This is a genomic window from Arcticibacterium sp. SM2516 (genome assembly GCF_057914865.1).
This window is the reverse complement of record NZ_CP195290.1, coordinates 173,014-1,095,759: the sequence shown is the minus strand read 5'-3', so window position 1 is coordinate 1,095,759 and position 922,746 is coordinate 173,014. Positions and strand designations below refer to the sequence as shown.

Annotated in this window: 776 protein-coding genes and 4 tRNA genes (2 of these 780 cut by a window edge); 434 read left to right on the top strand and 346 right to left on the bottom strand. The window is 37.3% G+C overall.

The features are described 5' to 3' along the window. The 6 genes from ACSBFT_RS04660 to fbp form a co-directional block, all read left to right on the top strand. Nucleotides 1–689, top strand: partial view of an SDR family NAD(P)-dependent oxidoreductase gene (locus ACSBFT_RS04660; RefSeq protein WP_489603717.1) — the 3' portion only. 67 nt of this gene lie to the left of the window's left edge; 689 of the gene's 756 nt are visible here — the last part of the coding sequence; its start codon lies off the left edge, out of view; it ends in the stop codon at nucleotides 687–689. Nucleotides 690–703: 14 nt separating this feature from the next. Next, nucleotides 704–1,045, top strand: a complete 342-nt coding sequence (locus ACSBFT_RS04655) for a cupin domain-containing protein (RefSeq protein WP_463045411.1) — start codon at nucleotides 704–706, stop codon at nucleotides 1,043–1,045. 46 nt (nucleotides 1,046–1,091) lie between these two features. Next, on the top strand, nucleotides 1,092–2,384 hold the full coding sequence (locus ACSBFT_RS04650; protein WP_463045412.1) for an MFS transporter: 1,293 nt from the start codon (nucleotides 1,092–1,094) through the stop codon (nucleotides 2,382–2,384). A gap of 23 nt (nucleotides 2,385–2,407) precedes the next feature. Beyond that, on the top strand, nucleotides 2,408–3,172 hold the full coding sequence (locus tag ACSBFT_RS04645) for an SDR family NAD(P)-dependent oxidoreductase (RefSeq protein WP_489603716.1): 765 nt from the start codon (nucleotides 2,408–2,410) through the stop codon (nucleotides 3,170–3,172). A 350-nt stretch (nucleotides 3,173–3,522) separates the two neighbouring features. Then, complete coding sequence (locus ACSBFT_RS04640) at nucleotides 3,523–4,536, top strand: PfkB family carbohydrate kinase (RefSeq protein ID WP_489603715.1); 1,014 nt, start codon at nucleotides 3,523–3,525, stop codon at nucleotides 4,534–4,536. Between the two features lie 38 nt (nucleotides 4,537–4,574). After that, the gene (fbp, locus tag ACSBFT_RS04635) at nucleotides 4,575–5,585 is read left to right on the top strand and encodes a class 1 fructose-bisphosphatase (protein ID WP_463045415.1); all 1,011 of its coding nucleotides are present in this window, start codon (nucleotides 4,575–4,577) and stop codon (nucleotides 5,583–5,585) included. A 70-nt stretch (nucleotides 5,586–5,655) separates the two neighbouring features. Here the strand turns inward: fbp and hisD are convergent, their stop codons facing one another. Continuing rightward, complete coding sequence (hisD, locus tag ACSBFT_RS04630; RefSeq protein ID WP_463045416.1) at nucleotides 5,656–6,915, bottom strand: histidinol dehydrogenase; 1,260 nt, start codon at nucleotides 6,913–6,915, stop codon at nucleotides 5,656–5,658. Between the two features lie 49 nt (nucleotides 6,916–6,964). Beyond that, on the bottom strand, nucleotides 6,965–7,822 hold the full coding sequence (gene hisG / locus ACSBFT_RS04625; protein ID WP_463045417.1) for an ATP phosphoribosyltransferase: 858 nt from the start codon (nucleotides 7,820–7,822) through the stop codon (nucleotides 6,965–6,967). A 344-nt stretch (nucleotides 7,823–8,166) separates the two neighbouring features. Between hisG and ACSBFT_RS04620 the strand changes: the two genes are divergently transcribed. From ACSBFT_RS04620 to ACSBFT_RS04610, 3 genes are all read left to right on the top strand, one after another. After that, entirely contained in the window at nucleotides 8,167–9,420 is a 1,254-nt protein-coding gene (locus tag ACSBFT_RS04620) for an NAD(P)-binding domain-containing protein (RefSeq protein ID WP_489603714.1), read from the top strand. Then, nucleotides 9,417–9,965, top strand: a complete 549-nt coding sequence (locus ACSBFT_RS04615) for a WcaF family extracellular polysaccharide biosynthesis acetyltransferase (protein ID WP_489603713.1) — start codon at nucleotides 9,417–9,419, stop codon at nucleotides 9,963–9,965. Before ACSBFT_RS04620 ends, ACSBFT_RS04615 begins: the two co-directional genes overlap by 4 nt. A 112-nt stretch (nucleotides 9,966–10,077) precedes the next feature. After that, nucleotides 10,078–11,250 (top strand): glycosyltransferase family 4 protein, encoded by a 1,173-nt coding sequence (locus ACSBFT_RS04610; RefSeq protein ID WP_489603712.1) that lies wholly within the window; start codon nucleotides 10,078–10,080, stop codon nucleotides 11,248–11,250. 45 nt (nucleotides 11,251–11,295) lie between these two features. Here the strand turns inward: ACSBFT_RS04610 and guaA are convergent, their stop codons facing one another. After that, on the bottom strand, nucleotides 11,296–12,825 hold the full coding sequence (guaA, locus tag ACSBFT_RS04605; RefSeq protein WP_463045421.1) for a glutamine-hydrolyzing GMP synthase: 1,530 nt from the start codon (nucleotides 12,823–12,825) through the stop codon (nucleotides 11,296–11,298). Further along, nucleotides 12,825–14,015 carry an exo-beta-N-acetylmuramidase NamZ family protein gene (locus tag ACSBFT_RS04600; RefSeq protein WP_489603711.1) on the bottom strand — a complete coding sequence of 397 codons (1,191 nt, stop codon included), beginning with the start codon at nucleotides 14,013–14,015 and terminating at the stop codon, nucleotides 12,825–12,827. Before ACSBFT_RS04600 ends, guaA begins: the two co-directional genes overlap by 1 nt. Before the next feature lie 9 nt (nucleotides 14,016–14,024). Between ACSBFT_RS04600 and ACSBFT_RS04595 the strand changes: the two genes are divergently transcribed. Further along, entirely contained in the window at nucleotides 14,025–15,245 is a 1,221-nt protein-coding gene (locus tag ACSBFT_RS04595) for an ABC transporter permease (RefSeq protein WP_463045423.1), read from the top strand. A gap of 61 nt (nucleotides 15,246–15,306) precedes the next feature. Here ACSBFT_RS04595 and ACSBFT_RS04590 read toward each other — a convergent pair whose 3' ends face one another. The 3 genes from ACSBFT_RS04590 to ACSBFT_RS04580 all read right to left on the bottom strand — a co-directional run bounded on the left by ACSBFT_RS04590 (nucleotide 15,307) and on the right by ACSBFT_RS04580 (nucleotide 17,538). Beyond that, a complete protein-coding gene (locus ACSBFT_RS04590) occupies nucleotides 15,307–16,323 on the bottom strand; it encodes a toast rack family protein (protein WP_463045424.1) in 1,017 nt (338 codons plus the stop codon). A 3-nt stretch (nucleotides 16,324–16,326) separates the two neighbouring features. Next, nucleotides 16,327–16,839, bottom strand: a complete 513-nt coding sequence (locus ACSBFT_RS04585) for a PspC domain-containing protein (protein ID WP_463045425.1) — start codon at nucleotides 16,837–16,839, stop codon at nucleotides 16,327–16,329. 135 nt (nucleotides 16,840–16,974) lie between these two features. Next, entirely contained in the window at nucleotides 16,975–17,538 is a 564-nt protein-coding gene (locus tag ACSBFT_RS04580; protein ID WP_489603710.1) for a hypothetical protein, read from the bottom strand. 261 nt (nucleotides 17,539–17,799) lie between these two features. On the opposite strand from ACSBFT_RS04580, the gene mnmA reads away from it, so the two are divergent. Together mnmA and ACSBFT_RS04570 are read left to right on the top strand one after the other, a co-directional pair. Continuing rightward, nucleotides 17,800–18,906: a tRNA 2-thiouridine(34) synthase MnmA gene (gene mnmA / locus ACSBFT_RS04575; RefSeq protein ID WP_489603709.1), complete on the top strand. Its 1,107-nt coding sequence runs from the start codon at nucleotides 17,800–17,802 to the stop codon at nucleotides 18,904–18,906. 159 nt (nucleotides 18,907–19,065) lie between these two features. Then, the gene (locus ACSBFT_RS04570) at nucleotides 19,066–20,688 is read left to right on the top strand and encodes a S8 family serine peptidase (RefSeq protein ID WP_489603708.1); all 1,623 of its coding nucleotides are present in this window, start codon (nucleotides 19,066–19,068) and stop codon (nucleotides 20,686–20,688) included. Between the two features lie 18 nt (nucleotides 20,689–20,706). Here ACSBFT_RS04570 and ACSBFT_RS04565 read toward each other — a convergent pair whose 3' ends face one another. Continuing rightward, nucleotides 20,707–21,240 (bottom strand): NUDIX hydrolase, encoded by a 534-nt coding sequence (locus ACSBFT_RS04565; RefSeq protein WP_463045429.1) that lies wholly within the window; start codon nucleotides 21,238–21,240, stop codon nucleotides 20,707–20,709. Between the two features lie 60 nt (nucleotides 21,241–21,300). Between ACSBFT_RS04565 and ACSBFT_RS04560 the strand changes: the two genes are divergently transcribed. After that, entirely contained in the window at nucleotides 21,301–22,146 is an 846-nt protein-coding gene (locus ACSBFT_RS04560) for a DUF2911 domain-containing protein (protein WP_489603707.1), read from the top strand. Here ACSBFT_RS04560 and ACSBFT_RS04555 read toward each other — a convergent pair. The 4 genes from ACSBFT_RS04555 to ACSBFT_RS04540 are packed head-to-tail and all read right to left on the bottom strand — an operon-like array spanning nucleotide 22,143 to nucleotide 25,609. Further along, complete coding sequence (locus ACSBFT_RS04555; RefSeq protein ID WP_489603706.1) at nucleotides 22,143–23,171, bottom strand: YncE family protein; 1,029 nt, start codon at nucleotides 23,169–23,171, stop codon at nucleotides 22,143–22,145. The two genes, ACSBFT_RS04560 and ACSBFT_RS04555, sit on opposite strands and share 4 nt — an antisense overlap. A 60-nt stretch (nucleotides 23,172–23,231) precedes the next feature. Next, nucleotides 23,232–23,534, bottom strand: a complete 303-nt coding sequence (locus tag ACSBFT_RS04550; RefSeq protein ID WP_489603705.1) for a hypothetical protein — start codon at nucleotides 23,532–23,534, stop codon at nucleotides 23,232–23,234. 34 nt (nucleotides 23,535–23,568) lie between these two features. Beyond that, nucleotides 23,569–24,972: a class II fumarate hydratase gene (gene fumC, locus ACSBFT_RS04545; RefSeq protein WP_489603704.1), complete on the bottom strand. Its 1,404-nt coding sequence runs from the start codon at nucleotides 24,970–24,972 to the stop codon at nucleotides 23,569–23,571. 58 nt (nucleotides 24,973–25,030) lie between these two features. Beyond that, complete coding sequence (locus ACSBFT_RS04540; RefSeq protein ID WP_489603703.1) at nucleotides 25,031–25,609, bottom strand: pseudouridine synthase; 579 nt, start codon at nucleotides 25,607–25,609, stop codon at nucleotides 25,031–25,033. A 90-nt stretch (nucleotides 25,610–25,699) separates the two neighbouring features. Between ACSBFT_RS04540 and truA the strand changes: the two genes are divergently transcribed. From truA to ACSBFT_RS04525, 3 genes are read left to right on the top strand one after another with little or no spacing between them, the layout of a single operon-like run. Continuing rightward, nucleotides 25,700–26,455: a tRNA pseudouridine(38-40) synthase TruA gene (truA, locus tag ACSBFT_RS04535; protein WP_489603702.1), complete on the top strand. Its 756-nt coding sequence runs from the start codon at nucleotides 25,700–25,702 to the stop codon at nucleotides 26,453–26,455. Further along, the gene (locus tag ACSBFT_RS04530) at nucleotides 26,445–26,906 is read left to right on the top strand and encodes a GNAT family N-acetyltransferase (RefSeq protein WP_489603701.1); all 462 of its coding nucleotides are present in this window, start codon (nucleotides 26,445–26,447) and stop codon (nucleotides 26,904–26,906) included. Before truA ends, ACSBFT_RS04530 begins: the two co-directional genes overlap by 11 nt. After that, entirely contained in the window at nucleotides 26,907–27,872 is a 966-nt protein-coding gene (locus tag ACSBFT_RS04525; RefSeq protein ID WP_489603700.1) for an L-threonylcarbamoyladenylate synthase, read from the top strand. A gap of 2 nt (nucleotides 27,873–27,874) precedes the next feature. Here ACSBFT_RS04525 and ACSBFT_RS04520 read toward each other — a convergent pair whose 3' ends face one another. Next, entirely contained in the window at nucleotides 27,875–30,571 is a 2,697-nt protein-coding gene (locus ACSBFT_RS04520; protein WP_489603699.1) for an OmpA family protein, read from the bottom strand. A gap of 189 nt (nucleotides 30,572–30,760) precedes the next feature. On the opposite strand from ACSBFT_RS04520, the gene ACSBFT_RS04515 reads away from it, so the two are divergent. From ACSBFT_RS04515 to ACSBFT_RS04495, 5 genes are read left to right on the top strand one after another with little or no spacing between them, the layout of a single operon-like run. Beyond that, a complete protein-coding gene (locus tag ACSBFT_RS04515) occupies nucleotides 30,761–31,378 on the top strand; it encodes a WbqC family protein (protein ID WP_489603698.1) in 618 nt (205 codons plus the stop codon). 59 nt (nucleotides 31,379–31,437) lie between these two features. Next, nucleotides 31,438–33,972, top strand: a complete 2,535-nt coding sequence (locus ACSBFT_RS04510) for an ATP-dependent Clp protease ATP-binding subunit (protein WP_489603697.1) — start codon at nucleotides 31,438–31,440, stop codon at nucleotides 33,970–33,972. 22 nt (nucleotides 33,973–33,994) lie between these two features. Continuing rightward, nucleotides 33,995–35,185, top strand: coding sequence for a lipoprotein N-acyltransferase Lnb domain-containing protein (locus tag ACSBFT_RS04505; RefSeq protein ID WP_489603696.1), 1,191 nt, complete (start codon nucleotides 33,995–33,997; stop codon nucleotides 35,183–35,185). Nucleotides 35,186–35,224: 39 nt separating this feature from the next. Next, the gene (locus ACSBFT_RS04500) at nucleotides 35,225–35,749 is read left to right on the top strand and encodes a YfiT family bacillithiol transferase (RefSeq protein ID WP_463046259.1); all 525 of its coding nucleotides are present in this window, start codon (nucleotides 35,225–35,227) and stop codon (nucleotides 35,747–35,749) included. After that, the gene (locus tag ACSBFT_RS04495) at nucleotides 35,737–35,913 is read left to right on the top strand and encodes a FeoB-associated Cys-rich membrane protein (protein ID WP_489603695.1); all 177 of its coding nucleotides are present in this window, start codon (nucleotides 35,737–35,739) and stop codon (nucleotides 35,911–35,913) included. Before ACSBFT_RS04500 ends, ACSBFT_RS04495 begins: the two co-directional genes overlap by 13 nt. On the opposite strand, the gene ACSBFT_RS04490 is transcribed toward ACSBFT_RS04495, so the two are convergent. Continuing rightward, nucleotides 35,897–36,664 carry a queuosine precursor transporter gene (locus tag ACSBFT_RS04490; protein ID WP_463046257.1) on the bottom strand — a complete coding sequence of 256 codons (768 nt, stop codon included), beginning with the start codon at nucleotides 36,662–36,664 and terminating at the stop codon, nucleotides 35,897–35,899. The genes ACSBFT_RS04495 and ACSBFT_RS04490 overlap by 17 nt on opposite strands. Before the next feature lie 105 nt (nucleotides 36,665–36,769). Beyond that, a complete protein-coding gene (locus ACSBFT_RS04485; protein WP_463046256.1) occupies nucleotides 36,770–37,420 on the bottom strand; it encodes an ABC transporter ATP-binding protein in 651 nt (216 codons plus the stop codon). 121 nt (nucleotides 37,421–37,541) lie between these two features. On the opposite strand from ACSBFT_RS04485, the gene sucC reads away from it, so the two are divergent. Genes sucC through ACSBFT_RS04470 form a run of 3 tightly spaced genes read left to right on the top strand, consistent with a single transcriptional unit; the run spans nucleotide 37,542 to nucleotide 41,002 of the window. Next, the gene (gene sucC, locus ACSBFT_RS04480) at nucleotides 37,542–38,753 is read left to right on the top strand and encodes an ADP-forming succinate--CoA ligase subunit beta (RefSeq protein ID WP_489603694.1); all 1,212 of its coding nucleotides are present in this window, start codon (nucleotides 37,542–37,544) and stop codon (nucleotides 38,751–38,753) included. A 54-nt stretch (nucleotides 38,754–38,807) separates the two neighbouring features. Next, nucleotides 38,808–40,154, top strand: a complete 1,347-nt coding sequence (locus ACSBFT_RS04475) for a TIGR00341 family protein (RefSeq protein WP_489603693.1) — start codon at nucleotides 38,808–38,810, stop codon at nucleotides 40,152–40,154. Beyond that, nucleotides 40,151–41,002, top strand: coding sequence for a mechanosensitive ion channel family protein (locus ACSBFT_RS04470; protein ID WP_489603692.1), 852 nt, complete (start codon nucleotides 40,151–40,153; stop codon nucleotides 41,000–41,002). Before ACSBFT_RS04475 ends, ACSBFT_RS04470 begins: the two co-directional genes overlap by 4 nt. A gap of 8 nt (nucleotides 41,003–41,010) precedes the next feature. On the opposite strand, the gene ACSBFT_RS04465 is transcribed toward ACSBFT_RS04470, so the two are convergent. Beyond that, a complete protein-coding gene (locus tag ACSBFT_RS04465; RefSeq protein ID WP_463046148.1) occupies nucleotides 41,011–41,835 on the bottom strand; it encodes a M48 family metallopeptidase in 825 nt (274 codons plus the stop codon). Nucleotides 41,836–41,936: 101 nt separating this feature from the next. On the opposite strand from ACSBFT_RS04465, the gene ACSBFT_RS04460 reads away from it, so the two are divergent. The 8 genes from ACSBFT_RS04460 to ACSBFT_RS04425 all read left to right on the top strand — a co-directional run bounded on the left by ACSBFT_RS04460 (nucleotide 41,937) and on the right by ACSBFT_RS04425 (nucleotide 48,654). Continuing rightward, nucleotides 41,937–42,545 carry a fumarylacetoacetate hydrolase family protein gene (locus tag ACSBFT_RS04460; RefSeq protein ID WP_489603691.1) on the top strand — a complete coding sequence of 203 codons (609 nt, stop codon included), beginning with the start codon at nucleotides 41,937–41,939 and terminating at the stop codon, nucleotides 42,543–42,545. Nucleotides 42,546–42,628: 83 nt separating this feature from the next. Further along, nucleotides 42,629–44,437, top strand: a complete 1,809-nt coding sequence (locus ACSBFT_RS04455) for a M23 family metallopeptidase (protein ID WP_489603690.1) — start codon at nucleotides 42,629–42,631, stop codon at nucleotides 44,435–44,437. Between the two features lie 2 nt (nucleotides 44,438–44,439). Beyond that, the gene (bcp, locus tag ACSBFT_RS04450) at nucleotides 44,440–44,889 is read left to right on the top strand and encodes a thioredoxin-dependent thiol peroxidase (protein WP_463046145.1); all 450 of its coding nucleotides are present in this window, start codon (nucleotides 44,440–44,442) and stop codon (nucleotides 44,887–44,889) included. A 96-nt stretch (nucleotides 44,890–44,985) separates the two neighbouring features. Then, nucleotides 44,986–45,852, top strand: a complete 867-nt coding sequence (locus ACSBFT_RS04445) for a transketolase (RefSeq protein ID WP_463046144.1) — start codon at nucleotides 44,986–44,988, stop codon at nucleotides 45,850–45,852. 14 nt (nucleotides 45,853–45,866) lie between these two features. After that, the gene (locus tag ACSBFT_RS04440; RefSeq protein ID WP_463046143.1) at nucleotides 45,867–46,823 is read left to right on the top strand and encodes a transketolase family protein; all 957 of its coding nucleotides are present in this window, start codon (nucleotides 45,867–45,869) and stop codon (nucleotides 46,821–46,823) included. A gap of 59 nt (nucleotides 46,824–46,882) precedes the next feature. After that, nucleotides 46,883–47,431 (top strand): RNA polymerase sigma factor, encoded by a 549-nt coding sequence (locus ACSBFT_RS04435; RefSeq protein WP_489603689.1) that lies wholly within the window; start codon nucleotides 46,883–46,885, stop codon nucleotides 47,429–47,431. 31 nt (nucleotides 47,432–47,462) lie between these two features. Further along, a complete protein-coding gene (locus ACSBFT_RS04430; protein WP_463046142.1) occupies nucleotides 47,463–48,197 on the top strand; it encodes a hypothetical protein in 735 nt (244 codons plus the stop codon). A gap of 4 nt (nucleotides 48,198–48,201) precedes the next feature. Then, nucleotides 48,202–48,654, top strand: a complete 453-nt coding sequence (locus ACSBFT_RS04425; RefSeq protein ID WP_489603688.1) for a hypothetical protein — start codon at nucleotides 48,202–48,204, stop codon at nucleotides 48,652–48,654. Between the two features lie 7 nt (nucleotides 48,655–48,661). On the opposite strand, the gene ACSBFT_RS04420 is transcribed toward ACSBFT_RS04425, so the two are convergent. The 8 genes from ACSBFT_RS04420 to ACSBFT_RS04385 are packed head-to-tail and all read right to left on the bottom strand — an operon-like array spanning nucleotide 48,662 to nucleotide 58,153. Beyond that, entirely contained in the window at nucleotides 48,662–49,117 is a 456-nt protein-coding gene (locus ACSBFT_RS04420; protein WP_489603687.1) for a DUF4920 domain-containing protein, read from the bottom strand. Next, entirely contained in the window at nucleotides 49,117–49,530 is a 414-nt protein-coding gene (locus ACSBFT_RS04415; RefSeq protein ID WP_489603686.1) for a DUF6157 family protein, read from the bottom strand. Before ACSBFT_RS04415 ends, ACSBFT_RS04420 begins: the two co-directional genes overlap by 1 nt. Before the next feature lie 5 nt (nucleotides 49,531–49,535). Further along, entirely contained in the window at nucleotides 49,536–53,084 is a 3,549-nt protein-coding gene (locus ACSBFT_RS04410; RefSeq protein ID WP_489603685.1) for a DUF7948 domain-containing protein, read from the bottom strand. After that, a complete protein-coding gene (locus ACSBFT_RS04405; RefSeq protein ID WP_463045736.1) occupies nucleotides 53,020–53,643 on the bottom strand; it encodes an ABC transporter ATP-binding protein in 624 nt (207 codons plus the stop codon). Before ACSBFT_RS04405 ends, ACSBFT_RS04410 begins: the two co-directional genes overlap by 65 nt. Before the next feature lie 5 nt (nucleotides 53,644–53,648). After that, entirely contained in the window at nucleotides 53,649–54,443 is a 795-nt protein-coding gene (gene lpxA / locus ACSBFT_RS04400; RefSeq protein WP_463045735.1) for an acyl-ACP--UDP-N-acetylglucosamine O-acyltransferase, read from the bottom strand. A gap of 9 nt (nucleotides 54,444–54,452) precedes the next feature. Further along, the gene (locus ACSBFT_RS04395) at nucleotides 54,453–55,847 is read right to left on the bottom strand and encodes a bifunctional UDP-3-O-[3-hydroxymyristoyl] N-acetylglucosamine deacetylase/3-hydroxyacyl-ACP dehydratase (RefSeq protein WP_463045734.1); all 1,395 of its coding nucleotides are present in this window, start codon (nucleotides 55,845–55,847) and stop codon (nucleotides 54,453–54,455) included. Then, a complete protein-coding gene (lpxD, locus tag ACSBFT_RS04390; protein ID WP_463045733.1) occupies nucleotides 55,848–56,876 on the bottom strand; it encodes a UDP-3-O-(3-hydroxymyristoyl)glucosamine N-acyltransferase in 1,029 nt (342 codons plus the stop codon). 35 nt (nucleotides 56,877–56,911) lie between these two features. Continuing rightward, complete coding sequence (locus ACSBFT_RS04385) at nucleotides 56,912–58,153, bottom strand: HD domain-containing protein (RefSeq protein WP_489603684.1); 1,242 nt, start codon at nucleotides 58,151–58,153, stop codon at nucleotides 56,912–56,914. Nucleotides 58,154–58,402: 249 nt separating this feature from the next. Between ACSBFT_RS04385 and ACSBFT_RS04380 the strand changes: the two genes are divergently transcribed. Beyond that, nucleotides 58,403–58,476: transfer RNA gene (locus ACSBFT_RS04380), tRNA-Ile, on the top strand. A 922-nt stretch (nucleotides 58,477–59,398) separates the two neighbouring features. Here the strand turns inward: ACSBFT_RS04380 and ACSBFT_RS04375 are convergent. Beyond that, nucleotides 59,399–60,445: a DUF3626 domain-containing protein gene (locus ACSBFT_RS04375; RefSeq protein WP_489603683.1), complete on the bottom strand. Its 1,047-nt coding sequence runs from the start codon at nucleotides 60,443–60,445 to the stop codon at nucleotides 59,399–59,401. Between the two features lie 501 nt (nucleotides 60,446–60,946). Between ACSBFT_RS04375 and ACSBFT_RS04370 the strand changes: the two genes are divergently transcribed. Next, nucleotides 60,947–61,153 carry a group II intron maturase-specific domain-containing protein gene (locus ACSBFT_RS04370; protein ID WP_489603682.1) on the top strand — a complete coding sequence of 69 codons (207 nt, stop codon included), beginning with the start codon at nucleotides 60,947–60,949 and terminating at the stop codon, nucleotides 61,151–61,153. A 148-nt stretch (nucleotides 61,154–61,301) separates the two neighbouring features. Here the strand turns inward: ACSBFT_RS04370 and blaOXA are convergent, their stop codons facing one another. Then, complete coding sequence (gene blaOXA / locus ACSBFT_RS04365) at nucleotides 61,302–62,177, bottom strand: OXA-1327 family class D beta-lactamase (RefSeq protein WP_489603681.1); 876 nt, start codon at nucleotides 62,175–62,177, stop codon at nucleotides 61,302–61,304. 929 nt (nucleotides 62,178–63,106) lie between these two features. On the opposite strand from blaOXA, the gene ACSBFT_RS04360 reads away from it, so the two are divergent. After that, nucleotides 63,107–64,819, top strand: coding sequence for an ice-binding family protein (locus tag ACSBFT_RS04360; protein WP_489603680.1), 1,713 nt, complete (start codon nucleotides 63,107–63,109; stop codon nucleotides 64,817–64,819). A gap of 9 nt (nucleotides 64,820–64,828) precedes the next feature. After that, nucleotides 64,829–65,020, top strand: coding sequence for a T9SS type A sorting domain-containing protein (locus ACSBFT_RS04355; protein ID WP_489604864.1), 192 nt, complete (start codon nucleotides 64,829–64,831; stop codon nucleotides 65,018–65,020). A 1,209-nt stretch (nucleotides 65,021–66,229) separates the two neighbouring features. Here the strand turns inward: ACSBFT_RS04355 and ACSBFT_RS04350 are convergent. From ACSBFT_RS04350 to ACSBFT_RS04315, 8 genes are all read right to left on the bottom strand, one after another. Beyond that, nucleotides 66,230–67,246 carry an IS110 family transposase gene (locus ACSBFT_RS04350; RefSeq protein ID WP_489601689.1) on the bottom strand — a complete coding sequence of 339 codons (1,017 nt, stop codon included), beginning with the start codon at nucleotides 67,244–67,246 and terminating at the stop codon, nucleotides 66,230–66,232. A 251-nt stretch (nucleotides 67,247–67,497) separates the two neighbouring features. After that, nucleotides 67,498–67,830 (bottom strand): ISAon1 family transposase N-terminal region protein, encoded by a 333-nt coding sequence (locus ACSBFT_RS04345; RefSeq protein WP_489601687.1) that lies wholly within the window; start codon nucleotides 67,828–67,830, stop codon nucleotides 67,498–67,500. Nucleotides 67,831–68,513: 683 nt separating this feature from the next. Next, the gene (locus ACSBFT_RS04340; protein WP_489603679.1) at nucleotides 68,514–69,806 is read right to left on the bottom strand and encodes an acetylxylan esterase; all 1,293 of its coding nucleotides are present in this window, start codon (nucleotides 69,804–69,806) and stop codon (nucleotides 68,514–68,516) included. 663 nt (nucleotides 69,807–70,469) lie between these two features. Further along, a complete protein-coding gene (locus ACSBFT_RS04335) occupies nucleotides 70,470–70,838 on the bottom strand; it encodes a nuclear transport factor 2 family protein (RefSeq protein WP_489603678.1) in 369 nt (122 codons plus the stop codon). 11 nt (nucleotides 70,839–70,849) lie between these two features. Next, nucleotides 70,850–71,593 (bottom strand): SDR family NAD(P)-dependent oxidoreductase, encoded by a 744-nt coding sequence (locus ACSBFT_RS04330; RefSeq protein WP_489603677.1) that lies wholly within the window; start codon nucleotides 71,591–71,593, stop codon nucleotides 70,850–70,852. A 5-nt stretch (nucleotides 71,594–71,598) separates the two neighbouring features. After that, entirely contained in the window at nucleotides 71,599–71,793 is a 195-nt protein-coding gene (locus ACSBFT_RS04325; RefSeq protein ID WP_489603676.1) for a tautomerase family protein, read from the bottom strand. Between the two features lie 116 nt (nucleotides 71,794–71,909). Beyond that, complete coding sequence (locus ACSBFT_RS04320) at nucleotides 71,910–72,473, bottom strand: Crp/Fnr family transcriptional regulator (RefSeq protein WP_463045726.1); 564 nt, start codon at nucleotides 72,471–72,473, stop codon at nucleotides 71,910–71,912. 728 nt (nucleotides 72,474–73,201) lie between these two features. Further along, entirely contained in the window at nucleotides 73,202–75,064 is a 1,863-nt protein-coding gene (locus ACSBFT_RS04315) for a glycoside hydrolase family 13 protein (RefSeq protein WP_489603675.1), read from the bottom strand. Nucleotides 75,065–75,669: 605 nt separating this feature from the next. On the opposite strand from ACSBFT_RS04315, the gene ACSBFT_RS04310 reads away from it, so the two are divergent. Next, nucleotides 75,670–76,101 carry a LytR/AlgR family response regulator transcription factor gene (locus ACSBFT_RS04310; RefSeq protein ID WP_489603674.1) on the top strand — a complete coding sequence of 144 codons (432 nt, stop codon included), beginning with the start codon at nucleotides 75,670–75,672 and terminating at the stop codon, nucleotides 76,099–76,101. Between the two features lie 338 nt (nucleotides 76,102–76,439). On the opposite strand, the gene ACSBFT_RS04305 is transcribed toward ACSBFT_RS04310, so the two are convergent. Further along, complete coding sequence (locus tag ACSBFT_RS04305; RefSeq protein WP_463045671.1) at nucleotides 76,440–76,766, bottom strand: DMT family transporter; 327 nt, start codon at nucleotides 76,764–76,766, stop codon at nucleotides 76,440–76,442. Between the two features lie 244 nt (nucleotides 76,767–77,010). Here ACSBFT_RS04305 and ACSBFT_RS04300 point away from each other — a divergent pair, with 244 nt between their 5' ends. Further along, the gene (locus ACSBFT_RS04300; RefSeq protein ID WP_489603673.1) at nucleotides 77,011–77,247 is read left to right on the top strand and encodes a hypothetical protein; all 237 of its coding nucleotides are present in this window, start codon (nucleotides 77,011–77,013) and stop codon (nucleotides 77,245–77,247) included. A 369-nt stretch (nucleotides 77,248–77,616) separates the two neighbouring features. On the opposite strand, the gene ACSBFT_RS04295 is transcribed toward ACSBFT_RS04300, so the two are convergent. The 16 genes from ACSBFT_RS04295 to ACSBFT_RS04220 all read right to left on the bottom strand — a co-directional run bounded on the left by ACSBFT_RS04295 (nucleotide 77,617) and on the right by ACSBFT_RS04220 (nucleotide 99,870). Next, entirely contained in the window at nucleotides 77,617–77,823 is a 207-nt protein-coding gene (locus ACSBFT_RS04295; protein ID WP_489603672.1) for a Cif family virulence factor, read from the bottom strand. A gap of 99 nt (nucleotides 77,824–77,922) precedes the next feature. Beyond that, nucleotides 77,923–78,141 (bottom strand): hypothetical protein, encoded by a 219-nt coding sequence (locus ACSBFT_RS04290; RefSeq protein ID WP_489603671.1) that lies wholly within the window; start codon nucleotides 78,139–78,141, stop codon nucleotides 77,923–77,925. Nucleotides 78,142–78,217: 76 nt separating this feature from the next. Continuing rightward, the gene (locus tag ACSBFT_RS04285) at nucleotides 78,218–79,141 is read right to left on the bottom strand and encodes a 3-keto-disaccharide hydrolase (RefSeq protein WP_489603670.1); all 924 of its coding nucleotides are present in this window, start codon (nucleotides 79,139–79,141) and stop codon (nucleotides 78,218–78,220) included. A 223-nt stretch (nucleotides 79,142–79,364) separates the two neighbouring features. After that, the gene (locus ACSBFT_RS04280) at nucleotides 79,365–80,408 is read right to left on the bottom strand and encodes a methyltransferase (RefSeq protein WP_489603669.1); all 1,044 of its coding nucleotides are present in this window, start codon (nucleotides 80,406–80,408) and stop codon (nucleotides 79,365–79,367) included. 431 nt (nucleotides 80,409–80,839) lie between these two features. Continuing rightward, the gene (locus ACSBFT_RS04275; RefSeq protein ID WP_489603668.1) at nucleotides 80,840–81,565 is read right to left on the bottom strand and encodes a polysaccharide deacetylase family protein; all 726 of its coding nucleotides are present in this window, start codon (nucleotides 81,563–81,565) and stop codon (nucleotides 80,840–80,842) included. Next, nucleotides 81,558–83,396 carry a glycoside hydrolase family 9 protein gene (locus ACSBFT_RS04270; protein ID WP_489603667.1) on the bottom strand — a complete coding sequence of 613 codons (1,839 nt, stop codon included), beginning with the start codon at nucleotides 83,394–83,396 and terminating at the stop codon, nucleotides 81,558–81,560. Before ACSBFT_RS04270 ends, ACSBFT_RS04275 begins: the two co-directional genes overlap by 8 nt. Before the next feature lie 299 nt (nucleotides 83,397–83,695). Further along, nucleotides 83,696–85,153, bottom strand: coding sequence for a multicopper oxidase family protein (locus ACSBFT_RS04265; RefSeq protein WP_489603666.1), 1,458 nt, complete (start codon nucleotides 85,151–85,153; stop codon nucleotides 83,696–83,698). A 216-nt stretch (nucleotides 85,154–85,369) separates the two neighbouring features. Then, the gene (locus ACSBFT_RS04260; protein ID WP_489603665.1) at nucleotides 85,370–86,653 is read right to left on the bottom strand and encodes an efflux RND transporter periplasmic adaptor subunit; all 1,284 of its coding nucleotides are present in this window, start codon (nucleotides 86,651–86,653) and stop codon (nucleotides 85,370–85,372) included. A 267-nt stretch (nucleotides 86,654–86,920) separates the two neighbouring features. Beyond that, nucleotides 86,921–87,484: a DUF2911 domain-containing protein gene (locus ACSBFT_RS04255; RefSeq protein WP_463047887.1), complete on the bottom strand. Its 564-nt coding sequence runs from the start codon at nucleotides 87,482–87,484 to the stop codon at nucleotides 86,921–86,923. A gap of 82 nt (nucleotides 87,485–87,566) precedes the next feature. After that, entirely contained in the window at nucleotides 87,567–90,053 is a 2,487-nt protein-coding gene (locus ACSBFT_RS04250; RefSeq protein ID WP_489603664.1) for a heavy metal translocating P-type ATPase, read from the bottom strand. Between the two features lie 53 nt (nucleotides 90,054–90,106). Next, complete coding sequence (locus tag ACSBFT_RS04245; protein WP_489603663.1) at nucleotides 90,107–90,415, bottom strand: heavy metal-binding domain-containing protein; 309 nt, start codon at nucleotides 90,413–90,415, stop codon at nucleotides 90,107–90,109. 22 nt (nucleotides 90,416–90,437) lie between these two features. Continuing rightward, complete coding sequence (locus ACSBFT_RS04240) at nucleotides 90,438–91,667, bottom strand: TolC family protein (protein ID WP_489603662.1); 1,230 nt, start codon at nucleotides 91,665–91,667, stop codon at nucleotides 90,438–90,440. Then, nucleotides 91,664–95,488, bottom strand: a complete 3,825-nt coding sequence (locus ACSBFT_RS04235; protein WP_489603661.1) for an efflux RND transporter permease subunit — start codon at nucleotides 95,486–95,488, stop codon at nucleotides 91,664–91,666. Before ACSBFT_RS04235 ends, ACSBFT_RS04240 begins: the two co-directional genes overlap by 4 nt. A gap of 87 nt (nucleotides 95,489–95,575) precedes the next feature. Next, nucleotides 95,576–95,995 carry an HYC_CC_PP family protein gene (locus ACSBFT_RS04230; RefSeq protein WP_489603660.1) on the bottom strand — a complete coding sequence of 140 codons (420 nt, stop codon included), beginning with the start codon at nucleotides 95,993–95,995 and terminating at the stop codon, nucleotides 95,576–95,578. Nucleotides 95,996–96,463: 468 nt separating this feature from the next. Next, the gene (locus ACSBFT_RS04225) at nucleotides 96,464–98,665 is read right to left on the bottom strand and encodes a hypothetical protein (RefSeq protein ID WP_489603659.1); all 2,202 of its coding nucleotides are present in this window, start codon (nucleotides 98,663–98,665) and stop codon (nucleotides 96,464–96,466) included. 2 nt (nucleotides 98,666–98,667) lie between these two features. Continuing rightward, nucleotides 98,668–99,870 carry a sialidase family protein gene (locus ACSBFT_RS04220; RefSeq protein WP_489603658.1) on the bottom strand — a complete coding sequence of 401 codons (1,203 nt, stop codon included), beginning with the start codon at nucleotides 99,868–99,870 and terminating at the stop codon, nucleotides 98,668–98,670. Between the two features lie 524 nt (nucleotides 99,871–100,394). On the opposite strand from ACSBFT_RS04220, the gene ACSBFT_RS04215 reads away from it, so the two are divergent. The 7 genes from ACSBFT_RS04215 to ACSBFT_RS04185 all read left to right on the top strand — a co-directional run bounded on the left by ACSBFT_RS04215 (nucleotide 100,395) and on the right by ACSBFT_RS04185 (nucleotide 110,214). Then, nucleotides 100,395–100,934, top strand: a complete 540-nt coding sequence (locus ACSBFT_RS04215) for an RNA polymerase sigma factor (RefSeq protein ID WP_489603657.1) — start codon at nucleotides 100,395–100,397, stop codon at nucleotides 100,932–100,934. 348 nt (nucleotides 100,935–101,282) lie between these two features. Continuing rightward, entirely contained in the window at nucleotides 101,283–104,678 is a 3,396-nt protein-coding gene (locus ACSBFT_RS04210; protein ID WP_489603656.1) for a SusC/RagA family TonB-linked outer membrane protein, read from the top strand. A 20-nt stretch (nucleotides 104,679–104,698) separates the two neighbouring features. Then, a complete protein-coding gene (locus tag ACSBFT_RS04205; RefSeq protein ID WP_463047572.1) occupies nucleotides 104,699–106,333 on the top strand; it encodes a SusD/RagB family nutrient-binding outer membrane lipoprotein in 1,635 nt (544 codons plus the stop codon). A 135-nt stretch (nucleotides 106,334–106,468) separates the two neighbouring features. Next, nucleotides 106,469–107,758 (top strand): hypothetical protein, encoded by a 1,290-nt coding sequence (locus ACSBFT_RS04200; RefSeq protein ID WP_463047573.1) that lies wholly within the window; start codon nucleotides 106,469–106,471, stop codon nucleotides 107,756–107,758. Nucleotides 107,759–107,778: 20 nt separating this feature from the next. Further along, nucleotides 107,779–109,131: a PhoPQ-activated pathogenicity-related family protein gene (locus ACSBFT_RS04195; RefSeq protein WP_489603655.1), complete on the top strand. Its 1,353-nt coding sequence runs from the start codon at nucleotides 107,779–107,781 to the stop codon at nucleotides 109,129–109,131. A gap of 47 nt (nucleotides 109,132–109,178) precedes the next feature. Next, nucleotides 109,179–109,376, top strand: coding sequence for a hypothetical protein (locus ACSBFT_RS04190; protein ID WP_463047575.1), 198 nt, complete (start codon nucleotides 109,179–109,181; stop codon nucleotides 109,374–109,376). After that, a complete protein-coding gene (locus ACSBFT_RS04185; protein ID WP_489603654.1) occupies nucleotides 109,363–110,214 on the top strand; it encodes a glycerophosphodiester phosphodiesterase in 852 nt (283 codons plus the stop codon). The genes ACSBFT_RS04190 and ACSBFT_RS04185 overlap by 14 nt, the downstream gene beginning before the upstream one ends. A gap of 235 nt (nucleotides 110,215–110,449) precedes the next feature. Here the strand turns inward: ACSBFT_RS04185 and ACSBFT_RS04180 are convergent, their stop codons facing one another. After that, on the bottom strand, nucleotides 110,450–111,754 hold the full coding sequence (locus tag ACSBFT_RS04180) for a photosystem II biosynthesis protein (RefSeq protein WP_489603653.1): 1,305 nt from the start codon (nucleotides 111,752–111,754) through the stop codon (nucleotides 110,450–110,452). Between the two features lie 145 nt (nucleotides 111,755–111,899). Between ACSBFT_RS04180 and ACSBFT_RS04175 the strand changes: the two genes are divergently transcribed. After that, a complete protein-coding gene (locus ACSBFT_RS04175) occupies nucleotides 111,900–114,569 on the top strand; it encodes a glycoside hydrolase family 2 protein (RefSeq protein WP_489603652.1) in 2,670 nt (889 codons plus the stop codon). 18 nt (nucleotides 114,570–114,587) lie between these two features. Here the strand turns inward: ACSBFT_RS04175 and ACSBFT_RS04170 are convergent, their stop codons facing one another. The 7 genes from ACSBFT_RS04170 to ACSBFT_RS04140 all read right to left on the bottom strand — a co-directional run bounded on the left by ACSBFT_RS04170 (nucleotide 114,588) and on the right by ACSBFT_RS04140 (nucleotide 124,683). Continuing rightward, entirely contained in the window at nucleotides 114,588–115,745 is a 1,158-nt protein-coding gene (locus ACSBFT_RS04170; RefSeq protein WP_463047579.1) for a XylR family transcriptional regulator, read from the bottom strand. Next, nucleotides 115,738–116,994: an MFS transporter gene (locus tag ACSBFT_RS04165; RefSeq protein WP_489603651.1), complete on the bottom strand. Its 1,257-nt coding sequence runs from the start codon at nucleotides 116,992–116,994 to the stop codon at nucleotides 115,738–115,740. The genes ACSBFT_RS04170 and ACSBFT_RS04165 overlap by 8 nt, the downstream gene beginning before the upstream one ends. Nucleotides 116,995–117,025: 31 nt before the next feature. Next, nucleotides 117,026–117,853 carry an ROK family protein gene (locus tag ACSBFT_RS04160; RefSeq protein ID WP_463047581.1) on the bottom strand — a complete coding sequence of 276 codons (828 nt, stop codon included), beginning with the start codon at nucleotides 117,851–117,853 and terminating at the stop codon, nucleotides 117,026–117,028. A 548-nt stretch (nucleotides 117,854–118,401) separates the two neighbouring features. Continuing rightward, complete coding sequence (locus ACSBFT_RS04155; RefSeq protein ID WP_489603650.1) at nucleotides 118,402–119,490, bottom strand: DUF2652 domain-containing protein; 1,089 nt, start codon at nucleotides 119,488–119,490, stop codon at nucleotides 118,402–118,404. Between the two features lie 500 nt (nucleotides 119,491–119,990). Beyond that, nucleotides 119,991–121,505, bottom strand: a complete 1,515-nt coding sequence (locus tag ACSBFT_RS04150; protein WP_489603649.1) for an FMN-binding glutamate synthase family protein — start codon at nucleotides 121,503–121,505, stop codon at nucleotides 119,991–119,993. 2 nt (nucleotides 121,506–121,507) lie between these two features. Further along, nucleotides 121,508–122,905 carry an aldehyde dehydrogenase family protein gene (locus tag ACSBFT_RS04145; protein WP_489603648.1) on the bottom strand — a complete coding sequence of 466 codons (1,398 nt, stop codon included), beginning with the start codon at nucleotides 122,903–122,905 and terminating at the stop codon, nucleotides 121,508–121,510. A 137-nt stretch (nucleotides 122,906–123,042) separates the two neighbouring features. Continuing rightward, nucleotides 123,043–124,683: an acetolactate synthase large subunit gene (locus ACSBFT_RS04140; RefSeq protein WP_463045355.1), complete on the bottom strand. Its 1,641-nt coding sequence runs from the start codon at nucleotides 124,681–124,683 to the stop codon at nucleotides 123,043–123,045. Between the two features lie 644 nt (nucleotides 124,684–125,327). Between ACSBFT_RS04140 and ACSBFT_RS04135 the strand changes: the two genes are divergently transcribed. The 4 genes from ACSBFT_RS04135 to ACSBFT_RS04120 all read left to right on the top strand — a co-directional run bounded on the left by ACSBFT_RS04135 (nucleotide 125,328) and on the right by ACSBFT_RS04120 (nucleotide 127,676). Then, nucleotides 125,328–126,068 carry an NRDE family protein gene (locus ACSBFT_RS04135; RefSeq protein WP_489603647.1) on the top strand — a complete coding sequence of 247 codons (741 nt, stop codon included), beginning with the start codon at nucleotides 125,328–125,330 and terminating at the stop codon, nucleotides 126,066–126,068. Further along, nucleotides 126,047–126,694, top strand: a complete 648-nt coding sequence (locus ACSBFT_RS04130; protein ID WP_463045357.1) for a hypothetical protein — start codon at nucleotides 126,047–126,049, stop codon at nucleotides 126,692–126,694. The genes ACSBFT_RS04135 and ACSBFT_RS04130 overlap by 22 nt, the downstream gene beginning before the upstream one ends. Then, on the top strand, nucleotides 126,687–127,001 hold the full coding sequence (locus tag ACSBFT_RS04125) for a DUF6695 family protein (protein WP_489603646.1): 315 nt from the start codon (nucleotides 126,687–126,689) through the stop codon (nucleotides 126,999–127,001). The genes ACSBFT_RS04130 and ACSBFT_RS04125 overlap by 8 nt, the downstream gene beginning before the upstream one ends. Nucleotides 127,002–127,115: 114 nt before the next feature. After that, nucleotides 127,116–127,676, top strand: a complete 561-nt coding sequence (locus ACSBFT_RS04120; protein ID WP_489603645.1) for a peroxiredoxin-like family protein — start codon at nucleotides 127,116–127,118, stop codon at nucleotides 127,674–127,676. 31 nt (nucleotides 127,677–127,707) lie between these two features. Here ACSBFT_RS04120 and ACSBFT_RS04115 read toward each other — a convergent pair whose 3' ends face one another. From ACSBFT_RS04115 to ACSBFT_RS04035, 17 genes are all read right to left on the bottom strand, one after another. Further along, entirely contained in the window at nucleotides 127,708–128,616 is a 909-nt protein-coding gene (locus ACSBFT_RS04115) for a patatin-like phospholipase family protein (protein WP_489603644.1), read from the bottom strand. 85 nt (nucleotides 128,617–128,701) lie between these two features. Beyond that, nucleotides 128,702–129,082 carry a hypothetical protein gene (locus ACSBFT_RS04110; RefSeq protein WP_463045361.1) on the bottom strand — a complete coding sequence of 127 codons (381 nt, stop codon included), beginning with the start codon at nucleotides 129,080–129,082 and terminating at the stop codon, nucleotides 128,702–128,704. 30 nt (nucleotides 129,083–129,112) lie between these two features. Next, entirely contained in the window at nucleotides 129,113–129,625 is a 513-nt protein-coding gene (locus ACSBFT_RS04105) for a hypothetical protein (protein ID WP_463045362.1), read from the bottom strand. A 5-nt stretch (nucleotides 129,626–129,630) separates the two neighbouring features. After that, a complete protein-coding gene (locus ACSBFT_RS04100; RefSeq protein ID WP_463045363.1) occupies nucleotides 129,631–130,113 on the bottom strand; it encodes a DUF4833 domain-containing protein in 483 nt (160 codons plus the stop codon). A 242-nt stretch (nucleotides 130,114–130,355) separates the two neighbouring features. Further along, complete coding sequence (locus ACSBFT_RS04095) at nucleotides 130,356–130,904, bottom strand: YceI family protein (protein WP_463045364.1); 549 nt, start codon at nucleotides 130,902–130,904, stop codon at nucleotides 130,356–130,358. An 11-nt stretch (nucleotides 130,905–130,915) separates the two neighbouring features. Beyond that, the gene (locus ACSBFT_RS04090; protein ID WP_489603643.1) at nucleotides 130,916–131,395 is read right to left on the bottom strand and encodes an OB-fold protein; all 480 of its coding nucleotides are present in this window, start codon (nucleotides 131,393–131,395) and stop codon (nucleotides 130,916–130,918) included. A gap of 57 nt (nucleotides 131,396–131,452) precedes the next feature. Beyond that, on the bottom strand, nucleotides 131,453–131,728 hold the full coding sequence (locus ACSBFT_RS04085) for a hypothetical protein (protein ID WP_489603642.1): 276 nt from the start codon (nucleotides 131,726–131,728) through the stop codon (nucleotides 131,453–131,455). An 8-nt stretch (nucleotides 131,729–131,736) separates the two neighbouring features. Next, complete coding sequence (locus ACSBFT_RS04080) at nucleotides 131,737–132,342, bottom strand: sigma-70 family RNA polymerase sigma factor (RefSeq protein WP_489603641.1); 606 nt, start codon at nucleotides 132,340–132,342, stop codon at nucleotides 131,737–131,739. 710 nt (nucleotides 132,343–133,052) lie between these two features. Further along, nucleotides 133,053–134,876, bottom strand: a complete 1,824-nt coding sequence (locus tag ACSBFT_RS04075) for a hypothetical protein (RefSeq protein ID WP_489603640.1) — start codon at nucleotides 134,874–134,876, stop codon at nucleotides 133,053–133,055. A 155-nt stretch (nucleotides 134,877–135,031) separates the two neighbouring features. Then, complete coding sequence (locus tag ACSBFT_RS04070) at nucleotides 135,032–135,283, bottom strand: HYC_CC_PP family protein (protein WP_489603639.1); 252 nt, start codon at nucleotides 135,281–135,283, stop codon at nucleotides 135,032–135,034. Between the two features lie 583 nt (nucleotides 135,284–135,866). After that, entirely contained in the window at nucleotides 135,867–137,312 is a 1,446-nt protein-coding gene (locus tag ACSBFT_RS04065) for a carbon starvation CstA family protein (protein ID WP_489603638.1), read from the bottom strand. 169 nt (nucleotides 137,313–137,481) lie between these two features. Then, nucleotides 137,482–138,759: a polysaccharide pyruvyl transferase family protein gene (locus ACSBFT_RS04060; protein ID WP_489603637.1), complete on the bottom strand. Its 1,278-nt coding sequence runs from the start codon at nucleotides 138,757–138,759 to the stop codon at nucleotides 137,482–137,484. A gap of 123 nt (nucleotides 138,760–138,882) precedes the next feature. Then, the gene (locus tag ACSBFT_RS04055; protein WP_489603636.1) at nucleotides 138,883–140,145 is read right to left on the bottom strand and encodes a polysaccharide pyruvyl transferase family protein; all 1,263 of its coding nucleotides are present in this window, start codon (nucleotides 140,143–140,145) and stop codon (nucleotides 138,883–138,885) included. Nucleotides 140,146–140,240: 95 nt separating this feature from the next. Continuing rightward, complete coding sequence (locus ACSBFT_RS04050) at nucleotides 140,241–141,941, bottom strand: RagB/SusD family nutrient uptake outer membrane protein (RefSeq protein WP_489603635.1); 1,701 nt, start codon at nucleotides 141,939–141,941, stop codon at nucleotides 140,241–140,243. 12 nt (nucleotides 141,942–141,953) lie between these two features. Beyond that, the gene (locus ACSBFT_RS04045; protein ID WP_489603634.1) at nucleotides 141,954–145,235 is read right to left on the bottom strand and encodes a SusC/RagA family TonB-linked outer membrane protein; all 3,282 of its coding nucleotides are present in this window, start codon (nucleotides 145,233–145,235) and stop codon (nucleotides 141,954–141,956) included. Between the two features lie 174 nt (nucleotides 145,236–145,409). Then, complete coding sequence (locus tag ACSBFT_RS04040; RefSeq protein ID WP_489603633.1) at nucleotides 145,410–146,510, bottom strand: FecR family protein; 1,101 nt, start codon at nucleotides 146,508–146,510, stop codon at nucleotides 145,410–145,412. A gap of 84 nt (nucleotides 146,511–146,594) precedes the next feature. After that, the gene (locus tag ACSBFT_RS04035) at nucleotides 146,595–147,203 is read right to left on the bottom strand and encodes an RNA polymerase sigma factor (protein ID WP_489603632.1); all 609 of its coding nucleotides are present in this window, start codon (nucleotides 147,201–147,203) and stop codon (nucleotides 146,595–146,597) included. A 367-nt stretch (nucleotides 147,204–147,570) separates the two neighbouring features. Here ACSBFT_RS04035 and ACSBFT_RS04030 point away from each other — a divergent pair, with 367 nt between their 5' ends. Both ACSBFT_RS04030 and ACSBFT_RS04025 read left to right on the top strand, forming a co-directional pair. Further along, nucleotides 147,571–148,533 carry an ROK family protein gene (locus ACSBFT_RS04030; RefSeq protein ID WP_489603631.1) on the top strand — a complete coding sequence of 321 codons (963 nt, stop codon included), beginning with the start codon at nucleotides 147,571–147,573 and terminating at the stop codon, nucleotides 148,531–148,533. 330 nt (nucleotides 148,534–148,863) lie between these two features. After that, entirely contained in the window at nucleotides 148,864–149,163 is a 300-nt protein-coding gene (locus tag ACSBFT_RS04025) for a DUF302 domain-containing protein (RefSeq protein WP_489604863.1), read from the top strand. 70 nt (nucleotides 149,164–149,233) lie between these two features. Here ACSBFT_RS04025 and ACSBFT_RS04020 read toward each other — a convergent pair whose 3' ends face one another. From ACSBFT_RS04020 to ACSBFT_RS04005, 4 genes are all read right to left on the bottom strand, one after another. Then, on the bottom strand, nucleotides 149,234–150,973 hold the full coding sequence (locus tag ACSBFT_RS04020; RefSeq protein WP_489603629.1) for a thiamine pyrophosphate-dependent enzyme: 1,740 nt from the start codon (nucleotides 150,971–150,973) through the stop codon (nucleotides 149,234–149,236). Nucleotides 150,974–151,036: 63 nt separating this feature from the next. Then, nucleotides 151,037–151,669, bottom strand: coding sequence for an SDR family oxidoreductase (locus tag ACSBFT_RS04015; RefSeq protein ID WP_463045608.1), 633 nt, complete (start codon nucleotides 151,667–151,669; stop codon nucleotides 151,037–151,039). Between the two features lie 51 nt (nucleotides 151,670–151,720). Further along, nucleotides 151,721–152,704, bottom strand: coding sequence for an NADP-dependent oxidoreductase (locus ACSBFT_RS04010; protein WP_489603627.1), 984 nt, complete (start codon nucleotides 152,702–152,704; stop codon nucleotides 151,721–151,723). An 854-nt stretch (nucleotides 152,705–153,558) separates the two neighbouring features. Continuing rightward, nucleotides 153,559–153,999 (bottom strand): universal stress protein, encoded by a 441-nt coding sequence (locus ACSBFT_RS04005; RefSeq protein ID WP_489603625.1) that lies wholly within the window; start codon nucleotides 153,997–153,999, stop codon nucleotides 153,559–153,561. A gap of 1,032 nt (nucleotides 154,000–155,031) precedes the next feature. On the opposite strand from ACSBFT_RS04005, the gene ACSBFT_RS04000 reads away from it, so the two are divergent. The 3 genes from ACSBFT_RS04000 (at nucleotide 155,032) to ACSBFT_RS03990 (ending at nucleotide 158,611) form a co-directional block, all read left to right on the top strand. Beyond that, nucleotides 155,032–156,732, top strand: a complete 1,701-nt coding sequence (locus tag ACSBFT_RS04000) for a sulfatase family protein (protein WP_489603623.1) — start codon at nucleotides 155,032–155,034, stop codon at nucleotides 156,730–156,732. Between the two features lie 313 nt (nucleotides 156,733–157,045). After that, the gene (locus ACSBFT_RS03995) at nucleotides 157,046–157,804 is read left to right on the top strand and encodes an SDR family NAD(P)-dependent oxidoreductase (protein WP_489604862.1); all 759 of its coding nucleotides are present in this window, start codon (nucleotides 157,046–157,048) and stop codon (nucleotides 157,802–157,804) included. A gap of 54 nt (nucleotides 157,805–157,858) precedes the next feature. Further along, nucleotides 157,859–158,611: an SDR family NAD(P)-dependent oxidoreductase gene (locus ACSBFT_RS03990; protein WP_463045604.1), complete on the top strand. Its 753-nt coding sequence runs from the start codon at nucleotides 157,859–157,861 to the stop codon at nucleotides 158,609–158,611. Between the two features lie 178 nt (nucleotides 158,612–158,789). On the opposite strand, the gene ACSBFT_RS03985 is transcribed toward ACSBFT_RS03990, so the two are convergent. Continuing rightward, a complete protein-coding gene (locus ACSBFT_RS03985) occupies nucleotides 158,790–159,446 on the bottom strand; it encodes a hypothetical protein (RefSeq protein ID WP_489603621.1) in 657 nt (218 codons plus the stop codon). A 195-nt stretch (nucleotides 159,447–159,641) separates the two neighbouring features. Beyond that, nucleotides 159,642–160,355, bottom strand: a complete 714-nt coding sequence (locus ACSBFT_RS03980; RefSeq protein WP_463045602.1) for an NUDIX hydrolase — start codon at nucleotides 160,353–160,355, stop codon at nucleotides 159,642–159,644. 164 nt (nucleotides 160,356–160,519) lie between these two features. Between ACSBFT_RS03980 and ACSBFT_RS03975 the strand changes: the two genes are divergently transcribed. Beyond that, the gene (locus ACSBFT_RS03975; RefSeq protein ID WP_489603619.1) at nucleotides 160,520–164,587 is read left to right on the top strand and encodes a ThuA domain-containing protein; all 4,068 of its coding nucleotides are present in this window, start codon (nucleotides 160,520–160,522) and stop codon (nucleotides 164,585–164,587) included. 199 nt (nucleotides 164,588–164,786) lie between these two features. On the opposite strand, the gene ACSBFT_RS03970 is transcribed toward ACSBFT_RS03975, so the two are convergent. Then, nucleotides 164,787–165,074 (bottom strand): hypothetical protein, encoded by a 288-nt coding sequence (locus ACSBFT_RS03970; RefSeq protein ID WP_489603617.1) that lies wholly within the window; start codon nucleotides 165,072–165,074, stop codon nucleotides 164,787–164,789. A gap of 146 nt (nucleotides 165,075–165,220) precedes the next feature. Between ACSBFT_RS03970 and ACSBFT_RS03965 the strand changes: the two genes are divergently transcribed. The 4 genes from ACSBFT_RS03965 to ACSBFT_RS03950 all read left to right on the top strand — a co-directional run bounded on the left by ACSBFT_RS03965 (nucleotide 165,221) and on the right by ACSBFT_RS03950 (nucleotide 167,833). Next, a complete protein-coding gene (locus ACSBFT_RS03965) occupies nucleotides 165,221–166,210 on the top strand; it encodes an LLM class flavin-dependent oxidoreductase (protein WP_489603615.1) in 990 nt (329 codons plus the stop codon). Nucleotides 166,211–166,298: 88 nt separating this feature from the next. Then, nucleotides 166,299–166,706 carry a virulence RhuM family protein gene (locus tag ACSBFT_RS03960; RefSeq protein ID WP_489603613.1) on the top strand — a complete coding sequence of 136 codons (408 nt, stop codon included), beginning with the start codon at nucleotides 166,299–166,301 and terminating at the stop codon, nucleotides 166,704–166,706. 13 nt (nucleotides 166,707–166,719) lie between these two features. Beyond that, nucleotides 166,720–167,295, top strand: coding sequence for a Crp/Fnr family transcriptional regulator (locus ACSBFT_RS03955; protein ID WP_489603611.1), 576 nt, complete (start codon nucleotides 166,720–166,722; stop codon nucleotides 167,293–167,295). Nucleotides 167,296–167,395: 100 nt separating this feature from the next. Further along, on the top strand, nucleotides 167,396–167,833 hold the full coding sequence (locus tag ACSBFT_RS03950) for an SRPBCC family protein (protein WP_489603609.1): 438 nt from the start codon (nucleotides 167,396–167,398) through the stop codon (nucleotides 167,831–167,833). A 366-nt stretch (nucleotides 167,834–168,199) separates the two neighbouring features. Here ACSBFT_RS03950 and ACSBFT_RS03945 read toward each other — a convergent pair whose 3' ends face one another. After that, on the bottom strand, nucleotides 168,200–169,342 hold the full coding sequence (locus ACSBFT_RS03945; protein ID WP_489603607.1) for a N(5)-(carboxyethyl)ornithine synthase: 1,143 nt from the start codon (nucleotides 169,340–169,342) through the stop codon (nucleotides 168,200–168,202). A 362-nt stretch (nucleotides 169,343–169,704) separates the two neighbouring features. Between ACSBFT_RS03945 and ACSBFT_RS03940 the strand changes: the two genes are divergently transcribed. From ACSBFT_RS03940 to ACSBFT_RS03930, 3 genes are all read left to right on the top strand, one after another. Further along, nucleotides 169,705–170,592 (top strand): RluA family pseudouridine synthase, encoded by an 888-nt coding sequence (locus tag ACSBFT_RS03940; protein ID WP_463045596.1) that lies wholly within the window; start codon nucleotides 169,705–169,707, stop codon nucleotides 170,590–170,592. Between the two features lie 117 nt (nucleotides 170,593–170,709). After that, the gene (locus ACSBFT_RS03935) at nucleotides 170,710–171,477 is read left to right on the top strand and encodes a CDP-alcohol phosphatidyltransferase family protein (protein ID WP_489603605.1); all 768 of its coding nucleotides are present in this window, start codon (nucleotides 170,710–170,712) and stop codon (nucleotides 171,475–171,477) included. A gap of 68 nt (nucleotides 171,478–171,545) precedes the next feature. Further along, the gene (locus tag ACSBFT_RS03930; protein ID WP_489603603.1) at nucleotides 171,546–171,941 is read left to right on the top strand and encodes a DUF7452 domain-containing protein; all 396 of its coding nucleotides are present in this window, start codon (nucleotides 171,546–171,548) and stop codon (nucleotides 171,939–171,941) included. A 193-nt stretch (nucleotides 171,942–172,134) separates the two neighbouring features. On the opposite strand, the gene ACSBFT_RS03925 is transcribed toward ACSBFT_RS03930, so the two are convergent. Both ACSBFT_RS03925 and ACSBFT_RS03920 read right to left on the bottom strand, forming a co-directional pair. Further along, nucleotides 172,135–172,860, bottom strand: coding sequence for a LytR/AlgR family response regulator transcription factor (locus ACSBFT_RS03925; protein WP_489603601.1), 726 nt, complete (start codon nucleotides 172,858–172,860; stop codon nucleotides 172,135–172,137). Then, on the bottom strand, nucleotides 172,861–174,531 hold the full coding sequence (locus tag ACSBFT_RS03920; RefSeq protein ID WP_489603600.1) for a sensor histidine kinase: 1,671 nt from the start codon (nucleotides 174,529–174,531) through the stop codon (nucleotides 172,861–172,863). It abuts the gene before it with no gap. 319 nt (nucleotides 174,532–174,850) lie between these two features. Here ACSBFT_RS03920 and ACSBFT_RS03915 point away from each other — a divergent pair, with 319 nt between their 5' ends. The 4 genes from ACSBFT_RS03915 to ACSBFT_RS03900 all read left to right on the top strand — a co-directional run bounded on the left by ACSBFT_RS03915 (nucleotide 174,851) and on the right by ACSBFT_RS03900 (nucleotide 179,630). Beyond that, on the top strand, nucleotides 174,851–175,228 hold the full coding sequence (locus tag ACSBFT_RS03915; protein WP_489603598.1) for a YMGG-like glycine zipper-containing protein: 378 nt from the start codon (nucleotides 174,851–174,853) through the stop codon (nucleotides 175,226–175,228). Nucleotides 175,229–175,246: 18 nt separating this feature from the next. Continuing rightward, entirely contained in the window at nucleotides 175,247–176,347 is a 1,101-nt protein-coding gene (locus ACSBFT_RS03910; RefSeq protein WP_489603596.1) for a hypothetical protein, read from the top strand. A gap of 59 nt (nucleotides 176,348–176,406) precedes the next feature. After that, nucleotides 176,407–176,682, top strand: a complete 276-nt coding sequence (locus ACSBFT_RS03905) for a LytR/AlgR family response regulator transcription factor (protein WP_489603595.1) — start codon at nucleotides 176,407–176,409, stop codon at nucleotides 176,680–176,682. Nucleotides 176,683–177,098: 416 nt separating this feature from the next. Continuing rightward, a complete protein-coding gene (locus tag ACSBFT_RS03900) occupies nucleotides 177,099–179,630 on the top strand; it encodes a hypothetical protein (RefSeq protein WP_489603593.1) in 2,532 nt (843 codons plus the stop codon). A gap of 158 nt (nucleotides 179,631–179,788) precedes the next feature. On the opposite strand, the gene ACSBFT_RS03895 is transcribed toward ACSBFT_RS03900, so the two are convergent. The 11 genes from ACSBFT_RS03895 to ACSBFT_RS03845 form a co-directional block, all read right to left on the bottom strand. Next, on the bottom strand, nucleotides 179,789–180,082 hold the full coding sequence (locus ACSBFT_RS03895; protein WP_489603592.1) for a hypothetical protein: 294 nt from the start codon (nucleotides 180,080–180,082) through the stop codon (nucleotides 179,789–179,791). A 129-nt stretch (nucleotides 180,083–180,211) separates the two neighbouring features. Next, nucleotides 180,212–181,705, bottom strand: coding sequence for a c-type cytochrome domain-containing protein (locus tag ACSBFT_RS03890; RefSeq protein WP_489603590.1), 1,494 nt, complete (start codon nucleotides 181,703–181,705; stop codon nucleotides 180,212–180,214). A gap of 23 nt (nucleotides 181,706–181,728) precedes the next feature. Further along, nucleotides 181,729–183,108: a DUF1552 domain-containing protein gene (locus ACSBFT_RS03885; protein WP_463045587.1), complete on the bottom strand. Its 1,380-nt coding sequence runs from the start codon at nucleotides 183,106–183,108 to the stop codon at nucleotides 181,729–181,731. Between the two features lie 115 nt (nucleotides 183,109–183,223). After that, the gene (locus ACSBFT_RS03880; RefSeq protein ID WP_489603587.1) at nucleotides 183,224–185,140 is read right to left on the bottom strand and encodes a DUF1592 domain-containing protein; all 1,917 of its coding nucleotides are present in this window, start codon (nucleotides 185,138–185,140) and stop codon (nucleotides 183,224–183,226) included. Between the two features lie 340 nt (nucleotides 185,141–185,480). Continuing rightward, nucleotides 185,481–186,050 carry a peroxiredoxin-like family protein gene (locus ACSBFT_RS03875; protein ID WP_489603586.1) on the bottom strand — a complete coding sequence of 190 codons (570 nt, stop codon included), beginning with the start codon at nucleotides 186,048–186,050 and terminating at the stop codon, nucleotides 185,481–185,483. Nucleotides 186,051–186,208: 158 nt separating this feature from the next. Further along, nucleotides 186,209–186,937, bottom strand: coding sequence for a methanethiol S-methyltransferase (gene mddA / locus ACSBFT_RS03870; RefSeq protein ID WP_489603584.1), 729 nt, complete (start codon nucleotides 186,935–186,937; stop codon nucleotides 186,209–186,211). A 112-nt stretch (nucleotides 186,938–187,049) separates the two neighbouring features. After that, nucleotides 187,050–188,246, bottom strand: coding sequence for an alpha/beta fold hydrolase (locus ACSBFT_RS03865; RefSeq protein ID WP_489603582.1), 1,197 nt, complete (start codon nucleotides 188,244–188,246; stop codon nucleotides 187,050–187,052). Nucleotides 188,247–188,472: 226 nt separating this feature from the next. Beyond that, nucleotides 188,473–189,015 (bottom strand): DUF4287 domain-containing protein, encoded by a 543-nt coding sequence (locus ACSBFT_RS03860; RefSeq protein WP_489603580.1) that lies wholly within the window; start codon nucleotides 189,013–189,015, stop codon nucleotides 188,473–188,475. A 181-nt stretch (nucleotides 189,016–189,196) separates the two neighbouring features. Beyond that, a complete protein-coding gene (locus tag ACSBFT_RS03855) occupies nucleotides 189,197–190,789 on the bottom strand; it encodes a glycoside hydrolase (protein ID WP_489603579.1) in 1,593 nt (530 codons plus the stop codon). Between the two features lie 45 nt (nucleotides 190,790–190,834). Next, nucleotides 190,835–192,535 (bottom strand): RagB/SusD family nutrient uptake outer membrane protein, encoded by a 1,701-nt coding sequence (locus tag ACSBFT_RS03850; RefSeq protein ID WP_489603578.1) that lies wholly within the window; start codon nucleotides 192,533–192,535, stop codon nucleotides 190,835–190,837. Between the two features lie 11 nt (nucleotides 192,536–192,546). Next, nucleotides 192,547–195,645, bottom strand: a complete 3,099-nt coding sequence (locus ACSBFT_RS03845) for a SusC/RagA family TonB-linked outer membrane protein (RefSeq protein ID WP_489603577.1) — start codon at nucleotides 195,643–195,645, stop codon at nucleotides 192,547–192,549. Between the two features lie 226 nt (nucleotides 195,646–195,871). Between ACSBFT_RS03845 and ACSBFT_RS03840 the strand changes: the two genes are divergently transcribed. Both ACSBFT_RS03840 and ACSBFT_RS03835 read left to right on the top strand, forming a co-directional pair. Continuing rightward, complete coding sequence (locus ACSBFT_RS03840; RefSeq protein WP_489603576.1) at nucleotides 195,872–199,948, top strand: hybrid sensor histidine kinase/response regulator transcription factor; 4,077 nt, start codon at nucleotides 195,872–195,874, stop codon at nucleotides 199,946–199,948. Between the two features lie 236 nt (nucleotides 199,949–200,184). After that, the gene (locus tag ACSBFT_RS03835) at nucleotides 200,185–201,738 is read left to right on the top strand and encodes an arylsulfatase (RefSeq protein WP_489603575.1); all 1,554 of its coding nucleotides are present in this window, start codon (nucleotides 200,185–200,187) and stop codon (nucleotides 201,736–201,738) included. 120 nt (nucleotides 201,739–201,858) lie between these two features. Here the strand turns inward: ACSBFT_RS03835 and ACSBFT_RS03830 are convergent, their stop codons facing one another. The 5 genes from ACSBFT_RS03830 to ACSBFT_RS03810 all read right to left on the bottom strand — a co-directional run bounded on the left by ACSBFT_RS03830 (nucleotide 201,859) and on the right by ACSBFT_RS03810 (nucleotide 210,652). Continuing rightward, entirely contained in the window at nucleotides 201,859–203,046 is a 1,188-nt protein-coding gene (locus ACSBFT_RS03830) for an efflux RND transporter periplasmic adaptor subunit (protein ID WP_489603574.1), read from the bottom strand. 4 nt (nucleotides 203,047–203,050) lie between these two features. Continuing rightward, a complete protein-coding gene (locus ACSBFT_RS03825) occupies nucleotides 203,051–207,361 on the bottom strand; it encodes a CusA/CzcA family heavy metal efflux RND transporter (RefSeq protein ID WP_489603573.1) in 4,311 nt (1,436 codons plus the stop codon). A 60-nt stretch (nucleotides 207,362–207,421) separates the two neighbouring features. Beyond that, nucleotides 207,422–207,724, bottom strand: a complete 303-nt coding sequence (locus tag ACSBFT_RS03820; protein ID WP_489603571.1) for a hypothetical protein — start codon at nucleotides 207,722–207,724, stop codon at nucleotides 207,422–207,424. 436 nt (nucleotides 207,725–208,160) lie between these two features. After that, nucleotides 208,161–209,054: a glycerophosphodiester phosphodiesterase family protein gene (locus tag ACSBFT_RS03815; protein WP_489603570.1), complete on the bottom strand. Its 894-nt coding sequence runs from the start codon at nucleotides 209,052–209,054 to the stop codon at nucleotides 208,161–208,163. A gap of 194 nt (nucleotides 209,055–209,248) precedes the next feature. After that, entirely contained in the window at nucleotides 209,249–210,652 is a 1,404-nt protein-coding gene (locus ACSBFT_RS03810) for a purple acid phosphatase family protein (RefSeq protein ID WP_489603568.1), read from the bottom strand. 195 nt (nucleotides 210,653–210,847) lie between these two features. Between ACSBFT_RS03810 and ACSBFT_RS03805 the strand changes: the two genes are divergently transcribed. The 9 genes from ACSBFT_RS03805 (at nucleotide 210,848) to ACSBFT_RS03765 (ending at nucleotide 221,286) form a co-directional block, all read left to right on the top strand. Beyond that, the gene (locus tag ACSBFT_RS03805) at nucleotides 210,848–212,206 is read left to right on the top strand and encodes a PhoPQ-activated pathogenicity-related family protein (protein WP_489603567.1); all 1,359 of its coding nucleotides are present in this window, start codon (nucleotides 210,848–210,850) and stop codon (nucleotides 212,204–212,206) included. 194 nt (nucleotides 212,207–212,400) lie between these two features. Then, nucleotides 212,401–213,099: a helix-turn-helix transcriptional regulator gene (locus ACSBFT_RS03800; protein WP_489603565.1), complete on the top strand. Its 699-nt coding sequence runs from the start codon at nucleotides 212,401–212,403 to the stop codon at nucleotides 213,097–213,099. A 3-nt stretch (nucleotides 213,100–213,102) separates the two neighbouring features. Then, on the top strand, nucleotides 213,103–213,801 hold the full coding sequence (locus tag ACSBFT_RS03795; RefSeq protein WP_489603563.1) for a helix-turn-helix transcriptional regulator: 699 nt from the start codon (nucleotides 213,103–213,105) through the stop codon (nucleotides 213,799–213,801). A gap of 2 nt (nucleotides 213,802–213,803) precedes the next feature. Then, nucleotides 213,804–214,181 carry a response regulator transcription factor gene (locus tag ACSBFT_RS03790; protein WP_489603561.1) on the top strand — a complete coding sequence of 126 codons (378 nt, stop codon included), beginning with the start codon at nucleotides 213,804–213,806 and terminating at the stop codon, nucleotides 214,179–214,181. A 200-nt stretch (nucleotides 214,182–214,381) separates the two neighbouring features. Beyond that, nucleotides 214,382–214,678 carry a LytTR family transcriptional regulator DNA-binding domain-containing protein gene (locus ACSBFT_RS03785; RefSeq protein WP_489603560.1) on the top strand — a complete coding sequence of 99 codons (297 nt, stop codon included), beginning with the start codon at nucleotides 214,382–214,384 and terminating at the stop codon, nucleotides 214,676–214,678. 1 nt (nucleotide 214,679) lies between these two features. Further along, entirely contained in the window at nucleotides 214,680–217,781 is a 3,102-nt protein-coding gene (locus ACSBFT_RS03780; protein WP_489603559.1) for an FG-GAP repeat domain-containing protein, read from the top strand. Nucleotides 217,782–217,819: 38 nt separating this feature from the next. Further along, nucleotides 217,820–218,860 (top strand): hypothetical protein, encoded by a 1,041-nt coding sequence (locus ACSBFT_RS03775; protein WP_489603557.1) that lies wholly within the window; start codon nucleotides 217,820–217,822, stop codon nucleotides 218,858–218,860. Between the two features lie 2 nt (nucleotides 218,861–218,862). Continuing rightward, nucleotides 218,863–220,395, top strand: coding sequence for a 3-coathanger stack domain-containing protein (locus ACSBFT_RS03770; protein ID WP_489603556.1), 1,533 nt, complete (start codon nucleotides 218,863–218,865; stop codon nucleotides 220,393–220,395). Nucleotides 220,396–220,608: 213 nt separating this feature from the next. Beyond that, nucleotides 220,609–221,286 (top strand): hypothetical protein, encoded by a 678-nt coding sequence (locus ACSBFT_RS03765; RefSeq protein WP_489603555.1) that lies wholly within the window; start codon nucleotides 220,609–220,611, stop codon nucleotides 221,284–221,286. Between the two features lie 177 nt (nucleotides 221,287–221,463). On the opposite strand, the gene ACSBFT_RS03760 is transcribed toward ACSBFT_RS03765, so the two are convergent. Further along, complete coding sequence (locus ACSBFT_RS03760) at nucleotides 221,464–222,219, bottom strand: phytanoyl-CoA dioxygenase family protein (protein ID WP_489603554.1); 756 nt, start codon at nucleotides 222,217–222,219, stop codon at nucleotides 221,464–221,466. Nucleotides 222,220–222,254: 35 nt separating this feature from the next. Beyond that, nucleotides 222,255–223,952, bottom strand: a complete 1,698-nt coding sequence (locus tag ACSBFT_RS03755) for an amidohydrolase (protein ID WP_489603552.1) — start codon at nucleotides 223,950–223,952, stop codon at nucleotides 222,255–222,257. Between the two features lie 274 nt (nucleotides 223,953–224,226). Between ACSBFT_RS03755 and ACSBFT_RS03750 the strand changes: the two genes are divergently transcribed. Next, nucleotides 224,227–225,054 carry a hypothetical protein gene (locus tag ACSBFT_RS03750; protein ID WP_463047796.1) on the top strand — a complete coding sequence of 276 codons (828 nt, stop codon included), beginning with the start codon at nucleotides 224,227–224,229 and terminating at the stop codon, nucleotides 225,052–225,054. A 55-nt stretch (nucleotides 225,055–225,109) separates the two neighbouring features. Here the strand turns inward: ACSBFT_RS03750 and ACSBFT_RS03745 are convergent, their stop codons facing one another. Both ACSBFT_RS03745 and ACSBFT_RS03740 read right to left on the bottom strand, forming a co-directional pair. Next, on the bottom strand, nucleotides 225,110–227,704 hold the full coding sequence (locus ACSBFT_RS03745) for a sodium-translocating pyrophosphatase (RefSeq protein WP_463047797.1): 2,595 nt from the start codon (nucleotides 227,702–227,704) through the stop codon (nucleotides 225,110–225,112). A 103-nt stretch (nucleotides 227,705–227,807) separates the two neighbouring features. Further along, nucleotides 227,808–230,672 (bottom strand): S8 family serine peptidase, encoded by a 2,865-nt coding sequence (locus tag ACSBFT_RS03740; RefSeq protein WP_489603549.1) that lies wholly within the window; start codon nucleotides 230,670–230,672, stop codon nucleotides 227,808–227,810. Nucleotides 230,673–230,696: 24 nt separating this feature from the next. Here ACSBFT_RS03740 and ACSBFT_RS03735 point away from each other — a divergent pair, with 24 nt between their 5' ends. The 8 genes from ACSBFT_RS03735 (at nucleotide 230,697) to ACSBFT_RS03700 (ending at nucleotide 239,488) form a co-directional block, all read left to right on the top strand. Beyond that, on the top strand, nucleotides 230,697–233,171 hold the full coding sequence (locus ACSBFT_RS03735; protein ID WP_489603547.1) for a PIG-L family deacetylase: 2,475 nt from the start codon (nucleotides 230,697–230,699) through the stop codon (nucleotides 233,169–233,171). Next, nucleotides 233,168–234,127 (top strand): vWA domain-containing protein, encoded by a 960-nt coding sequence (locus ACSBFT_RS03730; RefSeq protein ID WP_463047800.1) that lies wholly within the window; start codon nucleotides 233,168–233,170, stop codon nucleotides 234,125–234,127. Before ACSBFT_RS03735 ends, ACSBFT_RS03730 begins: the two co-directional genes overlap by 4 nt. After that, nucleotides 234,124–234,795: a hypothetical protein gene (locus ACSBFT_RS03725; RefSeq protein WP_489603545.1), complete on the top strand. Its 672-nt coding sequence runs from the start codon at nucleotides 234,124–234,126 to the stop codon at nucleotides 234,793–234,795. The genes ACSBFT_RS03730 and ACSBFT_RS03725 overlap by 4 nt, the downstream gene beginning before the upstream one ends. Nucleotides 234,796–234,800: 5 nt before the next feature. Next, nucleotides 234,801–235,745: a phosphoribosylaminoimidazolesuccinocarboxamide synthase gene (locus ACSBFT_RS03720; protein WP_489603543.1), complete on the top strand. Its 945-nt coding sequence runs from the start codon at nucleotides 234,801–234,803 to the stop codon at nucleotides 235,743–235,745. Nucleotide 235,746: 1 nt separating this feature from the next. Next, nucleotides 235,747–236,982: a pyridoxal phosphate-dependent aminotransferase gene (locus tag ACSBFT_RS03715; protein WP_463047803.1), complete on the top strand. Its 1,236-nt coding sequence runs from the start codon at nucleotides 235,747–235,749 to the stop codon at nucleotides 236,980–236,982. Between the two features lie 2 nt (nucleotides 236,983–236,984). Next, complete coding sequence (locus ACSBFT_RS03710) at nucleotides 236,985–237,464, top strand: DUF456 domain-containing protein (protein WP_489603542.1); 480 nt, start codon at nucleotides 236,985–236,987, stop codon at nucleotides 237,462–237,464. Nucleotides 237,465–237,831: 367 nt separating this feature from the next. Further along, nucleotides 237,832–238,797: a hypothetical protein gene (locus ACSBFT_RS03705; RefSeq protein ID WP_162628022.1), complete on the top strand. Its 966-nt coding sequence runs from the start codon at nucleotides 237,832–237,834 to the stop codon at nucleotides 238,795–238,797. A gap of 25 nt (nucleotides 238,798–238,822) precedes the next feature. After that, nucleotides 238,823–239,488 (top strand): hypothetical protein, encoded by a 666-nt coding sequence (locus ACSBFT_RS03700; RefSeq protein WP_489603540.1) that lies wholly within the window; start codon nucleotides 238,823–238,825, stop codon nucleotides 239,486–239,488. Here ACSBFT_RS03700 and ACSBFT_RS03695 read toward each other — a convergent pair. Continuing rightward, nucleotides 239,463–240,398: an ISAon1 family transposase gene (locus ACSBFT_RS03695; RefSeq protein WP_489601568.1), complete on the bottom strand. Its 936-nt coding sequence runs from the start codon at nucleotides 240,396–240,398 to the stop codon at nucleotides 239,463–239,465. The two genes, ACSBFT_RS03700 and ACSBFT_RS03695, sit on opposite strands and share 26 nt — an antisense overlap. A gap of 28 nt (nucleotides 240,399–240,426) precedes the next feature. Next, nucleotides 240,427–240,786: an ISAon1 family transposase N-terminal region protein gene (locus ACSBFT_RS03690; RefSeq protein WP_489601145.1), complete on the bottom strand. Its 360-nt coding sequence runs from the start codon at nucleotides 240,784–240,786 to the stop codon at nucleotides 240,427–240,429. A gap of 174 nt (nucleotides 240,787–240,960) precedes the next feature. On the opposite strand from ACSBFT_RS03690, the gene ACSBFT_RS03685 reads away from it, so the two are divergent. After that, the gene (locus ACSBFT_RS03685; RefSeq protein ID WP_489603538.1) at nucleotides 240,961–241,224 is read left to right on the top strand and encodes a hypothetical protein; all 264 of its coding nucleotides are present in this window, start codon (nucleotides 240,961–240,963) and stop codon (nucleotides 241,222–241,224) included. Nucleotides 241,225–241,305: 81 nt separating this feature from the next. On the opposite strand, the gene ACSBFT_RS03680 is transcribed toward ACSBFT_RS03685, so the two are convergent. The 4 genes from ACSBFT_RS03680 to ACSBFT_RS03665 form a co-directional block, all read right to left on the bottom strand. Next, nucleotides 241,306–243,153, bottom strand: coding sequence for a LysM peptidoglycan-binding domain-containing protein (locus ACSBFT_RS03680; RefSeq protein WP_489603536.1), 1,848 nt, complete (start codon nucleotides 243,151–243,153; stop codon nucleotides 241,306–241,308). Nucleotides 243,154–243,345: 192 nt separating this feature from the next. Further along, nucleotides 243,346–244,998 (bottom strand): glucose-6-phosphate isomerase, encoded by a 1,653-nt coding sequence (pgi, locus tag ACSBFT_RS03675; RefSeq protein ID WP_489603535.1) that lies wholly within the window; start codon nucleotides 244,996–244,998, stop codon nucleotides 243,346–243,348. A 48-nt stretch (nucleotides 244,999–245,046) separates the two neighbouring features. Next, nucleotides 245,047–245,844 carry a glycoside hydrolase family 25 protein gene (locus tag ACSBFT_RS03670; RefSeq protein ID WP_463046907.1) on the bottom strand — a complete coding sequence of 266 codons (798 nt, stop codon included), beginning with the start codon at nucleotides 245,842–245,844 and terminating at the stop codon, nucleotides 245,047–245,049. A 125-nt stretch (nucleotides 245,845–245,969) separates the two neighbouring features. Next, nucleotides 245,970–246,605 (bottom strand): peroxiredoxin, encoded by a 636-nt coding sequence (locus ACSBFT_RS03665; protein ID WP_463046906.1) that lies wholly within the window; start codon nucleotides 246,603–246,605, stop codon nucleotides 245,970–245,972. Between the two features lie 131 nt (nucleotides 246,606–246,736). On the opposite strand from ACSBFT_RS03665, the gene ACSBFT_RS03660 reads away from it, so the two are divergent. The 15 genes from ACSBFT_RS03660 to ACSBFT_RS03590 all read left to right on the top strand — a co-directional run bounded on the left by ACSBFT_RS03660 (nucleotide 246,737) and on the right by ACSBFT_RS03590 (nucleotide 257,952). Further along, nucleotides 246,737–247,369: an ABC transporter ATP-binding protein gene (locus ACSBFT_RS03660; RefSeq protein WP_489603533.1), complete on the top strand. Its 633-nt coding sequence runs from the start codon at nucleotides 246,737–246,739 to the stop codon at nucleotides 247,367–247,369. A 1-nt stretch (nucleotide 247,370) separates the two neighbouring features. Beyond that, nucleotides 247,371–248,552 (top strand): ABC transporter permease, encoded by a 1,182-nt coding sequence (locus ACSBFT_RS03655; RefSeq protein WP_489603531.1) that lies wholly within the window; start codon nucleotides 247,371–247,373, stop codon nucleotides 248,550–248,552. A gap of 28 nt (nucleotides 248,553–248,580) precedes the next feature. Next, entirely contained in the window at nucleotides 248,581–249,018 is a 438-nt protein-coding gene (locus ACSBFT_RS03650; protein ID WP_489603530.1) for a DUF3299 domain-containing protein, read from the top strand. 29 nt (nucleotides 249,019–249,047) lie between these two features. Next, on the top strand, nucleotides 249,048–249,599 hold the full coding sequence (locus ACSBFT_RS03645; protein WP_489603529.1) for a hypothetical protein: 552 nt from the start codon (nucleotides 249,048–249,050) through the stop codon (nucleotides 249,597–249,599). A gap of 268 nt (nucleotides 249,600–249,867) precedes the next feature. Beyond that, nucleotides 249,868–250,914, top strand: coding sequence for a zinc-binding metallopeptidase family protein (locus ACSBFT_RS03640; RefSeq protein ID WP_489603528.1), 1,047 nt, complete (start codon nucleotides 249,868–249,870; stop codon nucleotides 250,912–250,914). A 75-nt stretch (nucleotides 250,915–250,989) separates the two neighbouring features. Further along, nucleotides 250,990–251,325, top strand: a complete 336-nt coding sequence (locus ACSBFT_RS03635) for a winged helix-turn-helix domain-containing protein (RefSeq protein WP_463048777.1) — start codon at nucleotides 250,990–250,992, stop codon at nucleotides 251,323–251,325. Nucleotide 251,326: 1 nt separating this feature from the next. Next, the gene (locus tag ACSBFT_RS03630) at nucleotides 251,327–252,073 is read left to right on the top strand and encodes a DUF2490 domain-containing protein (protein ID WP_489603527.1); all 747 of its coding nucleotides are present in this window, start codon (nucleotides 251,327–251,329) and stop codon (nucleotides 252,071–252,073) included. Further along, nucleotides 252,070–252,810, top strand: a complete 741-nt coding sequence (modA, locus tag ACSBFT_RS03625; RefSeq protein WP_489603525.1) for a molybdate ABC transporter substrate-binding protein — start codon at nucleotides 252,070–252,072, stop codon at nucleotides 252,808–252,810. The genes ACSBFT_RS03630 and modA overlap by 4 nt, the downstream gene beginning before the upstream one ends. After that, the gene (locus ACSBFT_RS03620) at nucleotides 252,803–253,204 is read left to right on the top strand and encodes a TOBE domain-containing protein (RefSeq protein ID WP_489603524.1); all 402 of its coding nucleotides are present in this window, start codon (nucleotides 252,803–252,805) and stop codon (nucleotides 253,202–253,204) included. The genes modA and ACSBFT_RS03620 overlap by 8 nt, the downstream gene beginning before the upstream one ends. Continuing rightward, complete coding sequence (gene modB, locus ACSBFT_RS03615) at nucleotides 253,201–253,875, top strand: molybdate ABC transporter permease subunit (RefSeq protein WP_489603523.1); 675 nt, start codon at nucleotides 253,201–253,203, stop codon at nucleotides 253,873–253,875. Before ACSBFT_RS03620 ends, modB begins: the two co-directional genes overlap by 4 nt. Nucleotides 253,876–254,106: 231 nt before the next feature. Then, nucleotides 254,107–255,711, top strand: coding sequence for a M12 family metallo-peptidase (locus ACSBFT_RS03610; RefSeq protein WP_489603522.1), 1,605 nt, complete (start codon nucleotides 254,107–254,109; stop codon nucleotides 255,709–255,711). A gap of 2 nt (nucleotides 255,712–255,713) precedes the next feature. Continuing rightward, a complete protein-coding gene (locus tag ACSBFT_RS03605) occupies nucleotides 255,714–256,163 on the top strand; it encodes a hypothetical protein (RefSeq protein ID WP_489603521.1) in 450 nt (149 codons plus the stop codon). 96 nt (nucleotides 256,164–256,259) lie between these two features. Then, the gene (locus tag ACSBFT_RS03600; RefSeq protein ID WP_489603519.1) at nucleotides 256,260–256,706 is read left to right on the top strand and encodes a hypothetical protein; all 447 of its coding nucleotides are present in this window, start codon (nucleotides 256,260–256,262) and stop codon (nucleotides 256,704–256,706) included. Nucleotides 256,707–256,829: 123 nt separating this feature from the next. Then, nucleotides 256,830–257,696, top strand: coding sequence for a sulfate/molybdate ABC transporter ATP-binding protein (locus tag ACSBFT_RS03595; protein ID WP_489603517.1), 867 nt, complete (start codon nucleotides 256,830–256,832; stop codon nucleotides 257,694–257,696). An 88-nt stretch (nucleotides 257,697–257,784) separates the two neighbouring features. Then, nucleotides 257,785–257,952 (top strand): hypothetical protein, encoded by a 168-nt coding sequence (locus tag ACSBFT_RS03590; protein ID WP_463048770.1) that lies wholly within the window; start codon nucleotides 257,785–257,787, stop codon nucleotides 257,950–257,952. 240 nt (nucleotides 257,953–258,192) lie between these two features. On the opposite strand, the gene ACSBFT_RS03585 is transcribed toward ACSBFT_RS03590, so the two are convergent. Beyond that, the gene (locus ACSBFT_RS03585; RefSeq protein WP_489603515.1) at nucleotides 258,193–259,092 is read right to left on the bottom strand and encodes a sugar phosphate isomerase/epimerase family protein; all 900 of its coding nucleotides are present in this window, start codon (nucleotides 259,090–259,092) and stop codon (nucleotides 258,193–258,195) included. A 148-nt stretch (nucleotides 259,093–259,240) separates the two neighbouring features. On the opposite strand from ACSBFT_RS03585, the gene ACSBFT_RS03580 reads away from it, so the two are divergent. Then, entirely contained in the window at nucleotides 259,241–260,287 is a 1,047-nt protein-coding gene (locus ACSBFT_RS03580; RefSeq protein ID WP_489603514.1) for a 6-bladed beta-propeller, read from the top strand. Between the two features lie 53 nt (nucleotides 260,288–260,340). On the opposite strand, the gene ACSBFT_RS03575 is transcribed toward ACSBFT_RS03580, so the two are convergent. From ACSBFT_RS03575 to ACSBFT_RS03565, 3 genes are all read right to left on the bottom strand, one after another. Continuing rightward, nucleotides 260,341–261,084 (bottom strand): SDR family NAD(P)-dependent oxidoreductase, encoded by a 744-nt coding sequence (locus tag ACSBFT_RS03575; protein WP_489603512.1) that lies wholly within the window; start codon nucleotides 261,082–261,084, stop codon nucleotides 260,341–260,343. A 73-nt stretch (nucleotides 261,085–261,157) separates the two neighbouring features. Next, nucleotides 261,158–261,517: a gliding motility protein GldC gene (gene gldC, locus ACSBFT_RS03570; protein ID WP_463048767.1), complete on the bottom strand. Its 360-nt coding sequence runs from the start codon at nucleotides 261,515–261,517 to the stop codon at nucleotides 261,158–261,160. Nucleotides 261,518–261,642: 125 nt separating this feature from the next. Then, the gene (locus ACSBFT_RS03565) at nucleotides 261,643–262,368 is read right to left on the bottom strand and encodes a DUF4197 domain-containing protein (RefSeq protein WP_489603510.1); all 726 of its coding nucleotides are present in this window, start codon (nucleotides 262,366–262,368) and stop codon (nucleotides 261,643–261,645) included. Between the two features lie 132 nt (nucleotides 262,369–262,500). On the opposite strand from ACSBFT_RS03565, the gene ACSBFT_RS03560 reads away from it, so the two are divergent. The 15 genes from ACSBFT_RS03560 to ACSBFT_RS03490 all read left to right on the top strand — a co-directional run bounded on the left by ACSBFT_RS03560 (nucleotide 262,501) and on the right by ACSBFT_RS03490 (nucleotide 278,305). Then, complete coding sequence (locus ACSBFT_RS03560; protein ID WP_489603508.1) at nucleotides 262,501–263,754, top strand: competence/damage-inducible protein A; 1,254 nt, start codon at nucleotides 262,501–262,503, stop codon at nucleotides 263,752–263,754. 13 nt (nucleotides 263,755–263,767) lie between these two features. Then, nucleotides 263,768–265,006: a dihydrolipoamide acetyltransferase family protein gene (locus ACSBFT_RS03555; protein WP_489603507.1), complete on the top strand. Its 1,239-nt coding sequence runs from the start codon at nucleotides 263,768–263,770 to the stop codon at nucleotides 265,004–265,006. A gap of 5 nt (nucleotides 265,007–265,011) precedes the next feature. Continuing rightward, a complete protein-coding gene (locus ACSBFT_RS03550) occupies nucleotides 265,012–266,442 on the top strand; it encodes an MBOAT family O-acyltransferase (protein ID WP_489603505.1) in 1,431 nt (476 codons plus the stop codon). Next, nucleotides 266,443–267,447, top strand: coding sequence for a hypothetical protein (locus tag ACSBFT_RS03545; protein ID WP_489603503.1), 1,005 nt, complete (start codon nucleotides 266,443–266,445; stop codon nucleotides 267,445–267,447). A gap of 595 nt (nucleotides 267,448–268,042) precedes the next feature. Then, complete coding sequence (locus tag ACSBFT_RS03540; protein WP_489603502.1) at nucleotides 268,043–269,077, top strand: c-type cytochrome; 1,035 nt, start codon at nucleotides 268,043–268,045, stop codon at nucleotides 269,075–269,077. Next, nucleotides 269,074–269,481, top strand: a complete 408-nt coding sequence (locus ACSBFT_RS03535) for a DsrE family protein (RefSeq protein WP_463048164.1) — start codon at nucleotides 269,074–269,076, stop codon at nucleotides 269,479–269,481. Before ACSBFT_RS03540 ends, ACSBFT_RS03535 begins: the two co-directional genes overlap by 4 nt. A 99-nt stretch (nucleotides 269,482–269,580) precedes the next feature. After that, entirely contained in the window at nucleotides 269,581–270,918 is a 1,338-nt protein-coding gene (locus tag ACSBFT_RS03530) for a hypothetical protein (protein WP_489603499.1), read from the top strand. Nucleotides 270,919–270,932: 14 nt separating this feature from the next. Next, on the top strand, nucleotides 270,933–271,499 hold the full coding sequence (locus tag ACSBFT_RS03525; protein WP_463048162.1) for a YeeE/YedE family protein: 567 nt from the start codon (nucleotides 270,933–270,935) through the stop codon (nucleotides 271,497–271,499). A gap of 2 nt (nucleotides 271,500–271,501) precedes the next feature. Beyond that, on the top strand, nucleotides 271,502–271,984 hold the full coding sequence (locus ACSBFT_RS03520; RefSeq protein WP_489603497.1) for a DUF6691 family protein: 483 nt from the start codon (nucleotides 271,502–271,504) through the stop codon (nucleotides 271,982–271,984). 82 nt (nucleotides 271,985–272,066) lie between these two features. After that, entirely contained in the window at nucleotides 272,067–272,861 is a 795-nt protein-coding gene (locus ACSBFT_RS03515) for a sulfite exporter TauE/SafE family protein (protein ID WP_489603496.1), read from the top strand. A 47-nt stretch (nucleotides 272,862–272,908) separates the two neighbouring features. Next, nucleotides 272,909–274,318, top strand: a complete 1,410-nt coding sequence (locus tag ACSBFT_RS03510; protein ID WP_489603494.1) for an MBL fold metallo-hydrolase — start codon at nucleotides 272,909–272,911, stop codon at nucleotides 274,316–274,318. 104 nt (nucleotides 274,319–274,422) lie between these two features. Beyond that, nucleotides 274,423–274,587 carry a hypothetical protein gene (locus tag ACSBFT_RS03505; RefSeq protein ID WP_463048158.1) on the top strand — a complete coding sequence of 55 codons (165 nt, stop codon included), beginning with the start codon at nucleotides 274,423–274,425 and terminating at the stop codon, nucleotides 274,585–274,587. Next, complete coding sequence (egtB, locus tag ACSBFT_RS03500) at nucleotides 274,553–275,701, top strand: ergothioneine biosynthesis protein EgtB (RefSeq protein WP_489603492.1); 1,149 nt, start codon at nucleotides 274,553–274,555, stop codon at nucleotides 275,699–275,701. The genes ACSBFT_RS03505 and egtB overlap by 35 nt, the downstream gene beginning before the upstream one ends. A 7-nt stretch (nucleotides 275,702–275,708) precedes the next feature. After that, a complete protein-coding gene (locus ACSBFT_RS03495; protein WP_489603490.1) occupies nucleotides 275,709–276,647 on the top strand; it encodes an L-histidine N(alpha)-methyltransferase in 939 nt (312 codons plus the stop codon). A 356-nt stretch (nucleotides 276,648–277,003) separates the two neighbouring features. Further along, nucleotides 277,004–278,305 (top strand): hypothetical protein, encoded by a 1,302-nt coding sequence (locus tag ACSBFT_RS03490; protein ID WP_489603488.1) that lies wholly within the window; start codon nucleotides 277,004–277,006, stop codon nucleotides 278,303–278,305. A gap of 66 nt (nucleotides 278,306–278,371) precedes the next feature. On the opposite strand, the gene ACSBFT_RS03485 is transcribed toward ACSBFT_RS03490, so the two are convergent. Both ACSBFT_RS03485 and apaG read right to left on the bottom strand, forming a co-directional pair. Next, nucleotides 278,372–279,142 carry an O-methyltransferase gene (locus ACSBFT_RS03485; protein WP_489603486.1) on the bottom strand — a complete coding sequence of 257 codons (771 nt, stop codon included), beginning with the start codon at nucleotides 279,140–279,142 and terminating at the stop codon, nucleotides 278,372–278,374. Continuing rightward, nucleotides 279,142–279,528, bottom strand: a complete 387-nt coding sequence (gene apaG, locus ACSBFT_RS03480; protein ID WP_463048153.1) for a Co2+/Mg2+ efflux protein ApaG — start codon at nucleotides 279,526–279,528, stop codon at nucleotides 279,142–279,144. Before apaG ends, ACSBFT_RS03485 begins: the two co-directional genes overlap by 1 nt. Before the next feature lie 72 nt (nucleotides 279,529–279,600). Here apaG and ung point away from each other — a divergent pair, with 72 nt between their 5' ends. After that, on the top strand, nucleotides 279,601–280,266 hold the full coding sequence (gene ung, locus ACSBFT_RS03475; protein WP_489603483.1) for a uracil-DNA glycosylase: 666 nt from the start codon (nucleotides 279,601–279,603) through the stop codon (nucleotides 280,264–280,266). Between the two features lie 100 nt (nucleotides 280,267–280,366). Here the strand turns inward: ung and lepB are convergent, their stop codons facing one another. From lepB to ACSBFT_RS03450, 5 genes are all read right to left on the bottom strand, one after another. Next, complete coding sequence (gene lepB, locus ACSBFT_RS03470) at nucleotides 280,367–281,491, bottom strand: signal peptidase I (protein ID WP_463048151.1); 1,125 nt, start codon at nucleotides 281,489–281,491, stop codon at nucleotides 280,367–280,369. Between the two features lie 81 nt (nucleotides 281,492–281,572). Continuing rightward, the gene (dapB, locus tag ACSBFT_RS03465; protein WP_489603481.1) at nucleotides 281,573–282,289 is read right to left on the bottom strand and encodes a 4-hydroxy-tetrahydrodipicolinate reductase; all 717 of its coding nucleotides are present in this window, start codon (nucleotides 282,287–282,289) and stop codon (nucleotides 281,573–281,575) included. Nucleotides 282,290–282,383: 94 nt separating this feature from the next. Continuing rightward, on the bottom strand, nucleotides 282,384–283,217 hold the full coding sequence (locus ACSBFT_RS03460; protein WP_489603479.1) for a DUF5683 domain-containing protein: 834 nt from the start codon (nucleotides 283,215–283,217) through the stop codon (nucleotides 282,384–282,386). A gap of 35 nt (nucleotides 283,218–283,252) precedes the next feature. Continuing rightward, nucleotides 283,253–284,143, bottom strand: a complete 891-nt coding sequence (locus ACSBFT_RS03455) for a ParB/RepB/Spo0J family partition protein (RefSeq protein ID WP_489603478.1) — start codon at nucleotides 284,141–284,143, stop codon at nucleotides 283,253–283,255. Next, nucleotides 284,140–284,766: a ParA family protein gene (locus tag ACSBFT_RS03450; protein WP_489603477.1), complete on the bottom strand. Its 627-nt coding sequence runs from the start codon at nucleotides 284,764–284,766 to the stop codon at nucleotides 284,140–284,142. The genes ACSBFT_RS03455 and ACSBFT_RS03450 overlap by 4 nt, the downstream gene beginning before the upstream one ends. A 653-nt stretch (nucleotides 284,767–285,419) precedes the next feature. On the opposite strand from ACSBFT_RS03450, the gene ACSBFT_RS03445 reads away from it, so the two are divergent. Then, nucleotides 285,420–286,409 (top strand): alpha/beta hydrolase, encoded by a 990-nt coding sequence (locus ACSBFT_RS03445; protein WP_489603475.1) that lies wholly within the window; start codon nucleotides 285,420–285,422, stop codon nucleotides 286,407–286,409. 5 nt (nucleotides 286,410–286,414) lie between these two features. On the opposite strand, the gene ACSBFT_RS03440 is transcribed toward ACSBFT_RS03445, so the two are convergent. Together ACSBFT_RS03440 and ACSBFT_RS03435 are read right to left on the bottom strand one after the other, a co-directional pair. Next, nucleotides 286,415–288,772, bottom strand: a complete 2,358-nt coding sequence (locus ACSBFT_RS03440; RefSeq protein ID WP_489603474.1) for a T9SS type A sorting domain-containing protein — start codon at nucleotides 288,770–288,772, stop codon at nucleotides 286,415–286,417. Further along, nucleotides 288,769–289,107 carry a transmembrane 220 family protein gene (locus ACSBFT_RS03435; RefSeq protein ID WP_463048066.1) on the bottom strand — a complete coding sequence of 113 codons (339 nt, stop codon included), beginning with the start codon at nucleotides 289,105–289,107 and terminating at the stop codon, nucleotides 288,769–288,771. The genes ACSBFT_RS03440 and ACSBFT_RS03435 overlap by 4 nt, the downstream gene beginning before the upstream one ends. A gap of 284 nt (nucleotides 289,108–289,391) precedes the next feature. Between ACSBFT_RS03435 and fsa the strand changes: the two genes are divergently transcribed. After that, the gene (gene fsa / locus ACSBFT_RS03430; protein WP_463048067.1) at nucleotides 289,392–290,048 is read left to right on the top strand and encodes a fructose-6-phosphate aldolase; all 657 of its coding nucleotides are present in this window, start codon (nucleotides 289,392–289,394) and stop codon (nucleotides 290,046–290,048) included. 81 nt (nucleotides 290,049–290,129) lie between these two features. Next, complete coding sequence (locus tag ACSBFT_RS03425; protein WP_489603472.1) at nucleotides 290,130–290,804, top strand: cell division ATP-binding protein FtsE; 675 nt, start codon at nucleotides 290,130–290,132, stop codon at nucleotides 290,802–290,804. Here ACSBFT_RS03425 and ACSBFT_RS03420 read toward each other — a convergent pair. The 3 genes from ACSBFT_RS03420 to kdsB all read right to left on the bottom strand — a co-directional run bounded on the left by ACSBFT_RS03420 (nucleotide 290,788) and on the right by kdsB (nucleotide 293,848). After that, a complete protein-coding gene (locus ACSBFT_RS03420; protein ID WP_489603470.1) occupies nucleotides 290,788–291,480 on the bottom strand; it encodes a hypothetical protein in 693 nt (230 codons plus the stop codon). The two genes, ACSBFT_RS03425 and ACSBFT_RS03420, sit on opposite strands and share 17 nt — an antisense overlap. Continuing rightward, complete coding sequence (porX, locus tag ACSBFT_RS03415; protein ID WP_463048071.1) at nucleotides 291,480–293,048, bottom strand: T9SS response regulator signal transducer PorX; 1,569 nt, start codon at nucleotides 293,046–293,048, stop codon at nucleotides 291,480–291,482. The genes ACSBFT_RS03420 and porX overlap by 1 nt, the downstream gene beginning before the upstream one ends. Before the next feature lie 62 nt (nucleotides 293,049–293,110). Beyond that, the gene (kdsB, locus tag ACSBFT_RS03410) at nucleotides 293,111–293,848 is read right to left on the bottom strand and encodes a 3-deoxy-manno-octulosonate cytidylyltransferase (RefSeq protein WP_489603469.1); all 738 of its coding nucleotides are present in this window, start codon (nucleotides 293,846–293,848) and stop codon (nucleotides 293,111–293,113) included. A 116-nt stretch (nucleotides 293,849–293,964) separates the two neighbouring features. On the opposite strand from kdsB, the gene ACSBFT_RS03405 reads away from it, so the two are divergent. The 11 genes from ACSBFT_RS03405 (at nucleotide 293,965) to ACSBFT_RS03355 (ending at nucleotide 301,963) form a co-directional block, all read left to right on the top strand. Beyond that, nucleotides 293,965–294,837 (top strand): LysM peptidoglycan-binding domain-containing protein, encoded by an 873-nt coding sequence (locus ACSBFT_RS03405; RefSeq protein WP_489603467.1) that lies wholly within the window; start codon nucleotides 293,965–293,967, stop codon nucleotides 294,835–294,837. A 3-nt stretch (nucleotides 294,838–294,840) separates the two neighbouring features. Continuing rightward, a complete protein-coding gene (locus ACSBFT_RS03400) occupies nucleotides 294,841–295,008 on the top strand; it encodes a hypothetical protein (protein WP_463048075.1) in 168 nt (55 codons plus the stop codon). Beyond that, a complete protein-coding gene (locus tag ACSBFT_RS03395; protein ID WP_489603466.1) occupies nucleotides 295,008–295,784 on the top strand; it encodes a TIGR02757 family protein in 777 nt (258 codons plus the stop codon). The genes ACSBFT_RS03400 and ACSBFT_RS03395 overlap by 1 nt, the downstream gene beginning before the upstream one ends. 147 nt (nucleotides 295,785–295,931) lie before the next feature. Beyond that, on the top strand, nucleotides 295,932–296,807 hold the full coding sequence (locus tag ACSBFT_RS03390) for an aldose 1-epimerase (protein ID WP_489603464.1): 876 nt from the start codon (nucleotides 295,932–295,934) through the stop codon (nucleotides 296,805–296,807). A 23-nt stretch (nucleotides 296,808–296,830) separates the two neighbouring features. Next, nucleotides 296,831–297,424, top strand: coding sequence for a bifunctional nuclease family protein (locus ACSBFT_RS03385; RefSeq protein ID WP_463048930.1), 594 nt, complete (start codon nucleotides 296,831–296,833; stop codon nucleotides 297,422–297,424). Nucleotides 297,425–297,475: 51 nt separating this feature from the next. Next, entirely contained in the window at nucleotides 297,476–298,330 is an 855-nt protein-coding gene (locus ACSBFT_RS03380; protein WP_463048931.1) for a lysophospholipid acyltransferase family protein, read from the top strand. Between the two features lie 63 nt (nucleotides 298,331–298,393). Continuing rightward, complete coding sequence (locus ACSBFT_RS03375; protein WP_463048932.1) at nucleotides 298,394–299,272, top strand: cell division protein FtsX; 879 nt, start codon at nucleotides 298,394–298,396, stop codon at nucleotides 299,270–299,272. Nucleotides 299,273–299,284: 12 nt separating this feature from the next. Beyond that, a complete protein-coding gene (locus ACSBFT_RS03370; protein WP_489603462.1) occupies nucleotides 299,285–299,572 on the top strand; it encodes a DUF3098 domain-containing protein in 288 nt (95 codons plus the stop codon). Between the two features lie 6 nt (nucleotides 299,573–299,578). Next, nucleotides 299,579–300,367, top strand: a complete 789-nt coding sequence (locus ACSBFT_RS03365; protein ID WP_463048934.1) for an undecaprenyl-diphosphate phosphatase — start codon at nucleotides 299,579–299,581, stop codon at nucleotides 300,365–300,367. Beyond that, the gene (gene truB / locus ACSBFT_RS03360; protein WP_463048935.1) at nucleotides 300,367–301,050 is read left to right on the top strand and encodes a tRNA pseudouridine(55) synthase TruB; all 684 of its coding nucleotides are present in this window, start codon (nucleotides 300,367–300,369) and stop codon (nucleotides 301,048–301,050) included. The genes ACSBFT_RS03365 and truB overlap by 1 nt, the downstream gene beginning before the upstream one ends. Continuing rightward, complete coding sequence (locus ACSBFT_RS03355; protein WP_463048936.1) at nucleotides 301,037–301,963, top strand: bifunctional riboflavin kinase/FAD synthetase; 927 nt, start codon at nucleotides 301,037–301,039, stop codon at nucleotides 301,961–301,963. The genes truB and ACSBFT_RS03355 overlap by 14 nt, the downstream gene beginning before the upstream one ends. A 23-nt stretch (nucleotides 301,964–301,986) precedes the next feature. Here ACSBFT_RS03355 and pheA read toward each other — a convergent pair whose 3' ends face one another. From pheA to ACSBFT_RS03340, 3 genes are read right to left on the bottom strand one after another with little or no spacing between them, the layout of a single operon-like run. Continuing rightward, nucleotides 301,987–303,060 carry a prephenate dehydratase gene (gene pheA, locus ACSBFT_RS03350; protein WP_489604861.1) on the bottom strand — a complete coding sequence of 358 codons (1,074 nt, stop codon included), beginning with the start codon at nucleotides 303,058–303,060 and terminating at the stop codon, nucleotides 301,987–301,989. A 2-nt stretch (nucleotides 303,061–303,062) separates the two neighbouring features. Beyond that, nucleotides 303,063–304,373: a dicarboxylate/amino acid:cation symporter gene (locus tag ACSBFT_RS03345; RefSeq protein WP_463048109.1), complete on the bottom strand. Its 1,311-nt coding sequence runs from the start codon at nucleotides 304,371–304,373 to the stop codon at nucleotides 303,063–303,065. Nucleotides 304,374–304,392: 19 nt separating this feature from the next. Beyond that, on the bottom strand, nucleotides 304,393–306,288 hold the full coding sequence (locus ACSBFT_RS03340) for a DNA topoisomerase IV subunit B (protein WP_463048110.1): 1,896 nt from the start codon (nucleotides 306,286–306,288) through the stop codon (nucleotides 304,393–304,395). A 154-nt stretch (nucleotides 306,289–306,442) separates the two neighbouring features. On the opposite strand from ACSBFT_RS03340, the gene ACSBFT_RS03335 reads away from it, so the two are divergent. The 7 genes from ACSBFT_RS03335 (at nucleotide 306,443) to ACSBFT_RS03305 (ending at nucleotide 316,621) form a co-directional block, all read left to right on the top strand. Beyond that, nucleotides 306,443–308,884 carry a polysaccharide biosynthesis/export family protein gene (locus ACSBFT_RS03335; RefSeq protein WP_489603460.1) on the top strand — a complete coding sequence of 814 codons (2,442 nt, stop codon included), beginning with the start codon at nucleotides 306,443–306,445 and terminating at the stop codon, nucleotides 308,882–308,884. A 7-nt stretch (nucleotides 308,885–308,891) separates the two neighbouring features. Next, on the top strand, nucleotides 308,892–309,983 hold the full coding sequence (locus ACSBFT_RS03330; protein ID WP_463048112.1) for a hypothetical protein: 1,092 nt from the start codon (nucleotides 308,892–308,894) through the stop codon (nucleotides 309,981–309,983). Between the two features lie 12 nt (nucleotides 309,984–309,995). Next, entirely contained in the window at nucleotides 309,996–310,829 is an 834-nt protein-coding gene (locus ACSBFT_RS03325; RefSeq protein ID WP_463048113.1) for an ABC transporter permease, read from the top strand. A gap of 6 nt (nucleotides 310,830–310,835) precedes the next feature. Then, complete coding sequence (locus ACSBFT_RS03320; RefSeq protein WP_463048114.1) at nucleotides 310,836–312,080, top strand: ABC transporter ATP-binding protein; 1,245 nt, start codon at nucleotides 310,836–310,838, stop codon at nucleotides 312,078–312,080. Between the two features lie 52 nt (nucleotides 312,081–312,132). Continuing rightward, nucleotides 312,133–313,224: a DegT/DnrJ/EryC1/StrS family aminotransferase gene (locus ACSBFT_RS03315; protein ID WP_489603459.1), complete on the top strand. Its 1,092-nt coding sequence runs from the start codon at nucleotides 312,133–312,135 to the stop codon at nucleotides 313,222–313,224. Further along, the gene (locus tag ACSBFT_RS03310) at nucleotides 313,224–314,387 is read left to right on the top strand and encodes a glycosyltransferase family 4 protein (RefSeq protein ID WP_489603457.1); all 1,164 of its coding nucleotides are present in this window, start codon (nucleotides 313,224–313,226) and stop codon (nucleotides 314,385–314,387) included. Before ACSBFT_RS03315 ends, ACSBFT_RS03310 begins: the two co-directional genes overlap by 1 nt. A gap of 599 nt (nucleotides 314,388–314,986) precedes the next feature. Further along, complete coding sequence (locus tag ACSBFT_RS03305) at nucleotides 314,987–316,621, top strand: hypothetical protein (RefSeq protein WP_489603455.1); 1,635 nt, start codon at nucleotides 314,987–314,989, stop codon at nucleotides 316,619–316,621. Nucleotides 316,622–316,675: 54 nt separating this feature from the next. On the opposite strand, the gene ACSBFT_RS03300 is transcribed toward ACSBFT_RS03305, so the two are convergent. Together ACSBFT_RS03300 and ACSBFT_RS03295 are read right to left on the bottom strand one after the other, a co-directional pair. Continuing rightward, nucleotides 316,676–317,038, bottom strand: a complete 363-nt coding sequence (locus ACSBFT_RS03300; protein WP_489603453.1) for a DUF779 domain-containing protein — start codon at nucleotides 317,036–317,038, stop codon at nucleotides 316,676–316,678. A 58-nt stretch (nucleotides 317,039–317,096) separates the two neighbouring features. Beyond that, nucleotides 317,097–318,620 (bottom strand): aldehyde dehydrogenase family protein, encoded by a 1,524-nt coding sequence (locus tag ACSBFT_RS03295; RefSeq protein ID WP_489603451.1) that lies wholly within the window; start codon nucleotides 318,618–318,620, stop codon nucleotides 317,097–317,099. A gap of 236 nt (nucleotides 318,621–318,856) precedes the next feature. On the opposite strand from ACSBFT_RS03295, the gene ACSBFT_RS03290 reads away from it, so the two are divergent. Next, entirely contained in the window at nucleotides 318,857–319,783 is a 927-nt protein-coding gene (locus tag ACSBFT_RS03290; protein WP_489603449.1) for an AraC family transcriptional regulator, read from the top strand. A gap of 15 nt (nucleotides 319,784–319,798) precedes the next feature. Here ACSBFT_RS03290 and ACSBFT_RS03285 read toward each other — a convergent pair whose 3' ends face one another. Further along, nucleotides 319,799–320,155, bottom strand: a complete 357-nt coding sequence (locus tag ACSBFT_RS03285) for a DUF6970 domain-containing protein (protein WP_463048120.1) — start codon at nucleotides 320,153–320,155, stop codon at nucleotides 319,799–319,801. Nucleotides 320,156–320,575: 420 nt separating this feature from the next. Between ACSBFT_RS03285 and ACSBFT_RS03280 the strand changes: the two genes are divergently transcribed. Together ACSBFT_RS03280 and ACSBFT_RS03275 are read left to right on the top strand one after the other, a co-directional pair. Then, on the top strand, nucleotides 320,576–322,078 hold the full coding sequence (locus ACSBFT_RS03280) for an NAD(P)H-hydrate dehydratase (RefSeq protein WP_489603448.1): 1,503 nt from the start codon (nucleotides 320,576–320,578) through the stop codon (nucleotides 322,076–322,078). 177 nt (nucleotides 322,079–322,255) lie between these two features. Next, nucleotides 322,256–323,176: a DUF6263 family protein gene (locus ACSBFT_RS03275; RefSeq protein WP_489603446.1), complete on the top strand. Its 921-nt coding sequence runs from the start codon at nucleotides 322,256–322,258 to the stop codon at nucleotides 323,174–323,176. A 100-nt stretch (nucleotides 323,177–323,276) separates the two neighbouring features. Here ACSBFT_RS03275 and ACSBFT_RS03270 read toward each other — a convergent pair whose 3' ends face one another. Then, nucleotides 323,277–323,732: a hypothetical protein gene (locus ACSBFT_RS03270; RefSeq protein ID WP_489603444.1), complete on the bottom strand. Its 456-nt coding sequence runs from the start codon at nucleotides 323,730–323,732 to the stop codon at nucleotides 323,277–323,279. A gap of 462 nt (nucleotides 323,733–324,194) precedes the next feature. Between ACSBFT_RS03270 and ACSBFT_RS03265 the strand changes: the two genes are divergently transcribed. After that, nucleotides 324,195–324,797 carry an HPP family protein gene (locus ACSBFT_RS03265; protein ID WP_489603442.1) on the top strand — a complete coding sequence of 201 codons (603 nt, stop codon included), beginning with the start codon at nucleotides 324,195–324,197 and terminating at the stop codon, nucleotides 324,795–324,797. On the opposite strand, the gene ACSBFT_RS03260 is transcribed toward ACSBFT_RS03265, so the two are convergent. Beyond that, on the bottom strand, nucleotides 324,794–325,102 hold the full coding sequence (locus ACSBFT_RS03260) for a hypothetical protein (protein WP_489603441.1): 309 nt from the start codon (nucleotides 325,100–325,102) through the stop codon (nucleotides 324,794–324,796). The two genes, ACSBFT_RS03265 and ACSBFT_RS03260, sit on opposite strands and share 4 nt — an antisense overlap. Nucleotides 325,103–325,120: 18 nt before the next feature. On the opposite strand from ACSBFT_RS03260, the gene ACSBFT_RS03255 reads away from it, so the two are divergent. From ACSBFT_RS03255 to ACSBFT_RS03245, 3 genes are all read left to right on the top strand, one after another. Further along, on the top strand, nucleotides 325,121–325,249 hold the full coding sequence (locus tag ACSBFT_RS03255; protein ID WP_489603439.1) for a hypothetical protein: 129 nt from the start codon (nucleotides 325,121–325,123) through the stop codon (nucleotides 325,247–325,249). Between the two features lie 163 nt (nucleotides 325,250–325,412). Beyond that, complete coding sequence (locus ACSBFT_RS03250; protein WP_489603437.1) at nucleotides 325,413–325,745, top strand: HopJ type III effector protein; 333 nt, start codon at nucleotides 325,413–325,415, stop codon at nucleotides 325,743–325,745. 360 nt (nucleotides 325,746–326,105) lie between these two features. Beyond that, nucleotides 326,106–328,271 (top strand): TonB-dependent receptor plug domain-containing protein, encoded by a 2,166-nt coding sequence (locus ACSBFT_RS03245; RefSeq protein ID WP_489603435.1) that lies wholly within the window; start codon nucleotides 326,106–326,108, stop codon nucleotides 328,269–328,271. 418 nt (nucleotides 328,272–328,689) lie between these two features. Here ACSBFT_RS03245 and ACSBFT_RS03240 read toward each other — a convergent pair whose 3' ends face one another. The 4 genes from ACSBFT_RS03240 to ACSBFT_RS03225 form a co-directional block, all read right to left on the bottom strand. Next, nucleotides 328,690–336,003 (bottom strand): hypothetical protein, encoded by a 7,314-nt coding sequence (locus tag ACSBFT_RS03240; protein WP_489603434.1) that lies wholly within the window; start codon nucleotides 336,001–336,003, stop codon nucleotides 328,690–328,692. 7 nt (nucleotides 336,004–336,010) lie between these two features. After that, nucleotides 336,011–336,535 carry a hypothetical protein gene (locus tag ACSBFT_RS03235; RefSeq protein WP_489603433.1) on the bottom strand — a complete coding sequence of 175 codons (525 nt, stop codon included), beginning with the start codon at nucleotides 336,533–336,535 and terminating at the stop codon, nucleotides 336,011–336,013. A 968-nt stretch (nucleotides 336,536–337,503) separates the two neighbouring features. Next, a complete protein-coding gene (gene gpmI / locus ACSBFT_RS03230; RefSeq protein WP_463045435.1) occupies nucleotides 337,504–339,039 on the bottom strand; it encodes a 2,3-bisphosphoglycerate-independent phosphoglycerate mutase in 1,536 nt (511 codons plus the stop codon). A 68-nt stretch (nucleotides 339,040–339,107) separates the two neighbouring features. Next, nucleotides 339,108–340,346, bottom strand: coding sequence for a M16 family metallopeptidase (locus tag ACSBFT_RS03225; RefSeq protein WP_489603432.1), 1,239 nt, complete (start codon nucleotides 340,344–340,346; stop codon nucleotides 339,108–339,110). Between the two features lie 113 nt (nucleotides 340,347–340,459). On the opposite strand from ACSBFT_RS03225, the gene ACSBFT_RS03220 reads away from it, so the two are divergent. Then, nucleotides 340,460–342,634, top strand: coding sequence for an FdhF/YdeP family oxidoreductase (locus tag ACSBFT_RS03220; protein ID WP_489603430.1), 2,175 nt, complete (start codon nucleotides 340,460–340,462; stop codon nucleotides 342,632–342,634). Nucleotides 342,635–342,792: 158 nt separating this feature from the next. Here ACSBFT_RS03220 and ACSBFT_RS03215 read toward each other — a convergent pair whose 3' ends face one another. From ACSBFT_RS03215 to ACSBFT_RS03205, 3 genes are read right to left on the bottom strand one after another with little or no spacing between them, the layout of a single operon-like run. Next, complete coding sequence (locus ACSBFT_RS03215; protein ID WP_489603429.1) at nucleotides 342,793–343,422, bottom strand: class I SAM-dependent methyltransferase; 630 nt, start codon at nucleotides 343,420–343,422, stop codon at nucleotides 342,793–342,795. Then, nucleotides 343,422–344,294 (bottom strand): DNA/RNA non-specific endonuclease, encoded by an 873-nt coding sequence (locus ACSBFT_RS03210; RefSeq protein ID WP_489603428.1) that lies wholly within the window; start codon nucleotides 344,292–344,294, stop codon nucleotides 343,422–343,424. Before ACSBFT_RS03210 ends, ACSBFT_RS03215 begins: the two co-directional genes overlap by 1 nt. Before the next feature lie 55 nt (nucleotides 344,295–344,349). Beyond that, entirely contained in the window at nucleotides 344,350–345,639 is a 1,290-nt protein-coding gene (locus ACSBFT_RS03205; protein ID WP_463045440.1) for a pepsin/retropepsin-like aspartic protease family protein, read from the bottom strand. 117 nt (nucleotides 345,640–345,756) lie between these two features. Here ACSBFT_RS03205 and rlmN point away from each other — a divergent pair, with 117 nt between their 5' ends. Continuing rightward, nucleotides 345,757–346,803 (top strand): dual-specificity RNA methyltransferase RlmN, encoded by a 1,047-nt coding sequence (gene rlmN, locus ACSBFT_RS03200; protein WP_489603427.1) that lies wholly within the window; start codon nucleotides 345,757–345,759, stop codon nucleotides 346,801–346,803. A 270-nt stretch (nucleotides 346,804–347,073) separates the two neighbouring features. Here rlmN and ACSBFT_RS03195 read toward each other — a convergent pair whose 3' ends face one another. The 5 genes from ACSBFT_RS03195 to ACSBFT_RS03175 form a co-directional block, all read right to left on the bottom strand. Then, nucleotides 347,074–347,916, bottom strand: a complete 843-nt coding sequence (locus ACSBFT_RS03195; protein ID WP_489603426.1) for a hypothetical protein — start codon at nucleotides 347,914–347,916, stop codon at nucleotides 347,074–347,076. Between the two features lie 557 nt (nucleotides 347,917–348,473). Beyond that, nucleotides 348,474–349,316 carry a hypothetical protein gene (locus ACSBFT_RS03190; protein WP_489603425.1) on the bottom strand — a complete coding sequence of 281 codons (843 nt, stop codon included), beginning with the start codon at nucleotides 349,314–349,316 and terminating at the stop codon, nucleotides 348,474–348,476. A 303-nt stretch (nucleotides 349,317–349,619) separates the two neighbouring features. Further along, nucleotides 349,620–352,397, bottom strand: a complete 2,778-nt coding sequence (locus ACSBFT_RS03185; protein ID WP_489603423.1) for a PQQ-dependent sugar dehydrogenase — start codon at nucleotides 352,395–352,397, stop codon at nucleotides 349,620–349,622. A 187-nt stretch (nucleotides 352,398–352,584) separates the two neighbouring features. After that, nucleotides 352,585–353,169, bottom strand: coding sequence for a DUF4202 domain-containing protein (locus ACSBFT_RS03180; RefSeq protein ID WP_489603422.1), 585 nt, complete (start codon nucleotides 353,167–353,169; stop codon nucleotides 352,585–352,587). Nucleotides 353,170–353,179: 10 nt separating this feature from the next. Continuing rightward, nucleotides 353,180–353,428 (bottom strand): hypothetical protein, encoded by a 249-nt coding sequence (locus tag ACSBFT_RS03175; protein WP_489603420.1) that lies wholly within the window; start codon nucleotides 353,426–353,428, stop codon nucleotides 353,180–353,182. 52 nt (nucleotides 353,429–353,480) lie between these two features. Between ACSBFT_RS03175 and ACSBFT_RS03170 the strand changes: the two genes are divergently transcribed. Then, nucleotides 353,481–354,401: a hypothetical protein gene (locus ACSBFT_RS03170; RefSeq protein WP_489603418.1), complete on the top strand. Its 921-nt coding sequence runs from the start codon at nucleotides 353,481–353,483 to the stop codon at nucleotides 354,399–354,401. Between the two features lie 237 nt (nucleotides 354,402–354,638). On the opposite strand, the gene ACSBFT_RS03165 is transcribed toward ACSBFT_RS03170, so the two are convergent. The 7 genes from ACSBFT_RS03165 to ACSBFT_RS03135 form a co-directional block, all read right to left on the bottom strand. Continuing rightward, a complete protein-coding gene (locus tag ACSBFT_RS03165) occupies nucleotides 354,639–354,857 on the bottom strand; it encodes a type II toxin-antitoxin system PemK/MazF family toxin (RefSeq protein ID WP_489604860.1) in 219 nt (72 codons plus the stop codon). A 110-nt stretch (nucleotides 354,858–354,967) separates the two neighbouring features. Beyond that, the gene (locus ACSBFT_RS03160) at nucleotides 354,968–355,174 is read right to left on the bottom strand and encodes a hypothetical protein (protein WP_489603417.1); all 207 of its coding nucleotides are present in this window, start codon (nucleotides 355,172–355,174) and stop codon (nucleotides 354,968–354,970) included. An 82-nt stretch (nucleotides 355,175–355,256) separates the two neighbouring features. Beyond that, the gene (locus ACSBFT_RS03155; protein ID WP_489603416.1) at nucleotides 355,257–356,108 is read right to left on the bottom strand and encodes an alpha/beta hydrolase; all 852 of its coding nucleotides are present in this window, start codon (nucleotides 356,106–356,108) and stop codon (nucleotides 355,257–355,259) included. A 92-nt stretch (nucleotides 356,109–356,200) separates the two neighbouring features. After that, entirely contained in the window at nucleotides 356,201–357,574 is a 1,374-nt protein-coding gene (locus ACSBFT_RS03150) for a Gfo/Idh/MocA family protein (RefSeq protein WP_489603414.1), read from the bottom strand. Nucleotides 357,575–357,783: 209 nt separating this feature from the next. Then, nucleotides 357,784–359,151: a Gfo/Idh/MocA family oxidoreductase gene (locus ACSBFT_RS03145; protein ID WP_489603412.1), complete on the bottom strand. Its 1,368-nt coding sequence runs from the start codon at nucleotides 359,149–359,151 to the stop codon at nucleotides 357,784–357,786. A gap of 164 nt (nucleotides 359,152–359,315) precedes the next feature. Beyond that, entirely contained in the window at nucleotides 359,316–359,846 is a 531-nt protein-coding gene (locus tag ACSBFT_RS03140; RefSeq protein WP_463044691.1) for a hypothetical protein, read from the bottom strand. A gap of 85 nt (nucleotides 359,847–359,931) precedes the next feature. After that, complete coding sequence (locus ACSBFT_RS03135) at nucleotides 359,932–361,140, bottom strand: RsmB/NOP family class I SAM-dependent RNA methyltransferase (protein ID WP_463044690.1); 1,209 nt, start codon at nucleotides 361,138–361,140, stop codon at nucleotides 359,932–359,934. Between the two features lie 118 nt (nucleotides 361,141–361,258). Here ACSBFT_RS03135 and ACSBFT_RS03130 point away from each other — a divergent pair, with 118 nt between their 5' ends. The 5 genes from ACSBFT_RS03130 to ACSBFT_RS03110 all read left to right on the top strand — a co-directional run bounded on the left by ACSBFT_RS03130 (nucleotide 361,259) and on the right by ACSBFT_RS03110 (nucleotide 364,459). Next, nucleotides 361,259–361,672 (top strand): RrF2 family transcriptional regulator, encoded by a 414-nt coding sequence (locus ACSBFT_RS03130; RefSeq protein WP_463044689.1) that lies wholly within the window; start codon nucleotides 361,259–361,261, stop codon nucleotides 361,670–361,672. 175 nt (nucleotides 361,673–361,847) lie between these two features. Further along, nucleotides 361,848–362,330: a hypothetical protein gene (locus tag ACSBFT_RS03125; RefSeq protein ID WP_463044688.1), complete on the top strand. Its 483-nt coding sequence runs from the start codon at nucleotides 361,848–361,850 to the stop codon at nucleotides 362,328–362,330. Nucleotides 362,331–362,340: 10 nt separating this feature from the next. Further along, nucleotides 362,341–362,919 (top strand): DUF975 family protein, encoded by a 579-nt coding sequence (locus ACSBFT_RS03120; RefSeq protein ID WP_489603410.1) that lies wholly within the window; start codon nucleotides 362,341–362,343, stop codon nucleotides 362,917–362,919. An 81-nt stretch (nucleotides 362,920–363,000) separates the two neighbouring features. Next, nucleotides 363,001–363,987, top strand: coding sequence for a glycosyltransferase (locus ACSBFT_RS03115; protein WP_489603409.1), 987 nt, complete (start codon nucleotides 363,001–363,003; stop codon nucleotides 363,985–363,987). 79 nt (nucleotides 363,988–364,066) lie between these two features. Next, a complete protein-coding gene (locus ACSBFT_RS03110) occupies nucleotides 364,067–364,459 on the top strand; it encodes a hypothetical protein (RefSeq protein ID WP_489603408.1) in 393 nt (130 codons plus the stop codon). Nucleotides 364,460–364,490: 31 nt separating this feature from the next. Here ACSBFT_RS03110 and ACSBFT_RS03105 read toward each other — a convergent pair whose 3' ends face one another. Next, nucleotides 364,491–365,084: a 2OG-Fe(II) oxygenase gene (locus ACSBFT_RS03105; protein WP_489603406.1), complete on the bottom strand. Its 594-nt coding sequence runs from the start codon at nucleotides 365,082–365,084 to the stop codon at nucleotides 364,491–364,493. A 143-nt stretch (nucleotides 365,085–365,227) separates the two neighbouring features. On the opposite strand from ACSBFT_RS03105, the gene ACSBFT_RS03100 reads away from it, so the two are divergent. The 3 genes from ACSBFT_RS03100 (at nucleotide 365,228) to ACSBFT_RS03090 (ending at nucleotide 368,185) form a co-directional block, all read left to right on the top strand. After that, on the top strand, nucleotides 365,228–366,886 hold the full coding sequence (locus ACSBFT_RS03100) for an FAD-dependent oxidoreductase (protein WP_489603404.1): 1,659 nt from the start codon (nucleotides 365,228–365,230) through the stop codon (nucleotides 366,884–366,886). A gap of 188 nt (nucleotides 366,887–367,074) precedes the next feature. Beyond that, a complete protein-coding gene (locus ACSBFT_RS03095; protein ID WP_489603402.1) occupies nucleotides 367,075–367,539 on the top strand; it encodes a GtrA family protein in 465 nt (154 codons plus the stop codon). A gap of 112 nt (nucleotides 367,540–367,651) precedes the next feature. Further along, on the top strand, nucleotides 367,652–368,185 hold the full coding sequence (locus tag ACSBFT_RS03090) for a dihydrofolate reductase family protein (protein WP_489603401.1): 534 nt from the start codon (nucleotides 367,652–367,654) through the stop codon (nucleotides 368,183–368,185). A 59-nt stretch (nucleotides 368,186–368,244) separates the two neighbouring features. On the opposite strand, the gene rbp is transcribed toward ACSBFT_RS03090, so the two are convergent. After that, entirely contained in the window at nucleotides 368,245–368,547 is a 303-nt protein-coding gene (rbp, locus tag ACSBFT_RS03085; protein ID WP_463044680.1) for an RNA-binding regulator, read from the bottom strand. Nucleotides 368,548–369,808: 1,261 nt separating this feature from the next. Here rbp and ACSBFT_RS03080 point away from each other — a divergent pair. The 13 genes from ACSBFT_RS03080 to ACSBFT_RS03020 all read left to right on the top strand — a co-directional run bounded on the left by ACSBFT_RS03080 (nucleotide 369,809) and on the right by ACSBFT_RS03020 (nucleotide 382,916). After that, the gene (locus ACSBFT_RS03080) at nucleotides 369,809–371,326 is read left to right on the top strand and encodes a BCCT family transporter (protein ID WP_489603400.1); all 1,518 of its coding nucleotides are present in this window, start codon (nucleotides 369,809–369,811) and stop codon (nucleotides 371,324–371,326) included. A gap of 80 nt (nucleotides 371,327–371,406) precedes the next feature. Beyond that, the gene (locus tag ACSBFT_RS03075; RefSeq protein ID WP_489603398.1) at nucleotides 371,407–373,029 is read left to right on the top strand and encodes a M28 family metallopeptidase; all 1,623 of its coding nucleotides are present in this window, start codon (nucleotides 371,407–371,409) and stop codon (nucleotides 373,027–373,029) included. A 3-nt stretch (nucleotides 373,030–373,032) separates the two neighbouring features. Beyond that, complete coding sequence (locus ACSBFT_RS03070; RefSeq protein WP_463044675.1) at nucleotides 373,033–373,230, top strand: YwbE family protein; 198 nt, start codon at nucleotides 373,033–373,035, stop codon at nucleotides 373,228–373,230. Between the two features lie 417 nt (nucleotides 373,231–373,647). Continuing rightward, on the top strand, nucleotides 373,648–374,262 hold the full coding sequence (locus tag ACSBFT_RS03065) for a hypothetical protein (protein WP_463044674.1): 615 nt from the start codon (nucleotides 373,648–373,650) through the stop codon (nucleotides 374,260–374,262). Between the two features lie 63 nt (nucleotides 374,263–374,325). After that, nucleotides 374,326–375,108 (top strand): hypothetical protein, encoded by a 783-nt coding sequence (locus ACSBFT_RS03060; protein ID WP_489603397.1) that lies wholly within the window; start codon nucleotides 374,326–374,328, stop codon nucleotides 375,106–375,108. Nucleotides 375,109–375,112: 4 nt separating this feature from the next. Continuing rightward, the gene (locus ACSBFT_RS03055; protein ID WP_489603396.1) at nucleotides 375,113–377,797 is read left to right on the top strand and encodes a hypothetical protein; all 2,685 of its coding nucleotides are present in this window, start codon (nucleotides 375,113–375,115) and stop codon (nucleotides 377,795–377,797) included. Beyond that, nucleotides 377,794–378,336 carry a hypothetical protein gene (locus ACSBFT_RS03050; protein WP_489603395.1) on the top strand — a complete coding sequence of 181 codons (543 nt, stop codon included), beginning with the start codon at nucleotides 377,794–377,796 and terminating at the stop codon, nucleotides 378,334–378,336. Before ACSBFT_RS03055 ends, ACSBFT_RS03050 begins: the two co-directional genes overlap by 4 nt. Then, entirely contained in the window at nucleotides 378,336–378,863 is a 528-nt protein-coding gene (locus tag ACSBFT_RS03045; protein ID WP_489603394.1) for a hypothetical protein, read from the top strand. The genes ACSBFT_RS03050 and ACSBFT_RS03045 overlap by 1 nt, the downstream gene beginning before the upstream one ends. A 120-nt stretch (nucleotides 378,864–378,983) precedes the next feature. Next, nucleotides 378,984–379,367 (top strand): hypothetical protein, encoded by a 384-nt coding sequence (locus ACSBFT_RS03040; RefSeq protein WP_489603393.1) that lies wholly within the window; start codon nucleotides 378,984–378,986, stop codon nucleotides 379,365–379,367. A gap of 57 nt (nucleotides 379,368–379,424) precedes the next feature. After that, nucleotides 379,425–380,324 carry a S1 family peptidase gene (locus tag ACSBFT_RS03035; RefSeq protein ID WP_489603391.1) on the top strand — a complete coding sequence of 300 codons (900 nt, stop codon included), beginning with the start codon at nucleotides 379,425–379,427 and terminating at the stop codon, nucleotides 380,322–380,324. Nucleotides 380,325–380,374: 50 nt separating this feature from the next. Beyond that, a complete protein-coding gene (locus tag ACSBFT_RS03030) occupies nucleotides 380,375–381,700 on the top strand; it encodes a sugar porter family MFS transporter (protein ID WP_489603389.1) in 1,326 nt (441 codons plus the stop codon). A 3-nt stretch (nucleotides 381,701–381,703) separates the two neighbouring features. After that, a complete protein-coding gene (locus ACSBFT_RS03025) occupies nucleotides 381,704–382,396 on the top strand; it encodes a hypothetical protein (protein ID WP_489603387.1) in 693 nt (230 codons plus the stop codon). Then, nucleotides 382,377–382,916, top strand: a complete 540-nt coding sequence (locus ACSBFT_RS03020) for a pentapeptide repeat-containing protein (RefSeq protein ID WP_463048880.1) — start codon at nucleotides 382,377–382,379, stop codon at nucleotides 382,914–382,916. The genes ACSBFT_RS03025 and ACSBFT_RS03020 overlap by 20 nt, the downstream gene beginning before the upstream one ends. Here ACSBFT_RS03020 and ACSBFT_RS03015 read toward each other — a convergent pair. After that, nucleotides 382,913–384,328 carry an ATP-dependent DNA helicase gene (locus ACSBFT_RS03015; RefSeq protein ID WP_489603386.1) on the bottom strand — a complete coding sequence of 472 codons (1,416 nt, stop codon included), beginning with the start codon at nucleotides 384,326–384,328 and terminating at the stop codon, nucleotides 382,913–382,915. The two genes, ACSBFT_RS03020 and ACSBFT_RS03015, sit on opposite strands and share 4 nt — an antisense overlap. 129 nt (nucleotides 384,329–384,457) lie before the next feature. Here ACSBFT_RS03015 and ACSBFT_RS03010 point away from each other — a divergent pair, with 129 nt between their 5' ends. From ACSBFT_RS03010 to uvrC, 7 genes are all read left to right on the top strand, one after another. Then, the gene (locus ACSBFT_RS03010; RefSeq protein ID WP_489603384.1) at nucleotides 384,458–384,907 is read left to right on the top strand and encodes an NUDIX domain-containing protein; all 450 of its coding nucleotides are present in this window, start codon (nucleotides 384,458–384,460) and stop codon (nucleotides 384,905–384,907) included. Beyond that, nucleotides 384,900–385,682, top strand: coding sequence for a DUF3822 family protein (locus tag ACSBFT_RS03005; protein ID WP_463048883.1), 783 nt, complete (start codon nucleotides 384,900–384,902; stop codon nucleotides 385,680–385,682). Before ACSBFT_RS03010 ends, ACSBFT_RS03005 begins: the two co-directional genes overlap by 8 nt. A 191-nt stretch (nucleotides 385,683–385,873) precedes the next feature. Further along, nucleotides 385,874–386,149: a PqqD family protein gene (locus tag ACSBFT_RS03000; protein ID WP_463048884.1), complete on the top strand. Its 276-nt coding sequence runs from the start codon at nucleotides 385,874–385,876 to the stop codon at nucleotides 386,147–386,149. After that, complete coding sequence (locus ACSBFT_RS02995; RefSeq protein ID WP_463048885.1) at nucleotides 386,124–386,540, top strand: lasso peptide biosynthesis B2 protein; 417 nt, start codon at nucleotides 386,124–386,126, stop codon at nucleotides 386,538–386,540. The genes ACSBFT_RS03000 and ACSBFT_RS02995 overlap by 26 nt, the downstream gene beginning before the upstream one ends. 11 nt (nucleotides 386,541–386,551) lie before the next feature. Then, nucleotides 386,552–387,448 (top strand): phosphoenolpyruvate carboxykinase (ATP), encoded by an 897-nt coding sequence (locus ACSBFT_RS02990; RefSeq protein ID WP_489603382.1) that lies wholly within the window; start codon nucleotides 386,552–386,554, stop codon nucleotides 387,446–387,448. Continuing rightward, the gene (locus ACSBFT_RS02985) at nucleotides 387,435–388,574 is read left to right on the top strand and encodes a nucleotidyltransferase domain-containing protein (RefSeq protein WP_489603380.1); all 1,140 of its coding nucleotides are present in this window, start codon (nucleotides 387,435–387,437) and stop codon (nucleotides 388,572–388,574) included. The genes ACSBFT_RS02990 and ACSBFT_RS02985 overlap by 14 nt, the downstream gene beginning before the upstream one ends. A 3-nt stretch (nucleotides 388,575–388,577) precedes the next feature. After that, nucleotides 388,578–390,392: an excinuclease ABC subunit UvrC gene (gene uvrC / locus ACSBFT_RS02980; RefSeq protein ID WP_489603379.1), complete on the top strand. Its 1,815-nt coding sequence runs from the start codon at nucleotides 388,578–388,580 to the stop codon at nucleotides 390,390–390,392. Between the two features lie 65 nt (nucleotides 390,393–390,457). Here the strand turns inward: uvrC and ACSBFT_RS02975 are convergent, their stop codons facing one another. The 4 genes from ACSBFT_RS02975 to ACSBFT_RS02960 form a co-directional block, all read right to left on the bottom strand. After that, nucleotides 390,458–390,670 (bottom strand): hypothetical protein, encoded by a 213-nt coding sequence (locus ACSBFT_RS02975; RefSeq protein WP_489603377.1) that lies wholly within the window; start codon nucleotides 390,668–390,670, stop codon nucleotides 390,458–390,460. Between the two features lie 210 nt (nucleotides 390,671–390,880). Continuing rightward, entirely contained in the window at nucleotides 390,881–391,111 is a 231-nt protein-coding gene (locus tag ACSBFT_RS02970) for a hypothetical protein (RefSeq protein ID WP_489603376.1), read from the bottom strand. A gap of 2 nt (nucleotides 391,112–391,113) precedes the next feature. After that, a complete protein-coding gene (locus ACSBFT_RS02965) occupies nucleotides 391,114–391,734 on the bottom strand; it encodes a hypothetical protein (RefSeq protein ID WP_489603375.1) in 621 nt (206 codons plus the stop codon). 28 nt (nucleotides 391,735–391,762) lie between these two features. Next, complete coding sequence (locus ACSBFT_RS02960; protein WP_489603374.1) at nucleotides 391,763–392,251, bottom strand: RNA polymerase sigma factor; 489 nt, start codon at nucleotides 392,249–392,251, stop codon at nucleotides 391,763–391,765. A 146-nt stretch (nucleotides 392,252–392,397) separates the two neighbouring features. On the opposite strand from ACSBFT_RS02960, the gene nagA reads away from it, so the two are divergent. After that, nucleotides 392,398–393,498, top strand: coding sequence for an N-acetylglucosamine-6-phosphate deacetylase (nagA, locus tag ACSBFT_RS02955; protein ID WP_489603373.1), 1,101 nt, complete (start codon nucleotides 392,398–392,400; stop codon nucleotides 393,496–393,498). On the opposite strand, the gene ACSBFT_RS02950 is transcribed toward nagA, so the two are convergent. Then, nucleotides 393,495–394,946 carry a S41 family peptidase gene (locus ACSBFT_RS02950; RefSeq protein WP_489603371.1) on the bottom strand — a complete coding sequence of 484 codons (1,452 nt, stop codon included), beginning with the start codon at nucleotides 394,944–394,946 and terminating at the stop codon, nucleotides 393,495–393,497. The genes nagA and ACSBFT_RS02950 overlap by 4 nt on opposite strands. A 115-nt stretch (nucleotides 394,947–395,061) precedes the next feature. On the opposite strand from ACSBFT_RS02950, the gene nusB reads away from it, so the two are divergent. The 5 genes from nusB (at nucleotide 395,062) to ACSBFT_RS02925 (ending at nucleotide 397,774) form a co-directional block, all read left to right on the top strand. Beyond that, the gene (gene nusB / locus ACSBFT_RS02945) at nucleotides 395,062–396,201 is read left to right on the top strand and encodes a transcription antitermination factor NusB (protein ID WP_463048979.1); all 1,140 of its coding nucleotides are present in this window, start codon (nucleotides 395,062–395,064) and stop codon (nucleotides 396,199–396,201) included. Nucleotides 396,202–396,263: 62 nt separating this feature from the next. Further along, entirely contained in the window at nucleotides 396,264–396,593 is a 330-nt protein-coding gene (locus ACSBFT_RS02940; RefSeq protein WP_463048980.1) for a YtxH domain-containing protein, read from the top strand. Further along, on the top strand, nucleotides 396,590–397,021 hold the full coding sequence (locus ACSBFT_RS02935) for a DUF1573 domain-containing protein (RefSeq protein ID WP_463048981.1): 432 nt from the start codon (nucleotides 396,590–396,592) through the stop codon (nucleotides 397,019–397,021). Before ACSBFT_RS02940 ends, ACSBFT_RS02935 begins: the two co-directional genes overlap by 4 nt. A 40-nt stretch (nucleotides 397,022–397,061) precedes the next feature. Continuing rightward, nucleotides 397,062–397,343, top strand: a complete 282-nt coding sequence (yajC, locus tag ACSBFT_RS02930; protein ID WP_463048982.1) for a preprotein translocase subunit YajC — start codon at nucleotides 397,062–397,064, stop codon at nucleotides 397,341–397,343. A gap of 128 nt (nucleotides 397,344–397,471) precedes the next feature. Beyond that, nucleotides 397,472–397,774, top strand: a complete 303-nt coding sequence (locus tag ACSBFT_RS02925) for a DciA family protein (protein WP_489603368.1) — start codon at nucleotides 397,472–397,474, stop codon at nucleotides 397,772–397,774. On the opposite strand, the gene ACSBFT_RS02920 is transcribed toward ACSBFT_RS02925, so the two are convergent. Next, entirely contained in the window at nucleotides 397,771–398,031 is a 261-nt protein-coding gene (locus ACSBFT_RS02920) for a hypothetical protein (RefSeq protein ID WP_489603366.1), read from the bottom strand. The two genes, ACSBFT_RS02925 and ACSBFT_RS02920, sit on opposite strands and share 4 nt — an antisense overlap. A gap of 493 nt (nucleotides 398,032–398,524) precedes the next feature. On the opposite strand from ACSBFT_RS02920, the gene ACSBFT_RS02915 reads away from it, so the two are divergent. From ACSBFT_RS02915 to ACSBFT_RS02850, 14 genes are all read left to right on the top strand, one after another. Further along, a complete protein-coding gene (locus tag ACSBFT_RS02915) occupies nucleotides 398,525–399,070 on the top strand; it encodes a tyrosine-type recombinase/integrase (RefSeq protein ID WP_489603365.1) in 546 nt (181 codons plus the stop codon). Continuing rightward, on the top strand, nucleotides 399,006–399,269 hold the full coding sequence (locus ACSBFT_RS02910) for a tyrosine-type recombinase/integrase (protein WP_489604859.1): 264 nt from the start codon (nucleotides 399,006–399,008) through the stop codon (nucleotides 399,267–399,269). Before ACSBFT_RS02915 ends, ACSBFT_RS02910 begins: the two co-directional genes overlap by 65 nt. Nucleotides 399,270–399,277: 8 nt before the next feature. Then, nucleotides 399,278–399,400 carry a hypothetical protein gene (locus ACSBFT_RS02905; RefSeq protein ID WP_374755593.1) on the top strand — a complete coding sequence of 41 codons (123 nt, stop codon included), beginning with the start codon at nucleotides 399,278–399,280 and terminating at the stop codon, nucleotides 399,398–399,400. Between the two features lie 141 nt (nucleotides 399,401–399,541). Next, nucleotides 399,542–400,192: a hypothetical protein gene (locus tag ACSBFT_RS02900; protein ID WP_489603363.1), complete on the top strand. Its 651-nt coding sequence runs from the start codon at nucleotides 399,542–399,544 to the stop codon at nucleotides 400,190–400,192. After that, nucleotides 400,189–401,280: a tetratricopeptide repeat protein gene (locus ACSBFT_RS02895; RefSeq protein ID WP_489603361.1), complete on the top strand. Its 1,092-nt coding sequence runs from the start codon at nucleotides 400,189–400,191 to the stop codon at nucleotides 401,278–401,280. Before ACSBFT_RS02900 ends, ACSBFT_RS02895 begins: the two co-directional genes overlap by 4 nt. Nucleotides 401,281–401,319: 39 nt before the next feature. Next, nucleotides 401,320–401,808 carry a DUF805 domain-containing protein gene (locus ACSBFT_RS02890; RefSeq protein ID WP_489603360.1) on the top strand — a complete coding sequence of 163 codons (489 nt, stop codon included), beginning with the start codon at nucleotides 401,320–401,322 and terminating at the stop codon, nucleotides 401,806–401,808. A gap of 89 nt (nucleotides 401,809–401,897) precedes the next feature. Then, nucleotides 401,898–402,626, top strand: coding sequence for a hypothetical protein (locus tag ACSBFT_RS02885; protein ID WP_489603359.1), 729 nt, complete (start codon nucleotides 401,898–401,900; stop codon nucleotides 402,624–402,626). Then, nucleotides 402,626–403,933, top strand: coding sequence for a hypothetical protein (locus tag ACSBFT_RS02880; RefSeq protein WP_489603357.1), 1,308 nt, complete (start codon nucleotides 402,626–402,628; stop codon nucleotides 403,931–403,933). The genes ACSBFT_RS02885 and ACSBFT_RS02880 overlap by 1 nt, the downstream gene beginning before the upstream one ends. A 2-nt stretch (nucleotides 403,934–403,935) precedes the next feature. After that, nucleotides 403,936–405,132 carry a protein kinase domain-containing protein gene (locus ACSBFT_RS02875; protein ID WP_489603356.1) on the top strand — a complete coding sequence of 399 codons (1,197 nt, stop codon included), beginning with the start codon at nucleotides 403,936–403,938 and terminating at the stop codon, nucleotides 405,130–405,132. Nucleotides 405,133–405,867: 735 nt separating this feature from the next. Next, entirely contained in the window at nucleotides 405,868–406,545 is a 678-nt protein-coding gene (locus tag ACSBFT_RS02870) for a dihydrodipicolinate reductase C-terminal domain-containing protein (protein WP_463048333.1), read from the top strand. Nucleotides 406,546–407,771: 1,226 nt separating this feature from the next. After that, nucleotides 407,772–408,374 (top strand): TetR/AcrR family transcriptional regulator, encoded by a 603-nt coding sequence (locus ACSBFT_RS02865; RefSeq protein WP_489603354.1) that lies wholly within the window; start codon nucleotides 407,772–407,774, stop codon nucleotides 408,372–408,374. Nucleotides 408,375–408,428: 54 nt separating this feature from the next. Next, nucleotides 408,429–409,232: a haloacid dehalogenase type II gene (locus ACSBFT_RS02860; RefSeq protein ID WP_463048335.1), complete on the top strand. Its 804-nt coding sequence runs from the start codon at nucleotides 408,429–408,431 to the stop codon at nucleotides 409,230–409,232. An 81-nt stretch (nucleotides 409,233–409,313) separates the two neighbouring features. After that, nucleotides 409,314–410,051, top strand: coding sequence for an SDR family oxidoreductase (locus ACSBFT_RS02855; protein WP_463048336.1), 738 nt, complete (start codon nucleotides 409,314–409,316; stop codon nucleotides 410,049–410,051). Nucleotides 410,052–410,679: 628 nt separating this feature from the next. Further along, nucleotides 410,680–411,345 carry a DNA alkylation repair protein gene (locus tag ACSBFT_RS02850; RefSeq protein ID WP_489603352.1) on the top strand — a complete coding sequence of 222 codons (666 nt, stop codon included), beginning with the start codon at nucleotides 410,680–410,682 and terminating at the stop codon, nucleotides 411,343–411,345. Between the two features lie 421 nt (nucleotides 411,346–411,766). On the opposite strand, the gene ACSBFT_RS02845 is transcribed toward ACSBFT_RS02850, so the two are convergent. Further along, nucleotides 411,767–412,606 carry an oxidoreductase gene (locus tag ACSBFT_RS02845; protein WP_463048338.1) on the bottom strand — a complete coding sequence of 280 codons (840 nt, stop codon included), beginning with the start codon at nucleotides 412,604–412,606 and terminating at the stop codon, nucleotides 411,767–411,769. 418 nt (nucleotides 412,607–413,024) lie between these two features. Here ACSBFT_RS02845 and ACSBFT_RS02840 point away from each other — a divergent pair, with 418 nt between their 5' ends. From ACSBFT_RS02840 to ACSBFT_RS02825, 4 genes are all read left to right on the top strand, one after another. Further along, nucleotides 413,025–414,197, top strand: a complete 1,173-nt coding sequence (locus tag ACSBFT_RS02840; protein ID WP_489603351.1) for a glycoside hydrolase family 130 protein — start codon at nucleotides 413,025–413,027, stop codon at nucleotides 414,195–414,197. A gap of 236 nt (nucleotides 414,198–414,433) precedes the next feature. Then, complete coding sequence (locus ACSBFT_RS02835; RefSeq protein ID WP_489603350.1) at nucleotides 414,434–414,838, top strand: DUF6855 family protein; 405 nt, start codon at nucleotides 414,434–414,436, stop codon at nucleotides 414,836–414,838. Nucleotides 414,839–415,079: 241 nt separating this feature from the next. Beyond that, nucleotides 415,080–415,799 (top strand): 3-ketoacyl-ACP reductase, encoded by a 720-nt coding sequence (locus tag ACSBFT_RS02830; protein ID WP_489603349.1) that lies wholly within the window; start codon nucleotides 415,080–415,082, stop codon nucleotides 415,797–415,799. Between the two features lie 470 nt (nucleotides 415,800–416,269). Beyond that, nucleotides 416,270–417,775, top strand: coding sequence for an alkaline phosphatase D family protein (locus ACSBFT_RS02825; RefSeq protein ID WP_489603347.1), 1,506 nt, complete (start codon nucleotides 416,270–416,272; stop codon nucleotides 417,773–417,775). Between the two features lie 452 nt (nucleotides 417,776–418,227). Here the strand turns inward: ACSBFT_RS02825 and ACSBFT_RS02820 are convergent, their stop codons facing one another. After that, nucleotides 418,228–419,244 carry a S1 family peptidase gene (locus ACSBFT_RS02820; protein WP_489603346.1) on the bottom strand — a complete coding sequence of 339 codons (1,017 nt, stop codon included), beginning with the start codon at nucleotides 419,242–419,244 and terminating at the stop codon, nucleotides 418,228–418,230. A gap of 199 nt (nucleotides 419,245–419,443) precedes the next feature. Between ACSBFT_RS02820 and ACSBFT_RS02815 the strand changes: the two genes are divergently transcribed. Continuing rightward, entirely contained in the window at nucleotides 419,444–420,349 is a 906-nt protein-coding gene (locus ACSBFT_RS02815) for an NAD(P)/FAD-dependent oxidoreductase (RefSeq protein WP_489603345.1), read from the top strand. Further along, the gene (locus ACSBFT_RS02810) at nucleotides 420,336–420,797 is read left to right on the top strand and encodes a GNAT family N-acetyltransferase (RefSeq protein WP_463048344.1); all 462 of its coding nucleotides are present in this window, start codon (nucleotides 420,336–420,338) and stop codon (nucleotides 420,795–420,797) included. Before ACSBFT_RS02815 ends, ACSBFT_RS02810 begins: the two co-directional genes overlap by 14 nt. A gap of 643 nt (nucleotides 420,798–421,440) precedes the next feature. On the opposite strand, the gene ACSBFT_RS02805 is transcribed toward ACSBFT_RS02810, so the two are convergent. From ACSBFT_RS02805 to ACSBFT_RS02795, 3 genes are all read right to left on the bottom strand, one after another. Continuing rightward, nucleotides 421,441–422,781: a 7TM diverse intracellular signaling domain-containing protein gene (locus ACSBFT_RS02805; protein WP_489603344.1), complete on the bottom strand. Its 1,341-nt coding sequence runs from the start codon at nucleotides 422,779–422,781 to the stop codon at nucleotides 421,441–421,443. 125 nt (nucleotides 422,782–422,906) lie between these two features. Further along, a complete protein-coding gene (locus tag ACSBFT_RS02800) occupies nucleotides 422,907–423,878 on the bottom strand; it encodes a UDP-glucuronic acid decarboxylase family protein (RefSeq protein ID WP_463048346.1) in 972 nt (323 codons plus the stop codon). A gap of 56 nt (nucleotides 423,879–423,934) precedes the next feature. Next, nucleotides 423,935–425,248, bottom strand: a complete 1,314-nt coding sequence (locus ACSBFT_RS02795) for a UDP-glucose dehydrogenase family protein (protein ID WP_463048347.1) — start codon at nucleotides 425,246–425,248, stop codon at nucleotides 423,935–423,937. A 543-nt stretch (nucleotides 425,249–425,791) separates the two neighbouring features. Between ACSBFT_RS02795 and ACSBFT_RS02790 the strand changes: the two genes are divergently transcribed. Both ACSBFT_RS02790 and ACSBFT_RS02785 read left to right on the top strand, forming a co-directional pair. Continuing rightward, entirely contained in the window at nucleotides 425,792–426,418 is a 627-nt protein-coding gene (locus tag ACSBFT_RS02790) for a gluconate 2-dehydrogenase subunit 3 family protein (protein WP_463048348.1), read from the top strand. 30 nt (nucleotides 426,419–426,448) lie between these two features. Then, on the top strand, nucleotides 426,449–428,158 hold the full coding sequence (locus ACSBFT_RS02785) for a GMC oxidoreductase (RefSeq protein WP_463048349.1): 1,710 nt from the start codon (nucleotides 426,449–426,451) through the stop codon (nucleotides 428,156–428,158). Nucleotides 428,159–428,267: 109 nt separating this feature from the next. Here ACSBFT_RS02785 and ACSBFT_RS02780 read toward each other — a convergent pair whose 3' ends face one another. Then, entirely contained in the window at nucleotides 428,268–429,140 is an 873-nt protein-coding gene (locus ACSBFT_RS02780; protein ID WP_489603343.1) for an inositol oxygenase family protein, read from the bottom strand. Nucleotides 429,141–429,249: 109 nt separating this feature from the next. Between ACSBFT_RS02780 and ACSBFT_RS02775 the strand changes: the two genes are divergently transcribed. After that, nucleotides 429,250–430,818 (top strand): solute:sodium symporter family transporter, encoded by a 1,569-nt coding sequence (locus tag ACSBFT_RS02775; protein WP_489603342.1) that lies wholly within the window; start codon nucleotides 429,250–429,252, stop codon nucleotides 430,816–430,818. Between the two features lie 129 nt (nucleotides 430,819–430,947). Here the strand turns inward: ACSBFT_RS02775 and ACSBFT_RS02770 are convergent, their stop codons facing one another. Next, the gene (locus ACSBFT_RS02770; RefSeq protein ID WP_489603341.1) at nucleotides 430,948–431,916 is read right to left on the bottom strand and encodes a fibrobacter succinogenes major paralogous domain-containing protein; all 969 of its coding nucleotides are present in this window, start codon (nucleotides 431,914–431,916) and stop codon (nucleotides 430,948–430,950) included. Between the two features lie 546 nt (nucleotides 431,917–432,462). Between ACSBFT_RS02770 and ACSBFT_RS02765 the strand changes: the two genes are divergently transcribed. From ACSBFT_RS02765 to ACSBFT_RS02755, 3 genes are all read left to right on the top strand, one after another. Beyond that, the gene (locus ACSBFT_RS02765) at nucleotides 432,463–433,602 is read left to right on the top strand and encodes a glycoside hydrolase family 5 protein (protein WP_489603340.1); all 1,140 of its coding nucleotides are present in this window, start codon (nucleotides 432,463–432,465) and stop codon (nucleotides 433,600–433,602) included. Then, on the top strand, nucleotides 433,595–436,348 hold the full coding sequence (locus ACSBFT_RS02760; RefSeq protein WP_489603339.1) for a family 78 glycoside hydrolase catalytic domain: 2,754 nt from the start codon (nucleotides 433,595–433,597) through the stop codon (nucleotides 436,346–436,348). The genes ACSBFT_RS02765 and ACSBFT_RS02760 overlap by 8 nt, the downstream gene beginning before the upstream one ends. Nucleotides 436,349–436,767: 419 nt before the next feature. Next, nucleotides 436,768–438,156, top strand: coding sequence for a BNR-4 repeat-containing protein (locus tag ACSBFT_RS02755; protein ID WP_489603338.1), 1,389 nt, complete (start codon nucleotides 436,768–436,770; stop codon nucleotides 438,154–438,156). Nucleotides 438,157–438,158: 2 nt separating this feature from the next. Here the strand turns inward: ACSBFT_RS02755 and ACSBFT_RS02750 are convergent, their stop codons facing one another. Then, nucleotides 438,159–438,947: a glycerophosphodiester phosphodiesterase gene (locus tag ACSBFT_RS02750; protein ID WP_489603337.1), complete on the bottom strand. Its 789-nt coding sequence runs from the start codon at nucleotides 438,945–438,947 to the stop codon at nucleotides 438,159–438,161. Nucleotides 438,948–439,727: 780 nt separating this feature from the next. Between ACSBFT_RS02750 and ACSBFT_RS02745 the strand changes: the two genes are divergently transcribed. Further along, entirely contained in the window at nucleotides 439,728–440,426 is a 699-nt protein-coding gene (locus tag ACSBFT_RS02745) for a hypothetical protein (RefSeq protein ID WP_489603335.1), read from the top strand. A gap of 22 nt (nucleotides 440,427–440,448) precedes the next feature. Here the strand turns inward: ACSBFT_RS02745 and ACSBFT_RS02740 are convergent, their stop codons facing one another. Further along, the gene (locus ACSBFT_RS02740) at nucleotides 440,449–441,513 is read right to left on the bottom strand and encodes a Gfo/Idh/MocA family protein (RefSeq protein ID WP_489603334.1); all 1,065 of its coding nucleotides are present in this window, start codon (nucleotides 441,511–441,513) and stop codon (nucleotides 440,449–440,451) included. Nucleotides 441,514–441,930: 417 nt separating this feature from the next. Here ACSBFT_RS02740 and ACSBFT_RS02735 point away from each other — a divergent pair, with 417 nt between their 5' ends. The 5 genes from ACSBFT_RS02735 to ACSBFT_RS02715 all read left to right on the top strand — a co-directional run bounded on the left by ACSBFT_RS02735 (nucleotide 441,931) and on the right by ACSBFT_RS02715 (nucleotide 454,367). Further along, on the top strand, nucleotides 441,931–442,269 hold the full coding sequence (locus tag ACSBFT_RS02735) for a hypothetical protein (protein WP_489603333.1): 339 nt from the start codon (nucleotides 441,931–441,933) through the stop codon (nucleotides 442,267–442,269). 517 nt (nucleotides 442,270–442,786) lie between these two features. Then, on the top strand, nucleotides 442,787–445,861 hold the full coding sequence (locus ACSBFT_RS02730; protein ID WP_489603332.1) for a SusC/RagA family TonB-linked outer membrane protein: 3,075 nt from the start codon (nucleotides 442,787–442,789) through the stop codon (nucleotides 445,859–445,861). Between the two features lie 19 nt (nucleotides 445,862–445,880). Then, nucleotides 445,881–447,527 (top strand): RagB/SusD family nutrient uptake outer membrane protein, encoded by a 1,647-nt coding sequence (locus ACSBFT_RS02725; RefSeq protein ID WP_489603331.1) that lies wholly within the window; start codon nucleotides 445,881–445,883, stop codon nucleotides 447,525–447,527. Nucleotides 447,528–447,855: 328 nt separating this feature from the next. Further along, nucleotides 447,856–450,174, top strand: a complete 2,319-nt coding sequence (locus tag ACSBFT_RS02720) for a GH92 family glycosyl hydrolase (RefSeq protein ID WP_489603329.1) — start codon at nucleotides 447,856–447,858, stop codon at nucleotides 450,172–450,174. Nucleotides 450,175–450,311: 137 nt separating this feature from the next. Then, nucleotides 450,312–454,367 (top strand): hybrid sensor histidine kinase/response regulator, encoded by a 4,056-nt coding sequence (locus tag ACSBFT_RS02715; protein WP_489603327.1) that lies wholly within the window; start codon nucleotides 450,312–450,314, stop codon nucleotides 454,365–454,367. A gap of 108 nt (nucleotides 454,368–454,475) precedes the next feature. Here the strand turns inward: ACSBFT_RS02715 and ACSBFT_RS02710 are convergent, their stop codons facing one another. The 6 genes from ACSBFT_RS02710 to kduI form a co-directional block, all read right to left on the bottom strand. Then, nucleotides 454,476–455,168, bottom strand: a complete 693-nt coding sequence (locus tag ACSBFT_RS02710) for a DUF2490 domain-containing protein (RefSeq protein WP_489603326.1) — start codon at nucleotides 455,166–455,168, stop codon at nucleotides 454,476–454,478. Nucleotide 455,169: 1 nt separating this feature from the next. Beyond that, nucleotides 455,170–455,772 (bottom strand): DUF4956 domain-containing protein, encoded by a 603-nt coding sequence (locus ACSBFT_RS02705; RefSeq protein ID WP_463048364.1) that lies wholly within the window; start codon nucleotides 455,770–455,772, stop codon nucleotides 455,170–455,172. Between the two features lies 1 nt (nucleotide 455,773). After that, nucleotides 455,774–456,523 (bottom strand): polyphosphate polymerase domain-containing protein, encoded by a 750-nt coding sequence (locus tag ACSBFT_RS02700; protein ID WP_489603324.1) that lies wholly within the window; start codon nucleotides 456,521–456,523, stop codon nucleotides 455,774–455,776. A gap of 398 nt (nucleotides 456,524–456,921) precedes the next feature. Beyond that, nucleotides 456,922–458,100 carry a BT3233 family polysaccharide utilization protein gene (locus tag ACSBFT_RS02695; protein WP_489603323.1) on the bottom strand — a complete coding sequence of 393 codons (1,179 nt, stop codon included), beginning with the start codon at nucleotides 458,098–458,100 and terminating at the stop codon, nucleotides 456,922–456,924. A 16-nt stretch (nucleotides 458,101–458,116) separates the two neighbouring features. Continuing rightward, nucleotides 458,117–458,908 (bottom strand): gluconate 5-dehydrogenase, encoded by a 792-nt coding sequence (locus ACSBFT_RS02690; protein WP_489603322.1) that lies wholly within the window; start codon nucleotides 458,906–458,908, stop codon nucleotides 458,117–458,119. A 17-nt stretch (nucleotides 458,909–458,925) separates the two neighbouring features. Further along, a complete protein-coding gene (gene kduI / locus ACSBFT_RS02685; RefSeq protein WP_463048368.1) occupies nucleotides 458,926–459,768 on the bottom strand; it encodes a 5-dehydro-4-deoxy-D-glucuronate isomerase in 843 nt (280 codons plus the stop codon). Nucleotides 459,769–459,887: 119 nt separating this feature from the next. On the opposite strand from kduI, the gene ACSBFT_RS02680 reads away from it, so the two are divergent. After that, the gene (locus tag ACSBFT_RS02680) at nucleotides 459,888–460,907 is read left to right on the top strand and encodes a LacI family DNA-binding transcriptional regulator (protein ID WP_489603320.1); all 1,020 of its coding nucleotides are present in this window, start codon (nucleotides 459,888–459,890) and stop codon (nucleotides 460,905–460,907) included. A 234-nt stretch (nucleotides 460,908–461,141) separates the two neighbouring features. Next, on the top strand, nucleotides 461,142–465,335 hold the full coding sequence (locus ACSBFT_RS02675; protein WP_489603319.1) for a hybrid sensor histidine kinase/response regulator transcription factor: 4,194 nt from the start codon (nucleotides 461,142–461,144) through the stop codon (nucleotides 465,333–465,335). Nucleotides 465,336–465,357: 22 nt separating this feature from the next. Here the strand turns inward: ACSBFT_RS02675 and ACSBFT_RS02670 are convergent, their stop codons facing one another. From ACSBFT_RS02670 to ACSBFT_RS02660, 3 genes are read right to left on the bottom strand one after another with little or no spacing between them, the layout of a single operon-like run. Then, nucleotides 465,358–466,749, bottom strand: coding sequence for a sulfatase (locus ACSBFT_RS02670; RefSeq protein ID WP_463048371.1), 1,392 nt, complete (start codon nucleotides 466,747–466,749; stop codon nucleotides 465,358–465,360). Nucleotides 466,750–466,754: 5 nt separating this feature from the next. Next, nucleotides 466,755–467,765 (bottom strand): family 43 glycosylhydrolase, encoded by a 1,011-nt coding sequence (locus ACSBFT_RS02665; protein WP_489603317.1) that lies wholly within the window; start codon nucleotides 467,763–467,765, stop codon nucleotides 466,755–466,757. 16 nt (nucleotides 467,766–467,781) lie between these two features. Beyond that, nucleotides 467,782–469,671, bottom strand: coding sequence for a glycoside hydrolase family 97 protein (locus ACSBFT_RS02660; protein ID WP_489603316.1), 1,890 nt, complete (start codon nucleotides 469,669–469,671; stop codon nucleotides 467,782–467,784). A 487-nt stretch (nucleotides 469,672–470,158) separates the two neighbouring features. Here ACSBFT_RS02660 and ACSBFT_RS02655 point away from each other — a divergent pair, with 487 nt between their 5' ends. The 12 genes from ACSBFT_RS02655 to ACSBFT_RS02600 all read left to right on the top strand — a co-directional run bounded on the left by ACSBFT_RS02655 (nucleotide 470,159) and on the right by ACSBFT_RS02600 (nucleotide 491,522). Next, nucleotides 470,159–471,484, top strand: a complete 1,326-nt coding sequence (locus ACSBFT_RS02655; RefSeq protein ID WP_489603315.1) for a sugar porter family MFS transporter — start codon at nucleotides 470,159–470,161, stop codon at nucleotides 471,482–471,484. A gap of 98 nt (nucleotides 471,485–471,582) precedes the next feature. Next, nucleotides 471,583–473,058 (top strand): sulfatase-like hydrolase/transferase, encoded by a 1,476-nt coding sequence (locus tag ACSBFT_RS02650; RefSeq protein ID WP_489603313.1) that lies wholly within the window; start codon nucleotides 471,583–471,585, stop codon nucleotides 473,056–473,058. Between the two features lie 3 nt (nucleotides 473,059–473,061). Beyond that, nucleotides 473,062–475,869: an endo-acting ulvan lysase-like protein gene (locus ACSBFT_RS02645; RefSeq protein ID WP_489603312.1), complete on the top strand. Its 2,808-nt coding sequence runs from the start codon at nucleotides 473,062–473,064 to the stop codon at nucleotides 475,867–475,869. Between the two features lie 3 nt (nucleotides 475,870–475,872). Further along, nucleotides 475,873–477,870 (top strand): glycoside hydrolase family 97 protein, encoded by a 1,998-nt coding sequence (locus ACSBFT_RS02640; RefSeq protein WP_489603310.1) that lies wholly within the window; start codon nucleotides 475,873–475,875, stop codon nucleotides 477,868–477,870. 31 nt (nucleotides 477,871–477,901) lie between these two features. Beyond that, entirely contained in the window at nucleotides 477,902–480,685 is a 2,784-nt protein-coding gene (locus ACSBFT_RS02635; RefSeq protein WP_489603309.1) for a heparinase II/III domain-containing protein, read from the top strand. A gap of 1 nt (nucleotide 480,686) precedes the next feature. Further along, entirely contained in the window at nucleotides 480,687–481,538 is an 852-nt protein-coding gene (locus tag ACSBFT_RS02630; protein ID WP_463048379.1) for an alpha/beta hydrolase, read from the top strand. Between the two features lie 4 nt (nucleotides 481,539–481,542). After that, nucleotides 481,543–483,909, top strand: coding sequence for a right-handed parallel beta-helix repeat-containing protein (locus ACSBFT_RS02625; protein WP_489603307.1), 2,367 nt, complete (start codon nucleotides 481,543–481,545; stop codon nucleotides 483,907–483,909). Between the two features lie 4 nt (nucleotides 483,910–483,913). Next, on the top strand, nucleotides 483,914–485,278 hold the full coding sequence (locus ACSBFT_RS02620; protein ID WP_489603305.1) for an alpha-L-fucosidase: 1,365 nt from the start codon (nucleotides 483,914–483,916) through the stop codon (nucleotides 485,276–485,278). Nucleotides 485,279–485,548: 270 nt separating this feature from the next. Continuing rightward, entirely contained in the window at nucleotides 485,549–486,370 is an 822-nt protein-coding gene (locus tag ACSBFT_RS02615) for a 3-keto-disaccharide hydrolase (protein WP_489603304.1), read from the top strand. A gap of 68 nt (nucleotides 486,371–486,438) precedes the next feature. Next, entirely contained in the window at nucleotides 486,439–489,189 is a 2,751-nt protein-coding gene (locus tag ACSBFT_RS02610) for a chitobiase/beta-hexosaminidase C-terminal domain-containing protein (protein WP_489603302.1), read from the top strand. A 2-nt stretch (nucleotides 489,190–489,191) separates the two neighbouring features. After that, complete coding sequence (locus ACSBFT_RS02605; protein ID WP_489603301.1) at nucleotides 489,192–490,724, top strand: sulfatase family protein; 1,533 nt, start codon at nucleotides 489,192–489,194, stop codon at nucleotides 490,722–490,724. Nucleotides 490,725–491,063: 339 nt separating this feature from the next. After that, nucleotides 491,064–491,522 carry an Imm44 family immunity protein gene (locus ACSBFT_RS02600; RefSeq protein ID WP_489603300.1) on the top strand — a complete coding sequence of 153 codons (459 nt, stop codon included), beginning with the start codon at nucleotides 491,064–491,066 and terminating at the stop codon, nucleotides 491,520–491,522. Between the two features lie 171 nt (nucleotides 491,523–491,693). Here ACSBFT_RS02600 and ACSBFT_RS02595 read toward each other — a convergent pair whose 3' ends face one another. Further along, nucleotides 491,694–492,068: a hypothetical protein gene (locus ACSBFT_RS02595; protein WP_162628061.1), complete on the bottom strand. Its 375-nt coding sequence runs from the start codon at nucleotides 492,066–492,068 to the stop codon at nucleotides 491,694–491,696. A gap of 548 nt (nucleotides 492,069–492,616) precedes the next feature. Between ACSBFT_RS02595 and ACSBFT_RS02590 the strand changes: the two genes are divergently transcribed. From ACSBFT_RS02590 to ACSBFT_RS02535, 12 genes are all read left to right on the top strand, one after another. Next, entirely contained in the window at nucleotides 492,617–494,911 is a 2,295-nt protein-coding gene (locus tag ACSBFT_RS02590; protein WP_489603298.1) for a heparinase II/III family protein, read from the top strand. A 15-nt stretch (nucleotides 494,912–494,926) separates the two neighbouring features. Then, nucleotides 494,927–496,609: an FAD-dependent oxidoreductase gene (locus ACSBFT_RS02585; protein WP_463048387.1), complete on the top strand. Its 1,683-nt coding sequence runs from the start codon at nucleotides 494,927–494,929 to the stop codon at nucleotides 496,607–496,609. Nucleotides 496,610–496,617: 8 nt separating this feature from the next. Further along, on the top strand, nucleotides 496,618–497,307 hold the full coding sequence (locus tag ACSBFT_RS02580) for an SGNH/GDSL hydrolase family protein (RefSeq protein ID WP_489603296.1): 690 nt from the start codon (nucleotides 496,618–496,620) through the stop codon (nucleotides 497,305–497,307). An 11-nt stretch (nucleotides 497,308–497,318) separates the two neighbouring features. After that, on the top strand, nucleotides 497,319–499,451 hold the full coding sequence (locus tag ACSBFT_RS02575) for a right-handed parallel beta-helix repeat-containing protein (RefSeq protein WP_489603295.1): 2,133 nt from the start codon (nucleotides 497,319–497,321) through the stop codon (nucleotides 499,449–499,451). Nucleotides 499,452–499,478: 27 nt separating this feature from the next. Beyond that, nucleotides 499,479–501,326, top strand: coding sequence for an arylsulfatase (locus ACSBFT_RS02570; protein WP_489603293.1), 1,848 nt, complete (start codon nucleotides 499,479–499,481; stop codon nucleotides 501,324–501,326). A gap of 9 nt (nucleotides 501,327–501,335) precedes the next feature. Continuing rightward, on the top strand, nucleotides 501,336–503,561 hold the full coding sequence (locus tag ACSBFT_RS02565; RefSeq protein WP_489603291.1) for a DUF7133 domain-containing protein: 2,226 nt from the start codon (nucleotides 501,336–501,338) through the stop codon (nucleotides 503,559–503,561). A 42-nt stretch (nucleotides 503,562–503,603) separates the two neighbouring features. Continuing rightward, nucleotides 503,604–505,073 (top strand): sulfatase family protein, encoded by a 1,470-nt coding sequence (locus ACSBFT_RS02560; RefSeq protein WP_489603289.1) that lies wholly within the window; start codon nucleotides 503,604–503,606, stop codon nucleotides 505,071–505,073. A 205-nt stretch (nucleotides 505,074–505,278) separates the two neighbouring features. Next, nucleotides 505,279–506,823: a sialate O-acetylesterase gene (locus ACSBFT_RS02555; protein ID WP_489603287.1), complete on the top strand. Its 1,545-nt coding sequence runs from the start codon at nucleotides 505,279–505,281 to the stop codon at nucleotides 506,821–506,823. A 363-nt stretch (nucleotides 506,824–507,186) separates the two neighbouring features. Next, entirely contained in the window at nucleotides 507,187–507,933 is a 747-nt protein-coding gene (locus ACSBFT_RS02550; protein WP_489603285.1) for a DUF6250 domain-containing protein, read from the top strand. 325 nt (nucleotides 507,934–508,258) lie between these two features. Continuing rightward, complete coding sequence (locus ACSBFT_RS02545) at nucleotides 508,259–508,960, top strand: hypothetical protein (protein ID WP_489603284.1); 702 nt, start codon at nucleotides 508,259–508,261, stop codon at nucleotides 508,958–508,960. 13 nt (nucleotides 508,961–508,973) lie between these two features. Next, the gene (locus ACSBFT_RS02540; protein ID WP_489603282.1) at nucleotides 508,974–509,891 is read left to right on the top strand and encodes a hypothetical protein; all 918 of its coding nucleotides are present in this window, start codon (nucleotides 508,974–508,976) and stop codon (nucleotides 509,889–509,891) included. 141 nt (nucleotides 509,892–510,032) lie between these two features. After that, entirely contained in the window at nucleotides 510,033–511,070 is a 1,038-nt protein-coding gene (locus tag ACSBFT_RS02535) for a Fic family protein (RefSeq protein WP_489603281.1), read from the top strand. Between the two features lie 142 nt (nucleotides 511,071–511,212). Here the strand turns inward: ACSBFT_RS02535 and ACSBFT_RS02530 are convergent, their stop codons facing one another. Continuing rightward, nucleotides 511,213–512,994, bottom strand: a complete 1,782-nt coding sequence (locus ACSBFT_RS02530) for a RagB/SusD family nutrient uptake outer membrane protein (protein WP_489603279.1) — start codon at nucleotides 512,992–512,994, stop codon at nucleotides 511,213–511,215. A 30-nt stretch (nucleotides 512,995–513,024) separates the two neighbouring features. Continuing rightward, the gene (locus ACSBFT_RS02525) at nucleotides 513,025–516,243 is read right to left on the bottom strand and encodes a SusC/RagA family TonB-linked outer membrane protein (RefSeq protein WP_489603276.1); all 3,219 of its coding nucleotides are present in this window, start codon (nucleotides 516,241–516,243) and stop codon (nucleotides 513,025–513,027) included. A gap of 778 nt (nucleotides 516,244–517,021) precedes the next feature. On the opposite strand from ACSBFT_RS02525, the gene ACSBFT_RS02520 reads away from it, so the two are divergent. The 11 genes from ACSBFT_RS02520 to ACSBFT_RS02470 all read left to right on the top strand — a co-directional run bounded on the left by ACSBFT_RS02520 (nucleotide 517,022) and on the right by ACSBFT_RS02470 (nucleotide 528,624). After that, entirely contained in the window at nucleotides 517,022–518,230 is a 1,209-nt protein-coding gene (locus ACSBFT_RS02520; RefSeq protein WP_489603275.1) for a glycoside hydrolase family 88 protein, read from the top strand. An 88-nt stretch (nucleotides 518,231–518,318) separates the two neighbouring features. After that, nucleotides 518,319–519,974 carry a UxaA family hydrolase gene (locus tag ACSBFT_RS02515; RefSeq protein ID WP_489603274.1) on the top strand — a complete coding sequence of 552 codons (1,656 nt, stop codon included), beginning with the start codon at nucleotides 518,319–518,321 and terminating at the stop codon, nucleotides 519,972–519,974. 38 nt (nucleotides 519,975–520,012) lie between these two features. Further along, on the top strand, nucleotides 520,013–520,795 hold the full coding sequence (locus ACSBFT_RS02510; RefSeq protein ID WP_489603273.1) for an SDR family NAD(P)-dependent oxidoreductase: 783 nt from the start codon (nucleotides 520,013–520,015) through the stop codon (nucleotides 520,793–520,795). A gap of 12 nt (nucleotides 520,796–520,807) precedes the next feature. Next, entirely contained in the window at nucleotides 520,808–521,665 is an 858-nt protein-coding gene (locus ACSBFT_RS02505; protein WP_489603271.1) for a fumarylacetoacetate hydrolase family protein, read from the top strand. A 63-nt stretch (nucleotides 521,666–521,728) separates the two neighbouring features. Beyond that, nucleotides 521,729–522,508 carry an L-fucose dehydrogenase gene (locus ACSBFT_RS02500; RefSeq protein ID WP_489603269.1) on the top strand — a complete coding sequence of 260 codons (780 nt, stop codon included), beginning with the start codon at nucleotides 521,729–521,731 and terminating at the stop codon, nucleotides 522,506–522,508. Nucleotides 522,509–522,524: 16 nt separating this feature from the next. Then, nucleotides 522,525–523,838: an L-fucose:H+ symporter permease gene (gene fucP / locus ACSBFT_RS02495; RefSeq protein WP_489603267.1), complete on the top strand. Its 1,314-nt coding sequence runs from the start codon at nucleotides 522,525–522,527 to the stop codon at nucleotides 523,836–523,838. Nucleotides 523,839–524,152: 314 nt separating this feature from the next. Continuing rightward, nucleotides 524,153–524,800, top strand: a complete 648-nt coding sequence (locus ACSBFT_RS02490) for a DNA alkylation repair protein (protein ID WP_489603265.1) — start codon at nucleotides 524,153–524,155, stop codon at nucleotides 524,798–524,800. A 94-nt stretch (nucleotides 524,801–524,894) separates the two neighbouring features. Continuing rightward, nucleotides 524,895–525,620, top strand: a complete 726-nt coding sequence (locus ACSBFT_RS02485; RefSeq protein ID WP_489603264.1) for a hypothetical protein — start codon at nucleotides 524,895–524,897, stop codon at nucleotides 525,618–525,620. 294 nt (nucleotides 525,621–525,914) lie between these two features. Then, nucleotides 525,915–526,778, top strand: coding sequence for an AraC family transcriptional regulator (locus ACSBFT_RS02480; protein WP_489603263.1), 864 nt, complete (start codon nucleotides 525,915–525,917; stop codon nucleotides 526,776–526,778). A 220-nt stretch (nucleotides 526,779–526,998) separates the two neighbouring features. Beyond that, complete coding sequence (locus tag ACSBFT_RS02475) at nucleotides 526,999–527,847, top strand: SDR family oxidoreductase (RefSeq protein ID WP_489603261.1); 849 nt, start codon at nucleotides 526,999–527,001, stop codon at nucleotides 527,845–527,847. A 48-nt stretch (nucleotides 527,848–527,895) separates the two neighbouring features. Next, a complete protein-coding gene (locus tag ACSBFT_RS02470; RefSeq protein WP_489603259.1) occupies nucleotides 527,896–528,624 on the top strand; it encodes an SIP domain-containing protein in 729 nt (242 codons plus the stop codon). A gap of 58 nt (nucleotides 528,625–528,682) precedes the next feature. Here ACSBFT_RS02470 and ACSBFT_RS02465 read toward each other — a convergent pair whose 3' ends face one another. Further along, on the bottom strand, nucleotides 528,683–529,201 hold the full coding sequence (locus ACSBFT_RS02465) for a hypothetical protein (RefSeq protein ID WP_489603257.1): 519 nt from the start codon (nucleotides 529,199–529,201) through the stop codon (nucleotides 528,683–528,685). Nucleotides 529,202–529,493: 292 nt separating this feature from the next. On the opposite strand from ACSBFT_RS02465, the gene ACSBFT_RS02460 reads away from it, so the two are divergent. Then, nucleotides 529,494–530,810: a dicarboxylate/amino acid:cation symporter gene (locus ACSBFT_RS02460; protein WP_463049093.1), complete on the top strand. Its 1,317-nt coding sequence runs from the start codon at nucleotides 529,494–529,496 to the stop codon at nucleotides 530,808–530,810. A gap of 125 nt (nucleotides 530,811–530,935) precedes the next feature. On the opposite strand, the gene ACSBFT_RS02455 is transcribed toward ACSBFT_RS02460, so the two are convergent. Then, nucleotides 530,936–531,502 carry a hypothetical protein gene (locus ACSBFT_RS02455; RefSeq protein WP_489603255.1) on the bottom strand — a complete coding sequence of 189 codons (567 nt, stop codon included), beginning with the start codon at nucleotides 531,500–531,502 and terminating at the stop codon, nucleotides 530,936–530,938. A gap of 290 nt (nucleotides 531,503–531,792) precedes the next feature. On the opposite strand from ACSBFT_RS02455, the gene ACSBFT_RS02450 reads away from it, so the two are divergent. The 3 genes from ACSBFT_RS02450 (at nucleotide 531,793) to ACSBFT_RS02440 (ending at nucleotide 535,318) form a co-directional block, all read left to right on the top strand. Beyond that, nucleotides 531,793–532,281: a hypothetical protein gene (locus ACSBFT_RS02450; protein ID WP_463049095.1), complete on the top strand. Its 489-nt coding sequence runs from the start codon at nucleotides 531,793–531,795 to the stop codon at nucleotides 532,279–532,281. 203 nt (nucleotides 532,282–532,484) lie between these two features. Continuing rightward, a complete protein-coding gene (locus ACSBFT_RS02445; protein ID WP_489603253.1) occupies nucleotides 532,485–533,801 on the top strand; it encodes an amidohydrolase in 1,317 nt (438 codons plus the stop codon). Between the two features lie 581 nt (nucleotides 533,802–534,382). Then, a complete protein-coding gene (locus tag ACSBFT_RS02440) occupies nucleotides 534,383–535,318 on the top strand; it encodes a DUF2914 domain-containing protein (RefSeq protein ID WP_489603251.1) in 936 nt (311 codons plus the stop codon). Between the two features lie 542 nt (nucleotides 535,319–535,860). Here ACSBFT_RS02440 and ACSBFT_RS02435 read toward each other — a convergent pair. Continuing rightward, entirely contained in the window at nucleotides 535,861–536,274 is a 414-nt protein-coding gene (locus ACSBFT_RS02435) for a winged helix-turn-helix transcriptional regulator (protein WP_463049098.1), read from the bottom strand. Nucleotides 536,275–536,379: 105 nt separating this feature from the next. On the opposite strand from ACSBFT_RS02435, the gene ACSBFT_RS02430 reads away from it, so the two are divergent. From ACSBFT_RS02430 to ACSBFT_RS02405, 6 genes are all read left to right on the top strand, one after another. Further along, a complete protein-coding gene (locus ACSBFT_RS02430; protein WP_489603250.1) occupies nucleotides 536,380–536,742 on the top strand; it encodes a nuclear transport factor 2 family protein in 363 nt (120 codons plus the stop codon). 9 nt (nucleotides 536,743–536,751) lie between these two features. Then, complete coding sequence (locus ACSBFT_RS02425; protein WP_463049100.1) at nucleotides 536,752–537,198, top strand: SRPBCC family protein; 447 nt, start codon at nucleotides 536,752–536,754, stop codon at nucleotides 537,196–537,198. 374 nt (nucleotides 537,199–537,572) lie between these two features. Further along, nucleotides 537,573–538,241 (top strand): hypothetical protein, encoded by a 669-nt coding sequence (locus ACSBFT_RS02420; RefSeq protein WP_489603249.1) that lies wholly within the window; start codon nucleotides 537,573–537,575, stop codon nucleotides 538,239–538,241. 282 nt (nucleotides 538,242–538,523) lie between these two features. Further along, the gene (locus tag ACSBFT_RS02415) at nucleotides 538,524–539,105 is read left to right on the top strand and encodes a Crp/Fnr family transcriptional regulator (RefSeq protein ID WP_489603248.1); all 582 of its coding nucleotides are present in this window, start codon (nucleotides 538,524–538,526) and stop codon (nucleotides 539,103–539,105) included. 78 nt (nucleotides 539,106–539,183) lie between these two features. Further along, the gene (locus ACSBFT_RS02410) at nucleotides 539,184–539,807 is read left to right on the top strand and encodes a hypothetical protein (protein WP_489603247.1); all 624 of its coding nucleotides are present in this window, start codon (nucleotides 539,184–539,186) and stop codon (nucleotides 539,805–539,807) included. A gap of 21 nt (nucleotides 539,808–539,828) precedes the next feature. Continuing rightward, nucleotides 539,829–540,446 (top strand): hypothetical protein, encoded by a 618-nt coding sequence (locus ACSBFT_RS02405; RefSeq protein ID WP_489603245.1) that lies wholly within the window; start codon nucleotides 539,829–539,831, stop codon nucleotides 540,444–540,446. Nucleotides 540,447–540,687: 241 nt separating this feature from the next. Here the strand turns inward: ACSBFT_RS02405 and ACSBFT_RS02400 are convergent, their stop codons facing one another. The 4 genes from ACSBFT_RS02400 to ACSBFT_RS02385 form a co-directional block, all read right to left on the bottom strand. After that, the gene (locus ACSBFT_RS02400) at nucleotides 540,688–542,319 is read right to left on the bottom strand and encodes a dihydrolipoyl dehydrogenase family protein (RefSeq protein WP_489603243.1); all 1,632 of its coding nucleotides are present in this window, start codon (nucleotides 542,317–542,319) and stop codon (nucleotides 540,688–540,690) included. An 88-nt stretch (nucleotides 542,320–542,407) separates the two neighbouring features. Further along, nucleotides 542,408–544,195, bottom strand: a complete 1,788-nt coding sequence (gene lepA, locus ACSBFT_RS02395) for a translation elongation factor 4 (RefSeq protein WP_489603242.1) — start codon at nucleotides 544,193–544,195, stop codon at nucleotides 542,408–542,410. 65 nt (nucleotides 544,196–544,260) lie between these two features. After that, nucleotides 544,261–545,736, bottom strand: a complete 1,476-nt coding sequence (locus ACSBFT_RS02390; RefSeq protein WP_463049107.1) for a capsule assembly Wzi family protein — start codon at nucleotides 545,734–545,736, stop codon at nucleotides 544,261–544,263. 48 nt (nucleotides 545,737–545,784) lie between these two features. Beyond that, on the bottom strand, nucleotides 545,785–547,056 hold the full coding sequence (locus ACSBFT_RS02385) for a DUF819 family protein (RefSeq protein WP_489603240.1): 1,272 nt from the start codon (nucleotides 547,054–547,056) through the stop codon (nucleotides 545,785–545,787). A gap of 126 nt (nucleotides 547,057–547,182) precedes the next feature. Here ACSBFT_RS02385 and ACSBFT_RS02380 point away from each other — a divergent pair, with 126 nt between their 5' ends. The 3 genes from ACSBFT_RS02380 to ACSBFT_RS02370 all read left to right on the top strand — a co-directional run bounded on the left by ACSBFT_RS02380 (nucleotide 547,183) and on the right by ACSBFT_RS02370 (nucleotide 551,068). After that, entirely contained in the window at nucleotides 547,183–548,445 is a 1,263-nt protein-coding gene (locus tag ACSBFT_RS02380) for an alpha/beta hydrolase family protein (protein ID WP_489603238.1), read from the top strand. A gap of 412 nt (nucleotides 548,446–548,857) precedes the next feature. After that, the gene (locus ACSBFT_RS02375; protein ID WP_489603236.1) at nucleotides 548,858–550,597 is read left to right on the top strand and encodes a M12 family metallo-peptidase; all 1,740 of its coding nucleotides are present in this window, start codon (nucleotides 548,858–548,860) and stop codon (nucleotides 550,595–550,597) included. A 72-nt stretch (nucleotides 550,598–550,669) separates the two neighbouring features. Beyond that, nucleotides 550,670–551,068, top strand: a complete 399-nt coding sequence (locus ACSBFT_RS02370; RefSeq protein WP_489603235.1) for a hypothetical protein — start codon at nucleotides 550,670–550,672, stop codon at nucleotides 551,066–551,068. 398 nt (nucleotides 551,069–551,466) lie between these two features. Here ACSBFT_RS02370 and ACSBFT_RS02365 read toward each other — a convergent pair whose 3' ends face one another. The 3 genes from ACSBFT_RS02365 to ACSBFT_RS02355 all read right to left on the bottom strand — a co-directional run bounded on the left by ACSBFT_RS02365 (nucleotide 551,467) and on the right by ACSBFT_RS02355 (nucleotide 553,704). Further along, the gene (locus tag ACSBFT_RS02365; protein ID WP_489603234.1) at nucleotides 551,467–552,300 is read right to left on the bottom strand and encodes a glycerophosphodiester phosphodiesterase; all 834 of its coding nucleotides are present in this window, start codon (nucleotides 552,298–552,300) and stop codon (nucleotides 551,467–551,469) included. A 422-nt stretch (nucleotides 552,301–552,722) separates the two neighbouring features. Then, entirely contained in the window at nucleotides 552,723–553,244 is a 522-nt protein-coding gene (locus ACSBFT_RS02360) for a hypothetical protein (RefSeq protein ID WP_489603232.1), read from the bottom strand. Beyond that, nucleotides 553,237–553,704 carry an N-acetyltransferase gene (locus ACSBFT_RS02355; protein ID WP_489603230.1) on the bottom strand — a complete coding sequence of 156 codons (468 nt, stop codon included), beginning with the start codon at nucleotides 553,702–553,704 and terminating at the stop codon, nucleotides 553,237–553,239. The genes ACSBFT_RS02360 and ACSBFT_RS02355 overlap by 8 nt, the downstream gene beginning before the upstream one ends. Before the next feature lie 612 nt (nucleotides 553,705–554,316). On the opposite strand from ACSBFT_RS02355, the gene ACSBFT_RS02350 reads away from it, so the two are divergent. The 6 genes from ACSBFT_RS02350 (at nucleotide 554,317) to ACSBFT_RS02325 (ending at nucleotide 561,527) form a co-directional block, all read left to right on the top strand. After that, on the top strand, nucleotides 554,317–555,375 hold the full coding sequence (locus ACSBFT_RS02350; RefSeq protein ID WP_463049118.1) for a saccharopine dehydrogenase family protein: 1,059 nt from the start codon (nucleotides 554,317–554,319) through the stop codon (nucleotides 555,373–555,375). A 17-nt stretch (nucleotides 555,376–555,392) separates the two neighbouring features. Next, on the top strand, nucleotides 555,393–556,304 hold the full coding sequence (locus ACSBFT_RS02345) for a DUF1338 domain-containing protein (protein WP_489603228.1): 912 nt from the start codon (nucleotides 555,393–555,395) through the stop codon (nucleotides 556,302–556,304). Next, entirely contained in the window at nucleotides 556,301–557,827 is a 1,527-nt protein-coding gene (amaB, locus tag ACSBFT_RS02340) for an L-piperidine-6-carboxylate dehydrogenase (RefSeq protein WP_489603226.1), read from the top strand. The genes ACSBFT_RS02345 and amaB overlap by 4 nt, the downstream gene beginning before the upstream one ends. A 277-nt stretch (nucleotides 557,828–558,104) precedes the next feature. Then, on the top strand, nucleotides 558,105–558,542 hold the full coding sequence (locus ACSBFT_RS02335) for a response regulator (protein ID WP_489603225.1): 438 nt from the start codon (nucleotides 558,105–558,107) through the stop codon (nucleotides 558,540–558,542). A 4-nt stretch (nucleotides 558,543–558,546) separates the two neighbouring features. Next, a complete protein-coding gene (locus ACSBFT_RS02330) occupies nucleotides 558,547–560,265 on the top strand; it encodes a PAS domain-containing sensor histidine kinase (protein WP_489603224.1) in 1,719 nt (572 codons plus the stop codon). Between the two features lie 242 nt (nucleotides 560,266–560,507). After that, nucleotides 560,508–561,527, top strand: a complete 1,020-nt coding sequence (locus tag ACSBFT_RS02325) for a glycoside hydrolase family 43 protein (RefSeq protein WP_489603222.1) — start codon at nucleotides 560,508–560,510, stop codon at nucleotides 561,525–561,527. 32 nt (nucleotides 561,528–561,559) lie between these two features. Here ACSBFT_RS02325 and ACSBFT_RS02320 read toward each other — a convergent pair whose 3' ends face one another. Next, nucleotides 561,560–562,045 carry a MepB family protein gene (locus ACSBFT_RS02320; protein WP_489603221.1) on the bottom strand — a complete coding sequence of 162 codons (486 nt, stop codon included), beginning with the start codon at nucleotides 562,043–562,045 and terminating at the stop codon, nucleotides 561,560–561,562. Nucleotides 562,046–562,143: 98 nt separating this feature from the next. On the opposite strand from ACSBFT_RS02320, the gene mscL reads away from it, so the two are divergent. After that, nucleotides 562,144–562,590: a large conductance mechanosensitive channel protein MscL gene (gene mscL / locus ACSBFT_RS02315; RefSeq protein WP_489603220.1), complete on the top strand. Its 447-nt coding sequence runs from the start codon at nucleotides 562,144–562,146 to the stop codon at nucleotides 562,588–562,590. A gap of 53 nt (nucleotides 562,591–562,643) precedes the next feature. Further along, on the top strand, nucleotides 562,644–563,951 hold the full coding sequence (locus ACSBFT_RS02310; RefSeq protein ID WP_489603219.1) for a DUF2254 domain-containing protein: 1,308 nt from the start codon (nucleotides 562,644–562,646) through the stop codon (nucleotides 563,949–563,951). A gap of 668 nt (nucleotides 563,952–564,619) precedes the next feature. Here ACSBFT_RS02310 and ACSBFT_RS02305 read toward each other — a convergent pair. From ACSBFT_RS02305 to ACSBFT_RS02280, 6 genes are all read right to left on the bottom strand, one after another. Further along, the gene (locus ACSBFT_RS02305) at nucleotides 564,620–565,051 is read right to left on the bottom strand and encodes a hypothetical protein (protein ID WP_489603218.1); all 432 of its coding nucleotides are present in this window, start codon (nucleotides 565,049–565,051) and stop codon (nucleotides 564,620–564,622) included. A gap of 169 nt (nucleotides 565,052–565,220) precedes the next feature. Beyond that, nucleotides 565,221–565,697, bottom strand: a complete 477-nt coding sequence (locus tag ACSBFT_RS02300) for an SRPBCC family protein (protein ID WP_489603217.1) — start codon at nucleotides 565,695–565,697, stop codon at nucleotides 565,221–565,223. Nucleotides 565,698–565,991: 294 nt separating this feature from the next. Continuing rightward, nucleotides 565,992–569,303 (bottom strand): bifunctional amidotransferase subunit GatB/aspartate--tRNA ligase AspS, encoded by a 3,312-nt coding sequence (gatB/aspS, locus tag ACSBFT_RS02295; RefSeq protein ID WP_489603216.1) that lies wholly within the window; start codon nucleotides 569,301–569,303, stop codon nucleotides 565,992–565,994. Nucleotides 569,304–569,377: 74 nt separating this feature from the next. Next, nucleotides 569,378–569,716, bottom strand: coding sequence for a four helix bundle protein (locus ACSBFT_RS02290; protein WP_489603215.1), 339 nt, complete (start codon nucleotides 569,714–569,716; stop codon nucleotides 569,378–569,380). A 508-nt stretch (nucleotides 569,717–570,224) separates the two neighbouring features. Next, nucleotides 570,225–571,637, bottom strand: coding sequence for an amidase family protein (locus ACSBFT_RS02285; RefSeq protein ID WP_489603214.1), 1,413 nt, complete (start codon nucleotides 571,635–571,637; stop codon nucleotides 570,225–570,227). Between the two features lies 1 nt (nucleotide 571,638). Beyond that, the gene (locus ACSBFT_RS02280; RefSeq protein WP_463047354.1) at nucleotides 571,639–571,899 is read right to left on the bottom strand and encodes an Asp-tRNA(Asn)/Glu-tRNA(Gln) amidotransferase subunit GatC; all 261 of its coding nucleotides are present in this window, start codon (nucleotides 571,897–571,899) and stop codon (nucleotides 571,639–571,641) included. Nucleotides 571,900–572,153: 254 nt separating this feature from the next. On the opposite strand from ACSBFT_RS02280, the gene ACSBFT_RS02275 reads away from it, so the two are divergent. The 5 genes from ACSBFT_RS02275 to ACSBFT_RS02255 all read left to right on the top strand — a co-directional run bounded on the left by ACSBFT_RS02275 (nucleotide 572,154) and on the right by ACSBFT_RS02255 (nucleotide 577,410). Further along, complete coding sequence (locus ACSBFT_RS02275; RefSeq protein ID WP_489603213.1) at nucleotides 572,154–572,978, top strand: N-acetylmuramoyl-L-alanine amidase-like domain-containing protein; 825 nt, start codon at nucleotides 572,154–572,156, stop codon at nucleotides 572,976–572,978. Nucleotides 572,979–573,359: 381 nt separating this feature from the next. Next, a complete protein-coding gene (locus tag ACSBFT_RS02270) occupies nucleotides 573,360–573,542 on the top strand; it encodes a PIN domain-containing protein (RefSeq protein ID WP_489603212.1) in 183 nt (60 codons plus the stop codon). 18 nt (nucleotides 573,543–573,560) lie between these two features. Further along, on the top strand, nucleotides 573,561–574,847 hold the full coding sequence (locus tag ACSBFT_RS02265) for an aminopeptidase P N-terminal domain-containing protein (protein WP_489603211.1): 1,287 nt from the start codon (nucleotides 573,561–573,563) through the stop codon (nucleotides 574,845–574,847). A 99-nt stretch (nucleotides 574,848–574,946) separates the two neighbouring features. Then, nucleotides 574,947–575,864, top strand: coding sequence for a Ppx/GppA phosphatase family protein (locus ACSBFT_RS02260; RefSeq protein WP_489603209.1), 918 nt, complete (start codon nucleotides 574,947–574,949; stop codon nucleotides 575,862–575,864). Further along, the gene (locus ACSBFT_RS02255) at nucleotides 575,854–577,410 is read left to right on the top strand and encodes an NFACT RNA binding domain-containing protein (protein ID WP_489603207.1); all 1,557 of its coding nucleotides are present in this window, start codon (nucleotides 575,854–575,856) and stop codon (nucleotides 577,408–577,410) included. Before ACSBFT_RS02260 ends, ACSBFT_RS02255 begins: the two co-directional genes overlap by 11 nt. Nucleotides 577,411–577,416: 6 nt before the next feature. Here ACSBFT_RS02255 and ACSBFT_RS02250 read toward each other — a convergent pair whose 3' ends face one another. Then, the gene (locus ACSBFT_RS02250) at nucleotides 577,417–577,869 is read right to left on the bottom strand and encodes a hypothetical protein (protein ID WP_463047347.1); all 453 of its coding nucleotides are present in this window, start codon (nucleotides 577,867–577,869) and stop codon (nucleotides 577,417–577,419) included. A 184-nt stretch (nucleotides 577,870–578,053) separates the two neighbouring features. On the opposite strand from ACSBFT_RS02250, the gene carB reads away from it, so the two are divergent. From carB to ACSBFT_RS02230, 4 genes are all read left to right on the top strand, one after another. After that, nucleotides 578,054–580,897 carry a carbamoyl-phosphate synthase large subunit gene (gene carB, locus ACSBFT_RS02245; protein ID WP_463047346.1) on the top strand — a complete coding sequence of 948 codons (2,844 nt, stop codon included), beginning with the start codon at nucleotides 578,054–578,056 and terminating at the stop codon, nucleotides 580,895–580,897. A 316-nt stretch (nucleotides 580,898–581,213) separates the two neighbouring features. After that, nucleotides 581,214–582,587: a glycosyl hydrolase gene (locus ACSBFT_RS02240; protein ID WP_489603204.1), complete on the top strand. Its 1,374-nt coding sequence runs from the start codon at nucleotides 581,214–581,216 to the stop codon at nucleotides 582,585–582,587. Continuing rightward, nucleotides 582,584–584,032, top strand: a complete 1,449-nt coding sequence (locus ACSBFT_RS02235) for an oxidoreductase (protein WP_489603203.1) — start codon at nucleotides 582,584–582,586, stop codon at nucleotides 584,030–584,032. Before ACSBFT_RS02240 ends, ACSBFT_RS02235 begins: the two co-directional genes overlap by 4 nt. Nucleotides 584,033–584,186: 154 nt before the next feature. Beyond that, on the top strand, nucleotides 584,187–584,954 hold the full coding sequence (locus tag ACSBFT_RS02230; RefSeq protein WP_489603201.1) for a 3-ketoacyl-ACP reductase: 768 nt from the start codon (nucleotides 584,187–584,189) through the stop codon (nucleotides 584,952–584,954). 105 nt (nucleotides 584,955–585,059) lie between these two features. Here ACSBFT_RS02230 and ACSBFT_RS02225 read toward each other — a convergent pair whose 3' ends face one another. Genes ACSBFT_RS02225 through ACSBFT_RS02215 form a run of 3 tightly spaced genes read right to left on the bottom strand, consistent with a single transcriptional unit; the run spans nucleotide 585,060 to nucleotide 595,071 of the window. Further along, nucleotides 585,060–592,181 carry a leucine-rich repeat domain-containing protein gene (locus tag ACSBFT_RS02225; protein ID WP_489603199.1) on the bottom strand — a complete coding sequence of 2,374 codons (7,122 nt, stop codon included), beginning with the start codon at nucleotides 592,179–592,181 and terminating at the stop codon, nucleotides 585,060–585,062. Between the two features lie 19 nt (nucleotides 592,182–592,200). Beyond that, complete coding sequence (locus ACSBFT_RS02220; protein ID WP_489603198.1) at nucleotides 592,201–594,762, bottom strand: leucine-rich repeat domain-containing protein; 2,562 nt, start codon at nucleotides 594,760–594,762, stop codon at nucleotides 592,201–592,203. Nucleotides 594,763–594,777: 15 nt separating this feature from the next. Next, on the bottom strand, nucleotides 594,778–595,071 hold the full coding sequence (locus tag ACSBFT_RS02215) for a LytTR family transcriptional regulator DNA-binding domain-containing protein (protein ID WP_489603196.1): 294 nt from the start codon (nucleotides 595,069–595,071) through the stop codon (nucleotides 594,778–594,780). A gap of 371 nt (nucleotides 595,072–595,442) precedes the next feature. On the opposite strand from ACSBFT_RS02215, the gene ACSBFT_RS02210 reads away from it, so the two are divergent. From ACSBFT_RS02210 to ACSBFT_RS02170, 9 genes are all read left to right on the top strand, one after another. After that, entirely contained in the window at nucleotides 595,443–597,272 is a 1,830-nt protein-coding gene (locus ACSBFT_RS02210) for a sensor histidine kinase (protein ID WP_489603194.1), read from the top strand. Next, complete coding sequence (locus ACSBFT_RS02205; protein ID WP_489603192.1) at nucleotides 597,269–597,889, top strand: response regulator; 621 nt, start codon at nucleotides 597,269–597,271, stop codon at nucleotides 597,887–597,889. The genes ACSBFT_RS02210 and ACSBFT_RS02205 overlap by 4 nt, the downstream gene beginning before the upstream one ends. Before the next feature lie 24 nt (nucleotides 597,890–597,913). Next, complete coding sequence (locus ACSBFT_RS02200; protein WP_489603190.1) at nucleotides 597,914–599,206, top strand: hypothetical protein; 1,293 nt, start codon at nucleotides 597,914–597,916, stop codon at nucleotides 599,204–599,206. Between the two features lie 73 nt (nucleotides 599,207–599,279). Continuing rightward, complete coding sequence (locus ACSBFT_RS02195) at nucleotides 599,280–599,918, top strand: TetR family transcriptional regulator C-terminal domain-containing protein (protein WP_463046021.1); 639 nt, start codon at nucleotides 599,280–599,282, stop codon at nucleotides 599,916–599,918. A gap of 4 nt (nucleotides 599,919–599,922) precedes the next feature. Continuing rightward, the gene (locus tag ACSBFT_RS02190) at nucleotides 599,923–601,248 is read left to right on the top strand and encodes an ABC1 kinase family protein (protein WP_489603189.1); all 1,326 of its coding nucleotides are present in this window, start codon (nucleotides 599,923–599,925) and stop codon (nucleotides 601,246–601,248) included. Nucleotides 601,249–601,856: 608 nt separating this feature from the next. Beyond that, nucleotides 601,857–602,156 (top strand): LytTR family transcriptional regulator DNA-binding domain-containing protein, encoded by a 300-nt coding sequence (locus tag ACSBFT_RS02185; protein ID WP_489603187.1) that lies wholly within the window; start codon nucleotides 601,857–601,859, stop codon nucleotides 602,154–602,156. A gap of 541 nt (nucleotides 602,157–602,697) precedes the next feature. Beyond that, nucleotides 602,698–605,202: a DUF7133 domain-containing protein gene (locus tag ACSBFT_RS02180; protein ID WP_489603186.1), complete on the top strand. Its 2,505-nt coding sequence runs from the start codon at nucleotides 602,698–602,700 to the stop codon at nucleotides 605,200–605,202. 18 nt (nucleotides 605,203–605,220) lie between these two features. After that, nucleotides 605,221–606,300: a sugar phosphate isomerase/epimerase family protein gene (locus tag ACSBFT_RS02175; protein ID WP_489603185.1), complete on the top strand. Its 1,080-nt coding sequence runs from the start codon at nucleotides 605,221–605,223 to the stop codon at nucleotides 606,298–606,300. A gap of 54 nt (nucleotides 606,301–606,354) precedes the next feature. Next, nucleotides 606,355–607,146: an SDR family NAD(P)-dependent oxidoreductase gene (locus ACSBFT_RS02170; RefSeq protein ID WP_489603183.1), complete on the top strand. Its 792-nt coding sequence runs from the start codon at nucleotides 606,355–606,357 to the stop codon at nucleotides 607,144–607,146. Nucleotides 607,147–607,200: 54 nt separating this feature from the next. Here ACSBFT_RS02170 and ACSBFT_RS02165 read toward each other — a convergent pair whose 3' ends face one another. The 8 genes from ACSBFT_RS02165 to hisS all read right to left on the bottom strand — a co-directional run bounded on the left by ACSBFT_RS02165 (nucleotide 607,201) and on the right by hisS (nucleotide 613,199). Beyond that, on the bottom strand, nucleotides 607,201–607,725 hold the full coding sequence (locus ACSBFT_RS02165; protein WP_489603181.1) for a DUF1572 family protein: 525 nt from the start codon (nucleotides 607,723–607,725) through the stop codon (nucleotides 607,201–607,203). 2 nt (nucleotides 607,726–607,727) lie between these two features. Further along, complete coding sequence (locus ACSBFT_RS02160) at nucleotides 607,728–608,066, bottom strand: DUF72 domain-containing protein (protein ID WP_489603179.1); 339 nt, start codon at nucleotides 608,064–608,066, stop codon at nucleotides 607,728–607,730. Then, the gene (locus tag ACSBFT_RS02155) at nucleotides 608,057–608,584 is read right to left on the bottom strand and encodes a DUF72 domain-containing protein (protein WP_489603177.1); all 528 of its coding nucleotides are present in this window, start codon (nucleotides 608,582–608,584) and stop codon (nucleotides 608,057–608,059) included. The genes ACSBFT_RS02160 and ACSBFT_RS02155 overlap by 10 nt, the downstream gene beginning before the upstream one ends. A gap of 62 nt (nucleotides 608,585–608,646) precedes the next feature. Beyond that, a complete protein-coding gene (locus tag ACSBFT_RS02150; protein ID WP_489603175.1) occupies nucleotides 608,647–609,117 on the bottom strand; it encodes a GNAT family N-acetyltransferase in 471 nt (156 codons plus the stop codon). A 212-nt stretch (nucleotides 609,118–609,329) separates the two neighbouring features. After that, nucleotides 609,330–610,259 (bottom strand): YihY/virulence factor BrkB family protein, encoded by a 930-nt coding sequence (locus ACSBFT_RS02145; RefSeq protein WP_463046030.1) that lies wholly within the window; start codon nucleotides 610,257–610,259, stop codon nucleotides 609,330–609,332. Nucleotides 610,260–610,265: 6 nt separating this feature from the next. Next, on the bottom strand, nucleotides 610,266–610,670 hold the full coding sequence (locus ACSBFT_RS02140) for an acyl-CoA thioesterase (protein ID WP_463046031.1): 405 nt from the start codon (nucleotides 610,668–610,670) through the stop codon (nucleotides 610,266–610,268). Continuing rightward, nucleotides 610,670–611,707: an endolytic transglycosylase MltG gene (mltG, locus tag ACSBFT_RS02135; RefSeq protein ID WP_489603173.1), complete on the bottom strand. Its 1,038-nt coding sequence runs from the start codon at nucleotides 611,705–611,707 to the stop codon at nucleotides 610,670–610,672. The genes ACSBFT_RS02140 and mltG overlap by 1 nt, the downstream gene beginning before the upstream one ends. Then, a complete protein-coding gene (hisS, locus tag ACSBFT_RS02130) occupies nucleotides 611,700–613,199 on the bottom strand; it encodes a histidine--tRNA ligase (RefSeq protein WP_489603172.1) in 1,500 nt (499 codons plus the stop codon). The genes mltG and hisS overlap by 8 nt, the downstream gene beginning before the upstream one ends. Nucleotides 613,200–613,328: 129 nt before the next feature. Here hisS and ACSBFT_RS02125 point away from each other — a divergent pair, with 129 nt between their 5' ends. Beyond that, nucleotides 613,329–613,472 (top strand): hypothetical protein, encoded by a 144-nt coding sequence (locus tag ACSBFT_RS02125; protein ID WP_463046034.1) that lies wholly within the window; start codon nucleotides 613,329–613,331, stop codon nucleotides 613,470–613,472. Nucleotides 613,473–613,820: 348 nt separating this feature from the next. On the opposite strand, the gene ACSBFT_RS02120 is transcribed toward ACSBFT_RS02125, so the two are convergent. After that, nucleotides 613,821–614,186 (bottom strand): hypothetical protein, encoded by a 366-nt coding sequence (locus tag ACSBFT_RS02120; protein ID WP_463046035.1) that lies wholly within the window; start codon nucleotides 614,184–614,186, stop codon nucleotides 613,821–613,823. A gap of 62 nt (nucleotides 614,187–614,248) precedes the next feature. On the opposite strand from ACSBFT_RS02120, the gene ACSBFT_RS02115 reads away from it, so the two are divergent. Genes ACSBFT_RS02115 through ACSBFT_RS02105 form a run of 3 tightly spaced genes read left to right on the top strand, consistent with a single transcriptional unit; the run spans nucleotide 614,249 to nucleotide 616,561 of the window. After that, nucleotides 614,249–615,013, top strand: a complete 765-nt coding sequence (locus ACSBFT_RS02115) for a class I SAM-dependent methyltransferase (protein ID WP_463046036.1) — start codon at nucleotides 614,249–614,251, stop codon at nucleotides 615,011–615,013. After that, nucleotides 615,010–615,753 carry an SDR family NAD(P)-dependent oxidoreductase gene (locus tag ACSBFT_RS02110; protein ID WP_489603170.1) on the top strand — a complete coding sequence of 248 codons (744 nt, stop codon included), beginning with the start codon at nucleotides 615,010–615,012 and terminating at the stop codon, nucleotides 615,751–615,753. The genes ACSBFT_RS02115 and ACSBFT_RS02110 overlap by 4 nt, the downstream gene beginning before the upstream one ends. 37 nt (nucleotides 615,754–615,790) lie before the next feature. Then, nucleotides 615,791–616,561 carry a glucose 1-dehydrogenase gene (locus tag ACSBFT_RS02105; RefSeq protein ID WP_489603168.1) on the top strand — a complete coding sequence of 257 codons (771 nt, stop codon included), beginning with the start codon at nucleotides 615,791–615,793 and terminating at the stop codon, nucleotides 616,559–616,561. Nucleotides 616,562–616,563: 2 nt separating this feature from the next. Here ACSBFT_RS02105 and ACSBFT_RS02100 read toward each other — a convergent pair whose 3' ends face one another. The 7 genes from ACSBFT_RS02100 to ACSBFT_RS02070 all read right to left on the bottom strand — a co-directional run bounded on the left by ACSBFT_RS02100 (nucleotide 616,564) and on the right by ACSBFT_RS02070 (nucleotide 624,193). Further along, entirely contained in the window at nucleotides 616,564–618,162 is a 1,599-nt protein-coding gene (locus tag ACSBFT_RS02100) for a CotH kinase family protein (protein ID WP_489603167.1), read from the bottom strand. Nucleotides 618,163–618,261: 99 nt separating this feature from the next. After that, nucleotides 618,262–618,792, bottom strand: coding sequence for a collagen-like triple helix repeat-containing protein (locus tag ACSBFT_RS02095; RefSeq protein WP_463046040.1), 531 nt, complete (start codon nucleotides 618,790–618,792; stop codon nucleotides 618,262–618,264). A 153-nt stretch (nucleotides 618,793–618,945) separates the two neighbouring features. Next, nucleotides 618,946–620,544 (bottom strand): ribonuclease Y, encoded by a 1,599-nt coding sequence (gene rny, locus ACSBFT_RS02090; protein WP_463046041.1) that lies wholly within the window; start codon nucleotides 620,542–620,544, stop codon nucleotides 618,946–618,948. Between the two features lie 66 nt (nucleotides 620,545–620,610). Next, on the bottom strand, nucleotides 620,611–620,898 hold the full coding sequence (locus tag ACSBFT_RS02085) for a cell division protein ZapA (RefSeq protein ID WP_489603165.1): 288 nt from the start codon (nucleotides 620,896–620,898) through the stop codon (nucleotides 620,611–620,613). Between the two features lie 22 nt (nucleotides 620,899–620,920). Continuing rightward, on the bottom strand, nucleotides 620,921–621,304 hold the full coding sequence (locus ACSBFT_RS02080; RefSeq protein ID WP_463046043.1) for a hypothetical protein: 384 nt from the start codon (nucleotides 621,302–621,304) through the stop codon (nucleotides 620,921–620,923). Nucleotides 621,305–621,343: 39 nt separating this feature from the next. Then, nucleotides 621,344–623,767, bottom strand: coding sequence for a phenylalanine--tRNA ligase subunit beta (gene pheT / locus ACSBFT_RS02075; RefSeq protein WP_489603163.1), 2,424 nt, complete (start codon nucleotides 623,765–623,767; stop codon nucleotides 621,344–621,346). A 60-nt stretch (nucleotides 623,768–623,827) separates the two neighbouring features. After that, complete coding sequence (locus ACSBFT_RS02070; protein ID WP_463046045.1) at nucleotides 623,828–624,193, bottom strand: hypothetical protein; 366 nt, start codon at nucleotides 624,191–624,193, stop codon at nucleotides 623,828–623,830. Nucleotides 624,194–624,614: 421 nt separating this feature from the next. Between ACSBFT_RS02070 and recA the strand changes: the two genes are divergently transcribed. The 4 genes from recA to ACSBFT_RS02050 all read left to right on the top strand — a co-directional run bounded on the left by recA (nucleotide 624,615) and on the right by ACSBFT_RS02050 (nucleotide 628,133). Next, complete coding sequence (recA, locus tag ACSBFT_RS02065) at nucleotides 624,615–625,652, top strand: recombinase RecA (RefSeq protein ID WP_489603161.1); 1,038 nt, start codon at nucleotides 624,615–624,617, stop codon at nucleotides 625,650–625,652. 87 nt (nucleotides 625,653–625,739) lie between these two features. Further along, the gene (locus ACSBFT_RS02060) at nucleotides 625,740–626,774 is read left to right on the top strand and encodes an aminopeptidase (protein ID WP_489603159.1); all 1,035 of its coding nucleotides are present in this window, start codon (nucleotides 625,740–625,742) and stop codon (nucleotides 626,772–626,774) included. Then, a complete protein-coding gene (locus ACSBFT_RS02055) occupies nucleotides 626,774–627,556 on the top strand; it encodes a DUF3108 domain-containing protein (protein ID WP_489603158.1) in 783 nt (260 codons plus the stop codon). The genes ACSBFT_RS02060 and ACSBFT_RS02055 overlap by 1 nt, the downstream gene beginning before the upstream one ends. A 124-nt stretch (nucleotides 627,557–627,680) precedes the next feature. Beyond that, a complete protein-coding gene (locus tag ACSBFT_RS02050) occupies nucleotides 627,681–628,133 on the top strand; it encodes a hypothetical protein (protein ID WP_489603156.1) in 453 nt (150 codons plus the stop codon). On the opposite strand, the gene ACSBFT_RS02045 is transcribed toward ACSBFT_RS02050, so the two are convergent. The 3 genes from ACSBFT_RS02045 to ACSBFT_RS02035 form a co-directional block, all read right to left on the bottom strand. Further along, nucleotides 628,123–628,557, bottom strand: a complete 435-nt coding sequence (locus ACSBFT_RS02045; RefSeq protein ID WP_463044385.1) for a DoxX family protein — start codon at nucleotides 628,555–628,557, stop codon at nucleotides 628,123–628,125. The two genes, ACSBFT_RS02050 and ACSBFT_RS02045, sit on opposite strands and share 11 nt — an antisense overlap. 74 nt (nucleotides 628,558–628,631) lie before the next feature. Next, nucleotides 628,632–628,868 (bottom strand): DUF4834 domain-containing protein, encoded by a 237-nt coding sequence (locus ACSBFT_RS02040; RefSeq protein ID WP_463044384.1) that lies wholly within the window; start codon nucleotides 628,866–628,868, stop codon nucleotides 628,632–628,634. Between the two features lie 52 nt (nucleotides 628,869–628,920). Next, complete coding sequence (locus tag ACSBFT_RS02035) at nucleotides 628,921–630,174, bottom strand: TlpA family protein disulfide reductase (RefSeq protein ID WP_489603154.1); 1,254 nt, start codon at nucleotides 630,172–630,174, stop codon at nucleotides 628,921–628,923. A 191-nt stretch (nucleotides 630,175–630,365) separates the two neighbouring features. On the opposite strand from ACSBFT_RS02035, the gene ACSBFT_RS02030 reads away from it, so the two are divergent. From ACSBFT_RS02030 to ACSBFT_RS01980, 11 genes are all read left to right on the top strand, one after another. Continuing rightward, nucleotides 630,366–631,883, top strand: coding sequence for a M61 family metallopeptidase (locus ACSBFT_RS02030; protein WP_489603152.1), 1,518 nt, complete (start codon nucleotides 630,366–630,368; stop codon nucleotides 631,881–631,883). Nucleotides 631,884–631,894: 11 nt separating this feature from the next. After that, nucleotides 631,895–632,353, top strand: a complete 459-nt coding sequence (locus ACSBFT_RS02025) for a hypothetical protein (RefSeq protein WP_463044381.1) — start codon at nucleotides 631,895–631,897, stop codon at nucleotides 632,351–632,353. 268 nt (nucleotides 632,354–632,621) lie between these two features. Then, a complete protein-coding gene (locus ACSBFT_RS02020) occupies nucleotides 632,622–634,028 on the top strand; it encodes an arylsulfatase (protein ID WP_489603151.1) in 1,407 nt (468 codons plus the stop codon). Further along, nucleotides 634,025–634,702, top strand: a complete 678-nt coding sequence (locus ACSBFT_RS02015) for a DUF547 domain-containing protein (RefSeq protein WP_489603149.1) — start codon at nucleotides 634,025–634,027, stop codon at nucleotides 634,700–634,702. The genes ACSBFT_RS02020 and ACSBFT_RS02015 overlap by 4 nt, the downstream gene beginning before the upstream one ends. Before the next feature lie 45 nt (nucleotides 634,703–634,747). Continuing rightward, the gene (locus tag ACSBFT_RS02010) at nucleotides 634,748–635,896 is read left to right on the top strand and encodes a Gfo/Idh/MocA family protein (protein ID WP_463044378.1); all 1,149 of its coding nucleotides are present in this window, start codon (nucleotides 634,748–634,750) and stop codon (nucleotides 635,894–635,896) included. A gap of 5 nt (nucleotides 635,897–635,901) precedes the next feature. Then, nucleotides 635,902–637,527: a sulfatase family protein gene (locus tag ACSBFT_RS02005; protein ID WP_489603147.1), complete on the top strand. Its 1,626-nt coding sequence runs from the start codon at nucleotides 635,902–635,904 to the stop codon at nucleotides 637,525–637,527. 96 nt (nucleotides 637,528–637,623) lie between these two features. After that, nucleotides 637,624–638,076 carry a DUF1569 domain-containing protein gene (locus ACSBFT_RS02000; protein WP_463044376.1) on the top strand — a complete coding sequence of 151 codons (453 nt, stop codon included), beginning with the start codon at nucleotides 637,624–637,626 and terminating at the stop codon, nucleotides 638,074–638,076. Between the two features lie 4 nt (nucleotides 638,077–638,080). Continuing rightward, the gene (locus tag ACSBFT_RS01995) at nucleotides 638,081–638,989 is read left to right on the top strand and encodes a S66 peptidase family protein (RefSeq protein WP_463044375.1); all 909 of its coding nucleotides are present in this window, start codon (nucleotides 638,081–638,083) and stop codon (nucleotides 638,987–638,989) included. A 12-nt stretch (nucleotides 638,990–639,001) separates the two neighbouring features. Beyond that, entirely contained in the window at nucleotides 639,002–639,475 is a 474-nt protein-coding gene (locus ACSBFT_RS01990) for a hypothetical protein (RefSeq protein ID WP_489603144.1), read from the top strand. 14 nt (nucleotides 639,476–639,489) lie between these two features. After that, entirely contained in the window at nucleotides 639,490–639,948 is a 459-nt protein-coding gene (locus ACSBFT_RS01985) for a nuclear transport factor 2 family protein (protein WP_489603142.1), read from the top strand. 379 nt (nucleotides 639,949–640,327) lie between these two features. Further along, nucleotides 640,328–642,796, top strand: a complete 2,469-nt coding sequence (locus ACSBFT_RS01980; RefSeq protein ID WP_489603140.1) for a TonB-dependent receptor — start codon at nucleotides 640,328–640,330, stop codon at nucleotides 642,794–642,796. Between the two features lie 61 nt (nucleotides 642,797–642,857). Here the strand turns inward: ACSBFT_RS01980 and ACSBFT_RS01975 are convergent, their stop codons facing one another. The 5 genes from ACSBFT_RS01975 to ACSBFT_RS01955 all read right to left on the bottom strand — a co-directional run bounded on the left by ACSBFT_RS01975 (nucleotide 642,858) and on the right by ACSBFT_RS01955 (nucleotide 647,661). Further along, nucleotides 642,858–643,814, bottom strand: a complete 957-nt coding sequence (locus tag ACSBFT_RS01975; protein WP_489603139.1) for a YheT family hydrolase — start codon at nucleotides 643,812–643,814, stop codon at nucleotides 642,858–642,860. Nucleotides 643,815–644,055: 241 nt separating this feature from the next. Further along, a complete protein-coding gene (locus tag ACSBFT_RS01970) occupies nucleotides 644,056–645,858 on the bottom strand; it encodes a T9SS type A sorting domain-containing protein (RefSeq protein ID WP_489603137.1) in 1,803 nt (600 codons plus the stop codon). Between the two features lie 11 nt (nucleotides 645,859–645,869). After that, the gene (locus ACSBFT_RS01965; protein WP_463044368.1) at nucleotides 645,870–646,016 is read right to left on the bottom strand and encodes a lasso RiPP family leader peptide-containing protein; all 147 of its coding nucleotides are present in this window, start codon (nucleotides 646,014–646,016) and stop codon (nucleotides 645,870–645,872) included. Between the two features lie 223 nt (nucleotides 646,017–646,239). Then, a tRNA-Leu gene (locus ACSBFT_RS01960) sits at nucleotides 646,240–646,323 on the bottom strand. 99 nt (nucleotides 646,324–646,422) lie between these two features. Then, a complete protein-coding gene (locus tag ACSBFT_RS01955) occupies nucleotides 646,423–647,661 on the bottom strand; it encodes an ABC transporter permease (protein ID WP_489603135.1) in 1,239 nt (412 codons plus the stop codon). Between the two features lie 119 nt (nucleotides 647,662–647,780). Between ACSBFT_RS01955 and ACSBFT_RS01950 the strand changes: the two genes are divergently transcribed. Further along, a complete protein-coding gene (locus ACSBFT_RS01950) occupies nucleotides 647,781–649,043 on the top strand; it encodes an asparagine synthetase B (protein ID WP_463044366.1) in 1,263 nt (420 codons plus the stop codon). Here ACSBFT_RS01950 and ACSBFT_RS01945 read toward each other — a convergent pair. The 3 genes from ACSBFT_RS01945 to ACSBFT_RS01935 all read right to left on the bottom strand — a co-directional run bounded on the left by ACSBFT_RS01945 (nucleotide 649,040) and on the right by ACSBFT_RS01935 (nucleotide 651,340). Continuing rightward, the gene (locus tag ACSBFT_RS01945; protein WP_489603133.1) at nucleotides 649,040–649,504 is read right to left on the bottom strand and encodes a hypothetical protein; all 465 of its coding nucleotides are present in this window, start codon (nucleotides 649,502–649,504) and stop codon (nucleotides 649,040–649,042) included. The two genes, ACSBFT_RS01950 and ACSBFT_RS01945, sit on opposite strands and share 4 nt — an antisense overlap. Before the next feature lie 80 nt (nucleotides 649,505–649,584). Beyond that, nucleotides 649,585–650,700 (bottom strand): TonB-dependent receptor, encoded by a 1,116-nt coding sequence (locus ACSBFT_RS01940; protein WP_489603131.1) that lies wholly within the window; start codon nucleotides 650,698–650,700, stop codon nucleotides 649,585–649,587. 73 nt (nucleotides 650,701–650,773) lie between these two features. Further along, on the bottom strand, nucleotides 650,774–651,340 hold the full coding sequence (locus ACSBFT_RS01935) for a hypothetical protein (protein WP_489603130.1): 567 nt from the start codon (nucleotides 651,338–651,340) through the stop codon (nucleotides 650,774–650,776). A gap of 305 nt (nucleotides 651,341–651,645) precedes the next feature. On the opposite strand from ACSBFT_RS01935, the gene ACSBFT_RS01930 reads away from it, so the two are divergent. Next, nucleotides 651,646–652,983 carry a cytochrome-c peroxidase gene (locus tag ACSBFT_RS01930; protein ID WP_489603129.1) on the top strand — a complete coding sequence of 446 codons (1,338 nt, stop codon included), beginning with the start codon at nucleotides 651,646–651,648 and terminating at the stop codon, nucleotides 652,981–652,983. On the opposite strand, the gene ACSBFT_RS01925 is transcribed toward ACSBFT_RS01930, so the two are convergent. The 5 genes from ACSBFT_RS01925 to ACSBFT_RS01905 form a co-directional block, all read right to left on the bottom strand. Further along, nucleotides 652,972–654,375: a chloride channel protein gene (locus tag ACSBFT_RS01925; protein WP_489603127.1), complete on the bottom strand. Its 1,404-nt coding sequence runs from the start codon at nucleotides 654,373–654,375 to the stop codon at nucleotides 652,972–652,974. The two genes, ACSBFT_RS01930 and ACSBFT_RS01925, sit on opposite strands and share 12 nt — an antisense overlap. 28 nt (nucleotides 654,376–654,403) lie before the next feature. Next, a complete protein-coding gene (locus ACSBFT_RS01920) occupies nucleotides 654,404–657,403 on the bottom strand; it encodes a PVC-type heme-binding CxxCH protein (protein ID WP_489603126.1) in 3,000 nt (999 codons plus the stop codon). A gap of 1 nt (nucleotide 657,404) precedes the next feature. Beyond that, nucleotides 657,405–658,553, bottom strand: coding sequence for a C40 family peptidase (locus tag ACSBFT_RS01915; protein ID WP_489603124.1), 1,149 nt, complete (start codon nucleotides 658,551–658,553; stop codon nucleotides 657,405–657,407). After that, nucleotides 658,526–659,557 carry a thiamine-phosphate kinase gene (gene thiL / locus ACSBFT_RS01910; RefSeq protein ID WP_463044358.1) on the bottom strand — a complete coding sequence of 344 codons (1,032 nt, stop codon included), beginning with the start codon at nucleotides 659,555–659,557 and terminating at the stop codon, nucleotides 658,526–658,528. Before thiL ends, ACSBFT_RS01915 begins: the two co-directional genes overlap by 28 nt. A gap of 64 nt (nucleotides 659,558–659,621) precedes the next feature. After that, entirely contained in the window at nucleotides 659,622–660,071 is a 450-nt protein-coding gene (locus tag ACSBFT_RS01905; protein WP_463044357.1) for a hypothetical protein, read from the bottom strand. Nucleotides 660,072–660,208: 137 nt separating this feature from the next. On the opposite strand from ACSBFT_RS01905, the gene ACSBFT_RS01900 reads away from it, so the two are divergent. Further along, entirely contained in the window at nucleotides 660,209–660,448 is a 240-nt protein-coding gene (locus ACSBFT_RS01900; protein WP_489603121.1) for a cytochrome b5 domain-containing protein, read from the top strand. 121 nt (nucleotides 660,449–660,569) lie between these two features. Next, nucleotides 660,570–660,812: a hypothetical protein gene (locus ACSBFT_RS01895; protein ID WP_463044355.1), complete on the top strand. Its 243-nt coding sequence runs from the start codon at nucleotides 660,570–660,572 to the stop codon at nucleotides 660,810–660,812. Here the strand turns inward: ACSBFT_RS01895 and ACSBFT_RS01890 are convergent. From ACSBFT_RS01890 to ACSBFT_RS01870, 5 genes are read right to left on the bottom strand one after another with little or no spacing between them, the layout of a single operon-like run. Continuing rightward, nucleotides 660,798–661,628 (bottom strand): hypothetical protein, encoded by an 831-nt coding sequence (locus ACSBFT_RS01890; RefSeq protein WP_489603119.1) that lies wholly within the window; start codon nucleotides 661,626–661,628, stop codon nucleotides 660,798–660,800. The two genes, ACSBFT_RS01895 and ACSBFT_RS01890, sit on opposite strands and share 15 nt — an antisense overlap. Continuing rightward, complete coding sequence (locus ACSBFT_RS01885) at nucleotides 661,622–662,431, bottom strand: MOSC domain-containing protein (RefSeq protein WP_489603118.1); 810 nt, start codon at nucleotides 662,429–662,431, stop codon at nucleotides 661,622–661,624. The genes ACSBFT_RS01890 and ACSBFT_RS01885 overlap by 7 nt, the downstream gene beginning before the upstream one ends. A 37-nt stretch (nucleotides 662,432–662,468) precedes the next feature. Next, a complete protein-coding gene (locus ACSBFT_RS01880; protein ID WP_489603117.1) occupies nucleotides 662,469–663,584 on the bottom strand; it encodes a hypothetical protein in 1,116 nt (371 codons plus the stop codon). Between the two features lie 3 nt (nucleotides 663,585–663,587). Further along, entirely contained in the window at nucleotides 663,588–664,340 is a 753-nt protein-coding gene (locus tag ACSBFT_RS01875) for a hypothetical protein (protein ID WP_489603116.1), read from the bottom strand. After that, on the bottom strand, nucleotides 664,312–664,857 hold the full coding sequence (locus ACSBFT_RS01870; RefSeq protein WP_463044350.1) for an RNA polymerase sigma factor: 546 nt from the start codon (nucleotides 664,855–664,857) through the stop codon (nucleotides 664,312–664,314). The genes ACSBFT_RS01875 and ACSBFT_RS01870 overlap by 29 nt, the downstream gene beginning before the upstream one ends. Nucleotides 664,858–665,026: 169 nt before the next feature. Here ACSBFT_RS01870 and ACSBFT_RS01865 point away from each other — a divergent pair, with 169 nt between their 5' ends. From ACSBFT_RS01865 to ACSBFT_RS01850, 4 genes are all read left to right on the top strand, one after another. Next, on the top strand, nucleotides 665,027–666,010 hold the full coding sequence (locus ACSBFT_RS01865; RefSeq protein WP_463044349.1) for a pyruvate dehydrogenase complex E1 component subunit beta: 984 nt from the start codon (nucleotides 665,027–665,029) through the stop codon (nucleotides 666,008–666,010). A 132-nt stretch (nucleotides 666,011–666,142) separates the two neighbouring features. Further along, entirely contained in the window at nucleotides 666,143–667,216 is a 1,074-nt protein-coding gene (locus ACSBFT_RS01860; protein WP_489603115.1) for a Gfo/Idh/MocA family protein, read from the top strand. A gap of 117 nt (nucleotides 667,217–667,333) precedes the next feature. Next, on the top strand, nucleotides 667,334–667,795 hold the full coding sequence (locus ACSBFT_RS01855) for a DinB family protein (protein ID WP_463044347.1): 462 nt from the start codon (nucleotides 667,334–667,336) through the stop codon (nucleotides 667,793–667,795). 11 nt (nucleotides 667,796–667,806) lie between these two features. Beyond that, nucleotides 667,807–668,364, top strand: a complete 558-nt coding sequence (locus ACSBFT_RS01850; RefSeq protein WP_463044346.1) for a DinB family protein — start codon at nucleotides 667,807–667,809, stop codon at nucleotides 668,362–668,364. 74 nt (nucleotides 668,365–668,438) lie between these two features. Here the strand turns inward: ACSBFT_RS01850 and ACSBFT_RS01845 are convergent, their stop codons facing one another. From ACSBFT_RS01845 to trpS, 3 genes are read right to left on the bottom strand one after another with little or no spacing between them, the layout of a single operon-like run. After that, nucleotides 668,439–668,867 (bottom strand): DUF2147 domain-containing protein, encoded by a 429-nt coding sequence (locus ACSBFT_RS01845; protein ID WP_463044345.1) that lies wholly within the window; start codon nucleotides 668,865–668,867, stop codon nucleotides 668,439–668,441. Continuing rightward, the gene (locus ACSBFT_RS01840; protein ID WP_463044344.1) at nucleotides 668,864–669,442 is read right to left on the bottom strand and encodes a phosphatase PAP2 family protein; all 579 of its coding nucleotides are present in this window, start codon (nucleotides 669,440–669,442) and stop codon (nucleotides 668,864–668,866) included. The genes ACSBFT_RS01845 and ACSBFT_RS01840 overlap by 4 nt, the downstream gene beginning before the upstream one ends. A gap of 21 nt (nucleotides 669,443–669,463) precedes the next feature. After that, nucleotides 669,464–670,441 (bottom strand): tryptophan--tRNA ligase, encoded by a 978-nt coding sequence (gene trpS / locus ACSBFT_RS01835; RefSeq protein ID WP_489603114.1) that lies wholly within the window; start codon nucleotides 670,439–670,441, stop codon nucleotides 669,464–669,466. Nucleotides 670,442–670,495: 54 nt separating this feature from the next. Here trpS and ACSBFT_RS01830 point away from each other — a divergent pair, with 54 nt between their 5' ends. Further along, nucleotides 670,496–671,164, top strand: coding sequence for a DUF2461 domain-containing protein (locus tag ACSBFT_RS01830; RefSeq protein ID WP_489603113.1), 669 nt, complete (start codon nucleotides 670,496–670,498; stop codon nucleotides 671,162–671,164). A 598-nt stretch (nucleotides 671,165–671,762) separates the two neighbouring features. Here the strand turns inward: ACSBFT_RS01830 and ACSBFT_RS01825 are convergent. Beyond that, on the bottom strand, nucleotides 671,763–671,918 hold the full coding sequence (locus ACSBFT_RS01825) for a hypothetical protein (RefSeq protein WP_489603112.1): 156 nt from the start codon (nucleotides 671,916–671,918) through the stop codon (nucleotides 671,763–671,765). Nucleotides 671,919–672,286: 368 nt separating this feature from the next. Here ACSBFT_RS01825 and ACSBFT_RS01820 point away from each other — a divergent pair, with 368 nt between their 5' ends. Beyond that, the gene (locus tag ACSBFT_RS01820; RefSeq protein WP_463044341.1) at nucleotides 672,287–672,526 is read left to right on the top strand and encodes a hypothetical protein; all 240 of its coding nucleotides are present in this window, start codon (nucleotides 672,287–672,289) and stop codon (nucleotides 672,524–672,526) included. A gap of 46 nt (nucleotides 672,527–672,572) precedes the next feature. Here the strand turns inward: ACSBFT_RS01820 and ACSBFT_RS01815 are convergent, their stop codons facing one another. From ACSBFT_RS01815 to ACSBFT_RS01800, 4 genes are all read right to left on the bottom strand, one after another. Further along, the gene (locus tag ACSBFT_RS01815) at nucleotides 672,573–673,271 is read right to left on the bottom strand and encodes an SIR2 family NAD-dependent protein deacylase (RefSeq protein ID WP_489603111.1); all 699 of its coding nucleotides are present in this window, start codon (nucleotides 673,269–673,271) and stop codon (nucleotides 672,573–672,575) included. Nucleotides 673,272–673,283: 12 nt separating this feature from the next. Beyond that, nucleotides 673,284–673,676 (bottom strand): ACT domain-containing protein, encoded by a 393-nt coding sequence (locus tag ACSBFT_RS01810; protein WP_463044339.1) that lies wholly within the window; start codon nucleotides 673,674–673,676, stop codon nucleotides 673,284–673,286. Beyond that, nucleotides 673,676–676,153 carry a type I DNA topoisomerase gene (gene topA, locus ACSBFT_RS01805; RefSeq protein ID WP_463044338.1) on the bottom strand — a complete coding sequence of 826 codons (2,478 nt, stop codon included), beginning with the start codon at nucleotides 676,151–676,153 and terminating at the stop codon, nucleotides 673,676–673,678. Before topA ends, ACSBFT_RS01810 begins: the two co-directional genes overlap by 1 nt. Nucleotides 676,154–676,448: 295 nt before the next feature. After that, entirely contained in the window at nucleotides 676,449–676,811 is a 363-nt protein-coding gene (locus tag ACSBFT_RS01800; RefSeq protein WP_463044337.1) for a hypothetical protein, read from the bottom strand. 138 nt (nucleotides 676,812–676,949) lie between these two features. Here ACSBFT_RS01800 and ACSBFT_RS01795 point away from each other — a divergent pair, with 138 nt between their 5' ends. The 4 genes from ACSBFT_RS01795 (at nucleotide 676,950) to ACSBFT_RS01780 (ending at nucleotide 680,655) form a co-directional block, all read left to right on the top strand. After that, nucleotides 676,950–677,900 (top strand): ribose-phosphate pyrophosphokinase, encoded by a 951-nt coding sequence (locus tag ACSBFT_RS01795; protein WP_463044336.1) that lies wholly within the window; start codon nucleotides 676,950–676,952, stop codon nucleotides 677,898–677,900. Nucleotide 677,901: 1 nt separating this feature from the next. Continuing rightward, nucleotides 677,902–678,525 carry a 50S ribosomal protein L25/general stress protein Ctc gene (locus tag ACSBFT_RS01790; protein WP_489603110.1) on the top strand — a complete coding sequence of 208 codons (624 nt, stop codon included), beginning with the start codon at nucleotides 677,902–677,904 and terminating at the stop codon, nucleotides 678,523–678,525. A 178-nt stretch (nucleotides 678,526–678,703) separates the two neighbouring features. Next, the gene (locus tag ACSBFT_RS01785) at nucleotides 678,704–679,561 is read left to right on the top strand and encodes a UDP-2,3-diacylglucosamine diphosphatase (protein ID WP_463044990.1); all 858 of its coding nucleotides are present in this window, start codon (nucleotides 678,704–678,706) and stop codon (nucleotides 679,559–679,561) included. After that, nucleotides 679,558–680,655 (top strand): glycosyltransferase family protein, encoded by a 1,098-nt coding sequence (locus ACSBFT_RS01780; protein ID WP_489603107.1) that lies wholly within the window; start codon nucleotides 679,558–679,560, stop codon nucleotides 680,653–680,655. The genes ACSBFT_RS01785 and ACSBFT_RS01780 overlap by 4 nt, the downstream gene beginning before the upstream one ends. Before the next feature lie 628 nt (nucleotides 680,656–681,283). Here ACSBFT_RS01780 and ACSBFT_RS01775 read toward each other — a convergent pair. The 4 genes from ACSBFT_RS01775 to ACSBFT_RS01760 form a co-directional block, all read right to left on the bottom strand. Beyond that, on the bottom strand, nucleotides 681,284–684,106 hold the full coding sequence (locus ACSBFT_RS01775) for a TonB-dependent receptor (RefSeq protein WP_489603105.1): 2,823 nt from the start codon (nucleotides 684,104–684,106) through the stop codon (nucleotides 681,284–681,286). 70 nt (nucleotides 684,107–684,176) lie between these two features. Beyond that, nucleotides 684,177–685,538, bottom strand: coding sequence for a hypothetical protein (locus tag ACSBFT_RS01770; RefSeq protein WP_489603104.1), 1,362 nt, complete (start codon nucleotides 685,536–685,538; stop codon nucleotides 684,177–684,179). A gap of 1,059 nt (nucleotides 685,539–686,597) precedes the next feature. After that, nucleotides 686,598–686,672, bottom strand: a tRNA-Pro gene (locus ACSBFT_RS01765). 55 nt (nucleotides 686,673–686,727) lie between these two features. Beyond that, a tRNA-Ser gene (locus ACSBFT_RS01760) sits at nucleotides 686,728–686,814 on the bottom strand. 345 nt (nucleotides 686,815–687,159) lie between these two features. Here ACSBFT_RS01760 and ACSBFT_RS01755 point away from each other — a divergent pair. Beyond that, entirely contained in the window at nucleotides 687,160–688,416 is a 1,257-nt protein-coding gene (locus tag ACSBFT_RS01755) for an aminotransferase class I/II-fold pyridoxal phosphate-dependent enzyme (RefSeq protein WP_463045963.1), read from the top strand. Between the two features lie 171 nt (nucleotides 688,417–688,587). Next, a complete protein-coding gene (locus ACSBFT_RS01750) occupies nucleotides 688,588–688,767 on the top strand; it encodes a histone H1 (protein WP_463045964.1) in 180 nt (59 codons plus the stop codon). A gap of 76 nt (nucleotides 688,768–688,843) precedes the next feature. Here the strand turns inward: ACSBFT_RS01750 and ACSBFT_RS01745 are convergent, their stop codons facing one another. Further along, nucleotides 688,844–689,263 carry a MaoC family dehydratase gene (locus tag ACSBFT_RS01745; protein WP_463045965.1) on the bottom strand — a complete coding sequence of 140 codons (420 nt, stop codon included), beginning with the start codon at nucleotides 689,261–689,263 and terminating at the stop codon, nucleotides 688,844–688,846. A 44-nt stretch (nucleotides 689,264–689,307) separates the two neighbouring features. Between ACSBFT_RS01745 and ACSBFT_RS01740 the strand changes: the two genes are divergently transcribed. Further along, a complete protein-coding gene (locus tag ACSBFT_RS01740; protein ID WP_489603102.1) occupies nucleotides 689,308–690,177 on the top strand; it encodes a diacylglycerol/lipid kinase family protein in 870 nt (289 codons plus the stop codon). Then, nucleotides 690,174–690,512 (top strand): translation initiation factor, encoded by a 339-nt coding sequence (locus ACSBFT_RS01735; protein WP_463045967.1) that lies wholly within the window; start codon nucleotides 690,174–690,176, stop codon nucleotides 690,510–690,512. The genes ACSBFT_RS01740 and ACSBFT_RS01735 overlap by 4 nt, the downstream gene beginning before the upstream one ends. Before the next feature lie 36 nt (nucleotides 690,513–690,548). On the opposite strand, the gene proB is transcribed toward ACSBFT_RS01735, so the two are convergent. From proB to asnS, 4 genes are all read right to left on the bottom strand, one after another. Then, nucleotides 690,549–691,580 carry a glutamate 5-kinase gene (gene proB, locus ACSBFT_RS01730; RefSeq protein WP_463045968.1) on the bottom strand — a complete coding sequence of 344 codons (1,032 nt, stop codon included), beginning with the start codon at nucleotides 691,578–691,580 and terminating at the stop codon, nucleotides 690,549–690,551. Next, nucleotides 691,573–692,136 (bottom strand): hypothetical protein, encoded by a 564-nt coding sequence (locus ACSBFT_RS01725; RefSeq protein ID WP_463045969.1) that lies wholly within the window; start codon nucleotides 692,134–692,136, stop codon nucleotides 691,573–691,575. The genes proB and ACSBFT_RS01725 overlap by 8 nt, the downstream gene beginning before the upstream one ends. Nucleotides 692,137–692,150: 14 nt before the next feature. Further along, nucleotides 692,151–693,239, bottom strand: a complete 1,089-nt coding sequence (locus ACSBFT_RS01720; protein ID WP_489603101.1) for a complex I subunit 1/NuoH family protein — start codon at nucleotides 693,237–693,239, stop codon at nucleotides 692,151–692,153. Nucleotides 693,240–693,329: 90 nt separating this feature from the next. Beyond that, the gene (asnS, locus tag ACSBFT_RS01715; protein ID WP_489603099.1) at nucleotides 693,330–694,757 is read right to left on the bottom strand and encodes an asparagine--tRNA ligase; all 1,428 of its coding nucleotides are present in this window, start codon (nucleotides 694,755–694,757) and stop codon (nucleotides 693,330–693,332) included. Nucleotides 694,758–694,916: 159 nt separating this feature from the next. Between asnS and ACSBFT_RS01710 the strand changes: the two genes are divergently transcribed. Then, nucleotides 694,917–695,813 carry a glycerophosphodiester phosphodiesterase family protein gene (locus ACSBFT_RS01710; protein ID WP_489603097.1) on the top strand — a complete coding sequence of 299 codons (897 nt, stop codon included), beginning with the start codon at nucleotides 694,917–694,919 and terminating at the stop codon, nucleotides 695,811–695,813. A 49-nt stretch (nucleotides 695,814–695,862) separates the two neighbouring features. Beyond that, nucleotides 695,863–697,380 (top strand): GH3 auxin-responsive promoter family protein, encoded by a 1,518-nt coding sequence (locus ACSBFT_RS01705; RefSeq protein ID WP_489603096.1) that lies wholly within the window; start codon nucleotides 695,863–695,865, stop codon nucleotides 697,378–697,380. Here the strand turns inward: ACSBFT_RS01705 and ACSBFT_RS01700 are convergent. Continuing rightward, nucleotides 697,370–698,431: an AI-2E family transporter gene (locus tag ACSBFT_RS01700; RefSeq protein ID WP_463047606.1), complete on the bottom strand. Its 1,062-nt coding sequence runs from the start codon at nucleotides 698,429–698,431 to the stop codon at nucleotides 697,370–697,372. The two genes, ACSBFT_RS01705 and ACSBFT_RS01700, sit on opposite strands and share 11 nt — an antisense overlap. Before the next feature lie 90 nt (nucleotides 698,432–698,521). Here ACSBFT_RS01700 and ACSBFT_RS01695 point away from each other — a divergent pair, with 90 nt between their 5' ends. The 14 genes from ACSBFT_RS01695 (at nucleotide 698,522) to ACSBFT_RS01630 (ending at nucleotide 712,295) form a co-directional block, all read left to right on the top strand. Then, a complete protein-coding gene (locus tag ACSBFT_RS01695; RefSeq protein ID WP_489603094.1) occupies nucleotides 698,522–699,373 on the top strand; it encodes a hypothetical protein in 852 nt (283 codons plus the stop codon). A 51-nt stretch (nucleotides 699,374–699,424) separates the two neighbouring features. Continuing rightward, nucleotides 699,425–700,105, top strand: coding sequence for a response regulator transcription factor (locus ACSBFT_RS01690; RefSeq protein WP_463047604.1), 681 nt, complete (start codon nucleotides 699,425–699,427; stop codon nucleotides 700,103–700,105). Between the two features lie 90 nt (nucleotides 700,106–700,195). After that, entirely contained in the window at nucleotides 700,196–701,230 is a 1,035-nt protein-coding gene (locus ACSBFT_RS01685; RefSeq protein WP_489603092.1) for a sensor histidine kinase, read from the top strand. 4 nt (nucleotides 701,231–701,234) lie between these two features. After that, the gene (locus ACSBFT_RS01680; RefSeq protein WP_463047609.1) at nucleotides 701,235–701,987 is read left to right on the top strand and encodes an RluA family pseudouridine synthase; all 753 of its coding nucleotides are present in this window, start codon (nucleotides 701,235–701,237) and stop codon (nucleotides 701,985–701,987) included. Nucleotides 701,988–702,147: 160 nt separating this feature from the next. Beyond that, nucleotides 702,148–702,921, top strand: coding sequence for an alpha/beta fold hydrolase (locus ACSBFT_RS01675; protein ID WP_463047602.1), 774 nt, complete (start codon nucleotides 702,148–702,150; stop codon nucleotides 702,919–702,921). Next, the gene (locus tag ACSBFT_RS01670; RefSeq protein ID WP_463047601.1) at nucleotides 702,922–703,575 is read left to right on the top strand and encodes a CBS domain-containing protein; all 654 of its coding nucleotides are present in this window, start codon (nucleotides 702,922–702,924) and stop codon (nucleotides 703,573–703,575) included. A gap of 4 nt (nucleotides 703,576–703,579) precedes the next feature. Then, nucleotides 703,580–704,491, top strand: coding sequence for an NAD kinase (locus ACSBFT_RS01665; protein ID WP_463047600.1), 912 nt, complete (start codon nucleotides 703,580–703,582; stop codon nucleotides 704,489–704,491). A 57-nt stretch (nucleotides 704,492–704,548) separates the two neighbouring features. Beyond that, entirely contained in the window at nucleotides 704,549–705,598 is a 1,050-nt protein-coding gene (locus ACSBFT_RS01660) for a hypothetical protein (protein WP_489603091.1), read from the top strand. 25 nt (nucleotides 705,599–705,623) lie between these two features. Further along, entirely contained in the window at nucleotides 705,624–706,376 is a 753-nt protein-coding gene (locus tag ACSBFT_RS01655; protein ID WP_489603089.1) for a DUF6089 family protein, read from the top strand. A gap of 139 nt (nucleotides 706,377–706,515) precedes the next feature. Continuing rightward, a complete protein-coding gene (gene uppS, locus ACSBFT_RS01650) occupies nucleotides 706,516–707,208 on the top strand; it encodes a polyprenyl diphosphate synthase (RefSeq protein ID WP_463047608.1) in 693 nt (230 codons plus the stop codon). Next, nucleotides 707,138–709,822, top strand: coding sequence for a BamA/OMP85 family outer membrane protein (locus ACSBFT_RS01645; RefSeq protein WP_463047597.1), 2,685 nt, complete (start codon nucleotides 707,138–707,140; stop codon nucleotides 709,820–709,822). The genes uppS and ACSBFT_RS01645 overlap by 71 nt, the downstream gene beginning before the upstream one ends. 118 nt (nucleotides 709,823–709,940) lie before the next feature. Beyond that, entirely contained in the window at nucleotides 709,941–710,459 is a 519-nt protein-coding gene (locus tag ACSBFT_RS01640; protein ID WP_463047596.1) for an OmpH/Skp family outer membrane protein, read from the top strand. Between the two features lie 31 nt (nucleotides 710,460–710,490). Further along, on the top strand, nucleotides 710,491–711,042 hold the full coding sequence (locus tag ACSBFT_RS01635; RefSeq protein ID WP_463047595.1) for an OmpH/Skp family outer membrane protein: 552 nt from the start codon (nucleotides 710,491–710,493) through the stop codon (nucleotides 711,040–711,042). Between the two features lie 89 nt (nucleotides 711,043–711,131). Then, nucleotides 711,132–712,295 (top strand): glycosyltransferase, encoded by a 1,164-nt coding sequence (locus tag ACSBFT_RS01630; RefSeq protein ID WP_463047594.1) that lies wholly within the window; start codon nucleotides 711,132–711,134, stop codon nucleotides 712,293–712,295. Here ACSBFT_RS01630 and ACSBFT_RS01625 read toward each other — a convergent pair. Then, on the bottom strand, nucleotides 712,270–713,283 hold the full coding sequence (locus tag ACSBFT_RS01625; RefSeq protein WP_489603087.1) for a hypothetical protein: 1,014 nt from the start codon (nucleotides 713,281–713,283) through the stop codon (nucleotides 712,270–712,272). The genes ACSBFT_RS01630 and ACSBFT_RS01625 overlap by 26 nt on opposite strands. Beyond that, nucleotides 713,280–714,680: an MBOAT family O-acyltransferase gene (locus ACSBFT_RS01620; RefSeq protein ID WP_463047592.1), complete on the bottom strand. Its 1,401-nt coding sequence runs from the start codon at nucleotides 714,678–714,680 to the stop codon at nucleotides 713,280–713,282. The genes ACSBFT_RS01625 and ACSBFT_RS01620 overlap by 4 nt, the downstream gene beginning before the upstream one ends. A gap of 153 nt (nucleotides 714,681–714,833) precedes the next feature. Here ACSBFT_RS01620 and mnmE point away from each other — a divergent pair, with 153 nt between their 5' ends. From mnmE to purL, 5 genes are all read left to right on the top strand, one after another. Next, nucleotides 714,834–716,168, top strand: coding sequence for a tRNA uridine-5-carboxymethylaminomethyl(34) synthesis GTPase MnmE (gene mnmE / locus ACSBFT_RS01615; RefSeq protein WP_463047591.1), 1,335 nt, complete (start codon nucleotides 714,834–714,836; stop codon nucleotides 716,166–716,168). Nucleotides 716,169–717,485: 1,317 nt separating this feature from the next. After that, nucleotides 717,486–720,659, top strand: coding sequence for a SusC/RagA family TonB-linked outer membrane protein (locus ACSBFT_RS01610; RefSeq protein WP_489603085.1), 3,174 nt, complete (start codon nucleotides 717,486–717,488; stop codon nucleotides 720,657–720,659). Between the two features lie 60 nt (nucleotides 720,660–720,719). Continuing rightward, on the top strand, nucleotides 720,720–722,216 hold the full coding sequence (locus ACSBFT_RS01605; RefSeq protein WP_489603083.1) for a RagB/SusD family nutrient uptake outer membrane protein: 1,497 nt from the start codon (nucleotides 720,720–720,722) through the stop codon (nucleotides 722,214–722,216). Nucleotides 722,217–722,336: 120 nt separating this feature from the next. Beyond that, on the top strand, nucleotides 722,337–722,915 hold the full coding sequence (locus tag ACSBFT_RS01600) for a YdeI/OmpD-associated family protein (protein WP_489603082.1): 579 nt from the start codon (nucleotides 722,337–722,339) through the stop codon (nucleotides 722,913–722,915). Nucleotides 722,916–723,079: 164 nt separating this feature from the next. Continuing rightward, a complete protein-coding gene (purL, locus tag ACSBFT_RS01595) occupies nucleotides 723,080–726,769 on the top strand; it encodes a phosphoribosylformylglycinamidine synthase (RefSeq protein WP_489603080.1) in 3,690 nt (1,229 codons plus the stop codon). A gap of 28 nt (nucleotides 726,770–726,797) precedes the next feature. Here purL and ACSBFT_RS01590 read toward each other — a convergent pair whose 3' ends face one another. The 3 genes from ACSBFT_RS01590 to ACSBFT_RS01580 form a co-directional block, all read right to left on the bottom strand. Next, nucleotides 726,798–727,862, bottom strand: coding sequence for a Fic family protein (locus tag ACSBFT_RS01590; RefSeq protein WP_489603078.1), 1,065 nt, complete (start codon nucleotides 727,860–727,862; stop codon nucleotides 726,798–726,800). 101 nt (nucleotides 727,863–727,963) lie between these two features. After that, nucleotides 727,964–728,647, bottom strand: a complete 684-nt coding sequence (locus ACSBFT_RS01585; RefSeq protein WP_463044854.1) for a response regulator transcription factor — start codon at nucleotides 728,645–728,647, stop codon at nucleotides 727,964–727,966. Further along, nucleotides 728,647–729,903 (bottom strand): sensor histidine kinase, encoded by a 1,257-nt coding sequence (locus tag ACSBFT_RS01580; protein ID WP_463044853.1) that lies wholly within the window; start codon nucleotides 729,901–729,903, stop codon nucleotides 728,647–728,649. The genes ACSBFT_RS01585 and ACSBFT_RS01580 overlap by 1 nt, the downstream gene beginning before the upstream one ends. A 186-nt stretch (nucleotides 729,904–730,089) precedes the next feature. On the opposite strand from ACSBFT_RS01580, the gene ACSBFT_RS01575 reads away from it, so the two are divergent. Next, a complete protein-coding gene (locus tag ACSBFT_RS01575; protein ID WP_463044852.1) occupies nucleotides 730,090–730,725 on the top strand; it encodes an oxidoreductase in 636 nt (211 codons plus the stop codon). 2 nt (nucleotides 730,726–730,727) lie between these two features. Here ACSBFT_RS01575 and ACSBFT_RS01570 read toward each other — a convergent pair whose 3' ends face one another. After that, complete coding sequence (locus ACSBFT_RS01570) at nucleotides 730,728–731,129, bottom strand: DUF3276 family protein (RefSeq protein WP_489603076.1); 402 nt, start codon at nucleotides 731,127–731,129, stop codon at nucleotides 730,728–730,730. A 222-nt stretch (nucleotides 731,130–731,351) separates the two neighbouring features. Here ACSBFT_RS01570 and ACSBFT_RS01565 point away from each other — a divergent pair, with 222 nt between their 5' ends. Together ACSBFT_RS01565 and ACSBFT_RS01560 are read left to right on the top strand one after the other, a co-directional pair. Further along, a complete protein-coding gene (locus ACSBFT_RS01565; RefSeq protein ID WP_489603075.1) occupies nucleotides 731,352–731,816 on the top strand; it encodes a septal ring lytic transglycosylase RlpA family protein in 465 nt (154 codons plus the stop codon). Nucleotides 731,817–731,821: 5 nt separating this feature from the next. After that, nucleotides 731,822–732,730, top strand: a complete 909-nt coding sequence (locus ACSBFT_RS01560; protein ID WP_463044849.1) for a DUF58 domain-containing protein — start codon at nucleotides 731,822–731,824, stop codon at nucleotides 732,728–732,730. A 2-nt stretch (nucleotides 732,731–732,732) separates the two neighbouring features. Here the strand turns inward: ACSBFT_RS01560 and ACSBFT_RS01555 are convergent, their stop codons facing one another. Then, nucleotides 732,733–733,248, bottom strand: coding sequence for a DinB family protein (locus ACSBFT_RS01555; protein WP_489603073.1), 516 nt, complete (start codon nucleotides 733,246–733,248; stop codon nucleotides 732,733–732,735). A 2-nt stretch (nucleotides 733,249–733,250) separates the two neighbouring features. After that, complete coding sequence (locus ACSBFT_RS01550) at nucleotides 733,251–734,801, bottom strand: glycoside hydrolase family 10-like protein (RefSeq protein ID WP_489603072.1); 1,551 nt, start codon at nucleotides 734,799–734,801, stop codon at nucleotides 733,251–733,253. A 148-nt stretch (nucleotides 734,802–734,949) separates the two neighbouring features. Between ACSBFT_RS01550 and ACSBFT_RS01545 the strand changes: the two genes are divergently transcribed. The 7 genes from ACSBFT_RS01545 to ACSBFT_RS01515 all read left to right on the top strand — a co-directional run bounded on the left by ACSBFT_RS01545 (nucleotide 734,950) and on the right by ACSBFT_RS01515 (nucleotide 749,069). Then, the gene (locus ACSBFT_RS01545; RefSeq protein ID WP_489603070.1) at nucleotides 734,950–735,627 is read left to right on the top strand and encodes a DUF4290 domain-containing protein; all 678 of its coding nucleotides are present in this window, start codon (nucleotides 734,950–734,952) and stop codon (nucleotides 735,625–735,627) included. A 23-nt stretch (nucleotides 735,628–735,650) separates the two neighbouring features. Further along, entirely contained in the window at nucleotides 735,651–736,955 is a 1,305-nt protein-coding gene (murA, locus tag ACSBFT_RS01540; protein ID WP_489603069.1) for a UDP-N-acetylglucosamine 1-carboxyvinyltransferase, read from the top strand. Between the two features lie 99 nt (nucleotides 736,956–737,054). Further along, nucleotides 737,055–737,867 carry a sialate O-acetylesterase gene (locus ACSBFT_RS01535; protein WP_489603068.1) on the top strand — a complete coding sequence of 271 codons (813 nt, stop codon included), beginning with the start codon at nucleotides 737,055–737,057 and terminating at the stop codon, nucleotides 737,865–737,867. Nucleotides 737,868–737,990: 123 nt separating this feature from the next. Further along, entirely contained in the window at nucleotides 737,991–740,603 is a 2,613-nt protein-coding gene (gene mutS, locus ACSBFT_RS01530; protein ID WP_489603066.1) for a DNA mismatch repair protein MutS, read from the top strand. Between the two features lie 589 nt (nucleotides 740,604–741,192). After that, nucleotides 741,193–744,516, top strand: coding sequence for a SusC/RagA family TonB-linked outer membrane protein (locus ACSBFT_RS01525; protein ID WP_489603064.1), 3,324 nt, complete (start codon nucleotides 741,193–741,195; stop codon nucleotides 744,514–744,516). Nucleotides 744,517–744,541: 25 nt separating this feature from the next. Then, a complete protein-coding gene (locus tag ACSBFT_RS01520) occupies nucleotides 744,542–745,999 on the top strand; it encodes a SusD/RagB family nutrient-binding outer membrane lipoprotein (protein WP_489603063.1) in 1,458 nt (485 codons plus the stop codon). A gap of 22 nt (nucleotides 746,000–746,021) precedes the next feature. Further along, a complete protein-coding gene (locus ACSBFT_RS01515; RefSeq protein ID WP_489603062.1) occupies nucleotides 746,022–749,069 on the top strand; it encodes a DPP IV N-terminal domain-containing protein in 3,048 nt (1,015 codons plus the stop codon). Nucleotides 749,070–749,141: 72 nt separating this feature from the next. On the opposite strand, the gene ACSBFT_RS01510 is transcribed toward ACSBFT_RS01515, so the two are convergent. Together ACSBFT_RS01510 and ACSBFT_RS01505 are read right to left on the bottom strand one after the other, a co-directional pair. After that, the gene (locus tag ACSBFT_RS01510) at nucleotides 749,142–751,790 is read right to left on the bottom strand and encodes an MGH1-like glycoside hydrolase domain-containing protein (protein ID WP_463047314.1); all 2,649 of its coding nucleotides are present in this window, start codon (nucleotides 751,788–751,790) and stop codon (nucleotides 749,142–749,144) included. Nucleotides 751,791–751,858: 68 nt separating this feature from the next. Further along, nucleotides 751,859–752,620 (bottom strand): biotin--[acetyl-CoA-carboxylase] ligase, encoded by a 762-nt coding sequence (locus tag ACSBFT_RS01505; protein ID WP_489603060.1) that lies wholly within the window; start codon nucleotides 752,618–752,620, stop codon nucleotides 751,859–751,861. 95 nt (nucleotides 752,621–752,715) lie between these two features. Here ACSBFT_RS01505 and rsfS point away from each other — a divergent pair, with 95 nt between their 5' ends. Both rsfS and ftsH read left to right on the top strand, forming a co-directional pair. Continuing rightward, entirely contained in the window at nucleotides 752,716–753,114 is a 399-nt protein-coding gene (gene rsfS, locus ACSBFT_RS01500) for a ribosome silencing factor (RefSeq protein WP_463047316.1), read from the top strand. Nucleotides 753,115–753,144: 30 nt separating this feature from the next. Continuing rightward, nucleotides 753,145–755,220, top strand: coding sequence for an ATP-dependent zinc metalloprotease FtsH (gene ftsH / locus ACSBFT_RS01495; protein WP_463047317.1), 2,076 nt, complete (start codon nucleotides 753,145–753,147; stop codon nucleotides 755,218–755,220). 283 nt (nucleotides 755,221–755,503) lie between these two features. Here the strand turns inward: ftsH and ACSBFT_RS01490 are convergent, their stop codons facing one another. The 3 genes from ACSBFT_RS01490 to ACSBFT_RS01480 form a co-directional block, all read right to left on the bottom strand. Continuing rightward, the gene (locus ACSBFT_RS01490) at nucleotides 755,504–756,145 is read right to left on the bottom strand and encodes a DUF937 domain-containing protein (protein WP_463047318.1); all 642 of its coding nucleotides are present in this window, start codon (nucleotides 756,143–756,145) and stop codon (nucleotides 755,504–755,506) included. Between the two features lie 124 nt (nucleotides 756,146–756,269). Continuing rightward, a complete protein-coding gene (locus ACSBFT_RS01485) occupies nucleotides 756,270–757,031 on the bottom strand; it encodes a porin family protein (RefSeq protein WP_463047319.1) in 762 nt (253 codons plus the stop codon). Between the two features lie 21 nt (nucleotides 757,032–757,052). After that, on the bottom strand, nucleotides 757,053–757,472 hold the full coding sequence (locus tag ACSBFT_RS01480; protein ID WP_463047320.1) for a hotdog fold thioesterase: 420 nt from the start codon (nucleotides 757,470–757,472) through the stop codon (nucleotides 757,053–757,055). A gap of 57 nt (nucleotides 757,473–757,529) precedes the next feature. Between ACSBFT_RS01480 and ACSBFT_RS01475 the strand changes: the two genes are divergently transcribed. The 3 genes from ACSBFT_RS01475 (at nucleotide 757,530) to ACSBFT_RS01465 (ending at nucleotide 760,052) form a co-directional block, all read left to right on the top strand. After that, complete coding sequence (locus ACSBFT_RS01475) at nucleotides 757,530–758,162, top strand: histidine phosphatase family protein (RefSeq protein WP_489603058.1); 633 nt, start codon at nucleotides 757,530–757,532, stop codon at nucleotides 758,160–758,162. 84 nt (nucleotides 758,163–758,246) lie between these two features. Continuing rightward, nucleotides 758,247–759,299, top strand: a complete 1,053-nt coding sequence (locus ACSBFT_RS01470; protein ID WP_463047322.1) for a sensor histidine kinase — start codon at nucleotides 758,247–758,249, stop codon at nucleotides 759,297–759,299. A 6-nt stretch (nucleotides 759,300–759,305) separates the two neighbouring features. Then, on the top strand, nucleotides 759,306–760,052 hold the full coding sequence (locus tag ACSBFT_RS01465) for a LytR/AlgR family response regulator transcription factor (protein WP_489603056.1): 747 nt from the start codon (nucleotides 759,306–759,308) through the stop codon (nucleotides 760,050–760,052). A gap of 82 nt (nucleotides 760,053–760,134) precedes the next feature. On the opposite strand, the gene ACSBFT_RS01460 is transcribed toward ACSBFT_RS01465, so the two are convergent. The 4 genes from ACSBFT_RS01460 to hisB all read right to left on the bottom strand — a co-directional run bounded on the left by ACSBFT_RS01460 (nucleotide 760,135) and on the right by hisB (nucleotide 763,721). Further along, on the bottom strand, nucleotides 760,135–760,533 hold the full coding sequence (locus tag ACSBFT_RS01460) for an ExbD/TolR family protein (protein WP_463047324.1): 399 nt from the start codon (nucleotides 760,531–760,533) through the stop codon (nucleotides 760,135–760,137). A gap of 12 nt (nucleotides 760,534–760,545) precedes the next feature. Beyond that, a complete protein-coding gene (locus tag ACSBFT_RS01455; RefSeq protein WP_489603054.1) occupies nucleotides 760,546–761,226 on the bottom strand; it encodes a MotA/TolQ/ExbB proton channel family protein in 681 nt (226 codons plus the stop codon). Nucleotides 761,227–761,306: 80 nt separating this feature from the next. Further along, the gene (locus ACSBFT_RS01450) at nucleotides 761,307–762,548 is read right to left on the bottom strand and encodes a cation:proton antiporter (RefSeq protein ID WP_489603052.1); all 1,242 of its coding nucleotides are present in this window, start codon (nucleotides 762,546–762,548) and stop codon (nucleotides 761,307–761,309) included. Nucleotides 762,549–762,596: 48 nt separating this feature from the next. Continuing rightward, entirely contained in the window at nucleotides 762,597–763,721 is a 1,125-nt protein-coding gene (hisB, locus tag ACSBFT_RS01445; protein ID WP_463047327.1) for a bifunctional histidinol-phosphatase/imidazoleglycerol-phosphate dehydratase HisB, read from the bottom strand. Between the two features lie 83 nt (nucleotides 763,722–763,804). On the opposite strand from hisB, the gene ACSBFT_RS01440 reads away from it, so the two are divergent. From ACSBFT_RS01440 to ACSBFT_RS01430, 3 genes are all read left to right on the top strand, one after another. Beyond that, entirely contained in the window at nucleotides 763,805–764,476 is a 672-nt protein-coding gene (locus tag ACSBFT_RS01440; RefSeq protein WP_463047328.1) for a hypothetical protein, read from the top strand. A gap of 258 nt (nucleotides 764,477–764,734) precedes the next feature. Next, nucleotides 764,735–766,510: a DEAD/DEAH box helicase gene (locus tag ACSBFT_RS01435; RefSeq protein ID WP_463047329.1), complete on the top strand. Its 1,776-nt coding sequence runs from the start codon at nucleotides 764,735–764,737 to the stop codon at nucleotides 766,508–766,510. A 118-nt stretch (nucleotides 766,511–766,628) separates the two neighbouring features. Further along, complete coding sequence (locus ACSBFT_RS01430) at nucleotides 766,629–767,669, top strand: Ldh family oxidoreductase (RefSeq protein WP_489603050.1); 1,041 nt, start codon at nucleotides 766,629–766,631, stop codon at nucleotides 767,667–767,669. Nucleotide 767,670: 1 nt separating this feature from the next. On the opposite strand, the gene pyrE is transcribed toward ACSBFT_RS01430, so the two are convergent. Both pyrE and ACSBFT_RS01420 read right to left on the bottom strand, forming a co-directional pair. Continuing rightward, a complete protein-coding gene (gene pyrE, locus ACSBFT_RS01425) occupies nucleotides 767,671–768,297 on the bottom strand; it encodes an orotate phosphoribosyltransferase (RefSeq protein WP_463047331.1) in 627 nt (208 codons plus the stop codon). Nucleotides 768,298–768,306: 9 nt separating this feature from the next. Next, a complete protein-coding gene (locus ACSBFT_RS01420) occupies nucleotides 768,307–769,602 on the bottom strand; it encodes a hemolysin family protein (protein ID WP_489603049.1) in 1,296 nt (431 codons plus the stop codon). A gap of 188 nt (nucleotides 769,603–769,790) precedes the next feature. Here ACSBFT_RS01420 and ACSBFT_RS01415 point away from each other — a divergent pair, with 188 nt between their 5' ends. Beyond that, nucleotides 769,791–770,477 carry an NUDIX hydrolase gene (locus ACSBFT_RS01415; RefSeq protein ID WP_463047333.1) on the top strand — a complete coding sequence of 229 codons (687 nt, stop codon included), beginning with the start codon at nucleotides 769,791–769,793 and terminating at the stop codon, nucleotides 770,475–770,477. On the opposite strand, the gene coaD is transcribed toward ACSBFT_RS01415, so the two are convergent. Next, nucleotides 770,450–770,917 carry a pantetheine-phosphate adenylyltransferase gene (coaD, locus tag ACSBFT_RS01410; RefSeq protein ID WP_463047334.1) on the bottom strand — a complete coding sequence of 156 codons (468 nt, stop codon included), beginning with the start codon at nucleotides 770,915–770,917 and terminating at the stop codon, nucleotides 770,450–770,452. The genes ACSBFT_RS01415 and coaD overlap by 28 nt on opposite strands. 289 nt (nucleotides 770,918–771,206) lie before the next feature. Between coaD and ACSBFT_RS01405 the strand changes: the two genes are divergently transcribed. The 3 genes from ACSBFT_RS01405 to ACSBFT_RS01395 are packed head-to-tail and all read left to right on the top strand — an operon-like array spanning nucleotide 771,207 to nucleotide 773,283. Beyond that, nucleotides 771,207–772,118 carry an ROK family protein gene (locus ACSBFT_RS01405; protein WP_463047336.1) on the top strand — a complete coding sequence of 304 codons (912 nt, stop codon included), beginning with the start codon at nucleotides 771,207–771,209 and terminating at the stop codon, nucleotides 772,116–772,118. Nucleotides 772,119–772,120: 2 nt separating this feature from the next. Further along, the gene (locus ACSBFT_RS01400) at nucleotides 772,121–772,675 is read left to right on the top strand and encodes a hypothetical protein (RefSeq protein ID WP_489603048.1); all 555 of its coding nucleotides are present in this window, start codon (nucleotides 772,121–772,123) and stop codon (nucleotides 772,673–772,675) included. Next, nucleotides 772,675–773,283, top strand: coding sequence for a hypothetical protein (locus ACSBFT_RS01395; RefSeq protein ID WP_463047338.1), 609 nt, complete (start codon nucleotides 772,675–772,677; stop codon nucleotides 773,281–773,283). Before ACSBFT_RS01400 ends, ACSBFT_RS01395 begins: the two co-directional genes overlap by 1 nt. On the opposite strand, the gene ACSBFT_RS01390 is transcribed toward ACSBFT_RS01395, so the two are convergent. The 4 genes from ACSBFT_RS01390 to ACSBFT_RS01375 all read right to left on the bottom strand — a co-directional run bounded on the left by ACSBFT_RS01390 (nucleotide 773,284) and on the right by ACSBFT_RS01375 (nucleotide 777,159). Next, nucleotides 773,284–773,922 (bottom strand): trimeric intracellular cation channel family protein, encoded by a 639-nt coding sequence (locus tag ACSBFT_RS01390; RefSeq protein ID WP_463047339.1) that lies wholly within the window; start codon nucleotides 773,920–773,922, stop codon nucleotides 773,284–773,286. 127 nt (nucleotides 773,923–774,049) lie between these two features. Beyond that, entirely contained in the window at nucleotides 774,050–774,442 is a 393-nt protein-coding gene (locus ACSBFT_RS01385; protein ID WP_489603047.1) for a VOC family protein, read from the bottom strand. Then, nucleotides 774,443–776,065 (bottom strand): alkaline phosphatase PafA, encoded by a 1,623-nt coding sequence (pafA, locus tag ACSBFT_RS01380; protein WP_489603046.1) that lies wholly within the window; start codon nucleotides 776,063–776,065, stop codon nucleotides 774,443–774,445. Nucleotides 776,066–776,184: 119 nt separating this feature from the next. Continuing rightward, complete coding sequence (locus ACSBFT_RS01375) at nucleotides 776,185–777,159, bottom strand: polyprenyl synthetase family protein (RefSeq protein WP_489603045.1); 975 nt, start codon at nucleotides 777,157–777,159, stop codon at nucleotides 776,185–776,187. A 162-nt stretch (nucleotides 777,160–777,321) separates the two neighbouring features. Here ACSBFT_RS01375 and ACSBFT_RS01370 point away from each other — a divergent pair, with 162 nt between their 5' ends. After that, nucleotides 777,322–778,230: a patatin-like phospholipase family protein gene (locus tag ACSBFT_RS01370; RefSeq protein WP_489603044.1), complete on the top strand. Its 909-nt coding sequence runs from the start codon at nucleotides 777,322–777,324 to the stop codon at nucleotides 778,228–778,230. Nucleotides 778,231–778,232: 2 nt separating this feature from the next. Here the strand turns inward: ACSBFT_RS01370 and ACSBFT_RS01365 are convergent, their stop codons facing one another. Genes ACSBFT_RS01365 through ACSBFT_RS01355 form a run of 3 tightly spaced genes read right to left on the bottom strand, consistent with a single transcriptional unit; the run spans nucleotide 778,233 to nucleotide 780,460 of the window. Continuing rightward, entirely contained in the window at nucleotides 778,233–779,396 is a 1,164-nt protein-coding gene (locus ACSBFT_RS01365; RefSeq protein WP_489603043.1) for an MFS transporter, read from the bottom strand. Between the two features lie 19 nt (nucleotides 779,397–779,415). Further along, nucleotides 779,416–779,805, bottom strand: coding sequence for a VOC family protein (locus ACSBFT_RS01360; RefSeq protein ID WP_489603041.1), 390 nt, complete (start codon nucleotides 779,803–779,805; stop codon nucleotides 779,416–779,418). A 1-nt stretch (nucleotide 779,806) separates the two neighbouring features. Beyond that, nucleotides 779,807–780,460 (bottom strand): HAD family hydrolase, encoded by a 654-nt coding sequence (locus ACSBFT_RS01355; protein ID WP_489603039.1) that lies wholly within the window; start codon nucleotides 780,458–780,460, stop codon nucleotides 779,807–779,809. Nucleotides 780,461–780,595: 135 nt separating this feature from the next. Here ACSBFT_RS01355 and uvrA point away from each other — a divergent pair, with 135 nt between their 5' ends. Next, complete coding sequence (uvrA, locus tag ACSBFT_RS01350; protein ID WP_489603037.1) at nucleotides 780,596–783,430, top strand: excinuclease ABC subunit UvrA; 2,835 nt, start codon at nucleotides 780,596–780,598, stop codon at nucleotides 783,428–783,430. Nucleotides 783,431–783,508: 78 nt separating this feature from the next. Here the strand turns inward: uvrA and ACSBFT_RS01345 are convergent, their stop codons facing one another. Then, on the bottom strand, nucleotides 783,509–784,123 hold the full coding sequence (locus tag ACSBFT_RS01345; protein WP_489603035.1) for a class I SAM-dependent methyltransferase: 615 nt from the start codon (nucleotides 784,121–784,123) through the stop codon (nucleotides 783,509–783,511). 64 nt (nucleotides 784,124–784,187) lie between these two features. Then, nucleotides 784,188–785,429 (bottom strand): hypothetical protein, encoded by a 1,242-nt coding sequence (locus tag ACSBFT_RS01340; RefSeq protein ID WP_489603034.1) that lies wholly within the window; start codon nucleotides 785,427–785,429, stop codon nucleotides 784,188–784,190. Nucleotides 785,430–785,748: 319 nt separating this feature from the next. On the opposite strand from ACSBFT_RS01340, the gene ACSBFT_RS01335 reads away from it, so the two are divergent. From ACSBFT_RS01335 to ACSBFT_RS01310, 6 genes are all read left to right on the top strand, one after another. After that, entirely contained in the window at nucleotides 785,749–786,714 is a 966-nt protein-coding gene (locus tag ACSBFT_RS01335) for an NAD(P)-dependent alcohol dehydrogenase (protein ID WP_489603032.1), read from the top strand. 337 nt (nucleotides 786,715–787,051) lie between these two features. After that, nucleotides 787,052–787,672, top strand: coding sequence for a hypothetical protein (locus ACSBFT_RS01330; protein WP_489603031.1), 621 nt, complete (start codon nucleotides 787,052–787,054; stop codon nucleotides 787,670–787,672). A gap of 144 nt (nucleotides 787,673–787,816) precedes the next feature. Then, a complete protein-coding gene (locus tag ACSBFT_RS01325) occupies nucleotides 787,817–789,019 on the top strand; it encodes an acyl-CoA dehydrogenase family protein (protein WP_489603029.1) in 1,203 nt (400 codons plus the stop codon). After that, nucleotides 789,012–790,079 (top strand): phosphotransferase family protein, encoded by a 1,068-nt coding sequence (locus tag ACSBFT_RS01320; protein WP_463045955.1) that lies wholly within the window; start codon nucleotides 789,012–789,014, stop codon nucleotides 790,077–790,079. The genes ACSBFT_RS01325 and ACSBFT_RS01320 overlap by 8 nt, the downstream gene beginning before the upstream one ends. Continuing rightward, nucleotides 790,079–790,420, top strand: a complete 342-nt coding sequence (locus ACSBFT_RS01315; protein WP_489603027.1) for an MmcQ/YjbR family DNA-binding protein — start codon at nucleotides 790,079–790,081, stop codon at nucleotides 790,418–790,420. Before ACSBFT_RS01320 ends, ACSBFT_RS01315 begins: the two co-directional genes overlap by 1 nt. Further along, entirely contained in the window at nucleotides 790,417–790,884 is a 468-nt protein-coding gene (locus ACSBFT_RS01310; protein WP_489603025.1) for a GNAT family N-acetyltransferase, read from the top strand. Before ACSBFT_RS01315 ends, ACSBFT_RS01310 begins: the two co-directional genes overlap by 4 nt. 49 nt (nucleotides 790,885–790,933) lie before the next feature. Here ACSBFT_RS01310 and ACSBFT_RS01305 read toward each other — a convergent pair whose 3' ends face one another. The 6 genes from ACSBFT_RS01305 to ACSBFT_RS01280 all read right to left on the bottom strand — a co-directional run bounded on the left by ACSBFT_RS01305 (nucleotide 790,934) and on the right by ACSBFT_RS01280 (nucleotide 797,593). Beyond that, nucleotides 790,934–791,983, bottom strand: a complete 1,050-nt coding sequence (locus ACSBFT_RS01305; RefSeq protein ID WP_489603023.1) for a T9SS type A sorting domain-containing protein — start codon at nucleotides 791,981–791,983, stop codon at nucleotides 790,934–790,936. A gap of 150 nt (nucleotides 791,984–792,133) precedes the next feature. Further along, on the bottom strand, nucleotides 792,134–793,057 hold the full coding sequence (locus tag ACSBFT_RS01300; protein ID WP_489603021.1) for an alpha/beta hydrolase: 924 nt from the start codon (nucleotides 793,055–793,057) through the stop codon (nucleotides 792,134–792,136). A 49-nt stretch (nucleotides 793,058–793,106) separates the two neighbouring features. Next, entirely contained in the window at nucleotides 793,107–795,134 is a 2,028-nt protein-coding gene (locus ACSBFT_RS01295; protein ID WP_463045950.1) for a CHU_0125 family OmpA-like outer membrane integrity protein, read from the bottom strand. A gap of 166 nt (nucleotides 795,135–795,300) precedes the next feature. Then, a complete protein-coding gene (locus ACSBFT_RS01290; protein ID WP_489603019.1) occupies nucleotides 795,301–796,149 on the bottom strand; it encodes an alpha/beta hydrolase in 849 nt (282 codons plus the stop codon). Between the two features lie 93 nt (nucleotides 796,150–796,242). Beyond that, complete coding sequence (locus ACSBFT_RS01285) at nucleotides 796,243–796,674, bottom strand: NfeD family protein (protein WP_489603017.1); 432 nt, start codon at nucleotides 796,672–796,674, stop codon at nucleotides 796,243–796,245. Between the two features lie 4 nt (nucleotides 796,675–796,678). Further along, entirely contained in the window at nucleotides 796,679–797,593 is a 915-nt protein-coding gene (locus ACSBFT_RS01280; protein ID WP_463045031.1) for an SPFH domain-containing protein, read from the bottom strand. 306 nt (nucleotides 797,594–797,899) lie between these two features. Here ACSBFT_RS01280 and ACSBFT_RS01275 point away from each other — a divergent pair, with 306 nt between their 5' ends. From ACSBFT_RS01275 to ACSBFT_RS01265, 3 genes are all read left to right on the top strand, one after another. Beyond that, nucleotides 797,900–799,633, top strand: a complete 1,734-nt coding sequence (locus ACSBFT_RS01275; protein ID WP_489603015.1) for a pseudouridine synthase — start codon at nucleotides 797,900–797,902, stop codon at nucleotides 799,631–799,633. A gap of 69 nt (nucleotides 799,634–799,702) precedes the next feature. After that, the gene (locus ACSBFT_RS01270; protein WP_489603014.1) at nucleotides 799,703–800,215 is read left to right on the top strand and encodes a hypothetical protein; all 513 of its coding nucleotides are present in this window, start codon (nucleotides 799,703–799,705) and stop codon (nucleotides 800,213–800,215) included. Between the two features lie 131 nt (nucleotides 800,216–800,346). Beyond that, on the top strand, nucleotides 800,347–800,751 hold the full coding sequence (locus ACSBFT_RS01265) for a hypothetical protein (RefSeq protein WP_463045028.1): 405 nt from the start codon (nucleotides 800,347–800,349) through the stop codon (nucleotides 800,749–800,751). Between the two features lie 55 nt (nucleotides 800,752–800,806). Here ACSBFT_RS01265 and ACSBFT_RS01260 read toward each other — a convergent pair whose 3' ends face one another. After that, complete coding sequence (locus tag ACSBFT_RS01260) at nucleotides 800,807–801,592, bottom strand: T9SS type A sorting domain-containing protein (RefSeq protein WP_489603012.1); 786 nt, start codon at nucleotides 801,590–801,592, stop codon at nucleotides 800,807–800,809. A 795-nt stretch (nucleotides 801,593–802,387) separates the two neighbouring features. Here ACSBFT_RS01260 and sucD point away from each other — a divergent pair. From sucD to ACSBFT_RS01200, 12 genes are all read left to right on the top strand, one after another. After that, the gene (gene sucD / locus ACSBFT_RS01255; protein ID WP_489603011.1) at nucleotides 802,388–803,263 is read left to right on the top strand and encodes a succinate--CoA ligase subunit alpha; all 876 of its coding nucleotides are present in this window, start codon (nucleotides 802,388–802,390) and stop codon (nucleotides 803,261–803,263) included. A gap of 149 nt (nucleotides 803,264–803,412) precedes the next feature. Next, nucleotides 803,413–804,312, top strand: a complete 900-nt coding sequence (locus tag ACSBFT_RS01250; RefSeq protein ID WP_489603009.1) for a MerR family transcriptional regulator — start codon at nucleotides 803,413–803,415, stop codon at nucleotides 804,310–804,312. 47 nt (nucleotides 804,313–804,359) lie between these two features. Next, nucleotides 804,360–805,817: a phytoene desaturase family protein gene (locus tag ACSBFT_RS01245; protein WP_489603008.1), complete on the top strand. Its 1,458-nt coding sequence runs from the start codon at nucleotides 804,360–804,362 to the stop codon at nucleotides 805,815–805,817. A 3-nt stretch (nucleotides 805,818–805,820) separates the two neighbouring features. Then, nucleotides 805,821–806,660: a phytoene/squalene synthase family protein gene (locus tag ACSBFT_RS01240; protein ID WP_489603006.1), complete on the top strand. Its 840-nt coding sequence runs from the start codon at nucleotides 805,821–805,823 to the stop codon at nucleotides 806,658–806,660. 1 nt (nucleotide 806,661) lies between these two features. Beyond that, a complete protein-coding gene (locus ACSBFT_RS01235) occupies nucleotides 806,662–807,105 on the top strand; it encodes a hypothetical protein (RefSeq protein WP_489603005.1) in 444 nt (147 codons plus the stop codon). Next, on the top strand, nucleotides 807,102–807,554 hold the full coding sequence (locus tag ACSBFT_RS01230) for a sterol desaturase family protein (RefSeq protein ID WP_489603003.1): 453 nt from the start codon (nucleotides 807,102–807,104) through the stop codon (nucleotides 807,552–807,554). The genes ACSBFT_RS01235 and ACSBFT_RS01230 overlap by 4 nt, the downstream gene beginning before the upstream one ends. Beyond that, nucleotides 807,551–808,243 carry a lycopene cyclase domain-containing protein gene (locus tag ACSBFT_RS01225; RefSeq protein WP_489603002.1) on the top strand — a complete coding sequence of 231 codons (693 nt, stop codon included), beginning with the start codon at nucleotides 807,551–807,553 and terminating at the stop codon, nucleotides 808,241–808,243. The genes ACSBFT_RS01230 and ACSBFT_RS01225 overlap by 4 nt, the downstream gene beginning before the upstream one ends. Then, the gene (locus ACSBFT_RS01220) at nucleotides 808,236–808,721 is read left to right on the top strand and encodes an SRPBCC family protein (RefSeq protein WP_463044322.1); all 486 of its coding nucleotides are present in this window, start codon (nucleotides 808,236–808,238) and stop codon (nucleotides 808,719–808,721) included. The genes ACSBFT_RS01225 and ACSBFT_RS01220 overlap by 8 nt, the downstream gene beginning before the upstream one ends. Continuing rightward, nucleotides 808,714–809,997: a cryptochrome/photolyase family protein gene (locus ACSBFT_RS01215; protein ID WP_489603000.1), complete on the top strand. Its 1,284-nt coding sequence runs from the start codon at nucleotides 808,714–808,716 to the stop codon at nucleotides 809,995–809,997. The genes ACSBFT_RS01220 and ACSBFT_RS01215 overlap by 8 nt, the downstream gene beginning before the upstream one ends. 230 nt (nucleotides 809,998–810,227) lie before the next feature. After that, a complete protein-coding gene (locus ACSBFT_RS01210) occupies nucleotides 810,228–812,729 on the top strand; it encodes a hypothetical protein (protein WP_489602998.1) in 2,502 nt (833 codons plus the stop codon). Nucleotides 812,730–813,309: 580 nt separating this feature from the next. Then, nucleotides 813,310–816,411, top strand: a complete 3,102-nt coding sequence (locus tag ACSBFT_RS01205) for a SusC/RagA family TonB-linked outer membrane protein (protein ID WP_489602997.1) — start codon at nucleotides 813,310–813,312, stop codon at nucleotides 816,409–816,411. Between the two features lie 19 nt (nucleotides 816,412–816,430). Continuing rightward, entirely contained in the window at nucleotides 816,431–817,975 is a 1,545-nt protein-coding gene (locus ACSBFT_RS01200; protein ID WP_489602995.1) for a SusD/RagB family nutrient-binding outer membrane lipoprotein, read from the top strand. A 78-nt stretch (nucleotides 817,976–818,053) separates the two neighbouring features. Here ACSBFT_RS01200 and ACSBFT_RS01195 read toward each other — a convergent pair whose 3' ends face one another. Beyond that, complete coding sequence (locus ACSBFT_RS01195; RefSeq protein WP_489602994.1) at nucleotides 818,054–818,701, bottom strand: hypothetical protein; 648 nt, start codon at nucleotides 818,699–818,701, stop codon at nucleotides 818,054–818,056. 132 nt (nucleotides 818,702–818,833) lie between these two features. Here ACSBFT_RS01195 and ACSBFT_RS01190 point away from each other — a divergent pair, with 132 nt between their 5' ends. Further along, on the top strand, nucleotides 818,834–822,094 hold the full coding sequence (locus ACSBFT_RS01190; RefSeq protein WP_489602992.1) for a serine hydrolase domain-containing protein: 3,261 nt from the start codon (nucleotides 818,834–818,836) through the stop codon (nucleotides 822,092–822,094). Between the two features lie 35 nt (nucleotides 822,095–822,129). Here ACSBFT_RS01190 and ACSBFT_RS01185 read toward each other — a convergent pair whose 3' ends face one another. Both ACSBFT_RS01185 and ACSBFT_RS01180 read right to left on the bottom strand, forming a co-directional pair. Beyond that, complete coding sequence (locus ACSBFT_RS01185; protein ID WP_489602991.1) at nucleotides 822,130–823,641, bottom strand: carboxylesterase/lipase family protein; 1,512 nt, start codon at nucleotides 823,639–823,641, stop codon at nucleotides 822,130–822,132. A gap of 62 nt (nucleotides 823,642–823,703) precedes the next feature. Next, on the bottom strand, nucleotides 823,704–825,002 hold the full coding sequence (locus tag ACSBFT_RS01180) for a hypothetical protein (protein WP_489602990.1): 1,299 nt from the start codon (nucleotides 825,000–825,002) through the stop codon (nucleotides 823,704–823,706). A 177-nt stretch (nucleotides 825,003–825,179) separates the two neighbouring features. Here ACSBFT_RS01180 and ACSBFT_RS01175 point away from each other — a divergent pair, with 177 nt between their 5' ends. The 11 genes from ACSBFT_RS01175 to ACSBFT_RS01125 all read left to right on the top strand — a co-directional run bounded on the left by ACSBFT_RS01175 (nucleotide 825,180) and on the right by ACSBFT_RS01125 (nucleotide 844,138). Next, nucleotides 825,180–825,482: a LytR/AlgR family response regulator transcription factor gene (locus tag ACSBFT_RS01175; RefSeq protein WP_463044313.1), complete on the top strand. Its 303-nt coding sequence runs from the start codon at nucleotides 825,180–825,182 to the stop codon at nucleotides 825,480–825,482. Between the two features lie 10 nt (nucleotides 825,483–825,492). Next, entirely contained in the window at nucleotides 825,493–826,314 is an 822-nt protein-coding gene (locus ACSBFT_RS01170) for a hypothetical protein (RefSeq protein ID WP_489602987.1), read from the top strand. A 203-nt stretch (nucleotides 826,315–826,517) separates the two neighbouring features. Further along, entirely contained in the window at nucleotides 826,518–826,826 is a 309-nt protein-coding gene (locus tag ACSBFT_RS01165) for a LytR/AlgR family response regulator transcription factor (RefSeq protein WP_463044311.1), read from the top strand. Between the two features lie 76 nt (nucleotides 826,827–826,902). Beyond that, entirely contained in the window at nucleotides 826,903–828,072 is a 1,170-nt protein-coding gene (locus ACSBFT_RS01160; RefSeq protein ID WP_489602985.1) for a two-component regulator propeller domain-containing protein, read from the top strand. Nucleotides 828,073–828,260: 188 nt separating this feature from the next. Further along, nucleotides 828,261–829,895, top strand: coding sequence for a sensor histidine kinase (locus ACSBFT_RS01155; protein WP_489602984.1), 1,635 nt, complete (start codon nucleotides 828,261–828,263; stop codon nucleotides 829,893–829,895). Between the two features lie 9 nt (nucleotides 829,896–829,904). After that, nucleotides 829,905–830,750 carry a LytR/AlgR family response regulator transcription factor gene (locus tag ACSBFT_RS01150; protein WP_489602982.1) on the top strand — a complete coding sequence of 282 codons (846 nt, stop codon included), beginning with the start codon at nucleotides 829,905–829,907 and terminating at the stop codon, nucleotides 830,748–830,750. Nucleotides 830,751–830,843: 93 nt separating this feature from the next. After that, nucleotides 830,844–831,137, top strand: a complete 294-nt coding sequence (locus ACSBFT_RS01145) for a LytR/AlgR family response regulator transcription factor (protein ID WP_489602981.1) — start codon at nucleotides 830,844–830,846, stop codon at nucleotides 831,135–831,137. A 50-nt stretch (nucleotides 831,138–831,187) separates the two neighbouring features. Next, complete coding sequence (locus tag ACSBFT_RS01140) at nucleotides 831,188–833,413, top strand: HYR domain-containing protein (protein WP_489602980.1); 2,226 nt, start codon at nucleotides 831,188–831,190, stop codon at nucleotides 833,411–833,413. Then, nucleotides 833,331–838,478 (top strand): 3-coathanger stack domain-containing protein, encoded by a 5,148-nt coding sequence (locus tag ACSBFT_RS01135; protein ID WP_489602978.1) that lies wholly within the window; start codon nucleotides 833,331–833,333, stop codon nucleotides 838,476–838,478. Before ACSBFT_RS01140 ends, ACSBFT_RS01135 begins: the two co-directional genes overlap by 83 nt. A 73-nt stretch (nucleotides 838,479–838,551) precedes the next feature. Beyond that, nucleotides 838,552–840,873: a DUF5723 family protein gene (locus ACSBFT_RS01130; RefSeq protein WP_489602977.1), complete on the top strand. Its 2,322-nt coding sequence runs from the start codon at nucleotides 838,552–838,554 to the stop codon at nucleotides 840,871–840,873. Between the two features lie 4 nt (nucleotides 840,874–840,877). Continuing rightward, entirely contained in the window at nucleotides 840,878–844,138 is a 3,261-nt protein-coding gene (locus ACSBFT_RS01125) for an OmpA family protein (protein WP_489602975.1), read from the top strand. A gap of 4 nt (nucleotides 844,139–844,142) precedes the next feature. Here the strand turns inward: ACSBFT_RS01125 and ACSBFT_RS01120 are convergent, their stop codons facing one another. Then, the gene (locus tag ACSBFT_RS01120) at nucleotides 844,143–845,066 is read right to left on the bottom strand and encodes a LysR substrate-binding domain-containing protein (RefSeq protein WP_489602974.1); all 924 of its coding nucleotides are present in this window, start codon (nucleotides 845,064–845,066) and stop codon (nucleotides 844,143–844,145) included. A gap of 175 nt (nucleotides 845,067–845,241) precedes the next feature. On the opposite strand from ACSBFT_RS01120, the gene ACSBFT_RS01115 reads away from it, so the two are divergent. Together ACSBFT_RS01115 and ACSBFT_RS01110 are read left to right on the top strand one after the other, a co-directional pair. Next, complete coding sequence (locus ACSBFT_RS01115) at nucleotides 845,242–846,696, top strand: catalase (protein WP_463045035.1); 1,455 nt, start codon at nucleotides 845,242–845,244, stop codon at nucleotides 846,694–846,696. Between the two features lie 59 nt (nucleotides 846,697–846,755). Beyond that, nucleotides 846,756–847,220, top strand: a complete 465-nt coding sequence (locus tag ACSBFT_RS01110) for an ankyrin repeat domain-containing protein (protein WP_489602972.1) — start codon at nucleotides 846,756–846,758, stop codon at nucleotides 847,218–847,220. Nucleotides 847,221–847,304: 84 nt separating this feature from the next. On the opposite strand, the gene ACSBFT_RS01105 is transcribed toward ACSBFT_RS01110, so the two are convergent. After that, entirely contained in the window at nucleotides 847,305–848,822 is a 1,518-nt protein-coding gene (locus ACSBFT_RS01105; protein WP_463045037.1) for a magnesium chelatase, read from the bottom strand. Between the two features lie 134 nt (nucleotides 848,823–848,956). Here ACSBFT_RS01105 and ACSBFT_RS01100 point away from each other — a divergent pair, with 134 nt between their 5' ends. The 8 genes from ACSBFT_RS01100 (at nucleotide 848,957) to porN (ending at nucleotide 857,450) form a co-directional block, all read left to right on the top strand. After that, nucleotides 848,957–849,406: a methylglyoxal synthase gene (locus tag ACSBFT_RS01100; protein ID WP_463045038.1), complete on the top strand. Its 450-nt coding sequence runs from the start codon at nucleotides 848,957–848,959 to the stop codon at nucleotides 849,404–849,406. A 41-nt stretch (nucleotides 849,407–849,447) separates the two neighbouring features. Continuing rightward, the gene (locus ACSBFT_RS01095; protein WP_489602970.1) at nucleotides 849,448–850,596 is read left to right on the top strand and encodes a DUF4271 domain-containing protein; all 1,149 of its coding nucleotides are present in this window, start codon (nucleotides 849,448–849,450) and stop codon (nucleotides 850,594–850,596) included. 125 nt (nucleotides 850,597–850,721) lie between these two features. Next, nucleotides 850,722–851,519 carry a uroporphyrinogen-III synthase gene (locus tag ACSBFT_RS01090; RefSeq protein ID WP_463047248.1) on the top strand — a complete coding sequence of 266 codons (798 nt, stop codon included), beginning with the start codon at nucleotides 850,722–850,724 and terminating at the stop codon, nucleotides 851,517–851,519. Between the two features lie 130 nt (nucleotides 851,520–851,649). Further along, nucleotides 851,650–852,615: a PorP/SprF family type IX secretion system membrane protein gene (locus tag ACSBFT_RS01085; protein ID WP_463047247.1), complete on the top strand. Its 966-nt coding sequence runs from the start codon at nucleotides 851,650–851,652 to the stop codon at nucleotides 852,613–852,615. A gap of 247 nt (nucleotides 852,616–852,862) precedes the next feature. Further along, the gene (porK, locus tag ACSBFT_RS01080; protein ID WP_463047246.1) at nucleotides 852,863–853,954 is read left to right on the top strand and encodes a T9SS ring complex lipoprotein PorK/GldK; all 1,092 of its coding nucleotides are present in this window, start codon (nucleotides 852,863–852,865) and stop codon (nucleotides 853,952–853,954) included. A gap of 80 nt (nucleotides 853,955–854,034) precedes the next feature. Continuing rightward, nucleotides 854,035–854,838 (top strand): type IX secretion system motor protein PorL/GldL, encoded by an 804-nt coding sequence (gene porL, locus ACSBFT_RS01075; protein WP_463047245.1) that lies wholly within the window; start codon nucleotides 854,035–854,037, stop codon nucleotides 854,836–854,838. A gap of 48 nt (nucleotides 854,839–854,886) precedes the next feature. Continuing rightward, on the top strand, nucleotides 854,887–856,506 hold the full coding sequence (gene porM, locus ACSBFT_RS01070; protein WP_463047244.1) for a type IX secretion system motor protein PorM/GldM: 1,620 nt from the start codon (nucleotides 854,887–854,889) through the stop codon (nucleotides 856,504–856,506). Between the two features lie 17 nt (nucleotides 856,507–856,523). Next, complete coding sequence (gene porN / locus ACSBFT_RS01065) at nucleotides 856,524–857,450, top strand: type IX secretion system ring subunit PorN/GldN (RefSeq protein ID WP_463047243.1); 927 nt, start codon at nucleotides 856,524–856,526, stop codon at nucleotides 857,448–857,450. 210 nt (nucleotides 857,451–857,660) lie between these two features. Here porN and ACSBFT_RS01060 read toward each other — a convergent pair whose 3' ends face one another. From ACSBFT_RS01060 to ACSBFT_RS01045, 4 genes are all read right to left on the bottom strand, one after another. After that, nucleotides 857,661–858,212 (bottom strand): YceI family protein, encoded by a 552-nt coding sequence (locus ACSBFT_RS01060; protein WP_489602968.1) that lies wholly within the window; start codon nucleotides 858,210–858,212, stop codon nucleotides 857,661–857,663. 12 nt (nucleotides 858,213–858,224) lie between these two features. After that, nucleotides 858,225–858,860, bottom strand: a complete 636-nt coding sequence (locus ACSBFT_RS01055; RefSeq protein WP_489602967.1) for a hypothetical protein — start codon at nucleotides 858,858–858,860, stop codon at nucleotides 858,225–858,227. A 26-nt stretch (nucleotides 858,861–858,886) separates the two neighbouring features. Further along, nucleotides 858,887–859,390 carry a QcrA and Rieske domain-containing protein gene (locus ACSBFT_RS01050; protein WP_489602966.1) on the bottom strand — a complete coding sequence of 168 codons (504 nt, stop codon included), beginning with the start codon at nucleotides 859,388–859,390 and terminating at the stop codon, nucleotides 858,887–858,889. Between the two features lie 381 nt (nucleotides 859,391–859,771). Beyond that, the gene (locus ACSBFT_RS01045; RefSeq protein WP_489602965.1) at nucleotides 859,772–859,942 is read right to left on the bottom strand and encodes a hypothetical protein; all 171 of its coding nucleotides are present in this window, start codon (nucleotides 859,940–859,942) and stop codon (nucleotides 859,772–859,774) included. A 194-nt stretch (nucleotides 859,943–860,136) separates the two neighbouring features. Here ACSBFT_RS01045 and ACSBFT_RS01040 point away from each other — a divergent pair, with 194 nt between their 5' ends. From ACSBFT_RS01040 to serA, 4 genes are all read left to right on the top strand, one after another. Beyond that, nucleotides 860,137–860,985, top strand: a complete 849-nt coding sequence (locus ACSBFT_RS01040) for a hypothetical protein (protein ID WP_489602964.1) — start codon at nucleotides 860,137–860,139, stop codon at nucleotides 860,983–860,985. Nucleotides 860,986–861,081: 96 nt separating this feature from the next. Then, nucleotides 861,082–861,420 (top strand): DUF2853 family protein, encoded by a 339-nt coding sequence (locus ACSBFT_RS01035; RefSeq protein ID WP_463049072.1) that lies wholly within the window; start codon nucleotides 861,082–861,084, stop codon nucleotides 861,418–861,420. A gap of 67 nt (nucleotides 861,421–861,487) precedes the next feature. Then, on the top strand, nucleotides 861,488–861,700 hold the full coding sequence (gene yidD, locus ACSBFT_RS01030; protein ID WP_463049071.1) for a membrane protein insertion efficiency factor YidD: 213 nt from the start codon (nucleotides 861,488–861,490) through the stop codon (nucleotides 861,698–861,700). 125 nt (nucleotides 861,701–861,825) lie between these two features. Beyond that, complete coding sequence (serA, locus tag ACSBFT_RS01025; RefSeq protein WP_489602962.1) at nucleotides 861,826–863,727, top strand: phosphoglycerate dehydrogenase; 1,902 nt, start codon at nucleotides 861,826–861,828, stop codon at nucleotides 863,725–863,727. Between the two features lie 428 nt (nucleotides 863,728–864,155). Here the strand turns inward: serA and ACSBFT_RS01020 are convergent, their stop codons facing one another. Next, the gene (locus ACSBFT_RS01020) at nucleotides 864,156–864,842 is read right to left on the bottom strand and encodes a DUF937 domain-containing protein (protein WP_489602961.1); all 687 of its coding nucleotides are present in this window, start codon (nucleotides 864,840–864,842) and stop codon (nucleotides 864,156–864,158) included. A gap of 643 nt (nucleotides 864,843–865,485) precedes the next feature. Here ACSBFT_RS01020 and ACSBFT_RS01015 point away from each other — a divergent pair. Next, entirely contained in the window at nucleotides 865,486–866,295 is an 810-nt protein-coding gene (locus ACSBFT_RS01015) for an ion transporter (RefSeq protein ID WP_463049068.1), read from the top strand. Between the two features lie 38 nt (nucleotides 866,296–866,333). On the opposite strand, the gene ACSBFT_RS01010 is transcribed toward ACSBFT_RS01015, so the two are convergent. The 7 genes from ACSBFT_RS01010 to ACSBFT_RS00980 form a co-directional block, all read right to left on the bottom strand. Next, nucleotides 866,334–867,158, bottom strand: a complete 825-nt coding sequence (locus ACSBFT_RS01010; RefSeq protein ID WP_489602959.1) for a purine-nucleoside phosphorylase — start codon at nucleotides 867,156–867,158, stop codon at nucleotides 866,334–866,336. Nucleotides 867,159–867,242: 84 nt separating this feature from the next. After that, on the bottom strand, nucleotides 867,243–867,482 hold the full coding sequence (gene rpmB / locus ACSBFT_RS01005) for a 50S ribosomal protein L28 (protein WP_111372246.1): 240 nt from the start codon (nucleotides 867,480–867,482) through the stop codon (nucleotides 867,243–867,245). A gap of 639 nt (nucleotides 867,483–868,121) precedes the next feature. Beyond that, complete coding sequence (locus ACSBFT_RS01000) at nucleotides 868,122–868,619, bottom strand: hypothetical protein (RefSeq protein ID WP_489602958.1); 498 nt, start codon at nucleotides 868,617–868,619, stop codon at nucleotides 868,122–868,124. Between the two features lie 12 nt (nucleotides 868,620–868,631). After that, entirely contained in the window at nucleotides 868,632–868,784 is a 153-nt protein-coding gene (locus ACSBFT_RS00995) for a hypothetical protein (protein ID WP_489602956.1), read from the bottom strand. 34 nt (nucleotides 868,785–868,818) lie between these two features. After that, on the bottom strand, nucleotides 868,819–869,337 hold the full coding sequence (locus tag ACSBFT_RS00990) for a GNAT family N-acetyltransferase (RefSeq protein ID WP_489602955.1): 519 nt from the start codon (nucleotides 869,335–869,337) through the stop codon (nucleotides 868,819–868,821). Further along, entirely contained in the window at nucleotides 869,334–869,624 is a 291-nt protein-coding gene (locus ACSBFT_RS00985) for a type II toxin-antitoxin system TacA family antitoxin (RefSeq protein ID WP_463049064.1), read from the bottom strand. The genes ACSBFT_RS00990 and ACSBFT_RS00985 overlap by 4 nt, the downstream gene beginning before the upstream one ends. A 277-nt stretch (nucleotides 869,625–869,901) precedes the next feature. Continuing rightward, entirely contained in the window at nucleotides 869,902–871,374 is a 1,473-nt protein-coding gene (locus ACSBFT_RS00980; protein WP_489602953.1) for a DNA recombination protein RmuC, read from the bottom strand. A gap of 710 nt (nucleotides 871,375–872,084) precedes the next feature. On the opposite strand from ACSBFT_RS00980, the gene ACSBFT_RS00975 reads away from it, so the two are divergent. Then, complete coding sequence (locus ACSBFT_RS00975) at nucleotides 872,085–874,901, top strand: FG-GAP repeat domain-containing protein (protein ID WP_489602951.1); 2,817 nt, start codon at nucleotides 872,085–872,087, stop codon at nucleotides 874,899–874,901. A gap of 3 nt (nucleotides 874,902–874,904) precedes the next feature. On the opposite strand, the gene ACSBFT_RS00970 is transcribed toward ACSBFT_RS00975, so the two are convergent. Beyond that, nucleotides 874,905–875,420: a DUF8685 domain-containing protein gene (locus tag ACSBFT_RS00970; protein WP_489602949.1), complete on the bottom strand. Its 516-nt coding sequence runs from the start codon at nucleotides 875,418–875,420 to the stop codon at nucleotides 874,905–874,907. 152 nt (nucleotides 875,421–875,572) lie between these two features. Between ACSBFT_RS00970 and ACSBFT_RS00965 the strand changes: the two genes are divergently transcribed. Next, entirely contained in the window at nucleotides 875,573–877,855 is a 2,283-nt protein-coding gene (locus ACSBFT_RS00965; protein ID WP_489602947.1) for a TonB-dependent receptor, read from the top strand. Nucleotides 877,856–877,925: 70 nt separating this feature from the next. On the opposite strand, the gene ACSBFT_RS00960 is transcribed toward ACSBFT_RS00965, so the two are convergent. After that, nucleotides 877,926–879,254, bottom strand: coding sequence for a DEAD/DEAH box helicase (locus tag ACSBFT_RS00960; protein ID WP_463049058.1), 1,329 nt, complete (start codon nucleotides 879,252–879,254; stop codon nucleotides 877,926–877,928). A gap of 253 nt (nucleotides 879,255–879,507) precedes the next feature. Here ACSBFT_RS00960 and ACSBFT_RS00955 point away from each other — a divergent pair, with 253 nt between their 5' ends. Then, on the top strand, nucleotides 879,508–880,689 hold the full coding sequence (locus tag ACSBFT_RS00955; RefSeq protein ID WP_489602945.1) for a DUF4407 domain-containing protein: 1,182 nt from the start codon (nucleotides 879,508–879,510) through the stop codon (nucleotides 880,687–880,689). A 661-nt stretch (nucleotides 880,690–881,350) separates the two neighbouring features. Here the strand turns inward: ACSBFT_RS00955 and ACSBFT_RS00950 are convergent. The 9 genes from ACSBFT_RS00950 to ACSBFT_RS00910 all read right to left on the bottom strand — a co-directional run bounded on the left by ACSBFT_RS00950 (nucleotide 881,351) and on the right by ACSBFT_RS00910 (nucleotide 888,347). Further along, on the bottom strand, nucleotides 881,351–881,704 hold the full coding sequence (locus ACSBFT_RS00950) for a hypothetical protein (protein WP_489602944.1): 354 nt from the start codon (nucleotides 881,702–881,704) through the stop codon (nucleotides 881,351–881,353). A gap of 237 nt (nucleotides 881,705–881,941) precedes the next feature. After that, a complete protein-coding gene (locus ACSBFT_RS00945; RefSeq protein WP_489602942.1) occupies nucleotides 881,942–882,265 on the bottom strand; it encodes a hypothetical protein in 324 nt (107 codons plus the stop codon). 37 nt (nucleotides 882,266–882,302) lie between these two features. Further along, entirely contained in the window at nucleotides 882,303–883,220 is a 918-nt protein-coding gene (locus ACSBFT_RS00940; protein WP_489602940.1) for a hypothetical protein, read from the bottom strand. Between the two features lie 56 nt (nucleotides 883,221–883,276). Then, nucleotides 883,277–884,188 (bottom strand): hypothetical protein, encoded by a 912-nt coding sequence (locus ACSBFT_RS00935; protein ID WP_489602939.1) that lies wholly within the window; start codon nucleotides 884,186–884,188, stop codon nucleotides 883,277–883,279. Further along, nucleotides 884,188–885,399 (bottom strand): hypothetical protein, encoded by a 1,212-nt coding sequence (locus tag ACSBFT_RS00930; RefSeq protein ID WP_489602938.1) that lies wholly within the window; start codon nucleotides 885,397–885,399, stop codon nucleotides 884,188–884,190. The genes ACSBFT_RS00935 and ACSBFT_RS00930 overlap by 1 nt, the downstream gene beginning before the upstream one ends. Before the next feature lie 39 nt (nucleotides 885,400–885,438). Continuing rightward, the gene (locus tag ACSBFT_RS00925; protein ID WP_489602936.1) at nucleotides 885,439–886,125 is read right to left on the bottom strand and encodes a hypothetical protein; all 687 of its coding nucleotides are present in this window, start codon (nucleotides 886,123–886,125) and stop codon (nucleotides 885,439–885,441) included. Nucleotides 886,126–886,393: 268 nt separating this feature from the next. Further along, complete coding sequence (locus ACSBFT_RS00920; protein WP_489602934.1) at nucleotides 886,394–886,963, bottom strand: Crp/Fnr family transcriptional regulator; 570 nt, start codon at nucleotides 886,961–886,963, stop codon at nucleotides 886,394–886,396. Nucleotides 886,964–887,177: 214 nt separating this feature from the next. Beyond that, nucleotides 887,178–888,053: an aldo/keto reductase gene (locus ACSBFT_RS00915; RefSeq protein ID WP_489602933.1), complete on the bottom strand. Its 876-nt coding sequence runs from the start codon at nucleotides 888,051–888,053 to the stop codon at nucleotides 887,178–887,180. An 81-nt stretch (nucleotides 888,054–888,134) separates the two neighbouring features. Continuing rightward, a complete protein-coding gene (locus ACSBFT_RS00910) occupies nucleotides 888,135–888,347 on the bottom strand; it encodes a YgaP family membrane protein (protein WP_463049055.1) in 213 nt (70 codons plus the stop codon). 140 nt (nucleotides 888,348–888,487) lie between these two features. Between ACSBFT_RS00910 and ychF the strand changes: the two genes are divergently transcribed. Then, nucleotides 888,488–889,591 (top strand): redox-regulated ATPase YchF, encoded by a 1,104-nt coding sequence (gene ychF, locus ACSBFT_RS00905; RefSeq protein WP_489602932.1) that lies wholly within the window; start codon nucleotides 888,488–888,490, stop codon nucleotides 889,589–889,591. Here the strand turns inward: ychF and ACSBFT_RS00900 are convergent. Beyond that, nucleotides 889,581–890,780: a carboxypeptidase-like regulatory domain-containing protein gene (locus tag ACSBFT_RS00900; protein WP_489602930.1), complete on the bottom strand. Its 1,200-nt coding sequence runs from the start codon at nucleotides 890,778–890,780 to the stop codon at nucleotides 889,581–889,583. The two genes, ychF and ACSBFT_RS00900, sit on opposite strands and share 11 nt — an antisense overlap. Nucleotides 890,781–891,165: 385 nt before the next feature. Between ACSBFT_RS00900 and ACSBFT_RS00895 the strand changes: the two genes are divergently transcribed. Next, entirely contained in the window at nucleotides 891,166–892,239 is a 1,074-nt protein-coding gene (locus ACSBFT_RS00895; protein ID WP_489602928.1) for a DUF4412 domain-containing protein, read from the top strand. Nucleotides 892,240–892,244: 5 nt separating this feature from the next. Here the strand turns inward: ACSBFT_RS00895 and aroQ are convergent, their stop codons facing one another. The 4 genes from aroQ to ACSBFT_RS00875 all read right to left on the bottom strand — a co-directional run bounded on the left by aroQ (nucleotide 892,245) and on the right by ACSBFT_RS00875 (nucleotide 894,545). Continuing rightward, nucleotides 892,245–892,664: a type II 3-dehydroquinate dehydratase gene (gene aroQ / locus ACSBFT_RS00890; protein ID WP_489602927.1), complete on the bottom strand. Its 420-nt coding sequence runs from the start codon at nucleotides 892,662–892,664 to the stop codon at nucleotides 892,245–892,247. A 44-nt stretch (nucleotides 892,665–892,708) separates the two neighbouring features. After that, nucleotides 892,709–893,023: a hypothetical protein gene (locus ACSBFT_RS00885; protein ID WP_463049050.1), complete on the bottom strand. Its 315-nt coding sequence runs from the start codon at nucleotides 893,021–893,023 to the stop codon at nucleotides 892,709–892,711. A gap of 44 nt (nucleotides 893,024–893,067) precedes the next feature. Then, on the bottom strand, nucleotides 893,068–893,820 hold the full coding sequence (locus ACSBFT_RS00880) for a hypothetical protein (protein ID WP_489602925.1): 753 nt from the start codon (nucleotides 893,818–893,820) through the stop codon (nucleotides 893,068–893,070). Nucleotides 893,821–893,921: 101 nt separating this feature from the next. Beyond that, nucleotides 893,922–894,545, bottom strand: coding sequence for an outer membrane beta-barrel protein (locus ACSBFT_RS00875; RefSeq protein ID WP_463049048.1), 624 nt, complete (start codon nucleotides 894,543–894,545; stop codon nucleotides 893,922–893,924). A 214-nt stretch (nucleotides 894,546–894,759) separates the two neighbouring features. On the opposite strand from ACSBFT_RS00875, the gene radA reads away from it, so the two are divergent. Continuing rightward, nucleotides 894,760–896,136, top strand: coding sequence for a DNA repair protein RadA (radA, locus tag ACSBFT_RS00870; protein WP_489602923.1), 1,377 nt, complete (start codon nucleotides 894,760–894,762; stop codon nucleotides 896,134–896,136). 71 nt (nucleotides 896,137–896,207) lie between these two features. Then, nucleotides 896,208–897,236 (top strand): mechanosensitive ion channel family protein, encoded by a 1,029-nt coding sequence (locus ACSBFT_RS00865; RefSeq protein WP_489602921.1) that lies wholly within the window; start codon nucleotides 896,208–896,210, stop codon nucleotides 897,234–897,236. A 60-nt stretch (nucleotides 897,237–897,296) separates the two neighbouring features. Here ACSBFT_RS00865 and ACSBFT_RS00860 read toward each other — a convergent pair whose 3' ends face one another. The 7 genes from ACSBFT_RS00860 to ACSBFT_RS00830 all read right to left on the bottom strand — a co-directional run bounded on the left by ACSBFT_RS00860 (nucleotide 897,297) and on the right by ACSBFT_RS00830 (nucleotide 905,282). After that, nucleotides 897,297–898,562, bottom strand: coding sequence for an OmpA family protein (locus ACSBFT_RS00860; RefSeq protein WP_489602919.1), 1,266 nt, complete (start codon nucleotides 898,560–898,562; stop codon nucleotides 897,297–897,299). A 134-nt stretch (nucleotides 898,563–898,696) separates the two neighbouring features. Then, entirely contained in the window at nucleotides 898,697–899,083 is a 387-nt protein-coding gene (gene gloA2, locus ACSBFT_RS00855; RefSeq protein ID WP_489602917.1) for an SMU1112c/YaeR family gloxylase I-like metalloprotein, read from the bottom strand. A gap of 25 nt (nucleotides 899,084–899,108) precedes the next feature. Next, on the bottom strand, nucleotides 899,109–899,801 hold the full coding sequence (locus tag ACSBFT_RS00850; RefSeq protein ID WP_463049043.1) for a potassium channel family protein: 693 nt from the start codon (nucleotides 899,799–899,801) through the stop codon (nucleotides 899,109–899,111). 94 nt (nucleotides 899,802–899,895) lie between these two features. Continuing rightward, a complete protein-coding gene (locus tag ACSBFT_RS00845; RefSeq protein ID WP_489602915.1) occupies nucleotides 899,896–901,698 on the bottom strand; it encodes a TrkH family potassium uptake protein in 1,803 nt (600 codons plus the stop codon). A 41-nt stretch (nucleotides 901,699–901,739) separates the two neighbouring features. Then, nucleotides 901,740–903,008, bottom strand: a complete 1,269-nt coding sequence (locus tag ACSBFT_RS00840) for an NAD(P)/FAD-dependent oxidoreductase (RefSeq protein WP_489602914.1) — start codon at nucleotides 903,006–903,008, stop codon at nucleotides 901,740–901,742. Between the two features lie 301 nt (nucleotides 903,009–903,309). After that, a complete protein-coding gene (locus tag ACSBFT_RS00835) occupies nucleotides 903,310–904,374 on the bottom strand; it encodes a 4-hydroxyproline epimerase (protein ID WP_489602913.1) in 1,065 nt (354 codons plus the stop codon). 2 nt (nucleotides 904,375–904,376) lie between these two features. Further along, on the bottom strand, nucleotides 904,377–905,282 hold the full coding sequence (locus tag ACSBFT_RS00830; RefSeq protein ID WP_489602912.1) for a dihydrodipicolinate synthase family protein: 906 nt from the start codon (nucleotides 905,280–905,282) through the stop codon (nucleotides 904,377–904,379). Between the two features lie 91 nt (nucleotides 905,283–905,373). Between ACSBFT_RS00830 and ACSBFT_RS00825 the strand changes: the two genes are divergently transcribed. Beyond that, nucleotides 905,374–905,739: a CoA-binding protein gene (locus ACSBFT_RS00825; protein ID WP_489602911.1), complete on the top strand. Its 366-nt coding sequence runs from the start codon at nucleotides 905,374–905,376 to the stop codon at nucleotides 905,737–905,739. Nucleotides 905,740–905,926: 187 nt separating this feature from the next. Here ACSBFT_RS00825 and ACSBFT_RS00820 read toward each other — a convergent pair whose 3' ends face one another. Next, nucleotides 905,927–906,889, bottom strand: a complete 963-nt coding sequence (locus tag ACSBFT_RS00820; RefSeq protein ID WP_489602910.1) for a hypothetical protein — start codon at nucleotides 906,887–906,889, stop codon at nucleotides 905,927–905,929. Between the two features lie 699 nt (nucleotides 906,890–907,588). Here ACSBFT_RS00820 and ACSBFT_RS00815 point away from each other — a divergent pair. Then, a complete protein-coding gene (locus tag ACSBFT_RS00815) occupies nucleotides 907,589–908,710 on the top strand; it encodes a hypothetical protein (protein ID WP_489602908.1) in 1,122 nt (373 codons plus the stop codon). On the opposite strand, the gene ACSBFT_RS00810 is transcribed toward ACSBFT_RS00815, so the two are convergent. Genes ACSBFT_RS00810 through ACSBFT_RS00780 form a run of 7 tightly spaced genes read right to left on the bottom strand, consistent with a single transcriptional unit; the run spans nucleotide 908,663 to nucleotide 918,725 of the window. Then, complete coding sequence (locus ACSBFT_RS00810) at nucleotides 908,663–909,586, bottom strand: glycosyltransferase (RefSeq protein WP_489602907.1); 924 nt, start codon at nucleotides 909,584–909,586, stop codon at nucleotides 908,663–908,665. The two genes, ACSBFT_RS00815 and ACSBFT_RS00810, sit on opposite strands and share 48 nt — an antisense overlap. Before the next feature lie 8 nt (nucleotides 909,587–909,594). Next, complete coding sequence (locus tag ACSBFT_RS00805; RefSeq protein WP_489602905.1) at nucleotides 909,595–911,115, bottom strand: tail fiber domain-containing protein; 1,521 nt, start codon at nucleotides 911,113–911,115, stop codon at nucleotides 909,595–909,597. A gap of 39 nt (nucleotides 911,116–911,154) precedes the next feature. Beyond that, a complete protein-coding gene (locus ACSBFT_RS00800) occupies nucleotides 911,155–914,952 on the bottom strand; it encodes an autotransporter outer membrane beta-barrel domain-containing protein (RefSeq protein WP_489602904.1) in 3,798 nt (1,265 codons plus the stop codon). A 4-nt stretch (nucleotides 914,953–914,956) separates the two neighbouring features. Beyond that, nucleotides 914,957–915,979 carry a hypothetical protein gene (locus ACSBFT_RS00795; protein ID WP_489602903.1) on the bottom strand — a complete coding sequence of 341 codons (1,023 nt, stop codon included), beginning with the start codon at nucleotides 915,977–915,979 and terminating at the stop codon, nucleotides 914,957–914,959. Between the two features lie 6 nt (nucleotides 915,980–915,985). Next, nucleotides 915,986–916,348 carry a LytR/AlgR family response regulator transcription factor gene (locus ACSBFT_RS00790; RefSeq protein WP_489602901.1) on the bottom strand — a complete coding sequence of 121 codons (363 nt, stop codon included), beginning with the start codon at nucleotides 916,346–916,348 and terminating at the stop codon, nucleotides 915,986–915,988. Nucleotides 916,349–916,359: 11 nt separating this feature from the next. Then, nucleotides 916,360–918,528 (bottom strand): hypothetical protein, encoded by a 2,169-nt coding sequence (locus ACSBFT_RS00785; RefSeq protein WP_489602899.1) that lies wholly within the window; start codon nucleotides 918,526–918,528, stop codon nucleotides 916,360–916,362. Next, nucleotides 918,525–918,725, bottom strand: a complete 201-nt coding sequence (locus ACSBFT_RS00780; protein WP_463046677.1) for a LuxR C-terminal-related transcriptional regulator — start codon at nucleotides 918,723–918,725, stop codon at nucleotides 918,525–918,527. The genes ACSBFT_RS00785 and ACSBFT_RS00780 overlap by 4 nt, the downstream gene beginning before the upstream one ends. A gap of 190 nt (nucleotides 918,726–918,915) precedes the next feature. Here ACSBFT_RS00780 and ACSBFT_RS00775 point away from each other — a divergent pair, with 190 nt between their 5' ends. Both ACSBFT_RS00775 and ACSBFT_RS00770 read left to right on the top strand, forming a co-directional pair. Continuing rightward, nucleotides 918,916–920,643 (top strand): sensor histidine kinase, encoded by a 1,728-nt coding sequence (locus ACSBFT_RS00775; protein ID WP_489602898.1) that lies wholly within the window; start codon nucleotides 918,916–918,918, stop codon nucleotides 920,641–920,643. A gap of 12 nt (nucleotides 920,644–920,655) precedes the next feature. Further along, nucleotides 920,656–922,428, top strand: a complete 1,773-nt coding sequence (locus ACSBFT_RS00770) for a tetratricopeptide repeat-containing sensor histidine kinase (RefSeq protein ID WP_489602897.1) — start codon at nucleotides 920,656–920,658, stop codon at nucleotides 922,426–922,428. Here the strand turns inward: ACSBFT_RS00770 and ACSBFT_RS00765 are convergent, their stop codons facing one another. After that, nucleotides 922,429–922,746, bottom strand: the 3' end of a protein-coding gene (locus ACSBFT_RS00765; RefSeq protein ID WP_489602895.1) for a response regulator. 339 nt of this gene lie beyond the right edge of the window; the window shows 318 of its 657 coding nt (coding positions 340–657); its start codon lies off the right edge, out of view; it ends in the stop codon at nucleotides 922,429–922,431. It lies immediately after the preceding gene.

The window sequence follows — 922,746 nt, the reverse complement described above, 5'->3', positions numbered from 1 at the left end:
CCTTAAAATTAGCTTCTATGGGAGCTAAGGTGGTAGTGAATTACTTTGGAGGAAAAGATGCTGCTGAGCAAACTATGAAAGAAATTGAAGCGATAGGCGGTGAAGCCATATTGTTTCAAGGAGACATGACCAAACCAGTTGAAGTAGACCAATTGGTAAAAGCGACTATAGCGGCTTTTGGTTCTGATATACATATTTTAGTCAATAACGCAGGTGGCTTAGTCGCTCGTAAAACACTTGCAGAAATGGACGAAGATTTCGTAAACACCGTTTTTAAATTAAATTTCAATACTGCCTTTTTATTAACCAAGGCAGTAGTACCGTATATGCCTCAAGGTTCTTCTATCATCAACTTTGCTTCACAAGCAGGAAGAGATGGAGGGGGAGCCGGTTCCGCCGCGTACTCATCTTCAAAAGGAGCAGTAATGACTTTCTCACGTGCTATGGCCAAAGAATTAGGACCACAAGGCATTAGAGTAAATTCCTTATGTCCTGGAATGATAGCGACAACTTTTCACGATACTTTCACTAAAGACGAAGTAAGAACTAAAGTTGCAGCAAGTACACCATTAAGAAGAGAAGGAAGACCAGAAGAAGTTGCTGATTTAGTAGCCTATTTAGCCACGGATGAATCTTCATTTATCACAGGAAATAACATAGACATAAACGGAGGATTAGCCTTTTCATAATAAACAAGAATAAAATGACAGAAAATTTGCAAAAAGCATTTGTTAAAGACAACTCCATGGAGTGGGAAGAATTAAACGACATGGTTAAAAGAAAAATCATGGCGTATGACGATAGTCTAATGATCGTAAAAGTACACTTCAAAAAAGGTGGAATTGGTCCTATTCATGATCATTTCCATAGCCAAACTTCTTATGTAGAAAGTGGGGTTTTTGATGTAACAATCGACAACGAAACTCAGCAATTAAAAACTGGTGACGTATTTTATATTAAACCCCATGCTCCCCATGGAGCGGTATGCATTGAAGAAGGCGTATTACTGGACTTTTTCTCACCCGTTAGAGAAGATTTTTTATAAACCTTCCCTAACTTATGAGATGCACTTATCCCTAAAATAGAAAAACATGAAAGTAAACGGATTACGCTGGTGGGTTATAGGCCTTATAGCATTTGCGACTGTAATTAATTACATCGACAGACAAACACTAAATGTGCTTTGGCCTGATATTGCAGATGACTTATATCCCGATAAAACCAGTGACGAAAGAAAAGAGATCTATTCCTATATTTCAATAATATTTGTATTCTCTTACGCTTTTGGTCAAGCCATATTTGGTAAAATATTTGATTGGATAGGAACTCGTTTAGGGTTTGCATTATCGATAGGGGTTTGGTCATTAGCTACCGCCCTTCATGCCTTAGCAACCTCTTTCGGAATATTCGCACTTTTTAGATCTATCTTAGGAATTGCAGAAGCAGGAAACTGGCCAGGAGCTGCCAAAGCCAATTCAGAGTGGTTTCCAACAAATGAAAGAGCATTTGCTCAAGGTTTGTTTAACTCAGGAGCGGCTATAGGAGGTATCATTTCTATACCAATGATTGCATTTCTTTCCATCTATTTTAGTTGGCAATATATTTTCATCCTTGTAGGATTAGTGGGTTTACTTTGGTTGGTGCCTTGGTTTGTTTTAGTAAAATCACCACCAGGAAAACACCCTTGGTTAACTGAAAGCGAGCGTGAATATATTTTAAGCGGACAGCTAAATCAAAGCGAAGAAACTGATGCTGACACCTATAATCCTGATACTAAAGAGTTATTAGGACATAAAGAAAGCTGGGGTGTGATTTTAGCTACTGCGGCCATTGACCCCATCTGGTGGTTATTTGTATTCTGGATACCGATTTATTTAAATGAGGTCTACGGAATGAACGTACAGGCCATTGGACTTTATGGATGGGTACCTTACGTTGGTGCCATGTTTGGTGCTTGGTTTGGTGGCTTACTAGCACAAAACAGACTTAAAAAAGGATGGACAGTGGATAAAACAAGAAAAATGGTCATCTCCTTGGGTTGTGTCATTATGCTCCCTGCTTTATTCGCAATGGCTAGCCCAGGTGGTCCAACAACGGCCGTATTAATAATGGCTGTTATACTATTTGGATTCCAAACGGCTATTGGTAATATACAAACATTACCTAGTGATATTTTCAACGGAAAAACAGTAGGAACATTATCAGGTTTTTCAGGTATGGCAGCCAAATTGGGTGCCGCAGGATTAACATACTTAGTTCCTTGGTTAACAAGTGGCGGAAATTACACTCCTGCCTTTATTATAGGTGCAGCATTAGCTGTAATAACCATGCTAAGTGTGTGGATTTTCATACCAAACATTAAAAGATTAAAAAGAGCATTTTAATCAAAAAACAAACAAATTATAAAATGAGTAAAGTAAAAGGGCAAGTAGCAGTAATCACTGGTGCCACCGGCGGAATAGGTTTTGAAGTAGCAAAAAGGCTTGGAACAGATGGATATACTGTAATTTTAAATGGCATAAATTCGGAAGATGGTGCTGCAAGAATAAAAGAACTTACCGAAAAAGGAATTACAGCTGAATACTACGGATTTGATGTTACGAAAGAAGATGAAGTAACAGCAAACATCAATAAAATAGGTGAGAAATACGGAAGAATAGATGTATTAGTAAATAACGCAGGTGGACTAGGTGGAAGATCCAGGTTTGAAGAAATGACCACGGAGTTTTACAGAAGCGTAATGGCCTTAAACTTGGATTCTGTGTTTTTTGCTTCTAGAGCTGCAATTCCATTCCTTAAAAAAGGAGAAAATGCTTCTATCATTAACTATACCTCTAATGCCGCTTGGAATGCTGGCGGACCAGGAGCTGGAATATACGGTACTTCTAAAGCCGGTGTACATGCAATAACAAGAGCGTTAGCAAAAGATTTGGCAGAAGATGGTATTAGGGTTAATGCGGTGTCTCCAGGTACCATTGACACACCTTTTCACGCTCAAATTAAATCAACCAAACCAGAAGTTTTTGCTTCATGGAAAAACAATATCCTGTTAGGTAGATTAGGGCAACCAGAAGAAGTAGCTTCTGTAGTTTCATTTTTAGCGAGCAAAGATGCTTCTTTTATAACTGCAGAAACTATTCAAATTGGTGGTGGTCAAGCATTAGGAATATAAGTGTATAATAATACTTAGTGAAGTTTAATTAGTTTAAATCCGCTTTCATTAGAAAATCTCCCGATTTTATCGGGACCGTAGCTAAATTGCATCAAATCAGTTCGTAAACCAATTTTAGCTCTATCACCAGAACGGTGCTATGCTAATCTCGTTTAAATGTCTGATTTAATGCTCTTTAAAACTTATTACGATTCTCCAATGCATAAACCGGGTTAAACTTCACTAAGTATTAGCCCTTTAACAAAAAAGTCAATGGTGTGCTATTATGGATTCACGGAGGTCTTATTGTTTTTAGGAAGATTCAAAAAAAGCAATAATGAATTGCTGAGTTTAGTCAATAATTTAAGGAAATGAACACTAAAAAAGTAGTTACTTTCGGAGAGGTAATGATGCGATTATCCGCTCCAAATTATCAGAAAATTGAACAAGTAAATAGCTTAGAAGTTTCTTTTGGCGGCTCTGAAATGAATGTGGCGGCTTCGCTCAGAAACTTTGGCTTAGAGGCTACGCATGTTTCCGTTTTCCCAAATAACAGATTAGGAAAAAAAGCCATCTCCTATTTAAGGCTCCTAGGAATAAATACCTCCGGCATAAAGCTTTCTGGAGAGAGAATGGGCTTATATTTCTTTGAAAAGGGAGCTTCCATGAGAGCCAGCCAAATCATTTATGACAGAAATGACTCGGCTTTTCAAAACTTGGATCCCTCATGGTTTAATTGGGAAGAAATATTAAAGGATGCCGATTGGTTTCACTGGAGCGGTATCACGGCTGGCATTAGCCAAAATGCTGCAACAGCCTGTTTGGAGGCCGTTAAAGCTGCCAATAAATTAGGGATAACTGTTTCATCAGATATTTTTTACAGAAAAGACCAGTGGAAATATGGGAAAACACCAAAAGATATTTTACCAGAAATAGCTTCTTTTTCTAATATACTTCTAGCCAATGAAGTGAATATGAAAGAGATTCTTGGCGTAGATTATAAGGAAGGAACAGATGCATTCATGGAAGCTTGTCATAACACAATGAAACTTTTGCCGGCTATTACGAAGATTGTGGACACCAAAAGAAAACAATATAGCAGTCACCATAATGTCATAAGTTCTAAGCTTTTTGATGGTAAAGATCTTATCAAATCACAGAAACAAGACATTACACTTATTATTGACAGGATTGGTGCGGGAGATGCATTTTTAGGAGGTTTTATATATGGCCAAATAGTTTTACAAAATGACCAAGAATCTCTAAATTTTGGAACAGCCGCTTCCGCTTTAAAACATACCATAGAAGGTGATTTTAATCTGGCCAGCATTGAAGAAATCGAAAATTTGGTTTCTGGAGATATTTCCGGAAAAATAAAACGATAGTTTATTACAACTCTTAACAAGGGTACAAACTTTAACTAATGAACCTTAAACATCAGACCTTAGGAGAATTCATCATTGAAAACCAAAAGTCTTCTAATTATTCTTCTGGCGAGCTTTCTAAACTATTAAACGGAATAGGATTAGCGACCAAATTGGTAAACCACGAAGTTAATAAAGCAGGATTAGTGGATATTTTAGGCGGTGTGGGAGACTTCAATGTCCAAGGCGAAGCTCAGCAAAAGTTGGATTTAATGGCCAATAACACTTTTATTGACACATTAACGAAGCGAGAAATTGTTTGCGGAATAGCGTCGGAAGAAGAGGAAAGCTTTATTAACATCAATAGCCTTGACTTAAAAAACAAAAACAAATATGTCTTATTGATAGACCCTTTAGACGGTTCAAGCAATATTGATGTCAATGTCTCTGTAGGAACTATTTTCTCTATTTATAAGCGAGTTACCAAAATTGGAACACCAGTAGAAATTGAGGATTTCCTTCAAAAAGGCAGCAAGCAAATAGCCGCTGGATATATCATTTATGGTAGTTCCACCATGCTGGTTCTTACAACAGGTCAAGGCGTTAATGGCTTTACATTAAACCCTGCAATTGGCACCTTTTATCTCTCTCATCCAAACATGAGACAACCGGAGAATGGCGAGATCTACTCCATAAACGAAGGTAATAGTGCCTTTTTCTCAAAAGGTTTAAACGATTATTTAGATTTCTGTAAACAACCTTTAAATAATAAACCGGCCTACAAAGCAAGATATGTGGGTTCATTGGTAGCGGACTTCCACAGAAATTTATTAAAAGGTGGCATTTATATGTATCCTCAAACCAAAATAGACACCAAAGGAAAGCTTCGTTTACTTTACGAATGTAATCCTATAGCTTTTTTGGCTCAGCAAGCCGGTGGGGAAGAAACCGATGGCTTTCAATCTGTTTTAGACATTAAACCCGATTTACTTCATCAAAGAGTCCCTTTTTTCACGGGTAGTAGTAATATGGTAAATAAGCTCAAGACTTTCTTAAAAGAAGAGAACTAGCGTGTGTTAAATCATAAAGTGCATCCGAAATAATTCAGATGCACTTTATTTTTTATGAATTATATAAAGATTACTTTAATCTTACTTTCACGGCATTTGAATGCCCTTGAAGCGACTCCGCTTCTGCCATAATTTGAACCGCAGGGCCAAGTTTCTCCAATCCTTCTTTCGTGATTTTTTGAAAAGTTATTTTCTTAACGAAACTATCCAATGAAACTCCAGAATATGCTTTCGCATAACCATTTGTAGGTAGCGTATGATTGGTACCTGAAGCATAGTCGCCACATGATTCTGGCGTATAATTACCCAAGAATATAGAACCTGCATTAATAATCTTCTCCCCTATCTCTTCTGCATTTTCCACTGCTAAAATCAAATGCTCCGCAGCATATTCGTTCAAAATATCTATTGCCTCTTCCTGAGAAGACACTAAAATGCATTTTGAATTCTCTAAAGAAGCTGCCGCCAATTCCTTTCTTGGCAGTTCCTCTAATTGCTTATATACCTCGTCCTGAACTGCCGTGATCATAGCTGCTGAAGTAGAAACCAAAATAACTTGGCTATCTATGCCATGTTCTGCTTGAGAAAGTAAATCGGCTGCTACATAAGCTGCTTGAGCAGTATCATCTGCAAAAACGGCCACCTCTGAAGGACCGGCAGGCATATCAATAGCTACTCCTTCCTTGCTAACCAATTGTTTAGCAGCAGTTACATATTGATTCCCAGGGCCAAAAATCTTTGATACCTTTGGAACAGATTCTGTACCGTAAGCTAACGCAGCCACCGCCTGGGCACCACCAATTCTAAAAACGCTGGTTACACCTACTAGTTTTGCGGCATAAAATATTGCTGGATGGTTACTCGGAGAGCAAAGGATAATTTCTTTACAGCCAGCAATTTTAGCAGGAATACCTAACATCAAAACGGTAGAGAAAAGAGGAGCTGTTCCACCTGGAATGTATATCCCTACCTTTTCTATTCCTACAGATTTACGCCAACATTGAACACCAGGCATCGTTTCTATAATCTCTGGCTCAGATTTCTGAGCCTCATGAAACTTATAAACGTTAGCATAAGCCAATTTGATAGCATCCTTTAATTCTTCACTTAAAGCGGCTTCTGCTGCATCTAACTCCTTAGCGTTGACCTCAAAATCGTTTAACAGAATGTTGTCAAAAGTCAGAGCGAATTTTCTTAGGGCTTCATCACCATTACTTCTGACTTCTTCTAAAATAGGCTGCACCCTACCTTCTATTTCAGAAATATCAGCCGTTGGCCTAGCCAAAATAGCTTTCCATTCCTTCTTTTCAGGCTTATCAAATAACTTCATTATCAATTACTGGTTTGTGTTTTCAATTGGCATTTAAGCACCATGAAAACTAGAATATCATTTTCTCAATAGGTATAACGAGAATACCTTCAGCACCCATATTTCTCATCGCTTCAATATTCTCCCAGAAATCGTTCTCTTTTAAAACAGAATGTATAGAGCTCCAACCTTCTTTGGCCAAAGGTGTAATGGTAGGACTCTTCATACCAGGCATGATATTGACAATATCCTCAATTTTATCATTGGGAGCATTCAATAAAACATACTTATGTGTATCGGCAGTTTGAACCGCGTTCATTCTAAAAACAATTCTATCAAGCAGTTCTAGCTTCTCATCAGATAAACTATTATTGGCAATTAGAATGGCTTCCGAATTGAAAATAGGTTCTACTTCTTTTAGTCCATTACTTAATAATGTACCTCCAGTACTCACAATATCACAAACACCCTCAGCTAAACCAATGCCCGGAGCTATCTCCACAGAGCCACTGATAAAGTGAATCTGAGCATTTACACCATTCTCTTTCAAAAACTTACCCAAAATATTTGGATAAGAAGTAGCGATACTCTTCCCTTCAAAATAAGAAACACCAGAATAGTCTACATCTCTAGATACCGCTAAAGACAATCTGCATTTAGAAAAACCTAAGCTTTTCACTCTGTTCACATGACACTCATGCTCTACAAGTACATTATCTCCTACTATACCAACATCTGCTACACCGTCTGCCACGTATCCTGGGATATCATCATCTCTTAAAAAAAGAAACTCAGCTGGAAAGTTTTTTGACTCGGACATCAACTTTGATTTCCCTACTTCAAACTTAATTCCGCAAGCTTTAAAAAGTTTAACAGAATCGTCGCTCAGTCTTCCTGATTTTTGAATGGCAATTTTAAGTTTTTTCATTTAAGATTTTCTATTGCTGTTTTGAGCCACAAAGGTAACCTAGCTATTGACCTCTGCCAAAAGTTTTTTACTTAAGATTTATATTAAGTTTCAGTAATTTTTGAAATTTCAATTACTTTGGTTAGTATTGTAGTACCTAGTGCTTTCCAAATAAAAAAACTTAGCAATGAACAATTATAACTACTATTCAAAATCGCCTAAAAGAAATTTTCTTGCCTCCAAAGCAGCAACAGTATTAAGCGGACTAATTATACTCGGCTTATTCATATTTTCTTTTATTAGTCTTTAAGCCTGTTTTTTATATTTTAGGTACTTTTGCGACTCATAAAGTCAATAGGTCATAAATGAGAATAGGAATAATAGGATTAGGGGACATGGGATTGCTTTACGCAAACATTTTTTCTAATGCCGGTTATGAGGTTTTTGGTTGTGACTTACCCGCCAACTATGAGACTTTAAAGGTCAAACTTTCCGAAACAACCATCGTTTTGTTGAAAGAAGGATTGGATGTGGCTCGAGTTTCGGACTTTTTACTCTTCTGTGTGGAAACAGAGAATATTGACTACGTTGTTCAATCTGTAGCCGCAGGAATTCAAAAGAATACCTTAGTGGCGGGACAAACTTCTATCAAAGCTCCAGAAATGGAAGCTTTTGAAAAGTATCTTAGTCCAGATGTTAACATTGCTAGCATTCATGCCCTCCATGGACCAAATGTGAATCCTGTGGGTCAAACCTTAATTGCTATTAATCATAGATGTGACAATGAAAGATTTCAGGAGATGCTCCATCTGCTTTCTTTTACAGGATCAAAAATAGAAATTCTGCCTTCAGCAGCCGTTCATGATAAAATGATGGCCGATGTACAGGTGGTAACCCATATTGGTTTTGAGAGTATAGGTACTTCCTTTATGCACAGGGGCGTTTATCCATGGATAAATCCACTGCACGCTAGCGGTTTAGATACCCTAAAAATGCTGATGACACTCCGCATTTTCAGTTACAAGCACCATGTATATGCTGGAATGGCTCTAATGAATCCGTTTGGTAAAAATCACGTAAGAGCCTATGCGGAATCCGAAAATGAAATATTTGGATTAATGATTTCTGAAGAGCGGGATACTTTTTACGATTTAATATTAGCCGCCAAAACCAAAGTCTTTGCAGATTTTGATGGTACACTCATGCTCAGTGATGAACTCATGAAAGAGTATTCCTTACATCATTCGGATGAAAATCTGCCCAACTCTCATTTAAGTCTGTTAGCAATGGTGTTAACTTGGGCTAGATTAGATAGTAATCCTTACAAAAATAAAGTGGTGCAAACACCTCCTTTCAAGTTAAGAGTGGGGATGGCTGAGTACCTTTTTATGCATGAAGGCTTGTTAGAGGAATCTATGCAGGCAGCTCTATACAATAAGAGTATTAGAAAAGACGATTTGGCTTTTCACACTTCTGTACAAGAATGGGCTCATATAGTTGAGATAGGAGATAAAGTGGGCTATGAAAGTCATTTTGAAAGGACAAAACTCTTCCTTTCAGATAAACTGGAAGAAGGAAGGCAAAAAAGCAGCATGTTAATTGAAAGACTAAATCAATGAGTAAAGTAGACCTGTCTAGATACGACAACTCCTGGTACAACCATGGCTCCTTATTTCGAAGGATATTATGGATGATTATAGGAAGAATTACCATCAATTCTTATTTACCTTTACCCACCGGTTTTAAAGTATATGTTTTAAAATCATTTGGTGCCAAGATTGGGAAGAAAGTCATGATTAAACCGCGGGTAAACATAAAGTATCCTTGGTTACTGGAGATAGGAGATTTTGCTTGGATAGGTGAGAAAGTATGGATTGATAATTTGGTAAAAGTGAAAATTGGAGCCCATGCTTGTATTTCTCAGGATGCCATGTTATTAACGGGTAACCACAATTATAAAAGCCAGACCTTTGACTTAATGGTAGGCGAAATAATCATCGAAGATGGGACTTGGATTGGAGCAAGAAGCCTAGTAACCCCTGGCGTTATTTGCCATGAACATAGTGTGTTGAGTGCCGGCTCCATACTTAGCAAACATCTTCCTTCCTATGAAATCTGGAGTGGGAACCCAGCAGTTTTTGTTAGAAAAAGGGTAATCCTATAGATTTTAAACCCTAAAATAAAGTTTCAGCGAGGCTATTTTCCTTTTTAAGTAGGAATTAAGATTAAATTCCTATTTTTGATTACTATTAGACCATTACTTAGATTTTTTTTGAGTGAAATTAATATTTGAAGAAATCGTTGGTGACCCAAGCGTGCAAATTTTCCTTAGTATCATTTTATCGCTTACAGTCACTTGGCGTTCCATTCCTGTTATAAGAAACATTTGTATGTTGAGAGGACTTATGGAAAATCCTGTAAAAAGGAGTTCTCATAAATCCCCGACTCCTACATTTGGTGGCATCGCTATTTTTGCGGGCACTTTGATAGGCTACATGTTATGGAATTTTGAAGATGAAGGATATCTTATGCATAAGATATTTGCAGGTCTTTTAATTCTATTCTTCTTAGGTCTTAAGGATGATCTTTACGCATTAGCCCCTTTGAAAAAGATCGGCTCACAAGTAATCGCTTCTATATTAGTAGTGGTTGGTTCAGACCTAAGGATAAATAGCTTTTTTGGTATCTTCGGAATAAATGAACTGCCTTACCTTATCAGTGTATTGTTCACTATTTTCATTTTTGTGGCACTCATAAACTCTTTCAACCTTATTGATGGCATTGATGGTTTGTCTGGTGGAATTGCCATGATAGCCAGTGGCGGCTTTGGATGGTGGTTCCTCCTCAATGACCAGTGGTCAATGGCCTGTTTGAGTTTTTCTTTGGCAGCTTCTCTTCTTGGCTTTCTTCGGTATAATTACTCCAAAGGAAGTAAAATATTTATGGGAGACACTGGTTCACTCATTATTGGATACCTCGTAACCATATTTGCCGTAAGGTTTATAAGTCTAAACGAAGGTGCTAATTTTTCTCCTGGACAACATTTTGTAAGTGCTCCTGTGATAGCCTTATCACTTTTAAGTGTCCCTATTTTTGACACATTAAGAGTTTTTGCGGTAAGAATTCTGAAGGGAAAATCTCCATTTGAAGCAGATAGACTACACTTACATCATCTGTTGGTTGACAACGGTCTATCACACTTGGCATCTTCTTTAACACTGTATGGTATGACTATTTTACTTTCTGTCTTTACATACAGTTTAAGAACATTTTTCACCAATACAGCCTTGTCTATCTATGTTATTTCCATTTTTGGAATCTATCTAGCTTTTAGCCAATGGTTAGAATTAAGAAGATTCAAGAATCACAAAATTAAATTGATTGAATCAAATAAAGGGAATACTAAAAATTCAACACTAGATTTAGAAGGTTCAATATCTAAAAACTAAAATTAGTCTTTAGATATTGAATATATTTTTTAGAAAGGAGATTACTTACTCCCATTCTATTGTAGCTGGCGGTTTAGAACTAATATCGTAAACCACTCTATTTACTCCCTTTACATTATTAATTATCTGATTAGAAACGTTTGCTAAAAAACTGTGAGGTAAGTGAGCCCAATCTGCCGTCATGCCATCCACACTGGTTACCGCTCTTAAAGCCACTACACTTTCATATGTTCTTTCGTCTCCCATTACGCCTACGCTTTGTACTGGAAGCAGCATAGAGCCTGCTTGCCAAACTTCGTCGTATAAACCTTCATTTTTCAAACCCTGAATAAAGAAATAATCCACCTCTTGTAAGATTCTTACTTTTTCTGCAGTGATGTCTCCTAAGATTCTAATACCTAAACCTGGCCCAGGGAAAGGATGTCGCCCTAAAATAGATCTAGGCATTTCTAAAGCTGCTCCCACCTCTCTCACACCATCTTTAAATAATAGCTTAAGCGGTTCTACTATTTTCAATTTCATGTAGTCTGGCAATCCACCTACATTATGATGAGATTTAATGGTAGCGGATGGCCCTTTTACAGAAACAGACTCAATAATATCCGGATAAATAGTACCCTGAGCCAACCACTTTACATCTTGAATCTGATGAGCTTCGTCATCAAAAACTTCAATAAATGTCTTCCCTATAGCCTTTCTTTTAGCTTCTGGGTCTGTTAAGCCTTTTAATGCGTCATAAAACTTATCTTTAGCATTTACACCTTTTACGTTCAATCCTAAACCTTTATACGACTCAAGCACTTCCTCAAACTCGTTTTTCCTCAACAGACCGTTATCTACAAAAATGCAATACAGGTTTTGGCCAATGGCCTTATGAATTAACATGGCCGCTACCGACGAATCCACACCACCAGATAGACCTAAAACTACTTTATCACCCCCTAACTGCTCTTTCAACTCGGCTACAGAAGTTTCTACGAAAGAATCCGAAGTCCAACTCTGATTACACCCGCAAATTCCTACCAGAAAGTTTTTTAGCAATGTTTTTCCATCCGTACTGTGTGTTACTTCAGGATGAAACTGTATACCGTAAACTTGAGCATCATTAAACTGAAAAGCCGCCATTTCTACAGAATCCGTAGAGGCTATCACTCGGGCGTTTGAAGGCAAATTGGTAATGGTATCGGCATGAGACATCCAAGTTTGTGTACCAACAGCAATATCTGTAAATAAGGGATTGTTATCTTCTATCTTCCCTAATATAGCTCTACCGTACTCTCGCGTGGTAGAGGCCTCTACGTTTCCTCCTAAACTGTGAGCCAGTAACTGGGCTCCATAGCAAACCCCTAAAACAGGAACCTTAGAAATGATACCCTTTAAATCCACCATTGGAGCATCTTGCTCTCTAACAGAACACGGACTTCCAGACAATATCACACCCTTTATAGAATCATCTAATTCAGGAAAATGGTTAAACGGATGGATTTCGCAGTAAACATTATGCTCTCTAACACGTCTAGCTATTAACTGAGTCAATTGTGAACCAAAATCAATAATTAGTATTTTCTCTTCCATTATTCAAAATCTGTATATAAAAGGTATTTTTTTCTTATTTTTTTAAATGCTATCAGGTCATCCTGCCATTTCATTTCAACTTCTTCAACATTTTTCCCTGATTTCAAATCTTCCAAAATCCAGCTATTACCGGCTAAAAGATTAAAAAAGCTCTCACTGGAAAAAAAGTTCTTCTTGTCTTTATAATTTCTATAAAAATCAAATAGTAAACTTAAATCAAAACCCATTTCCATGGCATTAACCTGAGTTAAATCCCTGCCATAACAATCCACCCCTTCGTTAACAGGGTTCTGAGCCCCAGGCTTGTCTGTCGGGATAAAATGAAAACTTCCAAGATTTACATCCGGTCCACCTATAACCTGAAATTGCATATCTGTGCCTCTACCCACACTTATTTTTGTTGGTTCAAGGAGACAAATCGACGGATACAATAAAATAGATTGAAGGTTTGGTAAATTCGGTGATGGCTTAATAGGTAATGAATATGGTGAGGCGTGCGTATAGTTTTCACACTTTATTACCGTTAAATTACTTTTTGTTTTATTCGCCCAAGCTTCACCATTTATGGTCATGGCCAACTCACCTATAGTTAAACCATAAACTACTGGTATAGGATTCATTCCTACGAAAGACTTATACTCCTTCTCTAAAACAGGTCCAGCCACATAATGTCCGTTAGGATTTGGCCTGTCCAGTACGATTAAAGGTTTGTTATTTTCAACTGATGCTTCAATGATATAATGTAGCGTGCTGATATAGGTATAAAAACGAACACCAACATCTTGAATATCAAAAAGTAGGATATCTAAATCTTGCACTTGCTCTTTTGTAGGTTTCTTATTTTTTCCGTAAAGAGAAACTATTGGGATACCCGTTTTTGCATCTTTAGAATTGTCAATATGAGCACCTGCGTCAGCAGTTCCTCTAAAGCCATGTTCCGGGGCAAAAATAACTTTGACTTGCACTCCTCTGCTTAATAAAGAGTCCAGAAGATGCGTTTGCCCAATGGTTGAAGTATGATTAATGATGAGTCCTACTTTTTTATCTTTCAATAAAGGCAGGTACTTTTCCATCATTTCTGCACCTACTTTTATTTTTTCGGGCGTTTCTAAAGAGTTTGCTTTAGATTTACAGCTGATAGGAGATAGTCCTATCATAAATACAAACAGAAGACTTAATATTTTGTCCATATATATAAAATGAATACTGAATATTTCTTGGCTCAGAAAATCAGAAAGACCAAAGGTAAGACCTTTTCTGCTTCTGTCATCAATATTGGTATCACAAGTATTGCTATTGGTGTGGCGGCCATTATACTTTCATTTTCTGTCTTATTTGGTTTTAAAGATACCATTAAGGAGAAACTGTTTAGCATGTCCGCTCATTTACAGATAAGTAAAATTACACTGAATCAATCTTTTGAGGAAAGTCCTTTCGTAATTAATCAAGAAATCGAAGAACTAATTTCCAATAATGAAAGTATAGCTTCGATAAATGCAATTGTCCTAAAATCCGCTTTACTCAAATCTGAAGAAGAGATTTCCGGAGTGCTTTTAAAGGGGGTGGATAAGCAATATAACTGGGCCATTTTTGAGGATAATATCGTTGAAGGAAGAGTTATTCAACAAGACTCTTCAGGCTATGCCAAAGAAATAATTTTAAGCCGGAAACTTAAAAAAATCCTAAATGTTAAACTGGATGATGAAATTCTAATTTATTTTATCCAAGAGCCTCCAAGGGCACGAAAGGTTAAAATAGTAGGTATTTATGATACTGGCATTGAAGATATTGATAACAGCTATGGCATTGTAGACATTAATCTTATTCGGAGAATAAACGACTGGGATGATAATGAAATTGGTCATTTAGAAGTTTTCTTGAAAGACTTCAATGATTTGGATAAAACCACAGAACAACTTTATGAATTCATTCCACAAGACCAGAGAATTCATAAAATCACTCAATTATTACCCCAGTTTTTTGATTGGTTCAATCTCCTAGACAGAAACATCTTTATTGTGTTATTCTTAATTATAGTTGTGGCTAGTTTTAACATGGTCTCCGTATTGCTAATTATGATTATGGAGAGAACACCCATGATCGGTCTTCTAAAATCTCTAGGAGCTAGAAATGGTTTAATTCAGAAAATTTTCATTTCAAATGCCGTTTTAATTATTCTGAAGGGTCTGGCCATTGGAAATTTAATAGCTTTTGGCTTTTGTTTTATTCAAGACAAATTTAAACTCATCCCCTTGGACCCAGAAAATTATTATATGGCTTATGTGCCCATTTCATGGCACTGGCCGACATTCATTTTGGTCAACCTGGCCACCGTGATTTTAGTAAGCTTGATAGTGATTATCCCAACCCTATCTATTTTGAAAATCAGTCCTGTGAAGGCATTGAAATATAAAGATTAGACATAAAAAAGACCAGTTTTGAGAATTAAACTGGTCTTTTAAAATCTGCGAAGTATCTTTATTAATATCTATTGACTTTCACAGAAGAAAGACCGCTAGACATGTCTATGTAAATCTTTTTTGAAGCCGTATCAAAATTTGAAGTCTTCCATCTAGATCTTCCATCCTGTTCAAAACCTGAAAAATCTTTAGAATTAAGAGCCCCGTCCATCTTAATTTCACATCCTACGCTTTCTGGAACAGAAATATCCACTTTGGCGACCCCACTTTCCACTTTAATCTCAGTCTTTTCTAATTTATCTCCCAATTTAACATTCACTGCCGCTGCTCCAGTTTTAATTTCTAAGGATTTAACTTTGAAATTGCTGAAATCAAAATCTAAATCGCCCGCACCTATGCCCATTTCAATCCTCCAAACTGGCTTAGTGCTTAGTTCTAAGAATATTTCATTGTGGTCGTTATCACCGAAATTAAAGCTCTTATTCTTTCTAGATTTCATATCAAAATCTATTTGATGATGATTGTTCTTCAGTTCATCTGAAAGCCTGTAGCTTCCTGAATTGAGCAAAGTAGTTGCCTTAAAAAGTTCTCCTTTGGCCTCTTTCAAATGAAACTCTGCAGCACCACCACCAAAGTTTAAACTGGCTTCCTCTAAGTTATTCGAAAACGGAACATTAAAGTTTTGTTCTATTCTATCTCCGTTTTGTTTCTCTTCTGATCCATCCTTATAAGATTTTCCATCTTTAAAAGAATTATCCCAATCTTCGTCATTTTCGTCCCAATCGAAATGAAAATCATCTTCAAATTCCGTTTTTAGATGTTCTACCCCATCAGAAGCCGCACTATATATACCAAGAGGTATAGCAAAAGCTACCAAAAGAGCGGTAGTAGGATTATAAAAAGACCTTTTCTCATGAAGTAAAACTGCCACACCAGCCAATATTAATAATAAAGGCCAAAATTTCGCCACCGTTTTAAAAGTGTAATTGAACTCAAGCAAATCATAGTTGAATGCTAACAAAATAGCCCCAACAGCCACTAAAATGGCTCCCAAGAAAACATTACTTCTACTTTTCATAGACTAAAATGTTTCCACATTTGAAGTTCCTTGATCTGGGTTTGAAGGAGGATTGTAATTAGATTTAAAGTTATCGTTATCGTCTTTATCTCTTATAATAATCCATACGCCAAGTCCGATTAAAAATAATGGCCACATTTTACCGATATAACTGAATAAGTTAATATCAAAGAATGTACGAAAGGCAAAAATGGCTCCTAAAGAGATAAGGACAATACCTCCTACAAGATTTCCGTTTTTTGATGAATGATTGCTCATATTATTAAAATTTGATGTTTTAAGTGCTGGGTTGTCATTGTCATTGGCGTAACTAAACGCTCTATCTTCTTCTGGCAAAACTACCCATAAAATTAAATAAGTAATAAATACGGGTAAAGGAGTAAAAAATAGAACCACAAATAACACTTTAAATATGGTAGGGTCAATCTCAAAATACTCTCCTAAGCCCTGCGTTACGCCTCCTAAAACCGAATCGGAGTTCTTAATTCTTCTAAGTTTTTTTTCATTCTTTTTCATTTATAATTTGTATTAATTCATTTCAAAGGTATACCTCAAAGTGGTACTATGTATTACAAACTACACGAATGGTTACAAAACTGGATAAACTACTACATCTAATGTTTGACATTTTTTACCTTATGTCCTATACGTCTAATCTTCCTCTTCTAAAGCCTCCAAAACATCCATTAAATCCTCATAGTTGCTTTGACCGGGTCTTACTTCATGATTACCCGTTAATGCAATTCCAGCTAAAGCACCAATATTCAAAAAATCTTCCAGATTATCTAAATTCACATCACCACCCACAAAAAGTGATTGGTGATTTACGTCTTGGCCCACCTGTAGGGAAGAGCATAAAACATGGTCAAAATCCTCCAAATTAATTGAACTTAAGTTTTCTTCTGTTAATTCAAAAAACAATTCGGAGACTTTTCCTTTTGCACTATCTACCAAATCTAGATGGCTAATTATCAAATAATCTAAACCCAGTCCTGACCACTGCTCACTAGTGATATCCTTAGGCCACTTACTTATCCTACCTCCTATCTTGGGACCACTAACCCAATTTTTAATTTCAATAATCTTCTCTAAAGGAATATGGTCTGCATGTTCTGAATTTAATTCAAAACATAAATAATCAACAAACATCCCCGCACAATAACGTGCATCTGAAAGGTTAGAAATGCCATTGACCAATACTTCTCTCTTTAACATAGTTTGCTTTATTTGTCGCAAAAATAGGGTTCTAATCCTTAAAAGACCTAAGACAAAACAATAATTCAAGAAGATAATTAAATGATTGCGATAGCCATTTAATGTCAATTAGCAAGATTAAAACATTTTAAAGAACTAAAATCTGCTCATTTCACTTTCTATTGTTTGTACCTTTGTATTTCGCAGGATTTGATAATCAGTCTTGGACAAAAGGAATTTTATTTAAAATATAAACGATGGGCGTTCAACCCATTTAGTTCAATGAGCAAACACGGAAGAATTTTAGTGGCCATGAGTGGCGGTATTGACAGCTCTCTGGCAGCAGTATTACTGCACGAAGAAGGATATGAGGTTATAGGAATGACCATGAAAACATGGGATTATGCCGCCTCTGGAGGAAGCAAAAAAGAAACAGGCTGCTGTAGCTTAGATTCCATAAACGACGCAAGAAATATTGCTGTAAACCTCGGCTTCCCACATTATATACTAGACATCAGAGAAGAATTCGGCGATTACGTCATAGACCATTTTACCGGTGAATACTTAGAAGGAAGAACGCCAAACCCTTGTGTTTTGTGTAATACCCACGTAAAATGGGATGCTCTCTTAAGAAGAGCTAATAATTTGGATTGTGAATTTTTAGCAACTGGACATTATGCCAATATAAGAGAAGAAAATAGCAGGTTTGTCATATCGAAAGGAAAAGATGACTTAAAAGACCAAAGTTATGTGCTTTGGGGAATTTCTCAAGACAGCCTTTCCAGAACACAACTTCCATTAGGGCAGCTTACAAAAAAAGAAATAAGAGAAATGGCCGTGGAAAGAGGTTTCTATGACCTCGTTAACAAATCTGAATCTTATGAAATCTGTTTTGTTCCTGATAATGACTACAGAGGATTTCTTAAAAGACGAGTGGATGGTTTGGAAGAACGCGTAAAAGGCGGCGATTTTGTTTTAGAATCTGGTCAAAAAGTAGGAAAGCACGAAGGCTACCCTTTCTACACAGTAGGTCAAAGAAAAGGCTTGGGCATTGCTTTGGGATATCCAGTTTACGTTACAGAAATCAGAAAAGACACCAATGAAGTTATACTTGGAGTTGAAAAGCACTTATTCAAAAATGCCATGCATGTAGGTAAACTCAATATGCAGAAGTATACAGACTTGCTGGGTCAGCCAAAGGAGACTTTTGCCAAAATAAGATACAAAACTCCTGCTGCGGCAGCCATGGCGTCTCAGATAGGGAATGATAAAATGGAAGTTATTTTTAACGAACCTATCAGTGCGATTGCTCCAGGTCAGGCAGCCGTTTTTTATGAAGGGGATGACGTGATAGGTGGTGGTTGGATTCTTAAAAGTTTTAATGCCTAAAGATCCTTTGATTTACTAACGAAAAATTACAGATGCCACCTTTATAAAAGGCAAATAAGAATCAGGATAATTCTTTTTTCTGGCTGTTTTTCAAAAAGAATCATACAAAAACATCTTCGTAAGACGCAGTTTCGTATTTTTATTCTTATAAACTGTTATATGAAAAAGTCATTATTGCTTTTGCTGCTTACGCAAAGTACCTTTCTTTTTGGTCAAAATAAGTATCTTGTTGTTTTCAAAGACAAATCAAGTAGCCCTTATAGTATAGAAAAACCTCAAGAGTTTTTATCCATTCGTTCTGTGGAGAGAAGGCAAAAACAAGGCATAAATATTACGGAACAAGATTTACCTGTTAATCCAGCATACCTAAAAAGTCTTCAGTCTGCCGGCATAGCCGTAAAATTCACTAGCAAATGGTTAAACGCAGCACTGATAGATATTCCTAAAGAAAAATTAAGCGAGGTTCTGGCTATGTCTTTTGTAAAAGGTCTAGAAGGTAACTACACCCTAGGACTTGAAAAAGCATCAGCTAGGATAAAAACTGGGAATATGAGTTTAGGAGAGATACCAACCATTGACCCAGGAACTTCATCTAATCAATTGGCTATGCTAGGGGCAGATGTTATGCATCAGAAAAATTACACAGGAAAAGGTGTTTTAATTGGCCTTTTAGATTCTGGCTATTCCAATGCCGATAAATTAGATGTCTTTGAAAGTCTTTTTGCAGAAAAAAGAGTTCTTGAAACTTTTAATTTTGTCAATACCAGCACTTCTGTTTACGACGCCCATTCTCATGGCACCTCCGTTTTGAGCTGCATCGCAGCCAAACTAGATGGGCAAATGGTGGGAACTGCTCCTGATGCTTCTTTTGTATTATACACCACCGAAAATGTAGCTTCTGAAACTAAACTGGAAGAAGCCAATTGGCTTTTTGCAGCAGAAAGAGCAGATTCTATAGGCGTCGATATTGTGGGATCATCACTAGGGTACGCAGACTTTGATGGCAGTGAACAAGACTACGTTTATGCAGATTTAGATGGGAACAAAGCACTGATTACAAGAGCGGCTGACTGGTTGGCGGCGAAAGGTATTATAGTAGTGGTATCCGCTGGAAATGAAGGAAACAAAGCATGGAAATATATCACCGCCCCTGCAGATGGGGATTCTGTAATAGCAGTTGCCGCAGTAGACGCAGACCAAAATTATGTGAGCTTTAGTTCTATAGGCCCAAGTGCAGATAATAGAATCAAACCAGAAATAGCCGCTCAAGGTGGAAGAACCACGGTAGCTTATCCTAGTAATTTTGTTGGAACATCAAATGGCACTTCTTTTGCCGCTCCATTGATTACTGGCCTTGTGGCTGGACTGAGACAAGCTTTCCCTGATTTAACAGCAACAGAAATTAGAGAAACCTTGCTGGCGTCTGGAACACAGGCAAACCAACCCGATAATATATTAGGCTATGGAATTCCTAATTTTGAGAGGGCCTATGAATTGGCTTCATTGAAAAGATTGGTTCATAACACCGAAAAAGATATTATTGTATTCCCTAATCCTACTGAAAGTAACGGGAATGTGAAAGTTTTAGTCACAAAAACAGATCCTGGGGCGACATTCAATGTGGTTCTAACCAACGCCAAAGGGAAACAAGTTTACTCAGATACGTTTAAAAGAAATTTATTTGAATTGGCTTTAAATAAGAATGAATTGGCCGCTGGCTTGTATATTCTAAGAGTTTTTAACGATAACTTTTCTGCCACTGAGAGAATCTTTATTGAATAGTTATACAGATTTAATACATTAAAAAGTCATTTTATTTCTCATCCTTAGGACACTCTCCTCTTTTGTAAAGTCTTGAATTTTATCTAGAGACAACCATGCCATTCCGTTGGTTTCATGATTTTGCATTAAGGGATGGTTTTGGTCTACCACAAATAAAAATCTAATATCAAAGTGTTCATGAGATGGCACACCCTTTCTTTCGGGTATGTCGTGGATGTCTACATCAAAAATTGCAGAATTATCAAATAAAGGCATTAAACCCGTTTCTTCTACCAATTCCTTTTTAGCAACGGCATAAACATCGGCATCTCCATCACAGTGTCCACCGGGCTGCAGCCACTTATTTAGTTTCGCATGATTTATCAAAAGTACCTCTGTTTTATGCTCATTTACCACCCAACAAGAAGCCGTAACATGACCTATTAAAAGCTCTCTATCAAAACAATTTTGATGCTTTTCTACAAAATCAAGCAACCTTTCCTTCATTAATTCTTCTTCAGGATTAAATGCTACATATTTTTTCAAATATGAAATGAGGTCGTTTCTGTTCATTAAAATGGTAGTTTTGAAATATCTTTTAACAATTATAGTTCTATACAAAAAACACAATCGATGAAAATATCAATTTTAAGTTTAATTCTTCTGGCATTTATGTCATTTCACCTTCAAGCTCAGGTTACACCACAACCTAGTCCGGGAGCCAATTTTTCTCAAACCATCGGAGTTACCAAAATATCTGTAGACTACTCTAGACCTGGTGTTAAAGGAAGAACCATTTTTGGTGGTCTATTAAAATATGGTGAAATATGGCGTACAGGTGCCAATGCCGCCACAAAGATAAAGATTTCTACTGATATTAAAATTAGTGGTCAAACACTAAAGGCAGGAGAATACGCCATTTTATCTATCCCCGGCGAGCAAGAGTGGAAAGTGGTTTTTAATACCGAAATCAACACCACACAGAACGATTACGACAAATCTAAAAATGCATTAATCGTTTCAGTAAAACCTAACAAAGTAGACTTTACTGAAACCTTCACAATAGATATTTCCGATGTCCACGAAGACATGGCTAGATTAAATATTTACTGGGAGCACACGGGTGTTAGTTTACCACTTTCTGTGGATAATGAAAGCACTATAATCTCAGAAGTAAACACAAGAAATGATGAAGCTGCAGGTGCTTTTCAGCAAGCTGCGGAATATATGGTGAACAAAAAAATGGATTTAGGCACAGCCCTAGAATATGCCGATAAGTCCATTTTATTAAAAGAGACTTTTAGAAACACTTGGATTAAATCTGTTATACTAAAAGAAATGGGTAGAAATACGGACGCACTTAAAATGGCTTTAAAAGCTCAAAACTTAGGTGCTACCGACCCAGTCTATCCATTCTTTAAAGAAGCTGTAGAAAAAGGAATCACAGCCTTAAGAGCAAGCGTTCCAGCCAAGAACTAAAGAATGGCAATTCCGTTAGGTTTTTGACCAACCGTTATCGTCTTTAAAACTTCTTTGGTTTCTGTATCTATAAAAGCAGCAGTATTTTCTTTTTGATTGATGAGCAATGCTCTCTCTCCGGCTTCGTAAAATTTAATCATGTGAGGGTCGGCATCCGCAAATTCTAATTTGTGGGTGTTGGCCCAAACTCCTCCTTCTTTCTTAAATATCTCTACACTGTTCCCAACTGAATTGCAAACCCATAACTCTTTTGTTAAAACATTGAAAGTCAAAAAACCTGGAGAAAAATTAAAGTCTATAAAATCTGTGACCACATAGCTATCTGTATTCACAAAATTGACTGATTTTTTATCTGAATTAGAGACCAAAACGATGTTATCATAGCCTTCCCAAACATTCCCTGCAGATAAATCTACTTTCACTATTTTCACTAATTCTTTCGCAGCTACATCCACAAATTGAAGAAAAGTACTTTCTCCACTCCTCACCACAGCATTTCTTCCATCTGTTGTAAAAATGATTTCTGAAGGGTCTGCATCTAAAAGCACTTCTGTTTTAGCGTTTCCTGTGGCGGCGTCATGAATAAACGCCTTTCCTGAATGACTCATTCCAGTGGTCCAAATCTCTGAATTGTCTGGAGAGAAAAGAGCATTATGATTGGCGAAAGGCACATCATACGCTAGTTGTTTGGCTCCAGAATGGGCATTTAGAATAATCACGCCACCTCCTATCTCCTTTCCATGGAGTCCTAAATGACCGTTAGAAAAGTCGTACTTGGGATTAGCTATAGCCAACATTTTCTTATCTCTTGATAAGTAAACATGGTGGGGAAACCGCTCAGAATCGTTGGTGAGAAGATAACTATTCACCACTTCCTGATTTATTAAATCTATGACTTCTACTGTTTTTGAACCACCAGAGACTACAAATGCCACATTGGAAAGTTCATTAAGAGGAACAGTATCTTTAGACTTACAGCCTAATATTACAAAAGAAATTAATAAAAAAGTAAGCAGTTTATTCATAAAAAAAGCGTTGCATAATAGCAACGCCTTTATCTATAGAGATAGTTTATAAAAACTATATTAATGTATCAGATTAATAATAAAAGCTGAAACACACTTCAAAACCGAAATGAATGAATCAACCAAAAAAACACCCACCTTTTCTGATAAACTTTTAGAAGGCTTTAATAATAAAGTTTCTTCTAAGGCCTGTTCAGAAATCATTAATGAAGAAGTCTCCTCATTTTGAGAAACTTTCATTCCATTCGAAGAATTACTACTTTGAACTTCAGACTGCACATAACTATTATTCTCGACCGCTCCAAAACCAGAGCTAAACAAGAATACAGACGACATCAACAGAGCAATAAGTATTTTCTTCATGAGTATGGTTTTTTGTATAAAACAAAAGTAACAATTATTTAGGCAATTCTCCAACCATATCTTCAGGCCTTACCCAAAGGTCAAATTCTTCTGCGGTTAGGTAACCCAAATCAATAGCCGTCTCCTTCAAAGAAGAGCCTCTTTCATGAGCCGTTTGAGCTATTTCGGCCGCTTTATAATAACCTATTTTCGGGTTTAAGGCCGTAACCAACATCAAAGAATTATTTAACTGACGTTTAATATTATCGTACAATGGCTCAATACCCACGGCACAATTATCGTTGAAAGAAACACAGGCATCTCCTATTAACCTGGCCGAATGAAGGAAATTGAAAATCATCATTGGTTTGAAAACATTCAACTCAAAATGGCCATTTGCTCCACCTACGTTTATAGCCACATCGTTTCCTAAAACCTGAGCTGCCACCATAGTTATGGCTTCACTTTGGGTAGGATTAACTTTTCCCGGCATGATAGAAGAACCTGGCTCATTTGCGGGAATGGCTATCTCTCCTATTCCAGATCTTGGCCCAGAAGAAAGCATTCTGATGTCGTTTCCTATTTTCATTAAACTTACAGCAACCGTTTTTAAAGCTCCGTGAGCTTCTACAATGGCGTCGTGAGCGGCTAAAGCCTCAAATTTATTTTCCGCAGTTACAAAAGGAAGACCCGTCAAATTAGCGATATGCTTCGCTACATTTACAGAATAATCTTTTGGCGTATTTATTCCTGTACCCACGGCCGTTCCACCAAGTGCCAATTCCGACAAATGGTCAAAAGAATTTTTGATGGCTTTGATACCATGATTTAACTGAGAAACATAGCCAGAAAGCTCCTGACCTAGTGTTAAAGGTGTGGCGTCCATGAAGTGGGTTCTTCCTATCTTCACCACATTCATAAATTCTTTAGACTTTGCAGCCAAAGTATCTCTCAGTTTCTCTATTCCAGGTATAGTACATTCCACTAAGATTTTATAGGCAGCAATATGCATGGCCGTAGGAAAAGTATCATTAGAAGACTGAGATTTGTTGACATCATCATTCGGATGTAAAACCTTGGTTTTATCGGTCAACTCACCACCGTTTAAGACGTGAGCCCTGTATGCTATCACTTCATTACAGTTCATGTTACTCTGTGTACCAGAACCTGTTTGCCAAACAACTAGGGGAAATGAATCGTCTAATTTACCTTCCAATATCTCCTCACAAACCTTTCCAATCAAATCTGCCTTTGTTTTATCCAAAACGCCGGCATCCAAATTTGTCAAAGCGGCAGCATGCTTTAAGTAGGCAAAGCCTTTGATGATTTCTTTCGGCATTTTATTGATATCTCTGGCGATATCGAAGTTTTCAATGGAACGCTGAGTTTGGGCACCCCAATAAACGTTTGCAGGAACCTGCACTTCTCCAATAGTATCTTTTTCTATTCTGTAATCCATGATTGTTAGTAATTGAGCCACAAAAATAAGGCAGGCTCTAAAGCCTTTCAAACATTATTTAAACAAAGATTTCTTTTATTCCGTCATAAGTAAACTCCTGAACTTCACCAGACTTTAAATTTTCAATGGAAAGTTCACCTATTTTAATTCTAATAAGCCGCAAGGTAGGCAAACCTACCGCAGCTGTCATTTTTCTTACTTGTCTGTTTTTTCCTTCGGCAATGGATAAAGTTAGCCAGCTGGTAGGAACCGTTTTCCTAAATCTTATAGGAGGGTTTCTTTCCTCTGGAATCTCACCATCGTAGGCTCTGGCCTTTGCTGGGGCTGTAAAATGATTTTTTCCTTTATGCTTTATTTCTACCCCAGATTCTAACTCCTTAAAAACCTTATCTGTTAATTCTCCTTCCACCTGTGCCAAATATGTCTTAAACAGCTTAAATTTGGGATTTAGGACTTTCTGGTTTAAGGTTTTGTCGTTGGTTAATATCAAAAGACCCTCGCTATCATGGTCTAACCTACCTACGGGATAAACATCTTTAGGAAAATGAAAGTCTAAATCTTTTAAAGAAATATGTCCTCCCTCAGAGGTAAATTGCGATAACATGCCGAATGGTTTATTAATAATAAAGTATTCCAAAAAATTCTGAGTCTATTTGACAAATAAGATTTGGACTAAAATTAAGTATTCCAGACGGACTAAAAGTTTAATTTTGCACAAATCTTAGGAATGCGATACTTTTTAGAAACAAGTTATTTAGGAACAAAATACCATGGTTGGCAGATACAACCAAGAGAAATTAGTGTACAAGAGTGCATAGAAGATGGTTTGAGTAGAATTTTACAAAGCCCCATCAGAATTAATGGGAGCAGTAGAACAGATACTGGAGTTCATGCCAGACAGCAATATGCCCATTTTGAGCTAGAAGAATTAAAGATGTCTACCACAGACCTCAAATGGAAATTAAACAGCTTCCTACCTAAAGATATTTCAATAACCCGTATAGTCCGTTTGGAAGATTTTAAGCATAGCAGGTTTGACGCTGTCAGCAGAAAATACATATATCGCATTAACCTTCAAAAAGACCCATTTTCTCTTGAAAATTCTCTTTATTTTAGAAGAGATTTAGATGTACAAATCATGAATGAAGCATCTAAACTTTTGTTAAAACATACAGAATATGAATGTTTTAGTAAAGTAAAAACTGAAGTCAATAATTATAGATGCACCATTCAAAACGTAGCATGGTTTCAATACGGTTCTCAATTAGAATTTCATGTTACGGCCAACCGATTTTTAAGAGGGATGGTGAGAGCTATAGTTGGAACACTTATGGATGTAGGGCAGGGACGTATGTCTATAGAAGAGTTCCAAAAAGTGCTTGATTCTAATGATCGAACCATGGCTGGAAGTGCAGCTAAAGCACATGGACTTACTTTAGAAGAAGTTAATTACCCAGAAAACTATTTCCAATATGATTGTTAGAAAATCAGACTCACATGAAATTGAGACTGTTAGACAGCTTTTTAGAGATTACGCCATAGAGCTAAATGTAGATTTATGTTTTCAAGATTTTGAGAATGAACTTTTACAGCTTCCAGGTGTATATAGCGAACCAGAAGGGTGCATTCTGGTTTTAGAAGATCAAAGCAAACAGCTTCAAGGTGCGGTGGGGCTTAAGAAATTAGAAGAAGGCGTATGCGAAATGAAACGCTTATATATTACTCCAGAAGGTAGAAAAAATGGGAATGGAAGAAAATTAGCTTCTGCCCTACTCGAGGAAGCCAAAAATAAGGGATATGAAATCATGAAGTTAGACACCATCGAAAGACTAGCACCAGCCATTGAACTATATAAAAGCTTGGGATTTTCTAAGACAAGAGCATATAATTATAATCCTGATGCCACCGTTCTATATTTTGAAAAGAAGTTATAAATGGCAGATATAGGACAGGATTTATCTAAAGCGAAAAACGCCCTTCAAAATGGAGGGTTGGTGGCCATACCAACCGAAACTGTATATGGTTTAGCCGCAAATGCCTTCAACGATGCCGCAGTTACCAAAATATTTAAGGCCAAAAATAGACCCTCTTTTGATCCACTCATTGTTCATACGGACACTATAGAAAAAGTTAAAAACTTTGTGGAATACATTCCCTTAGACCTAGAACTGCTATTAAGTCATTTTTCTCCAGGCCCAATAACGATCTTGTTGCCGAAGAAAAATATCATTTCAGATTTGGTAACTTCTGGTTTAGATAGAGTGGCCGTAAGGATTCCTAAACATCCTTTAACCCTAGATTTGTTGCGGCTCTTAGATTTTCCATTAGCAGCTCCTTCTGCCAATCCGTTTGGTTATATAAGTCCTACATCCGCACAGCATGTAGAACACCAACTTAGCGATAAGGTAGATTATATATTAGACGGAGGGGAGTGTTTAGTAGGTCTAGAATCTACCATTATTGGTTTTGAAAACCATAAATTAACTGTTTACAGAAAAGGTGGTTTGGCTATAGAGGAAATTGAAAAAGTAGTGGGGAAGGTCAATCTGAAAGAACATTCTAGCTCCAATCCTGCAGCTCCAGGAATGCTTAAATCGCACTATGCCCCCAAAAAGCAAGTCTTTTTCAAGGACCAGTTTTTAACTTCAAATCAAGAAATCAATCCGAATAGAATTGGATTCTTAGGGTTTGCTGAAGTTTTAAACTTTTTACCTTCCGAAAACCAATTCCTATTATCTAAAAATAGCAATGTAACAGAAGCAGCCCAAAACCTCTTTAAAGGCCTGAGGTTTTTAGACCAGTTAGACATTGATATAGTCTTAATAGAGTTGGTTCCTGAAACTGGCTTAGGTATGGCCGTAAACGACAGATTGAAAAGGGCTGCCGCTAAAGCCGAATAGGTTTAATTTTCTATAAGCACCATTTCCACTCTCCTATTCTTAGCCCTATTTTCTTCGGTATCATTATCTGCTACAGATTTCTCTTGACCAAAACCTTTACTCTGTATTCTGTCTGGATCAGCTCCTTTAAAAAACAAATAGTTTGCAACCGCCTTAGCCCGGAATTCCGACAAGCCTAGGTTTAGCCTCGGATCTCCTACGTTATCCGTATAACCTACTATTTCAATAATGAGCTCTTTGTTTTCTTTTAAGCTTTGAGCCAGCTCGTTCAACTGTTTTACTTCAGAATCTCTTATTTTAGAACTACCTTGATCAAAGAACACTTGCTCCAATAAGTAACGTTTCCCTAACGACTCCTTTTTAGAAAATTCGGAAGCCATTTGATTGACACTTGAAGGCAACTCAAAAGCCGGCTTTTCTTTCACAACTTCTGGCTTTTTAATGGCCACAGGTTCTTCCTTCGCCACAGAAACTACCACCGTTTTCTGTTCTTCTACTTTAGGCTTAGGAATCTCTTTCACTGGCTCAGGTATCACCGCTGCCACTTTCACCTCTTCCTTGATTGGTGCCGGAAGCTTTATCAGCTTAATAGATTTTATATAGTTTGAATTGGCTAAATCTTTTAGGAAAAAGGTTTCAGAATACCTTTCATATCCATCTTTAATCAACTCTAAAGAATATTGTGTTTCAAGTATCAAATCGGCCTCATACAATTTCTCTTTTGCAGAAAACTTCTCTGGAATTCTATCGCCCTTATCCGCATTGATGCGAAATGTCAAATTTCTTAACTCCGCATTATCTTCAATATTTTCAATCTTAAACTTTACGGGATATTTGTCTTTTTTGAGCATCACCTCAACGACCTTGCCCTTCACCATGTCGGGCTTTATTTGCCCTATAAACGGGCTATAATCCTTTAATCTCACCTCCAAAGCGTATGGCTTTCCCTGTCCATAATATATTTTCTTATTGCCCTCTGATGCAGCTCCTATCAATGTCATTTCTTGCTCGCCAAGAAAATATCTTACATTGGCATTTAAAACTTCTTTACTAAGAAAGTCAATAATATTTAACTCATACTGTTCTACCCCTACAGCTGTCAAATACAACTCTTGTGAGTTACTAGTAAGTACTTTAGGCACTACATCGGATTGATAACCTTCCGCGGTTATGGAGTAATTGACATTTCGTTTCTGATTCATTTTTGTCAGAAAAACGCCATCTTTTTTGGTGTTGTAAACAAACAATTCCTCCCCCTTTTCGGTAATAATTTTCAAATCTGCATTAGAAACAGGCTTATTGGTAAAACGCTCCAACAAGGTGTAGGAATGCGTAACCTCTGGAGTCCAATAAAGCTCTATGTCAAATCTCTTATTGTCTTCTTTTAAAGCTTTGGTAACATTCTGATATCCTAGTCCACCAGTTTCTATAAAATAGCTTTTTTCTGGATCGGTAATGAAATACCAAATACCCTTATCATCTTTTTTCACACCAGGCACTTCCTCTCCTCCCGGCCCAAAAACTCTAAAAATAGCCTCCGTCACTTGCTTCTTACTATAATGATCAATGACCTGAATGTAAAACTGTTTATCTGCTTCTACCAAACTATAGGAAGGCTGTACACTACTACCGTAAAGACTGGCTACACCCACAGTTCCAGAACTAGGCACGTAGCCATCGCTCTGTATTTCCACTTTATAATTTCCCGTTTCATCGGGTCTTATTTTTTCACCCGTCTTATATACAAAAGATTTACTAACACCGCTTGGGGAAACCATTTTAATAAAAGCGGGGATAGGTTTCTTGGTATAACTGTCTATAATAATAAATTCAATGTAAGCATAAGGACGCATGATGGCTTTCAAATCTTCTCTTTGAGCCCCTTCAATGGTCTTATTATATTCTCTATAGTTTTCCGAAGTACCTTTTATTTCATAATTAATCCCATTTTTGAAGGTAAATAGAACCACACCATTAGGGGATACTTTATCATAAACTATTTTACCTGAAGCCGTTTCTTTTATGGTTACATTGGTACTTACCAATGAACCAGTTTGCTCATCTGTAAACCTAACGGCAACTTCATTACCTGGTTTAGCTAGCGAAATCATCTTTTCTATTTGATTAGAAGGATTTCCTATTTGCACTTCTATCATTTCTGTACTTTCAGAAAAACCAGCTGCATTGGTTTTAATTTGATAAGAGCCTGCCTGTTTTACTATCAAATCATATCTTGGGGCATTTCTAGTGGTATTGCCCCTTCCTATCATACGACCTTCAAAAAACACTTCAAAAGCTGCAGGTTCATTTCTACTACTGAGTATATCTACTGCAGCAATATGTAATGTTGCCGTTGGCCTTTTCTCCACAGAGACCTTCACCTCATCACCGTCCGAAACATCAGGCTCTAGGAGTAGCTTTTCCTCTACATAATAAAAGTCATTGATAGTTTTTAACTGAACCTCGTCCTCTTTGTTAATATCGAAGTACTGACGCTTATCCTCCGTTTTAATTACATAAGAATGACCCGTTTTTCTAGACTCTGCACGCCACTCCACTTTTACCAGCTCACCGTTAAAAGAGTCAGCTGCTTCCAAGTAAATTCTCTTTTGAGCTGAAGAATCAATACTGTTTAAAAATGCCAAAAGTAACATTGGCAGGAAAAAAAACTTATTAGGATTTCGTTTGTTGAAAGTCATTTTATCTATAAAGCGTAAAAGCACAGAAATTATAAACTTGAAGATAAGATGCTCTAGCATCCTAAAATCTGGAAACGCAGCAATTTTGACAAAAAAATGTCAATTTCCACTAAATATTGAATGTTTTCATAAATCTAAAACGATATAAAAACTAAATATTATAAGTTTGAGAAACTCATTATCTGCTTCATGCTAAAACGGCTATTACCTCATATGTTATTTACTCCAAATTTTTTGCCATGCATCGCGTATTTTCAAAAAATTGTGGAAACAGATGTGATAGCCTTAAATGCAGATGACATTTATGTGAAGCAGACTTACCGCAATAGAAGCAATATTCTTGGAGCAAATAAAAAGGAAAGTTTAATCGTTCCAGTGCATGCCAGCTCCACCGTTACACCTAGTCAAGAAGTGACGATCGATAACAGAATGCCTTGGCAACGAACCCATAAAAGAACTTTGGAAGCCGCTTACCGAAGTTCGCCTTTCTATCAATATTATGACTACCTGATGATGCCAATTTTCGAAAAAAAATACAATTTCTTATTAGATCTTCAAATAGATAGTTTGACATTTTGTCTGAAAGCCCTTCAATACAAGCAGACAATATGTCAGGAGCCAAAAACGCCCGCCAAAGTCCTAATTAACATAAAATCAAAGGTTTTACCATCCAATTTTCATTTTGAACCGTATTTACAGAACTTTGGCAATGAGTTTGTACCTAACCTATCTATAATAGATTTACTGTTTTGCAAAGGACCTGAAGCTAACCGTTACTTAACAAATCAAAGTCTGAGTGAACAGTAAACATCCTATTTTCGTTATATTTGAAACTAACACGAATAGCGTGTACTAAATATCAATAAATGGAACCCAAATTTTCACAGAGAGTAAAAGAAGTAATTTCCTTAGCGAGAGAAGAGGCTTTGCGTTTGGGTCATGACTACATTGGCACCGAACATTTGATTCTAGGCATGATTCGCGAAGGCGATGGTATGGGTTTAGAACTGATCAGGAAAACTGGCATCAAAATTACTGACTTGAAGCAGAGCATTGAATCTGCGACACGTGGCACAGCCACTAATAATATTAAAAACCTTGCAAACATTCCGCTCACAAGGCAGTCTGAAAAGGTTTTAAAAATCACTCATCTTGAGGCCAAGATATTCCGTTCGGAAGTTATTGGAACAGAACACCTACTTCTGGCTATCTTAAGAGACTCAGACAACTTAGGATGTCAAATAGTGAACAGATTCAAGGTAAACTATGAGTTGATTAAAGAAATGCTGGAATACCAATTGACAGGCGAAAGTCCAAGTATGGAAAACCCAGATACCGATGACGAGGAAGGAAGACTTTTCTCTAATCCTGGAAAAGGTGCCACTGGCTCGAGAGATGCCAAAGGTGCTGAGAAATCTAAAACACCTATTCTAGATAATTTTGGTAGAGATTTAACCAAAATGGCAGAGGCTGGTAAATTGGACCAAATAGTAGGAAGACAAAAAGAAATAGAGCGAGTAGCTCAAATATTATCTAGGAGAAAAAAGAACAATCCAATACTTATTGGTGAGCCTGGTGTGGGTAAAACAGCCATTGCCGAAGGTTTAGCATTGAGAATTGTGGAGAAGAAAGTTTCTAGGGTATTATACGGCAAAAGGGTAGTAACATTAGATTTAGCTTCATTAGTGGCAGGTACAAAGTACAGAGGTCAGTTTGAAGAAAGAATGAAAGCGGTAATGGCTGAATTAGAAAAATCTAAAGATGTCATACTTTTCATTGACGAAATTCACACCATTGTAGGTGCTGGTGGAGCCAGTGGATCTCTAGATGCCTCAAACATGTTTAAACCTGCTTTGGCCAGAGGCGAAGTTCAGTGCATTGGTGCTACTACGCTTGATGAGTACCGTCAATATATAGAAAAAGACGGAGCATTGGCTAGAAGATTTCAAATGGTCATGGTGGATCCTGCTTCTGTAGATGAAACCATAGAGATTTTGAATAACATCAAGGATAAGTACGAGGAGCACCACCATGTGAATTATTCGCCGGAGGCTATTGCTGCTGCTGTAAAATATTCCGATAGATATATTTCTGACAGATTTTTACCAGACAAAGCCATTGATGTGATTGATGAAGTGGGTGCAAGAGTCCATATCAATAACATTCATGTTCCTCAAGAAATCATCGAACTAGAAGAGGCTGTAGAGAATATTAAGGTAGAGAAAAATGCTGTAGTTAAAAGTCAGCGTTATGAAGAAGCCGCTCAGCTTCGCGACAAAGAAAAGAAACTGATAGACCAACTAGACCGTGTTAAGCTAGCTTGGGAAGAAGAAAGTAAAGAAAAGAGGCATCTCGTTACAGAAGATAACGTAGGTGAGGTTATTGCCCAAATGACTGGAATTCCGATTAACAAAGTTAATATGAATGAAGGTGAGCGTATGCTCAAAATGGGTGATTCTCTTAAGAATAGAATCATTGGTCAGGATGAAGCCGTTAAGAAACTGGTGAAAGCCATTCAAAGAACGAGAGTAGGCCTTAAAGACCCGAAAAAACCGATTGGCTCGTTCATTTTCTTAGGTCCTACCGGTGTAGGAAAAACGGAATTGGCGAAAGCACTGACAGAATATTTGTTTGACTCCGACGAAGCTCTTATCAGAATAGATATGAGTGAGTACATGGAGAAATTCAGTATCTCTAGATTGGTAGGAGCCCCTCCAGGATATGTGGGTTATGAAGAAGGTGGTCAGCTTACAGAAAAAGTTCGTAGAAAGCCTTATTCGGTAATCCTTTTGGATGAAATCGAAAAAGCACATCCAGATATTTTCAATATTTTACTTCAAGTATTAGACGACGGTGTTTTAACAGATAGCCTTGGTAGAAAGGTGGATTTCAGAAATGCCATTATCATCATGACTTCTAATATTGGTGTTAGAGATTTGAAAGATTTTGGAGCTGGCATTGGTTTCAGCACCAAAGCTAGAAAAGATAATCAGGACGAGGCTGTGAAAAGCACCATTCAGAGTGCTTTGAGAAAAACATTCTCACCAGAGTTCTTAAATAGACTGGATGATGTTATCATTTTCAATTCTCTAGAGAAAGAGTCTATTCATCAGATTATAGATATCTTGCTTAGAAAGTTATTCGTAAGAATCAACGGTCTGGGTTATGAGATAGAAGTAACAGATGCAGCCAAAGACTATGTTGCAGAAAAGGGATACGACCAACAGTATGGAGCCAGACCGTTAAACAGGGCCATCCAGAAATATGTGGAAGACCCAATGGCTGAAGAAATTCTGAAAGGTCAGTTGAAAGAAGGAGATGTCATTCATGTAGACTATGATGGTAAATCTGAAGAACTAAGTTTCTCTAAAAAAGGGAAAACTCAAACTGTAGAGCCTTAGTATTGCTTACTTTAAGATAAGAATGAACATAAAATATTTAGTGCTCATATTTAGTCTGTTGTCCTTTTCGGGCAACAGACTTTTTTGTCAAACGCTATCGCAAAACAGCGAAGTATCCTTATTGACCATTTCTCCTGGAAAGGAATTATTCTCTTTTGCTGGCCATACAGCCATAAGGGTAAAAGACCCTCAAAACGGCATAGATGTGAATTTCAACTATGGCGTTTTCGATTTTAGAACCGAGGGTTTCTATCTTAAATTCTTAAAAGGTACCCTACCCTATCAGATTGGTGCTTATAACTTTAGAGACGAAGTACCCAGCTGGACAGAAGACGGACGTGGTGTTACGGAACAAGTTTTAAGGTTAGATTCTACCCAAAAACAACAGGTATTTGATTTTCTACTTCATAATTATCAACCTGAAAACAGAAAGTACAATTACAAATTCTTTTATGATAACTGTGCTTCCAGAGTTAGAGACGTTTTTCAAACCGTAGCTGGAGAAAAATTAAAACTGAGCCCAACCCTAAATGCAGACCAGAGTTTTAGAGATTGGCTGGATATATACAACAGGAAAAGCAAAAACGACTGGACGGAGTTCGGAATGAACCTTGCTTTAGGACTGCCGTCAGACGAAAAAACAAACGCTTTAAGAGCCATGTTTATTCCTGATAACTTAATGCATGCCATGGATTCGGCAAAGGTGTTTAGTGATGGTAAATGGGTGAGTTTTGTGAAAACAAAAAAGGAATTAAGCCCTTATACCCTTGAGCATTCGTCATTTCTTATAAAGCCTTTTCTTTTATTTGGCATCATTTTCTTGATGGTAGCTTATATAACATTTATAGAATACCAGAGAAAGAAGTGGTATCTCTGGATGGATAAGCTCCTCTTTAGTCTCACAGGAGTAACAGGCTGGTTTCTTCTTGTTCTTTGGTTTTTAACAGACCATGGCGTAATGAATCAAAACTTAAATTTACTTTGGGCTTTCCCTCCTGTTTTTCCTTTGGTTTTATTTCTAAACAAAAAGGCTGATAGCCAGTCGATTATTAGCAAACTTTTCTTAATTCAGGTCATTTTAGCCATTATTGTGATAGTAGGGTTTTCATTTCTACCACAGGGCTTTCATCCTGCTATTATTCCTATAGCCGGTACGGTACTTCTACGATCGTATTTTATCTGGAAACGGAAGACCAACTCAGAACCATTATAGATAAGTAAATGTTTTAAATACAAACACAATTATAGTATTATGATTGATTTTCAATACCCAATCGGTAAATTCAAAGTTAAGAAGGATTACAGCAAAGAAGAGGTTGCAGAATTTCTAAGCATCCTTAAAGACTTTCCAAGCGAATTAGAAAAAGTTGCTGCTGGTATTACGGATGAACAACTATCTAATGTTTACAGACCTGATGGCTGGACTGCTCAACAGGTAGTGCACCATATTGCAGACAGTCACATGAATATGCTAATACGTCTTAAATGGACTTTAACAGAAGATTCACCTAGGATAAAGGCATATTTTGAAGACAGGTGGGCGGAACTACCAGATTACAATCTGCCCATTCAGCTTTCTATAGATATGTTAAAGGTTATTCATGCCAAAGTGGTAGCACTTCTAGAAAACTTAGACGAAGAAACTTTAAACAGAAGTTACGTTCACCCAGAGACGGAATATAGTTTCACATTGGAAAGTGTGATGGCTCTTTATGCTTGGCATGGAGCTCATCATATTGCACACATTAAAATTTGCAAAGGAGAATGGTCGTCATAGAAAACATAGTCATTATTGCACTGTCAGGGTTGGCCTTAGGCTACCTCATACGAATGGTTTACAAACAGTTTTCTTCTGAAGGAGCTGGTTGTGCATCGTGCTCGGGAGGTTGCTCTGCAACCAGTCAAATGGATTTCCCTGAAATTATTAGTCAGAAGAAGTAGCTGCATCAATTAATTGATCCGACTCTTCTTTTCCAAGCCATTTATCTATCAAGTAATGAGCAAGGTAAATAAGAGGTGTTAGAGCTATGGCTATAAAGAATTTAAAGATATAATTATTGGTAGAAACCTGCCCTACCTGCTCTAAAGACCAATTTCCGAAAACATAGAAGGCGATAAAAATTACTACAAAAGAATCGATAAGCTGCGAAACCACGGTAGAACCTGTAGCTCTTAACCAGATAAATCTATTTTTTGTTATTTTTCTTAGTTTATGAAAAACAAATGCATCCAATATCTGACCTATTAAAAAGGCTGATAAGCTTCCTATGATAATACCAAGCCCCTGCCTGAAAATCATCTTAAAGCCTTCATTAATATTGATAGACTGTCCGTTAGAATCTATAGCATTTACATCCAGCCAGAATGCTGCGGGCTTAACATATACCGCAAGATAAATGACTAAAAAACTAAAAGTAATAAGAGCCGCGGCTAAGTAAGATATAAACTTTACACCTTTTTTTCCATAGTATTCATTGATTACATCGGAAACAATAAAAACGATAGGCCAATTAAGTGTTCCAGCAGTTAAAGCAAAACTCAAATCAAAACCTAAAACAGAATAACCCGAGCCATCAAAACCTAAGGTCTGGTCTAAACTAAATATCTTGGCCCCAATAATTTCTGCCGTAATGGCATTGGTTAAGAAGATACCACAAAGTATTATGTAAAGTTTTTGCTTTTTTGAGCCCATTTGTCAATTTCTAATAGTCTTGATTAAAACTTTTGTTGGAATATTTAGTGTACATTTTGTTTCCCATTCCTACTTAATTCTTCACATCATCACACAAATACCAAACTAAACCACTCTACCATCTTTGAGCGTGATTACCCTATCTGCCATATCGGCTAATTCTTTATTATGCGTGACAATCACAAAAGCACAATTAAATTTCGCCCTTATATCTAAAAGCAAATTATGTAAATCAAGGGCATTTTGAGTATCTAAATTACCGGTAGGTTCGTCGGCAAAAATAATTTTAGGCGAGTTTATTAACGCTCTGGCCACAGCTACTCTTTGCTGCTCACCACCAGAAAGTTCTGAAGGTAAATGCTCACTCCTATCCTTCAATCCTAAAGTAGCCAAGAGCTCAGAAGCCCTCTTCTTAACTTCTTTTTCATTTCTTTTTCCTATCCAGCCTGGCAAGCAGACATTCTCTAATGCCGTAAGTTCCGCCATGAGGTTATGAAACTGAAAAACAAAGCCTAGTTTCTCATTTCTAAGTTTTACTATTTCTTTTTCTGACATAGAACTCACCTCCATATTGTCCAAGAAAATCTTCCCTAAATCCGATGAATCCAATGTGCCCAGTATCTGAAGTAATGTTGTTTTTCCTGCCCCCGAAGGCCCCACTATGGCCACTATTTCACCAGAAGCTATTTCAAGGTCAATCCCTTTCAAAACTTCTAATTCACCATATTTTTTATAAATACCTTCTGCTTTGAGCATGTAATTCTCTTGTTTTAATAAACAATATTATCAGTTTTTAGCTTTTTATCTTATGAATGAAACGATTATTTCCCTAATTTGCCCAAAAATTAGAAAAGTTCAATTCTCTTAATCTCAAATAATGAACATTCACGAATACCAAGGTAAGGAAATTTTAGCCAAATATGGGGTAAGAATCCAACGAGGAATCGTTGCTGAATCTCCTGAAAGTGCAGTTACGGCCTATAAGGAAATTGCAAAAATGACAGATTCAAAATTTGCTGTCATTAAGTCTCAAATCCATGCTGGTGGAAGAGGAAAAGGCCAGATAGTGGGAATGGAGCAACGTGGTGTGCAGCTAGTTAAATCTGCTGAAGACACTAAAACTGCTGCAAGCAACCTTCTTAGGAATGTTTTGGTGACACACCAAACAGGTCCTGAAGGAAAAGTAGTTAATAAGGTATTAATAGCTGAAGACGTTTATTATCCTGGAGATAGTGAGCCGAAAGAATTCTACATTTCTATTCTTTTAGATAGAACAAAAAGCTGTAACGTCATCATGGCTTCTACTGAAGGTGGAATGGACATTGAAGAAGTAGCTGAGAACACTCCTGAGTTAATTTTCAAAGAGTGGATTGACCCAAGAGTAGGCTTACAAGCTTTTCAAGCAAGAAAAGTGGCCAACAAATTGGGCTTAACTGGTGGAGCTAATAAAGAGATGGTTAAATTCATTTTCTCTTTATATAAAGCATACGAAGCTTCGGATTCTGCTATGTTTGAAATTAACCCAGTTTTAAAAACATCTGACGATAAAATTTTAGCAGTAGATGCCAAAGTAGATTTGGACGACAATGCTCTTTACCGCCATCCAGAATTATTAGCTTTAAGAGACAAAGCGGAGGAAGATCCAATGGAAGTAGAAGCTTCTGAAAGTGACTTGAACTATGTAAAACTTGACGGAAACGTGGGTTGTATGGTGAATGGTGCTGGTTTGGCTATGGCTACAATGGATATTATCAAACTTTACGGTGGAGAGCCAGCTAACTTCCTAGACGTAGGCGGTTCTGCTAACGCTGTAACGGTAGAAGCTGGTTTCAGAATTATCTTAAAAGACCCAAATGTTAAAGCGATTTTCGTTAACATTTTTGGTGGTATTGTAAGATGTGATAGAGTAGCTACAGGTATTGTTGAGGCTTACAAAACTATAGGAGAAATTCCAGTCCCAATTGTAGTAAGACTACAAGGAACAAATGCAGAAGAAGGTGCTGCAATTATCAATGAATCAGGTTTAAAAGTATTTTCTGCAGTGAAATTGAAAGATGCTGCCGAATTGATTCAAAAAGTTTTAAATTAAGAAGAATTACTTCTAATATTGACTCCGTGAATAAACCATTCACGGAGTTTTTTTATGATACAAATCTGGAATGAAGTAAGAGGCCTAGCAAAAAGATTTCTTGACCTAGAATCTGATAGAGCCTCCTATAATGAAATTATTGAGCGTATAGAGGCTGGGGTAGAATTTAGAGGTACCAACCTCTGGATTTTAATGTTTGCCATCATAGTGGCCTCTGTGGGTTTAAATATGAACTCCACTGCTGTCGTAATTGGAGCCATGCTTATCTCGCCATTAATGGGTCCCATTATTGGATTGGGTTTAGGTGTCGGGATTTATGATTTTCAACTTATCAAAAGGTCCTTCAGAAGTTTGGCCACTGCGGTTATAATCTCCGTATTAGCCTCTGCCCTATATTTTGCCTTGTCACCTATCAGTGATGCACAGTCGGAATTACTTTCTAGAACTACTCCTACGGTTTGGGATGTTATCATCAGTTTTTTTGGTGGTTTAGCGGGAATAGTCGCTTTCACTAGAAAAGATAAAAGCAATGCCATTCCTGGTGTGGCCATTGCCACAGCCTTAATGCCACCGCTATGTACGGCTGGTTATGGCATAGCTACAATGAATTTGGCCTACTTTTTAGGTGCTTTCTATTTGTTTTTCATCAATAGCGTGTTTATTAGTATTTCCAGTATGATTATCATACGTTTCTTGAAAATACCTAGCAAGAAATGGGTAGATGAAGCACGCCAAAAAAAGATGCGTTCCTATGTGTTTGTTGTTGCTGTTGTGACATTAGTGCCAAGTGTATTCATGGCCGTTGATATTGTGAAACGAAGTATTTTTGCTCGAAATGCTAGTAATTTTATAGATAATGAGTTTAATTATAAGGATTCCAACGTCATAGAGGAGCAAATAACTCCTAAAGAGAACAAAATAGAAGTATACTTATTTGGTTCACCCCTTCCTGAAAGTGAAATTGACAGGTTAAAATCAGAGTTATCAGATTATAATTTGGAGGGTGCTGAATTGATTATTAGGCAGAATCAACAGAATCTTGATCTACCTGACGCTGAAAGTATGCGGACAGGAATTATTGAAGATTTATACCGGAGGAATGAGGAATTGGTTAAAAATAAAGATGAAAAAATCAGTCTACTGGAAAAAGAGTTATCTTCATTTAAAAGTAACCAACTCATCCAAGATGATGTCTGTAAGGAATTAGAGGTTCAATATCCGAAAATAGTAGCAAGTGCCTTTAATACCATGATAGTGCATCATAAAGATGCCCCAAAGGATACTGTAACCATGTTTTACATTCATTCAGCGTCCCCTATAAGGACCTCCGATCTTAATAAAATGAAAGCATGGTTAAATGTTAGGTTGAAAACGGATAAAGTAAATATTGTTCAAAATTGAAAAAACTAAAAGACATTCTAGACTATACTTTTTTCCAATATAAGGATTACCACTTTGACTTGGCACACGTTATGATTGTGCTATTGATTATATTAATCACAAAACTGATAATCTTATCTTTCAAAACTGTTCTAAACAAATTGGTAAAAAGAGAAAGAATAGATGCTAGAAATAGTCAAAGTTTCCAATTACTCTTTAAATACTTTATATCCACTTTAGCTTTTGTGCTCATTTTAGAGACGCTTGGCGTTAGGGTTACTATATTATTGGCAGGTTCTGCCGCTTTACTGGTTGGTTTAGGATTAGGCCTACAGCAAATATTTTCTGATATCGTTTCAGGTATTTTCCTACTGGTAGAAGGTAGCGTAAAAATAGGAGACATTATGGAGGTGGATGGAGGGTTAATAGGAAAAGTGACTAAGATTAACCTCAGAACCAGTGAAATACAAACAAGAGAAGGTATTATTATCATAGTACCAAATCATAAGTTCATTGTAGAAAACGTGGTCAACTGGAGCCACAATGCTACATTAACGAGATTCTCGGTAACAGTAGGTGTATCCTATGATAGCAATCCTGACAAGGTTAAAGAAATACTCTCTATGTGTGCCGCAGAACATCCAGATATTACCATCACTACCATTAACCCCGCTGTAGTTCGCTTAGTTAATTTTGGAGATAGTTCTCTAGATTTCCAATTACTTTTCTGGAGCAGAAATGGCTTTTTAATTGAAAATACTAAGTCGGATTTGAGATTTATGATTGTCCGTAAATTCAGAGAGAATGGCATTGAAATACCATTCCCTCAGCGTGACCTACATTTTAAAAACGGAATTCCTCCGAAATAATTCTTTACTTATTTTCCTCCGTAAGCGTAATAATATTTCATAGCCTTTGGAAGCAATGCTTCTAAATCAGCAATTCTTTGAGCATCCGCAGGGTGTGTCGATAGTAATTGTGGCGGTTTTTGCGAACCTTCACCTGCCTTTGCCATTCTCTTCCAAAACGCCACAGCTTCTGAAGGATTATATCCTGCCATGGCCATAAATATTAACCCTAACTGATCCGATTCAGATTCTTGTTTTCTACTGTTAGGTAACACACCACCTAGTTGCGTACCTATACCTAATACTTGTCCGGCTGTATTCATAACCTGCTCATTATTGGTAATCACTCCTGCAGCTACCGCTCCAACTTGAGTAAGCCCCTGAGCCACCATCGCTCTGCTCATTCGTTCTCTACCATGCTCTGCAATAGCATGGGCTATTTCGTGTCCCATAACCACGGCTATACCATCCTCAGACTCACAAATGGGTAAAATCCCTGTGTAAAAGCAAACCTTTCCGCCTGGCATACACCATGCATTGACTTGACTATTTTCCACAGTAATAAACTCCCATCTATAACCATCAATGGCCGAACTGTAATTATTCTGTATTAAATAATCCTCTACAGCCTTCTTAATTCTAGAACCCACTCTAGCCACTTGTGCTGCATCGGCTTTTCTCAATGGAACTACCATGGAAGTGTCTTTAAAACCTTTATACTGTGCAAAACTCAATTCCATCATCTGGTCTGAAGAAACCATACCAACAAACTGCTTGCGGTTTGTCAGAGGTACTCTCTGGCAAGACATGGCTATAAAGCCAAGGGCAAAAACTCCGAGAAATAAATTTTTCATTCTTTTCATAATAAGGTGCAATTCTTTCTAAAAATATTAAGCGTTTGTTTATTCTGTATTTGGTAAATTTGTAAAAAAGATACGTAAGAAAACGAAAAAGGATGAAAATTATCTGTGTAGGAAGAAATTATGTTGATCACATCGAAGAGCTAAAAAATGATTTCCCGACGGCTCCCGTTATTTTCTCAAAACCTGATTCAGCAATCTTACGGAAAAACGAGGCATTTTATTATCCTACTTTCTCAAATTCTATCCATCATGAGGTAGAAGTCGTATTGAAAGTTTGCAAGCTTGGGAAAAATATTCAAGAGAAATTCGCTCATAAATATTATGACGAAATAGGCTTAGGTATAGACTTTACCGCACGTGATATTCAGTCTGAGTTAAAGCAAAAGGGTTTACCATGGGATCTGGCCAAAGGCTTCAATGGCTCCGCTCCTATTTCTGAGTTTTTCCCTAAGGAAAACTACGATATGAAAGATTTGAATTTTAACCTTGAGGTTAATGGAGAAAATAAGCAAATAGGAAACACTTCTAAGATGATTTACTCGTTTGACTATCTGATTAGCTTCATTTCACAATACTTTACGCTTAAAATTGGTGATTTGATTTTTACAGGTACGCCAGCAGGAGTAGGAGAAGTAAAGGTAGGTGACAATCTCAAGGGATATCTTGACGGTTCTATAATGTTTGATTTTGATGTAAAATGAGCTTAACTGGCTTTTCTATAATATATTATTTGTTTCTATTCTTTCCATTTCTGACTGCAGAAAAAGAGGTGGTCCAAGAAGTCGTGGACCCATATGTAAAAGGATACTTTATCTTTCCATTGAGTCCAGGAGTTACTACTTCATTGTCTGGCTCTTTTGGAGATTTAAGGTTTAACCATTTTCATGCTGGCCTAGATATTAGAACTGGCGGACAAGAAGGTAAAAGCATTTATGCAGCCGCTGAAGGCTATGTTTCTAGAATAAACGTATCCACTGGAGGCTACGGAAATGCACTTTACATTACACATCCAAATGGTTTAACCACCGTATATGGTCATTTAAAGGAGTTTTCGGAACCCATAAAGAAAATACTTTTGGCCGAGCAATACAGGTTGGAAGATTTTTCGGTAGATCTAGTGCTTGACCCCGCTACTTTACCTGTAAAAAAGGGTGAGTTAGTAGCGTTTTCTGGTAATACAGGCGGTAGTGGTGGGCCACATCTACATTTTGAAATAAGAGACGAACAAGAAAACACCTTGGATCCAGCTCTTTTTGGCTTTAAAGAAATAAAAGACAACACTGCCCCAGTAGTAGAGTTTATAAGTTTAAAGTGTCTTTCTGCCGACGCCAGAATTAATGGTGTTTTTGGTACTTTCGACTTCCCCGTATCCAGAAATAGTGCTGGCGAATATTTCATAAACCGAAACATCAAGGTTTGGGGAGATATCGGCGTGGAAATTTATACCTATGACAAAGCAGAAACCAGCCCATTTAGACTTGGAATTAAATACCTAGAAGTTAAAAAGGATAAGATTTCGGAGTACAAATTTGTGTTAGATAAACTTGCTTTTCATAACAAAATAGACATGAATCTGCATACCAACTATCAAAGAATGGTGGAGGATAATGAAAAGCTGCACAAAGGATATTATGAAGAGGGAAACGATCTTGGCTTTTATACCTATAATGATAAAAGGGGACTATTAAGCTTTAGAGATAATATAAACCATGACATTAATGTAACTATCAAAGACACTTATGAAAATGTGCGTTACATCAACTTCTCTTTAACAAGTGACGAGTTAGAAGACAAAACCATTCCGAGCGTTCTAAAGTATAATGAACCTAATGAAACCACTGTGTCGGGTAGTTTCTTGAAGATTGTTAGAAAAAAATCTGGTAAAGGTTTTAGGCTAGTAGACGGTAATTTTGCCAAAGAGATTGCTCCATCTTATGGAAATGACACGGAAGAGACATTTATCATTGACCTGAAAGAAAACTATTTTAGCAGTTTTATGGATGGTGACCAAACATACCCTTCTCCTGTTACCGTTGAAGTTTCTAAAAGATTTAATAAAATAAAGGAGAAGAACTTTGAAATCGATTTTAAAAACGCCCTTTATCATCCCTTGTACATTAGTATAAACGCCAACGACCAAGAATTAAAATTAGATAGAGACATTCATCCAATTAGAAACAGGTTTGAAACCAAATGGAAGGTAGCAAATACAAATATTGACCCGGAAAAAGATAAGGTTTATCTTACAAGTGGAAGGCGTCCAAAATACATTGGAGGGCAATGGGAAAAAGAATCAATTGTTTTCCAACCGAAGGAATTCGGTGAATATGGAATACTTCGTGATGTTGTAAAACCCGTAATTACCGCCAAAACAGTTAACTCCAGCAGATTACTTTTTTACATCAATGACGCATTATCAGGCATCAAGTCTTTTGAGTGCCGCGTGAATGGCAAATGGGTGCTTATGGAGTATGAATACAAAAACGGTACAATCTGGTCTGAAAAGCAATTTAACGAACCATTTTCTGGTGAATTGGAGTTAAAAGTTACAGACCAATGCGGAAACCAAAATATTTACAAAACAACAATCTAATAATGGCACTTAAAGTAGGCGACAAGGCTCCCGAATTTGAAACAATTGATCAAAACAGTAAAATCGTAAAGCTATCTGATTTTCAAGGTCAAAAAGTAGTCATTTACTTTTATCCAAAAGATAATACACCTACTTGCACGGTTCAGTCATGTAATATTCGAGATAATTATCAAACCTTTTTAGATCAGGGAATTAAAGTTTTCGGAATAAGTACGAGTGGCTTAAAGGCTCATCAAAACTTTATTGAAAAGTTTGATTTACCGTTTGACCTTTTATTAGATACGGAGCATGAAATCACAGACTTATATGGTGTATGGCAAGAAAAAAAGACCTTTGGTAAAACTTATATGGGAACCGTTAGAACCACATTTGTACTCGATAAAAACGGTGTTATTGAAAACATTATAGACGATGTTAAATCCAAAGAACACTCCGAGCAAATCCTCAATTAATAAGTGTCAATAAGACAATTAATTGAATTTAAGCTTTCATTTGTGTAGTAAATCCCTATTTTTGTGCAGTTTTTCAATTCAAAATCAATATTTTAAATGCAAATCAAAGAACTTCAGGACGTAGCCTCTCAGGTCAGAAGAGATATCGTACGCATGGTACACGGTTGTGCTTCTGGGCACCCAGGTGGCTCTCTTGGCTGTACAGATTTGCTGGTAGCTTTATACTTCCAGCAAATGAAAATCAATAATAGAAAAGGAAAAGGCGGTAATTTGTCTTTTAAAATGGACGGCGAAGGAGAAGATTTATTCTTCCTTTCTAATGGTCACATCTCGCCTCTTTTCTATTCAGTACTTTCTAGAAGAGGTTATTTTGAAGCATCTGAAATGGCCACTTTTAGAAAATTAGATTCTAGACTTCAGGGGCATCCTACTACCCATGAAGGTCTTCCTGGTATTAGAGTAGCCTCTGGTTCTCTTGGTCAGGGTATGTCTGTGGCTATTGGAACAGCACTTGCCAAAAAATTAAACGGAGACGATAAAACCGTTTACGTTTTAATGGGAGACGGTGAGCAGCAAGAAGGACAAGTATGGGAAGCAGCACAGTTTGCCCCACATCATAAAGTAGATAACCTGATCGCTATCATTGACTATAACGGTCAGCAGATTGATGGTTCCACAAACGAAGTGATGAACAACCTTGATTTGAAAGCTAAATACAAAGCTTTTGGATGGAGAGTTATGGAAATTGCTGATGGTAATGATATGGAGCAAGTGGTGAAAGGTTTGCGTAAAGCCAAAAGAATTTCTGGAAAAGGCGTACCTATCATGATCTTGATGAAAACTGAAATGGGAGCTGGTGTAGACTTTATGATGGGAAGTCATAAATGGCATGGTATTGCTCCTAACGATGAGCAATTGGCGGCCGCTTTAGCTCAATTACCTGAAACTATAGGAGACTATTAAAACCTGAACATATCATGAAGAAATATACATATACAGAAACGCAAGATACACGTTCGGGTTTTGGAGATGGCATGACCGAACTAGGAAGAACTAACCCTAAAGTTGTCACGCTATGTGCAGACTTAGTGGGTTCTTTAAAAACTGCCACTTTTATCAAAGAAAACCCAGAGCGTTTTTTCCAGACTGGTATTGCAGAAGCAAACATGATGGGCATAGCCGCTGGTTTAACTATTGGAGGTTACATTCCTTACCCTACCACTTTTGCCAACTTTGGCTCTGGTAGAGTTTATGACCAAATCAGACAATCAATAGCTTATTCTGACAAAAACGTCAAAATAGCGGTTTCTCATGCGGGCCTTACGCTTGGAGAAGATGGTGCTACCCACCAAATTCTAGAAGATATAGCAATGATGAGGGCCATGCCAAACATGACGGTTATTAATCCTTGTGATTATAATCAGACTAAAGCTGCTACTATTGCTTTAGCTAGCCACGTAGGCCCAGCGTATTTACGTTTCGGTCGTCCGAAAGTGCCGGTTTTTACTGACCCAAATCAAAAATTTGAGATTGGTAAGGCATGGATGGTAAACGAAGGTACGGATGTCAGCATATTTGCAACTGGTCATCTCGTTTGGGAGGCTATTCAAGCTGGTGAAGCTTTAGCAGAAAAAGGAATCAGTGCGGAAATTATCAACATTCACACGATTAAGCCTTTAGATGTTGCGGCCATTTTGAAATCTGTTCAGAAAACAAAATGTGTGGTAACTTGCGAAGAGCACCAAGCAAACGGCGGATTAGGAGATGCTGTAGCACAAGTTTTAGCTAAGAACTTTATTGCTCCTCAGGAGTATGTAGCTGTAGAAGATTCATTTGGTGAGTCTGGTAAGCCAGAGCAACTGATGGAGAAATATGGTTTATCTTCAAATAACATTGTAGAGAAGGCTCTAAAAGTTATCGGAAGAAAGAATTAAGAATAAATTCCTATTTTTAGGGGTTTTCCAATTCAAAAATTGGGAAACCCCTTTTTTTTATGAAGACAGAAGAAATAATAAAACAACTCCTACTAAACGAAGAATCTCATACAGAAGCCTTCCAGCTCATCTTAAAAGAGTATAAGGAAAGACTTTATTATTTGATACGTAAGATTGTCATAGACCATGACGATACCGATGATGTACTTCAGGAGGCCTTTATCAAAATCTGGAAGAACCTTGATAAGTTTAGAGGTGACGCTAGTCTGTACACATGGCTTTATAGAATTGCTACGAATGAGGCTCTTACTTTTTTAAGAAGGAGAAAAGACGCTAAGAATATCTCAATGGATGAAAATCCTGAACTTATGAACCTCGTGGAATCTGGCAATAATAGTTTTCAAATGTCTGGTGATGAAATAGAAATGAAACTGCAAAAAGCTGTCTTACAACTACCTGAAAAACAGCGAATAGTGTTTAATCTAAAGTATTTTGAACATATGACCTACGATGAAATTTCTGAAGTTACAGAAACAAGTGTTGGTGGCTTAAAGGCCAACTATCACTCTGCCAAAAAGAAAATTGAAGATATTTTAGGAGGGCACTAAACCTTTGAGTCTTATTTACATCTAATAGACCGTGGATAACAAGAATAAAAATATAGATAAGCGGCCAAAAGAATCACTGGACACTGAAAACTACTTTAAGTCTTTGGAAGAAAGCATTTTGGCCAAAACTATGGGAACAGGCTATCACCTTCCATTAGGTTTAACGCATCCCTATGTAGCTCCTAAAGGTTATTTTGAAGCACTAGAGACAGATATAATGTCTCTAACCTCTTTAAATTCATTCCAGCTTACCAATGACATTCGTCACCCTTTCAAAGCTCCTGATGGCTATTTTGATGCTTTAGAAGCTAAGGTTCTTGATTCGACAGCTACTTCGGGAGCCTATCAGTTGGTAGAAAATATTGGTCATCCTTTTACTGCTCCTAAAGGCTATTTCGAGTCCTTGGAAAGTAAAATTTACCAGAGCACTATGAACATCCAGCATGAACCTAGCTCTCCTTTCAAAGTTATCTGGAAAAGTTATGGTGCCTTTATTAGACTTGCAGCTGCTTTAATTTTAGTTGGAAGTGTGGCTTTAGGTATTTATAATAATGCTGCTAAATCTACCACTGAAGAGTTAACCCTGGCTGAACTTAACTCAGACGCTATTCTTTCCTACTTAGAAGAAGAAAACTTTGTTTTAGATGATTTTAGTGAGCTGGATGCTCCAACAGAGTTAGAGGCAACAGACTATTCAAGTATGGATGATTTGACGGAGGATGAGCTTTTACAATTAATTGATTTTCAATTTACTGATGAGATATAATTCTATGAAAAACACTTATTTCCTAAGTTTAATTTTAATCATTTCTAGCATGGTTTCTACTTATGCACAAAAAGGAAATGCAAACATGGAAAGAATCAAAGCTATGAAAGTGGCCATGATTACCGAAAAGCTAGAATTAACAGAAAGTCAAGCCAAAACTTTTTGGCCTACCTATTATAAATTTGAAGGTGAAAGACGCCAGATCAATAGAGCTGTAAGAGAAAAAATGAGGTCTGGCAGTTCTCAGGATTTAAGCGAAGCGGAGGAAATAGCTATGCAAGACGAAGTTTTTGAACTAAAATCTGAAGAGGCTGAATTGGCAAAAAAATATAGACCTCAGTTTTTGAAGTCTATATCTGCAAAACAATATTCTGACCTAGTTCTTGCAGAAAAGCAGTTTAATCAAATGCTTTTGCGAGAGCTTAATGAAAGAAGAAGAGAAAAAAGAGACAAGTAATGTTTCCCTATCTTGCGGGCACCAAAACGCCATCCGCTATAAAAGTGAGGGCTATTTCTGGCTCAGTTATGGCTTCAATTTCGGCTTTACTTTTACCAGCGTCTTTAGCGTAATGTCTCAACTCAGATACTGATGTTTCTGTTATTTCGGGTTTCCCTTTAAATACCACTTTAGTTCCTGCTAAGTTTTTAGGAACAAAGAAACCGTAGTCTTTGAAAGTAACACGCATGGTCTCGCCATTCTCTAGATTCACGGTCATCCAGCATCCTTTTGCTTGACATACCGCATTTACTTCTCCTTCCACCTCCAAATTTTCTGTTTGAGACAGATCCATTTTCTTCAAATCCGAAGCTTGCGTGGTCTTTGTCTTCTCAAATGCATCACCATAGCTTTTAAAGTTTTGTGCTAATGAGCCAACCGAAAAAATGGCTATTGCCGATAGGGTTAAAATTATTCTTTTCATTATTTGATTCTTTTAGAACGCATGGCCTTCGTTTGTGCCAAGTCTTGATTATTTATAAACGTACTATACTCCTCCGATTCTATTCCAAAAATGGCCATCTTCCCATCCTCATTATTGTGAACACCCCATCCATATCTCTTTGTCAAAGGAGAAGCTCTAAAACACGGCTGTCCTTTTGAAAAGAACTGCTCTCTGGCTTCGCTCCATTCACTTTCAGGTATTTCATTTTTTATTGTAAATACCTTAAAAAGAACGTCGTCAGACGTAAATTGGTACGGATGTTCATAAACCATTTCAAACTGCATATTGGCAATGGATTTCTTTTCCCCTTTTAATGGAGGGATCTCAGCCGCTTCTGCTGAGCAATCTTCGGCAATCTGAATAAAGGTGTTATAATAATTTGTAGTGCTCATTTCATTCAATTAAAAACTTCTACCCAACCTTTGCATATTTCACTATTCTCCAATTTCAATTCATAAAAATAGGTTCCTGGCTCCACTCCTTCCCCCCATGAATTATCGTAAACCGAGTTTTCATAAACCAATTTACCCCATCTATTAAAAATATTCAAATGGGCATTAGGAATACCTATTACAAAGGTATCATTTTTACCATCTTGGTTCGGAGAAAAAGCATTAGGAATAAAACCATCATCCTCTGGAATCACGAGCGTCTTCTCCGACTTAAATTCACATCCAATATCACTAGTGGCTATAAGATTTACCAAATAATCTCCAGGCTGAGGATAGACAATTTGACGTGGAGATTCTTCAATAATAGTAGCTCTATCTCCCAAAGACCAACGATAAGATACGCCACCTGTTGAGAGGTTTTCAAAATTTATCTCTAAGGGTGCATCACAATGATAGTCCAGTGCATATAGAAAATCTGAAACCACAGATTTATCTACTTTTAAGGAAACCTCCTTACTCAAAATGCAACCGTCGCTATAAAACCCATTCACCTTATAAATGCCTTCCTGTTGAAGAATAAAACTTAATTCCTTCTGGTTTAGCTCATTTTTATCTGGGGTAGTCCATATAAAATAATCTGCCAAACCCTCTGCCGAAATAAGCACCTCTGTACCTTCACATAAGACCATGTTTGGACTTACTTTAAAGTCACTTTTATCATCCTCTACAGTTAAGGTAATATCCTTTTTAATAACACATTCGCCATTGCCAATCAAAACTGAAAAAAGTGTGGTTTCTTTTATAGAAGTTTTCGGGTTAGATATTTCAGAATTATCTAATAAAGCTTTTGGAGACCACTGATAGGTTAAACCACCACTCGCATATAATTGTACCTCTGTACCATAACATACCGACGAGTCTTGCATAATTTCATTTTCAAACGAAACCACTTTGATGTCTCTAAAAATGGAGTCCGATTTAGCACAAGAAACATTATTAAAAGCTTCCAACTTCACCTTATATTCCCCGACTTCTGGAAAATCATAAACCAGCTCCTGCTTCCTTGAAATAACCTCATTATTAAGCGACCATTGATACGTTAAGCCACCTCTACTCTTGTTATTAAAGTTAACTTTGGAGCCTAAGCAGACTACTTTTGGATTAACATTACCGTTTTCTTCTAAATCAAAATCGGCAATTAGAATATCAATGTCGAACTTAAAAGCCGCCATGTTACAATTGCCGCTTTTATGTGTTTTTTCGTAACCATTATCAGTAGGGAAATCTACAAAACCACCAGCCTTACATACACAAGCCGAATGATAAATAATTCCGTTTTTATCAAATCTACAAGTACCTCCGTCCAGATGGTCGCCACGTTCTTCGTTAGCGTTTGTAGGGGCTTGTGAGCCGAAAAAGGTGCCATAAAGTAAAGATTTAGCGTTTGCTTCAAATATGGCAAAGTAATAATTACTGCCAGTCGTTTCTTTGCGATTAGCATTGGATGTTATAGGCAAACCTTTGGTGGTGCTTTCAGGATTAAATCGATTGTTGGTATTAATCTTACCACCCCATCCAGCTACATAGATATTGCCACAGTCATTCACTAAGAATGCTGTCGGTACCAAATCCACTTTCCCTACCCCTCTTCCCGAACCAAATACCGTTGAAAATTTAGTTTCGGATAAATCCGAGTTCAAAGCATGAATAAACTGCCCACTATCTTTATTTCTAAATACTAGCCCATTAATGGGATAATCTCCCAAGGTCAAACCAAAGACATAAACATTGCCTTCACTGTCCAAGTCTAAAAGGCTTCCAATGTCATCTTCTTTTGTACCGAGGTAGGTTAAATTCTGAAGTACGGTATTCTTGTATTTAGCTATAAAAGCATCTGCATTTCCTAAATGTTGAGGTATTATAGCCTTGGAAGATGTTTTCAAATCACTACTTAATGTGGTTCCTAAAACAAAGACTTCTTTGGCTTCATTCACCCTGACACCATAACCGGCATCATAATTATCTCCACCTATATAAGTACTCCATTTTAGATTTGAAACATCCGGACTTAATTGAAAAACCACGGCATCATGACTGGAGCTAATAGCGGTGTTTGAAAATTTTAAAGGGAAATCTGTAGAGGTGCTAATAGACGCTACATAGATGTCATCATCCGCACTCACATAAACTTCCCCTCTAAATTCGTCACCGTAATTTTCTATTAAAAGTGGTCTATAATCATGGATACCGTCGTTTCCTGTACCTCCCATATAAGTACTCCCTAGAAGTCTAGTACCCTCTGAATTAATGACTGACACAAAAATATCTGATCCCTTCCTGAAGTCAATATTTGACGTGATAGGCACCCCCAATATCGCTGGACCACCTTTAAACTGTTTTTGAAAAGCATTGCTGGTAATGGGAAAATCGTCGGAAGAAGTAGTGCCAAAAATGACTAAATCGTCTTTAGAATTACATATCAAACTATGTGGCACTTCGGTTTCTCCACCTCCAAAAAATGTGGCGTACAGCAACTGTTTACCATCAGAACTGTATTTCATGATGACCATATCTGTTGTTAAGGCTACACCTGGCGTATAATCGGCACCTCCGAGGTTTGGCTGAACCACACCGATGGTTGCCGAAAAACGAGCACCAAAGACCGTCCCTCCTGCATATAAATTACCTTTACTGTCGTAAGTGGCAGTATGGCTCCAGTTATCTGAAATAGAACCACTATAAGTGGAAAAAACCAATTCCGGATCGATGATAAGATCTTTGGTCGTATCATAAGCTCCTATCCGAAACGACAACTCATTTTTGTCTAAAATAAAGGCAGCACTGACTTCATCTTTTGTGTTTGCTCTTTTTTGAAAAGTAAAAGGGGCATATTCTTTAAAACGATTGACACGAGTAGTTAAATGAACTTCACCATTCTCGAGGGCGATATTATTTTGACCTTCATAAGACATTTTAATATCGGCAGGGTTACCATTGGGATGAACTACATATTCGTATTTCAGTGCATCTCCTATTCCATAAAGTCTAAAGTCTATATTGGTGTAAACATTTTTTAACCAAACTTCTTCAAAACCTTTAGCGTTAGACACCCATTTAGAGGCATCGTTCCCGAAATAGTAATTATAAACCTGTGACAGCGGTTTTAAAGCCTCACTTACCGGCTTATGGGAAGCTCCATTAAATTTGACAGAAATACCATGGGTTTCAATACTTTTATCCTTCTTTAAATGCTCTCTATTTTCATTTGAGCCAAAATGCAGATCGGAAAGTTTCTTGGTATCATAAAATAGATATTCTAGACCCGTTTTTTTTACCATCAAAAAACCTCCAGGAATATCTGCTTTAAACAGCACCTCATCAGGCCACTGTCCCTTATTCTCAATAAAGGTATATTTAGATGGCGATGAGAAAGCTTGAAAGGAAAAAGTAGAAAGGAAAAAACAAAGGATTATAGATAGGCTTTTTCTATCAATTATTTTTATAACTGATGACGTCCAAAATCTCGTCGCAAAAGTTGTACTCCTTGGCATCATTTGAAGAAATAATAACCAATTTAGTTGGTTCTAAGTTAGAAACCATATCTAAATACCATTCCGTACCCTTCTCGTCAAGATTAGTGGTAGGTTCATCTAGAAAAATAACATCTGACTGTGTAAAAAAGGCTAAACCTAATTTTAGCCTTTGTTTCATTCCTGAAGAAAATTGCTTTAAAGGCTTATTAATTTCCTTTTCAAGATAAATTAACTCTAAAAAAGCGGCCTTAGATAAACCGCTTAATAGGGGCTTAAATTTTACATGAAAATCTAACGCTTCTGAGAGGGTATATTCCTCTATTAAATCTATATACGGGGCTGTTATATAAATGTGTTTGTAAACATCCTCTTCCTTTAAGGGTTTTCCGTTTAGACTATAAGTTATAGCACCTAAATTTGAAGGAATAAGGCCAGAAATAATTTGGAGTAAAGTAGACTTCCCAGAACCATTAAAGCCGGTTAAAGCGTACTTTTTACCGGCTTCAAAATCAAAACATACATTCTTGAAAATCCATTCATTACTAAACTTTTTTCCAATGTTTTCAAGTCTAATATCCACAAGATTTATCTTTCTTCTCCTCTAAGGTTACCATTTTTAATAATCCCTCTTTCAGAATTTTTTAGAAAAAAGAGTATTTCGTCACGTTCTGGAGTAGCATCCATTTCTAGTTCTATAGCTCTTCTGGCATCAGCCATATTTAAGCCTTTTAAAAACAAATAACGATAGGCCTCTTGAATTTCGGCTATTTTCTCATTGCTGAAATCACGTCTTCTAAGCCCAATAGAGTTTACACCTGCAAAACCCAAAGGCTCTCTAGCAGCTTTTATGAACGGTGGAACATCTTTTCTTACCAAAGATCCTCCAGCTATCATCGCATGAGCACCTATTTTCACAAACTGATGTACGGCCGTGGTCCCACCTATAAAAACATAATCTGCAATGGTAATATGACCTGCTAATTGAACACTATTCGCTAAAATAACATTATCGCCAATAATACAGTCATGGGCAATGTGCACATAAGCCATCACTAGACAGTTCTTACCTACAACGGTTTTATATTTATCTACCGTACCTCTGTTAATAGTTACACACTCGCGTATAGTAGAATTATCTCCTATTTCAGTAGTAGTATATTCACCGTTAAACTTTAAATCTTGCGGAACAGCGGAAATAACGGCACCAGGGAATATTTTACAATTTTTTCCTATTCTAGCACCCTCCATAATAGTTACATTAGGTCCTATCCACGTTCCTTCATCGATGGTTACATCTTTAGAAATAGTAGTGAAAGGTTCAATAACAACATTCTGAGCTATTTTAGCTTCCGGATGAACATAAGCCAGTGGCTGATTCATATTATAATTCTAATCGTTTTTTTTCTTTACTAATCTCGCGGTCATGTCCACACTGCAGACAAGATTTTTTCCTACCCAAGCCTCTCCGTGCATTTTCGCAACACCCATTCTTATAGGCATTAGAAGTGAACATTTGATAACTAACGCATCTCCTGGTAAAACATTTCTAAAAAACCTACATTTATCAATCCCCACAAGATAAGGCCAGTACGCTTCTGGTTCACCTGTAGAAGTTAAAACTAAAACACCACCTGTTTGAGCTATTGCTTCCACTTGCAGCACTCCTGGCATTACAGGATTATCTGGGAAGTGGCCCATAAATTGAGGCTCATTCATCGTAATATTTTTAACACCAACAACTGTACTACCATCAAGAGACATTATTTTGTCAACTAGTTGGAATGGGTATCTATGAGGCAACAACTTTGCAATACCATTGATATCAAAAACAGGCTCAGCGGACACATCAAAACTTGGTGGCTCCTTGGCTGCATCGGCTATCACTTTAGTAATCTTCTTAGCCAATTCCACATTAGCAGCATGGCCAGGTCTGGCGGCTAAAACATGACCTTTTAAAGGTCTACCTACCAAAACTAAATCACCAATTAAATCTAACAGCTTATGCCTTGCAGGCTCATTTTTAAACTTCAATGGCTCATCGTTTACAAAACCCGAATCACCAATCGTTATTTTTCCTTTGCCAAGCATCTTGGCCAATTCCTCTATTTTTTCATCGCTTACCTTATTTTCAGCAATTAAAATAGCATTGTTGATATCGCCACCTTTTATAAGACCTGCTTTATACAATGCTTCTAACTCATGGACGAAGACAAAAGTTCTACATGGGGCAATATGTTCCTTGAAATTAGAAAAATCGTTTAACTGAGCATGTTGAGAATTCAACACTTTAGAGTTATAGTCTACCATTACTGTTAAACGATAATCGTCTAATGGTAAAACGGCCAACTCTATTGAATGGTCAGGATTATTTAGCTGAACAGCTTCCGTAATGGTAAAATAATTCCTCAGTGCATTTTGCTCTACTATTCCAGCTCTTTCTATCAATTCTACAAATGGCAAAGCACTACCATCCATAATAGGCACTTCAGGACCATCTAATTTGATGAGGACGTTATCTATTTGCAAACCACCCATAGCTGCCAAAACATGTTCGGTGGTTTGTACCTTGGCTCCATCTTTTTCTAATACCGTTCCTCTGGCGGTATCTACTACATATTCTACTAAAGCGGGAACCTTCGGAGTGTTATCTAAATCTATTCTTTGAAAAACGATTCCTTCATTAATGCCAGCTGGGCAAATGGTTAAAGTGACCGTTTCTCCTGAATGTAATCCTACTCCCTTTACAGAAACCTCGCCACCGATGGTAGATTGTTTAGTGTTCATTTAATTATTTTTTTCTCTTTCTAAATCGCTAATACGTCTGTCTAATTCAGGTAATTTTCTAAAAAACACCAATGACCTCTGATGTTGCCTAAGCTCCATGTGAGGGGTACCATTTAATGATAGATTTTCCTTTTTAATATCTGAGTTTATGCCCGACTGAGCTCCAATTTTAGTACCATCTGCAACTGTAATATGACCTGCAAAACCTACTTGGCCACCTACAGAGCAATTGGCTCCTATTTTTGTAGAGCCAGCAACACCCGTTTGCGAGGCTATGACGGTATTCTTACCTACAGTAACATTATGAGCAATCTGAACCAGATTGTCAATTTTAGCACCATCATCTATTAATGTGCTACCAATGGTGGCTCTATCAATGGTGGTGTTGGCTCCAATAGAAACATTGTTTCCTAAAACCACATTTCCAGTTTGGGGAACGTTCTTATAACTACCATCACTTTGCGGTGCAAATCCAAAACCATCACAACCTATAATTGCTCCTCCGTGAATGGTACAATTATCTCCGATAACTGTATTTGAGAAAACTTTAGCTCCTGCATATAAGATACAGTTTTTGCCAATAATTACATTTTCATCAATAAAAACTTGTGCATAAATGGTAGTGCCTTCGCCCACCGAAGCTTTTTCACAGATTTCGGTAAAGGGTCCTACATAAACACCTTCAGCTAGATTTGCAGAAGATGATATTTCTGAGCGTTCAGATATGCCTGTTTTACGTTTTTTCATCATCTTCTCATACTCACTTAATAAAGTAGAAAAAGCAGAATAAGGGTCTTTAACCTTTATAAGAGAAGACTGAATGTATTCTTTCGCAATAAAAGAATCTGCCACTATTACCGCAGAAGAATCAGTATGGTAAATATGCGATTCGTACTTTGGATTGGCCAAGAAAGAGATTCCTCCCTTTTTTCCTTCCTCAATTTTATAAAACTGGTCAATTTCTAAACTATCATCACCTTCAACTTCTCCTCCAATGAGCTGGGCAATTTGACGCACTGTGAATTTCATACTAGCTTTTTAATGGCTTTATCTGAAGATAAGCGTTAAGAATGCAAATATACATCTTTGACCCAACATAGGTAGTGTTTTTTGACGATCTTACCCAATGCCTTGATAGTCGGCAAATCTGAGGCATCTACGATATCTTTTACTTCGCCGGTTTTCATTAATATTTTGATCGTACTGTTCTCTAAAACGTATCCAGAGTTACTAATGCTGCCTTGATAAAAAAAGTAATTAAGGTCATCAGGATTAACACCTTTTTCTAACAAATCTGATTTAACCTGACTTACCAAGCTTGCCTCAGGCATATCTTCTGTTAATTTTATCTTGAATAACTTTCTATTAATAAAGGACTTAGACAAATAGGACAAAATCTCGTCAGAATGGTCTTGCCAATATTTCATACAAAACCACACGTCGGTATCATCAATATTCAAAAAGCTTTCCAATATCTCCGTTCTTTTCTCAAACTCTTCTAATCCTATTTTTCTTTCCAGAAATGGCATAAGATGTTTTGCACAAGGGACCTCCACTCCAGTAGACAATAGGAATCTAGCCCTTTCCAACGCTTTTATCAAAATAACCTCTGCACTTATGGCTGTTTTATGAAGATAAACCTGCCAATACATCATCCTACGAGCATTCAAAAAAGTTTCAACACTCAGTAAGCCTTTCTCTTCTACTACTAAATCTCCATCGTGAATATTGAGCATTTTTATGATACGCTCCACCCCTATTCTACCTTCCGCTACTCCCGTAAAAAAACTATCACGATTGATATAATCTAACCTATCCATATCTAGCTGGCTAGAAATAAGCTGATGGAAAAATTTTCGATCATATGAATTATTAAACATCTCTATGGCCAAACTAAGCTTACCATTGAATTCAACATCTAACTCATTCATCACCATTTCCGTGATTTTCTCATGATTTATACCCGAAAGCAAGGTATGCTCTAAGACATGAGAAAAAGGGCCATGTCCGATATCATGGAGTAAAATGGCAATTTGAGCAGCTTCTCGCTCCACTTCCATGATTAAATTCCCTTTGGCTTCCAAGCTATTGAGTACTTGGCCCATTAAGTGCATGGCTCCTATGGCGTGTTGAAAACGTGAGTGCAAGGCACCTGGGTAAACAAAATCCGTCAAACCCAATTGTTTAATCCTTCTTAACCTTTGAAAATATGGGTGCTCGATCAAATCATAAACGAGGTCGCTAGGCAGTGTTACGAAGCCATAAACGGGGTCGTTTAAAATTTTTCTTTTGTTTGATTTGTACATTTTACGCAAAAGTAGCTAAAGCTAAGCTCAATTAATATTCGTGATTATTAAATTCTAATAACTTCTTCATAAAGTATATATCCTTACAGACTGTTTATTAATAGATTACCTTTTAATTTAAAGAATTTTAAAATAATCTAAGGAAATGACTTTGGTTTCAAAAACAAATCCTTTTATCTTTGCACTCGCTTAACAAAGGCAAGACCTATTTTTCATGAATTTGAAACTTAGTTTTGGTAAAGAAAAGCAGGACCTATAGCTCAGTTGGTTAGAGCACCTGACTCATAATCAGGTGGTCCCTGGTTCGAGCCCAGGTGGGTCCACTTGATAATCAGAGAGTTACGTTAATTCGTGACTCTCTTTTTTTTGAGGTTGCAATACAGGTTGCAATACAAATCGAGACAAAGCATAAAACATATCTCCATTTTTGAGCACTCCCCGTTTCTATGAAATTATGGTACGCCCATCAAAAAGTAGAGCATTGCAGAAAAGCCACTCATCAAATTTGGCCTTTTGTCCTCCTGTTATCTGGGGGAGATAGAATATGGATGTAGGTAGGCTGTCAAGCCAAAAGGTGCATGGAAGCAGAATCCTCAATTTGATTAGATGTCGGTATTTAAGGTAATCTCTAATTCAGAGTTCCCTTAGGAAGACTCCGATCAGGTCAAGCAAAAGACAGAAGCTGGCAATCGTTAAAACGCAAGCTAAAGGCAACCACCAAGAAAACCAAACCTTACAATTTTGACCTGTGACTAGCTAAAATCAAAAAAGTTTATAGAGGATGGGTGAACAAAACCGATTGGCAAGTATTCACGGCAAACTCAAAGCCCTTGATGAATGGTTAAGAAATAGGTTAAGGTATTGTATTTGAAGTGATGGGAACGCCAAGTCTGGAAAAAGCACGAACGTAAGCGAAAGAACCTGATTAGGCTTGGTGTAAACCATATTCAAGCATATCGGTGCAGCCGTACAAGAATGGGAGTATGCACTGGGCGTGCCCGGCAGCTCAAAGCCCTTCCGATAGCTATCGGAATTGAAGACTACCATCACGCTTGAAAAGTTAAGATTACGTGGATACGAAAGTATGTTGGATTATTATCAACGCTTACAACCAGAGATTCAGAACGGGAACGCCAAGTTCGCCGTACCGATAGCTATCGGTACGAGACCCGTACGTACGGTGGTGAGACCGGGCTGGCGTACCAGAGCCCCAGCCCATCATGTTCTATTGATGGGTCAGGCTACTCAATTGGTGGCAGGCTTTATTGGATGTCCAAATTTCACTAAGCAATGCCAAACATATTTTGCCAATTGAAATACTTCCAATTTTTCGTATTCCGCTTTTAATTTTTCATTGGTTAGTGCTTTTCCTATAATATAAGAATTGATAATTCCATTTTCCGCAATTTTTTTCGCAAAAATTTGCGTTTCTATCCCTCTAAAATTATTAGGTATATCATTGATATGAAGTTTATAGCCAAGATTCCAAACAAGTGAAATGTCAAACTTTTCACACAATTCTTTAAATCTACTTTCAAATTCTGTTTCTTTAAATGAATAGTCCGCTACTAATGTAGTTATATCATTTTTAAGGTCAATTCTTCCATGTATTTGTGCCTCAATATAAAAGTCCAAATTGTGGGTGTTTTTTCCTGTCAATTCGCCTGGTTTAAGTAATTTGGTTATATGCTTAATGAAGTCTCCTAAACTATTATGCTGAAAACCTAAAGCTGTATTTCTGATAAATATATCTTCATATAATTTAGCATAAATTAGAGTTAGATGATTAGCTGTTCCTATTTCATTTGGAAGAAGGTATGAATCGCCATATGTAAATGTACTTCTATGTTTTATCTCTGGATTTGTTACAAAAAAGCAAGAACCAAATCTTGGTGAAGCTCCATCACTCGTTGAATTTAGACTCAAAGAACCATATTTTGGTCTTTCATTGATATTTCTACCATATATATTGTTAAACAGCTTATTTTCCCAAAAATCTCGTTCTCCACCAATTTCAGCAGTTAAACTTCCTGAAGATATTTTGGTTTGGTATTGATTTTTATACTCTCCAGATTCTATTAAGCTATCTATAATTGTACAATTATTATATGAAATTCTGTCGGGGTGAAAGTGTAAATTTACACAAGCTTTTTCCAAAATTAAATCATTAAAAAAATCATGTTCTTTTTCAGAAATATTTGAGAATCTCAAAATTGACAGTAAGTTTTCAAATTCTTTTGTCGAATTTAATTTAATAATTTCTTCTGTCTGTTTTAATAGTTTTTCGATCATTTAGCAGTTTTCAGTTAAGCTTGCCACCAACGATAGAGTATCTGAACAAAAGGTGCAAATACTATACTTATATATTCGTTTAATAAGTGTTTGTTTTCGAATAATCGTATCCGTTCAATAAGTGAAATTGGAGAAATTACTTGGTACCGCCAAAAGCGTTTATTTTTCGGTATTTCGGTGTGCTTAAATTTGTTTGTTTTAGAAAAGGGTGTCTCTGGTTAGCTTTCGGGATGCTTATTGTCTGGATTTCTCAAGTTCTCGTTTGAACTACTTTTTATCTAAAAAATCGGAATTCCAGAAAGTCTTATCTACTCTTCTCTATTTTATTATTTACGGCTAAAACATGGGTATAAACAAACTTCGGTAGTCTTGCTTTTACTGCAAGAAATATGGGAGAAATCTGAAAGGCCATCCAGTACAATTTGATTTTTTAGGCTTTAGTTTTCAGCCACTTCAAATCAATCTCAAAAGAGGGTGAGTTTCCAGCAATTTGATTGCAAAATGAGTAGAAAATCTAAGAAAAGAATGCTTGGAACATTTAGAGAGTTAGCTTTTCATAAGAAAAGTCAAAGTACGATTCAACATTTGGCATTAAAGCTAAACCCGAAAATCAGAGGTTGGATTAATTACTATGTAAAAGTGAGCAAAAAGAGTTTAACTCTAGTGTTCTACCATTGGCAGCTGGGATACAAGTTTGTAAGAACTTAAATCCAAGACCGTACAACAAGAGCCGTATGAATCGAGAGGTTCACTACTATGCGTCTCGGACTTCGCGTCTCGGACTACGCATCTCGGACTACGCGTCGCGGAACTGTTCTGTGAGAGGTAAGGGGTGAAACTCCCCTAATCTACTCGACTACCTGCTGGCATTCTGTTCAATTATTCCTAAATTTTTGAATACTTTTTTGGTAATTTCCTTTCTGCAACTACCGAAATCCGATCTGTTCATTTTTCTGTCCTGTAAAAGTCTTGTCGCAAAAATGTATGTGCCTTTTCTAGTTTCAATGTACCCTGTCCACCAACCAGTATTGATATTATTTTCACGAGTCCAACCTGTTTTCGCTCTTATGGTGTATTCTTCCGCTTGCTCTGTAATCATTACCCTTTTTACAATGTCAATGTTCCGTTTAGAAAAAGGTAAATTTTCTTCAAATAGAGAGAGTAAAAACTCAACCTGGTTTTTAGGTGAAATTGCAAAGTCACCAAAATTCCAAAAATCAGCTTCTGTTTGGGTCAAATTATTGTTTCCATACTTGCTCTTTGCGAGGTATTTTTTATAAGTATCTTTTCCAATTTTCTTTGCAAGTTCAACAAAAACCCAACCTGCTGATAATTCAAAGGCTTCTTTGACTGGCATATCGTGATAAATCTCAGGTCGATAACCATACTTAGCCGTATCTGTACTACCGACCCATTTTACTATTTCGTTTTCATCTTTAATCGTATTAGTTTCAAGGGCAATCAATAAATTAATAATCTTGAATGTAGACGCAGGAAGCGTTTTAACTACTAGTCCAAAAGTGTCTGATACAATCCATTTTTTACTTTCTACGTCATAAATAGCAATTGAGCCTTCAACTCCACAACTGTCGAAATAACTCTGGAAGTCGCCCCTTAAAGTCATATCGTTTTTAACCGAAATATTTGATTTTTCGTCTGCTTGTTTGTTTGACGAACAGCCATAAATAAAAGATAGTGTTGCAATACAAAAAAATAGATTTATTGATTTCATTAGTTTCTTGGTTTGTTCTTTATGCTTGCAGGTAACATTAAAGTATTCCCGAGTTATTGCGGGTGTGCGTTTTTGCATCAATTTAGGAAAAGATTTTTGACCCGCAATGAGTTGGGAATAAATCCGTTGTACGAAGCTGCTTTGATGCTTATTGGGGTGGCTTGGCTTGTTTTTCTTATGGGGAATTCTCCTTGTTTTGTGGCTTCTTTTTTGTGGTTTAGATTTCTAGTTTTTGGTGGACTTCTGGCTGAGTATTCAGCTCAATGCTTATTTTTTGGTATAAATTTCACAGCTTTTATTTGGGTTATGCTTTTTGGATAATCTTTGGACAATAGAATAGCTGCCGCCCTATTTTCGGGAGGTCTTATTTTTGATAGCTGATGGCGTTTAATATTTCCTTAGGTGGTGGAATCCCAGTTTGCCAGATTAGTATGGTTATCGTTGTATTTTTACCACAACAAGGACATATGTCAGGCTGGTAATTACTTTTTTCTTTCGCCTTTTTTAAAGCTAAAGTTCGGTTATAAATCGGGCGTTGATTGCCTATTAGGGGGCTAAACCATTACCATGAACAATTGAACTTCGAATTGAATATAGTTTATTAAAAATCTATTAGGATAGAATTGTCCTTTTATGAAACTGGTTTGAAAATGAACTGAACAACACCCTCCTTTTTGAGACAACGTTCCTTAATTGTTTGATTATGTCAAAGATGAATCTGTGAATTGTGTAATTCTACCCATTTATTATGTAACACTTTTGCATAAGCAAGGAATGTAACTTTGTCTATCAAGTTTAAAACATACAGAAGGAGCTCATTAATACAAAAAATAGTTCACTAGGGAGTGGCGAAAATAACATGGTCGCTACTAATTAAGCAGTGGAAGGGCGTAGAAAAGTTCGCCGTATTGATAGTTTATTTAACACATATGAAAAATTATTTACACAAGGTATTAACCGCAGTTTTTCTTCTTTTAGTACCAGTCATAAATTTTGCTCAGGCTCCCCCTTTGGGGACTGCTGCTGATTTTGTTCTATTTACTTCGGTGGGGGCAATGCAAAATGTAGGAACATACCAGTATTTAACATTAATAACAGGTAATGTGGGAACAAATAGTGGTTCAAACACCAATTTTGGTAACGTGAATGGTGTTATGCATGCCGGCGACGGAGCAAGTATTCAATGTGCTGAAGATGTACTGGCTGCATATAATTTTCTTGCGGGAGCGATTCCCGATTCAACAATTGTAAATCCGGTGTTGGGTAATGATTCTACCTTTAAAGCTGGCACCTACTTATTACCTGGAGCAACCTCGCTCAATCAAAGTATTACCTTAGATGCACAGGGCAATCCTAATGCAGTGTTTATTTTTAAAATGCCTGCAGGACCACCTACATTTGCTTTTAGCACCAGTGCAAATGCACAGGTAAACTTAATAAATGGTGCACAGGCATGCAATGTGTTTTGGTATGTAACCGGTGCAGTAAGTATTGGCACAGAAACGTCAATGAAAGGTACTATTGTTGCCGGTGGAGCAATATCCATGGCACCTGGTAGTGAACTTGAAGGAAGAGCACTTACCATTAATGGTGAAGTTACCGTTACCAACGGAGCCATAGGATTATTGGCATATTTGCCTGTCGATATAGCAGCTTCACTGCCTACAGGACCCGCTGCCCCAGTATTTGTTGAATCAGAACAATATGCAGTATTTTCTTCGATAGGGGATGTTTCCGATGATGGTACATCGCATGTTTCAGGTAGCGTGGGCGGTAATAGTGCAATGCCTACAGGTTATAACGCTTTATTTGTAACAGGAAATATTGATGGCATGAATCCTGCTACAGCAGGTGCTGCTGCTGATTTAATCCTTGTTTATAATTCTTTGAATACCCTTACGGCTGATATTGCATTGTTGGCACCTGCTCAATTTGGACACAATTTGGTTCTTACACCTCATTCTTATGTAATGAATTCAGCTGTAATCTTAACTGATACATTAATTTTAGATGCCACAGGAAACGAAGATGCTGTTTTTATTATTAAAACGTATGGTGCCTTTGCATCAGGCGTAAATTCAAAAGTTGTATTGAAAAACGGAACACAAGCTAAAAATATATTTTGGATGGTTAATGGAGCTGTAAGCATTGGTGATTATTCAGTTTTTAAGGGAAACATTATTGCCAACAATGGTGCAATCGACCTTCTTCAAGGTACATGCCTTGAGGGTAGAGCTCTTACAACAAATGGTGCCGTTTCAACAGTTGGAATGACAACAGTTTTACCAGATATTCCGGCAGATTTAATAATCCAAAATGATACTGTTGTTAATTCCGAAATTGAATATTTTAGAGCAACAAATACAATAGTAGTAGCTGGAAACAATACAACAGTTGATTTTGAAAGCGGTTCAACCGTAGACCTGATTGCAGGTAGATCAATTACCTTACTTCCAGGTTTCCATGCTCATTCAGGTTCAAATGTACATATGTACATTCCACCTGCAGGTCCATTCTGTGAGGCACCACAGCCATTTCAAATCCAACCAATTGTTAATAAAAGTATTGGCGTTGATAGAAAAGAGAACACAATCGACGAATTTGAAAAGCTGTTGAAAGTTTATCCGAATCCAAAAGATTGAAAATTCACTATATCCACCCAAAACTTTAATAGTAACATTAACGTAAAGGTATTTAACCTTTCAGGAAAAATGATTCACTATAGCCATGGATTGAATGGAAATAACGCAGCAATAGAAATTAGCAACCCAAATTCTGGATTATACTATATACGCGTATCGGATGGTGAAACAGTAAAAACCGCGAAAATAATAATTCGTTAAAGTAAAAAATTAGGGAAAAGAAATTATAATACCATTTGCGATAATGAAAGAATATGGCTCATTCATTGTGGTAAATGGTATATTACCAAATTGATTATATAATGTCGCATTGGATGTTACTGTATTTTTGATTAATACAAAGCAAAATTAACTAAGCATCTCCAAAGCATTTCGGAGTTAGCTACGGTTATAAATTTAATGAAGTAGAAATCAAAAAGAGAATACTGATATGCGTCATTATATGGTTTAATTGGTAAAAGATAGACACTTTAACATTAATAAATTGAACCAGTCTTTGTTCAAAATCTTTTTTGTGAAATTGTAATACAATACAGGATCGCTTTCCCATATCTTATTTGTCTTATGGTCAAAGTCTATCAAATTTTGTCTACCGTTGATTACCAAAAGGTACTTGTCAGGATAACGTCCATCGATACATTCATAAAATGAAGCATTATCTTTTAAATTAATATCATATGTGGTTGAAGTCTCAAATAAGCTTCTGATTTCTTCCACTATTCCTACTATCTTCTTCTGGAGCATGTCGATGCGTTTTTTTGCTTGGCGTTAACGGTTTACGTATTGGCTATGGTGGGGCATTTGGAAAACGTCAGCCCAACATTTGCACAAATGCCCAATAGGAGTACAAATATTGAGTTTACAATGTCAGCCTCACTATTGCCAATAGGATGTGTGTGCCTTGAATGGCGAATTTAGTTCTTAAAAAGAACATCCAAAGGGTGAAAGACTGGGCGTCGCCGTCCTGTAAGCAGGGGAGTCGTTACCCCAAGCTAAGTAGGTGGCAAGGGTGGGTCAGGTGACTGACCATCTGAAGTAATCGGACCGCCGAAGCGGCCAAACCACGTTGTCTGTACTGACGACAATTCCATTGCGGACAGCAACTACATACTGAGGCTATTAGGACTCGGCGTCGCCGTCGCAAGCGGTAACACATGCTGCCGAAGTCCAAAACTCAGCAATGAGACAGTACCGAAATAGTAGATGTAGCAGGGATAGACAAAAGGATACTCGTCTTACCAAGGGAGATCTCGAACCATACTAGTATGGATTGAGAAGTCACGGGAACGCCCGCCGGCAGGTTCATATTAGGTAAAAGAAATGAGCGAGGATTGCTAAGACCATACCCTCGAGGACTCACAAATTACTGAAGGACTGGGCGTATTCTAAGACCTGAATCTATCCAAAATTTTAAGCAACTTTATTTGAATTGCCCATGCTATTTGAGTAGTTATCCACATATTTCGTTTGATTTCTAATAACTGCAAACATCCTTGTAATTAGCTTGAATCGTACTGCATTAATTATTGAACCATAATGTTTACCTTCATCTATTTTCTTAACATAATAAGCTGCTATTTGGCTATCATGTATCAATGTGCTTCTAGCAGCTTGAGTTAGATAGGCCTTGAGGTTCTTATGTGCATAAAAACAAACATGAGTCTTACCTCTAAGTGAAGTACCTGATGTGTTTTCAAAAGGAGCAACTCCGCAATATGAAGCATATTTTCGTGGGTCAGAGAATTTCGTAAAATTATCGGTATATATAAGCGTAGCTACAGCATTTACAAAGCCAATTCCTGGAATACTAGTCAGTAATGTATAATTCAAAAACAGCTCTGGGTTGGCTTTAATCAATTCTAACATTTTAACCTCCAGCTTTTCAATTTCCTTTTGAGCAAGATTAAACATTCTCTTGTAACCCTTTAAAAATGGATCATTTTCTATAAGGTCTAGTTTATGAGACCATTCTGAAATATGAACCTGAAAAGTCTTTCTAGTGTCAATAAGTGTATTTCGAAGGCTAAAGAGCTTTTTGAGCTCGAAAACTACCAGAGAACCTTGATTTTCAGGCTTTAAAGTCTCTCGCTTTTCGTTTGCATATTTTGCAATTCGGCGAGCATCTACTTTGTCACTTTTTCCGTGAACTAAACCCATTGATTTCTTCACCTCAAGGCCCGAAATTCTCGTGAATCGAATCTTCTTTGCAGTACAAAACTGAACAAGCCGATACTCATAAAAGCCAACATATTCAAATGTAAGCCAGCATTGCTTTATGTCAATTGAATTAGTTTTTAACCAAGCACAAAACGACTTAAACCCAACCGCATCATTTGACGTAGAAAAGTAAAGTTTAGTGCCGTGAACATGCCCATCAAAAGTGAGTTTGGAAATATCAATTCCCACAAAAATATTATTACTTTGCATTTGAAAATTATGTTTAATGGTTTTCAAAAAATGATGCCGATGGTCTAAGACCTTTGATTATTTCCTACGAAAAAAATATTCTAAATAGACATTTCAGCATCTTATGAAAGGAATGGAGTCTAGTACGCCCATTAGGTAACAATACCTAAGTCCCCGTTTAGTTTACTCCATTCTTTTTTCTTTCACAATTTAAGAGTTACCCACAACTTAATTCCCCCTAGAACCCCCTATTACAAAAGAAGTAGTTTTAACTAAGTTTTGATATCTCGGAGTCCAAAGGTCCCCGTCCACTGAGCTACTATTTCCCAATTCCTTGTTACGTTCTTTCCTGTTTCCAAATCCTTCCATTTACGACGTTTGACATGAAGGAACACTTTGTAATTACGAATCGGAAAGTCTTGGATGGTTATTTCATCATAGAAGCCTTTTGAATGAAGTTTTAGTTCTGATAATTCCTGTGGAATATCCAACTTCTCTTCTAAATAAATTCGCAGAATTTCAGTCTTTTTATCCTTATCGACCTTTATCAGATTGAAATTATCGACTAACAATTCGGGCAACAATAGCTTTACTAGTTCTTCCAATTTTATAGATGTTAAATTTCTCCAAAATTCAGAATTTAACAGCTATCCCCCAACTTTTGTTCTTGGTCCGTTGAAATGAGACTACAGCACATCTAGGTCTTTTGAGTGCCCCCCATTTCTATAGTGTTTTGGTTTACTCACCAAAATAGTAGAGGATTTCGATAAAATCTCCACCACAACTTCTTTATTCATTTTTGCCCAAATTTTAATGATAACACTCCAAAAAGAAGCTGGGAGAGGTATATCAATGGTTTACATTTTGTAAAGAAATCAGGTTAAATCACACTATAAAGCTGGCCTTACAGAACTTAAAATGGCAGCAATAAGTCAAAAACTTAATATCAATCGCTACAAATAATAATTCTTTGAGAGAAAGAACAGATTCAATTCCCATTCTTCGACAAGCTCAGTTTAGATAGCAAAAAAATCAATGATAAGGCATACAATTATGCCCTAGGGGCTTGAGCTTTTTAGATGTCAAATGAAGGTTGCTGAGTTTATCGAAGCACCGAAGCCTTAATCGCTACATACGAGCCTAATTGTTGAGCTCAACCCAAGGTAACTAAAACCGAAACATGAATAGAGCGAGATACGCACCAAAATCTTACTTGCTTTTTACAAAGGTAGACGCTTTTATACGAGTATATTTAGGTTACACTTTCATAGAAGTAATTTTAGAAAACTCATTTTTTTAGTTTCTCTATAAGCCATTTATCCCTCATTTCATGTTGTTCCGGAAATGACCAGTGCTGGGTTTCCTGAAATATATGAAGCTCTTTTTCAGACTTAAGCACATTATATGCAGAATACGTTGAGGTTGGAGGGCAGACATTATCATTATAGCCCCAACTATACCATCCTGGCACTTTCACAAATCGGGCGAAATTTACTACATCAAAGTATTTTGATGTCTCTATTTTCTCTGGCTTGTTCGTATAATCATCAGTAAATATTTGTGGCCAACCTCCCGCTCGATTATGCAAAAAACCAGTTAAATCTGAAAGGGCTGGGTAAAATGCAGCCAAATATTTAATACGGCTATCTAAACTCGCGGTAACTATTGAAAGTGCACCACCTTGGCTTCCTCCTGTTACCCCAATATTCTCTCCATCAAAATTATCAAGACCAAACATGAAGTCTACCGCTCTTACACATCCAAGATAAACACGTTTATAATAGGCATTGTCTTTATCATCCAGATTGATACCCCAATAATTTTTCAATGCACCTTCCTTTAAATTATCGTAAACACGCTGGTCAAGGTTTACAGGTATACCATGAATACCAATGGTAAAGGATATAAATCCTTTTTCTGCTTCTGATACCACGCCATAGTATGGCCGAACACCTGCTCCCGGAACGTGTAATATTGCTGGATATTTGCCCTCCTTTTTCGGAGTACATAGTATACCATAAATTTTTCCTTCAATATTGTCCAATTCTACATGATATACATTGGCTTTTGAGGTACACCTTTCAGGCATTAGGGTAATAATGGGATTAACCGGTACTTTGGATAAATCATTTTTTCCTTTGTCCCAAAACGCTTCAAAGTCTTTGGGTAGCGTTGTGGTTGGTTCAATTTTTTCAGGAGAAAAACCAGCCGTTGCATAGGAGGAGTACGTATTACCATCCACTTCTACAGTTGCCGTGCAACGAAGAAAGCCTGGTTCTTTAAATTTTTTGGCCTTTATTTTAATTGATTTCTTATTAAGTACAAACGCCCCTTGGTCCCATATCTCAACTAACCGATAGCCAGGATCTGGTTGTATGGTGTACTTGATTTCAATCCCCTCAAGCGGTACATTATTTCTTAAAGCTGTAATGGTAAATTCAGCCTGATCGCCAACTTCATAGGTCCAGTCAGCATGATTTGGTGTTACAATCACCTTCACCAGTTGTTCACGGGGCTGGGCATCTATATGGCTATAAAATGTTAGTGCTAATAAAATTGTTAAACAGAATTTGAGTCTCATTTACATTTATGGGTTGAACGTGTTAGAATTTTTATTTGGTGTGGGTAAAAGCCGAATTTAGGAAATAAAAGCTTAGTAGAAAATCCACAGGGCTTTTGGTTAGTCTGCATAAAGCAATTGAAAAGGGACTTTCTTTAACCCGGTTTATGCATTGGAGAATTGTAATGAGTAGCTAAAGTGTAATAAATCAGACATTTAAACGAGATTAGCATAGCACCGCTCTGGTGATTGAGTTTAAATGGGTTGACGAACTGATTTGAAGCAATTTAGTTACGGCCCCGATAAAATCGGGAGATTTTCTAATACATAAGGCGGGTTTGAATTATAGCGTAAATTAAATAAATCTACCCTAATGTATGTGTATGAAAACTCTCGTACAGGAAGCAATTTTTAACAGGTAAAAGATTATATATGTGTGCCTTGAAAGCGAATTGAATTCTTTATCGGAACCAATCCAAAGAGTGTAAGCTTAGGCATCCCCGTCCGTAAGCGAGAGAGTCATTATCCTAAGCTAAGCAAGTGGCAAATGCGACCGACCATCGGATGCCTTCACAAGGTAGGGAAGAACATAATGGAATTATGGTGTGATTCGGGCTGGCGGACAAAAGCCCGACCCATCATGTTCTATTGATGGGTCGGGCTACTCGATTCGCAACTGATTATTTATACTACATGAGTAAATATCTTATTTACAATTTTCCAATTGCTATCAATTTTAGCAAGTGATATATAGTCATAATAATTATATCCTAGCATTGGAACATGTAATTTAGCCATGGCAATTTTACCCATAATATCTATTCCTATTATTTTCATTCGGAAAGATTCATTTAAATCTTTCGGGCTTTGCCTATTCTGAACTCCATCTAGATATTCTTTTATGCTCTTCAAATATTCAATCTCTTTTATATCTCCATAAATATTTACGTTCTCATTAAAACAAGCTTCAAGTTTAGCCCTATCTCCATTGAAAATCCCTATGAAGTAATTGGTAATCAAATTTTCAATTTCTTTTATATTCTCTTTATACATGATTATTGATTTTAGATAGCGTGTCCGATGGTATGGCCACCAGCTACGTTAATTGTTTCTCCTGTTACAAAATTTGATGAAGCCAAGTAATAAGCTGCTTCTGCGATTTCAATTGCTTCTCCAATTCTTTTTAATAAGTGTAATCCAGATAAACTGTCCGCATTTTCAATTCCAATTTTACTTTGTAATGGACTTCGGATAATTCCTGGAGCGATAGTATTAACCTTAATGTTGTTTTTCCCAAATTCAGTGGCTAATTGTCTCGTTAAAGAATGAATAGCACCTTTACTTGTTAGTGGTGCTGTTGCAGGAAACCCACCTATAGCATGTTCTACTAAAACAGTTCCTATGTTTATTATAGAACCATTATGTTGTTTTATCATTGAAGGAATAGCCGCTTGAGAGGTAAAAAATGTTCCTTTCAGGTTTACGTTCCAATACAGGTCTAAATCGTTTTCTTCAACATCCAAAAAAGGTTTTGGAGCAAATACCCCTGCATTATTTATTAAAACATCTACAGTGTTAAATTTTCTAAGTGCCAAAGCAATAAGTCTTTGACCTGTTTCTTGTTTGCTAACGTCTCCAGCTAAATAAATAGCGTTAGAAGGGGATCCAAATTCATGGTAAGTCTTTCTTAAGTTTTCTTCGTTGGAAGAGTTCATGACAACATTACTTTCTCTTGCTATAAAATATTTTGCAATTTCTTTACCAATTCCTGTGGATGCTCCTGTAATGATTACGGTTTTGTTTTTCATTTTCTTTACTTTTTAGATCCTAAATACTGTTTTCCATTTACTCCCCAATTTGCTATTGGTACTTCATCAATAACCACATGGGTTGTTTGTGGGTTTTTGTTAAGTATGTCAACTACTAGTTGCGTAGCACCTTCTATTAATTGACGTTTTTGCTCTTGAGTTACTTGTTCATCAGTAACTCTAATATTAATGTATGGCATAACCTTTTTATTAAATTAATTGTCATGCAAAATTGATAAGAACCTGATTTTTCAGAAAGGAGGTTTGTCACTTCTTTGAAGTGATGTAGGTCACATTAAGTGAGGAAGAAATAGATTTATGAATTTAATCTACTCAGTGTTTCTCTAGAAACACCGAGATAGGCAGCTATCATTTTTTTAGGAACACGTTGAAAGAGCTTTGGATATTGCTCTAGGAGCAAGTCGTAACTTTCTTTGGTTGAATTTTTCAACAACGATAAAATGCGGTTTTGAAGTGAAATTCGACCGATTTTACTCTTTTTAGCCCAAAAACGTTCCATTTTATGCATTTGAGCAGTTAGCTTATCCCTGTTTTCGAAAGATATGTACAGTAATTCGCTATCCTCGATACAGTCGATAGAAGTTTTAGATTTAGTTTGATTTACAAAAGATTCATAATCGGTAATCCACCAATTCTCCATACCAAATTGGAGTATATGTTCTCTTCCGCTACTGTCAACAAAGTAGTTTTTTAAGCAACCTTTTATTATCCAGTATTCTTTGTTGACAATTTCTCCTTCTTGAACAACATATTGATTTTTACGCTTATTGATTCGCTCAAAATGGCTCAACACAAAATCAAATTCCTCATCGGTTAGGCTAATAACTTCTTGAATATGCTCTCTTAAAGGATGTGTCATTTTAATTCTGACTAAAGCTTTTTATTGATAAAGATAATAGATGCCAGCCAGAAAATGAAAATGACCCTAAATGTTAAGCGAATTTGATGCAATATATTAACGCATGTACATATACGCATCCCTATGACTTTTTAGCATCCAAAAACAAAACTCAAGAGCCAATAGAATCATTAATATTAATTTGAAAAGGTTAAGCCATGCTTTAAAATTCGCCTCATAGCATTTCAAATGGCAGTAGTAAATCGAAAACTTAGTATCAAATACTACAATTACTCAAATTTAAAAAGTAAGAATATTTTCAATCCCCATACTTCGACAGGCTCAGTATAAATAGCAAAAAATCAATGATAAGTCATACAATTATGCCCTAGGTGGAGGCTTAAGCTCAATTCCGATGGCTATCAGAACTCAAATGAAGTTTTACCCGCTTTATGTATTAGACAATCTCCCGATTTTATCGGAACCGTAGCTAAATTGCTTCAAATCAGTATACTTCGTCAAGCTAAGCACAGGCTACACCTAATAAAGGAAATCACCATAGCCCTTCGACATTAGCACAGCGTAAACGCTATGCTAGCTTCCATTAATTATCTGATTTATTGCACTTTAAAACTCATAACGATTCCCCAAGGCATAATCCGGATTTAAGCGTTTATCGAAGCTTATACTAAACATGTCGATGTAGCTCAATCGCTTCATTTGAGTCTAATTCTTGCTAGCATTTATTCCTATTCAATTTCTAAAATCATAGCTGTAATTGCGGGAATTTCTAATGAATTATTTATTCGTAATATTTTATTGGTTATCACATCTTTTGCAACAAAATTATTAGTAATCATCTCATTGTATCTGTTTATATCCAGATTTACAGCTTCCTTGTTTTTATTTAAAATAACCATTATTTTTTTATCGTCGTTATATCTGAAATAGACATAAACGTCATTATTTTGTGGTGCATAGTGCTTAAATTTTCCGTTTTCAAACACCTTATTTGTTTTCCTCCAGTTTAATAGTTTGGAAAAATAAATTTGTGCTTCCTTTTCTTTTGAAGTAAGCCCAATTCCAGTCTGTGCATTTTTTGAGTCTTCTTTCCAACCACCATAAAAATCACCTCGTCGCTGTCCGTCACTTCCTGCTCGTTCATTGGTCATTAACAGCTCGGTTCCATAAAAGAACTGAGGGATACCTCTCATGGTCATATACATTGCTATTCCCAATTTCCAGTTATCAAAATCTTTATTTATCCTAGAATAAAATCTGTCTACATCGTGATTGTCAGGAAATATCAATTGGTCATTAGGATGCGGAAATTGATAATCTTGAGCAATCCCAAAGTAAGTATCTCTCCAAGTTGAAAACCAAGGGTTAGAACCATTAAGGCTCGAAACTATATTGTCATTTAACAAGAAGTCCATGAGCGTGGGCAAATAGCATTGATAACCGTCAGTATTTACTTTATCTTTTTGCCAATAGGCTGTCTGAGCCACTATTCTCGACATTTCTTCGCCAGCGATGTTAAAATTGGGATATTCTTCGAGTATTGTTTTAGTCCATTCGGCTAAAAAATCTTTATCTGAATAAGAAAAAGTATCTTCTCTAAGCCCTGAAAGTCCGGCAAATTCCGCCCACCAAATTGTGTTTTGAATCAGATATTTTGCTACTAATGGATTTCTTTGGTTTAAATCCGCCATGTGACCATCAAACCAACCGTCGGTATATTCTTTTTTATCAATCTCACTCGCATAAATATCTGTCACAGTTGTTCTTGCGTGATTGGTTCGCGTTTTACTCGTTGAATAATTAGTCCAATCTTTGGATGGCAAGTCTTTTATAAAATAATATTCCGCTCCGCAATGATTTAGAACTACATCCCATATCATACCAATACCTCTTTTTTGAGCTTCTTGCACCAAGGTTTTAAATTGTTCGTTGGTACCAAAACGAGGGTCAATTTTATAAAAGTCCGTTGAGGCATAGCCGTGATAAGAGTATTCCGGTTGGTCGTTTTCTATTAAAGGTGTGTTCCAAATTTGGGTAAATCCGAGCGTTTTTATGTAATCCAAATGATTGATTATACCTTGAATATCTCCACCGTGTCTTTTATCTTCATTTTGTCTGTCTATGGTTTTTTCATTCATTGATTGTAAAATATCATTCTGAGTATTGCCATTTGAGAACCGGTCCGGAACTATGAGTAGAATAGCATCTTTTTGAGTGTAACTTTCTCTTTCAGCACTATTTTTTTCTCTTTCAAGAATGGGAAATTCCTTAGTTATTAACAATTCCTTTTTATCGTAGAATTTCAACTCAACATTTCCTGGTTTAGCCGTTGGATTTATTCTTATCGTAACAAATAAATAGTTTTTATTAGTTACTTTTTCAATTGAAACTAGTTCTACTTCAGGATAGTCAATTTCAGGCTTCAACTCAGAAATGTTGTTTCCATAAATCAATAAATTCACCGTATTATATTTCATATTCGTCCACCAATTTGGTGGTTCCACGCTGTTCAATGTTATGTTTTGAGCTGTTAGAATAAGTGGTAAAAACAATAATAGGGTTGGGATAAATATTTTATACACCGTTTTCATATTGGAAAATTAAAATTTGTTTGCCCAATATTAATGCTGACAAAGAATGACTACCAAAAGCATTATATAAACAACCACTTCTGCTTATCGAATAACCTTTAGGAGTGGGCTTTATAATAAATTGAACAACTATAGAATTAGTAATTCCTCGTGGTCTTTCGTACAATATTGACGGTTGTTTGTATATTATTACTGGTTATTAAGATTATTTTATTGATTTTGGTCGAATGAAGTTTAGTAATATGAAATGCTCTCTTTTTTCTGTGAAAGCGAATTCTTACCCAATGACCAAACACATTTTGTATTGGTTGGTCTTTGTGAGTTTCTTCACTTTGGTTTGGGGAACTTATGATTACGATTATTATAGGAATTTTATGATTCAGATATTAAGTCTTCCAGCCAGAATGATTTTGGTCTATGTAACCTTGTATCACTTGTTTCCTAAATATTTTCTTAAAAATAAACATGGCAAGTTCATCGTTTTCCTTATTCTGTTATTGGTATTTGTTTCCATCTTTATTCAGCGGGTTGTATTCTTTTATATTATTCAACCCTATTATCTACAAAGCTTCAAATCTTCAAATTTCTTCGCTATTACTGAAATCATGAATACGCTATTAGATGTTAATATGGCGGTCATTATACCTTTAGGCTATACGTTCTTCAAAAGTTGGCAAAAGTCGAATGAAAAAACTAAGGAACTGGAAAAGGAGCAACTTAATGATGACATGTTCATTTATTTGAAAGTTGAAAAATCACTTCAGAAAATTTCAATAAATGATATTATATTTATTGAAAGCCTTAAAAACTATATAAAAGTCAAAACCACTGATAAAGAAATTATTGCCTATAAAAGTATTTCTGCAGTAAAAGAATTATTGCCTAAAGAAAAGTTTTTGAGGGTGCATCGCTCATTTATTGTAGGTCTCAATTTTATTGATTCATTTTCGCCAAGTAAATTAGATTTGAAAGGTATCTCAATACCTGTTGGTCGAAAGTATAAAGAAGAAGTTAAAAATGTTTTAGGCTATTTTTAGATTTGGTTGCATTCCCCTCGCTTTCACAATATTGTTGGTTAATGCTACTTTTTAAATGACAGCAACGCACTCCTATATAATTAGTAGAGGCTTCCGAAACGCCCATTTGCCGGTTTAGCACAGACTTTTTAAGAGTTTGATTAAAGTATTTTTATTGATTGTGTGTGACTTGAATCGCACATTTATTTCTTTAACCCGCTTTCGCTTTACTCATTAGAAAATCTCCCGATAGCAATCGAGACTCGAATGAATCCTTGATGAGTTTATCGAAAGCACCGAAACCTTAATCCCTACATTCGGGGCTAATTATTAGCAGTATATGTTATTTTTTTTTAAGATTAATGTGAGACTACTTTCAGCCCAATAATGGAGGTAATTAATGTTGTAATGAAAAATAATCGCCAAAATGTGGCTGGTTCCTTAAAAATTAGCATTCCAACCAAAACTGTCCCTACAGCACCAATTCCTGTCCAAACTGCATATGCAGTTCCTATTGGTAGTTGCTGAGTCACTTTTACAAGCAGAAACATACTTATTCCTAAACAAATCAAAAACCCTATGTACCAATAAGTTGTTTCAATTCCTGTTGATTCTTTTGCTTTTCCAAGACAAGCCGCAAAGGCTACTTCAAATAGTCCAGCAATAATTAATAGAATCCAATTCATTTGCATTAATTTCTTTTTGTGACGACTGCCAATCTTAAAATACATTCTGTTTTTGGCATTACTGCCATTGGCTCCGCATACATGCCCTGACCAAGATTTTGCGGTGCATGAACGTTGCATGCCATGTGTGTGCATGGAATGGCGAATTTAGGTCTTTAACGGAACAATCCAAAGGCTGATAGACTGGGTGTCGCCATTCCATAAATAAGCGAGAGAGACGTAACCCAAAGCTAAGCAAGCGGCAATGGCAATCCCACAAGGCAGTCCACTGAGTTCAAACATTATACTTGACCAGTTGGTGGATAAAGAATTCAAAAGAAAAGGCTTGTTATTTGTCTGCTATGCAAATGGTTTTAGTATCTATTACAAGTCAAAAGAAGAAGCCAAACGAATAGGATATGAGATGCATCTCTTTAGAAACAGGTTGAGATATTGTATTGGAGTGATGGGGACGCAAAGTCTGGAAAAAACCCGAAAGTAAGCTACAGAATCTGATTAGACTTGGGGCAAGCGTTCCGATGGAGCCGTGGTCTTACAAGAATGGGAGGCTGCACTAGGCTTGCCTAGCAGCACAAAAGCATACTGATAGCTATCGGAATTAAAGATTACCATCAAGCTAGAAAAGTTAAAATTATGAGGGCATGTTGGATCATTATCACTGCTTACAACCAGAGATTTAATGAACCGTGGTATAAAGACGAGCACACCTAGTGCCGTATGTTGGCCACAATGGAATTGCCGTAATGCAATTGGCGTATGATGGGGCTGGCGGCGTACCAGAGGCGTACTCCTTCAGTTACTACTTCTGGAGCAGTCTTCTCGATTGGCAGTAATGTTTTTTTCTAGCTTTTTACGCTACTGGTTTTGCTGGGGTTTCAGAAGCGTGCTCATACACAATTTTCCATTTATTGTCTATTTTGTTATAAAGTAAACTCGTCGTATGGATGTCATTCTTAAAGCGTTCGCCAGTTTTAAGTTCAACTTCTAGTGTTCCTGTCCAAGTACAAAGCACAGAAGTTTTTGACATAAATAGGACATCCTCACTTAATTTCGTCAATGAGAATGATTTTAAAGCTGAAAATGATTCTTTCAAGTCATTTTCCAAAATTTGATAATCTGAAGTCGCACCCACTACACTCACACTCTTAACATTCTTTTAGTATCCCTGCATTGCCGCCTCAGCATCAAGGGCATTCAAATTTGAAACGATTTGAGTATTGATATTCGAAATTTCTGTTTTTGCAGTTTCCTTTTCGTCTACTGTCAATTCTGTTTTTGCGGATGAAGTTTCTTGAGAGTCACTCGAATTTTTGCAACCGATAAATACAATCGATGCGAAAAAAATTAAGACTCCTAAAAATTTGATTTGTTTCATTTTTTTTAAATTTGTTTTTGCTTACTCCAATCCGTTTTTAGCTTCCCTGTTATTGTATTAATCGAATTTCAATGATTTATATCTTTGGCATCTCATTAATCCGTTTAAGCCTGACGTCTTTATAGTATACTTCAGCCCCTTCCGATTGAATCACTAGCTTGCCAGCCTTTCGAGGGCTTTTATCGCTCATTTTTCTTGCGTTAAATAATCTCATAACAACAGTACCATTGACCATGTGTATACTTGAATCACCAAAGCAGATTAGGTCAATGTCATTCCACTCTCCATGCTTATTTTCTTTGTCTGGAAACTTTTTAACATACATTTTCACTAAACTATCCATTAAGCCTACTTCTACATATTCTGTTAGTCCATCTTTATAAAACTTAGTAGTTGAGTAGGTTCGAAGCGGTGAATTTTCATCATATTGATGGAATTTACTATCTGTAGGTTTACTCGGAACATCGATTTCTATGTCTCCTATTGGCCAGAAATCTCCCATGTTACCTTCTTGAATTTCAAATTCCACCGTATTCAAATAGGCATATGCAGATCCAGGTTCACCAAATCCATGATATAGCAAACCAGTATTCCTGGATTCATATACTACAGGTGCGTGCTTGTCATTGCCCCATTTAACTTTCAGTTTGAGATGATAGTTGCCATAATCCTGCTCTGTAAACATCATGCCAAAAGCGGTCCCTGAGATGCGAATGGCACTACCATCCTCCAATTGGACTACATCAATGATGTCCTGCGTAGGATTATCCAAGCCCAAAAAACCCTCCTGGGTTATGTCATAAGCAGAGAAAGGACTATTGAAATAAGTATGCCAGCCAGTTAAGTCTTTACCGTTCCAAATTGAAATCCATTCCTTTTCTGAATCTGTCAATGCTGTTTTCTCGGATGAAATTTCTGGAGAGTCACTCGAATTTTTACACCTGACAAATAAAGTTGATGCTAAAAATATTAAGACTCCCAAAAAATTGTTTTGTTTCATTTTTATTCTAATCAGTTTTAAGCTTCCCTGTTATTAATTATTAAGTTGGTTGCCAAGGTGATATTGCATTATTGCCAACATTGGTATAGCGGTGACTCCGGCAAAACCATTAACTTTCAAGATTGTGATTGTACGCGTTCCCCCACACTTGAATAAATTCAAAATACCTACTTAGTTCTAAAATAAAGATACACTAAAGTGCTTTTGAGATTATTTAACAAACTTATTTATAAGCAATAGCCGCACTTGAAGGTCCTGTCAATGGCATTATAGAAGTTGATTTAAATCCAACTTGTTTCGTCCATTTATTAAAATCATCAAAGGTATAATCAAAGCCATCGGCGGTTTCTATCAGCATATTCAAGCTCATCATCATACCAAAAGCATTTTGTTTTCTTTCATTGTCTATCACGGCTTCAATGGCAATAAATACACCTCCATCAGGCAAGGCATCATAAGCTTTTTGAATCAGCTTGATTTTATTTTCCTCATTCCAGTCATGAAGTATATTGCCCATGGCCACCACATCTGCTTTTGGCAATTCTTCGGCAAAGAAATCACCGCTAATCGCTTTAACACGATCGGCTAATTGAAACTTTTGAATTGTTTCATTCGCAATGGATTCAACTGGCGGTAAATCGAATGTTTTACATGTCATATTAGGGTTATGCTTGGCCACCATGAGAGACATCACTCCTGCGGAACCGCCCACATCCAAGAAGGTATCATATTTTGAAAAATCGAAACCTTGAGCCAATGCTATGAAGTTTCCCATTTGCATGCCAGTCATGCCATTGACAAATATTTTTAGCAAATCAGGACTGCTGTACAACAATTCAAAAATAGGTTTTTCTCCAATGCTGACTTCATTTTGTGCTTTTCCTGAGATAAGTGCCTCATCTAAATTCCCCCAGAATCCGTAGAGCCGGTTGTTCATCATTTCCAAAATCCCTCCAATGTAAGACAGTTTGTTTTTGTCTAAGAAAATGTCAGAATCGGTTCCGTTTGAATATTCAGCACTCTCCAGCAAACCTTTTCGACTTAAGAATCCGAAACTTGTCAAGACATCGAGGAAATCAAAAAGATGCCTATCCGTACATCCAAGTTTTAAAGCTTTTTTAATGGAATTGCCAGTCATATTTCCTTTGTGAGCCAAAAGTGTAAACAATTCAAAATTTACAGCTGTCAACAAGATTTTTGATGGCCAAAAACCTGTACCGATTTGCATAATCATCTCTGGAGATGGTTCATTATTCTGATTTCCCATTTTAATATAAGTTTTAGATTAACCCGCTTTATGCATTAGGCAATTTATGCCGTAGCTAAACTACTTCAACTCATTACACTTCGTCTAGCTCAGCACAGGCTACACCCATTTAAACTCAATCACCATAGCCCTTCGACATTAGCTCAGGGTAAACGCTATGCTAATTTCCTTTAATTGTCTGATTTATTGCACTTTAATTACTCATAACAATTCCTCAACGCATAATCCGGGTTTAAATACTATAAGGACTTCTCAAATGTCTTCAAAACTAGTGACACATGAAGTTAAGTCCTTTATTCTTAAGTCCTTAAAATTTTTAGGGAATGGTAATTATACTTAACGGAATCCCGTTATCGAAGGAGTGAAACTTTTTTGAAGCATTATTTATTTATTCTTTTTATGAGAATTTCACGTGTATGTTTAGTCAAAAACTAGAACTTCGAAAAATGATAACCCTCCTTTTTTAATTTATTAATGAGTTCATCTAGGTATAAATAGAATTTATCCTCTCTTTTCGGGCTAGTACCAGGATGAATTAGCAAGTGAAAGCCATTCATATTGTGGGATTCTTGATAGGTATATATGCTTTCTAAAATAGCATTACTTGTGATATAGTTTGGCATATCAGGAGTGGTATAGTCGGCATTGCTACGAGTTCCCGGTGAAAAAATTACAGTTATTTGATCTAATTCTGTGGCTATTTCCACCACTTTTTTATTGTACCATTCGTATGGCGGCATAAAGTACTTTGGAAGAATCTTAAGTCTTTTCAAGGTTTCAAGATTGTGTAAGATATCCTCTTTGATTTTATTTTCAGAATGTAGAAGGCTATCTCTTTTAGTCCAGTCGCAGTACAAAAGATGCTTATCAGAATGAGCTCCAACAAAGTGTCCTTTTTTTACAATGGCCTTTACTAAATCCTCATTAGCCCTAATAAAATCACCAGTAAAAAAGAATGAGCCTTTTACTTTTTGTTTATTTAGTACACTCATGACATGTTCAAAACCATCCACATAATAATGGCCAGTAAAGCATAGGTAAATGTTTTTCTTCGAGGTATCAGTTCTAATAATTGCCCCTTGTGCATCGATCACATGCTGAGCATTAATAGAAATATTAATTAGAAAAAAGAGGAGACTTAAATAGATTTTATTCACTACTCATCTTAATTAAAATAAGAAGTAATTCTGCTGAACCATCTAGCGTTGGCTCATTGGTGCTATAATCTGACCAATCATCCATATACTTGATGTGTTTGGGCTGTAAGTGACTGTATTCATCAGGTTCAGACAGGGTAATCCCTAACATGTTATCGTGAATGGTAGACCAAAGCGGCCCATCAACCAGGCTTCCCTTGATGGATTTTTTATAAATTCTCCAAAATGGCATGTGTACATCCACGGGTGTATCTGCATTTTCTGGAATTTCTGTAATCATACTAGAATTCCAAGGGTTTAATCCCAATAGCCAATTCATATGATCTTGCATGAGCGAACGATATTTTTTTGAGCCCGTCATTTCTTCATATAACATAGCTTGAGTGGCCACTGCTGCCGCCAGATTATTAGAGCACCATATAAACAGATGGCCTACACCATACGGGTTTTGATCTGCTTTCTTTTTTATGTTTTCTAGATTGTGTTCGTAATGATTTATCATCTCTTTTTTGTCTTTTGCATTACCAACTTGCCACAAGGCGTAATGCCCCATGTTGACATAGGGATACATTTCGTAATGACTAGCAGAATCCCGCTCCATCCAAGACCAGTTGCCAATGATTTTTGCGTAAGCTCTTGCATCTTTAAGATACTTTTTCTCTTTGGAGATCTTATACAAACAGGCCGCAGCCCACTCCATGTCGTCTGCCCAAGTGTTTTCCTCATAGCGATAAGGTGCTCCAAAACTGTTGCCTTGTTGATAACCCTCTTGCTGCTTTCCCATGGTGTAAAGTTCCTGTGCAGCTTTCAGACAGGATTGAGCAAACACTTCATACGTCTTAAACTGGCTAAAGATTTGATAGCCTAAGGCCAAGGTTGCCGACGAACGACCTGCTAAATTAGCAATTCCTGTGGCCCGGCTTTTGTACTTGGATAGCCCCTGTGGCTCACCTGTAGCGTAATAAACCGGTCTGTAGTCATTTGGTCCCCATCCATAATCTGCATTTTCTTCGTGAGGCAGTTTAAAGCCTCTATGATCTCTATCATCTGCCACCTGATGGTAAAGTTCATCAGCACTTGGGTGTAGTTTTAATAGCCATTCCAGTCCCCATTTTGCTTCATCAAGCACATCTGGTAACTGATTATTACCTTTTAATCCTCTAGCATCTACTTCATCAAGAAAACCATCTGGATTCATTTGATATGCCATGAGTAATCTGGCAGCCGTGTTGCTACTGGTAATAAGATATTTTAACTGGTCACCGGCATCGTGCCAGCCACCTGTGGCATCTATTCTGGTGGAATCTAATCGCTTTCCAAAGAAACTTAAACCGTCTTTTTGATGACAAAACTCTTGGGTATACGGATTGAAACCACATCGTTGTGTTCGAATAAAACTAACCACATCTTCTTGCCATGCTGGATAAGGACCAATGGTAAAATCATGACTTTGAACTTCACTTTCTTTTAATTCAAAATAGTAATTTCCTGTTTTATGAAAGTCTGAAAAATCCGCACTGTAATAATTAGAAAATGGATACCAAGACTTTATATGTGGTGTGCAGGTGTACTCATTAATTGTTTTTCCATTTTTATCCTTTAGAAGCACTACAGGATTGTCTAAGGCTCCTTTGCTAAGAATAAGAGCCTTTTTGGGCATATGGCTTGGGTAACCCGCCAGGTTAACTCTAATCTCTATGGCAGATTGAGACTGAGCATTAAAGGCAAAAGCCAAAAAAAACAACATACAAAACACTCGCACTTTATTCATAAACCATTTGATTCTTGACAGTTCACTTTTTTCATGTACCAAAGCTTGTAAATAAATCATCCATTTCAAATTTCATTAAACTTGTTAGCACTTGGCTGAATTCGTGGTTTAATATAAATCTGTAGATGGTGCGAGATATTGAAAGCTTCTGATAAGACACTTTTACCTTTTCTTCGAATAGCAAAAGCTAGTTTAAAATCCACCATAACACCACGCACTCTGGTAATGGTTTCTACATTTTTGACAAAACTTACAAAACCGGGAAGGCAACAATGTCATAAGTCAAACCAATGGCCTTTCAGGGCGACAGACTTTAAGCCGGAATATAATTACGAGCTTTAAAATGCTACTATAAGTCTTTAGACAACTTCAAAATTCTGCATCATCCCATCATCCTCATGTTCCAAATTATGACAGTGAAAGACAAATTTCCCTTTTTGTTCAAATTTCATTATCACTTGCACTTTCTCACCAGGTGCCACTAACACAGTATCTTTCCAACCTGTTTCATGTGGCAATATGATTCCACGACCTCCTTTACGGGAAATTAACTGAAACTGTACGGCATGAATGTGCATCGGGTGTGGCTCATCTCCAGAGGAATTATCAAATTCCCAAATTTCTGTAGCTCCAAAAGGGACCGTTTCATCAATTCGATTCATATCAAATACTTTATTATTGATACGGTGCATGCCCCCCTTTAGACTTAGCATTTTCATCTTCAGTTCAAAATTTCGGGTCTTTGTACTCCCCGAAATTTTAGTCATTGGAATCAGCGTATTCGGTAACTTGAAGGCATCTTTTTCCTCCGTAGTAATACTAAATTTCAAAATATTAAACTCATTTTTTCCTTGTGCTTTTCCCATACCGCTGAAGGTTTTACTCATCAAAAACAAATCCTCTCCCACAGGATACTTTGAAAAATCAATGAGTAAGTCTACTCTTTCTCCTGAGCCTAAAAGAAGACTATTGACCTTTTGAGGCTGAGGAAGCATGCCATTATCCGAACCTATCACATAATAATCGGAACCATCACTTAAAGCGAGGTTATAGATCCGAGCAGACGAGCCATTTAGAATTCGGAATCGATAAAAACGGGTCGCAATATTGAGATAAGGCTTAAGTGTACCATTGGTCATTATTTGATCACCTAAATACCCATCCATGGTTTCCTGCATTTTGGGTGCGTACTTTATTGAACCATCGTTATTAAACCGCTTATCTTGAATAACTAATGGAATCTCAAATTGGTTACTTGGCAAAGACAAGGCTTTTTCTGCATCACTTTCAATGATAAACATTCCAGATAATCCATGGGTCACTTGGCTTCCTGTGGATTCGTGAAGGTGTGGATGGTACCAGTTCATTCCTGCTTGCTGATTGACCTTGAATTTAAACTGAAACTCATCATGGGGTTCTATTATATGTGTAGGATGACCATCCATTTCGGGTGCAATGACCAATCCATGCCAATGGATATTTGTATCTTCGTTTAATTCATTCCTAAACGATAAATTCACCTCCTCTCCTTGCCGAGTACGGATTGTTGGTCCCAATAAAGCACCGTCATATCCCATAACAGATACCTTTTGATTTGTTCCAAAAGCATCTTGACCATTCATTGCTTTCATTTGGCCAATAGCAGATAAGGTGGCAGGCATTCTTAAAGGATTGCCGATATCTGCAGAAGTAAAATCCATTGGAACAATATCCGCATTATTACAAGATGTCAAAGCTACATTACCGGCAAACAATGTAATGGCACCTAAACCCAAACTTTTAAAAAAGTCCTTACGACTCAATTGATTATCTCTCATTTATTATTTTCAATAGACCATACCATTACGAATTTCCAAGAACGAAAGTCGGGCTTAAGAATTTCCCTTTACCTCATAACGAAGAGGGAGAGATTTACAGTATTGTCGGTATGCATTCTATCCTTACATTCAGAATCATTTTTTAATAGGTATTTAAAAGATTATTATTCACTCCAAAGACGACTGCTTTCATTTAATTAATTCAAACAATGAATGCTACTTCATTTCGCCATGATTGTGCCCGGCCATAGCTTTACCACCTTCTGGATTCATCATACTGGGTTTGCCCGCCAGCTGAGCTGCTGCATCTATGCTAAAAGTACCATAGGTTACAATTTCCTCACCGTATGTTAAACCGTCTGTAATGATATATGAATCTCCTAATGATGGCCCTAGCGTCACTACACGCATGGCAAAACTTGTACTTTGCTCGTTCAACGATTTCACATAAACGACAGAACGTTCTCCTGTCCACATTACAGCAGACTTTGGAACCACAATATCTGATTGACTACCCTTTACCTGACTTAATAGCATACCGGTCACAAACATCTCTGGCTTAAGTTTATTTCCAGGATTAGCCGTAACAACTCTTGCCTTGGCCACTCTCGTGGTAGGGTTAATAAATGGGTCGATAAAGCTAATTTTCCCTTTAAATTTTTGACCAGGAAATGCCTGAATCGTGTATTCGACAAGGTCTCCTGTCTTGATCCAGGTTAAATCACTCTCATATACATCAAATAATACCCATACTTGTGATAAATTAGCCAATTCAAATAATGAAGAGCCTCTGTTAATGTAATCTCCTAGTTGGATTTTTTTATTAATGACGACACCATTAATATCGGATAGAATTGGAAATCTTTCTTGAGGCTTTCCTGTCAGCAAAATGTTTTCTATCTGACTATCGCTTAGCTTCCAATTTCTCAATCTTTCTTTTGACGCTGCGAATAATTGAGGTTGCATAGCTTTCATCTTTTGGGCCTCAAATAATTCTTCCTGTGCAGTCACCAATTCTGGCGAATAAATTTCTGCAATAACTTTCCCTTTCGATACATATTCCCCTGTAGTATTGATATACAACTTCTCTACTCTTCCAGAAATGTGTGCTGTTTGTGTAGAAACAGACCTCTCGTCTACCTGAATTTTACCAGACAAACGTAACTCTTTGGTTGCTTTTCCTTTTTCAATGATGGCTGTTTGGACGTTTGCCAATTGCATTGCTGTAGGAGACATCTTTACTTCCATGGGATTTTCATCATCCGAATCGCCCATATCTACCGGTATTAAATCCATTCCACAGAGAGGACATGGGCCTGGTTCACTTTGCCTAATTTGTGGATGCATAGAACATGTCCAGACTTCTGAGCCATTAGCCATAGAGTGATTGTGCTCATCTTGTTCTGCTTTACCCTCGCCAAAAAACAACCAACCGAAGAATAATCCTAGGATTAGAGTTAAGAGGGCAATCAGCAGTGTTGGTCGGTTTACATTTTTCATTTTTATCTTTTTTAATTCTCTTCAGACAACTACTAACTTTTTCTTTAAAAATTGAATACTCTATGCCGTTTCACCGTGGTTAAATTGCTTTGGCATTCATAATTATCCATATACTTCACAGGCTCGTTTTTCAATAATACAATATCGCCTTACCGAAAAATTCATAAGGCCACCTTTCATCAAGACAAATCGAAACCATACCAATCTTCAAGCATTTATGTACAGAAGCGTTATTTTGCAATCTTCTTTTAAATCAACACTGATTGATTATTTAGCATTTTCAAAATCAAACGAAACGTTAACTTTCTCCCAACTCATTTTTATTTGGCCTTTGTTTTTCCCTAAATCTATGACGTCGTAGGTTAGAGATTCTACGTTTGATTTATTTTTACTTGGCTTAACTTTAATTCGAATGATATCATTTTCCGTTTTATAATCATCCGCTAAGTGCATATCCCAAACTTTATTGACAATTAATACCCATTCATTTTTTCCAGGAATAGTGAAAAAACCGTACTTTCCCTTTGGTATTAATACCCCATTAATTTTCACATCCTTACCAAAATCTATCCAAGTAGCCTTATGAGCACCAGAAGCCCAAACTTGGTCAAAAGCCACAAGCCCATTCCAAATACTACGCCCTCTTACGCTTGGAGAGCCATAATCAATGTGCACGTGATTTTCTCCAATCATCTCCATAGCTGATAATCGTGGGCTTGCTGGTTTCTTTTTAGTGTCTGAAGTCACTTCCGAAACATTATTATGATCATGTTGAGCAAATCCCATTTTGCTCACGAATATGATGGTTATTATTATGATTAGTTTTTTCATCTTTAATTAAATTTAGTGTTGCTACTGGCAACATTTTTTTATAAACAATTTCTTAAAAATCCATTTTAGCGTTTTCATACCTTTACAATTTTAAACTTCTCAACCTCAAAGAATTAGCAATTACCGAAACCGAACTAAAGCTCATCGCAGCTGCGGCTATCATAGGCGAAAGCAACAGTCCGAAAAATGGATATAAGATACCAGCAGCAATAGGAATTCCTAAAACATTATAGCCAAAGGCAAAAAACAAGTTTTGTTTAATGTTTCGCATCACTTTATGGCTGAGCGTTTTTGCTTTTACTATACCTTGTAAATCCCCTTTCAACAAAGTAATTTTAGCACTTTCTATAGCCACATCTGTTCCCGTACCCATGGCAATTCCGATATCTGCCTGTGCCAGTGCTGGTGCATCGTTAATACCATCACCTGCCATGGCTACCACTTTGCCTTCGGCTTGAAGTCTTTTTATTTCCGCCAATTTATCCTGTGGTAAACATTCGGCTTTGAAGTTGCTAAGGTTTAGTTCGTTTGCCACCGCAGCTGCCGTATTATGATTATCGCCTGTGAGCATAATGACTTCAACACCCTCATCCATCAACTTTTGGATAGCATCCTTGCTACTACTTTTTATGGCATCAGAGATAACTAAAAAACCCTCCAATTGCCCATCAACAGCAAAATAGGAAACAGTTTTTCCTTTTTTCTGTTCCATTATAATTTGCTCTTTTTCGTTTTCAGAAATGGCTATATTTTTATCTAGCAAAAGTTTATCATTACCAATTACAATGCTTTTATTATCTACTATTCCTATAACACCTTTTCCAGAAACCGCTTCAAACTTGGAAATAGCTTTAACAGCTATACCTTCATTTTTTGCTTTATTTACGATGGCTTCAGCCAATGGGTGTTCGCTTTGAGAGTTAATAGAAGCCGCCAACAGCAAAAGCTCGTTTACAGCATAAGTATTGAAAGAATGGATCTTTTCTAAAGATGGTTTACCTTCCGTAATAGTGCCTGTTTTATCTGTAATGAGTACATCCACCTTGTCCATTTTTTCCAAGGCTTCGGCATTTTTAATCAAAACACCAATTTGGGCACCTTTGCCGACACCCACCATGACGCTCATTGGGGTGGCTAAACCTAAAGCACAAGGACAAGCTATAATAAGCACCGCCAACGCATTGACAAAAGCATAAACATAAGAAGGTTCGGGTCCAAAAAACTTCCAAACAAAAAATGTAATGACCGACACGATAATTACCGTAGGAACAAAATATTTAGAAATAGTGTCTGCCAATTTTTGAATGGGTGCTTTGCTTCGACTGGCATCGTTCACCATTTTAATTATTTGAGCAAGCAAGGTTTCATCTCCTACTTTTTCGGCTTTCATCACAAATGATTTATTGCCGTTGATAGTCGCCGAACTTACCTTATCATTTACATTTTTTTCTACAGGAATAGGTTCACCCGTAATCATACTTTCATCTACATTACTGTTTCCTTCCGTAATGCTTCCATCAACCGGTATCTTATCACCAGGTTTTACCCTCAGTAAATCACCTACTTTAATATCATGGATGGAAATTATTTTTTCAACGCCATTTTCCACCAAAACAGCCTCTGTAGGTGCTAATTTCAGCAATTCTTTTATGGCTCCACTGGTTTGGCTGTGTGCCCTTGCCTCTAACAATTGCCCTAATAAAACCAAGGTTAGAATTACAGTTACCGCTTCAAAATATAGAAAAACACTACCATCCGCGTTTTTGAATTGGTCTGGAAAAATAGAAGGAAAAAGTAAGGCCACAATGCTAAATATAAATGCAGCTCCGGCCCCAACACCTATCAAACTGAACATATTTAAATTCCAAGTTTTAAAGGAAACCCAAGCACGTGTAAAGAACATCCAACAGGCATAAAAGACAACAGGAAGAGACAGCCCAAATTGAATCCAATTTTTAAAATCAACATTAAGGTATTTTGTTATTGGATTATTTGGAATCATTTCGCCCATTACCAAAATCAAAATAGGCAATGTAAACACCACCGCAACTTTAAACTTTTTAAGTAATTTTTGATAGGTTTTGTTTTCATCATCCGTAGGGACTAATGGCACTAAATCCATTCCGCAAATGGGACAGCTTCCTGGCCCATTTTCAACTATTTCTGGGTGCATCGGGCAGGTGTACTTTGAGCCACTCTCAACGCTTGCTTGTTTCACCAAATCCATGCCGCACACGGGACAGTTGCCTTCCTTTTCATACATTTTATCGCCTTCACAGTGCATCGGGCAATAGAAATTTCCATTATTATCTGATGTTGGAATATCTACTTTTAAAGGAACTTCTTCCATTTTTTCATTCAACATTCCTATTCTATACTTTCCTCCTTCTTTTTCCAAGGCTGCCTTAAACGTTTCTAATGGAATATGACTTCCCATTTCAATAGTTGCCGACTTGTCTTCCAGGTTTACTTCCACATTAGTAACCCCAGGCACTTCGTTTAACGTTTTTTGAACATGGCTTCGACAGCCATTACAAGTCATTCCAGTTATTTGATACTTATGTTTCATTTTTAAAAAATTAAATGAGGGTACAATATTTCTTATACCCTCATAATTATAAGCTAGTCCCTATGCATACTTTCATCCGTTGGCTCTAATTCCATTTTACAGATGGAACATTTGTCTCCCTTAACACCCGTAATTTCAGGATGCATAGGGCAAGCGTAAATTGTTTCCGTCATTTCCATACCTTCATGATTCGTGTCATCGTGATTATTCATGCCATTGTGATTCATTTCACCATTTTCTTCACCATCCATGTGTTCATGAGATTCTTCATTGTTCGCTTCACTTCCACAAGAGCTAAATGTTAACGCAGAAAAGAATAAAAAAGCAGAAGACAGTGCGATTGTTGAAATTGTTTTTTTCATTTTGAAATTGATTTGTTAAAAGTTAAAAAGTATTTTTTGCCGTAATAAAGTCAATCTTAGCTATGGCTAAATGATAATTCTTCATGACGGTAGCTTTAGCCATTTCGTACTTTAGTGTTTCTTGTTGCACCCTAAGCACCTCCTCAAAATCTCTTCCTGAATTGGCATAAGCCGAATAAAGCAGATTTATGATTCGGCTATTTCTATCTATTTGGCTTTGATAATGCAGATAAAGTTCTTTAGCCCTTTCTACCTCAAAAGATGCTGTGGAATAAGTACTCCAAAGTTTGTTTTCCATCCCCTCTCTCTTTTCAGAAAGTGCTACTTGAATCAATTGTGATTCTTTCACAAAAGCTACATTCTTCTTTTTGAAAATCGGTAGGCTTAGCGTAACCATTGGCATTAAAACATCTTTACCATTTTGTGCCATTTCCACATCCTTTCTTTTGGAAATCATGGCGTAATCTAGACCTATTCCAAAATTTGGTTTGGATTTTAATTTGGCTAAATTCTCATTTGCTATCTCTGCTTCTATTTTGGCATCAATCAATTGCAGAGATGGATTCGTCTTTATGTATGCCTCAATAGAATTCTCGTTTATTGGGAGAAGTAAGGGGTTTTCAATTTGTACTATTAAAGTATCATTTCTATTTAAGAGTCTATTAAATGATACATAAAGTGGATTAAGACTTTCATGAAGTATTTTAATATCTGTTTTCACATTTTCCAACATAATATCCACTCTTAGAATATCTGTAAGAGGAACTTTCCCATTGGCATATTTTATGGTGCTGACCTGTTTGTAGGTATCAAGGATTTTCAGGTTTTCTTCATTGATTCTAATGTGCTCCATGACTTCATAAATTGGAAAATAAGTCTGTTTAACGTTTAGAAATAATTCATTTTTAGCCACGGATATCTCCTTGTATTTAGCCTGAGCCATTAAACTAGCGGCATCTTCTCTAGCTTGTAAAGTGCCAAACCAAGGAAACATTTGGCTGAGGGAAAGTTTTGCCCTTTGGGCACCCACCCTAGTTTCAATTGGACTCACAAAAACACCAAGAGAAACCGTTGGGTCTGGCAGCGTATTTACTTGCGGTATTTTTTGAAGTGCGGCATTGAATTCACTAAATCCGGCTTTAATGTCTGGATTATGCTCAGCCGCTTCTTTAAGATATTCCTCCAAAGTCTGGCCTTGACTGCATATTGATAAGGAAACGAAGAACAGGATATGAATAATTGATTTCATCATGATTTCAGTTTTTTTAATTTCCTTTCCTCCCTTATAGAGAAAAGTACAGGTAGTATGAAATAAGAGGTGATGTCGATTATCATTCCGCCAAATGCTGGAATAGCCATAGGTAACATAATATCTGCTCCTTTACCCGTAGAAGTGAAGATGGGAAGCAAAGCGATGATAGTGGTGGTAGTGGTCATGGTACAAGCTTTTATTCTTCTGTGCCCACCAATAACTACCGCCTGACGGAGTTCTTTTAAATTACTATACTTGTTCTCTTTAAAGCTTTGGGTAAGATATGTTCCCATAAGCACGCCATCATCTGTGGCAATACCAAACAGTGCAATAAAACCTACCCAAACAGCCACGCTTAGGTTGACAGTTTGCATTTGAAATAGATCATGCATATTAGTCCCAAAAAAACCGAAGTTCATAAACCAGGGTTGACCCCAAAGCCAGAGCATGATAAAACCACCACTAAAGGCTACAGAAATACCAGTAAAAACCATTAAAGAAGTGGAAACGGAATTGAACTGAAAATATAAAATCAGGAAAACGATTCCCAAGACTAAAGGGACAATGACAGCCAGTCTTTTTTCGGCACGAATTTGATTCTCATAACTTCCAGAAAACTTATAACTGATACCTGACGGAACCACCAATTCCCCGTTATCAATCTTACGCTGAATATGTGCTTGAGCAGCTTCTACTACATCTACTTCGGCAAAGCCTTCCTTTTTATCAAGTAGCACATAACCCACCAAAAAAGTATTTTCACTTTTGATCATTTGGGCTCCTTGTACATATTCCAAATCAACCAAATCACCTAAAGGAACCTGAACACCAGTTGGCGTCGGGATATAGATTTTTTTTAGACTGCTGGGGTCGTCACGGAGTTCTCTTGGATATCGAATCCGAACAGGAAATCTTTCTCTACCTTCTACTGTAGAAGTTATCTGCATCCCACCTATGGCTGTTTCTATCGTTTTTTGAACATCTTCAACGGTTAGGCCATATCGAGCAATGGCATCTCTGTTAATATTCAGATGTATATAAGGTTTACCTACAATTCGGTCTGCAAAAACGGCTTCTTGTTTTACAGAAGGTACTTCTTTCAGAATGGCTTCTAGTTCCATTCCAAATGCCTCAATGGTTTTTAAATTTGGTCCATATACCTTAATTCCCATTGGTGCTCGCATACCTGTTTGGAGCATAACGAGTCGTGTTTCTATGGGTTGCAGCTTAGGAGCTGATGTAACGCCGGGTATTTTGGTTACACGAACAATCTCATTCCAAATATCGTCACTTGACTTAATTTCTTTACGCCAATTTCTGAAGTACTCACCATCTGGGTTTGTCAATAAATCTGTGGTACTAATACCTTTTAACAGAGCATCTTGATTGGAAAGGGTATCGCCGCTACAAGTGATGAAATCATTATTGTCATCCACCATAAAACGCTGTCTATGTCCTTTTGAATTTACGGCGTATTCTGGCTTATAATTGATGATGGTTTCATACATTGAAATAGGTGCTGGGTCTAATGCCGTCTCAGCTCTACCCATTTTTCCTACTGCCAGGTCCACTTCAGGAATGTTGGCCAAAAGCATATCCAATTGCTGAAGCACCTGCTTATTTTGAGCTACACCTGCATGAGGCATAGAAGTTGGCATTAGAAGAAAACTTCCCTCATTTAAGGAGGGCATAAATTCTTTGCCCATTCCTGGGAAAGAATTTGACATACCAGACCATATCACCGTATTTCGGATATTGATATCTACTTTATCAAAACCCGTTGATACAAATCCAAAAATAGAATTAAAACCCAACCAAATGTTTGCAGCCAGAAAGATTAGAAACGAGGGAATCAAAAGAAAGCTGGTTTTGTGCTCCAGACACCAGCCTAAAATGCGGGTATAATAATGCTCCAAAAGCAGGAAAATACTTATTATGACACCCACGATGATAGCCACGAAAATGAAATTGGTCATTAAAGAGGTGGAAGCACCCAAGGGTAACCAATATTTAGCCAGAAGCCACACAACGGCTATAAGTGAGACAATTAATTCCCCATGCCTTAAAGCAAAGGCAGGTATCTTGGGAAGTTGTTTATTCTTGAAAAGAAGGTAATTTTTGCTTGTACCGATGAGTCCGTACAGAAATAAAATGCTACCCGGCAAGAAATAGCCCATAGTGAATGTGACTAAACCAATAAGAATTAAAGCAAAGCTGCCATATTTATTCACCTTGTCGTTTTTGATTTTGAAACCAAAAAACCAATGAGCAAAGCTTGGCAACAATAATAAGGCCACTATCAATGCCGCTATGAGTGCAAAGGTTTTGGTAAATGCGAGTGGCGTAAAAAGCTTACCCTCTGCGGCTTGTAAAGTAAATACAGGCACAAAGCTTACAATGGTAGTGGCTACCGCCGTAAGAATAGCAGAGCTCACCTCAGAGGCACCTAGATAAACGGATTCAATGAGCGTTTGTGACGGAGGGGCTTCCTCCATCTTTTTAATTACATTTTCTGAAAGAACTATCCCTAAATCTACCATCGTACCAATGGCTATAGCAATACCAGAAAGAGCCACAATGTTGGCGTCAACATGGAAATATCGCATAGCGATGAAAACCATCAAAATTGCTATAGGAAGTAAACTTGAAATTAAAATAGAGGCCCTCAGATTTAAGACCATCACCATCACTACCAATAAACTGATTAAGATTTCTAGTGAGAGTGCTTCCTCTAAAGTGCCTAATGTCTCCTGAATGAGCTGTGTTCTATCATAAAAAGGGACTAAAGTCAGTTGGCTTTCTACACCATTTGCCAATGTTTTCTTTGGCAATCCACTGGAAATATCTTTGATTTTATCTTTTACCGCATTGATGACATGCAGCGGATTAGAACCGTATTTGGCTACTATTACGCCACCAACCACTTCAGCTCCATCTTTGTCTAGTAATCCTCTTCTGGTAGCAGGTCCTAATGTTACTACGCCAATGTCTTTAACTCGAATAGGAACATTTTGATTGACCCCTACGACGGCTTTTTCCAAATCTTCTACCGAACGTATGTAACCTAAACCCCTTACTAAGTATTCCGCTTTATTTATTTCAATCGTTTTAGCCCCTACATCTCGGTTAGACTCTTTAACCGCTTGCATAATTTTATGCAAAGGAATGCCATAAGCCCGCATGGCATCGGGATTCACATCAATCTGGTATTCCTGTATATATCCACCAATAGAAGCTACTTCTGACACTCCTTCAACAGCATTCAGTCCGTATTTAACATAGAAGTCTTGAACGGAACGAATCTCGTGTAAATCCCAGCCTCCCGTAGGGTTGCCATCTTTATCTCGCCCTTCTAGCGTATACCAATATACTTGTCCCAAAGCTGTAGCATCTGGACCAAGAGCCGGCTGTACCCCTTCTGGTAAAAGATTAGTCGGTAAGGAATTAAGCTTCTCTAGAATTCTGGATCGAGACCAATAGAATTCTATGTCTTCATTAAAAATAATATAGATACTGGATACCCCGAAAATGGATGAACTACGGATGGATTTAACTCCTGAAATTCCCAATAATGAAGTGGTGAGCGGATAGGTAATTTGGTCTTCAATATCCTGCGGAGAACGACCCATCCATTGCGTGAAAACAATCTGTTGGTTTTCTCCAATATCAGGAATAGCATCCACAGGAACGGGGTCTGAAGGCAGAAAACCTGTTTGCCAACCGAAAGGTGCGGTTATTATGCCCCAGCCCACTATAAGAGCTAGAAATAAGAGGGTTACAAGCTTGTTGTAAAGAAAATATCGGATTATTTTATTTAACATATCATTAGATAACATTAAGTAATTAATGTTTTAAGACATAGTCATGCCTTATGGTCTGTTACGAAAGACCCATTCTATGATAGTGTATTAAATAAGGAAAGATTGAAACAAGATCTGGACGTCTTGTTTTATTAGAGGATGTGGAGTATAGTTGGTATAAAAATTATGATCTTCTAATAAAGGGAAATTAATATTGAAAAAAGTGTAAACAAATGCAATGCTAAAATCAGGGTTTACGGTTATTTGTTCTCTCGTGGATTGATAATCATCTTGAATATCAAGCTGATAAACAAGATTGGCACAGCAGTTTTCTGAAATAAATGGCTGTCCGTTGTGAACTACTGCATTGTCAACGTCCATCGACGACATTCCACAATCCAAATTATGTTGACCAAAGCCCACCTCTGATTTTACAGCATGACCACCACAAAAGTGGGTGGCAAATGTAAATCCCATGTGACTGAATAGAATCAGTGAGGCTAGCGATATGGCGATTAGTTTTTTCAATACTTCAAAATAGACAATTATCTCATCGAAAAAGAATGATGAAAATCATTATTACAAAATAACAATGATTTCTTTGAATTGGTCTTACACAATTTCTCGAAGTTCTTACACAATTATGGTATTAATCTCTTTGCCATAAATATCTAAACCCGCTTTATGAATTAGGCAATATCGCGATTTTATCGGGACCGTAGCTAAATTGCTTCAAATCAATTATTAAACCCATTCATTCCACTTTAAAACTCATTGCGATTCACCAATGCATAGACCGGGTTAAACAAAAAGGAGGCCATCTCCCTAATAAGAGATAGCCTCCACTTTTTTAGAATAATTCAAGTTCTACCTGTGGTAAAACTCACTCAGAACTTTTATTCAGATACTACTCCCACCAATAATAACCTATCACTATCAACATATCCAGCAGAGTGAAGTAGAAATGACGACATAGATAAGACGCCAAAGGCCACATTATTTCTGCGGAGAACTAATAACCCCTAGATATCTTCCCATCCAATAAGGCAAAAGCCAAATGTCGCCAGCACTGTACTCTAAAGTTCCGTTTTGACCAACTCTATCTAGTCTAAACATATTACCATTATGTCTTTGTATGGGTCTTTCATCAGGTGGAAGTACCTCTTTGGTAGTCTGTGTTCTAAAATTAGGAGCCAAATTATCAATGTCTTTTCTATGACTGTTACTTATGTCCCAACCTATGAGGTCAATAGGATGCTCTCTAAGATACCAAGCAGCCTCATCCAAATCAAAATTTGGTGTGCCCGTTATGGCCGTAAAAATATTCCAAGCTCCTTCTTTTTCTGGTCTTTCGGCTTCCCAATGGTCTATAATGGCCTTTTTATATTTGGCTTTCAGGGCTTCATCAAAAGCATAGCGATACAGACCCCAGTATCCCACAAAATACATTTCATCGTCAGAGTGATTCCATGCATCTGAGAGCATTTTACTTTTATCATCAGAACCCTCTCCTGCCGAAGCAATTTCTTTCATTGAACGCATCAAATTTTCCAAATAACCATGCTTGTACATCAGTTCCAAGGCTTTCTCTTTGTACTTCTCTTTTTTGGTAAAGTGATACGCCGTTTGAAGCATCGCAATGATATTAGACGAGTTCAGTTTTCTATCGCCAATGTTTGTCGGAAAAGAATTAACATATTCTGGATTCCAACGCCCCCATAGGGTAGGTTTACCGTCAAAATCAATCAAATACATATCATTTTTAACAATATGCGACATAAGTGTATCGAGTAACACAATAGACCTACGTTTCATATCAGGATCTGGTATAAATTCGGCCATAGCTCCAAAAGCAAATACATGACCAATCACCTCATCACTACTCGTGGTAGATTTCCAGTCCCACTCAGGGTCTGAGGCATGTTGCCAACGTTCCGGATCAGAAAGTTTTTCAATAAATCCGCTACGCTCAAAAGACCTGGATGGGAAACCCGGTACGTCGTTGATAGTATATAACCTTTCCATGGCATCTAATGACTCTCTGCAATTCTCGAGTGCTTCTGGACTTTTGGTGCTGGCATATCTAAATATCTCTCCACCCATATACATGGTAGTCCAAAGTCCGTCGTTGTCGGAATCGTCTAAATATCCAGTAGAAATATTCCCTTTTTCCATACCAGTGAGCGTGGCATTGAAACCATTTCTGATATGTCGGCTTCGCACTTGTTTATCAAACATATCTGCCTTGTCGGCCAAGGTCATTTTTTTAAAGCAAATTTGGCCTAAACCTGCATCAGTCAATACCAAAACGGAACCTTCTGGACCATCTGAAATATGGATGACGTTATTGCTCGGCAACCAACGCTCTCCATTATAATAATCAAACTTACCATCTGCACGTTTTGCGAAAGCACCTTTTGATGTTCCAAACCATATTTTATCACCAATGACTTTAACCGCTGTAATTTCTGTCCATGGCAATCTTTGTTGCAGAGCACCTTGTTTTTTTGTGACAAGATTGTACTCAAAATAACCGTTATGAGTACCCACGATTAAATCATTGCCTTTGATATCAAAAGCCGTTAAATCAGAACCACTTAAAAGCTTAGAAAATGTATTGGATGGAGTTAAAAAAGTATAGACCGCCTTTTTACCTAAAATCACAAAAGTATTGGTTGAAGCTAAAAATTTAATATCTAAAACTTCATCTCCTTCTAAATTCAACTTCCAGATTGTTTGTGAATTCTTTACAAAATGCAGATTCTTTTTATCTGAAATCAAAAATCCAAAGTCGTTACCGGCTTCAAAAATAGAGGCCTTAGGTAAATCATGTTTAGAAAACAAACTTCCAGCCCAAGCATTGCTCAGAATAGCGATGTCATCCAGAAGCACAAATTGTTTCTTGTAAACGCCTAAGGCTGCTATTTTTTTAGGCTGAATGGTTCTATAGGTTTTATCGGCCAATAGAGTGCCAGGGTAAAGGAACTGGCCATCATGGGGTGTTAAAATACCTTTGTCTGAGAAAATTTTAATATTCCCGTTTCTATCAGCAAATACTTTATCGAAAGAACCCTGTCCATAATACTTAATGGCAAAGTCCTGAGCATATGGTTTGTCTAAGTAAACGGGCTTTTTAGTTTGTGCAAAAGCGATATCTAAAAAAGAACAAAATACTAAAAGTAATAGGAGTCGTTTCATAATCATTTATTTGAAATTTTAGCTGGGTTAACAACCACGTATTTAATAGACTTATTATTGTTTGGTAAATGGTGTGAGTACGTTATGTGTAATAGGCCGTCGGAAGTTTGTATTAAGCTTGGATAAGAAAATCCACCAGCATTGGGCTCTACATTTTCAAGAGCCGTTTTCCACTTCCATGTTTTGCCCTCATCGTCAGACAGAAAAAGCACAAGTCGATTTCTACCATTTGGTAAATCATTCCCAATAAATGCCCAACGGCCATCGGCAAGAGCAAGCATTTCCACGCTGGCTGTATTTGGAATGTCAGTCTTTATACTCATAGACCAAGACTCGCCAAGGTCTGAAGATTCGCTGTAATGTACCCTTGGTGGGTAATCTCCGCTGTCACGCAAAAAGGCCACCAAGTTTTTATTCTTTTTCTGAACCAAAGCTGGCTGAATAGGTCCACGCCCCACCAATGGTAAACTTGGCCTCCAAGTGGTGCCTTTATCATCAGAAATGGCCATCATTGACATATTGTAACCATCGGAGTATAATGGCAGCACTATTCTACCATTGTCCATGACCAAAGGTTTGATTCTGGTCATCCAGCCAATACTCCTTTTAGTGATGTCTTCGCTGGCTTTAATGATCATGTCATCATAACTAGGGGCATACTCTGACCATCCTTTGCCTCTATCTGGCTGTTCTTTGAGTTTTTTCACTACCTCTTTTGCAAAATCATCGCTAGGCTTTAGCAGAATATTATCTTGCCAAGTCCAATTCGGAGGACCTGGATTAAGGTAATCTGTGGTGGTTTTATACCTTAATATAGACTGCTCCCATTTATTGGCTTGAACCGCTATCCAAACCAAGTAAAGTTTTTTATCTTGATTCAAAAAAAGCACTGGATTGCAGTCTGGAATATTGGGTGTGTCTGCCATCTGAAAAGGTTCACTCCAACGTGTTTCACCTTTTTTGAGCCTTGCTCCCATTAATTGTACATCGTCGAAAGTTCGTTCACCACTACCATAAAACCACACCGCTAAAAAATCACCATTCGGCAAATTTACGATGCTGCTACTGTGTACATGTTTGGCCTGTGGGGCAAAAATAAGGTTTGAACTCACTAAGGCACCCTCCTTACTTATGGCTTGCTGGGAAACAGCACCGATAGAGGTTTGGAATAGTAAGATAAAAATCCAATTCTTATAATAATTCATTTGGCATAATGTTACATCACTAAATATGGATTAATACTTCACTTTGCACTTTTGGTACTATTCATAGATAGCGAAATATGTTTTTTTTCTTATTCACGGAGCTTCAAAAACTCAAAATATCTTCACTAAACCTCGAACATAACACTTCAACAGTAACCAGATTAAGTTTTAAGATTCATCTTATAAAGACATCAAGAAAGAGCTCTCAATATTAACTAAACATTAAGAAATCGGCCTTGTTTACTAACTCAAAGTTAAACTATAGGCCATTTGCGTAAATTGAGGATTTAATTACGCAATATGCGAATACTTATTATCAAAAATGACGCAAATTTATTATAGGATTTATCTAAACGGCATTTGAAAGTTTAGAAACTACATATAATTCTGTCATCAATCAATTGGTTTTTTGGGTATTGTAAAATTGATAAAGAAGTATAAAATGGAAATTTCAAAATGTTACTATTTGCCTTTTTTTTTAGACATTTTCAACATATCTACCTTCACCGTAATCTCTAACTACCATGGAAGCATTAAATGAAATAATTCAGAAAGTTGCCGAAGGCGATTCTAAAGCATTTACACAATTGTATGATTATTACAGAGAACCAGGACTAAGGTTTATCACCTCTATTTTAAAAGACAATGAGGAAGCCGAAAATATGCTCCAAGAAGTATTTATTAAGATTTGGAATCGCAGAGATCAAATTGATCCTGAATTAAACTTCAATGCCTATCTTTTTACCTGCTTAAAAAACATGGCTTTTGATCATTTGAAAAAGCTAAACAAAAATCAACAAATGCTAGACCAGTATTTGATAAATCTTAAAGAGAACCAAAATACAGGCGTAGATATAGAAGAAGTTAAAATAGACATGTTGCTTTCTGCCATGTCAACACTTCCTAAAAAACGAAAAATGATTTTAAAACTCGTGGTGGAGGAAAGAAAGTCATATCAGGAAATTGCCGAAATAATGCGAATTTCGAAAAACACCGTTAAAAATCAACTCGTAAAAGCCAAGCAATATTTGAGGTTAAATATGGATTTGTCCTCCGCTTTTTAAGCACCCATAAACCTCCTTATTATAAACCAACTATGAGTCAAAAAACCTAAAAATGTTAAGACTATTGTTTTCCATTTAAGGCATTTTGAATAGCCTATCGTTCACGAACCTTTCATCCAAACTCTGCTGCATAAACGCTACTTTTTTGAGCTATATCAAAAAAGTAATTATGTAGATCCTTATTACTTGATTACGAGTACGCTGTACTTTCTTCCTCCCCCTTAGTTTCCTATATAATTGGCCTCCATAAACAAAATATAAACTTTTGATATTTTAAATTATATGGAGTAGTCTTTTTTTTTACAATAAAAGTATTAACAGTATAATCAATTCTAAAATATAAACAATATGGAACTACGCTCTACTTATCATCGTATGTTACGGCGTTTATTTATTACGACCGTAATAATTGGACTTTGTTTTTCAAATGTTTGGGCACAGAGCCGAACAGTTACCGGTACAATTACAGCCGAAGAAGATGGCTCAGTTATTCCCGGAGCAAACGTGGTATTGAAAGGTACCAACAAAGGCACTACAACAAATGCAAACGGAATTTATTCGATTGCCCTAGATAATGCCAACGCTACTCTGATTTTTTCGTTTGTGGGATATAATCCCATCGAAGTGTCCGTAGGAACTCGAAGCGTAATAGACGTTTCAATGACGCTTAATGCTTCCACCTTAAATGAAGTGGTTGTGACTGCCCTAGGAATTAAAAGAGAAGAAAAATCTCTCGGTTATTCTGTAGCTAAGGTAGACGGAAAAGACATGAATAGAGTAACCACTGAGAACGTTTTAAATGGCATGTCTGGCAAAGTAGCTGGTGTTGCCATCAACTCTACGGGTGGTACAGGCTCATCGGTAAGTATGATTATCCGTGGTGCCAAATCACTTTCTAGCGACAATCAACCTTTGTTTGTGATTGACGGTGTACCTATTATCAATTCACTTAACAATGTGAGCCAAATAGGTGGCGACAATAGAGTAGATTACGGAAATGCCATATCAGATATAAATCCTGATAATATTGAAAGCGTATCTATTCTAAAGGGTCCAAGTGCAGCGGCATTATATGGCTCTAGAGCCGGTAATGGTGTCGTATTAATTACCACAAAAAATGGCTCCAAAAACAACAAGATGACCGTAAATTTAAGTACTAACACGGTCTTTGATAATCCTTATAAGTTTTTGGATATGCATAGCAAGTTCGCTACTGGAGTTTTACCTTTTACACCTACCAATAATCCTTACCCAGGTGGGGTATTATATATAGATGAAGGTTCTGCCGGAGGTTCTGGTCCTGAACTAGACAAAGGATATAATGCGGTACAATGGAATAGCCCTAAAGATGCCAATGGCAAACCGATTCCTACTCCTTTGGTTTCTTATCCAAATAATGTTAAGAATTTTGTTCAGACGGGTATTACCACTTCAAATGGTATCTCGATAGCCAATAGCACTGACTTAATCAATTATAGAGTTTCGTATTCAAACATGACCAACAGAGGTATTATTCCAAACTCTGACCTCTTCAAAAATTCATTGGCCATAAATACCTCTATGAAAGTTAGCAAAAAGCTTACTTTGACCACTGTTTTAGATATGAGCAGAAACAACTCTAATAACCGCCCTGCAGGTGAAAGAGGAGCTAATCCTCTTCAGTGGGCTTATGCTGTTTCTCCGCATATTAATATTTTAGACATGCAAGATTACTGGGTTCCTGGACAAGAGGGACTTCAACAAAAATCACAGTCCATTGGCAATTTCAATAACCCATACTTTTTGGCTTATGAAGTTAATAATGCATTTGAAAGAAATAGATTATTTGGTAACATAAAAGCAGACTATCAGCTTACTCCAAATATCAATTTAATGGCCAGATATGCCTTAGATACCTATAAAGAAAATAGAGAGACTACAATTGGTCGTAGCTACGATAAAGAACCACGTGGAGCTTATGGATTAATTAACTTAGGCAGATACGAAAGAAACGTTGACGTTTTAGCAACATACGCTAAACGTATGGAGGACTTCTCTTTATCAATTTCGGCAGGAGCTAACTCAAGAGACTCTAAATTTACGGACGTGAGCAATGCCAGTAGAAATGGTACAGGACTGATTATACCAGGCCTATTCACTTTACAAAATATTGCACCAGCTAACTTGTCATACTTCAGCAGTTTATCTCATAAAGTGGTATACAGTGCTTATGGAATGGCAAATATTGGATTCAAGGATATGCTTTATTTAGATTTGACGGCTAGAAACGATTGGTCTAGTACATTGCCAGTAGCTAACAGATCTTATTTCTATCCATCAGCCTCTTTGAGTTTCCTTGTTAACGAACTCTTCCCTGTTTCTTCTAATAACATCAATATGTTGAAACTTAGAGGTGGTATAGCACAAGTAGGAAATGACACCAACCCTTATACTTTGATCAATACCTTAGCCAATAATGAAGCTTGGGGTGGTGTAACAAGACTTTCTAAATCAGGAACTATACTTTTACCTGATTTGAAGCCTGAGATTTCTACCTCTTATGAGGTTGGCGTGGATTTGACGATGTTTAAAAACAAACTTAGATTCTCTGGAACCTACTACACTGTAGAAAACAGAAACCAGATTATTCCAACTAAGCTTCCTTCTTCAACAGGATATACCTCAAAGAATATCAATGCTGGACTTCTGGTAAGTAAAGGATTGGAGTTTAGCTTAGGCGGTACACCTTTTGATAGAAACGGATGGAGACTAGATTTAACGACTAATTTCTATAAAAACTCTACGACTATTAAGAGTCTTTCTGATGGTTTAGATTTCTACACACTTTGGACAGACGCAAAAGGTGGAGCATGGACCTACGTAGGTGAAAAAATAGGTGACATTTATGACGCGGAATTGGTTACGGTTACGGACGAGTCTTCCCCATACTATGGTTATCCTATCTTAGACAAAAATGGTTCTTGGCAGGCCATTAAAGCATCTAATACAAGATCGAAAATTGGAAATTTTAATCCAGATTTTATTTTGGGAATGCAAACATCTTTGACCTATAAGAAGATGAGTTTAAATATGACCTTTGACTGGAGAAAAGGTGGTGATTTTGTTTCTCAAACTTACAGATATGGAGAATCAGATCTTAAGTCACAAAGATTCTTGGATAACCTTATTAATCCAAATGGTTTGACGGGTGATGCCCTTCGTAATTATTTGGTAGCAAACCAAGAAGAACTGATTAAGGTCAATGGAAATAAATTTAATATCGTAGGTGGTCCTACGGAAGAATACGGTGGATATCCATTTGAATATGGTGGAAATACTTATCCATATGGCGTGTTCAATCCTGGTGTACTAGCGGTATATAATGCTCAAGGACAAATAGAAGGATATACTGAAAACCTTGGAGGAACTGGCACAAAGTATATCCCTTATGGCGACAATTACCCATGGGATTTCACAAGAGCTGCTACGTTTGACGCTTCATTTGTCAAATTGAGAGAGGTGTCATTTGCATATGATATCACAGGCGATGTAACCAAAAAGCTTGGTTTACAAAACGCATCTGTTTCTGTGTATAGCAGAAACATCATTCTTTGGACTGCTGCCAAGATAGGCATAGACCCAGAAATGGCATTCCAACCTCAAGCAGGTACACAGGCGGGTACACAGTTTAAGCAGGGTATTGAAAGATACAATGTAACCCCATGGGTAATTCCAGTTGGATTTAAATTAAATCTAACATTTTAAACCTTAAATCATTTAATATCATGAAAAAGAAGAATATTATCGTCTTATTTATATTGATGGGTTCGTTCTTTTCTTGTGAAGATCTCACAGAAGTAAATTACAACCCAAATGGTGTTCAGCCAGACTTGGTGAACCCCAACCTGATCATGCCAACAATTTTAACTGAAACGGCTAGACTATATGTTAATTATGGCTATCAGGACATCGCTGGCGTAGTGCAGCATACTCAAAAAGATGCTTGGTCTGGAGGCCATAACGATTACGACTGGGGTGGAAACCAAAGTTGGAATGCTCATTATGATATACTTAGAAACAATGCTTTATTCTATGACAGAGCGGTAGCTTTAAATCTTGAGTTTCATCAAGGTGTAGCTTTGGTAATGAAAGCCTTTAATTTTGGCCTTATTACTGACCTTTGGTCTGATGCTCCTTATACCAATGCCCTAAAAGGAGAAGTAGGCGGTTTAGAGAATATCTTACCTTCATTTGACAGCCAAGAGGTTATTTATACGGGAATATTAGCCGATTTGGAAAAAGCAAATACCCTACTCTCAAAACCAAAAGGAGAGTATACGAGTATAGTAGACAACGTAGATGTATACTATAATGGTGACCCTGCTAAATGGAGAAAAATGGCCAACTCTTTAGCCTTGAGATACTATATGCGTATTTCTGCCAAAAAACCAGACGTAGCAAAAGCTGGAATTGAAAAGATAGTTGGAAATGCAGCTCAATATCCAATAATTCTTTCAAACTCAGATGACGCCACCATGAGTTTCCCTGGAACAAGTGATGGTACTTCATGGCCAGCAAATGCTGTTTATGATGCCAGTGGAAGTAACTATAGAAGAATAAAAATGGCATCTACTTTGATAGAGACTTTACAATCGCTCAAAGACCCAAGAATAGCGGTATGGGCCAATAAAGTAGAAGTACCTTTAGTAGTAGACGCAACCTTACCAGCAGGAACGGACAAAATAGTAGATGGCAAAAGATTACTTTCTCCTGATAAAGTTGGAAATACAGTTTTAGACACAGATCCTGAATATGTGGGTTTACCACCAAGTTTCTCTGCTTTACCATCGGCATATAACCTCAATCCAACGCCTGGTCAAACGTCTTTCAATCCACATGTTTCTTTCTTAAATAGCATGTATAAGCAGGCCACAGGACCACTTTTAAAGGCTCGATTGATATCAGCAGCAGAAGTAAACTTTATCTTGTCAGAGGCTTCATTGAAAGGATGGTCAGCTGGAAACGCAAAATCTCTATATGAGGCTGGCGTAAAAGCATCTATGACCACTTGGGGGGTAGGAAACTCGTCCGCTACTTATTTAACAAATACTGGTGTAGCATATGATGGCACGCTGAAACAAATCATGGAACAAAAATGGATTGCTAGCTGGACGGCGGCCACGGAAGCATGGTTTGACTTTAGAAGAACTGGACTTCCAGCTCTTAAGGCTGGCCCATCTGCTAAAAGACAAGCTCTACCTTTACGTTTTTATTATATGCAAGATGAGTTAAACATCAACAAAGTAAACGCGAATGCAGCTCTGGATAAACTGGAAACAACAAATTTCTCTCAGGCTGACGGTAAAAATAGCCCTTGGTCAAAACCTTGGCTTGTGCAAGGAACTGGCAAACCATGGTAACGGCTTATTAACGCATTAAAATTTAGCGTATAGAATTGAGAATTAAATTGGTAGTGGATATTTTGAAGCTACCAATTTCTATCTAATTCAAACCATTCTTAAGCTGCTTTCATTCAACCTTACCATTTCTTTTCTATGCTTATATATCCCCAAAAAAGAGTCGTTTTTTACACTTTTTTGCTCAGCCTCATCTTTTTATCGTTCGGAGTATTTGCTCAAACACTTCAAGTAGGTGCAGCCAAGAGAATCATCACACCAAACCCATTGTTGCCAGTATCTGGTGGAATAGGAAAACCCAACCCTGTTACCGAAAAAAGAGGAGACCTCTTTGCAAGAGCCTTAGTCTTAGAAAACGGTGAAACCCGCATAGCCATTGTAAGTGTCGATAACTTAGGCTGGACTTCGGTATTGGGAAATAAATCTCGTGCTTTAATTAAAGGCATTCTGCCCGAAAATATAATCATAGCGGCAACACATACACACAGTGCACCGGATGCCTACGGTTTTCCTGATGAAACCGGTACATCTTATGCCGACTTAAAATATTTAGATTGGTGTGTTGCTCAGATAGCAGATGCTGTGAATGAGGCGGTCAAAAACCTTGAACCAGCTTCTCTAAAAATTGCAGTGGACGATGCCAAAGGCAAAATTGCTTATAATTATTACGCTCCGGCTCTATATGATCCTCGGTGTGGAGTGATACAGGCTATTGCAACTACAGGTAATAAAAAAGGTCAAAAAATAGCTACTCTCGTTAACTACGCCATTCACCCCGAAGTATTAGGATCAGGTAGAGGCATTCTCAGCCCAGATCTATGTGGTCCACTTTATGATCGCATTGAAAGTAAAGGTGGTGGAATGGCGATATTCTTGAATGGAGCACAAGGTGGAATGGTTACCGCAGACACCCGCTTGGAAAATGGCAAAGAGGCCAATACCTGGGAAGAATGCATAAGAATTGGTCAACTCTTAGGCGATGAGTCGCTTAGAATCATAGAAAATGCACCAACCGTTGAAAATCCTTCTATATTTTGTGTTTCTAAACAATTAGAAATATTGATAGAATCGGACATCATGCGATATATATTAAAAAAATCACCCCTGAATTACGAATTTGGAAAGGAAAACTATGTAGAAACACAAATAAATTTAATCAACATCGGTCCCGCTCAAATATTAACCATACCTGGTGAGGCTTTGCCCAATATTGGATTTTATTTGAAACGTAAAATGCCTACCAAATTTCCATTTTTATTCGGTTTGGCAAACGATGCATTTGGCTATATCCTAACTAAAGAAGACTTTAATAGTTTTAAAAGATATGAATACGTCAGTAGAACGAGCTTGGGCGAGATGACCGGCGATACCTACATCAATCAAGCTTTGGAATTAGTAAAAGAAAGTCCGAAACCTTCATCAAAATAATTACTTATAATATTTTATCTATGAAAAAAAGTGTTCTAAAATCTATATTTGGCTTATTGCTTTTGATGATCATGAGCAATGTTATTTATGCCCAAAAGATTACGCCAGAAAATGCACTGGAAAACTATATTAATAATGGCGACAAAACCTACAATTGGGAGCTAAAAGACTCTATTGTTCTGGAAAATGTAACCGCTTACCACCTACTGCTTACATCTCAAAAATGGCGTCAATACACTTGGAGACACCAATTAACGATATTCATACCTAAAAATAAACTTTACGATGGTGCCTTGCTCTTCATTACTGGAGGTTCTAACAAAGAAGAACAACCTAACTGGAGCAAATCAGATGATTTATGGCAACCATTAGCAGAAATAGCCTTAAGGAATAAGGCTGTTGTGGCACTTATTAGACAGGTCCCTAACCAACCACTCTATGGCGATTTGACAGAAGATGCACTAATTTCATATACTTTGCATCAGTTTAAACAAGACAAAGACTACTCCTGGCCGCTATTGTTTCCAATGGTGAAATCTGCCGTTAGAAGTATGGATGCCGTTCAGGAATTCACCAAACAAAAAGTCAATTTTGATGTCAATAATTTTGTAATCTCAGGGGCTTCAAAAAGAGGTTGGACTACTTGGCTGGCTTCGGCTATTGACGACAAACGTGTAAAGGCTATTGGCCCGATGGTGATAGATATGCTCAACATGCCAGCCACCTTAAATTATCAATACACCACCTATGGCGAATATAGTATCCAAATAGAAGACTACGTCAAACTTGGAATTCCACAGGGTACCGAGACAGAAGACGGCAAGGCACTTACAGCGATGATAGATCCTTTTTCTTACCGGAAAAACATGACCGTACCGAAAATGATTTTCATTGGCACCAATGATGAATATTGGACAGCTGACGCTATAAAGCACTATTTTACTGAAATACCGGGCAAAAACATGATACATTATGTGCCAAATGCAGGGCATAATCTTGGTGGAGGAGAACAAGCTTTGAAAGCCCTAAGTGCGTTTTTTGGTATTACTATTATGAACAAAACTTATCCTGTAAGCACTTGGACCATCAATGATACAAGTTATGGAGCTGAACTCTTGATTAATCCAGACCCGAATGGTCTAGTTGAAGCCACGCTATGGGAAACGACATCTAGTGATAAAGACTTTAGAAATAATTTATGGATAAGTAAAAATATCAAACTCAAAGATTTACCAAATATCAAGTTGACCCAAGCATATCCGCAAAAAGGATTTCAGGCATTTTATGTTGACATGAAATACAAAGGTCCAACGGGTGGTTCATTTACAGTAAGCACACGGGTATTTATGACCGACGGTGCCAAAGTACTGTAAAAAATAGGGAGAGCCTGTGGTGGTTTTTGAATAAAAATACAAAAGAAATGACATCGTCACGTCCAGCGTACTTAATAGATAAACTCCTCAAAAACAATATCTCGAAAGAGGAATTGGAGGAGTTGCTCTCCAATATTGGCGATACAGAAATGTCTGAAGATTATGCCATAGTACTTGAAAAGTACTTTAATCATCTTTTGAAAAAGAATAGCACTAAAAAGTTTTATAACAATGACATTTTGTAATAAAGCTGCCACTTTTGTTTCATTATTTTTCTTATTTAGCTTACAAACATCCGCTCAAAACAGCTTTAAAGTAAAAAATAGTAGTTTAGAGGCTCGTGAATATGTGCATCATTTACGAGTCTCTGCCCATAGAGGAAACTCAGAAGTAGCCCCTGAAAACACTTTAGCTACATTTAAGAAAGTTTTAGAAATTGGTGTTGATTATATTGAAATTGACGTGAGAACCACCAAAGATGGGCAATTGGTAATCTTACATGACGGAAGCCTAGACCGAACTACAAATGGAAAAGGCAAAATGAAAGATTTTACTTTAGAAGAATTGAAAGCCTTATCAGCAGGAAAAGGGTTCGGCGAGAAATTTGACTCCGAAAAAATCCCAACATTGGAAGAAACACTTTCCTTAATATCCAGGTGGAATGCACTTCATAAATCAAAAACCAACCTTTATGTGGATTGTAAGGATGTATTAGCTGCCCCCCTTATCAAAGCACTCAAAAAGTATAACTTACTTAAGAATGCCGTTTTTTATGGATCGGATGAATTTCTTTTGGCATTAAAAACTACTCATAAACATGTAAAAGTTATGCCATCCTTAAGTCATCCAAATGAGTTATTAATCAAGAAAAAAACATTGAAACCATATGCATTTGATGTTAAATGGTCGATAGTAAATCAAGAACTGGTCACTGCTATTCATAAAGAAAACATAATGGTTTTCACCGATTTACTAGGGCTTTATGATCATAGTAAAAATTATATCAAAGCCGCCGAATACAAAGTAGATTTGATACAAACTGACCACGTTAACAGCGTAAATACAACACTTATAAATCAATAGTAAATCTCTTTGTACAAACGGCATTAAAACAAACGATTAGGATTGCAAATACTACGCTTAGAATCTTAATTTAATTCGAGAAGTTTCCATAATTATGCCTCAAAGTCAAGTTGATTAGAGCCCTTAAAAAGGCCTTCTAAAACAAAAAATCCCAAGCATTAAATACTTGGGATTTTTAATAATCATTGCCTCTGCTAATTATTCTACTCTATATATCTAGTGGATTGAAAAATGACTATTCCGCTTTAACTGTTATTTCCTCTCCACCAAATCTTTTCTGTGAATGATCCATTTCTCCATGTGTATTAATGGCGACTAATGCAAAAATGGCTATCAAAAGCACAACCCCAACCAAACCAATTAGCCAAGTTTTTACATTCATTTCAACAGAAGTAAAAGAGGCCTCTGCCTTATTTATAAGTAAAATAATGATGACAAAATTGACTAAATAGAGATATTGTTCAATACGATAAGTACTCAAAAACGCCCCAGTAATAAGCCAAGAAAATATGATATAAATAAAGAAAAGACCGACAAACAAAATCTTGATTTCTGAGTATGGGAACTTGCCTGTATTTAAAGCTTTAATTCTCCTATAATAAAACACTGAAAATGCTAAAATTAAGACCAAAGAGAGCCACAGGGAAACAGTGACTCCTAAACTTAAATCTGAAAAGTTGATTTTTTCAAGCATAGCCGTGATTCGTTCCGAATTAAAGCTTTGCTGCCACACTATGAATGGAATAAGCAATGAAACACCTAGTAAGGACAGAAATTCATTATTGCTTGATACTTCTTCTACTTCATTTTCCTCCCACTTTGCGGTAAAAGCTCCATAAGCCATTCCCAAGCCACCAAAAAATCCTAAAGAATATTCCATTACATTCCAGAAATTAAAATCTATTTCTGAAACACGACCAAGGACATGAAGAAAATTACCAAAAGCGAAGCCAAAGCCACCGCCTAATCCTGCAAAAACAGCGACACGCAATGGTGCATATTGCTTATTTCTGATGAGATGTGATGTAAGTGCAACGGCCATTCCAAAACAAATGGCCCAATGTTCTGCTCTTGGAGGTGTCATATTCCAGCCAAATTGCTCAATCATAAAAAAATAAAAAACAAGGCCACTCACCACCATTTCTACAATCAGTCTGGACCACTTCACTTCTGTTTTTTTAGGATTTAAAAGTGCAAAACCGAAAAAACCTCCGCCAATAAAACCGTAAAGCCCACCTATAACGAAGAGCATCAATAGACCATAAAAGACATTAACAAAATCGGTGGCACGACCATAGCCTACTACCATTCCGTAGCTCATCATACCGCCTAAGCCCCAGCCAACGGCACCTGCAAGCGTAACGGAGAAGGCTTTCGAAAGCCAATCCTTTCGTTTTGAAACTAACAAAATACTTAATGTACCAATAGCACCCGCCCATGCTGCACCTTGCTCGTGACCAAACTGACCTCGAATAGCCCAAGCAGTACCTAAAGACATGCCTACCAAAACCATACTAAACCACAATTTCTTATCTTTCATCTGATTTTTATTGTTAATTTCATTGACCTTTGATACATATACTTTAAGATGTCACTTTTAGGCTATTTCCAAATTAAAAACACATTCTAAATAGCCCAATTAGATGTTTCTGGAGTAAACTTTACATACGGTATATACAATCATTATGACAAAAACTGTTCGTTTGCTTTATCTGGCTTCCATAAGCTTTATCCTTGTTAGTTGCAGCTCCAAAATAAAAATCGGGGAAACCATATTAAGTAAAGGTTGGACGATAGCACCTACTGCAGGTATCTCTGCAAATGGAGAAACACTTTCTTCCAATGTTATAGACTCTGAAAAGTGGATAAAAACTACCGTTCCCAACACCGTAATGGGAGCATTGGTGGAAGCTGGCAAATATCCAGACATTTTCATGGGTGATAATTTGGCGAAAGTACCTGCCGAGCAGTTTGAATCATCTTGGTGGTTTAGAAATACGTTCAATCTTGATGATTTCGACAATAAAACTGAACATTTAAAACTACTGATAGATGGAATAAATTATAGTGCAAACTTTTGGTTGAACGGCAAACAAATAGCCCATAAAGACTCCTTATTTGGAGCATTTAGGCAATTTGAACTAGATATTTCTGGGCAAGCCAAATCTGGTGAGAACATATTAGTAGTAGAAATATTCCCGCCACAAGTCCGAGATTTCTATATGGGTTTTGTGGACTGGGCTCCTACCCCACCCGACCACTACATGGGTATTTTTAGAGAGATTCGACTAAAGCGTTCGGGAAAAATATCCATTGACGCCAGTTTTGTTGCACCAGATGTAAACACCATTGACTTAAGTAAGGCTTCAGTAACTATAAGTGTGGAAGTAAGCAACCACAGTGAGGAAACTAAAAATGTAGAACTAAATGGTAAAATTGAAAATATATCTTTCCAAAAGAAAGTCATACTTCAAGCACATGAGAAAACCGAAATAAAGTTTAGCCCAGAAGAATTTCAACAATTAAACATAAGCAATCCGAGACTATGGTGGCCAAATGGACTCGGAGAAGCAAATATGTATAGTTTAGAAATGCAATTGACCGAAAATGGAATAGCCCAAGACCAACAAAACACAAAATTTGGTATTAGAAAAATAGAAACTTACCTCAACCCAAAAAACGTTCGTGGTTATAAAGTAAATGGAAGAGAAGTGTTGATAAAAAGTGGAGGCTGGGTAGATGATCTATTCTTGAGATTCATGCCAGAAAAAGATGCCGCACAAATCAGGTATGTAAAGGAAATGAATCTAAACTCACTCCGGTTTGAAGGAATATGGGGTAATAACCAACACATCTACGATTTATGCGATCAAAACGGCATATTGTTGATGGTCGGATGGAGCTGTCAATGGGAATGGCCTGATTATCTTGGAGAAGTATTAGAGAAAAGTGAAGGCGACGAAAACTTACCTATAAATGAAGATGTAGCCAAATATGGCATCAAACTTAGCCCTGATGAGGAAACCTTGTTGTCTGACTATTTTAGAGATCAAGTAAAATGGCTACGAAATCACCCAAGTATATTTACTTGGGCGGGCGGAAGCGATGCCATGCCAGCACCTTCCTTAGAAAAAAAATACTTACAAACCTTAGAAAAATACGACCCAACGAGACCGTTTTTGATTTCTTCTGGTGATTTTGAAAGTTCTATTTCGGGTAAATCTGGTATGAAAATGTACGGCCCTTATGAATATGTGCCACCCATTTACTGGTACGAAGACAAAGAGCTAGGAGGAGCGTATGGGTTCAATTCTGAGGTAGGGCCTGGACCGCAGATACCACCCATTGATGCTATTAAAAAGATGATACCAGCGGATAAACTTTGGCCCGCCGAAAACGAAATATGGAATTATCATTCTGGTCGAAAAGATTTCAATACTTTGGGCGTTTATTTAAAAGCCCTAAAAGCCAAACTTGGCCAACCCAAGGACTTAGAAGACCTCGCTTTTAAAGCACAAATAATGAATTATGAGGCCATTAGACCAATGTTTGAGTCGCATGTAATGAACCGACCAACCTCCACGGGCGTGGTGCAATGGATGCTAAATTCTCCTTGGCCTGAGTTTTATTGGCAATTGTACGATTATTATTTAATGCCAACAGGTGCATATTATGGTACAAAAAAGGCTGCAAATCCAGTATCCGTTATGTACAATTATTATGATCACTCCATACACTTGAGTAACGATACTCAATTAGATTTGAAAAATATAACCGCTCAAATAAAGCTTTTCAACTCCAAATCTGAAGTGGTATTTGAAAAAACTTTAACAACAAATTTAGATAAAAACAGCACCTTAAACGCCCTTAAAATCCCAGAACTTCAAGGTAAAAATCAAGTATACTTTTTAGATTTAAAACTCAAAAAAGGAACAGAAGAGCTCATTGCCGATAATTTCTACTGGCTAGCCACTCAACCGGACCAAATGGATTGGGACCAGAAATTTTGGTTTTATACTCCGCAAAAACAATATGCCGATTTCACTTCACTCAATAATTTGCCAAAAACTAAAATTGAAGCAACAAAAAGAATTTCAAATACTACTGATGAATACGAGATAACACTAGAATTAACAAACCAAAGTAATAAAATCGCATTCTTTATAGAGGCTGAGTTGATCAATTCTGATTCACAAACTGCCGTAGTACCCGTCTTTTGGTCAGACAATTACATCTCTATTCCACCAAAAGAAACCAAAACTTTAACTGTGAAATGCTATAAAAAAGACACTGGCAACAAAGAACCAAAAGTCAGCATCAAAGGATACAATTTGGAAAACGTAATGGTAAAGTAATGCTTCGGAAAAAAAACATTATGCCAAAAATTGATTTCGATATTCGCTGGGAGTACAACCTTTGATTTGCTTAAATTGTCTTGCAATATTCTTGGTATCTGAAAAACCCAACTCAAGAGCAATTTCGAAAACACTTAAGTCTGTTTCAAGCAATTTCTGACTCAATTTCTCTATTCTCAAATTAAAGATATATTTGTAAACAGGATAGCCAGTCATATCTAAAAAACGTTTTTCCAGAGCCCTTCTTGACAATGGGACTTGCTTTACAATATCATCCACCTGCAGCTTTTTATCTATATTCTGATGAATATACATTAAGGAGGTTGCTATATGTTTGTCGTTTGTAGAATAAATATCAGTGGATTGGCGTGTGATAACCTGCGTAGGCTTTACTATAATGTCATAATGAGCTGATATGTCATTTTCCATCATTCGGTGCAAAAGCCTCGCAGCATCGTATCCACCCTTTTCTGTGTCTTGCCCTATGCTAGAAAGCGGAGGATCCGAAAAAGAACAAATCATCTCGTCGTTGTCTACCCCTAAAACAGCCACCTCCTCGGGAATTCTGATACCAGAATGACGACAAGCTTCCGTAATATGCTGCCCTTGGTTATCGTCACAGGCCATTAAGGCGATAGGTTTGGGTAAAGATTTGAGCCATTGACTTAGTGAACTTGGCCTGTAGTACCAAACTTCGGAAGAGCGAGCCTTAACATGCTCAAAATAGTGAACTTTATGACCACTCTTTACTATTTTTTCTTCAAAACCCTCTGCCCTTTCTCTTGACCAAACAATATCTTTAAAGCCATAAAAAGCAAAATTTTTGAAGCCTTTCTTTAGAAAATAATCGGCTCCCATTTTACCTGCTTCCTTGTGTGCACCGGTAATATTAGGAATTTCATTAAATCGCTCCTTAAAATCCTGAGCAATTACTGGGATTCCTGCTTCTATAAACTTCTCGATACCTGGCTCATTATAAAGTTGCCCAATGATACCATTTGCTCCCCATTCAATGGCCCATTCTAAAATCCCATCTAAGCCAATGGTTTCTCTCTGAAAAAGCGGCATTCGACAAAAAATCCATTGACCGTTTTCTTTTGAATATTTAGCAATACCTTTTAACAGGGCCTTGCTATATTCTTCAGCAAAATCGATCAATAAAATAATTTTATACATGAAAGAGTTCTTTCCAGCTTTTTATGGTTGAATTAGTCACTAAGGGTTTGGCCCAAAAACCAATACCTAAAATATAACCTAAAGTTACCAACAAAAACAACATGGCCATACGTAATCCGACAAGTTCGCCCAAGCCACCAATAATCAAAGGCACAAAAGCACCTCCAGCTATGCCGGTGCAAAGAATACCTGAGAAAGTACCGTGGTGCTTAGCTACGGAATTAAGAGCCAGTGAGACGACTATAGACCACATCACCGAAGCAAAAAAACCAGTGAGAGGAAAACAAATCAAAGCCCAATTAAGCGGACCAAACAATCCTAAGAGCAGAGCAACGATTGCACCTAAGGAAAAGAATATCAATACCTTACGACTATCAAAAATCTTCAGCAATAATAGTCCTAAAAAACAACCGATGGTGAGCAACCCCCAAAAATAGGAAATAATACTCGCTCCCAAAGTAGCTGGATCTACACCGTGATACTCTTGAAGAAATTTGGAGGTCCAATTGGCAATTCCTTGTTCTGTGCCCACATAACAGAAGATACCTATAAAAAACAAGATCACTTTTTTGTCCTTTATCAATTCACGAAATGCATTTCCTGTGTCAATTCGCTCATCTTCTGCCAGCTCCACCTCCGGAAACTTTATAGATTTTATAATTAAAATCATCAATAATGCGATAATCGCAAATACCCAATATAAAGAGATCCAAGTTAAATTTGCTGGCACTATGTTATTCATCGTTTCAATGATAAAATTGCTTGGCTGGCCTACATGTACATGCTTAACAAAATAAGAATAAAGCATAGGACTAAGAAAAGATGCTCCCCCAAAAAACAACTGAGCCATAACCGAATTGAAGGCAAAGTTTACACCTCCACCAGCCACACGCAACAGTGGGTTTATCACCACCTGAAGCATGGCCATGCCAGTACCAATAATGAATAAAGAAAGTAATGCTACTGGAAAAATAGGGACTAAAGCAAAAAATAATGCTCCTATGAAAGCCAGAAAAAATGCCAATAGCAGCACCTTCTTTTCCTTATATTTTTCAACCAAAACACCTGCAGGTATGGAAGCAACGCCATAGGAAACAAAAAACGAAAAAGGCAGAAAACCTGCTAAACCAAGACCAAGATCAAAACTATTTAGTATATCAGGAATAATTGGACCCAGAATATTACTCAAAAAAGAGATAACAAAAAATATAAAGAAGATAAGGACGACTATAAATGTATTTTTTCGCATTGAATTTTGGCTAGATTTTACAATAGTTTAATTACCTACTCAGTGCAGCAGCACCTAGTAGAGCAATGTTATCGTTATTGGATTTAAATATTTTAATTTTTTTCAAAGATTCAGGAAATTCGAAATCCTTTAAAGCTTCATGCATGGTGTTTTCAAAAAATGAAAAGGCATGGCTTATTGAGCCCCCCACCACCACCACTTCAGGGTCATACGTGTACATAACAGCCTGAATAGCAGCCCCTAAATGCATACCAAATTCAGCATAGGCATCCAATGCCCACTTATGGCCTCCTTGAGATGCAATAAATACCTCGCGAGCATTAAATCCAAAATTCCGCTCAAAAAATGAGTTTCCTAAATAGTATTCATAGTTTTTTTCAAGGTATTTCAAAAGTCCAATTTCACCTGCACCGGTATTGAAACCTTTATAGAGTTTATTATCAATGATTATACCTCCACCAAGACCCGTACCGATGGTCAAACCAACTACTGAAGTATAGCCCTTAGCTTGCCCAAAAAGATGTTCGCCAAGTGTAAAACAATTGACATCGTTGTTGACAAAAGTCGGTAGATTAAATTCATCTTCAAGTATGTCTTTTAAGGCTACTTTTTCCCAAGAAGGAATATTGGTTACATTATATACTATGCCTCTTTCTGTATCTACTACAGATGGAACCCCTATACCTATTTTACTAATTTTTTTGGAAACATGAGGCCTAATGAGGTCTTTAAGTTGTTTCAGCGTAGAAGACAATGAATCCTTTTGGTACAATAAAGCCGTATTCTGCTCGAGAATTAAACCCTCGTTTGCTATTCCAACCTTTATTTTAGTTCCCCCTAAGTCAACCCCTATATTCATGGTCAAATTGTTAGATTAGCAAAATATTTCAAATCAAAACCCAACTGTATTACTCCGATTTTAATGAAAAATACTATTAAGAAATTGTAAAATTTAATAATCACCTTCGATTGCTTAACGAGTAAGCTATGGCACCTCGTTGCCAAAAAACAAACTATAATAGACTCAAAGTCTATTCTTTTCTACTCAGACGGAAAATCAGCCTAAATAATTATAGTATTTTCACATGGATTGTTGTGATGCACTAAATGTTCGCTTAACATTATCATCTGTAATATTCCCGGTGCTCCAACAACCAAAGACTATTACCAGGAAAAGACAAGCCCATTATCTTTTCTTTAATACGGAGAATTCTATACGTAACTTCTGCTATGAGCGACCTTTCAACAATCTAACCAATTGAATTATTGACGGCAAAGTGAGTTTATATCTAAGCATAATGACCACAAACAAACGCCAATATTCCCGAAATCAAAGTCTCGTTCAATGCCAGGCATATTAAATCTTAGAAAAAGTTTTGTGAACGGGTCACAGTTAACATATTAGCCCTATGCATTTACCTGTTCTTGTAGCTTTTCCAGTCCAGTTTGTTCGGCTAAAGCCTTAAGGTCGATTAAGCCTTTAAGAATACTCCTCTTCATAAACAATCTCAGGAGGTACTTAGCCCATCCTCTGTATTTTTTGAATGTTGCAAAAAGGGTAAGTTCTATATTGGTACCTGTTTCTGTTTCCGTGAATACGTAAAAATTATCTAGTTGACTTGCAAATGGAGCAGATTTCGTTCTCTCTGCATAAATAAGTGGCTTTCTTTCTTGGCCGGTATCCAATGTCTCAAACGCTACAATATCACCATTAATGACACATAGGTGCGTGGACCCTGCCCGATTGACTCTATCCTTCTCATAAGAAATGGAATCTACCCCTTTATTCCATAGATGGCGATAAGCAAAATTACTGGTGATTTCATGCACGTCGTCAAGCGATGCTGCAATATCGATTTTGAAATTCAATAGCTCAACTTTTGATTTGGTTACTTCGAACTTAGGGATGGCTGAAACCTCTGACCGAAGCGGGCTCATATCAATCGCCGAATACTTATAAGGACCAAAATCATATTGAGTTTCATAATGCTTGACATCTTCAGAGCCAGAAAATAATCCTAAAGCGGAAGTTGTTTCATTAGACAGTAGTAAATATTCGCTGTTCTGAATATCATTTTTCAAAAGTCGATGAACTTTAACTACCTCGGGACCATATGGTTTCTTTCTACCGGCTACTTCTATAAAATCAATTGGAGCTATGTGTACAACAAACTTTAGGCTCAAGCTGCTGGCTGTAAGACAAGCTCCACAATCACAAATCCTTCTGTGCTTATAAAGTAACAGATGTTCGTGGAAAGCTAAGAACATTTTTTTGGCCTGAGTCCAGACATCTTCAATGGTAGACGCACTCTGTAATTTATACAGAAAAAGAGCATCGCCTTCTATTTCTGCCAATTCCAAATTCAAGGTATTCTTAGCCAATATGACCTCCAATAATTCTGAAACAATATGACGACTATGCTCTACGTCCGTATGATTGATAAATTTGGTATAACCACTTATATCAGGAATAAAAAGTAGGGCATTTTGGCTCATATAACTATTTATTTGGAACGTTTAAATATTCTTCAGATCAAGAGAATACTTGGTTATTTATTCTGCTTGTTATAAAGTTCTCGCATTTACATACCCAAAAGTTCTCATTAAGAGGATTCATAGGTAAGAACGTAAAATTACAGCAAAACGATTGAGAGTGCCTAGAGCATTCCTTTTAAAAAAGTAACGTTTCGCAATATCAAAACGCTTCCAGGGAATCTTTCAAAAAAGACTATTGAGCTTTATGGCATATTAGGGATGCTTTTAAGCTCCAGATGGGTCAAGAGAAGAAAAAACAACATTTAAAATCAATTCTTGACGAAGGTTTCAATAGGCAGGCATTCTTGTCATAAGTGAACCCATTCATTGACGAAGAAGACCCAACTTTTGTGCTTGACCCAATGTTTACGACTTAATTAATTTGAGTTTTAGATAATCTGAAAGTTGTAATGTTTCTTGAAGCATTGCCTTATAAATCCATTCGTATTTCGTTTCACCTCCTACCTAACTGCGGTAGGGTATATCTCGCTATAGTTCATCACTTCTGTCATACTGATTCTTCGATTGATATGTGATCGATTCAATTCAGATAAGTTTCTGATTCCTGCAGCCCCAACCAACTCACTAAAACTTTGCAAAGTAGCATGATGAAAATTTGCTACTCGTACGGCTTTATCAGGAACATTCAAGCCTTTTATTAAGGATTTATTTTGTGTGGCAACACCTACGGGACAAGTATTTGTATTACACTGTCTAGCTTGAATACAACCTATGGCAAGCATCATTGCTCTGGCACTATTTACCATGTCTGCACCTAGAGCCAGCATTCGGACAATATGAAATCCTGTAAATATTTTTCCAGAAGCAATTAACTTAATATCCTTTTTTAAATCATAAAGCATAAGCGTATCATGAGCAAAGGCCAGTCCCTCTCTTAAAGGCATACCGATAGAGTTAGAAAATTCTATTGGTGCTGCACCAGTACCACCTTCGCCTCCATCTATTGTTATAAAATCTGGTTTAATACCCGTAGAAACCATTGCTTTGCAGATATCAATAAATTCTTGCTTTTTGCCTATACATAACTTAAAGCCAATAGGTTTACCTCCAGACTTATCTCTAAGTAACTTTATAAAATCCATTAATCCTTTTGCAGATGAGAATGCAGCATGTGAAGGCGGAGAATTTACATCTGTATGTGGTTTAACATCTCTTATTCTCGCAATTTCTTCTGTGTTTTTAGCGGCTGGTAAAATACCTCCATGACCTGGTTTGGCACCTTGAGATAATTTTATTTCAATCATTTTCACACTATCCAAAGTCGCTTTTTTAGCGAATGTGTCAGGGCAAAAATTTCTATCATGTGTTCTACATCCAAAATAACCTGTACCCACTTGCCAAATTAAATCTCCTTCACCTTCCAAATGAAATGGACTAATTCCTCCTTCTCCTGTATTATGAGCGAAACCTCCTTTTTTTGCACCTTTATTCAATGCTAAAATGGCATTTTTACTTAAGGAGCCAAAGCTCATAGCAGAGATATTTAATAAACTAGCGTCATACTTTTTTTTACAATCTGCCCCACCCACAAGTACTCTAGGAAGCGGATTAATATCTTTATGGTCTACAGCATATAATGAATGATCTATCCACTCATATCCAGCTCGGTAAACATCCATTTGAGTACCGAATGGTGCTGTATCGTTTGCTTTTTTGGCTCTTTGATAGATTAGGCTTCTAAACATTCTATTAATCGGTGCCCCTTCCGTATCTGTTTCTACAAAATACTGCATTATTTCAGGACGGATTTTCTCCAAGAGGTATCTGAAATTTCCGATTACAGGAAAATTATTTTTTATCGAATGTTTGGTTTGAAGTATGTCGCTTATCCCTAATAAAATAACAGGACCTATAAATACTAAAGTCCAAATAATTGGTTTCCAGACTATGTAAACTCCTGCTACTACAAGAAGTAGCATTATTGACAGCAGGATAAACTTTTCTCTTATTTTCATTTTTATAAAACTTTGCTTTTTATCACCATCAGTTTTTCTCTTGTCATTTCGTGCATAGAATATTGTATGCCTCCCATCCCGATTCCTGAAGTATCTCTACCGCCAAAAGGCATCCAGTCTACTCTAAAAGCGGTGTGGTCGTTTACCATAACTGCTGTGGCATTTAGTTTTTTAACACAATCCAAAGCCACATCTAAATCCTTTGTAAAAACGGCTGCTTGAAAATGCACATCTAGACTGTTGGCAATTTCAATTGCTTTGTCTCTATCTGAATAGGAATAAACGCAAACCACTGGGCCAAAAATCTCTAATCTTGACACCTTGGCATCCAAAGGTGGGTCTAATAATACCGTTGGTTCAAAACAAGTATTTGAAATTCGTTTTCCTCCACATAACACTTTGGTTCCAGCTTGAATGGCTTCATTTACCCATTCCTCTACTCTATCTACTTCTCTTGGTAAAATCAAAGGCCCAACTTCCGTTTTTTCATCCATTTGGTCTCCTACTACTAATTTTGAAGCCATTTCAGCTAGTTTATTCGCAACATCATTACAAATGCTCTCTTGAACAAAAACGCGTTGCACAGAAACACATACCTGCCCAGCATGATAAAAACCACCTTTTAATAGCGATGGCAAGAGTGTTTCAAAATCTGCATCTTTCTCCACTATTACAGGAGCTGCACCGCCGTGTTCTAAAGCACATCGTGTTCCATTAGCTAATTTTGACTTTAAGTACCAGCCAACTTTTGCAGAACCGATAAACGAAAAATAATTTATTCTACTATCTGTGACTAAGCGTTCTGCAGCATCATTATCACAAATAATAGCTTGACACCAACCTTCTGGCAAACCAGCCTCTTTTAGTATGTCAACCAATGCTAGACAAGACAATGGTGTAGTTAGAGCTGGTTTTACAATCACAGGGCAACCGGCAGCAACAGCTGTTATTACCTGATGTACAATTAAATTTAATGGATGATTAAAAGCACTTATGGAGCTCACCACTCCAATGGGTTCCCTACTTGTAAAAGCAATCCTGTTTTCGGAAGCTTTGGTTAAGCCCATCGGAATCTGTTCGCCTTTTATTTTTCCTATATGCTCTGCCGCTAATTCAACTCCGTTAATAGCCCTTAAAACTTCAATTTTGGAATCGACCAATGGCTTTCCTCCTTCCTGAGTTGCCGTTTTTGTAAGCTCTTCCAATCTGCTATGCATGATGGTGGCTGCTCTTTTTAAAATGGCTATTCGCTCATGAGGAGCAATCCATTTACTTTGATCTTGAAATAAAGCATAAGCCGTTGATAATGCTTTTTCCACTTCTACTTTTCCAACTAAAGGAATTTCTTTAATAAGGCTTAAATCGTACGGCGATTTAACTTTTAGTATTTGTACTTCCATGTCAATTGTTCTATTGCGATCCAGTTTAAAATTATATGACGTAAATGGGCTTCGGCATTTGCTGCTTTAGTAAAATCCCTTTGTCAAAAACAGAAGGCATTTTTCTTAATAAGAATATTCAGTAATAATTTATAGGTTTAAAGAATGCAGGTTTTTTCTTTTAGCAAGACGTTCAAAATAGAATGATTTAATGAGTAATCCACTGCTAAATCAATGACATGAACACCGTCTGAGTTTAAACAAGTTTTTAAGATTTCTCTAAAACTTTGGTCAGAAGTAGGTCTGTGCCCTTTAGCCCCATAGCTTTCTGCATATTTTACAAAATCAGGATTTTTATAATCTAAACCGAAACTTTCAAATCCCATCCCTTCTTGTTTCCACTTTATCATTCCATACGAACTATCATTTAGAATAATAACGACCATATTTAAACCCAATCTAGTAGCTGTTTCCAGTTCCTGAGAATTCATCATAAACCCTCCATCTCCACAAACCGAAATTACTTTTTTATCTGGGTTAATCAACTTTGCAGCCATTGCGGAAGCCAAACCTGCACCCATTGTGGCCAGTGCATTATCTAATAAAAGTGTATTGGGTTGGTAACATTTATAATTTCGGGCAAACCAAATCTTATAAACACCATTATCCAAGGTTACAATGCCATCATCCGGTAATTGTTCACGCACAATATGTACCAGTCTTTGTGGTAAAATAGGGAAACGAACGTCTTCAACGTATCTTGTCAAATGACTTTCTACCTCCTTTTTAATTCTTTCATAATAGGAGAAGTCCCAATTGCTTTTGTCTTTGATTTGACCCGTCAATTGCATTATCGACGATGCTATATCTCCAATAACATTTAATTGAGGAAAATAAACTTCATCTACATTAGCTGGAAAAAAGTTGACGTGAATCACTTTGGTTCCACCTTTCTCCATAAAAAATGGTGGTTTCTCCACTACATCATGACCCACATTTATAATTAGATCTGCCCTATTGATAGCACAATGTAAAAAGTCATCACTTGATAAAGCGGCTGTTCCTAAAAATAGAGGATGCCGTTCATCTAAAACACCTTTCCCCATTTGTGTATTAAAAAATGGAATCCCTGTAGACTCAACGAATTGGATCAAAGCATCACTTGTTCTTTGTCTATTTGCACCAGCTCCTATTAACAATAAAGGCATTTTGGCCTCTTCCAGCATTTTTGTGGCTTCTTGGATAGCCACCTCATTGGCATCAGGTCTTCTAAACCCAACTACATCAAATAATCGGTCTTCACATTCTTCCGCAGCAATATCCTCTGGTAATTCTAGATGAACAGCTCCCGGCCGCTCTTCTATAGCCAAACGAAAAGCTTCCCGAACCATAGACGGAATTAGATTCCCATTTACTATTTGTCGGGTATACTTTGTGATTGGTTGAAATAATTCAACAATATCTATTATTTGAAAACGACCCTGTTTGGATTTCATAATCGGCTTTTGGCCAGTAATCATCACCATAGGCATGGCTCCCAATTGAGCATAAGCCGCGGGTGTGGTTAAGTTGGTGGCACCAGGCCCTAGCGTTGCTAGACAAACCCCAGGCTTCCCCGTTAATCGACCATAAGTGGCAGCCATAAAACCTGCTCCTTGTTCATGACGGGTAAGAATTAATTTAATCTTAGAATCCTTCAGAGAGTTTAGCATATCTAAGTTTTCCTCGCCAGGAATTCCGAAAATATACGTTACACCTTCGTTTTCAAGTGCTTTTATAAATAAATCTGATGCCTTCATTTTAGGTTTGATTTTATAGTCTGAATTAATTGTTTTGCTTATAATTGCTTTGCCACAGCTTTATAGACGTAGATAATTGTAATCCTGACAAAATAACATTAAAATCCATCAAACCATTTATTATAAGATATTTACATAAACATAGGGAAGAATAAATATCTAACACATAATCAGGAGACCAACGATTCTAATCTTTTTGGACAAGCAGCTGCTCTTTTTGCAGAAACCATTATATCAAATTCAGCTTAAGCACTTAGGCATGCGTTCTAAAGTCAATAGCCTAAAAACCATTATTCTACTTTTGAAGCAGGTTTGATTTCTAAAGTTTAACCAGGATTATGCGTTGGGGGGTGGTTATGAGTTTTAAAGTACAATAAATCAGATGATTAAAGGAAATTAGCATAGCACCGCTATGGTGATTGAGTTTAAATGGGTGTAGCCTGTGCTGAGCTTAACGAAGTATACTGATTTGAAGCAATTTAGCTACGATCCCAATAAAATCGGGAGATTGCCCAATGCATAAAGCGGATTAAATGCCCGTTGCTTGAAAATTGGGTTTTAATAAATTTTACAAATTTTTATTACATTTTTTGTCAGTATTCTAATAAGACTCCGTCAAACAAGTATAGAAAATAAACATCAATATGTGTACTGTAACCTATCTACCGGTCAATAATGGCTACTTTCTCACCTCTAATAGAGATGAAAAAACGGCTAGGCCTACGTTAAAGCCTGAGCTATATTGTACTAACACTGGCAAATGGATATATCCTAAAGATATGATAGCGGGTGGGAGTTGGATAGCGGTGGGAGAACAAAAAGCCCGGTGTCTATTGAATGGAGCTAATGAAAATCACCTACCTAACGTTAAACAATATAAAAGAAGCAGAGGGCAGGTTTTATTAGAAAGTCTGGATTACAAAGACGATAGAAGTTTCATTCAGCATGTTGATTTATCTGAAACAGAACCATTCACACTTATCCTGATTGACAATACAAACAAGCAATTCTATCTGGAACTAAAATGGGATGGTAAAAGAAAAATTGTACATGAACTACCCATAAATGTGCCTAGAATTTGGTCTTCCGTTACACTTTATTCTGAGTCTATAATAGAAGGAAGACGAGCATGGTATTCTAAATGGCTAAGTTCAGAAGTGATTCAAGCTGAAAATATGTTAGCATTTCATTTATTTAAACATACCGACAATTCATTTGAAAACGTACTCATGGAAAGAAATAATGGCGACTTAAAAACAGTAAGTGTTAGCCAAATAGTACGATATAAAGATCACTCCTATTTTAAATATTTAGATCTTTTAGATAATAGTCAAATTAACCACCTATTAAACCCCATGGAACTATGTATTCAGGATGGGCAATAGCCTTAGCATGGCCTGAAACGCACTGCAAGGCCGCAGGAGCATGGTACGATAAACCAGCTGGATGGTTAGGTCTGCACAAAAACTACTATTACAAAGTAGGTCATGCGGCAGTCATCCTAATAGAAAACTTCGAAAATGAACCACTTTATTTAGATTTCGGAAGGTATCATACTCCTTATGGCCATGGCAGAGTAAGAGATAAATTCACAGACCATGAATTAAAGTTAAAAACTATATTAGAATGGCCAGAAAAAGGTGAGCCTTTAAATATAAAAGAATTACTCGTTGAGATTCAACAAAAAGAGGCATGTCATGGAAGCGGAAGGGTATATGCCGGTATTGCACCTGTAAATTTTGAATTAGCGTACAAAAAAGCTAAAGACTTACAAAGTAAAGGCTGTCTTGCTTATGGTCCTTTTGTGAAGAATGGCACTAATTGTTCGCGTTTTGTTAATACTATTATTAAGGCAGGACGGCCTCAACTTTGGACTAAAGTTAGGCTATCCTTGCCACCTACCATCTCTCCTACTCCTTTAGGAAACGTAAAGTCGTTGACTCAAATCAGCTCAAGTTTTGAAATTACTCCCGCTATACATATGAACCAAAATATATCCATCTATGAGTAAAAAAACGGCCTATCTCAGAGGAACTTTACCTCCACCAGAAAAGCCCGCTAATCTACCCGAAAAGGTACAATGGTTGGCTGGAGAAGGAGCTGGCTCATGGTTTCATGTAGAATTCATGAGTGATAATCTTGCTCAAATTAATAGATATAACCCAATAGGTGAATTGGAATGTGCCGGTTTATTTATTTCGAAAGACAACATTAATAAAAATGAACCCTATGAAATATCTCATCTCAGTCATTGTATGGAGGTGCGATATAAAACACTCGATAAAATGGTACTTTTCAAAAATGTTAACAACGATTAATTAGCTTCCGAATCTATAATACCTAAATTCGACGTACATTAAATATGATTATTTGCTATTTTAATAAGCTAGTCATTAAGCTTTCCAAATAGGCACTACCAACTCGTTTTAAATATGAAAAACCTCTTATTACTTTGTTTCTTTTTCACATCATTCCATATTCTAGCTCAAACGGCCGAACAACCTGAAGATATATCCCCACTGCTGATTGGTGAAAAAATCCCAGAAGCTACGGTTATAGACCCATCAGGAAAAAAACATAATTTATTAGATGTTCTCAATGAAAAACCAACAATCTTAGTTTTTTATAGAGGCGGCTGGTGTCCATATTGTAATAAGCAGCTGGCTGGACTTGTAAGTATTGAGAATGATATTATAGCCTTAGGATATCAAATTGTTGCGATTTCTCCTGATAATTATGAGGAATTGGTGAACACGGAAGAGAAAAATAAAATTGCTTACCGATTATTTTCAGATCCTGGTGCCACACTTTTAAAAAACGTTGGGATTGCTTTTGGAGATCCTGATGATAAACATGGCATTTTGCCTGTACCAACATTAATGATTGTAAACAAAAAAGCAGAGATAATTTTTGAACATATTAATCCTAATTTCAGAAAAAGAATAGAGCCTGATTACCTCATGGAGGTCATTAAAGCCCTAAGAGATAACTAATTCCTTTCGTTCTTTTCCCTCCTAGAGTAACTTATTCATTGGCGAAAGTAAAAAAGGCGTAATCATAGCCTTGTTGCCACCATTTAGTCATCTCCACTTTGTCAAAAACTAAGGAATTTGTCGTAAGTATGGTAGGTGTGTGTATCATATTTAACTTGACATTCTCATACTTGGCTCTTCTACTTGCTAATTGAAGACCTTGGAAAGAGATAGTGTTCATCATAAATGTAAATGTATTGGTAAGCAATGTGAACGCATTTTTAATAGCCATATGATTGATTGCATACGTTTCTGTATCTAAAATTATAGCATCAATTTCTGTGGCTCCCATTTCAATAGCCCTTTCTATTGGTGCAGTAATGGATAAACCGCCATCTGCATAATCGTACCCATTTTTATGTACCAGAGACATAAACGGAGGGTAATTGCAACTCAGCCAAATCCAATCGCAGAAGTCTTCATATTCTACTTCAGATATGTTTTTATACTCCACTTCATGGGTAGAAAGGTTTGAAACCGTTACCACTACTTCCTTATGTACTTGTCTTATTTCGTCATATATCTCTCTGGTGATTTCTTTTTCAATCAGCTTTCTAAGATTTTTACTTTCACCGAAAGTCCTAGAACCTAATAAGAAATTGATAAGAACATTAAAATGATTTATCCCTACATGGGTAAAACCTCTTTTTTTTCTTTTAGTAAAAGGACAATTGCTAAAAATATCACCCTGGCTAACATTCGTATATATCCTTTTTATTTCTTCCACTTTATTCAAAGCTAAATGGCTTATTAAAAGGCTTCCTGTAGAAGTGCCCAAAAATATGTCATATTTCTTATTCTGTTTAAGTAGAAGATATTCTGCAACTCCTCCAGCAAAAGCACCTTTGCTGCCTCCACCTGAAATAACCAAAGCCTTTTTATGATTCAAATTTGTTGACATTATCTATGAAGATTTTGATTATTTATCTACAACAAAGTTTCTCTCTGAATTAAAGATGCTACCGAGTAATTCTATTCAACACTCCTTACAACAGAAATTTTTCAAACTGTCTTTGACGTATGAAATACGCATTCCAAGAAAAAGAAACCAATAAAATAATTGAAACAAAAAATATAAAAACCGCAATGATTATCAAAATGGCTGTATTGTAATTCTCGAAAATATTCAAGCCACCTAACATAGCGTTTATCACTAGTAATAAGAGACTTAAATACATTAGAAGGGTAGCAATACTTAAGGTTTTCAATTGTTTTATTTTCAGAGGTATTATTTCTTCATACAATTCATGATCTAGATGTAATCTATTATTTAATTCATCTGTGAGGCCCAAAGCCATTCTGTTTACACTACCAAGAATGACCGCTAAACTCGGAATTAAAGATAAATTAATTTGCCAGGTTTCCATTTTTCAAAGGTTTAAACAATAAACAAAGTCTTAATTTTCAATCAATATGGATTTCCTAAAGCGAACTGTAGCAGGAGCCACTCCGAAGTTTTCATCCACCAAAACGCCACGGTTTAAATAAAGTAAAGCAACTTTTATGAGGGCTTGATGATGAATACTATGCTCCAGGTTATAGGCTAATTCCCTAGCTAAAGAAGTGTCAATTTTATCAATTTCACTCTCTTCTTCTTTAAAGTTTCCTTGCAGACTTATTGGGACATGCTGTTGCGGCAATAATTGAAGAGATATCAAGAGATTATTTATAGTATGAGCAGCAAAAATAGGGTCTTCCTCTATTCTTATGTCTCTCTTTCTGAGGTCATAATTAATTGTTCCGTCAATTTGCCCTTCAAAAACACACAGATAAAACTCCAATATATGTCTGATGTGTTGACCAATACTTGCACCTGATAGCAAATCAATTTTCTGTTTATAGTCATTTTCGTTTATAACCTTTGTTAACTCTTTGAGTTGGCGAAGGTTTTCTGAGCAATTGTCAATCATTTATTTTATGGTTTAATAGTTTGAATAAAATCCTCACAAGATTTTGGATTAGTTAACGCTATTTTGACACTTTTGATTTTTGGTAGTAGAAATGAAGAATTCGAAAAATTCACATAAATACCGCGTAGCAAAGCCCATGAATCACCTTCAGAAATCATGACAGTTGGCTTCTCATTCATTTTTAGCCTTATGATTCTTTGAGAATAAGCGGCGAAATGAAGGTCAATGAAATCATCAGTGATTTTATCTACCACAAGCCCATAAGCATATTTCTCTTGTATCAAGCTCAAAGCTTCCTTTTTGCCATTTTTTAGCCAATACGTTTTAATCGGTTCTTTCAAAATAACATTACCCTTTTCATTCAAATTCAATTGATATACTATTTTAAAATCGTCCTTATTTCTTCTAATTTCAAAGAGAATCCCATTATCCGTTTCTCCTTTGGAAGGAGTGAGAAAACTAGCCAGTATAATGAAAATCAACTTCATGATTGCTTAAAATAAGGTTAAACCCGCCTTATACATTGGAAAATCTCCCGATAGCTATCGGGACCGTACCTAAACTGCTTTAAATCAGTTCGTAAACCCATTTAAACTCAATCACCAGAGCGGTGCTATGCTAATTTCGTTTTAATGTCTGATTTATTGCATTTTAACTACTCATTACGATTCTCCAATGCATAAACCGGGTTAAAAAAGAGGGTTTACCTTAAAAGGCAAACCCTGAAAACCTAAAATTCTGCTTCAAATTCAATAGTGACCTCTTTGGCTATATTGGTAGAAGGTTTTCCATCGCTAAAAGCAATTTTATAGTCCGCCAACGTAATATCAAATTTCGTTTTGGTGGTAACTTTTCCTCCGCTAACGATTATTTCTCCTTTTTTAGAGACTTTTTGCGTTACGCCGTTGATAGTTAAACTTCCAACAACCATAGGAGCATATTTCCCATCTTTCTCAAAGTTAATTTGATTGAGGTTAGTGATTTTACCCACAAATTTTGCCTTTGGATTCGTTTTAGTGTCCAAGAACTTTGGGCTATTGAAGTGCTTTTGCATCAATGATTTTTCAAATTCGAAACTTTGCATCGGAACAGAAAAAACAACATCTCCTGTTTTTCCTTCCAAGGTGCCCACTGTTTTGAAATTAACAGCTGTAATATCTTCCAAGGCTGTATGACTAAAGAAACTTACTTTTGATTTTTTAGAGATTAATTTTTCAGGCAATTCGGTAAAAGAGGATAGCCCAAGAGCTATGGTCATAAGAATTAGCGTGTTTTTCATTTTATTGTTATTTAATTTATAATTGTACATTTTTCTAGAATTACATTTTCATACATATCAAGGTCTTCGTCAAATGCAGCTCCAGAGCGTATAACTCCTTTTACCATGACTTTTTGACCCAACTTAAAAGACTGTTTGTCGGTACCTGATGAACTTAATAAAGTACAACTAACTCCAGCTAACTCTTGCTCTTCTTTTAGCAATAATTCAACTTGTCCATTGTAATCTTCACCTATTGAAGCAATTGTTCCATTAACCATAAGGATTTTTGAAACTCCTTCGGCATCCAAAAATTTCTGATTTGCCTTTGTAGGGTCAGATAGGTATTCATTGACTACTTCTGAAGCTTTATAGCTATAATCCGCTTCTGATGCAGCAACATCTCTTTTCGGTAAATTATAGAGGTAATAAGCATAGGTGGCTCCCGCCAGAAGAATGGCCACTGTACCAAGAAGAAATGCTTTCTTATATTTTTTCGACTTTTCTTTCATTCAAACTTTAGTTATTTGAATGCGTAGTCGTGGGTAAATTAGTATCCTGACAAATACTTAATTATTATTTTGAAGAAATTTAATTAGCTCATCTTTTTCCTTGTCTGATAGTTCTGCAGAATCATCGCTGGATTGGTGGTGATGTTCAAACAATTGGTCTATTGTTTCAGATTGCTTTTCATAGCCTTTGCATGCCTTGCACATCCCCAAATGGGAATCCAGCAATATTTTTTCTTGCCAGCTTAAGTTATGAATTTTCCTTTTCTCTATGAGTACAGTAGCCTTTTGACAGCTGAGCAACATATAAGACATAATACGTTTTAAGATTTTCATAATTTTAGTCAGTTTTTAAACCAATTCATTTCAAGACATTTTTTCATCATAAGCTTTGCTCTATGTATTATCTGCCAATAATTAGACTGACTTAAATCGCATTCCTGACATATTTCTGAATGTTTTTTGTTAAGCAAATATTTAAGTCGTAGGAGTTGTCGCCATTGATCTGGCAAATCAGCCATACATACATCCATTACTTCATTAAACTCCGAATTGTCAAGTAAATTTTCTTGGTTATTCCAGGAATCTTCGAGGCCATTAGTCTCCCAGTTTCCATTTTTGTCAAACATACTGTCAGTTACTTCCTTTACTATTTTCTTGTCATCTCCTTCTAGGGAGATAGCAACTATCTTCTTTTTTTCTCTGTAATAATCAATGATCTTGAAGTTAAGAATACTGAAAAGCCAAGTTTTAGGAGAGCTATCATTTCTAAATCCTGATATATTCTTATAAGCCGATAAAAATGTATCTTGAATTAAGTCTTTTGCGATTTCGTTGTCTCCAACTTTTTTAACAGCCCAACCATATAGCTCATCAGAATATAGTCTTACCCAATCTGTGATGCTTTCAGATGAAGATTTATCCAAGGTATGTATCGAACTGTCTGGCATAATTAACCTTTATTTTAAACAATTTAGACAAGAATTAACACATTAAGAATGAATCGATATAGAAAGCACTTGAACGGCATCAAAAGAAGCATCGAACAAAAACACTTGGAATGTTTTCTGTCTCCGTAATATCGTTTATTTCTTCTTTTTACATACGGAATAATGTTTTAATCAGATCTAGATGTAGTAGTCAGTTTCTTTAAACATTATGCTGATTACAGTAAAAATCAATTGACGTCAAAAACACCTTGCTGGAAAAACTATTAAACCTTGCATTAAGTCAATTTTGAATAGCGTTTACTAGCTGAATATTTATTCCTTATTCACATGATTGGCTTTTGATCCATTATTTTTTAATTTTTGCAAGTGCCACTTAAACGATTTTGAAGACGAGGAAAGCTAATGTAGTTTTTATTGGAGAGTTCTTTCATTTCTGGAAACTTCAGTCGTAAATCTATCGCTAATTTCTTGACCAACTTTGCACCCAATTGTTGATTTTCTTGTTGGGCACTAAATATTTAGGAGCCAGTTTGCCACTTTAAAGGATCAGATAATAATACAAAAAAAGTCTTAACGGCTCTTTCAAGTTCCTTACAACTTAAAGTTCTACCTTTTAGATATTTGAGGTGTAAGTAATTAACATTCCTTTTTTAAGTATTGGAAAATCATCAGTCCAGGCTTCCCATTCTGGCTAAAGTTAGATTAATAAGCTATTTGTCTGTTTTAAACAGAAACGTTTCTCCGTATTCACCTTCAAGCACAAGCCGGTCTGAATTATACGCAGAACTACCATTTTCTTTGACATTCGTAAGGGACCACTCAGATGGAAGTAGGATTTCTCTTCGACCCGCCTCGCTAAGATGAACCATTAGCCATCCGTTTCCTGCATAAATTACATCATTTGATGTACTGAAAATATGTACACCTGCATTCCTCAAAACTTCACGTATTTGTTCTGGTGTCCATACTACCCTACCTATAATGCTATTGATCAGCTTCTTTCTATTGTAAATAAACGACCCTTCATCACTAGTAACGATAACACGGTTTGACCTTGCATTTAAACGAATTATGATCTGCTCCTCTTCACCTGTTATTTCCTCAACTCCTATATACCAGATTACCTTGTATGCTTCCTTTTCTAAGGCCGCCAAGTCATCTCGGAGGTAGACATCAAAACTAGTTCCCACCTGACCCAATGCATATCGGTTATTCAACAATTTTCCTGTAATTCTTCCATAACTATCATCATAAAACTGCAGCTTTTCGTCGACTACTACGGCTATTTCTGGACGGTATAAATCCTCATCAGATTTAGCATCGATTACGTACTTCTTGTAAAGGTTATTGGTTTTCTGAAAAACTGAGCGTAATTCAGGATCACTAAACCACCCGCCCCACATATCAAACCACCATCCACCATACCCATAAGCTAACATGCGACCGGCATTTTTCCAAAGAAGTTCTTTTGAAGTCCTTAAATCCTTAGGGCCTTTCCATACACCTTTATCATACCAATCCCCTTCCGGAACAATATTAGGAGCCTTCTCGCGAAGGAGCGTCGTCAACGAAGTCCGGGTATCATTTTCTGCTAACCATAGTTTTCCATGAAGCTGAACAGATCGGATGGCAGCCATCGGGAGCCAATCAATACCGACCTCCCTCCGGTAGTCGTTAGGGCTGGAGAGATAATCAATATCAGGGCAGTCCAATAAAGTAGATAACGAGCCGTGTCCTCGCCTTGGGTCGTGCACAAAAAGGTGATAGCCATAAAATGCCCCCGTCAAAAGCCGGCCCTCACTGGCTTCTTTGACTAACCGAGAGAAATAGGCAATATTATCCGACATGATCTGCCCATGATATTCGAAGGTATCGTCCAATTGGCTATTTTCGCCTTTTTTACGTATCGATTTTCCAGAAGTAATTCCACTAATATCCGCTTCTTTCGCATTGAGGAATGAAAGCGTTGGATTATTCCAAGCCTCTTGAAGTACATGAAGATCCTGTTGGTACTTTTCCTTCAGCCATTCCCTGAAACCGTTGCTTCGGGCTAGGCTCTCGTCGAAAAATTTATCTTTATAGTGAAAAAACCATTCCTCTGTAAAGCCACCTGCTACATGAATACCGATAAGATTGCTATTGTAATCGGAACTCCGTATCCAATCCAACAAAGCCAAAAGTGCACCTCCCGCATCTTTACGCCACTTTTTCGAGGAGTAACTTACACGGTGGCTTTCTCCAGTCGGCAAACGGCAAAGTTCTGAAGGGTTTTGACTTTCCCACCAAACCGGAGCATCAAGATGAATTCGAATAATGACTTTTGCATCCTTTTTTACATTAACCAAGTCGTCAAATTCACTCTTGATTATTGAAAAGTCGTATTCGTTCATCCCTTTCCAAAAAGAAGGGCGGAAAGGCTTTATCCCAGAAGTAGAATTTATTCCCTGATCACCGAGATAAGCCAGCAAACAGAATACCTCAAGTCCAGAAGAGGCCATCTCGCGGTAATTCGCAGCTTCTCCAAGGTATGACATGTATGCAAATGGCGGAACCTGCCCATCATTAATGAAAAGAACAGGATTATCGTTGACTATACGAATTTCCGAGTGATTGTTAAAGGACTGGCCGTACACTAATCCACTGTACAATTTGAGAAACAAGCATACCAAGAAACAAAGAAATAGTCGCATTAATAACCTGGATTTTGAGCCATGAATACTTCCTTATTGGCCTCAACCTCCGAATAAGGTATTGGCCATAATCTGTGAGAATCCAAGATTTCTTGCACATACATAGTTGGCATTCCACAGTCTAAATGATGTACCCAAAAACTTAGCTCCGAATCTACCGCATGCTCTCCACAAAAGTGATTAGCAAAGGTAAAGCCTATATAACTTAATAGAATCAGTGAGGCTAGCGATATGGCGATTAGTTTTTTCAATTAATCAAAGTTAATAATTATCCCATGTAAAAAGAATAAGGGATATCGAGATTGTAAAATTACTATCGCAGCACAATTTGCCGTTATATAATTCGAAGATGTATTACAAAATTTCAGCAACAAAAGCTTGACTATAAACTTTTAGAGTAGAAAACATTTGATGGTTTCCTAAAATCTGGACAGTGAGTTAAGATAGTTTTTCATCTAAATTTTGACAGTATTATGACCACAAGAAAGTTTACACCAAAATTCAAGAAATAATAGAGGTAGTTATGCTGTTAAATTAAGAGTTTTCGAACAAAATATATTATATTTTTAGTTAGCATTAGAGAAGGTTTCAGCCTCCGCAATTCTAAATCCTTCCCTTTTTTAAATAGAGTTTAACACTAACAAATAATCTTTCCTTCGTTGAGCTAGCTACTGAGGAACTCTCCTATTCAATGATTTATAGTAATCATTGTTTTATAGCGTTGTCACCACTTTTCTGCCAAAAATGCTGATAGTCTTCTAACAAATAATTATCTAACATATCTTTTCAGAAAAGTCTTTTAAACATTTTAAAGGGGCTTCTCCTAATGAATATTTATTTAATATTCTCATGATTGGCTTTGCTAATTTTCTTGCCCGTAACTATAAACCACGCCAATACAATGAGCGTAAAAAATGCAGCTATGGGATAGGCCAATGTAGCATTTAGCCCAAAACCCTCAGGAGCAATTAAGATATAAGTGGAACACACCGCTGTCATAAATATTGCGGGAATTAAAGCGACCCAATAGTTCTTGGAACTTTTGATGAGGTAAATACAGATTGTCCACAAAACGATGGTTGCCAAAGTCTGATTACTCCAAGCGAAATACCTCCAAATAATTCCGAACTCAATTTGAGTAAGTGCAATGGCAATAGCAAACAGTGGAAGGCTTAATAGAAGCCTTTTTGAGAACTTGATTTGAGAAACATTAAACGTATCTGCAATGATGAGCCTTGCAGAACGAAAGGCGGTATCTCCTGATGTTATAGGAGCTGCAACAATGCCAAACAATGCTAAAATTCCACCAACAGGGCCAAGCATCTTTAAAGAAATTTCGTTTGCAGCCCAAGCAGCATTGTTACCATTTAAAGCCATCGCTCCATTCAATTCTTCTACAGAGCCAAAATATGTCATAGAAACAGCAGCCCAAATTAAAGCAACTATCCCCTCTGTTATCATGGTTCCTGCAAAAATTACTTTACCTGATTTTTCATTGCCCATGCATCGTGCCATAAGTGGTGACTGCGTGGAATGAAATCCGGAAATTGCTCCACAGGCAATGGTCACAAAAAGGATCGGAAATATTGGTGTCTTCTCTGGTGAAGTGCTCATATTTCTAAGATTGTTGTAAGTTAACTCCGGAATATGATAATCCCCAAAGAGCAACACACCCAACAAGCCTACCGCCATTAAGAGCATAGCTACACCAAAAACGGGATAAACTTTGCTAATCACCTTATCTATAGGGAGTAATGTAGATAAGAAATAATAAACCAAAATAATAGTAACCCAACCCCAAACAGACAAAAAGCCATCTGTCATGCCGTCTAGTATTTTTGCAGGACCAACCAAAAACACAGTCCCAACAAATATTAATAACAAAACAGTGAAAACTCTCATGAGCTGCTGGGTATTTCTCCCCAAATAAATTCCGACGACCTCACTTATACTTTTACCCTCATGCCGTAGAGATAACATCCCTGAAAAATAGTCATGCACAGCCCCTGCAAAGATACTTCCGAAAACAATCCATAAAAACGCTACCGGACCAAACATAGCTCCCGCAATAGCTCCAAAAATGGGTCCTAACCCGGCTATGTTCAAAAACTGAATCAAAAATACTTTCCAGTTCGGTAACACCACAAAGTCCACTCCATCGGCGAGCCTATTGGCAGGAGTTTCACTGTGTTCATTCACTCCAAAAATTCTTTCCAAGATATTTCCGTAAACAAAATAGCCCAGAACTAGAATGGCGATAGATAATAAGAAACTAATCATTGGAATTTTAAGTATGTAAAATGGAAAATGAAGATTTAAAGGCTTTGGTTTTAAAAGAGTACATTCTGAAATACCTGCTTATCTTAAAGTAATTTCTTTTGTGATTTTGAATAAGCGACATGTTGAACTGTTTTTTTCATCAATTGCAATATAAAGAGATATCCAGTTTTTACTTTTCCCGAAGGATATTTTTTATGGTTTCGGCTCCTTCTTTATAAATATTATGCACTTTAAACATACCTCTTTTTAATTTAGAATTAGCTTTGGGATAACCTTCCCAAACCTCTCTTAGGCGACTGGCAATTTGTTCCCCTTCAGTTTGCTCTATTTCAAATACCCAATCATCAAAACCTAAGTCATAGTACATCTGCCCTTTTATGGTGTCTTCGGGTTGGCGAAGGTAAAAGAAAGGTGTTCCATTGGCTGCGGAAATAATGGGTGAATGACATTCAAAGCTCAACACCGCAAGAGCTTTGGCATAAATGGAAGCCGCTTCGTCTGGCAACCAATAGCCACGTTTTACAACAAATGGTTTCACATCATCAGGTAAGGGATCTATCAGCAATTCGTCCATGATATCCACCTGATAAGTCATTTCAGGACAAATCAAAACTTTATTCCCTGTTTCCCTAACCCAAGCAATCAGAGCCTCACGGAGTTTCGCATGATCTTCTTCTTTATACTTCTCGTTGGTTTCTTCCACTTTCTTTATTTTCGCTTCGTCCCATGTATTATGTTTAGTGAATTTATGGTAAGGCGTATAGCGTAAGCGTGGAATAGCACAAATAAATTTCTTATCTTCTAATCCGTTGGACTTCAAAAAGGCGTTTCCTCTTTCATCATTTCGGATATGAATAAAAAAGGTAGCATCTGGAGCAAACTTTATGTGCTTTCCTGTAATACCGAGTTTTTTCAAATGCTCAATCGACTTGGTTTCTCTGGTATAAATAAAAGAGGCTTTTTTCAAAATACCTTGTTGGTATTCGCTTGGATTTTCAAGGGTTGTTCCAAATACGCCAAATGGTTTATTAGAATATTTTATCCAACTTGCCAGATTGTCGGCTCCTACTAGGCCAGGCCCTGAACCGTGTAGCATAAAGTCTGCTGTCTGAAAAGCTTCTTCGAGTTCTGGATTATCTAATTCTTTGTCTTTATTGACTGCACCATAAAGAATTTTGACTTTGGGGAAGTTTCTATGAAGCAATTCTTTTACTTCTTCACTACTGCTCCGTTTCCATAAAATAACGTTTGCTTTAGGAATAAACTTTTCCAAAATATGTAATAGTCCTGGTGTATGTGCGATATCGCCAATGTTTACATCTTGCCAACCCGACACAAGTAAAATGGTTGGATTATCTTTCCCTGTGGCATTTACAATAAAAGGTGCAAACAAAGCTGTAGTGGAAAAAAGGCTGCTTTGCTTAAGAAATTCTCTCCGATTTTGCATGTGAATAATATAGATTTGAAAAGAAGGTTAACCATAATGTTAACCTCTTTTAGATATTTTTTTTGAATTTAAATACGCTGATTTTTGCTCCAATTACGCACCTGTACAGGCAGGCGTATTATCTTATGACAGCTTTTCTATTTCAGACGCTAAGAGTTTTAAGTTTTCCTTTTGATAACTTTCTACTACCATCTTAGCCTTCAAGGCTTTGGATTTCGCATTTTCATTATTTTGAGCAATAGCTAAAACCGCGGATACAATTCCAGCAACTTCATCCTCATTATCCATGTCAAAAAGCCAATCACCCAAACCTATATCTCGCCACATCATTCCTTTGCTTGTTTGCTGCTCCCACCTACACACTATAGCCGGAATTCCCATTCCAATGCACATGATGGGTGAGTGCTGCTCATTTCCAAATATTCCAGCAGATTGTGCGTAAGTACTCAAGGCTTCATCCGTTAGCCAATATTTATCACGCCAGACTACATTCTGTTTTATGTTTTCAGGAAGGGGATCGTAAAGCATTTCTTTTCCTATAGCCACTTGAGTTTCGTCTTCAGGAACTATCAAAACTTTCATTTCCGTTTGCTCCACTAAGGCTATTATGGCCTTTCTTAATTGCAGATGGTCGTGCTCCTTATTTGCTTGGTTTACGGCATCTCTTTCCTCATCAAGGGCTCTGTTTTTAGATGGAATTAACCAATATGGTGTATATCTATATTTAGGAATCACACACATAAACCTACCTTTTTCTAAGCCATGACTTGACAAAAAGGCATTAGCGGCATCATCATTTTTAACATCAGCAGCAAAGGCACCATCTGGGCCAAAAGACATCACTTTAGAATTCACTCCAATTTCCTTAGCATATCCTAAAGAAAACGAGTCCCTAAACAAGACAAATTCTGCATTAGTAAGCAGAGCATTTACTTTTGGAGACATGTTTACTTCATTATAAGTAATGCCGAATACACCGTAAGGTTTCCCCGTTTTTTCAGCCCAATCTTCCACATCGCTAGCGACCACCAAATAAGGGCCAGATCCATGCAAGAAGAAATCACACTCTTTAAAAGCTCTTTCCAGCGAAACTTCATCCTCTCGGGTAAATATTTCCAATCCAGGAAAACGATTTAAAAGCATTTCTCTTACACCATTACCTACATCACTTGCCCATAGTCTCACTTCTACTTCTGGGAGGTATTTTTCCAGCAAAGCCAATACTCCAGGCGTATGTCCAATATCACCAATGTTCACAGTTTGCCATGACGAACGAAGCAATATTCTTTTTTTTGACTTACTGTTACTAAAATCACAGCCCTGAATCCCTAATATTAATCCGACGATTGCAGGTGTCTGTATTATAAAGTCTCTACGTGTTTGCATATTATTGTATTGTTTTCATGAAGTTTATCAGACATTGATTATCTATCATACACTTGATGTATATGAAGATATTGTCCAATAAACTTCATAAGCTTTTAATAACCTGGATTTTGTTCTAAAGCCGCTCCTGTATTGGCATCAATTACCTTTTGAGGAATTGGCCAAAACCTGTTAAAATCCCGAATGGTTTCGCCTGAAGACGGGCCATTGGGTACTGAAGGAGCCGAATTATACTTCCTAACCCTATCTACCAACCTTCCCATACGGATTAGCGTGCGTAGGCGTGGCTCTTCCACAATCAATTCACGTGTACGTTCATCTAAAATGAAGTCCTCGGTAACATCTGAACTACTTATTTGTGAAGCATGGGCTCTCGCTCTTACCACATTGATATCTTTGGCAGCATTAGCTAAATCACCTTTTCTGAAATAAGCTTCGGCACGTAGTAAATAGGTTTCTGCCACCCTCATTCTGCTAAAGTCTTTTGATGTATTCCCAGAAAGTATATCTCCATTCATTGAAGGTCCTTCAATCTTTCTAAAATAAGGGTAATATTGCCTTAATGTATCCAGCGTATTAGTGGTCAATGTTCCATCGTTTGTAGTAACAAATAAATTTCCATTCGCTCCAACTTTAGTTAAAACAGGCTTACCGAAGTATTCCGTATCTGCGGGATTATTATAGTAAAAGGTACGTCTAATATTAAAGTGAGAGTTTCTCATATCTTCAGGATCTAAGGCCCATACTTCATACTTGGCATAATTAGTTGGAGAATTCACGCCTATTCCTCTTCCCAAACTATCAACGTCTATATTTAAAATATCATTAGGAGTTTGAATTCTACCATATTCAGGTGACCAATAGCGTATGCTATTATTTGCAGTAGAAGCCGAGAATCCTCCGCCCAATGTAGTAGCCTCAAACTGCCAAGCCCAAAGCACTTCTTTATTACCAGATGATCTATTAATCTGTCCATCAGCAAATACATCAGAGAACACATCACCAGGTCTGGTAGCAGCTGCTCCAAAACGATGGGTCATGATTTCATAATCACCCGCCTCTTTGTTAATAACCTTGCTTGCTGCACTAATGGATTTATCATACATAGTGGCATCATTTGTTTCCATTCCCAATGAAATATAAACTTCACTTAATAAGTGAAAAGCGGCGGCTCGTGGTATTCTGCCATCGTTCACCGCAGTTGGTAACAGTGATACGGCCGCTTCTAAATCTTTAGCTGAAAAGCTAAGAACCTCTGCTCTTGAATTACGCACAAAGTCAAATTTAGGCTCAGTGATTCTGTCTTCTACTATAGGTACACCACCATAAATGTTCGCTAAGAAATTATAGGTATAAGCTCTGAAAAATAAGGCTTGACCTTTAATGTTTTCTCTAGCCTCGTCCGAAATAACTAAATCTGGATTGTCTATATTTTCAAGAATTAAATTGGATCGTACAATCATCTGTTTGTAAGCCCAATCCCAATAGATAATAGCGGCACTCAAATTTGAGTTAAGCAAACTATAATCTTTATTCCCTCTTGAATCATTACGACCCCACTGCGTTTGATCTGTACCAAGAGTCATGTATTCAAAATTATTGGAAGCGATAATATGTTCCTTTCTGGCTCCTTCGTAAAGTGCCACCACAGCCGCATCAAATCCGGCTTCATTGGTCAATAAGTTCTCAGGGCTGAATCTGTCTAAGGGAACTTCTTTCAGGAAGTCGTCTTCACAGGCTGTTGTAAAAAGTAAACAAAGTATAAAAATCGTTAATCTATTAAGTATATTTTTCATGTTTCTTCTTTTTTAAAATGAGACATTAATACCTCCTACGAAGGTTTTCAATAAGGGACCGTTGTCATAAGGATTTCTACTTCCACCTCCAAACTCAGGATCCCAACCTTCCCAATTTGTCCAAGTGTGTAGGTTTTTACCACTCGCATACACTTGCAAACCAGAAACATGAAGCATTTTTGTCCATCTTTCAGGCACATTATATGAAAAAGACACATCTTGTAATCTCACAAAGCTTCGGTCTTGATAAAAACCATATCCAAGAGGATTACGGTAATTTATTCTTGGATTCGTATCTATTGGATTTGAAGCAGTCCAATAGGGTGTGTTTAAGAAATTAGCTAGGTCGAAAAAGTTAGACCCTGGATTAATAAGTGAATTAGAACTCTGTCCACCTTCTCTAATATTTAATGCTACAGAAAGACTAAAGTTTTTGTAACTAAATATATTGGTGATACCCATATTAAATTTAGCCTGGTTATCACTAATTACCATTCTGTCTAGCGGTGTAATATTACCATCTGGCTCACCGTTAGGCCCACTGATGTCTTTAAATTTAATATCACCAATTTGAGCTCCACGGATTAAACCAAGATCGTCTCCTTCTTGAAAAATCCCATCAAATACGTAGTCAAAGTTAGAACCTAAAGGATAGCCAATGAACCATCCACTGGCAATATCATCATCCTCAATCCCATCTAAATCAATGTCTCTTCCTGTCAATTTCAGAATCTTATTTCGATTCATTGAAAAAGCTAAATTGGTATTCCAAGTGAAGTTGCCTCTTTGAAGATTCAGCGTTCTTAAATCAAATTCAAAACCTGTATTTTTAGTTTCACCTATGTTTCTTAAAAAATTCTCAAAACCGTTGGTATTAGGTATGGTCTGATTAAGAAGTAGATCAAATGTATTCGATGAATAAAAGTTAATAGAGGCATTAATTCGTTCTGAAAAAGCTTGTATATCAGTTCCAATGTTAAAACTTTCGGTAGTTTCCCATCCAAGATTTGGATTAGCTAGTGTAGTTGTACTTAAACCAATAGAGGCAGGTGAACCATCGCCAAAAACATAGTTATTTTGGCCAACTTGACTTAAAGAAGAGTATTCACTCACACCCCTATTTCCATTTCTACCCCATGAAGCCCGAAGTTTCAGGAAATCAACTTGACTGATGTTTTCGAAAAACGGTTCTTCACTGATATTCCAACTGAAAGCAGCAGCAGGGAATATGCCATATTTCTCTCCCTCACCGAATGCTGAATATCCATCTCTACGCATGCTTAAGGTGAAAAAATACTTGCTTGCTATATTATACCCAAGCCTAGCCATATTTGAAATCTGCCTATTTTGTGAAGCACTTGCGTCAATAACAAACCCTTCTCCGATTTCCAATGCATTATACCCTAAAGCATCATTAAAAATATTTCGGCTCGACAAAAATGAGGACTGGCTAGTTAGCTCGTAGACTCCGTACAATAAAGTCAAATCAAGACTATGATTTTCAGCTACTTTTTGCTTGTAATTTACGATATTCTCAAAAGTCAAATTTTGACTTTCTCCATGTTGTTTTGAACCCGAACCCAGTCTATTCAAGGGTACATATGATGGACTAAATCCAAAGTTTTTCGAATCCGTTCGCGTATAGCCCACATTCATTTTATAAGATAAACCTTTCCAAATACTTACATCGGCGTACGCATTAGAAAACAAAATGTTTTTGATAGATTTATTATCATTTAAAAGTGTTCCCAGAATGGGATTCTGCACCAGACCCACATTTTGAGGAAGTGGGTTCGGTGATACACCATCTTCTAAAAATAAACTTGCATATGGCCCGAGGTATGAGGCACTTTCTAAAGAAGCTCTTACCCCTGAATTATCTATGGAAGAAAAACCTGAATTAATACCAATTTTTAGCCAATCCGTAGCTTGTACACCCAAGTTTAGTCTACTTGATAATCGAGAGAAGTTATCTCCTTTCACAGGTGATTTTGAACCCGTATAAGCTCCTGAGAAAAAATAATTGGCTTTATCTGTTTTTCCAGACACACTCAATTGATAGTTTGACATAGGTGCCGCTTGTTTGATTTCATCAAAAGGATTGATGCTTCTTCCTGCTGCTATATTTGCCAATTCAAGTACTGAAAATGGTACGGATCCACCTTCCGCAATTTCAGCATCTTTACGTGCTGCCAAATACTGTTCCGCATTCAAATAATTTGGCAAATAGGCGTAATCTGATGCACCCATATAGGTATTTAATGAGAATTTAGGTTTGCCAGTTTTACCTTTCTTAGTCGTAATCTCAATAACACCATTGGCAGCCAATGAGCCATAAACAGCCGTAGAACTAGCATCTTTTAAGACATCAATGGATTCAATGTCATTAGGGTTTATATCTGCTAAACTTCCGCCCGCATAAATTATCCCATCTAAAACTATTAAAGGATCCGTACTTGCAGAAATAGAGTTGATACCTCTAATTCTTATGCTTCCAGCTTGCCCCGGTCTTCCATTGTCTATTACTTGTACACCGGCTGTTGTACCTCTCAAAATCTGGGAAGCATTGGTATTGGGTTGTAGTCTTGTATCTTCAATATTCACGCTGGATACTGCACCAGTTAAATCTTTCTTTTTAGCAGTACCATACCCCACTACCACCACTTCATCAAGAGATTGCGAATCATATTTAAGACTCACACTTATTAGTGATCGATTACCGGCAGCAATCTCTTGGGACAAAAAACCTACAAAGCTAAAAACAAGAATAGTGCTTTCGTCAGGTACCGTTATGGTATAACTTCCATCAACATTAGTGGTTGTTCCTCTGGTTGTTCCTTTTAACGTTATACTTACTCCTGGCAAAACCTCTCCATTATCGTCTTTTACAATCCCAGTAATGGTTTGTAAAATTCTCTCAGGAAGCATATAGTTCATTCCACCGAAGGTCTCATTTAAACTGGATTGCCCTTTTGACACCTTTCGCAATACAATGCGGTTACTAATCAATATAAAAGATACGCCCAGCGGTTTTAGTGTTTTGGTAAGTACGGAGGAAAGCACCTCATCTTCAGCAGTGAGATTTATTTTTTCATTCAATTCGGTCATTCTCGAATTATAAGAAAATTTAACACTGGTTTTTTTCTCAATTTCCTGTAAAGCATCAATGAGCGTTGTCTGATTCAAGCTAATTGTTACTTTTCTGTCCAACATATCTTGCCCCTTTACATTGGTCGCCCATGTAGAGCTGGTAAAGAGTAATGTTAGAAATAATTGTAATAAGGTTGATTTCACGATCCGAAAGATTAATCGTTGATTAATAAAGGTAATATTCATACTTTTGATTGGTTTTGGTAAATACTTTTACTGGTTTTACTTAAGGCTAAATAGTTACAATCCAGTGCAATGGATTATAGCTCAAAGGGGCGTCGCACATGCGACGCTTTTTTTTACATAGGCATATTCATTTTAATTACAGCCATTAGACTTTATAATTATTTCATTATTATTAAATTCGTATCGTGTATTATTTCCTAAACTTTCACAAATGATACTGAGCTTCTCTGTTAAGGGCTGGTCGCTTAAGGAGCTGGTTAAGTAGCAATTTCTTAGCGTATTTTCGGGGTACTCAATTTCAACGGAATAGGCTTTTTCTATCGTTTTTAAAATCTGAGATACTGGCATATCCTCAAATTCAAAGCTTATATCCTCAATTTTCTCTAACTCCTTTTCAACCGGTCTAGTTTTTAAATCTAAGGTTTGAATCTTTTCGAACGCCACTTTCTTTCTATTAAAAACGATACTTTCGTTTGGAAATAAATCTATGGGAAGAATTGATTTCCTAGCTATTGTTTCGTTTTGACTTACATTGACTTTTCCGGTTTTAACCAATATCTCGACATTCGTGTCATTCTCATAAGCCTTCACACGGAAGCTGGTTCCTAGCACCTTTGTTACTACCTCATTGGCGTATACGAGAAAAGGTTTTGAAGGATTTTTCTTGATTTCAAAAAAAGCCTCCCCACTTAGAAAAACTTCCCTAACGTTCTCTCTAAATTTTTTCGGGTAGCTGACCTTACTTTTAGGTTGAAGCAAAACTGAACTTCCATCAGACAAGGAAACTACTTGGGGTTTAGAGCTATTATTGGTTTGCTCGATCAAGCCTTCATGGTCTTTTTCAACTAACTTTTCATAGCTTATAGCTAAACTGCTATCTTGATGGGCTTGGTAGTAGAAATATAGGGAAAATGAAATTAATAACACAGCTGCTGCCCTAAACCAGCCCTTAGTCCAAAATACATTTATTTTTTGAGCATTTATTTCATGTAATAGTATCTTGTTTCTAGCTTCTACCAAGGATGCTTGTATTTCTTCATGGCTTACTTCAAGCTCATCTACGCCTAAAGCAATTAAAAAAAGACGTGCCTCTTCCACGAGTTTACCTCTCTTAGGACTATCTAAGGTCCATTCTTCCCAATGGTGAATATCCTCCTGATTTAATATCCAACGCCTGAAAGAAGCATCTTCTAAAAAGTCTTCAATTTTATTATATTTATCTCTTCTCTGCATTCAATTTATCTATTCCTTTCAAATACATAAAGGACAGACAATTGAGTTAATACTCACTTTTTTGTAAATATTTCTAGAAAATAATTAAATATTACTCGAAAGCAAAACCAGTAAGAGGGAAACATCAGTTCCCCATTGGCTTTTGATATGTTGTACTGCCCTGTGAATCAGATTATTTACTGATTGATAATTAACTTCAAGTATTTCAGAAATTTGTTGCGGATTGAGGCCCTGGAAATACCTAAGATAAATAGCCTCTTTTTGCCGAGCTGGCAGGTTATTTAAGATTTTATTTAATTTCATAGCCTGAGCTAGCTGTTGCTCATCGGCAATTATCTTGTATTCGATAGTAAAGTCTAAAGCAAACTCAATATTGTCGGTATTGGTACTTTTAAAGAAAATGTGGTCTCGCTCTAGTTTTCGTGCTAATCTTTTGCGGGCTGCACTCAAAAGATACGGTTTCACGAGCACAGTACTTTGGAGTTTCTTACGGTAAATCCATACATCCATAAACACATCTTGAACACAATCCTGTGCCATAGATTTATCCTTGACAAAAGAGAACACATAATTCACCAAGGTCTTATTATATAACTCAAATAGCTCAGAAAAGGCAGATTCACTACCATTTATCATCTCTAACCAGAGTGTCAAATCTGAGTCTAACTTGTATTTATCTATTATTTCTTTCAAGGTATTAATTGACTTTCATCTAAACTATCATCCGCAATATATAAACTAAATTAAATATGTTTTTTAATTGGCTTTATTGAAATATTCCCAGATAGTGGTAAAGTTTTCTCATTCTTCTAATGCAAAGCTTCTCGATTACAATCTCACCAATCACTAAAAAAACACTTAATCCACTCCAGTTTGAGAGCAAATAGCTCATAATATACCTCCATTTGATTTCCCCTATTTCAGCGTTTTCAAAATTGAGCGTACATCCCATGTCACAAATGCTGATTCTACATTAATGATTCTATTTTTTGTTAAAAAAAGGCTAACTTTTATCATCTAAAAAGGAAGGCTTTAATTTAGAAGACATAATTACAACAGCATGAACTTAGTTATCGGAATAGACATTGGAGGTACTAAAACAAAAATTGGCCTTGTCAACAAAGAAGGAGAATGTTTAGAAAATACCTTTTTCAGAACGAAAGAATATCCAGACATTGATGACTATTTGGATAAAATGGTCGCCACAATAGAAGAGCTGAAATCTAAATTGAATGATCCGAATATCTTGGGTTGTGGCATAGGTGCACCTAATGCATCTAGCAAACACGGTACTATAGAAAATGCTTCCAACTTATTATGGAAAGGCACCGTTCCCATTCTTGAAAAATTAAATGAACGCATGCCCATGCCTATGAAAATAATGAACGACGCTAGTGTGGCCGCATTGGGAGAAATGCTCTTTGGAAATGCCAAAGGCATGACTGATTTTATTGTTATTACACTCGGCACAGGTTTTGGCTCCGGCATAGTGGCCAATGGTAAATTAATAGATGGCTTTGATGGTTTTGCTGGAGAGTTAGGGCATATTGATATGACACTTGGCGATGGAAGGGTTACAGGATTGGGGGTTAAAGGAGGACTGGAAGCTTATGTTTCTGCTACTGGCTTAAAACGCACTATCATGTATATGCAAAGTAAATACATGGACGAAAGTAGGTTTAGGTCTATTGCTTACAACGATTTACATGGTGAAGACATCACCCAAGCGGCCGAAGAGGGTGACCCAATAGCCTTAAAATCATTCGATTATACTGCAAAAATCTTAGGTTTGGCCCTGGCAAATTTCACAGCCTTTTCCCAACCAGAGGCAATCTTTCTATTGGGTGGACTTGTTAATAGCGGTAAATGGATAATGGATCCTTTACGCATCTCATTTGAAGAGCATCTATTACAGGTTTATAAAGGAAAAGTAAAACTATTACATTCTGGCATGGAAAGTAGAACAGCAGCCATTGCTGGTGCCGCCTCTTTAATTTGGGAAAATAATAACAATGAATATTAAACCCGCTTTAAGCATTAGGCAATCTCCCGATTTTATCGGGACTGAAGCTAAATTGCTTCAAATCAGTATACTTGGTCAAGCTCAGCACAGGCTACACCTATTTAAACTCAATCACTATAGCCCTACGAAATTAGCTCAGGGTAAACGCTATGCTAGCTTCCTTTAATTGCCTCATTTATTGCACTTTAACACACATAAAGATTCCCCAAAGTATAATCCGGGTTAAACATAAAATTTATGACTTATTATTTTAGTAAGGTCTTAGAAAATAAAAATTTCGATGAAGCCGTAGAGGGCGTTACCTCCGAACTTAAATAGGAAGGTTTTGGTATCTTAAACGAAATTGATCTAGAAGCGACCTTAAAAAATAAGATTGATGTAGATTCCAAGAAATATAAAATTTTAGGAGCATACAATCCAGGTTTTGCTCACAGAGCATTATTAGCTGAAGATAAAATCGGACTTTTTCTACCTTGCAATGTCATTGTGGAAGAGCATGAGAATGGGCAAGTTGAAGTTTCAGCTAAAGACCCCATGGCCTCTATGAGTAGTGTACAAAATGAAACTTTAGCGACACTAGCCGCAGAAGTTCAAGCAAAGATGAAAACGGTGATACAGATTCTAAAATAAAGCTAGGCGTCTCAAAAAAGCTTCGAATGAAGATGGCAGCGATATCAAAACGCTGCCATCAAATCTTGTTTTATAATAATTCCCGTAAGTACTTCAATTCACTCTTTGTCGTATCTACTATTTCCGCAAAATTGCCATTAACCATCAGTTTGGTCATGGATTTAGCAAAACCTTTAACCTGTTCAAAATTCAAAGTTGGAGGCATTGCAAGAGCATTTGGATCTGTAAAAATATTGATGATGGCAGGTCCGTCATGTTTAAATCCGTTTGAGATGGCTGCTTCCACATCTTTAGACTCCTTCGCCTCCCATGCTGCAATGTTCATGGCTTCTGCCAATTTCACAAAATCAGGATTTACCATATCAGTTTGCCAGTCCACATACCCTTCCACCCTCATCTCTAGTTTTACCATACCCAGAGAACGATTATTGAAAATGATGATTTTAACCGGAATTTCATATTGACTGATAGTCATCAAATCGCCCAAAAGCATGGAAATGCCACCATCACCACAGAATGCTATCACTTGACGTTTAGGATGCGACAGTCCCGCTCCAATGGCCATGGGCATGGCATTCGCCATAGAGCCATGATTGAAAGAACCTGTCAAGTAACGATTTCTACCCGCTTTTAAATAACGAGCCGCCCATACCGCACTCATCCCTGTATCCACTGTAAATATGGCATCGTCGGACGCTAATTTATTCACCAAATGAGCCACATATTCGGGGTGAATATGCTTTTCTGCTCCTTTTTCTTCCACATAGCCATCATATATCGTTTCAATTTCTTGATGTAGCAAACGCATTTTATCAAGAAAATCAGTAGACGTTTTTGTTTCGACCATAGGCAGCAACTCTTGCAGCGTTGATTTAATATCACCACAGTAGCCAAAATCTACTTTAGCCCTACGTCCTAACCGCTCAGGTTTGATATCTATTTGTATAATTTTGCATTTTTCGGGAAGGAACTCACTGTAAGGAAAATCTGTACCCAACATCAACAAAACATCTGCTTCGTGCATGGCTTCAAAGCCGGATTTGTTACCCAAAAGTCCATTTAAACCTACAGCATAAGGATTTCCGGTACGTTCAAAGAAGATTTTTCCTCTAAAACTATAGCCCAATGGCGATTTAAGTATTCCTGCCAATTGCATAACTTCATCCACTGCGTGACGGCAGCCGTGCCCGCAGAAAAGCATCACTTTTTCATTAGAATTGATAACGGTGGCCAATTCTAGAAAATGTTCTTTGCTTGGCGTTATCCTTGGCTCCGTATAAAAATTATAATTGGCTGAATGGACAGACTCTAAATCAGCAGCGGCTACATCACCCGGAAGCCCAAGAACAGCCACACCTTTTTTGCTTATAGCATGCTGAATGGCAGTTTGCATGCCATTAATAGCCTGCTTTGGCGTGTTGGCTTGAAAAACGTACTTAGAGCAATCTTGAAACAACAGTTCAGGTTTTGTTTCTTGAAAGTTTTCCAGCCCCATTTTTTCAGTATGGATGGTGGAAGCTATCGCAATAACTGGGTTTCCAGATTTATTGGCATCATATAGCCCATTGACTAAATGAACATGCCCAGGTCCGCTGCTTCCCATACAACAACCTATGCCGTTCAGCTCTGCTTCCATAGATGCAGCATAAGCCCCAGCCTCCTCATGCCTTACATGTATCCATTGGAGTCTACCGTCCCTTCTTACGGCATCATTAACGGGATTAAGACTATCGCCTGTTACGGCATAAACTCTCTTAACCCCTGCTTCTACGAGCATTTCTACTATTCTATCCGATACATTTTGTGACATGGCTTGCTTATATTTTTATTTATTTTTTGTGCTAAAGCGGGCTTATTGACCTTCTATATTCCATCATGAACGAACGGCTTCTGCTATCGGAATATCCCCACTTATAATTTCAAAAACCTGATTTTGTCCAACATCACTATCTAAGGCTTCCACTAATGTTTTAGCTACATCTATTCTTGAAATACTTCCTTGAGTATCTAGTTTTTCGTTCAGTTGGATTTTGCCAGAACCATCTCCATTTGTCAATTGACCTGGCCTTACAATACTATAATTCAATCCACTTGCGATTAAATGAGCATCTGCATTATGCTTGGCTCTGAAATAATCCTCCAGATTATGACTTTCATCGGGGCTATCAGCTCCCATGGAGCTCAACATCACAAACTTCTGCACTCCGGCTTGCTTGGCAGCATCCGTTAAACTTTTTGCTCCCTCCTGATCTACAGCTATAACATTATTACCTTTCGAGCCTGCAGCAAAAATCACTTTATCTATATTTATTACAGCGTGATTCAAATCTTTCTCTAAATCAGCAAGAACCGCCTTTACGCCTTGATTTTCAAAATAGTCTTTTTGGTCTTGCTTTCTTACCATGGCTATAGGCTGATAGGTTTTTGAATTTTTCAATAGGTTGACAATAGATCTCCCTGTGCTACCATTGGCACCCGCTACTAATACATTTTTTAAACTATTCATGCTTTTTCATTTTTGTTGAGTTAGACAGTTATTATTTTAATTCGATACATTTTAGGAAATCCTTATTATAATTTTCCCTTTTGCATGTCCAGTTGCTAGATATTGATAAGCCTCAATACCGTTTTCGAAAGAATAAACTTTATCAACTACAGCCTTTAGCGTTCCGCTTTCCACCATATCCGAAATTTCGTTTAACTGCTTACTGTTCGGTTGCATCCATGTCAGTTTATAAGTAGCAGCTTTCTCACTAATCAGCTTTGACAATTCTTCGGGTAATTTGTAATCACTCAGACCCATATTTGCTGCGGTTGCTTCATCAGGAGGGCCTACTATGGTTGTTACTTTTCCACCTTCTTTTATTATTTCAAAGGCTTCGAATGTGTAGCTATTTCCTAAGGTGTCAAAAACAATATCTAAATCAATCGCTATCTTTTTATAATCCTCCGTTTTATAATCTATCACACGATCTGCACCCAAACCTCTGACCCAGTCAACATTTTTCCCACTTGTGGTCGTGTAGACGAATGCTCCTTTAGCCTTGGCAAACTGGATGGCAAAACTCCCTACCCCACCTGAACCAGCGTGAATCAGAACCCTATCGCCCTTTTTAATACCAACATTCTCTAAAGCCTGAATTGCGGTAAGACCTATTAATGGTAAACTAGCCGCTTCTTCAAAGGAAATATTAGCAGGCTTTTTAGCCACCTTGTCACTGGATACTGCTACGTATTTAGTTAGCGTACCCATTTGTTCTTGTGGCACTCTAGCATAAACTTCATCACCAATCTCGAAATCAGTAACCTTCTCACCCTTTTCTATGACCACTCCACTTAAATCAAACCCGATAGTACTTGGTAACTTTAAAGGCACCATATCTTTTAAGTGACCTTCTGCCATTTTATAATCAATAGGATTTAAAGAAGCTGCTTTTACCTCTACAAGAATATCATCTGGTTTTACGCTTGGCTGGTCTACTTCTCCAAAGGCTAAACTATCTTTAAGGTCGCCGTATTTTACTATTTGTAAGGCTTTCATATTAACTGTACTTTTTTTTAAGTTTTTTGTGTGTTTTCTTATTCGCTTTATCACATCCACTAAGAAGCTTAAAAGATTGTTCCGACTAAAAAAAGGTGTTTGCAAACTTGCAATTAACCGAGTCGACAATGAGTGCAAACATTATTCCTCTGATTTTATGCAGAGCATAGAGGTGTAAATATCTACTGATTAGCGTTTAAGGTGTTAGCAAATTGCCTTATGCTACGCATCAAAGCCTAGTCCAAAGTGAACTGTTTTCTGATTAAGATTTACTGGGTGTAGAATCTATTCATCAATTGCTTTAGAATCTTTTACAACATTGGTATCAAACTACAGACTATCAATACCTAATTTACTATCAAAGCCGACATGACAAATACATAATAAACTAATATACAGTAAATTACCTTAATATAGAGATAAAGACAACACTTCTTTTGTAAACAAAAATCAACGTGGGAAATATAAGAGACGCTTCTAAAAGGGCTTGAGACCGTAGAGATAAAGTCACAGATTAGCTCTTTACAATCAATTTAACCCGCTTTATGCCTTGGAGAATCGTAATGAGTTTTAAAAATCAGGCATTTAAACGAGATTAGCATAGCAGTTTACCAGGAGCTTTTTGTCGAAGGGTTCTGGTGATTGAATTTAAGTGCGTTTACGCCTGATTTGTTTTACCCTGAGCTTGCAGATTAGATACGGTCCTGATAAAATCGGGAGATTTTATAATGCATAAAGCGGGTTTAACTTGCTCGTTATTCTATGTTTTGAAACTTGATTGTATTTATCAGATTCATTCAGCCTCTTTTGAAATAAAATGATAGCAAAAGGTCATTTTACTTTTTGCCACTGGTTTACTTTTCCGTTTTTTTAGTAGGTACAATGAATAGCGGAATACTTGCGTCTTTTAGCACTTCTTCAGCAACACTTCCCATCAGTATGTTTTCCAACCATTTACGGCTATGGGTGCCCAATACAATAATGTCTGCCTTTATGTCTTTTGCAGCATGTAATATTTGCTCAGCAGTATCCCCTTCTATTACAAGTGTTTCAATACCTTCCGCTCCAAGATCTTTTTTCGTTTTATCCAAAAAATGTTGAGCTGATGTCTTCAGGTCATCCCTAAGCTCTAGTTGCTGATACATTCCAGAATATTGCGTATAATAGAAAAGGGGTTTTGAAATCACGTGGAGCAACACAATTTCAGCGTGCATTGTTTTTGCCAAATCAAAACCAGATTTAGCAACTTTCTGTGAAGTAGGATCATAGTCCAGCGTTATAAGTACTTTTTTCATAATATGTGTTTATAAATTATAATTTTCAATAGAACGAAGTTAAGCTTTCTGTCAACAGGATATGTTATACAATTCTTAACATGACTTACATAATTCACACCTTGAAATAAATGCAATTTCCTAATAATCAAATCCATAGCCTCTTTATGTAATAAATCTTATACGTCCGCAATTCGAGCCGATAAGAAATCCGATTTACACAGGAATATCTAGAAAGTAGTAGGGCATGATTTTTTGAAGCATTAATTACACCCGTATCTGTATAAGTTAGATCTTTGGAAAATCCCGCTCAATGATTATGCGAATCAACTCACAATCTCTGAATTAACTAGAGTCATTTTTTAGTCATCTTCCCAATGCTTTCCTTGTTCTTTTACAGTTTTGTTATTTCCAATAGGATAGTCATAATGCATTTCGAGCACTTTAGAATTTAGACAAGTTATTTTAGCCATATACCTCCATTCTACATAGAATTCTTTATCAAGCAGAAAGCCTTATACATCTGGGCAAGCAAAACTTCAAAACATACTCAGAGGAGGCCGTTTTTTCAAACGATTTAAAACTTGCTTTTTGTAGGCTCATCTATAAAATTATCGTCTTCACAAGAAGCTCTATAAATATCCTAGAACTAGCTTTAACCCGGTTTATGCGTTGGGGAATCGTTATGAGTTTTTAAATACAATAAATCAGACAATTAAAGGGAATTAGCATAGCACCGCTATGGTGATTGAGTTTAAATGGGTTTACGTTCTGATTTGAAGCAATTTAGCTACGGTCCCGATAAAATCGGGAGATTGCCTAATGCATAAAGCGGGTTTAACCACAAGAATACAGTAAAGGAATTAAGTCTAGTAGAAGTGTTACTACATCTTCAACTAACATATTGAATTAAAACGGCCTAGGCCATTTCTTCTTCATTTCTGTAGAAATCAAACGAACTGCATTTTTAAAATTAACAGCAACAGCTTTGGCAACTATTGAATTTCTCCGTAATTGCTACCTTTTAAAAATCAACCTTTTGTTTTAATTAAAATGAACTACCTAAAAATTGCAAAAAAAGGACTCTTCCTTTTTGTTGGGCTAAGTGCTGCTTTATTTACTTTTTCTTGTGAATCTGAAAATAAAACGGAGCGACCGAACATTGTTTTTATCATGTCTGACGACCATGCTTATCAGGCTATCTCGGCTTATGATAACAAACTCATAGAAACACCTAATATTGATAGGATTGCTAAGAAAGGAATGTTGTTTACCAATGCCAGTGTAACCAACTCCATTTGTGCACCCTCTAGAGCCACCATATTGACTGGTAAGCATTCACATATGAATGGAAAAGTGGATAATGTTAACCCTTTTGACACTACCAATGTCACTTTCCCGCAATTGCTTCAAGATGCTGGCTATCAAACTGCCATGTTCGGTAAACTTCATTTTGGCAACAGCCCAAAAGGTTTTGACCAATTTAAAATACTACCGGGTCAGGGAGACTATTACAACCCAGATTTCATTACTAAAAACGAAGGCAAAATCAATGTCAAAGGATACGTAACAGACATTATCACAGACATGACGCTAGACTGGTTAGATAAAGAAAGAGAGGAAGAAAAACCATTTATGCTCATGTATCTACATAAAGCCCCGCACCGCTCATGGTATATGGCAGAGCGTCATATGGAAGAATTCACCAACAAAACTTTCCCAGAACCTGCTACACTTTTTGACAGCCATGAAGGAATGCCTGCAGCAAAGGTTGCAGAAATGAACATTAGTGGAAACATGGGTTGGGCTCGTGATTTAAAGATATATCCGGAAACCATGGATGAAATGGGTTTAAATGAAATGAATGCTTATGATAAAATGGGTTTTGACAACTATTATGGCAGACTAGATTCTTCTCAGAAAGCCAATTTTGACTCATTTTATAAAAAGAGAAGTGCTGATCTAAAAGAACGTTATCCGTCAATGACTAAAGAAGATTTAGCCAAATGGCGTTATCAAGTCTATATGCAAGACTATTTAGGAACCATAAAGTCTGTGGATGAAAATGTAGGCCGTGTCTTAGACTATTTGGAGGAAAATGGCTTGATGGAAAATACCATTATCGTTTACACTTCAGACCAAGGTTTCTACTTAGGAGAGCATGGTTGGTTTGATAAGCGTTTTGTGTATGACGAGAGTTTCAAAACACCTCTTTTAGTTTCGTGGCCAAATCGTATAAAAGCGGGTAGTGTTTCCGATGAATTGGTTCAAAACTTAGATTTTGCACAAACCTTCTTGGATGTAGCCGGTGTAGCACAACCTGCCGATATGCAAGGAAAAAGCATGGTACCAGTATTAATGGGAGATACAGAAAACTGGAACAGAGATGCTGTTTATTATCATTATTACGAGCATCCATCTGAACACAATGTAAATCGACATTACGCTGCCGTAACCAAAGAATATAAGCTTATACATTATTACTTCGATTTGGATTATTGGGAGCTAATAGACAGAAAGAAAGACCCACTTGAGCAGCATAATTATTACGACGACCCAGCCTACGCTGAAATCCAGAAAGATATGCATGCCAAGCTAGACGGACTTAGAGAAGAATACGGCGACAATGAAACTATTAGTCAGAAATACATTGACGATTTCATGCCGCTAGCCAAAGAAGGTAAAGTTTGGGGTGTTGCAGACGAAATCCTTAAAGGTATTGTGGATAAGTGGGAAGAATTGAAAGGTAAGTAAAACCAATTTCAAGTTTTTTAAAAAAGCCATGGTTCAATTCATGGCTTTTTTCTTAAAATATGCTAAGACAAGAAGATGTGCTTCTTACCTAAGAACAAACATCCATGCCATGGAGCATCGTCATTGTAAATATCCAGATGCCGGATTGACGCCGACTTCAGGTCAAAAATCACGACAAATGTTGTACATGAAATGATGAAAAAGCGTTTGAGTCCGTAAATAATTAGCGTAAATTACCCCAACAAGAACCCATTTATTCAATTGTTAATTGAGCTAAATAATTTCAAAAAAGAGTGCCTATTAATGGCAAATGATGCATATGACAAGATTTAAAAATAAGGTAGCGATTGTTACCGGTGGTGCAGATGGTTTAGGTAAAGGTATAGCGGCATTAATAGCGTCTGAAGGTGGTATCGTGGCATTGTTTGATATAGATAAAAATAAGTTGATTCAAACAGTAAATGAATTTAGTGGTCTGGGTTATGTTTCGGCTGCATATCAAGTCGATGTTTCTGATGAGGATTCCGTAATAAAATCCATTGATGAGGTAGAGGGGCGGTTTGGTAAAATAGATATCATGGTGAATTGTGCAGGAAAAGTAGGGCCTACAAACACAAAAATTACGGAATATGAAGTAGAGGACTTTAATAAAATATATGGCATCAATTTGAGAGGTTCATTTCTGATGACGAAATATGCAGTCAGGGCCATGGTAAAACACGACTATGGTAGGATTCTACTTCTAGCCTCTATTGCCGGAAAAGAAGGAAATCCTGGCATGGTCGGCTATTCCGCCACTAAGGCTGGGGTAATTGGCTTAGTAAAGAGCATCGGAAAAGAATATGCCACTACCGGCATTACGGTGAACGGCATGGCTCCTGCGGTAATCAAAACAGCCATGAATGCAAATACAGCCCCAGAGCAGCTTGCTTATATGACCGCTAAAATACCAATGAGCCGTCTAGGAACTATTGACGAAGTCGCAAAAATGGCCGCTTGGATTGTTTCTGATGAATCTAGCTTTACCACTGGTTTTACTTTTGATATTTCAGGAGGAAGGGCTACTTATTAAATCATTTGAACTAATGCATTTTATTTTCGAGATTCCCCATTTTTGATTTATTCCATGAGAAAGAAAGTAGTTGTTTTAGGTGGTAGTTCTGGAATAGGCAAAGCCACAGTGGAACGATATGCAAAGGAAGGATGGCAAGTATTATTTACAGGAGTAGAAAACGGTCTCACTCAGGAGGTCTTATCTAAATTGCCGAAAGGTGAACATTTTGGATTAACCATTGATGTTAGGCTTGATGCAGATATCAATATATTGAAAGAAGCAATAAAGTCTAAACTCTTACATGTAGATGCTTTTGTGAACTGCATTGGTATATCTGAAAATGTTCGCGTATTAGATGAAGATTTTTCTCATTGGGACAATTCGCTACAAGTGATGCTTTATGGCTCTGTGAAATGCAGCAGAGCTATTATTCCTTTTATAAAAGATGGAGGCCGAATTGTCAATATTACTTCTATACATTATGAAAGAGTAGCTTCGGGCAGTTCTTCTTACGGAATGGCAAAAGCTGCCATAACACAGTTTACGCGTTCATTAGCAGCCGAGTTAGCACCAAAAGGTATTTTGGCCAACACCATTGCTCCAGGATTTATAAAAACACCTATGTCTGTCAAAGAAGATGGACAAGATGAATTGAACTCTGAATGGTTTAAGGAAAATTATATAAAGCAGGAACACTTACCTTTAAAAAGAGCAGGAAGGCCAGAGGAGATAGCAGGAGTTGTATGGTTTTTAACCGGTCCAGATTCTAGCTATATTACTGGGTCCGTGATTACTGCGGATGGCGGTTTGACCATTACTTTTTAAATCGATACGCTTTATTAGCTGAACCATCAAGTCTCTTCTCTAGGCAGTTCAATACCTCTCCATATTGTATCTCCTTTTAAGTGCGATATATTTAAACCCGGTTTAAGCATTGAAGAATCGTAATCAGTAGTTAAACCCGATTGTATGATTAAGGTATAGCGTATCAAAAAAACCAACCTCAGTTCAACTGCTCTCTCACTGAAACCCGATTCGTAAGACTTTCATCGTAATAGTCTATAATTAAGACTGCACCCACTCCTGGAATGACGTATTGTTCACTTGGATAAATTCTTATGCCTTCTGTATTGGTAGGCGTAAACTTTGCCGTAATATAATGGATACAGTTTTCGTATTTGGTACCAGAAAGCGGAGAAACAATGCTGACGTTGGTAGACAATACCTCCACATTTTTCACTCCTGTAATCGTTTCAAACTTCTCGTCGGTTACCGGTTTATAAGTGAAAACAAAACTATTATAAACATCGCCTTTAGTAGCGGGGTATTTATAAACGAGCGACTCCTCTCCGTTGAAAGAATAGAAATAATGTAGACCATCAGCCTGATTATTTACAAAAGTGCTCGTGTTTTCATTTTTAAACCATGTTTCACCCGCAATAAGCGTGTCGCCGTTAATGGTTTGCGAAAAACGTCTATCCGCAGATTCTTGACCGTCTGGGTCATATGTTTTTATCCAAAAATTAAAAGTTTTCCCTTGGCTCAATGGAAACAACTCCGTTTCTGAAAATAGCGGGTTAGGCTCATCTCCTTTTTGGCTATCGCAAGCCAACATGAAAGATAAACAGGATAGAGCGATAATTTGATGGTAGATTTTCACGGGATAAATTAATTTTAATATTCCACTTCAAAAGTAAAAATATCTCAAAGTTGACCGCTAGTTAGTATCATTCCTACCCCCGACCGTTTTTATTAGCGAAGATTTTATATTACGGTAATCAATTCAATTACACCTATCAAAAACGGTTGTTTCTTAGTTTACTTACGCATAGATACAAGTAATGAAATATCCTTTTCAATGCTTAAATCGATACAAATAAGGAGCCTTATTAGCAGCACCTGTGTATTTTTTTTCTAAACGTTCTAGTACGTTTAAGTCGAGCATCTTCTTTTGGAAATTGTTTCTCGCAAATGGCTTATCGTAAACTGCTTCGTATAGTTCCTTAAGTTCACGCATGGTAAAGGTTTCAGGAAGCAGATTAAAACCAATAAGCTTTCTATCAAAATTTAGACGTAAGGTCTCTAGGGCATGCCGCACCATAAGACTGTGGTCCATGATTAAATTGGGAAGTTTTTTATAGTCTACCCATTCCACCTTTTCATCAAATACGCCTTTTGTGAGCTTTACTTTCTCAATTTCTACCAAAGCATAATAACCGATAGACACAAAACGCTTACTTAACCATTTAAAATCTTCCTTTGTAAAAAAGTCAGTTTTAGGTGCATCCAGCAGATTTTCAAAAAGCACGTTATTACTCCTCCCCTCTTCACCAAATACCCGGTATTGCTCCAGAAAAATGTTACGTAGTCCTGTCCGCTCCTCTAAGATTCTTGCAGCCGCTAAATCTGTCCCCTCTTCCTTATAAACAAAGCCACCAGGCAAAGACCAAAAATCACCTTCGAAATGGACTTTTGCTACCAAAACTTTCAATTCCTTATTCTTATAACCAAAAATCACAGAATCTATAGACAGCTGTGCTATGTATTCTTCTACTTTAAACAATTTCATTCCTTCTATTTAATCATCAAAAATACCGCTATCTCCTTTATGAACCGTTCAATTCGAATTTCATTATTCAAATATAAATTTACACAAATTTAATGTCTACAAAATAGACATTAACATTTTTCTTGATACCTTTAAGCCTGAATTAACATTAACCTCACCTACATATGAGATTTTCAAAGCTCAAATTCCTTCTAATACTCCCCCTGACCGTGCTTCTTATGGTACAGTCGGCCATAGCACAAAAAAAAATAAATCTCTTAGTTTTTAGCAAAACGGCAGCATTTAGGCATGCGTCTATTGAAGCTGGCCAAACTGCCTTCAAAAAAATGGCAGGACAAAAGGGTTTTACTGTAAGTTTTACAGAAGACGCCTCTCTTTTTACCGAGTCAAATTTGAAGAATTACAATGCCGTAGTTTTCTTAAACACTACTGGCGACATACTTAATGATAAACAGCAAGCCACTTTCGAACGTTATATTCAAGCTGGCGGTGGTTACGTGGGTGTTCATGCAGCTACAGATACAGAATATCAATGGCCTTGGTACAACAGACTGGCTGGAGCCTGGTTTCAAGACCATCCTATGACACCAAGTAATGTTCAAAAAGGACGTTACTATGTAACAGAGAAAAATGCTTTGACCGCAGGTATGCCTGAATCTTTTGAAAGAACTGATGAATTTTATGCTTTCAAAAACATCTCTGATAAGATTAACGTCGTTTTAAAGATTGACGAAAGCACTTACCAAGGAGGTACAAATGGCGAGAATCATCCCATGAGCTGGTACCAAGAATTTGACGGGGGGCGTTCGTTCTATACTTCAATGGGGCATACAGATGAGACTTATTCTGAGCCTCTATTCTTAAACCATTTATATGCAGGTATCAAATACGCCATTGGTGGCGACTCTCCTAAAGGAATTGACTTTTCAAAAGCTAGACCAGAGGAAAATAGATTTACTAAAGTGGTTTTGAAAGATAAATTAGATGAGCCAATGGAGCTTACACTTTTAGATAAAGACCGCGTACTTTTCATCCAGCGTAAGGGAGAAGTTAGACTATATAATAATCAAACGAAGGAGCTAAAGACCATTGCAAACATTCCTGTAAGCAAAATGTATGTGAGTGCAGAAGGAAAAGAAGCAGTAGCTGAAGACGGACTTTTGGGATTAAACAAAGACCCAAATTTTGCTAAGAATCATTGGATTTACATGTACTATTCTTCTACCAAAGGGTCATATAATGTACTTTCTAGGTTTACCATGAAAGGTGATGAGCTTTTGATGGACTCTGAAAAAGAAATGCTTAAGGTAGTTACGCAAAGAGAAGAGTGCTGCCACACGGGAGGCTCTATAGCATGGGACAAAGCAGGAAACTTATTTTTATCTACAGGTGATAACACAAACCCTCATGGCTCAAACGGCTATAGCCCAAGTGATGAAAGACCCGGTAGAAGTGCATGGGATGCTCAAAAATCTTCCGCAAATACAAATGACCTTAGGGGTAAAATCATAAGAATTACGCCTCAGCCAGATGGTACGTATACCATTCCAGAAGGAAACTTATTTGCCAAAGGAACAGCGAAAACAAGACCTGAGATATACACCATGGGACACCGTAATCCTTTCCGTATTTCGGTAGATAAACATACTGGTTTTGTGTATTGGGGCGAAGTAGGCCCTGATGCTAACGACCCACAAGAAGGTAGAGGCCCAGCAGGCCATGACGAAGTAGGCCAAGCTCGTAAGGCTGGTAATTTTGGTTGGCCACATTTTGTAGGTAATAATAAGGCTTACAACAAGTACGACTTCGCAAACGAAAAGTCTTTAGAAAAGTGGGACGTAGCTGCTCCTACCAATACCTCTCCAAATAATACTGGTTTAGAAGTCCTTCCTCCTGCCAAAGACGCTTTTGTGTGGTATCCTTATGGTGAGTCTCCTGAGTTTCCAATAGTAGGTTCTGGCGGAAGAAATGCCATGGCTGGTCCAGTTTTCTACTCGGAAGACTTTAAAGCTGCCGAAAGGGCTTTCCCTAAATACTACGATGGTAAGTTCTTAGAATATGAGTGGATGCGTGGCTGGATAATGGCCGTGACTATGGATAAAGAAGGAAACTTTAAGTCTATGGAGCGTTTTATGCCAAGTTACAAATTTAACAACCCAATGGATATGGTCTTTGCAGACAATGGCGACTTATACATGTTGGAGTACGGTTCTGGTTGGTTTACGGGAAATGACGATGCTCGTTTGATTAGAATAGAATATAATGGCGGTAACCGTCAACCGCAAATTCAGATGACTGCCAACCAATTGGGCGGTGCCGCTCCTTTTAATCTTGAGCTTTCTTCTGAGGGTACCGTTGATGCGGATGGCGACCCATTAACTTATAACTGGACTATTACCAGTGATAATTTTGCGACAGCTTTAAACAATCAAAACGCAAAACTAACATTAAAAGAAATAGGTGTTTATCAAGTAAAATTGACCGTCAAAGACGGAAAAGGTGGTACAAACAGCCAAAGCATGGAAGTGACCGTAGGTAACGAACCTCCAGTTTTGAGCTTAGAAATGCCAAATAGCAACAAAAGCTTTTTTGTGGCAAACAGAACGTTTGACTACGATATCAAAGTGACCGATAAAGAAGACGGTTCATTGGCAAACGGAATTTCTACAGACCAAGTAGCCGTAAGTATTGACTATTTGGCCGAAGGCTTTGACAAAGTAGACATAGCCCGTGGACACCGCTCTGCGGATGCATCTGCAGCTTTTGCCAAAGGCAGAAAACTGATAGAAGGAAGTGATTGTATGGCGTGCCACAGCAAAAACAAGAAATCTATTGGCCCAAGTTATACGGACATAGCCACAAAATATAAAGGCGACAATGCTGCTTTAGAAACGCTAACCAAGAAAGTGATTTCTGGCGGAAGCGGTGTTTGGGGAGAAACTGCCATGGCAGGTCACCCCTCTTTATCTACAGAAGATGCTTCTGAAATGGTGAAATATATTTTAAACATTGCCAATGATAAGCCTGCGGGCAAAACGCTTCCTGTAAAAGGAACATTTGCTGCCAAAATACCTGCTGCTGATAAAGGGCAAGGCGTATTTATAGTTCGTGCATCTTACGAAGACCAAGGAGCCATGGGCATGCCATCGCTTCGCTCTGAGCAGTCTTTTGTATTAAGAAATTCTAACTTAGGACCTCATGACTTTGATGTTTATGAAGACATCAACAAAATGGCCTTTGGTGGAAATAAACTGGCCATTCCTTCTAAAAATGGAGCCTTTATGGTCTTAAAGCAAGTTGACCTTTCAGGAATTAAAGCGATAGAATTTGCCGCTACTGCACCAAAACCTCAGTTAAATGCCGCTGGTGGACGTGTTCAAATAAGACTGGGTAGTGCAAAAGGCAAGCTAATTGGTCAAACAGCGTTTTTAGAACCTAGCGAAGCCATGAGTTTTGAACCAAAATTTATAACCGCTGATATTATTTTACCAGAAGGAACAGCAGATAAATTACAAGACCTATATGCCGTTTTTGTAAATCCTGATGCGGGTTCACAGTCCATGATGGTAGTGATGGGCATTGAATTTAAAATGCTAGCTGAAGGTGAAGTTATTCAAGCTCCAAAATCAAGTCATGCCGATTTCTTCGTTGGAAAATGGAATACCAAGTTTGTAGAAACTCCTCAGGGAGATGTCAAATTGCTTTTAGACATCGCTAGAAAAGATGGAAACTTAGTAGGAAGTATTACACCGGATATGCCAGATGCTGAAACTGTGGCATTAGATAAAATAGAAGAAACCGAAGAGGCCATCACCATCTATTTCAATATGATGAACTATGACCTTAACGTGACTTTGAGCAAAGAAGGTGACAATAACCTAAGCGGTAAACTGATGAACATGATTGATGTGACATCGGAACGTGTGATTGAAAAAGTTGATTTCTTCGCAGGAAACTGGAAGACCACCTTTATAGGTACTCCGCAGGGAGACGCCGAATTAGTACTAAACTTAGAAAGAAAGGATGGAGAATTAACGGGGACTATCACATCTGCAGAAGCTGGTTCGGAAGCCGTAGCTCTTGACAAAGTAGAAGAAACAGAAGATAGTGTAACCATCTATTTCAATATGATGAATTATGACCTTAATGTGGTTCTTAAAAAAGAAGATGAGCAAAACCTAAAAGGTAGCCTAATGGGCATGTTTAATGTTACTGCGAAGAAGATGAACTAACATTATCGAATCGTTTACTTTAAAAGGCGAATCTCAAAATGAGGTTCGTCTTTTTTTTGTATTAATTTATCAAGCATACATTTGTCACGATTTTGGTTTTTAAGACCAAAATTCCGCCAAATACCATATTCGTATTCATACGATATTATACCACGGGTTTTACCCGCGGCAACCGATGTTTTACCCCTATGGGGCAACGTTATACCTTGTTAACGCATTGTTCTACCGATGTTGTACCCCTACGGGGCACCATTATTTCAAACATTTTTTGAAACCTGACAACTGTAATGTCTCGTAGGGGCAAGACATCGGTAAAAGGCTCACCAATCAAAACCCCGTTTTTGGGCGTGTTTTTTTGCTCTAAAGCAAAAAATATGACAAAAACACCGATGTTTACCCCTACGGGGTGTTTTCTTTCAATTCTTCTTATTAAAAGCCCTTCCATCATGTCCCATAGGGACAAGACATTGGTAAAAAGCCTCCTCAACCCAAGCCATTTTTTGGCGTGCTTTTTTGCCCTAAAGCAAAAAACATGACAAAACATAGAGCAAACCATCATGATTCAAACATATACCCACATCTAGTAAACTTTCTAAAAAGCTTTGAGGTTTTAATAGATATCATCGACAACTAATGAAAAAAACACCGATTTCAGTTCTTGAATTAGCCACCGTAGTAGACGGCGGAAATCACAAGATTGCTATAGATAACTTGGTAAAAGTAGCTCAACATACAGAGGCCTTAGGTTACACTAGAATCTGGATGGCAGAGCACCACAACATGGAGTACATTGCCAGCTCCGCCACTTCTGTTTTGATAGGCCATGTGGCAGGAAAAACCAGCAAAATACGTGTAGGTTCTGGGGGAATAATGCTTCCAAACCATAGTCCGCTGGTTATAGCAGAGCAGTTTGGCACTTTAGAAACCATGTATCCTGGCAGAATAGATTTGGGTTTGGGACGTGCTCCTGGTTCTGACCAAGAAACGGCTTGGGCACTAAGAAGGAACAACATGAATGCTTCTCAAAACTTCCCTGAGGACATTGGACATTTACAGCGATATTTTAGCAAAGAAAATAGCACTGCAAAGGTTCGTGCTTTTCCTGGTGAAGGACTAGATATTCCGCTATACATTCTTGGTTCTAGTACAGACAGTGCTTATTTGGCTGCAAAACTTGGTCTTCCTTATGCCTTTGCCGCTCACTTTGCTCCTGCCCAGTTTAGACAGGCCATAGCTATCTACAGGAGCAACTTCAAACCATCTGCAGCACTGGCAAAACCATACGTAATGGCATGTGTCAATGTTTTAGCCGCAAACACGGAGGAAGAGGCCACCATTCTTTTAAACAGCCTAATAAGCTTAATTATAGGCATTATTACGAACACAAGAAAGCCACTTCGACCGCTAAAAGAAGTTCCAGAAGGATATCAGATTCCAGAAATCAAGCATACGGTGGACAACATGCTGGCCTGCACTTTTGTAGGAAACAAAGAAAGTATCAAAACCAAGGTAAGCGGATTTATAGAAGACACTGCCATTGACGAACTCATAGTCACTTCGCACATCTATGATTTGGAGGCTAAATTGAAATCGTTTAGTATTTTGAAGGAGGCATTGGGATGAGGTGACATTTTCTAAGATTTGTATGAGCTATAGTTTATGCTTTTGGTCTTTATAGAATTCCTTATGATTTTTATGCAAATTGCAAATCATGGACAAGACACAGCAAAATATAATCATTTATAATACCACCGATGGAAAAGCATCGGTATCACTCTATGCCAAAGATGGAATGGTATGGATGAACCAAAATCAACTGGCACAGCTTTTTGGGACCTCAATACCAAACATCAGTACACACATATCTAACATACTCAAAAACAATGAATTACAGCCAGATTCAGTTATTAAGGATTACTTAACAACTGCCAGCGATGGTAAAGACTATAAGGTTACTTTTTATTCGCTTGAGATGGTTCTGGCGATTGGTTTTAGGGTTCGAAGCAAACGAGGCACACAGTTTAGAGTTTGGGCAAACCAACATCTAAAAGAATACCTTGTCAAAGGTTTTGTAAGCTTCCTCTATTATAATTCATTTCCAATAAAACGAATAAAGTAAACAATCAATTTAAATGACAAACCAACTCGAAGAATACATAAAATCTTACTTTGGTGTGGTAAAGGCAGACCAGCTAAAAAAAATAAGTGCTTTGTTTAAACCTCTTTTCATAAAGAAAGGGGAGTTCTTTTTGAGAGCAGGGCGTCAATCAGATAAGTTAGGATTTGTGCAGACTGGGCTTTTGAGAGTTTTTGTAGAAACGGAGGAAAAAGAAATTACGCAATGGATTTCCTCAAAAGGTCAATTTGCAACCGACCTTTCTAGTTTGGTTTTTGAAACTCCATCTAGGTGGAATATTCAAGCTCTGGTAGATACCGAATGTTATGCCATCAGTAGAGACGCTTACAACAGAATTGGTACACTTATTCCTGAATGGCATCATTTGGAGAAGCTATTTATTGTTCGCTGCTTTACCCTCATGGAAGATAGAATTTTCGGACATCTCTCTATGACTGCAGAAGAAAGATATAACACCTTTTTTGAGCAAAATCGAGAATTATTCCATCAAGTCCCACTTCAACACATCGCTTCCTTACTGGGGATGACGCCAGAAACCTTCAGCAGAATAAGAAGAAAACAGCTCGATTGATTTCTTGATTTATGTCAATTACAAGCAGCTAATTGGTTTAGATATTTGTGTTTCAAAAGACAAATAGCTATTCACAATTACCGATAAACAGACATAAACAATGGCATTCGAAATCAAAACAGAAATTACGATAAACGCATCTCCCGAAAAAGTTTGGGGCATTCTTACCAATTTTGAGGCATATCCAAATTGGAACCCTTTTATAAAATCAGTTACTGGTCTTGTGGCTGTAGGTCAAAAAATCACAGCTAAAATAGCTCCTCCAGATTCACATGAAATGACTTTCAAACCAACCATTTTGACTTTCGTTAAGAATAAGGAATTGACCTGGTTAGGGCACCTTTTATTTTCAGGGCTTTTTGACGGAAAACATAAATTTGAACTCACAGATAACGGAAACGGAACTACTACCTTTATTCAAAGTGAAATTTTTAAAGGAATATTGGTACCTCTTTTCAAATCACAATTGAATAAAAACACTAAAAATGGCTTCATAGCAATGAATGAAAAGTTAAAGCAATTGGCCGAAAAGGCTTAATTAAAATACTCAAACAAGCTAAAAGCCACTTTTAGGTTCAAATCATGGCTTATTGAAAAAGCAAACAAGTGGTTTAAAAAAAAATATTACACCTTATTAATCGAATTTGAGTACAAAGTTTTAGCTAGAATAGCTGAAAACATCGGCTTTGCTTCAAATAGCACCTTCTTGTCTTGGCAGACGGCCCTTCATTTTTGTTTGGGCAAAAACGAAGCAAAAACCATTACCAAAATAAACTTGCACTGTTAAAATTCATTATATAGTTAATTCCAAGAATATTATGGGAAATGAATTTTAACCGTGCTTCAAACAGATTTTTTTGGCAATTCGGAATTCACCTTTTTGTCTTATTTCAGTATAACTTAATTACTGTAACAAATGAGGATATTCTGCCTCACGGTTTTGAAACCTAAGAATTGAATCTTTCATAATTCTTCCTTGGTCGGTATTTATGGCATTTCTAAGCGTACTGTTTTGTTCCCAACCTTCTGGTCCAGCTAACATTGATGGCAAATGAACAACTAAGGCTGCTGAGATAGAGCGAGAAGCACTTTCCCAGAAGTAACTTGGTGTATGGTCTACCGCATAATAATCTACCTTATCTACATTAATTATGGGTTCTTTGAATGTAGTAGGTTTGGCAAAGTAAAAACCCATGCCTTCGTCACAACTTACATCAATAATCAAAGTCCCAGGTTTTAGGCAGGCTTTTTCTTCCTCTAGCACAAAATTAAGTGGGTCGTCAATGTCTTGATAAGTACCATTAATAATGATATCAGACTCGCTTATCAAATCAAAAAGAGAACGCTCTGAGCCATCATGTTCCACCACTTTTAGTCGTGGTTCATTTGCTCCACCTTTCTGAATACGAGCATAACTTACATCTAAAACTTCCTCTCGCACTTCATGGTCGGGTCTTTGAATATATATGGTGATATCTCTAAAGCCATGAGCTTTTAAAGCATAAATAGCTCCCCTACTCACCGCACCAAAGCTAAATATGCTCACCTTTCTTTGATTGCCGTAATGCCCATCTATTCCTTTGAGCTGTAAAGCGTGAATTACCGCACAGTAACCCGCCATCTCGTTATTTTTATAAAAGGTATGCCTACCAACAGTGCCACTTGGCGACCAAACAAACATATCTTCGAAAGCAATCAGCGTTAATTTTCTATCAATAGCCGTTTGTGTAACATCACTTTGCTGTGCACAATGAGGATATCCCCATATAATGCCACCTACTTTTAACTGCTTTAAATCAGACAAAATTGGTTTAGCGATAATGGCCGATCCTATATCGGTCAAAATTTCATTTCTAGAAGCTACGCCACCCGTTTGACTGGCAATTTTTTCATCATCTATATTGAATGGCTTGCCATATCCTTTTTCAAAAATCAGTTTTCTACGAACGTTTTCCGGAAGCCGATTTAAATGTTCTGGATGAATAGGGACGCGTCTTTCGTCTTCTTTTTTGGAAGTTCCGATAACGCCCATTGTTGATAATACCATAAGATATTTCTTTTGATTGAGGCCAAGCATCATTAATGAAATGAGCAGCAAGGCACGTGAAAATAAGAGTTTACTTACCAGCTATCAGGCATTAAGATGACGGCTAGGTTTCAATAATCAGAGAAGACTGCTACTATTTAAAGCGGAGATGGTGATTAATATCGACTGATAATCAATTGTTTGGTAAGATACATCAATTAAACTCACAAGTAATACTTAATCAGGAAAAGCTACCCTTTCATTATAATTATTTCAAAGGCCTAGTTTGCTATGAAAAGTCAACTATCCGCCATGTTTAAATTTTAAGCAAGAATTAACTCATACCTTTGAAAGCCCGAAATATCTGGTAATGAAGAAAATTAATGATTAAAAAGAAGACCGACTCCAACCACTTCGATGTTACAGAAGAAAAAGAACTATTGATTTTCTTGATTTCTGTAATGCCAAGTAAGAGCCGCCATGTGGTCAAAAACATGCTGCGAGATAAACAGGTTTTTGTAGATAACGAAGCTACAAGTCAATACAACCAGCTCTTGAAAATTGGGCAAAAAGTAGAAATAAGGAAGGATAAGCAGTCTTATAATCAGAAGCTTCAAGGACTCAAAATAGTATTTGAAGACCAACACCTCATAGTCATTGATAAAGAAGCTGGAACATTATCCATAGCCACAAACAAGCAAAAAGATAACACCGCATACAGTATTCTAAGCACATACGTTAAAACACAAAATCCCAGTAATCGAATTTTTGTAATTCACAGGTTAGACAAAGAAACCTCTGGTATCATGATGTATGCTAAAAGTCAAAAAACACAGAAGATGCTTCAGGAAAACTGGAATGATAACATCCTAGAAAGAAGCTATTTAGCAGTGGTAGAAGGCCATGTAAAAATAACAAAAAGCATTATTACTTCTTACTTGAGTGAAAGCAAAGCCTTTATTGTTTATTCTTCTCAAAATGCCACCAAAGGAAAAAAAGCGATTACACACTACGAAGTGCTAAAAACGTCAAAAAACTACAGTCTTTTGAAGGTAGATTTGGAAACCGGGCGTAAAAATCAAATACGTGTGCATATGCAAGATATTAGGCATTCTGTGATTGGCGACAACAAATATGGTGCCTCTAGTAATCCTATTAAACGCTTGGGCCTTCATGCATGGGTGCTAGCATTTACCCATCCCATCACAAAATCTGAAATGCGATTTGAGACGGAGATGCCAGTTCTATTTTCAGGATTATTTAAGAACTAAAATAGACCTCTTACTTTAACAGAATCAGCTCAGTGCAATCTTTATCTCCTTTGGAGTGTTCTACTCTAAACACCTAGATTTTTATAGTGGAATTTTCTTGACACCCTATCCTAATTAATGTCCAAACTATCTCCTGTAAATAAGTTTCTTGACTTTTCTGATTACGGAAGGCCACTAGCCAAGCTTATTGTGTCGGGTTTAATCAATACCAAAGTAACGCCCATTCAGCTTACGCTGGCTTTTGGTGTATCAGGCCTATTGGCTGTATATGGCATTTTTAAAGGCTATTTCATTCTCGCAGGGCTTTTCCTCATCCTAAAGTCAGTTCTTGACGCAGCAGATGGTGAGCTGGCAAGACAAAAGAATACACCCTCCTATGTAGGCAGATACCTAGATAGCATTTTTGACATTATCCTGAATTTAATTCTCCTACTACTAATTGGATACTTAAGTCAATCGCCGCTTTGGCTGACTCTATTGGCGTTCATTTGTGTGCAGATGCAAGGTACATTGTATAATTATTATTATGTAATACTTCGAAATATCAGTGTGGATGGCGACCAAACGAGTAAAGTTTTTGAGCAAAAAGCACCAAAGGCTTTTAACGGCGAAAAACAAAGTACTGTCAATATCATGTTTCTAATATTTCAGGTTCTGTACAGCTTCTTTGACCGCACCATTCAAGCTTTAGATAACAATGCTCACCGCTCAAAAAAGTATCCCAACTGGTTCATGAGTTTGGTTTCTATATACGGACTAGGTTCTCAGCTATTACTCATAGCCCTCTTTTTGGCCTTTGGCAAAATGACCTTGATTATTCCTTTTTTTATTGGGTATACGATACTGCTGCCTTTGATTATTTTTGTAAGAAAAACCTTAAAATAAAACACTCAGAATACCGTAGCATATATATTTATTTGTGTGTTTTTTTGATTCAAAAAAATCATAAAAACATGAAAACAATTATCATATTAACCATACTTAGTCTACTCACCATAAAGTCTTTCTCACAGTCAGTAGAAATATCTCCGCAAAAAGGTACGATAGATTTAAAGAATACCTCAATAAAAGTATCGGGTACTGATAAATCCGTATTTATTCATGAAGTCAATCCAGGAATTAATGACGGTGGCTCTGTTTCCATTATTGACAATGTGCTGTGTAATGCAAACTATAACGCCATGCTTCTAGTAACACATTACATAGGATACACAGAGAATTTCGTGTATAACTCCTCGCCTGTAGGTGTTTTTTATGATGCTTTATTGGAGAAATGGAAGCTCATAAATTTAGATTCCTCAACGATTCCTACAGGTGCCAAATTTAACATTATGGTGATTAACAAGTAGTCAACTTTGCTATGCCGTAAAGAGATTTCTAGGTCAGTAGAGCTTTGAGATAAAAGATTGCTAAAATCTCTTTTCCGTGTAATCATATTTCCAATTGAGTATTTCGGATAAGCAAAACTTAATCCCCAATGAGGAAAGGTCATAAATCCGAGTTGCCTAAGCACATCAAAAATTTAAGACAATACATCCCTATCTATTTAGTCTTTATAATAGCCAAGCGTTTTAGAAATTCATTTTTCCGACTTAAGGAAATTGGGAAATTTACCGAAGTATTATTCAAGTATATCGTTTCAGATTCTATCTTATTGATGTAGTTTGTATTAATGAGATAGGAACGATGTATTTGAAAAAAGTTAGAGCTCGGAAAAAATTGAAGGTAGTACCCTAAGTTGCCTGTAACTCCAATCTTAGTTCCATCTTTTAAATAAAGAAAAGTAAAATTTCCTTCGGCTTTCAGATAGACCACTTCAGATTTATTGATCTTTTTATGGCCTCCACCTGTTGGGAAATAGACACTCTCTGATGTACTAGGATGAATATTGCTTTCATTTATTTTATAATGTTCAAAAGCCAGTTCTACCTGAAAAGCTAACTCTTGGTGTTTAAAAGGTTTAAGCAAATAGGCTGCTGGTCTTAATTCTTTGGCTAGTTTGAAGGTAAATTCGTCGGAATTGGATGTAAGGAAAATGAAAGGAATATTTACACCTTCACATATATACTTTGCTATCTGAATTCCATCTCCAGAGGAGTTTCTTAACTTTATATCTATTAAGGCTAAATCCACGGATTGCCTGTCCAAAACCGCAATAGCTTCACTATAATTTTTAACAGTGGCCGCTATTTTATGACCACATTTCTCTAGTGTTTTTTTGAGGTCCAAGGCCGTTATAGCCTCATCTTCTACAATCAGAATTTCCATTTATCTATTTCTAAAGGTTATTTTTTCAAGAATGCCCAGTCTATCATTAATCATTTGTCCATTTATTTGTTCCACAAGCATGCTTATTAAGTTATAGCCGAATGCTGAGTTACTTTTGGTGGCTACTTTGGTCTCGCCAGAATGTTTAATTATTAGACAATAGCTACCATCATTTTCTGGAAAGAGCCCAATCTGTATTCTATTTTCTTTCTCCAGTTCAATGGCATATTTACAAATATTGGTAAGCCACTCATGCATAATTAAGCCTAAAATGATGGCCAGGTCGGCCTCTAAAGTACTAAGTTTAATATCACTTTCTAAAATCACTTTATCGTACCCAAAACTTTGAAAAATAGCCTCTGAAAGTTCCTCTATAAACGGTTCCATTTCAATTAACTCAAGAGATTCTGAATCATATAGCTTGCTATGAATCATGGCCATAGTCTGTATTCTAAGCTGGCTTTCGTTTAACAGTTTGCGAGCTTTTAAATCAACGACTTCATCATTTTGTAGATTTAATAAACTTGAAATCACCTGCAGATTATTCTTTACACGGTGGTTAACTTCCTGTATAAGAAGCTTGTTTCTATGACTGAGTTTTTTGTTTTTTTGAGAGAGTTTGTAAAAAAATAGGGCAAGCACAGAAATTAAGACTAGACCCAATATTAAGAGAATAATGTTTCGCTTTTGAATCATCAATTCCTTATCCTTTTGATTTATCAACTCTTCCTTTTTCTCTGTTTGATATTCAATATTTAACTTACTAATCGCTGCTTTTTGATCTATTATTCTAATTTCTTCACTGATTTGGTTAATTAAATTACTATAATGTTCTGCTTTTTCAGGATTCTTTTCTATTCTGGTAAAATACTGGTGCATAACACTATAAAAATGCATACTAATAGGTCTATCTAGTTTATCCATTGTATCGTAGACGATCAATGTCTTCTTTACTAAAGAAGATGCACTATCTAGTTGATTATGACGGAAATAATAGTCGGATTGAGATAAGTAATTCGTTAAAAGTTTATAATTCGAGCCTGGATAATAATCCAACGACTTTTTAATATAACTTATGGCATCTTTATGACCCAAAGATTGTTTCGTTGTACCAATTTGATACATACCAGTGCTTACATTTTGAGAATCTGCCAACGTAATAGGTGGCATGCTAGTTTGGATCAATTTCTGAAAGTAGACAATTGCTGAATCGTAGGCGGGTTTCTCATATTTAACATCGTCATGCCATGGAGTCAAATAAAAAAAAGCTTTTCTTTCATATAATTGAGATTGGTTTACTGTCAATTTGTTACTTTTCATCAACTTTTCAAGTTCATTAACCCAAAAAAGATAATGTTTGGACTGATGGGTTAAAAGAGCATTGGAGCTTAGCTCAAGATAACTTTTAGCCGCTCCCTTAGCATCCTTTATCTTTTCTTGAATTTTAGCAGCTTTTATAAACCACCTGTTAGATTCCTCCAACTCAAAATAAGCGGCCTTTACTTTTCCTCTGATATAATAGGACTCAGCCACTTTGCTGGGTTGCTTACTTTCAATGCCCAATTTCTCTAAGTCTAAGCAATATTTTAGACGCCCTTCATCATGTGGAGAATAGGTTTGTGCGGTGGTTGCTAAACTAAAAGATAGAAAAATTAGAATCCTATATTTCAATTACTTACATGTTAAAATATAGGAAATCTAATCAAAAATAGAATTAAAATAAGCTAGTCAGATAATAATTATTTTATCGAAAAAAGCACTCGTTAGGATTTCTCCTTATCTCATTAAGTTATTGCTGCATATTAAAATTCACGCAAAAAGAAACCACATTTTGCATTCAAATTTGGTTTAGAATTTAAAGTTAACGAAACCACTACTACTTAAAGCCCTGAATGCAATTAGAAAATACGACCAGTTATTAAGACTTATTTAGGAACTAAGCTATTGCAAAAAAAATGAAATTTCCACGTTTAAATTAAACCATATTATTATGAAAATTATCTACTCACTAATCCTATTCGTTTCCATTCTCTCCTGTAATGAAAGACCATCTGAAGACTTACAGCAAGATAAATTACCAGAAAAACCTAAGGTAAATGTAACCTACAAAGAGCAGTCTGATTTAGAATACTTAGCGAACAAAGTCAAGAAAGTAAAGCTGAATAATGTACAAAAAGGAATAGCTATTGGAGCTGTTTCTGGGGCTGCGGTGGGTGCCGCTGTGGCTAAAAATAACAGATTAGGAGGAGCAGCAATTGGTACTGTAGCAGGAGCAGGTGCGGGAGCCCTTACCGCTACTATGGTAGAAAACAAAAAAACGACAGGAAAACTTTTCAAAAAGCCTCTTTTTAAGAAAAACAAACAATAAATTAAAATCTCCATGGCCATGAAAACTTTTAGCCTGATACTAATTCCATTTCTTTTATTTATTAATTCATGCTCTTCTTCTTCGGTAGAACCCGACCCTGATTCTAATAATCCTGACCCAGATAATCCTTTACCAATATCTACCTATACTGGTATCTGGACAGCAGAAAACGGAGGTGCTGGTGGACTCAATGAATCTGAATCTTTCAAAAATTTCCAACTTGAGTATGAGGTAGAATCAAATAATCAAAAAATCTCATATGCTTTAATTTCATCAGATTTGAATGTTAGATTTTTAATTTATGATTTAAATAATGAAAGAGTTTGGCAATCGGCCTCCGATAAAAGTGTTTCATACGAAACTATTTTAAATCAAGGTAAGTACCGCATTTCCATTCTGGCAGAGCGAAACGGTGTTGGAAAATTTGATCTAAAAGTGGCTGGGGTTAAAAAAACAATTACACTGATTCCTTCATCAATACTCAACCCTGGTGAGTCTAGCTGGGGAGAAAACGGGGGAGGCGGAAAAGAAATTTCTCCCAAAAATCACGTTTATAGCTTCGAGGTCACCGAAGATAACACCTTTATTGATGGGAATTTAAGTTCAAAAGACACTGAAGTTGCTTTGTATTTATATGATAATAATGGTACTCGAATTATTTCAGAATCATTACTAAGTAAACGAAGTCAATATTTCGTTTCCAAACTAAACAAAGGTGTTTACTCACTGCATGCGGCTACATTTAAAAGGTATTCTAAGGGTAGTTATGACTTAAATATTGTTGGAAAAATTAAAGACTTAAAGAAAAAAGTTACGTCTGAGAAAGTTATTAATGGCAACTGGGCTTCTGGAAAAGACATTAAGAAATATGAAATAACAATAAATGAGGATAATTCATATTTGGATTATGAAATCTCCAGCTCTGATTACAGGTTTTCTTATCAAATATTTGACCCAAAAGGAGTTAAAATTGCTAGCAATACTAGCACCCCAAATGATGGTCTTCTAGATGGCGTATTGAAGGTCACAGCCGGCACTTACACCATTAATATGTCGCCTCGCGATACAAATGCAGGAAGTGGAAATTTCAAAATGGTTTTAGTTGGCAGTTTTAAGTAATTCATTTTGCGTTTGGCATTTTCAAATAGCGGTTTGATGTTAAAAAACTTTATCCAAATATGCTAAACCTCAGAACAAAAACTAAAATAGAACCTCACGACATTCTATTTCTAAAGTCGCACTTGAACTATACAGAACTTATCCTTTTGAATCAAAAAAGCCTGATTTTTTCATATACCCTTCTGAGATATGAAGAGCAGCTTCTTAACTATAATTTCAAAAGGGTACATCGTGGGTATTTAGTGAATCTAGATCATGTTGTTTCAAAGGAAAGCCATTCCCTTACCATGTCTAATGGTGCTGTAATACCTATATCAAGAAGAAAAAGAGACTAAGCCAAATGCTAAAAAGAAGCATTATGCACTTAGAATTCAGAAAGACATTAACACAGATTCAGGAGGCTTAATTCACGAATTTCATTCTTTTAATAAATCGCGAATGACATCAAACCTACTACTTTAAAAATGAACTCATAAAGAACAATAAATCAAATATGTGAGATAATCATTTCTTTCTCAAAAAGCCTTCCTTAAGAAATTCAATTCATTCATTAGGAATATGGCGTATTAGGTTTGTTGACAGATGGCAATTGAGAATTTACAGCGAAATTTGGTTGACCCTGAATCGATATAATTTGAATTGAAACATTCTTTTATATCAACATGTTTGACAGGAATTCTAAAGAAAATTTTACTAATAGATTATTCAGTTTCCCAAAAGCCGAATTTAAACATTCTCTTCTACTGTTAACATGAAAAAAAACATAAAAGCCTTTCTGCTACTTTTTACCTGTATTTCGTTATCCCATGGGCAAACACTAATACCACCAACTTACTCACCTGATGGACCAATCAATTCAATTATTGCCAAGGGTGACACGCTAATTGTAGGTGGAAACTTTAATCACGTAGGAAAATATACTGGCGGGGGGGCTTTACTTTCACCCGAGACCCATGAGCCAGATTTACTATTTCCAAAAATAAATGGTAGCATTAAATGTAGTACCTCTGATGGAAATGGTGGTTTTTACATTTTAGGTAGTTTTTTCAAAGAATCTGAAAACTCTAACAATTCCAGAACCCGCATTGAACATATATTAGCAAATAATACATTTGAAGCTAATTTCTCCCTTACGCTTTCATCGCCACTTATCAATCATATTTTATATCATAACGGAGTTTTGTATATCGGCTCGGATGTGCCCTATACAATTGATGGGCAAACTGTTGATAAATTAGCAGCTATCAATGTTACTAATAAGGTAATTCAAACCTGGGTTCCAGCTCTCACTATTTCAGTTGGTACCACAAACGTTAAAAGGATTTATGCCAAAGGGCATTCCTTGTACATACTTGGTAATTTTGGTGAAGTAGCTGGTATAGCCAGAGAAGATGCCGCATCTATAGTAATAGGCACAGGCCTAGTAAGATCATGGAATCCTAGGCCAAACTGGGTTAATTTTACACATTATTCTGACTTTGTTTTTTATAATGATAAAATAATTATTGGCGGTGCTTTTAACAATGGTGAGTTCCCAGGTAACTTTAAACATGGCTGTGCCATTGTTGATACACTTTCAGGACAAAGCTTCGATTATCTCTTCACCTCTGGTGGATTATTCGGAAATAATGGCGATTATCTTTATTGGGCTGCCTGGGTGAAATGTTTACAAATAAAAGACAATACTTTATTTGTGTTTTCCAATGGTACTTTCGATACCCGAGTAACAGCTATTAACCTAGGCACGGTAAATTTGAACAACCCTAATATCCCTTATGCTTCTGGATACTCATGGATGAAATATTTCAACATGATTGCTGATGCGAAAGATATGGTTGTGGTAGGGAATTCCCTATTTATCACTGGTTCTAACTTTGAAAAGGTATATCTAACCAACCAAGTCAATAATGAAGAATTTTTAGAACGAAAAATTATTGGTGTTGTAAAATTAGACATCACTACTGGTAACCTTCAAAATTGGTTTCCAGACCCTGTTGATCAAATATTCAACTATATATGGACCATGTCTGCTTCCAATAGTAAGATTCTTATTGGAGGACAATTTACCCATCTAAATGGTATTAAAAGAAATGGGGTTTATATGTATAATACGTCTAATGAAACTGTTTTAGCCTTTAATCCCAACTTTTATTATGACACTCCCATTTACAGTATGAAGTTATCTGGAGAAAACCTTTATTTGGGTGGTGATATAAGTTGGCAGGCCCTTGACGATTATTCTATTTTGGGATTTAATGTGAACACGGGTAATATTCTAAACTGGTATCCGCCAAGAATGGGAGATCGAGGGCAGATAAGTGCCATTGAAGTTAGCGACCAATTGGTTTTTATAGGCGGAAGGTCTTTAAAAGAACCTACTGGGGGACTAAATAGAGTAAACCTCTTTGCAATAGATAAAACAACAGGAATGTTAAACAGCTGGGCTCCAAATCCTAATTATGAAGTTAGAACAATGAATATTTCTCATGACCAACTTTTTGTAGGAGGTGATTTTTTTTCTATTAGTGGTCAAACAAGAAATTACGCTGCATCTTACAATATTCCTAACCTAACGCTTACAGGCTGGAATCCTAATACAAGTTCGAGTGTTCATTCCATTCACCCCAAAGGAGGAAATATATGGTTGGGAGGTGCTTTTTCACGTGTCGCAGGGACAACAAGTTTTTTAATTGCCGGGGTCGACCCTTTAACTGGTAGTAAAAACATTGGCTCTACCATCATTCCTTGGGGTATACCCATAAATAATATAAGCTCGAAAGGATGTATATTGTTTACTGGTGGAGATTTTAGATTTGATTATATAGGCACGTGTAGAAACCTATTTCAGTTTGACCTTTCCACAAATGCCTTCGTTCCATCCGGTTCATATTGTTCAGCAGTTTATGGCATAACAAGAAGCAGTACGATTATTGGAAACGATTTATTTTTTGCCGGGAGTTTCACCAAAGTAAATAATGATACCAAGAGTACGAACATTGGTAGAATTCGTTTCCCAGCAAACTATTTTGATAACTGCAATATTTCTAATTGTGACAACGAGGTAAAACTCACAAGCTCCATAGATGATTATCATGCCGGAACCTATATACAAAAATCCAACCTAGAGATTTCTGCGACTAATAAAGTACTTGGAAATTCAAAAGTAACATTGAAATCAAATAGCAGCATCCTATTGCTACCAAATACTGAAACAAATTCTGGTTTTATAGTTAAACCAAATACCACAGGTAGTTTTAAAGCTGAAATAAGCCCGTGTAACTAAAGTCAGCTTTACTGAAATATTCCCGTGTCTCTCATATCTCCAATGCCAAACTAGCAATAGGCGTAAATCCTGTACCCTTTTTCTGTAGTTCTATAGTTTTGGTGTCAAGGTTATAGTACGCACGAGAGTAGTTTTGATACCCGCTTACATTCTGAATATCATTGTCCTATTTGACCTGACGTTTTTAAGCCGTTAAATCGGTAAGCAACCCTAGCATCTATCCGTTTATACGCTTGTGCTTTAAAAGTATTATACGTAGAAATTTCAGGAATAAAAGTATTGTATTTGTCAGAAAGAATAACATCGGGCTCAGAGTATAGAAAGCCTCCATTTGTCAAAACCCTGAAACTAGATTGTTTAACTCGTTTTTTCCTCAAAGAAAATTCGCGACCAAAGGTTAAACTTCCACCATATCTTCCATTAAAGGATGAATTATATCGGTTTCCGTCCAATTTCTATTATTTGGTATTAAACAAGCTAACAGAGAACATTCAAAAGTGTTTATTTCGTCTTTAAATTCAAAGAGGCTGTCTCAAAAGTGTGATACAGCCTCTCTTTAAGTCCTAATTCAGACAATATTCTTAAAAATAAGGCCCTTCCTCTGCATGAATCTGTAGCGTGGGCTTGTATTTCTGTAATGCTATAATGACGTCTTTAGTGGTTTCTGTACTATAGGAATAAACCTCCTTTAAAGCTGGAAATTTCACCAAATCTAACAGTGCTTTATCATCCACTTTCGTAAAAGACACGTTTAAAACTTTCAGGTTTTCCATCTTACTCAAATGAATCAATCCACTGCCGTTTAACTTTGTCTTTTGGAGATAAAGCTCTTTCAAATTGCTCATTTGAGCTATCAGGTATAAATCTGCATCATCTATCTGTGAAGACACTAAAGACACCTTAGTAAAAACGTCCAAATAAGGCTTTAACTGCTCCAGTTTTTCACTGCCAAAAGGCGAAGGAGGAAAGGTGGTAGACAGTGTATACATTTCGCCTTCTGCAGTCTCATCTCTTTTTATAACCACTTCCATGTCGGTGGCCAAATATTCCAATTCTGCTGCTAGTTTCTCAGCATTCAATGCCGATTTCTGGACATTAAAGCGGTACTTTTTCAGTGCTGGCTCTAGCTGATTTACCAACAATTCCATCTCTAATTTTGTACTATCAGCCGTAGTACTATCTGCCAAAGGCTGTTTCATTTTGGCTCCATTGGCAATCCAATATTTCAAAATCGCTATCTCTTTTAAATCTAAGGGCGTTTTACCGGCTGGTGGCATACGGTCTGAAACGGTATCTGGCATAATAACCCTCAAAAAAAGCTCGCTTTCATCTGGTAAAAAATGCTTCAAACCTATCTTCCCACTCTTGCCTTCTTTGAATAAATCTTCAAAAGAGCTTACAGAAAAATTCCCTTTGGCCCTTAAAGTAGAGTGGCAGCCCTCACATTTTGCTTCGAAAATGGGTTGGATTATATCTTCATATAAGTACTGAATAGAATCTGATTTAGGTTCGGTTTCTATTTCTTTTCCTATCATCGGCAAATACTCCGTTAAATAGTTTTGACCATGTGTCAAATTACCACCCTGATGGCCCGTATAAAGTGCCGCTACATTGGTTCCTATTAATGCCAATAAATAAATCCAATATAGTTTTTGATACTTCCAATGGTATACAAAAAATGCAAAACTCAGAAACAATAGACAGCCCGTTATAAGGGCTCCATTAAAATGCTGCTCCATCAGATATCCTGAATATTCTCCTGAAGCAAAAAGCATATAGCCAGAAAATATAGAGATTAAAGTAAGCAGGATAATTATCAAAAAAGAATAAAATAATACCCTATTTTCTATTTGGATGAGTTTAAAAAAACGCAGGAACTCCGCCCCTAGTACTATCAAAACTAAGACTATAGGGAAATGCAATAAAATAGGATGAAAACGACCAATGGTAAGCAAAACGGGTGATTCTAATGTAATATTTAAGAATTTCAACCCAAAAAGTAGCAAACCAAATACGCCAAAAAATATAATAGTAACAGGCTTCGTCAGAAACCGCTCGAGTGGTTTATCAGGCATTATAAGATTTTTCGATGAAGTATTTATGACATTAAAGAACCAAGTGTGTTGGTGCTATCTCCAAACTGCTTCATATCAAAATTTTGAGATTGAAGCATTGTCAGATACAGGTTTGCAAGCGGCGTCTCTTCTTTAAAGTTCAAGTTTTGTCCTTGCTTTATTTTTCCTCCCCCATGGCCTCCAATAATGATAGGTAAATCTCTAGGTGAATGGCGATTCCCATCTCTTAAATCTGAGGTAAATAATACCATAGAATTGTCTAACAGTGTTTTATCTCCCTCTTTGATGTCTTTCAGTCTTTGTAAAAAGTAAGCGTATTGCTCCACATGCCAAACCGATATTTTCAAGTATTGCTCCATCAGGTCAGGATTATTCATGTGATGCGAAAAGGAATGATGATTTCCTTTAACACCATCTAGAAAAGAAAAACTTCTATTACTTACAGAGTTACCAAACATAAAAGTAGAAACACGACTGGCATCACTCCAAAAAGCCAAAACCATGATATCTAACATCAAACGTGTTTTTTCGGTAATGTCTATGCCCGAATAGATTTCCTGATACTCTTCAATGTTTTGATTGACTCTGGTCAATTCCTTTTTTATATCAGCGGTAATTTTTGAACCAAACTTCTCACGCTGCTCTTCATTCAGAATACGTTTTTCTACGCTTCTGATAGACTCTAAATATTCTGATAGTTTATCTTGGTCTGAACGTCCCAAGTTCCTTTTAAGAGCATTAGCATCTTCTAAAACCGTATCTAAAATACTTTTTTTCCATGGGTCATCTTTAACTTTTACGCCAGGCACAAAAGATTTGAATAGTCTATCAAAAGCCAACTTAGGGTCAATTTCCTTGGTCATAGGCTGCTGTGCATTTTTCCATGAAATGCTAGAGCCATAGAGTCTGGTAAAGCCCACATTAATATCTACCCCTGTCGTGATTCGATCTAAGCCATATTCCAGCGAAGGAAAAATGGTTTCGGTCCCATATTGTTGAGCCATAACTTGGTCAATAGAAATACCTCCACTAAAGATATTATCCCCAATCGTCTGGCGTATCTGACCGCAAGTGAGCAAACTAGCCGATTTGGCATAATGACCATCTGCACCATTAAAAATTGAATGTCTATTCATCAAGTTTTTCAGAATAGAGACATCTCCCTTAAGTTTTGCTAAAGGCATCAATTGACGTGTCAATTCATAGTTCTTTCCAAATGCTGAGGGTGTCCAATGGTCTGGATGGACGCCATTAGGCATGTAAAAGAAAGCCGAACGAACGGGAGACTTGACAGGCAAAGCTGTACTAAACGGTTTACCCATTGCTTCCAATACTGGTAAGGCAATGGTGGCTCCCATTCCTTGGAGCATTCTTCGCCTTGATATTTGCCAACTTTTTGCCATTATAAATTCTTTATTATTTCAATTATTTCTAAGCTTGTCTGACCTCGCTTTCTTCCTTCAAGACCATATCTGATCATAAATCCCGCTTCATGCTCTCAATATCCCAAACCAAGCATCAAATACTCTTCTTTTCGAAATCGCTTTGTTTCATTAAAAAAGGATAACTGTTCACCAGTTCAATGAGAAAAGGTTCTGGATTAAAGTTATTTTCTATTAAGACGTTTTCTAACCTCACTAAAGCCGTTTCGTCCGTAAACAAAATCGTTCTACCTAGTGCATAAGAAAGAATTCTCTTAGAAAAATTTCTCGCGATTCTCTTTTCATCTTTTAGCAATATCTTTTTCAGCTCCTCTGGACCATTAAAGGCTTCCCCTTCCGACGTTATTCCGGAGGCGTCTATCTTCACTTTTTCATATTTCTCTCGCCATTGACCTGTAGGGTCATAGTTTTCTAAACCCAAACCTAAAGGGTCCATCTTTTCATGGCAAGACTGGCATTCCGGATCAGCTCGGTGCCGTTCCAAAATTTTGCGTAAGCCCAAAGCCTCATGAATCCCTTTATCTTCGGTAAGTTCGGAAACTTCAGGTGGTGGCGGCGGCGGCGAAATACCTAAAATCTGTTCCATGACCCATTTTCCTCTGAGCACAGGACTGGTTCTGGTAGAAATGGACGTCGTAGCCAAAACGCCCGCCATTCCTAAAACCCCTCCTCTCCTATTATCTGCAAATTCCACTTTTAAAAAGTCATCGCTTTGAACACCCTCTATGCCATAAAAATTTGCTAAAGATTTATTCAACATTGAATAATCGCTATTCACCAAGTCCATCATGTTCTTGCTTTTAGTAAGCACATGATGAAAAAAAGCTGCGGCTTCTTGGTACAAATCCTTTCTTAACTCCAAGTTGAATTCTGGATACATCTCTGCGTCTACCATAGGCTCTGCGTCCAAAAGCTTCGTAATACCCAACCACTGCACAGTAAAGTTTTCGGCAAAGCGTTTAGACCTTGGGTCGGCTATCATTCGTTTAACCTGCGTGGCCAAGGTGGTAGAATCATGTAACTTACCAGCATAGGCCAAATCAAACAACTCTTGGTCTGGGGTACTACACCATAAGAAGTAAGATAACCTAGAAGCCACCTCAAAGTCGCTCAATGGATAAGCCCCTTCTTTTTGTGGTTCTTCCTCTACTTTATATAAAAAATTAGGAGAAACAAGCAATGCTTTCAATACTTGAGCAATACTCTCATTGAATCTTAGCGGGTTTTTAACCGCCTCTTTCTCAGAATACACAGACTGAAACAAAGTCATCAATTTTGATTTCTCTTCCGCCTTTAAGAATCGTCTGTACGCCTTACTAGCCACTTGGTCTATCACCTTTTCTGCCGCTAAATCTGAATCGTTTAGATAATCATATTTGTCAGAAAAAAGTGTTATAAACCAATTTTTTATACCCTGCCAGCCAGAAGCCTTAAAGGCAAAAGGAACAATCCTGTTCCATTTATCTTCATCTGCCAAAGCCGAGTCTACTATCTGACTGCCTGCATCATAATAACGTTCCAACTTTAATGGCGTAAAAAACAGTGCCCGTCCTTGATTGTCAAAACCTCCACCTCCCGAACCATCGGATGGAAAATAGCTTCTAGCGTCAAAATCTACGCCTAGTAAATCGAAAATGGTATATTGATATTCGGCATGGCTTAATCTTCTTATCACCACTTTCCCTGGCGTCTCCTTTTCTAAAGAAGCTTTTAAAATGGCATCTATTCCTGAAACTAATTTATGATAGGTGGCATCAGAAAGTGGTTTTTCAGACTTTGGGGGCATCGATTTATCTTTAATTACACCCAAAACTTCCAACCAAAAAGACCCACTCTGGATTACGCGAGCCTGCTCTTTAAAATTGTCAATATTAATTCCCCCTTTAGAAGTATTGGTATTATGACATTTTATGCATTCGTCCACAAGCATAGGCCTTATATCCTTCTCGAATGTAAGGGTATCCGCCGCAAAAGTCAATTTTGCGAAAGCCATAAAAAGTACGATTATAAAACTCTGTTTCAAGTTCACTGGTATCTCTTAGTTTCCTAAAGATAGCCCTTCTTGAATTGCTTTGGAAGCTTTTGTATTATAGGTAGATAATTTGGCAAAATTTGAAGATGTAAATTTTAAAATATGCCATTGACCGCTATTCTGTAGAGGAACCCGCACAGTTCCTGTGCTTTGCTAAAAAAGAATGGCTGGTATCCGTATTAGAAACCGCTTTTTATAGTAAATTTTGATAAACATTTTTCCAAATATTGCAAGGATTTTGCAACTTTCTCTAAAACATTCTCATTCACTATTTCTAAGCAATCAGCGTGTACACCAATCATTAATCTCTCATCTCTTTTAAAACTTCTATGATTTCAAGTGCAGACATTCTTTCGGTATAGTTGGCCTCAACATGAGCTGCCAATATCTTGTGATTGGAATCTATAATAAAAGTTGCTGGGACAGGGAGTGTTTTAGAACCATCGCCATTTTCCTTTGTCAAATCTCTACGTTGATGGTAATCTTCTCCTGGGTCAAACTGTAGATTATAAGCTTTTATTACTTCTTGATGGGCATCACTAAGTACTTCATAACCTAGTTCATTCTTTTGTGCAGCAGTAAGTGCACCGTCCGGACTTTGTGGACTAATGGCAAAAACCGTAGCTCCCAATGCCTGAATCTCTGGCAAGTGCTTCTGTATTTCTCTAAGGTCAAGATTACAAATAGGACACCATTCTCCTCTGTAAAACTTCAAGATAACCTTACCTTTCCCCAAGGCTTCTGAAAGCGAAATGTTTTTACCAAAAGCATTTGGCAAAGTAAAATCTGGAGCGGTATCACCAATTGACAAACCTTTTACCTCTGATGCGTTGGCTATAACTAATTTTTGAAACTCTTGAAGGGCACTCATTGCTTGTGTTGTTTATTTGAAATCTTTTCTATAAAAAGCGACTACTGCCATATAAACGATTTATGGGGTTTATAGGTTTGGGTGAATTTGCATCTATCTGTTTCAAACCTTCCTGTCCAAAGACAAGAAGGTTTGAAAATGTAATTATCTCCACATCTCTATTTTACAAAAGGTACAATCATTGGCACCTCCTTCTTATAGTCTTCATAATCTTTGCCTATTGCTTTTTCCAAGTCCTTTTCTTCTAAAAACTTAACGGCTATGAGTATGTAGACAGTAGTAACTACAGCAAATAAAAGATGTCCCATGGTCATGATTGGTGTAGCCCAAAAAGCAATAATAAAACCCAACATAATTGGATGTCTTACTATTTTATAAAACCAATTTACCTGGAATTTAGGGCTTGGAGTATGTTTATTTTTAAAATTATTAAAGATTTGCGTAAGCCCAAAAAGTTCAAAATGACTTATCATAAAAGTAGATAAGAAAACGATTAGCCAGCCCATGTAAAATACTCCTACCAAAATAGAAGCTATCATCTCATTTTCAATATTCCATACTAAGTCGTTCATAGGTTCCCACTTCCAATAAATCAAAAGAAGAGCCAGACTGGACAAAAGTACGTAGGTACTTCGTTCTATGGCCGGACTTAAAAAGTTTGTAAACCACTTTTTAAATGCAGGCCTCGCCATAATACTGTGCTGCAGGGCAAAAACACTTAGTAAAGCTACATTAACAAGAAGTGCTGGAAGCGAATCAGTTGCCACCCCGCTATCGATTGATTTGGGTACTAAGAGGTTGCCCACAAAACCTATGGCGTAAAGAAATGCCACTAGAAATACCACATAGGCCAGACTTCCATAAATTAGAATAATTATTTTTTTCATGCTTATTTAACTGGTTATTAATTGATAACCAAATTTCAATTAAATATTGCATGTATGATTTGCTAATACGTTCAAAAAATGTGTTTTAAAGTCCAGCGAAAATAATCTGGCTCTATTTCTTAAAATTCTTGACTCTAAATTGATTGGGAGGTAAATGAAACCGCTGCTTAAACGACTCTACAAAGTGCGAGTTATTTTTAAAACCGCTCTCATAACAAATCTGATTAACATTTAAATCACTTTGATATAGGAGCATTTTCGCATAATCTAAACGTTTCAATTTAAGCCACCTGTAAGGTGTGGTATGATAGTGTTCTTCAAAATCTCGTTTAAAAACAGAAAGGCTTCGCCCGCATAGTTTAGCAAACTCCTCTATTTTTAAATCATATTTAAAGTTTCGATTCATCGTGACTTCAATATCGATTTTTATCGAATTTCCAGCTTTTTGAAATGCGAGATAAGCTTCTCTCTTTGGTCTTATTCCTGTAATAAAATTTTCTATTTCTGCTAAAACAGAAAAAGAATCCCCTACCCAAAAACAATGGTCAGTGCCATATAATTCTACATACTGCGAAGTGGGAATACTATGGGCTAAAAATTTGGCTTCTTCTATATTAACATCTAGATCATCTGTTCTATGAAGAATCAGTGCAGGAGCTTTAATGGTATTTAAAATATCTGTAATATCAGCTTCGGTATTCATTTTGGCAAGAGCCAGTGCATCTCCTGGACTAGCAGCAGAACGTAAATAACTAGCAAACCAATTGTAATAATCTTTATCTTTAGACATAGAGGGCATAATACATTCTAGTCCCATCTTTTGTCCGTTTCCCCAATGGTTTTCGATAGCATGATAAAATACCTCTCGTTCTTCTGTTTTTGGTGCCCAAGGATAATCTTTAGTATATTTTCTTTTTGCAAAACCACCAAAAGTGATTAATGAAATGGTTCTTTCGGGATATTTAGCGGCAAAAAGACTTGTGATAGTTCCTCCTTCGGAATGCCCAAAAAGAACAGCTTTTTGAACCCCCACAGCATCCATAACACAAAGGATGTCATCCATTCTTTCTTCTAGTGTACAGAGTGGACTAACACGATCCGAAAGTCCTGTCCCTCTTTTGTCGAAGAGAATTAATCTGGCAAAATCTGCTAGTTTACTTAAGCAAGCGGCCATATACTTATCTACCCACATGAGATCAATATTAGAAACCCACCCTGGCACAAAAAGTAGGTCTATACTACCTTGACCCACTTCCTGATAAGCTATATTAACATTGGCACTTTTAGCATATTTGGTTATCGGTTTCATTGAATTCCATAATTCATAATATTTTAGATTTCAAATTCCAATACCAGATCTGTTTTAAGAGTTTCATGGAACGATTAAATTGGGTTACTTAACTTATTTAAAACTACTTTATAAATTTTAAACTATAGATATCTTTTATTTAACGGCAAACCTGATTTAAGCTGCCGAAATCCAATTATGTACTTTATTTAATTCTGATTAAAAATAGAAGGGACTCTAATCCTCCTCACTCAGCCTCCTCATAAGCCTCCCTAAGCCAAGAAATCAATTCTTCATCCACTTCTGCGACATCTGTTAGTTTCACACGGTGCGTGCACATGGTGCCAAAAGGTCCTGAGTTTCCTAGTCTTTCTGTTTCTGGCTTTCCTTTGAGTTTAAGACCTAAATCTATGCGGGTTTTGGTGGCTGGTTTTATGAGTGCAAACTGCCTTTTTCTTATCAAACTAACCGAGTCCTTTTTGGGTGTTTTAGTGATATCATCACCTAAAGCCAAAATCACTTCTAGCAGTTTATCATAAATTGGCTTTAAGGCTTCTTTTCCTATGTATTGTTTAGCTACTAAATCTTCTGGCGTTGCTTGACTCTCTTTCGACAATTGAAGAATCATGTTTGCAAAACCATGTGTAACACCATGCTCTTTCTTCAGGAAACTCATGGCTTCACCGTGCTTAGCAAAGCTTTTAGCCGCCAATATTGTTTTCCATTCTGCTAATGATTTGCCCGTTTTTTCGGGCATATTGTCAATCATCGTTTCTAGTGCTTGCTCCATAGTCTTTTGATTTTGAACTTCAAGATAATAAAACCTAAGACAATTATTATGAAACACGAATTTGGAACCTAGAGTCTTAATCTACCACCACCAACCACAAAAAAGACCCTTCGGCAAAGCCAAAGGGTCTTAATTAACCAATCTTTAAAGATTGGCATTATTTAAGTAGACTAGATTTTCATCATTTATTTACCAAAACAGTCACAATAGACTGAGCAGGAATGCTCAATTTGCCAGCCCCTGCTATCTTCATTTCTGCCAAATCCGCAGTTTCAGAAGTAACATAAGCTTTATAGGTGTTTGCTTTTTTTCCATTCAGGTTTAAAGCTGATTCTATGGCAGCGGTACCCGAATTGACCAAAACATACACCATTTCTTTGGTTTCTGGCTGCTCAAAAGCAGACACTAAGAAGTTTTCACTTTGGGTAAATTTTCCGTCTAAAGAAACCTCCACTCTTTCAAAACCTGGACGAATGAAACGGCTATAGTTTCCTAAAGCCCAAAGCATTTTAGATTCGTAATAATTACCGTCGGTATTGTTCTTATCTACATAAACCAAGCCGTCTTTATAATCATACGCCGAAACGGCCGTCCACCAGTTCCAAGCAGATGCATTGGCTACTGCCAAATCATTATGAATAACACGAGCCACATACAAGGCAGGTGTTATACCTAAATCGCGTCCGCCTCCTTTTATCTCGCCATCATTATTTCCCAATATGCAATACTCACTCATCCAAAAACTTAAGCCAGCCTGCTGCTCTACGGCATTTTTCAACTTGGTTCTCATTGCCACGGAACTTTCAAATGGCGACGTGGTAAAATAACTATGAGCAGAAAGATTACGAGCTACATGCTTTAAATCCCCAATGTAGTCCGCAGAACTTTCATTAAAAAAAGCGTTTATTTGACTTCCTATTCCGGGCTTATCGGCATCCTCAAACAGGTAGTTAATTTTACCCGCTTCTGCCAAGTCAATGGTCGTTTGCAATCCATCCGAATCCAAAGCTTTGTCTAACGCTCTTATAATACCCGCTATCTCATTATTATAAAACGGCGTACCTTCTTGGTTCGGCTTAGACCAATCCCACTGCGGCTCATTAATTGGGCTTATGTAATCTATCTCTAGTCCTCTTTCTTTTAGATTTTTCAGGACTGTGCTTAAGTACTTCGCAAATTTCGGATAGTTTTCTGCGGCTAAATTGGTTTCACTATTATTGGCGTAAGCCTTACCATTTCTGGTCATAGAAACAGGCGGACTGTTAGTAAAAGCCAAAAGCTTTTCTACACCATGTTTCTTAGCTTCTTCTGCAAACCAAACTTGACCCGCTTGGCGAGTCCAGTCATACGTACCATCCGCATTTAAGAAAGACTCTCCTCTACGCCATTCGTCTTTAATGTCGGAGCCGGCTCCTTGTTCAGCACTTCCAGCACCTAAATTAAATCGCCAAAGTGACAAACCAATTCCTTTCGGGTTTCCACTGTTATCCAATTCTTTGCTAAATAAAAGTTCAGCTACGGCTTCTTTTTTAGCGGCTGGCCATTGACCCACAAAAGCACAAGACCAAGCGTCTGATGCTCCAAAGTTTTCAATTTCTTGAAACCTTCTGTCGGTCAAAGCATTTATCTGAATAGCATTATCTATTTCTGGAATCACCACTGGAGCGGTTAGCAGTGAATCTGAGCCACAAGAAGTAAAACTAAAAAATGAGATAAAGCTGAAAAATATGACGCTCTGGGTCGAAATTCTAAATTTCCTATTACGTTTTAACATATAATAAATTTATAAAAGAGGAGGACTTTCATCCTCCTCTTCATTTTAGTTATATCCTGGATTTTGCTGTAATTGATTGTTTGATGCTAAAATCTCGGCCCTAGGAATAGGCAACCAATAATGTTGCGTACTAAAGCTTTTGCCCTGTAAACTTACCATTCTCTTGTATGTAAGGCTACCATCTGCTGCTTTAAAAATTTCAATTCCATAAGCTGGCTGATTTTCTACCACATCGGCTGTCATCCAACGACGCACATCATAGAATCTGTGCTCCTCAAACGCCAACTCAATACGTCTTTCACGTCTAATTCGCTCACGCATTTCTGATTGACTCAAACCTGTAGGAAGATTTGGCATTTCCACCCCTGTTCTACTTCTAATGCTATTGATGGCATCATATACCGAAGCGTCTGGACCTACAGCTTCGTTTTGAGCTTCTGCGTAATTCAGTAAGATTTCTGCATAACGGAAGTATGTCCAATTTTGAGTTCCTGCTACATTCCAAGGGTTTTTGATGGGTAGGCTTTCATCCACAAACTTCTTTAGGTAATATCCACTTTTAGTGGTGTTCCAGTTGGCAGGCCCATCTTTACTGTCTCTTCCGCCAGGAATAAACGTTTCCACCTTTCTGTCTCTATAATCTGCACCATTATAAAGTACAGTTTCATAAAAACGTGGGTCACGGTTTTCATAAGGAGCTGCTGCCTGCTCTGGATTATCCCAAGAGAAGTCGCTTCCGTCCATCATTTCATAATCATCTACCAGGTTTTGAAGCGGTACATTCCCCGCCCAGCCATCATATCCGTTTGGACCGTTGGCAATTTCTAAAGCCGTATGTCTAGAATTGATGTTATAATATCTCGCAAAAATTGTTTCCTCATTGCTATTAGGCGTCAAGAAAAGCTGTCCGTAGCCACCTTGATAAAGGTTGTACTGTTGCATATCCATGACAGCTTTGGCTGCTTGAGCTGCTGCTTGCCATTTCTGAGCATCGTTTTGGCCACCCGTATATAGTGGACTAGCCGCATACAGTTTAAGACGAGCATTTAATGCCAATGCAGCACCTTTTGTAGCTCTACCTTCTTTCCAGTTGCCTGAGTTTTGAGCTGGCAAATCTGCGGCAGCTGCAGCTAATTCAGTTGTAACATAAGCCAAACCTTCGTTTAAAGACGCTCTATCGTAAAAAGCAGGGTCAGAAAAGTCTTCGCCTAATTGAGAAACCTTATCTCCCATCAACACTACTTGACCGTAATTTCTTATCAAATCATGGTAGCGGAATGCACGAATAAACCTTAATTCGGCGGTTAGAATCTTCTCATAAGATTCACTCAGACCTACTTCTCCAATATGCGTTAAGGCATAATTACACTCTCTTATACTGCGGTATGAACGTCCCCAAAAAGTACCAGCAATTCCCGTGTTTTCAGGAGACAGCTGCCCTTGCTGAATAAACCAAGTGTTGTCGTCATTATTATAAATGGACTCATCAGTAAGCGAACTCCAAAGAGCGTATTCAAAACCTCTACCAAAACCAGGAACATTACCGTCACCTTCTTTATTGGTCAGTCTTACGCCTAAATATCTGTTAATGACATAACTTTCAAAAAGCGTAGAATCATTTAAAATAGAAGCATCCGATACCCTATCTGTAGGTACTATATCCAGAAAATTTTCTTTGCAACTTATTGCTGTTATCGCCGATAGGCCAAGAGCCAAAAGCGGTATTATGATTTTTTTATTTTTCATTTCTAATTATTCTAAAATTGAATGTTCAGACCTAGGTTAAGAATTTTCTGTTGCGGGTAAAACTGACCGCTTTCACTAGAACCCTCTGGGTCAAAATCTTTCACACCTGTAAGTGTAAATAGGTTAAAAGCATTAGCGTAAACTCTTAAAGAGCCAATATTTGCTCTTTCTAAAATGCTTTCAGGCAATGTGTAGCCAATTTGAATGTTCTTCAATCTTGCAAAAGAGGCATCATTTAACCAGAAATTATTTCTGTAAAGACCACCACTAACAGCAGAAGACGAACGCTCACTAACTCTAGGATATGTGCCCTCGGTATTTGATGGGCTGTATCTATTGTCGGCCCAGGTGCTGTAAAAGTTTCCAACAGTACCAGACTCAGGAAGCACATATTGACTCACCTGCGTTTGACCAGAAATCACGGCAGAAAGGTCAAAGTTTCTGTAGCCCGCCTGAAGCGTTAAACCAAAAGTCATTTGCGGAATATTTCCATATTGGCTACGCACCATATCATCCGCAGAAATATTGCCATCGCCATTATAATCTTCATATATCAGGTCACCCACTTGAGCTCCTGCCACATGGGGAGTAGCATCTAACTGCTCTTGACTTCTAAAAATACCAATGGCATTATAAAGCAAATAAGTATTTAACGACCTGCCTGTTTCTCTCTGATAATCTAAAACACCCGCGGCTTCATCTTTAAATACTAACTCATTTTTAGCATAAGTGAAATTGGCAGCTATACCAAAGCTAAAATCTCCGCTTTTGTTATAACCAACTGACGTCTCAATACCGCTACTTTTTACCTCACCTATATTTTCTGAAGGTACCAGTGTGGTTCCATTATAAGGATTCACAATGCCAGACGTAGCAGGAATAGAAGCATTTCTTACAGTTAAGATGTCACTTCTATTTTGTTTAAAGTATATCACTTCCGTGGTAAAATTCTTTAACCAAATGGCGTTTAATGCGATATCCGTTTTCTTAGCTACCTCCCAAGTAATGTTAGGATTCCCTAATCTAGTCAAATCAATACCTGTAGTTACCTCATCACCTATCAGGTAACGGTTGTTAAAAGAGTAGTTGTCATAGTACTGAAACTGTCCTACGTTATCATTTCCTAATTGACCATATGAAGCTCTAATTTTCAAGTCATTAAAGAAACTTATATTATCCTTAAACCAAGACTCTTCTGATATTCTATAACCGGCCGATACGGAAGGGAAGAAACCATATCTACTACCTTCAGGGAAGTTAGAAGAACCATCAGCTCTTAACTGTACCTCCGCCATGTATTTCTCATTATAGTTGTAAAGAAAACGACCTAAGTAACTTTTTCTAGTAAAGTTATAGCTACTGCCGTAGTTGTTATAATCAGAAGCCGCAGCACCACCTTGACTTAATTCGGGTGTTTCTGTAGTAGGGAAATGTAATCTAGAAGCACCCATAGTGTGCGAACTATTTGAGCTTTGCTCATAACCTACAAATACATCAAGATAATGACCTGCGAAGTAATTCTTATAGTTTAACTTGATATTACTCACACTCATTGATTGATTATAATGTTCTTCAAACAATGCCGCTTGCTGGTCTGCATCACCGCCTACTACCACAGGATTATATGAATCTGAAGCTTTGTTATAATTATATAAAGTGTAAGGTGTCAGGAAATTCTGTTTCCTGTTAGAGTTTTCATCCACAGAATAAAAACCATCAACTGAAAGACCATCTAGAAACGGTAGTTTATAGCTCGCTCTTAGTATTCCATTAAATACATAATTTGGATTCTGATTTAATCCACCGGCTTCTGTAGCCATTACTACCGGATTAGAGTTTTCTATCCCTGAAGATGGCAAACCATTAGGATAAACCGCAGGTACAGTAGGATAAGCTCTATAAATAGAACGGAATAAGGTACCCGCTCCCTCTGTAGGATATTGTCTGTCTTCTTTTCTTCCAGACAAAGAGATACCAACTTTCAACCTTTCGGTTATATCGGCATCAATATTCGTTCTGAAATTATACTGATTATAGGATGTGGCTCCATTTTTATATAGACCGTCTTGACCAGATTTCCCTAAAGAAATAAAATAGCTAACAGCATCAGAACCACCTCTAACACTCAGGTTATGCTGATTTTGAAGAGCTACATTATTTAATGTGGCTGCTGCCCAATCCGTATTAGGATAATTTATTGGGTCAGAACCATTGCTAAAGTTAGCCAATTCCGCTTCGGAATAAACTTGGTTTAATCCATTACTCGCATTATTATAATAGGCTATTTCATTTCTGATTTGAGCATAGGTGGTTGCATCAGCCATTTCAGGTAAACGAGTTGGTGAAGAGAAACCTTGGTTAAAGTTATAAGACACTGTTGGTTTACCACTCTTTCCTCTTTTTGTCGTTACTAAAATAACACCGTTAGCAGCCCTAGAGCCATAAATGGCAGCTGAGGCATCTTTCAGTACAGAAACGCTTTCAATGTCATTTGGCGAAAGCCTTTCTAAACCACCGATTTGACCGGGAACACCGTCTATAACCACTAAAACGTCATTATTTCCTGTAGTAGCTAAACCACGAATAGTAAAGCTAGAACCATCATACCCTGGCTCACCCGCACGGTTATTGGCTATGATTCCAGAAAACCTACCGGCTAAAGAGTTAGATAAGTTAGGCTGTGGGCTAGTTTCTAAAGACTTTCCGGTTATTTGAGAAACAGAACCTGTCAAGGTAGCTTTCTTTTGCTCGCCATAACCTACCACCACTACTTCACTTAGTGCTTGTAAGTCAGCCTCTAAACTAATTTCCAATTGAGTTTGTCCATTAAGAATAATCTCTTTCGCCTGATATCCTATATAAGAGAATATCAATACAGGATTTTCTTTTCCAGATATATTAATCTGAAATTTTCCATCTATGTCTGTAATAGTACCGATGGTAGTGCTTTTTATTAAAACAGAAACACCAGGAAGTGTCATTCCTGTTTCGTCCAATACTGTTCCAGTTACTGAGTTTGTCTGACTGTAAACATCTGGGCCTCTTCCTAGGAGTAATGCAAGTAGCATCAGGCAAAACGGCCAGACTTTCAATCGTAATCTTGTTGGCATCTTTTTAAAGTATTTTTAGTTAATAATTAAACAGGGTCTCTAAAAGCCAAATAACTTCATATCATTATTGGAAGAATATTTGGGCTTTATTTCCTAGTGCAATATTAAAGGGCTAAGCAGCGTGAGATAGGGTGTAAATCGTTATAAAAAGAGGGACAAATCGTTCACCTTTGTATTATTCCCAACATTAGTAGGACTTTTAACAATCATTGGGCTCCAAAGGCGTATGAGAATTTCAATTTTGATTTTAGTTTTCTTTATATTTTCTAACACCTTAAGTGCTCAGAAGCTAAAGAACGCTGACCTATTTAAATCGGAATCTTCTTTAACTTTCTACCTTATGGACGTAGAATCTGGCCTTTCTCATAACGTAGTCAACAGCATTGAGCAAGACGCTATCGGATTTTTATGGATAGGAACTTCTGAAGGACTCAACCGATATGACGGCAAGAACTTCAAGCATTTTATGAAAAATGAAGACTTACCTAGTAAAAGCCCATCGGATAATCACATTGAAAAACTCCTTAAAAACGGCAAAGGTCAGATACTCATCACGGGCGGAAACGGGCTGGATATTTTTGATCCAAAAATCAATCACTTTTATAAACTGAATAAAGCATCCGGACTCATAGGCGACAATATTAGTAGTGCTATATTGGGTTCACAAAATGAAATTATCATAGGTCTATATGACGAGGGTATACAAATTCTTAAAAACGGAAAGAGCGAACAGATTTTCCGCAGTGGTTTAAACGGATTATCCTCTAGCGAAATCTCCGGTTTGGCTTTAAAACAAGATAGTATTATTTGGGTGGCAACCTATAGTAATGGACTCAACAAAATCAATAGAAAAACTAAAAAGGTTACACAGCTACCTTTAAATCTTATTCATGAATCCATTAACTGCCTGTATACCGACGAGCACGATAATTTATGGATAGGAACTGGAAAAGGAATTCAAATCATAAAAGCCAATGGTGAAATAATCAACCTAAATAAGGGAAGCAGTCCCAAAACAGGACTAAGTGATGACAATATACTTTGTTTTGAGCGTGATTTATCTGGGAACCTTTGGATTGGTACCCGAAACGGCGGTTTGAATATTATTAAACCCGCCAGTATTCTTGATAAAAAGTTGCCACAGATAAAGTGGTTTCTTCCGAATTCTGACGGCTCTAGTGTATTTAACCGCTCGGTGTTATCCTTAAAAAGAGCCATTGATGGCAATATGTGGATAGGTACAAACACTGGGATAAACTTTGTAAACCCTCACGGTGAACCCATAAAACTTATTAATAGAAACCTTTCTAACCCTCATACACTGGCCCATGACAGAATTGCTTCTTTTAGTCATTCTAAAAACAGAAATATATGGATAGGTACAGATGGCGGTGGTCTGGATTACTATAATCCAGAATTAGGGGTTATAAAAAACTACCATAGCCGTAAAAACTCAAAATCTCTTTCAAACGACTATATACTCAGCATTCTTGAAGATTCGAAAAACAGAGTTTGGGTAGGTACCTACCAAGGAGGAATCAACCTTCTAAATCCTGACAATGGAAATTGCCAATACTTCTTAAACGGCGAACAAGCTGATGGTAATGATGTTAGAAAAATATTTGAGGATAAAAACAAGGTCATTTGGGTAGGAACCAACCGTGGAGGGCTATACCGTTTCAAGGAGTCTACAAAGGATTTTGAATACATCAAAGAACTGGGAAAAATAGATATTAGAGATATACTGGAAGACGACAAAGAAAACCTTTGGCTAGCCACTTATGGCTCTGGCATAGTTAAATACAACAAAAAAGACAAAACCAAGGAGATCTATAGCAATGCTACATTAAGAGATATTCCCGGGTCTGTAGTCTATAACATGTGCTGGATAGGAAAAGATGAACTTTTGGCGGGCACACGGCATAACGGTCTTTTCAGGTTTAATGTTTCCACAAAAAAAACGGTGAGATTCACAAAAGAGGATGGCCTAAACAACAACACCGTTCACAGCATTACGAAGGATAAAGATGGTATACTTTGGTTAGGTACATTTAGTGGTATCAACTATTTTGACCCTGCCAGTAATTACATTGGAAACCTCAACTCCTTTAATAACATTCAACAGAGCGAATTTAATCTAAGTGCTGGATTTTGCTCCGAAAATGGTCTGATTTACTTAGGCGGAAATAAAGGCTTGAACATTTTTAATCCAAAAAAACTGAATGAAAAATCTTATAACTATCCTTTGGTGTTCACAGACCTTAGGATTTTAAACAAAACCATAGTAGCCGGAGACACAAGCCAGGCGGTCTTCTTATCAAAGAATATCCCATATCTAAAAGAACTTCACTTAAAATATAATCAGAGTCTATTTTCACTAGACTTTGTTAACTTAAAATACCCTAGAATCACGAATGAAAAATATGCCTATAAGCTAGAAAACTTCCATAAGCAGTGGATTGAAACCAATGAAGTGGGCACGGCGAACCTTTCTAATATTCCACCTGGAAACTACATTTTAAAAGTTCGCTCTATCAGCAGTTCTGGGAGCTATGTAGAAAACCAAATGATGGTGCATATAAAACCGCCTTTCTGGAAAACCATATGGGCATTTTTTCTTTATGCCATTTTGTTAATCGGATTAACCATTGCTGGATTTAAATATTACAGCGAGCGTTTAAAACTTAAAAACTCCCTGCTTTTTGAGAAGAAACAAAGACAGCTAGAAACTGAACTTAACGAAGAAAGGGTCCGCTTCTTCACTGGTTTCTCTCACGAGCTAAAAACACCCTTAACCTTAATAATGGCTTCTGTAGACGACCTCGCTGAGGACGCCAAAGACAGTTTCCATGAAAAGGGTTTTAAAATGGTGCAGCGAAATGCCCGATATCTGCTAGATATGATTAATAAGCTTTTGGAGTTTAGAAAAACGGAATTGGACCTGAGCCAACTCAAGCCTTCCAATCACTTTATTGTAGACCAAATAAACCAGTGGGTAGAAGAATACCAACCGTTGGCTAAGCACAATAATATCCTGCTGAAAACTTATTTTCCTACAAAGGATTTCATTGCTGCCATAGATTTAGAAAAGATACAAATTGTGGTCAACAATTTACTTTCTAACGCTCTAAAATACTGTAGAGCAGGAGATCAGATAGACGTTTCTGTCCAAGAAAGAGAAAACGAATTTGAGATCATTGTAAAGGATAATGGTCCAGGAATAGAAAAAACATATCAATCGTTAATCTTCGATTGGTATTATCAGGCAGGCACAAAAAACACGCAAAAAGGATCCGGTATTGGCTTAGCCCTGAGTAAGAGGTTTGTAGAAGAGCATTATGGTGAAATACAACTGGTATCCGAAGAAGGTGAAGGATGCACTTTTTCTGTGATTATTCCTAAGGTACTGGCAGCTGTAACGGAGAATACCGAGATTGAAAACTTCACCCAAGAAGCTGCACCACAAAGTCTTTGGACACCTGAAATTGTCGTACAGGAGCCTATTAATTTTGAAAACCTAAACAAGCCAGAAGATAGCCGTCCACTAATCCTACTGATTGATGATAATCCGCAAATTTTATCTTATTTGTCAGGCTTGCTAAAATCTAAGTTTAACCTCATTTTTGGTCAAGATGGAAACGAAGGTTTGGAACAAGCTACAAAGCACATTCCGGATCTCATCATTTCTGATGTAATGATGCCCGAGAAAAACGGTATAGACCTCTGTGGCATACTGAAAAGTCAAATGTCTACCACGCACATTCCTGTGATACTGCTGTCTGCCAAAGACAGCGAGGAGGCTATAACCAGCGGTTTTGCAAAAGGGGCCGACGATTATATCACCAAACCTTTTAATAGGAAAATACTGCTCGCCAGAATCCACAATCTGCTGGATGCCAAGGTGCGATTAAGAAGGTATTATAATGAAAATGAAACAACAGAAGAACCGCTCACCGATAGCCAAAAAAATGATGTAAAAAGAGAACAAAAATTCCTAAACGCTCTAGATCAAATTATTTTGGAACAAATGGCTCGGCAAAAATCTGACGTGGATACCATATCCCAGTTAATGGGTATGAGTAGAACTTCTATGTTCCGAAAAATAAAGGCCATAACAGGACAAAATATAAACCAATATATCAGGACGTATAAAATTAAACGTGCAGCCTATCTTATTTCTGAAGAAAAACTGGGCATAGCCCAAGCCGCCTATGAAGTGGGTTTTAACGACCAAAAATATTTCCGAAAATTGTTCAAAGAGCAGTTTGGTATGTTACCTTCTGAAATGACAAATAAACAGTAGTGAACCAACTATCACTAGCTTCTTGATGTCTCTAAATAGGACATCAAATGTCTCATTTTACAGTAAAAAATTGGATAAACAGTGACCTAATGAATCCTAAAAAGCTAACTGTGAGCTTAAAAGGGCAATTTTTACATTTTCTTAACACTTCTTTAAGCAAAAGGCTTAAAACCATTTTTTACGCTAAATGCCTTAGCTTAGTGATATGACTTCAATTTCTGTCCTGCTAAAAACAAATGAAAATCAAGATTCCTTTACTCGCTCCTCTTCTTATTCTTTTTTGCATTGTTCAAAGCATTGCTCAAAAACAACCCAATATCATTCTCATTTATGCCGACGACTTAGGGATTGGCATGCTAGGGCATGAAGGGCAAAAAATCATTACAACGCCACATATTGATAGGCTGGCGGTGGAAGGCATGCGATTTAAAAATGCCTATGCCAACATGCTTTGTGCTCCTTCTAGGGCTTCACTTATATCTGGCATGCACGATTGTCATGAAAATAGATTTGAAGTGACCCATGGTGGCATCTATAAAAAAGCAACAAAATCAAATCTTGCCGACATTGAAAAGACCATCAATAATGTGCTTTCACCTATTCCATCAGACCAAGTATTTTTAGGCGAAGTGGCTCAAAAGATGGGCTATAAAACAGCTCAATTTGGTAAACTTGAGTGGGGTTTTTCTGCTACAGATAAGCAAATGAAAAGACATGGATGGGATCATTATTTTGGGTATTTAGACCATGAAAGAGCCCATGGATTTTATCCTCCATTCCTTTTTGAAGATGGCAAGCTTGTAGAGATTGAAGGCAATACACTCTTAAATTCTGGAAAATCTGCTGAGCCAGAAACTCCAGAAGGTTTAAAAGAACGCTGGAATATGGAGGGTAAAAAAGTCTATTCTCAGAATCTCTTCATGGATAAGGTGCTTAACTTTATAGATGAGAATAAACAGAATCCTTTCTTTTTATATTTCCCTACCCAGCTGCCTCATGGTCCTGTTTCCATTCCCGAGGTTCACCCCGACTTTATTAACAATGATCGCTTAACTCAAATAGAGAAGGAATATGCCTCCATGGTAAAAATGCTTGACGACAATGTAGGTCAAATACTTCATAAACTAGAAGCCTTAAATCTCGATGATCATACCATGGTCATTTTTGCCTCAGATAATGGTCACGAAATTTACTATGGTTTGGAAGGTCGTGTGCTAAAACCTTATACCAATATGCAAACCGGCGAGCGATTCAATGATTTAGATCAGAAATATTACAGTGAAGTAGGTGGCGATGTTTTTAACGGAAACGGTGGTAGAGCAGGGATGAAAAGAAGTAATCTGCAAGGCGGCATTAATGTGCCACTGATAGTAAGATGGCCGGGGAAAATTCAAGAAGGATTGACCAGTGAAAGATTGGTAACCAATTACGATATACTACCAACACTAGCCGAATTAACAGGCTTTAATAAAAACTATAAAACCGACGGCATTTCTTTCTTAAAGGAACTGCTAAACGGTAAAAAAGATAAGGAACACCCGTTTGTTGTTTATGCTTCTTTCACAGGACCTACGCTCATTACCAAAGACGGTTGGAAAATCAGAACCGACCTGATAAAAGATGCAGTAGAGCTTTTTTATTTACCGAACGATTTTAAAGAAGAAAATGACCTGTCTGAACAGCAACCTAAAAGATTAAAAGAACTAAAAGCCTTACTCCTGAAAGCCTGCGACGGCGATTTAGACCATGGTCATTTCCAGAATAAAAACAATCTTGGGTATGGTAAATAGCTTCCTCTAAAGTGAATTCGAGCGTTGAAAAGTTAATGTTTTCCGACAAAGATTTTATTCATATAATACTCCTAAGAAACCAGAAGAGGGCTGCCGCTAAAACGGCAACCTTTCTTTTTTCTAGTGCGTGTGAGCTAAATCTCCAGACTGAGACTTGGCATAAATGTAATAAGCTCCTTTAGTCACTATCTTAGTGCCTTCAAGTAATTCGTCTAGGAAATCTACCGCCACATAACCTTTATTGACAGCACCTGGAATTACCACATGCTTTTTAAAATCCGACATCTCACTATTACTGTTGGGAACAGAAAGGTAGATATAAGAGTTTTCTCCATCTTTAAAAATGGCTTCTTCGGGCAGAGCATTTACCGTTTTATTATTTAACCAAATCTCTGCATTGATAAATAAATCTTTCAAAAACGGAGGCTTTTTGCCATGTAAATGGCCATGAACTCTTACCGTCTTCGTTTCTTGATTAAACTCCTTCCCTATCACACTCACTTCTCCATCATATTTCTGATTTCCTAAAGCAGGTACGGTATAGCTAATTTCTTGTCCCACTTTAATGCCCGCAATATCCTTCTCAAAAATATCTAATTCTAAGTGCAGGTGGTCGTCTGCTACAATCTCCATCAGAGAGGCCGTAGCTTCAGCAAACATGCCATTATGCATCTTAATACTAGAAATATAACCACTCATTGGTGCTATTAGAGCTATCCGCTGCGTAATGGTCTCAGGAGTTAGTTTTTCTACAGAAATACCCAAGTAAGCCAGCTGCTTTGTCAAACTCATGGTTTTAGCTTCCAATACCGCCAATTCTGCCTCTGCAGTTTCTAAGGTTCTGGAAACCCCTGCCGCAGCATCAAAAAGCGTTTGCTGTCTGGCCTTTTCTAGTTTCTTCAGCTTTAATTGGGCTTTAGCTTCTAAATAATCCTGCTGCTTTATAATGAAGTCAGGGTTTTCTATGAAGGAAATCACCTCTCCCTTTTTAATAAAATTACCTTCTACATACTTTTTGCTGCCCACTATTATTCCAGACGCTTTGGCAGTGACAGAAGAATAGGCGTTTGGTGGAATACCCAAAGTACCAGCCGCCTTCACAAAACCGTTCACCTTCATGGTGCTTAATTCTCCAAGCTCTAATCCGATGGTCTGTACTTGTTTTGAGGTTAAATGAATGACGTTTTCAGGGGTAGCCGTTAGAGCCGTATTATCCACTGCTACGTTCTCTTCCTTTGTTTTTTCAGAGCCACAAGAACTAAACAATGCCACCGTGGCAATTGCTAAATATTTTATATAATGATGCATCTATTTATTGATTTATAAAAAATTGATAATTGGCTATAGCCTGATTAAGTGCCCATACTTGCTCTAAATAAGCCTTATGTGTACTGGCAGAAATTTGTAGGGTATTTAGAAGTTCCAAATATGGAAGCTCACCAGCCTCATAATTTAGTTGGGTCACTCTAATCATTTCAGGATTAACAGTTTGCAACTGCCCCTCGTAAAATGCTCTACCCTCTTCATAGATTTGAATGGCATTTTGAGCGGTATTAATGGCCAACTGAATTTTGATCTTTTCGCTGTCAATTTGTTGCTCCGCTTGCCTTACAGAAATTTTCTGTGCCGCTATTTTCTTTTTGAGTTGAGAATTAAAAATGGGCAAACTTATGCCTGCCTGAACACCATTTAGCCAGCCTCCTTGGTAATAGTTTTGTGCGGAATAACCCAAATGAAATCCCGGTTTCAATTGAGCCTTTATAATAGCTTCTTGAGATTTGGCTATTTCCATTTCTTGTTCCTTCATCTTCAAGCTGGCAATACTTTCAAAGTCAAAACTGCCATAACTCATAACCTCTGGCACAGCCGAAGTAGTGAGTTGATCGCTGATGTTGATCTGAAATGCCAAAGCTTTCTCGAGATTAAGTATTTCAATTTCAATTTGCCTTTTAAGCAATCCATATTCGGCACTTTTAGCCTTCAGGTTTAATGTTTCCATAGGATTAGCAGAACCTGTTTCTAATCTTAGTGCGGCTGTTTTTTGATAAGTCTCATATGTTTTGGTTTGCTGCTCATAAAGACTTAAAAGCTGCTTTTTAAACTGAATGTTGTAAAATAACAGCCTTATGTTCCTTTTCAATTCCGTCATGGTAAGGCTTTTGCCTATCTCATTTTGCAACACCTTATGGTTTTGTAAATCGTTTGCCGCTTTAAAAACACTTGGATTTTCAAAATTTTGCCTAAGCACGAGCTGATTCACTTGCTGACCATACAGCTTTTCATTGATAGCATCCGACTGGTAATTGAAATCTGTATTTCCCGGATTGTATTTCAAATTTTGTAACGATTTGCTTTGTTCAATAGCCAAGTTTGACGCCCTCATCTCTGGATGATTTTGAATGGCCAAATCAATAGCAGTTTCTAGATCAACCTCTCTTTTCTGTGCATAAGAAGAAATCGAAATACCTAAAAAGAAAACAAGGATGAGAGCCAGTTTGCCATTAATGATCGCTTCTTTTCGTTCACTCCATTTCTCTAACCAATAATACAGAATTGGTATAATGATGAGTGTTAAAAACGTGGCAGTTAGTAGTCCACCTATCACTACGGTAGCCAGCGGACGCTGCACTTCAGCTCCACCTGAGGTAGAAATGGCCATGGGTAAGAAACCGAAAGACGCCACTGTGGCCGTCATTAAAACAGGCCTTAACCGCACTTTGGTACCTTCAATAATTCGATCTACCACATTGCTCATTCCTTCATCTTTTAGCTGGTTAAAATACCCTATCAATACAATTCCGTTTAAAACGGCCACGCCAAACAATGCAATGAAGCCAATACCGGCTGAAATACTAAAAGGCAGCCCTCTCAGCTGCAATGCCCACACACCGCCAATGGCAGACAAGGGAATGGCGGTAAAAATGAGACCGGCTTGCGACAAGGAACCAAAAGTGAAATACAAAAGAATAAAAATAAGCCCAAGGGCTATAGGCAGGGCAATCGCCAAACGAGCATTGGCCTTTTTTAAGTTTTCAAACTGCCCGCCATAGGTAAAGTAATAACCAGTCGGTAGCTGAAGTTTGGCCTCTAATTCCTCTTGAATACTAGACACCAATGATTCTACGTCTGTATCTCCCACATTGACACCTATAACGATACTCCTTTTGGTGTTTTCTCTTGATATCTGCATTGGAGAGTTCTTTAGAGAAATGTCAGCAATAGAACTCAAAGGAACCTGGCTGCCATTTTTCAAAGTGATAAATAGATTTTTGATATCTTCTACGCCCGTTCTATTTTCTTGGTCTAGTCTTATAACCAAGTCGAATCGTTTTTCGCCCTCATATATAATTCCAGCTTTTTCGCCCGCAAAAGCAGAGCGAACCACCTGATTCACCTCTTTTATATGCAAGCCATATTGTGCCATTCTATCATAATTATAATCAATAATTACCTGTGGCATACCTATGGTTTGTTCCACATTGATAGTGCCCACACCCGCAATTTGGGCAATGATCTGTTCTGCTTTTTTAGCATTGACATGTAGTAAATCCAAATCGTCTCCAAAAAGTTTGATGGCAATATCTGCCTTTGTCCCAGTCATTAATTCATTAAACCTCAATTGAATAGGCTGAGAATATTCATAAGCTACGCCCGGAATTTCCATTAAAGAAGCATCTAGTTTTTGAAACATTTCCTGCCTATTTGATGCCGTTGTCCATTCTTCTTTTGGTTTCATAACTAGCGTATAATCTCCTATCTCAACAGGCATGGGGTCTGTCGGTATTTCTGACGAACCAATATTTACCACCACCTCTTCTATTTCCGGAAACTCTGCCAATAACTTCTTCTGAATGACCTTGGCTGTTTCCACACTTTGACTTAGAGAGCTACCCGGAGGTAGAATCTGTTGAATAGCCAAATCTCCCTCTTCTAACGTAGGAATAAACTCACCGCCCATCTTTGAAAAAACGATATAACTTACTATAAAAAGTACAAACGTACCACCCACAAAAAGGGTCTTAAAACGCAAGGCTAAATCTAAAATTGGGGTATATAATTTCTGAAAGAAATCAATGATTCTGTCGGCGATGGTTCTCTTATTACTCACCTCTTTTTTCAAAAACAAGGCAGACATCATAGGCACATAAGTAAGCGACAAAATAAGAGCTCCTGTAATGGCCAACATGACGGTTTGAGCCATCGGTTTAAACATTTTGCCCTCTATACCCACCAAAGCTAAGATAGGTATATACACCATGAGTATGATAATTTCGCCGAAGGCAGCAGAACTTCTAATCTTCTGAGATGAGTTTATCACCTCATTATCCATTTGATTCTGAGTCATCTTTTTACCTCCATAACCCACCTGCAATCGATGTACCACAGACTCAACTATGATAACCGCCCCGTCTACGATTAATCCAAAATCTATAGCTCCTAAACTCATGAGGTTGGCCGAAATACCCAGCAGGTTCATCATGGAAACAGCAAAAAGCATGGCAAAAGGAATAACAGAAGCCACAATAAGCCCTGCACGCCAATTTCCCAATAAGATAACCAAGATGAAAACTACAATAAGCCCACCTTCAATCAGGTTTTTCTCTACCGTACCCATGGCAGTACTTACTAGTTTATCTCTGACTAAATAGGGTTCTATGATTACACCTTCGGGTAAAGACTTTTGAATCTGCAACACCCGCTCTTTCACCAGTTCAGTAACCTCTGCGGAGTTGGCTCCTTTAAACATCATCACCTTTCCGCCCACCACTTCTTTGCCATTTCTAACCATGGCACCGTATCGCAGGGCTTTTCCAAACTGAACGGTGGCCACATCCTTAATTAAAATAGGAATATTGTTTTTTTCGGATACCACTATATGCCCAATATCCTCCAAAGACTTGGCAATGCCGTCTGTTCTTATATAATACGTGCTCGGATTTTTCTCAATATATCCGCCGCCCGTATTTTCATTGCTACTTTCCAAGGCTTCAAAAACCTCAGTAATACCAATGCCCATCGACTTCAGTAAATTGGGATTTACAGCAACCTCGTATTGTTTAAGATGACCACCAGCGGAGTTAATCTCTGCTACTCCGGGTATTCCAGAAAGCTGACGTTTCACTATCCAATCTTGAATGGTCCTTAAATCGGTATCGGAATACTTCTCTTCAAAACCTGGCTCAGGAATTACCACATACTGGTAAATCTCTCCCAAACCTGTAGAAATAGGTGCCAGTTCGGGTGTTCCGAGTCCTTCAGGAATATTACTTTGAGCCTCTTTCAAACTCTCTCCTACAAGCTGACGAGCCAAATAGATGTCGTAATCTTCTTCAAAAACTACGGTAATGACCGATAAACCAAACCTTGAAATTGACCTGATTTCTTCTGTTTTTTGAAGATTTTGGAGCGAGAGCTCAATGGGGGTGGTGATAAACTGTTCAATCTCCTGTGTAGCCAAGGTGGGAGAAGTGGTGATAATCATCACCTGATTATTAGTGATGTCTGGTACAGCATCAATGGGTATTTGGCGAATGGAGAATATTCCCCATACACTCAGGGCAAGCATAAATAGCCCTATTATAAACTTATTCTGTACAGAATAAGCAATTATCTTATCAAACATAAATTGAATTTTAAAACCTTAGAATGGAATGATTTGGACGTAATACGCCCTAGAAAAAGCTTAAACTTGGCTAGGAGGATGCCAGACACCGGCAGAGTAATCGCCAGTATAATTAAAGGAATAATAAAATGTATAAGTAAAACGAGCGGGAATCCAGATTTTAATGGGAACCAGACTGAGGTCAAAATGAAATGAGGAGCCACAGCACTGGCAAAGGCAAAATGGACTACAGTCGTCTTCGTCACCTTCTTGGTGTTGATGCGTTCTATCCACTAATCTAGCTCCATCCGTATTACCTTTTACAGATAATAGAAAATCGTCTCCGCATGGCATAATAGCCATTAGCAGCACCGAAAGGGACAATATGAAGGTTGTAAATCTCAACTGCCGGCAAAAGTACAAGAAAATAGAATGCAACACATCTGCAAAACGCTTTAGGTTTCTAAATTAGAATTAGTCTTGGTTGGTTGCGTAAAAAAGGAGTGGTCTGTTAAGGGAATTACCTTAGGTATGATAGCCAAAACACTTGTTAGCATAGCCTCCCAAAAGCATAAAACCCGGTTGATGCATTGGAGAAACGTAATGAGTTTTAAAAATCAGACATTTAAAATCAATCACAATAGCGGTGCTATGCCAATCTCGCTTAAATGGATTTACGAACTGATTTGAAGCAATTTAGCTACTCTCCCGATAAAATCGGGAGAGTAGCTAATGCATAAAGCGGGTTAAAGAAATTATAGAAGTGAATAAGTCACAACAAAAAATAATTAGGAAGCATTAAAAGTTTTAACATCCAGTACTACTGATGTAAGCCCGTTGACTTTAAAGCCTTAAGCATTTTTTCTGGCTGGTCTGTTTGCAATACATTAGCACCATTTTGTAGGAAATCCATTAAAAGGTCGCTACTTCCTTCTGTTAAGGATTTATCAATTTTGCCAAAGGCATTAATCCAAACTTTAATCTTTTTAGACTTCATATCGTCTACCAAAGCTTTGGTATAAAAACTTGGGTCAATATGAATAATAACAGGGTTGAAAATACGAATAGCCTTGGCCACCTCTTTATCAGAATGCGTTCTTGGCATAAGGTACAGGCTAGGATCTATCCTTTTTATCTTCCTTAATACACTATAATCGCTATCAAAAAAGAAGACTTGATCATGCATCAATGATTTTTGAACTTCCGCTACAACAGATCTAATATTCTTCAATTTTAAGTCCAAGTCTATCAGAATATGACCCTTTGTTAGCTGGAAGACCTCCTCCAAAGTTGGAATTTGCTGGTCGCTCAAAGTGCCATCAGCATTTTTAAGTCTAAGCTTTCTAAGTTCCTCAAAAGTGTAAGTCTCCAATGCCCCTGTTCCGTTGGTGGTACGGTCTATTGTACCGTCATGCATTAACATGGGCACTCCATCTTTTGATGTTTTGACATCAATCTCGATAATATCAATCCCCTCTTTAATAGCGTTTTCTACGGATCGTAGAGAGTTTTCTGGTGCGGCATTATGGGCAGCCCTATGAGCGGCTACCAAAACAGAGGAGGCATGCTCTCCAAAAAAAGCATTTTGAAGATAATCCCCACCCTGCTGACTATAAACCGCTGGTCCAATTAGTAAAAATAGAAGTGCTGTTTTAACAGCATTTTTGTAATTCATGGCTATAAAGCAAAGGTTTTTCATAGTATAAGTTTTCATGGCTCTAAAGCAGTGGTTAGGTAATTATCTGCTTTAGTGTTTTATAGTTTCATGGCTATAATCCTTTCTATTTTTGTGGTTACGGTTAAATAAATTTCATGGCAAAAAGTGCCTTTAAATGGCTTATAGTTTCATGGCTATAAAGCATTTTTTTATGTCATTATAATGTTGAATAAATGTTTCTTGGTAGAAGGCTATTTCTTTTTATGTCTTCTTTCTGGAGTATCTGGAATCTGATTGATAAGCACGTTTGGTTTCTTTCCGTTTTTCTTTAAAATAAAAGAGTCGTATAGGTCTCCTGAGCCCGTGAAGGCTTTATAATGTACTAAATCTTCTGCTACCGTAATCACCTGAAACAGCTGCGTATTTTCTGCCTTTCGCTCCATCCAGCTTTCTTCATAGGTCATGTCATACATTTTAGGACCACTTACAGAAACCACATACATGGTACCAGATTCTTTAGATTTCACAGAAGAACCTGTAGACACATTATTGGCTGTTCCTCTTCCATAAGCATGGTCATGCCCTTGCAAAACTAAATCTACTCTGTGCTTGTCAAATATAGGCTTGAAAGTATCCCTCAATTTCACATTATCTCTGTTCGGTTTAGTAGAGTAAACTGGGTAATGAAGGGTTATAACCGTCCATTTTTTAGGATTGTAAGTCAAAATGGAATCTAACCAATCTGCTTGAGCCTTACTATAAAAAGGAGATTCGTCAATCTGCTCTGCATCTAAGGAAATCACCTTCATCTCAGGGTAATTGATTTCATAACAAGTCTCTTCCAATCCCTTTACGCCATTTAGCGGTAGATTAAACTGCGGCCTCCACTGTGGCGATAGTTTTACATTCCTGTATTCATGATTTCCGGGCGTCATAATGCTTGGTACCTGAGCATGAATAAAACCACCCGCATGAAACCACTCTCCCCACTCCACATCTCTGTTATGAGCATTTATCAGGTCGCCCGCGTGAAGCATAAAATCTATCTGAGGCATGGTATGATATGCTTCTCTAATAATTCTAGACCACATAGACTTCAATTCATTTTGAGCATCGCCAAAATAAACGAAAGATATAGGCGAATTCTTACCAGGCATGGTGATTTGAAACCACTCGCTCCAGCTTGATCCCGCCCCTACTCTATAAACATATTTCTGGCCTGGTTCCAAGTTTTTAATGATCCCTCCGTGATAATTAGCCTTTACAACTGGCTCATTCTCCCGCTCCACCACTAGGGTTTCTGTGATGGCTTTTAGACTCATAACAGCATCTCTAAACTCTGGGCCATGTGTAGCCTTAGCATATTCTATAAAACCTTCCCTTACATTTAAAGAGGTTCGCCAGTTTACGGCCACCGATGTAATAGGGTCTTCTGTAAGGTTTAGTATGATTCTGTCGGGGACATTACTTGGAAAAAGTAATTTATGATCTGCAAACTGACTCATCAAAGAATCCAGATGTGCATAACCATGACTGTGCTGTGAACCGCCGTGTGTATGCTGTAAATCTTGAGCAAATGAAGTGCTTAAAACAGAACAAAGTAAAAGCGAGTAAAATACTGACTTGCAGTACGTTAACCTAACTTTAAATTTCATATTTAGATTTGATTTATTATTAATAGTTAACTATTTTTGTCTCAGTTCCTACCTGAACATATCCCCATGTTCACCCTTAAGACTCCCAGTTCACTAAAATGGACTACTCGTTTTAAGAAGTATTTCTAAAAAAAATATTCCCAATTTCTCGTAAACAATGGTGTTCTAACATATGCCATTATTGACCCAAAAAAAATGAAATTAAAAAACTTAATTTTCGGACTTTTTCTGTCCGCCATCCTTTTCCAATCTTGCAGACAACAAGCCAAGGTTGCAGAGGTAAATTCTATCAATGCCTTAGAAAGTTACATTGCCAAGGCAGATACTGCTTATCAATGGGCTGTTACAGACAGTTTTGAACTAGATTCCGTAAAAGGGTATCAACTTATTATGACCTCTCAAGTTTGGCAAGGCATCACATGGAAACACCAGCTTACGGTTTTTGTACCAAAAGAGGTAGCATACACGGGTTCGCTCCTATTTATATCTGGCGGAAGCAATGAGGAATCCGAACCTAATTTAAGAAGCAACACAGACGAGCTTTCAACAGATCTGGCTAATATGGCTATAAAAAACAAAGCCGTGGTTTCATTGATAAGACAAACGCCCAATCAGCCACTCTTTGGTGATTTAACAGAAGATGCACTGATATCATATACGCTACACAACTTCAAAAAAGACGGCGATTATAACTGGCCGCTACTTTTTCCTATGGTAAAAAGTGTCATTAGAGGTATGGATGCGGTTCAAGCGTTTGCCGATCAAAAATTACATAAGAAAATAGAGAAATTCACCCTGTCTGGTTATTCAAAAAGAGGCTGGACCACTTGGTTAACAGGCTCACAGGATAAAAGAGTAGAAGCCATAGGACCGATGGTGATAGACGTCCTGAATATGCCAGTTAGTTTGCAGTATCAAATATCTACTTGGAACGATTACAGCATCGAGATTCAAGACTACGTGGCTCTAGAAATACCCCAATCTATGGCGTCTGATACGGGTACTTACTTGGTAAATATGATTGACCCTTATTCTTATAGAAAGCAATTGACCATGCCTAAAATGATTTTCATTGGAACCAATGACCCATACTGGCCAGTAGATGCTATCAAAAACTATTACGACAGTATTCCTGGTGAAAACTACATTCATTATGTGCCCAATGCAGGTCACGATTTAGCAGGCGGGAAACAAGCCATGGAGGCCTTAGGTGCTTTTTGGGGCAACACACTTCAAAAAAGACCTTATCCAGTTTGCACATGGAAGACGACTTCTACTAGCAAAGGAATGGATATCAATATCAAGACCTCCGCAGACAAGTTGATAGACGTGCTAGTATGGACGGCAAGTTCTGAAGACAGAGATTTCAGAAATGACGAATGGACCTCTAAAAGCCTTGGTCTTAAAAACGTTTCTAACGTAGATGTCTCTACCGAATTTGCAGCCTCCGGCTTCAAAGCAATTTATGTGGATTTAAAATACCAAGATGCCACTGGAGGTACTTTTACAGAAAGCACCAGAATGTTTGTTTTGGACAGTAAGGAGTTGCAGTAATTCTTTTTTTTGATTCTCATTTAGCCCATCTCTTCTAGGAGTGATGGGCTTTTTGCGTTTTTGGGGTTCGAAACGCTTAAGATTGATATTTTTAAATATCAATTCCTGCAGCATCATTATACCCCGTTCGGGGTATTGCCTTCCCGTCAAACTTGAACTAGTTTTAATAACTGTTCATTTAGCCTTACAAAATCATGATTTATACAGAGAAAGAACTTATCAATCTACATAAATGCTCTGTCTTCAAACTTGACGCTCTTACGTATCTTAATGAAGAAATGATAGTAGATATAGGTGAAGAAACCGATTCTCTCATTTCTGTCAATAGGTCTCAGGATTTTTCATACGGAGTCCTAAGTCCAAAAAGTTTGGCGTTTTATGGTAGGACTCAAAAAGAATTAAATCAAGAAGATAGTTCATTTGTTTTGGATCGTTTGCAAAACAGAACTATTGAAAGAATTCTACCTGCACTAGTAAACTTTTACCAAAATGGGGATCAAAACACCACATTTACAGATATTCAAGTGGTAAGGAGAGACATTGACCAACCATTCCAGAATATCTTGACAACATCGAAAATAAGCTCTAACGGTAATTTTTTAACATTCAACCTTCCTACTGAGGAGCTTGGCTCTATGGGCAAGAAAATGGAAAGAGAGCTGGAAATCTCTAAAAAGTATCAACAAAGACTACCTCAGTTTCTAAAGCTAACTAAAAAAGAAAAGCTGGTGCTCACGCTCTTATCAGAGGGATATACCAATGCCGAAATAGGGCATCAATTACTGTGTTCTCCGCACACTATAAGAACGCAAAGGATTTGTATTTACAAAAAACTAGATATCAAAAGTTTAAAAGAGGCCATTAATTGGGCTATTATGTTTAATCTAATCTAAAAGATGGTTTACACCGAAAAAGAACTCCTTCATATTCATTCTTGTGCCATTTACAAACTTGATGGCCTTACAGCATTTAATCAGCAGAAAGCCTTAGACTTAAGCAAAGAGACTAAAACAATGGTTTTCACCAATAAAGGAGAAGATTTTTCCTACGGTTTAATGAGTCCTGTTGGCCAATCTTTTTATAACCGTTCTTTAAAAGAATTAAACAATGAGGATAGTCAATTTGTATTTGACCGCATTCATCCTGAAACAGCTGAACGCTTAGTTCCAGCCTTCCAAAGTTTTTACGCAACGAATGACAAACATGATGTTTTTACCGATTTACAGAAAGTACGAAGAGACATTGACAGACCTTACGAACATGTTTTGACTTCTACTAAAGTTAGTCATAATGGAGACTACTTAACTTTTTGTCTTCCCATATCAGAATTGGGGCGTTTAGGTGCTAAAATTCAAAGAGAGCTTGAAATCAGCCATTCTTTTCAAATAAACCTAAAACGGTTTCTACAACTAACCATTCGCGAAAAAGAAGTTACAAGGCTAATTTCCATCGGTTTCACAAACAAAGAAGTCGGTAACTTTCTTGGAATTAGCCATCATACCGTAAGAACTTTAAAAATGTATATCTACAAAAAACTAGAGGTACATACCTTAAAAGAACTAATCCGCTTTGCAATCACATTTAATTTAGTCTGACATTGACCAACACTAAACTTAATAACAAACCCAACAAAACACCAGAAATCACTGGAGACAAGGCCTACATTCCTGCAATGTTGTCTTCCGAAAAGTATATTCCACTAAACCTGACCACACTTACAAAAATTAATCTAAGAAGGGTTTTAGAGCTGGAACGCTTTAGAATAAGCCATGAATTAACTTTTAGTAAACTAACCAAAAGAGAAGTCAAAATCATGGCCTTACTTGCGGAAGGTTTTACTCGTAAAGAAATAGGAGAACAACTATTCACTTCCCCAAACACAGTACGAACACACCGCAACAATATCTACAAAAAACTGGAAATATCCCGATTTCCTGACCTTATACTATATGCTAGAGCTTTTGATTTAATATAGCTAAAGCACTCTATCATAAAACTTTACCTACCATTCACCACCTAGAAGGTTCTAAAAATACGCAAAACGTCGTATTGACTGCCTACGCCCTCGTTTCTAGCTTTGTAATGTACAAGAAGGGTTAAAACACCCTCTATATAAGGGTGATAACCTTCTTACTAAAACCCCTTAATAGATAGAATTTTGAAATAAAAAAGAGCATGAAAAAACTAACACTCCCCTCACAAAGCGAAATAATTTATCTCAAAGGAATTATCAATTACACAGAATTCCATCTTGAAAATGGAAAAAAAGAAATTTCCAGTTCCACCTTACTAAGGCATCAGGAACGCCATACTCATTTTTTAAGAGTCAATAAATCACATCTAGTTAATCCCAAGTTTGTGAAACGCATTCATTCAGATGGCCCTCAATATGAAGTAGAACTAAAAAACGGCCTAAGGCTTAATGTAAGCCGCCGTCGTAAAAATATTTTAGACCAATTTCAAATAGCATAAAATGAAATCAATTTTAATTAATCTAGTTTTCAATAGTTATCGCAGACTATCATTCCTAGTTGCCTTATTTTTTTCACAATCTCTTTATGCTCAATTTTTTGTAGAACAATCACCTTCAATAATACAAGGAGTTTCTGACAGCCGTATTGCAAACGCTGACGTAGATGGCGATGGAGATATTGACTTTGTGTTGCAAGGGAATTCTACATCTGGTGCTGTTACCAGATTATATTTAAATAACGGTTGTGGCTTTTTTGGTGCTTCAAGTAGTTCAGGAATAGATAACCTAGTAAGAGGATCTGTTGATATGGCAGATATTGATGGAGATGGAGATCAAGATTTAATTAGCTGTGGTCGTGAAACATATAATGGTACAATAAAGACCTATTTGTACCTCAATAATGGTAGTGGTATTTTCTCTAGTACAAGTACGCCTTTTGATGACATGTATGGCATCGTAAAATTCATCAATCTAGACAATCAAAATGGTATAGATGTATTTATTGGTGGATATGACGGTAATGATTTTATCAATAATATTTACTTAAATAATGGATCAGGGAGTTTTACTGAAGTAACGGGTGCACCTTTTTCTGGTAAATACGCAGTTGCAGCAAATTTCGCTGATATAGACGGAGATGGAGATCAAGACTATTTATTTAGTAATAGCTCAGAAGCTATTACTTATTTAAATGATGGCAACGGAATATTTACAGTAAAGCCTAATCCTGCTATTGCACCAGTATATGTTTCAACTATCAATTTCGCAGATATTGATAATGATTCCGACATGGATCTCTTAATGACAGGGGTTGATAACTCAAATGGTTATGATAGAACTTGTCGACTTTACAAAAATGACGGTTCAGGCAACTTCGCTTTAGATAATTCAAACAATTTTGTTGGGGTGCAATCTGGAAGTGTAGATTTTTATGACATAGATCAAGATGGCGACCTAGACTTCGCTATCACAGGTACCATTGACAATACCCCGTACCGCCAAACCAAAGTATATCTTAACAATGGATCAGGTATTTTTAGTGACTACTCAAACGCTACATTTACCGCTGTGGAAGGTGGAACTGCCACATTTTTCGACATTACAGGAGATGGACTTAAAGACTTGTTTGTAAGTGGATATACTGGTTCTCCTGGAAATAAATCTAAGTTTTACATAAATGTACCTTCGGAAAAGATCACGGCTTGCGATTCCTATACATGGATAGATGGAGTGACATACACTTCTAGTACTAATACGCCCACTCACACTATCACTGGTGGAGGGATTAACGGCTGCGATTTAATAAAAAATCTAGATCTTAATTTAGTTCACTCTGCCAATACAACCGATTATGTCATAACCGAGGAAAGTTCCTTTACATGGATTGATGGTAATACCTACAATACTAGTAGTTCTAATGCAGCCACATTTACTGTGCCTAATTCTCAAGGATGTAGCAATCAAATTACTCTTAATCTTACATTAAATTCTACTGGCGTAAACCCCGAAGACGAACCCGAGTTTAAATGGGTTCATAGAGCCATAGAAACCAGCCAGCACCCTTCTTGCATTGCTCCTACATATATTACAAGCACAACGCTGAGCAATGGCGACGCAATTGTTGCTGGAATTTCACCTTGTGATTTCAAATTAAAGACTCCTAGCGGAGAAATGGACTTGCTAAGTGGAAATTACTTAGCAAGGTATTCGAAAAATGGTCAACTATTATGGGTTAAATCTAATCTAAGTATCGACGTACCAACGTTAATCGGTACGGATGAGTTTGACAATATTTATGTCCCTAGTAGTAATTCTACCACTCAATTAATTCGAAAATACTCAGGAAATGGAGATTTTGTAATGGATATAAGCCTTCAAGGGATAGGTGTACTTTTCAAGACACTAATTGTTCAAAACAATATCATCTATTTAGGAGGTTACATCAGAACATCTGGAGGCAACCCAATTCCGTTTGGCTTACCATCCCCTACTTCAAGTGACGGCTTAATTGCAACACTTAATGCCGCCACAGGTGCGGTTATTTCAGCTAATAGTATAGAAGGAGCGGGAGAATGTTTTCTTCAAAGTTTGGATGTTGACAGCCAAGGAAACATTTATATAACAGGGGACATTGTTTATACCAATGATTTTGATTTAACCAATGGTGAAAACATTCAAAACGGGGCTTCAGGCTTCTTTCAAAGTGATTTCTCAGGCACAGTTTTCTTAGCCAAGTATGATTCCAATCTCAGCCTCCAATGGGTGAAGCCTTTCCGTACCTCAGGCAGCACGATTCAAAGACCGACTGGAATGAAAATCAATATGACCACAGATGATATTTATCTAACAGGTTATTTTAGAAACAGCATAGACTTAGATCCCTCTGGTGCCACATTTAATGTTAGCACAAACCATAACCGAAACTTTTTTATTGCTCAGTATAATTCAGACGGAGATTTGAACTGGGGAAAAGGTTATGGAGGAAACGACGAGGACGAGCCTAAAGCAATTGATATTGACTCAGAAGGAAATTTACTTGTTGCGGGCAATACTAATGTTAGGCTAGTTACACATCCTGAAAATAGTAATTGGGAACTAGTAAAAGCCGATATAGAAATTCATAAGTATATGTCAACTGGTTCATTAGCTTGGATAAAATCTTTCACCAGCGATTATGGTCATTATATAAATGAAGACCAAAACAGCTTAAGAAATATCTCTGCTACACCAAATGGTGGATTTGTAGTGACTGGGACTTTCACTAGAAGTATGGATTTTGATGACAGCCCTGCTTACAATGTCCTAAATGCAAATACTGCCTATGACAATGCCTATTGGGGGCAAGACCTCTTTTTTATGAGCTATGGAAATGTATCTCCTTGCCCTGAAAATCTGGCACTTGGTAGCCCTACAGATGATATCACTACGGGAACTATTGAGTTAGAAGCCAATAGTACAACTGGTTATATCAATGCCGAAAATAAACTTTCAAACGGTACAAACACTATTTACCGAGCAGGTCGATATATAAAACTAGAACCAGGCTTTTTGGCAAACACAGGTGCCATTTTCAAAACTGAATTTGGCGGATGTGAAGAATAAAACAAAACATGAATTTTAAAAATCAAACCAATAATACAATGAAAAATCTTTACTCCATTTTCTTACTCACTATTTTAAGTACAACACTTTTAGCTCAAACCACCCGCCGCGTAAACGGTGATCCAAACATCACTGGTGTCAATGTGTACAATACTGTTCAAGCTGCTGTGGATGCAGCAAATACGGATGATGTGATTTTAATTGAGAATTACGGTCTACCTTCAAGTACACAATCCAATTATTCTGAAACGGTGGTAGTGGATAAAAAAATACATTTTAGAGGTAATGGTTACTATCTTACGAACCCAGAACTAACTATCAGCCCCCTCGATCCAAGGTTTGTATATGTTAGTGCTATTACATTTGATATAGGAAGTTCTGGAAGCTCGGTAAAACACTTATTTGTTAATAGCACTAATATCTACACCCCAAATGTATTATTTGAATCTTCAAGAATAGGATTAATTTACTTTAATAGCTATGGTACCCCAGCTAATATAATCTCAGCTGGAATTAATACTATCGTGAGAAAATGTTTGATATCTTCAATTGACGATAACAGAGGGGAGTTAATTGAAGAAGTGCAGAACTTGAATTTATTGGTTGAAAATAGCATGATTGCTTCAGCAATAAGGGATTGTAACAACTCAATAATTAAGAATTGTCATATCGGTGAGATTAGTTCTACTAGTAATTCAATCTTTACAAATTGTATTGTTGTTAGCTCTGTTTCAGACAGAAACAACTCAAATAACTCAATTTCGTACTGCATTAGTTTCGCAAATGACCTTCCAACACAAGGAAATAATACTAACAATATTCTTTGGCAACAATTGTACTCTGGTTCTCAGTATTTTAACGACAATAGTTTTGATGGTGAGAATGATTTAGTTCTTTCTAACTCTTCCATTGCACAAAACGCCGGAATAAACGGAGGTGATATAGGTATTTATGGAGGTACTTACCCTTATGAACTTTCTGGTTTGCCACATCATCCTATAAGTACGTTTTTCATCAATAGCGGTATTGGTAATAACTCAATTGACATAGACGCAGTCATCACTATAAAGGCAAATTAATTATGAAAAAGCTAAGCCTGTTAATTGGCTTTGTTTTTTCTGTCAACTTACTGTCAGCTCAAAACATTGCCAACATAGAATACTTTATTGATACTGACCCTGGTATAGGAAACGGTACGCCCATAGCCGTAGCTACGCCGGCAGCAGAAATTCAAAGCTCGTTTTCTTTTCCTTTAACAAGTCTGTCGGATGGTTTTCACACCTTACAAGTTAGGGCACAAGATGATAATGGAGATTGGGGTAATACCGTTTACAGAGTTTTTGCCAAGTTCTTTGTAACAAACGGCGTAATACCTGTACCCGAGAACATAGTAGCGGTAGAATACTTCATTGATACCGACCCTGGGCATGGAGCGGGTACTGCGATACCTATTACACCCGGTATAGCTCTAAATGAACTTTCATTTAGTTTTCCTGTAACTGCTTTAGCTAATGGTTTTCACACGCTACAAGTGCGAGCCCAAAATGATGATGGGCATTGGAGTAATACTTCTTATCGGGTATTTGCCAAGTTTGACTTGACCAATGGTGGGTATCCTACCCCAGCTAATATTACTGCCGCAGAATACTTCATAGACAACGACCCCGGCCATGATAACGGAACTTCTATTCCTATTTCCGCAGGTCAGTCTTTAGATAATTTAGCCATTACTTTTCCTGTAAATTCACTTTCTGATGGCTTTCATTCACTTTCCGTAAGAGCCAAAAATGCTGACGGGCATTGGGGAAATACTAGCTACCGCTATTTTGTGAAGTTTGATACTGCTCCGCCTATAAATACGCCACCATCGCCTATAGTCTATTTGGAATACTTTGTGGACAATGACCCAGGGGCAGGCAACGGAACAAGTGTACCTATTTCTAGTTCAACTTTTTTGGACAAACAAATGATAGACGTACAGCTAAATAGCTTATCAAATGGCATCCATCGTGTATCTGTCCGTTCTAAAAACCAAAATGGAGATTGGAATCAGGTGAATTATCAAGAGTTCACTGTTAAAGATAATGTAGTTGCTATTGGCAATGCCTTAGATGCATTTTGCAGAGATAATGCATTCAATGTCCCTTTTTCTGTATCTGGAAGCTTTTCTCCTACGAATACTTTCACACTTCAATTGTCCGACCAAAACGGAAGTTTTAGTAGTCCAACGATTCTCGGTACCGTTTCAGGCAATAGTTCCGGAACTATTTCGGCCATCATTCCGACGGGTACCACTGTAGCTCCTGGGTATAAAATGCGTATTGTTTCTTCTAATCCGTCAGATGACGAGCAGCCCATAAAGCTTTTTGAAGTTTTGGCCATTTGCCCACCGCCATGTGCTGCTAGTACAACTCTAGTAAGCTCTGCTGATGACATCAATGGAAGTATGACTTTAATTGAGGTAAACGGTACCACTGGCTATATTCAAGCAAGTAATAAAATTCTAAATGGTGCAAATGCTACCTACAATGCAGGTCGTTATATAGAGCTGACTGAGGGTTTTGAAGCTCAATCGGGGACTATTTTTACCGTTGAGATAGGGGGATGTCAATGACATATATATTATAGCACAAAGCCCTTCTCTCGTAGGAGTGATGGGCTTTTTACGTTTAGAGGGGTTTGATAAATTGATACAGCAAGCACTAATTCCGTATAAAATGTAAAACCCTTGTCCCGCCCAGTAAGAAAAACAGGCATTAAACCATAGTATATTTGAATGTAAGGTGGACTGATTGATAAATTGAAGTAATACAAATCATAACAGAAAATGAAAAAATCAATCTTCCTTACCCTACTAATTCTCAGTATCGTTTCCATAAAGTCTTTCTCGCAAGACTTGAAAACCAGTAAAAACACCATAATTAAGGTTGAATATTTAGGTGGCACTTTTCTACTGGGACACCTAGATAAATATGAACCTGCCACCACACGTGAGAAAAAAAGCTATGACCTTAATCAAAAACAACTTAATACCGACTGGCAGAGTTATTTATTCGAAAAGGTAAAACTAGCTTTAGATGAAAGCGACATTAAAACCGAGCCCATTAACGTATTAGAAAACCATAAGGTACTTTACAGCAATGGATTTCCAACCATTTTAATGGCAAAATCAGCCATCAAAAAGATGATTAAAAATGGTTACAGTTCTGACAATTTTATGGTCATCAGACTTGACACCGAAGCCGAAACGGGGCTCAAAGGGGCTTCTACAACAGCTGTAAACAAGTTTACTCCTACCGCCACGGTAAGTATAGACGTCTTTGGTTCGGACGGAAAAAAAGCACATTCGGCTGACCATAAATCCTCTACGCCAGAAAAGATAACAAATAAGGCTTATTTCGGAGGCAGATTTGACAAACTAGATGATGACATGATACTGAGGCTAAAAGAGCTTTATGAGCCTTTGATAAACGAAGCCATTTCTGAGGCTGTGGCAAAACTTTAGGCAATTGTTTGACCATACACGAAGCTCTATGAATTTTGTCTTTTACCAGCCTCGGCTCTGAGTAGTTGTGTGTGTTAGCACTTAACTTTACAAGTATACATCAAGTTGGAAATTCTTGCGGAATTTCCAACTTAGGCGAGAACAAGCCATTGTGTGTGCCACAAACGAACCGAAGCCTTACTTCGCTGCATTCGAGCCTAATTGTTGTGTGCTGGCTTTTATTTCATAATGTTCTAACCAAGCCAGCGGTTCAGTCAAATTATGCTTATTAAATTCTAAATGTATTACTCGCCTTTTCTTTCCGTTTGTTGTTCTGCTTGAAGCGTGTAAAGTCAGAGGTTTCATTAACATTGCTCCGCCTTTTTCTACTTCACAAACAAATTCGTTTTCTATATTCCAATCTTTCGAGTCAGCACGAACTATTCCTTTTAAGTGAGATTTTGGGATTACTTTTAACGCTCCGTTGTTTTTGTCCGTTTTATCTAAATGAATTCGGATTGTTATTGTGTCTTGTAAAATTTCTATTGGTGGCTGAACTCCGTATTGTCCTTTTTTAAAAGTCCAATTCACATAATTTTCTAAATCCACTTTTTTATCAACTGAAATACTCAAATCTTGATGGTAAGCAACAAACCAATTCGATGCACTAGGTTTGTCAAAATAAATGGCTTTTGTAAGGAAATATTCGGATGCCGAAAGGTCAGTAATTAATTCAGTCAGTTTTTTGTTGAACAACAAATCGCTCAATTCAGGTACATTTTTGATTAATTGTCTAATCGCAAATAAATCCTCTGTTTTCATAAACGAATTTCCGTTTTGCTCAGCATTTTCAATACAAGCCAGCATCTGACTTATTTCATGGTCCGAATACAAGTCCATTAAAACGGAATATCCATTTTCTTCAAGTTCTATTTTGTTTCTTTCGTAATTCATTTTTCAGCTTACATAAAACGTTTTTAGGATGAACACTACTTGGCGGTATAAACAACTTTTCCATCAAAAATGGTCATAGCCACTTTAGTCTTTAAGATATCTGCTTCTGGTACAGTCATAATATCTTGGTCAAAGATGGTAAAGTCAGCTAATTTCCCCATTGTGATTGACCCTTTTATTTCCTCATCAAAAGAACCAAAAGCCGCATCTATGGTATAAGACTTTAAAGCCTGCCATCTCGTTATTTTCTGTTCTGGTTCATAACCATTTTCGGGTGTTCCTTTTAGAGTCTTCCTGCTCACACTAGCATAAAAGCAGGCAATTGGGTTGATGGGTTCTACTGGAACATCCGTCCCATTGATAATAGGCACTCCAGACGTTAAAAGTGATTGCCACATGTAAGCTCCTTCTTTTATTCGTAGCTCTCCTAGCCTATCTATGGCCCACGGCCTATCAGACGACATATGAATACCTTGCATGGCTGGAATTACATTTAACTCCGCAAATCGTGGAATATCCAACGGATTAAGATGCTGAGCATGTTCAATTCTGAATCTATGATTCTGACTTTTTACAGGATACTTTTTAAAACCTAGTTCATATTTATCAAGAATCTCTCTGTTAGCTCTATCGCCAATGGCATGGCTACAAACTTGAAAGCCGTTTTCTAATGCTTTAAAGACTATATTTTCAACACTTGCCAAAGGAATAGTAGAATGTCCGAAATGACCGGGCATATCTGAATATTCTTCTAATAACCAAGCTCCTCTGGAACCTAAAGCCCCATCTGAATGAATTTTTATAGCCCTAATGTTTAAGAGATTATCTTCATCAAAAGCAGGTCCTTTCTTATACCATTCTTCCAATAAAGTACTATCGGTACTAGATAACATGGCATGAAGCCTTACCTTAAGCTTACCTTCCGCCTTCATTTTATTATAAAGCTCAACTGTTCCTCTGTAAATACCAGCATCATGAAAACTCGTAATTCCGTTTTTATGACAAGCTTTCATGGCTGATTCAAAGGCCTTTTGAACTCTTTCAGGACTATCTTTCGGTATAACAGAGCCAATTATGTATTCTGCATTTTCATTAAAAATACCCGTTGGCCTTCCATCTGGGTATCTAATTATTTCGCCACCATCTACTTTTTTCGGAGCCTTGGAAATAACGCCAGCCATTTCCATAGCTTTGGCATTTGCAAAACCTGCATGTCCGCTTGCATGACCTAAGTAAACAGGGTTATTTGGAGAAACAGCACTTAGCATCTCGTGCGTTTGAAAACCTTTGACCATAGGTTCTGGAAGTTCTGACCATTTACTTTGATGCCAGCCTCGTCCTAATATCCACTCACCCGGTTTGGCATTTTTAGCCGCATCTTCCACTATATCAATGATTTCTTGATAACTGGTGGTTGTGCTTAAATCTAGTTCTAATTCACTATATCCCAATCCCATTAGGTGTCCATGCCCTTCTATGAAGCCGGGTGTCATGGTTTTACCCTCTAAATCTAACATTTCAGTATTAGAATCCTTGAAGCTCAAAGCATCTTCCAGGGAACCACTAAAGAGTATTATATTATCTTTAATAGCAACCGATTCCACTTTAGGATTACCCTCATCCACGGTATAAATAGTGCCACCATGAATAATTAGACTTGCTTTTGAAGAATCGCCTTCCTTTTGACAGGAAAAAGACATAAATAAGGATAAAACAATAAGTATAACTCTCATGCTCAGTTTCTGATAATAAGATTTAAGCTAAGAGATTCTTTTGTTAAAGTAAAAGTTTAAATGATAAATTATGGAAGAGGTAGTAGCAAAAAAAGCAGGCGGCCAATAAAATTGACAGCCTGCTTTGAATTATATAAGAAAGGATTAAGAATTACTTCTCTCTCACACTTACCGCTATTCTACGGTTTTGTTCAATTGTCTAACTAAACATCGATGCTAGATAACAACTAATGATTAAATTTATAAGTCAAATAATATCTAGCTAAATTCAAGTATGAATAACGACTTAGGAATAGCTTTAGGAACTCTTATAATATTATGTGGTACTGGTTGGACGGCATATCACACTTACAAAAAGGGAATTGAGGCAGAAAAATCGGAACAAGCAAGTATAAAACAAGCGACTGATACAAACTCAGCCGTTAAAATAACAAAGGAAATAGCTCAAAGCTCAGATATAAAAATTGACGCACTAAATTTTCAAAATTTGGAGCTCAAGCAACAAAATATACATCTGCAAGAACGTATTGATAATTTAAGAGCTGAAAACACTAGCCTCTATGAAAAATTGCAAGGAAAATCCATCAAAATGTTTGACTTTGCCAGTGATGCCAATACTTACCCTAGGTTAACATATTATACTCATCAAGGTCAAAATCGATTATCTGTATTTTTGGAAGTAATAGGAGAAAATTCACTTTCAAATGTAGAAGTAGAGCATATTAACCTAACTGATTTAGAAGACTTTAACCGAAAGGGCTACCCAGTAAACTCTGACCCGACAATCCAAAATAGAATTAGAGAGGAATTCCTATCAGCAAAATTCAATGCACCTGAACTATCAGGAGGTTCATTTTCCAACAAATCCAAAACAGAAGTTTACTCAGGCCCAACAATTAGGCTCAAATCAAGAGACCCATTAAATACGAAAATCTACAAATTAAAAGCCATTATACGGACGAAAACTAATGCATTTGAACAAACTACGGTATTAAAGTCATACATGACTACAAAATCTGGTTTTCTGTGGACTGTATCATACACGATTAAAGATCAAACAGGAAAAGTATTAGAAGAAAAAAACTTCCCACCCCCGTATTAAAGTAAAAAAGCCCCGAAACCATAGTTTCGAGGCTTTTGATATAAAGATTCTATTCTTACTTCTCTCTCACACTAACCGCTATTCTACGGTTTTGAACTCTACCTTCTTCGGTGTCATTTGAAGCTACAGGATGAGCTTCACCATAACCTTCTGATTCCACTCTAGAATTATTTACTCCTAAACTCAATAAAGCAGACTTTACGGAAGCAGCTCTATCGGAAGATAACTTTAAGTTAGCATCAGGATTACCAGTATTATCTGTATAGCCACCTACTTTGATTTTTACATTTGGGAATGCTTTTAATATCTGAGAGATATTCACCACTTCTTTCATGGTATTGGCGTCAATATTCGCACTTCCAGTGGCAAAGTTCAATTGATTAAAATTAAACCAATTCTCTTTTCCTGCTTCCTCTTCAGATTCAATGAATCTAACCATGGACTCTTCTATACCACCTTTTTCAAAATCCAATGCCTTGCCTTCGCCAAACATAGAAATGGTATTAACAGGTAATTCTTCAAAAACGGGATAAGCATGTTGTTCTCCCACCACTCTATCTACCGCAATATGAGGTGCAATAACCAAAGAAACGATAGACATCAACTTAATAAGAATGTTCATGGATGGCCCAGACGTATCTTTGAATGGGTCACCTACGGTATCACCAGTTACTGCAGCTTTGTGAGCGTCAGAACCTTTATATTCCATTTTACCATTAATTTCCACGCCTTTTTCAAAAGACTTCTTAGCGTTATCCCAAGCACCACCAGCGTTATTTTGGAAAATACCCATCAATACACCAGAAACAGTTACACCAGCTAACAAACCTCCCAATACTTCTGGTCCGAACGTAAAGCCTACAATTACCGGAGTAATTAAAGTAATAAGCCCTGGAAGCATCATTTCTCTAATGGATGCTTTGGTTGAAATAGCCACACATTTATCGTATTCAGGTTTCCCTGTTCCTTCTAAAATTCCAGGAATCTCTCTGAATTGTCTTCTCACCTCTTCTACCATCTCCATAGCCGCACGGCCCACAGCCGCAATAGCCAATGAAGAGAATATGAAAGGAATCATACCTCCGACAAAAAGACCTGCTAAAACGTCTGCCTTATAAATATCTATAGAAGAAATACCTGAAAGACCCACAAAAGCAGCAAAAAGGGCTAATGCTGTCAAAGCAGCAGAGGCTATAGCAAAACCTTTTCCACTGGCTGCAGTGGTATTACCTACCGCATCCAAAGTATCTGTTCTTTCTCTCACTTCAGCAGGAAGCTCACTCATTTCTGCAATACCACCGGCATTATCTGCAATAGGGCCAAAAGCATCAATAGCCAACTGCATGGCTGTGGTGGCCATCATACCGGCAGCAGCAATAGCCACACCATAAAGACCTGCAAACTCAAATGAAAGATAAATACCCGCAGCTAATACCAAAATTGGAATAACCGTAGATTCCATTCCTACCGCTAAACCACCAATAATATTAGTAGCATGACCCGTTGAAGACTGATTCACGATAGACTGAACAGGTTTTTTACCCATAGCTGTGTAGTATTCCGTCACCCAAGACATCAAAGCTCCAACTATAAGGCCTAAAACGATGGCATAAAACACATCTAGACTTGTAAAAGACTCACCTCTGATAGACATTTCATGAGGTAAAATATACATGGTCAATGGAAATGAAGCAATACCCGTTAAAACGATAGAACCCCAGTTGCCGATATTAAGAGCCGTTTGAACGTTTCCGTTATCATCTTTAACACTTACAAAGAAGGTACTGATGGCAGAGAAAATTAAGCCCATACCTGCTATAAGCATTGGTAGTAATATTGGAGCCCATCCGCCAAAGTTATCATCAGAAGCAATCTCTCTTCCTAAAACCATGGTAGCTAAAATAGTGGCCACATAAGAACCGAATAAATCTGCTCCCATACCAGCTACATCGCCTACGTTATCACCCACATTATCGGCAATCGTTGCAGGGTTGCGAGGGTCATCTTCTGGAATACCCGCTTCTACTTTACCTACTAAATCTGCTCCCACATCCGCAGCTTTGGTATAAATACCGCCACCTACACGAGCAAAAAGTGCGATAGACTCTGCACCTAAAGAAAATCCTGCCAATACTTCTAAGGCCTTTTCCATGCCATGAGCATCTCCAGAACCCGTTACGAACATATTGAAGAACCAGATAAATAATAAACTTAAAAACAATACCGCTAAACCTGCCACTCCAAGACCCATCACAGAACCTGCTGTAAAAGATACCTTTAAAGCATCTTTCAATGAAGTACGTGCGGCTTGGGTAGTTCTTACGTTTGCTTTAGTGGCAATGTTCATTCCTACATATCCTGCAAAAGCCGAAACGACAGCCCCTATAACGAAGGCAACCCCAATTAACCAATGAGAATTTTCTACAAGCGTACCCGACCAAGTCAAAAGTATAGCAACAGCAACAACAAAAATTCCCATCACTTGCCATTCGGCTTTTAGAAAGGCCAAAGCTCCATCTGCAATCGCCTTTGCAATTTCTTGCATTTTTCCGCTTCCCGCATCTTGTTTAGTGACCCAACGAGCCTTAATTACCATAAAGAGCAGTCCAACAATACCAAGAATTGGTACTAAGTAAAATAATGGATCCATAAAATAATCTGGTTTACATTTTGGTTTTGTATTAACAATAGAATCAAAGTCCCGCAAATTAAGCGTTTCCTTAATAAAAAAAAATTAAAGTGCCTCTGCTAAATTAGTTAGGGCAATTCCCTATCTCAGCTTTAAAAACGGTCGTTTCCGTCGTTTCAAAACCTGCAGTCAAAAGTATAGAATTGGAGGCTACATATTTAATATGAGAACTTTCTCCAATCTGCTGAGAAGAAGAAATAGGTTTTCCATAAAAAAACTGTTCGCTACTGTTATTTAATTGACCACTTAAAGTTAATGGAGTATTACCATCTTGAAAGCTAAAAGGAATGTTAGTTATGGCTGGGCAGTTCCACGACTGAAGACAAGTGGCCGTTAAATTCAAAGGGGTTTTAACGTTATTAAGTACCACACCATCACCATATTTAATAATACCACTATGCTTCCACTCTATGGTGCCACTACACCCTAAGCCAAAAATTAGATAACTTTCTGTAGTACAAAGTGTCACAGGAGAGACTTGTGGAGCCGTACTAGATATCTTATAAGAATAAGGGACATTATTCTTATCCAAACCTGATAGCGTAAGAGAGCCAGAACCAGATGATGCTGAAATTCCAGAACCTTCTACAATTTTATTAATCTCTGAACTATTCAAAGAAATACCACCAATGGGATAGGCATAAACATCCGGAATACTTTTTACTTTTACTTCGGATTTTTCAGAAAGGCTGGTACAAAAACCTTCGCACTGACTCACAGCATAATAATTTTGAGTACCTATATTAGCGGTAGAAATTGTCAGCGTGTCATTGTTTGAGAGAAAATTTGTTAGTGCCTCATCCGCATACCACTTAACACTTGGCGGAGCCACAGGTTCCTTTGTCTTAATAATGACCGAAAAACCACTGACGCATAATGGGTCTAAGGTGGCGTCATCATCTGCTATCAAAGTCCATTTCCCTTGTGGAATCATATTCTGATAAACACTCAAATCACCACTAGCTTTAAAGTTGCCCGAAGCCGGCAAAGGATCTCCTATTAAAGCCTGCCCGTGAACATTAAAAACGGTAGTGACCACACCCGAAGTGCCACTTCCTCTTCCATAATCACTTACTCTCACTAAATCCACTTTGACTCCTTCTGGCGAAACAATACTAAAAGAGACCTCCTCGTTAAAGGCCGAGCCTCCACCGTCTGGAACATCGCAGTTATTATGTGTGCCACCGTCTTTCTTTTGCCAGGTAATAGATACGGAAATAGAATCTATTAAGCCGCCCAAATTGGAAACGGTTACTTGAGGATAATCTCCACTTTTCTCAAAACCATCAAACCCAACGACAGGCCCCACATAGTCAAAAGATGAAGGACCGTAGGCATCGCAATCCGTTGGAGTAGCTACCACAAAGTTATTTTCAGAACTACAGTAAAACGCTGATAAATCAGTCACGGATGGTCTTGGTGAGACATTCTGATTATGAACCACTTTTAAAACTTCTGATTCCACCACACAGGTACCTAAGGTTCTCACCAACTTATAGGAGCCTTCGGTTTTGGCGTATACGCTTTTAGCATTTGAAACACTGGTTCCATTAAAAAACCACTCGAAACTTTCTGTGGAGACCGGATTAATATCAAACAAGACAGAATCTCCTTTACATAAATAATTAGAACTTAAGGCAAAGGGCGACTCCGAAAACAGATTTACACCTTTACATGAAACCGCTGTCAGTAAATTAACCCTTCCACTACCTACTGAGCCAATGTAATTCGGATTTTTATCCTCTATATCATCCGACGTAATCTCTAAAATATATGCTATACTATCTGACGACAATGTTGGAAAACAAGCTTTTAAATATCCTGCACACGCTGCCACCAGCGGTGTAGCCATTGAAGTACCATTAAATGAAGCATAAGCATTAAAAGGTATGGTACTAATAATGCCCCTACCTGGTGCAGATATATCGACATAAGAACCAAAACTAGAAAAGCTACTTAACTGGTCTGTCATATCCAAGCTAGCTACAGCCATGACGTGGTTATATGCGGCGGGATATTGCAGCACATTGCTGCTTTCGTTTCCAGCTGCCGCAATGATTAGAGCACCATTGCCGTAAGCATCATCTACCACGTCTTGCTCCAATTGTGAAAAGCCACTTCCACCCCAAGAAAGACTAATTATCTTAGCTCCATGATCAACCGCCCAAATAATTCCTTCGAATCCGTGACTTATGGCTCTATTGCCGAAAATATCAGCATTACCTTTAACAGGCATCACTTTTACTCTGTTATTACTCGCAGAGGCCCCGCCAGTAATATTATTATTAACAGCCGCCACAATTCCAGCCACATGGGTACCATGAGAATAGCTGGCGTTTAAAGGTCTTGGGTCGGAATCATTATCTCCCACATCAAAACCAGAGACCAAATTTGCTGCTAAATCTGGGTGTGTGATATCAAATGCATTATCAACAACCGCCACTATAATGTTTTGAACTCCTGGGTTAACATCCCAAGCTTGAGGAGCTTTAATTTTATCAAGATGCCACTGCTGGCTGTAAAGTGTATCTGTCGGCGTGCCAATAACCTCTCTTTTTCTTACCCTTTCCGCGTATTCAATAGTACCATCTTCTTTCAGGTCTTTGAGTATTTGATCCATGGATTGCTCGTTGTCTATTTTTATTCTATAGACATTTTTAAGCTTCTCATTTTTGGACTTATAGAAAGGCGTGACGGCATAATCTATTTTAGAATTTAAATTCTCCACCGCCCTTTGAATAGTGGGAATCTCTCTTACTATATTTACAGCCGATGATGTCTTAATTAAACCTGGTCTAGCAAATTGAGCTTTAAGCCGAACATATATTTCACCATCAACAAAATCGTTGTTAATTTGCTGGCCCGTACAGATTGACACCGTAGCAAGCCATAAGAAAAAACCGAGATTAAATAATCGTCTGATAACCATAACTGTATTAGTAATTGCAAATTAATGAAAAAACTAAGCTTCCTCCTCTTAATCCTTTGTAGTTTTATTCAAAGGATCCATGCCCAAGAAAAGATATACGATTCAGGTGATTTAATACAGGGCTTAAACAAGCTTAATGTAGTAGGTTCTGCTCTTTATATTGCCGCTCATCCAGACGATGAAAACACCCTTCTGATTACCTGGCTTGCCAATGAAAAAAAGGTAAGAACGGGCTACATCGCCATGACAAGAGGAGATGGCGGCCAAAACCTTATTGGTACAGAAAAAGGCGAGTTTGCTGGCCTACTAAGAACCAATGAGCTCCTAGGTGCTAGAAGCATAGATGGTGGGGAGCAATATTTCACTAGAGCCAATGACTTTGGTTATTCTAAAACCACGGAAGAGGCTCTGGCTACTTGGGGTAAAGAGCAAATTTTATCAGATTTAGTTTATCGCATTAGAAAATTCCAACCCGATGTACTCATCACCAGATTTCCACCCGACGAAAGAGCAGGACATGGGCATCATTCCGCTTCGTCAATATTGGCTGAAGAGGCTTTTGATGCTGCCGCAAATCCTAAAGCTTTTCCAGAGCAACTTAAAGAAGTGGACGTCTGGCAGGCCAAACGATTGGTTTGGAACTTTTATAACAGAGGTTTTACCAATACACCTCCAGAAGACGACAGCAAATTTATCAGAATAGATATTGGTGGTTTCAATCCTCTACTTGGAGAATCTTATGGTGAAATTGGCAACAGAGCCAGAAGTATGCACAAAAGCCAAGGTTTTGGTTCTGGCCTTTTTAGAGGAGAAAGAATGGAGACATTGAGACATACCAAAGGAGAGCCTGCAGAAAATGACCTTTTTGATGGCGTAAATACCACTTGGAGTAGAATTCAGGGTGGGCAGCTGGTCACCACCATTATTAATGACATTAAAAGAAATTTTAATCCTGAAATCCCTTCAGCCTCTGTTCCTGCTTTAAACCAACTATACAAGTTAATGCAGACACTTCCAGAAAGTCCAATGGTGAAAAACAAGTTGACAGAATTGGAAAACTTGATACCAAAATTTGCTGGAATCCATATAGAAGCCAATGCCAAAGACTTCAGCAGCAGCCCAGGAGATTTACTAAAAGGTACGCTTAGAGTGATTAACCGCTCTCCTTTAAAGACTTCTTTAGTGTCTTTTACCATTGACCAAATCAATTATAAATCTGCTGAGCAAATTGACCTTAAAAATGGGGAAAGGCTAGAAATAGATTTCTCTGGAAATGTGCCTTCAAATACCGAGATCTCCCAGCCATACTGGTTGAAAGAAAAACATGACTTAGGGCATTATCAAATTAGTGACGAAGCTTTGAAAGGGCTACCCTTATCTCCACCATCCGTGATGGGAACTGCAGTGGTTAATATAGAAGGTTTAAGCCTTGAATTGCCTATTCCAGTAAGCTATAAATACGTAGAACCTTCTCAAGGAGAAATATACAGACCGCTAGAAATTAGTCCATTAGTCACGGTCACCCCAAATATTGGTTCTCTTATTTTTAGCAATACCACGCCACAAGATATCTTGGTAACCGTTCATGCTGGAATAGATAATGCCGTAGGTGAAGTCCACTTAAAATTGCCAAGCGGCTGGTCTTATACTTCTAGCAGCAAGAAATTCAATATTGAAAAGAAAAACACAGAAAGTACGCTAAGCTTTAGTATAACACCACCTAAAAGTGCTTCTCAAGGTGCCATCGAAATTAGTGCCTCCATAAATGGCAAAACAATAAACAATGCCAGAAACACCATTAAGTATGATCATGTCCCAGAAATCACCACATTTCCTAAATCAGAAGTGGAAATAGTTAAACTTGATCTTAAAAAGGTAGGTCATACCGTAGGATATATCATCGGAGCGGGAGACGACATCCCAGAAGCTCTAAAACAAATAGGCTACGCGGTAGATATTCTTTCAGAAAAAGATCTAAACAAAAACCTTTCAAAATACCAAGCTATAGTGATTGGCATAAGAGCTTATAATGTGCACGAATGGCTTCCATTTTATCATAAAAACTTAATGAATTATGTTAAAAATGGTGGAAATGTTATTTGTCAATACCAGACCAATGGTGGTTCAGATAAATTCTCGGATAAAATGGGCCCTTTTCCTTTTAGCATTAGTAGAGACCGAGTAAGTGAAGAGGATGCTGAAGTTAGGTTTATGGATAAGCAAAGCCCTGTTTTAAACAAACCAAACCTCATTTCTCAAGACGACTTCAAAGGATGGGTACAAGAAAGAGGTTTATATTTTGCGGCAGATTTTGAAAAGAACTACCAATCTGTTTTTTCTATGAACGACCTCAATGAATCTGAAAAAACAGGCAGTCTTATTTACGCCAAATATGGTAATGGCCATTACATTTATACTGGAATCTCATTTTTTAGAGAGCTGCCAGCAGGGGTTTCAGGAGCTTACAAATTATTTGCTAACTTGATTTCTCTTAAATGAATTGGAGCAAAACAATTTCTTGGTGGGAGATCTCCATCATCTTTACCTTTTTACTGATCTATGCTTTCTATTTCTATAGAATGTATAGGATAGGAAAGAGTTTGGGTAAACCCTCCAAGTCTATTTACTTCAAATTTTTTTTAAGAACGGCTTATATGGCCTTAATTATTATTGCCATTCTGGGTCCAAGTTTTGGAATATCAGAAACTGAAGCAAGGTCATCTGGAAAAGACATTCTTTTTGCAGTGGACTTGTCGGCTTCTATGGATTGCTCTGATATAGCACCAAGCCGACTAGAAAGAACCAAACTAGAAATCATTAACTTAATAGAACAGTCTAAAGGTGACCGAATCGGGGTTATGGTATTTTCTTCCAAAGCTTATTGGCAAATCCCTTTAACATTTGATTTGGCTCTTGTTAAAGAGTTTGTTACACTAATGAATACTTCCATGATGCCAAATCCTGGAAGCAATCTAGAAGCTCCTTTGGCAAGCTTACAAAAAAGGCTAGAGCCTGATTCTAGCAGTACTCGCTCAAAAATGGCCTTTCTTTTTACTGACGGCGAATCTTTCCAAGAAGTGACGGAGGAAACCAAAAAACTTTTAAAAGGATCTAAAGACCATCTTATTTTGGTGGGAGTTGGAACCCAAGCTGGTGCAGAAGTTCTAAAAAACAATAAACCAGTTTTATTAGAAAACGATATTCCAGCCATTTCTAAACTTGATATTATAGGGCTTAACAAATTAACAAGAAGCATCGGTTCTAAGTTATATTTTTTAAAAAACGAAAAGAATAATCTAGAAAATGCCTTGATAGATATCAAAAACATTCAGAGTACGGCCTTGGACAGAAACAAGTTATTGGTCACCAATAATAAATACCAGAACTTTCTGTTCGTTGCTCTTATATTAGTGGTGTTAGACCTTATCATCTCCACCAAAGTATTCCAAATTTGATACCTTTTATATTCCATATCCTTAGGTTGTTATTTAGTCTCATTTCCCCCTTTGACGCCAAAGAGAGGAACATCATCTATGCCGAATTTGAAGAATCCTACCGGCAAAAAAAATGTGACGCCGCTATCGTGCATTTTGAAACTTTAAAGCAAGAAGAACTGCCTATTACGGTGGAAATAAGACTTAAAGTAGCAGATTGCTTTTATCAATTAAAAGACACCGCCCGACAGAAAAAAGAGTTGGCTTACTTGTCTTACGTTCATAATCCTACTCAAAAATCAACGATACTTAATCAAAAAGCCATGTTGGCGGCATATGCTGGGGATACTTTAAATGCAATAAATCTCTTAAAAATGGCAATTGAGACAGAAAACACTAATAACTTTGCCAAAAGGAATTATGAGCTCTTAAAAAAAGTTTACCGTCCCAATCAAAACAGGACGCCACCGCCGCCTCAAAACGCTTCTAATAATAACCCATTAGAAAACCAAGGAGGCACCGTGGCAAAATCCAATGAAAAGGAAGACCAACTTAATAGTAGCAATCCACCAGCCATTGAAAGAGCCCAAGCTCTTAAGCTTCTGGATGCCATGAGGGCAAATGAATATAATAAACTTCCAATGCTTTTGGACGTCTCGTCCGACACGTTGGATTATGGAAATTGGTAATTAACATGAATGTATTAAAAGAATCAAATTTTAGTTTTGAAGGTCAGCAAAGCCTTTATCATGGCAAAGTAAGAGACGTTTTCGGTTTTGAAGACGGTTTGTTAATGATTGCATCTGACAGAATCTCTGCCTTTGATGTTATTCTTCCAGAGGCTATACCTTGCAAAGGACAAGTACTGAATCAGATTGCAGCTAAATTCTTAAAAGCCACGGCAGACATCGTTCCAAACTGGCTCCTAAGTGTACCAGATCCTAATGCCACCTTTGGACTAAAATGTGAGACTTTCCCTGTAGAAATGGTAGTGAGAGGCTATTTGGCCGGGCACGCCTGGAGAGAATATAAAAGTGGAAAAAGAGCGGTTTGTGGTGTAAAACTACCTGATGGTTTAAAAGAAAACGACAAACTCCCAAACCCTATCATCACCCCTACCACAAAAGCTCATGAAGGGCACGATGAAGACATTTCAAGAGAGGCTATCTTGGCCAATGGAATTGTGGCGGAAGAGAAGTATGTTCAGTTAGAAAAATACACGCTTGCCCTATTTCAAAGAGGAACCGAAATAGCCGCCGAACAAGGTCTGATTCTCGTAGATACCAAATATGAATTTGGAGAAAAGGATGGTGTCATTTATTTAATAGATGAAATACACACGCCAGACTCTTCTAGGTATTTTTATAAAGATAGTTATACCGAAAATCAGGAGAAAGGATTAGCTCAAAAACAGCTTTCTAAGGAGTTTGTAAGAGAGTGGTTAATAGCGAATGGATTTCAGGGAAAAGACGGACAAAAAGTGCCTGAAATGACACCCGAAAAGTGCAACGAAATTAGTATTAGGTACATTGAACTTTATGAAAAAGTGACTGGTGAAGTCTTTGTTCCTGCCAATAATGTAGATATTTATAAAAGAATTGAGGAAAACGTGAATGATTTCCTTAGAAACAGAGGATAAAATGAGCTATCTAAAAAGTGAACGCCTAAATAACCTTTCATACGCTATACGCGGGCCTATTTTTGATAAGGCTCAGGCACTTGAGGCGGCGGGACATAAAATTGTCAATCTGAATATTGGAAATCCAGCCCCATTTGGATTTGATGTGCCAGATGAAATCATGGAAGACATGATTTTGAATATGAGAAATGCCCAAGGGTACTGCCACCATCTTGGTATTTTTCCTGCCAGAAAGGCTATCATGCACTATACCCAGCAAATAGGCATTCATGATGTAAGAATAGAAGATATTTTTATAGGTAACGGCGTAAGTGAGCTTATTGTAATGTGCATGCAGGCCCTACTTAACCCAAACGACGAAATACTTATTCCTTCTCCTGACTATCCTCTATGGACCACAGCGGTGGGTTTGTCTGGCGGAAAGGCCGTCCACTATGTATGCGATGAAGAGGCAGACTGGAATCCTGACGTAGCCGACATGGCATCTAAAATCACACCCAAAACAAAAGCCATTGTACTTATCAATCCGAATAACCCTACGGGAGCGGTTTATGATAAAGACGTGCTAGAGCAGATTGTGAAATTAGCCAGAGAGAACAACCTTATGGTCTTCTCTGATGAAATATATGACAAAATCGTTTTTGATGGCAATAAGCATGTACCCATTGCCTCACTGAGTGATGATGTTTTCTTTATGACTTTTGGTGGCTTATCTAAAAACTATCGTGCTACAGGTTTTAGAGGTGGCTGGGTGATAGCCAGCGGTGCCAAAGAAAAAGCAAAAAGTTATCTCGAAGGGATAAACTTACTAGCCAGCATGCGTTTATGTGCCAATGTACCTACCCAGTATGCCATACAGACCGCTCTTGGTGGTTATCAAAGCATTGACGACTTAGTAGCAGAAGAAGGTAGATTAAGAAAACAGCGAGATTTGATTCATTACCGCTTAACGGATATTCCGGGTATTACCTGCGTAAAACCAAAGGGCTCTTTGTATGTTTTTCCTAAAATCGACTTAAAACAGTTTAGTTTTAAAGACGACGAACAGTTTACAATGGACCTGCTTACAGAGCAAAAAATATTGGTAGTTTCTGGTTCGGGTTTCAATACATTTGACCAATCTCACTTTAGAATTGTGTTTCTACCAAATTCCGAAACATTACATAATGCTGTAGATCGTATCAGTGAATTTTTAGATGAAAAAAGAGTGACTGTCAAACAAAAGGCCATATCATAAATATGGAAATATTCCTCTTAATCTTAGGCGGTGTCTTCTTAATTATTGGCCTTGTAGGTTCTGTTTTACCTCTTCCCGGCCCACCACTAAGTTTTGGAGGAATAATAGCCCTTCACTATTCTAAATACGCTCACTTTTCTGAGGAACTTCTTATTGGTTTAGGAATAGCCACGGTAGCTGTTGTGATATTAGACTATTACGTGCCTATCTGGGGCACTAAAAAGTTTGGTGGAACTAAGGCTGGCGTAAGAGGTTCTATGGCTGGTCTTATTATTGGGCTTTTCTTTGGTCCTTTTGGTATTTTTATCGGAGCTTTTTTAGGAGCCTTAATTGGCGAATACCTTTTTGGCGATAAGCGTAATGCCCTTAAAGCCGCCATTGGCAGTTTTGCTGGTTTTGCAGCAGGCATGGTCATGAAAGTTACGCTATGCCTTTTTATGATTGGTTATGCCATTAAGGCAGTTTGGGGCTTCTGGAATTAACAGAAGTTCAATATTATATTTATTATCTATACCCCAGCGGGGTATAGTATGATATGAATAGATATTGGAATAACCCGTCTTTATTTCAAATATAGCAGTAAAGCATTTGGAGGAATTTTGGCCACTAAAAGCCAAAATAGTGACAAATAACTAAAGAGTATGCTTACAATCTATTACCTCCAAATGGAAGGAATCTTTGGCTCAAACCCTACACTACCGCTTAATAAGCTAAAAACTCAATCCCTATTAATCAGAAAACGGGTATATCTAAACGAAACTCAATATAAAAAAAACCTTTATTTAACTGAAATATAGGAGATTAGCCCTTCGTTTCAAATACTGACATTCATTCAGTATTCACACACTTATGAAACACATACTTTTTATAGTTTTAATCCTTGCCGCCAGCTCTATGAGCTTGTTTATCTCTTGCAATAATCCTGATACTCCTGAGCCTGAAGTTATTGCGGTAGACTCCACCAAACTTAAACCCGAGCTTGATTTCTCTTATCAAATATTAGATAGTGGTTGGGTTCAGTTCTATAATAATACTAAAAATGTAAAATCTTCTGGCTGGGGAACTATTTGGGGAAGCACTAGTGGGAGTCCAAAATTTTGGTTTCCAAATGGTGAAGTCACAATTAGATTCAGAGGGATTTCGAAATTTGATGTTATTTCAGACACTACTTTTAGCTTTAATGTTAATAACTCAATTCCTCAAATAGACTCAGAACGTTTTGTTAAAGGGGTGTTTTTTGGTGATACTATTAACTTAAAATACAACTCCGAAATACAAAATTCTTTTTTAGGCTGGCCGCTCTTTTTTTATGGCGAAACTCCAGTGGCTGCCGTTTGGCCTAGCAATGAAGCATATATAATAATGGCAGATTTTAATGAAGTTAGTGGAACGGATGTAGTCAAATTAAGAAACCTTCTGAAAGTAGGAAATGTACCTTTAGTTAAATACAATACTGACACATTAATTAATGGAAACGTATTTATAAAAGAGAGACTAACAGAAGGTTGGAACTTTTTCATGAGTCATGTTTCGGGTAGTCCAGAGCTTTCTAATAGAAGGCAGGAAATAGTTTTTACAGGTACAGGAGAAGATGAATCTTTAGAAATAATTGATATCAAAGAAATATATCAAGCCCCCGTTTTTCCAGGATTAGAGACTACAGCCTTTATAGCTACTTTCCATTACCGAGGAAAGATTTGGGGTCAACCCACACAAACATCCTCCAGAGTTTATGAAAAAATCCCTGGAAGAGATAATATAGACCTTACTTTTGATGTTAAGTTCAATGTTTATCCAAAATGGGCTATGGAGTAGCATTTTCGGTAAAGTTACCAATAACATGAAACACATACTTTTTATAGCTTTAATCCTCACCACCAGCTCTATGAACCTGCTTATCTCTTGCAATAATTCAGATAATCCAGAGCCTATAATTCCAATTGATTCCACCACGTTAAAACCCGAAATAAAAATATCGTATGAAATTCTAGATAGCGGCTGGGTGCAGTTTTACAATTATACAGAAAACGAAAAAGACTCAAAATGGATAACTATCTGGGGAGGAGTTTCTAGCAATTACAAAAAGAATCCTAAAATCTGGTTTCCTGATGGCGAAACTTCTATTGAATTTAGAACATATTCGATATATAATCGTGGTGCAGATACCACATTTAGTATTAAAATTAGTAACTCCATCTCCCAATTTGATACCGAGCGATTTATAAAAGGTGTCATTTTCGGAGATTTGATAGATACTACCTATAATAGGTTCATACATAATTCTCCCTATAACGGTAGTTTATTTCCTGATGATAAATTTCCTTCCGCCGTAGCTCGGCCTACTTCTATATCTTATATTGAAGTGGATGATTTAAATGAAGTACCAGGCAGAGATATTGAAACTATGCGTAACGTCTTCAAAAAAGGTCCTGCTACTTTAGCAAAGTTGGGTCAAGAGCAAAATCTGGGGGATGAGTTCTTTAAGCATAAATTTGACATAGTCTAAAAAGGAAGAATTCAATACTCCTGACACCTCTAAACCTAGATCTAAAAGCTTTGATTTTCGCATTGAAAGATTCTGCTGAAGCATTGGTACTTCTGTTATCAAAATAATTAAGAATAGTTCTGTAATGATGCTCAAATGTTCGGGCAATTGAATTAAAGGATTTAAAGCCTGCTTGTCTTACTTCTTCATGCCATTTGGCTAGTCGAGCTAAACCATAAGTTTGGTCAGTGGTTTTGTCATAAATCTCGGCTAGTTTAATACCCAGTCCGAAGGCTTTTTCAATATCTGGATAGCGTTCAAATAATAGAGCAGCTCTTTCGGCTTGCGACTTAGACCAGTTTGCTGGTCGTTTATAAAGTACATATCTACCTCTAGCTAAAAGCTGCTTGAGTGTATCGCCATTATTTAGTATCTCAGGTTTATAAGGAGTTCCCTTTACTTTTGCAAGTTCGATGGCATCACTTTCTTGGTCTATAGCCTCCCAACGATGCTTGATTCGCATTTCTTGCACCGCATCCCAGGCTAATTTTTGTACGTGAAACCTATCGGTAACTCGTTTTGCACAAGGAAATGATTTCTTGATTGCCAACTCCATATTAGGAGCCATGTCAAGGGTTACTTCTTTGACTTTCTTACGTTTAGGCTCTGGTATTTTACGTAGGGCTTTTATAATATCAGCCGCCTTAGTGCCTGCTATGATGGCAACAATGCTCCCTTTTTTTCCTTTCGCTTCTTTATTGGTCAGAATAGTATAGAGTTCTCCATCCGAAAGGCTAGTTTCATCTATTGACAGATATTCTCCCATATTTTGCGGATAAACTAGCCATTCTTTGGCTCTTGGCTTCTGCTTCCAGTTCTTGAAGTCGCTTAAATGATTCTTATACTGCCGCTGTAGTTTCTTCCCATTCAATCCGAAGAACTTGCCAACCGTTTCGACATCAATGGCCTGTGTATCTATTGAATTCTTTTAAAAAAGCAGCAAACTCTGTTGTCATTCGAGTTCCCTGAGCTACTATTTCCCAATTCCTTGTTACGTTCTTTCCTGTTTCCAAATCCTTCCATTTACGACGTTTGACATGAAGGAACACTTTGTAATTACGAATCGGAAAGTCTTGGATGGTTATTTCATCATAGAAGCCTTTTGAATGAAGTTTTAGTTCTGATAATTCCTGTGGAATATCCAACTTCTCTTCTAAGTAAATTCGCAGAATTTCAGTCTTTTTATCCTTATCGACCTTTATCAGATTGAAATTATCGACTAACAATTCGGGCAACAATAGCTTTACTAGTTCTTCCAATTTTATAGATGTTAAATTTCTCCAAAATTCAGAATTTAACAGCTATCCCCCAACTTTTGTTCTTGGTCCGCAAAGTTTACTACTAGCTCTCATGAAAATGGCAATTGGAGCATTGGAAGGCAAACAAGTCCAGGTTGGAGAGTTATAGTATATCATAATTATGCAATACCAGGAATGAAAATAAGCTTATCTGGAGGTTTAGCGGAAAATGAGTCTTTGGAAATTTTAGATGTAAAAGAAGTTTATCAAGCTCCCGTTTTTCCTTGTTTAGCTAGCACTGCCTTTATTGTTACTTTCCGCTTTAAGGCAAAAACTTTTGGCCAACCAATTAACGGTGCAAATGATACTATAATACCACGTATACCCGGTAAAGATGAAATAGATTTAACGTTTGATATAAAGTATAATATGTACCCGCAGTTTGGAGAGTGTTATTAAAAAAGACAACACAAAAAATTAGCTCCCATCATTGATAGGAGCCAATTCAGCTACTGAGTGAATCTATACTACTTAAATTTTCTAAATCGGTTTTACTTTAATTCTATCTCCGATTTCAATAATATTGGTATGTAAACTGTTTAGTTTATATAACTGATTTACAGTTACTCTATAGTTTACAGATATTCTATACAATGTTTCTCCCTTTTTTACGGTATGAATAACAAACGCTGATGGCACCTCTTCGCTATCTTCTACACCTAGTACCTTATTCTTTAAATTAGTGCTGTAACTCTTATTCTCTACTGGCTTTGCTATCAACTCCCTTCGCTGCACCTCTTCTTCCTCCTTAACCAAAACCACGAGTTCCTCTTTTGCTATTTGGGGTTCAGAAATAATCTTTTCAGGTTCTACAACCTTTTTAATAATAAGCTTAACTTCCTCTTTCGGAGTTTTTGTTTCAGCCAATACTTCCTCTTTTATAACCTCAGGATTAGGCCAATCAAAAGACATTCTAGTTTCCAAAATCGGGTCGTTTTCCAACGCCTCTTCGGCTATTTTTTTCTCATTTATCTTTAAATACTCCACGGGTTCATTCTTCCCTCTTTTATCTTTCAGATAAACCACTCTTCCTCGTTGAAATATCTGTGTGGTTTCTAACCTGTTATACTTCAGAAGGTCTTGCAGTTTTATACCATAAAGCATAGAAATATCCCAAAGGTTTTCGCCCTCTCTAGAGATATGTTTATCTATTGGTCCTTTTGAATCTTTATCTTCTAAATAATAAATCTGACCTATAGTTACCACGTCTGTCTCCTGCATGTCATTATAATCCAGAAAACTCTTATCAGAAACTTTCGCTTTAAAAGCCAAATCCACGTAAGAATCGCAAAGGTCTGCTTTAATGCCACGCTTACCATTAATTCTATAAAACTGCCCTCCTCTTCCTTCTGCTAGGCTGGGCTCTTCTGTTAATACAGGAAAACCCATTTCCTCTTTCGGAAAATCTGTATTGCTAGATATCTCTGCCAAAATCCTGACATCATTATATCTGGCTGCAGGAACAATCACCAACACGGGAACAAATTCCTTCTGAATGCGGTCATCTTTAAGCCACAGATTCCATTTTTTTAATTCTAATGGTTCCACTCTTAGGTCTGCAGCTATCACATTTAATGTTTTCTGGCTTCCGTAAGGATATTGATAAACCACCTTCTCTTCTTTAGGTCTAAACGTTGGCATCTCATTCTCCATGACTAGCTTAAAAGCCAAAAACTGAATAAGAGAACTAAACGCAGGACTATCTATAACCAAGTATTTTTTACCATTCCAGTTTCTGTTAACTCCTAAAAGATTAATAACATCTCTGCTGGCCAACTGGGCAAAAAGTGTCGTACCCCAACTATTATAAAGAACGTTATTTCGACGAAAACCTATGGCTGCACCATTAGTGGCTAAGAAAAAATTCTTTCTTTCGTCTATTTGTGAATTCACTCGCAGGTCTTGGTCTGCAGCAAAATCTTTTGTCATACACCAAAAAACACCTTTCTCTAATAATCCACTCTCAGCGGTGTTTTTTTGATACTTATTATAAATTACTAAATATCTAAAATCGTCAGGTACGGCAGATTCTTTTAGTACTGGCGTAACTTCTGGAAGAAATAAAGACAAAAACTCCAACTGTTTCTGTTTCAATTCCTCATCGTTATCTAGCTTAGTGACCTCTTCTCTTAAAAGAAATCTTGTGGCATCATTAAGCTGAAAAACAACATCCGCGAATTCAATTTCGTATGGAATTTTTGGTAATTGAACTTGCCTGTTTGCTTTTGAATAGGAAAGCGTTAAACAAAATACAAACAGGCAAATGGTAACCTTTCGAAGGTTTAGGGGTTCAATTTGGTTTATCAAAAAAGCATGTAAGTCCATCAAATTTGCATACCATCTCAGACAATCGGGAGACTTATTTCCCTTTTCCTGATTTGATGATTCAAACTTAATTTATTGAATTTATACTTCCAAATAAAAAGACAGTAAATATTAGAAATTTAATCTTTTCAGTAAGTATTGAAAATTTAATACGAAAATAAATGCCTGATTTCAGGCATTTACGAGAGAATAATCTTATTTACTCCACTTTTTATAAGTGTTAATTAAGCCGTTTGTAGACGAATCATGAGAAGAAACTTCTTCATCTGCCAGTAGCTCAGGGTAGATGGCATTGGCCAATTGCTTTCCTAGCTCTACGCCCCACTGGTCAAAACTGAAGATATTCCAGATGATTCCTTGAACAAAAATCTTATGTTCATACATGGCAATTAAGCTTCCCAAAACTTTTGGGGTAAGTTTCTTAACCATTATAGAGTTGGTAGGTCTGTTACCTTCAAATACTTTAAAAGCCTTCAATTCTTCAATCTCTGCTTCTGATTTACCCGCCTTTACAAATTCCGCCACTACCTCATCTTCCGTCTTACCATTCATTAAAGCCTCTGTCTGAGCAAAGAAATTTGCCAAAAGCATTTTATGCTGGTTTCCTATCGGATTCTGACTTTGAGCGTGAGCGATAAAATCGCAAGGAATAAGTTTTGTTCCTTGATGAATCAATTGATAAAAAGCATGCTGTCCATTGGTGCCTGGCTCACCCCAAATAATAGGACCTGTCTGATAATCTACTTTTTTACCCGCTCTAGTGACGTTCTTACCATTAGACTCCATGTCCCCTTGTTGGAAATAGGCCGCAAAACGGTGCATATACTGGTCGTAAGGTAAAATGGCATGTGAGTCGGCATCGAAAAAGTTATTATACCAAATACCCAAGAGACCCAAAACCACAGGTATATTTCTTGACAATGGCGTCGTCTTGAAATGATTATCCATTTCGTGAGCTCCTGTTAATAGAGAAACGTAGTTTGTATAACCAATACTACACGCGATAGACAGACCTATGGCACTCCAAAGACTGTACCTACCTCCTACCCAATCCCAGAACGTAAACATGTTTTTGGTATCTATCCCAAATGCACTCACCCCTTTCTCATTGGTAGAAAGAGCTACAAAGTGTTTCTTCACATCTTCTTGGCTGCCACCATTCGCTATAAACCAGCTCTTGGCCGCTGCAGCGTTTGCCATGGTTTCTTGGGTAGTGAATGTTTTAGAGGCTATCATAAACATGGTGCTTTCTGCTTTTAGGCCTTTAAGCACTTCTGTGATATGCGTACTGTCTACATTAGAAACAAAATGAACATTCAAACCCTTTTTAGCATAAGGTTTTAAAGCTTCTGTTACCATAACAGGCCCTAAATCTGACCCACCAATACCTATATTTACAATATCCTTTATCTTTTTCCCTGAATAACCCTTCCACTCACCAGACCTTACCGAGTTAGAAAATGTCTCCATTTGAGCCAAAACTCCATTGATTAATGGCATGACATCCTCACCGTCGACCATTACTGGCTCGTTAGACCTATTTCTTAATGCCGTATGTAAAACAGCCCTTCCTTCCGTTTTATTGATGGCATCGCCATCAAACATCTTCTGAATGGCGTCCTCCAGTTCACACTCTTCCGCCAGTCTTATTAGAGCAGCCATGGTTCTCCCGTTAATTCTGTTTTTAGAATAATCTAGGAGAATATCTTTAAACCTGATTGAGAATTTACTAAAACGCTTAGGGTCTTCCTGAAAAAGCGTTTTGATGTCGGTCTTAGAAATGGTCTTTTGGTGGCTCTTCAATTTACGGAAAGCATCCGTTTGGGTGAAATCAACAGATTTTAGCATAGAATAGAATTAATTCTTTTTTGATAAACAAATGTGTTTTAAAAAGGATTATTGAAGAAGTGTAAGTCTTTCTATCTCGAAATCATCTCTAATAAATACATTAAAATCTACTGATGATTCTATTCCTTCCACTCGGCCTTTCATGGTGTGTTGCCAGAAATATACCTGAGAAAGATCATAGCCTATCAATTCGGGAACTTCATAATGAGATATCCAAAGTGGATAATCCGTAAAGCCCTCCCTTATATAGAGGTCATAAATATGTTTGTTGGTATAAATGATGGGTTTTATACCGTAATGTTTTTCAATAATTTCTAGCCAAATTTGTACATTATCTGCAATATCCCTTCTATTCCTACCCGACCCTAGCGTCTCCCAATCTAAAACTGGAGCCAAGTCCCCTTTTTCTAACTTCACATTAAGAATGAAATTCAAAGCCTGTAATCTAGCATCTGTTTTAGGATTAAAGAAGTGATACGCACCTCGTTTAATGCCTCTATCTCCTAAAGCTTCCCAGTTATCCAGAAATCTTTTATCAATCATGTCTGTGCCCTCAGTCGCTTTTACAAAGCAAAAACGAACCGCTGAATGGTGTTCCTTATGAGAAGAAACTTTCTCCCAATCTATGGCTCCATTATGATGAGAGATATCTATACCGTGCGTCTTGTATTTAAATGGTAACCTAATCCTAGCTTCTTCGGTTTCTACTTTACGCATACCGTCAATAACCGAAGAAGGATAAGAAACCAGTAAAAACAGCAGAAAAATGGCATAAAGGCTTGACAGACGCCAATGCCGATTTAGCAAACGATCTAATAACGTACTATGATTTTTTCTTTTCTTCACACTTCCACAAAGCTAAAACTATTAGGAATCAGAATCAACATCCTGTTCCATAAAAGTTTGATATACAACAAAAAAAGGGGCTGCTCTTCTAATGAACAACCCCTTGTTTTATTGTCTTTAAAAGACTATTTGTTTGGCTGCGGTGTATATCTCAAGTAAGGTTTAACCTCTCTCACCCCTTTAGGGAATTTCTTAATGGCATCTTCTGTCGAAATACTAGGAACCACAATAGCATCATCTCCGTCTTTCCAGTCTGCTGGTGTGGCTACACTATAATCTGCAGTAAGCTGTAAACTGTCTATTACACGTAGCAACTCTGTGAAATTACGACCCGTAGATGCAGGATATGTTAACATCAATTTGATAGTTTTATCCGGCCCAATAATAAATACTGAACGTACCGTAGCTTTCTGAGAAGCATTTGGGTGAATCATATCATACAATTCCGCCACTTTTCTGCCTTCATCAGCAATGATAGGGAAGTTCATCTTTACACCACTCACCTCTTCTATGTCTGGAATCCATTTATTGTGAGACTCCAAGTTATCTACTGAAACAGCCAATACTTTCACATTCTTCTTCTCAAACTCTCCTTTTAATAAGGCCGTTTTCCCCAACTCTGTAGTACATACTGGTGTAAAATCTGCAGGATGCGAAAAAAGCATTCCCCATGAATCTCCTAACCATTCGTGAAAATTAATCTTTCCTTGCGTTGTTTCAGCTGTAAAATCTGGTGCTATATCTCCTAATCTTAGTGACATGGTATTATTGTTTTGATAAAAATTAAATTCGTGTATTTTTTTAACAAAAAGAGGTACTTAATAAATCCCTTAAGCTGATATATTTCACAAATTATTTAAAGGAACAAGCTAATGTTTATTTTTGCAGGGCTATGTCAATACTTCAAACCAAAAATCTTGTTCATACTTATACAGAAAGTGTCAACTTTTCTTATCCAGACTTGATATGCTCGGCTGGGGAAGAGCTGTTGATAATAGGAGAAAGTGGAAAAGGTAAAACAACATTATTGCACTTATTAGGATTAATTCTTCCTATTCAGCAAGGTTCGGTGTTTATTGACAATGTTGAAACCGCTAGCCTCTCCAATAAAGAAGCAGCCGCTTTTAGAGCTCAGAATATTGGACTTATTTTTCAACAGCACCATTTCATAAAGTCGCTGTCCGTTATGGACAATTTGCTTTTGGCCAATTATTATGCAAAAAAAACGCTCAATAAAGACAAAGCGAAACTGATGGCTGAACGCCTTGAAGTAAGCCACTTACTGGGTAAGAAAATATATGAATTAAGTGGTGGAGAAATGCAGCGATTGGGCATTGCGAGAGCCTTATTAAATGAACCCAAATTGTTATTGGCCGATGAGCCCACTTCTAACCTTGATGACCGGAACTGTGAAAGGGTGCACGACTTGCTTCATCAGACCGCAAAAGAACATGGAGCGGCACTAGTGATAGTAACACATGATCAAAGATTAAAAGACAAAACTTCCAACCAAATCCATTTATAAAATGCTTCTTAAACTGGTTTGGAATAAAATAGCACATAAAAGGTTAAGTAGTTTCCTCTGTATTCTACTGATGGCAATTGGCGTAGCCATCATTTCATTGGTGGCTAACCTTAGTAAACAGCTGGAAGGAAATTTCACCAAATCTATCTCAGGCATAGATATGGTGGTTGGAGCCAAAGGTTCTCCATTACAACTGATTCTTTCGTCCGTATTTCATATAGACGCCCCTACGGGCAATGTGTCTTTGGAAGAAGTGAATCGATTAAAATCTAATCCTTTGGTTAAAGAACTTATTCCGCTATCCTTTGGAGATAATTATAAGGGCTACCGCATTATAGGTACTCATCCAACATTCCTGAAACATTATCACGCCACACTTACCACGGGAGATATTTTTAAAGAGAAACTAGACGTGACCATCGGTTCTTATGTAGCCCATGTTTTAAATCTAAAAATCGGTGATAGTTTTGAAAGCTCTCATGGTTTAGACGCAGCCGGTGAAGCTCATGAAGAAAAACCTTATAAGGTGGTCGGGATTCTTAAAGAAACGGGTTCTGTACTGGATAAACTAATAGTTTGTAGTCTAGAAAGCATCTGGAATATTCATGCTCATGAAGAAGAAGCCGACCATGAACATCACTACGAGGTGACATCAGCTTTAGTGAAATTTAGGTCTCCTATGGGTTTAATGACTATCCCAAGAATGGTCAACGAAAACACCAATATGCAAGCGGCTTTGCCATCCATAGAAATAAATCGACTTTTAAAGCTGTTTGGAACAGGAATAGAAATAGCCAAATATTTGGCCTTCCTGATCGTCCTGATTTCAGGAATCAGTGTTTTTGTTTCTCTCTTTAATTCTCTTAAAGACCAAAAAAATGAAAAAGCATTGATGCTCACCTTAGGAGCGAGCCGGACCAAAGTATTTATCCAACTCCTTTTAGAAGGTCTTATACTTAGTTTTATAGGCTACGTTTTCGGAATTCTATTATCCAAATTTGCCATGCTCATTATTGGTAACCTCTTAACCGAAACCAACTTTACAACATTGAACCTATTAGAAATTGGCATAAGCGAAATTTATTTGCTCCTTATGGCGTTAGTGATAGGGGTGCTTTCCGCGGCATTGCCGGCTTTAAGTATTTATAATATCAACATTTCAAAAACGCTCGCTAGAGATTAAAGCAGCTTTGTTAAATAAAATCGCCACTATGAAAAAGCTTTTACTGATACCTATTCTGTTTTCACTCGCTTCCTTTACAGCCGATCCACCGAAGGTGATTACCTGGAAAACATTGACTGATGTCAGTTTCGACAAAAAGTGGAATCAGGCAGAAGGTATGTTTATTTTAATCCCAAAGTTTGGCTCTACCGTAGCTCCTTTAAAAGACAAACAAGTTCGGATCACAGGTTACATGATTCCGATTGACATTGAAACAAACTATTACGTCTTATCGGCAAACCCTTACGCCTCCTGTTTCTTTTGTGGTGGAGCTGGTCCAGAATCCGTCATGTCCATAAAATTTAAAGGGAAGGTTAAACGTTTCGATACCGACGACCGAGTAACCTTAACGGGTAAACTTTCGCTTAACAAAGACAACCTTGATGAACTAAATTACATCTTACAAGAAGCCACCTTAGTTGAATAACATTAACCTAAACACTCATCGAAATTTTTATGAAAAAAACAGTTTTTTTAAGCTTGTTAGTTTTTCTTTCAATAAGCTTTAACGCTGCCGCTCAATATGAAAAAAATCTTGCCGTAGGTTTTAAAATTGGAGAACCTTTAGGCATTAACCTTAGGAAATATTTCCAATATGGGGACAAAACATTTGACCTGAATTTTGGTACTTATGGCTTTATTTACGGTAGAGAAAGAAAATATAGAAAAGGTACTTACTCTAAATCTGGACTTATGGTTCAGGGTATATACTCTTGGCATAGACCTGTAGGTAGTGGTGACGCCCTAAAAGTTTATTATGGCTTTGGAGGCCAAGTTAACTTCCGTGAATATGTTTCAGAAGAAAACTTGGTTGGTACAAGACAAAATGGTGATAAGCAAATTTCATTAGGACCAACTGGCAATGCCGGTCTAGAATACAACCTTCCTGGTAACGACATTGGTATATTCTTAGATGCCGGTTTGTATGCAGAATTAGTACCAGACTTGCTCTTCATGCACCCTCAGATTAGTACAGGTGTAAGAGTCAACTTGGTTAGAAGTAAGTAAACAGGTAATTTCTCAGCAAGATTAAACCCGGATTATGCGTTGGGGAATCGTTATGAGTAGTTATAGAGTACAATAAATCAGATAATTAAAGGAATTTAGCTTAGCACAGCTATGGTAATTGAGTTTAAATGGGTTTCCGTACTGATTTGTGTTACCCAGAACATGCTGATGGGAAGCAATTTAGCTGCGGTCCCGATAGCTATCGGGAGATTTTCTTATGGATAAAGCGGGTTTAACTATATTTAGTCTGAATATCAGCATTTAACTTATGAAAATTTATAGCTGTCAGCATTGCCAAAATAAACTCTATTTTGAAAATAGTCACTGTTTAAAATGTGGTTACAAAGTAGGTTTTGACCCTTACCAGCTTCGTTTCATTACGTTTTACAAAGATGACGACAACAACCTTGTCAACGTTAAAAACAGGAATGAGCGTTTTAAATTCTGTAAAAATGTAGACCACTATACCTGCAACTGGCTCTTGGCATCAAATGCTCCACAAAACTTCTGTAGAGCCTGTGAATTAAACCATACCATACCGCAGCTTGCCAATGGTGAGAATTTGGACCGATGGAAATTAATTGAAATAGCAAAGCACAGGTTGATTTACTCTTTACTTAGAATGAATTTACCTTTGAAGGCTAAAAAAGGTAAAGAAATGCAAGGGATTGCATTCAAATTTGTGGAAACCTTAAGTCCAGAAAAACGCATCATGACTGGACATAAAAATGGTGTGATAACCATTAATATAGAAGAAGCAGACGAAAAATTAAGAGTAAGAAATAAACTAGATTTAGGAGAGAAATACAGAACCCTGTTAGGCCATTTCAGGCATGAAGTAGGTCATTACTACTGGGATGTTTTAATAAAGAATTCTCCTAAAATAAGTGATTTCAGATGGCATTTCGGTAACGAAAATGAAGATTATGGAAAGGCCATTTCCACCTATTATAAAAATGGAGCACCTGCAAACTGGCAGTCGAGCTTTATTAGTCAGTACGCCTCATCTCATCCATGGGAAGACTGGGCAGAATGCTGGGCAAACTACCTCCACATGATGGACACCCTTGAAACCGCCTATTCATTTGGAATGAAACTATTTGGAGATCAGCAGCAAATCAAGATTGACATGGACCCTTATCTCATCAAATCTTTTGACGATATTTTCGACATGTGGCTACCTTTAACCTTTGCTACCAACAGCTTAACAAGAAGTATGGGACATACAGATTTTTATCCGTTCGTAATTTCTAAAACTGTTAAGAAGAAGCTCGCCTTCATTCATGAACTATGCCTGTCTAATAGAATGTTCTAAATTTTAAATTTGTTTTAAACTGCCACTTAATAATCTGAGACAATCGTTATGTTTGTAAAGGAATAACGAAACCAAATGGATTTAACGGTAAAAAGTAGATTCTGGTTAGAATCAGGGAACACCAAGTTTCTAGGTTCAGGCAGAGTGGAATTACTAGAAAAAATAGACACACTGGGTTCTATCAATAAAGCTGCTGCGGAAATGAAAATGGCTTACAGGAAAGCTTGGGGTCTTATCAAGGCCATGAACGAAATCTCTACAAAACCCTTGGTCGTTAAAAAAGCGGGAGGAAAAGATGGCGGTGGCACTTACGTCACAGCAGAAGGAAAACGAGCTATTTATACTTACAGGAAATTTGAAAGTGAGTTAAACCTTTTTCTTCAAACCACAGGCAGCAAACTAAAGCTCTAAAATGACAAGATACTTTATTTTTATATTCATTATTTCGGCATGTTTCATAAACCACAACCTGCATGCTCAAGAAAGAGTGATAACGAAAGGAAACCAGCAATGGGTTCAATACTATAACCAAACCTCTTTGAATAAGAAATATTCCATTTTAGCAGATGGTGGTTTTAGATGGAAAGATGGTTTCTCAGAAAATTCGCAATTTATAATGCGAGCAGGTTTAAGAAGACAAGTCGCTAAGAATATGTACATCAGTGCGGGAATGGCCTATTCGGGTTTTTATAAAAATAACGAATTAAGTAAAAGGGAGTATCGTCCTCATCAGGAATTCACTTTAATGCAGCATTTCCACAAGATACCTATCCAACATAGAATAAGAGTGGAAGAACGCTTTTTTCATGCCATCTCTGCCACAGAGTTTGTGAGCCCAGATAGCTTTAACTTTCGATTTCGATATTCCCTTTCTGGCATCATTCCGCTTTTTAGCTATTCGTCAAAACACCCAGATAAAAATGTAGGTTTTTCCATAGGAGATGAAATATTCTTGAACGCTGGAGCCAGCTCTTTCTTTGACCAAAATAGATTTACCTTAGGTCCAGTGGTGAAAGTTAATGACATACTGAACATAAGCCTGACTTGGCAAAGCCAATTTGCCAGTACCTCAGAAGCCAAACATTATAAATATACAGATGTGATATGGCTGAGTTTAAGACATAAATTAGATCTTAGTTCAAAAAGCAAAAAGGCATGAGAAAACTAATTGTCCTATTGTTAAACTGCCTTTTATTATGCTCTTCTTGTAATACTGCTAAGGATTCAAAACTCACCATTGCCACGGCGGCAAATATGCAGTTCGCGATGGATTCTCTGGTCAAAAACTTTGAGTTAAAAACGGGCATTTCATCTCAAACGGTGATTGGCTCTTCGGGTAAACTAACTGCTCAAATTATAGCCGGGGCTCCGTATGATGTTTTTGTAGCGGCAAATATGAAATACCCAAAAGCACTTTTCGACAAAGGTCATACCGCCAACAAACCCAAAATATACGCACAAGGGAAATTAGTCTTATGGACGCTTGATGCTAACATAAAGCCGAGTATTGATATTTTAAATAGCCAAGAAATCAATCACATTGCCTTGGCTAATCCTGATACAGCACCTTATGGTACTGCCGCCATGGAGGTACTCAATTTTTATAAACTTAATGAGACATTAAAAAATAAGCTGGTATTTGGCGAAAGCATAGCTCAAACTAACTCTTTCATTCACTCACAGTCTGCCGAAATTGGGTTTACATCTTTATCTACCATTAAAGCTCCTAAACTTGTCAATAAAGGAGCTTGGATAGAAATTGACACCCAATTTTACAAACCTATAGAGCAGGGCATTGTGCTTTTGAAAAACCATAATAAAGACGCCCTACAGTTTTACGACTTCCTTTTTACGGAAGAAGCTCGGCAAATTTTAACACATTTCGGTTATGAATAGCTTTTCAGGACATATTGCCCAAATAGAAAGCAGCGGAAACATATCCATTGTCAGTGTAGCTATTGATGAAAAACTGACTTTAAAGTCGGTCATTATAGACACCCAAGAAACTGCTCCTTATTTAATTAAAGGAGCTTCAGTCAAAACACTTTTTAAAGAGACAGAAGTCATTATTTCTTTAGAGCAAAATTTAGCCATAAGCCTTCAAAACAGAATAACAGGAACCATATCAGAAATAGAAAAAGGAGCCTTACTTAGCCGTATAGTGATTGATACTGATAATGGTAGCTTAGTTTCCATCATTAGTACGCAAGCTGCAGAAAACTTAAAACTCACACAGGGTTTAAATGTAACTGCCATGATAAAACTTAATGAGATAATTTTAGCTCCATGATAGACTGGCAACCCATCATATTGACACTCAAACTTGCAGGATTGACCAGTTTAATCCTCTTTGTGATTGCCATTCCTTTGGCCTACTGGCTCACATTTACAAAGTCAAAATGGAAACCAGTTTTTGAGACCTTGATAAGTATGCCATTGGTACTCCCTCCTACTGTACTTGGCTTTTATCTTTTGGTAGCTTTTAGCCCTTCTAATGCTTTTGGCAACTGGCTAAACGAATGGTTTGGTATCAAATTCATTTTCTCTTTTGCTGGCTTGGTCATAGCCTCTATCATTTATAGTTTGCCTTTTATGGTGCAGCCCATTCAGGGAGGCCTTTCAGCCTTGCCATCTTCATTAAGAGATGCATCTTATACTTTAGGAAAAAGTAGATTTGAGACGTTAACAAAGGTGCTGCTGCCAAACATCAAACCCGCTATTTTGACCGGAATAGTACTCAGTTTTGCCCATACTGTTGGCGAATTTGGCGTAGTGCTTATGATTGGCGGAAACATTCCCGGCAAAACCAAAGTGGCATCCATAGCCATTTATGATGAGGTAGAAGCCCTAAATTATGGTGCTGCAAATCAATATTCTTTGATACTTTTTGCCATTACATTTTCCATTTTACTTACGGTTTATTTGGTAAACGGCGGGTATTTAAAACGTATGAAAGCATAAAGAAAAATATCACATCCGAGTACCCTACCCTGTTAGTAATGTGAATGTTTACATAAAATTAATCTAAACTTTAGTTTTATAAATGTTACTTTTTTTATCTTCGTGGAACATTAAACACATTACAACTATGCAAAAATCTACTTTCTTTTTTCTTTTTTCTTTTTAATAAACATTTGTCGAGGTCAATCGATTCAACTAGTAAAATCTTTTGATGTTCCTCCTCAAAAAGCTTTGAATATCGAACTTAGCAACTATGATCTGGCTGAACCCAATCCTGTTTATGAGCAAGTAGAGGGTCAACAAACAGTTGTTTTAAATCTTGACAATTTAGAATTTAAAGAACTAAGCGGTGAGCTTCGATTTAGAAGAATAGAACTATTTGAGAAAGAAGCTATCACTTCCAACCCTAAGCTTGCCAATTCACAAATATTCCAGTCTAATGAGAATGGTTATCGAGCCTGTTTAACAATATTTGAAAATTACGTTCATCTTTACATTCAAAAAGGTGAAGCTGAGTTTTTTGTAGTAACTGATGCTTTTTTTGTTACAGAGAAAAACATGAAAGGATTTTTAGTTAAATATAAAAGTTCTGATAACCCATTACCATCTAGTAAAGTCTGCGGTATTTCTGACAAACAGTTAGAATCTTTAAAAACACAATCGCTACGTCAAGTTAACTCTACTAGTTATAATGGTTGCAGAAAGACGAAAATTGCCTGTGAACTTGGCAATGATTGGTATAATCAATGGGGCTTTTTTTCTTACATTAATGTGAGTGCAATCATGAATAATGTGCATTCATACTTTTATAATCAATTAAATATTACAGTTACAGTTTCATATATGTATGAGTGGGACACGACGGATCCCTATTCTTCTTCTACTGATAGTCAGACGTTGGTAGGAGAATTTAGAGATTATTGGAATAGCAATAATACAAGCGTTTCAAGAGATGCGGCTATACTTTTTACTTATAGAACTTTTACGGGGAATATTGGTGGCCAAACATATGATGTTTCTTCGCATCTTTGTCATCCATCTGATGCTTATGCAGTTATAGGAGCAAATGGTTCTTCCTTTAATTCCTATTATTCATGGATAACCGGCCATGAATTAGGACATCTAGCAGGGGCAGAACACGATTCAAGTTCAGCTAACATTATGTGGAATGGTGCTGGTAGTATTCCAAATACCACTTTTTTATCATCCACAAAGAGTGAAATTTGGGATTATTTATACAGCTCAGCTGATAAAACATGCCTTATAACTGGGGATATTCAAATGATATATGGCGGTAGCAACATTCAGCCATATAATCCCAATTATGTTTGTACAAATAATAGTTCGGTTCTTGTAGCTCCTGGAAATCATAACCTTACATGGTCGTTGACAGGCAATACTTCAGGAGCCTATTATTCTTTCACATCAGGAACAGGTGCCACGGTTCAGAACGGAGGAAGCGTTGGCTCTTTTACGGTTAAAGTAGATAAATCTAATGATTGTGGGACCATCGCAAGATATTACCCATTTAATGTATCAAACTGTTTTGCTTATTCCTATTATCCCAATCAAACTTCAACTTTTTTAAATATTGCGTTTGAAAGTATTGAATTCCAATATTTGCCTGATGATATATTTGTTGTGGATGAAAAAGGGAATCGTCTCCTAGAAGTGAAACCCAAGGACATTCTTGACAACAGGAAAAACCAAATGATAAACGAAATAATTAAACTAGATTTTTCTTCTCTTAAAGATGGAATTTATTACCTCAAAGTATATTATGCCTCAAAGGAAGATAATCAAACTGACACTCATAGAATTCTTAAAATCCAATAATTATGAAAAAGAGAACACTAATTTATCTTATCCTTTTTAATACCATTTTGCTTAACAGTTGTAAAGAAGAAGTTAACAGGGAAATAACCTTAGAAGAAAAAGTTCTATCTAGACTACAAAACGATTGTGATGTGTATAAGAATTTTGTTCCCGAAGATGTAGGGTATATTTGGGAATTTAACAATGCTGAGTTTACGGTATCTCCTTGGCTTGAGTGGGCTAGTCCAGAAGATTTTGGCGGCCCATATCTAAAATATAAAGAAGGAGAGGCTTCTTCAGAACAGTTCATGGTTTCTTTAACAAGTTGTTATTTAAAAGATTCCACCTTTGCTTTGAATGAAAAATATCTCATTTCGGGCTATGGAATACTACATATCCAAGAGCCCAATTCAGGAATCAAAGAATACAGGTCTGGAATACTTATCTTAGACAGTATAAAAAAAATAGAGTAAGATTAACGGAACACATCCCATAACCTTAATTGGATGAAGTAACAGACAGGAAGCTAATCAAACTGACACTCATAGAATTCTTAAAATCCAATAATTATGAAAAATAGAGTACTAATTTATCTTATCCTTTCTAATACCCTACTTCTTAATAGTTGTAAAGAAGAAGTTAACAGGGAAATAACCTTAGAAGAGCAAGTTCTTACTAGAATTCAAAACGATTGCGGCTTCTATCATGACTTTGAGCCGGAGGATGTTGGTCATATTTCAGAATTCAAGAATTCTGTTTTTACCGTTTCACCTTTCATTGAGGGGAATAGTGTTGACCACTTTGGTTTGTATCTAAAACTTCTAGGAGAAGGTGGCATTTCTGTGGCATTCTCTGCTTCTGTAGCAAGCTGTTATCTAAAAGAAACCACATTTGCACTAAACGAAAAATACCTTATTTCCGGCTATGGAATACCCTATATCTATAAACCCAGTGAAGGGTCTCCTGAAACCGGGTCTGGATTTCTTATAGTAGACAATATTGAAAAAATAGAATAATACTTAACACTGTATCTCATTAATCCAGTCAGCATAGCTATATTAGTTCTTTTCAAACAGAAGCCATTGGCTTCTGTTTGGCTTTAAAAGCATTGGTACAAACTGGACATGTTAAAACAAAGCATGATTAAGATTAATATAAAAAAGAGTTTTGACAGCGACCTAAGCCTTAATTTGAATTTAGAAATCAACAAAGGCGATTTTATCACGCTTTTTGGAGCATCTGGGGCAGGAAAAACTACTACCTTAAAAATCATTAGCGGTTTACTCAAACCTGACTCAGGTCAAATTGTGGTTAATGATTCCATTTGGTTTGACTCTGAAAATAAAGTCAACTTCCCTACCCAGAAACGCAGTATCGGTTACGTTTTTCAAGACTTTGCTTTGTTCCCCAATATGACCGTTAGGGGAAATTTAGAATTTTCCCTTCTAAAAAATCAAGATAATAGTATAATTAATGAGCTCATAGAACTTACCGAATTAGAGAACTTACAAAACAGAAAACCGGACACCCTATCTGGTGGGCAAAAACAAAGAGTGGCATTGGCTAGGGCATTGGTACAGCAACCTGAAATACTCCTTTTAGATGAACCTCTTTCTGCCTTAGACAATCAAATGAGGCAGAAGCTTCAAGCCTACATTTTAAAACTGCATAAAAAGTATAAGTTGACCACTATCTTGGTCAGTCATGACATAGGTGAAATAGTAAAACTCTCCGACCAGATATTTGAAATAGAAGATGGTAAAATATCCAAAAAAGGAAATGTAAAAGAGTTTTTTGGACTGAATAAAACAAGTGCCAAATTTAGGTTTAGCGGTGAGATTATTGAGATTCAAAAGGAAGACGTCATCTATATTGTATCCATTTTGATAGGAAATGACCTCGTCAAAATAGTGGCAGACCAAAACGAAATAGAAAATTTAAAGAAAGGAGATAAGGTCTTTGTAGCTTCCAAAGCCTTTAACCCTATCATTCAGAAGGTCTCATAAAACCAGGCAGTTCTTATAATTATTTCAATATTTTGTTTTATATATCCAATATTATTCGTAGTTTAATACCACTAAACTATAATGAAATATGGAATCAAAACTTACCATCGGAAACATTTTTGCTTTCATTGGCTTTGTTTGTGCTGTTTTAGGTCTTCTATTATATCAAGGAAATAAAATAGCTCAGTTTTCAATTTTAGCAGTAGGGGTTATTATCGCTCTTTTCGGTTTTCTATTGTCAAAGAGCAAAAGCTAGTTTAAGTTAAATCCCCTTTTTGAAAGCAAAAAGCCTCGGCCTCGGCCGAGGTTTTTCTTTATATATCACCCAAAAAAATGGCTTCTACTAAAGTCAATTTTCATACTTGAAATAATATAATGAGCGTTTCAAATTGCAATAAATAAGGCGGCTGAACGCGAAAAAACAAGCATTGGTTATAAGAGATTTTACTGACCGATTCCTATGACTCTTAGCATATCAAAATTCATTACTTAAGCTTTATTTGAAACAGCTTTTTAACGCTGCCAAACCTTTTTGATGTGCATTAATCCCATTCATTTCCTCCGAACTTTCTTTCTCAACACACTGCTCCAAAACAATATGAGGATTCATCTTATTAGCTTTTAGAAAAGCAGCCACCCTAGCATAATCGATATCGCCCTCAGGGCTAAAAGTCTCAGTCCATACGCCATTTTCCGATTGCCGAACGTGAAGCTCTATTATGCTATCTTTATACATTTTCAATATATCGAAAACTGCCAATTCAGAATTATGAGAACCTCTAAAAATCCAATGAAGGTCCAAGCAGAAACCCACATTTTCAGAGGAAGTGTTCTGCAACATATGATGAATCTCTTTCGCACCAGCCAGCATTTCAGTACTATGTGTATGATACTCCAGCTTTATACCCAATTTTCTTAAAGACGCCCCCAAACTGTTCAAAGCTTCCAGTTGACGTTTTAACTGCTCATCAGACTTAAACGCCTCTTTATTCCAGTCTATAGGATTGGGATTGGTCACTATTATTTTAGTACCATAACTTCTAGCAGCTTTTGCTAGCTCTAAAATAGCATTAATGGAATGCTCTGTTTGACCCTCTACATGTAAAATACTATTGGCATATATAGAAGGCATTTTAATTTGATGTTGTTTTAATATAGGCACTAACTTCTTAACCATATCAGGATTTGTGAAGCTGTACTCTATACTCTTGAAACCCGACTTTGAAAATTCAGCTATGTCAAAAGCTAAATCATCACCCCAAACTTTCCCCTCTCTTTTAAAAAAAGTATGCCAATTATATGAACTGCATGAAAAAGATGCGGCTTCATTATTCCATGACAAATTATGAGAGACGGCCAAGGCAGGCACCCCAGCTAAAAATGTTCTTCTTTTCATTATAATTAGCGTTGAATGTAATAATATTAGTTAGAAACAAGCATTAATTCAGGATTTAAAAAGTTCATATCAGTGTAAAATTGACCTGTAATCGAAAGCAATTTGAGCTAAAAATGTTAATTTTAAAACTTATTCAACCATTCAAATAATGACATATCTAAGCAGAAGAAACGCCCTTAAACTTACTGGTGTATCATTTCTATCACTTGCAGCCCTTAGCATCGCTTTTGGAAGAGAAGACGAAGTCCTCATAGGGCATGGAGACTTTAAGTACAAAGTGAAAATGGGCTGGGGAATGTTAGACGCAGAAAAAAATCCCGTTAACGACTGCCATGAAATGGTAGAAGACAGCTCTGGCAGATTAATTCTACTCACCAATGAGACCAAAAACAACGTTCTCATTTACAGCAAAAATGGTAAACTCCTAGACTCATGGGGACACACATTCCCTGGTGCTCACGGCTTAACAATAGCTGGAGAAGGTAAAGATCAATTTTTAATGATATGCGACAATAGCCGTCATCAGGTTATAAAGACAGATTTAAAGGGTAATGAAATTTTCAAGATTGAATACCCTAAAGAAACTGGCGAATACGAATATCCAACGCAGTTTGTCCCTACAGAAACTGCAGTAGATAGCAAAACTGGAGAAATATATGTAGTAGACGGTTACGGACTAAACTTCGTAATAGTCTACGACCAAAACGGTAAATATCTTAGACACTGGGGAGGAAAAGGAGAAGGAAATTATCAATACAAGTGTAATCATGGCGTGCTGATAGACGAAAGAAAAGGCAGAGAAAGAAGTCTTTTGATTACTTCTAGACAAGAAAACTGCTGGAAGAGATACACCATGGATGGCAAGTTTATAGAAAGAATAGAAATGCCAGGAAGTTTTATTTGTAGACCAGTACAAAGAGGTGAAAATCTATACGGAGCCGTTTTCCGTTCAGGACTAGAGTCCAATGAATATTCGGGATACGTGCAGATAATAGATAAAAACAACAAAGTAGTCAGTACTCCAGGAGGAAGCCAACCTATTTATAGTAATGGCGTTTTAGCTCCGCAAAAAAAGGAAGACCCTGCCAATGTCTTCATGCATCCGCATGACGTATATGTAGATTCTGATGAAAACATTTATGTACCACAGTGGGCATCCAAGAAAACTTATCCTATAAAATTGGAACGGGTTTAATCTTGATTTAACTAGAATAAATAGCGTGGAGAATAAAGTCCTTCGCGTTATTTTTATTTTCTATAAACCGTCGTAGGTGCCGCTTGAGCTTTAGCGTAAATGGTCATATCTGCTATGGTGACGTGGTCTGGTACAGAGATAGCATAAGCGATGGCGTCCGCAATATCCTCTGCCACTAAGGGTTCAAAACCCGCGTAAACACCCTTTGCTTTTTCCTTATCTCCTTTAAAACGAACTTCAGAAAATTCTGTTTCTACTGCTCCTGGGGCAATGTTCGTTACTTTAATACCATGCTGTGTGTGGTCTAAACGTATACCTTCCGAGATGGCTTCTACTGCTTTTTTGCTGGCACAGTAAACGGTTCCATTGGCGTAAGTTTGCTTTCCAGCCACCGAACTCAGGTTCACCACATGTCCACCACCACGAGAAATCATACCCGGTAAAACGGCTTTGGTCACATATAAAAGACCTGTAACATTACTATCCATCATGGCGTCCCAGTCTGCCAATGCACCTTCGGCGATAGAGCCATGTCCATGAGCATTGCCGGCATTGTTAACCAAAATGTCAATATTCTTAAATGCTTCTGGTAAGGATGTTATAGCATCAAATACAGCATCCTTATCACTCACATCAAATGTTAAAATGGTACTTTTCACATTCAAAGCAGCTTGAAGTTCTTGCAGCTTTTCTTTTCTTCTTCCACAAAGAACCAATTGAATATTTAGTTTCGCCAAAGCCACCGCTGTAGCTTTTCCTATGCCCGATGAGGCACCTGTAATAAGAGCTGTTTTCATGTTAAAGTCGTTTTAATATGATTAGAAACAAAAAATCCAAGATTCTTACAGAACCTTGGATTTTAAAAGAAGATTATTGCTGCTGCTGCTGGCTTTGTTCTAGTTTAGCCTGCTCTTCCAAATGTTTGGTAATTCCTTTTCCTGCCGTGTTAAGAAGTTCAATAACCTTTGGGTCGTTGGTACTGTCTTTTATCATTTGAGCCAAATTACCTATTAAGTCTACCGTAAAATGATTCATCTCATCCACAGGCATGTCTTTGGTCCAAAGATTTATACCTAAAAGACCTTTATGGTATTGATCCCAAACCCCCACACAAATGGCTTTGGTTTCGTTTATTCCTTCATTTGGATTTTCTGTTGCATCCCAAAAGATTTTTTCTGGAATCCTATTTGCGTCTAATTCTACGGTAATATTAATTTCTGATTTCGTCATCTCAGCAGATTATTTTTTTTGCAAAGGTAATTTTTTGAATTTAGTGGATGACTAGATTCTCCACTTTTTCCGTCAAAACATATCCATTCAAAAAATAGTTTGGGCAAAGTCTAATAAATCAGAGTCTAAAGATTACTGCCAAAAACTCTTTTCAATAAATCAGATGTTCTCGCCATAGGGTCTTTTCTTATTTTAGCTTCCTCTTCTGCTATCATGATAAACAAACCATCAATGGCTTTTTGCGTAGCATAACCCACTAAATCTGGATCCACTTTCTTCGTGAAAGGAATTTGATTATAAGTAGTCGCTAGGTCTGTATAGTTTTTTGTTGCTCCCGTTTTTGACAAAGCTTTCTCTACCACTGGAGAAAATAATTTAATTAATTCTGGCGAGGTCGTTCTTGTCAAATATTGCGTAGCTGCATCTTGCTCGCCTTTAAGAATACTCATGGCATCTGTAATGGTCATTTGCTTAATAGCACTCACAAATATCGGTTTCGCCTCTTTGGCAGCCTCTTCTGCTCCCTGATTAAGAGTCATGACAAACTTGTCTACCTCGTTTCCAAGTCCTATCTTACGTAAAGCAGTTTCTACTCTTTGCACATCTTCTGGAAAAGGAATTTTTATTTTGGCATTACCCAAGTATCCATTTTCTTTTGACACGGCATCTGCTCCTATAGAGGCTCCCTTTACCAAAGCTTCTTTCAAACCAGCCGCAATGTCGCCACTACTTAATGCACCTCCTCCACTGCTACCTAAAACGGCTTCGGCCACTTTGCCTAGGTTAATGCCTTGTGCACATGAATTGAGAAAAAATGTGGAGAGAAGAAGTGCTATAAATACTTTTTTCATTTTTGAAATATTGGTTTAATAAGAAGTGTTAATTGGAAAATTGACCGATTTTCGGGAAATTTGACCCAATTTAGTAACGCAAAAATAGTTAGGGTATTCTTTTGACCAAGCCCAATTAATATTAATAAATCTATGAAGCATATCAATGCTGAAGTAATTACCATTGGAGATGAGATTTTATACGGTCAAATTACAGATACTAATAGTCAGTGGATAAGTGCTGAATTGGATAAAATAGGCATCAAAACTGTTCGTAAAACTAGCATAGGAGACCAAAAAGAAGAAATCTTGGGGATTCTTAAGGAAGCCCAAGAAAGAGCGGACATCCTTATTTTCACAGGCGGACTAGGTCCTACCAAAGACGATATTACCAAGAAAACCTTAGCGGAGTTTTTTAACGACATATTAGAAATCAACCCAATTGCTTTAGAAAATGTTAGAGAGATTTTTGAAAGCAGAGGTTTTGAATTGACAGACTTAAACAGACTGCAAGCAGAAATCCCTACCAAAGCTACTTATTTAAACAACGCCGTGGGTACCGCCCCAGGTATGTGGTTTGATGAAGGCGGTAAGATCATTATCTCCATGCCTGGCGTGCCTTTTGAAATGAAATATATCATGGAGCATGAAGTGCTACCAAGATTAAGAAAGCATTTTAAAACGCCGTTTATCCTTCATAAAATAATCAGAACCGTGGGCATTGGCGAATCTTTCTTAGCGGCCAAAATAGAAAGTTGGGAAGATGCATTACCGCCGCATATAAAACTTGCCTATTTGCCAAGCATGGGTCAGGTGCGTTTGAGATTGACCGGAACGGGAGATAATAAAGAGAAACTACTTGCGGAAATAGATGCGGAAGCCGAAAAAGTATATCCAACATTAGACAAAAACCTCTTCAGTAAGGATAATGAAGAATTAGAATTGGTATTAGCCAAAATGCTTTTAGCAGAAAACGCTACATTAGCCACCGCCGAAAGTTGCACAGGTGGTTATCTGGCTCATAGCATTACGGCTAATGCTGGTAGCTCGGCATACTATTTGGGTTCTGTAATCTCATATTCCAATCAGGCCAAAATGGATTTATTAGGAGTACTTGAGGAAACGCTAACCAAGCATGGTGCCGTATCTGAAGAAACCGTTATCCAGATGGCGGAAGGTGCAAGAAAAGCTTTAAAAAGCACCTACGCTTTAGCAACGAGTGGCGTAGCAGGTCCTGGAGGAGGAACACCAGAAAAGCCTGTAGGCACCATTTGGCTGGCAGTGGCTGGCCCTGACAAAACCGTGGCAAAGAAAATATTGACGAGTAAAACGCGTATAGTCAATATTGAATACAGCAGTAAGGCTGCATTGGATTTATTGAGAAAAATGATTTTAAAGGAAATTTGATTTAAACACTTCAATGGCAGAAATAAAAATGAATTTGCCCTCCATGGGCGAAAGTATCTTTGAATGTACCGTACTTAATTGGTTGGTAAAAGAAGGAGATACAGTGGTGGTAGATGATATGATTCTTGAAGTGGCCACAGATAAAATAGACACAGAAATAGGTTCTACCCATGCCGGTAAAATTGTTAAGTTTCTGGTTCAGCCAGGAGAGGTTGCGGCCATAGGTAAACCTTACTGTTTGATAGAAATAGAAGGCGACGAGGAATCAGCGGATGAAGAGTTGATTGCTGAAGAATTGTCTCAGGAAATTAACGAGATTAAAAATAAAGTTACTGAGCCTCAAAAAGTAACCGAAAGCGATAGATTCTACTCTCCTTTAGTCCTAAGTATTGCTAAAGAAGAAGGTATTGGTAAAAGTGAGCTAGAGCAAATGGATGGCTCTGGAATGCAAGGTAGAGTAACCAAGGATGATATTTTAGCCTACATCAAAAAAGGTAAACAAGGGAACACTTTCAAACTATTAAAAGCTGAGTTTACGGCAGGAGAAGATACCATTATAGAAATGGATAGGCTTCGAATGATGATTTCTGACCGCATGATCAGCTCTAAAAGAGTAGCCGCTCACGTAGCCTCTTTTCAGGAGACCGACATGACCGCCATTGTAAAGTGGAGAGACAGAAATAAAGATGCTTTTTTCAATAAACATGGCGAAAAAATAACCTTCACGCCTATTTTAATAGAAGCTGTAGCCAAAGCCATAAGAACTTTCCCGATGATTAATATTCAGGTTGATGTACCTAGAATTATCAAAAAAGGAGATATCAATATAGGTATGGCAGTGGCCCTGCCAGATGGTAATTTAATAGTACCCGTAATTCATCACGCCGACCAATACGACCTTCCAGAATTGGCAAAGAAAGTGAACGATATGGCTATGAGAGCCAGAAGCAACAAGCTTAAACCAGACGAGCTCATGGGTGGCACTTACACCATTAGTAATATTGGGATGTTTGGAAATATGGCCGGCACGCCTATTATTATGCAGCCACAGGTAGCTATTATGGCGTTTGGCACCATAGCCAAAAGAGCGTCGGTCATTGAAACACCAGAGGGAGACTTGATAGGGGTACGTCAAAAAATGATTATTTCGCATTCTTATGATCACCGCGTTGTAGATGGTTCTTTAGGAGGTTTGTTTGTAAAGCAAGTCTCTGATAATCTTGAGAATTTTGACATCCACAGAGTAATTTAAGAAGCATGGTTTTTAACTCCTTCGCGTTTCTTATATTCTTTCCATTGGTAACGCTGCTTTATTTTTGGCTGCCTCATAAATACAGGTGGTGGCTTTTGCTGGCGTCTAGCTGTTTTTTCTACGCATGGTTTAAGGTATCCTATCTTTTGATATTGGTCTTTACCATTATCGTAGATTATTTTGCAGGTTTATGGATTGAACAGTCTGAAGGAAAAAGGCGAAAATGGGCACTTATTATTTCTATTATCGCCAATGTTGGCGTTTTAGCAGTTTTTAAATACGCCAATTTCATGATTGGTTCGGCCAATGCCGTGCTTTTTAAAATGGGTCAAGAGCCCTACAGTCTTTTGGACATTCTTCTGCCCATAGGTCTGAGTTTTCATACATTCCAGGCCATGAGTTATACCATTGAGGTTTACAGAGGTAGAGTGCCTGCTGAGCATAATATTTTTAGATATGCTCTTTACGTGATGTTTTACCCTCAGCTGGTAGCTGGACCTATTGAGCGTCCACAAAACGTTATTTACCAGTTTTACGAAAAACACAAATTCGATTTTCAAAGGGTAGTGAGTGGATTAAGACTTATGCTCTGGGGAATGTTTAAAAAAGTGGTGATTGCAGACCGTCTCGCTGTCTTTGTGGATATGGTTTATGACAACCCTCACGAGTACACTGGATTACCCATTATCGTTGCCACTGTGTTTTTTGGGATACAAATATTCTGCGATTTCTCTGGTTATACAGATATAGGCTTAGGTGCTGCCAGAGTCATGGGATTTGACCTCATGAAAAACTTCGACAGACCTTACTTCTCAAAGAATATTTCAGAGTTTTGGAGAAGGTGGCACATCTCTTTGTCTTCCTGGTTTAAAGACTACGTTTACATTCCTTTGGGTGGAAACAGAGTTTCTAGCTTCAGAAAATACTTTAACCTTTTTTTGGTCTTTATGATTAGTGGACTGTGGCATGGTGCCAGTTGGAATTTTGTCATTTGGGGTTCTTTACATGGTGTTTATCAGATAGTTGGAAGATTTACAGGAGGTCTTCAAAACAAGGTGATAGGCCTTCTCAAAAATCCTATTTTGGAGAAAATGGTACATGCCAGCATTGTTTTCTTTTTGGTAAGTATTGCTTGGGTTTTCTTTAGAGCTCGCCAGTTGAGCGACTCCCTCTATTTGCTAAAAAACATGGCTGCCAAGTCAAGTCATTCTGTTTCTGAGGTTATCACTTTAATAGGTCAGCAAAACCTTATCGTAGCTATTTTGGCGGTAGCCTTAATGGAAAGAGTGCACTGGATGCAAAGAACAGTTGACATCGCTCAGTGGTTTGATGCCAAACCAAAATGGCAAAGATGGAGTGGTTATTACCTTGTTTTAGGGGCTATATTATTCTTTGCTGTTTACTCAAATACACAGTTCATATACTTTCAATTCTAGATGGATCAAAGAAAACAATTTCTGACTTTTTTAAAGAAACTACTGGTTTTCGGCAGTCCGATTATTCTTTTGGTGGCTTCCTACTTTGTATTTGACCCTTTTCACGTCATAAGAAAATATGATGCTTATCCAGATAACTATCTTGAAAGCTATAACAGAAACCGTATTAGCACTCAGATATTCCTAAATAACAATCCTGCACAGCGTTACGAATCTTTCATTTTTGGCAGTTCAAAAAGCAGTGTTTTTTATACCAAAGATTGGGGCAAATATGTGGACGACAAAACCGCTTATCATTTTGATGCCTCTAATGAGGTTATCTCCGGAATAGCCAGTAAAATCAAGTTTATAGATGAGCAGGGCAACGACCTAAAACATGCTCTGATAGTTTTTGATGGCGAAACTTTTAATTATTCGGTAGACACCGCAAACTCTATTATTCATATTCAGGATTACCAGTGGAGTGGACAGAACCCCGTCCTTTATCACCTTGTGTTTTTCAAAGCATTTTTTAAAGATATGTACTTCGTCAAATTCTTCGACAAACTTATTTTCAAAAAATACAGACCTTATATGTACGGAGCTTTTGAAAACAAACACATGCTTTATACGCCTATTCATAACGACTTTATTTTCCAAGGATATATTGATCAAATCAAACAAGATTCTTTAGCATATTATGACCGTGACATTTTTTATGAAAGAAGTAAAGAAGAACTCACAGCCAGTGCCGGTATTAAACCCTATCAGGTCGATTATTTGAGAGAAATGAAGGCCATTTTTGATAAACATAATACAAACTATAAGATAGTTTTTGGACCAAATTACGACCAGAAAAAGGTCAATTCAGAAGATTTGGCTATTGTTAATGAGATTTTTGGGAACACGAATATTTATGATTTCACCGGTCAAAATGAATTGACAAATCCACTACCCAATTATTACGAAATCTACCATTACAAACCTACAGTGGCGAGAAAGGTGATGGAGGAAATTTACAGATAAAGTTTGAAGAATTTTTTTTTCATCTTTTTTACCTGAATGGCAAAAAAACTTCCAAACTAAAATTTAGAAGTTCTCATAAACGCAAATAAAACTGCTATTCCTATTTTACCCCTTGGCCTAAGAGAGCACATTTCTACAGAATAGTTTCATAACATTTTAAACCCAGATTATGCGTTGAGGAATCGTTATGAGAAGTTAAAGTGCAATAAATCAGACAATTAAATGGAATTAGCATAGCACGGTTATGGTGATTTCCTTTAATTGGATTTACGTACTGATTTGAAGCAATTTAGCTACGGTCCCGATAAAATCGGGAGATTACCTAATGCATAAAAATGTAAAAGCCCTAGCAGGGCGAAATGTGAATAGCAACAAACTTCATTTAGCAATGACAAGCCCCTGCGGGGCGACATATTTCTAGTTCATGATTACCAAGTCCCGTAGAAACCATATATCGGCAAAAAAATACATCCAAAAAACTTATAAAATCCCCTAAGGATAAGATGTTGGTAAAAATGATATATCTTATGTGACAACTCTCACTTGAAGCTAGTTTAGTTGTACCTAATTTTAGTGCTTAATAAAGTATTAGCAATTGAAACAAGATGAAAAATTAATCAAAGAGGGTACCATCACCCTCAATATTCTCAAGCTCTTACTACTGCTTTTAGTAGGGCTATTTCCTATTTCAAAATTCTATATATTCCTTTCAGAAAATTGGCCTAAAGAAGCTGAAATTCCGGAGCATATCACGCCTCCTTATGAGCCCGTTCAAAAATTAGCTTCTGCTCCTATGGCATGGAGAATGCACAATAATGAATTGATAAAATATGGAGAGGAATTAATTCGGAATACGGCCTATTATATCGGCTTCAATGGAACAGAAAAACAAATCACAAACGGACTCAATTGTCAGAATTGCCATTTGGATGGGGGACAAAAACCTTGGGGAAACAATTATCTTTCTGTTGCCGCAAACTACCCTCAAATAAGGAAACGTTCGGGTAAGGAAACCGACGTTTATGGTAGAATTAATGGATGTCTACAACGTAGTTTGAATGGCTCGTCTATGGACAGTACTGAAAAAGAGATGAAAGCCATGGCAGCCTATATTCTTTGGCTTGGGCAAGATGTTCCCAAAGGTAAAATGGCCAAAGGTTCAAAAATTTACCCCCTTGACTTTTTAGACAGAGCGGCAGATCCAATTGCTGGAAAACCAGTTTATGAAAGCAAATGTGCCAGTTGCCATCAAAGCAATGGAGAAGGTATTTTAGCCGTAAATGGCAGAAGTTTCACCTATCCTCCTCTATGGGGTTCACTATCCTATAATGACGGAGCTGGACTTTTTAGAAACTCAAAATTTGCGGGGTATATAAAAATGAATATGCCATTTGGAGTAAGTCACGAAAACCCACAACTCAGCGATGAAGAAGCTTGGGATTTAGCCGCTTATGTGAACAGTATGCCCAGACCAGAAAAAGACAAAGCGAACGATTGGCCAAATATAGCTGATAAACCCCTTGACCATCCTTTCGGCCCATTTGCTGACCCCTTCCCTGAAAGCCAGCATAAATATGGACCATTTAAACCTATCCAAAACTGGTACGAAAATCAAAAAACAAAACAATGAAAAAAGTAATCCTCCTTGCCCTAATCACATTTGCGAGTATCGGTGTAAAAGCTCAAGATAAGCACAAAATCGTATTTCAGTTGGCCACTGCCGATGAGAAAGAACAAAGCTCACTAACCAGGCAATTGAATAATGTGCTTAACTATTGGCCGGAAGCAGAAATTGAAGTCGTCGTTCATAGTGGGGCTATAGAATTTATGATGAATGAAAAAAGTGTCGCCAAAGAAGCCATCCTTAAAAACATGAAACGTGGGGTTGTTTTTGCCGTTTGCCAAAACACCATGAAAGGCCATAATGTGACTAAAGAAGAGATCATTCCGGGTGCCATTTTTGTACCTGTAGGCATTGCAGAAATTGTACTAAAACAAGAAAGCGGCTTCTCTTATCTCAAAGCGGGATATTGAGTCCGTTTTAAAATATAGACGTGTGACAAAAGTTACATCTTTTCACTTTTGGCCGCTTTAGCTTTGTAAATCGGAGAAAAGCAACCTTTAATACTTTTTGTGAAAGCATTATTACACTTCATCGTGGCATTTTTATGGGTCTTTCATGTTTCTGCCCAGCAGGTAGAACATGAAAGCCTTGCTCAATTTTTGGCCAAAGGCAAGGTAAGCGGTAAAACTCGTTTTTACTTTATGGCTACGGACAATGAGGCTCCATTAAGTGATTATCACGCCTTGGGATTAGGAACAGGTATTGGGTACACCACCCCTACTTTTAAAGGTTTCTCTGCTGGAATAAGTGGCTATTTTATGCTAAACGCCGCTTCTTCGGATTTATCCATATTAGACCCGACCACCCAAAACCCTAACCGGTATGAGCTAGGTTTATTTGATGTGACAGAGCCAGAAAACAAAAATAATTTATCACGACTTGAGAATCTGTATATTCAGTTTGAGAGAAAAAGCTTCAAGGTCAAATACGGTCAGTTTGTTCCTAATCACCTTTTCATCAACCCTCAAGATGGCAGAATGAGCCCAACGATGGAAAGAGGCTTAGAGGCCAATTGGAAAAGTGAAAATTCAAAATTGATATTAGCCTTTATTCATGGAATTTCTCCTCGCTCCACAGTTAGATGGTATAAGGTATCTGATACATTCGGTATTTATCCAAGCGGAAGAGCCACAGATGGTTCGGCGGCTAGTTATCAAGGAAACATCCAGACTCCTGGAATCCTAATGGCGGAATGGAATCACAAAATAGAAAAAGGAATTCTTTTAAAGCTAGGCTCCATGTCTGTTTTAGATGTTTTTCAAACGTGGTATACCAATTTAGAGACCGAAAATAATGGTTGGAAATTCAATGCAATGGGAATATATCAGCACCCATTAAACGCAAAGACCAATCAATCTTACATAGATAAAGACGAAAAATCACTCGCCTTTAGCACTCAGATAGCAAAAGAAATCAATCAATGGCAGGCCAGTATCAACTATACAAGGATAGCTGATAAAGGCCGGTTTTTGATGCCACGGGAATGGGGACGGGAGCCCTTTTACACCTTCTTGCCAAGAGAAAGAAATGAAGGAGCGTCAGACACACATGCTGCCAGTATTAAAGTCAACCATTCACTGACCGAGCGTCTTTCTTTTAACCTTGGTTTAGGGAAATATTGGCTTCCAGACCCATCTGATGCAAGTAAAAACAAATATGCCATGCCCACTTATTACCAATTAAATGCCGAAGCAAATTACGTCTTCAACGGCTGGCTGGAAGGGGGTTCATTAAAAACAATATTTGTCAGAAAAACAGGTACTGAAGACAGCTATGACAGCCCGAAAATAATCTTTAACAAAGTGAATATGAGCACTTTGAATATCATTTTTAATTACACTTTTTAATCAATTACTAAAGTATGTTTGAGTTATTAAAACAACCATGGCCATGGTATGTGGCCGGACCATTAATTGGCCTAACGGTACCATTATTATTACTCTTAGGTAATAAATCACTGGGTATTTCTTCTTCCTTAAGGCATGTATGTGCCATGTGCATTCCAGCTGGAATTTCCTTCTTTGACTACAACTGGCGAAAAGAAGTTTGGAATTTATTTTTTGTGGTGGGCATTGCTGGTGGAGCCTTCTTGGCCACCTATTTCTTAAGCAATCCCTATCCCATAGAAATCGGTGAGCGTACACATCAATTGTTGCTTTCTTACGGAATAACAGACTTTTCTGGACTAATCCCAAATGAATTATTTGGTACTGCTCAGATATTATCTCTTAAAGGGCTCATTTTCTTTGTTATCGGCGGGTTCATGGTTGGTTTTGGTACTAGATACGCAGGTGGATGCACCAGTGGACACACCATCATGGGCTTGTCTAACTTACAATGGCCATCTTTAGTAGCCACTTGCTGCTTTATGGTTGGTGGTGTTATCATGACTCATTTAATTCTTCCTCACATTTTTAAACTTTTTTAATAATGAATAATACACTAGAAAAACGACCGGAAGCCTGCGAAGCACCAAACTCATCTAAAGAGAACGAAAGCTTCTTTTCAAATCTTAAATACCTCTTTATTGGAGCCATGTTTGGTGTTGTTTTCATCAAAGGAGAGATAGTTTCTTGGTTTAGAATTCAAGAAATGTTCCTTTTTGACAGTTTCCACATGTATGGTGTAATTGGTTCCGCCGTCATTACAGGAATTATATCTGTTTGGCTTATCAAAAAGTTTAATATCAAAACTATTTATGGTGAGCAAGTAGTCATAAATCCCAAGAAATTTAACAAGGGACAAATCTACGGTGGTCTCATCTTCGGATTAGGTTGGGCACTTACAGGAGCTTGCCCTGGGCCACTTTATGCACAACTAGGTGCTGGTTATATGGCCATTGGTGTAACGGTGCTTTCTGCTATAGCTGGCGTATGGATTTTCGGAAAATTCAGAGATAAATTACCCATGTAAACAGCCGGCTTTGTGACATGCGTCACAGCATTCCGATAATGGAGTAAGTAAGTTTGTATTAGATAATCACAAAGACTAAAAGATGACAGAAATAATAGGATATGCATTGGCCACAGTAATAGGAATAAGTTTAGGACTTATTGGTGGTGGTGGTAGCATATTAACACTTCCGATACTGGTTTACCTTTTGGCTATCAATCCGGTTTTGAGTACTGCGTATTCGCTGTTCATTGTTGGTTCTACCTCTTTAGTGGGCTCTTTTAGCTATATGAAGAAAGGTTTAGTCAACTATAAAACGGCTATCATATTTGCGATACCATCGTTCATTGCTGTTTTCTTGACTAGAAAATACCTGATGCCTGCGGTCCCAGATGAGTTGTTCAGTATTGGAAACTTTTTGGTAGATAAAGACCTAGGTATCATGGTGCTCTTTGCACTAGTCATGTTAATGGCTTCCTATTCTATGATTACCGATAATAAGCCAGAGGCAAAGGAAAACACGGAATTAAAATATAATTATCCACTCATAGCCATAGAAGGATTGGTGGTAGGAACGTTGACAGGTGTGGTAGGTGCAGGAGGCGGCTTTCTGATTATTCCGGCATTGGTGCTCTTGGTTAGGTTGCCTATGAAAATGGCGGTAGGAACTTCCCTTTTAATCATAGCCGCAAAATCACTCATTGGCTTTATGGGAGACCTTGGAAACCAAGCCATCGACTGGAAATTTCTATTCATATTCACTGGACTTTCCATACTAGGAATATTCGTTGGCACCTATTTGACCAAATTTATTCCTGGCGAAAAATTGAAAAAATCATTCGGCTGGTTTGTGCTGCTAATGGCGGTTTATATACTAGTGAAAGAAATTATACTATAAACTTAATACAGATTTAAAGAGTTATTAAACTAATAAATATTACAACTATGAAGATAGAACAGATATATACGGGTTGCCTTGCTCAAGGTGCTTATTACATTGAAAGTGAAGGAGAAGTGGCCATTATTGACCCATTACGTGAAGTACAGCCTTATATCACAAAAGCAGAAAAAGAAGGAGCTAAGATAAAATACGTTTTCGAGACTCATTTCCATGCAGATTTTGTTTCTGGACATTTAGATTTATCTCAAAAAACAGGTGCACCTATAATTTACGGACCAAACGCCGTTACCGGCTTTGATGCCATTATAGCCACGGATGGTCAAATCTTTGAATTAGGGAAAATCAAAATAAAGGTTTTGCATACTCCTGGGCACACCATGGAATCTACTTCTTACCTTTTAATAGACGAAGCGGGTAAAGAAACAGCCCTTTTTAGCGGAGATACGCTGTTTATAGGTGATGTAGGAAGACCAGATTTAGCACAAAAATCAGATTTAACTATTCAAGATTTAGCAGGTCATTTATTTGATTCTCTAAGAAACAAAATTATGGTTTTGCCAGATGATGTTACGGTATATCCAGCTCACGGTGCGGGTTCAGCCTGCGGCAAAAACATGAGTAAGGAAACTACGGATACGTTGCTTAATCAAAAAAATACGAATTACGCTTTAAGAGCCAATATGACCAAGGAAGAATTTATCAAGGAAGTGACAGACGGCCTTGCTCCTCCTCCACAGTATTTCCCTGAAAACGTAAAAATGAATAAGGAGGGTTATGAGTCTATTGATACCGTAATGGATAGAGGAGCTCAGGCTTTAAGTCCAATTGCTTTTGAGGCTGCCGCCAATGAAACTGGTGCTGTGGTTTTAGACACCCGTGACCCACAAGAATTTGGAGCTGGTTTTGTTCCAAATTCCATCAATATTGGACTCAATGGTCAATTTGCCCCTTGGGTGGGTGCGTTGATTCCAGATTTGAAACAAGAAATTTTATTAATCACAGAAGCTGGAAAAGAAGAAGAAACGGTGATACGCCTTGCCAGAGTGGGATATGACAATACCTTAGGATACCTAAAAGGTGGTTTTGAGGCTTGGAAAACTTCGGGTGCAGAAACAGACAGCATTGTGTCCATTGACGCCAAAGAACTGTCTGAAAGAATGACTGGTGAAGAAATAAACGTGATAGACGTTAGAAAACCTAGCGAATACGAAGCCGAGCATATAGAAGATGTGGCTAATTTTCCATTGGACTTCATCAATGATAACATGGCAGAACTAAACAGAGACAAAGCCTATACCATACACTGTGCAGGTGGCTACCGCTCTATGATGGCAGCCAGCATTTTAAAAGCCAGAGGTTTTGAAGTAGTGGACGTAAAAGGAGGCTTTGCAGCCATCGATAAGTCAGGACTTTTTAAGACAACGGCATTTGTTTGTCCTAGTACTTTAAAGTAAATTCTGAGCAATTACTAATATGAATCTAAAAAGCTAAACCGAAAGGTTTGGCTTTTTTTTGGGTAAGGGTTCTTGTTTTCTATATGAGAGCTGATATCTAAGAAATGTCTAGTCACCTGAAATCGGCGGGCATTCCTGACGAAATCCCACTAAAACCTTTAGCATTTAAAGAAAGTGGTAAACCCTTTTTAACCCATATCCGTTTATTAGGACATAGAACTCAAAATAGTCCAAATGAACTCGCTATTAGAAAAGTACTTATACACTAGAAAACACTCCGAAAAGCTCTGTGCACCATTAAATCATGAAGATTATGTGCCTCAGAGTGCCGAATTTGCCAGCCCACCTAAATGGCATTTAGCCCATATTACTTGGTTTTGGGAAGAAATGGTTTTGCTTAAATACGTGAAGGATTATCAAGTTTTTGACCCTTCTTACAGATTTCTATTTAACAGCTACTACAACTCGGTAGGAGACAGACTAAAAAGAAATGAAAGAGGTTTAATTAGCCGACCAAACGTTCCCACCGTCTATGAGTTCAGAAAATATGTGGATGGGTACATGATCGAGCTTTTGCAACAAGAAACCTCTGAAGAACTTAAAAACTTAGTACACTTGGGCATCAACCATGAACAGCAACATCAAGAGCTACTACTGACCGACTTAAAATATACTTTTTCTAAGAATCCTACTTATCCTGTTTTTACAAAAGAACCTCTAATTGACACTCAAAACGAGGAGTCTGGATGGTTAGAAATCCCAGAGGGTGTTTATGAAATAGGTCACCATTCAAATGACTTCTGTTTTGATAATGAACTTGGCAGGCATAAGGTATATTTAAATCCATATGAAATAGCCCAAAACCTTGTCACCAACGGCGAGTTTATAGCATTTCTAAACAGTGGAGCCTACCATAAATCAGAATATTGGTTGGACGAAGGCTGGGCTTGGATTCAGGAGCATAAAATTGAAAAGCCACTTTATTGGTATTTTGTAGAAGACGGATGGTGGCATTACACCTTAGCGGGTTTACAGAAGGTAAATCACGAAAGCATACTTTCACACATTTCCTTCTACGAAGCGGCGGCTTACGCACAATGGAAAGGCTGCCGCTTACCTACCGAATTTGAATGGGAAATAGCTTCCAAATATTTAAAATGGGGCCAACGATGGGAATGGACAAATTCTTCCTATCTCCCCTACCCTAATTTTGCGATAGCTGAAGGAGCAGTTGGCGAATACAATGGCAAATTCATGATAAACCAGATGGTGCTTCGTGGTGCTTCTGTGGCCACTGCCGAAGGGCATAGCAGACCTACCTACCGTAATTTTTTTCCACCTAACACCCAATGGCAATTCTCTGGAATTCGATTAGCCAAATAATATTGCAATGAGTCAATTCGAAAAAGACGTTCACGATGGCCTTAGTCAATCGCCCAAATTTCTTTATTCTAAATATTTCTATGATAAGATAGGCGACGAGCTGTTTGTGCAAATTATGAACATGCCAGAATACTATCTCTTTAATGCCGAATTTGAAATATTTAGCGAGCAAAATCAGCAAATTATCAGTGCTTTAAAAATAAATCCTGATTTGTATTTTGAACTCATAGAGTTAGGAGCGGGAGACGGTACCAAAACCAAACAACTATTAAAGTCTTTAGTGGCAGCGAATTATAGTTTTGACTATATGCCAGTGGACATTTCTGAAAATGCCTTAGAAAATTTGGAGACATCACTAAAAAATGAAATCCCCAGCCTTTCCGTAAAAACTAAGCAAGGAGACTATTTTGAGGTACTTAGTGCTCTAAAAGACTCCCATCATCCAAAGGTTGTTTTATTTTTAGGTTCAAATATTGGCAACCTGCTAGACCAAAGTGCACATGATTTCATCCATGAACTTGGTGCCTGCCTTAGTACCGACGACAAGCTCTATCTGGGAGTTGACCTAATTAAACCTGTAGATATTGTCCTGCCCGCATATAACGATGCAGCGGGAATTACCGCCAGATTTAATCTCAACCTTTTACATAGAATAAATATAGAATTAGGAGGTAATTTCTGCTTAGAGAAGTTTATTCATAAACCAGAATACACAGAAGAAGAGGGTATTGCGAGGAGTTTTTTAGAATGTACAAAAGACCATAAAGTACTTATCGCAAATAAGAGCTATCATTTTACGAAAGGAGAAAAAATCCACACAGAAATTTCTAGAAAATACAATGACGAAATCATGAGAAAAATTCTAAGCAATACTGATTTTAAAATGATTCATAAATTAACGGATTCTAAAAAGCTCTTTGCCAACTATGTTTTGGAAAGAGCTTAATTTAACCCGCTTTATGCCTCCTGATAGCTATCGGTACCGTAGCTAAATTGCTTCAAATAAGTTCGTAAACGCACTTAAATTCAATTACCAGAACCCTTCGGCATTAGCTCAGGATAAACCGCTATGCTAATCTCGTTTAAATACCTGATTTATTACACTTTAAAACTCATTACAATTCTCCAATGCATATACCGAGTTTAAAGGCTCATTCACTTTCTAATTTGGAAAGCTTCTTATTACATATAGAGTAACCGGTATATTCTGTCTTCAAAAGCTATTGAATAAGTCGGAAAAATATTACTTTTTTGAAACTCAAAGAATGCAGCATTCGAGCCATTCTAAATCAACCTAGTACAATGAAAAAACACAAATTAGTCTTGACATTAATTGCCATAGGCATTTCCTTTATTTCTAACGCACAATCTATTAAAAACGGTAAATTATTTCTCAATGAAGAGGGTTCCAAATGGGTGAAACTCACCATGCTCAATCAAGTATGGCTAAGACAAACCGACAATAACCCAGGAAGTACGCTTTTTGGCTACAGCAAGGCATCCAGTACCAATATTGGCATAAGAAGATACCGGGTTCAGTTTTTGGGTCAGTTAACAGATAGAGTCTTCTTTTATTCGCAATTTGGAGAGAACAACTTCAGTGCCTCTGCCGATAGAAAATTGGGCTTCTTTGTTCATGACGCCATAGGCGAATATGCCATAGATAAAGAAAAATTAAGTCTAGGAGCCGGACTTACGGCTTGGAGCGGTCTTTCTCGCTTTTCCTCTCCTTCTGTAGGCTCTATTTTAGGGGTAGACGCTCCATTATTTCTTCAAAGTACCAATGACGTCACAGACCAGTTTTTAAGAAAGCTTTCGGTTTATGCTAAAGGTAAATTGGGTAAACTAGATTATAGATTAACGATGGCTGAGCCCATGGCCATTCAGAAATCAAATGGTTATAATGCCAAAGTAACATCACAGTCCGACTTCTCTTCTAGACCAGCTAAAAAACAATGGAATGGTTATTTCATGTATCAGTTCAAAGACCAAGAGTCTAATATGACCCCTTATAATACTGGTACCTACATGGGAAATAAATCGGTCTTTAATATTGGAGCAGGCTTTGTTTATCAACCAGATGCCATGTGGCATTCTGCCTCTAATGGCTTAGATACCATAAGTACCAACATGGTACAGCTAGCAGCAGATATTTTTTATGATGCCCCCATTCATGAAAATGGATCTTCTATTAGCCTTTATGGAAACTATACGCATTTCGACTTTGGCCCGAACTATTATAGAAATCTGGGTGCCATGAACCCAACCAATGGTACCACTAATACCGACCTGTTAAACGGTACAGGAAACAACTTCCCTGCATACGGTACTGGCGATGTTCTTTATGCACAAGCCGGCTATAAGTTGAAAGATAATCTAATAGGCCAGACCACTTTAATGCCTTATGTTTCTATTCAGTATGCCAATTATGAACGATTAAAAGACCCAGTAAACTTCACGGATGTTGGCTTTACTTGGTTGCTTTCCGGGCAGACATCTAAGTTAACTGCGGCCTACCAAAGTAGACCACTTTATGATAATGCTGGGGAAAAAATTGACAGAAAAGGAAGTTTCATTTTACAGTACCAAGTCTATTTCAATTGATATTTTTGATATTAGATTTTGAGGTTAACTGAAAAAGCTCCAGAGATTTATTCTTTGGCGTTTTTTTTATGCCTTTAAAATATAATGCTGCTTAGGTTGATTCTTTCTAAAAAAGACGATTCCCATCTGAAAAAAATCTAGACTTAAACTCACTTCTGGATGTTCCTTTATCTCATTCCAAGCTTTTTTCATGCCATTTGACCAATAGATATCATCAAAAACAAAACAGCTATTTTCATGAGCTTTTGCCAAACAAAGTCTGAAATATTCTAAAGTAGGGGCATATTGATGATTGGCATCAAAAAAAACGAAATCCAATGGGGGCATTTGATGAAGGCAATACTTAAGAGAATCGTTGATATCACCTAGCATCGGTGTAATGTTATAAAGTGCGAGTTTATTAAAGCCTTCTTTAGCCACTTTCAATGTCTCTGGACAACCTTCAAAGGTATAAACTTTACCATATTTAGCAGTTTTAGACATCAAAGCCGTAGTTATTCCTAATGAGGTTCCTAACTCTACAATGGTTTTGTAATCATATTTAGAAATTATTCTGGATAATATCCCCGACCACTTCTCTGATTTTTTAGCCTTTTTTGCTATCTCAGAAACCGTTTTATATGCTTTGTTAGAATATTTAGAGCCAGCTCCTAAATCGTTGATTTTTATTTCTCTCTTATCTTTTAATAGACTTTCCCTTAATGCTTTAATATCCGCATCGTCAATGTTAAGTTTTTTGTATTTTATAACGTCTACATAAAATTCAAAAACGAAGGGAGAATGGAGCGAATGCTCGTTTTTAGCTTGGAAAGCATGATTCAGGAAATCCTTTATCATTAATTTTGAGAAAATGGCGTAAGTAGATTAAACTCAGGAATATTGACTTCAAATCGTTTACCGTCTAAAGACCTTTCCATCATAAAAGTGCCGAACATCTTTCCTAAAGTAGTTGAAAGATTACATCCAGATACGTATTTATGTTCTTGCCCAGGCTCTATAATGGGCTGCACACCTATAACGCCCTCGCCCTGAACCTCTCTTTTAAAACCACTGGCATCTACGATATGCCAATGTCTGCTTAATAATTGGATAGTGTGCGTACTGTTGTTCTCAATAGAAATTTCGTAAGCGAATACAAAATTCATCTGCCGCGGACTAGAGTAGTACGGCTGATACTTCGTTTTCACACTAACTTTAACACCTTCTGTAACTGCTGTAACCATTTTTTAACAATTATCTAAAACAAAAATAAGTAATTTAGCCTATTCAAAAAACGTACCTACACCTCAAGAAGTATGGCAATAAAAATAGAGCAGAGTTGGAATATAGCCCTTGAACAAGAATTTAGCAAACCTTATTTCAATAACTTGATAGATTTTGTAAAAAAAGAATATGCTCAAAACCTATGCTACCCTCCTGCCAAACTAATTTTTAACGCTTTCGACAGCTGCCCTTTTAATACTACAAAGGTAATAATACTTGGTCAAGATCCATACCATGGTGTTAATCAAGCACATGGTTTATGCTTTTCTGTTAATGACAATGTACCTTTACCTCCATCATTAAGAAATATCTTCAAAGAATTGCGAGATGACATGGGAAAAGAAATTCCAGCATCTGGCAATCTACAACACTGGGCAGACCAAGGTGTGCTTATGCTTAACGCCACGCTTACCGTTAAAGCAGGCCAAGCGGGCTCTCATCAGAAGAAAGGCTGGGAAACCTTTACAGACGCTGTAATAGATACATTGAACAAAGAGAAAGAAGGTCTGGTTTTTATGCTTTGGGGTAATTATGCCCAGAACAAAGGTAAATTTATAGATGAAAAAAAGCACCTGGTTTTAAAAGCAAAGCACCCTTCTCCCCTCTCAGCCAATTTCGGCGGCTGGTTTGGTCAAAAACACTTTTCTCAGTGTAACACCTATTTGAAAAACTTAGATAAGCCAGATATCAAATGGTAGAAGATAATGACCTAAATGGTTTTCATGCTCTATCAAAATACTCCAAACAAAAAAAGCGACCTCCTTCCGGAAGTCGCTTTCAATAATCATCAACCTTTTCTTACTTAATTAAGCTGAAAAGTCTTTTCCATCTAATCTTGTTTAAGAAACTGCCTTCAGAGTCTATAGACATCCAAATAAACACCGCTTTTCCTACGATATGATCTCCTGGTACAAAACCCCAAAAACGGCTATCGTCAGACTCATAACGGTTATCTCCCATCATGAAATAATAATCTTGATTAAAGGTATATTCCGTAATGGCAACACCATCAATATAAACCTTTCCATCTTTTACTTCAGCGTTCTCATTATGGTCAAAAGTGGTAATAACACCTTTATATAAAGCAAAGTTTTTTTCGTCGGTTAAGTCTATAGTCATTCCTTTTTTAGGAATAGTCACAGGACCAAAATTGTCTCTGTTCCAGTTCAACAAATCTGGTCTATAAGGAAAACTTTTATAGGGTGTGGCTTCGTCACCAGCTTCTATGATGTCTGGATAAATATTAGAGATAAAATCCAAACTGTTCAAATTATCTACGGCACTTTCTGTAGCATTAATGGCATAATAATACTTGCCTTCCTGTGTTCCAGAACCTCTTTCTGTTACATCATATTTTTTCCAAAGGTTCGGATTAATATTTGTAGAGCTTTCCACGGTATACCATTTCTGAAGACCCGCAGGGTTTTCTACAGCCTTATCATTTACATATACTTGAGCATCTTTAACACTTACCACATCTCCAGCTATACCAATACACCTCTTAATATAATTGGTTCTTAAATCCACTGGATATTTGTCGAAACCACCAAACTGGTCTGGTCTTTCAGGGCATCCGGGATAGTTAAACACCACCACATCATTATTTTTCACCGAAGTAAAACCAGGCAATCTATAATTTGGAAGCTGAATGAGCGTAGAGTAAGATGGAATCTCCGTAAACCATATTTTTTGATGTGTCAATGGCACTTGTAAAATCGTTTTTGGCGTACGTGTACCATAATGCATCTTACTCACAAAAAGGAAATCATTGACCAAAAGGCTTTTCTCCATAGAACCCGTAGGAATGGTATAAGCCTCTAAAAACATCCATCTAATTAAGGTTGCGGCCACTACCGCAAACAGTACGGAATCAAACCATTCTCTAATTGGACCTTTCTTTTTTTTATCTTTTTCTGTTGCCATCTAGCTATTAAAATTTTGGCGAAACTAATTCAATTATTTCAATAAATCCTTACAAAAAAGGAGGAAGGGTGTATATCGGTGTTAAAAACCCAGCATTTCTTCCATTCCCACTACTCCTTTCTCTTTTTGTATCCACTCAGCCGCTATCACCGCACCAAGAGCAAAACCTTGTCTACTTTTGGCTTCATGTTTTATTTCTATCTCATCTACATCAGAAATATACTTGATAGTGTGCGTACCTGGCACTTTCCCTTCTCTGATACTCCATATCGGTACTTCATTTTCCGACGGAATAGCCTGATTCACCCAAATGTCTTTGGTATCGTTATTTTCCATAATACCTTCTGCCAATGTAATGGCCGTTCCACTTGGAGAATCCAGTTTTTCGGTATGATGAATTTCACTGCTGGTAATTTCGTATTGGTTATGGCCATTCATCAGTTTCGCCAATTGTTTATTTAACTGGAAAAACAAATTGACCCCAACGCTGTAATTACTGGCATAGAAAAAGGTAGCCCCATTGCTATTACATAGCTCTTCTATTTCTGTTTTATGCTCTAACCAACCCGTGGTTCCAGAAACTGTTTTTAAACCCGCACCCATACAGAACTTTAAATTCTCATAAGCCGAAGAAGGAGAACTGAACTCAATCACGGCATCCGTATTATCAGGGCTGATTTTTCCCCTATCATCCAGATTAGAAACATCTATTTTGAACGATATGGTGTGTCCTCGGGCTATGGCAATTTGCTCAATCACCTTTCCCATTTTACCATATCCTAATAATGCTATTCTCATATCCACTTAATTATAAATCCTTAAAATCAAACTATTAACACCTTAAAAATCTCGCCTTTTGTTCAACTCATCAAACCAGAAGCAAATGGTCGCTTTACTTAAAATTAAATGCCAACTTAATGCCAGAGGCGTGCATGCCAAATGTCTCTGGGCCTGCCGGAGAAATTTTCCAAGAAATATCTTCCGACATATCAAAGGTTTTTAAATGAGCAGCCACATTAGCTTCTAAAGCAAAAAATAACCAACCCGCCGCAAAACCTATCACAGAGGCATCTCTCCATCTTCTATACTGGTCTTTGGCAGATTTAAAGGTACTTGCATCAAAAGAACCTATCACATCTGCCCCTTCTGTCTCGTGGGCAATAAAATAAACTTCCTCATTTCCTTTCTCTGTTTCTCCATAAACCAATCCTTTCTTCTCCTCCAAAGTATACTGAACGCCTTCGGAATTTTGAAGATAAAAAGTGCTATTGTCTTTATCGTTTGATAGATAAAATAGAAAGGAACTTGATAATGCATTGGTGGCCGTTAAATCGGTATCGTCCTTAAAAACCAATCCACGACTTAATAAAGTAGCTCTAGTATAATGACCTAAATACTTTTTGTATCTCTTATTATTGGTGTATGCTCCAAAATAATAACCAGCTCCAGCTCCTGCGTATACTATTCCCATCTTCCAATAATCTCTATTGGTATATTGCCCCCAACCTGGTAAAAACAGAGACCTCACAAAAGCTATTCTAGGCTTTTCGTTAGCTTCATAAGGTCTTAATCCAAAGGTCTTTGCCAATGTTTTGAGGAATACTTTGGACGTATCTTTAGCAGTTACATTTTTCAAAAGCGAGTCTGCCTTAACCACAATGGTACTGTCTTGAGCAAAACTACCCAAGCCGCAAAGCAGTAGAAAACAAAGCAAAATTGACCTCATATAATGTTTAAAACGGAATTTTAAGCTTTAAAATTCTATTTCCTTCTCAGTCTATTTAATATTTGTTCCAACTCCTCATTTGATTTAAAAGGAATCTTAATTTCACCTTTACTTCTCGCGTCTGATTTAATCAACACTTTGGTGCCAAACCAACCCGCCAAATTCTCTTGAAGATTTAAATGTTCGTTTTTTAAGGAAGAAACTTTTTTAGGGGCTTTTTCTTTAAAGTCACTTTGGTTTATGCTTCTAACTAAATCCTCAACCTTCCTCACGGACAACTGCTCATGCACCGTTTTCCTGAACACTTTGGCCATTAGGTGCTCATCTTCCAAACCTAAGATAGCTCTAGCATGCCCCATAGAAATGGCCTTTTCCCTAAGTCCTTCCTGCACCTCCACTGGTAATTTGAGAAGTCTTACGTAGTTATTGACCGTAGAACGATTTTTACCCACACGCTCTCCTAAGTCCTCCAACCTAAGCTGGCACTCGTCCATAAGTCTTTGATAACTGAGAGCCACTTCCATAGCATTAAGGTTCTCTCTCTGGATATTCTCAATCAAAGCCATCTCTAGCATTTGTTGATTATCCGCTGTTCTGATATACGCCGGTATCGTCTTGAGATTGGCTAATTTAGACGCTTGAAACCTCCTTTCTCCAGAAATTAACTGAAACTTACCTTCTGGTAATTCCCTCACTGTAATAGGCTGAATGATTCCCTGTACTCGGATAGAATCTGCCAGCTCTTGCAGTGATTCCTCATCAAAATGAGTACGTGGCTGATACGGATTAGTTTCAATAGAAGATAGCCTTATTTCTGAACTGATTACCGCAGTCTCTACACTGGCATTCTGCTCTTCGGGCTCCTCCTTCTCCTTTTCTGGCAATAATGCCCCTAAACCTCTCCCAAGTCCTCTTCGCTGTTTCATTGATCTTTATCTAAAAGGTTATTTGCTAAATTTAAATACGTCACTGCGGCTTTCTCTGTCATTTTACTTTGAGAAAAAGTCTCAAAATCCTTTTGCCTCGCTAAATAATAATTTCTTTGAATAGAGAAATTAAAGAGCAAATCTCCAAAATATTTCTCCATACTAGAAATAACAATTTCTCCCGAACTGGTTCCTAATCTATGCATCACGGGTATTAAGCCTTCAATTGGCATATTGGAGCCAGAAATTGCGTCAAAAAATGATTTCAAGGTATTAAGACCGTAGTACTCCGCCTCCACAGGCACGATCAGCTTTGCTTTACTTGAAAACTTCTGCGTCATATCAGCTAGCTTATTCATGCCCACATCCATTAAGACATACTGAAAAGCATCGGTATCTTCTGGGTTTACGTCCTGAGAACATAGGAAACTCAAAAAGGGTGACACATAGTTGATGGAACTACTCTTCTGTGGGTTAAGTAATCCATTTACCCAACTGTTAAGTCCGCAATCTATGAGAAGCGTCTTTTTGCCCATTGCTGCGAAGCAAAGAGCCAGATTGAAAGCGGTAGTGGTTTTTCCCGACTGTGGGGAAGCGTTAGAAATTATGTAAGTTTTAGCCATTCTTAAAAGCAAATCTCTCCTTAATTCATGGCTTTACAAACAATTGTTCCACGATTTTTCTATGAATTGTTCCACGAAATTAAGAAATAAGAAATTTCCCTTCCGAAAGTACGCTATTTCGAGCTTCTCCTTAAGATTTACAAAGAAGAATGTGGAAACAATTTATTTACTTCCACGTCTCCAAATATTCATTATCAAAAAAAAATCTTCTCATTAACCAGACATCTTTTACATTGGTGAAATATGAATTCCGACCATGCAATAGTCTGCCGTGGGGAAAGAAAATCGCTACTCCCACTTTTAAAAAAAAACGGCACTGTGATGTCTGAAAATCATTTTGACCCTTGATATCGGCTTCTCAAGAAACAATCTCAAACTGTTTTTAACCCGGATTATGCGTTGGGGAATTGTTATGAGTAGTTTAATTGCAATAAATCAGACAATTAAAGGAAATTAGCATAACACAGCTATGGTGATTGAGTTTAAATGGGTTTACGTACTGATTTTAAGCAATTTAGCTACGGTCCCGATAGCTATCGGGAGATTTTCTAATGCATAAAGCGGGTTTAATCATTCCTTAAGATTAGGCTGTTTAATAATTAAAGCGTTTTCTTATCTTAGTCTGATTTTATAATTCAACAATAAACCCTAAAATGAAAAGCACGCTAATTACTAGTTTTATCCTAATCGCCGTTGGCTTTATTTTTTATCAATCTGGTCCTAAACCAGACGCCCCTAATTTGTCTGCGGAATACCATTTCCAAATTCCTGACAATCTTGACGACTTAGAAAGTTATATCCAACAAAGAGAGTCCGAAATCAATGGCATAAAAGAGAATAACCAAGCCGAATTTGTCTGGGAAAATGATTCTTTGAAGACCATCACGCCATATGCCATTGTCTATATTCATGGCTTCTCTGCTTCTCATGAAGAAGGAGCACCAGTTCACGAAAATTTGGCAAAAAAATATGGAGCAAATTTGTTTAAAGCCAGACTCTCTGAACACGGCATAGACTTAGGAGATGAAACTATGGCTAATATGAACACGGACGATTATTTGAAATCTGCGGAAGAGGCCTTGGCAATTGGAAAAAAAATAGGGCAAAAAGTTATTCTCGTTGGAACCTCGGCAGGTGGAGCACTTACTACCTATTTGGCATCAAAACATCCCGAAATTCAGGCTATAGTCCTTTACTCTCCTTGCATTAAGATTTATGACCCTTCTGCCGAATTATTAGATAATCCATGGGGCCTAAAACTAGCAGAAATGGTTCAAGGGAAACCATTTAATGATATTGAACCCAAAAATGAGCATCAGCCTCCATATTGGAGCATACATTACAGGCTAGAAGGCGTGGTGGCTTTGCAAAACTTCCTAACCACTGCCATGACCAAGGAGACCTTTGAGAAAGTAAAATGCCCCGTATTTATGGGCTATTATTACAAAGACGAAGAACATCAAGACCAAGTGGTTTCTGTACCTGCCATGCTAGAGATGTTTGACCAACTAGGCAGCAAGGACAAAACTAAAATGGCTTTCCCTGATGCTAATAATCACGTTATTGCATCATGGGTGATGTCTGATGATCTAGCACACGTTCAATCTGAAACAGAAAAATTTCTCGATAGAATTATTCTTTAAAGCATTTATAGCTTTATAAATCTAGAGAATGAAAAAACATTTTCTTCATTTTGGATTCTCAATATGTAAGCCCCTGCCGCCAATTCTGATATTTTGATAATTCTCTGTGTTTTATCAAAGTACAGTTTTGACTGCTCTCCATTTACTGAAATGGCAGAGACATCTTTTATTTGAAAACTCTCTGGATATTTAAGAAACTCATGTGAAGGATTAGGATATATTTTCAAACCTAAACTGGAAGGGTTTTCCGTTGACAATACTTTATTAATAACCAAGGTAGTGGTCACAGATATACTACAACCTAAAGTGTTCGTAACAATTAATTGGTACACCCCGGCGTTTAAAATAGAGCTATTTTCTATCGATGGGTTTTTCTCCGTAGAAACAAAATTATTCGGACCAGACCATGCGTAAGTACCCTCCCCAGAACCACTTAACTTTGCTGTTTCTCCCTCAAAATAAGGTCCAGCATTGCTAGCCGTAGCATTTACAGAAAGTACTTTGACTTCTATTTGGCCTTGTGGACTGTTTGAGCAACCCGCTAAACGACAAGATGCGGTGTAAACTGTTGTTGTCTTCGGCGAAACTAAAATGGATGAGGTGCTCGCATTGGTAGACCAATTTACTTGACCAGCCTCGCAAGCTCCTTTTAAAGTTAAAGCATTGTCGGTTTCTAAACATTTCTCTAAAACATCACCCGACAAAGATGGCTGCGAAAGGCTTCTAATTGAAAATGGAATAGGGTCAGAAGATACGTTGGCCTCATTCGTAAATACAACTTCATAAGAACCATCAACTAAGGCCGGCACTAAAGCAAATTTCCTATGATCTGTATTATCCTGAATTAAAGTATAAACCACACCATTGACCGTAACTGTGGCCTTGTATTTACCTGCTTCTAGATTGGCTACGAGGGTATCGTTGACGCAATAAACAGACTTGGCCAAGGATGCATTTAATTTCTGGTCTAAGCCAAACTCCCCAGAAGCTGAAATATAATTGGTGAAGAGGTTATAGGTATCATTGGCATTAATATCTGAGTTTGTAGTTCCAGAATACAGGGCAATTACCCCTCCAGAAACATGTGGAAAAACTCGATATACACCAAACCAATTAAATTGTTCTATTTGTAAACCTTCTTGCCCCCAAACTTGATTACCGTTTCCATCTATATGCTGAAGCGATAAATTAAACGTTCCACCAGCCTTCGTGGTAAACCAAAGACTATACAAACCATTTTTGCCATCCGATGCATACTTATTTGGGGTGAAATAACTTTTGCCATTTTGACCTATGTATATGGGTTTTTCCCATAAAACAGTTCCATTGGAAGTGAACCTAGCCGCCATCATTCTATTGGAACTATTTGGTTCTATCCAAGCCACAGAGCCGCCACCATCATCGTTTAAACTGGCATGGATATCAAAACCAGTTCCGGAACCTAAAACAACCCCTCCTTCTCCCCAAATACTTTTTAGGCTTTCATCTAATCTATGAGCAATAACCTTCCGGCCTGCATTGCCAGTCAATGTTCTACCAATGATCACCTGACCCTTCACAACGGTAAAATCATCAAATCTGGAATCTCCGGTAAAAGGATTTTTCAGGAAATTACTATTGGAGAATAACAAATTTTTATTGCTATCATAACTCGACAGATCATAACTGCCGAATCCTCTATTCATAAGAACAATCATTCTCATGTTCTTTTCGTCGAAAACCACTTTTGAACCCTGCATATATGATTCATCAACGAAAAACCAATTATCGGCAATAAGCCCTTCTTGGTTCATATCAACACCAACAATCGAATTTGCTCCAGTACCAGTTCCCGTGTTAAATACGACCCTAATTTTACTTTCTGGGGTTTCCGTAACAGCCAGCGTACCTAAGGTAACATCAGCATTGGTGATGGCTCTATCCACATTAATTTTTGCAAAATCAGCCTTTAGTACCTCACCTTCTTTTGAAATAATGTTATACTTCACTTCTTTTTGATCGGTAGAATTCACATTTACCACCTTATGCCATGCAATAAATACATTGCCATTACTTAAAGGGTAGATACTCTTTAAAGTTAAAGTGTAGTTAACCGCGTCTACCACCGTTCCTACTTTTACGCCATTGGTTTTCCATTGAGGCACACCAAATCTATTGAGCTTTTGTGCAAATAACTCACCTTTCCCATTTCGGAAATCAGTCCAACAGTAATAAGTATTACCAGCATCATCACTGGCAAATTCGGCATCAAACTCTAATTTATTTTCAACGCCAAGTGGGCTTGAAGTCTTATCGTTTTTTTTCCATTGAGAAAAGCCTGTGAGAAACACAAACTGGAAAACAATTAATAGAAGGTTTTTCATTTCTTGTCAATAAAACTATAAAGCGTTAAAAATAAAGCACATATTATAAGACCAAGCGACTCTCTTCCGAGTTCAATATTTAAAGTTTTCATTCCTACTTGATTTAAAAGCACGCCTTCCCACTCAGGTGGAAACTGATTTAAACCCCAAAAAAGATAGACCAATGCCGGCATCCAGTAAGCATCCTTTCTTCCTTTAATTTTCTTAAAACCTAAAAATGCCACAAACAAATAAGCCAAAATCCAAGTAAACGGATCTGGATCATTTAACTGCACAGCGGCAGAAAGTATCATTAATATAACTGTAAGCCAGAGTATTATATTTTTCAGGTTCATATCATTGTTCTTTTCGGTCGTGAATTTAGTTATTTGTTAGAAGCATATTGCTATACTTATATATATATCATTGCCTAGTCTACTGACCACAAAGCCTTTTAAATGATCTCTTAATATTTTTTTAAAATTAAATGCAGAATCATTGGGGAGAAAAACAGAAACTACTACTTTTGTGACGGCAAATTACCAGCTCCTGCTGAAACCCCCAGGGCCGGAAGGCAGCAAGGGTAGGTGGTCGTAGCGGTGAATTTGCCATTTTTTTTTACCCTTACTCTACATTAAAAATGAAATTTTTCGTTGATACCGCAAGCTTAAAGGATATTCAAGAAGCCCAAGACCTAGGTGTTCTAGATGGCGTAACTACCAACCCTTCCCTAATGGCCAAAGAAGGCATAGGTGGAGCAGAAAATGTTAAAAATCATTACAAAGCCATTTGTGATATTGTAGATGGTGATGTAAGTGCAGAAGTTATCTCTACGGATTTTGAAGGCATAGTAAGGGAGGGAGAAGAATTAGTTAAAATCAGCGACCAAATAGTGGTTAAAGTTCCGATGATTAAGGACGGAATTAAAGCGATTAAGTATTTCTCTGAAAAAGGAATTAGAACCAACTGTACCTTAGTATTCTCTGCAGGTCAGGCTCTTTTGGCTGCCAAAGCAGGTGCTACTTATGTTTCTCCTTTTATTGGTAGATTAGATGATATTTCTTCAGATGGTCTTCAGTTAATTGATGATATCAGAACTATCTACGATAACTACGGCTACCCTACTCAAATATTAGCAGCATCGGTTCGTCACTCTATACACATTCTAGAATGTGCTAAAATAGGTGCTGATGTTATGACAGGCCCATTATCTGCCATATTAGCATTATTAAAACACCCACTTACAGATAGCGGTTTAGCTACATTCTTAGCTGACCACGCTAAAGTAAACGGATAGTATTTATAACATTATTCTAAGAAGGTTCAAGAAATAGATACCAAAGATTATCTTTGTGTTTATTAAACTTGAACCTTCTTTATGGTTATATCAGTAAGCAATGCCGACATCTATCAAAAAGACAATCTAATTCTGTCTGATGTAAATTTGAATGTAAAAGATGGCGAGTTCATTTTTATGATCGGCAAGACCGGAAGCGGTAAATCTTCATTGCTTAAAACATTATACGCTGAATTATGGCTTGAAAAAGGTAAAGCCTCAGTAGCGGGTTATAATCTTCATGAAATAACCAAAAAGGAAATACCGATGCTAAGGCGTCAGATAGGAATAGTATTTCAGGATTTTCAATTACTTACCGACAGGAGCATCAAACACAACTTAGAGTTTTTCTTAAAAGCTATGGGCTGGAAAGATAAGTCCGCCATCAACACGAGGATTGTAGAAGTGTTAGTTCAAGTGGGACTTCCAGATATTCTAAGTAAAATGCCGCATCAGCTTTCTGGCGGAGAGCAGCAGCGTATCGCCATTGCTAGGGCATTATTAAATAACCCCAAAGTAATCATGGCCGATGAGCCTACGGGAAATTTGGATCCAGAAAAGTCTTTGGAAATATTAAAACTGTTCCTCAAAATAAATCAAGATTCAGGTACCGCCGTTTTAATGGCCACACATGATTTAGAATTGATTGAAAGATTCCCGAGAAGAACGGTCTATTGCGACAAAGGGACTTTAAGCGACCTTACAGAAAACCTGTAAGTCCTAATTTTATTTGAATGGTGGTAGGCTTAACAATGGTTTCTTCATAACCTGTGCTACCGTCAGATAATATAAAGAAGGAGTTTCTTCTTATACTCCTTACTTTCTCTGAGTACTTATAATATAAACCTATATCAATATACCTCAGCTGACCATTTCTATTTTCATTTTTAAAACCAAGGCCTCCGCCAACACCATAATTCTTAGTCCATTTAGCATAGGACAAAACATTGACAGTTTCGTCAGAAGATAATATTTCAGACACTCTTGAAGTTACTAATTCCGGCCCAAAGAAAAGGTCAAAAAAGGGATTTACTGCACTTGCAGAGAGAATAGGTCTATACCTAGCGAGTCCATTAAACCTAAAAGAGCGATGAGCATGTGTGAAATTCCCACCCACTTGGCTACTGACATTGTCTGTGCCTAAAGGCATAAAGCCTATCTCCGCTCCTATTTGCATAGGTGAATTTACCTTCGATTTCTTTTGAATGTTAAATAAATAGCCAAAATCCAAACCTACTTTGGTCTTCTTTACGCCATAATTTTCAAGATAATCCTTATAATCACCAACCGCCGACCCTATAACTAAATGCCCGTACCAGGAGCCTTTATCTACCTCTTGTGCCTTAGTTTGAAGACCAATAAATAAAACCACTAGTACGGGAATTAAACGCATTACTTAGACTTTAAATAAACACAAGGGATAATCATTTCTTCCATCGAGATACCGCCATGCTGGAATGTATCTTTATAATGACTAACATAATAATTAAAGTTATTAGGATAAGCAAAGAAGTGATCATCTGTAGCGAAGAAATAAGAAGTAGAAACATTAGGACTCGGTAGTCCGAAATCATCTGGTCTCCTCACTTCTACCACATGATCTTTCTTATCTGTAAGATTAAGATTTTTACCTTGCTTATATCTCAGATTGGTATTTACGTTCCTATCTCCTACTATTTTCTTAGCGTTCTTAACTCGTACCATCCCATGATCTGTCGTTAAAATAACCCTTCCTTTATTATGAGCTACCATTTTCAACAAATCTAATAAACTGGAATGCTCGAACCAAGATTTAGTGATAGAACGATACGCAGCCTCATCAGGGGCTAGCTGTTTTATCATAACAGAATCTGTCCTAGCATGCGACAGCATATCCACAAAATTATAAACGATACAGTTTAGGTCGTTTTGAAGCAAGTTATTAAAATTGTCATTCAAAGACTTTCCGTGAGCATTGGTGATGATTTTATTATAAGAGAATCGGATCTTTTTGTTGGCTTTCTTCAGCTGCCTTTCCATAAACTCTTTCTCATTCTTATTCAAACCATCTTCATTATCACCTTCATCATTGACCCATAAGTCTGGATGCTTCTTAGACATTTCCAAAGGAGTCATTCCTGAAAAAATGGCATTTCTGGCATAAGAAGTAGCCGTAGGCACGATAGAATAATACGTCTCTTCTGTTTCTACAGTGAAAAATTCCGTTATAACATCTCTGATGACTTGCCATTGGTCATATCTGAAATTATCAATAAGTATAAAGAATAATGGAGAATTTTCTTCTAATAATGGGAATACATTTTTCTTCATTAAGTGGTGAGACATCACCGGCCTATCCACATTTGGGTCACAGATCCAGTCTTCATAATTTTCCTCCACAAACTGAGAAAACTTGCTATTAGCCTCAATTTTCTGCATCTCAAAAACCTCTTCCATAGATTTATCAGCAGACTTCTCCAGCTCTAATTCCCAATAAACCAACTTCCTATAGATGTCTGCCCACTCATTATGGTCTATTCTATCATTATATTGTGTTGCCAAATTTCTAAACTCCTGAGAGTAACTCATATTGGTCTTTTCAGATACCAATCTTTTGTTATCCAAAAGCTTTTTAACCGACATCAAGATTTGATTGGGGTTAATAGGCTTAATAAGGTAATCTGCTATTTTAGAGCCGATAGCTTCCTCCATGATATGTTCCTCTTCAGATTTTGTAATCATCACACAAGGAATGGAAGGCTTTATTTTCTTGATTTCGGCAAGTGTATCTAAACCACTCATACCAGCCATCATTTCATCTAAGAAAACTATATCATAATTATTTGCTTGAACCTTATCTAAAGCATCTGAGCCACTTGGTACTGGGGTTACGTCATATCCTTTTCCTTCTAGAAAAACGATGTATGGTTTCAGTAAATCTATCTCATCATCCGCCCACAGGATGGAGTATCTATTATTCATAATTTGGCTTCTTTTAACTTTGGTTTTAGGTATTAATAATGACTAAAACCACGGTTTTATTGCTAATTATAGCTTAAACCTTTCAAATCTTCTGGCGTGTCAATACCTATGCTATCATAATCTGTCTCTTTCGCCATTATTTTGTATCCATACCCAAGCCATCTTAATTGCTCTAACTTCTCGGTACTTTCCAAAATATTTAGCGGTAATTTCACTATTTGCTCCAAAACATCATTTCTAAAAGCATATATGCCAATATGCTTATAAAACTTTGAATGCTCCAGCCAATCTTCTTTGGGCACATCTCTTACAAATGGAATCGCTTGCCTGCTAAAATACAAGGCTTGCTTTCTCATGGTCAAAACGGCTTTAACTACGTTATGATCATGGAGCGTCTCTAAATCTTTAATCTGCTTTACCGCTGTAGCTATTTCTGTTTTAAAGTCTAGTAAACCTATGACCTCATCTATTAACTCTGTTCTGATGAATGGCTCATCTCCCTGAATATTCAAAATATAGTCATAGTCATTCGACTGTTTAATATTAAGGTACGCTTCAGCACAACGATCGGTTCCACTAGGATGTAGCTCCGATGTGAGGATAGCTTGTCCACCAAATGACTCTACATGGTCTTTTATTCTAATATCATCTGTGGCCACCACTAAATCGCTAATTAGCTCTGATTTGCGACTTTGCTCATAAACACGCTGTATCAACGTTTTACCACCAACATCTACTAAAGGTTTACCCGGAAATCGGGTAGAACCATAACGTGCTGGAATTATTCCTAGAATCTTCAATATTATAGGTGATTTGAAAGTTTTAAATATACGTGATTTGTTTTTTTCAATCCTCTAATCCACATTAAATGGATAAATTATTTACATTTGTTACAATAACGCTTCCTAATAAATAAATGAAAAAGATAATAACAATTGCTATTGGCATATTACTTGGTTCCCAAGTATACGCCTCAAAAATTGCACCGGCAGACTCACTCGTTTCACAAAACGATACTAACAAAGCTTTTGTTGAGCACAAAGTTAATGCGGATGAAACACTTTACAGCTTACTTAGAAAATATAATTGCTCCTCTGTTGAAGTTTACATCGCAAATCCATCTTTAAGGGGCGGCAGTAATATTTATGTGAACCAAATCCTAAAGTTCCCAATCCATAAATCTTCAAATACTATAGAGAGTACATTACCATCTGTTGTTAGTGAACGTTCTGCTAGCCCTTCTTCAGAGAGTTCGGGAGAAATTAGCACCGTGCATCATGTACAGCCACAGGAAACACTATATAGTATTAGTAAGAAATATAATGTAGATATAGATAAGCTAAAGAAAGTCAATAGAATTGAAGAAAATGACATAAACGCTGGTCAAACTTTAATCATCAGAACTTCTAAACAGAACTACGAAGAGCATATCGCAGCTTCGATGCCAAGTAAATTCCCTGACGACAAAACCCCAGAGAAGTTTGTAGTATCCAATGCCCCAATGGGTTCTAAAGTAAGCGAGATTGGTATTGCTGAGCTAATTGAAACGGACAGAAGTTCTAATAAAATGCTTGCTCTTCATAGAACAGCTCCGCTTGGTTCTTTAATGACCGTGAAAAACGAAGCTACAGGAGATAGAGTTGTGGTCAAGGTTATTGGCAAACTTCCAAACACTGGAAATAATACCAATACGGTAGTTAGACTTTCCCCTTCCGCTTTTTATAAGTTAAATCCTAAGGATATAAGGTTTAGGGCCGAAGTGGCCTATTTTGTAGCCCCAAATAATTAATAATTGAAAAAAGAAAACAAAGTTGTTAAGGTGATTTGGAATGTGATTTTTGGATTATTCTATCCCATTATCACCCTGTTTTCATATATATTAACCGCTTTTTTATCTGTCTTTTCTGCTATATCTAGCGTTCTGGCTAAAGTTCTTAACGGCAAAGATTCTGAAAAATAATGCTTTCTTTTGAAGAACTTAAGACCTTACTAGAAGAGAAGTACTCATTCTTCAATCAAAAGGGTTTCATTGAAAATGACCCTATTTGTATTCCGCATCGTTTTTCGACAAAAGAGGACATAGAAATCTCAGGTTTCTTGGCTTCTATACTAGCTTGGGGGCAACGGAAAACCATTATCAACAAATGTACAGAGCTATTAAACCTCATGGATAATAGTCCGTATGAGTTCATTCTTAACTTTCAGGATTCAGATTTAAGAAAGTTTGAAAACTTCAAACATAGGACTTTTAATGGCACGGACACGTTATATTTCATAGAGGCTTTAAGAAACATATACCAAAACCATAATGGCTTAGAAGGAGCGTTTTCTGCACCCATTCTTAAAGAAGATACTACTGTGGAGAAAGGCTTGATAAACTTCAGAAAAGTTTTTTTTGACCTTGAAGATTTCCCCTTGAGAACTCAAAAGCACATTTCCTCTCCTTTGAAAAAGTCTGCATGTAAAAGAATAAACATGTATCTAAGATGGATGGTTAGGAAAGATAACTTGGGGGTTGATTTTGGTATTTGGGATAAAATATCTCCGAGTCAGTTGGTTTGCCCTTGTGATGTGCATGTGGAACGCGTTGGCAGGAAACTAGGATTGATTGAAACTCCGAAGCCAAACTGGGGAATGGCCGTCGAATTAACTCAAAATTTAAAGGGCTTTGACCCAAAAGACCCTGTAAAATATGATTTCGCATTATTTGGACTTGGTGTTGAAGGTTACCTATAATAAGCTAATTTCTATAGCGTTGACCCCCGCTTGACTGAAACCAAGGGCATATTAACCTAGGTGATATCAATTCTTATCTGTCTTTAAGAAGATTTTAAGGTTTATTTAAGCCTAATATTTCTATTTTTGCACCGCAAAAATATTTACATGGCGAAGCTACTACTTAAGAATAAAAAAGGAGACCAAGTTGAAATTGAACTTTTCAACGGGGCAGCGGTGACGGGATTACGTTTAAATGAGGTGGATGTTATCAAATACCCTTTAAAGGAAGAAGACCCTAAAAAAGGATATCCTTCTGCCATTTTATTTCCGTTCCCGAACAGAATTAAAGACGGCATTTACACTTTTGAAGAAAAAACGTACACACTAGAAAAGAATGATGTTGAGAGCCATAGTGCCATTCATGGTTTGGTGGCGTTTGAATCTTTTGAATTGGTTTCCCATACTGCCAGTAAACTGGTGGCAAAATATATTTATGAAGGTCATAACGAGGGTTACCCCTTCCCTTTTGAACTTATATTAACGTACAGCCTTAAGGATGGTAAGCTACTACTGACTGCTGAGGGCATAAATACAGGTGAAACGAACATGCCGGTAGGTTTTGCATGGCACCCATACTTTGGTTTTGACGGAGAAGCCATTGGCGAAATGACAGTTAAAGCCCCGAAAAGGAAAAAGATAGAACTATCAGACAACTTTATACCAACCAGTGAGTTTGAAATACAAAGAGCTGAAGTAATTAATCTTAAAAATACCATTCTAGACCATGTTTATGGAATAGAAGAGGAAGGCAATACTTCTGAGATAGAACTTAGATGGAAGAAAAAGAAGTTAATTGTTTCTCAAAAGACCGGTAAAAATAAACTTAACTATTTCATTTTACATACCCCGGCCAGTAGAGATTGTATTGCTATTGAGCCGCAATCCTGTAATACAAATGCTTTTAATAACGAAGAGGGTCTTATCATTTTAAAAGCTGGAAAGAAAATTAAATTTGAAATTTCAGTTTCTGTGGAAGGTTAAAACAGTCTTTTTATATTTGTGAAGTGGATAAAATAAAACTAGAAATATTAGATATCTCTCCAAGCCAAGTTCAGGCTGGTTCATTTACAATGATCTTGGGAGAAGAAAACGGAAACGTAAGACTGCCGATCATTATTGGAATGTTTGAGGCTCAGGCTATTGCCATTGAACTGGAAAAAATAGAATCTAAAAGACCTTTAACTCATGACCTCTTCGTGTCATTTTCAAATTCCTTTGACTTCACCGTAGAAGAGATTTTGATTACAGACATTCAGGATGGTGTGTTTTATGCCAAAATAGTTTGTTCTGACGGTATAAGACAAAAAAATATTGATGCAAGACCTTCAGATGCCATTGCTATTGCTTTAAGGTTTAACGCCTCTATTTTCACCAATAAGCGTGTCTTTGATGAAGCTGGGGTAAATACCGAAGATATAGAGGATGACGCTAAACCAAAAGAAAAGCCTCAAAGAAGTATTACGGTGGAAGTTCAAGGAAACAAATTGCTTTCTGACCTTACAATGAGTGAGCTTAACCAAAAACTTAACGAAGCTCTAGAAAATGAGGAGTATGAAAATGCTGCCAAAATTAGAGATGAAATAGAACGCAGAAACTAATCTGCGTTTTTACTCCAATTATTTTGCTATTTTGGGGTATATAAAAATCATATGCTTAAAATCTTAAGAAACTTCCTTCCCTTTAAGGCCATAGGTGATAAACCAATGGCCAGGATATTGAATTATATTGACATTTTTGGCATTTTTCAGATTGACCCTTTTGGTTACCCCTTACTGTTAAAGAGATTGGTGATTTTTGTAGCGGGTTGGCCTACTTATTGGCGTCTGGCTGTAGCTAATAAATTAACCATTGAAGGTGGCAACTACCTTAAGCAGCTGCCAAACAACAATGTACTTTTCATCTCCAATCATCAAACGTATTTTGCTGACGTCATCACATTTTATCATATATTTTCTGCTGCTAAATGGGGTATGTATAATAAGCTTTACCCTTTTTACCTGTTTTCTCCAAGAGGAAAAACCTTTTACGTGGCCGCAAAAGAAACCATGAAGTCGGGTCTTATACCCAAACTTTTTAGCTTGGCTGGTGCCATTATGGTGGAGCGTTCGTGGCGTGCTGAAGGGCAAAATGTTAAACGAGAAGTGGACACCTCTGCTGCTGATAATGTAAAAAAGGGTTTGGACTACGGCTGGGTAGTGACCTTCCCGCAAGGTACTACTACGGCTTATGCTCCTATTAGAAAAGGTACAGCTCACTTAATTAAAGAGAATAACCCCGTTATTGTTCCGGTGGTTATTGATGGATTTAGAAGGGCTTTTAACAAAACCGGGCTGAGCTATAAAAAAAGGAATACTAATCTGAAGGTTAGGTTCAAACAACCCATCTATTTCGATAAAGACCAGCCGCTTGAAGAGATTATTGATATCGTTACTAAAATCATTGAGCAAAACATTCCAGAGAATATTGCCGAATGGAAAGCTGAAGCAGAGAATTTAAATTCTTAAAAAAGCCTAAACGACTCTTTCTTTTCCATTAACAAGATTATCTTTGTTTAACCTTTAGAGCAAATGAAATCAAACAAAAAACTTGGTAGCTATCCTGGCATTCTAATTACCGTCAGTTTGACGGTGGCCTTATTTCTTATAGGTTTCTGTGGCTGGGTGGCGTTTTCGTCAAAAGAGCTCATAAAATATATCAAACAGAACATTGAAGTTCAGGCTTACCTTGATAGAAATCTAGATGCCAGCAAGATAGATTCTGTTAAAATGGCTCTTATGGCATTTCCTGAAATAGAAAAAAGCGGCGATAGTAGTGTTATAAGTTTTATATCAAGCCAAACTGCCGCAGAAAATTTCTTAGCAGAAACCAACGAAAGCTATGAAGAGATTTTAGGAGATAACCCCTTCAGAGATGCATTCAACTTGAAAGTAAAGGAAGAACTGTTAAATGAGGGAGAGTTGGCTATATTGAAAATAAAAATAGAAGCTATTCCTGGTGTTTATGAAGCAGATTACGCCAAAGACTTTGTTAACGGAATCACAGAAAATGCCAATAAAGCCTATTTGATTTTAGCTTCCATTGTCCTCATTTTCTTAATCGCTACCATCCTACTTATCAATAATACCATAAAGCTAGCATTGTACTCACAGCGTTTTATCATAAGGACCATGCAGCTGGTTGGAGCAACAAATGCATTTATTCAAAAACCGTTTATCAGCAAAGGCCTTTTGCAAGGTTTAATTGCTGGGGTTATAGCATCTGTCTTGATATTGATCACGCAACAGTTAGCCTTGAGCGAGCTGGAAGGCTTGAGTTTGATTCAAAACCAACTTATGATGGTTTATGTCATTGCCATTATGTTAATATTAGGCCCTTTAATTGGACTAGTAAGTACTTTCCAATCTATAAATAAATATTTAAACGTAGATTTAGACGATTTATATTAATAAACAGACCTTATGTCAAAGAACAGAAAACTAACAACTAAGAAAGATATTATTTCTGAGCAGCCAGCTGCAAAAACAGTAGATAGAAAAACATCTTCCATTTCAGCAGACTTACCATTTGGGAAAAGTAATTTTCTTTTTATGCTTATTGGTATTGGAGTAATTTTGACTGGATTTATTATCATGACATTAGACAAAGAAGAATTTGGCTTCGGATTCTTAGGAATTACACTCGGACCTATCATTGTTTTTTGTGGTTTCATGATTGAACTATACGCCATACTAAAGAAAAAAGCATAAATAATAATGGATTTTATTCAAGCTATCATCCTCGCAATTATAGAGGGTATAACGGAGTATTTACCTGTAAGCTCCACAGGTCACATGATAATAGCCTCTTCTCTTATGGGGATTGGCGACCAAGATTTCACAAAAATATTTGAAGTAAATATCCAGTTTGGAGCAATACTTTCTGTTATAGTTCTGTACTGGAAAAGATTCCTTCAGTCTTTAGATTTCTACTATAAATTGTTGGTGGCATTTTTGCCCGCTGCCGTTATTGGCTTTTTACTGAACGACTATATCGACATGCTTTTAGAAAATGTTATTGTCGTAGCAGTCATGTTATTATTAGGAGGAATCTTCCTAGTATTTATAGATAAAATATTTGAGGGAAAGCCCCAACATGAGGAAGTCAGCTACCCAACAGCCCTTAAAATTGGTTTCTTCCAATGTATTGCCATGATTCCTGGTGTATCTAGGTCTGCGGCTTCTATCATTGGAGGTATGACACAAGGACTAAGCAGAAAATCTGCTGCTGAATTTTCCTTCTTTTTAGCCGTACCTACCATGTTTGCTGCATCAGCTTATAAAATGCTTAAAGGCTATATGGACGGTGCTTTATCTTTCAGTAGCGAAGAAATTCAGCTTCTAGCGATAGGAAATGTAGTGGCATTTATTGTGGCCTTGGCCGCTATCAAATTCTTTATTGAATTCCTTCAAAAATATGGATTTAAGGTATTCGGTTACTATAGAATAGCACTAGGCTTACTAATTCTTGGCATGATGGCCATGGGTTACGACTTGAAAATTTAATGGATTATTTCGACGAAAACGGTACTGTATTACTCATTGATAAACCATTAACTTGGACTTCTTTTGACGCTGTAAAAAAGATAAGATGGGCTGGTAAATATAAGAAGGTGGGCCATGCTGGTACACTTGACCCCTTAGCCACCGGCTTGCTAATACTTTGTACAGGAAAAAAAACAAAGGAAATCGAGAAATATCAGGCTCAAGAAAAGGAATACACTGGCACCTTTACGCTGGGCGGCACAACCCCATCTTACGATTTAGAGACTGAAATAGATGAAGTATTCCCTACAGAACACATTTCAAAAGAAGATTTAAAGGAAGCTGTCAAAAAAATGACAGGACTCATTGAGCAGACTCCTCCCATTTTTTCTGCCGTAAAGGTAAAAGGACAACGAGCCTATGATGCCGCTAGAAAAGGGGAAGAGATCAAACTAAAAGTAAGACAAGTAGATGTAAAGGAATTTGAAATTGATGACACTGATTTCCCTGTCATCTCTTTCAGAATAGTTTGTTCTAAAGGCACATATATAAGAAGTATGGCCAACGATTTTGGGAAACTGCTACACTCAGGAGCACATTTATCAAGTCTTAGAAGAACCAAAATTGGGGACTTCTCTGTTGAAGACGCAGAAGATGTGATAAGCGTCTCAGAAAAAATTAGAGCAATACGTGAAAGTTTATAGAAGCTTAGAAGAATTTACTCCTCTTAAAAACGCCGTAGTAACCAGTGGAACCTTTGATGGCGTCCATATGGGTCATCAAAAAATCATTGCTAGACTTTTGCAAGCCGCAAAAGAAACGAATGGGGAAAGCGTGGTTATCACCTTTTGGCCTCACCCTAGACTGGTGGTGGCTCCAGACAGAGAAAATCTTAGATTACTATCGAATCTAGACGAGAAAATTGAACTGCTGTCTTCTCTAGGGATTGACCACCTTTTAGTTCTTCCTTTTACCAGAGAATTCTCTGAGTTAAGCTCCGAAAAATACGTTGAAGATATTCTCATATCTGGAATAGGTACGGAAACCCTCGTTATCGGTTACGACCATAGATTTGGCAAAAATAGAGAAGGTGGTTTTGATTATCTAAAGCTTAATTCTGAAAGGTTTAAAATTGATATTGTAGAAATTCCAAGGCAAGAAATTGACAGCCTTACGATAAGCTCAACTAAGATAAGAATTGCTTTACAAAAAGGCGATATAAAGACCGCTAACGAACTTTTAGGAAGAAACTACTCCTTTCAGGGCTTAGTAAAAAAAGGTCGTCAGTTGGGCAGAACCATTGGATTCCCCACCGCCAATATTAATGTCTCCAAAAAGTATAAGTTAATTCCAGCGATTGGGGTATATGCTGTAAAAGTACATTTGAGAGACCAAATCTTTAATGGTGTAATGAACATAGGAAACAGACCTACCGTAGAAGGAACTGGCATTACCCAAGAAGTCCACATTTTGGATTTTGATGACGATATATACGGAGAAAATCTTAAAGTGGAAACGGTAAGCTATATCCGTACAGAAATGAAATTCTCCGATATTAAAGTGCTAAAAGAGCAGATTAACAAGGATATTTTGGCTGCAGCAGCAGTTTTAAAATAGAATATTTAGTCGTGATGACACGACTAAATATTCTTCACATAAGAACCCAAGACCTTAATTTCCTTACCATATTTGGCAATGACCTCTGCTAAGTTCTTCTGCTTATAATTTCCTTCAACTTCAATAAAGAACCAAAAGTTAAACTCTTGATCGCCTTTATAAGGGCGACTTTCTATTTTGGTAATATTGATTTTATTCTTTTTGAATTCATTTAAAAAATCTGCCAAAACTCCAGCCGATTCAGTGTTGTTCAGCCTTGCTATAAGGGTAGTTTTATCCGTATCTGTTGGTTGATTTTCAAACTCCTTCGAAAGAATAAAGAAACGCGTTCTATTATTGCTATTATCTTCAATGTTTTGAAAAACCATAGGTAAGCCAAAGAGTTTGGCGGCTATTTCAGAACAGATGGCGGCACTTTCTGGGTCTTCAGCTGCCATTTTTGCAGCTTTTGACGTTGATTCTACTTGAATTTCTTCAATTTCCTGTTGTTCAAAATATTTATTCAAAAAACTTCGACATTGCCTAAAGGCAATGTCTTTAGAATAAATTCGCTTGATGCCTTTCAACTTATCTACAGAGGATGCCAAAGCAAAATGGATGGAAAGCTTTAATTCAGCTACAATCTGAACATCCATTTCGTTCAATAGATCGACCGTTTCGTAAACTATTCCCGCTTGATTATTCTCAATTGGAATTACACCGAAACGAACTCTTTCTGAATCCACTGCTTCAAAAACTGACTTAATAGAAGGAAGCATAATATAATCTCCTAAGGCTCCAAATCTACTTTCGGCAGCTTGGTGGGTAAAACTACCCTCAGGACCCATATAGGCAATCTTTTCGGCCAATTCAATATTCCTTGCCGTAGCAAAAATCTCTAAAAATATAGCTTCAATGGCCTTTGGATTCAAAAGCCCGTCATTTTCACCAGAAAGTCTGGTAATGATTTCCTTTTCTCTTTCAGGTCTATAAATTACGGTATTGGTTTGTTGTTTTAACTCCCCTACTTTTTTGACATAGTCCATACGCTCATTTAACAATTTGAGCAACTGACTGTCAATCTTATTTATCCCTTCTCTTAAGTCTTCTAATTTCAAAATCAATGATTTAATTTATAGTTGTCATCCCAGTTTTTGACCTTAGGTTCTTTTAATTTACCCAAGCTTTTAGCAACCAAAATGGCTACCGAAGCATCACTGGTGATATTAACAGAAGTCCTTATCATATCTAACGGTCTATCTACCGCAAAAATAAGAGCAATTCCGGCAGGATTTACACCAATGGACTCTAAAACTATCACTAACATTAAAATTCCTGCTCCGGGTACCGCAGCAGTACCTATTGAAGCTAAAGTGGCTGTCAAAACGATGATGAGCTGATCAGCCAGTGTTAGGTCGTTCCCAAAAACTTGAGCAATAAAAACAGCCGCCACTCCTTGATAAAGACTGGTACCATCCATATTTATTGTGGCTCCAACAGGACAGACAAAAGAAGCTACATCTTTCTCTACCCCTAAATGTTCTTCCACCCTCTCCATGGTAACTGGCAAGGTAGCAGCACTAGAACTGGTAGAAAAAGCCAACAGCTGGGCTGGAGAAATACCGTTCATGAACTTTTTATATCCAATTCCAGTAAAAATTTTGACCATAGTTGGGTAAAAAAGAAAAAGTAAAATAGCCAAGCCTAAAACGACCGTTAATCCATATGCACCCAAGGCTATGAAGACGTCTGTAGAGGGGGCTTCTACAACAAGCGTTGCTAGTAAGGCAAAAACTCCAAACGGGGCAAACAGCATAATGATATCAATCATTTTCAGAATGACTTCATTTAAGCCATCAAAAAAGTCTTTTACGGGTTTAGACTTTTCTGGTTCTATCAGAATGATGCCAATGCCAAAAAACACGACAAAGAATATAATCTGTAACATGTTACCATTTGAGCTGGCTGCCGCAACAATATTATCTGGAACTATATCTATTAAGGCATCTAAAGGTCCACGTTCTTGAGTTTCTGCCGCTGAGGCTATCCTGGAATCTGCTTCACCAGAAAAACTGGCCATCATTTCCAATCTGGTGTTTTCTTCAATAAACCTGCCTGGCTTCACTACATTCACTAAAAGTAAACCTAGAGAAATAGACACCACCGTGGTTACTAAATACATCCCAATGGTTCGAGAGCCCATTTTGGACAATTGGCGAATATCATTTAAATCTGAAACTCCTTTTACTAAAGAAGCTATAATAAGTGGAATCGCAATGAGCTTTAAGGAATTTATAAAGATGGTACCAAAGGGCTTTATCCAATCGGTAACGAAATCTTTTCCCCAAGGAAATAGAAGCAAAAATGCCCCTATTAGAATCCCGGAAAACATTCCAATAATAATTTGCCAGTGTAATGCGATTTTTTTCATAGATATTAAATTTCGGAGGTTAAGCAATTACTGTTTTCTCGTCCGGAATCATATCCTCTTCCACCATATCCTTTTCTATTTTCAAGTTTTCAATAATAAACTTCTGTCTCTCGGGGGTGTTTTTCCCCATAAAATAGCCTAAGATTTTGGCAATACTTGATTCCTTTTCGAGTATAACAGGGTCCAATCTAATATCTTTTCCTATGAATCCTTCAAATTCGTGGGGAGAAATCTCACCAAGACCTTTAAATCTAGTTATTTCAGGTTTTCCTCCAAGTTTTTGTATTGCACGCTTTTTTTCCTCATCAGAATAGCAATAGAAAGTTTCCTTCTTATTCCTTACTCTAAACAGGGGTGTTTGAAGAATATATAGGTGTCCACCCCTAACCACATCAGGAAAAAACTGCAAAAAGAAAGTTAGAAGCAATAATCTAATGTGAGAACCGTCAACGTCAGCATCTGTTGCAATCACAACTTGGCTATATCTGAGGCCATCCATGCCGTCTTCAATATTAAGTGCGTGTTGCAGTAAATTGAATTCTTCGTTCTCATAAACGACTTTCTTGGACAAACCATAACAGTTGAGGGGCTTCCCTCTTAAACTGAATACAGCCTGCGTCTCTGGACTACGAGCCTTCGTAATACTACCAGAGGCAGAATCACCTTCTGTAATAAAAAGTGTCGTATTTAATCTATCCTCATATTTAGTGTCTGTAAGGTGATACTTACAGTCTCTAAGCTTCTTATTATGCAAACTCGCCTTCTTCGCTCTTTCGTTGGCCAGTTTCTTAACACCTGCCAATTCTTTACGCTCTCTCTCAGATTGTTCAATTCTTTTCTTTAAAGCGTCTTTTACCTCCTGATTCATATGTAAGAAGTTGTCAAACTTTTCTTTGATGAAGTCATTGACAAATGTTCTTACGGTCTGAGCATTCTCTTCGGGCGAAATAGTGATTGAGCCTAATTTTGTCTTTGTTTGAGATTCAAATACGGGCTCTTGAACTTTGATGGCAATAGCACCTATAATAGAAGCTCTAATATCCTCCGCAGCGTAATCCTTGCCATAATGGTCTCTCACGGTCTTTACAATGGCTTCTTTAAAAGCGGACAAGTGGGTTCCTCCTTGTGTGGTGTTTTGACCATTCACAAAAGAAGAATACTCTTCTCCATAATGATTGCTATGGGTAAGAGCCATTTCAATATCATCACCTTTTAAATGCACAATAGGATATCTGATATCTGCCTCTTCCGTTTTTCTTGACAGCAGATCTAGCAAACCATTGTGCGAAATAAACTTCTTCTTATTAAAAGAAATCGTTAACCCTGCATTCAGGTAGCAATAGTTCCAAATCATGCTATCCACAAATTGTGGTATATAATGATAGTTCTTAAATACCGAGTTGTCAGGAACAAACTCTACATAGGTACCATTTTTCTCTGAAGATACCTCTATCGGAGATTTTTCAGTAAGGTTTCCAATATTGAACTCGGCCCAGGCCGTTTGCCCCTCCCTATAAGCTTGAACTTTGAAATAGCTAGACAATGCGTTCACCGCTTTTGTACCCACTCCATTCAATCCCACTGACTTTTGAAAGGCCTTGCTGTCATACTTGGCACCCGTGTTTATTTTCGAAACCACGTCTACCACTTTTCCGAGAGGAATACCTCTTCCATAATCTCGTACAACGACTTTTCCATCTTCAATCGTTATGTTAATCTGCTTTCCATGCCCCATCGCATATTCGTCAATACAGTTGTCCATAACTTCTTTAAGCAGGACATAAATGCCATCATCTGCGGAAACGCCATCGCCTAGTTTCCCGATATACATACCTGGCCTTAACCTTATATGTTCTTTCCAATCCAGCGATCTAATACTGTCTTCATCGTACTGGGGTTCTTTTTCTGTATTCATTGTTATTCTATCAGCAGCGGCAATAATTATTATTTTTTTACCAATATTTAAAAGCAATATGAGTTCTGAAAACCAAAAATCTTCTGTTATTTTGCAGAAATTTAATAATAAGAGAGACCCAAAAGCGGTTTACAGTTTATTTAAACATTAATCTATGAATTGGTCCAAAGTTAGGAATTCAGATTTAATCTCGAAAGTTCTAATTGGTATTATACTACTTGCTTTTTCCACAACCCACACTCAAGGGCAAACATACCCTGGATATCCGCAAACTGTTCCGAATAATGGGGCAGTCGTTCCGATTTATCCTCAGCAAGGAACTACAAAAAATCAATTGCCCACTAACAAAAACGCGATTCCAAAAACTGATGACGGTTTTAGGACAAATGCTTTAAATGACGAGGATATGGAAGCCATGACTCGTGAAGATTCCGTGGCCATGGTCTTAGAAGAGAGGGAAGCTGAAGATTTAGCCCTTGAAACCTTAAGACGTAAAATTTTTGGGTATAAACTTTTTAACTTGAATAATTATGACCCAAACGCTGTCCACAATATTCCAACTCCAAATAACTATGTTTTAGGTGCTAATGATAACCTGATCATAGATATTTACGGCTATATTCAAGAGCATCAAGAAGTTGTAGTTAATACAGATGGATATATTACACTTAATAGAGCAGGTTTAATAAAAGTATCTGGCTTAAGTATTGAAGAGGCTACTTACTCCATAAGAAAAGCTTTAACACAAATTTATCCAAGTCTTAGTAATGGGACTGTCAAATTGAAAATCTCTTTAGGAGATGTGAGAAGCATTAAAGTTAGCGTCACGGGAGAGGCTGTAGCCCCTGGTACATATACGGTAAGTTCGTTAAGTACGGTAAGTTCTGCTCTTTACAGAAGTGGTGGTCCTAACGAGATTGGTTCTTTCAGGCAGATTAAGGTCATAAGAAATAATACTACTGTAGCCACTTTGGACCTTTACGATATTTTAATGAAAGGCTTTTCTAAAGATGATATTCTTTTAAAAGATCAGGATGTTATTCTCATCTCTCCTTTTGTTAACCGAGTGATAGTAGGAGGAAGCACTAAAAGAAAAGGGTATTTTGAATTGTTGCCCAAAGAGAGCTTATCAGATGCCATTAATTACGCAGGAGGTTTTGGCACCAAATCCTATACGGCCAGATTAAAAGTATATAGAAATACTGCCAAAGAGAAAGAAATTATTGATGTTGTTAATTCTGAATATGACAATTTCAACATGACCAATGGAGACTCACTTTTTGTCAATGTCGTATTGGAAAGGTTTTCTAACCTTGTGAGTATTGAAGGTGCTGTTTACAGACCGGGCGAATATTCTCTAAACTCCAGTTCTTCTTTGAAGGCTTTGATAGAGTCGGCAGACGGGTTAATGGACGATGCCCTTATGGGTAGAATCTCCTTGGTAAGAACAATGCCAGATTTATCAACCGAAAACATTTCGGTCAATTATAAAGATCTTTTGGCCGGCAAAGTGGACGACATTCCATTAAAAAGAGAGGATGTGGTTATAGTACCGTCCATTTTTGATTTGACAGAGGTGGCCTTTGTAAGAATACAGGGATCCATAAATAATGAAGATGCCGAAGCAGGTATTGAAATCCCTTATGTTAAAAATCTTACTTTAGAGGATGTCATTGTCAGAGTAGGTGGCCTAACAGAAGCAGCTAGTCTTTCAAGAGTAGAAATCGTTCGTAGAAAAAGAAACGTGGATAATACACTCGTTAATGCTCAAATATCTGACATTATCAGACTTGATATTTCTCCTGATTTAGAAGTGGTTAGTGGTAAGGATAATGTTATTCTTCAACCTTTCGATGAGATATTTGTAAGAACTTCTCCTAACTATGAGAAACAGACTTATGTTGATATTCAAGGAGAGGTAATTTATCCTTCTAAATATGGTATCGCTAGCAAAGACGAAAAAATTTCAGACTTGATAAAAAGAGCCGGAGGCTTAACGCTTCAAGCTTATGTACCAGGAGCTACCTTAATTAGAACGGTACAATTAAGTGCTTTAGAACTAGAGCAAAAAAGAAAGACATTAGAAGGTCTTTCTACCAGTGGTACGGCAACACAAGTCATAGAGATTGACGAAGTAGAAGAAACTAGAGAAGAGTCTATTGATATTGATCTTGGCCATATTCTAAAAAACCCTGGTGCTGTAGGTGACCTAACTCTTCAAGATGGTGATTTAATTAAAGTTCCCAAATTGCTAGAGACCATTAGAATTCAGGGAGAGGTACTTTATCCTACTACGGTGAAATACATGAAAGATGCTAGATTTAAAGATTATATTAGTGGAGCTGGAGGGTTCAACAAAAAATCTTTAAAGAAAAAATCATATGTACTATACCCTAATGGCTCTGTAGACAGAACGAGAAAACTTTTAGTGTTTAACATTTATCCTAAAATAGAACCAGGTTCCGAGATCATTGTTCCACAAAAGGCTCAAAATAATGCTGAGCAGTTATCGAAAGTGGCCAATGTTTTAGCCACGGTAAGTGCCACTTTAGGTACATTATTTAGTATTTATGGATTTATTAGCCTTGGCAAATAGTTAAATTATGGAATTACAAAGCGATACGGAAAGCCAAATTTCTACAAAGGAGTTATTGTCTCAGTTTTTTAACTTTTTAGACTTAATAGCGGCCAAATGGCGTATATGGCTATCTGCACTTTTATTAGGGGCTTGTATAAGTATGACCCTCGATTTATTTGTGGAAGAAGAAAGCTTTTTTAGAAGCACTATTATCTTTAACCTAGAACTTGGTGGTAATAATTCTCAAAGTCAATTTGGTGGCTTAGCTAGTTCATTTGGACTGCTCAACCAAAACACTGCTTCAGGCGGAGATTTATTTACCAGTCAAAACTTTCCTACACTACTGCGTTCTAAAGCGGTTTTGGAACGGGCTCTTATGAAGACCGTAGTGGTCAATGGAGATTCTCTATTGATGATAAACTACATGATTGACAGCAGTGACATTCAAACCAACGAATGGGGTGGTGGTATGTTTAGGAAACCATTTCAGGCTGCTATAGACCATAGATTTGAGAAAAAGGAAATTAATGATTTTACACCTTTGGAAAATCTAATGATCAAATCATTATACGATAAGCTTATAGAAGTAACGACCATAGATATTGTAGAAACAACAAGTAGCATTATGGTATTGACCTCTCTTTTAAGCAATGAGATGCTGGTGAAAAAATGGATAGAAACTGTTTTAGAGACCACAGAAGAGTTCTATGTGGAAATGAAAACAAAGAAAACTCGAGTACTGCTGAAAACTCAAAAAGAGCAATTATACAAAATTCAATCCGAACTGTCTACCGCTGATAATAGAATGGCTAGGATTACTTTTGAAAACCCTAATGTTGTAGATCCAAGAGGCGTACTAAGCCAAACTCAAACACAGCGAAAAAGTGGCTACTTGACTACACAGTATATTGCCCAGTTAAACACCATAGAAGGACTAGAAAGAGTCATTTTAGAGCAGACACCCATCTTCACTATTGTAGAAGAAACGAGATTGCCTTTAGAAAAAGAAGAGTCTGAGACAGGTTTAAACCTTAAATTGAGTAGTTTGGCCCTAATGATTTTAAGCATTATTATTATAAGTTTGGCTGATTCTTATAAAAAAATTATGCAGAATTAAAACCGCAATACCTTGAGTAATAGGAAATTAAAAGTAATATCGTCTTATCCCTCATTTTGGGATTACTGGAAAGAAGTATTTGATTATCGCGAATTATTCTGGATTCTAGCTAAGAGAGACATCATGGTTAGGTATAAGCAAACCATTTTTGGCGTTGCTTGGAGCCTACTTCGTCCTCTTATTTCGTCCTTAGTTTACGTTTTTGGTGTTAACCGAATAGGGACTTTAGGAGAAAATTCTGAGATACCTTATATTCTAGTTATACTGTCGGGAAACATCCTTTGGCTATTTTTCTCCCAGTCATTAATGACGATAAGCCTCAGTGTGGTGACCAATAATAATCTGGTTTCGAAAGTCTTTTTCCCGAGAATTATCATTCCATTTAGCTCTTTCTTTTTGGGCTTATTGGATGTTATCATCGGTTTGGCCGTTTTTATAAGTTTCTGTTTATATTATAACTACATACCAGACTACAAAATAATTTTTGTTCCATTATTTATTATTTTAGCCTACATGGCTGCCAGTGGTATAGGGCTTTTTGCCTCTGTGCTAAACGTAAAATACAGAGACATAGGTCAACTCATTCCTTTTGTCATTAGCTTTGGTTTATTCATATCTCCTGTGTTGTACACTACAGATATGGTAGCAGGTCATTGGACCTATCAATTATTTGTATTAAATCCTGTAACAGGATGTATTGATGGCATTCGTTGGGCTCTTCTAGGAGATAACTTTGCTTTTAACTGGGATAGTTTTATTCCTTTGGTTGTTTTTTGCTTTGTGAGTCTTTTTATATCAATTCGTTTTTTCAGGAAGCACGAAAACTCATTTGTCGACTATATTTAATCATTTATGCCAGCAATAGAAATTAAAGATGCTTCAAAGAGTTATCTTATTAAACATAAGCTTAATAAGGGAAATACACTCAGAGAAGATATTGTAAATTTTTCTAAGTCCGTTTTTTCTAAAACTAAAACTTCAGAAAATGAATTATTCTGGGCTTTAAAAAACATAAACCTCACCGTTGAAAAAGGTGATAGACTTGGGGTTATTGGCTCAAACGGTGCTGGGAAATCAACTTTACTTAAGATATTAAGTAGAGTAACCGCCCCTACAACTGGAGAAATCAGGATTAAAGGGAGAATGGCAAGTCTACTGGAGGTTGGAACAGGTTTTCACCCAGAGTTAACTGGTAGAGAAAACATCTACCTTAATGGCTCTATTCTTGGGATGAAGAACTATGAAATAAACGCCCAATTCGATGACATTGTAGAATTTGCGGGTATTCAGAAATTCTTAGATACGCCTGTTAAGAGATATTCTTCTGGCATGTATGTAAGACTAGGGTTTGCTATTGCAGCCCATTTAGAACCAGAAATACTTATTGTAGACGAAGTTTTAGCCGTTGGAGATGCCGACTTTCAGAAGAAGAGCATTGGTAAAATGAGAGATGTTTCCAAAAGTGGTAGAACCATCCTTTTTGTTAGTCACAATCTTACCGCGGTAGAAAGCCTTTGTAATAAAGGAGCTTTCCTTCAGAAAGGACACTTAATAGACTCGGGAGACATAAACACGGTCATCAATAACTACGTACAAAATGTTTCCTCTTTTCAAATAAAGCAAGAATGGGAAGACCAATCTAAAGCCCCTGGAGAGAACGGAATTTTAGCAAGAAGAATTGAGCTGAAATCAACCGAAGAATTAGAAAGCGGTACTCAAATTACTACTCAAACTCCTTTAACAGTAGAATACGAATTCTGGAATGACCACGACGACGTAAAGCTTAATGTGAGTATTTTTCTATATACCATGACTGGGCAATGTATTTTTAACTTGGCCAACCAAGGAAAAATTTATCAAAAAGGTATTATAGCCACAGAATTCAAAATCCCCGGTAACTTCCTTAATGATGGCTCCTATTTCATTTCTTTAATGGTAGTTAAAGATGAAGCCAAGCCTTTATTCTTTTTTGAAGAGGCTTTAATGTTTGACATTCAAGATTTCAGAGGAAATGCAGAATGGGTGGGTAAATGGCCTGGAGCTATTAGACCACTTGACCTCAAAGTAAAAACTTGGCAAAAAGAACTTCTGGGCTGATAAAAGCTCCGACTCTTTCGTTAATTTTAAGAAATCCTATAAAAACATAGAATTGAGTATCTTTGTCACCAAATCCTTTTTACCCCCACAAGCTGAATATCAGGCTTATCTGGATGAAATTTATCAGACCAACTGGCTGACAAATAATGGACCTCTCTTAAGGAGATTAGAAGATCAACTCAAAGATTATTTGAGTTTAGACCAGTTACACTTTGTAACTAACGGTACCATAGCCATTCAATTGGCCATTAAAGCTTTAAATTTAAGTGGGGAAGTAATCACGACGCCATACTCCTACTGTGCGACTACTACCGCTATTTTGTGGGAAAATTGTAAACCCGTTTTTGTTGATGTTAATCCTGATGACCTTAACATAAACGCTGATCTTATCGCCGCTAAAATAACACCTAGTACCTCGGCTATTTTAGCTACACATGTTTATGGAAATCCTTGCGATGTGCAGGCTATCCAAAAGATAGCAAAAAAATATGGTATACCAGTTATTTATGATGCAGCACATGCTTTTGGAGTGACCTTAAATGGTAAATCTTTACTGGAATACGGTGATATATCTACCTGTAGCTTCCATGCCACAAAGGTCTTTCATTCTGTTGAAGGCGGTGCTGTTGTAGTAAACGGTGGAAATAAAGAACTTTTTGAGAAAATATGGTATTACAGAAGCTTTGGTCACACAAACGACCATTATGAAAGTATAGGAATTAACGGCAAAAACTCTGAGTTTCATGCCGCTATGGGTTTGGCTAACTTACCTCATGTAAAGGATATCATACAAAGTAGAAAAGACATTTTTGATATTTACGATACCCATTTAGATTTTACACATATTTTCAGACCTTTCACAGCACAGACTGGTTTTGAATACAATTATGCTTACTACCCTGTAGTTTTTGAAACTGACGAAGTCACAAATCATATTATTGAGGCTTTAAAAGCCGATGACGTTTTTCCTAGGAGATATTTTTACCCATCTCTTAATCAGCTCAGTTATGTCAACAGTAAAGACGTTTGTCCCGTATCCGAGTCCGTGGTAAACAGGGTACTTTCGTTACCATTATATCCCGATCTACCTAAAGCCGATGTGATTAGAATTAGCAATATTATTAACGAAGAATTGGCAAAGTAATGACGGTAAGCAAGGGTAAAATACTTTTTGTAAGTCACGATGCCAACCGAGCTGGAGCTCAACTCTTTCTGCTTAATATCATGAAAGATTTTAAGGCAGAGGGCTATAATATTCAGCTGCTATGTCTTCATAAATGGGGACCGTTACTTCCAGATTTCGAACAATTATGTGTGGTAAAGGAAATCCCTAAAGCCAAGAAGTCTAGCGTTATATCCAAGTTAATTAAGGTTGACAAAAAAAGGAAAATAAAAGAATTCATCAAAGAAAAGTATGGTAACAAAGGCTTTGATTTAATCTATGCCAATACCATTGCCACGGCAGGTTATGCTTCTTTATTGAAAGAAACCTTAGGGATTCCACTTATTTCTCATATTCATGAATTGCAATTTTCTCTAAACCTTTATGCAGGAAAAGACGACAGAGAAAAGCTTTTAAAAAACTCTAATGGAATCATAGCCTGTTCTCAGGCTGTAGCAGATAATTTGATTGAGAAAGATGGCTCCTTAGCTACAAAAATTACAGTTATCCATTCTTTTGTAGACAATGATAGAGTGCTAAAACTCTTTAAGGAATCCAAACCCAATGAAATAAAGAAGGAATTTAAACTACCTGCTGACGCTTTTTTAGTGGGGGCATGTGGTAATGCAGAATGGCGAAAAGGCTTGGACATTTTTGCAGGATTAGTGAATGATGTTAACCTAAAAAATCCAGAGCAAAACATACATTTTGTATGGATTGGCCTTAAACCTGAAGGTGAGTACTATGATCAGATCATGTATGATGTTAAGAAAATGAACATCTCCGATAAAGTCACTTTCATCTCTCCTACTCCTAAAGCTATTGAAATTATCAATGCTTTAGATGTATTTGTGGTTAGTAGTCGCGAGGATCCATTTCCTTTAGTAATGTTGGAAGCCGCTCTATGTTGTAAACCAATTTTAGGTTTTAAGAAAACGGGAGGTTGTTCAGAATTTGTAAAAGACGAAGCCGGTATTCTAGCCGAGTACTTGGATATAAATGGCATGACTAAAAACCTCATTACTCTTCTTGAAAACAAAGATCTAAGACTTACCAAAGGTCTTAATGGCCAAAAGTCTATTCTGGAGCACTATAGTTTCGAACATTCTGTAGAGAAACTAAAGGTTTATTTAGCTCAATTCTAGGCTAAAAAAGATGATATTGCTTTTTAGTTTTTAAGTACTCAGACTTTCAGCAATTTGATCTTAGCTATGTCAAATGCTGCTAATCAGAAAAGTAATCTCAAAGAAAAGATGCAAAAAAGACCCATATACGCAATTTATGTGATGTTTTTAGAAAACTTCCTTTTATCGATACACTAGGTTTGTGTATCTTAACAATCTTCTATTCAAGTGTGAACGGATGATATAGCAGCTAGAAAATTTCTACCTTTACTCAACAGTAACAGTCAAAGAAGAACATTTTTATTCATTGCCTTTCTCAGCTAATTGCCATAAAAGCCTCGCCTTGCTCAACTTATTGCTTGAAAACTAAATACAGTTCGTCCACTTCTCTTTAAAAGAAAATAGTCTCCCAAACTATCAAATCTTTAGTTGGAACAAATAAGCAGACCACTGGTTAGATTAACTAACACCTGCCTACGTAACTATTGATTTTTTTTCATTGCATCTATAGCTCTTCTGCAACATTAAAAGACCTTTTTGATTGATTTTGACACCCTCACAAATTGGCATGCATATTTCTTGAAGACTAATTTTGATTCATTCAACAAAACGAATCATTCATGAAAACCCTATTTTTAAGTGTTCTCTTATTTCTGGTATTGTTGGGATGCACCACCCAGAAAGAAACCGTGAACCTAGTTCCTACTGAGCCTAGCCATGCCGCCAACTATTGGTGTACCTGGTATTGGCAAAACTATCTCATTCTGGCCGGAGAAAAGGTTACAAATCCCGATCCAGAAACCGTTTATAGTAATTCTGCAGCTAGAGAACAATTGAATGAAAAGACCATCTTTGGAGAGAACGGAATGGCTAAAATCATTCTTCCAAAGACTAGAAGTGATTACTATTTTGTGATTGACCATGGATGGCAAGACAAAAGTATTCCAGAAAACACATTTTTTACTTCCATTATGGATACACTAGATTTCCCTATGTATGCCAAATTGGAACCCAAAGAGCGAATTAAGCAAATGAATGAAGACATTAAAGCTCTGGGATGGAAAGGGCTTGGTCTTTGGGTTAGGGGAAATCCCTCTGAAGATGAAATGAGAAGAATGGTGGATTGGAGCAAATACGCCGAAATTGAATACTGGAAGATAGATGGTGGAGATACCAAGCATTATTATGCTTCAAAAATAAAAAAAGAGATTTATCCAAAGCTAACTTTAGAGCATATCACGGGAGCAGGTGCCATAAATCCTAAATGGGATATACCTGGCCTATCATTGTACCCTTCCGTTTACAATGGTCAAGAGGCGGTTTCTCAAGAACTTGATGTCTCTTTTGAGAAAAGTACAAAAAAAGTGGAACAGTCTTTAGAGGCCATTAAAATCACGGATGTATTTAGAACATACGACGCCGCTCCCCTACTGGTAAGTACCACCACCATGCAGCGTATTCATGACATATTAGTGCAAACCGCTGGGAAACGGGAATATACGGCACAGCTTAACATTCAAGACGACTGTAACATTGCTGCTGGATTAGGTCTTCTTGTGGCTGTTAAAAGGCATCCTATGAATACCCCTAGAATGTATAAAGGAACGGATTTACATTTTCAAATAGCTGGCGACCGCCATGTAGATAAACGCTTGAACGAAATGGACAGATTAGCTCTTTGGCAACGCATAGCCCCACCTATGGCAGCGGGATACGGTGCCTATTTGGCATCAGAGCATAATCATATTGACAGTATCGTTTTTAAAAGCAGTGATACTTGGTATAAGTCTACTTATGGTAAAATGGTGAGACAAAGTGCTCCAGCCATTATGAGCAGAAACATACCCTTACCTGAGGTTAGGTCTTCGGGATTAGCACCCTATGTCATGGCATCCAAATTTCCAGATGGGCAAATTGCAATAGCTACAGAAGGTAGAGTAACACCGACATCAAGCTGGATTCATCCTAAAGCAGATATCACTTTAAAAGAGGTAGAAGTAAATAAGGCAATTGGCATCTTTGGTTTTTACCAATCCTTAACCTTGGAATTGGAACAAAGTTTAACTAAAAACATAAAAGTTTTTGCTCAAGACTTATTGGCAAAAGAATCCATAGAAATTTCAAACCAAATAACGATAGCAGAAAAGAGCATAACGTTATCTGGTGCTCTGATTGAGAAAATAGGTACGATGGCGTCAGATTCTGGAGATATTTCTGCTCCTGGAATGGTACTTAAAATTGTTCCTTATAAATAAGACAAAAAACCGCGGTACCTATCAAATTGTACCGCGGTTTATAAACTATGTTTTCTAAGCAGTGCTAAAAAAAGCACTCTCCTCTTTGGTCAATAGTCTAGATTTGATAATAAACCTAACACCATGTGGGATTTCTAAGGAAAAACTAGCACCTCTGCCTTCTATAACATCCAATGTTAAAAGAGTGTGTTTCCAGTATTCAAACTGGTCTCTGGCCATGTAAAAAGGAACCCCATCTACCTCTCCTAATGGAATATCTGTTTCGTTGATATAAAAATCTTCTTTTGGATAACACATTGGAGCTGAGCCATCACAGCAACCCCCACTTTGATGAAAAATAAGAGGGCCATATTGGTCTCGAAGTTTTGCGATTAGGGCAACGGCCCTTTTCGTTGCTATTATTCTGGTAGGATTCATATGTTACTCTTTAATGGCAAAAGGGACTCTGCAGTGCCCCTTTTGCGTTGACTTTTTCTTAGAAGAAACCCATTTTCTTTTTGTCATAAGAAATCAACATATTTTTAGCTTGTCGGTAATGTCCCAACATCATTTTATGGTTTTCTCTACCAATTCCAGATTTTTTATACCCTCCGAATGGAGCATGAGCTGGATAATGATGATAACAGTTTACCCATACCCTTCCAGCCTGAATGGCTCTAGAAGCTTGATAAGCCTGATGTGTGTCTCTGGTCCAAACCCCAGCACCTAAACCATAAAGTGTATCGTTGGCTATTTCTATAGCTTCAGCCTCGTCTTTAAAAGTAGTTAAGCATACCACTGGCCCAAAGATTTCTTCCTGGAATATTCTCATTTTATTATGCCCTTTGAACACCGTAGGCTTAATGTAATACCCTTGCTCAAGACCATCTACCAAAGCTTCTGCCCCACCGGTCAATAGCTCTGCACCTTCCTCTTTTCCTATTTCTATATAATTTAGTATTTTCTGGTATTGGTCTTTAGAAGCTTGTGCTCCCATCATGGTTTCTGAATCTAAAGGATGCCCCATTTTGATGGCCTCCACACGCTCGATAAACCTTTCAATAAAAGCTTCGGCAATAGACTCTTCAACCAGTATTCTTGACGGAGAAGTACATACTTCACCTTGATTTAGAGCAAAAAGCGTAGCTCCCTCTAAGCATTTGTCAAAGAACTCATCGTCGGCCTCCATAATACTTTTGAAGAAAACATTAGGAGATTTCCCACCCAACTCGAGCGTCACAGGAATGATATTCTTAGAAGCATACTGCATAATTAACTGCCCTGTAGTGGTTTCCCCTGTAAAAGCTATTTTGTTAATTCTTGGGCTTGACGCCAATGGCTTACCAGCCTCTAAGCCAAAACCATTAATTACATTTAATACACCTGAAGGTAAAACATCCTTAATTAAATCCATCAGTACCATAATGCCTATTGGAGTTTGTTCCGCAGGTTTTAGAACCACACAATTTCCCGCTGCAAGAGCTGGAGCCAGTTTCCAAGCAGCCATTAAAATAGGAAAGTTCCAAGGAATAATTTGTCCAACTACGCCTAGCGGCTCATTTATAATAAGAGAGAGCGTATTTCCGTCCAACTCTGAAGCTGAGCCCTCCTCTGCTCTAATTACACCTGCAAAGTACCTAAAATGATCTACCGCTAGTGGCAAATCCGCTGCACGCGTTTCTCTAATAGGTTTACCATTGTCCCAGGTTTCTACTTTAGCCAATAACTCTAAATTGGCTTCCATAATATCCGCCACTTTAAGGAGTATATTGCTCCTTTCTGTAGCAGAAGAGCTGTTCCATTGCGGTGCAGCTGCCCATGCCGCATCTAAAGCCAAGTTCACATCTTCCTCTGTTGACCTTGCCACCTTAGTAAAAGTCTTTCCATCTACTGGAGATTCAGCATTAAAATACTCTCCCTTTAAAGGAGCTACCCATTTACCTCCTATAAAATTATCGTACTGTTCTTTAAACTTTGGTTTGGTTGCGAGGGTTTCGCTTATCATTTGTAATTCCGACATATCTCAATAGTTTTTGATTTGATAAATTATATATGTATAAATTAATCGCTGAAAAATCACATTTGAATAATACTATTCTGCCTGACCGTTTCAGTTTTAGCCCAAACTATTGTATTATACTCTCATCTCTTTCAATATTCTCTCAAAATCGGATTCATTGGAGATATATAAATTCATATCTATTGATAGAATTATACTATTTACATACATTTAGGTATAAGAACATCTCATCATATATGCTCACATTATCGTCATCATACCCTTCCAGAAGAAAGTTGGAAACCTTGGTAGAAAACCGTACAATTCATTCTTTGAATAATGCAGAGCTAAATATCTTTGAAACGCATCAGCAAGCCACTGACGTCCTACTAAAATTTCCAGACCCTGTTTTAGCGAGTATGCTGACTGGAAAAAAAGTAATGCATTTAAATGGCTTAGAATCGTTTGATTTTTTTCCCGGTGAGTCTGTCATATTACCCAGAAACGAACTCATGAGTATTGACTTCCCGGAAGCCACAGCCCAAAAACCGACGCAGTGCCTTGCCCTCTCTTTCTCCACCGACCTTATAAAATCCACCATTCAGATTCTTAATGAGAAAAGTCCGAAAAACGAAGGGAAAGAGTGGCAGATGACCGACTATAATTTTCACTTCACAAACGACATTGCCATACAGCAGATTCTACAAAGACTCATTTTCATTTTTGCAGAAAACCACCCGTCGAAAGACCTCTTTGCAGATGCTCTTCTACAAGAACTTTTAATAAGAATAGTACAAACGGAGTCAAAGGGCTTACACCTTAAAAACTCAGCCTTTAGCTGTACAGATGATAGAATAAGCTATGTTATTAAGTTTATAAAGGAAAATATCACAAAGCAGCTTTCTGTAGAAGATCTAAGCCAAAAAGCATATATGAGCGAGTCTAGCTTTTACAGAACCTTTAAAAATGAAATGGGGATTTCTCCTAATGACTTCATTATCGATGAACGCATCAAAATTGCCGAGCGGGTATTAAAAAAGAAAAAAACCAGTATAAAAGAAGCATATCTAGCCAGTGGCTTCAATAGCTTCTCTTATTTCTGTAGGGTGTTTAAGAAGAAAAGGAACCTTTCTCCTTCTCAATTCAAAGAGAAGGAAAATTCATTGGTTCAGTGGATTCCCTAAGTGTATAACCAATGCTTACTTCTTCTTTTCCCAAATCGTTTCTAAAAAAACGGCATTTGAAAACTCTTCTTCTCTTATAACGGTATTACCCGTTATTCCTCCTAAAAGTCCTATACGCTGACAATTAAGATTCAATACCTCAGAGGCCATATCAGCTCCACAGTTTCCTGGGTTAAAGACAACAACCGTACTGTCTTGGAATGTATAGGCTTTAATATTAACGTCATTGTCGCAAGCTTGTTCTTTAGAAAACTCCTCAAATTTTTCTTTCAAACAAGCATACGCTGGCGGGTCTACGATTATCTCATTTTTTACATCTTCAAATTCACATCCGAAGGCAATTAATGGCAATAGCAAAAAATACTTTTTCATAATTTTTAAACTTGGTAATGTTACGTGTTCTTAAACATTGATATCAATTAAATGAACCAGCAAAGGAAAAGGTTGGCTGTTGTGCTATTTTTCCCTGTACTTTAGATTAAACCCGCTTTATGCATTAGGCAATCTCCCAATTTTATCGGGATCGTAGCTAAATTGCTTCAAATCAGTTCGTAAACCCATTTAAACTCAATCACCATGGCCATTCGACATTAGCTCAGGGTAAACGATATGCTAATTTCCTTTAATTGTCTGATTCATTACATTTTCGATTTCCTAAAGCAGAATCCGGGTTAAAACAATGTAAAGAATCACTCCTTCTGTTCTTAGTAAGTCACAAAATCCTTGACAGGTATCATCACCCAATTCTTTATTTTTGTAAATTGCTCATGACCCACTTAAGTCAATTAAAACGTGAAATTAAACCTAGAGCTACCTAAAATACTTAATGCAGATCAAACCAAAGCTGCTGATGATTTCACTATAAAAAATGAGCCCATCGCTTCCATAAATTTGATGGAAAGGGCATCTAAAGCATTTGTCAACGCTATTTTACCCAGAATAAATCAAAATTATAAAATAGCGATTGTCTGTGGATCGGGAAACAATGGTGGAGATGGCTTAGCGGTAGCCAGAATATTGGAAGATAAAGGATATCAAGTTGATATTTTTTTACTTGGATATCCTGAAAATTGCTCACCAGATTGTATAACTAACTTCAAGAGATTACCGCAAGTACAGCTTATCCAATTGGAAAGTCAAATGCCTAATTTCACTCTTTACGATACCATTATTGATGCCTTATTTGGTTCTGGCTTAAACCGACCTGTAGAGGGAGCTGCGGCTAAATGCATTCAAGCTGTGAATAATTCAACAGCCTCAGTTCTTTCTATTGATTTACCATCTGGACTATATGCAGATCACCTTCCTGAATCTGATGCTATCATTGTTCAATCAGACTTCACCGTAAGTTTTCAAAGACCCAAAAAGACCTTCTTCTTTCCTGAAAGTGGACCATTCCTAAAGGAATGGGCCGTAGTAGATATTGGTCTAAATGAACATTTTATACAAAAGACAGAATGCTCTTATTACGTATTGGATGAAAAAGTCTCTCATATCATAAAAGCTAGGAAATCTTTTTCTCATAAAGGTAGCTATGGCCATGCCCTCATTATAGCGGGATCATATGGCAAAATAGGAGCAGCAGTTCTTAGTTCAAAAGCCTGTTTAAGAAGTGGTGTGGGTTTATTAAGCAGTTTCATTCCAAAATGCGGTTATGAAATCATGCAGGTTTCTTTACCCGAAGCCATGTGCATTACGGATCCTCAAGACAACCACCTGACTCAAATACCTGAAACGCTTGAAAAGTATAGTGCTATTGCAGTAGGACCTGGCATTGGCACAAAAATAGAAACCAAAACTTTTATAAAAGAGCTATTTGGCAGCTATAAAAAACCCATGGTAATAGATGCCGATGCTCTCAATATACTTTCCGAAAATAAAACATTACTAGAACACATTCCTAAATTCAGTATTCTTACCCCTCACCCAAAGGAGTTTGAAAGACTGGTAGGCAAATGGAAAAATTCAGAAGAACGTTTGGATAAACTTAAAAGCTTGGCCAAAAAGATTAGTTGTATCGTGGTTTTAAAAGATGCCCATACGGCTGTTTGTACACCAGAAGGTCAGGTTTATTTCAACACTTCTGGGAATGCGGGCATGGCCACTGGCGGTAGTGGGGATGTGCTTACAGGCATTATTACTGGTTTATTGGCACAAAACTATTGTCCTTTAGAAGCCGCAATCATTGGTGTTTATTATCACGGAAAAGCTGGAAATGACGCTGCCAATAAAAGAGGCATGAATGGCATGGTTGCTTCGGATATCATCGAGCATTTAAGAATTGAGAAAACTTAATTAACGTTAAGTTGATTTATAAATGCATTTCCCTTTGCAGAAAAAGTCTTAGTTTTAAGCATCCAATTTCAAGAACAAAAATCTTATATAACACAACCTATTTAGGGCTTAACTTCTGGCCTTTATCATCAAGAATAATAGGATATTACTTCCTAAATACACAAATCACTTAAAATTATGAGAATTCCTTTCTTCGTGTTTATTGCTCTTTTCCTATGTCATCCTTCCTTCTCCCAAGGCACTGATTTATCCCTAAGACTGGAAAAAGGCAAAGTTTACAGACAAAACACAAATTCTAAAGTCAATATTGTTCAGAACTTAAACGGTGGAGAAATGAAAATCACCATGACCGTAAAAGGCACCATGCTATTTATGGTTACTGGTATTAAAGGAGATAATTACGAAATGGACGCCAGTTTTGAAAAGCTGGGCATGGTGATGGAAATGCCTCAAGGAACTATGGATTTCAACTCTGAAAAAAGCGATGAGAACGATGTTTTTTCTTCTATGCTTGCCGCCATGAAGGGAAAACCCTTCGGCGTACTTATGAATAAAACAGGAAAAGTTATAGCGGTAAAAAAGGTAGACAACCTTTGGGGTGATGCCATAGACCAATTTGACCAACTACCTGAAATGCAAAGAGAGCAAATGAAATCCCAAATTTTAAAAGCTTATGGTGGAGAGGCCTTAAAAGGTAACATTGAAATGGTGACAGCTATTTTTCCAGACAAACCCGTAAAAAAAGGAGATATCTGGAATATAAAGACTGCTTTAGAATCTGGAATGTCTGCTGTTATGAACACCGCATATCAACTGGTAGAAAACAAACCAGACTACTCTTTAATTAAAGGGAACTCTACCATCAAAACAGAAGAGAAAGACGCTTATATAGAAACCAATGGTCTACCTATGAGATATAACATGAATGGTATCATGAATTCTGAAATTAAGGTAGATAGAAAAACGGGATGGATTTTAGAAGCTACCATTCATCAAAACATGGAGGGTTCGGTCATTATTAAAGAAAATCCTCAAATGCCCAATGGCATGAATATCCCAATGACTATGGAAAGTGAAATGCTTATCACTAATCAGTAAATATTAACTACCTGATTATCTCTAACATTAGGGCTTTTGTACACAACCCTTATGCTATGAACTCTAAGGTAATCGGGGTTTACGCAAATCTTTATTGATTTTACTTTTTTGTCAAAGTACCCGTTGCTCTATTATCGGGATAGGGTTCTTCATACCAAGTGACATTAATGGTGCTTGAATTAACAACTGTAATTTCAAAAATTCCATCGCCACAGGTGTTATTTGTTCCCGAAATGGCTTGGTCAAAAACAAAAAAGCTTCCAGACGAAGAAACCATATCTAGGGAAAAATTACAGAAAAGAGCGGTGCAGACAAACTGTGTATTGTCACAATTTGACAGATCTCCGGATGTGAAAGAACCACTCCCTGTACCCATATTACCATTTACGGAACTTATTGAGAATACCGTCTTTAGCTCTCCAAACTCTGGCTGAACCAATGTACCGGACCATTCTCCCACTAAAATTTCTTGGTTAGTCGGTTCGTCATCACTACCACATGATGAAATCAAAAAGAACGCAAAAACTGCAATTAATAAGCGGCTTATTTTTTTCATGACTGTTTAGTTTTTAATAAAGCTAAGACTGTCCAATGAGCTATAAAAGTAATTCCAAAGTGTTTTATTTTGCGGTAAAGCTGTTATAATCAAACATCTGACTACAGTCAAACAATATGTTTTGTCATACAATCTTAGCGGCTTATTACTATAAAAGTATAATTTCTGATTAGAAATTATACCAGAAATATTCACGCTGAACCATATACTGTCGCATATAACTGTTTCATAGATTTAAACAAAAACACACTTTATCTATAGACTTACAGGAAAAGTCTTTATACTTTTTTAAACAAGCTATTCCCTGCTTTCAAACTGCCCAATAATTTTTAATTTTGGGGACAACAAAACTTACAATTCTTAAAGTATTACTCCAATTCCCTGGTGAAACTGTTTCTTGAAAATTCTCTTTAAGAATAAGCTATTACCTGCGGAAACCCATCTTTAAGAACATATAAATTCGTGGTAAAAGCTAAATTTAAACGTGGACTAAGAGTCTCACGGTATGTTATCTATAAAGAAACCTTAGTAGATAGCAAAGAACATCTTTGGTCATTTTTGGGAGCTTTTATAGGCATCGCACTCATTGCTTTTTTACAAAGTCACTTTTTGACCAAAGACGAAAATATATTCTTGATTGGCTCTTTTGGAGCTTCCAGTGTGCTCATTTATGGAGCCATACAGAGCCCCCTTTCCCAGCCTAGAAACCTTATAGGTGGGCATGTTATTTCTGCAATTTTAGGTGTTACCATTTATAAAATATTTCCAGACATCATTTGGCTTACGGCACCCTTGGCCGTTTCTCTGTCCATAGTTATTATGCAAATCACTAAAACGCTGCATCCTCCTGGAGGAGCCACGGCTTTAATTGCGGTGATTGGTTCAGAAAAAATAACCGAATTAGGATATATTTATGTGCTATCTCCTGTACTAAGCGGCACCCTAATACTTTTTGCGGTCGGTTTGATTTTCAATAATATAACGCCATACAGAAAATACCCTACGAGCAGAAGATTTACCAATACGGTAAAAAAGATTTTCAGAGGAAAATTGGCTAAGGGTTAAAATTTGGTCGCCTTCAAAACAGAATCGATTACTAATAAAGCTCCCAAATGACGCTGTACGTGCTCTGCCAAATGGAATAACAAACCCATAACAGTGGATGGTAGCTGTTTTCTATCAACACCTCTATTGACAAGAGGGGCTTCGGTTTCCAAAGTTATATTATAGGCTAAGGCTTCCGAAACCAAGGTTTTAAAAGCCTTTATAAACTCCTCTTTTTGAGAAAGAGGTTCTTTAGTTTCTCTACGATCAAACTGTTCCTTATTTAATGGTATACCTTTAGCATAAGTAAGCATTCTATTCAACATGCCAGTCATTTGTTTTAAATGAAAAGAAACCGTGGCTCTTCAATTCTTGAATTAATAATTCTTCAGGAAAGTCATTTAATATCTCATAAGATGTCTGTAGTAAAGCATGAGCAGATGGCTGTAACAGTACAGGTATTTCTGGAATAGACCCTCTGAGTCAAACTTCAGGTAGGTTTTCTTTTAGCAAAACGTATCTTTTAATTTTCAACTAAGATAATCAATTATAGTTTTTGTAAAGGCCTATATTAAAAAAACCAACTCATATTCTTTTGTAGCCATTTCCCTATCTTCGTAAAAAAAGTATCTCAAAGTGATAACACAAATAAAAAACAACGCAGAAACAGTTCAATTTAAAGATGTCATAGATTTTATAGACGCTAATTATGACTTCACCCCCACCGCTTTCAAAAACGGTGAAACTCAAAATGATGCTGGTCAAAATAATGGCTCTTGTAAAGTTTTTGCCTTTGGTCTTTTGAACAAATTGAGTGTGACGGAAACTCTGACTTGCTTTGGAGACTATTACCGAAAAGATGTTTTAGAAAACCCTGACGCCGCAGACCATCAGAACATTAGGAATTTCATAAAGACAGGTTGGGAAGGTCTTGGCTTTGAAGGGGAAGCCCTTCGACTAAAATCTTAATTTAGCACTTGGTAATATTAGAAACACACTGCATTAGGACTAAAAATCAACTAATTATTAGACCTTATGACTTATTTTCTAAAATTTCAATCCATTTTTATAGACCTTGCAAAACTACTTAATGGTTTAACTGACAGAACGTTCCAAAAATAATGTCATCATCGGTCACTATTAAAGAACGAAATATCCATTCTGGTCTAAACTTTGATTAAGTAATAACCATAGCTGTCATTTGAATATTTCGCCATTAACATGAAACTAAATCCAGGTATCTTTTTAGTCTTTCGCTTTAATAGAAAATCAGTACGGAGAAATATTACTGAACTAATAATTGCATTAGCTTTTTCTATACCATTTTTAATGACCTTTTCAAGTTTTGCTCAGACTGACACGAGTCGTGTTTTGGAATTGGAGTTAAATGAAATTACGGTCACTTTAAATAAATTCGAGGAAAATAAAAGAGAACAACCCATACAAACTTATCAAATTAGAAAGAAAGAAATTGAATTTCAAAATCTGGGTAATACGGCGGACCTATTACTGAATTCAGGAAATGTATTTGTACAAAAAAGTCAAGGTGGTGGTGGAAGCCCCGTTTTTAGAGGTTTTGAAGCCAGCAGAGTGTTATTAGTAATTGACGGTATAAGAATGAATAATGCCATTTATAGAAGTGGTCACTTACAAAACATTTTAAGAATAGATCAATCCATACTTGAATCCGCGGAGATTATTTTTGGCCCAGGTTCTCTCATATATGGAAGCGACGCCCTAGGTGGCGTAATTTCGTTTAATTCAAAAACGCCAAAGCTTAATAAATCTAGTTTCAATGCCTATACCAGGTATTCAACGGCCATCAATGAGAAAACAGCACACGTTGATATAAATCTAGGTTCAAAAAGATTGGCGTCTTTTTCAAGTTTAACCTTTAGTGATTTTGGTGACATAAAACAAGGAAATCAAAGAAGAGAAGCTTATCCTGACTTCGGATTGAGACCGAATTTCCAATCCAGAGAAAGCTTAGTGAAAGATGTAACTCAACAAAATTCCAATCCAAATATTCAAAGGCTCAGCGGTTATTCTCAAATAGACTTGTTGCAAAAAGTATTATTCAAGGCTTCTGAAAAACAACAGCACATTCTAAACTTTCAATTATCACTCACTGGAGATACGCCACGCTATGATAGATTAACGGAACTTGACTCAAATGGTGATTTCAGATTTGCGGAATGGTATTACGGACCAGAATACCGTTCCTTATTCGCTTATGAGTTAAAGCTAAAAGGCGAAAAACTATATGATAATTCTAGTATTAAAGCAGCATATCAACAAGCAAAAGAAAGCAGACATAACAGAAAATGGAACGCAGAAAATTTGTATTCTCAACTTGAAAAAGTGTCTATTTTTAGCTTAAATGCAGATTTCATAAAGCATATAAAGAGAACAACATACCAATACGGACTAGAGTATCTAAATAATGACGTAGATTCGAAGGCTTTTAAAAGAAACGTTTTGGGAGGTAGTCAATACGCACCGAAGCTACCTACAGCAACGCGTTATCCAGATGGAGGAAGCCAAGTAAACTCCTTATCTGCCTATTTAACTTCTAAAAAAATGTTGGTTAAAGACCTCCTTTTTCTAAACTATGGGCTTAGATATTCTTTCAATAATTTGACAAGCCAATTCGAGGATAAAACATTTTATCCATTTGACTATGATTCATTTGTTCAAAAAAATGAAGCTGTTGTGGGTAATTTAGGTTTGACTTTTTTGACCAAAAGAAAAAACAAATACTCGCTACTCTTTTCCAATGGATTTAGGGTTCCTAATGTTGATGATCTCGCCAAAGTGTTTGATTCGGCTCCAGGCCAAGTTGTAGTTCCAAACCCCAATATAAAACCAGAGTATACCTACAACATTGAGTTTGGAACGGAACAAAACATAGCAGAAAATTTCTCTGTTAGTACTTCCATTTACACCACTTTTTTTGACAACGCTATCGTTTTAAGACCATTCAATCTGAATGGAAATTCCAGTATAGAATATCAAGGAGTTATTAGTAATGTTTATGCAAACCAAAATGCTGATAATGGTTTATTATACGGCGGAAATATTACCCTGTCTTATCTCATGTTTGACAATTTCAAGTTAGCATCATCATACAATCTAATTAAAGGTCACCTAACAGATATTTCAAAAACACCATTAGACCATATTCCTCCAAGTCATGGTAAATCATCAATCTCCTATAAGAAAAGTAGGTTTAACGGTGAAGTATACAGTATCTATAATGGTTGGAAAAAGTTAAAAAACTATTCTCCAAGCGGAGAGGATAATTTACGGTATGCCACACCAGACGGAATGCCCTCTTGGTATACGCTCAATTTAAAAATGTCCTTTGAAATAAATAGGAGAATCACATCTCAATTTTCCTTGGAAAACATGCTAGACAAAAACTACAGGTCTTTCGCTTCAGGGATTTCTGCACCTGGAAGGAACTTCATATTTACACTAAGAGTCAAAGCTTAAGAGCTGATGTTTTCAATTTCCTAACTTTTTAAAAGATTATAAATAGCTAAAGCAGAAAACCCTAAGGTTATCATAGTATTCTACGCAACAAGCACTTACGCTAAAATCAACAAAGGATTTCTTGCTAAAACTAAGTAGGACTGCTGGTGCTAATATCTCCTCCATCAAGAACATATCTTACGAATACTTAGAAAAGAAGTGTAATCAGCCCGTATAGAAGCGTTGTTAATGTTATACCCCAATAATTTGGACGGGATACTTTGATTGTAAAGCTATTTGAGGACGGGACAAAAGAATAAAATCCCCCCCTACAGTTTTCACTTATGGGGGGGATGCTTTACTCCTTATATTAAAGAAATTTAAACTAAGAGCGTTTAACCTTTAAAGGATGACAAGTTCCTTCTATCGTAAAAATTACTTATTTAATCCTTATGACTTTTATTGGAATACAAATTTCAAATGGACAACAATCTCTATTTTCAATGATTACTGGGCAACAACCACCTTCTGGACAAGTACCATTCGTAGATGTAAATGTATATATTCCGACATCTCCTATTTGGACGATATTTCCAAAAGCTACCGGAGTAGAACCACCATCCTTGAACCAAAACACATTCATGAACTTAGAAGGTATAACTATTTCAGTCAGGTCTCCAGGACATAATTTCAATGGAACAGTGAAACATTGATTAACATTACCATGATCGGGATTAAAACCACTACCTGGAGTATAATCTACAAGGTTTCCATTTATCTTAATGATATTGGCTGTATTATAATGAAGACCTTCTGCAACTACTTTTATCTTATAGCTCAATGTAATAGTATCTCCATTTGAGCCTGAATTTGCGGCAATACTTGGTATGCTCCATTGAATAAAATTATTCTGAATCGATGCACTTCCACGACTCGCAACCAAACTTCCAGGTACAATTTGAATGGTGTTGGCTATGCTATCACTTACTTCAATTCTATTTGCAGCCACATTACTTTGATTATATAGCTTAATGGTATAAACTAATTCATCTCCCAATTCAACGACCTTTTTATCAACCTGCTTCGTAAGCACAAGATCGATAACTGAAGGACAACTTGGGATGGTCACTTTAACCGTATCACTACAGGTTGAGTTTACAGCCCAAATGAAGTTATAAACGCCAGGGTTTAGTCCCGTCACTTCTGAGTTAGCGGCACTGGAATTTGTAAATGTTGCTCCTGATGGATTACCTGTTACTTGGCTCCATGCTCCGCCTGTTACTGCTGTGGCGGCTAATGTTACGGAAGTTATTGCAGTATTACCTACACAGGTAGGTGCTTGATCTACGCCTGCATTTGGTTTGATACAAACACAACTTGGAATCGTCACCTTAACGGTATCACTACAAGTGGAATTGACAGCCCAAATGAAGTTATAAACGCCAGGATTTAGTCCGGTAACTGATGAGTTAGCGGCATTAGAATTTGTAAATGTTGCTCCTGATGGATTGCCAGTTACTTGGCTCCATGCTCCGCCTGATACGGCTGTGGCTACCAATGTTACTGTTGTAATTGCCGTATTACCTACACAGGTTGGTGCTTGATCAGTGCCTGCATTTGGTTTGATACAAGCACAATTAGGGATGGTCACTTTAACCGTATCACTACAGGTTGAGTTTACAGCCCAAATGAAGTTATAAACGCCAGGGTTTAGTCCCGTCACTTCTGAGTTAGCGGCACTGGAATTTGTAAATGTTGCTCCTGATGGATTACCTGTTACTTGGCTCCATGCTCCGCCTGTTACTGCTGTGGCGGCTAATGTTACGGAAGTTATTGCAGTATTACCTACACAGGTAGGTGCTTGATCTACGCCTGCATTTGGTTTGATACAAACACAACTTGGAATCGTCACCTTAACGGTATCACTACAAGTGGAATTGACAGCCCAAATAAAGTTATAAACGCCAGGGTTTAATCCGGTCACTGCTGAGTTGGCGGCACTGGAATTTGTAAATACTGCTCCTGATGGATTACCAGTTACTTGGCTCCATGCTCCGCCTGATACGGCTGTGGCTGCCAATGTTACTGTTGTAATTGCCGTATTACCTACGCAGCTTGGTGCTTGGTCTACGCCTGCATTTGGTTTGATACAAACACAACTTGGGATGGTCACTTTAACGGTATCGCTACAAGTGGAATTGACAGCCCAAATAAAGTTATAAACGCCAGGGTTTAGTCCCGTCACTTCTGAGTTGGCGGCACTGGAATTTGTAAATACTGCTCCTGATGGATTACCAGTTACTTGGCTCCATGCTCCGCCTGATACGGCTGTGGCTGCCAATGTTACTGTTGTAATTGCCGTATTACCTACGCAGCTTGGTGCTTGGTCTACGCCTGCATTTGGTTTGATACAAACACAACTTGGGATGGTCACTTTAACGGTATCGCTACAAGTGGAATTGACAGCCCAAATAAAGTTATAAACGCCAGGGTTTAGTCCCGTCACTTCTGAGTTGGCGGCACTGGAATTTGTAAATACTGCTCCTGATGGATTACCAGTTACTTGGCTCCATGCTCCGCCTGTTACTGCTGTGGCGGCTAATGTTACAGAAGTTATGGCGGTATTGCCTACACAAGTTGGTGCTTGATCTACGCCTGCATTTGGTTTGATACAAACACAACTTGGGATGGTCACTTTAACCGTATCACTACAAGTAGAGTTAACCGCCCAGATGAAGTTATAAACGCCAGGGTTTAGTCCCGTCACTTCTGAGTTGGCGGCACTGGAATTTGTAAATACTGCTCCTGATGGATTACCAGTTACTTGGCTCCATGCTCCGCCTGATACGGCTGTGGCTGCCAATGTTACTGTTGTAATTGCCGTATTACCTACGCAGCTTGGTGCTTGGTCTACGCCTGCATTTGGTTTGATACAAACACAACTTGGGATGGTCACTTTAACGGTATCGCTACAAGTGGAATTGACAGCCCAAATAAAGTTATAAACGCCAGGGTTTAGTCCCGTCACTTCTGAGTTGGCGGCACTGGAATTTGTAAATACTGCTCCTGATGGATTACCAGTTACTTGGCTCCATGCTCCGCCTGTTACTGCTGTGGCGGCTAATGTTACAGAAGTTATGGCGGTATTGCCTACACAAGTTGGTGCTTGATCTACGCCTGCATTTGGTTTGATACAAACACAACTTGGGATGGTCACTTTAACCGTATCACTACAAGTAGAGTTAACCGCCCAGATGAAGTTATAAACGCCAGGGTTTAGTCCCGTCACTTCTGAGTTGGCGGCACTGGAATTTGTAAATGTTGCTCCTGATGGATTACCAGTTACTTGGCTCCATGCTCCGCCTGTTACTGCTGTGGCGGCTAATGTTACAGAGGTTATGGCCGTATTGCCTACACAGGTAGGTGCTTGGTCTACACCTGCATTTGGTTTGACACAAACACAACTTGGAATGGTCACTTTAACGGTATCGCTACAAGTGGAATTGACAGCCCAGATGAAGTTATAAACGCCAGGGTTTAATCCGGTCACTTCTGAGTTGGCGGCACTGGAATTTGTAAATGTTGCTCCTGATGGATTACCAGTTACTTGGCTCCATGCTCCGCCTGATACGGCTGTGGCTGCCAATGTTACTGTTGTAATTGCCGCATTACCTACGCAGCTTGGTGCTAGGTCTACGCCTGCATTTGGTTTGATACAAACACAACTTGGGATGGTCACTTTAACGGTATCGCTACAAGTGGAATTGACAGCCCAAATAAAGTTATAAACGCCAGGGTTTAGTCCCGTCACTTCTGAGTTGGCGGCACTGGAATTTGTAAATACTGCTCCTGATGGATTACCAGTTACTTGGCTCCATGCTCCGCCTGTTACTGCTGTGGCGGCTAATGTTACAGAAGTTATGGCGGTATTGCCTACACAAGTTGGTGCTTGATCTACGCCTGCATTTGGTTTGATACAAACACAACTTGGGATGGTCACTTTAACCGTATCACTACAAGTAGAGTTAACCGCCCAGATGAAGTTATAAACGCCAGGGTTTAGTCCCGTCACTTCTGAGTTGGCGGCACTGGAATTTGTAAATACTGCTCCTGATGGATTACCAGTTACTTGGCTCCATGCTCCGCCTGATACGGCTGTGGCTGCCAATGTTACTGTTGTAATTGCCGTATTACCTACGCAGCTTGGTGCTTGGTCTACGCCTGCATTTGGTTTGATACAAACACAACTTGGGATGGTCACTTTAACGGTATCGCTACAAGTGGAATTGACAGCCCAAATAAAGTTATAAACGCCAGGGTTTAGTCCCGTCACTTCTGAGTTGGCGGCACTGGAATTTGTAAATACTGCTCCTGATGGATTACCAGTTACTTGGCTCCATGCTCCGCCTGTTACTGCTGTGGCGGCTAATGTTACAGAAGTTATGGCGGTATTGCCTACACAAGTTGGTGCTTGATCTACGCCTGCATTTGGTTTGATACAAACACAACTTGGGATGGTCACTTTAACCGTATCACTACAAGTAGAGTTAACCGCCCAGATGAAGTTATAAACGCCAGGGTTTAGTCCCGTCACTTCTGAGTTGGCGGCACTGGAATTTGTAAATACTGCTCCTGATGGATTACCAGTTACTTGGCTCCATGCTCCGCCTGATACGGCTGTGGCTGCCAATGTTACTGTTGTAATTGCCGTATTACCTACGCAGCTTGGTGCTAGGTCTACGCCTGCATTTGGTTTGATACAAACACAACTTGGGATGGTCACTTTAACGGTATCGCTACAAGTGGAATTGACAGCCCAAATAAAGTTATAAACGCCAGGGTTTAGTCCCGTCACTTCTGAGTTGGCGGCACTGGAATTTGTAAATACTGCTCCTGATGGATTACCAGTTACTTGGCTCCATGCTCCGCCTGATACGGCTGTGGCTGCCAATGTTACTGTTGTAATTGCCGTATTACCTACGCAGCTTGGTGCTTGGTCTACGCCTGCATTTGGTTTGATACAAACACAACTTGGGATGGTCACTTTAACGGTATCGCTACAAGTGGAATTGACAGCCCAAATAAAGTTATAAACGCCAGGGTTTAGTCCCGTCACTTCTGAGTTGGCGGCACTGGAATTTGTAAATACTGCTCCTGATGGATTACCAGTTACTTGGCTCCATGCTCCGCCTGTTACGGCTGTGGCTGCCAATGTTACTGTTGTAATTGCCGTATTACCTACGCAGCTTGGTGCTTGGTCTACGCCTGCATTTGGCTTGATACAAACACTGTACAAATCACTCTCCCATAATCCTCTTCCATAAGTGGCAGCCCTGATTTTTGAAGTGGGATAATAGATTTCTAAATCATTGACATGGTTTCTTGGTAAGTCTGTAAAAAATTGGGTCCAAGGTGTATTATTATCCATATAATAAACACCGATATCCGCACCTAAATAAACCGCATCTAAAGGGCTATTTTTTGTGTAAACAATGGTATTCATTGGAATATTTGGTAAACCAGAAGAAATATTAATCCAGTTGGCACCACCATCCACTGTCTTAAAAACTTTTGTAGATGCGTTATAACCTGAAAACGTTACCCACACTTTATTTGCATCTGTATTTGATACGGTCAAATTTGTTATTACCGCCAAATCAACTGGCAAATCTGCAGTGATGTCCGTAAAGTTCAAGCCACCATCTATCGACTTTGAAATATTAATAGAACCGGTATTGTATATATCTGCCTTAACAGCATATATTATTTGAGTATTACTTGGTGCTATCTCAAAACGAGTAATTCCACCATTACCTACAGGAATTCCTAAAGTAGTCCAAGTCGCACTAGCGTCTGATAATACACCATCGCTTTTGTACAAAGCTGGACGTCCACCGGCATAAACTAAACTAGCATCTACCGGATCTTGATGAATAGGGCTAAAAAATTCGATTCCTGCGGGTAAACCAGTAATGTTTGTTCTATTTATTCCACCATCTAAAGATAATGCAAAGGCTCCGTTAGGATTTGAAGTTATGATGACTTGATCATCTGTACGATCAATAAATCCATCTTCGCCATCTCCACCGTTTGTTACATACCAATTTCCATTCGTATTTTTCAAAGTTCCAATGTCTTGTAAACCTGCAATCATATTATAAGGCGTCAATGATGACTGACCAACGTTGGTCATCTGAGCAACCCTCAAATTTGTACTGATATCAGTCCAATTTGTACCATTATTCAATGATTTTGAAATACCCCCATCGCTGGTTATAAAAAGCGTGGTATTGCTACCCGGCAAATACTCAAGGGACTGAATATCTGCATGCACATAGTCGGCGGAAGACATGCCTACACCTGGATAATTGGTATCATTACCTAACCAATAAGATCTTAATGCCCAAGAAGTTCCTCCATCCGTTGATTGCCAAGCATTACATCCACCAATGGTTACAAGGTTGGCATCGGAAGGAGAGACCACAAGAGCTAAGTTATGCGTAGCCTGACCTGCAGGATCAGTAGTTAATGTATCGCAGTTTAAAATATTGTTTGATAAAGAAGCCATAGAAGAGCGTTCAGAAAATGAATCGCCACTATCTGAAGAACGATATGTTCCTAAATAGCCCCCATCAGTATTACCATATAGCACATATACATAAGCTGAATTTGCTTCAGAAACAGCCATCAAGGCACGGCTTACACTACTTGAATTTGGTAAACCATTAGTTATCTGCGTCCACGTAGCTCCTTTATTTGTCGATTTATAAAAATCTTTGCCTACGGCATACACCGTATTTGGATCTCCAGGTTTAAATTCAACGTCCTGCAAATCATAACTTCCTGATAAACTAGGATAATTAACGGTTGCCCAACCATCGGTAGTTACGGCCATCCCTGCATTTAAAACCGCAATCATGTTTAGCGGGTTGGCAGGGTCCATAATCAAACGTCTGATGGTCCACCCATTACTCGCAGGAATTACAAACGCGGTAGTCCCCCAAGTACTTCCGCCATCCATGGACTTTAGAATACCAATACTACTTCTATCATACTCTCTATTACCAGAGGCTAAGTACATTATTTGAGTATTGGTGGGGTCGATCACCAAGTCTGCACAACCTATAATGGGCAGAAAGTCGGAGTTCGTAGTCCAATTTACTCCGCCGTCAATAGTTTTCCATAGTCCACCGTCAGGAGAACACACATACATGATTGATGGATTGCTAGGATCAAAACGAACCATATCAATACGCCCCACACCCGAGTCATAACCAGAAGGCTTACTCAATGGACCTATTTCTGTCCAGTTTCCAGTACTTGTGTTGGCGGCCATAAGATTCATACTCACCCTGGCCTTGGAATTTGGCTGACTAGTGTTTTCCTTTAGCCAGTTTTCAAAGTTGCCATATGCCGTTGATGGCAAAGTCATGTCACCAGATGGATATACTCTAGGAGCCGTAAAAGCCTCCCATCTTTTAAAGGGTTTATACCCTTGACCTTTTTTAGGTTTTACACCATCCCAATTTTTATTAAAAGCGGATTGTAATTCCATAAAAGTGACACCTCTTCTATCACCAAACTCTCGCCATTCAATATTTCTATTTTTGGGCTTAATGTTACTTGGCAAAACATCAGTATTTTTACTATTAACAGATGTCGCATCTTGGCTATTGGATGTATTCTTCTGACTAAAGCAATTGATTGCTAACAGTAGCAAGAAGCTAACATTGAAAATGTTTATTAATTTCATGTAAAATTTAGTGTTTCATTACCCCTTTATAAGTAATACAGGGAATATGTGTTTTTAAGAAGCATCTATTTATAAAGGAGAACTTCATAAGTTCTAAGTTGTGGTCTGTAACTTCAAAAGTATAATAAGGCTGTTTAATCCATTTATTTATACAGTCTTTATCTATTTGAAAATTCTCATTTTCAAATTCATTAAGCTCAAGTGGTAAAACTTGCTCTTCCATCATTATAGCATAGTGACCCCGTGGAAGTTCAAAGGTAAAATCACCATTAATATCCGTCGAAAAGGTTTTAATTATTTCTGAGCGACAGGTGAAGTTTGAATCCCCTTTCTTGATGTAGAAAGTTTTATTTGGATAGGGCTTAGGTTGATACGACGTACCAAGTGTTTCTTTTGTTGGTCTTGCACCTTTACAATACTGATCGACCTGCTCAACTTTGCCTTTTATAATAAAAACAGGGCGTTGCGTAGAAATGCAAAGGACCGCATGATGTCCTTGCAGAAAAGCTAACAAAAAAATAAAAAAACTCATTTTGTAAGAAATTATTTTCCAAGTTCTAAATTTTAAAAAGGCTACCAATCCCTTAAATCAAACAACCACTATAGCTTTATCATTAAATGAGTTTTACTAGCTCCGTCTTATCCATCTCCGACAATTATATAACGAGCTTTCGGGTACTTAAAAATATCATAATTTAAATATTAGCTTTTTTGGTACAAACACCACTTTTACCCACACGAACTCCGCAAAAATAGTGCCATTCGGCAGATTACATTCCTTGGTAACGTGCCATTTTAGACTGTAAAATCACTACCAAATTGATTAAATATATCATTGATATGCCCGCTGAATAAAGGAAAGTTGATACATCTATATTGAATCACACAGCCATTCCTTTAATATGATTTAGCCTATTTAGGTACGAATACGCTTAAATGCTTTTTAGCGAACAAGAAGCAGATCGATTTAGGAGATTAAAAAATTATTCTAAAAGCTCATTTCTAGCCCTTTCGGGCGAGAGACTTGAAGTAAAAGTTTGAGCTATCGAAATTCTGAAATGATCAATTAATGTTGATGATTCTTGACACTATTAAATGGAATCAAGCATAATTTTGCAGCACAAGCTTATCACTTCTGCTACAAATAATCATTCAATTTTTGTTAGACGGATTTGTTTTTAAGCCCAATAAATATTAGAAAATTTCTTTCTTCCTCGTTTCAAGAGAGCTTGAAAGTTTCAAGATTTTCTCAGAAACTACAACCGACGCCTACCTTCAACAATTATGCCGTTTATAATTTCATGCAAGACTTTAAACCACTCCATACTGACACAAAAGTATCCTATTTAATAATTTTCAGGAGCCCTACTATTGGAATTAATCCTAAGATTGTCTGTCAAGACTGGGATGCTTGACCTTATCATTAAAATTAAAAGGTTTATTTAGAAAAAAAAAGGAGCCTCGAGGCTCCTTTTAAATATCAAAACAAAACTGTTTTTTTTAAATTAAGATATTACCCGTCATTTCTGCTGGGATTGCTACGTCCATCATTTTGAGGATAGTAGGTGCTACGTCTCCTAGTTTTCCAGCTTCGGGCTGGCCTTTGTATTCTGGGTCTACCACTATAAACGGAACTAGGTTAAGCGAGTGAGCCGTGTTGACAGACTTGTCGTCATTTAACATGTAATCCGCATTTCCGTGGTCGGCGATGATGATGAAAGAATATCCATTTGACAACCCTACCTCTACCACCTCTTTTAAACAAGCATCTACCGTTTCCACAGCTTTCACTACGGCACCAAAATCACCGGTATGCCCTACCATATCTGGGTTGGCAAAGTTTAAACACACAAAATCAACATCACCTTTTTTTAGTTCTGGTATGATGCCGTCTCTAATATCTGCAGCTGCCATTTCTGGTTTCAAATCATAGGTAGCCACATCTTTTGGCGATTGAGCCATGATTCTACTTTCTCCTATAAATTCTTTTTCACGTCCACCTGAGAAAAAGAATGTTACGTGCGGGTATTTCTCTGTTTCGGCTACTCTAACTTGCTTCTTTCCAGCAGCTTCTAATACCTCACCCATGGTATTCACCAAATTGTCCTTCTCATAAATAACCTCCACGTTTTTGTACGTAGCGTCATAGTTAGTCATGGTTAAGTATTTCAGTTTCAATGGATGCATATCTTGCTCAGGGAAAGCCTCTTGCGTAAGTGCTATCGTAATTTCACGGCCACGGTCTGTTCTAAAGTTAAAGCACATCACCACGTCACCTTCCTCAATCACAGCCACAGGTTTGTCGTGCTGCGTTACCACAATAGGCTTCATAAATTCGTCTGTCACTCCAGCGTCATAAGCATCTTGGATGACAGAAAGAATGCCACCGTTTGAAACAGAATGCTCACCAATACCCTTCACCATGGCATCATAAGTCAGTTTTACTCGATCCCATCTTTTATCTCTATCCATAGCAAAATACCTTCCTGTCAAAGAGGCTATTTGACCACCATGAGTGGCTAAATGCAGTTGCAAATCAGATACAAAGTCTTTTCCAGACTTAGGGTCACAGTCTCTGCCATCTAAAAAACCATGGACAAAAACATCTTTACATCCTGCCTCTGCTGCTATCTTAGTCAGACCTTTTAAATGGTCAATATGAGAATGCACACCACCATCAGACACCAGTCCAATAAAATGCACCTTTTTGTTATTATCTTTAGCATATTTCAAGGCATTTTTAAGTACAGGCTCATCGCCCATTCTACCTTCTTCAAGCTCTACATTGATTTTTTCTAGTTGCTGATACACCACTCTTCCAGCTCCTAAATTCATATGACCCACTTCAGAGTTTCCCATTTGACCGTTAGGCAAACCCACCGCTCTACCAGAAGCCTCTAACGTGCTGTGCGGATAAGTGCTCATTAAATGGTCAAAATAAGGTACATTGGCCGCTTCAATAGCCGAACGCCACTCTTCACCTACTTTAGGAATTCCCCATCCGTCTAATATGATTAATGCTACTTTCTTATTCACGTCTTTTATGTTTAGTGTTTCTATTTCTTAATTGTTTGCTTTAATGGCTAAAAGCTTAAAACTCTTCCTTAATTAACCGCTCTGTAAAACATGGTGCTACAGTTTTCTGGTCTCAGTACCTGTTTTGCTACGGCTTGAAAACTTTCAGGTGTTATGTTCTCCAAATTCTCAGCGTCTTTATTGCATAACTCTGGGTCGCCATAATTAGCGGCAAATGCCAAATTCATGGCTCTAGTTAGTAACTCTACTTCAGAAAACTGCAGTGAAGCTTCCGCTTGGTTCTTTACCTTTTCTAGCTCTCTATTTTCCATCAATTCGGTTGTCAATTTACTAACAATTTTTTCGACAGCTTCATTCCCTTTTTCCATACTTATTCCTTCATTTAAATTGCCGCTTATCATCAATAAACCAGGATCTAAGGAAGAAGAAATATAAGCATTAATATTATTAAAAAGCCCTTGCTTTTTAACTAATTCCTTATAAAGTCTTGATGACTTCCCTCGGCCTAATACATCGCTAATCAAATCTGCCTCATGGAAATCGTCATGATACCTACCCGGCATATGATACGCTTTATAAAGTGCATTTAGCGGCACTTTAGCTTCAGTTTCTAAAAACCTTGCTTCGGTCTGAATAGGCTCTACAGGCAATTTCCTTACTTTTTTTGGCCCTGCAGGAATATCACCAAACCACTTTTCGCTTAATCTTTTAACCTCCTCTAGCGAAATATTACCTGCCACTACGAGTGTCGCATTATTAGGTCTATAATGTTTAAAGAAGAAGCCTTTGACATCTTCCATGGTTGCATCTTCAATATGCTTAATTTCTTTACCAATAGTCGCCCATTTATAGGGGTGATTTTTATAAGCCAAAGGTCTCATTTTTAACCAAACGTCACCATAAGGTTGGCTTAAATAACGTTGCTTAAACTCTTCAATAACCACCTTACGCTGCACCTCCAGTACTTTGGGGTCAAAAGAGAGACTCAGCATTCGGTCAGACTCTAACCAGAAAGCCGTCTCAATATTTGAAACGGGCAATGTGATGTAATAATTAGTTACATCTGGCGATGTAAAGGCGTTATTCTCCCCTCCTACTTTTTGTAGCGGCTCGTCATAACTTGGAATGTTTTTAGAACCGCCAAACATCAAATGCTCAAACAAATGGGCAAAACCAGTACGGCTTTCGTCCTCATCTCTAGAGCCTACGTTATATACAATATTAAATGCTGCTATGGGCGTGGTTTTATCTTCATGAAGATATACTTGAAGCCCATTTTTCAAGGCGAAATGTTGGTACGAAATCATTAATTCGGTTTTGCTTAATGCGTGGCAAAAATAAGGCTATTTGAAGATTTGAGAGATTTTTTACGTTAAAATCACACTATTTTTTTACCTTCAAATTATCAAAAGAAAACCTATTGAAGACAAAATCTTATGTGGGCGGCTGGAAGTCCATTTTTTATTCGTTCCATGTAATAAAAGAAGCTGGACTAGGAAGCGTAGCCAAAACCATCACTTCTAAAAACACCTGTAAAACCTGTGCTTACGGCATGGGAGGTCAAAATGGCGGCATGGTCAACGAGGCCAACGACAAAATAGAAATTTGCAAAAAGAGTCTTCAAGCACAATTAACCGACATTCAAGCCCCCATTCCTGCTGAATTTTGGGCAGAGAATAGTATAGAACAGCTCCGAAAACTTAGACCAAGAGAATTAGAAATGCTGGGAAGATTACGGCATCCGCTCTTAAAATTAAAAGGAGAAAACCATTATAAAGCCATTACTTGGGAGGATGCACTTACTAAAATAGCCGACAAGTTTAAAACGACCGAACCAAACAGAACTTTCTTTTATAGCTCAGGAAGAAGTAGCAATGAAGCCGCTTTTCTTCTACACCTTTTTGCAAGAATTTACGGCACCAATAATGTAAACAACTGCTCTTATTACTGCCATCAAGCCAGTGGTGTGGGCATGAAAAGTACGCTTGGCACAGGCACAGCCACCATTCAGGTACACGATATCAAAAAAGCAGATTTAGTTTTTGTCATTGGGGCAAACCCTGCCTCAAACCATCCTCGTTTCTTAACAGAACTGCTGCATGTGAGAAGGCGTGGCGGAAAAGTGGTGGTGCTCAACCCTGCCAAAGAACCCGGTTTGGTAAATTTCTCGATTCCTTCTGATGTCCGCTCTTTATTCAGCTCAGGTTCAAACATTGCCTCCCATTATCTTCAACCAAAAATTGGAGGTGACATGGCGGTGCTTTATGGAATTGCCAAAGTTTTGATAGCAGAAAACAAATTGAACGACGATTTCATAAAACAACACACAGAGGGTTTTGAGCACTTTAAAAAAGGCGTAGAGCATCTTACTTGGGATGCTATTGAAAACAATTCAGGATTACCGGCTAAAGAAATCAGAGAGATAGCGGAAGTTTATCTTCAAGCAGAAAACGTCATTTTCTCATGGGCTATGGGCATTACCCATCATAAACACGGATCTGAAAACGTGGAGGCCATTGTCAATTTAGCCATGCTACGCGGTATGGTCGGAAGAAAAGAAGCGGGTCTACTCCCACTAAGAGGGCACTCTAATGTACAGGGAATAGGTTCTATGGGGGTTTCTCCGGCTTTAAAAGAGAGCGTATTTAAAAATATAGAACAGCACCTGAATGTCAAACTTCCTACATCAGCCGGCTGGGATACCATGAAATGTATGGAGGAAGCTTATAAAGGAAAAGTAGACATGGCTTTCTTATTGGGAGGAAATCTTTATGCCTCCAATCCAAATCTTACTTATGCCGAAAAGGCATTGAATAAAATTCCGCTTAAAGTTTTCATTAACACCACACTTAACGAAGGACACATAAAAGCGGTAGACCAAGAATGTTTGATTCTCCCAGTACTCGTCCGTGATGAAGAGAAACAAAAGACCACACAGGAATCTATGTTCAACTATGTTCGAATGAGTGATGGCGGTATTGATCGAATAGAAAACCTCCGCTCAGAAGTTGACATCATTGCTGATATTGGAAGTCGTGTTTTAGGTGATGAATTGATAAACTTCAAAGCCTTCAAAAGTCATGAAGCGGTTAGGAAAACCATAGCCGCCGTAATTCCCGGCTTTGAAAAGCTCAACGACATAGACTTGACTAAAGAAGAATTTCAGATACCTGGCAGAACCTTCCATACCCCTGAATTTAGTACGACATCTGGCAAAGCCCAATTTGTTTTCAATCCCCTACCCGATTTGGAGCGTTCAAAAGATGCTCTTTCACTGATGTCTGTCAGAAGTGAGGGGCAATTTAACTCTATAGTGTATGAAGAGCATGACGCTTGGCGTGGCACAAAACATAGAGATGTGTTACTGATGAACACGGAGGATATTGCTGAAAAAGGCTTAAAAAATGGGCAACGCGTTAATGTCAGAAGTAAATCCGGACAGATTGATAATTTTGAAATCGTAGCTTTTGATATTGCCAAAGGTTGCGTTTTGGGTTTCTATCCAGAAACTAATTTTTTGGTTTCTTCCGAAACGGATGGTAGAAGTTTGACGCCGTCGTTTAAGAATACGGAGATTTGGCTGGAGGCTGTTTAGTTTGTCATGATTTTGGCAAAACGCCAAAATCCCGCCTAACTAATCGAATACTTTATCTTCGCAAGGGATTTCATTCCTTGCTATTGATATTATGCCCTCTGGGGCATATATAATCTACATATTATATTAGACTCAACCTGCATTGAAGGAAGAATAAGCTAGTGGTTGATTTTCCAATAGCGGAGTGTTCCTAAAAGCGTATTTCTAAAGCCACATTCTTCTATGTATTGAAACCCAGCTTCTTCCAGATAGCGTCTAATTTCGCCATTGACATGAGCCGACGTGGTATGGAAATTATCGAAAACTTGAAGTATAAAAAACAAGATTCTTTGCACAGGATTAGAGGCCTTGCCCCAATCTGCCAAAATAAAAACACCATCCGGTTTAAGTACTCTTTTCAGTTCTTTGAAAGCATTTATCTTCTCTGCCGCTGTCAAATGATGAAAAACCCAAGAAGAAATAACTTTGTCGAAATAATGGTCTTGGAAAGGAATGGTTTCACCGTCAAACGTCTTTAAACTCAAATTAGGAATGTTTTTCTTTCCTGCTATCTCAAGAATTCGTTTGTCTACATCTAATCCTACCATTTCCATTACACTATATTTTTCCAGTAATATCTGGCAAAGCGTAGCGGTACCACAGCCAAAATCTAAGATTTTATCTTCCTTTTTAATTTCCGCCAACGCTATGACTCTGGATTTAATCTCTTTTTCAGGTACGCTCATATTTATGAACCAGTCGTAAATGGGGGTAAAAATATGATACTTGAGAGCCGGAATATATGCCATTACCAGTTTCCTGTTTGGGTGACTGTTTCTAGCTTTTGCTCTATGTCATCTGGTAGTTTCTCAAAAAAATCAAGCTTGGTCATCTGCTCCAAACGGTCTATGCTCACTTTCATGTTTTGTTTATCGAAATGATATAGGGGCTCATTAGGCATAAGGTACGCCACCATATTTCTTGGCTGGGTGCCGTCACTTGAAAGTGTAAATAATATTTTGAAAAAATGTGTCGGTACACTTACATCATTATACCTCCCGATGTATTGAAATCTGTGCTCAAAAACGGGTCCTGTTATCACGTAAAGCGTTCCAAATTTTCTGGCCCAACTTCTAGTTTTTATCTCCAGTTCATTCCAAGCATACCTGTTAAGCACCGAGTCAAAAGGAGCAATATTAGTCATTGAAAAAGTTTCTTCCATTTTGGACTGGCAGCATTTAAAGTCGCCTGCTGGCACCAGATGCCCTCTGTCATAATCTGAGCCAGAATAATCTTTATACTTTGCCGTTGGCGAAGCTAAAACCTCTTGGTCGTTAAAACGTATCCCATATCGGCTGGCATTACCTCTGGTAAAGCTACTTTCTAATTTATGTAAGCTAAATCTCGCTTGCATAATGTCTTCATCATAATACACCAAAAAGTTTGGTTTTTCTATCCACTCGCCGTAAGTGTCAGGCTTTGGAAGTAGCGTTTCGGGATAAGCTAAAAACTCTGGTATTTCTTTCGGTGCTCTGGTCAATGGCAGTTCTATCCCGAATGTTTCTGAGATAAAAGCTACTATTTTTTTGGAATTATTAAAAGCGTAAATGAGCCCTAAAAAGATGATATAAACCCAAAAAGAACCAAAATACCTTTTAAAAAAAGATTTGCGATACGCCATGAATAAAACAAAAAATGCTGAGCGAACAAATATCAGAAAAAGATTTGGGCAAGCATTAAATAGCCCTTTTTAGTTTAAAAGAGGTAAAAGTCAAAACGCCATCTCTTCTATAAAAGATATTAATATTCCGCCCTTCTTTTTTGGAAAGTAAGCGATAAATTTCCGCCAAAGTCATCTTCGATACATGCACGTTATTGATGAAAATAACTTCATCATACACCTTCAATCCAGCTAAGTCAGAAGGAGAACCTTCAATCACATCTTGAACATAAAGTCTATCTAAAGAGCCTTTTTTTGCTCTAATATCTAAGCCACTCATATCATGTTCAAAGGGCTCTTTTATCTTACTTCTAATAGGCTTAAGAGCCATATAACCCTTGCTGTAATTTAGCGTAACCTTAAACCTCCGCAAAAACTCCCCTCCAATACTGCCCTGTCGGTTATCATCAGACGGTGGGAACTTCATACTAAAAGCCAAGGAATCAGGAAAGGAAGCTATCACATTATTCATTTTAGTATGCCCAATAGATACTTTCGGCACACGACCTACATTTCCAAAAATCTCACCATTTAGCCCTCTACCTAAACTTGCTCTTATCACTTTTTCGGGTAATTCAATATGGCCTTCTTCAGAGTTTAATAGTAAAGCGTGACCCGCTCCCGTGTCTATCACCAATCTTACATTACGCTTTTCTTTATTGGCTTCTGTAATGTAAATGGCATCCGTATATGGTTTGGATTGGGTAATCACAATAGGGAATTTGTTGCCATACTTTCTCTTAAACTTAAATTCTCGTGGATCGTTGATGGTTAGAAAGAAATTTGAAAAATCTATCGTCACTACAAAGTTTTCAAAGAGAGCATGGCCAAAAATACCATGGATAGGCACACCCATAAATTCTGAAAGATGCAATATATCTTCACTCAAGACCACAATGTTTTGTCTATAGCCCGTTATGTCTCCTAACTCAAACCTGTGGTCAATGGATACCATGGCTAAAAGGGATTTTTCTTTCCCTGCACCACTTATTTCTACCTCTCGCACATATCTCAAACCCATTTTCTTTGCCACATCTGGATCAGTGATAAAAATGGAGCTTACACCAGTATCCAAAATAAAATTTAGGGTGTCCGAATTATCCAAAAGTACGGGCACCACAATAAGGTTAGAATAAACCTTAAATGGCATCACATATTTTTTTTTCCCTCCTTTAATATGAAAACCATAAACTGGATTTTCTTTCTCTTCCTTACCCTTTTTCCAGAACTGCCCATTAGCGGTCTGTACAAACGCTGTAAATAGTGCGATCAGAAGTAATGTGGTTATTTTGGGGTGCTTCTTCATTTAAGTATCTAAAAGTCTCGGAATATACACTATATGCTGCATAATAGTAAAGAGAATACGATTCAATCATGTTGAAAGCTAGGTAAATCAAGGGGAAATGCAGAATTTTGCATACGAATGATAGATAAAAAGGTAGACATACGAGAACTTAACAAAGTCAAACTTACAGATTGGTTCATCGTAGAAGGTGAAAAGAAGTTCAGGGCTAATCAAGTTTGGGAATGGTTGTGGCAAAAATCTGCCACTAGTTTTGAAGATATGTCCAACCTTTCAAAAGATTTACGAGTTAAACTCCAGCAAAATTTCGTTATAAATCCTGTCATAACAGAGAGTTCTCAGTTTAGCTCAGATAGAACCATAAAATCTGGTTTTAGACTGCACGACGGGCATTTAGTGGAAGGTGTGCTCATTCCTACTGATAAAAGAATGACGGCTTGCGTATCGTCTCAGGTAGGTTGTTCATTGACCTGTAAGTTTTGTGCTACCGGCTACATGAACAGAGAAAGAAACCTCACCGCAGCAGAGATTTACGACCAAGTAGTCTTGATAAAAAAGCAAGCCGAAGACAACTACCAAGCTCCTCTAACCAATGTGGTTTATATGGGCATGGGAGAGCCTCTTCTAAATTATGCAGGAACATTAGGCTCTATTGAAAGACTAACCGCAGAAGATGGCCTAAACTGGTCTCCTAAAAGAATTACAGTTTCTACCGCCGGTATTGCCAAAATGATAAGAAAACTGGGCGACGATAAAGTTAAATTCAATTTGGCTCTTTCCCTGCATGCTGCTAATGACGAGAAGCGTAATCAAATTATGCCAATTAATGAGAGCAACTCACTGGCCAATCTAAAAGACGCTCTTAATTATTTTTATAAAGAAACTGGCAATCAAATAACCCTAGAATACATCATTTTTTATGGCTTTAACGATAAGCTAGAAGATGCTCAAGAGTTATTGGATTTTGTAAAAAGAGTGCCTTCAAAGGTCAATATCATTGAATATAATCCTATTGCCGAAGCAAACTATCAAAATGCTGACCCAGAAGCCATCGATAAATTCGCCAACTTCCTTGAAAAAAGAGGTGTAACGGTTAATGTGAGAAGAAGCAGAGGAAAGGATATAGATGCCGCTTGCGGTCAACTGGCCATCAAAGAAAAAAAATAGGCATCACAAACGATTTTTCATTAAAGTTCCACTTAATATAAAGCGGGTTTTAATCTTAGCTCAGTTAATCCGTTGAACAGAATCTTCATCCTGCTTTAAAGGAAAGCGTTGGTCTTAGGGAACATTAATTCTTATGTCCCGTTTCTTGCAGGCTTATTTGGTACAAACCGTAAAGGTGCTCATTGAAACAATCGCCTTTAAATATGGTTTAATGAAATCGGTTTATCACTTGAGTTCACATAAGAATATCAATTAGCCATCTAAGAGCTTTTAAAAGTCTCGTAACTCAAACCTCTCTAAGAGTTCGGAATTAGTCTTTGCTAATTCTATTTCTCTTTCGAATGTCATTATCCTCACCACTTTTTCTTTTATCGTAGATCTATCAGGATGCGTTTCAAAAATATTAATAAAAAATTTATCGAAGAAGTCGTCTTTAAACACAAAACAATAACCAAAATCATAAGTAGACAGCTGCTCTAGTAAGTTTCCCTGATAATTTTCAGGATTGTATAGAATCAACTCTTGTTCTAGACTCGGGAATATTTCATTTAACTGTTCTTGGATATGACGCTTTTCTTTTAGTGCTAAATCTTTTAACGTTCGAATAACAATCGTAAGCTTAAAATAATTAAGTCTAAAAAAGGCCTGTGCCTTCAATAAAATATTTAAATACCGAATATTTTCCAGCTCAATGGCCACCATTACCTTATTCTCAATCTTAATTTTACAGGCCATTGGCACCACCATAACATTGCAGTTTACTTCTTTGTAAATGGTTTTTATAAAACTTCCCCAACCTTCTCCTTTTCCAGTTCCCTGAAGTCCACTAACCACAATAATATACCCTGAAGTGTTTAATTGCTCCATCAAGCTATCTCTTTGACCTTCTTTAAAAAGGTACATTTTAACTTCTGAAATATTACTTAAGGTATGTTTTAGTTCGATTTCCAATGCATTCAACTTATCCTTAGACTTTTGATAATCATCCTCAACAAGATGAATGACATCAATATCCACTTTAAAACTCCAAGAATTAAATAGTAGGGACTCAAGGGCACGACCTGAATTGCCAGAGAAATCTGTACATAAAGCTATTTTAACATTTGATTTCATTGCTCTGTATTTATGATTCTAATACATCTACAGTCCTATTTGAAACATTAAAGAAAAACTATCAGAATTATCTTTATTCGTAAAAGTCAATAACATCCAACTCAAGAATAAGTGACGTTTTTGACCCAAACCGCCTAAAAGTTAAAATACATAAAAGTCTCAAATTAAAATTAAGGAAATTTATCATCAAGCAAAAAGAATGCCTCACCCTATCAAGATCGAGGCACAGTAACCCTACATTTACTCCTGCTTATTTATCAGAAAAAGCTATCTCGTATAATTTCATTTAATTTTGTTACTACTTGCGAGCAGCTTTGTAAAACCGCATTATAAAAATTCTCTTTTAACCTTAAGCAGAACCATCCCTAAATGTAGCATATCTGTTTCTCAATCATTACAGAAAATCTCACTTCATCACATCTCTTATTATAAGCGTTAAAAGAGTAAGCAGAAAGGAGGCATGCCATTATTTGCACACCAACTGTCTTTATTTTAAAATCTAATTACGCATAAGAAAACCTGTTGTTTCCTTCCTCAGCACATAAGAAGAAACTATCTTAAGAGTAGCGTAACTCAAATTTCTGTAAGAAAGGAGAATTACTTTTTACTAATTCGAGTTCCCTTTCAGAAATCATAAGTCTCGTCACTTTTATCTTTAGGATAGATTTATCAGGGTGGGTTTCAAGAATAACCTTCAAAAGCTTATCGTAGTAACTGTCTTTAAACACATAAAAGTAACCGAATTCCTGGACTATAAGCTGTTTCAGTAAGTTTCCATGATAATTTTCAGGATTGTGAAAAATCAAGTGTATTTCCAGATTCGGTAACATTTCACTTATCTCTTCTTGGATTTTGAGCTTATCTACTTCGGCGAACTCCTTTAGTGTTCGAACGACAATAGTGAGCTTAAAAAAATTAAATCTAAAAAAAGAATAAAACTTCTTCAAAAGATTTAAATACGGAATATGCTCTGATTGCACGGCCACAAGTACCTTATTTTCAATCTTAATGGCACAGGCCAAAGGCACCATCATGACATTGCAGTTTACATCACTGTAAATCGTTTTAATGAAACTTCCAAGTCCTTCTCCTTTCCCATTCCCCTGAAGACCAATAGACACGAATAAATAGCCGTAATTGTTCAATTGTTCTATTAAGTCATCTCTTTGATGTTCTCTAAAAAGTTGAATTCTTACCTTAGAAATATCATTTAATGAAAGCTTAAGTTCTTCATTAATAGCACTCAATTTCTCCAAAGATTCTTGATAATTATGCTCTACCAGATGAAGGACGTCAAAATCCACTTTATAATCCCAAGTATTAAAAAGTAAGGACTCAAGGGCACGCCCCGCATTCTCAGAAAAATCTGTACAAAAAGCTATTTTAACATTGCAGTTCATTACTTCACTTTATTATGAAAACATCATACCCATGCCTGAAAAGTCGTATTAAAAAATACCTCCAGTCAGACTTATTTTTATCAATTTAAAGTAAGAAGTCAGCGAAATTAACCTGTTTTTATCTCAATTCGTGTAAAGCAATCATCACATCAAAACAGTGATTTAATGATTATAAACAGCGGAAAGCCATGTTTACGAGACAATTTTTAGTAAATTTTCTGCAAAGTTTAAAAAAAATATCAAAGACAAAAAAATGCCTCACCCTATAAAGGGCGAGGCATATAAAACCTTCGTTTATTCCTGTTATTTATTAGAAAACTCTATCTCGTTTAATTTCATTAAATAATCATTGCTTGAAGCTGCTTCGTTTCTAAAAACCAGATACACATCATGAAAACCTTTAATGTCTGAAGAGACCGCTAAGTTAGCTTTAGAACTATTTTGTCTTCTCCAATCTACCGCACTCACGCCTTCTGGTGGTCTTCTAGGACCACTTGGACTGTTCACAGGAATGTCTTCTGAAATACTTATTAACTTTCCATCTGGAGTGTCTAAATGCAATTCCACCTTACCTCCGACAGTACCAGACCTTTCTGAGTTTTGAATGTAAACGTGGATGTTTTTCACACCAGTAAGATCAATATTCTTGTAACCGATATAAGACTTGTCGCCTACCGCGAAAAAAGCATTCCCAGAAGCCGTCAAAACTTCTGTGGCCTTACGAAAATCAGCTGTATGAGGCCTTAAATATGGGTCTTTCAAAACAACTACTTTCTCTGTCAACAGCGGTTTTACACCTTTACCACCCTTGTCTTTATACGCAGCTCTTAAAACAAAACTGCCTTCTTCAAATTCATAGTCTGGCTTCATCGGTTTCACTACACCGCTTAGACCTAATGAGGATATTGCACCCCCTGTAGAAGACATATTAAGTATGAAGTCCACCATTCTGCTGGCATCAGAATTACTCAAATCTGGATGGGCACTCATTCCGTGCTCTCCCCATACGCCGCTACCACCATTGATAACTTTATCTACCAACAGCTCTCTATTCTTTTTTGTGTTGGCATAACGCTCGCTTACGGCCACATAACTAGGCCCGATGGACTTGGCATTAAACTGATGACATGAAATACAATCACTAGCTTCTATTAAACTTTTTCCTACTGCAAAAGACGCCATAGCATCCGCTGTAGCATGATTTGCTGCCATTTCTATTGGGTCATAACCGGCAGGAACGTAATCAAAAGTGACGGCCACTTCTTCTGGAGTAATGCCATTTTCGGTACTTCCATCTTCGGCATCAGCCACTTTTACCGTAAACTGCAATTCTTTCTCTCCGTAGTAGAAAGTCTTGTTTTCTTTATTGAGGCTTAAAGTTATGGCGGGAGCCTCATTACCAGCGGTTATAGAAAAAGATTTAGAATTCGTCGCCTTTTTGGAGTCTGTCACAACTAATTCCACCTCAAAATCGCCACTTTCTTCAAAAGTATAATTTGCTTTTTCTCCGGAAACCGAGCCTATCTCTACACCTTCTTTCTTGATTTTCCAATTGTAACTTAATTTACCTTCGTCATACTTATCATAATCAGTAGTTCCTTCTGCAGAAAAATTAACGGTAAGCGGTACCTTACCAGAACTCACATCAGAACTGGCTTCCACCACTGGTTTTCTGTTGCCTGAATTGTACTCCAACTTAACCAACCGAGAATTTTCATTTCCTTTAAACCATGCCGTTCCATATTCCAAAACATATAAATCGCCATTAGGGCCAAAATCCATATCCATAGCTCCACTGAAGTTTTTCTCAGGTAGTACTTTCTCCATGGACACATAGTTGCCGTTTTCGTCCATAGTGACAGCCATTATCCAGCCTCTCATAAACTCGGTAATTAACCACTTACCTTCATAGTAAGCAGGCCACGGTCTGGCGGCATCTTTGAAATCTGCTTGTCGGTAAACGGGTCCACCTGTGGCACTACGGCCTGCGGTCCCCATCAAAGGAAACTCAGGAGATGGGCCATATGGATAATATAAAAAAGCGGGAACAGCCTTTGGTAATTCTTTAATACCGGTGTTATTGACTGACTCATTGACCAAGTTATTTGGGTCAAAAGGTTCGCCGTAAGTACCGTCTTCAGAATTGTATCTATTATAAGGTCTATTATTACCAATCAAATAAGGCCATCCAAAATATCCAGCTTCTTTAGCTTGATTAAACTCATCATAACCCATAGGTCCCCAAATAGAATCTTTGCTGGCATCTGGACCTACCTCACCCCAATATAAGTAACCTGTTTTGCTATCTAACGAAGGCCTCCAAGGGTTTCTGTGACCCATGGTGTAAATCTCTGGACGCGTTTTCTCCATTCCCACTGGAAAAAGATTGCCCTCAGGAATGCTATAAGTACCGTCCGCTTCTGGATGAATTCTTAATATTTTTCCTCTTAAATCCATAGAGTTACCAGGAGCTCTTTGGTCGTCTTCATTTTCATGACCTGGAGCTTCATTTAAGTTTGAAGCACCACTTCGTGGATTAACCGTATTGTTTCCTACGGTCAAAAACAAATTGCCTTGTGCATCCCATGTCATACCTCCTCCAGTATGGCAACACTCTTCACGCTGCGTAGGCACCTCTAAAATCACTTTCTTAGAATCGTCTACTAGGTAGTCGTCCACAAACTCATATCTTGCTAAAACATGCTTAGGCGTTTCTGGGTCTGCATAATAAAGATAAACCCAATGGTTTTGAGAAAAATTAGGGTCTACCACCACACCCATTAAGCCCTCCTCGGCCTCACGCACATTTCCTTCTTTATTGGTATACTTAGTATTTACCTCTATCCATCCAGCATCAGAGGTTTCTTTCGTGTCTTCGTTGATAAGCTTTAGTCCTCCTTTACGTTCTACCACCAGCACTTTGTTGTCTGGCAAAAATGTCATTTCCATGGGCTCATCTAAGCCTCTGGCCAAAACAACTTCCGTAAATCTGCTGTCTTCTGGTTTGGTGTTGGGGTCATCTTCACTGGAACATGCATTTAGCAGCAGTAGAATGCCCAATGCATAAAATGAGTATTTCATATAGGTGTTTTTGGTTAAATTTCAATTCAAAAATACTCCATCCAAAAGAAACAAACTGCCACATTCGATATATCTTATCTATTAGACGACCTTCCCCCAAATAAACCGTATATATGGCAAAAAAAACACCCCGAATTTCATGCTAAGTATTTGATTTCCTTAGCCATTCGCCTCTACAACCTTAGGTTTACAAAGAGCCAGCAGCCATATCTATAAGCCTACCTATGCGTTCTGAAACTTGGATACTACTAGAAGTTTCTATCGCTTTCGAAGTTACCTTCTTCAGCGTCTTGGCTATGATGTCTATCACCTTTTCGTCTGTATGTTTTGCGGCAAAATCTTCTAAATAATGCTCCACAAAAACTAAGAAAATAACATCTTCTAGCAGTTGTGTTTCTTCGTTTTGTTTCAATTGCTTTTTCTGCAATAAAAACTTCACTTTATCTATCAGTTCATCATCATAACCCAACCCTGCCAATATTTCTCCTGCTGTTTTGGCATGATGAATAGCCAACTGACTTCTCCATTTCAGATAACCCGTTCTATCCATAGGGAAGCTATCTCTAGCCATTTCCCAGCGACCAATATGCTGACTTCGTGCAGCCAACTTAACTTGGTCTGGAGCTTCAGAATCATATCTATTTAGCCAAATACTCATTCTAAGACCGTAAAGTGTTTCTTTACTTAACTTTTGATTACCAATACTTTCATGATTTGGGTCTTGGTTATTATAAGCGTCAAATGCCGCAAAGGCTGGTGATAAGTCTCTCATTTTTATAGTATTAATTGCTTGAAAGCATTTCTTTTAAATCTTCGTAAGTCTCCTCATATTCCCAATAAATTATCCTATCAAAGGCGTAAGAAGTCAAGATAAACTTCTCACTTATTGACAATATTCTATCTACTTTGATAAGCTTTTTAGCCGAATTCTGTACCTCTACAGATTCCAGAATCTCTTGGTTATTTTCATCAAAACCATGGAGAATCTGATGGTTTTTGACGGTTACTTCTATAAATTCTTTGTTTTGCATTTTTACTCGAAATATTAATTCATTTCTTTAGAGAACAATTATAAACCATGCAATGCCCAAATCAAACTTCCGAACACTTTCTTTCTTCATTTTCTGTCTTAGCTCTTTTTATTTCTGCCAAGGGCAAGATTCCTTAAGAGCACTAAAAAGTGAAAGGTATTTTCACAAAGGTGAAGTCTTTCAAGCCCTTTACTTTAACGAAAAAGGGCAAAAAATTTTAGAATGGGAAAACGATATTGGTGTTTATAGACTTGTCTCGAATGGCCTTAAAGTTTATAGTTATGATAGTCTTAAAAATGATAGACTGACCACCCATTATAATGTAAAAGTCAAAGATGAAAGGACAGTTACATTTTTGAGAGAATCTGGCGAACCAGATGGGCGAATTTATATTACCAAAACTGATTCAATTACCGATAGAGAATACTCCGAATTTTTCATATTCCAAGTGGCCAAGAACTATAAAAAGTACACAATAGAAGAGCTTCCTAAATTAGCTTTTGCCGCAAGATTTGATAAAATTAGGCTTAGCGAATGTAAGGGTATATTGATAGATTCTACCGCAACCTTAAAAGAGTATAGGGCAGAAACCAACGAAAACACATATCACTTCTATGGTGCTATTTATGACTCCCTAGGAAACTATGTAAAAGGCTATAACAAACATTTTTATGGTGATAAAATGTATCAGCATGAAACTGAAACTATCAGAAACACAGAAATAATCAATTACAAAGACTTCTATTTACCCTCTAGTGAGAATAGACTGACAAGCCATCAAAGAATAATTATAAAATCTAATGACAGTAAACAACCCATACAAAAAGAGTTTTTCCGAGTAAATACTGAAACTGGAGCCAAAAAACTAGAGGAAAAAATTGAATACGAATACTTCGGAGATAGACTAGAAAAACAAACAATAACCAGAGGTAGAAAAAAGTACGAAGTGGAAATTAGTAGGACTTATTGGTAAGTTTCGGTTATGCTATAAAGCAGAAATCAAGCATATTGTAATTAATTTCTTATAACACGAGAAAACAATATTTGTCACAATTTTGGCTTTTAATGGTCAAAATTCTGCCAAATGAAAAGATTGAATATTACGACAATTTTCTGACGATTCGCTTTTGGGCAGCAGTTACCACCTCTACTATTTCTATGACCTCTTGGCTGTTTTCATCAAAACCATGCAGTATTTGATGTATACAGACTAGAGGTTTTTGAAATCGATAAACAACTTCATTACTGCTTTTTCTACCTCTTTCATCACTGGCTCTAGAATTACACCAACATTACGTTCAATAATACTCTTATCTGCCGTAAATAATTTATTTACCCTTATAAACGAATCTAATGGTAAAAAGGCACTTGTGATATCCTCTTTTTTCAAGGGTACAGCAAAAGGTTCATTCTTATTTCTACTTGTTATTTAACATAGAATGATATCTTCACCACCCCAATCAGCTAAGACTAATGCTGGACGCAATTTAGAATTACTTAAATCAGAAAAAGGAAACTTAACTACAACAACATTACCAGCTACAAATTTCTCCATGCTTCGTCCTCTTCTTTTGAAAGCCAATCCTTGGCTAACGATTGCTCAGAAGCTAAACTAATGTTTAGTCTATGTTCTTCGACTCCAATCCTGTCAATCAATTCCAATTTATCTTTCGAAGATAAATTATCAATCATTTTGACTATTTCGTCTAAAGTATAAGTTTCTTTTTCACCTAGTACCTTTTCCATATCTATTCTTTTCTTTTTCCCCTCTGTATCAGAACGAAATTAACCAGATTTTCATTCATTAAAAACATAAACAGTAATAATTTCACTTCATAACATCACTCCAAAGCCACCTCAAAGACATTGGCAAAATAGCCCCTCCATGTTCTGAATTATGACCTCCAGTTCCCCATGCTGTTTTCACTTCATAGTCTTTGTACTTTAAAGCAGACTCCATTTGTAGATTACCCAAATACCAGTCTCCATGAATATTATCCAAATCTGTGCTGCCATCTTGCATAAATATTTTGATGTCTTTCTTTGCTGATTTTCTGATAATCCCAGGGTATCTATCACCTCCACGAATGTTGGTAAAACTTCCAATATGACTTAATACTTTATGAAAGAAGTCTGGCCTTTGCCAAGCCGCTGTCAAAGCACATATACCACCAGATGATAAACCACAAATGGCATGTAGCTTTCTATCCTCTGAGATGTTAAGTGTTTTCTTTAATTCAGGAATCAGCTCTTCCAGTAACATCGTCACATATCTATCATCCATTTCGTCATATTCATTTGCTCTGTTAGAACTTTGAAATCTATTTTCTGGTAAATCTTCCGAACTGTGACCAGGCGTAATAAATAAGCCAATAGTTACGGGCATCTCTTTTTTATGAATGAGGTTATCAAAAACTATCGGCACTCTCATTGCTCCATCATTCTTAACATAAGCTTGCCCATCTTGAAAAACCATCAATGCTGCTGATTCTGACACGTCATACTGAGCTGGAACATAAACATGGTATTCTCTATAATTATCATAAGAAGGGCTGTGCCACAGATATTTTGTAACCTTACCTTCGGGTACCCCATCCTGTCTATGAGAATCAGGGCCTAATTGATATTGAGCCGAAAGGCTAAAAGGAATAAGAAAAATGAGAGCAAATAGGTGTTTCATAAGGGGTACTTTTAAATCGCTGCCAAAAATGAATTTATAAAAAAATCGCCCTGAAAAATTCCAGAGCGATAAAAAAAAGAGTTATTTAAGGATTAAACTTTATTTGGGTCTGGGTGTACATAACCGGCTCTATAGGCTCTTTTCAGCATGGCGGTAGCTTCTTTATCTCCCACCACAACACGTTTCACAGGGTCATAAACCAAAGGCCTTCCGCCCAACTCCATAGAAATATTTGCCAAAATACAAGAGGCTGTAGAAATGTGACCTTGCTCTATATCAGCAACAGGTCTTCCGCCATTTTCAATGGCATTCAGAAAGTCTCTCATATGGGCTCTATTCGCATTAGCTGCATGAATTTCAATTTTCTCTTCTGTCAAATCTTCCGGATAAGTCTTGCCTTCTACCAAAGGCTCGCCATGCATTGGTTCACCATCACCTATAGGCGTAAAGTCGTACATTTGCGTACTGCACTCTAGCGTTCCTTTATCTCCATAAAACTTATAAGACCACGGATACTTGGTATCAGCCGCCCTGCCCCAAGTTCTGTGCTGCCAAACTACATTGAGCTCGTCATATTCAAAAACGGCAGACTGTGTATCAGAAATGTTCGATTTAGCGTCCTTTTGAACAAAAATACCGCCCTGCGAGCTGATTCTTTTTGGCCAGCCTAAATCCATTGTCCATCTCACGGCGTCTAACATGTGTACACACATATCGCCCATAATACCGTTTCCATACTCATTAAATGCTCTCCACCATCTTATGTGCGGCGAACCATCATAAGGTCTTAATGGAGCTGGACCTGTCCACATCTCATAATCTAAATACGCTGGCACCACTTGTAAGGGTGGGTTTGAGCCATTACGCATATGGAAATAACAGCAGACTTCCACATGAGAAATCTTACCTAAAAGTCCTTTATCAACTATATTTTCTTTGGCTTCTTTTAAAAAAGGTGTGCTCCTCCTTTGTGTACCCACTTGTACCACTTTATTATATTTCCTAGCAGCCGCCAATATGGCTTCCCCCTCTATCACATCCACAGATATCGGCTTTTGAAGATACACATGAGCTCCTGCCTTTATGGTGTCTATAGCTTGCAATGCATGCCAGTGGTCTGGAGAACCAATAAGCACCACATCCAGCTTTTGCTCTTTCAGCATTTTATTATAATCAGCATAGAGTTCAGGTCTCTTACCAGATTTCTGTCTTTCACTCACCCGAGTGGCTGCCTTATCCAGCTGCTGTGAATCCACATCGCACAGAGATACCACTTCCACATCTGCCACTTGAATGAGTCTTAGTAAGTCTGAAGTGCCGTACCACCCGGTACCAATGAGAGCCACATTGTATTTCGGAGCCGCTTTTTCAAATTCCATTGCCTGAGCTCCAAGTGTACTTATGGCCAGAGATGTAGCAGCGGTGCCTTTTAGAAACTTCCGTCTGTCTAGGTTGAATTTTTCCATTTTAAAAATTAGGGTTGTTGTCATTATTTCCAACTCAATTTAACCATATTATTGACACTCCTTCAATTTCAAGACCTAGGAAATAGTAGAGAAAAGAGCAAACCGTATTTTTAGCAAAGAAAAAAGCCTTCCAATAGGCTCAAAATAAAAAAAAGACGTCCATCCCTGTAAGAAATGAACGTCGAAAATAAATTTGAATGTCTATAATTTTAAACTTGACTAGGGTGAGGATGTACATAACCCGCTCTGTATTCCCTCATCAATAGTTGCGTGGCCTCTGGGTCTCCCACCACTTGCCTGGTTTCTGGATTATAAACCAGCGGCCTCCCCAGTTCACAAGATAGGTTGGCAAGGATACAAGATGCAGTAGAAATATGCCCTTGTTCTATGTCTGCCACTGGTCTGGTATTGTTTTCAATAGCCGCCAAAAAATCTAACATATGTGCCCTCATCGCAGGTGCAGCATTCAATTCAATACTGTCTTCTGTTAAATCTTCTGGATAATTCACTCTATCGTAAGTCACATCCACATGAATAGGGTCACCTTTTATTGGGGTAAAATCATACTTGGTTGTACTTGCTTCAAGGGTACCTTTGTCCCCATAAATCTTGTAGGACCATGGATAATTAGGGTCAGCAGCTTTCCCCCAAGTTCTATGCTGCCAAACAATATTTAATTCGTCGTATTCAAAAACGGCCGACTGCGTATCAGAAATATTGGATTTAGCATCTTTTTGCACATAAATACCACCTTGGGAGCTAATTCTTGTAGGCCAGCCCAAATCCATGGTCCATCTTACGGCATCCAGCATGTGCACGCACATATCTCCTACTACGCCGTTGCCATATTCCATAAAAGCCCTCCACCATCTTCTATGTGGTAAGCCGTCATAAGGTCTTAACGGAGCTGGTCCCGTCCACATTTCATAATCCAAATGGTCAGGAATAGGCTGTAAATCTGGATTACTACCATTTCGCATAGGGTAATAACAGCAAATCTCAGCATGAGAGATCTTTCCCAATAGTCCTTTTTCTACAATATCCTCTTTGGCTTGTTTAAGGAAAGGTGTGCTCCTTCTTTGTGTACCCACCTGTACCACTTTATTGTACTTTCTGGCGGCTGCAACCATGGCTTCGCCCTCTATCACATCCACACTTATGGGTTTCTGGACAAAAACGTGTGCTCCTGACTTTAAAGCATCAATGCACTGCAGAGCATGCCAATGGTCGGGAGAACCTATCAACACGATATCTAGCTTGTTCTCCTTTAGCATTTGCTTATAATCGGCATAAGCTTTTGGTTTTTTGCCAGACTTTAGTCTTTTGCTCACCAATGTAACGGCTTCGCTTAACATCTTAGAGTCTACATCGCATAAAGCCACTACATCTACATTGGCCACCTGAATAAGTCTGAACAAATCTGATTTACCATACCAGCCGGTACCTATCAATGCTACTCTATACTGTTTTTTTGTGTCAAAAGTTTCGGCAAAAGCACTACCAGAAAGTGTAGTGAGTGCAACAGTGGCCGCCGAACCTTTAATAAACTGACGTCTGTCAACATGAATGTTTTCCATTTATTTATTTAGGGTTATTCTATCGTTCCAATTTGAAATTACGCAAAATACGAGACTCCGAAAATTATTTAATTCTAAAAGAGAGCAAACTCAACTTTTAGCATAGAAAAAGCCCCAAAGTGTATCACAATGGGGCTCGTTTTTTTTTAAATAAGGCGTGTTAATCAGAAATAGTATTTAAATGACTGCATTTCTTTAGAATAACTCCCCTTAAGATTTTCGCCGTTCGATAGCTGTAAATCCAGTTCCAAAGATACTTGTGGGTACCGTCCGGCATAAAATACCTTACCAGAAACTACCGAAATACCTGCTTGAGCACCCTTTAGTGTAAAAAATTCCACTTTCACACCAGGCTCAATGGTTTCAATATCTGCGTTGACCGTGTATTCACCGTTTTTAAATGCCGAACCCTGCATAAAATTTCTCAATACCATGGAAATTTGCTCATGTGAATTTTCAGTAGCATTGTTTAAGTCCTTATCAGAAAGATATATATTCGTTCTGAAATATTCTGGGTGCTCCAGATTTAAGACTTCTTCAATTCCACCAAAGTTGAGTTCAATTTTGGTATTGAGATAAGACAACTCGTCTTTTTTGAGATCGGGGTCTTTATCTGCTTTCAAAAACGCAAAGGAACATAATCCTAAAGCTAATAAAAGGCTGAAAATCTGCTTGCTAAATAAAGTTTTATTCATATTTCACTCGTTTGTTTCCTGACAAAAACTTACGAGCAAAAATCTAGCCATAGCAGAAAAGGTTCTTCCATGCCAAAAAAAAATCCTATGAAACTCTTTTAATCAAAGCGGTATAAAAGCCATCAAAACCAGTTTTTGCTGGTGATATTCTATTTTCCTTTTCCAGTTCAAAATTTAAATTCTTTTTCAAAAACGCTGCTACTTGGTCTTCGTTTTCAGACTTCAGAACGCTGCAAGTGGCATAAACCAATTTCCCACCAATTTTGGTCATTTTAGAATAATCCTCTAAAATTTGGGCTTGAACCATCTTTATTTCCTCTAAGAATTCTGGCTTTAATTTCCATTTGGCATCAGGGTTTCGTTTTAAAACCCCCAGTCCAGAACATGGTACGTCTAGAAGTAGCCTGTCTGCAAATTCACTTCTCTTATTAATATTGTCTCCTTTTATTGGCTCTGTTCTTATGATGCTAATCTTATTTCTAAAGGCCCTCTTCTCCAACTCCTCCAATTTAGGAGCTTTAATATCCATGGCAATGAGGTCTCCTTGGTTTTCCATAAGCGTGGCTAAATGAAGACTTTTGCCTCCAGCACCAGCACAGGCGTCAATAACAGTCATCCCTGGCTCCACGCCCAAATACTGAGCGATTAACTGGCTACCAGCATCTTGTATTTCAAAATAACCTTTAGTGTATGCTTTTAAAGACTTGAGGTTTCTTCGTTTCAGCAGTCTAAGGGCATTTCTAACATTAGGAACAAGCTCTACCTCTACCCCTTCTTTCTCCAATTTTTCTATCAAGTCCTTCTTTGTAGAAAGCAGCGTATTGACTCTAAGAAAAACATCCGTTGGCTGATTTAAAGCAGCGAGTTCCACTTCCCAATTTTCCATTTCGACTAAGCCCAATTCGTCTATCCAGTCTGGAATGGACTCCCTTATTTTTCTTATCGTATTCGCTTCTTCTCTTTTTGCTAGAATCTTTTCAGGGACCAGGTTTGAAAACTCTTCCCATTCTGGCAATTCATTTCCAGAAATAACGAACCAAGTTCCCAGCATTTCCCAGAAAAGCTCTTCGTCTTTTATCTTTCTTTCATCTATTTCGGCAGAGAATTTCAATAACCTCCACCAACGGATAATTTCATAAGTATTCTCCGCTATAAATCGTCTATCTCTAGCTCCCCATTTTTTATTACTCTTAAGGGATAATTCCACTACCTTATCGGCCTTTTGATTTTGATTAAAAATAGCCAATAGGTTTTCTATAATACCTTCTGATAATGGACGATGAATTCTACTCATATATAAATTTTAAATCTTAATTCTTCACAAAGGTAGTCAGGCTAACAGACAATATGAGAGGCATCATGAAGCTTTAGCAAAAAATACTTTACTTTTGCCTAAACCCCTTAGCATAACTATGATTTCTAAAAAGGCCAAATACGCACTAAAGGCACTAAAGCATTTGGGAACAAAATACGAGAATAAGAAGCCTACGCTTATCTCTGAGATAGCCGAAGCGGAAAATATCCCCAAAAAATTTTTAGAAGCTATACTCTTGGAACTAAGGAATAATGGCCTTTTACAAAGCCAAAAGGGTAAAGGTGGCGGATATTTACTTCGTTTACCTCCAACAGAAATTACTTTTGCCAAAGTTTTAAGAATTATAGATGGGCCCATTGCCCCTCTTTTATGTGTATCGTTAAACTTCTACGGCCAGTGCGAAGACTGTAAAACAGAAGAAGAATGTAGACTGAGACCTATTCTTGGTCATGTGAGAGATGCCAATTTGGAGGTTTATGAAAAAACAACCGTGGCAGATTTAATGGGATAAATTCCAAATTTTAAACGTGTCAGCACAAATCAAAGCCTACGCATAGCTTCAATAAAACAGTCTAAAATTTTCATATATATTAAACCAAGACCGTTTGCGTATTATTTAATTTGGCAATTTTGAATAAAGTCATAAAAATGTTAATCTTGATAACGAAACAAGCAAATTTTACAAAATGAACGAAACTTTACGCCCAACATTTCTAACCATCTTATGTGTGCTCACATTTATAGGAAGTGGCTGGGGAATACTCAATGCGGTATCCTCTTATAAAAATGCTGAAGTGGCTGTAGGAATGGGTACTGAGGTACTTGAAGAGGTCATGGATAATATAGATGACAAAGTGGATTCAGAAAAAGAAGCCAACATGATTCAAAGCCTAATGGGCTCAGTAACGGCAGGACTTACCGTAGAAAATGTTAGAAATATAGGTATCGCAAATGGCATTGCTGCATTATTAACCCTTTTAGGAGCTGTATTGATGTGGGGCCTAGACAAAAAAGGTTTTTGGTTGTATCTTATTGGAACGGCAGTAGCGGTAATAGCCCCAATGATGATTTATGACGGCATATTAGGAGCAATAGCTGGAGGCGGTGCCGCATTTTTCGGAATTCTTTTTTGTGTATTGTACGGCGTTAATTTAAAATATTTAAACTAAATCATTTAATATGAGCAACTTAGACATCATTAGTAAATCAAGAGACCTTCTAGCAGGCAAATGGCTGCCTGCCATCGGGGTGGTACTTATCTTCTCTTTAATCTCCAGCCTTCCAAATCGGCTAAACGAAGACCTTTCATTCCTGGGATTAATATTAGGAGGGCCGTTGAACTTAGGTTTGGCTATATTTTTTCAAAATACCGGTCGTGGTCAAAATTCTGGCATCGAAAACCTTTTTGATGGCTTCAGAAATTACATTCAATCTACCATTGCCTTTATCTTAATCCTTGTGGTGGTTTGTTTGGGTTTAGTGCTTTTAATCATACCTGGTATTATGTTGGCCATGGGACTTTCTCAAACATTCTTCATCATGGCAGATGACGATAAAATTTCCGGTATAGATGCCATGAAAAAGAGCTGGGAAATGATGGGTGGTTTCAAAATGAAATACTTCTTACTCAGTTTAATACATATAGGGATGGCGATTCTAGGTATGTTAGCTTTATTGATTGGTTTATTTTATGCCCTTCCTATCATTTATAATTCTATGGCTTTGTTTTACGAAAAATTAAAGGCCAATGAATTATAATTAACGCACAAAATCATAACAGAAGCCTCCTCAGTATTTAGGAGGTTTTTTTTATGGTTCTACTAAGCCTAATTTTACGCCATGCCTACACCCAAAGTCAGCGTACTCATAGCCATAAGAAATGAAGAGAAGAACCTTCCTGGTCTTCTAGATTCTATTTCTAAGTTAAATTATCCAAAAGATTCTTTAGAAATACTCTTCGGCAACGACGCCTCCACGGACAAATCTAAATTTATTTTGGAAGAATGGGTAAAGGATAATGCTTATGCCCGGCTCCTAAACTATTCAGAAAAACAGCCCGATGAACCCCTAAAGGGAAAGGCTAGAATTTTAGAAAAACTGGCACATCAAGCCAATGGAGATTTCTACTATTTCACAGATGCAGACATTACTTTGCCGAGAAACTGGATTCATGCCATGAACAAGTATTTCATAGAACACGTGGGCGTAGTAGTAGGTATCACAAGTATGAAAGCCAAACCCTTTTGGAGCGGTATACAAGGTTTGGAGTGGCTTATTACCCTATATATTATGCATTTATTATCCCAATTAAAAATAATGTCCACAGGCATGGGAAATAACATGGCGGTCAGTAAAGAAGCCTACTGGGCTGTTGGTGGGTATGCTAAAATTGGCTTTTCAATAGTAGAAGACTATGCCCTTTATAAAGCCATCATTGACAAAAAATATGCCTTCAAACATACCTTCGAAGCCGACGTCTTGGCATACACTTTACCTCCTGAAAAGTTCCTAGAACAAAGAAAACGATGGATTAAAGGTGGTTTTGAGAGCAAAAGTAAACTTCTATTTATAGCTTTTCTGCAAATTCTTCTGTTACCCCTACTTCTATATCTAGCATTTTTCGAGGTTCAAATTGCTCTTTGGCTTGTTCTAAATATTTGGGTGTTTTATTTCATTCTGATAACTTACCTTGAAAGAAAGCTCAAACTAAAAGGTTATTTAAAGTATCTCATTCCCTTCTCATTATATGTTCCTTTTTCTGCCATTCTGCAGTTCCTTGCTTTTATTTGGCCAAGTAAAGTGGTTTGGAAAGATCGAAATTATTAGGATTTGATTCTAAGGCCAACTTTAATGCTATAGTATAACTAAATTTGCACTCACAAATTAAAAACCTTCCTAAAGAGACATGATCTTAGACTACTTACCAGACATCAATAATTTTGGAGAAAATTTGGTCCGCCTGTATGATTTTGATTCTGCTGAAGCCACCGAATTTGCCAAAGCTCTTAAGAAAACCATTATTGATGATTTCAAAGTACTGGATTTGGCTACACTCCCATTTATTACTCGAAAAAAAATCAATCTTATTATGAGGCTTTCATATGAAGATGAGGGTGTTAGGACCAATAATAACGAAACTTTTTATTGCGATATGACGCTAGAAGGCTTCGTGGAAATGCTAAGGTTAATTCATCCGTTTTGTCTGAAAGAAACACGCTCTCACCAATACCTATACGACATAGACTCTCCAACAGACCTGCTTTTTTCACCAATGGGCACTTGGGAAATGGAAATCTGATCACAGAAGTAGGCTCAAAAAAGCTATAAGTTCAACCAGTTTTTAACCAACCTGTGATACTCATTCTGTTTTTTTGATTTATCAATACCTCATGCTCTATTTCATCACTTTTGAAGAAAACACAACGCCCTTCTAAAGGACTTATATTTTGTGGTAAACCTGTATGATAAACACATAGTTCTCCTCCATCTCCTTCCTGCCAGTCTTCGTTGAGATACATGATCATAGAAAAAGCTCTAGCATTATTGCCTCTAAACTGATCTAAATGTTTCTGGTAAAAACTACCTTTTTCATATAGGGCGTAATGAAACTCATAACCTGTAATACCCGCATAACAGGTTTCATTAAGATATTGAATAAATTCCTCAATGAAGTCTAGAAAACCATTTTCAGCTATATCATTATGGCTTCTGTCAAGCCAATAAATCATATCGCTTCGGATTCCTGAATTCAATTGGAGATTTTGAAGGTTTCCAATGCCAGCTACCTTCATAAGCTTTTCAGCATACAACGCTAACAAATTATTCTTGAGGCTGTCAGACATGGACTTGTTCAAGAAATTTTCAAAAAGGCCCACTTTATTAACCATAAAGCTATCTATGAGGCCCTCAAAGGATGTTTTCAAATAATAAATTAGTGAACCCTACTCGGCATATAACCGAAAGTGGTACAAGGTAAAACTTTTTAATTCAGTTATATTTAGTAGCTAAACCATTTTTTTTCTGGAAATTGGTTTTGAAAAAAAACAACCCTCAAAAAATCATATAAATGAAGACTAAAAAAAGCTTATTTTTCTTTCTCTCCTTATCAATCCTTCTGTTTGGATGCCAAAAAGAAGACCCCAATAAACATCAGGCGGATGTTATTATTTATGGTGGTACTTCAGCCGCCATCACCGCAGCCGTTCAGGTAACTAAAATGGGTAAAACGGTGATTGTTGTTTCCCCAGACAAACACCTCGGCGGATTGACTTCCTCTGGCCTTGGCTTTACAGATACCGGTAATAAAAGCATCATAGGAGGACTTGCCAGAGATTTTTACCAACGTATTTACACTTATTATGCGTCTCCTGAAACATGGAAACACCAGAAAAAAGAAGAATATGGTAATGTAGGACAGGGCACGCCAGCCATGGATGGAGCTAATAAAACCATGTGGATTTTCGAACCCAGTATTGCCGAAAAGGTATTTGAAGACTATGTGAAAGAATACAAGATTGAAGTTCATAGAAACGAATTTCTGGATAGAGAAAATGGTGTTAGCATGGAAGATGGTAAGATAAAATCTATCACGACATTAAACGGTCAAACCTACGAGGGCAAAATATTTATGGATGTCACTTATGAAGGCGATCTAATGGCCGCCGCAGGAGTAAGTTACCACGTGGGAAGAGAAGCTAATAATGTTTATAACGAAACATGGAACGGTATTCAAGTAGGCGTCTTACATCACGGACATCATTTTGGCGACCGAAAAATAAGCCCTTATGTAGTAGCCAATGACCCTAAAAGTGGTGTGCTACCCCGAATATCTACCGAAACACCCGGAATTAAAGGAGAGGGTGACCATAAAATTCAGGCATATTGTTTCAGGATGTGTTTAACAAAAAAAGAGGATAATAAAGTGGCATTTCAAAAACCTGCCGAATATGACGCGAACCAATACGAACTACTTTTGCGTGTATTTAACTCTGGCTGGAGAGAAACTTTCAACAAATATGACCCTATTCCAAATCATAAAACCGATGTCAATAACCATGGGCCGTTCAGTACTGACAATATCGGTATGAACTACGACTACCCAGAAGCTTCTTACGAAAGAAGAGCTGAAATCATTAAAGAGCATGAAAATTATCAAAAAGGTCTGCTATATTTTATTGCCAATGACCCTAGGGTACCAGCAGATGTTCAAAATGAAATGAAACTATGGGGATATGCCAAAGATGAATTTACGGATAACCAAAATTTCCCACATCAAATTTATGTGAGAGAAGCACGAAGGATGCTCGGTGATTTTGTGATGACCGAAAACGAAATACAAGGGCTTAAACCAGTTGCTAGACCTATAGGAATGGGCTCTTACACGATGGATTCTCATAACATTCAGAGATATATCACCGAAGACGGTTATGTTCAAAACGAGGGTGATATTGGGGTTCATCCTCATCAGCCTTACAGCATAGACTTAGGTAGTATTTTACCTAAACCACAGGAATGTTCCAACCTTCTAGTACCGGTGGCTGTTTCTAGTTCTCATATTGCCTTTGGCTCTATTAGGATGGAACCTGTATTTATGATTTTGGGACAAAGTGCCGGAGTACTAGCATCTATGGCTATTGATAAAGAAAAGAACCTTGCTGAAATTCCATATGCCGACATGAAAGCGGTTTTAGAGCAGGAAGGTCAAATCTTGGTTAACAAAGAATAAGGGTTTCTAGTAACACAAATAAACCCTCCTATTTGGGAATTCAGCCTAAAGTAAGAGGGTTTATATATTAAATTTTCAGCTTAAACTTCTCTGTGATCACCATTAGTGGTGTTTGATAAAAATAATTATAGTATTATTGTTAATTATCCATTTGAAGCATAAACAAGCTTCCCTATTAATAATTCTTTTTGTCTGATTCATCTGCTTACCAATTCCTAAAAAGGAAAAAAACATTTATAGCCTACTTTTTCACGGCAACATGTGGTGTTGTGGTTCAATATGTGGTAGGAACCATTTTATGTATCAGATATCTTGGTTTACCATTTAATACTGGTGTTTCTTGGGGTTATTTGGCAGCTATTCCTGTAGGATTTTTCCTTTCCAAAAACATGGCTTTTGGAGCTAAAAAGTCAGGAAATACCAAAAGTGAAATCTTAAAGTATTTGGTGACATTAGTTTTCTCCTATGCCATTACCGTAAAAGGTGCCGAATTTACACTCTGGATTTTAACCCAAACACTGGGTGATATAACTGCCCACATACCTTTTACTACGACAGAATTTAGCCCTATAGGTACTTTTAGCCACTTTGCTGGCATGGGTTTTAGCTTTATCTTTAACTACCTGGCACACAAAAGATTTACTTTTGCTTAGGTAACAATGCTTTTAAGGATTTTCGGAGCTTACCAAAATGGTTATTTCATAAGCTTTCAAATCATTTACTAAAGCGTTTAAAATCTGACGTTTACCATAAACTAACCTTAAAATGAGAAAGATAGTATACTATGTAGCTATGTCTTTAGATGGATATATTTCAGGAACAAACGATGATATAAGCCAATTTAAAACGGAAGGTAATGGTGTGAAGCAATATTTAAAAGACCTGGAAGAGTTTGACACGGTGATTATGGGTAGAAAAACCTATGAATTTGGTTATAATTATGGCCTTCAACCTGGCCAAAAAGCTTATCCACATTTGAGGCATATTATTTTTTCAAATACATTGAAACTTGAGAACCCGGAAGACGGTGTTGAAATATGCGAACTTCATCTTCAAACCATTATTAGACTCAAAGAAGAGCAAGGTTCGCCTATATATTTATGTGGAGGAGGAAGATTTGCCCAATGGCTTTTGGAAAATGAGATGATTGATCAAGTAAAGGTCAAACTAAACCCATTTCTTACAGGGACTGGTGTAAGGCTTTTTGGAGATTCTAAAAAGCGAGTAGCCTTAAAACTACTAAAATCCAAAGTCTATGAGGAAGGATTACAAATAATGACCTACGAAGTGGAATACTAAGGCATAAAAAAAACTCCCACTATATGCAGGAGTCTTTCTGTGATTACACACAATATATATTAATATCTATTGTTGAAACCTCCACCACCACGGTTTCCACCGCCACGGCTGTCTCTGCTTTCTCTTGGTTCAGCTTTCTTCACTACGATTGTACGACCGTCCATTTCGGTGTCGTTCAATGCGTTGATAGCATTTTGGGCTTCATCGTCGTTAGGCATTTCAACAAAACCGAATCCTTTAGAACGGCCAGTGAATTTGTCCATGATAATCTTAGCTGAATCTACAGCACCGAATTCAGCAAAAGAGCTTTCTAAATCAGCCTCTTGAGTATCGTAGTTTAATTTTGCTACAAAAATGTTCATAAAATAAAAATAAAAAGTAAATAAAATTTTTGCGACTTCGCATGATATATTCAGCTAACCGCAGTACAAATGTAGAACTATTATTCCTTTTTTTAGTTCCTTCTTCTAATAAGTATTTAGTAAATATTCAAGAAAATACTTTTGATTTTTATAAAATGACCTAAAACATCCCTTAGAACTACCTTAAAGCCCGTTTTTTACTATTCACTGATCTAAAACTTTTTCAAAAAAATTACATTAACTTAATATCCAATATTAAGTTTTTCAGAAAAAAAAAGACTTTTACACCTTAAAATGACGCCATCTAATAAGCGTTTTTGATAAAAACGGCTGTCTATACTACCTCACATGAAGCAAAAAAAACAGAACTTTCCTCCAGATTTTTGATTTCACTTTCTCTAAACTTTTGAATTCCAGTAAATTAATAGACACAAACCCTTCCCCGAAATTAAAAGATTACTGTGCATAAAAATGATGAACTTTATTATAATGATTTGTCATCAGAAGCTCCTTCCCTTAAAACCAATCCCGTACTTTGACAAAACCCTACCGTATTGGGCCGTAACTTTTAATTAAAATAGAAATGCTAATACAAGAGTCAATATATTGATTTTACGTTTTTCACGATGAGTCCCATTGTCAATAACATTAACCTGTCCTGCCCGAAAAAAGTAAGAATTGTTAAACCCAGTTTATGCTTTGGAGAATCGTAATGAGTTTTAAAGTGGAATAAATCAGGCATTTAAACGAGATTAGCATAGCGGTTTACCCTGAGCGAATGTCAAAGGGTTCTGGTGATTGAGTTTAAATGAGTTTAAGAACTGATTTGAAGCAATTTAGCTCCGGTCCCGATAAAATCGGGAGATTTTCTAATGCATAAAGTGGTTTTAAGGAGGGGTTAATGAGTAAAGGGTATAAATGCTAAGAATATCACGGGAATTTAACACCAAATATGACTGCCATGACTTTCCAAAGTAGCGGAAAATCTTCTCAAATTATGCTTTAAAAAGAAGTCATGCCACGAGCTCTTCGAATTCCTGATTATTTGGACTTATTTGATCTTGGGAGAAATGGTGGAGTTTGGAAGCTCAAAATAATTTATTCTGTTTGCTAATGGACAAACAGAATAAAAACTTCCTCGATAGACTTTGGGTTAATTCCGCCTATTATAGGGTTTAAAGGCCTATTGGCTCTGTAATTTATAATATCATGACCCTAAGTTCTCAAAATTCAAAAAGATTTAAGAACTTGAGGCTTCTACATGAAAAGAAAAAAGAAGACACTAAATCGTATCGTATTTTATCCACCATTAGCCATTTTGGTGATAACCATATGCTTCGGAATTTATGCACCAGATAATTTTTTAGCATACGTTTCTGGCTTAAACAAAAAGATCCTTGAACACTTCGGTGGCTTCTTTACATGGAGCAGTTTCTCCTTTCTCATTCTGATAGCTGGCGTATATTTTTCGCCTTTAGGAAGTAAAAGAATTGGTGGCAAAAATGCCAAACCTCTACTTAATAAATGGTCGTGGTTTGCCATATCCATCTGTACCACCACCGCTTCTGCAATTATGTTTTGGGCTTGTGCAGAACCGCTTTACCACCTAAACACACCGCCTAAAAGTTTAGGATTTGGCATTGCTTCCCCAGAAGCAGCCGAATTTGCGATGTCTACCCTATTTATGCATTGGAGTTTTACACCCTATGCTATTTATACCGTGGGGGCACTTGTTTTCAGTTATGCCTACTACAATCTCCAACAGCCTTTCAGCGTAAGCAGCATGCTTTATCCTATTTTAAAAGACAAAGCACATGGTAAACTGGGGAATCTGGCAGACGTCATTTGTCTTTATGCTCTCATTCTGGGCATGTCGGCCTCCTTAGGAGCTGGCCTTCTGGCCATTACAGGTGGTTTACAGAGTAACCTCGGCATTGAAAAAACACCACTTATTACAGGCATGGTATGTGTAATTATTGTTGCCACATTTATAATATCTTCAGCCACGGGCTTACAAAAAGGGATTCAATTTTTCTCCAATATAAACGTAGTTCTCTTTATAATTTTAGCCACCACTGTTTTTGTCTTAGGACCTACCTATAATATCATAAGCTCTGCATTGGTAGGTGTTAAGGATTATATCATTCATTTTTTACCCAGAAGTTTGGATATCAATTCGGGCATTGATAGCGACTGGTACCATAACTGGACGGTGTATTATTTGGCCAACTGGTTTGCTTGGGCACCCATAACATCCCTTTTTCTGGGTAGATTAGGAGTTGGATATACCATAAAGCAATTCATCCTATTTAATCTAGTTTCTCCTTCCCTTTTTACCATAGTCTGGATGAGCGTTTTTGGTGGAACCACCATCCATTTTGATATGATTTCTGGCGGTGCTCTTTACCAAAACATGCAAGAGTTCGGCGAAGGCATAGCCATGTACACCATGTTTGATAATTTGCCATTGGGAAGCTTTATGAGCTTTATGGCTTTAGCCATGCTTTTTATAGCTTTCATTACCGCCGCAGACTCTAATGTTTCTGCCATGAGTGCCTTAAGTTCTAAAGGTATTAGCCCTAGAAATCCAGAATCCGCCATTTGGATAAAAGTGGTTTGGGGCACTATCATAGGTGCCACCTCTTTCATAATGCTCAGTTCTGCAGGTATAGATGGTATTCGTATACTCTCTGTTCTTGGTGGTTTCCCCTCCATGTTTTTGGTTATTTTGGCAGCTTTGGGGCTTTTAAGGTTGGTGTTTACAAGCAATAACAAATAATGTTGTTCGATTTTCATTTGGAGCAGCAGCAATAAAAGAATCTTTATTAACTTCGGATTCTATTTCTAAATAAAACGCCCATGAAAACCCAAATCCTAATTTCTTGTTTAGCTACCTTAGCTCTAAGTGCCTGTAAAAAGACAGAAACTTATACCATGAGTGAAGAAAATTTAACCAAGGATATTATCACTTTATCATCAGACGACTTTCAGGGTAGAATGCCTTTCACAGAAGGTGAAACTAAAACAGTCGCATTTTTAGAAGAACAGTTTAAGATGATTGGCACGGAATCAGGAAATGGTGATAGTTATTTTCAAGAAGTACCACTGGTCAATATTACTTGCCAAGCAGACCCTACCATGCAAATCAAATCTGGCAAGGGTAACTTTAACCTAACAGGATTTGACGACTACATTCTTTATTCAGAAAAACCAGAAGACCATCAAGCATTAAAGGAATCCGAAATTGTATTTGCAGGATATGGCATTGTGGCTCCAGAATATAATTGGAACGACTATAAAGACATTGATGTAAAAGGAAAAGTAGTTCTGGTGATGGTCAACGACCCTGGATACGGCACTCAAGACGAAAGCCTTTTCAAGGGGAATACCATGACTTATTATGGCAGATGGACTTACAAATACGAAGAAGCAGCACGTCAAGGGGCTAAAGCCTGTCTAGTAATTCATAATACCGCCGCGGCGTCTTATCCGTTTAGCGTGGTGCAAAACAACTGGAACAGTCCGGCATTAAGGTTAGATAAAAAGGATGAGGCTTTGTCTGACATGGTAGGCTGGATTTCTGGGCCTGCTACTTTGAAAATATTAGCTGCTGCTGGATTAGACAGCACTGTTTTTCAAGAAGCAAATAAATCAGCCTTTAAATCAAAAGCTTTGGGTATTACCGCAAATACAAGCCTCTCAGCCAAATACGAGTATAACACTTCCAAAAATGTCATAGCCAAAATTACGGGTTCTAAATACCCTGAAGAATACATTATCTATACCGCTCACTGGGATCATTTAGGTATAGGAACTCCAGACGAAACTGGCGATAGTATATATAATGGTGCCTTAGACAACGCTACTGGTACTGCTGGTCTATTAGAGTTAGCCAGAGCTTTCAAAAATGGGCCTGCTCCTGAAAGAACAATTGTATTTTTAGCCGTAACAGCAGAAGAACAAGGACTTCTGGGCTCCGCCTTTTATGCGGCCAACCCTATCTATGAACCTAAAAAGACACTTGCCAATATAAATATGGATGTCCTTAACTACTATGGTAAAACCAAAGACATCATAGTGGTGGGACAAGGTCAAAACGATCTCGAAGAGTATTTAGAAATTGCTCTGAAAAAACAAAATAGAGAGATAGCTTTTGAAAAGCATCCTGAAGGTGGCTTCTATTATCGCTCAGACCATTTTAATTTTGCCAAAATAGGAATACCAGCCTTATATCTGGAAAATGGTGAAGAGGTTTTGGGCAAACCTGAAGGTTATGGTGCTCAGAAAAACGACGAATACAGAAACAACCTTTACCACAGACCAGCCGATGAATACAATGCAGATACGTGGGTATTGGATGGGGCAGCTCAAGACCTAGAACTGTTATACCAAGTAGGTTTACAAATTTCCAGTACAAACAAATGGCCACAATGGAAAGAAGGATCTGAATTTAAGGCAATAAGAGATTTAAAAGAAAAATAGAAAATGAACGGTCAGGAAAGAAGCAATATCTCTGTAGGAGCAGAAGTAGAAATTGTACAAAAGCATCATCAAAGATCTGGAGAGCTCACACATGGTTTTGTTAAAAGAATATTGACTAAAGTAGAAAAACATACACATGGCATAAAAGTGATGTTAGAAACAGGTGAAGTGGGCAGAGTAAAGACCGTCATAGAAAACTAAGCATGTGTCCAATTTCTTAACCACCATGAAAACTCATTAAATTTCAAAGCCTATTAGAGTTAGTTTTAGCCATAAAACAACGTTGTGCCAGTATTGGGGATTTCCAGCAGTAATTATTCAAAATAAAGAAAATATGGATGCTCTTTTACGACAATTATTCTGTAACAGTCTCCAAATTCGACTTCTCAAAAAAAACCGTATTATATATGCAATTCTTCATTTCAGACGTAGCAAATGGCAGTTTGACAACAAAAAAATAAACACAACCCTTTACAATATACGTTTGAAGGAAATCTAAAAACCGAACCTTTGAATTAATTTCATTCAATAAAGAGCACCCCCTAGATACCCACTCTTGGCATATAATTTGAGGTAAAATATATAGTTTACTATTAAAAATTTAACGTTCAAATTATCATGAAAAAGACATTACTGTCCTTATCGACACTACTGCTTTCGGGCATGTTGAGCTTCTCGGCATTGGCTCAGGATTCCCACGAAGCAGGTCACGATATTTCTTTTGCCATTCCAGAAGTAGCACTTCTAGATTTGGAAACCGATGAAGTTTTAGACTTCACTTTTGGCCCTGAAATCCCTGAAGAGGCTGGTATGCCGGTTGATTTTACCAATGGCACCAACGCTGACATATGGTTAAACTATACTTCTTTAGTAGCCTCGGGTATTAAGCTTATTGGAGAAATTGAAACTCCTACCCTAAAGTCTAGAAAAGTTAAGGTTTCAGCCTCAGCAAACTTAACATTACTTCCGGTAGATATTGAGGTTATTGCTGCCGCTGCCGCTTCAGGTGGAGGAGGAACTTTGGGCACACCTACTGGTAAAGTAACGCTTTCTCTTATTCCTCAAGATCTTATTACGGGAATCGGTAGCTGTTATACAGGGGATGGTGTAGGAAAAGGGCACCAGCTTACTTATACCTATAAGGAAAAAGGCACACCTACCTTTGGAACTTATACCCAAGGTACTCAAACGGTTACGGTTACTTATACCCTAACTGACGACATCATTTTATAATAAAAATGTCTTTGGCTTTGTCCAACAATAGTTAGGGCAAAGCCATTTTAAATTTCGTGCAAAATGAAAAATATCCATCTTTTCCTTCTTCTCCTTCTTTCTTCCCTTTACTCTAGTGCAGCCATAATTGTTAAAAATGGTTTAACGCATGTTCATGAGCTGGATGGAAGCCGCAAGCAGCGAGGTAAAATTTTAGTAGCTAATACCGGTTTAAAAACCCAAAGAGTCATTCTTTACCTTAACGATCTTTCTATTAAATGTGACGGAGAAGTCAACTATACAGAACCAGGAACCGTAGAAGGTTCGCTGAATGGTTTCTTAAAATTAGAAACTCAAGAAGTGACTCTTGGCTCAAAAGAAGAATATGAGATTAATTATCAGATAGATTTTTCTCATGGAGATTATACGCAGGGCTCCTTTTGGTCATTAGTGATGGTAGAGGGGGTTGAACCTATATCCATAGATAAAACAAAACCAGGGGTTGAAGTTGGCACCAAAATCCGCTATGCCATTCAGATAGTTTCAAATTTAGGTAGCAGTGGCTCCAATGATTTATCTTTTACAGACATCAAACTGGGTAAAGACCCCGAAAATAACCAGCTCATTAATGTTATACTTAAAAATGATGGCAATTTTTTAGTGTACCCATCCATGGAACTTCAAGTATTTGATCAAGATGGAATTGAAGTTAAAAAACTTTTAATAGCCCCTAGAAATGTTTACCCAAGAAATTGCCAATCATTCAAAATAGGCTTGGAAGAACTTAAGAAAGGTAAATACAAAGCAGTGCTTTTTGCAGAATATCAAAACGAAGTAGTAGGTGTCAATCTTGATTTAGAGATCTAATAGTGTGCGAAATACCTTTAAAATATTTCTGCTTATTTTCATTAATCTCCCTCTTTGGGGACAACAACTTACTATACAAAACACGGGAGAATCCACTCTAAAAATAGAGAACGATAAAAAACAGGTGTTTTTTGTTGTGATATCAGAAATAACGGAAGACTTAAATAATGTTTCGATACTTATTAATATCCCAAATGGTTTTAGAATTATTACACAAACAAGCCCTTCTACCTTAAAAAAGGGGGTACCACATCAATTCTATTTTGCTATACAAAATAATAGATTCGCGGAAAGTGGCGTACATGCCATTGACATCAATTTATTAAATGATGGCAAATTTTTAGCTTCCACCGCTATTGCCGTGGAGCTACAGAAATTTTCAAACCTTCAAGTCATTCCCATAAACCAGCCTGAGTATATTGTAGAAAGTGATAGGACCGAAATAGAATATTTAGTAAAAAACACCGGAAATTCCGTGGAGACTATTTGGCTTAAAAGTAGAAACGGAGATGTCTCTGGTAATAGAAATTTTGAATTACAAAGCGGTGAGAGCAAAACCGTAAAAGTGGTTACTATGTTACCTTCTGGTAGTAACGGGAAAACCAATCTCACTTTTGACCTCAGTGCATATGCTGGCCAAAATACCCAGGCTTATAGTTCTAATTTTACGGTTCCATATCTTATCAATAACAAAAAAAGGAATGACCCTTATTTAAGATTTCCAATAAGAGCAAGTCTTCTTTACAATCAGTACTCCTATGGCACTGAAACTTTAGGGTTGTTTTCTTTTGACATTACGGGTTCTGGTCATCTTGATCATGCCTCTAAACACCATCTTGATTTTATTGCGAGAGGTCCTAATAATTTCAAAATAGCCCGTTTTGGTGTTACCGACCAATATTTCGTTAAGTATAGCAATAAAAAACTTGACGTCAGTCTAGGTGATCAAACCTTTAATCTCTCTCTATTGACGGAATATTCTAGATTTGCTAGGGGTATTAGTGTATCTCATAAACTAGATAAAGCTACGATTAATGCCGTCTATCTAGAACCCAGATTCATTTCTTCTATTCAAAGAGAATATGGGCTAAACTCAACTTGGAATTTAGGAGAAAGTGCTAGTTTCAAAACCTCCATTCTTAGAAAAGAACATATCAATGCCGCACAGCCACTTGTTACAGATTTCTTGAATATTGGTTTCGAGGTTGACAAGCAGAAATACAATTTAGAAATGGAAGGTGGACTTTCTTATACCGACGGAAAAATCGCAACAGCCTTCCAAAGCAATGGGGTTTTAAAACTTAAAAGACTGGTAATTAACTCAAACACCATATTTACAGATAAAACCTATTACGGTTTTTATAATAATAGTCTTTTGTTGAATAACGCCATTAATTACCAATTTTCAAGAAGGTTTGATATCAGTATTTCTAAATCAATCAATAGAACCAATGCCAGTTTAGACAGTATTTATTTAGCTTCAGCCCCTTATTCCGATTATAATTCCGCTATTCTTTCTTATAGATTTAGTGACAATTCGAGGTTGAGCGTTTCTTCTGTCTTAGGTGAGCGTGAAGACAGAATGGATGCCAAGTCTTATCACTATAAAGAAAAATTAGCTCGATTAACTTTTAATACGAGATTAAAGAGCTTTCAAATGAAAGTAGAAGGTGACTTGGGAGATACGCAAGACCTACTTTTTATAAAAGATGGTTCTAATGGTTATAATAAACAATACAAAGGCCGATTAGATTTGAACTATAAAACCGAAAAGAACCTGGCTCTAGGAGTTTTTGGAGAATATTTAAATACCGCCCGATATGCTAAAACCACCGCTCAAACTGAATTTATCTATTACGGAATGAATCTAGGATATTCTTACCGAGACTTCTTCAAATTTAAATTAAGCTATCGAAACAATTATTCATTAGAAGAACTATACACTAGTAGAGATATATTAAATGGTAAGGTGAAATTTGATTTTAAGGAGCATGCCATAACTTTGGATGCATTTTACAGAAAAAATCCGTTTGTTAACAATAATAGGAATGTACTTTTCTCTTTAAAATACACCCTTAGCCTAAACACGCCAGTAAATAAGAAAAAAGGTTTAGGAGCTATTATAGGACAGGTACAGGGAGTGAAAACGGAAGGGGTGATCTTTAACTTCAATGGAGAAAAAGTGGTTACGAATAACAAAGGGGAATTTAAAATAAATGACCTAGAAGCGGGTAAGTACAATTTATCTTTAGATAAATCTTCACTTGGATTTGAAAATGCCATTGATGTTAAGTGGCCTCTGGTAGTTGAAGTATTAAAAGACACCACCAAAAGACTGGTAATGAACGCCATAAAAACTGGATATATTTCTGGGGCAATTGTTTTCAAGGAAGGTAATGCCAATAGAACTCAAAACTTCAATAATGTGCTTGTGGAAGTTTATAATGATAATTTTTCAAAATTTACCACCACCAACCAGAAAGGAGAGTTTAACTTCTATGGCCTTAAAGAAGAGGCTTATTCTCTCAGAATTATTTCTAGAGAAATAAGACGTTATTTTACCATACAGAATCCCGAGACCAGTCTTCTAGTTAAGTTTGGAGAAAAGTCGGAATACAACTTTTTATTGGCTGACAGAAAGAAGAATGTCCGCTTTCAGGAAGAAACCATTAGACTTTCAGGTTTATGAGAAAGTGCTTCATATTACATCTTTTATTTCTACTAAGTAATCTTAGTTATGCTCAAGTGACTACCGCTGGAGCCAGTGTAAGTGTATCGTCCTTTGCTCTATTAGACATAGAACCAGATAATAGTACGGTAAATCTTAGCCTGCCCTCTCCTTCTGAGGCGGGCAGTTTAGACTTGGCTGTACAGTTAAATGATGAGAAATGGATTAACTATACCTCTTCTTTGCCATTATTACGTTCTAGAAAAGTTATGGTACAAAAAGATTATGGTTCCATTCCGCCCGGCACAAAACTATATATCATTGTATCAAATGCTTCGCTTTCGCTTGATAGAGGCGTTTTAGGCACGGGTTCTGGAAAAATAGAAATACCAGCCGTGGGTCAGAAAGTAGCCATCAACAATATTGGCTCTTCTTTCACGGGTAGTGGCGTAAACAAAGGACATGCCGTAAGTTATAGGCTGGAAGTCACCAATGTGTCTTTATTAACAGCCTCTACTGGGAATAATATAGGGCTAACCTTTACTATAATGGATAACTAATGAAGAAATTTATAAGCATATTCATTCCTTTATTTGGCGTTTTTATAGCCAATGCCCAGATAACAATTTCCTCAACAGGAGGAACTTGGAGTCCTGTTATAGACCCTACAGTAATTGTAGACGCTGGAGATGATTATCCATCCGACTATTTTGTAATCAGCGACCAAAGTCAAACAGAAATAAACATTTCACCACTTTTACCAATCGGACTACCATTAGGACTATTAAAATGGAACGTTAGTGTTTCTATGACAGACGTTGACTTGGGCTTAAGACTTAAGCTTCACGCAAGAAGATCTGGAAATGGAGACGGAACGAGTATTGGAAACTGGCTTACTGGAATAATTGGACCAAGTATTTCTGGTGGAGAAAACTACCAAGAAGTAACAGCTCTCCCCTTACCATTTTTTACAGGAAAAGCTAAATATGTGGATATTCCTATACAATACAAGATAACTGGCATGAGCGTATTAATTCCTGCTAGAACTTATACCGCAACTGTAATTTACACCTATACCGGACTTTGAGGTTTTCCCTACTACAAATTTATTTTAACTGTTTAACACCACCCTCCATTCTGATATCCCTCATGATTTCTGGAGTCTCGATGTCTTTACTTTGTTGTAACAAAAACAAAGAGAAACATCATGGAAGCACAAGCATATTTATTTGACCTACACGCTACTCATTCTGAATGGACTAAGGATCTTGATTTTTATGAAGATGAATTAGGTATTTTAAAAGTTCGACTTTCTGAGGTCAGCATTAAAAACACCAGTGAAGTTGTAAAAGGAGAGGTTGAGAAATTTCAAAATCAATTTATCATTCAGAAAGAAGAGATAGATAGGTTAAAACATGAAATAACCATTGAAGAAGACTTAGTGGAAAAAAGTGTGAAGGAAAACCCCGTTGCATCTGATCATAGAAAAATAGACCACGATTCTTCTTTGGAAGGCAGAATGGAAGTTTTTCAAACGTTGTTTAAAGAAATGAAAAGTGAATTTGCAGAATTTGTTGGGAAGTATTTGTAATTAAAAGCATCTTATATGCTATAAAGAGAAGACTCGTGGAGTCTTCTCTTTATTTTTATGACTCCATCAATAAAATGCAAGATGTTTACCTCCGCCATAGAAATAGCTTCTGGATTTACCCGAGCCGTTCATACCATCAATAGAAATTATCTATCAGAAAAAATAATTCCAGGAGCGGCTACCTTATTTTTTGTAAATGACGAGGGATATGCTTTGACCTGCAAACATGTAGCAGATGTTTTGATAAATTCTCAAAAAATAAATGAGCAGTTCAATGCTTTTAAAGCAGCATTTAACCCTTCCCTTTCCACGCAAGAACAAGAAGTTTTAGCACAAAAGTATCAGCTCAACGTATCCAGCCCCGCACAATTAAAATCCAAGTTTATTAACTGTGCAGAAAGCATCTCTGACCTCACTATTCACACACATCCAGAATACGACCTCGCCATTTTAAAATTCAATGGCTTCAAAAAGCTAAATGTTAATCGTTTCCCTGTCTTTAAAAAGGATGACGCAGCCATAAGACAAGGAAAAACGCTGTGCAGGTTGGGTTTCCCATTCCCAGAGTTTAACAACTTCCGATTTAATAAAACCAATGACGATATAGAATGGACCAATAATGGCGTAATTAACTCCCCACAGTTTCCGATGGACGGAATGATAACCCGATTCACTGGAGATAAAAGCGGTAAAATAGCAGGAATTGAGTTAAGTACCCCCGGCCTTAGAGGGCAAAGTGGTGGCCCACTTTTTGACCAAAATGGCATCATTTACGGCATGCAATCCCAAACCAAGCATCTCCATTTGGGTTTTGATCTAGAGAATAAAGAAATACAAATAAACGGTGAAAATAAAACCATTAACGACTATTCATTCCTCCACCTTGGTGAATGCGTTCACGTTAAGGTCATCAAAGACTTCTTAAGACAATTCAACGTCAATTTTAATGAAGGTTAAAACCCTTTAAAACTTTATATTCGTCTACAAAACCAACCCTATCTAAAAAAATGAATTCAAAAAAACTCTTTTACTGGTCCATAACCGTGGCTTTAGCAGGTTTCCTTTTCGGTTTTGACACCGTAGTTATTTCTGGTGCAGACCAGTCTCTTCAAGAATTATGGAACAGAGGCGATCTTTTTCATGGTTTTGTTATTATCTCCTCTGCCTTATGGGGTACAGTCATAGGAGCTATTTTTGGCGGAATACCTACGGAAAAGTTTGGCAGAAAAAATACATTAATCCTGATAGGTGTTTTCTTTTTAGTTTCTGCGTTAGGCTCTGCATTTGCCACAGACCCATGGGTATTTTCCATTTTTCGCCTTATTGGTGGCTTGGGCGTGGGAGCATCTACGGTGGCGGCTCCTACTTATATTGCGGAGATTGCTCCAGCAAAACAAAGAGGAAAACTAGTGGCACTTTACCAGTTTAATATTGTATTCGGTATCATGATCGCGTATTTATCCAACTTCCTTTTAAGTGGCATAGAGCATGATGCTTGGCGATGGATGATAGGTATAGAAGCTGTACCGGCTTTGATTTATTCTGTACTGGTATTTGGAGTTCCTAAAAGCCCAAGATGGTTAATATCCAACAGGAATGATGAAAGTGCCGCAGCAGATATTTTAAGAGTGACGCTAACAGAAGAAGAAACACAAGCTCAAATAAAGGCCATAAAAGAAGACATGCTCACGGCGTCCAAGTCTGAAAGTATTTATGGCAAAAAATATAGATTCCCGCTTATTCTAGCTTTCCTAATTGCTTTTTTTAATCAATTTTCTGGGATAAATGCTTTTTTATATTTCGCTCCCAGAATTTTCGAATTGGCAGGATTGGGGGAAGATTCCGCTCTTTTAAGTAGCGTAGGCATAGGTTTTGTTAATATCCTTTTCACTTATTTGGGGCTTTCTCTGATTGACAAATCTGGAAGAAGGCAACTGATGTATATAGGCTCTGTGGGGTATATTATTTCGCTGTCTTTGGTGGGCATTGCCTTCATGCAAGGCTGGCAGGGCATGTCTATTCCTATTTTCTTTTTCTTGTTTATTGCCGCTCATGGCATTGGACAGGGTACTGTTATTTGGGTTTTCATATCCGAAATTTTCCCAAATCATTTAAGAGCAAAAGGTCAGTCTTTTGGCAGCAGTGTTCATTGGATTTTGGCGGCAGCCATTCCTTCATTGATTCCTTTCCTTTTTACAAGTATTGGAGCTTCCACGGTATTCTTCATCTTTACTTTTATGATGGTTTTGCAGCTCATATTTGTATGGAAAATGATGCCAGAAACGAAGGGTGTCTCTTTAGAAGAATTACAAAAGAAGCTTTTAAAACAGTAAGATTTGAAACAGACCCTATTTTTACTTTTAAGCCTACTTTTTGCCGCTTGTGGAGGTGAAAATAAAAATGTAGATGATGATGAACAAGAGCACGAAAGCAATTTTTTAAATGTCATTCCTAAGATAGATTCTTTGTATATCCTTGAGCTCTCTGAACAAGCAGAGTTACCTTCTGAATTAACAGGAAAAGAAGTAGCATTCCTTTCATCTAAATTAAGCCCTCTAAATGTCAATGGATACTTTTATCAAATTATCCCGGAATTTTTAAAGATCGATTCTCTTAAAACAAATGCTCTTTATGAGGACTATTTAAAAAAAATGGATATTGGATTCTTGCAAAACGCTGAGGCTTATAGTCTTCAGAAAATTGCAATTAATTCTAACTTTAAAGCCGAACTTTGGGTTATCAAATATAGTTCATACGAAGCATGTCCTTATTTTCATGGCGTAGACATTTTCGTTTCTTTTTACGCTCAAAATATGCTGCAAAGAACCATTCAAGTTGGCTCAAACTACGCGGTAGTGGACCCACCAATGGCTTTTGAGTCTCATCTGTGGTCGGAGCAAAATGGGAATGAACTCATTATGACTCTGAAACAAAAGCAAATTGAAATGGAGGAGAACTCAGATAAAACTATGGAAGAAAATAATCAAACATTTACCTACGACTTAATTAATGACAGATTCATTGACTAGACTGCTTTCAGGAGAAAGAAATTTTGAAGAAGAAACCTTTCAAGGCCTAAACTTAGATTTAACACAATTATTAGACTTCAATTTTGAGGATTGTGAATTCAAGTCTTGCAAGTTCAATAATGTTAATTTCACAGGTTCTAAACTTCAAAATGTTAAATTTTTGGACTGTAAGTTTACCGGAGTAGACTTCTCTGAATTAAGTAAGTTTCTCACGGAGATGTATTTCGAAAGTTCGGTATTAGAAGTTTGCACTTTTAGAAACCAAAAACTTCAAAGTGTAGGGTTCAAAAACTCCGCACTTAAAGAAGTAGATTTCGATTCTTGTGATTTACAAAAAGTAAGTTTCCATGAAACAGAGCTGTCTGGAACCACATTTGTAAACTGCGACCTAAGAGCCACGGACTTTAGAACTGCTAAAAACTATTACTTTGACCTCAATAGGAACAAGGTAAAAGGTGCCAAGTTTTCTCAGCCAGAGGTTTTATCCTTTCTTTCCATTTTTGGATTGAAAATAAATTAATAGAACATCGCATTAAAATTGACCAAGAAAACCTCCTTTACACCACGTGTGACACCCGTATAAAGCCATCTTAAATAATCTGAATCTATCTCATTATTAGGAATATATCCTTGGTCTACAAAGACGGCATCCCACTGTCCACCTTGCGACTTGTGACAAGTAAGAGCATAAGCATATTTTACCTGAAGAGCATTTAAATAAGGGTCTGCAGCCAATAACTCAGACCTTTCTTTTTTGGTTTTCACCCAGTAATAATCCTTCAAAACAGACTCATAGAGCTCTTTATTCTCTTCTCTGGTGAGTGTTGGTGCATTAGAATTAAGGGTATCCAGAAGGATCATACTTTCAAACTCAGGGTCGTTAGGGTAATCTACGAGCTGCATCGTGACATGCTGAAACCTGAAACCATGCATCTCCTCTTCCCTTCCCAAATGTTTTACCTCTGCAAACTCCCCATTGGCTATAAAACCTGCCTCCGATTCCTCGCCCAGAATGGTATAATTATTTCTTACCACCATCAGTATATCTCCATTCTCTAGTTCATTTTCGCAGGCATGAATTCTATTCCGGATATACTGATTATACTGAACCGCATTCTTATTCGATCGGGTAATAACTATGGTGTTTTTTTGACCGTATTTCTCATAAGCGTACCTTAAACCGTCTTCTATTCGCTCACTGGTCATTCTAAAAATATCTTTGAAAGGTTTGGTCTCAAATTTGACTGTCGGGTTTTCAGAACCTAGTGTTTCTCTGATTTTGGTGGCATTCACCAAAATACCCGAACCTTGCTGCTGCCTTGTAACTTCTGTCAACGATATACCCGAAACCTCCGCATAATATTGATTTTCTAAATGCTCGACGTTTAAAGCTGGGCTGTATTCCATACCAATAGGTGGTAGTTGTGCCTCATCTCCTATTAAAAGTAGCTTGTTGTGTTTTCCCTCAAAAACATAACGAATCAGATCACTTAATAAGCTGTCTTTTCCAAATTCCCGCTGGTCTCCTATCATGGATGCCTCATCCACAATATACATGGTACCTTCGGCATAATTTTTCTGAAGTTCAAATACAAAATTCCCCGTATACGAATTCTCTTTCTGCTTGTAAATCTTCTTATGTATGGTTTGAGCCTGTCTTTTAGAATAGTTTGCCATCACTTTGGCTGCTCTTCCCGTCGGAGCCAAAAGCACCGACTTCCATCCATATTTGGGTAGCACTTTCATTAATGAACTTAAGAAAGTAGTTTTCCCTGTTCCAGCATAACCCCGCAGTACAAAAATGGAACGCTCCTTTTCTTCTTCCGTGAGGAAGATATCCATCATCTCAAAAAGTTTGAACTGGCCTGGAGTAGGCTCATGTTTAAACTTTTTTAATAATAATTCTGAAGGTTTTGGGATTTCTTCTGCCATAGATATTTTTTAGAAAGCACTCATGGAAGCTAAGACTTCTCACGAAGTTTAAATAATCAGAGGTTCGTTTTAACGAAGCTTATTATTTAGATACGAAATACGCTAATTTTGAACAAAAGTAAGACAATAATGCCTCCAAATATCAAAGACCAAATAGAACATCACTATGGAAACAGAATTAGAGTACGTGCCTGTGGTGTCTTAGTTAAAGACGGTAGATTATTAATGCTGAAACATGATGGAATAGGCAAAAATGGGTATTTTTGGAATGTACCAGGGGGCGGTGCAGAATTGGATGAAAATCTAGAAAATGCCGTCGAAAGAGAGTTTATGGAGGAAACTGGTTTGAAAGTAAGGGTTGGACAGCTTTTATGTTTCCATCAATTTATAGAAGCTCCCCTTCATGCGTTAGAATATTATTTTGAAGTAAAACATTTAGAAGGAACACTCAAATTAGGTCACGATCCTGAAGAGGTGGCAATATTGAGTGACGTAAAATGGTTTACCAAAGAAGACTTTTTGAATTTGCACAAGGAAAGAAGACCCGATTTCCTTTTAAATTTATTGAATTTTGATTGAAGATATAGGTTATATAGAGCCGGTTTTGACCATAAAACCAGAAAAGTTTGATATTGAAGAAATACCAAATAGTGAATTAATAGTAGAGATTGGAGCCACTTATTTTAGGTTCGCCATTAAGTCTGGGGGCAACTTTGTGGCCTTGGAAGATTTCAGATATGCCACAGATAAAAGTTTCGAAGCGTTTATTGAAACCATTTTCAATGAACACCCTTATCTTTCTGCAAGGTTTTGGAATAAGATTGTAATCATCGTTTACGCTCAGAAAAAAACGGTTGTACCTGCTATAATAGAGGAAGAGCAAGCTTTGGCAGTCTGGAACACGCTGTTTGGAGCCTTGGAACCGCTACGAGAAATAATGGTTTCACATGTTAAAGAGCATTCCATCGTTTACGATGTCAATTCCCATATTCTAGATTTTCTATCAGACTTCTATCAAGACAAAGCTTTCGAGATTAAACTAGCAGATAGTGTGCTCTTTGAGTCCCCTTCAAAAGAATCTTTTCTCCTTTTTGATGGTATTGGCACTCATTTGGCTGTACATAAGCCGCAGCTTAATGCTTATTATTCAGAAAAATGGGAACCATTAATGGCCTTAAAGAATGAGGAAAATCTTTGTCTAATTGGTGAAATCACAGAATACTCTACGGAATATCAAAAACTGTTAAACGAAATTTCATCCATTAGGAAAGCTTTCTTGCATCAAAGTGTTAGGCTTTCTCCCCTATTTGACCAAGTAGCACAATTTAGATATTTCATAATTTTCAATTCTTAATATATTTTCAAAATATACTGAAACATAAGTATGATCAATGATCTAGAAAACAAGAAATGGTACCTATGGCTTAAGAAACTCGGTTGGGCTGGATTTTTCTTTTTTTTGATAAAGGGATTAACGCTTTATGTACTTCTACCTTATTTAATTACTAAAGGTGTGATAAATTGCGAAGCTTAAAAAAATAATTTATGTCTCTAAATACCATTTATAAACTTTCAGACAAACAAGTGTCCACCTCTCTTTCTGGAGAATCTGTTGTTCTTAATCATGAAAAAGGGAGTTATTATTCTCTAAATGAAGTAGGAACCTTCATATGGAATATGCTAGAAAAGGGAGCATCAAGCAAAGGAGATTTAAAAGAAAAGGTATTGGAGCGTTTTAACGTGGAAGATGAGGAGTGCGAAAGTGATTTGAGTACTTTAATTGAAGACTTGATCAATGAAGGATTGGTGGAGGAAGCTTAACAAGTTCAGTGGACTTAGCCTGGAAGAAAAAAGACTATTTTTTAAGGCTGCTTATAATTTAATACACATTACGCTCGCATTAAAAATACTTAAGTTTCCATCTTTCAAAAACTATTATCGCCGGATTTGTAAAACAAGAACTAAAAGTGAAACGGAAGAAATGTATAAAACAGCCATAAAAACATTCTCTGCCATTTCCCCTAAGACTTATACCTGTCTACCGCAAGCTTTAGTTTTCAAGAAACAGTTTTCTAACAGCAAATTAATTATAGGAATACAGCCCAATAAAACCACCCAATTAGATGCTCATGCTTGGGTAGAAAGAGACGGTAAATTTCTTATAGGAGACATGCCAAATTTTGAGTACCTCCCACTTTGGGTGTGGGAATAAACCAACATAATGTGAAATTTCTAAGCTTTGGACTACATATTGACTCCGACTTGGATTTCTCAGACATGCTAATTAAAAGCTCTGGGAAACCGACCGTGATCATAAAGCAATCTGAAATACCAGCAGTGGATTTTGAGTTTACTAACGTTTTCAGAAAAGGGGTTCAAGCTTCGATTGCCTTTAACGACCAGGGTGTTATGCTCAACTGGGATGGTATAATGCGATGTCAGATAAATAAAGGCAAAGAAATTTATTATCAGCAACTTGGAGATGACACACAAACCCTGAAATTATTCTTATTAAGTGAAGCTATTGGTATCCTACTTCTACAGAAAAACATTTTTCTATTGCATGGTAGTGCCATAAGAATTAAAAACGAAGCACATGTTTTTGTCGGAGAACCAGGGGCTGGAAAATCAACGACGGCTGCGGCATTTTGGAAAAACAATCAAACCGTTTTAACCGACGATCTGGTGGCCATTGACCTTTCGCAGGAAACACCACATTTGATTCCTGCATTTCCTCAGTTTAAAATTTGGGACAATACTGTCAATGGACTCGAGATTCGAAATGAACATTTAAAACCTTCATTTGAAGGACACAAAAAGTTTCTCGTCACGCAGGACTTCGGAGATTTCCCTACAGAAAATATTCCTTTAAGAAGCATCAATATCCTTGCTTTAGAAACTTCGATAGAACCCTTAAATGTTCTAAACGTTCCCATAGAACTATTAAAACATTTTCCACTACCACACCAAATCTTAAGAGGTCTTATTCATGCCAACCATTTCAAATCTGCGGTTAAACTATCCTCGAAAGTGAAGATTGTTCATTTTACAAGACCAGAGGGTTTCGATGCTTTAGATTCTTTTGTTAAAAACATGATCGCAGCGTATGAAAGCAAGTAATGAAGTTCAAGCTCTTTTAAATATAATAAAGGTTTATTTTCATCCTAAAAGTGAATTAGATAGACCGCTTTTTGAGAAAATCAATTGGAAAAAACTTGAACAAATACTAGAATTTCATGCCTTAAGGCCAATTGTTTACGAAACACTTAAAACCGCTGGAATCTATGTCCCTTCAGATGTTTTAGCTAGGCTAGAAACCTTCTCCACCAGTCAAGCCGTAGCTCATTTGAGCAATTTCATGGAACTTAAAAGGTTAGCGACTATATTTAAAAAGGAAGCTATCCCAATGGTACCCTTTAAAGGTGCTGTGTATCAAAACGCCCTATATGCTAAAGGTTTTAGAGAAGCTGGTGATATTGATATTTTGATATCTAAAAAAAGCCTTGAAAGAACTTTAAATTTACTCCTGAATGAAGGGTACAAGTATAGCATAGACATTAAAGGAACTCCTACTGAAATAACCCAGAATTTTATTCTGGCAAATGAACAATATGAAATACCTCTTTATAAACTAAATTTTCATATTGACCTTCACTGGGATATTCATTATGGGTTCCTTCCTTATTCTGTTCCCAAAGATTATATTTTCGGACTCCAAAATGATACAGAAATTATATTTTGGACCATGCTCAATCACCATGGGGCTAAAGAATTTTGGCTAAGACTGAAGGGCTTGGTAGATTTTGGTCTTTTTATCTCTAAGTTTAAAAATGAGCTAGATTGGCAACAGATTATGATACAGTCTGAAAACTTCAAGATGAGAACTGTTCTATTAAATGGCTTCTATTTATTAAAACATTATCATCTAACAGAAATCCCATCCGATATGGAGCACGCTCTAAGAAGTCACAGCTACCTCTCCTTAGCTAAAACAGAAAAATACTGGAGCCGTGGTGCCAGTTGGTCTACCCCATTTGAAAGGTTTAATTTTGAGCAAATCTTATTTTTATCTCAAGATAAAGGTTTTCGCAAGTCCGAATATTTCAAAAGCGTATATCTTGCTTTTTCCAAACCAAATTCAATTGATCAACATAGGCTTATTACATTCCCAGAACGTTTCCACTTTTTGAACTTTTTAAGCAAGGTTTTCTCTTATCTTATTAAGAAAACTTTCGGCATTAAATAAAGCATGGCAAACATCAAATTTGATTATAAATCTAAGATTCCGCTCCTTCCCAATGAGCCCGGAATTTATAAATACTTTGATGAAAATGACACCATCATTTACGTAGGTAAAGCCAAGAATCTCAAAAATAGAATTAGCAGCTATTTCTATAATTTTGACCGAGCAGACAGAAAAACAAAGCGGCTGGTAATCAGTATTCGAAAACTAGAATACACGGTTGTTTTATCAGAATGGGAAGCCCTCTTGCTGGAGAACAGCATGATTAAGGAGCTTCAGCCTAAGTTCAACATCCTCTTAAAAGATGATAAAACTTACCCTTATCTATGTGTGACCAATGAACGATTTCCTAGAATTATAAAGACGAGACGCATTGAAGATAAAAGTAAAGGAAAAATGTATGGACCATATGTAAATGTGAAAGCCATGTATGCACTTTTAGACATGTTCACACAGCTCTATACCATCAGGACATGTAAGTATAACTTGTCGGAAGAAAACGTGGCTGCTAGGAAATATAAGCTTTGCTTGGAATATCATATTGGTAATTGTTTGGGGCCTTGTGAAGACTTACAAAATGAGGCCAACTATATGCATGAAATAGACCAAGTCCATCATATTTTAAAAGGAAACCTGGCTCCTGCTAAAGAATATTTTCTCAGAAAAATGCAGGAAGCTGCTGCCAGTCACTCGTTTGAAAAGGCTCATGAATATAAACTAAAACAAGACTTTTTACTTAATTATCAGGCCAAGGCCACTGTCGTAAACCCATCTATACAAGATGCAGATGTATTTGGTATTCAGTCTGATGCAGACAATTCGTATGTTTGTTATCTAAAAATAAGTAACGGTACCATTATTCAAACCCAGAATTTTGAAGTCAAGAAAAAACTTGAAGAGCCAGATGATGAGGTATTAGAAAAGGTTATGTTTGAAATAAGGCTCAAATATGAAAGCCAAGCCAGAGAAATTTTCTCTAATATAGAAGTAGACACCGACTTAAAGGCAGAGGTAATAGTACCCAAAATTGGTGATAAGCGTAAGCTTATAGAAATGGCTTTGAGAAATGTGATGTACTATAGACATGAAAAAGCCGAAAGAGATGCTATTGCAAAAAGCGGAGCTACAAATAAGCGTGATAGGGTTCTTATAAAACTGAAACAAGATTTACAGCTGAAGGACCTGCCAAGGCATATTGAGTGTTTTGACAACTCCAACATCCAAGGTACAAACCCTGTCTCTGCTATGGTGCTTTTTAGAAACGGCGTGCCAAGCACAAAGGAGTATCGCCATTATATTCCAAAAACAATAATAGGGCCTGACGATTTTGGCACCATGCGTGAGGTGGTTTACAGAAGATACAAAAGGCTCTTAGAAGAGAAAGAAGATTTGCCAAACCTGATAGTTATTGATGGCGGCAAAGGCCAACTTTCTGCCTCTGTCTCGGCCTTAAAAGATTTAGGTATCTATGGTCAAATTCCCATCATTGGTATTGCTAAAAGATTAGAGGAAATTTACTTCCCAGAAGACAGCCTCCCACTTTACATCGATAAGAAATCAGAATCCCTGAAGCTTATTCAACGCTGCCGTGATGAGGCTCACCGTTTCAGTATTACCCATCACAGAAACAGAAGAAGCAAAGGTTTTATTAACAGCAGCTTGGAATCTATAGAAGGTATTGGTAAACCTACCGCCACAAAAGTTCTGAGCCATTTCAAAAGCATTCAAAATCTAAGAAATGCTACTGAAGAAGAGTTAATAGCCTTGGTTGGAAAAGATAAATCCAGAAGAATTAGAGAATTTTTCGAGAAAGATTCTTAAGAAAGTACCAGAATTAACGGGTACTTTCTTAGCTCAATCCAACCAGACATGGAATAGGCGAATACCTATTCACCAGCACATTTCGAACGGCTTGCTTTCCGTTCCGAAACCGCACTGCCAGACCATAGCATGATGTTCATAAATGCTCCGCCAAGCAGAACATTTCTAATCTCGCCATAAGCACCAGATTCTTTTAATGCACTTGTACAAACTATCATCACTGTAGCCCAAATTAATGCTGTTATGAGTACAGGTATCGCCTTTTTTACTTCTTTCATTTTATCTATTCTTTAACCCGCTTTATGCGTTAGAAAATCTCCCGATAGAAATCGGGATCGTAGCGAAATTGCTTCCCATCGGTAAGCTCAGGGTAAACGCTATGCTCATCTCGTTTAAATGTCTGATTTTTAAAAATGATTACGATTCTCCAATGCATAATTCGGATTTAACGGACCGCATTCTTTGACACATATTGGAATCTCCATAGTTCATTTGTATCGATCTCGCCAGTTAAACTGCATTTCACCCACCTCTTCCCTATTCCTAAAAATCGATACTTTACTTTGCCAAAAACTAGTTGGTTTTATTTCAATGAAGTTTCCTTTATGCTTGGCAGATACTTTATGAGAACACCAATTTTCATAGATCATTTCTGTTATCAATACGCCTCCATCCGTAAGTTTAAAACTTCCTTTACCAGCTATTGATTCTATTTTCATATTTAAAGTTCTTCTGCTTGCTCTAGGGCATCACCTGTAGTTTTCATATTCTTATTGTAAAACTTAAAAAGAATAAAAATTAAAGGGATAGCTATTAATAATGAAAAGCCAATTACTGCTAAAAGATCATCTTTGGCAGCACTGAAATCCTGAAAAATATCTTTTCCAATAAATACCTTCAAAACCACTGGAATAAAGAAAATCATGGTAGGTAAACTGCTGTAAAGTCCCACTTTCTTATAAAAAACTGCAGCTTTCTTCAAAGCCAAAAAGTTCTTTTGACTCTCTACTATACTGTTTTCTAAAAGATTTACCTTCTTCATTTTAGCAATAAAATCCCAAGATATATAGCCAGAAAAAATGAATAACGCTCCGCTCAATAAAGCACAAATGGCCAGCGGCGTTGTTTGGAAACTACCGTTCAGCATACTGCCTAACAAACCCACCAAAAGCACAACACACATTCCCAAGCCAGCTACCGTTTCAAATACTACCATCTTGCCTATACTGTTCTTGCTTTTTTCATGAGCCATTTTCAGGATAATCTCATTGGTAAGCTTTTTTTGCTTTTCTAATTCCATACTCAGCTCTTGCCAAGTATTTTTCATCTCTTCTAATTCCATATCTATATTTTTTAGATAAAGGCTATCACTAAACGCTAGCAAAACCCTTTTTTAATTTCTCTTTAATGCGTGTCATTCTAGTGCCCACATTACTCACAGAGAGTCCTGTAATTTGAGCTATTTCTTGGTGACTTTTGTCTTCCAGAAAAAGTAAAATCACCGCTTTTTCTATGTCGTTTAGCATACTTATATGCCTATACAGATGCTTACTTCTTTCTTCTAAAAGCGGGTCATAAGCTTCTTCCAAAATATTCAATCCCGCATCTAAAGCCACCATCTGTCCTTGATTCCTTTTCTTTCTTAACCTTGTGATGGCGGTATTAAGTGCTACGCGATAAAGCCAAGTCGAAACTTGCGACTGGTTTCTAAACTTCTCAAAAGCCTTCCACAGTTGCAGCACTATTTCTTGGTACAAATCTTTCCTATCTTCCGCATCATTCCCATAAACGGCAGTCACCTTGTAAATGAGGGCTTCATTTTCTTTTATAGTTTCTACAAATGCTTTTTCTGTATTCAAACCGTTTTTTTTTGAATTCAATTAGTTAGTCGTAGCTCACGCTGAAATATCACACTATTCTCCATTTTTTTTCTCAAAATATTATTTCCATCTATTTAAAACTAGCCTAAGAGTACTACCTTTAAACTACAAAAATATCAAGCCAAATGCCTTCCATTTCTACCAAAAGACTTTTTACGGCCGGAACCGTTTTAAATAATAAAACCATCTCTTTTGAAAATGGTAAAATAACGGCGATTGAAAACCATGAAGGCAATCCTACTTATCAAAACATCGCTGCACCGTTTTTTGATACACATATTAATGGTGGCGAGAAACTCTATTTGACAGAAGAAGTAAGTATAGAAGCCATTGACGATATTTTTACGGCCTCCGTAAAAACGGGGACGTTTTACGTTTTGCCCTGCGTCATTACTTCCTCGCCAGAAAATATATTAAAAGGTTTAACGGCTATTAAGGAATACATGAACCAAAATCCTAAGTCAGGCGTGGTGGGTTTACATCTGGAAGGGCCATTCTTAAATCCAGTAAAACGCGGGGCACATCTGGCCAAATATGTCAGAAAACCAAGCAATACAGAACTGGCAGGTATTTTGGAAGCAGGCAAAGGCCTCATTAAAATAATGACGATTGCCCCTGAACAGTTTACAGACGAACAAATAGAAATGATACAAGATTCGGGCATTTGCATTTCGGCAGGTCATTCTGATGCCACCAATACAGAAGCCAACAAGGCCTTTGATTTGGGTGTCAATCTGGTGACACATCTCTTTAATGCCATGTCCGGTTTGCACCACAGAAAACCGGGTCTTGTAGGAGCTACACTCGCTCGTAAGGAGATTTGGGCACCTATTATTTTAGACGGGAAACACTGCGATTTTGATGCCGCTAAAGTAGCTTTTAACGCCAAGCCCGACAGGCTATTTATCATTTCGGATGCTCTTTTCTTAGGCCAAAAGAAACTCAAATTTCAATGGGAAGAGTTTGATGCGACCCTTGTAGATAGCCAATACATCAACAGCGATGGTAACTTGGCTGGCTCTGCCGTTTCTATGGGGGATTGTATTAAAAATGCTGTAGAACTGGTCGACATTCCACTAGAAACAGCTATTGACATGGCTACCGAAAGGCCCGCTAAAGCCATAGGACAAGATAAGGAAATCTGTAAAGTAGACCTAGGCTATCCAGCCATTTTCACTTCTTTTAATGATGATTTAACGGACTTTGAAGTATTGAATTTCGTCTAATCTTCTTTCAAATTCTCTATCAAAACCCTTTCGTAACTATCTATGTTTTTGTTAAAGTCTTCCAAGGTATATTCTACTGGAATATCGGGCTCTACAAAAAAAGGTTCATAGGCTCGTTTTTTTCTTGTATGTACGATACGGTATTCCGGAATCCTAACCCTGATTTTACTATGGGGTAATTTGGCTATATACCAGCTTCCTGCATGACTGCCCCAGTTGGCTCCACCAGGTGTTTCGCCTACAAAAGTGGCTCTACCCATATCATCTAAAACACTTATAGTAAAAGTTGTAGCAGAATAAGAACCTCCATCCATAAACACATACAGGTTTCCGTCGAAGGTCCATTTAGAAGGTTTTTTCTTAGGTGGCTTACCATTGGCTCGGTATCTATACTCGTCGTCTTTCTTATTAAAATAAAACGGAGCCACTAAAGGGGGCAAAACATTAAAGGGAGAAAAAATCTTGTAATAAGCCCTTCTGTTGAATGCCATGGTGTCTACAAGCTTAAAGGGCTCATCTACCAGATATTTGAGTACCTTACCCACATTAGGAATATAGCCACCACCGTTACTTCTTAAATCCACCACCAAATTCTCAATACCATCTTTTTTTATTTGTTTGAAATTCTTCTTTAGTTTTCTTCCAAACTTGGATTGAAAAACATCTAGTGGTGAGTTTTTTAACACAAAAGATGTAATATCAATTTTAGCCAAGGATAAACTCGAATCTATCACGCTGTAATGGAGATTTTTCCTAAGCTGTTTTGGATATTGCATGGCAATGATAGCCCCCATCTTCTTTTTGGATATCGTGGCCAGTTTAAAAGGTGTTATGGAGTCATTTTCAATACTGCGTGTTACTAGACTTACAGAATCCTTTAATTCAAAATATTTGGGGTAATAGGCATAAAGCAGTCTAGAGGAATAGAGCTCTTTTGCCACAATATTCCCATTATCTGTTCCTATTTTCTGTTTCAGTTCATCTCTAATTTCCGCTATAGGCTTTCCGTCAATTTCTATTAACTCCAGTCCTTTTAAGAAGGTCGTATCTGAAGATGCGTTATATTGAATTAAATTCTTATCCGCTATGTTTTTTGTAATGAACGGCAGGACATTGGGATGCTCCTTGCTCCAAGATTTACTGTGCGTGTGACTGGTATGTAAATCCTTTACCTCATAAACTAAAGGAGCCATTTTATTAAAAAAGTCCAAATAACTCACAGAATCCACTAAAGACTCCTTAATCTCTTTAAAGATATTTTCGTAATCTTCTGCCTTCTGATACCGGAACAATCCAGGATGAATCTGCATCATTTTTTTATACAGAAAGTCCAAGTCTTTCTTCGCTTCCTGTGAACTGAGCTTGTTTTGAGCCGAAAGCGGCAAACTACTTAGCGAAAGGCAAAGCAGTAAAAAAGAGATAAAAATACGATGTGTTTTGTAGCTCAAGGCCAATTCTTAGATTAATTATATGAGATACTTTCAAAATTAGGCCGAATTAGCCATTTATCTTCAAATCCTTTTAATTATCTTTGCGGCACAATTAACAGTTCTTTGACCAAATATGCTGAACAGACGTCTGATTCGAATTAGGGCTATGCAATCTTTATATGCCTACGAGCAGTCTAAAAAAGCTAATTTTCTATTAGCTCAAGACTTAATCCACGAGGCTTTTGCACCGGATCTAAACTCCATGGAAGTTCAGGATAGAGTAAAATTACAGGGTTTAACAAGACTGGGACTTCAGCAGCTTCAAGACGATTTCTCGATAGCAGGTGATACCGAAGATTTTGAGCTACCAAAAGAAGTAAAAGAAGTCGTAAGAAAAGCCAGTAGCTTCTTTTTAGAAAGAAATCGGACAGATTTTGATAACTTTACCATAAGAACTTTGAAAGATGCCGATAAGGTTTTTGAAGTTTATCTTATGCTCATGAACCTTTATGTGGCTCTGGCAGAAATGGCAGACAAAGATATTCATCATGAAGGTAAAAGTAGATTGAGTTCTAACAAACTATTGAAGGAACTTGATGTTAATAAAGACTTTGAACTGCTTAACTTAAGATTAGGGTTCAACTGGGACGAAGAGATTGACTTTGTAAAAAGTCTTTACAATCAGGTTCTAAAAGTCAATCCTAAATACCAAGAATACTGTCAAAACCTAAATCATACATTAGAGGAAGAGATTGCTTTGTTGAAATACTTAGTAAAAAATGTTTTTCTAAAAAATGATATTTCTAGCAACTTCTTTGAAAGATACCACCTCTATTGGTCGGAAGACAAAGAAACCCTAAGAGCCATGGTGGCTCACAGTTTCCAGAATTATGAAGAAACTAAAGAACTCACCATAGCTAGAGCAGATGAAACATGGCAAGAACGCAAAGATTTTTTGATGATACTCTTCAAAAACTGCGTTAAAGAAGAAAATAAACTGATGAAAATGATATTGCCAAGTTTAAAAAACTGGGAGTATGATAGAATATCAGAGACAGACAAGATTCTTTTGAAAATGGCACTGGTAGAAATGATGGAGTGTTCTGGTATTCCTGTAAAAGTGACCATTAATGAGATTATTGAAATAGCCAAAGAATACAGTACACCTAAAAGTGGGCAGTTTGTGAATGGTGTTTTAGATAAACTATCGAAAGAGTTGGTTTCTAATGGCGAAATCAAGAAGTCTGGACGTGGCATGTTAGATAATAAATAAACGGTAAAAATTGCCTTAAATGGCTTTTTGAGATAATTTTAAGCACTAAATCAATTATAGATATGAGCAAATCATCAGGTTCGTTTTTCGCTTTCTTAGCTGGTATAGCCGCCGGTACGGCCATAGGCATATTATATGCACCAGAAAAAGGTGAAATCACTAGAGACAGACTAGCAGAAAAGCTAGGTAAATACCGAGGTCAGCTAGAAGAATTTATAGCAGACCTTATAGAAAGAGGCGACGAAGTAGCCATAGAAATGGCAGGCGGAAAAGATGTAGATAGTAAAGCCAAAGCCGACGGAAAAAAAGTAGTGAATGAGGCACGTCAAAAGGCTGAAAAATTACTGGAAGATGTAGAAAACTTAATGTCCCAAATAAAATCTAAATCATGAAAATCCTTGCTAGCCTTTTTTTAGGCCTTGTTCTTTTCTCTTGTAATACGAGCAGTGACAGCACCGAAGGAGCTGAAGCGGCAACTACTTCTAATGCGGTGATAGCGTTTGAAGAATCAAACTTCGATTTTGGTACACTTAACGAAGGTGACCAAGTAAGCCATGCTTTTAAATTCACAAATACAGGTACAGACCCTCTTCAAATTACAGCTGTAAATGTTTCATGTGGCTGCACAGTAGCTTCTAAGCCAGTAGGAATGGTGGGTGTGGGTCAGTCGGACGAAATTGTTATAAACTTTAATAGTGCCGGAAAAGTAGGTGTCAATAAAAAGACAGTGGGTGTTATATCTAATGCTACAAACAGTCAAGAAACACTTTCTTTTACCGCTACCGTGCTGGCGGCAGATTCTACTGCTACAGCTCAATAATCAATCTTTGAAATAAAATATTAAACTTAAACTAATTAAAATGGTATTACTACAAGCAGATGCTGGAGCAGGAAATTATAGTTTTTTAATTCTTATGGCAGGTATGTTTGCGGTCATGTATTTTTTCATGATTAGACCACAGCAAAAGAAACAAAAAGACCAACAAAAAATGGTGAATGAACTGAAGCCAGGCGATGAGGTAGTAACCTCTGGTGGTCTTCATGGCAAAGTAGTGAGTACAGAAGACGATACCGTTACTATTTCAACTGGTGGAGCTGCTAAGCTTACTTTTGAGAAAAATGCTATAGGTAAAAAGAAATAATTTTACCCACTTTATTTAAACCTGTCGGCGTAATGGTCTGGCAGGTTTTCTTTTTTTATCACCCACACGGAACTTGCAAATGCGGCATTTTTTCGTAACTTAGGTAAACAGTGAATCAATATAAATCAGTGAGAAAAAGTACCAGAAATAGTCAGGCTATGCCTTTGAAAGATGCCTTAAATGACTTCTTGGAATCTTTTAATCTAAAATCCAAATACAACGAAACCCACCTTGTGGCCTCATGGGAGAAAATAATGGGCCAAACGATAGCATCCAGAACCGACAAGATATTTATTAAAAGCAGCACGCTTTTTCTGAGGATTACCTCTGCCCCACTCCGCCAAGAACTGGTATTGGCTAAATCGAAATTGATTAGCCTCATCAATAAAGAAATGGGTCAAGATATCGTAGATGAGGTGGTTTTTATTTAACTTCTAACTATCAATATTTCATCATCTGAGAAATCCATCCATCCAAAATCATAACAATAATGTAAGGTTTTCCCTTGAGAATTGAGGTGATAATGGGTCATGTATTTGAAATGAAATTTCTTCTCTTCTAAACGTATTCTTGGCACCTTGAGTTTTGTACCCTTTATTTCTAAAAGTATAGACCTGTTTCTATGCAAATGCCTATCTATGGCAAAGGCTTCTTTGGTGGTAACGGCTCTTAAGCTAACATGGTACAAATTCTTACACTTAATAGAGCAAAATAACTTGTCCTTTCTTCCCACCAATTTTGTCTTGCAAATTTTACATTTTGACATATTATGAAACGACTAATGAATTTATATGGCATAAAACTAAGTCATTAGGTCAAATATTACAATATCCGTTACTAACGGTTAAGAAACGTTTGTAAACGATTATAAGCATTTGTATTCGGGTTTTATTCAATTCCTTTCTTTTTATTTACCACTTATTAATAAGAAAAAGATGCAGCTTGTTATCGTGTACACCCCTCAGCCCAGAAGCCAACGGTTTAAACGCTATATTCCATATGCAATGGAAGATGATAGGAAATGAATAAAATCTCAAAATTCTTCTTTCTATCATCCCACTCAGAAGCTTTGGAGCTTAATAAACACAAAGGAAAACAAAAGGCTAATTGCCACTAGATTCAAAGGTCGCTTTACGGTTCAAGATATTGATAATAAGATAATTAAAAATCCAAAGGTAATATTGGATGAATCGCAAAAGAACGCCATGGCTCTCTGTGAACAAAAGTTTATTTTAAAATCATTCAGTAGAGCTACTATTAAAAATTACTTAGGAGAACTAAGCTATTTCTTTAGTTTTTTTAAGTCTAGAGATTTTCGTGAAATCACAAAAGACGAGATTGAGTCATACGTTTATCATCTAAAAACGAAGTATAAGATATCCGATAGCAAACAAAACATGGTGATAAATGCCATAAAGGCGTATTATGAGCATGTCTTAGGCAGGCCAAGGGAATACTATGACATTCAAAGACCCAATAAGTCGAAATCACTGCCAAATATATTTAGCAAAGAGGAAGTATTGAAGATTGTGACCGCACCTAAAAACATCAAGCACAAAGCGGTATTGCTCACCATTTATAGTGCTGGCCTTAGAATTAGCGAGGCTATTAACTTACGAATAGCAGATATCCATAGTGATGAGGGTTACATTTTTGTAAAAGATTCCAAAGGGAAAAAAGATAGAAAAACGGTACTATCACCAAGATGTATTAAGAATTTATTTTAAAGCTCATAGACCGTCCTATTGGCTTTTTGAGGGGCAGGATGGAGGACAATATTCAACAAAAAGTATTCAAAAAGTCTTAAGAAATGCTATTGAGCAATCGGGTACAAATCCATGGGGAACGGTACATACACTAAGGCATAGTTTCGCTACCGGCCGACGCTCGGACATTTGCTGCAAGAAGGTGTTAATTTACGGTTAATTCAGAGTATGCTAGGTCACAGCAGTAGCAAGACTACCGAGGTTTATACCCATGTTTTGGCCGTTAATAATAAAACAGTGAAGAGTCCATTAGACTTTATGGATAATTTCGATATTTTTGATAAAAAGTAGTTCAAATTAGAACTTGAAGAAGTCCAGACAATAACGCTCCCGATAGCTATCGGGAGACACACCTCAAGCCAAAAGTAGATCTACGCTAATGTTACCGGTCATGCTAAAAGACGACACGAACAGGAAAATAACGACAGAAAAATGAACAGACAAGCCAACGCTTCAGCAAAATCAAAAGAGCTGCAACCCATCGCACAAGCCGACACAGTTGCAGCACATTTGCTTTTGCCCAAACGCACTTGGCAACAGCGGACAGTGACTTTCACAAAATCAATCCTGTTTGTTCTTCTATTTCTTTCCACGACATTTTCAACTTTTGCCCAGACAAACCCTCGACACGTTAAGGTGAGCGGTTATTATCGTAAAGACGGCACTTATGTTCAACCGTATTTCAGGACAGCACCCAACTCAACAAATCGTGACAACTTTTCCACGAAAGGAAATACAAACCCATATACTGGTAAACCTGGATGGATAGAACCTGATAGCAAATACAATACATTTTATTACAGCACTTACACCTACCCTACCAATAAAGCCCAAAGTGGCTATACGACAACATCCACAGCAAAAACCAATCTACCAATACAATACAAGAACAGGACATACATTGAGGATGAATATGGAGGTTATTCATGCTATTTGACTGTTAAAGATGAACGGACATTTAATATTTACGACATGAAAGACGAACTCATCTTATATCTTGTTATCAATCACCGTGGAGACTGGAGAATTTTTGATAGTAATTGGATTTACATCAAAACCATATTTGTAGAAACAGAAAAATGAGAATAGGTTTAATCATCATATTGACATTTTGTTTGAGCAAGCTAACGCTTGCCCAAACGGCTTATGAAAGCCCATTGGGTTTCACACTAAGTTTTGACAAAACTTGGAAAAGATTACCTAAAGAGGTATTGCAACAGCGAATGAAAGATGTAAAAGACTTTTTAGAATATAGAAAAGATATTCAATTTGATGCTTGTTATCAGAAAATCGGAAATGCTGATATGGATTACCCATACATACTTTTTAAGAATGTTTATGCGACCTCATCAAATGAAGATGAAATCAAAAAAGTTCAGGAATACTTCACCAACAAACCTCAATTTGAAAAAGTAATTGAAAATCTAGTTAATGGTAAATTTGGAGTAGAGCTTAAAGTCGGAAAAAACTATTATGATGCGAAGAATAAAATATTAATTTTCACCTATGACATGGGAATAAGTATTAAGGGGAATTTGGTCGGAATGTTTGCCTTCTACTTTGGCAAAAATGCCAGCTTAATAACCTATTGCTACTCTTACAAGGATGAATTTAAGTATGACCAAAAAGAGTTTTTAGACATCATCTATTCCATAAAAGATAAAGGAATGGTAAACACAATGGGTAACTATGTTTCAAAACATGACCTTGCTGTAAAATATTACAATGATGGAAAAATGCAATCAGAAGCCGGAAACCGTGAAGCAGCAATAAGTCTTTATACAAAAGCTATTGAAAACTACCCTGTAGAAGATAGTTACATGAAGTCAGAAGCATATTACAATAGAGGTTTGAACAAACGATATTTGAATAATTATAAAGGAGCAATAGCAGACTATACCGAAGCGATTAAACTCCGCCCTGATTATTATAAGGCATGCAATAATAGAGGATTTGCCAAACTTCAAATAGAAGACTACGCAGGTGCAATCATAGATTTTACACAAACAATCAAATATGACAATTACAATACTGAATTTACCAGTATGGCACTAGGAAATAGAGGTATTGCAAAATTGTCACTTGGGCAAGATGGTTGTCCTGACTTGAAAAAGGCTATCGAGTTAGGAAATAAGAATGTATTACAAGCCTATAACGAACTTTGTAAATAAATCAAAATCAATAATTAATAACAATTAAAATCAAACAACATGTTCAAAAATCCATTCTCATTTGAAGGTCGTATCAGAAGATTAGAGTACGGTCTAAGTCACCTTATTGGCACTTTTATCTTTTATGTAATAGCATTTATAGTAGGTGCAATCTCTGGCTCATCAGGAGATGACGGAATATTTGCAATTCTATTTCTTTTCTATATTCCATACTTATGGTTTATTTGGGCTCAAGGGGCTAAAAGATGTCATGATGTTGGGAATAGCGGTTGGTGGCAACTAATCCCTTTTTATGCATTATGGATGCTTTTCCAAGACGGACAACCCGGACCAAACCAATACGGTGAAAATCCAAAAGGAATTCAATCAATTGGTGGACAACCTTTCCAAGGTGGACAAAATACAGGAACATCAGGCGGTTATCAAGGAGGATACAGCGGAGGACACAATAACCCAACGACAAATTATTCATCAACTGAAAACCCATCTAACTCTGGCGGTTACAAGGACGGTGATTTATACAAATAAAATCAATCAATATGCACGATATTAGAAATCTTACAATCAGCAGCACGAACCCTTGCTTACTTGTTTACTTAATTGACCAAAGCGGTTCAATGAATGAAAAATTCGGCAATGCTTCGCATACAAAAGCGGTCGAAGTTACTAATGCAATCAACGACATTTTGTATGAAGTTGGTTTACGTTGCATTGGAAGCGGTGGCGAACTCAAAAACCGATTTGAAATTGCCATTATAGGATATGGCAAACAGAAAAATGTTGTTCAATCAGGCTGGGAAGGTCAACTATCAGGGAAATGGGTAGTTTCAATTAAAAATATTTTTGAGTTTCCTCTTGGTCAAGAAAACGATAAACCCATTTGGATTAAACCTTATTCGGTGAGTAATACCCCAATGACAAAGGCTTTTGAAAATGCTAAACGACTTTGTAATGACTGGATAAACTGGGGAAATCATAGAGACTGCCATCCACCCATCATTATTAACATAACTGACGGTGAAGCCACTGACGCAGGAAGCAATTTTAATGCTTTAAAAAGTCAGGTAGAGCAAATAAAAAGCTTGAGAACCAACTACGGTTCAGTTAGCGTTTTAAACATTCATATTTCGACAAGAGCAGGTGACAAATTATTATTCCCAAGTGAAGTAAATACAGGTGACAAATTTGAAAGGCTTCTATTCGAGATGTCCACGCCACTTGATGAAAACATGATAAGAATAGCCCAACAGAAAGGGTATGACATTCGACATAATGCAAAAGGTTATGTTTTCAATGGTAATGCCACAGACTTAATTAACTTCTTAAATATCGGAACACCACAGTAATGGGCATAACAGTTTTACAACTTCACAAAAGAGCATCTTATGAATTTAAATACATACAGGATAAGTATGCAGTAAATTCAGAAAGGACAACTTTTGCATTAGCAGATGGAACAACACAGAGTTTCAATTCCGAAATTTGGGCAGAGATAATTACAAAAGAATTTGTAGCAAACCCAATATTCAATACAAATGAGCTTATAACTTCATTTACCAAGCAGGTAGAATTATACAAAAGTGCAAAATTCGAATTCAGCACCAATCCAGCTAAAGCATCGTTAGAAAAAGCAAAACAAAATAAAGGTGGCACAGCCACCTTTATTGGTTTGCAATTCACAGTGCAAAACAAACTTGACGTAATTTCATGCGGTGATACAAATTTATTTTTACTAAACTCTGAAAACAAAATTACTCCATTTCCTTTTGCTGATGTGGATAGTTTAGACGCTAATAATTATTTCATTAATACCGAGCAACTTTTACAAAATAAAATTGATGAAACATTTTTTAAGCAAAGAACCCTTGAATTTTCGCCTTCGGATGTTCTGATTTTAGCCACGGATGCTCTTAGTAGGCTTATTCTGAAAAAGCCATCTACAATAACAGAACTTTTAGGAATTAGGAATTTTGAGCAATTACATGAATTCTGTTTAAAATATTGGGAAAATAAAGAACTCCAGGAAGATGACATTTCAGCTATCATTATTCCACTTAATAATATGGCAGATTTAAAGCCAATTCTTCCGCCAAAAGATTTTTCTTTTCCAAAAGAAAAAGAAGAAGAATTTATCCCAACATCCTTACAACAAAAAAAGCAAACAAATTATAATGACATGGAAATAAATGAAATCAGAAACCAATTTAATGGGGTCGCTCAAGACTTTCATCAAGTCAAAAAAAAACTAAAACTACACGAAATGCTACTGATGGTAGCAATTAGCCTTTTGATGGTAAACATACTACTAATGTATTTTTTGCGACCAAGGAATTCTAAAGATGATATTTCAAATGCGAAAGCGAAATCAGAAAATGTAATTATTGAAAAGTATGAAAATACAATTGGTGATTTGAAATCAGAAATTCAAACACTTAAAAGTAAAATCACCGATTTAACTCAATCAAAGGAAGAACCAAAAGAAGAAAAGACTGAGCCGACCAAAACAAGTCAAACCATATCCAAGGAAGAAGCCAAGAAAAGACAGGAAGAGTTAATTAAAGCTGGCTATAAAGTAACCGCAGATGGCATATGGGGAGCACAATCTGAAAAAACTTGGAATGAATATCAACAAAAGAAAAAAGATAAGAAGTAGTAATGGCTAAGAATTATCCAACCATTGGTGAATACAACCAACTGATACAAAAGAAAGGCGGTAGTGCTTTTAGGTCTTTAAATGGTATAAATCTAATTCCATCGAGAACATCACCAATTAAGGTTTACTTATTTGGTTCAGGTGCATTTGCAGCAGTCTTTAAAGGTTCGCTGAATGGTAGAACATATGCTATTAGATGTTTTTTGTCGGTTGAAGACGAAACAATAAATCGCTACAAAGCAATATGTAGTTATCTAAAAAACATCCATTCATCATGGAAAACTGAATGTGAATTTATAGAAAATGAAATATCTATTAATGGGAACTCATTTCCAATTCTGAAAATGGAATGGATGAACGGACTACTCATTAACCAATTCGTTTCAAATCATTTAAGTGAAAACAAAGTATTGACAGAATTGCAAGCACAATTGGTTTCAGTATCAGAAGATTTGGAAAGAAACAAAATAGGTCATGGCGATATTCAATGTGGTAATATCATTATTTCAGGGACATCTGACGATTTTCAGGTTAAACTGATTGACTATGATGGAATGTATGTTCCCGATTTAGCTCATAAGAAATCTATTGAGAAAGGCAGAAGTGAATTTCAGCATCCTAAAAGAACACTAAATAATTTTAGCTCCGAAATGGACAGATTTTCGTTTTGGGTTATGATAACAGCTTTAGAAGCTCTCAAACATGACAAAACTCTTTGGCGTGAAGTAATGCAAGGTGGCTTCAACACACTTGACAATTTCCTTTTTACAATTCAGGACTTTCTAAATCCTAATCAATCTGCTTTATTTAATAGACTTTATAAACTAAACTCAACATCGCTTAATTTCTATTTAGAAACACTCAAATGGTTATGTAACAGTGAATATTCAGTTATTCCACCACCAGCGTTATATGGAAATTCGTCCAAAAATTCAAAATCAATCCCCTCGGAGCATCAGAAATATGTTCCGAACAGCCAGAGTATCGACAGAACAGTATCATCCAACAATTATAAAATTATTACGACAAATGGCTCTGCATCCGTTTTGACATCCACATTTCAAAAACTTGGCTCGACACCTTTAGAACTTGACAAACAAACTTATGAAGGAAAATTGATTTTAGTTTCAAACGGCAAGGAAACAAAACGAATTACACTTAACTCACATCAAAACTTAATTGAAATAAAATTTGACTAACAGCCTACGCATTTGGTGGCACATTTGCAAAACCGCACAAGCCCAACACACAAGCCAAGTTTTGCAAAAGAGCCACCAAGCCAACGCACAAAGACACTGCTAAATGGACAGACAACAACACGACAGAGAAGAAGCACGAACCGGTTATCGAGTAGCCCGACCCATCAATAGAACATGATGGGCTGGGGCTCTGGTACGCCAGCCCGGTCTCACCACCGTACGTACGGGTCTCGTACCGATAGCTATCGGTACGGCGAACTTGGCGTTCCCGTTCTAAATCTCTGGTTGTAAACGGCGATAATAATCCAGCATACTTTCGTAACCTTAACTTTTCAAGCTAATGGTAGTCTTTAATTCCGATAGCTATCGGAAGGACTTTGAGCTGCAGGGCAGGCTTATTTCAACCTCATTTTGTTGTTCTATCGGCGAAGGACGTAAAATACTTAAGACTCGGCGATCCGATTACTTCAGATAGTCAGTCACCTGACCCACCCATGCCACCTACTTTGTTTAGGGTAACGACTCGCTCGCTTATGGGACTACGCACCCAGTCTTTCACTCTTTGGATTGTTCTGTTAAAGAACTAAATTCGCCATTCAAGGTACACAATGTGTTGCATAATGTTCAGAGCCTCAACATGGTTGGAACCGTCATATCCAATCGCCTTAGCAGTAAGGACAAAACCGAACTATGTTGATTTATTAGAGTAGAATGTATTTGAATGAAATGGAAAGAATGAAAATATTTATTGTTGGTTCAGGAAAATTAGCAAATGCAATTCTATCTTCTAATTTATCATTCCCATCTTTTGAACTGATAAAGTGGGAGACTCCAAATAAGACCTTAAATGAAAAGTTTATGCTCATTCATGCAGGTTCAGGACGACAACTAAATGAATGCATAGCAATTTGCTCCAAGACTAAATCTGTTCTTATAGAGCTTTCTACTGGTTTAGAAACAGAGAAAATGTCCCCTGATTTTCCTCTAGTTATATGTCCAAACACTTCCATCTTATTATTAAAGACCCTTAGGATGATGAATATATTTGGAAGCAACTTTGAAAATTATGATATTTCTATAACAGAATCTCATCAATCGACAAAAATTACGGAACCAGGAACGGCTTATAATTTTGCTGACTACTTAAAAGTTCAACGAGATAGAATCTTATCAATAAGAGACCCTGAAAATCAAAGGAATCAAATTGGTATTCCTCAAGAGTTTTTAGGAAGACATGCTTATCATAAAATTGTTATTAAAGATAATAATGACGAGGTAATAATAGAGACAAAGGTTTTGGGACATGATTCCTATATTAACGGAGTTAAAGCAATTATTGAAACTTGTATTAACAATAGGATAGAAAATAAAAGACACACCGTTTTAGACTTAATTGACAATGGATTGATATAAGTAACTGAAAATCAAACGACAAAAACGCCTACCGCCAACAATTAGGCTCAAATGAAGCGTTTAAGGCCTCGGTGCTTCGATAAACTCAGCAAGCATTCATTTGAGTCCCAATTACTATCGGGATTGAACTCTACCTTTCGGCGAGCTGCAGGAAGGTTTTTAACTTGTAAAGCTTGCTCTATCATAGTTCAAGCTTTCTGTCCTTCTAAAATCAGGCTGTCATGGACAGCCTGATAATTCAATGTTCGTATAGTTGTGGCTATGAGACTACTGGTTTATAGCTTGGCTGAACTATCTCATAAAGCTCTGATTCAGGAAGCTTTTAGAAGTCTATTAAACTGTAGGCTTGAGCCGCAAATAGCATATTTATCAACCTAATTCCGAGAGATAAACACCGTCCTACTTATACAGCGGCGTGGTATACCTGCTATCAGAAGCTGTAGAATTAAATGTGATTTGTTCATAGATAATATTTGATTTGCCATCCTGATGTTTTTTATGCTACTAAGATTACCATCAAATCATTTATTATTAAAGCCTAAAAAGTGGCTCACTTTGAGCCGGAATCAGTGACTCACTTTAAACCGGAATATCTATATGTTTTAACCCCCTTTATTCATCAGAAAATCTCCCGATTTTATCAGGACCGTAGCTAAATTGCTTAAAATCAAATCGTAAACTCATTTAACAGAACGGTGCTATGCTAATCTCGTTTAAATGTCTGATTTATTCCACTTTAAAACTCATTACTATTCTCCAATGCATAAACCGGGTTTAACGTTGATGATAAAATGCCTTGTGGAATTCATATTGCTAAAAATTACGGAGACCGTTTATTTATGGGGAGTATTGGCGAAACCGAATATTTTAATCAAATAAGTAAAACAGCATGTTTACCAATGGACTTTACAGGAAGGTCAATGAAAGGCTAAATATTTATTATTCGTGATGGATTTGGTTCCGATAAAAGCATATCCTATTCGGCTTAATTTATGCCTTGCATTTAATCCCTTGATAAAAGAAGTAATAACTACTGCTAATAATTAGGCTCGAATGCAGGGATTAAAACTTTGATTATTTTGAGATCCGACAAAACCGGAGTTGAACTCAAACCCTCCCCTGCTTTCTAATCTTTTAGCTCAAGCATTTTAAAGCTTTTGGCTTGGCACCAAATGAAAACAAACATAAAACATTCCACCTGTACTTTTTATATATATATTTGCAGTATGGAGCAAGAATTAAAGTCGGAAATAACCAAGCAGCATATTATTCACCACGCCTTTAAGCTTTTTTATGAAAATGGGTTTAAGTCTACCAGTGTAAATGATGTAATGAAAGCTGCCAAAATGTCTAAAGGGGCTTTCTACCACCATTACGAAAACAAACACCAGCTTGGCTTAGAAGTCATTGAATTGAAAATTCAAAAACGAGTTTACGATGGTATGATTTTACCCTTAAAAGGAGCTGGAAACCCCATGGAAATTTTAGAGACTACTTTTTTAAATAGAATTAAGTCCTTCCCTTTTTATGATAAGCAACATGGATGCCCTATGAATAACTTTATCAACGAAATTGGCAATTATGAAAGTAGTTATCAATTGGCTTTAAAAAACATTATTGAAAAATGGAAAGAAGCACTTGTCATTCTTATTGAAAAAGGTAAAAATCAAAACGTTATAAAAAAAGAAATTCCGAGCGAAGCCGTAGCCATTTATTTAATTAGTGCTTTTGAAGGAATTAGAGGAATTAGAAAACTATATGATAATGACATTATTCTTGACCAGTATATTTCAGGTTTGGCATTATACCTCAATCAATTAAAATCTTAATTTTTTTATACATAAACATACCGAATAGAATGTTTTAAAACAATTACACAAACGATGAAAAACAACAGAAGAAATTTTATCAAAAAGACAGCTTTGCTTGGAATTACTGGTAGTACAATTCCTCATTTAGGATTTGCAGGAACAAGTGTAAACACGCAGGATACAGAAGCCTTAGCGATACGGCCTAAAGTATTATTTTTTGATGTTAATGAAACGCTACTAGACTTAACAGCGATGAAAACAAGTGTTGGAAACTTACTCGGAGGAAGAAGCGAATTATTGCCCTTATGGTTTACCACGATGCTGCAATATTCTTTAGTTACAACCGTAGGAAGGCAATACAATGATTTTGGAATCATTGGAGCGGCAGCCTTGCAAATGGTAGCAGCCAACCACGGTATCTCTATTACGGAAAAAGAGGCTCAAGATGCTATTTTGGGACCTATACGTTCCTTGCCGGCACATCCAGAAGTTAAAGCATCTTTACAAAAATTAAAAGATGCTGGTTATAAGTTAGTTTCCTTTACCAATTCTTCAAATAAAGGTGTGAAAACACAATTTGAAAACGCTGGTTTGTTAGACTATTTCGAAGAAAGATTAAGCATTGAAGACATGGGTAAATTCAAGCCCCATTCAGATGCCTACGACTGGGCAGCAAGAAAAATGGATATAAAACCCTCTGAAAGTCTTTTGGTAGCCGCTCATGGTTGGGATATTGCTGGGGCACTCTGGGCTGGCTGGAGAGGAGCTTTTATTAGTAGACCAGGTGCACAATTATATCCCCTTGCCACAAAACCAGAAATCAATGAAAGCAATCTGGCACTAGTAGCCAACAAGCTGATTTCTTTAAAAGCATAGGTCAAATCATAAATATTATCTCAATCATGGGAGTGGGCTAAGGTGTCTATCCCCCAAATTTCCTATTTAAGAAAACAAAACATGATGAAGGTTAAAAATAAAGTAATTATCGTAACAGGAGCTTCTAGAGGAATAGGAAAAGAAGTTGCCATTCTTTTAGCTGAAAATGGTGCAAAAGTAATTGTCAATCATTCAAATAGCGAAGATGAAGCAAATAATACCGTAGAAAGTATTATCCAAAATGGCGGCACAGCTTTGGCGATTAGAGCAGATGTCAGTCAAAGAAATGACGTTACCAATCTATTTGATAAAACGATTGAAGCTTACGGTAAAGTAGATGTTTTGGTAAACAATGCTGGTATTATGTACAATGAATTTTTAAAGGATAATACACAGGAAGAATTCACTAAACTTTTTGACGTAAATGTTAGAGGTATTTTTAACACACTTCAAGAAGCGGACAGTAAACTAGCAGACAACGGGAATATCATTAATTTTTCCTCAAGCACGGCCAAATTAATGTTTCCAAAATACGCTTTATATTCTGCCACCAAAGCAGCCGTTGAGCAAATGACAAAAGTTTTTTCTAAAGAAATAGGAAGAGGGATTTCTGTTAATGCCATTGCTCCAGGTGCAACAGCAACGGCATTATTCTTAAATGGAAAATCGCAAGAAACTATAGATAAACTGAGTGCTATGAATGCCTTTAATCGATTAGCGGAACCCATTGATATTGCTAGAGTAGTTTTGTTCTTAGCGAGTGATGATTCTAAATGGATTTCTGGTCAAGTAATTGGTGCAAATGGAGCTTTAGTTTAGTTGAAAGCCTGTTCCCTGTCAAATAGACGTATAGCCTTAGGTACGCCGATAGGTCATACCACAATGCCACGGCCTTCATAAGGCACTTGACGTGCCAGTTCTGATGAGGTGGTTTATTAGCTGAACGCTCTTTTTTGATAATTCGCCAGAATATAGCCTAGCCCACCAACTTGATACTTTAATGTTTAAGCTCTAATAAACAAAATCCTTAAAATTAAAAACACATTGTAAGGCCAAATTCTTGATTGTTGCTTAATAGAATGAGTGTAATCCTGACGGTCGGCCGCTGCGGTTGGAGTGTGAATTATAACTTAAGTGGCGGTTCTGATTTATCAGAAACCCCGTTCAGAATATTTATTATTCCAAAAGAGTACTCCCTTTGAGTATTTTGTTCACTTATAACTCAAATTTAATCAGGCAAAAAGTAGAAACATTATCCATTGAAGTAGTCAATCCAGTTGGCAGGGCGAAGTACACCCCCTTCTTTGACAAAAAAAAGAAAGCTCGGTATAGTAAAACGAATTCAAAAACAAATTGATAAATTCGGTTTGATTAATTAGGAGCTACAATTCACAATCAGTTGTGTATAAACGTAAAACAAAAGCGTCAGTCAGAATTCAAAAACAATATGGAACTTTCTTCAAAAGCAAAAAACATATATAATCAAATCGATAAGCAAACAACCAAATTGGGAGATTTGAGAAAAATTGCAAAAGAATTGAAAAAGGACCATGATGTAGCTATGGAACTTTGGTCTACTAACGAATTTTTACCACGTCAGTTAGCTATCCTAATAATGGATAAAAAATCTCTAAATAAAGAAGTGATTGACAAACTTGACCAAGATATTCAAAAGCACGAATTTGATGAGCGAATTCATTTAATGGATTGGTTAATGGCTAATCAATTATCTAAAGACAAAAAGATAATTTCTCTTATGGTGTCTTGGGAAAATAGCTCATCTTCTTTACAACGCAGAGTGTTTTGGTATTATCAAGCAAGATTAAGATGGATGGGAAATACCGACCACTCAAATACAGAATACCTTCTATCTTCAATAGAAAAAAATATAATGAATGAACAACCCGAGGTACAATGGGCAATGAACTATACCGCTGGTCAAATAGGAAAATGGGAAGAAAAGCATCGTGAGAGATGCATTTCCATAGGAGAAGAAACAGGCTTATACAAAGATGAAGTTGTCCCCAGAAATTGCACACCAAGTTATTTGCCGAAATTCATTCCGATTGAAGTTGCCAAATTGAATAAACAAAAAACAACACTCAACAATTAGTGTCGAATGAAGTGTTACAAGTCCCTTCTGCAGCGTTCAAGAAAGGATTCTATTCATAAATTCTTTTAAGTCCCAACTTCTTTAAACCCCCTTTATGTATTAGAAAATCTCCCGATAGCTATCGGGACCGTAGCTAAATTGCTTCCCATCGGCAAGCTCAGGGTAAACGGCTATGCTAATCTCGTTTAAATGCCTGATTCATTAAACTTTAAAACTCATTACAATTCTCCAATGCATAAACCGGGTTAAAATGAAATGTATGGTATAGGCATACCGCTCTTATAAGCTATTTTTGGAAGAACATCACAGCATCCAAAAATCATATAAAAACAATTACCAAACGTAAAATTCCAGTGTGATGGTACAACAAAAAACCGCCTCTGGAGCGGTTTTTTATCTATAAAAAGTAGGTTAAAGAAACCTATTCGAAATCACATGCCTTACCTAAGTCTTCAAACTTAGCTAACTCTTCTATTAATCCATTATTTACTTTTCCGAAAACTTCATAAGCTATTTTACCTAAAGGTAAATGTACCGGAGCTTCTTCTAGCTGTGCTAATTTATAAATAGCAGCTGCCGCTTTTGCTGGATCTCCGGGTTGATTTCCATTTAAACCTTGTAAACCTCTTATTCGCTCACCTACCGTACTTTCGTAATCGTCAATCTTGGTGTTATCATAAGCTGCTGAACTTCCAGCCCATTCTGTTCTAAATGGTCCAGGTTCCACATTAGTTACTTTAATGTTTAACGGCTTTAATTCTGCGGCTAAAGCTTCCCCAATGCCTTCTAAGGCAAATTTGGACCCGTTGTAAATTCCTAAACCTTGAGAACCGATACGTCCCGCAATAGAAGTTATATTAATAATATGACCAGAACGCTGCTTACGCATTTGTGGTAATACTGCTCTAATGGTAGTTAAAACACCAAAAACGTTTACTTCAAATTGTCTTCTTACTTCTTCGTCAGAAATTTCTTCGATACTTCCCATAATACCATAACCAGCATTATTCACCACAACATCAATCTTTCCGAATTTATCAAAAATGGTTTTAATACCATCTATAATCATCTGTGTAGAAGCCACATCTATAAGTACACCAAAAGAATTCCCTGGGTTTTCGTTGTTAAACGCCTCTACTTGGTCTTGTTTTCTAAAAGTCCCTACCACAATCTGCCCTTGTGATAATACCTCTTTAGCTAACTCTTTACCTAATCCTGATGATACACCAGTAATAAACCATACTTTTTTTTCTGTACTCATTTTTGTTTCGTTAAAATTTTGCGGAAGAAACTGAAATATTTTCCTCCAAATTACTAAAAGATTTATAGTTATTGGGGTCTTCAGTGTCATATGAAGATGGTAAATCCATCTAAAATGATAACATTAATTTATTTTGTTCTTTTCTGACATTGTGAAAATTTAAGGTGTAGGGTTTGGTTTTAAATCATGTACTGCATTCATTTCTATATGGATGTATGCGGTAAATGAACAGATAGACTACCAAAAAGGCTCTTTTTATAGACAAATTAACGGTGAAGGCGTCAGCCTAATCTTTCATCCACTGGATTATTATTATGGTTATATTTGATGTCAAGCACACTCAATTCAATAAGAAGTAATCGTTTCTTTATTTCCAATACGCTTATCCCTACTCCCCCCCTATCAAAATGAAACATATATGAATAATTTAAAAGATTGTCACAAGCTAATAGTTGCAGTATTAATATTCTTGACTTTTGGATGTGATAAAAAAGTATCACAAAGCTATTCCGGAACTGAAGAATCCACAGATTGGGCATTTACTGCTTTTGAAAAGGTGGATAGCATTAACCCCATTTTGAACCCTACCTCAAACCTGTTTTTCACATGCCCAATATCACAAAAACAGGTTAATTGGGAAGAAAGAAACGTATTAAACCCTTCTGCGGTAGCAAAAGGAGATTCAATTTACCTGTTTTATAGAGCTCAAGACTCAAGTGGCACTTCCCGAATTGGATTAGCCATCAGCTCAGACGGTCTTCATTTCAAAAAACAATCATCACCTGTCTTTTACCCAGAAAATGATTTCATGAAAAAATACGAATGGAATTACAAGAAATTCTCCGAAGACACCTATGTACAAGACTGCCCCAACTGTTATTTTGATGGCGTTGAAGATACAAGAATCGTAGAAACGAAAGACCATACTTATATCATGACCTATACTTCCTATGACGGTAAAACTGCTCGATTAAGTATTGCGTCTTCCAAAGATTTAGTATCCTGGACAAAACACGGATTGCTTTTAAAAGAGGACGAATACAAAGATACATGGTCCAAGTCGGGAGCTATTGTGGTAGAAATGAAGGAAGGTAGACCTATTGCAAAAATGATAAATGGGAAGTTCTGGATGTATTTTGGAGATACCAATTTATTTTTAGCAAGTTCAGAAGATTTGAAAAACTGGGATGTATGCAAAAACGAGGAAAATGGGAAAATGATTTCGGTACTGCATCCTCGAGCAGGATTCTTTGATAGCAGGTTGGTGGAACCCGGCCCTTTTGCCTTATATAAAGAGGAAGGCATTTTGTTAATATACAATGGCAGTAATGCTACCAATTTTAACGATCCCAAATTACCCAAATTCACTTATGCTGCAGGGCAGGCTCTATTTGACGGAGACTATCCGTACAAACTAATAGATAGAACAAAAAGCTACTTCATTCATCCTGACAAAGATTATGAGAAAGTTGGGGAAGTGAATGAAGTATGCTTTGTGGAAGGCTTAGTTAGTTTTCAGAACAAGTGGTTTCTTTATTACGGGACAGCAGATTCCAAAATTGCTGTAGCCATCAATACAGATAAAAATTAATCGCAGTTCTCAAAAAAATCAGGCTTTAATGCATCGAAATAAGACCTTTGGCAAAGCTCATGAATGCCACTTTTCTATTTAGAAGGGTGTAAGCCCTGTAGGTTTCAACGGCTTAATAGGTCAATCGTGATTACACAATGTTTTTTTTTTGATTATGAGTATGGGAAAGAAGCACTGAAAAAATATGGCCATATTAATAGAAGTTGAATTAATCCAAAACTCTAAATAATAATAGGATGAACTACAAAGAAAAAATTGGAACAAAGGAAAATCCCTTAACGCTAAAAACGCCTCCCCTTTCATCTGAATACACCATGCATATTGATGAGAAAGACGTTTTGGTGTGTACTGTGGGTAAAACGGTATTGCATTACAACATAAATTGTTTACAAGATTTACACCAAATGCTTAAAAAACATGGTGACTGGATGGAATTAGCGAGTGCAGACGAACAAAAAACTGCGAAAGCAGGAACCGTTGAGGCTTGGGCTCGCTCAGAAAATAATCCAGTAGGTGGATGGTACGGACTCAAAAAAGGACTCCGAGGCAGATTTGCGATGTATATTCCACCCTTAATGGAGCATCTTGGACTTGCTGAAGTAAGCCACGAAAAAAGAGGGAATAACATGAGAGCCAAATAAGTATAGCTGGCACCACCGATGATTAAACCCGAATGATGTCTTGAAGCATCTTAATGAGGTTTGAATAATAAACGAGTTCGCATTTTTTATCTTTTCCATATGTCACTTTTTACGTTAGCGGATAAAGATTTAATATGTTTTATTGGGGATTATGGGTTCCAAAATGCCCAAAACTGCAAGAGAGATGGCTAATTTTACGTAAAACTTTAAAGCGAATTTTCCATTAAGAAGTATTCTAAAAATGAACAATTTAAAAAACAAAAAGGCCATTATTACTGGTGGTGGCAGAGGACTGGGAAAAGCAACGGCCCTAGCATTTGCTAAAGAAGGCATTGATGTAGCCATAACAGGTAGGAATGAAGAAGTTTTAAAAGAAACCGTTTCAGAATTGGAGGCGTTAGGCGTTAAGGCTACCTATGCGGTTTTCGATGTTGGTAATTATGAGGAAGTTAAAAGCAGCATAAAAAGTATTATAGATACTTTAGGTACTGTTGACATATTGGTTAATAACGCTGGAATTGCAGCCTTTGGGTCTTTTAACGACATGGAAGTAAACCAATGGAGTCAAATTATTCAAACCAATGTTATGGGGATGTATTATGTGACTAAAGAAGTTTTACCCTACCTATTAGATAAGAATGAAGGTGATATTATTAATGTCTCTTCTACGGCAGGACTAACTGGAAACGCCAATGTTTCTGCCTATTCTGCATCCAAATTCGCAGTTATAGGGATGTCTGAATCCTTAATGAAGGAAGTTCGTAAAAATAATATTAGAGTTTGTACGCTAACACCAAGCACCATAGCATCTGATATGAGCATAGAATTGGGTATTGCAAAAAATGATTCCCAGGATACCGTCTTGCAACCAGAAGATTTTGCTGAATTAATTCTGGCCGGTTTAAAACTACCGAGAAGAGCAATGCTTAAAAGTGCTGCTTTGTGGTCTACAAATCCTTGATAGACTTTTTATTTTGATAGCAGTAATTAACCTGCCTTGGGTAGGTTAATTGCTATCTTAAGCCACACCTAATTGTCTACTTGTATCTACTGAAAAATTGCTAAAACCGCGTCGTTAAGCGTAAAAGGTCTCCATAATAATCTACTAGGTCTCCGACCAAGATGAGATCTTTGGCTGTTTGTTAGAGCAAATAATATTAATACGTATTGCCATCCTAGCATTTTAAGATGCTAACCGAAGAATCAATCCATTACTTGTAACTGGTTTATGGCTCAAAACGAGTATTTTGAGTTCGTTATTCAGAAAGCCAAATTATCTAATTCGATGGGCATGATTTCGTCGACAAAAGATTCATTTAAATCTTGATGCTAAGAAGTAAGCTTAGCTGAAATGCATAAATTTGGACGCAATGAAAAACCATGATTTCTAAACAGATTTTCAAATTCAAACCCTTCGAAATAGTATATATAATGAGATTTAATAAACTGACGTATCCATTAGCGGTTGTGCTGGTTACACTGTTAAGTACCAACTCTTTTTGCCAAACCGCAGAAGCTGTTTCAAAACGTTACGACGTCTCCCTAAGAGAAGCACATATAGGAAGTTTAGAAATAGATACCCAGCTGCTGGATAGTTATATTACCCTTCCTTCCAATGTTAGACAATTTTATCTAGACGCTAGAAGTGTTTTTGAGAAAAATAAAGTTGACTTTACGGACAAGAGAATTATTATGGCTGCCACCAAAAATGATATAAGCTTAATGGCAGGACCAATGTTAGGAGATATAAAAGAGAATGGGGTAAGTATTTGGCTTAGACCATCAAATTTACTGCCGAATACGATTGTAGTAACTGCTTTAAATAGTAACAAAAAGAATACTTACACATTAAAACCTACAGCTGCGGGTAAGGAACAACGCTTAGTCTTAAATGACTTGTCTCCATCAACGAAGTATAAATATGTTGTAATATCACAGGCTATCAAAATAGCGGAGGGTGCTTTCCAAACTACATCAAAAATTGAGGAAAAGAATGAAATAAGACTAGCTTTTGCTTCAGATTTCCATAAGATAGGACTTCATAATCCAAACCTCATGGATGCTATTTTAAAAAGAGGGCCAATTGCGATGATGCTTCTAGGTGATCTTGCGGTGGATGACAGAGAGATTAATATGAGCATGCATAGGTCTGACTATTTACTTCGTGATGTTTCTCAAGCTTGGAAAAACCTTTCTGCAAATGTTCCTTTATATGCGACTTGGGATGATCATGACTACCTTAACAACGACCTAAGCGGTCTACCTAAAGGGGTTACAAAAGAAGACAGGGCTGAACTTCGAAACTTATGGCGTGAAAACTGGAACAATCCCAAAACTGATGCGGAAGGAATTTACTTCAATACGCGAATAGGTCAGGTAGAAATAATAATGCTTGACACCAGATCTTTTCGGGAGAACGAAGAAAGAGGAGAGTATCATTCCTATTTGGGGAAAGAACAACTTGGTTGGTTGAAAAATGTTTTAGCTCATTCTACCGCACCTTTTAAGATTATTTCTAGCGGAACCATGTGGAGCGATTATATCTCTGAAGGAAAAGACTCATGGGGAACTTGGGACACGCTGGCTCGGGAAGAAATTTACAAGTTTATAGAAACAGAAAATATCCCAGGCGTACTATTATTAAGTGGAGACCGACATGGTGCACGCGGTTTCACCATTCCTAGAGATTCAGGATTTGAGTTCTACGAGTTTGGACCTGCTTCCTTAGGAGGAGTGCCTGGACCAGAAGCAATCGCGAAAAATTCATCGAGTCAAATGTTTGGTTATCTTGGTTTAGGACTAAAAGCTTTTGGCGAATTTACATTTAACATGGGAGGAAGTGAACCTCGAGTTACATTCAGATTAATTGATGAATTTGGGAATATCATGGAAGAATATAACGTGCCATACAGTAAGTTAACGCCACCAAAAGAGTAGCATTTGATTGAACCCAGATTATGCATGAGACAATCTCCCGATTTTATCGGGACTGTAGGTAAATTGCTTCAAATCAGTATACTTCGTCAAGCTCATCAAAGGCTACACCCAATTAAACTTAATCACCATAGCGTGCTATGCTAATTCCCTTTAATTGTCTGATTTATTGCACATTAAAACTCATAATGATTCCCCAACGCATAATCCGGGTTGAATAAACCGCTCCACTAATAAATTCTTGCCAAATCAAAAAAACGGCAAGAATTAGTCTTCCCATTTATAAGTAGCAGGCTAAAACGACGGGACTTTAATAATGCTCAATTCTTAGTCTCTTAATGGATAGCTGGTTTCGGAACAGGTGTTTGAAAGGACATATTAACTCCTATTCGGCTTTAGGCTTTTGGGAACAGCGGCATCAAATTTTGGAATACCTTTAGGAAAGAGCAATAGCCTTATTTAATGGTTTCTGAAATCCAGCTGGCATTTGAGGCTGTCCTGATAAAAATGCTAATATCTCCGTAGGAAGAATCCTTGTGATTTTTTATGGGTTCGTCTGCTCCACCAGATAGCACTCCAATAATGGTCCAACCTTGACTGGTTTTGATAAAAAGTGGACCTCCGCTATCTCCAGTAATGGTAGTTCCTTCCAATTCCAAGGCTTGAGGACTGCTGGTGCCCCCGCCCAATGACTTTTCATCCTCACTCTCATAACTATCACCAAGCGTATTAATCAGACCGTCTGGTGAATCGAAATCAATGGCCAAAAGGCCTCCTAGGTAAGTCTTGCCATTTATGCTGGTCCTTTTTCCGGTGGTTCTCCTATCCAAAATGTTTTCAAAAGCATGCTTGGGAGAAAATGCGTCCGCGTCTCTTCCGATCTGCTGACTGTAATCACCAAAACCGGCAAACCATACTTTAGAACCTATAGTCTCTATATCTAAGGTATAATTTACATTGGCTGGTTTAATGGACAGCATGGGTGTTTTTAACTTAACAAGACATAAATCATTGGCATAAAAAAAACCATCATTGTCTTGAATCCAAGTAGGGTGAAAAACCAATTTCTCCACCTCGTACATTTCAGGTTCACCATTGGGGTCATTACCAAAAAACACCTTTATTCCATTAACTTTTCCTGGACTTGATTGCTCATCTGCTACAAAAAAATTATGCCCTGCAGTAAGAATCCATTCCGAAGAAATAAGGGTGCCTGAAGCCACATATTCTATTTCATTACTTCCATTTAAACTATAGCAGAATTTAACAACAGGCGAAAATGAAGGATAGTCATTACCACTATAAATACCAGAATTTGTGGCTACCAACTCATAATCCGACAAATCTCGGTCGTGCCGAATACCAAATGTAATAGTAGCATTATTCTCTGGAATAGGTTCCGAATCTTCCAATTCTCCACATGAAAAAAGAAGAGAAGAAAGTAATAAAAAATAACTAAGTTTTTGATTCAAAATACTTGATTTATGGGATATAAATCTATTCTATTTTCAACAGAAATATTGTTAAAACCTTAGATAAAGTTTTACTCAAAATGTTAATGAGAATTTCACGTTTCACACCCTATATGCAACAATGTTGCATATAGAAATTTTGGCAACTATATTTGCTTAAAAATTGATACCATTCCATTAACTAAACAGAATTTAGCACATGAAAGTCCAGCCCGAATTAGATGTCATAATAGTAGGAGGAAGTTACGCAGGCTTGTCGGCCGCAATGGGTCTTGGAAGAGCCTTAAGAAACGTACTCATTATTGACGCTGGCAAACCTTGCAACAAACCAACACCTCATTCACATAATTTAATTACGCATGACGGTTCCCTACCTCATGAAATAAGTGCATTGGCTAAAACACAGGTATTAAAGTATGATACGGTACGATTTTGGAATGATACTGTGACAGATATTTATAAGGCTCAAAATACCTTTACCGTAGAAACCAGCACAGGAAGACATTTCACAAGCAAAAAACTAATTTTTGCTACAGGCCTAAAAGACATCATGACAGACATTCCTGGACTTGCAGCGTGCTGGGGCATCTCTGTCATTCACTGCCCTTATTGCCATGGTTATGAATACAAAAAAGAAAAAACTGGCATCATAGCCAATGGCGATATGGCCTTCCACTACGGCAAATTGATTTCTAACTGGACTTCTGAATTAACTATTTTCACCAACGGTACATCAACACTTACGCCAGAACAAACCCAAAAATTAGCAGACCATAACATCCAAATTATAACGGCCGAAATAGAAAGTTTAAGTCATGAAAATGGGTATTTAAAAAGCATCTCATTAAAAGATGGTTTTATCACCAATTTGAAAGCGGCTTATGCCAGCATACCTTTTGAGCAACACTCCACCATGCCCGTTAAGTTAGGTTGTGAATTAACCGAAATGGGACTTCTTAAAGTGGACAACTTGGGTAAGACCAACATCAAAGGTATATTTGCCTGTGGAGATAACTCCAATATGAGGTCTTTATCCGTAGCCATAGCTTCAGGTAGCATGGCCGCCGCTGCACTTAACTTTGAACTTATAGATGACACCTTCTGATTTGGATACGAGATTTTACCTTGACACGCCATCAGCTTTGGAGTATCCTCAGCTTTTGGCTCTATGGGAGAACTCTGTCAGAGCTACACATCATTTTTTAAAGAAGGCGGATATAGAATATTTCAAACCTCGCATTTTAAACGAATATTTTGATGCCGTGGCTTTAAAAACCATTAGAACTCATAAAGGAGACATTCTTGGATTCATGGGTACTGCGGAACAGAATTTGGAAATGCTTTTTATACATTCTTCCTATATAGGAAAAGGAGCTGGAACAAGACTCTTAAAACACGCCATAGAAACCATAGGTATAAAGTATGTGGATGTAAACGAGGGAAACGAGAATGCATTAGCATTTTACATTAAACATGGCTTTGAAGTAACAGGTAGATCGGAAAAGGACGGCACAGGTAAGCCCTACCCTATCCTTCATTTGACTTTAGCTTAAACCCTGCATTAAAGCTAGACATTGGAATTTTCATATACGCTTAGTGTATTTAATTCCCTGTACATTTCCGTTTGACCAGCATTCTTGAAAGCGGGTGAAAACTGTACTCAATGATAACGCTTGGATATTTTGGACAGTTGAGAATGTCAGACCTGAGAACTATACCTCCTAGCTATAACATGTTGAAGAAGGGGCTTTAATAATTAAGGGTACTTCGCAAGCTATATTCTTAATACTAGGATTACTCTTCCTCGTTTGCGTTCCTTTTATACTATTAGTTAAGAAAGGGGCAGGTAAAATAAATATTGTAGACGCTCATTAGAACCACAATTACCACGCTCCGCGGTACTAAATGCAGAAAGAGATTTTCCGATGGAAAATCTCTTTCTTTTGTAATACATAAATAATCCTAATTCACAGACCCACCGCCTCCAAAGAGAACAATTGGTATCTCGTTGGGGCGGGATAACGCGTCTGCTATTAAACTAAAATTATTTCTTCATGGCTATAAATACAATGGCGAAAATCGTCCAAAACAGTCGATCATCCAATTTTAATAGGGGTAGTCTGCGGGTAGTTTGTGGGTAGGCAATAGGAGAAATGGCTTTAAACGTCGATTTGAGCTAGTTTTACAAAAGCTAGTTCAATTTAAAGATTCAACAAATCCTGGCTGTATTTCACTTCTGCTTTTAATGTTAAGTTTAGCATAAAGTTTTTTGGTGTGATACTTAACCGTATTTACTGAAATAAATAATTCCTCCGCTATTTCCTTGTTTATTTTACCTGCGGCAATTAGCTCTAAAATCTCTATTTCTCTCGAGCTTAAAACATCTGCGGTAATGTCATTTTCTTTTCCTTCATTGAGTTTTTGAAGTTCATCTTCCAAAGAGGTCAGTTGTTTTGTATAGTCATAAAGTTGACGCCCCATCACCTTATAATCCAAGTGCAGCTCCCGCATTCTATAGACAACCGCATAACTTAAAAGCATCATTTCCAAAAGCCCTCCTATTTTCATATACTTGGTGGTAATGCCCAAATTGGCCCAACCGATAAGTGGAGATATGAAAAAATCACAAGCCATAATTAATATAAAGAAGTAGGCTATTACAAAGATTTTAGAATAGGTGTTTTTACGAAACAAAAACACAGCAGTAAACCAGATTAATATCAAAATGGAAATAACCAAAAACTCGGATACTTTCATTACTAAGAACGAATCTGTCATGACATAGACGACTAAACTTATCAAAACAAAAGCATTTAATGAGAATAGTATGGTTTTATATTGCTTCCAATAGTTTTCCATATTCAAATAATCCATCGCAAATATGGTTCCCGTTAAGCCTACAAAAAAATGTGTTAATATCTCCAAATAAGAATATATGTAGGCATTTTGACCAAACAGCAAGTGACTAAATCCGTCTCTTTGAAACATAGCGACACTAATAAAAAACAGAAAAACACTGTAAAGGAGAAAACTCTTTTCCTTCAAACTAAAGAAATAAAACAGGTTCATGACCAATACCATTACGGTAAAGCCGTAATAAAACCCTGAAGTAAGTAAACTTTTGTTTTCCTGCTGATTGAATTCCTTATGGTTTGTAAACCTAAAAGGAATAAAAGCCTCCATTTCACAGGTCACCTTTAGAAACGCCACTTTATTTGCTGGTAAAATGAAAGTAGGAAAAACAGAACCGGAAACAGGAGAAAACATAAAGCCATCAATAAAACACACCACTTCCTTAATATGTGAAGATGTTACTTCACATGCCTTTTCCTCCGAAATATTTTTAATTTTTATCCAATAGACACCATTGAGAGAACCCTCATTTACTTTTTCTTCAAAGTCAATAAAAGGTTTTTCAAGAATATCTTCTAGGTTTTCTGACTGTGAAGCAGACCTATAAAAAGAAAGTTCTTGAGCTGCTAGATGTAAGGGTTGGAGTAAAAATAATAGAAAGAGACCTCCTACAATTCGTTTCAATTTTATTTTCAATGGTTAAAGTTTTGCGAGTTTACAAATTTTTAACCTGTCAAGAAAGAAGCTTTGAACATAAAAAAGCCCGAGGACTGATGTCATCGGGCTTAAAAGAAACATAGCGAATTGTTTTAAAACTCTTTATGCTTGGCTTCGTCGAACAATCTATCTTTTGAAAATCCTTTGAAATATTCGAAAGTAATGGCAAGACCCTCTTCTCTTCCAACCTTTGGCTCCCAGCCCAAAATCTCTCTTGCTTTGGTAATATCTGGCTGACGTTGTTTCGGATCGTCTACTGGTAAGTCCTTGTAAATTACCTTTTGGTCTGTATTGGTCAATTTGATGATCTCTTCCGCAAAGTCCGCTATCGAAATCTCAATTGGATTACCAATATTAACTGGCTGAGCATAATCCGAAAGCAACAATCTATAGATACCTTCCACTAGATCATCTACATAACAAAAAGAACGTGTTTGACTACCATCTCCAAAAATGGTTAAATCTTCACCTCTTAAAGCTTGACCCATAAAAGCAGGAATGACACGTCCGTCGTTCAGTCGCATTCTAGGACCATAAGTATTGAAAATCCTTACGATTCTAGTTTCTACCCCATGGAAAGTATGATAAGCCATAGTCATAGACTCCTGAAAACGTTTGGCCTCATCATAAACGCCTCTTGGACCTACGGTATTCACGTGTCCCCAATAGTCCTCTGTTTGAGGATGCACTTGTGGATCACCGTAAATTTCAGAAGTAGAAGCAATTAAAACTCTGGCATTTTTTACTCTAGCTAAACCCAAGCAGTTGTGAATACCCAAAGAACCTACTTTCAATGTTTGAATAGGAATCTTTAAATAATCAATTGGCGAAGCTGGAGAAGCAAAATGAAGGATATAATCTAATTCACCCGGAACATGAATAAACTTGCTCACGTCGTGATGATAGAACTCAAAATTCTCTAATTTAAACAGATGCTCTATATTTCTTAAGTCACCTGTTATCAAGTTATCCATGGCTATGACATGATAACCTTCTTTAATAAATCTATCACAAAGGTGAGAACCTAAAAAGCCTGCCCCACCCGTTATTAGTATCCTTTTCATTTAAACTTTAAATATTTAACTTAAGATTGAATGTCGAATCTTCAGCCAAAATACATTTACTGAACAATTGATTTCCTTCCAATTGAATGGTAGGTAAACCCCTTTTCCTGCATATTATTTAAATCATACAAGTTTCGACCATCAAAGATAACTTTGTTTTTTAAAGCTTCACCAATTTTATCGAAATCTGGAGACCTAAATTCTGGCCACTCTGTCATGATCATGAGTGCATCTGCTCCTTCTAAAGCATCATACATGGAAGTGGCATAAGTTACTTTTCTACCGATTTCTTTTTTGATATTTGGCATAGCTTCTGGGTCAAAAACCACCACTTTAGCTCCAGCTCTTCTCAAAGATTTAATATTATACAAAGCGGGTGCTTCTCTAATATCATCGGTATGAGGTTTAAAAGCCAAACCCCACATGGCTATGGTTTTTCCTTTTATGTCTCCGCCAAAATATTCCTTCAGTGTAGGTATCATTTTGGTTTTCTGCTTGTCATTCACCTGCATCACAGATTTCAATATTTTGAAATCGTAATCATATTCAGATGCCGTTTTACCTAAAGCCTGAACATCTTTTGGGAAACAACTTCCACCATATCCAATTCCTGGAAATAAGAAACGCTTACCTATTCTGCTATCTGTACCTATTCCTCTTCTAACGTTGTCTACGTCTGCACCAGCTTTCTCGCAAAGGTTAGCGATTTCGTTCATGAAGGTGATTTTCATAGCCAAAAACGAGTTTGCGGCATATTTCGTCATTTCAGCAGAACGTTCATCCATAAATATCACAGGATTACCCTGACGTACTAAAGGAGCATAAAGACGCTTCATGATTTCTTGAGCCCTTACAGACTCCGTACCTACCACTACCCTATCTGGCTTCATAAAGTCATCTACGGCTACACCCTCTCTTAAAAACTCAGGATTAGAAACCACATCAAACTCAACCGTAGCATTTGCCGCTATGGCTGCCGTTACTTTTTCTGCAGTTCCTACGGGCACCGTACTTTTGTCTACGATAACCGCATACTTTTTCATGGTTTTGCCCAAATCATGAGCTACTCCCAAAATATACTTTAAATCTGCAGACCCATCTTCACCCGGAGGTGTTGGAAGTGCTAAAAATATAACCTCCGCATCTTTTATACCATCTTCTAAAGAAGTCGTAAAAGTCAAACGGCCTTCCTTCGTATTTCTATCAAAAAGTACATCTAGACCAGGTTCGTAAATGGTCATTTTACCTTTCTTTAGGCTCTCTACTTTTTCTGGATTATTATCTACACATATAACCGTATTTCCCGTTTCAGCAAAACACGTTCCGCTTACTAAACCTACATAACCAGTTCCTACTACAGCAACTTTCATTTTATATTAATTTTAGTTGAAATTTCTTGACACAAAAATAGTACTTTTCTAATCAACTGCAATTATCTTCAAATAAAAAAGTCTACATATGACCTAACTCGTGCTAGACTTACAAAGACATTTACCCTAGAAAGTCATACATCAACACAGTCAATGTATGACTTTTTAAAACCATGCTAAAAGGAAGCACTTTAACTATTCTGAGAACAAATCATATAAATCGCCACCCAAAACACACCTATGCCACCAGATTATTAACCCTGTAAAGGTGCGGAAACGCTTTCCCAATAAAAGCAGATTTAGATATTCCAAAACTGAAAAGCGTCTAACTTAAAAATAATCTCCAAAGACTATACGTTTTATCAAAAACAAGAATTAAACCTTTCTAATTATAACTATTCCAAGTACCATGGTTCAATGCAAAGGTTTGCAGTAAATAATTCCAATGAAAAACCCCTCAAATTTTGATTTAAAGGCATATTGCCCTTAAATTCACCCCCTCATAGTAATATTTCACTTTAATCTATAAATAAGCGACGAAAATTGAATAGAAGAGAAGCATTAAATCGCGTAGCCATTTTAATGGGTGGAGCTGTTTCAGCACCTACTTTAATGGCTCTTATGGAGGGTTGCACGCCTAAGCAAGCTGGCAATACCCCATTTAGTCTTTCAGCAGACTACCAAAGTTTGGTAGCAGAAATAGCGGAAATCATTATCCCGACTACAGATACACCTGGTGCTAAAGAAGCTGGTGTAGGACCATTCATTGAAACCATGTTGAAAGATTGCTATTCTGAAGCTCAGGGTGCACACTTCATTAAAGGCTTAGATATGGTGGAGAAAAAATCAAAAGAATTAGGTTCTAATTTCCTTTCTCTTTCTAGTGATCAACAAGTAGAAGTTCTTAAAGCAATGGAAGCGTCTGCTGCTGAAGAGAAAGAAGTAGAACAAAAAGCAAAAGAAGTGGATGCCGAAACAGGCAAAGTGAAAGATGATGGCAAAGCTGCAGAGTCTGTAGCACCTTTCTTTAACATCATGAAAGAATTGACCATTTTTGGTTACTTCACTTCAGAGATTGGGGCTACTCAAGAATTGGACTATGTGCCTATCCCTGGAAAATTTGAAGGATGTATTCCTTTAAAAGAAGGTCAAAAAGCCTACGCATTATAGGCCAATTAAAAACTTTAAAGAAAATTAAGAATGAATATTCAAGGAAAAGCAAAGGAGCAAAACACCTTTGATGCTATAGTTGTAGGCTCTGGAGTTTCTGGTGGATGGGCAGCCAAAGAACTGACAGAGAAAGGTTTAAAAGTGCTAATGCTAGAAAGAGGTAGAGACGTAGTTCATGTAAGTGGATATGATGACATGATGAAAGAATCATGGGACTACCCGCACCGTGGCAGAGTAGACAAGCAAGCTGCAGAAGATTATTGGGCGGTGGCCCGTACAGGTTATGCCGCAAATGAAGGCAATCGTGGTCTTTTTGAAAAAGATGTAGACCACCCTTACAAAGAAAAAAGAAGATTTGACTGGATTAGAGGATACCACACTGGTGGTCGTTCTTTAATGTGGGGACGTCAGTCTTATAGATTTAACGAAAGAGACTTCACTGCCAATTTAGAAGATGGTCATGGAGTGGACTGGCCAATCAGATATGGCGACTTAGCTCCATGGTACGACTATGTAGAGAAGTTTGCTGGTATTTCTGGTCAAAAAGAAAACTGGGATGTACTTCCTGACGGACAATTCCAAAAGCCAATGGATATGACCTGTGTAGAGCAGCACTTCAGAGAGTCTTTAGAAAGCAAGTTTGAAGGTAGACATGTAACCATTGGTCGTGTGGCTCACTTAACAGAACCTACCGCAGAGCAAACGGCTTTAGGAAGAGGTACTTGCCAATACAGAAATAAATGTATTAAAGGATGCCCTTACGGTGCATACTTCAGTACGCAATCTGCCACTTTACCTGCAGCCAAGAAAACGGAGAACTTGACGCTTATTAACGACAAGATTGTTTTCGAAGTTATCTATGACGACGATTTAGGTAAAGCCACTGGTGTAAGAGCCATTGACCAGAACACTAAAGAAGAAGTAGAGTACTTTGCTAAAGTTATATTCCTTAATGCTTCTGCTATTAATTCGGCTTGGATTATGATGCAGTCTAAATCTAAAAGACACCCTAATGGTTTAGGAAACATTTCTGACCAACTGGGAAGAAACATTATGGATCACCATTTATCTTCCGGTGCAGGTGGTGTTATTGACGGTTGGGAAGACAAATATTACTATGGTAACAGACCTAACGGAATCTACATTCCAAGGTTTACAAACTGGGGAAATGATAAGAGAGAATTCTTAAGAGGTTTCGGTTATCAAGGAAGAGCCTCTAGAAACAGAGGTGTAGCTTCTGATGCTACTTTTGGTGCTAGCTTTAAAGAATCAAGCACTGTGCCAGGGCAATGGAACATGGGCATTGGTGGATTTGGTGAAACCTTACCAGATGAGTCTAACCTGATGACGCTTAGTGGGGAAAAAGACAGCTGGGGACTACCAATCATCGAATTTGATGCATGGTGGGGAGATAACGAGCAAAAAATGCGTGTCGCCATGCGTGACGAAGCCGTAGCGATGTTAGAAGCGGCTGGTTTTAAAGACGTTCGTGGGTATAAAGACGAGGAGAAATCTCCTGGTATTGGTATACATGAAATGGGAACAGCCAGAATGGGGCGTGAAGAGAAAACTTCTGTGTTGAACAAAAACAACCAAGTTTGGGGAGCAGAAAACGTTTTCGTAACAGACGGAGCGGCTATGACCTCTTCTTCTTGTGTAAACCCATCTTTAACTTATATGGCTTTAACTGCTCGTGCGGCAGATTTCGCTGTAAAAGAGTTAAAGAAAATGAATATGTAATCTATTCAGACCTTTATAATGAAAGCCCAATGGAGAAATCTGTTGGGCTTTATTTTTTGCATAAAAAAAGGAGAAGCCGCTATGACCTCTCCTTTCTACAAATTCCCTATTAAAACTTTAAAGTATCTGGTAAATATTTCGCCACCAAATCTTCATAATAAGGTCTAAGGGCCTTTGCATCTGGGGGCACTGGCACTTTAGAATAAAGATCGTAAGGGTTAAATTTATCTACCCAGTTAAACATTTTATGATCATGCTCAGTCATTAAGTGAGCATAAGCGTTTTCCTTATGTTGAGGATAAAAAGAGTGATATCTTATCATATATAAAGCTTCCTCTGGAAGATAATTCTTCATCATTTGATAAAGATACTCATCATGTCCCCAGCTCATTTTTACTTTATCCAATCCACAGTTAGGCTCGTAAACACCATACTTGGTATTATAACGCTCATCTGTACTATCGGTATTAGCCTGAAAAAATTCTGGATATACTATTTTGTCGGAATGTTTACAGCCTACAGGGAAGGTATCACCTACCACAGCCCACTGAGGCTCTCCAAACAAGCACAGCACTTTTCCCATGTCATGCATAAAACCCGTCAGTACAAACCAGTCTGGATGACCATCGGCACGTATAGCTTCAGATGTTTGTAATAAATGCTGCAACTGATCTAAAGATGTATCTGGGTCAGAATCATCTACTAGCGTGTTAAGAAAATCTACTGCGTCCCATAAAGACATTTCCTTTTTATCAAATTTCAAAAACTCTTGCTCTTTTTGAGTTACAAAATCATACGTTTGATGGGTATGATTCAATCTGTAAAACTCACGCACAGTATCTTGTCTTTCAGAGTCAGTATAGTTTCTATATTCCTCTTTTGCTTTTGATTCCTCTTCAGGATATCTCTCCAATAAATCATCCTCCCAATCTTCAATGCTATTCAAAGGATTTATCTCTTTTTCAGAAAATGAATTACTCATTGGTATATTTTTAAATTTCCAACAAATTTCACATGAAATCTTTGAATTACAAAACTTTTGCCCTCTAAGCTTTTTGGCTTAATTTGTCAGCTAATCCTAACCCATTGAAATGATACTAACCCTTGCTGGCTTTTTGGGCTTTACTTTTTTGGTAATTGCCTTTGTTTGGTACCGTTTAAAAAACGAGAATCTCAGCAGTGAAAAAGGCTATTTCCTAGCTGGAAAGAGCTTAACGGCCCCGGTAATTGCCGCCTCCATGTTACTGACCAACATCTCTACCGAACATTTAATTGGTATGAATGGCAATGCCTATAAAAATGGCATCATCGTAATTGCATGGGAAGTCACATCGGCCATAGCACTTGTAATTGCAGCACTTTATTTTATTCCAAGATATATTAGAATGGGACTAACCACAATTCCAGAATATTTAGAAAACAGGTACGATTCACTTACTAGGACTTTGGTGGCTTTATTCTTGATGGTATCTTTTGTAGTGACTCTCCTTCCTATAGTTCTCTATTCAGGTGCTTTAAATATTGAAAGTATTTTTGATATCTCCGACAATCTGAATATTACAAAAACGGAAGGTCTGTGGTATTCGGTTTTGGCTATTGGCATTATTGGCTCTGCATACGCCATTTTTGGTGGTCTAAAAGCGGTGGCTTATTCTGATACATTAAATGGAATTGGTCTTCTATTCTGTGGACTTTTAATTCCTATTTTGGCACTTTGGAGCATTGGCGATGGAAATATGCTGAGCGGACTTACTAAAGTTTATGATTATGCCCCTGAAAAATTCAATATCATTGGAGCTGAAGATTCAGTGCTCCCCTTCTCTGTCTTGTTTACAGGTTTAATGATTAATCAGCTTTATTTCTGGGGAATGAACCAGACTATTATACAGCGAGCCTTTGGTGCTAAAAACTTAGCTGAAGCTCAAAAAGGCCTTTTATATACAGGCGTTTTAAAAATCTTAATCCCTTTAGTTATCGTTTTACCCGGAATGATAGCCTTTTATTATTTCCAAGACCAATATTATGACAATCAGGACATCGTGTACCCATTATTGGTCAAAAAAGTATTGCCCGCAAGTTTAACAGGATTGTTTGCCGCTGTTATTTTGGGTGCCGTGTTAAGCACGTTCAATAGCGTTTTAAATTCGGCTTCCACTATCTTTTGTTTCGACCTTTATAAAAAGCATATTAATAAGAATATTTCAGAGAAAGAACTGGTAAAAAAAGGAAAATGGGTTGCTGTCATTTTAGCCGTTTTCGCCATAATAGCCGCACCCTTAGTTGCCAGTGCTCCAGAAGGCTTATATCAAATGATGCAGCAATTAAACGGCATATTCTTTATTCCTATCGCTTCCATTTTAATGGCGGGCTTCTTTGTTAAATCTGTCAATGCCAATGGTGCTAAAATTGGTTTATTGTTTGGTTTCATTTTTTACATTCTTACCACCTTCGTTTTTGATTCGGGCATTCACTTTGTGCACATTTGGGGAATAGAATTCGTTCTTAATATACTCATTATGATAGCGGTTTCTAAACAATTCCCAACAGGTAAAATTGTAGTAGAGGAAACAAAAGACAGCAGCGAACCTTGGAAGTATAGTAAAATAATGGGATTGATTTTGGTGATAATTACTGTTTTGATTTACTGGTTATTGTCATAAATCTATAAATATCTATTCTAGACCGCAGACAATTCATGCTATAAGCCCATGTTAATTTTCAAAAACCAACCGCTTACGCAGTATTATTAAATAGACAAATAGACAAACCTGCCTGCCGCAGGCAGGTTCTCAATCCCTGAGACAACGAACAGAAAAACCAGCACCCTTCTTGAGGCTGCTCCTTAAGACAAAGTCATTGCTATAGTACAGGAACCGATTCCAAGCATCTGTTGAATTGTACTCGGTAGAACTCAACCAGTAGCCGTAGCTGCCAATGAAGTAGAATGTTCCATTGAAGCCACGGAAGCCGCCCGAAAGCCCTGCAAAGCCGCTTTCGTTCGTGGCTCCCGTATTTGGTAAAACCCAATGAGCCAGACCTGCCTCTTTCATTTTACCTCCTGTCCCTCCTGCTACCACACCTTCCCCTCCCAAGTAGCTCGTTAGCGTTGTCCACTCCCCGTCTGTAGGTACATGCCAGCCCGTAGGGCATACATTCTTATTACCATTTGACAGCGGGTCTAAGGCGTACCAGTTGTATAATGCTCCATAGGCTATAAGATTCGTAGTTTCATTTGGAGCATTGTACCAGCAATATCCAGCAGTGCCATTCGAGCTAGCGGTTTGCCAAGCTGTACCATCTGTAACTAGTGGAATAACCGTACCATCATTATAGCGGGTCGTTTTTAGATTCTCTGCCATCCAAGTTTGTGTCCCTATTGTGATTATATCATATCGGTTATTGTCTATGTCATTTACTCCTCTTAAAGCTTCGACCTCAGCCTCTAATAAATCCACAGTCGATAATTTTGTCCAAACAGGTGAGACTGCTGTTCCTGAATTGTAATAATACCCCGGTAGTACATCGCTCACAGAAGCGGTGTTGTAAACCAACAAACTCAATGCGGGTGATGCTATGGTAGTGGCATCTGTAGTTCCGGTAAGTGCTACATTGGGTATCAAAATCCCCTTACTAGGTGAACTTACTACCAGCATGGCACTGCCGGGGTCTCCTTCATTGTTCATTTTTACCGATTGTGCGTAGCTCGATACTTGTAGTATTAATGCTAATACTGCAGTTAATAATAGTAGTTTCTTCATGGTTTTATATTAAAAGATACAGCTAATTCCTTGTGAACTAGCTTACAAGCTGAAGAATCAAAACGTATGTAATTACGTCATTTAAAATGATGTAATTATTGTATTTATAACCTGCTGTTTATTCTAGTCCAGTCTTATAGGAACTAGATTATAATAAGAATAATGTAAGATAAACTTCACAATAGACTTATTATTAACTATTTAAAAACATTGAGAGGCTTTATTCCAACAGTTTACGAATTAGTTTTGTCCTAAAATATGGTTAAAATAAATCAGCCATTTTATTGAGTGGTAGGAGGTTTAAAGGTTAATCGCTTGTAGTCATGCTGCTTTTTAATACCATTGCTTTCTCAAAGTCATGCTTTTTAATCCTGCTTTATGTATTAAACTAAAGCTTTTCGGATTTTCTTTATAAATTTATTTCTAATTAAAGACGAGATTCATATTTAGACAGGGCAATTTCTTATGTGCTATTACCCCGAGATATTTTTGAGTTTAAAGCTATTTAAATTAGGAAACAGACCATAAGAAACATTTTAGAACCCTATGAAAAACACCAGAAGAGATTTTATTAAGAAAACGGCACTAGCAAGTACTGCCATGGCTTTAGGAGCCAATAGGGCCATTTCTCAACCTCCCAAAAATGCCATACCAAAATGGAAGGGCTTTAACTTTTTAGATTTCTTTTCTCCGGACCCGAGTAATCAAAGAGATCAAACACCAGAAGAGTTTTTCAAATGGATGCAAGACTGGGGTTTTGACTTTGTAAGGATCCCTATGGCTTATCCGAGTTATATAAATTTTGACCGAAGTAAAGACCTAAGGATAGAAGACGTCAGGAATATCAATACAAAAGCCACAGATAAAATAGAGCAATTGGTATACAATGCTCAGAAATATGGACATCATGTGAGTTTGAATATACATAGAGCTCCAGGGTACTGCATCAATGCCGGTTTTAACGAACCCTATAACATATGGACAGACCAACAAGCGGAAGACGACTTCTGTTTTCACTGGAAATTTTGGGCGAAGCGGTTTAGATTCCAGAACGCTAAAAGAATGAGTTTTGACCTCCTCAATGAGCCCAGCTGGCGTGACGACATGAACGACCAATTTGGTGCAAAAACAAAACTACCTGGCGACGTTTACCGGAAACTGGTTTTAGCTGCTAAAACTGCCATACACGAAGTCAGTCCAAATAGGTTAATCATAGCCGACGGCAATGAAGTGGGTAGTAAAGTAACCCCTGAACTCATCGACCTCAAAGTGGCTCAAAGTTGCCGTGGTTATGCCCCAGGCATCATTTCTCATTATGCCGCTCCTTGGGTGTTTAAAGACACGTCAAATTTGCCAGAGCTTAAATGGCCAGGCCAAGTAGGTGAGCAATACCTCAGTAAAAAAATGCTGGAAGACATCTATGCCCCATGGATTGAACTAAAAAATCAGGGTATAGGTGTTCACTGTGGCGAATGCGGTTGTTATAATAAAACACCACATGATGTCTTCATGGCTTGGTTTAAAGACTTAACTGGCATATTAAGTAAGAACGATATTGGCTTTGCCTTATGGGAACTAAAAGGTTCTTTTGGAATCCTTGACTCAGGAAGAGAAGATGTGGATTATGAAGACTGGTACGGTTATAAACTGGATCGTAAGCTTTTAACACTGTTGCAGAATGCATAAAAGGCTCTTCCTCTTAATTTTAGGATTCAGTCCATTGCTGCAGTTAAAAGCACAACTTGAAAGCCGACAATTGACTTGTGAGTATATTGAAAACCCAAGAGTGGTGGATGTGCTTCAGCCAAGATTGGCGTGGATAAACACTTCGCCTGAAAACACAAGAGGACAAAAACAAACAGCCTACCAAATAAGAGTGGGAAGCAGTCAAGAAAAATTAAACACACCCGATTTATGGGATTCTGGCAAAACCAATTCAGAAAACGCCAATAGAATAGTTTACAAAGGGAAAACTTTAAACTCAAGACAAGAATGCTGGTGGCAAGTGAGGACTTGGGATATGAAAAATAAAGTAGGCGAATGGTCTCAGCCCGCTTTCTGGAGAATGGGTTTGTTAGAAAAAATGGACTGGCAGGCTAAATGGATAGGTGCTCCTTGGCAGGGTGAAGAAGCCATTGCCAAACCCGAGGGTGGACCCGACAAGAAAACAGAGATAATGCCCCCTCCCGCCCCATTGCTACGCAAAACGTTTGTCATCAATAAAGAGGTGAGCAAAGCGGTAGTCTTTACTACTGGCCTAGGATATTTTGAGTTTTATGCCAATGGGAAAAAAGTAGGTAACGATGTGTTGGTTCCAAATCAGACTAATTATGGTAAAAGACCTGAACTGCCAAATGCGTACATTGCTTTACCGGACGATTTCGCTGGATACAAAGTGATGTATCTGGCTTATGACATTACCTCTCACCTTAAAAAAGGTAAAAATGCCATTGGCAGCATTTTAGGAAACGGATTTTATAATGCACCCAAATTCTGGACGGCTTCTTATGGCTCTCCTAGATTTTTAGCTCAACTCCATCTCACCTATACGGATGGCACAGAAGAAATAATAGTTAGTGATGAAAGTTGGAAAGCGGAAAAATCGCCCATTCTCATGGACTTAGTTTACGATGGTGAAATCTATGATGCTAGAAAAGAAATAGCCAACTGGTCTGAAGACGACTTTGATGATAAGCATTGGCAAAATGCAGAGCAGAGAAAAGCACCTTATGGCGAGCTGGTAGCCCATACCGCAGAAACCGACAAAGTAACCCATCAATATGCACCTGTCAATATTGAAAAATTAGGCGAAGGGCATTTTAAAGTTAACTTTCCAGAGGAGATTTCGGGATGGCTTAAACTGGTCAATGTGAAAGGTCCTGCAGGTCAGAAAGTCCATATCACTTTTAACGGCAACTTATACTCTGGTGAAAACACCTACATTTTTAAAGGGGAAGGTTTGGAGCAATACGCTCCCAGGTTTAACTGGTTTGTGTTTTCCGGAGTAGAAATCACCAACTGGCCAGGAGAGCTGAAAGCAGAAAATTTGATTGCGGAAGCGGTGAATACCGATTTAAAAGAGAAAGCCACTTTTAAAACATCTTCTGACCTTTTCAATCAAATTCATAAAATCTGGAAAAGAAGCCAGTTGGATAATACGCATGGCGGAATAGCGTCTGACTGCCCGCATAGAGAGCGTTCAGGCTATACGGGAGATGCACAAGTGGCTTGCCAAACCGTTATGCATAACTATAACGCCAAGGCGTTTTACCAGAAATGGATGAAAGACATTAGAGATGCTCAAATTTTAGAAACGGGCTATATTCCCAATGGTGCTCCATGGCAACCAGGATGTGGTGGCGGTATAGCTTGGGGGGCAGCCATCCATGTTATTCCATGGGAGTTTTACCAACAATATGGCTCTAAAGACATGCTGCAAGACAACTACGAAGCCATGACAGGCTATTTGAATTATATGCAAACGTGGCTTACCACTGAGGGAACTATTTACAGTCAAAGAAATGGCCATGATGGCCAACCACTTAAATGGTGGAATCTAGGAGAATGGGCTGGTGTATGTGAAGATTGTTTACCCTCAGATGAACTAGTGCATACCTTCTACTATTGGCTATGCTCCGATATTACGGCACAAACTGCCCAAATTTTAGGAAAGACTGAAGAATCAAGATTATTCAGAGCCAAAGCCGATCAAGCCAAAAAGGCTTTTGAAACCAAATTTTACAATCCTCAAACGAAGTCATTTGGACCTTATGGCGGAAACATCTTTGCTTTAAAAATGGGTGTATCAAAAGACATTTACGCTAACGTAATCGCTTCCTTAAAAAAGGATATTCTAAAGGCCCGTGGACATTTTGATACCGGAATCTTTGGCACAAGATATTTCTTTGAAGTTTTAAGTGATAACGGACTAGAAGAAGAAGCTTTTGATGCCCTCAGTAAAAGAGGAGATCCTAGTTTTGGACAATGGCTAGAACTAGGTAGTACCACCACCAGAGAGCATTGGAGTGAAAAAGGCAGCTATAACCATCCGATGTTTGGAGGTGGACTTTCTTGGTTTTACACCCATCTTTCTGGGATGAAAATTGATAAAGACAAGCCCGCTTACAAACACATTATCTTCAAACCTGAAATAGATAACGATTTGGAGTTCGCCAACTTTTCTACCGAAACCATTTATGGAGATGCCGCTATAAAATGGGAGAAAATATCAGACGACATTCTCAGTGTTTATCTGGAAGTTCCTGTAGGAAGCGAGGCTACGCTATACGCTCCATTTAAAGAAGTTACCAAGGTTTTAGAGCATGGTAAATCTTACAAGAAAAGTAAAGGTGTAAAGAAATCCAGAGGCAAAAAGAATGTCTCTTTCAAACTCCAAAGTGGTGTTTATGCCTTTGATTTTTCTAGGAATTAGGGGAAAACTAAATGATAAAATTCATTCAAAATGTTTCATCAACAAAAAAACACCTGCTTAGCGAAGCTCGAAGTTTCGATGTAGTGTTCCCAAACCGCTGGTTTAATCTAATAAAAAGATATTATCTAAAGGCTGACAGGTCTGACTTTTGTCGTTTATCCGCTTTTCGTTGAAAAAGTTTAGTGGGTCATAGATTCCCTAGCCAGAATATTCTAAGTCTTACGATGACCAAATTTGAGATTAACCAATTATTAAAACATAGCTTTTTTTACCAGACAGCTTTAAAGTAAATTTAAATGCCAGTGGAAATCTGCCAATAACGACCCAAAAAACATTAAGATTATATGATATTATGGATTTATATGATAGCAATGAAAACCCATATTTCTGTATAAAATTGATGCTGAAAACAAACCCTTATGAGACTACTTACTTTAATTTTGATATTCCTTGTATTTAACTCAGCATACAGCCAAGACTTTACCAACACCAAAGCCGATGGCTACAAAGGCATTTGGTTTGAGCTTAATCAAAAATATGAATTTGGCGACAAATACTCTGGAGCCTTGGGCACCTACACCGCCAAACATGTTCCATTAGCCATCTATGCCAAAGAAGTAGATAAAACCTTTTTTGTGTATGGTGGAACCACGGCAGAAGACCAAAGGCATTTGCTTTGCATGATTGGGGAGTTTGATCATAAAACGGGCATGGTTTCTAAACCAACCGTGGTTTATGACAAAAAAGGCGTAGACGACCCGCATGATAACCCTTCCATATTGATAGATGACGACGGATTTATTTGGGTTTTTATAAGCGGGAGAGGCCAAAGAAGACTTGGCTTTAAATACAAAAGCAAAGAACCTTATAATATAGATGCGTTTTCTCAAATAACGGAAGAAGAGATGACCTATCCGCAGCCATGGAACACGGAGCATGGCTTCTTTCATTTCTTTACAAAATATACGGGCGTTCGCCAATTATATTTTGAAACCAGTGAAGATGGGGTGAGCTGGACAGCAGATAAATTGCTTGCTGCTATTCCAGAAAACAAAGGTGAAAAATCTGGACATTATCAAACAAGCAACACATTTGAAAATAAAATGGTGGGGACATTTTTCAATCGCCACCCAGATGGCGACGTAGATAGGCGAACCGATTTATACTACATTCAATCAAAAGACTTTGGTGAAAAATGGACCAATATAGATGGTCTAGAATTACCATTGCCCATTACAGACTTAGAAAGCCCAGCTAGGGTGATAGATTATGCTGCAATAGGCAAAAATGTGTATGTAAAAGACATGGGGTTTGACGCCAATGGCAAGCCAGCTTGTTTATATATTCGGAGCAATGGTCACGAACCCGGCCCTAAAAGTGCACCCTATGAATGGTGCGTCACCAAATGGGATGGCACCGCATGGCAAACTTCTGTAATAGCCACATCTGATCATAATTATGATATGGGTAGTTTATATATTTCAAAAGATACTTGGCAGATAGTAGGACCCACCGAAAAAGGGCCACAGTCTTGGGGTGTAGGTGGCGAAATAGCCATTTGGCAATCTAACGACAAAGGCGAAACGTGGACGAAACAAAAAATACTCACCAAAAATAGTGCGATGAGCCATTCCTATGTACGCCGACCTGTAAACTTTAATGCTCCCTTTTGTTTCTTCTGGGCAGATGGCAACTCTCATACGTTTAGTAAATCAAGTTTGTATTTCGGTAATTTCAATGGAGAGGTTTGGAAGCTACCTTACGATATGAAAAGTGATTATGAAAAACCTATAAAAGTGTTAAAATAGGATTAATTGTATAGCAATTCGTAAAATTCCATATTATCAGTTTCAATAAAATCTACCTGTAAACCATAAACTTCATCAATAAAACTATCTTCTATACTATATACTAACACTTTAAGGTTTAAACTGTGAGCCAAGTCCACCTTTGATTTTGTGAGATCGTCTTTTCTGTCATGATCAAAAGAAATACCCGTCAGGTAATACTCATATGTCCTTTTTATTCCTTGGTCAAAATCTCCCCAAGTCAAGTAATAAGTCTCTATACCAGAATTTTCTTCTCTTACCATTTTAAGGAAGCTTAAAGAATCTGACTGAACAGATATTTTACCGTCAAAATTGTAAGAATCAGTAAAATCTGCTAGTTTTTTAGCAACAGCACTAAATGTTTCAGACTTAAAGAGTTCCTTGGGGTTTTTAACGTCTAAAGAGATATGTTTAGAAGGATATTTGATTACCATTAGGGCGAGAATGTCTTCCAGCTTATCATAATAAACTTGTCCATTTTCATCTTTTACATCGGCTATTTCTTTATCTGTAGCATCAATAAAAGGCTTATCTAAAAGCCGCACGTTGTCATCATGACTGAGCCATAGACCACCATCCTTACTTATTGCTATGTCAACTTCCACACCCCCTAATCTATCTAAAGCATATTCTATACCCTCGGAAGTATTTTCCCTAAAAAGTAGTGAATTATATCCTGCACCTCTATGACCCAACACTTTTGTACTTTCTTCTCCTAGGTCAGATTCCCTTGGTTCTAAACGCCAAATATCCTTGCAAGAACTAATCAAAAATAAGATTAGAGTAAATACGATTCTGTTTTTAATAAAATATGTCAACTGTTTTAGCAGATTCCGTGTTTACAAATAATCAGTAATTTAGTCTTCCTCAAATCTGTAGAAATATTTAATTTATCATGATTTTCAAAGGTGAATAAGCTCTATTTTACATAAAAACGCAGTTTTCTAACTATGCGTTGCCTAACGCTATCGGTTTCCGAACAAGAAATCTCATAATATATAAGTTTAGCGAAAATTCAGTAAAAGCTAAAACGCTTATCTAGGACAGCTCCTTAGATCACTCTTCTAATCCCCACCTTAAAATCATAAAGCTTAATTTCTAGACTGAGCACCATTCCATACTTTCAGTAAATCAAGTTTGTATTTCGGTAATTTCAATGGGGAGATTTGGAAGCTACCTTACGATATGAAAAGTGATTATGAAAAACCTTTAAAAGTAGTAGAGTAAGTGTATAAACTTCTCGAAAGTGCTGTGGAATAGTATCAGGAAGATAATTTTCAATCTTCATCATCAAAAAAACTTGAAACTGGTAAAACAACCATTCTTTGGTGAAATTGTTGGATCCTGACCAACATACTTATTTTCATTTTAATGGGAAAGGGGATCTTCCTTTTACAATTAAACGATCTAACTAAAAGAGTTCCTAAATTTATGCTTTAGCAAGAATTCATCGAAATTATTTCCATAATTGCTTTCTATTTTTTCATTCAATTTCCCCTCCAGTAGAGTCTTTGAATGATACAAAACGCTGGTTTGAAAAATACCTCCTTATGATAGACTTACCTCCCACTCAGAATCAAATTCAATGTGTTACGAATTTTCAAGATCTGGTTTCCACACCTTTTCATGGAGTCATTAATGCGATGTGCTGGACACGTAAACTTATAGGTGATTTCTCTGAGATTGTTGAAAAGTTAGAACTAAACGATAATATAGCGGCATTTGACCAAGATGAGCTTCGTGAACTTACTTTGAGTGAACGCGGGCAGCTTGCTCGTGAAATACTTTTAAATGACTTAAAGCTGTTAACCGCTCATGGAGCATCTCCAACGCTCAACGTTATCAAGTACTATGACAGAGATGATTCCTACCCGTTTTTCCCAACTGATGTTTATTCTTTTCATGTAGATCGCTCTCCTATACCCACCGACACTTTTTTATGCACTTATCATGGCGAATCGAGTGATATATTGCCAAATTCACAAGCCATACAAAAAATACTTATTCCCGAAATACGTGATGAACTCAAAAAACTATACGAAGGAACAGATGAAGGCTTTGAGGCATTTTTAAGTGAGCATTTCTTTGACCTACACTATCAAGCTAAAACTAAAGCACGCCCTATCAGCTTAGGCCTCGGTCACATATGGAGATTGGCCATTGAGCACCCTGAAAGTCAAGTACCTCCTTGTGTTCATCGTGCTCCAATGGAAAAAAATGGACAAAGCCGTTTGATGATGATTTGTTAAAGACTAGCTTATCTTTCTTTAGCTAAACTATTACAACGCGTCTTCCTGATTTGGCAGCCATATAAACAGCATCAATCACCTTTAGATCTCTCAAACCTTCTAGACCACTTATGTGGTCTGGGAATGGTTTGTTGTTCAATAGAAACTTTGCCATTTCGTCCATTTGAACCTGCTGCTGATTAGTCGTCGGAAATTCAAACTTCCCATCACTCGTTTTTCCAACAAACGGTCCATAACTAATGGCAGGACTCAGCTCGAAAATACCACGCTCGGCAGATGCCAATAACCTATCCATAGAGGTTATGGAACTAGAACTACAAGTGGCTGTGGTCCCACTTGGAAATTCCATTTGCCAATGAATGGATTCCTCCACTTCTTTAAAAACGTCTTTATAGATTTTTGGCCCAAACTGTGCCGTAACCGAAACGGGTTCCTCCCCTGTGACATATCTGGCACCTTGAATACAATACACACCTAAGTTTTGAAGACAACCACCTCCCGAAAGTTTTGCATTTAAATGCCAATCATTTAAATCTGAATTACTGGTATTATATCCCAACGCCGCCTCAACATGACGCACCTCACCATAAACTTTCTCGCTGCCCAGTCGCATCATTTCCATATTATAGGGCTCAAAATGCAATCGATAGCCTACCGCCAATTGCACATTATTCTCTTTACAGGCCGCTATAATTTCTTCGCATTCTTGAGCCGTGATGGCCATTGGCTTCTCCACTATGACATGTTTACCTGCTTTAGCCGCTCGTATGGCATATTCTTTATGCATGCCATTGGGCAACACGATATAGATGACATCCACATTGCCGTCATTGGCTATTTTATCAAAGTTGTCATAATTATAAACTGAGCTTTCTGGAATGTTATACTTCTTTTGCCAGACAGGTATTTTAGAAGGCGTTCCGGTAACAATACTCGTCACTTTGCAATGTTTAGAAACGGCAATGCCTTCCGCCAGATAGTTGGCATACCTGCCCAAGCCCACCAAAGCCACACGTAGCTTTTTATCCGGTTCCACCTTCGAATCACTGGAAAGTCCAAAAGGAAGCATCATAGCTCCTAACGACATTTTCTTAACAAAAGACCGTCTATTTTCAATCACATATATGCTGTTTTGCTAAGGCAATTTAGAAAAAGAATAAAGGATTTCAGCTTGGTTTTATTTGAATGGTTAGCGTTTTAGGCTTAGCGGTTTCCCCAAAGAGACATTGCAGGGCTCCCTAGCAGATACAAGATTCTAAATAGTACCTAAAACATGTAGGAAGACGCACATTGTATGGATGAGTTCGAAGTCGAAAAGACGTTTCTCCATAACTAGAAGCGTCGCAAACCCTTTGTCTTAGTTTCAGCTGTGCATGGTGCTTTAAAGGTCAAAAACTGATGACATATAATTTACTTTAAGTATTATTATAGGGCTGAAGGTATACTACCAATAAATATGAGGTCAAAAAAACTATTCCTTCATTAGGAAAGTCGGATTATCATCTTGAACAAAACAAAAAATAAAAATATTCTTCCACCAAAAGAATTTGGAATAAGAGTAATAAAGTATTCTATCTTTTCCATACTCCTCTTGGCTTTCTCTCTAGGAATTGGGATTTTAGGATATCATTATATCGGTGAATTAAAATGGATTGACAGCACCTATAACGCTTCCATGATTTTAACAGGAATGGTACCCGTTGATGAATTGAAAACGGTTTCTGCCAAACTATTCGCTTCGATATATGCCATATTTAGCGGCGTTGTTTTTTTAAGTACGGTAGCCATATTTTTTGCACCTTTTGCACATAGATTGATGCATTTATTGAAGATTGACTCATAAGAAATTAGCTCTTTCTTTTCAGCCTACTCAGAAAAGCTTGTTGCTTCGATATAATGACTTCAATCCTCTGGTTTAAACAAAGAACTATTTCATCAACATTAAAGAGACTTATTTAAATCTCCAATACTCCAGCAAAGAAACCAGAGATGAATTAAGGTCATAGTATAAATTTCTTGGCTTTTCAAACTCCCATTACCCTCCTAATCTATCCATCAAGAGCTTAAAACCCTGATGTCTACGCATTTTTTGTATCATTCAAATAAATTAGAGCACAACACCTAGTGCATCTATCTGAATAACAGCTCATTGTAAGCACACATACAATAAGTGGGTTAGCGAGAAATTAGTATTACTGGCTGCTTTCCATAAGAATAAGAACACTTTTTATCTATATCTCCATGTTTTTGAACGAAATGTCCATCCCTAAAAAATATGCTCTTATTAATTTTGAGCTCGGTTTTATATTTGAACAATTCCAAGAATAAACTAAACTTAACCCATAATAAACAAACTTGATATGGAAAAACTTAAACTTTTATTAATTGCCATTGCTATAAGTTTTACATCATTGGCCTACGCACAGGATACGGTATCAGGTGTGGTATTAGACAATCAAAATACGCCCATCCCTGGGGTTAACATAGTAAAGCAAGGGACCACGACTGGTACATCTACCAATTCAGAAGGTAAATTTAAAATTGGCGTAAAGAATGGTGATGTCCTTACATTTTCATTTATAGGATATGTATCTCAGGATATTACATATTCTGGTCAATCTTCATTAAATGTCGAAATGATAGAAGATGCCGCTAACCTTGAAGAGATTGTGGTTATTGGTTATGGTACGGTCAAAAGGACGGATTTGACGGGAGCTGTAGCATCTTTAGGTAATAGAGAGCTTACCTCACAAAAGAAAACAGATTTGGGGCAGGCTTTACAAGGCCGTGTGGCTGGTGTTGATGTAAGAACTACTAACAATAAACCAGGTGCACCATTATCTATTGACATTAGAGGTAATACTGTCATTCAGAATACCAACGAAAATCGTGACGGTTTAAGTGATAATATTGCTGATGACCTTTCCAAACCATTATATGTAGTTGATGGCGTATTTTTTGATGATATCAATATTTTGAACCCTGCTGATATTCAGCAAATGGATATTCTAAAAGATGCATCGGCTACCGCTATTTATGGAGCTAGAGGGGCTAATGGTGTGGTTATTATCACTACTAAAAATGGAATTGAAGGGAGAACACAGTTTAGTTACGATGCTACTTTTGGCGTAAATACCGCTACTAATGTTCCGGATATGCTTGACGGAGATGAATTTGTGGATTTTGCTGATAAAGTATTACGTAGCACGGCTTGGAAGCAGATGTTCAAACCAAATGAAGGCGTTTACCCAACCGTAGAAGATTATAACAATGCAACGGTAGATTTATCTAGAGAGTTTAGAGCCACAAACGAAGAAGCGAGCAATGTAGCTAACCGTCGTTATACAGATTGGCAAAATGATTATTTGAAATCAGGAATTCAATCGAGTCATACCTTGGCCATGTCGGGCGGTAGTAACGGCTTAACTTATAATGCCTCAGCCGGTTATTTAAGTAATAAAGGCGTCATAGGAATAGAATCTTATGACCGTTTTAATTTAAGCACATCATTATCCAAAAAGGTATCCAATAAATTTACCTTGGGTGTAAAAGCTTATTTATCCTTATCAGATAGAGAGACAGGAAGTAATGAGCTCTTTAGAAGTACTTTGCGTTTGTCTCCAACAGTAAACTCATTCAATCCAGATGGAAGTGTTATATTATTTCCAGATGATCAAGATGGACGTTTCTTAAATCCTATTTATGAGTCGCAAGGGTCATGGTTAAGTAATACCAAAACCTTAGATGTTATCACCAATGCATTCTTGAATTACAAGCCGACTAAATGGTTGAGCCTAAAAACACAGTTTGCACCTAATATTTCAAATGACCGTTATGGGTCACATTTTGGTTTGTTAACTAAATCGGCTAGAAACGAAGAATCTCGTACACGTGCTTATTACAATTCCACTTTTAAAACCTCTTATACTTGGGATAATATAGCTGACCTGAATTTCGATGTAGCAGAAGGGCATAGTCTAAATGCAACTTTGATTTCGTCTATGTATTATAATCAAAGAGAGGGGAGTGCGGTTGAAACTAGAAACTTTGATACCGATGCATACCAATTTTATAATGCTGGTGCCGGCTTAGATGTAAGGTCATACAATACTTTTTTCTATAAAGAAACACTCGCTTCTTTTGCTGGAAGGTTAAACTATGGCATTCAGGATAAGTACTTATTTACTTTTACAGGAAGATATGATGGTTCTTCTAAACTAGCACCGGGTTATAAGTGGAATTTCTTCCCATCCGCTGCTTTTGCTTGGAAAGCCAGTGACGAAGCATTTTTGCAGGAGGCAGATTGGTTAAACAATCTTAAAGTCCGTTTAAGTTACGGAGAGTCAGGAAACGAAGGTTCTATTAGAGCATATCAATCATTAGCCTTCTTAGGAGGAGCTGATTACCTTTTCGGAAACAGCCATGTTAATGGTGTAAAAGTAAACGGTTTGCCTAATTATGAATTGACTTGGGAGCGTTCTAAAGAGTTTAACTTTGGTGTAGACATGAGTATGATACAGTACAGGCTTGGTATAAGCTTAGAGATTTATAACAAGAAAACTGTAGATGCTATATTAGGAAGAACACTATCTCCAATTACGGGATATGGCTCAGCTACTGGTAATTATGGTTCTGTTAGAAATAGTGGAGTGGAGCTTACGCTGAATACCGTAAATGCTCAAACTAATAATTTCAAATGGACTACCAGCATAAACTTTGCGAAGAACAAAAACGAGATTCTAAAATTAGACGGCGGCATTGATAAGTTTACATACGGAAACCACGGTGTACGCCAGATAGGACAGCCAGTTGATGCTATCTACGGATATGAAATTGAAGGTATTTGGCAGTTAGAAGAGGCCGCAGAAGCTTTTGCTTATGACGGAAGTTTTCCTGGACAGTATAAGTATAGTGACTTAGATAATAATGGAAGTTTAAATGAAGATGATAAAAAGGTAATAGGTTCTTTATCTCCAGATTGGATAGGTGGTATGACTAATACTTTCACTTATAACAATTTCAATTTAAATATCCAGATGCACACTAGACAGGGTGTTTATGGACATTCTGAGTTCTATAACAATTTTGTGCCATGGCAAAACGATGACGCTAAATTTAACAAAGTAGATTTAGATTATTGGACGCCAAATAATCCAGGTTCTCCAAACCCTGCACCTGAGTATGGTTCTACAGGAAATAACTATTATACAGACTTTAATTTTGTGAAAGTAGGAAACATTGGTTTGGGTTACACTGCGTCAAGTACACTTTTAGACAGGTTGAAAATCAATAGTTTAAGATTGACTTTGGATGTTCAAAATCCATTCACATTTACTGATTATGCGGGTCCAGACCCTGAAACAGGAATGCAAAACTCATACAACGCAGGTTATATGATTAAAACCGTTCTTTTTGGACTGAAAGTAACTTACTAATTTTTAAAAAAGATTAACAATGAAAATATTTAATATAAAACAAGTTGCTGTCCTGTTGACGTGCTCAGTCTTGATTGGCGGATGTGACAACTATATTGACGAAGAAATATACTCTGGTATTACCAGTGAAAACTTCCTTACGGAAAATAATGCGGACCAACTCGTAATAGGTCTTTATGACGCAACAAGAGATGTCTACAAAAACTACGGCTATATGTTTGCCGGAACAGATATCTTTACCACTCAAAGTGAAGTTTTTTCATTTAGTAGTGAAAACGATTACAATAGCTTTAATGCTCCACAAAATAACGGGGTATGGAGTAGTAATTATGGCGTAATATCTAAAGCAAATACAGCTATCAATAGATTTGAAACGCAGATAGATTGGAGTGACGCTAATTTAGAAAATAAGGCTTACGGAATAGCTCAAGCTAGAGCGTTGAGAGCTCTGGCATATTATAATTTGGCCGTGCAGTATGGTGGTGTTCCTTTAGAGTTAACCGAACCACAAAGTATCCGTACTGATTATTCACGTTCTAGTGAAGAGGAAACATTTGCCTTGATTATTAGTGAATTAGAGGCTTCTATTCCTACACTAAAGGATGCTCCTGAAACTGGCCGTTTATCAAAAAGAGCAGCTCAGCATGTTTTAGCAGAAGTGTACTTAACCAGAGCATATAAGTCTTTTGCTGGAGGAAACGATTTTCAAACGGCGGCAGATTTAGCGGTACAAGCAATCGGGTCTTATGATATTAGAAGCCAAAGTTTTGCAGAGCTTTTTGACTATGACAACCAAGTAAACCCAGAAATTCTTTTTGCTGCTCACTGGGGTGATACAGGTTTTGCCGAAGACAGAGGAAATAATAAGCATTCCTTATTTATGTCAGGCGTTCAATCATTACCGGGTGTAAGTAGAAGTAATCTTTACGGTAAACCAGGAAATGGCCTAATGATGACGCCTTATTTTTATTCTTTGTTTGCTGACAATGATTCCAGAGAAAATGTGACCATACATAGATCAATAATTGCAGACGAGGCAGGGTTTGCTATTGGTAATGATGAGATAGCTATTGGAGATACTGTTGTATATTTTCCAAAATATACGCTAAGCGAGGCAGAGCTTAAAGATAAACTAGAGCGTTATTGGGTATATCAGCCAAACCAATACCTTTTCGGAAGACCTGAAACAATAGCAGGTGTAAATTATCAGTATACGGCGAATCCTATATTGACAAATTTCCCAATGATGAAAAAATTCGATGATGAGGTTTTCCAAGAAGAAAATAATGGAGCGAGAGATACCTATATTTTCAGAGTAGCCGAAACGCATTTAATTGCTGCGGAAGCTTTGTTAGGAGCAGGAAATACTACGCAAGCTTTGACTCATATAAACAGAGTAAGAGAGCGTGCTACTGGTGTGGCAGATCATTATACTACCTTAGATTTAGACACCATCTTGGATGAGCGTGCTTTAGAATTAGTAGGCGAAGATAACCGATGGACTACGCTAAAACGTATGGGTAAATTAGAAGAGAGAGTGGGAATGTATAATCCTCATTATAGAGATCACGGGGCGTTTGAGGCTTCAAAGCACATGCTACGTCCTATTCCATTAATAGAGTTGGAAATTTCTCCATCAACTATGACACAGAATAGTGGATACTAAAAAGGAGTAAAGTTGATGGTTTAATATGGTTTGGTTTGAATACGGGTGGGTTTGAAAATAACCTGCCCGTATTTTGTAAAACCGAGATGAATAAACAATGATTCGGGTTTTAAATTATTCTTTTGTCCCTTTTAGTTTAGTCGATATGACTAGAAACATTCAAGAGAAATGAAAACTTACCGCTAACTAGGTAAGACAAGGTGGGTTATATTTAAGCTGCAATTTATCTTTGTTTTTACTTATTCAATCATAGGAAATGATGGAACCTAGAAACTAAAAAGAGGGATTACCATTGCAAGAAATACTTTAAAATATTCTAAATAATTAAATGAAATTAATAAACGTATATCATAAAGGGTTGGCAATAGCTATTCTTCTTTCTATCACTGTTCTCTCTTGTAAAGTGAATGAAAAAAATGCCAATGTCGGATATTTAACCGATAAGGTTTATCCAACGCTAGACTCAGAAAACTCAAGGTGGTTTTTCTTTTCATCGGCAAGTAGACCATTCGGAATGGTTAACTTAAGTCCCGACAATGAAATAGATGGTGCTTGGGGCAGTGGATATAGATATAAGGTAGATACCATTAAAGGTTTTAGCCATATTCATGCTTGGCAAATGTCTGGATTATCCGTTATGCCTGTAACATTTTCGGATGAAAACAGCAAAAGCATTTTTACCGATTTCTATTCGAAATTTAGCCATGACAATGAGCTGATAAAACCTGGATATCATAAGGTTGAGTTAGAAAGATTTAACATAAAAGCCGAATTAACCAGTACAAAGCGTGTTGGCTTTCATAAATATTCTTTTCCGAAAGGTCAAAATTCAGGGATATTATTCAATCTAAATACCATGTTAGGTCCATGTGAAAATTTGGATGGCGTATTAGAAAAAATAGGTGATAGAGAAATAACAGGAAAGCTTGTAGCTGCACCTACACGTAGAAGACCAAAACCCCTGGATATTTTCTTTAAAGTGGAATTAAACCGATCTTTTGAATCCATTGAAAAAGATCCTCAAACAGGAAATTATTTAATTCGATTGAACGCTTCTGATGAGCCCGTTTTAATGAAAGCGGGTATTTCATATACCTCCATAGAAAATGCTTCTAATAATATTGCTACAGAATTACCACAATGGAATTTTGATAAGATTGTTACAGATTCTCATAACGAATGGGAATCATTATTAGGCAGAATTGAAGTTAAAGGTGGATCAGAACAAGAGCAGCGACGTTTTTACACCGACCTTTGGCATGCTTTACAAGGCAGAAGGATAATTAGCGATGCTAATGGAGCTTATCCAGATAATACAGGAAATACTTTTAGAGTGGGGCAAATCCCAGTTAATGAAAATGGTAAACCGAAATTCAATCATTATAACTCTGACTCTTTCTGGGGAGCACAATGGACCATTAATTCTCTATGGGGATTAGTTTATCCAGAGATTATGAAAGAATTTACCTATTCTTTATTGCAGTATTATAAAGACGGGGGCTTGATACCGCGTGGTCCTTCCGGAGGAAACTATACCTATGTAATGACGGGAGCATCCTCCACCCCATTTATAGTTACTGCCATTCAAAAAGGAATTGTCACAGAAGACTTAGAAGAAATTTACCAAGCTTTAAAGGTAAACCATATGCCTGGTGGCATCATGGAGAAATCTGGTTATGAGCACAATACCAAAATTGGTGGAGGATTAACATATTATATCAAAAATGGTTTTGTACCCTATCCTATTCCAGAGGGTAGATTTGGCGGTCACCAAGAAGGTGCCAGTTTAACCATGGAATACGCCTACCAGGATTGGACCTTGGCTCAATTGGCAAAAAAACTAGGGCATGAAGATGACTATAACTATTTTATCAAAAGGTCGAAAAATTATCAAAATGTTTTTGATCCATCTACAGGTTGGATGAGGGCCAAGGACATCAATGGAACTTGGAAAAAAGATTTTGACCCGTATCAAACAGAGCATGGATTTATAGAATCAAATGGAGCACAATCTACTTGGTTTGTACCTCACGATTTAGAAGGCTTAGCTACCCTAATGGGAGGAACAGAAAAAGCGATAGATAAATTAAACAGTCAGTTTATCACGGCCGAAAAACTAAATTTTACAGCCGGCAATTCGCATGCCCAAGAACTGCATCCAGAATACAGACGCATTCCTATAAATTATGGAAATCAACCTTCTATACAGACCTCTTTTGTTTTCAATAAATTAGGCCATTATGATCTGACCCAATATTGGTCTAGAAAAGTGGTAGACAAAGCTTTTGCTGGTCTGTCGCCAGCTACAGGGTATAATGGAGATGAAGATCAGGGATTAATGGGAAGCTTAGCCGTATTAATGAAAATGGGTTTATTTCAAATGAATGGCGGAACAGATGACCATTCTGAATATCAAATAGGAAGTCCGATTTTCAACGAAATTATTATTCACTTAAATCCAGATTATTATATAGGCAAAAAATTTGTGATTAAGGCTGAAAACAACAGTCCAAGTAATGTTTATGTCAACAAGGTAGAGCTTAATCAAAAAGTGATTTCGAATTTCACTTTAAAGCATTCTGATATTACTAACGGAGGCGAGCTTGTTTTGGAAATGTCAGAGAATGTTGGACTAAAAACTAAATGATTTGCCCGAACTGCAAGAATTTATATTCAGTTATAGTTTTACTTTTGACCGCTTCTTTAATACGAATATTTCTCAAAAAAGTGTCATAACAAACGGTTAAAATCTTATATTAGGTATCATGTCTAAGTTCGTTGCTAGTGCAGAATAATTTCAACCTTTTATATAAGTTAATACTTGTTTTTAGTGCCATTACATTTCAAAGTATTGGGCAGGATTTGAAATTTGACCACTATAACGATAATAACGGCCTTTCTCATAATTCTATAAGGCATATAGTTCAGGATAAGCACGGATTTTTATGGATTGGGACCTTTTCAGGACTTAATCGTTTTGATGGCTATGAATTCAAATCTTATTTAAGTACGTCTGAAGGGAATAATAAAATTCCTAACGACGACATTACGGCTTTAGAATTAGATGAAGCGTCAAACAATCTATGGATTGGAACCCGAAAGGGCTTAACATTATTAAAGTTAGATACGCATCAATTTACCACATTTTTAAACGAGGAAGGAAACCCTAAAAGTTTACCAGATAATGAGGTTCGTTCCGTTTATATAGATAAATACAAACGTGTTTGGGTGGGAACAAAAGACAAAGGGCTTTATCGGTTTAATTTAGACGACAAACAATTCATAAAAGTACATCTGCCTAATTTCAACTATATTAAAGAAATTTTCGAAGACACCTCCGGCAATATCTGGATTGGAAGTTTCGAGACAGCTTCCGTCGCCAAAATAAGGTTAGATAGTAAAGGAGAAGTACAGCACACCTCCACTTATACCCTTAAGGTTACAGACTCTTCTGAGCGAAACCCTTATTTGCATTTTATCTTTGAAGACAGTAAAAAAGACATTTTCGCGGGAACAAGAAAAGGCCTCTTTAAGCTCAATAAATCAACACAAAAATTTGAAAACATTTATATAAAAAACACGAAAACAAGAGAGGCTTTGGGACCCTATTTTGTCTCCATTGCTCAGGCTCCCGATGGTAAATACTGGGTAGGCACGCTAGGTGGAATTCTTGTTTGTGAAAACCTAGAAGATATTGCCCAAGGTAATTTTGAGTGGCATTATTCCATTTTAACTGATCAAACTTCTTTGGTCGACAACTTGGTGACCTCTTTGTATTTTGATCCATCAGGCATTTTATGGATCGGTACAGAGGATGGTTTGGATAAATATGACCCCAATAGAAACCATTTCAAATTCAATAAGGACATCTCAAAATTTATTGATGGGAAAGCACCTAGAATACGTGGTTTTGCTAGAACGTACAATAATAAAGTTGTTGTAGCCACTAGGCACAGCGGACTTTTTATAAAAGAAAACAATCAGTTTGTTCCTTTATATAATAACCAAAAAGATATCGCCCATATTTATACAAAAGATGGAAAGATATTTTATTGCGGTTTATGGAATGGTAAAGTTTTAGTCTATAACTATACCAATAATCAATCTATTGAAGTAGATGTTGGTTTCGAACAAGTAGCCATTTCCTCCATTAAAATCATCAATGAGAATGACATTATTATAGGCTCATTTGGCCAAGGGGCTAAAATGCTTAAAGTTAAAGGTACCACAATCTCGTCTGACAAAATCGACTTGCTTAAAGATGGAAATATCAACAAAATCATTACGGATAAGGAAAACAATTTGTGGTTTGCTACGCAAGCCGGAGTGATAAAATATAATATTTCCACCAAGGCTATTGAGACCTATAACTCGTCCTTGAAGAAAGGAGAAGGCCTACCCCATGACAATGTCAGCGATATTATTTTTGACAAAACGGGTAGGCTTTGGGCTGCCACACGCACAGGCTTGAGTTACCTTGATGCCGAGAAAAAGACCTTTCTTCCAGCCACAGAATTCAGCCAATTGGCGAATAAATGGGTCACAGATTTTCTTTTAGACGCTAATGATAACTTATGGTTAAATGTCAACAATAATAGCGTAGCCTGGATAAATCCAGATACTGACCAGTATAATGTTTACCATGTGAATAGTGGAAATAGACTAGATTTTTTCAGTTCACAAGGGTTTTATAATCTGGGAGAGTCTAATATTTATTTAGGCGGTAAAAATGGGATCATCTATTTTTCACCAGCCAGTATCAAATCAAACGAACGGTCGCCTAGACCTATTATCACCGAAATAAAAATCAATAACGAAGCGATACTACCGGGGAAGGAAATCAATGGTGAAATACCTTTAAAGGTGGATATAAACGAAACTAAACATTTAACTCTTAGTTATGCCAACAGAAACTTTTCCTTACAATTTTCTACACCTTCTTATGCCAACGAACGCCTAAATATGTTTGAATATATGCTAGATGGTTTCGACGACAACTGGATATCCACCTCCAGTAGTTATAGAACGGTTCAGTATACCAACCTCTTTCCTGGCGAGTATCATTTCAAAATTAAATCAAGCAATAGTGCTGGCTATTGGAGCGAAACGGTGTCATACAAAATTACCATAGAACGTCCGATTTGGTTTAATTATCCCGCATTACTCCTATATCTAGTACTCTTTATGCTTATCTTTTACTTTGTGAGACGTGAGCTTAGAGACCGAATGCGTTTAAAACAAGAACTAATAAATGAAAAATTAAACAGAGAGCGTGATGAAAAATTAAACAATGAAAAACTCCGTTTTTTCACAAACATTTCGCACGAATTAAGAACACCCTTGACCTTGATTTTAGGTCCTGTTAAACAACTTTTAGAACAAGAATCTTATAGTACTTATGCTAAAAGTAGAGTCGATTTAATCCATAAAAACTCCAATAGATTATTACGACTGGTAAATCAAATTCTAGACTTTAGAAGAGCCGAGACTGGTGAACTGGAGTTAAAAGTGGCTAAAACCGACATTTTACCCTATACCGAAGAGATCTTTAACTCCTTTGTGGAACTGTCGCAATCCAAGAACATCAACTTTAACTTTAATGTTGAAGACGAGTTAGGAGAATGCTGGATAGACATGGATAAGTACACCAAGATTCTATTTAATCTACTTTCCAATGCCATGAAGTTTACCAATAATTATGGGAATGTAGATTTATTCCTAGGTACTATAGAAGGAGAATCTAAAATACTTAAAATAGAAGTGAGTGATGATGGTATTGGCATCCCCATAGAGAGTCAAGAAAAGATATTTTCTAGATTTTATCAAGCCAAAAACAGTGTAGAAAGCACCACGGGTACGGGTATTGGTTTATCGTTGGTGAAGGCTTTAGTAGAATTACATAAAGGAAAAATTAGTGTAAAAAGTACGCCAGGAGCAGGTAGTATTTTCACTATCCAGTTGCCTGTCAATAATTATGCTTACACGGAAAACGAAATACTTCAGATAACAGCTCAAGAGGAACAAACCACCACTATTAAGCCCGAATTTCTAAACCATAAAAATGTCAGTCGTGTAAAAACCAACACCGACATTAAGCATGGTATTCTAATCATAGATGACAACCCAGAGCTAAGAAAATATGTGGCAGAATATTTATCTGAATTCTACAAGGTATATCAGGCAGAAAACGGAAAAGAAGGATTGGATGTTTGTAGAAAAGTAAAACCTGTGCTTTGTGTGGTAGATGTCATGATGCCAGTGATGGATGGCTTTGAGTTTGTGGAGGAATTAAAAAATGATGAAAATATTAGTCATACCGCTGTGGTTTTATTAACCGCTTTGGCGGAGAATGAAAATAGGATTAAAGGATACAAAATTGGTGTAGATGGATATTTGGTAAAACCATTTGACCCTACCCTTCTGAGAACACGTATTGATAATATCATTAAAATTCATTCTGACTTAAAACAAAAATTTTCTGGAGATGCTGAATCTGATGTTATTAGTCTGGCACACTCCCAAATAGACATTGAATTAATATCAAAAATAAAAGACCTGGTAGAAATAAATATGAGTAATCCAGAGCTGACTTCTGGGCTATTATGCGACGAACTCGCCATGAGTTCGTCTAAACTTTATAGAAAAATAAAACAGCTTACAGACTTATCGCCAAATGAGTTTATAAGAACAGTTCGATTAAAGAAATCGGCGGTCTTACTTAAAACTAAAAACCATAATGTGACCGAAGTGGCAGAAATGGTGGGCTTTAACGACCCTTTATATTTCAGTAGGTGCTTTAAAAAACAATTTGGAAATGCCCCAAGCGAACTGATAAAATAAGTTTTTCAACGCTGACCGACCTATTTCGTTAGGCCGATTCCATCGAATGTTGGAAGTTTAAAAAGTGGGAAAACTCATAGAGAAATTCCCCCACTTTTGTACTTGAGCCTATTTCCCTTTTCTCTTAATTGTATATTTATAACTCAATCCTATAATGCTAGCTCGCCTTAATGCTTCACTATTCATGTTGCCTTCAAAGCCATAAAAGGCGTTAAGTTTACCAGATTTTCCTAATTTATAGGAGGTGCCAATAGTTATTCTATACTTTTCCGGCTTGTACCCTTCTGCTGGTGAAAAAATCTCGCCTGATATTTCAGGGTCAAACTTCCAGTGGTTGAAGTTATAATCTAAATTTAGCTTGAGTCTAGTTTGAGCGTCATTAGGGTTATCACTATCTAATTCACTCTTATTTTGATATCGAAACCTATATTTTATGTCTAGTCTATCAATTTTATGCTTATAAGAGGCATCAATTTGGTAACGCAAATGATTTTCATATCCTTGAATCTTACCATTGGTATCATTGGATCTAATAAATCGCAGTCCTGCACCAAGGCTAAAGCCCTTCCATATATCATATTTCCCAGAGAGCTCAGTAAAGTATCCGTCTATGATAGAACTGTTTTCTTTTAACCTTAATTGTTCTTCAAGGCTTACGCTAAATTTTGAATTTATGTCGTATTGAAATTCTAAGCCGGACCATGTTTCCAGGTCTTTGTCTATGGAGGTTTCGTCCGTTTGAGCTCGAAGAGCCTGTGCCGTAAAAAGGACGATAGTTAAGATTGAGATTGTTTTCTTCATTCTAATTATCTTTATTAAAATGAATAGTTACTTCAGCCGTATCTTTTAAAAAATCGATGGTGTCTATGCTTACTCTGCTAATAAGCAAGCCCGTTCTTTTCTCCAAATCATCTTTCATTAAAAGATAATTTTCCGGTTTTATGTTCTCTATTTTTTCGTAAAGTATGGTTTTACTTTCTTCATTATTAACTCGCCATAATCTTTCCATAATATATATGGCTCCCACGACCAGTATGTTACCCGCAAAAATTTCGGCATAACTCATTTTTTGGTTGGCTAGGGAGTTTATGACAGAAACGCCTATGACTATGAAAAGATAGGTCATCTCTTTAATGGGGATGGCGTCTGTTCTATAACGAATTATTCCAAAAATGGCAAAAAGACCTAGTGCCATACCTATGTCAAGTTCATATTTCTTAAGCGTGAAGCATAATAAAAAGACGATGATGGCAATCATGTAATAGGTGAAAAGGTAATCTTTTCTTTGACTCGATTTAAAGTACAAGCCAGTGATGATTATACTCAAAAATGTGATGTTGATGATGAACCGGAACATCATTTTAAAGAAGTCGTCATCAAATAAGGGGATATCTAAGAATTCCATTTTACGCTGTTAATTTTTGTATTTGTAGTAGTTTGATTTTAAAAGAGTTGTATTTAACATCCTCATAGAGGCTAATGATGCCGAGGCAATATTTGCTTATGCTATTGGGAAGAATATGTCTTTTTTTGAGCTCTTGGTAAATTGGCGAGTTTCTGTTTATACCCTCCTGTTTGATTTCTATTATGGCCAGATCGTCATAGGCTTTATTCTTACACCCGTTACGAAAATTCAAGTTAAAATCAATTGTTGCTCTTTCTTTATGAAGTGTACTCACCAAGGTGATACGGTTAAATTCGTTTTCTAACGTTGGAGACAATACGTAGCTTCCATGGGTGATTTCTTGAATAAAATCATTAGACTTTTTACTTAGATTTTCTTCAAAACCATCAATTGGTATGCGGCTTTTATGGGTAATTCCCTTACCGTTTTTCTTTTTAATCTCTAAAAAGTGAATTTTAGATTCGACATAGTTCCGTATTCTAACCTTAACTCTATTAATTTTCCCATTATGGTGCCATTGATAAAAGTCATTTCCAGGGGTGTCATAGTATAAGGAGTTATAAGTCATAACCCGATCTTTGTTCACCTCTAAAACCCTGTAATTGTTCAAAACAGAATTTAGAATTTCTAAGACTTGCTTCTTGGGAAGTATAAACTTTGTGTCAGATCTTTTCATTAAAGACACTTGGTCCATATCCGTAAGGGATATAGGCCGAAAAGTTTCGGCAATTTGTTTTATTTCTTGATTCATATACTTCTGTAGACGAAAAAAACTATTGTGTCGTGGTGTCTACTAAAGTTAAAATCAGTTAAATAATGGAATTCTCTTTTGATTAACCCTTTTGGAGGCTGCTATAGATCTTAAATTTTAGTGTGGTCAAGGATAGAAGGCTCCTTTTAAACTAGTTGAATCCTTTAACCCGCTTTATGCATTAGGCAATCTCCCGATTCTATCGCGACCAGTAGCTAAATTGCTTAAAATCAGTCCGTAAAATCATTTATTCCACTTTATAACTCATTACGTTTCGCCAATGCATAAACCAGGTTTAATAAAAAAACACTTAAATCCAATTGGCATAGCGGTGCTTTTACCTTTGGATTTAAGTGACTTTATAGACTGATTTGTTATACCCTGTTTATGTCGATCGTCTATTTTAAATTAACGGTAAGCCCTAAAGGTGTGTTAATCTGCTTTGAAAAAGAGTCGAGATAGCTTTCCCATTCCGCCTGATTTTTAAACTGCCCGCTTTCTTTCCAGCTAAAACCAGCATAATAAACCACCTTATTATCTTTTACTTTGAGGTGGGCATAAGCATTGCTTAAATCGGCTATCTCTGTATCATACTTTTCAAATCCTATGAAAGCATTTTGAGGTACCACAATGGCGGTTGCTAATTCAGAATCGGCATGTGGCTGCCAATAGCTAACCCATCCATTGTCGTTATTTTCTTTCACTACACCGTCTTTTTCGTGAAGCGTCAAACCAGCTGAAAGCGTGTCGGTTCCGCTGATAGTAACATCAAACTTCGATAAGTTACTACCAAGATCTAGACTAATAATTTTCGACTCTTTTATTGGGTTTCCTGCTACATCCCAGTCCCCTATTTCAAGATAGAAACTGGTACGAATTGGTCCTGTCGTTATGGTTCTCCATTTTGTGTAGTTTTTTGAAAAAAAGTAAGAATCACCATTTTTTATGGCGACGCCCCCCACCCCTCTACTTTGACCTACATGAAAGTTATCTAAGCCATCACCAGAATCTATATGATAAGCTCCTTGGTGCTCTAATTCTTTCTTATACCATTTGTTGATAATCGGATATTCTACTTTTTTCAACCAAGCATCTACCCCACTAGAAAGTGTACCTCCCGGAATGTTCTCTTCAATCATTTGTTGAGCCCTTGGACCATACATTCTAAAAGCTACTTTATTGTTTTCCCAGGTATAATCGTCTGTTCTTTCAGGCACAAATCGCGAGTAACAAAGTTCTTCTGCTTTAGGTTTTTCCGCTTCAGATACACTTACAACTTCATAGACATTTTCAGCGTTACCCGCTATTTTGGGTTGAAACAGTATATCGTCCATGATGCCGTCTCCATCATTATCAACCAATTGGGTAAGCTGAAGCTCACCCGTTTTGGTATCTTTAATGCCTGTATTGCTCAGGTCTTCTATGTTCAGTTCTGATTTGCTTAAAACGACGGTTTCAAAAGTCCTTTCAAAATCCAATTCATTTTTCACTAAAACAGTCGTCGTTTCTTTTTTGGGAACACAAGAATTGAGCAAAAGAAATCCCAAAGAAAAAATAGAAAAATTGATAGTTTTCATACTGATATTTTTGAAATTATTCATTCGCTGGTTTACCTATGGTAGCCAAAATGCCCCCATCCACATAAACAACATGACCATTCACGAAGTCGCTTGCCTTGGAGCTTAAAAAGATAGCTGCTCCTTGTAAATCATCTGGATCTCCCCATCTAGAAGCTGGCGTTCTTTTAATGATAAATTCATTAAAGGGATGCCCGTCTACTCTAATTGGAGCCGTTTGGCTGGTAGCAAAATATCCTGGTCCAATACCATTGGTTTGGATGTTAAATTTAGCCCATTCCGTAGCCATACTTTGCGTCAGCATCTTTAAGCCCCCTTTAGCCGAAGCATAAGCACTTACCGTATCTCTTCCTAATTCACTCATCATAGAGCAGATATTGATTATTTTGCCGCCACCTCTAGAAATCATGCCTTTAACCACATGTTTAGAGACAATGAAAGGACCTACTAAATCAACATCAATGACGGCTTTAAAATCAGAGACCTCCATATCCACGATCGGGGTTCTTTTAATAATTCCTGCATTATTGACCAATATATCTATAGGGCCTATTTCTGTTTCTATCTTTTCGATAGCCGCTTTTACCGCAGCTTCATCCGTAACATCAAAAAGGCTTGGATATGCATCAATCCCCTCCTTCTTGTATGCTAGAATAGCGTCATCTAACTTTTGCTGAGATGAACTTCCGTTTACGATAATTTTAGCACCTGCATTCCCTATTCCCTTGGCCATGGCCATACCTAAACCGTGGGTTGAGCCCGTTACTAAAGCTACTTTTCCTGTTAAATCGAATAATTTTATTGACATGATTGTTCTTATATCGCTTATTTCAACTCATTAATTTTACAATGATCCATATCTCCATAATCTAGGTTTTCGCCTGCCATTCCCCAGATAAAACTGTAACTGCTAGTACCAGAACCTGAATGAATAGACCATGGTGGCGAGATAACGGCTTGATTATTACCCATCCAAATATGTCGGGTTTCTTGAGGCTGACCCATAAAATGACATACGGCTTGATCTGCTGCCACTTCAAAGTAGAAGTAAACCTCCATTCTTCTGTCATGCACGTGAGCAGGCATGGTATTCCAAGAACTTCCTGCTTTCAGTGTCGTCATTCCCATCTGTAATTGACAAACATCCACAACACTGTTAACGATATACTTTCTTAAAGTACGGGCATTAGCAGTCTCTGGAGAACCTAATTCTATGACTTCAACATCATCTTGTCCAATTTTCTTTATTGGAAAGGCTTTGTGTGCCGGCGTAGAGTTTAAGTAAAACATAGCAGGCTTATCCGCTGAATCACTTGAAAATTCAACACTTTTATTTCCTCTACCTACATATAAAGCTTCTTTATGATTTAGAGCATATGAAGTTCCATCCACGGTAACTGTGCCTGCTCCTCCTACATTGATAATTCCAAGTTCTCTTCTTTCTAAAAAATACTCCGCCTTTAAAGCATCTATACTTTCTAGTTTTAATGAGGTATTCGTAGGAACGGCACTTCCCGTAATAAATCTATCATAGTGCGAGTACACTAAATTTATTTTATCCTCCTCCATTAAGTTATCTATTAAAAACTCGTCTCTTAATTTCGAGGTATCATAAGTTTTGACATCCTGTGGAGAAGCAGCGTATCTGGCCGTATAATATGTTTTCATTCTTTTGTTGTTTTTATAATTTCAACGTAAATATAAGAAAACAATATAAAATACAATCGATTGGCTTTTTGTAATTGTTGTATATTTGCCTGATACTTAAAAGACCAATCCAATTTCAGATGGAAATAAACAAGGTTACCATTCATGACATTGCTAAGCGTTTAAACATTGACAGTTCTACGGTTTCCAGAGCTTTGAATGACAGCCCTAGGGTCACAAAGAAGACCAAAGAGAAGATCTTAGCAATGGCACAAAGCATGGGCTATCAACGTAACTTGTTGGCCTCAAACCTGCGAAAAAACGTTACCAATAGTATTGGTGTGGTGGTTCCTAGAATCTCTAGACACTTTTTTTCTTCGGTTATTCAGGGTATAGAAGAAACAGCCTATAAGGCGGGGTACAGTGTTATCATTTGTCAATCTTTAGAAGAGCTAGAAAGGGAAGGAATTATTATACAAACCTTGGTCGCCAACAGAGTTGATGGTGTTTTGATTTCCATTTCTATGGAAACGTCAAATTATGACCATTTCCAAATCTTAAAGAGCCGAGGTGTGCCATACGTTCTTTTTGATAGACATTGTGACATAGCGGGGAATAATAACGTGATTATAAACGACTTCCAGGGAGGCTATGACGCCACCCAACATTTAATTTCTAAAGGCTGTAAAAACATTGTGCATTTTTCTGGCCCTGAAAAGTTAGAAATATACAAGAATCGTTTAAGGGGTTATAAAGAAGCATTATCTAAGAATAACATCCCTTTTAGAGCGGAAAATGTTATAAGCTCCCGACTGATGGAAAGTGATGGTCAAGACCTCGTTAAAAACCTTCTAGATAAAAAGGTAAGCTTCGACGGTATTTTTTGTGCCAATGATCAGGTGGCTATTGGAGCCATAAAATTATTAAATAACATGGGCGTCAAAATTCCTGAAGAAGTAGCCATCGTAGGATTTAGTAATGAACCCGTTTCTAATGTTATCACCCCTACCCTAACTACGATAGACCAGCCCGGCTTTGAAATGGGAATTAAGGCTACGGAATTGTTAATTAAAAACATAAAAAAACAAGACGGTATTTTGACTGCTGAAACCATTACTATGGATACAAATCTTATTGAACGCAATTCGTCCCAAAGATGATTTATCTTTTTTAATTTGAAGGACTTCTCGTTACTAAACACCATCTTTAAGTAAGTATTTATTAATTAACCCTATAATTTTTTCTTTAAAACATTCCGATTTTAACGTTTTTCAAAGGGCTCTTAGCTTCGAGTAGGTGAAACACCATTCGATTTTAAGGCGTAGATTTGGGCTATAGTCATTCATTAAATCACTATCAATCAAATGTTTTAAGAGTACTCAACTGAGCATAAGATGAGTTTAAGGAAGTGTTTTTTTCTTTTTTGTTTTTTACCAAGCATAATTTGTTTTGGGCAATTCAATAATTTAAAGTTTGAGAATTTAGATACTTATAATGGCCTTTCAAGCAGTACATGCTTTGAAATATTTCAAGACAAAGATGGTTTTTTATGGTTCGGAACGATAGATGGTTTGAACAAATACAATGGCCATGAATTCGAAGTTTTTAGATCAGAATTAAACAACACTAGAACTTTAAGTAATAACAGAATTAATGCCATAGAAGAAGACAGTGAAGGCAATTTATGGATAGGCACCAACAATGGATTGAACTTATATAATAAGCAAACCAATACCTTCACTCGAATAAATCTTTACCGCCAAATATCACTGGCCAATAGCACTCAAAAAATCATAAACGACTTATTCTTTGACGATATCACTAAAAAACTATGGGTAGCCACTAATAATGGAATCATTAAAATTGATTTAGGAGATCACAGTGCAAACGCCAAAAACTATGAATACGCATACTATATAAACGACAAAACCAACCTCAAATCTTTAGATGACAATAACGTAAGTGTTATCTTAAAAGACAAAGACAACAAGATTTGGATTGGAACGAATGGCCAACATTTAAATAGATACAATCCCTCAAAAGATAATTTTGACAGAATATTGATTCAGAAACAAAAGTCTTATGAACTCAATCACAAACCAAAAAAGGTTTTTATAGATGCTGATGGAGATTTCTGGATAGGAAATGACCTATCTAATCTAATTTTATGGAATAGAAAAGAAAACGAGTTTAAGCATGTTTCTTTGGTTAATAAAACCATTCCTATTCACGACATTTTTCAAGATCATAATGGGTTATTTTGGGTTTCATCGGATGCCTTTGGTTTATACTTATTTAAAAAAAATAAAGGCGAAGTTCTGCTACAAAAACTTATAGAAAGTAATATTTCTGATCCTTTTTCGCTTCCCAACAACAAACCCGCAAAAATATTCGAAGACAAAAAAGGAATATACTGGATAGGCAGCTACGACAAAGGCGTAAGCAAATTAGACCCTACCAATTATTCTTTTGGACATTATTACTACCAAGCCAGTAACCCTAATGGATTGAATGAAAAGATAGTACAATCGGTTTTAGAAGACTCTAAAGGAAGAATATGGATCAGTGCTTATAACGGTGGCCTCAACCTATTTGATGAAGAAACAAAATCTTTTAAACATTACCAAAGTAAACCTAACGGATTGAGCTCCAATAGAATCCTCTACACCTTTGAAAGTAGTGACGAAAGCATATGGGTTTGCACATTGGACGGAGGTGTAAACAAATTCAATCCGAAAAACAATACTTTTCAAACTTTCTTACATCATTTAAACGACCCGAAGTCTATAGGTCAAAGTTCCGTATGGACAGGAACCGAAGATAAACTAAAACGGATATGGTTTGGCTTAAGAACTGAGGGCATCAGCCTTTTTGACCCGAAAACCAATCATTTTACTACCTACAAAAACAACAATATAAAAGAGAAAAGCTTAGTAAGTAATTCGGTAATCTGTACGTTTATCGATTCTAAAAACCGTCTATTTATAGGTACATCGCTAGGCTTAAATTATGTAGAATTAGATGAACTAGAAGCTTATATTCCTAAGGACATATCATTTAAACTTATCAAAGAAAATAATTTAGAAGGGGCCGGAATAAATTATGTAACCGAGGATGATTTAGGGAATATCTGGATAGGGTCAGACTATGGTGTTTATAAGCTAAACCCTAAATTGAAACTTGAGAAGTCTTACACATCTAAAAACGGTTTGCCTAATAACTTGGTTTTAGGAATAAAAGAGGATAATAACCAAAAGCTATGGATAACCACCAAAGGAGGCTTATCATTACTAGACCCCAAAACAGATAATTTCAAAAACTTTAATGTCCATGATGGAATACAGGGGCCTGAGTTTCAAAGCAAATCTATTGAAAAAACTAGCGATGGACGTATCATCATTGGAGGTATAAATGGATTTAATATTTTCCATCCCAACGACATTAAAACTTCGACCACGGACACGGTATACCCGCAGATAACAAAATTTAAACTAAATAATAAAACCGTTTCTGCTGGTGATACTATAAATGGTCGTATCCTTTTAAATAAAGGAATATCGAAAACTAAAGACCTTACCCTAAACTATAATGAAAATTACATTTCCTTAGAATTTGTGGCCCTACATTTTGATAACTCTGAGCAAGTCAAGTATGCCTATAGAATGAAAGGGCTGGATAATGAATTTATAAATTTGGGTTCCAACAGAGTTGTCAATCTTTCTAATTTAGAATTTGGGGATTATACTTTTGAAGTAAAAGCCACGACCACAGGAGACTGGGAATCGGCCGAAACCGCCTATCTAAATATTGAAATCACTCCGCCAATCTGGCGAACTTGGTGGGCTTATCTGTTTTATGCTATTATAGGTTCACTCCTATTGTGGGCGATAATGCACTACTATACACTTAAAGTAAGAGAAGGCCAGCAGCGTGAATTAGACCAAAAACAACTTGAGTTTTTTGTGAATGTATCTCACGAGTTTAGAACGCCACTAACCCTTATTTTAAATCCTGTAAATAAAATATTATCTAATTTTGGTAACGACCCCCAAGCTATAAAAGCCTCCGCAACCTCTATACAAAGAAGTGCCAGACGGTTAATGCACTTAGTTAATCAATTATTGGATTACAGAAAAATGGATGTAGGCATGTCTCCCATGCAATTAGAAAAAGGAGATATCGTGAAGTTTAGTCAGGATATATTTTCACTGTTTAAAGACTTAGCATTAAAAAAAGACATCCACTATACATTTAAAAGTAATCCAGCGAGTATCAACTGCCTTTTTGACTTTGATAAAGTAGAAAAAATCATTACGAATTTAATTTCAAATGCGATAAAATTCACTAACAGTGAAGGTACAATTTCGGTATCTGTAGAAAAGCATAAGCTTCCAAATCGTACTTCTAAATTTCCTTCTTTTAAAAAGAAAGAAATGTCAGATTACATCCTATTAACTGTGGAAGACACTGGTATTGGATTGGACATAGACCAGCAGAAAAACATATTTTCACGTTTTTATAGTATCGACAAAACAAAATCAGGAACGGGTATTGGACTAAATTTCACAAAGGGATTAGTAGAACTTCATGGTGGCGAAATATCCATAGACAGCAAACATAAAAAAGGCACAAAATTTACTGTAAAACTTCCTTTAGATGTTAAATCCAAACCAAAAACAGTAGAAAATATCAAAAATGAGTATCTCATAAATTCTATGAGAGCCGTAGAGTATGATATGTTAATATCAAACGACACCACGTCTGACAACAGCGATGACCCGAATACGAAACTAATAAGCGATAAAAATTTACCGATTGTCCTCATCGTGGAAGACAATAAAGAGCTTAGGGTACATTTGACGAATGACTTAAAAGGTTCTTACAGAATTAGGGAGGCTGTCAATGGCGAAGAAGGCTTGAAAATGATTGAAAAATATCACCCAGATGTAGTCATCTCGGATGTCATGATGCCTAAAATGGATGGTTTTGAGATGTGTAAATTGATGAAAACTGATTTAGAGACATCTCACATTCCAATCATCTTATTAACAGCCAGAACATTAGAAGAAGATCGCATTGAAGGTTATGAAAATGGAGCCGACGGTTACCTTTCAAAACCCTTCTCGATAAATGTTTTGAGATCGCGAATAAATAATTTATTGGTTGCAAAAAATAGATTGCGAGAGCGATTCTCTGAAATAGGAGGCGTTTTCCCTTCCAGAGAGGTCACCACTAATAATTTAGACGAGGCCTTTTTAGATAAGGCAACACGGATAGTTATGAAAAACATTAGTGACCTTGATTTTAAACAAGAGGATCTGTTGAAAGATATGCATTTGGGGCGTTCTCAATTTTACAGAAAAATAAATGCACTTACCGGAAATAACCCGAGCTATTTTATCAGAACGATCCGCCTTCGATACGCCTCTGATTTATTGCTAAAAAATGAGTATTCCATCAAAGAAATCACCTACATGGCAGGGTTTAACTCAACGGCATACTTTAGTAAAACCTTCCGTGAGTTATTTAAACTTACGCCTAGTCAGTACATAGAACAGGCAGAAAAAGGGGCCAAAACGGCGTCTTAAAATTCGCTCAGAAGCCGATTTTCTAATTATTCAATTCTGGCATCTGTGCATTAACTTTCTTTTGCCACTGTTTTAATTCAGAAGATAGTTCTTTCACCTTCGCAGGATATTCTAGTACTAAATTTGTCTGTTCTCCTAGGTCATTTTCTAAGTCGTAAATAAACGCTTCTTCGGTTTCAAATTGGTATATGTATTTCCATTTACCCTTTCTAATGGCAGCTCCCATGGAGAGTCCCTCTTTTCTATGGTGTGGAAAGTGCCAATAAAGTGACCTTTCCGGAAATGTATTTTGGCCGTAAAATAAGGGCAACAGACTTTGTCCCTCTAAGTGAGCATAATCTGAAGGTGAACCTCCGGCTAACTCCAGGATGGTAGGAAAAAAATCGACACTCGTAACAGGGGTATCACTGATCGTAGATGCTTTCACTTTCCCAGCCCAATTGACAATCATTGGAACACGGATTCCTCCTTCATGAAGGGTACCTTTCAATCCTTTTAGCGGAGTATTTCCCCAAAGACCACCATTGTCAGAATAGAAAATAACAATCGTGTTTTCAAGCAGATTTAGCTCCTTTAATTTGTCCATTAGCTTCCCAACATTTTGGTCAAGCTTTTCTATCATTGCGAAATACTTATTGCCTCCATATTTCTCTAGGCTTTCTTTTGGAGCTGCCAAAGGGGTATGAACAGTGTAGGTTGAAAAATTCAAAAAGAAGGGCTTATTTTTATTTTCTTCCATGAAAGTCATCGATTCCTCACCTAATCGGTCGGTAAGGTATTCGCCTTCTGGACCATCTTTTATAGTGCCATTTTTATATGGAGAAAAATAACTAAAAGGCTGACCGTAAGCACAGCCGCCTATATTAACATCAAACCCTTGAGCATTTGGCAAGTACTCCTGATTTACGATGCCATCTTGGGTATAAATAGAGCCGTCACCCCCTAAATGCCATTTGCCAATATAGCCTGTGGTATATCCTTGATTTTTCAAAGCTTCGGCAATGGTAATCTCTTCATGAGGTAAATGGTCCATAAAATAAGCCTCCTTTAACTTATTTCCTTTGTTTGAATTGGTCAAATACTTTTCCATTGTAACCCCAGGAATATGGCAGGTTAGCTTTAAAGCCGCTGGTGATTTTCCTGTCATAAGACTGGCACGCGTAGGAGAGCACACGGGTGCAGCCGCATAAGCGTCTGTAAACATCATTCCATTATTTACCAACATGTCGATATTAGGTGTTTGAATTCCTTTCTTTTCCTTCCTATAACCCAAATCAGAATATCCCAAATCGTCTACTACGATAAGGACAATATTGGGCTTTTTTTCCTCCACTTGATTTCTAAATTCTCCCTTAAAAGAAAACAAGATAAATATGAGTAGAAAAGCGGTTAAACTTGTTTTAATATTTTTCATAGACACTACTCATTTTTCATTTCAAATCGGATTAAATAAGTCTGTTTGTTTTTTTGAACCATGGCAATTCCCCAATTACCAAAATCATCACTTTTAGAACTATCTGTTAGACTTGGCCGATATAAACCAGGTGCTTTAGGAATGTCCACCAGATTATTAAAAAGAGGCTTAAAACTAAATCCATCGGCAGCTAAATAAATACGCTGACTAAAAGAAGCCAAGGATAGCACGCCTGCGTCTTGACTCCAAATAAGGACTTCATGGCTTTTGTCTAAAACGGGTTTGGGATTTTTATTAAACGGACCTTCTGGTTTGACTGCCAAGGCTACACCCATCTGTGTTAGTCCAGGCCCTTTTTCTCCATGACTGGCAGACCTGCCTTTGTAATACATCCATATTTTACCGTCGCGAACCAATAAACTAGCATCGTCCACCCTATAACTGTCAAAATCTGCTGCTGTATCAGAAATAGTTAAAACTGGATTTTGCTTTGCTCGAATAAAAGGACCATTTGGGTTATCAGAAACAGCCAAACCTATGGCTGTGAAGTCATTGTTTGAATTCGCTTCAAATTCATTATTGACATTTCCTTCGGTAGGTTTTACAGCAGTGTAATACAAATAATATTTGCCATTTTGCTCCAAAACATTCGGGGTAAAAACAGAATGACTATCAAAGGCACCTTTTTCTCCAACATTCAGTGCCATACCTTGTTCTTCCCAAGTGAAACCTTCGTCTGAAGAGGTCGCATACCAAATGGTACCCCAATAGCCAGAAGTTACTGGACTATCCATACGTGTGTACCAAATATAATAGGTATCGCCAACTTTTATAATGTCGCTGTTATCTCTTCGGTTGTAGCGTAAATCACTGCCAATACCACTTATTTCTACGTACTGAAATTTCAGATTGGTGCTTTTCGTTTTTGGTGTTGTCGGTCTGCCTTCTTGAGCATTCGCACTTTCGCTTATGCCGAAAATGCCAAACAATAGGGCCAATAATCTTATTCCTTTCATTCTTTAGATTTTAATACTAATTACTTGGTCTAATCCACATGCAGTGTCCTCCACCAGCTACCATTTTTGTATGAATGACATCTCCTTTTTTAACAGTCCCCTTTCGTATTTGATACGCCTCTGGATTTGTCCTACTGTCTGTTTTTTCGGTATCTTCATAATAAGTGACCAAGTAATCTTGCCCATCCTTTAAAAAGTCCAGATTTAAATCTAAACCTCCTCCTTTACTATGCACCGAGCCAATAAACCATTCGTCTCCATGCCTTCTGGCTGTTGATATATATTCGTCCATTTTAGCATGCATGACTTTACTCTCATCCCATTGTCCTACTGGCATTTTTTGAATAAACTCGAATAAATCTAACTTTTCGGTGTAGGCCTCTGGAGCATCAGGAATACAAACAAGGCCACTAAAAATAATTAATGTTCGGGCCACTTCGGCTGTAACGGTAGTAATCAGAGAATTTAATTCCTTAGGGCCTTTCTCTCTTTTACCAGCATTCACTCCCCTTATATCAAAAATGCCATTATTCATATCTAATGGGCCTTGCAAAGCATTGATTAGGGCCATTCTGATAAATGCTTCAGGCGTAAAAGCACGTCTTGAGTCTTGCTGTGCATGACAATACTCTCTGGAAATAGCATTAGGGTAAGTTCTGGTCATACCTGTAAAGGGTACCGGATTATCATGAAAATCTATAAGCATTTTACTTTCAGCACTTAAACGAATAGCTTCTCTTGAAAACGATACATTCTTTCCCATAAAGCCATATTTAATACCACTCATTCCTAGCGATCTATAGTATGGAAAAAGCTCCTCATCACCATATATGCCCTTGTGCCTATCGTAATACAAAATCAAAGAAAAACCTTTCTCTTTCGCATATGCAGACACTTTTTCCAAATCCAGTTTATCAGACATTTCTATATGCCCTTTCTTGACATCTGTGTACCAAGAATCGTCTATTAAGAAATACTCGATTTTATTTTTAGCCGCAAAATCAATGAATCGATAATAGCTGGCATTGTTTATACCATACGTAAAACCGTCAGCCGTTTTGTAGCCATGTACTCGCCAGTCCCAAAGCGTTTTACCAGGTTTAATCCAAGAAGGGTCTTCAATTTTATTTGCTGCGGCCACATTAAGGGGTATGGTATTGGTCACTAAGTCGCCTATATTTTTCTCCATCAAAATAAGTCTCCAGGGAGTGACTAAACTACCCTCTTGCTCGACAAAATCATTCTTCCCGATTAGCTTATCTCTCCGTTTATCAAATTTAAAATCAATCACGTTAAAGCCTGGAGCACTTGCCAAGTCCGACTCAAGCAAAGCAATAAAATATTCATTTTTAGCCTCAACCAGCAATGGCATCAATAACTTTGCTTTGCTTAAGGAATCTGGCGAGGTAGATAGACCAATGGGACCTATGGGTTTACGCTCTCCTGCAGGTGAATAAAGATGGCTCGTTTTAGACAATCCATATTCCATAAAAAACTGTGGCTTTAAACTATCTGGAATATCCTCAACGATATACCGAAATGCCACGCCACCATTATACACTCTAATGTAAAGTTTAACGGGTATGGTTTCATAAAGCAGTGAAACTTCTAATTCATGATAATTATTTTCAATTTCGCTAAACTGACCCCAGACTGGACGCCAATTTTCATGCACCCTTGTCTCAGAAGTCTCTAAAATCTTGACCTCCGTATCTGGGAAAATTGACATTTCAGATTTCGAAACCATCGATTTCCCGTTCACATTTATCGCGTAATAAAACCCGCTCGCCTGATTCTCAATGCTAACCAAAATTTTACCATCTGGCGACTTTAAATTCTTTGTAGTTATACCTGTGTCATATGAAAATGCTACTGATTTTAGGCTTAAGAAAAGAAATGAAATCATGATGCTTTTAACGCTTATTATCATCGTATCGATAGGATTGTTTAATTACATCACAAGATTAACAAACAATGACCTTAACCCATTTAAATTATGATGTCATATTAATCATTTCATGCTCATTTTTCATAAAAAGGAGCTTTAAGCTTACAATCCAAGCCGATTGACACTATCAATTCATGCATATTAATCTACTAAAACTAGTGTTCTATAAGTCTTTACCCTTAAAAGAACTATATTTTATACGCTTTGAATCATGTTTTATACTGCTCAAAAGCAATTGTTTTTAATATTGTAACAATATAAATATTTCAAAATATCGTAAAATATTTTCAAGGTTGAAGTCGAATGAATAGCCTCAAAATTTCACAGAAAACACTAGTTTTTTGCGTTACAAATGGGCTATTTAAAACAAGTCAAAAAAAGAATTGAAATATTGAATCGAGACAAAACGAGTATTTACTAATGCTCGTAACCCTAAAAGTATAAAATGAATAGAAAAATTTTACTGTGGTCAATTACTGCCGCCCTAGCAGGGTTCTTATTCGGATTTGACGTCGTCGTTATTTCTGGAGCCGACAAAAAACTACAAACCTTATGGCAATCTTCGGATTCTTTTCATGGATGGGTAGTAATGGGAATGGCACTTTGGGGAACTGTGGTTGGAGCCATTTTTGGTGGCATTCCGACCAACAAATATGGTCGTAAAAACACCCTCATTGTCATCGGAATTTTATTTGCAGTTTCCGCTATCGCCTCCGCATTCGCAAATGACCCTTACTTTTTTGCCTTTGCCCGCTTTATTGGTGGTTTGGGTGTTGGTGCTTCCACCATTGCGGCACCAGCTTATATTTCTGAAATAGCCCCTGCAAAAAATAGAGGACGTTTGGTGGCCATGTATCAATTCAACATCGTATTCGGAATCATGATTGCTTTTTTGTCGAACTACCTCTTAAGCAATTTGGGTGAAAATGCTTGGCGATGGATGCTGGGTGTTGAAGCCATTCCTGCCCTATTATATGTACTTTTTACACTGAAGGTACCCAAAAGCCCAAGATGGTTATTGTCAAAAGGTAGAGAAGCTGAAGCAAGAGAAGTTTTAAAACTCATAGAACCCGATGCGGACATAGATCTGCTCGTGAAAGAGTTAAATGCTCATTCGGATAAAAGTGATCACACAGAAAACATTTTCTTAAAGAAATATAGGTTTCCATTGACCTTGGCTTTTCTCATCGCTTTTTTCAATCAGTTATCTGGAATAAATGCCTTTCTATATTATGCTCCACGGATTTTTGAAGAAGCAGGCTTAGGTGAAAGCACTGCACTTTTAAGCAGCGTAGGAATTGGTATCACAAACTTGATTTTTACCCTTTTAGGCGTATTTCTAATTGATAAACTCGGCAGAAAGACGCTCATGTATATCGGTTCTGCAGGATACATTATATCCTTAAGCCTTGTTTCAGCTGCGTTCTTCTTGGGCTGGACGGGCATGGCAGTGCCAATTTTCTTGTTTTTGTTTATTGCCGCACATGCCGTAGGTCAAGGAGCCGTAATTTGGGTATTTATATCTGAGATTTTCCCGAACCACCTAAGAGCTTCTGGACAAGCGTTTGGAAGTTCCACACACTGGATTTTGGCTGCCATAATACCTTCTTCCATACCCTATTTATTCAATCATCCTAACATTGGTGCCGGTGTCGTTTTCTTAGTTTTTGCGGGTACTATGGTTTTGCAATTGATTTTTGTAGCTTTTATGATGCCAGAAACCAAAGGGAAAACCTTGGAAGAGTTAGAAGTCATTATTTTAAAGAAATAGGGGCAGTTATGATTCATAAGAGGTATACAAAGGAAATTCCATTGTTAGCCAACCGATATTTATTTGTTACTTTTTACCCTATTAACAATTATAGAAAAATGAACATAAGCGTAATTAAATATTTTTTATTCATAGGTATTCTTATTAGTTTCTCATTTAATTCAACAGAAACTACCTTATCAGAAGAGCCACACTCGGCTGCCAAGAAACCTAATATTATAGTATTGCTTTGCGATGATTTGGGCTATGGTGATTTATCCTCATTCGGACATCCTTTTATAGAAACCCCAAACCTAGATAAACTTGGAGCTACAGGAATAAAGCTTACTAATTTCTATTCCGCAGCACCCGTGTGCTCTCCTTCTCGTGTTGGTTTATTGACAGGAAGAAGCCCAAACCGTGCAGGCATTTATGACTTTATTCCAGCACCAAACAAAAGTGAGGATATCAGAGATCTGGTGCACTTGCAAGCCCATGAGCAAACCATACCAGCTTTGCTCAAAACAGTAGGATATGCCACTTGTTTGGTCGGTAAATGGCACGGTAGCTCAAAGTTCAATTCGGATGCCCAGCCAAAACCTGACCATTTTGGTTTTGACCATTGGATGGCAACACATAATAATGCCGGTCCGAGCCATAAAAACCCTAAAAACTTTGTACGAAATGGAGAAGAGGTCGGTGAGATAATAGGATTTAGTAGCCAAATAATAGTTGATGAGGCCATTGATTGGCTAGAAAAGAAAGAGAACAACAATCCTTTTTTCTTAGAAGTGGCCTTTCATGAACCACATGAGCCAGTAATGTCGCCTGAAAACTTGGTTCAAAAATACCTTCAATACACCGACATTAGAGAAGAGGCAGAATATTTTGCCAATGTAGAGAATGTAGATATTGCTGTTGGCCGTTTGCTTGCTTATCTAGAAAAAAACAACATTGACAATACCTTAATAGTCTTCAGTTCTGATAATGGGCCAGAAACTTTGCACAGATACCCAGGTGCAAAAAAGAATTACGGAATTACTGCTGGTCTTAAAGGCCGAAAACTATGGACCAGCGAAGCTGGCATTAGAGTGCCTGCAGTAATGAAGTGGATTGGCAAAGAAACTTATACCGGCACTTCAGATGCCGTAGTTTCTTCTTTAGACTTCTTACCTACATTTTGTGAATTGGCAGGAGCCAAATTGCCTGAAAATAAATTAGACGGGGAGTCATTTAAGTCGCTTTTGGATAAAGGCGAATTTAAGAGAAGAAAACCTTTGATATGGGCATTCTATGACGCCATAAACGAACATAGAGTAGCCATGCGAAGTGGCGACTATAAAATTATGGCTCGTTTGGTCGCGAAAAATAAGGAGTTACCTCATATCCACAACTTATATGATGGCAACATAGACTTTGTCAAAGCTGCCCTGTTAACAGATTTTGTACTGTTTAATTTAAAAAGTGATTTTGCAGAATCTGAAGATTTGTCAAGCAAAGAGCCTAAAGTTTTCAAAAAGATTAAAAAGGAATTTGAAGCCGAATACAAAGACTTATTGGCTGGAAGCCATGTTTGGGTACGTGAAGAAGAATAAAAAATGAGATTACTACTACTTGTATGTTTTAGTTTGCTTTTAAAGCAAACCACAATAGCTCAATTTGTTTTCCCAGAGACCATTGAGCGGAATCATCCTAGGTTAATTTCACCAAAAGTGACCAAAGAGGATATTCGTCAAGAATTAGAAGTTTCTCAGGAAGTAAAAGAGTCTTATGAAGCCATAAAAGGTAAAATCTCTAAATACGTCATCCAATATAAAACCGACCCAGAATGGCTATCATCTCGTTTGCAGATGCATTGGAAAACTCATGCTACGGAGGTTTATGTAGATGGAGCGTTTTATTTGCACGCCACAGGCTATGCACCAGTCCCAACTGTCCGATTTACAGGGCAGCGAGACTATGTGACAGACTATAAAACGCCTTCATTAGAAGAAACACAGCCTTATCTGGAAGATGAGCGAGGTATGTATGTTCAACATAAAGAAACAGGCAAATGGGACTGGATACCTCCGTCAAAAACAGGCCGCATTATTGAAAATACCAATGAGAATATTCTGGGTATAGCTCGTGATGCCGCATTGGTCTATTTTATTGAAGGTGATGAAGCTTATGCCAAATTAGCCACACATCTTTTTGATGTTTATATGCAAGGTTTGTATTATAGAAATGAACCTATAGATCTACAAAAAAGTAATATCCAAAACATAATAGGCATCACCTCTTTTCAAGTGATTAAGGAAAATATCGTGGACGAATTGGCTGAAACCTATGATTTCCTTTACGATTACCTTCAAAAAAACAAAAAAGAGCAAATTCCTGTTTACACTGCTTCCCTAAAAAAGCTAGCCGAAATTATCATAAAAAATGGTGTTCCAGATAATAACTGGAACCTACACCAGGCCAATTTTGTGATTCAATTAGCCTTGGTTCTTGATGATAACAGTGCTTATTCTGATGGTAAAGGATGTCAATATTATCTGAATCGGGTTTTTAATGAAACCGAAGCCAGACAATGGTCTGTTAAAGACGTTTTGGCTTCTGGTTACGACCAAGAAAATGGCATTTGGAATGAGAGTGCTGGTTATGCTATCAGTGTGGCTAAAGGCTATACACATTTGGCAAGAACAATTCAAGAGGCATTGTCAATAAACATATTACCTTACATGCCCATTTTGCCCAAAGCAGTCGCGATAATGCCGCAGTATTTGTACCCAAATAAATCGATTGTTGCCTTTGGCGACTCACATTATGGACCACTGGAAACCGAAGCCTTTTTAGACTTAGTGAGCAATGCCCAGCAATTTAAAAACCGTGAGCAGGAAGATGAATTCACTTCTCTTATTTATATGCTTGAAGGTAAGAGCCAAGAACATGGTAAAAGCAAAAATGCCTTTAACGAGTTTTTGTATGATTCCAAAGTAGCATTAGATGCTAACATTTTACCCGCAAAGCCCGAAGATTACATCACAAGTTCATTTTATGCTCCAAACGTAAGTTGGATAGCCATGCGAAATGGCTTTGACAAAAAACATGGTTTAATGGTTTCACAAGTTGGTTCACTAGGCAACCACGCACATTCAAATGGCATAGCCATGGAGCTTTATGGCAAAGGATTCATCTTAGGTCCAGAAGGCGGAAGAGGTTCTAGTTATTTCCAATCGGATTATAGAGAATACTATTCTCAATTCCCAGCACATAATACCGTGTCTGTTAATGGGAAATCGGAATATAATAAGATGCGGAGTTATTATGCATTTGAAGTCAACTCCTTATACCCTTCCTCTGAAAGAAAGACGGGCTTTTATCCCAATATTAACTTCTCTGATCTGTATTTTCATGAACCCAGTACCAATGCTGACCAAAATCGTGTTATGAGTATTGTGAGAACTGGAGAAAGCACTGGTTATTACATTGACATTTTTAGGTCGAGACAGAAAGAAGGTGCTGATAAATACCACGATTATTTTTATCATAATCTTGGACAAGAACTAGAATTCACCACTATTGATAATCAAAGTATAGTTTTAGAAAGTAGTTCAAAACTCACGTCTAAGGAAGGTAACATCAAAGCATACGATTATCTAAATGAAGAACGCTCTACTGCATTTGACAAGCCATTCAAAGCTACCTATAGCCTTAACCTAAGCGGACAAGAACAAGTCAAGATGAATATGTGGGTTCAAGGAAATCAGAACCGAGAAATATTTAAAGTATCAACCCCACCATCGGAGGCATTTAGACATAATGTAATTCCTGATGAAATAGTTAAAGACCCACTTCTAACCACCATCGTCAGGCAATACGGAGAAGCATGGACTAAGCCCTTTGTAACAGTTTACGAGCCATCTTCTGAAAATGAGCCGGCAACAATAAGAAGCGTTGAAAACTTTAAATCGGGTAATAATGAGAGCTCTTTTGTTGGTTTAAAAATAGAAAGTTTAGACCATAGAACGGATTATGTTTTCTCCTCTGATAAACATGACATTTATAGTCATGATGGAATCTCTTTTGAAGGAACCTACGCTCTGTCCAGTACAGAAAATTCAACTACTACCCTCTTTCTAGGAGCAGGAAAAAGAATTTCAAAAGACGGCTATTCTATAGAAATTCTTGGAAAGAAATCAGGCTCCGCGGCTTTAGTTTTTGGAAATGAAATGATGCTCAGCTGCGATGAAGCCATTCTACTAACCTTCCCTGATATCCTATCGGAAGGAAAACCATTATTAAATATTGGCATGAAACCACTAAACGGAAGCAGAGCCATAATAGACGGAAAAGCTTATATCTCTTTCAAAGTACCAGCGACAGAATATCAAACCATTACCCTAGAATCAATAAAAGATTAAAGAATGAGTAATTTATTAAAAATATATGGTCTTGGTATTAGCCTATTTCTGTCATTGGTTTCAGGAATACAAAGGCCGGATTACATTCAAGTAAGCTCTCCTGACGGTAGTAAAACTTTTAAGCTAATAAGCTTAAAAGATGAAAATAACATCCACTTTTCTATCTTAAATAATAAACAAGAACTTGTCTTACCGTCCGATTTAACCCTAATTTCGAAAGAGTTAGACTTCAAGGGGAAGCTTTCTATTCTTAAAACAGAAAAGGTTTCTATTCGCCAAGAGTGGAGTTCTACTTTCGCTGAATTGAATACCATTCCCGACAACTATAATCAAATAAAGGTTTATCTAAAAAAAGGAAAAGCTCATGTAAACCTTATTTGCAGAGCTTATAATGAAGGGATAGCATTCTCCTATGAGATTCCAGAGCAAACTGGTGTTTCAGAAATCGGACTTGAAGAAAAAATCTCCTATAATTTCAAAGAAGACTATCCAGTTTGGTCTACACCCAAACGTGAAAAAGGAGTCCTGACAGCTCAAGGGGAATACAAAAAAATACCTTTAAGCCAGCTAGAAGAAGGCTGTGAGCGACCACTTTTAATAGATATGGGTGAAAAACTAAAAGTGGCATTAGCAGAAGCTAAACTTATAAATTATGCTCGGCTTAGTTACACCAAAGGAAACACCTCCGCCTTTAGTATTTTGTCTACTCTTGATGGGGAAATGGAAACACAAAAACAAGACACCATAACAGGTGCCATAATATCAGAGAGTTTTAAAAAAGGGGCTAAAGTCTATAAGCAACTACCCTTCCAGTCTCCATGGCGAGTAGTTATGATAGCTCAAACTGAAGGCGAACTTTTAGAAAATAATTACATCATTCAAAACTTAAACGACCCTTCTAAAATCAAAGATGAGTCATGGATTACTCCGGGGAAAGTTTTAAGAGAAACAACGCTGACTACAGAAGGTGGTTATGCCGCTATAAATTTTGTAGCAGAGCATAATATGCAATATGTATTGTTTGATGCTGGCTGGTACGGAAATGAAATGTATGACAACTCAGATGCTACCACCATTACGCCAGACCCAAAACGAACTAAAGGACCTTTTGACATTGAATCTATCTGTAAATATGCAGATAGCAAAGACATAAAAGTAATTCTGTATGTGAATCGGAGAGCACTTGAAAAACAGTTGGATGAAGTCTTACCACTTTTTAAAAAATGGGGTGTTTCAGGAATAAAGTTTGGGTTTGTAAGAATAGGCGACCAAAACGCCACAAGCTGGTTACATGAAGCCATAAAAAAAGCCGCTGAATATGAAATGATAGTGGACGTTCATGACGAATACAGGCCTACAGGTTTTTCACGAACTTACCCTAATTTACTTACCCAAGAAGGAATAGCGGGTGATGAAACTAGTGTAACTAATGAACACACATTAATCTCCATGTTTACTCGGATGCTTGCTGGTGCCGCTGATAACACCGTTTGCTATTACAACAATAGAGTAGACAAAATGGGCTCTAGAGCCTCACAATTAGCTAAAACCGTCTGTTTATTTAGCCCCTTACAGTTTTTATACTGGTACGACAAGCCTTTAGATTCGCCTGAAAAAACAGATGGTTTATGGGGAGACAGTAGACATATCGGTGTCGAACCAGAATTAGCTTTTTTTGATGCTGTGCCCACTACTTGGGATGAGACAAAGGTACTTATTGGAGAAATAGGAGCTATAGGCGTGATAGCAAGAAAAAAGGGCAGGCAATGGTTTGTTGGTGGTATTAATGGTACAGAAGAGCGTAAAGTAACTTTAGATTTCTCCTTTCTGGAGAAAGGCCAGAAATATACTGCAACAATTTACACAGATGACCCAGCAGTAAACACCCGAACCCATGTAAAAATTGAAGAGTTAAAAGTCACAGCCGACTCAAAACTAGAATTGGTCGTGCGTAGTAATAATGGTTTTGCCATTCAAATTGACCAAATAGTTATTAAATAACAATCAACACCAAACCTTAGAAAAGTATAACATGTCAAAAAGGTATTTATTAATCATTTTAAGTTTGCTATTTAATGTATCTGCATCAATAGCACAAAGCTCCGATCATCCCAGAATTTATATCAATAATGCTTCTAAGGCCCATTTTCTTAAAACATTAGAGCAGGTTGAATGGAAAAATGAACTGGTAAAAAAGAAAAAAGAGAACCTAGATAAATACCTAGGTTTAATAGAAAAAGACCCACAATGGTTGGTTTCTAGATTACAAATGAACTGGAAAACCAAACATGACAAAGTCTATTTAAAAGGTGGTAATTTTTCCCATTCTGAAGGCTCGGCACCAGTACCTACAGTAAGGTATTCAGGCACCAGAGACTGGGCTACCGATTATAATCGACCAAAACTAGCCGATGTTATCCCTTATTTAGATGACCCGAGAGGCTTGTATCTAGAACATAAAAAAACTAAAAAGCAGGAATGGGTTCACCCTTCAAAAGCTGGCTTTGCCATTGAAAAAATCAATGAGCAGATTATGGAAATCGCTGAAGATGCCGCTTTCTTGTATTGGCTAACTAAGGAACAAAAATATGCAGCCTTGGCAGCCCCAATTTTCCTAACCTACATGGATGGCATGCATTACAGAGATGCTCCTATAGACTTAGAAAACTCTACTCAAAATGACATCTCAGGGCTTGCTACTTTTGAAGTCATACACGAAGGCATAGTGGTCTCATTAGTTACCACCTATGATTTTATGCATGATTACTTGATCAGCAAAAATACCAACCTGGATAATTCCATTGCAGTTTTTCAAAAATGGGGTGACCAAATTATTACAAAAGGAATACCTGACAATAACTGGAATCTCTTCCAAGCTCGCTTTTTGACTTACATCGGTTTGGTTTTAGAGAGCAATAAAAACTATAAAAATGGAAAAGGAAGAGAATATTTCTTAGATCACACTTTTACTACCTCCACTGATAGACAACTCTCTATAAAAGAATCCCTATTGGTGTATGATTTCGAAACTGGCATTTGGCCAGAATCACCCTCCTACTCTGTTCATGTAATTACTACGCTTTTGAGAATAATGACACTGCTAGACAATGCCACCAATCAAAACGAATTCCTAAATTATCCTATCATTGAAAAGGCAGCATTGGCCTCATTTCAATATTTATTCCCCTCTGGCTATACCCTAGGTTTTGGAGACGCTAATCATAAAATACTTCCTCCTGAAAATTTTGAGCTACTAATAGCAAATTATCAAAAGTATAATGGTACGGAGAAAGAGGCATTGATATCTAGTTTATTGGACCAAATGATTTCTGATAAATTATATACTCGAGAAGCAAAAGATTACTTCCAGCTATTCTTTTATGTGGATGAGCTAAAGCCTTCTTCTAAGAAGGAGTTACCAAGCTTAACCTCGCCTACTTTTTATGCTCCAAATGTCAGCATGTTTAACCAAAGGATGGGCTTGGGAGATGATGCAGTCATGATATCGACCGTTGGCTCCTTTGGTAATCACGCTCACGCCAATGGCATTTCTTTAGAGCTATTTGCTAATAATTACGCTTTAGGACCAGACTTAGGCAAAGGTCCAAGTTATTGGCATGAAGATCATAGAGATTTTTATGCTAGGTTTCCAGCTCACAATACCGTGGTGGTAGATGGCAAGTCTGACTATGCTGCCATGCGTACTTATAACCCTTTTACCTTGGATAATTTCTATCCACAAGTAGGAGAAACGCCTTCTTTTGATAAATTGACCTTTTCCAAGGTTTCTTTCTTTGAGCCAGAAACTGTTTCTGACCAACAGCGATTTACCGCCATTATCAAGTCCAATTCTGCGAAACCCTATATTGTCGATGTATTTCGTTCAAAGAAACAAAACGATGGCACCCAAAAACATGAATACATCTATCATAACCTCGGCCAATCGCTTGAAGTATTTAACTCAAAAAGCCAGCCTCTAAATTTGACAACAACGGATGATTTAAGTTCTAAAAAAGGCGATTTAACAGGATATGACTATTTCACAGATAAGAAAAAGATAGCTTACTCAGAAGATGTTCAGGCACTCTTTCGCTTAAAAAGCAATGAAAGTCCAGACAATTTGATGAGACTATGGGTCAAAGGCAGTCCAAACCAAACGGTATATGATGTCAATTCCCCTAAATCAAATGCACTTAGTGCTGGTACTGCTCCGGCAGAAATTGTAGACGAACCACTGCCAACTTTAATTCTAAAAAGAGATGAAGCGGCTTGGTCAAATCCATTTGCGGTAGTGTTTAATCCATACTTTGAAAACGGCGATAACCCAATTGAAAATGTTAGCTATTCTTCCCTAGCTAAATACCCAAACACACAAATAATTGATGTATTGCTAAACGATAAGAAAACGGTAGATAGATTAGTAATAAATGCATCAGAAAATGCTGTAGCTGCCGAAAGATCGTTTTTCCAAAGAGGTCTATTTTCAATCACTCGTCAATCAAACATTGATAATAAATTAGATTTCCTATTTCTCTCAGGAATGGAGAAATATGAAAACATGGGTTGGGATATTGTCTCTTCTGGTGAGCCCTTTACACTTACCTTAGAAAGCAAAGAAGGCGGCTTTTCAGTTTCTACCGATAAGCCTATTACCATTAACATGCCTTTAGCCAAAGGCAGTGAGGCTTTCATCAAATTTTATGATGATGCAGATAAGCTGATAAAAACAAGAAAAGGAACTACCAATAGAAATGACGATAAGCAAGTAGTCTTTAAGATAGAAAAAGCGTACGAAAAGATTGAAATAACATACTAATATGACTAAGAAAATCACATTATTTCTAGCTGCATTGCTCTTCATGAGTAATCTCTTTGGACAAGATAAATCAGCCAATGATATCACCTATAAAATAGTAGACCGAGATACTTTAAAGCTAAGGTTGATTTATCCTGACAATTATCAAAAAAACAAGAAATACCCTATCATCGTATTCTTTTTTGGAGGCGGTTGGAACGGCGGAACTATTCTACAGTTTGAAGACCAAGCTAAGTATTTTGCCACCAGAGGAGTCCTTTCTGCACTGGTAGATTATCGCGTAAAATCGAGGCATAAAACTACGCCCTATGAATCTGTAAAAGATGCAAAATCTGCCATGCGGTTCTTAAGAAGCAATGCCAAAAAATATGGCATAAATGGCAAGAAAATGGTAGCTGCAGGAGGATCTGCAGGTGGGCATTTAGCTGCTGCTGTGAGCATGCTCCCTGGTGTAAATGAAGACACCGATGATTTATCTGTCAGCTCCAAAGCCAGTGCTTCCATTTTATATAATGCTGTAATTGACAATGGTCCTACGGGTTTTGAACATAAAAGAATGGGCGAACGCTATTTAGAGATATCACCTATGCATAATATCACAAAAGGAGCTCCACCAGCCATTTTCTTCTTAGGCGACAAGGATAAATTAATCCCTGTAAACACTGCTTATGAATTCAAAGCGAAAATGGAAGCGGTAGGAAGCAGGTGCGATGTGTTTATTTACAAAGACCAGCCTCATGGATTTTTCAATAAAGGAAAACAGGAAAATGACAGATGCTACATAGAAACAACGCATGAAGCCGATGTTTTTTTACAATCTCTTGGTATCTTAAAAGGAAAAGCGACGCTATAATTATATGAAAAACCTAGTTTTAATTTTCTTGGTAATAGGCTTGACCGTGCCATGTACTGCTCAAAAAAACAGTATAAATCTATTTGTCGCTAAAAACGGAAAAATAACAAATACTGGCTCAAAAAAACAACCCTTCGAAGGATTGGAAAGTGCCGTAAAAAAAGCCAGTGAAATAAGGGCGAACAAACCTGACGCTGACATTAGTATTACCATTTCAAAAGGAGACTATTATTTGACTCATCCCATCATAATTCCTGCTGCACTAAGCGGACTAACCATCAAAGGAACAAGTGCTTCAGATGTTAAAATAAAAGGTTCAACAGTTTTGAAAGGCAACTGGCAAAAACATACAGATAACATCTATGTGACGTCTGTACCTGAAAGTCTAGATTTTGACCAATTGGTGGTTAATGACAAAGCTCAAATTTTGGCTCGGTATCCAAACTATGACGAAAGTGCGGCTTATTGGCAAGGATATGCCGAAGATGCCATTTCTAAGGAACGATTGGCATCTTGGAAAAAACCGGAAGGAGCTTTCTTTAGTGCTCTGCATAAGGGCAAATGGGGTGGTTTCCATTTTAAGATTACGGGCATAAACAAAGACGGTACTGCAATTTTAGAAGGCGGCCAACAAAATAACAGATACTCTAAACCCCATGAGGAATTCAGGATGGTTGAAAACGTATTTGAAGAACTTGATAGCGTCGGCGAATGGTATTTGGACAAATTAGAGCATAAGCTTTATTACTGGCCACAAGAAAACATAGATTTAAACACATCCGAAATTGAAGTCTCACAGCTAAAAGACTTAATTCAAATAGTGGGCACACTAGAAAATCCGGTAAAAGATGTGAGTATTAGCGGCATCACCTTTGAAAACACCAAACGAACTTTCATGGAGGATTTTGAACCTCTTTTACGAAGCGATTGGACCATTTATAGAGGCAGTGTGCTATTTCTGGAAGGCACCGAAAACTGCAAGATTGAAAATACCGAATTTGTCAATCTAGGTGGTAACGTTATCATGGCCAGCAAATACAATGATGGCTTAGTTATTAGAGGTAACCATATTCATGATTGTGGTGCCAGTGCCATATCGTTTATTGGCGACCCATCGGCGGTTAGGTCGCCTTCGTTTAATTATAGTGAATTTGTACCACTTGATGAGATGGACACCGTTTCAGGACCACAAAACGAGTTATACCCAAGAAACTGCTTGGTGGAAGATAATCTCATTTACAGAATCGGGAGAATAGAAAAACAAACTGCAGGAGTTCAAATCTCAATGGCGATGGACATCACGGTTAGACATAACAGCATTTATGATGTTCCAAGGGCTGGAATAAATATAGGTGATGGCACCTGGGGTGGCCATATCTTGGAATTCAATGACGTTTTTAACACCGTTTTAGAAACCAGTGACCATGGTTCTTTTAACTCGTGGGGTAGAGACCGTTTTTGGCATCCTAATAGAAATACGATGGATAGCATTACTACTGCTAATCCTACTATGTATAAGTGGGATGCCATAAAAACCACCATTATCAGAAACAACCGTTTCAGGTGCGACCATGGTTGGGATATTGATTTAGATGATGGTTCTTCCAACTACCATATTTACAACAATCTCCTGCTTCACAATGGTTTAAAACTCCGTGAGGGATTCAATAGAGTGGTAGAAAACAACATTATAGTTGATAATTCCTTGCATCCACATGTTTGGTTTGAAAACAGTGAAGACGTTTTCAAGCATAATATAGTAGGTGACGGTTACAAAGACATAAGACTATCTGGCTGGGGAAAAGAACTGGATTATAACTTATTCCCTAATGAATTGGCTCTAATGAAATCTCAGCTTTATGACAGAGATGAGCACAGCATTTTTGGTGACCCTATGTTCAAAGACCCTGAAAACTTAGATTTTTCTGTAGCTGCCAATTCTCCTGCCTTAAAAATAGGCTTCAAGAACTTTCCTATGCATCAGTTTGGGGTGCAAAAACCAGCACTAAAAGCCATTGCAAAAACACCTGAAGGAATCGAACGTGAAGACCAAGCTGAAAACATAAAAAATGCCGCCATAAAAGTGGCATGGCATGGAAACGAAATAAAAAGTGTTGAATCAGAGCAAGAACAATCAGCCTATGGTTTAAGCACAGCGGAAGGTGTAATACTTGTCAACGTTCGAAAAGACAGCCCAGCCGCAAAAAACAATGGCCTGAAAAAAGGTGATGTTATCCTAGAAGCTGCAGGCAAGAAAGTCAAAACCGTCAAAGACTTTTTCCAAATTAGTTTAGACAACGAAACAAACAATTTGGACTTATTAATCATGCGTAATCAATCAGAAAAGAAAATAACTATTAATACTAAATAAGAAAATGAAATACTTACAGAAATTAGCACTTCTCCTACTGGTTGTTTTTAGCACCAATGTTGGATTTGCACAAAGTAGTGCCACTACAAAAAAACTGAACGACGACGAGCGTATGGCTTGGTGGCGAGATGCCAAATTCGGAATGTTCATTCACTGGGGTGCTTATTCCATTATTGGCGGAGAACGAGGTGAAAAAATAGCTGGTGGTGGAGCTGAGTGGGCCATGGACAAGCTTGATTATACCATTGAGGAATATGAGAAGTTTCCTAGAATGTTTAATCCAGAATTATTTGATGCCGACGAATGGGTAGCCATGGCGAAAGATGCGGGTATGAAATATATTGTCATCACGTCTAAACACCATGATGGTTTCGGACTATGGGATTCTAAGGTCTCAGACTATGACATCATGGATTCATCGCCGTTTAAGCGTGATATCATCAAAGAATTATCAGATGCTTGTAAGAAAGCAGATATTGTATTCTGTTTCTACCATTCTATTGTGGACTGGCATCATCCACAAGCTCAAGGAAATTTGTTTCCAAACTATAATGCCGGACAGAAAGACCAAACAGTGGTTAATCCAGAATTTCCTGAGTATTACCAAAACTATCTGAAACCTCAGGTAAAAGAACTTTTGACAAACTATGGCGACATAGGTGTGGTTTGGTTTGATGGCGATTGGATTGCCGATTATACCACTGAAATGGGCAAAGAGTTTTATGATTTTATTCGTGAGATTCAGCCGAACACCATTATCAACAATAGAGTAGACAAAGGTCGTAACGGTATGGCAGGCATGGATACGGAAGGTGATTTTGCAGGTGACTTTGGTACACCAGAACAAGAAATACCAGACACAGGAATAGATTCAGACTGGGAGGCGTGCATGACAATGAATGGCTCATGGGGCTACAAACCATCTGACCACAAATGGAAAAGTAGTCAAGACCTTATTCAAAAACTAGTAGACATTGTTTCTAAAGGCGGTAACTTCTTATTAAACATTGGACCAGATGGCTACGGGAGATTCCCTTCTGAAAGTATCAGAAGACTGAGCGATATGGGAGATTGGACCGACACAAACGGCGAATCACTTTACGGTGCATCGGCAAGTCCTTATGAGCGACCAGAATGGGGTCGTTACACCAAAAAAGGTGATGTGATTTATGCTCACGTTTTTGATTTACCTGAAAACGGGAAAATTCTAATTAACAAAGACATCAAAATAAAGAAGGCTAGCCTTTTAACAGGGAAAAAATCCAATTTAAAAACAGAGCTTACTCCTAAAGGAATTTTAGTTTCTGTGCCTAAAGAAGCTTTAGACCCAAATGTGACCGTCTTAAAGTTAGAATTAGCATCGAAGTAAACTTCTGCAACAATTCATGAATTGACAAAAATGAACAAAGCGACCCTCTTGCCTATGGAGAGGGCTCGCCTCTTGTTATGTGTCAATAGCCTAATCGCTAGAAAGCAAGTTCTTGCCGGCAAAAAGGATAAATAAAATTCTCAAGAATTTTCAAAATCAATCAACCATAACAATGCATCTGAGATACTTTATGGCTTAACCTAATTTTGAGGTATCGATTAAAAGAAAAGCATTATTTCAATTTAAATGCAGAATACGCATTAGTAAAAAATGAAAAAAATAAACCTAGCTATTCTTCTATGGATAGTAATACTACCCATAACCGTTACCGCACAAAAAAATCCAAACTCAAACAAAGGCTTTGTCCAAATCTTTAATGGAAAAAACTTTGATGGTTGGTATCTGAAACTCCGAAATGGAGATGAAGAAATGGCAAAGGAAGTTTATGCGATTGAAAATGGCATGGTACACGTTTTTAAGCACATGCCAGACAGCCTAAACCTTAACACTGGAGAAAACGCTACACATGGTCTTTTTTATACCAAAAAGAAATATAGTAAGTACATACTGAGATTTGAATACAAGTGGGGAAGTAAAATAACCAACAATTTTGACAGATGGCAGTACGATGCAGGTGTTTACTATCACGTCATTGATGATGCCGTCTGGCCTGTAGGCATAGAATATCAGGTCCGTTATGATCATCTTTTAGATAAAAACTACACGGGCGACTTCATACGTCCTCCTGGGGCAGATTATGACTGGTACACTACAGCAGACGGTAAATCATATTTACACCCAGATGATGGAGGGCAGCTAGAAAAAAACAAAAAGGAATGGTACCATTTTGCTAAACCTACAGAGAACTATAACGCCCTAAACGATAAATGGAATCAGTGCGAAATCATTGTTATGGGAGATCAGTACACCATTCATAAATTAAATGGAGAAGTTGTAAATATGGCATTCAACCTTACTCCAGGAGAAGGAATCATAGGATTTCAATCTGAAACAGCAGAGATTTTCTATCGTGATATTAAAATCAAGGAATTTGATAAGGTAATACCAGCAGAAGTCTTCTTAAAAAAATAACACGTTTACTAAGCATGACCCGATTAAATAAAACATTACTTCTTTTTACTCTTTTGTGCTTAACACATTTGAGTCAAGCACATGACTTTTATGTTGCAAAAAGTGGAAACGACCTAAACAAAGGAACAAAAAAGAGTCCCTTCCATACTTTTGAAAGGGCAATCAAGGAGGTAGAAAAATTGGCAGGGCAAGAAAAAATAACTGTCTGGTTCAATGAGGGTACATACTACCTTGATAAAACTATTACCTTAAGTTCAGCGTATTCAGGTACTGAAGAATACCCAGTCACATTTACTGCCATACCGGGTGCAAAAGTGATTATAAAAGGTTCAAAGAAACTGGAAAACCTTAATTGGAAACCATATAAAAATGGCATTCTTGTAGCACAATTGCCCGCTGGTCTAAACTTTGACCAATTATTTATTAATAGTACGCGACAAGTCAGAGCACGTTTTCCAAACTATGACTATGAGAACCCCTTGCGTGGTGGCAAAGGTTATCAGCAAGTTTCGGGTGGAACAGACCGTCGTTATGACGAATGGTTTTCTTATAATCCAGATACGTTTACAAATAAAGACTGGAAGAATCCAGAAACCGGTATTGTGCATGCCTTCCAAAGCCATAACTGGGGAAACATGCAATACAAGATAAGTAGTGTAAATAAAGACGAACAGAAAGTTTACCTTAATGAGGGCGGATGGCAATTGCAGCGTTCACACGGAATTGGTGGCAAAGGAACTAAGGCTTCTTGGTTTTTCATTGATAACATTTTTGAAGAGCTAGATGTGGCCAGTGAGTGGTTCTTTGATAAAGAAACAAACCTGCTTTACTATTATCCTGAGAAAGGAACTGATTTGAACAACGCTCTGGTAGAAGTCCCAGTTTTAAAAGACCTGATTCAATTAAAAGGAAGTTCAGAAAAGCCTGTTAAACACATCACTTTTAATGGATTCACATTTACCCAATCACTAAGTGTGTTTATGAATACCTATGAGCCAATGGCTCGTGGTGATTGGGCTATCCATCGAGGAGGAGCTGTTTATATGGAGGGAGCAGAAAACTGTCAGGTCGTAGATTGCAACTTTGAATATTTAGGTGGCAATGGCGTTTTTATGAGCTCATACAATCGTTATAATAAAGTGTCTTCTTGTCGCTTTGTACATACTGGTGAAAGTGCCGTGGCTTTTGTGGGTTTACCATCCGCCGTACGCTTTTATCAAACTTGGGACGATAAAGAGATTCTAGGAAAAGATTGGGAAGAAATGTATAAAGGAATGGATTTAAAACCAGGCCCAAAATCACCAGATTACCCTCAAAACTGTACCGTAGAAAACAGCATCATGCATGATTTTGGAGACTACGGAAAGCAAGTAGCGGGTGTATTTATTTCTATGAGTCACAAAATTACAGCTTCTCATAATACCATTTACAACTGTCCCAGAGCAGGCATTTGTATAAACGACGGTACTTGGGGCGGACACATCATAGAATTCAATGACATTTGGGAAACCGTGAGAGAGACAGGCGAACATGGCCCTTTTAACTCTTGGGGACGCGAACGTCAATGGCGAGGCTCAAGAGGTTTGGATGACCATTTCTTAAAAGAATTGACCAAACTCGATGCTATTGATAATGTCATTATAAGAAACAACCGAATTGCCAATTATAGAAAATCTATCAGTGCAGGAAACTGGACCATAGATTTGGATGATGGCTCTAGTTACTTTGAAATTTACAACAATCTAAACCTTGGTTCCACCATCAAATTAAGAGATGGCATGGCCCGTAAAGTGTTTAATAACATCACCGTAAGTGCGGTTCCGCTTGGCTGGCACGTTTGGCCAAAAGACTCTGAAGACGAGATTTATAAAAACATTTTTGTGATTTCTGGAGCCATTCCAGGAAAAGAAGAACCTACCAAAAACTTCATACGAGATGTGGCCTTACCTACTAATAGGCCATGGAGCAAACATTATGACAATAATCTCTATTGGAACATTAATTATCCGGAAAATTTTGAAGTAACAACAGGTGTCAACTTTAATGACTGGCAAAAGAAAGGTTACGATTTAAACGCCACAGCTGCCAACCCACTATTCATCAATCCACAAGAAGGAAACTTTCAGGTAAAGGCTAACTCTCCTGCATTAAAACTTGGCTTTGAAAACTTCCCTATGGATAAGTTTGGGCATCAAATGACCCGTATCAAGCCTTATGGTGGCGAATTTTCAGAAGAAACTCTAGTTAGTTTAGAAGCTGATTTACGTGCAGGAAGCCGTGCTGATATTTATTATACTTTAGATGGCTCCGTGCCAACAGTGAACAGCCTAAAATATACCACAGCTATGCCATTAAAGGAATCAGCCATTCTTAAAGCTCAAACATTTACTGCTGATGGACTCTCCGTAGGGTTCATATCAGAAGCCACTTTCACCAAAGTAAAAGAAGTATCCTACCCAAGTTGGTATAATACGCTAATAGCTGGAACATACTTAGGCGATAAAGAAGAAAATACTAAAAAAGCACTTGAGGCAGAACTAGCAGGTGCGATTCTAATAAACATTGCAGAAGACCCTGACCTTATAGACGCCACTGGAGGATATGACTATGGCTGTTACATAAAATCTATAGATGCAAAGAAAGGGAAAATGTGGTTAGACGCTGGCTTGGATAAAGATTGGGTAATTCAAGAAATAAATGGAACTAGGGTCCAAAACATTGCCGATTTGCAAAAGTATTCGCAAGAATATCAAGGAAAAAAAGTAAGTTTGACTGGAGCTAGAGATTATAAACGAAAGAAATTTAAGGTCATTTTTTAGACATGAAAAAGAGCATCTTTTTAAGCCTAGCATTTGGCATTTCACTCCTAATTTCAACTGGCTGCAATGAGGAGCAGAAGCAATCAAAGACAAAACCTAATGTCATATTTATTCTGGCCGATGACATGGGCTATGGTGATGTGTCTTCTTTCAATGAAAACTCTAAAATACAAACTCCCAATATTGATAAACTAGGTGAGCAAGGTGTCAAATTCACCGACGCACATACTAGCAGTGCTGTATGCACACCCACCAGATATGGAGTTTTGACCGGCAGATACAATTGGAGGTCAAGGCTAAAGCAAGGTGTTTTATTTGGTTATGACAAAGCTCTTATTTCTCAAAACAGAAAAACCTTACCAAGCTTTTTACAAGATAACGGTTACAAAACAGCAGGCCTTGGAAAATGGCATTTAGGCTGGGACTGGAACAATATAGAAGCTGGTAAAGACAGTATTGATTATTCTCAAAGTGTAAAAAATGGACCTTCCACTTTAGGCTTTGATTATTTTTATGGGTTTAACGGTTCCTTAGACATGCCTCCTTATGTATGGGTTGAAAATGATAAACCTACCATGGTTCCTACCAAAAGCACGGTGAACAAAGGAAAGCAGTCTTGGTGGCGAGAAGGACTAACGTCTGATGATTTTTCTCACGAACTCGTTTTACCCCACATAACGGATAAGACGATTAGCTACATTGAAGAAAATGCTAATAAAGACAAGCCTTTCTTTGTTTATATGCCTTTACCTGCCCCTCACACTCCTATTCTTCCTACAGAAGAGTTTAGAGGAAAAAGTGGTCTAAATGATTACGGAGACTTTGTAATAATGGTAGATGCTATGGTAGGCCGAATAATGGCTTCGCTAGAAGAGCAAGGTATTGCGGATAACACCATTTTAATATTCACTGCCGACAATGGCTGTTCTAACCAAGCCGATTTTGAAGAGTTGGCCACTAAAGGCCACGACCCAAGTTATGTATATCGTGGGCATAAAGCCGACATTTTTGAGGGAGGACACCGAGTACCCTACATTGTTAGGTGGCCAAATAAAGTTAAACCGGGTAAATCAGACCAGCTCGTTTGTACCACAGATTTATTTGCAACACTAGCCGATGTATTAGATGTACCTCTTGAGGATAATGCGGCGGAAGATAGTTTCAGCTTTTTGTCTTTATTAAACGTTCCGACAAATAAACCAAAGAGAACAAGCATTATTCACCATTCTATCAATGGCTCTTTTGCTTATAGAAAAGCTGAATGGAAAACCATTTTTTGTCCTGACTCAGGAGGTTGGAGTGCACCAATACCAGGCTCTGAAGGCATAGAAAACCTCCCTCCTTTTCAAGTTTATAATTTGACAAATGACGCCGCAGAAGAAAATAACCTATTTGAACAAAATCCAGAAGTCTTTGCTCAACATAAAAAGGAAATTGCCGATATCATCTTAAATGGAAGAAGTACGCCTGGAACACCTCAGGAAAATGATGCCATAGACTTTGAGTGGAAACAAGTTGACTTTATTAAGCAATAGATTTCCCCACTCAGAGTCTCCGTCAGGGACTCTGAGCATTGAATGTAATAAGTTCCCAAAACACTACCTATAGTCATTGGTAGTTTATTTCTTATAACAGCAGAAAGCTTGACCAAGATTTATCAGGTGATATGTATATTGCCATTGGTACGACTATCTTGGTATTTGGGTAATTTAATAAGGAGGTTTCAGAGTCCCTTCCGGAGACTCTGTAAAAGGGAAAGAAGGCCTAGAGACTCATATTTCATGCGGTCCTTAGACCGAAAAACATATTCCACAAAGTCAAAAAGACTTTGCGGAGCGAGGATTACCCCCAGGAAACAAAATCTTTAGATAAATATGAAATTTGACATAGCATTAACCATCGACCGAAAGGTACAAAGTAAGGCTTCAATAGTCCATTCCGTTGCAAAGAGGATAGGAGATTTTTTTGCAGACAAAAAATATGGAGTTGGGATTAATGAATTCTTAGTCGGTGTTGCCATTGTAAATCCGTCAAAAGGGTTTGAGCATTTATTCAAAGAGTATAAACCAAAGTTGATACCTTCGAAAAAAAGTATAAATGAATATACCAAAGAAGAAATTTTAATTGAAAAGCAGTTTCATTACTCAATTAGAATTGATGGAGATGACTTTTCAAAATTCACTGAGGCTTCGGAAATAATTTGTCGAGAAATGGTGGTTTCTGCTATTTTTAGTTCATTAAATGCTGCGTTACCAATTTTATCAAAAATTAAAAGTTTTGAGGCCGTGAAGTTTAAAAATGATTGCGACCAATTTTTGACTGAATTCAAATAACTGCTGTGCAAGGTCTTCGACCTTACTTGTATGGAGGCGGTCTTTAGACCGAAAAACATATTCCACAAAGTCTAACCAGTCTGCCGATTTATCCGCCGAATGGAGGACAGGCAGGAAGACTTTGCGGAGCAGGGACTCTGAATGGCTACTGTGAGGGGAAAAAACTGGCCTTCATTGTTGTTTCGATTTATTAAATAATGAGTAAATTCCATGAACAATAGAAAAAATTGCAATTAATCCTAACCATATTTCTAAAAGATCTTTAATCATTCTAGACCAAAATTGAGGCGTCCAAGTTCTATCCATCCGTGTTAAAAATATCAAAATAATAAATAAAGGCAGTGTACTTGTGTTGAAAACTAAACCAATACCATAAGACTGTTTATTCTTTTTAAGGTGCTTAACTAAAAAAAGGTTAATACCCACATGAATTATTCCCATAACAATAAGACCACCCTGATATAAAAAATAGCCAGATGCCAAGCCAAGCAAAATACCAATAGCGGATATAATATTGTAGAACACTATTTCATTTAGTTTAATCATCCTTATCTGAAGCCCTCTCATATATATATCGCCATTCTTTTCCCATCTCAGAATCTCCGTCAGGGACTCTGAGCATTGAATGTAAAAAGTTTCCAAAACACCACCTATAGTCGTTGCCAGTTTATTTTTTATATCAGCAGAATCCGCCCCGCTCCGCAAGGTCTTTTTGACCTAGCGGAATATGTTTTTCGGTCTTCAGACCGATTTAGTGAAATTACACAAATAAACCCTTGTCCAATGGTTTTACCTTTTCCCTCTCAGGGTCTTCGTTAGGGACTCTGAGCAATGAAAGCCAAAGGTACCTCAGCTATCGACAGGATTCCCATCTATAAATAGCAGCTAATTCTTTTTCTCAGCCAAAAACTAATTATTGAACATAGCCAATAATTTCTAGGCTTAAATAAGCACTATTCCCCTCAAATAACTCATAATTTATAGTTCATGAAACATGAGTAATACGCTGGCGGCTAGAAAAGGGATAATATTGCATACAGCAAAAAGTGGAGAAACGCTCTGCTTTTTGAATTATGACACCCTAATCTATAATTATGCTAAGAAGCTTATTACTCCTTTTGTTTTGTGGTTTTGTACTTTCGGCTAATGCCCAAAACAGGAAATATCTGATTTATACAGATGAAAATATTGCTCGCTTAAAAGAGCAAATAAAAAATAACGCATCTGTAAAAAAGAACTGGGAGAACCAGCATCAGCATGCACTTGAATTACTCGAGAAAGAAAAGCTACGGTCTTCAGATGGACTCTTACTTGGCTTAGCCTACAGGCTAACTGGTGAAGAAAAATTTGCGATTAGATTAAAGGAATTACTCTTTGATTACGCCTCCAAAGAAACTTGGGAAGGCAGAACTTTGCTACAAAGAGACCCACCATGGCAAGCTGGATTAGGAACCTCGCACACCAGCTATGATATAGCCATGGGTTATGATAGCATATATGATTTCCTCCCCAAGCAGGAACGTCAAGAATTAGCACAACGCATAGTGGACTTGGGTATAATACCAGCAAAAGAAGACTGGCTAGACCCTGCAAAGAATATGCACACTTTTGACACCATGGGTCATAACTGGTGGAGTGCCTGTGTTTACATGTCTGGTTTTGCTTCTTTAGCGGTAAGAGACGAAATACCAGAAGCTGCCAATTGGGCTAAAGAAACAGAAGATTACACCCAGGAGTGGATGAGCTTCACAGGTAGCGTTCTCCAAAACAAACCGCCAACATTTGACAAAGATGGTGGTTTTTATGAAAGTCTTAATTATGCGGAATATGCCGCTTCGCAATACTTATTATTTCTCTCTGCCTATAAAAACGTGTGGCCAGAAGCCACATACTACCAATCCCCCATTCTAGATAATTTGGGGGATTTTTTCATCAACACCACCTATTATACCAATGGAGAAAATGATTTAGCCGTAAACTTCGGGGATGCAAACGTGCACGCTACTGGCGAAAGAATAATTAAACTCCTATGGTCTGTTGGTTTTCAAAAGGAGCAATATGCTTGGTACTTAAATCAAGTAAAAAATGAAGAATCAAAATATTGGAAGTCTGCAGAAGCATTAGCATTAATGCCAAATTTACCAACGCTGAGTGCTTCTTACGTACCAAACAGCCATAAATCGCACCTTTATGAAGAGATGGGCTGGGCTACTATGAGAAACTCTTGGGATGACAATAAAACCATGTTAGCTGTCAAATCAGGCTTTACATGGAATCACGCTCATGCCGATGCAGGTTCCTATATTTTATTTCATAATGGCAAAAACCTAATCATAGACCCAGGTAGTGCGAGCTATTTGAGTCCACTTTATACCGAGTATTACTGTCAAAGCGAAGCTCATAATGTGGTCTTTTTTGATGGTAAAGCCCAAAACAGAAATGACCCCTATTTTGGAAGTGTTAATTCGGGCTCACTTCATAACCTCATTGAAGGAAAAGACTTTAAATTCTTATTGGCTAATGCCACAGGTCCGTACTCCCATATTCTGGCTAGAAACTACCGTAGCTTTATTTGGGTAGGTGATGTCATTTTAGTTATTGATGATTTATTGGCTTATGAGCCAGGTCAATTTGAGTGGCTATTGCACTATAACGGTGAGTCAAACTTAAAAGGCGGTATTGATTTAAAAATCCAAGAAGAAAACGCCAAAATAAGAGTACGTCCCCTATTTCCTGAGACCTTCCCTCCGGGTGGCGAGCGTCCTCATGACTTCCCTGAAAACATGCGACTAACGGAAAAGATGGGCTATGAAGACCATAAACCTGAAAATAGCAAGCCTTATTGGTCCATCAGTCATTTTGAAAAAACGGCTCGTACCAAATTTGTTTCTGCCATCATTTTAGAAAATGAAAACGAGCTGCCAATTATTACGCGTGACTACGGCAAAAACTATTTAAAAGTATCTATTACCCAAAAAGGAGAAACCACTGTGGTATACTTCAACCTGCTAGCTGACGGACGCCTAAAACACCGCAATAGCCAGATTAGTATAGAAGGTTGGGATACAGATGCCTACCTAACGGTGCTAAAATTTGACGAAAACGCTGACAAAACTGATATCAATAATATCAACGAAGTATTCATTGGCCATGGTAGTTATTTGAGAAGAGACTCTCAGACTTTATTGCATTCGCTATCAAAACATTACACACTTGTAGAAGATTTTGGAAAGAATCCGAAAATAACGTTTGACGGTCAGCCCAATGCTACTATTAACCTTTATAATGCAGAGAAAGTCAAAAGCATCACGCTCAATGAAAATGCAAAAACCGTAAGTTACGATGCGTCAAAAAACACAATACGATTTCAGATAAGAGATAATAAATAACCCTAGAAACAAACAATGAAAGCCCTACCATTAGAAATAAGAAAATTTCAATCCGTACTCCTATTAGCTTTAGTTTTTAGCCTGGTTCAATCAATATGTTTTGGCTCTGAACCCATCAAAAAGCATGATGCTGACGTGATTATTTATGGCGGAACATCGGCAGCCATTACCACTGCAGTGCAATTAAAGCGGATGAATAAAACTGTTTTAATAGTATGTCCAGAAAAGCACATTGGTGGTTTGTCAGCCAGCGGACTTGGCTTTACTGATTTAGGTAATAAAAGTGTAATCGGTGGTATTTCTCTAGAGTTTTACCAAAGCGTTTATGAGCACTATCAAGATGAAGAAGCATGGAACTGGCAACCAAGAAATGAATATGGAAATGTAGGGCAAGGCACCACAGCCATTGACGACAGCCTTAAAACTATGTGGACTTTTGAGCCACATGTGGCAGAAAAAATCTTTGAAGAGATGGTCAAGAAGCATGACATCAAGATTTTAAGAGATAAATGGCTAGACCGTGAAAACGGCGTGGAGATGAAAAATGGCAAAATCGTGTCTATCACCATGTTAGATGGAACAAAGTACACAGGAAAAGTTTTCATTGACGGTACTTATGAAGGAGATTTGATGGCAGCTGCAGGCGTAAAATATCATGTAGGTCGCGAGGCGAACAGTGTTTACAACGAAGAATGGAATGGTGTTCAAAAAGAAATATTTCACCACAGTCACAACTTTGCTGACAGAAAAATAAGCCCATATATCATACCAGGCGACCCATCAAGTGGTGTTTTACCAAGAATCTCTACAGAACCTCCAGGGGAGCAAGGCCAAGGAGACAAAAAAGTGCAGGCCTATAACTATAGACTATGCACCACAAATGCCGAAGACAATGTAGTGCCATTTGAAAAACCTGAAAACTATGACCCTGCAGAATACGAGTTACTAAGAAGGGTATTTCAATCGGGCAGATATTCTATGTTTGGTGGAGGAAAAATTCCAAACATGAAAAGAGATGTAAATAATGTGGGACCTTTTAGTTCTGATGCCATCGGTATGAATTACGAGTACCCAGAGGCCTCTTATGAAAAGCGTAAAGAGATTCTTAAAGAGCACATCAACTACCATAAAGGCTTACTATATTTTTGGGGGCATGATGAAAGCGTACCACAGAGACATAGAGACAACATTAACAAATGGGGACTGTCAAAAGATGAATTTGTAGACAATGGTCACTGGCCTTACCAAATATATGTAAGAGAAGCCAGGCGAATGATTGGGGAATTTGTGATGACTGAAAACGAAATTTTAGGAAGAAGCAAAGTGAGTCAGCCGATAGGAATGGGTTCATACACCATGGATTCTCATAATGTACAACGTTATATTACGGAAGATGGTTATGCACAAAACGAAGGAGATTTAGGGGTAGATGCGGAAGAACCATATCAGATTCATTTAGGTACCATACTTCCAAAAAAAGAAGAATGTAAAAACTTGCTAGTTCCATTGGCAGTGTCTAGTTCTCATATAGCCTTCGGCTCCATCAGAATGGAACCTGTATTTATGATTCTAGGGCAAAGTGCTGGTACATTAGCCGCCTTGGCCATTGATGCTGATTCGGGTATTCATGATGTCAATTATGAGACACTGAAAAAAGAGCTAATTAAAGACAAGCAAGTTTTGAAATTCGTAAAATAGTCATTCTCATGTCAAATTTGATAAAATGCTTTTTCGTACTGCTTCTTTTCGGAAGCTATCAAAATGCCCAATCTCAGCTAATCAATGCTGGAGTAGGTGGAAATAACACCGATAATTTATTAGCTCGTTTAGAGAATGACGTACTAAGCAAAAAACCAGATTTAGTTATTTTGATGGTGGGTACTAATGATTTGCTCAACTCTAAAAAGATGATAAGTTATCAGCAGTATCAGCAGAATTTAGAGCAAATAGTAAAAGCCATAACAGAAAAAGGTAGCAGCATGGTTTTGATGTCCTCCCCTCCTGTAGATTCTACCTATTTATTTGAAAGGCACGACAGGAAGTTATTTGACGCAGCACCTAACGTTAAACTTAATTCGGCTAGGAACATAGTTGCCCAAATGGCCGGTGACCATAATTTGAAATTCATTGACCTCTATCAAGTTTTCACAGACATGGACTTACCCAAACACAACGAAGATTTATTCTTTAGAAATCAAAAAAATAGTGGTGTTCATGATGGTGTACACCCTACCACTCTAGGGTATCATTTCATAGGTGAAACTGTCTTTTACTTTTTAAAAGAAAATGACTTTTTAAAGCCTAACCAGAAAATAATATGCTTTGGAGACTCCATAACCAGAGGAGGTGGAGCTACCTACCCACAAGTATTAGAATCCAAAATAGAGATGAATTAAATACAAGACCCATGAAATTAAAATTACTCTTTTTGATAAGCATGCTATATGTTTCCATATCATGTTCCGATACGGCATCAAAAAATGAAATAGCGTTCTACGTTTCTCCAGATGGTAGTGACACACAGAATGGAAAAAGTGCTAAAAGTCCGTTTGCAACCTTAGAAAAAGCACGAAATGCCATAAGAGAACTCAAGCAAAGCAAAAAGCTAGACAAAGCTGTTACAGTATATCTGCAAGGTGGAACTTATCAGCTTTCAAAGCCCTTTGTGTTGGCTGCTGAAGATTCTGGTACTGAGGAATTCCCAATTACGTACAGTGCTTACAAAAACGAAAAGCCAATAATTAGTGGTGGCTTGAAATTTAGTCAATGGACAGAAACCAAACTAAACGATTATAAGGTGTTAGTTTCAGACTTGTCAAACCTTGAAGGTTATGTTCCCTTTGAACAGTTATGGGTAAACAGTCATCGTGCAATTCAAGCAAGAACACCTAACAGTGGTTATTTAAAAGTGCCAATGTCACAAGGCGAAGACACCAAAGAAGTAAGACGAAATAGTGCTTATGATTTTGCATATCGTCAAGCGGATGAACATTATCTGAAAGATGCAGATGACGGCGTAGCTGTGGTGTTTAATAAATGGTTGGAGTATCATATGCCTATAGACAGTATTGACAGCCAAAACAAAAAGATTGTCTCCACAAAAAAAAGTGGTAGAGCTATTGAAGCTGATGATGATTACTATCTAGAGGGTGGTCGTATTATGCTAGATAAACCTGGTGAGTGGTATCTAGATAGGCAAGCTAAAAAACTGTATTATTTTCCACTAGAAGGAGAGACCGATGTGGTAGCAACAATACCATCTTTGGTAAATGTACTTCGTTTAGAGGGAGATGCCGCTAATAATAAACTTGTTAAAAACATTCAATTTAAAGGAATTACATTTAGCCATACCACATGGATTTTGCCTAGAGATAATGAAGAATCTGGTTATAGCCAAGCAGACATTAAAATGGAGGGTGCTTTGTTTCTTACGGGTGCTAAAGATTGCCTTTTTGAAGCATGTGAAATTACGGCAATTGGTAACTACGGTATCGAAATGTCATTAGGCTGTACCAATAATCGCATTTTACGATGCGATATTCATGACTTGGGTGCTGGCGGCGTTCTTGTTGGTCCTAAACTCCGACCTAAAGCCAAAATAGGACCTGAAGGAATTGGAGGAGAGTTTCCTCCTGTATTAGAAAGGCCATCGGATGCCACTAGTAATATCGAAATAGCGGATTCTAGAATTTATGATGGTGGAAAATATTTTCATTGTGCGGTAGGTATTTGGATTGGGCAGAGCCCGAACAACAAAATACATCACAACGAAATCTATAACTTTTATTACTCTGCCATTTCCACTGGCTGGACCTGGGGGTATGGGGCTGCATTAGCCACCAACAATACTTTTGAATACAATCATATTCACCATATAGGTAAGCTCCAAAATGGTGATGGTTCAGTTCTAAGTGACTTAGGAGGTATTTATACCTTAGGAAATCAAACAGGAACTGTCATTCGAAATAATGAATTTCATGATATTTGGGCTGGAAAATATGGAGGCTGGGCCATTTATTGCGACGAGGGAACTACGAATATATTGATAGAAAACAATCTTGCTTATCGCTGTCGCCACGCAGCCTTTAATCAGCATTACGGGGAAAATAATTTAATTAGAAACAATATTTTTGCTTTTGCAGATGCCAGCGTTGTCATGATGGCAAAGATGCAACCCCACACTGCTTTTATATTGAAAAACAACATTTTACTTAGTGATGGTACGCCAATATATGCTGGTGGTTATGAGTACAATGTGGAACAAAAAGGTGGTTTTATTGCCGACAGTAATTTGGTATGGTCTACTACGGGTAAGGTGCTAGGTGGGCAAAATCGTTTCCCAAGCAGAATTTACGAACCTAAGGAAGCCGTCATGAGTTGGGCCGATTGGCAGACGCTTGGCAATGACAAGAATTCAATCATCGCTGACCCAGGCTTTATAGACCCAATAAATGGTGATTTCAATTTATCTAAAAATAGCCCTGCTTTAGAAATTGGTTTTAAGCCTTTCCCATTAGGTCAGGCTGGACCACGAGACTAGATTTCGAATAGAACTTAACATCAAAAAATGAACTTAAATCAAACCCAAAAACACATGTTCTTGAATCAAGCAAAATACATTTCTTTGCTTTTGTCCATATTCTTATTCATTTCTTGCACATCGCAGGGAGCGAATGATAAAAAGCCAAATGTAATCTTAATCATGGTAGACGACCAAGGTTATGGCGACATAGCTAGTTTGGGAAATGAGTACATCAAAACACCAAATATGGATAACCTCCATGCTAACAGTGCTAGGTTTACCCAATACCACGTATCCCCTACTTGTGCTCCTACGCGTGCTGCTATAATGACAGGGCACCATTCCAATAGGGCTGGGGTTTGGCATACGGTAAATGGTCGCTCTTTGATTTTAGAAAGGGAGACGACCATGGCACAAATTTTTAAAGAGAATGGATACAGCACAGGAATTTTTGGCAAATGGCATTTAGGAGACAATTACCCTTTCAGACCAGAAGACAAAGGTTTTGATGAGGTATTGGTACATGGCGGCGGCGGTATAGAACAAACCATGGATTATTGGGATAATGACTATTTTGACGACACCTATATGCATAACGGAAAGCTTGAAAAGTTTGATGGTTTTTGCACAGACATTTGGTTTGAAAACGCAAAAAAGTATATCAGCGAAAATAAAGACAAGCCTTTCTTTTGCTATTTATCTACCAATGCTGCTCACTCTCCATATTTTGTAAATGACAAATACTCTGACCCATATAAAGACAATGAGAACATCCCCAATGCGGCATTTTATGGCCTATTGGCAAACGTAGATGAGAACATTGGTAAGTTGGTTGAATATCTAAAAGCCATAGAACTTATGGATAATACCATCATCATTTTCACTACAGATAATGGTACTGCCGCTGGAGCCAAAATGGCGAAAGGAGAAGACCGTTTAGATGGCTTTATAGGTACGGGTAATAACGCAGGAATGCGGGGTGTAAAGGCAAGCATGTATGAAGGCGGCCACCGTGTTCCGCTTTTTATTCATTGGAAAGATGGCGGTATTTCTACCGGAAAAGACATTGATGAGCTAACCGCTCACTATGATATTCTTCCTACGCTGATTGACCTTTGTAAACTAAATGCTAGTCCTGACCTAAATTTTGATGGAAAAAGCTTAACGCCACTAATGGCTGGGAATACAGAAGGTTTTGTAGATAGAATAGTCATTACAAATTCACAGCGAATTGAAAATCCTGAGCCTTGGCGAAGAACAGCTTTAATGCAGTCTAACTGGCGATTAATTAATGGGGAAGAATTATATGATTTAGGCACTGACCCAGAGCAGCGTTCTAATATTGCGGAGCAACACCCTGAAAAAATGGATGAGTTTAAAAAGGCTTATGACGAGTGGTGGGCTGAAATATCACCAAGTTATAAAGACCAACCTTACATCTATATAGGGCATGAGGCCGAAAACCCTGTTAAGCTCTATTCGCACGATTGGCATACAGACCAAGTAGCTAGCCCTTGGCATCAAAGGCACATTAGAACAGGATACAAAGACAATGGCTATTGGCTACTTAAGGTAGCGGAAAAAGGGAAATATTCTGTAAAGCTACGCCGCTGGCCAGTGGAAACTAAATTGGCTCTTAATGCAGAGGCTCCAATACGCCCTGCCAAGGAGGGAACTAGCGTAAGTGCAAGTAAGAAAGGAAAAGCTTTAAACATTACAGCAGCCAGAATAGCGATACAAGAGCTCGCTTTGTCTAAAGAAGTTGATTCCAATTCTGAATATGTCGAATTTGAAGTCGAATTAGAAAAAGGTGAAACACAGCTTAAGACCTGGTTGACCTTAGCGGATAAGGAAGAATTAGGAGCCTATTTTGTGATAGTCGAAAAATTATAAGAGCATTAAATGAAACTGAAAAAAAATTACGTATTCCTCCTAGGAATTTTAGCCCTAAGTGGTTGTATAAAGCATTTATATGCTGACAAAATATACCAGAAACCTGAAATAATTCAGGAAGCACCATCCACTTTTCTTTCTCCTGAAGAAAGCATGAAAACTTTTCATTTGCCCGTGGGATACAAAGTAGATTTGGTAGCTAGCGAACCCATGGTAAATGAACCTGTGGCCATAGCTTGGGATGGCGACGGAAGAATGTATGTGGCAGAAATGAACACCTACATGCAAGATGTGGATGGCTCCGGTACCAATAACGCCATCAGTAAAATAAAACTATTGGTAGATACGGATGGTGATGGCAAAATGGATAAAAGCACCGTGTTCATAGATAGTCTGATGTTGCCGAGAATGATTTTACCGCTCAAAGACGAGCTGATAGTAAACGAAACTTATTCTTACGATTTATGGAGTTATAAAGACACTGATAATGACGGCGTAGCCGACAAAAAAGAACGTGTTTATTATAACCCAAACCGTAGAGGAGGAAATTTAGAACATCAGCAAAGCGGATTAGTTTGGAACTTGGACAACTGGGTTTATACCACTTATAATCCCATGCGTTTTAAATTTCAAGCTGGAGGCATACAAGTAGACACCCTTGAAAACATGCCGAGTGGCCAGTGGGGACTTACGCAAGACGAAATGGGGATTAACTATTACTCATCTGCAGGGAGTGAAAACCCAGCTTATGGATTCCAACAGCCTCCTGCCTACGGCAATTATGACCCAGAAGGTAGATTATCAAAAGGTTTTATAGAGCCTTGGCCTATTGTGGGCACTCCAGATGTACAGGGTGGCCCAAAAAGGCTTAGAGAAGACAACACGCTAAACCATTTCACAGGCGTAGCAGGTCAAGAGATTTTTCTTGGGCATAAACTCCCTCCTTCTACCTACGGCGATTTGTTTATTCCTGAGCCAGTTGGTCGACTAATTAGAAGAGCTAAAGTAAAAACCGAAAATGGTAAAAAAGTACTTTATAACGCCTATGATAAAACCGAATTCATGGCATCTACTGACCTCAATTTCAGACCAGTGCAAGCAAAAACTGGCCCTGACGGTGCTTTGTACATCGTAGATATGTACAGAGGAATTATCCAAGAGAGCAATTGGACGAGAGAAGGAAGTTCGCTAAGACCTGTGATTATTAGAAAAGAACTGGATAAGAACATTGGAAGAGGAAGGATTTACAGGATTGTGCATGAAGACATTACCCCAGATGCTCAACCTAAGCTTTTAAGTAAATCAGCATCTGAATTAATTCCATATTTGGGCCACCCAAATGGTTGGTATCGTAACACTGCTCAAAAGCTATTGATATTAATGGACGACAAGTCTGCTGTGGAGGAATTGAAGCATATAGCTGACAGCAATATGTCGTTTTTTGATAAATTGTTTAACCGTGACAAAGACTTTGGAATAGAAAGAGTGCACGCACTGTGGACACTTGAGGGCATGGGCGTGATTGACAAAGAACTAATTACCAAAAAATTAAAAGATTCAGACCCAAGGGTACGCATTACCGCCATCAGATTAAGTGAGAACTTCTTAAGAAATGGAGATGTAAATATCATTTCTAGCCTAAGCAGCTTATTGAAAGATTCGAATATTGAAGTGGTCAATCAACTTGCCTTAAGTTTGAGGTATAGTAAAGACCAAAAAGCTACTGACTTGCTGAATAAAATAGCAGATATGTATTATGAAAACGAAATAGTATCACACGCTGTAACAGAAAGCCTTAAAAAAGATGATTCCGCTTTGGCAAAATTAAAAGAGCAAATTGCCGATAGGAGTCTGGGTGAAAAGCAAAGCATTTTAAGAGGGTACGACTCTTATAAGCAGCTATGTATTACATGCCATGGACCAAACCTAATAGGTATTGCCACAGAAGACGGCTCCCTTATAGCTCCATCACTTATTGGAAGTGAACGCGTGAATGGGGATAAAAAAATACTAAGTAAAATAGTCTTAAATGGACTCATTGGCCCGATAGAAGGAAAAGAATACGGTATTATGATGCCTTTAAAAAGCAATAGTGACGATTGGATTGCGGATGTATTGACTTATATAAGAGCCATGAACAATGAAGACGGTGTTCATAGAAATATAGTAAGAGAAGCAAGAGCAGAAACTGGCGATAGAGAAGACTACTGGACCTTAAAAGAATTGTTAAAATAGCCCACAAGTACCATAATAACCTATTAAACAAAAGTTTACAAAATGAAAAACTCCGCCATAGTACTTTTAATTTTTGGATCCCTATTTTTTTGCTTTACAAGCATAGACAAAAATAAAGGGTCAAAAGAGCAAAAGCGACCAAATTTCCTTTTTGTATTGGCTGATGACCAATCGCCGTTTGATTTACAAACCTATGACCTAAACTCAATTTTAGAAACGCCAAACATTAGCCAATTGGCAAAAGAAGGTATTGTGATAGAGTCTGCAAGACACATGGGTTCTATGAATGGAGCTGTATGTACACCTTCTAGACATATGACGATGTCTGGTAGAACACTATGGCATTTACCTCCCAGTGCTGAGTTTCAAAAACAAACAGGGTCTCACTTTTTAGATGAGCAAACCATAGGAGCCGTTTTTAATAGAGCCGGATACAAAACCATGAGAACCTGTAAAAGTGGAAACTCATACCCCGGTGCCAACAAACAGTTTACCGTAGTACACGATGCTACCAAAAGAGGCGGAACGGAAGAAAGTGGTAGTGCATGGCACTCCAAACAAGTATTAGCATATTTGGATGATAGAAAAGCCACAAAAGAGGAAGACCCGTTTTTTGTTTACTTAGGATTCTCGCACCCTCACGATACCAGAGATGGCACACCGGAACTATTAGAAAAATATGGAGCAGTAAATCATAAAGACGAAAACAGCCTTCCATTGGCCAATCCTAAGCAACCAGTTTTACAAGACAACTACCTAGAAGCTCACCCTTTCTTTCATGGACATCCAGAATTAAGAGATGAAGAGCGTGTAAGTGGCGTATGGAAAAACAGAGACGAAAATACCATTAGAAATGAACTAGGGAGAGAATACGCTTGCTCTGAAAATATTGACATTCAGTTAGGTAAAGTACTCAAAAAACTAGAAGAACTGGGCGAATTAGATAATACCTACATCATTTATACTTCTGACCATGGTATGGCCATAGGACGACATGGCCTACAAGGAAAACAAAACCTCTATGAGCACACTTGGCGTGTTCCTTTTATCATAAAAGGGCCTGGCTTAGCGGCTAATAAACGTGCCGAGGGCAATATTTATCAGTTAGACTTACTCCCAACTTTATGTGAACTGGCTGGCATAGAAATTCCAGAAACAGTAGAAGGAAAGAGTTTTTTACCAGTACTGAAAGGTGAGAAATCAGTAATTAGAGATGTGATGTATGGCGTTTATGCCGGTGGTACCAAACCCGGTATGCGTACCGTCAAAAAAGGTGACTGGAAACTCATAAAATATGATGTAATGGATGGAGCTGTAAGAGAAACACAGCTGTTTAACCTTGCCAAAAATCCAAATGAGTATTTACCAGAACACCACAAATCAGGTGAAATGGAAACTGACTTAGCGGAGAACCCAAAATACGCTGTAAAACTAGCAGAAATGGAGGCTTTGCTACTGGAACAAATGGAGCAACATGACGACCCATACAGACTCTGGAACCAAACTAAATAATATAAATTCAACCCGGTTTATGCATTGGAGAATTGTAATGAGTAGCTAAAGTGTAATAAATCAGACATTTAAACGAGATTAGCATAGCACCGCTCTGGTGATTGAGTTTAAATGAGTTTACGAACTGATTTGAAGCAATTTAGTTACGGTCCCGATAGCTATCGGGAGATTTTTTAATGTATAAAGCGGGTTCAACCTTAAATTCATGAAAAAACACTTACAATTAGTCCTTCTAGTCTTATTCCTTTATCCCCAATTTGTTTTTGCGGATGTTAAGTTGAATGCTCTTTTCACAGACCACATGGTGATACAGCGAGAAACAAAAATTCCAATTTGGGGTTGGGCGGATGCAGGCGAAAAGGTTACCATAAAAGGTAGCTGGGGAAAGAAAGCAAGTACGGTAGCCGACAAAAACGGAGCATGGAAATTGACTTTAAAAACACCCAAAGCAGGTGGCCCGTACCAGATCACCGTTTCTGGAAAGAATAAAATATTAATTGATGATGTTTTGTCTGGAGAGGTTTGGCTTTGCACAGGACAATCTAATATGGATTTTGCCCTTGAAAAGTTTTTAAACAACTCTAAAGACCCCAAACACCAACCCTTAGTTGAATACGTAAGAAATGAAGTTGCACAAGCAAACGACAACCAACTTCGGCACATTGAAGTTCTTCAAAACACTTCCGTATATGAAAAACAAACCGATTTTAGTGGTAAATGGATAAGTGCCAAAGGAGAAGACGTCAAGAAAATTTCTGCAACAGGCTACTTCTTTGCAAAAGAATTAAGACAACAGCTCAACGTGCCCATAGGTTTGGTGGAATGCTCATGGGGAGGAACAAGAATTCAACCTTGGATTTCGGAAGAGGCCTTTTTGGCTGACCAAAACCTAAGAGAATACTTCTTGGCCAGTAGGAAGGAAACAGAAAACAGTATAGAGAATTGGGAGAGCCAAGCAAAACCTACAGGTAGCAAAAAAGCTAAAGTGCATCCGCTTAAAGATATGCAAGTGCCAGCCACGCTGTATAATGGCATGCTCAATGCTGTTATACCCTATGCCATAAAAGGAGCTATTTGGTACCAAGGCGAGAGTAATGCCGTAAATATGCCGAATGACTACGAAACCATGTTTACCACCATGATAAACAGTTGGCGAGCAGATTGGAATCAGGGCGACTTCCCATTTTATTGGGCACAACTGGCGGCTTGCAATCGCGGAAATGACACCGCCGACAAAGGCTGGGCTACCGTCAATGACAAATTACGTAGAACTTTAAAGCTTCCAAACACAGGCATGGCTGTGCTGTATGATATTGGCGAACCACGCGACATACACCCACACAACAAAATGGATGCGGGTAAGCGACTCGCTCTTTGGGCTCTGCAACAAGATTATAATATCGAAGTAGCTGCTGTAAGCGGTCCTTTGTACAAAACTAAGACCATTGATGGTAACAAAATTGAGATAGAATTTATGGAGGTGGGTTCTGGATTAATGGTTGGTTACAAAAGTTTGATGGACCCAACCATCCCGGTAAACGAGCCTTTAAAATGGTTCGAGATTGCCGGTGTAGATGGTGTTTGGAAATCGGCCGAGGCCAAAATAAATGCTTTTAACAAAATTGAGGTGTGGAATGCAAATGTACTAAAGCCAATAAATGTTAGATACGGTTGGTCTGGAAACCCTGAAGGTGCAAACCTTTATAACAAAGAAGGCTTACCAGCGGCCGTTTTTTCTACCGAACCATAAACTTCAACTACTAGCATCCGAGAAAAAAAATAACAGCATGAATTCCTTATATCGCCCTGTACTGTTTGATCACAGACTAAATTCTGAAATCAGAAGGTTGTTTTATTAGTAATTGGTTATTAGAATTTGGGATGTGTGAGTTTACAGGCGGTCGGCCGCTGCCGTGCCGTTTTTTTTGGTTCGTTTTTTTTCAAAAAAAAATGAACTCCCCACTGGAAAGTGAGCCGAGAAAAGGTTGGGGACATTTTTTGAAAATTCAGAAAAAGTGGCTATTGAGACAATTAAAGGCCACTTTTCACTAAGTTAAGAATTTAATCAGACGCCAGTAAATTCCATTAATAACAAACCAATTAATCACAAATCATGAAAAGTAGACATCTGATTTTTACGCTCTCTATATGCTTTTTTTCACTCATTGTTGTTCTATCTTCTTGCAATGTCAACTCTAAAAAGATAATTATCAATGATAAAACTTACACGAGTAAACTCATTTTTGAAGATGATTTTGACAAAGGATTAGAAAACTGGAAAGTAGAGCAAATGCCTAAAGGCAATACTATGATCAATAAAAGTAAACTAGAAATAGACGATGTTTCTGGCTGTACGGTTTGGTTAGATAAAAAACTAGAAGGGGCTATTAGCATTGAATATGATGTATTTATCATTCAAAACGGAGGAGCCAACGACCGTGTTTCAGACCTCAATTGTTTTTGGATGGCCAACGACCCGCAGAATCCAGAAAACCTGTTTGCAGCATCAGAAAAACGGGGTGGCAAGTTCTCAAATTATGACTCCCTAAAATTATACTATATGGGTGTAGGAGGAAACGACAATGGCACCACTAGGTTTAGAAGGTACATAGGAAACGGAGAAAGGCCTCTCCTACCTGAACATGATTTAAAAGACAGCAAATACATGCTAGAACCAAACAAAACCTACCACATAAAGATTATAGCCAAGAACAACACAGTCCAATACTATAAAGACGATGTCCTGTTTGTGGACTTCACCGACGAAAACCCTTATACGTCAGGGTATTTTGGTTTTAGAACGGTTAAAAATCACATGACTATTGACAATTTCAAGGTCTTTAAGATTGAAACAGAATAATAAGTGTTTAATTGTAGACTTGACACCTACTAGTATTATTTAGCAACATTAAAGACTGAATTTTGCTGACAGCTTTTACCGACGGCCAGCATTGTAGCCTTTTTTCTTGAGACGCTTTAGCTGTGTTTGAAATTCAATCTACTCCCACTTAGCAACGCATCAATTTACAAGACTCAAAAATCCTTTGGACTAGGTATTTTTACTACATTTATTATCCGTAAAAGGCGGGTTTGTATATTACACAATACCAACCAAAAAGGGGATGCAGATATAAGCTCGCTATGTGTAATTAAAAAAATGACATCGAACTATTAATTCAGTCAAAGTGAATATATTCTCTTATCATTTAGTAGAACTTCCTTTTTTTGACGCAATCAAGAGAATATTCTCGAATCCAATTTCCAATAACATTAAAGGATTGATTCACTCAGAATCCATGACAGCGATGACCTTAGGTTCTCCAATCTTTTCTCCCTCTAGAGTTCTAATAGGTCAAATAGCAATTTTTATACAATGGGAAAATGAAAATGCACTTGAAAATTATTTGGAACATGACAATTTTGGAAGAATTCTAGCAAAAGGATGGCACGTGCGTTTGTCTTTTATTAGAGAATGGGGAAAGTTTAGTGGTTTCAAAATACCCGATTATAAAGACAAATTGGAAAGTCCAAATTCTCCAGTAGTTGCTGTAACAATAGCAAGAATGAAACCTTTTGCTGTACCTAGATTTATACATTGGGGAAAACCTGTAGAAAAACTAGTAAGAGACCATCCAGGAACTACTCTTTCATTGGCATCAGTAAAGTTTCCGAATACAGTCTCAACTTTTTCACTTTGGAAAACGGAAAAAGAAATGACAGATATGGTTCATGGTCATAGTGCGGTTGAAAATCCTAAAAGACATTCCGCTGCAATGAAAGAAAGAGAAAGAAAAGACTTCCATTTTGAGTTCACTACTTTAAGATTTAAACCTTTGGCCGAGTTTGGTCAGTGGAAAGGAGAATCAAATTTTATTCCCAACACTTAAGGGGTTTAGTAAAATGGGAATAGCACATAAAAAACAAAGCATACAAGATTGGATTACTCAGCAATGGGTTATTGCTTTTGGGAAGAGAATTGATAGAACAAATTATAAATGGCTTTTAGGCCCTTTTGGAGGCTCAAATGGTATTGGTCATAAATTCATCAAGCAATTAGCAGAAAAAGAACATTTAGTAATTGATAATAAAAAAATAGACAAGGGATTAATTAAATCAATCGACCAGTTAAATCTGTCCACAGATGAACTAAAGGCTTTATCCCAAGATGTGATTGACTTTTATGAGAATACATCTAATTATGACCTTAGATTAAAAGCAAAATGGAATCCAATATTTAAAGGTTTCGGCATTTTGGTAAGAATAATTTTTAGTAAAAGAATAGAACAATTAAATGTTCCAATTCAAAACGTAGAGGACTCATCAGGATTGACAAGTGAAATAATTCAACTACACGATTCTAAAACAAATGAAGTTAAAAGAACGATTTGGCTTCGAGCATTTAAATCGACGGGGCAAGTAGTTTATTCAGGTGTTTATGAAACTTGTACCATACCATCAGGTAAGACATGTATCAAAGCAATTTTTCCTTTGCCAAATGGAAATGCAACAGTCATTTTAACTCCTAAAATTGGGAAAAATGGGGATCTCATACTAGATTCCGCAGGACAAGAAATTGGAGATAGCGGGTTTTACTTTTTGCTGAAGGATTCAAAAGGACAATTATGGACTAAGTTCATTAAATCATTTAAAGACAAGTTAGTGGTAAGAAGTGTAAATGATAGAATTACTGCCACGCAAACTTTAACTTTATGGAATTTAAGAGTTCTGAAATTTGAATATGAAATAAAAAAAACTACACATAAAAAGGTGTATGGTGCATTGCACCCTGCGGGATACGCACCATCTACAAACCGTTAAGCGTAATTTGAAACGTATCATTACCGTATATTTTCGTATCCCAACGTATCATTATCTTCAAATTCATATCGTATCATTATCGCATATTTTCGTATCTTATCGTATATTTATTGAAAGTATGCTAACGAACTTTGTTATAATATGAACCAAGTACACACATTAAATATTGAAATCGATTGGAAATTAATTTCAATCATTAGCAAAATAGACAGGTTTGACGCAGAATGGACCTCAATCGAAAAAAAAGAAGGTCAAAGTCTAAAACAACTAAAAGCAATAGCAACAGTACGAAGTGTCGGTGCTTCTACAAGAATTGAAGGTTCTAAAATGAGTAATGACGAAGTTAATGTTCTATTAAGTGATTTAAGCATCGACAAATTAGAAGATAGAGACTCTCAAGAAGTTGCTGGTTATTTTGAAGTTTTAGATTTAATTTCTGAATCTAATGACGGAATTGACATAACGGAAAATTCTCTTAAAAACTTACACCATAGATTACTAAAATATAGTGCTAAGGACGATTGGCATAAAGGAAATTACAAACAACTTAGCAATAGTGTAGAAGCGACATTCCCAGATGGCTCAAAGCAAATAATTTTTGAAACAGCTAAACCGGGAATAGAAACTGAAGATGCAATGAGAGCGTTAATAGAATGGTATACTAATGACCTAGAAACACATCCATTAGTAAAAACCGCAATATTTTGTTACGAATTCGTAAGTGTTCATCCATTTCAAGATGGTAATGGCAGACTTAGTCGATTGCTTTCATCTCTATTACTAATAAAGTTTGGATATAAATGGATTCAATATGTAAGTTTTGAACATGAAATAGAAAACCGAAAAGTAGAATATTATCAAGAATTAAGAAAGTGTCAAGCTCAGCGACCTGGAGAAGAAATTACTCCATGGATACATTTTTTCTTTGATGCCTTAATTAATATTCAAAATCAACTTATGGCAAAACTTAATACTGAAGGAATAGAATCAAGTCTTTCACCAAAAGAAAAATCTATTTTAGTATTTATTTCAGTTCATCCTGGAACAAAGTCAGGTGAAATAGCAATTAAACTAAACATTCCAAATCCCACAGTTAAAAAGATACTATCTGAACTTGTGAGTAAAAATCTTATTGAAAAATATGGTTCAGGTCCAGGAACAAATTATGGTATAAAATAGGACCAGAAATAGTCCCTAGCGAAGCACTCCCCATTCTTTAGACATTGACAAAAAAAAAACGACTACAGACAAATGTCCGTAGCCGTTCCTAAACCTATTCAACTATTGTATTCTTTTATAACCAACCAGGATTTCGAACCATTTAGTATCCTGAATTTTGTCTTAAATTATCATTTAACCCCGTCTGAGATGTAGGCAATGGGAATAAATAATCATCTTTAGTGAAGTTACGAATTCCAGAAGGCTGTACGATAAGACACCTTCTTTGACCAACTCCAGTCATAGTGGTTTCTTCTCCGTAACCATATTTAGATGGATCATATAAGGCCTTGTTACCTTCATACACCGTACCTTCAATAACAGCACCATATATAGTTTCGCCTAATTCTTGCTCCGCAATACCCCAACGTTTAAGGTCATTAAACCTTGTTCCACTTTCTGCGTAAAGCTCAATAGTTCGCTCTCTTCTAATTTCAGTTTTTATATCCATGTTATTAGCAGATAGAAAGGCGTTTGTTATTCCAGGTAAACCAGCTCTGGCTTTCACCAAATTAATAGACTCAGCCATTTGAGCATCCGTTAAACTACCGTTTAACTCATAAAGAGCTTCGGCATACATCAAATATACTTCTGCCAAACGTATTAAAGGCATGTCATAAGCTTCAGTCGTTGTCGCTCTATAAGCCTCATCGGTTCCATATTTCCAAGTCATGAACTTCGAATTGAAGTAACCGAAATTATTTGTTCCATTTAAAAGCACATCGCCGTTTTGAGGAACCTCACCAAGATTTTTATGATAGGTAAAATATGCCCTCATTCTATAGTCTCTGTTTTGGAACTCATCAGGTGTATTTGCATAACCTTGAAACTTTGGAGATTGAGCTATAGGCAAACCATCATCACATAAAAACATATCAATCATTTTTCTGCTTGGTTTCATACGCCCTTCATAAACGTGACTTACTAAAGTACCGGCCTGTCTGAAAGTAAAATCGTACTTATTATAAAGAATAAATTCCTTATTAGTTGCCTTATCAAATCCACCTGGGTTAGACCCACCATCTTCAAGATTAAATAAGAAGTTTGAACTTAAATTATCAAGTTGCTCATTGTGATCCCAAAGTTCAAAACCACCGTTATCCATTACTGTTTTAGTTAAGGTAACGGCTTCTTTAAGATAAGTGTTAATGTTAGATTCAGAAAAACCTGCACTACCAGCTCCTGTTGTTGTGCCATCTCCATCCGTACTTGTACCAACATATTTCATCCAAGTAGCCTCATGCAATAGCACGTTTGCTTTAAATGCCATGGCTGCCCATTTGCTTATTTTCCCTTTATCTCCACCTGCAATATCCTGTTCTGCAGGCAAACCTGCTATAGCATCATCTAAGTCAGATAAAATTTGAGCAACCACTTCGTACCTGCTATTACGTGCTCCAAAAAGTGCTTCTGAATCAACATCTAAAGGTTCTGTTACTAAGGTAACACCTCCAAATCGCTGAACTAAAAAGAAATACTGCCAAGCTCTATGAAATTTAGTGGCAGCTACATACGCATCAATATCATTTCCTTCATAGGCCTCTGCTCTTGCCAATAAAAGATTCATGTCACGAATAGCAGCGTAAGGAGCTGAATAGTAGGCATCTTCCGCTGCTGCCTGAGTATCTCCTCTACTATATTCTTGCATACCACCGTCTTCGGTATAGCCAACTAAATCAGAGCCATGACCCGAATATATGCCTTGGTCATTCCATCTTATCAGGTTGGTATAAAACCTATTAGAACCTGTTAAAAAATGCTCCGCTTTGGTATAGTAAACATCGTCTGTTATTGAAGCGGGAGGTGTTAAATCTATAAACTTATCTTCACAAGATGTAAAGAGCACCATTACGCATGGTATAATTATATTTATTATTCTTTTCATTATTCTATAATTTTTTGATTGAAATTAAGCTTAAAGGGATATTTTTAAGCCCGCTGCCCAAGTACGCATAAATGGATAAACACTTTCATTTGTACTTTCTCTAAATTCTGGGTCATAGCCGTCTTTTACACTGGTAAATTCGAATAAATCATTTCCTGATAAATAAATTCGTATGTTATCAACAGATGTTTTACCCAATTTTACCCCTCTAATATTATAACCTACAATGAGAGACTTCAATCTCAAATATCTGTTGTTTTGTAATATATGGTCTTTACTTCTATAGTTCCAGCTAGACAATCCACGTTGCGTTGTTAATCTCGGAAACTCCGCGTCTGTATTATCTTCTGTCCATGTTCTACCTAACCAAGTATTAGATTGGTTCTGCCATTCTGCCTGAAAAGGTTGAGCAAAATAACCTGTTCTATAGATTTGCTGATTAAGAACTCCTTGGAAAAAACCACTTAAATCAAAGTTCTTATACTTTAAATCAAAGTTTAAACCATATACATAATGGGTAGCATTATCGCCCATGTATGTTAAGTCATCAGTGTTAATGGTTCCGTCTCCATTAGAGTCTACAACTTTCATGTCTCCAGGACGTAAAGCGTCATTAGAGGTTTGTGAAGGTAAAATTCCTCCAGGCTTAAGACTGGAATAATAGGCATTCACTTCTTCTTGAGAGCCAAAATATCCATCCGTTTCCCATAAATAAAATGAGTTAATTGGTTTTCCCAAAATGTTTCTACCAGCACTTGCAGCATTTAAGTTCTCAACAATAGATTGTGCTCCATCATATTTAGTGATTTCGTTTCTGCTATCACTCATATTAGCACTTATGGCTAAATCTAAATCATTACCAATTTTGTTTCTCCAGCCTAACATAGCTTCCCATCCTTTTGTCTCTAAAGTCCCTATGTTAGTGAATGGAGCAGAGGTTCCTAGTGTCTGAGGCAAAATCCCTCTAACTAGCATACCAATATTATTTTTTTTGTATAGGTCAAATGAACCAAACAATTTATCCTGTAACAATCCGAAGTCTACACCAATTTCTGTTGTAGCAATACGCTCCCATGTTGTAGTACTACTAAATAAACTACTAGCTCTTGAAGTTGCCTGTTGTGAAGCATTAGTTTGACCAAAAACAGTAGTACCAAAACCAACTGTTGATAAATATCCGAAATCACCAATACCTGAGGTACTTCCTAATTCACCATAACCTCCTCTTATTTTTAAGAAGGATATCAGATCATTGTGTTCTAAGAAACCTTCTCTAGACAAGACCCAACCAGCTGATATACTACCATAATTAGACCATTTACTTCCTTCTGCAAATCTTGAAGACCCATCTCGTCTACCTTGCAATTCTAGTAAATACTTACCTTTGAAATCATAATTTAAACGTCCAATGTAACCGAAAGCTCCCCAAGTACTACCTCCACCTGAAGTTGAAACAAGTTGATCAGTTGCTCCAATATTTATGTCGTATACGCCATAATCAACAAAACCATTTCTTCTTAAATAATACTCATCAAGTATGTTTTTCTCTGCTTCTATACCTGCTAATCCAGACACATTATGGTCTCCAAAACTATTAGTATAGTTTAAAACTGCTTTATAATTGTTATAGGTAATGTTACCATCTCTCCCACTAGGCCCAGTTCCTTCTTCAATAAAAGTTGTATTATTTATATTATTAGAGAAACCTCCTTGCCAACTATATAGCGGTACTGAGACTGCATATCTTTGCCAAACGCTATTTTGCTTACTAAGGGCATAAGAGCCGGTAAGGTTTAAATGGTCAGTTAATTTATAAGTAGCCTGTGCTGATATTTTAAACTGCTCTCTCGTTAAGCTTTCACGGCCAGCATCTTTAACTTGGGCTATGGCATTTCTATCACCAGTAATATTGACTCCCCCAAAATTGGCATAGTATTGTCCGTCTGCATTATAAGTCGGAAATAAAGGAGCATCCCAAGTAGCAGCTTCTCTAGCTAAACCTGCCGCAGGCCCAGAAAATTTATTATTAAAATAAGTAATGTTAGTGTTTAGACTTAATCTATCAGTAACGTCAATACCATAATTTGCTGAAAAATTATATTTATCAGCAGTATCATCAGCAACTTTTAAACCACCAACATTTTTATCATAGCCAGCAGATATACGATAATTACTTTTAGCAGTACCACCAGAAACACTAAGGTTTGTTTGATTAGAAGCTGAGTTACCAAACATCTCATCAAATTTGGCTGAATTACCTAACCATATGTTTCCATTAATTGGTAAATCATAATATCCTTCTTCACCAGAAGCAATTCTTTCTACCGTTGCACGATCATTCCAAAAGAAATAGCGAGGAGGTTTATTAGATGCTAAATCTTCATCAACCGCCGCTAAATAAAGCTGTCCATATTCAGACATTGTTGGTGATGGTGGACGAATACCCACTGTACCCATACGAAAAACTGAACTTAATTCAACTTTAACATCGCCTTTTCCTTTTTTAGTAGTCACCAAAATAACGCCACCAGCAGCACGAGAACCATATACGGATGCAGACCCTCCTTTTAAAACACTGACACTTTCAATGTCATTAGGGTTCATATCATTAAAAGATGATGCATTTATAGATGGAATACCATCTATAACAATAAGAGGAGCTATTCCATTAATAGAGGAGGCTCCTCTTATAAGAAAACTAACACCTTCATCACCTGGTCTAGATGAACTACGGCTAACAACTAATCCAGGAGTTCTACCTTGAAGAGCTAGGGCAGGGCTTCCTACTGCTAAATCTTCGAATGCTTCTGATGTAATTTGTTCTACAGCTCCTGTTAAGGTTTCCTTTTTTGCCGTTCCATAACCTACAACGACAACCTCATCAAGTAATCGGTCATCTTCCTGTAAAGCAATATTAATTACTGTCTGACTGTTAACAGTCACCTCTTGACTTTCGAAACCTATAAAGCTAAAAACCAATATTGCATTGGCATCTACATTATCTATAGTATAGTTTCCTCCGCCATCAGTAAAAGTTCCTTTTTGGGTTCCTTTTACTAAAACATTTACGCCTGGCATTCCCAGGTTGTCACTAGAAGACACAACTTTCCCTGTTACCTTTGCATTAATCTCTGATACTTTTTCAGCAGCAAATACTGGTGTAATGGCTCCTGAAGCAAGAATGCCTATTATCCAAAATAGACTCAAAAAGTGATACAGATTTCTTAGATTATGTTTAAATTTTGTCATAAAAATTTGCCGTTAGGGTTAAAAAATAAATTTTGATTTTGACTCAATAAATTGATAGAACAATATTAGAGACAATAGGCAAGAGAGCTTGTAAATTATAATCCAAAAGCTATAAAACATCGTCCATTTTAGTCGATTATTTATCAATATTCACCTACCACAATGCATTATTCCACGTTTTAGGAGATATTCTTTACTTTTATTAAGATTTTATTGGACTCCTTAGCCAACCAGAATTACACCCTTGAATTATTAAAAAAATACCAAAGAATATGAGGCAGATCATATCCTTCAGACCCATTCGAATTCCTATATTGGTTTTGAAGCATTGAAAATCCATCTACAAATTTATCCGATTAAGAATTCGCTATTGTGAACTACATTATTCATGGTAAAATATAGGTTTCTAAAGCCTTAATAAACTGTGGAAAAACCTACTACCTATTAACTCAGGTCATTTGCACACCTATATTCAAAGACCAAATTGAAGCGACTAAAAGATGCCTACTATATTCTGTGCATGTCTATCATCATCTGCCCCCACCTTTAGCTAATCTCTTTGAACTTACTTTCCGAGTAGGCAAATTCCTAAAAAGTGGGTGCTATTTCTATAAATAGAGCGAGATGAGGATGCAAATCCTGCCCATACGCTGCATAAAGAGTAATATGTTATAGCTTTTGGCTCATAATTTATCCTTAGTGCTTCTCATAATCTCTAAAATTGTATTTCAAGTAAATGCTACTTTTTTATAATTATTTATAACTTAATTTTAATTAAATGAATATCCTAAAGGCCATGTCGTGGCTAGCTATTTTTTCACTACTAGCATGTAATGCCACATTAGAAGAGGCACAAGCAGACCATTCGGCTGAAGAAATAGAAAGAAATAAAGTATTGGATGACTTAGCACAAAAAACTAAAATTACTGCAAGTGCTTTAGTTAAAGTGGATAGCTTCCCTAGGAATATAAAAGAAGGAAAAACAAATTGGGATCTTGTAGACGTTAAAGACTGGTGCAGTGGCTTTTGGCCAGGTGTTCTGTGGTATGCATACGAAGCTTCTGGCGACGAAGAAATAAAAAAAGATGCCGAGCGATTCACAGAACCTCTTAAAGAGATTGCATATAACAAAGCAGAGAATCATGACGTAGGATTTATGGTAAACAGCAGTTACGGTAATGCCTATAGGTTGACAGGAAATGAGGACTATAAAGTAGTTTTACTTGCCGCAGCTAATAATCTGGCCACCTTATACAACCCTAAAGTAGGTACTATTCTGTCTTGGCCGAGCCAAATGGATAAATTCCAATACAATACCATTGTAGATAATATGATGAATCTGGAATTGCTTTTTTGGGCGTCAAAAAACGGTGGTGGGCAAAACCTATATGATATAGCTAAAAGTCATGCAGAAAAAACAATGAATCACCTAGTTCGTGCAGATAATGCACTTTACCATGTAGGTTCTTTTGACCAAAAAACAGGAAAATTTTTAAGAGGGTATACACATCAAGGTTATGCCACAGAGTCTATGTGGGCAAGAGGGCAAACTTGGGGTATTTATGGATTCTCTGTGGCTTACAGAGAAACGGGAGATGAAGCGTTTTTAAACACAGCCATAAAATTAACAGAACACTATATGAAGCGTCTTCCAGAAGATGGCATTCCTTTCTGGGATTTTGACGATCCTGCTATACCTAATGCACCAAAAGATGCCTCAGCAGCAGCCGTGGCAGCATGCGGTATGTTGGAGCTATCTGGACTCGTGAAAGATCCATTGCTTAAAGAAAAGTATTACAAGGCTGCGGTGAGCTACATCGACAAATTATCTACTAAAGATTATCTAAGTGGAGACACAAACCAAGCTTTACTGCTACACTCCACAGGTCATTATCCTCACAACTCTGAAATAGATATGCCTATCATTTATGCAGACTATTATTTTATGGAAGCTTTGTTAAGACTAAAGAAATTCAAGAAATCGTAACAAAGAGCTTTTTCTACTCACCAAACTGTTTAATCGCAAACAGTTCGGAATAGAAAGGTAAAAAATCAACCCTATTATTTAAAATTTAATGAGCAGCCCGAAAAAAGTATTACAAATACATGAAAAAGATAATGTATTAGTGGCCTTAACTGATTTAAGCCAAGGAACGGAGCTTGTATTTGATACCAAAACGTATACACTGCAAAGTAATATACCCGCAAAGCACAAGTTTGTTACAGCATCCTTAAAAGCTGGTGACCCTGTATATATGTATGGTGTGTTAGTGGGCAAGGCAAAAATAGCTATCAAAAAAGGGGATTTGATTAGCACATCAAACCTTATACATGATACCGAGAAATATGAGGTTCAGGATCGAGGGAGAAATGAAAAATGGCTTGCTCCAGATGCTACCAAATTCACACATAAAACATTCAATGGCTATCATAGGGCCGACGGTAAGGTAGGTACAGAAAACAATTGGCTGATTATTCCGCTGGTATTTTGTCAAAATAGAAACGTAGAAGTACTGAAACAGGCCTTAATTGAGCAACTCGGTTACGGTAAAAAACAACACCTCGGTTTTGATGTAGCGGCTTTAATCAACGCCTACAAGTCAGGAGTGACTGCCGAAAGCATTTTAAATACCGATATCATTATTGAAGCAAACGACAATACCAAAAATCCAACATTCCCAAATGTGGATGGCATAAAGTTTTTAACGCATGACGGTGGCTGTGGTGGAGCCACCTCAGATGCTGTTACCCTTTGTCATCTGTTGGCAGGCTATATCAATAACCCCAACGTGGCTGGAGCCACCGTTTTAAGTTTAGGATGCCAGCATGCCCAATCTAGCATTTTACAAGAGGCTTTGTCAAAGTTTGATTGTAAAAAACCTGTTTACGTTTTAGAGCAACAGCAAAGCACATCGGAAAAAGAACTATTGGCTGAGGCCGTTAAAAAAACATTTGTGGGTTTAATGGAAGCCAATACCCTCACCAGAAAACCGGCTCCCCTATCTAAATTAGTCATAGGCTTAGAATGTGGTGGTTCAGATGGTTTTTCTGGTATTTCTGCAAACCCTACTTTAGGTTATGTATCTGATTTAATCGTAGGCCTAGGCGGTGCCACAGTTTTATCCGAATTTCCAGAATTAAACGGGGTAGAGCAAGAGCTGATCAACAGGTGCAGCAGCAAGGAAAAGGCTCATAAGTTTTCTACCATTATGACCACTTATAATGAGAAAGCCGATGCTTTAGGTTCAGGTTTTTATGCCAATCCTTCTCCTGGAAACATAAAAGACGGCCTCATAACAGATGCCATAAAATCTGCAGGGGCAGCTAAAAAAGGAGGCTCTTCTCCCGTGGAGGATGTTTTAGACTATACCGAACAAGTTGTAAGTTCGGGACTTAACCTCTTATGTACGCCCGGCAATGACGTAGAATCTACCACAGGTTTAGCGGGCTCTGGATGTAATATCATCTTGTTCACTACGGGTCTAGGTACACCTACTGGAAACCCGATAACGCCAGTAGTTAAGGTATCTTCAAATACCAAACTGTTCCAAAAAATGAATGATATCATCGATTTTAATACGGGGGCTATCATTGAAGGAAGTGCCAATATCGCGGAAACTGGCGAGCTATTATTAGATTATATTATCGCGGTAGCTAGCGGAAAACAAACCAAAGCAAGACAACTAAAACAAGATGACTTCATTCCGTGGAAACGTGGAATGTCTTTGTAAAAGATCGTGAAATAAACCAGAAATAGGTTAAAAATAAAATGACAAAATTTAGTTTAAAAAACAAAGTAGCCATAGTAACGGGCGGAGGAAGTGGCATAGGTAGAGCTATATCCTCCACTTTTGCCATGCAAGGTGCTGAAGTACATATATTGGATTTCAATTTAGATTCTGCTTTAGAAACCGTAAAAGAAATAGAAGGTTTTGGTGAAAAAGCAAAGGCACACCAATGTGATGTATCAGACCAAACAAACGTAGAAAGTATCATTCAGTCTATAGCCCAAAATAGCGGAATTGATATCTTGGTGAATAATGCTGGAATAGCTCATATAGGAAATATAGAGGCTGTGGAAACAGCGGATTTAGACAGACTTTATAATGTCAATATCAAGGGGGTTTATAATTGCGTGAAGGCATGTATACCCACATTCAAAACAAATCAAAGCGGGGTAATTTTAAACATCGCGTCCATTGCCTCATCAGTCGGAATTAACAACCGCTTCGCTTATTCCATGACCAAGGGGGCGGTTTTGACCATGACTTATTCCATAGCTAAAGACTATATCGCTGATGGTATCCGTTGTAATTGCATTTCACCTGCCAGAGTGCATACCGCTTTTGTGGACGGTTTTATAAATAAAAACTATCCTGGAAAAGAGGCCGAAATGTTTGAAAAATTATCTAAAACTCAGCCTATCGGAAGAATGGGAAAACCACAGGAGATAGCAGACTTAGCACTGTTTATATGCTCTGACGAAGCCCAGTTTATAACAGGCACCGACTACGCCATAGATGGTGGGTTCATAAAATTAAATGGCAATTAAAAAACAACGAAGATGAAATTAATAAGATTTGGAGAAATAGGAAAAGAGCAGCCTGGCGTACAATTGGAAAGCGGAAAAAAAATAGACGTATCGGCTTTTGGCTCCGACTATAACGAAGATTTCTTTGGAAATAAAGGTATAGAAAAGTTAACAACTTGGTTGGCCAAAAATCAGGATACTTGCCCTGAAATCGAGGACAAAGTAAGATTAGGTGTACCCTTAACTAGACCCTCCAAAATAGTATGTGTAGGCTTAAATTACGCTCAACATGCCGCAGAAGCAGGTATGGACATTCCAAAAGAGCCTGTGCTATTCTTTAAATCTACCACCGCTTTAGTGGGACCAAATGACACCGTGACTATCCCAAAAGGAAGTACAAAGACAGATTGGGAGGTTGAGTTAGCCATCGTTATTGGTAAAAAAGCTACCTATGTAAAAGAAGCTGACGCATTCGATCATATAGCGGGTTATGTATTACATAATGATGTAAGCGAGCGTGCTTTTCAGATAGAGCGTTCTGGACAATGGTGCAAAGGTAAAGGCTGTGACACTTTCGCTCCTGTAGGTCCATTTATAGCTACAAAAGATGAAATTAAAGACCCCAATAATTTAAATCTATGGTTAAAATTAAATGGAGAGATGATGCAAAACAGCTCTACCTCTGATTTCATTTTTAATGTGCAACATGTGGTGAGTCATATCAGCCAATTCATGACATTATTACCTGGAGACATCATCTCCACTGGAACACCCTTTGGCGTAGGTTTAGGCCTCAACCCACCACTATATTTAAAAGAAGGAGATGTGATGGAACTGGGCATAGATGGCCTAGGAGTTTCTAGTCAGGTGTGCAAAAACTACCAAGAATAAAACCCTTATTATCCCATTGCTCTCTTGAAAAAGAAAGCAATGGGTAATTCAAAAAACTCCGTAATGGATTTAAAACTAAAGGATAAAGTAATCATAGTAACAGGTGGATCCAAGGGCATCGGACTTGGCATTGTAGCATCATTATTGAGAGAAGAAGCCATACCAGTTATAGTAACCAGAAATAAAGCAAGCGTAGAAAGCCTCTTAGAGGATTTCAAATCTCAAGGCCATGAAGTTTTCTACACCATAGCCGAACTATCCGACCCATCACAATGTAAAAGTGCCGTGGATGCCGTTTTAGAAAAATATGACCGCATAGATGGCCTGGTAAATAACGCGGGCGTAAATGATGGCGTAGGGCTAGAAAGTGGCACTTACGACGGCTTTATAAATTCGCTAAAAAGCAACTTGGTGCATTATTATCTTATGGCACAGTATGCTCTGCCTGCCCTTAAAAAAAGTAAAGGTGCTATCCTTAACATAGGCTCAAAAACGGCAGATACAGGCCAAGGAGGCACCTCTGGCTATGCCGCATCAAACGGAGGACGCAATGCTTTGACCAGAGAATGGGCGGTAGAATTATTACCATTTGGCATAAGAGTGAACGCTTTAATTGTGGCGGAATGTTACACGCCCTTATATGAAAAATGGATTAATACTTTTCCAGATAAAGAGGAAAAACTAGCGGCCATAACTAAAAACATACCCTTTGAGAATAGAATGACCACCGCAGAAGAAATTGGGGACACCGTGGCATTTCTATTATCGAGCAAGTCTAGCCATACCACTGGCCAGTTGATTTATGTCGATGGCGGTTACGTGCATTTAGATAGATCCTTATAAACCCTATAAAAACCCTATGAACAAGCTAAAAAACATACCTGTAGTCCGTAAAGAATTATTGTTTTCATTTATAATTATTACGTCTTTATTCGCACTCTGGGGAATCGCCAATGATTTAACCAACCCCATGGTTTCAGCATTTAAAAAGGTAATGCCGGAGTTAAGCAACGTGCAGGCTTCGCTGGTACAGTTTGCCTTTTATTTTGGTTATTTTTTCATGGCACTTCCTGCCGCTATGTTCATCAGAAAGTACTCCTATAAATCTGGAATTATAGTCGGTCTAAGTTTATATGCTATTGGTGCATTTCTATTTTACCCTGCTGCTGCCAAAGAAGAATTTAGCTATTTCCTTATTTCTCTTTGGGTCATCACTTGTGGCTTAGCTTTCTTAGAAACGACTTCTAATCCTCTCATATTAGCCTTGGGTGATAAAGAAACCGCTACACAGCGACTTAATTTGGCCCAGGCTTTTAATCCCGTGGGTTCACTCACTGGGATGATTATTGCACAAGTTTTTGTCATCAACGCTCTTCGCTCCGACGATTACACCAAAGAAGCTTATAATGCTTTAAGCTCTGATGAATTGGCCGCAATTAGAGAAAACGACCTAGGAATAATCAGTATTCCATATATCGGTTTAGGAATTTTAGTCTTAGTCATTATGGCCATTATTATCTTTACCAAAATGCCAAAAACCGACGAGGATGATAAGATAAACCTGTCGGATTCCTTTAAAAAGCTATTCGCAAATAAAAACTATTTATTTGGAGTGCTTACCCAAGCATTTTATGTAGGGGCTCAAATCATGTGCTGGACCTACATCTTTCAATATGTAGATTTTTTAAACGAAAGTTTAGGCCTTCAACTCACCGCCACTTACTATAACATTACGGCCATGATCTTATTCCTATCTGGTAGATGGATTGGTACCGCATTGATGAAAAGTATAAATCCATCAAAACTGCTGATGTATTTCGGAATTGGAGGAGTGCTTTGTGCTGCTGGAGCTATCCTACTCCCTGGCATGATAGGTTTGATATCCTTGGTAGCCGTTTCTATTTTTATGTCGATTATGTTTCCAACCATCTACGGCATTGCCTTAAAAGATATGGGTGACGAAGCCAAAATTGGCTCGGCAGGTTTGGTCATGGCTATCGTGGGTGGAGCATTATTGCCGGTATTGCAAGGTAGCATCTTAGACTGGGGTGGCAGTGGTTTTTCCGATGTACATGTACTGGGCTTTTTACCCGAAATAAAGTTTTCTTTTATACTTCCCTTAATATGCTTAGCAGTGGTAGGTTTTTATGGCTATAAAACGCAAAAAAACTAAGGCTTTAGCAAGCCACTGTAATCTATATATCATGTAGGTTTAGCGTAAATGGAGTTCGCTTCGATAGGTAAACAAATATTCTCATTTGCTATATCATAATTGATGTATCAGCTTTCTCATTTTCAGAAATTTAACGATATTTATCATGTAGAAAGCTTGCGTATTATTTGATTCAAATACCAAGCGTTTCGAATGGTAATTATTGGTTTTATATAAGCCTTTAATGAGGATATTTTCACACTTTCACTTCGTTAAAAATAGACCATTTTAAACCCTATTAAGAAATAAAGTAGAAATTCAAATCCAATAAATGAATGTCAGCTGAGGAATTTATTGAAACTTTAAATATCGTTAGCCAAGAATATGCTGGAGGTATTCCTAAAAGAGAGCTATTTTCTTTAGCTAAAGAATTTCAATTTATGCCCGTGCTAGAAGTGGTGAAATTACTTCAAAACAAAAATTACGATCACCGACTTGGTGCCGTTTCTATTTTAGATTGGAAAGCTCGAAATAAGAAGACGACTCAAGAAGAGAAAGAGGCTGTTTACCATGCATATATCGATAACCATAAGTGGATTGATGACTGGGGAATGGTAGATAGGGCTGCACCCTATGTGGTAGGAGGTTTTTTGGACGGCAAGGATAAAAAAGCCTTATATGACTTAGCTAAATCCGTCCATCCCATGGAAAGGAGAACGGCCATAGTAAGTACCTACTTTTTTATCAGAAAAAATGAAATTGAAGACACCTTCAAGATTGCTAGCCTATTAGTAAACGATACAGAACATTTCGTACAAACAGCCGTAGGCAGTTGGCTTAGAGAAGCAGGGAAAAGAGACGAAGAAAGATTAAAGAATTTTTTGGACGAATTTGCGGCTACTATGCCAAGAACCGTCTTGAGGTCTGCCGTAGAGAAGTTAGCCTCAGACCTCCGAAAACACTATCTGAGTTTAGGCAAATAGCATTTATGACACACTGGAAATTAACCTTCAGGATACCAAGTGGTCAGATAATATCCGTTTTTTGTTAATTTTTACACAAATTCACTCTTTAGATATGAAAACAGTTTCCTCTAAAAAGAAGCCTTCTTTTTTTCTCATAATGGCTCTGATAGGACTTTTTGCTGCTCTAGCTGGGTTCGCTAAAACATTTTTTATACCCATTGCTCATGGAAGCTTTAACGCCCCTGTAAGTATTCACATTCATGGTGCCTTTGCATTCGCTTGGATAATTCTATTTGTGGTCCAAACTAGTTTAATCCATTACAAAAATTATCGCTTACACCAATACCTTGGAATTACCGGACTTTTTATTGCCGCAGGAGTTACCATTACCATGGTGCCTGCAGGTGTTTTCGTAGTTCATCGGGAGTTGTCGCAAGGTTTTGGTAACACAGCTTACTCTGGCTTGTTGGGTGTCGTTACTTCTGGGATATTATTTTTTGGTCTTGTCTTATTTGGACTCATCAACCGGAACAGACCTGAATATCATAAGCGATTTATGCTATTGGCAACAATCGTAGTTTTATGGCCAGCATGGTTTCGTTTCAGGCACTATTTCCCTTCCGTTCCCAGACCTGAAATATGGTTTGCATTAGTGCTCGCCGATAGCCTCATACTTATTGCTTGGATATGGGATAAAATGAAAAATGGTTACATACACCCTACCCTTAAATATGTAGGGACTTTTGTCATCATAGAGCAATGTATTGAAGTGAGCATTTTTGACACTCCTATCTATCAAGTCATTGCCAGACAATTATATGATTTGGTTGTTTCCTGAAACATCATTCAGGTTAAACCCGGTTAATCTATTGGAGAATCGTAATGAGTTTTAAAGAGCAATAAATCAGACATTTAAACCAGATTTACATAGTGTGTTAAATGCAAAAACCAATTTCTAAATAGCATGAACAGATTACATTCGTGAAAAAATCCTTGGGGTTTTGGGTTTTATAAATCAGCAGAATTGGAAGATTTATCTAAAAGAACTCCAAGTTAAAACCTCTTAAGTTCTGATCAATAAATCAGCCAGATATTGCTAACTTAGCTATGGATCAATAACCCATTTCCATCCTTGAACGAAATTCCAAAAATAGCCTTCCAAAGTGCCGAAAATGCAACAGATATTGAATTTCTGAACGTTAAGGATTTATTCTCAAGAATAGATGAAAATCCTACTCACAACCCTAAAAAGCCTCATCGCCTAGATTTTTTTGCCCTCATGGTAATTACAGAAGGTGCAGGAAGTCATCAAATTGACCTGAAAAAATATCAGATTACAAAAGGCAACGTATTGAAGATTGCCAAAGGCCAAGTGCATGCTTTTCAAGAAAACTTAAGCTATGATGGGTATCTTATTGCCTTTACAGAAGAGTTTGTTTTAAAGTACTTTTCAAAATCTTCCATTGACTTCATATCGCAGCTTTATAACTATCACATTTCCGCCCCCATTGTAGAGCAAAGTTCATTTAACGCATCTTTTATTGAGGAGCTTCGAAAAGAACTTTCTGGCGAAAACTCTTACGCTCAAAAGAATATATCGGCTAAATTACTTGAGCTGTATTTATTAAGGTTAGAGCGAATCGCACATCAGTCAAAACCTGAAACACCTAACCAGAAATACCATACCCTGTTTTCTCAATTTAAAACCTTAGTTGAAAAGAAGATCACAGAAACTAGAAATGTGAAAGACTATGCCAACTTTTTGTCCATTTCCACCAAACATTTGAATACCATTATTCAAAGTGTCACCTTAAATACGGCCAAAAATTTCATTGACCAATATGTAATTTTGGAAATAAAGAGGGCTATTCTTAGCTCCAACAGCAGCCTAAAAGAGATAGCTTATCAATTAGGTTTTGACGAAGTAACCAACTTCACTAAGTTCTTTAAAAAACACACCGGACTAACTCCTAAAGACTATAAATCGAGCATTTAAGTTTACTGGTTCCACATTTACCATTTTTACAACAGAATTTACCTTTGCCAGGGTATGGGCTCTTCATAACTTTGTAAAATAATCAGGAGATTTTCTAAAGAATAAAACGGGTTATGAGTCAAATAGTAAATCACCCAACATGCGAAAGCAAGTTAAAAAAACGTAAAACTATTTATGTCGCTGTTCAATATGATGAAGCATTCTAAGAAAACAATTTAATATGAAAGTAGCAGTAACATCAGCCAGCGGACAGTTGGGCTCGGCAATCGTAAAACAACTGATAGCCGAAATAGGAAAAGACAATGTCATAGGAATAGCCCGTACACCAGAAAGAGCAAAACATCTGGGTATAGAAGTCAGAGCGGGCGACTATAACAACCGTGAACAATTTAACAAAGCTTTAGCCGGTATAGACGCCGTTCTATTGGTATCTGGCATGGATGACCCTCAAAAAAGAATCCAGCAGCACAGGAATGTTATTGAAGCCGCCAAACAAAACGGTGTTAAGAAAATTGTTTATACCAGCATCATTGGAGCGGAAGAAAACAATGCTTTCAGCCCGATTGTTCAAACCAACAGACAAACCGAAAGCGACGTTAAAGACTCGGGTTTAGCATGGGTTATTGGCAGAAATGGTATCTACATAGAGCCTGATTTAGAATACATTGACACGTACCAAAAAGAGGGCGAAATCAGAAACTGTGCAGCGGATGGAAAATGTACATACACCAGCCGAGGAGAACTAGGCTATGCTTATGCCAAAATCCTTTTAGAAGAAAAACACAATGGAAGTACCTATAATTTAGTAGGTGAAGGAATTACCCAAAGTGAACTTACTGCATACATCAATCAAGTTTACGCCACCAATCTTGTTTTTAATTCTATTTCTGTAGCATCCTACCTAACAGAAAGAAAAGCAGCATTAGGAGACTTTATCGGAACTGTGATTGCCGGAATTTATGAAGGCATAAAAGGTGGAGCTAATGATGTTCCTTCCGACTTTGAAAAAGCAACTGGAAGACCACATAAAGCTCCTTTAGAAATTATTAAAGAATTTAAAAACGCTTAAGAAAATGAAAGCAATCATATAAAAGTCAAAGATTAGCCTTCAAACAGCATGGGAATTATAGAAAATATATTAAAAAAAGTGGTTCTAGATGAAGCCACCATTACAGAGAAAACAAAACTGTCTGAAACCGTTTATAAAATTCGATTAAGTAGTGAAACCATCTCCAAAGCCGAGTTTACACCCGGATATTTTTTACGCTTGGGCGTTGGAATTGGTCAGGAAGATGTTCCGTTAAAAGATAAAGTAAGAAGTTACTCCGTCTGGGATATTAACCGGAAAGAACAGTACATGGATCTTGCCATAGCTACACATAGTCATGGCCTAGGCTCTAAATGGGTATCAGACTGTAAAATAGGCGACAAAGTACACTATAAGTGGAAGAAAGGTAATTTCTTAGTCGATGAAACGGCAGACAGTTATCTGATGATTGGCGATTTATCTGCACTCTCCCACCTATATATGATTCATAGGAATCTTCCGGAAGACAAGAATGTGCAAGGCATTTTATATAGCCAGAGCAAAGCCGATTATTTCCCTGATGTAGATGGAAAGTCGCCATTTGACTTTTATGAAATACCTCAAAATCCCTACGAGGATATCATTGCTAAAGTAAAAGAAAGTATTCCTAGAATGACCGGACAAAAAATGGTTTACCTCGCTGGAGACAGCAGGTTATGTGTAGCATTAAACACTTATTTCAAAAAAGAACTTAACTGGGAAACCAAACAAATAAAAAACAAGCCTTTTTGGAATCCTGAAAAGAAGGGACTGGAATAAGAACAGCCTTACAGACATCTTATTTAAAGCTTATTTCTTCCCTTCCTTTAATAAGGGCCTATCGCGTTTTGACTTTGAATTTACCATCGGTTACTTCCAGAATATCTGTAAGATCATCTCTATTAACAAGTATGGCCTCAAAAGTACCCTCGGCGTCTGTTGCAGTCAAAATATGGAAGTCTACATAACCATCTCCACCAGTTTCAAGAGCCGCATAATCCTTATCGCCAAGAAAATAGTTGATATCCGTAAGATATGAATTAACGTTGGTTCCTACGGGCACTTTGCTAGCCCCAAGACTGGCAAAGGAGTTGAAATTGAAGATTTTATCTTCTGAATTAATGGTTCCACTAACCGACAGTTCTCCTTTTAATGGGGAACTGTACCAGCTTAACCAAGCATTATTATTCGTTTGAGCCCTAAAAGTTTGTCCTTCTATTTTACATTCAATAAAGTAGGTAGGATTAAGGTCGGTGTCTTCAAAAAGCTCCTCGCATGATGTTGACACCAATAATACCAGAAAAAGTACCAAGTGACGCCACAGTGAAAATGTTTTTCCTTTAATGTATCCATTCATAGTCATTAAGTTTTATAATTTAAAGTTAAAAACCTTAAAAAGGCTTTCCAAAACGACCCAAAGAATTCGATTTTACGGTTTAGGGTCGAAAGACACAAAACCTTCTAGTTTTTTAAGACTTCGCAAATCTGATTTTCAGTCCTTAACCCAATGGGATATGATTTCTCGAAATTATCTAGTATTAAGTCTAAAAACATCGTAATTAACACTAGGAGATCAAATTGAGCTCGGTTAATGCTGTAGAGCTAGACTTCTGTGGAGTCCAAAAACATTACAAACATTAAGAAACACCATGATAGAATTTCGACCTCTCAACAATTTAACCGTCCATTTAGAACGTCTTATACATGGCCGTTTATGGCTTAAAGTAATTATTGGACTTGTTTTGGGAGCAGGACTTGGGTTACTACTAAACCCTTCTACTGGTCTCATTTCGGAAGGCATTAGTTTACCGCTCGCCGATTGGCTTGACCTACCGGGTCAAATTTTCATGCGATTGGTTCAAATGATCATGATTCCATTGATATTCACATCCATCCTTACGGGAATTGTGAGTAACACCTCTGAAAATCTTAAATCGTTTGGTCTTCGACTTTTGCTTTATTTCGTTTTTACTACAGCCATCGCCATCTCCATAGGCGTAGCGGTAACGCTTATTTTGAAACCTGGTCAGTATATTTTTAACCTGGGTGGATTTCCAAATAGTAGCGAAAATCAAATCGTCCCCAATAAGGAAACCAACCTTATTGAGAACATCCCAAGTGCTATATCAAACCTCATCCCCAATAATCCGCTGGAGTCCATTTTAATGGGAGAAATGCTAGGTGTTGTCATTTTCACCATTATCATCGGAGTGGCCATTACCCAACTTCACACAGAAACAGCCAGACCTCTTATTCGATTTTCAGAAGCCATTCAGAAAATATGTATGATTGTGGTATCATGGGCCATGATGTTGGTGCCTTATGCTGTTTTTGGCTTAATAGCAGCTTTGTTGTCCAGAACAGGTGTTGAGATATTCCTCGGCTTAGGCTACTATATGCTTGTAGTTATTCTAGGCCTCCTCCTATTAATCATGTTTTACTTGATGTTGGTTTCGGCAGTGGCCAAAACAAATCCATTCAAGTTTTTAAGAGCGGTGAAAGAACCACAACTATTGGCATTTTCTACTGCCAGTTCAGCGGCCGTTATGCCACTATCTATGAAAACAGCAGATGAAAAGTTAGGCGTCTCTTCTAATATCAGTGATTTCGTTATCCCGATCGGAGCCACCATTAATATGGATGGAACCGCCTTGTTTCAATGTGTGACCACATTATTTATGGCACAGGCTTATGGCATTGAATTGTCGGTACCGAGCTTACTGTTAATCACTTTCACTGTTGTAGCCGCATCTATCGGAACCCCTGCCATCCCAGGAGGTGGCGTTATTATTCTTGCTTCCGTCTTACAAACTGCAGGAATCCCTGTTGATGGCCTAATTGTTATTATAGGTATTGACCGCATTTTAGGCATGTTTAGAACGGCAGTCAATGTAACGGGAGACCTTACGGCTTGCTTGATATTCAATAAGTTTTATGGAGAAAACAATGAATCAGAGCCTGAATAATATACTTCTGCTAGCCAAAACTTCCTGATATCCTTAAAAAGACCGTAAAGTATTAAGCTGAAATTGAAATGCTGTTGAAAAATTATAATATGCCATAAAGCGAGCACGTTTTTGGGTATTTTAATCTAATCAATAAAATATCTACCTAGAACCGAAAGCCAACTGAAAGCGACTTCTGAGGTATTAAAGTTAGCAGTAACGGTATTCAATTTGTCTGTATTTATGGAATGAAGTTTCTTTACAAAAGCAACCATAAAATAGTTGAAACCAATAACATTGGTATTAAATTCTATCTCTTCAGACTTCCCTTCATATTGCAGTCTTAACAAAAACTTATCAGGTGTAAAATACCATCTATGATTCAGATAATCTGAAGCACTGGGGAAAGTACCCACCAATTCGCCATCTACATAACGATCTAACATAACATGATTTTCTATCTTATATAAACTAAAATCTCTATTTCTTCTCCTTCGAAACAGATACCTCACCTTAAGCACACCTTCTTCAACCTTCAAAAACGCCATATTAGGTTCTCTGAAATAGGCAAATAAACCAAGAAAAACTAAAAGTACCAGAGCATAAAATAGAAGACCCATAATGTTTTCAGAAACATCAATGGCCCAGATAGTAGTAGAGAAAAAAATCAAGGAAAAGAGTATAATATTATTCGAAGGAATTGTTCTAATCATCAGTAATTAAGTTATGTGAAAAAGTGTTTACAATTTAAGTTTCAAAATCTAATATAACTAATCAAGTAGCTGAAAAACACGATTAGACCGCTCTCCTAAGCTTGTTGCTTAGGAGAGGCCTTATAAAATCTCTATCTTGACATCAAATGGCATTTCCTGTAGCCTACCCACAAAACACTTGACATCCATTAAAAATGGCCTAGATTAGTTTGGATTTAAGAATAGTGTCTGTACCTTTTGTTCGGATACACAATCGTTGTAAACCAATTTTAAGACGATAGTCATAAGAAATGAATGGAATCAGAAAACATAGAGGACTAAAACGATATTATAAAAATCTTGCGACAGAAAACGACCTAGACAAAGCAACTTGGCTTGACTTTGACAATCCCGAAAATTGGTTTGACAATTGGCATCTACACTTTGACTGGAAAGGCTATGGTAACGGCAGTTTTAAAAGACGAAAACCACACTTAGACAAGTTGTTTAGACACTTTGATTTACTCGTGGACAAGACGAAAGAATTGAAAACCGACTTTCAACTCTATTCAATTCTACTCGACTTTGACAGTTATAGTGATGCTTTATTCTTGCATACACCTAATCCAAACAACAGTCAATTTCCGTTTAAAATTTCAGACTTGCAGTTGATAACAACATTGACAAATCAACAACTAAATGAATACATCGACAACTTGGACGGATACGAAAAACTATATGGAAAAGCTGACGAAGCGTTCTGTTTAATATTCAAAAAAAACCTGGGACAACCTTTTTGACATAAGACAAACTGGCCATAACACGGGTATTGCGTCAGGCGGGCTGACGTGCAAACTTGGAACTTTGTGTTTCTAATGAACTTTAGTAATAAATTGAAACTTTGTGCTCCGAAACACGCCCGAACGCAAACTCCGAAAACGTTAGTGGTAATAAGACATAAGTTCAGGTCAATAAATTATTTAAACAAATCACTTAGAGCAAAATGAAACAAACAACACTAATATTTTTCGCACTGATTAATGTATTTTCTTATCAGTTATTGGCACAAGAAAGCAATTACAGCGAAATGATAGTAAAAAGTGCAGACAAAATTGAGCAAAAAGTAATTGCTTGGCGGCATGATATTCATCAACATCCTGAATTGGGAAACAGAGAGTTTCGTACTGCCGAACTCATCGCGAATCATTTGCAATCATTGGGTATTGAAGTAAAAACCAAAGTAGGCATTACTGGTGTAGTGGGCATTTTAAAAGGAGACAAACCAGGACCTGTTATAGCCTTAAGAGCGGATATGGATGCTTTGCCAGTAGAAGAAATAAATGATTTGCCCTTTGCCTCTAAAGTAAAAACCAATTATAATGGTAAAGAAACCAGTGTGATGCATGCATGTGGGCACGACGCACATGTGGCAATATTGATGGGCGTTGCTGAAATATTAGCAGGTATGAGAAAAGACATAAAAGGCACCGTTAAATTTATTTTTCAACCCGCAGAAGAAGGAGCACCGATTGGTGAAGAAGGCGGGGCATATTTAATGGTAAAAGAGGGTGTACTTGAAAATCCTAAAGTAGATGTGATTTTTGGATTGCATATGGATTCAAAATTAGAGGCTGGCAATATATCCTATCGCCCAGGTGGATATTTTGCAGGGGCAGGTGATTTTAAAATTACTGTAAAAGGCAAGCCAGGTCATGGGTCTAAACCATGGTTTTCAGTTGATCCAATTCTTGTTGCGTCTCAAATCGTTGTTAGTCTTCAACAAATTGTAAGCAGAAATGTGAATATTACCGAAAATGCAGCTGTTTTAACAATTGGAGCTATTAATGGAGGCAACCGTTCCAATATTATTCCTGCCCAAGTAGAAATTCTTGGTGATGTGAGGGCATTCACTAATGAAGATGAAACCTTGATTTACAGCCGTATTAAACAAATCGCAGAAAAAACGGCCGAAGCTGCAGGAGCAACTGCATTAGTCGAGTTGCCTTACAAAGTCCATTATCCCGTTACGTATAATAATATCGCACTTACAAATGTCATGTTACCTTCTTTGCAAAAATCAGCAGGAATGGAAAACGTATTGCTTGTACCCGCTAATACTGGTGCGGAAGATTTTTCATTTTATGCTCAAAAAGTACCTGGATTGTTCTTTCGCTTAGGAGGAATGACGAAAGGCAAAGACCCTAATATGGCGGGACCACATCATACCCCTGAATTTATCCTTGATGATTCTGCATTTAAATTAGGTGTCGTTACCTTTTGCAATTTGGTGTTGGATTATGTAGTGGAAAGTAAAGAATAAGCTTGGCAACATTCTTAAATATCTTATAAGTCAAATAAAAAACAATTAACATGAAGCCAGAAATACTACCACACATACGGTGTATATGCCTTACCCTTCGGAATACAGCACATACACAAATCGTAGTCCGAACCATTGAGCAATGGTATTTTTTTAGCTTCAATACAGCAAAACAATGACAAAATCATATGACTGAATAGGACCCAATGTTCATAAACTTGTTCTTAAATTCCTTGTTCGTTCCATATCAGGCTTTAAATTGTTTGTTATCCCTTAGACCAAGAAATACGAAAACAGAACAAGTTTTATGAATCACATTTTAAAATACTGGCCTTTAATTATTCCAATTTAGCTTTTACTTTAGTCTAGATTTTTATTTTAACCAACTTGTTGACACCTATATGAAACAGACATTAGACAAGTTTGGAAATAACAAGTTTCGAACTTTCATACGAAAACATAAAAAATATGCACCTCTCATATTTTTTATCGGCGGCTTCATTTTCGACACATTGACTCTTGGACGTATAGACAGATTGTACGACCTCATCGTTTTGTGCTTGCATATGACCTCGTTAACCGTGACACTTTATCTTTATAATTTGGCTTTTGATGGCAAGTGGAAAAACACCATTCTTCAGCGATATGAAGAATATTTTCCTTTAGCAATTCAGTTTTTCTTTGGTGGACTTTCTAGTGCATATGTAATTTATTTCTCAAGAAGTGTTTCTTTATCTAAAACAATCTCATTCTTCATTATTCTAATTGTTCTACTTTTCGCCAATGAATTTCTAAAAAAAAGAATATCAAACAAGTATTTACAATTTAGCGTCTATTTCTTTTTAAACTTCACTTTTTTCACTTTTATGATTCCTGTTTTCATCAAAGAAATGAACACAGATATTTTCATTTTTTCTGGACTAGTTAGTTTGCTTTTGACACTAACATTAATAGCTATAATTTATTCTAAAAGTCCTAACACACGTTCAGAAATTAATAAAGTGAAAATTATTGGAATGATGTTATCAATATACACTATCATAAATATCTTTTATTTTTTTAACCTAATTCCCCCTGTTCCCCTTGCTTTAGATAAAGGCATTGTTGCATACAATATTAAACAAGAAAATAATGACTATATCGTCACTTATGAAAGAGGTGATTCCGAAATATTTTGGAGGGAATATAAATTAAAATTTGCTTACACTCCTGGTGAAAAAGTTTATGTTTTTACATCAATATTTGCTCCAACGGATATAAAAAAATCGATTCTTCATCGTTGGAAATGGTATAACGATTATACTTCTGAATGGGAGATTACTGATGACATAGGTTATAATATCACTGGAGGAAGAGACTCTGGTTATCGTGGTTTTACTTTTAAAAAAAATGTAAAACAAGGGTTGTGGAAAGTTGAAGTTGTTACAGAAGAAGGGTTGGTTATTGGTGTCATTCCTTTCGAAATTGTAATTAACTCTTCATCGAAACCTAAAAGGCTGGTCAACAAAAAACTCTAATCTAGCGTACATACTTAAAAATGGATGAAGGACAGGGCCTTTTTGAAAATTAGAGATAAATACATCTTGAAAAAATGACCGAAAAAGCAGCAAGATATTATGACAGATTTTGGACTATTTACGATTAGGTTTCTTCCAAGTCTTATTATAGTTAACCTAGCGACTTAGCTATTAAAGAAATGAATCTGGACAGATATCAAAATATCTTTAATATTCCGTATAGAGCTGGATATAGTTTCAAGTACTACTAAAATTACCTTTCCAATACAGGAACAATTCTTGGAATCGGCTTATCGAAAGGTATGTTTGAAAAAACACAAGAGAAAAGACCGCTCTCTTAAGCTTGTAGCTTAGGTTAGGCCTTATAAAGCCTCTGGCTTGACATCAAATGGCATTTCCTGAGGCCTACCCACAAAACATTTGACATCCATTAAAAATGACCTAGATTAGTATGGATTTAAGAATAGTATCTGCACCTTTTGTTCGGATTCACTAACCTTGTAGGTAATGCTGTAGAAACATCTGAACTACAAACAAAGTTTTTAATTTGACAAATGTTCGTTTTCCAATTTCTCTCGGATTTGGGAAATAAGGTAATCCCGATTTTTAGTTGCTTGAGCCAAAAATACTTTTCCCGCTTCCGTTTTGTCGTCATAAAATCCACCCCAAATAATCATTTCGACTAAAACAGGGAGCATTTTAATTCCTTTTTCCGTAAGACTGTATTTAAAACGTGACCTTTTTACATCATCCTCGCCTTTCGTAATGATTTCGTTTTCTTCCAACATTTTCAGCCTATCGCCAAGGACGCTTGTGGAAACTTTTTCATCGGATTCCAAGAACTCGTTATAGTGCCTTTTTTCCTTGAACATTAAATCTCTTAATATCAACAAAGACCACTTATCGCCAAAGTGTTCCAACGTAAAATTTATAGGACAATGTGAGCGTACTTTCATAAGGTAAAGATAAAAAATATTTTCATTTAACTTGGTTTTTCAAAGTTAATTTGCAACTTCACTTCGGATTTACAAGTTAAATTTGCAGTCTTTAAAACAAAAACAATGGAAAAATCACCAATGCAAGTATTTCAAGCCTTCGGACAAGGCTTGATGTCAGGAACAGATTCTTGGAAAGATGCAGTATCTAAAAACGTAACATTTACAGGACCTGTTGACGCAGTAAAAGGTTTATATGCGTTCGCAAAACTCAACGAAGGCTTTATGCCATTGATTAGAGGCAACGAATTGAAACAAGTCTTAGAATCGGGAAACTTCGTAATTACACAAGTATTAATTGATGTGGCAATGCCATCAGGCAAAACAATCCAATTGGATATGAACGAATGGTACGAAATAAAAGACGGAAAAATCCAAAATATCAAGGTCTATTATGATGCAGAGGAATTTAGAAAAGAAATGAAATAAACATTCACAATGGCAATAATACATAACAAAATAGTCATCAACGCAAGTCCAGAGCAAGTTTGGAATGCGTTGGCTGACCCAGCGAAACTTGACCAATTCGACCCAATCGTGAAAAAGTCGAAATTAATTTCATCTTTAACAAGCGGTTTAGGTGCTGAACGACATTGTGAAACAACCACAGGTTGGTTTAAGGACAAAATTACGGTTTGGCAACCTTATGAGAAATTATCTTTTCAATTAACCGATTGTAACCAACCAATGAAAAGACTTCAACACAGTTACACTTTGGTCAAAAACGGAAATACGACCGAAGTAAGTCAAGTAATGGACTACACAATGAAATTTGGAGTTATTGGTATACTTTTAGATGCTTTAGTCGGCAAACGAACTTCCGACAAACAGATAAAAATGTTTTTTGTAGGACTAAAAGAATATGTTGAAAAGCACAAAAACTAAATTATGGCTTATGACCAACATTTTCCAATTGCAGAGTTCTTTAAGTCCAAAGGTCTCCGTTAGGGACTCTGCAATTCCACGACATAGCAAACATATTTAAATAGTCGATAGAATCATTTAATTCAAATACATTCTGTAATATTAAATTTTACATATGACTGTTAAAAGCGGAGAAAAAGAGGCATTACTACTTAGCAGAGTCCCTAACGGAGACACCGCTGGAGGGAAAATAAATGCTGGCGGTACCAGATAGTTACATATTCGGCGGTAAACCTACCATAAAGGACTTACAAACTATGTATTAGAATAGTCTCTAAACTTTTCTATTCGGATACACAATCGTTATATTCCACTCCAAAATTAAACATCACTCCATGAGAGAAACTTACCTTCAGCAATCTATTAGATTGCTAGAACAAAAAGCTCTTGACAGAGCAAAAAAATCAACGAAATCCGCGACGAAAATTCATGATGAAATAAATAAAATATATCCTACAAATCATAGCTTTCGTACAGCCGCAACAATGTTGACAGACACCTATTTCAGCCGTGCTGCCGAGCTCGCAATTGTTGGACAATTACCTTCGTCATATATCGAAATGCATAGTTTGGTAGAAGTCGCAGCAATTCGCTTTTTTTGCAAAAACATGAAGATAAAGAATCATAAAGAAATCGTTGGGCAGTTGTTAGATCGGAAAACACTCAAAGATTTGTCTCCCTATTATGTTCAAATGGGAATTTGGACAGAAGGGGATGGAAGTTTTGCTAAGCGACTGGCTAACATCAGGAACGGTATTGCACATCGGAACTTGGAACACCTGACAAAGCACTTAGGAACTAACACCTCGCATTCCTTAGATCAGTACGAAAAACTTAATTTTCGGGAATCCGAGTGCTTCGAATCGTTGCAAAAGCAATTGTTCTGTGCGTCAAATTATTTAAGCAATCAAAGAGAAAAAGACGGACATAACCTCCCCGATCCGCGAGGTCTTTTTGACCTCGTGGAATTCAGTCATCGGTCTTCAGACCGCTACACGTCCTAACTCTCATGCTAAACTTTAGAATAAACAATAGATTCTATATGGGAACAAGATATATTACAATCAGTCTGTAGACCGAGGAACATTAATCGAGGTCAAAAGACCTCAAAGAGCGGGTGTGAAAATAGTTTTGGAGAAATAATCCTTTACGAAAAGTTATTCTATATTTTTGATTGACATTACTGATTCATAGCAGCTTTAAGCCTCCCAGACAATGACGAAATAGACGCTGAACTTTCGTCTATGCCAATCTTGGTGCCAAGTGTAACAGTCGATAATAAAATAATGCAAGACATACTCTTTGATTTTATATCAAAATACATTTCTCTAACAGAAGAAGAGAAGAACGCAATTCTTTCTTTTGACATTTTCCGAAGTGTTAAGAAGGGGACTATTTTACTCAAAGAAGGTCAGAAATCTAAGGTTGAATATTTCATTATAAAAGGATGTTTACGGAAATATTACATCATAAATGGTGAAGAAAAAACTACAGCCTTTTTTACAGAAATGGAATCTGTTACACCCCATTGTGTAAAAAATGGTGCTCCGTCTGAATATTTTATAAGTTGTGTAGAAGACACGATACTAACGGTTGCAAACCCAGATTTGGGAGTTGATATCAATACTAAATTTCCCAAATTTGAAATAATGTGTAGAAAGTTTTCGGAAGAAATGTTAGCCAAAGAACAAATCAATTTTGACGAGTTCAAAATCTCTTCTCCTGAACAACGATACCAGAATTTAATGCAGAAAAGACCGGACCTTATTCAGCGTGTGCCACAACAACAACTAGCGAGTTATTTAGGCATAATACCACAATCGCTTAGTAGATTAAGAGCAAGAATCATGAAAAAAAACAAAGAGTAAATCGTTTCTTATCTTAAGAGAACTTTTTGCCTCTATAGCCCATCTAATTTTGCTGTATCATTTAACAATAAAAAAGATATGCAAAAGAAAATTCTATGGATTGGAATTGTTATGGTGTTGGCAAGCTGTTTAAAAGTGAATGCACAATATGCCAAACAAGACAGTACCTACAAAAGGTGGTTTCTTGGTAGCACTATGTTTATATTAGGTAATTTAGATAAGGTAGACCCTCCCAACTTCGCTCAACTCAATCTTGGCTATCGCATCACAGGAAAAGATGTAATATCTCTTGAACTAATAACTTGGCAACATTCCTGGCCACTTGGCATTAACCCTTTTTATAATAAGGCCTACGGTACACCTGAAGAGAAATATCCCGGTAATATAAGAGAATATGGTTTTGGTATAGCTTACCAAAGATATTTTTGGAAAGGACTTTACGCAGCAGCACACGTAGCACCTATGTGGCAAACATTTAAGAATGAAAACGGTAATAAAGTTGGTGATGGTTTTATAATATTCAACACATATCGAGTAGGTTATCATGTTAAACTCTTTAAGGATAGTTTTTTTATTGAACCATCTGTCGGTATTGCTGGCCGTCCTTATTTCACTAAAATGCCTGATGGTTTTAAAGAAAAAGATGACAAGTGGCCAAAATGGACCCCTGAACCAGGGCTGCATTTCGGATTTAATTTTTAGTATCCTTTAACACAATTTGATATGCAAAAGATATTTTTTTTGTTCGCTTTGACCTTTATAATGGCAAACTCAATACAACTGAAAGCACAAAATTCCAAACAAGATAGTATTTCAAGAAAGTGGTTTATAGGAAGTACTCTCTATCTTTTAGGCAATTTTGATAAAACAAATAACCCTGAGTATGTTCAATTAAATGTTGGTTATAGAATAACACCTAAAGATGTAGTTGCTTTTGAGTTTAAAAGATCCATTTATACTTGGCCCATAGGTATCCCTTTGGGACCATCATTTGATGCCCCGGGACTAAACTATCCTGGACATGCACGCATACTTGCACCTACATTAGCATACCAGCATTTTTGGTGGAATGGAGTTTATACATCTGTTCATGCCTTGAATGCTTTTGAAAAATATATGGATGAGGATAATAAAAAAATTGGAAATGGATACACATTATATCTGGACTTCTATTTGGGTTACCAATTTAAGTTTTTTAAAAACCGTATTTTTTTTCAACCAGCTATTGGATGTAGTTATTGGCCTTTAAGAACTAATGTTCCAGAATCTTTTAAATTAGTAGAAAAAAAATGGCCGAACTACTTTATTCAACCGGGGTTTAATTTTGGATTTAATTTTTAGGGATTTTCTGGCTTCACAAGGTATTCCTTTATGCCGATTTATCCGCCGATAGGAGGATAGGCAGCTTCGACCTCTTGGAATTCAGTTTTCGGTCTTCAGACCGGTTCTCCCCTTTCATTAACTAGCGAAAAACGCTACAGCCAAGTTTAGATTTCAGTTCGAAGGTAATCTCCCCCATACTCACAAAAAAACCTCTCCCATTTCTGGAAGAGGTTCTTTATATAATCTTAAGAGATAATCCTTAAACCAACATCTTGGTTGGGTTCTCAAGCAATTCTTTTACGGTAACCAAGAAAGCTGCTCCACCTGCTCCATCCACCACACGGTGGTCGCAAGTCAGTGTTACTTTCATGATGTTCGTGGCATAAAACGCTCCGTTTTTCACAGCTACCGTTTCTTTGATACCACCTACAGCTAGTATACAGCTTTCGTTGTTTCTGTTATTGATAATAGACGTAAAGCTATCTATACCAAACATACCCAAGTTACTTACCGTGAAAGTGTTTCCTTCCCAGTCTTTAGGTTGTAATTCTTTGTTTTTTGCTTTAGCTCCAAGCTCTTTTGTGCTCGCCGCTAAGACAGAAAGTGGTAATGTATTTGCAAATCTAATCACCGGCATCAAAAGACCATCTGGTACAGCCACAGCCATGGCTACATGTACGTGATTGTTCTTTCTGATATGGTCACCTCTCCAAGAAGAGTTTACATTAGGGTGTTTAGTAAGTGCCAATGCACAAGCTTTAATCACCAAGTCGTTAAATGAAATCTTCACAGGAGAATACTCATTCATCTCTGTTCTGGCAGCCATTAGCTTATCCATACAGATTTCCATAGTCACATAAAACTCTGGAGAAGGAATCACATCAGAGAATCCTCTGGCAATAGCCTTACGCATTGGAGACAGTGCTATTTCTTCAAAGCTCTCTACACCAGAAGCAGCCACAGAACCGGCAGCGGCAGCTACAGGAGCAGCAGGAGCTACATAGTTATCGATATCTACTTTGACAATTCTTCCACCCTCACCAGAACCATTGACGGTTCCTATATCTATACCTTTTTCTTCTGCTAACCTTTTAGCCAGTGGAGAAGCCAATATTCTTCCGTTATTATTTGCTTTTGGGGCTGACGCTGCAGGAGCAGCAGCCTTAGATGCTTCTGCCTTAGCCGCAGGAGCGGCAGCGGGCGTAGCAGCAGGTGCTGGAGCTGCTTTGGCCTTAGGAGCTGGGGCCGCATTTGCTTTAAGTAAGGTTTCAAAATCTGCACCTTTCTCACCGATTACCGCAATAACCGAGTTTACTGGAACAGCTTCGCCTTCTTTTACACCAATATAAAGTAAAGTACCTTCATCATAAGCTTCTAATTCCATAGTCGCTTTGTCGGTCTCTATCTCCGCCAGCATATCACCAGCTTTAACCGTGTCTCCTACTTTCATTAACCAAGTATGGATAACACCCTCTGTCATGGTATCGCTCAATAATGGCATTTTAACCAATTCCGCATTTATGCCAGAAGTATCAATCGTTTCAGCAGGTGCTTCGGCTGCAGGTGCTTCCTCTACAGGTGCCGCAGTTTCCTCTGCCGCTGGAGCAGGTGCACTAGTACCTTCAGCATCTAACAAAGCTTGGTAATCTTCGCCTGGGTCTCCAATAACAGCCATAATAGCGTTAATAGGAACAGCTTCACCTTTCTGTACACCGATGTACAAAATGGTTCCGTCTTCATAAGACTCCATATCCATGGTAGCCTTATCTGTTTCCACCTCTGCTAAAATGTCTCCCGAGCTTACCTTGTCTCCTACCTTAACGTTCCAAGCCGCGATTACCCCTTCTTCCATGGTATCGCTCATTTTGGGCATTCTGATTACCTCCGCCATAATTCTATTGTAGTTTCTTTATATTCTTCAACAAAGTCCAAAATTAAGACATCAGCCTATAAACTGGCAATTTGCCTTTGAAAAAAGACTAATTTATTTTCAACACCGCCATAAATGCTTCCTGCGGAACCTCCACATTCCCTATCTGACGCATACGTTTCTTTCCTTTTTTCTGCTTTTCTAGCAACTTACGTTTACGAGAGATATCCCCACCATAACACTTGGCAGTCACATCTTTACGCATAGCTCTGACAGATTCTCTCGCTATAATTTTTGCTCCGATAGCCGCCTGAATTGCAATTTCAAACTGCTGACGTGGCAATAATTCCTTTAATTTCTCACAAAGCTTCTTTCCCCAGTCATAAGCCTTATCTCTATGCACAATGGCAGAAAGTGCATCCACTGGATCGCCATTTAACAGGATATCTAGTTTTACCAAATGCGATTCTTTATAACCAGATAAGCTATAATCTAAAGAAGCATAGCCTCTAGAAATAGATTTCAATTTGTCAAAGAAATCAAAAACCACTTCAGCCAGTGGCATTTCAAAAGTCAATTCAACCCTGTTGGATGTCAAATAAACTTGATTTTTTATAATTCCACGCTTATCCATACAAAGCCCAATAATAGGCCCGACGTAATCGGAAGCGGTAATGATTTGTGCATTAATAAAAGGCTCTTCTAGCTTTCTTATCAAGTTAGGGTCTGGCATTTCTGATGGTGCCGAAACGGTAACCTTCTCCCCTTTACTATTGGTGACATGAAATTTCACAGATGGCACCGTTGTAATTACGGTCATGTCAAACTCACGCTCTAAACGCTCTTGAACAATCTCCATGTGGAGCATTCCCAAGAAACCACATCTGAAACCAAAGCCCAATGCAGCAGATGTTTCTGGCTCCCACACTAATGAAGCATCGTTTAATTGCAGTTTATCCATGCAATCTCTCAATTCCTCAAAATCTGTGGTATCTACAGGATAAATACCCGCAAAAACCATTGGCTTTACCTCTTCAAAACCTTGAATAGCCGTTTTGGAAGGATTAGTAACCAAGGTAATGGTATCCCCTACTTTTACTTCTTTGGCTACTTTTATACCAGAAATAAGGTAACCTACGTCACCGCAATTTATTTCGCCTTTAGGCTGCTGTTTTAATCTTAAACTGCCTATCTCCTGAGCTTCATACTCCTTACCAGAAGCCATAAATCTTACTCTATCGCCTTTTTTTATAGAGCCGTTTTTCACACGGAAAATAACTTCAATCCCTCTATAAGAGTTAAAAACAGAGTCAAATATCAAGCCTTGAAGCGGAGCGTCTGGGTCTCCCACAGGATGCGGTACTCTATGCACAATGGCCTCTAAAATATCTGTAATGCCTATGCCTTCTTTGGCGGAAGCCAAAATAATTTTATCACTATCTATTCCAATCAAATCTACAACCTGATCTTTCACCTCTTCAATCATTGCCCCTGGTAAATCAATCTTATTAATCACCGGAATAATCTCCAAATCATGCTCTAAAGCCAAGAAAAGGTTAGAAATGGTTTGTGCTTCAATACCCTGAGCCGCATCTACAATCAATAAAGCACCCTCACAGGCGGCAATAGACCTTGACACCTCATAACTAAAATCTACGTGACCAGGAGTGTCTATCAAGTTTAAAACGTATTGCTCACCGTTTAGCTCATAGTCCATCTGTATGGCATGACTTTTAATCGTAATACCACGCTCTCTTTCTAGATCCATGTTGTCTAGTACTTGAGCCTGCATGTCTCTATTGGTTACCGTTCCGGTAAATTCCAAAAGCCTATCCGCCAAAGTGCTTTTCCCATGGTCTATATGGGCTATAATACAGAAGTTTCTTATTTGCTTCACAAAGAAAAATTATGAGTTTAATACAAACGGCAAAAATACCACAAATGCAGTGAAAAAATGAGGAGTTACCAAATTCTTTGGTAAGCAAAGTTAATACCGTAGTTATCTTTAATAAGTTCACCATGATCTATACCGATATCTACCTTAAAAAAGGCTCCTTTAGATTTTAAAGGCACCTTGAATTCAAAACTGGTATTTAATTGATTTAAAGGGGCTACTGGATACCAAATAGAACCAAAGTTTTGACTGTAAGACCCTTTGGCCACTATCCCAATAGCATTAAGTTGCATTTGCGTAGCCAAATAAAATACCTTCAGCCGGTTAGAATTACTGAACGTAAAGTTACCTTTTGAGCTTTCTAGTTTCAATTCCTTATCGGGCACAAAAAACGGCGAACCGATGGTTTCCGATTGATAAGACCATCCGTCTAAATACTGTTGATGGTTAAAATAAAAGCCATTATTACCATAGTCTTTTATGGGTTTATTCAATAAGCGGGCTATCAAGGCATTATAACTTCCTTGATTCATAGAAAACAAATATTCAAACACCACCTTCTTAAAAACCGCCTTCTCCTTAGCATTATGGAAACTAAAGCCGTAAAGCCCATCATCTAAATTCGAAAAACTACCTAAGGTTCTGCCTGTTTCTATAATGTTGTTTTTATAGAGCATCACCGTGCCTCCTTTAAAGGAGAAGTCCATACCCAAATCTATTTGGCTTACATGATTTCCAAACCTATTTTCGGTTTCAAATCCTCCGTATCCTAAGGTCGTGTCTACTATGGCTTCATAAGGGACAACCACCTGTCCATAAGTAAACCAATCGGATGGAAACTTGCCATCCGTCAGCTTTCCAAATTCACCTTCTGCATCATATTTTGGCGTCCCGCCCCACTGCACACTGTGTAATACGCCCCCATAGAGATGAATCTTGGATTTTTCGGAGCCTATTCTGCCATAAAGAGATTTTTGATGTAAAAAAGACGCTTTAACAAAGTTTTGTTCGCCAAACCATCCATGCGAATAATGTCCTTTAAACGCCAGCCAATTAAAAAACACCTTTCTAAATTCTGGAACGGACAATCTGATTTCAGGAATGGGCAATGCATTTCCAGACCAGGTAATGGAACCACTACTCAATGTACTGTCTACTAAGCCGTGGATACTTTTTATTCTTCCACCTGAAAGTCTAAATGCTCCTAAGTTTAAACCGACAAAAGCCTCTGGTAAAATAATTAAGGGCTTCTCCCCCACTATGGTGACCAAATCGAAACAATAATCTGCGGAAAAGAAACGCTTGGTGGTATCTTTTTTTGACTTTAAAACCTGCCGAAAATATAGAGAATTACCATTTTGTGGCACGGCACCAAACTTGTTGTTTTTTTGCCAAAAAGGGATTTTGTCATTCAGGCTGAAGTAGCCACCCAATTCAAAACCGTAGTTAAATTTGTTTTTCAAACGGACACTATCTGTCTGAGCCTGAGCCATCAAGGAACAAGTCATCAGTATACCAAATAGCACACGAAGCGTAAGCCGCATTTAATTTTTAATCAGTTTTTCACTTAAAGCTAAGCAAAAACTACGCCACTATTGACCTGACGCTAAGCGAATTAATTGTGTGGTAATATAGCCCGCATAAGTTCCTAAGGCATAGCCCAAAACGGATAAAATGACGCCAACAGAAATTAAAGAAGGATGAAAAGCCGCTGCCACCACAGAGGCCGAAGCCGCACCGCCCACATTGGCCTGTGAACCTACCGCCACAAAGAAAAATGGCACCTTTAGGAGTTTTCCTGCGGCTATAATAAAAATGGCATGAATCACTATCCAAATAAAACCTACCAAAAACAACATGGGATTTTCTGTAATGGCCACTAAGTTCATTTGCATGCCTATGGCTGCTATCAAAACATAAAGAAAAACCGTAGCTATTTTGGTGGCTCCCACATGTTCTATCTCCCTCACCCTAGTCTGCGAAAGGAAAATGCCAATTAAAGTAACAATAACCACCACCCAGAAAAAGCTAGATGTTAAACTAAACTGAGCCAAAGAAGGATAGTTGTTAGAAATAAAAGGTGTGATTAGATCGGATAAAAAATAAGCGACCGCCGTACCTCCAAAACCCACAGCCAAAATTTTTATATAATCTTCAAAAGCGGGCACCTTGGTTTTCTTTAAAGATTCCGCTTCTAGTTTCTCTTTGATTTCATCTATTAAATCCGAGTTTGAACCAAAAAATTTGTTCATTTTGGCTTTATTGGCTACGCCCAAAAGAAGAATGGCCAACCAAGTTTCTGCGACCAAAATATCCACCGCCACAGATTGAGAAAACAGCACAGCACTGGGATTAAAGACTTCTTTCAACGCCGTTTGGTTAGCCCCTCCTCCTATCCAGCTTCCTGCCACAGTAGACAGTCCTCTCCATGTATCGGCATTTACTCCAGAAAAAGTCTCAGGGCTTATGGCTTTTACTATCAAAACCGCTAAGGGCCCTCCTATCACCACTCCTGCTGTTCCAGCCAAAAAGACCAAGACTGCTTTTATGCCTAACTTCTTAAGCATCTGAAGGTCTAAACTCAGCGTAAAAAGCAATAAACAGGGTGGCAAAAAATACCTGCTCACCACAGGATACACCTGAGATTCTTCACCAGAGATAACTCCTAAAGAGTTTAATGCCCCTGGTAAAAAATAACACAAGAGTATAGGCGGAAAGAACTTAAAGAAGGATTGCCATGGCTTGCTCCCGTTTTTGTTTCGGTCAAAAACAAAGTAAAGAAGACAAATTAATAAGCCTAAAACGATGGCGTCGTTGGTGATGAGGGTTTCTTTGAACATGCTCAAAACTAAGGAAATTTTCATTCCATAAAATTAGAAATCCTTGCAAGTCCCTTTAATGCTCTGAAAATAGACAGAAAAGCTATTATTCAATAAAGCTTTTTTGCAATTTTGAATGAAACTAACTTTCATCAATACCCTAATTTAATAATGAAAAAAACTTACTTAAGTTTAATCGCAGTCCTGATTGCGTTTTCTGTTCAAGCCCAAAACGAATTTATTTATGGCGATGCCCTGCCAGATGCTCCCGAATTAGCAAAAAGAGGCCCGCATAAAGTGGGAGTTAAATCCTTAGAATTTGTTCACAAAAACCAAGTGGACATTATCAATTCTAAAGATGGCGTAGACGCCTTTTATGATAGGGACTTAAAAGTGGAAGTATGGTACCCTGCCGACGTGGCAGACGAAAACCCAGTGATATTATACGACGAAGTAATGGGAACAGCCAATGACGAAAAACGCCCATTAATTCCCTTTCAATTTAAAGGTCGAGCTAGCAGAAATGCCAAGCTTAAAAGCAGCTCTAGCAAATACCCGCTTATAGTGGTTTCACATGGTTATGTGGGCTCTAGATTCTTAATGACTTATTTGACAGAAAACTTGGCTTCTAAAGGTTACATAGTAGCCGCTATAGACCATAAAGAATCCACTTTTAGAGATGCCAATGCTTTTCACAGCACCTTATTAAACAGAGCTCAAGACATTCATTTTGTGGTTAATGAAATGACTAAACTGCCATTTACCAGTAAAGTAATGGACTCCGAAAACATTGGAATTATAGGCTACTCCATGGGTGGTTATGGTTCTTTAAATGTAGCTGGTGCTGGATACTCTCAAGGTTTAGCTAAGTTTTTTGGTAGCATGACAGGTGGTAGCAAAGCCATTGATGTGTTAACGACAGGAAACGAAAAATATGAAGCAGCTTTTGACAGCAGAATTAAAGCGGTAGTGGCTTTTGCCCCTTGGGGAATGACCAGAGGTATTTGGGATGCAGAAGGACTTAAAGGTTTAAAAATACCAACCTTCTTTGTGGCTGGAAGCCAAGACGATGTATCTGGTTATGAAAAAGGCATTAAGGCCATTTATGAAGGTGCTACCAATGTGGAACGCTATATGTTGACTTACGATAACGCCAGACATAATGTAGCTCCAAACCCACCACCTGCAGAGTCTTTAGCAGAAGGCTTACCTTTTGATGAGTATTACAGATATGCAGAACCATCATGGGACGAAAGACGCATTAATAATATTAACCAGCATTTTGTAACTGCTTTTATGGATACCAAACTAAAGCAAAAAGACCATGCAAAATACCTAGACTTAAAACCAAACTCAAACGACGCCACATGGGAAGGTTTTAAAGACAGGTCTTCTACTGGTTTGGAATTATTGCATGCTGGGGCTGGGGAGTAGTCACTTTCAAAAGAAAACCCCTTGCAGAGGCCAATGAATTGAGATTCTGAAAGGGGATAAACACTATCTTTTATGACGAAAAATTCTCTATTGGTCGGTCAAAAGACCGACTAACACAAGTACAAGGTCAAAAAGACCTTGCACAGCGGGGTCCAATGAATTGAGACTTTGCAAGGGGAAATAAACGTTACCGTAAAATAAGTTTTCTGTTTAATAACTAATATCGAGCAAAGATCAGTTAACACCTTGATAATATATACATATATATCCGAAATACGATTATATAAAATTCGCTTGAAAACCATAAAAAACTAACTACTTGAAAGTTAACTTATTTTTTCATACGTTTGAAAAGCAAAATCGCTTGATTTTTAAACTAATTTCTAATAACACAATTTAAACTTTAATTCATATGAAAAAATACACATTTACACTTTTATTCTTTTTTGTAATTCTAAATATTTATGGTCAAGAATACGTAAAGTCTCAAGAGATTGTTCTTTCATCTGAGGACAATATCGTATTGTCTCAAAAACTAAGTGATTACAAAACATTTTCTTTAGACATGGAAGTTATTAAAAAATTTAACATTCAAAAAGGCGGCATAATTAATTTTGATTTCTTAAGTGAGCTCTATAATCTAACAGACATTAAATTAGAAAATTATAATTTAATCGAAAAAAATCTAATGATTACTAATTTAGACAAAGGCGAGAATGAACTCTTGCCTTTAAATATATATACATATAAAGGTTACGAAGCTATTGATACAACTAAGTGGGCTAGATTTACTTTTAACAGTGAAGCATTTTGGGGATTTATCAATAACGGGAAAGAAGGTAATATTATAATTGAACCTTTGAGTAATTATCTGAAGGACAATAAGAATCCTTCTTCATATATAATTTTTAAAGAGTCGGATTTAAAAAATATTGGAATCTGCGGAATCAAAGATGTTGAGAATTCAACTTCAAAGAACTTGAAAGTTTCGAATTCGAGTAATATGTGTAGGATAATGGACATTGCGTTAGAGAGTGATTATGAATGGTACTTACAATATGGTTCCAATTCTTCATCACAAATGGCTCAAAATATAAATATAGTTGATCAAATTTATACCAATAATTTTAATCTCAAATTAAATGTAACTTACATAGGTACATATACCAGCACTTCCGACCCATATTCTGATACATCCGATCCCCATCAGGCATTGAGTGATTTTAAAAATTATTGGAATGCGAATAAGAGTTCTGTAAAAAGAGATTTATGCCACATATTTACTGGTAAGAGTCTTACAGTTGGGACTTTTATTATTTATGGAAACTCATATGGTGTTGTTGCTCCAACTGCTAACGGCGTAATTTGCAATCTACCAACCTCCAGTTATTCTTTTACCACAAAAATTGCCCCACAAAGTACTACATGTGCTCATGAAATAGGACATAATTTTTCGGCCGTTCATGATAATTCTTGTAATAACTTTATAATGTGCCAAGGAACGGTCATAAGTTCGACCTTTTCAACGACTTCTTTTAATACAATAAATAATAAAATAAATAGTATAAACTCATGCTTTGATCAGGGCGATATTTCTCCCGTTTATTTAAACAATGTTCAAATTGCACCATATAATCCGAATAATGTTTGCATTTCAAGTTATCATAGTTTATACGCTCCTGGGGATCATATAGTTTCTTGGTCTTTTTTCCAAAACACATCAGGAGCTTCAATAACTAATATTTCCAATGGAGGTACAAATGCAACCATATATGCAGGAAATACAAGTGCTAACTTTACAATGAAAGCCTCAAAGTCAAATTTATGCGGAAGTTTTGAAAGATTTTATCCTTTTAATGTTAATAGCTGTAATAATTTTAAAGTATATCCAAATCCTGCCAATGAACTTCTTTTTATTGTGATACCAAATGAAATTGACCTAAACGAGTTGTCTTTAAGTTTTTATAATATAGATAAAAAAATTGAATACCGTATTAAAAAAGATGAATCAAATTATAAATTACATTTAGAAAATAATGATAAAGTAATTGAATTGAATGTTGAAAAATATGCGAGAGGTCAGTACTACTTGAATTTCATACTAAATGATAAAAATTTAATTAATGACGCTGTAAAGATTATTTTAGAGTAGTAAAGAGTCTTTTTTCTTGATTTCATATATAGTCAATTGTACAATAAATATTTACACAAAAACTAACGAACAATGTTCAAAATAGTCTTCAAGTCTTCTTCTTTAAAAATTATCCCAATTATAGCCTCAATATGGTTAACTTCATGGTCTTGTACCAAAAATGAAGGAATAATTGAAGAGTTAAATGCTAATCCTTGTAATGAAAAAATTGAAGGGCTAATTTTTAGTAAGAACTATGAAACTGTTGAGATGGCCTTAAAAAACGCCAATATAAGTCTAGATAGCTCCAGTATTGTTTATGGATTCACAAATCCCACTAGCCAGCAAGTTTACTTAGCTTGTAATTTTCCAGAAGAGTTACAAAGTGGGTTAGGCAAGAATATAAATGTTACATGCAAAGTTTTTGACATAATAAACGTGGATGTAAGAGAAATCCCAATTGAACTCATAAACTATGAGATACTAAAATAGCTGTATACTTTCTCCTCCATCGGAGTCTATATGAGAGACTCCGATGAGAAATCCCCTCCTCTGAAGTCTCCGCCAGGGACTCCGAAGCTTTACAAATAACCCATTTACTTTTCAAAATTTTCGCTAAAACCTATTACCAATTCTAACTATTCAAACCAGCCTTTCCTCCTATCGGCTGAAAAATAGGCAGCTAGAAGACCTTGCAATACGAGCTTTACAAGAGTTTACTAAATACCATAGAGTCTGCTATGCTGGGTCTTTTCGACCCAGTATGTCTATTAACAGGTCTTCAGACCTATACAAGGAATACTCCGCTTTTGGCTGAGAAATCGGTAGCTAGAAAGATCTACCAGAGTTTGCAGAGTCAAATGAGTTGAGACCCTCCAAGGAAAGAAGTATTAAAACTGGCGAACGTCTAGTTTTGAAAAAGCTTGAATCATCTCTTCTAGATTATCGGTCAAGATAAAATCGACTCCAGCATCAAAAAGTGTGTTTAATTGAGTTACTTTTTCTGAATGAAAATAATTAATCATAACACCATTATCCTTTAATCTTTTAATATCGGATAGCATTTGATCATCATCTCTACTACTTTTTATTTGCAAAAATGGGTAAGCTTCTTTAATGGTATCTTCAATATATGCTGCACGTGAATTTAATCTGTTCATGTTGCATATTTTCAGACCAGAATCTACACTTCTAACACCGCGTGCAGCCTCTTTTTCACAAGCAATTACGGCTTGATTCATTCTATTTTCAGCAATAATCACTTTAGAAGTTTCTATACCCACTTTTTCAGTACCCTTAAGATGAATATTTAACCAAATATTTTCAGGCATCATCTGAAGAACCTCTTGAAGCGTTGGTACTTTTTCACCAGCAAATTTGTCAGATTTCCAAGTACCCGCATCTAGCTTTCTTATCTCTTTAAAAGTCAATTGAGAGACTTTCCCAGAACCATTTGTTGTTCTGTCTACGGTCTCATCATGCATTACAATCAGCTTGTGGTCTTTTGTAAGCTGAACATCGAACTCAATCATGTGTGCACCTAATCGAATAGCCTCTTTAAAGGCAGCCAAGGTATTTTCTGGATGGGTTTTATTTGCACCACGATGAGCACAGATTCCTTTTGAAGGTAAACTTTCAGATTGTGCTACACAAAACACATTAATAAGAAGAAATGGTAGCAAGAATAAACACTTCTTTAAGAAAACGAATTTATCAGAATTCACAGACTATTGTTTTAGGATGATATACTTAAATAAAGATAGCCTTATTTAAAACTAAATTTCAACAGTAGAAATCAAAAAACTCACAACATAGCCTCTACCCTAGGTAATAGAACCTCATCTTCAATAATGGCGTGTCGTTTTAAATCTAACTCGAACAAGTCAATATGATTCATAAACACGCTATAAGCGAAAGGAACTTTCATGTCCTTAACAGCCTTTTTCCCTCCTTCGGACTCTCCGCCATGGACTCCACAGCTTTACAAATAACCCATTTATTTTTCAAAATTTTTGCTAAAACCTATTACCAATCCTAATTATTCAAACCAGCCTTTCCTACTATCAGCGGATGGAAAGACCAGTCCTAGCAGTGCAGGGTTCAATAAATTGAGACTTAGCTAGGGGGAGATCAATAGCAATTAGAACTAAAGCAAAACCTCCTTGTTACTGACATGTTTACGCTCTGTTTTTTCCCATTCTGATGATGAAAGAAAAGCACTAACCTTATCTTGATAATAAACCCTAGGCCATAACTCCTTTTCAAAACTGCATAGATTTTTATACGTGGCCTCAGAATGAAGCATCAGTCTATAAATAAAAGTATCCTTCGGGTCACGATGGTTATTTATAACATGACTCAAGGTAGTAGGCTCAATATCAATATCTAATGCAAAGTTTTTCCTCTTTGTATAAAGAATGTCGACGTAAGTTTCTAAAAACTTAGAAAAAGCGGGCTTGCTCTGCGACAAAGGTTCTTCTAAGTATTCTTCCATTTGATATTTCAACTGTAAAAGTTTTGCAGAAACTCCTTCTCTCTTTTTAAACCTCAAAGCTCTAGCAGCTAAAATCGCTTCGCTTTCCGATGCCCTTTCGGAATCCGATAAATTACGAGAATCAACTAAATATTTAAACTCCTCTAAATCCTTATTTACCGTTTCTTTATTCATAATCGTATTTTTTTATTAAGTAAATAAGCTCATTTCCATCTAAAAACAAGCTCTTTCCAGCTTCCAGCATAGCATACTTTTCCTTATAATACTCTTTCAATACTGTTTTCGGAATAAGTGAGATGCACGCCCATTCTCCAAACATTTTAATAGACTGTTTCCCTGCAAAGGCAATTAAACAACCCACTATATTCCTATACTTCTTATCCTTCCCGCTATTTTCTTTTGAAGCAGCTAAAAGCCTGATAACTATTCTAGATTCACTCTCTATAAGCTCCAAGGATACTAGACCTAATATATCCTTTGAGCCCTTTATTTGTAATTTATAAACCTTGAATTTCCTTTCTTCTCTCCAATCAAACCAATAGCGTTCTTGCGTAATAGCATTAAAATCCTCCTCAACTACGGTAACAATTTCAACCTTATGGCTATTTCCAGAGTCGCTCTCGATTACCTTCATGTATTAAAGTTAACAAAAAGTATACATAAAACGTAAATAAATTTAATACATATTGCGAATTTTGAATAACTTTTAACATTGGCTCTGCTAAATATGAATAATATTCAATCTTAGAATATTCTGCCATACAAATTCTTCATTTCTGCCGCTTTATTCACCCGTAGGAATACAGAGTCCAGTAAATTGAAACTCTGTAACAGAGAAGCAATTTACAATCTTAGAATATTCTGGAAGTGGGAATGTATAAGCACTAGGAGCGTCTGAGAATCCTCCAAACCAACAAACCCTGAAAAAAACCTGCAAGAAAACGTCCTAAGAAGAAAAAACACCGAAGGTTATGAGTTCTAGTCCCATAAACATGGACCATAAATAAACTGACTAGAAGTAATAACAATCCGTAAAAGGTAGGAAAACCTATTACTAATCCTAATTATTCAAACCAGCCTTTCCTCCAATCGGAGATAAATCGGCAGACAAGAAGACCGTGCACAGCATAGGCACGGAAGCCTCGGAAATCAAAAAGTCTTAAATTCATTAAGCCCCTTCCAATTGCTTTTCCCCTTCCAAATGTGTAGATTTCGTACACTTCAACAACCAAACCGATTAAATCTTATGAAACGCATTTTAGTCCTAGGAATGGGCAAAGTGGGTAGTCTGGTAGGCGTACTTCTTAGCAAAAAATTTGAAGTCACCGGGCTGGATAAAAAGAAACCCCATTACAATTATCAATTACCTTTTAATGTCATTGAAGGTGACGTTAGTTCAGAAGAATTCTTGCAGAAAACGCTGCCAGACTTTGACGCCGTAGTCTCGGCTTTACCTTTTTTTCTAAACAAACCTATCGCCAGATTGGCGGCTGCCTTAGGTCTTCATTATTTTGACCTCACAGAAGATGTTTCTACTACGAATTACATTAGGGATCTATCTAAAAAGGCCACCACGGTAATGGCTCCACAATGTGGCTTGGCTCCTGGGCTTATTGGCATAGTGGGAGCTAATCTGGCCTCAGAATTCGACAAAGTAAGAGACATTGAACTTAGGGTAGGAGCTTTGCCCAAATACCCCAACGGTTTGCTGGCTTATTCTTTCACCTGGTCGCCAGATGGTGTCATTAATGAATACATCAATGATGCAGAAGCTATTCATAATGGCGTTCGCAAAATGGTGACCTCTCTGGATGGTCTTGAGTACATAAATATAGAAGGAAAAGAATTTGAAGCTTTTACCACCTCTGGTGGTTTGGGCACTATGTGTGAGACTTTTGAGGGTAAAGTAGATACTTTAAATTACAAGACCATACGCTATCCCGGGCATTGTAAATTGATGAAATTCCTTATCCAGGAATTAATCTTAAAAAAAGATAAGCCCTTACTTACCAGCATTCTGGAAAACGCTAAACCTCCGGTAAAAGAAGATGTAGTGTATGTGTATGCCATCGTAGAAGGCTGGCAAGATGGAAAATTACTCAGAAGTGAGTTTTACAGAGCTTATATGCCTTTAAGTATTGAAGGTAAAGTATGGCGAGCCATCTCCTGGACCACCGCTGCATCTATTGCCGCAGTGGTAGAAATGGTGGCCAACGGCAGTTTACCACAGCAAGGCTTTATAAAGCAAGAGGAGATATCATTTGACGCTTTTCTGGCGACAGAAAACGGTCAGTATTTCGTTTAATTCTAAAGACCAAAGCAATGAGATTCGAAGAAAAACAAACCTTAGATACTGTGATGAATCGCCTGTTTACACCTTATGAAGAAAGGGTACCCGTGGTTCAGAAAATCATGGAGGCTATGCTGGCAGAGGGTATCATTAAAGACCCTCAAGAGATAGTGAATGACCATATCGCGTTCAGAACCATGGGGGTGCCCCAACTGGGCGTGGCCTCGTTCGAAAAGATATTTCTTCATCATGGATATCAGAAAAAAGACTACTTCCATTTTGAAGGAAAAAAACTAGACGCATGGTGGTACGCACCACCTGAAGAAAGATACCCCCGCATTTTTATCTCAGAACTTCGGGTAAAAGATTTGAGTACTAAGGCACAAGAAATTATCAAAAAATACACGGATGAAGTGCATGCCGATCCTGTAGATGAATTAGACTTAGATAATGCGGATGAAGTGGGTCTTTTTTTTGAAAAACCATTATGGCCGCTCCCTACTTTGGCAGATTACCAGAAACTCAGTGAAGAAAGTGAGTACGCTGCTTGGGTAATTTATAATCGCTACTACCTGAATCATTATACCATAAGCGTACATGCCTTAAAACAAGGCTATAATACGCTGGAGGAGTTTAATGCTTTTTCAGAAAGCCATGACGTTAGACTTAATACCGCTGGTGGAAAAATAAAAACAAGCCCTGATGGACTATTGGCTCAGAGCAGCACCGTGGCAGATATGGTCATGGCTACTTTCAAAGGAGGAGAGAAAGTGGAGATTCCGGGCAGCTATTTAGAATTTGCGGAACGCCGATTACTTCCAGAATTTCAACATTTAAAAGGGCCCGCCATCAAAAGAGAACATCTTAGGGATGGCTTTGAAACTGGCAATGCCGATAAGATTTTTGAAAGCACATTTTCATCACAGACCTCAAAAAAAGCATGAAAGAATTAATTCAAAGAATAAAAACAGAATTGAATAATGCCGGCGTAAGCACGGGTACCATAAACACCATAGGAACTGGAAAAAAATTCACCATTGACTCACCAGTGGATGGCTCAGTGATAGGTGAAGTGTATGCTGCGAGCCTGTCTGACTATGAGAGCGTCATCAAAACTGCTCAAGAGGCAGCCGTCTTATGGCGAAATAAAACAGCCCCAGCAAGAGGGGAAGTGGTGAGGCAGTTTGGACAGAAATTACGAGAGCATAAGCAGTCCCTGGGAGAACTTGTTAGTTTTGAGATGGGTAAAAGCTTGCAGGAAGGTCTGGGCGAAGTACAAGAAATGATAGATATCTGCGATTTCGCAGTGGGTTTATCTAGACAGCTTTACGGCTTACAAATGCATTCAGAAAGACCGCAGCACCGCATGATGGAGCAGTGGCATCCATTGGGCATTGTAGGGATTATCTCCGCCTTCAATTTTCCGGTGGCTGTTTGGGCTTGGAACACGGCTTTAGCCTGGGTTTGTGGTAATGTATGTATCTGGAAACCGTCGGAGAAGACGCCATTTACAGCCATGGCTTGTCAAATGATTTTTGCGGAAGTGCTAAAGGAAAATGATTTACCCGAAGGCATTTCTAATTTGGTCGTGGGGGATCGGATTATTGGAGAAGCAATGGCAAAGGATCCTCATATAGATTTGCTTTCTGCTACGGGTTCTGTCCCAATGGGGAAATCTGTTGCCGTGAATCTGGCGGCCCGCTTGGGTAAGTCTTTGTTAGAACTTGGCGGCAATAATGCCATCATTCTTACAGAAAGTGCAGACCTAAAACAAGCCATTCCTGCTATTGTTTTTGGTGCAGTAGGTACTTGTGGTCAGCGTTGTACGTCTACCAGGAGGTTGATAGTTCATAGCTCCCAATATGACGCATTAAAGGAAAAGCTGGTTAAAGCCTATGGCCAATTAAAAATTGGCGACCCCTTGAATTCTGAAAACCATGTGGGTCCACTAATTGACACAGAGGCGGTAGAGAAATATTTCGCCACTATTAAAGAAGCAAGCGTTGAAGGAGGAAAGGTTTTAGTGGGAAACGGCCAAGTGGAAGGCGATGTCTATAATTCAGGATGTTATGTGCTGCCTACTATAATAGAAGCGAATGCTCAAATGCCTATACTTAAAACGGAAACTTTTGCCCCTATCCTATATTTGGTAAAATATGAAACACTGGAGGAGGCCATTGCTATTCAAAATAACGTTCCTCAGGGATTATCCTCCGCTATTTTCTCCTTAAATCTTAGACAAGCCGAGCAGTTTCTTTCTGCAAATGGCTCAGACTGTGGCATTGCCAATGTGAATATAGGTACTTCTGGTGCTGAGATAGGCGGAGCCTTTGGTGGTGAGAAAGAAACCGGTGGTGGCAGAGAAAGTGGCTCAGATGCCTGGAAAGCCTATATGCGTAGACAAACCTGCACCATTAATTATGGCACAGAACTACCACTGGCTCAGGGGATAAAATTTTCTCTTTAGGAGATGTTAGCATTCGCTGTAAGGAAAACACCCCAACATTACTTAAGATCTAAACGCTTTGCAGGCATTCATAAAAGTAAGAAACGGTATAATCTGATTTAGGTTATAGTTCTAGATACAAATGCTTATATTAAGATAGATAAAGTGGTTAGCTGCACTTGTTCAAATTATATTCCTATATTGCCCCTTTTTATACTTTCTGCATGACCATTGCCACCAGCTCCGTAAGACAAATGCATGAAAATAGTTTTAACCTTTAAGCTAAATTTTAAACCAAATGAAAAACATCTTTCTTGCGGATGATGATGCCGATGACCGAGAATTTTTCAAAGATGCACTGGAGCAAGTAACGATTCCAACTGAACTAACAACTTCAAGTAATGGCTTGGAGTTGATGAGCAATCTTGACATATTAATCCAACATCCACCGCCCCATATTATTTTCTTAGACCTAAACATGCCTTTAAAAGATGGTTTTCAATGTTTGGAAGAAATAAGAAATACGCCCAAGTTAAAGAGTATACCCGTTGTCATATTTTCAACTTCGGACAATCACGTTTTTGTAGATAAAACATACGAACAAGGGGCAAATTATTATATCCGAAAGCCAACTTCGTTTTCTCTTTTGGTAAAGGCTATTGAAAAAGTTTTAACACTAGAAATGTTTCCAGTTCCGCAACCATCGAAAGAGAATTATTTCTTATCAATTGTCTGACATCATGGAAGAGAAATCATCCAATACTATCACTGAACGAGCTTTGCAAAAGGAAAAGCTGGCGGAAGAATTAGTCATGGCAAAAAAGGAACTTGTTTTTCAGAATAAAGAGATAAAAAAAAGAACCACCGAATTAATAGAGGCCGACAAAGAAATGGTTTTTCAAAATGACGAAAAAGGAAAACGTGCTGAGGAATTAGTGATAGCCAATAAGGAACTCGCTTTTCAAAACGATGAAAAAGAAAAACGTGCTGAGGAATTAGTCACAGCTAACCACGAACTGGCTTTACAAAATGACGAAAAAGAAAAAAGAGCTGAGGAACTTAGCCTTGTCAATAAACAACTTAATCAATCGCAAAAACGCTTACAGGACAGCTTAAAGGAGGCATCAGAGTATAAAGATGCCTTAGACGAAACCACTATAATAGCCATTACAGACCAAAAAGGAATTATTAAAAAAGTAAATAGTAATTTTTGCAAAATATCTAAATACACAGAAGAAGAGTTAATCGGACAAGACCACGATATTCTCAATTCAGGATATCACCCCAAGGCATATATCCATGATTTATGGAAAACTATTGCCAAGGGAAAAACATGGAAAGGCGAATTTAAAAACAAAGCCAAAGACGGCACTTTCTATTGGGTGGATACCACTATTGTTCCTTTTCTCAATGAAGACAACAAACCCTATCAATATCTGGCCATCAGAGTTGACATTACCCAACGTAAGGCCTCTGAAGAAGAATTAAAAAGTGCAAACATAGATCTTGTTTTTCAGAACGAAGAGAAAGAAAAGCGGGCCGCAGAACTCGGTATCGCCAACAAAAAGCTTGCTTTTGAAAACGAAGAGAAAGAAAAGCGGGCTGCAGAGTTGGGTGTTGCCAATAAAAAACTTGCCTTTGAAAACGAAGAAAAGGAAAAACGTGCTGCAGAGTTAATTGTGGCCAATAAGGAACTTGTTTTTCAAAACGAAGAAAAGGAAAAACGTGCCGCAGAATTAATCAGTGCTTATAAAGAGTTAGAATCGTTTACCTACATCTCTAGCCATGATTTGCAGGAGCCATTAAGAAAAATACAAATATTCGCTTCAAGGCTGATTTCTGACGAATCTCAGAAGTTGTCTGATAAAGGCAAACGGCATATTATAGGAATGCACGACTCCGCCAATCGTATGCAAAACCTGATTACTGATTTGCTTGCATACTCTCAAACAACAACGCTAGAAAGAAAATTTGAAACCACTGCTCTTAACATTATAGTAACAACTGTACTAAATGATCTCACAGAAATCATTGCCGAAAAAAATGCAGTTGTACGTGTTGGTGAAATGTGCCATGCCCTTATAATTCCCTTTCAGTTTCGCCAACTCATGCACAACATCATTGGCAACGCACTTAAATTTTCTCAACCCGATATACCACCGTTTATAGTCATAGAAAGCACCATTTTAAAAGGCAGCAAAGCAGAAAATCCTAAACTTTTGCCCGATAAGGACTATTGCCACATCACCATTACCGATAATGGTATTGGCTTTGAACCTCGTTACAAAGACCACATCTTTGAATTATTTAAACGCCTTCACGGTAAAGAAAAGATATCGGGCACAGGAATAGGACTGACCATCGTAAAAAAAATTGTAGAGAACCATCATGGTATCATTACAGCTACAAGCGAACTAAACAAAGGTGCAACCTTTGATATTTACATTCCTGCGAGTTGATAGCTTTATTGAGAAACCCTTCTAGCACAAAAGTTGAGCGTAGAGACCGTTTACGACCTACTAATAAAAGGGTTCATTTATAAGTCTGTATACGGCCTTAAATAAACCATACCTCTAATTAATAAATAGCACTAAACTGTAATCTTCCGCCAAAGTTTCAACAAAATCCTCCCACGTCTACTCCTTTCCTATTAAATTCCAAACTTAGCGTTTGAATATAAAATTTGATTCTATCTTTCATTATGAAATTGAATACCCTAGTTTACCTATTCTTGGTGGCAGTTTTGTTTGGCTGCGAGCGTGAAAACACTACCACTGAACTTTCTGGAAATCCTATTGCCGAAGGTTGGTATGCCGACCCTGAGGGCGTTATTTTCGGTGATGAATATTGGATATACCCTACCTTCTCAGCCAAATATGAAGACCAATTATTCCTTGACGCTTTCTCTTCTAAAGATTTAGTAAACTGGACTAAACACGAAAAAATCATAGATACCACCATTATCAAATGGGCGAGACAAGCAGTTTGGGCTCCTTCTATCATAGAAAAAGACAAGAAGTATTATCTATTCTTCTCTGCCAACGATGTACAAAGACCCAGCAGAGGAGCGGCTTTTGACCCAAATAACGACATCAATCATTCAGGAGGAATTGGCATAGCCGTGTCAGATTCTCCCAAAGGCCCTTTTAAAGATTATATCGGTAAGCCATTGATATCTGACTTTTATAATGATGCTCAGCCCATTGACCAGTTTGTCTATAAAGATGAGGACGGCACCTATTACCTTTTTTATGGTGGATGGGGACATTGTAATGTGGGAAAATTAAACGACGATTTTACAGGATTTATCCCCTGGGAGGATGGCTCGCTATTCAAAGAAGTAACGCCAGAGGGCTACGTAGAAGGACCCTTTATGTTTAAAAGAAATGGGAAATATTACTTCATGTGGTCTGAAGGCGGCTGGGGAAACAGTACCTATCATGTTTCTTATGCCATGGCAGATAAGGCGACTGGACCTTTCAATAAAATAGGCACCATATTAGAATCAGATACCACCATAGCTACGGGAGCAGGGCATCACTCTGTGATGCATCCTGAAAACACGGAGAAATACTACATGGTTTACCATAGAAGACCCATCCCAAATGAAGGACGCGACCACCGTGTGATATGCATTGACGAGATGTATTTCAATGAAGATGGCACCATAAAGCCAGTCAAAATAACGAATGAGGGTGTTAAGTCTCATTTGTTACCTTGATAAAATGAATCAGTGGTGGAGCTTAGATAAGTTTATTGATTTTGATACAATACAGCGACCCTATCAAAATCAATAGCATCATTAATTTCAAAGAAATAATCTAACTGCCACTTTTGGGTTCTTTCTGCTTGCTTATTATTTGCAGTATCCCAGATAGGATAAACTCTAAATGCTCTTTTTCCTTCTTTCTTTTCTGTTGAAATTATTCCTTTTTGAATCAAAATAGATTTCGGAAAAACAAACTGTCCAAAAGCATTCTCTGTCTTAACATTGACCACATAAAAATCAATTTCATCTGATTCATTAAAAGGCTCTATGAGTCGGTTGCCATTTCTTTTCCAAAATGTCACAAATTGACCTGCCTTCTTTGGAGTAATTTTTGAGTTTCTGCATAGTACGTTTTTCCCGTTCAACAGAAATCGACAGGCATCATATTCTCTGCTTTCTAATTCTGCTTTATAGCATGACAGTTCCAATCCACATTTATCATAAACCGCTGGGGTCAAATTAATATCCACTATCCTCTGCTATTCGTTTATTTGCTAAGCTAGTTCGTTTTATTTTTTTTATAATCCAAATAAGCCCGAATTTCGAATATTAACAAAACGAAATAAAAATGGCTTTTAAATTTTTCAACGAATTCAAAGAGTTTGCTGTCAAAGGTAATATGATAGACATCGCCATTGGTGTCATTATTGGTGCGGCATTTAACAAAGTAATAGATAGCCTGGTAAAGGAAGTCTTTATGCCTCCCCTCAGCCTGATGACAGATGGGGCACGCTTTGAAAACAAAAAGATAGTGCTGCGTGAAGCTGTGATGCAAGGTGAAAAGCTTTTACACGCAGAAGTGGCTATAGGATACGGTAAACTACTAGAATCCACCCTTGATTTTGCTATCATTGCTTTAACAGTTTTTCTGGTTGTAAAAGTGATGCACTCTATCAAAAAGAAAGCAGACGACCCAAAAGACGCTACCGTAGCAACACCCAAAAACATAGAACTTCTTTCTAAAATCTGCGACTTGATGGAAAAACAGGTGAACCTACTTGAGAACAAGAAATAGCCTCATTGGCCAGGGCCAATGGTCTAAATACATTTAAACTAAAACATAGACGCATGAAAAAAATATTATTCTTTTGGAACAAGCTTAAGTCTACGTTTTGGTTTATACCTGTGGCCATTATCGTTATTGCCATACTTGCCGCCTTACAACTACTTTATCTGGATAGCCATTTAGCATTTACACCAAAAGGTGTTTTACAATACATTTTCCCTGGCAGTGCAGGAGCCGCTAGAAGTGTGCTATCCGCCATCTCTGGAGCCATGATTACCGTGGCGGGTACCGTTTTCTCCATTACTTTGGTGGCTTTAACTTTGGCTTCTTCGCAGTTTGGGCCACGTCTGCTTCGTAACTTTATGCATGAGCGACTTAACCAGGTGGTGCTCGGTACCTATGTATCTACATACCTTTATTGCCTGATTATTCTCAATGCCGTCAGAGATAACGACAGCATCTCTTTTATTCCTACGCTATCGGTTTTTGCAGCCTTTTTGGCTACCATCGCCAATATTATTTTGCTTATCATTTTCATACATCATATCGCCATCAAAATACAGGCCGATGCTGTGATAGCTGACATCTCCGAACTACTCTCAAAAAACTTTGAGTCTCTTTTTCCACAGGAAATTACATTAGGAGAACCTACTCGTCAAGAACCTGATATGACTCAGATTTTAGACCATTATGAATATAATATGCCAGTTCTAGCCCCGAAAAATGGATATTTACAATTCATAGATGCAGATAGCTTAATTCGTACCATGAAGGATAAAAACCAGCTACTCATTATGGATGCTAGACCTGGAAGTTATTTAGTCAAAGGATTTACGGTCGGTATGCTTTACGCATCAAAACCCATTCAGCCAGATGAGCTTAGTTCGCTCCAAAACATGTTGGTTTTAGGAAATCAAAGGTCACCCGACCAAGATGCTGAGTTCTCCATATTACAAATGGTGGAGATAGCCGCCAGAGCCTTATCGCCTGGTATCAATGACCCATTTACGGCCATAGCCTGCATAGATAACTTGACGGCCACCATGTGCCGATTAACGCAAATTCAGTTTCCGTCGAAATACAGATATGATGATGAAGATCAACTCAGGGTTATTGCTAAAAACCTAGATTTTAAAGGCCTCATGGACGCTTCTTTTAATCAAATAAGGCAATATGCCGCTGGGAACCCATCGGTGTTGATTAAGCTTATGGAAGGTTTTAAAACACTAAAGAGTTTTGCGACGCTTGACGAACATCACTCTGCCATAAAAACACATGCAGACATGGTCAAAAGACTGGCAGAAGAAAGTATAAGTGAGGTGAACGACCTAAACGACTTAAAAGAGCGATATCAGACTTTTGAGGATTGATTGGTTTTGGTTCTTAAGCCTTCGACCACGCTTTGGTCGTGGTTTCTCTTTTTTGCTTGCTCACTCTACCTTTAGCCTAGCATCGTAAACGAAAGGCAGAACTAATTTATCACCTTGAGGCAAAGTTTCATCTTCCACCTCTAAACTTTTGAGACCGACTGAAAATAGCATAAACTATAAACCAGCATAGCATCAATACGCCTAGAAGCAGTAAATAAGATTTTAAATGAATGCTTAAATCTAACTGTCTTGAAATTCTATATGAGTGATTTAGCATCGCAGAATTGAGTATAGATAGGATTACAATGCTCGAGTAAATAATTACGGAAAAACATATATTGTCCAAAAATCCTTTAGAAAACCCATTATTAACATACCTTTTTAAATAATAGTATTCCATTACTAAAAAAGAAATAGGGGTGACTATTAGAAATAAAAATCCCACTGCTGGAGCCATAAGTATTGATATTCCTATAGGAAAAATAGCTAAACCGCTTAATCTTAAAAGCCCCTTTATTTTCTCCATTTTTATACTGCGTGTTCATTCCCAATATAATCAGCCTAAGGCTGATACGCTTTAATCACTGGCTTCCGAAAACATTACCTTCCGGCAAACCAAAGGCTTGCAAACACTCCATCGAAGCTACAAGCTTTGAAGAGTAAGTTCGCTAATTGGAAAGCCCACCAATCTCCACACATTCTATTAAGGGTCTCCTATCTTCAACTAAGAAGAAATCACATTTAATAGCTTCAGTTTTAAAATCAAACATTCGTGTTTCCACTTCCAGATATCCTACACAGATGGCCGAAAGAAAAACCTTGACACTTAAAGGTCCATTTGCACTAAAAGTATATTCACCACTTTCTGTTGTTTTTACTTTTAAACAACCCATAGTTACTACTGAATGACTAAGAGGTAAACCAGTTATTTTATCGTAAATAGTTCCTGAAATATTAGTTGGTTTTCCTTTTGAATTTATCATCTCTAAAAGGTATCCGCCATCATTATTTGTTGGCAGAAGTGCCAATTTCGGTCTAACAGTACAAGAAACATTTAAGGTAAGAAGTGTAATCACCAAAATGACTAAGTTTTTTTTCATTATTCAATATTTCATTAATTCCCATTACTAAGCCTCTAGCTTAGCAGCTGCGATAATCATATGCCTTAATTTATACCTACCGAAAACATTACCTCCTCACAAGCCAGAGGCTTGCAAACACTCCTCCGAAGCTACAAGCTTCGAAGAGCAAAGACTAAAACGCGACCTCTTAATTGATTAATATTTTTCGCCACTTATCCGTTTCAGCAAATTCTTTAATAATTTGATTTCGTTTTGATAATAAATCTGTCATATAATTTTCAAGAAATAGCACATCAGCTAATTTACCCAAAATACCTAGAGGAGATGTATACTCAAATACGTCGACCATTAGAGTGCCATTTTCAAAATCAGAAAAATGATGTTCATGGCTAAATCCTGAAAAAGCACCTTCTTGCATTTCATCTACAAAGTATTTTGGCTTTTCAAATTCCATAATTTTTGATGTTAGATTTTGATAAACTCCAAAATGCCTTGCTCTCCAAGTTACACTTTCACCTAAACCTATCAATCCGCTAGTTTTACCGGCAACGGCCTCTTCATTTGTCTGTTCTGTTGATATTTTATGTAAATCAATACTTCTAGAAAGGTCAAAAACTATTTCTTTATCAGCTGTAATAACTTTTCTAAGTTCGATTCTAGGCATTTTTGTGATTGAAAAATATACACTAATATAGCAAATCCCTCTATTTAGCTTGATTGATTTAAGGCTATCAATTAAAATTGTTTTGGGAGGAGAAAAGTAACAGTAAAATTTAGGATTGCCCTAAAACAGAACACGCAGCCCACAAAACTGGAGCTGCATGTCGCAATTACACTTCATCAACAAACTAAAAACCAAATAATATTTTTAGTGTTACAAATCTATAAAAAGTTTAATCGAAAAACTAAATGATTATAATACAAGATTAGCAAAAGGTAAATTAGTACGTCAAATTGTTCAAATCGACTTCACATTTTGTTCATTTATCTTCTTTTCCGATAAAATAGAAGGACTATTGAAAAGCAAATCTTCGCCAGATCCCGTTTTTGGGAAAGCCATCACTTCTCTAATGGAGTTTCTTTTTTCCAAAATCATCATCAACCTATCTATACCCCAAGCTATTCCTCCGTGTGGCGGTGCACCGTAATGGAAAGCCGTATACATCTGCCCCACGCTCTTCATCATCTCCTCCTTATCGTAACCCATGTTCTTATAAGTAGCCTCCAAAATTTCTGCTTTATGAGCCCTCACAGAACCTCCACCTATCTCGTATCCGTTAAGCACCATGTCATACTGCTGAGCTATGATCTCTCCCACGTTTTCGCTCTTCATATGCTTATCTAGGTCTTCTACCTTTGGCATAGAGAAAGGATTATGGGTAAAGGTCCATCTACCTTCGTCTGTTTTTTCAAAGAAAGGGAAATCAATAACCCAAGCCGGATGCAATTCCTTTGGTTTGATAAGTTTCAGGATATCGCCCAACTCTTGTCTTACGGCGTCTAAAGCCGTATTGGCCGTTTTATAATCTGCCGCAGAAAAGAAAACAATATCCCCTACTTGGGCATCGGTAGCCTTAATAATATTGGCACAAACGTCCTCTCCTAAGAATTTAATAATAGGCGACTGTAAATCGTTTTCGTTGACAATAATATAGGCCAAACCTCCCAAACCGTGACTTTGAGCCGTAGCCGTCAATTTCTCAATCTGCCCTTTTGAAAGTCGCGTTTTCTGGAACTCTGCTCCTACTTTAATACATTTCACGATTCCACCATCTTCTATTGGCTTCGCGAAAACTTGAAATTCCGTTTCTTTTACAATATCCGTAATATCCTGCATTTCCAGTCCAAATCTTATATCTGGTCTGTCGCAGCCATATTTATCCATAGACTCTTTATAAGTCAATACTTTAAACGGATGCAGTTTCCATTTTTTGCCATAAACCTTATGAACCACCTCGTTAAATAACTTGGTATTGATGTCAATCACATCTTCCATGCTCACATAAGCCATCTCAATATCCAGCTGCGTAAACTCAGGCTGTCTATCGCCACGCGAATCTTCATCTCTAAAACATCTGGCTATCTGGAAGTATTTTTCAAAACCTCCCACCATCAGCATTTGCTTAAATTGCTGTGGAGCTTGCGGAAGCGTATAAAACTTACCGGCAAACTTACGGCTAGGCACTATAAATTCTCTGGCTCCTTCATCTGTTCCTGCCGTTAAAATAGGCGTTTCCACCTCTATAAACGACTCAGCGTCTAGTACGTCTCTTATCAGTTTTATAACCTTATGACGGTTAATAATAGCCTGACGAGCTTCTGCACTTCTGTGGTCCAGATATTTATATCTAAAACGTACATTTTCACTCGTTTTAGCGGCTCTCTTAATTTCAAATGGCAAAGTGCTGGCAGCGTTAAGTACTTCTAAATTAGACGCATTCAATTCCAGTTCTCCTGTTCTAATGGCCGCGTTAAAATCATCCTCTTGTCTTTTGATAACACTTCCGGTTACCATTATCACAGATTCAGGTTTTAGCTTCGCAAACAAATCAATTTTAGAGATGTTATCTCTATCTAACCTGATCTGCATCACCTCGTAAGAGTTATCTCTAAGGTCAATAAACACCAACTCCCCGTGATCTCTCACACTAGCTACCCATCCAGAAAGTGTCACTTCCTGCTCAAGCAAAGCCTCAGAAACTTCTGAAATTTGATGTGTCCTATATTTATCTTTAACTACAATTTCCGTAAACCTGACATCTTCCTCTAATTCCGTAGATTTCTGGCGTGTCCCACTAGATTTGGCATTCTTTGCGGCTGCTTCACTCGCTACCATTTCAGCATTAAGTTGCGACAAAATCATCTCACGCACCACTTTACCATTGGCACCTTTACCAACCGTCTGTAATACTTTACCTACTAAAATCCCGGCTTTCCCTTGGTTTCCGGCTTTAATCTCGTCGGCAGTCTCTTTGTTATCCGCAATCACGGCGTTGATGGTCTCTGCTAATGTATCGTTTGAAATGCTATGCTCTTTAAAGTAAGTCTGAAAATCAAAATTTGGGTTATGAATCAGCTCTTTAATAGCATTTTGAAGCAAAATTTGCGTAATACTTCCAGATTGTAAAGCAGCAAAAACCTTAATCAGGCTTGCCGAATTTGTGATAGACGTATAATCTTCTGGTTTCAGATTGTTCAATAAAGTCTTAGCCACAAAAGAAGTGTCTTTTAGCTCTTTATTGATAGCCGTAAACAAATCTGACCTTACAGAATCTGACGTGAAGAATTTAGCATCCTGAGGTCTTACACCTCCATTAATCAATGTGCTTTCAATAGCAAACGGCAATAAGGACTCGTCTACCTGCGTAGCGGCTACTTCTTTCTCAATATTGACAAAAGGAATGTCAGGCTCTAAAACATAACGATAATCCGCAGCAAATTCCTTGGTACGCATCACCTTAGTTTGCTTTAGGGCTTCATCCCAAAGTACAGTGGTTTGTTCTGGTCTTGGTTTTTTATGCTCTTTAAAATAGGCGAATTGCTTGCTAACTTCCTCAATTAGAGCCTCCACCATAAACTTGAAGGAATTCAAGTTCTTTATTTCTGTTCTAGGGTTTAAGTCGTCTGTTCCTATTTTTCTTAAAGAAACCGAAACGTCAGATTTAAATTCCCCTTTTTCAAGGTTTGCTTCTGAAATTCCTAGATTCTGAACAATACGCTGCACATATTGAGCATACGTAGCTGCATCTTTTAAGGTTTTGATACATGGTTTGGTCACCACTTCTATCAATGGAACACCACCTTTATTAAAGTCTACCAATGTTTGCTTACGCTCGTGCATCAGCTTGGCGGCATCTTCTTCTAGGTGAACTTGCTCAAGCTGCACCGAAAAAGTGGTTCCATTATCTCTGTAACAGTTTATTTCCCCATCTGGAATAATGGGTCTTTGAAACTGTGTCAGCTGAAAGTTTTTTGGATTATCAGGATATTCATAGTGTTTTCTATCCCAGCAAATAACACCATTTGAAAAAGTAGAATTTACCGCTTTTCCAAAAATGATGGCTTTTCTAATAGCCTCACTATTGATAGCGGGTAATACGCCCATTTGTCCTGTACAAACAGAACATATATTGGTATTAGGCTCTTCTGCTTCTGCATTTGGGCAGGCACAAAAAAGCTTGGTTTTAGTATTAAGTCTGATATGAGTTTCTAAGCCAATGACTACCTCAAGGCCGTGTTGCTCTAATTGTTTTTCTAAATCTTGTACCATTTTCTATTTTTTGGTAACCCCAATATTCTAATATGTCAATGAATTAATGCGTCAATGCTTAAATAATTCACCTTTTAATTATTGTAAGTTGTGTCTTTAGCTTTTGTTATAATTCGAGATATTTCGTTCGCTTCTACCAAGAGTCTTTCAAGCTCTTCTTTACTGTCTGACAAGTTCGTTTCTTTAATGATTTCAAGCCAGTATTCCGTTTCATCCGCTTCTTCTTCCACTATACAGATTTTACTAAAAAACTCTTTTTTCGATCTCGCTCTACAAGCTGCTCTATAATTAGCTCCTGTAGAAGTGGCAGATTTAATCAATTGGTATGTTATCACAGAGGATGCTTTATTTTTTTTCAAAGTATCACAAAGAAAAATCAAATCAACGGCAAATTTCTTTGTCCTTGTTTTCATCTTCTCTATAAAAATACTTTTCTCACTCATACATACTTAAGGTTAAATTAAAACATCGCGTCCCTCATGAATTCTATCCCAGAAACATTAAATCCATAACCCCTTTTATCATTAGAACATTGAATCATTGTATCATTAGAACATTGAATCATTGTATCATTAAAACCCTGAACTCTTATTATTGGAGCATTGAATCATTGTATCATTAAAACATTAACCCCTTTTATCATTAGAACATTTAATCATTGTATCATTAAAACCCTGAACTTTTATCATTGGAGCATTGAAACCTTTTATCATTAAAACATTAATCCCTTGAGACATTGGAGCATTGAATCATTAAAACATTAACCCCTTTTATCATTGGAGCATTAAATCATTGTATCATTAAAACATTAACCCCTTTTATCATTGGAGCATTAAATCATTGAATCATTAAAACATTAATCCCTTGAAACATTAACTCCTTTTATCATTTAACCATTGAGAGTCCTTATCTATTAAAACATCAACTAAGCTTTAACTCATTCAAGTAATTAGCGAACTGAAGAACTTTATCTTCACGCTTTTTATCTGCGGTTATTTGAAGACCGGTTTCTGTACCATGCGGTACGGTAAGCGTTGGCAAGCCTCCCAAACTAAAACCTACCGTGTATGCATCAGAAAGGTACATGGCCAATGGGTCCTTTAAATTATCACCAATAAGAGGTGTTGGCTGCGGTGTCACTGGTGACAATATGATATCCACGTTCTCAAAATCCGATGAGAATTTGCTAGAAATCTCGTTTCTAATGGCTCTTGCTTTAAGGTATATAGCTTCAGAGTGCCCCGTAGATAATACCTGATTACCACCCACAATCCTTCTTTTGGTTTCTTCCGTAAAATTATCAGAACGTGTTTGGGCGTAAATCTCCTTCAAGTTACTCCCCTCTTTGCGGTCTCCGTAATTTGTTCCATCTAACCTTGCCAAATTGGAAGCCGTTTCTGCCATGGCCAACGTATAATAAGTAGACACCAAAGTATCACTCTCATAAAAATCCAATTCCACTACCGAAACGCCATCAGATTTCAATTTTTCTATCAAAGCCTTAAAATCTGCTTTAATACCTGCATCTAAGGCCTCTGTTTGAATGAAGTTTCTATAATACCCAACTTTTAGTGTTTTTGCCTTAGCTGTATTTCCAAGTGTATCCTTAGAAACTGGCGTAGTTTCTAGTGTGGTTTGATCGTGGTAATCTTTCCCACTCAACAAGTTCAACACAATTCTGATATCCTCTAAACTCTTCGCGATTGGACCTACGGTATCTGTAGATGAAGCATAGGCCATTAAACCGTATCTAGAAATACGTCCGTAAGTTGGCTTTAAACCATATACCTTATTATATCCAGCTGGCTGACGGATAGACCCACCGGTATCTCCACCAATAGAAAAAGCGGTATAACTCTTTGCTACGTTCACAGCACTTCCTCCACTTGAGCCTCCTGCTACTTTCTTTTCGTCCAATGCGTTTTTGGCAGAGCCAAAAACCGTATTCTCTGTGCTACTACCATGGCCAAAACTATCACAGTTTTCTTTCACTATGGGTATGGCACCCGCATCCAATAATTTTTGAATCGCGGTAGCGGTATAAGGAGAGATATAAGTCTTCAGAAAATCTGAACTCGCAGAAGCGGGCTCTCCCTGCAAAAGGTAAACATCTTTTATTCCGAAAGGAATCCCTTCTAAAAGACCTATCTGCTCACCATTTGTTATTTTATCATCTACCAGAGCAGCACTTTTCAATGCTTTGTCTGTCAAAAGAAAATTAGCAGTATTATTGGTGCTTTTACCTAGCAAATCCAACTTACTTTTAACCAATTCCGTACAACTGATCTCCTTATTCAAAAGGGCATTGTGTAGTTTTAAAATTTCTGATTCCATATTACTCCTCTATCACTTTAGAAACTACCAAATAACCATTCTTGCTTTTTGGAAAATTTGCTTTGATTAAACTTTTTTCCAACTCCGAGCTTTCTATCACCTTATCTTCTCTTAGGCTATCCAGATTCACCCCTTCAATAGTTAGAGAATTGGTCAAATTGGTCTTTGCTCCTTTTATTACATCAAACAGTTTCTCAACTGCCTCAGAGGATTGGGCACCTTTTATACTGGATAGTACCTCCAGCGTCATTGTTTTACTCATTGCTAATCAAGCAGTTTGGGCATTTATCATGCCTTTCTAAATTTCCTTTATACTTCTGTTTCTAAACTCAGTTTTCGAAACAAGGCACAAAGGTAAAAAAGTACAGGGAAAATAGCATGTAAAATCTATGTTTGATAGCTATCTATTAATTCTTAAGAGTAACAATATCCAACATAATCCTTTAAATTTTGAAGTATATTTGCACAATATTTTAGTGCTTTTCTTCTTATACAATTAATAAAACTTAGCATCAATTGAAATCAATTAAACTCATCACTTTCCTTTTATTCAGCACTTGTGTGTTTGCTCAATCTGCCGATGATAAATTAGTAGAAAAGGTTACGTCTAACCTTGGGAGTCAAACCAGGGCCGATAAACTCATAGAAATAGGAAAACAGTTTTTAGGAAAACCTTATTTAGGAGGCACTTTAGAATCTCCAAAAGAACAGTTGACATGTAGATTAGACGGCTTTGACTGCTATACTTTTGTGGAGACAGCTTTGGCACTGGCCCTTACTTCAGAAGCTCCTCAAAGGAACGTTGAAACCCTCAAAGAAGAACTTCAATTTTTAAGATATAGAGATGGAGAAGTAGACGGTTATGCTTCCAGAATTCATTATTTCTTTGAATGGGCAAAAATTGCAGCAAAAAATGGTGTCCTAACAGATTTGACGCCAGAGCTAGGTGAGCCAAATTCTAAAATTATAAATTTCATGGGCACTCACCGCCAATTTTACCCCGCTTTTAAAACGGATGAGAAGGTTTTAGCTCAGATTAAACTGATGGAAAAGAATGTGAGTAAGTATCAGTTTAACGAAATCAAGAAAGAGAATTTACCCAAGGTGCAAAACCAAATCAAAAACGGTGATATAATAGCTTTTACGTCTACCATTGCAGGTTTAGATGTAAACCACGAAGGTTTAGCTTACTGGAAAGGCGATAAATTACATTTTATGCATGCCTCTTCTGAAGATAAAAAAGTGGTGATTTCTGATGAAACTCTGCAAGAATACTTGAATAGAATAAAAAAACACTCAGGATTGATGGTTTTAAGAGTGAATGAGGATAGTGGTTTATAGACAAACAGCCATTAAAATTCTTAATTGAAAAGACTACCTTATACTATAAATATTTGTTTATGAATACACAGGAGCCTCTTTACTAATGTTAATGCACTTCTTGCTCATTTAAAGATGGAACTCCATGACTTTATGGCCTTCCTTAAATCAAAAGCAGAGAAAAGTCCAAATTCAAAGAACGCTCTTTTGGTGTCTTGAAAGGTAAAATCACTATCTCTGATGATTTTAATGAGCCTTTAGTGGTTTCTCTCTGGAATGTTTTTTTTGTCCAGAGAAGCCAAAAATGCTAATGTAACCAGCGAAAATGCTTGTTTCTTTAACATGGTATGCCTTTGGTAAATCACCATAAAACTAGCAGTATCACGAAAAGACTTTGGTGAAATGTTAGTTAAAAATAACACTCAAATTCTTCCCCTCACTTTTGAACATTTATTGAATCTAGTTAATATTCATAGAGATCCTTTTGATAGAATTATGATAACTCAAGCCTTGACAGACAGAATGACCATGATTTCAAAAGATTCCTTTTTTACCAAATACAAGAATTTAGAAGTACTTTGGTAAAAGACAAATACTTATTTAATGCGTTATACACCCCTTGCTAATACCCTTTTCAGTAAAAATAGAGCCAAGCTCGTTGAGCGACTTAAGAAAAACAGTATGGCTCTTTTGTGCTCAAACGATGTTATTCCGACCAATGCCGATGGCATCATGGGTTTTAAGCAAAACTCTGATTTGTTTTATTTGACAGGAATAGACCAAGAAGAAACCTATTTACTACTCTACCCTGACCATCCTAAAAAGAAGTTCAGAGAGATCCTTTTTATTCGTGAAACCAATGAGCATCTTAAAATCTGGGAAGGGGAGAAATTATCTAAAAAGCAGGCCAAGGAACGGAGCGGCATAACCACCGTCAAATGGTCTGATGAAATAGATAAATTCTTGGACAAAAACATTGACCTGCCTTGCAACATCTATTTGAATTCGAATAAGCATTCGGGTAGAAATGAGGACTTCGTGACAGAAACCATACAATTCAACAAGTGGATTAGAAAAGCTTTTGGAGTAAAAAAGCCAAAGAAACTCGCTCCTATACTCTGGGATTTACGCAGCATTAAAGAACCAGAAGAGCTGGAACACATCAAAAAAGCCATTGACATCAGTAAAAATGCTCTAAACCATTTTGCTAAGAAACTACGTGTAGGTGTTCCCGAGTATGAACTTGAAGCCGAACTCACCTACCAATTCCTTCTCAACAAATCTAGAGGGCATGCCTTTCAGCCTATAGTGGCTTCGGGTAAAAATGCTTGCGTGCTGCATTATATCAGCAATAATGAAATCTGTCAAGATGGCGACTTGGTCCTTCTTGATTTTGGTGCCGAATACGGCAATTACAACGCCGATATCACGAGGTGCTTTCCTGTCAATGGCAAATTCAATGATAGACAAAAAGAGGTTTACCAGTCTGTTTTAGACGTTTTCAAATTTAGCAAAGGAAGACTCGTGCCAGGAAACACCATGGCAAAACTCAGAAAAGAAACAGCTCAATTCATGGAAAAGGAGTTGATTAAACTCGGACTTTTAAGCCATAAAGAAATAGACGACCAAGATCCCAAAAAACCAGCATACAAGAAATACTTTCCTCATGGCGTTTCTCATTACCTTGGCTTAGATGTACACGATGTAGGGCCTGTAGATGTAGAATTCAAAGCGGGAATGCTGTTTACCTGCGAACCCGGAATCTATATTTTGGATGAAGGCATAGGAATACGATTGGAAAATGACATTCTTATTACAACAGATGGAAATATCGATTTAGGAGCTGACATACCTATTGAAATAGAAGACATTGAAGCCATGATGGCATAGACTTCCAGAAGAAAGAACATATCATTTTAATAAAAAATATAGATTTCGCATTTAGCTAGGTCATAAATTCATGACCGATAAAGCTTAAGTTTGCATCCGATGAAAAGAGCAATTATAGATTTAGGAACAAATACGTTCCACTTACTTATAGTAGATCAGCAGGATAAGGTCCTATTCAAAACTTCGATGGCTGCCAAAATTGGCATGGGGGGTATCAATAAAGGAATTATCACCCCAGATGGAATTGAAAGGGGGATTGCTGTTTTAAGCGTATTCAAAGAAAAAATCACGGAGTTCGAGATTGACCAAGATCAAATCTTCGCTTTTGGTACCTCCGCTTTAAGAAGTGCCAGCAATCAAGCCGAAGTATTAAAAGCAATAAAAGAAAGCACTGACATTTCTGTTAAAGTAATTTCTGGCGACAGAGAAGCAGAGCTTATATATAAAGGGGTAAGTCAAGCGGTGCCAATCAAAGACAATAACCTCATTGTGGATATCGGAGGCGGAAGCGTAGAATTCATCCTTTGTAATGAAGAGGGCATACTTTGGAAAAAAAGTCTAGAAATAGGCGGACAAAGAATGATGGAATTATTCATAGATAGAGACCCCATTTCTCCTGCGGCCGTCAATAAACTGGACGATTATCTTAGAGAGAAACTATTGCCGCTTACCAATGCCATTCACCAATATTCTCCTAAAATAATGGTGGGTTCATCGGGTAGCTATGATACGCTAAATAGCATACATCATTTTAAACAAACGGGCGAAAACACACCAATAGACCAAATAGGATTTGATTATCCTTTAGAGGCATTTATTGATATCTACGAACAACTGCTCACTAAAAACAGGGAAGAGCGAATGGCCATTCCTGGTATGATAGAATTAAGGGTAGATATGATAGTGGTGGCAGTTTGTTTAATTCGCTATTTGATTCAAAATTTCGGACTGACCACCATCAAAATCTCAAAATACGCGATGAAAGAAGGAATTCTAAAAGAAACCAATGCACTGTAATTACCATTTCTTTAAACATTTAGTCCCTGCCCTTCATGAAAAACTGGAAGGACTGGAAATGCTATCTTGTTTTAGTCAAGAGAAAGATGAACTGGTGATTGGTTTTGGAAATCCAGAGCGTGATTTTTTCATCAAATGCTCCGTTTTACCTAGCCACAGTGGCCTTTATTTTACAGAAGTATTTCATAGAGCTAAAAGAAACTCTATTGACCTTTTTAAAGATTTTATCAATGAAACGGTTTTATCTGTCCAAGTTTTTGAAAACGAAAGAGCCTTTGCCGTGTACCTCAGTCAGGACAAAATCCTGGTTTTTAAAATGTTTGGAAACAGGTGTAACGTCTTAGCATTTAAAAATGAAAAACTGACGCAGCTATTTAACAATACGCTGAAGCAAGATTTTGAACTTCAACTCTCCGATTTCAGCAAAGAAAAAGTTGTTTCCTTTCAAGATTTTCTAGATGCCGAAGGCGATGTATTCAAAGTCTACCCTACTTGGGGCAAACTGCCTCAGAAAGTATACAAAGAAAAAAGTGGCGATGATCTAGAAGAAAACTGGGAGCTTATTCAAAACATAAACCAGGTTTTAGATCTGGGTCAGTTTTACCTCATCAAACTCAATGAGCGATTGCATCTCTCTTTAATAGAAGTAGGTGAAGTTTTAAAAACTTTTGACAATCCGCTAGAAGCGGCCAATGCATATTTCGTAGAAAAAATGCAGGTGACCCAGTTGGACTCAGAAAAGAACCAACTGAAAAGGAAAGTTCAGAAATCTATCAAGGGCTGCGAGACCTATATCAAACAAGCCAATGAAAGGTTAGATCAAATCATTTTAGCGACTAGCAATCAAGATATAGGGCATATATTAATGGCAAACCTTCATTTGGTTCCGTCTAAGGCGACCAGTGTTGAATTACTAGATTTTGTTTCTAACGCCCCTATTACCATAAAGCTAAAGAAAGACTTATCTGCTCAAAAAAATGCCGAAAATTATTACAGAAAAGCAAAAAAAGAGAAGATAGAGATTGAATTCTTAGAGAAGAATATTGCCGAACGAACTCAGGAGGTCGCTTCGCTTCATGCCAAACTTGAAAACCTAGAAGACGAAGTTTCCTTAAGAGACCTAAGGAAGTTTGCTCAAAAAGAAGACCTTTCTGAAAAGAAAAAGAAAGACAAAGGCGTAGACGAGCTTTTCAAAAACTTTGAAGTGGATGGGTATAAAATCTTAATTGGGAAAAATTCAAAAAACAATGATCTGCTCACTTTAAAGCATGCCACCAAAAACGACTTATGGCTTCACGCCAAAGATGTGCCAGGATCTCACGTGATTATAAAGGAAAGACCGGGTACAAAGACACCCATATACGTGATAGAAAGAGCCGCGAGCTTAGCGGCATGGTTTTCAAAACGAAAAACCGATACCATGGTACCGGTAATGTATACACCGAAAAAGTTTGTACGTAAAATAAAGGGTTCTTTAGCCGGACAGGTAGTCGTAGATAAAGAAGAAGTCGTTTTGGTAGAGCCTGTAGACCCCGCAAAATTCTAAGGTATATTACTTAGCAGCTATAGAGTAAAGCAAGTTTACCGTTCCTAAAGAATACAATTCCAGTTTCTGGACAGCATTCTTAATATAGACACCATTCACCAAAAACCTTACGACATCATTGTTTTGAGCTAAATCTAGTATGGCACTGATGTTTCCTTTCTCTCCAATAATCTCTGATGCTATTAATCTGCCACCTCTTACTAAGTTCACTTCTATTTCTGGAATCACTAATTCCGAACCAGCATCTCTACCCACAGAAAAAGCTTTAAACTCAATATTCCTATCACTGATATTGATGGTTTTGGCATTGCCTAAAGGCTTCCCATTGGCCGTAACTTTTATCTGCAGATGTGAAGGATTGTACACAGGTAAAATAGACACTTCACCTTGGGCAAGCACCGACAAAGAAGAAAAAAGACAGATAAGTATAAGAAGAAAATTTATTTTTTTAGAAAGCATATTCTTTGGATAGAATTAATGTTACAAAAGAAAGGAATCAAATTGGAATTGTCCAACTAATCTCACAATATTTTCCATGTTATCTATGAATTTTATACAAAAACCTATCCAATCTTATTAACTAACAAAAATCTCTATTAACTTTGGGCTTCGATGAATAAATCGGAATTCCTTCCCTGAAAAAATGCCAAAAAATCCCAATCTGAGATCTGTATTGATTATCGGCTCTGGCCCTATAATAATAGGTCAAGCCTGTGAATTTGACTACTCTGGCTCACAAGCCGCCCGCTCTTTAAGAGAAGAGGGTATTGAAGTTTCATTAATCAACTCAAATCCAGCTACCATTATGACAGATCCGCTCAACGCGGATTTTGTATATTTGAAACCCCTTGAGAAAAAATACATCAAGGAAATCCTAGAAAAGCATGTAGCCATGGGCAAGCCCATTGATGCAGTATTGCCGACTATGGGTGGTCAAACAGCCCTTAATCTGGCCATTGACTGCGACCAAGCAGGTATCTGGGAAAAATACAATGTAGAAATGATTGGCGTGGATATAGACGCCATCGAGACTACTGAAGACCGTGAAAAGTTCCGTTTAAAAATGATGGAAATTGGCGTTAACGTCTGTAAAGGACGTACGGCAAGGTCATTTTTGGAAGGAAAAGAGATCGCTCAAGAAATAGGTTTCCCCCTAGTTATTAGACCATCCTTTACCATGGGTGGTTTTGGTGGCGGATTTGTAAACTCTCCAGAAGAATTCGACAAAGCCTTAAACGCTGGTTTGCACGCCTCTCCTACCCATGAAGTATTGGTAGAACAATCTATTTTAGGATGGAAAGAATACGAATTAGAGTTACTGAGAGATAATATTGGTAACATTATTATCATCTGTACCATAGAAAATTTTGACGCCATGGGCGTTCATACTGGAGATTCCATCACAGTAGCTCCAGCTATGACACTTCCTGATACAGTCTATCAGCACATGAGAGACATGGCCATCAAAATGATGAATGCTATAGGGATGTTTGCTGGAGGTTGCAATGTTCAGTTTGCTTTGAGCCCAGAAAATGACGAGCTTATAGGTATAGAAATTAACCCTCGTGTAAGTCGTTCTTCTGCCTTAGCTTCTAAAGCTACGGGGTATCCTATTGCTAAAATAGCTGCCAAATTAGCCATTGGCTATAACTTAGATGAGCTTATCAATCCTATAACAGGAAGCACTTCAGCATTTTTTGAGCCAGCCATTGACTACGTTATCGTTAAGGTTCCAAGATGGAATTTTGATAAATTCCCTGGAGCTGACAGGAAGCTAGGACTACAAATGAAAGCCGTGGGTGAAGCCATGGGTATTGGTAGAAACTTCCAAGAAGCTCTTCAGAAAGCTTGTCAATCACTTGAAATTAGAAGAAACGGACTTGGTGCCGACGGAAAAGAATTAAGAGACCAAGCCGCTTTAAAAGAGAGTTTAGAGCACCCATCTTGGGACAGACTCTTCCATATATACGACGCTTTTAAAGCTGGACTATCTTTTAATACCATCCAGAAGCTTACCAAAATAGATAAGTGGTTCTTACATCAGATAGAAGAACTTATTCATTTAGAAAGGAAGATTGAGGTTTACAAGCTGCCAGAATTACCTTTTGATTTATTGCTAGAAGCAAAGCAAAAAGGATACGCTGACAGACAAATAGCTCATTTACTTCATTGCTTAGAAAGTGAAGTATCAAACAAAAGACATGAGTTAGGAATTAAAAGAGCCTATAAATGTGTGGATACTTGTTCTGCAGAGTTCGAGGCTCAAACACCTTATTACTACAGCACTTTTAATGTCACTCAGGATAATCCTGATAATGAGTCAATCGTTTCCGACAAAAAGAAAATTTTAGTCATAGGTTCTGGCCCGAATAGAATTGGTCAAGGCATTGAGTTTGATTACTCTTGCGTTCATGGTGTTTTAGCAGCCAAAGAGTGTGGTTATGAAACCATCATGATTAACTGTAACCCTGAAACCGTATCTACAGACCCTGATATTTCTGACAAATTATACTTTGAGCCTGTTTTCTGGGAGCACGTTTATGACATCATTCAGCATGAGAAGCCTGAGGGCGTAATTGTGCAGCTTGGAGGTCAAACGGCTTTAAAGATGGCTGAAAAAATGACAAACTATGGTATCAAGATTATTGGTACTTCTTGGGAAGCGTTAGATTTGGCCGAAGACAGAGGACGGTTCTCTGAGAAACTGGTGGAGCTTGGTATTCCTTACCCTCCATTCACCACCGTTAGAACAGCCGATAAAGCGGTAGAGGTTTCTAAAGACCTTGGATTCCCTTTATTGGTACGTCCGTCTTATGTTTTGGGAGGTCAAAACATGAAAATCGTTATCAACGAGCAGGAACTAGAGCAGCACGTTGTTAAAATATTAAGTGACATTCCAGATAATAACATTCTACTTGACCACTTTTTAGAAGGAGCCGTAGAAGCAGAGGCTGACGCTATTTGTGATGGTGAAGATGCTTACATCATCGGTATCATGGAGCATATTGAGCCTGCAGGTATTCACTCTGGAGATTCTTATGCCGTACTTCCAGCTTTTGATTTGAGCGAAAACGTCATGAATCAAATTGAGGAATACACAAAGAGAATTGCGATAGCCCTTGATACCAAAGGACTAATTAATATCCAGTTTGCTATCAAAGACGAAATCGTTTATATCATTGAAGCCAATCCAAGAGCCTCTAGAACGGTACCGTTTATTTGCAAGGCTTACCAAGAGCCTTATGTGAACTACGCCACCAAGGTTATGCTAGGAGAATTAAAGGTAAAAGACATTAAGTTTAACCCTATCAAAAAAGGTTACGCCATAAAAATACCGGTATTCTCTTTCCATAAATTCCCGAATGTAAATAAAGAACTAGGGCCAGAGATGAAGTCGACTGGTGAAGGGATTTACTTCATTGACGACCTCAAGGATGAGTTCTTCTTAGACGTTTACAAAGAAAGAAATATGTATATGAGTAGGTAATTAATGACCTCTCAAACCTTGATACTAAAAAGCGGCATAATGATATTATGCTGCTTTTTTTTATGTATAACATTTAGATTTTGTTAAATCACCTTCAGAAAAAATGGATTGTGGCATTTTTTTAATTAATTAGGGTACTTATTCAACCCTTACCTATGAAAAACACATTTTGGCGGATGCTATTGACAAATAACAATACCATCTTTCAACATAATAACCACTCGATTTCTTCAAGTCGAGACATAAAATTATAACTGGTTTTCTCTAAGTATAAGGGTTATTAAAATTTCGAAATTCATAAAAACAGAACGTATCAATGCAAATTGATTTTGACTTAAGTGCAGGTGATTTAAAAAGTAAACTTGCCGGCTTCTGGAATTTATCCGGCAAAAAAATTCTTGATATTGAAAAGAATTACGACAGCTCCAATGGAGCACCCGTTTTCACCATCAATGGCAAATACTCTTCAAGAGGTTGGACAGAATGGACAGAAGGGTTTCAATATGGCTCGGCACTTCTACAGTTTGAAGCCACTGGAGACGAACAATTCCTAAAAATTGGAAAAGACAATACGGTAAACAAAATGGGCTCTCACCTGACGCATATAGGTGTGCATGACCATGGTTTTAATAATATCTCTACCTACGGAAACCTATTAAGGTTCATGAATGATGGGCTTATTCCTCATAACGAGTGGGAAGCTGAGTATTATAAAATGGCCTTAAAAGTTAGCGGAACCGTACAAGGAGCCAGATGGACAAACACCAAGGATGGCGGCTATATCTATTCTTTTAATGGTCCACACTCGCTTTTTGTGGACACTATAAGGTCGGTCAGGATTTTAATGCTGAGTCACTTTATGGGACATCAGTTTAAAGGCGAAAACGATCAAATCATCAGCCTTTTAGAAAGAGGAATTAAGCATATTATGGCTACCGCCAAATACAATGTGTATTACGGCGAAGGACGTGACAAATATGACGATTGGGGAAGAACAGCTCATGAGTGCATTTTTAATGTCAACGATGGAAACTTCCGTTCGCCAAATGCTCAACAGGGTTTTAGTGGATTCACCACTTGGACAAGAGGTTTAGCTTGGGCTGTCTGTGGTTTTGCAGAAGAACTAGAATTCTTCCAGAAAATTCCTGAAGCATCATTTCCTGAAGCATATCCTAAAGCTGAACTCTTAGCACTTTTAGAAAAAGGGGCTAAAGCCACTTGCGATTTCTTTATTGAAAACACGGCGAAAGATGGTATTCCATATTGGGACACCGGAGCCCCACATCTATATAAACTTGGCGACTATAAAGCGGTGAACTCTGACCCTTATAATGCCTTTGAACCTATTGATAGTACCGCAGCGGCCATTGCCGCACAAGGTTTACTAAGATTAGGTAAAATATTGAACGACGAGAAATACACAAAAGCAGGATTAACTTCTTCAAGAGCACTTTTAGGAAGCCCTTATATCTCTGAAGAATCAAGCCATCAGGGTATCTTGTTGCACAGTATTTACCATGAACCCAATGGCTGGGATAATGTGCCTGAAGGCCAAACCATAGCTTGTCATGAATCTAGCATGTGGGGAGATTATCACATGAGAGAATTGGCTATTTACATTGACAAAATGATTCAAGGTAAACCAGATTACGCATTTTTTAACTGTATGGAGGAATTTAGAAACAAATGAGTGACAAGAACAAAGCAAAATATCCAAAAATAGCTCAGCTAAAAACAGCAGAAAAATTCACGGAGCATTTAAAAGAGATTGGAGCGGAGCTACCATTTTCTACGGAAGTAGAATCAGGAGATTCTTCTGTTTTTGCAGAAAAAATAAAACTAAAATCTGGCTCTGAAATAGGCAACAGATTTTGCATTCTTCCTATGGAAGGATGGGATGGCACTACGGATGGAAAACCAAGTGAGCACACAAAACGCAGGTGGAAGAACTTTGCGGTAAGCGGTGCCAAATTACTTTTTGGATGTGAGGCCGTAGCTGTAAATCCTGAAGGAAGAGCAAATCCTAATCAATTAATGATTAACGAGGCCAACTTTCAAGATTTCAAAGACTTGCATGACATGCTGTATCAAGAGCATGGTGCAGAGTTTGGCAATACCTCAGACTTGATGGTAGGCTTGCAGCTGACCCATTCTGGGAGATTTTGCAAACCCAACGACAAACACAAGATGGAGCCTAAAATTCTTTACTACCATCCTGTATTAAATGAAAAACAAGGATTAGGTGAGGATTACCCAATTCTTACAGACGAGTACATAGACGGCCTTATTCAAGATTATATCAAAGCGGCTGTTTTAGCTCAAAAAGCTGGTTTTGACTTTGTGGACATCAAACACTGTCATGGCTATTTAGGACATGAATTCCTTTCATCTTACGACCGACCAGGCAAATACGGTGGAAGTATGGAAAACAGAACTCGCTTCTTGAGAGATATTGTAGCGGGTATAAAAGAAGCAGCACCGGGGCTACAGATGGGCATCAGATTAAGTGCCTTCGACTGGATACCATTTAAAGCAGATGAAGATGGTTTTGGAGAGCCTTTCAATGATAAGAAAAGCTATAAATACTCTTTTGGTGGATCAGAAGATGGTCTTTCAGAAGATTTAGAGGAGACTTTTCAATTTATCAAACTAGCCCAAGACTTAGGTATTGAACTTATCTGCGTGACGGGCGGGAGTCCTTATTATAACCCACATATCATTAGACCAGCCATTTTCCCTCCTTCAGATGGTTATTTGCCACCTGAAGATCCACTTTTAGGTGTCGCACGTCAAATACGTGTGACCGCACAGATAAAGGAACAATTCCCTGAAATGGTGATTATTGGTTCTGCCTATTCTTATTTACAAGAATGGCTTCCAAACGTAGCCCAAAGCGTATTAGAAGATAAAAAAGCCGACATGGTGGGTTTTGGTAGAATGGTATTAAGTTACCCAGAAATGCCAGCAGATATTATCAAAGGCGACGTGGTAAAAAGAAATAAAATCTGTAGAACATTCTCCGACTGTACCACTGGACCAAGAAATGGTCTTATTTCAGGTTGCTTTCCGCTAGATTCCTACTATAAAGCAATGCCAGAAGCTAAAACAGTGAAGGAGATTAGGAGTAAAATGTAGTTCTTCCCATAATGATTCAATGCTCCAAGGATTAATTGATGCAATAGATGAATTAAACAACTATTTGAGCATTGAAACATTTACACATTGTAGCATTAATCACTTTAGATAAAAAAAGCCCGCAGCTCAAAACTAAAGGCTCAAAGCAATAAAAATGAAAGTAGCACTTATAACAGGAGGAAGCCGAGGAATAGGCCTAGGAATAGCTAAAGCATTAGCCGAAAAAGGATATAGCCTTGCTATAAACGGGGTAAGAGATGAAAGTGGCGTAAGTGAAATTTTAGATGAATTAAAAGCCTACGGTCAAGACGTAATCTATTGCCAAGGAGATATTTCTAAAGCGGAAGACAGACAGAGTATTGTGAGCAAAATTAAAGACCATTACGGTCAATTGAATGTTTTGGTCAATAATGCAGGAGTAGCTCCAAAAGTCAGAAAAGACATGTTGGAAGTAGATGAAGAAAATTTCGATTACATGATGGACATTGTCCAAAAAGGCACCTTTTTCATGAGTCAGTTGGCTGTAAAAGAACTGATTGCAGGCAAAGAAAAAAATCCAAACTTTGAGGCCTGTATGATAAACATTACTTCTATTTCAGCCAGAACGGCATCAACCAATAGAGTGGAATACTGTATGGCAAAAGCCAGTTTAAGTATCATGAGCAGCTCTTTTGCTGTTAAACTGGCAGAATTTGGAATTCCTGTTTACGAAGTACAGCCCGGTGTTATCTCCACAGATATGACCACCGTAGTAAAAGAGAAATACGAAAAATTAGCTTCTGATGGTGTAATTCCAGAAAGACGCATGGGTACGCCAGAAGACATCGGTAAAATAGTAGCGGCTATGGCCACAGGTCAAATACCGTATTGCACCGGTCAAATGATAGCTCCCGATGGCGGAATGGGGATTTGGAGGTTGTAGGGTCTTCTAAAACTGTTAGTTTACTTCTCAATAATTTCTTTGCTCTTTCGTATAAAAAAGCTTGAAGAACCTGAAAAGAATTTTCCAGATTCTTCAAACTTACAATTATTCACAACCTCCATTCTCAGCTAAGAATACTGTTCCTTTATCGGCTTTAAAACCTGGTCCGAGAAGAATATGGCTCCCCGCCCGTATGGTAACCTTCGAATTTCCTGTCAATTTATTTGTTGCAGTTACTGTTCCGTTGGAACTACTGACTTCTTTTAGCACAACACCTGAGTTATAATCATCAGCTGTACTTTGCAAAACTAAGTTTTGAGTACAAGTACATATACCCGCATCCGATGCACAGAAATCTGCCCATGTAGCAACCATTCCTGTATTTCCAGATTCGACAGAAACCGATGTTAGATGATTGCATAAACTCTTTAAACTAGCTGGATAACAACCTGTGAGTTCATTATTATTAAGATAAAGCGTCTCAAGTTCATCCAACTCTGAAAGTTGAGCTGGTAGTTTCCCCGATAAATTATTATAGCTCAAATAAATAGAACTTACCCTACCATTAGAATTTAACCCAATGCCAGACCATTCGTAAAAGGACTTATCCGATAACCAATTAGTATTATTATTCCAATTATCACCATTTGTAGAGTTATATAAGGCTACTAAGGCAGTATAGTCGGGGTTCGTTGAAAGATTTTCTTTTAATAGAAAATCTCCAGTTTCCAAAGTCAAATAAGGGACTTTGTTGCTAGTTACTAGACATTTATAGACCCCAAACTTATTGGGTTTCAGATTGGACAGAACTAGAGCGGTATTAGTTTCGCCAGTAAGGGGCGAATTATTAAAGTACCACTGATAACTATTCTCAGTACCTCTCACAATAGCGTTCAAAGTCTTGCTGCCATTAAAGGGGATTGTATAAACCAACTCTTCAGATGTCTTCTTCTGACTGCCATAGTAACTGCCGTATTGCCATGGATAAGTTAGCGTAGCATAATGTTCAAACTGGTTTTCAAAATCACCAAAATGGTAGCTATTACTCGAAATGTCAAACAACTCTAAACCATTAACAGAAGAAAAGTTAGGAACTGTACCGGTTAGATTATTACTAGACAAATAGATTTTTTTAAGGAACTGTAAACTATTTAAATTTGAAGGCAAAATCCCGTCTAGATTATTACTAGAAAGTTGTATGTCCGTTACATGTTTACCATTATTTATGATGGCCGTCGTAATGCCAAACCAAGTACTTACATTTTCAGTTTCTCTTGTCCCTAACGGATTCCAATTTGTCTTATTCACCCAATTAACCCCTTCTGTATTATTGAATAAAGCAATTAAAGCATCTAACTCACTCTGAGGTATGCTATTATAATTGCTACAGTCTGTCTCTCCCCAAGCTATATTTGAGTAAGAGCTGGCATACGAACTAGATTGCCAAGAAGAAACATGAGCTAAAGGAACCGCCACACAGAATAAATGCTGATTACTTCCTATATCTAGTGAATTGTAATAACGCTCATAATAATCCAACCCTTCGTAATTATAGGCTCCATCAAAAGCAGATGGTGCAATTCCTAATTTAAGCCCTGCAATTTGATTGTTTTGAATTTTTAAACTTTTTAGGTTCACAAGGTTTTCAAAATCTAGTTTGTTTGATATGGCGTTAGAACTAATATCCATATGAACAATGTTGGTTAAGTTATTCAGTTCTGCGGGAAGATATTTTAACACTCCGCCGCTTGCTCCTTGCTGTCCTTTTATTTCCAGAATTTTCAGATTAGACAAATTCCCAACTTCAGGAGATATCTCGTTAATTTCATTCTGATTTAGCCTTACTGATTCTAACTTAGTTAAATCTTCAATTTCAGAAGGAATAGAGCCTACCAGTAAATTACCATTTATCTTTAAATCGGTCACATGCTTTTGACCATTAATAATAGAAGTCTTAACCCCATACCATGCTCCTACGTTTGGTTTGTCTGTGGCATCTACCAACCACGGTACTCCATCATATCCTGACAAATCATTTCGCCAAGAGTTCCCTGAAGTACTGTTAAAGAATGCGATTAGAGCTTGCCTCTCAGAATCTGGAACACTATTATCACTAACACCAGCACAATTATCGCTGTACACCACGCCATTATCAATATACCCTCCAGCCTCAGAATAATCAGAAAGTTGCCATGAAACCAATTCTGATGTTGGCACTTCAATACATCCTAAAGCATTACGTCTGGCAGAAAAGTAATGATTAGCAGTAAAAATGGTAGGGCTTACTCCAATTTTCAAGTTGGAAATATTGTTATAGTTAACCTGTAAGTAGTTGATAATATCAAGCTTACTTAAATCCAGATTACCAGAAATAAAGTTATAAGACAGATTTAGACTCGTGAGAGCTTCTAAATCTCCTAGCTCCTCAGGTACAGAAGTTAATCGATTATAGTATAAATTCAACTCCTTTAAGGAACTTAAACCTCCTATACTTGATGGTAACGTACTAAGAGCATTAGTATATAAATTAAGCCTCTCCAACGAAGCTAAGTCTCCAATGCTTGCCGGAAGGCTTGTTAAACTATAATCCGTACCATTGTGCTGAGAAGTTAGGTTTAGTTCTTTCAAATTTGTTAATCCCCCAATGCTAGAAGGTAAGCTATTTAAACGATTTTGACTTAAATCCAAATATTCAAGACTGCCCAAATTTCCTATCTCATCAGGAAGTGAAGATATATGTTGATTATTTATTGTCAAACGTACCAGATTGCTTAATTGACCAATTTGTGAAGCTACAGACGTAATTCTTGGATGTGGGGAATAACCAACTCCTAAATAAAGCTCTGTAAGTTCTGTTAAATCCTTAATTTCAGATGGTATTACGCCATTTAAATATTTACCATAGAAGACTATCTTAGTTACATGTTTCTGTCCATTAACAAGTTCTGTGGTCACACCTTCCCAGGCTCCTACATTACTGAGTGAATTTGGGTCTGTATCCCAAAAGTTTCCTGTCCAGCTTGTGCCACCATCTGTAGCATTGTAAAAAGCTATTAGGGCTTCACGCTCCAGCTGAGGAACTCGATAGGCACTACAGTTATCATTAAAAACTACACCATTATCAACATAATTAACATGCCCACTCGATTGCCAATTCGACACCTCTGAAGTGGGCACCTCTACGCAAGTAATGTAAGGGTTATTATCCAATCGAAAATTGCTTAAACCATAAATATTAGAGGGACCTATACCCAATTTAACGTTAGAAATCTTATTATGGGAAAAGTTTAAATGGTTTAAAGCCGTCAAATTAGTCAAAATCAAATTGCCCTCAATTACATTACTTGATGCAGAAAAAACTTTTAAAGCAGTTAAGTCACCTATTGTACTTGGTAATGACGTTAAGGTCTTTTCTGTGACATTGCTCGTGGTATTATAAAAACTCTGATAATCTAGATTTAACGTTTCCAAAGCTCCCAAATCTCCTATTTCATCAGGCAATGAAGCAAGACGATTATGGCTCAAATTCAACTCCTTTAAGGAACTTAAACCTCCTATACTTGATGGTAACGTACTAAGAGCATTAGTATATAAATTAAGCCTCTCCAACGAAGCTAAGTCTCCAATGCTTGCCGGAAGGCTTGTTAAACTATAATCCGTACCATTGTGCTGAGAAGTTAGGTTTAGTTCTTTCAAATTTGTTAATCCCCCAATGCTAGAAGGTAAGCTATTTAAACGATTTTGACTTAAATCCAAATATTCAAGACTGCCCAAATTTCCTATCTCATCAGGAAGTGAAGATATATGTTGATTATTTATTGTCAAACGTACCAGATTGCTTAATTGACCAATTTGTGAAGCTACAGACGTAATTCTTGGATGTGGGGAATAACCAACTCCTAAATAAAGCTCTGTAAGTTCTGTTAAATCCTTAATTTCAGATGGTATTACGCCATTTAAATATTTACCATAGAAGACTATCTTAGTTACATGTTTCTGTCCATTAACAAGTTCTGTGGTCACACCTTCCCAGGCTCCTACATTACTGAGTGAATTTGGGTCTGTATCCCAAAAGTTTCCTGTCCAGCTTGTGCCACCATCTGTAGCATTGTAAAAAGCTATTAGGGCTTCACGCTCCAGCTGAGGAACTCGATAGGCACTACAGTTATCATTAAAAACTACACCATTATCAACATAATTAACATGCCCACTCGATTGCCAATTCGACACCTCTGAAGTGGGCACCTCTACGCAAGTAATGTAAGGGTTATTATCCAATCGAAAATTGCTTAAACCATAAATATTAGAGGGACCTATACCCAATTTAACGTTAGAAATCTTATTATGGGAAAAGTTTAAATGGTTTAAAGCCGTCAAATTAGTCAAAATCAAATTGCCCTCAATTACATTACTTGATGCAGAAAAAACTTTTAAAGCAGTTAAGTCACCTATTGTACTTGGTAATGACGTTAAGGTCTTTTCTGTGACATTGCTCGTGGTATTATAAAAACTCTGATAATCTAGATTTAACGTTTCCAAAGCTCCCAAATCTCCTATTTCATCAGGCAATGAAGCAAGACGATTATGGCTCAAATTCAACTCCTTTAAGGAACTTAAACCTCCTATACTTGATGGTAACGTACTAAGAGCATTAGTATATAAATTAAGCCTCTCCAACGAAGCTAAGTCTCCAATGCTTGCCGGAAGGCTTGTTAAACTATAATCCGTACCATTGTGCTGAGAAGTTAGGTTTAGTTCTTTCAAATTTGTTAATCCCCCAATGCTAGAAGGTAAGCTATTTAAACGATTTTGACTTAAATCCAAATATTCAAGACTGCCCAAATTTCCTATCTCATCAGGAAGTGAAGATATATGTTGATTATTTATTGTCAAACGTACCAGATTGCTTAATTGACCAATTTGTGAAGCTACAGACGTAATTCTTGGATGTGGGGAATAACCAACTCCTAAATAAAGCTCTGTAAGTTCTGTTAAATCCTTAATTTCAGATGGTATTACGCCATTTAAATATTTACCATAGAAGACTATCTTAGTTACATGTTTCTGTCCATTAACAAGTTCTGTGGTCACACCTTCCCAGGCTCCTACATTACTGAGTGAATTTGGGTCTGTATCCCAAAAGTTTCCTGTCCAGCTTGTGCCACCATCTGTAGCATTGTAAAAAGCTATTAGGGCTTCACGCTCCAGCTGAGGAACTCGATAGGCACTACAGTTATCATTAAAAACTACACCATTATCAACATAATTAACATGCCCACTCGATTGCCAATTCGACACCTCTGAAGTGGGCACCTCTACGCAAGTAATGTAAGGGTTATTATCCAATCGAAAATTGCTTAAACCATAAATATTAGAGGGACCTATACCCAATTTAACGTTAGAAATCTTATTATGGGAAAAGTTTAAATGGTTTAAAGCCGTCAAATTAGTCAAAATCAAATTGCCCTCAATTACATTACTTGATGCAGAAAAAACTTTTAAAGCAGTTAAGTCACCTATTGTACTTGGTAATGACGTTAAGGTCTTTTCTGTGACATTGCTCGTGGTATTATAAAAACTCTGATAATCTAGATTTAACGTTTCCAAAGCTCCCAAATCTCCTATTTCATCAGGCAATGAAGCAAGACGATTATGGCTCAAATTCAACTCCTTTAAGGAACTTAAACCTCCTATGCTAGTTGGTAAAGTCGAAAGAGCGTTTGCTGACAAATTTAGCTTCTCCAATATGGCTAGGTCGCCGATAGAGCTAGGCAATTCTGTTAATTTATTATTCTGTAGAGGTAATTCTTTTAGTAAATCTAGGTTTTGTAGCGTATTGGGTAATACGGTCAGTTCGTTATCATTTAAGGTTAATTCCGTTAGAAGAACTAAGTTTCCTAAATCTGAAGGCAAGTTATTTCCATTTCTGCCCAATCTATTTTGATGTAACCTGAGCTCTTTCAGCTTCAACAGATTCCCCAATCCGGGGAAAATGATTTGAATTTGATTATTATTTAAATACAGTTTTTCTAAATCGACCAAACCACCCATTCCGCTTGGTGTATTGGTTATCAAACTCCCTGAAAAGTCTAAAACAACCAACTTTATTAGATTGGCTATTTGTGTTGGAATACTTGAAATAGGATTTGGTGACGCATACAACTCAGTCAGATTTACCAAGGTACCTATGGTAGAAGGAATCAATGTAATCTGATTATTAGCAAAATTCAGTTTCTCCAGATTTGTCAAATCTCCAATTCTTGTGGGAATAAGATTAATGCCGCAGGAATTAAAATAAAACTCTTTCAAACTTGACAAATCGCCAATAGCAGCAGGAATTGTTTGTAAGCTCCCGTTGTTGGAAATATCGAATTTTTCAAGTTTGTCTAAATCACCAATTTGCGTTGGTAATTGAGAAATACTATTATAATGCAAATCCAATTCCATTAATTCAGTCAAATTCGAAATACTTGCAGGTAAACTTCCATTGAGATTCATGGAAGGCAGACTAATCTGAGAAACCCTCCTTTCTCCTCCAACAATGGTATATGCAAGACCCATTTTTGAATTAGGGTTCACTAATAAGTCGAGGTTCGCATAAGTTGCCTGAGACCAACTCACTCCATTGGTCGAGGTGTATAAGTCATTTAATGCAGTTCTATCTCCTACATTTAAAGCAGCCAAAGAAGAACAATCATCAGAAATGACTAAACCTAAATCGAAATAGTTTAGACTTAGATTGTAAAAATGAGCCAGTCTGGCTGTAGGTACTTCCAAGCAGCTCAAATTCGAGTTATTCTTTGCATTAAAAGAGCCATAAGAAACAGCTGAACCTAATTTGACAAAAATTAATGAATTATCATTTAGTATAACCTCACTCAAATAATTTAAAGCACTTATATCCAAGCTCCCTATCAATAGATTCTGGCTTAACTTAAGAGAACTTAATCGAAAGAATGCTGACAAGTCTGGCAAGGTTCCATTTAGGTTATTATTGCTCAAGTCTATCTCTGTAACATACTCTACACCAGAAATACTCTGGGTAGTAATGCCATACCAAGTATTTACATCCGATGTACCAGAAGCATTGGTATCCCAATTTGTTTTATTTGTCCAAGAGCTACCTTGCGTATTATTATAAATACCAATCAGGGCGTTTCTTTCAAGCCCAGAAATTTGAGCTTGGGCATAGATAGATACTAAAAAGAATAGGATAAACTTTTTCATGTTCGTAGTTTTTAAATAATTAATCGCACCCACCATTCTGAGCCAAGAACACAGTTCCGCTATGGGCAACAAACCCAGGTTTTAAATAAATGTATCTCCCTGCCGAAAAAGTAGATTTCGCAGTTCCCGTAATCTTATTTGAAGCTTCTATAAAACCTGTGCTATTTTTAACATCTATGTTTGTTTGCCCTGATGAAACATCATCGGCCATGCTAACTAAAACTGTACTTTCAGCACATGGAGGTAAAGTGCCCGGACAAACACCTGCATTAGACGAACAGAAGTCTTCCCAACTAGCGTCTAATAGATAGTTGTAAAACTGGGCTGTTGTCAATTGTCCACAGAGTTTTTTAAGGTTATAATCAAAACAACCACTTAGTCCCTGGTTTGCAAGTTTAACAGATGTTAGGTGGACTAAGTCACCTAATGACCCAGGAATACTTCCGCTGATGTAATTACCAGTTGCTCCCACGTAATTTCCATCCATATGTAGGATGGTAAGTTCTGAAAGGTCGCCAAGTGAAGAGCTGAGTGTACCTCCTACATTATTCCCTTGTAAGTTCAAAGAAACTATTCGTTCTTCATTATTTACTTCGGCTTTGGCAGTTCCAAAAATGCCAGTAAAAGTACAATTGGCTGGAGGAGTAGCGTTTTCTGTTATAATTTCCCAGCCCGTATTGTATCTCCAATTCTCCCCTTCAGCCGCATCATAAAAAGCTTTCAAAGCCGCAAAGTCTGTCGCGGAACAGTTTACGCCATTTTTGAGGGGAACAAAATCACCTGTTTGTAGAGTCAAACCTGTTACAATATCGCTGTTTATTTCACAGAAATAACTTTTAGCTATTTGAGATGGCTGTATATTGTTTAGCACTAATGTGACATTAGTTTCTCCTGCTAAAGGACTTCCATCAAAATACCATTGATAGGTATTTTCGTCTCCAGAAACCACAGCTTCAAAAGTAAGACTTCCACCTATATTAGTTCTTAAATACGAATCTGGACCTACTTTTTTCTGTGGATTATAGTAAAAGGAGAATGCCGCATTAAAGTCATCAAATTTTGTTTCAAAATCTCCAAATTGAAACTTGTTTTGACTAATTGAAAAACTTTCCAAAAGTGGTAGGGTTGATAAATCTGGGACAGTTCCAGATATGTTGTTTCCATAAATGGATAGTGTTTGAAGACTACTCAATGAAGTAAAATTTGAAGGAATTGTCCCTGTCAATTGATTATTTCCAATATTGATTATTTTAAGGTTGCCTAATGTTCCAAGTGAAACAGGAATACTTCCTTCAAGCTTGTTATAACTTAAGTCCAGCTCTTCCAATGATACTAATCCAGATAAGGAAGGAATCGCTCCTTCAATCTCCAAGTCAAATAATACCAGTTTTTTTAAATTAGCAAGACCATTAATTTCAGATGGAATAGCTGCTATTTTTGGAGATCTTAAGGAATTGGTATTCTTAATTTGAAATACTTCTAGATGCTCCATATTACCAATTGAAGGTGGTATAGACCCGTTTATTCCCCATGCATCGTGAACAAAAGAAGTAATACGCTCAGCTCCTGCATTTTTTTCACTTGTTAAATACACAATTCCATAAAATGTACAGTTTGCTGGGGGAGTTGCATTTTCTTTTATAACATTCCAAGAAGTAGGCGAATTGTTAAACCATGAAGTCCCTCCTGCCGAATTGTACAAATCCTTTAATGCTGCAAAATCTGCTGGATGACAATTCACTCCATCCTCTAGAATAATTATATCTGGAGTTATCATTGTTAACCCAGGGATTGAGCTGCTAGTTACTACGGCTTTATATTTATCTTCTGCAAATTGACTTTCTTGAACATTTGATATAATTAAAGTCGCGTTAGTCTCTCCGTTAATCAAAGAGCTGTTTTTCTTCCAAACATACTGATTATTAGCTCCTGACACATTTGCATTAAGTGTAGCATTTCCTCCAATTTGAGCCCTTTCATTCCAAAAGTTATCTTTGAAGCTTTGGCTGTGAAATGTAAAAGAAGATATCGTTTGGTTGGAGGTGAAATTTGTTTCTAAATCTCCAAATTGAAAAAAGTTACCCGATATATTTAAACTAGTTAATGAAGGCAATGAACCAAAATCAGGCACTACTCCAGACAATCCATTATTGCTCAAATTTATATTTGTCAATTTAGTCAAATTCAGTAATTCGGCTGGAAGTGATCCATTTAAAAAAGCAATAGGGTATACCGTTTTAGTCTCCGCTAGAATAAGAGTTTTCAATTCAGTTAGATTACCTATAGAGCTAACTAAGACTCCTGTAAAACGGTTATACTGGAAAGATATACCTGTTACTCTTTCTTCACCGCCAATTGTCTCACTCGTTATTCCATAAATCCCTTGAAAAGTGCAGTTTACAGGCGGTGTGGTATTATTCTTTATAATATCCCATGTACCAGTTTGTGAACCATAAGACCAATCTTCTGTAAGTGTTAGGTTATAAAAGTCTTTTAGCGACTGAAAATCAACCGTATTACATTGGCCGTAAGAAAAATGGGCCACAAAGAAAATTATCGAAATTGTAAATATTTTTTTCATGTCAGGGTATTTTTATTAAGCTAAATATGAATTCAGAACTTCTTGTCGTCTTCTACTTACTTGCACCTTATTTCCTGTTTTCAGTTCCACCACTATACAACTACCGCTACAGTCTATACGTTTTATGAATTTTGGATTCAACACATGAGACTTACTCACTCTTAAGAAATGAGAATGGTCTTCATGGTGTTTTCTTAATGTGGTGCTTGAAACTCGCTTTTTACCATCTATAAGATGGAATTCAGTGTAATTCATGACGCCTTTAAGGAAGACAATTTCACTTTCTTCGGGGTATTTATTTCTTTTCATGGTACTTTATTTATTAATTGTGTATCAAAGTTCTATCGTTAACAATGCTGATCCTATGGGTTAAGTACCCATTATGAAAGGGTGTTTTTCCCGTATTATGTTTCCAGTCATATATGTATTTTGAGTAGACTTTGCGACTCTTAAATCTCCTTTACGCAAGAAGAACCAAAGTTTCTAAGTCGAGTTTTATGCAAACCTTCTAAAATAAATTTCTTTTTTTCATAGCCTACTCTAAAAATCTAAATGATAAAGTATTCTTCCTCTGCATAACAAAGTTCGGCAGAAGTCCACCTCACATACAATACCTCAAATGGGGTATTTTTGAATAGTTGAGAACATGTTACTTTTGATGCTAGCGTTGATAAATACAAATGAGGTTTTTCAAAAACTTAGCTACATTTTGTCTGATAATCCTATTCCTACTGCCAATTAAAGCAGTTGGTCAGATGGATACCGTTCTAGTTTCTAGTATTAAAACAATGCATTACATCAAGTCTTATGAAACATTTATAGACTCCTCAAAAAACTTAGTTATAAATGAAATAATGGATAAACAGTTTTCGAATTCCTTTATTTTAAAAAGTAAATATGGCTTGAGGCAAGGAGTGGGCAATTATAATTATTGGACACATATTACTCTTGAGAATGATTCTAATTCAGATAAAGAATTAATTATTGAATCAAAAGTATCAGGGATTGATAGAATACAGGTATTCCAAATTTTATCAGACAGCATAGTATTTGAAGAAAGCATAAACGGAAAACATGCCACTATAACAGAAAAACCACTTGGCAGTATTGAAAACGCTATTAAACTAAAGCTGACCTCAAATAAAACATATGACGTCTATATCCTTATCAATAAAGAAATAGGAGCCGTCAGAGGGAATATTTTAATTCATTCTCCACAGGCATTTTTTGTACTTAGTAAAGTGTATAACTCGCGAGTTTTCTTTCTTGTGGGAGTAGTATCCATCTTACTCATTTTTAGCTTTTTATTTTTCATATTAACTAGGCAGAAGACGTATATCTATTTTTTTCTAAATATACTTTTCAAAACATTAATTGTAGTAGGGATATTTGGCTATTACACATACTTAAAAATATCATGGCTTAATCATTACAATACCTCTCTTTATTGCAGTATAGATATAATCTTTCTTTTACTGCTTTTTGACTCATTTATTTCGGTAAATAAAGCAAAGACAATTCTTCGTGCTTACTTAATCACCGCAACGGTAATCTGTGTTTTAATATTCATTTTCAGGACGTCTGTATATCTTTATTATGCAAATTACATAATCCTTACTCTTGCTTTCCCCATTATTTTATATACCATATTTAAAAATTATGGTCAAAATAAAATTATTGCACTTACATTCGCCCTGGCAGAATTACCCCCATTCTCTGGCCTTTTAATTTTAATTATTGGAACGGTTTCACCGCAATCAAACTTATTTTCGCATTTTGTGGAGTACGGCCTGGTCTTTACCACAGTTTTATACGAAAGTTTCATTTTCTTAATTTCTATTATCATTTGGCAATTTTTTAACTTTAAAAAATCGGCGTCATTAAGTTTAAAATTAAATGAAGCCCAAAATAAAATAATTTCAGTACAAGAGGATGAACGAAAAAGAATCTCACAAGACATACATGATGATTTGGGAGGAACTTTATCCGCTTTAAAGGGAAAAGCAAATGATGAAAGTGTTAGCACGAGTGTAAAAAGTCTAATTGATAAATCAATTCAAGACCTAAGAACTATTTCTCGAAATCTACAACCTCAAGACTTTGAAAAACAGGGTTTAAAAGAATCAATTGCTCAAAATATTGCTCGATTGCAATTGAAAGGTGGTACAAAACTTCTATTTATTGTTTTTGGTCAAGAAAGAAAAATGGCCAATGAGCGTGAACTTAATATTTATAGAATTGTAAACGAACTTGTTAATAATATCATCAAACATTCCACAGCAAAATCCGCTACCATCCAAATGATTTATTATGACGATCATCTTCAATTATCGATAGAGGACTCTACTATCAAAACCAATAAAATTAAAAATACTTCAGGAATTGGCTTGGATAACATATATTCGAGAATAGAATACCTCCAAGCTAGGATAATTAGCTCAGCTAAGGACGGAAACTATAATTATGTTTTTGAAATTCCATATACAGCCAATGCCTTTGATATTCTATGAAATATGACATATTGATTGCCGATGACCACAAACTTTTTAATGATGGTTTAAAGGCTATTTTATCTCCCTACTTTAACTCAATCTCTCAAGTCTTTGAGGGGCAAAAAGTAATTTCTAAAGTCATAAAAGTAAGCCCACATCTTATTCTTCTGGATATTAATTTACCCAAAATCGATGGCTTCGAAATTGCTAAAGATTTAAGACAAAACTTTAACCATGTTAAAGTAGTTTTTCTTTCTATGTATGGTGAAATGAAATTTATAGAATTAGCTAAAGAAATACCTGTGGATGGCTATTTGCTTAAAGATTCTACAAAAGAGGAGCTTATAACTGGCTTAAATTCTGTACTTTCTGGTAACATTTATTATGATCCTAAGTTAGAAATAGATATACCCAATTTACATCAAAACGATTATTACGTTAAACGTTTTTCATTGAGCCCAAGAGAGGTTGAGGTTATAAAACTCGTGAAAACTGGTCGTTCGTCTAATGAGATTGCAGAGCTATTGTTTCTAAGTAGCCAGACTATTAGAACACACAGAAAAAACATTTACTTCAAATTAGGCATAAATAATATTTCGGAGTTAATACAATTTGCGAATAACAATGGAATTTAAATAGTTTACGAATTTACAATGAACATGAAAAAGTTCCTACCCCTCTTACTGCTTCTAGCCGCCTGCCAAACCCAAAAAAACACCAAACCAGAACTGGATAAACTAGCCACAGAATATGTAAAACTAGGTTTGGAGATAGGCCAGCAAGACTCAGATTTTGTAGATGCTTATTACGGGCCAGATAGTCTGAAGCCTGAACCCGAAGTGTACGAGGTTTTCCCAAAAGACGAATTTCTTTTAAAGATTTCATCGCTTCAAAATGACTTCAAAGCTTACTTGAATTTAGAAAAGGACAGCACCAATATTAAAAGAGCCAATTATATCAGTGCACAATTAAACGCTTATGCTGAACGTGTGAAAATTGTGGGCGGAGAAACTTCCGATTTTGATATTGAATCTATGGCTCTTTTTGGTGTAGAAGCTCCACATTATGATACTGCCCATTTCGACCAATCTATTAAAAAGCTTGATGCATTTTTAGAAGGTTCTGGCAGCTTACAAGATAGATTCCAAAGTTTAGCTTCCCGTTTTGTCATTCCTGTTGAAAAACTGGATACGGTTATGAAAACGGCCATTGCCGAAGCTAGAAGTAGAACGCACCAACATTATCCCATTCCGAAAAATGAAAACTTTAGCTTAGAATTTGTAACTGACAAAGCTTGGAGTGGGTATAATTGGTATCAAGGTAATTTCACCTCTTTGATTCAGATCAATACCGACTTCCCTATTTCTATTGAACGGGTGATTGATGTAGGAAGCCATGAGTCATATCCAGGGCATCATGTTTTCAATATGCTTTTAGAAGAAAACCTATATAACAAGCAAGGTTTGATTGAAACCAGCATTTATCCGCTTTTTAGTCCACAGTCACTCATTGCCGAAGGCTCTGCCAATTATGGTATTGACGTAGCATTTCCTGGAAACGATAAAGTAAAATTTGCAAAAGAGGTTCTTTTACCATTAGCTGGCTTAGACACCACTGGAATTAGTAACTATTTCGCTGCTTTAGAATTGGTTGGCGAATTAAATTATGCAGGAAACGAAGTGGCCAGAGGTGTTCTAAATGGTACTATGACAGACCAAGAAGGCATAGACTATTTAATAAAATATGGCTTTTACAGTCCTGAAAAAGCAAAACAAAGAATAGCGTTCACTAAGAAATACCGTAGTTATGTTATCAACTACAACTATGGTAAGGACTTGGTTAAGAATTATATAGAAAAGAAAGGAGGGACTTCTAAAAACCCTAAGAAAAGATGGGAGCTTTTTGGTGAACTTTTAAGTAACCAGATTTTACCTTTTGAACTTATCAAATAGTTTGTTTAAATAAAGTTGACTTTTGTTAAACTAAAATAAGACGGTAACTGTTTTTTAATAAACCTCAGAAATCATGGCAAAAACAAAAAGTTCTATCATCGACTTATACATGAACTGGACATTAGAGCATGGTGCTCCTCCAGCTAATGTTTATAAATTTTGTAAAGAAAATAAGCTCACCGAAACTGAATTTTATCAGCAATATTCCTCGCTTAATGTGCTAGCTAAAAGCGTATTCTCTGCTTTTTTTAAGCATACTATAAGCATGCTGGAAAAAGAGGCAGCTTACGCCACTTATGGTCCAAAAGAAAAGCTATTGAGTTTTTATTATACTTTTTTTGAAATACTAACGGCTAATAGAAGTTACATTTTACAAGAACTTCCTGCTAGTTTAAGTGACTTAAAGAAGCTGGACCAATTAACGAGCCTTAGAAAAGAATTTAAACATTTTACGAATGAGATTTTTGCAGAGCATATTTCTTCTGAAGTGAAAAATGTTCAAAAGGTAAAGGCTATCACTTTTGAAGAAGGAGCATGGCTGCAGTTACTTCTTATTATGGCTTTTTGGATAAAAGACGAGTCCGCTGGTTTTGAAAAAACAGACATTTTTATAGAAAAGGCCTTAACAGCCACTTTTGATTTGGTGGATAATACACCTATCAATTCTATTTTAGACCTTGGAAAATTTCTCTTTAAAGAAGTAGCCGCTTAATACAATGAACACCATTGATAGCATTCCCACTGGAAAGATAAATAGGGCCGCCAAACTCCTAAAAACCGGGGCAAAAGTGGGCGGAAACTATTTAAAATATTACGGAGAAAAGCTTATTAATCCAGATTTGGATAAAGAAAAGCTTAATGAATCTAATGCTGAAGATATTTACGACGGACTGAAGAACCTAAAAGGAAGTGCTCTTAAAGCAGCTCAAATGCTGAGCATGGAGAAAAATTTGCTGCCAAATGCCTACGTAGAAAAATTCTCCCTTTCTCAATTTTCTGTGCCTCCCCTCTCCGCTCCTTTGGTGAGAAAGACTTTTATAAAGTATTTCGGGAAGTCCCCCAATGAGATTTTTGACCAATTCTCTGAAAATTCAGTGAATGCCGCCAGTATTGGACAAGTGCATAAAGCAGTGAAAGACGGAAAAAGGCTGGCTGTCAAAATTCAATATCCGGGTGTGGCTGATAGTATAAGCTCCGACTTAGCTTTGGTTAAACCCATAGCTACGAGGATGTTTAACCTTCAGGGCTCCGACTCCGAGAAGTATTTTAAAGAAGTAGAAACCAAACTCAAAGAAGAAACAGATTATTTGCTAGAAATAACTCAGAGTAAAGAAGTTTCTGAGGCTTGTTCAGGCATTTCCAACTTACGTTTTCCAAAATATTATTCAGATTTATCTACGGATAGAATTCTGACCATGGACTGGATGGATGGCGTGCACCTTTCTGAATTTAAAACAGATAATCAAGATATCTCTAACAAACTCGGTCAGGCTCTTTGGGATTTTTATATGTTCCAGATTCATGCTTTGAAAAAAGTACATGCCGACCCTCATCCTGGCAATTTCCTTATCTCTGCAGAACATGAGCTTATAGCCATTGACTTCGGCTGTATGAAAGTTATTCCGGAGGAATTCTATGCACCATACTTCCATCTATTTGAGAAGGGGAATTTAGAAAACAAAACCGTTTTTGAGCAAGGATTAAAAGACCTAGAAATATTTAGGGAAGATGATAGTGAAGAAGAAAAGGCTTTTTTCTCCGAGCTATTTTATACCCTTTTAGAATTCTTTAGCCGACCTTTAAAAGAAGATTCATTTGACTTTTCGGATGAAGCGTATTTCAAAAATTTGGCAGAATTAGGCGAAAAATACGCCAGAAGCACCGAACTCAGAAAAATGAACGGCAACCGCGGCAGTAAACATTTTCTTTATATTAATAGAACACTTTTCGGGTTGTACAACCTGCTGCATGAACTCAAAGCAGAAATCAGTGTAAACACTTATCAGAAATACTTAACTCCGAACTTGGTACCAGCGGATTAAAATCAGTCATCGATTTGCTCTTGGGTTATCTTAACAAAAGGGCTGTTCCAAAATAATGGAGCAGCCTTTTTTATTGACGTTAAAGAAAAACATTACCATGGCAACCGCCGGATGCATCCTTTTATAAACTTAATGAACTAAAAGCTACCGCTTTAAAAGGACTGTTCCCTAGAATAAGTGGGGAAAGCCCTCGCAACTTCTCTTTAAAAAGTCACAAATATTACCCAAAATACCACATTTCGTAAAAGCACTAGACAGGGCATATTTCATATATCCCGACAATAGATACATATGTATATAGTGCTCCTTGGTTTATACTTTTTTACATTTTTTGGAAAGTTTATTGCAACAATCGAATAAAACCTTCGAAGGTTTATTTCTAAATATTTTCAGGAAAATAAATTATTTAATCCAACAGAAACTGGTCTATGTACCTCATCAAACTACCTCTTTTTCAATTGAAGGCATAGGTTTAAAAGAAAATCATATGAACAAAACACACCACAGCTCACTATTACTTTAGGCCTATTTAGTGAAACTTATAATTTGAAGTAGCCAAGAAAACCTTACTTCCAACAACCAATTATTAATCCAAAATATATAAAGTCATGAACAACGTAACTGAAGAAAAATCAAAAATTATCTTTCTAAAAGCAGATGCAAACTACACCGTATTTTTTCTAGATAATGGCACTAAACATGTATCTGCCTATAACCTTAAGAAGCATGAGGAAGCGGCAGAATTGAAAAGTTTCATTCGAGTTAATCGGGCATATTTGCTAAATCCAAAACATATCATAAAAACCGAAATAGAAAATAAAATCACCTCGGTTATTATGTCGAACGGAATTAAAACCACCATATCTAGGAGGAGAGGCTTATTTGAAAACAATACAGTGGTTGCATAAAATAGTCCATGGCTAACTCAGATTGTTATGAAATAATAAATATTAAATTTCATTTATACAGACAATGAGCAGCCACACCACCCATAAAACATTATGTATCCATAAAATAAACTCATTCGTATAAAAACGTAATTTATGGCGAGCAATTTGAAGCTAAATAAACTAAAATATTTTAACTAAGGGGATCTGTACTAATCTTTTTGAGCTACGATAGTTTAAAAGATATTCACACACTTTTAAAAATACCCAGTAAAAAAAACTACCCATCTAATCTAATTAGAAGGGTAGTTTTTGAAATCCTAAAAGGCGAATTTCATTAAAAATCTTTTAAGTAAGCTAGACGGTTTAGCGAGCACAACTTCATGCAAATCTTTGCTAAAATCTCAATGAAATTAGAACAAAAATGTTAATAAATCTACCCATTACCCCATTTTGTCCAAAAAATTATTTGAATTCGGACATTTATAACAATTTCTGTGGAAAAGCTCAAAGACAACTATTACATTGGTAATGAACTTTAAGCTAGATATTATTCAACCCTATGAAATTAAGTATTTTACAGCTCTCGCTGTGTTGTTCTTTGCTATTGGGCATGATCAGCTCTAAGGAGAATTCACTACCACTGTCTCCCGGAAATGAGTTAAAGTCGCTCCAATTAGCAGAAGGATTTAACATTGAGCTATCCGTTTCTGAACCACTAGTAGAAGATCCCGTTTATATCGACTTTGATGAAAAAGGAAGAATGTGGGTCATAGAAATGAGATCTTATATGCCAGACATTGATGGTAAAGGTGAAGAAGAGCCTATTGGAAGGGTTTCCTATTTGGAAGATACCAACGCTGATGGGCAGTTTGACAAAAGAACAACCTACGCCGACGGATTGATATTGCCAAGGGCACTATTCTTTTATCAGGATGGTGTCTTAATTGCAGAAAACATTCCGCTTTGGTTTTATGAAGATACAAACGGAGATGGTAAAGGAGATAAAAGAACATTGGTAGACAGTACGTATGGAGGCGGTGGTTTACCCGAGCATTCAGCCAATGGACTTCTACTGGGATTGGACAACTGGCTTTATAATGCCAAATCCAAGTATAGATATAAGAGAACAGAAAACACTTGGATTAAAGAAGAAACGGAGTTTAGAGGGCAATGGGGCATTAATAAAGATGATTTTGGAAGACTTTATTATAATTACAACTGGTCTCAACTGCACGCCGATCTGGTGCCACCAAATTACCTTAATAGAAACCCCTATCACGAAAGCTCGACAGGAACAGACCAAGTTTTGTCTGTAGAAAGGGCGGTTTTCCCTATTGGCCCTACCCCTGCCGTCAACAGAGGATATATACCTGGTGTTCTAAACGAAGATGGCAAATTAACCGAATTCACTTCCGCCTGTTCTCCTTTTGTGAGCCGAGATAAGCCTTATTATTCAGAAGACTTTTATGGCAATGTATTAGTATGCGAGCCTGCGGGCAATCTTGTAAAAAGAAATATTGTCAACGAAAACGGCAATTATTTAGTGGCGACAAATGCCTATGAAGGCAAAGAGTTTCTTGCTTCCACAGACGAACGTTTCAGACCTGTTCATATAAAATCTGGCCCAGACGGTGCCATTTATTTGGTAGATATGTATAGAGGTATTAGTCAACATAAGGCCTATATGACGGAATACCTTAGAGAACAAACCTTAGAAAGAGGTCTAGATCAATACATCCATTTAGGTAGGATATGGAAAATAACACCTGATGGTTTTAGACCCGCCGCTTCTATAGACTTGAGTACTCAAAACAGTATACAGTTGGCCGAAAATTTAGAACATCCAATCTCTTGGTATAGAGATACCAGTCAAAGGTTACTCCTCCAACAAAATAGAAAGGATGCCAAAAATAAACTAGAAGAAATAGCACTGCACGGAACCTCAACCGCCAGAATTTCTGCCCTGTGGATTTTAGAGGGTCTAAATATATTAGACCCAAATATCTGTCTGCATCTACTTAATGACAAAGACCCAAGAATTCAGGCGAATGCATTACGTCTCTTAGAGTCGCTTTCTGAAAGCAATAAAAGCTTGGTTCCGAAAATCCAGAAATCTATCAAAAAGAACATTGGGGCTAACGACATCTCTGACCTACAAATTTTATTATCTTCTTCTGCTTTGCAAGAAGATTTTGCCATTGAGACGGTAAGTCAAATCATTTCAGAAAAAGGTTCTGATTTACTCCTTACAGATGCCGCTCTTTCCAGTTTGGGCAATAGAGAATTGAAAATGGTGACTCACATTCTTAAAAATAAAAAGTGGAAAGAAATATCTGATTACAAAGAAATGTTTGTAGAGCAGTTGGCCGGCATTTTAATTAAAAGAAGAGACTCTGAAGAGTCTACAGATTTTATAGCATTGATAAGCCATGCTCAAGGCTGGCAGAAAAACAGTTTATTAATTGGGGCTTCCTTACAGGTGGCCACCTCCGAAAAGGAACCTGTCGCCTTAAAAACGAAACCTACCTTATTTGTAAACAATGAAGGTTCCAGAGAAATACAAAATCTTCAAAAAGGTTTTAGCTGGCCAGGAAAACAAGTCTTAAAAACCAAAGCGGTAGAAGGAACTAAGCTAGATGCTGCAGGTATGAAACAGTTTGTGGCCGGAAGGAGATTATTTTTAAATTATTGTACTGGATGCCACGGTACTGATGGTGCAGGTTTAAAAAGATTTGCTCCACCACTGGTAGGCTCAGAATGGGTAACGCAAGAATCCGAAAAATTAGCTCTGATTTTGCTTTACGGCATAGAAGGGGCTATTACCGTGAAAGGAAAGACCTACGATGTGCCAGACATTCTACCTGTAATGCCCTCACATTCTAGCCTTTCAAACCAAGAGGTGGCCGATGTCATGACCTATATCCGTAATGAATGGGGTCATAATTCTGAAGCCATTTCTGTAAGAGATATAGGTATGCTCAGGTTAAAAACACAAGGTAAAGTGGTGCCTTGGACCGCAGAAGAGCTGATAGAAAGAATGACCAACAAGGAATCGGAAAATTAAACTATTGAAATAATACCCATGATAAACCCAAAAATAGGCCTCAGCAGAAGGGCTTTCATAAAAAGCTCCGCGTTGTTGGCTACCGCTTCGGCATTACCTTCTTTGAGCTCGTTTAACGTTGCTCCAAATTTAGTTGGCATTTCGGTGGCATCTTATTTCCTTCGTTTCCGTGATGGCGGTAGCACGGCACACCCCTCGTGGAATGGGGCTTTGCCCATGGCCAAACACCTACACGAACTAGGTGCCGGAGGCGGGCAGATTGGTGTTGACAAATGGGATGGTGCTTACACCAAAGAAATTAGAGATTTGAAAGAATCCTCTGGAATGTGGCTTGAAGGTCAAATCCGAATGCCTAAAACAGATCAAGACTTGGCCGAGTTTGAGCATAATGTCGTCTCAGCCAAGGAAGCAGGGATAGAAATCGTTAGGGTGGCATGCCTCAGCGGAAGAAGATATGTCAATTTTAAAACCGAGGAAGAATGGGCCGACTTCAAGAAAGCGTCAGCCAAATCTATCAGGCTTGCTGAGCCTATTATGAGAAAACATAAAATGAAGTTGGCTATTGAAAACCATAAAGATTGGACGGCCGACGAATTGGTGAAAATTCTAAAAGATTATGACAGTGAATATCTAGGATGCAATTTAGATACTGGAAACAATTTATCTTTCCTGGAAGACCCTTATGAGGTCGTTGAAAAACTAGCTCCATATACCATGACCACACATTTCAAGGATATGGGTATAGAGGCGTATAAAGATGGTTTTTTGCTTTCAGAGGTACCTTTTGGTCAAGGCTTCCTAGATTTAAATAGAATGGTTATGACCATAAGAAAGCATAACCCCAATGTAAAATTCAACCTTGAAATGATGACAAGAGACCCACTGCCAATACCATTTCTTACAGACGAATACTGGACCACTTTCGGTCATAAATCTGGGAAAGATTTAGCAAAAAGTCTAAAAATTATCCGAGCCAACTACAGTCCCAAGCCGCTAGTTAGAACTACGGGCTCATCTTTTCATCAGCAGCTCGCTCTTGAAGAAGCCAATCAGATTGCCTGTTTAAATTACGCCAGACAAGAACTAGGTATCATGTGATGAACTGAGTAAATTTAACAAACCAATTCTATTTAAAAATAAACATAAGTATTTGTGAGCAACTCAAACGATAAATTACCGGGATTAAAATTATTTGACCTAACCGGCAGAGCCGCCATCATCACTGGAGGTTCAAAAGGATTAGGCTTAGCCATGGCAGAGGGTATAGCCGCCGCTGGCGGAAACGTTCTTGTGGTTTCAAGAACGCAAAGCGAATGCGACCAAGCCGCGGAAAAAATCAGAAATGAATATGGGACCAAAGCCATAGGTATGGCCGCTGATGTAACCCAAGAAACTGAAATGGAGGCCATGGCTGCTCTATGTTTAAAAGAATTTGGCAGCGTAGACATTTTGATAAACTCCGCTGGCATTAACATTAGAGGTGCTATAGATGAACTCAGTTTGGCAGATTTCAATAAAGTGATGGACATCAATGTCACTGGTACTTGGCTAGCCAGCAGAGCGGTAACACCCATCATGAAGAAACAAAAGAAAGGAAAGATTATAAACCTAGCCAGTACCTTAGGTCTGGTAGGACTCGCCAATAGAACGCCATATACCGCATCTAAAGGAGCGGTGGTCAATATGACTAAGGCTCTGGCTTTAGAGTTAGCCCTCGACAATATTAACGTAAATGCCATATGTCCAGGACCATTTTTAACAGAAATGAACGAGCCTATAAAGGATACAGAAGAGGGCAAGAAGTTTATTGTAGGTGCCACGGCGGTAGGTCGCTGGGGTCTATTATCCGAAATTCAAGGTGTAGCCATGTTTCTGGCCTCCGATGCCTCTAATTACATGGTGGGCTCTTGCCTATTGGTAGATGGCGGTTGGGTGGCTAGGTAAATGCTTAAAATGAGCAAAGGACATTTTACTTAAAATGTCCTTTGCTCACACATGTCACCTCTTTGAGGCTGCAAATTTCTCCTTATTAAAAGTATCCGATTTCCCGGTAGGAATGGATAAACTCTGCCACGCAGCTCCTTTAATCATTCTTCCGATATACATGATTTGGCCTACATGAGAACTATAATGAGCCAGCTGTCTGATAAAAGCGTTTTCTATACTATGCCCTTCATTTCTAATATAAATCACCGTGTCTATGTTACTCTCATTTACAGCATCTAGTGCTTCAAAAAGACATGCCCATCCTAGCTCCCAGTCTCTTAGCATTTCAGCTTTAGAACTATAACTCGACTCAAATTCTGCATCTCTTTCACGCCACTCCTTTTCGCCATCTGTAGTTAAAAAATCTGTCCATCTAGAAAGCATATTTCCGTGCATATGCTTCACTATTACTGCCAGAGAATTACTTTGTGGATTAAATCTCCAATGGATGTCTTCGTCAAAAAGCTGCTCAAAAGTGCGGTCTCCCAGTTTTTTATAGGATTCAAACTGTTGTTTAAAAAGTCTTATAATCTCCATGATTAAGCAAGCATTAAAAGGTTTTCATTAAATCTATCGTTAAACTTCTCGATGAAATACTTCAAAAGTAGTGGAGATTCCTTTTCAATATTTTGATGCACGAAGAAATAAAGCTTCTCCAAGCCCTGCTCTCTCCAAACCGCAATCCTATCAAGCCATTCGTCTAATCTTGGGTAATCACTCGGGTGATTTGCCCCTACATTTCTTATAAAAGCCACGTGCGTAGTCATCCGCATATGCATCAAGTCTCTCCTAACCGCCGTATCGGTTAAAATGTTGGTCAGCTCGTTTTCTTCAAATAATTGATAAACATCTTTGCGGCTGCGGCGTCTTAAAACCAATCTGTATTTCTAAGCTCTACGGCCAGAGGTATATCCTTTGACCATTCGTTTACAAATTTCCTCAAGCTATCCATATTAGAGGGCTTGAAATTATCGAGAACTTGAAGGAAAACCATTCCTAACTTTTCGTCAAAGGCTCTGGCTGTTTCTCCAAATTCTATCACCGGAGCGGTGACATCATTCAGTCTTTCTATATGGCTAATATATCTTGGTACTTTAGGAAATAACTTAAACCCCTCATGTGTTTTGTCATACCATGTCCTCGCTTGTTCAGAAGGATAACTATTATAAAACGTGGCATTTAACGCTTTTGAATTAAACTGTGTTCCGTAATAAGTAAGCTCATCTTTAGTACCCTTCTGAGAAAACCCCTTTAAATCTCCCTTGTTCCATTTGGCACAACCTACATAAGTCTCAAACGGTTCTTTCCCTTTCTTTAATATTCTTAAGGTTTCTAGAGCATCCTCTGGCATTGTAAAATCTACCATTTCCGGATTGCTTACTACTCCCAATTTCATAGTTACAATTTATAATTTTCTCCTAAACTTAACCAATCAAAATTCGAGGAGAAAATCAATTATTAATTTTCTCTAATCATTATACAATGCGGAATACCATCTTCTATATAGTCCTCACCTATTTCTCTAAATCCCAGCAATCCGTAAAATTTCAAGAGGTATTTTTGAGCACCTATTTTTATAGGATGGTTTCCATAAAGCTCATGGCATTTAGCAATAGAAAAATTCATTAAATCTGCACCAAAACCGTACTTTCTATAGGAGGCCTTGGTAATAACTCTGCCTATGGCTAGAAAACCATCAAAATACTGATTCAATCCAAACAAACGAGTATAGGCTATAAGCTCACCTTTTTTATTGCTACCCATAACGTGAATAGCCTTTCCATCTTTAAAGTCTATGTCCTGATAGACACAATTTTGCTCTACCACAAAAACTTCAGAACGCAAAGCCAATATTTCATAAAGCTCATTTAGAACTAAATCGTCGTACTTTTTGACCACCCAGTAAATTTCTGCATCATTTCCTTTCATCTACTTATTTTACATTACGCTTATATGAATAACTATACCTAAATTGCTTTTAAGCTATTCATAGATAATAGTACAAAATGTTTTCCTATAAAGGTATTGTTTTGGCACGGCTATTGCATCTATTTAGTCACATTGGAACTGATTATTCTGGTGGTTAAAATTTACAGAAAAAGGCCGCACGTAAACTGATTACTTACTGCGGCTTTTTTTATTTAACTGTCCAAATCAGAAGATTCCCTTTCTTGCTCTAGAGCATCTTTCAAGCTTGAATTAATTTCAAATCCAAATATCAAGATCACTGCAATCAAGTATATCCAGACCATCATCCCTATAAGCGTTCCTATAGATCCATAAAGCCTGTTGTAAGAGTTAAAATTTACCAAATAATAGGAGAATCCATTGGTAGCCAGAATGCATAATATAGAAGCCAAAACAGCCCCAATATTAAAAAAAGTCATTCTCTTATTTTTACCAGGAGCAAAATAATAAATGCTACCAATACCTAAAAAGAAAATAATAAAGATGGAAACATACCTTAGCACCTGAATCATGTAATAGGTAAAGTCTTCACTTAAAAAGCCTATTTCAAATAAATATGCAATGGAGAATTTCCCTACAATGAGTACCAAAATAGCCGAAATCATAACCAAAACCAATAGGAAAGTTAATAAAAGAGCCACAAGCCTTCCTTGAAAAAAACCTCTTTTATCATCTTTTTCTAAAGAAATATTGAAAGCTCTTATTAAGGCCATCATACCATTTGTGGCTGCATAAAGTGCAAACAAAAAACCAAAAGAAAGTACATCTACCCTCCTTCTGCTAATGATGTCTTGAATGGTGTTTGCCGCAGTAGAATAAATGCCCTTGGGCAATATATTGGCTAAAAAGTCCATAATCTGCACATCCAGATTTTCAATGGGAATATATGGAATGAGTGTAAAAAGAAATATGACTGCAGGAAAAATAGCCAATAGTAATGAAAACGAAACAGCAGCCGCTCTCTGGTCTATGTCAAACGTAATAATTCGCTGCCATAAAATGGTCAATACATGATATAAGGAAATGGTGGTATCCCACAGATATATACTTCTTAAAAACCTCTTGAATTTCTTAATAAATACGGTATTTCCTATTTTGCTCATTCAGCTTTAAAAAAATGGTTCTAAAGCCTTTTCTATACCCTCAGGACAAGAAATAATTCTGTTATTGGCCGTATTGACAAAAACTAAAGTAGTCTCTCCCTTGTGTATTTTTTGTTCCTCCTCGTTATAAATTTCATAGTTAAACACAATCCTCGCCTTAGGGATCTCATTTAAAATAACCCTAATAGTAATGAGTTCATCATATTTAGCAGGAGAAATAAATCTAGAATTGTTCTCATAAACAGGCATAATGAAGCCATTGTCTTCAAAATCCCTATACCTAATCCCCAAACTTCTGAGTGCTTCCACCCTACCTATTTCATACAGCCTAGCATAATTTCCGTAGTACATGTAGCCCATTTGGTCTACATCCGCATATCTCACTCTATATTTATAGTCAAAACTAAACATTAAAGAACCCCCCTTTTATTTAAGGCATCATGAAAACGTCTGGCGTTGGCATTATGCTCTGAAAGTGTACTGGCAAAATTATGGTATCCTGAAAAATCTTCTTTGGCACAGAAATAAATGTACTCGTGGTGCTGATAATTAAGCACCGCATCAATAGCCTTTTTTTCTGGCAAGGTTATTGGGCCTGGTGGCAATCCTTGAACGCGATAGGTATTATAAGGAGATTCTGCCGTAAGATGCTTCTTCAAAATTCTTTTTAAAGTAAAGTCGCCTACCGCAAATTTAACCGTAGGATCGGCCTGTAAAGGTATGCCCTGCTTAATTCTGTTTACATAAACCCCAGCCACCGTTGGTTGCTCATCAGATTTATTTGTTTCACTTTGAACTATACTGGCCATGATTCCCACTTTAATAGGACTCATTGTTGTGATAGCAGCTTTTTTAAGTCTATCCTCATTCCAAAAAGTCTTATACTCATATTTCATTCTATCCAGAAACTCATCTTCCGTAAGTGTCCACCACATAAAATAAGTATCTGGCAAAAACATGCACATGATATTATCTGTGGTAAAACCATACTTTTCGCAAACCGCTGGATCGTTCAACTTTTCTAAAAGCACATTTTTATCAATAGAAAGATTGGCCGCAAGCCTTTCTGCCAGTTCAGACTTCAGACGAATATTGTTGAATGTCAATTTAACCTCGTCTTGGTCTCCAGACCTTAATTTACTTAGTAGTTCTTTATTACCAGTATTTGGTGGTATCTCATACCTTCCTGGTTTCACAATCTCTCTATAATTCATGAATTTACTCAAAAAGCCAAAGCTTATCTGATCATGAATAAGATTACGTTTATTTAAGCTATCTAGAACAGTTTCGTAAGTAGCTCCTTTGGGAATCAAAAGCACGACGCTCTTCTCTGCGTCTAAGTTCAGATTAGGACTTTTGACTACTTGCCAAAAATAGAAAGAAAAAGTGGCCACCAAACTAGACACTATGACTAGTAAATAGGCTATTAATTTTTGTTTTTTAAACATTAAGAATCTTAATTATTTCATTTATACCTAAGCTTTCCTGTTCTCCAGAAGCCATATTTTTCAAACTATATTTCTCCGCTTTTATTTCCTCTGACCCTACCACCAAAACATAGGCTATTCCTTTTTTATTAGCATAATCAAACTGCTTTTTCATTTTTGTACTGGTCGGATAAAGTTCTGCTGCAATATCGGCATCTCTGAGTTGCTTTAAAATAGGCAAACATGCTTTCTGAGATATTGCATCAAAATTAGTTATTAAAACCTTCGTGCTTTCTGTGGCATCTTCAGGAAAAAGCTCCAACTCATCCAATACATCATAAATTCTATCGACTCCAAATGAAATCCCCACACCTGATAATCCAGATACGCCAAATGTGCCAGTTAAATCATCATATCTCCCTCCTCCAGAGATACTGCCTATCTTCACCCCTCCAGCTTTTACTTCGAAAATGGCACCGGTATAATAGCTTAAACCTCTGGCTAGGGTAAAATCAACTTCGACTCTTGCATTATCTAAACCAAAGCCCTTCACCAACTCAAAAATATCCTCCAGTTCTGAAATTCCTTTAAGCCCAGTTTCAGATTCTTTAAGAAATTCCTTAAGACTTCCCAAAACTTGAACATTATATTCTAAATTATGTAATTTGGCTTTAAAAAGCTCTTCCATAACTTCTGCTCCCCCCACTGAAACACCTTCTTCGATCATTCTTTTGGTGTCTTTCTTTACATATTCATTCGCTTGACTTTTAGCATTTGAAGCTAACGCGTTAGAATCAAACAAATCATAAAGTAATTCAATTTGCTCTTTCTCAAAACCATTCGCTTCTAATTCCTCGGCTACTTTTTCTTTTCCTATTTTATCTAACTTATCTATAGCAACACACAACTCAGCTTCTTTTCCTGGTTTCCCAATAGCCTCTGAAATACCTGTAAGGATTTTTCTGCTATTTATTTTTATAGTAAAATCATCCAGTTTAAGTTTCTCAAACACTTCATTAAGCATCAATATGATCTCTGCTTCGCATAATAAAGATTCAGTACCTACCACATCTGCATCACACTGGTAAAACTCTCTGTATCTACCTCGCTGTGGTCTGTCTGCTCTCCAAACTGGCTGCACCTGAAAACGTTTAAAGGGCATGGCTAGTTCATGGCGGTTCATCACCACAAATCTGGCAAACGGTACAGTAAGATCGTATCTCAAACCTTTCTCTGCCACTTTAGAAAGCATGGCTGGTGCACCATTATCAAAATCTTCTTGCTTTAAACTTTTAGCAAAATCACCAGAATTCAAAATCTTAAAAAGAAGTTTGTCTCCCTCCTCTCCATACTTACCCATCAGCACAGATAAATTCTCTACAGCAGGCGTTTCTAAAGATAAAAATCCAAATTTCTTGAAAACTTTTTTAATAGTTTCTAGAATATAAGTTCGTTTTGCCATTATTTCAGGCCCAAAATCACGTGTTCCTCTGGCTAAACTTGGTTTCGACATAAGTTTTTTAATAGTTCCGAGCACAAAAGTACAGTTATTCTAGATTTATCATTGATAATTCTAAACAGAATAGCTACCTTTGCACCTCATTTGAGTAAACAAGCAAACTAGTATTTAAATTTATATATAATGGCAGTTACAAGATTAAAAAGAAAAGGCCTTAGAAACAGAGCAATTGCAAACAACAAGCAAGCTGACATTAAGCGTCTTACGCTAAAGCCAGAAATCAGAAAAGTAGATATCGAAGAGCTTAAGGCTTCTTTCACTAAGTAATTCTATTTTTTTGCATTTCTATTGCAAATAAGTCTCAATCTAGATTTGGAAAGGTTGAGACTTTTTTAGTTTCCTTATACCCAACTTCATTTACCTTCTATTTGAAGTGGTATATGCTATTATACCTGGTACTCCCAAGAAACATCTTCTCATAAAAATCAGCACTCCGATACTCTGAACCCCTTGACATTAATTTTCAAGAACAGTAACATATTATAACTATCGTAAATTCCAGAATGGAATACTTGAATTCATCCTCGCTGATTTAACAAAAAAAAATAAGCTTCCCATGAAATCAAGGAAAGCTTATCTGAAAAACATAAAATACGATTGGTTAAGAAGATAGTCTTAAGCTTTCTTCGGAGCTGGTTTTTTAGGGCCTTTACGTTGATTTCCCCCATTAAAATTTCGGTTTCTTTTCGCTATTCTAATGGCATCTAGCTGAAATTCATACCTTAAACCCCTGCCAAAAAACCACAGTCCCACTAGCAAAACAGCTATGCCAATAAAACCATGAAGGGCAAATTGCCAATGGTGAAGCATCTCTGGCCCAGTTATGGTCAAAATTACAGCCCCAAGTGCCGTTAAAGTTAAACCCAGAATAACATTGATTTTAAACTTTTGACTTAGTAAAAGACTTTGATACCAATTCTTATCTTCCTTTCTTTTATAATGTTTATTTGTTGGCGAATTTTCGGCTTTCTTCTCTTGCATTTTTTTTGCTGTTTACTTAATTCTATTTTTGACCTTAAAACAAGGACAGGTCAAATATTTCGATGAAAAATATAATTAGTTTTCTTATTCGTTTCGTTCCACGCAAATACCTACAATTATTCAGCCACATTCCTTTAAGGATATATGCTGGCTTTATGAAGGGAGATTCCGTGGAGTGTACGGTTTGCTCCGGTAAGTTTAAGAAATTTTTACCTTACGGCAGATTAGAACCTAGAGAAAACGCATTATGCCCTTCTTGTCTATCCTTAGAAAGACATAGACTTATGTATCTGTATTTGAGACAAAAAACTACTTTCTTTGAAAGCAAACTTAACGTACTCCATGTAGCACCAGAATATTGCTTTATAAACCGTTTTGAAGAATTGCCTAACCTAGAATACATCACGGCGGATATTGAATCGCCGCTGGCGAAGGTTAAGATGGATATTGAAAAGATTCAGTACCCAGATAATTCCTTTGACGTTATTTTTTGCAATCATGTTTTAGAGCATGTAGAACACTTTGATGTGGCTACATCAGAATTATACAGGGTTTTAAAACCAGGCGGCTGGGCCATTATGCAGTCTCCCCAAGACATGAAAATGGAGCATACCCTGACAGACCCCACCATCACAGATCCTAGAGAAAGAGAGCGAGTATTTAAGCAATCTGACCATCTGCGTCTTTTTGGTAAGGACTATGGTAAAGAACTCGCTAAGGCTGGGTTCAAAGTAACTGAGGACAATTTCGTCAACGAACTCCCTCCAGAATTAGCGAAAAGGTATGCCCTACCAATGGAGGAAATAATATACTTCTGTGAAAAATGAAAAGATTTGAAAACAAAAACATTGTCATCACCGGTGGGAATGGAGGCATTGGCCTAGAGGCCGTAAAGCAATTCCTTTTGGAAGGTGCACAAGTTTTGGTGATGGATATTACCGAAGCAAAATCTCCCAAATTAGCGGCTTTGGAAGGCTCCATATTTTACCTAAAATGTGATGTAGCCCAACCCGAAGAGGTGAAAAATGCATTTGAAAAAGCCATAAGCCAATTTGGACAAATCCATGTGGTGGTAAATAACGCTGGAATTCTTGGCCCTCGAGTTAAAACGGAAGATTACCCTGACACAGAATTTGACCGTGTTATAGATATCAATATTAAAGGTGTTTTTTACTGCATGAAAGCCGCCCTTACGCACTTTAAAGCTAATCGTGGCGGTGCCATTGTCAACACTGCATCGGTTGCTGGAAAAATCGGTATGTCTCGTCATTTAGCATACTCCGCCAGTAAGCATGCTGTAATTGGCATGACAAAATCTGCAGCAGTGGAATATGCCAAACAAAACATTCGCATAAACGCCGTTTGTCCAGGCTTTACAGAAACCGCCATGTTAGACAGCATTAACGACGAGCCGGAATATAAAAACATGCTCAAATATGCAACGCCCATGAAACGTTTTGGCAAGCCAGAAGAAATAGCTGACGCCATACTGTTTTTAGCATCTGACCAGTCCAGTTTTATGACTGGCCAAAGCATCGTACTAGATGGCGGACTGAGCGTTCAATAGCACAAAACTTAATTAAAATCAACAAACTATAAACCCTATGAATTACAAAAACGCATTTGACCTCACCGGAAAGGTGGCCATTATAACGGGAGCCAGTAAAGGTATCGGAGAGTCTATGGCCAGGTTTTTTGCTGCCCACGGAGCCAAAGTGGTTATCAGCAGTAGAAAACAAGACATTCTAGACGAAGTAGCCGAAAGTATCAGAAAAGAAAGCAATGCTGAGGTACTTCCCATAGCAGCACATGCTGGAGATATGACACAACTTCAAAACCTATTGGATAAAACCATTGAAACCTATGGAGGTGTAGATATTTTAGTTAATAATGCGGCTACCAATCCAGTATTTGGCCCCTCATTGGATTGCGATGGTGATGCCTTTGATAAAATAATGGCGGTCAACGTAAAAGCTCCTTTCGAATTCTCTAAGATGGTTTACGCCTCTATGAAAAGCCGAGGTGGTGGCAGCATTATTAACGTCAGCAGCGTAGCAGCCCTTACACCAGACCCAGGATTGGGTATGTACTCTGTCAGTAAAGCCTCACTCAATATGCTTACAAAAGTTTTGGCCAAAGAATGGGGAACGGATGGCATTAGGGTCAATACCATTTGCCCAGGACTTATTAAAACTAAGTTTTCTCAGGCTCTTTGGCAAAACGAGGACATCATGAAAAGATTTACGAAGCACATGCCTATTTCTAGAATAGGCACAGTAGACGAAATAGGAGCCTTGGCACTTTATTTAGCTTCTGATGCTTCTTCTTTTACCACAGGGGCAGTCTTCACGGCAGATGGCGGAATGACCATCTAGGCCTACTTATGCACCACTCTGTGTGTCGTTTCGTCTTCCCCTACCTTGACTTTTAGAAACTGTAGGGTTTGAGCAGAATGATTTTCAGGGAAATTAAGATTCAATCGATTTTGTCCTATTTCTAAATCAAAATCTTGATTCTTAATTTCTCTTCCCAAAAGGTCTATCAAGCGAATATGGGCGGTGCTACTTTTCACAGCAATTATTTCAATACTGAGCGAAGAGATATAAGGATTAGGATAAGCCTTTACCTTAAAATCTAAACGCCTTTCTGAGGAAAGCACTTGCATTTCAGAAGGTATGTTTTCGTCTAACCACTGCAGCCTTAAAGGAATCCACTTCTTCAATTCATTCACCTCGCCCTCCCACGTCGTTGGTACAGGCTGTGGCTGCGGCCAAATGTATTGACCAAGAATAGGCCATCTATTAAAGTTTCTTACTTGTGCATCTTTAATCTCATTGGCAAGGCTATCCACTAAGCCAATTAATTTAGAATCTTCTAAAATACCATTTTGACGTAAATCATCATAAGTTTCTCTATAGGCTTTTATGAAGTTGATATCTCCTAGAAACTTCTGCCACCAGAAGGGCACCTGCCAATAGTCATCAGGACAAAAGGCATTAAAATTATACGAGAAACCCCTGTAAGACGAACCATTGCAGTAGTCTGCATTCCCAAAACTAATATCATAATCCCAAGGCGGCCCCATTTTCAATTTTTCGTTTTTATCCTTGTACAGAAAAGTACTGATTCTATAGCCATCCACGTTTTTGGAAACTTCATTGACGATGGTCATCAACACAAAAGACTGCATGTCTATATACTGCTGGTAACCCTTAGTGGGGTCTGTATAGTTTTCACTTTGCAGCGAATTCTCAAAAGACCCTATATATCCTTTTATATAGTCCTTTTGAATTGTAGTAATGTCTTTAGGATACTCATAGAAAAACTCAGAAGGCTTAAAACCATTCGATTGATTACTATAATTTGAAAACCAACTTCCAATATTAGAGCCTGTATTTTTATCTATCTTGATAATGTAACCTCCGGTCAAATCTTCTCCTGATTCCTCGTCTGGTTCTAGCTTAGAAATATCTACCCGTTTCTTATCTCTTTTTATCTTCTCCATAAAAACATAAACGCCTTCATAATTGCCATTAAGATAGAGCTCCACATATTTGGTTCTACTCCCGTATAAGCCCATCTTTTCGGCCATTCTAAGCGTCAGCACATTATGAATAAGACTCTTCTCATTATATGAAGCATATAAAATCCAGTCGCTTTCCTCAGGCCATCCAAAAAAAGATACTTTTTCGTCTTCTCCATTCTCATCCCAAGTCTCTAGACCAAATGGTTTTTTAGGAAAACTTTGTGAAGACGAACCTCTATATTCTATTCCAATATTCCCTTCGTATTCTGGGCTATCTGTAGGGGTATTCTCCTTACCTTCCCCATTATTGATCAAAGTCATATTGGCTAAAACCTTAGGCTCATCCACAATCTTTCTACCTTTTGTATCAATCAAAATAATAGGCAAATTGGTTTTTATCTGGGCCTGGCTTATAAAAGAAATGCAAAGCAGAAATAATATTTTTCTCATAATTTATTGTCCTTCGGCGAAGATAGTCCAAATACTACCACAAAAAAAAACAGCGGTCTCAGAATTGAAACCACTGCTTATCAAAAATTTCAAGGTCGCTTATCTCAAATCTTTCTTTACAAAATCTTCTTCCGTTATTCCAAATGTTTGAGTAATGCTATCGTAAGATTTAGAGCTTAATCTACCCGTTTCTAAAAAAGCTGCAGGAACCACGACCACCCTAAATACTTGACCGTTTAAATATGCCACATCCAATTTTGAGAAATCAGGAACTGTGCCGTCCAAAAATATAGAGAAATCTCCCTGAGTGAAATCATAGTTATAAGTCAAAATCCCTTGATTTAGATAAGCGGTTTGAACCAAGGGTCTCCAAATTTCAGTGCCGTTAGAATCATTTTCCCATTTTATAAACACAAGTGGAACATCTGCTGGAAACACATCAAAACCAAAATCTTCCACAATTTTAAAATCATTGGCGGGGGTAAAGTCTACAACAAGTTCAATGGCGGTAGCGTAAACTAAACCTCCATCTTGTCCTGCAGGGCCAGGTTCACCATCAAAACCTGCGGGTCCTCTACAAGAGCTAAAACCAATAACCAATGCTGATGCGATAAAAAGTAGCTTTTTCATAATCTATAAAATTTTAAATGTTTGTATTTCTATTCTGCTTTTTAGATGTGAGAAGGACATAAAAGGTTGTTCCATAAAACGAAAAGCACCTAAAATATAGGTGCTTTAAGATTGCATTAACAAATGATTTAAAGCGGAAATACCGCTTCCATATTATTTCGCATAAGCCACGGCTCTCATTTCACGTATCACCGTAACCTTGATTTGACCTGGATATTGCATTTCTTTTTCAATTTTCTGAGAAATATTAAATGACAACATGCTCGCAAACTCGTCACTTACGTTTTCTGCATCTACTATCACTCTAAGTTCTCTACCCGCTTGAATAGCATAGCATTTCTCCACACCTTTAAAGTCTAGTGCCAACTCCTCCAAATCTCTTAGTCGCTGCACATAAGAATCCATCATTTCTCTTCTGGCACCTGGTCTAGAACCACTGATGGCATCACACACCTGAATCACAGGAGAAATCAATGAAGTCATCTCTATCTCATCATGGTGAGCACCTATGGCATTACATACCTCTGGATTTTCCTTATATTTTTTAGCCAACTCCATTCCTAAAATGGCGTGTGGCAAATCAGACTCTTCTTGATAAACCTTTCCAATATCATGTAAAAGACCAGCCCTTTTAGCAAGTTTTACTTTCATACCCATTTCGGCCGCCATGGTAGCACAAAGCTTAGCCACTTCTCTAGAGTGTTGAAGCAAGTTTTGTCCATAAGACGAACGGAATCTCATACGACCTACCATCTTTATCAGTTCTGGATGTAGTCCATGAATACCTAAGTCTAAAACGGTTTTCTCACCAATTTCTATAATCTCGTTGTCAATTTCTTTTCTGGTCTTATTCACGACCTCCTCAATTCTGGCGGGGTGAATCCTGCCGTCTGTCACCAATCTGTGAAGTGATAACCTTGTCACCTCTCTTCTTACAGGGTCAAAACTAGAAATCACAATAGCCTCAGGGGTATCATCCACAATAATTTCGGCTCCCGTAGCTGCTTCCAAAGCTCTAATATTTCTACCTTCTCTTCCTATAATTTTTCCTTTGATTTCGTCACTTTCAATATTGAAAACAGATACACAGTTTTCAATCGCCTGCTCTGCGGCTGTTCTTTGAATCGTTTGAATTATAATTTTCTTAGCCTCCTTGGTGGCAGAAAGTTTTGCTTCTTCAATAGACTGTTTCACAAAAGCCGATGCGTTTGATTCCGCCTCTGCTTTGAGTGCATCCATTAATTGCTCCTTGGCTTGGTCTGCAGATAATCCAGAAATCTTTTCGAGTTGCTGCACATGTAGACTTAGTTGCTTTTCTGCATCTTCTTGCTTTTTGGCAGCTATCTCTAGCTGATTAGCTAACTTGTCTTTTTGACTTTGGATTTCGGTCTCCTCTCTTTTGTTTTTCTCCATTAAAGAGGCCGCCTGCTGTTGAAGTGTTCTTACCTTCTGTTCATTCTGAATAATAATATTCTTCTTGTTATTGGTCGTTTCTTCAAATTCGGTTTTCAGTTTAAGGAAATGTTCTTTGGCTTCTAATTTCCTATCTCTTTTAATGTTTTCTGCCTGAGACTCTGCATTTCTTTTTAAGTTCTCTGCCTGTGATTCTGCATCTCTTAAAATGTTTTCTGCCTTTCTTGCAGCTTCTGCTTCTTGATTTTTGTTGGTACTCTTTAGGATTGATTTACCTATGAAAAATCCCGCAAGTAAGCCTCCGGCAATACCTGCGATTAACAATAAATATTCTGACATTAATTCTTTATTTAATAATTCGTTGATAGAATATTAAAGTAAGGAAATTAAAAAAAGTGGGAGAATTCAGCCGTCAAGCCGACTATCAATTTGCTCTAATCTACCATTAATTTCATCTCTGAGTCTCGTGTAATTCTGATGTGCTTGTAGGGCGTCCACCATAGCTTCTACTGCCACTGTAGAAAGCAAATGCTCAAAGTTAGCAACCGCCCCGTATTTGTTGTGTAATACGGCCAATCGCTCATTTATTTTAATAGCAGCTTCTCTAAAATATGGTTCTTCTTCGGCCGACAATAAAAATGGCAATGCTTCACCATTTATTTTAATATTTGCCTTTACTTTTTCCGAACTCATTTTATGAAAGCAAAATTATTTATTACTTCAATAAGCTTATACAATCGTCTATTTCGCCTATTAGAGTTTGTATCAATTCTCTAACCCCATCTTCACTTACCCCTTGACTATCAATATCCGTTACAATCTTAGCGATTTTATTCCTAATAGTAAAATTTTGAGCCGTTATGGCATCTAATTCATTTACTTTAGAAACTTCATCTATTTTACGTTTCTTAAAAAAAGAGAGCCTTTTCTTTAGGTCATCTCTCTCATCTGTTAATTTTCTAAGCTCAAATTCCAGTCCAATAATTTTCTGCTCATAGCTGCGAACCTTCGCAATACGCCCCTCTACCTTTCCTGAAAGCTCTTCTAAACGAGCAAACATCATGGCATTTTCTTGGTTGTATTGTTTTTCAGATTCCATATTCTTCTAGCAGTGGAGACTTTGAAAACAAAAGGCCTATTACCTTCTTATTTCCGCTCCCAATTGATTTTCAAAGGTTGAAATTAACTTGCTCATCGTTTTATCAATCACCTTGTCATTTAAAGTATTAGCATTGTCTTGTAAAACAAAACTTACAGAATAAGACTTTTTGCCTTTGGCGAGCTTTTCTCCTTCATAAATATCGAAGACATTCACCTGCTTTAATAATTTCTTATCTGTTTTTAATGCCAACTCTTCTATTTGAGCAAAATTAACTGCTTTATCCAATACCAATGAAAGGTCTCTTCTTACCTCCGGAAATTTCGGTATCTCCGTAAAAGTAACCTTATAAGAATACTTTTTCAATAAATACGCCCAGTCTATCTCCGCATAGAAAACCTCCTGTTTCAGGTCGGAAAACTTCAGATAGGCCGCCTTTACTTTCCCTAGTGTGGCCACCACCCTGTTATTCAATTTGAAATCTATACCATAATCAAACAAACCCGATGCTGCTTCTGTACAGGAAAGCTGCGTCAACCTCATGGCCGTAAAAACCTTTACCACCTCATTCTTCAAATCAAAGAACGAAACCTTTTCAGATTTTTGATACCAAGACTCGGCCAACTTATTTCCGGTCACCCAAATACCTAACTTTGATTGGTCATAGTAACTGGTGCCGCTCTCATCTTGTTTTTTGCCGTAGGTTCTTCCAAACTCAAAAACCTTAACATCCCTACTTCTCCTATTAATATTATAAGAGAGCGTTTGTAAACCTGAAAAAAGTAAACTGTTTCTCATCTCAGAAAGGTCTTCCGTCAGCGGATTCAAAAGCCGGACGCGAGAGCCTTCTAATTCCGTTAACAAAGCGTTCTGAGAAGGTTTAACGATCGACAAAGTCTGAATCTCATGAAAACCGTTTGCTGCCAGCAGCTCAGATATTTTTAAGCTTTGAGTTTCTGGAACTACCTCTCTAAAATCAGATAAATAATCGGAAGAAAGATGCTCTGAAAGTTCGATATTATCAAAACCATAAATTCTCAAAATCTCTTCTACCACATCTGCCTCCCGTGTTACGTCCACGCGATAGGCCGGTACAGAAAGCTCCATGCCTTCATTGCTCTCGGATTTGATTTCGATATCTAGCTTTTGTAGAATTTCCTTTATTAAATCCCGTGGTAATGCCTTCCCTAAAAGTCTGTCAATGTTCTTGAATTTGACAGACACTTCATGGTTTGGAATAGCTACAGGATAGTTATCAAAGGCTGTATCCACTATTTCACCACCAGCAAGCTCCAAAACCATTAACGCCGCCAACTTTACTGCGTAAGAAGGCATATTGGGATCAGTACCCCTTTCATACCTGAAACTGGCATCTGTTTTTAAGCTATGTGCGGTGGCGGTATTTCTGATGCTGTCTGGATTAAAATAAGCAACTTCCAAAAACACATTCTTTGTCGCAGAAGTAACTCCTGAAGTCTCTCCACCAAAAACGCCAGCAATGGCCATTGGTCCGTTGCTGTCGCAAATAGCCAAATCGCTTCCCGATAATTTTCTTTCTACCCCGTCTAGTGTAGTTATTAAAGTGTCTTTTTCAGGGGTTTTCACAATTACTTGTGCTCCACCAATTTTATCGGCATCAAAAATGTGCATTGGTTGACCCAAAAAATGACAAATGTAGTTGCTGATATCCACCAAGTTGTTGATGCTATTGACTCCGATAGCATTTAAAAAGTTCTTCAACCATTCCGGAGATTCTTTAACCTCAACTTGAGTAATTTCTAGCCCGCAAAATCTCGGACAAGCATCCGTGTCTTCTACTTTTAGAGAAATGGAAGATTTTTTTGATCCTAATTTAAAAGAAGAGACATCCGGTAAAGTGATTTCTTGACCTGTTATAGCCTTAATATCTCTGGCAGTTCCAAAATGTGATGCCGCATCTGCCCTATTCGGTGTTAGACCTATTTCTATCACATAGTCAGACTCCAAATTAAAATAAGTAGCTGCTGCGGTTCCGATAGGCAGTGGTGTATCTAATACCAAGATGCCATCATGTCCTTTTCCAAGTCCAATTTCATCTTCAGCACAAAGCATCCCTTCAGAAACCTCACCTCTTATTTTGGATTTTTTAATCACAAAGCTATCGCCCTCAGAAGGGTAAAGCGTTGTTCCAATGGTGGCCACTATGACCTTTTGACCTGCAGCCACATTAGGTGCACCGCAGACAATATTTAGTAATTCCTCCTGCCCTACGTCTACCGTGGTACAGTTTAATTTCTCTGCGTTGGGATGCTTTTCGCAAGTTTTAACCTCTCCAATCACCAAGCCCTTTAAGCCTCCTGGTACAGATAATTTCTCTTCCAAGCCCTCAACCTCAAGACCTGTAGAGGTCAATAAAGCAGAAAGTTCTTCAGGATTTTGAGGGAAATCAATAAGTTTTTTTAACGTATTATATGATATGAGCATCCGATTCTTAAATTTTCAATCGGCAAAGATAGAAAAAGTAGCCCAAGAAACTTCTACGAATTATTCTGAAATGGACGTTAGCTTTTCGTCTAGGTAAGATTTTGCGTCATCAAAAAGAAATACGATTCCAAAAGCTCCTATCCCTACCGTTTTATAATCCCCGTTAATTTTAAGCTTGGTTAAGGAAAAAACCTTATAGTCGTCTACTTGAACATTATTATTAAGATACTTCTCCATGGCATTGAAGCCAATAGCCTCACCAAGGATGGCTCCTAGTTTTTTAAGTGTATCTCCTTTCACTTCTCCTTTAAAACTTTCTAGCTCCTTAACTTTTTCTTGCACAGCAGCTTGATGCTTTTCTAAAGACGGATTGGTGAATACGCCTATAACGAGGATAAGTAGGAGAAAAAATAGATTGTTTTTCATGAGACGGTTAGAAAGATTTTATAGTTAACGCAAAAAGGCAAGAATATTTTGTAAACCAGTTAAACTGTTACCAACGGCTTATTCATAGGATGGAAAACACGCTGATACTAAAAAAGTCCTTTTGCCAATACCATTAGCTTCATTCAAGATTTTTCATCAGCCTAAAAAGTAATTACTCTAAAAATAAATCGGACGCTATGGATATTATGAGGTAGAACGCTCATAAACTTAAGGGACAGCCAGACTTAAAACGATGAATTGGTAAATATTTTAGCTAAAACGCAGCACATAAGCAACTCTAAATAAGCACACTAAAGTCATTGCTAAATATATTAGCCAATCTTTGCTAGCAAATTGTGCAAAGTTGCAATATCTTTGTATCAGACAAAAAGAAAAACCTCAAACGCTAATAATATTACCAATGGCAGAAAACAACGAACGCCTAAAAATACTTCAAACCACAATTGACAAATTAGACAAAGCTTTTGGCAAAGGTACTGTAATGAGACTTAGTGACACCAAAGTTTTGGATGTACCTACTATTTCTACAGGATCGCTTGGTCTGGACTTAGCTTTAGGTATAAATGGTTTTCCAAGAGGTAGAGTCGTAGAAATATATGGACCAGAATCTTCTGGTAAAACTACACTAGCCATGCACGCCATTGCAGAGGCACAAAAAGCAGGCGGAATTGCGGCATTCATTGATGCCGAGCACGCTTTTGATAGGCTTTACGCAGAAAAATTAGGAATCGACACCGCCAATCTTCTTATATCTCAGCCAGACTATGGTGAGCAAGCTCTAGAGATTGCGGAACATTTAATTTCTTCTGGAGCTATAGATATATGTGTGATTGACTCCGTAGCCGCTCTTGTTCCTAAAGCCGAACTAGAAGGTGATATGGGAGATAGCAAAATGGGCCTTCAGGCTCGTTTAATGTCTCAAGCACTTCGTAAACTTACTGGTACTATTAACAAAACTGGATGTACTTGCATCTTCATCAACCAGTTAAGAGATAAAATTGGGGTGATGTTTGGTTCTCCAGAAACCACCACCGGTGGAAACGCCCTTAAGTTTTACGCTTCAGTAAGAATTGACATTAGAAGAATAGGCCAAATAAAGAATAGCGACGCCGACATAGTGGGTAACCGTACCAGAGTTAAAGTGGTTAAAAACAAAATGGCACCTCCATTTAAAGTAGTAGAGTTTGATATTATGTATGGCGAAGGGATTTCTAAAGCAGGAGAAGTTTTAGACTTGGGTGTTGACTTAGATATTATCAAAAAATCTGGCTCATGGTTTTCTTACAAAGAAGACAGACTTGGACAAGGACGCGACTCTGTAAAGAATCTTATTAGAGATACTCCTGAACTCTTGGATGAAATAGAAATGAAAATCAAAGAAGCCATCATTGGTAAAGATGAAATACTTCTTGGAAAAGATGCAGAGAAAGAAAAATAGAAATACAAATAAAAAAATACAAAAGGTATAAATTATTATTATTAGGAAAGCGTTAAAGAGTAGGAGACATTCTCCTGCTCTTTTTATATGAAAAAAATCTTCAAGTTCCTCGCTATAATTTTATTGGTAATATCTCTAACTTTCTATTTCTCATTTTTCAATGAGATTAACTATGGTCTTAAACAAACCAAAGGTCAGTTAAATGTCATTTACAACACCACTCCAATAAATAAAATACTGGAAGATGATAATTTCCCAGATAGTTTAAAGGCCAAAATTCTCTTAATTGAAGACATCAAAAAATTCACTGTAGATTCTCTAGGACTTAAACCTAGTAGAAGTTACAAGGATTATTATGACCAAAAAGGCGAACCCATCATGTGGGTTTTAACAGCCTGTCCACCGTATAGTCTTGAAAATAAAAAATGGAAGTTTCCAATTGTTGGTACTTTCGCCTACAAAGGTCATTTTGATAAAGAAGATGCACTGGAGGAGTTAGCACTACTCAAAAGCCAAGGTTTAGATGCTCGAATTTCTGAAATTTCTGCTTGGAGTACATTAGGTTATTTGTCAGACCCTATTTTAAGTAGTATGCTAGAGTTAGATGAGGGTTCATTGGCTGCACTTCTCATTCATGAATTAACGCATGGCACTCTTTTTGTAAAAAACAACCTAGCTTTCAATGAAAATCTGGCTGATTTTATTGGGGATAAAGGGGCATTACTTTTCTTGAAAAGCAAATACGGCGAAGATTCCAAAGAATTGAAAAAGTACAAAAAAGTAAAAGATTTTAATACGAAATTTTCCAAGCATATCAGGAGAGGTACAGAAAAACTTGACAGCTTGTTTCAAACCTTTTCCCCAGAAATGTCGTCTATAAAGAAGGACCAGTTGAAATATGACCTTATAGATGAGATTATGATTTCCGCTGATACATCAAACAGCAACCCAAAATATAAGTACAAAGGAAGAGGTACTTTAAACAATGCGTATTTTACGGCATTCAGAACTTATCAAGGAAAACAAAATGAGTTCGAAGAGGAATTAAATTCAAAATTTAACAAAGAATTTAAGGACTACGTAGGACATTTAAAGGACGAATTTCAGAGTTTAGGGAAATAATGAAAAGACGACTAATACTTTTATTGACATTAAGCATAGCCTTTGCTGCATTTATTGACAGGGGCTATCGAACTGTGGAAAATAATAGCTTCCAAGCTGGTGAAAATTATACCTATAAGGTAAAGTATGGCTTCATCACCATAGGGCAAGCAAAGGTAGATGTTCACAGAAAAATATTTGAGGTAAATAACCGACCATGTTACAGAGTAAATGTTACTGGAAAGACCGCGGGTGTGGCAAGTCTCTGGAAAGTCAGCAATGTTTACAGATCATTTATCGACACCACCGCCTTTATACCTCATAAATTTGAATACAGTGCTAGAGAAAACTCTTATGAAAGAGACCAAACCTTTACTTTTGATCATAAGAGAAACACGGTAAAGAAACTGGAAAAAGAGAAAATCACCGAATACAAAGTACCTGAATATGTGCAAGATGTTATATCAGGCTATTACTTCCTCAGAACCGTGGATTTCTCCCATATGAAAATAGGAAGTAGCGTAAAAGCTCCTTTGTTTTTTGATGACGAGCTTTATAACATGCAGGTTAAATATGCAGGTAAAGATGAAATCAAGACTCGTTTTGGTAAAATGAGGGTTCTCAAACTAAACCCTATACTTCCTAAAAACGATTTGTTTGAAGGTAATGAGGCCATAAGAATATTCGTTTCTGACGATGAAAACCGTGTGCCTATTAGAATGGAAATTGAATTTTCTTTTGGGACGATATCCATGGAAATTATCAATTACAAAAATGTCAAAAATCCTTTCATTTGGTCCTGACAGCTTTTCCTTCATATCTTTCAGTCATTAACCTTTCTTTTACTTATTGGTAAATATTTATTAGGACTTGCGAAGTTTCTTTTAAATATATTTATTCATATTTAGGATCTAAAACCTTAAATAAATGAGCCAATCTGAATTGCAAATGGTCATAGATAGAATGATATTGACCATTACAGCCGAAATACCAAATTTTAAAAACAGTCCTTTAGATTGGAATATATCAGAAGGAAATGTAGCTCTCTGCATTTTAGACGATCCTGGAAATGTTTACGGAAAAATCTGGGGAAATGACAAAGTAAGAGGTAGAGGATTTTATGATATCGCATATAGAAAAGCTTCCCAAGTATGGATTACAAACATGAAGACAGGAGAATACGAGGTTGAAGTATTTTCTGGACGAATAAACTATAAAGATTTCGGAATTGAACTACCTGATTTGATGGGATGGGAAGGTGGCCAGCCGATTCAACTTGACATCGACACTAGAATTTATTGTGGCTTTAGTGGCTTTGAAGGAGTTAATGACTTATCTCTGGTTAAAAATGCCGCCGAAAACGCTACATCTAAAACCTAACCGACCTTCTAGTTCTTCCAAAAATATAATAATCCAAAGAGTACCTACCTGGACCCCACATAAATAAAGAAATATAAGGAATAAGAAAAAGTAGTCCTTTTTCCATGCCATCAAAACCTTCTGAGATTTTCACAACAAAAGTAATCACGAAAAGTGTAAAAATGAGGATGGACAATGCCGGTCTGGTAAACAACCCGAACAATAGCAAAAGAGAGCATCCTAGTTCGGCGAAAGTTGCAGAAATCAAGGAAAATCCTTGACCCATACCTATAGGATCTGAGAAGCCAAATTCTCCATTCAAGATTTTTTGCAGCTTTTTAAATCCATGAGGAAGCATTAAAATGGCCATGCCTACTCTTAAAAAGAAAATGGCAAAATCTACATAAGGAGGTAAAGCAGTTACTCTAAAAAATCTATTTAACATACTCAAAAATGTTGTTTATCAAAAAATAGGATAACGGAATAATTCCATCCCGAATTGCCAAGATATGACATTAATTATTCTACTTCCTCATAGTCTACATATTGGCCTCCCTTAAAACCCTTAGTGTCTGTATCCTTAGGAACATAGTCAACATTTATTTGACCTTCTTGCTTCATATTAGATTGCTGACCCTTGTTGGCCTTTTTCTGCTCATTGACCATTTGTTTCCCTACAATCAACCAAAATAAGAATCTTCTTACTGGCGGTACAAAGGCAATTATGAGTATAACGATTAAAATTATTTTGAACATATTGTCTAACTTTTTCTGAAAGTAAAATTATATAAAAGCACCGTTTTTTTCACTAGAGTAACTCTAATAATAACGGCAAAGTTTCCTCACTGCTTGGTCTTGGAGCATTATCATTTACCAAAATTCCTTTTTTGTCGATAACCATATATCTCGGTATGCTAGAAACCCTGTATTTTATAGAAACATCATAAGAATGACCATTTTCTCCAAAATCTTCTAAACCTAATTTCTGAACTGCCCCCCTCCATTTGTCTAAGTCTTCGTCTATAGAAATGTAAAGAAAAACTATCTCCTTCTTTTGCTTACTTGTAAGCCCTTCATGCATCGCCTTACTATAAGGAAACTCCTGCCTACATGGTCCACACCAACTTGCCCAAAAGTCTACATAAACTACCTTACCTTTAAATTTCTCAAAAGTAAAAGCGTGGTCATTTAGATCCATTATTGCGGGCAATTCAGTATCCTTTTCTTTTGCTTTAGAGAGTTCCGTTGCTCTGCTAGTTTCTGCAGTTAACAGTTCGTCATAAAAAGAGTCCGACAGGAATTCCTTCAATTTGTCACAATAAACCTGGCTAGTCCAAAACCTAAAAGCAGAAGTGCTCAGCACCTTATAGTTATTCTCTATCAGTCTGGTTAAAGTGTAATCTAAAACATCACCTCTTAAATATTCTTCCGCAAATTCGGCTTTATCTTTCATGGATAAAACACCGTCTGCATATTTATTAAAACCTTTTTTTTCAGAATTAAAATACGTTACAAAATAGGGCAAAAACTCCCTATAAGATTTAGACAGCAATCTTTTTGGATTATTTATCTTATTTAAATCTAAAGCGGAAGTCATAATTCTAGGCAGAGATGTTACTTGCTTTAATCCGGTATTTTGGTTACTTCTGTTAATAGCGTAAGCCAAAAGCAAATGCCAATAATTATAATTAATGTTGGCTTGAGTTAAGTCTATAAATTCCTCTGAAAGTCCGTCGTATTTAACATAAGACTTGAGAAACTCCATTTGCTTATTTCTCTCCTCAAAAAGACTTAATTCCCAGTCATCCACACTAACTTGGTTTAACTTCTCATATTGAATCTTCTTATTAAAATCATCTCCAAATTTCGCATCAAATTCTTCAACAAATTTGGCGTGAGTAGGTTCTTTAAGCAATTTACCGATAACATCCTCTTGAGAAAATGTGGCAAGGGTATAAACATCGTCCTCATTGGCATTGAAAACCTCGGAAAACGTTATTTCATAAGGTGTTAAGGCCACAGAACCCAATAAAATAGAAAACAAAAGAATGGTGTATCTCATAAGTATAATATAGACCGAAATAGATTAGTAATAAAGTCTAAACGATTATCAAATTATAAAGTTCTTCAAATATGCCATAGAATTTCTATATAATTGACTCAAAAGCAGACATAACCCTAAGAACATACACTATTCTAATTACTTTTTTATCAAAAAGTCTCATTTTTGTGGCTTCAAAATCATCAATCTAAATGAACTTAATTAAAACTCTTCTTCTTTTTTCTGTCTCAACTTTGACTTTTGCTCAAACACCAATTGAATTTCAAATTGACGTCACCCAAAATACGGATACCTTTTACGTTTCAGCTAATTTGGCAGAACCCTTAAGCAAAAACAAGGGATTATATCAATTTGCAGCTACCGCACCAGGCACTTACCAAACTCAAAACATTGGCCGCTTTGTTAGTGATTTTAAAGCGTTTAATAAAAAAGGGAAAGAGATAAAAGTTTCCTATAAAGAACCCAATCAATATATCATTTCTAAGGCAAATAAAGTAAAAAGTATAAGTTATAATGTCGCTGAGACATTTGACACCGAAGTCGAATCTTACCCAGTTTATATGATGTGTGGCAGTAGCATTGAGGATGACCATTCCTTAATTAATGCTCATACCATGATAGGATACTTTAGCGGCAAACAAAGCCAACCCATAAAACTGAGCATAAAAGGAAGAGATGGATGGCAAACGGGAACGGCTCTTAAAGAGGCTGAGGGTTTTCTATGGGCCGACTCTTTCGATGAAATAGTAGACTCCCCTATTCTTACTGGAAATTTGACTTTTGCAGAAACCAAAGTGGCAGATACGCCTGTTCGCATTTTCACTTATTCTGAAAACGGCAAATTTACCTCTCCTGCCCTACTTGAAAACATGAGAGCAATGTTAGAGGCATCTAACCAATTTCTGATAAAGCTTCCTGTTGATAGATATACCTTTCTATACTACTTTATACCTAATCCTGATGGAGTAACCGGAGCTTGGGAACACGCTTACAGCTCTGAATACGTCCTAGCCGAGAACGAACCTACAGCGGCTTACATGAAAGAGGTTACAGATATTGCTTCTCATGAGTTTTTCCATATTGTAACCCCTTTAAATATTCATTCAGAAATTATTGAGTCTTTCAATTTTGTAGAACCTACGCCATCAAAGCATTTGTGGTTATATGAAGGGGTTACAGAATGGGCATCTAACATTCTATTATATCGAGGTGGTGTAGTTGATTTTGACTCCTATATCAAAAATGGCATCCGTCAAAAAGTCCTTATCAATGATAATTATTTTGACAAATCTTGGAGTCTTGCAAGAATAGCAGAAGAGTCTTTCAATGAAGATGGAGCTAAACAATATGGCAATATCTACTATAAAGGGGCATTGGTAGCAGGTTATCTAGACATCAGGCTACTAGAGCTATCCAATGGAAAAAGAGGATTGAGAGAACTTATGTTAGAACTGGTGAGTAAATATGGAAAGGGTAGACCTTTTTCTGAAAAAAACTTTTTCGAGGATTTAGTTAAAATGACTTACCCAGAAATTGCAGACTTTATTCACGATTATATTGAAAACGCTGAGCCGCTTCCTCATAAAGAATATCTTGATAAAATAGGATTAAGTTTCTTTGGTGAAGGAAAAGACTTAGAAATAAGAAAAATAGTCAACCCTAACGACAAGCAACTTTTACTTTTTAACGCTTGGAGCAAGAATTTATAATCTAAAATTAAATGTATCAATTTCTACTTAGCAGCCATTCAATCATTCGCTGGTTAGTATTGTTGGCATTATTAATTTCTACATTTAAAGCATATCAAGGATGGATAAATCATAAAAGGTTTACCATCCTTGACCAAAGGTTATTTAAACTCACCACTTCAATAGTCTATCTGCAATTCACTTTTGGAGTTTTGCTCTATAGTCTAAGTCCAATTGTCAAGCACTTTTGGTTCCATCTCCCTTCGTCCATTCAAATGAGAGAAATCCGCTTCTTTGGCATGGAGCATATTACGATTATGGTCATTTCGGTTTCATTGATAAGTATAGGTGAAGCAAAATTAAAGAAGTCCGATCTGGACATTGAAAAATTTAAGATAATAGCCATTTTTTTCACAATTGCCCTTCTACTAATTCTTTCTTCTATTCCTTGGTCCTTTTCTCCACTTACATCAAGACCGCTTTGGAGATGAAACTTATTCCATAAAAATAGGAGAATAATGTACGGAATATATAACACTTTTTCTTCATAACTTCAATTGTATCAGGCATAAGAAAAGAATTTTTAAGATAAAACACACTTACTGCACTTCTTCAAAGCTTAGCATTTTAATTTCTAAATGGAAGCATTAAAAGGCTATTCAAATAGTACCGCTTATTCGAGCTTACATTAAGATTGAGTTTGATATTGCATGATAACGGGTAACCCACTATCTTCATGCTTTAACCCTATTAAAAATCATGAATAAACTCTCTTTACTCCTTTTTCTTAGTACGTTGATATGCTCGTGCACAGAAAGTAAAAAAGGCAGTGACTCCCAAGTAAATATCGTATACATTATGGCAGACGACCTCGGCTATGGCGATGTTGGAGCTTTTGGTCAGAAATTAATTAAGACACCAAACATTGATAAACTGGCTACTGAGGGTATGATGTTAACCAGACATTATGCAGGAAACACCGTATGTGCTCCTTCAAGATGCACCTTAATGACAGGTAAGCATAATGGGCACGCCAGAATTAGAGGTAACAAAAGGGTGCCACTAGAAGACGAAGACTTCACTGTAGCAGAATTACTAAAAAAGGCGGGATACGTCACTGGGATTGTGGGTAAATGGGGACTAGGCGAAGAGCAAAGTTCTGGTATTCCAAACAAACAAGGTTTTGATTACTTCTATGGTTATCTAAACCAAGCCCATGCTCATAACCATTACCCCGCTTGGCTTTATGAAAATGAGTTGAAAGACAGCCTAGGAAATGAAGTGGAATACATGACCACAGGAAATAATGCCGGTATAAGCGGACATTCCACCAATAAAAAAACTTACGCTAATCATAAATTCATAGAAAAAGCAATAGGATTTATTGAAGAGAACAAAAGCAAACCATTTTTCTTGTATTTGCCTGTTACAGTGCCTCATGCCAATAATGAGTCACAGCACTTTAATGAATCTGGAATGGAAATACCAGACCTCGGTATTTATGCCGATGAAGATTGGCCAGAAAACCAGAAAAGACATGCTGCCATGATCTCTGAGTTGGACAGAACGGTTGGTCTGGTTATGGAAAAACTTAAAAGCGAGGGGCTAGACCATAAAACGCTCGTGATTTTCACTTCTGATAATGGCCCACATGCGGAAGGTGGAGCAGACCCAGATTTTTTTAATAGCAATGGAGACCTTAGAGGTATAAAAAGAGATCTCTATGACGGCGGAATTAGGGTACCAACCATAGCCAGATGGCCAGAAAAAATAAAGGCAGGAACCTCCTCTGACCATGTATCTGGATTTGTAGATTTGTTTGCTACATTGAAGGCTTTGGTAAACGTGAGTGACGAACATCCAACGGATGGCATTTCCTTTTTACCAACTTTGCTTGGTTATGAACAACCAAAACACGAATTCCTCTATTGGGAGTTTTACGAACAAGGCGGAAAACAGGCCGTAATCTTCGATGAGAACTGGAAATGCATTAAACTCTTTGTAAACGACAGTACGAAAAGCAAAGTGGAATTATACAATATTGCTGAAGATCTGGGTGAACAAGTAAACCTAGCAGATTCCAACCCCGAACAACTGGCCAAAGGATTGTCCATTATAAAAAGAGAACATATTTTTTCTCCAGATTTTAAATTCAATTTTGAATGATAAATAAACTTTCTGAAGACCTTCTTCTAGCCGTTAAAAAGAATGAAGAGACTTCAGCACTAGAAGCCCAAATGGCTAAGCTAGACCTAAAAGAACTTGAAAACGAAATTTCTAATGATGAAAGTAAAAAAGCCTTTTGGATAAACTGTTATAATGCATTTTATCAAATTCTTAGAAAGAAAAATATGGTAAATCTGTCAGAGATTTACACCACAAAGGCGATTGATATAGCTGGTCAGAAATTGAGTTTAGACGACATTGAACACGGGATATTAAGAAAAAATCGGATAAAGGCCTCTCTAGGATATCTCCCGAACCTATTCGCACCTGCATTACTAAAAAAACTCGCGGTCGATAAAATTGATTATAGAATCCATTTTGCTCTAAACTGCGGAGCAAAGAGCTGTCCACCTATCGCTTTTTATCATACACAGAAGATAGAACAACAGCTAGAAATGGCTACGATGTCATTCCTAGAGTCTGAGACCTCTATTTTCTACGACACCATGGAAATCCAAACCAGCAGCTTACTAAGCTGGTATAGAGGAGATTTTGGTGGCTCCAAGGGCATAAAGTATTTGCTTCAAGAAAAACTTAACATTCCTACTAGAGGATTTAAACTCACTTACAAAACCTACTCATGGGAAGACCAGTTAGGAAACTTTAAGGAGTAAAAATACTTTTACACAAAATTGAAAAATGAATTCAACCCAATCATAATGAAAAATAATAGAAGGAACTTTCTTAAAAATGTTGCCATAAACTCAGCAGGTTTGGGTTTATTAGGCTCTGTCCCATTAAACCTTTCTGCTCAGAAAAGCATCATAGCGTCGTCATCGTCTACACTTAAAACTTGGGCAAAGCCTAGATTGAAATTTGCCGTCATAGGCATGAATCACGGCCACATTTACAGCATGACAGAAGCCATTAAAAGAGGTGGAGGAGAACTGGTTTTGTTTTATGCCAAAGAACAAGAACTGAATACGGCTTTTGGTAAAAGATACCCCGAGGCTAAACTTGCCAAAAGTGAAGCAGAAATACTCGAAAATCCTGACATTAAACTGGTGCTAAGTGCTGGTATACCCGTTGAAAGAGCTCCGCTAGGAATTCGAGTAATGAAAGCAGGAAAAGATTATATGTCTGACAAGCCAGGCATTACAACCTTGAAACAACTGGCAGAAGTAAGAAAAGTACAAAAAGCGACCAAGCAAATTTATAGCATCGTTTACAGCGAAAGACTTGAAAACAGAGCGACGGTTAAGGCCACAGAATTAGTGGCAAGTGGGGCTATCGGAAAAGTAATTCAAACGATAGGTCTTGGGCCGCATAAAATGAGACCTGAAACTCGTCCAGATTGGTTTTACGATATGAGCCAAGTAGGTGGTATTATTACAGACATTGCTTCGCATCAATTCGACCAATTTTTACACTTTACCAATTCTACGGAAGCCAAAGTTCTGGCCGCTCAAGTAAAAAACATCAATCACCCCCAATACCCCGGTTTTGAAGATTTCGGGGATGCTATGGTGACCGGAAATGGCGGTTCTGGATATGTGAGAATAGACTGGTTTACACCTGACGGCCTTAAAACCTGGGGAGATGGAAGATTGACAATTTTGGGAACGGAGGGCTTTATTGAAATAAGGAAAAATATTGATATCGCGAGGTTTGATTCAGGAAACCACCTTTATCTGGTCGACGGAAAAGATACCATTCACATGGACTGCAAAGACGTAGATTTACCCTTTGGTTCTCAAATGGTAGATGATGTATTAAATAGAACAAATACCGCTATGACACAAGAACACTGTTTCTTGACCATGGAATTAGCGTTAAAAGCTCAAAAATTAGGACTAAAAAACTTTTAAGTATTATGTTATTTAAAAATATACTTTTCGTACTCTCTCTTTTCCTTATCGTTTCATGTGGCTCTGACAATCAATCTATGACTAAAGAGTCTCAAGAAAACGTCCCCCCTCAGCCCAATATTTTATGGATTTCGGCAGAAGACTTAAGTCCCAGAATGGCAGCTTATGGCGACTCCACTATAGCTACTCCAAACCTTGATAGACTAGCAAAAGAAGGTGTTGTATACGACCATGCTTATACATCTGCAGGCGTATGTTCGCCTAGTAGAAATGCTATTATTACGGGTAGATATCAAACCAGTAACGGTGGGCAGCATATGAGAACCATGGGCATACATGAGCCTGTGGAATTGGGTCTGCCGTCCATGTACAACTCCGTACCACCTGCAGATGTGAAATGTTTCCCTGAATACTTAAGAGCTAAAGGGTATTATACCACCAATAACGACAAAACAGACTATCAATTTACCGCCCCTCCTACCGTATGGGATGAAGTAAGTAAAACAGCAGACTGGAGAGGAAGACAAAAGGATCAGCCTTTTTTCTGTGTTATCAATTTCACGACTACGCACGAATCTCAAATTTGGGCGAGAGCCGATCATGAGCTAAGAGTGGATCCAGCCAAAGTGCCTCTTCCACCCTACTATCCAGATAATATAACCTCAAGAACGGACGTAGCCAGGCATTACAGTAATCTTTCTGAACTGGACGACCAAATAGGTGAAGTACTGGCTAAGTTAGAAGAGGACGGACTCCTAGAGAATACCATTGTTTTTTTCTGGGGAGACCATGGAGACGGACTTCCTTTTTATAAAAGAGAAGTTTACCGAAGAGGTTTGCATATTCCTTTAATTGCGAGGTTTCCAAACAAGGAAAATGCGGGTACTAGAAACAACGATTTTATCAATGCTATAGATTTTGCACCAACCATGTTATCACTAGTGGGTATAGAAAAACCTTCTCAGATGCATGGAAAGGCTTTTTTGGGCGAATTCAAATCCGACAACGATCATGAATTTATTTTTGGTGCTAGAGACAGAATAGACAACGATTATGACCGCGTTCGATCGGTCATGGACAGGAAATTTCAATATGTCAGAAATTATGAACCTGAAAAACCATTATATATGGATGTGGACTTTAGGAAAGGAATTCCTACCATGAAAATGCTTCTGGCCATGAAAGATGAAGGAAAACTTAATAAAGAGCAGTCCTTCTGGTTTCAAGAAACCAAGCCCAAAGAAGAGTTTTACGATTGGACAATAGATCCTTACCAATTAAATAACTTGGCAGAAGACCCCACTTATTCAAAAGAGATTAAGCGATTAAGAGACGTCATGGACAATTGGATAGCATATACTGAAGATTTAGGAGCTATTCCAGAGGCAGAAATGCTAAAAAATATGTGGAATGGAGGTACTTCTGCACCAATCACCTCAGACCCTATTGTTTATAAAACCGGTAATAAGGCAAAGCTCATGAGCATGACCGAAGGAGCCTCTATTGCCTACCGTATAAAAGGCGTTAAGAGGTGGGAAGTTTATACAGAACCCTTCATTTTAGGAAATGGAACTTACGAAACTATGGCCATGCGAATAGGCTACGAACCTAGCCGTATTAAAGAGTTTTAAGGCTTATTAGGTCTTGTAGCACAGAATTTATCTCATAGCTCTCTTTTTTTGCGAAAGAGGAATTGTATATATTGGCCTCTCATACTAAAAAGTACCATGAAAAACATTTTCGATTCGGCGGTTACAAATGAAGTTATTCACAGAATAAATCAGCTAACACCTGAAACTCAGGCACTATGGGGTAAAATGACTGTGGCACAGATGTTGGCTCATAACTGCGTTACCTACGACATGATTTATGACGACTCCTTTCCAAAAGCGGGAGCGTTCAAAAAAATCATTATGAAGCTTTTTGTAAAAGGCATTGTGGTAGGTCCTAAGCCATACAAAAAAAATAGTCCTACGGCACCGGCTTTTGTGATTACGGATAAAAGAGACTTCCAAAAGGAGAAGAAAAGATTGATTGAATTTCTTAATAAAACGCAGCAACTAGGTGGTAGTTATTTTGATGGTAAAGAATCCAATTCTTTTGGAAAACTAACCGAAAGTGAATGGAATACCATGTTTTATAAGCATATAGATCACCATTTAACACAATTTGGAGTTTAATAGAATGAGATTAGAGGAACTTAAGCGTCCGCCATTTCTTCAAAAAGGAGATACAATAGCCGTGGTTTCTTTATCTTCTGTTTTAGATGAGAAGCGGCTTTTATTGGGTCAAGAAATCATGCATGAACAATTTGGACTCAAAACACAGTTAGCAAATAATGTGCTTAATGTTTATCATAATTTTGCTGGAACAGATTCTGAAAAGATAAGCTCATTTCAACAAATGCTGGATGATCCTAAGCTTAAAGCGATAATAGCGGGTAGAGGTGGCTATGGTGCTTCAAAAATCATTGACAAAATGGACTGGACGGCCTTTAAGGAAAATCCAAAGTGGATTGTGGGTTTTTCGGATATTACGGTCGTTCATCAGAAAATACAAAGTTTAGGTTATCAGTCCATTCATGGGCCTATGATGGTCACCTTAAGTAACGATAAAACCTCCACGACCTCGCTTAAAAATGCTCTTATGGGCAAAAAACTCTCCTACAAAGAACGTGGACACGATTTTAATAGGATAGGAAAGGCTAAAGGTCAAATTATTGGAGGAAACCTTTGCCTTTTGGCTCATAACATTGGTTCGCCCTCAGACATAAGTTTTGACAATAAAATTCTTTTCCTAGAAGATGTAGGAGAATACTATTATAATATGGACAGGATGATGGTTCAGCTAAAAAGAGCCGGAAAACTGCGTAAGTTGGCAGGCCTTATAGTGGGACAATTTACTGACAATAAAGACAATAGCACACCTTTTGGGAAATCTGCCTTTGAAATAATTCAAGATCATGTAAGTGAATATGATTATCCTGTTTCGTATGATTTTCCGATTGGGCATGCCCAAGAAAACCGAGCCGTGAGGTGTGGCGAAATAATGAAACTAGGCGTTTTAAAAAGCAGCGTTAAACTAAGCTCTTAAAAACTAAAAAATATGAATAATACCAATCCTCTAAAAGAAATTCAAAAAATTTATATGATCAGTGCTTTCGGAATTTTACTTCTAGCAGCGGTTTCCTTTTATCTCATTCAGTCTGGTAATGCTGGCCGAAATGCAGATTATATGGATATTCTCTTTAAAGCTATTCCTATGTCCATCGTTATAGGTCTTTCTGCTTCATTTTATTTAGGTAATAAGCACCTAAAAACAGCCTTAAAAACGAAAGGACTTAGCCAGAAACTTGGGCATTTTAAACAGTCCACTTTGATCAAAAATGTTTGTTTAGCGATACCCGCAGTGATAGCTTCTGTGGCTGCCATTCTTACAGGGGAAACCCAGTTTTTGTTTATATCATTGGCTATTTTGGTGGTTATGTTGATCGCTTTTCCATCTAGAAACAAAGTTGTTTCTCAGTTAAAGTTGGAACAGAAAGATATTACGGAACTGGACAAATGGATGTCTAATTAATTGTTTTAATTGCAATGAAAGAAGTTTTAGAAAAATTCTACACAGCGTTTTCAGAAAAAGACGCCGAAGCCATGGTCTCTTACTATCACGATGACATTTATTTTAAAGACCCTGCATTTGGAGTATTAAAAGGTAAAGACGCTAAAGATATGTGGAGAATGCTCTGTAAGAACGGCGGAACTGATACCGTAATAACCTTTTCTGAACCTATAGCCGACCAAACCAAAGGACTTGTCAAATGGGAAGCACATTATACTTTTAGCAAAACGGGCAAGAAAGTTCATAATGTAGTTTTGGGGAAATTTAAATTCAAAGACGGGAAAATTATTGAACATATTGATACTTTCAACTTATACACTTGGGCTAAGCAAGCCATGGGATGGAAAGGCATTTTACTCGGTAACACCAGATTTTTTAGAAAGCAATTGCAAAAAACGACTGGAGCGGCTTTAGCAAAGTTTCAGACCAACTGAAACCCTTCAAAAAAAATAGATCTCAAAAGCCTTCCTACAAACATTGGGAGGCTTTATTTATATCCGGTTCAAGATGCCACATATCAATAAATGCCATTTATCTCCAACTAATACACTTTGAACTTCCAAATAAAGCCTTTCACCGCTATGTCATTTTTCAGATGAGTGATACTGCAACTTCCTGAGCCATCTCGTCATCTGAAGTACAAATTAGTTCAAAACCACTCATCCAGTTTATTGAACCACTTGTGTATAAACTATTACCTTGTTATGCATAATACCCATAATTTTGAACCAAGATTTAAAGGGAACCCGTTGTTCAACCCTCTGTTTCTCCTTGATCTAAAAAAGCTATTACGACATAAAAAAAATGAAAAAAATGAAAAAACTATTACTTACCTTCTTCGCCCTTACAATGACATTGAGTTCATGGGCACAGTCTACTTATTCGGTCACAGGAAAAGTACTTGACGAAAATGCAGATGTGCTGCCGTTTGCCAATGTTCTTTTACTAAACTCCTTGGACAGCACATTGTCCAGAGCCATTGCTTCCGATATGGACGGAGAATTCTTCATGGATAACATAAAATCTGGAAACTATTTTGTGAAAATATCCATGGTAGGTTATTTAGATTTCCTTTCTCCAAAATTCAAATTAAATTCAGATTCGCCCATCTTTAAATTTCAACCTGTCAAACTTCAAATATCTGCAAATGAACTTGGTGAAGTAACTGTCGTAGCTAAAAAACCATTCATAGAACAACAGATAGACCGCATGGTTCTCAATGTAGAAAACAGTATCGTGGGAAGTGGCAACACCGCCCTAGAAGTTTTGGAAAAAGCACCAGGAGTGGTAGTTGATAGACAAAACAATGCCCTAAAATTAAAAAACAAAAATGGTGTCCTGGTACAAATTGACGGAAGAAGGAGTTATTTATCTGAAGAGGCTCTCATGCAAATGTTGAGTAACATGAACTCAGATGAAATTACCTCTATAGAAATCATCACCAATCCTTCTTCAAAATATGACGCCTCAGGGAACTCAGGTATCATAAACATCAAACTCAAGAAAAACAAGGCATTCGGAACCAACGGTACCTTAGTTTTATCTGCTGGAGACGCCTATCTGCCAAAAGCTACTGATGATCTTTACAGAGGCTCGGCTAATCTGTCCTTGAACCATAGAAACGAAAAGTTTAACGTTTTTGGAACAGGGAATTTAAGCAGAAACGCTTTTTATAACGATAACCACCTCATGAGAACCACTAACTTTGAAGGACTTAAAAGTACATTTGACCAAACTTCACAAAGGAACGGAAGTGGAATTTACAGCTCGGCTAGAATTGGAGCAGACTTTTTTGCGAATAGCAAAACTACGATAGGTGTCATGCTAGACGCCAACAACTGGAACGGCACCATGAAGTCAAACGGATTAACAAACATTATGGAAAGCCGTAGTGATATAGAAACAGGAAGCTCACTTATTCCATTATCTAACCGAGAAATGGACAACTGGAACTACTCGGCCAATTTTAATTTAAAGCATAACTTTAATGATAAGGGCAAAGAGATGACTTTTGATGCAGATTACAGCGGTTTTAATAACTATGCCTTTCAAAGTTTTGACACAGAGTATTTTGACGCCAACAAAATCATCACCAATAATATTCTTCAGCGAAACACTACACCATCAGACATCAACATATATGCGGCTAAAGTAGATTTTGTAATACCAACAGCGGATAAATTTAAAATTGAATTTGGAGCTAAAACGAGTTTCGTGAAAACAGATAATGACTTTGCGTTTGAAACAAGAATAGACCAAGAATGGATTATTGACCCAAGTAAAACTAACCATTTCATCTATACGGAATTTGTGAATGCCGCATACTTTAATATTGGAAAACAATGGGATAAAATAGGTTTCCAAACAGGTCTTAGAGCAGAGCACACGCAGTCTGAGGGTAATTCTTTGACATTAAATAAAATAGTGCCACGCTCTTATTTAAGCTTATTCCCTACCGCATTCTTGAATCAAAAAATAAACGACAAAAACAATCTAAGGTATTCTTACAGCAGAAGAATTGGAAGACCAAACTATCAGCAACTTAATCCTTTTTTATTCTTCTTAGACCCTTATACTTTTGAAAAAGGAAATGAATATTTAAAACCGCAGTTTACCGACAATTTAGAGCTTACTTACTCTTATAATAATGCGGTATCTTTAACCTTGGGTTACGCATATACCAAGGACAATATGTTTGGCGTAATAGAGCAAGATGACCAAACTCGTCAAACTTTTCAAACAAACACCAATTTAGAAAAGGTAGAGAATTATTCTGCAAACCTATCTTTCCCTGTTCCAATCACGAAGTGGTGGAATATGCATAATAATGTAAACTTATATTATGTAAGATACCAAGACAGTAATTTAAGTGGGGGTGTATTAGACGTAGATCAAGTGGCCTTTAACTTTTATACCGGAAGTACATTTACCATGAAAAAAGGCTGGTCTGCTGAAGCTAACATGTGGTTTAACTCACCGCAAGTTTTGGGTATTATAAAACAAACTTCTCCTCAGTATTCTGTCAATGCGGGAGTTCAGAAAAGTTTCTGGGATAAAAAAGCTCGTTTAAAATTAAACATCAATGACATATTCTTGACGTCCTTCTTCAATGGTGCCATTGATTATCAAAACATAGATTTAAAAATCGAAAACAGGTGGACAAGCAGGAATGTAAATCTTAGCTTCACCTATAATTTCGGTAACCAAAACGTAAAAGGTAGCAGAAAGAGAAGCACTGCCACAGAAGAGCTAAAAAGCCGTGCAGGCGGAGGTTCGAATTAAGACTTTTAGGTACAGTTTAAATGAAGGTAAAAGAGCCTCTGACACGTTTCAGAGGCTTTTTCTATATAGCCTCATAGTATTTTAGTGCCAAATCTTCAACAAAAGTACTTTCGGATCCAGCCTGCATAAAACCAACGTGCCCCCCTTTTTTGGGTTTAACTAAATGAAGCTTACTGTTATTTTCTGCGGTACCTAAATCATAACAGGAGTTTCCCAAAAAGGGGTCGTTTTCTGCCTGCACAATTAAAGTAGGTACATTAATGTTTCCCAATATGGGCTTAGCAGATGCTTTTTTGTAAAAATCCATGGCGTCCTTATAGCCATGAAGTGGTGCCGTGTATTTATTATCGAACTCAAAGAAATCTTTGGAAGTAACATCTAGGTCTTTGTGATTAAGGAGTGGATTATCAGGAAACTGACCTGCTTTATATTTAATCTTAACAGCAAGCTTATTTAAAAAACGCTGCATGTAAAAGCGTTTCCATTTTTTCTGAAGTTCTAAAACAGAATCTTTTAAATCTAATGGAACAGATGCCACGGCTGCAAAGATGACTTCTTTAGGTAGTTTTTCTGGGTGCTCGGCTAAAAGTCTCAAAGTTAAACTACCACCCATACTAAACCCCGCCACCACTACTTCTTTATAGTTCATTTCCTTTAGGGCATATTCTAATACATACCTTAAATCTTCGGCATCTCCATGATGATAAAACCTTGGTAGTCTATTTATTTCTCCACTGCAACTTCTGCAATTCCAGCCTAAACCATCAAAACCTTGATCTACAAATTTCTTAATCATTCCAGTGACATAATGTCTACCTGCATCGCCTTCTAGACCGTGGGTCACTAATATAAGTCTATCGCTACCCGTTTTAACCCACTCTAAATCTAGAAAATCGGTATCTGGTAGCTCAATCCTTTCTTTCACATATGGTAAGTTTACCGTTCTAAAAAAGCTCGGATAAATGGTTTGAAGATGGCCGTTAAACTGCCAAAAGGGAGGTTTAAAAGAAGTTTTCAATGATTTAACTGTCTAAACATAAAAAACACCAGCACATTAAAACAATGTACTTAATGATAACCTAACCCCAAAACCATAGCGATAGTTTGAAATTTGATAAAAAGAATGCTTTCGCTTTTCTTTGTAAAAAATTAACCCACTATACCTTCTTAAGAAAAGAAGACATAGCGGGTCAGTAGAATAGCTTTTTCAAGCTTATATCACATTATAAAAACAGCTTATTAGGAAAGCTAGTTTTAGTTTAACGCATAATTGCTTTTTTGGTTAATCTCTCCTTTTCATTTGTAAATGTTACAAGAAGGACACCACTTGGACTGTTTATTGGACTAATTTGATATCCTTCTGATGTTAGGTTAATGTTATAAGAAATATCTCTTCCTGTTATATCAGAGATGCGGACCATCGGGTTATTCATATTAGTCTTTACTTCTATCCTATTATTTTTAACAGGGTTTTCGAAGACCATATAACTCCCTCCTTTTTCATAATTCACAGAAATAATCTTGGAAAAGACAAAACCTCCGTCCATATCCCTCAGTTTTAATCTATAATAGTTAACCCCTTCGATTGGGCTCATATCATTTTCATTGTAAATAAAGGTATTGGCATTATTAACCATTGCAATCCCCTCAAAGCTTTTTGCATCCCTGCTTCTTTCTAAAACAAATGAATGAAAATCCTGATAGTCCGAAACTTCCCAAGAAAGCTGAACCCTTTTTTCGATTTGCGTTCCTTTCAAAGAATGAATCTTTACTGGAAAAACACCCCCATTGACCCCTATGGTTGGCCCTGTTTTTAAAGTGTTATTTGTTAAAGCACCAGTTTCTATGATTGAGGTTAGTTGAAATGAATCTTTTGGAAGGTTACTCAACCAAATGACACCATCACCGCTGAGAAAATCTTCCCCTCTTAACACATCTACAACCTTCTTAATTAATGCACCTAAAAGATCTAAAGGATTTTTTACCCAAGTTTCCACTTGTTCAATATAGCCCTCTACAAACTCACCACTTCCAGCTATGATACCATCATTAATCATATTTCCCTTAATTAGAATATCACCTTCCACAATAATTTGGTTGTTATTAACACCTGGAATATTTGTGGCTCCAGGTACTCCGATTTGGAGGTCGGCACCTACTCCTATATAACCGTTATTATTAAATACTCCGTGTGAAAACAGATCCCTAGTTACATCTATTCTTGCAGAAGAAGCATTCGTAATTGTCCCTAGAGCACTCTCTAAATAACCGGCCAACACCCTTCCTCCATTTAAATTGTTCAAGGTGCATCCTGCTAGTCTAATTCCTGCTTCACCTAAGACATCAAAGTCCATGACGGCATTTTCTCCATCATTATTTATCAAACAACCAGCTACTATCTCGACAATTCTATCTCCAAGCAAATTGACTTGAGCAAAATTATTCAAAACGCCAATTTGTATAGGAGAGACCAAATAAGTTGTACCATCGGCATACTGTCTGTTATGTATTATACTGATAGAGTCTTGGTTAATATTAATAGTTCCAAGATTAGAAGCACCTAAAATCTCTATGCTTTTACAACTCAGGTTTATGATACCCGAATTTAAAAGATTTTGGGTAAGTAATGAACCCGAATTTAAGGTAAGTAACCCACCTAGATTATTCCATAAAGTATCTCCAAAAGTGACCGGACTTGATGTATCACAGATAAGCGATCCTCCGTAATTCTTTACTTTTCCTGCCAAGTTAATTACTGGATTACCTAAACCTATCTCCACTAAGCCACCGGTGTTAATGCCTAAATCAAAATTCCCAGAAAACCCTGAAACGGATAAGGCTGGAGTTGCAGGAATCCATTTTCCATTTTCTGTGACACAAATAGATGCCCCGCCTAAATGGTCTGTAATAAAGCCAGTCCATTCGGAATCAACACATATCCCACCATTATTTGATGGTAAATTGGCTGCTCCAGTGGCTACAGTCCAACCAACCCCGCAAACGCATTGCCCTATTAATATATAAGGCATAAAGAGAAATGAAAATAAAATTATCTTTTTCATGGCGTATGGATTTAAGGTTGAAACTGATTAGAACCAAAATCGGATACGGAACCCGTCTTCAGGGTAAGAGACGCCACTGAACCTAAGTTTTTTAGTTTAGGCTTTTGATAATTCTTCTTTCTTGAGAAACTGCTGTTTACTATGTGAACCTTTTTCATGATTGTATATTTTTACTAAAACTTTTGAGTATTACAATCTGAAAAAAGGGAAAACTATGCCATGAGGTTGGGAAATTTTGTTCAATAAAAAGAAATATTAATTTATTGACAATTGTCAATAAATTTAAGATGCAAATAACCAAAAAATGATTCGGCTGCATTCCATGCCAAAATAAGGAAACGGCTTAAAAAGAAAAAGCCTCTCTAAAAAGAGAGGCTTAAGTACCCAGAGCCGGGGTCGAACCGGCACGATATTGCTACCATTGGTGTTTGAGACCAACGCGTCTACCAATTCCGCCATCTGGGCCTAATTCGTGTTGGGAGTGCAAAAGTAGAGTATCGGACACTATTCACAAAGGTTTTTCAAATCTTTTTATAAAACTTTTTTAGGTGCCCACTTTACCTGCTATTCATATCTTAAAGATTCTATTGGATCTAGCTTTGAAGCCTTGTAAGCAGGATAAAAACCAGAAAGCAATCCTACACTAATACAAACCACCAAGCCTATCAAAATCCAACCCCAAGGAACAAGAAAGCTAGATTCATCAAACATGAGTGAAGAAACCAAGTTTCCGCCCAAAATACCTAGCAACACGCCTACTATGCCACCGAATAGGCATATAATAATCGCCTCTATTAAAAACTGCAATCTTATTTTCATTGGGCTAGCCCCTAAAGCCTTTCTAACGCCTATTTCTCTGGTTCTTTCTGTAACAGATACCATCATAATATTCATTAGAGCTATGGAAGCCCCTAAAAGCGTAATGATAGATATAACCAAACCTCCTATCTGCATGCCTCCTGTAATATCCTCTGTTTGTTTCACCAGACTATCGGCTCTTTCTACCTTAAAGCTATCGTCTGCACCTATTTTATCTCCCCTCACCCTTCTCATTACTGCGGTAGCCTCACCTATGGCCTCTTCAATATTTGAAACATTCTTAACGGAAGTAGTTATCTCATAAGAAAATGAACCATTGGTATCATATTGCCTTCCCACACTCAGTGGAACTAATATAACTCTATCATCTCCGCCTCCAGATAAACTACCCTTCTGATCAAGAACACCCACTACCTTAAACTTATCTCCGTAAAAAGAAATCTCCTTTTCTAAAGGAGACTCTTTCGGAAAAAGTGTTTTAGCCAGTTCAAATCCAATCACCGCAACTTTGCTGGATAATTGAAGGTCTATCTGACTAATATTTCTTCCGTTTTGAAGCTCGTAGGCCTTAATGCCCAAAAACGCCTCATCTATACCTATAATTCTGGTGTTAGGATTCGTTTTGATGGAGCCTCTTTTTACCTCCGCACTTCCAGTAACACCCGTATATACACTCACCAAAGCAGTCTCTTCCTTCATAAAGAGCTCCTTAAATTTTTTGGCCTCTCTGTAAACTATTGGAGGAACTTTTTTCTCCTTAATACCACTGCGTCGTCCTTGTCGCTGTTCCACTAGAATGTCAAAAGTATTCGCACCAAGACCCGCCATACTTTGATTTACATTATTTTGAATACCATCTACAGCAGTAAGAATGCCTACCAATGCCAAGATTCCAAAAGCAATGATGGCTGCCGTTAAAACTGCTCTAAGCATATTGGCTTGAATAGATCTAAATCCCTCCGCAACATTTTCTTTTAAATTCATCTCGTCTAATTGGAACAATTATTGATTTTTAAACTATTTGACAGCATTTCTTACACTATTCGGAAGCCAAATCGGTTATATTTACAAAATTGGACAGAGTAATTAAAACTAACAAACCAATGAAACGAGTCTTATTGCCGCTTATCATTTTTTTGACTATTTCTGGGTCTCTCAGAGCCAATCAGCTCTTAATTCCTATGGATAATACGCAAACAAACCATCTTAAATCTTATGGTTTGGTTTATTGGATATTGGCAACTTACGAAATCGAGGTGGATTGGTTACTCAATTATAGAGGAGGCAGTTTTATGGTCCCAGTGACCCAAGAATTTATCAACGAGTGCATCATTAGAAATATTAGTTACGAAGTAATTTCTGAAGCTGACGGAGCTCAAATATTAACGATAGTAAAAAATCCAGATGCAAATATGGATGCCGTTAAACTTCAAAAGATACCCAAAATAGCTGTTTATTCACCAAAAAGCACTCAACCTTGGGATGATGCCGTAACCATGGCACTCACCTATGCCGAAATTAAGTATGAAAAGATTTTTGACGAAGAGGTATTAGAAGGAAAACTTCCAGAATACGACTGGCTGCATCTCCATCATGAAGATTTTACTGGTCAATATGGCAAATTCATTAAAATGAGAGGCCAGTCCTGGTATCAGCAGCAGCAAATGGAAGCAGAGGAAATAGCAAGCAAATTTGGCTACGATAAAGTGAGTCAATCTAAACTGGCCGTAGTTAAAAGAATAAAAGAGTTCGTATTAGGTGGCGGCTACATGTTTGCCATGTGCAACGCCACAGACACCTATGACATCGCTTTAGCCGCAGATGGATTGGATATTGTAGAAACACCTTATGATGGTGATGCCGCCGACCATTCCGCCGATTCTAAACTTGATTTTAATAGCACTTTTGCTTTTAAAGATTTCTCTTTGATTTATGACCCATATACCGTTGAATTTTCAAATATTGACAATACAAGCCAAGAAAGAGGCATACAAGAAAATAATGACTATTTCAATCTCTTCGAATTCTCAGCAAAATGGGATCCTATTCCTACCATGCTAACTCAAAACCATCATAACCTTATTAAAGGATTTATGGGGCAAACTACCGCATACAAGAAAAACCTTATTAAACCTGAAGTAGTTATACTCGCCGAAAACAGAGAATTAAACGAAGCCAGATATATTCACGGAACAGTAGGCAAAGGGTTTTGGACATTCTATGGTGGCCACGACCCAGAAGATTATCAGCATTATGTGGGTGAAGAGCCCACAGATTTGAATTTACATCCAAATTCTGCAGGCTATAGACTCATCCTTAATAATGTATTATTTCCCGCTGCCAAAAAGAAGAAACTTAAAACCTAGGCGTGTACTAACTTTCGTTTTGTTTCATTAAAACGATCTGTTTCTTCGAGAGCAGAATAGCTCGTGTACAAATACCAGCTAGAAGCCATCAAAACTATATTCTTAACAATGTATTGTCCTGTTAAGGTCAATATCATAAAAGATTGCCATGTTTCTGCCCTTAGAAGAATTAAGGGTAAGAAAGCACAAATCATGTGCATAAAAAGAGCATAAAATGCTATTTTGGTAAGTTTCGGAAAAAGCCAGATTAACCCTAATGCACATTCTCCAGCCCCAAAAACAGTTAGAAATGAATCAATATCCATGAATGGAGAAAGTGTTAAGTTGAACAACTTTACCACCAATTCCTCTGCAGGTGACACACCAATAATTTTCAAAAACCCAAACCAAAAAAACACGACAAAAAGTGCCATTCTGTTTATTTTATCTACATTTCTAGTAGACCTTATATTTTCTATCATTATATATCTTGTTATGAGACACAGCCGAAATCATTTGAAGTATGAATCGGCCATATACTCTTTGTGCTTTTAAATCTGATTTAATGTATTTGGCTGCCAGTGCTTTTATGACCTATCCCAATAGTTAAACCGAAATTGATTAGATAATCGGCAAACGCAGCATCTCCCGCCCTTGGCGTACCCGTGAGTTTTTCAGTTTCCAAGTCTGTCAAACTCTGAGGTCTGTTTCTGTACAACACTACCGGTACATTTAGACTAACCATCACTTGATTTTTCATAAAAACAACCCCTGGATCTAAAGAGCCCGCCATTCCTGGTCTTCTAAACCCTAGGCTACCTCCTATGACATCTTTTACAGGAACGCCTTCAAATCTTCCCCCTAAGCTTAGGCTTAAATTTGGGTTAAAAAATGAATAGCTTAGTCCAGCAGAAAGGGAATATTGGTCAGTCACCGACATAATAGACTCGTTTTCTAAAAGAGGGCTTAAGGTTTCTCTATAAGTTCTTGTATGATTGACTTCTTTAGGATTAGAAAGATAAAACCCAGAACCATATACGCTAAGTCTCGTTCCTAATTGCTTAAAACCTTGTAAACCTAAAGTAACACCAAAACCGCCATCACCTGGCTGAATAGATTGGTCTACTGGCCTTAGCTCATCCGTTCCATTTGGACCGACATTATAGAAAGTACTCGTAGCTCCATATTGCCCAGTTGGAAGCTTAAGACCCAAGTTTAAAGACATATTGGCGTTATGAGCTTTGGTTACATCTCTCACCCAGTATCCCACGCCTATTCTAGCATCACCCAAACCCTTTGAAAACGAAGAATGCCTTTCTGTTCTACCATGTTCATATAAAGAACTGCGTTCATTATAAACTAAAGGGAGATTAGCCGTAATGAAGGTCTTGTTTCCTAATCCATAGGTAAAATTCAAATCTAAAGAATGACTGTAATTAATAACCTCGGAGCCATTAGCCACCCTGTCTGGCTCTTCATGTGTTCCTCTAAAGTGTCTAAACGATTTGAAATATCTATAGTTGGCACTAAAAAGTGCGTAACCTTTACCTGTCTGAAGAGAAGAATTAGGATTTCCTGAACAGGTAGAAAAGTGCCTAATAGCCACACAGCCTTGTGCAGAAACATATATATAAGGAATGATAAGCAATAGTAATATTGCAAGTAGTTTTTTTAACATCTTGATTATAATTTAATGTATACAGCAATGCACCAACATGCTCTATTGGTGATTTTTAAATTTAGCCCTTACATTAAATTAGTTGCGGAGGAGGCGTATCAATTAGAGATATGACGGAGTTAAAAGCAGCATTATGACAAAAAATCACTCGCAGTTTTTCTGTGAAATAAAGATTCAAATACTGAAATCCATCATCTGAATTTGTCTTAAGCTTCAAAAACATCCAATTGGATAACAGAGAGCGTCTATCAGAATTCTGATCCAGTGGGTCGTCTTCACTAGCACCTACACTATCAGATAGCATACTAAAGATTTCTCTAGCGTTATTGTTTTTTATATACTTAAAATAGAGCGTATCATTAGCAAAATTCCTTTCTACCAATGTATAGAACTCACCATTTTTTTCTAAAAGCCCATTCCCTTTTTTAGGAGCATCCCATTCAGAAGCATAAGGGAGAGCCATTGACATCTTTATTTCTAAAATTTGAGGTCCTTCTGCTTTACTTAAATGAGATGCGGTGGTAATATCACCCTCTCTTTCTAGCAAGCTTAAAAGTATAGTAGGAACTAAGAAGAGGTTCGCCAAAAAGCAAACCGCTAGAAGTATTCCACCAAACTTTAGTTCTTTCCTATTATTCACCACAATCAAATTTCATCCGAAATTTATATTAATTTAGAAAGAACTCCAATTCTTAAAGCGAAATATACAAGATTCCTACCTAAAAGAGCCTAGTCAAGAAACATGCCATTCAAAAAATGAATAATATGCTTTTTGATTTTCAATTTCACTATCGTCACACAGGTCTACAGAATGGTACTGTAAGTATTTCTATTTAATTTTGGCCCCTTTTAAGAACTGTTCTGGATTGATTTTTGCAGCACAAAAGGAAGCTCACTTATCTAACTATTATGTATAAAAAGTTCTACCAAGCAATCCTAATTATAGTGTCTGCATCTATTTTTTGGTCTTGTAACCCTAAAGATGAATTAGAGATTAAGGCTAACGACATCGACATTGCCCTTGAGAATGCTCTTATAGCCAGTTCAGATGGAGTGGGTAAATCATTTTATCAAATGCCTTCTAGTGATGATTTCTCTAAGATACCTCAAGATCCCCTAAATAAACTTACCGCTGCAAAAGTAGAACTGGGTAAACTATTATTTCATGAAACGGGCATTGGTCAACATCCTACCAAGTCTATTGGTATGAATACCTATTCTTGTGCCAGCTGTCATCATGCCAAAGCGGGTTTCCAAGCTTGTATGCCACAGGGTATAGGCGAAGGTGGTATAGGATTTGGTCATTATGGTGAAGCCAGAAAGAAAAACCCTGAATATGCCGATGCCAATATTGACGTGCAACCTATTAGGTCTCCCTCTGCTATGAATTTAGCTTATCAAAAATTAGTTCTTTGGAATGGTCAATTTGGCGGAACGGACAAAAACATTGGTACAGAAGCTTCTTGGACAGCTGGAACCCCAAAAGCAACGAACAAACTCGGTTTTGAAGGTATAGAAACTCAAGCTATAGCGGGTCGAGATGTTCATAGATTAATGATCGACAAGATTTTCATGAGCAATGTAGGCAACTACAAAGATCTCTATATTAAGGCATTTGACGAAACAAGTTTTAATAATCCTCAAGAGTTAAACAAGAATGGCTCTTTAGCAATGGCCGCTTATGAAAGGGTTTTATTGTCAAATCAATCGCCATTTCAGCAATGGTTAAAAGGAGACTATAACGCACTGCTAGATGAAGAAAAACAAGGAGCTATTTTGTTCTTTGGTAAGGGTAACTGTGCCAGTTGCCATAACGGACCATCTTTAGCAAACATGGAGTTTAAGGCTATTGGCATGAAGGATTTAACCAAAGGCAGCTACGGAAACCTAGAGGTATATAACGTTACTGATCAAAGTGTGGAACACAAAGGTCGAGGAGGCTTTACAAACAGACCTGAAGACATGTATAAGTTTAAGATACCTCAAATTTATAATTTAAAAGATTCTCCCTTTTACGGACATGGAGCATCTTTTACATCAATAAGGGATGTGGTTGCCTATAAAAACAAAGGTGTCTCTGAGAATCCTGTAGTTCCTAATGCTCAATTAGACCCTAACTTTAAGCCACTGAATCTAACAGAAAACGAATTAGATCTGATAACACTGTTTATTAAGAATGGTCTTTATGACCCTAATTTAGAACGATATACTCCAGCCAGTTTACCATCCGGCTTGGGCTTTCCAAACAACGATATGCAAACAAGAATTGATCTAGGATTTTGATTTAGTTCTCAATCCTAGCTCTTTGAAAATTTCTATTTCTTTCTGAGCGTAAAAGGAACTGGTAGATATCAAGTTGGCTGCTACATTAGCCACCATGCCGGCCAATAAAAAATAAAAAATGGCGGAGTGTCTATCTGTCATTTCAAGCACCAAAATAGCTGCTGTAAAGGGAGATCTCGTTACTCCAGTAAGGAAGCCAATCATACAAACTAACACCATAAGATTATGGTTCTCTTGGCCCATATGAAACGTACTTACGAGCAAATGACCTAACGCCGCTCCTGATGATAAGCTGGTGGAAAAAATACCTCCAGCTCCACCAATACTAAATGAGAGCAAACTGCCAATCATTCTAGCAGGAAGCATAAACCAAGGTAATTCCTCACTGGTAAACAGTATTTCATTAATTAAATGCTTTCCTGTACCCATAGAAAAATTCCCTGTAAAAAAGACTAAGGCGGCAAAGAGCATCGAAATGCCTAAAACAAACAAAACCTGGTGGCCTCCTTTTTTAACTTTCTTCCTTAATTTTGAAATTTCTGTAATGCCTTTGGTGAAAACGGAGCCTAAATAGCCGGAAATAAATGCAAAACCAGCTACCCAAAATAAACTTAAAAAAGGCAATTTACTTATTTTAGGAAAACCTAAAAAAAGGTAAGATCCAAGAAACAACTGAGCCGTAAGACCAGAGATGATAACGGCTCCAAAAACCGCAGTACGAAATTTACCTATATGTGATTTTGTGAGCTCTTCCACCACATAAACTATCCCCCCAAGTGGTGTATTAAACGCCGCTGCCAATCCAGAAGCTCCCCCGGTAATAAGCATCACTTTTTGAGAAACCTTCGGCCATTTCTCTGGAATTAACCTATAAACCGTTTCAAATATAGAACCTGAAATTTGGAGCATTGGGCCTTCTCTCCCGATAGCACCTCCACCTAGCAATAATGCTAAACTGCTAACAATTTTAATTAAAATGATTTTCAGGTTCAGAAGCTTATCCACCAATAAACCATTTCTAGTACCCGCAATATTGACTGCTGCCATGAGCTGCGGAATACCCGAACCTCCGGCATTTTTCTCATATCGCTGCACCAGATACCAGCTTAAAAACATAAAAACCGGGGCTATTACAAAAATTAAATAGGGATTAAATTCAAAGATAGCTATGCTGGTCGTTTCTACAAATTCAAAAGCTTTCTCATAGCCTACAGATACAAGACCCACTAACACAGAAGCTATCCAGAAAGGGATAGCTTCATAGGGTATTTTACTTAATAAATTCGCTGGCATCCGCTGAATAAGCTTCAAACCAAAGCGTGATTCTTTCCAATCTCGCAGTTTACGCTGCCAAGCTATTTCCCACGGTTTTAAATGGTATTTTGGTCTCAAGAAAAAATCACACTTTAATATTCCTAATCTACTTCAAACTTGACAGATAACTCACTAAATCTACCAATTGTTTCTCTTCGAAAGGAAATTTAGGCATAAGAGATATATTTAACTGCTTTACGGAGGTTACATCTTTCAGTAAATAAATAGTTTGTTCAGATTGTCCTAAAAGTTTAACATTTAATTCATTTTCAGTCTTAGAAGTCACGATCGCCTGAAACTGCGTACCGTCCTTTAATTTTATCTCCTGAGTTTCGTATCCAAAACCCATTCCCTCGGAAGGATTAAGTATAGCATTATAAAGACCTTCTTTAGATAGCTTCGCTCCTATTTGACTAAGTCCAGGTCCAAAGTCCACGCCCTTTCCACCTGCCAAGTGGCACGAGGAACATAACATTTCAAAGGTCTTCTTCCCTTCGGCCACATCACCAGTTTGTTTAATCATTTTGGAAAGGTCGAGTTTTGATTCTTCGTCTTCGCCAAAAAAAGCAGAAGCCTTTGCTCTGATGTCTTGATGCCAAGTTCTCATCATATGATCCTTGGCTATATCCATTACGTCTGCGGGTACTTTGTCTGCCTTAATTAATTCCCATAGACGCGACTCGCTGTCCCAGCCATTCATGGCCTTCATAGCTTCTTGTCTTAGAGATAAATCCAATTTAGGATTTTGAAAAATACTAATTAACAAATTGGTTATTGGTTCAGAATCCACAGCACCAAAACGTTCGGTTGCATTTTTCGCTTTTGCAATATCCGAATCCAGACAAAGGCTCTTTACTTCATCCATGCCATAAAATTTCACAAAAGTGTTGGCAGCAGATTGAATATTGCTTGTTTCAATGTCCGTTCTAAGAATCTTAAGGAGTCCTTCTTTTTGACCCTTTAGGTCAAATTTGGCCACTATATCTAGGAAGTCTTCACTACTTAATTCGTTCACAAAGTTAGAAACCTCATCTTTTAATTTAGGATAAGCCCCAAGATCATTGATGTCAAGTTGTCGGAAAATAACAGTCTTCTCTTCCACTTCCTTTGCTTTGCCTAACAGGTTTAGCAGAATGCCATTCTTGTCGCCAGTTTTTTGAAAATCCATGGCTCGGTAATACCTCCACTTAGTATCCATAGGTTCATTAGCTATTATCTGTCCAAGTAAATCTAAGGTTCTAGAACTTCTACTTCTCCAAACTATATCTTTTGCTGCTGAAGAAGTAGCCCATCCATCACCTACGGCATCTAAATATTTAGATAAGTAATCGTTCCATTGATCCTCTGCGGCTATGCCCAACGCTTCCAAATACCATCTATCTTTCCCATCATACATGGACGCTAATTTCAGCCATATTTCTGGAGCACTTTTATAACGAATAGCCAATGCCACCTCTCTTCTCACCTGAGCCGAAGCATCTGCGGCCAGTTCATTATACAAGGTGGAGAAATCTCCTTTTAATTCTCTAGCCGCTCTTACAGAAACAATCCTGATATGAGCATCTGCATCTTTTGAGGCCTCTGTAAGATAATCTTTGCCATTAGGAAGTTTACTTAATAACCATAAGGCTCTGGCTCTCATTCGAGGGTCAGTGGACTTATAAAGCTCTTTTAAACCATCCTCTGCTTCGGTTCCCATATCATGAAGTTTATTCCATGCTATATATCTGGTAGCAACATTTGGGCTTTGTAAAGCCATAATGTTTCCTGCCAGACTTTCAAAATCTGGCTTGTTAACTTTATAAGTATTTCCTTTAGGAGCTACTCTATAAATTCTTCCTCTGTTCTGATCGCCAATGGCATGCCCACCCACGCCCGGGTCGTACCAATCTGAAATAAACAAGGAGCCATCAGGTGCCACTGTCAAATCTGAAGGTCTAAACCATCTATCCCTTTTAGACCCATCCAATATATTTAAAATCTTGGCCGTGTATCCTGCACCATCATCCGTAACAGGATATGCTCGAACCACGTTTGGCCCAGCATCTGTATGAATCATCTGATTCTGATATTTTTCAGGAAGTAGTTTACCTTCATAAACGACCATTCCGGTAGGAGAACCTGCGTAGGTTTGAAGTACATTAGGCACAACACCAGGGTCGTTTAAGTGCCAATGTCTCAATGGAATGGAATCCTCCATATTTACCCTTCTGGTTCTCCAGTCTGAGCCTGTCATTTCATCTTTAAAGCCATAATTTCCGTAATCCATGACATAGTTTATCCTAACCCCTCTATTGCCATCGTCATCGTTGTCAGATTGCCACATGAGACCATAAGAATCTACAGCTACCTCGTAATTATTTCTAAAGTTCCAAGCCAACAATTCGACATTGTCGCCTTTCAAATCTGCCCTATAAACCATGCCTTCTCTGTATGGTTTACCATCGGATCTCATCACTCTTCCTTTAATATCATAAAGCGGTTTCCCATTTTTAGTCAACAAACCCTTTCCTGCATTTCCATAATTAAAGTAGAATTTCCCATCTGGTCCAAAAGTAAATGCATGCATTCCGTGGTCGTGGTCTTCTCCGCCAATTCCTTCGAACAAAACTTCTTTTTTGTCTGCTACATCGTCTCCGTCCTCATCTGTAAAAACAAAAACATAAGGACTCACAGAAACCACCACTTTATTTCCAAACACGCCTATTCCTAAAGCAGCATTAATGTCTTTGCCCTGATAGAAAACCTTGCTTTTATCTGCTTTTCCATCTCCATCCGTGTCTTCCAGAATTAAGATTCTATCACCTTCCTCATCTATCGTATTTTTAGGATTAAGCTTAGACCTGTAATTATACCCCTCACAAATCCATACTCTTCCCTTGGAATCTATATCCATGTTGGTAGGATTTCGCATCATTGGTTCTGATGCAAAAAGTGTAACTTCTAAATCCTTATCCCCTAAATCAATTCCTTCTAAAGCATACGCTGAACTTCTTTTTTGTTCGTCTGAAAGTGCATCATATTCGTTTTGTGATAATTTCTGATGGCCACTATTACATGAAATCAGTAAAGCAGAAGCAAAAAGAAAAGACAGGATTTTCTTCATTTTAATAGAATGTTTTTGGGTTTAGATATCTTGTATTATTACTTCCAATAATTCTTTTAGCGAACAGAAACCTATTGAGATTAAAGTCATCATAAAACTCCGATTTAGGATTAAAGCTCCCATTTTTAACCATGCCCGAAGAATGAATAAAGTCTAAATCTCCAAGATATATGGCTACATGAGTAACCTTAGGGCCTTTATCAGACTGTCGTCCAAAAAAAAGAAGATCACCTTTTATCAGATTTTCGAAACCGTTTTCAGTATCAATTTCATCACCAATCAAAGCCTGCTGAGAAGCATCTCTAGGGAGATAAATTCCATTCATCAAAAATGAGGTCCTTGTGAACCCACTGCAGTCTACACCTTTCCAGCTGGTACCGCCCCATAAATAAGGCACACCCATCAATTCTTTACTTCCATCAGGTGCATTTTCAGGCTTAGTATTATGGACGAAGTCTGATAAAGATTTCAAATGATGATGTGGCAAATAAGCTATCCTTCCATCAGGATATTGAATTCTTGAGTATTGACTTCCCTTATTCAAAAGTTTGAAAATATTACCAAAAGTGATATCCGAAACTTTTGCACCGCTTCCCTTCTCGGATGCATAACTAAAACCAAAAGGCTCTGTGTAAAGTATCTTATCCTCATCTGTGTCAAAAAAGTTTTCAAATGAAATAGCAGAGCTTTCTATGAAACCTATATACGCATCAGGTGTTTGAACCCGATACCAATATCCCGACTTCTCCAAAACTCTTAGTGGCGTACCCAAAAGGGCCTGTGTAGATAACTCTGAAGATTCTTGAGCCTTAGCTCTAATATTACCAACAGATACATTGATATATGCCAAAGTATCTGACTTTAAGCCTTCAGAAGGTAGTTTTTCTAAGGCATTGGTAATGCCAGCACCTTTTAATAAATCTTTAACCTTTTGGCTGACAATAACATTGTCAGTTTGCCCTTTAAGAGAATCATTTATGATCTCATAAGTAAATACAGCGGTTCGTTGATCTGGTGTATAAGAGGATTTAATTTCCTCTAGGGCGTTTTCTAATGCTTCATTCGATTCAGAGATTCTGCATGAACCTAAGAAGAAACAAATAGATGTAATGAATAATAAAGTTACTTTTTGTCTTGAAAATGATTCCATCCTTGAGCAGTAATCTGAACTTTCTCGCCAGAGTTTGTGACTAAAATATTGCTTTTATCCTCAGTAACGAAACCTATCGGAGTAATTTCTGGAATAGCTTTAACCTTTTCATAATCCGCCTGACTGACCGTCATCAATAGTTCATAATCCTCTCCACCATTCATCACTACGGTTATTGGACTGATATTAAATTCATTAGCTGTTGTCAAAGTCTTATTCTCAATTGGAATATTATCTACAAAAACCGTCAAGCCTACACCAGAGCTTTTACTAAGGTGTAATACCTCAGATGCCAATCCATCAGAAATATCGATCATACTGGAAGGTACAATCCCTTTTTCTTTTAAATCATGGATAATATCAGTTCTACCTTCAGGCCTCAATTGCCTTCCTACGATGTACTCGTACTCACTTAATTCGGGCTTCATTTCTGGATTATCAAGAAAAACCTGCTTTTCTCTCTCCAAAACCTGCAAACCTAAGTATGCTGCTCCCAAATCACCCGTGGCACAAAGCACGTCGTTAGGCTTGGCTCCGCTTCTGTAAGCAATAGCCTCTTTAGCCACTTCACCCACTGCAGTAACAGAAAGCACCAATCCAGACCTAGAAGAAGTGGTATCTCCGCCTACTAAATCTACTTTATAATTCTCGCAAGCGGCGTTAATTCCCGCATAGATCTCCTCTACGGCTTCAACCGAAAAACGATTACTAAGCGAAATACTAACGGTAACCTGTTTAGGTATACCATTCATGGCAGCTATATCCGACACATTTACGGCCACGGCCTTATAACCTAAATGTTTTAAGGGGGTGTATGAAAGGTCAAAATGAACGCCTTCTACCAACATATCTGTAGAAATCAAGGTGTAGTGCGTACCAGAATCAATAACGGCCGCATCATCTCCAATTCCAAAGATGGTTGAAGGTTGATAAATTTTAACTTTCTCTTTCAGCCTGTCTATCAAGCCAAACTCTCCTAAATCTCCTAGTTCCGTTCTTTCCATTTTCGATTAGAATAAACAAAAAAAGGCAGGCTAATTGCCCACCTTAGTTTTTAAATAAAGTTTTTTATTGTGGTATAAGTGTATACCTATTCGTGGTATTCCCTGTTTTAGGATATATGTCGTTCATCGTAATAACAAACTCTGAACCGTCCTCTGAAATACTATTTATCGTAAAAGTCAATGTCCCTCCTGTTCCTGTTGGCTCTGGTGAAATTCCAGAAATCACCAAAGTACTTTCTCCCTGAACGGCATAAGTACCCGTAAAAGTCTGACCACCTATCTCTGTTATAGAAGCTTGCGGTGGAGAAGAAAGGTTAAGTCTGTAGGCAGAATAGCCCGGCTTTAAATTCGAACTTCCTCCAGAAGAATAAACTGTTGAACTGTTTTCAACCACATTCCTTGCTACCCAAACCTTTGCGATTCTCTCAGAGATGGGGCTTATCTTCTCTTTACAAGAAAAAGTAAAACTAACCAACATCACTGCTACTGCTAAAAGACTGCTTGTTCTTTTCATTCAATCGTTTAATTTTCGATTTTTAAATATATGCGAAATTATTTCTTAATAGTGCAAAGCACAATTTTTTTGCCAATTATTTCAAACTTAATAAGCTAAAACTTGTTGTCTACTTAAAATACGACATTTCCTCTTCAATGGATGCTTTAAAGAAATACAAAAAACAACAACTGGCTTTAAGAAACGGACAAGATAAAGATGAAGTCTGGGTGGCCTTTAACGGCATCATTTATGACGTAACTAGCTCCAGACTATGGAAAAACGGTAAGCATTATGAGCACTGGGCGGGTCAAGATCTCACAGAAGAATTGGCCGATGCTCCACATACGGCATCTGTTTTTGAAAAATTCGTTAAAGTAGGGCAGCTAGAAGAATAAACTTATTCTAAACATCATCTCCCTATTAATTTTAGAACTTAATTCCTTTGTCGTGTTATTTTTGCAAAGCGTTATTTATGACGCCAACCAGATTTAATATTTTGAAATTTTAATTTTAGTAATGAAAAAGTATCTAGACACTTTCCTTCTTTTTGGTAGCCTTGGACTCATCGTTATCTGGGTAGACCAGTTTATTTACAAAGATGTGGATTTTAAAGACTGCTATTTCTTTCTCATGTTTTCTATTGCTGGTTTCTTAATATACCTATACAGAAGAGGCTTAAAAAAAATGGAAGAAGATAAAAATAAACCATCCAAACCCAAAATTAAGCCTACTATAAACCAGAAATCAAAGAAAAAGTAAAACAATAGGAAGCAAGAAAACACCATCGCCCACCCATCGGTAACGGTCTTGCTCTAAAAAGAGCTCTTGTTTGGCAGGCATAAAAGAGATTATCTGACTCATTATCGCTAATAATAAGCCAACTTGATGTATATAATCCCAACCACCTGAGAATAAGAAAATGGCTAAAAACAAGACTACAAAGCCTAAAATACGGACGATTCTTACGGTAGTTTTTTGACCAAAAAAATCAACTGTATTGTCGGACGCTTTCTTTGAAAAACCTTCAAAATAGGAAAAAATTAGAAGGTTTTGTGAAGCAATTAGGAAAAACATAAAAGCCAATATCCACCCACTGAGATTAATAGAAGAATGCTCTACGTAGGCTATTCCTATTACTGCCAAACAATAACAAATGGCCGTAGTTGGTTCCTTTAACCATTGCATTTTATTCGTTTTCAATATTTTATTCAAAATGAAAAAATAAAGTACCAAACAGGCCGAAAGTATGCAACCGTACCAAAAAACTGCTTTTGGAATAAAAAAACATAATACACTAGCTATTAAGGTTAGCACTACCACCAAAACAGATAGGTTGAATTGATGCTCTGCATGAAACCGATGCCTTTCCGAAGGGTTTTCTGGATAAACTTTCAAGTCTAACAGTCTATCTAAGATGTAAATAATCCAAGTAGAAATACCCAAAAGAAGTATGGAAGGAAAATCAATCTGTCCATTTCCATCTGGTAATTTCCAGAATATCATAGAGCTGAGCATGGCTCCCAAAACCACGTTTAAACTGAGAAGATTAAAAAAATGAAAAGCTTTCTTTAACACGTTTCTGAGGGAATAATATTCATACCTAATTCTATTTCTCCCTCTTTGGCTATTACAAAGTTTCTGCCAAACAGAACCTTTTTGCCTTCTCTCCTATACTGGGCAAGCGTTTTCAAGGGTTCCTTGTCTCTTTCTGAGCCATCTAGTTTGTTGGTCACCATAATACATCTAGCACAGTTTTTCACGCCTATAATTTGAGTTTCTCCTATGTTTAATGCTCTTAAAGCATCTTCCTCAAAAGGCTTAACGCCGGAAATAACAATATTGGGCCTAAACCTCAACATCTCCACAGGACTTTCTAATCTACCGTTCAAATCTGCTAAACTAGCCTCACTTATCATTAAGATAGGATATCCGTCTGCATTACTTACGATTTCATTCCCACTGATAGCATATTTAAGGTCAACTTTTCTCCTTGAGCTTTCAGGCTGAAACATGAGCTTGACCTTTTTCAATAGCACCTCAGAAAACCATTGACTAATACTTGGAGAAACTTCTAGAGCATCAAAAACATCGTCCCATACTTTGATGGCCTCCTTTGGAGTGGGAATATCTTCAGATTGAAACGGCACCAGTACGGCATTTCCAGTTCTATCATCCGAAACCCTTATACCATTATGTTCAATAATGGTTTTTAAATGCACCATTTCGGGCATTTCTCTTTGAGTAATATGATAGTTGTTTTCATCCACTAGCACCCACCTTCTATCAAATTCTAGCCCCCTAGCTGTCAATAAACTCTTACTTAGGCTTATTCCTGATAAAGATTTGATAGGATAAATATAAAGCGAAGTGATCTGCATGACGCAAAGTTAAATCACCCAAAATATTTTACAGTATTTATTTGCCAAACTTTAATCCAAACGAAAACACCTGTGTCATATATTTCCTATTCGCCTGACTGGAAGAACCCGCAATACTCGTATTTTGTATGACCTCTAATTCCTGATTTTGAACTTTATTTTGAACCATTTGGGCGAATATCGTAATGCCTCCAATGCCCAATTCGCCTACCAAACCATACCTAAATGGTAAGGTACTGACTCCACCAACCACTATCGGCGTAGTCGGAATATCGTCTTTTATTTTTGTAATGGAATTACCTACCACATTTATTCCTACTGTTGGCCCAAAACCAAGAGAAACCACTCTTCTTTCCGTATTATCATTTATAATCACCGTAGGCACTAGTTTAAAATTAAAGCCTGCTTTCACCACATTATATGGCACAGTAGTAAAAGCTTGAGTTCCACGCTGTCCGTCAGAATATTCCCATAATATATTGTCAGAATTGGAAACAAATGAACCAGAAGCCAAGGTATCTTGACGATAGTTGGGTGAAAAAGGAAAGTCAGAGCCACTCTGTTTCACTAGATTAGAAACATTAGAATCAAAATTCCCTTTGGCTTTACCAAATTTCTCAAAACTAAAAAATGCCTCTAAGCCTCCTTTAAGTAAAATGGAACTGTGCCCAGATTTATATAATTCAAGATGGCGATTGGCAGAAGCTGCTAAATAGGGTGACTGAAAAACTTTTATAACGTAAGCTTCTTGACCGCTAACATTATTAAAAAGCGTATTAGACTGATTTCCAGTATAAGCGTTTAATAAGGTGGAAATTAAACTCGCATTAAAAATCTCATAATCTTCTGCAAAATTAAAACCCAAATAGTAGTTCATATAATACTTAGAAAGCGTTTTCTTTTCTTTCAAAAGGTACCGCTCTCTAGAATTATCTTTCAAAAAGGCCCTTTTTGTCTGACTGTCGTCCAATTTCTGCTTCATTTCCAAAAGCATTTTATTGAAGTCATAGTTTTTCAAATCGTCATAAGCACTCGGGTCCTTTGCAATGAAAATCAATTCAGAACTATTCCCAATAATTACCTGAAGTGTGTCTGACTGGCATATGACCTTCCCTGACCATAGAAAAAGCAATACGAATAATATTTTCTTCATGGTTTAAAGTTTGGTTTTCGTTTCCGTTTTGGTGGATTCCACAAATTTAGCCCAAAGCTTCCCTATGGTCTTTTTCTCTTCAGATTCCCATTCCCCAGTCCTGTTATATTCTCCCACTTTCTGAATAAAACGAACCACCTTGACATCAGAAGTAACCAACATTTTATCTTCTTCTGGAATCACTAATGTTATTTTTTTACCGGACATACCACTTTTTGTGTTAACGTCTTCTATTGGCTTTACAGCCTCCAAATTTGGAAATTTCGTATGGACTACCGCTACCGAAGCCAAGGCTCTAGGCTCTGGTTCCACAAAACTTTCCATTTTTAAATCCACAATAGGTTTCAAAGTGCTCAAATTCACTGCATTCTTAAATCCATTATCATTCCTTTTCTTAGTTTGTGACTTTATCATACCGTTTTCCGCGAATGCCAATGGAGCTTCTAAATCCATTTCAGGCTTCACGTCTTCTGACACTAAAACATCATTGCTTTCCACATTTAAATGGATAATAGAATTCGCCGTCACATCAGAAATTGCCTTAGTTTCTTGATGGTCAAAACGCCAAAACAGTAAAATGCTAATTGCAGCCACAGAAGCTGCCAAGCCTATCGGCCAAAATGCGAATCGCTTCTTTTTTTGAGTCTCTTGCTCTATTTTAGACCAAACAGCGGCTTTATTCCACGCTACCTCAGAAACTCTGTCTTGAAGAATATTCCTTATTTCTTCAATATCTGAATCTAGTTTCCTTTCCATAGATATTTGTAATTTTATTTCTCAACATTTTCTTTGCATGGCTTAGCTGCGACTTAGATGTCCCTTCAGAAATCTTAAGTTCTTCTGCTATTTCCTTATGCGAATACCCCTCCATGACATACATATTAAACACGGTTCTATAGCCTGGCGGCAAATGAGCCACCAATTCTAAGATTTCATTAAAAGCCATTTGTTTTAATACATCAGGTTCTAATGCCAAATTCTCTGCAACGCTTTGCGGCAGCATTTGAAAAGAGCTTTTTCTTCTAAGTTCTGATAGACATTCATTAACAACGATTCTCTTTATCCAAGCTTCAAAACTTCTTTGATTCTCAAAATTCCCATTTTTTGCTGCTTTAAATATTGACATAAAGGCATTTACAACCATATCCTCAGCGGCCATGGCGTCGCCCATGTACCGTTTTGCCAAAGCAAAAAGTACATCACTATATCTCTCAAAGACCTCTTTTTGAGCTTTTTCGTTATTGCTCTTTAGAAGTTCTATAGTTTTCAGCAAAATCAATTTTGATTCTATTTGTCTATATAATGCCTTAAAACTAAAAAAGGTTGTACGGTACAATTTAGAATTACATAAAATTATGCTTCCATATTTAACTTTCCTTGGCTAATTTCGCAGCTCCAATAGAAGCAAGAAGCTGTCTAAATAAAACGATTTAAGCCAAAAGATGAGAGAAATTCAATTCAGAGATGCTATAAAAGAGGCCATGTCGGAAGAAATGCGTAGAGATAAAGACGTTTTTCTTTTAGGTGAGGAAGTAGCTGAATATAATGGTGCCTACAAAGCTAGCCAAGGAATGCTAGACGAATTTGGACCAGATAGAGTATTAGATACCCCTATTGCCGAGTTAGGTTTTTCTGGCATAGCTGTAGGAGCTGGTATAAACGGTTTAAGACCTATAGTGGAGTTTATGACCTTTAACTTCTCTTTAGTGGCTATAGATCAAATTATAAATGCCGCCGCCAAAATCATGTCAATGTCTGGTGGACAGTACTCTTGCCCTATAGTTTTTAGAGGACCTACAGGTAGTGCAGGTCAGCTAGGAGCTCAGCACTCTTCCAATTTTGAAAATTGGTATGCCAACACTCCAGGACTAAAAGTAGTTATACCGTCAAACCCTTATGATGCTAAAGGTTTATTAAAATCCGCCATCAGAGATAATGACCCTGTCATCTTCATGGAGTCGGAGCAAATGTATGGCGATAAAGGTGAGGTGCCAGAAGGAGAATATTTAATCCCAATTGGCAAAGCCAAAGTGGTAGAAAAAGGTACTGATGTAACCATCGTTACTTTTGGAAAAATGCTCCCAAGAGTGGTTATGCCTGCCGTAGAAGAATTAAAAAAACAAGGAATTAGTGCGGAAGTTATAGATTTAAGAACTGTAAGACCTATAGATTATGCGACTATCGTGGAGTCTGTTAAGAGAACAAATAGGTGTGTAGTGGTAGAAGAAGGACCTCCATTGGCGGCGATTTCTTCAGAAATTTCTTATCATTTGCAGCGTAATGCTTTTGATTACCTTGATGCTCCAGTAATTAGGGTAAATAGCATGGATATTCCATTAAACTACGCCCCTACGCTTATTGAAGCTACATTACCAAATGTAGAAAGAGTAATAAAAGCAGTAAAAGAAGTTACCTATAAAGCATAAATCAAGCTTTTAGGTTAATTCCCCTTAAAGCCCGAAGAAATAATCTTCGGGCTTTTCTTTTTACCAAAATACTTTCTAATTATACATTAGAATTCGCAGACGACTTCAAATTATTAGCAATCTTAATTACTCATGAGCAAAATAAAAATATTAGTTGTAGGTGCCGGAAACATGGGTGCATCTCATGCCAAAGCCTATCACGATATGCCCGAATTTGAGATTTGTGGTATCGTATCAAGAGGAGATAGTAAAGTCAAATTAAACGAAAGCTTAGCTTCCGATTATCCCCTATATGAAGACTATTATGAGGCTTTAAAAATCACAAACCCAGATGCTGTAAGTATTTCCACATACCCAGACACACATGAAACCTATGCCACAGCGGCTTTAGAAGCAGACTGCCATGTGTTTATAGAAAAACCATTAGCAGATAGCGTAGAAGGCTCTATCAGGGTAGCTGAACTGGCAAAAAAGAAGAACAAAAAACTGGTAGTTGGTTATATCTTGCGGGTTCACCCTTCTTGGGAAAAGTTTGTTGAGATTTCCAGAACAATGGGTAAACCATTGGTAATGAGAATGAACCTCAATCAACAAAGCCACGGCTACATGTGGGATGTACATAGAAACCTTATGAAAAGCCTTAGCCCTATAGTAGATTGTGCGGTGCATTATATTGACATTATGTGTTTGATGACACAGTCTAAGCCTGTCAAAGTTTCGGCCATAGGAGCCAGACTTACCGATGATGTTCCAGAATGGAATTATAACTATGGACAGCTACAAATAAGATTTGAAGACGGCTCTGTGGGCTGGTATGAGGCTGGCTGGGGGCCAATGATGAGCGAAACCGCATTCTTTGTAAAAGACGTGATAGGACCGAAGGGCTGTGTCTCTATTTTAGCCAAAGAAGCTGCCAGTTCTGGAAAATCTGATGATATTGACTCCCACAGTAGAACGCAGTCGCTCAAGGTACACTATGCCGATATTGACGAAGAAAACAACTTCACAAAAAAGGATGAATGGATATTCCTTGATGATGAACCAGACCATCAAGAATTATGCAAAAGAGAACAGCAATACTTTTTAAAAGCCATCCAAAAAGACTTGGATTTAACGGACCATATCAATGATGCCGTAAACAGTTTAAAAGTGGCATTTGCTTGCGACCTGTCGGTAAAAACTGGGGAGATGGTGGAGATCGTATAGTGTCTAAGCTCAAATCTCAAAAAGATATCAACAAGCTGATAAGATAGTTATTAAAAGAATTTCCTTCCTTCCATTTTTTTTGTCAATTTTGTCTTGACCTGAAATATAAGGTACTTCATGAATAAAGAATTAGAAAAGATAGTTGATAATTTAGAGACCGTTTTTAGAGGCGATGCTTGGCATGGGCCTTCTGTTTTGGAAATGCTTAACAGTTTACCAGAAAAAGTAGTAGACCAAAAACACGGATTTTCTAAAAGAACCATTGCAGAATTAACCTACCACTTAGTGGCGTGGAGGAAGTTTATCATTGAGAAATTAAATGATAATATTCATTACACCTTAGAAACGGAAGAAGATAACTGGGGTACTCAAGAAATGACATCACAAGCTAACTGGAGTAACCTTATCCAACTTTTTAAGGATACCCAAACCTCTCTGGTTAACATTTTAGAAGAACAAAACGACGATTTATTAAGTCGTAGAGTTCCTGGAGAACATTACGATTTTTATAAACTTTTAACTGGTATGACACAACACGACACCTACCATTTAGGCATGATATGGGTATTGTGGGATTAATGAAATTTTAAATGGAAGAACAGAACGAAAATAGCATTCTCGTCGAGAGAATTAAAACCTTATTGAACGCAGGGTTTCATGGCGGTGCTTGGCACGGTCCGTCAGTGCTAGAGGCTGTAAAAAACATCACACCTCACGAAGCCAGCTTTAAAACGCCTACCGTACATACTGCGGCTGAGCTCATTTATCATATCACCAGCTGGAGAATTTTTACCATAAAAAGACTTCAAGGCGATTCCGATTATCAAATTGACAACGAAAAAAAGAACTTTGGTTCCGCTCCTAAAATCGACCAATTTGAACTGGAAACGCTTTTAATGGAATTAAGTCTTAGCCAAGATGAATTGATAAAAGAATTAGACAAGGTAAACGACGATTTCCTTAGTGAGATTGTACCAGGATCTGAATACGACTACTTCACACTTATAAATGGAATTATTCATCATGACATTTACCATTCTGGGCAAATCAACATTTTGAAAAAGATAGCAGGAGCCTCAAACGAAGATGAGGACACCGATGAAATAAGCAGTAGATATTTTGACGATGGTCTTGGAGACGCATTCTAATTGAAAATATCTACTTAAAAGCAAAAATGCCGATGTGAAATTCACATCGGCATTTTTAATATCTCTAGAATATTTTAATTGGTTGCCCTGATTAAAACGGAACTTCTTCCTATAACAGAGATTCCTATATAACCCCTCATATCTAATTTGTCTTTGCCTTTTTCCGTGATGATACAAGAATAAGTTTTACCGTTTCTCGGGTCATATACCGTTCCATCCTCCCACACATACTCACCCGCTTTATTAAAACCTTTCAATACCGATAAACCCATCAATGGTTTAGTGGTTAAATCAACTTTCGGATTATTTACATCTAATTTGGGTTTACCATCAATGTTAGGTTCTTTAATCCAAACTATTTTCCCATAAAGCTTGTCGCCTTCCATATGAAATTTAATTCGGCTTGTTTTTTCTTCATTAAACCATGTACCATCTGTTATTTTTTGAGCGTAAGCCGTACAAGAAATTGCAAAAATTGCCAAGATAAGAATTAGTCTTTTCATTCCGTTAATTGTTTTATTAGCATCGTTTTCAAAAAGAAATATAAGGATAAGCTTATCATAAAACCAAAAAATGCACCAACTAATACATCTCCTGGATAATGCACACCCACATAGATACGACTGTAAGAGACTAAAATTGCCCAAAAGAGCATTAGTTTAGTAAATAATTTATAATCCCTAAAAACAAAGAATATACCTCCAAAAAGAGCAAAAGAGTTAGCCGCGTGTGAAGAAGCAAAACCAAAAGCCCCTCCACAACCTCCTACCAAATGAATGATAGTATCTAAAGCTTCATTATGACATGGTCTAGGTCTTTCAAAAAAAGGCTTCATAAGACCCGAAGTAACAAAATCTGCTAGCCCTACAGCCGCTACTAAGTACAGGATATAAATGATGGCTTGCTTAATAGCAAATTTCCTCCATATGAAAATAATCAATATGAAGTAAAAAGGAATCCAAGTGTTTCTGGCAGTTATCCAAGACATAAACACATCCATTGATGGAGTGTTTAAACCATTTAAGAAAGTAAATAAATGCTGGTCTGCCAGCTGAAGTCCCGTTACTATATCTCCCATTTATTGCTTACTAGATAAGGATTAGGCATCAAAACCTAAGGCTTTCCTCACCTGAGCCATGGTTTGTTTTGCAATCAATTCTGTTTTTGCTTCTCCTTCCCTAAGCTTCTGCTCTAAAGCATCTTGATTTTCCATGTAAAAATTAAAGCGTTCTCTTTCTTCAGAAAATGTATCTAGAATGAGATCTAAAAGAGCCTTTTTGGCATGACCATAACCATAATTTCCAGCTAAATAACTAGCTCTCATGGCGGCCACTTGTTCTTCTGAACCCAATAATTTATACAAAGCATATACATTACAATTATCTGGATCTTTAGGATCTTCTAAGGGTGTTGCATCAGTAACTATGCTTTTAATAGACTTATAAAGAGCTTTTTCTGGAAGAAATATATCAATATAATTATTGTACGATTTAGACATTTTCTGCCCATCCGTTCCAGGAATGGTCATTACGGAATCATCAATTTTAGGCTCCGGTAAAACGAATACTTCTCCGTAAGTTCTATTAAAAGCTGCGGCTATATCTTTAGACATCTCTAAATGCTGTTTCTGGTCTTTACCTACAGGAACAAAATTGGCCTGATACAAAACTATATCTGCTGCTTGCAAAACAGGATAGGTAAATAAACCCGCGTTCACATCTGATAATTTATCAGATTTATCTTTGAAAGAGTGGGCGTTTGCCAACATTGGATATGGCGTTAAACAGCTCAAATACCACAACAATTCCGTATGATAACTCGCCAACCTAGATTGACGATAAAAATAATTTTTGTCAGTATCAAAACCACAAGCAAGCCATGCCGCTGCCACAGCACTGGTGTTTTCTTTCAATACCTTCGGGTCTTTCACAGAGGTGAGACTATGTAAATCTGCGATAAACAAGAAAGATTCATTTTTAGGGTCTTTTGAAAGCTTTACGGCAGGTAAAATTGCTCCTAAGATATTTCCTAAGTGTGGTTTTCCTGTTGCTTGTATGCCGGTTAGAATTCTGGCCATTCTATTTAATTAATATTTTTTGTAATTGTAGCTGCAAAATTAGAGATTTAGGCCATGATAGACCCAAATACTTTCCAGTTTTTAAGAGAACTAGAGCAAAACAATAACAGGGAGTGGTTTCTTGACAATAAAAGGTGGTACGAAGAAAGCAAATCGGATTTTATATCCTTCTGTGCCGAAATACTAGAGCAACTAAAACTGTTCCAAGAAGATCTATTAAACACCGACATTAAAAAGTGCATACTGCGAATAAACAGGGATATCAGATTTTCAAAAGATAAGAGACCCTATAAAAATTATTTTGGAGCAGGCTTTGGCCCTGGCGGAAGAAGTAGTGGAAGGGTTGATTTTTATTTCCAAATTCAGCCAGATGGTCAAAGTATGTTGGGGGCAGGCATGTGGGATCCTAGAGCTGAAAACCTATCAAAATTTAGGCAAGAAATTGATTATAATCCACAGGAGCTTAAGCGTATTATCGAAGACAAGTCTTTCAGGAAGTTCTTTAATGAAATAGCGGGTGCTCAATTAAAAACAAAGCCCAAAGGCTATGACATCAATCACCCAGAAATTGAACTATTGAAATACAAAGAGCTTTTTTTCTTAAAAAGATTTGAAGACAGTGAGGTTGTAAAAAAAGATTTTGGCAAGACCATTGTAAATGGCTGCCTCTTGCTTAAACCCTATCAAGATTACTTAAACCATCTTTTCTATGAAGTCGTTTAGCTCGTTCATCTAATACTATTCAAAAAGCAAATTCCATTTCAAGCCATTCTTCAGGTTTCTTATACGTTAAAGTTCGCCTAATAACATCTGTATGGGAATATTCGTGACTTTGATTTACAAAACGGCTTGCAGATGCCACCCTTCTACCTTCAAAGCCTTGAGCGATAGAACAATTAATGTCTTCCCGAATGACTTTCCATTTTATGGAATGAAAAAGTTCTTCTAATCTTAGGTCAAAATCAGTCCCAATCTTTTATAAAGCTTATTGCGATGAGCTAGGTTTACCTCATTCAAAAGTTCATTTGAAGGCTTTAAATGCCGATAAGGCAGATTTTGTTTAAGAATAAACTCTTCTGGTTTTTCTTTTGAGAGTTTCATCAGGAAACTGCTCATAGCTAAGGCCAAATCTCACTTTATGATAAACCCGCATTATGCATTAGAAAATCTCCCGATAGCTATCGGGACGGTAGCTAAATCGCTTCAAATCAGCTCGTAAATCCATTTAAACTTAATCACCAGAACCCTTACATTATTAGCTCAGGGTAAACGCTATGCTAATCTATTTTAAATGTCTGATTTATTCCTCTTTTACTACTCATTACAATTCTCCAATGCATAAACCGGGATAAATGTCAAAAATCAAATTGGCATGAGAAAGAGAGGTCATTATCCAATTACTGTTCATATCAATTTTGTATTCATTGACAATTTTACCAGAAAGTTTAAGATAAGCTTTGTCTCCAAGAAAAGACACAGGAATTTCAGTTCCAGTTTGAACAAGTTTCTAGGTGCTCGGTTTGTACTTACCTTAACCCTTTCGCTATGGTATCTTTAAATCCTCCCTTTTAAAAAAAAGTTTCTAACTTTTTTCAGGAAATTGAAAACCCATTGGAAATCAAACCTTTTATTAGCTGAAATCATCTTTATCAAGATGATAAAACTAAGAGTTGTTTCTTTATACAGATTACTAAAATGTAATATTTTTATATAGCCAAAATTAAATTTGGTGCCAAATTCTAGAAAAAATCCAATTTTCAGTATTATTTTCTTTATAAATGAACTTTTTGTCTCGTTTTTTTTTTGTATAATTGAACAAATTGTATAACAGGCTAAATAACATAAATGTCGCAAAGTAAAAAAGGTAGGCCGCCTACCAAAAAAGTCGGACTAAAAGAGGGTTACTACATTGAAGTTAAAAACCAAGGTTCAAGTTCAGGCATCAAACTTCGAAAAGAAAATATGATGCAAGTAGAAATGGCTATAAAACAATACGAAAAAATTAAGGTTGTTTCTTATGTTGGCCAAGTAAAGGCTGGAAAATGGTTGGATGGTAAGTTCAAAGGACAAAAGACTGCCAGTTAATTTATAAGAGTAATTCTTAAATTAAGCTCATTGAAAAATCCCTATCTTAGGAATATTCTTCAATGAGCTTTTTTATGAGTGCCGGTAACACCTCTGATGCACCACCTTCATAAAGAGTCATTGAGCTTACATCTGAACTATTGGGTGGTAAAACCTTATCCACTATGAATTTTGGAGATTCCCTAGGAACGTACCGAACCAATCCCGCTGCAGGATAAACCTGCAGGCTGGTTCCGACCACCAAAAACAATTCTGCTTTTTCACAGATCTTAATAGCTGGCTCTATCATGGGCACTGCCTCACCAAACCACACAATATGCGGCCTTAATTGTGCTCCATCTTTAGCTAAATCACCCATTCTTATGGCTTTTAAGCCTATATTATAGACTTTCGTATCATTCTTTACACTTCTTGCCTTATTTAACTCTCCGTGCAAATGAAGCACATTTGTGGAGCCACCACGCTCGTGAAGGTCATCTACATTTTGGGTGATAACCTGAACGTCAAAAAACTGTTCTAAATCAGCCAAGGCTGTATGTGCTGCGTTGGGTTTAGCTTCTGATGCAGCTTTTCTTCTTTGGTTATAAAATTCTAGAACGAGCTCTGGATTATGGGCAAATGCCCCCGGCGTAGCCACATCTTCTACCCTATGGTTTTCCCATAGTCCGTCACCATCTCTAAATGTTTTTAGACCACTTTCTGCACTAATTCCAGCTCCAGAAAGTACTACCAAACGTTTTTTCATTTAATTATAGTTTTAGCTAGATGATAGCTTCTTTAAAATTACCATAGACCTTTCAGCATCCTCTTTAGTTACAAAAATATGGTCATGATGGTATCCAGCTACCACATTACAGCTAATATTTCCTTCAGTAAGTGCGTTAGAAAAAGCTGCTGTAAGACCTACATCATCTAACGCAGAAAACACGTTTAGTGTAATCCAAGAAGCCACAAAATCATAAACTAAGCCTAGTTTATCCGCTTTATCTTTTTCCAAGATCAAACTTAGACCCTCTTTCTCTTTTACTAAAGAAAAAATATCCGCTAAATCTATTCTATCTAATGAAGTAACAGTCACAAAAACAAAATCTCCCGAAAGTAATTCAGGAGACATGTTTTTAATAAGTTTTTCAGTACTATTTGTAGCCATTATCCTTTAGCTAGTTCCAAACACTCTTCTAAAGTAAGTTCCTCTGGCTTTTTATCCTTAGGAATCTTAATGTTTCTCTTTCCGGCTTTAATGTATGGACCATATCTACCATTCAAAACCTGAACGGTATCATTTCCTTCAAAAACCTTAATGGTTTTTTTGGCGTCATCTTGGCTTTTAGCTTCAATAAGCTCCGCCACTTTAGCATTATCAATAACTAGAGGATCCTCGCCTTTAATACTGATATACTTGCCTTTATATTTAATGTATGGGCCAAACCTTCCTTTACCCACCAAAACAGATTCGCCTTTGTACTCTGCCATATCTCTTGGCAAAGCATTTTCTGGATCTTTCCTTTTAATTTCTATTAATTCCAAAGCTCTCTCCATGGTTACTTTGAAAGGGTCTTCTCCTTTTTCCAAGTTATAATACTTTCCATTATGAAGAATATATGGACCGTATCTACCTTCATTTACCACTAAGGCGTGGTCTTCAAAAATACCTAATTCTAATGGAAGCTTAGGACCCTTAATGACCTCAATCGCCTCTTCCATTGTCAAATCGGCTATGATAGTCCCCTTTTTAAGACTCACAAACTCTGGTTTATCTTCATCTGTAGATTCACCAATCTGAAGATAAGGCCCAAATTTCCCAAGTTTGGCAAAAACCTTTTTACCGTCTTCATTAGGATACATGCCCAGCTCATGAGAATTAGAACCTACAGAACTATCAGCAGCTTCAGCCTTTTCTATTTTATCATGAAATTCTTTGTAAAAATTAGTGATCATGTTTTGCCATGGCAGTTTGCCATCGGCCACATCATCAAACTCATTTTCTACATTGGCTGTAAACTTATAATCAAGAATATCGTCAAAGTTAGCAACCAAATAGTCATTCACTATCAAACCAATATTGGTAGGAAAAAGCTTTGATTTCTCAGTACCAAAAGTTTCGGAGCCATGATTTGGTTTTACCTCATCATTTTCCAAAACATATTCTTTGTAGTCTCTTTTCTCTCCCGCCCTATCTTCTTTAACGATATAATTTCTTTTAATTACAGTAGATATGGTAGGTGCATAAGTAGAAGGTCTACCAATACCCAGCTCTTCTAGTTTTTTCACCAAACTAGCCTCTGTATACCTGGCAGGGGGTCTTGTATATCTTTCAGTACTTTTTAAAGTAGCTAACTCCAGATCCTGTCCAATATTTAAAGGAGGAAGCATGTCTTTATTCTCTTCGTCCTCGTCGTCCGTAGATTCTAAATATACTTTCAAAAAACCTTCAAATTTAATAACTTCACCAGTAGCTGTAAGTTCTTCTGGTCTGGTAGAAACACCTATTTTGGCAATAGTTCTTTCAATAACTGCATCACTCATTTGAGAAGCAATTGAACGCTTCCAAATCAAATCGTAAAGTCTCTTTTGATTTCTATCCGCTCCGGCCTCGGTCACAGAAAAATCTGTAGGTCTGATGGCTTCGTGAGCTTCTTGTGCTGATTCACTTTTAGTTTTAAATTTCCTAACCTCTACAAATTCCTCCCCATAAGCAGACCTAATCTGAGCAGTAGCATTGCTAATGGCATCCTCAGAAAGGTTAGTGGAATCTGTTCTCATATAAGTAATCTTACCACTTTCATAAAGCCTCTGAGCCACCTGCATGGTTTGAGCGACAGAAAAGCTTAATTTCCTTGAAGCCTCCTGCTGTATGGTAGAAGTGGTAAACGGAGGTGCTGGCTTTCTTTTACTAGGCTTAACCTCCAGATTATTTATTTTAAATTTAGCACCAACACAATCGTTCAAAAACTTAACAGCATCTTCTTCTGTTTCAAAATTTTTGCCGAGTTCCGCTTTAAGAATTTTATTCTTTTCTATATTAAATAGAGCAGTTACTTTATAAGAAGACTGAGCCTCATGTGTTTCTATTTCACGCTCTCTTTCTACTACTATTCTTACCGTAACAGATTGAACTCTTCCGGCAGAAAGATTTTTCCTGTCTGCACCAGATAACCTAATTTTCTTCCATAAAACTGGAGAAAGCTGAAAACCCACCAATCTGTCCAGAACTCTTCTTGCTTGTTGAGCATTCACCAAATCTATATCAATTCCTCTTGGAGTCAAAATAGCATTAGTGATTGCTTTTTTTGTAATTTCCCTAAAAACTATTCTTTTGGTATCATCAGCCAGACCCATTGCTTCTTTTAGATGCCAAGAAATGGCTTCTCCTTCACGGTCATCATCGGTAGCGAGCCAGACTTCAGCTCCTTTGGCCAATTTCTTTAACTCCGTAACCACCTTTTTCTTATCTGCCGAAATCTCATAAGTGGGTTCAAAATTATTATCCACATCCACGCCTAGCTTCTTATTCGGCAAATCTCTAATATGGCCAAAACTTGATTTGACAATAAAATCTTTTCCTAAATAACCTTCGATGGTTTTTGCCTTTGCTGGTGACTCTACAATTACTAAATTCTTAGACATATATTTTTGGGCTGTGTTAGCTTAAGTCTCAATTTTGCAACAAATTAAGTACATATAAAACCGAAACTGAAAGAATAAATTCATTAACCATACCAAAACAAGGTGAATAGGCTAGAATTATGAAGAAAAGCAGTAGAAGTTAAATAACTTATAATAAGCAACATAAAGCTTCGCTCGAGCCGCTTATTTGTTTTTTAGCCAGTAAACAATAAAATTATAACCAACTATCCTTAGAATATATATACGCATGACTTTTCCCTGTTTTAGGAAAAAACCAATTGTTCATCCACTATGATTATTTGACGGTTTTTCTGTTCCTTTTAGTAGGGGGAACATAATCAAAACCATTTTGTACTTTTAAGTTATACTCAAAAAACTCCATGGCTCTTTTAAGGTTCTTTCTATTTACTGCTATAAAGTAAGGTTTACGCCCTTCCTTTCTAACCAACCTCGTATCTAATTTATAGATGGTTCCTTCTGGAAACTTAGAAATAAACTGCCTAGGACAACTAACTTTTAATTCACAAGGTACCTGTTGACCATCAATCGTTTTCAATCTCATGGTATCTTTATTGGCATCTAAAATAGCCTCCGCAAAAACATCTAGAAAAAAACTTTTATTAAGTTCAGGTATCTGTTCGATAAAGGATAACTGCATATTTTATACTTATAAATTCTAGCACAAAAATAAAATTTTTAGCATTCTACACAAAGAAAAACAAATGTTAGAATTCTTAATGGGTTTTAACGTTTGAATTCTCTACCTTTGCACCTCGTTTCTGAAAAAAATCTATAAATGGCTGAAGTTAAGATATTTTCTGGTACAAATTCCAAGTACTTGGCAAACATGGTTGCCGATTTTTATGGTAAAGAGTTGGGTAAAACTTCCATAAAGAAATTTGCAGATAGTGAAATATCTGTGGCATATGACGAGTCTGTACGCGGATGCGACGTCTTTTTAGTTCAAAGTACCTTCCCAAATGCGGACAATATCATGGAGCTTCTCCTTATGATAGATGCCGCTAGAAGAGCATCCGCTCACTATGTAGTAGCCGTAATTCCTTATTTTGGCTATGCCCGTCAAGACAGAAAAGATAGGCCTAGAGTAGCGGTTGGAGCAAAATTAGTGGCCAACATGCTCATGGCAGCTGGGGCAGATAGAATCATGACTCTTGACCTTCATGCTGGTCAAATTCAAGGTTTTTTCGATATACCAGTAGACCACTTGGAGGGAACTTCGGTTTTCGTCCCTTATTTAAAAACAAGAAAATTGGATAACCTGATTTTCGCTTCTCCTGATGTAGGAGGTGTGGCAAGGGTTAGAAAATTTGCAACTCATTTTGACGCAGATATCGTCATTTGCGACAAACAGAGAAAAAAAGCCAACGAAATAGCTTCAATGCAGCTAATCGGAGAGGTAGAAGGAGCTAATGTAATACTAATAGATGACCTGATAGATACAGGGGGAACTATATGTAAGGCAGCAGAAATCATCATGGGCAGAGGTGCCGCTTCTGTAAGAGCCATCTGTACCCATCCTGTTTTATCTCATAAAGCTCATCAAAATATTGAAAACTCTGTTTTAGAGGAACTGGTTGTAACAGATTCTATACCACTAAAACAAGAGAATGAAAAAATCAAAGTCGTATCTGTAGCCGAGCTTTTTGCGAAGGCGATTGGTAGGATAAGAGATAATGGATCCATAAGCACACTTTTTATAAATTACCAACATCAAATAATTAATTAAAATGAAAAAAACCGAGATTGTAGGGTTTAATAGAGCGAATCTTGGTCGTTCTGCCTCAAATCAGCTTCGTGCTGAAGGGCAAGTGCCATGTGTACTTTACGGCGGCTCAGAGCAAGTATCTTTTTACGCACCTGCTTATTTATTCCGTCCGTTAATTTATACACCGGATGCTTTTGAAGTTAAATTGAATATCGAAGGAAAAGAGTACTCTGCTATTCTTCAAGATAAACAATTTCACCCAGTGAATGACACTTTAATACATGCTGATTTCCTTGAAATCACTGCTGATAAAGTTATTAAAATTGCAGTACCTATTAGATTAGTAGGAACTCCAGCAGGTCTATCTGCGGGTGGTAAATTGCAGCACAAATTACGTAAACTTGCATTACAAGGACCAGCTTCTGCTATTCCTGAATATGTTGACGTAGACGTAACTACTTTGAAATTAGGAGATTCTGTAAAAGTTGAGGTTTTAGACCTTCCAGGTTTAACAATTCTTGACCCTGCATCAAATCCAATCGCCAGTATTGTTATACCAAGATCTGCTAAGGTTGCCGGTAGTACGGGTGATGAAGATGATGATGAAGACGAAACTGAAGGAGCTGAAGAAGCTGCTGCAGAATAAAACATCGTTTTATTTAAGTATAAAAGGCACTGTTCTCAATGAACAGTGCCTTTTTTTGTTCTAGAACGAAGCTTTTACCTCTAAATCCATCAATCCTCATTCGTATAAAAAGACCATAATTAACACAAACATAGCTTTTCCGTAAAATTCAATTAACATTTGGTAGGCAACTTGCATCATGCAAAAGAAATACGACTACCGAACCATAGTGCTTTCTGATGTCCATCTGGGAACAGCTGGTAGTAAAGCAGTAGAGGTCACTAAATTTATCCGAGATTATTCGTGTGAAAGGCTTATTCTAAATGGAGATATCATTGATGGATGGCAACTAAAAAAATACGGGGCTTGGAAGAAAAAACATACCGCATTTATACGTGCCGTACTCAAAACCATTGAGAAAAACGATACCCAGGTTTGCTATGTAAGGGGTAATCATGACGATTTCCTAGACCAATTCCTACCCTTCACTGTGGGTTCTAACTTTAAAATTGTAAAAGAACTGGTTCTTAAGTCTGGCGATAATAAATTCTTTATTACTCATGGAGACGTGTTTGACTTGGTCACTAAAAAGGCTAAATGGCTCGCTCACATAGGAGACTTGGGTTATACATTTTTACTCTGGTTGAATAAAAAGTATAATCAATACCGCGTCATGAAAGGGCTCCCTTATTATTCTCTATCACAAAAAGTAAAAAACTCAATTAAAATGGCTGTAAACTATATATCGGATTTCGAAGAACAACTTTCAGAAATGGCTAAATCAAAGAACTGTAATGGCATTATATGTGGCCATATTCATCAACCTGCCATAAAAAACATTGATAACATTCTCTATATGAACTCTGGAGACTGGGTGGAGAACAAATCTGCTTTAGTAGAGGATTTTGCCGGAAACTGGGAAATCGTTTACGACGCATCTCATCTTTCTTCGCAACCAGATTCATTTGATGAAAAAGACATTGATTTAGATATGGATCTGGAAGAGATTGACAAAGATTTTGAGGAGTCTTACGGACACATCTTTGAATTAAAATGAAAATAGCATTCATCGTTCAAGGAGAAGGAAGAGGTCATTTAACGCAGGCGGTAAGTCTTTTCCAACAACTTCAAGGTTCCAATCATGAAGTGGTAGCCTGTTTCGTTGGAATGATTAAGAAAGATAACTTCAGTTCTTTCATTGAAACAGAAATAAATACGGACGTTCACTATTTCCATAGTCCTAACCTTATTTACAATCAAAGTGGTAAAGGTTTAAGCCTAAAACAAACCATAATCCAAAACTTCAAAAAACTACCTGAACATAATAAAAGTCTTAATCAAATGAAGCTCTGGATGGAGCACTATCAGCCAGACCTTATTATTAATTTCTATGATTTTCTAGCTGGAATTTTTCAAATCAGATTCCCATTCACTGCTCCTCCCATGATATGTGTAGGACATCAATACCTACTGCTTCATAAAGAGTTTGTATTTCCTGAGAAAAAATGGTTAGACAGAATTCTGGTAAATCTGAATAGTAGAATAACCGCACTAAGATCTAAAAAGATGCTTGCTCTCTCGTTCAGTCCTTATCAGAACAATAAGAATATCATCAGTATACCTCCTCTAATCAGAGATTCCGTTTTATCTGAGTCTACATCCACACATCCCTACTACGTGGCTTATATGACCAATTCTGGACTACTCAGTCAGTTGGAAGATTGGCATATTAAAAATACAAATGTTGAGGTTCATTGTTTTCTTAAATGCGACCAAGAACAGGAAGTTACCCAAAGACATAAAAACCTATTTATACATAAGCTGGACGCCAAAAAGTTTCTTCGCTTAATGGCAAATGCCAAAGGTCTTATCACCACGGCTGGATTTGAGTCCGTTTGCGAAGCTATATATTACGGTAAACCCATAATGATGGTTCCTGTCCCAAATCACTTCGAACAGGCCTGTAATGCCTTAGACGCTACGCGTTTTGGAGCAGGGATAAGTCAAGAAACTTTCGATTTGGATTTATTCTTAGCATTTACCGAAACCTTTGAGAGTCCCATGGTTCCATTTAAAGACTGGCTGCAGCATGGTAAATCCAAATTATTAGCAGAACTAGACCATTTCGAATATAGCCTTCTACAGCAGTAAGCGTTTCATTGGCACCGCAGAAGTAGCTTAAACCCGGTTTATGCATTGGAGAATCGTAATGAGTTCTAAAGTGGAATAAATCAGACATTTAAACGAGATTATCATAGCGGTTTACCCTGAGCTAATGCGACAGGGTTCTGGCGATTGAGTTTAAATGAGTTTACGAACTGATTTATGCTACCCTGAGCTTGCTACGGTCCCGATAAAATCGGGAGTCTTTCTAATGAATAAAGCGGGTTAAACAGTTTCTAGAAAGGTTCAGTAAATAACATGTTCACGACTTCGAAACGCTTGGTATTCTGCCCCAAGACATTATTGGAATGCCCGCCATTCTCCTAACACTCTTTATCTTACTTGCCATAAAGACCTCCTGGGCTTTCTGATTAGGACGGCATAGGAAGACTATAATACCAAACTAAAAATAATACGAAGCTTAATATTGGCCAGTTAAGTTCCACAAAAGAACGGCATTGATTTATGATATCTTTCATTGTCTCATTTTAGATATCTCAAATTTACCATGCCAAAGTTACCTAATTATTACCTCAATATTAAGAAACAAAAAAGCCCAGAAAATCCGGGCTCTTTTGTAATTACCAATATGAATCAAGTTTAAAAAAACTTTATTCTAAAGCGTGTATCCCACACTAACTCCAAAGGATGAACCTGGTTTAAATTGGTCATAAACTTGAGATTTAGCATTGAACCCCTCATATAACCTTTGACGCTTGGCATCTAAAAGATTATTAGCATTCACACTTACAGAACCTCTCTGAGTTTTACCAAAGCGTTTTGTAGCTTTGAAATTCATAGAGTTAAATGGCATTTCGAATATATCTGGGTTTCTTCCTATACCCACTACAGAAAGTCTCTTACCCTGAACGTTATAACTAATGTTCGCCTCTAATCCACGCTCTTGGTGCAGATAAGTAGCAAATGCATTGATAATAAAAGGAGACTGACCTTGCAATTGTCTTGACTGATTAATGGTTTCGTCTATTCTGGCATTCTCCACTCTAGACTCATACTCATTTTGGTTCATATCCACTTTAGAATAAACATAAGTGAAGTTAGTACCTAGGCTTAACGGTTTCTCGTTACCCACCATAAGACCTAAATTCTTACGAAATTCAAGCTCCCCCCCTACGACTAAAGCAGAACCAACGTTTCTTGGCTGTACATCATTAGGAGAAGCCTGGCTATAAGCAACTACCTCTATCGGGTTTCTAAATGTTTTAAAGAAACCACTTATAGAAACTATTTGACCGCCTTCCATAAACTTCTCTAATCTTAAGTCATAGTTCATGATTTTTGTTCCTTTAAGCTCCGTGTTTCCTATGTACGTTCTATCTGAAATTGCATCATAAATCTGAGAGATTGACGCTTCTTTAAAAGATGGTCTTGCCAGTGTTCTAGCTATCGCAAATCTCAAATTCGTTTTTTCCTTAAGAGCATAAACTAAGTTTGCGGAAGGAAGAAAGTCTAAAGACTCATTGATTTTCTCATTATCCAAAATCACATCTCCTAAGTTTGTTTGACCTGTATAGAAGTGGTCAAATTTCTCTACTCTTAATCCGTAAATAGCTTTTAACTTATCTGTTAAACTCAGCTCATTCATTAAATAAACTGATGATATCGTTTGCTTGGCAGCATAGGTATTAGCAGGTTCAAAGTTTCCAACTACATAAACGCCCGCATTAGATTCTTTAGTCCAGACATTCTCAGGAAGAAGTAATTTGTTGGCGTCCCCGTTTATATTCAAACTACTTTGGTTTCTGATATTAAAAACGTACTGGAATATTTCATAATCTCTGTTTTTGATTACATTTCCGGCACCAAAACGAAGTTTTGCGTCACCTCTGTTGGTGACGAAATTATAGGTGAAATCAATTTTTCCACTATAATCTACCTCTTGCAAATTCCTAAATAGTCTTTTTGGCTGAGCTCCTTCTGATGGCTGTATAGAATACACACCTTCATCAAATCTAAAAGGCGTTACTCTAACATCTTTGTCCTCTATACTACTCACTGTAGGTGCAAAACTCCAGTCAATTCTAAACTTATCTTGCTCACCTAAACTGTGCTCACCTTTAATATTATAATTTGCTATTGACCTTTCAGAGTACTCTATATTATCTTGAAACAAAGTTGACGAGTTAAAAATGAAAGTTTCTTGTTTAAATAAACCTGCTTTACTCTCTCCGTTTTGAATTCTTAAAACGTTCAAACCTATTTTATGTTTGTCAAATTTAACCGCTAAACCAGCTAATCCACTGGCCATTACATTATTGTTTGCCAAGCTTCCCTTTTGGGATTGGTTCAATTCAAACTCATAATCCTTTGAAGGGTCAAAACCCTTTATATAAGCATTGTACTCTGCGTGCTCATAAAATTCGGTTGTATTTTTATAGTTGGCGGCTAGGTTATAGCCTATTGTGAATTTATCAAAGTTAATTTGATCACCAGTGGCAATAGAAGCACTGAAATCCATTGGCGATGTAGCCTTCGTTACACCTAATTCTGGCTGAAACCTCTTAGTTAGTGTAGTAAGTGAAGCGTCTCTTTGTGCCACGGAAGGAATATTTTGTCTTGAATCCACTGGCAAAGCCCTCATGCCATCATCAAAACCTAAGAAATCTGTAGAACTCTTAGCTCCTTGAATATAGTTTTTATTGAAATGCATAGATGGATTATACGAACCACCTACGGAAATGCTAAAAGAACGCTCTAATGGAAAGTCCTTAGTGGTAATATCTACAATCCCTCCTGTAAAATCACCTGAAACGTTTGGCGTGGCTGTTTTAATCACCACCATATTGTCAATAATATTGGTGGGGAATAAATCCATCTGGATAGTATTTCTATCTGGATCTAAACCAGGGATATCCAAACCATTTAGCATTGTCTTAGTGTAACGGTCTCCTAAACCTCTTACAAAAACATATTTTCCACCTTCTACAGAAACACCAGTTACTCTTTTAATAGCTCCACCTGCATCACTGTCTCCTATCCTTTTAAAACTTTGGCTAGAAATACCATCCATTAAGTTTGGCGATTTCCGCTGCATGGTTAATAAAGCAGATTCACTGTTTCTAACAATTGTAGCCTTAACCACAACTTCTTGTAGAACGGTAGCATCATTACCCATTCTTACATCTAAAAGTGTAGTTTCACCATCCTTTACGATAACTTCTTGGATGGTAGTAGCCGTATAACCTACAAAAGAAAAATTTAACGTGTAAGTACCTGGTATTAATGAAATAGAATACATTCCATCTAAATCGGTATTGGCTCCTTTAGCAGCCTCTTTAACATAAATAGTAGAGAAAGGAAGTGTTTCTCCATTGGTATTATCTATAACAGTACCCCTGATTACCCCTGTTTGACCATAAACAGAGGCCGATAAAATCAAGCTCATAAAGAGCGTAATTAGTGTAAAAGTTTTTTTCATTGATTTTTATATATTGGTAATTTTTATAAAGAGAAGGTGAGGTTATAAATAACCCCACCTGGAATCTTTCTTAGAATCCTTCTAAAGCACCTTTAGAAGCAGCATAAGTCCATGAGAACTTCGCTGGGTCTGCACCTACAGTTCTTGTAGTTACAGCTTTATTTTTAGCAGTCATGTCAGCTTTGAAAGCTGCATCATTTCCTGTTTTAAAAGTATCTTTAAAAATGGCAGACAATGCCGTTACAGCTGCAGGCAATTTGAACTCGTTACCAGCAATTACAATTTTACCAGCAACATAGTTAGCCTGAACATCAGCGTTGTCATCTAATTCCATATCTTCAGCAGCTCCAAAATTGAAGAAGTAGTTATTCATCAAAGTACCTTGAGCATTTGATCTCCAGTCCGCATATTCGCCAGTTTTACCTTTGAATGAGCTATTCTTTACGGTGAATAATCCGCCAGCATTAATAGCGTTTTCTGGACCATCAATTTCAAGAGCGTGGTCACTATCAGAACCAGCTATATAAATAGAACCATCTATAGTTCCCGAGTAAGACTGGTCAATATCATAACCGTCATCTCCTTGACCCCAAACTAAACCATAACTTAAGTTTACAGAGCCACCGAAAAACTCGATACCATCATCAAGGTTTCCTACAACCTCTACATATTCAATAACGGTTCCTGAACCAACCCCACCTAAAGTGATACCGTTGATTTCGTTACCGTCACCAATCAGAGCACCACCATGACGTACAGATACATACTTAATAACACCAGAGTTATCGGCAGCAGCACTTCCACCATAAGCACCATAAGAATCATCAGCAGGAATTCCTTCAATTTGAGCTTCCGCACCAGAACCCGCAGATATAGGAGCTTTACCTAAAACAATAAGTCCACCCCAAAGAGAATTATCTTCTTCAGTAAGATTAGTACCGAATTTCTGACCGATTGCAATGTTATCTTCGATTGAAGTCATTACAATAGGAGCATCAGCAGTACCTTCCGCCATTACTTTCCCGCCTCTGGCTACAATAAGAGCAGAAGCCAACGACCCTGTTCCTTTGGCACCTTTGATAATGGTACCCGGCTTGATAGTTAAAGTAACACCTTCAGAAACTACTACTTTACCTTGTAAGATATATACCTTATCAGCAGTCCAAGTTTCGTCAGCAATAAGTAAACCCGCTTTAGTTACTTCGGTAACAGGAACATTCACCTGAATGCAATTTCCATCTGAACATACAAAACCCGTTGGACACGTTACATTAGCACAAGGGTTTACATCAACAGCTACGCAATCACAATCTGCCGTTAAAACAGAACCTTCACTACAAACAGTCTTGCACTCATCAGAGTTGTCGTCACAAGACGAAAAAAGAAATACAGATACCGCTAAAACGGCAAAAATCATTTTTGAAAATTTCATTTGTTTGGGAAATTTGGAGTTTTTAAATATTCTTTCACTTTTTTAAACTTGACTCCCGTCCGAAATCAAAACAGACGTGCTTAATAGTATTTATGATTCATTAGTTTTTCATAAGAAATTCCTTTCCTCTGAATTTTGCCACAAAGCTATGACCCCAAGATTAACTTAATGTTAAGGATAGGTTACTTAGCTGTTAACAATTTAAACAGCTCATTACATGACAATTAAAGCACTGAACTTAGAATATTTCAATTCATTTATGAATAAATGACACTTGCTTAATAACAAAGAGGATTTGGAGGGTAGTTAGACATCATGCAAAAAAAATACAAAAGCCGAGCAAACTCTTGATTCATTTGTTCCGTATATATAGTAGAGGTAATGGGAATATGATGCAGAAGAGTAATCGTTTCTTCTGTAATTCTACACTCAATAAAAATAGTTCAGATTTATTTGCGTTCTATAATGAGAAAATCTACCTTTGGACATCAAAAAGAGATAGTCAGGAAATAAAAACATTTAAAATAAAAGTTGTGTGGATTTAGTAGCGGGAAAGGCTGGAGCAATTTGTTCCAGTCCTTTTTTTTATGTGCCACTTCAAGTCACTTATTTACAACTTTTTAAACCTGAAGAAGTTTCCTTTTACAACTTTCCTGAAGTTAAATCAAAGTTAAAAGATTAAATCCTACCTTAATTCTCTTCCGACAATCATAGCACACTAAGACTCACTCAAAAGTGATTTGTAATCAGACCATGCAAAAAACTTAAAAGCCAAAAGTCTTTTTTTGTGCTCAATCCAACTCTTATTGAATTGGAGATTAATAAAAAAAATATTTCAATTGATAAGGAGTGAAAATTTCAGAGCTCAATTTAGAAGTGCTACTTATTGAATTCTTCCTTTTTAGACTATGTCAAATTTATGCTTAAAGAACTCATCCCCCAGATTTTGCTCTTGACCCCCAACTTTTGCTCTTGACCCCGATCTTTTGCAAGGGACTCCCCAAGTGAAAAAAGGAAGAATTTGGGCAAAAAAAAACCTGAGATTTCTCTCAGGTTTTGTCGGGGTGGCAAGATTCGAACTTGCGACCTTCTGCTCCCAAAGCAGACGCGATGACCGGGCTACGCTACACCCCGATGGTGTTTCCTATTTCCTGTTTGAGTGACCAATTTGTAACCCAAACACTCTTTGCAGAGGGAGCGGGATTCGAACCCGCGGTACCATTGCTGGTACGTCAGTTTAGCAAACTGGTGGTTTCAGCCACTCACCCATCCCTCTTTGTCGCCGAAACGGAGTGCAAATATACAGCAATTGTTTTTTACAAGTCAAATAGATTTCAAAATAATTTTAAGTTTTTTTGAAACATTTCACCCTTTGTAAGGCATACTTATTCATACTCAATAAGTTACATTTGAAAATTATTTTCAAAATAATTCCTAGTCAGGAAATGCTGTGTAATCCCCTAAGGTGATTTTATAAGTAAAATCCTATGATAGAAATCATAATATGTAAATTTTCTTAGAATAGTATAATTTTAGAATTCAATATAAATCCTTAATTTTGTGAACCTTTTTAACGCCCATTGAGGCGAAACAAGTAAATTAATTCTAAAACCAAAGGTTAATGGTAAAAGATATCTTTGAAAAAGTAGTAAATAATATGGGACCTATTGGCTCCCAAGCACATTATTCTCATCATTACTATTCTTTCCCTAAACTTACAGGTCCTCTAGGACCTTTTATGAATTTCGGTGGAACTAGGATGCTTAACTGGTCATTAAATGACTATTTGGGCCTAGCTAATCACCCAGAAGTACTTAAGGCAGATGCGGAAGCTGCTGCTGAAACTGGCCTAGCCTACCCAATGGGAGCTAGGATGATGACCGGTAATACAGATCTTCATGAAGAACTAGAAAGACAGCTCGCTGAATATGTAGGAAAAGAGGATGCATTCCTTTTAAACTATGGATACCAAGGCGTAATGTCTGCAGTTGAAGCGATGGTGGACTTTAAAGACATTGTTGTTTATGATGCCGAAAGTCACGCATGCCTTATTGATGGTGTAAGATTACACCGTGCAAAAGGAGGTAAAACATATACCTTCAAGCATAATGACATGGATAGCCTTGAGAAAAACCTTATTCGTGCTACCAAAGTGGCAGAAGAACAAGAAGGTGGAATCTTAGTGGTTACTGAAGGTGTTTTTGGAATGTCTGGTGCAGTTGGAGCACTAGATAAAATTGCGGAGTTAAAGAAGAAATACAAATTCAGATTATTAGTAGATGACGCTCATGGATTTGGTACCATGGGAGAAACGGGTTCTGGTGTACCAGAGCATTATGGTGTTCAAGATGCCGTGGATATACACTTCTCTACATTCGCCAAATCAATGGCAATGATTGGGGCATTTGTAGCAGCAGATAAGGAGATCATTATGTATCTTAAATACAACATGCGTTCTCAGACTTACGCCAAAGCCCTTCCTATGGCTTTTGTCAAAGGTGCCATAAAGCGTTTAGAGCTTATAAGAACTAATCCGCAGCTTAAAGAAAACCTTTGGACAATCGTAAGAGCTTTGCAAAAAGGCTTTAGAGATAGAGGTTTTGATATTGGCGTAACTGAAAGCTGCGTAACACCAGTTTTCCTTCATGGAGATTATAATTTAAGTGTGGTTACAAACCTCATTAGAGACATGAGAGAGAATATGAATGTATTCTGCTCTATCATAGTATATCCGGTGGTTCCTAAAGGAGTTATTCTATTAAGAATAATACCAACAGCCTCTCATACCTTGGAAGACGTAGATTTTACTATGAAATGTTTCGAAGAAGTTCAAAGAAAACTTAAGGCTGGAGAATACTTCGGGAATGACGAAAACTAGAAACTAGAATCGTTAAAAAAAAACCACCGAAATTAGCACATAAATGCCCTAAACTGTTCTCTAAGGGTATTTATGTGTTATATTTTTTGTTGAATTTTTAGAATTATTCCAGATTTAATATATCTTGCGTACAGTTAAACTAAATTATAATTTAAAATAACCCTTTTTTCCATGAGTAAGTATCAAGAACTAACAGACCTAGTGGCTTCTATGCAAGATGATTTCGAAAAATTCTATGATAAGAAGAACAAAGCTGCTGGCACACGAGTAAGAAAAGGAATGCAAGACCTTGCTGTTTTTGCAAAAGCTACAAGAAGTGAAGTACAGGACATGAAGAATGAAGGAATGTAATTCCCTATTGTGAATCTCACGAAGAAACTTGAAAGTTCCGAAGGTCGTCCTCCGGAACTTTTATTTTATATGCGTTTTAGTATAATTCGGTGTTTTTCAATGTCCCAATACCTCTAATCGTAATTTTCTTAGTTTCTGGATCATAAACCTCTGTGGCTATTTCTGCGATATGCTTGCCTTCCTTAATGCTCATTACTTTAAAAACAACTTCATACTCTTTGTCCACGAACATAGGCCTAAGGTATTCTGTTTCTTGTTTTAAGTAAATAGAACCCGCTCCTCCTGGTTTGTTTGTACCTAAAAACCTTGTAAAAACACTGCTTCCTAAATGTCCATGAATAATGCATTTTCCGAAACGCGAAGTTGCCGCATATTCTGGGTCCGTATGAATGGGATTGTGATCGCCAGTAAGTTCTGCAAAGTCATTGACCTGCTGTTGACTAAAGCTAAATGTAAATTTATATTCTGATCCTACAGGTATTTTATTGGATTCCATCTTATTATTGTTAAATTTTCTCAAGCAAAATTATACTTTCAAAATTGTCAAAACAAGACATCCTTTTTGTAATTAATCCAAATTCTGGCACAGATCGTAAAAAATCAACGCTGGAGAAAAATATAGACCTTTATCTTTCTAAAGATAACTATAATCCGATCATCAGATATACCGAAAGACCACAGCATGCCACCCAAATAGTGAAATCTTTCCTAAAAGAGGGTATTGAGGAAATAGTAGCCGTAGGTGGAGATGGTACCATTAATGAAATAGCCTCCCAATTAATTCATACCAAAACCGTATTAAACCTTATTTCTAAAGGCTCTGGAAATGGTCTGGCAAGGCATCTTGGTATTTTTAATGATGAAAAAACTTGTATTCAAAGAATTAACTTAGGTAAAATCATAGAAATAGACACTGGTCTAATAAACGACATTCCCTTTTTATGTACGGCAGGCATAGGTTTTGATGCCCTTGCTGCTGAAAATTTTTCAAAAATAGCCGGTAGGGGTTTTAAAAATTATGTCAGAGCGGGATTAGGCTCCTATTTCAATTTTGAGCCCCTAAAAATCAAATTCAATAATTCCGATTACAAAATATTCTCCATCTCCTTCGGAAATGCTTCACAATTTGGCAATAACGCCTATATTACTCCTGAAGCAAGTATTAGTGACGGTCTTATAGACTGCTGCATTATTAAAGACCATCCAAAACTTCAAGGGCTTAATCTTGCACAAAAACTTTTTCGAAAAAAGATTAAAGAGTCTAAATTTGTAGAATACTATAGAGAAAAGACCTTTAACCTTCTCACAGAAGATAAAGCATTAATACATTATGATGGAGAGCCAAAATGGTTAGACACCAATAAGATCAAAATCTCCATCAGAGAAAAATCTTTAAGAATAAAAATATGAGCAACAAGAATAAAAAAAGAAGTGGTGTGGTTTATTCCACAAATCCAGACTACTCCTTTAATGAAGATAATTCAGACATTTTCACCCCTGATAATTCTACTCAGAAACTCAAAGTGTGGTTAGATAGAAAGGGCGGAAATAAAGTAGTATCTAGAATAGCAGATTTCGAAGGAAACGACTTCGATTTGGCTGTATTAAAGAAAAAAATTCAAAATGCTTGTGGAGCTGGTGGAGCCGTTAAAGATGGTGAGATATTGATCCAAGGCGACCATCGTGATAAAATTTTAAACCTATTGATTTCGGAGGGGTATGCAGCAAAAAAGGCAGGAGGTTAATACCCCATGCCTTTAGTTTTTATATATCAATAAATGCTAAACCAAAACAATGTCATCTGCATGAGCCACAATTAACTTCTGTGGCTTTTCTTGTAAAGAAGAAGAGTTTTCTCTACTTCTGGCTATCGCAATAACACCGTTAAATTCATCAACCAATTCTACAACCTCCCCTTTTCCAAAAACGCCAGAAACACTCATTATACCTACGGCCAAAAGACTTTTCCTTTTCTTTATAGCCTTTACTGCACCTTTGTCAAGCATTAACTTTGCGGTAGTTAAACCACCACTTAAAAGCCATTTGTTTCTAGCAGAAAGATTAATATTATTGGCATCAAAAGTGGTTCCTTCTTTTTGTTCAAATGATTTTAAGATCCCACCTTGACCCTCTTTTATACCAAAAATGGTCACTTTAATCCCCATTTTATTAGCCAGTTTAGCAAAGGTCAGTTTCGAGGACATTCCACCAGTACCTAATGCAGATTTACTGGTATCCACTAAGTCCATAACGGCGTCATCTATGACCGCCACATGATTCACAAGATTCTTATTCTTATCCAATAAACCACCCGACTCTGTGGCAATCATTAAATGTGAAGCCCCAAAACCAGCAGCAATAAGCGTGGCCAGTTCGTCATTATCCGAAAACTTTAGCTCTCTATCGGAAACCACATCGTTTTCGTTTGCAATAGGAATTATACCGTTTTCCCATAGCTCTTGGTAAGTTTCTTTAAGCTCTAAAAACAATTCCCTATTCGCAAAATGCCTTCTTTCGCACAAGCTCTGTGCCACTTGAATACCATGCTTTTCAAAAGCTTGATTATATTTTATTATTAATCTTGGATTACCAATGGCTGCAGCAGCCTTTCTTTTGGCTATACTCCCATCATATTTGGTGATGAACTTTTTACCTGCACCCACAGCTCCTGAAGATACCAAAACAACATGATGCGTTTTATGTAACTCACTCACCTCTAGGGCTATTTGTGCAATTATTTTTTTATCTGGCTCTCCATTTTTATTACTAATGGCAGAGGTTCCAAATTTTATAACGAGTAAAGGTTTAGTCATTCTGAGGCAATGCTTTGGGTAAGTCTAAAAGCGAAGCTGGATATTTGGTTTCAAAAGTATGTAATTGACTCAAAACCTTGTCCAATCTGTCAATAAAATCAATCCGAAAATCTTCATGAAGAGCATTAATATACTTGATTACAGCTATGGCCTTCCTTACCAAATAAACCCTCAAACTATCCGCCTTTTTATGAGCTTTGGCAATTTGATTTTGATGATTATTCAATATTTTCTCCAGCAAATAAATGGCAAGCTCAGCTTCACCATACTTATCTTTTGTAACTCTCCTGTGCCATGTAATTTTAGCACTCACCATTCGTATATCTTTCAATAAAACACCAGGATAAGAAGATTTCCTATCGAAAAGCTGGTTCATCAAATCTACTAATTCTTCTCTTCGCCAAGTTAAATCACTTTCATCTTCTAGCAAAGTAAACTGCATCTGCTCCCGCAAAAGATTATTCTTGGATATTAATCGTAATAAATGCCTGTCCTTTTCCTTTTGAGAAAGGCTTAGAATAGCAATTTCTAGCTGTTTTGAAATATTTTGTGGCATTGGTTTCTAGTTTTTCAGTAAACCATGAATACTCTCCACACGGTGGAGATGAGTAGTAATACCAATAAAAATGGTGTTAATACTTTCCAGCACAAATACATGAGCTGGTCCATTCTTAACCTAGGCAAAGTCCAGCGAATCCACATCATCACAAAAATGGCTGCGTAAGCTTTGGAAAATAACCAGAAAGCTCCCCATAAATATGAGCTTATGCTACCGGGCTCTCCGGTAGTCCATAAGGCCAACTTAAAGTTGCCCATATTTGGTAAAGGAGAATTCCAACTTCCTAGGAACAACACCGCCCCAAGAATAGAAACTAGAAGCATGATGCCATATTCCGCCAAGAAAATAATGGCGAACCTAAATCCGCTGTATTCCGTATGATAACCCGAAATTAACTCAGATTCCGCTTCCGGTAAATCGAAAGGAGCTCTGTTGGTTTCTGCCAATGTCGCAATGAAGAAAATCACGTAAACAATTAACAGAAAAGGATTCCTGAAAATATTCCACGTTAAAAAGCCCCCTACTTGGCTTACGTCAATACCCAGTTTTTTTATTCCGAAAAGATAATTGGTCTCAGGTGAGAAAAGTCCTTGCTGAAAAGATATTTCCTGTAGATCTAAGGTTTGTGTAATGACCACAACGCATAATACACTTAAGCCCAGAGGTACTTCATAAGACACTATCTGAGCCACAGAACGCATAGACCCTAAAAGAGAATACTTATTACTGGATGCCCAACCGGCCATTAAAATGCCCACTATGTCAAGACTTACGATAGCCAAAACAAAAAATACACCTGTTTGTGCTGCAGACCCTTGCAAAGTTGAAGTAACTGGTAAAACAGCAAAGCCAGCAAAAATGGCCATAAAAATGAGCTTTGGAGCAAACTTAAATAGTCTTTTATCTGCCGCACTTGGAACAACATCTTCCTTTTGCAAGAGCTTTACTAAATCCGCAAAAAGCTGAAGCAAACCCCACTTTCCAACTTCCATCGGCCCCAATCTGTCCTGTATAAACGCAGAAACTTTACGTTCAAGATAAACACTGATGATAACGTTGGCTCCTATAAGACCTATGAAAACTAATAAAGGGATAAGCATTTAATTACTTTTTCGATACTATTTTAAGCTAAAGTACTACTTTCTAAATGTCAATACGGTCTGTTTTATAAACCTAAAAGAATTTAAACTTTAAAACTCAACATTACCAGGCGTTCTTGGAAAAGGAATTACATCTCTGATATTCCCCATTCCAGTCACAAACTGAACCAACCGCTCAAAACCCAATCCAAAACCAGAATGAGGGGCCGTTCCAAACTTCCTAGTATCGAGATACCACCAAAGATTATCTTCGTCAATTTCCATCTCCGTCATTCTGTTTTTTAATTTTACTAAGCTTTCTTCTCTTTGAGAACCTCCAATCATTTCCCCTATTCCAGGAAAAAGCACATCCATGGCTGCCACAGTTTTGTCATCGTCATTTTGCTTCATATAAAAAGCCTTAATGCCTTTGGGGTAATCGGTCAAAATTACGGGCTTTTTAAAATGTTTCTCTACTAAGAAACGCTCATGCTCAGACTGCAAGTCTATGCCCCACTCTACCGGAAATTTAAATTTCTTTTTCTTATGAGGTGTTGAGTTCAACAATATTTCAATGGCTTCTGTATAGGTAATTCTGGCGAAATCATTTGCCAGTACAAAGTCCAGTTTTTCCAATAAGGTATGTTCGCTTCTCTCTAACTTTGGTTTGGTTTTATCTTCATTCTGAAAACGGGTATCCAGAAAAGCCAAATCTTCTTTACAATTTTCTAAGGCAGATTTAATCACATATTTGATGAAATCCTCTGCTAAATCCATATTATCTTTCAAATCGTGGAAAGCCACTTCTGGCTCAATCATCCAAAATTCTGCTAAGTGTCTTGTGGTATTTGAATTTTCCGCTCTAAAAGTAGGGCCAAAAGTATAAATTTTAGAAAGTGCCAAAGCACCCAGTTCACCTTCCAATTGACCAGAGACAGTCAAAGAAGTTTCTCTACCAAAAAAGTCTTCTTTAAAATCTACCTCTCCTTCCTGGTTAAGAGGTGCTTTATTTGGCTCAAAAGTAGACACTCTAAACATCTCGCCTGCACCTTCGGCGTCGGAAGCCGTTATTATAGGGGTATGAAGGTTAAAAAAACCTCTTTCGTTATAAAATTGATGTACGGCAAATGATAAAGCGTGCCTTACTCTAAAAACGGCAGAAAAAGTACTTGTTCTAAACCTTAAATGAGCTTTCTCTCTTAAGAATTCTAAGCTATGTTTTTTGGGTTGAATAGGATAAGATTCATCTGCTTCTCCATAAATTGTCAACTCCTCTGCCACTAACTCTACATTCTGACCGGAACCTGAAGATGCTACCAGCTTACCTTTTACTTTTACACAAGCTCCACAGCTTACCCTTTTCATTATTTCCTCAGAGACCTTTTCTCCGTCCACTACCGCTTGAATATTATTGATGGTAGAGCCATCATTTATGCTTACAAAAGAAAGCGTAGCCTGCCCTCTTTTGGTACGAACCCAGCCTTTAACTACAACCTCTTGCTCCTTTGGCTCTAGGGCCAATATTTCTTTGATTTGCATCCTTTAAAATTAAAAATTTCACAAGTCCGTCAAAATTAAGTATTAATCCTTTCAAAGAACAACCCATAATGTGAAAGGTATTTATGAAAAGTAACATTTATTTCTAAAAGCATTAGTAAATTGCATGTAAACGCATGTTCATCACTAGAATTAACCAAAATGAAAAATTGGCTTTTAGCCTTTTGTACTCTATTCCTTACCTCCACAGCTATCATGGCACAGCAAAAGCGATTTGAAATTCAAGGACACAGAGGTGCTCGAGGACTTATGCCCGAAAATACTGTTCCAGCTTTTATACGGGCTATTGACGAAGGTGTCGAAACTTTGGAATTGGATATTGTAATTTCAAAAGACAAAAAGGTGGTAGTGTCTCATGACCCATATTTTAATCCAGACATTTCAACCGACCCTTTCGGTAAACCAATTACTGGGGATAATAAAGGAAACACTTATGAACTTACCTATGCCGAAATAAAAAAGTATGATGTGGGTTTGCGAGGGAATCCAGCTTATCCAGAACAGAAAAAAACAAAAGCCTATAAGCCCCTTCTTAAGACAGTCATAAAAAAAGCAGAAAAGTATGCTAAAAGTAAGGGTATAGCCCCCTTAAAGTACAATATTGAATTAAAAAGTCTTCCTGAAGAATATCGAATTTCTCAGCCAGAGGTAGCAGAGTTCTCTGACTTGGCACATGATGTAATCTTCAAATATTTAGAGCCCGAAAGAGTAACTATTCAAAGCTTTGACTTCAATATCCTTAAATATTGGTATTCCCGAATTAATGCGGGTGAATATCAAAAAGTTTCACTGTCAGCATTAATTGAACCTTATGACGATAATGACATTGATTTAAATATAAATAAGCTAGGATTTAAACCTGATATTTGGAGTCCTTACTTTCACCATCTCAATTCAAACAAGGTTAAAAAATTGCATTTCCTTGGTATTAAGGTCATTCCATGGACAGTCAACGATTTTAAAGAAATGCAAACCGTTAAAGATATGGGTTGCGATGGTTTAATCACGGATTATCCGAATAGAGCGAAAAATTTGTAATACGCTTGAAATCTCTTTTATTTGAACTTTTTAAAAGTCAATATTTACTTTGAGCGTTCTAAATGAAATCCTGGGCTTCTTTATAAAACGCCGAATTGAGCGTATTAACGAATTTATAAACAACCCGCACGACACTCAAGATCAAGAATTTAGAAGCCTTATTTATAAGGCTAGAAAAACTGAATTCGGTAAAATCAACGGATTTGCGGACATTGTCTCCATTTCTCAATTTCAAGATCGAGTTCCAATAGTCACTTATGAAGATTTTTATCCGAATATAGAACGTGTGCTCAAAGGTGAGCAAAACGTCATATGGCCAGGGAATATTAATCTTTTTTCAAAGTCTTCTGGTACGACCAACGCCAAAAGTAAATACATTCCAGTTTCTGAAGATTCTTTAGAAAGCTGCCATTATAAGGGTGGGAAAGATCTAATTACCCTATATCTCGCTGAAAAGCCAGATGCCAAACTATTTGATGGGAAAGGGCTATCTATCGGAGGCTCACTGCAAAGCAATCCATTCAATAATGGAACAGAGGTTGGAGATATTTCTGCCATTATTATGCAGAACCTACCTACTTGGGCGGAATACCTAAGAACCCCTCCGCTTGAAGTTGCCTTAATGGACAACTGGGAGGATAAGCTGGCAAAAATGATTGAAATTTGCCCAAAAGAAAACCTAACAAGTATTTTAGGGGTTCCGACTTGGACAGTCGTTTTCTTAGAAAGATTATTAGAAGCTACTGGAGAAGATAATCTACTTAATATCTGGCCGAATTTTGAACTTTTTGTGCACGGGGCTGTAAATTTCCAACCCTATAGAGAACTCTTCAAATCTAAATTTTTCCCATCTGATTCGGTTAACTACTTAGAGACCTATAATGCATCTGAAGGATACTTTGCGGTTCAAGACGACCTTTCTAAAGAAGGAGAAATGCTACTTATGCTTGATTATGGTGTCTTTTATGAATTTATCCCGATGGAGAATATTGATGAGGAACACCCCAAGACATTGACCATTGAAGAGGTCGAACTAGATAAAAACTATGCCATTATTATATCTACCAATGCTGGATTATGGAGATATAAAATTGGTGACACCGTTAAATTCACTTCCAAAAAACCATATCGCATAAAAATATCAGGAAGAACAAAACACTTCATCAATGCTTTTGGAGAGGAGCTTATTATTGAAAATGCAGAAAAGGCGATTACCGCGGCTTGTGAATTCACCGGCATAAATATTAAAGACTTTACCGCAGGACCTGTTTATATGCAAGACAAGCTTAAAGGATGCCACGAATGGGTCATAGAATGTAGTTCTATACCTGCCGACCCCTCCCTTTTTATTGATAAACTTGATAGCACACTAAGGTTGGTCAACTCTGATTATGATGCCAAAAGAAAAGGAGATTTGGCTTTATCCATGCCAAAAGTTCATTTTGTAAAAGAAGGAACCTTCTATAACTGGATGGAAAGACGAGGTAAACTGGGAGGTCAAAACAAAGTGCCCAGACTCAGTAATAATCGAGAATTCATTGAAGATATTTTGAATTTTATTCATTAGGAGATTCTGCTTCCCCTAATAAAAAACCCCAAGGCTTTAATTTATCTACCGAATCGAATATAACCTTGATAATGGCTGTAAGTGGAAGAGCCAACACCATTCCCGCAATGCCCCATAAATTACCAAAAAGAATAAGGGCCACAATAGCCACAAAACTATTAATACTTACCTTAGAACCAACGATATAAGGGGTTATGAAGTTACCCTCCAGGAACTGAATTACCCCAAAACTAGCAGCTACCCCCACCGCATACCATGCGGAATCTTTTGTAATTAACGCAAATATAATAGGCAGTATAGAGCCTATGGCAACACCGATATATGGCACCAAGACAAGCACTGCCGCAAAAAAACCAAAAAAGAAAGCATTCTGAATACCAAGAAAAAACAAAGAAGTAGTATTTAGAACACCAATGATAAGAATAACGAGTAGAAGCCCAGTCATATAATTTTGAGCGACATCTTTTATTTTCCCCGTCACTTTATTCACTTCATTTTTATCAACATTCTTAAATAATTTAAATAAAAATGATTGAAGGAAATCTCTATATAAAAGGATTAGAAAAATATAGAGTGGAATTAAGGTTAAACTGGCAAGAAAACCAGTAGTATTTGAAAGCGTACCAGAGATAAATGAACTGCTACTTTTCAGCAACTCAGACAGGTACTCTCTTCCTCTAGTAAGTTGCTCATCTTGTTGAATATTAAGCTTTTCCGATATAAACATTTGTCCTAACTCTAGCCAATCCTCCCCTTTCTCAATCATCATTGGCCAAATTTCATTTAATGATTTTATCTGACCCACCATCAGCATTATCATAAGAACAACAAAAGCAAAAGCGGTCAAGATGGTTAACGAAATTGCCAATACTCTTGGAAACTTTTTCTTTTCCAAGAAGACACAAACTGGCAACAGTAAAATAGCCAAAATGGCAGCAAAAAATAGGGGTACCAAAACATCTTTTAGTACCCATAGAATAAAAACCAGTATTACGGCTATCATTAAATTAGCAGCGAGAACAACCGACACAGAACTTTTTTCTTTAGACATAAGTAAATGCTTTTATCAAAAATAGATTTTTTTTTACGCTATCTGGTTCAAGAGAAGTAAATTTAAAATAAATACCAGTTTAATCCATTTATGTTAAAATCCCAGTTGGCGTTATTCTATTTTGCTTTTAAAATCTTGACCTGTTCCTGCTCGATAGAAGAAAGCAATGGTTTTCAGAATTTCCGAAGAAAAGCTAAAATTACGCGTGTTGGTCATTTGGATAAAGCTCTGAATGAGAGCTCGGGTTTGGCACTAAGTAATGATGGGAACTATTGGTCTCATAATGACAGTGGAGGAGAAAACAAACTTTTCAAAATTAACTCAAAGGGACATATTCTAGATAGCCTAACCCTTTCTAAAACCATAAATAAAGATTGGGAAGACTTAACTACAGATGCTTCTGGGAATATTTATGTGGCAGACATTGGGAACAATGGCAACCAGCGGAAAGACTTAGTCATATACAAGGTAGGACAAAGCAAAACCGAAGAAATTAAATTCAGCTATGCAGATCAATCCGAATTCCCACCGGCTGACCTTAACTTCGACGGTGAGGCTATTTTTTGGTTTAAAGATCAACTTCATATTTTCTCTAAGGGAAGGGTTAAAAATAACCTCATAACCAAACATTATGTTTTACCAGATTCCCCCGGAGAGTATAGCATTATCCCACAAAATTCATTCGACCTCGGAGCTCAGGTAACCGCAGCCGATATCAGTCCAAATAACAACATGTTTGGTTTACTGACCTACGGTAAAATGTTCTTATTTGGAATAGAAGGAGACACAATAAATTTTTCGAGGCCTTTGGGATGTTTAAAGACCAGAAGAAAACAAACGGAAGCAATGGTGTTTAAATCTCCCTTTCAAATCCTCTTTAGCAATGAGCAAAGGGAGCTTTATAAAATAAATCTGGGGCAGAAAGACCTTCTTAACAATTAATTAATATTCAACTTATATATTTGAGACTTATAAACGTAGAATGCAAAATTAATGGAGGGGAAAATACTTTTAGTTGATGACGATGAAGATATCATTGAGTTGCTAACCTACAATTTAAAGAAAGAAGGCTTTAAAGTAAAGTCGGCTAACAACGGTCAGAAGGCCATAGAGAAAGCTATCTCTTTCCATCCAGATATCATTTTAATGGACATAATGATGCCCGTTTTAGATGGTATTGAGGCTGGAAGACAGATTAAAGAGGATCCAAATCTAAAGGATGTCCATATTATTTATTTGACGGCTAGAGCAGAAGAGTTTTCTGAAATAGCGGCATTTGAAGCAGGGGCAGATGATTATATTACTAAACCCATCAAACCTAGGCCACTTTTGAGCAGAATCAAAGCTCATTTAAGAAAAGGATTTGACAAGAACACCGAAGAAGACATTCTTAGTATTGGCGGTTTAATAATAAATAGACTAAACTACTCCGTTACTCAGGAAAATGGTGACGAAATAGTTTTACCTAAAAAGGAATTCCAATTATTATTTCAATTGGCTAAAAAACCAGATAACGTCCACTCGAGAACCGAACTCTTACATAAAATATGGGGGGCAGATGTTTACGTGGTAGAGCGTACAGTAGATGTTCACATTAGAAAAGTTAGAGAAAAGCTAGGAGACGATGTCATTAAAACATTGAAAGGCTTGGGTTACATGTTTAACTCCAAGTAAAATACCGCTTCGAATTATGAGGAGTGTTCTTCATAGGGTCTTTTGAAAGGTCGGTTAAATTGATCAATTTTGATTTTCCTTAAAAATACTATGAATTTATCTCCGAGATGGATTGCGTTTTTGCTAGCGGGTATAGTGTCTTCCATAACTATGCTATTTTTAAGCTTTGTTCCTGAGTGTACCACAAATATTCTTTTTGTAACAGGAGCTGGGTCATTTCTGACCTCCTTTTTTACGGCTTATGTCATGCTTGACCTGCTTTTGCTCAAGGAGGTTAAACAGATTTATGATACACTCAAAAAGTTAAAAATCGGTGATTTAGACATTAAGAAAAAATCAATTTTTAAGAGTTTCAATCCGTTTAATAAACTTAATAACGAAATATCTAACTACGTCAATGCTAAGCAAACCGAAATAGATGAGTTAAAAAGAATGGAAAACTTTAGGAGGGAATTCTTGGCAAATGTCTCTCATGAACTTAAAACACCCATATTCGCCGCACAAGGTTTTGTTCATACCCTTATAGATGGTGCAAAAGATGATCCTTTGGTGGCGAAGAGATTTCTAAAAAAAGCAGCAAAAAGTTTAGATGGCCTCGACGCCCTTGTAAGAGACTTGGTGGTTCTAACCCAAGTGGAATCTGGTGATATTAAGATGCATTTTGAAATAGTAGACGTAATCAGTATCACTAAAGATATTTTTGAGCAGTTAGAAGATAAGGCAGACAAAAGAGGCGTTAGTTTAAAAATTAAGCCTAAAAACATATCAGAATGTACCGTGGTGGCCGATTCTCAACGAATTTACCAAGTCCTGACTAATTTTATAGAGAATGCCATTAAGTATGGAAAAGAAAAGGGCCGTGTATATGTCGAATTTGAGGAACACAAAAATCATTACTTAATTACCGTTGAGGATGATGGACCAGGAATTCCCGAAGAGCACGTCTCCAGAATTTTCGAAAGATTCTACAGAGTAGATAAAAGTAGAAATAGAGAAACGGGTGGAACTGGTTTAGGCTTAGCTATTGTTAAGCACATATTAAATGCTCATAATTCTAACATCAAAGTGTCATCTAGCCCAGAAAAAGGGACCAGATTTTCATTTACTTTAGCAAAAGGAATATAACTTGATAGAACTATCTAAATATAAAAAAGCCCCTAAGAATCTGGTTTTCGAGGAACTAGTTGTTTTTGAAAACGACGATTACCTTATTATAAACAAACCACCTTTTGTATCTTCTTTACCAGAAAGAACTGGGGATAGGAGCTTAAGTATTCTAAAAATTGCTAAAGAGCATTTTGACGATATTCAGCTTTGCCATAGGTTGGACAAAGAAACCTCTGGCATTTTGGTCTTGTCCAAAAATCCTGAGGCCTACAGAAATGTGGCCATGCAGTTTGAACATAGAGAAATAAAAAAGGAATATCATGCCTTAGTAAACGGTGTTCATGATTTGGACAGCATCTCTGTTTTTCTACCTATAGCCATTTTGAAAGATAAAACCGCTGTTAAAATTGACAGAACAAAAGGGAAAGTGGCTGAAACTGTTTTCTTTACAGAGAAAAAATATTACGAACACACGCTCTTAAGATGTTTTCCAATAACCGGACGTATGCACCAAATCAGAGTTCATTTGATGTGTTTGGATGCACCCATAGTCTGTGACCCGACCTATAAGGGTGATTATATTTTTCTTTCTAAGCTGAAAAGAAAGTTTAATCTCAAAATGGATACCGATGAGCTTCCTCTGATTAAAAGAGTTGCTTTGCATGCGAGAAAGATTTCTTTTACTGGCGTAAAGGGAGAATTGATTGAGGCAGAAGCCCCTTACCCTAAAGACTTTGAAGTCTTAATTAAGCAATTAGACAAATTCAGCCTATAAATCAATCTATTCTTTTACAGGTTTTTAAAAAGTTTTTTTATAGCTTGTAAAAGAAACTATTGCAACTTCTGCAAAGTTAGCCGAAATGGTTTTTTTTGATTATTCAATAATTAGAGAGACTTTTGCACTTCGAACATTTTACAAGGGTTTTATTCAATTTATGACGTACCATATTAAAGAAGAAGGTCAATACAAGTATGTAGACGAAGGGGAAGGTCCAACTTTGCTAGTCCTTCATGGTCTTTTTGGTGCTTTAAGTAACTTCAATGACGTAGTTCAGGGTTTTAAAAAAAGCCATAGAGTCATTATACCACTTATGCCCATTTATGATATGCCAATGAGGCAGGCCAGCCTTGAAGGTTTGTTGAAGTATATTGAAGGGTTTATGATACAAAAAGGCTTATCTGATGTAATTCTTCTAGGAAATTCATTGGGTGGTCATGTGGGTTTACTATATGCTTTGGCACATCCCGAAAACGTAGCCGCTTTAGTTTTAACCGGGAGCTCTGGGCTTTTTGAAAACACAATGGGTGGTTCTTTCCCTAAAAGAGGAAATTATGACTACATTAAAGAACGCGTAGAATATACGTTTTATGACCCAAAAACAGCTACCAAGGAGTTAGTAGACGAATGTTTTGAGATAACTAGCAGTATTCCTAAATGCATGAATATTGTTCAAATTGCCAAATCTGCCCAGAGAAATAATATGGCAAATGAAATCCCAAACATTAAAGCACCTACATGCCTAATTTGGGGTCTAAATGACACCATTACTCCGCCTCACGTTGGTCATGAGTTCAATAGATTGATTCCGAATTCTGAATTACATTTTATTGATAAATGCTGCCATGCTCCGATGATGGAAAGGCCTGAGGAGTTTAATATTATCTTAGATAAATTTCTTTCTAGAATAAATAAAGAAATTCTCGCATAAATGTTTGCCATAGACCTCATAGAAAAGGACCTGCCAGCCGTCGATATTGACGACAAAGTAGAAACTGCCATAGAACTTATGGAGGAGGAAAACCTTGGCCAAATTGTTTTGGTTCATCAGAAGGATGTTCTTGGGGTGATTGAAAAGGAAATACTTTATAATTTTGACGAGACTGCTAAGCTTTCATTAGTTCCTATAAAATACACTGATGTACAGGTTAGAGAAAACGAACATTTTTTACAATTAGCAGATCATCTTATCAATAAAGATCTGGAAGTGTGCCCTGTAGTTGACTTTGAAGAAAAATACCTCGGAAGTATAAAAGCCATTGATGTTTATAAAAAAGTACTTAGTGGACAGTTTTCAGGAGATGGCGGACTAATTAGTTTAGAAGTAAGCCAAAAAGACTATAGCCTTTCCGATATCAGCAGAATTATTGAAACTGAAGGTTTGAGAATAGAAAAGCTTTATTTAGCTCAAGAAAACCAAAATGAGTATCAGTTTATCTTGAAGCTAAATAAAAAAGAAATTGATGCTGCGGTGAACAGCTTAAAGCGTTTCGGATATAAGGTCTCACAAATTAATGAGCGTGCATCAGATAACTTTCGAGATAAAGAGAGGTTTGATCACCTTATGAAATATCTAGAAATATAAGTTCATGAATATAGCAGTCCATGGGAGAGAATTCAAATCTGAGGACAAACATCTGGTTCAGCATGTTTTTAACGAACTAGCTGAAAATCAGATAAATGTTCAAGTTTCTAATTCCTTCAGGAAAATCTTAGCTGACGCCGAAATTTCTCCATTAACCGATCAGACAATTTTTTTCAAAAAAGAAGAACCCATTGATGTGGTCCTCAGCTTAGGTGGAGATGGCACTTTCTTAGAAACTGTGAGCAAGGTTGCCGCTACAGAAAGACCTATTCTAGGAGTGAACTTTGGTAGGCTTGGTTTTTTAACTTCCATTCAGCCAAATGAAATAGAAGCTGCCGTCCAAAAGCTTCTAAAAAAACAATATAAATTAGACGAAAGAAGCATGCTTCATGCAGATTCAGAAATAGAAATTTTTGAATCAGGCACGAACTTTGCCTTAAATGAAATAGCAATCTCGAAGACAGACACTTCTTCTATGATTATTATTCATGCGTTCATCAATGGAGCTTTTTTAAACTCCTATTGGGCAGACGGACTTATGGTGGCCACATCTACTGGATCTACAGGATATTCTTTATCTTGTGGAGGACCTTTGGTAATGCCCCATTCGGATAATTTTATTATTACGCCGATTTGTCCTCACAATCTGTTCGTAAGGCCAATGATAGTACCTAAGAACAGTGTCATTTCTTTAAAGGTAGAAAGTAGAAGTAATAACTATTTGGTCTCTATGGACTCTAGAGCAAAGGTGATTGGTGATGTGGAAACAGAAATCACCATTAGAGAGGAATCTTTTAAGGCCAAACTTATTACGCTAGAAGGTACAAATTTCTTAGACACCCTTAGGGCCAAGTTAGGCTGGGGAAGAGACGTAAGAAACAGAACTCAACTGCCTTCTGAAGAAGAGACTTCTTGATTGCCTAGCAATAATAAATCGAAAAATTACGTTCTGAAAACGAATTTTACTCAAAGCATGGCAAAGTCAATTAAATTATCTGTTGGTCTTTTTTTATTCTCAATGCTATTGATGAATCAATCGGTCAACTCCCAAGGATTATTTTCTCAAAAGAATGTGGTAAACCAATACACCACTGTTGGTTTTGGAGGAGGCTCTGCACATTACATTGGTGATTTGGCATTACCCGTTCATTTTTACAGATCAGCTTATACCAATGTGAGATGGAATGTCAATGCCAATTATACAAAATACTTAACGCCAAATGCAGCCATAAGATTACAGCTTTCCTGGGTAAGGTTATTAGGCGACGATTTCACATATTCCAAAAATAACATTGACCTTTTCTACGGTCAATTTGCTAGAAACCTTCATTTCAGAAATGACGTTAAAGAAGTGGCAGTTAGTGGTATTTTTAACTTGATTCCACAACAAGGAAAAGGAGGAGCTAGAAATAGAAGTAGAATAATGCCATATGCCACGATTGGCTTGGGATTAATAGCTCATGACCCTAAAGCAAAACTGCCTTGGATTGTTGACAATGACCCAAAATCTAAATGGCAATCCCTAAGACAATATAACACCGCTGGTCAGGCCCTTCCAAATAGTGAAATAAAATCATATTCTCTAGTTCAACCCGTTTTACCAATAGGTTTGGGACTGAGACTAAAGCTTAATGACCAAATTGACATAACGTTTGAAGGGAATGTAAGATTGACCAATACCGACTATCTTGACGATGTTGGACCTAGTCAATATGCCAACCTAACTCAATTAGAAAACTACGGTGGTTCTTTAGCAAGACAATTATCATATAGAGCGGCTGAAGTTAAGGCTGCCAGAACTCAAGAAGATAGAATCCCTCTTTTGTATCAAATTTATTCTGCTTATTTGGGAGCCACCGCTGGCTCTAATTTCCCAGAAGATATTGCTCAATATTACGGCCCCGAAGGAACAATTTCGAAAACTAGAGGTTCGAATGGGACATTTAAAGACCTTTATATTACTTCTCAAATCACTCTTTCTTATATCATAAGTGATAAAATTAAGTGTCCTATTTTAAAGTAAGCATCAACTAATCCTTTAAGTAAATTTGAAAAAAGCTGGTTTCATAATATTCTTTATCACTATTTCTAACTTTGCTTTTTCGCAAGCCTTGGAAGTTGGCGTTGGTTCTGGCTTCACTGTTTATAAGGGAGATTTGAATCCAAATTATAATCCCCTATTAGCTAGACCTGCCGCACACCTTATGGTGAGGTATAACTTTTCTAGGGCTTTTTCTGTAAAAGCAACAGGAATGTATGGTTTGATTACGGGTAAAGATGCACTAAGCTCAAACCCTTTAAACAAAGAACGAGATTGGAGCTTTAATGCCCAGATTATGGATTGGGGTGCAGATTTGGAATACAATTTTCTTAATTTCCGTGCTTCGGGTACCACTATCAAATCTCAATGGACACCAATTCTCTTCTTAGGCTTTGAGCAATACAGAATGCCGAAAAGGCAGTTTCATTCTAATGGGCTTGTCGTTGAATCCGGAGTAGACTCTCCTGACAAGGCACTCTCCTATGGTTTTGGATTTAAAAAAGAATTAAACTCCAATTGGAATTTAAGTGGCTCTTTTGGCTGTAAATTACCCTTAGGGAAATCTACCAAAGACTATTTTGATGGTTTTGGATATTTTGACGATGAAGCAGAACCTTATAAAAACGCCTATCCAGATGTGATAGCCGAACCCATAAAATACAGCACGCCAAATACGCACACCAGAGATATCTTCTTCTATACTAGTTTTACGCTGAGTTATGTTTTTGACGGAGTTAGATGCCCCAATCCAAGGAGATAAGAGAAACCTTCATTCATCTTTCTATTGCCGCCTAATTTCCTTACATTTGCAGTCATTTTTGCAATAAGAATATCACAGATAATCAGTGCCAATAGATAAAATAGATAAAAGCAATTTGCCAAGACACATAGCCGTTATAATGGATGGGAATGGCAGATGGGCGAAAAAGCAAGGTGCAATGAGAATTTTCGGGCACCATCACGGCATTAAGGCTGTTAGAGAAACCGTAGAAGCTTGTGGTGAACTGGGTATTGAATACCTAACACTCTATACCTTTTCTACAGAAAATTGGAATCGCCCTAAACTTGAGGTAGATGCCATAATGCAGCTTTTGGTTTCTACCATAGCAAAAGAAATCCCAGATTTAAACAAAAACAATGTTAAGTTAAAAACCATTGGTGACTTAAATGCATTACCAGTAAGTGCAAGAGAAGAAATGCTAAGAGGTGTAGAATTAACTTCTAAAAACACTGGTCTTGTTTTAAATCTAGCTTTAAGCTACAGTGGAAAGTGGGATATCATTCAAGCGGTTAAGACCATTGCCGAAAAAGTTAAAAAAAGTGAAATAAGTGTAGAGGACATAGACGAGGTTTATTTTAATCGTTACTTAGCCACGGAAGAGAGCCCAGATGTAGATCTTTTGGTGCGAACTGGTGGAGATCACCGTATTAGTAATTACTTGCTTTGGCAGTCGGCCTACGCAGAATTACTTTTTGTGGATGACATTTACTGGCCAGAGTTTAGAAAAAAAGATTTATTTAATGCGGTATATACTTACCAGCAAAGAGAAAGAAGATTTGGAAAAACAGGAGAACAGGTTCAAAAGCCTTAAAACAGCATTTATGCTTAAAAATATTAGATTTAATTATACTCTTTTCTTATTGCTTCTTTGTGGAAGTACTTCATTTGCCCAGTTTGTGGGGGTTGGTAACAAAAAGACTAATCTCAACCCAATTAATGAAATAAGATACGATAATCCTCAGAGTTTCATCATCGGTGGTATCACGGTTGTAGGTGTAAAATTTCTTGACCCCAATACATTGATTTCGGTTTCTGGATTAAGTGTTAATGATCAAATCACCATACCTGGTGATGCCATAAGTTCGGCCATAAGAAGGTTAATGGATCAAGGTATCATTGAAGATGTATCTATCAACGTGACCAAAATAGAAGACAAGAAAGCCTATATAGAGATCGACTTGAAAGAAAGACCAAGGTTAAATAAAATTTCGCTTACAGGAATTAAGAAAAGTGAGATTGAAACCGTAGAAGAATCTATAAGTGAAAATAGAGGAAAGGTAATTACCGAAGCTCTTGTTAAAAACATTCAATTGACCATTAAAAAACACTTTATTGAAAAAGGTTTTTTAAACACTGCTGTTCAAGTTCAACAAATTGATGATACATTAAGAGTAAACAATGCTACGTTAATCTTTGCTATTGATAAAAAGGACAAAGTAAAAATAGATAACATCTATGTCACTGGAGTGAAAGAAGTTCCTGAATGGAAGCTTTTAGCCAAGTTTAAGAAGACAAAAGCCAGGGCTCCAATGAGACTTTTTAGCCCTTCTAAATATATACCTAAATTATATAAGGCAGATAAGAAGGCGGTTGTTGAATGGCTCAATAAAAGAGGATATAGGAATGCTCAAATTATTTCCGATTCGGTTGTTGAAAATAAATCTGGTAATGTCAATTTATACCTTGATATTAACGAAGGCCATAAGTTCTATTATAGGAACATTACATGGACTGGTAATTACCTTCATGCTTCAGATACGTTAGCTATGATTTTAGGCATAAAAAAGGGTGACCTTTATAATCCTGAAGAGCTCGACAAAAAAATTAATGGAATTCCGCAGAATGATGTCAGTTCGTTCTATATGGATGATGGTTATCTTTATTTCAGCTGTACACCCGTAGAAGTTGCCGTAGAAGGTGATTCTATTGATATTGATATGAGGATTTTTGAAGGTAAACAAGCTATCATTAATAGAATCATTCTGAACGGAAACACTAAGACCTCCGATCATGTGGTAATGCGTGAACTTTTAACCAAGCCTGGTCAAAAATTCAGTAAGACCGACTTGATTGAAACGACTCAAATGCTTTCGAAATTGGGTTATTTTGACCCACAGAAAATAGATCCTAGACCTATTCCTCAGTCAGACGGTACCGTGGATATAGAGTATAATGTAGAAGAAAAGTCTAATGACCAAATTGAACTATCTGGTGGCTGGGGAGGACTTCAAGGCTTTGTAGGTACTTTCGGTATCGTCTTTAATAACTTTGCCATTAAAGATGTCTTTAAGTTTGGACAAGGTCTTTACAAACCTTTACCTAAGGGGGATGGTCAAAGCTTTGCCATTCGTTTTCAGGCCAATGGAGGTTTCCAAAACTATTCTATCTCTTTTACCGAACCTTGGTTTGGAGGTAAAAAGCCTAACTCTTTCTCAGTAAGTTTATTCCACTCTGTACAGGATTATGGTAAACTTCTAGGAAGATATGAAAAACTGTATGGTTACAATCCTTACGCTGGATTTGCCAGCACTCAGGGGTACTTTAAAAACACTGGTGGATCTTTAACATTTGGTAAAAGACTGAACTGGCCAGACAGAAACTTTAGCTTTAGTAGTAGTTTATCGTATCAATATTACGATGTTGAAAACAGTTATCTATTAGCAAATTTCCGAAACGGTCAGGCACATGATATCGCTTTGGCTTTAAACCTTTCCAGATATAGTTTAGATAACCCTCAGTTTACGAGGTCGGGTTCGTCTATTGTTCTTAACGCTACTTTTAACCCTCCTTACTCCTCTTTTGGAAGTATCAACAGCGGTGCGGTGAAATACATAGAAGGTCACAAATGGATGTTTGATGCCGACTGGTATTCTCCTGTAGTAGGAAAGCTGATTTTCCATGCCAAAGCAAATATGGGTTTCTTGGGTAGGTACTCAAGTGATGTTGGATATAGTCCTTTTGGTAGATTTGTGGTCGGTGGAGCCGGAATGGGTCTTCAAAACACTCAAAACATTGGGGTTGAGCTAATTGGACTAAGAGGATATGAAGAAGGTGTGGTTCATGAAAAAACATTGGCAGAACAGGCTTCTGCCATTACTGGAACAGATAATTCAAGTGGTCAATTAAGCAGACAAGGAGGTATTATTTATAACAAATTTGCAGCTGAGTTAAGATATCCAATATCGCTTAATCCACAGGCTACTATTTACGCTTTATCATTTTTGGAAGCAGGAAATAGCTGGGGAAGTTATAAAGACTATAACCCGTTTAGATTAAGAAGGTCTGCCGGTGTTGGTGTTAGGGTATTTATGGCGGCGTTTGGTTTGCTAGGATTTGACTATGGATATGGTTTTGACCCTATTCCTGGAGTGGCAAACAAAGGTTTGAAGAATTTCACTTTCAGTATCGGTCAGCAAATCAGATAATCTGTTAAGAACCTGTTAAATGGCTTACTTGAAATATACTTTCTAATACTTTTAGCGTCAAAGAGACAAGTTGTTTATAACCTCAGAATAAAATTGCTTTTTTGTAAATAAATCGGAGATGAAGAAGACATTATTTTTTCTATTTTTGTCGCTGTTTTCAATTTCAGCATTCAGCCAAAAGTTTGGATACATTGATTCTGAATTTATAACAGGTAAAATGCCTGAATATAAAGAAGCGATGAAATCCATGGATTCTTATTCAGAGCAGTGGATTAAAGACATTCAGGCAAAGTATAGTGAAGTAGCGGATATGAAATTGGCCTTTCAACAGGAAGAAATTCTTTTAACGGAGGAAATGAAAAAAGAAAGGTTAAAAGCTATTTCAAATAAAGAAAAAGAAGTAAAAGAACTTAATAATAGTATATTTGGGCTCAATGGTCAGCTATTTCAAAAGAAAAAGGAAATCATGAAACCCATAATGGATGCCATTTATAATTCATGTGAAAAAGTGGCCAGAGATAAAAAACTAATGTTTCTATTCGATAAAGCTTCGGATATTAACATGATTTACACAGACCCGCGTCATGATTACACGGACTATGTAATAGAAGAACTAGGTATTCTAGAAACTAAATAATTTGTTATTAATTAAATCTAATAAGTATAAAATGAAGATTAAACTTTTCGCAACCCTATTTGCTGCATTAATGATAGCTGGGATTGGAGCCAACGCTCAAGTAAAAATTGGTTACACAAACATTGATTATATCCTAACCAACCTACCAGATTCTCAAGTAATCCAGGAAAAGTTGACCACAGAGAAAGCTCAGTATGACAAATTATTACAAGAAAAAGTAGCTGGATTCCAAAAGTCTTATGAAGACTATCAAAAAAATGCAGCCACCATGTCTGCAGTAATCCGTCAAGACAAAGAAAAAAGCCTTCAAACAGCTCAAACTGGTATTCAAGAATTTCAGCAAAATTCTGAAATGGCTATTCAAAATAAGCAACGTGAATTATTAGCTCCTGTAATGGATAAAATTCAAGTGGCTATTGACGAAGTAGCTAAAGCTAACGGTTATACTCATGTACTCAACTCTGACGCTGGTTATGGAACAACACCTGTAATCTTAGTAGCTCCAGATTCTGATAACATTACCAACCTAGTATTTAAACACCTAGGCGTAGCTATACCTTCTGAAGAAGCAGGTAACAACTAAGATATTCATCTAATTTCAAGGCCTCTTTGAGTTATCAAAGAGGCCTTTTTTATAACTTATTGGGTATTCCCAGTTCCTTTTAACGATTCATGAATTATTTAATAGTCGATTTAAATATTCAACTTGATGGCCATAAGATTGGTTTTGTGCAGCAAACACTCAATTGGTTGGCTAAAAATCAAAAAGAATACAAAGGAACTTTTCATTTTCTGGTAAATACAGAACTTCAGATTCCTGAAAATACTAATATCAAGGTAGAAGTTATAAAACCTCATACTTCTTCTAATTTCGATGCTAAAACCACGCTTAAAAAGTATAAGAATCAATGGGACTTCATCAAAGTTAAGGCGGGCCAGTTTGACGCCCAAAAAATAATCTTAATGGAGTTCGACATCTATCAAGTAGCTATTGGGAATGATTCCAAAACAGGATTTGATATTGCCGGCATTTGGTTTAGACCCTACTTCAGACAGGTTTCTTTGAGTAAATCCATTATTCCTACCATCAAGTTTAAAATAGCTAAATGGAGAAAGCAAGGGATGTTTAGGTTGGCTCTAAGGAATAAAAACTTGCAACAAATTTTTATTCTGAATGATAAAGTCACGGTAAATGCTCTTAATGAAAAGCATGGCGAAAGACTATTTTATTTACCTGACCCAGTTTTTGACTACGAAATAACGGAAACTATTGATATCAGAAAAAAGTATGGTATAGAAAAGTCAAAAGTAATATTCTTGATTTTTGGACATATTGACGACAGAAAAAACGTTGGAAATATTTTAAAAGCACTGGAAGCACTTCCAAAAGAAATGCAGTCTGAAATAGTGCTTCTTATGATTGGTAAGGTTGGTAAGGAATACAAATCAAAATTGCAGAATGAATTAGATAAAAGCAGAAGTACCGTTCAAATCTATCAAAACGATCAATTTGTGAGTGATGATGAGATGGAAGCACTTTTTTCTCAATCTGACTTAATTCTAAGAATGAATGTCAATTATTTTGCGAGTAGCGGAATAATAGGGATGGCTGCTAAATACAACAAACCGTCTTTAGTGTCTGATTATGGTATTGTGGCAGATTTAACTAAAGAATACGAACTAGGCTTAGAAGTAAACCCGGAAGACACTTCCGCCATTACGAAGAAATTTTCGGACATTATGAACTCCGAAAATAAATGGGAAATAAATGGTCAACAATATTATAAAGACCATGGCACTGAAGCTTTTGTTACAACGCTTCTTGACCTTCCGTAGGGAGTATTGCTTCATTAAGCTCGGCTTCCCAAGCCAATTGACCGGTACAGTTCCAGTGTGTATCTCCCTTTGCAAACCCAGCTGCACCTAATTTATTCAACATTCCAAAGGCATCTAAAACTTGCATTTCAAGCTTGGGATGGTTTTGAACTCTAGAAACCAACTGATTATATTCTCCTAAGTCTCTTCCAAGAATACTGGTTTTGTTAGGTATAATACTCAAAATAACTTTATCAAAACCCAGCTCCCTATATTTTTGATTTGTAGCATTCACATGGCTTACCAGACTATCTATTTCCTTTTCTTCAATCTTATCAAATGCAGAGCTTAGACCAGATGTTGAAGGTAAATAATATAGTAAATGCTCACCTGTCTTGTTTAGAACAACACTATCATCTACCCTTCCAAAAAGCTTATAGTTTAGAGCCGCTTTCCATTCTCTAATAGTCATCATGAAATCGTAACCAAAAAGCACGCCTTCATGAAGTTCTGTAGAATATGGTAAGTCAAAATCGACAACTTTTTTAAACCAACTTTCCTTTACCTCATTAGAAATGATTTTCTTATTTTCGACTATTTGGAGACCATCCCACACTCCCGTAAAACGCTCTCTAAAGTGACGCTCTATCGTTTCTATGACTAGGACATTATACACTGAAGTGTCAATAACCACCTCCTCCTTCCAATCTACTCTGATATAATCATATTTTGAAGCTACAAAATTGCTAGAATCCATTCTAGTTCTTTCTGTAAAGCTATCACCCGCTAATACAAGATGGGTTTTGGGTATTTTCTCAATATTTGGAGATTGACAATCCTCATATAACTCTTTAAACTTAGAGAGATTAGACATTCTATAAAGATCACCATACCTGTAATCATTCTTAACCAAACCGTGTTCATAGAGCCAATTTGACAAACCATGTGAGCAACCCTCTAACCATAAGAAAGCCGCTAAAACCAAAGCTATGTATTTAAGTATTTTCAAAATTGGAAATATATAAATTGATTAGACGTGAACACTCCAAAAAAGTAGCAAATAACCATGATACCTATAAATTTCACGTAAAAGGCTGGTGTTTTACTCGTATCAATAATAGGAATATAAATCTCCTTAAGCATTAAAATAAGGATGACTAAAGCACAAAACCACAGTTCTGCAAAAGACAAAGGACTACTAAATCCAGCGTATGAATCAAGATTGACAATCTTAGAAAGTATAGTTAGAGCATTAGTAAGTCCCTGTGCTCTAAAAAACACCCAGCTCAGCGTAACTAAACTGAATGTAAAAGCTACCTGAAAAATCGTGGTTAAACTATTCTTAGGGAGTTTTAACCTAATATGTTTTTGCCAGTACATGGCCATAACCAAAAAGATTCCGTGTAATGCTCCCCAAATAATAAAGTTCCACGACGGCCCATGCCATAATCCAGAAATTGTGAAAACAATGAAATAATTGAGATAAAGTCTATACTCCCCTACTCTATTTCCACCTAAAGGAATGTATAAGTAATCTTTAAACCAAGTAGATAAAGAAATATGCCATCTACTCCAAAACTCCGCTATAGATTTGGAAATATATGGCACATTAAAGTTTTCCATGAGGTTAAAGCCCATCAGCCTGGCACAGCCAATGGCCATATCTGAGTAGCCAGAAAAATCACAATAGATTTGGAATGAGTAAAACACCGTCGCCAATAGTAAAGTAGCTCCACTATGCTCGGTAGGGTTAGAATAACAATAGTCCACCATGATAGCTAGCCTATCTGCCACCACTACCTTTTTAAAAAGCCCCCAAGCTATTCGTATGAGACCTTGTTTGATATTTTCAAAATTGTATTTAAAATAGGTGTGAAATTGAACCAATAAATTTTGCGGACGCTCGATAGGTCCTGCTACCAGTTGAGGATAAAACATCACATAAAGTGAGTAAATAATAAAGTCTTTCTCTGGCCGCTGTTTTTTTCGGTATACCTCAATGGTATAACTCATGGCTTGAAAAGTATGAAAAGAAAGCCCAATAGGTAATTCTAAACCATAATTAGGAATTGGGTTTTGAATCCCGACAAGATTCAAAGCAAAACTTAAATTCTGATTGATAAAATTGAAATATTTAAAAATAGCTAGAAAGCCAATATTGGCCACCAAACTAATCGCGAGCCACCATTTCCGCTTTTTACCCTCTGCCTTATCAATTAAAAAAGCGGCATAATAATCCACTATTATGGTAAATAGTAAGATTAAGATATAGACTGGCTTAAAAGCCATATAGAAATAACAACTGGCCAATAATAAAAGCCAGATTCGACCTCTATGTCTTAGGCTGTAGTATAAAATGGAGACTACAATGAAAAAGAAAACAAACTGGATGGAATTAAAAAGCATGTAAGCTAAGTGGCGACTTGTTTTATTTGAGGCACTTTGTCTATTTCAAGCCAAAAATACTAAGAAATCTCCACTGCATCGTTATGTCAATTTAGGCTTTTTACGAGCTCTCTTTACTAAAATAGAACCATTATGAAGTAACTTGCAAACCTTATGATTCATCAACAAGAACCCATCTGTGCTTTAGCCACCGCTCCAGGAGTCGGTGCCATTGGCGTAATTCGTATTTCAGGTCTAAATGCCATCCAAATAGTGGATGTAATTTTCAAAGGCCGTAAGCTAGAAAATGTTAATTCGCACACCGTCCATTTTGGAACCATTCAAAAAGGAGAAAAGGTAATTGACGAAGTATTATCAGCCGTTTTTAAGTCTCCTAAGTCATTTACAAAGGAAGACACCGTTGAGATTTCTTGCCACGGAAGCTCTTTTGTGATTAAAGAAATACTCAAACTACTTTTGGACAATGGCTGTAGATTGGCAAAACCTGGAGAGTTTACGCAACGGGCTTTCATGAATGGACAGTTTGACTTGGTACAGGCAGAAGCCGTGGCAGATTTGATTGAGGCCGATTCTGCCGCCGCTCATAATTTGGCCATTAATCAGCTGCGAGGTGGCTTTTCAGATAAACTAACTTCACTAAGAGATGAACTTATTCATTTCGCCAGCATGGTGGAACTTGAACTTGATTTTGGCGAAGAGGATGTTGAGTTTGCCGATAGAGACGATTTGAAGAAATTGATAAAAAGCCTTCAAACGCAGTTAAACCCGCTTATTGATTCTTTTGATGCCGGAAATGTTATCAAAGAAGGAATTCCTGTGGCAATTATTGGCCAGCCAAACGTTGGTAAATCAACCTTACTCAATGCTCTTTTAAAAGAAGAAAAGGCCATTGTAACGGAAATAGCAGGTACCACCAGAGATTCCATAGAAGACACCATGGTGATACGCGGCATGAAATTCAGATTTATAGATACCGCAGGAATTAGAGAAACGGTAGATATCGTAGAAGGTATAGGCATAGAAAAATCAAAAGCAGCTTTACAAAAAGCTCAAATAGTACTTTTCTTGTTTGACGCAAAAGACGAACGAACTTATTTGGAGAAAAATTATAGCAGCTTAGCCAAAGACAAAAAGGTATTTTGGGTTAAAACCAAAGCAGATTTGAATGCCACAAAAACTGACGCTGACATTAGCATCTCCGCAAAAACTGGAGAAGGCATATCAGAACTAGAACATCTGGTTTTTGAGTCTACAGCTATTAAAACGCAAGGTGACACCGTACTGACAAACCTAAGGCATTACGATCTCCTCATAAAAACCAACGAAGCTCTAAGCGAGGTACTAAATGGCTTAGCCATGAATATCACAGGTGATTTCTTAGCTCAAGACATACGTTTGGCTCTTATGCATCTTGGAGAGCTTACCGGAACCATCACCACAGATGACTTATTGAAGAATATTTTTGGAAAGTTTTGTATAGGAAAGTAACAAAACCTCACCAATTCCGTAGAAATAATACCACCTAATGAATTAGTATTAAAACTCTGGAAAGTATATAAAATTTAGGGAGAAAAGACCGCTGGATGCTTCACAAATAATACTCATGTCAGTTCAATAAGCCTCCCTACTGAAAAGTTAGTTATTTTGCTTTGTCCTGACTTTCGTCGGAATATTCAAGCAATACTATTCTGTGTTTTGATAGATGAAAGGATATCATTAAACCCGCTTTATTCATTAGAAAATCTCCCGATAGCTATCGGTACCGTAGCTAAATTGCTTAAAATCAGTTCGTAAATTCTTTTAAACTCAATCACCAGAACCCTTCGACAAAAAGTTCAGGGTAAACCACTATACTAATCTCGTTTAAATGTCTGATTTATTCCGCTTTAAAACTCATTACAATTCTCCAATGCATAAACCAGGTTAAAAGGCGACTTTAAACTAAAATCGTTACTCATAAAATTCCTATTTACCTTACTGGCTCTGAGCTCTCATAGGAATTGCAGAAATGCCATCAACTGGCATTTACTAATCCCGATCGCATAACAGATATTAGTATTATTTCCCCCTATCAGCTTTCTAGTTGAAAACCCTTAATTTGTATTTGGTCTACAAACCTTGTTTCTACTATCTAAACCAAAAGAGTATAGAGATACATCAATGTTCATAATAACTAGTGATCCAAACTTTCCATAAGGTCATAAGGTCATTTCACCCGATTAATTCAAATCCGTTCAGTTAAACGTTTTCCTCTCAGATTTGACCTCCTTCATAATTTCCTATTCTTCTTAACTATTGAATACTTTTAAATAACGAAAACTCCTTCTGAGAAAGAAATTAACACTGACAATTCTAATCCAAACATTTCCTCTAGAACCACCATTCAATCTCAGTGACATTCAAAATGTCTTATTTTTTCACTGAAAAATTTAACCTATGTATATATCGTATCAAGTATTACTAAAATACTATAAATAAATCTTTAGGCTTTCAGCTTAATTTGTTTTGTGAAAAACTACTTCAGTTTTCTATCTAAAAATTCAACCTTAAATGAAGCTTATGAACAAAATTTATTAAAACCTAAAAGTGCCACTCAGACACATGACCCTATCCTTACTCCAATTTTCACGCTCAGCCTATTCCTAAAATCAGTTAAGCGTATGGTACCACCTAAGTTTAATTAATAAGTTAAATTTTAGGAGAAAAATGTTGTAAAAAAACCAGAAGATGCTCGAACATCTTCCGGTGATTCAGTTGCAAAAGTTTTGCAACAAAAAATAAAAGTAAATACCTGAAATTAAAAATATGAATAAAATCTTTATTCGTCTTCACAAAAAGCGAAAAAAGACGTTAACAAACGTCGTTTCAACAGTTTTGAGAACCTTTATATTTCTCACAATATTAAGCTTCGGCTCTGCTCACGCTTATTCCACAAAAAAAACCACTATCTCTGGTGTTATTCAAGATAATAACGGTACTCCATTACCAGGAGCTACTGTATCCGAAAAGGGAACTACAAATGGAGCTCAAGCAGATCTGGATGGTAACTTCTCTTTAGAAGTTAATTCTTCAAACGCCATATTGGTAGTAACTTATATTGGCTTCATTACACAAGAAATTCCTTTAAATGGAAAGTCTATAATTACCGTTAAATTAGAAGAAGACGCTGCAAACTTAGAAGAAGTCGTGGTTATTGGATATGGTGAACAGAAAAGGGCAAACTTGACTGGTGCCGTTTCTATGGTGTCAAGTGAAACCATAGAGAATAGACCAGTTCAAAACGCAACACAGGCTTTACAAGGACAAATCCCAGGTTTGACAATTTCACAAACAAATGGTATTCCGGGTGCCGAAGGTCTAAATATGACTATTCGTGGTCTTAACTCGTTTGGCAGCAATAACTCCCCACTCGTCTTGATAGACGGTGTTGAAGGAAATATTGGAGATTTAGACCCAAGCGTTATTGAGTCTGTAAATGTCTTGAAAGATGCTTCTTCAGCCGCCATTTATGGCTTAAAAGCTGCCAACGGAGTGGTTTTAATCCAAACTAAAACAGGGGGAAAAGAATCTATGGTGGTTACTTATGACGGTAATTACCAAATAAGCAATCCTACTATGCTTCCTGAAATGATAACCAATTCCGTTGATTTCATGACTTTATATAATAGATCAGTAATTAACTCAAAAGGCTCTGCTACTGGTGGATATCCACAGAATGTAATAGACGCCTATCGGAATTCAATAAATGACCCACTATTTCCAAACACAGATTGGACAGATCTGGTTATGAGAGCAGGTACCGTGAAGAAAAACACAATCGGTATAAACGGAACATCTGGAAAAACATCATACAATCTATCGCTCAGCAGTTGGAATCAAGATGGAATGATTAAAAATACAGATTATAATAAGCATAATTTTTTCTTGAATTTTAAAAGTCAGATAACCAATAAAGTGACCGTTGGTGGAACTTTCATGGGTTTAGCATCAGACAGACAGGGTCCAAGTAACGACTTTGCTAGTCCATTACTTCAGACATGGTGGGTACGCCCAACTTGGGGGCCATACACTGCAGACGGAACTGGTCACTATGCAGGAAAAGCATTTTCAGGTTCGGCAATTGACCCTAGTGGACTTGTATTTGACGAAGGTTTTACCCGTGAGAATCCTATGGTAAAACTTGAAAGTCAAAACGGAACCAGCGATGAAAGATACAACTTTAATGGAAACCTTTTTACCAGTGTTAAGCTGCTAGAAGGGCTTGTTTTCGACGCTAAAGGTGCGTACAAGTTTGATTATTCACGTTCGAAAAATCAAGTCTTAATGCAAGATGAGTACAACTTCAGAACTGGAGAATATAACCGAACAACCCGTGACGCATCTAAAATTGATGTTGGCAACACTTTTTCAAGGGTAACTACCTTGTATTCAACATTAACTTACAACAAAAATATTCAGAATCATGACCTTAAGTTAATGGCTGGTTATAGTCAAGAGGCTAGAAAAAGAGAATGGACTAATTCTACAAGATTTGGAATTTCTAGCCAAACCCTTACTGAACTGGATGGAGCCGGAACCGCCAATCAGCTTACATCAGGTTCAACTACAGCTAGTAGTATACGAAGCGGTTTTTCTCGTTTCAATTATTCATTTAACGACAAGTATCTCTTTGAGGCTAATGTCCGTACAGATGTGAGCAGTAGATTTGCAGAAGGTAACCGTGTTGGGGTTTTCCCTTCCTTCTCTGCAGGTTGGCGTTTAGAGCAGGAAGCGTTTATGCAGAACATTGATTTTATCAGTCAGTTAAAGTTAAGAGCCTCATGGGGACAACTTGGGAATGACGGCAGCAACGACTATCCTTACCAATCCCGTTATGCATTTGGTAACTATAACGCCAACAACTTCCTTACCACACATACTTCTGGTTCTCATAGCTATCCTTTCGGTTCAGCCATTTCTTCTGGTGTTGTTCTTGAAAACTTCACAAACGCGAATATCACTTGGGAAACCACTACCATAACTGATTTAGGGCTTGATTTTACATCAAAAAATGGTTCCTACTTCGCTAATGTGGATTATTACCAAAAGGTTACTTCAGATATTTTGCGTCAGTTGCAGGTTTCTGTTGAGTCAGGAGCTGGTGGCCCACAAGTAAATAGAGGAGAAATGAAGAATACTGGCTGGGATATTGTCCTTGGACATCGTAAAAGACTTGGAGATTTTAGCTATAAACTAAGTACCAACCTCTCATGGTATAAAAACAAATTGGTGAAATATGGAGCTTCTGAAATAGGAACTACTACCATAAACGAAGAAGGTTATGCTTTCAATGATTTTTATATGTGGGAAGCCGATGGATATTTTAATACGCTGGCTGATATTGACAAGGCACCAAAACAACCTTTAACGCCATATTTAGGCGGTATTCGCTTAAAAGATCAGAATGGAGATAATGTAGTCGATCAGAAAGACCGAATCCATATTGATGGACAACATCCAGACCTCATGTATGGTGCTAATATCTCAGCAAAATACAAAAACATTGAAGTAAGTACATTCTGGCAGGGAGTTGCAGGTCAAAAATCATATCGCTCTTCGCATGGAGTTGAACCTTTTAATCAAGATGGGAATGCTCCTATCGTTTGGTTCACCGATTCTTGGACTCCTGAAAATACCGACGCTAAATTGCCAGCGGTATATAATGAGCCCCTAAGTATATACGGTGCTGCCCAATATTATAATTCATTTTGGTTAAAGAATACTTCCTATTTCAGAATGAAAAACATAACGGTTAGCTACGCCATTCCAAAACAAATATTCAGCAAACTAAAAGTTAAAAATGCAATGGTTTACTTCTCAGGAGACAACATACTAACCTTTTCTGGTGAAAACCTTTTCAATATAGACCCTGAGATTTTGACATCATATACCTATCCAATATCTAAGTCATTCACTTTTGGTGTTAAAGTCACTCTATAATTAAATCGTCAAATAATGAACACAAAATATATTTATAAATTTCTATTCATTACGTTCATAATGGCCTTAACAAGCTGTAGTGATGAATTTTTAAATCAACAACCCGGTGATGCCATATCAAGTGGAACCTTCTGGAAAACTGAAGGTGATGCTCAAATGGCTCTTACTGGAGTGTATAGTAATTTACAAACAAATTTCTATTCTACACTGACACTTAGTCAATGGAATGGAGGACCCCAAATTCAACAAGGTTGGGATGAATTAACAGATAATGCCTATGGTGCCCGAGACAATGGCTTTCGCGATATATTAACCGGCGTTTATAATCCCGACGGACAAGCACAACGGGCCATAAAAGGACTTTATGCAGTTAGTTATGTTGGCATAAATGGTTGTAATGAATTTTTGGATAAGGTTGATAATGTAACTGCCAGTGAAAGCTTAATAAATGAATGGAAAGGCGAGGCCCTTTTTATCCGTGCTTATTTTTACTATTATCTCGCGGCAACTTACGGTGACGTGCCTTTGAGATTGGAGGCGAGTACGGTAGAAAACCAATATACTGCTAAAAGCACTCAGAGTGAGGTGTTTGCCCAAATCTTAAAAGATTTAGACACGGCAATCACTTATCTTCCATCCGAAGCTTATGATGGGCATGTAAAAAAAGAAGCAGCTCTTGCCTTAAAAGCCCGAGTTTTACTCTACACAAAAGATTATGATAACGCTGCAAAAACGGCCAAGCAAGTTATTGAGGCTGGTAATTATAATTTATCTACTACCTATAATGATTTATTCCTTGACGCTGGACAAAATAATAATCCTGAAATCATTTTTTCAATAAAAATGACAGGAACTCCAGGTGAAAGTGCATTATGGTCCTCTCAGGTTATTGTAGGATTTTGGGGTAACATGCATCCTACCACCAGTTTAGTAAATGCCTATGAATGTACCGATGGAAAATCTATTTCGACTTCACCATTGTATAATGCAAGTACTCCAATGGAAAATCGCGACCCACGTTTAAATGCCACTGTATATCAGGGCAGTTGGAATCCATTAGTAGAAATAAAACCATCAACAGGATACACCTTCATTAAAGGTATTAATCCGACTGTGGTAAGTACTTTAACTCAGCCACAAAATGACGGAACGGACTTTATTCACATTAGATATGCAGATGTTTTATTAATGTATGCTGAAGCTAAAATTGAGGCCAACCAAATTGATCAATCTGTTTTGGATGCCATTAATAAAGTAAGAGCAAGAGCTTATGGTGTTGACTTTACTGACGTGGCTAACTACCCAGCTCTATTAATTTCAATGAATCAGGAAACTTTACGTGCAAAAGTACGCAATGAGCGACGGGTAGAATTTCCTCTGGAAAACTCCCGCTACTTTGATCTAAAACGCTGGGGTATTGCAGAACAAGTTCTGAATGGATTTAATGGGGACCCTGTTTCAAAACGAATTTTCCTGCCTAAACATTATAAATGGCCATTACCACAGGACGCGTTGAATAAAAATCCAGAATTGAAACAAAATCCAAATTACAAATAATTAGATATATAATATGAAAGGCAGCCATAATCGGCTGCCTTTCTCATTAATTACTTAATCCTATATGTTAACACATAGGCGTTTTTTGTAACTTGAGTCATATTGGTCGCGATTCAATAGATGTCTACTAAGAAAACAGAAACCTTTTATCCTAAAAGCCAAACAGAATGGAGAGATTGGTTAACAGAAAACCACTTTTCCCTGCCATCTGTTTGGCTTATTTTTCACAAGAAATCATCCTCAAAACCATCCATGCGTTGGAATGAAGCCGTGGATGAAGCCTTATGTTTTGGTTGGATAGATAGTAAAAGACAGACCATTGACAAAGACAGTTATAGGCAATTTTTCTGTCAAAGAAAAGCAAGTAGTACTTGGTCTAAAATCAATAAGGAAAAAGTCAAAACCTTAATAAGTAATGGTCAAATGACAGCCGCAGGCTTAAAGAGCATCACTATCGCTAAAGAAAATGGCTCTTGGTCAATTTTGGATACCGTAGAAGCCCTCATCGTTCCAGATGATTTAGAAAAAGAATTCACCAAATATTCTGGGTCAAAGGAATACTTCCAAAGCTTAAGCAAATCTCTTAAGAAACAGGTTTTATTCTGGATATTACAAGCCAAACGAGAAGAAACTAGAATGAAAAGAATCGCCGAAGTAGCAAAACTTGCAGGCATTAAAGAAAAGCCGAAACATCTTTGATAGGCCCTTTAACCAAATGATTAAGGTAAATCCGAATAACAGATAACTCCAAAACTCCTAGACCTGCCATTTTTACTTAGAATACTCTAACCTTTTAAGTGCCATACTTTTCGCAATTCCCTTAACTTTGTGTTTTCTTATTCCAAAGATAAATTCTTGCCCAAATGATTCATTTTTTTGGCGGTCAAGCCAATTCCGTTTTTGCTGTTCGGACAGAAAGCAATATTTCAAACGAAGACATCAAAAAATTGCTTTGGCTTTTCCAAAGTCAAATTGACCATAAACACTCCAAAACCAACGATATCCAAGGTGTGCTTAATGGTATTTTTATAGGTCCACGTGCTGCCATGATTACCCCGTGGAGTACGAATGCCGTAGAAATAACCCAGAATATGGGCATTTCAGGATTAATCAGGATTGAAGAGTTTAAAGAAGTACTTTCAGACGAAACTACTTTTGACCCTATGCTTTCGCAAAAATATAACAGCCTTACACAAGATATTTACACCATAAATATCAAACCTGAGCCAATAATAGAGATTGAAGATATTAATGCTTACAATCTTTCAGAAGGCTTGTCTCTTAATGAAGAAGAGGTTAATTATCTGGTAGAACTTTCTAAAAAACTTGAAAGAAAACTGACAGATTCAGAAGTGTTCGGTTTCTCACAAGTGAATTCTGAACACTGTCGTCATAAAATTTTCAACGGCACTTTTATTATTGATGGTGAAGAAAAAACAACTTCTCTTTTTAAACTTATTAAGAAAACGTCTCAGGAGAATCCGAACGACATCGTTTCTGCCTATAAAGACAATGTAGCTTTTGTAAAAGGACCTACAGTAACACAGTTTGCTCCAAAATCTGCGGACAAACCTGATTTTTACCAAGAAAAAGATTTTGACTCCGTTATTTCTTTAAAAGCAGAAACGCATAATTTCCCTACCACAGTAGAACCTTTTAACGGTGCTGCCACGGGAGCTGGAGGAGAAATAAGAGATAGATTGGCAGGTGGACAAGGTTCATTGCCATTGGCAGGAACAGCAGTTTATATGACTTCTTACTCTAGATTAGAAGAAAACAGACCATGGGAAAAAGCAATGGACGAAAGACCATGGCTTTATCAAACGCCTATGGATATTTTGATAAAAGCATCAAACGGAGCATCAGATTTTGGAAATAAGTTTGGTCAGCCTTTAATTTCTGGTTCATTGCTAACATTTGAGCACAATGAAAATTCTCGTAAGCTAGGTTTCGACAAAGTCATCATGATGGCAGGTGGAATTGGTTACGGGAAGGCATCTCAGGCCATTAAAGCTATTCCTCAAAAAGGAGATAAAGTAGTTATCCTTGGCGGGGAAAACTATAGAATTGGAATGGGTGGAGCAGCCGTTTCCTCTGCAGATACAGGAGAAATGGCTTCTGGAATTGAGCTAAATGCCGTTCAGCGTTCTAATCCTGAAATGCAGAAAAGAGCTGCCAATGCCATTAGAGGGTTGGTAGAAAGTGATGAAAACCCAATAGTTTCTATACACGACCACGGAGCAGGTGGGCACTTAAACTGCCTATCTGAATTAGTGGAAGAAACGGGTGGCGTCATAGACTTAGATAAATTACCAGTAGGCGACCCTACCCTATCTGCCAAAGAGATTATAGGGAACGAATCTCAAGAGCGAATGGGCTTGGTAATAGGAGAAAAGGACATAGAGACTCTTAAAAAAATAGCAGACAGAGAACGCTCGCCAATGTACACCGTAGGGGATGTAACAGGCGAACATCGCTTTACTTTTGTCTCAAAAACAACTGGTGCAAAACCAATGGATTTTGCCATTAGTGATATGTTTGGCAGTTCTCCAAAAACCATCATGGACGATAAAACTGTAGTGAGAAACTATGCTGATTTATCTTATTCTAAAGAAAAAATTGGCGAGTATTTGAATAAACTACTTCAGCTAGAAGCAGTAGCGTCAAAAGACTGGCTTACCAACAAGGTGGATAGATGTGTTGGTGGAAAAGTAGCAAAACAGCAATGTGCTGGGCCGCTTCAATTGCCATTAAATAATGTGGGTGTAATGGCTCTTGACTTTAAAGGAAAAGCAGGTATTGCCACTTCTATTGGTCATTCTCCTGTTTCGGCTTTGGTAAATCCTGCTGCTGGTTCCAGAAACTCCATTGGAGAAGCACTTTCAAACATTGTTTGGGCTCCGTTGACTGAAGGACTAAAATCAGTTTCTCTCTCTGCCAACTGGATGTGGGCTTGTAAAAACGAAGGAGAAGATGCCAACCTTTACAAAGCAGTAGAAGCATGTTCAGAATTTGCGATAGCCTTAGGAATTAATATTCCTACAGGCAAGGATTCGCTTTCCATGAAGCAAAAATATCCAAATGACGAGGTCATTGCTCCTGGTACCGTAATAATTTCTGCAGGGGCTGCTTGTTCAGATATTAAAATGGTAGTGGAGCCAGTACTTCAAAGAGACGGAGGAAACATCTACTACTTAAACTTATCGCAAGATAGCTTTAAATTAGGAGGAAGTTCTTTTGCCCAAATTTTAAACAAAGTAGGAACTGAAGTGCCTACCATTACAGATGCTGCTTATTTCAAAACTGCGTTCAATACCCTTCAAGACCTCATAAAAGAGGGAAAAATCAAAGCAGGACATGACATCGGAAGTGGTGGGCTAGTGACTACTTTATTAGAAATGTGTTTTGCAGAAGTAAACCTTGGAGCTGAGTTTGACCTAACAGCTTTAGGAGAATTAGATTTTGTCAAAACATTATTCAATGAAAATATAGCAGTTGTTTTCCAGGCAGAAAGCGACGTTGAAACTGTTTTTAAAACAAACGGCATTGACATAGTCAAAATAGGTAAGCCAAAAGATGGAAATGAAGTTATTATCAAAAGTAATGATGACGAAATGAGCCTAAACGTATCTGAACTTAGAGATACTTGGTTTAAAACATCTTTCCTTTTAGACCAAAAACAAGCTTTTAACGGAACTGCTGCAGAAAGATATAAGAATTATAAAAATCAAGCACTCAGCTATACTTTCCCAAACCATTTTGATGGCTCCAACCCAGTTATTGATAGCAAATCTGTAAGGCCTAAAGCGGCTATTATAAGAGAAAAGGGTAGTAATTCCGAAAGAGAAATGGCTAATGCCATGTTCTTGGCTGGTTTTGATGTAAAAGATGTTCACATGACCGACCTTATTTCTGGTCGTGAAACCTTAGAAGATATTCAGTTTATAGGAGCTGTTGGTGGATTTTCTAATTCTGATGTTTTGGGCTCTGCTAAAGGATGGGCAGGAGCGTTTTTATACAACGAGAAGGCGAATAATGCTCTTAAAAACTTCTTCAAAAGAGAAGATACACTTTCTGTAGGGATATGTAACGGTTGTCAGCTTTTAATGGAATTGGAAATGATTAACCCAGAACATGAAATTCATGGCAAGCTAATTCATAATGATTCTCATAAGCATGAAAGTATATTTACATCGGTCACCGTTCAAAAGAACAATTCGGTTATGCTTTCTACTTTAGAAGGTACTACACTGGGTGTTTGGGTTTCTCACGGAGAAGGGAAATTCAACTTGCCTTATGGAGAAGATAAATACAATATTGTAGGAAAATACGGATACAGCAGCTATCCTGCCAACCCAAATGGCTCTGACTTTAACACAGCCATGATGTGTGACATCACAGGTAGGCATCTGGTCATGATGCCACATATTGAGCGTTCTACATTCCCTTGGAACTGGGCATATTACCCTGAAAACCGAGAAGCTGACAAAGTTTCACCATGGTTAGAAGGATTTGTAAACGCCAGAAAATGGGTTGAAGCTAAAAATAGATAATGAATTTAGAGAGGTCCAGAAAACCTCTCTAAATCAAATTCAAATGCTCTTCCAAAGAAGCTATAGACCTTTCTATTATCAAATGATAAAATGGCTCTGGGTCATTGTTCATTTGAACATTCTCTAAAGCCTTATAGTATTTTATCCTTGACTCTGGGTCTCCTTTTAAAATAGCAATGGTATAGCCATGCTGTAAGAGAATAAAATTCATAATTAAACGAGAGGTTCTACCATTCCCATCCAAGAACGGATGAATACTCACGAGTCTTTCATGCATTTCTGCTGCTAAAATAACAGGGTGCATAGCCCTTCTTTGTCGATCGTAATGAATAAAATATTCTTCCATCAATTTATCTAAAAGAAATGGCTGCGGTGGCATAAACTCTGAGCCACCAATGCTCACTGGCACATTTCTATATTTTCCTGCATTTTCGGTATCAATGCTTTTAAGCACTAAACGATGTAAATCTAAAAGACTACGTCTTGAAAGTGCCTCCTTTTCCGTAATAAGAGCTTCCATGAAATGAATAGCCTCTGTGTGGTTTATAGCCTCCAAGTGCTCCTTCATGCTTTTCCCACTAATAGTAACACCTTCCGCCACTACAAGCTGCGTCTCTTGTAGACTGAGCGTATTGCCTTCAATTCGATTAGAGTCAAAGGTATACTTAGCCCCAAAATACTCCCTCATCTTCTTCAACTGCGTTGAGTTCAAAGGCTTTAGTGTGATCCATCTTTCTTTTAAAGCATCAAGCCTCTTTAGCTTCAGCTTTACCGCCTCGCCCAACTCCGGCACCTTTAAACTATTCGGACTTTTCGAGTATTCCACGCGTGACGCTGCAGCCATTAATAATTCCACTGGTCTATCTTCATATTTGACCAATTCCAAAATTCTATCTACCACCAATTCTGATTTCAAGACACTATAGGAAATTTTATAACCATCTGCCAGTGACATCAAGTGATTGGCAGATGGCAGCCGCTTACCAGATTCATATTTAGAAAGCAATGCTTGATCTATACCAGTATATGCTGAAATCTCTTGAATTTTCAATCCAATTTCTAACCTACGTGTTTTCAGAATTTGATTTACCATAACATGACAAATTTAGTAATGACAATTTTAGTCATATTTGACCGCAAATAAAATAGACAACCAATATTTAGCTATCTATTTAATAATAATATATTTATGCACTACTCGGTCACAAATCTAAATCCAATCCCATGTACATTCTCAATTTTTAACGATTCATCTGGAGCAAGCATTTTACGCAACCTAGTTATAAAAACATCTAAACTTCTACCTAAAAAGTAGTCATCTCTTCCCCAAATCTGAGTCAGAATATCCTCTCTTTTTATCACTTGGTTTTTTCTATCACATAAAAACTTCAGAAGTTCCGCTTCTCTGTGCGTCAGCTTCTGAATACCATCTTCCGAATCTAAAATTAACTGTGAAAAACTAAAATTATATTTACCAATGATATACTCATTTTGTTCATTGTCAATATCAGAAACAGTACTCCTTTTAAGAAAAACCTTTATTCTTAAAGTGAGTTCTTCAATGCTAAAAGGTTTCGTGATATAATCATCACCACCTATTTTAAGTCCTTCTATCTTATCTTCTTGTAGTACTTTAGCCGTTAAAAAGATAATCGGAATTTGCTCGTTTTGTTCCCTAATCTTCTCTGCCAAGGAGAATCCGTCAAGCTCAGGTAACATTACGTCTAAGAGACATAAGTCAAATTTCTCCTTCTTGAAATTCTTAAAGGCCTCTTTCCCATCTGCAAAATGAGATATTTCAAAGCCTTCTTCTTCTAAATTATCTTTGATGACATAACTGAGATTTTCATCATCTTCCACATAAAGTATTTTTGCCATTATTTCGCTTGGGGTATATTTATTTTAAAGGTGGTCCCTATTTTATATTCACTTTCTACACCTATTTTCCATTTATGAGATTTTACAATTTGTTGGACATAATTAAGACCCAGTCCAAAACCCTTTACATTATGAATGTTCCCGGTAGGCACTCTATAAAACTTATTGAAAATTTTCCCTAGATATTCCTTCGGAATTCCTATTCCTTTATCCTTTACTACTAATACTACGCCAGCGGCATCGTTATAGGTCGACACTGTAATGTCAACAGGTTTCTTGGAATATTTAATGGCGTTTTCCACAAGATTTCTAATTACACTCAGTAGATGCACTCTATCCGCATAAACAGAAGTTCTCGTAGCCTTTAGATCTAGGGTCAAACCATCACCTATTTCCAACCTTACCCCTTCCAAAACCTCAGAAATTAGAAAATGTAACTCCTGGAGCTCAATATCAAGGTTTAGTTTCCCTTTACCAACCTTGGCAGTCGTAAGCACAGCCTCTACCTGATTTTTTAGCCTTAGATTTTCCTGTTTAATAATCTGAACGTATTTCCTAAAACGTTCTGGCTGCTCCAAAATTTTACTTTGAGCTAACACATCTGTAGCCACCCTAATAGTAGAAATAGGTGTTTGGAATTCATGTGTCATATTATTGACAAAATCTCTTTGAACCTCACTAAGTTTCTTCTGTCTTAAAATGACAAACATCGCATAAACAAAGAAGCCAGTTATCAATAGCGTTATAAATGAAGAAAGAATCCAGAAGTCAAGATTTTGAAACAAAAAGCTGCCTTTTGAAGGAAAACGCACACCAAAATAATTCAAAAACTTATCTGTCTTAGGCAATATGGTGGGCTCTATATTATCAATCTCAAAATTAGCATTAACACTACCACCATATCTAATCTCGTCGGTATCGCAGTCGTAAATACCGTACTCAAAACTAGTATTAACATCATGCCTTTTAAACTCTTGCCTAAGATAATGCTCTAACACCGAAGCATCTAATGGAGTTCTCAAATTGACTACATAATAATCTTCCTCTAGACGTTCTACTGGGGTTTCTATTTCAGCCAAATCGTAAATTCTTGAAATATTGCTGGCTACTTCACTCAATGCTTCTACGGCAGACTTCCTAAACCTGTCGTTCTCGATATCATAGGCTCTTTTAACCCAAAATATCTGGATTCCTATTATGGCGGCTATGGCTAAGCTACCAGTAATTATAATAAGGCGGATAGCGTTACGTGTCAAAAGCAGTTCTTTTATGGAAAGTCTTAATTATTACAAATATAAGACAAAATGGCATATTCTGGTTTAACCACGTAATACCTGCCCAAATTCTTCTTAAATGGTAAAGTTTTGAAATAAAATATCAAATAAATCATATGTTCTACTTATAAAAGGGTTATAATCGACTAAATATTATCACTGAATAAAATGAAAACCAAAACTGCTTTATTAGCCGGAGCCACCGGCCTAATCGGTCAATCTCTTCTAAAAAAACTATTAAATTCAGACAATTATCATGAAGTCACAATCCTAGTCAGAAAGAAAATTGAACTGGATAACCCAAAACTTGTTCAAATAATCGTTGATTTTGACCATTTAAGTAGCCTTGATGTTCATGCAGAACATATATTCTGTACGCTTGGAACCACCATAAAGAAAGCCGGAAGTAAAGAAAACTTCAAGAAAGTAGATTTTGACTACCCTATTAAACTAGCAAAACTAGCAAAAGAAAATGGTTCAGAACTCTATGCCATAGTGACTGCTATGGGTTCTAATCCAAATTCTAGCATTTTCTATAATAAAGTTAAAGGTCAAACGGAAGATGCTTTAAAAGGTTTTAATTTCACCCATTTGGCTATATTTAGGCCTTCTATGTTATTGGGAGACAGAAAAGAAGTGAGAATAGGTGAAATAATTGGGCAAGCCGTCATGAAAGCTTTGAGCTTTTTGACACCTAAAAAATATAAAGCCATTCACGTCAATAAAGTCGCTGAAGCCATGGTCTTATACGCAGAAAGACCCAATAAGGGTCTTTCCATAATATCTTCAGAAAAAATGCTATAAAACTAGTCCCACTTTAGCTCAGAACTGGTAAAATCATCAGAAGTGTCTATGTCTACATCTGTATTCTCTACGGGATCAGTTTTTACAGTTGGCTTATCATTTGAAATGCCATTTTCCGTTTCTTCATTTACATCAAATTGTTCAAAATCAAAATCTGGTAACAGTTCTTTCTTAATATGATCCACGGTCTCTTGAAGAGCATCCACAAATTTGTTGAAATCCTCTTTATAAATGAACATCTTACTTTTCTCATAAAAGAAGTCTCCATCTCTTTGTTGCCTTCTGCTTTCCGTTACAGTAAGGTAATAATCGTTTGACCGTGTTGCTCTAACATCAAAAAAATAGGTGCGTTTCCCTGCACGAACTCGTTTGGAGTATATCATCTCTCTCTCTTCTTTTTGCACTGTAGATATAGGGTTTTGAGGTTAATAATGAGGTCAAAAATAGTTTTTTATTAAATACAGCCAAAAAAAACAATCACAAGTTTTCCATGAACGCAATATAAATATCAATCAATCCATTTTCATTAACTATATTCATTTCACAATTTAACAAATATTAGCGTTAAAGAAGACTTAGAGGTAACCGAAATACTTAACTTTGTACTCGGAACAATGCATAAATATGTGAAAATCATTTTATTAGTTTTCATCTTAAGCCTATTCTCTTCTGGCGAGGCTGTTATAAAGAAATTCGAACCATTTTTAGGTACCGAGTTCAAAGGTAAAGCGTCTTATTACGGACCAAGACTCCATGGAAAGACTACTGCGAATGGAGAAAAACTGGATCAATATGCCTTAACATGTGCTCATAAATACCTTCCTTTTGGAACCATGCTTGAGGTTAGAAACCCAGAAAAAGGTACGGAAGTTATTGTAAGGGTTAATGATAGAGGCCCTTTTGTAAAAGGAAGAGTTATAGACGTTTCTACAGAGGCGGCAAAAAGGCTTCAAATGACCGATTCTGGTATCGCAGATATCGAAGCTACTGTGATAGGTGTTGATGGGAAAATTTTCCTGAAACCTACAAGTCCTTTTTCTAGGACTTTAAATTCAGAGGCTTCCGAGGAAGAGGTAGCTCTCCAGAAATAAAAACTATGAAGAAATTAGATTTAGGGAAAGTTAGAGAATATGGCAGTGTAGAACTTTTGGCCCGTCAAATGGTAGAAGGTTTCATCACTGGACTTCATAAATCGCCGTTTCATGGTTTCTCCGTAGAATTTGCGGAACATAGACTCTATAACTCTGGAGAAAGTACCCGTCATATAGACTGGAAAGTCTTTGCCAAAACAGATAGACTGTTTGTAAAGAGATATGAAGAAGAAACTAATTTAAGGTGCCATCTTCTGATAGATACTTCTTCCTCCATGTATTACCCTAAAGAAAATAATGGAAAATTAGTCTTCAGTTGCCTTGCAGCAGCCACATTGGCGAACCTAATGAAAAAGCAACGTGACGCGGTAGGTCTTACCACATTCTCCGATAAAATTGAATTTCAATCCGCCGTAAAGTCTACAGGAGGCCATATACACCAAATATACCTAGAATTAGAACGCCTGATGAATCAGGAACAAACTTCCAAAACATCCTCCGTTGCAGAGTCTTTGCATTTGGTGGCTGATAGTATTCATAAGCGTTCTTTGGTGGTCATATTCAGCGATATGTTTGAGAAAATGGAGGATTTAACCTCTACTTTCTCAGCTTTACAACACCTTAAGCATAATAAACACGAAGTACTCCTTTTTCATGTTACCGACCATAATACTGAAAGAGATTTCGATTTTAGTGAACGCCCTTACGAATTTATCGATATTGAAACCGGAGAAAAAGTAAGAGCTCAGCCATCTCAGGTTAAAGAGCATTACCAATCTGCAGTCCAAAACTTCTACAAAGATTTGAGATTAAAATGTGGTCAATATAAAATTGACTTCATAGAAGCAGACATAAACCAAGGGTTCGACCAAATCATGGCGGCTTTCTTAACCAGAAGGTCTAAAATGAAATAAACCTAAGAGCCTTTTAAATAAGACTCTAGCTCGGCTTGTTGTGTTAAATGATGCCTCATATGAAATTCTACATTCAGAAACCACTCTTTTGCGTTCAGCATTCCAAAATAGAAATGCTCCGTTTTATATAAACCGTCGTCTTTAGAGACCGGTACTGCCTTAGCTAAAATAGCATCTCTGAGCTCCGGCATTTTCTCTCTATAGTAAACAATCTCCTTACCTATGACTGGATTTGTATCCTTATCTGGTCTTTCGAACTTCTGATTTAAAGCAAAACCATTTTTATTTAAAACATAAGAACCCGCATCCGTCTTTTCTCCGCCATACTGTCCTTTCCTTTGTTCTATACATCTATTAATATTGGCTAAAAAGAAAAAGTAACCAGAAACCAAAACATGTTCATACATCTGAGATAAAGACCAAATCTCTACTGATTTTTTAAAGGCAAAATCTTCTTCAGAATAGGTTTGGAGACCTCTTAAATAAGGTTGAAAAGTTTCAATTAGTTTCTTTTCCATAGTTAACGTTTAATAATTAACGGTTCACTTTCTACATGCCACCTATTCACTGCTGTCACCATATAAAAATAAGAAATTCCCTTTTTTCGGCTCTTATCTATCATCTCCGTGGTAGAAAATATTCCAAGGATTCGCTCAGGATCCGACAGATTAAATTCTTCTTCCTTATCAAATCTATAAACCACGTATTTAAGGTCCTCTCCATTGGGTTTAGACCAACTTAAACGCAGCCCTTCCACAGTTTCTTCTAATCTAAAGTTTCTGGGTGCATCCATTTTAGGAGCCATAGCCCCATTAACTTCCGGCAATAAAACAGGATATTTATATCTTACCTGAATAGAGTCTGCCAAGCCCATACCATTCTTAATTAGCGTATTGGTATTATAGAAAATACTTCCGTTCACTTGGCTGCTGAATCTGTTATAATCAATCTGCCTCGCTATCTGATTCGGGTCTCGCCAAGCCTTCATAGAAGAATTGGACTCAACCCTATAAACCCCATGTCCTATAAATAATTTAGCCTTACCACGGTTTGCTCCCCACCAATCCGTCAGTGTACCATAAGGCACCAAAGTGTGTTCAAAAGGAAAATAGATTTGAGGGGCAATATAATCTATCCAGCCCTCTTGAGCCCATTTCCTAGTATCGGCAAAAAGAAAGTCATAAGATGGCTGCCCACCCCTAGTATCGGAACCTTTTGGGTCGTCTGATTTATTTCTCCAAACGCCAAACGGGCTGACACCAAAGCTTACCCAACTTTTTTCTCTCTTAATCTCGTCAGAAATACCTTTAATAATTAAATCAATATTATTTCTTCTCCAATCCTCAATATTCCTAAAGCCATTTGGATACTTCTTAAAAGTACCTTGATCTTCTAGGGTTAGTCCAGTTACCTTATAAGGGTAGAAATAATCATCAAAATGTATACCATCCACATCATATTCCTTAACGATATTCATCACAATGTCAATGATATAATTTCTCACTTCCGGGATTCCAAAATTATAAAGCTTGTATTCTCCGTAGGTCAAAAACCAATCTGGACGAGTGTTAATCAAATGATCCCCTACTATAGAGCTACCAGCCCTATGCCTACCTCTATTTAGGTTTAACCAAGCATGGAACTCCAGCCCCTGTTTATGGGTCTCCTCTATCATAAATGCCATAGGATCATAAAACGGCATAGGCTCTTTGCCTTGTACTCCTGTAAGCCACTCAGACCATGGTTCCTTACTCTTAGCATAAAAAGCGTCTGAAGCTGCCCGCACCTGAACTAAAAGAGCATTTATTCCTCTAGCTCTATGATGACTTACAATTTCAACATACTCCTTCTTTTGTATATCCGAACCCAACCCCTTTTTGCTTGGCCAGTCTATATTGGCTACAGTAGCTACCCAAGCCCCACGAAACTCTCTTTTAGGTATTTCCGTGTTGTTATGTACTATTTGATAAGTTGGCGTTTTAATATCATTTTGAAGAATTTCTAATGGTTTTTTAGAACAAGAATAGAATAGAACCAAGACCAAGCTAAAAGCTGTAAGTAACTTGAGCATCAAATGCAGTATTTATTTCGGCTTAAAAATACTACAAAAACAATGGTTAAAGTATTTTTTGCTACATTTGCTCCGTTAATATAAAGAGATTAACCTCTTAAAAAGCTTTTATCGTTTTGACAAAACGAAATTTTCCCAACATTAAAGTATGAAAGAATACGGAAGCAATATCCAGAAGCTGGTGGAGCATGTTATTTCTGTACCAGACAAGGACAAACGCACCAAACACGCCCATATACTTATAGAACTTATGCGTCAAATTCATCCTCAAATGAGAGATGGAAATGATTATTCAAAGAAGCTATGGGATGACCTTTACATCATGGCGAATTTTGATTTGGATGTGGATAGTCCGTTCCCGCCACCACCAAAAGAAATTCTTGGTAAAAAACCAACCACTATGCCTTATAGACAGGCTCAACTGAAACATAAATATTACGGAAGAAATATTGAATTGTTGGTTTTAAAAGCGGTTGCAACAGAATCATATGACGAGCGTAAGGCTTTTGTGTCTTATCTGGTTAAACTTATGCAAGGTTTTTTCCTTTCATGGAATAAAGACAATATTCAAACAGACACTGTACTTCAGCAGATTTTAGTCATGTCTGAATATAAATTACAGAAAGAAATAGATGCTATTAGAAAGGATGGATTAATTCCTGATGCCAATCCAAAGGATGGAAACAGAGTCCCTAATCGATTTAACAACGCACAAACTTTCCGTAAGAACCAAACAGGTGGCCCTTCATCCAGTGGAGGCAAAAGATTCAAAAGCAATAATAACAAAAATAAGAACAGCAAGTTCAAACCCAAACGTAGGTTTTAAACCTCTAACTTTCCTATTTACACATGTCTTCATTCAAAATTACAGGTGGCAAAAAGCTTCAAGGTGAGCTTACCCCTCAAGGAGCTAAAAACGAAGCTTTACAGATTCTTTGTGCAGTAATACTGACCAAGGAAGAAGTAGAAATCCATAACATCCCTAACATAAGAGATGTGAATAAACTCATAGAACTTCTAGAAGATATGGGCGTCAAACGCACCAAATTAGGAGAAGGTTCTTATAGATTTGAAGCAGCGGATGTTAATTTCGACTATTTTGAAACCGATAGCTATAAAGAAAAAGCTTCTTCTTTAAGAGGTTCTATCATGTTGCTTGGACCTATGTTGGCTCGTTTTTCTAAAGGAAAAGCCCCAAGACCAGGTGGAGACAAAATAGGGAGAAGACCATTAGATACACACTTTATTGGTTTCCAAAAGTTGGGAGCTACTTTCACCTATGAAGCAGACGATGCTTTTTATACGGTGGCAGGAGAAAGCATGGAAGGCGGATACGTGTGGATGGATGAAATATCTGTAACGGGTACGGCAAACGTTGTTATGGCTGCGGTAATGACCAAAGGTATTACCACCATTTATAATGCAGCCTGTGAGCCTTACTTGCAACAATTATGTAAAATGCTTAACCGCATGGGAGCCAAAATCACGGGAGTAGGCTCTAATTTACTTATCATAGAAGGTGTGGAAGAAATGGGAGGATGTGTTCACACCATGCTTCCTGATATGATTGAAATTGGGAGTTTCATTGGCCTTGCGGCAATGACCCAGTCAGAAATCACCATCAAAAATTGTCAAATTAAAGAATTGGGCATAATTCCTGACACCTTTAAGAAACTAGGCATACAGATGGAATTCCGTGGCGATGATATTTATATTCCCGCTCAAAACAATTATGAAATAAATACGCTGATAGATGGCTCTATTTTAACCATTTACGATTCTCCATGGCCAGGATTTACGCCAGACCTTATTTCTATTATTTTAGTTACCGCTATACAGTCTAAAGGAACCTTATTGGTGCATCAGAAGATGTTTGAAAGTAGACTTTTCTTTGTCGATAAGTTGATTGACATGGGTGGTCAAATTATACTATGCGACCCACACAGAGCTACTGTAGTGGGACTTAACAGGAGTCATAACCTTAGAGGCATCAGAATGACATCTCCAGATATTAGAGCAGGGGTGGCTCTATTGATTGCCGCACTTTCTGCAGATGGCACGAGTATCATTGATAATATTGAACAAATAGATAGAGGTTACCAAAACATTGACGAACGCCTTAATGCCATTGGAGCTGAAATTGTAAGGGTTTAATTCCAGATGAAATTATAAAGAGGGCCTAGTGTCCTCTTTTTTTATGCCCTAGACCTTCAAATTGATTTAACTTACATTTATAAACTCAACCCATATCAAATGAAAATAACATTCACGCTCCTCCTATTTATACTCTCCATAAACAGTTTCTCGCAGGAAAACTGGAAGCTTAACTTTCCAAAATCAGAAGAAAAGGCTACAGAAATACCAGACAAAAGTAAAGTCTGGGTGTTTATTATGGCTGGACAGTCGAATATGGCAGGAAGAGGTTTTGTAGAACCACAAGACACATTAAGCCAAGAACGAATCCTTTCAATTAACTCAAAAAGTGAAATCATCTTAGCTAAAGAACCCCTTCATTGGTATGAACCTAATAATACAGGACTAGACTGCGGACTTTCTTTTGCACAAAACCTTCTTCTAGAAATCCCTGAAGATGTAAGTATTTTAATGCTTCCAGTTGCGATTGGTGGAAGTTCTACAACACAATGGGTGGGCGATTCTACCTATAGAGGGGTTCAATTATTAACTAATTTCAAAGAAAAAGTGGCGATTGGAAAGAAGTATGGCACTATTAAAGGCCTTATTTGGCATCAAGGTGAGAGTGATGCCAATGATCGTTTTCTGCCTGAATATAGCACTAGAATAGAAACACTTTTCAAACAATTCAGAAAAGATACTGGCCATAAAAAACTCCCCATCATCATGGGTGAATTAGGGGGCTATCGTCAGTCCGAAAATTGGCTAGAACTAAATAACAAAATTCATGCTTTATCATCAAAGAATAAATATACAGATTTCATAAGCACACGAGATCTCAATCAAAAGGGCGATAATTTACATTTTGACACTGAGAGTCAGCGAAAAATGGGTAAAAGATTTGCTGAAAAATATGTTTTGATAACCAAATAATGTACATAGGAATTGATTGAGTCAAGTCAATTCCTAAAAGGAGAATAATTGATATCAATTCCATCAAAATTTAGCTAATTTTGATACTTAGTGAATCTTCAAAAAAAGTTGTTTTAACCCCAAATGGCAAAATCAAAAAGTCCAAAAGAAACTCCATTAAATAAGCAATTCAATCAAATAAAGTCCAAATATCCTGGTGCTTTGTTGCTCTTTAGAGTAGGAGACTTCTATGAAACTTTTGGAGAAGATGCTATCAAAGCTTCCAAAATTCTAGGCATTGTACTTACCAAGAGAAATAATGGTGGTTCCAATCAAGAATTAGCGGGTTTTCCACATCATTCTTTAGATACCTATTTACCTAAACTAGTCCGTGCTGGTCAGCGAGTGGCTATTTGTGACCAACTGGAAGATCCAAAAACAGTAAAAGGGATTGTAAAAAGAGGGGTAACAGAGTTAGTGACACCAGGTGTTTCTTATAATGACAATGTCCTACATACCAAACAAAATAACTATTTAGCGTCTATTCAGTTTGGCTCCAAAGAGAATTATGGCATTTCTTTTTTAGATATATCTACAGGGGAATTTTTATGCACAGAAGGTTCTGCATCTTACATTGATAAACTGCTACAGAGCTTTGCACCAGCAGAAGTCCTCTACTGTAAACAAAATAATGCCAAATTTAAAGAGCTTTTTGGTGACCAATTTAACACTTATACTTTTGACGATTGGGCTTACACGTATGACTTTGCCTACCCCCTACTGACCAAACATTTTAATACCACTACCCTCAAAGGTTTTGGAATAGAAAGTTTAAAAGATGGTATTACTGCAGCAGGCGTCATTTTACAATATTTACAAGACACAGAGCACAGAGACGTCAATCACATCTCTCATCTTGCCAGGCTAGACGAAGATAAGTTTGTATGGCTTGATAAGTTTACCATTAGAAATCTAGAACTGGTTTTCCCGCAGCATGAGGGCGGGGTTCCTTTGATTGATATTTTAGACCAAACCATTACCCCAATGGGAGCTCGCTGCCTTAGAAAATGGGCAGTTCTTCCATTAAAGGACTTAAAGCCTATTCAAGACCGACTAGATACCGTTGAGGTATTTGTTAATCAAGGTGATCAGCTGGAGGAAGTACAGTCTTTACTGAAACCCATAGGAGATTTAGAAAGATTAATATCTAAAGTGGCGGTGAGAAGAATTAGCCCACGAGAAATAGTCCAGCTAAACAGAGCCCTAAAACAAATGGCTCCTTTGAAAGAAATTCTAGAAAAGCTGAGTGAAGAAAATGTCATATTCAAAAAATACGTTGACCAACTAGCCGATTGTAAATTTCTGGTTGAAAGAATTTCGGAACAGATAAAAGATGATGCCCCACATGTAAGCAACCGTGGCGGAATGATAAAAACGGGAGTTGACCCTGAACTGGATGAATATCATGAAATAGCATTTTCGGGGAAAGATTATTTACTCGGTATTCAAAGGAGAGAATCAGCCAATACTGGTATCAGCTCTTTAAAAATAGCTTATAATAAGGTATTTGGATATTACTTGGAAGTTTCAAATGCCCATAAGGACAAAGTACCAGCGGAATGGATAAGAAAGCAAACCTTGGTCAACGCGGAAAGATATATCACCGAAGAATTAAAGGTTTACGAAGAAAAAATCTTAACGGCAGAGAGTAAGATTTTTGATATAGAATTCCGTATTTATAATGAGCTGGTACTCGCTGCTGGAGAGTTTGTTCCACAAATCCAACAGAACGCAAGAACGATTTCCGCTCTAGATGCATTGGCCTCGTTTGCTGTAATTGCCAATGAAAACAAGTACTGCAAACCCACTATTGACGATACCAGTATTCTGGACATTAAAAACGGCAGGCATCCAGTCATAGAAAACCAATTGCCTTTAGGTGAAAGCTATGTACCCAACGACCTCATATTAAACGACAGCGAGCAGCAGATAATTATTGTAACCGGTCCTAACATGGCTGGAAAGTCGGCCTTATTAAGACAGACCGCCTTAATCGTACTGATGGCACAGATAGGATGTTATGTCCCTGCCGAATCTGCTCGTATAGGTTTGGTGGATAAAATATTTACACGCGTAGGTGCCAGTGATAACCTTTCTAGAGGCGAATCCACGTTTATGGTAGAAATGACCGAAACGGCATCCATTTTAAACAATCTAAGCGAAAAGAGCTTAGTAATAATGGACGAAATAGGACGTGGAACCAGTACTTATGATGGCGTAAGTATAGCTTGGAGTATTTCGGAGTATCTGCATAATAATAAGAAATTTAAGCCGAGAACCCTTTTTGCCACACATTACCACGAGTTAAATCAACTTACAGAAGATTTCCCAAGAATAAAGAATTTTAATGTAGCTGTAAAAGAAGTAAACGGAAAAGTGGTATTTCTTAGAAAACTGAAAGAAGGCGGAAGCGAACACAGTTTTGGTATACACGTAGCTCAAATAGCCGGAATGCCGCAATCCATAGTTCTAAGAGCTAGCGAATTACTTCACCATTTAGAAAAAGACCAAGTCAAAGAAAAAAACTCTGAGAAAATTAAAGACGCTCCCAAAAACAACTTCCAGCTCAGTTTCTTTGATGCCCAAGACCCTAAAATGCAGGAGTTAAAAGAAAAAATGGAGGCTATTGATGTTAATACCCTCTCCCCTATTGAAGCTCTTTTGAAGCTAAATGAATTGAAAAGAATTTTAGGCTAAGTCCTTCCCATAGGAGTAATTTAAAAAAAAAGAAGCCCTCTTTCCGTCTACAGGAAAGTGGGCTTCTTGCAAAATACACAACTGCCTTTTCTGGCCAAAGTTCGATACTGAACATTCTCTTTTTTCTTCATCTTCTACGTAAGCATACATTCTAACAAATCTTACTCTAATAATTGCGTCAGTTGCTTTTCGTCCCCAAAATCTAAAAGATGATACTCTTGAATTAATAGTTTAGCATATTTAGCCCCAAAATATCTCATAATAAATCAATTAAGTCCTAATTAGACATGTCACATTGACCACTACTGGTCAAAAGCAAATTTTAAATGTCATTTATTGCATTTAGCAGTAATTATATTCTACTTTTTATAGAATACTCAATACTTTGATGTTGTTAATATTGATAATAAAGAATTTAATTTTCTCTTTTGGATCGTAAAATAAATAGACCATCTCAGAGAAACACTGGAACGTTACAGGAGTTTAACTTCTGAAATGGTAGGCATTTCAATTCTCCACCATCATTAAAAATAGCTAAATCCACAATGCTATTAAATGAAATTTACTAAACCGTTTATCGTCAAAGAGAATGAGAAAACTTTATTTTCCTGTATTAATTTTATTCCTGTTCGCCATAGAAACAGGAATTGCAAGACCCATTTATAGCTCGAAGAGCATAAATTCGAAAATTGCGGAAGCAAACGTAAAAACGGAGCCGTCGTTTAACATTGACAAATTAGCAAAATCCATTTCTGGAAAAGTGATGGAAAGCACCAGTGATGAAGGCATCCCTGGAGTAAGTGTCGTTTTAAAAGGAACCTCCACTGGAACCCTAACAGATGCCGATGGGAAGTTTCAATTAAACATTAGTGAAGACAAAGGAATATTAGTCTTTTCGTCCATTGGTTACGAAAGCCAGGAGGTCGTTCTTTCAAATCAAAGTGTATTTGAAATAAGAATGGCACCTTCTAACAAAACCCTTTCAGAAGTAGTGGTAACTGCTTTAGGATTTAAAGAAAAAGCGGATAGATTAGGATCCACAAGCAGTCAAGTTTCTGGAGATAAAATAGTGAAGTCTGGGGAATCTAGTTTTATAAATGGATTGGCAGGAAAAGCTGCCGGAGTTCAAATTTCAAGAGCGGCTGGAGACCCAGGTGCGGCTTCCTTTATCCAAATAAGGGGTCAGAATACCTTGACGGGAAACTCACAGCCTTTGGTGGTTATAGATGGTGTGCCCATCAGTAGCACAACAGAAGGTGGAAGCTCTGGAGGAGTGGTGCCTCAGTCTAGGCTGAATGACATTAACCCAAATGATATAGCATCTATGCAGATTTTAAAGGGTGCTTCTGCAGCCGCACTTTGGGGTTCTAGGGCAGCAAACGGTGTCATCATTATCACCACTAAAAAAGGTCAGGAAGGAAAAATGTCGGTATCATTTAGCTCCACCTTCTCTGCTGACAAAATAAACAAATACCATCCTTTTCAGGACACTTTTGGACAAGGCTCCAATGGCATCTATAATGCTAATGCTTCAAGTGCATGGGGTGATAAAATAGCAGACCGTTCAGGAGCAGCAGACGAAGTAAATACCAGCGGAGAATATTTCAAAGCTGATGATGGTACACTTTACTATCCTATTCTCGCTAAAAACTCCACTGAGGTATATAACGATTCAAACTACGACCAAGTTTTTCAAACTGGAACTTACTGGGATAACGCTCTTAGTATAAGTGGAGGAGACAATAAAGGCACGTTCTTCTTTAGTGTAGGAGACGTAAGACAAAAAGGGATTCAGAGAGGGAATAGTAACTACAGCAGAACCTCCATAAGGCTAAATACGGAGCGTCAGTTTACTGATAATTTCAAATTAAGCGTAAATTCCTCCTATGTCAAGAGTTTTTCTGACAGAATTCAAAGAGGAAACAATCTCTCTGGCGGAATGGTAGGTCTAGCACGTAACCCTGCAGATTTTGATATCTCTGATTACAAAGGAAGTTATTATAGCAGTGCATTGGCTTCTCCAATTGAAAACAGACAAAGAGGCTATCGAAGTTACCTTGGTGCAAGAGCCAATCCACCAAACAACAACGCACTTTGGGCTCTTTATGAGCAAACCAATTCTACAGAAGTGGATAGATTCATAAATAGTGCAGAACTCAACTACGAACCAACCAAATGGCTTAATATCATAGGAAGAGCTGGTATTGACACTTACACCGATAACCAAATCAATTACTTTCCAGTAAATGATATCAGAGGTGCTGGCAATGGAGACTATCAAGACCAAATAACCAAAGAGAATCAATTCAACGCAGATGTATTAGCTAGAATATCTGGAGATATTAGCCCAGATTTGTTTGGTGCAGTAATTCTAGGAATGAATTATAACAGCAGGGCGTATTATAATATTGGTGCCAGCATCACAAATTTCCTTATTGCAGATGCTCCAGCTAACTTTTCAAATGCCGTAACATCAAACAAAAATCCAGTAAACAGTAGAAGTACTGTTAAAACGGCAAGAACATACGCCACAGGTAATTTAGGTTATAAAGATTATCTGTTTTTAAATCTATCTGTTGCAGCTGAAGCGGCCTCTACTTTTGGTAGCCTAGCAGATAAGACTTTTTACTACCCATCTGCAGATTTAGCTTGGGTTTTTACAAATCATGATTTCGCTAGCAACCTTTCTTTTCTAAACTTCGGTAAATTAAGGGCTTCTTACGGTATCGTGGGTGTTCAGCCTTTACCTTACAGGTCTAACACAGTTTTTTCTTCTACTACTTATACGGCTAGCCCTTGGGGAGACAACCTCGTTGGAGCTCAGTTTGGAAACGGAGCGTTCAGTCAAGGAAGCTCATTGGGAGACCAATATCTTAAGCCTGAGAGAAAAACAGAATATGAAATAGGGGTAGATTTAAGACTATTAAAAAGTAAGTTAAAAGCCTCTGCTACTTACTATTATAACAAAATAGAAGATGTATTAGTACCCGTTACCTTAGCTCCTACTACAGGCTTCTCTACCAAATACACCAATGCTGCTTCTCTTCAAAACAAAGGTATTGAAATGGAATTAGGCTATGATATACTAAAGAAGAAAAGCTTAGACTGGAGCGTCAATGCTAACTTAACAAGAAACCGCAGCTTGGTACTTGATTTAGCAGGAACACAGTCTCTTTTCTTACAAGGCGGTATTAACGATTTTTTTGATGCAAGAGCTGTTGTAGGCGAACCAGTTGGCGTTTTCTGGAGCAGTAAATACGCCGTAGACGAATCTGGCGAAAGAGTTTTAGATGCTAACGGATTCCCGACGGCAGACCCAACAACAGGGGTTGTAGGAAATCCAAACCCTGACTGGATTGGAGGTATAGGTTCTACTGTTAAGTATAAAAACTTCTCTTTAAATGTATTATTTGAAACTTCTCAAGGTGCCGATTACTTCAATGGAACCAGAGGTGTGATGTACACTTTTGGTACACATGCAGATACAGGCAACGAGGTTACATTGACAGAAGACTTAAAAAATTATGCTGGTCGAACTATTGCCGCAGGAAGCACCGTAAGAGGAAACATTGAAGACTTTGGAGCTGGAAATGTATTACTAGACCAACAATGGTATACTACATTAGGTAGTGGTTTTGGCTCCCTTAAAGAGCAATTTGTAGACGATGGTAGCTGGACTAGACTTAGACAGGCATCCTTTTCTTATACCCTTAACACGCCAAAGTTCCGAGAGAAAACCAAACTTCAGTCTATTGAATTTTCACTCACAGGACGTAACCTTTTCCTATGGACAAAAGTGGTTGGAATAGACCCAGACACCAACATCTCTGGAGTACCTGCTGGAAGAAACATGGATTACTTCAATTCTCCAGGCACACGTTCTTTCATCTTCTCTTTGAGAGCTAATTACTAAAAGTTAATCGAAAAAATATTGAACAATGAGAAAAAATACATTTCATATACTAATTCTACTTTTCGTCTTATCAGTGACATTCTCATGTGAGAAACTAGTAGACAACTTAAATACAGATCCCAATAACCCTACCGATGCTTCGGCCACACTTTTACTTACGGCAGCTCAGCTAGGTAATGTCGCTGTACAAGAGGGCCACCTATCTAGGGTAGCCGCCATGTGGTCTGGTTATATGACTGGAAGCGACAGACAGTATAAGGACATGGGTAGCTATAATGTTACAGGTTCCGATTTTAACAATGTTTGGGGGTTTGTATATCAAGGTGTGGTAGAACAAACCAGGTTGATCATCAATAAAGCGGAACTAACGAACAACAAGTTGCTTCAGGCCATAGCCAAAATCACCAAGGTTAATGCTCTAGGTACGGCAGCAGCATGTTTTGGGGACATTCCATTTACAGAGGCTTCTAATATTACGAAGTTCCCTAACCCTGCCTTTGAATCTCAGCTTTCTGTTTACGGCAGCTTACAGAAATTGCTTGATGAAGCCATAGCAGATCTAGAAACGGGCATTGGCTCTTCTCCAGGTGTGGCAGACATTTATTTTAATGGTAATTCGGCAAAGTGGCTTCAAACGGCATATACATTAAAATCTAGGTTCTATATGGAAACTGGCGAATATGCATTAGCAGAGGCAGCCAGCCTTAAAGGAATTTCAACAAACGCCTCGTCTATGATGGTACCTCACGGAAACTCATTAAATGCAAACGAAAATTTCATGTATGCGTTTATTGGAAGAAATAGAGTTGGGGATGTAAACGCAAGTAGTGCTTTGGCTCCAAAGTTACTTAACCCAGCTTCTGACCTTTACAAAGGAAACGTAAAAACAGATGAGACCGCTAGATATAATTATCAGTACATTACAGTAAGCTCTACTGGGACGGTTATTCCTGTAATGCCAAACATAAATAGCACGAGCTCTTCAAGAGGCATTTTCGGACAAACTTCCTCTTACCCTCTTGTAACTTATGCAGAAAACATCTTGACACAGGCAGAAGCAAAAGCTAGACTTGGTAAAACAGCAGAGGCTCTAGCAGCCCTAAACACTTACAGAGCTTATCTAAATACTGGCGGCGGATTAGACCCAACCTATTTGTCAAGTGGTTATGCTTATAAATATGAAGCCTATACCACTCAGGACTTAGAAAGCGGTGGCATACTGAACACCTCTGGAACAAGTAGCTCAGAAGCCTTGCTTAAAGAGATTCTTATTGAGAGATACATCTCTTTTAACGGTCAGATACTTGGGTTTAATGATTTAAGAAGAACTAGAAAAGAGACCTTTGGCGTGAAACTAACACCAACCCAAGGAGAGCTTTTACCAGAGCGAATGATATATAGCGAAGCCGAAATAAATTCCAATACAAGTGCTCCTAGTCCAGTTCCAGGTGTTTTTGTACCTACTCCGCTTAATTCATTATAAAAGTAACCCTCAAACCAATTACATGAATAAATACCATCAATCTAATGAGCAGAGCATCTGCTCATTAGATAAATTCCGACATTTCATTTTCAAAAAAATACATCTCTTTTTATTCCTTACCTTATCTATAAGTATATCTGCAAAGGCTTCTTCCCTGTCAGATACCACCAAGGTTATTGTCACCGAAGGAACCAACATGGCCATGGCTCTTTCTCCAGATAATGGTAGTATAACTATGGATTTACAAGGAACAATTTGGCTCCTACCGGCCACTGGAGGAAAAGCAAAGAAACTGACAGACGGAATGGGTGATGACCGTCAACCTACTTGGTCACCAGATGGCAATAAAATAGCGTTTCAATCTTTTAGAGATGGTTATTATCACATCTGGACTGTTGGCAAAGATGGTACAAATTTGACTCAAATAACCCATGGTGTTTTTGACGAAAGAGAGCCCGACTGGTCTCCAGACGGAAAGTCAATTATTTACTCTAGTGACGTTTATGACAACTACGACATTTTCAAAATAGACTTAGAAAGCAGTAAAGTAACGCAGCTTACGAGCAATGAAGCCAATGAATACTGTCCTGCTTTCTCTCCAGATGGTGCTCAAATATCGTATGTTTCGGAACAAAAGGATGCCCCAGGAATATATATATTAGACAAAACAGGACAGGCAAAATTAATTTCAAAAAGAAATGGTGCTTTATCCGCACCATCTTGGGATAAGCTTGGTTCAACGATTTACTTTAATGAGTTTACGGGAGACTTTAGTGGCTTGGGGCTTGTGAATATCAGCACAGGAACGACCCAAATTATTACAGACCCAAGCGAAGATGTATTTCCTTTTAGAACCGGCTGGTTATCATCAGAAGATTACATTTACACGGCTGATGGGAAAATAAAAAAAGCGAAGAAAGGGAAAAAAGGCTTCACGACCATTTCTTTTGAGGCGGAACTTACGGTAGTCAAACCTTCTTACAAAAGAAAAGAATATGACTTTGATGCCGGCTTACCTAAAAAAGTGAAAGGCATAAAAGGCTTGTCGATTTCCCCTGACAGTAAAAAATACATTTTCTCGGCTTTAAGCGACATCTGGATTTTAGAAGAAGGAAACCCAAATCCTAAAGTACTTATAAAAAGCAAATTCATTTGTTCTGACCCTGTATGGTCTCCTGATGGAAAACAAATAGCGTACTTAACAGATGAGTCTGGCAATATGAATCTCTGGTTATTTGAAATCGCCACTGGCAAAAAAACGCAGCTTCAGAAATCGGATATGGACATTAACTATCCAAGCTGGTCTCCAGATGGAAAGAAAATAGCGTTTTACATGGCAGACGCTAGAAATATTTGGGGTAAAGGTGCTTTGCAGGCCATCACCTTAGAAACGAAAGAAATAGAACCCCTTCACGAAGCTCTTTTTGTTCCTAGTCAACCTAGCTGGTCACCAGATGGAAAAACCATTGCCCTATCTGCACTTGACGTTTATTCTAGCAGATTTAGAGAGGGTATTAATAAAATCTTATTGGTTTCTTTAGAAGACCAATCTGAGAAATTCATATCTCCTGTGGAAGAACGTTCTCTAGGTATGAGAGCTAAAAATGGCCCTGTATGGTCTCCAGATGGGAAATTCATGGCCTATGTTTTAGATGGACTTTTATGGACTATCAAGGTAGATAAAAAAGGAAATATTGTAGGCCCTCCCACCAGAATAACAAATGAGCTGGCGGAAGTGCCTAGTTGGTCATCCGACTCCAAAAGCTTAGTTTATCTGGCCACAGACCAGATAAAGAAAGTAAACCTTGAAAACATGGTCACAGAAACCGTCCCATTAACTTTTAATTGGGATTATGGGCAGCCAGAAGGCAAAACAATTATCCACGCCGGAAGAATATTTGATGGTATATCAGAGAAATATTTAACCGACATGGATATCATCATCAGTGAAAATAGAATTGAAGCTATTGAGAAGCATAAGGCTGGAAGAGAAGGTAAATTCATTGACGCATCAGACCAAACCGTCATTCCAGGGCTTTTTGAAATGCATACGCATCAGCATGCTATGACAGGCGAAAAACTTGGTCGCTTGTGGTTATCTTATGGTATTACATCTTTAAGAGAAACAGGCTCCGACCCATACGATGCTCTTGAAAGAAAAGAGTCTTGGGATACAGGAAGCCTTATGGGACCAAGAGAATTCTTTACAGGAGGACTAACAGATGGTACACGTATTTATTATGGTCTGGCAAACAGTATACAGTCTTCTGCACAGCTAGACTTAGAACTTGACAGGTCTGTGGCCTTAGGTTACGACCTCATCAAAACTTACGTAAGAATGCCGGATATTCTTCAAAAGAAAATTACGGCATTCGCACATAAAAACGGTATACCAGTTTCTTCTCACGAGATTTTCCCTGCTATGAGATACGCCGTAGATGCCGTAGAACACATCGGTGGTACAAGTAGAAGAGGATACTCTCCTAAGATTACCAAAATGAACCATACCTATCAAGATGTTGTAGAACTTTTGGTAAAATCTCAAATGAACATCACACCAACCGTTTCTTTACAAGGTGGTTTTTACCACATGGCCGCAAAGCTCCCATGGTATTTTGATAACAAGCAGCTAAATAATTTCTATCCTACGGACTATGTAGACGAGATGCGTGGAAGAGCGGGCCAAATAGCTAAAATATTCCCTGGCTACCTTAGTAACTTTCCAAACATTCAGGAGACGCTCAAAACGCTTATTAATGCTGGAGCTAAAGTAACGGCAGGTACAGATAGCCCCTTTATTCCTTATGGTTATAGCTTGCACTCAGAATTACACGCATGGGTAGACTCAGGAATTTCACCTTACATTACACTTAAGGCAGCTACAATGGGTGCTGCTACCGCTGTGGGAGTAAGTAAAGATTTAGGTTCTATAGAAAAAGGTAAATTGGCAGATTTGGTTATCATTGACGGTGACCCTCTGAAAGAAATCACCGATGCACTAAATGTAACCTACGTGATTAAAAACGGAATCACCTATTCTATGGAAGAGATTCTAGCCAGACCGGAGTAGTCAAAAACAATGTACAAAAAAACTCAAGGGCCTTGCCCTTGAGTTTTTTACTTTATACCCAGTTTTAAAAAATCACTTTTTAAAGACGTTTACTTCTTCTATTAAATCTGCCACTAAGCCTGTCCAACCTGTCTGATGAGCGGCTCCACAGCCTTCGCCATTGTCGCCGTTGAAATACTCATAAAACAAATGGTGCTTTTTAAAATGCTCATCTTCATCATACTGCTCATTTATTTGAAGAGCCGGCCTTTTACCTGTCTCGTCTTCCTCAAAAATCTTAATCAGTCGTTTAGATATTTCATTGGCAGCGTTAGCTATGGTAGTTATTTTGCCTGAACCCGTTGGGTATTCAACCTCATAATCGTCCCCATAATATTGAGAATACTTATGCAGAGCGTCTATAATAAGATAATTCAACGGAAACCATATAGGTCCACGCCAGTTACTATTACCACCCATTATAGAAAGTTCCGTTTCCGCAGGACTATAGCTTACTTCCAATCTTTCACCGTTCAGGTCAAAATCAAATGGGTTTTCTTTATGAAATTTAGAAAGAGAACGAATACCATAATCTGATAAGAATTCAGCTTCACTAAATAATTTTTTGAGAACCATTTTCATCCTATGCCCTCTTAAAAGGGACAGCAAATGCGTTTCACCCTTCCCTGGCTCATGCCATCTAGAAATAAGAGAAGCTAAATCTGGTCTGTTTTTCAACACCCATTCTAACCTTATTTTAAACTGCGGCAGCTTATCCAGCAAGTCTTGATTAATAACTTCCACAGCACAAAGCGGAATTAGCCCCACTAAAGATCTTACTTTCAAAAATATAGTTCTTGCCTCTGGGGTATGAATCTTATCATAATAAAACTGATCCTCTTCATCCCATAGACCTATAGTTCCCTCTTCCATATTATTATTAATGGCCGCGGCAATATGCAAAAAGTGCTCAAAAAATTTGGACGCCATATCCTGATATACAGGCCTTTCCAAAGAAATCTCGCAAGAAATCCTCAGCATATTTAAGGTAAAAATGGCCATCCAACCTGTAGCATCTGCTTGCTTCAATTGAATGCCAGGTATCTGAGCATTACGATCAAAAACACCAATATTATCTAATCCTAAAAATCCACCTCCAAAAATATTATTTCCTTCTTCGTCCTTCTGATTAACCCACCAAGTAAAATTCAATAAAAGCTTATGAAAAATTCTTTCCAGAAACTTTATATCACCTACTCCGCCACGCTGTTTTTTGTCCAGTTCATAAACTTTCCAAGTCGCCCAAGCATGTACTGGAGGGTTTACATCAGAGAAATTCCACTCATAAGCCGGTATTTGACCATTAGGGTGCATGTAATATTCTCTTAAAACAACAGCAAGTTGTCTTTTAGCAAAATCACTATCTACTCTGGCTAAAGTCACGGTATGAAAAGCCAAATCCCATGCTGCAAACCAAGGATACTCCCATTTGTCTGGCATAGAAAGTATATTATGCATATAGGCGTGCTTCCAAGTTTCATTCCTGGTGTAAGCCCTTCCTGTGAACTTAAACGGCATTTTAGGGTCGCCATTAGCCCACTGCTCCATGTTATAATAGTAAAATTGCTTATTCCAAAGCATGCCAGCAAAAGCCTGTCTTTGTATGCCTTTCTGTTCTTCAGATTTTATATCCTTTTGAACTTGGCCATAAAAATCTTCAGCATCTGCCTTCGCCACATCAAAAAGCTTCTCGAAATCACCAAAGGCATCTTCCAAGTGTGTTTCGCTAGAAAATCTAAGTTTGATTTCTACACTACCCTTTGCAGGAACCATCTTTTCATAAAGCCCAGCCATTTTGGTCCCGATTTTATTCTTATTAATGGCCTTTTTATCTCCTTCTACTACATATTCATTGATGCCGTCCTTGACAAAAGAAGATGTGTTTTTCTTGCCAAATACACGCTCCATGTTTGTTTCATTCTCACAAAACAATATTTCATCGGCATCCTGAAGATAGAATTTCATATTGTCAAACAGGCGATGCCTTACTTCCACTTGACTTTTTGCTATTCCTGTTAGCATCGGCTTTTGAGAAAACTCCTCATAGCCCCAAGACCATGTATTCCTAAACCATAAAGTTGGCAAAACGGTTAATTTGGCGGCCTTATCTGAACGATTATAAGCCGTTAACTTTATAAGAATATCGTTTTCGGCCGCTTTAGCGTATTCAATGTAAATATCAAAATACTGATTATCGTTAAAAGCCTCCGTATTTAAAATCTCAAATTCCTTGTCCTTTTTACCTCGTTCTCTGTTTCCTTGAAGTATTTCCTCATATGGAAACAGTTTAATTGGGTACTTGTATAGCATTTTCATGTAAGAATGCGTGGGCGTACTATCCAAATAATAGTATAGCTCTTTCACATCCTCCCCATGATTTCCTTCGGCTCCTGTTAAACCAAAATATCTCTCCTTAAGAATAGGATCTTCATGATTCCAAAAAGAAAAAGCAAAACAAATATGTTGCTTATTATCAGAGATTCCTCCGATACCATCTTCGCCCCATCTATAAGTCCTGCTTCTTGCGATATCATGACTGACATAATTCCAACTATCTCCATAGACACTGTAATCTTCCCGAACGGTTCCCCACTGACGAGCAGAAAGGTATGGACCCCATTTTTTCCAGCCTCTGTTATCTGGCCTTTCGTCCAGTCTTTTCTTCTCTACTGTATCCCTCATTGAATATAATTAGGTCCTTTACAAAATTATTCTTTTAGCCTTCCTTACATTGCAGTTATATCTACTTTTTAATAGATATATTCAAATTCTTTTGTTGCAAATTGCTTTAGTCCAAATTTAGTTTCGATTATCAATTTGCCATATTCATTTACTCCTTTTATTTTTCCGTCGAAAATACCATTCTCGTTTTTGAACTGATGCCATTCATCTTTTCGGAATAAATTATTGACATATCTGGTCTTATGACAGACATCTTTAGTGTTTTTTAGTGCTAAATATTCATTTTCCAAGTTTTCCGAAAACTTCGTTAATAATTCACTTAAATCATAATTCTCGTTATCAGTAAGCCTTTTCAAAGATGTGGCAAGGGGTAAAGAAAATTCTTGCTGGTTTATATTAAGACCAACACCAACAAAACTATAACTCATAACTTTCTTAGATACAATACTTTCAATAAGAATTCCACCAAGCTTCTTATCTCCATAAAAAATGTCGTTAGGCCATTTTATTTTTAATCTTCCGTCTAAATATTCAGATAAAGTTTCTATTACTGCAAGGGAAACAGCCATATTCAACTTAAACTGCTCATCCACAGGCATAAAATCTGGCTTTAAAATAACCGTAAACGTTAAATTCTCTCCTTTTCTAGAAACCCAAGTATTGCCACGTTGTCCTTTTCCATGGGTTTGATTGTCAGTAATGACAATAGTCCCTTCAGTAATATCACTCTTCTGAATTATTTCAGCAGCCGAATCGTTAGTAGAGTGACAAGTTGGCAGATATATAGCATTTTTGCCTGTAAATAGTGTTTTGGGCTGAAGTTTGTACAAATTACTTTAATTTAGCTGTTTGAAATAAGAAATTATTAGATCACTTATAAATGTGCATTTTAACAGAAATGCAAAACTATTGTAAAAATTACTGAATGAAAAAAACTAAGCAACTTTCAAGTACAGAACTAAGTCAATTTATTATTGAAGGGATGCACGAGAAGAAGGCAAGTGAAGTTGTCTTAATGGATTTGCGAAAAATCAATAATGCCATTACCGATTTTTTTGTCATTTGCTCGGGTAATTCCGATACGCAAATAGATGCAATTTCTAGATCCGTTGAAGAAGTGGTTTATAAAAAAACCGGACAAGATCCTTGGAACAGAGAAGGTAGAATGAGTAAAGAATGGGTTCTCATTGATTATGTGGACGTGGTCGTTCATGTATTCAAAAATGATAAAAGAGCCTTTTTCGATATTGAGTCTCTCTGGGGTGATGCCGATATAACCTATTTTACTGACGATTTAAAACCGACCAAAGAAATGGTCAATTAAAATATTTTAAAGAATTAATATTTAATATATATGTCTGAGGAAAAGAATCCTTTACCAAAACAGAAGAAAAAACTACCTATCGGCAACGGTCCAGGATTTCAAGGTTGGATAATTGCCGCTTTGATTTTGGGAATAGTGGGTGTTATGTATTTTTCAAATAACAAATCACTTTCTCCTATCAAGTATAAAAACTTGGAACAAATGGTCCTCAAAGGGGAGGTAGAAAAAGTAGCCGTAGTAACCGATGCCAATGTGGTGGAAGTAACACTATCGAGCGAAGCTCTACAAAAAGATGAGTATAAAAACCTTTTAGGAAATAATAGGTTTACATCTGGTCCACACATGAAAGTTGACATCGTTTCTGAATTTGCCTTCATGAACGAGTTTAATAGCTTCATTAAAGAAGCTAACATAGATAGTGATAAAAAAGCTGCTTTATATCCAGAACCAATACATAGAGAAGATATTCTAAACTCTTTATTCAATTGGTTGCCATTGATATTATTCTTTGGTCTAATGTACTTCTTAATGACAAGAATGACCGGTGGTGGAGGCCCTGGTGGTCAACTTTTCAACATCGGAAAATCTAGAGCCTCTCTTTTTGACACGGACAATAAGGTGAAGATTACCTTTAAAGATGTTGCTGGTCTAGAAGAAGCCAAAGAAGAGCTTACGGAGATCGTGGAATTCTTAAGGAAGCCAGAGAAATTCACCGAGTTAGGTGGTAAAATACCAAAAGGAGCTCTTTTAGTAGGCCCTCCAGGTACCGGTAAAACACTTATGGCCAAAGCTGTAGCTGGTGAAGCCAGTGTACCATTTTTCTCTCTTTCAGGTTCTGATTTTGTAGAGATGTTTGTAGGTGTTGGGGCTGCTAGAGTTCGTGACCTTTTCAAACAAGCTAAAGAAAAAGCACCATGTATTATCTTTATTGATGAGATTGATGCCGTTGGCCGTTCTCGTGGAAAAGGTGGAATGCCTGGAGGAAATGACGAGCGTGAAAACACATTGAACTCTTTATTAGTAGAGATGGATGGTTTTGGTTCTGACGCTGGTATTATTATCATAGCAGCCACAAACAGACCTGATGTACTTGACCAAGCTTTACTAAGACCTGGTAGATTTGACAGACAAATAAGTGTAGATGCTCCAGATATTAATGGTCGAGAGGCCATTTTTAAAGTACACATGCGTCCTTTAAAACTAAATGACGAGGTAGATGCCAAAAAACTAGCCACTCAAACTCCTGGTTTTGCTGGAGCAGAAATAGCCAACGTTTGTAATGAAGCTGCACTTTTAGCGGCAAGAAGAGGTAAGAAGTCTATTGAAATGCAAGATTTCATGGATGCCATTGATAGAGAGATTGGAGGATTAGAGAAAAAGAACAAGCTTATCTCTCCTGAAGAGAAAGAAATAGTAGCTTATCACGAAGCGGGTCACGCTGTGGCGGGATGGTATCTAGAGCACGCCAACCCTTTAGTGAAAGTAAGTATTGTACCTAGAGGTGCTGCGGCGTTGGGTTATGCTCAATACCTTCCTAAAGAGCAGTTCTTATACAGAACGGAACAGCTTTTTGAAGAAATGTGTATGTCTCTTGGTGGTAGAGCTGCTGAGGAAATTGTCTTTGGTAAAATTTCGACCGGTGCATTAAGTGACTTGGAAAAAATCACGAAAATGGCTTACGGAATGGTTACGATATACGGCCTTAATGAAGAAATAGGTAATATATCTTTCCATGATTCTAAAGGGCAATCTGATTATTCGTTCACGAAACCATATTCAGAATATACCGCTCAGAAGATTGACCAAGAGGTTAAGAAGTTAATAGACAAGGCCTACAAGATGACGAAGGACTTACTTTTATCAAAACGTAAGGAATTAGACATTTTAGCCAAGGCTTTATTAGAGAGAGAAATTATATTCCAAAGTGATCTAGTAGGCCTGATTGGAGAAAGACCTTTTGAGAAACTTACTACTTATCAGGAATACATGGATAAGAAAGATGTTCCTGAAGTCTTAGAGACACCTGAGGTTGAACTTCTAGCAAATGAAAACGCTTCAGATGTAAAACCAGCAGAAAGTACTACAGAAGTAACTCCAGAAAGTTAAAATCAGTTTTGTGGATAAATGAAAAGCCGATGCGTTTTAAACGTCATCGGCTTTTTTAAACCGGTTTATTCATTAGAAAATCTCCCGATTTTATCGGGACCGTAGCTAAATTGCTTCAAATCAGTTCGTAAACCCATTTAAACTCCATCACCAGAACCATTCGACATTAGCTCAGGGTAAACCGCTATGCTAATCTCGTTTAAATGTCTGATTTATTGCTCTTTAAAACTCGTTACGATTCTCCAATGCATAAACCGGGTTTAATATTTAATTTGGGGTTCTATTATCTTCCAAAAAGACCACCTAGCAATCCGCCAAGTCCACCTTTTTTCTGACCAGTAGCTCCGCTTAAAAGCATTCCAGCTACATCGTCAATTATACTTCCGTCTCCATCTGAATCTAAGAAAGACTCAATAAGGCTTTGCTGCTTACTTCCAGCTCCACCGCCTAAAAGACCTCCTAAAACATTGCCAAGACCACTGCTATCATTTACGTTTGACTGGCTCACTTGCTTTCCAACAACGCCCATTAAGATTGGAGCAGCTACTTTTAAGATTTGGGCAACAGTGTTCATATCCAAACCAGTTTTTTGACTTAATGCCGATTCTACACCAGTTTGCTTAGCACCTAAAACGTGCCCTAGTATACCTGCTCCGTCATTAACGACACTATCATCCACTCCACCTTGAAATAAACCACCAAGATTATCTAAGATTCCGCCATTATGTTTACCACTTAATGCTCCTAAAATTCCCGCTGCACCCTCTGGAGTTGATGCATTTTTTTGCATGGCACCCATTAAAACTGGTAAAGCCATTCCAAGAACATCTGCTGTTTTATTAGCAGGAGCACCAGTCTGCCCACTAACACCAGAAATTATCTGCTTTCCTAAATCACTACTTAATAAATCTAAAATTCCCGCCATTTGTATTTGGTTTAAAGTTTTAAAGCCTTAAAAATATAAAAAATGGGGTAATAAATACACAACGTACTTATTTTATTCCTGTAATCTAATGGTTTAACAATCGCCTAAGACTTAGAAATATTTGTTATTTCACAAAGCCTATAGAAAGAATAAATTGGTCTGTTGTGAAGTTAAATTTCATCGGGTTATTCGCAGGACCGAGTGTTGTTTCCGCGTAATTGGCTATTCCTCCTTCATATCTTAAATCAAAAAAGAAAGATTTCAATTCTATTCCTAGCCCTATGACGCCATTAAGAATAGGTCTGTTAAAAAAATCCTCCGATAAGTTTTGATTGGTGTATGGTGATAATGCTTTTTCAAACTCTTTATTTTTTTTCAAGGCGTAGGAAAAAGAAGGACCTCCAAAAATCCTTACATCTCGCACTCTTAATCCCAAAAGAATGGGAACATCAATGGCCGTAAACTTAGCATCAACTCTATTTAGAAGATTACCACTTTTGTCTAGGAAATCAAATTTTCCACCCTTAAGCCCATAAATTACTTCTGGTTGAATATAGAAAGAACCTGTAATAAACCTTCCAAAAATTGCACCCTGATACCCATTTCCAAAAGCGGTATTAGAAACTAACTCATCTCTAACTATACCATTTTCTCCTACGACAGGTGTTCCATTGGGTGTAACCCTTAGAACATCTCCGCTTGACGTATTTATTCTAGTTTTACTTATGCCTGCTCTTAAGCCCCAAGAAAACTTAAAACTATTCTTTTTATAGGCAGACATGTCAACAGGAATGGCGGGCCTACTTTCTAATGTATCTGAAATGACTTCTTGACCTCTAGTTAAAAATGAGGATAAGATTAAAACGCAAAATATGATGTTTTTCATTGTATCAATAACTTTCAAAAATTAAGCCAACTGATCTATTATCATAACGGTAAACCTGACTGTACAAACCAACCTATCTTTCACATCTGTGATGTCTATTTGCCAAACATGAGTTTTTCTTCCTAAATGAACAGCTTTAGCCTTACCATATACAAGACCTTCCTTAACCGAACGAATATGATTCGCATTAATTTCTAATCCCACTATAGCTTTCCCTTCATTTTCTACCAAGGCATAGGAAGCCACACTGCCCAAGGTTTCTGCAAAAGCGACGGATGCTCCGCCATGAAGTAAACCGGCAGGTTGTTTTGTTCTATGATCCACCGGCATTGTTCCTTTAATAAAGTCAACTCCTACTTCGGTTATTAATATTCCAAGGTGCTCGCTCAGGGTATTTTTACTGATTTCATTTAACTTTTCAGAATTCGTAGTCAATTTCATTATGAAAATTTTACTTTTGGACGATTTTTGGAAACAAGTTTCAACAAAGGTATTTAAATGAGAAAGAAAACTATCTATTTAATACGTCATGGCGAGACGGACTACAATAAAAAAGGTATCGTTCAAGGTAGCGGAATAGACTCCAGTTTAAATGAAACGGGTCATAAACAAGCTAAAGCCTTTTATGACCATTACAGCCACATCTCTTTTCATAAGGTTTACACCTCACAGCTGGTAAGAACGCATCAAAGTGTCATCAACTTTTTAAATGATGGTGTTTCACACGAAATATTGCCAGGACTTAATGAAATTTCATGGGGTTCTAAAGAGGGTAAAAAACCTGACCCCTCAGATGATGAAGTTTATTTCAACGTTCTTAAAAGATGGTCTGAAGGAGAAACTCATTTGAGTCTAGAAGGAGGAGAAAGTCCAGAAGAAGTATTGGAACGACAAAAAATAGCCTTAGATCGTATCATAGAAAACGAGAACGAAGAGACAGTTCTGGTAGCCATGCATGGGAGGGCCATAAGAATTTTACTGACATTCCTGTCTGAAGCATCTATTTCAGAAATGGATACTTTCAAACACTCAAACCTTTGCCTATATAAGCTTGAATATTCTTATGCAGAAAATAAGTTTAGTATTTTAGAAAGAAATAATATAGAACACCTTTCCTTAATATCTGTATAGCTTTTTTTTCCACTCATGAAAGCATTCCTCCAATCGTGTAAAAAAAACCACTTTATTTTAAAATCATCTTACCTTGTGGCTTAAATGGAAACAAGAAAGTCGTATTGGATATGTCAAATAATAGGGTGGTCTTTCTATTCCTTTTCTGACCTTCTAAATTACTTCACTATATTTTCATTTGATTTTGAAGAGTTTAATAAACTCATTGGAAACGGAATCGTAAATGTGGCCGCAGGAATTTCTTTAACTCATATTTTTAGAATTATTTTCAAACGATATGAATGGATTAAACTACCAGTGGCTCAGCTGGTTATAAGATGTACTGTAGTTATAGGAACTATTACCTTTGTTTTAGCCGCCATAAACATACCTATGGACAGAGACATCATCAATACGGAGAAGATGAACTGGGCTTTGAGAGATATCTCTTATCTTATAAATTTAACAAAACCAGTTCTTATTTGGGTGCTTATATATGTTTTCTATAGTGTGGCTAATTTGCGTAAGAATGATGCCGTAGAGAGGGTACAGCTTGAAGCTTCGGTTAAAGAAACGGAAGCCAAAATTTTAAGAGCTCAGATGAATCCGCATTTTATTTTTAATGCCTTAAATAGTATTAGAGCTCTAATCACGGAAGACCCTAAAAAAGCTATGTCAGGGATAACCCAGTTATCAAACTTGCTACGAAGCTCTTTAGTTTCTCATAGAAAAACCACAGTGAGCCTGAAGGAAGAGATTAAAACCATTCAGGATTATCTTAGCCTAGAAAAAATAAGATATGAAGAAAGACTTCAGATAAAATGGAATATTGACAAAGAAACTGAGGGGGTTCAGGTGCCACCGATGATGCTGCAAACCTTGGTAGAAAATGCTATCAAGCATGGCGTTCAAAAGGCCCTTAGATGGGGCTTTATTGAAATATCTTCTCACATAGATGATAGAATCTTACTAATTAGTATTAGAAATACTGGTAAACTTCATAGTACAGAGTCAAAATCTTCTTCTGGAGGATTTGGTTTAGAAAATACTAAAAGAAGGCTTCATTTGCTTTACGGAAACAAAAGCGACTTTAGAATATTCCAAGAAAATCACCTTACGGTCAATGCTGAAATACGCATACCTTTAGATTATCAATAAATTATTATGAGAGCAATAGTAGTAGACGATGAGAGATTGGCTCGAAATGAGCTGAAAAGATTATTAGAAGAGTTTCCTAGAATAACCGTGGTAGGAGAAGCCGCCAATGCAGACGAAGCCATACCCATGATAGAAGAAATGGAGCCAGATCTTCTTTTTTTAGACATTCAAATGCCTGGAAAAAATGGCTTTGAACTTCTAGAAGCTCTCACGGATAAAGTGCCAGAAGTTATTTTCACTACCGCTTATGACGAATACGCATTAAAAGCTTTTGAGTTCAATGCACTAGATTATATCATGAAGCCTATTGACAGTCCACGCTTGGCAGAGGCCATTCAGCGTATTGAACTGGAACAGGAAAAAACGAAAAAAGAAGCTCTAGATCATCCTGAAGGAGAGCTGACCGTCCATGACCAAGTTTTTGTAAAAGATGGGGAGAAATGTTGGTTTGTACGCCTAGGCAAGGTCAGATTATTTGAATCCATGGGGAACTATGTCCGTTTACATTTTGATAATCAAAAACCCATGATTTTGAAATCATTGAACAGCTTGGAAGAAAGATTAGATTCTAAGATCTTCTTTAGAGCCAACAGAAAACACATCATCAACCTTAACTGGATTGACAAAATTGAGCCCTGGTTTTCTGGAGGACTTTTGGTTACGCTAAAAGCTGGAGAAATAGGCCCTGGCGGAGAGAAGATTGAGATCTCTAGAAGACAAGCCATTAAATTCAAAGACCTGATGAGCCTTTAAAAGCGAAATAAGCTCCTAGCTAAAAAGGCTCATAAAATATTTTATGAGCCTTTTCTTTAATATATATTTTGGGATACAATCGTTAATTCTGCTCGGTAGCTAAAACCATCCTTATCCTTAACCTTGCTCCCATACTCATTACATCCACCAAGTCTTGAATGGTAAGGCTAGATGCTGCTCTCAAAATTACTGTTGGTTCTTCCATGCCTACTGTAGCTTCTACCAAACGCTGCTCTAAGGCAGGAAACGGTATCGCCTGACGATCTATATAATAAACCTTATCTTCAGTAATAGATAAATTAACAGGTGCCTTACTCACATCGTGAGTAGAGTCGTCTGATTGTGGCAACATTAATTTTATAACATTAGGGCTGCCTAGTGTAGCCACAATTAGAAAGAATAAAAGCAAAAAGAACATGATATCATTCAATGCAGAGGTTTGTACCTCCGCATGAAATTTTCGCTGTCGTTTTAATTTCATGTTATAAGAGAATTAAGATGCTGGCTCGTTAAGAGTATCTAAAAAGTCCATTACCGTAGCCTGAAGATTAATACTAAACTTATCTGTCATCATATTGATACTGTGATAAGCGGCGTAAGCTATTAAACCTACTACCAATCCAGAAAAACTGGAAATCATTTTCTCATATAGACCATTTGAAATGGTTTCAATGGAAAAATTACCTGTTACCGAGATTTCATAAAAGATTCTAATAATACCAGAAATAGTACCCACAAAACCTAAGGTAGGTGCCACCCCAGCGATTAGTCCTAGGTAGCCCATGTTTTTCTCCATCTTAGATATCTCTAAATTGGATTGGATTTCCATGGCACTTTCAATGTCCTTCACTGGTCTACCTATACGGGTAATACCTTTCTCCAAGATTCGAGAAATAGGCAAATTGGTACTCTTACATAGAGCGATTGCCGTTCTCATGTCACCACGAAGAATATTATCTTTTAAAGATCTAAGAAAACCGAAATCAATTCTTGAAGAGTTTTTGATAAATAAATACCTTTCTGCCATTAAGTAAAGCGTAGCGAAAAGTAAAATCATAATAGGGTATATTACCACCCCACCTTTCAACAATAATTCGAAATAATTAATACTCAATGGTGAACCCAAGAGCGTAGAGTCTACTCCGACCTCTGCCGGAATCTGAAGTAAAAGCATTTTCAGCATTTAAAAAGGAATTTTATGAACTGGTTTACTAACTGGTTACTTTGAAAAATTATTATGCAAAATACAAACTTTTATGCTTTGTAGATTCTTTTCACAAGCTTTTCGAGCGTTAAGCCTTGCACTATTATCGAGAACAATACAACGCAATAAGTGATAAAAACAATATACGGTTTGGCCTCCCATTCTGAAGGTAAAGAGAGTGCCATGGCAATGGATAAACCACCTCTCAAACCTCCCCATGTTAGCAATAAAGGAGCTTTATCTACTGACACCCAGTTTTTTGAGAATTTCAATAATACCGTAATAATAAGGTACCTTGATAAAAGCACAATAATTATAGCTGCACCACCTGCTATAAAATAGTTGGTATGAAATTCTAAAATCAAGATTTCTAGTCCTATTAAAACAAAAAGAACCGCATTCATCAATACATCTACGAGCTCCCAAAACTTATCCACATAAAGTTCTGTGGTTTCGCTCATGGCATCTTGTTTTAATCCGCTACTTCCCATAAACAAGCCAGCGACCACCATTGCCAGCGGACCAGAAGTATGCAGCTGCTGGGCTAAGAAATAGCCACCCATCACTAAGGCCAAGGTTATCATCACTTCTACCTCGTAATCATCAATACTTTTAAGGAGCTTAAACATCAGAAATCCTAAGCCTAAGCCAAATAATATGCCTCCTATAGCTTCTTGCACAAATAAGGTTGCTACATCCATAACTGTAACATTATCAACACCAAGTCTGGCAATTTCCAAAATAGTAAAGAATATCACGACACCTACGCCGTCATTAAAAAGCGACTCCCCTACTATGTTTATTTCTATTTTTTTGGGCACATTGGCCTTCGTCATAATACCCAATACCGCTATAGGGTCTGTAGGTGAAATCAATGCCCCAAAAAGCAAACAATAGACCAAATCAGTATGTAAGCCTAAAGCCATCGACAGGTAAAAGATGGCTCCTCCTATTAAGAAGGTAGACAGTAATACACCCACCAAGGCAAACATTCCTATGGTGCCTTTTTCCTGTTTTATCATACCTACATTAGTATGTAGTGCACCAGCAAATAGCAGAAAGGACAACATGACATCCATTAGGACCGTGGTGAAATCAATTTCCGCCATTAAATCCCTTGCGTAGTGAATTAAATCAGGGTAAACGAACTGAAGCAAAATCATCATAAGTGAAAACACCAAGGCCATCACCATCAAACCGATGGTAGTAGGTAATTTCAAAAAACGGACATTGATATATCCGAATATGGCTGAAATCACCACTAGTAGTGTAAGTATCTTGAATAATTCCATTTCGTTTTGTTTCGTTTAATCTTAATCCAAACCGCCTAAAAGATATTCTTAAAGTACCCCTTTGGTACTCGGCAGACTGTCCATTGCATTAATATCCCTTTTAACGGCCATTTTTATAGCTTTTGCCCATGCTTTAAAAATAGCTTCAATTTTATGATGTTCGTTGTCACCTTCACACTTAATATTCAAGTTACACTTAGAGGCATCTGAGAAAGACTTAAAGAAATGCATGAACATTTCTGTAGGCATTTCGCCCACTTTTTCTCTTTTGAAAGAGGCATCCCATACCAACCAAGGTCTCCCAGAAAAATCAATGGCTACCTGAGCAAGAGCTTCATCCATTGGCAGTAAAAATCCATATCTATTGGTTCCTCTTTTATCTTTCAAGGCCTCCAAATAGGCTTCTCCTAAAGCCAATGCTGTATCTTCTATGGTATGGTGCTCGTCAATATGTAAATCGCCTTTCACCGTTATTTCAATATCTGCTCCAGAGTGCTTGGCCAATTGGTCAAGCATATGGTCAAAAAAACCAAGACCTGTATCCATTTTAGCCTTCCCAGTACCATCAAGATTCAAATTAACAGAAATCTTAGTCTCCTTTGTGTCTCTTTGAATAACTGCCTTTCTTTCTGGCAATCTTAAGAATTCATAAATAGCATCCCAATCTTCTGAAATAAGACCAATTGCTTCTTGTTGCTCTTGAGTAGCTTCCCCTTTTTCGCTGTTGGCTATTAAAATACCTTTTGAACCCAAGTTTACAGCTAACTGTATATCCGTAAGCCTATCTCCAATCACATAACTATTGGCCATATCATACTCAGTATTGTTAATATAGTTTGTCAATAGACCTGTTCTAGGTTTACGAGTATCGGCATTTTCATGCTCAAAGGTTCTATCAATAAATACCTGCTTAAAATGAATCTCCTCCCCTTCTAGCGTCGTCATCATTTTCTGATGAGCTGGCCAGAAAGTATCCTCTGGAAATGAGTCTGTACCTAAACCGTCTTGGTTGGTAATCATGACCAACTCATAATCGGTCTCCGTCGCTATTTTCCTAAGATTGGATAAGGATTTTGGAAGAAACTCAAGCTTCTCCAGTGAGTCTACTTGAAAATCTGTCGGGGGTTCTTTTATAATTGTACCGTCTCGGTCAATAAAGAGTACTTTTTGCATGTAAATATTTATGTGTCTATACGTGACAAATGTAGGCATCTTAGTTTTTAAATCCTTAGCTTTAGAAACCCATATATACTTGCATGAAACTTTTTTTTTCGAAAGCCCTATTATTGGCCATATTTCTAATCGCTCAGTCCTGTGGAAGGCTAGAAAAACAGGAGATAAGTAAAAAGCCACCTGCCCAACTTATTGAGCCTTATACCAAATTTAAATTGAATGATTTAAAAGCCGTGGTGATTAAGTGCGACTTAGGAAGAATGAAACTAAACATCATGCAGTATGATGAGCCCATCATTGAAATTCACAAAACTTACCAGAAATATGTGCATCTAGAACCCAAGGGAGACACCTTATATATTTACACGCACCTTACACCTAGAAATACCCAAGAACTAAGAATCAGGAAAGTCATTAACCTCTATCTCCCCTCCTTAGATTATCTAGAAAGTTCCGTTAGCAGAATCATCATGAAGAATTTCAATGATGACCAAATGAAAATATTCAACGACAGTAATTCTCTAAGGCTATATAATTGTAGAATACGTAATTTGACCATTGAAAACGAAGGACTTTGCAATATTCAATTAGACGGTAACAACTACTTCGAAGATCTAAACGTAAGCTTGAACGAAAAGAGTTATTATAATAGCGACGCCAAGGTACTACATAAATTCACTTTGAAAGCTAAATCTTTAGAGCATACCAACTTCTCAAACCTCCCTGAGGAGGGTTTCAAGTGGGTGAAAAAATAAAATACAATAAAACCTTTCACTATTTTGCACTCAAATTAGGTTACCTCAAATATATATCCTACTTTTGCACTCGATTTACAGACTCGTTCGAGTTCTCTGACAGCGGCAGGTGCCATTTGAGCATCTAATTTTCGTCCAAAATTCCTTTCAGAGCAGGCAACGGGTTTCACCGTGATGTTCACGAAAGGGCGTGTCGCAATCGCCTCCAAAAAATCTTAAAAAAATAGGCTGCAAGCTGGGCAGTCGTGCAAAATACGTATGCAAACTGTAAAGTTTAACGAACTTCCTGTGTCTGATTATATACTTAAGGCCGTGGAAGAAATGGGATGGACAGAAGCCTCCCCTATTCAAGCTGCAGCCATCGAGGTTGTAATGAAAGGTACAGATATGATTGGTCAAGCCCAAACTGGTACTGGTAAAACAGCTGCCTTTGGTATTCCTGCCATTGAAGCCATTAATGTTGAAGATAACATCACACAAGTTTTGATTATGTGTCCTACTAGAGAGCTTGCTCTTCAAGTTAAGGAACAGATATATCAATTAGCAAAATATAAAAGAGGCTTATTAGTAAGCTCTATCTATGGAGGAGAGTCTTATGAAAGACAATTCCGTGACCTTAAAAAAGGTGCCCATATAGTAGTTGGAACACCAGGTAGAATCATGGACCACATTGAGCGTAAAACGCTTAAATTGGATACCTTGAAAATGCTTATCTTGGACGAAGCAGATGAAATGCTTAACATGGGCTTTAGAGATGATATCGAAAAGATCTTATCTTTTGCTCCTGCAGAAAGACAAACCGTTCTTTTCTCTGCTACTATGTCTCGTGATATCTTGAGCATTACGAAGAGATTCCAGAATAACCCTGAAATTATCAAGATCACAAAGAACGAAGTGACTAACGATAACATTGAGCAGGTTTATTATAACGTTAGACGTGAAGCCAAGACGGAATTAATGACTCGCTTGATTGAAGTTAACGAGTTGAAATTAATGTTGGTTTTCTGTAACACGAAAGCTATGGTCGATAAAGTAACCATGGACTTACAAGACAAAGGATATAAAGCTGAAGCGATTCACGGAGATTTAAGCCAAGCGGCTAGAAATCAGGTAATGAACAAGTTCAGAAACAAGATATGTACTATCTTGGTAGCTACAGACGTGGCAGCCAGAGGTATTGATGTAAATGATGTTGACGCCGTTTTCAACTACGACGTGCCTTTAGATACAGAGTATTATGTTCACCGTATTGGTAGAACTGGCCGTGCGGGTAACAAAGGAAAAGCATTCTTATTTGTTTCTGCAAGAGATAGAAGCAAACTTAGAGAACTAGAAAGATACACTAAGGTGGCTATCACAGAAGGTAAAGTACCTACTAAAGAAGACCTAAAAGAAATCAAAATTAATAATTTCACTGATAAAATAGTCTCTCATGTCTCAGAAGTGGGCAATGAAGGTTATGAACTAATAGTGAATGACTTAATGGAAAAGGGCTACGAGGTTCATCAAATGGTTACGGCCTTGATGAAAATGCAATTAGACCTTAACAAAGTTACTCAAGGAGGCGATGACTTAGCCGACGGAAGAGGTGGAGACCGTGGAAGAGGTGGAGACCGTGGCGGAAGAGATAGAGATAGAGGTAGAAGCGGAGAAAGAGAAAGAGGCGGAAGAATGGAAAGAAGAAGAGGAGAGCGTAGCTTTAGCGACAGAGAGCCAAGAGGAAGAGATGGTGGTTCTGAAGATAGAGAGTTCTCTCGTGACCGTAAGGCTCATAGAGGTCAGCATGGTTCTGGCGAAGCAGGAATGGTTCGTTTATTTATCAACCTTGGTAAAAAAGACCACGTATCTCCAAGTCATATAGTGGGTGCTTTAGCTTCTGAAGCTAAAATCCCAGGTAGAGTGATTGGTCAAATTGACATGTACGACAAATTCAGTTTTGTAGAAGTACCAGAAAGAGACGTTAATCGTGTTATCTCTGGCATGGCAGGAAAAACTATCAATGCTCGTGAAGCGGCCATTGAGGTAGCCAAATAACTACTATTTTTTGACTAGGTTTATTTTAAACCAGTCGAATCCAAAAAAAGCTAACCATATTGGTTGGCTTTTTTTATGCCTTAACTCTTAAGTTCAGTTTTATTCCTAATTTCGAAAAATGAAATCAACCTTGACCTATTTACAAGCTCAAACTTTCCTTGCTGCCCTTTTTGAAAAAGTAAATCTTCCAAAAGACAAAGCCAATATTACCCTCCATATCCTTCTGGAAGGTGAACTTTTAGGACATAGAACCCATGGGCTTCATCTCGTGATGCCCTACATCGATCATATCCAAAAGAAAAGTATGGAGACAAAAGGTAGTTATGAGGTATTGAACCAAACCGCTACTTCTGAGCTATGGGATGGCAAGTATTTAGCCGGCCCTTGGTTAATTGACAGTGCCATTAAGAAAACCAATGAAATAGCTGAACAGGAAGGTGTAGGTACCGTGGTGATTCAGAAGTCTTCTCATATAGGATGCTTGGCGGCTTATATGGAAAACGCCACACGTAATGGAAACATGGTCATGATAGCTTGCAGCGACCCAGACAATATGACGGTAGCTCCTTTCGGAGGAACTACTGGGGTTTATAGCCCAAACCCTCTGGCTCTAGGTATACCCACCGAAAACGAACCCATTATTATAGATGTGAGTATGTCTGCTACTTCCAACGGTTTAATTCATCAAAAGAAACAAATAAATGAACCACTCCCACACGCTTGGCTCTTAGATGCTGAAGGCGTACCAACAGCTGACCCAAATACATTTTTCAATAGCGAACCTTCCACTATCCTACCTTTAGGAGGCTTAGATTCCGGCTATAAGGGTTTTGCATTAGGTATTATGATTGAAGCCATGACCTCTGCTCTTGGTGGGCATGGACGTTCTAGCGAACCAGGAAGATGGGGGGCTTCTGTATTTATACAATCCATTAACCCAAGAAAATTTTCTGGTGAAAGTTATTTCAAAAAAGAGATGGAATTTCTTAAACAGCAATCTTTAGCCAGCAGGGCCGCAAATTCTAAGCAACCTGTAAGAATTCCAGGCCAGAGAGGCTTAGAACTTAAAAGACAACAAATGAAAGATGGCCTAACTTTAAGGTCTGACACGCTGGAAGGGCTTCAGAAATTAGCCGAAAATTATAGTATACCCCTTTAGATTAACCCCATTTTTCAGGGCTTCTTTTCCATTTCTTAAGTGATTCTAAATCAGTATCCTTTACGTAAGACTGTTTGACAGCCTCATCTATTAAAAAACTATAATTACTTAGTGTCACTAGCGGCACATTGGCCTCTTGAAAATTAACTCCTGCCACCTTAAGTCCATAGGTAAAGACGGAAATCATACCGATAACTTCAATCCCTAAAGCTCTTAAGGCTTCAACGGCTTTGAGTGAACTGCCTCCGGTAGATATCAAATCTTCCAGAACCACTACTTTCTGACCTTTGACAATCTTTCCTTCTATCTGATTGCCCATTCCGTGCTCTTTTGGCTTAGGCCTAACATAAGCGAATGGTATCTTTAAGTAATCTGCCACTAGAGCCCCTTGAGCAATACCCGCCGTGGCTACACCCGCTACCAAATCTACCTCTGGAAAATGTTTCTTGATAGCTTTAGCTAGTGCTTTCTTTATAAAAGTTCGTCCTTCTACATCAGACAGCGTAATTCTATTGTCACAATAGATGGGTGATTTCCATCCGGAACTCCAAGTGAATGGGTCATTTGGACTTAATTTAACAGCTTCTGTTTCTAATAAAATATTAGCAATCTTTCTAGCAGTGGTCATTTATTAACTTTATGGTTTTTCTTGATTCTCGTCCAGGATAGTCACTAAGATTTTGTCAACACGGTTTTTATCCATATCCACAATTTCAAAACGGAAATTTTCCCAATCAAAATAATCTCCCGTATCAGGGATTTCTTGTAAAATCTCTAGAGCAAAACCACCCATGGTATCAAAACCCTGATAGTCTTTTCTATTACTTATTTCTACATCAAACTCTTGTAAAAACTCATCAAAAGGAAGAGAAGCGTCTATTAGGAAAGTGCCATCTTCTCTTTTCACTATCTCAAATTCAAATTCATTAGTCTCAGAAATATCGCCTACCAGGGCATCCAAGATATCGTTCATGGTCACTACTCCCTGTACGTTACCATATTCATCCACAATAACCCCAAAGTGTCTTCTTTCCTCTTGAAACTTCTCCAGCACCTGATACCCCAAATTATTTTCCGGAATAAATAAGCACTCTCTAAGACTTTTTTCTAGGGATTTCAATTCTGTAGATAATGATTTACCAAGTAGGTCTTTGACATAAAGCAAACCAACCATATTATTGATACCATCATTACATACTGGGTAAACAGAATGGCGAGAGGCGATAATCTTTTTCTTGTTTTCTATAGGGGTATCCTCTAAGTCTAAGAACGTAACTTCATTGGTATTGGTCATTAAAGAGGTTATCTTTCTGTCTCCAAGATGAAATACGTTTTGAACTATTTCGTGCTCAATCTCCTCTATAGAGCCCCCTGTAGCACCCTCCTTAGCCATCGACTTGATTTCTTCTTCCGTAATGAAGTTATCTGATTCCTTAATACCAGTAAGGCTAAAAAGAAACTTGGATGTTTTACTTAGTATCCATATAAAGGGATACGTTATCCTTGACAACGCAATCATCGGGCCCGCCATATAACTAGAAATAGTCTCTGGGGAGGCCATTCCTATTCTTTTGGGAACCAATTCACCAAAAATAAGTGAAAGGAAAGTTACGAATATTGTAATTAGCACTACCGAAATGGTATCAGCATAAGGTACAAAATAAGGTACCTGCTTTATAAATGGCTCTATATTATCTCCAAGCCTATCTCCAGAATAAATACCCGTAAAAATACTGATCAAGGTTATTCCTATCTGTACTGTACTTAAAAAGTTGTTCGGGGAGTTAGCCAGTTTTAAAGCCGACCTTGCTTTGCTGTCGCCATTTTTGGCTGCAATTTCCAATTTTGTTTTTCGGGATGAGATTAGTGCAATCTCGGACATCGAAAACACCCCATTAATTAAAATCAGAACCAATAAAATTATTATTTCCATTAAGCTATATCAATCCCTCTTAGGGAACACTGCTCTTTTATTTAACTGCAAAATAATACAAATGTAAATCGCTTTACTACTTAAAAATTAAATATTTTAGAAATTAGGCTTGCACTAATAGACCAAACCCTATTTTTGCACTCAAACAATAAGAAACAATGGTCATATTTATTAATCAATAAGAAACAATGGTCATATTTATTAATGACAGGCCTATCTTTTTTCAGGAAGAGAAGATTGGTGCCAACAAAAAGTTTGACACCATAATTTCGGATTCCAATAGACTGAAAAACTTAAAAGAATGGCGTAAGAAGGTTTTAATACCTAATGCTTCACCTGAGATAATTACTGCCTTTTTTAAAGGTATTAAAGAAATAAAGAAGTTTGACTTTAAAAGTTTAACCTTTTACGTCAAAAGCCTGGATGAAGCTAAAAAAACCGTATTTGGTCAATATAAGATAGTGGATGCTGCAGGAGGTCTTGTGATAAACAATGAGCATAAAATTCTGATGATTCATAGGCTGGAAAAATGGGATTTACCTAAAGGAAAAGCAGAAAAAGGAGAAACCATGAGGGAGACAGCTCTAAGAGAAGTGGAAGAAGAGTGCAATATCAAGGTTTCCTTAATAGACAAGTGTTACATTTCGTATCACACCTATCTTCATAAAAATGTTAGAGTGCTGAAAAGGACTTTTTGGTATGAGATGAACTTGATTTCGGACGAATTTATGACTCCGCAGTTAGAAGAAGGTATTGATGACATCAAATGGATGAATAGTTTTGAAATGCACAAGGCTTTGCAAAAAAGTTATCCGTCTATTAAAAACGTTTTAAAACACATGCTATCTCAGGAACTTAGTTTTTCTAAAGGGTAAGGTACATAGTTACTTACGTCTACCCCAAAAGAATGCAGCTCTCGTACAATACTTGAGCTAATGGGTGCCAGTTCTGGAGAAGTAATTAAGAAAACAGTCTCTAAACCGTCTACAATCTGACGGTTTACTTGGGCTATGGTGTTTTCGTATTCAAAATCGGTGGTATTTCTTAAACCCCTTATTAAGAACTCAGCACCTTCATTTTTAGCTACTGCGGCTGTTAAATCGTTATAATTTATAACTCTAATTCTGGGGTCATTATTAAATGCACCTTTAATGACACCCACCATAACCTCCAACGGAAAATATCTCTTCTTAGCAGGGTTATAGCCTATACCTATAATAATTTCATCAAAAAGCTTCAAACCCCTCTCCACAATATCTGCATGCCCCTTGGTAAAAGGGTCAAATGAGCCAGGAAAGAAAGCGATTCGTTTCATAGGGTATTGTTATATAGGCTTAAAGATTGAAATGTTTTTACTCATTTCAAAACAAGAAGAATGTTTCTATCTCAAATTTTTCTAAACCATTAAAAGCTTTATTCTAAAAAATACATAACTTAAAAATAGCCCTAAACAGCTTATAACAAACACTTCATACTGCACTAAACCCTCCATATTTAAAGTAGATGGCCTTAGGTTATCTCATTTTAAAATTTAAAGTAGGCTAGAATTTCTTATGATAAATACTAAGTTTGTAGCTTCCAAAACGAACAATAAAACAACAGAAATGGAAAGATATTTATGGGGTGTAGATTTAGGCGGTACTAAGATCGAAGGAATTGTCATAAACGACGCTACTGGCGAAACGCTGATAAGAGAGAGAGTACCTACTGAAGCTAAAGAAGGTTACCAGCATATCTTATCACAGATTAAAAAGTTGATAGACGGCTTATCTGAAAAAACAGGTATTAAACCTACTGCCATTGGTTTTAGTACGCCTGGGACGCTAGATCCTGGCTTACAAACCATGAAAAACAGCAATACTACTTGCATGAACGGCCAATCTATGAAAAAGGATTTGGAAAATTTATTGAAAGTAGAAATAGCCATGGCAAACGATGCCAACTGTTTTGCTTTAGCCGAAGCCACTATGGGAATAGTTCCTGATAAATATCCAGATGCTCAAGTAGTTTTTGGTGTCATTATGGGTACTGGCGTTGGTGGTGGTGTAGTGGTAAATGGTAAAATAATAAGCGGAAAACATGGCATTGGAGGAGAATGGGGACATAATGTCTTAGGCGACGACCAAACGCCTTGTTATTGCGGTAAAAAAGGTTGTAATGAAAATATATTCTCAGGGCCAGCTCTAGAAAGGTTTTACGCCAGTATTTCTGGAGAGAAAAGAGGTATGAAAGAAATAGTTGAACGCTATAGAGCAAATTCAGATGAGCATGCTACAGCTACCATGCAGCGTTTGTTTAAGTCTTTTGGAAAAGCCATTCACTACATCTTAAATGTTCTGGATCCAGATGTGGTAGTTCTCGGTGGTGGTGTGAGTAATATTGATGAAATTTATACGGAAGGAGTTAAAGAAATTGAAAACTACATTTTCAATAATAGAAAAGTAGAAACCGTCTTTTTAAAACCTAAACTTGGTGATAGTGCTGGCGTATTTGGTGCAGCCGAACTGGTTAGATAAATTTGAAAAAGTTAATATTAGTTCTTCTTTTAGGAATATCGGGGTCCTTAGTGGCTCAAGAGAAACAATTAGAAAAATCGCCCAAAAGAATAACTTTAGAAACTGGATATACCGGTATCATTAAAACCAATTTACCAGAAATAAGTAAAACAGGTTTTTCTTTCGCAGCGGATATTATGTGGCAGGTCTCTGGATTTACCGGTAAACCTAAAGCCTTTTTATCTTTGCCTATTGGTTACACTGCGGTACCTCCGTTAAAAGAAAACACCAAAAATCTCGGTATCGCTTTTTACGGTTTACACATCACACACGAGCTTTCTAATAAAAATAAGTGTGTACCTTTTGTGGGCTATAGTTTACTTTTTAATCAAGTGCACTTACAAGAAACGGAAGGAAGGGTTATTGGTCATGAAACTCGTTTTGACGCTGGCTACTATTTGGGTAAAAAGGTATTTCTGAAAGCAGAATACAGCATTGCTAGTTTCCCTGCCTTAGGAAAACGCAAAACCGACAAAATAAACACCGTAGCCGTTAAATTAGGCTATGTGATTAAATAATGGAAGATTTTGTTTTCTACTTTTACCCCACCCTACTCAATGAGTATCACCGATATCTGGCGAATGCAACAGAGGAATCTAAGCTAAAACTCATTAACAGAATTAACAGGGTACCAGAGACGGACCCTGAAATTCTTGCGAAATTTAAGAAAGGCATCTCTTTTGAAAGTGCTGTATTGAAAAACAAGGCTGGAGATTTTAACGAAAAACTGATTCAAGAAGCAGCTTCACTCCTTCCCAAAAAAAGGAAAACTCAGCAGAAACTCTCTTTCAGGCACAAGAACATTCACTTTTACGGATATGCAGATGTTTTGGGCGAGGCCAGAGTTATTGACCTTAAATCAACAGCAAATCATAAGCCTGGTAGACATGATGCTAACTTCCAGACCCTTTACCTCTATAGTTTAATTGACGCCGGTTTTAAGGCGATGGAATACATTATCTGTGATTTTGAAAACATCTATGTGGAGAAGTATGACGCCGCCACTTATGACTTTGAAAGCATGCTTGCAGAAATGGAGAGCTTTAGAGATTTCCTACTAGAAAATAAATCTCAAATCAGAGATAAAAAAATAATGATAGAAAGAACTCAAACCTTGTTTGACTAGCTATTCATCGCCCTTTCCAAAACCATTTATGTCGTCAAACTTTTTCAAGTTTAGGGTCCATCCGTTTTTAATGGATAAATACCTGACTATAAAAACAATGACCATAGAAACCATGACATTGACATTCTCAAAAGGGGAGAACTTCTGCATAATGACGTAAATGACAGCTCCTAAGAAACAGGCAGCTGCGTAAATTTCCTTCCTAAATATTAATGGAATTTCATTGGTCAAAACGTCTCTAATAACACCACCAAAACAAGCAGAAATCACGCCCATCATAATGCAAGTTTCTACTCTGAGGTTATATTCAGCGGCTATTTTGAACCCAATAATAGTGAATACGCCAATACCCAAGGTATCAAATAGAAACATACCTTTTTTCAACTTTAAAACACGTTTATAAAAGATATAGGCAATGGCGTATCCAATAAAAATAGCCAAAATATAGTTCCGATCATTAAGCCAACCCACGGGTGAACGTCCTATCAATAAATCTCTGAGCGTACCTCCACCCACCGCAGTCACAAAACCAATGATAAGGGTACCGACTAGATCAAAACGTTTTTCGATCGCCATTAACACTCCTGAAATAGCAAAAACACTGGTACCAAATAAATCTAAGAAGTATATCCAAGTCATAACTACTAAGGTAGGAAGATGCGTAAATTGTTTAATTATTTTGGACTGACGAATTATCAAATATATTGATAATTATTCTCACTTATTCAGAAGCCCTATACTCCACAAAATTCATCATAAATCAATGTTACCCTACAGGCTCTATCAAATCCCAAAGATTGCCATACATATCTTCAAAGACCAATACTCGACCATAGGACTCGGTTACAGGCCCTCTTACTACTTGAACCTGATGTCGTTGCAGATTCTCCAATTGGGAGTCAAAACTATCTGTATAAAGAAACAAGAACACTCTTCCACCAGCTTGCCTACCAATAGCCTTCGTTTGCTCTTCCGAAGTAGCTTTGGCTAACAAAATCCTACAAGAGTTCTTCCCTTTGGGAGACACCACCACCCATCTTTTTGTATCAGACAAATGGGTGTCTTCCAAAAGTTCAAAATCTAAAACCTGACAATAATAATTGATAGCATCATCATAATCGGTCACTACTAGAGCTATTATGATGATGCTAACTCCCATTTATTTTAAAGCAGCAGTGACAGGCTTACCTACCGAGCCATTTGGCTCTTGAATGTTTAATAACTGACTAACCGTAGGTGCTATATCAGAGATAAAAGTAGGCTCTACTGTTTCTCCATGATTTATGCCATTTCCGAAAAACAATAAGGGTACGTGTGTATCATAAGCCCACATAGTCCCATGCGTAGTTCCACGCGTTCCGTAACCGTGAAACCAAGCTGGCTCTACTAAAACCATGATTTCACCACTTCTTTTCGGGTTATAAATGTTTTGAATTTTCTCTTTATAAAAGGGAGGAATATTATCGTTGCTAAAATTCTCCAGGTTAATAACAGAATAAATCCCTTCTTGCAAAGACAATACTGGAGCTATCAAGTTTTTGATTTGTTCCACAGAAACATTTTTCTCTGCCATCAAAACTCTATTAAGATAGAACTCATAGTTCTTCAAACTCAAAATCCACTCTCCTTCACCATAAGCTTTTGAAATTAAAGCATTAGCCTCCTTTGTAACTTCACCACCAAGAAATAAGCCTGCTGGCAAATCATGCTTTTTCAAGAAAGCAGGAATCTCCGCCACACCGTGGTCGGCAGAAAGAAATAAAGTATAAGCTCCCTTTCCAACTTCAGCATCTAATGTATTTAGTAAACGTTCTATATCTAAATCTAATCTGACATAAATATCTTCAACCTCCTTTGACTGAGGTCCAAAAGCATGCCCTGCGTAATCTGGAGAAGAAAAACTAATGGCTAAGAAGTCTGTAATATCATCTTTACCAAGCGACTCATTCCTTAATGCCTCTAAGCCTATATCAAGCGTCATGGTATTTCCCCATGGTGTGGAGGCTATGGAACCTACCGTGAAAGTATGCGGAAAAATAGCTTCCTTTTGACCGTTTAGACGGTTTTCATAAGGCTGATTATCTTCTTCTGATTCTGTATAAGTTTCAATAGGATATAATGTCTCCCAAGTTTTAGTGGCATACGCTTCCGCTACGTTCTTGTCATTAAAAGCTTGAACCCAGTTTGGCAGTTTGTTTCCATAATGCGTACTCGTAATCCAATTTCCCGTAGAAGAGTCATACCAATAAGCATCACCTGTGTGACCCGCAGGCAGAATAGCTCCTCTATCCTTTATAGCTACGCCTACCACTTTAGACTTGAATTGATTCGACAACCTTAATTGGTCTGTAACCGTAGTAACTTTTAAGTTATTAGGTGACATCATTCCGGCCTTTTCTGACCCCTCACCTACTGTAGAAACTGTACTATCAGAAGCCACATACATTTCTTTACCGTCTACTTTATCAAACCAATCATTCCCCACAATTCCGGAGACAGCTGGTACGCTACCTGTATAAATATGTGCATGACCTGGCCCCGTTACTGTAGATGCGTAATGGTAATTATTGTTTTTACAGTTAAAGCCTTCTGCCAGTAATCGCTTAAAGCCTCCTTCACTATACTTTTTTTCAAATCGATATAAATACTCGTATCGCATTTGGTCAACCACAATACCTACCACCAATTTTGGTTTAGGCGTAGCGGATGAAGTTGATACTGGAGATTGAGCAGCACAACTACTCAATACGAATAAAGCAAAAAGGGCAACTAGTTTGTTCACGGTTGAAATGTTTTTTAGCAAATGTAAAAAAACATAATTACAAAACGTACTTAGAAATTATGATGGCTAAATGAGCAGACGTACATTTCAGTTATTATTGAAAATACAATAACTTCAGATTATTTAGTTCTTTCAATAGTAAACTGAATCAATCCTTTTAATGCTGTTTTATAATCAGAATCGGGAAATGCAGCCAATATATCATTGGCTTGATTCATATAGTCCATCATAGCGTTTTGGGTATAAGAAATACCACCGCTTTGTTTCACAAATTCAATGACCTCATTTACTTTGGCAGGTTTATTAGAATGCCTTTTTACCAGATTAATTACCTTATTCTTAGTGCTTCTATCAGCATGACTTAAGGCATAAATTAAAGGGAGCGTCATCTTTTTCTCTTTGATGTCTATTCCCGTAGGTTTCCCTATTTCGGCATTTCCATAGTCAAAAAGGTCATCTTTTATCTGAAAAGCCATTCCTATTTTCTCTCCTAAAAGGCGGCATTTTTCCACGTCCTCTTTACTACTTCCTGTAGAAGCAGCACCTACAGCACAGCAAGATGCAATTAGTGATGCCGTTTTCTGTCTTATGACGTCAAAATAAACCTCCTCAGAAATGTCTAGTTTTCTAGCTTTCTCAATTTGAAGAAGCTCACCTTCGCTCATTTCCTTTACGGCCGAAGAAACCAACTTCAACAAATCAAAGTCTTCATTCTCTACACTGAGAAGCAAACCTCTTGAAAGGAGGTAATCTCCCACCAAAACGGCAATCTTATTTTTCCAAAGGGCATTGATTGAGAAAAAACCTCTACGATAGTTGGAGTCGTCCACCACGTCGTCGTGAACCAGCGTCGCTGTATGTAAGAGTTCGATTAAAGAAGCACCTCTATAAGTGGCTTCAGATATACCTCCGCACATGCCTGCCGTTAAAAAAACGAACATCGGCCTTATCTGCTTACCCTTCCTATGAATGATGTATTTCATGATCTGGTCTAACAGCATGACATCAGTTTTCATAGAATTCCGGAATTTGCTTTCAAATTCCTTCATTTCATTAGCAATAGGAGCCTTGATGTCCTTAATATTTATAGACATTTACTAGAATTCAGAGGAAGAGATGGTTCGATATACATCAATGAATTGCAATTTTACAATTCAAAAGTCTAATTTTACGAACAGATTTATTTTTAAAATATAGGCTAGTAAATAAATCTAACTCTATCTTGGTTAAATCCAATTAACAGCAAACGAGAAAATATGAGGGCATTAGTACTTGGAGGCGGTTCTTTAAAAGGGGCTTGGCAAGTAGGGGCTATTCAGGCGGTTTTAGAAACGGGATTTAAACCTGAGATGATTTACGGTATTTCTGCCGGAGCACTCAATGCCGGATTTATGGTAAATGAAGCTGGCCAACAACACATTGATAACGGATTTATTGATTGGGACATTGTAAATAAAAAACTGATTCAATTCTGGATTGAAAATATTACCAAACCAGATGATATCGGACTACTAAAGTCACGTTTCCAACTGGGTATAGATACTATCTTAAGTCGCTTTGATGGCCTTTTGGACACCAATCCACTTCATGAAAAACTAAGAAGGTACATTGATTTAACCACTTTACGTCGCAGCCCAATAGGGCTTAAAGTTGGTGCAGTTAATATAAATACAGGAAATATGCACTATGCCGACCCTATGGAGCAGCATTTCTTGGATTATTTGAGAGCCAGCAGTTCTATTCCAATCATGATGCCCGCTATTCAAATTGGTGGTGATCACAGACAAGCCTATCTAGATGGTGGCTTAAGAGAAGTTGTGCCGTTGAAAAAAGCTATTGAAGATGGTGCCACAGAGATTTATGCAATTGCTACGCATCCAAAAACTAGAGAACTGGAGCCCATTAACTATCGCTCCTTCTTTTCTATGATAGAAAGGATAAAAGATATTTCTGTTAATCAGTTTGAGAATAATGATATTGAGTGGGCCGAAAACTATAATGAAAATTTAGTTTCCATAGCTGGCTTTACACTTAACAAGAAAATAACTCTTAAGGTAATTAGGCCCATAGAGTCTATTAATATTAGTCTTACCAATTTCGACTCCGATAATATCAAAGAAGTAATTAAGCAAGGTTACCAATTTGCTTATACCGAGTTAAGATAATCTTAGAAAAACTTAATTTTCGACGACAAGAGCACCCAAATTAAGGCCAGTAAAATAATGATGGAGAAAGCCCAGCTTAAACTTGTGGCTTGAGAAACAAAGCCGATCAGCACTGGACCGGCCATAAAACCGCCCATGGCAAAAGTGTTCATGACCGCCAAACCTGTGCCCTTTGACACCCCTGGCACTCTGGCAGATGCTCCATAAAGAATAGGTGCCGTACAGGAAACACCCGCTCCTACAATAGAAAAACCAATAATAGCAAACCAAGTAGTTGGTAACAAAATCGCTATTAAAACGCCAATCATTGACATTACACCACCATAAATCAAGATTTTATTGGCACCAAATTTAGGAATGAGACTATCGCCAAAAAATCTGCCTAATGCCATAAATAGCGAGTAACCAGCCAAGCCCCACCCTACAAAATATGGACTACTATTCACCACATCTCTCATAAAAACAGAGGTCCAATCTGCCATTGTTCCTTCAGTGATATTACCACATATACCTATCAATATCATCACCAAAAACGAACCTCTAGGTAGTACGAATTTAGATTGAGAGACATCATCAGCCTCCTTTTCTTCTTGAATCTTAAAAATGGTAGGTCTAATTAACAGTGCAGAGACAATAATCAAACAGGACACCACCAGCATATAATGTCCAGGCACCCATTCAAAACCCCTTGCCAAACTCGCCATCATGGAACTCACCATCAGCCCCAAACTAAACATACCATGACAAGTGCTCATGATGTTCACTTTATGATGGGCTTCAATATTAGTGACACCCATATTCATGGCAATATTTGTAATAGAGATGCCAGAACCACAGAGATAAAGTCCAATTGGCAGCAGATAAACCGACTCGGCATTCAGTGGAATTAAAAACGCCAAGGACATGGCCACCATTCCTGAAATAGTTGTGGTTTTCATACCCACCTTTGAGACCAACCAAGCTCCAACCAAATTCATGGTGACAGAACCAATAGGCATACTTAAAAGTATGAGACCCAGTTGAGCATCGTCCAGCGAAAACTTAGTTTTTATATAAGGAATAAAAGTGGCCCAAGTACCAAAAAGAATCCCAACAGATAAAAATGCAACTGCAATGGCTCTACTCTGGCGATTTCTTAGAAAGTCTTTCGTGAGGTGGCGTATCAAAATATGTTGTTTAAGAATATCAAATCGTAATTTCTAATCGATTTCCTTCGGGGTCAAGTACGACACTTTCGTAAAAACCATCTCCCGTCCATCTACATTCTCCAGCTATTTCGAATCCATCTTCCCTTAGCTCCTCTGTCAGTTCATTAACCTTTTCTTCGGAACCTACAGAAAATGCAATATGTGTTAATCCCAAATACTCCGACAGCGTTTCGTTGGCACTGCCAATTCCTGTTTTGGTCATAATTTCTAAACTCGCACCTGCTTCAAAACTTAAAAAATAGGATTCAAACCCTTTCTTGGCATTGATGTATTTTTCATTGCTTTGAGCACTAAAATACTTTTCATAAAACGCTCGGATTTTTTCCAAATCAATGCAGTATAGGGCTATGTGCTGTATAGAAGGCATATTAAATGATATCTTTTAATACCGATAAATTTATTTCTGAATAATCTTTGATGTGAAAATCGCAGGGTGGCAATTCTTCTTTGGTATGACTGCTTAAAACCCCCACTACCTTCATTCCCGCATTTATAGCCGCAGAAACGCCTGAATAAGAATCTTCAAAAACCAGACAATTTGCGGGCTCCACACCAAGGTTTTTGGCAGATTTTAAATAAACTTGTGGATCTGGCTTATGAGCAGTGACATCTTCGGATGCCAAAATAGATTCCATATTAGGACCAAAGCCTACTTTACCCATAATTAAGTCAAGGTTGGCTCTTGGTGCAGATGTAGCCACCCCCGTTTTAAAACCTTCCTTTTTCAGTAGATTTAACCAATCCATATATCCACCGATGGTGACGACATGTTCCGCATAAATTTCTCTAAAAAGCCCTTCCTTCTCTTCTTCCATCTGTTTAAACTCCTCTCCAACGACCTCTCTGCCTAAGAAATGCTTTAAAATGTAACTATTGCTTTTACCAAACATATGTTCCGCAAATTCTGCATCCGTAGGGTTTAAATTTCTTTTTTCAAAGAACACTCTGAAAGCTTTGGAGTGATAAGGATTGGTATGGCAAATAACCCCATCCATGTCGAAAATAACGGCCTTTTGTATCATGGAGCAAAGGTAATTATTCCTATTAAATCTGAGGAGATATTTAGCAATACATTCTATCTCCCTTTTGATATGATTATATTTGCCGTTCCTGTCAAAAGACAGGAAAAACATCCGAATTTTTCTTTGCAAAAAAGCATGTCAAAAACTCAAGATATAGGAAATCTAGATCCCAAAAAATACATCATTATCAAAGGTGCCCGTGTACACAACCTCAAGAATGTAGATGTGGCCTTTCAGAGAAACAAATTGACCGTGGTAACGGGTCTATCCGGTAGTGGTAAGTCATCCTTGGCGTTTGACACCCTATATGCTGAAGGCCAAAGAATGTACGTGGAGAGTTTGAGCTCCTATGCCAGACAGTTTTTAGGGCGAATGGAAAAACCCGAAGTTGATTATGTCAGGGGAATTTCTCCCGCCATTGCCATAGAGCAGCGTGTTAGCAGTAGAAATCCACGATCTACGGTAGGTACCACCACAGAAATTTACGATTATCTTAAACTGCTTTTTGCAAGAGCCGGAACTACCATCTCTCCTATTTCTGGGAAAGAGGTAAAGAAAGATAGCGTGAGCGATGTAAGCCATTTTATACATAGTTTTGAAGAAGGCCAAAAACTGATGATTTTCTCTCCCTTAAAAATGGTGGAGGGCAGAACGCTTAAATTAGAATTGGATCTTCTTCTTAAAAAAGGATTTAATCGCGTTTCTATCAAAGGGGATATATATCAGATAGAAGATACTTTAGAAGATGACAAGCTCTTAACCTCTGCTGAAGACGATGTTTGGGTTCTTATAGACAGAGCCGCCGTAAAATTTGATGATAAAGGCGAGCCTGACGAAGACAACCTTTTTAGAATTTCGGACTCCATTCAAACCGCTTTTTTTGAAAGCGATGGCGTCTGTGTCGTCCAGATTATGGGCAAACAAACCAAATATTTTTCAGATAAATTCGAACAAGACGGACAGGTTTTTGAAGAACCTAGTGTTAATCTGTTCACCTTCAATAATCCTTATGGTGCCTGTAAGGTGTGTGAGGGATTTGGGAAAGTTCTAGGTATCGATGAAGACTTGGTCATCCCGGATAAATCTTTATCACTTTTTGAAGGAGCCATAGCTCCGTGGCGTTCAGAAAGAATGAGTGAATGGCTGGCTCCATTATTAAGAAATGGCATTCATTTCGACTTCCCCATTCACCGTGCCTACAAAGACCTTACTGAGGAAGAGCAACAATTAGTATGGACAGGAAACGAGCATTTTCAGGGATTGAATGCATTTTTCGTAGATTTAGAAAAGCAAACGTACAAGGTTCAATACCGTGTCATGCTAAGCAGATATCGTGGCAGAACCGTTTGCCCAGATTGCCGAGGCTCTCGTTTAAGAAAAGACGCATCTTACGTTAAAATAGATGGTTTATCTATCACAGATTTAGTCCTAGTGCCTATAAATAAGGCTAGGGTGTTTTTTGACGAAATCAAACTAGATGGTAATAAGGCGGATATTTCCAAAAGGATAATTATAGAAATCACCAACAGGTTAGAGTATTTAGACAGAGTGGGTTTAGGATATTTGACACTAAACCGACTCACCTCTTCTCTTTCTGGAGGAGAATTTCAAAGAATAAAACTGGCTACTTCGCTGGGTTCTGCTTTGGTGGGCTCTATGTATATTTTGGATGAACCAAGCATAGGATTACACCCAAGAGATACCCAAAAGCTTATTTCTGTCTTAAAATCTTTGAGAGATATTGGCAACACCGTTATAGTCGTGGAGCATGAAGAAGAAGTCATGCGAGAAGCCGATGAGATTATTGACATTGGTCCAAATGCAGGAAACCTAGGTGGTGAATTAGTCTTTCAAGGAACTTTTGAAGAAGTTTTAAAAGCAAAAGATAATGACAATGGTTCGCATACCATCAGATTCCTGACTGGAAAAGACCAAATAAAGGTACCAACAAGACGAAGAAAGGCCATAGATTTCTTAAAGATTACTGGAGCCGAAGAAAACAACCTGAAAAACTTAGATGTTAAATTTCCCTTAGGCGTATTGGCCGTGGTAACAGGGGTGAGTGGTTCTGGAAAATCTACACTGGTAAGGAAAATACTCTATCCTGCCCTCTCTAGACAAAAAGGTGAATACACTTCTGACGCAGGAAAGTTTACCGACCTAACGGGTAGTATGAGCAGAATAAACCAAGTGGAAATGGTAGACCAAAACCCGATTGGAAAGTCGAGCAGGTCTAACCCAGTTACCTACATCAAAGCATATGACGCCATACGTGCCCTTATGTCAGACCAGCCTTTAGCCAAGCAACGTGACTATAAACCCGCTTTTTTCTCTTTCAATGTAGACGGAGGAAGATGCGAAGCATGTGCAGGAGAAGGCGAGCAAACCATAGAAATGCAGTTTATGGCAGACGTGAAACTTACCTGTGAAAGCTGCAAAGGAAAGCGTTTTAAACAGGAAGTTCTGGAAGTAAAATACCTAGAAAAAGATATTTCTGATATTCTACACATGACTGTGGATGAAGCTCTGGTATATTTCGAAGGCAACCAGCCAAAACTTTACGAAAAATTATTGCCGCTACAAGAAGTAGGACTAGGATATATTAAACTAGGGCAATCTTCTAATACTCTTTCGGGTGGTGAAGCTCAGCGTGTAAAGCTGGCTTTCTTCTTAGGAAAAGGAAACTCTGAGAAAGGAAAAACACTCTTCATCTTTGATGAACCTACTACCGGACTACACTTTCATGATATTCAGAAATTATTGAAAGCTATGAACGCACTAATAGAACAAGGAGATTCTGTCATTATAATAGAGCATAACATGGAGGTGATTAAGTCTGCTGACTGGATTATAGATTTAGGGCCAGAAGGGGGTGAAGATGGTGGCCATCTGTGTTTTGAAGGTACCCCAGAAGACATGGTAAAAATAGAAGGAAATTATACTGCTGACTTTTTGAAGGGGAAGCTTTGATGCTAGAACTAAGCTCAAAATGGTGCAAAAATTAAGGTAGATTAGTTTCCTATGACAAGACTAATCTACCTTAATCGCTTAAGAAATTTTCCTTCCAACAAAGCGAATTACCGACCCTTTTCCCACATGATATTTCCCTTCATTCAATAAGACCTCGCCCTCTTCCAAAAGCAATTCTTCATAGTTCTCAAAATCAGTTTTAACTTCTTCTTTTGAAAACAGGGTATCTATGTCGCCAGCCCCCCCCACTTTGGGATTTTGCCTTTTGTAAGTCAAATGCTCTTTACTAAAAGCCTCAAAAATAACGATTCCTCCTACTTTTAGGTATCTATTCAATTTCTTGTGTAATGCTGATTTCTTCTCTGCTGGAAAGTGAGCAAAAATAAGTCCAATGGCGTCAAAATAATTTTCTTCCAAATCGATTTCTTCTAAATCGCCTACCATATAAGACAGCTGTACTCCTTCCGCTTTAGCTAATGCCAAAGTCTTGACTTTTCCTTCCTCACTCAAATCAAGAGAAATGACGTCCCACCCTTTCTTTGCAGCAAAAACACCATTTCTTCCTTCTCCATCTGCTGGCATTAAAATAGCACCTGGTTCAAATTTCGAAAGCCATTCCTTAAAAAACACATTAGGCTCTTTACCATAAGCAAACCCTTCTTCACTATATCTGGCATCCCATTTCTCTTTCATATCTATTAGGTATTTGATAAAATTAAAACCTTACAATCGGTAAAAAATACGAACTTCTTCAAGCCTATTTAAAGCCAAAGATCAATGGAAACAAGAAGGTGACCACAACTGTCCATAAACTATAAATAGGTAAGAAGGAGGCAATCGATTTTTCTACAGATTCAATTTCCTCGGAATGCCTGATGGTTCTTATGAGTCTAAAACTTACTACCAATAGGTTTATCAGTATGATAACATTTCCACCTAACACTGCCAATCTATTTGGCGTAATCCCCCACTCAGAAATCCTAAACATGATAGCGGAAATGGCAATGCCATTTACGATGACCGTCACTACAGCAAGTAAAGTCAAAATAACCATGGAAACTTTACTTTTCCCTGTTCTGGATGCTTCCGCTACAGAAAACAAGATAATGGCCAATACTCCAATTAGTAAAGCATTAAAAACCATCAAGAACTCCCTGTCGTTATAAGGGTCTTTCCCTGAAAATACGATGGCTATCAGATATGTAACAAGGGTAATTAGCACCAAAGGACTAAATATTTTTGCTATCACTGGAGATACCTTATTGACCAGCTGTGGATTGGTTTGTGTGACATAGGTTCCTACTATTGGCGAAGCCGCCAAACCCATAACCACCATATACCTGAAGTAAAAATCTGCTATTTCAAAACCAATCAATGAGAAGAGTCCAATGGTAATACCTGTTAAAATCATTCCGGCAATAAGTATCAAAACCGTCATCACCACCAAGTCTCCATTATACCTCAAGAAATCGAGCCTTTTCTGAGTATCTAAAAAACCATTTCCTACATAAGAAAAACCCAATACAGACCAGAGTACCAGTGGTAAATGAATACAAGCAAGTATAAGTGTATCCGAGTTGGTATCGGGAAGGAAATTTATATAAAGCAAAGCAACTAATAGAGCGAAAAACACCCCTATAACCTTCATTACGGAGGTCTCGTTTTTCCAAAAAAAGTAAGCGGTAAGTATCGGAAAAACAATAAAACCAATGTTTCTGGTATAGAAGAATTCCTCCTGTACAAACTTCAATTCCGGTAACTTGGCAAGACATCCTGCCAATAAAGAAGCCATAACCACAAACATTAAGTCACTATTGGTACCCCATGAAATGTCGGAAGTTTCATAATTTAGGCGTTCATGCCAAAAACTAGTCAATGGGCTATCCTCCAATTCTGGATAAATAAGATTAAACTCCCTCCTAAATGTTGATTTATTCTTCCTGTAAAGCCTTTCAAGCTCAGCCGGACGATCTATATTTTTTACTATTTCAGTTTTCATTTTAGGTTTATACCCTTGTGTTAAAAGTTTTAAATGCTCTTATTGTCCTTTATACAAACGTTTACTACTGCTAAAGTTATACAAAAACAATAGCTTCATCGTACTTCCATTTTGAACATCTTTCTCATTTAAAAGAGTTAATGAGATCTTAAATGCTAGCCTATTGATTATAAAGTAGTAAGCCTCCCCACCCTTATTAAATCCCCCTCCCATCTCTCCATAAAACCGCATATAAAAAATCTAAAAAGTATTACCCTTCGGATATCCCAATTTTTACAAAAGCTATCTATTTTAGATATTCCAAATATAATTTGAAGCTATGAAAGCACTTGTTTTTAGTGAATATGGAAATCCAGAGGAAGTACTTCAAGTCAAAGAAGTAGATATACCTATTCCTAAAGAAAACGAAGTACTCATCAAAATAAAATCGACAGCCATTAATGATTACGATTGGAGTATGGTCAGCGGTAAACCGAAAGTTTATCAACTCCTTTTTGGTATATTCAAGCCAAAACATACGACTCCAGGCATGGAGCTATCTGGTATCATTGAGGAGGTTGGAGCCAAGGTTAGTCATTTTAAAATTGGTGATGAAGTATATGGTGATATTTCAAATTTTGGTTTTGGAACTTTTGCAGAATATATTGCTGTCAACTCAAAAGCAGTCATTCATAAACCTAGGCAACTCAGTTTTGAACAAGCTGCTGCCCTACCCCATGCGGCACTTTTGGCTTTCCAAGCCTTAGAAAACATCCGTAACAATCAAAAAGTATTAATCAACGGAGCTGGAGGAGGCGTTGGCAGTATTGGGTTTCAAATAGCCCAGTATCATCATTGCAACATAACAGGCGTAGATTCCTTAGATAAATTCGAAGCCATGAGAAAACTCGGATTCAAGCTTCTGATAGACTACAGGGAAACCGATTTTACAAAAAACGGTGAACAATATGACTTCATCTTGGATTGTAAAAGTAAAAAATCAGCTTTTACCTATTTAAGTTCTTTAAAGTCCAACGGCACCTACATCACCGTCGGAGGGGATTTAAGCTCCCTGTTGAGCGTATTTTTCTGGGGCAAAATCCTAAGGCTATTTTCAAGTAAAAAGCTAAATGTACTGGCTCTTCAACCAAATAAAGGTTTGTCTGAAGTCATCACACTTTATCCGATAAAATGCCCTATAGATGGACCATACCATTTAGAAGACATCCCAAGGCTCATTCAGTATTTTGGAGAAGGAAAACACAAAGGAAAGATAATTATCAATATTCCTTCCAACGAAGGCTAACCGCTTGATAAGCTGGCAGTAAACCCTTATGATTACAAATGAAGGCGGAGTGAGTTTTAACCCGCTTTATTCATTAGAAAATCTCCCGATTTTATCGGGATCGTAGCTAAATTGCTTCAAATCAGTTCGTAAATCCCTTTAAACTCAATCACCAGAACCCTTCGACTTTAGCTCAGGGTAAACCGCTATGCTAATCTCATTTATATGTCTGATTTATCCCACTTTAAAACTCATTACGATTCTCCAATGCATAAAACGGGTTTAACAATATGGAAATGAAGAAGGTATTGCTTTTTAGGTATAAAAAATTGAACTTTATAATAAAAATCACCTTCTCATGAAAAAAATCATATTATTGGCCAGTCTTCTTTCATTCTCCTTTTTGAATGCCTATTCTCAATCCAAATGCGAGCTTATCAAAGCAGAAGAAATCACTTGGTACGGCATAGACTTTAGCATGGCCAAATTTCTAGGCCCAGATTTCAATGACCCTCAGGCTATAAAGTCGACCTTTTTCAAGTCTTGGAATACTCTTTTAGTCAATGAAGCTGAGAAATTCAACCTTAAAAGTTTCTATCAAAAAACAAATGTTTTATATCAATTGGAAGAAGTAATGAAAAGAAATGATAAGGTCAATGAGTTTAAAATGGTGGATCTTAACGCTACCACAAACGATATTCCTGAAGCTCAAATCAAGTCCTTGATCAATGAATTCAACTTCGAAAGTAAAGAAGGGTTTGGTGCCCTAATGGTGGTGAATCATTTCTCTAAAAGCACCGTCGAAACCGCTTTTAACATTGTTTTTGTAGATCTCAAAACCAAAACCATACTCTTAAACGAAAAAGTAAAGGGTACACCTAGAGGTTTTGGATTTAGAAACTTTTGGGCAGGTGGCATTTATGAAGCCCTTAAAAAGTCTCAGGAAATCTACCAAAGCGAAATGGCATCTTGCCAATAAAGTAGCAGAAATTTTATCTCATGCACGGCTGGAGAAAGAGTGTCTAAAAATTAAATCTACCCTTTGTCTACTATCTTGATGTCAAAATAAAATAGGATTATTAAATTACATCTTATTAATATTCTTAACATCAACAATACATTAATGGAAACCCTATTCACAACAGAAAAGACGAGAAGTATTCTTCCTGTCATTAAAGAATTCGTAGAAAAGCACCTTTATCCCTTAGAAACAGCAGATAACATGAAGGGGAATTTTTCTGACGTAGAACCCACGCTGCTGACACTAAGAGAACAGGTAAAAACTATGGGCCTTTGGGGTCTAGCTTTACCTGAAAGTCTTGGAGGAAAAGGACTGTCGCTGTGTGAATTTGGCCAGGTAAGCGAATGTTTAGCGAGTTCCCCTTTTGGACATTTCGTTTTCAACTCACAAGCACCAGATATTGGGAACATGGAATTACTCCATAAATATGCCAATGCAGAATTACAAGAACGCTTCCTAAAGCCACTTACCAAAGGAAAGCTCAGAAGTTGCTTTTCTATGACCGAGCCAGCCTTTGCAGGTTCGAATCCTACTAGAATGGGCACAACCGCTGTAAAAGACGGGAATGATTATGTTATTAACGGCCATAAATGGTTTACCTCTTCGGCTGATGGAGCAGCCTTTGCCATAGTGATGGCAGTGACCAATCCCGACGCCGCTCCTCATAAAAGAGCTTCGCAGATTTTAGTACCTCTTGACACCCCTGGATACGAGTTCATGCGAAATATCCCTATTATGGGACATGAAGGAGACAGCTGGGCCAGCCATGCCGAAGTAAAGTATAATAATGTGAGAGTACCTCAGAGCAATTTGATTGGTACAGAAGGCGATGGTTTCCTTTTAGCACAAGAGCGACTTGGACCTGGAAGAATACATCACTGTATGCGTTTTATTGGTATAGCAGAAAGGTCTTTTGACCTCATGTGCAGATATGCCGTTTTTAGAGAAATAAAGGAGGGCGTAACATTAGCAGACCAGCAGAGCATTCAAAATTTCATTGCTGAAAGCAGAGTAGAAATAGACGCTTGCCGTCTAATGGTCTTAAGCACCGCCACCAAAATAGACAAAGTAGGTAGCAAAGCAGCCAGAGCAGAGATTTCTGGCATAAAATTCTTCACGGCCAATATGATGCTACGCGTTATAGATAGGGCTATTCAGACCCATGGTGCCTTGGGAATGACCAGTGATATCATCTTAAGCTACTGGTATGCCCACGAAAGAGCCTCCAGGATTTATGATGGAGCTGATGAAGTACACAAAAGCTCATTGGCAAAACAACTCCTTAAACCTTACAGAAATGCTTAATATAGACGAAGCTAGCTCCGTAAGAAAGAATGAAGAACTGCCTTTAACTACCCTTAACGATTATCTTCTAAAAACGGGATTAGAAGAAATCTTAGAAGTCAAACAGTTCGGAGGAGGATATTCTAATCTAACCTACTTACTACACGCAGGAAACTGTTCTTATGTATTAAGAAAGCCTCCCAAGGGAGCAGAAAACATAAAGGGAGGCCATGACATGGCTCGTGAATTCGGGATTTTAGAAGCACTTGACAAAGCAGGTTTCCAGCAAATCCCGAAACCACTTTCACTCTGTGAAGATGAATCCATTATTGGTTCTATATTCTATATCATGGAGCGTGTTAACGGAAGTATCCTTAGGGCTGCTGATGCTAAACGCTTTTTAAAAGAAGATAACAGTCCTTTGTTTAAAAAGCTTTCAGAAGCTATATGTCTTAATCAAGTGGCTCTTCATCATATTGATATTCATAAAACAGGATTGGATAACATAGGTAAACCGGAAGCCTATGTAGAAAGACAAGTCAAAGGATGGCACAAACGCTATTTGGCATCACAGACGGACGATTTACCTGACATGATAGCCGTGGCAGAATGGTTGGATTCCAACATACCAGTGTCTTCAGAAGCAAGCTTGATTCATAACGACTACAAGTATGATAATCTCATTTTGAATCCTGAGAATCCTGAAGAAATATTGGCCATTTTAGATTGGGAAATGTGCACCGTCGGCGATCCTCTTATGGATTTGGGTACTACTTTAGCTTATTGGGTAGAATTTACTGATGCTGATTTTGGTAAAGCTTTTAATCTGTCGTGGCTGCCAGGTAACCTGACCAGACAAGAATACGCCAACTTATACGCCGAAAAATCTGGAAGAGATATTTCTAACATCCTCTTCTACTATGTTTTTGGACTTTTTAAAAACGCCGTGATTATTCAGCAAATATATGCTCGTTATAAAAAAGGACTTACGCAAGACCCAAGGTTTGCAGGACTTATAGAAGGTGTGAAGGTTTTATCTCAGAAGGCTAAACAGTCTATTGAAAAGAATAATATGTTGTAATGATTGCTATTGAGCATCTAAGAAATATAGTTTCTCAGCTTCCTGAAGTGGAAGAAGCACCCCATTTTGAAAAAACTGCTTACAAAATCAACAAGAAAATATTTGCAACGCTAGACACGAAAAGGAACCTAACAAATCTCAAACTCTCCTTAGAACAGCAAGACCTTTTCTCTTTGGCAGCTCCTGAAAGTATATTTACTGTTCCCAATAAATGGGGTCTAAAAGGTTGGACTATCTTTAATTTAGAAACTGTTAAAGAAGAAGTTTTTTTTGAAGCTTTGAAACTTAGCTATTTAGGATTAGCTCCGAAAAGACTTCAAAACCAAATACAATTATTATGAAGCCTGAAACAATAAACATCTGTTTGGCGGAAGTATCAGATTTGGAAGAAATACTTAAACTACAGAAGTTGGCTTACATACAAGAAGCAGAAATTTATAATAATTATGAGATTACACCTCTTACTCAAAACCTAGATGCCCTTAAAAAAGAGTTCAAGAAACAAACGATTCTAAAGGCCATGCTGGGAGTAGAAATCATAGGTTCTATTAGAGCTTACCAAGAAAACGACACTGTTTATATTGGCAAACTCATCGTAAATCCTAAAGCTCAAAACAAGGGCTTAGGAGGTCAATTAATGTTAAATATAGAGTCTAGGTTCCCTTTAGCTGGAAGGTTTGAACTCTACACTGCTTATAAGAGTGTAAAAAACTTCCACCTCTATCATAAATTAGGCTATAAAGCATTCAAAAGAGCCAGCCTAGCTTCTAATCCAGATATGGTTTTTCTAGAAAAAATGGCATAAAAAAAGCTTCCGTTTGGAAGCCTTTCTCAAATACTATATCCTTAAATTATTATCTGTTAAGAATCAATTTCTCTGTCATGACTTCGTCACCATTAATTACTCTAACCGTAAGCTCCGTAGTTACTAAGCTCCCAGGAAGAGAATAAACCTTTCTTAGTTGGTTCACCGCACCTTTCATGCTTAATACGACACGACCATCTTGATTAGTAACATCCACCGTTACATCATCATTGTCGTTCATGCCAGATAATTTCAAGTTGAAGTCACCTTGCGTAGGGTTTGGCCATACGCCAATGTCTTTCTTCACAAACTGTCCTCTACCAGAGGTAAACATCACACCTCTTTCTAAGCCACTTTTCTTGTCAAATGAAGCATTCTCAGAGATATTCCAAGTTCCCTTATTCAGGTAAGCTACATTGCTTTCGTAAGTACCTTGAAGTCTTACGTTTGCGATATCGTTTTCGTCTGAGCTTTTAAGCACCCAGTACTCATTGTCATTTACATAATCCACACCATTTGCCAATTCATTTGACAATTGCGTTGGGTTTTGAGACTTGTACTCTGCAGACAGTGCACTTCTTTTAGTACTATTGGCTATAAAGCCTCTGTATGTAGAACCATCACCTACTGGAAACTCAAAGTTACTTGCATCTACCTTTGTTACCGTACCTCTCGAGTGAGAGAAATCAGATGCACCTCTGTAGTTAGCATCTTCTGTAAACACCAAAGGATTGGCTTCTGATGAAGAGACTATACCTTGGTTATAATTCAATTCCTTATTGATAACCAATGCCGTATTTAAGTCTACATTGTTTTCAATTGAGGCCTTTGAAAGAACCACATTATTTGTTCCTGAAATAGTTTGCTTATCAAAACCGTCAAAAATCACTTCACCATCAGACTTAATCTGACCTTCGTTCTGTAAATTTCCACGTAAGTTAATTAGACCATTATTTGTCAATTCACCGCTATTTTGAAAATCTTGACCTACACTTAGGACAGCACCTTCAGAAACATAAATTTGCGTACTACTTACCATTTGAGCTGAAACAGAGCCAGCTATAAGGGCAGCACTTAATGTATAGATTATTTTCTTCATAAGAATGTAGTATTTATTTGTTTTCCTGATATAAATGTAAAAAGACTTCTTGGTATCAGAAAAGTCTAATGTCCTTTTTTATTAAATGGTTTGAAGTCCAAAGCATTGATTTAGCCGCAATTATCATACCTTTCTTAAGGTACGAAGCCTTTATTTATTTAGTTTATTGAACAAAAGCCAATCTTCAAGTCTCTCAGACCATTTTGAAACAGGTCCTGGCTTGTCATATGCCAAACCAAATCCATGTCCCCCACTCTGATATAAATGTAATTCTGCAGGAATATCAAACGCCCTAAGAGCTTTCACATAAGCTAAACTATTTTCAGCCTTCACACCATCATCATAGGCATGCACCAAAAATGCGGGAGGAGTTTCTGGGGTTACCTGAAGCTCATTAGAAAAATGTTCCATTTCCTCTATCTTCAGTTCTGGACCTATCAAATTAAGTCTAGAGCCCAGGTGTGCGTTCCTGTCACTAAAAGAAATGACTGGATACATTAAAATACTAAAATCTGGTCTTAAACTAACCTTGGAGTTTTCGTTTACCCCTACACCATTCTTAAAGTGTGTAGAAGCTGTGGCGGCCAAATGCCCTCCCGCAGAAAAACCCATAATGCCTATTTTATTTTCATTTAAGCTATATTTAGCAGCATTGGTTCTTACATACCTTATGGCTGCCTGAGCATCTTCCAAAGGCCTAATTTCTTTTTCTGTAAACATTTCAGCTTGCGGCAATCTGTTTTTCAATACAAAAGCGGTTACTCCCCTAGCCGCAAACCACGCTCCTATGGTGTAGCCCTCCTTATTCATAGCCAAAATATGGTAGCCACCTCCAGGGCAAATAATTACTGCGGCACCAGTATTCTTACTTTTTTTTGCTGGATAAACCGTAAGGCTAGGGTTAGAAATATTCCTTAACCTAATCACACCATCATCAACCTCTGAGACATCCGCCTCAATTAAACCGTGTCCGCTAATTGCTCCAGGAACACCGTCCGGATAAAGTAATACCTCCATAGATTGTCCTAAACCTTGAAAAGAAATAAGTAGAAATAGAATAAATATTTTTTGCATAAAAAAAGCCTGATTTTGTCAGGCTTAAATTAGGTATATTTTGGGGATATTATTCTACTAAATCGCTAGAAGTGCCAATTTCGGTGACTTTAAACTCTGTCCTTCTGTTTACTTGGTGTTCTTCTTCCGTCTTCGCAAACTCATTAATCAGCTCTTCCTCACCATAACCCTGAGCCGTTAACCTTTCTCTAGCAATACCTCTTGAAATAATATATTCTATGGCTGCTTCTGCTCTTCTCTGTGACAGCCTAAGGTTGTACATGTCTGTACCCCTGACGTCTGTATGTGAACCTAACTCAATTTTTATTTTAGGGTTGTCTATCAATATCTGCACCAACTTATCCAGCTCCACCGCAGCGTCTGGTCTTATGTCTGCTTTGTTCAGGTCATAATAGATATTTTCTAACACAAAAGTTTTTCCGATAAACAGCTTGTCAAGCAAAATATCGGTATGGAAAGTGGTATCTGTCACCGACTTTCTAAGTAAGATCTGCGGTATAGTTCTGCCATACATACTAAAACCCTCTCGTTTTTTAAGATAAGAAGGCTTTTCCACGATAATCATATAGTCGGTATCTTCTTCCAGCCTTATAGGACCAAAAGCACCATTGGCGTCACTTTTTGTTTCTGTGTTTAATTCTTCAAAACCTCCATCTATTTTATAAATAAAGATATTAGCATCTATCACAGACAACGCCTTATCTTCTAATATTACGCCTTCCAAAAAGTAATTAACCTTCTTTATTTCTAGCTCATTTTCTCCGTCTTTACCCTGTCCAGACTTTCCTTTAAGTGGGTCAACGTTATCCGCCAGCTCTTCTTTTGGCGGAGCCTGATAAAAATAGATGTCGTCGTCACCTTGCCCTCCCCTTCTATTAGAGGAAAAGAAAATATTACCGTTCTCGTCTAGTGACAAACCGAAATCGTCCATAGAAGAATTATAGGGTAGGCCTAGATTTTCGACCGAAATCTTACCCGACCTACGCTCTGCCACAAACAAATCCAATTTTCCTAAACCAGGGTGACCATCAGAAGCAAAATAAAGTTTTCCGTCTTCTGTAACATAAGGAAACATCTCATCTCCCGGTGTATTTAGGGCTTTGCCCATATTGGCTGGATTTCCAAACCTTCCTGAAGCATCCATATTTACACGGTAAAGATCCATCCCGCCGGAACCACCTGGCCTGTTGGAAGAAAAATACAACGTTTTTCCATCCCCAGAAAATGCAGGACATCCATCCCAGCTGGCAGAATCACTAGCAGAAACCAAAACGGGTGATGTCCAACCTGAAGATGGAGCAAACCTGCTCATATATAAATCTACATCTGGAGATACATCTTTTCTTCTTCCAGAATTACTCCTGGCAAAAATGACGGTTTTACCATCTGGCGAAAAAGCCGGGGTCCCCTCATTTCTTTCCGAATCAAAAATGGCACTGCTAAACAGCTCCACCTCACCCACACTGGTCAAATCTTTATTAACCGAAGCACTATAAATCCCTAAGAAAGGCAATCCGTTAGAATATGTTTTTTGTTTTCTGGAAGCAGAAAAAATCAATTTCCCTTTAAAAACCATCGGAGAAAACTCCGAACCTTCCGTATTCACTTCTTTTAAATTTCTAAAAACCAGTTCCGTGTCTTTTTCCTTTAAAAGATCAATGATTTGTAAAGTGTTTATCTCCCTGTTTGCCCATTCGTTATATACTTTATTCTCGGTTTTCATACCGCTGTATTTCCTAAACTGCTGCAAAGCCAAATCATACTGTTCATTGGTCTTTAGGGCATAAGCGTAGTGAAAAACAGCATCGGGGTCGTCAATGCCCAAAGCAATGGCATCGCTAAAATACGAAAGAGACTCTATCCATCTATTAGACAGCCTGTAAGATTCCGCAATGGTATATTTTAATTTGGCTTCTTGAGAAGCATCAATCTCTTTAACCTTTAATAAGTCATTAACCGCCAAATCGTAAAAGCCTTTATCAAAGCTTGCTAAACCTTTTTTATAGGACTGCAACTGGGCAGAAGCCGTGTAGGCAAAAAACGATAGAAATATTATGAATAGTGAGCTTTTTCTCATTCGATAAATATGCTTCAGCTTAAGGATTTTGCCCTAATTTAGGGCTTATTCTAAATATAAGAAACGTTTTGAATGAACAAGTATTTTGTAGAAAGTCAAATCAGTTAAATATGTAGCTTAAGTGGCATCGATTTTATGGAAAGGGTAGAACAAAAAAACGATTGTTTTACTTCTTTCCCAATCCTGTATCCAACAACCAATCTCCTAGTCTAGCTGGCCAGTGACTTAGGGTTTTCAAATCGCTACGATAGCCCATATTAAAACCATGCCCACCTTTGCTATAAAAATGTGCTTCTATGGGTACACCCGCCTTTCTATATCCTTGAAGTAATTTCAATACTGGTTCAGAACAACATTCGTCATCGTTGGCGGCTAAAACAAAAGCTGGTGGAGCATCTGTTGGAATAGTTTCTGGAACGCCTAAAGGCCCGGGATATATACAAATTTGAAAGTTTGGTTTTGAGTTTTGACTATCTATAGGATCCACTTTGTTCATTACATTTTTGCCATCATCATATGCCATCCAATGCACCACTTCTCCTCCAGCAGAAAAACCCATTACACCTACTTTATCTTTGTCTAAACCATATTCTTGGGCATTGGCCCTTATTAATCGCATGGCTCGCTGAGCATCTTCTTTGGCGTGAACGCCCAATTCATATGGAGAATCTGGTTCTCTTGCCATTCTGTATTTTAGTACAAAAGCCGTAATGCCAAATTGATTAAGAAACTTTGCGGCATCTGTACCTTCAGCATCAATCACCAAAAGCCGATGTCCGCCACCCGGAAATATTAAAACAGCCGCACCATTAGCTTTGCCGCTTTCAGGTACGTACACCGTAATAGAAGGATTATGCACATTCTTGACCCAATAGTCTTTTGCTTCTTCTTTCTCGTTTTTCAGATGTTCAAAACCAGGTGCACCCTCCTCCCAAAGAGGTATTACCTTCGGAGTATTTTGAGCAATACTTAAAAACGGAATTAATAAAAAAAGTACAATTATTCTTTTAAACATTTTCATGGGTTATTTTACAAAAAAAACGTCTTATTAGACACTAAAAAATCCGTGAAGCCTTCTCTATCTTAGAGACCCCACGGATATTATTTTTTATTCTACTTCTACTAAAAGCCTAATGCCATCTACTTTTTTAATCCAGACGGTACTTCCTTTTGGTATGCCAGAACCGTCTATAGCCTCGGCTATCCAGTCTGAACCTCTATAAAAGACCTTTCCTTCACCTTTGGCCGGAATATCTTCTGAAACGTGAGCCCTTTCATTCACGAGCTCCGTATAATCCTCTCCTTTCTGGTTAAAGGATTCTAAAATCTGCTTTCTAAAACCTAGAAGGGTAGCGACAGACAATATTAAGAACGCAATTATTTGTGTAATCCAATCTGACGTAATGTCCAGATAAGAAAACAATGCGGTAATTAGTGCCCCTACTCCGAAAAAAATTGCAAAAAAACTGATTGAAAAGATTTCAACGATGAGTAATACTACTCCCAGAATTACCCAAATTTCAACATTTGATAATTCCATATTCTTATTTTTTAGGTGATGTTTCTTTTATAACGGTCATGGCAGAGGCTATCATTGAACCCATATCAGCCATATTCCCCGGCAAAATCAGGGTATTCCCTTCTTTAGCCAAGTTCCCAAACTGTTCAATGTACTGCTCTGCAACTTGAAGCTGAACGGCCTGCATTCCTCCTTTTTCACTGATAGCGGCAGCTACTAACCTTACAGATTCGGCAGTTGCTTGTGCCACAGACATTATCGCGGCTGCTTCTCCTTCCGCCTTATTAATTTGTCTCAACTTCTCCCCTTCAGACTCTAATACCACTCTGGCTTTCTGACCTTCCGCTGTATTAATAGCGAACTGCTGTTTACCCTCAGATTCTAAGATAACGGCACGTTTTTCACGCTCTGCTTGCATTTGTTTTTCCATAGCCATGAGTACCGTTTGAGGTGGAGAAATGTTTTTAATTTCATATCTCAATACTTTTACGCCCCAACTAATGGCAGCTTCGTCAATGGCTTGAACTACGGCATGATTTATGGCCATTCTCTCCACAAAAGTCTTATCTAAATCGATTTTACCGATCTCTGAACGCATGGTCGTTTGAGCCAATTGCGTTACAGCAAAAACATAATCATTTACGCCATAAGAGGCTTTATGAGCATCTATGACTTGAAGGAAAATAACCCCATCCACTCTTACTTGTACGTTATCGCGTGTAATACATACCTGCTCGTGAATATCATAGGCTTGCTCTTTTAAACCATGCTTGTAAGCAACACGATCTACCAAAGGAATGATAAAATTAATACCAGGCTGAAGCGTACCGTAATACTTCCCAAGTCTCTCTGCAATGTAGGCTCGTTGCTGCGGAACCACTTTCACTCCCATCATAACAATGATAATGACCAAAAACACAATAGCGGCTAAAGTAATCATGAGTAATTTTAAATTTAAGTTGTTTTATACTTGGTCTAATTTGACCGAAATAACGTTAGCAAATTACCGCTAGAGCCCATCATTAGCAAGGCAATTGGTATAAATAAAACCCAGAACTTAAGAAAGGCAAAAAAATGAGGTCAAACGGAAAATCTTCAATTATTAAGGATTTAATTGTCTTTATCTAAGTAAGATCATGTCAAAACCTTGTTAATATGAGCTACCTAAAATCTAATGCTAAAATAAAGGTATCTTTGTTTTAGTTTTCAGTATATCAAATAATTACAGCAGAGATGCTGCAACAAAATGGCTAATTTTAGAAAGTTCGGTAATACCGACAAAGACAATTCAGAAAAGAGATCTTCAGAAAGATCTAATTCATCATCAAGACCCTTTAAATCTAGCGGAGATTCTTCCAGAAGCGAAGAAAGACCGAAATTCAACAGAGAACAAGGCAGAGGAAGAGACGATAAACCTCGTTATGGAAATAACGACAGAGGTGGCTCATCAAGGCCATCCTATAACAGAGACGACAAACCGAAATTCGGTGGAGACAAACCACGTTTCAATTCTGACCGTCCATCAAGACCGTCATTTAACAGAGACGAAAAACCAAGATACAACTCAGACAGACCTTCTAATAGGGACGAGAAACCAAGATACGGTTCTGACAGACCTTCTAATAGAGACGAGAAACCAAGATACGGTTCTGACCGCTCTGATAGAACATCGAGACCACCTTTCAACAGAGACGAAAATTCTCGTCAGGGTTCAGATAGATCAAATAACAGCAGGGACAGTCGTTCTTTTAACAGAGACGATAAACCAAGATATGGTGCTTCAGACAGACCGGCAAGACCACCTTTTAACAGAGATGAAAAACCGAGATACGACGCTGACAGACCTTCAAGACCTCCATTCAACAGAGACGATAAGTCTGGTGATAGATCACGTCCATTCAACAGAGAAGAGAGAAACAGCAATTCTGAAAGGCCGTCTTTTAATAGAGACGAAAGACCTCGTTATGGAAACGATAACTCAGATAGACGTTCTTCTGGCAGGGATGAAAGACCTTCAAGAGGCGATGATAATAGAAGACCAGATGAAAGAAGTTTCAGAAACGCTCCAGCTGGAAGAGGAAAAACGGAAAAATCTGGTTTTTCTAAGGAGGAAAGGCCAAGAAAAAATAGACCTGAAATAAAGCAATTTAAACCTGATTTAGACAGACAGGTAGGTCCAGAAAGAGCTCCTAGGTATGACCCAGCTGCTTTGAGAGCAAAAGCTCCAGAAAGGTTCAGGTCTAAAATAGAAGATAACATTCCTGACGAAAACGAAGACATTAGACTTAATAAGTACATCTCCAATTCTGGTCTTTGTAGTAGAAGAGAAGCAGACGAGCTTATAGAGTCTGGAATGATTAAGGTGAACGGAAAAGTAGTGACAGAAATGGGCTACAAGGTAAAAGATAGCGATACTATAAAATATGGCAAGGATGTCTTGAACCGTGAAAGAATGATGTATATCCTTCTTAATAAACCGAAAGACTTCATAACTACAATGGACGATCCTAAGGAGCGTAAAACAGTGATGGATCTGGTAGGAGGAGCGTGTAAAGAAAGAGTTTATCCAGTAGGTCGACTAGATAGAAACACCACTGGTTTGTTACTGTTGACCAATGACGGAGAGTTGACCGAAAAACTAACGCACCCGACCAACGACGTTAAGAAAATTTATCAAGCAGAGCTAGACAAGCCTATCACCACGGAACATTTTGAAGCCATAAAGGAAGGTATTGAACTGGAAGATGGTTTTGTAAAACCTGACGAATTGGCTCTGGTAACGCCAGATGCATTTGTAGTAGGTATAGAAATACACTCCGGCAAAAACAGAATTGTGAGAAGGATTTTTGAAAACTTCGGTTATGAAGTCACGAAATTAGACCGTACCACTTTTGCTGGATTAACTAAAAAGGATTTGCCAAGGGGAAAATGGAGATTCCTAAATGAAAAAGAGCTTATTAGATTGAAATATATGCTTTAAGTGATATTGTAAATCTGTTTAGAATATTGTATTTTTAGTCGCAATTAACCTTAAAAACCAAAAAAAGTAATGTTAGATAATCTGAACGATAAAGCTGAGAATTTGGCCGACAAGGCTAAGGAAACTACCGAAAACACCGTTTCTCAAACAGCGGACACTGTGGGCTCTGAAACAAAAGATGCTGTAAATGAAACCAAAGGTGCTTTTGATGAAGCAACGTCTAAAGCAAAAGATACAGCTTCAAAATTAGCAGACGAAGCTTCTGAGAAATTTGATGACATGAAAGAAGACGCAGGTGAAGCTTTCAATGACGCTAAAGCAAAGGCAAAAGAGCTCGCTTCTGAAGCTGAAGAAGCGGTTAATAAAGCGAAGGCGAAGGTTAAGGATATGATGAGCGACGAAAATGTAAAAGCAATGAAAGCTGAAGCTTCTGAGAAATTTGAAGATATGAAAGAAGACGTGGAAGAAGCTGCAGCGAAAGCCAAAGCTAAAGCCTCTGAACTTGCAGATGTAGCCGAAGAAGCCGTAGAAGAAATCACTAAAAAAGCTAAAGGATTTTGGAGTAAGCTTTTTGGTAAATAATTAGAAATAAACTTCTAAGGAAAAGGGTCATTGTTAATTCAGTGACCCTTTTCTTTTTTTTAGATACAACCAAATTTGTTCTTACTGCATTCTATGATCAAATCTGTTAATCCTCAAAACTGGCAATGACCATGAAAAAAATATTTTACCTCCTTATTTTTACCAGTCTATTTTCTTGTGAAAAATTAAATCTCGATGCAAAAAACGAATTGAGCGGAAGCTTTAAAGTCATCATTGACCCTTTAAAATGTGCTTTACCTACTACTAATGAGGTGAATTTGAAACATAAAACGGGGAATGCCTATGAACTGAGTTATAAAGACAACAGAGCTGGAAATCAGGTTCTGAAAAATGTAATCGTTTCAAAAAAAGGTGATGAAAAAATCCTCAGCTTAAACGAAAAACAAATCGGAATTTATAAAATGGATGTTTACATGGACTTGGGAAAGAAATCTATAGTTCAAACCGAAGGTTACGTTTTATACTTGACGGCCGACATAAATGGTTTGAATCTGGAATTTATGGGCAAAAAATAAACTCGCCCACTATATGGATTATAAGCTGAGCGAGTTTTTGCAAAAAAGCACTATCTTAATCTAAAACTACTTTTCTGCTAACGCCATCATCTCCTTGGCTCACTATCACAAAATGCGTCCCTTTTACGCCCTTTTTAAGGCTGATTTGACCTACAAACTCCCCTTTGAAGGCTTTGGACTCTTTCTGAGCAACTATCTTCCCTTTAGTGTCTAAAACTGTAATACTGATATCTCCTTCTTCAGGAGCAAAAAACTTAACGTTTATCACATCTGAGTCTGGCTTATTAGGAAAAACATCCAAAGAACGTATAGGACTGTTGCCTATTTCTGCCAATACGTTATCTGACCAAGCATAAAACCTAGGCATATTCTGTTCAATTCTATGAGGAATTTCTTCACCTAGCATTTTCATGTTATTTCCAAAACGCTCCATTTCCCATTCAAAATCTTCCTTCCAATCATCCCCACCCTTTTTTTCTTTCTTGAAAATCTTTACTTGTTTATCGTTATTACCATCAAAATGTTGCCATACACCGTCTTCGTTCTCACGTAACTCCAATTCTTCATCTTGCTCCCCAAAGAAGACATCTCTATCGTCTTCTATCATCACTTTCATCCTCTTTTTACTATTCACATCACCAATGAGAGAATCTTGTACATTTTCTATCACCGCATCCCGCTCTGCATCTGACATTCCTGCCGTGTTAATCTTTCTTATTTTCACCTCTTTTTTTCCATCCACAATCTTTTCAACCCGAATGGTTACCGTAGAAGACTCACTTTGAGCGTAAACCATAGAACTCATAAAAGCCAAACAGGCCAGTATTGCTAACTTTTTCATATCGTTAAGTTTTAGTTTTTCTTATTTGTATTAATGTGCTTGAGCATCATTACATCACAAATCTATGGTATTCATTCCTTAATTTTTGTTAAAGAAACTTAACGTTTCCTCCTTAACGCACCACTTTCTAAAAACCAGAAAATCCCATATTTTCAGAACTTTTGGCTAGGAAATTCTCTTCTATTGGTGAGGCAATAATTTTCCTTTTCATCGTTTATCACCTATGACACGTAAACTAACTTTTCTTCTTTGTTTCCTATTTGTGGTGCAATTTTCATTTGCCACCTCACCACCTGTAGGTACTGTTAGCTCAGAAAATACCATAGAAATGGTAGGAACAAAAAAGGGAAAGAAGAAAAAGAATGGTCGCTACAAAAAAAAGAAGAGGGGTTTATTCAAAAGGTTGTTCAAAAAAAATGACTGCGATTGCCCAAAGCATTAAAGCAAATAGCCTTTGTTTTATTTTTTTTAAGCTGTTTAATTTAAAGTAAAACAGGCATCTTTTGATGAATTGACATCGATGTTTATCCCTTTCATTTAGAAGACAGAAGTAAAGCAATCACCATAATTTTGGCAGCGGAAAACGCCATTTGTAACTTATGCTTATTAATTAGCACTTTACAAAGTTCAAATATCGGGCAATTCATAGCTAATTCACTTTATTATGAAGTTTCCGCAAATACCATCTAAATCTTTTTTGTATTTTTCTAATTTCCAAAGTACTTTTGACACCCGTTAAGAGTTGCCAGTTAATGAGCAATCTTTCATTCAAAACTTAAGCATAAAAACGATTCAATGAGCGTACTTGTCAATAAGGATTCAAAAGTTATAGTACAAGGTTTTACAGGGACTGAAGGAACCTTCCATGCTTCTCAAATGATAGAATACGGCACCAATGTAGTAGGTGGTGTAACACCTGGAAAAGGTGGTCAAACACATTTGGACAGGCCAGTTTTTAATACTGTAGAAGAAGCCGTTGAAAAGGCTGGAGCTAACGTATCAATTATTTTTGTACCTCCAGGGTTTGCTGCGGATGCTATTATGGAAGCTGCCGATGCAGGAATTAAGGTCATCGTATGTATCACAGAAGGTATACCTACTAAAGATATGATTACGGCCAAATCTTACATTCAAGGAATGGACTGTACATTGATTGGACCTAACTGCCCTGGTGTTATTACTCCCGGAGAAGCTAAGGTTGGTATCATGCCTGGCTTTGTATTCAAAAAAGGTAAAATAGGTATTGTATCTAAATCTGGTACACTTACTTATGAAGCATCTGACCAAATCGTTAAAGCTGGTTTAGGAGTTTCTACGGCCATCGGTATTGGTGGTGACCCTATCATAGGTACTTCTACGAAAGAAGCTGTTCAATTATTAATGGAAGATCCAGAAACGGAAGCTATCGTTATGATTGGTGAAATTGGTGGAAACTATGAGGCCGAGGCTTCAAGATGGATTAAGGAGCAAGGAAACCCAAAACCTGTAGTAGGTTTTATTGCTGGTCAAACTGCCCCTAAAGGAAAGAGAATGGGACATGCCGGTGCTATTATTGGTGGTGCTGATGATACAGCAGAAGCAAAAATGAAAATTATGGCGGAATGTGGTATTCATGTATGTAAGTCTCCAGCGGAGATTGGCGACGTGATGCTGAAAGCATTAGGTTTATAATTCATTATATCTATAAAGTATTGCGATTAAAGGTTGACCTTCCCGGTCAACCTTTTTTTTGTGCCAAGTTCATCCCAAAGCTTATGCTTTAAGAAGAATTAGTTGCGAAGGTAATTTTCCTATATTTGTTTAACTAGAAAAGAATTCTAATGAACAATATCAAAAATTCCTTCACCATAAACGATTTAGAAAACATATCGGGCATTAAAGCCCATACCATTAGAATATGGGAAAAAAGATATGATATACTAAAACCGGAAAGACTAGGAAGGAACATCAGGCTGTATAACACAGAGAGCCTTCAAAAAATACTAAATATAGCCTTACTTAATAATCACGGCTTTAAAATATCAAAAATTGCGGATTTTTCGGAAGAAGAAATAATCCGTAAAACCCGCGAGTTCGTATTTCAAGAGTTCAAAAATGATAAGGCTTTGGCTTCTCTGAAGATGTGCATGTATAAATTTGACACCTCTTTATTTAATCAAATTTATTCAGAACAAATTCAAATAAAATCCTTCAGTGAGGTTTTTAAAGATTTATTTATCCCTTTTCTTAACTTTATTGGATTAAACTGGCAAACTAAATCTCTAACACCTGCTCATGAGCACTTTATAAGCAATCTAATCTATCAGAAAATACAGGTAAATATTGAAAACTTGGAATGGAACAAATCGGTTTCTGAAGATAGAACTTATGTGCTCTATTTGCCTGAGGAAGAAATGCATGAAATAGGAATTCTTTACCTCAACTATGAGCTTCTTTTAAGAGGAAATAAAACTATTTATCTAGGTAGAAGTATACCTATTCCTGATTTAGAATTACTTCAAGACCAATTGGAGGAGAAAATTGTTTGGATTAGTCAATTTACCGTTTCACCAAAATTTGAAGAGGTTAATCATTATCTCAACGAAGTTTGTCTTAAATTAACTAACGAAAAAAACGAATTCTGGGCGATAGGAAGAAAATTTTGTGAATCTGATGAAAGCCCTAGTCTTAAAAATATTATAATCTACCAATCTATAGAAGAGCTTATTAAAAAAATATAGACGCAATTGACTTTTTGTTTAATTGATTTGTATTTTTGTTAAACAATATGAAAAACATTTCAATTATAGGATCCGGGTTTTCTTCCATAGCAGCGGCATGTTATCTGGCACAAGCTGGTCAAAAAGTTACCGTTTATGAAAAAAACAAAACCACAGGAGGAAGAGCTAGAAGATTAGAGAAAGACGGCTTTACTTTTGATATAGGCCCCACATGGTATTGGATGCCAGATGTCTTTGAAAAATTCTTTGCCGAGTTTGGAAAGCAACCAAGTGATTTCTATCAACTAGAAAAATTAAGCCCTGGATATGAAGTATATTTCGATAAAAACGACAGCGTAAAAGTTTCTGGAAACCTAGATGAAATCTATGAACTCTTTGAAAAAACAGAAAGTGGTAGTGCCGCTAAACTGAAAAACTTTCTTGAGCAAGCCAAACGCAACTACGAAATAGCCGTACAAGATTTAGTATACAGGCCAGGAAAATCTCCTTTAGAATTAGTTACTTTAAAGAGTGCTACCAGGTTACATCTTCTGTTTACAAGCATTCAAGCACAGATCAGAAAAAGCTTTAAAAGTCCCAGATTAAGAAAACTTCTGGAATTTCCCGTTCTTTTTCTTGGTGCTAAACCTAGTAATACGCCAGCCATGTACAATTTTATGAACTGGGCGGATTTTGGGTTAGGCACATGGCATCCTAAAGGTGGTATGTATGCTGTAGTGGAAGGAATGCAGCAACTCGCAGAAAATCTCGGCGTAGAATTCGTTACGGAAGCCAATGTTGAAAAGATCTTGGTGGAAAACAAAACGGCTGTAGGGCTTACAGTGAATGGCAAGGAAATAAAATCCGACTTTGTTTTAAGTGGTGCAGATTATCATCATTCAGAAACGCTACTTGATAAAGAGCATAGACAATACTCAGAAGGCTATTGGGCCGAAAAGGTTTTTGCACCCTCAGCACTACTTTTTTATATAGGTATAAACCATAAGTTAGAGAACCTTTCGCACCATACCCTATTCTTTGACACGGATTTTGAGCCACATGCTGCGGCCATTTACGATGAGCCTCGCTGGCCAGAAACACCATTGTTCTATGGGAGTTTCCCATCTATGACTGACTCTAAATTTGCCCCTGACGGACACGAGGCTGCCACTTTTCTTATTCCATTAGCTCCTGACCTAGAGGATACCCCAGAGCTTAGAGAGAAATATTTAAAAATTATTTTAGACCGATTAGAAAGCCTTACTGGTCAAGATATTCAGAATAACATGCTATTTTGTGAATCATATTGTGTGAAGGATTTTAAAGAAGACTATAACTCTTACAAGGGAAATGCTTACGGCCTAGCAAATATATTGACTCAAACTGCTTTTTTACGACCAAAAATCAAGAGTAAAAAAGTCAAAAACTTGATCTTTTCGGGTCAATTAACCGTACCTGGACCTGGGGTTCCGCCAGCTTTAATCTCTGGAAAAATAGCCGCAGAGCAAATTCTCCTAAACCTCTAACCTATGAAAAAACTATTTGACGAGTTCTCACTACAAAGTGCCAAACTGGTTACTAAAAAATATAGCACCTCTTTTTCTTTGGCAGTTGGGTTATTATCCCCTTCCATAAGACCAGCTATTTATAATATTTATGGCTTCGTTCGTTTGGCGGATGAGATTGTAGATAGCTTTCACGACTACCCAAAAGAAGATCTTTTCAATAGGTTTGAAGAGGATTATTATCGGGCTATGAAAGATGGCATAAGCCTTAATCCTATTCTCAATGCCTTTCAAAGAACCGTGAAAGAATACGATATTGACCCAGAACACATCAAGGCGTTTATGGCCAGTATGAGAGCCGATCTTAGAAAACAAACCTACGATACCAGAAAGGAAATAGAAGCCTACATTTACGGCTCTGCAGACGTGGTTGGTCTTATGTGTTTAAAGGTTTTTGTAAAAGGAGACTGCGAGAAATTTCTTTACCTTAAAGATGCGGCAATGCATTTAGGCTCTGCCTTTCAGAAGGTAAATTTCCTAAGAGACCTCAAGGATGATTATGAAATCCTCAACCGCTCTTATTTTCCTAATATTGATTTAAGAAACATTTCCCAGAGCCAAAAAGTGGCAATTGTAAATGAGATTAAAAACGACTTTGCTGCTGCTTATAGAGGCATTGTGAAGTTACCTTTAGAAGCTAGACTCGGTGTATATGTGGCCTATAGGTATTATAACCGTCTGCTGCATAAATTAGAAAAAACCCCTTCTGAAAACATTATGAATGAGCGAATAAGAATATCTGACTTCAGGAAACTTACTATTCTAGGAGATTGCTATATTCGCTACCATTTAAACAGATATTAAAATGAAGATCTTAATTTTTCTTTTCCTTGGACTATTGGGGATTACGTCATCAGAGGATGTCCCTAAGCTCCTAAAAGAATTTCATAGTATTAAATCGGTGTCTGAAGAGCTCGCTTTTATAAAAAAGCACGTCACCACCAACTCGGCGACATATCAAGCATATGTTTGCACGATGGAAATGAAACAGGCAGAGCACGCCTTTAACCCGATGAAGAAATTAAGTATCTTTAACCAGAGTAAAGATAAACTGGAAAATTTAGTACGAGAGAATCCTAAAAATATTCACTTGAGGTATGTTAGATACCTTATTCAAAATAATTCTCCTTCTATTTTATCGTATAAAGCCAGCATGTCTGAAGATAAATCCATTTTATTAAAATATCTACATTCAAGCTCTTCTGAAGACCTTCTAAGTAAATATATCAAGCAGCACTGTTCATTATGATATTCGCATTAGTTACACTACTTACTTTTTTAATCATGGAAGGCATTACTTGGTGCACCCATAGATTTGTAATGCACGGACTTTTATGGGTATTGCACGAAGACCATCATCAACCTAGGTATGATTCATTCTTTGAAAAAAACGACATCTTCTTTGTCATCTTTGCCATGCCAAGCATATTGCTCTTTTATCTAGGTGTAAACGGAGGTTTAAACGTTTTCTTCTTTATCGGTTTAGGAATTTTGTTTTATGGCATAGCCTACTTTTTGGTTCACGATGTGCTCATTCACAGGAGGTTTAAATGGTTTGATAAAACCAGCAATCCATACTTAAGAGGATTAAGAAAGGCTCATAAAATGCATCATAAACATTTGGGAAAAGAGGATGGTGAATGTTTTGGCATGTTATACGTTCCTTTCAAGTACTTTAAGAGTCCCAATTTGTCATGAAATGGCTTTATTTATTACTTAATTTAGGCTCTGTTTCTATTCCTTTTTTGTATTCATTTCATCCAAAAATGAATTTCAAGAAACATTGGAAATCTATCTTATTATCTTCCTTTATAGTAGCTTTTCTTTTCATTTTTTGGGATTCTATATTTACCATAAGAGGTGTATGGGGCTTTAATGAAACCTACCATTTAGGTATTTATGCCTTTCATTTACCTTTTGAAGAAATCTTATTCTTCTTTTGCATTCCTTATGCCAGCATTTTCATTCATTATTCATTGGCATACTTTGTACCTCATTGGCTTTTGGGCATAAACACCACCAAAACCCTTACCATTGCTCTTCTCCTAATTGGTTTAGTGGTTGGTATCACATTTATAGAAAGAATGTATACGGCTGTCAATTTCCTGACTTTTTCTGCTGTCATTATAATTGCTTGGTTTACAAATCTGGAATTACTTAGAAGATTTTATATCTCCTTTATTATCATTCTTATTCCATTTTTCATTGTTAACGGCATTCTTACTGGCAGCTTTATTGAAGCACCTGTGGTTTGGTATAATAATGCTGAAAATCTAGGAATAAGACTTTTTACCATACCTGTGGAAGATACAGCCTACGCATTTAGTATGATTTTTCTCAATATCATGCTCATGAGAAAGTTTGAAAAACACTTTATCAATGATTAAATTTAAAAGCCATTCTGGCATACATACCTTAACAGCGAGTCAGGTGCTTCCTATAAGTTTAGAAGAAGCCTGGGACTTTTTTAGCTCACCTGCTAATTTGCCTAAGATCACACCTCCAGAAATGAGTTTTGAAATCACTTCTGAGATAGCTAAAAACGCATATGCGGGACAAATTATCACTTATAAGGTGGGCATAATACCAGGAGTAAAACTCAATTGGGTCACAGAAATAACCGAGGTAAAACACTTAAGTCATTTCATTGACGAACAGCGTTTTGGACCTTATACCATGTGGCACCATGAGCATTTTTTTGAAAGCATGCCGGATGGTAAAACCTTAGCCATAGATAAAGTTTCTTACAAAATACCTGCTTTGTTTATTGGGGAAATGCTGCATGGCTTGTTCATCAAACAGAAATTGAATCATATTTTTTCTTTTAGAGCAGAAAAGCTAGAAAAGATGTTTCCGAATGGATGAGAAAATTAACATTTTTTGGTTTAGAAGAGATTTAAGAATAGCGGATAACCACGCTTTATACGAGTCTCTTAAAGCAGGCCCTACCTTACCCATTTTTATTTTTGACACGGCTATTTTGGAGGAGCTAGACCAAGATGATGCTCGTGTGAGTTTCATATACCAAAGTCTTCAAAATATTAATGAGCAACTGAAACATCATCAATGCTCTATAAAAGTATACCTAGGAAAACCTGAAAATATCTGGAAGCAAATACTAGAAGAGTATGATGTAAAAGGTGTTTATTTCAATAAAGATTATGAGCCCTACGCCCTTCAAAGAGACTTAGCTATCCGCTCTGAGTTATACAAAAAAGGCATAAACACTTACGCCTTTAAAGACCAAGTCGTTTTCGAAGAAAATGAAATCCTTAAAGCGGATGGAAACCCTTATACCGTTTTTACACCTTATAAAAACAAATGGCTAACCACCTTTAATGAGCACTTACTAGTGCCATTTAGAAGTCAGGAACAACTGAATAATCTTGTGACTTTCCAGTCTAACTTGCCTTCTTTAGAGGACATTGGATTCAAGCCTTCCGCCATAGCTGTTCCGGATTATACTTTTGAACATTTAGAAAATTACGAAGAGGTAAGGAATATTCCATCGCTGGGTCAAACTTCCTACTTGAGCACCCATCTTAGGTTTGGAACCATTTCCGTAAGAGAGGCTGTCAAAAATGCAAGAAAGGTGAATCAAACACTTTTAAGTGAACTGGTATGGCGAGAGTTTTTCATGCAAATACTCTTTCATTTCCCACGGGTTTGTACGGAAAGTTTTAAAACCAAATACGACAACATCCAATGGCGAAATAACGAAGAGGAGTTTGAAAAATGGTGCACAGGAGAAACTGGCTATCCTATGGTAGACGCGGGTATGAGAGAGCTTAACAGCTCTGGCCTTATGCACAACAGAGTTAGAATGGTAACGGCTAGCTTCCTATGTAAACATCTCCTAATAGACTGGCGATTAGGCGAAGCTTATTTTGCTAAAAAATTATTAGACTACGACCTCTCTGCCAATAATGGAAACTGGCAATGGGTGGCTGGTAGCGGCTGTGATTCCGCCCCTTATTTTAGAATTTTTAATCCATCAGAACAGCAGAAAAAATTTGACCCAAAATTGATTTATATAAGAAAATGGATAGAAAATTACGACACCCTCACCTACCCTGCACAAATGGTCGAGCATAAGTTTGCAAGGAAAAGATGCCTAGAGGTTTATAAGCTTTATTTGTAGTTATTTTCCTAAATTGCGTGCATCTCACCGATAAGCTAGATTGTATTTTTCTTTCAATATACTGACTTAATCCACGCCATTTAGGTTTTGGAAGTACGATTCATTGCTATATGGGTGTTACATAGAATACTTTTAACCTATTAAAATATTTTAAAATAATACCTTCATCAATTAAAATATCTTCAAAACTGATAGCGTATTCTCATTCCATTATGTCTATAAACAGTCGAATGAAAAAGAATATTCTATTACCTCGCAAGGTTTTAATACCCCTGCTACTACTAACTTTTGGCTACGCTGTAAAAAGTTATTCTCAACAGTACGGACTTGGTTTTTATGGAAATGAGAAAATCAGCGACAAACGTACCACGCTGCTTTTAGGTAAGAATCAGAAAATATGTACCGCTGCTAATTTTTCATTGAATTTCAAAATCAAGTTAAATCAAAATCAAACCAACTTCTTTGGTTACATATTTAGGTTAGTGGATGAAAATGGGAAGAACATTGACCTTATTTTCTCTGAAAACTCTTATAAATTAATTGTAGGCCAGGAGAGTATCAATCTAAAGCTAGATCCTTCAGATTTACCCGACAAATGGGATGATTTTTCCTTAAAAGTCCAAACAGTAACCAATGAAGTTTCTCTAACTAGAAACGGAATCCTATTATCCAAAACAAAATCTACCAATCATCTCTCCAACTGCTTTACTGTATATTTTGGTCAGTGCAATCATCCTAACTTAAGCTACAAAGATGTGGCTTCTATGGTGATAAAAGATGTTTCTGTCAAATCCGAAAATAAAGTGCAACACCTTTGGCTTCTTAATGAATCCTCTGAAAATATAGCTGTGGATTCTAAAGGAAAGCTAAATGGCGAAGTGACAAATCCAAAGTGGCTAAAAGAAAAAATAAAAGATTGGCAAGAAGTACTTAACATATCTGTTAAAGGTATTATTGCTAACTCGTATGATACCCAAAAAAATGAGCTGCATTTTTTCAGCAATACCGAACACGCCATTTTTGATTTCGTATCTGGTAGTCTAGTAAATATTCCTTATAATAATGGCCATCACGAAATTGACTTTGGAGATAAAGCCGTTCCACTTTCCCAGAACAATATTCTACTCAGGTTGAATTCTAGGCAAATGTTCACATTTAAATTCAAAGAGAACATTTTTGAAAGCAATGTCCCGAAAGCGGATAGCCTTACGGAATTTTGGCATCATAACATCTATATCTATCCGGAAGACTCCGCTTTAGTAACCATTGGAGGATATGGCATGTTTAAGTACAAAAATGCCTTTCACAAGTTTTCTTTTACGAATAACAAGTGGAGCCAGATTTCCATGAAAGGAGATATATCAACACCAAGATACTTGGCTGGATTTGGCAGTACGCCAGATAGAAAAACGTCCTATTATTTAGGTGGCTATGGTTCTGAAACCGGTGACCAGCTGATAACGCCTAAAAACTATTATGATCTATTTAAAATAAGTTGGGGTGAAAGTAAGATTTCAAAGATATATGATCTTCCTACCCCTAAAACGCCATTTGTTTTTGGTTCAGATCTCCTAATAAATGAAGATAGCGATTCATTTTTGGCTGTGATTTTTAATCAACAAAAATACAATTCAGAACTTCAATTGGTCAAAGGTTCTTTGAAAGAACCCATCTTAAAAAATATAGCTAGTGCCATACCTTTCGAATTCAATGATGTGAGTTCAACGGTTAACCTTTATCAAAACACAATTGACCAGAAATTATATTTGGCAGTCACCCATTATAACATTGAGAACGGGCTTACCAAAGTCAAAGTTTTCACCATAAGTACGCCTGTTGAAAATGAAGTGGCTGCTTCCATGGATTGGAAATATGCCTTGGCGGTCTTGATTCTCCTTGCCCTACTCTTGGCAGCCTATTTTTCAAGAAAAAAAACAACCAAAGTTACCGTAGAAAGCCAAATTCCTGATTCAACGATTTCTGCTGTGACTACATCCGAAAAAGGGAAAAGCTCCCTGGTTCTTTTCGGAGAATTTCATTTAATAGATCACAATGGAAAAGACCTTACCCGCATGGTGAGTCCTTTAATTAAAGAAATCCTGATCTATATTTTAATGCATTCATTAAGATGGAACAAAGGCCTAAACTCTGCTAAACTGGATGGCATGTTCTGGTACGACAAATCTAAAGCCAGTGCTAGAAACAATAGAGCGGTTAATATCCGGAAATTAAAAAGTATCCTCGAAGAGGTAGAAGGCATAACTCTGGTTAAAAACACGGGCAATTGGGAAATAGAATATGACCCTAAAAAAGCTTATATAGATTATGCGGACTTTCTAGACATTACACTCTTTCATCCGGAAAACACTAAAGAACAGATTAACAAGCTCTCTAGTATAGTACAGAGAGGAACCTTACTTCCTAATCAGGATTTCGATTGGTTAGACAGCTTCTCCAGTGAAACTTCTAACAAGATCATCGACAAATATCTGCTTTACTGGGATGGTCAGGAACTCACTAAAGAAAACGCTCAAGCGTTTATAGAAATAGCCAATAACATTTTCCTCTTCGATTCTCTAGAAGAAATGGCTATGGGTATTAAATGTAGGGCTCAACACCTCCTTGGAAAACACTCCTTAGCAAAGGAAACTTATGAGAAGTTCATACTGAACTACCAAAGTTTATTTGGCGAGAAATTCGGGAAGACCTACCAAGAAGTGTTAGAGTCTTAAATAACCCTCATTCATCTCAACCCATCTTTCCTACTAACACGACCGACCTGCTCATCTTATAGTGGAACAGATGGAAATTGCACGTTTTCACACCAATTCCAATTAATATTTCACACCGAATTCCACACACCAAACATCCAGTCAAAGCAATGTGAAAACTCAAAACATATGCTTCCTATAAAGTAATACTATTTTATCCCATCCCTATCCTCATACATTACTAATAAATTTTAATAAGGTACTTACTATATATAAAATATAATATTATATACCGCTTAGGGCTTTTAAGGGTCAACCAGACGGATCTAAAAACAGATAATGCAAGTCTGTAAAATTCAATAAACGGCCTTGTCTTTCAAAAAATGATAGAATTTGGAGACTATTTTTCATTTTTTCATACAATTATAGACTTGTTAAGCATTTGTTAAGCATTTGTTAAGGATGAACTCTTATAATTGAAAACTTAGAAAAGGGATTTTTTGCTGTTTTAGCATGCATTCATTAAATCCTTTTGAAGAGTACTTAATTAACCTATAAACCTTTCTATTCTTATTTTCAATTACCAAAATCTATTAATTACATGAGAAAAAAACTACTACAATTGTTTCTTACTCTTATGGCAACGGTCGGTAGTTCGGCTTATGCTCAAGAGACTGCAATTCAGGGTAAGGTTACAGACGCTACAGGGGAAGCTCTATACGGCGTAAACGTAACTGTTAAAGGTACTACAAAAGGTACTATTACGGGTGAGGGCGGAACTTATACAATTTCTGCAACTCCGAGTCAAACAATAACTTTTAGCTACATCGGATATGATTCAAAAGATGTTTTAGTCGGTACTAAAACAGCTATCAATGTAACACTAGAAGAAAACGCGAGTCTATTAGGTGAGGTTGTGGTAACTGCCTTTGGTATCGAAAAAGACAAGAAAAGTCTTGGCTACTCGGTAACTCAAGTTGGTGGTGACAAGTTTACGGAATCTAGAACGACTAACATGGGGAATGCATTAACTGGTAAAGTAGCTGGTGTGAATGTATCATCGCCTACTACTGGTGCTGCTGGTACTAGTAGAGTTGTTATTAGAGGTGGTTCTTCTTTAAGTGGAAATGACCAACCGCTTTATGTTATCAATGGTGTACCTATGGACAACTCTAACCTAGGAAATGCTGGTTTATGGGGAGGAAACGACAGTGGTGATGGACTGAGCTCTATTAACCCTGACGATATTGAAAACATTTCTGTTCTTAAAGGTAACTCGGCATCTGCACTTTACGGCTCTAGAGCTTCTAATGGTGTTATCCTTATTACGACCAAGTCTGGAAAAGGAACTAGAGGCATCGGTGTAAGCTTTAACTCCAACTACACAATGGATAAAGCCATTGACAGAACAGACTTACAAGAAGTTTACGGAACAGGAATAGACGGTTTAGCTCCTACCAGCCAAGCAGAAGCTGCAGATCAAGGTGCAAGCTCTTGGGGTGCTAAATTGGATGGCTCTAATGTTATTCAATTTGACGGTGTAAGTAGACCATACTCCGCCACTGGTGAAGGAATCAATGATTTCTACAGGGTGGGAAATACCTGGACCAATACTTTGGCTTTGGCCGGTGGTAACGATGTAGGAAACTTCAGGTTTTCTGGTTCTAATCTTCAGAATGAAGACATTATGCCAAATTCTGGATTCGACAGAACTGCATTTAATGCCAATCTAAACGGTAAATTTGGTAAAATAGACCTTGCGGTAACTGGACAATACACGAAAGAGTCTGCCAAAAACAGACCTCGTCTTTCTGACTCCCCAGGTAATGCCAACTATACCGTTTTAACCAAATCTCCAAATATATCGTTTGCAGATTTAATGGGAGACCCTTTAAAGTTAGGTTCAAAAATAGATGGTACCGAGCTTGGCCATACCAGTAATATTTATGCCACAAACCCATATTGGGCAGCATATCAATTTCTACGTTTAGATGATAAGCACAGATTCTTCGGAAACGCTTCTGTAACCTATCATTTAACCGACTGGCTTTATGTGAGAGGAAGACTTGGAACAGATTTCAATGCGGTAAGATTTGAAACTTCAGAGCCTTATGGTACTGCTTACAAAACTACTGGTGATTATAACATCACCAATAGAACCATTCGTGAAGACAACGCAGATTTATTCTTAGGCTTTAATAAGGACTTTCAGAAGATCAGTATTGACGGTATTATTGGAGGTAACCGAATGAGAAGGTCTGATGAGTCTGCAAGAGTAGGTGGAAACGGCTTAAACGTACCTTTCTTTGGTAGTGTAAATAACGTATCCAGTACAAGCTATAGTTATGGATTTTCTGAATATGGTGTTAACTCTGTTTTTGCTTCTGCAAACATCGGGTTCAACAATTACCTATTCTTAAACTTAACAGGGAGACAAGACCAATTCAGTACTTTATCTCCTGAAAACAATACCATTTTCTATCCATCAGCCGGTCTTAGCTTTTCATTCTCAGATATTATTCCAAACCAACCTGCTTGGTTAACCTTTGGGAAAGCAAGAATCTCTTATGCACAAGTAGGTGGAGGAGCTCCTTCTCCTTATTCTAATAATTTGACTTATAGAATGGAAGGGTATCAACATAATGGAGCCATTTTAGGTAACATTAATAATGGTTCAATTCCTAACCCTAATCTTAAGCCATACCTATCTAGCGAAATTGAATTTGGACTTGACTTAAGATTCTTAAAGAACAGATTAGGAGTAGACTTTGCTGTTTATCAAAGAAATACTGTTGATGACATCTTGAATACTTCCATCTCTGGAACTTCTGGATACGGAAGTACTTCTATCAACATTGGAGAGTTAGAAAATAAAGGTGTTGAGTTATTGGTTACTGGAACGCCTATAAAAAATTCTAAATTCAGTTGGGACATTTCCTTCAACATGGCTAGAAACATATCTAAAGTATTAAACTTGGGTACTAACGCCAAAGGAGAGCAAATTGAGTTTCTTAACTTAGAAGAAGCAAGATCAAGACAAGAAAGGATTCGTCATTATGTGGGAGAGCAGCTAGGTGTTATTGCAGGATATAGTCAAGCTACTATTGATGGTGTTCCTGTTTATAGTGCCGACGGTTACCCTGTAAGAGGAGACTTCGAAATGCTTGCCTTGGGAAGACATCCTTTCAGTGCAGGTTTCTCTAATAATTTCAAGTATAAGAACATTAGTCTTAGCTTCTTAATAGACATGAGAAATGGTGGTAACATGATGTCTGGAACAAACCTTGGACTTTATGCTTCGGGACTTCATAAAGAAACGCTCGTGGGTAGAGAAGATGGTTTGACAGTAACTGGCGTAACGGCTGACGGTGAGGCTAAAACTTGGCAAATTGCTCCAAGTGATGTAGACCAATATTACAGCGAATACCGTACGATTACCAGTAACTTTATTTACAACAGCTCTTTTGGCAAACTTAGAGAACTTTCTTTAGGATATAGCTTACCAAATAGCATCCTTCAGAAAACCCCTTTTGTAAGTGCAAAAGTTTCTGCAGTTGGAAGAAACCTTGCCCTACTTTGGTCAAGCGTTCCTAACGTTGACCCAGAAAGTGGTTATACCGCAGACGGTGGTTCTCAGGGTTTAGAGTACTTCTCTATGCCATCTACAAGAAATCTTGGATTTAACCTTTCTCTTTCTTTCTAATCCAAAAAAAAGTATCAAAATGAAGAATAACATAAAGAAAATAGCCCTTTTCACCTTAGCGGCATTAACATTTGCTTCTTGTGACGAGGACAAATTAACGGAGCTGAACATCAACAAAAATGCTCCGACAACAATTGACATGAGATATCTACTTGCATATAGTCAATTAAGAGTGGCTGGAAGTAGATATGAAAGCTGGCGAACTAATCTTATCTATAGTTCCACTATGATTCAGCATAATGCAACTTTGCAAGGTTACTGGAGTGGTGATAAATACTATTATAACTCTCAGTACAGTGGAGCATATTGGGAAAGCCACTACACCAATCCTATCAAAAACCTTACTGAGGTAGTTGATAAGACCGCTGGTATTCCAGAAATGGCGAATATTCATGCTGCGGCTCAAATTATGAGAGCCTTTGATTTGCACAGAATTACCGACATCTACGGCGATGTACCTTATTTACAGGCGGGTCGTGGATTAAAAGACCAGGCAAACTGGTTTCCTGAATATGATAAGCAATCTGACATTTACAAGTATTTAATAGCGGATATTAAAGCTGCTAGAGATGAGTTTTCTGCTACTGCAGCAGGCTTAGGAGAGCAAGATGTTTTATTCCAAGGTGACCTATCTAAATGGAAAAAATTCGCGAACGCTCTATTAATGAGAATAGCGATGAGAATGAGTAACGCAGACGAAGCTGGTGCTAAAGCGGTATTCCAAGAAGCGATGACTAGTGGTGCTATCGATGATACAGCATCAAATGCTTACTTGGTTCAAGTACTAGGTAATGGTGGAGACACCAACTACAACGGAACTTCTTTAGTGTACTCAAACGCCGCTGGTGGTGGTGGAGATGACAACGCAAGAATTTCTAAAACTTTCATGGATTGGATGAACGCCAATAATGATCCGAGAAAAATGATTATTGTAGGTGGTGTTGGTAATTTCTATGACAGCAGCACATGGAATACAGATCCTGCAGCTCAAAAAGGATTACCTAATGGTTATACGTCTACGACTATCAAGAATATCATTCCAAATTTTGGTACGTATAACGACTATAGCTTCCCAAATCCTAAAATCTTGGATTTAGATGACCCTACTCCATTTATTTCTCATGCAGAAGTAGAATTCATGAAAGCTGAAGCCGCTGTAAAAGGATGGATTTCTGGAAATGCAGAAGCCTATTTCAATGCAGGCGTGGTTGCAGCTATGGATTCATGGTCTTGGTTTGGTGTAGAAACACCTACTGCAGCAGCTGTAAGTGCTTATATTGATGGTCTTGGTTTTGCCACAGCACCTAACAAGCTTAAGCTTATTGGCGAGCAGTATTGGGCAGCCACTTACCTAAATCATATAGAGTCGTGGTCTAACTATCGTAGATCTGGTTATCCTGAACTGGTTCCAACTTCAGACCCTAATAACGTAACTGGTGGTACCATCCCTCGTAGATTAAGATATTACGAAGATGAGGCTGGAAGTAATCCAAGCAGTTATTCTGCAGCGGTTGCCGCTCAAGGTCCAGATTTATTGACTACCCGTATGTGGTGGGATAAATAATCCGCAATGATTTAGCAAAAAAGGCTGTTTCGATATCGAAACAGCCTTTTTTGCTTTTAGAAGAAAGCATATCTTTCATTAATTCAATTCCTCAATGCGTTGGTCGTAAAGTTTTTTGCTTTCTTCCACGGCTACATTAAGCTCCTCCATGATACCGTCAACCCTACCTTCAATACTTTCTAGCTGAGCGTTAATATTGTCAAAAGAATTCAAAGCTACAGCCACTTCCAAAGCTTTTACTACATCTACAGCATCGGTATGCAAAATCCTTAATTTGCCAATCGCCTTTGATGTATTTACCAAAGTACCGTTATATTTAGCTCTAGCTGTTTTAATGGCCTTTGAAAGGTCTGCTTTACTTTTAGCGTCAGACAAACTATTCGTTTGCTCTTCCATGGCCGTAAAAAGTCCTTCAGCTTTTGACTTTAGATCTTCATACTCTTTATTCAAATCCTTTACTCTTTTATCTACTTTTTCCCAGTTACCATAAACCTTGGCAAACTCCTTATCTTCATTTTTTGCGTCTGCTAAAGCGGCCTGCAAACCACTTAATGAACTTAAACCTTTGGTCACATTTTCATTTGTGGTGTTTTTATCTTTCTCAAAAGTCTCCACTTGTTTTTGAAAGGCAGCTTTTAGTCTAGGTAAGTCCTCTGGGCTTTTATTTTTCCAGCAAGAGCTTAGTATCAAACTCAGGATAAATAAAGGGGCAAATATTTTTCTCATTTGATTTATTTTTTTGAACAATCTCCAAAACTAACATTTTCAATACATATTCCAATTCACCCATTCCAATATCTATTCGTTTCAATGCCCTTAATTGCTTAAATTTGAACTATAAATTTTAACCATTTTACTATGCCTCGTATAGCATTTTTATTCTGCTTATTTCTCTCTGTTACATTCGGGACTTCCGCTCAACAAAAACCAGATTTTCTCATCAATTATAATGGTGTTTGGGTAGACTCTGTTTTTAATTCTTTGACTATTGACCAGAAAATAGGTCAGTTACTTATGCCCAGAGGAAACTTCTCTGGACAAGGTTACGAACCAGAAAAATTAAAAGCCTGGGTGGAACAATATCATATCGGCGGTCTAGCCATGTTTGCCGGCCAGCCAACTACACAAGCACAAATCATCAACGATTTACAGAAAATATCTAAAGTCCCCCTTTTAATAGGAATGGACTTTGAATGGGGCTTAGCCATGCGACTTGACAGCACGGTAAGGTTTCCGTATCAACTATCTTTAGGAGCTATGGATGGCGGCACAGACCTTATAGAAGCCATGGGAAAGGAAATTGCATTACAATGCAAGAGATTAGGCGTACATGTAAATTATGGCCCTGTGGCTGATGTTAATGTAAACCCAAATAATCCTGTTATCAACTTCCGCTCGTTTGGGGAAGATAAACTAGATGTTACCCGAAAAGCTACCGCTTACATGAAGGGGCTACAAAGTGAGCACGTTATAGCCACAGCTAAGCACTTTCCTGGCCATGGCGATACAGGTGTAGACTCACATTATGACCTGCCCATAATCCCTCATAACAGAGCAAGATTAAATGACATAGAACTGTTTCCTTTCAAAAACATGATAAACAGTGGTCTTTCTGGAGTCATGACCGCACATTTAAGTATCCCAGCTTTAGACGATACACCAAATTTAGCAGCCACGCTTTCACCAAAAATCATCACTGGCGTACTTAAAGAAGACCTTGGTTTTGAAGGATTGACATTCACGGATGCCATGGATATGCAAGGCATCACAAAACATTTCCCAAACGGAACCGCTTTGGTGCAGGCAATTCTGGCTGGGAATGACATTTTGGAGACTTTTGTAGATGTTCCTACCGCAGTAAATGCCATTAAAAATGCCTTAGCTTCTGGTGAACTGACAGAAGAAATTTTGAACCAAAGGGTTTTAAAGATCTTGAAAGCCAAGTCGTGGGTGGGTTTAGATCATTACAAGCCTACTAAAATCAAAAATCTTATTCAAGATCTGAACACCACAAACTCAGATTATATCAATAGAGCGTTGGCAGAAAAAACCATCACTTTGGTGAAAAATGAGAACATGACATTGCCTATTTTAAACCTTCAGAACAAAATAGCATTTGTTTCATTGGACGACCCTACTACTACTAGTTTCCAGAAGATGGCTAGAAATTATACGGATATTGACTTCTTCAATATGCCTGAAAATCCTTCTGAAGCTCTTATTAGTACCATAAAAAACAGAACAAAAGATTACGACCAATTGGTGATAGGGATGCACTTGCAAAGCATTAGACCTTATAGCAATTATGGCGTAAATGAAGGCAATCAGAAAGCCTTAAGTGCACTTTTGGATAATGCTTCAAAGGCCACTGTTGTGGTATTTGGTAATCCTTTTGCTTTAGATAAAATAAAGGACTTAGAAAAAGCCAAAGCGATAGTGGTGGCCAACCAACTCACTCCATATATGGAAGAGGCCGCCACACAGGCCATTTTTGGAGCTATTCCTTTTCTGGGTCACTTGCCTGTAACAGTCAACGAAAACTTCCCTTATCAGCTTGGCCTATACCCTGCCACGCTGAAAAGGTTGGCTTATGGTATTCCAGAACAAGTAGGCCTTAACTCAGAAATTTTAAACGCTAGAATTGACTCGGTTATTTACCATGGACTAAACCAAAAAGCATACCCAGGAGCGGTCATGCAGGTCGCTAAAAATGGCAGAGTGATATACAGAAAGGCTATAGGCTTCCATACTTTTGAAGATGGCGAATCAGGTATTAAAGTTGAAAAAACGAAAGTTTTTGAAAAAGGGAATAAAGACGTTATGGATAGTAACTATGATCCTTTCGAGCCTAATAGCCAGATAGGTTCGCCAATGCTTATTGGAAACGCAGATGCACAAAAACTGGAGGGTTCTGTACAGTTGACAGACTTATATGGACTGGCTTCGGTTACCAAAATAAGCACGTCAGCTTTGGCAGTTATGCAACTTATGACCGAGGGGAAATTTGATTTAGATGCTCCTTTCGGACAATATTACGAGGAGTTCAAAGGCACCAATAAGGAAAACTTAACCTTTAGAGATATGCTCACCCATAAATCTGGTTTAAAGGCTTGGATACCATTCTGGATGGACGCTATAGACACTTTAGGCACTATAAACAAAGGACTGATAAAACACCCTGAGCTATTATCAAAGTTTGATTATTTACCGGAGCCTGAGCTTAACTTTTTCCAAAAGATATTTAAAAAGAAAGAACTACCGAAGATTGATTATTTGGGAAGTGTACAAAGGAATAATGATTTATGGCTAAAACTACTAGACATGAAAACCATTACTTGGAAACCAAACATCTTTTCTAATGCGGCATCTGAGGTGTATTCTGTTCAAGTGGCCGATACGCTATGGCTACATAAAGATTATAAAAAGACCATTTTTAAGCAAATAGAAATGTCTGAAGTAAAGCCAGAGCAGGGTTACGTTTACAGCGACATGCATTATTATTTCTATCCCGAAATAGTTCCAAGAATGACAGGTAAACCTTGGGAGGCATACTTAAAAGAAACGTATAAATCCCTAGGTGCCAACTCGCTAACCTATAACCCTAGACGTTTTTATCAGCTTAACCAACTGGTGCCTACCGAACTTGATACTTTATTTAGGAAATCGTTAATTCATGGAAGGGTTCATGATGAAGGTGCAGCTTTACTAAACGGTATATCTGGTCATGCAGGTCTTTTTGGCAATGCCAATGACCTTATGAAATTGATGCAGATGTATCTTCAAAACGGCTATTATGGTGGTAAGCAGTTTATCTCGCCTGAGGTGATTATGGAATGTACCAAATACCAGTTTGACCCCGTGGTAAATAGAAGAGCTATCGCTTTTGACAAACTGCATCCAGATAAAAGTATTGCCAACGGCCCACAGAAAGGCTCCGATTTAAGCTATGGACATAGTGGCTATACGGGCACATTTACGTGGATAGACCCACTTTATGACATGGTTTATGTATTCCTTTCTAACCGGGTTTATCCTACCAGAGACAATAATAAAATAAGCGAATTGAACATTAGAACCGAGGTAGGAAACCAGATTTACAAAACCATACTCGGCGAATAAAACTACGTTTTGGGATTGAAGCTCTTTCTGAAGTTTTACTTCGAAAGAATCAATCCCAATTCTTTTTCATATAAGCCCCCCTTTGAAGTGCTTATTTCTGTGTCTATCACTTGCGTGTCTCCTTGATGATAAATAGGCCAATTCGCTAAACCTTCTCCATTTGGGTTACCAGTTTTTATAAAATTTATCCAGTAAGTGGAAATGGCACGCTCTACCTTTAAATCTTCCGCTCTCCAGTTTCTTTTCCAAGTATGAAGGTTATGTAAAGTAAAAGGCACATCAGAAGTATGAAAAGCCCCATAGTCTGGGAAGTTCTCTTTTAACGGTGGCTCATGCGTAAACTCGTAGACATAGACGTCGTTCTTATTATACTTGGCAAGTAAAGAAACAGGCGTAACCGCAAAATTGATAAGGTTTCTTTTACTCATAGAATTTTGAAGCTGGTCTTTAGTTTCCCCAGGAAAGAGATTTAAATAATCATTGGTATTATCCCCAAATTCTTCTTTCACTTTATTAAAATAATCTTTTGGAGTAATATCTGGAGCAGAAAACAGTTTTCCATCCGCCGCCACCCAACCTCCCAAAAAAGGAACGTCATTATGTTTTCCTGCTTCAAAGTGCCCCTTAATATCATTTGGCAAAACAACACCATCGCTCAGCAGAGCATTTAATGAGCCTCCGGCTTCACGGACCATGTGGAAAAGCTCCTGAGCAGGAATTTTTCTCAAATCGGCTATAGATTTCCCTTCGAGTTTTGAAGTAAGCTCTTGTCCCTTTTGCTCCGCCTCTTCTAATGATTTTACCCTATCCGATCCTAGCAGACCTCCACTCTGACCAATGGCTTTATGGAATAGTCCCTTTGCTTTGGGCGAAGCCAATAATGCATGCACAGACATACTACCGGCAGATTGTCCTGCTATAGTTATATTATCTGGGTCTCCCCCAAATAATTCAATATTTCTTTGTACCCACTTCAAAGCCGCTATTTGATCTAAAAGGCCATAATTACCCGAAACCTTATCTTCATTTTCGGCACTCAAATCTGGATGTGCCAAATAACCAAAAACATTAACACGATAATTTATACTCACAAAAACGACATCATTTTTGGCATATTCTTCTCCGTCGTAAATATCACATGCCGCCGAACCCGAATTAAAACCTCCGCCGTAAATCCACACAAAAACGGGTTTCTTTCCTTTGGATTTTTTGGCCCAAATATTTAAGTAAAGACAATCTTCGCTTAGGGGTTCAGGCGGTGCAATAAACTCTTCTGTCCACATGGCAAAAGGTTTTGGTTCTGACTGCATGGGGCTGGCAGAAAACGCCTTGCATTCCAATTTATCATCCCAATGATCATGCTCCACTGGTGCTTTCCATCTTAAAAGCCCTACGGGCGGTGCAGCAAAAGGAATTCCTTTAAAAATATTTAGGTCACCTTTCTCATAACCTTCAATAAGCCCTTTGTCTGTTTGAACAAGATAGGATTCGCGAGGTTGACAGGCTAAAGTCAATAAAAGCAGTGGTAAAAACTTCAGTATTTTCATTTGCATTAGGATAAGTTCTTCAATATAGAAGAAATCATTTTTGAAATCTGTGATTTCTTATATCATCTAATAAAGTCGTCTTCAAAAACGACTTTTCCGTCGAGATTTGAAATTTTTATATTATCCACAGCCCCTCTACCCTTTATGAAATATTGAACACCACATAAACTACCTATTTGCCCTATATATGGACTTTCAAAAATGATTTCCTCATCTAAAAATATCTGTAGGTTTTGATTCTTTAAAATCACTTTGACATTCCTCCAATACGACAAATCAACACCCATTTTACTCAGTAGTGCCCTTTCCTCTTGTGTTTCAAAGTGTGTATCGGCTATCTCCAAATTAGCATAAATGATGGCATCGGGAGCTAATAGGTTAAATGCTAAGTGATTTCCATTTTCCCCAAAGAGATTAAGACTTACGTCATAAGCCCAAGACCCACCAATTTCTGGAGAATTCTTTACACGAGTTTCAAAAACTAGAGCATCGGCGTTCACATTGAAGTTTTTAAAGACTTGGAAATTACCATAGGTTTCTGGCAAATGAGATGGAGCTAACTCTAATGGTAACCTCATTATGCCATCCTGAATAAATGGATATTCACTAATAGGCCTATTTAAATTGACGCTTGCCCACCAGTCTCTTGTTTTCACAAAAAAAGGTTTGGTCATTATAGCTTTGCCATCCACTAAAAGCCTAATATATTTCCGACCAGGCGACCGAACTTTAAATTTTAAGTTTCCTTCTCTTTTCTGAATTATCTCAATCTGCCCATTTATATCAAATAAAGCTCTGTTATAATCCAAGTCCTTTAGATCATAATCTAGCTCTACAACATCCTCAAGAAATATCTCGTCACCATTATCAATCACAAAACCTAGCTTAGAATCTTCAATTTGTCCAGCATAACTCCAGTAAAGTAAAATCAGTGTTAGGAGAAAAAAAACAGACACTATCAGGTAAGGTTTACGGATAAGCGTTTGTGCCTTTAAGATATTTTTCTTTTTTTCTACTTTATTTTTAAGACAAAAATCTTTGAAGTCTTTATAACCCAAATAGACCGTAAAAGCATCCTTGTTTTTATCGCTGAAGGTTTTATCATAAGTTATATCCAAAAACCTTCTTATAGAGTCCTTAGATACACTTTTCCTACTGGCCATTTCTAAGCCATACCTCCGTGTAAGGGCTTCATCTATTTCGTCTTTAATTTCGTTATAGAATCCATCCTTATTGCTTATAGAGTGCAGCCCCTCGTATGTTTCAGCGAAGGTCACTTGCTTCTCTTTGTCCCAATTCTCTCGAATTTTATCATGGACAGCCTCTCTTAGTTTTTGGGTATAAAGTCTTTCTGGATTCATTGTGGTTTATGGTAAGTGGCTGCAAGTTAATGGTTTTAAGTTATTTGCAAAAGGTTTGCAAAGAGCTAGAATAACCTTTGCTAAAGGTTCATAACTGAAAATAGTGATTTTTATAGAATTATTGAAAGGTAGCAAACCATCCTTTTTCGCTTAGCCTAAAATCCATTTAACCTATCTATGAACTATTTATCTACCAATGTTGAAAAAATCATCGGTAACCTTGAAGAAATAACGCACTTCACGGCCGATGTAAATTATACGCAAATTCATTTCAAAAATGGACAAAAACATATTCTCAGTTATACCTTAAAGCGGTTTGAAGAGATGTTAGAAAACTCCGACAACTTTGTTAGAATACATAGAAGGTATATTGTCAACTTCGATTTTGTGTCTACTAAAAGCAATTCTGAGGTGCTTTTAAGAAGCGGACAAAGACTACCGATAGCGAGAAGAAAGCGGAACCTAAATTTTTTAACTTAATGTAAAACCAATGGAATTCATTGATAAACTTAGAATAGAATTTGAAGCTAAGATTAAAAATGAATGGGAAGAGAAATGGTCGTCTTTTGGCGTTTATGACCCCTTAAAAAACAACCGACGATCTAAGTTTTATACTGCCTTAGCAGCAGAAATAAGCAGGACTACCAATTGCACCGTCAGTAGAGACACCGTAAATAGGTTTGACAAAACAAAGGGAGGCGATTCAGAGGCTTCCCTTAATGCTTTTTCCAGGTATCTTAACTATGATTCATTTCAGCTTTATGCTTCGGAAATTGCAGTAAATAAAACTGAGCGTAAATCATTTTCGAGACGTATAATGATATCTGTTTTTTTAATTGTCACCATAACTGCTGTACTCTGTTATTACTATTTACAAGTACGCTCTGAAAAAGAAAAAATAATCCAGGTTATAAAAAGTGCCAACAAAAGCCAATTTAAGGCATTTCTGTCACTCCCTATAGTTGATAGTTCTGAGATATCCAGCTACTATTTAAAAACGGGCTCCGCCTATAAATCCATACTCACTCTTTTAAAAGAGAACAAAAACACCCATAGAACCTTAAGTCAGCCTGAAGAAAACCCTTCCTATCAAAAGCTTTTTTCCTTAGAGGTGATTGACCTCGAACGTAATAATGCAGTAGTGAAAACTTCGGAACATTGGTTTTTGAAATGGTATGATTCGGAAAAATCAAAATATACGATCAGCTATGATGTTCAAAACGAACAGATATACGAATTGATAAAAGAAGGCGACACTTGGTTCATAGACAATAATTATTACCAAGGTAAAGCTACCAGTATTGACTTCTAAAAATCCGAGCACATTTCGCTTTTCTTTAACGAATTAGGTATTTTTCTTTGACGCTAAAGCGAGTAATTATCGGCCTTTAAACAGCCAAAACGACGGTTGCGAATTTGCGAAAGAAATGATAGCGAAAAATATATGCTACCGTTTAAACACTTTATAGTTTTGATTTATCACCACATCTTACTTAAAAATAAACCCCTATTATTATGTCTAATTCACAGAACCCAAAAGGAGTTATCCAAAAAGCCATCCTCTTGAAAAATAGTATCGCTTATTTTGAATCTTCTGTTAACTACACACACGTTCATTATACCAATGGCGACAAAGTAACGCTTAGTTATACACTCAAGCGGTTTGAAGAAATTCTGGCTTCCAATGAAGACTTCGTCCGTATCCATAGAAGCTTCTTAGTGAACTGCAAACATATTAAAACCAAAAATTCATTTGAGGTTCTCATGAGCGACGGCCAAAGGCTACCGGTGGCTAGAAGAAAAAAAGCTCAAATGACTTTTTAGTTTTTGGAAGATGATTTCATCAAATCACAAATCGTCTTGTTGGCGATACGTCATTTGTTCATTAGCGTTAGCTCTCTTGTCGTTACAACATTTCGTAGCTATTGCTCAACACTACCCTACCTTTCATTACACCACTAAAAATGGCCTCAGTCAATTACAAATATTAAGTACTATAGAAGATTCACGAGGTTATATATGGGTTGGACATAAGGGAGGTCTGAGCAAATTTGACGGTCAAAATTTTGAAAATTTCAATCATAATGATGGTATGTTGAGAAATTATGTCAACGACCTGTTTGAAGATAGTAATGGGAGAATATGGTTTACTTATGAAAAATCTGGAATAGGCTGTTTTGATGGTGCCAACTTTAAGAACTATAAAACTCAAACCATAGGAGAGTATAGGTCCCCTGTAGAATTCAAAAAAGAAATTTACTTTGTTAATAGAGATTCCGTTTTCGTAATAAAAGATGACGTCGTCCAGTTTGTTACGAATGCTTGCCCCGATAACCATACTATAGGGCAAACAATCCTGAAATTATTTTATAATAAAACAGAAAATCGACTTATGGCTTACTCCAATGGGAGTTTGCTAGCATTTAATGATACGTCCAAAGAATTTTATACTGTAGTCAAACTTAATTATGAGATTATAGGAGTTTCTTATCAAGAGAGCAACATTTACATTTCTGGCACTTTAGGAGCTAAATCCTTCCATTCTTTGCTCAAAGGAAGCCAAGTCATTCCTATTCTAGCATCTGAAAATAATGACTTAAAAATATTAAACACCACTACACATCCATTCCTGTTTAGTCATAACTCTCAAACATTCCTCTTAGAAGAAAACAGTAGAAAATACACGAAAATTTCAGACTTCTACGGTTCTTATGGAAGCATCACGAATTATAAAACCAAAAAGGGAAGAATATATTTCGGAACAGAAAAAGGGCTTTTCTGTGTATTTGTTAACGGTTTCAAATATTTTAAAGAGTCTGAAGTCCCCTATGCTTGGTCTGTTATAGAGGATGAAAAAGGAGGAATTTATATCTCTAGCTACGGCTATGACTTACAAAAGTGGGATGAAAACAAATTAGTTTTCCTGAAAGATTATCAAAAGTATGCGATTAATAAATATGAAGAACTCTCTAATAATAGTATAAGTACTAATTCTTTGAACAACTGGTATTACCGTTCGCTAAGAGACTATCAAGGGAAGCTTTGGTTCCCTAATTTTAGTGGAGCCTAATTAAGGAAATCGGAGCTTATGATTTCTTTTCCAACCAGAAAAAAAACATAAAACCTTATAAGGCGAATTTTTTCTATCTAGCCGAAGACCCGTTTAGGAATAAGATAATTGCCGCTGGTATAGGCGGTTCCATAGCCATAGAAAATAAGAAACCATTTACTTATTACGCTATAGAAGATACCACAGTAATGTTTAAAAACAATGCTATTATCCTTTGCACTATGGTGGACCAAGAACATAACTATTGGTTTGGAGGAAAAGATATTTGTAGATATTTTCCTGACAAGAAAACTTTTGAATATTACAACTTCGACACCAACAAAGACATCAGAATTGCGGAGCTTATTCAAGACTCAAAAGGAAGGATATGGGCAGGAACATTCTTTAATGGTCTTTACCTATTCAATGCCAAATCAAAAACTTTTGAAAGAGCTTTCAAAAACATTTTAGATGGCCCCTCTTATTTCTTGGGTGAATACAATTCCGAGAACTTGATGGTTGGAGACAATAGAAACCTTTACATCATCAACACACAAAACCTCAAAAAAACGGAAGTATTCTCCTTTAATTATAATAATGGTTTTATAGGGGAAGAACCAGGCCAGGCAGGTTTTTTCAAAGACTCTAAGAACAGAATTTGGATTACTTCCGGCAGTGTTTTAAGCTTCTTGGATACAAAGAAACTTGAATTAAAAAGTGGCGAGTCAAAAGTGTTTATTCGAGCCTTAAATGGTGCCCCGATACCCTTTCAAAATTCGAATTCCGTATTCGATTTAACGAAAAATAAAAACACCTTAAGCATAAGAGTAGAAGCTGTAGGAACCGACAAGAGTTTCAATCCGCAGTTTAGCTTCAAAATCCCAGGAATAATAAATAGTTGGTCTGAATGGAGCGAAAGTAATCTTCTTACCATACCAAATCTTAGTAACGGCACGCATCAGATAATTGTTAGAAGTAAAAGAGGACTTTCTAGCTCTACCAAACACCCTGAGACTTCCATTTTTTTTAAAGTAAATATTCCCTTTTACAAGTCGCCAGACTTTCATAAGCTCGTCATTCTTATCGGAAGTTTTTTCATGCTGCTTTTGCTTTTTCTGATTTATCTGGGCAGAAAACAAAAACAAACCCTAAGAAATCAACTTGTGCATATTAAGCGACAGGAACAAAAAGTACGGATGCTGCAAGTTCAAACCAGCCAGGCACAGATGAACCCTCACTTTATTTTCAATGTGCTTGGAACCATTCAAAACATGATTTTGAATCAGCATACAGCACTTGCCAATAGTAACCTTATCAAACTCTCTAACCTCATTAGAAATTTCTTGGAAGCCTCTCTTATCCCTGAGGCAGATGAAGGCTCTTTAATTTCTATGGAAATACCCTTAGAAAAGGAAATAGAGCTTCTGAAAATGTACTTGGATTTTGAGCTATTGCAATACCAGAAGAAATTTGAATATGAAATCATAACGCACCCTTCCCTAGACATCCCAAATTATCAAGTGCCTCCAATGCTATTGCAACCTTTCATAGAAAATGCCATAAAACATGGCCTTTTGTATAAAAACGAAAAAGGTGCCTTGTCCATAGAATTTATTCCCTGTGGAGAAGATTGTTTGAAAGTAATTATACGCGATAATGGCGTAGGAATAGAAGAGGCCAAGGAAATCCAAAAAGTAAAACTAAGAGCCTATAAATCAAGAGGCACTGAATTGGTTAAAAAGAGAATTGCCATCCTTAATGAACTGGACTATAACATTGACCTTGCCATTCATTCAGCTAAAGACGGCACCACAATAGCACTAACCATTGACTACAAAGAATAAACCACCACTATGAAAATTTTAATAGCAGAAGATTCCCAAGAGTTCGCAGAAGTCATATGCAAAACGCTGGTAAAGCACTACCCGGAAATAGAAATACTGGGGCCTTTTTATAAGGAAACCGCCATTTTAGAATGCTTAGACAGAGAAAAACCTGAGGCCTTGCTTTTAGATATTGAACTAGGTCATGGTACCAGTTTCGACATTTTAAAAAAATACAAACAAAAGCACACACATATCGACTTCGAAATCATCTTTATCACAGGACACCCTACCTATGACTATTCCACCAAAGCATTGAATTACTCCGCCCTATATTTTTTAACAAAACCACTGGACGAGGAGAAATTCAAAATAGGCATGGATAGGCTCACTAAGGTTACCAACAATAAGACCCTTGCCAGTAAACTTGAAAATGACCCACGGATAGAAAGTTTATTGGAGATAGTGGAAAATATAGAAAACAAAGTCAACAAACTCACCGTACACCTTGCCAAAGGAGGTTTACGAATAATTCCTATTGCGGATATTACGCACTTAATAGCCGACGGCATTATGTGTGAAATCTATCTTAAAGATGGCAAATGCTTTAAAGCTTTCAAGAATTTAGGATTTTACAAAAGCTTACTTGAGGCTGATCACCATTTCTTTTCTATAAGCCACTCCGTGTCCTTAAACCTAGATTACCTACAGCATTATAATCACAGCAGCAAAGAAGTCTGCCTCAACAATAATGTCAAAATAAACGCAAGTAGAAGAGGTGGACAATTGCTTAAAAGTAAGCTCGACAATGCTCAACTTTTCGTTCCTAAACAGAGCGTACTTAAGAAAATAAGTCAACTTATTAATCTTATTTAACCAGCTATTTAAAATACTGACCAGCTGTTATTTTATCCTTGACGGATTGCGGATATTCTTCCAAATTGTGCTTCGATTAAACCACAATTTAGCATGAATAAAACGACTACTAAAATCTTACAAAACGCTCTCGATAATCTTTCCGAAATAAATTATCTGGAGGCTGATGTAAACTATACCAACATTCACTACCTAAACGGGTCAAAACAGACTATCAGTTATACTCTTAAACGTCTAGAAGAAGTCCTACAGCCTTCCCGCCAATTCATCAGAATTCACCGTAGCTTTTTAGTTAACAGCCGCCACATAAAAAATAAAAGCCCCCATGAAATACACATGAAAGATGGGCTTAGGCTTCCTGTGGCTCGGAGGAGGAGAACGGCCTAAATAACTTTCCGAAAGCTTCTTTATAAAACCCTTTTTAGACCAAACACACCATGAGATACTTCATATTCTCTCTTTTTGTCAGCTTAACTACCTTTTCTCAGGAAACATTGACTTTTGAACAACCCAGCGGAACAACCATTTGGACGGAAAACGGATTACCTTGGCAGTTTATAGGAGGAACAGACGAAATCAAGGCATCGGCTCCAAAAAATGGATTTGCACATGGATATTCTGCATCAAATAGCAACTCTAAATTACATTTTTCTCAAAAGTTGAATTTAACTTCAATTTGGGTAAGTTATCAACATCCATTTGGACATACTGCTACCATTTTCGGTTATGATGATATTGGAAATGTAAAAATATCTATAAGCATAAATAATGCAGCCGGTTACCAAAACGTAAATTTAAATTGGACTGACATTAAGTCTATCAGCTTTTCTGTTCCTCAAATTATCGAGTTTGGCATGCCTGCATCTGATGGTTATATAAAATTTGATGATCTAGTTTATTCGTTATATTCGACAGCGTCTGATACAATTCCTCCAACTATTATTTGCCTTAACGATACCACCTCGTGTAATAGCTTTTTAATTCCTGATTTCTCTACTTTAATTTCGGCGTTTGATGCTATTACAGGTTCAAATGTAACTGTCACTCAAGATATACCAATTGGTACTTTAATTTCTAATGACACAATTATTATAGTTTCGGCAACAGACGAAGCAGGAAATACGGCTTCTTGTTCAATAAACATTTTTGTAAGCCATGAAAGTAGTTCCAATCAAAATATTACCGCACAAACAAGCTTTAAAGATGCTTTAGGTAATTTTCATTACCAATCAGAAACATTTCAAAATATAATTCCCAATTCCAATGGATGTGATAGTGTCATCACATTTAACCTAATTATAAATCAAATGCCCAACATTTTAAATTTTGATGTTGCCCCCAATTTAATCAGTTGGAACGAGGATGGATACAATTGGCACTGGCAAGATGGCGATGATAAAATTTTTAATGGAACTGAGGCTTATTCTGGAAACGGATATGGTAGAGCTGAAAGTGGTTCTTTTTCGAAACTAGTTTTTGAACAAGCACTTAATTTAAACCATATCTGGCTTCGCATTACAGGAGGTGCCACCATAGCAACTTCAACTATAAAAGGTTTTGATGAAAATGGAATCGAAACTTATTCTAAAACAGTAAATAACATTAATTCATACCAACAGACTTTACTAAATTGGACAAATGTTAGTTCTATTTCGTTTCAAATCCCATTTGAATTAATGCCAGACCCTGCTGAGCCTTCTGGCTATTTGCAGTCTAGTTTTTTCGCCTATTATGATGACCTAAATTATAGTATTTATTCTGCCCCTGAAGATAATACTCTTCCAATGATTAGCTGTATAATGAATCAAACGGAGTGTAATAGTTTTACTCTACCTGATTATACTACTGACGTTATGGCTTATGACGAATCGTCGGCAACCATAAGCTTAATTCAGAATCCCGTGGCTGGAACTACTATTACAGAAAATACTTTAGTCACTATTACCGCTACCGACGAAGCCGAAAATAGCAGTAACTGTACTTTTATGATTTATATTGACCAGAATTCTAACAGTTATAATTCAATTCGTGCTACCACCAGTTATAAAGATCATTTAGCTTCCTTTCATTATGCTTCGGAAGTGTTTTCATACACAAAACCTTCAACCCTTGGTTGTGATAGTTTGATCACTATTGATCTCACTATTAACCAAGATTTGGGTACATTGAATTTCGATGTTGAAAATTCACTTACAAATTGGACGGAAGATGGTCTATCATGGCATTGGCAAAATAATGTTGACAAGATTGAAAATGGCTCTAATACCAAAAATGGCATTGGTTATGGTAAAACGAGCAGTGGATCAAACGATAAGCTTATTTTTCCTGAGCCTCTTAATATAGAGTCTCTTTGGGTAAAATATCAAGGAAGCGGTATGTCTATGGAAGCATTTATATATGGATACGATATATCTGGAAGTCAAATTTATCAATCCACAATTAATTCCAACGTTAACTATCAACAAGTAAACCTTAGCTGGGAACAAGTAGCAAGCATTAGTTTTTCTGTCCCATACGATGAAATAATGGATCCGATGGATCCAATGATGAACATGTCTTTTCCTGTCAATTTATACTTTGATGAGTTGGCATATTCTTTTGGCACAACCTCAATCAACTGCCCTACAGTTCAAACCCTTATGTCAAACTTCTTTAATCCCTAATTATCTAAATTTGGTAACTATCAATGGTGATTATGCTGGTTATTCATTAAGCCAAGAACCTATGGAGGGCAGCAATTATCCATTCCTCAACTCTGTTTCTTTTTATCTATCAAATAGTTCTGATACCTTAGCCCAATGTTCGTTTGATATAAATCCAATTGAAGTATCAATAGATACTGTACAAATCACTAATTGTGAATTGTACAATTCCCCTATTGGCAACACATACACCGAAAGCGGCTGGTATTCAGACACTTTACAAAGTATTTATGGCTGTGATAGCATAATCGTTATTGACTTAAAAATAAAAAATAACTCTAGTTTCTCTGTTGATACCTCAGTAAGTAACTATTACTTTTCACCATTAGGAGTCATACATTTTCATTCTTCAAATTTTATAGAAACAATTCCAAATAACTCTGGCTGCGACAGCATAATCAATATAAACCTTACCGTCATTCATTTGAATCAAACCGGTATTTTAAACTTTGAAGAAATAACTGGTACTACAAACTGGGCTGAAGACTCCTACCAATGGATAATAAACGGAGGAACCGATAAAATAGTAAACCATTTATCTTATGCACATACAGGAATAGGATATGGGAAAAGTTCAAGCGGTAGTTCTTCTGAATTAGAATTTGAAAATCCGTTAAACCTTCAATCCCTTTGGGTCAAGTTCGATGCAGCAATGGCATTCGGCACTTCTATAATTGGTTTTGATAATCTCGGTCTACAGCTATACCGGCAAGAAATCAATCCAATATTCGATTATCAAAAATTAATTTTAAACTGGGAGGGTGTTTCTTCTATAAAGTTTAATGTTGCTTACGAAGATTTTCCAGATCCTTTTGACCCTACAATGACTATTCAAAACCCCGTAGACCTCTTTTATGATGATATGGCATATAGTTCAGTTATACCAGATACCATCCCTCCAATCTTACATTGTAATATAACTGATTCTATCTGTGCTGGTGGGTTGTTACCTAATTACATATCCCAAGCAACAATTTATGATAATGTAGGAATTGATAGTGTATATCAATTCCCTGCTTCCGGTAATTTCGTTCTAAATAACACCGAAATTAAGATAATTGCTATTGATTTAGCAGGGAACAAAGATTCTTGTTCATTTTGGGTCAATATAGTGAGTTCAACAAACTCTAGTATTTCAATTACTTCCTGCGAAAACTATATTTCCCCATCTGGTAAGTTATTTAGCTCATCCATGATGGTAAAAGATACAATTCAAAATTCGGCTGGTTGTGATAGTATTATCAACATTGATTTAACAATTATACAACAACCTTTTGCACCAATTAATTTAAGCTCGAATAAAACAGAGGCCTGTGCAGGAGAAGCAATTACTCTTTACGCCCAATGCGAAACAGGTATTGTGGAATGGTCAAATTATAATGGAACCAACATTTTAGCATATGCCGATTCTTTAATAATAAATTCGAGCAATGAGGGTATTGATGTAAGATGTGTTACAGAGCTTTGTGGTTCTAATCATTTGAAAGCAATTGGAGAAATATCAGAATTTGACAACAGGACACCTGCATTAAATATCACTTTTCATGACGACCCTGTCCCAGTTGTTTTACTTGCAAAAAATGAAATATGCATAGGTCAAACAAATAGTTTATTTGCGTCAGGCTGTGATGGAGATTTAGTTGTTTGGTCTACGGGATACATTGGTGATACGCTTGTAGTAAATCCAAGTTCAAACACCAAATATTCCGCAAGGTGTCAAGAAAGCATTTGTAATACAGAAGAATTCGAAATCATCGTTCATACCATGCCAGACAATTTACCTTTAATCAATTTCAGTTCTGCTACAGATACCATTTGTCCTGGTTCTAATATCATTGTATCAACTGGCAATTGTGGTTCGGGTGTATATCATTGGAACAATGATTTTTTAGACGGGGTAAATACTACAGGCTTCAGTCATAACCCCGATTCTAGTATGACTTTTAGTGTCTCTTGCGTTAATGGAACTTGTATCAGCATTCCAACAGAAAAAAGAGTTTTAGTTGAGACCCCTGAAGCTCCTTCAGTTGAATTAGCAATAGATTCTGTGAATTGTTACGGATCCTATAATACATTGAACTTTAAAGGTTGCTCCGCTGGAAAAGTGTTATGGAATTATGCAGGAGCAGGCGGATATAATTTTTCAGATATAGATAAAGAGGGCCATTCTTATGTCAATGTTTATGTCAACAAAAATGATACAGCTTCTATAGTTTATGTTTGTCAAAGGGAATTTTGCTTTTCAGTGGAAAAACAAATAGATCTAATATCTCCAGATTATATGCTTAACATTAGTGTGGATAGCAACGAACTATGTGTTGGACAATCTTTCCAACTGACTTATGATTTAGGATATGTCTTTCCTGAAAACAATGTTTTCAGATATGAGCTTTCTGATGCTAATGGGAAATTTGACTTTCCTATTATAATGGGTCAAAGTACAACACCAAACCAAACCGCTATTATGCTAAATTTCCCTCCTTCTATAGTGGGGGGATATTATTATAAGCTCAGAATCGTTTCCAATCTTTTACCATTAACTATTGAAACGAATAATTGTTTCAGCGTAGATTTAAATATTTTCGGAAATGGACTTCTTAAATTAAATTCTGATAGTCCATTTTTCTGTGTAGGAAACGCCTTTAATATATACACTTGGACCAATAGTTTCAATATTCAGGATGAAAGCTTATTTAAAGTAGATTTCTTTAAAAACGCTATTAATATTAATGCTGAAAATGAAAGTAATACCACTTATAATTATTCAAAAATCATTTCAGAAAACTCTGATGATGGTACATACCATTTTAAAGTTGAAAGACTATCTGATGGTTGTCAAACCTTAACAGATAGTTTGAAAATAGAGTGGACCACTAACCTCCCACCTTCCTTATTTGCCGATACACTTCTCATCAACAAAGGAAGTAATTTGTCGTTTCCGGCAACCTGTCAAAATGAAAGTAACTTAATGTGGTCTGGTAATAAATTCAGCTTTTTTAGCCCAGTAAGCTATGCTTTTGATGAAAACTATACACCAATAATTCTTCAAGACTCAACAATATTTTTAGCGTGCTTTAAAGGCAATTGCAGGAGTGATTATAGACAAGTAGAATATATTCTTAATGAAGAACTAAATCCTCCAACAATTCCAATATTAAGTATTGTGAATGATAGTATTTGTAATTCTTCTTACGAAACACAAAAAGTAGTAGCTAACGGTTGTAATGGAACTGTATTATGGTCTCCGGAAGTTAATTTTAGATACATCTTTGAAACCGATACGGAAGCCCCCTATGAGTTTGACAATGGAAATTACAAATTAAAAGAAATATACTCAGTGTGTGTAGAAAACGGTATATATTCTGACGGTATAGCACATACTAATATCTTTAGATACCCTAACCAAACCAATGAAACACCAAGCATTGAATCCCTTGAATACCTTTATGATGAGACTTCAAATACTGCTGGCACAGGTATTAAAATATACCCCGGCTCAAATGTTCATCTCAGTGCCTTACCATACGAATATCTTCCATATAGTGCTATCTCCCCTTATTGTTCGAATAGTGCGATAACTTGGTTTAACAGTCAAAATAACATTGTTGCCACAGGTGATTTTATCCAGAATAATGTTATTCAAAGCGATACCCTATATGTGGCATGTGTTTCAGATTCAGGCTGTGAAGATGGAAGAAAACAAGTTCTTATAGAAGTGGATAATTCAAAAGCACATATTTCTATAGTTAAAAATAATTACTCCATTTGTGGTAGCGGTGAAGCTCTTCTGCTAACCTCGGGTTGCCCCTCAGATAGTGTAAACTGGTTTGATAGTTCAAGTTTAACAAATCTCATTTTCACAGGTGCCAATTATTCTACTGGTTTTAAGTCAAATAACTCTGACACCAATAAAATTGAACAATACTTTGTCAATTGTATCATAGCCGGAGATACTTCAATAACTAAAACAATTTATTTAATTACGAGTCCATCACCTAATATTCCTATGGTACAGGATACTCTTGTACCTTGTAATTCTCAAACCATAAATGTAAAAGTACCAGAAGGTTGTAATTCTTCATACGAAGGAATTTTATGGAAAAACCCTTCTGTTCAGCAAAATGTTGATTACAGTAGTGGAGTGCCAAGCATTCTTATTTTCGATTACAGGTTTAACAATGAATCAAAAACATATGAAGTCGCCTGCAAAAATAAAATCTCTGGATGCGTTTCTGATGTTGAAACATATACAGTATCATACGACTGCTCCCCTCCTCCACCTCCTTCAGTCGAAATTCAAGAGTCGGTTTCGGTAAGCAATCAAGATAAGCCAAAAGACAGTAAAAGTATTTCCGAGAGTATTCCCGAATTTTGCATTGGGGAAATAGTGCATTTAAATGCTACCAGCTGCCCAAATGGTACTATATTTTGGAACGACGGTTTTGTGGGTGCCAACAGAAATTATGAAATGAAGAATAGCAACATTACACTTACAGCTGCCTGTTTTACTAAAAACTATCTAAAAAGCGACAATTCTAATCAGCTAAAAATAAATGCAAAACCTACCCCGTCATTTACTGTTTTGGATACACTTATAGCTGCCAATGCCGTAAATCTTATGGCGGATACGGTAGTATTTAATAACCAATTTCCACCCCAAACTAGTCTTGGTTATTTCACTGATGAGCAGTTTTCGATGACTCTTTCAAATCCTGAACTAGTCTTAGCCTCCGGAAAATATTACATCAAAGCAGAGGCACCAAATGGCTGTTTTGCTTCAGATGATGTAGTGGTGATTATAGACCCTTGTTTGTTCAAAATAGACCTGACCTCCTCCATAGATGACTATTCCTCTGGAAATCATATAAAAGAAACCAACCAATCCATCACGGCTAAAAACAAAATAAACGGTACATCACGTGTCATGTTTGACTCTAAAGTATCTATTCTTTTAAAACCTGGTTTTGAAAGCAAGCCACTTTCTCAGGGAATGTTTCAAGCCATTATTGGCGGCTGTGAAAACTAACCATTTTTATTATTCGGTAGTTTAAATCAGGAGCTTAGCCATTAACTTGCTTTCTGATTTAAACCTCAACTTTATGGCTAAATTTTACACATTTATACTCTTTTTCTTTCTTCTAAAAGTCTCATTTTCTCAAGATTTAGATTTATACAGGCTCTCCAGTGGAGCCGCCGCATATTCCGTAGGTTTTAACCCTGCCCAAATGGCAGATTCCAGACATAAATGGATGGTAAACCTTGGTAGCTTTGGTGTTAACACCATGAATACTCCGCTTTACAACAGCTATATTCCTTCCAGCAAAACAGAACTTAGACTTTCTAAAGAAACCTTCCATACGCAGAAGATTAATTTCCAAGGCCCTTCTGTGATGGTTCAGCTGCCCCGTAATAATGCATTTGCTATTAGTACCCACTATAGAAGCGGGCAAATCCTCAGCGGAAATTTTGGCGAGCTTTTTAATGGTCTTGAATCCGGTAGCAGCAATGAAGACTTAAGCGGCACATATAACGCTATTGGACTAAAGGAGATTGCCTTTAGTTATGCTCATCCTTATTCCTTCAAAGAGCACTTTATTAAAGGGGGACTAACGCTAAAGCTGGTATCTGCATATCAATCCATTAATTTATTATCACAAAATTTAATGGGTTCTGCTGACGCCAGAAATTCAACCTTCAGCGGAGATGTCTATGGCCGCGTAGGCTCGAATATTAACGCTCCCTTTAAAATAGGAGAGCTCCTAAAAAGTAAAAATCATGGAACTGGCTTCGACGTAGGGTTTATATATGAATACCGTCCAAAATTCCTTGACTATCAATATAGAATGAACGGCAAGGAAGAGTACGAGCCCGGTACTTCAAAATACTTGGCGAGGTTTGGTATAAGCTTTATTGACATAGGAAAATTCGATGTGCCTAAATCGTCAATTTCTAGAAGTTTTAATAATGAGAGTTTTGTTAATTCTAGCCTATCTGATGACCTCATTAGTGATTTACAGTATTTAGGACTTAAAACGGAGGCTCCAGACGAAGCCGGAGAATTTATATACTTACCTAGAAGAATGGTGCTACTCGCGGAAGTTAAATTAGGTCAAAAGGGCTGGCACTTTGGAGCTGTTTACAAAACGGCAAGCCAAAAAGCTAATCATGGCTTAAGCCCAAGTGGTTTATTGGCTTTATATCCCAGATTTGAGCAAGATGGCGTAGAATTTTCAGTTCCTTTTGTATTTCATCAAACCACTAAAAAAATGGGCATAGGCTTACACTTTAGAATTGCCTCTTTATTTTTTGGTACAGAGTCTATCAACGCCTTATTCCAATCAAACGCCCCTGCTCCTACTGTTTATGCAGGCTTTAACTTGGCAGGATTAGCCAAGAAAATCAAGGATTCTGATGGCGACTCCGTTTCAGACGCTAAAGATGTTTGTCCGAATGTTCCTGGTTTATGGACTTTTAAAGGTTGCCCAGATACAGATGGAGACGGCATAAAAAATAGTGACGACGATTGCCCAGAACATGCCGGCCCTAAAGAAACCAATGGTTGTCCAGACACAGATGGAGATGGTATTTTTGACAAATCTGATGCTTGTCCAGAAGTAGCAGGAATCGCAAGATTTAATGGCTGCCCAGATACCGATGGTGATGGATTACCAGATGATGAAGACGACTGTCCTCTGAAAGCAGGAGATGAAGAGTTTGGTGGCTGCCCAGATTCTGACGGTGACGGCCTTATAGACTCTCAAGACGAATGCCCTGAGTTACCTGGCGACAAACTCTTTAGAGGCTGCCCTGACTCCGACGGAGATGGTATTCCTGATAAAGACGATAACTGTCCAGAAGTAAAAGGGAGCTTAGAAAACAATGGCTGTCCAGATGCCGATGGTGACGGTGTCATTGATCAAAATGACGAATGCCCTGAGGTAATGGGTCTGGCAAGTTTGAACGGTTGTCCTGACTCTGATAAAGATGGTATAAAAGATAGTGAAGATAACTGTCCTGATGAAGCTGGCTCAGCCACTACGAATGGTTGCCCAGATACGGATGGAGATGGTATTATCAACAAAGAAGACTCCTGCCCTAACACTGCAGGTTATAAAAACCTTAAGGGATGTACACTGAGCACCTTTTTCACACCTTTTGCTGCTTTAAGTGAAGAGCAAAATAAATCGCTTTCGGACATCAGCAATCAAATCACACTACTAAATATTAACGAGCAAACGATAGCAGATTTAAAGGCAATAAATGAAACTTTAGAATTTCCAATGACCTTCAAAATTAAAGGAAACATGGCCAATACAGTGGAAAGCCTTCTGGGTTCTCCATTAAGAGACTCTGGTTTTGACCTAAAGGTAGAACAAAACCAAAGCGAGAAAAATGAATTTAGTTTTGAGCTTGAACTATAGAAATATGCGATATCTACTACTTCTATGCTTACTATTTCCTTCCATTAGCTGGGCACAGGAAAGAAAAAGATTACCAAGCCCCATAAATACACCCAAAAGTATTGAGTACGCTCCTTCTATTACGGCAGATGGCAAAACTATGGTGTACCAGTCTGACCAGTACGGCATTTATGTGAATGCCGCCAAAGGTGTACCCAATATTAATGCCGATGGCAAAACTGCTGAGATACTGGATGAATACGAGACCAAGTTTTTTGGCATATATGAAGTCAAGCTCCATCCCACAGGAGAATGGATGACGCCGCAGAATATAGCACCCATTAACCTTTATGCCAATGAAAACCTAACACCAATAATGGGTGGACCCAGTATCAGTTATGACGGCAATACCCTTTTCTTTTTTGCCAACTTTGGTAAAAATGGATACGGAAGGGAAGATATTTATATGTCGGAACGAAAAAAAGACAGTTGGACGAAACCACAAAACATTGGTTCAAATGTCAACTCCGATAACTATGAGGGCTTCCCATCCGTTTCTCCAGATGGAAAAAGATTATATTTTACCAGAGAAATATTAGGGAAAGTAGTAGAAGGAAAGCAATGCTACCGAATCATGGTTTCCGAAAAAGCTAGGAACGGAAAATGGCGTTCTCCATATGAATTACCTGAACCTATTAATGGTACTTGCGAGAAAGCTCCAAGAATATTGGCGGACGGTAAAACTTTGGTTTTTTCATCCATAAGAAAAGATGGAAGAGGAGATTTTGATTTATATAAATCCATCTTACAGGAAAATGGAAGCTGGTCAGCACCCATAAACTTGGAATTTGTTAACACTAAAAAGTCTGACCTCTTTGTATCTGTAAGTCCTTGTGGTGATTTAATGTATTATGTAAGCAATGGCGACATTTATACCACAGAAATTCCTGAATCTTTAAGACCTGCTCGAAGTGCCACTATACAAGGCTTTGTACTGGATTCCATCTCTAAACAACCCATAGAAGCCAAGGTGGTGGTGAAAGAAAAAGAAAGTACACAGATTATTGCCGTACTTGATAATAACCCTTCAGACGGTAGATTTACAGCCATTGTCCCTTTTGGAAAAAGTTATGAACTTTCTGTTAACCTTCCAGCGTTTTTCACGAGTTCTTATGAAATCAAAAATGAGCTTTTAGTTGACTGTGAGCCTATTCCGCTGAACTTTAATTTATCCAAAATACCCACTAGCACGGAAGAGAAAATAGCCTTGGTGAGCAATAACCCTAACAGTTATAATAACCCTACAAACATCTCAAAACCTAGTTCAGACACAGCACTTACTAATCAAGACTTAAGTATATCCGAAAATATAACGGCTACTGAGAAAAAAGAGTCATTTAAAGTGACGGAGTCGCCCAAAGCCATAACTCCTGCTTTGGAGGTGAATAAACCATTAATCTCATCTGTTAAAAAGGCAAATGCACCAATAGAAGAATTAGAACTCATAGCCGATTCACAAGAAACCGAGTCTGAAAAAATATCTGCCCAGGGAGAAAAAAGAGAGGGAGCCAAATTTGTTACCACTTATGCTTTGATTCTGAGAATTATCGACAAAGAAACAGGGCAATTCATTAGCAATCCAGATTTCAAATTAACTCGAAAAAGCAATGAGAACATTTCCCAGACGCCAATATTAAATGGCAATGAACATATTTTAAAAGTGAATGAAGGTGATGAATTTAACCTTCAAATAAATGCCAAAGATTATTTGCAATTTGAAGCCAAAATCCCTCCTATGAACTCTGACAAAAGAGTGACCGTGAAATTGGCACCAAAACTACCAAGTGCTTTAAAAATTAGCCTTCTAGATGCAGCAAACAATAAACCGCTTTCAGGAGAAATACTATTAGTATCTCATACGAAGCGTGACACAGTAAAAACTGCCATTAAAGATGGTCAACTTCAAATAGCACTTATTAAAAATGACCAAATTACGGTTATTGGTAAAGCTCAAAACTATTTTCCTCTTTCAAAAAGTGTAGATATTGAATTACCAGAAAATGGTAATAAGATCATCGATCTTGAGCTTAAACTCACCTTGGACGAATACACCCTTGAACTTTTAGCCACGGATTTAGAAACTGGAAGTGTCATACCAAATGCCGTTTTTTATGTTTTTGACGAAAACAATAATCGTGTTCTTCAACTCATTTCTGATGCCCAAGGAAAGGCTATCGGAAAATTGAATAAGAATGGTAAATACCGTATTCAATTGCTGGCAGATGGCTTTCAGAACTCAGAGCAAACTTTAAATAGCCTACTCCAAAACACACAAGTATTATTTAAGTCAATTCCCGCTAAGATTAAGAAACATGAAATAAAAGTTACTACCATTGATCGGTTTACGCAAGAAGAAATTTACCCTCAAGTATCTAGTAATAACACATCAAAAGGGAACGCCCCGTTTTTTATTCAAGGAACAGAAGGAGATAAATTTGAGATTGTACTCTCTGGAGAGAATATAAAGCCCGAAACTCATCAATTAATTTTTGAAGGAGACCTAATGGAAAGAGTGAGTACTACGCTGTTAGCACAGAAAAATGCTTATGATTTCTACTTTAGGATTATTGATAAGAAAAACAATAAAACACTTCCTAGGGCAGCTTTTAAAGTAACCGATTTGAAGACTAGAAAGACTATTCAAGAATTTGACAATGGTCAATTTGTAGCCAATCTAGAACCTGATAAAGAATACGTTCTTCAAGTAGACGAACCTGGCTTTCAACCTATTTCTCAAAGGCTTTTAGCTTTGGATTGGATAAAATCCGCAGAATTTGAAAGAGATATTTATTTAATAGAGAATTTAACCTCTTCATTAGCCGCAAATAATGAAGAAACAAGCACTCCCGAAGTTATTAAAAGTGTAACCTTCGGAGAAATAACAAGAGGAAAAAAAATAACGCTAGAAAATATCTATTTTGACCAAAGTAGCCCTGTTCTTAGAGAAGAATCCTTTGCCCAATTAGACGAGCTAGTTAAGATTCTTCAGGAAAATAAAGGTGTTAAAATAGAGGTGAGAGGTCATACAGATAATGGTGGCGACTTCTTTTTAAATGTGAAACTATCAAAAGATAGATGTCAGTCGGTTATCGCGTATTTAACAAAAAAAGGCATAAATCAAGATAGATTAACGGCTGTAGGACGAGGACCAATAGAACCCATAGCCGCTAACGACACTGAAGAAAACCGCAAGAAAAACAGACGCGTAGAATTTATGGTTTTATAAACCTTCACCTCAAAAACGGAATAAGGTTTACATTCATTTTATGAAGAGATTCTGGTAAATTGGCCTTAATCTCTTCTGCTAGAACATCTATCAATCTCCTTTTAACAAAATCCCTTTTGGTCACTAAGCTTACTTTGCGTACGGGCTTAGGGTCGGCAAACTGTTTTACATTTTTTAGCTGTGCCTCCGTAAGATGAATGGTAGCTAATTCGGGCAAAATAGTAATACCGAGATGTTTGTCTGCCAGGTATCGGAGTGTTTCTAAACTCCCGGAGGTGTATTCCACCTTATTGCCTTTGGTTTTTCTGAGCTCGCAAAACTTAATAATCTGTGACCGGAAACAGTGCCCTTCTTCCAGAAGAAGTAGTTCGTTGACGTCAATATCCTCGGTTAACAGGTATTGTTTATCAAAGTGCCTTGGCGTATAAACCACAAAAGATTCGCTATACAGCGGTATTTCCTTTAGCGTTTTATCGCTTTCTGGAGTGACCAAAATACCTACATCTAATTCTCCTTTGTCTAATTGTAATAAAATTTGCTCTGTAATAATCTCCTTAATTTTGAGCTTAACATCAGGGTATTTCTCAACAAACGACTGAATAAACAGCGGCAATAAATAGGGTGCAATGGTAGGGATCACTCCTACCCTCAATTCGCCTCCTAAGAAATTATTTGCTTCGCTAGCCATTTCCTCAAACCGCCTTACTTCTAAAAGAATCTTCCTGGCTTGCATTAGCATATGCTCTCCTGCGTCTGTAGGGCACACAGGCTGTCTACTTCTATCAAAAATCTTTAAACCTAACTCTTCTTCTAATTTCTGAATCATCATACTTAATGTAGGCTGGGTCACACTACATGCTTCTGCTGCTCTGGCAAAATGCCGATGCTGATCTACTGCTAATAAATACTCCAGCTGCTGTATATTCATCTCCTTTTTTTGTATCTTAAGCCTTAGCTTTTGATAAGTAATTTATTATCAAGTCTCAAAAGTAACATATAAATATTATCTATCTATTCATAAATAATATCAGTTTGACTTATCGCAAATAAGCCTCTACTTTTGAGCAACATAAAAAAAGAACAACAATCAATCCCGAATAGAAATGGCAAAAAGAATCACCACTTCCGCTGGAGCACCCATAGGAAGCAATCAAAAATCACTAACAGCAGGAAACAGAGGTCCTGTTTTATTACAGGATTATGAACTGATTGAAAAATTAGCTCATCAAAACCGTGAGAGAATTCCAGAAAGAGTAGTTCACGCCAAAGGCTGGGGTGCTCAAGGTACTTTTACTGTAACGCATGACATCACTAAATACACTAGAGCAAAAGTTTTCTCTGAAGTAGGAAAACAAACGCCAATGCTAGCCAGATTTTCTACCGTGGCAGGAGAAATGGGAGCTGCAGATACGGAAAGAGATGTGAGAGGTTTCTCTTTAAAATTTTACACCGAAGAAGGGAACTGGGATTTAGTAGGTAATAACACACCAGTATTTTTCATAAGAGATGGTTATAAATTCCCAGATTTTATTAGAACACAGAAAAGACATCCAAAAACTAACTTACGCTCTCCTGAAGCCATGTGGGATTTCTGGTCTCAGGTACCGGAATCATTGCACCAAGTAACCATATTGATGTCGGATAGAGGGATTCCTAAGGCACCAATGTTTATGAACGGATACGGTTCTCATACCTATTCTCTCTGGAACAACGATGGTGAGCGTTTTTGGGTGAAATTTCACTTCAAAACGATGCAAGGTCATAAACATTATACCAATGATGAAGCGGCTACGGTCATTGGTCAAACGCGTGAGAAATATCAAGAAGAGCTTTTTGGAACTATTGAAAAAGGTGAGTTCCCTAAATGGGCTGTTAAAATTCAAATAATGCCTGAAAAGGAAGCGGAACAAACGCCTTACAATCCTTTCGATTTGACCAAAGTTTGGCCTCATGGCGATTATCCTCTTATTGACGTTGGAGTTATTGAACTAAACAGAAACCCAGACAACTACTTCCAATATGTAGAAAATGCGGCCTATTCGCCTTCTAATAAAGTTCCTGGCATAGGTTTCTCTCCAGACAAGGTATTACAAGCCAGAATTTTCTCTTATGCTGATGCTCACAGATATAGATTAGGAACGCATTATGAGGCCTTACCAGCCAATGCCGCCTTATCAGAAGTTAACCATTATCATAAAGATGGCTCCATGCGTTTCTTCGACAATAACTCTGGTAATCCAGATGCTTACTACGAGCCAAATACTAAAGGTGGCCCAGTAGAGGATCCATCTGTTTTGGAACCACCGATGGGCATTGATGGCGATATTCAACGATACGAAGAAAATGACACTTTTGGTGAATTTAAGCAGCCAGGCGACCTTTTTAGACTATTTAATGACGACCAAAAAGAAAGGTTGTTCAATAATATAGCCGCAGCCATGGAAGGTGTTTCTATGGAAATTATTGAGCGTCAATTAGCTCACTTTGACAAAGCCGACCCTGCTTATGGTGCAGGAGTAAGAAAAGTCTTAGGAATTACACCTTTAGGCTCTTATTAATATTAAAAACCACATGAAAGGATAGCCAGTCTGGCTGTCCTTTTTTTTAATCAAATCACATGGATTTTTTCGATTTAATCAGGAAAGGAGAATTAGAACAAATTAAAGTCGAGCTAGACGCAAACCCAGCTCTTTTAGAAACTAAAAACGACAGAGGTTTTCCGCCATTAGTTCTGGCCACGTACTCAGAGCAGTTAGAGATTTCAGAATACTTTTTAGAAAAAGGTGCTAACATCAATGCTCTAGACGCTGCCGGAAATACGGCACTAATGGGCGTATGCTTTAAAGGCTACAAGGAGATTGTAGAAATGCTATTAAGCAAAAATGCGGAAGTGAACATTCAAAACAGTCATGGAGCCACGGCTCTTATTTATGCAAGCACCTTCGGTCAAACAGCTATTGCCAAGCTACTTTTAGCGGCTGGTGCAGATAAAACCAAGGTAGACGAAAGAGGAAACACCGCTTTTATGCATGCCAAGTTTCAAGGTGTAAAAGAGCTTCAAGCTATATTACAAGAAGCCTAAATATATTTTCTTCCATAAAAAAATCCGTGTCAATTTCTTCTTATCAAGATTTTAACACGGATTTTATTTTTTCAAACCTACGGCTTAGTAAAGATTATCTCCTTCTTCGTCGTCGTCAGCCAAGAATTTGCTTGGGTCAAAAAGGTTATCTAGTAAATCTTTAAATTGTAAGCCTTTATCCAAAGATTGTTTACTAATTAAAGAAAACTCTGCCAAACCATGCAAGGCAAATTCCATCATAAATAACTGCTGCTTACCTTTATATTCTGGATGCAATAAAACCACCAACTCCTTCAAGCCTTCAATGGCCCTTAACCTAGCCGAGTATTCTTTATCCGTAAAATCATTTAAAAGATCTATTTCGTTTCCTCCTGCAAACCATGAAGTAATTTCGGTATAAGGATTCTTAATACTCTTCTTTTTCTTTATAATTTCGGGGTCAGGGAAATACTTAAGAAACTCAGTTCTCACAGCTTTACCAATTAAGCTTTGAGCCACATAAACAGGTCCTTCCACTTCACCCTCGTATACCAATTCTATCTTTCCGTTTATAGCCGGAATAGCTCCATACAAGTCTCCTATTCTAGCATAGGTCTCCTTTTCTCCATTTATTAAAGACCTTCTTTCTGCCGAACTCATCAGGTTTTCATAAGCAGAAATAGTCATTCTGGCAGAAACACCAGATTTAGAGTCCACGTATTCACTTTGTCTTGCTTCTACGGCTACTTGCTCCACCAAATCCTTTAGAACCTCATCTGCTTCTATTTTCTCTTGCCCTTTTTTTACAACCGCCTCTTGCTCCGTAATTTTCCTGCCTATGGCGATAGATTTAGGATAGTGCGTTACTATTTGAGAATCAATCCTATCTTTCAAAGGGGTTACGATGCTACCTCTGTTGGTATAATCTTCAGGATTGGCCGTAAATAAAAACTGAATGTCAAGCGGCATTCTCAGTTTAAAACCTCTAATCTGGATATCCCCTTCCTGAAGAATATTAAATAAAGAAACTTGAATTCTAGCCTGTAAATCAGGCAATTCATTGATAACAAAAATACATCTGTTGGAGCGTGGTATTAATCCAAAATGGAGCACGCGTTCATCGGAATAGGGTAATTTTAGCGTCGCCGCCTTAATAGGATCCACATCCCCTATTAAATCTGCCACAGAAACATCTGGAGTGGCTAATTTCTCGTTATATCGGTCTTCTTTTGCTAGCCAAGCTATAGGTGTTTTATCCCCTTTTTCGGCTATTAAATCGTGGGCAAATCTTGATAATGGTGCCAGCGGATCATCATTTAGCTCAGAACCTTCTACTATCGGAATGTAATCATCCAACAGATTAACCATCAATCTGGCAATTCTAGTTTTAGCTTGCCCTCTTAATCCTAAAAGGTTGATGTGATGTTTAGACAAAATCGCCCTTTCTACATCTGGGATTACCGTATCTTCGAATCCCCAAATCCCTTCAAATACCTGTTCCTTATTTTTAAGCTTTTCTATCAAATTATCCCTTAACTCGTCTTTGATAGTTTTACTTTGATATTTACTTTTCTTGAGTTCGCCGAGTGTTTTAATTTTTAAATACAGAGGGTCAAAAGACATAATTATTATTCGAGGTTTTTATTCCATCTTAAAGTCCTGACGAAATACATTGTTAATACTTTTCCGAGTCTTATTTCTATTAACAGTTATAAAACCAATCTAATTCCTAATTTTGAAAAAAAACAATTCGAAGAATGAGCCACAAAACCCTATTAAGCCGAAAGAGAGTTGCACTTGTAGCACATGATAATATGAAACCCCAGATATTAGAATGGGCTAAATACAACAAAAAAACACTTCAAAAGCATCAATTATTTGCTACAGGAACTACTGGGGCCTTAATAGAAGAGGTATTGGATATACATATAACCAAACTTATGAGTGGCCCTTTAGGCGGAGACCAGCAGATTGGTGCCCTAATAGCCGAAGGCAAAATAGATATTTTGATTTTCTTTTGGGATCCTATGTCTGCCCAACCTCACGACCCCGACATTAAAGCCCTTTTAAGACTAGGAGCGGTTTGGAATATTCCTATTGCCTGTAATCGTTCTTCTGCCGATTTTTTATTGACCTCGCCCCTAATGAATCAGGAATATGAGGCTAAATTACCCGATTATGTATCTTATTTAAACAGAAAAGTTTAATATACAGATCCTTATCAATACTTTTGCAAAAAAAAGCCTCCTTGAAGCTTAAATTACTTTTTCTATTACTCATTTTTCAATCTGCTCTTGGTGCAAAATCAGGACCAGAAGAATCGTATTATGTCGTTAACAACCTTTCTAAGGATTGGCATGTTTATGACCAAGAAAACGAAACTTTTCTACCTTATATTTCTGGAATTACGGGTTCAAACGCTGCCCATACCGTCATTTTTGATGTAAAAAAATATAAACACGCCAGTTTATTAATAAGAACAAGCGTACCCCATAGCTACATTTTCATTAATGGTCTGCTTTATAAAAACCTTGTTGCAGAACAATGGCTTATAATACCTATAAGTGAACTCAGCTCTTTTGGTGGAGAAATAGCTGTCTCTTTTTTTGGCAGTACTAATCCAGCTTATAAAGAAATTTTCATTGGCTCCAAAATTGATAACTCGGTTCAAAGCACTGGAATTATCAGAGACAACCTACTTCATATGAAAATGAGAAGCCTCCTCCCTCATTTTGATTTTTATATCTTGGTGTTAACACTTATTCTAGTTTTCATAACTGCATCTTCTTCCATTAACCCGAAAGCTTTTAACGAGTACTTTAATTTTAAGGACATTTTTACCGTAAAAATAAGAGATACTAGACTACTCATTAGCAAACCTTTAAACCAAATAAACATCATTTATGTGGTTTTATTGAGTTTGGTTTCCAGCTTTATATATATACTATTAAGAGGGAAAGGAATCTTCATATTCCAAAACCAATTTCCTAAAATTGAAAGCCTCTCTGGTTTAGCATTTTCTTTCGTTTTCTTAAGAGCCGTACTTATATGCCTAGCAGGATACTTCGGAAAATATTTTTTACTAAACATTGTAGGTAACCTTTTCGGGCTTGAGAAATCCATAAATATTCACTACTTCAAGCTAATTCAGTTCAATTTAGTTTTCTATTTATTAGCAAGTATTACGCTTTACACCCTTATCCTATCTCATCCATTAGAGCAGCCTAACTATGCTACCTTGGTACTCGTAACGGCTGTTTTAATCTATATGGTTAGAACCACTATTGTTTACTTTACCATTTTAAAAAGTACAGATATTCAAAGTCTTTATTTATTTGCATATCTTTGTGTCGTTGAAATATTGCCAATATTCATAGGTATTAGATTTGCCTTCTAGATTTAAATAACATGGAGAGTGATGAAAAGGCTAAGTCAATAACGGTTATTTCAGTAAAAACAAATTCTTGCTTAATATCCTGAATTTCGTTAACCCATTTAACAATAAAAATACGCTACTCTAGAATGAGTCAAAATTTAGAGCAAGACCAAATGCAAGAAAGGAATAGAAAGGTAGAAAGTATTTTAGTAACCTTATCTGATCCTATCAAAGCAGGAAAGAACAGTACACCATACGATAGACTAAAAGAAGACTATGGGATTAGGGTGGACTTCAGAAACTTTATTGCTATTGACGGTTTGTCCGCTAAAGAGTTTAGAAAACAAAAAGTAGATATACTTAGTCATACAGCAGTCATCTTTACAAGTAGACATGCCATTGACCATTTCTTTAGGCTTTGTGCCGAATTAAGGATTGAGATGCCCATTGACATGAAATACTTCTGCATTTCAGAACAAACGGCCAACTATCTTCAAAAGTACATTACGATAAGAAAACGTAAGATTTTCTTTGGAGAGAGAACCGCCATGGATTTGGAACCTTTTATATTGAAGCATAAGAAAGATAAATATCTTTTCCCATGTTCAAATATCAGAAATGACTCCATTCCTGACATTATGGAAAACGCTGGCATTCCATTGACAGAGGCTATTATTTATGAAACAGGCCCTGCAGATTTATCAGATCTGACAGATGTTTTCTATGACGTGATTTGCTTCTTTAGTCCGTCTGGAGTTCAGGCACTTGTACAGAACTTTGAGGGTTATCAGCAGAAGAAAACGAGATTGGCGGCTTTTGGGCCAACCACAGCTCAAGCGATTCTGGACGAAGGACTTATTCTTGACATACAAGCCCCGCTTCCAAATGCTCCTTCTATGGCCGGTGCTTTAGAACTCTACATTAAAGAGGCCAACGGTTTATAAATGAATTAAAACAATATCTTTTATTAAAACGGTCTCAAATTATGCTTCCCAAAGATTTTATGTTGATAAAATTTGTTATCCTTGTATAATTGGAACTACTTCGAGTCGTTTTATTAAAAACATTAAATTTTTGAATAAACTGTCGAGCTTAAGAAAACTGTTATTGGTCATGGCTTTAGGCCTTTTTGGACAATACTCCTTTGCCCAGTCAGACCCTCAGTTTACGCAATATGTTTTTAATTCTTTCTATCTAAATCCTGGTGCAACTGGTCTAGGGGGAAAAACTAATATCTCTGCGTTTTATAGGACACAATGGACGGGATATACAGGAACAAGTGGCTCTGGTGGTGCTCCTCAAAGTCAATTACTATCTGCTTCTATCCCTATTTCTCAGCTACAAGGTGGTGTAGGTATCTACTTTATGAATGACCAGATTGGTGGTGGAAACAGCAATCGGGAAATCAACCTATCCTACGCTTATCATAAAAGGATAGCAAATAACATTCTTGGAATTGGTATTTCATCTGGCTTATATTCAAGATCGTTAGACGGAGGAGAGTTTATTCCCCGAGAACCTGATGATAGTGCCATACCAACCAGTAAGATTAGTGAATCTCATGTGGATGTAAGTGCAGGTATATATCTTTACAACCCTTCGTATCAGTTGGGATTATCTGTAAAGCATATTAATCAACCATCTTTTGGATTCTCTACATTGACGGGTAAAAACCCTTTAAATAGGAGTTTATATTTAAATGGTAGTGTGCTAATTGGACTTTCATATACATTGGATTTTACCCCAATGTTTGTTATAAAAAGTGATTTTAAAACGGTGTCGCCAGAAATTGGAGGTTTGCTTTCTTATAACTCCTCCTACTGGGCTGGCTTAAATTACCGTTGGCAAGATGCGGCTTCTTTCCTAATAGGTGGAAACTTCCTGAATAATAAGGTAAAATTAGGGTATGCTTTTGATTACGTGGTGTTTGGAGATCTAGCAAAGGCTCCCACGTCTCATGAATTTATGCTTTCCTATACCTTAAGTGCCCCACGTTCGGGAAAGAAATCTATTATTCGTACTCCGCGATATAGATACTAATAATGAAACTAGACTTGAATGCGACTAAATCCGTAGATAGAAAAAATCATTATTAAAAATTGAATTCAGTTGGCATGATTTATGCAAATTGAACTCTTGAAAATAGATTACGTCCATAGAAAACCGCTTTGTGTATTTTCTTTGAACTTTAACTTATTTTCACAATAATAAAGAAACAGACAGCGTTTTTAGTCTGTTCTTTAGGACTTAACAGGCTTTATATACTAATAATTAATTTCTTGTTTATATGAACAGGCGTCTATTTAAAACATTATCGAAGACTTTGCTAATAGCAGTACCCGTGCTATTTACCATGCAGAGTTGTAGCTTCCTTAACAAAACCATGGAAAAAGTGGGTATAGGCAAAAAAGGAGGTGATATCGCTGGCGATGGACTGAGTGGCTTGGCCAATGGGGAAATTGTGGCCACAGCCAGAAAAGGATATAAGCAAACTGCACCTTCTGGAATGGTATTGATACCTTCTGGTTCTTATATCATGGGCCAGGCAGATCAAGACATTCTATCTTCTAGAGTCTCTATGAATAAAAGGGTTACTATTAATCCTTTCTATATGGACGACACGGAAATAACCAATTACGAGTACAGGACATTTGTAAACTATATGTTTGCAGATTCGGTATCTGTACTTGGAGAAGAATATATTACTTCAAAATTATCTCCTGACAGTACGGTATGGAGTAGAGATTTCTCCTATCATAACGGAGACCAAATGACGGAGTATTATTTCTCTAGTCCGGCTTTTGATACTTATCCAGTAGTAGGTGTGAGCTGGGATGCCGCTCAATATTTCTCAGAGTGGAGAACAAAACAGTACAACGCATATAGAGAAGAAAACGGACAATTTAAATCGCCAAGATTTAGACTACCTTCTGAGGCTGAATGGGAATGGGCTGCTAGAGGTGGTAAAGAAGGAGCTAAATACCCTTGGGGTAATCCTTATGTAGCCAATGGCAAAGGATGTTTCTTAGCCAACTTTAAACCATACAGAGGAAATTATAGAGCAGACGGATACCCGTACACCGCACCTGCAAACTCTTTTAATCCAAATGATTTTGGTTTATTCAATATGGCAGGAAACGTGTCTGAGTGGACACAAGATGCCTATTCTGAGTCATACATGCCTATCACTTGGGATTTAAATCCAGTATATGATGACCCAGACGAGCCAAGAAAAGTGATTAAAGGAGGTTCTTGGAAAGATGTAGCTTACTTTTTAGAGACAGGTACAACTACTTTTGAATATAGAAGCACAAGACGTTCTTATATCGGTTTCAGAAACGTAGTGGATAGACTTGGTTCTATACCAGGAAGAGAATAACAATAATTTTAAGCGGCTTAAAACCCGCTTTTTCTAATTCATAAAATAAACCAAATTCATATTATTTAATTAACTTTCTAATGGCAGCAAATAGAGAACCTAGCATTTTTTGGGATAAAATAATTCCTTTCTTTTACGGACTTGGAGCGGCAGTAGTAATTGTCGGTGCGTTAGGTAAAATTCAACATTACGATTGGGCTGGTGTAGCTTTACCAATTGGTCTTGGTACTGAGGCACTCATCTTCTTGATTTATGCTTTCCAGTCTGTCTTAAGACCAGATGAAGATTATAAATGGGAAAAGGTTTATCCAGAATTAGATGAGACTTACACGGGAGCTCCAAGAGCTACTAGCTCTGTAGCCAATGCAGGTCTTACTTCCAAAATGGACGACATGCTCGCTAACTCTGGCATGGATAACGAGATTTTTGATAATCTTAAAGTTGGTTTTAATAAACTAACGAGCACCGTTAGCAACCTTGGTGAAATATCTGACGCCACAGTAGCTACTGGAGAATATGCAGCAAATGTAACTCTAGCATCGAAAAAAGTTGGTGAAATGAATAATGCCTATGGCGTGGCTGTAACAGCTATGAACAGCATGGCGGATGCCACTAAAGATGCTCAAGAATATAGAGATCAATTTCAAAAAATCACTCAAAACATGGGTGCTTTAAACGCGGTTTACGAATTAGAGCTTCAGGATACCAATAAGCATCTTAAAGCAATGAATTCTTTTTACAGCAATCTCTCTTCTGCGATGTCTGATATGTCTGAAGCTTCTAAGGATACTCAGAACTTCAAACAAGAGCTTAACAAGCTTACAAATAACCTTACTTCGCTGAACTCTGTATACGGAAGTATGCTTTCAGCAATGAAAGGTTAGAAAAGAGACTTCTAAAAGAAATACTAAACCGTTTAAAACAAAGATATTATGGCTGGTGGAAAAGAATCACCTAGGCAGAAGATGATAAATATGATGTACCTGGTGTTGACAGCAATGTTAGCTTTACAGGTCAGCAATTCGATTCTTCAGAAATTCCTTACAATTGATAATAGTCTTATAGCAGCAAATACTCAAGCAAATACCTCCAATGCAAGAATCATAGAATCTATGAAAGTTGCAGTGGATAAAGCTGGAAACAAACCAGAGTATGTACTTCTTTTACACGCTGCCGATAGTGTAAGAAGTTCTACTTCTAGGATAAATAGCTATATAGAAACTTTAAGAACAAGAATTATACAGGAAGCTGGAAAGGGTATTGACCCAGAAACCAACCAAATTATAAATCTTGCCGAGGAAGAGAAAATATCTAACATTTTTGTAGGTAGTGGAAACAAGAAAGATGGTGAAGGTTATAAACTGCAAAAGTTACTAAGAGCGTATTCCACTGGAATAGCTAAGTATACCAAAGGTGCGGTTACTCTTTCAGATTTAGCACCGGATGCAAAAGACGACCCTGCATTTAGCGGAACTAAAGACCCAGGTGAACTAAACAAAGATTTTGCTCAGGTCATGTTTTTAGCTACTCCTGTGCCTGCTGCATTAGCTTCTTTAAGCCAGAAACAATCTGAACTAAGAAGACAAGAGGCAGAAGTGTTAAGTCACCTTGCTCAACAAGTTGGAGCTAAAGAAATAAAATTTGATAAGATTTTTGCCGTAGTAATTCCAGATTCTAGAACGGTAGTGGCAGGACAAACATATAAGGCTGATGTGGCCATTGGAGCATACTCTAGTGCTATTACACCTAAAATCAGTATCAATGGCTCTCCTTTAGCTGTAGTAGATGGTAAAGGAACTTATGAGACTAGAGCTCAAGGTGGAGAATATGATTCAAACGGACAATTAAAAAGAACTTATAAAGCGACTATCTCCTATCCGAAACCAGACGGTTCAACAGAGTTAGTAGAGCAAGAAGAAACTTATACGGTACTTAAACCATCTGTACAACTAGAGTCGGCTTCATTGCCAGCACTTTATTTCAGATGTGCCAATAAACTTCAAACCAGCTCTCCAGGACTAGGCGTTCTATTTAAGCCTACTTTTAGTGGTCAAGGTGCAGACTTTATTGCTGGTGGAGGAGGTAACGTAACAGTAGTGCCTAATGCTAATAAGGTGGTACTAAACGTAAACAATGATGGGATAAACTTACAATCTTTCCCTTTTAAAGTGAGACGTGTACCTAAGCCAACTATTCAAGTATTGGCTAATAATGCACCAGTAACAGATAATGTTAGCCAGAGAGGCCTTTCTGCTTCATCTGTAAGAACGATAAACGTTGTAGCTATATCAGATGAGGATTTTAAAAATAACAATCCCGAAGATGCTAGTTTCAAAGTTACAGACTATGACGTTTTCTTAGCCTCTGGGGTTAGACCTAAAGGAAACTTGAAAGGAATCAGCGGAAATCAAAGTTTAAATGACCTTGCACGCAATGCTGAGCCTGGAGATCGTTATGTTATTACTATTAATAAAGTAATGCGAAGAAACTTTAAAGGAGAAACCGAAGAAGTCAATGTTGGAGAGATGACCGTTCAGATTCCTTTGAAATAATTTTAAATTAAATGTCAATGAAAAAATTCAAATCGCTAGCTATTTTGACTGGTTTAATTATCAGTCAGGTAGCCTTTGGTCAGGAAAAATCGGACAATGGGCTCAATCCATTGTCATTACGCCCAATTCATGAATCAAACGTGGCCTACAAAGTGGGTTTATGGAGACGAGTGGATTTGAGAGAAAAACAGAATCAGCCTCTTTTTGCCAATAATAATGAGATCACTAAATATCTTATTGAAGGTGTCAAATCAGGTATTTTGGATGCATACGCGGAAGATAATTTAGAAGAAAGATTAACTTTAGACGAGTTTAACCAACGCATGTTTAAGCGTTTTGAAGGTGGCGGCCTTTCACAAGAGGAACTAGACGCTGGATTTGGAACAGAAGATGCTGCAGCAGACGATGGATGGGGAGAGTCTACATCTACTGGCGGAGACGCTGGATGGGGTGAAGAAACAACCACTGAAGATAACACGCAAAATGGAAAAATAACCACAGCAAATGCTTCTCAAGCACCTTCGGATGGTTACGAAATGTTCCCTAATGAATTCTACCTTTTAGAGTTAAGAGAAGATTGGATTTTTGACAGACAACGTTCTCGTCAGTATTTTGATATCCAAACTATCAGTATCAAGATTCCTGCAGAAGCATCCACGGATGGTCTGGAGAAAACTTTAGCCTCTTTTAAATATAAAGATTTAGAGCATTTCTTTAAGAATAATCCAAATGCAGTATGGTATAATGAGGCCAATACAGCTAAACATATCAACCTTGCAGATGCTTTTGAATTAAGATTATTCCATGGTCGTATCGTTAAAAAGTCTAATTCAATGAATAAATATTTAGACGAACAATACAAATCACCTAAAGAGGCTCTTAACAAATCTCAAGCACTGGAATATGAGCTTATTGAATTTGAGCATAACCTTTGGGAGTTCTAAATATAGCAACCATCAAGAAATCAAAATCCTTGCTCTAACGAGTGAGGATTTTTTTTTGTTTAATGGATATCCCAAAAGAAGGGGTAAAAACTTTTAGCCCTTCGACATTAGCTCGGGGTAAACGCTATACTAATTTCCTTTAATTGTCTGATTTATTGTGATTTAAAACTCATAACGATTCCCCAACGCATAATCCGAGTTAAATCAATATTAGATATCAAAATTAAACATATAAGACATCTTAAGTATCTCATCCGTAGCCATACCCACAAGACTTGGTGGCTTTATTCCAAACGCCGTCATATCCACTTCAAACCTCCCATAAATAGATAATTTACCGTTTTCAATCTTCTGCTCACCCGAAATGCTAAATGGCTTGGTTACCCCATGAAAAACTAACTTCCCATTGGCCGTGACTTTTTGACCATTATAAACCAGCTCCTCAGCAGAAAAAGTGACACTAGGATATTTCAAGGCTTCTGTAGCTTCTATCACATGAGAATCTCTATTAGAATTTCCGCTATCAAAACTATTTATCGCCGCTTTAACAGCTATAATCTCCAATTGTTGGCTCTCATCATTAAACACAGCAATACAATTAAAGTCTTTGGCAGAAGCTTCAAAACTATGCAAAGTATGATGCAAGCTATACATCAAAGATGAAGAATTCCCATCTGCCACAACCTTCCTTTTAGTCAATGGCTCAGCCATAAAACTACCAAGCATACAAAAACCAATGAGTACTAAAAAATTCTTTTTCATATTTCTATCATTTTAAAACTCAAGTTTGATGGTGACTATAGAAGCCGTGTAAACTGCAAAAGTACCTATGGCAGCCGCTCTGTGCCACTTTTTATCCACATTACCCCTACTCACCTGATTCGCCAAAATATTGGTCGCTATCATGCCTGTCATGTGTGTAATGGCCATCATTTTATGAAGTTTAATATTGTCAAACTTCTTTCTGTTGACCATTGGCGGTGGAGAAAATAAAGCCATTAAAGCACTTGTACCATAAGCTATATTGGTACCTAAAGCAACCTTTTGATGAGCATCACGAACGTTAAAATTACCATTATAAAGCTTCGGTCCTAAAATCGCTTGTGTTATCATTCCTCCTGCTGCTAAAAGACCGGTGGCTTGATGTATGTTGAACATATTTCTTCTTGCCTTTAACTCTCTTTCTCTACTTGCTGCTGATAATTCCTTAGGTGCAAAACCCACCTTCCTATATAAGCCATTTTGTCCCCAGAGCATACGTTGGGTAAAAAGCATTTTCTCTGGTAAGTAAACAGGTTCCGTTTCTTCGGCTTCCAAATCACCTAATAACTCATCCATAGATATCTCTTGAGCTAGAACCACAACTTGAATTCCAAAAATGAGAAACAGAAATAAAGCAATTCTTTTCATTTATACTTTGTTTAAACTTTCATAAATTAAGCAGATACTTTCAAAGCGTTTTTATCTGCGGCCAATACTGTTTTAAAAATTGTTAGAGGAGCAGATGCAGGGTCCTTTGTTACGGCACCAGAAGAAGAAAACAAAGAGCCATGATTAGGGCACCTGAAGTCATTTGAATTAGAACGATATTCTATCTTCCTTCCTTCATGGGTACATTTTTTTGATAAAGCTATAAAGTTCTTAGAGCCTGTATTCACAATTATAATGTCACCAGCATATTCAAATCCCCCATCGGTAAGCAGTTTTGAGAAATTTGCATTTGTAAGATCAATTGTAAAGTCTATTGAAGAACCGGTACTAGTACCCACAATACCTGAGACAGCATTACCATCACCTGGATTTGTGCTATCTACTGGGCTCGGGTCATCTTCTGAGCTACATGACGCTAATGTACCCAAGCAGTAAAACGCCATTAAGGCCTTTGAACTCATCCCTAAAGTTTTCAAAAACTGACCTCTGCTTACTTCTTTGTTTTGCATATTTTTAAAATTTAAAATAATATGCAGCCAATACGAGAAAGGGAGAATAAAGGTTGTGCTAACTTAGTTATTAAGTTGAATTTTAGTAGAAATAAAAAGTCCAGTAGTTAATAGTTTCACATTCCCTTAACCCACTTTCCTTATTGGCACTTTAAGAAACGTCTCTAAATAACTTCTCTTTTTGGAGGAAATAGCTTAAACCCATTGGCATCAAAAAAAGGAATGATCTTGGTACACCTTTTTTGCGTACCCTGATCATCCGTTTTGCGGTCAAAATGAAGAAAAACAAATTGGAGTTCTCTCGCTTCATTTAGGAACAATATGTTCAGATGAAAAGAAAGCTTACTGTATTGAAATTTTATTTACTAAAACCTCTGATTCCTAATGCTCGCTATGAGCAGCATCATACCCCAGAGCGAAAACCAAAGTTTCCAAAATACCTCCAACGATAAAGATGAACAAATCACCAAATACAGCTAAAATTGTAAGTATGGCTAGGTAAATAACAATCATTAACCAACTCGGAATTTTTGAAGATATACTTTCAGACATTATATACTAGTTTTAAATTTGAAACGAAGCTACGAAAATTAGTATTTCGAAAGAACGGAAAAAGTGATTTTAATTATTAATCGGGTTAAAAAAGGATAGAATATGGCATTCATTTCTGAAATTGCATGGATTTAACTTTTAAAAATCGAAATAAAGAAACAGCTAAATAGCCTAATCTCTCGTACTTGGTAGTGATGAAGAAACGCTCCTCTATTATTGTTTTTATACTGGGGTTCAGCCTTTTGCAAAACCATTCTTTTGCACAGGATTCCCCATATTATGAAAGACCTAGGGAGCGTAAACTAACCAACAACGATATAGCCCTTCCGAATCTAAAAACAGAGAAAATATATTGGTATTTTGGAGCAAATGGTGGCTTAAAAATTCAAAATCAAAGGCTATCAGACAATCTCAATGGTAGTATTGGGGTACCAAACATCAATACCACCTATTGGGAAGCTTTTTTTGGGATTAATAATGATGACAGATGGCAGGCGGAGCTTGGATACCTTCATAATCCTTTCACGCTATTCTGGCATTTATCAGACAATAGTGGTGTAGGAATTCCCATACAATTTAAAACCAATGAAATAAACGGAACCTTAGCCTTAAGGTATAAGAAAAGAATAGTTGTTTTAGACAAGGTTACCAAAAACACGAGACTTAACTTAACTGGAGGGCTACAATACAGTCCAGACAGGCAAACTAAGACTTTGGGCATTTACAGATTAAGGGTGCCGATTGGCAGAACGTTTTCAGACACGCTCTTTGTCTCTAGCGAATTCAAACAAAAGGCTGCCCCCGTATCCGGGGAGTTGGGAATTGAGTTGATTAGCAGGTTAGCTGACCCCATTGAGATAGGCATTTACGCCAAATATGTACTTAACGCCAAGAACCTTTTCAGCACAGATATTCTCTTAGACACTACCACGAGCGAACCACTTAACGCTCAGCTTTCACTAAATCCAGGAACCCTAATGTTAGGCGTTACCATGCGTTGGAATTTTCTTCATGGTATAAGGTATATAGCAGTCATGGAATAGATTACAGGCTAAAAATGCTTCTTAAAATAGGGATAGATTAAATAAAAATGTTAACATTGTATAAAATAAATTCCCCGAAACTAAAACATTATCAACATGAGTAAATTTGCAGAATGTGTAGAGTTGTATAAGGCTCAAAATTCAGAACTAGGTCTTGGTTTAACTGAATCGCTATTAACAAGCGTAGCAAAAGGACTTGGTCCGTCTATTTATAATGCCGACTCTTCAAAAGTTTCTGGTACAGATAAATCCGAATTGGAGCGTGTAAAAACAAATTTCCTAATCAAAAAACTCGGCTTGGCAGACAGCCCTGCTTTAGATGCCGCTATAGCCGAAGTTATGGAGAAAATGGGCAGCTCTAACCGCAACAAATACCGTGCAGTTGTGTATGCCCTCCTTACTGTAAAATTTGGTAAAGAAAGTATTTATAACTGATACTTGGCACTTTCTTATTCAAGCCTTGGTTTAATATTTAAATCAAGGCTTTTGTGTTTTAATTCTTATGCGATATATCGCCATTTTCATTGTAAGACTTTATCAGGCAGCTCTTTCGCCGTGGTTTCCACCAGCATGTAGATTTGAACCTACCTGCTCAGAATATTCTGTTCAAGCTTTCACAAAACATGGATTTCTCAAAGGCTTTTACCTTACCGTAAATAGACTGAGAAAATGCCATCCCTGGGGTGGAAGTGGGTCTGACCCTGTTCCTGACTAAAATTGTACTTTAAGGGGTCAATCTTTTAATTATCCAATAAATTTCAATTTTGAAACCGTAGTCAACAGAGTACATTAGAAATGTATTTAACTTTGATTCTTTACTATCATTAAAACCGCGTCGCTGTGGCTATTATAACACCTAAGAAATACTTTATTATTGACTTTGATAGCACTTTTACGAAAGTAGAAGGCTTAGACGAACTTGCTAATATTGCTTTAAAAGGTTCTCCAAATCAAGAAACCACTGTAGCTGAAATTAAAAGGCTTACAGATTTGGGGATGAGTGGAGAAATTTCCTTCGAAGAAGCTTTATCGAAAAGACTAGCCTTATTAAATGCTAACAAAGAACATATTGCAGAATTAGTAGAATTCCTGAAAGATAACATTTCCGACTCCTTTGCCAGAAATGAAGTGTTTTTTGAACTTTGCTCTGACCAAGTTATCATCTTATCCAGTGGATTTAAGGATTTCATAGTTCCAGTGGCGACTTCACTTGGCGTAAAAGAGGAAAACATATATGCCAACACCTTCACTTTTGACGCTGAAGGAAATATCACTGGTGCAGATACTGAGAATGTTCTGGCTGGAAATGGCGGTAAAGTGAAGCTTATTAAGTCTTTAAATTTAGACGGTGAGGTTCATGTTATTGGAGATGGTTTTACAGATTATGAAATCAGAGCCAATGGTTTGGCAGAAAGCTTCTACGCCTTTATTGAAAATGTGGAACGTGCCAACGTCATGGAGAAAGCTGACCATGTGGTAAAAAGCCTCGATGAGGTTTTATGGATAAATCACCTTCCAAGAAGCCAGTCCTATCCAAAATCTAGAATTAAGATTCTTTTATTAGAAAACGTTCATCAAGCTGCAGTAGCGGCCTTTAAGAACGAGGGCTTCGATGTAGAGTTTCATGTCGGTGCTTTGGATGAAGAAGAGCTTATTGAGAAAATAAAAGACGCTTCTATCGTTGGACTACGTTCTAAGACATTATTGACTGCCCGAGTGCTAGAACACGCCGAAAAGCTAATTGCAGTAGGTGCGTTTTGTATTGGAACCAACCAAATAGATTTGGCCAAGTGTACAGAAATGGGCGTGGCGGTATTTAACGCCCCATATAGTAACACCAGGTCTGTGGTGGAGCTGGCCATAGGCGAAATGATAATGTTGATTAGAAAAATCCCGTCTAACAGCGAAAGAATGCACCATGGAAAATGGAATAAGTCTGCGACTAATTCCTTCGAAATAAGGGGGAAAAAACTTGGCCTTATCGGCTATGGACACATAGGCATGCAGCTTTCTGTAGTGGCAGAAGCCATGGGAATGGAAGTCTACTTTTATGATGCCACAGATAAAATGCCGATTGGTAATGCTATCAAATACCGCTCTATGAAAGAGGTTTTTGAAGTAGCTGATGTGGTTAGTTTACATATTGACGGTAGAGAAGAAAACACCAACTTAATTACCGCAAAGGAATTTGCTCAAATGAAAGATGGCGTGATATTCCTTAACCTTGCAAGAGGTTTTGTGGTAGACATACCATCATTGGTTGATGCCTTAAAATCTGGAAAAGTTTCCGGAGCTGGAGTAGACGTATTTCCTTTAGAACCTAAAACCAACGCTGAGCCATTTGAAAGCGAGCTTTCTGGCATGGAAAACGTTATTCTTTCTCCGCATATTGGAGGAAGTACCGAAGAGGCTCAGGAAATGATTGGTCACTATGTACCAGAAAGGTTATTGGAATATATCAATAACGGTAGTACTACGGGTAGTGTAAACTTCCCTGAAGTACAACTTCCAGTACTTGGAGAAAGCCACAGATTACTTCATATACATAATAACGTACCAGGTATCATGGCTAAGATTAACAGCCTTTGTGCCAAACACGATATCAACGTATCTGGTCAGTATCTTAAAACCAATGAGACCATTGGTTATGTAATCATGGATGTGAACAGATCTTACTCTCCAGAATTCTTAGAAGGATTAAAAGAAATATCTGATACAATTAAGTTTAGAAAGCTATTTTAAAAAGCTAATACCTAAATAAATTTAAGCTTGGTAAAACGAAGAGGATTGAAAGGTTTTTCAATTTCGTTTTACCAAGCTTTCTTATTTTTCAGTTTTTGATAAATGAAACGGGGACAAAATGTGTGCTAACTGTTTTGAAGCACATTGAAGGATTAGTCTACAAGCATAGGCTTCGACTACTTATACTCAGGGTCTCCTGAAAAATAACATAATTTAAAAGTCCTCCTTATTTCCAAAATGCAGTTTAAAGCTCAGTCAAAATTCATTCTTCTTAATATTACGGAATCAAGTAATATTGACTGTACAAATTAATTTTTGTTGATGATTTATGACGTTTCGCCACTGCGATTGCTTTTTACCTAAACAAAAATAACGTTCGAGGTAATGCTGCCAAAACCGTGCATTTTAGCTCAAATTTTTCGCTGACCCTACTTACAGTTTTTAAAAACCAAAAAAATCACAAACACAGCTAAAATGGGAAGCCCCCATTTCATCCAATTGGCCATCATACCTGCCTTCTGAACTTCGTCCAAAGAAGATTTTATCTCACCACCTTTAAAATCCCCTAACATATCAAAATTCAACATAGCGGATAAACGTGAAAGCTCAGTTGGCATCGCAGCCTTAACACTATCTTTTTGGCTCATTAATAAACTAGCTAATCCAGCCATCCCGAGTCCATTAGACTTTACTTCCTTTCCTATTATCCTCACTAGTACAGGAGTGATTATACTCAAAAGTGAAGATGCAGAGGAGCTATCAAGACCACTAAAAGACCCAATGGCGTCAGTGACTTTTTCCTTATTTTTTCCAAAAAGTGTATTTAAAATACCTGAACCTCCACTAATCAAATCGGCAGACTTAGCGGGATTGGATAATACGGTACCGAGATTGTCTAAAATACCAATATACTGGTCTTCAATTAAAAATACCATTAAGGTATTGAGTCCACTTTGCGTAGAACCTTGATTCATAATGCCTCCTAAAATAGTAGGAAGTGATCCACTTAAAGCTTTTGACACCAATGAGGGTTTTACCTCTAAAAAATCTGAAATTTGTTCAAGTATGGATTTTGAAAAATAACCATCTGCAAGGTTAATAAAGTTTGTTGGCATAAAATTAAAGGGGTTTTAACCGTCTAAACAGCAATCAATAACCTGGTATTCATTGCTTTCTAAACTTTGGACTAGCTAAAGTATGTAAGTCACGCTAGTTCTCAAAAAAACATCCAATAAATTACTCCTAAAAGAATATTTGACAGCTAGTTAATCCCAATACAAAATAAGGTTTTGAGCATATCTATAACCTATTTATTAACTCCTTAAACAGAAAAATCATCTTAGACTCTGATTTATAGGCCGCTGACAAAATATTTTCTCTATTTGCCATTTTCAGTAATTTATTCATAACCTTACCCCTTATGGCTGAAATAATAAGAAAAAACACCGCTCTTTAAATCCTATCTAGACTTCAAAACGAAGCCATTTTCCACAGGACTTGCTATTAATAAACGACTTCACATGGCCTCATAAAACTTTGCCTGTTATGCATTGATTATACGGTCGGTAGTCATTAAGTTAATTGCACTCGTCGAGCTGATTTCAAAAGTAAAAAGTCTATACATTACCAGAACTACCGTGTATCCGTTCTTAAAGGAAGCTTTCGAGAATGAATGTGGATAGAGCCTCTTCACATTGTTTAAATGACATAGGAAGCTCTTTTACAGCTTAATCGCTTTCTTTCGCTACATTTATATTTATGAAAAGAGACTGGCGAGATAAAATGCACGAAATCATTTACGAAGCCGACACCAAGGAGGGAAAACTCTTTGATGTCGCTTTGTTATGGCTTATACTGGCTTCCGTCGTGTTGGTTATGCTGGGTAGTGTCAAAAGCCTAGATACGCAGTATCACCGTATTTTTAACATTGCAGAATGGACCATCACCATTTTGTTTTCCATGGAGTACATCTGCCGAATTATCTGTATTAAGAAGCCTTGGAGTTACATTTTCTCTTTTTATGGTGTAATTGACCTAATCGCCACTATCCCAAAGTACCTTTCTATATTTTTTGTGGGCACTGGTGCTTTATTAGCATTTCGCTCACTAAGACTTTTGAGAATGTTCAGAATCCTTAAACTAGGTACCTACATAGGAGAATCTAACAAACTAAAAGTGGCTTTAATAGCCTCTAAAACCAAAATTGCGGTCTTTCTTTTTGCCATTATTATCTTATGTACCATTTTGGGCACAGTCATGTTTTTGATTGAAGATGAGGCTGCAGGCTTTACGAGTATACCTAAAAGCATATACTGGGCGGTAGTGACGTTAACCACCGTAGGTTACGGCGACATAGCCCCGCAAACCGTTCTCGGGCAGTTTATTGCTAGTTTAATGATGATTTTAGGATATGGCATTATCGCCATACCTACAGGAATAGTAAGTTCAGAAATTACGCGTCAAACCTTGAAAAAGGAAGATATCAAAACTGTTTCGTGTGCAAACTGCACAGCAGAAAACCATGCTAGAAATGCTAACTTTTGCTACAAATGTGGTGAACCAATATAATTACTGAACAATTTGTATTTTCAGAATTTACTGAAACATCATTTCAATCTTTCTAAAATCCCCTTGATAATGGTGGTCATTTGAGGTTCTGCGGCGTAAGCTGCCTTTAAGATATCCTCAATATTTGCTTTAGCAAGTGTTTCAGGAATTCCCATGTCTGTAATCACAGAAATAGCAAAAACCTTTAAACCTACCTGGATGGCCACCAAAGCCTCAGGTACGGTGCTCATTCCTACAGCGTCTGCCCCTACTAGTCTTAGCATTCTATATTCTGCTTTACTTTCTAAAGCTGGCCCACTTACGCTTACGTAAACGCCTTGCTGTACCCTGTCAAAAGAGTTTTCAGCAACTACTTCTTGGGCTATATGAATCATTTCTGCATCATAAGGTGCCGACATATCAGGAAACCTGTCACCTTTAATGCACTCCCCTACCAAAGGGTTCTCTGGTAAAAACAATGAGATATGGTCGTCTATTATCATTAAATCAGACACCGCATAGTCGGGATTCATGCCTCCGGCGGCATTACAAATTATAAGTCTGTCAACACCCAAACTATCCATCACCCTGACAGGAAAAGTAACCTGCTCCATGCTGTAGCCTTCATAATAATGAAACCTACCCGACATGCATACCACCTTTTTGCCTGAAAGTGTACCAAAAACCAGTTTTCCAGAATGAAACTCTACCGTGGCCTCTACAAAGTCGGGAATCTCTGCATAAGGTATCTCAAAATCTATCGAAATCTCTTTTAACAGTCCACCGAGACCAGTTCCTAAAATGACTCCAATTTGAGGTTTATAATCTCCTGTTTTATTTCTTAAAAAGTTGGACGTATTTTCAATTCTCTGCAGCAAAGTCATATCCGTAAAATTCAAATGAGTTTTTAAACAACAAAAAAAGGGTCAAACCTTACGGTCGACCCTTCATTTCTTATAAAATATCTTTTACAAAGAAAGAGTACCTTTTTTAGCTGCTTGTATTAAAGTAGCTTCTAGGCCTTTCTTGTTAATAGTACGCATAGCTTGAGTAGAAACTTTAAGTTCCACCCAGATACCTTCAGACTCCAAGAAGAATTTCTGCTTCTGAAGATTTGGGTAAAATTTTCTCTTCGTTCTATTATTTGCGTGAGAAACATTGTTTCCTACTCTTGTTCTCTTACCGGTGATTTGACAAACCTTTGACATAATCTCTTTCGTTTAGTATAATTCTATAGCCTTCACGAGGCAACTCCTCAATTGGGGTGCAAATATCTTAAATATTTTAATCAATTGCAAGAGGCTCTTTTGTTTTTTCAAAGTAATTTCAATCCAGACCTAAAGCCTTAAATCTAAGCTACAAACCTATATCGTCTGTAAGAAACGTTTATCACGATTGTAAGTAAAATTACGCCAAACGAAATGTGGATTTTCGAGGGCTTGCACCTTTTTGTACCAAGTTATCGTTTCTACGGAACTGTTAGAATATTTTTATTCATATCGTTTCTACCGATATACCGCTCCTAAGGAGCTAATCAAACTTTTTTTTGATGGCTTTGCCATCAATGTTTTGCAGCTACCAAGCAAATGGAATCTTTTATTTACTTCAAACTGCTTCTAGAGTCTTCTTGTTGTATGACAGGTTTTTCGTTCTGTATAGCCACCTCCAAACTCCACCAGTCCTCATAATCGACAAGAGTAGAGAGTGTTCTTAGTTGAATGAAGGTGGGCTTACTTTTTCATGAATTTGGGAGTAGTTCTATGATAAAGTTATTATCGAAAGGACAATATAGTTCTTTGCCAAAGAAAATTATTAATATCTCTCGAGCATGTCTTTACCACTTATTATTACACTTTTCCTATTATCCAACTTACAAGTAAACGTACTGGAAACTTTTGAGCCAATAGAAAAACCCTTCTATTAAGATTTTCCCCTTGAACTCTAGATTTTAGCAGATTAAATATTTCTTTTGAATTCCTAAGGTTATCTATCGTAACTTTTCCAAGTTTATACACTGCACCTTTAATGTAGTCCTGCAGTTCCCAAAATGAATCTTCCATTCTATGCTCGTCAAGCCCCAAAAGAAAATAGTCAGTTATTAGTCCGTCCTCTTCTTGAAAAAAGAGAACTGCCGGTAATTTGAGACTCTCATCAAGTTCAAAATATGGTTTCAATATTGGAATTAATCGTTCATGAGCGTCTAACTCATAAAGTCCTCTTCGTTCTTTACCATCATTTGCTTTTAAATCTTGCCCAAAGTAACTATCCTGTTGAGAAATATAAAAGATACTCAAGAATCTCCCTGAGAGCCTGTCAAGAGCTCGCCAATAATCTTTATCATTCAATATTTTGTTAATCTATGGATTCTCATGATTGTATAATATAAAAGCAAAAGCCAATGCTTTATTTTGGCCTTTGTGCTCTTTACAAATTTCTAATATATTATCATACAATTCGCCCGTCTTAACATCAACAACCTCTCCGTTTTTAATGGTATTTATCGGAATCATTTTTCATTATTGTTTTACTATCATCGAAAGTTCTTTAAAATAAGCGGACTAATTCAAACAACGTCCTTATAGTACCCATAGGCAAAAACATCTTACCGCTATCAGGAAGTTTAATAAATCCATATTTGTCATAGAAACTTACTGCATCCTCGTCGATTGGGTCAACTACGACGGCAAATGAACCAATGCTTTTAGATATATCGAAACTCCTTCTTAAAGCGTCTACCAATAATAACTTCCCAACTCCTTTATTTTGAAATCTATTATCTATTGCCAATCTGCCAAGAAGTGTAGTCGGTATGGATTTATAAGAGTTCGGTAATTTTTTCTGAAATTCGGCAGGAATTAAATCTTGAGCTATGCTATTATTTGCGAGCGTATAATAACCTTTCAACAAACCTGTCTCTTGGTCATTTAACACGAAACAAACTGACAATTTCCTTTTGACATCTTGGTTTGCTTGCTTATGTAAATAATCATCAAGCATGACTTTTCCGCACGAAAACTCCTTTTTCCTATGACCTGAATTTAAGACTTCGGTTAGTTCATTCATTCAGACAAAAGAGCTTTGTATTCATCCGCAGCTGCAATGAGGCTTTTATTAGCTTTTGGTGGATTAGTAATCGCATCAAAAAAAAGCTCGCTATCTTTTACAGAGGCGATAATTTGGTCATTTTCTGCTATTATTTCCTTCGCTTTTTCTTGAACCGTCAGCACCACAAAATCGGTCAAACTTCTGTAACCACCAATGCGTGCGGCTCTTTCAAAAAACATTTTCTGCTCTTTGGATAAACGTGTGTCAAACCTCGCTTTTCCTTGTTTTGATTCTTTTGTTACCATAACCTTGTCATTCTTTAATTAAATGTACGTACAAAAAGCGTACAAAACAATTGTGCAGATAAATTCCGCCAATCGAATTTTCTACCATAAGCGATTCATTTTATAAAATCATATATATACCCAGTCTATTCGAAAGGAAACTGCAAAAAAACAAATGAAATAAAAATGAATTCGTTTTGAACAGGCTCTCAGTTGCTGTATGGGCATCTTGCGGTGAATTAATCAAACACTAAAATGGGAAAACTACTTAACCTTAGCCTTATTGCTTGCTCTATTTTCAGTCCAACTGGTTCTCATCCTCTAGGTCTTCAAGTAGGTATTTTTCTGGAAGACCTTTTTTCGAATTGATTCCCAATTTCTTTAGCATTTCAGCTTGTCTAATAAGGTTTCCGCTTCCTTTTGACAACTTATTCATGGCATCATTATACTTATCACTAACCTTTCCCAGGTGTTTATCTATTTCTTCCATATCACCAACAAATCCAACAAACTTTTCATACAGAAACTCGCCTCTTTTAGCTATTTCTAAAGCATTATTATTCTGCAATTCACGTTTCCATATATCCGACACCATTTTTAAGGCTGCAATCAAATTTGTTGGACTTATCAGCAGAACCCTTTTCTTATAAGCATAGCTCCAAAGCTCTTGGTCGAAATGGAGGGCCGTCATAAAAGCCGGTTCTATAGGAACGAAAAGCATAACGAAATCTAAGGTTTTGTCAAACTTGTCGTATTCCTTCGAACTCAGGTTATCTATATGGCTTTTAATGGACTTAATATGTTCCGCTAAATAGAGCTTTTGCACTTCTATATCTTCACAATTGGCAAATCGCTCATATGCCGTTAATGAAACTTTAGAATCCACAATGATATACCTATCATCAGGGTACTTTATAATTACATCTGGTTGCTTTCTTTTTCCATCATGGTCTATAAAGGTCTCTTGAATAAAGTATTCTCTATTTTTAACCAGCCCTGAGTATTCTAAGATATTTTCCAGAATCATTTCACCCCAGTCCCCTTGCGTTTTGGCTTGCCCTTTTAATGCCTTAGTAAGGTTTGTGGCATCCTTACTGATTTGTTGATTCAAATCCACTAACTCTTTAATTTTCCCTTCAAGTGAGAATCTCTGCTTGGATTCTTTATCATAGGTTTCTTCCACTTGCTTCTTAAACTCTTTCAAATTCTCCTTTAGTGGATTTAAAAGAAGCTCTATATTTTCTTTGCTCTCTTTAGAAAACTTCGTTGTTTTTTCTTCGAATAATTTATTAGCTATGTTTTCAAATTCTATAAGCGATTTCTTCCTAGACTCTTCAAATTCATTATTCTGATTAGCTATTTTTTCTTGCAGATTTGCGTTGAGTGTTCTGAATTCACTGAGCTGTGATGTTAATAGCCGTATTTGATTATTATTCTCTTCAATGTTTTTCTGCTGCTTTTCATTTGTCAACTTTTCTAAATGAACTTTTTCTTCATAATTTCTTCCATTAACCTGTAATTCCGTTATTAATGTTTCTTGACTTCTGTTTACTTCCTTTTCTTTTGACAGTGTAGCTTCTAGTTTATCAAGGTTTATTCGCAACTCTTTCTCAGTAGCGGTTAAAACTCCTAAATCATAGTCTGCCCTAATATTCTTTTGTTTTAAACCTTCATATTCAGTTTGACTAACCGTTTTTGAGCTTAAATATAAATACGCAATAAGAAGTCCAGATAGAAACGTTCCGATACCAATCAAATAGATGCCCTGCATTGAATTTAATTATTTTTCCTTGTTAATTTAATTTCTACTTCCCCTTATCTATCCAGTAAATTTAATGAAGTTGTTGCCATATTAGGAATCTCCAACTAAACACTCACATCTTTTCTTCCATACGACATACACTTTACGAAACGCTATATTTTCATAAAGTAAAATTGCTAATCTTTCATAGGCCATGGAACTGAAATCTCACGGCATTTTTCAGTGCTTTTCAGAAACCATTGAGTTGAAATCAGAAAACTTCACTCTTAACTGATAACAATAAAGTGATTCATAGATTGCCCTTAGCTAGTATCTCGGCAATGTTGTTTTTCATAAATAAGAAAGGAAGCATTCACTTGACTGAAAAGAAGGTCAATTTGACCGAAGGTGTCCAAGAGTATGGATTAATGAGATATTAACCCATTTAGGCTTCCAAAAATTTACAAATTCTCAGTTTACAGAAAGGTGAGCCTTTGTATTATATGATTTAATTCTTGTCATGATTTTGGCATTAAGTTCCAAAATAACACCAAACGAATAGCATCCTTATTAATATACTCCTGCTCTAGAGCTAAATTGATTGTAATTTAAAAGACCTACGGTAAGAACCTTGTCTACATTCTTTTAAGATAAATTTAACATTGAGATATGACACCGTAGGTATGATATTTGCTTATTTTCGTACTGGATAAATCCACTGATTTGCTTACAATCCACACATGAAAAAACTAATCTCTTCCTTACTTTTACTAACATCATTTGCGACCATAGGGCAAATATATCCAAGTAGCTTTCCACAAGGTGGACTCTTCGAAGGTTCTGTAATTTTCAAAGATCTCAATGGCGATAGTAGACCAGACCTATTCATGACGGGCCAAGATTTTGTTTTCAAAGGCAAAACAGAATTATTCCTAAACTCTGGCAATGGCTATTTTTCACCAAAAGAAAACCCTTTTGAAAAAGTTTGGGAATCGTCTGCCGCCTTTGCCGACATTGATGGCGACCATGACCAAGACCTTCTATTAACCGGACGAAATGACGATGGCGAAAGAATAACAAAACTATACCTAAACGCAGGTAAGGGTGATTTTTTTGAATTGAAGAACACAGGGTTGCCAGCGATGAGTCATTCCTCTGTAGCCTTCACAGATTTTGACAATGATGGTGACCAAGATATTATCTTAAGTGGAAATTCTTATACTAACATTAATGGGAAAACTGAGAACAATCAAATTTCAAAAACTTTTTTCAATGATGGCAAAGGTAACTTTTCGGAACACCAAGAATTAGAGGGTTTCTACCTAGGAAGTTTATTGTCGATTGACTTAAATAATGATAATTATTCCGACCTAATCTTATCAGGGTCTAACGGAAATAGTCAATCCTACAAAACCAACATTTACCTAAATGATGGAAATGGTAATTTGAATATCACAGATAGTACCACTTTGCCAGGTTTAATTTATTCTTCCATTGATTATTCTGATGTTGAAAATGATGGCGACTTTGATATTATAATTACAGGCTTAATAGCACTGAATCAAAGTCATTCTGCCTTGTACCTAAATGACGGGAATGGGAACTTCTCAAAAGACGAAAGCAATAGCTTTATTCAGATAGATACGGGCACTGCTAAGTTTATTGATATCGATAACGACTCAGACGAAGACTTGGTTATAAGTGGTGGAATCAATAGTAGTGCCGGCAAAATTTATTTAAACGATGCAAACGGTCAGTTTACAGAAACTTCGGCTTTCACTATTCAGCCCATTGGAAGGTCCGCCATGGATGTCACAGATATTGATGGAGATGGCGACTTAGATTTCATCATCTCTGGTACCCTCTCCACAGGAAAACCAACTGCTTCTATTTATTACAATTACGCCAGCACTTGTGTGCCAATTTATTCCACACAGACCTATGTAGCCGCTTCTAGTTTTGAATGGATAGATGATATAACTTATACTTCAAGTACCAATTCGGCAACATATTTAAGCCAAAACAGTCAAGGCTGCGACTCGCTGATAACCTTAAACCTGACTATTGAGAATTCAAATACGGCAACACAAACTTTTGCAGTATGTGATTCTCTAGTTTGGATAGATGGTTATACTTACTGCGAAGACAATGACTTCTCCACTTTTGCATTAAAAAACGCCGCAGGTGGAGACTCCGTAGTAACATTAAATTTAACTATTTTAGAGCCTTCATATAGTACGGATAGCCATACGGCTTACGACTCCTTTATCTGGATGGATGGTAAAACATATACCTCCGATACCACCACAGCAACCTACACTTTAAAAAATCAAATAGGATGTGATTCTATCATAACTTTGAATCTAAATATAGTGAACTCTTATCCCGATTCGCTAGGCTTTGTGGAGCAAATAAACACTCCTTTTAAAGGAGTAGCAGCGGGCTCTTCAAATTTGTTTGACATGGATGGAGATGGCGATCTTGATTTAATAATTTCAGGGCGAAGCTCACAGGTCACTTTTTCAGAAAGAATTACCGCTACTTATAAAAATAATGGTTCAGGTGATTTTACAATTTATGATAACCCAAATTTACCTGACATAGCCTTTTCTTCTATAATGCCTGGTGATGTAGACGGTGACGGTGATTTGGATTTACTACTCTCAGGCAATAATAATTCAAAAAACCTTACTGAGCTTTATTTAAATGACGGATTGGGTAACTTTACAATAGACGGTAGAAACAGCTTGCCGGGTATAGACAATGCATCTATCCACCTTGTAGACTTGAATAATGATTCGTCATTGGATATCGTACTAAGTGGTAGAGTAAACTACCCAAATGTTATTACCCAAATATATTTTAATGACGGAACAGGATTATTTACTCAAAGTAACACTTTCATCATAGAAGGTCTTGAGTATTCTTCTATAACCACCGGCGACATCAATGCTGATAACTCGATAGACTTGTTAATTTCAGGCTCCAACGCTTCAAATGAAAAGTTCACAAAACTCTTCATCAATAATGGTTTTGGTGACTTTACAGAAAGCTTAAATACACCTTTTGTAAATGTATCTCAATCAGCATCTGCATTTTTTGACATTGACAATGACAATGATTTAGACTTAATTTTATCTGGAGTAAATTTGGATGGCACGCATACAATTCTATACCTAAATGATGGTTTAGGAAACTTTAGTGTAGATTCCTCAAATCATTTTACTCCACTTCGTTTTTCCGCTCTAGCCACCGCAGATGTTGACAATGATGGAGATCTAGATTTTGTAATTAGTGGTTGGGATAAAAATAATAAAAGCCTTACCGAATTATACCTAAATAATGGTTCTGGTAAATTTCAAAAATATAGAAACTCCATTTTTGAGAATGTAGCTTTTGGCTTCTTTGCTTTTGGCGACATCGACAATAACTCAAGGATTGATTTATTCCTAGGAGGAGCCTCCTCTAATGGCTTTAAATCAAAACTCTACAAAAACTTTGAAATGCAACAGTGCATTAAATTTTGCATTCCAATAGTCATACAAAAAGTAAAGTAGAATTTACTTCGTACTAAACTGTTGTCCTGTATTTTTAAAAAGCACATTGAAAGAGGTCATAGAGCCGTAGCAGCGGGTAATGTATTGCTGGCAGTCCACTTTAGCTTCGTCAGACAAATCACTGGCATTTACCTTTTGCTCAAGCACACGTAGCTTGTCACGCATCATCACTATTTTATGAAAGAAGGTTTCAATAGGCATTTCTTTGGAAGAAAGATTATCGTCGGCGGGCTTCAAAATGAGGGTTCCACCCTTCCATCTATCACCTAAAGGCACGGTTTCAGTTTGCCCGTTCCACTTTTGAAGTAATTTTATAAGCGTTTGCTCTACGTCAAACATAGAAACCATATCAGACTCTGCACCTACATATTCTATTATTTCTAGATCCTCCTCAAGATCGACCTTAAAGCTGCCTTGATTATAAAAAGTGATATCATAATAAGTAGAATGCACATTCATCACCACGCCTAAACCGTACTCTTCATGTTTTACTCTACTGCCTATTCCTAAAAATTTCATTGCTATTGGTTTTGTTTAATAGTTAATTTCAAAGGCTATGCCAAAATAATCTGAAATCAAAATTCAGCATGTTTTTATTCTTTTTTAGGCAACTCTAAATTTTATTTTTATATTCGTGTGTTACATTTTTAACACCTAGCTAATTATTAATTTTGAAAAGACTCATACGCATCATATTTCTTATAGGATTTGGGCATATAGCACTGGCTCAAAACGGAAATCTAACAGGCAGGGTAGTTAGTGACACCGGCGAGGGTGTGCCCTTTGCTACGCTCTTAATTCCATCAGAAAACAGGTCTGTTCTTTCTTCAGAAGAGGGCTATTTTGAGATGCGTGCATTAAATGCCGGAACGTTCAAATTAATGGTAAGCTCCATAGGTTTCCAAAAACAAACATTGTCAGTTGTTCTCTCAAACCTTTCTAACACAGAAATTGAGATTATCTTAAACGCAGCAGCAGCATCTCTTAACGAAGTAGTTGTTACAGGTACCATGAAAGAAGTAAATCGCTTAGAAACACCTGTACCGGTGGAGATTTACACGCCACAGTTTTTTAAAAGAAACCCAACACCGAATGTTTTTGAGGCCCTGCAAAACGTAAACGGTGTAAGACCGCAGCTCAACTGCAACGTCTGCAACACCGGTGACATTCACATTAACGGCTTAGAAGGACCGTATACCATGATTTTACTGGACGGCATGCCCATAGTGAGTGGACTGTCTACCGTTTATGGTCTTTCCGGAATTCCAAATTCTTTGATAGAGCGTGTTGAGGTGGTAAAAGGACCTGCGTCTTCTTTATATGGCAGTGAGGCCGTAGGGGGGCTTATCAATATCATCACCAAATCACCTTTAAAAGCCGACAAACTATCTGTAGATGTGATGGCTACCAGCTGGCAAGAACTAAACGTGGATTTGGGTTTTAAACAAGCCGTTGGCTCCAAAATCCAGACCTTAACAGGTATCAATTACTATAACTACCAAAACCCTATTGATAATAATAGTGACAACTTCACTGATGTAACCTTACAGCACCGTATTTCTTTATTTCATAAATGGAGTGTCAAACACAGCGGAGATAAATACTTCAACATAGCCGCCAGATACTTTTATGAAAACAGATGGGGTGGCGAAATGGACTGGACTGAAGCCTTTAGAGGCGGCACAGAAAAGTATGGAGAGAGTATTTATACCAAAAGATGGGAGGTTTTAGGGAAATATGATCTACCTACAAAAGAGAAACTGGCTCTTACATTCTCGTATAATAATCATGACCAAGATTCCTATTATGGCGACCTACCTTTCTTTGCCAAACAGAATATTGGTTTTGCACAAATGACCTGGGACAAGTCTCTAAAAAACCATGACCTACTTTCAGGAATAGCGGCTCGCCATACCTTTTATGACGACAATACACCAGCCACAGCCTCAGCAGAAAATATCAATATTTCTAAACCTGAAAACAGTCTTTTGCCCGGTGCTTTTTTACAAGACGAAATCACATTAGATAAAAAACAAAAAGTGCTTTTGGGATATCGCTTCGACTACCATCAAAAACATGGCGGCATTCATACACCAAGAGCAGCGTACAAATACAATCTGAACAAATTTAACATTGTCAGGCTAAATGTAGGTACAGGTTTTAGAGTAGTCAACCTCTTTACAGAAGACCATGCCGCCCTCACAGGAGCTAGAAAAGTAGATATTCTTAGTGAACTAAAACCAGAAAAGAGCATTAACGCCAACCTTAACTATATGGGTAAGTTCTTTACCAAAAACAGCGGCTTTATTGGTTTAGATTTCACCGCTTTCTATACGCATTTCAATAATAGAATAGTGCCTGATTATAGCACAGACCCTCAGAAAATAATTTATGATAACCTAGATGGCTATGCGGTATCTAAGGGTATTTCTGCCAATGTTGACTTTAATTTCGCTAATGGTCTAAAGCTATTGACAGGAGCCACACTCATGGACAACACGCTTATTAAAGATGGCGAAACAGAAAGACCACTCCTTACAGAGCACTTCAGTGGCACATGGTCAGCGTCATACACTATCCCGAGTATAAACATTATGGTAGATTACACAGGTAACCTTTATGGACCGATGGAGCTTCCGATACTTGGTGCATCAGACCCAAGACCTGATACTTCGCCATGGTGGAGCATTCAGAATATTCAGTTTACGTATTCACCTAAAAGTTCGACTGTAGAAATTTATGGTGGTGTAAAAAATCTTTTAAACTTTACGCCTGCAGCCAATAGTATTGCCCGATCCTTTGACCCGTTTGATAAAGAAGTGACATTTAATGCCGCTGGTGATGTGGTGCCTACGACAAACAATCCTTACGCATTAACTTTTGACCCTAGTTATGTTTATGCCCCAAATCAGGGCATCCGAGGCTTTTTGGGAGTGAGATGGAATCTGCCCTAAAATTCTTAGAAACAGAAAAAGGAGCCTTTCGTAAGGGCTCCTTTTAATAAGACTAACTCAAACGTTTATTTTAACGTCTTCCTTTAAATTCTCTTCTTCCTCCAGAAGAACTCCCAGACTCTCTCCTTCTATCTCCCCCACCAGAAGAATTTCCAGAATCTCTCCTTCTATCACCTCCTCCAGAAGAATTTCCAGATTCTCTTCTTGGATTTGGTCTTCTATTATTCTGCTTTAATGCGGCTTTTTCCGCCTTAGAGGTAGGCTCGTCTGAAGGCTCAAAACCTTTTAAGACACTACTTGGTAATTTTTGACCCAATAACTTTTCAATATCACGTAGAAAAGTCATCTCGTCTACCGAAACCAAAGAAATGGCTTCTCCGCTAGCCCCTGCTCTTCCTGTACGTCCAATTCTATGAACATAGTCTTCTGGTACATTAGGCAGTTCAAAGTTTATAACATGCGGTAAAAGAGGAATATCAAGCCCACGTGCTGCAATATCCGTAGCTACCAAAACTCTGATTTCGCCATCTTTAAAACCTGCTAAGGCCTTTGTTCTAGCATTTTGAGTCTTGTTTCCATGAATGGCCGCAGACGAAATTCTTTGTTTACTTAGTTTTTCACTCAGCCTGTTGGCACCATGTTTTGTTCTCGTAAAAACCAAAACTTGATTCCAATTTCCCTCCAAAATCAGTTTCGACACTAATTCCGTTTTATTACCAGCATCCACAAAATATACTTGATGCTCTACTTTCTCTGCAGTAGTATTCTCTGGTGTAGCCTCTACCAATACTGGATTGTGTAAAAACTCACCCGCTAGCTTTTTGATATCTTTAGAGAATGTAGCAGAGAATAAAAGGTTTTGTCTTTTGGCAGGAATAAGAGCCAATACTTTCTTTATATCTCTCAGGAAGCCCATATCTAACATACGGTCTGCTTCATCTAAAACTAAAATTTCCACTTGGCTAAGTGAAAGAGCCTTTTGCGAATGCAAATCCAATAATCTACCCGGAGTGGCTATCAATATATCCACGCCCTGTCTTAGAGTTCTAACCTGTGGGTTTTGATTTACCCCACCAAAAATCACGGTAGATTTGATATCTAAAAACTCACCATATTCTCTTACGTTTTCGTAAATCTGAGCAGCCAGCTCTCTTGTTGGTGTAAGAATCAAACTTCTAATAGGCCTTCTTCTATCTAACGGAGCTTCTGACAAAAGTTGTAGAATAGGCAGTGTAAAACCTGCGGTTTTACCTGTTCCTGTTTGTGCAGAAGCTAGAACATCTTTTCCTTCTAAAACTCTTGGAATTGCTTTTTCCTGAATGGGTGATGGTTTCGTATAACCTTTTTTATCAATGGCTTGTAACAAAGATTTTGACAAGCCCAATTTTTCAAATGACATAAGAACTGTTTATGAAACAACAATTCTGTTTTAAGAGTTGTTTCGGATTAAGCCGCAAAGGTACGGCTTAATTATTAATTCTATTTTCTTAAGCCAAACTTATAAATCTTCAAACACAGATGTTCAAGGCATTAAGCCAAGATAAGGCGAAAAAAAAGACCACTTAAAGTAAAATATTACCATCTAAAAAATAGTTGATAAGCCATTGACTTCAGTCAGTTAAATTTAACCAGCTATTATCTTATAAAAAAATATGAACGAAAAAGACAGCACTCAGCTGGACAGATTCCTATGGAATCTTGCGGGTTTTAAGCCCAGCATTATCGCGGCATGCGGTATAGATAAATTTCACTCTAAAATTATTGGTGTGCTGCTCATCATTGTGGGCCTTTACGCCACCTTGGCATGGACATTCTTCTTTCAAACCTTCTCTAGCAATATCGTCCTTGCTGTTTTGGCAGGTCTTTTTATGGGTTTCTTTATCATAGCTTTTGATAGAGCTATGATTTCCTCCATGTCTTCCGGAAAAACCAACTATTTTTCTTTAGGCTTTAGATTTATTTTGGCTATTCTTTTAGGTGTGTTTTTATCGCAGCCTATGATTTTGAAGTTTTATCAGCCAGAAATAAGTAGAGAGGTAGAAATATTGGCAGATAAAAAAGTGGCAGAAAGGAAAATTGAACTGGAAGCCCTTTATAAATCCGATATTGATGAGCTAACCGCTCAAAAGGCAACTTTACAAACTCAGCTTGACGACACTCAAAATCTTTTGGGTCAGGCTGAAGCTGACTTTAAAATTGAGATGGACGGCAGTGGCGGCACCGGAAAATATGGCTACAGCACCGTAGCTAAACAAAAAGAAAAAATACTAAGACGCTATGAAGAAGATTTGGCGGGGTTAAAACTTGCTAATATTTCTAAGATTGAGGTTTTACAATCTAAGATTGACACCTTTAATCATAAAGTCAATGCCGAAATTGAGCTTTACCAAAGTGAAAATAATGTTTTTGGTACTTTAATTCAGGCAGAGGCCTTGGAATCTTTACTACAAAAAGACACCTCTGGAGCTCTTAAATTTAGATTTTATTTACTTTCATTAATCCTTATTCTGATAGAGCTTTCAGCCTTGATAGCCAAAATGCTATTTAAAATGGAGAGTTATAAAAAGCGTGTGAGTATGATAGAAATGGAAGAAATGACAGAGTTAGAACATGAGAAGGATATTCTTCTGGCCAAATTAGAAGAGTTAAAATCGCTAAGAATGGAAAGCGAATCTCAGCTTCAAAAGAAATTTTTTGAAGACGCCAAAGGCGTAAGTCACGAAAAACTGGAAGGCTTATTAAAAGCCTGGAAACAAGACGAAGAAGGCACTGCTAAATACTACTGGAACCTTTTCAAGAGTAAACTTACGCTGAGCGGAGATTCTAGTTATTGAGAGAAATAAAAGGAGTGGCATCTTAAAAATGCCACTCCTTTTTAAATTTCAAGCCGAATCCCTTACGCCTTTGAGCACAAGAATTAGTAGAAAAAAGACATAAAATTATTGCAGTAAAGTCCGTTATGATGTCAATTATGTGTAGACTTCTTTAAAAGTCAAACCGTTTGTAAAGGGTCGGAGAGATTCACTTATTTTTATCCATTATTTATTTATCCATTATCTTTTGGCCGTCTTTTTCTCAATTTTGTAGCCTCGTTCTTCTTGTAAGTACTGCTGCTTTAATTTGATTTATAATAGACCTACGTGAAATGAGTTTCCCAATTCATTTACAAACCACATAGGTAGTATTGTAATTTATCTTCCAACCGTTTTTAATAGCATTGGAATTATTTACGGAGATATAAAACGGGAGGAGCATTGTTGCCGCTATTCCTATTCGCTTGCACATCCAAAACCTCAACATTTGGAGTGTCTCGCAAATTAATCTCAGCAAAATTAGTCGAGCCGAAATGAATACTTTTTAATTTACTATTTTCTCCTAAAAACTATACCTTACCTTGTGCTAAGTGACCGCCACCAGCATTACTACCACTACCACCTCTTAATCTTAAACGGAGAGGTGGTTATTATTTGACATGGTCTTGTTTTTTCCGTTGATTCACTCACAATGCGTAAACCTGAATTTTTCAGCGTTGTAAAGGTCAAATATTAGATTGACTCCTTTTAGTTGGTAGTTGGTACCATCAGTACCTTGAATTTCTATTTCTTTATTTACACAGACACTATCTAGGTAATAATTTTGACGGAACGTTAAGCTTTCTAAGTTGATATTATTTTTTAGGTTTAATGGCTTCATCCTGCTTCTTATTGAAAATAATGTTAAGCTCTTCAGTGCTGTATTTTCACTAAGGTCTAATTCTTCTAAATCTCTAAAGCTATATAAAACCAGCCTTTCTAATTTTTTATTATTTTTAAAATCAAAACGTTTTATGTGAAACTCAGGTGCATACATTCCGTAAACTTTCTGTCCAGGAGGAATATCTCGACCGAGAATTAACTCTTTTAGATTTTCAGCACTATCGGTAATAAGTCTTTCAGAAGGGCCGCGACCCTGCTCGGTATCCCCAACTTTAAAGTAGACTAAATTTTTAAATTTTGATAAGTCTAATGTTGTATTGGCAATATTAGGGATAATTAACTTTTTTAACTTTGGAAACTGCTCTAAGCCTTCAATAGTGTGATAGTCAACTTAGTTGTTATTTTCACTAATCAGATTTACATTTAAAGAATCAATCATTTCGACATCTTTAAGATAAACCCTGCCATTTACTCTTAGGTCGCTATCAATACCGGCTTTGATCAAAAACTTCTGCAAGGATGTATCAGGTATTTCTATGAAAGCCAGGCTACTGTCAATTTCAGGTAACACCTCAACCTCTGGCTCCTTAATTATCGTTTCTTCAGTTTCCTGCTCCTTTTCTACCGTTTCATCTTTGCATCCGGTTAAGGCTAGGATGGTGAATGGAATAATGCACCAATATGAATAACTACTTAGTTTTTTTAATGTATTCACTTTTATTCTAAAGTTTTCAAAGAATTTAACTTAAACCCTATTGACAATGGGTAATACTAAATTTTTCAGGGTTGTAAAGGTCCAGGTATAGATTCAGACCTTTTAGTTGATAATTTTCAGAACTATTCCCTGAAATTTCCAAATACTTATTCACGCAAATATTTTCTAGAGACCAGTTTTTAATAACGACCAGTCTTTCCAATTGACTATTTCTATTCAGATTGACCATACTCACTGCATGAGAAGCAATTATCGAAAGACTTTTTAAGACGGTATTCTCACTCAGATCTATTTCCTGTAAATAATAAGCACCAAATAGAACTAGTTTTTCTAATTTCTTATTTTCCCTCAAATTCAAATGTTTGATTCCTATTCCAGTATTAATGGGGAAAGAACCTGGAAACCTTGGATTATAGTCTGCACCCAATACCAACTCTTTCAAGTTTTCAGCTCCTTTTGTAATTACGTGGTAGGGTTTGCTAAAACCGTAGTCCAATTGATAAGTGAAATGTGTTAAATTCTTAAACTGCGATAGATTAACAGAATCCATAACTTGTCGAATGGTCAATTTCTTCAAATTAGGAAACTGCTCTAAACCCTCTAATGAACGATAATAAAGTACTTGGAAACGTTCATCCTGAACAATCCCTATTACCAATGAATCTATCTTTTCCACATCTTTAAGATATATCCTGCCATTTACCCTACGGTCACTATCTATGTTTGCTTTGATCAAAAACTTTTGAAGTGTAGTATCGGGTATTTCAATGTATGCGAGGGTACTATCTATTTCAGGTAGTTCCTCTACTTTTGGAGTTTCTTTTTCAGGCTCTTTGATGACTACTCCTTCTATTTCTTTTTCTACTGCTTCTTCTTTGCATGCGGTGAAAGCGAGAAGGAAGAATGGAAGAATGCTCCAGCGTATTCTACTATTGTATTTTTTCAATGTTTTCATTTTCCTTTAGATGTTATCTCCACTCCATTGTTGCTCTTCTCTACCTACAGTCAACCTCACTCACAATGCGTAAATCTAAATTTTTCTTGATTGTTTAAATCTAAGTAAAGTTCAATTCCTTTTAGTTTATAATTACTTTGATTCGACCCTTGAATTTCTACATTCTTATTAATACATATAGTATTTATTTTATCGCTATCAATAATAACCAATCTTTCTAAACTGGTATTATTAGTCAAATCAAGACCTTCCATTTCTCTTACAACTATCAATGAAAGACTTTTCAATGCTACGTTCTGACTTAGATCAAGATCTTTTAAGTTTTTCATACCGTACAAGACTAATTTTTCAAGTTTTTTATTATTGGTTAGATTAAGTTTGGGTAACTTAATTTCAGAAATCGTAAAATTATAGGCCTGACTTCGGATATAATCAGTACCAAAAATAATTTCTTTCAAATTATCCGCTCCAGTAGTATTGAGAAAACCCATTTGATTGTTATTATAGATTAAATTAAACTTGAAATGTGTCAGCTTCTTAAATTGTGATAGATCTACTGAATCAATAAGCTGTATCATTTCTAGTTTTCTCAAGTTCGGGAACTGTTCTAAACCCTTTAATGAATGATAGCGTACATAATTATTATTTTCGCTATACAGGTTTACATTTAAGGAATCGATCTTCTCCACATCTTTGAGATAAACCCTGCCATTCACCCTACGGTCACTATCTATGTTTGCTTTGATCAAAAACTTTTGAAGCGTAGTATCGGGTATTTCAATGTAGGCGAGGGTGCTATCTATTTCGGGGAGTTCCTCTACTTCTGGAGTTTCTTTTTCAGGCTCTTTGATGACTATTTCTTCTGTTTCATTTTCTACTACTTCTTCTTTGCAGCCAGCGAAGGTTAGGATTATGAATGGAAGAATACTCAAGAGTATTCTTCCAAATGAAATGCTTAATATTTTCATTATTCAATAATTAATCTTTTTGTTTCAATTGTATCATCGTCACTTATTACTTTAACATAAATCATACCTCCAAAGTCTATTTTTGGTAGCTCTAGATATTTAACGACTATTTTCCCTGTAGTAGTTTCAGGTGATTTATAATTCTTTTGATAAAGTAATTCACCTCTTTCGCTTAGAAGCTCTACTTTAATTTCTTTACCATAATTTATAGTTGAGAGAGCAATGTTTATATACTTTTGATTTAGATCTGCAGGATTAGGATAAACTGTAGACTCATTTTGTTCGGCCATTCTTGCCGCTGGTGCCCCTGAAACACTGCAAAATGGAATAATTGATGTTCTCCCTACATTGTCCTTTACAAAGCCAGTAATGCTGCTTGTACTACCGCCCAATGTTCCGTTTGAAGTAGAATTATTTAATGTCTGATTAAACTTTGATGAAGTGGTCGTATACCACTGCTTACTTACATAAGTAACACCTGAAGGTGCAACCACATTAACAGTATAGCTCCCTAAAGACCCTGAAATGGTTATTTTTGGAATAGCGGTGGGCGGAACTGGCGTTTTTGTTAAAACACCTGGCGTCCCATTTGATGGCCCAGTAATGGCATTAATGCCTAACCCATATAATCCAGTTCCATTAAAATGTACCCCATCTTCTTGTCTTGCAGAACCAAGAATATATAGTGTCGAGTATGAATCAGTATTAAAGAAATAAGAGATATAAGACGAATTGTTTGCGGCGATCAATTCTTGCTGTTTTATAACATTTGAATTTATATTACTAATTCCCACTTGAATAGGTGTCATGCTTGAAGGAGTGTTTGGCAAAGAATAAAGCCAACTTTGGCTTGGTTGATTTGGAAAACTATAGTTATTAACAATGTTAAAATGCTTTGTATTACCACCTCCAGATATTGATTCAGCAGTAAGAGAGACTCCATAAATACCCCACTTTAAGTTAGGAAGGATTATTCTTGATTCATCTATAATAGCTATTTTGCCGTTTACAGTATTATCCGAATCAAAAGACTGGCTTATCAATTGTTTCTCGAAAACACTATCGGGGATGGTAACATATTGCTGAGTAAAATCCAGATTTTTCAGAATTGGGTTGTTAGCACATCCAACAGGCAAGTCACTTTCTACCACTGCTTCTTTGCAGGAGAAGAGGGAAAGAGCCATTAATGAAAAAATGAATATGTTTTTCATTGAAATTTCACCCTTCACGTGATGCGTGAAGGATGAGTTTTATTTTTTACAGATTTTGTAGGTCACTTCTTGATTGGTTCCCAACAAAACTGAGTTACTATTAATTAGCCTTTCTTTTTGCTCTTTAGTTGAAATGAAAATTGTCGTAAGTGGTTTACTACTTATAAAAACTTTCTCCAGATTAGGGAAGCCAGAAATATCAATTTCTTTCATCCAAACTACGGATATTCCCAAGCTTTTTAGATTTTCATTTGGACCCAATTTTAAATAGCTTAGTGTTTTATCTAATTCGTACGAACCACCTCCTCCTGAAAAGGCAGAGTAGGAAAATTCAGTTAGTGCCTTATTATGTGATAAATCTAGACTATCTTCTAAGCAGTTTACTACGGATAGCTTGGTTAAGTTTTTGAAATACTCAATACCTGTTAAATCTTTGGTAATGTATTGCTTATCCAAACTATATGAATTAACAACACCCAGTTCTGTGATTTTCAGGGCATCACTCATTAGCATTTTACCATTTATTTGGCCATCAGAATCATATTTCCAATCTACAAGCCAACGTTCAAAGCCGGAGTCTGGTATCGCAACATAATTGGCTGAATAATCAAGGGAGGAAGAAGTAAATTCTTCTGGACATCCAAGAGGCAAGTCACTTTCTACCACTGCTTCTTTGCAGGAGAAGAGGGTGAGGGTAAGTAATATTAATGTTATACTGTTTTTCATGATTCTTTATTTAATTAAGATTCTTTGAGTTTCTTCTTTGTCTCCCATCATTACTTTTGCATCAACTTTGCCCCCTTTCATAGTATCCGTCAGGCATTCTGAGTCTGAACTATATTTTGCTCAAGTTTCATTAATCCCAGAATTCAGCAACATCGCAAATCGCTCCTGAAAAAAGTTGCAATTTGGTAAGATTGGTGGCCATTAGATTTTCGCTCAAATCTCTGCCAATTCTTTCACACAAAAAATTGACAAAACGCAAGAAATTAATCTAGTCGTTTCGGCGGCGTCTGCTACGTATACGGCTTAGTTCGGAGTTCGTTATATTCAGAAAAGAGGCTAGGTATTTTAGTTTTACCTTATTGGCCAGCTCAGGGTATTCTTTTTCGTATAATTCTAACCTTGCTTCGGCACTTTTAATCCTTAATAATCGGTTTCTTTTTTCAAGTTTCAGTAAGTAGTTTTCATATAAATCAATAAGCCCCGAGCCAGAGCTATCTTTCAGATTTAGAAACTCTTCTTTTGAAATGGCGTAACAAATACACGGGGAAAGAGCTTGCAGAGCATATCTACTGGGCATTTTTGACACAAAACTTTCAATACTGAAAAACCAATTACCACTTCCTAAAATCCAAAATGTAGATTCTTCCATATTTTCTCCGGAGACATTCTTTGCAAACTCCCTAACAATGCCTTCTTCCAAATAGTAAATGCAGTCGCTAAAGTCGCCTATCCTTAATAGTAACTCCATTTCCTTGATTTCATGACGCCTAAAAAGGGAGGATAAGCCTTCTGTTTCAGGAAAGAGTAAATTTATATACGCTGAGAATGTTGTGTTCATGTGTGTGATTTTTCCGTAAAAGTAGAAAACAAAAACACATAAATATCTGAAGAATTATAAATTTATTTCCAGTATAGTCTGTAAGTCAAGGCTATACAAACTCCTTGTATTAAAAAAATACATTACAAAAATTAATATTGGGCTAGAACCAAGTAAGTCTTCATTAAAATACCTTTTTAATGAATTAGCCCCAGCCCTTTAAATAGCTGAATATCTATTTACTTAAAGAAGCATAATAAATCTCATACCAATCTTCTTTAGAAAGTACTATATCTGTGGCTGTGGCCACATTTTTAATTCTTTCTAGATTTAGAGAGCCTATAATTGGTAAAACACCTAAGCTTATTAACCATGCCACGGCTATTTGCTCCAAATTAGCATTATGTTTTTCTGCAACGGCTTTTAAAACTTTACGCAAACGAATAGCCTGTTCAGAACCTCCTTCTAGGATTTCACCGCCTGCCAGAGGAGACCAAACAAGAGGTTTGGCGTATTGCTCTTTGATGAAATCTATCCTTCCATCTCTGATAGGGCTAGTATCTAAAAGATTTAACTCAATATGACTGGTAACAATAGGAATACTTAGATGCTTAGCTAACAGTTTATGTTGATCCACTGTAAAATTGGCAATACCAATATGCTTCGCTTTCTTTGTATGAATGATTTGCTGTAAAACCAAAGCGGTTTCTTCCGGATTTGCTGTATAGTCGAAACCATTTAAAAGGAAAATGTCCAAGTAATCTGTTTGTAAGTCATTTAAAAACTTATCTACAGAGTCCAACAAATAGCTTTTTGAATTATCAAAATATGGCTGTCCAGAAGACAATTCTCTGATACCACATTTCGCAAAAATCACCATATCCTTACGCTCTAGTCCCTTGCCACTTAAAACAGCATTGACAATTTTCTCCGTTTCTAATTTTTCTGAGGTATCGCCAAAATCAAAGGTGTTTATGCCTAATTCTAAACAAAGGTCTATAATCTCCTCTGCTCTTTTAGGGTCAGTCATTTTTTCATTTTCCCATCTCCAGAAGCTGTAAATTGCTTTTGAAACTTTAGGACCACTATCGCTCAGGTATACCTTTTCCATGTTTTATAAATTATCTATTCGTTAGAACAAAAATAGAATAAATTACCTACTAGCACCGACAGAAACCCTAAATAATAGACTTTATTTCTTCTGCTTGACAGGGCAGGTACTTAAACCCAAAACCTTATATATTGGACAGAAACTTACCGTTGAAGTAAAAAGAAAAACGAGAGCAACTGCCACTAGGACGAAACCCAAGACACCAGCAATAACACCTTTCCAAAACAAGAGGCCTATGATAGAAGCAATAACTATTCTTATCATCTTATCTGTATCACCCATATTCTTTTTCATGATTGTAATTGTTTAATTATTGATAACCAAAACTAGCCAGGTCTTCCTTCTTAAAAACTGAGTATAATCACATTCCTAAATGATGTTGATTGACTCAACCTTTTATTTATCTTTGCAGGCTCAAATTATCCAAAGAAAAAATGTCTTTAAGAGTAGGAATTGTAGGCTTACCAAATGTTGGAAAATCTACCCTTTTTAATGCAGTTTCCACCAGTGCCAAAGCACAAGCTAGCAACTATCGCTTTTGTACTATTGAGCCTAACGAAGCCCTTGTGGATGTACCTGACACCCGCTTAACCAAGCTGGAAGTGCTAGTAAAGCCGAATAAAGTGGTGCCTACTCAGATAGAGGTGGTCGATATTGCGGGACTGGTTAAAGGTGCCAGCCAAGGTGAAGGCTTAGGAAACAAGTTTCTTGGAAATATTAGAGAAGTAGACGCCATTATACATGTGGTGCGTTGTTTTGAAGATGAAAATGTACTCAGAGACGAAGGGGCCATTAACCCTATTTCTGATAAAGAAATCATTGACTACGAGCTTCAGTTGAAAGATTTGGAGAGTATCGAGAAGAAAGTCAAAAGGATTGGAAAGATGGCTCGTGTAGGTGGAGACACCAAAATGAAAGCCGAATTAGAGGTGGTAGAGAAGTGTGAGGCTTGGCTGCAGCAAGGCAGAAATGTAAGAGAATTGGGATTAACCAAAGAAGAACTTCCTGCCATAGCAGATATGTTTTTACTTACCGTAAAGCCTACACTTTATATCGCCAATGTAGACGAAGCCAGTATGCATACGGGTAATAAATTTTCAGATGTACTTCAAAAAGCAGCTGATGCCGAAGGTGCTCAGATGATAGTACTTTGTAACAACATTGAGGCAGATATCTCAGAAATGGAAGACCCAGAAGATAAAGCCATGTTTTTTGCAGATTACGGCATGAAAGAAGCGGGTCTTGACAAACTTTTAAGGTCTGCCTATACACTTCTTAATCTTAAGACTTACTTTACGGCTGGTGTTCAAGAGGTAAGAGCATGGACCATTAAAGAAGGCTGGACAGCTCCTCAAGCAGCTGGCGTAATTCATACCGACTTTGAAAGAGGTTTTATCAAAGCTGAAGTAATGAGTTATGACGATTTTACGAAATACGGTTCTGAGCAGGCTTGTAAAGAAGTAGGCCGCTTAAGAATAGAAGGAAAAGAATACATCGTGAAAGATGGCGACATCATGCACTTTAGATTTAACGTTTAAGGTGATTCCCTGGTAATTTCATCATTTCTTCCGTTGGGACAATATAATTATAAGAATCCCAAAATTCAGGATTCAAACCAGAGGTGGTTCTAAAACTTTTAGTATCCACGATGACCTCTGGGTCTTTAATCATTCTAGCAGATAACTCTCTGGTTTCTGAGGCCAAAAACCTTAGTTCCCAGTGAGTTTTCGCTTTAAACTCCTTATCTAACCGCTCTTGGTACTCCATATCAATGGTGAGCAGGTTTTCATGCAGTACCCATTTATTGGTAGCCCATCTGTACTGGCTCACAAATCTTAGACGCTCTCCTTTTAATTTAATACTTCCAGAACCTCCACCAATCACATCAGAGAGAGCTCGTTTAGTTAAATCATACTCTAATCTTATAATGGCTTTACTGTATGGTTCTAGAAAAATCTTCCCCGTTCTCCCGCCCCTTAATCTAGCAGACTTAGGTTCAAAGCTTATGGAATAGACTTGGATGTCGTTATAGGTGGTTTGCATAGAATCTACCCTAAATTCATAGTCTTTCAGATTGCCTTTTGTTAAGAACTCTGGCAACTCCGTTTCAATGGTTCTGCAAGCAATAGCCGGTCCGTTAGGAAACTCCCAAACTTCAATTTTAGCACTCTGCCCTCTCCAGTCTAGAAACCTGGATTTAGTAACCCTAATTTTGTCATATTCCACATCTTCGTCCGGAAAACGCTCCACACGGAGCACGGCCTCTTTCATTTTCACCACACCAATACCTTCTATAAAAGCAGACTCTTGGTAAAAGCCATTCTGGAAAAAGTTATTCTTAATGTTGTTTCTTTTAATAGAATCTACAGCCGCCTCCACCAGTCTTCTAGCCTCAGAAATACCTAAAGTCGTTTCTATTAATTCTGCCTTTTGAAGCAAGACTTCGTTCGATTTAAGCTTCATGAGCTCTCTAGCAGGCAAAATCCTTGTCTTATAACCTAATGACGAAAAAGTCACAAAGGATGAGTCCAAAACCAAGTTTGGAAACTTAAAAGCAAATTTCCCTTCAGCATTTGAACTCGAAGAATATCCACCATACTGCATGTCTATCACCACCGAAGGCAATACATCTCCCGTTTCTTTATCTCTAATTTCTCCAAAAACCGTGGCTACACCCTGAGAAAACACCAAAAATGGCATTAAGGAGAGAAAAATAATCTTTATCATATTCACTTTTAAAAAACACTTATCTATGTAACAACCAAATTTGGTTTTTATGATGCATTCCGCATGCAAAATTGCCAAATACTAAGAAAAAACTACCATCTAGGTAATTTTTAAAATCAATAAATCAAAATAACATAACTTTGATATATCTGTATATTTATACTCGGTTTATACATAGGAGAATCGTAATGAGTTTTAAAGTGGAATAAATCAGTCGTTTAAACGAGATTAGCATAGCGGTTTACCCTGAGCTAATGAAGGGTTCTGGTGATTGAGTTTAAATAAGTTTACGAACTGATTTGAAACAATTTAGCTACGGTCCCGATAAAATCGGGAGATTTTCTAATGAATAAAGCGGGTTAAAGAGCATTAAACTTTTACAACTATGAAAATGATATTTAAAACCACTATGGTCGTCGGATTAATTTTGGTTAACTCTGTTTGTGAAGCCCAAATTCTTAATCCACGAAGAATAGGTCAAAAAGTGGCAGACAGAGCCGCACAACGTGCAGAACAAAGGGCTGAGGACAAAATTAATGAAGGCGTAGATAAAGGTGTAGACAAAGCCATTGACAGCATTTTTGGCATTGGCAAAAACACTAAAACAGAGACCCAAAGCACCGGCACATCAGATACTCAAAACATACCATCTGGAAGTTCGGATGCAGATCTGTCTCAAGAGCAGGCTATGGGGATGTTAAGTGGACTATTAGGAGGTATGGGTAACACACCACCACCAGCTGCTAGCTATGACTTCTCCTCTTCTTACACCATGGATATCAAATCCAAAAATAAGGATGGAGACTTTAACATGAAAAACAAATACTACTTTACAAAAAGTGGTGATTATATGGCTTCCAAGATGATTTCTGGCTCTAATCCAGAAATGGCAAATGCTACGCAAGGATTGCAAGCCGTCATTATTGATTTCGACAAAGAATGTATGTACACATTTATGGAAACCCAAGGGAAGAAAAGTATGATAGGGATGTCTATGAAAGCCGCTGGAGAAATGGCAGAAAAAATAGTCAACAAAAACGAAACCGAAGAAAATACGAATTTTGTAAAAACAGGTGAAACCAAAACGATAGCGGGGTATAGCTGTGATGCCTATTTACTTACTCAGGGTAAAGAAAAAAGTACCATTTGGATAAGCAAAAATAGGGTTCCAGTAGTTTCTACCTATTATAAGTCGTTTCAGAAAATGACTTCCTCGGCCAGCACAAGCATGTTCAAAGTTGACAATAAGTCTAATGCAGAAATGATGAAGTTTGCACAAGAAGGAAGGGCTATGTTAGGTATGGATATGAAAGACCAAAATGGAGAAGAAATGCACATGGAAGTAACAGAAATCAAGGAATCTGATAGCTACAGCCTAAAAACTGCAGGTTATGAAAACATGATGGACTTCAACAAAATAATGCAGGATGCTCAAAAACAGCAGAAATCTGAAGAATAAAAACCTTACTTCAAAAAGTGTCTTATAGCCAATTCATAGCCCTTTAGACCCAAACCGCAAATCATACCCATACAGCGGCTGGTTAAAAAAGAATGATGGCGAAAAGCCTCACGAGCGTGAATATTAGAAATATGTACTTCAACGGCTGGTGTATTTACAGCAGATAGAGCATCAGCCAATGCCACAGAAGTATGGGTAAGTCCACCGGCATTAATGATGATACCATCGTAAGTAAAACCTACTTCCTGAATCTTGTCTATAATAGCTCCTTCATGATTGCTTTGAAATTGACTGAGTGAAACCTCAGGGAATGTACTTTCAAGTGTCTCAAAATAACCCTCAAATGTTTCGTAACCATAAATCCCTGGCTCTCTTTTACCGAGAAGATTCAGATTTGGTCCATTGATAATGATGATTTTTTGCATGCGTTTTATTTTAAGATTACTTAGCCGAACACAAATGTAAAACTTTAGACATAATTAAGAAACGACCAAAACTTTCGTTTCTTCAGATAATTTAAATCAGCTTCATTTTGATACGCTTCCTTTTCAAAGGAAATCATCTCATAGGCTGCCCAAAACTTTCTAATGCTGCAAAAATGCATAAACCACTCTAAGAGATACCATACATAAAAAGGTAAAACAAGCATCTCCAACTGCTGCCTGATATGAATAGATTCGTGGTTAAGCAATTTTTCAGATGGAACCAAAGATCTTACTATTATAAAAGGAAACAGAGCAATCGCAGTGATTTTTGGTAGCTTAACCCCTTTGAAAATAATCAAAATAGTGACTTTATAATTGAGTTAACAATATAGACATATTACACTTATCTAAAAGAATGTCTTAAAACTTCCACCGCATTTTTATAGAGCGGTTTTTCTATTGATTGGCCCACATTTATAGCAAAATTCTTAACGACTTCACAGCCATTTAAATTAACTTTTAGAAGATAGTTGTAGGTTCCAGGCTGCTGCCCAGCTATCCATAAATCCCTAGACCTAGACACTATTTTCCTGTCCGTATTCTGCCACTCATACTTTGTATTTACTGGGTTTTCTACAGCTCTCAATTCTATAACTTGATTTGGTTCAAAACTATCTTGCATAATGGATGCTACTGGATTCTCTTTAACTATTAACTTAATTTTCCCATATACAGTTAAGTCTCCTTTGGTGACCACCACGGTATAAATCCCATCGTCTTTTAAGGCAATGTTATTAAATTTCACTTCTTCCAAAGTACTCGTAAAACCGCTAGGTCCTTCCCATTCATATTTGGCTTCTTTCCCATAGTTTGGAGCAGAAAGAATAAGTTCTCTACCCACGCATGAAGTAATAAATGAAAAGCCTGATTCTGCTAAAAGTTCTTTGTACTTAATGGTACGCTGAAGCTCAAAAGAATAATAATACATATTGGATGTATCTCTAGTGGCCATCAACTTTAAGTCTTTAATCTCTGGATGGACAAAAATATCATAAGTGTTTTGGGTACTCGCAGTACCCTTTTGGGCAAATACAGAAGTTAGCAGACAGCATATCAAAAAAAGTGGGAATGAACTTTTGGATAGTTTTATTTTCATAAGCAAGTGGTGATCTGGTAGCAAAACAACAGCAAATTTCATGCTAAAAAAAACACCTCCCAGGCAAGCTGGGAGGTGTTGTCTTAAAGCTGATACTTTACTTAAAGAATTTTAAAAGCCAACGTTAAAGTCCAGCCTGAAGCCCTTTGACTAAACTTATCTTCATTTTTAAAATTCAAAGCATTTATATCTGTCAAGCTACCTTCCTTTCTTAAATCTAGCTCGGCACCTAAAATCTTTACGCCTAAACCTACCTGATATCCCCAAGTAGCATTAGTAAAGGCCTCATCCGTATTTGTCGTATAATCGTTTAAAGCTTCTTTTAATTTTTGGTCTTCCGACAGTTTTAAGGAAGCCACCGGACCGCCCATTATTCTAAGGAATTTAACTGGCTTAAAACCTACTAAAATTGGAATATCTAGATCGGTATATTTAACATCTACCACCTGAACTGGTCCACCATTGGCAGGTCTTACTTCCACTTCACCGCCTTTTGTTGCCACTAAAAGCTCTGGTTGTAAATAGAATTTATCTCCTAACCTTCCCCATATACCAAAAACGAATCCGGTTTTAGTTTCTAAACTTTCATTGATATTATTTTTCAATGAACCCGCGTCTGTGTAGATATTGGTAAGGTTTACGCCACCTTTTATACCTAAGCCCGACTGAGCATAGCCCCACGTACTTAATAATGTAAAAATAAAAACAGCTGTAATTTTTTTCATAATTCTCTATTAATGTTCCTAACTATCTTTAAATGTTCTGGTCAATAAACGTCATTAACTTTTATCTTAGTACAATTTTTCTAAATATTCCCGTCTCTAAAAATATAGATGAAAGGTTTTATTAATCGGTTGCATCTAGTGAACCTTTATGGAACGCTTTCCATTATTATTTCTTTACTTCGCAAATTCCACTCAAAAGGAACACTTATTTTAAATGGCAAAACAAAAAACTGCATATTTCTGTCAGAGCTGCGGCTATAATTCTCCAAAATGGTTAGGGAAGTGCCCCTCTTGTTTAGAATGGAATACACTGGTTGAAGAGCTTATCGCAAAAGATGAGCCAGAAAAAGGCAACTGGCGTTTTGGAAGTCAAAATACAAAACCAAAGTCTAAGCCGAAGAAAATTAATGAAATTCAAACTGCCGAACAGTATAGAATCATTACGGAAGATAATGAATTAAATAGGGTTTTAGGCGGAGGATTAGTGCCCGGTTCGCTGATATTAATTGGCGGAGAACCTGGAATAGGAAAATCTACACTCATGCTTCAAATAGCCCTTAGCCTTAAGGATTATAATGTACTTTATATCTCTGGTGAAGAAAGCGAGCAGCAACTTAAAATGCGAGCTACAAGATTAAAGTTTGAAAGCGACAGATGTTATATCTTGACAGAAACTTCTACGGACGCCGTTTTTAAGCACATTGAAATGCTAGAACCGGATGTGGTCATTGTAGACTCTATTCAAACCATGGTTTCACCACTGATAGAATCTGGAGCGGGTTCCGTTTCACAGATAAAAGAATGTGCTGCTGAGTTTATGACTTTTGCCAAGGAGTCTGACGTACCCGTCATTATGATTGGTCACATCACCAAAGAAGGCAGCTTGGCTGGCCCTAAAGTCTTGGAACATATGGTGGACACAGTACTTCAATTTGAGGGAGACAGATACATGACCTACCGAATTTTAAGAACTACAAAAAACCGCTTTGGAAGTACTTCCGAATTAGGAATTTATGAAATGCTAGCCGACGGACTCAGAGAAGTGAGTAATCCCTCTGAAATATTATTATCAGAAAGAACAAGTCAGATTAGCGGCATAAGTATAGCCTCTATGATGGAGGGCAACCGCTCCTTAAACATAGAGATTCAATCTTTAGTAAGTACCGCAAATTACGGAACACCTCAAAGAACCAGCAATGGCTTTGACGGCAGAAGGCTTCAAATGCTATTAGCCGTTTTAGAAAAAAGAGGTGGTTTTAGATTAGGAACTCAAGATGTATTTTTAAATGTAGCTGGTGGATTAAAAGTAGAAGACCCAGCCATAGATTTAGCAGTATGTGTTAGTGTGGCTTCGTCTTACGAGGACCTTCCTGTGAGTCAGTCTTTATGCTTCGCAGCAGAAGTGGGACTTGGAGGAGAAATAAGAGCAGTCAGTAGAATAGAGGCCAGGATATCCGAAGCAGAAAAGTTGGGTTTTAAAAAAATCTATATTTCTCAAAACAATGTCAAAGGGTTATCTAAAGACAAATTCGGAATTGAGATAATCGCTTCTGAGAAACTAGAAGACGTCTTTAGAGATCTATTTGGATAAATTCATAGGCGTTTACTCTTTTGTGCAACACTTGAAAATATTAAATTTGAAATCATTAAAAAATTAAAGAATTGACTGAAAACTGGATTGATTTATTATTATGGGTTATTGCCCTACCTAGCGGCTGGATTCTGGGCAGGATTATAAAATCCACCGTCTTCCCAATACTACATAAAAAGGCATCAAAAACCGACAATAGCATTGACGACGCCGTTATTGACCTCTTCGCCAGATTGGTTATTCCTTTCTTTTGGGTCATCGGTATTTGGGTGGCCTATCATTTCAGTAACCTCTTCGAAGCTTTTAAACCTGATATTAGAATTGCGATTTTAGTATTCAATATTCTTGTTTTTACATGGGCCGCATCCTATTTCATAGCAGAAATTATTCAGCTTTACATATTTAGAAGAGGAAAGGTTTTCCCAAACACTTCCATTTTTACCAATATCATCAAAATCATTGTCTACTCTGTAGGCATACTGTTTGTGATGCATGTTTTAGGGGTACCCATTGCTCCTGCATTGACCGCTTTGGGAGTCAGTGGTTTGGCAGTAGCCTTGGCACTTCAAGATACTTTAAGTAACCTTTTTGCTGGTTTACAAATGCTTGCCGCAAAAAAACTAAAACCAGGTGATTACGTACAATTAGACAATGGAGACGAAGGTTTCGTAGAAGATATTGCTTGGAGAAACACCACTATAAGGGCTTTAGGAAATCATATTATTATAGTGCCTAATAGTACGATGGCGGGCAGCATTGTTAAAAACTTCATCCTCCCAGACTCTCAAAACTCCGTGCTTATTCCTGTGGGAGTATCATACGATTCGGACTTGAAAAGAGTGGAACAGATAACCATAGAAGTGGCCACAGAAATTCAAAAGACTGTTCCTGGTGCTGTGGAAGACCATGAGCCATTCGTACGTTATAATGAATTTGCAGACAGCAGTATAAACTTTAACGTGATTCTTAGAAGTAGCGATTTTACCAGTCAATACCTTATTAAACACGAGTTTGTAAAAGCTTTACACGAAAGATATAACATAGAGGGAATAGAAATACCGTTTCCTATCAGGACGGTTTATATGAAGAAAGAGGAATAAATCCCCCCTTCGAGTGCTTCAGGGGGCGGATTATTCGTTGGCTGAGGGACTCGAAGGCAATCACTCTTGCTCTATCACAATTTCTACCCTTCTGTTTTTTTGTCGATTACCTTCTGATTCATTCTTAGTTAGCGGTTTGGTATCTCCCCAGCCTTTGAATGTTATTCTCTCCGCCGCTATGCCTCCTGATATTAAAAAGTCTCTGACATTTTTAGCTCTATCCATGGACAAAATCAGGTTTAACTGACTATCCCCTTGATTATCTGTGTGACCATCTACCCTGATTTTCATTTCCGGGTTTTCATTCATCATCTTAATAACCTTTTTCAATTCGGTATGAGAATCCTCTAAAATCTCTGCCTTTCCTAAAGGAAAATAAACATTGTTTAGTCTATAAGTTCCTTTCTCAACTAGCTCCAATTTTCCCTCTTTGCTTTCTTCTATATTTTCTAGCAAAGGCTCTTTTGTTTCAATCGGTTCTAAATAAATGTCTCTTGAAAAAGACTTTGAAATCTTACTCAAATCCATAGTCTCTGTACTGGTCTCATAACCATCTGCCACAATCTTATAAACATATTCTTTAGGCTTAATCAAAAACTCATAATAACCCGTTCTAGACGTACGAACAGAATCAAACGGCACCTCTTCACCAAGAATAGAACACACTATTTTAGCCGCAATAGGTGCTTCTGTGGCGGCGTCAAATATTTTACCACTCATTAAAAACGCCTCTGAATTGCTTTTTGAAGGAATGGCGGCCATCGGCGTAGCTTCTTCGCCTGTTCCTGGGTTATTCACCTCTACACCATAAAAATTCCAATATTGAAAGCCATCTCTTTCGTCATTGGGACCTTCTACCAAATCCACCGATTTTATCCCTGGATCTAGTTTTTTAAAGAAGACTTTGAAAAAATATTTCTTTTCTGGCTCTACATCTTGTCTATCTGGAGCTACAGGAATGTTAGTGGCCTTTATAAAATCAAACACTCTCCCGTCTTTAGCTCTTAAAAAAGAAGTTGGCTGAATACTAATCGTACTACCTCCCATTTGACTCATCATTTGCTGCAAAATCATATTTCGCATCATAGGATTCATCATTCCGAGTTGCTCTTTCTCTTCTGGGTTATTATCCAAATAATTCTTAAGAGCCTCTTTGGGCGATTTACTGACATATTGCATTGAAACCACGGTATATTCCTCGGTAATTTCAATCTTATTAATGAATGTATCCTGAGTAGATTTCTTAGTTACTTTTGGATTTGGAGTAACTTGAGCCATGGCAGCCTGTACGCCAAACAAAAGGATGATTGACAGTGCTTTGTACATAATTCCTTTATGGTTTTTTGTTCTAAGATATTAACATTAAACCATATTTAGAAGTTTACGCTTACCTGTTAAGAAGTGTTAAATGACTTTTAAGGTCATATTTCTTAAGAAAACAAAATTCCATCATGGTGCAATCATCTTTCATAAAACTCCAATGGAAGGTCGTCTGGGTCTGCGAAAAACGTAAAACGTTTACCCGTTATTTCATCATTCCTGATGGGCTCAGAACTTATACCGTTCTTGGTTAAATCTGCAATGGCACGCTCTATATTTTCTACCTCAAAAGCCAAATGCCTTAAACCCGCAGCCTCCGGCCTAGAGGTTCTTTCTGGCGGATTGGGGAAAGAAAAAAGCTCAATAATATATTCACCATTTAATGCCAAATCGAGCTTATAAGAGTCTCTGGTTTCCCTATAGGTTTCTTTTATTATTTCTAAACCTAAAACGCTTGTGTAAAAAGCTTTTGATGCTTCATAATTTGAAGCGATTATAGCTATATGATGGATTTTTTTTAATTGCATTCTTCCTTTCTAGTACATTGATTAATTACCTCAAATCGCTTCCAATCATCTTCTGGAAATCTTTGATGTTACCCATCATCACCAAAATATCTGATTCGTCAAATTCATGTTCACCGTCTAGATTCATGTCTACAGTGGCAAACTTACTCATCATCCCGATGATATTTTTCTTAGTCTGAAAGCGTTTCACAGCTATCAGTTTTAGGCCGTAAGTACTAAAAAAGTCAATATTGGAGGCCGTTCTTCCTAAGTATCTTTTAGGGACTTCTATTTCTAGAATACTACAATCATCCGACAGGTCAAAAGACTCCATCACTCCGCTTAATTCTAGCTGTTTGGCAAACTGTTCTGCTGCAATTTTCTCAGGATTAAAAATAATTTCTATGCCAATGGACTCCAAAACGGTCTGATGCAATGGATTAATAGCTCTACTAATAATAGACTTGGCATTATGCTGTTTTAAAAGAGCTGTGGTAAGAATAGAGGCTCCAACATCTTCGCCAATAGCCACTATTATTTGATCGGAATCTTGAATAGGAAGAGCATTTAATGCTCCAGGTTTTGAGGAATCTAAACAAATGGTGTGTGTCACTTTATTTTTCAGTTGCTCCACAATTTCCAAACGGTTATCTACACCAAAAACCTCGTGACCAATGGCTGTCAATCTGGTAGCCAAAGTCGACCCGAAGTTTCCCATTCCTATGATAATGTATTTCATTTTCTTTGTTCTATTGAATCAATGCTTTTACGCAAAACCTGAAAAGCCCTTTAATATGTACTGCTTCTTATAACACCAAATATTATACTTAAATCTAGACTATCAATACGTTTTCTTTTGGGTACTGATGAGAACTACTTTGGATTTTCTTAAACAGGCCGAAAAGTAAGGTAAACATACCTACCCTCCCTAAAAACATGGTAATTATCAATACTATTTTTGAAGGGGTACTCAATTGTGGCGTCAAGTTCATGGATAAGCCCACTGTACTATAAGCTGAAAAGCACTCAAAAGCAATCTTAGTCAACTCTTGATTTGGCTCAAAAATACTAATAAAGAAAACCGCCATGCCAATGATCAGAAGAGACAAGAAAATCACGGCAAAAGCTCTATGAATAGAAGATGCGGAAATTTCTCTTTTGAAAATATCAACCCTTTCTTTACCCTTTGCTAATGCCACAATGTTTGTTATTGCTATCGTGAAAGTTGTGGTTTTAATACCTCCACCCGTACTACTAGGCGACGCCCCAATCCACATTAACAATAAATAAATCAAAATGGTACCTTGCATCAAACCACCCATATCTACAGTATTAAAACCCGCTGTTCTTGGTGTAACCGAACCAAAAAATGCCTGCACAGCCTTTCCAAACATGGTAGGATGATCTTCAAGGGTATTATTATACTCCGTTATAAAATATAATATGGTTCCCACAACCAGCAAAATGGTGGTAGATGTTAAAACCAGCCTTGAATGCACGTTTAAGTTTCTAGCTAAAAATATGAACCTCTCTTTAAAAAACAGCCATCTAAAAAAGCTCCTTAATAAGCTTTTCGCAGTGTCATAGAGGTCTAAAACCACAGGAAACCCTATTCCTCCTAAAATCACCAATGCACAAATAACCAACTGAAACGGATAATTATATCTAAAACCACCATTAAAAAGGCCATCAGGAAGGGTGCTAAAACCAGCATTACAAAAGGCAGAAACGGAGTGAAAAATAGAGAACATCCACGAATCCCAAGAAGTGGTAAAAAAGCGTTCGTTACTGGTTAAATGGATAAAAAATATACCAATAAGTTCTATAACAAACGTATAACCTACAATTTTCAATAAAGTAGAAAAAAGAGAATTAGGCTTATCTGACTGAATAATATCACTCAAAATTAAATGGTTTCTGAAAGACATTCCTCCCCTAAAAAGAATGGCGAAGAAGTTGGTAAAAGTCATGAGCCCCAAACCTCCAATCTGAATAAGCACTAATAGCATATCCTGCCCAATGGCCGTAAATGCCGTGGAAGTATCTACCACAGTAAGACCAGTAACACATACAGCACTGGTAGCCGTAAAAAGAGCATCTATAAAACTAAGCTGCTGAGAGGAAACATCAGGAATTAGCAAAAGTGCTGTTCCTACTAAAATCAACATCACAAAACTGACCACAAAAAGTACTGATGGTGTCATACCTTTCCCTCCGAAAATAGCTCCTTCTCGCATCACTCTGACTACGAAGAAAACGCTAATCAACATGTGAAGCACCCAATTTTCGTTGACTAAAGCAAAATGGCTCTTTAGATACAAAAACAAATACAAAATGCACGCAAAAGTTAAATCTGAGAGGTAGTTCCTATCTATAAGTCTTATATTTTTCCTTATAAAATTTTGAAGAAGCCATTTAGCAAAATATAGGAACATGACCACAATAGGTACATCCGTAAGTACGGTATCTACCCAGTTCTCCACGGTTAGCTCCTTGGGGAAAGCTATCTGGTAAATCACTAAAGCAAAACCTAAAAATAAAGCCGTGAAAATAGCCCATTCTAATCTTTTGACTACTCGCTCCCTAATAAGAATGAGTTTATCCCAGAAATCTACTAAATAGTGTTTAAGCTTCACTTAATAACCAGTGTTAAATAATTCGTTTTAAAGGTAACAATTCATTTTTCAAATCTATGAATATCAAACAATCCAATATTCTGAGATACATTTTTTGAAATAATAAGATCACAAACCGTTTGACCAGTTACTGGGGCTAAACTAATCCCCAACATGGCATGTCCAGATGCTACCACCAAATTATCCAAATGCCGTGCTTTGCCAATATATGGCAAGCCATCTGGTGAGCATGGTCTCAGACCATACCAAATATCCCGCTCAATGGGTGTATTTACTTTTATCTGATCATAAAAAGTGGAACCCGCTTTGGCTATAGCTCTTACCCTTTTCTTTTCTACTTTATTATTAATACCAGAAAATTCCATAGTACCAGCAAAACGAACTTTATCATTCATAAAAGGTGTAACTGCCACTTTAGCCTCACAAAGGATAGATGGATGAAAAATCCTTTTCGAGGATTCTTGGTCTTGTGTAAAACTATAGCCTTTTCCTGCTTGTAAAGGAATACTCAGTTTAAAAAGCTTAGAAAGTCTTTCTGACCAACTGCCTGCGGCTATAACCACATTTTCTACATCCAATTCATCACATTCTCCTTTGGCATTTCTTAGGCTTAGCCGCTCGATTTTAGTTCCAGAGATAGAAGCATTCACTACCTCTATATTATAAGAAAACTTAACACCCTCACTTATTAAGAATGACTTCAAGCTCTTCATTAATTTCTGAGGATCGCAGTGGGAATCCTCGGGATAAAAAACACCTCCTAAAACATCTGGTAAGGCCTCATATTCTAATTGATGAACACCCTCTTTGTTTAAGATTTGAACCTCCATTCCCATACTTTCAGCTTTATGAGCTACAGCAATTTCATCTTCTAAAAGGTGTTTGGTTTTGCAAAGCAACAATAATCCTTTTTTTTCTAAATCAATGTCAATCTCATTTGAGTTTACCAAATCATGATACATCGCTCTGCTCTGAACCAAGTAATCTTTTAAAACAGGCATGGCGGCGTCCACTCTTTTTTGATTTGCCGACTGCATAAACTTCCATGACCAGTTCAGCATGGACAGACTTAGCCTTGGTTTTACATAAAACGGGCTGGTATCATCCAACATCCATTTCAGAGCCTGCTGTACCATTCCGGGAGCAGCTAAAGGAATGAAATGGCTAGGAACTATCATTCCCGCATTTTGAAAAGAACAGCCGTCCTGACCATCATACTGGTCTATTATTTCTACTTCATGCCCTCCCTTAACAAGGTAGTAAGCGGAAAAAAGACCGATGATGCCTGAGCCTATGATATGAACTTTCATTTTTTATTTTCTTGTCTAATCCCCAATTCTTCCGCTTCATATTTGAGCGAAATAAAAATTACGTTTGATACCATTTACTCTGCTGTCCTTGCCGGACAGGCATTCCTTTTTTAGCGTAAAAAAGGAATCAAAAAAACACTGCCTTGTAAACTCTTACATTCAAAACTTCAACCTTGACTTCCAAAATAAAATTCTAATACGTTTTGAACGTAATCAAACAGTACAAGGCAAAACTTGAATTTTGTTTAATATTTTAGCTTCGCTTAAACAGTAAATTCTGATGTAAGGATTAATTACATTTTCAAATCACTTGAAAGCCGTCTGCGTAGGGGTCGTCTTCTTTGTTTATCGAGATTAGGTTTTCTCCGTACACTTTTGCCCAGCCTTCTATCGAAGGTATGATGGCATCGAAATCTCCTAGCTTCGCTCTACCTTCTATTCTTCCTTCGAATTTACTGCCTATTATACTTTCATGAACAAACACCTCGCCTTCTTTCAGCTTTCCTTTTGACGCCCACTGAGCCATTCTAGCGGAAGTACCTGTGCCACAAGGTGATCTATCAATGGCCTTGTCGCCATAAAAGACGGCATTTCTTGCGGAAGAATTTGGGTCAATCGTTTTGCCTGTCCACATGATATGGCTTAAGCCATTAATGCTTGGATCTTCTGGATGAACAAAATCATGAGAAACGCTTAAAAGGGCTCTCAATTCTCTCGCCCAAGAAATCAGCTGCTCTGCTTTATAGCTTTCTAATCCATTAAAGTTTTCTTGAGGGTCTACTATTCCGTAATAATTACCCCCATAAGCCACATCCAGTTTAAGCTTGCCTAAAGGTGGGAAATCCACTTCTATATTTCCTTTGGCTAAATAAGAAGGAACGTTTGTCAACCTTACACTTTTTACTTTTCCATCTACATCTTCGGTATAAGAAATCTCCACCAAACCAGCAGGAGCTTCCATTCTTACTTTGCCTTTGACTTTAGGCTTTATGAGGCCATACTCCAAACCCATAGTGATGGTGCCAATAGTGCCATGACCGCACATGGGCAAACAGCCTGAAGTTTCAATAAAAAGAACGGCCACATCATTTGCAGGATTGTGTGGCGGATATAGTATACTACCCGACATCATATCATGACCTCGTGGCTCATACATGAGCCCTTTTCTAATCCAGTCGTAATTTTTAAGGAAATCTTGTCTTTTTTCAGACATGCTATTCCCCTCTAAAGCAGGACCGCCCTTCGCTACCAAACGAACCGGATTGCCACAAGTATGTGCATCAATACAGTAAAAAAGACTTCCAGAAAGTCGTTTCTTTTCAAAGAAACTTTCGGAAACCTCTAATTCTAGTGGGTCTGTTGCCATTCTTAAAGTATTGGTAATACAGGTCTACATGCTAATGACTTTTCAATAATCGCCATCACTTCTGCTCTCTCCTCTCCTATTAATGGCAGTCTTGGTTCTCTCACCCATTCCGAACCCATATTTACAGCCGCTTCCGCAAGCTTAATTTTTTGCACAAACTTGTTTCCAATATCAAGACCCAATAATGGAAAAAACCAGCGATAAATGTCTCTCGCTTCTTCAATTCTGCCTTGTTTTGCCAATTCATAAATCACAACCGTCTCTCTTGGGAAAGCATCTACTAGGCCTGCTACCCAGCCATCTGCACCCATAATTAAGCTTTCCATTGCTAAATTATCTACGCCAGAAAGAATCTTATATCTGTTTCCTAATTCATTGATAATTTCAGTTAAATAACGGATATCGCCTGTACTCTCTTTCATCGCTTCGAAATGGGCATTTTGAGCCAAATCTTTAAACATATCTATGCTAATGAAATTCCCATAAGCTATTGGATTATTATAGGCCATAACCGGTAAGTCTGTAGCATCTGCAACCGAATGAAGATAATGCAAAGTCTCCCTATCATCTGCTTTATAACGCATAGATGGCAATAACATAAAACCCTCCACACCAGCTTTCTCACAATCTTTAGCAAAAGCCACCGACTCAGAAGTGATGCATTCTGCAATACACATTATCAATGGAACACTACCATCAATAGCTTCTTTTGAAGCATCCACTAGTGTCATTTTTTCTGCAGTGGTGAGTGTACCGTTTTCTCCAAGTGAACCACAAATGATGATTCCATGAACGCCCGCTTCTATTTGCTTTTCTATATTGGTTTTGAATAGTCCTAAATCTAGACTTTGGTCTTCATTAAAATTTGTAGTAACTGCTGGATAAACTCCATTCCAATTTGGTCTCATAAGGTTGATATTTCTGTTTGAGTGTTTGAGTTAGCAAATTAGAACTATTTATTAAAATCAATTGTCTCTTAGCTATTGATATTCTCTTAACATGACACAGAAAAAAACACTCCTATTCGGTGCCAGCACCAATCCATCGAGATACGCTTATTTGGCCGCAAACAAATTAGTCCGATATCATCATCCAATTGTCTTGATAGGCAAAAAAAAAGGTGAAGTAGCAGGAGAAACCATACAAAGTAGCATTGAAGGCGTTGAAGACATCCATACAGTTACGATGTATTTAGGGGAAAGAAATCAGGAAGCCTATGAAGACTTCCTTTTAAATCTAAATCCAGAGCGGGTTATCTTTAATCCCGGTGCTGAAAATCCTGCTCTAATGAAGAAGTTAGAAGAACAAGGTGTGGAAACATTGGAAGCTTGTACATTGGTTATGCTTTCTACTGGGCAGTTTTAGAGATTAAATATTCACAGGGATTAATCGTAAATAACAGCCAAGCTAATGTAAAAAATGCTTTATGGGCTCTTTTTAAACATTTTACATTGAAATACAAACATCATTTACTTTTATCCAAAAAGAGATAGTAAAGCAGCTACTCCGCTTTGCTTTCTTGAAAAGTGGAGTGCTTTAATGACATAATTCTTTATTTTCTGGAATTAAGATTATTACCGTCTGTTTTTTGCGAAGCAATTAAAGCTCTTAACTCATCCATCTCTTTCTGTATTCTTGCTAAATTTTCAGCTATCGAGCTATCTTTCTCTTGAGCCAATGTGACGGCAGGTTGCATGGATACTGCTTTAGCGTCATCTTTCTCATTTTGAGAAGATAGAATCACAACTTCACTAGAAACCGTTCCGTATTTTGTAGGAATAAAAAGGCAAGTTAATGTTACATCTGCCATTTCTATATCTCCTGTATTTTCTTTGGCAAGTAAGTGGAATGTATGTGAGCCACTTTCTACTGGAAAAACGCTTTGAGCGGAAAAAGGAATATAAAAAAGACCTGATGGCTGGGAAGAAGGAATTTGTATATCGAGATCTTGAGATTGTGCAAATGTAGTACCATTAGAAGAAAGACCGAATTCACCCTTATCTTCTGTTCCGATTGAATGGTTAATGCCAAATCGACCGGCAGTCATTACCAAAACATAACCACTAGATGGTGCAGTTATTGTACGACTAATATAGGACGAAAGCGTACTGTTTAAACTTAAATAATATGTGAAATCATTCATGACTACACCTGGTTCATTTAAAATTTCGGTACTACTTACAGCATTGTTAGGCAAAATGACAGAGTTATTTCCAGTGTCATAAGTATTGAAATAGGTAGAAGAATTTCCCGAAATTATAACTTGTGAATAATTATTAAAATAATTTCCATCGACGAGGAATCCAGAATTTTGAATGCCATTTTTTACATTGAAAAATCCTCCATGACCATCAAAATCTGGCTGAATGACTAAGTAGTTTGCTCCTCCATATTCTTTTGCCAAAATTTCACCTCCTTTACCATAACCTCCGTAATCGGCATTTATTTCCACTTGAGCATGTGTCTTAGGGCTTAATGCACATATTCCCAAAAAAAAGAATACTCTTTTTTTCATTGTTTTTTTGTTAGTTTATATCTAAAGCTAATTCACGTTTTTAAATAAATAATTAGCTTTTATAAAGGTTTTATTTTACGGTTTATTAGGCGGTAGTTGATACTTTTGGCTTGTACATTGGTTATGCTTTCTACGGGATCGTTTTGAGGTTATTGTTATTTGGCAAAAACAGTTTATATGCCACATATTGATGTTGCTCTATGTGGAACATCAGGCAATCACTCCATTATTTATTTTGAGTTTAGCTTATTCTCTTGAGATTTTTGGGATAAAACCAATTCTTTTAGTTCATCCACCTCTTTATGTATTCTGGTTAAATTTCAGATATCGAGCTTTCTTTTTATAGAGCTATACTTAGGCTACTGGCCGTAGCCACTGGTTTTGCATTGTCCTTACTCATCTTGTGATAGATGAATAACCTCATCTATGACAGTACCATGCTTGCTTAATCTTTCACGGGAAGCTCTATTATAGGCTAGAAAATCTGATAGCCGAATGGCATTGAAGACCTCAAAATTCTGGTCATCTGCGGAATTTCTCAGCCCAATTGGAGGATACTACTTCACCCTTATTTCCTCAAAGGAATAAAAAAACTTCAACCACGCTTTTATGGTAACTTTCGTTAAGAGTCCTGCTAAAATTAAGATATAACAATGGAGGAATTAGCTTAAATTTAATCCAAAATAGCCTTAGTCATTCATGGTATCCAAACAGATATTCATTAGCTTCTTTGTTTTACTTTCCATTGTCGTTTTTTTTCTTCCTGCTCAGCATGATTACGCCTTATATCTAGAGCAATGGAATCATATTCTTCAAGGAAACGACCCATGGATAGGAACCCTAAACGCTTACGGTCCTGTATATAACTTTTTCGCTTGGACTGTCTTCATTCATCCAAAGCTACCCGCATTTTTATTTTTGTTTGTTTATGCTCTTGGTATTTGGACTCATACAAATGAACTTAAAGACATCAAGACATTTGTTTTCGCAGTCTTTAATCCCTTATTTATAGTTTTTGGTATTATTTATGCTTCCAACGAGCTTTTCTTGGCGGGCTGCATTTTGCTCTTTTCTTTTCATTTGAAAAACAAGAATTGGCTACTAGCTGGTCTTTTTTTAGGAATAGCTTTTAGCTTCAAATTCTCGGTTATTTTCCTAGTTCCGCTTTTACTTTTACAAGAGCGGAAATGGATTTCAAAGTCGTTAATAAGCTTTGGAACCAGCACCTTATTTTTCTATGCCATGGCGTATTTATTATGGGGCGATACCTTCATCATTCCTTTTCAGTTTGGAGCAGAACGGGCTTCTCGTCTACTTTCTATATTCAGGTTTATTAGAGGTGAGCACCAACCGCTTTCTTCTTTGGGTATTAGTAATCTTGACCAATACAACACCGTCATTATGGGCTTAGGTTATCTATCTCTTCTTTATATGATATTTAGATTAAAAATCAACAACGTATATTTTCAAACTTGCCTTATTTTAACTTTTATCTTTAGTATTTATAAGGTTGGAAATCATCAGTATTTCCTGTCTGTATTTCCCATATTAGGTATATTAATTTCACAGTATAAAGAAAATGTTTCCTCCTACTTTGTCAAAAGCAGCTGGCTTTTATTGGCATGGTATGGCGTTGCGGCTTTGATTTATCATTTCACCAGAGAAGATGGCGTTTGGGGATATAGCGGTTCGTATTTTGTCATTAGAGAGTGGATAGGCCTACCCACCTTTTTAATCCAAACTGTCTTTTTAATTGCCTTAATTAAAGAGGCTTTAAGCCACAATATTCCATCCAGTGAGCGTTCGGATTTCTCTTTTTAAATTATACCATATAGTACCACCAAAATAGTACGACATTTCGTCTAAAATCTCCTTATTGGCCATTGGTAATAAATCAAAAACCACTGGATTTTCTTCCAAAATTACATGCTCTAGAATATCAGTACCATGCTTTTCGTTTACCGCAAAATCATCAAATCCTACATGATTAGCCTTCCCTATTTTAGGAGCTAAACTGTAGGCTCCGTTTTTGAAATGTGTATAGTTCCAGAAATCACTCCAGACATCCATAACACCACTCCTACGCATTCTCGCCATATGTACCCAGTCATTTCCACACTCCTGAACAAATTTTTTACGCAAGTATCTGTTGTTTTTCATTAACTCGTAATAATCCGTCTCCCAGTCTACCTTCAGCCATCTGTCTTTCCAGCTAGCCCAGCCCCAAGAGCAGCTTCTAGGCATCAGAAAGGTGTCATTACTGTAATTTTCAGGTATCCTAAACGGATATTTATATCCAGTAACAGAAAATATCTTTGGGTTTTTTTCATACAATCTCAAACCCGTATTACAGTATGCCAAGAAATCTTTCGAACACATAATGTCATCTTCCATCACAATAACCTTATCGAACTTCTCAAAGGTCTTATTTATAGCGTATTTCATAGAAGCTGCTAAACCTTTATTATTGGGGGATGGGTGGACTTCGATCCTTTTAAACCCCTTTATGGTTTTAATATAATTCCTCACCTTCAAAATGTCTGCAATCTCTTTTTGGTTTTTAGGTCCATCGCTAAAGATGAACAGTTCACTTTCTGTAGAAAGAATATTTGCCTTAAGGCAAGCCACTGTTTTCTTTAATAAGTCTAGTCTCCTGTAAGTCAATAAGACAATGGGGGCAAGTTTTGTGTTTGACATATGCTTGATTATTTCTGTGTGTTTTTGGCTGTGTTGGATGTAGACTGAAAATTACTGAGTTGTTCTTTTAAAGATGCTATCTGCCCTTGTTGCTCTTTTAATGCTTCCGTTAGTAGAGCTACTATTTCTTGATATCGTACCCCTTTTAATCCTTCATCATTCTCAAAAACCACTTCTGGCACGATCTCTTCTACCTCCTGTGCAATAAAGCCTATCCTTGGTTGATCTGGATTTTCTTTGAAATTATACATTTTACCGCTTAAGGCTAGAACCTTTTGTAGTGAATTTTCCAGTGGTTTAATGTTTTGTTTTAAACTAATATCGGAAAGGTTAACGGTTGTTCTTTTAATTGTGCCATCATTCTCTATCGTCACAAAAACGTTATTATTATTATCTGCCACTACAGACCTAAATCTGGCAGAGCCGTTAACGTCGAGTTTTTGTGTAGGCTGTGAGGTATTAATTCCCACATTGCTGTTTTTATAGACCACGAGTGCATTGGATCTGTTCAAATCATCTACTCCATTTCCTATCACAAAAATGGGGTCGTTTGAGGAATAAGAGTTTGATTGCACCGGTTTCCCACTATTATTTAAAACTAGAGAATCGTTATAAAGCCCCACCACCATGCTACCGTAACTATTGTTTACTAAGCCAAAACCAGAACTGACCGAAAACTTGCCGTTAGTACTATTAAAACTCCCTATTGCAATTGATTTATCATTGGAAGTTCTATTGCCTGCCCCAAGGGCTATAGAGTTCTCCCCTTTTGGGGAGTTTCCCACACCAATACCTATGGCTTGAAATCCTTCGGAAGCATTATTGAAACCAATGGACATTGACCTTTCAAATTTTGAATTGTTGGCTAAACCAAAATTGTAAGAATCCACTCCTGAATTTTCGTTATCATTTCCAAAAGAAAAAGAACGAGAGGCACTCACAGTATTATTAAACCCAAAAGCAAACTCCAAGTCACTTTTCCCTTGGTTTGATTTGCCTATTAGATAATTATTTGTCGATTGAACATTGTTACTTTGACCTATTGCTATGGAGTTGGTTCCTGTATTATTGATCACATTACTATTTCCTATGGCGTATGAAACGTTTCCCGATACCGCGTTACTTAAACCAAAAGCCAAAGACTGATTTCCGGATGCATTATTATTAAATCCGCCAGAAAAGCTCTGATTTCCAGTAGCAAGATTTTGAAATCCTATGGCTCCAGCAGCCAATCCAGTAACCTTTAGGTCTAATCCGATAGCAAAACTATAGGGACTAATGTTGGCATTATTCCACTCAGTACTGCTTACTGACCCCACTCTAAGTGCACTTCTATCAGGAATCCACATAAATCTAGTTCCTTGACCAGAGTCAGGTAAAGTCAAAGCAGTGGGGATGTTGAAATTATAAAATGATCCTCTGTTTGCATAAATTCCTTTACCATCTCCTGCTGGCTCTAGTAAGATGCTTTGTGCTGTATTTTTCAATGAAAAGACCAATAAGAAAAGGATTAATAGATGCTGTTTCATGTGGTTTGAATTAGTTTATAAGTTTTTTCTAAAAGCTATTTAGTATTGATTCTCACAACCTTCTATTTTGGCTTCAAAAATATTCTGACTAGTGGCCATTATTTTAAAACCAGGATTAAGTTCTATTCCTCCTTCTGAGGTATAGCTTGCAGGACTAATTACTGATCTTTTGCTTTCCAATAATTTATAAGCAAATTGTTTTGTTGGTAAATTATTCAACACACTTCCTTCAACTCCCGAAAGCGTTAAAGTATCTGCAAAACGTTTAAATTGCACCTCTGAGATTCTTGAGAAACAGTCTTCGCCCAATAACTTATATTTAAAACGAGTATCAAGTCCATCTAAAAGGGTCGTTTTGAAATATCTTTTTGTCTGACCATTCGTCCATAAAAAATCAGTTGCATAGGAGTTACGTTGATTGGTAGAAGATATAATATAATTATTTACAAGAGGCGATTTGGCCCTAATAAACAGCGTAGAATTTTTACAAAATGGGGTAGTTTCAGCTCTATATTTAGCCTTAATTAATCTTAAAACAACGGGGTATTTTTGATCTAGGCCACTGATGTCTGTATAGTTTATTGTACAATTTGAGCTTCTTGTAACATTAGAAATTGTCAATATGTCTCCTTCTTCGGTTTCAAGTACGGGAAAGGCTTCATCTTCTCCACAGCTTCCCATTATAAAGTCTGTAACAATACTTCCATCTTGACGAAGCTCTATTAACCATGTATCTTGATGAAACTGTTCTGATGCCGCCGTATGTGTAAACCCAGGCTTTTGCCTTTCAAAACTTGGCGTTATTGTCTTCGTATTTCCAAAAAACACCAGATTGTTTTCTATAGTTGTGTTTACCGCTACTAGGCTTTCGTTTTTATTTCCACCAAGTGTTTTGTCCCAAATCTTTATACCGTTGGCATCAGTTTTTATTATCCAAAAATCATTTTCTCCTCTGTTTGTTTGACTTTTATTTGAGCTAATACTTGAGTTTGAATTTCCTGAAAACACCAATTCACCAGAACTCAACAGTATTGCTTTGACGGCTTCTTCATTATCATTCCCACCAAAAACTTTTTGATTTTGTATCACGCCACTTGCATCAATCCATACCGCCCAATAGTCATTACTCGAATTAATGTTGGCAATACTCTTATTCCCACTAATGCCTGAATTCGAAGTTCCAAAAAGCAGAAAAAGGTTTTCATTTATTTTGGTAATGGACGCCAGTCTATCTCCTCCCGTTCCACCAAATGAATAGTCAGCAAGTTTGTTTCCATTGGCGTCAATTTTTACCACCCAATAGTCATCTGCTCCAAAACTTGCGGTGCTTTTGTTTCCATTATTACCCGAACTTGAGGTTCCTGCTAAGAGTATTTGTCCATTGTTTAAAAGAGCGGCATCAGCAATGTTTTCTGAAGCCGTTCCTCCATATTTTTTGTCAAATATTTGAGTACTGCTGTGGTAATTATATTTAACAATCCAGAAGTCATTTTGGCCAAATCCTGCTTGACTTACATTTCCAGAAATAGGAGAATTACTACTTCCATAAAGTAGATAAGTATGGGGCGAAGTCTCTAAATAACCACCCAACTGCTCATTCCCAGAACCTCCTAAAAATGTATAAGAACCTGAACCACTAACAGCCGTATGTAGTCTAATAAAAAAATCATTTTCACCATTAGATGAATTATTGGCTTCAAAGATTACCCCCGTTTTGGTTCCGAAAGTCAAACTTCCACCTCCAAAAAGGGGTTTATAGCCAACAACTTGAGCTCCATTATAGGTATTTATGAAATCGTTTTTTTGCAAACTGTGATACTCATTTTGAAAAGGAAGCAAAGCATAGTCTACTTTGGATGCGTTGCCGTCATATCCTGAACCCAGTACATTTAGTACGTTGCTTTTGCTACCGAGACAGCTTCCTTGACATGTAGCAAAAATGGCTGTATTTAACTCTGTAACGTATTTTACAGATGCACCAGTTTGATTAAATGACCAAAGTGTAGGACCCGAGCAACCACTTGCTAACAAGTTAAGTGTATCTCCACCACAATAAGTAATGGATAGGTTTTCAATTGCATTTATTATGGGCACCTCATTTGACGCTCCAGCGTACGATACAGCCAGTGTATTAGAAGGAATATCTACACAGGCACCAAAGGTTCCTTTGGCTATATAATTGCCTGGTGCATTTGCCAAATTTAAAGTCGACAATGACTCATCAGGAATCAAAGTGTTGTTTTTCACCCATTTGTAAGTAATGGCTTCTGGGAAGTTTTTAGTTGAATTTAAAGTGGCTAAACTTCCATTACAAAGGATTAAAGTGTTTGGGGCTGTTTGCGGGCCAATATTAAGCTCTAGGTTTCTATTAGTTATGTTAAGTGGATCTGAATCGAAAGACTGGCAACTATTGGAAAAAATAGAGAAATTCATTCTTAGTTTAAAAAACCCTGGTAGATTGGTGTTTTGAATTAATTGTCCAGAATTAGCCACTAAAGTAGTCTCATCTCTAAACCACGAAAGCAATGCAGGTATACCAATAGGCAAGTTTGAGTTTGCCGAATCAATTGAAATAACCAAAGACTCATTGCATAGCATTTCTGGTTTATTTGCTTTCAGTCTAATAAAAGTACCTTCTAAAATATTTGCTTGTACAGTTGGAGATGGAATATTTAAACATCCAGTAGTACTTCTTTCTACCCTGTATTTGCCAGAAGAAACCGCAAAAATGGATGAGTTGGTTGTTTGTAAAGGAGTATTGTTTAAAAACCACTTAAGAGAACCACCCAATTCTGGATTGGGAATCTGAGCAATCAGCTGAATTGAATCGGAACAAGAGATAAGACCATTTGGAGCGGATATACTGACTCCAGGGCAGTTTTTGAATCCTTTGATCCCTACAATGCTCCATTTACCATTAACATCTTGTGCCCTCACAATCAGCTGGTGGTCGCCCAGTGAAACATTGTTAATATTATAAACCAAATTTGAAAGATTAACGGTTGTGGCAACCGAAACAGGAACATTAGTCGCCAAGCCAAACCCAGGATCAGTATCTACAAAATACTCGAGTTTTACTATGTTTTGTAGCGTTGGTAATTCATCTGTTTTGTAAAAGCTTTGAGTATAGACCACACTCCAGCGATCAATAGCATCTTTAGCTCTGACATAAAATTTATGGAAACCTAGAGGAAGATTTTGGGGTAAAGGAATTAATAGGCCTTTAGTGATATTCTGACCTGAGCTAATACCAATGGAATTAGCCAATCCAAACCCAGGATCGGTATCTACAAAATACTCCAATTTTACTATGTTTTGAACCGTTGGAAGTTCATCTGTTTTGTAAAAACTTTGAGAATAAACCACACTCCAGCGACCAATAGCATCTTTAGCTCTGACATGAAATTTATGGAAACCTAGTGGGATATTTTGAGGTAAAGGAATTAATAGGCCTTTAGTGATATTCTGACCTGAGCTAATGCCAATGGAATTAGCCAGTCCAAAGCCGGGGTCGGAATCTATAAAATACTCTAGTTTTACTATATTTTGTACAGTTGTTGGTTGGTTTGATTTAAAGAAATCTTGACTTTGAACCATGCTCCATACCCCATTTGCATTTTTAGCACGAATATTAAACTTATGAAATCCATTTACTAAACTGTTATCCAAAGGAATATCTAAGTTGGCTGTCACTGAACTTCCTGTGGTAATGGGAACAGTGATTCCACTTCCAAAACCTGGATCTGTATCAAAGAAATACTCTACTCGCTGAATAGATTGACCCATGACGCTGCCTAACCATCCTGAAAACAGAACCGTTATCAATATCTTTTTCATGGCTTTAGTTGTTAGATTGAATCGTGATACTTCCAGTTAGTCCAGATGATGTGGAACCCGTTGTACTTAAAAAGAAATTAGTAATTATTGGTATAGGTGGTTGACCTGAAAGACGATAAGGCGAAGAACCTCCAAATGGTCCCATATCGGTACCATTAATCCCAGAACCAATCGCCGGCGAACCTGCTTTTAATCTATAATCTTTATCCAATTGTCCATTTCCAGTTAATGGATTGGCAACCACGAAAATATCAGACATATTTACATTTTCAATGTTATTGTTAATACCCGGCGTTGGAAACGAATTGCCTATTTTTATACAATTGGCAAATGTATTGTTGCTCCCATTGACTGTACCATTAATTATACAATTGGTAAATGTTCCATTGGTAATATTATTTATTTCATCGATAAAACAGTGATTCACAACTAATCCTGTCAGGTTGGATATACCATCTCCCAAAATACAGTTTTCGATAAGGTTGTTTTGTCCAGATCCTTGAATAGCACCAAAAGCATTTCCAAAATCTTTAGTAAAACAATTTTTGAAGATATTGTTGGATGAATTTAAATTTACACTTGCTCCTATAATCATTGTACATCGTTCAAATAACACATTTCCGCATTCAACAATTATTAAGGTTTGAAATGAAAGTCCTATCAATACAGAATTTTCTGCTCCTGATTTTATTTTTAATATAGCTCCAACATTTGTTTCCGATCCAGCCACTTTTGACTCAAAGGAATTTTGCGGTAAAGGAGAAATCAATCCGGCATTTGAACCAACAGAATACCCATTTCCGATAATAGTGAGGCGTTTTGAAATTCCATCCAAAAACTGATAATTGGATGCTGATGGTTCAATGTATATGGTATCTCCAGGTGAGGCATCTGTTTGTGCTGAAGCAAAGGTTATATAAACTAAGCCAGCCACGGGTATCACCCCAGAATTATTATTAACCCTACGAACAGTGGCATTAGCCATAATGATTGGAAATACTAAAATGATTGTTAATAAATGTTTCATAATGTTTTAGTTTAATGCGTTTTCAAGATTTATTTTCTTCCTTCTGGATATTGGGCAGCTCAGGTTATTCCTGAGTGCTATATTCTTCTCGTCAAAAGTTTTGATGTATTTCAAGTTTATAATGTGAGAGCGATGTACTCTAACCATTTCTTTTATGCCTAAAAAGCGTTCTTGTAGTTTCTGGATATTGGTACTGACTATTATTCTCTTTCCATCACTCATGTGTATATACGAGTAACTAATGTCGGCAACAATCATCACTATTTCAGAGGGATTAAGATGAGTTCTGGATCCGACGTGGATGGTTGGGATTCCATTACAGAGATTTTTATCTGCTATTTCTTGATTAGTTTTTCTCAATGTATTCATGGTTGAAAATTTTAATAGCTAATGGAGTATTGAAAGTTTATTCCCCTCAAGGCAAGATTAGAATCTTGCCACTCACCCGCGGTTATTTGAACCAGGATATAATAGTAATTGGTCTTGTTGTTCACCGTGTGCGATATGGCCTTTGAGTATTCTTTGACAGCCGTGTTATTTCCGGTGCTTTGGACTCCATCCACCACAGCTTGAGAGAGCGGAGAACCTGATTGAGGAACTCTAAATAAAACTGCCTCTAAGCCATTGTCTGTGGCGTTATCAATAGCTGATAAAGTCATGGTTTGTAGCACCGCATCATCGGGAAACTCTACAGGAAGTATCATTTGTCCCGATGTGTTTTTAGTGCCTACACTAAAATAAGCCAAACAAGCGGTAGCCATATAGATAAAATTAGCATCTGGTGTCGTTCCTATTTTACGTGCAGCAGCAGCAGAGATATTGTAATTTTTAGAGTAGGTAGTAGTTGCAGACGGGTGACTTCCAACTAACACATTTCCGTCTGCATCAACATTCAGAGGACGAATGCCAGAGCCACTTAAATTTGTCAATTGAAGACCACTTGTAATCGACGCGGCTCCATTAACTTCCAATTTTTTTGTCAAAGTTGTTGTAGTACCAATCCCTACATTTCCTAGAGAGTCAACAATCATTCGGTTCGTATTGGCAAATGTTCTGAAAACAAGTGACTTTGAAGAAGTATAGATAATACCACCACTAGCCGAACCTTTATCCGGCCTCCCGAAAAGTATGCCAGACTCGTTGTTATTTGGAACCCCAAAGCCGAGATACATATTCGTGTTGCTCTCTAAAAAAGCCTGACTGTTTCCATTGGGCGTTACGCCTGAGGAGCCTTTTCTGACTTGCCACATTTTAGAAGGGTTTATAATGCCTATTCCCACATTTCCATTTTTAAGTATGGTCATAGCATTAGAGCGTTCTTCTTTAGACTTCCCATTGCCAACTATAAAAATCGGATCAGCTAAAGTAAAAGCATTTGGTATGCTGGTAGGTATAGTATTAAACATTCCAACTGCTGAGGTGCCAAAACCCTGCAGTTCTAATCCCCATCCCATTCCGTACATGTATTGTCCGGCACTTGAGTTATTGGTTTCCCCTATTAAAATGGTATTACTGTTACCATCCGCAATGTTATTATTAAACCCACCTCTTGCGGAGTTGGTACCTACTACTTGCCAGTTTCCAATATTGGATGGGATATTTTGCCACGTTGCATTACCCAAAGCGTCTGAGGTCAACACTTTGCCTATTGATGCCCCTTTGGTTAACTGAAGCGTATCAGTGATTAATGTACTTCCCTCTACTTGAAATGTTCTATTTGTTGCTGATACCTGAGCTGTTGTACGGTTAATTCCCACTCTATTTGTTGCAAAGTCTCCTCCAATCAAAGTATTCAAGCTATCGCTGTTTTCAATATAGAGTTTATTACTTCCCAATTCGTTTTTGCCTGCTTGATAGCCGAGGAATATGTTTCCATTACTTCTCGTTAACTCCCCTAAATTCATGCCTGCCTCAAAACCCAAAATAGTATTATAATCACCCGAACTATTTCTGAATGCATGGTGACCTACAATTGTATTTTGGGAACCTTCGGCTCTTATTATACCTATCCGATTTCCAATGAAAATACTTTCTGAACTACTCCAGAAGCTTCCAGTATATCCCATTAAAGCATAATTTCCGATAGAAATAACGCCGTTATGAATACCGTTTTGCATATTCATTTGGCCTAACGCAATATTATTACCAGCGTCAAAATAATTCACATTTCCCATCGCCTTCGCACCTATGGCAATGTTTGGCTTTTCGCTAGACGGATTAAGTTTAGCCAATGCCCCATAACCAATGGCTATTTGGCTTGATGCATCAGGGTCAAAGAATTCATGCTGTGGAAGATTATATGATTTTAGTGCATTGGTTCCTATCGCGATATGTCTTCGCGAACTTTGATTACTTAATAAGGCGTTTTTTCCTATAGCAATATTTGTAGTATCAATCGCTCTTGCGGGAAGGCCGCCCCTGATACCGTTAGGAAGTATCTCCACAGCCATGGAGTCTGCCTGAATGATGCTTATTTGAGCTTCGGCATAAGTGCTCATTAGAAATAAAGCACCTAGACAAATTTTTTTTAGAACTTTGAAAGGTTTCATTCGTTAGTTATTAATCCGTTTCTTATTGCTTTTTTCACTAATCCCACCACCGTCTTAGCTTCAAACTTTAGCATGATGCTTTCAATCATTTCATTGATTTCTTGCATGCTCAATTTCATTTCTTCGGCTATTTCATGATGTTCCTTTTCATTTGAAATCAGTCTTAGCAGCTGCTGTTCCTCTTTATCTAACCTCATGCATTGCTACATTTTTAGATTTTCGTTTCACAAAGTTTGGAAAGAACCACGGCTTAGTACTTCATGGATTACGTGGATTTCGACTCATGGTATACCATGAATTCGCTTCTGGTCGTAAACCATGATTTTTAGTTTAACTATTGTTTACTATGGCTTTATACAAGAAATTGCTTCATCTAAAGTATAATAGATGAGGCAAATTGGAATTCTGCTTTTATGCTGTTTAAGTTTTCAATCTATCCGAGCTCAAGAAATTGACTTTGAAAAATATTTCAAGGCAATTGAGAACATGACCTATAACATTGAAAAGTTTGACACGGCTTACTATTTAAGTGATGTAATGCTGCAAAATGCCAATACAGATAATGAAAAAGGGTTGGCCAATTTTGCAAAAGGGCTGGTTATTGTTAAAAATGGTTGGGGATATTACCTTGGCGAATATGGCGTTCCGTATCTAGAAAATGCGATTAATTACTTTGCCGCTGTTAACGACAGAAAGCACATCCAAGAAGCTCTAAATGCTCTTTCCATAAGTTACATCACCATCTATAATCCCGACAATAAAATAACTTCTGAGCGAGAATTGGAATGTATAAGAATGGCCCTCCGGATTCAGCATGATAAAAACTACCGGATTCCATTGCCATTTGTGGCCAATCAAAAAGACGAAAAAACGAACCCAGAAAGCATAAAAAGAACGATTAAAGTAATTCAAGATAATTTAGCGTATGCTTTAGAGCAGCAAGACAGTCTTACTTTTATGTACCGAACAGAAAAACTAGGCTATCTCTACTGGCAACTAGACGGTAACTTAGACAGGGCCGAGCCCTCTCTTTTAGCTGCAAAAGAAATGGCTCAGAGGTTTAACAATCCTTTTTTTGAAAGCGTTTGCCTCAGCCAACTTGCTGTTTATTCCAACATCTCTAAAGATTATCAAAAAGGACTGCAATATTCATTGGAAGGACTGAAACATTCCCAAACAAACAATCTGGGTTTTCGGGAAACCATTTTTAGAGACCAGCTTTATAATGCCTATATGGCTCTTGGTAATAAAGAAAAAGCCATTTATCATAAATCGCTTACCATTGAGGCTAATGAGAGACTGCAACGAGATACGCAGCATAAACGCCATAAAATGGTTGTGGATAGAATTAAGGAATTGGAGTATAGAAACCAATTGGAGCATGAACTCAGCAAAGAAAGAAATCGGATAAAGATGTACTATACCGCTCTGTGGGGACTTTTAGGACTTGTGGGTTTAGCTCTTTATTCTAATTATAGACTAAGACAAAAAAACAAAGAAATAAAAAGAGCCGCTCTTAGTGGTCAAACCATTGAGCGGAAAAGGGTAGCGGCAGATTTACACGACAACCTTGGTTCCACCATATCTTCAATACAATGGGCTATGGATAGTATAGACCAGCGAGAGTTAAAAGCGAGCCAACTGGAAGTCTTTAAAAGCCTTCAAAATCTTCTTCAAAAAGCCTATGGCGATATACGACTACTGGCTCATAACCTTTTACCCCTTTCTTTAGAAGAACAAGGACTGGCAGATTCTTTAAAAGAACTGGTTCATAAAATGAATAAGAATGGCAAAACGAAGTTTATACTTTCGGTCGACGATGACTTTAAGAGACTTGATAAAACCAAGGAGTTTGAACTGTATTGTATCTCTTTAGAATTGTTTAGCAACATTATTCACCATGCCGACGCCACTGAAGCTCATGTAGAGCTCTCACAAACTTCTGGTAAAACTACCCTCTCCATATCTGATAATGGGAAAGGTTATGAACCCTCTTCTAACGATGGAATGGGACTTAAAAACATTAAAGAAAGAGTATCTTCTATTGGTGGCACTTGGCAGATAAAACGAGCGGATGAAAATGGTGTTTTCAATCTTATTGAGGTTCATCATTAAAGTTAAACTGTTATGGACTCATCAGTAATCAAAATTTTAAGCCTACATCCTATCAAGATTATTTTACCTTGGGTTTTAATTCTGGGTTTACATTCCTTGGCCTGCGGCCAAAAAAAGAGTATTAGTGATACCACAGCAGTTATAGCTTTAATAGAAAAAGCCAATAATTATCTCCATAAAAATGCACTTCAAAAAGCTTTAAAAACGAGTAATGAGGCTGAAGAAATAGCCAACAAAATGAAATGGAAACCCAGCTTACTTAAAGTGTATTTAACCAAAGCCTCTATTCAAAATGTATCAAACCAGCATTACGAGGCTATTTCAACAGGATTGAAGGGTTTAAACTTAGCAAGGGAACAGGATGACAAGCTAAACGAAGTATCCTTTTACAGATCACTGGCAAATAATCATGACATGTTAGACAATTATGCGGTCGCCATTCCTTACTATCAAAAATGCCTGGAATCTTCTAGAAACTTACCAAAGGCTGAAAAAATAAGAGGGCACTGCTATGTGGAATTAGGCGATGCTTACAGAATTCATTTCAAAAACCCAGAAAAAGCTAGAGAACTCATAGAACACGGGATTGCCATTTACGAAAAACTAGACTCTTCTGCTTTAGGTTACGCTTACGATTATCTCGGCGAAGCCCTCACAGACTTGAGACTATTTAAACAGGCAGAAGAAGCTTTTAAGAAGTCTAGGGCTCTATATGAAAAAAACCAAGACCTCTACCTCATTCCAGAGTTACTCTTTCATACCGCCAATCTATATCTGAAAGAAAAGAACTACCCCAGTGCCATAGCATATGCCAACGAGGGTCTGGTTTATAGCAAAAAAATGAAAACCATTTATGGCGAAAGTGAAGCAAACCGAACCTTATATGAAGTTTATAAAGCCACCAATAAGCCAAATTTGGCACTGCAACATTTTGAGCGTTATACCCTCTTAAGGGATACTATGCATATGGCCAATATTCATAATCGCTTTAAACAAGTGGAAATGGATGTTCAGCTTCAAAAACAGGAATCTAGAATTAAAGAACTAGTACTAAAGCAACAAAAGAATCAATTACAAACACAGCAGCTATGGCTCTATGGCCTTCTTGTACTCTTATTAATTACAGCACTTTTCATCTTTTACTTTAGAGCATTAAACAAAAAACTGAAGGAAAAAAATACTCAAATATCTGAGGCTTTATTATTGGGACAAGCCATCGAGAGAAAGCGTGTAGCCACGGATTTGCATGACACCATAGGAGCTAATCTTGCATCCATAAATTGGACACTTGATGTAATCAACACAGAGAATCTACCATCCAAAGAGAAAGATGTTTTCCAAAAATTAAGAAATCAGCTCGTCCAAACCTATGAACAAGTAAAACTCCTAACGCAAAACCTAGTGCCTGAAGAGCTTGAAAAAAGAGGGTTGGTTTTGTCGTTAAAAAACCTTGTCAGAAAAAACAATGAATCTCTAAGAGCAAAGCATACTTTAAAAATCGATGACCATTTCAAACCACTGCATGCCAAAGTAGAATTTCAGGTTTACTATATCTGTTTAGAACTTATGAATCAGAATAAAAACAAACTTTGGGGAGAATTTTCTTTAGCACAAGTTGGAAATCAGATAAAGCTAAAACATACAACCGATGGAAATCTCTCTAATACCAATGATGACACAAGTCAAAGAAACGTAGCTCTTCGAGTGGAAATTTTAAATGGAAAATTAAAAGAAGTAAATGAAGCTGGTGTAAAAACAACCACTATAAATTTCAAACTAGCTTAATTAGCCTTCCACCAAACCATGTTTCAACGCAAATTTGGTCATACCAATGGCACTTTTAACGTTTAATTTACGCATCAAATTACCCCTGTGTGTCTCTACGGTGGCAACACTTACGAAAAGTTTTTCAGCAATCTCTTTGGTGTTAAATTCTTCTGCCACAAGTTTAAGAATTTCTAATTCTCTTGGAGTGAGTAGCTCTATGGTAGTAGGTGTAGCTTGATTTAAATCTTCACCAAAATTCATGGCTAATTCATTTACCACGTCCTCACTAAAATATTTCTTTCCCGAGACAATGACTCTTACAGCTCTTTCTAGCTC

Bases quoted from the DNA above. Each gene is read 5' to 3' on its own strand.
- ACSBFT_RS04655 (WP_463045411.1), top strand. From the start codon at position 704: ATGACAGAAAATTTGCAAAAAGCATTTGTTAAAGACAACTCCATGGAG.
- ACSBFT_RS04650 (WP_463045412.1), top strand. From the start codon at position 1,092: ATGAAAGTAAACGGATTACGCTGGTGGGTTATAGGCCTTATAGCATTT.
- ACSBFT_RS04645 (WP_489603716.1), top strand. From the start codon at position 2,408: ATGAGTAAAGTAAAAGGGCAAGTAGCAGTAATCACTGGTGCCACCGGC.
- ACSBFT_RS04640 (WP_489603715.1), top strand. From the start codon at position 3,523: ATGAACACTAAAAAAGTAGTTACTTTCGGAGAGGTAATGATGCGATTA.
- fbp (WP_463045415.1), top strand. From the start codon at position 4,575: ATGAACCTTAAACATCAGACCTTAGGAGAATTCATCATTGAAAACCAA.
- hisD (WP_463045416.1), bottom strand. From the start codon at position 6,915: ATGAAGTTATTTGATAAGCCTGAAAAGAAGGAATGGAAAGCTATTTTG.
- hisG (WP_463045417.1), bottom strand. From the start codon at position 7,822: ATGAAAAAACTTAAAATTGCCATTCAAAAATCAGGAAGACTGAGCGAC.
- ACSBFT_RS04620 (WP_489603714.1), top strand. From the start codon at position 8,167: ATGAGAATAGGAATAATAGGATTAGGGGACATGGGATTGCTTTACGCA.
- ACSBFT_RS04615 (WP_489603713.1), top strand. From the start codon at position 9,417: ATGAGTAAAGTAGACCTGTCTAGATACGACAACTCCTGGTACAACCAT.
- guaA (WP_463045421.1), bottom strand. From the start codon at position 12,825: ATGGAAGAGAAAATACTAATTATTGATTTTGGTTCACAATTGACTCAG.
- ACSBFT_RS04600 (WP_489603711.1), bottom strand. From the start codon at position 14,015: ATGGACAAAATATTAAGTCTTCTGTTTGTATTTATGATAGGACTATCT.
- ACSBFT_RS04595 (WP_463045423.1), top strand. From the start codon at position 14,025: ATGAATACTGAATATTTCTTGGCTCAGAAAATCAGAAAGACCAAAGGT.
- ACSBFT_RS04590 (WP_463045424.1), bottom strand. From the start codon at position 16,323: ATGAAAAGTAGAAGTAATGTTTTCTTGGGAGCCATTTTAGTGGCTGTT.
- ACSBFT_RS04585 (WP_463045425.1), bottom strand. From the start codon at position 16,839: ATGAAAAAGAATGAAAAAAAACTTAGAAGAATTAAGAACTCCGATTCG.
- ACSBFT_RS04580 (WP_489603710.1), bottom strand. From the start codon at position 17,538: ATGTTAAAGAGAGAAGTATTGGTCAATGGCATTTCTAACCTTTCAGAT.
- mnmA (WP_489603709.1), top strand. From the start codon at position 17,800: ATGAGCAAACACGGAAGAATTTTAGTGGCCATGAGTGGCGGTATTGAC.
- ACSBFT_RS04570 (WP_489603708.1), top strand. From the start codon at position 19,066: ATGAAAAAGTCATTATTGCTTTTGCTGCTTACGCAAAGTACCTTTCTT.
- ACSBFT_RS04565 (WP_463045429.1), bottom strand. From the start codon at position 21,240: ATGAACAGAAACGACCTCATTTCATATTTGAAAAAATATGTAGCATTT.
- ACSBFT_RS04560 (WP_489603707.1), top strand. From the start codon at position 21,301: ATGAAAATATCAATTTTAAGTTTAATTCTTCTGGCATTTATGTCATTT.
- ACSBFT_RS04555 (WP_489603706.1), bottom strand. From the start codon at position 23,171: ATGAATAAACTGCTTACTTTTTTATTAATTTCTTTTGTAATATTAGGC.
- ACSBFT_RS04550 (WP_489603705.1), bottom strand. From the start codon at position 23,534: ATGAAGAAAATACTTATTGCTCTGTTGATGTCGTCTGTATTCTTGTTT.
- fumC (WP_489603704.1), bottom strand. From the start codon at position 24,972: ATGGATTACAGAATAGAAAAAGATACTATTGGAGAAGTGCAGGTTCCT.
- truA (WP_489603702.1), top strand. From the start codon at position 25,700: ATGCGATACTTTTTAGAAACAAGTTATTTAGGAACAAAATACCATGGT.
- ACSBFT_RS04530 (WP_489603701.1), top strand. From the start codon at position 26,445: ATGATTGTTAGAAAATCAGACTCACATGAAATTGAGACTGTTAGACAG.
- ACSBFT_RS04525 (WP_489603700.1), top strand. From the start codon at position 26,907: ATGGCAGATATAGGACAGGATTTATCTAAAGCGAAAAACGCCCTTCAA.
- ACSBFT_RS04520 (WP_489603699.1), bottom strand. From the start codon at position 30,571: ATGACTTTCAACAAACGAAATCCTAATAAGTTTTTTTTCCTGCCAATG.
- ACSBFT_RS04515 (WP_489603698.1), top strand. From the start codon at position 30,761: ATGCTAAAACGGCTATTACCTCATATGTTATTTACTCCAAATTTTTTG.
- ACSBFT_RS04510 (WP_489603697.1), top strand. From the start codon at position 31,438: ATGGAACCCAAATTTTCACAGAGAGTAAAAGAAGTAATTTCCTTAGCG.
- ACSBFT_RS04505 (WP_489603696.1), top strand. From the start codon at position 33,995: ATGAACATAAAATATTTAGTGCTCATATTTAGTCTGTTGTCCTTTTCG.
- ACSBFT_RS04500 (WP_463046259.1), top strand. From the start codon at position 35,225: ATGATTGATTTTCAATACCCAATCGGTAAATTCAAAGTTAAGAAGGAT.
- ACSBFT_RS04495 (WP_489603695.1), top strand. From the start codon at position 35,737: ATGGTCGTCATAGAAAACATAGTCATTATTGCACTGTCAGGGTTGGCC.
- ACSBFT_RS04490 (WP_463046257.1), bottom strand. From the start codon at position 36,664: ATGGGCTCAAAAAAGCAAAAACTTTACATAATACTTTGTGGTATCTTC.
- ACSBFT_RS04485 (WP_463046256.1), bottom strand. From the start codon at position 37,420: ATGCTCAAAGCAGAAGGTATTTATAAAAAATATGGTGAATTAGAAGTT.
- sucC (WP_489603694.1), top strand. From the start codon at position 37,542: ATGAACATTCACGAATACCAAGGTAAGGAAATTTTAGCCAAATATGGG.
- ACSBFT_RS04475 (WP_489603693.1), top strand. From the start codon at position 38,808: ATGATACAAATCTGGAATGAAGTAAGAGGCCTAGCAAAAAGATTTCTT.
- ACSBFT_RS04465 (WP_463046148.1), bottom strand. From the start codon at position 41,835: ATGAAAAATTTATTTCTCGGAGTTTTTGCCCTTGGCTTTATAGCCATG.
- ACSBFT_RS04460 (WP_489603691.1), top strand. From the start codon at position 41,937: ATGAAAATTATCTGTGTAGGAAGAAATTATGTTGATCACATCGAAGAG.
- bcp (WP_463046145.1), top strand. From the start codon at position 44,440: ATGGCACTTAAAGTAGGCGACAAGGCTCCCGAATTTGAAACAATTGAT.
- ACSBFT_RS04445 (WP_463046144.1), top strand. From the start codon at position 44,986: ATGCAAATCAAAGAACTTCAGGACGTAGCCTCTCAGGTCAGAAGAGAT.
- ACSBFT_RS04440 (WP_463046143.1), top strand. From the start codon at position 45,867: ATGAAGAAATATACATATACAGAAACGCAAGATACACGTTCGGGTTTT.
- ACSBFT_RS04435 (WP_489603689.1), top strand. From the start codon at position 46,883: ATGAAGACAGAAGAAATAATAAAACAACTCCTACTAAACGAAGAATCT.
- ACSBFT_RS04425 (WP_489603688.1), top strand. From the start codon at position 48,202: ATGAAAAACACTTATTTCCTAAGTTTAATTTTAATCATTTCTAGCATG.
- ACSBFT_RS04420 (WP_489603687.1), bottom strand. From the start codon at position 49,117: ATGAAAAGAATAATTTTAACCCTATCGGCAATAGCCATTTTTTCGGTT.
- ACSBFT_RS04415 (WP_489603686.1), bottom strand. From the start codon at position 49,530: ATGAGCACTACAAATTATTATAACACCTTTATTCAGATTGCCGAAGAT.
- ACSBFT_RS04410 (WP_489603685.1), bottom strand. From the start codon at position 53,084: ATGATGCCAAGGAGTACAACTTTTGCGACGAGATTTTGGACGTCATCA.
- lpxA (WP_463045735.1), bottom strand. From the start codon at position 54,443: ATGAATCAGCCACTGGCTTATGTTCATCCGGAAGCTAAAATAGCTCAG.
- ACSBFT_RS04395 (WP_463045734.1), bottom strand. From the start codon at position 55,847: ATGAACACTAAACAATCTACCATCGGTGGCGAGGTTTCTGTAAAGGGA.
- lpxD (WP_463045733.1), bottom strand. From the start codon at position 56,876: ATGAAATTCACAGTGCGTCAAATTGCCCAGCTCATTGGAGGAGAAGTT.
- ACSBFT_RS04385 (WP_489603684.1), bottom strand. From the start codon at position 58,153: ATGTACAAATCAAACAAAAGAAAAATTTTAAACGACCCCGTTTATGGC.
- ACSBFT_RS04375 (WP_489603683.1), bottom strand. From the start codon at position 60,445: ATGATCGAAAAACTATTAAAACAGACAGAAGAAATTATTAAATTAAAT.
- ACSBFT_RS04370 (WP_489603682.1), top strand. From the start codon at position 60,947: ATGAGTAGAAAATCTAAGAAAAGAATGCTTGGAACATTTAGAGAGTTA.
- blaOXA (WP_489603681.1), bottom strand. From the start codon at position 62,177: ATGAAATCAATAAATCTATTTTTTTGTATTGCAACACTATCTTTTATT.
- ACSBFT_RS04360 (WP_489603680.1), top strand. From the start codon at position 63,107: ATGAAAAATTATTTACACAAGGTATTAACCGCAGTTTTTCTTCTTTTA.
- ACSBFT_RS04350 (WP_489601689.1), bottom strand. From the start codon at position 67,246: ATGCAAAGTAATAATATTTTTGTGGGAATTGATATTTCCAAACTCACT.
- ACSBFT_RS04340 (WP_489603679.1), bottom strand. From the start codon at position 69,806: ATGAGACTCAAATTCTGTTTAACAATTTTATTAGCACTAACATTTTAT.
- ACSBFT_RS04335 (WP_489603678.1), bottom strand. From the start codon at position 70,838: ATGTATAAAGAGAATATAAAAGAAATTGAAAATTTGATTACCAATTAC.
- ACSBFT_RS04330 (WP_489603677.1), bottom strand. From the start codon at position 71,593: ATGAAAAACAAAACCGTAATCATTACAGGAGCATCCACAGGAATTGGT.
- ACSBFT_RS04325 (WP_489603676.1), bottom strand. From the start codon at position 71,793: ATGCCATACATTAATATTAGAGTTACTGATGAACAAGTAACTCAAGAG.
- ACSBFT_RS04320 (WP_463045726.1), bottom strand. From the start codon at position 72,473: ATGACACATCCTTTAAGAGAGCATATTCAAGAAGTTATTAGCCTAACC.
- ACSBFT_RS04315 (WP_489603675.1), bottom strand. From the start codon at position 75,064: ATGAAAACGGTGTATAAAATATTTATCCCAACCCTATTATTGTTTTTA.
- ACSBFT_RS04310 (WP_489603674.1), top strand. From the start codon at position 75,670: ATGAATACGCTATTAGATGTTAATATGGCGGTCATTATACCTTTAGGC.
- ACSBFT_RS04305 (WP_463045671.1), bottom strand. From the start codon at position 76,766: ATGAATTGGATTCTATTAATTATTGCTGGACTATTTGAAGTAGCCTTT.
- ACSBFT_RS04300 (WP_489603673.1), top strand. From the start codon at position 77,011: ATGGCAATCCCACAAGGCAGTCCACTGAGTTCAAACATTATACTTGAC.
- ACSBFT_RS04290 (WP_489603671.1), bottom strand. From the start codon at position 78,141: ATGAAACAAATCAAATTTTTAGGAGTCTTAATTTTTTTCGCATCGATT.
- ACSBFT_RS04285 (WP_489603670.1), bottom strand. From the start codon at position 79,141: ATGAAACAAAACAATTTTTTGGGAGTCTTAATATTTTTAGCATCAACT.
- ACSBFT_RS04280 (WP_489603669.1), bottom strand. From the start codon at position 80,408: ATGGGAAATCAGAATAATGAACCATCTCCAGAGATGATTATGCAAATC.
- ACSBFT_RS04270 (WP_489603667.1), bottom strand. From the start codon at position 83,396: ATGATTTATTTACAAGCTTTGGTACATGAAAAAAGTGAACTGTCAAGA.
- ACSBFT_RS04265 (WP_489603666.1), bottom strand. From the start codon at position 85,153: ATGAGAGATAATCAATTGAGTCGTAAGGACTTTTTTAAAAGTTTGGGT.
- ACSBFT_RS04260 (WP_489603665.1), bottom strand. From the start codon at position 86,653: ATGAAAAATGTAAACCGACCAACACTGCTGATTGCCCTCTTAACTCTA.
- ACSBFT_RS04255 (WP_463047887.1), bottom strand. From the start codon at position 87,484: ATGAAAAAACTAATCATAATAATAACCATCATATTCGTGAGCAAAATG.
- ACSBFT_RS04250 (WP_489603664.1), bottom strand. From the start codon at position 90,053: ATGAAACATAAGTATCAAATAACTGGAATGACTTGTAATGGCTGTCGA.
- ACSBFT_RS04245 (WP_489603663.1), bottom strand. From the start codon at position 90,415: ATGAAAAAAACAATTTCAACAATCGCACTGTCTTCTGCTTTTTTATTC.
- ACSBFT_RS04240 (WP_489603662.1), bottom strand. From the start codon at position 91,667: ATGATGAAATCAATTATTCATATCCTGTTCTTCGTTTCCTTATCAATA.
- ACSBFT_RS04235 (WP_489603661.1), bottom strand. From the start codon at position 95,488: ATGTTAAATAAAATAATCCGATATTTTCTTTACAACAAGCTTGTAACC.
- ACSBFT_RS04225 (WP_489603659.1), bottom strand. From the start codon at position 98,665: ATGAAACGACTCCTATTACTTTTAGTATTTTGTTCTTTTTTAGATATC.
- ACSBFT_RS04220 (WP_489603658.1), bottom strand. From the start codon at position 99,870: ATGAATTATTATAAGAATTGGATTTTTATCTTACTATTCCAAACCTCT.
- ACSBFT_RS04215 (WP_489603657.1), top strand. From the start codon at position 100,395: ATGGAAGCATTAAATGAAATAATTCAGAAAGTTGCCGAAGGCGATTCT.
- ACSBFT_RS04210 (WP_489603656.1), top strand. From the start codon at position 101,283: ATGGAACTACGCTCTACTTATCATCGTATGTTACGGCGTTTATTTATT.
- ACSBFT_RS04205 (WP_463047572.1), top strand. From the start codon at position 104,699: ATGAAAAAGAAGAATATTATCGTCTTATTTATATTGATGGGTTCGTTC.
- ACSBFT_RS04200 (WP_463047573.1), top strand. From the start codon at position 106,469: ATGCTTATATATCCCCAAAAAAGAGTCGTTTTTTACACTTTTTTGCTC.
- ACSBFT_RS04195 (WP_489603655.1), top strand. From the start codon at position 107,779: ATGAAAAAAAGTGTTCTAAAATCTATATTTGGCTTATTGCTTTTGATG.
- ACSBFT_RS04190 (WP_463047575.1), top strand. From the start codon at position 109,179: ATGACATCGTCACGTCCAGCGTACTTAATAGATAAACTCCTCAAAAAC.
- ACSBFT_RS04185 (WP_489603654.1), top strand. From the start codon at position 109,363: ATGACATTTTGTAATAAAGCTGCCACTTTTGTTTCATTATTTTTCTTA.
- ACSBFT_RS04180 (WP_489603653.1), bottom strand. From the start codon at position 111,754: ATGAAAGATAAGAAATTGTGGTTTAGTATGGTTTTGGTAGGCATGTCT.
- ACSBFT_RS04175 (WP_489603652.1), top strand. From the start codon at position 111,900: ATGACAAAAACTGTTCGTTTGCTTTATCTGGCTTCCATAAGCTTTATC.
- ACSBFT_RS04170 (WP_463047579.1), bottom strand. From the start codon at position 115,745: ATGTATAAAATTATTTTATTGATCGATTTTGCTGAAGAATATAGCAAG.
- ACSBFT_RS04165 (WP_489603651.1), bottom strand. From the start codon at position 116,994: ATGCGAAAAAATACATTTATAGTCGTCCTTATCTTCTTTATATTTTTT.
- ACSBFT_RS04160 (WP_463047581.1), bottom strand. From the start codon at position 117,853: ATGAATATAGGGGTTGACTTAGGGGGAACTAAAATAAAGGTTGGAATA.
- ACSBFT_RS04155 (WP_489603650.1), bottom strand. From the start codon at position 119,490: ATGAGCCAAAATGCCCTACTTTTTATTCCTGATATAAGTGGTTATACC.
- ACSBFT_RS04150 (WP_489603649.1), bottom strand. From the start codon at position 121,505: ATGAAAATAAGAGAAAAGTTTATCCTGCTGTCAATAATGCTACTTCTT.
- ACSBFT_RS04145 (WP_489603648.1), bottom strand. From the start codon at position 122,905: ATGGAAGTACAAATACTAAAAGTTAAATCGCCGTACGATTTAAGCCTT.
- ACSBFT_RS04140 (WP_463045355.1), bottom strand. From the start codon at position 124,683: ATGAAGGCATCAGATTTATTTATAAAAGCACTTGAAAACGAAGGTGTA.
- ACSBFT_RS04135 (WP_489603647.1), top strand. From the start codon at position 125,328: ATGTGTACTGTAACCTATCTACCGGTCAATAATGGCTACTTTCTCACC.
- ACSBFT_RS04130 (WP_463045357.1), top strand. From the start codon at position 126,047: ATGTATTCAGGATGGGCAATAGCCTTAGCATGGCCTGAAACGCACTGC.
- ACSBFT_RS04125 (WP_489603646.1), top strand. From the start codon at position 126,687: ATGAGTAAAAAAACGGCCTATCTCAGAGGAACTTTACCTCCACCAGAA.
- ACSBFT_RS04120 (WP_489603645.1), top strand. From the start codon at position 127,116: ATGAAAAACCTCTTATTACTTTGTTTCTTTTTCACATCATTCCATATT.
- ACSBFT_RS04115 (WP_489603644.1), bottom strand. From the start codon at position 128,616: ATGTCAACAAATTTGAATCATAAAAAGGCTTTGGTTATTTCAGGTGGA.
- ACSBFT_RS04110 (WP_463045361.1), bottom strand. From the start codon at position 129,082: ATGGAAACCTGGCAAATTAATTTATCTTTAATTCCGAGTTTAGCGGTC.
- ACSBFT_RS04105 (WP_463045362.1), bottom strand. From the start codon at position 129,625: ATGATTGACAATTGCTCAGAAAACCTTCGCCAACTCAAAGAGTTAACA.
- ACSBFT_RS04100 (WP_463045363.1), bottom strand. From the start codon at position 130,113: ATGAAGTTGATTTTCATTATACTGGCTAGTTTTCTCACTCCTTCCAAA.
- ACSBFT_RS04095 (WP_463045364.1), bottom strand. From the start codon at position 130,904: ATGAAAAACACGCTAATTCTTATGACCATAGCTCTTGGGCTATCCTCT.
- ACSBFT_RS04090 (WP_489603643.1), bottom strand. From the start codon at position 131,395: ATGAAAGAAAAGTCGAAAAAATATAAGAAAGCATTTCTTCTTGGTACA.
- ACSBFT_RS04085 (WP_489603642.1), bottom strand. From the start codon at position 131,728: ATGAAAATCTTAAAACGTATTATGTCTTATATGTTGCTCAGCTGTCAA.
- ACSBFT_RS04080 (WP_489603641.1), bottom strand. From the start codon at position 132,342: ATGCCAGACAGTTCGATACATACCTTGGATAAATCTTCATCTGAAAGC.
- ACSBFT_RS04075 (WP_489603640.1), bottom strand. From the start codon at position 134,876: ATGTCATACCTTGGAGAAGCTGCGAATTACCGCGAGATGGCCTCTTCT.
- ACSBFT_RS04065 (WP_489603638.1), bottom strand. From the start codon at position 137,312: ATGATTAGTTTCTTATTATCTATCGCCATTCTAGTTCTGGGCTATTTT.
- ACSBFT_RS04060 (WP_489603637.1), bottom strand. From the start codon at position 138,759: ATGCAAAATCGGAGAGAATTTCTTAAGCAAAGCAGCCTTTTTTCCACT.
- ACSBFT_RS04055 (WP_489603636.1), bottom strand. From the start codon at position 140,145: ATGCAAACACGTAGAGACTTTATAATACAGACACCTGCAATCGTCGGA.
- ACSBFT_RS04050 (WP_489603635.1), bottom strand. From the start codon at position 141,941: ATGAAAAATATACTTAATAGATTAACGATTTTTATACTTTGTTTACTT.
- ACSBFT_RS04040 (WP_489603633.1), bottom strand. From the start codon at position 146,510: ATGCAGAGAAGAGATAAATATAATAAAATTGAAGACTTTTTAGAAGAT.
- ACSBFT_RS04030 (WP_489603631.1), top strand. From the start codon at position 147,571: ATGAACTTAGTTATCGGAATAGACATTGGAGGTACTAAAACAAAAATT.
- ACSBFT_RS04020 (WP_489603629.1), bottom strand. From the start codon at position 150,973: ATGTCACAAAATGTATCGGATAGAATAGTAGAAATGCTCGTAGAAGCA.
- ACSBFT_RS04015 (WP_463045608.1), bottom strand. From the start codon at position 151,669: ATGAATAGTTTAAAAAATGTATTAGTAGCGGGTGCCAATGGTAGCACA.
- ACSBFT_RS04010 (WP_489603627.1), bottom strand. From the start codon at position 152,704: ATGAAAGCCTTACAAATAGTAAAATACGGCGACCTTAAAGATAGTTTA.
- ACSBFT_RS04005 (WP_489603625.1), bottom strand. From the start codon at position 153,999: ATGAAAAAAGTACTTATAACGCTGGACTATGATCCTACTTCACAGAAA.
- ACSBFT_RS04000 (WP_489603623.1), top strand. From the start codon at position 155,032: ATGAACTACCTAAAAATTGCAAAAAAAGGACTCTTCCTTTTTGTTGGG.
- ACSBFT_RS03995 (WP_489604862.1), top strand. From the start codon at position 157,046: ATGCATATGACAAGATTTAAAAATAAGGTAGCGATTGTTACCGGTGGT.
- ACSBFT_RS03990 (WP_463045604.1), top strand. From the start codon at position 157,859: ATGAGAAAGAAAGTAGTTGTTTTAGGTGGTAGTTCTGGAATAGGCAAA.
- ACSBFT_RS03980 (WP_463045602.1), bottom strand. From the start codon at position 160,355: ATGAAATTGTTTAAAGTAGAAGAATACATAGCACAGCTGTCTATAGAT.
- ACSBFT_RS03975 (WP_489603619.1), top strand. From the start codon at position 160,520: ATGAGATTTTCAAAGCTCAAATTCCTTCTAATACTCCCCCTGACCGTG.
- ACSBFT_RS03965 (WP_489603615.1), top strand. From the start codon at position 165,221: ATGAAAAAAACACCGATTTCAGTTCTTGAATTAGCCACCGTAGTAGAC.
- ACSBFT_RS03960 (WP_489603613.1), top strand. From the start codon at position 166,299: ATGGACAAGACACAGCAAAATATAATCATTTATAATACCACCGATGGA.
- ACSBFT_RS03955 (WP_489603611.1), top strand. From the start codon at position 166,720: ATGACAAACCAACTCGAAGAATACATAAAATCTTACTTTGGTGTGGTA.
- ACSBFT_RS03950 (WP_489603609.1), top strand. From the start codon at position 167,396: ATGGCATTCGAAATCAAAACAGAAATTACGATAAACGCATCTCCCGAA.
- ACSBFT_RS03945 (WP_489603607.1), bottom strand. From the start codon at position 169,342: ATGGTATTATCAACAATGGGCGTTATCGGAACTTCCAAAAAAGAAGAC.
- ACSBFT_RS03940 (WP_463045596.1), top strand. From the start codon at position 169,705: ATGATTAAAAAGAAGACCGACTCCAACCACTTCGATGTTACAGAAGAA.
- ACSBFT_RS03935 (WP_489603605.1), top strand. From the start codon at position 170,710: ATGTCCAAACTATCTCCTGTAAATAAGTTTCTTGACTTTTCTGATTAC.
- ACSBFT_RS03930 (WP_489603603.1), top strand. From the start codon at position 171,546: ATGAAAACAATTATCATATTAACCATACTTAGTCTACTCACCATAAAG.
- ACSBFT_RS03925 (WP_489603601.1), bottom strand. From the start codon at position 172,860: ATGGAAATTCTGATTGTAGAAGATGAGGCTATAACGGCCTTGGACCTC.
- ACSBFT_RS03915 (WP_489603598.1), top strand. From the start codon at position 174,851: ATGAAAATTATCTACTCACTAATCCTATTCGTTTCCATTCTCTCCTGT.
- ACSBFT_RS03910 (WP_489603596.1), top strand. From the start codon at position 175,247: ATGAAAACTTTTAGCCTGATACTAATTCCATTTCTTTTATTTATTAAT.
- ACSBFT_RS03905 (WP_489603595.1), top strand. From the start codon at position 176,407: ATGCTAAACCTCAGAACAAAAACTAAAATAGAACCTCACGACATTCTA.
- ACSBFT_RS03900 (WP_489603593.1), top strand. From the start codon at position 177,099: ATGAAAAAAAACATAAAAGCCTTTCTGCTACTTTTTACCTGTATTTCG.
- ACSBFT_RS03890 (WP_489603590.1), bottom strand. From the start codon at position 181,705: ATGCCTGATAAACCACTCGAGCGGTTTCTGACGAAGCCTGTTACTATT.
- ACSBFT_RS03885 (WP_463045587.1), bottom strand. From the start codon at position 183,108: ATGGCAAAAAGTTGGCAAATATCAAGGCGAAGAATGCTCCAAGGAATG.
- ACSBFT_RS03880 (WP_489603587.1), bottom strand. From the start codon at position 185,140: ATGGCTTTCGCAAAATTGACTTTTGCGGCGGATACCCTTACATTCGAG.
- ACSBFT_RS03875 (WP_489603586.1), bottom strand. From the start codon at position 186,050: ATGAGTGCCCTTCAAGAGTTTCAAAAATTAGTTATAGCCAACGCATCA.
- mddA (WP_489603584.1), bottom strand. From the start codon at position 186,937: ATGAAAAAAATAATTATTCTAATTTATGGAAGTCTGGCCTATGTGGTA.
- ACSBFT_RS03865 (WP_489603582.1), bottom strand. From the start codon at position 188,246: ATGAAACCGATAACCAAATATGCTAAAAGTGCCAATGTTAATATAGCT.
- ACSBFT_RS03860 (WP_489603580.1), bottom strand. From the start codon at position 189,015: ATGGAGCAAGCACTAGAAACGATGATTGACAATATGCCCGAAAAAACG.
- ACSBFT_RS03855 (WP_489603579.1), bottom strand. From the start codon at position 190,789: ATGTTAAAACGTAATAGGAAATTTAGAATTTCGACCCAGAGCGTCATA.
- ACSBFT_RS03850 (WP_489603578.1), bottom strand. From the start codon at position 192,535: ATGAAAAATAAAAAAATCATAATACCGCTTTTGGCTCTTGGCCTATCG.
- ACSBFT_RS03845 (WP_489603577.1), bottom strand. From the start codon at position 195,645: ATGCCAACAAGATTACGATTGAAAGTCTGGCCGTTTTGCCTGATGCTA.
- ACSBFT_RS03840 (WP_489603576.1), top strand. From the start codon at position 195,872: ATGAGAATTTCAATTTTGATTTTAGTTTTCTTTATATTTTCTAACACC.
- ACSBFT_RS03835 (WP_489603575.1), top strand. From the start codon at position 200,185: ATGAAAATCAAGATTCCTTTACTCGCTCCTCTTCTTATTCTTTTTTGC.
- ACSBFT_RS03830 (WP_489603574.1), bottom strand. From the start codon at position 203,046: ATGCATCATTATATAAAATATTTAGCAATTGCCACGGTGGCATTGTTT.
- ACSBFT_RS03825 (WP_489603573.1), bottom strand. From the start codon at position 207,361: ATGTTTGATAAGATAATTGCTTATTCTGTACAGAATAAGTTTATAATA.
- ACSBFT_RS03815 (WP_489603570.1), bottom strand. From the start codon at position 209,054: ATGAAAACTTATACTATGAAAAACCTTTGCTTTATAGCCATGAATTAC.
- ACSBFT_RS03810 (WP_489603568.1), bottom strand. From the start codon at position 210,652: ATGAAATTTAAAGTTAGGTTAACGTACTGCAAGTCAGTATTTTACTCG.
- ACSBFT_RS03805 (WP_489603567.1), top strand. From the start codon at position 210,848: ATGAAATTAAAAAACTTAATTTTCGGACTTTTTCTGTCCGCCATCCTT.
- ACSBFT_RS03800 (WP_489603565.1), top strand. From the start codon at position 212,401: ATGATTTATACAGAGAAAGAACTTATCAATCTACATAAATGCTCTGTC.
- ACSBFT_RS03795 (WP_489603563.1), top strand. From the start codon at position 213,103: ATGGTTTACACCGAAAAAGAACTCCTTCATATTCATTCTTGTGCCATT.
- ACSBFT_RS03785 (WP_489603560.1), top strand. From the start codon at position 214,382: ATGAAAAAACTAACACTCCCCTCACAAAGCGAAATAATTTATCTCAAA.
- ACSBFT_RS03780 (WP_489603559.1), top strand. From the start codon at position 214,680: ATGAAATCAATTTTAATTAATCTAGTTTTCAATAGTTATCGCAGACTA.
- ACSBFT_RS03775 (WP_489603557.1), top strand. From the start codon at position 217,820: ATGAAAAATCTTTACTCCATTTTCTTACTCACTATTTTAAGTACAACA.
- ACSBFT_RS03770 (WP_489603556.1), top strand. From the start codon at position 218,863: ATGAAAAAGCTAAGCCTGTTAATTGGCTTTGTTTTTTCTGTCAACTTA.
- ACSBFT_RS03765 (WP_489603555.1), top strand. From the start codon at position 220,609: ATGAAAAAATCAATCTTCCTTACCCTACTAATTCTCAGTATCGTTTCC.
- ACSBFT_RS03760 (WP_489603554.1), bottom strand. From the start codon at position 222,219: ATGAATTACGAAAGAAACAAAATAGAACTTGAAGAAAATGGATATTCC.
- ACSBFT_RS03755 (WP_489603552.1), bottom strand. From the start codon at position 223,952: ATGAGAGTTATACTTATTGTTTTATCCTTATTTATGTCTTTTTCCTGT.
- ACSBFT_RS03750 (WP_463047796.1), top strand. From the start codon at position 224,227: ATGAATAACGACTTAGGAATAGCTTTAGGAACTCTTATAATATTATGT.
- ACSBFT_RS03745 (WP_463047797.1), bottom strand. From the start codon at position 227,704: ATGGATCCATTATTTTACTTAGTACCAATTCTTGGTATTGTTGGACTG.
- ACSBFT_RS03740 (WP_489603549.1), bottom strand. From the start codon at position 230,672: ATGGTTATCAGACGATTATTTAATCTCGGTTTTTTCTTATGGCTTGCT.
- ACSBFT_RS03735 (WP_489603547.1), top strand. From the start codon at position 230,697: ATGAAAAAACTAAGCTTCCTCCTCTTAATCCTTTGTAGTTTTATTCAA.
- ACSBFT_RS03730 (WP_463047800.1), top strand. From the start codon at position 233,168: ATGAATTGGAGCAAAACAATTTCTTGGTGGGAGATCTCCATCATCTTT.
- ACSBFT_RS03720 (WP_489603543.1), top strand. From the start codon at position 234,801: ATGAATGTATTAAAAGAATCAAATTTTAGTTTTGAAGGTCAGCAAAGC.
- ACSBFT_RS03715 (WP_463047803.1), top strand. From the start codon at position 235,747: ATGAGCTATCTAAAAAGTGAACGCCTAAATAACCTTTCATACGCTATA.
- ACSBFT_RS03710 (WP_489603542.1), top strand. From the start codon at position 236,985: ATGGAAATATTCCTCTTAATCTTAGGCGGTGTCTTCTTAATTATTGGC.
- ACSBFT_RS03705 (WP_162628022.1), top strand. From the start codon at position 237,832: ATGAAACACATACTTTTTATAGTTTTAATCCTTGCCGCCAGCTCTATG.
- ACSBFT_RS03700 (WP_489603540.1), top strand. From the start codon at position 238,823: ATGAAACACATACTTTTTATAGCTTTAATCCTCACCACCAGCTCTATG.
- ACSBFT_RS03685 (WP_489603538.1), top strand. From the start codon at position 240,961: ATGAAAATAAGCTTATCTGGAGGTTTAGCGGAAAATGAGTCTTTGGAA.
- pgi (WP_489603535.1), bottom strand. From the start codon at position 244,998: ATGCTAAAATCTGTTGATTTCACCCAAACGGATGCTTTCCGTAAATTG.
- ACSBFT_RS03665 (WP_463046906.1), bottom strand. From the start codon at position 246,605: ATGTCACTAAGATTAGGAGATATAGCACCAGATTTTACAGCTGAAACA.
- ACSBFT_RS03660 (WP_489603533.1), top strand. From the start codon at position 246,737: ATGTCAATACTTCAAACCAAAAATCTTGTTCATACTTATACAGAAAGT.
- ACSBFT_RS03655 (WP_489603531.1), top strand. From the start codon at position 247,371: ATGCTTCTTAAACTGGTTTGGAATAAAATAGCACATAAAAGGTTAAGT.
- ACSBFT_RS03650 (WP_489603530.1), top strand. From the start codon at position 248,581: ATGAAAAAGCTTTTACTGATACCTATTCTGTTTTCACTCGCTTCCTTT.
- ACSBFT_RS03645 (WP_489603529.1), top strand. From the start codon at position 249,048: ATGAAAAAAACAGTTTTTTTAAGCTTGTTAGTTTTTCTTTCAATAAGC.
- ACSBFT_RS03640 (WP_489603528.1), top strand. From the start codon at position 249,868: ATGAAAATTTATAGCTGTCAGCATTGCCAAAATAAACTCTATTTTGAA.
- ACSBFT_RS03635 (WP_463048777.1), top strand. From the start codon at position 250,990: ATGGATTTAACGGTAAAAAGTAGATTCTGGTTAGAATCAGGGAACACC.
- ACSBFT_RS03630 (WP_489603527.1), top strand. From the start codon at position 251,327: ATGACAAGATACTTTATTTTTATATTCATTATTTCGGCATGTTTCATA.
- modA (WP_489603525.1), top strand. From the start codon at position 252,070: ATGAGAAAACTAATTGTCCTATTGTTAAACTGCCTTTTATTATGCTCT.
- ACSBFT_RS03620 (WP_489603524.1), top strand. From the start codon at position 252,803: ATGAATAGCTTTTCAGGACATATTGCCCAAATAGAAAGCAGCGGAAAC.
- modB (WP_489603523.1), top strand. From the start codon at position 253,201: ATGATAGACTGGCAACCCATCATATTGACACTCAAACTTGCAGGATTG.
- ACSBFT_RS03605 (WP_489603521.1), top strand. From the start codon at position 255,714: ATGAAAAAGAGAACACTAATTTATCTTATCCTTTTTAATACCATTTTG.
- ACSBFT_RS03600 (WP_489603519.1), top strand. From the start codon at position 256,260: ATGAAAAATAGAGTACTAATTTATCTTATCCTTTCTAATACCCTACTT.
- ACSBFT_RS03595 (WP_489603517.1), top strand. From the start codon at position 256,830: ATGATTAAGATTAATATAAAAAAGAGTTTTGACAGCGACCTAAGCCTT.
- ACSBFT_RS03590 (WP_463048770.1), top strand. From the start codon at position 257,785: ATGGAATCAAAACTTACCATCGGAAACATTTTTGCTTTCATTGGCTTT.
- ACSBFT_RS03585 (WP_489603515.1), bottom strand. From the start codon at position 259,092: ATGAAAAGAAGAACATTTTTAGCTGGGGTGCCTGCCTTGGCCGTCTCT.
- ACSBFT_RS03580 (WP_489603514.1), top strand. From the start codon at position 259,241: ATGACATATCTAAGCAGAAGAAACGCCCTTAAACTTACTGGTGTATCA.
- ACSBFT_RS03575 (WP_489603512.1), bottom strand. From the start codon at position 261,084: ATGAAAACAGCTCTTATTACAGGTGCCTCATCGGGCATAGGAAAAGCT.
- gldC (WP_463048767.1), bottom strand. From the start codon at position 261,517: ATGACGAAATCAGAAATTAATATTACCGTAGAATTAGACGCAAATAGG.
- ACSBFT_RS03565 (WP_489603510.1), bottom strand. From the start codon at position 262,368: ATGAAAAAAGTATTTATAGCACTTCTTCTCTCCACATTTTTTCTCAAT.
- ACSBFT_RS03560 (WP_489603508.1), top strand. From the start codon at position 262,501: ATGAAGCATATCAATGCTGAAGTAATTACCATTGGAGATGAGATTTTA.
- ACSBFT_RS03555 (WP_489603507.1), top strand. From the start codon at position 263,768: ATGGCAGAAATAAAAATGAATTTGCCCTCCATGGGCGAAAGTATCTTT.
- ACSBFT_RS03550 (WP_489603505.1), top strand. From the start codon at position 265,012: ATGGTTTTTAACTCCTTCGCGTTTCTTATATTCTTTCCATTGGTAACG.
- ACSBFT_RS03545 (WP_489603503.1), top strand. From the start codon at position 266,443: ATGGATCAAAGAAAACAATTTCTGACTTTTTTAAAGAAACTACTGGTT.
- ACSBFT_RS03535 (WP_463048164.1), top strand. From the start codon at position 269,074: ATGAAAAAAGTAATCCTCCTTGCCCTAATCACATTTGCGAGTATCGGT.
- ACSBFT_RS03525 (WP_463048162.1), top strand. From the start codon at position 270,933: ATGTTTGAGTTATTAAAACAACCATGGCCATGGTATGTGGCCGGACCA.
- ACSBFT_RS03520 (WP_489603497.1), top strand. From the start codon at position 271,502: ATGAATAATACACTAGAAAAACGACCGGAAGCCTGCGAAGCACCAAAC.
- ACSBFT_RS03515 (WP_489603496.1), top strand. From the start codon at position 272,067: ATGACAGAAATAATAGGATATGCATTGGCCACAGTAATAGGAATAAGT.
- ACSBFT_RS03510 (WP_489603494.1), top strand. From the start codon at position 272,909: ATGAAGATAGAACAGATATATACGGGTTGCCTTGCTCAAGGTGCTTAT.
- ACSBFT_RS03505 (WP_463048158.1), top strand. From the start codon at position 274,423: ATGTCTAGTCACCTGAAATCGGCGGGCATTCCTGACGAAATCCCACTA.
- egtB (WP_489603492.1), top strand. From the start codon at position 274,553: ATGAACTCGCTATTAGAAAAGTACTTATACACTAGAAAACACTCCGAA.
- ACSBFT_RS03495 (WP_489603490.1), top strand. From the start codon at position 275,709: ATGAGTCAATTCGAAAAAGACGTTCACGATGGCCTTAGTCAATCGCCC.
- ACSBFT_RS03490 (WP_489603488.1), top strand. From the start codon at position 277,004: ATGAAAAAACACAAATTAGTCTTGACATTAATTGCCATAGGCATTTCC.
- ACSBFT_RS03485 (WP_489603486.1), bottom strand. From the start codon at position 279,142: ATGATAAAGGATTTCCTGAATCATGCTTTCCAAGCTAAAAACGAGCAT.
- apaG (WP_463048153.1), bottom strand. From the start codon at position 279,528: ATGGTTACAGCAGTTACAGAAGGTGTTAAAGTTAGTGTGAAAACGAAG.
- ung (WP_489603483.1), top strand. From the start codon at position 279,601: ATGGCAATAAAAATAGAGCAGAGTTGGAATATAGCCCTTGAACAAGAA.
- lepB (WP_463048151.1), bottom strand. From the start codon at position 281,491: ATGGCAACAGAAAAAGATAAAAAAAAGAAAGGTCCAATTAGAGAATGG.
- dapB (WP_489603481.1), bottom strand. From the start codon at position 282,289: ATGAGAATAGCATTATTAGGATATGGTAAAATGGGAAAGGTGATTGAG.
- ACSBFT_RS03460 (WP_489603479.1), bottom strand. From the start codon at position 283,217: ATGAGGTCAATTTTGCTTTGTTTTCTACTGCTTTGCGGCTTGGGTAGT.
- ACSBFT_RS03455 (WP_489603478.1), bottom strand. From the start codon at position 284,143: ATGAAACAGCGAAGAGGACTTGGGAGAGGTTTAGGGGCATTATTGCCA.
- ACSBFT_RS03450 (WP_489603477.1), bottom strand. From the start codon at position 284,766: ATGGCTAAAACTTACATAATTTCTAACGCTTCCCCACAGTCGGGAAAA.
- ACSBFT_RS03445 (WP_489603475.1), top strand. From the start codon at position 285,420: ATGAAAAGCACGCTAATTACTAGTTTTATCCTAATCGCCGTTGGCTTT.
- ACSBFT_RS03440 (WP_489603474.1), bottom strand. From the start codon at position 288,772: ATGAAAAACCTTCTATTAATTGTTTTCCAGTTTGTGTTTCTCACAGGC.
- ACSBFT_RS03435 (WP_463048066.1), bottom strand. From the start codon at position 289,107: ATGAACCTGAAAAATATAATACTCTGGCTTACAGTTATATTAATGATA.
- fsa (WP_463048067.1), top strand. From the start codon at position 289,392: ATGAAATTTTTCGTTGATACCGCAAGCTTAAAGGATATTCAAGAAGCC.
- ACSBFT_RS03425 (WP_489603472.1), top strand. From the start codon at position 290,130: ATGGTTATATCAGTAAGCAATGCCGACATCTATCAAAAAGACAATCTA.
- ACSBFT_RS03420 (WP_489603470.1), bottom strand. From the start codon at position 291,480: ATGCGTTTAATTCCCGTACTAGTGGTTTTATTTATTGGTCTTCAAACT.
- porX (WP_463048071.1), bottom strand. From the start codon at position 293,048: ATGAATAATAGATACTCCATCCTGTGGGCGGATGATGAGATAGATTTA.
- ACSBFT_RS03405 (WP_489603467.1), top strand. From the start codon at position 293,965: ATGAAAAAGATAATAACAATTGCTATTGGCATATTACTTGGTTCCCAA.
- ACSBFT_RS03395 (WP_489603466.1), top strand. From the start codon at position 295,008: ATGCTTTCTTTTGAAGAACTTAAGACCTTACTAGAAGAGAAGTACTCA.
- ACSBFT_RS03390 (WP_489603464.1), top strand. From the start codon at position 295,932: ATGGCGAAGCTACTACTTAAGAATAAAAAAGGAGACCAAGTTGAAATT.
- ACSBFT_RS03380 (WP_463048931.1), top strand. From the start codon at position 297,476: ATGCTTAAAATCTTAAGAAACTTCCTTCCCTTTAAGGCCATAGGTGAT.
- ACSBFT_RS03375 (WP_463048932.1), top strand. From the start codon at position 298,394: ATGAAATCAAACAAAAAACTTGGTAGCTATCCTGGCATTCTAATTACC.
- ACSBFT_RS03370 (WP_489603462.1), top strand. From the start codon at position 299,285: ATGTCAAAGAACAGAAAACTAACAACTAAGAAAGATATTATTTCTGAG.
- ACSBFT_RS03365 (WP_463048934.1), top strand. From the start codon at position 299,579: ATGGATTTTATTCAAGCTATCATCCTCGCAATTATAGAGGGTATAACG.
- truB (WP_463048935.1), top strand. From the start codon at position 300,367: ATGGATTATTTCGACGAAAACGGTACTGTATTACTCATTGATAAACCA.
- ACSBFT_RS03345 (WP_463048109.1), bottom strand. From the start codon at position 304,373: ATGAAAAAAATCGCATTACACTGGCAAATTATTATTGGAATGTTTTCC.
- ACSBFT_RS03340 (WP_463048110.1), bottom strand. From the start codon at position 306,288: ATGAATACAGAAAAAGAACCCCAGTACGATGAAGACAGTATTAGATCG.
- ACSBFT_RS03335 (WP_489603460.1), top strand. From the start codon at position 306,443: ATGAATTGGTCCAAAGTTAGGAATTCAGATTTAATCTCGAAAGTTCTA.
- ACSBFT_RS03330 (WP_463048112.1), top strand. From the start codon at position 308,892: ATGGAATTACAAAGCGATACGGAAAGCCAAATTTCTACAAAGGAGTTA.
- ACSBFT_RS03320 (WP_463048114.1), top strand. From the start codon at position 310,836: ATGCCAGCAATAGAAATTAAAGATGCTTCAAAGAGTTATCTTATTAAA.
- ACSBFT_RS03310 (WP_489603457.1), top strand. From the start codon at position 313,224: ATGACGGTAAGCAAGGGTAAAATACTTTTTGTAAGTCACGATGCCAAC.
- ACSBFT_RS03305 (WP_489603455.1), top strand. From the start codon at position 314,987: ATGAAAACCCTATTTTTAAGTGTTCTCTTATTTCTGGTATTGTTGGGA.
- ACSBFT_RS03300 (WP_489603453.1), bottom strand. From the start codon at position 317,038: ATGAATCCTACCAGAATAATAGCAACGAAAAGGGCCGTTGCCCTAATC.
- ACSBFT_RS03295 (WP_489603451.1), bottom strand. From the start codon at position 318,620: ATGTCGGAATTACAAATGATAAGCGAAACCCTCGCAACCAAACCAAAG.
- ACSBFT_RS03290 (WP_489603449.1), top strand. From the start codon at position 318,857: ATGCTCACATTATCGTCATCATACCCTTCCAGAAGAAAGTTGGAAACC.
- ACSBFT_RS03285 (WP_463048120.1), bottom strand. From the start codon at position 320,155: ATGAAAAAGTATTTTTTGCTATTGCCATTAATTGCCTTCGGATGTGAA.
- ACSBFT_RS03275 (WP_489603446.1), top strand. From the start codon at position 322,256: ATGAGAATTCCTTTCTTCGTGTTTATTGCTCTTTTCCTATGTCATCCT.
- ACSBFT_RS03270 (WP_489603444.1), bottom strand. From the start codon at position 323,732: ATGAAAAAAATAAGCCGCTTATTAATTGCAGTTTTTGCGTTCTTTTTG.
- ACSBFT_RS03260 (WP_489603441.1), bottom strand. From the start codon at position 325,102: ATGTTGAATAGAATGCTTACTTATGCTAAAGGTATACCATTAAATAAG.
- ACSBFT_RS03255 (WP_489603439.1), top strand. From the start codon at position 325,121: ATGAAAAGAAACCGTGGCTCTTCAATTCTTGAATTAATAATTCTTCAG.
- ACSBFT_RS03245 (WP_489603435.1), top strand. From the start codon at position 326,106: ATGACCTTTTCAAGTTTTGCTCAGACTGACACGAGTCGTGTTTTGGAA.
- ACSBFT_RS03240 (WP_489603434.1), bottom strand. From the start codon at position 336,003: ATGAAATTAATAAACATTTTCAATGTTAGCTTCTTGCTACTGTTAGCA.
- ACSBFT_RS03235 (WP_489603433.1), bottom strand. From the start codon at position 336,535: ATGAGTTTTTTTATTTTTTTGTTAGCTTTTCTGCAAGGACATCATGCG.
- ACSBFT_RS03225 (WP_489603432.1), bottom strand. From the start codon at position 340,346: ATGATTTCGTACCAACATTTCGCCTTGAAAAATGGGCTTCAAGTATAT.
- ACSBFT_RS03215 (WP_489603429.1), bottom strand. From the start codon at position 343,422: ATGGCATATATTCCGGCTCTCAAGTATCATATTTTTACCCCCATTTAC.
- ACSBFT_RS03210 (WP_489603428.1), bottom strand. From the start codon at position 344,294: ATGGCGTATCGCAAATCTTTTTTTAAAAGGTATTTTGGTTCTTTTTGG.
- ACSBFT_RS03205 (WP_463045440.1), bottom strand. From the start codon at position 345,639: ATGAAGAAGCACCCCAAAATAACCACATTACTTCTGATCGCACTATTT.
- rlmN (WP_489603427.1), top strand. From the start codon at position 345,757: ATGATAGATAAAAAGGTAGACATACGAGAACTTAACAAAGTCAAACTT.
- ACSBFT_RS03195 (WP_489603426.1), bottom strand. From the start codon at position 347,916: ATGAAATCAAATGTTAAAATAGCTTTATGTACAGATTTCTCTGGCAAT.
- ACSBFT_RS03190 (WP_489603425.1), bottom strand. From the start codon at position 349,316: ATGAACTGCAATGTTAAAATAGCTTTTTGTACAGATTTTTCTGAGAAT.
- ACSBFT_RS03185 (WP_489603423.1), bottom strand. From the start codon at position 352,397: ATGAAATACTCATTTTATGCATTGGGCATTCTACTGCTGCTAAATGCA.
- ACSBFT_RS03180 (WP_489603422.1), bottom strand. From the start codon at position 353,169: ATGAGAGACTTATCACCAGCCTTTGCGGCATTTGACGCTTATAATAAC.
- ACSBFT_RS03175 (WP_489603420.1), bottom strand. From the start codon at position 353,428: ATGCAAAACAAAGAATTTATAGAAGTAACCGTCAAAAACCATCAGATT.
- ACSBFT_RS03170 (WP_489603418.1), top strand. From the start codon at position 353,481: ATGCCCAAATCAAACTTCCGAACACTTTCTTTCTTCATTTTCTGTCTT.
- ACSBFT_RS03160 (WP_489603417.1), bottom strand. From the start codon at position 355,174: ATGGAAAAGGTACTAGGTGAAAAAGAAACTTATACTTTAGACGAAATA.
- ACSBFT_RS03155 (WP_489603416.1), bottom strand. From the start codon at position 356,108: ATGAAACACCTATTTGCTCTCATTTTTCTTATTCCTTTTAGCCTTTCG.
- ACSBFT_RS03150 (WP_489603414.1), bottom strand. From the start codon at position 357,574: ATGGAAAAATTCAACCTAGACAGACGGAAGTTTCTAAAAGGCACCGCT.
- ACSBFT_RS03145 (WP_489603412.1), bottom strand. From the start codon at position 359,151: ATGGAAAACATTCATGTTGACAGACGTCAGTTTATTAAAGGTTCGGCG.
- ACSBFT_RS03140 (WP_463044691.1), bottom strand. From the start codon at position 359,846: ATGAATAAAACTTTATTTAGCAAGCAGATTTTCAGCCTTTTATTAGCT.
- ACSBFT_RS03135 (WP_463044690.1), bottom strand. From the start codon at position 361,140: ATGAGTAGAATTCATCGTCCATTATCAGAAGGTATTATAGAAAACCTA.
- ACSBFT_RS03130 (WP_463044689.1), top strand. From the start codon at position 361,259: ATGATTTCTAAAAAGGCCAAATACGCACTAAAGGCACTAAAGCATTTG.
- ACSBFT_RS03125 (WP_463044688.1), top strand. From the start codon at position 361,848: ATGAACGAAACTTTACGCCCAACATTTCTAACCATCTTATGTGTGCTC.
- ACSBFT_RS03120 (WP_489603410.1), top strand. From the start codon at position 362,341: ATGAGCAACTTAGACATCATTAGTAAATCAAGAGACCTTCTAGCAGGC.
- ACSBFT_RS03115 (WP_489603409.1), top strand. From the start codon at position 363,001: ATGCCTACACCCAAAGTCAGCGTACTCATAGCCATAAGAAATGAAGAG.
- ACSBFT_RS03110 (WP_489603408.1), top strand. From the start codon at position 364,067: ATGATCTTAGACTACTTACCAGACATCAATAATTTTGGAGAAAATTTG.
- ACSBFT_RS03100 (WP_489603404.1), top strand. From the start codon at position 365,228: ATGAAGACTAAAAAAAGCTTATTTTTCTTTCTCTCCTTATCAATCCTT.
- ACSBFT_RS03090 (WP_489603401.1), top strand. From the start codon at position 367,652: ATGAGAAAGATAGTATACTATGTAGCTATGTCTTTAGATGGATATATT.
- rbp (WP_463044680.1), bottom strand. From the start codon at position 368,547: ATGAACATTTTTGTAGCAAAATTAAACTACGATACTCAAGAGGCTGAT.
- ACSBFT_RS03080 (WP_489603400.1), top strand. From the start codon at position 369,809: ATGAAAAGAAAAAAGAAGACACTAAATCGTATCGTATTTTATCCACCA.
- ACSBFT_RS03075 (WP_489603398.1), top strand. From the start codon at position 371,407: ATGAAAACCCAAATCCTAATTTCTTGTTTAGCTACCTTAGCTCTAAGT.
- ACSBFT_RS03070 (WP_463044675.1), top strand. From the start codon at position 373,033: ATGAACGGTCAGGAAAGAAGCAATATCTCTGTAGGAGCAGAAGTAGAA.
- ACSBFT_RS03065 (WP_463044674.1), top strand. From the start codon at position 373,648: ATGAAAAAGACATTACTGTCCTTATCGACACTACTGCTTTCGGGCATG.
- ACSBFT_RS03060 (WP_489603397.1), top strand. From the start codon at position 374,326: ATGAAAAATATCCATCTTTTCCTTCTTCTCCTTCTTTCTTCCCTTTAC.
- ACSBFT_RS03050 (WP_489603395.1), top strand. From the start codon at position 377,794: ATGAGAAAGTGCTTCATATTACATCTTTTATTTCTACTAAGTAATCTT.
- ACSBFT_RS03045 (WP_489603394.1), top strand. From the start codon at position 378,336: ATGAAGAAATTTATAAGCATATTCATTCCTTTATTTGGCGTTTTTATA.
- ACSBFT_RS03040 (WP_489603393.1), top strand. From the start codon at position 378,984: ATGGAAGCACAAGCATATTTATTTGACCTACACGCTACTCATTCTGAA.
- ACSBFT_RS03035 (WP_489603391.1), top strand. From the start codon at position 379,425: ATGACTCCATCAATAAAATGCAAGATGTTTACCTCCGCCATAGAAATA.
- ACSBFT_RS03030 (WP_489603389.1), top strand. From the start codon at position 380,375: ATGAATTCAAAAAAACTCTTTTACTGGTCCATAACCGTGGCTTTAGCA.
- ACSBFT_RS03020 (WP_463048880.1), top strand. From the start codon at position 382,377: ATGACAGATTCATTGACTAGACTGCTTTCAGGAGAAAGAAATTTTGAA.
- ACSBFT_RS03015 (WP_489603386.1), bottom strand. From the start codon at position 384,328: ATGGCAGAAGAAATCCCAAAACCTTCAGAATTATTATTAAAAAAGTTT.
- ACSBFT_RS03010 (WP_489603384.1), top strand. From the start codon at position 384,458: ATGCCTCCAAATATCAAAGACCAAATAGAACATCACTATGGAAACAGA.
- ACSBFT_RS03000 (WP_463048884.1), top strand. From the start codon at position 385,874: ATGTCTCTAAATACCATTTATAAACTTTCAGACAAACAAGTGTCCACC.
- ACSBFT_RS02995 (WP_463048885.1), top strand. From the start codon at position 386,124: ATGAAGGATTGGTGGAGGAAGCTTAACAAGTTCAGTGGACTTAGCCTG.
- ACSBFT_RS02985 (WP_489603380.1), top strand. From the start codon at position 387,435: ATGAAAGCAAGTAATGAAGTTCAAGCTCTTTTAAATATAATAAAGGTT.
- uvrC (WP_489603379.1), top strand. From the start codon at position 388,578: ATGGCAAACATCAAATTTGATTATAAATCTAAGATTCCGCTCCTTCCC.
- ACSBFT_RS02975 (WP_489603377.1), bottom strand. From the start codon at position 390,670: ATGAAAGAAGTAAAAAAGGCGATACCTGTACTCATAACAGCATTAATT.
- ACSBFT_RS02970 (WP_489603376.1), bottom strand. From the start codon at position 391,111: ATGAAAATAGAATCAATAGCTGGTAAAGGAAGTTTTAAACTTACGGAT.
- ACSBFT_RS02965 (WP_489603375.1), bottom strand. From the start codon at position 391,734: ATGGAATTAGAAGAGATGAAAAATACTTGGCAAGAGCTGAGTATGGAA.
- nagA (WP_489603373.1), top strand. From the start codon at position 392,398: ATGCCTTCCATTTCTACCAAAAGACTTTTTACGGCCGGAACCGTTTTA.
- nusB (WP_463048979.1), top strand. From the start codon at position 395,062: ATGCTGAACAGACGTCTGATTCGAATTAGGGCTATGCAATCTTTATAT.
- ACSBFT_RS02940 (WP_463048980.1), top strand. From the start codon at position 396,264: ATGAGCAAATCATCAGGTTCGTTTTTCGCTTTCTTAGCTGGTATAGCC.
- ACSBFT_RS02935 (WP_463048981.1), top strand. From the start codon at position 396,590: ATGAAAATCCTTGCTAGCCTTTTTTTAGGCCTTGTTCTTTTCTCTTGT.
- yajC (WP_463048982.1), top strand. From the start codon at position 397,062: ATGGTATTACTACAAGCAGATGCTGGAGCAGGAAATTATAGTTTTTTA.
- ACSBFT_RS02905 (WP_374755593.1), top strand. From the start codon at position 399,278: ATGCTAGGTCACAGCAGTAGCAAGACTACCGAGGTTTATACCCATGTT.
- ACSBFT_RS02900 (WP_489603363.1), top strand. From the start codon at position 399,542: ATGAACAGACAAGCCAACGCTTCAGCAAAATCAAAAGAGCTGCAACCC.
- ACSBFT_RS02895 (WP_489603361.1), top strand. From the start codon at position 400,189: ATGAGAATAGGTTTAATCATCATATTGACATTTTGTTTGAGCAAGCTA.
- ACSBFT_RS02890 (WP_489603360.1), top strand. From the start codon at position 401,320: ATGTTCAAAAATCCATTCTCATTTGAAGGTCGTATCAGAAGATTAGAG.
- ACSBFT_RS02885 (WP_489603359.1), top strand. From the start codon at position 401,898: ATGAATGAAAAATTCGGCAATGCTTCGCATACAAAAGCGGTCGAAGTT.
- ACSBFT_RS02880 (WP_489603357.1), top strand. From the start codon at position 402,626: ATGGGCATAACAGTTTTACAACTTCACAAAAGAGCATCTTATGAATTT.
- ACSBFT_RS02875 (WP_489603356.1), top strand. From the start codon at position 403,936: ATGGCTAAGAATTATCCAACCATTGGTGAATACAACCAACTGATACAA.
- ACSBFT_RS02870 (WP_463048333.1), top strand. From the start codon at position 405,868: ATGAAAATATTTATTGTTGGTTCAGGAAAATTAGCAAATGCAATTCTA.
- ACSBFT_RS02865 (WP_489603354.1), top strand. From the start codon at position 407,772: ATGGAGCAAGAATTAAAGTCGGAAATAACCAAGCAGCATATTATTCAC.
- ACSBFT_RS02860 (WP_463048335.1), top strand. From the start codon at position 408,429: ATGAAAAACAACAGAAGAAATTTTATCAAAAAGACAGCTTTGCTTGGA.
- ACSBFT_RS02855 (WP_463048336.1), top strand. From the start codon at position 409,314: ATGATGAAGGTTAAAAATAAAGTAATTATCGTAACAGGAGCTTCTAGA.
- ACSBFT_RS02850 (WP_489603352.1), top strand. From the start codon at position 410,680: ATGGAACTTTCTTCAAAAGCAAAAAACATATATAATCAAATCGATAAG.
- ACSBFT_RS02845 (WP_463048338.1), bottom strand. From the start codon at position 412,606: ATGAGTACAGAAAAAAAAGTATGGTTTATTACTGGTGTATCATCAGGA.
- ACSBFT_RS02840 (WP_489603351.1), top strand. From the start codon at position 413,025: ATGAATAATTTAAAAGATTGTCACAAGCTAATAGTTGCAGTATTAATA.
- ACSBFT_RS02835 (WP_489603350.1), top strand. From the start codon at position 414,434: ATGAACTACAAAGAAAAAATTGGAACAAAGGAAAATCCCTTAACGCTA.
- ACSBFT_RS02830 (WP_489603349.1), top strand. From the start codon at position 415,080: ATGAACAATTTAAAAAACAAAAAGGCCATTATTACTGGTGGTGGCAGA.
- ACSBFT_RS02825 (WP_489603347.1), top strand. From the start codon at position 416,270: ATGAGATTTAATAAACTGACGTATCCATTAGCGGTTGTGCTGGTTACA.
- ACSBFT_RS02815 (WP_489603345.1), top strand. From the start codon at position 419,444: ATGAAAGTCCAGCCCGAATTAGATGTCATAATAGTAGGAGGAAGTTAC.
- ACSBFT_RS02810 (WP_463048344.1), top strand. From the start codon at position 420,336: ATGACACCTTCTGATTTGGATACGAGATTTTACCTTGACACGCCATCA.
- ACSBFT_RS02800 (WP_463048346.1), bottom strand. From the start codon at position 423,878: ATGAAAAGGATACTAATAACGGGTGGGGCAGGCTTTTTAGGTTCTCAC.
- ACSBFT_RS02795 (WP_463048347.1), bottom strand. From the start codon at position 425,248: ATGAAAGTTGCTGTAGTAGGAACTGGTTATGTAGGTTTAGTAAGCGGA.
- ACSBFT_RS02785 (WP_463048349.1), top strand. From the start codon at position 426,449: ATGAATATTCAAGGAAAAGCAAAGGAGCAAAACACCTTTGATGCTATA.
- ACSBFT_RS02780 (WP_489603343.1), bottom strand. From the start codon at position 429,140: ATGAGTAATTCATTTTCTGAAAAAGAGATAAATCCTTTGAATAGCATT.
- ACSBFT_RS02775 (WP_489603342.1), top strand. From the start codon at position 429,250: ATGATACTAACCCTTGCTGGCTTTTTGGGCTTTACTTTTTTGGTAATT.
- ACSBFT_RS02770 (WP_489603341.1), bottom strand. From the start codon at position 431,916: ATGAAGAAACTACTATTATTAACTGCAGTATTAGCATTAATACTACAA.
- ACSBFT_RS02765 (WP_489603340.1), top strand. From the start codon at position 432,463: ATGAAAAACACCAGAAGAGATTTTATTAAGAAAACGGCACTAGCAAGT.
- ACSBFT_RS02760 (WP_489603339.1), top strand. From the start codon at position 433,595: ATGCATAAAAGGCTCTTCCTCTTAATTTTAGGATTCAGTCCATTGCTG.
- ACSBFT_RS02755 (WP_489603338.1), top strand. From the start codon at position 436,768: ATGAGACTACTTACTTTAATTTTGATATTCCTTGTATTTAACTCAGCA.
- ACSBFT_RS02745 (WP_489603335.1), top strand. From the start codon at position 439,728: ATGATAGACTTACCTCCCACTCAGAATCAAATTCAATGTGTTACGAAT.
- ACSBFT_RS02740 (WP_489603334.1), bottom strand. From the start codon at position 441,513: ATGTCGTTAGGAGCTATGATGCTTCCTTTTGGACTTTCCAGTGATTCG.
- ACSBFT_RS02730 (WP_489603332.1), top strand. From the start codon at position 442,787: ATGGAAAAACTTAAACTTTTATTAATTGCCATTGCTATAAGTTTTACA.
- ACSBFT_RS02725 (WP_489603331.1), top strand. From the start codon at position 445,881: ATGAAAATATTTAATATAAAACAAGTTGCTGTCCTGTTGACGTGCTCA.
- ACSBFT_RS02720 (WP_489603329.1), top strand. From the start codon at position 447,856: ATGAAATTAATAAACGTATATCATAAAGGGTTGGCAATAGCTATTCTT.
- ACSBFT_RS02710 (WP_489603326.1), bottom strand. From the start codon at position 455,168: ATGAAGAAAACAATCTCAATCTTAACTATCGTCCTTTTTACGGCACAG.
- ACSBFT_RS02705 (WP_463048364.1), bottom strand. From the start codon at position 455,772: ATGGAATTCTTAGATATCCCCTTATTTGATGACGACTTCTTTAAAATG.
- ACSBFT_RS02700 (WP_489603324.1), bottom strand. From the start codon at position 456,523: ATGAATCAAGAAATAAAACAAATTGCCGAAACTTTTCGGCCTATATCC.
- ACSBFT_RS02695 (WP_489603323.1), bottom strand. From the start codon at position 458,100: ATGAAAACTATCAATTTTTCTATTTTTTCTTTGGGATTTCTTTTGCTC.
- ACSBFT_RS02690 (WP_489603322.1), bottom strand. From the start codon at position 458,908: ATGTCAATAAAATTATTCGATTTAACAGGAAAAGTAGCTTTAGTAACG.
- kduI (WP_463048368.1), bottom strand. From the start codon at position 459,768: ATGAAAACATATTATACGGCCAGATACGCTGCTTCTCCACAGGATGTC.
- ACSBFT_RS02680 (WP_489603320.1), top strand. From the start codon at position 459,888: ATGGAAATAAACAAGGTTACCATTCATGACATTGCTAAGCGTTTAAAC.
- ACSBFT_RS02675 (WP_489603319.1), top strand. From the start codon at position 461,142: ATGAGTTTAAGGAAGTGTTTTTTTCTTTTTTGTTTTTTACCAAGCATA.
- ACSBFT_RS02670 (WP_463048371.1), bottom strand. From the start codon at position 466,749: ATGAAAAATATTAAAACAAGTTTAACCGCTTTTCTACTCATATTTATC.
- ACSBFT_RS02665 (WP_489603317.1), bottom strand. From the start codon at position 467,765: ATGAAAGGAATAAGATTATTGGCCCTATTGTTTGGCATTTTCGGCATA.
- ACSBFT_RS02660 (WP_489603316.1), bottom strand. From the start codon at position 469,671: ATGATTTCATTTCTTTTCTTAAGCCTAAAATCAGTAGCATTTTCATAT.
- ACSBFT_RS02655 (WP_489603315.1), top strand. From the start codon at position 470,159: ATGAATAGAAAAATTTTACTGTGGTCAATTACTGCCGCCCTAGCAGGG.
- ACSBFT_RS02650 (WP_489603313.1), top strand. From the start codon at position 471,583: ATGAACATAAGCGTAATTAAATATTTTTTATTCATAGGTATTCTTATT.
- ACSBFT_RS02645 (WP_489603312.1), top strand. From the start codon at position 473,062: ATGAGATTACTACTACTTGTATGTTTTAGTTTGCTTTTAAAGCAAACC.
- ACSBFT_RS02640 (WP_489603310.1), top strand. From the start codon at position 475,873: ATGAGTAATTTATTAAAAATATATGGTCTTGGTATTAGCCTATTTCTG.
- ACSBFT_RS02635 (WP_489603309.1), top strand. From the start codon at position 477,902: ATGTCAAAAAGGTATTTATTAATCATTTTAAGTTTGCTATTTAATGTA.
- ACSBFT_RS02630 (WP_463048379.1), top strand. From the start codon at position 480,687: ATGACTAAGAAAATCACATTATTTCTAGCTGCATTGCTCTTCATGAGT.
- ACSBFT_RS02625 (WP_489603307.1), top strand. From the start codon at position 481,543: ATGAAAAACCTAGTTTTAATTTTCTTGGTAATAGGCTTGACCGTGCCA.
- ACSBFT_RS02620 (WP_489603305.1), top strand. From the start codon at position 483,914: ATGAAATACTTACAGAAATTAGCACTTCTCCTACTGGTTGTTTTTAGC.
- ACSBFT_RS02615 (WP_489603304.1), top strand. From the start codon at position 485,549: ATGAAAAAAATAAACCTAGCTATTCTTCTATGGATAGTAATACTACCC.
- ACSBFT_RS02605 (WP_489603301.1), top strand. From the start codon at position 489,192: ATGAAAAAGAGCATCTTTTTAAGCCTAGCATTTGGCATTTCACTCCTA.
- ACSBFT_RS02600 (WP_489603300.1), top strand. From the start codon at position 491,064: ATGAAATTTGACATAGCATTAACCATCGACCGAAAGGTACAAAGTAAG.
- ACSBFT_RS02595 (WP_162628061.1), bottom strand. From the start codon at position 492,068: ATGATTAAACTAAATGAAATAGTGTTCTACAATATTATATCCGCTATT.
- ACSBFT_RS02590 (WP_489603298.1), top strand. From the start codon at position 492,617: ATGCTAAGAAGCTTATTACTCCTTTTGTTTTGTGGTTTTGTACTTTCG.
- ACSBFT_RS02585 (WP_463048387.1), top strand. From the start codon at position 494,927: ATGAAAGCCCTACCATTAGAAATAAGAAAATTTCAATCCGTACTCCTA.
- ACSBFT_RS02580 (WP_489603296.1), top strand. From the start codon at position 496,618: ATGTCAAATTTGATAAAATGCTTTTTCGTACTGCTTCTTTTCGGAAGC.
- ACSBFT_RS02575 (WP_489603295.1), top strand. From the start codon at position 497,319: ATGAAATTAAAATTACTCTTTTTGATAAGCATGCTATATGTTTCCATA.
- ACSBFT_RS02570 (WP_489603293.1), top strand. From the start codon at position 499,479: ATGAACTTAAATCAAACCCAAAAACACATGTTCTTGAATCAAGCAAAA.
- ACSBFT_RS02565 (WP_489603291.1), top strand. From the start codon at position 501,336: ATGAAACTGAAAAAAAATTACGTATTCCTCCTAGGAATTTTAGCCCTA.
- ACSBFT_RS02560 (WP_489603289.1), top strand. From the start codon at position 503,604: ATGAAAAACTCCGCCATAGTACTTTTAATTTTTGGATCCCTATTTTTT.
- ACSBFT_RS02555 (WP_489603287.1), top strand. From the start codon at position 505,279: ATGAAAAAACACTTACAATTAGTCCTTCTAGTCTTATTCCTTTATCCC.
- ACSBFT_RS02550 (WP_489603285.1), top strand. From the start codon at position 507,187: ATGAAAAGTAGACATCTGATTTTTACGCTCTCTATATGCTTTTTTTCA.
- ACSBFT_RS02540 (WP_489603282.1), top strand. From the start codon at position 508,974: ATGGGAATAGCACATAAAAAACAAAGCATACAAGATTGGATTACTCAG.
- ACSBFT_RS02535 (WP_489603281.1), top strand. From the start codon at position 510,033: ATGAACCAAGTACACACATTAAATATTGAAATCGATTGGAAATTAATT.
- ACSBFT_RS02530 (WP_489603279.1), bottom strand. From the start codon at position 512,994: ATGAAAAGAATAATAAATATAATTATACCATGCGTAATGGTGCTCTTT.
- ACSBFT_RS02525 (WP_489603276.1), bottom strand. From the start codon at position 516,243: ATGACAAAATTTAAACATAATCTAAGAAATCTGTATCACTTTTTGAGT.
- ACSBFT_RS02520 (WP_489603275.1), top strand. From the start codon at position 517,022: ATGAATATCCTAAAGGCCATGTCGTGGCTAGCTATTTTTTCACTACTA.
- ACSBFT_RS02515 (WP_489603274.1), top strand. From the start codon at position 518,319: ATGAGCAGCCCGAAAAAAGTATTACAAATACATGAAAAAGATAATGTA.
- ACSBFT_RS02510 (WP_489603273.1), top strand. From the start codon at position 520,013: ATGACAAAATTTAGTTTAAAAAACAAAGTAGCCATAGTAACGGGCGGA.
- ACSBFT_RS02505 (WP_489603271.1), top strand. From the start codon at position 520,808: ATGAAATTAATAAGATTTGGAGAAATAGGAAAAGAGCAGCCTGGCGTA.
- ACSBFT_RS02500 (WP_489603269.1), top strand. From the start codon at position 521,729: ATGGATTTAAAACTAAAGGATAAAGTAATCATAGTAACAGGTGGATCC.
- fucP (WP_489603267.1), top strand. From the start codon at position 522,525: ATGAACAAGCTAAAAAACATACCTGTAGTCCGTAAAGAATTATTGTTT.
- ACSBFT_RS02490 (WP_489603265.1), top strand. From the start codon at position 524,153: ATGTCAGCTGAGGAATTTATTGAAACTTTAAATATCGTTAGCCAAGAA.
- ACSBFT_RS02485 (WP_489603264.1), top strand. From the start codon at position 524,895: ATGAAAACAGTTTCCTCTAAAAAGAAGCCTTCTTTTTTTCTCATAATG.
- ACSBFT_RS02475 (WP_489603261.1), top strand. From the start codon at position 526,999: ATGAAAGTAGCAGTAACATCAGCCAGCGGACAGTTGGGCTCGGCAATC.
- ACSBFT_RS02470 (WP_489603259.1), top strand. From the start codon at position 527,896: ATGGGAATTATAGAAAATATATTAAAAAAAGTGGTTCTAGATGAAGCC.
- ACSBFT_RS02465 (WP_489603257.1), bottom strand. From the start codon at position 529,201: ATGAATGGATACATTAAAGGAAAAACATTTTCACTGTGGCGTCACTTG.
- ACSBFT_RS02460 (WP_463049093.1), top strand. From the start codon at position 529,494: ATGATAGAATTTCGACCTCTCAACAATTTAACCGTCCATTTAGAACGT.
- ACSBFT_RS02455 (WP_489603255.1), bottom strand. From the start codon at position 531,502: ATGATTAGAACAATTCCTTCGAATAATATTATACTCTTTTCCTTGATT.
- ACSBFT_RS02450 (WP_463049095.1), top strand. From the start codon at position 531,793: ATGAATGGAATCAGAAAACATAGAGGACTAAAACGATATTATAAAAAT.
- ACSBFT_RS02445 (WP_489603253.1), top strand. From the start codon at position 532,485: ATGAAACAAACAACACTAATATTTTTCGCACTGATTAATGTATTTTCT.
- ACSBFT_RS02435 (WP_463049098.1), bottom strand. From the start codon at position 536,274: ATGAAAGTACGCTCACATTGTCCTATAAATTTTACGTTGGAACACTTT.
- ACSBFT_RS02430 (WP_489603250.1), top strand. From the start codon at position 536,380: ATGGAAAAATCACCAATGCAAGTATTTCAAGCCTTCGGACAAGGCTTG.
- ACSBFT_RS02425 (WP_463049100.1), top strand. From the start codon at position 536,752: ATGGCAATAATACATAACAAAATAGTCATCAACGCAAGTCCAGAGCAA.
- ACSBFT_RS02420 (WP_489603249.1), top strand. From the start codon at position 537,573: ATGAGAGAAACTTACCTTCAGCAATCTATTAGATTGCTAGAACAAAAA.
- ACSBFT_RS02415 (WP_489603248.1), top strand. From the start codon at position 538,524: ATGCAAGACATACTCTTTGATTTTATATCAAAATACATTTCTCTAACA.
- ACSBFT_RS02410 (WP_489603247.1), top strand. From the start codon at position 539,184: ATGCAAAAGAAAATTCTATGGATTGGAATTGTTATGGTGTTGGCAAGC.
- ACSBFT_RS02405 (WP_489603245.1), top strand. From the start codon at position 539,829: ATGCAAAAGATATTTTTTTTGTTCGCTTTGACCTTTATAATGGCAAAC.
- ACSBFT_RS02400 (WP_489603243.1), bottom strand. From the start codon at position 542,319: ATGGCGGAGGTAATCAGAATGCCCAAAATGAGCGATACCATGGAAGAA.
- ACSBFT_RS02390 (WP_463049107.1), bottom strand. From the start codon at position 545,736: ATGCGGCTTACGCTTCGTGTGCTATTTGGTATACTGATGACTTGTTCC.
- ACSBFT_RS02385 (WP_489603240.1), bottom strand. From the start codon at position 547,056: ATGAAAATTTCCTTAGTTTTGAGCATGTTCAAAGAAACCCTCATCACC.
- ACSBFT_RS02380 (WP_489603238.1), top strand. From the start codon at position 547,183: ATGAAAAAAACTTACTTAAGTTTAATCGCAGTCCTGATTGCGTTTTCT.
- ACSBFT_RS02375 (WP_489603236.1), top strand. From the start codon at position 548,858: ATGAAAAAATACACATTTACACTTTTATTCTTTTTTGTAATTCTAAAT.
- ACSBFT_RS02370 (WP_489603235.1), top strand. From the start codon at position 550,670: ATGTTCAAAATAGTCTTCAAGTCTTCTTCTTTAAAAATTATCCCAATT.
- ACSBFT_RS02360 (WP_489603232.1), bottom strand. From the start codon at position 553,244: ATGAATAAAGAAACGGTAAATAAGGATTTAGAGGAGTTTAAATATTTA.
- ACSBFT_RS02355 (WP_489603230.1), bottom strand. From the start codon at position 553,704: ATGAAGGTAATCGAGAGCGACTCTGGAAATAGCCATAAGGTTGAAATT.
- ACSBFT_RS02350 (WP_463049118.1), top strand. From the start codon at position 554,317: ATGAAACGCATTTTAGTCCTAGGAATGGGCAAAGTGGGTAGTCTGGTA.
- ACSBFT_RS02345 (WP_489603228.1), top strand. From the start codon at position 555,393: ATGAGATTCGAAGAAAAACAAACCTTAGATACTGTGATGAATCGCCTG.
- amaB (WP_489603226.1), top strand. From the start codon at position 556,301: ATGAAAGAATTAATTCAAAGAATAAAAACAGAATTGAATAATGCCGGC.
- ACSBFT_RS02335 (WP_489603225.1), top strand. From the start codon at position 558,105: ATGAAAAACATCTTTCTTGCGGATGATGATGCCGATGACCGAGAATTT.
- ACSBFT_RS02330 (WP_489603224.1), top strand. From the start codon at position 558,547: ATGGAAGAGAAATCATCCAATACTATCACTGAACGAGCTTTGCAAAAG.
- ACSBFT_RS02325 (WP_489603222.1), top strand. From the start codon at position 560,508: ATGAAATTGAATACCCTAGTTTACCTATTCTTGGTGGCAGTTTTGTTT.
- mscL (WP_489603220.1), top strand. From the start codon at position 562,144: ATGGCTTTTAAATTTTTCAACGAATTCAAAGAGTTTGCTGTCAAAGGT.
- ACSBFT_RS02310 (WP_489603219.1), top strand. From the start codon at position 562,644: ATGAAAAAAATATTATTCTTTTGGAACAAGCTTAAGTCTACGTTTTGG.
- ACSBFT_RS02305 (WP_489603218.1), bottom strand. From the start codon at position 565,051: ATGAAAAAAAACTTAGTCATTTTGGTGATTACACTTCTTACCTTAAAT.
- ACSBFT_RS02300 (WP_489603217.1), bottom strand. From the start codon at position 565,697: ATGCCTAGAATCGAACTTAGAAAAGTTATTACAGCTGATAAAGAAATA.
- gatB/aspS (WP_489603216.1), bottom strand. From the start codon at position 569,303: ATGGTACAAGATTTAGAAAAACAATTAGAGCAACACGGCCTTGAGGTA.
- ACSBFT_RS02290 (WP_489603215.1), bottom strand. From the start codon at position 569,716: ATGAAAACAAGGACAAAGAAATTTGCCGTTGATTTGATTTTTCTTTGT.
- ACSBFT_RS02285 (WP_489603214.1), bottom strand. From the start codon at position 571,637: ATGGAATCAGAAATTTTAAAACTACACAATGCCCTTTTGAATAAGGAG.
- ACSBFT_RS02280 (WP_463047354.1), bottom strand. From the start codon at position 571,899: ATGAGTAAAACAATGACGCTGGAGGTACTATCCAGTATAAAAGGTGCC.
- ACSBFT_RS02270 (WP_489603212.1), top strand. From the start codon at position 573,360: ATGTTAGTTAAAAATAACACTCAAATTCTTCCCCTCACTTTTGAACAT.
- ACSBFT_RS02265 (WP_489603211.1), top strand. From the start codon at position 573,561: ATGCGTTATACACCCCTTGCTAATACCCTTTTCAGTAAAAATAGAGCC.
- ACSBFT_RS02260 (WP_489603209.1), top strand. From the start codon at position 574,947: ATGAAAAGAGCAATTATAGATTTAGGAACAAATACGTTCCACTTACTT.
- ACSBFT_RS02255 (WP_489603207.1), top strand. From the start codon at position 575,854: ATGCACTGTAATTACCATTTCTTTAAACATTTAGTCCCTGCCCTTCAT.
- ACSBFT_RS02250 (WP_463047347.1), bottom strand. From the start codon at position 577,869: ATGCTTTCTAAAAAAATAAATTTTCTTCTTATACTTATCTGTCTTTTT.
- carB (WP_463047346.1), top strand. From the start codon at position 578,054: ATGCCAAAAAATCCCAATCTGAGATCTGTATTGATTATCGGCTCTGGC.
- ACSBFT_RS02240 (WP_489603204.1), top strand. From the start codon at position 581,214: ATGCAAATTGATTTTGACTTAAGTGCAGGTGATTTAAAAAGTAAACTT.
- ACSBFT_RS02235 (WP_489603203.1), top strand. From the start codon at position 582,584: ATGAGTGACAAGAACAAAGCAAAATATCCAAAAATAGCTCAGCTAAAA.
- ACSBFT_RS02230 (WP_489603201.1), top strand. From the start codon at position 584,187: ATGAAAGTAGCACTTATAACAGGAGGAAGCCGAGGAATAGGCCTAGGA.
- ACSBFT_RS02225 (WP_489603199.1), bottom strand. From the start codon at position 592,181: ATGAAAAAGTTTATCCTATTCTTTTTAGTATCTATCTATGCCCAAGCT.
- ACSBFT_RS02220 (WP_489603198.1), bottom strand. From the start codon at position 594,762: ATGAAAAAAATATTTACAATTTCGATAATTTTCTTTGTGGCCCATTTT.
- ACSBFT_RS02215 (WP_489603196.1), bottom strand. From the start codon at position 595,071: ATGAAAAGAAATAAATACCCCGAAGAAAGTGAAATTGTCTTCCTTAAA.
- ACSBFT_RS02210 (WP_489603194.1), top strand. From the start codon at position 595,443: ATGAGGTTTTTCAAAAACTTAGCTACATTTTGTCTGATAATCCTATTC.
- ACSBFT_RS02205 (WP_489603192.1), top strand. From the start codon at position 597,269: ATGAAATATGACATATTGATTGCCGATGACCACAAACTTTTTAATGAT.
- ACSBFT_RS02200 (WP_489603190.1), top strand. From the start codon at position 597,914: ATGAAAAAGTTCCTACCCCTCTTACTGCTTCTAGCCGCCTGCCAAACC.
- ACSBFT_RS02195 (WP_463046021.1), top strand. From the start codon at position 599,280: ATGGCAAAAACAAAAAGTTCTATCATCGACTTATACATGAACTGGACA.
- ACSBFT_RS02190 (WP_489603189.1), top strand. From the start codon at position 599,923: ATGAACACCATTGATAGCATTCCCACTGGAAAGATAAATAGGGCCGCC.
- ACSBFT_RS02185 (WP_489603187.1), top strand. From the start codon at position 601,857: ATGAACAACGTAACTGAAGAAAAATCAAAAATTATCTTTCTAAAAGCA.
- ACSBFT_RS02180 (WP_489603186.1), top strand. From the start codon at position 602,698: ATGAAATTAAGTATTTTACAGCTCTCGCTGTGTTGTTCTTTGCTATTG.
- ACSBFT_RS02175 (WP_489603185.1), top strand. From the start codon at position 605,221: ATGATAAACCCAAAAATAGGCCTCAGCAGAAGGGCTTTCATAAAAAGC.
- ACSBFT_RS02165 (WP_489603181.1), bottom strand. From the start codon at position 607,725: ATGGAGATTATAAGACTTTTTAAACAACAGTTTGAATCCTATAAAAAA.
- ACSBFT_RS02155 (WP_489603177.1), bottom strand. From the start codon at position 608,584: ATGAAATTGGGAGTAGTAAGCAATCCGGAAATGGTAGATTTTACAATG.
- ACSBFT_RS02150 (WP_489603175.1), bottom strand. From the start codon at position 609,117: ATGAAAGGAAATGATGCAGAAATTTACTGGGTGGTCAAAAAGTACGAC.
- ACSBFT_RS02145 (WP_463046030.1), bottom strand. From the start codon at position 610,259: ATGAGCAAAATAGGAAATACCGTATTTATTAAGAAATTCAAGAGGTTT.
- ACSBFT_RS02140 (WP_463046031.1), bottom strand. From the start codon at position 610,670: ATGTTTAGTTTTGACTATAAATATAGAGTGAGATATGCGGATGTAGAC.
- mltG (WP_489603173.1), bottom strand. From the start codon at position 611,707: ATGTTTAAAAAACAAAAATTAATAGCCTATTTACTAGTCATAGTGTCT.
- hisS (WP_489603172.1), bottom strand. From the start codon at position 613,199: ATGTCGAAACCAAGTTTAGCCAGAGGAACACGTGATTTTGGGCCTGAA.
- ACSBFT_RS02125 (WP_463046034.1), top strand. From the start codon at position 613,329: ATGGCAGTTACAAGATTAAAAAGAAAAGGCCTTAGAAACAGAGCAATT.
- ACSBFT_RS02120 (WP_463046035.1), bottom strand. From the start codon at position 614,186: ATGCAAGAGAAGAAAGCCGAAAATTCGCCAACAAATAAACATTATAAA.
- ACSBFT_RS02115 (WP_463046036.1), top strand. From the start codon at position 614,249: ATGAAAAATATAATTAGTTTTCTTATTCGTTTCGTTCCACGCAAATAC.
- ACSBFT_RS02110 (WP_489603170.1), top strand. From the start codon at position 615,010: ATGAAAAGATTTGAAAACAAAAACATTGTCATCACCGGTGGGAATGGA.
- ACSBFT_RS02105 (WP_489603168.1), top strand. From the start codon at position 615,791: ATGAATTACAAAAACGCATTTGACCTCACCGGAAAGGTGGCCATTATA.
- ACSBFT_RS02100 (WP_489603167.1), bottom strand. From the start codon at position 618,162: ATGAGAAAAATATTATTTCTGCTTTGCATTTCTTTTATAAGCCAGGCC.
- ACSBFT_RS02095 (WP_463046040.1), bottom strand. From the start codon at position 618,792: ATGAAAAAGCTACTTTTTATCGCATCAGCATTGGTTATTGGTTTTAGC.
- rny (WP_463046041.1), bottom strand. From the start codon at position 620,544: ATGTCAGAATATTTATTGTTAATCGCAGGTATTGCCGGAGGCTTACTT.
- ACSBFT_RS02085 (WP_489603165.1), bottom strand. From the start codon at position 620,898: ATGAGTTCGGAAAAAGTAAAGGCAAATATTAAAATAAATGGTGAAGCA.
- ACSBFT_RS02080 (WP_463046043.1), bottom strand. From the start codon at position 621,304: ATGGAATCTGAAAAACAATACAACCAAGAAAATGCCATGATGTTTGCT.
- pheT (WP_489603163.1), bottom strand. From the start codon at position 623,767: ATGCTCATATCATATAATACGTTAAAAAAACTTATTGATTTCCCTCAA.
- ACSBFT_RS02070 (WP_463046045.1), bottom strand. From the start codon at position 624,193: ATGAAAAACAATCTATTTTTTCTCCTACTTATCCTCGTTATAGGCGTA.
- recA (WP_489603161.1), top strand. From the start codon at position 624,615: ATGGCAGAAAACAACGAACGCCTAAAAATACTTCAAACCACAATTGAC.
- ACSBFT_RS02060 (WP_489603159.1), top strand. From the start codon at position 625,740: ATGAAAAAAATCTTCAAGTTCCTCGCTATAATTTTATTGGTAATATCT.
- ACSBFT_RS02055 (WP_489603158.1), top strand. From the start codon at position 626,774: ATGAAAAGACGACTAATACTTTTATTGACATTAAGCATAGCCTTTGCT.
- ACSBFT_RS02050 (WP_489603156.1), top strand. From the start codon at position 627,681: ATGAGCCAATCTGAATTGCAAATGGTCATAGATAGAATGATATTGACC.
- ACSBFT_RS02045 (WP_463044385.1), bottom strand. From the start codon at position 628,557: ATGTTAAATAGATTTTTTAGAGTAACTGCTTTACCTCCTTATGTAGAT.
- ACSBFT_RS02040 (WP_463044384.1), bottom strand. From the start codon at position 628,868: ATGTTCAAAATAATTTTAATCGTTATACTCATAATTGCCTTTGTACCG.
- ACSBFT_RS02035 (WP_489603154.1), bottom strand. From the start codon at position 630,174: ATGAGATACACCATTCTTTTGTTTTCTATTTTATTGGGTTCTGTGGCC.
- ACSBFT_RS02030 (WP_489603152.1), top strand. From the start codon at position 630,366: ATGAACTTAATTAAAACTCTTCTTCTTTTTTCTGTCTCAACTTTGACT.
- ACSBFT_RS02025 (WP_463044381.1), top strand. From the start codon at position 631,895: ATGTATCAATTTCTACTTAGCAGCCATTCAATCATTCGCTGGTTAGTA.
- ACSBFT_RS02020 (WP_489603151.1), top strand. From the start codon at position 632,622: ATGAATAAACTCTCTTTACTCCTTTTTCTTAGTACGTTGATATGCTCG.
- ACSBFT_RS02015 (WP_489603149.1), top strand. From the start codon at position 634,025: ATGATAAATAAACTTTCTGAAGACCTTCTTCTAGCCGTTAAAAAGAAT.
- ACSBFT_RS02010 (WP_463044378.1), top strand. From the start codon at position 634,748: ATGAAAAATAATAGAAGGAACTTTCTTAAAAATGTTGCCATAAACTCA.
- ACSBFT_RS02005 (WP_489603147.1), top strand. From the start codon at position 635,902: ATGTTATTTAAAAATATACTTTTCGTACTCTCTCTTTTCCTTATCGTT.
- ACSBFT_RS02000 (WP_463044376.1), top strand. From the start codon at position 637,624: ATGAAAAACATTTTCGATTCGGCGGTTACAAATGAAGTTATTCACAGA.
- ACSBFT_RS01995 (WP_463044375.1), top strand. From the start codon at position 638,081: ATGAGATTAGAGGAACTTAAGCGTCCGCCATTTCTTCAAAAAGGAGAT.
- ACSBFT_RS01990 (WP_489603144.1), top strand. From the start codon at position 639,002: ATGAATAATACCAATCCTCTAAAAGAAATTCAAAAAATTTATATGATC.
- ACSBFT_RS01985 (WP_489603142.1), top strand. From the start codon at position 639,490: ATGAAAGAAGTTTTAGAAAAATTCTACACAGCGTTTTCAGAAAAAGAC.
- ACSBFT_RS01980 (WP_489603140.1), top strand. From the start codon at position 640,328: ATGAAAAAACTATTACTTACCTTCTTCGCCCTTACAATGACATTGAGT.
- ACSBFT_RS01970 (WP_489603137.1), bottom strand. From the start codon at position 645,858: ATGAAAAAGATAATTTTATTTTCATTTCTCTTTATGCCTTATATATTA.
- ACSBFT_RS01965 (WP_463044368.1), bottom strand. From the start codon at position 646,016: ATGAAAAAGGTTCACATAGTAAACAGCAGTTTCTCAAGAAAGAAGAAT.
- ACSBFT_RS01955 (WP_489603135.1), bottom strand. From the start codon at position 647,661: ATGAATTTAAAAGAAAATGTTGCGGAGGGATTTAGATCTATTCAAGCC.
- ACSBFT_RS01950 (WP_463044366.1), top strand. From the start codon at position 647,781: ATGAAACGAGTCTTATTGCCGCTTATCATTTTTTTGACTATTTCTGGG.
- ACSBFT_RS01945 (WP_489603133.1), bottom strand. From the start codon at position 649,504: ATGATAGAAAATATAAGGTCTACTAGAAATGTAGATAAAATAAACAGA.
- ACSBFT_RS01940 (WP_489603131.1), bottom strand. From the start codon at position 650,700: ATGTTAAAAAAACTACTTGCAATATTACTATTGCTTATCATTCCTTAT.
- ACSBFT_RS01920 (WP_489603126.1), bottom strand. From the start codon at position 657,403: ATGAAGAAAATCCTGTCTTTTCTTTTTGCTTCTGCTTTACTGATTTCA.
- ACSBFT_RS01915 (WP_489603124.1), bottom strand. From the start codon at position 658,553: ATGGAATCATTTTCAAGACAAAAAGTAACTTTATTATTCATTACATCT.
- thiL (WP_463044358.1), bottom strand. From the start codon at position 659,557: ATGGAAAGAACGGAACTAGGAGATTTAGGAGAGTTTGGCTTGATAGAC.
- ACSBFT_RS01905 (WP_463044357.1), bottom strand. From the start codon at position 660,071: ATGAAAAGAACAAGCAGTCTTTTAGCAGTAGCAGTGATGTTGGTTAGT.
- ACSBFT_RS01900 (WP_489603121.1), top strand. From the start codon at position 660,209: ATGGATGCTTTAAAGAAATACAAAAAACAACAACTGGCTTTAAGAAAC.
- ACSBFT_RS01895 (WP_463044355.1), top strand. From the start codon at position 660,570: ATGAAAAAGTATCTAGACACTTTCCTTCTTTTTGGTAGCCTTGGACTC.
- ACSBFT_RS01885 (WP_489603118.1), bottom strand. From the start codon at position 662,431: ATGCAGATCACTTCGCTTTATATTTATCCTATCAAATCTTTATCAGGA.
- ACSBFT_RS01880 (WP_489603117.1), bottom strand. From the start codon at position 663,584: ATGAAGAAAATATTATTCGTATTGCTTTTTCTATGGTCAGGGAAGGTC.
- ACSBFT_RS01875 (WP_489603116.1), bottom strand. From the start codon at position 664,340: ATGGAAAGGAAACTAGATTCAGATATTGAAGAAATAAGGAATATTCTT.
- ACSBFT_RS01865 (WP_463044349.1), top strand. From the start codon at position 665,027: ATGAGAGAAATTCAATTCAGAGATGCTATAAAAGAGGCCATGTCGGAA.
- ACSBFT_RS01860 (WP_489603115.1), top strand. From the start codon at position 666,143: ATGAGCAAAATAAAAATATTAGTTGTAGGTGCCGGAAACATGGGTGCA.
- ACSBFT_RS01855 (WP_463044347.1), top strand. From the start codon at position 667,334: ATGAATAAAGAATTAGAAAAGATAGTTGATAATTTAGAGACCGTTTTT.
- ACSBFT_RS01850 (WP_463044346.1), top strand. From the start codon at position 667,807: ATGGAAGAACAGAACGAAAATAGCATTCTCGTCGAGAGAATTAAAACC.
- ACSBFT_RS01845 (WP_463044345.1), bottom strand. From the start codon at position 668,867: ATGAAAAGACTAATTCTTATCTTGGCAATTTTTGCAATTTCTTGTACG.
- ACSBFT_RS01840 (WP_463044344.1), bottom strand. From the start codon at position 669,442: ATGGGAGATATAGTAACGGGACTTCAGCTGGCAGACCAGCATTTATTT.
- trpS (WP_489603114.1), bottom strand. From the start codon at position 670,441: ATGGCCAGAATTCTAACCGGCATACAAGCAACAGGAAAACCACACTTA.
- ACSBFT_RS01830 (WP_489603113.1), top strand. From the start codon at position 670,496: ATGATAGACCCAAATACTTTCCAGTTTTTAAGAGAACTAGAGCAAAAC.
- ACSBFT_RS01820 (WP_463044341.1), top strand. From the start codon at position 672,287: ATGTCGCAAAGTAAAAAAGGTAGGCCGCCTACCAAAAAAGTCGGACTA.
- ACSBFT_RS01815 (WP_489603111.1), bottom strand. From the start codon at position 673,271: ATGAAAAAACGTTTGGTAGTACTTTCTGGAGCTGGAATTAGTGCAGAA.
- ACSBFT_RS01810 (WP_463044339.1), bottom strand. From the start codon at position 673,676: ATGGCTACAAATAGTACTGAAAAACTTATTAAAAACATGTCTCCTGAA.
- topA (WP_463044338.1), bottom strand. From the start codon at position 676,153: ATGTCTAAGAATTTAGTAATTGTAGAGTCACCAGCAAAGGCAAAAACC.
- ACSBFT_RS01800 (WP_463044337.1), bottom strand. From the start codon at position 676,811: ATGCAGTTATCCTTTATCGAACAGATACCTGAACTTAATAAAAGTTTT.
- ACSBFT_RS01795 (WP_463044336.1), top strand. From the start codon at position 676,950: ATGGCTGAAGTTAAGATATTTTCTGGTACAAATTCCAAGTACTTGGCA.
- ACSBFT_RS01790 (WP_489603110.1), top strand. From the start codon at position 677,902: ATGAAAAAAACCGAGATTGTAGGGTTTAATAGAGCGAATCTTGGTCGT.
- ACSBFT_RS01785 (WP_463044990.1), top strand. From the start codon at position 678,704: ATGCAAAAGAAATACGACTACCGAACCATAGTGCTTTCTGATGTCCAT.
- ACSBFT_RS01780 (WP_489603107.1), top strand. From the start codon at position 679,558: ATGAAAATAGCATTCATCGTTCAAGGAGAAGGAAGAGGTCATTTAACG.
- ACSBFT_RS01775 (WP_489603105.1), bottom strand. From the start codon at position 684,106: ATGAAAAAAACTTTTACACTAATTACGCTCTTTATGAGCTTGATTTTA.
- ACSBFT_RS01770 (WP_489603104.1), bottom strand. From the start codon at position 685,538: ATGAAATTTTCAAAAATGATTTTTGCCGTTTTAGCGGTATCTGTATTT.
- ACSBFT_RS01755 (WP_463045963.1), top strand. From the start codon at position 687,160: ATGGTAAAAGATATCTTTGAAAAAGTAGTAAATAATATGGGACCTATT.
- ACSBFT_RS01750 (WP_463045964.1), top strand. From the start codon at position 688,588: ATGAGTAAGTATCAAGAACTAACAGACCTAGTGGCTTCTATGCAAGAT.
- ACSBFT_RS01745 (WP_463045965.1), bottom strand. From the start codon at position 689,263: ATGGAATCCAATAAAATACCTGTAGGATCAGAATATAAATTTACATTT.
- ACSBFT_RS01735 (WP_463045967.1), top strand. From the start codon at position 690,174: ATGAGCAACAAGAATAAAAAAAGAAGTGGTGTGGTTTATTCCACAAAT.
- proB (WP_463045968.1), bottom strand. From the start codon at position 691,580: ATGACTAAACCTTTACTCGTTATAAAATTTGGAACCTCTGCCATTAGT.
- ACSBFT_RS01725 (WP_463045969.1), bottom strand. From the start codon at position 692,136: ATGCCACAAAATATTTCAAAACAGCTAGAAATTGCTATTCTAAGCCTT.
- ACSBFT_RS01720 (WP_489603101.1), bottom strand. From the start codon at position 693,239: ATGCTTATCCCTTTATTAGTTTTCATAGGTCTTATAGGAGCCAACGTT.
- asnS (WP_489603099.1), bottom strand. From the start codon at position 694,757: ATGCAAATCAAAGAAATATTGGCCCTAGAGCCAAAGGAGCAAGAGGTT.
- ACSBFT_RS01710 (WP_489603097.1), top strand. From the start codon at position 694,917: ATGAAAAATTGGCTTTTAGCCTTTTGTACTCTATTCCTTACCTCCACA.
- ACSBFT_RS01700 (WP_463047606.1), bottom strand. From the start codon at position 698,431: ATGTCTAAAGAAAAAAGTTCTGTGTCGGTTGTTCTCGCTGCTAATTTA.
- ACSBFT_RS01695 (WP_489603094.1), top strand. From the start codon at position 698,522: ATGTTAAAATCCCAGTTGGCGTTATTCTATTTTGCTTTTAAAATCTTG.
- ACSBFT_RS01690 (WP_463047604.1), top strand. From the start codon at position 699,425: ATGGAGGGGAAAATACTTTTAGTTGATGACGATGAAGATATCATTGAG.
- ACSBFT_RS01685 (WP_489603092.1), top strand. From the start codon at position 700,196: ATGAATTTATCTCCGAGATGGATTGCGTTTTTGCTAGCGGGTATAGTG.
- ACSBFT_RS01675 (WP_463047602.1), top strand. From the start codon at position 702,148: ATGACGTACCATATTAAAGAAGAAGGTCAATACAAGTATGTAGACGAA.
- ACSBFT_RS01670 (WP_463047601.1), top strand. From the start codon at position 702,922: ATGTTTGCCATAGACCTCATAGAAAAGGACCTGCCAGCCGTCGATATT.
- ACSBFT_RS01665 (WP_463047600.1), top strand. From the start codon at position 703,580: ATGAATATAGCAGTCCATGGGAGAGAATTCAAATCTGAGGACAAACAT.
- ACSBFT_RS01660 (WP_489603091.1), top strand. From the start codon at position 704,549: ATGGCAAAGTCAATTAAATTATCTGTTGGTCTTTTTTTATTCTCAATG.
- uppS (WP_463047608.1), top strand. From the start codon at position 706,516: ATGGATGGGAATGGCAGATGGGCGAAAAAGCAAGGTGCAATGAGAATT.
- ACSBFT_RS01645 (WP_463047597.1), top strand. From the start codon at position 707,138: ATGCGGTATATACTTACCAGCAAAGAGAAAGAAGATTTGGAAAAACAG.
- ACSBFT_RS01640 (WP_463047596.1), top strand. From the start codon at position 709,941: ATGAAGAAGACATTATTTTTTCTATTTTTGTCGCTGTTTTCAATTTCA.
- ACSBFT_RS01635 (WP_463047595.1), top strand. From the start codon at position 710,491: ATGAAGATTAAACTTTTCGCAACCCTATTTGCTGCATTAATGATAGCT.
- ACSBFT_RS01630 (WP_463047594.1), top strand. From the start codon at position 711,132: ATGAATTATTTAATAGTCGATTTAAATATTCAACTTGATGGCCATAAG.
- ACSBFT_RS01620 (WP_463047592.1), bottom strand. From the start codon at position 714,680: ATGCTTTTTAATTCCATCCAGTTTGTTTTCTTTTTCATTGTAGTCTCC.
- mnmE (WP_463047591.1), top strand. From the start codon at position 714,834: ATGATTCATCAACAAGAACCCATCTGTGCTTTAGCCACCGCTCCAGGA.
- ACSBFT_RS01610 (WP_489603085.1), top strand. From the start codon at position 717,486: ATGAATAAAATCTTTATTCGTCTTCACAAAAAGCGAAAAAAGACGTTA.
- ACSBFT_RS01605 (WP_489603083.1), top strand. From the start codon at position 720,720: ATGGCCTTAACAAGCTGTAGTGATGAATTTTTAAATCAACAACCCGGT.
- ACSBFT_RS01600 (WP_489603082.1), top strand. From the start codon at position 722,337: ATGTCTACTAAGAAAACAGAAACCTTTTATCCTAAAAGCCAAACAGAA.
- purL (WP_489603080.1), top strand. From the start codon at position 723,080: ATGATTCATTTTTTTGGCGGTCAAGCCAATTCCGTTTTTGCTGTTCGG.
- ACSBFT_RS01590 (WP_489603078.1), bottom strand. From the start codon at position 727,862: ATGGTAAATCAAATTCTGAAAACACGTAGGTTAGAAATTGGATTGAAA.
- ACSBFT_RS01585 (WP_463044854.1), bottom strand. From the start codon at position 728,647: ATGGCAAAAATACTTTATGTGGAAGATGATGAAAATCTCAGTTATGTC.
- ACSBFT_RS01575 (WP_463044852.1), top strand. From the start codon at position 730,090: ATGAAAACCAAAACTGCTTTATTAGCCGGAGCCACCGGCCTAATCGGT.
- ACSBFT_RS01560 (WP_463044849.1), top strand. From the start codon at position 731,822: ATGAAGAAATTAGATTTAGGGAAAGTTAGAGAATATGGCAGTGTAGAA.
- ACSBFT_RS01555 (WP_489603073.1), bottom strand. From the start codon at position 733,248: ATGGAAAAGAAACTAATTGAAACTTTTCAACCTTATTTAAGAGGTCTC.
- ACSBFT_RS01550 (WP_489603072.1), bottom strand. From the start codon at position 734,801: ATGCTCAAGTTACTTACAGCTTTTAGCTTGGTCTTGGTTCTATTCTAT.
- ACSBFT_RS01545 (WP_489603070.1), top strand. From the start codon at position 734,950: ATGAAAGAATACGGAAGCAATATCCAGAAGCTGGTGGAGCATGTTATT.
- murA (WP_489603069.1), top strand. From the start codon at position 735,651: ATGTCTTCATTCAAAATTACAGGTGGCAAAAAGCTTCAAGGTGAGCTT.
- ACSBFT_RS01535 (WP_489603068.1), top strand. From the start codon at position 737,055: ATGAAAATAACATTCACGCTCCTCCTATTTATACTCTCCATAAACAGT.
- mutS (WP_489603066.1), top strand. From the start codon at position 737,991: ATGGCAAAATCAAAAAGTCCAAAAGAAACTCCATTAAATAAGCAATTC.
- ACSBFT_RS01525 (WP_489603064.1), top strand. From the start codon at position 741,193: ATGAGAAAACTTTATTTTCCTGTATTAATTTTATTCCTGTTCGCCATA.
- ACSBFT_RS01520 (WP_489603063.1), top strand. From the start codon at position 744,542: ATGAGAAAAAATACATTTCATATACTAATTCTACTTTTCGTCTTATCA.
- ACSBFT_RS01515 (WP_489603062.1), top strand. From the start codon at position 746,022: ATGAATAAATACCATCAATCTAATGAGCAGAGCATCTGCTCATTAGAT.
- ACSBFT_RS01510 (WP_463047314.1), bottom strand. From the start codon at position 751,790: ATGAGGGATACAGTAGAGAAGAAAAGACTGGACGAAAGGCCAGATAAC.
- rsfS (WP_463047316.1), top strand. From the start codon at position 752,716: ATGAAAAAAACTAAGCAACTTTCAAGTACAGAACTAAGTCAATTTATT.
- ftsH (WP_463047317.1), top strand. From the start codon at position 753,145: ATGTCTGAGGAAAAGAATCCTTTACCAAAACAGAAGAAAAAACTACCT.
- ACSBFT_RS01490 (WP_463047318.1), bottom strand. From the start codon at position 756,145: ATGGCGGGAATTTTAGATTTATTAAGTAGTGATTTAGGAAAGCAGATA.
- ACSBFT_RS01485 (WP_463047319.1), bottom strand. From the start codon at position 757,031: ATGAAAAACATCATATTTTGCGTTTTAATCTTATCCTCATTTTTAACT.
- ACSBFT_RS01480 (WP_463047320.1), bottom strand. From the start codon at position 757,472: ATGAAATTGACTACGAATTCTGAAAAGTTAAATGAAATCAGTAAAAAT.
- ACSBFT_RS01475 (WP_489603058.1), top strand. From the start codon at position 757,530: ATGAGAAAGAAAACTATCTATTTAATACGTCATGGCGAGACGGACTAC.
- ACSBFT_RS01470 (WP_463047322.1), top strand. From the start codon at position 758,247: ATGGAAACAAGAAAGTCGTATTGGATATGTCAAATAATAGGGTGGTCT.
- ACSBFT_RS01465 (WP_489603056.1), top strand. From the start codon at position 759,306: ATGAGAGCAATAGTAGTAGACGATGAGAGATTGGCTCGAAATGAGCTG.
- ACSBFT_RS01460 (WP_463047324.1), bottom strand. From the start codon at position 760,533: ATGAAATTAAAACGACAGCGAAAATTTCATGCGGAGGTACAAACCTCT.
- ACSBFT_RS01455 (WP_489603054.1), bottom strand. From the start codon at position 761,226: ATGCTTTTACTTCAGATTCCGGCAGAGGTCGGAGTAGACTCTACGCTC.
- ACSBFT_RS01450 (WP_489603052.1), bottom strand. From the start codon at position 762,548: ATGGAATTATTCAAGATACTTACACTACTAGTGGTGATTTCAGCCATA.
- hisB (WP_463047327.1), bottom strand. From the start codon at position 763,721: ATGCAAAAAGTACTCTTTATTGACCGAGACGGTACAATTATAAAAGAA.
- ACSBFT_RS01440 (WP_463047328.1), top strand. From the start codon at position 763,805: ATGAAACTTTTTTTTTCGAAAGCCCTATTATTGGCCATATTTCTAATC.
- ACSBFT_RS01435 (WP_463047329.1), top strand. From the start codon at position 764,735: ATGCAAACTGTAAAGTTTAACGAACTTCCTGTGTCTGATTATATACTT.
- ACSBFT_RS01430 (WP_489603050.1), top strand. From the start codon at position 766,629: ATGAAATCAACCTTGACCTATTTACAAGCTCAAACTTTCCTTGCTGCC.
- pyrE (WP_463047331.1), bottom strand. From the start codon at position 768,297: ATGACCACTGCTAGAAAGATTGCTAATATTTTATTAGAAACAGAAGCT.
- ACSBFT_RS01420 (WP_489603049.1), bottom strand. From the start codon at position 769,602: ATGGAAATAATAATTTTATTGGTTCTGATTTTAATTAATGGGGTGTTT.
- ACSBFT_RS01415 (WP_463047333.1), top strand. From the start codon at position 769,791: ATGGTCATATTTATTAATGACAGGCCTATCTTTTTTCAGGAAGAGAAG.
- coaD (WP_463047334.1), bottom strand. From the start codon at position 770,917: ATGAAACGAATCGCTTTCTTTCCTGGCTCATTTGACCCTTTTACCAAG.
- ACSBFT_RS01405 (WP_463047336.1), top strand. From the start codon at position 771,207: ATGGAAAGATATTTATGGGGTGTAGATTTAGGCGGTACTAAGATCGAA.
- ACSBFT_RS01395 (WP_463047338.1), top strand. From the start codon at position 772,675: ATGGAAGATTTTGTTTTCTACTTTTACCCCACCCTACTCAATGAGTAT.
- ACSBFT_RS01390 (WP_463047339.1), bottom strand. From the start codon at position 773,922: ATGACTTGGATATACTTCTTAGATTTATTTGGTACCAGTGTTTTTGCT.
- ACSBFT_RS01385 (WP_489603047.1), bottom strand. From the start codon at position 774,442: ATGGGAGTTAGCATCATCATAATAGCTCTAGTAGTGACCGATTATGAT.
- ACSBFT_RS01375 (WP_489603045.1), bottom strand. From the start codon at position 777,159: ATGTCTATAAATATTAAGGACATCAAGGCTCCTATTGCTAATGAAATG.
- ACSBFT_RS01370 (WP_489603044.1), top strand. From the start codon at position 777,322: ATGAGGGCATTAGTACTTGGAGGCGGTTCTTTAAAAGGGGCTTGGCAA.
- ACSBFT_RS01360 (WP_489603041.1), bottom strand. From the start codon at position 779,805: ATGCCTTCTATACAGCACATAGCCCTATACTGCATTGATTTGGAAAAA.
- ACSBFT_RS01355 (WP_489603039.1), bottom strand. From the start codon at position 780,460: ATGATACAAAAGGCCGTTATTTTCGACATGGATGGGGTTATTTGCCAT.
- uvrA (WP_489603037.1), top strand. From the start codon at position 780,596: ATGTCAAAAACTCAAGATATAGGAAATCTAGATCCCAAAAAATACATC.
- ACSBFT_RS01345 (WP_489603035.1), bottom strand. From the start codon at position 784,123: ATGAAAGAGAAATGGGATGCCAGATATAGTGAAGAAGGGTTTGCTTAT.
- ACSBFT_RS01340 (WP_489603034.1), bottom strand. From the start codon at position 785,429: ATGAAAACTGAAATAGTAAAAAATATAGATCGTCCGGCTGAGCTTGAA.
- ACSBFT_RS01335 (WP_489603032.1), top strand. From the start codon at position 785,749: ATGAAAGCACTTGTTTTTAGTGAATATGGAAATCCAGAGGAAGTACTT.
- ACSBFT_RS01330 (WP_489603031.1), top strand. From the start codon at position 787,052: ATGAAAAAAATCATATTATTGGCCAGTCTTCTTTCATTCTCCTTTTTG.
- ACSBFT_RS01325 (WP_489603029.1), top strand. From the start codon at position 787,817: ATGGAAACCCTATTCACAACAGAAAAGACGAGAAGTATTCTTCCTGTC.
- ACSBFT_RS01320 (WP_463045955.1), top strand. From the start codon at position 789,012: ATGCTTAATATAGACGAAGCTAGCTCCGTAAGAAAGAATGAAGAACTG.
- ACSBFT_RS01315 (WP_489603027.1), top strand. From the start codon at position 790,079: ATGATTGCTATTGAGCATCTAAGAAATATAGTTTCTCAGCTTCCTGAA.
- ACSBFT_RS01310 (WP_489603025.1), top strand. From the start codon at position 790,417: ATGAAGCCTGAAACAATAAACATCTGTTTGGCGGAAGTATCAGATTTG.
- ACSBFT_RS01305 (WP_489603023.1), bottom strand. From the start codon at position 791,983: ATGAAGAAAATAATCTATACATTAAGTGCTGCCCTTATAGCTGGCTCT.
- ACSBFT_RS01300 (WP_489603021.1), bottom strand. From the start codon at position 793,057: ATGCAAAAAATATTTATTCTATTTCTACTTATTTCTTTTCAAGGTTTA.
- ACSBFT_RS01295 (WP_463045950.1), bottom strand. From the start codon at position 795,134: ATGAGAAAAAGCTCACTATTCATAATATTTCTATCGTTTTTTGCCTAC.
- ACSBFT_RS01290 (WP_489603019.1), bottom strand. From the start codon at position 796,149: ATGTTTAAAAGAATAATTGTACTTTTTTTATTAATTCCGTTTTTAAGT.
- ACSBFT_RS01285 (WP_489603017.1), bottom strand. From the start codon at position 796,674: ATGGAATTATCAAATGTTGAAATTTGGGTAATTCTGGGAGTAGTATTA.
- ACSBFT_RS01280 (WP_463045031.1), bottom strand. From the start codon at position 797,593: ATGATTACTTTAGCCGCTATTGTGTTTTTGGTCATTATCATTGTTATG.
- ACSBFT_RS01275 (WP_489603015.1), top strand. From the start codon at position 797,900: ATGGCTAATTTTAGAAAGTTCGGTAATACCGACAAAGACAATTCAGAA.
- ACSBFT_RS01270 (WP_489603014.1), top strand. From the start codon at position 799,703: ATGTTAGATAATCTGAACGATAAAGCTGAGAATTTGGCCGACAAGGCT.
- ACSBFT_RS01265 (WP_463045028.1), top strand. From the start codon at position 800,347: ATGAAAAAAATATTTTACCTCCTTATTTTTACCAGTCTATTTTCTTGT.
- ACSBFT_RS01260 (WP_489603012.1), bottom strand. From the start codon at position 801,592: ATGAAAAAGTTAGCAATACTGGCCTGTTTGGCTTTTATGAGTTCTATG.
- sucD (WP_489603011.1), top strand. From the start codon at position 802,388: ATGAGCGTACTTGTCAATAAGGATTCAAAAGTTATAGTACAAGGTTTT.
- ACSBFT_RS01250 (WP_489603009.1), top strand. From the start codon at position 803,413: ATGAACAATATCAAAAATTCCTTCACCATAAACGATTTAGAAAACATA.
- ACSBFT_RS01245 (WP_489603008.1), top strand. From the start codon at position 804,360: ATGAAAAACATTTCAATTATAGGATCCGGGTTTTCTTCCATAGCAGCG.
- ACSBFT_RS01240 (WP_489603006.1), top strand. From the start codon at position 805,821: ATGAAAAAACTATTTGACGAGTTCTCACTACAAAGTGCCAAACTGGTT.
- ACSBFT_RS01235 (WP_489603005.1), top strand. From the start codon at position 806,662: ATGAAGATCTTAATTTTTCTTTTCCTTGGACTATTGGGGATTACGTCA.
- ACSBFT_RS01230 (WP_489603003.1), top strand. From the start codon at position 807,102: ATGATATTCGCATTAGTTACACTACTTACTTTTTTAATCATGGAAGGC.
- ACSBFT_RS01225 (WP_489603002.1), top strand. From the start codon at position 807,551: ATGAAATGGCTTTATTTATTACTTAATTTAGGCTCTGTTTCTATTCCT.
- ACSBFT_RS01220 (WP_463044322.1), top strand. From the start codon at position 808,236: ATGATTAAATTTAAAAGCCATTCTGGCATACATACCTTAACAGCGAGT.
- ACSBFT_RS01215 (WP_489603000.1), top strand. From the start codon at position 808,714: ATGGATGAGAAAATTAACATTTTTTGGTTTAGAAGAGATTTAAGAATA.
- ACSBFT_RS01210 (WP_489602998.1), top strand. From the start codon at position 810,228: ATGAAAAAGAATATTCTATTACCTCGCAAGGTTTTAATACCCCTGCTA.
- ACSBFT_RS01205 (WP_489602997.1), top strand. From the start codon at position 813,310: ATGAGAAAAAAACTACTACAATTGTTTCTTACTCTTATGGCAACGGTC.
- ACSBFT_RS01200 (WP_489602995.1), top strand. From the start codon at position 816,431: ATGAAGAATAACATAAAGAAAATAGCCCTTTTCACCTTAGCGGCATTA.
- ACSBFT_RS01195 (WP_489602994.1), bottom strand. From the start codon at position 818,701: ATGAGAAAAATATTTGCCCCTTTATTTATCCTGAGTTTGATACTAAGC.
- ACSBFT_RS01190 (WP_489602992.1), top strand. From the start codon at position 818,834: ATGCCTCGTATAGCATTTTTATTCTGCTTATTTCTCTCTGTTACATTC.
- ACSBFT_RS01185 (WP_489602991.1), bottom strand. From the start codon at position 823,641: ATGAAAATACTGAAGTTTTTACCACTGCTTTTATTGACTTTAGCCTGT.
- ACSBFT_RS01180 (WP_489602990.1), bottom strand. From the start codon at position 825,002: ATGAATCCAGAAAGACTTTATACCCAAAAACTAAGAGAGGCTGTCCAT.
- ACSBFT_RS01175 (WP_463044313.1), top strand. From the start codon at position 825,180: ATGAACTATTTATCTACCAATGTTGAAAAAATCATCGGTAACCTTGAA.
- ACSBFT_RS01170 (WP_489602987.1), top strand. From the start codon at position 825,493: ATGGAATTCATTGATAAACTTAGAATAGAATTTGAAGCTAAGATTAAA.
- ACSBFT_RS01165 (WP_463044311.1), top strand. From the start codon at position 826,518: ATGTCTAATTCACAGAACCCAAAAGGAGTTATCCAAAAAGCCATCCTC.
- ACSBFT_RS01155 (WP_489602984.1), top strand. From the start codon at position 828,261: ATGTTTAAAAACAATGCTATTATCCTTTGCACTATGGTGGACCAAGAA.
- ACSBFT_RS01150 (WP_489602982.1), top strand. From the start codon at position 829,905: ATGAAAATTTTAATAGCAGAAGATTCCCAAGAGTTCGCAGAAGTCATA.
- ACSBFT_RS01145 (WP_489602981.1), top strand. From the start codon at position 830,844: ATGAATAAAACGACTACTAAAATCTTACAAAACGCTCTCGATAATCTT.
- ACSBFT_RS01140 (WP_489602980.1), top strand. From the start codon at position 831,188: ATGAGATACTTCATATTCTCTCTTTTTGTCAGCTTAACTACCTTTTCT.
- ACSBFT_RS01135 (WP_489602978.1), top strand. From the start codon at position 833,331: ATGAGTTGGCATATTCTTTTGGCACAACCTCAATCAACTGCCCTACAG.
- ACSBFT_RS01130 (WP_489602977.1), top strand. From the start codon at position 838,552: ATGGCTAAATTTTACACATTTATACTCTTTTTCTTTCTTCTAAAAGTC.
- ACSBFT_RS01125 (WP_489602975.1), top strand. From the start codon at position 840,878: ATGCGATATCTACTACTTCTATGCTTACTATTTCCTTCCATTAGCTGG.
- ACSBFT_RS01120 (WP_489602974.1), bottom strand. From the start codon at position 845,066: ATGAATATACAGCAGCTGGAGTATTTATTAGCAGTAGATCAGCATCGG.
- ACSBFT_RS01115 (WP_463045035.1), top strand. From the start codon at position 845,242: ATGGCAAAAAGAATCACCACTTCCGCTGGAGCACCCATAGGAAGCAAT.
- ACSBFT_RS01110 (WP_489602972.1), top strand. From the start codon at position 846,756: ATGGATTTTTTCGATTTAATCAGGAAAGGAGAATTAGAACAAATTAAA.
- ACSBFT_RS01105 (WP_463045037.1), bottom strand. From the start codon at position 848,822: ATGTCTTTTGACCCTCTGTATTTAAAAATTAAAACACTCGGCGAACTC.
- ACSBFT_RS01100 (WP_463045038.1), top strand. From the start codon at position 848,957: ATGAGCCACAAAACCCTATTAAGCCGAAAGAGAGTTGCACTTGTAGCA.
- ACSBFT_RS01090 (WP_463047248.1), top strand. From the start codon at position 850,722: ATGAGTCAAAATTTAGAGCAAGACCAAATGCAAGAAAGGAATAGAAAG.
- porK (WP_463047246.1), top strand. From the start codon at position 852,863: ATGAACAGGCGTCTATTTAAAACATTATCGAAGACTTTGCTAATAGCA.
- porL (WP_463047245.1), top strand. From the start codon at position 854,035: ATGGCAGCAAATAGAGAACCTAGCATTTTTTGGGATAAAATAATTCCT.
- porM (WP_463047244.1), top strand. From the start codon at position 854,887: ATGGCTGGTGGAAAAGAATCACCTAGGCAGAAGATGATAAATATGATG.
- porN (WP_463047243.1), top strand. From the start codon at position 856,524: ATGAAAAAATTCAAATCGCTAGCTATTTTGACTGGTTTAATTATCAGT.
- ACSBFT_RS01060 (WP_489602968.1), bottom strand. From the start codon at position 858,212: ATGAAAAAGAATTTTTTAGTACTCATTGGTTTTTGTATGCTTGGTAGT.
- ACSBFT_RS01055 (WP_489602967.1), bottom strand. From the start codon at position 858,860: ATGAAAAGAATTGCTTTATTTCTGTTTCTCATTTTTGGAATTCAAGTT.
- ACSBFT_RS01050 (WP_489602966.1), bottom strand. From the start codon at position 859,390: ATGCAAAACAAAGAAGTAAGCAGAGGTCAGTTTTTGAAAACTTTAGGG.
- ACSBFT_RS01045 (WP_489602965.1), bottom strand. From the start codon at position 859,942: ATGTCTGAAAGTATATCTTCAAAAATTCCGAGTTGGTTAATGATTGTT.
- ACSBFT_RS01040 (WP_489602964.1), top strand. From the start codon at position 860,137: ATGAAGAAACGCTCCTCTATTATTGTTTTTATACTGGGGTTCAGCCTT.
- ACSBFT_RS01035 (WP_463049072.1), top strand. From the start codon at position 861,082: ATGAGTAAATTTGCAGAATGTGTAGAGTTGTATAAGGCTCAAAATTCA.
- yidD (WP_463049071.1), top strand. From the start codon at position 861,488: ATGCGATATATCGCCATTTTCATTGTAAGACTTTATCAGGCAGCTCTT.
- ACSBFT_RS01020 (WP_489602961.1), bottom strand. From the start codon at position 864,842: ATGCCAACAAACTTTATTAACCTTGCAGATGGTTATTTTTCAAAATCC.
- ACSBFT_RS01015 (WP_463049068.1), top strand. From the start codon at position 865,486: ATGAAAAGAGACTGGCGAGATAAAATGCACGAAATCATTTACGAAGCC.
- ACSBFT_RS01010 (WP_489602959.1), bottom strand. From the start codon at position 867,158: ATGACTTTGCTGCAGAGAATTGAAAATACGTCCAACTTTTTAAGAAAT.
- rpmB (WP_111372246.1), bottom strand. From the start codon at position 867,482: ATGTCAAAGGTTTGTCAAATCACCGGTAAGAGAACAAGAGTAGGAAAC.
- ACSBFT_RS00995 (WP_489602956.1), bottom strand. From the start codon at position 868,784: ATGATTCCGATAAATACCATTAAAAACGGAGAGGTTGTTGATGTTAAG.
- ACSBFT_RS00990 (WP_489602955.1), bottom strand. From the start codon at position 869,337: ATGAATGAACTAACCGAAGTCTTAAATTCAGGTCATAGGAAAAAGGAG.
- ACSBFT_RS00985 (WP_463049064.1), bottom strand. From the start codon at position 869,624: ATGGTAACAAAAGAATCAAAACAAGGAAAAGCGAGGTTTGACACACGT.
- ACSBFT_RS00980 (WP_489602953.1), bottom strand. From the start codon at position 871,374: ATGCAGGGCATCTATTTGATTGGTATCGGAACGTTTCTATCTGGACTT.
- ACSBFT_RS00975 (WP_489602951.1), top strand. From the start codon at position 872,085: ATGAAAAAACTAATCTCTTCCTTACTTTTACTAACATCATTTGCGACC.
- ACSBFT_RS00970 (WP_489602949.1), bottom strand. From the start codon at position 875,420: ATGAAATTTTTAGGAATAGGCAGTAGAGTAAAACATGAAGAGTACGGT.
- ACSBFT_RS00960 (WP_463049058.1), bottom strand. From the start codon at position 879,254: ATGTCATTTGAAAAATTGGGCTTGTCAAAATCTTTGTTACAAGCCATT.
- ACSBFT_RS00955 (WP_489602945.1), top strand. From the start codon at position 879,508: ATGAACGAAAAAGACAGCACTCAGCTGGACAGATTCCTATGGAATCTT.
- ACSBFT_RS00950 (WP_489602944.1), bottom strand. From the start codon at position 881,704: ATGTATGCACCTGAGTTTCACATAAAACGTTTTGATTTTAAAAATAAT.
- ACSBFT_RS00940 (WP_489602940.1), bottom strand. From the start codon at position 883,220: ATGAAAACATTGAAAAAATACAATAGTAGAATACGCTGGAGCATTCTT.
- ACSBFT_RS00935 (WP_489602939.1), bottom strand. From the start codon at position 884,188: ATGAAAATATTAAGCATTTCATTTGGAAGAATACTCTTGAGTATTCTT.
- ACSBFT_RS00930 (WP_489602938.1), bottom strand. From the start codon at position 885,399: ATGAAAAACATATTCATTTTTTCATTAATGGCTCTTTCCCTCTTCTCC.
- ACSBFT_RS00925 (WP_489602936.1), bottom strand. From the start codon at position 886,125: ATGAAAAACAGTATAACATTAATATTACTTACCCTCACCCTCTTCTCC.
- ACSBFT_RS00920 (WP_489602934.1), bottom strand. From the start codon at position 886,963: ATGAACACAACATTCTCAGCGTATATAAATTTACTCTTTCCTGAAACA.
- ACSBFT_RS00915 (WP_489602933.1), bottom strand. From the start codon at position 888,053: ATGGAAAAGGTATACCTGAGCGATAGTGGTCCTAAAGTTTCAAAAGCA.
- ACSBFT_RS00910 (WP_463049055.1), bottom strand. From the start codon at position 888,347: ATGAAAAAGAATATGGGTGATACAGATAAGATGATAAGAATAGTTATT.
- ychF (WP_489602932.1), top strand. From the start codon at position 888,488: ATGTCTTTAAGAGTAGGAATTGTAGGCTTACCAAATGTTGGAAAATCT.
- ACSBFT_RS00900 (WP_489602930.1), bottom strand. From the start codon at position 890,780: ATGATAAAGATTATTTTTCTCTCCTTAATGCCATTTTTGGTGTTTTCT.
- ACSBFT_RS00895 (WP_489602928.1), top strand. From the start codon at position 891,166: ATGAAAATGATATTTAAAACCACTATGGTCGTCGGATTAATTTTGGTT.
- aroQ (WP_489602927.1), bottom strand. From the start codon at position 892,664: ATGCAAAAAATCATCATTATCAATGGACCAAATCTGAATCTTCTCGGT.
- ACSBFT_RS00880 (WP_489602925.1), bottom strand. From the start codon at position 893,820: ATGAAAATAAAACTATCCAAAAGTTCATTCCCACTTTTTTTGATATGC.
- ACSBFT_RS00875 (WP_463049048.1), bottom strand. From the start codon at position 894,545: ATGAAAAAAATTACAGCTGTTTTTATTTTTACATTATTAAGTACGTGG.
- radA (WP_489602923.1), top strand. From the start codon at position 894,760: ATGGCAAAACAAAAAACTGCATATTTCTGTCAGAGCTGCGGCTATAAT.
- ACSBFT_RS00860 (WP_489602919.1), bottom strand. From the start codon at position 898,562: ATGTACAAAGCACTGTCAATCATCCTTTTGTTTGGCGTACAGGCTGCC.
- gloA2 (WP_489602917.1), bottom strand. From the start codon at position 899,083: ATGCAATTAAAAAAAATCCATCATATAGCTATAATCGCTTCAAATTAT.
- ACSBFT_RS00850 (WP_463049043.1), bottom strand. From the start codon at position 899,801: ATGAAATACATTATCATAGGAATGGGAAACTTCGGGTCGACTTTGGCT.
- ACSBFT_RS00840 (WP_489602914.1), bottom strand. From the start codon at position 903,008: ATGAAAGTTCATATCATAGGCTCAGGCATCATCGGTCTTTTTTCCGCT.
- ACSBFT_RS00835 (WP_489602913.1), bottom strand. From the start codon at position 904,374: ATGGCAACAGACCCACTAGAATTAGAGGTTTCCGAAAGTTTCTTTGAA.
- ACSBFT_RS00830 (WP_489602912.1), bottom strand. From the start codon at position 905,282: ATGAGACCAAATTGGAATGGAGTTTATCCAGCAGTTACTACAAATTTT.
- ACSBFT_RS00825 (WP_489602911.1), top strand. From the start codon at position 905,374: ATGACACAGAAAAAAACACTCCTATTCGGTGCCAGCACCAATCCATCG.
- ACSBFT_RS00820 (WP_489602910.1), bottom strand. From the start codon at position 906,889: ATGAAAAAAAGAGTATTCTTTTTTTTGGGAATATGTGCATTAAGCCCT.
- ACSBFT_RS00815 (WP_489602908.1), top strand. From the start codon at position 907,589: ATGGTATCCAAACAGATATTCATTAGCTTCTTTGTTTTACTTTCCATT.
- ACSBFT_RS00810 (WP_489602907.1), bottom strand. From the start codon at position 909,586: ATGTCAAACACAAAACTTGCCCCCATTGTCTTATTGACTTACAGGAGA.
- ACSBFT_RS00805 (WP_489602905.1), bottom strand. From the start codon at position 911,115: ATGAAACAGCATCTATTAATCCTTTTCTTATTGGTCTTTTCATTGAAA.
- ACSBFT_RS00800 (WP_489602904.1), bottom strand. From the start codon at position 914,952: ATGAAAAAGATATTGATAACGGTTCTGTTTTCAGGATGGTTAGGCAGC.
- ACSBFT_RS00795 (WP_489602903.1), bottom strand. From the start codon at position 915,979: ATGAAACATTTATTAACAATCATTTTAGTATTTCCAATCATTATGGCT.
- ACSBFT_RS00790 (WP_489602901.1), bottom strand. From the start codon at position 916,348: ATGAATACATTGAGAAAAACTAATCAAGAAATAGCAGATAAAAATCTC.
- ACSBFT_RS00785 (WP_489602899.1), bottom strand. From the start codon at position 918,528: ATGAAACCTTTCAAAGTTCTAAAAAAAATTTGTCTAGGTGCTTTATTT.
- ACSBFT_RS00780 (WP_463046677.1), bottom strand. From the start codon at position 918,725: ATGAGGTTAGATAAAGAGGAACAGCAGCTGCTAAGACTGATTTCAAAT.
- ACSBFT_RS00775 (WP_489602898.1), top strand. From the start codon at position 918,916: ATGAGGCAAATTGGAATTCTGCTTTTATGCTGTTTAAGTTTTCAATCT.
- ACSBFT_RS00770 (WP_489602897.1), top strand. From the start codon at position 920,656: ATGGACTCATCAGTAATCAAAATTTTAAGCCTACATCCTATCAAGATT.